The sequence below is a fragment of the Solibacillus sp. FSL W7-1324 genome, assembly GCF_038008025.1.
Classification (GTDB): Bacteria; Bacillota; Bacilli; order Bacillales_A; family Planococcaceae; genus Solibacillus.
In genome coordinates this window covers 1,107,058-2,029,803 of the sequence record NZ_JBBOYH010000001.1, presented here as the reverse complement: position 1 = coordinate 2,029,803, position 922,746 = coordinate 1,107,058, and the positions used below count along the sequence as shown (strand labels likewise).

General features: G+C 38.6%; 916 protein-coding genes, 1 tRNA gene, 1 other RNA gene, 12 pseudogenes, 13 riboswitches and 3 other annotated features (1 of these 946 only partly in view). Of the genes and pseudogenes, 383 read left to right on the top strand and 547 right to left on the bottom strand.

The features are described from left to right. The first annotated feature begins 117 nt into the window (after positions 1-117). From MKY71_RS09885 to MKY71_RS09830, 12 genes are all read left to right on the top strand, one after another. Positions 118-321 carry a helix-turn-helix transcriptional regulator gene (locus MKY71_RS09885; RefSeq protein ID WP_339176605.1) on the top strand — a complete coding sequence of 68 codons (204 nt, stop codon included), beginning with the start codon at positions 118-120 and terminating at the stop codon, positions 319-321. Further along, positions 318-689: a hypothetical protein gene (locus tag MKY71_RS09880; RefSeq protein WP_340732441.1), complete on the top strand. Its 372-nt coding sequence runs from the start codon at positions 318-320 to the stop codon at positions 687-689. Before MKY71_RS09885 ends, MKY71_RS09880 begins: the two co-directional genes overlap by 4 nt. A 319-nt stretch (positions 690-1,008) precedes the next feature. After that, entirely contained in the window at positions 1,009-1,299 is a 291-nt protein-coding gene (locus MKY71_RS09875) for a hypothetical protein (protein WP_339194639.1), read from the top strand. Positions 1,300-1,328: 29 nt separating this feature from the next. Next, positions 1,329-1,670, top strand: coding sequence for a hypothetical protein (locus MKY71_RS09870; RefSeq protein ID WP_340732440.1), 342 nt, complete (start codon positions 1,329-1,331; stop codon positions 1,668-1,670). A 61-nt stretch (positions 1,671-1,731) separates the two neighbouring features. Continuing rightward, positions 1,732-2,301: an RNA 2',3'-cyclic phosphodiesterase gene (thpR, locus tag MKY71_RS09865; protein ID WP_340732439.1), complete on the top strand. Its 570-nt coding sequence runs from the start codon at positions 1,732-1,734 to the stop codon at positions 2,299-2,301. 165 nt (positions 2,302-2,466) lie between these two features. After that, entirely contained in the window at positions 2,467-2,856 is a 390-nt protein-coding gene (locus MKY71_RS09860; protein WP_340732438.1) for a DUF2500 domain-containing protein, read from the top strand. Positions 2,857-3,007: 151 nt separating this feature from the next. Then, complete coding sequence (locus tag MKY71_RS09855; protein ID WP_340732436.1) at positions 3,008-3,778, top strand: hypothetical protein; 771 nt, start codon at positions 3,008-3,010, stop codon at positions 3,776-3,778. A 323-nt stretch (positions 3,779-4,101) separates the two neighbouring features. Then, complete coding sequence (locus tag MKY71_RS09850) at positions 4,102-4,473, top strand: GntR family transcriptional regulator (protein WP_339171394.1); 372 nt, start codon at positions 4,102-4,104, stop codon at positions 4,471-4,473. A gap of 5 nt (positions 4,474-4,478) precedes the next feature. Further along, the gene (locus tag MKY71_RS09845; RefSeq protein WP_340732433.1) at positions 4,479-5,360 is read left to right on the top strand and encodes an ABC transporter ATP-binding protein; all 882 of its coding nucleotides are present in this window, start codon (positions 4,479-4,481) and stop codon (positions 5,358-5,360) included. A gap of 80 nt (positions 5,361-5,440) precedes the next feature. Beyond that, entirely contained in the window at positions 5,441-6,718 is a 1,278-nt protein-coding gene (locus MKY71_RS09840) for an IS110 family transposase (RefSeq protein ID WP_340732245.1), read from the top strand. Between the two features lie 408 nt (positions 6,719-7,126). Beyond that, entirely contained in the window at positions 7,127-7,732 is a 606-nt protein-coding gene (locus MKY71_RS09835) for an ABC-2 transporter permease (protein WP_339194624.1), read from the top strand. Positions 7,733-7,935: 203 nt separating this feature from the next. Continuing rightward, complete coding sequence (locus MKY71_RS09830) at positions 7,936-9,735, top strand: S9 family peptidase (RefSeq protein WP_340732430.1); 1,800 nt, start codon at positions 7,936-7,938, stop codon at positions 9,733-9,735. 73 nt (positions 9,736-9,808) lie between these two features. On the opposite strand, the gene MKY71_RS09825 is transcribed toward MKY71_RS09830, so the two are convergent. Beyond that, a complete protein-coding gene (locus tag MKY71_RS09825) occupies positions 9,809-10,306 on the bottom strand; it encodes a histone acetyltransferase (RefSeq protein WP_340732429.1) in 498 nt (165 codons plus the stop codon). Between the two features lie 169 nt (positions 10,307-10,475). Here MKY71_RS09825 and MKY71_RS09820 point away from each other — a divergent pair, with 169 nt between their 5' ends. The 3 genes from MKY71_RS09820 (at position 10,476) to MKY71_RS09810 (ending at position 11,782) form a co-directional block, all read left to right on the top strand. Further along, positions 10,476-10,601, top strand: coding sequence for a hypothetical protein (locus MKY71_RS09820; RefSeq protein WP_340732427.1), 126 nt, complete (start codon positions 10,476-10,478; stop codon positions 10,599-10,601). Positions 10,602-10,658: 57 nt separating this feature from the next. Continuing rightward, positions 10,659-10,859, top strand: a complete 201-nt coding sequence (locus MKY71_RS09815; RefSeq protein ID WP_340732425.1) for a phosphate starvation-inducible protein PhoH — start codon at positions 10,659-10,661, stop codon at positions 10,857-10,859. A gap of 89 nt (positions 10,860-10,948) precedes the next feature. Continuing rightward, the gene (locus MKY71_RS09810) at positions 10,949-11,782 is read left to right on the top strand and encodes an aminoglycoside 6-adenylyltransferase (RefSeq protein WP_340732423.1); all 834 of its coding nucleotides are present in this window, start codon (positions 10,949-10,951) and stop codon (positions 11,780-11,782) included. A 99-nt stretch (positions 11,783-11,881) separates the two neighbouring features. On the opposite strand, the gene MKY71_RS09805 is transcribed toward MKY71_RS09810, so the two are convergent. Both MKY71_RS09805 and MKY71_RS19975 read right to left on the bottom strand, forming a co-directional pair. Further along, positions 11,882-12,154 carry a YesK family protein gene (locus MKY71_RS09805; RefSeq protein WP_340732421.1) on the bottom strand — a complete coding sequence of 91 codons (273 nt, stop codon included), beginning with the start codon at positions 12,152-12,154 and terminating at the stop codon, positions 11,882-11,884. Between the two features lie 126 nt (positions 12,155-12,280). Then, positions 12,281-12,752: pseudogene (locus MKY71_RS19975) on the bottom strand (DinB family protein). A gap of 155 nt (positions 12,753-12,907) precedes the next feature. Here MKY71_RS19975 and MKY71_RS09790 point away from each other — a divergent pair. The 16 genes from MKY71_RS09790 to glpK all read left to right on the top strand — a co-directional run bounded on the left by MKY71_RS09790 (position 12,908) and on the right by glpK (position 27,911). Further along, positions 12,908-14,047 carry a collagenase gene (locus MKY71_RS09790; protein WP_340732415.1) on the top strand — a complete coding sequence of 380 codons (1,140 nt, stop codon included), beginning with the start codon at positions 12,908-12,910 and terminating at the stop codon, positions 14,045-14,047. Positions 14,048-14,098: 51 nt separating this feature from the next. Continuing rightward, a complete protein-coding gene (locus MKY71_RS09785; RefSeq protein WP_340732414.1) occupies positions 14,099-14,524 on the top strand; it encodes a DUF4181 domain-containing protein in 426 nt (141 codons plus the stop codon). A 46-nt stretch (positions 14,525-14,570) separates the two neighbouring features. Continuing rightward, the gene (locus tag MKY71_RS09780; RefSeq protein ID WP_340732413.1) at positions 14,571-15,260 is read left to right on the top strand and encodes a polysaccharide deacetylase family protein; all 690 of its coding nucleotides are present in this window, start codon (positions 14,571-14,573) and stop codon (positions 15,258-15,260) included. Between the two features lie 169 nt (positions 15,261-15,429). Beyond that, a complete protein-coding gene (locus MKY71_RS09775) occupies positions 15,430-15,957 on the top strand; it encodes a sigma-70 family RNA polymerase sigma factor (protein ID WP_339171363.1) in 528 nt (175 codons plus the stop codon). Beyond that, on the top strand, positions 15,947-16,969 hold the full coding sequence (locus MKY71_RS09770; RefSeq protein ID WP_340732411.1) for an LCP family protein: 1,023 nt from the start codon (positions 15,947-15,949) through the stop codon (positions 16,967-16,969). Before MKY71_RS09775 ends, MKY71_RS09770 begins: the two co-directional genes overlap by 11 nt. A gap of 473 nt (positions 16,970-17,442) precedes the next feature. Further along, positions 17,443-17,542, top strand: a riboswitch (purine riboswitch). 110 nt (positions 17,543-17,652) lie between these two features. Then, positions 17,653-18,948: an NCS2 family permease gene (locus tag MKY71_RS09765; RefSeq protein ID WP_340732409.1), complete on the top strand. Its 1,296-nt coding sequence runs from the start codon at positions 17,653-17,655 to the stop codon at positions 18,946-18,948. Between the two features lie 612 nt (positions 18,949-19,560). Then, positions 19,561-20,457, top strand: coding sequence for a group II intron reverse transcriptase/maturase (gene ltrA / locus MKY71_RS09760; protein ID WP_339171590.1), 897 nt, complete (start codon positions 19,561-19,563; stop codon positions 20,455-20,457). Beyond that, positions 20,361-20,846 carry a group II intron maturase-specific domain-containing protein gene (locus MKY71_RS09755; protein ID WP_339171587.1) on the top strand — a complete coding sequence of 162 codons (486 nt, stop codon included), beginning with the start codon at positions 20,361-20,363 and terminating at the stop codon, positions 20,844-20,846. The genes ltrA (MKY71_RS09760) and MKY71_RS09755 overlap by 97 nt, the downstream gene beginning before the upstream one ends. 177 nt (positions 20,847-21,023) lie before the next feature. Beyond that, positions 21,024-21,584: an NUDIX hydrolase gene (locus tag MKY71_RS09750; protein ID WP_340732408.1), complete on the top strand. Its 561-nt coding sequence runs from the start codon at positions 21,024-21,026 to the stop codon at positions 21,582-21,584. Between the two features lie 24 nt (positions 21,585-21,608). After that, a complete protein-coding gene (locus tag MKY71_RS09745) occupies positions 21,609-22,088 on the top strand; it encodes an NUDIX domain-containing protein (RefSeq protein ID WP_340732407.1) in 480 nt (159 codons plus the stop codon). A gap of 16 nt (positions 22,089-22,104) precedes the next feature. Further along, positions 22,105-22,569 carry a DUF4279 domain-containing protein gene (locus tag MKY71_RS09740; protein WP_340733629.1) on the top strand — a complete coding sequence of 155 codons (465 nt, stop codon included), beginning with the start codon at positions 22,105-22,107 and terminating at the stop codon, positions 22,567-22,569. Positions 22,570-22,684: 115 nt separating this feature from the next. Beyond that, positions 22,685-22,888, top strand: coding sequence for a zinc ribbon domain-containing protein (locus MKY71_RS09735; protein ID WP_340732406.1), 204 nt, complete (start codon positions 22,685-22,687; stop codon positions 22,886-22,888). A 216-nt stretch (positions 22,889-23,104) separates the two neighbouring features. Then, entirely contained in the window at positions 23,105-24,748 is a 1,644-nt protein-coding gene (locus MKY71_RS09730) for a glycerol-3-phosphate dehydrogenase/oxidase (protein ID WP_340732405.1), read from the top strand. Positions 24,749-24,861: 113 nt separating this feature from the next. Next, a complete protein-coding gene (locus MKY71_RS09725) occupies positions 24,862-25,428 on the top strand; it encodes a glycerol-3-phosphate responsive antiterminator (RefSeq protein WP_339171346.1) in 567 nt (188 codons plus the stop codon). A gap of 171 nt (positions 25,429-25,599) precedes the next feature. Continuing rightward, positions 25,600-26,397, top strand: a complete 798-nt coding sequence (locus MKY71_RS09720) for an MIP/aquaporin family protein (protein ID WP_339171345.1) — start codon at positions 25,600-25,602, stop codon at positions 26,395-26,397. A gap of 20 nt (positions 26,398-26,417) precedes the next feature. Then, complete coding sequence (glpK, locus tag MKY71_RS09715; RefSeq protein WP_340732403.1) at positions 26,418-27,911, top strand: glycerol kinase GlpK; 1,494 nt, start codon at positions 26,418-26,420, stop codon at positions 27,909-27,911. Positions 27,912-27,984: 73 nt separating this feature from the next. Here glpK and MKY71_RS09710 read toward each other — a convergent pair whose 3' ends face one another. Then, complete coding sequence (locus MKY71_RS09710; RefSeq protein WP_340732402.1) at positions 27,985-28,122, bottom strand: hypothetical protein; 138 nt, start codon at positions 28,120-28,122, stop codon at positions 27,985-27,987. Positions 28,123-28,402: 280 nt separating this feature from the next. On the opposite strand from MKY71_RS09710, the gene MKY71_RS09705 reads away from it, so the two are divergent. The 4 genes from MKY71_RS09705 (at position 28,403) to MKY71_RS09690 (ending at position 33,777) form a co-directional block, all read left to right on the top strand. Continuing rightward, positions 28,403-28,999, top strand: coding sequence for a CAP domain-containing protein (locus MKY71_RS09705; RefSeq protein ID WP_339194571.1), 597 nt, complete (start codon positions 28,403-28,405; stop codon positions 28,997-28,999). A 238-nt stretch (positions 29,000-29,237) separates the two neighbouring features. Beyond that, on the top strand, positions 29,238-30,761 hold the full coding sequence (locus MKY71_RS09700) for a class I adenylate-forming enzyme family protein (protein WP_340732401.1): 1,524 nt from the start codon (positions 29,238-29,240) through the stop codon (positions 30,759-30,761). 186 nt (positions 30,762-30,947) lie between these two features. Continuing rightward, on the top strand, positions 30,948-33,440 hold the full coding sequence (locus MKY71_RS09695; RefSeq protein WP_340732400.1) for an EAL domain-containing protein: 2,493 nt from the start codon (positions 30,948-30,950) through the stop codon (positions 33,438-33,440). A gap of 76 nt (positions 33,441-33,516) precedes the next feature. Then, on the top strand, positions 33,517-33,777 hold the full coding sequence (locus MKY71_RS09690) for an alpha/beta-type small acid-soluble spore protein (RefSeq protein ID WP_340732399.1): 261 nt from the start codon (positions 33,517-33,519) through the stop codon (positions 33,775-33,777). Between the two features lie 181 nt (positions 33,778-33,958). Here MKY71_RS09690 and MKY71_RS19970 read toward each other — a convergent pair whose 3' ends face one another. After that, on the bottom strand, positions 33,959-34,123 hold the full coding sequence (locus tag MKY71_RS19970; RefSeq protein WP_445683742.1) for a DUF5658 family protein: 165 nt from the start codon (positions 34,121-34,123) through the stop codon (positions 33,959-33,961). 335 nt (positions 34,124-34,458) lie between these two features. On the opposite strand from MKY71_RS19970, the gene MKY71_RS09685 reads away from it, so the two are divergent. Together MKY71_RS09685 and MKY71_RS09680 are read left to right on the top strand one after the other, a co-directional pair. Next, positions 34,459-34,674, top strand: a complete 216-nt coding sequence (locus tag MKY71_RS09685; protein WP_340732398.1) for a hypothetical protein — start codon at positions 34,459-34,461, stop codon at positions 34,672-34,674. A gap of 191 nt (positions 34,675-34,865) precedes the next feature. Further along, complete coding sequence (locus MKY71_RS09680; protein WP_340732397.1) at positions 34,866-35,312, top strand: YtxH domain-containing protein; 447 nt, start codon at positions 34,866-34,868, stop codon at positions 35,310-35,312. A 145-nt stretch (positions 35,313-35,457) separates the two neighbouring features. Here the strand turns inward: MKY71_RS09680 and MKY71_RS09675 are convergent, their stop codons facing one another. Further along, positions 35,458-36,888, bottom strand: a complete 1,431-nt coding sequence (locus MKY71_RS09675; RefSeq protein WP_340732395.1) for a carbon starvation CstA family protein — start codon at positions 36,886-36,888, stop codon at positions 35,458-35,460. 443 nt (positions 36,889-37,331) lie between these two features. On the opposite strand from MKY71_RS09675, the gene MKY71_RS09670 reads away from it, so the two are divergent. The 3 genes from MKY71_RS09670 to tnpC are packed head-to-tail and all read left to right on the top strand — an operon-like array spanning position 37,332 to position 39,489. Then, positions 37,332-37,523, top strand: a complete 192-nt coding sequence (locus tag MKY71_RS09670; protein WP_340718477.1) for a hypothetical protein — start codon at positions 37,332-37,334, stop codon at positions 37,521-37,523. After that, positions 37,520-37,873 (top strand): IS66 family insertion sequence element accessory protein TnpB, encoded by a 354-nt coding sequence (gene tnpB / locus MKY71_RS09665; RefSeq protein WP_340732394.1) that lies wholly within the window; start codon positions 37,520-37,522, stop codon positions 37,871-37,873. Before MKY71_RS09670 ends, tnpB begins: the two co-directional genes overlap by 4 nt. Before the next feature lie 53 nt (positions 37,874-37,926). After that, positions 37,927-39,489 carry an IS66 family transposase gene (gene tnpC / locus MKY71_RS09660; RefSeq protein ID WP_340732393.1) on the top strand — a complete coding sequence of 521 codons (1,563 nt, stop codon included), beginning with the start codon at positions 37,927-37,929 and terminating at the stop codon, positions 39,487-39,489. 99 nt (positions 39,490-39,588) lie between these two features. Here tnpC and MKY71_RS09655 read toward each other — a convergent pair whose 3' ends face one another. Both MKY71_RS09655 and MKY71_RS09650 read right to left on the bottom strand, forming a co-directional pair. After that, a complete protein-coding gene (locus tag MKY71_RS09655) occupies positions 39,589-41,067 on the bottom strand; it encodes an aldehyde dehydrogenase family protein (protein ID WP_340732391.1) in 1,479 nt (492 codons plus the stop codon). A gap of 442 nt (positions 41,068-41,509) precedes the next feature. Further along, the gene (locus tag MKY71_RS09650; protein ID WP_340732390.1) at positions 41,510-41,695 is read right to left on the bottom strand and encodes a histidinol-phosphatase; all 186 of its coding nucleotides are present in this window, start codon (positions 41,693-41,695) and stop codon (positions 41,510-41,512) included. 189 nt (positions 41,696-41,884) lie between these two features. Here MKY71_RS09650 and MKY71_RS09645 point away from each other — a divergent pair, with 189 nt between their 5' ends. From MKY71_RS09645 to MKY71_RS09560, 18 genes are all read left to right on the top strand, one after another. Beyond that, positions 41,885-42,256 (top strand): hypothetical protein, encoded by a 372-nt coding sequence (locus MKY71_RS09645; RefSeq protein ID WP_340732389.1) that lies wholly within the window; start codon positions 41,885-41,887, stop codon positions 42,254-42,256. Positions 42,257-42,437: 181 nt separating this feature from the next. After that, positions 42,438-42,722, top strand: a complete 285-nt coding sequence (locus MKY71_RS09640) for a DUF3219 family protein (RefSeq protein ID WP_340732388.1) — start codon at positions 42,438-42,440, stop codon at positions 42,720-42,722. 8 nt (positions 42,723-42,730) lie between these two features. Continuing rightward, complete coding sequence (locus MKY71_RS09635) at positions 42,731-43,726, top strand: LLM class flavin-dependent oxidoreductase (protein WP_340732386.1); 996 nt, start codon at positions 42,731-42,733, stop codon at positions 43,724-43,726. A 102-nt stretch (positions 43,727-43,828) separates the two neighbouring features. Beyond that, on the top strand, positions 43,829-44,068 hold the full coding sequence (locus MKY71_RS09630; RefSeq protein WP_340732384.1) for a cAMP-binding protein: 240 nt from the start codon (positions 43,829-43,831) through the stop codon (positions 44,066-44,068). Between the two features lie 319 nt (positions 44,069-44,387). Then, the gene (locus tag MKY71_RS09625) at positions 44,388-46,037 is read left to right on the top strand and encodes a catalase (protein ID WP_340732382.1); all 1,650 of its coding nucleotides are present in this window, start codon (positions 44,388-44,390) and stop codon (positions 46,035-46,037) included. 311 nt (positions 46,038-46,348) lie between these two features. Next, the gene (locus MKY71_RS09620; RefSeq protein ID WP_340732381.1) at positions 46,349-46,966 is read left to right on the top strand and encodes an HAD family hydrolase; all 618 of its coding nucleotides are present in this window, start codon (positions 46,349-46,351) and stop codon (positions 46,964-46,966) included. 174 nt (positions 46,967-47,140) lie between these two features. Beyond that, positions 47,141-47,596: a helix-turn-helix transcriptional regulator gene (locus tag MKY71_RS09615; protein WP_340732380.1), complete on the top strand. Its 456-nt coding sequence runs from the start codon at positions 47,141-47,143 to the stop codon at positions 47,594-47,596. Between the two features lie 340 nt (positions 47,597-47,936). Then, positions 47,937-48,668: a conserved phage C-terminal domain-containing protein gene (locus MKY71_RS09610; RefSeq protein WP_340732379.1), complete on the top strand. Its 732-nt coding sequence runs from the start codon at positions 47,937-47,939 to the stop codon at positions 48,666-48,668. 130 nt (positions 48,669-48,798) lie between these two features. After that, complete coding sequence (locus tag MKY71_RS09605) at positions 48,799-49,800, top strand: YdcF family protein (RefSeq protein ID WP_340732378.1); 1,002 nt, start codon at positions 48,799-48,801, stop codon at positions 49,798-49,800. Between the two features lie 530 nt (positions 49,801-50,330). After that, positions 50,331-51,638, top strand: coding sequence for a Spo0B domain-containing protein (locus MKY71_RS09600; RefSeq protein ID WP_340732377.1), 1,308 nt, complete (start codon positions 50,331-50,333; stop codon positions 51,636-51,638). A gap of 709 nt (positions 51,639-52,347) precedes the next feature. Beyond that, the gene (locus MKY71_RS09595) at positions 52,348-54,453 is read left to right on the top strand and encodes an AAA family ATPase (RefSeq protein ID WP_340732375.1); all 2,106 of its coding nucleotides are present in this window, start codon (positions 52,348-52,350) and stop codon (positions 54,451-54,453) included. Further along, the gene (locus MKY71_RS09590) at positions 54,440-55,507 is read left to right on the top strand and encodes a 5-methylcytosine restriction system specificity protein McrC (RefSeq protein WP_340732374.1); all 1,068 of its coding nucleotides are present in this window, start codon (positions 54,440-54,442) and stop codon (positions 55,505-55,507) included. Before MKY71_RS09595 ends, MKY71_RS09590 begins: the two co-directional genes overlap by 14 nt. Beyond that, the gene (locus MKY71_RS09585) at positions 55,504-55,956 is read left to right on the top strand and encodes a hypothetical protein (protein ID WP_340732371.1); all 453 of its coding nucleotides are present in this window, start codon (positions 55,504-55,506) and stop codon (positions 55,954-55,956) included. The genes MKY71_RS09590 and MKY71_RS09585 overlap by 4 nt, the downstream gene beginning before the upstream one ends. A gap of 283 nt (positions 55,957-56,239) precedes the next feature. Further along, a riboswitch (TPP riboswitch) is annotated at positions 56,240-56,338 on the top strand. A gap of 58 nt (positions 56,339-56,396) precedes the next feature. Beyond that, positions 56,397-56,495, top strand: a riboswitch (TPP riboswitch). Positions 56,496-56,652: 157 nt separating this feature from the next. Continuing rightward, positions 56,653-57,414, top strand: coding sequence for a 3-oxoacyl-ACP reductase (locus tag MKY71_RS09580; protein WP_340732370.1), 762 nt, complete (start codon positions 56,653-56,655; stop codon positions 57,412-57,414). Positions 57,415-57,554: 140 nt separating this feature from the next. Beyond that, a riboswitch (PreQ1 riboswitch) is annotated at positions 57,555-57,601 on the top strand. Between the two features lie 225 nt (positions 57,602-57,826). Further along, positions 57,827-59,104, top strand: coding sequence for an IS110 family transposase (locus MKY71_RS09575; protein ID WP_340732245.1), 1,278 nt, complete (start codon positions 57,827-57,829; stop codon positions 59,102-59,104). Positions 59,105-59,511: 407 nt separating this feature from the next. After that, positions 59,512-60,012 (top strand): preQ(1) synthase, encoded by a 501-nt coding sequence (queF, locus tag MKY71_RS09570; protein WP_079527139.1) that lies wholly within the window; start codon positions 59,512-59,514, stop codon positions 60,010-60,012. A gap of 118 nt (positions 60,013-60,130) precedes the next feature. Further along, positions 60,131-60,784, top strand: a complete 654-nt coding sequence (gene queC, locus MKY71_RS09565) for a 7-cyano-7-deazaguanine synthase QueC (protein ID WP_340732369.1) — start codon at positions 60,131-60,133, stop codon at positions 60,782-60,784. Between the two features lie 12 nt (positions 60,785-60,796). Continuing rightward, positions 60,797-61,342: a VUT family protein gene (locus MKY71_RS09560; RefSeq protein ID WP_340733627.1), complete on the top strand. Its 546-nt coding sequence runs from the start codon at positions 60,797-60,799 to the stop codon at positions 61,340-61,342. A gap of 225 nt (positions 61,343-61,567) precedes the next feature. On the opposite strand, the gene MKY71_RS09555 is transcribed toward MKY71_RS09560, so the two are convergent. Continuing rightward, a tRNA-Val gene (locus tag MKY71_RS09555) sits at positions 61,568-61,640 on the bottom strand. A gap of 108 nt (positions 61,641-61,748) precedes the next feature. After that, the gene (locus MKY71_RS09550) at positions 61,749-61,970 is read right to left on the bottom strand and encodes a hypothetical protein (protein WP_339171234.1); all 222 of its coding nucleotides are present in this window, start codon (positions 61,968-61,970) and stop codon (positions 61,749-61,751) included. A gap of 160 nt (positions 61,971-62,130) precedes the next feature. Between MKY71_RS09550 and MKY71_RS09545 the strand changes: the two genes are divergently transcribed. The 8 genes from MKY71_RS09545 to MKY71_RS09510 all read left to right on the top strand — a co-directional run bounded on the left by MKY71_RS09545 (position 62,131) and on the right by MKY71_RS09510 (position 67,209). Continuing rightward, positions 62,131-63,393 carry a M48 family metallopeptidase gene (locus MKY71_RS09545; RefSeq protein WP_340732368.1) on the top strand — a complete coding sequence of 421 codons (1,263 nt, stop codon included), beginning with the start codon at positions 62,131-62,133 and terminating at the stop codon, positions 63,391-63,393. Between the two features lie 79 nt (positions 63,394-63,472). Then, entirely contained in the window at positions 63,473-64,258 is a 786-nt protein-coding gene (locus MKY71_RS09540) for a GNAT family N-acetyltransferase (protein ID WP_340732366.1), read from the top strand. A 129-nt stretch (positions 64,259-64,387) separates the two neighbouring features. Beyond that, the gene (locus MKY71_RS09535) at positions 64,388-64,987 is read left to right on the top strand and encodes a protein kinase (RefSeq protein WP_340732364.1); all 600 of its coding nucleotides are present in this window, start codon (positions 64,388-64,390) and stop codon (positions 64,985-64,987) included. A 30-nt stretch (positions 64,988-65,017) separates the two neighbouring features. After that, the gene (locus MKY71_RS09530) at positions 65,018-65,209 is read left to right on the top strand and encodes a DUF6366 family protein (protein ID WP_340732363.1); all 192 of its coding nucleotides are present in this window, start codon (positions 65,018-65,020) and stop codon (positions 65,207-65,209) included. Positions 65,210-65,244: 35 nt separating this feature from the next. Continuing rightward, positions 65,245-65,601 carry a DUF3139 domain-containing protein gene (locus MKY71_RS09525; RefSeq protein ID WP_340732362.1) on the top strand — a complete coding sequence of 119 codons (357 nt, stop codon included), beginning with the start codon at positions 65,245-65,247 and terminating at the stop codon, positions 65,599-65,601. Between the two features lie 122 nt (positions 65,602-65,723). Continuing rightward, complete coding sequence (locus tag MKY71_RS09520) at positions 65,724-66,257, top strand: hypothetical protein (protein ID WP_340732361.1); 534 nt, start codon at positions 65,724-65,726, stop codon at positions 66,255-66,257. A gap of 58 nt (positions 66,258-66,315) precedes the next feature. Beyond that, entirely contained in the window at positions 66,316-66,498 is a 183-nt protein-coding gene (locus MKY71_RS09515; protein ID WP_340732360.1) for a hypothetical protein, read from the top strand. A 141-nt stretch (positions 66,499-66,639) separates the two neighbouring features. Then, the gene (locus MKY71_RS09510) at positions 66,640-67,209 is read left to right on the top strand and encodes an AAA family ATPase (RefSeq protein WP_340733626.1); all 570 of its coding nucleotides are present in this window, start codon (positions 66,640-66,642) and stop codon (positions 67,207-67,209) included. Positions 67,210-67,237: 28 nt separating this feature from the next. On the opposite strand, the gene MKY71_RS09505 is transcribed toward MKY71_RS09510, so the two are convergent. Further along, positions 67,238-67,921, bottom strand: a complete 684-nt coding sequence (locus MKY71_RS09505; RefSeq protein ID WP_340732359.1) for a VOC family protein — start codon at positions 67,919-67,921, stop codon at positions 67,238-67,240. A gap of 261 nt (positions 67,922-68,182) precedes the next feature. Here MKY71_RS09505 and MKY71_RS09500 point away from each other — a divergent pair, with 261 nt between their 5' ends. Then, positions 68,183-69,664: an S-layer homology domain-containing protein gene (locus MKY71_RS09500; RefSeq protein WP_340732358.1), complete on the top strand. Its 1,482-nt coding sequence runs from the start codon at positions 68,183-68,185 to the stop codon at positions 69,662-69,664. A 219-nt stretch (positions 69,665-69,883) separates the two neighbouring features. After that, positions 69,884-70,903: a serine hydrolase domain-containing protein gene (locus MKY71_RS09495; RefSeq protein WP_340732357.1), complete on the top strand. Its 1,020-nt coding sequence runs from the start codon at positions 69,884-69,886 to the stop codon at positions 70,901-70,903. Positions 70,904-71,427: 524 nt separating this feature from the next. Here MKY71_RS09495 and MKY71_RS09490 read toward each other — a convergent pair. Further along, the gene (locus MKY71_RS09490) at positions 71,428-72,357 is read right to left on the bottom strand and encodes an EamA family transporter (RefSeq protein ID WP_339194497.1); all 930 of its coding nucleotides are present in this window, start codon (positions 72,355-72,357) and stop codon (positions 71,428-71,430) included. 192 nt (positions 72,358-72,549) lie between these two features. Here MKY71_RS09490 and MKY71_RS09485 point away from each other — a divergent pair, with 192 nt between their 5' ends. Both MKY71_RS09485 and MKY71_RS09480 read left to right on the top strand, forming a co-directional pair. Further along, on the top strand, positions 72,550-73,344 hold the full coding sequence (locus MKY71_RS09485) for an N-acetylmuramoyl-L-alanine amidase (RefSeq protein WP_340732356.1): 795 nt from the start codon (positions 72,550-72,552) through the stop codon (positions 73,342-73,344). A gap of 55 nt (positions 73,345-73,399) precedes the next feature. Next, positions 73,400-74,293 carry a stalk domain-containing protein gene (locus MKY71_RS09480; RefSeq protein WP_340732354.1) on the top strand — a complete coding sequence of 298 codons (894 nt, stop codon included), beginning with the start codon at positions 73,400-73,402 and terminating at the stop codon, positions 74,291-74,293. Positions 74,294-74,390: 97 nt separating this feature from the next. Here MKY71_RS09480 and MKY71_RS09475 read toward each other — a convergent pair whose 3' ends face one another. Further along, positions 74,391-75,641, bottom strand: a complete 1,251-nt coding sequence (locus MKY71_RS09475; protein ID WP_340732353.1) for an MFS transporter — start codon at positions 75,639-75,641, stop codon at positions 74,391-74,393. 146 nt (positions 75,642-75,787) lie between these two features. Here MKY71_RS09475 and MKY71_RS09470 point away from each other — a divergent pair, with 146 nt between their 5' ends. Beyond that, positions 75,788-76,090, top strand: a complete 303-nt coding sequence (locus MKY71_RS09470; protein ID WP_339171197.1) for a YqhV family protein — start codon at positions 75,788-75,790, stop codon at positions 76,088-76,090. A 48-nt stretch (positions 76,091-76,138) separates the two neighbouring features. On the opposite strand, the pseudogene MKY71_RS09465 reads toward MKY71_RS09470, so the two are convergent. Next, positions 76,139-77,364: pseudogene (locus MKY71_RS09465) on the bottom strand (MFS transporter). Between the two features lie 91 nt (positions 77,365-77,455). Beyond that, positions 77,456-78,082, bottom strand: coding sequence for a LysE family transporter (locus MKY71_RS09460; protein ID WP_340732352.1), 627 nt, complete (start codon positions 78,080-78,082; stop codon positions 77,456-77,458). Positions 78,083-78,313: 231 nt separating this feature from the next. On the opposite strand from MKY71_RS09460, the gene MKY71_RS09455 reads away from it, so the two are divergent. The 11 genes from MKY71_RS09455 to MKY71_RS09405 all read left to right on the top strand — a co-directional run bounded on the left by MKY71_RS09455 (position 78,314) and on the right by MKY71_RS09405 (position 88,545). Continuing rightward, on the top strand, positions 78,314-78,550 hold the full coding sequence (locus MKY71_RS09455; RefSeq protein WP_339171191.1) for a hypothetical protein: 237 nt from the start codon (positions 78,314-78,316) through the stop codon (positions 78,548-78,550). 301 nt (positions 78,551-78,851) lie between these two features. Then, positions 78,852-80,744 carry an N-acetylmuramoyl-L-alanine amidase gene (locus tag MKY71_RS09450; protein ID WP_340732351.1) on the top strand — a complete coding sequence of 631 codons (1,893 nt, stop codon included), beginning with the start codon at positions 78,852-78,854 and terminating at the stop codon, positions 80,742-80,744. Positions 80,745-80,939: 195 nt separating this feature from the next. Continuing rightward, positions 80,940-81,383: a GyrI-like domain-containing protein gene (locus tag MKY71_RS09445; protein ID WP_340732350.1), complete on the top strand. Its 444-nt coding sequence runs from the start codon at positions 80,940-80,942 to the stop codon at positions 81,381-81,383. Between the two features lie 21 nt (positions 81,384-81,404). Continuing rightward, a complete protein-coding gene (locus MKY71_RS09440; protein WP_340732349.1) occupies positions 81,405-81,815 on the top strand; it encodes a VOC family protein in 411 nt (136 codons plus the stop codon). A gap of 213 nt (positions 81,816-82,028) precedes the next feature. Continuing rightward, complete coding sequence (locus MKY71_RS09435) at positions 82,029-82,931, top strand: ABC transporter ATP-binding protein (RefSeq protein ID WP_340732348.1); 903 nt, start codon at positions 82,029-82,031, stop codon at positions 82,929-82,931. Continuing rightward, a complete protein-coding gene (locus MKY71_RS09430) occupies positions 82,915-84,156 on the top strand; it encodes an ABC transporter permease (protein WP_445683734.1) in 1,242 nt (413 codons plus the stop codon). The genes MKY71_RS09435 and MKY71_RS09430 overlap by 17 nt, the downstream gene beginning before the upstream one ends. Positions 84,157-84,402: 246 nt before the next feature. Beyond that, positions 84,403-85,398 (top strand): biotin synthase BioB, encoded by a 996-nt coding sequence (gene bioB, locus MKY71_RS09425; protein ID WP_340732346.1) that lies wholly within the window; start codon positions 84,403-84,405, stop codon positions 85,396-85,398. A gap of 180 nt (positions 85,399-85,578) precedes the next feature. Next, positions 85,579-86,775 carry a class I SAM-dependent rRNA methyltransferase gene (locus MKY71_RS09420; RefSeq protein WP_340732345.1) on the top strand — a complete coding sequence of 399 codons (1,197 nt, stop codon included), beginning with the start codon at positions 85,579-85,581 and terminating at the stop codon, positions 86,773-86,775. Positions 86,776-86,790: 15 nt separating this feature from the next. Further along, positions 86,791-86,979 carry a hypothetical protein gene (locus MKY71_RS09415; RefSeq protein WP_008403793.1) on the top strand — a complete coding sequence of 63 codons (189 nt, stop codon included), beginning with the start codon at positions 86,791-86,793 and terminating at the stop codon, positions 86,977-86,979. Between the two features lie 123 nt (positions 86,980-87,102). Then, positions 87,103-87,735, top strand: a complete 633-nt coding sequence (locus MKY71_RS09410; protein ID WP_340732344.1) for a TetR/AcrR family transcriptional regulator — start codon at positions 87,103-87,105, stop codon at positions 87,733-87,735. A gap of 75 nt (positions 87,736-87,810) precedes the next feature. Further along, positions 87,811-88,545 (top strand): glucose 1-dehydrogenase, encoded by a 735-nt coding sequence (locus tag MKY71_RS09405; RefSeq protein WP_340732343.1) that lies wholly within the window; start codon positions 87,811-87,813, stop codon positions 88,543-88,545. Between the two features lie 56 nt (positions 88,546-88,601). On the opposite strand, the gene MKY71_RS09400 is transcribed toward MKY71_RS09405, so the two are convergent. Then, positions 88,602-89,180 carry a copper resistance CopC family protein gene (locus tag MKY71_RS09400; RefSeq protein ID WP_340732342.1) on the bottom strand — a complete coding sequence of 193 codons (579 nt, stop codon included), beginning with the start codon at positions 89,178-89,180 and terminating at the stop codon, positions 88,602-88,604. A gap of 272 nt (positions 89,181-89,452) precedes the next feature. Between MKY71_RS09400 and MKY71_RS09395 the strand changes: the two genes are divergently transcribed. From MKY71_RS09395 to rarD, 3 genes are all read left to right on the top strand, one after another. Continuing rightward, the gene (locus tag MKY71_RS09395; protein WP_340732341.1) at positions 89,453-91,216 is read left to right on the top strand and encodes an ABC transporter ATP-binding protein; all 1,764 of its coding nucleotides are present in this window, start codon (positions 89,453-89,455) and stop codon (positions 91,214-91,216) included. Then, on the top strand, positions 91,206-92,972 hold the full coding sequence (locus tag MKY71_RS09390; protein ID WP_340732340.1) for an ABC transporter ATP-binding protein: 1,767 nt from the start codon (positions 91,206-91,208) through the stop codon (positions 92,970-92,972). The genes MKY71_RS09395 and MKY71_RS09390 overlap by 11 nt, the downstream gene beginning before the upstream one ends. Positions 92,973-93,058: 86 nt before the next feature. Continuing rightward, positions 93,059-93,985 (top strand): EamA family transporter RarD, encoded by a 927-nt coding sequence (gene rarD, locus MKY71_RS09385; RefSeq protein ID WP_340732339.1) that lies wholly within the window; start codon positions 93,059-93,061, stop codon positions 93,983-93,985. Positions 93,986-94,052: 67 nt separating this feature from the next. On the opposite strand, the gene MKY71_RS09380 is transcribed toward rarD, so the two are convergent. Both MKY71_RS09380 and MKY71_RS09375 read right to left on the bottom strand, forming a co-directional pair. Beyond that, a complete protein-coding gene (locus MKY71_RS09380; protein WP_340732338.1) occupies positions 94,053-94,853 on the bottom strand; it encodes a M15 family metallopeptidase in 801 nt (266 codons plus the stop codon). 196 nt (positions 94,854-95,049) lie between these two features. After that, positions 95,050-96,273, bottom strand: a complete 1,224-nt coding sequence (locus MKY71_RS09375) for an MFS transporter (RefSeq protein ID WP_340732337.1) — start codon at positions 96,271-96,273, stop codon at positions 95,050-95,052. Between the two features lie 110 nt (positions 96,274-96,383). Here MKY71_RS09375 and MKY71_RS09370 point away from each other — a divergent pair, with 110 nt between their 5' ends. Further along, the gene (locus MKY71_RS09370) at positions 96,384-96,767 is read left to right on the top strand and encodes a winged helix-turn-helix transcriptional regulator (RefSeq protein WP_079527035.1); all 384 of its coding nucleotides are present in this window, start codon (positions 96,384-96,386) and stop codon (positions 96,765-96,767) included. A 70-nt stretch (positions 96,768-96,837) separates the two neighbouring features. On the opposite strand, the gene MKY71_RS09365 is transcribed toward MKY71_RS09370, so the two are convergent. Further along, positions 96,838-97,677, bottom strand: a complete 840-nt coding sequence (locus MKY71_RS09365) for an aldo/keto reductase (RefSeq protein ID WP_340732336.1) — start codon at positions 97,675-97,677, stop codon at positions 96,838-96,840. A 536-nt stretch (positions 97,678-98,213) separates the two neighbouring features. On the opposite strand from MKY71_RS09365, the gene MKY71_RS09360 reads away from it, so the two are divergent. From MKY71_RS09360 to MKY71_RS09320, 9 genes are all read left to right on the top strand, one after another. Then, positions 98,214-98,642 (top strand): DUF1641 domain-containing protein, encoded by a 429-nt coding sequence (locus MKY71_RS09360; RefSeq protein ID WP_339171152.1) that lies wholly within the window; start codon positions 98,214-98,216, stop codon positions 98,640-98,642. 35 nt (positions 98,643-98,677) lie between these two features. Beyond that, complete coding sequence (locus MKY71_RS09355) at positions 98,678-99,865, top strand: NAD(P)/FAD-dependent oxidoreductase (RefSeq protein WP_339171149.1); 1,188 nt, start codon at positions 98,678-98,680, stop codon at positions 99,863-99,865. Between the two features lie 124 nt (positions 99,866-99,989). Continuing rightward, positions 99,990-100,613: a serine protease gene (locus tag MKY71_RS09350; RefSeq protein WP_340732335.1), complete on the top strand. Its 624-nt coding sequence runs from the start codon at positions 99,990-99,992 to the stop codon at positions 100,611-100,613. Between the two features lie 14 nt (positions 100,614-100,627). Beyond that, entirely contained in the window at positions 100,628-101,959 is a 1,332-nt protein-coding gene (locus MKY71_RS09345) for a tetratricopeptide repeat protein (protein WP_340732334.1), read from the top strand. Positions 101,960-102,052: 93 nt separating this feature from the next. Continuing rightward, positions 102,053-102,694, top strand: coding sequence for a cyclic di-AMP binding protein CbpA (cbpA, locus tag MKY71_RS09340; RefSeq protein WP_339194459.1), 642 nt, complete (start codon positions 102,053-102,055; stop codon positions 102,692-102,694). A 142-nt stretch (positions 102,695-102,836) separates the two neighbouring features. Further along, entirely contained in the window at positions 102,837-103,463 is a 627-nt protein-coding gene (locus tag MKY71_RS09335; protein WP_340732333.1) for a hypothetical protein, read from the top strand. Positions 103,464-103,582: 119 nt separating this feature from the next. Continuing rightward, the gene (locus tag MKY71_RS09330; protein ID WP_340732332.1) at positions 103,583-103,960 is read left to right on the top strand and encodes a hypothetical protein; all 378 of its coding nucleotides are present in this window, start codon (positions 103,583-103,585) and stop codon (positions 103,958-103,960) included. A gap of 224 nt (positions 103,961-104,184) precedes the next feature. Then, entirely contained in the window at positions 104,185-104,895 is a 711-nt protein-coding gene (locus MKY71_RS09325) for a cytochrome c biogenesis CcdA family protein (protein ID WP_339171136.1), read from the top strand. A 128-nt stretch (positions 104,896-105,023) separates the two neighbouring features. After that, positions 105,024-105,515, top strand: a complete 492-nt coding sequence (locus MKY71_RS09320; RefSeq protein WP_339171134.1) for a CcdC family protein — start codon at positions 105,024-105,026, stop codon at positions 105,513-105,515. A 290-nt stretch (positions 105,516-105,805) separates the two neighbouring features. On the opposite strand, the gene MKY71_RS09315 is transcribed toward MKY71_RS09320, so the two are convergent. Further along, positions 105,806-106,240 (bottom strand): DUF2621 domain-containing protein, encoded by a 435-nt coding sequence (locus MKY71_RS09315; RefSeq protein WP_445265713.1) that lies wholly within the window; start codon positions 106,238-106,240, stop codon positions 105,806-105,808. A gap of 164 nt (positions 106,241-106,404) precedes the next feature. Between MKY71_RS09315 and MKY71_RS09310 the strand changes: the two genes are divergently transcribed. The 4 genes from MKY71_RS09310 (at position 106,405) to MKY71_RS09295 (ending at position 107,800) form a co-directional block, all read left to right on the top strand. Continuing rightward, entirely contained in the window at positions 106,405-106,623 is a 219-nt protein-coding gene (locus MKY71_RS09310; RefSeq protein ID WP_340732331.1) for a DUF1659 domain-containing protein, read from the top strand. A gap of 31 nt (positions 106,624-106,654) precedes the next feature. Then, positions 106,655-106,876 carry a DUF2922 domain-containing protein gene (locus MKY71_RS09305; RefSeq protein WP_339171128.1) on the top strand — a complete coding sequence of 74 codons (222 nt, stop codon included), beginning with the start codon at positions 106,655-106,657 and terminating at the stop codon, positions 106,874-106,876. 65 nt (positions 106,877-106,941) lie between these two features. Further along, positions 106,942-107,082, top strand: a complete 141-nt coding sequence (locus tag MKY71_RS09300) for a YvrJ family protein (RefSeq protein WP_251687655.1) — start codon at positions 106,942-106,944, stop codon at positions 107,080-107,082. A gap of 106 nt (positions 107,083-107,188) precedes the next feature. Next, the gene (locus MKY71_RS09295; RefSeq protein WP_340732330.1) at positions 107,189-107,800 is read left to right on the top strand and encodes an SCO family protein; all 612 of its coding nucleotides are present in this window, start codon (positions 107,189-107,191) and stop codon (positions 107,798-107,800) included. 311 nt (positions 107,801-108,111) lie between these two features. Here MKY71_RS09295 and MKY71_RS09290 read toward each other — a convergent pair whose 3' ends face one another. Continuing rightward, positions 108,112-108,315, bottom strand: coding sequence for a transcription initiation factor TFIIIB (locus MKY71_RS09290; protein WP_339171117.1), 204 nt, complete (start codon positions 108,313-108,315; stop codon positions 108,112-108,114). Positions 108,316-108,338: 23 nt separating this feature from the next. Continuing rightward, positions 108,339-109,022: a VC0807 family protein gene (locus MKY71_RS09285; protein ID WP_340732329.1), complete on the bottom strand. Its 684-nt coding sequence runs from the start codon at positions 109,020-109,022 to the stop codon at positions 108,339-108,341. A gap of 346 nt (positions 109,023-109,368) precedes the next feature. Next, positions 109,369-109,505: riboswitch (FMN riboswitch) on the top strand. Between the two features lie 99 nt (positions 109,506-109,604). Then, positions 109,605-109,740: riboswitch (FMN riboswitch) on the top strand. A gap of 121 nt (positions 109,741-109,861) precedes the next feature. Here MKY71_RS09285 and ribE point away from each other — a divergent pair. From ribE to MKY71_RS09245, 8 genes and pseudogenes are all read left to right on the top strand, one after another. Next, positions 109,862-110,497: a riboflavin synthase gene (gene ribE / locus MKY71_RS09280; protein ID WP_340732328.1), complete on the top strand. Its 636-nt coding sequence runs from the start codon at positions 109,862-109,864 to the stop codon at positions 110,495-110,497. A 14-nt stretch (positions 110,498-110,511) separates the two neighbouring features. Further along, positions 110,512-111,120, top strand: a pseudogene (gene ribB, locus MKY71_RS09275) (3,4-dihydroxy-2-butanone-4-phosphate synthase); the annotation flags it as partial. A gap of 18 nt (positions 111,121-111,138) precedes the next feature. Beyond that, on the top strand, positions 111,139-111,606 hold the full coding sequence (gene ribH, locus MKY71_RS09270; RefSeq protein ID WP_339171113.1) for a 6,7-dimethyl-8-ribityllumazine synthase: 468 nt from the start codon (positions 111,139-111,141) through the stop codon (positions 111,604-111,606). 135 nt (positions 111,607-111,741) lie between these two features. Further along, the gene (locus tag MKY71_RS09265; RefSeq protein WP_340732325.1) at positions 111,742-112,059 is read left to right on the top strand and encodes a PadR family transcriptional regulator; all 318 of its coding nucleotides are present in this window, start codon (positions 111,742-111,744) and stop codon (positions 112,057-112,059) included. Then, a complete protein-coding gene (locus MKY71_RS09260; protein WP_340732324.1) occupies positions 112,052-113,230 on the top strand; it encodes a DUF2812 domain-containing protein in 1,179 nt (392 codons plus the stop codon). Before MKY71_RS09265 ends, MKY71_RS09260 begins: the two co-directional genes overlap by 8 nt. A 166-nt stretch (positions 113,231-113,396) precedes the next feature. Next, positions 113,397-114,593: a DUF2812 domain-containing protein gene (locus MKY71_RS09255; protein ID WP_340732323.1), complete on the top strand. Its 1,197-nt coding sequence runs from the start codon at positions 113,397-113,399 to the stop codon at positions 114,591-114,593. 329 nt (positions 114,594-114,922) lie between these two features. Continuing rightward, the gene (locus MKY71_RS09250) at positions 114,923-115,549 is read left to right on the top strand and encodes a LysE family translocator (protein WP_340732322.1); all 627 of its coding nucleotides are present in this window, start codon (positions 114,923-114,925) and stop codon (positions 115,547-115,549) included. A 119-nt stretch (positions 115,550-115,668) separates the two neighbouring features. Continuing rightward, positions 115,669-116,394: a TspO/MBR family protein gene (locus MKY71_RS09245; RefSeq protein WP_339194438.1), complete on the top strand. Its 726-nt coding sequence runs from the start codon at positions 115,669-115,671 to the stop codon at positions 116,392-116,394. 64 nt (positions 116,395-116,458) lie between these two features. On the opposite strand, the gene MKY71_RS09240 is transcribed toward MKY71_RS09245, so the two are convergent. Both MKY71_RS09240 and MKY71_RS09235 read right to left on the bottom strand, forming a co-directional pair. Further along, positions 116,459-117,538 carry a copper resistance D family protein gene (locus tag MKY71_RS09240; RefSeq protein WP_340732321.1) on the bottom strand — a complete coding sequence of 360 codons (1,080 nt, stop codon included), beginning with the start codon at positions 117,536-117,538 and terminating at the stop codon, positions 116,459-116,461. Further along, positions 117,535-118,098, bottom strand: coding sequence for a copper resistance CopC family protein (locus MKY71_RS09235; RefSeq protein WP_340732320.1), 564 nt, complete (start codon positions 118,096-118,098; stop codon positions 117,535-117,537). The genes MKY71_RS09240 and MKY71_RS09235 overlap by 4 nt, the downstream gene beginning before the upstream one ends. Before the next feature lie 157 nt (positions 118,099-118,255). Between MKY71_RS09235 and MKY71_RS09230 the strand changes: the two genes are divergently transcribed. Next, positions 118,256-119,011, top strand: a complete 756-nt coding sequence (locus MKY71_RS09230; protein WP_340732319.1) for an alpha/beta hydrolase — start codon at positions 118,256-118,258, stop codon at positions 119,009-119,011. Between the two features lie 13 nt (positions 119,012-119,024). On the opposite strand, the gene MKY71_RS09225 is transcribed toward MKY71_RS09230, so the two are convergent. Beyond that, positions 119,025-119,408 carry an SET domain-containing protein gene (locus tag MKY71_RS09225; RefSeq protein WP_079526970.1) on the bottom strand — a complete coding sequence of 128 codons (384 nt, stop codon included), beginning with the start codon at positions 119,406-119,408 and terminating at the stop codon, positions 119,025-119,027. 111 nt (positions 119,409-119,519) lie between these two features. Between MKY71_RS09225 and MKY71_RS09220 the strand changes: the two genes are divergently transcribed. From MKY71_RS09220 to MKY71_RS09155, 14 genes are all read left to right on the top strand, one after another. Continuing rightward, entirely contained in the window at positions 119,520-119,888 is a 369-nt protein-coding gene (locus tag MKY71_RS09220) for an SLAP domain-containing protein (RefSeq protein WP_340732317.1), read from the top strand. Positions 119,889-119,910: 22 nt separating this feature from the next. Then, positions 119,911-120,129, top strand: coding sequence for a hypothetical protein (locus MKY71_RS09215; protein ID WP_340732316.1), 219 nt, complete (start codon positions 119,911-119,913; stop codon positions 120,127-120,129). A 257-nt stretch (positions 120,130-120,386) separates the two neighbouring features. Next, the gene (locus MKY71_RS09210; protein WP_339194428.1) at positions 120,387-121,526 is read left to right on the top strand and encodes an acyl-CoA dehydrogenase family protein; all 1,140 of its coding nucleotides are present in this window, start codon (positions 120,387-120,389) and stop codon (positions 121,524-121,526) included. Positions 121,527-121,530: 4 nt separating this feature from the next. Next, a complete protein-coding gene (locus tag MKY71_RS09205; RefSeq protein WP_339171094.1) occupies positions 121,531-122,406 on the top strand; it encodes an ABC transporter ATP-binding protein in 876 nt (291 codons plus the stop codon). Between the two features lie 12 nt (positions 122,407-122,418). Next, the gene (locus MKY71_RS09200; RefSeq protein ID WP_340732314.1) at positions 122,419-123,489 is read left to right on the top strand and encodes an ABC transporter substrate-binding protein; all 1,071 of its coding nucleotides are present in this window, start codon (positions 122,419-122,421) and stop codon (positions 123,487-123,489) included. Positions 123,490-123,502: 13 nt separating this feature from the next. After that, positions 123,503-124,273 carry an ABC transporter permease gene (locus tag MKY71_RS09195; RefSeq protein WP_340732313.1) on the top strand — a complete coding sequence of 257 codons (771 nt, stop codon included), beginning with the start codon at positions 123,503-123,505 and terminating at the stop codon, positions 124,271-124,273. Beyond that, the gene (locus MKY71_RS09190; RefSeq protein ID WP_340732312.1) at positions 124,270-124,623 is read left to right on the top strand and encodes a FixH family protein; all 354 of its coding nucleotides are present in this window, start codon (positions 124,270-124,272) and stop codon (positions 124,621-124,623) included. The genes MKY71_RS09195 and MKY71_RS09190 overlap by 4 nt, the downstream gene beginning before the upstream one ends. Then, the gene (locus MKY71_RS09185) at positions 124,620-125,111 is read left to right on the top strand and encodes a redoxin domain-containing protein (RefSeq protein ID WP_340732311.1); all 492 of its coding nucleotides are present in this window, start codon (positions 124,620-124,622) and stop codon (positions 125,109-125,111) included. The genes MKY71_RS09190 and MKY71_RS09185 overlap by 4 nt, the downstream gene beginning before the upstream one ends. A 15-nt stretch (positions 125,112-125,126) precedes the next feature. Beyond that, positions 125,127-126,425 (top strand): O-acetylhomoserine aminocarboxypropyltransferase/cysteine synthase family protein, encoded by a 1,299-nt coding sequence (locus tag MKY71_RS09180; protein WP_340732310.1) that lies wholly within the window; start codon positions 125,127-125,129, stop codon positions 126,423-126,425. 14 nt (positions 126,426-126,439) lie between these two features. Then, entirely contained in the window at positions 126,440-126,811 is a 372-nt protein-coding gene (locus MKY71_RS09175) for a chemotaxis protein CheY (protein WP_339194410.1), read from the top strand. 12 nt (positions 126,812-126,823) lie between these two features. Continuing rightward, positions 126,824-127,951, top strand: coding sequence for an LLM class flavin-dependent oxidoreductase (locus MKY71_RS09170; protein ID WP_340732309.1), 1,128 nt, complete (start codon positions 126,824-126,826; stop codon positions 127,949-127,951). A gap of 11 nt (positions 127,952-127,962) precedes the next feature. Beyond that, positions 127,963-129,285, top strand: a complete 1,323-nt coding sequence (locus tag MKY71_RS09165; RefSeq protein WP_340732308.1) for an LLM class flavin-dependent oxidoreductase — start codon at positions 127,963-127,965, stop codon at positions 129,283-129,285. A 14-nt stretch (positions 129,286-129,299) separates the two neighbouring features. Then, positions 129,300-129,833 carry an NADPH-dependent FMN reductase gene (ssuE, locus tag MKY71_RS09160; RefSeq protein WP_340732306.1) on the top strand — a complete coding sequence of 178 codons (534 nt, stop codon included), beginning with the start codon at positions 129,300-129,302 and terminating at the stop codon, positions 129,831-129,833. Between the two features lie 154 nt (positions 129,834-129,987). After that, complete coding sequence (locus tag MKY71_RS09155) at positions 129,988-130,881, top strand: 3-hydroxyacyl-CoA dehydrogenase (protein ID WP_340732305.1); 894 nt, start codon at positions 129,988-129,990, stop codon at positions 130,879-130,881. Positions 130,882-131,028: 147 nt separating this feature from the next. Here the strand turns inward: MKY71_RS09155 and MKY71_RS09150 are convergent, their stop codons facing one another. Both MKY71_RS09150 and MKY71_RS09145 read right to left on the bottom strand, forming a co-directional pair. Beyond that, positions 131,029-132,084 (bottom strand): LLM class flavin-dependent oxidoreductase, encoded by a 1,056-nt coding sequence (locus tag MKY71_RS09150; RefSeq protein ID WP_340732304.1) that lies wholly within the window; start codon positions 132,082-132,084, stop codon positions 131,029-131,031. Positions 132,085-132,097: 13 nt separating this feature from the next. Beyond that, positions 132,098-133,036 (bottom strand): ring-cleaving dioxygenase, encoded by a 939-nt coding sequence (locus tag MKY71_RS09145; RefSeq protein ID WP_340732303.1) that lies wholly within the window; start codon positions 133,034-133,036, stop codon positions 132,098-132,100. A gap of 220 nt (positions 133,037-133,256) precedes the next feature. On the opposite strand from MKY71_RS09145, the gene MKY71_RS09140 reads away from it, so the two are divergent. Then, a complete protein-coding gene (locus MKY71_RS09140; protein WP_340732302.1) occupies positions 133,257-133,688 on the top strand; it encodes a DUF4362 domain-containing protein in 432 nt (143 codons plus the stop codon). A gap of 57 nt (positions 133,689-133,745) precedes the next feature. On the opposite strand, the gene metC is transcribed toward MKY71_RS09140, so the two are convergent. From metC to mscL, 3 genes are all read right to left on the bottom strand, one after another. Next, a complete protein-coding gene (metC, locus tag MKY71_RS09135) occupies positions 133,746-134,909 on the bottom strand; it encodes a cystathionine beta-lyase (protein WP_339194390.1) in 1,164 nt (387 codons plus the stop codon). Continuing rightward, positions 134,906-136,021: a methionine biosynthesis PLP-dependent protein gene (locus tag MKY71_RS09130; protein WP_339194387.1), complete on the bottom strand. Its 1,116-nt coding sequence runs from the start codon at positions 136,019-136,021 to the stop codon at positions 134,906-134,908. Before MKY71_RS09130 ends, metC begins: the two co-directional genes overlap by 4 nt. A 183-nt stretch (positions 136,022-136,204) precedes the next feature. Further along, positions 136,205-136,597 (bottom strand): large conductance mechanosensitive channel protein MscL, encoded by a 393-nt coding sequence (gene mscL, locus MKY71_RS09125; protein WP_340732301.1) that lies wholly within the window; start codon positions 136,595-136,597, stop codon positions 136,205-136,207. 142 nt (positions 136,598-136,739) lie between these two features. On the opposite strand from mscL, the gene MKY71_RS09120 reads away from it, so the two are divergent. Next, positions 136,740-137,423 (top strand): lytic transglycosylase domain-containing protein, encoded by a 684-nt coding sequence (locus MKY71_RS09120; protein WP_340732300.1) that lies wholly within the window; start codon positions 136,740-136,742, stop codon positions 137,421-137,423. 53 nt (positions 137,424-137,476) lie between these two features. Here the strand turns inward: MKY71_RS09120 and MKY71_RS09115 are convergent, their stop codons facing one another. After that, entirely contained in the window at positions 137,477-137,734 is a 258-nt protein-coding gene (locus MKY71_RS09115) for a GlsB/YeaQ/YmgE family stress response membrane protein (protein ID WP_340732299.1), read from the bottom strand. 168 nt (positions 137,735-137,902) lie between these two features. Continuing rightward, positions 137,903-138,445 carry a cysteine hydrolase family protein gene (locus MKY71_RS09110; RefSeq protein ID WP_340732298.1) on the bottom strand — a complete coding sequence of 181 codons (543 nt, stop codon included), beginning with the start codon at positions 138,443-138,445 and terminating at the stop codon, positions 137,903-137,905. Positions 138,446-139,119: 674 nt separating this feature from the next. Between MKY71_RS09110 and ilvD the strand changes: the two genes are divergently transcribed. The 12 genes from ilvD (at position 139,120) to MKY71_RS09050 (ending at position 153,834) form a co-directional block, all read left to right on the top strand. Continuing rightward, positions 139,120-140,790 carry a dihydroxy-acid dehydratase gene (gene ilvD, locus MKY71_RS09105; protein WP_340732296.1) on the top strand — a complete coding sequence of 557 codons (1,671 nt, stop codon included), beginning with the start codon at positions 139,120-139,122 and terminating at the stop codon, positions 140,788-140,790. 447 nt (positions 140,791-141,237) lie between these two features. Then, entirely contained in the window at positions 141,238-142,983 is a 1,746-nt protein-coding gene (gene ilvB / locus MKY71_RS09100) for a biosynthetic-type acetolactate synthase large subunit (RefSeq protein WP_340732295.1), read from the top strand. Next, a complete protein-coding gene (ilvN, locus tag MKY71_RS09095; RefSeq protein ID WP_008403681.1) occupies positions 142,980-143,495 on the top strand; it encodes an acetolactate synthase small subunit in 516 nt (171 codons plus the stop codon). The genes ilvB and ilvN overlap by 4 nt, the downstream gene beginning before the upstream one ends. A gap of 95 nt (positions 143,496-143,590) precedes the next feature. Further along, on the top strand, positions 143,591-144,604 hold the full coding sequence (ilvC, locus tag MKY71_RS09090) for a ketol-acid reductoisomerase (RefSeq protein WP_340732293.1): 1,014 nt from the start codon (positions 143,591-143,593) through the stop codon (positions 144,602-144,604). A 1-nt stretch (position 144,605) separates the two neighbouring features. After that, entirely contained in the window at positions 144,606-146,150 is a 1,545-nt protein-coding gene (locus MKY71_RS09085; protein WP_340732291.1) for a 2-isopropylmalate synthase, read from the top strand. A 125-nt stretch (positions 146,151-146,275) separates the two neighbouring features. After that, complete coding sequence (gene leuB / locus MKY71_RS09080; RefSeq protein WP_079526913.1) at positions 146,276-147,376, top strand: 3-isopropylmalate dehydrogenase; 1,101 nt, start codon at positions 146,276-146,278, stop codon at positions 147,374-147,376. A 71-nt stretch (positions 147,377-147,447) separates the two neighbouring features. Next, on the top strand, positions 147,448-148,857 hold the full coding sequence (gene leuC / locus MKY71_RS09075; protein WP_079526911.1) for a 3-isopropylmalate dehydratase large subunit: 1,410 nt from the start codon (positions 147,448-147,450) through the stop codon (positions 148,855-148,857). 12 nt (positions 148,858-148,869) lie between these two features. Further along, entirely contained in the window at positions 148,870-149,460 is a 591-nt protein-coding gene (gene leuD, locus MKY71_RS09070; RefSeq protein ID WP_340732290.1) for a 3-isopropylmalate dehydratase small subunit, read from the top strand. 122 nt (positions 149,461-149,582) lie between these two features. After that, positions 149,583-150,149 carry an ABC transporter substrate-binding protein gene (locus MKY71_RS09065; RefSeq protein WP_340732289.1) on the top strand — a complete coding sequence of 189 codons (567 nt, stop codon included), beginning with the start codon at positions 149,583-149,585 and terminating at the stop codon, positions 150,147-150,149. Positions 150,150-150,279: 130 nt separating this feature from the next. After that, positions 150,280-151,623, top strand: a complete 1,344-nt coding sequence (locus MKY71_RS09060) for a spore germination protein (RefSeq protein WP_340718404.1) — start codon at positions 150,280-150,282, stop codon at positions 151,621-151,623. Next, positions 151,620-152,735, top strand: a complete 1,116-nt coding sequence (locus tag MKY71_RS09055; RefSeq protein WP_340718403.1) for a GerAB/ArcD/ProY family transporter — start codon at positions 151,620-151,622, stop codon at positions 152,733-152,735. Before MKY71_RS09060 ends, MKY71_RS09055 begins: the two co-directional genes overlap by 4 nt. Then, positions 152,710-153,834 carry a Ger(x)C family spore germination protein gene (locus tag MKY71_RS09050; RefSeq protein ID WP_340732288.1) on the top strand — a complete coding sequence of 375 codons (1,125 nt, stop codon included), beginning with the start codon at positions 152,710-152,712 and terminating at the stop codon, positions 153,832-153,834. Before MKY71_RS09055 ends, MKY71_RS09050 begins: the two co-directional genes overlap by 26 nt. Positions 153,835-153,872: 38 nt before the next feature. On the opposite strand, the gene MKY71_RS09045 is transcribed toward MKY71_RS09050, so the two are convergent. Further along, on the bottom strand, positions 153,873-155,609 hold the full coding sequence (locus tag MKY71_RS09045; protein ID WP_340732287.1) for an ABC transporter ATP-binding protein: 1,737 nt from the start codon (positions 155,607-155,609) through the stop codon (positions 153,873-153,875). 170 nt (positions 155,610-155,779) lie between these two features. On the opposite strand from MKY71_RS09045, the gene MKY71_RS09040 reads away from it, so the two are divergent. The 3 genes from MKY71_RS09040 to MKY71_RS09030 are packed head-to-tail and all read left to right on the top strand — an operon-like array spanning position 155,780 to position 160,522. Continuing rightward, complete coding sequence (locus tag MKY71_RS09040) at positions 155,780-157,177, top strand: ABC transporter permease (protein ID WP_340732286.1); 1,398 nt, start codon at positions 155,780-155,782, stop codon at positions 157,175-157,177. 14 nt (positions 157,178-157,191) lie between these two features. Next, positions 157,192-158,688: an ABC transporter permease gene (locus MKY71_RS09035; RefSeq protein ID WP_340732285.1), complete on the top strand. Its 1,497-nt coding sequence runs from the start codon at positions 157,192-157,194 to the stop codon at positions 158,686-158,688. Between the two features lie 19 nt (positions 158,689-158,707). Continuing rightward, complete coding sequence (locus tag MKY71_RS09030; RefSeq protein ID WP_340732283.1) at positions 158,708-160,522, top strand: ABC transporter substrate-binding protein; 1,815 nt, start codon at positions 158,708-158,710, stop codon at positions 160,520-160,522. 59 nt (positions 160,523-160,581) lie between these two features. On the opposite strand, the gene MKY71_RS09025 is transcribed toward MKY71_RS09030, so the two are convergent. Beyond that, entirely contained in the window at positions 160,582-163,089 is a 2,508-nt protein-coding gene (locus MKY71_RS09025) for a bifunctional diguanylate cyclase/phosphodiesterase (RefSeq protein ID WP_340732282.1), read from the bottom strand. 253 nt (positions 163,090-163,342) lie between these two features. On the opposite strand from MKY71_RS09025, the gene MKY71_RS09020 reads away from it, so the two are divergent. Next, a complete protein-coding gene (locus tag MKY71_RS09020) occupies positions 163,343-165,133 on the top strand; it encodes an S-layer homology domain-containing protein (protein ID WP_340732281.1) in 1,791 nt (596 codons plus the stop codon). 146 nt (positions 165,134-165,279) lie between these two features. Here the strand turns inward: MKY71_RS09020 and MKY71_RS09015 are convergent, their stop codons facing one another. Then, positions 165,280-165,753 (bottom strand): YusW family protein, encoded by a 474-nt coding sequence (locus MKY71_RS09015; protein WP_339176541.1) that lies wholly within the window; start codon positions 165,751-165,753, stop codon positions 165,280-165,282. A 323-nt stretch (positions 165,754-166,076) separates the two neighbouring features. Here MKY71_RS09015 and MKY71_RS09010 point away from each other — a divergent pair, with 323 nt between their 5' ends. Next, entirely contained in the window at positions 166,077-167,429 is a 1,353-nt protein-coding gene (locus MKY71_RS09010; protein WP_340732280.1) for a TraB/GumN family protein, read from the top strand. A gap of 76 nt (positions 167,430-167,505) precedes the next feature. Here MKY71_RS09010 and MKY71_RS09005 read toward each other — a convergent pair whose 3' ends face one another. Beyond that, positions 167,506-167,844: a GlpM family protein gene (locus MKY71_RS09005; RefSeq protein ID WP_339199529.1), complete on the bottom strand. Its 339-nt coding sequence runs from the start codon at positions 167,842-167,844 to the stop codon at positions 167,506-167,508. A gap of 249 nt (positions 167,845-168,093) precedes the next feature. On the opposite strand from MKY71_RS09005, the gene MKY71_RS09000 reads away from it, so the two are divergent. The 7 genes from MKY71_RS09000 to MKY71_RS08970 all read left to right on the top strand — a co-directional run bounded on the left by MKY71_RS09000 (position 168,094) and on the right by MKY71_RS08970 (position 174,515). Next, positions 168,094-168,903: an AraC family transcriptional regulator gene (locus MKY71_RS09000; protein ID WP_340732279.1), complete on the top strand. Its 810-nt coding sequence runs from the start codon at positions 168,094-168,096 to the stop codon at positions 168,901-168,903. Between the two features lie 118 nt (positions 168,904-169,021). Then, positions 169,022-170,014 carry an ABC transporter substrate-binding protein gene (locus MKY71_RS08995; protein WP_340732277.1) on the top strand — a complete coding sequence of 331 codons (993 nt, stop codon included), beginning with the start codon at positions 169,022-169,024 and terminating at the stop codon, positions 170,012-170,014. A 130-nt stretch (positions 170,015-170,144) separates the two neighbouring features. Further along, entirely contained in the window at positions 170,145-171,155 is a 1,011-nt protein-coding gene (locus MKY71_RS08990; protein WP_340732276.1) for a FecCD family ABC transporter permease, read from the top strand. After that, positions 171,145-172,173 (top strand): FecCD family ABC transporter permease, encoded by a 1,029-nt coding sequence (locus MKY71_RS08985; protein ID WP_340732275.1) that lies wholly within the window; start codon positions 171,145-171,147, stop codon positions 172,171-172,173. Before MKY71_RS08990 ends, MKY71_RS08985 begins: the two co-directional genes overlap by 11 nt. A gap of 6 nt (positions 172,174-172,179) precedes the next feature. Next, positions 172,180-172,965: an ABC transporter ATP-binding protein gene (locus MKY71_RS08980; protein WP_340732274.1), complete on the top strand. Its 786-nt coding sequence runs from the start codon at positions 172,180-172,182 to the stop codon at positions 172,963-172,965. A gap of 9 nt (positions 172,966-172,974) precedes the next feature. After that, positions 172,975-173,709: an alpha/beta hydrolase gene (locus MKY71_RS08975; RefSeq protein WP_339176528.1), complete on the top strand. Its 735-nt coding sequence runs from the start codon at positions 172,975-172,977 to the stop codon at positions 173,707-173,709. Between the two features lie 236 nt (positions 173,710-173,945). Continuing rightward, entirely contained in the window at positions 173,946-174,515 is a 570-nt protein-coding gene (locus tag MKY71_RS08970) for a hypothetical protein (protein WP_340732273.1), read from the top strand. A gap of 53 nt (positions 174,516-174,568) precedes the next feature. On the opposite strand, the gene MKY71_RS08965 is transcribed toward MKY71_RS08970, so the two are convergent. The 6 genes from MKY71_RS08965 to MKY71_RS08940 all read right to left on the bottom strand — a co-directional run bounded on the left by MKY71_RS08965 (position 174,569) and on the right by MKY71_RS08940 (position 177,960). After that, the gene (locus MKY71_RS08965) at positions 174,569-174,832 is read right to left on the bottom strand and encodes a translation initiation factor 2 (RefSeq protein WP_340732272.1); all 264 of its coding nucleotides are present in this window, start codon (positions 174,830-174,832) and stop codon (positions 174,569-174,571) included. Between the two features lies 1 nt (position 174,833). Beyond that, a complete protein-coding gene (locus MKY71_RS08960) occupies positions 174,834-175,505 on the bottom strand; it encodes an HAD hydrolase-like protein (RefSeq protein WP_340732271.1) in 672 nt (223 codons plus the stop codon). 5 nt (positions 175,506-175,510) lie between these two features. Beyond that, the gene (locus MKY71_RS08955) at positions 175,511-176,056 is read right to left on the bottom strand and encodes a DUF5412 family protein (protein WP_340732270.1); all 546 of its coding nucleotides are present in this window, start codon (positions 176,054-176,056) and stop codon (positions 175,511-175,513) included. Positions 176,057-176,172: 116 nt separating this feature from the next. Beyond that, the gene (locus MKY71_RS08950; protein WP_339176523.1) at positions 176,173-176,700 is read right to left on the bottom strand and encodes a YceI family protein; all 528 of its coding nucleotides are present in this window, start codon (positions 176,698-176,700) and stop codon (positions 176,173-176,175) included. 133 nt (positions 176,701-176,833) lie between these two features. Further along, positions 176,834-177,436 (bottom strand): FMN-binding negative transcriptional regulator, encoded by a 603-nt coding sequence (locus tag MKY71_RS08945; protein ID WP_340732269.1) that lies wholly within the window; start codon positions 177,434-177,436, stop codon positions 176,834-176,836. 8 nt (positions 177,437-177,444) lie between these two features. Continuing rightward, positions 177,445-177,960: a GNAT family N-acetyltransferase gene (locus tag MKY71_RS08940; RefSeq protein ID WP_340732268.1), complete on the bottom strand. Its 516-nt coding sequence runs from the start codon at positions 177,958-177,960 to the stop codon at positions 177,445-177,447. A 367-nt stretch (positions 177,961-178,327) separates the two neighbouring features. On the opposite strand from MKY71_RS08940, the gene rsgA reads away from it, so the two are divergent. The 3 genes from rsgA (at position 178,328) to MKY71_RS08925 (ending at position 183,036) form a co-directional block, all read left to right on the top strand. Next, complete coding sequence (gene rsgA / locus MKY71_RS08935; RefSeq protein WP_340732267.1) at positions 178,328-179,389, top strand: ribosome small subunit-dependent GTPase A; 1,062 nt, start codon at positions 178,328-178,330, stop codon at positions 179,387-179,389. Between the two features lie 277 nt (positions 179,390-179,666). Further along, positions 179,667-181,115, top strand: coding sequence for a cardiolipin synthase (gene cls, locus MKY71_RS08930; protein WP_340732266.1), 1,449 nt, complete (start codon positions 179,667-179,669; stop codon positions 181,113-181,115). A 124-nt stretch (positions 181,116-181,239) separates the two neighbouring features. Then, on the top strand, positions 181,240-183,036 hold the full coding sequence (locus tag MKY71_RS08925) for a M3 family oligoendopeptidase (RefSeq protein WP_340732265.1): 1,797 nt from the start codon (positions 181,240-181,242) through the stop codon (positions 183,034-183,036). A gap of 58 nt (positions 183,037-183,094) precedes the next feature. Here the strand turns inward: MKY71_RS08925 and MKY71_RS08920 are convergent, their stop codons facing one another. Further along, the gene (locus MKY71_RS08920; RefSeq protein ID WP_340732264.1) at positions 183,095-184,150 is read right to left on the bottom strand and encodes a nucleoid-associated protein; all 1,056 of its coding nucleotides are present in this window, start codon (positions 184,148-184,150) and stop codon (positions 183,095-183,097) included. A 673-nt stretch (positions 184,151-184,823) separates the two neighbouring features. Here MKY71_RS08920 and MKY71_RS08915 point away from each other — a divergent pair. From MKY71_RS08915 to MKY71_RS08905, 3 genes are all read left to right on the top strand, one after another. Beyond that, positions 184,824-185,417, top strand: a complete 594-nt coding sequence (locus MKY71_RS08915) for a YpjP family protein (protein WP_339199487.1) — start codon at positions 184,824-184,826, stop codon at positions 185,415-185,417. Positions 185,418-185,982: 565 nt separating this feature from the next. Further along, positions 185,983-186,879 (top strand): group II intron reverse transcriptase/maturase, encoded by an 897-nt coding sequence (gene ltrA, locus MKY71_RS08910; protein WP_339171590.1) that lies wholly within the window; start codon positions 185,983-185,985, stop codon positions 186,877-186,879. Beyond that, positions 186,783-187,268 carry a group II intron maturase-specific domain-containing protein gene (locus MKY71_RS08905; protein WP_339171587.1) on the top strand — a complete coding sequence of 162 codons (486 nt, stop codon included), beginning with the start codon at positions 186,783-186,785 and terminating at the stop codon, positions 187,266-187,268. Before ltrA (MKY71_RS08910) ends, MKY71_RS08905 begins: the two co-directional genes overlap by 97 nt. 423 nt (positions 187,269-187,691) lie before the next feature. Here the strand turns inward: MKY71_RS08905 and MKY71_RS08900 are convergent, their stop codons facing one another. After that, positions 187,692-188,030, bottom strand: a complete 339-nt coding sequence (locus tag MKY71_RS08900) for a DUF378 domain-containing protein (RefSeq protein ID WP_340732262.1) — start codon at positions 188,028-188,030, stop codon at positions 187,692-187,694. 435 nt (positions 188,031-188,465) lie between these two features. Between MKY71_RS08900 and MKY71_RS08895 the strand changes: the two genes are divergently transcribed. From MKY71_RS08895 to MKY71_RS08875, 5 genes and pseudogenes are all read left to right on the top strand, one after another. After that, entirely contained in the window at positions 188,466-188,657 is a 192-nt protein-coding gene (locus MKY71_RS08895) for an ABC transporter permease (RefSeq protein ID WP_079526843.1), read from the top strand. A gap of 241 nt (positions 188,658-188,898) precedes the next feature. Continuing rightward, positions 188,899-189,153: pseudogene (gene thyA, locus MKY71_RS08890) on the top strand (thymidylate synthase); the annotation flags it as partial. A 733-nt stretch (positions 189,154-189,886) separates the two neighbouring features. Beyond that, positions 189,887-191,686, top strand: coding sequence for a group II intron reverse transcriptase/maturase (gene ltrA / locus MKY71_RS08885; protein ID WP_340732261.1), 1,800 nt, complete (start codon positions 189,887-189,889; stop codon positions 191,684-191,686). Positions 191,687-191,788: 102 nt separating this feature from the next. Further along, positions 191,789-192,508 (top strand): annotated as a pseudogene (locus tag MKY71_RS08880) (thymidylate synthase); the annotation flags it as partial. A 12-nt stretch (positions 192,509-192,520) separates the two neighbouring features. After that, the gene (locus MKY71_RS08875; protein ID WP_340732260.1) at positions 192,521-192,991 is read left to right on the top strand and encodes a dihydrofolate reductase; all 471 of its coding nucleotides are present in this window, start codon (positions 192,521-192,523) and stop codon (positions 192,989-192,991) included. A gap of 46 nt (positions 192,992-193,037) precedes the next feature. On the opposite strand, the gene trhA is transcribed toward MKY71_RS08875, so the two are convergent. Beyond that, on the bottom strand, positions 193,038-193,682 hold the full coding sequence (gene trhA, locus MKY71_RS08870) for a PAQR family membrane homeostasis protein TrhA (protein WP_340732259.1): 645 nt from the start codon (positions 193,680-193,682) through the stop codon (positions 193,038-193,040). Between the two features lie 197 nt (positions 193,683-193,879). Between trhA and MKY71_RS08865 the strand changes: the two genes are divergently transcribed. The 5 genes from MKY71_RS08865 (at position 193,880) to msrB (ending at position 197,345) form a co-directional block, all read left to right on the top strand. Further along, on the top strand, positions 193,880-194,725 hold the full coding sequence (locus MKY71_RS08865) for a DegV family protein (protein ID WP_339199480.1): 846 nt from the start codon (positions 193,880-193,882) through the stop codon (positions 194,723-194,725). Positions 194,726-194,882: 157 nt separating this feature from the next. Then, positions 194,883-195,794, top strand: coding sequence for a GDSL-type esterase/lipase family protein (locus tag MKY71_RS08860; protein WP_339176508.1), 912 nt, complete (start codon positions 194,883-194,885; stop codon positions 195,792-195,794). Positions 195,795-195,798: 4 nt separating this feature from the next. Further along, positions 195,799-196,371 (top strand): YpmS family protein, encoded by a 573-nt coding sequence (locus MKY71_RS08855; protein ID WP_339176507.1) that lies wholly within the window; start codon positions 195,799-195,801, stop codon positions 196,369-196,371. Between the two features lie 17 nt (positions 196,372-196,388). Then, complete coding sequence (msrA, locus tag MKY71_RS08850) at positions 196,389-196,916, top strand: peptide-methionine (S)-S-oxide reductase MsrA (RefSeq protein ID WP_339176506.1); 528 nt, start codon at positions 196,389-196,391, stop codon at positions 196,914-196,916. Next, complete coding sequence (gene msrB, locus MKY71_RS08845) at positions 196,917-197,345, top strand: peptide-methionine (R)-S-oxide reductase MsrB (RefSeq protein ID WP_339199474.1); 429 nt, start codon at positions 196,917-196,919, stop codon at positions 197,343-197,345. A gap of 38 nt (positions 197,346-197,383) precedes the next feature. Here msrB and MKY71_RS08840 read toward each other — a convergent pair whose 3' ends face one another. Beyond that, positions 197,384-199,171, bottom strand: coding sequence for a methyl-accepting chemotaxis protein (locus MKY71_RS08840; protein ID WP_340733625.1), 1,788 nt, complete (start codon positions 199,169-199,171; stop codon positions 197,384-197,386). 92 nt (positions 199,172-199,263) lie between these two features. On the opposite strand from MKY71_RS08840, the gene MKY71_RS08835 reads away from it, so the two are divergent. The 8 genes from MKY71_RS08835 (at position 199,264) to MKY71_RS08800 (ending at position 206,675) form a co-directional block, all read left to right on the top strand. Beyond that, entirely contained in the window at positions 199,264-199,488 is a 225-nt protein-coding gene (locus MKY71_RS08835) for a YozE family protein (protein ID WP_339176503.1), read from the top strand. 190 nt (positions 199,489-199,678) lie between these two features. Next, positions 199,679-200,386 (top strand): purine-nucleoside phosphorylase, encoded by a 708-nt coding sequence (deoD, locus tag MKY71_RS08830; protein WP_251687817.1) that lies wholly within the window; start codon positions 199,679-199,681, stop codon positions 200,384-200,386. A 181-nt stretch (positions 200,387-200,567) separates the two neighbouring features. Continuing rightward, positions 200,568-200,759 carry a YqaE/Pmp3 family membrane protein gene (locus tag MKY71_RS08825; protein WP_340732257.1) on the top strand — a complete coding sequence of 64 codons (192 nt, stop codon included), beginning with the start codon at positions 200,568-200,570 and terminating at the stop codon, positions 200,757-200,759. A 201-nt stretch (positions 200,760-200,960) separates the two neighbouring features. Continuing rightward, positions 200,961-201,419, top strand: coding sequence for an RND transporter (locus MKY71_RS08820; protein ID WP_339176501.1), 459 nt, complete (start codon positions 200,961-200,963; stop codon positions 201,417-201,419). 190 nt (positions 201,420-201,609) lie between these two features. After that, positions 201,610-202,455: a DUF6612 family protein gene (locus MKY71_RS08815; protein ID WP_339176500.1), complete on the top strand. Its 846-nt coding sequence runs from the start codon at positions 201,610-201,612 to the stop codon at positions 202,453-202,455. Between the two features lie 167 nt (positions 202,456-202,622). Beyond that, a complete protein-coding gene (locus tag MKY71_RS08810; RefSeq protein WP_339176499.1) occupies positions 202,623-204,125 on the top strand; it encodes a lmo1851 family serine protease in 1,503 nt (500 codons plus the stop codon). A gap of 67 nt (positions 204,126-204,192) precedes the next feature. Continuing rightward, a complete protein-coding gene (locus MKY71_RS08805) occupies positions 204,193-205,095 on the top strand; it encodes a CobW family GTP-binding protein (RefSeq protein WP_339199468.1) in 903 nt (300 codons plus the stop codon). Positions 205,096-205,598: 503 nt separating this feature from the next. Continuing rightward, on the top strand, positions 205,599-206,675 hold the full coding sequence (locus MKY71_RS08800) for an undecaprenyldiphospho-muramoylpentapeptide beta-N-acetylglucosaminyltransferase (RefSeq protein WP_339176497.1): 1,077 nt from the start codon (positions 205,599-205,601) through the stop codon (positions 206,673-206,675). A 129-nt stretch (positions 206,676-206,804) separates the two neighbouring features. On the opposite strand, the gene MKY71_RS08795 is transcribed toward MKY71_RS08800, so the two are convergent. Next, a complete protein-coding gene (locus tag MKY71_RS08795) occupies positions 206,805-207,353 on the bottom strand; it encodes a GNAT family N-acetyltransferase (protein ID WP_339176496.1) in 549 nt (182 codons plus the stop codon). A gap of 391 nt (positions 207,354-207,744) precedes the next feature. Here MKY71_RS08795 and dapF point away from each other — a divergent pair, with 391 nt between their 5' ends. The 10 genes from dapF (at position 207,745) to MKY71_RS08745 (ending at position 220,836) form a co-directional block, all read left to right on the top strand. Beyond that, on the top strand, positions 207,745-208,707 hold the full coding sequence (gene dapF / locus MKY71_RS08790) for a diaminopimelate epimerase (RefSeq protein ID WP_340732256.1): 963 nt from the start codon (positions 207,745-207,747) through the stop codon (positions 208,705-208,707). Between the two features lie 25 nt (positions 208,708-208,732). Further along, entirely contained in the window at positions 208,733-210,745 is a 2,013-nt protein-coding gene (locus tag MKY71_RS08785; protein ID WP_340732255.1) for a sensor domain-containing diguanylate cyclase, read from the top strand. 118 nt (positions 210,746-210,863) lie between these two features. Next, positions 210,864-211,535, top strand: a complete 672-nt coding sequence (locus MKY71_RS08780; protein WP_340732254.1) for a response regulator transcription factor — start codon at positions 210,864-210,866, stop codon at positions 211,533-211,535. Between the two features lie 5 nt (positions 211,536-211,540). Beyond that, a complete protein-coding gene (locus MKY71_RS08775) occupies positions 211,541-212,935 on the top strand; it encodes a HAMP domain-containing sensor histidine kinase (RefSeq protein WP_340732253.1) in 1,395 nt (464 codons plus the stop codon). Positions 212,936-213,251: 316 nt separating this feature from the next. Further along, the gene (locus tag MKY71_RS08770) at positions 213,252-216,059 is read left to right on the top strand and encodes a 2-oxoglutarate dehydrogenase E1 component (RefSeq protein ID WP_340732252.1); all 2,808 of its coding nucleotides are present in this window, start codon (positions 213,252-213,254) and stop codon (positions 216,057-216,059) included. Between the two features lie 93 nt (positions 216,060-216,152). Next, positions 216,153-217,421 (top strand): 2-oxoglutarate dehydrogenase complex dihydrolipoyllysine-residue succinyltransferase, encoded by a 1,269-nt coding sequence (gene odhB / locus MKY71_RS08765; protein WP_340732251.1) that lies wholly within the window; start codon positions 216,153-216,155, stop codon positions 217,419-217,421. A gap of 145 nt (positions 217,422-217,566) precedes the next feature. After that, positions 217,567-217,754, top strand: a riboswitch (Lysine riboswitch). 114 nt (positions 217,755-217,868) lie between these two features. Further along, entirely contained in the window at positions 217,869-218,705 is an 837-nt protein-coding gene (locus MKY71_RS08760) for a transporter substrate-binding domain-containing protein (protein ID WP_340732249.1), read from the top strand. Positions 218,706-218,829: 124 nt separating this feature from the next. Beyond that, the gene (locus tag MKY71_RS08755) at positions 218,830-219,576 is read left to right on the top strand and encodes an amino acid ABC transporter permease (protein ID WP_340732248.1); all 747 of its coding nucleotides are present in this window, start codon (positions 218,830-218,832) and stop codon (positions 219,574-219,576) included. A 1-nt stretch (position 219,577) separates the two neighbouring features. Then, positions 219,578-220,312 carry an amino acid ABC transporter ATP-binding protein gene (locus tag MKY71_RS08750; protein ID WP_339176485.1) on the top strand — a complete coding sequence of 245 codons (735 nt, stop codon included), beginning with the start codon at positions 219,578-219,580 and terminating at the stop codon, positions 220,310-220,312. A 326-nt stretch (positions 220,313-220,638) separates the two neighbouring features. Continuing rightward, complete coding sequence (locus tag MKY71_RS08745) at positions 220,639-220,836, top strand: DUF6501 family protein (RefSeq protein ID WP_079526794.1); 198 nt, start codon at positions 220,639-220,641, stop codon at positions 220,834-220,836. Between the two features lie 46 nt (positions 220,837-220,882). On the opposite strand, the gene MKY71_RS08740 is transcribed toward MKY71_RS08745, so the two are convergent. Together MKY71_RS08740 and MKY71_RS08735 are read right to left on the bottom strand one after the other, a co-directional pair. Then, positions 220,883-221,995: a toxic anion resistance protein gene (locus tag MKY71_RS08740; RefSeq protein WP_340732247.1), complete on the bottom strand. Its 1,113-nt coding sequence runs from the start codon at positions 221,993-221,995 to the stop codon at positions 220,883-220,885. Between the two features lie 3 nt (positions 221,996-221,998). Continuing rightward, positions 221,999-222,646: a 5-bromo-4-chloroindolyl phosphate hydrolysis family protein gene (locus MKY71_RS08735; protein ID WP_339176482.1), complete on the bottom strand. Its 648-nt coding sequence runs from the start codon at positions 222,644-222,646 to the stop codon at positions 221,999-222,001. A gap of 296 nt (positions 222,647-222,942) precedes the next feature. Between MKY71_RS08735 and MKY71_RS08730 the strand changes: the two genes are divergently transcribed. The 4 genes from MKY71_RS08730 to MKY71_RS08715 all read left to right on the top strand — a co-directional run bounded on the left by MKY71_RS08730 (position 222,943) and on the right by MKY71_RS08715 (position 226,946). Continuing rightward, on the top strand, positions 222,943-223,233 hold the full coding sequence (locus tag MKY71_RS08730) for a DUF1033 family protein (RefSeq protein ID WP_339176481.1): 291 nt from the start codon (positions 222,943-222,945) through the stop codon (positions 223,231-223,233). 218 nt (positions 223,234-223,451) lie between these two features. Further along, the gene (locus MKY71_RS08725) at positions 223,452-223,652 is read left to right on the top strand and encodes a cold-shock protein (protein WP_079526785.1); all 201 of its coding nucleotides are present in this window, start codon (positions 223,452-223,454) and stop codon (positions 223,650-223,652) included. Positions 223,653-223,845: 193 nt separating this feature from the next. Further along, the gene (locus MKY71_RS08720) at positions 223,846-225,534 is read left to right on the top strand and encodes a hypothetical protein (RefSeq protein ID WP_340732246.1); all 1,689 of its coding nucleotides are present in this window, start codon (positions 223,846-223,848) and stop codon (positions 225,532-225,534) included. A 134-nt stretch (positions 225,535-225,668) separates the two neighbouring features. After that, positions 225,669-226,946 carry an IS110 family transposase gene (locus MKY71_RS08715; RefSeq protein ID WP_340732245.1) on the top strand — a complete coding sequence of 426 codons (1,278 nt, stop codon included), beginning with the start codon at positions 225,669-225,671 and terminating at the stop codon, positions 226,944-226,946. 431 nt (positions 226,947-227,377) lie between these two features. On the opposite strand, the gene MKY71_RS08710 is transcribed toward MKY71_RS08715, so the two are convergent. Further along, positions 227,378-228,982 (bottom strand): ABC-F family ATP-binding cassette domain-containing protein, encoded by a 1,605-nt coding sequence (locus MKY71_RS08710; RefSeq protein WP_340732244.1) that lies wholly within the window; start codon positions 228,980-228,982, stop codon positions 227,378-227,380. Between the two features lie 216 nt (positions 228,983-229,198). On the opposite strand from MKY71_RS08710, the gene MKY71_RS08705 reads away from it, so the two are divergent. The 3 genes from MKY71_RS08705 to MKY71_RS08695 all read left to right on the top strand — a co-directional run bounded on the left by MKY71_RS08705 (position 229,199) and on the right by MKY71_RS08695 (position 234,410). Further along, a complete protein-coding gene (locus tag MKY71_RS08705) occupies positions 229,199-230,380 on the top strand; it encodes an MFS transporter (protein WP_340732243.1) in 1,182 nt (393 codons plus the stop codon). A 742-nt stretch (positions 230,381-231,122) separates the two neighbouring features. Next, positions 231,123-232,886, top strand: a complete 1,764-nt coding sequence (recQ, locus tag MKY71_RS08700; protein ID WP_340732241.1) for a DNA helicase RecQ — start codon at positions 231,123-231,125, stop codon at positions 232,884-232,886. Positions 232,887-233,162: 276 nt separating this feature from the next. Beyond that, positions 233,163-234,410, top strand: a complete 1,248-nt coding sequence (locus tag MKY71_RS08695) for a helix-turn-helix domain-containing protein (protein WP_339199424.1) — start codon at positions 233,163-233,165, stop codon at positions 234,408-234,410. Between the two features lie 76 nt (positions 234,411-234,486). Here the strand turns inward: MKY71_RS08695 and msrA (MKY71_RS08690) are convergent, their stop codons facing one another. Beyond that, on the bottom strand, positions 234,487-235,008 hold the full coding sequence (gene msrA, locus MKY71_RS08690) for a peptide-methionine (S)-S-oxide reductase MsrA (protein WP_339199422.1): 522 nt from the start codon (positions 235,006-235,008) through the stop codon (positions 234,487-234,489). Between the two features lie 272 nt (positions 235,009-235,280). Here msrA (MKY71_RS08690) and MKY71_RS08685 point away from each other — a divergent pair, with 272 nt between their 5' ends. From MKY71_RS08685 to MKY71_RS08675, 3 genes are all read left to right on the top strand, one after another. Further along, on the top strand, positions 235,281-236,219 hold the full coding sequence (locus MKY71_RS08685) for an LCP family protein (RefSeq protein ID WP_340732240.1): 939 nt from the start codon (positions 235,281-235,283) through the stop codon (positions 236,217-236,219). 93 nt (positions 236,220-236,312) lie between these two features. Next, a complete protein-coding gene (locus MKY71_RS08680) occupies positions 236,313-237,524 on the top strand; it encodes an AI-2E family transporter (RefSeq protein WP_339199416.1) in 1,212 nt (403 codons plus the stop codon). Between the two features lie 106 nt (positions 237,525-237,630). Beyond that, on the top strand, positions 237,631-238,017 hold the full coding sequence (locus MKY71_RS08675) for a sporulation protein (RefSeq protein ID WP_339176468.1): 387 nt from the start codon (positions 237,631-237,633) through the stop codon (positions 238,015-238,017). Between the two features lie 44 nt (positions 238,018-238,061). Here MKY71_RS08675 and MKY71_RS08670 read toward each other — a convergent pair whose 3' ends face one another. Further along, positions 238,062-239,225, bottom strand: a complete 1,164-nt coding sequence (locus MKY71_RS08670; protein WP_340732239.1) for an aminotransferase class I/II-fold pyridoxal phosphate-dependent enzyme — start codon at positions 239,223-239,225, stop codon at positions 238,062-238,064. 182 nt (positions 239,226-239,407) lie between these two features. Here MKY71_RS08670 and MKY71_RS08665 point away from each other — a divergent pair, with 182 nt between their 5' ends. Together MKY71_RS08665 and MKY71_RS08660 are read left to right on the top strand one after the other, a co-directional pair. Beyond that, complete coding sequence (locus tag MKY71_RS08665) at positions 239,408-240,208, top strand: hypothetical protein (RefSeq protein ID WP_340732238.1); 801 nt, start codon at positions 239,408-239,410, stop codon at positions 240,206-240,208. Between the two features lie 159 nt (positions 240,209-240,367). Continuing rightward, positions 240,368-241,731 (top strand): annotated as a pseudogene (locus tag MKY71_RS08660) (FAD-binding oxidoreductase). Positions 241,732-241,935: 204 nt separating this feature from the next. Here the strand turns inward: MKY71_RS08660 and MKY71_RS08655 are convergent. After that, positions 241,936-242,739 carry an enoyl-CoA hydratase/isomerase family protein gene (locus tag MKY71_RS08655; RefSeq protein WP_340732237.1) on the bottom strand — a complete coding sequence of 268 codons (804 nt, stop codon included), beginning with the start codon at positions 242,737-242,739 and terminating at the stop codon, positions 241,936-241,938. 172 nt (positions 242,740-242,911) lie between these two features. Between MKY71_RS08655 and MKY71_RS08650 the strand changes: the two genes are divergently transcribed. Together MKY71_RS08650 and MKY71_RS08645 are read left to right on the top strand one after the other, a co-directional pair. Next, positions 242,912-243,781: a tyrosine-type recombinase/integrase gene (locus MKY71_RS08650; RefSeq protein WP_340732236.1), complete on the top strand. Its 870-nt coding sequence runs from the start codon at positions 242,912-242,914 to the stop codon at positions 243,779-243,781. Positions 243,782-243,820: 39 nt separating this feature from the next. Further along, complete coding sequence (locus tag MKY71_RS08645; protein ID WP_340732235.1) at positions 243,821-244,225, top strand: hypothetical protein; 405 nt, start codon at positions 243,821-243,823, stop codon at positions 244,223-244,225. Between the two features lie 52 nt (positions 244,226-244,277). Here the strand turns inward: MKY71_RS08645 and MKY71_RS08640 are convergent, their stop codons facing one another. Continuing rightward, the gene (locus MKY71_RS08640) at positions 244,278-245,699 is read right to left on the bottom strand and encodes a sugar phosphate isomerase (RefSeq protein WP_340732234.1); all 1,422 of its coding nucleotides are present in this window, start codon (positions 245,697-245,699) and stop codon (positions 244,278-244,280) included. 278 nt (positions 245,700-245,977) lie between these two features. On the opposite strand from MKY71_RS08640, the gene MKY71_RS08635 reads away from it, so the two are divergent. After that, positions 245,978-246,919: a tyrosine recombinase XerC gene (locus tag MKY71_RS08635; protein ID WP_340732233.1), complete on the top strand. Its 942-nt coding sequence runs from the start codon at positions 245,978-245,980 to the stop codon at positions 246,917-246,919. Positions 246,920-247,045: 126 nt separating this feature from the next. On the opposite strand, the gene MKY71_RS08630 is transcribed toward MKY71_RS08635, so the two are convergent. After that, the gene (locus MKY71_RS08630) at positions 247,046-248,299 is read right to left on the bottom strand and encodes a mechanosensitive ion channel family protein (RefSeq protein ID WP_339176455.1); all 1,254 of its coding nucleotides are present in this window, start codon (positions 248,297-248,299) and stop codon (positions 247,046-247,048) included. Positions 248,300-248,497: 198 nt separating this feature from the next. Here MKY71_RS08630 and MKY71_RS08625 point away from each other — a divergent pair, with 198 nt between their 5' ends. Continuing rightward, on the top strand, positions 248,498-248,659 hold the full coding sequence (locus MKY71_RS08625; protein ID WP_340732232.1) for a transcriptional regulator: 162 nt from the start codon (positions 248,498-248,500) through the stop codon (positions 248,657-248,659). Then, positions 248,652-248,819 carry a hypothetical protein gene (locus tag MKY71_RS08620; RefSeq protein ID WP_340732231.1) on the top strand — a complete coding sequence of 56 codons (168 nt, stop codon included), beginning with the start codon at positions 248,652-248,654 and terminating at the stop codon, positions 248,817-248,819. The genes MKY71_RS08625 and MKY71_RS08620 overlap by 8 nt, the downstream gene beginning before the upstream one ends. A 111-nt stretch (positions 248,820-248,930) precedes the next feature. Here the strand turns inward: MKY71_RS08620 and MKY71_RS08615 are convergent, their stop codons facing one another. Further along, on the bottom strand, positions 248,931-250,304 hold the full coding sequence (locus MKY71_RS08615; protein WP_340732230.1) for a nucleoside-diphosphate sugar epimerase: 1,374 nt from the start codon (positions 250,302-250,304) through the stop codon (positions 248,931-248,933). 499 nt (positions 250,305-250,803) lie between these two features. On the opposite strand from MKY71_RS08615, the gene MKY71_RS08610 reads away from it, so the two are divergent. From MKY71_RS08610 to MKY71_RS08595, 4 genes are all read left to right on the top strand, one after another. Next, a complete protein-coding gene (locus MKY71_RS08610; RefSeq protein ID WP_339176450.1) occupies positions 250,804-251,178 on the top strand; it encodes an rRNA methyltransferase in 375 nt (124 codons plus the stop codon). A gap of 140 nt (positions 251,179-251,318) precedes the next feature. After that, a complete protein-coding gene (locus MKY71_RS08605) occupies positions 251,319-251,858 on the top strand; it encodes an ATP-dependent exonuclease (protein ID WP_340732229.1) in 540 nt (179 codons plus the stop codon). 83 nt (positions 251,859-251,941) lie between these two features. Further along, on the top strand, positions 251,942-252,742 hold the full coding sequence (locus MKY71_RS08600; RefSeq protein ID WP_340732228.1) for a protein phosphatase 2C domain-containing protein: 801 nt from the start codon (positions 251,942-251,944) through the stop codon (positions 252,740-252,742). Positions 252,743-252,763: 21 nt separating this feature from the next. Further along, on the top strand, positions 252,764-253,405 hold the full coding sequence (locus MKY71_RS08595) for an alpha/beta family hydrolase (protein ID WP_340732227.1): 642 nt from the start codon (positions 252,764-252,766) through the stop codon (positions 253,403-253,405). A gap of 40 nt (positions 253,406-253,445) precedes the next feature. Here the strand turns inward: MKY71_RS08595 and MKY71_RS08590 are convergent, their stop codons facing one another. The 4 genes from MKY71_RS08590 to MKY71_RS08575 form a co-directional block, all read right to left on the bottom strand. Further along, entirely contained in the window at positions 253,446-253,955 is a 510-nt protein-coding gene (locus tag MKY71_RS08590; RefSeq protein ID WP_079526738.1) for an Ltp family lipoprotein, read from the bottom strand. Between the two features lie 283 nt (positions 253,956-254,238). Continuing rightward, complete coding sequence (locus tag MKY71_RS08585; protein ID WP_340732226.1) at positions 254,239-255,375, bottom strand: zinc-dependent alcohol dehydrogenase; 1,137 nt, start codon at positions 255,373-255,375, stop codon at positions 254,239-254,241. Positions 255,376-255,395: 20 nt separating this feature from the next. After that, on the bottom strand, positions 255,396-255,758 hold the full coding sequence (locus tag MKY71_RS08580; protein WP_079526734.1) for a spore coat protein: 363 nt from the start codon (positions 255,756-255,758) through the stop codon (positions 255,396-255,398). Between the two features lie 12 nt (positions 255,759-255,770). Beyond that, positions 255,771-255,980, bottom strand: a complete 210-nt coding sequence (locus MKY71_RS08575; protein ID WP_340732225.1) for a spore coat protein — start codon at positions 255,978-255,980, stop codon at positions 255,771-255,773. Positions 255,981-256,211: 231 nt separating this feature from the next. Between MKY71_RS08575 and MKY71_RS08570 the strand changes: the two genes are divergently transcribed. The 10 genes from MKY71_RS08570 (at position 256,212) to MKY71_RS08525 (ending at position 264,714) form a co-directional block, all read left to right on the top strand. Then, positions 256,212-256,580, top strand: coding sequence for an ArsR/SmtB family transcription factor (locus MKY71_RS08570; RefSeq protein ID WP_340732224.1), 369 nt, complete (start codon positions 256,212-256,214; stop codon positions 256,578-256,580). After that, a complete protein-coding gene (locus MKY71_RS08565) occupies positions 256,573-258,744 on the top strand; it encodes a heavy metal translocating P-type ATPase (protein WP_340732223.1) in 2,172 nt (723 codons plus the stop codon). The genes MKY71_RS08570 and MKY71_RS08565 overlap by 8 nt, the downstream gene beginning before the upstream one ends. Before the next feature lie 239 nt (positions 258,745-258,983). Continuing rightward, positions 258,984-259,298, top strand: coding sequence for an ArsR/SmtB family transcription factor (locus tag MKY71_RS08560; RefSeq protein WP_340732222.1), 315 nt, complete (start codon positions 258,984-258,986; stop codon positions 259,296-259,298). A 9-nt stretch (positions 259,299-259,307) separates the two neighbouring features. Continuing rightward, positions 259,308-260,597 (top strand): arsenic transporter, encoded by a 1,290-nt coding sequence (locus MKY71_RS08555; protein WP_445683741.1) that lies wholly within the window; start codon positions 259,308-259,310, stop codon positions 260,595-260,597. A 16-nt stretch (positions 260,598-260,613) separates the two neighbouring features. Next, entirely contained in the window at positions 260,614-261,039 is a 426-nt protein-coding gene (arsC, locus tag MKY71_RS08550; RefSeq protein ID WP_340732220.1) for an arsenate reductase (thioredoxin), read from the top strand. An 18-nt stretch (positions 261,040-261,057) separates the two neighbouring features. Continuing rightward, positions 261,058-261,417 (top strand): arsenite efflux transporter metallochaperone ArsD, encoded by a 360-nt coding sequence (arsD, locus tag MKY71_RS08545; protein WP_340732219.1) that lies wholly within the window; start codon positions 261,058-261,060, stop codon positions 261,415-261,417. Continuing rightward, complete coding sequence (gene arsA / locus MKY71_RS08540) at positions 261,417-263,183, top strand: arsenical pump-driving ATPase (protein ID WP_340732218.1); 1,767 nt, start codon at positions 261,417-261,419, stop codon at positions 263,181-263,183. The genes arsD and arsA overlap by 1 nt, the downstream gene beginning before the upstream one ends. A gap of 2 nt (positions 263,184-263,185) precedes the next feature. Further along, positions 263,186-263,461, top strand: coding sequence for a Fe-S cluster assembly protein HesB (locus MKY71_RS08535; protein WP_340733623.1), 276 nt, complete (start codon positions 263,186-263,188; stop codon positions 263,459-263,461). Position 263,462: 1 nt separating this feature from the next. Next, complete coding sequence (locus MKY71_RS08530) at positions 263,463-263,663, top strand: hypothetical protein (protein ID WP_340732217.1); 201 nt, start codon at positions 263,463-263,465, stop codon at positions 263,661-263,663. Positions 263,664-263,748: 85 nt separating this feature from the next. Continuing rightward, a complete protein-coding gene (locus tag MKY71_RS08525) occupies positions 263,749-264,714 on the top strand; it encodes an arsenic resistance protein (protein WP_340732216.1) in 966 nt (321 codons plus the stop codon). A 37-nt stretch (positions 264,715-264,751) separates the two neighbouring features. Here the strand turns inward: MKY71_RS08525 and MKY71_RS08520 are convergent, their stop codons facing one another. Then, complete coding sequence (locus tag MKY71_RS08520) at positions 264,752-266,149, bottom strand: NAD(P)-binding domain-containing protein (protein WP_340732213.1); 1,398 nt, start codon at positions 266,147-266,149, stop codon at positions 264,752-264,754. Positions 266,150-266,219: 70 nt separating this feature from the next. After that, on the bottom strand, positions 266,220-266,666 hold the full coding sequence (locus MKY71_RS08515; protein ID WP_340732212.1) for a MarR family winged helix-turn-helix transcriptional regulator: 447 nt from the start codon (positions 266,664-266,666) through the stop codon (positions 266,220-266,222). Between the two features lie 94 nt (positions 266,667-266,760). Between MKY71_RS08515 and MKY71_RS08510 the strand changes: the two genes are divergently transcribed. After that, a complete protein-coding gene (locus tag MKY71_RS08510) occupies positions 266,761-267,249 on the top strand; it encodes a GNAT family N-acetyltransferase (protein ID WP_340732211.1) in 489 nt (162 codons plus the stop codon). Positions 267,250-267,337: 88 nt separating this feature from the next. On the opposite strand, the gene MKY71_RS19965 is transcribed toward MKY71_RS08510, so the two are convergent. Next, on the bottom strand, positions 267,338-267,382 hold the full coding sequence (locus tag MKY71_RS19965) for a hypothetical protein (protein WP_445265745.1): 45 nt from the start codon (positions 267,380-267,382) through the stop codon (positions 267,338-267,340). A gap of 23 nt (positions 267,383-267,405) precedes the next feature. Between MKY71_RS19965 and MKY71_RS08505 the strand changes: the two are divergent. Next, a pseudogene (locus MKY71_RS08505) lies at positions 267,406-268,041 on the top strand (SulP family inorganic anion transporter); the annotation flags it as partial. Next, the gene (locus tag MKY71_RS19960) at positions 268,024-268,137 is read left to right on the top strand and encodes a universal stress protein (RefSeq protein WP_445265744.1); all 114 of its coding nucleotides are present in this window, start codon (positions 268,024-268,026) and stop codon (positions 268,135-268,137) included. The pseudogene MKY71_RS08505 and the gene MKY71_RS19960, both read left to right, overlap by 18 nt. A gap of 240 nt (positions 268,138-268,377) precedes the next feature. Here MKY71_RS19960 and MKY71_RS08500 read toward each other — a convergent pair whose 3' ends face one another. Together MKY71_RS08500 and MKY71_RS08495 are read right to left on the bottom strand one after the other, a co-directional pair. Beyond that, a complete protein-coding gene (locus MKY71_RS08500) occupies positions 268,378-269,895 on the bottom strand; it encodes a transglutaminase domain-containing protein (RefSeq protein WP_340732210.1) in 1,518 nt (505 codons plus the stop codon). Between the two features lie 18 nt (positions 269,896-269,913). After that, positions 269,914-270,453: a GNAT family N-acetyltransferase gene (locus MKY71_RS08495; RefSeq protein WP_340732209.1), complete on the bottom strand. Its 540-nt coding sequence runs from the start codon at positions 270,451-270,453 to the stop codon at positions 269,914-269,916. Positions 270,454-270,998: 545 nt separating this feature from the next. Here MKY71_RS08495 and MKY71_RS08490 point away from each other — a divergent pair. The 6 genes from MKY71_RS08490 (at position 270,999) to MKY71_RS08465 (ending at position 276,055) form a co-directional block, all read left to right on the top strand. Beyond that, complete coding sequence (locus MKY71_RS08490; protein WP_339176424.1) at positions 270,999-271,337, top strand: DUF485 domain-containing protein; 339 nt, start codon at positions 270,999-271,001, stop codon at positions 271,335-271,337. Between the two features lie 2 nt (positions 271,338-271,339). Beyond that, entirely contained in the window at positions 271,340-272,890 is a 1,551-nt protein-coding gene (locus tag MKY71_RS08485; protein ID WP_340732208.1) for a solute symporter family protein, read from the top strand. 493 nt (positions 272,891-273,383) lie between these two features. Then, positions 273,384-273,710, top strand: coding sequence for a DUF485 domain-containing protein (locus MKY71_RS08480; RefSeq protein ID WP_340732207.1), 327 nt, complete (start codon positions 273,384-273,386; stop codon positions 273,708-273,710). Then, positions 273,707-275,251 (top strand): solute symporter family protein, encoded by a 1,545-nt coding sequence (locus tag MKY71_RS08475; protein ID WP_340732206.1) that lies wholly within the window; start codon positions 273,707-273,709, stop codon positions 275,249-275,251. The genes MKY71_RS08480 and MKY71_RS08475 overlap by 4 nt, the downstream gene beginning before the upstream one ends. 127 nt (positions 275,252-275,378) lie before the next feature. Further along, positions 275,379-275,801: a hypothetical protein gene (locus MKY71_RS08470; protein WP_340732205.1), complete on the top strand. Its 423-nt coding sequence runs from the start codon at positions 275,379-275,381 to the stop codon at positions 275,799-275,801. Positions 275,802-275,914: 113 nt separating this feature from the next. Then, the gene (locus tag MKY71_RS08465; protein ID WP_339176419.1) at positions 275,915-276,055 is read left to right on the top strand and encodes a hypothetical protein; all 141 of its coding nucleotides are present in this window, start codon (positions 275,915-275,917) and stop codon (positions 276,053-276,055) included. Between the two features lie 219 nt (positions 276,056-276,274). On the opposite strand, the gene parC is transcribed toward MKY71_RS08465, so the two are convergent. Both parC and parE read right to left on the bottom strand, forming a co-directional pair. Continuing rightward, complete coding sequence (gene parC, locus MKY71_RS08460; protein ID WP_340732204.1) at positions 276,275-278,704, bottom strand: DNA topoisomerase IV subunit A; 2,430 nt, start codon at positions 278,702-278,704, stop codon at positions 276,275-276,277. Then, positions 278,704-280,677 carry a DNA topoisomerase IV subunit B gene (parE, locus tag MKY71_RS08455; protein WP_340732203.1) on the bottom strand — a complete coding sequence of 658 codons (1,974 nt, stop codon included), beginning with the start codon at positions 280,675-280,677 and terminating at the stop codon, positions 278,704-278,706. Before parE ends, parC begins: the two co-directional genes overlap by 1 nt. A gap of 302 nt (positions 280,678-280,979) precedes the next feature. Between parE and plsY the strand changes: the two genes are divergently transcribed. The 4 genes from plsY (at position 280,980) to MKY71_RS08435 (ending at position 283,654) form a co-directional block, all read left to right on the top strand. Beyond that, entirely contained in the window at positions 280,980-281,582 is a 603-nt protein-coding gene (plsY, locus tag MKY71_RS08450; RefSeq protein WP_340732202.1) for a glycerol-3-phosphate 1-O-acyltransferase PlsY, read from the top strand. A 111-nt stretch (positions 281,583-281,693) separates the two neighbouring features. Then, a complete protein-coding gene (locus tag MKY71_RS08445; protein WP_339199331.1) occupies positions 281,694-281,984 on the top strand; it encodes a HesB/YadR/YfhF family protein in 291 nt (96 codons plus the stop codon). A 139-nt stretch (positions 281,985-282,123) separates the two neighbouring features. Next, on the top strand, positions 282,124-282,756 hold the full coding sequence (locus MKY71_RS08440) for a YczE/YyaS/YitT family protein (RefSeq protein ID WP_339176414.1): 633 nt from the start codon (positions 282,124-282,126) through the stop codon (positions 282,754-282,756). Between the two features lie 127 nt (positions 282,757-282,883). Next, positions 282,884-283,654, top strand: a complete 771-nt coding sequence (locus tag MKY71_RS08435) for an ABC transporter ATP-binding protein (RefSeq protein ID WP_340732201.1) — start codon at positions 282,884-282,886, stop codon at positions 283,652-283,654. Positions 283,655-283,705: 51 nt separating this feature from the next. Here MKY71_RS08435 and metA read toward each other — a convergent pair whose 3' ends face one another. The 4 genes from metA to MKY71_RS08415 form a co-directional block, all read right to left on the bottom strand. Continuing rightward, the gene (metA, locus tag MKY71_RS08430) at positions 283,706-284,647 is read right to left on the bottom strand and encodes a homoserine O-acetyltransferase MetA (RefSeq protein ID WP_339176412.1); all 942 of its coding nucleotides are present in this window, start codon (positions 284,645-284,647) and stop codon (positions 283,706-283,708) included. 154 nt (positions 284,648-284,801) lie between these two features. Beyond that, positions 284,802-284,909, bottom strand: a riboswitch (SAM riboswitch). Positions 284,910-284,972: 63 nt separating this feature from the next. After that, positions 284,973-285,725, bottom strand: coding sequence for a nucleoside-diphosphate sugar epimerase (locus tag MKY71_RS08425; protein ID WP_340732199.1), 753 nt, complete (start codon positions 285,723-285,725; stop codon positions 284,973-284,975). Positions 285,726-285,745: 20 nt separating this feature from the next. Further along, positions 285,746-289,492 carry an AAA domain-containing protein gene (locus MKY71_RS08420; RefSeq protein WP_340732197.1) on the bottom strand — a complete coding sequence of 1,249 codons (3,747 nt, stop codon included), beginning with the start codon at positions 289,490-289,492 and terminating at the stop codon, positions 285,746-285,748. Between the two features lie 120 nt (positions 289,493-289,612). After that, entirely contained in the window at positions 289,613-290,038 is a 426-nt protein-coding gene (locus tag MKY71_RS08415; RefSeq protein ID WP_339176408.1) for an acyl-CoA thioesterase, read from the bottom strand. Positions 290,039-290,260: 222 nt separating this feature from the next. Here MKY71_RS08415 and MKY71_RS08410 point away from each other — a divergent pair, with 222 nt between their 5' ends. Continuing rightward, positions 290,261-291,154, top strand: coding sequence for an AraC family transcriptional regulator (locus MKY71_RS08410; protein ID WP_340732195.1), 894 nt, complete (start codon positions 290,261-290,263; stop codon positions 291,152-291,154). 215 nt (positions 291,155-291,369) lie between these two features. Further along, positions 291,370-291,543: a hypothetical protein gene (locus MKY71_RS08405; protein WP_340732193.1), complete on the top strand. Its 174-nt coding sequence runs from the start codon at positions 291,370-291,372 to the stop codon at positions 291,541-291,543. Positions 291,544-291,624: 81 nt separating this feature from the next. Here the strand turns inward: MKY71_RS08405 and MKY71_RS08400 are convergent, their stop codons facing one another. After that, positions 291,625-291,810, bottom strand: a complete 186-nt coding sequence (locus MKY71_RS08400) for a hypothetical protein (RefSeq protein WP_340732192.1) — start codon at positions 291,808-291,810, stop codon at positions 291,625-291,627. After that, a complete protein-coding gene (locus MKY71_RS08395) occupies positions 291,811-293,646 on the bottom strand; it encodes a DNA ligase D (protein ID WP_340732191.1) in 1,836 nt (611 codons plus the stop codon). 104 nt (positions 293,647-293,750) lie between these two features. Here MKY71_RS08395 and ku point away from each other — a divergent pair, with 104 nt between their 5' ends. After that, positions 293,751-294,575 carry a non-homologous end joining protein Ku gene (gene ku, locus MKY71_RS08390; protein ID WP_340732190.1) on the top strand — a complete coding sequence of 275 codons (825 nt, stop codon included), beginning with the start codon at positions 293,751-293,753 and terminating at the stop codon, positions 294,573-294,575. A gap of 47 nt (positions 294,576-294,622) precedes the next feature. Here ku and MKY71_RS08385 read toward each other — a convergent pair whose 3' ends face one another. Next, the gene (locus tag MKY71_RS08385) at positions 294,623-295,186 is read right to left on the bottom strand and encodes a glutathione peroxidase (protein ID WP_340732189.1); all 564 of its coding nucleotides are present in this window, start codon (positions 295,184-295,186) and stop codon (positions 294,623-294,625) included. Positions 295,187-295,497: 311 nt separating this feature from the next. On the opposite strand from MKY71_RS08385, the gene MKY71_RS08380 reads away from it, so the two are divergent. The 3 genes from MKY71_RS08380 (at position 295,498) to MKY71_RS08370 (ending at position 297,739) form a co-directional block, all read left to right on the top strand. Further along, positions 295,498-296,739: an erythromycin esterase family protein gene (locus MKY71_RS08380; protein WP_340732188.1), complete on the top strand. Its 1,242-nt coding sequence runs from the start codon at positions 295,498-295,500 to the stop codon at positions 296,737-296,739. Between the two features lie 109 nt (positions 296,740-296,848). Then, positions 296,849-297,283 carry an aminoglycoside 6'-N-acetyltransferase gene (gene aac(6'), locus MKY71_RS08375; protein WP_340732187.1) on the top strand — a complete coding sequence of 145 codons (435 nt, stop codon included), beginning with the start codon at positions 296,849-296,851 and terminating at the stop codon, positions 297,281-297,283. A 15-nt stretch (positions 297,284-297,298) separates the two neighbouring features. Further along, entirely contained in the window at positions 297,299-297,739 is a 441-nt protein-coding gene (locus MKY71_RS08370) for a GNAT family N-acetyltransferase (protein WP_340732186.1), read from the top strand. Positions 297,740-297,797: 58 nt separating this feature from the next. Here the strand turns inward: MKY71_RS08370 and MKY71_RS08365 are convergent, their stop codons facing one another. From MKY71_RS08365 to MKY71_RS08335, 7 genes are all read right to left on the bottom strand, one after another. After that, positions 297,798-298,307 carry a YfiT family bacillithiol transferase gene (locus tag MKY71_RS08365; RefSeq protein ID WP_339199310.1) on the bottom strand — a complete coding sequence of 170 codons (510 nt, stop codon included), beginning with the start codon at positions 298,305-298,307 and terminating at the stop codon, positions 297,798-297,800. Positions 298,308-298,337: 30 nt separating this feature from the next. Continuing rightward, the gene (locus MKY71_RS08360) at positions 298,338-299,858 is read right to left on the bottom strand and encodes a succinate CoA transferase (RefSeq protein WP_340732185.1); all 1,521 of its coding nucleotides are present in this window, start codon (positions 299,856-299,858) and stop codon (positions 298,338-298,340) included. A 349-nt stretch (positions 299,859-300,207) separates the two neighbouring features. Beyond that, on the bottom strand, positions 300,208-300,747 hold the full coding sequence (locus MKY71_RS08355) for an NADPH-dependent FMN reductase (protein ID WP_340732184.1): 540 nt from the start codon (positions 300,745-300,747) through the stop codon (positions 300,208-300,210). A 187-nt stretch (positions 300,748-300,934) separates the two neighbouring features. Beyond that, positions 300,935-301,246 carry an ArsR/SmtB family transcription factor gene (locus MKY71_RS08350; RefSeq protein WP_079528762.1) on the bottom strand — a complete coding sequence of 104 codons (312 nt, stop codon included), beginning with the start codon at positions 301,244-301,246 and terminating at the stop codon, positions 300,935-300,937. A 42-nt stretch (positions 301,247-301,288) separates the two neighbouring features. Beyond that, positions 301,289-302,239: a cation diffusion facilitator family transporter gene (locus tag MKY71_RS08345; RefSeq protein WP_340732183.1), complete on the bottom strand. Its 951-nt coding sequence runs from the start codon at positions 302,237-302,239 to the stop codon at positions 301,289-301,291. Positions 302,240-302,443: 204 nt separating this feature from the next. After that, entirely contained in the window at positions 302,444-303,622 is a 1,179-nt protein-coding gene (locus MKY71_RS08340; protein WP_340732182.1) for a M14 family zinc carboxypeptidase, read from the bottom strand. A gap of 100 nt (positions 303,623-303,722) precedes the next feature. Beyond that, entirely contained in the window at positions 303,723-306,809 is a 3,087-nt protein-coding gene (locus MKY71_RS08335) for an efflux RND transporter permease subunit (RefSeq protein ID WP_340732181.1), read from the bottom strand. Positions 306,810-306,902: 93 nt separating this feature from the next. Between MKY71_RS08335 and MKY71_RS08330 the strand changes: the two genes are divergently transcribed. Further along, complete coding sequence (locus tag MKY71_RS08330) at positions 306,903-307,724, top strand: TetR/AcrR family transcriptional regulator (protein WP_340732180.1); 822 nt, start codon at positions 306,903-306,905, stop codon at positions 307,722-307,724. Positions 307,725-307,767: 43 nt separating this feature from the next. Here the strand turns inward: MKY71_RS08330 and MKY71_RS08325 are convergent, their stop codons facing one another. Then, positions 307,768-308,502 carry an alpha/beta fold hydrolase gene (locus MKY71_RS08325; protein ID WP_340732179.1) on the bottom strand — a complete coding sequence of 245 codons (735 nt, stop codon included), beginning with the start codon at positions 308,500-308,502 and terminating at the stop codon, positions 307,768-307,770. A gap of 101 nt (positions 308,503-308,603) precedes the next feature. Further along, entirely contained in the window at positions 308,604-309,476 is an 873-nt protein-coding gene (locus MKY71_RS08320; RefSeq protein WP_339176389.1) for a DMT family transporter, read from the bottom strand. Between the two features lie 433 nt (positions 309,477-309,909). Here MKY71_RS08320 and MKY71_RS08315 point away from each other — a divergent pair, with 433 nt between their 5' ends. After that, positions 309,910-310,290, top strand: coding sequence for a nucleotide excision repair endonuclease (locus tag MKY71_RS08315; RefSeq protein WP_079526647.1), 381 nt, complete (start codon positions 309,910-309,912; stop codon positions 310,288-310,290). Between the two features lie 109 nt (positions 310,291-310,399). On the opposite strand, the gene MKY71_RS08310 is transcribed toward MKY71_RS08315, so the two are convergent. From MKY71_RS08310 to MKY71_RS08275, 8 genes are all read right to left on the bottom strand, one after another. Further along, positions 310,400-310,993: a transcriptional regulator gene (locus MKY71_RS08310; protein WP_339176388.1), complete on the bottom strand. Its 594-nt coding sequence runs from the start codon at positions 310,991-310,993 to the stop codon at positions 310,400-310,402. A gap of 138 nt (positions 310,994-311,131) precedes the next feature. Continuing rightward, positions 311,132-311,704, bottom strand: coding sequence for a 5' nucleotidase, NT5C type (locus tag MKY71_RS08305; protein ID WP_339199292.1), 573 nt, complete (start codon positions 311,702-311,704; stop codon positions 311,132-311,134). A 9-nt stretch (positions 311,705-311,713) separates the two neighbouring features. Next, a complete protein-coding gene (locus MKY71_RS08300; RefSeq protein WP_340732178.1) occupies positions 311,714-312,790 on the bottom strand; it encodes an FAD-dependent monooxygenase in 1,077 nt (358 codons plus the stop codon). Then, complete coding sequence (gene ribD / locus MKY71_RS08295; RefSeq protein WP_340732177.1) at positions 312,783-313,898, bottom strand: bifunctional diaminohydroxyphosphoribosylaminopyrimidine deaminase/5-amino-6-(5-phosphoribosylamino)uracil reductase RibD; 1,116 nt, start codon at positions 313,896-313,898, stop codon at positions 312,783-312,785. The genes MKY71_RS08300 and ribD overlap by 8 nt, the downstream gene beginning before the upstream one ends. 12 nt (positions 313,899-313,910) lie before the next feature. Then, positions 313,911-314,645, bottom strand: coding sequence for a GTP cyclohydrolase II (locus MKY71_RS08290; protein ID WP_339199285.1), 735 nt, complete (start codon positions 314,643-314,645; stop codon positions 313,911-313,913). 135 nt (positions 314,646-314,780) lie between these two features. After that, the gene (gene panF / locus MKY71_RS08285) at positions 314,781-316,226 is read right to left on the bottom strand and encodes a sodium/pantothenate symporter (protein WP_340733622.1); all 1,446 of its coding nucleotides are present in this window, start codon (positions 316,224-316,226) and stop codon (positions 314,781-314,783) included. Further along, positions 316,226-316,498, bottom strand: coding sequence for a YhdT family protein (locus tag MKY71_RS08280; RefSeq protein WP_340732176.1), 273 nt, complete (start codon positions 316,496-316,498; stop codon positions 316,226-316,228). The genes panF and MKY71_RS08280 overlap by 1 nt, the downstream gene beginning before the upstream one ends. A gap of 203 nt (positions 316,499-316,701) precedes the next feature. Continuing rightward, entirely contained in the window at positions 316,702-317,685 is a 984-nt protein-coding gene (locus tag MKY71_RS08275; RefSeq protein ID WP_340732175.1) for a diaminopimelate dehydrogenase, read from the bottom strand. Between the two features lie 252 nt (positions 317,686-317,937). Between MKY71_RS08275 and MKY71_RS08270 the strand changes: the two genes are divergently transcribed. Together MKY71_RS08270 and MKY71_RS08265 are read left to right on the top strand one after the other, a co-directional pair. Next, the gene (locus MKY71_RS08270) at positions 317,938-318,396 is read left to right on the top strand and encodes a hypothetical protein (protein ID WP_340732174.1); all 459 of its coding nucleotides are present in this window, start codon (positions 317,938-317,940) and stop codon (positions 318,394-318,396) included. Continuing rightward, complete coding sequence (locus tag MKY71_RS08265) at positions 318,384-318,677, top strand: YxcD family protein (protein WP_339176378.1); 294 nt, start codon at positions 318,384-318,386, stop codon at positions 318,675-318,677. The genes MKY71_RS08270 and MKY71_RS08265 overlap by 13 nt, the downstream gene beginning before the upstream one ends. A gap of 53 nt (positions 318,678-318,730) precedes the next feature. On the opposite strand, the gene MKY71_RS08260 is transcribed toward MKY71_RS08265, so the two are convergent. The 6 genes from MKY71_RS08260 to MKY71_RS08235 form a co-directional block, all read right to left on the bottom strand. Beyond that, positions 318,731-320,716, bottom strand: coding sequence for a YhgE/Pip domain-containing protein (locus MKY71_RS08260; RefSeq protein ID WP_340732173.1), 1,986 nt, complete (start codon positions 320,714-320,716; stop codon positions 318,731-318,733). A 365-nt stretch (positions 320,717-321,081) separates the two neighbouring features. Continuing rightward, on the bottom strand, positions 321,082-323,235 hold the full coding sequence (locus MKY71_RS08255) for a 5'-nucleotidase C-terminal domain-containing protein (RefSeq protein ID WP_340732172.1): 2,154 nt from the start codon (positions 323,233-323,235) through the stop codon (positions 321,082-321,084). A 183-nt stretch (positions 323,236-323,418) separates the two neighbouring features. After that, entirely contained in the window at positions 323,419-326,115 is a 2,697-nt protein-coding gene (acnA, locus tag MKY71_RS08250; RefSeq protein ID WP_339176375.1) for an aconitate hydratase AcnA, read from the bottom strand. Positions 326,116-326,423: 308 nt separating this feature from the next. Then, the gene (locus MKY71_RS08245; RefSeq protein WP_340733621.1) at positions 326,424-327,254 is read right to left on the bottom strand and encodes a DUF2785 domain-containing protein; all 831 of its coding nucleotides are present in this window, start codon (positions 327,252-327,254) and stop codon (positions 326,424-326,426) included. Positions 327,255-327,368: 114 nt separating this feature from the next. After that, complete coding sequence (locus MKY71_RS08240) at positions 327,369-328,751, bottom strand: vWA domain-containing protein (RefSeq protein WP_340732171.1); 1,383 nt, start codon at positions 328,749-328,751, stop codon at positions 327,369-327,371. 24 nt (positions 328,752-328,775) lie between these two features. Next, positions 328,776-329,894, bottom strand: coding sequence for an AAA family ATPase (locus MKY71_RS08235; RefSeq protein ID WP_340732170.1), 1,119 nt, complete (start codon positions 329,892-329,894; stop codon positions 328,776-328,778). Positions 329,895-330,169: 275 nt separating this feature from the next. On the opposite strand from MKY71_RS08235, the gene MKY71_RS08230 reads away from it, so the two are divergent. Further along, positions 330,170-332,104 carry a right-handed parallel beta-helix repeat-containing protein gene (locus MKY71_RS08230; protein ID WP_340732169.1) on the top strand — a complete coding sequence of 645 codons (1,935 nt, stop codon included), beginning with the start codon at positions 330,170-330,172 and terminating at the stop codon, positions 332,102-332,104. 101 nt (positions 332,105-332,205) lie between these two features. Here the strand turns inward: MKY71_RS08230 and yfkAB are convergent, their stop codons facing one another. Continuing rightward, the gene (gene yfkAB / locus MKY71_RS08225; RefSeq protein WP_340732168.1) at positions 332,206-333,309 is read right to left on the bottom strand and encodes a radical SAM/CxCxxxxC motif protein YfkAB; all 1,104 of its coding nucleotides are present in this window, start codon (positions 333,307-333,309) and stop codon (positions 332,206-332,208) included. Between the two features lie 138 nt (positions 333,310-333,447). After that, positions 333,448-335,265: a dynamin family protein gene (locus MKY71_RS08220; RefSeq protein ID WP_340732167.1), complete on the bottom strand. Its 1,818-nt coding sequence runs from the start codon at positions 335,263-335,265 to the stop codon at positions 333,448-333,450. A gap of 240 nt (positions 335,266-335,505) precedes the next feature. On the opposite strand from MKY71_RS08220, the gene MKY71_RS08215 reads away from it, so the two are divergent. From MKY71_RS08215 to MKY71_RS08200, 4 genes are all read left to right on the top strand, one after another. Beyond that, positions 335,506-336,939, top strand: a complete 1,434-nt coding sequence (locus MKY71_RS08215) for a SulP family inorganic anion transporter (RefSeq protein ID WP_340732166.1) — start codon at positions 335,506-335,508, stop codon at positions 336,937-336,939. A 14-nt stretch (positions 336,940-336,953) separates the two neighbouring features. Continuing rightward, entirely contained in the window at positions 336,954-337,373 is a 420-nt protein-coding gene (locus MKY71_RS08210; RefSeq protein ID WP_339176365.1) for a universal stress protein, read from the top strand. 98 nt (positions 337,374-337,471) lie between these two features. Further along, positions 337,472-337,951 carry a hypothetical protein gene (locus MKY71_RS08205; RefSeq protein WP_340732165.1) on the top strand — a complete coding sequence of 160 codons (480 nt, stop codon included), beginning with the start codon at positions 337,472-337,474 and terminating at the stop codon, positions 337,949-337,951. A gap of 22 nt (positions 337,952-337,973) precedes the next feature. Next, positions 337,974-338,156, top strand: a complete 183-nt coding sequence (locus MKY71_RS08200) for a hypothetical protein (protein ID WP_340732164.1) — start codon at positions 337,974-337,976, stop codon at positions 338,154-338,156. A 201-nt stretch (positions 338,157-338,357) separates the two neighbouring features. On the opposite strand, the gene MKY71_RS08195 is transcribed toward MKY71_RS08200, so the two are convergent. Then, positions 338,358-338,915: a DNA-3-methyladenine glycosylase I gene (locus MKY71_RS08195; protein ID WP_340732163.1), complete on the bottom strand. Its 558-nt coding sequence runs from the start codon at positions 338,913-338,915 to the stop codon at positions 338,358-338,360. A 96-nt stretch (positions 338,916-339,011) separates the two neighbouring features. On the opposite strand from MKY71_RS08195, the gene MKY71_RS08190 reads away from it, so the two are divergent. The 6 genes from MKY71_RS08190 (at position 339,012) to MKY71_RS08165 (ending at position 342,985) form a co-directional block, all read left to right on the top strand. After that, the gene (locus MKY71_RS08190; RefSeq protein ID WP_340732162.1) at positions 339,012-339,578 is read left to right on the top strand and encodes a TetR/AcrR family transcriptional regulator; all 567 of its coding nucleotides are present in this window, start codon (positions 339,012-339,014) and stop codon (positions 339,576-339,578) included. Between the two features lie 5 nt (positions 339,579-339,583). Next, positions 339,584-339,922, top strand: coding sequence for a DMT family transporter (locus MKY71_RS08185; RefSeq protein WP_339176358.1), 339 nt, complete (start codon positions 339,584-339,586; stop codon positions 339,920-339,922). Further along, on the top strand, positions 339,922-340,236 hold the full coding sequence (locus MKY71_RS08180; protein WP_340732161.1) for a DMT family transporter: 315 nt from the start codon (positions 339,922-339,924) through the stop codon (positions 340,234-340,236). The genes MKY71_RS08185 and MKY71_RS08180 overlap by 1 nt, the downstream gene beginning before the upstream one ends. An 83-nt stretch (positions 340,237-340,319) precedes the next feature. Next, on the top strand, positions 340,320-341,291 hold the full coding sequence (locus tag MKY71_RS08175) for a TDT family transporter (protein WP_340732160.1): 972 nt from the start codon (positions 340,320-340,322) through the stop codon (positions 341,289-341,291). A gap of 64 nt (positions 341,292-341,355) precedes the next feature. Continuing rightward, entirely contained in the window at positions 341,356-341,928 is a 573-nt protein-coding gene (locus MKY71_RS08170; RefSeq protein WP_340732159.1) for a YdcF family protein, read from the top strand. A 61-nt stretch (positions 341,929-341,989) separates the two neighbouring features. Continuing rightward, positions 341,990-342,985 carry an LLM class flavin-dependent oxidoreductase gene (locus MKY71_RS08165; RefSeq protein ID WP_340732158.1) on the top strand — a complete coding sequence of 332 codons (996 nt, stop codon included), beginning with the start codon at positions 341,990-341,992 and terminating at the stop codon, positions 342,983-342,985. A gap of 183 nt (positions 342,986-343,168) precedes the next feature. Here the strand turns inward: MKY71_RS08165 and MKY71_RS08160 are convergent, their stop codons facing one another. Both MKY71_RS08160 and guaC read right to left on the bottom strand, forming a co-directional pair. Next, positions 343,169-344,758: a 2-isopropylmalate synthase gene (locus tag MKY71_RS08160; protein ID WP_340732157.1), complete on the bottom strand. Its 1,590-nt coding sequence runs from the start codon at positions 344,756-344,758 to the stop codon at positions 343,169-343,171. 77 nt (positions 344,759-344,835) lie between these two features. After that, positions 344,836-345,068: a binding site (T-box leader), on the bottom strand. A 132-nt stretch (positions 345,069-345,200) separates the two neighbouring features. After that, complete coding sequence (guaC, locus tag MKY71_RS08155; RefSeq protein ID WP_340733620.1) at positions 345,201-346,181, bottom strand: GMP reductase; 981 nt, start codon at positions 346,179-346,181, stop codon at positions 345,201-345,203. A 357-nt stretch (positions 346,182-346,538) separates the two neighbouring features. Here guaC and MKY71_RS08150 point away from each other — a divergent pair, with 357 nt between their 5' ends. Beyond that, positions 346,539-347,339 (top strand): SAM-dependent methyltransferase, encoded by an 801-nt coding sequence (locus MKY71_RS08150; RefSeq protein ID WP_340732156.1) that lies wholly within the window; start codon positions 346,539-346,541, stop codon positions 347,337-347,339. A 148-nt stretch (positions 347,340-347,487) separates the two neighbouring features. Here MKY71_RS08150 and MKY71_RS08145 read toward each other — a convergent pair whose 3' ends face one another. Continuing rightward, entirely contained in the window at positions 347,488-348,963 is a 1,476-nt protein-coding gene (locus MKY71_RS08145; protein ID WP_340732155.1) for an S-layer homology domain-containing protein, read from the bottom strand. A 310-nt stretch (positions 348,964-349,273) separates the two neighbouring features. On the opposite strand from MKY71_RS08145, the gene sspO reads away from it, so the two are divergent. Next, the gene (gene sspO / locus MKY71_RS08140; protein ID WP_340732154.1) at positions 349,274-349,423 is read left to right on the top strand and encodes a small acid-soluble spore protein O; all 150 of its coding nucleotides are present in this window, start codon (positions 349,274-349,276) and stop codon (positions 349,421-349,423) included. Positions 349,424-349,896: 473 nt separating this feature from the next. Here the strand turns inward: sspO and MKY71_RS08135 are convergent. Beyond that, positions 349,897-350,652 (bottom strand): annotated as a pseudogene (locus MKY71_RS08135) (S66 family peptidase); the annotation flags it as partial. Positions 350,653-350,976: 324 nt separating this feature from the next. Here MKY71_RS08135 and MKY71_RS08130 point away from each other — a divergent pair. Next, complete coding sequence (locus MKY71_RS08130; RefSeq protein WP_340732153.1) at positions 350,977-351,480, top strand: GNAT family N-acetyltransferase; 504 nt, start codon at positions 350,977-350,979, stop codon at positions 351,478-351,480. A gap of 14 nt (positions 351,481-351,494) precedes the next feature. Further along, positions 351,495-351,707, top strand: a complete 213-nt coding sequence (locus MKY71_RS08125; protein WP_340732152.1) for a hypothetical protein — start codon at positions 351,495-351,497, stop codon at positions 351,705-351,707. Between the two features lie 384 nt (positions 351,708-352,091). Here MKY71_RS08125 and MKY71_RS08120 read toward each other — a convergent pair whose 3' ends face one another. The 9 genes and pseudogenes from MKY71_RS08120 to MKY71_RS08075 all read right to left on the bottom strand — a co-directional run bounded on the left by MKY71_RS08120 (position 352,092) and on the right by MKY71_RS08075 (position 356,565). Beyond that, positions 352,092-352,271: a hypothetical protein gene (locus tag MKY71_RS08120; protein WP_340732151.1), complete on the bottom strand. Its 180-nt coding sequence runs from the start codon at positions 352,269-352,271 to the stop codon at positions 352,092-352,094. Positions 352,272-352,299: 28 nt separating this feature from the next. Continuing rightward, on the bottom strand, positions 352,300-352,809 hold the full coding sequence (locus MKY71_RS08115; RefSeq protein ID WP_340732150.1) for a hypothetical protein: 510 nt from the start codon (positions 352,807-352,809) through the stop codon (positions 352,300-352,302). 80 nt (positions 352,810-352,889) lie between these two features. Beyond that, on the bottom strand, positions 352,890-353,675 hold the full coding sequence (locus tag MKY71_RS08110) for a phosphotransferase family protein (RefSeq protein WP_340732149.1): 786 nt from the start codon (positions 353,673-353,675) through the stop codon (positions 352,890-352,892). A gap of 12 nt (positions 353,676-353,687) precedes the next feature. Then, positions 353,688-354,224 carry an AAA family ATPase gene (locus MKY71_RS08105; RefSeq protein ID WP_340733619.1) on the bottom strand — a complete coding sequence of 179 codons (537 nt, stop codon included), beginning with the start codon at positions 354,222-354,224 and terminating at the stop codon, positions 353,688-353,690. A gap of 78 nt (positions 354,225-354,302) precedes the next feature. Then, positions 354,303-354,593, bottom strand: a pseudogene (locus MKY71_RS08100) (GNAT family N-acetyltransferase); the annotation flags it as partial. A 54-nt stretch (positions 354,594-354,647) separates the two neighbouring features. Beyond that, positions 354,648-354,923 carry a hypothetical protein gene (locus tag MKY71_RS08095; RefSeq protein ID WP_340732148.1) on the bottom strand — a complete coding sequence of 92 codons (276 nt, stop codon included), beginning with the start codon at positions 354,921-354,923 and terminating at the stop codon, positions 354,648-354,650. Positions 354,924-355,085: 162 nt separating this feature from the next. Next, positions 355,086-355,517: a hypothetical protein gene (locus MKY71_RS08085; RefSeq protein ID WP_340732147.1), complete on the bottom strand. Its 432-nt coding sequence runs from the start codon at positions 355,515-355,517 to the stop codon at positions 355,086-355,088. After that, complete coding sequence (locus MKY71_RS08080; protein ID WP_340732146.1) at positions 355,518-356,111, bottom strand: hypothetical protein; 594 nt, start codon at positions 356,109-356,111, stop codon at positions 355,518-355,520. It abuts the gene before it with no gap. A gap of 28 nt (positions 356,112-356,139) precedes the next feature. After that, the gene (locus MKY71_RS08075; RefSeq protein WP_340732145.1) at positions 356,140-356,565 is read right to left on the bottom strand and encodes an RND transporter; all 426 of its coding nucleotides are present in this window, start codon (positions 356,563-356,565) and stop codon (positions 356,140-356,142) included. A 337-nt stretch (positions 356,566-356,902) separates the two neighbouring features. On the opposite strand from MKY71_RS08075, the gene MKY71_RS08070 reads away from it, so the two are divergent. Beyond that, positions 356,903-357,352 (top strand): GNAT family N-acetyltransferase, encoded by a 450-nt coding sequence (locus tag MKY71_RS08070; RefSeq protein WP_340732144.1) that lies wholly within the window; start codon positions 356,903-356,905, stop codon positions 357,350-357,352. A 131-nt stretch (positions 357,353-357,483) separates the two neighbouring features. Next, positions 357,484-357,675 carry a hypothetical protein gene (locus MKY71_RS08065; RefSeq protein ID WP_340732143.1) on the top strand — a complete coding sequence of 64 codons (192 nt, stop codon included), beginning with the start codon at positions 357,484-357,486 and terminating at the stop codon, positions 357,673-357,675. A gap of 175 nt (positions 357,676-357,850) precedes the next feature. Here MKY71_RS08065 and MKY71_RS08060 read toward each other — a convergent pair whose 3' ends face one another. The 10 genes from MKY71_RS08060 to MKY71_RS08015 form a co-directional block, all read right to left on the bottom strand. After that, positions 357,851-358,582 (bottom strand): SIR2 family NAD-dependent protein deacylase, encoded by a 732-nt coding sequence (locus MKY71_RS08060; protein ID WP_340732142.1) that lies wholly within the window; start codon positions 358,580-358,582, stop codon positions 357,851-357,853. Beyond that, on the bottom strand, positions 358,572-359,729 hold the full coding sequence (locus tag MKY71_RS08055) for a M20 family metallopeptidase (RefSeq protein ID WP_340732141.1): 1,158 nt from the start codon (positions 359,727-359,729) through the stop codon (positions 358,572-358,574). Before MKY71_RS08055 ends, MKY71_RS08060 begins: the two co-directional genes overlap by 11 nt. A 51-nt stretch (positions 359,730-359,780) precedes the next feature. Next, entirely contained in the window at positions 359,781-360,692 is a 912-nt protein-coding gene (locus MKY71_RS08050; protein ID WP_340732140.1) for a DMT family transporter, read from the bottom strand. A gap of 75 nt (positions 360,693-360,767) precedes the next feature. Beyond that, positions 360,768-361,064 (bottom strand): cytosine deaminase, encoded by a 297-nt coding sequence (locus MKY71_RS08045; RefSeq protein ID WP_340732139.1) that lies wholly within the window; start codon positions 361,062-361,064, stop codon positions 360,768-360,770. 148 nt (positions 361,065-361,212) lie between these two features. Continuing rightward, positions 361,213-361,599, bottom strand: coding sequence for a hypothetical protein (locus MKY71_RS08040; RefSeq protein WP_340732138.1), 387 nt, complete (start codon positions 361,597-361,599; stop codon positions 361,213-361,215). 76 nt (positions 361,600-361,675) lie between these two features. After that, complete coding sequence (locus tag MKY71_RS08035) at positions 361,676-362,827, bottom strand: toxic anion resistance protein (protein WP_340732137.1); 1,152 nt, start codon at positions 362,825-362,827, stop codon at positions 361,676-361,678. 352 nt (positions 362,828-363,179) lie between these two features. Beyond that, the gene (argH, locus tag MKY71_RS08030; protein WP_340732136.1) at positions 363,180-364,553 is read right to left on the bottom strand and encodes an argininosuccinate lyase; all 1,374 of its coding nucleotides are present in this window, start codon (positions 364,551-364,553) and stop codon (positions 363,180-363,182) included. Between the two features lie 87 nt (positions 364,554-364,640). Beyond that, positions 364,641-365,855, bottom strand: a complete 1,215-nt coding sequence (locus MKY71_RS08025) for an argininosuccinate synthase (RefSeq protein WP_339199187.1) — start codon at positions 365,853-365,855, stop codon at positions 364,641-364,643. A 247-nt stretch (positions 365,856-366,102) separates the two neighbouring features. Continuing rightward, positions 366,103-366,849, bottom strand: coding sequence for an SDR family NAD(P)-dependent oxidoreductase (locus MKY71_RS08020; RefSeq protein ID WP_339176304.1), 747 nt, complete (start codon positions 366,847-366,849; stop codon positions 366,103-366,105). A gap of 52 nt (positions 366,850-366,901) precedes the next feature. Continuing rightward, a complete protein-coding gene (locus MKY71_RS08015; protein WP_339176302.1) occupies positions 366,902-367,351 on the bottom strand; it encodes an RrF2 family transcriptional regulator in 450 nt (149 codons plus the stop codon). Between the two features lie 243 nt (positions 367,352-367,594). On the opposite strand from MKY71_RS08015, the gene hmpA reads away from it, so the two are divergent. Then, positions 367,595-368,755: an NO-inducible flavohemoprotein gene (gene hmpA, locus MKY71_RS08010; protein WP_340732135.1), complete on the top strand. Its 1,161-nt coding sequence runs from the start codon at positions 367,595-367,597 to the stop codon at positions 368,753-368,755. 1,023 nt (positions 368,756-369,778) lie between these two features. Here hmpA and MKY71_RS08005 read toward each other — a convergent pair. Continuing rightward, positions 369,779-370,768 carry an HD domain-containing phosphohydrolase gene (locus MKY71_RS08005; protein ID WP_340732134.1) on the bottom strand — a complete coding sequence of 330 codons (990 nt, stop codon included), beginning with the start codon at positions 370,766-370,768 and terminating at the stop codon, positions 369,779-369,781. A 278-nt stretch (positions 370,769-371,046) separates the two neighbouring features. Here MKY71_RS08005 and MKY71_RS08000 point away from each other — a divergent pair, with 278 nt between their 5' ends. Then, positions 371,047-371,793, top strand: a complete 747-nt coding sequence (locus MKY71_RS08000; protein WP_340732133.1) for an FxLYD domain-containing protein — start codon at positions 371,047-371,049, stop codon at positions 371,791-371,793. A gap of 17 nt (positions 371,794-371,810) precedes the next feature. After that, positions 371,811-372,425: a hypothetical protein gene (locus MKY71_RS07995; protein WP_340732132.1), complete on the top strand. Its 615-nt coding sequence runs from the start codon at positions 371,811-371,813 to the stop codon at positions 372,423-372,425. A gap of 796 nt (positions 372,426-373,221) precedes the next feature. Here the strand turns inward: MKY71_RS07995 and MKY71_RS07990 are convergent. Next, positions 373,222-374,220: an MBL fold metallo-hydrolase gene (locus MKY71_RS07990; protein WP_340732131.1), complete on the bottom strand. Its 999-nt coding sequence runs from the start codon at positions 374,218-374,220 to the stop codon at positions 373,222-373,224. 373 nt (positions 374,221-374,593) lie between these two features. Beyond that, positions 374,594-374,805: a binding site (T-box leader), on the top strand. Between MKY71_RS07990 and proC the strand changes: the two genes are divergently transcribed. Continuing rightward, positions 374,787-375,698: a pyrroline-5-carboxylate reductase gene (gene proC / locus MKY71_RS07985; RefSeq protein WP_340732130.1), complete on the top strand. Its 912-nt coding sequence runs from the start codon at positions 374,787-374,789 to the stop codon at positions 375,696-375,698. It overlaps the preceding feature by 19 nt. A gap of 243 nt (positions 375,699-375,941) precedes the next feature. Here the strand turns inward: proC and MKY71_RS07980 are convergent, their stop codons facing one another. Beyond that, positions 375,942-378,128 (bottom strand): transglycosylase domain-containing protein, encoded by a 2,187-nt coding sequence (locus tag MKY71_RS07980; protein WP_340732129.1) that lies wholly within the window; start codon positions 378,126-378,128, stop codon positions 375,942-375,944. A gap of 231 nt (positions 378,129-378,359) precedes the next feature. Beyond that, positions 378,360-378,533 (bottom strand): tRNA U-34 5-methylaminomethyl-2-thiouridine biosynthesis protein, encoded by a 174-nt coding sequence (locus MKY71_RS07975; RefSeq protein ID WP_339176293.1) that lies wholly within the window; start codon positions 378,531-378,533, stop codon positions 378,360-378,362. A gap of 207 nt (positions 378,534-378,740) precedes the next feature. Here MKY71_RS07975 and MKY71_RS07970 point away from each other — a divergent pair, with 207 nt between their 5' ends. Continuing rightward, the gene (locus tag MKY71_RS07970; protein ID WP_340732128.1) at positions 378,741-379,079 is read left to right on the top strand and encodes a hypothetical protein; all 339 of its coding nucleotides are present in this window, start codon (positions 378,741-378,743) and stop codon (positions 379,077-379,079) included. Positions 379,080-379,340: 261 nt separating this feature from the next. Here the strand turns inward: MKY71_RS07970 and MKY71_RS07965 are convergent, their stop codons facing one another. The 8 genes from MKY71_RS07965 to MKY71_RS07930 all read right to left on the bottom strand — a co-directional run bounded on the left by MKY71_RS07965 (position 379,341) and on the right by MKY71_RS07930 (position 383,878). Then, the gene (locus MKY71_RS07965; RefSeq protein ID WP_339199159.1) at positions 379,341-379,790 is read right to left on the bottom strand and encodes an NUDIX hydrolase; all 450 of its coding nucleotides are present in this window, start codon (positions 379,788-379,790) and stop codon (positions 379,341-379,343) included. Between the two features lie 41 nt (positions 379,791-379,831). Then, on the bottom strand, positions 379,832-380,494 hold the full coding sequence (locus MKY71_RS07960) for a UDP-N-acetylmuramyl pentapeptide phosphotransferase (protein WP_340732127.1): 663 nt from the start codon (positions 380,492-380,494) through the stop codon (positions 379,832-379,834). A gap of 127 nt (positions 380,495-380,621) precedes the next feature. Next, on the bottom strand, positions 380,622-380,903 hold the full coding sequence (locus MKY71_RS07955) for a hypothetical protein (RefSeq protein ID WP_340732126.1): 282 nt from the start codon (positions 380,901-380,903) through the stop codon (positions 380,622-380,624). A gap of 123 nt (positions 380,904-381,026) precedes the next feature. After that, on the bottom strand, positions 381,027-381,356 hold the full coding sequence (locus tag MKY71_RS07950) for a histidine kinase (RefSeq protein WP_340732125.1): 330 nt from the start codon (positions 381,354-381,356) through the stop codon (positions 381,027-381,029). 31 nt (positions 381,357-381,387) lie between these two features. Continuing rightward, positions 381,388-381,594 carry a hypothetical protein gene (locus tag MKY71_RS07945; RefSeq protein WP_340732124.1) on the bottom strand — a complete coding sequence of 69 codons (207 nt, stop codon included), beginning with the start codon at positions 381,592-381,594 and terminating at the stop codon, positions 381,388-381,390. Positions 381,595-381,788: 194 nt separating this feature from the next. After that, positions 381,789-382,019, bottom strand: coding sequence for an acyl-phosphate glycerol 3-phosphate acyltransferase (locus tag MKY71_RS07940; RefSeq protein ID WP_340732123.1), 231 nt, complete (start codon positions 382,017-382,019; stop codon positions 381,789-381,791). 123 nt (positions 382,020-382,142) lie between these two features. Next, the gene (rnz, locus tag MKY71_RS07935) at positions 382,143-383,084 is read right to left on the bottom strand and encodes a ribonuclease Z (protein WP_340732122.1); all 942 of its coding nucleotides are present in this window, start codon (positions 383,082-383,084) and stop codon (positions 382,143-382,145) included. Between the two features lie 224 nt (positions 383,085-383,308). Then, the gene (locus MKY71_RS07930) at positions 383,309-383,878 is read right to left on the bottom strand and encodes a nucleotidyltransferase domain-containing protein (protein ID WP_340732121.1); all 570 of its coding nucleotides are present in this window, start codon (positions 383,876-383,878) and stop codon (positions 383,309-383,311) included. Between the two features lie 415 nt (positions 383,879-384,293). Between MKY71_RS07930 and MKY71_RS07925 the strand changes: the two genes are divergently transcribed. Beyond that, a complete protein-coding gene (locus tag MKY71_RS07925; RefSeq protein ID WP_340732120.1) occupies positions 384,294-384,665 on the top strand; it encodes a hypothetical protein in 372 nt (123 codons plus the stop codon). Between the two features lie 240 nt (positions 384,666-384,905). On the opposite strand, the gene MKY71_RS07920 is transcribed toward MKY71_RS07925, so the two are convergent. Continuing rightward, positions 384,906-385,346: an NUDIX hydrolase gene (locus tag MKY71_RS07920; RefSeq protein WP_340732119.1), complete on the bottom strand. Its 441-nt coding sequence runs from the start codon at positions 385,344-385,346 to the stop codon at positions 384,906-384,908. A 228-nt stretch (positions 385,347-385,574) separates the two neighbouring features. Here MKY71_RS07920 and MKY71_RS07915 point away from each other — a divergent pair, with 228 nt between their 5' ends. The 3 genes from MKY71_RS07915 to MKY71_RS07905 all read left to right on the top strand — a co-directional run bounded on the left by MKY71_RS07915 (position 385,575) and on the right by MKY71_RS07905 (position 387,242). Further along, positions 385,575-386,051, top strand: coding sequence for a hypothetical protein (locus MKY71_RS07915; protein ID WP_340732118.1), 477 nt, complete (start codon positions 385,575-385,577; stop codon positions 386,049-386,051). A gap of 179 nt (positions 386,052-386,230) precedes the next feature. After that, complete coding sequence (locus tag MKY71_RS07910) at positions 386,231-386,647, top strand: protein-disulfide isomerase (protein WP_340732117.1); 417 nt, start codon at positions 386,231-386,233, stop codon at positions 386,645-386,647. 166 nt (positions 386,648-386,813) lie between these two features. Continuing rightward, a complete protein-coding gene (locus MKY71_RS07905) occupies positions 386,814-387,242 on the top strand; it encodes a VOC family protein (protein WP_340732116.1) in 429 nt (142 codons plus the stop codon). Between the two features lie 328 nt (positions 387,243-387,570). On the opposite strand, the gene MKY71_RS07900 is transcribed toward MKY71_RS07905, so the two are convergent. After that, a complete protein-coding gene (locus tag MKY71_RS07900) occupies positions 387,571-388,068 on the bottom strand; it encodes a hypothetical protein (RefSeq protein WP_340732115.1) in 498 nt (165 codons plus the stop codon). A gap of 246 nt (positions 388,069-388,314) precedes the next feature. Between MKY71_RS07900 and MKY71_RS07895 the strand changes: the two genes are divergently transcribed. Both MKY71_RS07895 and MKY71_RS07890 read left to right on the top strand, forming a co-directional pair. Further along, the gene (locus MKY71_RS07895; protein WP_340732114.1) at positions 388,315-388,716 is read left to right on the top strand and encodes a hypothetical protein; all 402 of its coding nucleotides are present in this window, start codon (positions 388,315-388,317) and stop codon (positions 388,714-388,716) included. Between the two features lie 766 nt (positions 388,717-389,482). Next, positions 389,483-390,082 carry a hypothetical protein gene (locus MKY71_RS07890; RefSeq protein ID WP_340732113.1) on the top strand — a complete coding sequence of 200 codons (600 nt, stop codon included), beginning with the start codon at positions 389,483-389,485 and terminating at the stop codon, positions 390,080-390,082. A 219-nt stretch (positions 390,083-390,301) separates the two neighbouring features. On the opposite strand, the gene MKY71_RS07885 is transcribed toward MKY71_RS07890, so the two are convergent. From MKY71_RS07885 to MKY71_RS07805, 17 genes are all read right to left on the bottom strand, one after another. Then, on the bottom strand, positions 390,302-390,472 hold the full coding sequence (locus MKY71_RS07885; RefSeq protein WP_340732112.1) for a hypothetical protein: 171 nt from the start codon (positions 390,470-390,472) through the stop codon (positions 390,302-390,304). Between the two features lie 215 nt (positions 390,473-390,687). After that, positions 390,688-391,122 carry a hypothetical protein gene (locus MKY71_RS07880; protein WP_340732111.1) on the bottom strand — a complete coding sequence of 145 codons (435 nt, stop codon included), beginning with the start codon at positions 391,120-391,122 and terminating at the stop codon, positions 390,688-390,690. A 1,039-nt stretch (positions 391,123-392,161) separates the two neighbouring features. Next, positions 392,162-392,764 (bottom strand): alpha/beta hydrolase, encoded by a 603-nt coding sequence (locus MKY71_RS07875; RefSeq protein ID WP_340732110.1) that lies wholly within the window; start codon positions 392,762-392,764, stop codon positions 392,162-392,164. Positions 392,765-392,797: 33 nt separating this feature from the next. Further along, positions 392,798-393,781, bottom strand: a complete 984-nt coding sequence (locus tag MKY71_RS07870) for a ring-cleaving dioxygenase (RefSeq protein ID WP_340732109.1) — start codon at positions 393,779-393,781, stop codon at positions 392,798-392,800. 77 nt (positions 393,782-393,858) lie between these two features. Continuing rightward, positions 393,859-394,293, bottom strand: a complete 435-nt coding sequence (locus MKY71_RS07865; RefSeq protein WP_339176250.1) for a MarR family winged helix-turn-helix transcriptional regulator — start codon at positions 394,291-394,293, stop codon at positions 393,859-393,861. 128 nt (positions 394,294-394,421) lie between these two features. Continuing rightward, positions 394,422-395,360, bottom strand: coding sequence for a TRM11 family SAM-dependent methyltransferase (locus MKY71_RS07860; RefSeq protein WP_340732108.1), 939 nt, complete (start codon positions 395,358-395,360; stop codon positions 394,422-394,424). Further along, the gene (locus MKY71_RS07855) at positions 395,361-395,810 is read right to left on the bottom strand and encodes a protoporphyrinogen oxidase (protein WP_339199109.1); all 450 of its coding nucleotides are present in this window, start codon (positions 395,808-395,810) and stop codon (positions 395,361-395,363) included. Positions 395,811-395,928: 118 nt separating this feature from the next. Further along, positions 395,929-397,413: an MFS transporter gene (locus tag MKY71_RS07850; protein ID WP_340732107.1), complete on the bottom strand. Its 1,485-nt coding sequence runs from the start codon at positions 397,411-397,413 to the stop codon at positions 395,929-395,931. 156 nt (positions 397,414-397,569) lie between these two features. Then, positions 397,570-398,802, bottom strand: a complete 1,233-nt coding sequence (locus MKY71_RS07845; protein WP_340732106.1) for a DNA polymerase IV — start codon at positions 398,800-398,802, stop codon at positions 397,570-397,572. A 197-nt stretch (positions 398,803-398,999) separates the two neighbouring features. Then, positions 399,000-399,953 (bottom strand): SDR family oxidoreductase, encoded by a 954-nt coding sequence (locus tag MKY71_RS07840; protein ID WP_340732105.1) that lies wholly within the window; start codon positions 399,951-399,953, stop codon positions 399,000-399,002. Then, positions 399,950-400,879, bottom strand: a complete 930-nt coding sequence (locus tag MKY71_RS07835; RefSeq protein ID WP_340732104.1) for a bile acid:sodium symporter family protein — start codon at positions 400,877-400,879, stop codon at positions 399,950-399,952. The genes MKY71_RS07840 and MKY71_RS07835 overlap by 4 nt, the downstream gene beginning before the upstream one ends. A gap of 3 nt (positions 400,880-400,882) precedes the next feature. After that, a complete protein-coding gene (locus MKY71_RS07830) occupies positions 400,883-402,631 on the bottom strand; it encodes a thiamine pyrophosphate-binding protein (protein WP_340732103.1) in 1,749 nt (582 codons plus the stop codon). After that, the gene (locus MKY71_RS07825; protein ID WP_340732102.1) at positions 402,604-403,773 is read right to left on the bottom strand and encodes an iron-containing alcohol dehydrogenase; all 1,170 of its coding nucleotides are present in this window, start codon (positions 403,771-403,773) and stop codon (positions 402,604-402,606) included. Before MKY71_RS07825 ends, MKY71_RS07830 begins: the two co-directional genes overlap by 28 nt. After that, a complete protein-coding gene (locus tag MKY71_RS07820) occupies positions 403,770-404,501 on the bottom strand; it encodes a GntR family transcriptional regulator (protein WP_340732101.1) in 732 nt (243 codons plus the stop codon). The genes MKY71_RS07825 and MKY71_RS07820 overlap by 4 nt, the downstream gene beginning before the upstream one ends. Positions 404,502-404,759: 258 nt before the next feature. Beyond that, positions 404,760-405,698 carry an ABC transporter permease gene (locus tag MKY71_RS07815; protein ID WP_340732100.1) on the bottom strand — a complete coding sequence of 313 codons (939 nt, stop codon included), beginning with the start codon at positions 405,696-405,698 and terminating at the stop codon, positions 404,760-404,762. After that, positions 405,685-406,590 carry an ABC transporter ATP-binding protein gene (locus MKY71_RS07810; RefSeq protein ID WP_339199092.1) on the bottom strand — a complete coding sequence of 302 codons (906 nt, stop codon included), beginning with the start codon at positions 406,588-406,590 and terminating at the stop codon, positions 405,685-405,687. Before MKY71_RS07810 ends, MKY71_RS07815 begins: the two co-directional genes overlap by 14 nt. 201 nt (positions 406,591-406,791) lie before the next feature. Next, a complete protein-coding gene (locus tag MKY71_RS07805) occupies positions 406,792-407,340 on the bottom strand; it encodes a GNAT family N-acetyltransferase (RefSeq protein ID WP_339199090.1) in 549 nt (182 codons plus the stop codon). Positions 407,341-407,554: 214 nt separating this feature from the next. Between MKY71_RS07805 and MKY71_RS07800 the strand changes: the two genes are divergently transcribed. Together MKY71_RS07800 and MKY71_RS07795 are read left to right on the top strand one after the other, a co-directional pair. Continuing rightward, positions 407,555-408,826 carry a sugar-phosphatase gene (locus MKY71_RS07800; RefSeq protein ID WP_340732099.1) on the top strand — a complete coding sequence of 424 codons (1,272 nt, stop codon included), beginning with the start codon at positions 407,555-407,557 and terminating at the stop codon, positions 408,824-408,826. Between the two features lie 11 nt (positions 408,827-408,837). Then, positions 408,838-410,046, top strand: a complete 1,209-nt coding sequence (locus tag MKY71_RS07795) for an MFS transporter (protein ID WP_340732098.1) — start codon at positions 408,838-408,840, stop codon at positions 410,044-410,046. A 458-nt stretch (positions 410,047-410,504) separates the two neighbouring features. Here the strand turns inward: MKY71_RS07795 and MKY71_RS07790 are convergent, their stop codons facing one another. After that, positions 410,505-411,842: an amino acid permease gene (locus tag MKY71_RS07790; RefSeq protein ID WP_340732097.1), complete on the bottom strand. Its 1,338-nt coding sequence runs from the start codon at positions 411,840-411,842 to the stop codon at positions 410,505-410,507. Between the two features lie 249 nt (positions 411,843-412,091). After that, a riboswitch (glycine riboswitch) is annotated at positions 412,092-412,171 on the bottom strand. A 319-nt stretch (positions 412,172-412,490) separates the two neighbouring features. Continuing rightward, positions 412,491-413,033: a dehydrogenase gene (locus MKY71_RS07785; RefSeq protein ID WP_339176217.1), complete on the bottom strand. Its 543-nt coding sequence runs from the start codon at positions 413,031-413,033 to the stop codon at positions 412,491-412,493. A 213-nt stretch (positions 413,034-413,246) separates the two neighbouring features. Between MKY71_RS07785 and aspA the strand changes: the two genes are divergently transcribed. Beyond that, a complete protein-coding gene (aspA, locus tag MKY71_RS07780) occupies positions 413,247-414,665 on the top strand; it encodes an aspartate ammonia-lyase (RefSeq protein WP_339199083.1) in 1,419 nt (472 codons plus the stop codon). Between the two features lie 49 nt (positions 414,666-414,714). Here aspA and MKY71_RS07775 read toward each other — a convergent pair whose 3' ends face one another. Genes MKY71_RS07775 through MKY71_RS07765 form a run of 3 tightly spaced genes read right to left on the bottom strand, consistent with a single transcriptional unit; the run spans position 414,715 to position 416,117 of the window. Further along, positions 414,715-415,017, bottom strand: a complete 303-nt coding sequence (locus MKY71_RS07775; protein WP_339199082.1) for a DNA primase — start codon at positions 415,015-415,017, stop codon at positions 414,715-414,717. Positions 415,018-415,033: 16 nt separating this feature from the next. Then, positions 415,034-415,705 carry a DUF771 domain-containing protein gene (locus MKY71_RS07770; protein ID WP_339199080.1) on the bottom strand — a complete coding sequence of 224 codons (672 nt, stop codon included), beginning with the start codon at positions 415,703-415,705 and terminating at the stop codon, positions 415,034-415,036. After that, positions 415,689-416,117 carry an ATPase gene (locus MKY71_RS07765; protein WP_339199079.1) on the bottom strand — a complete coding sequence of 143 codons (429 nt, stop codon included), beginning with the start codon at positions 416,115-416,117 and terminating at the stop codon, positions 415,689-415,691. The genes MKY71_RS07770 and MKY71_RS07765 overlap by 17 nt, the downstream gene beginning before the upstream one ends. Positions 416,118-416,205: 88 nt before the next feature. On the opposite strand from MKY71_RS07765, the gene pgeF reads away from it, so the two are divergent. Beyond that, entirely contained in the window at positions 416,206-416,967 is a 762-nt protein-coding gene (gene pgeF / locus MKY71_RS07760; RefSeq protein WP_340732096.1) for a peptidoglycan editing factor PgeF, read from the top strand. Positions 416,968-417,067: 100 nt separating this feature from the next. On the opposite strand, the gene MKY71_RS07755 is transcribed toward pgeF, so the two are convergent. The 8 genes from MKY71_RS07755 to MKY71_RS07720 form a co-directional block, all read right to left on the bottom strand. Continuing rightward, entirely contained in the window at positions 417,068-417,463 is a 396-nt protein-coding gene (locus MKY71_RS07755; RefSeq protein ID WP_340732095.1) for a VOC family protein, read from the bottom strand. 304 nt (positions 417,464-417,767) lie between these two features. Continuing rightward, complete coding sequence (locus MKY71_RS07750) at positions 417,768-418,574, bottom strand: aldo/keto reductase (protein WP_340732094.1); 807 nt, start codon at positions 418,572-418,574, stop codon at positions 417,768-417,770. 194 nt (positions 418,575-418,768) lie between these two features. After that, on the bottom strand, positions 418,769-419,767 hold the full coding sequence (locus tag MKY71_RS07745) for an NAD(P)/FAD-dependent oxidoreductase (protein WP_340732093.1): 999 nt from the start codon (positions 419,765-419,767) through the stop codon (positions 418,769-418,771). Positions 419,768-419,967: 200 nt separating this feature from the next. Then, positions 419,968-422,361 (bottom strand): heavy metal translocating P-type ATPase, encoded by a 2,394-nt coding sequence (locus MKY71_RS07740; protein ID WP_340732092.1) that lies wholly within the window; start codon positions 422,359-422,361, stop codon positions 419,968-419,970. A 93-nt stretch (positions 422,362-422,454) separates the two neighbouring features. Then, on the bottom strand, positions 422,455-422,661 hold the full coding sequence (gene copZ / locus MKY71_RS07735) for a copper chaperone CopZ (RefSeq protein ID WP_251688345.1): 207 nt from the start codon (positions 422,659-422,661) through the stop codon (positions 422,455-422,457). Between the two features lie 13 nt (positions 422,662-422,674). Further along, positions 422,675-423,001 (bottom strand): metal-sensitive transcriptional regulator, encoded by a 327-nt coding sequence (locus MKY71_RS07730; RefSeq protein WP_340732091.1) that lies wholly within the window; start codon positions 422,999-423,001, stop codon positions 422,675-422,677. A gap of 102 nt (positions 423,002-423,103) precedes the next feature. Then, entirely contained in the window at positions 423,104-423,889 is a 786-nt protein-coding gene (locus MKY71_RS07725) for a class I SAM-dependent methyltransferase (RefSeq protein WP_340732090.1), read from the bottom strand. Next, on the bottom strand, positions 423,877-424,311 hold the full coding sequence (locus tag MKY71_RS07720) for a BrxA/BrxB family bacilliredoxin (protein ID WP_339176193.1): 435 nt from the start codon (positions 424,309-424,311) through the stop codon (positions 423,877-423,879). Before MKY71_RS07720 ends, MKY71_RS07725 begins: the two co-directional genes overlap by 13 nt. Before the next feature lie 315 nt (positions 424,312-424,626). On the opposite strand from MKY71_RS07720, the gene MKY71_RS07715 reads away from it, so the two are divergent. Next, positions 424,627-424,791, top strand: a complete 165-nt coding sequence (locus MKY71_RS07715; RefSeq protein WP_339199054.1) for an aspartyl-phosphate phosphatase Spo0E family protein — start codon at positions 424,627-424,629, stop codon at positions 424,789-424,791. A gap of 309 nt (positions 424,792-425,100) precedes the next feature. On the opposite strand, the gene MKY71_RS07710 is transcribed toward MKY71_RS07715, so the two are convergent. Continuing rightward, positions 425,101-425,232: a hypothetical protein gene (locus MKY71_RS07710; protein ID WP_339176191.1), complete on the bottom strand. Its 132-nt coding sequence runs from the start codon at positions 425,230-425,232 to the stop codon at positions 425,101-425,103. A gap of 103 nt (positions 425,233-425,335) precedes the next feature. Beyond that, positions 425,336-425,560, bottom strand: a complete 225-nt coding sequence (locus MKY71_RS07705) for a transcriptional regulator (protein WP_340732089.1) — start codon at positions 425,558-425,560, stop codon at positions 425,336-425,338. A gap of 221 nt (positions 425,561-425,781) precedes the next feature. On the opposite strand from MKY71_RS07705, the gene MKY71_RS07700 reads away from it, so the two are divergent. Beyond that, positions 425,782-427,119, top strand: coding sequence for a hydroxysqualene dehydroxylase (locus MKY71_RS07700; protein ID WP_340732088.1), 1,338 nt, complete (start codon positions 425,782-425,784; stop codon positions 427,117-427,119). Positions 427,120-427,242: 123 nt separating this feature from the next. Then, the gene (locus tag MKY71_RS07695; protein ID WP_340732087.1) at positions 427,243-427,776 is read left to right on the top strand and encodes a GNAT family N-acetyltransferase; all 534 of its coding nucleotides are present in this window, start codon (positions 427,243-427,245) and stop codon (positions 427,774-427,776) included. Between the two features lie 354 nt (positions 427,777-428,130). Here MKY71_RS07695 and MKY71_RS07690 read toward each other — a convergent pair whose 3' ends face one another. Then, entirely contained in the window at positions 428,131-429,675 is a 1,545-nt protein-coding gene (locus tag MKY71_RS07690) for an S-layer homology domain-containing protein (RefSeq protein ID WP_340732086.1), read from the bottom strand. Between the two features lie 457 nt (positions 429,676-430,132). Between MKY71_RS07690 and MKY71_RS07685 the strand changes: the two genes are divergently transcribed. Then, positions 430,133-430,486, top strand: a complete 354-nt coding sequence (locus tag MKY71_RS07685) for a hypothetical protein (protein ID WP_340732085.1) — start codon at positions 430,133-430,135, stop codon at positions 430,484-430,486. Positions 430,487-430,597: 111 nt separating this feature from the next. Further along, entirely contained in the window at positions 430,598-430,870 is a 273-nt protein-coding gene (locus MKY71_RS07680) for a hypothetical protein (protein WP_340732084.1), read from the top strand. Between the two features lie 126 nt (positions 430,871-430,996). On the opposite strand, the gene MKY71_RS07675 is transcribed toward MKY71_RS07680, so the two are convergent. The 6 genes from MKY71_RS07675 to MKY71_RS07650 form a co-directional block, all read right to left on the bottom strand. Then, positions 430,997-431,305 (bottom strand): monooxygenase, encoded by a 309-nt coding sequence (locus MKY71_RS07675; protein WP_340732083.1) that lies wholly within the window; start codon positions 431,303-431,305, stop codon positions 430,997-430,999. Between the two features lie 69 nt (positions 431,306-431,374). After that, positions 431,375-433,315: a translation factor GTPase family protein gene (locus MKY71_RS07670; RefSeq protein ID WP_340732082.1), complete on the bottom strand. Its 1,941-nt coding sequence runs from the start codon at positions 433,313-433,315 to the stop codon at positions 431,375-431,377. Positions 433,316-433,357: 42 nt separating this feature from the next. Further along, complete coding sequence (locus MKY71_RS07665; RefSeq protein WP_340732081.1) at positions 433,358-433,699, bottom strand: hypothetical protein; 342 nt, start codon at positions 433,697-433,699, stop codon at positions 433,358-433,360. A 133-nt stretch (positions 433,700-433,832) separates the two neighbouring features. Beyond that, the gene (locus tag MKY71_RS07660) at positions 433,833-434,738 is read right to left on the bottom strand and encodes a cation diffusion facilitator family transporter (RefSeq protein WP_340732080.1); all 906 of its coding nucleotides are present in this window, start codon (positions 434,736-434,738) and stop codon (positions 433,833-433,835) included. Between the two features lie 178 nt (positions 434,739-434,916). After that, positions 434,917-435,651, bottom strand: a complete 735-nt coding sequence (locus MKY71_RS07655; protein WP_340732079.1) for a metallophosphoesterase family protein — start codon at positions 435,649-435,651, stop codon at positions 434,917-434,919. Between the two features lie 36 nt (positions 435,652-435,687). Further along, positions 435,688-436,224, bottom strand: coding sequence for a histidine phosphatase family protein (locus MKY71_RS07650; RefSeq protein WP_340732078.1), 537 nt, complete (start codon positions 436,222-436,224; stop codon positions 435,688-435,690). Between the two features lie 120 nt (positions 436,225-436,344). On the opposite strand from MKY71_RS07650, the gene MKY71_RS07645 reads away from it, so the two are divergent. The 5 genes from MKY71_RS07645 (at position 436,345) to MKY71_RS07625 (ending at position 441,739) form a co-directional block, all read left to right on the top strand. After that, the gene (locus MKY71_RS07645) at positions 436,345-437,688 is read left to right on the top strand and encodes a sigma-54 interaction domain-containing protein (RefSeq protein WP_340732077.1); all 1,344 of its coding nucleotides are present in this window, start codon (positions 436,345-436,347) and stop codon (positions 437,686-437,688) included. 237 nt (positions 437,689-437,925) lie between these two features. Further along, on the top strand, positions 437,926-438,612 hold the full coding sequence (locus tag MKY71_RS07640) for a CoA transferase subunit A (protein ID WP_340732076.1): 687 nt from the start codon (positions 437,926-437,928) through the stop codon (positions 438,610-438,612). A gap of 19 nt (positions 438,613-438,631) precedes the next feature. Then, the gene (locus tag MKY71_RS07635; RefSeq protein ID WP_340732075.1) at positions 438,632-439,291 is read left to right on the top strand and encodes a 3-oxoacid CoA-transferase subunit B; all 660 of its coding nucleotides are present in this window, start codon (positions 438,632-438,634) and stop codon (positions 439,289-439,291) included. Positions 439,292-439,416: 125 nt separating this feature from the next. Next, positions 439,417-440,853 (top strand): GntP family permease, encoded by a 1,437-nt coding sequence (locus tag MKY71_RS07630; protein WP_340732074.1) that lies wholly within the window; start codon positions 439,417-439,419, stop codon positions 440,851-440,853. Between the two features lie 118 nt (positions 440,854-440,971). Next, positions 440,972-441,739: a 3-hydroxybutyrate dehydrogenase gene (locus tag MKY71_RS07625; RefSeq protein ID WP_340732073.1), complete on the top strand. Its 768-nt coding sequence runs from the start codon at positions 440,972-440,974 to the stop codon at positions 441,737-441,739. Between the two features lie 160 nt (positions 441,740-441,899). Here MKY71_RS07625 and MKY71_RS07620 read toward each other — a convergent pair whose 3' ends face one another. Further along, the gene (locus MKY71_RS07620; RefSeq protein WP_340732072.1) at positions 441,900-442,787 is read right to left on the bottom strand and encodes an alpha/beta hydrolase; all 888 of its coding nucleotides are present in this window, start codon (positions 442,785-442,787) and stop codon (positions 441,900-441,902) included. A 248-nt stretch (positions 442,788-443,035) separates the two neighbouring features. On the opposite strand from MKY71_RS07620, the gene MKY71_RS07615 reads away from it, so the two are divergent. From MKY71_RS07615 to MKY71_RS07590, 6 genes are all read left to right on the top strand, one after another. Next, complete coding sequence (locus tag MKY71_RS07615; RefSeq protein WP_340732071.1) at positions 443,036-443,458, top strand: cobalamin biosynthesis protein CobN; 423 nt, start codon at positions 443,036-443,038, stop codon at positions 443,456-443,458. Between the two features lie 471 nt (positions 443,459-443,929). Then, complete coding sequence (gene gmtY, locus MKY71_RS07610; RefSeq protein WP_340732070.1) at positions 443,930-445,417, top strand: gamma-mobile-trio recombinase GmtY; 1,488 nt, start codon at positions 443,930-443,932, stop codon at positions 445,415-445,417. Next, a complete protein-coding gene (gmtZ, locus tag MKY71_RS07605) occupies positions 445,418-448,135 on the top strand; it encodes a gamma-mobile-trio integrase GmtZ (protein ID WP_340732069.1) in 2,718 nt (905 codons plus the stop codon). Positions 448,136-448,183: 48 nt separating this feature from the next. Next, a complete protein-coding gene (gene gmtX, locus MKY71_RS07600; RefSeq protein ID WP_340732068.1) occupies positions 448,184-448,828 on the top strand; it encodes a gamma-mobile-trio protein GmtX in 645 nt (214 codons plus the stop codon). Between the two features lie 388 nt (positions 448,829-449,216). Beyond that, positions 449,217-450,671, top strand: coding sequence for a DUF5677 domain-containing protein (locus MKY71_RS07595; RefSeq protein ID WP_340732067.1), 1,455 nt, complete (start codon positions 449,217-449,219; stop codon positions 450,669-450,671). Next, on the top strand, positions 450,658-451,740 hold the full coding sequence (locus tag MKY71_RS07590; RefSeq protein ID WP_340732066.1) for a hypothetical protein: 1,083 nt from the start codon (positions 450,658-450,660) through the stop codon (positions 451,738-451,740). Before MKY71_RS07595 ends, MKY71_RS07590 begins: the two co-directional genes overlap by 14 nt. Positions 451,741-452,046: 306 nt before the next feature. Here the strand turns inward: MKY71_RS07590 and MKY71_RS07585 are convergent, their stop codons facing one another. The 3 genes from MKY71_RS07585 to MKY71_RS07575 all read right to left on the bottom strand — a co-directional run bounded on the left by MKY71_RS07585 (position 452,047) and on the right by MKY71_RS07575 (position 454,248). Further along, entirely contained in the window at positions 452,047-452,532 is a 486-nt protein-coding gene (locus MKY71_RS07585; RefSeq protein ID WP_340731703.1) for a group II intron maturase-specific domain-containing protein, read from the bottom strand. Continuing rightward, positions 452,436-453,332 carry a group II intron reverse transcriptase/maturase gene (gene ltrA, locus MKY71_RS07580; RefSeq protein ID WP_340731702.1) on the bottom strand — a complete coding sequence of 299 codons (897 nt, stop codon included), beginning with the start codon at positions 453,330-453,332 and terminating at the stop codon, positions 452,436-452,438. The genes MKY71_RS07585 and ltrA (MKY71_RS07580) overlap by 97 nt, the downstream gene beginning before the upstream one ends. Positions 453,333-453,897: 565 nt before the next feature. Continuing rightward, a complete protein-coding gene (locus tag MKY71_RS07575; RefSeq protein ID WP_340732065.1) occupies positions 453,898-454,248 on the bottom strand; it encodes a helix-turn-helix domain-containing protein in 351 nt (116 codons plus the stop codon). 150 nt (positions 454,249-454,398) lie between these two features. On the opposite strand from MKY71_RS07575, the gene MKY71_RS07570 reads away from it, so the two are divergent. After that, positions 454,399-455,397 (top strand): DGQHR domain-containing protein, encoded by a 999-nt coding sequence (locus MKY71_RS07570; RefSeq protein WP_340732064.1) that lies wholly within the window; start codon positions 454,399-454,401, stop codon positions 455,395-455,397. Between the two features lie 171 nt (positions 455,398-455,568). On the opposite strand, the gene tet(L) is transcribed toward MKY71_RS07570, so the two are convergent. Beyond that, positions 455,569-456,945 (bottom strand): tetracycline efflux MFS transporter Tet(L), encoded by a 1,377-nt coding sequence (gene tet(L) / locus MKY71_RS07565; RefSeq protein WP_001574277.1) that lies wholly within the window; start codon positions 456,943-456,945, stop codon positions 455,569-455,571. A gap of 33 nt (positions 456,946-456,978) precedes the next feature. After that, the gene (locus MKY71_RS19955; protein WP_012779615.1) at positions 456,979-457,041 is read right to left on the bottom strand and encodes a tetracycline resistance efflux system leader peptide; all 63 of its coding nucleotides are present in this window, start codon (positions 457,039-457,041) and stop codon (positions 456,979-456,981) included. Between the two features lie 530 nt (positions 457,042-457,571). On the opposite strand from MKY71_RS19955, the pseudogene MKY71_RS07560 reads away from it, so the two are divergent. Next, positions 457,572-457,732, top strand: a pseudogene (locus MKY71_RS07560) (IS110 family transposase); the annotation flags it as partial. Positions 457,733-458,090: 358 nt separating this feature from the next. Here the strand turns inward: MKY71_RS07560 and MKY71_RS07555 are convergent. Beyond that, entirely contained in the window at positions 458,091-458,504 is a 414-nt protein-coding gene (locus MKY71_RS07555; protein WP_340716281.1) for a metal ABC transporter substrate-binding protein, read from the bottom strand. A 238-nt stretch (positions 458,505-458,742) separates the two neighbouring features. Here MKY71_RS07555 and MKY71_RS07550 point away from each other — a divergent pair, with 238 nt between their 5' ends. Continuing rightward, positions 458,743-459,165, top strand: coding sequence for a hypothetical protein (locus MKY71_RS07550; protein ID WP_340716282.1), 423 nt, complete (start codon positions 458,743-458,745; stop codon positions 459,163-459,165). Between the two features lie 26 nt (positions 459,166-459,191). Further along, positions 459,192-459,962, top strand: coding sequence for a hypothetical protein (locus MKY71_RS07545; protein ID WP_340716283.1), 771 nt, complete (start codon positions 459,192-459,194; stop codon positions 459,960-459,962). 280 nt (positions 459,963-460,242) lie between these two features. Here the strand turns inward: MKY71_RS07545 and MKY71_RS07540 are convergent, their stop codons facing one another. From MKY71_RS07540 to dut, 3 genes are all read right to left on the bottom strand, one after another. After that, positions 460,243-460,785 (bottom strand): DJ-1/PfpI family protein, encoded by a 543-nt coding sequence (locus MKY71_RS07540; RefSeq protein ID WP_340732063.1) that lies wholly within the window; start codon positions 460,783-460,785, stop codon positions 460,243-460,245. 280 nt (positions 460,786-461,065) lie between these two features. Then, complete coding sequence (gene ltrA, locus MKY71_RS07535) at positions 461,066-462,862, bottom strand: group II intron reverse transcriptase/maturase (RefSeq protein ID WP_340732062.1); 1,797 nt, start codon at positions 462,860-462,862, stop codon at positions 461,066-461,068. A 1,022-nt stretch (positions 462,863-463,884) separates the two neighbouring features. Next, complete coding sequence (gene dut, locus MKY71_RS07530) at positions 463,885-464,322, bottom strand: dUTP diphosphatase (RefSeq protein WP_339176588.1); 438 nt, start codon at positions 464,320-464,322, stop codon at positions 463,885-463,887. A 171-nt stretch (positions 464,323-464,493) separates the two neighbouring features. Next, positions 464,494-464,678, top strand: a riboswitch (cobalamin riboswitch). Between the two features lie 146 nt (positions 464,679-464,824). Between dut and MKY71_RS07525 the strand changes: the two genes are divergently transcribed. The 7 genes and pseudogenes from MKY71_RS07525 to MKY71_RS07495 all read left to right on the top strand — a co-directional run bounded on the left by MKY71_RS07525 (position 464,825) and on the right by MKY71_RS07495 (position 471,748). Continuing rightward, positions 464,825-465,052: a glutaredoxin family protein gene (locus MKY71_RS07525; protein WP_340732061.1), complete on the top strand. Its 228-nt coding sequence runs from the start codon at positions 464,825-464,827 to the stop codon at positions 465,050-465,052. Continuing rightward, entirely contained in the window at positions 465,049-465,417 is a 369-nt protein-coding gene (gene nrdI / locus MKY71_RS07520; RefSeq protein WP_340732060.1) for a class Ib ribonucleoside-diphosphate reductase assembly flavoprotein NrdI, read from the top strand. The genes MKY71_RS07525 and nrdI overlap by 4 nt, the downstream gene beginning before the upstream one ends. Next, positions 465,414-467,147, top strand: coding sequence for a ribonucleoside-diphosphate reductase subunit alpha (locus tag MKY71_RS07515; RefSeq protein ID WP_340732059.1), 1,734 nt, complete (start codon positions 465,414-465,416; stop codon positions 467,145-467,147). Before nrdI ends, MKY71_RS07515 begins: the two co-directional genes overlap by 4 nt. Before the next feature lie 394 nt (positions 467,148-467,541). Continuing rightward, on the top strand, positions 467,542-467,844 hold the full coding sequence (locus MKY71_RS07510; RefSeq protein WP_445265740.1) for a hypothetical protein: 303 nt from the start codon (positions 467,542-467,544) through the stop codon (positions 467,842-467,844). A gap of 860 nt (positions 467,845-468,704) precedes the next feature. Further along, positions 468,705-470,483, top strand: coding sequence for a group II intron reverse transcriptase/maturase (gene ltrA / locus MKY71_RS07505; protein ID WP_339199021.1), 1,779 nt, complete (start codon positions 468,705-468,707; stop codon positions 470,481-470,483). A gap of 113 nt (positions 470,484-470,596) precedes the next feature. Continuing rightward, a pseudogene (locus MKY71_RS07500) lies at positions 470,597-471,073 on the top strand (ribonucleotide-diphosphate reductase subunit beta); the annotation flags it as partial. Positions 471,074-471,364: 291 nt separating this feature from the next. Further along, positions 471,365-471,748, top strand: coding sequence for a ribonucleotide-diphosphate reductase subunit beta (locus MKY71_RS07495; protein ID WP_340732058.1), 384 nt, complete (start codon positions 471,365-471,367; stop codon positions 471,746-471,748). 52 nt (positions 471,749-471,800) lie between these two features. On the opposite strand, the gene MKY71_RS07490 is transcribed toward MKY71_RS07495, so the two are convergent. From MKY71_RS07490 to MKY71_RS07345, 30 genes are all read right to left on the bottom strand, one after another. Next, on the bottom strand, positions 471,801-472,040 hold the full coding sequence (locus MKY71_RS07490) for a hypothetical protein (RefSeq protein WP_340732057.1): 240 nt from the start codon (positions 472,038-472,040) through the stop codon (positions 471,801-471,803). Continuing rightward, positions 471,997-472,671, bottom strand: a complete 675-nt coding sequence (locus tag MKY71_RS07485; protein ID WP_340732056.1) for an NAD(P)/FAD-dependent oxidoreductase — start codon at positions 472,669-472,671, stop codon at positions 471,997-471,999. Before MKY71_RS07485 ends, MKY71_RS07490 begins: the two co-directional genes overlap by 44 nt. Before the next feature lie 15 nt (positions 472,672-472,686). Continuing rightward, complete coding sequence (locus MKY71_RS07480) at positions 472,687-473,250, bottom strand: histidine phosphatase family protein (protein WP_340732055.1); 564 nt, start codon at positions 473,248-473,250, stop codon at positions 472,687-472,689. After that, the gene (locus tag MKY71_RS07475; RefSeq protein WP_340732054.1) at positions 473,234-474,301 is read right to left on the bottom strand and encodes a pyridoxal phosphate-dependent aminotransferase; all 1,068 of its coding nucleotides are present in this window, start codon (positions 474,299-474,301) and stop codon (positions 473,234-473,236) included. The genes MKY71_RS07480 and MKY71_RS07475 overlap by 17 nt, the downstream gene beginning before the upstream one ends. Beyond that, positions 474,276-475,232, bottom strand: coding sequence for an adenosylcobinamide-phosphate synthase CbiB (cbiB, locus tag MKY71_RS07470; protein ID WP_340732053.1), 957 nt, complete (start codon positions 475,230-475,232; stop codon positions 474,276-474,278). The genes MKY71_RS07475 and cbiB overlap by 26 nt, the downstream gene beginning before the upstream one ends. Positions 475,233-475,313: 81 nt before the next feature. Further along, positions 475,314-476,510 (bottom strand): CbiX/SirB N-terminal domain-containing protein, encoded by a 1,197-nt coding sequence (locus MKY71_RS07465; RefSeq protein ID WP_340732052.1) that lies wholly within the window; start codon positions 476,508-476,510, stop codon positions 475,314-475,316. Then, positions 476,461-477,198 carry a sulfite reductase gene (locus tag MKY71_RS07460; RefSeq protein ID WP_340732051.1) on the bottom strand — a complete coding sequence of 246 codons (738 nt, stop codon included), beginning with the start codon at positions 477,196-477,198 and terminating at the stop codon, positions 476,461-476,463. Before MKY71_RS07460 ends, MKY71_RS07465 begins: the two co-directional genes overlap by 50 nt. A gap of 69 nt (positions 477,199-477,267) precedes the next feature. After that, on the bottom strand, positions 477,268-478,251 hold the full coding sequence (locus MKY71_RS07455) for an ABC transporter substrate-binding protein (RefSeq protein WP_340732050.1): 984 nt from the start codon (positions 478,249-478,251) through the stop codon (positions 477,268-477,270). Next, positions 478,251-479,039 (bottom strand): ABC transporter ATP-binding protein, encoded by a 789-nt coding sequence (locus tag MKY71_RS07450; protein ID WP_340732049.1) that lies wholly within the window; start codon positions 479,037-479,039, stop codon positions 478,251-478,253. Before MKY71_RS07450 ends, MKY71_RS07455 begins: the two co-directional genes overlap by 1 nt. Before the next feature lies 1 nt (position 479,040). Continuing rightward, positions 479,041-480,081, bottom strand: a complete 1,041-nt coding sequence (locus MKY71_RS07445) for a FecCD family ABC transporter permease (protein WP_340732048.1) — start codon at positions 480,079-480,081, stop codon at positions 479,041-479,043. Beyond that, positions 480,074-480,916: a class I SAM-dependent methyltransferase gene (locus MKY71_RS07440; protein ID WP_340732047.1), complete on the bottom strand. Its 843-nt coding sequence runs from the start codon at positions 480,914-480,916 to the stop codon at positions 480,074-480,076. Before MKY71_RS07440 ends, MKY71_RS07445 begins: the two co-directional genes overlap by 8 nt. Before the next feature lie 5 nt (positions 480,917-480,921). Next, positions 480,922-482,415 (bottom strand): cobyric acid synthase, encoded by a 1,494-nt coding sequence (locus tag MKY71_RS07435; protein ID WP_340732046.1) that lies wholly within the window; start codon positions 482,413-482,415, stop codon positions 480,922-480,924. After that, positions 482,415-482,954, bottom strand: a complete 540-nt coding sequence (locus MKY71_RS07430) for a cob(I)yrinic acid a,c-diamide adenosyltransferase (RefSeq protein ID WP_340732045.1) — start codon at positions 482,952-482,954, stop codon at positions 482,415-482,417. The genes MKY71_RS07435 and MKY71_RS07430 overlap by 1 nt, the downstream gene beginning before the upstream one ends. Before the next feature lie 12 nt (positions 482,955-482,966). Further along, on the bottom strand, positions 482,967-483,521 hold the full coding sequence (locus MKY71_RS07425; RefSeq protein ID WP_340732044.1) for a nitroreductase family protein: 555 nt from the start codon (positions 483,519-483,521) through the stop codon (positions 482,967-482,969). After that, positions 483,515-484,276, bottom strand: a complete 762-nt coding sequence (cobA, locus tag MKY71_RS07420) for a uroporphyrinogen-III C-methyltransferase (protein WP_340732043.1) — start codon at positions 484,274-484,276, stop codon at positions 483,515-483,517. Before cobA ends, MKY71_RS07425 begins: the two co-directional genes overlap by 7 nt. Continuing rightward, the gene (locus tag MKY71_RS07415) at positions 484,273-484,905 is read right to left on the bottom strand and encodes a precorrin-2 dehydrogenase/sirohydrochlorin ferrochelatase family protein (protein WP_340732042.1); all 633 of its coding nucleotides are present in this window, start codon (positions 484,903-484,905) and stop codon (positions 484,273-484,275) included. Before MKY71_RS07415 ends, cobA begins: the two co-directional genes overlap by 4 nt. Next, complete coding sequence (locus MKY71_RS07410; protein WP_340732041.1) at positions 484,902-486,260, bottom strand: cobyrinate a,c-diamide synthase; 1,359 nt, start codon at positions 486,258-486,260, stop codon at positions 484,902-484,904. Before MKY71_RS07410 ends, MKY71_RS07415 begins: the two co-directional genes overlap by 4 nt. Beyond that, a complete protein-coding gene (locus tag MKY71_RS07405) occupies positions 486,257-487,396 on the bottom strand; it encodes a cobalt-precorrin 5A hydrolase (protein WP_340732040.1) in 1,140 nt (379 codons plus the stop codon). The genes MKY71_RS07410 and MKY71_RS07405 overlap by 4 nt, the downstream gene beginning before the upstream one ends. Further along, positions 487,389-488,171: a precorrin-4 C(11)-methyltransferase gene (cobM, locus tag MKY71_RS07400; RefSeq protein ID WP_014824147.1), complete on the bottom strand. Its 783-nt coding sequence runs from the start codon at positions 488,169-488,171 to the stop codon at positions 487,389-487,391. Before cobM ends, MKY71_RS07405 begins: the two co-directional genes overlap by 8 nt. After that, on the bottom strand, positions 488,171-488,875 hold the full coding sequence (cobI, locus tag MKY71_RS07395) for a precorrin-2 C(20)-methyltransferase (protein WP_340732039.1): 705 nt from the start codon (positions 488,873-488,875) through the stop codon (positions 488,171-488,173). Before cobI ends, cobM begins: the two co-directional genes overlap by 1 nt. Then, on the bottom strand, positions 488,872-490,068 hold the full coding sequence (cbiE, locus tag MKY71_RS07390) for a precorrin-6y C5,15-methyltransferase (decarboxylating) subunit CbiE (protein WP_340733618.1): 1,197 nt from the start codon (positions 490,066-490,068) through the stop codon (positions 488,872-488,874). Before cbiE ends, cobI begins: the two co-directional genes overlap by 4 nt. Next, the gene (locus MKY71_RS07385) at positions 490,043-491,179 is read right to left on the bottom strand and encodes a cobalt-precorrin-5B (C(1))-methyltransferase (protein WP_079528736.1); all 1,137 of its coding nucleotides are present in this window, start codon (positions 491,177-491,179) and stop codon (positions 490,043-490,045) included. The genes cbiE and MKY71_RS07385 overlap by 26 nt, the downstream gene beginning before the upstream one ends. Beyond that, positions 491,154-491,828 (bottom strand): precorrin-8X methylmutase, encoded by a 675-nt coding sequence (locus MKY71_RS07380; RefSeq protein ID WP_079526266.1) that lies wholly within the window; start codon positions 491,826-491,828, stop codon positions 491,154-491,156. Before MKY71_RS07380 ends, MKY71_RS07385 begins: the two co-directional genes overlap by 26 nt. Before the next feature lie 2 nt (positions 491,829-491,830). Next, positions 491,831-492,589, bottom strand: coding sequence for a precorrin-6A reductase (cobK, locus tag MKY71_RS07375; RefSeq protein WP_176142126.1), 759 nt, complete (start codon positions 492,587-492,589; stop codon positions 491,831-491,833). A gap of 8 nt (positions 492,590-492,597) precedes the next feature. Next, the gene (gene cobJ, locus MKY71_RS07370) at positions 492,598-494,262 is read right to left on the bottom strand and encodes a precorrin-3B C(17)-methyltransferase (RefSeq protein ID WP_339176144.1); all 1,665 of its coding nucleotides are present in this window, start codon (positions 494,260-494,262) and stop codon (positions 492,598-492,600) included. 142 nt (positions 494,263-494,404) lie between these two features. After that, positions 494,405-494,591: riboswitch (cobalamin riboswitch) on the bottom strand. A gap of 176 nt (positions 494,592-494,767) precedes the next feature. Then, a complete protein-coding gene (locus MKY71_RS07365; protein ID WP_340732038.1) occupies positions 494,768-495,652 on the bottom strand; it encodes a S16 family serine protease in 885 nt (294 codons plus the stop codon). A gap of 12 nt (positions 495,653-495,664) precedes the next feature. After that, the gene (locus MKY71_RS07360; protein WP_339199004.1) at positions 495,665-496,465 is read right to left on the bottom strand and encodes a DUF2785 domain-containing protein; all 801 of its coding nucleotides are present in this window, start codon (positions 496,463-496,465) and stop codon (positions 495,665-495,667) included. A gap of 17 nt (positions 496,466-496,482) precedes the next feature. Beyond that, positions 496,483-496,887 carry an acyl-CoA thioesterase gene (locus MKY71_RS07355; protein ID WP_340732037.1) on the bottom strand — a complete coding sequence of 135 codons (405 nt, stop codon included), beginning with the start codon at positions 496,885-496,887 and terminating at the stop codon, positions 496,483-496,485. Then, positions 496,841-497,701, bottom strand: coding sequence for a GNAT family N-acetyltransferase (locus tag MKY71_RS07350; RefSeq protein WP_340732036.1), 861 nt, complete (start codon positions 497,699-497,701; stop codon positions 496,841-496,843). The genes MKY71_RS07355 and MKY71_RS07350 overlap by 47 nt, the downstream gene beginning before the upstream one ends. Before the next feature lie 12 nt (positions 497,702-497,713). Beyond that, a complete protein-coding gene (locus MKY71_RS07345) occupies positions 497,714-498,481 on the bottom strand; it encodes a class I SAM-dependent methyltransferase (protein ID WP_340732035.1) in 768 nt (255 codons plus the stop codon). A gap of 254 nt (positions 498,482-498,735) precedes the next feature. Between MKY71_RS07345 and MKY71_RS07340 the strand changes: the two genes are divergently transcribed. After that, positions 498,736-498,945 (top strand): alpha/beta-type small acid-soluble spore protein, encoded by a 210-nt coding sequence (locus MKY71_RS07340; RefSeq protein ID WP_339176137.1) that lies wholly within the window; start codon positions 498,736-498,738, stop codon positions 498,943-498,945. Between the two features lie 191 nt (positions 498,946-499,136). Then, on the top strand, positions 499,137-500,444 hold the full coding sequence (locus MKY71_RS07335) for a serine hydrolase (protein WP_340732034.1): 1,308 nt from the start codon (positions 499,137-499,139) through the stop codon (positions 500,442-500,444). 94 nt (positions 500,445-500,538) lie between these two features. Here MKY71_RS07335 and MKY71_RS07330 read toward each other — a convergent pair whose 3' ends face one another. Beyond that, entirely contained in the window at positions 500,539-501,576 is a 1,038-nt protein-coding gene (locus MKY71_RS07330) for a DUF1835 domain-containing protein (protein ID WP_340732033.1), read from the bottom strand. 143 nt (positions 501,577-501,719) lie between these two features. After that, positions 501,720-501,920, bottom strand: coding sequence for a cold-shock protein (locus MKY71_RS07325; RefSeq protein WP_008406560.1), 201 nt, complete (start codon positions 501,918-501,920; stop codon positions 501,720-501,722). A gap of 337 nt (positions 501,921-502,257) precedes the next feature. Between MKY71_RS07325 and MKY71_RS07320 the strand changes: the two genes are divergently transcribed. After that, a complete protein-coding gene (locus tag MKY71_RS07320) occupies positions 502,258-502,821 on the top strand; it encodes a DUF4256 domain-containing protein (RefSeq protein ID WP_339176132.1) in 564 nt (187 codons plus the stop codon). Between the two features lie 60 nt (positions 502,822-502,881). Here MKY71_RS07320 and MKY71_RS07315 read toward each other — a convergent pair whose 3' ends face one another. The 3 genes from MKY71_RS07315 to MKY71_RS07305 all read right to left on the bottom strand — a co-directional run bounded on the left by MKY71_RS07315 (position 502,882) and on the right by MKY71_RS07305 (position 506,671). Then, positions 502,882-503,748 carry an ABC transporter ATP-binding protein gene (locus MKY71_RS07315; protein ID WP_340732032.1) on the bottom strand — a complete coding sequence of 289 codons (867 nt, stop codon included), beginning with the start codon at positions 503,746-503,748 and terminating at the stop codon, positions 502,882-502,884. Next, positions 503,748-506,231, bottom strand: a complete 2,484-nt coding sequence (locus MKY71_RS07310; protein WP_340732031.1) for a hypothetical protein — start codon at positions 506,229-506,231, stop codon at positions 503,748-503,750. Before MKY71_RS07310 ends, MKY71_RS07315 begins: the two co-directional genes overlap by 1 nt. 122 nt (positions 506,232-506,353) lie before the next feature. Next, entirely contained in the window at positions 506,354-506,671 is a 318-nt protein-coding gene (locus MKY71_RS07305; RefSeq protein ID WP_339176128.1) for a hypothetical protein, read from the bottom strand. A gap of 210 nt (positions 506,672-506,881) precedes the next feature. Here MKY71_RS07305 and MKY71_RS07300 point away from each other — a divergent pair, with 210 nt between their 5' ends. Then, positions 506,882-507,745, top strand: a complete 864-nt coding sequence (locus MKY71_RS07300) for a helix-turn-helix domain-containing protein (RefSeq protein ID WP_339198978.1) — start codon at positions 506,882-506,884, stop codon at positions 507,743-507,745. 55 nt (positions 507,746-507,800) lie between these two features. Here the strand turns inward: MKY71_RS07300 and MKY71_RS07295 are convergent, their stop codons facing one another. Beyond that, positions 507,801-508,400: a DedA family protein gene (locus MKY71_RS07295; RefSeq protein ID WP_339199656.1), complete on the bottom strand. Its 600-nt coding sequence runs from the start codon at positions 508,398-508,400 to the stop codon at positions 507,801-507,803. A gap of 954 nt (positions 508,401-509,354) precedes the next feature. Here MKY71_RS07295 and abc-f (MKY71_RS07290) point away from each other — a divergent pair. The 3 genes from abc-f (MKY71_RS07290) (at position 509,355) to MKY71_RS07280 (ending at position 513,115) form a co-directional block, all read left to right on the top strand. After that, entirely contained in the window at positions 509,355-510,803 is a 1,449-nt protein-coding gene (gene abc-f / locus MKY71_RS07290; protein WP_340732030.1) for a ribosomal protection-like ABC-F family protein, read from the top strand. Positions 510,804-510,924: 121 nt separating this feature from the next. Next, positions 510,925-511,971, top strand: a complete 1,047-nt coding sequence (locus MKY71_RS07285; RefSeq protein WP_340732029.1) for an LLM class flavin-dependent oxidoreductase — start codon at positions 510,925-510,927, stop codon at positions 511,969-511,971. Positions 511,972-512,170: 199 nt separating this feature from the next. Then, a complete protein-coding gene (locus MKY71_RS07280; RefSeq protein ID WP_339176123.1) occupies positions 512,171-513,115 on the top strand; it encodes a bile acid:sodium symporter family protein in 945 nt (314 codons plus the stop codon). Positions 513,116-513,197: 82 nt separating this feature from the next. Here MKY71_RS07280 and ltrA (MKY71_RS07275) read toward each other — a convergent pair whose 3' ends face one another. The 4 genes and pseudogenes from ltrA (MKY71_RS07275) to MKY71_RS07260 all read right to left on the bottom strand — a co-directional run. Continuing rightward, positions 513,198-514,460 carry a group II intron reverse transcriptase/maturase gene (gene ltrA, locus MKY71_RS07275; protein ID WP_340733596.1) on the bottom strand — a complete coding sequence of 421 codons (1,263 nt, stop codon included), beginning with the start codon at positions 514,458-514,460 and terminating at the stop codon, positions 513,198-513,200. 670 nt (positions 514,461-515,130) lie between these two features. Beyond that, positions 515,131-515,640, bottom strand: a complete 510-nt coding sequence (locus MKY71_RS07270) for a GNAT family N-acetyltransferase (RefSeq protein WP_340732028.1) — start codon at positions 515,638-515,640, stop codon at positions 515,131-515,133. Positions 515,641-515,760: 120 nt separating this feature from the next. Further along, a complete protein-coding gene (locus tag MKY71_RS07265; protein WP_340732027.1) occupies positions 515,761-517,986 on the bottom strand; it encodes a YcdB/YcdC domain-containing protein in 2,226 nt (741 codons plus the stop codon). A 287-nt stretch (positions 517,987-518,273) separates the two neighbouring features. Further along, positions 518,274-518,488 (bottom strand): annotated as a pseudogene (locus MKY71_RS07260) (ATP-binding cassette domain-containing protein); the annotation flags it as partial. A gap of 312 nt (positions 518,489-518,800) precedes the next feature. On the opposite strand from MKY71_RS07260, the gene MKY71_RS07255 reads away from it, so the two are divergent. Continuing rightward, positions 518,801-519,685, top strand: coding sequence for a glycine betaine ABC transporter substrate-binding protein (locus MKY71_RS07255; protein ID WP_340732026.1), 885 nt, complete (start codon positions 518,801-518,803; stop codon positions 519,683-519,685). Between the two features lie 416 nt (positions 519,686-520,101). On the opposite strand, the gene MKY71_RS07250 is transcribed toward MKY71_RS07255, so the two are convergent. From MKY71_RS07250 to MKY71_RS07205, 10 genes are all read right to left on the bottom strand, one after another. Continuing rightward, the gene (locus MKY71_RS07250) at positions 520,102-521,529 is read right to left on the bottom strand and encodes an aldehyde dehydrogenase family protein (RefSeq protein ID WP_340732025.1); all 1,428 of its coding nucleotides are present in this window, start codon (positions 521,527-521,529) and stop codon (positions 520,102-520,104) included. A 132-nt stretch (positions 521,530-521,661) separates the two neighbouring features. Continuing rightward, positions 521,662-523,500: a hypothetical protein gene (locus MKY71_RS07245; RefSeq protein WP_340732024.1), complete on the bottom strand. Its 1,839-nt coding sequence runs from the start codon at positions 523,498-523,500 to the stop codon at positions 521,662-521,664. A 166-nt stretch (positions 523,501-523,666) separates the two neighbouring features. Beyond that, positions 523,667-524,653 carry an NADPH:quinone reductase gene (locus MKY71_RS07240; protein ID WP_339176116.1) on the bottom strand — a complete coding sequence of 329 codons (987 nt, stop codon included), beginning with the start codon at positions 524,651-524,653 and terminating at the stop codon, positions 523,667-523,669. Positions 524,654-524,884: 231 nt separating this feature from the next. Further along, on the bottom strand, positions 524,885-526,132 hold the full coding sequence (locus MKY71_RS07235) for a DUF4153 domain-containing protein (RefSeq protein ID WP_340732023.1): 1,248 nt from the start codon (positions 526,130-526,132) through the stop codon (positions 524,885-524,887). A 28-nt stretch (positions 526,133-526,160) separates the two neighbouring features. Next, positions 526,161-526,376 carry a helix-turn-helix domain-containing protein gene (locus MKY71_RS07230; protein ID WP_339176114.1) on the bottom strand — a complete coding sequence of 72 codons (216 nt, stop codon included), beginning with the start codon at positions 526,374-526,376 and terminating at the stop codon, positions 526,161-526,163. An 11-nt stretch (positions 526,377-526,387) separates the two neighbouring features. After that, the gene (locus MKY71_RS07225) at positions 526,388-526,870 is read right to left on the bottom strand and encodes a DUF2975 domain-containing protein (RefSeq protein ID WP_339198949.1); all 483 of its coding nucleotides are present in this window, start codon (positions 526,868-526,870) and stop codon (positions 526,388-526,390) included. Positions 526,871-527,079: 209 nt separating this feature from the next. After that, on the bottom strand, positions 527,080-528,693 hold the full coding sequence (locus MKY71_RS07220; protein WP_340732022.1) for a hypothetical protein: 1,614 nt from the start codon (positions 528,691-528,693) through the stop codon (positions 527,080-527,082). A gap of 597 nt (positions 528,694-529,290) precedes the next feature. Further along, entirely contained in the window at positions 529,291-529,476 is a 186-nt protein-coding gene (locus MKY71_RS07215; RefSeq protein WP_340732021.1) for a hypothetical protein, read from the bottom strand. A 14-nt stretch (positions 529,477-529,490) separates the two neighbouring features. Then, the gene (locus tag MKY71_RS07210) at positions 529,491-529,658 is read right to left on the bottom strand and encodes a YvrJ family protein (RefSeq protein WP_339176110.1); all 168 of its coding nucleotides are present in this window, start codon (positions 529,656-529,658) and stop codon (positions 529,491-529,493) included. After that, entirely contained in the window at positions 529,651-530,202 is a 552-nt protein-coding gene (locus tag MKY71_RS07205; protein WP_340732020.1) for a sigma factor-like helix-turn-helix DNA-binding protein, read from the bottom strand. The genes MKY71_RS07210 and MKY71_RS07205 overlap by 8 nt, the downstream gene beginning before the upstream one ends. Positions 530,203-530,583: 381 nt before the next feature. Between MKY71_RS07205 and MKY71_RS07200 the strand changes: the two genes are divergently transcribed. Continuing rightward, complete coding sequence (locus MKY71_RS07200; protein WP_340732019.1) at positions 530,584-531,441, top strand: XRE family transcriptional regulator; 858 nt, start codon at positions 530,584-530,586, stop codon at positions 531,439-531,441. A 348-nt stretch (positions 531,442-531,789) separates the two neighbouring features. On the opposite strand, the gene MKY71_RS07195 is transcribed toward MKY71_RS07200, so the two are convergent. The 3 genes from MKY71_RS07195 to MKY71_RS07185 form a co-directional block, all read right to left on the bottom strand. Continuing rightward, positions 531,790-532,776 carry a GGDEF domain-containing protein gene (locus MKY71_RS07195; RefSeq protein WP_340732018.1) on the bottom strand — a complete coding sequence of 329 codons (987 nt, stop codon included), beginning with the start codon at positions 532,774-532,776 and terminating at the stop codon, positions 531,790-531,792. Positions 532,777-532,939: 163 nt separating this feature from the next. Next, entirely contained in the window at positions 532,940-533,605 is a 666-nt protein-coding gene (locus MKY71_RS07190) for a metal-dependent hydrolase (RefSeq protein WP_340732017.1), read from the bottom strand. A gap of 175 nt (positions 533,606-533,780) precedes the next feature. After that, the gene (locus tag MKY71_RS07185) at positions 533,781-534,953 is read right to left on the bottom strand and encodes an MDR family MFS transporter (RefSeq protein WP_340732016.1); all 1,173 of its coding nucleotides are present in this window, start codon (positions 534,951-534,953) and stop codon (positions 533,781-533,783) included. A gap of 154 nt (positions 534,954-535,107) precedes the next feature. Here MKY71_RS07185 and MKY71_RS07180 point away from each other — a divergent pair, with 154 nt between their 5' ends. Both MKY71_RS07180 and MKY71_RS07175 read left to right on the top strand, forming a co-directional pair. Next, positions 535,108-536,355 carry an MFS transporter gene (locus MKY71_RS07180; RefSeq protein ID WP_340732015.1) on the top strand — a complete coding sequence of 416 codons (1,248 nt, stop codon included), beginning with the start codon at positions 535,108-535,110 and terminating at the stop codon, positions 536,353-536,355. 4 nt (positions 536,356-536,359) lie between these two features. Then, positions 536,360-537,646 (top strand): alkaline phosphatase family protein, encoded by a 1,287-nt coding sequence (locus MKY71_RS07175; protein WP_340732014.1) that lies wholly within the window; start codon positions 536,360-536,362, stop codon positions 537,644-537,646. A 79-nt stretch (positions 537,647-537,725) separates the two neighbouring features. Here the strand turns inward: MKY71_RS07175 and MKY71_RS07170 are convergent, their stop codons facing one another. From MKY71_RS07170 to MKY71_RS07160, 3 genes are all read right to left on the bottom strand, one after another. After that, positions 537,726-538,127: a hypothetical protein gene (locus MKY71_RS07170; RefSeq protein WP_340732013.1), complete on the bottom strand. Its 402-nt coding sequence runs from the start codon at positions 538,125-538,127 to the stop codon at positions 537,726-537,728. A 28-nt stretch (positions 538,128-538,155) separates the two neighbouring features. Further along, entirely contained in the window at positions 538,156-538,542 is a 387-nt protein-coding gene (locus MKY71_RS07165) for a peptidylprolyl isomerase (protein ID WP_340732012.1), read from the bottom strand. 93 nt (positions 538,543-538,635) lie between these two features. Then, the gene (locus MKY71_RS07160) at positions 538,636-539,265 is read right to left on the bottom strand and encodes a hypothetical protein (protein ID WP_340732011.1); all 630 of its coding nucleotides are present in this window, start codon (positions 539,263-539,265) and stop codon (positions 538,636-538,638) included. A gap of 160 nt (positions 539,266-539,425) precedes the next feature. On the opposite strand from MKY71_RS07160, the gene MKY71_RS07155 reads away from it, so the two are divergent. Genes MKY71_RS07155 through MKY71_RS07145 form a run of 3 tightly spaced genes read left to right on the top strand, consistent with a single transcriptional unit; the run spans position 539,426 to position 542,463 of the window. Next, positions 539,426-540,334, top strand: a complete 909-nt coding sequence (locus MKY71_RS07155) for a DoxX-like family protein (RefSeq protein WP_340732010.1) — start codon at positions 539,426-539,428, stop codon at positions 540,332-540,334. A 1-nt stretch (position 540,335) separates the two neighbouring features. Further along, on the top strand, positions 540,336-540,944 hold the full coding sequence (locus MKY71_RS07150) for a DUF4166 domain-containing protein (protein ID WP_340732009.1): 609 nt from the start codon (positions 540,336-540,338) through the stop codon (positions 540,942-540,944). After that, positions 540,913-542,463: a YndJ family protein gene (locus tag MKY71_RS07145; RefSeq protein ID WP_340732008.1), complete on the top strand. Its 1,551-nt coding sequence runs from the start codon at positions 540,913-540,915 to the stop codon at positions 542,461-542,463. Before MKY71_RS07150 ends, MKY71_RS07145 begins: the two co-directional genes overlap by 32 nt. 135 nt (positions 542,464-542,598) lie before the next feature. On the opposite strand, the gene MKY71_RS07140 is transcribed toward MKY71_RS07145, so the two are convergent. The 3 genes from MKY71_RS07140 to MKY71_RS07130 all read right to left on the bottom strand — a co-directional run bounded on the left by MKY71_RS07140 (position 542,599) and on the right by MKY71_RS07130 (position 547,093). Beyond that, positions 542,599-543,654 carry a YkvI family membrane protein gene (locus MKY71_RS07140; RefSeq protein WP_340732007.1) on the bottom strand — a complete coding sequence of 352 codons (1,056 nt, stop codon included), beginning with the start codon at positions 543,652-543,654 and terminating at the stop codon, positions 542,599-542,601. Between the two features lie 274 nt (positions 543,655-543,928). Continuing rightward, complete coding sequence (locus MKY71_RS07135) at positions 543,929-545,923, bottom strand: catalase (protein WP_340732006.1); 1,995 nt, start codon at positions 545,921-545,923, stop codon at positions 543,929-543,931. 333 nt (positions 545,924-546,256) lie between these two features. After that, a complete protein-coding gene (locus tag MKY71_RS07130; protein ID WP_340732005.1) occupies positions 546,257-547,093 on the bottom strand; it encodes an MBL fold metallo-hydrolase in 837 nt (278 codons plus the stop codon). Positions 547,094-547,581: 488 nt separating this feature from the next. Here MKY71_RS07130 and MKY71_RS07125 point away from each other — a divergent pair, with 488 nt between their 5' ends. Next, complete coding sequence (locus MKY71_RS07125; RefSeq protein WP_340732004.1) at positions 547,582-549,120, top strand: glycine betaine uptake BCCT transporter; 1,539 nt, start codon at positions 547,582-547,584, stop codon at positions 549,118-549,120. 95 nt (positions 549,121-549,215) lie between these two features. Here MKY71_RS07125 and MKY71_RS07120 read toward each other — a convergent pair whose 3' ends face one another. From MKY71_RS07120 to MKY71_RS07110, 3 genes are all read right to left on the bottom strand, one after another. Further along, positions 549,216-550,022: a cytochrome c oxidase assembly protein gene (locus tag MKY71_RS07120; protein ID WP_340732003.1), complete on the bottom strand. Its 807-nt coding sequence runs from the start codon at positions 550,020-550,022 to the stop codon at positions 549,216-549,218. Positions 550,023-550,056: 34 nt separating this feature from the next. Beyond that, positions 550,057-550,536 (bottom strand): DUF2243 domain-containing protein, encoded by a 480-nt coding sequence (locus MKY71_RS07115; protein WP_340732002.1) that lies wholly within the window; start codon positions 550,534-550,536, stop codon positions 550,057-550,059. A gap of 115 nt (positions 550,537-550,651) precedes the next feature. After that, positions 550,652-551,686, bottom strand: coding sequence for an amidohydrolase family protein (locus tag MKY71_RS07110; RefSeq protein ID WP_340732001.1), 1,035 nt, complete (start codon positions 551,684-551,686; stop codon positions 550,652-550,654). A gap of 211 nt (positions 551,687-551,897) precedes the next feature. Between MKY71_RS07110 and MKY71_RS07105 the strand changes: the two genes are divergently transcribed. Next, positions 551,898-552,413, top strand: coding sequence for a GNAT family N-acetyltransferase (locus tag MKY71_RS07105; protein WP_340732000.1), 516 nt, complete (start codon positions 551,898-551,900; stop codon positions 552,411-552,413). A 51-nt stretch (positions 552,414-552,464) separates the two neighbouring features. Here MKY71_RS07105 and MKY71_RS07100 read toward each other — a convergent pair whose 3' ends face one another. The 4 genes from MKY71_RS07100 to epsC form a co-directional block, all read right to left on the bottom strand. Beyond that, entirely contained in the window at positions 552,465-553,403 is a 939-nt protein-coding gene (locus tag MKY71_RS07100) for a ring-cleaving dioxygenase (protein ID WP_340731999.1), read from the bottom strand. Between the two features lie 120 nt (positions 553,404-553,523). Beyond that, the gene (locus MKY71_RS07095; protein ID WP_340731998.1) at positions 553,524-554,117 is read right to left on the bottom strand and encodes an NADPH-dependent FMN reductase; all 594 of its coding nucleotides are present in this window, start codon (positions 554,115-554,117) and stop codon (positions 553,524-553,526) included. 197 nt (positions 554,118-554,314) lie between these two features. Then, entirely contained in the window at positions 554,315-554,842 is a 528-nt protein-coding gene (locus MKY71_RS07090) for a YceI family protein (protein ID WP_340731997.1), read from the bottom strand. 243 nt (positions 554,843-555,085) lie between these two features. Next, positions 555,086-556,015, bottom strand: a complete 930-nt coding sequence (epsC, locus tag MKY71_RS07085; protein WP_339176067.1) for a serine O-acetyltransferase EpsC — start codon at positions 556,013-556,015, stop codon at positions 555,086-555,088. A 328-nt stretch (positions 556,016-556,343) separates the two neighbouring features. On the opposite strand from epsC, the gene MKY71_RS07080 reads away from it, so the two are divergent. Further along, positions 556,344-558,044 carry a M3 family oligoendopeptidase gene (locus MKY71_RS07080; protein WP_340731996.1) on the top strand — a complete coding sequence of 567 codons (1,701 nt, stop codon included), beginning with the start codon at positions 556,344-556,346 and terminating at the stop codon, positions 558,042-558,044. Positions 558,045-558,122: 78 nt separating this feature from the next. Here MKY71_RS07080 and MKY71_RS07075 read toward each other — a convergent pair whose 3' ends face one another. The 7 genes from MKY71_RS07075 to MKY71_RS07045 form a co-directional block, all read right to left on the bottom strand. Continuing rightward, positions 558,123-560,132: an ABC transporter permease gene (locus MKY71_RS07075; protein WP_340731995.1), complete on the bottom strand. Its 2,010-nt coding sequence runs from the start codon at positions 560,130-560,132 to the stop codon at positions 558,123-558,125. Continuing rightward, on the bottom strand, positions 560,122-560,889 hold the full coding sequence (locus MKY71_RS07070; RefSeq protein ID WP_339176063.1) for an ABC transporter ATP-binding protein: 768 nt from the start codon (positions 560,887-560,889) through the stop codon (positions 560,122-560,124). Before MKY71_RS07070 ends, MKY71_RS07075 begins: the two co-directional genes overlap by 11 nt. Positions 560,890-560,909: 20 nt before the next feature. Then, the gene (locus MKY71_RS07065) at positions 560,910-561,323 is read right to left on the bottom strand and encodes a hypothetical protein (RefSeq protein WP_339176062.1); all 414 of its coding nucleotides are present in this window, start codon (positions 561,321-561,323) and stop codon (positions 560,910-560,912) included. A gap of 217 nt (positions 561,324-561,540) precedes the next feature. Next, on the bottom strand, positions 561,541-562,554 hold the full coding sequence (locus tag MKY71_RS07060) for a sensor histidine kinase (protein WP_340731994.1): 1,014 nt from the start codon (positions 562,552-562,554) through the stop codon (positions 561,541-561,543). Beyond that, on the bottom strand, positions 562,551-563,219 hold the full coding sequence (locus MKY71_RS07055; RefSeq protein ID WP_339176060.1) for a response regulator transcription factor: 669 nt from the start codon (positions 563,217-563,219) through the stop codon (positions 562,551-562,553). Before MKY71_RS07055 ends, MKY71_RS07060 begins: the two co-directional genes overlap by 4 nt. Positions 563,220-563,402: 183 nt before the next feature. Further along, positions 563,403-564,377: an alpha/beta hydrolase gene (locus MKY71_RS07050; RefSeq protein WP_340731993.1), complete on the bottom strand. Its 975-nt coding sequence runs from the start codon at positions 564,375-564,377 to the stop codon at positions 563,403-563,405. A gap of 180 nt (positions 564,378-564,557) precedes the next feature. Next, on the bottom strand, positions 564,558-565,805 hold the full coding sequence (locus MKY71_RS07045) for a helix-turn-helix transcriptional regulator (RefSeq protein WP_340731992.1): 1,248 nt from the start codon (positions 565,803-565,805) through the stop codon (positions 564,558-564,560). 191 nt (positions 565,806-565,996) lie between these two features. Between MKY71_RS07045 and MKY71_RS07040 the strand changes: the two genes are divergently transcribed. Both MKY71_RS07040 and MKY71_RS07035 read left to right on the top strand, forming a co-directional pair. After that, positions 565,997-567,289: an MFS transporter gene (locus tag MKY71_RS07040; RefSeq protein ID WP_340731991.1), complete on the top strand. Its 1,293-nt coding sequence runs from the start codon at positions 565,997-565,999 to the stop codon at positions 567,287-567,289. A 720-nt stretch (positions 567,290-568,009) separates the two neighbouring features. Next, complete coding sequence (locus MKY71_RS07035; RefSeq protein WP_339176053.1) at positions 568,010-569,182, top strand: hypothetical protein; 1,173 nt, start codon at positions 568,010-568,012, stop codon at positions 569,180-569,182. Positions 569,183-569,575: 393 nt separating this feature from the next. On the opposite strand, the gene MKY71_RS07030 is transcribed toward MKY71_RS07035, so the two are convergent. Beyond that, positions 569,576-569,785 (bottom strand): hypothetical protein, encoded by a 210-nt coding sequence (locus MKY71_RS07030; protein ID WP_241368462.1) that lies wholly within the window; start codon positions 569,783-569,785, stop codon positions 569,576-569,578. A gap of 51 nt (positions 569,786-569,836) precedes the next feature. Further along, positions 569,837-570,169, bottom strand: a complete 333-nt coding sequence (locus MKY71_RS07025; protein WP_340731990.1) for a redox protein — start codon at positions 570,167-570,169, stop codon at positions 569,837-569,839. 109 nt (positions 570,170-570,278) lie between these two features. Here MKY71_RS07025 and MKY71_RS07020 point away from each other — a divergent pair, with 109 nt between their 5' ends. Next, positions 570,279-570,539, top strand: coding sequence for a hypothetical protein (locus MKY71_RS07020; protein WP_339176051.1), 261 nt, complete (start codon positions 570,279-570,281; stop codon positions 570,537-570,539). A 266-nt stretch (positions 570,540-570,805) separates the two neighbouring features. On the opposite strand, the gene MKY71_RS07015 is transcribed toward MKY71_RS07020, so the two are convergent. Next, the gene (locus tag MKY71_RS07015; protein WP_340731989.1) at positions 570,806-571,381 is read right to left on the bottom strand and encodes a 3D domain-containing protein; all 576 of its coding nucleotides are present in this window, start codon (positions 571,379-571,381) and stop codon (positions 570,806-570,808) included. A 322-nt stretch (positions 571,382-571,703) separates the two neighbouring features. Here MKY71_RS07015 and MKY71_RS07010 point away from each other — a divergent pair, with 322 nt between their 5' ends. Further along, positions 571,704-573,050, top strand: coding sequence for an MATE family efflux transporter (locus MKY71_RS07010; RefSeq protein ID WP_339176049.1), 1,347 nt, complete (start codon positions 571,704-571,706; stop codon positions 573,048-573,050). A gap of 144 nt (positions 573,051-573,194) precedes the next feature. After that, entirely contained in the window at positions 573,195-574,472 is a 1,278-nt protein-coding gene (locus MKY71_RS07005; protein WP_340731988.1) for an IS110 family transposase, read from the top strand. Positions 574,473-574,980: 508 nt separating this feature from the next. Here MKY71_RS07005 and MKY71_RS07000 read toward each other — a convergent pair. From MKY71_RS07000 to MKY71_RS06985, 4 genes are all read right to left on the bottom strand, one after another. Beyond that, positions 574,981-575,466 carry a group II intron maturase-specific domain-containing protein gene (locus MKY71_RS07000; RefSeq protein ID WP_340731987.1) on the bottom strand — a complete coding sequence of 162 codons (486 nt, stop codon included), beginning with the start codon at positions 575,464-575,466 and terminating at the stop codon, positions 574,981-574,983. After that, positions 575,370-576,266, bottom strand: a complete 897-nt coding sequence (ltrA, locus tag MKY71_RS06995) for a group II intron reverse transcriptase/maturase (RefSeq protein ID WP_340731702.1) — start codon at positions 576,264-576,266, stop codon at positions 575,370-575,372. Before ltrA (MKY71_RS06995) ends, MKY71_RS07000 begins: the two co-directional genes overlap by 97 nt. Positions 576,267-576,838: 572 nt before the next feature. Continuing rightward, the gene (locus MKY71_RS06990; RefSeq protein ID WP_340731986.1) at positions 576,839-577,273 is read right to left on the bottom strand and encodes a homoserine dehydrogenase; all 435 of its coding nucleotides are present in this window, start codon (positions 577,271-577,273) and stop codon (positions 576,839-576,841) included. Between the two features lie 231 nt (positions 577,274-577,504). Beyond that, positions 577,505-579,721 (bottom strand): YcdB/YcdC domain-containing protein, encoded by a 2,217-nt coding sequence (locus MKY71_RS06985; protein WP_340731985.1) that lies wholly within the window; start codon positions 579,719-579,721, stop codon positions 577,505-577,507. A 158-nt stretch (positions 579,722-579,879) separates the two neighbouring features. Between MKY71_RS06985 and MKY71_RS06980 the strand changes: the two genes are divergently transcribed. Continuing rightward, positions 579,880-580,071, top strand: coding sequence for a hypothetical protein (locus MKY71_RS06980; RefSeq protein WP_339176046.1), 192 nt, complete (start codon positions 579,880-579,882; stop codon positions 580,069-580,071). Between the two features lie 268 nt (positions 580,072-580,339). Here the strand turns inward: MKY71_RS06980 and MKY71_RS06975 are convergent, their stop codons facing one another. The 6 genes from MKY71_RS06975 to MKY71_RS06950 form a co-directional block, all read right to left on the bottom strand. Next, positions 580,340-580,597 carry a hypothetical protein gene (locus tag MKY71_RS06975; protein ID WP_340731984.1) on the bottom strand — a complete coding sequence of 86 codons (258 nt, stop codon included), beginning with the start codon at positions 580,595-580,597 and terminating at the stop codon, positions 580,340-580,342. Positions 580,598-580,692: 95 nt separating this feature from the next. After that, positions 580,693-580,956 carry a thymidylate synthase gene (locus MKY71_RS06970; RefSeq protein WP_340731983.1) on the bottom strand — a complete coding sequence of 88 codons (264 nt, stop codon included), beginning with the start codon at positions 580,954-580,956 and terminating at the stop codon, positions 580,693-580,695. Positions 580,957-580,967: 11 nt separating this feature from the next. Further along, on the bottom strand, positions 580,968-581,498 hold the full coding sequence (locus MKY71_RS06965) for a tubby C-terminal domain-like protein (protein WP_340731982.1): 531 nt from the start codon (positions 581,496-581,498) through the stop codon (positions 580,968-580,970). Positions 581,499-581,508: 10 nt separating this feature from the next. Beyond that, positions 581,509-583,287, bottom strand: coding sequence for a glycerophosphoryl diester phosphodiesterase membrane domain-containing protein (locus tag MKY71_RS06960; protein ID WP_340731981.1), 1,779 nt, complete (start codon positions 583,285-583,287; stop codon positions 581,509-581,511). A gap of 30 nt (positions 583,288-583,317) precedes the next feature. Next, the gene (locus MKY71_RS06955) at positions 583,318-583,968 is read right to left on the bottom strand and encodes a DsbA family oxidoreductase (RefSeq protein WP_339176038.1); all 651 of its coding nucleotides are present in this window, start codon (positions 583,966-583,968) and stop codon (positions 583,318-583,320) included. 115 nt (positions 583,969-584,083) lie between these two features. After that, on the bottom strand, positions 584,084-585,445 hold the full coding sequence (locus MKY71_RS06950; RefSeq protein ID WP_339176037.1) for an aspartate kinase: 1,362 nt from the start codon (positions 585,443-585,445) through the stop codon (positions 584,084-584,086). A 382-nt stretch (positions 585,446-585,827) separates the two neighbouring features. On the opposite strand from MKY71_RS06950, the gene MKY71_RS06945 reads away from it, so the two are divergent. Further along, complete coding sequence (locus tag MKY71_RS06945) at positions 585,828-588,002, top strand: DNA topoisomerase III (RefSeq protein WP_340731980.1); 2,175 nt, start codon at positions 585,828-585,830, stop codon at positions 588,000-588,002. A gap of 86 nt (positions 588,003-588,088) precedes the next feature. Here MKY71_RS06945 and MKY71_RS06940 read toward each other — a convergent pair whose 3' ends face one another. From MKY71_RS06940 to MKY71_RS06920, 5 genes are all read right to left on the bottom strand, one after another. Beyond that, positions 588,089-588,436 carry a Clp protease ClpB gene (locus MKY71_RS06940; RefSeq protein ID WP_340731979.1) on the bottom strand — a complete coding sequence of 116 codons (348 nt, stop codon included), beginning with the start codon at positions 588,434-588,436 and terminating at the stop codon, positions 588,089-588,091. A gap of 61 nt (positions 588,437-588,497) precedes the next feature. Continuing rightward, entirely contained in the window at positions 588,498-588,860 is a 363-nt protein-coding gene (locus tag MKY71_RS06935; protein WP_339176031.1) for a hypothetical protein, read from the bottom strand. 17 nt (positions 588,861-588,877) lie between these two features. Continuing rightward, the gene (locus MKY71_RS06930; protein ID WP_340731978.1) at positions 588,878-589,402 is read right to left on the bottom strand and encodes an AAA family ATPase; all 525 of its coding nucleotides are present in this window, start codon (positions 589,400-589,402) and stop codon (positions 588,878-588,880) included. A gap of 10 nt (positions 589,403-589,412) precedes the next feature. Continuing rightward, a complete protein-coding gene (locus MKY71_RS06925) occupies positions 589,413-590,123 on the bottom strand; it encodes a Type 1 glutamine amidotransferase-like domain-containing protein (RefSeq protein WP_339176028.1) in 711 nt (236 codons plus the stop codon). A gap of 162 nt (positions 590,124-590,285) precedes the next feature. After that, the gene (locus MKY71_RS06920; protein ID WP_339198825.1) at positions 590,286-590,480 is read right to left on the bottom strand and encodes a hypothetical protein; all 195 of its coding nucleotides are present in this window, start codon (positions 590,478-590,480) and stop codon (positions 590,286-590,288) included. Positions 590,481-590,701: 221 nt separating this feature from the next. Between MKY71_RS06920 and MKY71_RS06915 the strand changes: the two genes are divergently transcribed. Further along, entirely contained in the window at positions 590,702-591,094 is a 393-nt protein-coding gene (locus MKY71_RS06915) for a glucosamine 6-phosphate synthetase (protein ID WP_339176024.1), read from the top strand. A gap of 53 nt (positions 591,095-591,147) precedes the next feature. Here MKY71_RS06915 and MKY71_RS06910 read toward each other — a convergent pair whose 3' ends face one another. After that, positions 591,148-591,624 (bottom strand): sigma-70 family RNA polymerase sigma factor, encoded by a 477-nt coding sequence (locus tag MKY71_RS06910; RefSeq protein WP_339176023.1) that lies wholly within the window; start codon positions 591,622-591,624, stop codon positions 591,148-591,150. 626 nt (positions 591,625-592,250) lie between these two features. Between MKY71_RS06910 and proB the strand changes: the two genes are divergently transcribed. The 3 genes from proB to MKY71_RS06895 all read left to right on the top strand — a co-directional run bounded on the left by proB (position 592,251) and on the right by MKY71_RS06895 (position 595,678). Next, positions 592,251-593,333: a glutamate 5-kinase gene (gene proB / locus MKY71_RS06905; protein WP_340731977.1), complete on the top strand. Its 1,083-nt coding sequence runs from the start codon at positions 592,251-592,253 to the stop codon at positions 593,331-593,333. Positions 593,334-593,346: 13 nt separating this feature from the next. Next, complete coding sequence (locus MKY71_RS06900; protein WP_340731976.1) at positions 593,347-594,612, top strand: glutamate-5-semialdehyde dehydrogenase; 1,266 nt, start codon at positions 593,347-593,349, stop codon at positions 594,610-594,612. Positions 594,613-594,787: 175 nt separating this feature from the next. Continuing rightward, on the top strand, positions 594,788-595,678 hold the full coding sequence (locus MKY71_RS06895) for a DMT family transporter (RefSeq protein ID WP_339176019.1): 891 nt from the start codon (positions 594,788-594,790) through the stop codon (positions 595,676-595,678). A 66-nt stretch (positions 595,679-595,744) separates the two neighbouring features. Here the strand turns inward: MKY71_RS06895 and MKY71_RS06890 are convergent, their stop codons facing one another. From MKY71_RS06890 to MKY71_RS06875, 4 genes are all read right to left on the bottom strand, one after another. After that, complete coding sequence (locus tag MKY71_RS06890) at positions 595,745-596,929, bottom strand: aldehyde dehydrogenase (protein WP_340731975.1); 1,185 nt, start codon at positions 596,927-596,929, stop codon at positions 595,745-595,747. A gap of 319 nt (positions 596,930-597,248) precedes the next feature. After that, positions 597,249-598,370 (bottom strand): virulence factor, encoded by a 1,122-nt coding sequence (locus tag MKY71_RS06885; RefSeq protein WP_339176016.1) that lies wholly within the window; start codon positions 598,368-598,370, stop codon positions 597,249-597,251. Positions 598,371-598,380: 10 nt separating this feature from the next. Continuing rightward, positions 598,381-600,267: an ABC-F family ATP-binding cassette domain-containing protein gene (locus MKY71_RS06880; RefSeq protein ID WP_340731974.1), complete on the bottom strand. Its 1,887-nt coding sequence runs from the start codon at positions 600,265-600,267 to the stop codon at positions 598,381-598,383. Then, a complete protein-coding gene (locus MKY71_RS06875) occupies positions 600,264-600,896 on the bottom strand; it encodes an HD domain-containing protein (RefSeq protein WP_340731973.1) in 633 nt (210 codons plus the stop codon). The genes MKY71_RS06880 and MKY71_RS06875 overlap by 4 nt, the downstream gene beginning before the upstream one ends. 277 nt (positions 600,897-601,173) lie before the next feature. Between MKY71_RS06875 and MKY71_RS06870 the strand changes: the two genes are divergently transcribed. After that, a complete protein-coding gene (locus tag MKY71_RS06870; protein ID WP_176142076.1) occupies positions 601,174-601,326 on the top strand; it encodes a hypothetical protein in 153 nt (50 codons plus the stop codon). 157 nt (positions 601,327-601,483) lie between these two features. Here MKY71_RS06870 and MKY71_RS06865 read toward each other — a convergent pair whose 3' ends face one another. Further along, on the bottom strand, positions 601,484-603,163 hold the full coding sequence (locus MKY71_RS06865; protein ID WP_340731972.1) for a formate--tetrahydrofolate ligase: 1,680 nt from the start codon (positions 603,161-603,163) through the stop codon (positions 601,484-601,486). A 191-nt stretch (positions 603,164-603,354) separates the two neighbouring features. On the opposite strand from MKY71_RS06865, the gene MKY71_RS06860 reads away from it, so the two are divergent. Continuing rightward, positions 603,355-603,555, top strand: a complete 201-nt coding sequence (locus MKY71_RS06860; protein WP_079526068.1) for a cold-shock protein — start codon at positions 603,355-603,357, stop codon at positions 603,553-603,555. A gap of 43 nt (positions 603,556-603,598) precedes the next feature. Here the strand turns inward: MKY71_RS06860 and MKY71_RS06855 are convergent, their stop codons facing one another. The 3 genes from MKY71_RS06855 to MKY71_RS06845 all read right to left on the bottom strand — a co-directional run bounded on the left by MKY71_RS06855 (position 603,599) and on the right by MKY71_RS06845 (position 606,029). Next, a complete protein-coding gene (locus MKY71_RS06855; RefSeq protein WP_340731971.1) occupies positions 603,599-604,405 on the bottom strand; it encodes a VOC family protein in 807 nt (268 codons plus the stop codon). 72 nt (positions 604,406-604,477) lie between these two features. Further along, positions 604,478-605,143, bottom strand: coding sequence for a phosphopantothenoylcysteine decarboxylase domain-containing protein (locus MKY71_RS06850; protein ID WP_340731970.1), 666 nt, complete (start codon positions 605,141-605,143; stop codon positions 604,478-604,480). Positions 605,144-605,156: 13 nt separating this feature from the next. Next, positions 605,157-606,029: a LysR family transcriptional regulator gene (locus MKY71_RS06845; protein WP_339176006.1), complete on the bottom strand. Its 873-nt coding sequence runs from the start codon at positions 606,027-606,029 to the stop codon at positions 605,157-605,159. A gap of 226 nt (positions 606,030-606,255) precedes the next feature. On the opposite strand from MKY71_RS06845, the gene MKY71_RS06840 reads away from it, so the two are divergent. Both MKY71_RS06840 and MKY71_RS06835 read left to right on the top strand, forming a co-directional pair. Then, entirely contained in the window at positions 606,256-607,155 is a 900-nt protein-coding gene (locus MKY71_RS06840) for a DMT family transporter (RefSeq protein ID WP_340731969.1), read from the top strand. A gap of 234 nt (positions 607,156-607,389) precedes the next feature. Beyond that, on the top strand, positions 607,390-608,385 hold the full coding sequence (locus MKY71_RS06835; RefSeq protein WP_340731968.1) for an SEC-C metal-binding domain-containing protein: 996 nt from the start codon (positions 607,390-607,392) through the stop codon (positions 608,383-608,385). Positions 608,386-608,698: 313 nt separating this feature from the next. On the opposite strand, the gene MKY71_RS06830 is transcribed toward MKY71_RS06835, so the two are convergent. Beyond that, entirely contained in the window at positions 608,699-608,890 is a 192-nt protein-coding gene (locus tag MKY71_RS06830) for a zinc-finger domain-containing protein (RefSeq protein WP_008404740.1), read from the bottom strand. Positions 608,891-609,001: 111 nt separating this feature from the next. On the opposite strand from MKY71_RS06830, the gene MKY71_RS06825 reads away from it, so the two are divergent. Further along, positions 609,002-609,391: a reverse transcriptase-like protein gene (locus tag MKY71_RS06825; RefSeq protein ID WP_339176003.1), complete on the top strand. Its 390-nt coding sequence runs from the start codon at positions 609,002-609,004 to the stop codon at positions 609,389-609,391. A gap of 106 nt (positions 609,392-609,497) precedes the next feature. Here MKY71_RS06825 and MKY71_RS06820 read toward each other — a convergent pair whose 3' ends face one another. From MKY71_RS06820 to MKY71_RS06690, 27 genes are all read right to left on the bottom strand, one after another. Continuing rightward, complete coding sequence (locus MKY71_RS06820) at positions 609,498-610,688, bottom strand: MFS transporter (protein WP_340731967.1); 1,191 nt, start codon at positions 610,686-610,688, stop codon at positions 609,498-609,500. Between the two features lie 5 nt (positions 610,689-610,693). Continuing rightward, entirely contained in the window at positions 610,694-611,092 is a 399-nt protein-coding gene (locus tag MKY71_RS06815) for a MarR family winged helix-turn-helix transcriptional regulator (RefSeq protein ID WP_339176001.1), read from the bottom strand. A 138-nt stretch (positions 611,093-611,230) separates the two neighbouring features. Beyond that, positions 611,231-612,067 (bottom strand): type II pantothenate kinase, encoded by an 837-nt coding sequence (coaW, locus tag MKY71_RS06810; RefSeq protein ID WP_339175999.1) that lies wholly within the window; start codon positions 612,065-612,067, stop codon positions 611,231-611,233. A 103-nt stretch (positions 612,068-612,170) separates the two neighbouring features. Continuing rightward, entirely contained in the window at positions 612,171-613,241 is a 1,071-nt protein-coding gene (locus MKY71_RS06805) for a 3'-5' exonuclease (protein WP_340731966.1), read from the bottom strand. Between the two features lie 191 nt (positions 613,242-613,432). Beyond that, positions 613,433-614,014 (bottom strand): GNAT family N-acetyltransferase, encoded by a 582-nt coding sequence (locus MKY71_RS06800; protein ID WP_340731965.1) that lies wholly within the window; start codon positions 614,012-614,014, stop codon positions 613,433-613,435. A 39-nt stretch (positions 614,015-614,053) separates the two neighbouring features. Continuing rightward, positions 614,054-614,908, bottom strand: coding sequence for an alpha/beta fold hydrolase (locus MKY71_RS06795; protein ID WP_340731964.1), 855 nt, complete (start codon positions 614,906-614,908; stop codon positions 614,054-614,056). 124 nt (positions 614,909-615,032) lie between these two features. Beyond that, positions 615,033-616,712, bottom strand: coding sequence for an arginine--tRNA ligase (argS, locus tag MKY71_RS06790; RefSeq protein WP_340731963.1), 1,680 nt, complete (start codon positions 616,710-616,712; stop codon positions 615,033-615,035). Between the two features lie 38 nt (positions 616,713-616,750). Continuing rightward, positions 616,751-616,969: a binding site (T-box leader), on the bottom strand. A gap of 451 nt (positions 616,970-617,420) precedes the next feature. After that, positions 617,421-618,188: a membrane protein insertase YidC gene (yidC, locus tag MKY71_RS06785; protein WP_339175991.1), complete on the bottom strand. Its 768-nt coding sequence runs from the start codon at positions 618,186-618,188 to the stop codon at positions 617,421-617,423. Between the two features lie 180 nt (positions 618,189-618,368). After that, a complete protein-coding gene (locus MKY71_RS06780; RefSeq protein ID WP_340731962.1) occupies positions 618,369-619,481 on the bottom strand; it encodes a CaiB/BaiF CoA transferase family protein in 1,113 nt (370 codons plus the stop codon). Positions 619,482-619,556: 75 nt separating this feature from the next. Continuing rightward, the gene (locus MKY71_RS06775; RefSeq protein WP_340731961.1) at positions 619,557-620,351 is read right to left on the bottom strand and encodes an enoyl-CoA hydratase/isomerase family protein; all 795 of its coding nucleotides are present in this window, start codon (positions 620,349-620,351) and stop codon (positions 619,557-619,559) included. 12 nt (positions 620,352-620,363) lie between these two features. Next, positions 620,364-621,125 carry a 3-hydroxyacyl-CoA dehydrogenase gene (locus tag MKY71_RS06770; protein WP_339175987.1) on the bottom strand — a complete coding sequence of 254 codons (762 nt, stop codon included), beginning with the start codon at positions 621,123-621,125 and terminating at the stop codon, positions 620,364-620,366. A gap of 143 nt (positions 621,126-621,268) precedes the next feature. Further along, positions 621,269-622,792 (bottom strand): class I adenylate-forming enzyme family protein, encoded by a 1,524-nt coding sequence (locus tag MKY71_RS06765; RefSeq protein ID WP_340731960.1) that lies wholly within the window; start codon positions 622,790-622,792, stop codon positions 621,269-621,271. Between the two features lie 77 nt (positions 622,793-622,869). Continuing rightward, positions 622,870-624,072 (bottom strand): iron-containing alcohol dehydrogenase, encoded by a 1,203-nt coding sequence (locus tag MKY71_RS06760; RefSeq protein WP_340731959.1) that lies wholly within the window; start codon positions 624,070-624,072, stop codon positions 622,870-622,872. 24 nt (positions 624,073-624,096) lie between these two features. After that, complete coding sequence (locus MKY71_RS06755; protein WP_339175983.1) at positions 624,097-625,614, bottom strand: aldehyde dehydrogenase family protein; 1,518 nt, start codon at positions 625,612-625,614, stop codon at positions 624,097-624,099. Positions 625,615-625,671: 57 nt separating this feature from the next. Then, positions 625,672-626,583 carry a R2-like ligand-binding oxidase gene (locus tag MKY71_RS06750; protein ID WP_339175982.1) on the bottom strand — a complete coding sequence of 304 codons (912 nt, stop codon included), beginning with the start codon at positions 626,581-626,583 and terminating at the stop codon, positions 625,672-625,674. Between the two features lie 101 nt (positions 626,584-626,684). Next, positions 626,685-627,065 (bottom strand): MaoC/PaaZ C-terminal domain-containing protein, encoded by a 381-nt coding sequence (locus MKY71_RS06745; RefSeq protein WP_340731958.1) that lies wholly within the window; start codon positions 627,063-627,065, stop codon positions 626,685-626,687. A gap of 11 nt (positions 627,066-627,076) precedes the next feature. Next, the gene (locus MKY71_RS06740) at positions 627,077-627,493 is read right to left on the bottom strand and encodes an FAS1-like dehydratase domain-containing protein (protein WP_339198748.1); all 417 of its coding nucleotides are present in this window, start codon (positions 627,491-627,493) and stop codon (positions 627,077-627,079) included. Between the two features lie 46 nt (positions 627,494-627,539). Then, positions 627,540-628,715, bottom strand: a complete 1,176-nt coding sequence (locus tag MKY71_RS06735) for an acyl-CoA dehydrogenase family protein (RefSeq protein WP_340731957.1) — start codon at positions 628,713-628,715, stop codon at positions 627,540-627,542. A gap of 35 nt (positions 628,716-628,750) precedes the next feature. Further along, complete coding sequence (locus MKY71_RS06730; protein ID WP_339175974.1) at positions 628,751-629,662, bottom strand: SDR family NAD(P)-dependent oxidoreductase; 912 nt, start codon at positions 629,660-629,662, stop codon at positions 628,751-628,753. Positions 629,663-629,697: 35 nt separating this feature from the next. Continuing rightward, positions 629,698-630,984 (bottom strand): acetyl-CoA hydrolase/transferase family protein, encoded by a 1,287-nt coding sequence (locus MKY71_RS06725; protein ID WP_340731956.1) that lies wholly within the window; start codon positions 630,982-630,984, stop codon positions 629,698-629,700. Between the two features lie 20 nt (positions 630,985-631,004). Then, complete coding sequence (locus tag MKY71_RS06720) at positions 631,005-632,198, bottom strand: thiolase family protein (protein ID WP_340731955.1); 1,194 nt, start codon at positions 632,196-632,198, stop codon at positions 631,005-631,007. A 68-nt stretch (positions 632,199-632,266) separates the two neighbouring features. Further along, complete coding sequence (locus MKY71_RS06715; protein ID WP_339198740.1) at positions 632,267-633,442, bottom strand: acyl-CoA dehydrogenase family protein; 1,176 nt, start codon at positions 633,440-633,442, stop codon at positions 632,267-632,269. A gap of 96 nt (positions 633,443-633,538) precedes the next feature. After that, entirely contained in the window at positions 633,539-634,657 is a 1,119-nt protein-coding gene (locus MKY71_RS06710) for a thiolase family protein (protein ID WP_339198738.1), read from the bottom strand. Positions 634,658-635,194: 537 nt separating this feature from the next. Beyond that, positions 635,195-637,099 (bottom strand): LTA synthase family protein, encoded by a 1,905-nt coding sequence (locus tag MKY71_RS06705; RefSeq protein WP_340731954.1) that lies wholly within the window; start codon positions 637,097-637,099, stop codon positions 635,195-635,197. 231 nt (positions 637,100-637,330) lie between these two features. Continuing rightward, complete coding sequence (locus tag MKY71_RS06700) at positions 637,331-637,771, bottom strand: ASCH domain-containing protein (protein ID WP_339175966.1); 441 nt, start codon at positions 637,769-637,771, stop codon at positions 637,331-637,333. Further along, positions 637,768-639,381: a ribosomal protection-like ABC-F family protein gene (abc-f, locus tag MKY71_RS06695; protein WP_340731953.1), complete on the bottom strand. Its 1,614-nt coding sequence runs from the start codon at positions 639,379-639,381 to the stop codon at positions 637,768-637,770. Before abc-f (MKY71_RS06695) ends, MKY71_RS06700 begins: the two co-directional genes overlap by 4 nt. Positions 639,382-639,479: 98 nt before the next feature. Then, positions 639,480-639,611, bottom strand: a complete 132-nt coding sequence (locus tag MKY71_RS06690; protein ID WP_339175964.1) for an RAxF-45 family protein — start codon at positions 639,609-639,611, stop codon at positions 639,480-639,482. A 389-nt stretch (positions 639,612-640,000) separates the two neighbouring features. Here MKY71_RS06690 and MKY71_RS06685 point away from each other — a divergent pair, with 389 nt between their 5' ends. Beyond that, the gene (locus MKY71_RS06685; protein WP_339175963.1) at positions 640,001-640,822 is read left to right on the top strand and encodes a squalene/phytoene synthase family protein; all 822 of its coding nucleotides are present in this window, start codon (positions 640,001-640,003) and stop codon (positions 640,820-640,822) included. 41 nt (positions 640,823-640,863) lie between these two features. On the opposite strand, the gene MKY71_RS06680 is transcribed toward MKY71_RS06685, so the two are convergent. The 3 genes from MKY71_RS06680 to MKY71_RS06670 are packed head-to-tail and all read right to left on the bottom strand — an operon-like array spanning position 640,864 to position 643,016. Further along, positions 640,864-641,214, bottom strand: coding sequence for a DUF4181 domain-containing protein (locus MKY71_RS06680; protein ID WP_339175962.1), 351 nt, complete (start codon positions 641,212-641,214; stop codon positions 640,864-640,866). Positions 641,215-641,228: 14 nt separating this feature from the next. Further along, positions 641,229-642,557: a D-serine ammonia-lyase gene (locus MKY71_RS06675; RefSeq protein WP_340731952.1), complete on the bottom strand. Its 1,329-nt coding sequence runs from the start codon at positions 642,555-642,557 to the stop codon at positions 641,229-641,231. Beyond that, entirely contained in the window at positions 642,558-643,016 is a 459-nt protein-coding gene (locus tag MKY71_RS06670) for a YaiI/YqxD family protein (RefSeq protein WP_339176582.1), read from the bottom strand. A 171-nt stretch (positions 643,017-643,187) separates the two neighbouring features. Between MKY71_RS06670 and gdhA the strand changes: the two genes are divergently transcribed. After that, positions 643,188-644,555 (top strand): NADP-specific glutamate dehydrogenase, encoded by a 1,368-nt coding sequence (gene gdhA, locus MKY71_RS06665; protein WP_339175960.1) that lies wholly within the window; start codon positions 643,188-643,190, stop codon positions 644,553-644,555. Between the two features lie 54 nt (positions 644,556-644,609). Here the strand turns inward: gdhA and MKY71_RS06660 are convergent, their stop codons facing one another. After that, the gene (locus MKY71_RS06660) at positions 644,610-645,032 is read right to left on the bottom strand and encodes a universal stress protein (protein ID WP_339175959.1); all 423 of its coding nucleotides are present in this window, start codon (positions 645,030-645,032) and stop codon (positions 644,610-644,612) included. A gap of 175 nt (positions 645,033-645,207) precedes the next feature. On the opposite strand from MKY71_RS06660, the gene MKY71_RS06655 reads away from it, so the two are divergent. From MKY71_RS06655 to MKY71_RS06640, 4 genes are all read left to right on the top strand, one after another. Continuing rightward, positions 645,208-645,894, top strand: coding sequence for a phosphoribosylaminoimidazolesuccinocarboxamide synthase (locus tag MKY71_RS06655; protein WP_339175958.1), 687 nt, complete (start codon positions 645,208-645,210; stop codon positions 645,892-645,894). A gap of 162 nt (positions 645,895-646,056) precedes the next feature. Next, on the top strand, positions 646,057-647,439 hold the full coding sequence (gene nhaC / locus MKY71_RS06650) for a Na+/H+ antiporter NhaC (protein WP_340731951.1): 1,383 nt from the start codon (positions 646,057-646,059) through the stop codon (positions 647,437-647,439). 161 nt (positions 647,440-647,600) lie between these two features. Beyond that, entirely contained in the window at positions 647,601-647,915 is a 315-nt protein-coding gene (locus tag MKY71_RS06645; RefSeq protein ID WP_340731950.1) for a PadR family transcriptional regulator, read from the top strand. Next, complete coding sequence (locus tag MKY71_RS06640; protein ID WP_340731949.1) at positions 647,912-648,625, top strand: DUF2812 domain-containing protein; 714 nt, start codon at positions 647,912-647,914, stop codon at positions 648,623-648,625. Before MKY71_RS06645 ends, MKY71_RS06640 begins: the two co-directional genes overlap by 4 nt. A gap of 54 nt (positions 648,626-648,679) precedes the next feature. Here the strand turns inward: MKY71_RS06640 and MKY71_RS06635 are convergent, their stop codons facing one another. Further along, a complete protein-coding gene (locus MKY71_RS06635; RefSeq protein WP_340731948.1) occupies positions 648,680-649,819 on the bottom strand; it encodes a cation:proton antiporter in 1,140 nt (379 codons plus the stop codon). Positions 649,820-649,991: 172 nt separating this feature from the next. Beyond that, positions 649,992-650,849 (bottom strand): patatin-like phospholipase family protein, encoded by an 858-nt coding sequence (locus MKY71_RS06630; RefSeq protein WP_340731947.1) that lies wholly within the window; start codon positions 650,847-650,849, stop codon positions 649,992-649,994. A gap of 158 nt (positions 650,850-651,007) precedes the next feature. Here MKY71_RS06630 and pepF point away from each other — a divergent pair, with 158 nt between their 5' ends. Beyond that, on the top strand, positions 651,008-652,813 hold the full coding sequence (gene pepF / locus MKY71_RS06625; RefSeq protein ID WP_339175954.1) for an oligoendopeptidase F: 1,806 nt from the start codon (positions 651,008-651,010) through the stop codon (positions 652,811-652,813). A gap of 96 nt (positions 652,814-652,909) precedes the next feature. On the opposite strand, the gene MKY71_RS06620 is transcribed toward pepF, so the two are convergent. Next, on the bottom strand, positions 652,910-654,124 hold the full coding sequence (locus MKY71_RS06620) for an NAD(P)-dependent malic enzyme (protein ID WP_340731946.1): 1,215 nt from the start codon (positions 654,122-654,124) through the stop codon (positions 652,910-652,912). Between the two features lie 390 nt (positions 654,125-654,514). On the opposite strand from MKY71_RS06620, the gene MKY71_RS06615 reads away from it, so the two are divergent. Then, positions 654,515-655,330 (top strand): S1C family serine protease, encoded by an 816-nt coding sequence (locus tag MKY71_RS06615; RefSeq protein ID WP_340731945.1) that lies wholly within the window; start codon positions 654,515-654,517, stop codon positions 655,328-655,330. 647 nt (positions 655,331-655,977) lie between these two features. On the opposite strand, the gene MKY71_RS06610 is transcribed toward MKY71_RS06615, so the two are convergent. The 5 genes from MKY71_RS06610 to MKY71_RS06590 form a co-directional block, all read right to left on the bottom strand. Continuing rightward, positions 655,978-656,994 (bottom strand): inorganic phosphate transporter, encoded by a 1,017-nt coding sequence (locus MKY71_RS06610; protein WP_339175949.1) that lies wholly within the window; start codon positions 656,992-656,994, stop codon positions 655,978-655,980. A gap of 17 nt (positions 656,995-657,011) precedes the next feature. Beyond that, positions 657,012-657,632 (bottom strand): DUF47 domain-containing protein, encoded by a 621-nt coding sequence (locus tag MKY71_RS06605; RefSeq protein WP_340731944.1) that lies wholly within the window; start codon positions 657,630-657,632, stop codon positions 657,012-657,014. A gap of 389 nt (positions 657,633-658,021) precedes the next feature. Beyond that, a complete protein-coding gene (locus MKY71_RS06600; protein WP_340731943.1) occupies positions 658,022-658,828 on the bottom strand; it encodes an MBL fold metallo-hydrolase in 807 nt (268 codons plus the stop codon). A 136-nt stretch (positions 658,829-658,964) separates the two neighbouring features. Next, the gene (locus MKY71_RS06595) at positions 658,965-659,762 is read right to left on the bottom strand and encodes a sulfurtransferase (RefSeq protein WP_340731942.1); all 798 of its coding nucleotides are present in this window, start codon (positions 659,760-659,762) and stop codon (positions 658,965-658,967) included. Positions 659,763-659,776: 14 nt separating this feature from the next. Further along, positions 659,777-663,388 carry a dynamin family protein gene (locus tag MKY71_RS06590; RefSeq protein WP_340731941.1) on the bottom strand — a complete coding sequence of 1,204 codons (3,612 nt, stop codon included), beginning with the start codon at positions 663,386-663,388 and terminating at the stop codon, positions 659,777-659,779. A 330-nt stretch (positions 663,389-663,718) separates the two neighbouring features. On the opposite strand from MKY71_RS06590, the gene MKY71_RS06585 reads away from it, so the two are divergent. After that, a complete protein-coding gene (locus MKY71_RS06585) occupies positions 663,719-664,180 on the top strand; it encodes a DUF2691 family protein (protein WP_340731940.1) in 462 nt (153 codons plus the stop codon). Between the two features lie 38 nt (positions 664,181-664,218). Here the strand turns inward: MKY71_RS06585 and MKY71_RS06580 are convergent, their stop codons facing one another. After that, on the bottom strand, positions 664,219-665,097 hold the full coding sequence (locus MKY71_RS06580) for a LysR family transcriptional regulator (RefSeq protein ID WP_340731939.1): 879 nt from the start codon (positions 665,095-665,097) through the stop codon (positions 664,219-664,221). Between the two features lie 111 nt (positions 665,098-665,208). Here MKY71_RS06580 and MKY71_RS06575 point away from each other — a divergent pair, with 111 nt between their 5' ends. Both MKY71_RS06575 and MKY71_RS06570 read left to right on the top strand, forming a co-directional pair. After that, the gene (locus MKY71_RS06575) at positions 665,209-666,219 is read left to right on the top strand and encodes a DUF2332 domain-containing protein (RefSeq protein ID WP_340731938.1); all 1,011 of its coding nucleotides are present in this window, start codon (positions 665,209-665,211) and stop codon (positions 666,217-666,219) included. Positions 666,220-666,314: 95 nt separating this feature from the next. Next, on the top strand, positions 666,315-667,010 hold the full coding sequence (locus MKY71_RS06570; protein WP_340731937.1) for a ZinT family metal-binding protein: 696 nt from the start codon (positions 666,315-666,317) through the stop codon (positions 667,008-667,010). Between the two features lie 60 nt (positions 667,011-667,070). On the opposite strand, the gene MKY71_RS06565 is transcribed toward MKY71_RS06570, so the two are convergent. The 5 genes from MKY71_RS06565 to MKY71_RS06545 form a co-directional block, all read right to left on the bottom strand. Next, positions 667,071-668,990: a penicillin-binding transpeptidase domain-containing protein gene (locus MKY71_RS06565; RefSeq protein WP_340731936.1), complete on the bottom strand. Its 1,920-nt coding sequence runs from the start codon at positions 668,988-668,990 to the stop codon at positions 667,071-667,073. 575 nt (positions 668,991-669,565) lie between these two features. Continuing rightward, complete coding sequence (locus tag MKY71_RS06560) at positions 669,566-669,790, bottom strand: sulfurtransferase TusA family protein (RefSeq protein WP_008404823.1); 225 nt, start codon at positions 669,788-669,790, stop codon at positions 669,566-669,568. Positions 669,791-669,803: 13 nt separating this feature from the next. After that, entirely contained in the window at positions 669,804-670,853 is a 1,050-nt protein-coding gene (locus MKY71_RS06555) for a YeeE/YedE family protein (RefSeq protein WP_340731935.1), read from the bottom strand. A gap of 188 nt (positions 670,854-671,041) precedes the next feature. Further along, complete coding sequence (locus MKY71_RS06550; protein WP_339175929.1) at positions 671,042-671,392, bottom strand: DUF6176 family protein; 351 nt, start codon at positions 671,390-671,392, stop codon at positions 671,042-671,044. Between the two features lie 13 nt (positions 671,393-671,405). Continuing rightward, the gene (locus tag MKY71_RS06545) at positions 671,406-672,131 is read right to left on the bottom strand and encodes a DUF2087 domain-containing protein (protein ID WP_445683733.1); all 726 of its coding nucleotides are present in this window, start codon (positions 672,129-672,131) and stop codon (positions 671,406-671,408) included. A 404-nt stretch (positions 672,132-672,535) separates the two neighbouring features. On the opposite strand from MKY71_RS06545, the gene abc-f (MKY71_RS06540) reads away from it, so the two are divergent. After that, positions 672,536-673,996 (top strand): ribosomal protection-like ABC-F family protein, encoded by a 1,461-nt coding sequence (gene abc-f / locus MKY71_RS06540; protein WP_340731933.1) that lies wholly within the window; start codon positions 672,536-672,538, stop codon positions 673,994-673,996. Between the two features lie 48 nt (positions 673,997-674,044). On the opposite strand, the gene glsA is transcribed toward abc-f (MKY71_RS06540), so the two are convergent. Then, positions 674,045-674,965 (bottom strand): glutaminase A, encoded by a 921-nt coding sequence (gene glsA, locus MKY71_RS06535; RefSeq protein ID WP_340731932.1) that lies wholly within the window; start codon positions 674,963-674,965, stop codon positions 674,045-674,047. A gap of 151 nt (positions 674,966-675,116) precedes the next feature. On the opposite strand from glsA, the gene MKY71_RS06530 reads away from it, so the two are divergent. Continuing rightward, complete coding sequence (locus MKY71_RS06530; protein WP_339175924.1) at positions 675,117-676,106, top strand: S66 family peptidase; 990 nt, start codon at positions 675,117-675,119, stop codon at positions 676,104-676,106. Positions 676,107-676,503: 397 nt separating this feature from the next. Beyond that, positions 676,504-676,968, top strand: a complete 465-nt coding sequence (locus MKY71_RS06525; protein WP_339175923.1) for a chemotaxis protein CheX — start codon at positions 676,504-676,506, stop codon at positions 676,966-676,968. 281 nt (positions 676,969-677,249) lie between these two features. On the opposite strand, the gene MKY71_RS06520 is transcribed toward MKY71_RS06525, so the two are convergent. From MKY71_RS06520 to MKY71_RS06480, 9 genes are all read right to left on the bottom strand, one after another. Then, positions 677,250-679,151: an ATP-dependent DNA helicase gene (locus tag MKY71_RS06520; protein WP_339175922.1), complete on the bottom strand. Its 1,902-nt coding sequence runs from the start codon at positions 679,149-679,151 to the stop codon at positions 677,250-677,252. Between the two features lie 188 nt (positions 679,152-679,339). Then, positions 679,340-680,479: a THUMP domain-containing class I SAM-dependent RNA methyltransferase gene (locus tag MKY71_RS06515; protein WP_340731931.1), complete on the bottom strand. Its 1,140-nt coding sequence runs from the start codon at positions 680,477-680,479 to the stop codon at positions 679,340-679,342. 4 nt (positions 680,480-680,483) lie between these two features. Continuing rightward, the gene (locus MKY71_RS06510) at positions 680,484-682,232 is read right to left on the bottom strand and encodes a putative bifunctional diguanylate cyclase/phosphodiesterase (protein ID WP_340731930.1); all 1,749 of its coding nucleotides are present in this window, start codon (positions 682,230-682,232) and stop codon (positions 680,484-680,486) included. 193 nt (positions 682,233-682,425) lie between these two features. Beyond that, positions 682,426-682,808: RNase P RNA component class B (rnpB, locus tag MKY71_RS06505), an RNA gene on the bottom strand. Between the two features lie 63 nt (positions 682,809-682,871). After that, positions 682,872-683,171, bottom strand: a complete 300-nt coding sequence (gpsB, locus tag MKY71_RS06500; protein ID WP_079528712.1) for a cell division regulator GpsB — start codon at positions 683,169-683,171, stop codon at positions 682,872-682,874. Positions 683,172-683,268: 97 nt separating this feature from the next. After that, the gene (locus MKY71_RS06495) at positions 683,269-684,534 is read right to left on the bottom strand and encodes a ribonuclease H-like domain-containing protein (RefSeq protein WP_340731929.1); all 1,266 of its coding nucleotides are present in this window, start codon (positions 684,532-684,534) and stop codon (positions 683,269-683,271) included. 4 nt (positions 684,535-684,538) lie between these two features. Beyond that, positions 684,539-686,815 carry a DEAD/DEAH box helicase gene (locus MKY71_RS06490; RefSeq protein WP_339175915.1) on the bottom strand — a complete coding sequence of 759 codons (2,277 nt, stop codon included), beginning with the start codon at positions 686,813-686,815 and terminating at the stop codon, positions 684,539-684,541. Then, complete coding sequence (locus MKY71_RS06485) at positions 686,808-687,173, bottom strand: YppE family protein (RefSeq protein WP_340731928.1); 366 nt, start codon at positions 687,171-687,173, stop codon at positions 686,808-686,810. The genes MKY71_RS06490 and MKY71_RS06485 overlap by 8 nt, the downstream gene beginning before the upstream one ends. A 99-nt stretch (positions 687,174-687,272) precedes the next feature. After that, positions 687,273-687,503, bottom strand: a complete 231-nt coding sequence (locus MKY71_RS06480) for a molecular chaperone (protein ID WP_339175912.1) — start codon at positions 687,501-687,503, stop codon at positions 687,273-687,275. 182 nt (positions 687,504-687,685) lie between these two features. On the opposite strand from MKY71_RS06480, the gene recU reads away from it, so the two are divergent. Both recU and MKY71_RS06470 read left to right on the top strand, forming a co-directional pair. Next, complete coding sequence (gene recU / locus MKY71_RS06475) at positions 687,686-688,369, top strand: Holliday junction resolvase RecU (RefSeq protein ID WP_340731927.1); 684 nt, start codon at positions 687,686-687,688, stop codon at positions 688,367-688,369. Then, positions 688,356-691,025, top strand: a complete 2,670-nt coding sequence (locus MKY71_RS06470) for a PBP1A family penicillin-binding protein (RefSeq protein WP_340731926.1) — start codon at positions 688,356-688,358, stop codon at positions 691,023-691,025. Before recU ends, MKY71_RS06470 begins: the two co-directional genes overlap by 14 nt. A gap of 66 nt (positions 691,026-691,091) precedes the next feature. Here the strand turns inward: MKY71_RS06470 and MKY71_RS06465 are convergent, their stop codons facing one another. From MKY71_RS06465 to dapB, 19 genes are all read right to left on the bottom strand, one after another. After that, positions 691,092-691,442, bottom strand: coding sequence for a YpoC family protein (locus tag MKY71_RS06465; RefSeq protein WP_339175909.1), 351 nt, complete (start codon positions 691,440-691,442; stop codon positions 691,092-691,094). Further along, positions 691,439-692,098 (bottom strand): endonuclease III, encoded by a 660-nt coding sequence (nth, locus tag MKY71_RS06460; protein WP_339175908.1) that lies wholly within the window; start codon positions 692,096-692,098, stop codon positions 691,439-691,441. The genes MKY71_RS06465 and nth overlap by 4 nt, the downstream gene beginning before the upstream one ends. Positions 692,099-692,116: 18 nt before the next feature. Then, positions 692,117-692,848: a DnaD domain-containing protein gene (locus tag MKY71_RS06455; protein ID WP_340731925.1), complete on the bottom strand. Its 732-nt coding sequence runs from the start codon at positions 692,846-692,848 to the stop codon at positions 692,117-692,119. A 279-nt stretch (positions 692,849-693,127) separates the two neighbouring features. Beyond that, positions 693,128-694,423: an asparagine--tRNA ligase gene (asnS, locus tag MKY71_RS06450; protein WP_079525914.1), complete on the bottom strand. Its 1,296-nt coding sequence runs from the start codon at positions 694,421-694,423 to the stop codon at positions 693,128-693,130. Positions 694,424-694,461: 38 nt separating this feature from the next. Next, entirely contained in the window at positions 694,462-695,655 is a 1,194-nt protein-coding gene (locus tag MKY71_RS06445) for a pyridoxal phosphate-dependent aminotransferase (RefSeq protein ID WP_340731924.1), read from the bottom strand. A gap of 13 nt (positions 695,656-695,668) precedes the next feature. After that, a complete protein-coding gene (locus tag MKY71_RS06440) occupies positions 695,669-696,151 on the bottom strand; it encodes a cell wall elongation regulator TseB-like domain-containing protein (protein ID WP_339198641.1) in 483 nt (160 codons plus the stop codon). A gap of 76 nt (positions 696,152-696,227) precedes the next feature. Then, positions 696,228-699,014, bottom strand: a complete 2,787-nt coding sequence (gene dinG / locus MKY71_RS06435) for an ATP-dependent DNA helicase DinG (protein WP_340731923.1) — start codon at positions 699,012-699,014, stop codon at positions 696,228-696,230. 560 nt (positions 699,015-699,574) lie between these two features. Then, complete coding sequence (locus MKY71_RS06430) at positions 699,575-700,723, bottom strand: cation:proton antiporter (protein WP_340731922.1); 1,149 nt, start codon at positions 700,721-700,723, stop codon at positions 699,575-699,577. 150 nt (positions 700,724-700,873) lie between these two features. Continuing rightward, a complete protein-coding gene (locus MKY71_RS06425) occupies positions 700,874-701,212 on the bottom strand; it encodes a transketolase (protein WP_340731921.1) in 339 nt (112 codons plus the stop codon). A 112-nt stretch (positions 701,213-701,324) separates the two neighbouring features. After that, complete coding sequence (lpdA, locus tag MKY71_RS06420) at positions 701,325-702,662, bottom strand: dihydrolipoyl dehydrogenase (RefSeq protein WP_340731920.1); 1,338 nt, start codon at positions 702,660-702,662, stop codon at positions 701,325-701,327. Between the two features lie 137 nt (positions 702,663-702,799). After that, complete coding sequence (locus tag MKY71_RS06415; RefSeq protein ID WP_339175898.1) at positions 702,800-703,375, bottom strand: 3D domain-containing protein; 576 nt, start codon at positions 703,373-703,375, stop codon at positions 702,800-702,802. Between the two features lie 195 nt (positions 703,376-703,570). Further along, positions 703,571-703,954: an aspartate 1-decarboxylase gene (gene panD, locus MKY71_RS06410; RefSeq protein WP_339175897.1), complete on the bottom strand. Its 384-nt coding sequence runs from the start codon at positions 703,952-703,954 to the stop codon at positions 703,571-703,573. Continuing rightward, complete coding sequence (gene panC, locus MKY71_RS06405) at positions 703,947-704,810, bottom strand: pantoate--beta-alanine ligase (protein ID WP_340731919.1); 864 nt, start codon at positions 704,808-704,810, stop codon at positions 703,947-703,949. The genes panD and panC overlap by 8 nt, the downstream gene beginning before the upstream one ends. Continuing rightward, the gene (panB, locus tag MKY71_RS06400; RefSeq protein WP_340731918.1) at positions 704,810-705,646 is read right to left on the bottom strand and encodes a 3-methyl-2-oxobutanoate hydroxymethyltransferase; all 837 of its coding nucleotides are present in this window, start codon (positions 705,644-705,646) and stop codon (positions 704,810-704,812) included. The genes panC and panB overlap by 1 nt, the downstream gene beginning before the upstream one ends. A 311-nt stretch (positions 705,647-705,957) precedes the next feature. Beyond that, complete coding sequence (locus tag MKY71_RS06395) at positions 705,958-706,944, bottom strand: biotin--[acetyl-CoA-carboxylase] ligase (protein ID WP_339175893.1); 987 nt, start codon at positions 706,942-706,944, stop codon at positions 705,958-705,960. Continuing rightward, a complete protein-coding gene (locus MKY71_RS06390; protein ID WP_340731917.1) occupies positions 706,922-708,127 on the bottom strand; it encodes a CCA tRNA nucleotidyltransferase in 1,206 nt (401 codons plus the stop codon). Before MKY71_RS06390 ends, MKY71_RS06395 begins: the two co-directional genes overlap by 23 nt. Beyond that, entirely contained in the window at positions 708,051-709,223 is a 1,173-nt protein-coding gene (bshA, locus tag MKY71_RS06385) for an N-acetyl-alpha-D-glucosaminyl L-malate synthase BshA (RefSeq protein ID WP_340731916.1), read from the bottom strand. Before bshA ends, MKY71_RS06390 begins: the two co-directional genes overlap by 77 nt. 84 nt (positions 709,224-709,307) lie before the next feature. Beyond that, positions 709,308-709,712 (bottom strand): methylglyoxal synthase, encoded by a 405-nt coding sequence (gene mgsA / locus MKY71_RS06380; RefSeq protein WP_339175889.1) that lies wholly within the window; start codon positions 709,710-709,712, stop codon positions 709,308-709,310. Positions 709,713-709,727: 15 nt separating this feature from the next. Further along, positions 709,728-710,525 carry a 4-hydroxy-tetrahydrodipicolinate reductase gene (dapB, locus tag MKY71_RS06375; RefSeq protein WP_339175888.1) on the bottom strand — a complete coding sequence of 266 codons (798 nt, stop codon included), beginning with the start codon at positions 710,523-710,525 and terminating at the stop codon, positions 709,728-709,730. A gap of 191 nt (positions 710,526-710,716) precedes the next feature. Here dapB and MKY71_RS06370 point away from each other — a divergent pair, with 191 nt between their 5' ends. Then, positions 710,717-711,583: a YitT family protein gene (locus tag MKY71_RS06370; protein WP_339175887.1), complete on the top strand. Its 867-nt coding sequence runs from the start codon at positions 710,717-710,719 to the stop codon at positions 711,581-711,583. A gap of 258 nt (positions 711,584-711,841) precedes the next feature. On the opposite strand, the gene MKY71_RS06365 is transcribed toward MKY71_RS06370, so the two are convergent. From MKY71_RS06365 to MKY71_RS06160, 42 genes are all read right to left on the bottom strand, one after another. Then, the gene (locus MKY71_RS06365) at positions 711,842-712,516 is read right to left on the bottom strand and encodes a zinc metallopeptidase (RefSeq protein WP_339176581.1); all 675 of its coding nucleotides are present in this window, start codon (positions 712,514-712,516) and stop codon (positions 711,842-711,844) included. A gap of 55 nt (positions 712,517-712,571) precedes the next feature. Beyond that, on the bottom strand, positions 712,572-713,171 hold the full coding sequence (locus MKY71_RS06360; RefSeq protein WP_340731915.1) for a DUF1405 domain-containing protein: 600 nt from the start codon (positions 713,169-713,171) through the stop codon (positions 712,572-712,574). Between the two features lie 192 nt (positions 713,172-713,363). Then, positions 713,364-714,158 carry a menaquinol-cytochrome c reductase cytochrome b/c subunit gene (locus MKY71_RS06355; protein WP_339175885.1) on the bottom strand — a complete coding sequence of 265 codons (795 nt, stop codon included), beginning with the start codon at positions 714,156-714,158 and terminating at the stop codon, positions 713,364-713,366. 39 nt (positions 714,159-714,197) lie between these two features. Then, on the bottom strand, positions 714,198-714,872 hold the full coding sequence (gene qcrB / locus MKY71_RS06350) for a menaquinol-cytochrome c reductase cytochrome b subunit (protein WP_339175884.1): 675 nt from the start codon (positions 714,870-714,872) through the stop codon (positions 714,198-714,200). Between the two features lie 22 nt (positions 714,873-714,894). Then, a complete protein-coding gene (locus MKY71_RS06345) occupies positions 714,895-715,401 on the bottom strand; it encodes a ubiquinol-cytochrome c reductase iron-sulfur subunit (protein WP_339175883.1) in 507 nt (168 codons plus the stop codon). Between the two features lie 175 nt (positions 715,402-715,576). Beyond that, positions 715,577-716,020 (bottom strand): YpiF family protein, encoded by a 444-nt coding sequence (locus MKY71_RS06340; protein WP_339175881.1) that lies wholly within the window; start codon positions 716,018-716,020, stop codon positions 715,577-715,579. A gap of 70 nt (positions 716,021-716,090) precedes the next feature. Further along, positions 716,091-716,639: a ReoY family proteolytic degradation factor gene (locus MKY71_RS06335; protein WP_339175879.1), complete on the bottom strand. Its 549-nt coding sequence runs from the start codon at positions 716,637-716,639 to the stop codon at positions 716,091-716,093. Between the two features lie 15 nt (positions 716,640-716,654). After that, a complete protein-coding gene (locus tag MKY71_RS06330; protein ID WP_340731914.1) occupies positions 716,655-717,899 on the bottom strand; it encodes a tetratricopeptide repeat protein in 1,245 nt (414 codons plus the stop codon). Positions 717,900-718,051: 152 nt separating this feature from the next. Next, on the bottom strand, positions 718,052-719,338 hold the full coding sequence (aroA, locus tag MKY71_RS06325) for a 3-phosphoshikimate 1-carboxyvinyltransferase (RefSeq protein ID WP_340731913.1): 1,287 nt from the start codon (positions 719,336-719,338) through the stop codon (positions 718,052-718,054). 35 nt (positions 719,339-719,373) lie between these two features. Then, positions 719,374-720,471: a prephenate dehydrogenase gene (locus tag MKY71_RS06320; RefSeq protein ID WP_340731912.1), complete on the bottom strand. Its 1,098-nt coding sequence runs from the start codon at positions 720,469-720,471 to the stop codon at positions 719,374-719,376. Continuing rightward, positions 720,468-721,568, bottom strand: a complete 1,101-nt coding sequence (hisC, locus tag MKY71_RS06315; RefSeq protein ID WP_340731911.1) for a histidinol-phosphate transaminase — start codon at positions 721,566-721,568, stop codon at positions 720,468-720,470. Before hisC ends, MKY71_RS06320 begins: the two co-directional genes overlap by 4 nt. Before the next feature lie 25 nt (positions 721,569-721,593). Further along, positions 721,594-721,956 carry a chorismate mutase gene (aroH, locus tag MKY71_RS06310; protein ID WP_339175872.1) on the bottom strand — a complete coding sequence of 121 codons (363 nt, stop codon included), beginning with the start codon at positions 721,954-721,956 and terminating at the stop codon, positions 721,594-721,596. A 2-nt stretch (positions 721,957-721,958) separates the two neighbouring features. Next, complete coding sequence (aroB, locus tag MKY71_RS06305; protein WP_340731910.1) at positions 721,959-723,044, bottom strand: 3-dehydroquinate synthase; 1,086 nt, start codon at positions 723,042-723,044, stop codon at positions 721,959-721,961. 1 nt (position 723,045) lies between these two features. Beyond that, on the bottom strand, positions 723,046-724,227 hold the full coding sequence (gene aroC, locus MKY71_RS06300; RefSeq protein WP_339198599.1) for a chorismate synthase: 1,182 nt from the start codon (positions 724,225-724,227) through the stop codon (positions 723,046-723,048). A 266-nt stretch (positions 724,228-724,493) separates the two neighbouring features. After that, entirely contained in the window at positions 724,494-725,264 is a 771-nt protein-coding gene (locus tag MKY71_RS06295; protein WP_339175868.1) for a CheR family methyltransferase, read from the bottom strand. 80 nt (positions 725,265-725,344) lie between these two features. Next, complete coding sequence (locus MKY71_RS06290) at positions 725,345-725,584, bottom strand: hypothetical protein (protein WP_340731909.1); 240 nt, start codon at positions 725,582-725,584, stop codon at positions 725,345-725,347. 16 nt (positions 725,585-725,600) lie between these two features. Further along, a complete protein-coding gene (locus MKY71_RS06285; protein WP_339175866.1) occupies positions 725,601-725,828 on the bottom strand; it encodes a hypothetical protein in 228 nt (75 codons plus the stop codon). Positions 725,829-725,991: 163 nt separating this feature from the next. Continuing rightward, a complete protein-coding gene (ndk, locus tag MKY71_RS06280; RefSeq protein ID WP_339175864.1) occupies positions 725,992-726,411 on the bottom strand; it encodes a nucleoside-diphosphate kinase in 420 nt (139 codons plus the stop codon). Positions 726,412-726,525: 114 nt separating this feature from the next. Next, positions 726,526-727,500: a heptaprenyl diphosphate synthase component II gene (hepT, locus tag MKY71_RS06275; protein ID WP_339175863.1), complete on the bottom strand. Its 975-nt coding sequence runs from the start codon at positions 727,498-727,500 to the stop codon at positions 726,526-726,528. 22 nt (positions 727,501-727,522) lie between these two features. Next, on the bottom strand, positions 727,523-728,224 hold the full coding sequence (locus tag MKY71_RS06270) for a demethylmenaquinone methyltransferase (RefSeq protein WP_339175862.1): 702 nt from the start codon (positions 728,222-728,224) through the stop codon (positions 727,523-727,525). 26 nt (positions 728,225-728,250) lie between these two features. Next, entirely contained in the window at positions 728,251-728,991 is a 741-nt protein-coding gene (locus tag MKY71_RS06265; protein WP_339198593.1) for a heptaprenyl diphosphate synthase component 1, read from the bottom strand. Positions 728,992-729,060: 69 nt separating this feature from the next. Continuing rightward, positions 729,061-729,276, bottom strand: coding sequence for a trp RNA-binding attenuation protein MtrB (gene mtrB / locus MKY71_RS06260; protein ID WP_339175858.1), 216 nt, complete (start codon positions 729,274-729,276; stop codon positions 729,061-729,063). A gap of 55 nt (positions 729,277-729,331) precedes the next feature. Next, positions 729,332-729,901, bottom strand: a complete 570-nt coding sequence (gene folE / locus MKY71_RS06255; protein ID WP_339175857.1) for a GTP cyclohydrolase I FolE — start codon at positions 729,899-729,901, stop codon at positions 729,332-729,334. Between the two features lie 351 nt (positions 729,902-730,252). Next, positions 730,253-730,525 carry an HU family DNA-binding protein gene (locus MKY71_RS06250; protein WP_004232618.1) on the bottom strand — a complete coding sequence of 91 codons (273 nt, stop codon included), beginning with the start codon at positions 730,523-730,525 and terminating at the stop codon, positions 730,253-730,255. A gap of 199 nt (positions 730,526-730,724) precedes the next feature. Next, entirely contained in the window at positions 730,725-732,239 is a 1,515-nt protein-coding gene (spoIVA, locus tag MKY71_RS06245) for a stage IV sporulation protein A (RefSeq protein WP_339175856.1), read from the bottom strand. Positions 732,240-732,336: 97 nt separating this feature from the next. After that, a complete protein-coding gene (locus MKY71_RS06240; RefSeq protein WP_340731908.1) occupies positions 732,337-733,059 on the bottom strand; it encodes a hypothetical protein in 723 nt (240 codons plus the stop codon). Between the two features lie 20 nt (positions 733,060-733,079). Continuing rightward, a complete protein-coding gene (locus MKY71_RS06235) occupies positions 733,080-733,349 on the bottom strand; it encodes a DUF2768 domain-containing protein (RefSeq protein ID WP_339175853.1) in 270 nt (89 codons plus the stop codon). Positions 733,350-733,493: 144 nt separating this feature from the next. Further along, positions 733,494-734,507 carry an NAD(P)H-dependent glycerol-3-phosphate dehydrogenase gene (locus MKY71_RS06230; protein ID WP_339175852.1) on the bottom strand — a complete coding sequence of 338 codons (1,014 nt, stop codon included), beginning with the start codon at positions 734,505-734,507 and terminating at the stop codon, positions 733,494-733,496. A 115-nt stretch (positions 734,508-734,622) separates the two neighbouring features. Beyond that, entirely contained in the window at positions 734,623-735,933 is a 1,311-nt protein-coding gene (gene der / locus MKY71_RS06225; RefSeq protein ID WP_339175850.1) for a ribosome biogenesis GTPase Der, read from the bottom strand. Between the two features lie 126 nt (positions 735,934-736,059). Beyond that, positions 736,060-736,236: a hypothetical protein gene (locus MKY71_RS06220; RefSeq protein ID WP_339175849.1), complete on the bottom strand. Its 177-nt coding sequence runs from the start codon at positions 736,234-736,236 to the stop codon at positions 736,060-736,062. Positions 736,237-736,304: 68 nt separating this feature from the next. Next, entirely contained in the window at positions 736,305-737,447 is a 1,143-nt protein-coding gene (gene rpsA / locus MKY71_RS06215) for a 30S ribosomal protein S1 (RefSeq protein ID WP_079525839.1), read from the bottom strand. A gap of 115 nt (positions 737,448-737,562) precedes the next feature. Next, entirely contained in the window at positions 737,563-738,237 is a 675-nt protein-coding gene (cmk, locus tag MKY71_RS06210) for a (d)CMP kinase (protein WP_339175846.1), read from the bottom strand. Positions 738,238-738,392: 155 nt separating this feature from the next. Then, on the bottom strand, positions 738,393-739,046 hold the full coding sequence (locus MKY71_RS06205; protein ID WP_339175845.1) for a flagellar brake protein: 654 nt from the start codon (positions 739,044-739,046) through the stop codon (positions 738,393-738,395). Positions 739,047-739,154: 108 nt separating this feature from the next. Then, positions 739,155-740,438 carry a PepSY1/2 domain-containing protein gene (locus MKY71_RS06200; protein WP_340731907.1) on the bottom strand — a complete coding sequence of 428 codons (1,284 nt, stop codon included), beginning with the start codon at positions 740,436-740,438 and terminating at the stop codon, positions 739,155-739,157. 13 nt (positions 740,439-740,451) lie between these two features. After that, entirely contained in the window at positions 740,452-741,234 is a 783-nt protein-coding gene (gene sleB, locus MKY71_RS06195; RefSeq protein WP_339175843.1) for a spore cortex-lytic enzyme, read from the bottom strand. 168 nt (positions 741,235-741,402) lie between these two features. Then, positions 741,403-742,077 (bottom strand): glutamic-type intramembrane protease PrsW, encoded by a 675-nt coding sequence (prsW, locus tag MKY71_RS06190; protein ID WP_339176579.1) that lies wholly within the window; start codon positions 742,075-742,077, stop codon positions 741,403-741,405. A 128-nt stretch (positions 742,078-742,205) separates the two neighbouring features. Further along, positions 742,206-743,171, bottom strand: coding sequence for an asparaginase (locus tag MKY71_RS06185; protein WP_340731906.1), 966 nt, complete (start codon positions 743,169-743,171; stop codon positions 742,206-742,208). Positions 743,172-743,183: 12 nt separating this feature from the next. Next, the gene (locus tag MKY71_RS06180) at positions 743,184-744,149 is read right to left on the bottom strand and encodes a YpdA family putative bacillithiol disulfide reductase (protein WP_340731905.1); all 966 of its coding nucleotides are present in this window, start codon (positions 744,147-744,149) and stop codon (positions 743,184-743,186) included. Positions 744,150-744,191: 42 nt separating this feature from the next. Next, on the bottom strand, positions 744,192-744,947 hold the full coding sequence (locus MKY71_RS06175) for a metallophosphoesterase (protein WP_340731904.1): 756 nt from the start codon (positions 744,945-744,947) through the stop codon (positions 744,192-744,194). Between the two features lie 177 nt (positions 744,948-745,124). Next, a complete protein-coding gene (locus tag MKY71_RS06170; protein WP_339175838.1) occupies positions 745,125-745,841 on the bottom strand; it encodes a LysM peptidoglycan-binding domain-containing protein in 717 nt (238 codons plus the stop codon). 81 nt (positions 745,842-745,922) lie between these two features. Next, positions 745,923-747,368 (bottom strand): RecQ family ATP-dependent DNA helicase, encoded by a 1,446-nt coding sequence (locus tag MKY71_RS06165; protein ID WP_340731903.1) that lies wholly within the window; start codon positions 747,366-747,368, stop codon positions 745,923-745,925. Then, the gene (locus tag MKY71_RS06160; RefSeq protein WP_340731902.1) at positions 747,365-748,405 is read right to left on the bottom strand and encodes a helix-turn-helix domain-containing protein; all 1,041 of its coding nucleotides are present in this window, start codon (positions 748,403-748,405) and stop codon (positions 747,365-747,367) included. Before MKY71_RS06160 ends, MKY71_RS06165 begins: the two co-directional genes overlap by 4 nt. A 102-nt stretch (positions 748,406-748,507) precedes the next feature. Here MKY71_RS06160 and MKY71_RS06155 point away from each other — a divergent pair, with 102 nt between their 5' ends. The 5 genes from MKY71_RS06155 to MKY71_RS06135 all read left to right on the top strand — a co-directional run bounded on the left by MKY71_RS06155 (position 748,508) and on the right by MKY71_RS06135 (position 751,152). Then, complete coding sequence (locus tag MKY71_RS06155) at positions 748,508-748,756, top strand: ferredoxin (protein ID WP_008404945.1); 249 nt, start codon at positions 748,508-748,510, stop codon at positions 748,754-748,756. Positions 748,757-748,898: 142 nt separating this feature from the next. Then, on the top strand, positions 748,899-749,675 hold the full coding sequence (locus MKY71_RS06150) for an enoyl-ACP reductase FabI (RefSeq protein ID WP_340731901.1): 777 nt from the start codon (positions 748,899-748,901) through the stop codon (positions 749,673-749,675). Positions 749,676-749,762: 87 nt separating this feature from the next. Beyond that, positions 749,763-750,038, top strand: a complete 276-nt coding sequence (locus MKY71_RS06145; RefSeq protein WP_339175832.1) for an excalibur calcium-binding domain-containing protein — start codon at positions 749,763-749,765, stop codon at positions 750,036-750,038. A gap of 14 nt (positions 750,039-750,052) precedes the next feature. Continuing rightward, positions 750,053-750,751 (top strand): glycerophosphodiester phosphodiesterase, encoded by a 699-nt coding sequence (locus MKY71_RS06140; protein ID WP_340731900.1) that lies wholly within the window; start codon positions 750,053-750,055, stop codon positions 750,749-750,751. Positions 750,752-750,972: 221 nt separating this feature from the next. Next, entirely contained in the window at positions 750,973-751,152 is a 180-nt protein-coding gene (locus tag MKY71_RS06135) for a hypothetical protein (protein ID WP_339175830.1), read from the top strand. Between the two features lie 136 nt (positions 751,153-751,288). On the opposite strand, the gene MKY71_RS06130 is transcribed toward MKY71_RS06135, so the two are convergent. Next, complete coding sequence (locus MKY71_RS06130) at positions 751,289-751,489, bottom strand: cold-shock protein (RefSeq protein WP_079525806.1); 201 nt, start codon at positions 751,487-751,489, stop codon at positions 751,289-751,291. 350 nt (positions 751,490-751,839) lie between these two features. Here MKY71_RS06130 and MKY71_RS06125 point away from each other — a divergent pair, with 350 nt between their 5' ends. After that, a complete protein-coding gene (locus MKY71_RS06125; protein ID WP_339175829.1) occupies positions 751,840-752,403 on the top strand; it encodes a nitroreductase family protein in 564 nt (187 codons plus the stop codon). Between the two features lie 81 nt (positions 752,404-752,484). Here MKY71_RS06125 and MKY71_RS06120 read toward each other — a convergent pair whose 3' ends face one another. Continuing rightward, positions 752,485-752,898 carry a MarR family winged helix-turn-helix transcriptional regulator gene (locus MKY71_RS06120; protein ID WP_340731899.1) on the bottom strand — a complete coding sequence of 138 codons (414 nt, stop codon included), beginning with the start codon at positions 752,896-752,898 and terminating at the stop codon, positions 752,485-752,487. A gap of 174 nt (positions 752,899-753,072) precedes the next feature. On the opposite strand from MKY71_RS06120, the gene MKY71_RS06115 reads away from it, so the two are divergent. After that, entirely contained in the window at positions 753,073-753,576 is a 504-nt protein-coding gene (locus MKY71_RS06115) for a CarD family transcriptional regulator (RefSeq protein ID WP_339175826.1), read from the top strand. Positions 753,577-753,859: 283 nt separating this feature from the next. Then, a complete protein-coding gene (locus tag MKY71_RS06110) occupies positions 753,860-754,369 on the top strand; it encodes a DUF3231 family protein (protein ID WP_339175825.1) in 510 nt (169 codons plus the stop codon). Between the two features lie 100 nt (positions 754,370-754,469). Here MKY71_RS06110 and MKY71_RS06105 read toward each other — a convergent pair whose 3' ends face one another. The 3 genes from MKY71_RS06105 to MKY71_RS06095 are packed head-to-tail and all read right to left on the bottom strand — an operon-like array spanning position 754,470 to position 757,737. Then, a complete protein-coding gene (locus MKY71_RS06105; protein ID WP_340731898.1) occupies positions 754,470-755,381 on the bottom strand; it encodes an ABC transporter ATP-binding protein in 912 nt (303 codons plus the stop codon). Between the two features lie 14 nt (positions 755,382-755,395). Further along, positions 755,396-756,610, bottom strand: coding sequence for an ABC transporter permease (locus tag MKY71_RS06100; RefSeq protein WP_340731897.1), 1,215 nt, complete (start codon positions 756,608-756,610; stop codon positions 755,396-755,398). Between the two features lie 11 nt (positions 756,611-756,621). Beyond that, complete coding sequence (locus tag MKY71_RS06095) at positions 756,622-757,737, bottom strand: ABC transporter (RefSeq protein WP_340731896.1); 1,116 nt, start codon at positions 757,735-757,737, stop codon at positions 756,622-756,624. A gap of 377 nt (positions 757,738-758,114) precedes the next feature. On the opposite strand from MKY71_RS06095, the gene MKY71_RS06090 reads away from it, so the two are divergent. Then, positions 758,115-758,291, top strand: coding sequence for an aspartyl-phosphate phosphatase Spo0E family protein (locus MKY71_RS06090; RefSeq protein WP_014824333.1), 177 nt, complete (start codon positions 758,115-758,117; stop codon positions 758,289-758,291). Positions 758,292-758,431: 140 nt separating this feature from the next. On the opposite strand, the gene MKY71_RS06085 is transcribed toward MKY71_RS06090, so the two are convergent. After that, entirely contained in the window at positions 758,432-758,848 is a 417-nt protein-coding gene (locus MKY71_RS06085) for a VOC family protein (protein ID WP_340731895.1), read from the bottom strand. An 886-nt stretch (positions 758,849-759,734) separates the two neighbouring features. Then, positions 759,735-761,726, bottom strand: a complete 1,992-nt coding sequence (locus tag MKY71_RS06080; RefSeq protein ID WP_340731894.1) for a methyl-accepting chemotaxis protein — start codon at positions 761,724-761,726, stop codon at positions 759,735-759,737. Positions 761,727-762,303: 577 nt separating this feature from the next. Between MKY71_RS06080 and MKY71_RS06075 the strand changes: the two genes are divergently transcribed. From MKY71_RS06075 to MKY71_RS06060, 4 genes are all read left to right on the top strand, one after another. Further along, positions 762,304-763,542 (top strand): IS110 family transposase, encoded by a 1,239-nt coding sequence (locus MKY71_RS06075; protein ID WP_340716285.1) that lies wholly within the window; start codon positions 762,304-762,306, stop codon positions 763,540-763,542. Positions 763,543-763,835: 293 nt separating this feature from the next. Beyond that, positions 763,836-764,756, top strand: coding sequence for a S8 family serine peptidase (locus tag MKY71_RS06070; RefSeq protein WP_340731893.1), 921 nt, complete (start codon positions 763,836-763,838; stop codon positions 764,754-764,756). Between the two features lie 22 nt (positions 764,757-764,778). Further along, on the top strand, positions 764,779-765,414 hold the full coding sequence (locus MKY71_RS06065; protein WP_340731892.1) for a hypothetical protein: 636 nt from the start codon (positions 764,779-764,781) through the stop codon (positions 765,412-765,414). A gap of 11 nt (positions 765,415-765,425) precedes the next feature. Continuing rightward, positions 765,426-765,839 (top strand): hypothetical protein, encoded by a 414-nt coding sequence (locus MKY71_RS06060; RefSeq protein WP_339175813.1) that lies wholly within the window; start codon positions 765,426-765,428, stop codon positions 765,837-765,839. Positions 765,840-766,088: 249 nt separating this feature from the next. Here the strand turns inward: MKY71_RS06060 and MKY71_RS06055 are convergent, their stop codons facing one another. The 7 genes from MKY71_RS06055 to MKY71_RS06025 all read right to left on the bottom strand — a co-directional run bounded on the left by MKY71_RS06055 (position 766,089) and on the right by MKY71_RS06025 (position 769,778). Beyond that, positions 766,089-766,565, bottom strand: coding sequence for an N-acetylmuramoyl-L-alanine amidase (locus tag MKY71_RS06055; RefSeq protein WP_340731891.1), 477 nt, complete (start codon positions 766,563-766,565; stop codon positions 766,089-766,091). 16 nt (positions 766,566-766,581) lie between these two features. Beyond that, positions 766,582-767,178, bottom strand: coding sequence for a phage terminase large subunit family protein (locus tag MKY71_RS06050; RefSeq protein WP_340731890.1), 597 nt, complete (start codon positions 767,176-767,178; stop codon positions 766,582-766,584). After that, entirely contained in the window at positions 767,144-767,386 is a 243-nt protein-coding gene (locus MKY71_RS06045; protein WP_340731889.1) for a hypothetical protein, read from the bottom strand. Before MKY71_RS06045 ends, MKY71_RS06050 begins: the two co-directional genes overlap by 35 nt. A gap of 47 nt (positions 767,387-767,433) precedes the next feature. Beyond that, positions 767,434-767,730: a hypothetical protein gene (locus MKY71_RS06040; protein ID WP_340731888.1), complete on the bottom strand. Its 297-nt coding sequence runs from the start codon at positions 767,728-767,730 to the stop codon at positions 767,434-767,436. A 290-nt stretch (positions 767,731-768,020) separates the two neighbouring features. Further along, the gene (locus tag MKY71_RS06035; protein WP_340731887.1) at positions 768,021-768,203 is read right to left on the bottom strand and encodes a hypothetical protein; all 183 of its coding nucleotides are present in this window, start codon (positions 768,201-768,203) and stop codon (positions 768,021-768,023) included. 339 nt (positions 768,204-768,542) lie between these two features. Continuing rightward, positions 768,543-769,073 carry a hypothetical protein gene (locus tag MKY71_RS06030; RefSeq protein ID WP_340731886.1) on the bottom strand — a complete coding sequence of 177 codons (531 nt, stop codon included), beginning with the start codon at positions 769,071-769,073 and terminating at the stop codon, positions 768,543-768,545. 273 nt (positions 769,074-769,346) lie between these two features. Further along, the gene (locus MKY71_RS06025) at positions 769,347-769,778 is read right to left on the bottom strand and encodes a tyrosine-type recombinase/integrase (RefSeq protein WP_340731885.1); all 432 of its coding nucleotides are present in this window, start codon (positions 769,776-769,778) and stop codon (positions 769,347-769,349) included. Between the two features lie 45 nt (positions 769,779-769,823). Here MKY71_RS06025 and MKY71_RS06020 point away from each other — a divergent pair, with 45 nt between their 5' ends. After that, positions 769,824-770,354 (top strand): site-specific integrase, encoded by a 531-nt coding sequence (locus MKY71_RS06020; RefSeq protein ID WP_340731884.1) that lies wholly within the window; start codon positions 769,824-769,826, stop codon positions 770,352-770,354. A gap of 62 nt (positions 770,355-770,416) precedes the next feature. On the opposite strand, the gene glnA is transcribed toward MKY71_RS06020, so the two are convergent. Both glnA and MKY71_RS06010 read right to left on the bottom strand, forming a co-directional pair. Then, a complete protein-coding gene (gene glnA, locus MKY71_RS06015; protein ID WP_339175812.1) occupies positions 770,417-771,775 on the bottom strand; it encodes a type I glutamate--ammonia ligase in 1,359 nt (452 codons plus the stop codon). 28 nt (positions 771,776-771,803) lie between these two features. After that, a complete protein-coding gene (locus MKY71_RS06010; RefSeq protein ID WP_008408113.1) occupies positions 771,804-772,199 on the bottom strand; it encodes a MerR family transcriptional regulator in 396 nt (131 codons plus the stop codon). A gap of 316 nt (positions 772,200-772,515) precedes the next feature. On the opposite strand from MKY71_RS06010, the gene MKY71_RS06005 reads away from it, so the two are divergent. After that, complete coding sequence (locus MKY71_RS06005; RefSeq protein ID WP_014824336.1) at positions 772,516-773,373, top strand: YitT family protein; 858 nt, start codon at positions 772,516-772,518, stop codon at positions 773,371-773,373. A gap of 51 nt (positions 773,374-773,424) precedes the next feature. Here the strand turns inward: MKY71_RS06005 and brnQ are convergent, their stop codons facing one another. The 13 genes from brnQ to MKY71_RS05940 all read right to left on the bottom strand — a co-directional run bounded on the left by brnQ (position 773,425) and on the right by MKY71_RS05940 (position 787,556). Further along, positions 773,425-774,777 carry a branched-chain amino acid transport system II carrier protein gene (gene brnQ, locus MKY71_RS06000; RefSeq protein ID WP_340731883.1) on the bottom strand — a complete coding sequence of 451 codons (1,353 nt, stop codon included), beginning with the start codon at positions 774,775-774,777 and terminating at the stop codon, positions 773,425-773,427. A 177-nt stretch (positions 774,778-774,954) separates the two neighbouring features. Continuing rightward, the gene (locus MKY71_RS05995; protein ID WP_079525774.1) at positions 774,955-775,530 is read right to left on the bottom strand and encodes an ECF transporter S component; all 576 of its coding nucleotides are present in this window, start codon (positions 775,528-775,530) and stop codon (positions 774,955-774,957) included. Between the two features lie 243 nt (positions 775,531-775,773). Beyond that, positions 775,774-775,948: riboswitch (FMN riboswitch) on the bottom strand. 104 nt (positions 775,949-776,052) lie between these two features. Then, positions 776,053-777,276 carry a hypothetical protein gene (locus MKY71_RS05990; protein WP_340731882.1) on the bottom strand — a complete coding sequence of 408 codons (1,224 nt, stop codon included), beginning with the start codon at positions 777,274-777,276 and terminating at the stop codon, positions 776,053-776,055. Next, positions 777,273-777,806, bottom strand: a complete 534-nt coding sequence (locus MKY71_RS05985; protein WP_339175804.1) for an RNA polymerase sigma factor SigX — start codon at positions 777,804-777,806, stop codon at positions 777,273-777,275. Before MKY71_RS05985 ends, MKY71_RS05990 begins: the two co-directional genes overlap by 4 nt. Before the next feature lie 166 nt (positions 777,807-777,972). Continuing rightward, on the bottom strand, positions 777,973-779,748 hold the full coding sequence (locus MKY71_RS05980) for an ATP-binding protein (RefSeq protein WP_340731881.1): 1,776 nt from the start codon (positions 779,746-779,748) through the stop codon (positions 777,973-777,975). After that, positions 779,741-780,457, bottom strand: coding sequence for a response regulator transcription factor (locus tag MKY71_RS05975; protein WP_339175801.1), 717 nt, complete (start codon positions 780,455-780,457; stop codon positions 779,741-779,743). The genes MKY71_RS05980 and MKY71_RS05975 overlap by 8 nt, the downstream gene beginning before the upstream one ends. Before the next feature lie 180 nt (positions 780,458-780,637). Further along, positions 780,638-781,822, bottom strand: coding sequence for a c-type cytochrome biogenesis protein CcsB (gene ccsB / locus MKY71_RS05970; RefSeq protein WP_340731880.1), 1,185 nt, complete (start codon positions 781,820-781,822; stop codon positions 780,638-780,640). Beyond that, positions 781,819-783,477, bottom strand: a complete 1,659-nt coding sequence (locus MKY71_RS05965; RefSeq protein ID WP_340731879.1) for a cytochrome c biogenesis protein ResB — start codon at positions 783,475-783,477, stop codon at positions 781,819-781,821. The genes ccsB and MKY71_RS05965 overlap by 4 nt, the downstream gene beginning before the upstream one ends. Positions 783,478-783,489: 12 nt before the next feature. Further along, positions 783,490-784,023: a thiol-disulfide oxidoreductase ResA gene (gene resA / locus MKY71_RS05960; RefSeq protein WP_339175797.1), complete on the bottom strand. Its 534-nt coding sequence runs from the start codon at positions 784,021-784,023 to the stop codon at positions 783,490-783,492. Positions 784,024-784,129: 106 nt separating this feature from the next. Continuing rightward, positions 784,130-784,873 carry a pseudouridine synthase gene (locus MKY71_RS05955; protein ID WP_339175795.1) on the bottom strand — a complete coding sequence of 248 codons (744 nt, stop codon included), beginning with the start codon at positions 784,871-784,873 and terminating at the stop codon, positions 784,130-784,132. Positions 784,874-785,227: 354 nt separating this feature from the next. Next, entirely contained in the window at positions 785,228-786,205 is a 978-nt protein-coding gene (locus tag MKY71_RS05950) for a D-alanyl-D-alanine carboxypeptidase family protein (RefSeq protein ID WP_340731878.1), read from the bottom strand. A 12-nt stretch (positions 786,206-786,217) separates the two neighbouring features. Next, positions 786,218-786,805 carry an SMC-Scp complex subunit ScpB gene (gene scpB, locus MKY71_RS05945; protein ID WP_340731877.1) on the bottom strand — a complete coding sequence of 196 codons (588 nt, stop codon included), beginning with the start codon at positions 786,803-786,805 and terminating at the stop codon, positions 786,218-786,220. After that, positions 786,774-787,556, bottom strand: a complete 783-nt coding sequence (locus MKY71_RS05940) for a segregation/condensation protein A (RefSeq protein WP_339175792.1) — start codon at positions 787,554-787,556, stop codon at positions 786,774-786,776. Before MKY71_RS05940 ends, scpB begins: the two co-directional genes overlap by 32 nt. Before the next feature lie 148 nt (positions 787,557-787,704). On the opposite strand from MKY71_RS05940, the gene MKY71_RS05935 reads away from it, so the two are divergent. Next, positions 787,705-788,205, top strand: coding sequence for a DUF309 domain-containing protein (locus tag MKY71_RS05935; protein WP_340731876.1), 501 nt, complete (start codon positions 787,705-787,707; stop codon positions 788,203-788,205). A 1-nt stretch (position 788,206) separates the two neighbouring features. On the opposite strand, the gene MKY71_RS05930 is transcribed toward MKY71_RS05935, so the two are convergent. The 10 genes from MKY71_RS05930 to xerD form a co-directional block, all read right to left on the bottom strand. Then, positions 788,207-788,566, bottom strand: a complete 360-nt coding sequence (locus tag MKY71_RS05930; RefSeq protein WP_339175788.1) for a GNAT family N-acetyltransferase — start codon at positions 788,564-788,566, stop codon at positions 788,207-788,209. 194 nt (positions 788,567-788,760) lie between these two features. Beyond that, positions 788,761-790,080, bottom strand: a complete 1,320-nt coding sequence (lysA, locus tag MKY71_RS05925) for a diaminopimelate decarboxylase (RefSeq protein ID WP_339175786.1) — start codon at positions 790,078-790,080, stop codon at positions 788,761-788,763. Positions 790,081-790,182: 102 nt separating this feature from the next. Next, entirely contained in the window at positions 790,183-791,628 is a 1,446-nt protein-coding gene (locus MKY71_RS05920; protein ID WP_340731875.1) for a spore germination protein, read from the bottom strand. Positions 791,629-791,689: 61 nt separating this feature from the next. Next, positions 791,690-792,457 (bottom strand): SigF/SigG family RNA polymerase sporulation sigma factor, encoded by a 768-nt coding sequence (locus MKY71_RS05915; RefSeq protein WP_339175783.1) that lies wholly within the window; start codon positions 792,455-792,457, stop codon positions 791,690-791,692. 12 nt (positions 792,458-792,469) lie between these two features. Continuing rightward, the gene (gene spoIIAB, locus MKY71_RS05910) at positions 792,470-792,910 is read right to left on the bottom strand and encodes an anti-sigma F factor (protein WP_340731874.1); all 441 of its coding nucleotides are present in this window, start codon (positions 792,908-792,910) and stop codon (positions 792,470-792,472) included. After that, positions 792,895-793,257, bottom strand: a complete 363-nt coding sequence (gene spoIIAA / locus MKY71_RS05905; protein ID WP_008408083.1) for an anti-sigma F factor antagonist — start codon at positions 793,255-793,257, stop codon at positions 792,895-792,897. The genes spoIIAB and spoIIAA overlap by 16 nt, the downstream gene beginning before the upstream one ends. 231 nt (positions 793,258-793,488) lie before the next feature. Then, entirely contained in the window at positions 793,489-795,261 is a 1,773-nt protein-coding gene (locus MKY71_RS05900; protein ID WP_340731873.1) for a SulP family inorganic anion transporter, read from the bottom strand. A 151-nt stretch (positions 795,262-795,412) separates the two neighbouring features. Then, positions 795,413-796,717, bottom strand: coding sequence for a pyrimidine-nucleoside phosphorylase (locus MKY71_RS05895; protein WP_339175778.1), 1,305 nt, complete (start codon positions 796,715-796,717; stop codon positions 795,413-795,415). Positions 796,718-796,731: 14 nt separating this feature from the next. Continuing rightward, the gene (gene deoB / locus MKY71_RS05890) at positions 796,732-797,910 is read right to left on the bottom strand and encodes a phosphopentomutase (protein WP_339198421.1); all 1,179 of its coding nucleotides are present in this window, start codon (positions 797,908-797,910) and stop codon (positions 796,732-796,734) included. A 141-nt stretch (positions 797,911-798,051) separates the two neighbouring features. Then, entirely contained in the window at positions 798,052-798,954 is a 903-nt protein-coding gene (gene xerD / locus MKY71_RS05885; protein ID WP_339198419.1) for a site-specific tyrosine recombinase XerD, read from the bottom strand. A 233-nt stretch (positions 798,955-799,187) separates the two neighbouring features. On the opposite strand from xerD, the gene MKY71_RS05880 reads away from it, so the two are divergent. The 3 genes from MKY71_RS05880 to MKY71_RS05870 all read left to right on the top strand — a co-directional run bounded on the left by MKY71_RS05880 (position 799,188) and on the right by MKY71_RS05870 (position 801,376). Beyond that, on the top strand, positions 799,188-799,541 hold the full coding sequence (locus tag MKY71_RS05880; protein ID WP_445265738.1) for a MerR family transcriptional regulator: 354 nt from the start codon (positions 799,188-799,190) through the stop codon (positions 799,539-799,541). A 36-nt stretch (positions 799,542-799,577) separates the two neighbouring features. After that, positions 799,578-800,894 (top strand): hemolysin family protein, encoded by a 1,317-nt coding sequence (locus MKY71_RS05875; RefSeq protein WP_339175775.1) that lies wholly within the window; start codon positions 799,578-799,580, stop codon positions 800,892-800,894. A 137-nt stretch (positions 800,895-801,031) separates the two neighbouring features. After that, positions 801,032-801,376 carry a general stress protein gene (locus tag MKY71_RS05870; protein WP_340731872.1) on the top strand — a complete coding sequence of 115 codons (345 nt, stop codon included), beginning with the start codon at positions 801,032-801,034 and terminating at the stop codon, positions 801,374-801,376. 155 nt (positions 801,377-801,531) lie between these two features. Here MKY71_RS05870 and fur read toward each other — a convergent pair whose 3' ends face one another. From fur to MKY71_RS05855, 3 genes are all read right to left on the bottom strand, one after another. Beyond that, positions 801,532-801,999, bottom strand: a complete 468-nt coding sequence (gene fur, locus MKY71_RS05865) for a ferric iron uptake transcriptional regulator (RefSeq protein ID WP_079525722.1) — start codon at positions 801,997-801,999, stop codon at positions 801,532-801,534. A 64-nt stretch (positions 802,000-802,063) separates the two neighbouring features. Then, the gene (locus MKY71_RS05860) at positions 802,064-802,573 is read right to left on the bottom strand and encodes a hypothetical protein (RefSeq protein WP_339175773.1); all 510 of its coding nucleotides are present in this window, start codon (positions 802,571-802,573) and stop codon (positions 802,064-802,066) included. A gap of 67 nt (positions 802,574-802,640) precedes the next feature. Beyond that, complete coding sequence (locus MKY71_RS05855) at positions 802,641-803,183, bottom strand: NUDIX hydrolase (RefSeq protein ID WP_339198416.1); 543 nt, start codon at positions 803,181-803,183, stop codon at positions 802,641-802,643. 88 nt (positions 803,184-803,271) lie between these two features. On the opposite strand from MKY71_RS05855, the gene MKY71_RS05850 reads away from it, so the two are divergent. Both MKY71_RS05850 and MKY71_RS05845 read left to right on the top strand, forming a co-directional pair. Continuing rightward, positions 803,272-804,162 (top strand): aldo/keto reductase, encoded by an 891-nt coding sequence (locus MKY71_RS05850; protein WP_339175771.1) that lies wholly within the window; start codon positions 803,272-803,274, stop codon positions 804,160-804,162. Beyond that, positions 804,159-804,641 carry a VanZ family protein gene (locus MKY71_RS05845; protein WP_340731871.1) on the top strand — a complete coding sequence of 161 codons (483 nt, stop codon included), beginning with the start codon at positions 804,159-804,161 and terminating at the stop codon, positions 804,639-804,641. Before MKY71_RS05850 ends, MKY71_RS05845 begins: the two co-directional genes overlap by 4 nt. Before the next feature lie 308 nt (positions 804,642-804,949). Here the strand turns inward: MKY71_RS05845 and MKY71_RS05840 are convergent, their stop codons facing one another. After that, positions 804,950-805,204: a YqkE family protein gene (locus MKY71_RS05840; protein WP_008408065.1), complete on the bottom strand. Its 255-nt coding sequence runs from the start codon at positions 805,202-805,204 to the stop codon at positions 804,950-804,952. A 21-nt stretch (positions 805,205-805,225) separates the two neighbouring features. Next, the gene (locus MKY71_RS05835) at positions 805,226-806,404 is read right to left on the bottom strand and encodes an acetyl-CoA C-acetyltransferase (RefSeq protein WP_340731870.1); all 1,179 of its coding nucleotides are present in this window, start codon (positions 806,402-806,404) and stop codon (positions 805,226-805,228) included. Positions 806,405-806,581: 177 nt separating this feature from the next. Here MKY71_RS05835 and MKY71_RS05830 point away from each other — a divergent pair, with 177 nt between their 5' ends. Beyond that, the gene (locus MKY71_RS05830) at positions 806,582-807,535 is read left to right on the top strand and encodes an alpha/beta hydrolase (protein ID WP_340731869.1); all 954 of its coding nucleotides are present in this window, start codon (positions 806,582-806,584) and stop codon (positions 807,533-807,535) included. A gap of 100 nt (positions 807,536-807,635) precedes the next feature. On the opposite strand, the gene MKY71_RS05825 is transcribed toward MKY71_RS05830, so the two are convergent. Both MKY71_RS05825 and MKY71_RS05820 read right to left on the bottom strand, forming a co-directional pair. Beyond that, positions 807,636-808,106 carry an S-ribosylhomocysteine lyase gene (locus tag MKY71_RS05825; protein ID WP_340731868.1) on the bottom strand — a complete coding sequence of 157 codons (471 nt, stop codon included), beginning with the start codon at positions 808,104-808,106 and terminating at the stop codon, positions 807,636-807,638. A gap of 140 nt (positions 808,107-808,246) precedes the next feature. Next, positions 808,247-808,468, bottom strand: coding sequence for a YneF family protein (locus MKY71_RS05820; protein ID WP_008408061.1), 222 nt, complete (start codon positions 808,466-808,468; stop codon positions 808,247-808,249). A gap of 236 nt (positions 808,469-808,704) precedes the next feature. Between MKY71_RS05820 and MKY71_RS05815 the strand changes: the two genes are divergently transcribed. The 6 genes from MKY71_RS05815 to MKY71_RS05790 all read left to right on the top strand — a co-directional run bounded on the left by MKY71_RS05815 (position 808,705) and on the right by MKY71_RS05790 (position 812,417). After that, positions 808,705-809,058, top strand: coding sequence for a lmo0954 family membrane protein (locus MKY71_RS05815; protein WP_339175765.1), 354 nt, complete (start codon positions 808,705-808,707; stop codon positions 809,056-809,058). 12 nt (positions 809,059-809,070) lie between these two features. Next, positions 809,071-809,697: a PspA/IM30 family protein gene (locus MKY71_RS05810; protein ID WP_339198401.1), complete on the top strand. Its 627-nt coding sequence runs from the start codon at positions 809,071-809,073 to the stop codon at positions 809,695-809,697. A 66-nt stretch (positions 809,698-809,763) separates the two neighbouring features. After that, positions 809,764-810,438: a cell wall-active antibiotics response protein LiaF gene (gene liaF / locus MKY71_RS05805; protein WP_340731867.1), complete on the top strand. Its 675-nt coding sequence runs from the start codon at positions 809,764-809,766 to the stop codon at positions 810,436-810,438. Then, positions 810,435-811,460 (top strand): sensor histidine kinase, encoded by a 1,026-nt coding sequence (locus tag MKY71_RS05800; RefSeq protein WP_340731866.1) that lies wholly within the window; start codon positions 810,435-810,437, stop codon positions 811,458-811,460. The genes liaF and MKY71_RS05800 overlap by 4 nt, the downstream gene beginning before the upstream one ends. Continuing rightward, complete coding sequence (locus tag MKY71_RS05795) at positions 811,453-812,082, top strand: response regulator transcription factor (RefSeq protein WP_339175759.1); 630 nt, start codon at positions 811,453-811,455, stop codon at positions 812,080-812,082. The genes MKY71_RS05800 and MKY71_RS05795 overlap by 8 nt, the downstream gene beginning before the upstream one ends. A 17-nt stretch (positions 812,083-812,099) precedes the next feature. Then, positions 812,100-812,417, top strand: a complete 318-nt coding sequence (locus MKY71_RS05790) for an acyl-CoA dehydrogenase (protein WP_340731865.1) — start codon at positions 812,100-812,102, stop codon at positions 812,415-812,417. 864 nt (positions 812,418-813,281) lie between these two features. On the opposite strand, the gene MKY71_RS05785 is transcribed toward MKY71_RS05790, so the two are convergent. From MKY71_RS05785 to MKY71_RS05775, 3 genes are all read right to left on the bottom strand, one after another. Continuing rightward, positions 813,282-813,713, bottom strand: a complete 432-nt coding sequence (locus MKY71_RS05785) for an iron ABC transporter substrate-binding protein (protein WP_340731864.1) — start codon at positions 813,711-813,713, stop codon at positions 813,282-813,284. Between the two features lie 28 nt (positions 813,714-813,741). Further along, the gene (locus MKY71_RS05780; protein WP_340731863.1) at positions 813,742-814,437 is read right to left on the bottom strand and encodes a tetratricopeptide repeat protein; all 696 of its coding nucleotides are present in this window, start codon (positions 814,435-814,437) and stop codon (positions 813,742-813,744) included. Between the two features lie 97 nt (positions 814,438-814,534). Further along, positions 814,535-814,867, bottom strand: a complete 333-nt coding sequence (locus tag MKY71_RS05775; protein WP_339175753.1) for a heme oxygenase — start codon at positions 814,865-814,867, stop codon at positions 814,535-814,537. Between the two features lie 121 nt (positions 814,868-814,988). Between MKY71_RS05775 and MKY71_RS05770 the strand changes: the two genes are divergently transcribed. The 3 genes from MKY71_RS05770 (at position 814,989) to MKY71_RS05760 (ending at position 818,657) form a co-directional block, all read left to right on the top strand. Further along, complete coding sequence (locus tag MKY71_RS05770; RefSeq protein WP_340731862.1) at positions 814,989-816,431, top strand: bifunctional metallophosphatase/5'-nucleotidase; 1,443 nt, start codon at positions 814,989-814,991, stop codon at positions 816,429-816,431. Between the two features lie 138 nt (positions 816,432-816,569). After that, on the top strand, positions 816,570-817,100 hold the full coding sequence (locus MKY71_RS05765) for a hypothetical protein (protein ID WP_340731861.1): 531 nt from the start codon (positions 816,570-816,572) through the stop codon (positions 817,098-817,100). A gap of 18 nt (positions 817,101-817,118) precedes the next feature. Next, positions 817,119-818,657 (top strand): flotillin family protein, encoded by a 1,539-nt coding sequence (locus tag MKY71_RS05760; RefSeq protein WP_339175748.1) that lies wholly within the window; start codon positions 817,119-817,121, stop codon positions 818,655-818,657. A 57-nt stretch (positions 818,658-818,714) separates the two neighbouring features. On the opposite strand, the gene MKY71_RS05755 is transcribed toward MKY71_RS05760, so the two are convergent. The 12 genes from MKY71_RS05755 to MKY71_RS05700 form a co-directional block, all read right to left on the bottom strand. Next, positions 818,715-819,785 carry a branched-chain amino acid aminotransferase gene (locus MKY71_RS05755; protein ID WP_339175747.1) on the bottom strand — a complete coding sequence of 357 codons (1,071 nt, stop codon included), beginning with the start codon at positions 819,783-819,785 and terminating at the stop codon, positions 818,715-818,717. Positions 819,786-819,926: 141 nt separating this feature from the next. Beyond that, positions 819,927-820,601: a hypothetical protein gene (locus MKY71_RS05750; protein ID WP_340731860.1), complete on the bottom strand. Its 675-nt coding sequence runs from the start codon at positions 820,599-820,601 to the stop codon at positions 819,927-819,929. Beyond that, on the bottom strand, positions 820,598-821,092 hold the full coding sequence (locus tag MKY71_RS05745; RefSeq protein ID WP_340731859.1) for an ECF transporter S component: 495 nt from the start codon (positions 821,090-821,092) through the stop codon (positions 820,598-820,600). The genes MKY71_RS05750 and MKY71_RS05745 overlap by 4 nt, the downstream gene beginning before the upstream one ends. After that, positions 821,079-821,507, bottom strand: coding sequence for a bifunctional adenosylcobinamide kinase/adenosylcobinamide-phosphate guanylyltransferase (locus tag MKY71_RS05740; protein WP_340731858.1), 429 nt, complete (start codon positions 821,505-821,507; stop codon positions 821,079-821,081). Before MKY71_RS05740 ends, MKY71_RS05745 begins: the two co-directional genes overlap by 14 nt. Beyond that, entirely contained in the window at positions 821,450-822,055 is a 606-nt protein-coding gene (locus tag MKY71_RS05735; RefSeq protein ID WP_340731857.1) for a histidine phosphatase family protein, read from the bottom strand. Before MKY71_RS05735 ends, MKY71_RS05740 begins: the two co-directional genes overlap by 58 nt. Next, the gene (cobS, locus tag MKY71_RS05730) at positions 822,028-822,801 is read right to left on the bottom strand and encodes an adenosylcobinamide-GDP ribazoletransferase (protein ID WP_340731856.1); all 774 of its coding nucleotides are present in this window, start codon (positions 822,799-822,801) and stop codon (positions 822,028-822,030) included. Before cobS ends, MKY71_RS05735 begins: the two co-directional genes overlap by 28 nt. A 12-nt stretch (positions 822,802-822,813) precedes the next feature. Further along, positions 822,814-823,356, bottom strand: a complete 543-nt coding sequence (locus MKY71_RS05725; RefSeq protein WP_340731855.1) for a bifunctional adenosylcobinamide kinase/adenosylcobinamide-phosphate guanylyltransferase — start codon at positions 823,354-823,356, stop codon at positions 822,814-822,816. A 70-nt stretch (positions 823,357-823,426) separates the two neighbouring features. Then, positions 823,427-824,368: an ABC transporter substrate-binding protein gene (locus tag MKY71_RS05720; RefSeq protein ID WP_340731854.1), complete on the bottom strand. Its 942-nt coding sequence runs from the start codon at positions 824,366-824,368 to the stop codon at positions 823,427-823,429. Further along, positions 824,358-824,915, bottom strand: coding sequence for a hypothetical protein (locus MKY71_RS05715; RefSeq protein ID WP_340731853.1), 558 nt, complete (start codon positions 824,913-824,915; stop codon positions 824,358-824,360). The genes MKY71_RS05720 and MKY71_RS05715 overlap by 11 nt, the downstream gene beginning before the upstream one ends. A gap of 158 nt (positions 824,916-825,073) precedes the next feature. Further along, positions 825,074-825,255, bottom strand: a riboswitch (cobalamin riboswitch). A 59-nt stretch (positions 825,256-825,314) separates the two neighbouring features. Beyond that, positions 825,315-825,728, bottom strand: a complete 414-nt coding sequence (locus MKY71_RS05710) for a Fur family transcriptional regulator (protein WP_339175732.1) — start codon at positions 825,726-825,728, stop codon at positions 825,315-825,317. Continuing rightward, positions 825,725-826,591 carry a metal ABC transporter permease gene (locus MKY71_RS05705; RefSeq protein ID WP_339175730.1) on the bottom strand — a complete coding sequence of 289 codons (867 nt, stop codon included), beginning with the start codon at positions 826,589-826,591 and terminating at the stop codon, positions 825,725-825,727. The genes MKY71_RS05710 and MKY71_RS05705 overlap by 4 nt, the downstream gene beginning before the upstream one ends. 15 nt (positions 826,592-826,606) lie before the next feature. Continuing rightward, positions 826,607-827,353, bottom strand: a complete 747-nt coding sequence (locus MKY71_RS05700) for a metal ABC transporter ATP-binding protein (protein ID WP_339175729.1) — start codon at positions 827,351-827,353, stop codon at positions 826,607-826,609. Positions 827,354-827,615: 262 nt separating this feature from the next. On the opposite strand from MKY71_RS05700, the gene MKY71_RS05695 reads away from it, so the two are divergent. Next, positions 827,616-827,849 (top strand): isopropylmalate synthase, encoded by a 234-nt coding sequence (locus MKY71_RS05695; protein WP_339175728.1) that lies wholly within the window; start codon positions 827,616-827,618, stop codon positions 827,847-827,849. Positions 827,850-827,941: 92 nt separating this feature from the next. Here the strand turns inward: MKY71_RS05695 and MKY71_RS05690 are convergent, their stop codons facing one another. From MKY71_RS05690 to MKY71_RS05675, 4 genes are all read right to left on the bottom strand, one after another. Further along, positions 827,942-828,571 (bottom strand): pyroglutamyl-peptidase I, encoded by a 630-nt coding sequence (locus MKY71_RS05690; protein WP_340731852.1) that lies wholly within the window; start codon positions 828,569-828,571, stop codon positions 827,942-827,944. Positions 828,572-828,589: 18 nt separating this feature from the next. Beyond that, positions 828,590-830,008, bottom strand: coding sequence for a D-alanyl-D-alanine carboxypeptidase/D-alanyl-D-alanine endopeptidase (gene dacB, locus MKY71_RS05685; protein WP_340731851.1), 1,419 nt, complete (start codon positions 830,006-830,008; stop codon positions 828,590-828,592). Positions 830,009-830,133: 125 nt separating this feature from the next. Beyond that, positions 830,134-831,021, bottom strand: a complete 888-nt coding sequence (locus MKY71_RS05680) for a deoxyribonuclease IV (protein ID WP_340731850.1) — start codon at positions 831,019-831,021, stop codon at positions 830,134-830,136. Positions 831,022-831,090: 69 nt separating this feature from the next. Further along, the gene (locus MKY71_RS05675) at positions 831,091-832,401 is read right to left on the bottom strand and encodes a DEAD/DEAH box helicase (protein WP_340731849.1); all 1,311 of its coding nucleotides are present in this window, start codon (positions 832,399-832,401) and stop codon (positions 831,091-831,093) included. A 158-nt stretch (positions 832,402-832,559) separates the two neighbouring features. Between MKY71_RS05675 and vrrA the strand changes: the two genes are divergently transcribed. After that, complete coding sequence (vrrA, locus tag MKY71_RS05670; protein WP_340731848.1) at positions 832,560-833,090, top strand: VrrA/YqfQ family protein; 531 nt, start codon at positions 832,560-832,562, stop codon at positions 833,088-833,090. Between the two features lie 105 nt (positions 833,091-833,195). Here vrrA and MKY71_RS05665 read toward each other — a convergent pair whose 3' ends face one another. After that, positions 833,196-833,474 (bottom strand): DUF1450 domain-containing protein, encoded by a 279-nt coding sequence (locus MKY71_RS05665; protein ID WP_340731847.1) that lies wholly within the window; start codon positions 833,472-833,474, stop codon positions 833,196-833,198. 195 nt (positions 833,475-833,669) lie between these two features. Between MKY71_RS05665 and MKY71_RS05660 the strand changes: the two genes are divergently transcribed. Continuing rightward, a complete protein-coding gene (locus MKY71_RS05660; RefSeq protein WP_340731846.1) occupies positions 833,670-834,638 on the top strand; it encodes a 4-hydroxy-3-methylbut-2-enyl diphosphate reductase in 969 nt (322 codons plus the stop codon). 59 nt (positions 834,639-834,697) lie between these two features. Here the strand turns inward: MKY71_RS05660 and MKY71_RS05655 are convergent, their stop codons facing one another. From MKY71_RS05655 to MKY71_RS05615, 9 genes are all read right to left on the bottom strand, one after another. Continuing rightward, a complete protein-coding gene (locus MKY71_RS05655; protein ID WP_340731845.1) occupies positions 834,698-835,819 on the bottom strand; it encodes a Nif3-like dinuclear metal center hexameric protein in 1,122 nt (373 codons plus the stop codon). Next, on the bottom strand, positions 835,816-836,511 hold the full coding sequence (locus MKY71_RS05650; protein ID WP_340731844.1) for a tRNA (adenine(22)-N(1))-methyltransferase: 696 nt from the start codon (positions 836,509-836,511) through the stop codon (positions 835,816-835,818). Before MKY71_RS05650 ends, MKY71_RS05655 begins: the two co-directional genes overlap by 4 nt. Positions 836,512-836,637: 126 nt before the next feature. Beyond that, positions 836,638-836,976, bottom strand: a complete 339-nt coding sequence (locus tag MKY71_RS05645) for a c-type cytochrome (protein WP_340731843.1) — start codon at positions 836,974-836,976, stop codon at positions 836,638-836,640. 150 nt (positions 836,977-837,126) lie between these two features. Further along, a complete protein-coding gene (locus MKY71_RS05640) occupies positions 837,127-838,263 on the bottom strand; it encodes an acyl-CoA dehydrogenase family protein (protein ID WP_340731842.1) in 1,137 nt (378 codons plus the stop codon). A gap of 186 nt (positions 838,264-838,449) precedes the next feature. After that, positions 838,450-839,004 carry a hypothetical protein gene (locus MKY71_RS05635; RefSeq protein WP_340731841.1) on the bottom strand — a complete coding sequence of 185 codons (555 nt, stop codon included), beginning with the start codon at positions 839,002-839,004 and terminating at the stop codon, positions 838,450-838,452. A 171-nt stretch (positions 839,005-839,175) separates the two neighbouring features. After that, the gene (gene rpoD / locus MKY71_RS05630; RefSeq protein WP_339175709.1) at positions 839,176-840,303 is read right to left on the bottom strand and encodes an RNA polymerase sigma factor RpoD; all 1,128 of its coding nucleotides are present in this window, start codon (positions 840,301-840,303) and stop codon (positions 839,176-839,178) included. Positions 840,304-840,333: 30 nt separating this feature from the next. Next, a complete protein-coding gene (gene dnaG / locus MKY71_RS05625; RefSeq protein ID WP_340731840.1) occupies positions 840,334-842,163 on the bottom strand; it encodes a DNA primase in 1,830 nt (609 codons plus the stop codon). A 312-nt stretch (positions 842,164-842,475) separates the two neighbouring features. Further along, positions 842,476-843,291 carry a pyruvate, water dikinase regulatory protein gene (locus MKY71_RS05620; protein WP_339175707.1) on the bottom strand — a complete coding sequence of 272 codons (816 nt, stop codon included), beginning with the start codon at positions 843,289-843,291 and terminating at the stop codon, positions 842,476-842,478. An 8-nt stretch (positions 843,292-843,299) separates the two neighbouring features. Continuing rightward, positions 843,300-843,938 carry a helix-turn-helix transcriptional regulator gene (locus tag MKY71_RS05615; protein WP_339175706.1) on the bottom strand — a complete coding sequence of 213 codons (639 nt, stop codon included), beginning with the start codon at positions 843,936-843,938 and terminating at the stop codon, positions 843,300-843,302. A gap of 372 nt (positions 843,939-844,310) precedes the next feature. Here MKY71_RS05615 and MKY71_RS05610 point away from each other — a divergent pair, with 372 nt between their 5' ends. Beyond that, positions 844,311-845,699, top strand: coding sequence for a glycine--tRNA ligase (locus MKY71_RS05610; protein WP_339175705.1), 1,389 nt, complete (start codon positions 844,311-844,313; stop codon positions 845,697-845,699). A gap of 93 nt (positions 845,700-845,792) precedes the next feature. Here the strand turns inward: MKY71_RS05610 and MKY71_RS05605 are convergent, their stop codons facing one another. The 7 genes from MKY71_RS05605 to MKY71_RS05575 all read right to left on the bottom strand — a co-directional run bounded on the left by MKY71_RS05605 (position 845,793) and on the right by MKY71_RS05575 (position 853,845). Then, entirely contained in the window at positions 845,793-846,566 is a 774-nt protein-coding gene (locus MKY71_RS05605; protein WP_340731839.1) for an IclR family transcriptional regulator, read from the bottom strand. A 138-nt stretch (positions 846,567-846,704) separates the two neighbouring features. After that, positions 846,705-847,844, bottom strand: coding sequence for a CaiB/BaiF CoA transferase family protein (locus tag MKY71_RS05600; protein ID WP_340733615.1), 1,140 nt, complete (start codon positions 847,842-847,844; stop codon positions 846,705-846,707). A gap of 19 nt (positions 847,845-847,863) precedes the next feature. Continuing rightward, a complete protein-coding gene (locus MKY71_RS05595) occupies positions 847,864-849,825 on the bottom strand; it encodes a TRAP transporter permease (protein WP_340731838.1) in 1,962 nt (653 codons plus the stop codon). Positions 849,826-849,849: 24 nt separating this feature from the next. Further along, positions 849,850-850,809: a TAXI family TRAP transporter solute-binding subunit gene (locus MKY71_RS05590; protein ID WP_340731837.1), complete on the bottom strand. Its 960-nt coding sequence runs from the start codon at positions 850,807-850,809 to the stop codon at positions 849,850-849,852. Between the two features lie 25 nt (positions 850,810-850,834). Continuing rightward, a complete protein-coding gene (locus MKY71_RS05585) occupies positions 850,835-851,641 on the bottom strand; it encodes an enoyl-CoA hydratase/isomerase family protein (protein ID WP_340731836.1) in 807 nt (268 codons plus the stop codon). Positions 851,642-851,653: 12 nt separating this feature from the next. Next, a complete protein-coding gene (locus MKY71_RS05580; protein ID WP_340731835.1) occupies positions 851,654-852,706 on the bottom strand; it encodes an acyl-CoA dehydrogenase family protein in 1,053 nt (350 codons plus the stop codon). Beyond that, on the bottom strand, positions 852,703-853,845 hold the full coding sequence (locus tag MKY71_RS05575) for an acyl-CoA dehydrogenase family protein (protein WP_340731834.1): 1,143 nt from the start codon (positions 853,843-853,845) through the stop codon (positions 852,703-852,705). Before MKY71_RS05575 ends, MKY71_RS05580 begins: the two co-directional genes overlap by 4 nt. A 257-nt stretch (positions 853,846-854,102) precedes the next feature. On the opposite strand from MKY71_RS05575, the gene MKY71_RS05570 reads away from it, so the two are divergent. Then, positions 854,103-854,567: a hypothetical protein gene (locus MKY71_RS05570; RefSeq protein ID WP_339175693.1), complete on the top strand. Its 465-nt coding sequence runs from the start codon at positions 854,103-854,105 to the stop codon at positions 854,565-854,567. A 65-nt stretch (positions 854,568-854,632) separates the two neighbouring features. Continuing rightward, positions 854,633-855,439: an EcsC family protein gene (locus MKY71_RS05565; RefSeq protein WP_339175692.1), complete on the top strand. Its 807-nt coding sequence runs from the start codon at positions 854,633-854,635 to the stop codon at positions 855,437-855,439. 35 nt (positions 855,440-855,474) lie between these two features. On the opposite strand, the gene MKY71_RS05560 is transcribed toward MKY71_RS05565, so the two are convergent. The 3 genes from MKY71_RS05560 to MKY71_RS05550 all read right to left on the bottom strand — a co-directional run bounded on the left by MKY71_RS05560 (position 855,475) and on the right by MKY71_RS05550 (position 858,352). After that, a complete protein-coding gene (locus MKY71_RS05560; protein ID WP_340731833.1) occupies positions 855,475-856,272 on the bottom strand; it encodes an MBL fold metallo-hydrolase in 798 nt (265 codons plus the stop codon). 81 nt (positions 856,273-856,353) lie between these two features. Then, a complete protein-coding gene (gene recO / locus MKY71_RS05555) occupies positions 856,354-857,127 on the bottom strand; it encodes a DNA repair protein RecO (RefSeq protein WP_008403126.1) in 774 nt (257 codons plus the stop codon). Positions 857,128-857,188: 61 nt separating this feature from the next. Then, entirely contained in the window at positions 857,189-858,352 is a 1,164-nt protein-coding gene (locus tag MKY71_RS05550) for a CapA family protein (RefSeq protein ID WP_340731832.1), read from the bottom strand. Between the two features lie 483 nt (positions 858,353-858,835). Between MKY71_RS05550 and MKY71_RS05545 the strand changes: the two genes are divergently transcribed. Then, positions 858,836-859,009 (top strand): hypothetical protein, encoded by a 174-nt coding sequence (locus MKY71_RS05545; protein ID WP_340731831.1) that lies wholly within the window; start codon positions 858,836-858,838, stop codon positions 859,007-859,009. A gap of 77 nt (positions 859,010-859,086) precedes the next feature. Here MKY71_RS05545 and era read toward each other — a convergent pair whose 3' ends face one another. The 59 genes from era to MKY71_RS05250 all read right to left on the bottom strand — a co-directional run. Next, positions 859,087-860,001, bottom strand: coding sequence for a GTPase Era (era, locus tag MKY71_RS05540; RefSeq protein ID WP_340731830.1), 915 nt, complete (start codon positions 859,999-860,001; stop codon positions 859,087-859,089). Further along, the gene (locus MKY71_RS05535; RefSeq protein ID WP_340731829.1) at positions 859,988-860,395 is read right to left on the bottom strand and encodes a cytidine deaminase; all 408 of its coding nucleotides are present in this window, start codon (positions 860,393-860,395) and stop codon (positions 859,988-859,990) included. Before MKY71_RS05535 ends, era begins: the two co-directional genes overlap by 14 nt. 26 nt (positions 860,396-860,421) lie before the next feature. After that, a complete protein-coding gene (locus MKY71_RS05530) occupies positions 860,422-860,772 on the bottom strand; it encodes a diacylglycerol kinase family protein (RefSeq protein ID WP_340731828.1) in 351 nt (116 codons plus the stop codon). After that, positions 860,759-861,244, bottom strand: coding sequence for an rRNA maturation RNase YbeY (gene ybeY, locus MKY71_RS05525; protein ID WP_339175685.1), 486 nt, complete (start codon positions 861,242-861,244; stop codon positions 860,759-860,761). The genes MKY71_RS05530 and ybeY overlap by 14 nt, the downstream gene beginning before the upstream one ends. Before the next feature lie 14 nt (positions 861,245-861,258). Next, complete coding sequence (locus MKY71_RS05520; RefSeq protein ID WP_339175683.1) at positions 861,259-863,373, bottom strand: HD family phosphohydrolase; 2,115 nt, start codon at positions 863,371-863,373, stop codon at positions 861,259-861,261. A 388-nt stretch (positions 863,374-863,761) separates the two neighbouring features. Beyond that, positions 863,762-864,721 (bottom strand): PhoH family protein, encoded by a 960-nt coding sequence (locus tag MKY71_RS05515; protein WP_008403135.1) that lies wholly within the window; start codon positions 864,719-864,721, stop codon positions 863,762-863,764. Positions 864,722-864,723: 2 nt separating this feature from the next. Continuing rightward, on the bottom strand, positions 864,724-865,833 hold the full coding sequence (locus MKY71_RS05510) for a sporulation protein YqfD (protein ID WP_339175679.1): 1,110 nt from the start codon (positions 865,831-865,833) through the stop codon (positions 864,724-864,726). Then, positions 865,830-866,066 carry a hypothetical protein gene (locus MKY71_RS05505; protein ID WP_008403137.1) on the bottom strand — a complete coding sequence of 79 codons (237 nt, stop codon included), beginning with the start codon at positions 866,064-866,066 and terminating at the stop codon, positions 865,830-865,832. The genes MKY71_RS05510 and MKY71_RS05505 overlap by 4 nt, the downstream gene beginning before the upstream one ends. Positions 866,067-866,182: 116 nt before the next feature. Beyond that, the gene (locus MKY71_RS05500; protein WP_340731827.1) at positions 866,183-866,692 is read right to left on the bottom strand and encodes a hypothetical protein; all 510 of its coding nucleotides are present in this window, start codon (positions 866,690-866,692) and stop codon (positions 866,183-866,185) included. Positions 866,693-866,882: 190 nt separating this feature from the next. Beyond that, entirely contained in the window at positions 866,883-867,353 is a 471-nt protein-coding gene (locus MKY71_RS05495) for a hypothetical protein (RefSeq protein ID WP_340731826.1), read from the bottom strand. Between the two features lie 23 nt (positions 867,354-867,376). Beyond that, positions 867,377-868,387: a flotillin-like protein FloA gene (gene floA, locus MKY71_RS05490; protein WP_079525592.1), complete on the bottom strand. Its 1,011-nt coding sequence runs from the start codon at positions 868,385-868,387 to the stop codon at positions 867,377-867,379. Positions 868,388-868,389: 2 nt separating this feature from the next. After that, entirely contained in the window at positions 868,390-869,718 is a 1,329-nt protein-coding gene (locus MKY71_RS05485) for an NfeD family protein (protein WP_340731825.1), read from the bottom strand. A gap of 314 nt (positions 869,719-870,032) precedes the next feature. Next, entirely contained in the window at positions 870,033-870,206 is a 174-nt protein-coding gene (gene rpsU / locus MKY71_RS05480; protein ID WP_004227078.1) for a 30S ribosomal protein S21, read from the bottom strand. Between the two features lie 110 nt (positions 870,207-870,316). Next, positions 870,317-870,985: a deoxyribose-phosphate aldolase gene (gene deoC, locus MKY71_RS05475; protein ID WP_339175671.1), complete on the bottom strand. Its 669-nt coding sequence runs from the start codon at positions 870,983-870,985 to the stop codon at positions 870,317-870,319. Positions 870,986-871,076: 91 nt separating this feature from the next. Next, positions 871,077-871,616: an adenylate cyclase gene (locus MKY71_RS05470; protein WP_340731824.1), complete on the bottom strand. Its 540-nt coding sequence runs from the start codon at positions 871,614-871,616 to the stop codon at positions 871,077-871,079. Positions 871,617-871,973: 357 nt separating this feature from the next. Continuing rightward, on the bottom strand, positions 871,974-873,323 hold the full coding sequence (mtaB, locus tag MKY71_RS05465) for a tRNA (N(6)-L-threonylcarbamoyladenosine(37)-C(2))-methylthiotransferase MtaB (protein ID WP_339175667.1): 1,350 nt from the start codon (positions 873,321-873,323) through the stop codon (positions 871,974-871,976). Between the two features lie 171 nt (positions 873,324-873,494). Then, on the bottom strand, positions 873,495-874,532 hold the full coding sequence (locus MKY71_RS05460; RefSeq protein ID WP_340731823.1) for a HEAT repeat domain-containing protein: 1,038 nt from the start codon (positions 874,530-874,532) through the stop codon (positions 873,495-873,497). A 200-nt stretch (positions 874,533-874,732) separates the two neighbouring features. Further along, positions 874,733-875,347 (bottom strand): PH domain-containing protein, encoded by a 615-nt coding sequence (locus MKY71_RS05455; protein WP_340731822.1) that lies wholly within the window; start codon positions 875,345-875,347, stop codon positions 874,733-874,735. Positions 875,348-875,421: 74 nt separating this feature from the next. After that, positions 875,422-876,996 (bottom strand): phytoene desaturase family protein, encoded by a 1,575-nt coding sequence (locus MKY71_RS05450; RefSeq protein ID WP_340731821.1) that lies wholly within the window; start codon positions 876,994-876,996, stop codon positions 875,422-875,424. A 315-nt stretch (positions 876,997-877,311) separates the two neighbouring features. Beyond that, complete coding sequence (locus MKY71_RS05445) at positions 877,312-878,055, bottom strand: 16S rRNA (uracil(1498)-N(3))-methyltransferase (RefSeq protein WP_340731820.1); 744 nt, start codon at positions 878,053-878,055, stop codon at positions 877,312-877,314. Positions 878,056-878,137: 82 nt separating this feature from the next. Beyond that, on the bottom strand, positions 878,138-879,076 hold the full coding sequence (gene prmA / locus MKY71_RS05440; RefSeq protein ID WP_008403155.1) for a 50S ribosomal protein L11 methyltransferase: 939 nt from the start codon (positions 879,074-879,076) through the stop codon (positions 878,138-878,140). Positions 879,077-879,090: 14 nt separating this feature from the next. Continuing rightward, positions 879,091-880,212, bottom strand: coding sequence for a molecular chaperone DnaJ (gene dnaJ, locus MKY71_RS05435; protein WP_340731819.1), 1,122 nt, complete (start codon positions 880,210-880,212; stop codon positions 879,091-879,093). 404 nt (positions 880,213-880,616) lie between these two features. Beyond that, positions 880,617-881,333 (bottom strand): hypothetical protein, encoded by a 717-nt coding sequence (locus tag MKY71_RS05430; protein WP_340731818.1) that lies wholly within the window; start codon positions 881,331-881,333, stop codon positions 880,617-880,619. A gap of 134 nt (positions 881,334-881,467) precedes the next feature. Further along, positions 881,468-883,321 carry a molecular chaperone DnaK gene (dnaK, locus tag MKY71_RS05425; protein WP_339175651.1) on the bottom strand — a complete coding sequence of 618 codons (1,854 nt, stop codon included), beginning with the start codon at positions 883,319-883,321 and terminating at the stop codon, positions 881,468-881,470. Between the two features lie 79 nt (positions 883,322-883,400). Further along, entirely contained in the window at positions 883,401-883,958 is a 558-nt protein-coding gene (gene grpE / locus MKY71_RS05420) for a nucleotide exchange factor GrpE (protein WP_340731817.1), read from the bottom strand. A 77-nt stretch (positions 883,959-884,035) separates the two neighbouring features. Then, entirely contained in the window at positions 884,036-885,061 is a 1,026-nt protein-coding gene (hrcA, locus tag MKY71_RS05415; RefSeq protein WP_340731816.1) for a heat-inducible transcriptional repressor HrcA, read from the bottom strand. A gap of 128 nt (positions 885,062-885,189) precedes the next feature. Further along, the gene (gene hemW / locus MKY71_RS05410) at positions 885,190-886,335 is read right to left on the bottom strand and encodes a radical SAM family heme chaperone HemW (protein ID WP_340731815.1); all 1,146 of its coding nucleotides are present in this window, start codon (positions 886,333-886,335) and stop codon (positions 885,190-885,192) included. 140 nt (positions 886,336-886,475) lie between these two features. Then, positions 886,476-886,802: a geranylgeranyl pyrophosphate synthase gene (locus MKY71_RS05405; RefSeq protein ID WP_339175645.1), complete on the bottom strand. Its 327-nt coding sequence runs from the start codon at positions 886,800-886,802 to the stop codon at positions 886,476-886,478. 791 nt (positions 886,803-887,593) lie between these two features. Next, positions 887,594-888,460 (bottom strand): 2-oxoacid:ferredoxin oxidoreductase subunit beta, encoded by an 867-nt coding sequence (locus MKY71_RS05400; RefSeq protein WP_340731814.1) that lies wholly within the window; start codon positions 888,458-888,460, stop codon positions 887,594-887,596. Positions 888,461-888,462: 2 nt separating this feature from the next. Further along, positions 888,463-890,196 (bottom strand): 2-oxoacid:acceptor oxidoreductase subunit alpha, encoded by a 1,734-nt coding sequence (locus tag MKY71_RS05395; RefSeq protein WP_340731813.1) that lies wholly within the window; start codon positions 890,194-890,196, stop codon positions 888,463-888,465. A gap of 543 nt (positions 890,197-890,739) precedes the next feature. Continuing rightward, the gene (locus tag MKY71_RS05390) at positions 890,740-891,006 is read right to left on the bottom strand and encodes a stage V sporulation protein S (protein WP_079525540.1); all 267 of its coding nucleotides are present in this window, start codon (positions 891,004-891,006) and stop codon (positions 890,740-890,742) included. Positions 891,007-891,762: 756 nt separating this feature from the next. Beyond that, a complete protein-coding gene (locus tag MKY71_RS05385; protein WP_340731812.1) occupies positions 891,763-892,560 on the bottom strand; it encodes a TIGR00282 family metallophosphoesterase in 798 nt (265 codons plus the stop codon). Positions 892,561-892,666: 106 nt separating this feature from the next. Next, entirely contained in the window at positions 892,667-893,383 is a 717-nt protein-coding gene (locus MKY71_RS05380; RefSeq protein WP_340731811.1) for an NAD-dependent epimerase/dehydratase family protein, read from the bottom strand. 59 nt (positions 893,384-893,442) lie between these two features. Further along, positions 893,443-894,396 carry a glycosyltransferase family 2 protein gene (locus tag MKY71_RS05375; RefSeq protein ID WP_340731810.1) on the bottom strand — a complete coding sequence of 318 codons (954 nt, stop codon included), beginning with the start codon at positions 894,394-894,396 and terminating at the stop codon, positions 893,443-893,445. A gap of 27 nt (positions 894,397-894,423) precedes the next feature. Beyond that, positions 894,424-895,335, bottom strand: a complete 912-nt coding sequence (locus MKY71_RS05370; RefSeq protein WP_340731809.1) for an ATP-grasp fold amidoligase family protein — start codon at positions 895,333-895,335, stop codon at positions 894,424-894,426. A 375-nt stretch (positions 895,336-895,710) separates the two neighbouring features. Then, positions 895,711-897,264, bottom strand: a complete 1,554-nt coding sequence (gene rny / locus MKY71_RS05365; RefSeq protein WP_079525364.1) for a ribonuclease Y — start codon at positions 897,262-897,264, stop codon at positions 895,711-895,713. Between the two features lie 344 nt (positions 897,265-897,608). Then, the gene (locus MKY71_RS05360; protein WP_340731808.1) at positions 897,609-897,884 is read right to left on the bottom strand and encodes a hypothetical protein; all 276 of its coding nucleotides are present in this window, start codon (positions 897,882-897,884) and stop codon (positions 897,609-897,611) included. 213 nt (positions 897,885-898,097) lie between these two features. Next, positions 898,098-898,292, bottom strand: coding sequence for a hypothetical protein (locus MKY71_RS05355; RefSeq protein ID WP_340731807.1), 195 nt, complete (start codon positions 898,290-898,292; stop codon positions 898,098-898,100). A gap of 64 nt (positions 898,293-898,356) precedes the next feature. Further along, positions 898,357-899,427 (bottom strand): recombinase RecA, encoded by a 1,071-nt coding sequence (recA, locus tag MKY71_RS05350; RefSeq protein WP_079525360.1) that lies wholly within the window; start codon positions 899,425-899,427, stop codon positions 898,357-898,359. A 166-nt stretch (positions 899,428-899,593) separates the two neighbouring features. Then, entirely contained in the window at positions 899,594-900,853 is a 1,260-nt protein-coding gene (locus MKY71_RS05345; RefSeq protein ID WP_339175630.1) for a competence/damage-inducible protein A, read from the bottom strand. Positions 900,854-900,991: 138 nt separating this feature from the next. Further along, a complete protein-coding gene (gene pgsA / locus MKY71_RS05340; protein WP_339175629.1) occupies positions 900,992-901,570 on the bottom strand; it encodes a CDP-diacylglycerol--glycerol-3-phosphate 3-phosphatidyltransferase in 579 nt (192 codons plus the stop codon). 46 nt (positions 901,571-901,616) lie between these two features. Beyond that, the gene (locus MKY71_RS05335) at positions 901,617-902,519 is read right to left on the bottom strand and encodes a helix-turn-helix domain-containing protein (RefSeq protein WP_339175628.1); all 903 of its coding nucleotides are present in this window, start codon (positions 902,517-902,519) and stop codon (positions 901,617-901,619) included. A 48-nt stretch (positions 902,520-902,567) separates the two neighbouring features. Further along, a complete protein-coding gene (locus tag MKY71_RS05330; protein ID WP_339175627.1) occupies positions 902,568-903,356 on the bottom strand; it encodes a DUF3388 domain-containing protein in 789 nt (262 codons plus the stop codon). 511 nt (positions 903,357-903,867) lie between these two features. Beyond that, positions 903,868-904,125, bottom strand: a complete 258-nt coding sequence (locus MKY71_RS05325; RefSeq protein ID WP_339175626.1) for a DUF3243 domain-containing protein — start codon at positions 904,123-904,125, stop codon at positions 903,868-903,870. Between the two features lie 47 nt (positions 904,126-904,172). After that, entirely contained in the window at positions 904,173-904,901 is a 729-nt protein-coding gene (ymfI, locus tag MKY71_RS05320) for an elongation factor P 5-aminopentanone reductase (protein WP_340731806.1), read from the bottom strand. Further along, complete coding sequence (gene yfmH, locus MKY71_RS05315; RefSeq protein ID WP_340731805.1) at positions 904,898-906,202, bottom strand: EF-P 5-aminopentanol modification-associated protein YfmH; 1,305 nt, start codon at positions 906,200-906,202, stop codon at positions 904,898-904,900. The genes ymfI and yfmH overlap by 4 nt, the downstream gene beginning before the upstream one ends. 3 nt (positions 906,203-906,205) lie before the next feature. After that, positions 906,206-907,468 (bottom strand): EF-P 5-aminopentanol modification-associated protein YfmF, encoded by a 1,263-nt coding sequence (gene yfmF, locus MKY71_RS05310; RefSeq protein ID WP_340731804.1) that lies wholly within the window; start codon positions 907,466-907,468, stop codon positions 906,206-906,208. Positions 907,469-908,617: 1,149 nt separating this feature from the next. Further along, complete coding sequence (locus MKY71_RS05305) at positions 908,618-909,577, bottom strand: ABC transporter permease (RefSeq protein ID WP_339175620.1); 960 nt, start codon at positions 909,575-909,577, stop codon at positions 908,618-908,620. A 1-nt stretch (position 909,578) separates the two neighbouring features. Next, positions 909,579-910,628, bottom strand: coding sequence for an ABC transporter permease (locus MKY71_RS05300; protein ID WP_340731803.1), 1,050 nt, complete (start codon positions 910,626-910,628; stop codon positions 909,579-909,581). Then, positions 910,628-912,169, bottom strand: a complete 1,542-nt coding sequence (locus tag MKY71_RS05295) for an ABC transporter ATP-binding protein (protein WP_340731802.1) — start codon at positions 912,167-912,169, stop codon at positions 910,628-910,630. Before MKY71_RS05295 ends, MKY71_RS05300 begins: the two co-directional genes overlap by 1 nt. A gap of 251 nt (positions 912,170-912,420) precedes the next feature. Then, entirely contained in the window at positions 912,421-913,533 is a 1,113-nt protein-coding gene (locus tag MKY71_RS05290; RefSeq protein WP_339175615.1) for a BMP family lipoprotein, read from the bottom strand. 61 nt (positions 913,534-913,594) lie between these two features. Continuing rightward, entirely contained in the window at positions 913,595-914,323 is a 729-nt protein-coding gene (locus tag MKY71_RS05285; RefSeq protein WP_339175614.1) for a GntR family transcriptional regulator, read from the bottom strand. Positions 914,324-914,526: 203 nt separating this feature from the next. Beyond that, entirely contained in the window at positions 914,527-916,818 is a 2,292-nt protein-coding gene (locus MKY71_RS05280) for an FtsK/SpoIIIE family DNA translocase (RefSeq protein WP_340731801.1), read from the bottom strand. A gap of 329 nt (positions 916,819-917,147) precedes the next feature. Beyond that, positions 917,148-918,815: a ribonuclease J gene (locus MKY71_RS05275; protein WP_079525327.1), complete on the bottom strand. Its 1,668-nt coding sequence runs from the start codon at positions 918,813-918,815 to the stop codon at positions 917,148-917,150. Positions 918,816-919,143: 328 nt separating this feature from the next. Beyond that, positions 919,144-920,055 (bottom strand): 4-hydroxy-tetrahydrodipicolinate synthase, encoded by a 912-nt coding sequence (gene dapA / locus MKY71_RS05270; protein ID WP_340731800.1) that lies wholly within the window; start codon positions 920,053-920,055, stop codon positions 919,144-919,146. Between the two features lie 17 nt (positions 920,056-920,072). Continuing rightward, positions 920,073-921,113 carry an aspartate-semialdehyde dehydrogenase gene (locus MKY71_RS05265; protein WP_339198232.1) on the bottom strand — a complete coding sequence of 347 codons (1,041 nt, stop codon included), beginning with the start codon at positions 921,111-921,113 and terminating at the stop codon, positions 920,073-920,075. Between the two features lie 84 nt (positions 921,114-921,197). Continuing rightward, complete coding sequence (locus tag MKY71_RS05260; RefSeq protein ID WP_339175608.1) at positions 921,198-921,788, bottom strand: dipicolinate synthase subunit B; 591 nt, start codon at positions 921,786-921,788, stop codon at positions 921,198-921,200. Next, positions 921,781-922,557 (bottom strand): NAD(P)-dependent oxidoreductase, encoded by a 777-nt coding sequence (locus tag MKY71_RS05255; RefSeq protein WP_340731799.1) that lies wholly within the window; start codon positions 922,555-922,557, stop codon positions 921,781-921,783. The genes MKY71_RS05260 and MKY71_RS05255 overlap by 8 nt, the downstream gene beginning before the upstream one ends. Then, on the bottom strand, positions 922,550-922,746 hold the 3' portion of the coding sequence (locus MKY71_RS05250) for a YlmC/YmxH family sporulation protein (protein WP_339175606.1). Its footprint extends 76 nt past the window's final position; only the last 197 of its 273 coding nucleotides appear in the window; its start codon lies off the right edge, out of view; the stop codon is at positions 922,550-922,552. Before MKY71_RS05250 ends, MKY71_RS05255 begins: the two co-directional genes overlap by 8 nt.

Below are 922,746 nucleotides of genomic sequence, written 5' to 3'. Positions count from 1 at the left end.
CTTGTTTTTATTTTGTGATGATTAAAGGAGGTACTTATTGAGAACTTGCAAATTAAATGTATGTAAAGTAAACTTTACTTTAAGTAAAACTTGCTTTACATATAGGGAGGATTTTTTATTAAAAATAATATTAAGGTTTTACGGGCTCAGCACAGTATGACACAAGACCAGTTGGCAGAAAAACTTTCTGTCTCTAGACAAACAATTATTTCATTAGAAAAAGAAAAGTATAATCCGTCGATTATTCTAGCATTTAAATTAGCAGACATTTTTAATTGTAAAATTGAAGATGTATTTATTTATGAGGGGGAAACTGAATGAACGAAGCTCGAAAAAATCAACTGTCATACTTATTTTTAGGTATTATTATGGTTCCATTAAGTATTTACATTAATTACCCTTATATTGCAAATGGTGATTTTCCAGCAGGTATTATGACTTTTTTCTTGGGAACAAGTTCGTTAATGATGGCATATCTATCGCCACATTTATTCCCTAAAGATGAGCGTACAAAAGAAATTATAGGTAAAAGTATGACAGTCAACTATTTCACGCTGTTTGCAACCATGACACTGCTATTTATTACAGTAGCTAAAACGTACACTGCAACAGAAGTTTTAACAATTTTATTTTGTGTTATGGTAACATCCATTCCTCTAACAATGATTTTTTTCTCGAAACGGATTTAATGAAGCTGTACATATGTAAACATAATATGAGTCACATGAAACTGGGATAAGACATTCCGATAATGAAAGGGGAAAACATAATGCAAATATTTTTCTTTATACTATTAGGGGTCATCATTACGGTTCTATCAGTGATAGCATTTGCTGAGTTAGGTTTAATTCTACTGGGTGGTATTGCATTTGGCTTAATATTGTACATTACTGTTAGAGTTAGCAAAATGCCTTCTTCAAAACGGAAGGTACAGTGAGTGTATTATCTGGCGCAGTTCTCTAAGAAGAACGCGTCTATTTTTTTAACAATTTGAAAAGGGAGGGTAAAATGAGACCAAATCAAACAGGTACTAAAAGATTTTTTGAACTTTTTTTAGTAATGGCAGTCTTATTATTAGGCGGATGTTCATCGATTCAAAACGTCATTACTGAAGACGAAGCAAAGCAAAGGGTCTTGGAAAATCACATTAACCAGAATGGTCAAACGGAAATACGATCGGTTGAATTGAAAAATAATAAGTACTTTATTGAGTGGGAAATAAAAGATAACTGCGAACGCGGGGTAGACAGTGTAAATCAACACGGCAAAATTGAGATGATCGAAGCGAGTATCTGCTAATATTAAGCACCAATTAAGGGGAGGATGTATTGTCGACGGTATTCACTTTAATCATTCTTAATATTATAAGTATGATCATTATCTTTATCTATGTTGAAAATGACAGTTTAAAACCGACTAAATTAACGTTTATTTTTCTAATCAGTATGCTAATTGTGTGGATATCTTTTATAGGCGGTATTTTTACCCTTGTACCAACTGAGTTTGTCGATTTACTTTGGAATGCATGCTGGATTTATTTAATATTTGCTGGGCTGGCTGCCATAATTTTTGAGGTAAAGAACAGTCGATTATATGTCATAGTTGCTTTACTGTTAACTTCTATAAATTTTATTTTCTTCAGCTTTTCGATTCCGATTGGAAATATGTAATTTTAAATAAGTATTGATTCTTTTTATACTGTCAATTCTGTAGCAGAAAGAGGTGAAGAAAATGGAGAGAGTGGCACACTATTTTTGGGCGGTTCGGATTCCGGATGAAGTCAAACAAACCATGTATGAGGAACTGAATAGAATTAAACCAGTATTCCAGTTTAAGCGATGGGTTGATTTAAACGATTATCATATAACACTTGCATTCCTTGGGGCTGTCAATCAAAAACAACTTACATCAGTTATTGAATCAGTAGTGGAATCTATAAAGAATCAAAAAGCTTTTATGCTAGACATCAAAGGTTTGGGTGTTTTTGGAGCTGAAAAATCACCTCGTATATTTTGGGGTGCAGTAAGTGAAGCAGATGCTTTATATGAAATACAGGAAATTGTCCATCAAACTTGTCTTGCTGAAGGCTTTAAGTTAGAAACACGTCCATATCATCCACATATTACATTCGCCCGAAAATGGGGAGCTAATGAACATTTTCTAGTAGATAACTTAGTGACGCAAAATCCTTTTAAAGAAAAGCCTTTATCTTTTAAAGTAAATGAAATCGTCTTATATAAATCAAATATAGAAAATACACCGAAATATGAACCTATTGCGTCGATTTATTTGGAAGAATGATGTTTATTTTCGAGTGTATTAGTGCGCGGGTGCGATTCTTTAAAAGAATCTGCGCTCGTTTTTTTGTTGGGAAGGTTAAGGTGCCTAGCGGATTCCATCGTCAATCTGAAACTTTTTTCCAATTTATCCGTATAATTTAATTAACAGAGCAAGGGGGTAAATATCATGTATGACATGCCAGGAAGTGGGGATTGGTTATTCAACTTTGGACCAATATTTATCGCAATTATTTTTATTATTATCGTTATCTCAATAATTGCTAGTCTATTTAGTGGGTTAAAGCAATGGAAGAAAAACGAGAACTCACCTCGATTAACCGTACCGGCAATCGTTAAAGTGAAACGAACAAATGTAACAAGACGTACCCATCACCATCATGATAATAACCATCATTCGCACAGCACCTCTACAACTTATTTTGTTACCTTTGAGTTCGAGAGTGGTGACCGGTCGGAGTTTCATGTATCCGGTAAGGAATACGGTATGCTAGCAGAAGGGGATATTGGCAAGCTAACTTTCCAAGGTACGAGATATCTTGATTTTAGTCGGGTGTAATTTCCGCAACTTTATAAGGCTCGTCAAAAACAGCGCGTTTCCGTAATGGAATCAGCGCTGTTTTTATCTGGTTATTTGCTATCCATCATTTGAACATATAATTTGAAAAATGTATGATACTTTATACAAGTCAAATATTAGGAGTGAGAACTTGAAAAAATATATGCCATTTGTCTTGAGCCTTTTTCTATTAGCAGCATGTGAGGAGACAAATAATAGTGCAACAGCCGATCCAGACTCTGCAACTGATTCAAAGTCTAGTGAAGTAGATACAACAAATACTCCGAGTAAGGAAGAAGCGGATTCAAATCAACCGGCAGAAGATACTTCAACTACAGAAGATTTTCAAAGTATAATTCCAAACGATTGGGATATCGATATGCCAACCGATTTTCCTGTTTCAGAGGGCAGCTTTTTAACTGCCATTACTAAGACTGATAATGATGTCATAACATTTAATTTCTATGAAACATCAGAAAAACTGGCGATAAACGATAAGGCCATTGAGCAAGATGGAACTTACATTGGACAAGTAACAATTACTAAATACGACTCAAAAGAATTGGCAGGCGAAGAGATTGACCAAACTGTTTTCGATAGTGGACAAGCTGTCGATTTAGGCTATGGAATTACAGGATATCAAGATGCCGGGGCTGGTTCTTTATTTACAAGCTGGAATGAAGGACGTTGGGCAATTATTGCACGGTCCTTGACGGAAAAAGCCGAAGAAAGCTTAGCTTTAGCGAAAGAAACGGTTGAGTTTTTAGAAACGAATATGCTTCCGGTACCAAAAGATTACGGTTATTTACATGTCGATGCCGAACAAACCGGTACAATGGCGAAATGGCAAAAGGAAGAATATTTATTTACGATGACCGATTTTGGTGAACAAACGTTGCCTTGGATTGTGAAGTTTAAATAATACCAAGGATCGAATAAGGTGGAAAATTTATATAGAAATATAAGCGAAAGAGTAAAACAGCACCCTGTTTTACTCTTTTTGCATTTAATTTACCGATATTTTTACATAGGAACTAAATCTTTATTTGACATAAACATAATAACTTTACAAAAAATGGTTGAACAAATAGTGTCGGTGTGTATATAATGTACTTATAGTATATATACATTATACAAAAAGGTTTGCGATTATTTGGATGTTTAACTGCCATTTGATATGACAGCTTAACTGTTAAAACAAGTAATGAAGAACACGATTTTAATAAGTAAAAATGAGGGATTGGCATGCAAATAATTATTTCAAACACTTCAAAAGAACCCATTTATGAACAAATTACGAATCAGATTAAATCCGCTATTTTATCAGGTGAACTGCAGGAGGGTGCAGCAATACCTTCCATGCGTAATCTGGCCAAAGAACTGCAAATTAGTGTTATCACAACGAAGCGGGCTTATGAGGAATTGGAAAAAGCGGGATTTATCTATTCCATTGTTGGAAAAGGTTCCTTTGTTGCAGAGCAAAATTTAGAAGTTATAAAAGAAAAGAAATTGAAAGTCATTGAGGAACAAATGAGCTCGGTCATCATGAATAGCAAAGAAATTGGTCTCTCGCTTGAAGAATTACAAGACTTATTAAAAATCTTATATGAGGAGTGATTTGCATGGAGAATGTTGTTGAACTTACAAATGTCTCGAAGAAATTTAAAGATTTTTCTGTAAAAAATATAAATTTAGAAGTGAAGAAAGGCTTTATAACAGGATTTATTGGAGCAAATGGTGCAGGTAAATCGACAACGATTAAAATGATGATGAATCTATTAAGACCGGATGTCGGGGAAATTAAGATTTTCGGATTGGATTACATGAAACACGAGAAGGCGATTAAAGAGCGCATTGGATTTGTTTACGATGGCAATGTGTTTTTTGAAGGGCTGAACTTAAAAGATATTAAACGCATTGTAGGCCCTGCATATAAACGCTGGGATGACGCACTATTTCATCAATACTTGGAAAAATTTGAATTACCGCTGAATAAACAAATAAAGACTTTTTCAAAAGGAATGCAAATGAAGGCATCATTGGCAATCGCATTATCCCATCATGCGGAGCTTATCATTATGGACGAGCCAACAGCAGGATTAGATCCCATTTTTAGACGAGAGCTGTTGGATCTATTACAGGAATTAATGGTGGATGGAGATCGTACCATTTTCTTCTCCACACATATTACGTCCGATTTAGACCGTATTGCAGATTATATTGCGCTTATTCAGAAGGGTGAATTACTATTCAATCAGTCTATTCTCGATGTAGTTGAAAATTATGCACTTGTTAAAGGGAGATTGGAACTTCTGGACCGAGACACTGAACAGGCATTTATTCATGTTCATCGTGCATTAACAGGATTTGAAGCATTAACGGATAATATCAAAGGAGTACAAAAAATTTTCGGAGACACCGTCGCCATTGATCAGGCCTCTCTGGAAGAGATCATGTATTACATGAAAGGAGCATTCCTGTTAGAAGGATTTTCGGGGACTTGAAAACAAAAAAGCCCTCCTGTATGATGCTTGAGTGTCAACCGGAAAATTGACTCGCACATCCACAGAGAGGACTTACAACAATGAATTTTAATACGAATGAAAAAATTAATCAAGTTTCTGAAAATACACTAGTAATCGGTATCGATATTGCGAAGCACAAACATTTTGCTTGCGCTATTGATGATCGAGGCCGAGTGCTCCAAAAATCATTTCCTATTACACAGTCACGCATTGGATTTGAAGGCTTTTATGAGCGCTTACTCGCTCTAAAAACCACTCATGAAAAACAGGAAATCCTCGTTGGTTTTGAGCCAACAGGACACTACTGGATGAACTTGGCGGCGTTTCTGACAAGCTACGGAATACCATTCGTGATGGTCAATCCAATGCACGTCAATCGTTCCAAGGAATTGGACGACAATCTTCAAACGAAAAATGACCAAAAAGACGCACTTGTCATTGCTCGCCTCATGCGAGATGGTCGCTTCAGCTATCCACGACATCTCGAAGGTATCGAAGCGGAGTTACGAAATGGTGCGACATTACGTTCAAAGATTCAAGAAGACTTAAATGCCCTACAAAATCGCATGATTCGTTGGCTGGATCGCTTTTTTCCTGAATTCACACAAGTGTTTAAAAGCTTTGGGAAAATGGCGTATGCGGTACTTGAAAAAACACCATTACCAACAGATATTGTAGGCAAATCACCAGAAGAGTTACTATTTTTATATCGCCAGGTAGACGGTCTGAAAAGCCCACAGCTACCAAAGGCAAAACAATTAGTCGAGGTAGCAGAAAGCTCAATCGGACTGACAGAAGGTATAGTGATGGCCAAATTCGAAATCGCCACGCTTCTTTCCCAGCACAAATTGATGCAAGCACAACTAGACGACTTAACAAGTCAACTCGCAGAGTTAGCCAAACAAATGACGGATTATGACTATTTAGCATCGGTACCTGGAATCGGGGATGTCACGATTGTCGATTTACTATCAGAGATTGGTTCTTTAACGCAATATACACATCCACGCCAATTAATTAAACTAGCGGGACTCACATTGCGTGAAAACTCTTCCGGTCAGCAAAAAGGACAAAAACGGATTTCTAAACGAGGTAGAAGAAAACTTCGCGCCCTCCTCTTCCGAGTCATGATGCCTTTAATCTTGCATAATCCAGCATTCAAACAATTACATGAATACTACACAACACGTACAGTCAATCCGCTTCGAAAAAAGCAGTCCATCGTCGTGTTATGTGGGAAGTTACTGAAGATTTTACATGCCTTATGTAAAAAGAAAACCATGTTTAATGAACAACAAATGATGAACGATTTTGCCAGTCTCCAAACAGCTGCTTAAGCGTACTTCATCAAAAGTTTAACCAAGAGGATGACACGGAGAAGCCGGCATTATTTACCCCATCCGACCGTGATTAATTAAACGAGTCCCTAAAGGAGCATCGCCAGCCTCTGCCTTATGAATAGACCGAACGAAGGAATGTACGCGCAATCAGACGCCTAGAGACATGGGAGGGTCCGTCATCATAAGCTACGCAGAGATCCAAAAGTGCATCAATATACAGCACAGGATCAGGAGGAACATTACCAATTAATGGTTCATCTTTTAGCGAAGCTTTCAGATATATTGTTAAAAAAATCAATAATTACAAAATAAAGATAGATGTACGTGTCGGGAGAATATTTTTTTGACACTCTAAAATGGCGTGAGCCATTGATACATCAACATTTATAGAGGGAGGAATGCAGCATGTTTAATCTGATTAGGCGTGATGTAATATTACAGAAAAAACAGCTATTACTTTTTGTACCTTTTGTCATTTTCTTTATTTTCATGGAAGCAAATCCTGCTATGATTTTTCTCGTTGCCAGTATTCTGATTCCCTTTAACACATATGCTTACGATGAAAAAGTTGAAACGAACATCTTATTAAATTCCTTACCTTATACACGCTCGGAAATTATCGCATCCCGCTATATCGGTGCTGTGATCTATATGGTGTTAGCAATCGGTGTGACAAGTCTCACATTATTTGTTTTCAATAAACCTTTTACACTTACACATATTGCGATTGGTTGTAGTTTATTTTTAGTATTTGCTTCATTTACCTTCCCATTATTTTATTTATTTAAGCCAGGTTATATTTTTCCGACTGTATTGATTAGTTTTCTCCTTTTAGCAGCGGTCGGACCATCTATTGTGTTATTTTTAGCTGAACAATTGACTGTGATCAAGGATTTTATTGTTAATTTATCTAACCCTGCTTTATATACAGGCGCAACAATAATCGTCATCACAATCTATGTCGGTTCCTGGTTGGTAACAAACAGCATTTATCAGCGAAAGGCGTTTTAAATAAAGATAACACTCCATCTAGTATATAAATATATGTAGCTATTCAAAGAGCAAACTTCGCATCGCGCGGGTTTGCTTTTTTTATTTTTAATTAGGAATTAATACATACAAAATTTCAATGAATTACTTATTTGTTTCAATAATAGTATATTTATGGTAATTTAGTAATAATTCAGTTTTTTATAATAAGGGGGAGTATCAATATGGTTTCATTTCCTAAACCAGGGGCAGAGCAGTTTTTACGTACATTTTCGATAAGGGATTTTGCGATCAGTCCAGATGAAAACCAGCTCGTTTTCAGTACAAATTTAAACGGAAAGTATAACTTATGGGCAATGAATCTGCCAAGCACATTTCCAACACAGTTGACATTCAATAACCAGAGTTGTCAGGGTCTTTTGTATGATAAACAAGGACGATTTATCCTTGCTGGTTTTGATCACGATGGCGATGAAAATACACAGTTCTTCGGTCTGCCTCTTCATGGTGGTACATTACAGCCAATTATTCAGGAAGAAGGAACGCGCAATACTGGAATGATTCTTTCAGAAGACGGGAATAGGCTTTATTACACTTCTTCAAAAGGAAATCCTTCTTTTTTGAATACTTATAAATATGACCTGGAAACAGGGGAGGAAGAATTGGTTTTAGAAGGAAAAATGACACCTACATTAACTGTTGGTTTAAGCTCTAATGAAGAAACGCTCCTTTATATGACGGCGTATTCAAATACACATACACTGTTGTATGCAAAACGGGGGAACGATCATATTTTGCTGACACCGGCTACCGATTCTCAGCACACGGTTAGTGATGCATGTTTTGCAACAGATAATCTTGTTTATTTATTAACAGACTACAACGCAGATTTTACATACTTAGCATCGTATAATTTGGAAACGGATGAATTTACTAAAATTAAAGAGATAGAGAATGAAGGCTTCACTACCCTGAAATATGACAAGCACAATCAACGCCTTTATATTGTTAGTGAAAAAGGTGTAGAAGATACGGTATACAAGTATGATTTGTCCTCGGATGAGTGGGAGAAAATACAAACGCCATGTAGTACGATTGATAAATTGGTTGTCACGAAATCAGGAAATTTATATATGTTAGGCGGTACTGCTATTAAACCGGATAATATTTACCAATTTACAGAAAATGATTGGACTTCTCTTACTCAATATGCGGTTCCGGGTGTTGATCAAAGCGAATTAGTGGAGCCTGAAGTGATTACGTATACATCTTTTGATGGGCTGGCAATTGAATCCCTATTCTTCAAAGCAAAAAAGGAAAATGATAATGGGGAAATCATCTTTTGGCCACATGGCGGTCCTCAAGCTGCAGAGCGAAAATTCTTCAGAGCATCGTTCCAATTCTTTTTAAATAATGGCTATAGTATATTTGCGCCAAATTTCCGTGGATCAACAGGTTATGGATTAGCTTTCACGAAAATGGTGGACGGAGATTGGGGATATGGTCCACGTCTTGATAATGTCGCAGGTCTCGATTGGCTTATTGATAACGGCTATGCAGAAAAAGGGAATATATTATTGATGGGCGGAAGCTATGGTGGCTATATGGCCTTATTGCTTCACGGACGACATGCAGAATATTTCAAAGCGGTAGTCGATATTTTTGGACCGTCGGATTTGTTTTCATTCGTCAATTCAGTTCCGGAAGACTGGAAACCAATGATGGATCAGTGGGTAGGAAATCCAGAACGAGACAAAGAAAAGTTCATTGAATATTCTCCGATCACGTATTTAGAGACGATGACAAAACCAATGCTCGTTATTCAAGGAGCAAATGATCCGCGCGTTGTAAAAGAAGAGTCGGATCAAATTGTACAGGCGTTGAAAGATAAAGGCCGTGAAGTTGAATATATGCTTCTGGAAGACGAAGGTCATGGATTCTCTAAAAAAGAAAATGAAATTGCGGTTTACCAAAAAATCCTTTCGTTCTTTAGTCAATTTGCAACGTCAAAAGTGAAAGCCTAGTGAAAACTTCGAATTGAAATTAGGTTCCTAATTAAACAGCGACAACCACTATACAAGAGTGATTGTCGCTGTTTTACTTTGAAATAAGCTTATCCAATAATGATTGAAACCCTTCGTTCACGACTAGTAGCTGGTCGTTTTCTTTGACTCCAAAAATATAAAATTTATTATTATTTTCTGGGGAATAAATATAGCGATTTTCTAACTGTGTTTCCAGTGCAGGTATACTATCCAATTGATGAACTCTTACTACATATTTAACTTCATTTTCCTGTTTATATTCGATATCGAATAACGGCTCTTCTTTAAGAATTTTATGATCCGGACGCTCCAACTGTACATAGGGGTACCTATACATTTCTATCATTGGAGTAAAAGCTGCATCCGATTCCGTAAAGGTTAACAATTCTTCATTTGCTTTGCGATCTGTTACTGAAATAGTATCAATATGAGTCTCACTACTCATAATCCTTTTTAACACTTCATATCTACTATGCTCTTGCCATAGATTAAAAATAAACCAACCAGCAAAAATGATACCGATTAATGTTACCCAAAGCCATCTTTTCATAATTACCACCTTACTTAATTTACTTACATCTTAAACTACTTCTATATAATTTAGTGAAATCCTTTAAAAGAAAAAGGGGGACATTAGCTATCCCTGACATTACTTACAAATATAAAAGTTGAAACATTTTCCATTTTTATTCGTATAGTTACATAAAGGGGGAATGAATATGCCTCTCAATAATAAGTTACGAAATGAGAAAATAACTAAGTCTAACTATGTTATTCCTGTTTTCATTGGTGTAGCAATAGGTGCTGTTTTAGGTGTATTTGCATATGTGAAGGACTGGCTCTGAATTTTATCTGAAAGAAAATTCCTTTACTTTAATAAAAAAATGAAGGGAGGTTAAATTATGGATGCAATATCAATCCTGGTTATTATACTCATCATCACCGGACTGGTTGTATGTGCAATCAAAATGAGAAGTTTGAAAGATAAAATTCATGATAGTACAGCTACACCAATAATCCTTAGATGGATAATAATAACTGTTGCGTGGGGCGTATTGAGCATTTACGTAGTAGCATGGTGGCTAATGCCTCGATTGCTGTAAATTCTTCACTATATAAAAAGAGGGTAATTGAGCCCTTGTTTCGAATGATAATAAGAGGATGTATAAACGAAGGAGCTGTTTAAAAATGTGTGGGATTAGAAACTAAAAATAAAGAACGAGATACTTTGCTTACAAAGCATCGTCATGAACTGATGGATACAATCGAACTTGATCTGATTAAAGACGAGAACGTGTTGGCCGTTTTTTATGGAGGATCCATAGGGAATGAGGAAACGGATTTATATTCTGATATCGATCTCCGTATTGTTGTAAAAGATGAAGTTTATGAGGAATATAGGTTGAACAAAAAGCAACGGGCTAGTAACTGGGGAAATGTACTTTTCTTTGAAGACTTTCATTGGGCAAATTACAGTACGGCACATTACAGGTCATTTATAAAAGTGGACAGCTTTTATTATAAAACAGAGCATATGAAGCCATCTATCTGGACTCAAAAATTAAAAATTGTCCATGATCCAACAGGTTTGATAAATGGTGTATTAACAAAATCAGCCACATTAACGTATAGCCCAACAATTTTAGAAATAGAGCATTGGAGAACAAAATTTTTTGCTTATCTTCATGAAGCATATAGAAGAGTGATAAGAAAAGAAATCTATTATGCACTACACAATTTAGATAATTTAAGATTATCCATGATAACCGGCTGGTATATGGAAGCAGGCATACAACCAAATACCTTTGGGGATTGGGCGAAATTAGAAGGAGATAGAAGCAAATTAAATGAACGGCAATTATCACTGTTAATTCAATGGCACTCTAATAGGGAACAAGAAGAAATTTTAACTGTCATGAAAAATATCATTCCAGAATTTATTCAAGTTCATAAGCAATTATGTGAGCAATACGGCGTCGACGAGAACCCCGAGTGGGTAAAAGAAATTATAGATTTGGTAATGTAATTTCATATATAAGTCAGTGGTAATTTGGCAGTAGAGAATATAAAAAACGCTCAGATTTTATAATTCCTGAGCGTTCAATCTGCCTATTCGACAAAACCCTTACTTCGTGTTCTTAAAAATAATCCCAAAAAGCGTACCTATCCAAACGCCTACAAAAATAGTAAATGCAAAGAAGCCTAGACCCATACCTTCCCAACCACCGACAACTAATATGCTGAAAAGGATTAATCCTAAACAAAGTAGTGTCATTACAGCAGAGGTTAAAAGCAAAACTTTTTTTGAAACTTTACGGGCAATGAAAAACATCATAAATGCAAACAAAATTCCTAACAATATTAAAGGAGTCCAACCGTCCAACATTAAAGCATCCACTAAATTACCTCCTATTATGTTTTCCGCGAACCAACATGACTGTTATATACCTTAAAACACTACTGTAAAAACTTTAACATAAATTTTCCAATTATTTAAGGGCATTAGGAAATTGCTGACTATTGATTACTCAAAATGTCTTATAATTAAATCCGAAGAAATCGGCTTTCGCTGCATTTCTCTCGCCCAAATGGACAGCTGACCGATGTGATGAATTTCATGCGTTATCATATGGGCGAGAATCTTTTTTTGTGTAAACTCTAATAGTGAACCGTCCCGTCGCTGTACTTCTATTATTTTGAACTCATAGTCTGAAGGAAGTTGTTCAATAAACTGTTCAGTTAACGATTGGACAAAACTCGAATATTCTTTGATCTCACTCAAATGAGTAAGGATTTGACGCCCAACAAAAGCTACTTTTCCATCAACTAATTGAATTCAACCAAAGCAACTCACAATCTATTATATGGATAAGTGTTTCACGAATACTTTTCATACCCCCAACGCGTTCTTTAAAAAATTCTTCTTCAGATAATGATTCACACCATTTGAACCATTCTTCCCGTACTTGCCAATTATATTTAAATAAAGATAACATTTTGCACCTCATTCTAGTAGAATAGTAAACAAATTATAACTTAAATGGGTTTATTGGGAAATAGTAGTGAAGGTAGCGTTTCAAATAAGGAGTTGAACGAATGAATAAAAATACTTCAAATAAGGTCTACATTAAGAAGTAACTGGAGTGAGTGCATGAAAAAAAGTAAAACAGTCGTAGCCATATTATTCTTAATTGTTGCTTTAGGTGCTAGCAGTTATATCTACTTCAACCAGCAAGTAGCTTTTGAACAATTTTTTAAATTTGATGAGGATTATGTAAAAACTAAAGACGGTGATATAACAATTTATAGGGCTCAGGAAGTTTTGTTTGATACAGAAGCCGTTCTTGACCGGATAGAACCGACAAAACAGTTGGCACAAGACATTTTAAAAAAGGACTATAAGACACATAAGTCGCTGCCTATTTTCGTTACACTACCTGGATATAAAGGTCACGAAAAGATGGGGGCAAACACTGGAGTATATATAGATAATATGGGGATAATCTTCATAAACGGGGAAAATGCGCAGTTTTCATCGTATACAGCTGTCCATGAATATAGTCATTTTTTATTTGATTTATACTTAAGCGAGAATGGCATTTCGATTCAGGAAATACCTGCATGGTTCACCGAGGGAATAGCGGAATACTTTTCGTTTAAAATCGAACAGGCTTTGCCAACTTTTTATACATATTACTTCAATACTTTCCCATTTGATAAATTACATGAAATTAACAGTGGGAATGTCAATACAATCTACCTTCAAGGCTTTTATGCCATTTTTGATTTAATTGAATCATATGATGAAGATGTCATAACTCAAATTATCTCATCTTATAAGACGTCGGGTGATTTTTCAGCAGCTTTTGAAGAAGTAACGGATGAAAACTATGCCGAGTACCATGATAACTTTCGCTTAAATAAAAATAAAATCGATCTATTGGCCGATCAACTTTCAGAGCCGGAAAAGGTACTCGAAACGGGTGAACAACTATTGGCTAATCAAGCGAGCATTAACCCATATTCTCCATTTATTTTGCCATACCTCGTTTCCGCTGCAATTGAGTTAAATGAAATAAGTTTGGCGAAAACGTATTTGGATTCACTTGACCAACTATTGTTTAACCCCAATGATTATTTATATTTTGCGGTGCAATTTCAAGAAGCAGGCGAACATTCAATAGCTGCCAAACTGATTGAAAAAGGTCGTTATTTTGGAAAAGCCTATCATTATGTTCTGGAGTTATATGAAAGGGAGGCTGAAAAGATACTTACATCAGAAGAGCTATAGTTAGAGATTAAATAAAACTATCTAGTCGGCAAGAATGTGGGGTAATTAATCATGGGGAATTTTTTTACTAGTCTAATTTTAATATTGTCCATCTTTGGACTTGTACTATTTATTATGAATAAGTTTTTAAGAAAATGGCTAAACGGGGAGAAGAAAGAGTTTTTCTCCAATCACTTTGTAAATAAAAAACATAAAAAAATGGATTGGACTATTAGAATTACTTTTATAGTCGTTATGCTAGTTGGTTTTTTCTTTAACGTCAGTGAAGATCCTTCAAAGCACATTTGGTTTTTGCAACCATATATCCTTTTGTTTGGATTAATTTTTGTAACTGAACTGGTCAGGATTGTTATGGAGAAAAGATATGCTGCAAACAAAAATGATTATATTTTTACATCTGTACAATTAGTAGTCATCTCGCTATTTTTAATCGCATTGTTTTCGACAGATTTTTTTGGCTTGCTGGCATGGGAGTAAATACGTATTCTTTTTCGCTTAAAGCTTATTAAGTAAGGAACCACTCATGAAAAAGAAGTTAATAATGGGGATTATATTAATCGCTCTTATATGTGCAGGGCTGTTTCAAGTTACGAAACTGAGAACCTTTCAATTATTTGGTGCGTTGACCTACCACGCGGAAACAGAGGAGAAGGTTATCGCTTTAACTTTTGATGACGGACCGACAAAGAATGTGGATCAGCTATTGCCATTGCTGGATAAATACAATGCGAAAGCTACATTTTTCCTTATCGGTAATGAAATCGAAAAACACCCTGAAGAAGCAAAAAAATTATTCGATGCAGGGCATCAAATTGGAAATCACACGTATTCACATAAAAGAATGGTATTAAAATCGCCTTCTTTTATTAAAGAGGAAATAGAAAAAACGGATGAGCTGATCAGAAGCATTGGGTACACCGAGGAGATTGATTTTCGCCCACCTTACGGCAAAAAATTCATTGGCCTGCCTTATTATTTAAACAAACATAATAAGGAAACCATCATGTGGTCGTTGGATCCGGAAACGTATTATACAAGTGTAAATGAAAAAATCAGTTATGTAATGGAGAACATTGAACCGGGCTCGATTATTTTACTGCATCCAATGTATGATCAAACCGGCGAGATATTACAAGTTGTTGAAACGATTTTAAAAGAACTTACGAATGAAGGTTATCGGTTTGTAACAGTGGATGAACTTCAGGCGCTATGATCTCTTGATAGCACAGTATTTTATAAAACCTGTATCTTTGATTACTCGATAATCTACGGTACAGGTTTTTATAATTGTATAACGAAGTATTTTTAGAAATTTGAACCTATATAGCATTGGCAATCGTCTAATAGCAGAATTGATAATGATTAGTAAGGGGGGCAGTACATTGGACAGTGAAGAAAAGGATTATTTACTAGAAAAAATAATGATTGAATATGGGACTGAGCTGGTGCGGCTTGCATTTTCCTATGTGAGAGATAAAGAAGTTGCGAAGGACCTTGTTCAAAATACATTTATAAAATGTTATAACAACCTGGAATCCTATCGATTTGAGGCGCAAATCAAAACATGGCTTTATCGTATAACCATCAATGAATGCAAAGATTATTTAAAAAGTTGGCACTATAAAATGGTACAGGTTAAAAGTTTTATTAATGAAACAACCAAGGCTGTACTACCATCAATAGAAAAAACCGTAATTGATAAATATAAAGATGAAGAAATTAAAGATATCATTCTATCTCTTCCTAAAATCTATCGGGAAGTTGTTTATCTTTACTATTATAATTCATTAAACACAGAAGAAATTGCCGGTGTTTTGAATATCTCAGTGAATACTGTGAAAACGCGATTAAGAAGAGCGAAGCAACGGTTAGAGCCAATGATAAAGGAGGCGGAATTTAATGGGAGATAAACGATTCAGAAGGGAAGCTAACATTTTAGATCAAGAATTGAAATTTACTAAAGAGGACCGGAATGAAGTATTCAAAAGAATCCATAACTCACAGAAAAATAATATGCCCAAAAAATATGTAATTCCACTAAGAAAAGCAATCCCGCTTACATCAGCTTTTTTCATTGTAGGCCTATGTTTATTTTTATTCCTTCCGTCAATGCTTTCTGGGAATATTACCAAAGAAACTAGTAGCATAAATTTAAATAAAGAAACGAATCCAACAGTTGCAGGCACTACAGAAACAGAAGAGGCAAAAGTGTTAACGACATTAATTACGGTTAAGTCTGAAAAAATGGAGGATCGAATTTACCTCAACCTTTTACTTTCATACAGTACAGACAAAAAAATAGTGAAAGTGGTATCGATTCCTTCTGATACATATGTACCTGTTGCTGAACAAGATGAAGCGACTACATTAAACGACAAACTGTTATTTGCGTATAAATTCGGGGGAGCTAAAAATGTGAGAACAATTGTCTCTAATCTTTTTGATATACCGATTGATCACCATGCAGTGATTGAACTGAGGAGTTTTTCTTCGCTCATGGATTCTATTGGTGGGATAGAGTATCATTTGCAGGATGACATGACAGTAAGGGGGATAACTCAAGCGACAATGGAATTTAAAAAAGGCGCCAATCAATTAAATGGAGAAGAAGTCGTAGCATTAATGATGGCTGCTACTGAACCGAATAACCTTGATGAAGGGAACCTTTTAAAGCTGATGGAAGCAGTAATAAATAAAGCGGAAAATCAAACATCAACAAATAAGTTGAAAGAATCATTTGCAAATTCATTAAGCGATATACAGTTGTTAGATAAGGATATTAGAGCTTTCAAACAAATATCCTTAAGCAGCGGAATGATTGATGATGCAATTACAATAAATAATACGGAAGGCCAACACATTTACAGGTTTGATGAGGAATTTTTAAATGCAGTAACGAAAGAGTTAACTACCTTTAAATAATAAATGAAAGAGGCCAGGACATAATAGAATTATTGCTAAATAAAAGGAAAGCCTTTATTAAGAAATGGATATATAGCAAAATTGATTGGAATGGAGGGCGACTCCTGCGGGAATAGCGTGACGCCTGAGACTACAGGCTCAGGCCACGCCCGCGGAAAGCGTCCCGGAATGGAAATCAATTTTAACGCTCAGCAAAGAAATGCTATTTTTCTCTTAGAGAAAAATAGCATTTCTGGGTTATGTTCCAGCCTCATTTTAATTGATTTATTTAATGGATCACTTTTTTATAGTTCTAATGGCTATCTGTGTTAATTTATGTCATGACGAATTGATTTATCGACTAACTTAGCAGGTTAGGATGAGTACTGATTTTTTGCTCTTTTTTGAATATTTATATATTATTAAAACAAAAAAATATTGTTATTGATTCTATTGACGGTTTAAATTTAAGTTGATATTATTCTACTATTGTTTTTAGAAAATCTAATATACCTTGTATAAATTCAAGAAGATGGCTTGAAAGTTTCTACCAGCTACCGATAATAGCTGACTACAAGGAATGGGAAATGAATTTTATTTTTATTCCATTTTGTAGAGAAGCTTTGGCCTATATTGGTCAGAGCTTTTTTTATTCTAGGATAATAAATTAATTGCTATCGAAATAGCAACTAGGAGAGTACAACATGAAAAACTTTTTCAAATTTGCAGAACGGGGTACTTCGTATAAAACCGAAACACTTGCTGGGATTACGACATTCTTATCAATTGCCTATATTTTAATCGTCAACCCTATTATTCTAAGTCAATCCGGCATGGATCACGGAGCTGTATTTACTGCAACTGCGCTTACTGCAATTATCGGTACATTGTTAATGGGTATCCTTGCGAACTTCCCGATCGCTATTGCACCAAGTATGGGATTAAACTCATTCTTTACTTTTACCGTTTGTATTGGAATGGGAATTGATTGGCAAGTTACTTTAACAGGTGTATTTGTTGCCGGTATCATCTTCCTGATTTTAAGTTTATTTAAAATCCGTGAAAAAATTATTAACATTATTCCGAGTGATTTAAAGTTCGCGATTGCTTCAGGGATTGGATTTTTCATTACATTTGTCGGATTAAAAAACGGTGGCATTATCGTTGGTAATCCGGATACATTTGTGGCGATTGGTGATTTAACATCACCGATGACGTTATTAGCGATCCTAGGTATTTTCCTTACAATCATTATGCTAGTTAAAGGCATTAACGGCGGTATTTTCTACGCAATGGTTATTACTACAATTATCGGGATGCTGTTCGGTAAGATCGAAGTACCTTCTTCAATCATTGGTAGTATCCCAAGCCTTGAACCGACATTTGGTGTTGTGTTTGGTCATTTAGATGAAATTTTTACAGCAGAAATCCTGACAGTCATCTTCACGTTCCTGATTGTCGCTTTCTTTGACACAGCAGGTGCATTAATTGGACTGACAAGCCAGGCAGGCATGATGAAAGACAATAAAATTCCGAATATCGGAAAAGGGTTACTTGCCGATTCAGCTGCCGGTGTAATTGGAGCGGTATTAGGTACATCAACACCTGCAACAAGCGTTGAATCTTCTGCGGGTATTGCAGTTGGAGGTAAAACCGGTTTTACATCAGTCGTTATTGCAGTATGTTTTGTCATCGCATTATTCTTCTCACCACTTGTTAGCGTTATTTCTGTGGAAGTAACATCTGCTGCATTAATTATTGTCGGTGCGCTGATGGCGATGGAAATACGTCGAATTAACTGGACAAAGTTAGAAATTGTCATTCCGGCATTTTTAACGATTATTATGATGCCGCTGACTTCCAGTGTAGTTATCGGGATCGGGTTAGGTTTTGTGCTGTATCCGATTTGTCTCATCGCACAAAAGCGCGCTAAAGAAATCCACCCGATCATGTATGTGCTTTGCCTGTTATTCCTTTTATACTTTGCATTTATTGTATAAATGGGCTACAAAATTAATGTAATTAAAGACATAGTATCTAATTTTCGAGCATGAACCTGCTACAAGGATCATGCTCGTTTTTTAGTGTGCCCGGCATGCACAACAGCCTGGTGGTGAAAGTCCACTACAGGCTTGGCAGTAGGAACTGTTAGCGAAAGACAAGGGTGTCCATGGTGACGTGGAATCTGAAGGAAGTCGGACGCAAACTCTCGAACTGACGAACAGAAATCAGATAAAAGGCTGACTTGGGACGGATGAGCTTGCTAAACAAAGCGAAGTCCAATACTGCCCAAATCCCATACAGTAAATCTGGCAGTTACATGAGAGGAAGGCGGTTGTGCTTACCCGGGGAGGTCTCTTGAGGGTTATTCAATTAACAATTTGTTTAGTGATAAATGGATGAATCAAGAGAAGTCAGCAGAAGCCATAGTAGTCTTCGACCGAAGATGAAGGGCCGAACAATCTTTTAAATCTTGAAAGAAACAAGGAGGTGGAGACATCCCGCCAAAACACAGAAAACATCAAGGTATAGACCGAATAGATGGCTACTTATAGAGGGATAAGCTGGAAGCGAAAGAGTATATAAGAGCGTGTAGGGATGTAAACATGGAAATGAAGAAACAAGAAAGTATCAATTTAATTGACAGAATTGCGTCCCATAGAAACCTATGGAATGCATATAAGAAAGTAAAAGGAAATGGAGGAGCACCTGGAATCGACGGTATCACGGTTGATGGACTGAAGGCGCATTTAATAAAATATGAGGAACCATTGAAAAGGAAATTAAAAGATGGTTCCTACCAACCTCAACCAGTGAAACGAGTAGCTATCCCAAAAGCGAATGGCTCCAAACGATATCTAGGTATACCATGTGTATTGGACAGAGTTGTTCAACAAGCCATTCTACAAGTCATCCAACCAATAATTGATCCACACTTTTCAGACAAAAGTTTTGGCTTTCGAAAAGGTCGAAACCAACACCAGGCAATTGCCCTCGCTAAGAAATATTACGAGGAAGGTTATCGAACAGTGGTGGACTGTGACTTGAAAAGTTACTTCGATACGATTCATCACCAGCGACTACGAGCTTATTTGGAAGAATTCATAACAGATAAAATAGTACTTAAGCTAATATGGAAATTCTTACGCTCAGGCATATTGGACAAGGACATCCTCATTGAAACGACAGAAGGTACACCCCAAGGGGGTCCACTCTCTCCAATTCTAGCAAACGTGTATTTAAACAAGCTAGATAGAGAGTTAGAAAAACGAGGACACCGATTCATTCGCTATGCGGATGATTTTGTGATTTATGTAAAGTCACCAAGAGCAGGTGAACGCGTCATGACCAGTGTCAAGAATTTTATCGAAGATGAACTGGGTCTCACAATCAATGAGCAGAAAAGTAAAGTATGTGGCGCAACAGCAGCTACATTCTTAGGGTTTCATCTACAAAATCTGTCGGGAAAGTGGGATACCGACCAATCAAGTCCGCCAAGAAACGACTAAAAGATAAGCTAAGAATACTGACGAGTCGTAAACGAACAGGGACATTTAGTGAGATTGTGAAAAGAATCAATCAAACAACGGTTGGTTGGATTAATTACTACGGAGTTTCCAACATGAAAACTTTCATCCAAGAATTACAGGGATGGTTAAACCATCGCTTACGTCAATTAATATGGAAACGGTGGAAGCTACCACGAACTAAATATGTGAAATTACGCCAATACGGAATCCAACATGATGAAGCGATGAAAACGGCGCATTCAAGAAAAGGGTACTGGCGAATATCACGAAGCGAGGTTCTACACCAAGCCATTCCAAATAAAAGGCTCGTAAAATGGGGACTGAAAGACCTGTCCCAATTTTACGAGCAAAGATACTCAAAAGATTGAACCGCCGTATACGGAACCGTACGTACGGTGGTGTGAGAGGTCGGCTAGCCAATTAATGGCTAGCCTCCTACTCGATTGATGAAGTAAATTGGTTAATTATGGTATATTTATAAGGTGAAGTATATGAAAATCTTAATTTAATACCCTAGATTGTGGAATGAATTCATGGAGGTAATTATGGATAAATGGAAAACTTTAAAAACTGAGTATATACATAAAAGTCCTTTCGGCAATATTCGAAAAGACGAATGCGAGCTTCCCAATGGTATTGTGATTGATGATTATTATGTAAATGAATATTCAGATTGGGTAAACGCTGTCGTATTAACAAAGGAAAACAAGGTGGTCCTTGTTGAACAGTATCGTTATGCTGGCAATGAATTTTACCTTGAAGTCCCAGCTGGAAAAATTGAAGAAAACGAAACATATGAGGAAGCAATAATCAGAGAAGTAAAGGAAGAGACCGGCTTTATTTCAGATAGCAAGCCTATACTTCTAGGAGAATTCATGGTTAACCCCGCTACACAAAATAACAAAGTAATTACTTTTCTGTTCCTTGATGCTTTTAAGAAATTTGAACAAGATTTAGATGATACGGAAGAGCTTACAATTAATTTATTTGATTTTAATGATATGGATAGACTGATAAAGTCGAAGCAAATAAATACACAACTGTTTACAGCACATGCCTACACAATGGCCAAAATGTACCTTATTGAAAAACAATTAAGTCTCTAAGAATATAGGAAAAGAGGTAAGGAAATGTCTCATGTAAGAATACGATGTACAGCATTGATCATCGAAAATAATTCGGTACTTTTAGTCGAGTATGATGACAACGGGATCCATTATAATTTACCGGGCGGGGGACTTGAAACCGGTGAAACAATAATGGAGGGTGTCGCAAGAGAAGTGCTTGAAGAAACTACGGCAGATGTTGAGGTTGGTCCGTTAGCATTGATTTATGAATTTCCACCGCATAAGCAATCAGGTGATTATGATGAAAATGGGAAACATGGACTTCATCTTATATTTGAATGTACATTAAAGAATCAATCGGTCCCGAAATTACCCGAAAATCCAGATCCAAATCAAACGGCGGTGAAATGGATTCCTATAGAACAATTGGATTCAATCTTGCTCATTCCAAATATCAAAAATGAAATAAAAAACTATATTGATAATAAAAGAAATATTGAATTGATTGAGGATTACAGCCTGGAGAAACTATATTTGAAGTGAATGTCAGTTTGATAAAATATTCTCAGAAATATATAAAATAATAAAATGGAGGGGTTATAGTATAGCACATTATTATACGGAAACGAGAGCCTACTTTACTTTATTTGGAGAGGATTTTCCTTTGGAGGAATTCACTGGAGAAATAGGAATCATTCCAACAGAAGCATACAAAAAAGGTGAGGAATTTATTCGAGGTAAAACAAAACATATAAGATTTGAAACGGCATGGGAGTACGGGCTCGATTACAAAATGACTAACTACCCTGAGGAACAAATTCACACCATTGTAAATATACTATATAACTCAATAGAGATTATTAAAAAATATGTAGATACCTACAATCTGAAATGCAAATTAGTTACGGTTGTTTGTTTTAATCGTGAGCCCACACGAAGGCTTGTTATGAATAATAAAGCAATTGAATTTGCCAATCGGGTAAAAGGAGAATTTGAATTCGATATTTATAATTTTGCCGATTAGAAAGATATTTTAATGGGTTGCTATTTATTGTTGCCGACTCCTAATTAATGAAACTTTTTTGTTCCCGATTGCGTATAAACTATAACAAATCGTTTAGTTGGAGAGGGGAATATATATGTCTGAAAAGGGCTGTATAAAATGTGGAAGTAAGGATGCGAGCAAGAAGGAAGTGGCGATGACTGGTACGGGGTTATCGAAAATGTTTGATGTTCAACACAATCAGTTTATTGTCGTTTACTGCAATAACTGTGGATATTCTGAGTTCTATAATAAAAAGTCGTCTTCAGCATCAAATATTTTGGACCTGTTTTTTGGTTAAAAAACAAAACTGCTATTTAAAAACTTACCGGAGTCTAAATGATCTAAATCAGAGCTAATCATGTAAATGTCTTGCATTTTTTCTTCTGTGGCGTTAAGATAAGGTCAAGTTAATAGACCGGTTTGAGTTAAAGAGAGACCTTAAAGAACGCACAAAGCGATATTTGTGTGGTGCTTTAAGGTCTCTCTTTTTTGTCTACAATAAGGAGGAAACATTATGTCAACAGCTTCATCATTACAACGTTCAGTCATCATGAATGATTTACAAAGCAAAGAATATGACGTTTTAGTTATCGGAGGCGGTATTACGGGTGTGGGAATCGCACTTGATGCCATTACGCGCGGTTTGTCGGTCGCATTAGTGGAAATGCAGGATTTTGCGGCTGGTACATCAAGCCGCTCAACAAAATTAGTCCACGGCGGTTTACGCTATTTAAAACAATTTGAGATTAAAGAAGTAGCCGAGTTAGGTAAAGAGCGTGCGATCGTGTATGAAAATGGTCCGCACGTAACAACACCTGTATGGATGCTATTACCGTTCCATAAGGGTGGTACATTCGGTAAATTCTCTACATCTGTTGGATTACGTGTGTACGATTTCCTGGCAGGGGTAAAAAAATCAGAACGCCGCTACATGCTAAATAGTGCGCAAACTTTAGAAAAAGAGCCATTGGTTAAACAAGCCGATTTATTAGGCGGCGGTGTTTATGTAGAATACCGTACTGACGATGCACGCTTAACAATCGAGGTAGCTAAAGTTGCGATTGAAAAAGGTGCCGTTTTAGCGAACTACACGAAAGCTTCAGGCTTTTTATATAATGATGCAAAAAAAATTATTGGCATTGAAGCGACTGATTTACTATCAAATGAAACAATTCAAATTCATGCGAAAAAAGTCGTGAACGCAGCAGGTCCATGGGTCGATGATGTACGTAGCATTGAAGGCAAAACAAGTGGAAAACACTTAATTTTATCAAAAGGTGTGCATATCGTTTTTGATGAGTCGAAATTCCCGTTAAAACAGGCGGTTTATTTTGATACACCAGATGGCCGAATGGTATTTGCGATTCCGCGTAACGGTAAAACGTATGTTGGTACGACAGATACATTTTATGAAGGGGATCCGCGCAATATGGATATCGAACAATCCGATCGCGATTACATTATGAACGCCATCCACTATATGTTCCCGAATGTAAAAGTAACGGATGCGGATATTGAGTCAAGCTGGGCTGGCGTACGTCCGTTAATTCATGAAGAAGGAAAAGGGCCATCTGAAATTTCCCGTCATGATGAAGTTTGGGAATCGGCTTCAGGCCTCGTTACAATCGCAGGTGGTAAATTAACAGGCTATCGTAAAATGGCAGAAGCTGTTGTAAATAAAATCTCAGCAAGTTTAAAAGCAGAATTCGGTATAGAGAGCAAGCCTTGTATTACTAAAAACATCCCTATTTCTGGCGGTGAAGTAGGCGGCTCAAAACATATCGAAACATATATTTCGAAAAAGACTGAGTTAGGTGTGAAAGCGGGCTTAACGAAAGAAGATGCAGCTCATTTGGCTCAGCACTACGGCTCGAATGTTGAAAAAGTATTTAGCTATGTGGCGAATGCAAACGACACGATGCCTAAAGCTTTATTTGCTCAGCTAAAATATGGTATTGAGCATGAGCTTGTGACGACACCTGTCGATTTCTTCGTGCGCCGTACGGGGAATATGTTCTTTAATATTGCCTCGGTATTGGCACATAAAGATGCAGTCATTGCATATATGGCTCAGCAGTTAAATTGGACAGATGCCCAATTATCGGAGTTTACAGAACAGTTGAACATTGAAATTACACGTGCAACAACAGCGAAATAATGTAAAATAATATCGTGATATAATTTTGGCTCATCGAAGGCGTGGGAGATTTGAATTAACGCACTCGATGAGCCATATTAATATAAACAGATTTCTTTATTTAGGAGGATGTTATGCCGTTTAATGATCAGAAAATTATTCCTGCTGCCCGAACGATCAAACAGTTTGATAAAGTAGTAAAAAGTGAATTTGAATATATCGTATTGCTTGAAGTGCATTTAAGCCATCTACGCTCGCTTAAACAGGAAGCTGAACGCCATGGAAAAAAATTAATTATTCATGCGGATCTAATTCACGGCTTGAAGACGGATAATTTTGCTGCGGATTACTTGTGTAACGATATACGTCCGGCAGGCATTATTTCTACACGTTCCAATATGATTTTAAAAGCGAAATCTCGCGGTATTTTAGCGATTCAGCGTGTCTTTTTAATCGATACGATTGCACTTGAAAAAAGCTATTCACTGCTGGAGCAAACGTCACCGGATTTTATTGAATTGCTCCCGGGTGTTATCCCGGAAATGATTAACGAAGTCTATACGCAAACAGGCATACCCGTTATTACTGGTGGTCTAATTCGGACGGACGAGCAAATTAAGCAGGCATTTGATGCAGGTGCAATTGCCATTACTACGTCAAACAAAGAATTGTGGAAACGTTTTCAAAAAGTTGTTGACTAATGGATAATTTCAAACTATTATGATTACTAAGTCGATAAATACGTGGTTGAGTAAAGGAGTCCGCATGTACATTGTTTTACGTGAATTCGTAAAACAATTGTTACTTGCGGACTTTTTTTCTCTTCTAAGTATTTTATTAACGGAATATACATGAGCTAAGGAGGTTATGGAATGTCAACATTTACAGCCGAGTTAGTCGGCACGATGCTGCTAATATTATTCGGTGGCGGCGTAGTAGCAGGTGTTTCATTGCACAAGTCAAAAGGTGAAGGTGGCGGTTGGGTTGTAATCACTTTTGCATGGGGCTTTGCCGTAGCGATGGCAGCTTATGCAGTAGGAGGCATTAGCGGAGCGCACTTAAACCCGGCATTAACAATTGCTCTAGCAACAATCGGGAACTTTGCATGGGCAGATGTACCATTGTTTATCGTCGCGCAATTACTTGGAGCGTTTTTAGGTGCTGTGTTAGTGTACTTTGTTTATTTACCGCATTGGAAAGGCACAAAAGACAAAGGGGCAAAACTTGGCGTATTCTCAACAACTCCAGCAGTAAAACATATTCCATCGAACATGATTGCTGAGATGGTCGGCACATTCGCATTAGTATTAGGGATTTTAGCGTTAGGTACAAACGAAATAACATCAGGACTAAATCCATTTTTAGTTGGTATTTTAATTGTTGTCATTGGTATGGCATTGGGTGGTCCAACAGGTTATGCGATTAACCCGGCTCGTGACTTAGGTCCACGTATTGCCCACGCGATTTTACCGATACCAGGTAAAGGAGATTCAGCTTGGTGGTATGCATGGGTACCTGTAGTTGCACCGATTATCGGTGGTGTTTACGGTGCAGTATTCTTCAGCTTCATCTGGAATGGAGCAGATGCAGCATTATTCTGGATTTTCAGTGTAGTAGTAGCAGCGGTGTTTGTAGCTGCACAAATGACAGTATCGAAAGTAGAAGAGTAGAAGAGTAGGAGGATTTGAAGATGACAGAAAAATTTATGATGGCGCTAGACCAAGGTACAACTAGTTCTCGTGCAATTTTATTCGATAAAAATGGTACGGTATTTCATACAGCACAGCAAGAATTCCCGCAATATTTCCCGGAATCAGGTTGGGTAGAGCATAACCCGGAACAAATTTGGTCTTCCGTGCTATCTTGTATTGCTGCAGTATTATCAGAGAAAAATATACTTGCTAATCAAATTGCAGGAATCGGCATTACAAACCAGCGTGAAACGACAGTCGTATGGGATAAACATACAGGTCAACCTATTTACAACGCAATCGTTTGGCAATCAAGACAAACAGCCGGAATTTGCGAAGATTTAAAAGCGCGTGGCTTTAATGATATGTTCCGAGATAAAACAGGGCTGCTCATTGATGCGTACTTCTCAGGAACAAAAGTAAAATGGATTTTAGACAATGTAGAAGGCGCTCGTGAAAAAGCGGAAAATGGGGATCTCTTATTCGGTACGATCGATACATGGATTATTTGGAAATTAACGAACGGTAAAGTGCATGTAACGGATTATTCAAACGCATCCCGAACTTTAATGTTCAATATTTATGATTTGAAATGGGATGAAGAGCTACTTGATATTTTAACAGTTCCGGCTTCTATGCTTCCGGAAGTTCGTCCTTCTTCTGAAGTATACGGTCATACAGATGCAGATAATCTTTTCGGTCAGGAAATTCCAATCGCAGGTATTGCGGGCGACCAACAAGCAGCATTATTCGGGCAAGCTTGCTTTGAGCAAGGAATGGTGAAAAATACATATGGCACTGGTTGCTTTATGTTAATGAACACAGGTGAAAAAGCGGTGAAATCTGATCATGGTTTATTAACGACAATTGCATGGGGCTTAGACGGTAAAGTAACGTATGCACTAGAAGGAAGTATCTTCGTAGCGGGCTCTGCTATCCAGTGGCTGCGTGACGGCTTACGTATGTTCCGTAAAGCGGAGGAAAGTGAAGCATATGCAGCACGTGTAACATCTTCTGAAGGTGTATATGTTGTTCCAGCATTTGTTGGGTTAGGCACGCCTTATTGGGATTCGGATGTGCGCGGTGCAGTATTCGGCTTAACACGCGGTACAGAAAAAGAGCACTTCGTTCGTGCTACACTGGAGTCACTTGCTTATCAAACGCGCGACGTGCTAAGTGCAATGGAAGCGGATTCAGGAATTCCGTTAAGCACATTACGTGTTGATGGCGGCGCAGTGAAAAACAATTTCTTAATGCAATTCCAGTCAGACCTGTTAAATGTGCCGGTAGATCGTCCGGTTGTAAATGAAACAACGGCTTTAGGTGCAGCATATTTGGCAGGTTTAGCAGTAGGCTATTGGGAGACATTAGATGACATCTCAAACTACTGGAATTTAGATCACAAATTTGAGCCGGAGATGGGCGAAGAAGAGCGCGAAGCTTTATACACAGGCTGGGGCAAAGCGGTTAAGGCAGCTCAGGCTTTTAAATAGTAGATTTACAATATAAATGCATAAAAGCTGTATGAAAAGTGAGTGAGCTTTTCATACAGCTTTTTTGTGTGGTCTATTCAACTGGTAATTGAACAATCACTTTTACTGTAACTTCCTTAATTTCTTCCATTTTCACCAACCCAACTATTAGTACGACATATTTTTCCTTAGCATTTTTAAATACTAATACGGTTGTTTTAATTTGAAACAAACTCCTATTATTTATCCTGGTGAAAATATTGAAGTAAGAAATAATGATAATAAATCAATAGATAAAGGTATTTGTATATAATTTTCTAACTTTAGCTCTTATATTATCTCTTTTTACAGTGCGAATGCTACTTATCTGAAATTGCAAGGTTTCAACAAACAATTGTCATATTTGTAATGTTTGTTATGGATCTGCAAAAGAAGCGCCATTCATTCCCTAGTGAAATCACACTTTTTCTCTAGTAAGCTTGTAACAGACAACGAGAAAGGATTGATTTAATATGTTGAAAAAAAGTATCGTGTTGTTCTTTAGTATGATGCTATTTGCGCTACCAGCTACTGCATCTGCAGCAACTTATACAGTAAAAAGTGGAGACACGCTTTGGAAGATTGCTTCTAAAAATCAAATCGGACTAAGCGAATTAATTGCTTTAAATCCTACATTAAAAAATCCGGATATGATCTATGTCGGAGAGAAAATTACGATTTCAGAAAATGAACAACAAGCAGTAGAAGAGCAAGTCGTAAGTCTAGTAAACAAAGAACGAGCACAGCAAGGATTAGCACCGCTTAAAATTGATTGGGAGCTAGCACGTGTTGCGAAATATAAATCTCAAGATATGCACGACAAAAATTACTTCAGCCATACAAGTCCTACATACGGCTCACCATTTGATATGATGAAGAAATTCGGTATCAGCTATACAGCAGCAGGTGAAAACATTGCAAAAGGTCAAAAATCAGCTGCGCAAGTAATGGATGCATGGATGAATAGTTCAGGCCACCGCGCTAACATTATGGATGCGAAATTTACGCATATTGGTGTAGGTTATGTTGCAGATGGTAACTACTGGACTCAAATGTTTATTAAGAAATAAAACTATCGAGTAAAATAGAAATAATGAATACCTTCTATTGAAATAAGCGCGATTCTGTAAAAAGAATCAGCGCTTTTTTTATTTGCAAGTGAGATGATTGAAATATCAATCGCATGGATGTTCTATTAGAAAATGAGAGAACCTAATGTACCCTAAAAATATATTATAGAAGATATAAGTTATAAATAATTTTTCGCAGAATATATTATTCCTAAGAAAATATTAGGGGGATGAATATTTGGATTTAATAAAACCGATTTTATCGCACGCTAGTAGAATGCCGGACAAGAAAGCGTTAGTATTTGAAGATTGCACATATACTTACAAAGAATTAAATGATGAGATTAATCGTTATAGTAACGGGCTCATCAATCAAGGTTTAAAAAAGGGCGATAAAGTCAGTCTATATTTGAAAAATTCCCATTGGTTTGTCATTTGCGCATATGCCGTTATGAAAGCGGGAGGTGTCATCGTTCCTATTAACTTCCGTCTAACAGCTAAGGAACTGAATTATATTGTGGAACAATCGGATTCAATCGCTTTTATTACAGATGCAGATCAAACTGAATTAGTGAAAAATGCGGTAGCAAATATTGCTGCAAAGCCGGTCATCTACAGTGTAGGAGATGCTGAAGATGATGTTATCTCAATAAAAGAAATTTATACTTCCCAAACTGAAAATCCCGATGTGGTAATAACAGCTGAAGATGCCGCGCAAATTCTATACACATCAGGTACAACAGGCAAACCAAAAGGGGCACTGCTTACACACGGGAATGTGACGAATCTGAATAGCGCGCAAACGGTTATGATGAAATTAAATTATGATGATGTTTATTTACTCGTAGCGCCAGCATTCCATTCGGCAGGATTAAATATGGTACTTACATCCTGCTTCTTTGCCGGGGCTACAGTTATCATGATGCGTGACTTCCATCCTGTAGAAGCATTAAAGGCAATCGAACAGCATAAAGTGACGCTATTCTTTGGCGTGCCTGCTATGTATAGCGCATTTTTCATGGTTCCAAAAGGTTCTTTTAATCTTTCAACAGTTCGAGGGTATGTGTACGGAGCAGCACCGATGTCACCGAGTATGATTGAAAAGGCTGTTGAATATTTAGGTTCAGACCGTTTCTACAATGCCTGTGGTTTAACGGAAGGTGGGCCTGGTGGGGTTTATCTTACACCGGAAGAACATAAGACAAAGCTTGGTGCAAGTGGAAAAGCAATGACATTCCTGGATGTGCGGGTCGTAAATGACTATATGGAAGACGTATTGCCCGGTGAAGTTGGAGAATTCATTATGCACGGCGAATCGGTTATGAAAGAATACTATAAAAAGCCGGAAGAAACAGCGCAAACATTCCGGGATGGATGGCTTTTAACGGGTGATTTAGCGACGATTGATGATGAGGGCTATATTACGCTTGTAGACCGTAAGAAGGACATGATCATCTCAGGTGGTGAAAATGTTTATTCGGTTGAAGTTGAGCAGATTTTAAATGGATACCCAGGCATTGTGGAGTGTGCAATCATCGGTTTGCCGGATCCGAAATGGGGTGAAGTGGTAACAGCTGTTATCGTTAAAAAAGATGATATCGAAATCGATGAAGAAGATATTAAAACGTATTGCCGCGATCAATTAGCAGGATATAAACTGCCGCGCCAGTTTATATATGTTGAAGCTTTACCACGAAATGTATCAGGAAAAATATTAAAGTATCAATTAAGAGAAAATTGGAAAGAAAAAATAAAAAATTAAATCGTACCAAAATGGAACTGTACTTAATTGTTAGGAATATTTAACAATTTAGTGCAGTTTTTTTAAGTTATTATGACGTAACATGATGATTTACTTAATTGTTTGATGCATTAATTGGCTAAATTAAGTAAACTATTAAAGGATAATATAGTGAATTAGAAATATTGCGAAATATTAGGTGATTATATGAGTGTTAATAGGAATAAAATATCAAATATTAGAGATGAAATTAGCGATTTTTTAAACTCTTCTTTTGATACGAAAAAAATTAAAGAATCTAACATTGTATATAAAATGCTTGATGATATTTTAAACGCTATGAATGAATCAACAAATATTACGATTACAAATTATGACGGTACAATACTTTATGTAAATAATAATTTCTGCCGCCTTTCAAAATATAATAAAGAAGAAATTATCGGTCAAAACCATAGAATAGTGAATTCCGGAACACACCCTAAAGAATTTTTCATACAAATGTGGGAAACAATTAATAGCGGTAATACATGGCGTGGTGAAATCCAGAATAGAGCGAAGGATGGCACGGTTTACTGGGTATTTGAAATTATCGTCCCGATCCTTGATGAGGAAGGGCAGCCATATTATTTCATTAGTTTCCAAACGGATATTACTGAAAATAAACAGGTGGAAACACAATTTAAAATGAATTTTATTCGGACATTTCAAAATCTGCAAAATGGGATTTTTAAAGTGCGAAAAGAACAGGACGGTACACTGAAATATACGATGTCAGAAGGTAAACTGATGGATGAAATCGGAGCTAGTGCCGAACTGATTTTATCCAAGTCACCTTTTGATGTATTTGATTTAGACATTGCAAAAATGAAACAAAGACTGTATACAAAAGCACTCACAGGTAAGAAAGTACAGTATGAAATTGAATTAGGCGGCAAACTTATTTTCGTTGATATTGAGCCGGTCTGCCATAACGGGGTAGGTACAGAAATCGTAGGAACTGTACACGATTTTTCGCAATTTAGAGAAGTTGAAAAGCAACTGAAAGTAAATGAAGAGCGCAATCAGTATTTAATGAATTACAGTTATGAATACATTACGATGCTGGATAAAGATGGCACCATTTTACATATGAATGCGAAAACGTTGAAACTTTTCGAAGTCGATGAAACGATTTTTGGAAACTTGAGTATTATCGATATTACGGTGGAAGAAGAACGCCCGGTTATTGCTTCATATTTCGAAAAGGTATTACTAGGTGAGGTTCAATTATTTGAGTTTGAAGTAAAGAACAACGGACAGCGAAAATTTTTAAATGTTACATTGGTTCCAATGATCAGTGAAAATGAAATCGACGTTATCTATGCAATCGGAAAAGATATAACAGAGGAAAAACTTGTGCTAGAACGCAATGCATTTTTAGCCCATCATGATGAACTAACAGGTTTACCGAATCGTCGGTGGATGGAACAAAAAATTCAGGAGTCATTAAAACTGGCGGAAGAGAATCAAAAAAAGATGGCAATTTTATCTTTAGATTTGGATAGATTTAAATCGATAAATGATACATTGGGCCATGCAGTAGGCGATGAATTACTACAGCAAATTGCAGTGAGATTGAACGCAAATCCGTATAAAGAAAAGTTTCATGTAGCACGCATGGGCGGCGATGAATTAATGCTGCTTTGCCCGATCGTTGAAACGAAAGATGAAGTAATTGAAATTGCACAAAATATATTAGAAAGCTTAAAAGATCCTTTTTATGTACAAGGTTCCGAATTGCTTTTAACTGCTAGCATCGGAATTGACTTTTATCCATCGAATGATGCCAATGTCACAGAACTGTTGAAAAGGGTGGATGTTGCACTTTATAAGGCGAAAGAGTTTGGGCGAAATATGTACCAAATTTATGATTCTTCGATGAATCAGGAAAATTACAAGTCGTTCGTAATGGAGCGTGATTTAAGAAAAGCAATTATGAACGACGAATTGGTGGCCTTCCTCCAACCGAGAGTTGATGCAATAACAGGCAAAGTCGTGGGTGCAGAAGCGCTTGTACGATGGAACCATCCGGAACACGGTTTAATTTCGCCTGGTCTCTTTATTCCGATTGCAGAAGAAACTGGATTAATAATCGCCATCGGAAAATGGATGAAGAACAGAGTGTGTGAGCAGTTAGTAGAATGGCAAAATGCCGGGGTGCCGCTTGTTCCGATTAGTGTCAATATTAGTTCAAAGCGATTTTTACAGCAAGGATTTGCTGAAGAAATAAGTGAATTATTAGAGCGATACGAGTTAGATGGGAAATGGTTAGAAATTGAAATTACCGAAAATTCAATAATGCTCAATGAGGAAACGGTTCAGAAAACACTGTTGGATTTAAAAGAAATGGGCGTTAAAATTTTTATAGATGATTTTGGAACGGGTTATTCATCATTTAACTATTTGAAAGTATTTAAAATAGATGGAGTTAAGATAGATCAATCGTTTATCCGGGATATTTCTCATAAACCGGAAAACGCTACAATTACATCTGCCATGATAAAAATGGCGCAGCTACTTAAGCTGGAAGTCATCGCTGAAGGCGTCGAAACTAAAGAAGAATTGGATTTTCTACTAGGTGAAAATTGCCGTTACATTCAAGGCTATTATTATGGCAAACCATGCCCGATTGAAGAATTTGAGCATTCTTTTCTATAGTGAAATAACCATTAACATTAACTGATAGTATTTTTTGCTTTTTATTGCCTATGCTAGAGTAAAAAGGAGCATACAAATGGCAAAGAAAAATAGAAATAAAATACTTGTACCAGAAGCAAAGCATGAACTTGATCTATTAAAAGCGAAAGTAACCGGTACTAGCAATCCTAAAGAGACAGCGCTAGAGGTAGCAAAGGAATTAGGCATTTCTCTAAATGAAGAATATAACGGCGAACTTACTTCTTTTGAAGCTGGTAAAGTTGGCGGGAAAATCGGTGGCAGCATGGTTAAGGAGCTAATTAAAATGGCACAAGAAAGTTTAAAGAAAGAACAATAAATTAAAGAGTGCTGCAAATTCCTTAGTATTAAGGGTTTGCAGCACTTTTCTTTTTTTAGAAGACATTCTACAACATTGAAATCCAGGTTATGTGCATAACAAAAATCCCAGTATATAAAAACATGACGAAAGTAAGAACTACTCGCCAAACATTCGTTAATCTTGTAGGGAAATTTGATTTTCAAAGTAATAAGATGGCACCTGATAAGGTAACCTTAATTCCGAGGATAGTTAAAGGCGAAAATGAACTCATCAGTGGGTTTGCCTCTTCAATCCATTCATTGCTGAGACCCCAAGCAGTAAATATGCCATCAATTAAATTTAATAATAAAATTATCAATAACATACGTTTGATATTGAATATGTTTTTCATGTGCTCTCCTTGTCTAAAAACTTCGTAACCTCACTAACTTTAGACAAGCTTTTACTAAACTAATTATTTTTATACGGCTCAGAAGATACTTGATATACCGATTCTTTCGTTTTATAAAATTACATAAAATCGGTAAATTAAGATTAATGGATAGTATATATAACCTAATTTATTGGTGGTTTATCTGAAAAATAAACATAAGTGAGTAAATATACACAAAATTAACTGAGAGAAAAGTCATGATGTGGGTTATAATTTAATAAAGGAATATTATGAAAATAATAGTAATCGAGAGGAACTAAAGATATATGAAACTTAACAGTGTAGAAGCACACAAAATCAAAGCAATGGTTGTGAATACTATTGTAGAAAAGAAAAGTATTCAAAAAGAAGAAAAAGCAGTATCTGATCCAATGGTAACGGAAACAAAAGAAGTAGCAATAAGTTCAGATGAAGTGAATAAAGTGAATAACATTTATTCAGTAGAAGGGCATTTACAAAAGTGGCGGGGGACTAATTGTTAATACATATTATCAGGCTTTAAAATAACTACATATTCATAATGAAGCACAAAAAACTAAAATTTGTGCTAACCTGTCAACTATATTAAGAAGAATGTTTTCTCCTGTTTTTAGAAATGTTTAATTAAAAAAAATATCGGGCAACTAACGTATAAGTTAATCAAACCAATCTAAAACAAAAAGGAGCATACATTATGACACAAACTTCGTATAATAATTTATCGACAACAACTGAAAATGATAATGGAAAGCTTTTAAGAGGAATGGTCATTGGGGCAGTAATTGGTGGGGCGCTTGCAATGCTTGACTCTACGACTAGAAATAAAGTAACGGAAACAACTAAAAATATGAAAGATTCGACAATGGATATGTACAGCCAAGTCAAAAACAATCCTTCAGAAGTAAAAGATGACTTGCAGGATCGTCTAAAATCGGCGTCTTCCGTACTGAAAGAAGCAATAAGTGATGCTCAAAACCTTTACGAAAAAGTAAACACCAACATTATTCAACCAGTTACTATGGTAACGGAAGAATCAAGTGAAATTCTTTCACATGCAAAAGATGCCACAACGGATTTAAAAGATATTGGCGGGAAAGTGAAAGAAGCAGGCGAAGAAGTGAAGGGTGGCAGTAATGGGTAAAGCCAAGTTGCTTAGCTTCCGTGAAATTTTACATGATTAACGTAAAATTAATTTAGGAAATTGAAAGCATACTCAAAACAAAAATCTCGCATTTTTAGAATTCCTAAAAATGCGAGATTTTATAGTTAGCAAGAGTCTGAATCCCTTATTTCTCTGTTAAAAATACCGGATTTGTAAAAGCTTTATGCTTAAAGATTTGGTAAATATAAATGAAAGAAACTAGGACTGTAAAGCTTAAACCAATGACGACACCTGTTTCATAAGCAAGCGCAAATCCTTCTGGCGCTACCATTAAGTATACAAATACTACAGATGTCATGAATAAGGCTGGTAAACCTGCAATCCAGTGGAACTTGCCTGATTTCAATAAATACGATGTTGCAACCCAAAGCATAACTGTTGCAACCATTTGATTCGTCATCCCTACATAACGCCATAAAAATTGATAATCAATTGTTGATAGGAAAAATGCAGGTGCTGCTACTGCAACAGTTGCTAAAATTGGTGTTGTACTATTTTTTGAAAAACGAGAGCCTAAAAAGTCTAACACAATCATGCGTGCTGAACGTAATGAAGTATCACCTGTTGTAATAGGTAAAATTACAATTCCTAATATTGCTAAAATACTACCAAATGTACCAAGTAATGCAATTGAAATTTCGTCTACTACACCACCTGCACCAATTTCGGAGATTTTTGGTAATAATCCTTCTGTACCTCCATAGAAACTCATACCAGCCGCACACCAAATTAATGCAATGACACCTTCACCAATCATGGCACCGTAGAAGACTTTACGACCTTCCGATTCTTTCTTGATTGTTCTTGAAATTATCGGGCTTTGTGTAGAGTGGAAGCCAGAGATAGCGCCACAGGAAATCGTGATCATTAATAATGGCCAAACTGGTAAATCGTTCGGATGCATATTAGTTAAAGATACTTCAGGAATCGCAATACCTGAAGTGACTAGTGATATTAACACCGCACCGGCCATAATGATTAATACTGCACCAAATACTGGATAAATACGACCGATAATTTGATTGATCGGTAAAATTGCCGCTAATAAAAAGTAGATGAAAATCACAATAAGTGCTGTCATAAATGTAATTCCTAATTTTGACGAAAGAACCGCAGCAGGTCCAGCAGTAAAGGCAGCTGCTACTAAAACCATTAATATTACTGAAACGATATCAGTGAAGACACGCATTACTTTACCTAAATAACGTTGAACAAGTGCTGGGAATTGTGTGCCTCCATGACGTAATGATAACATCCCTGCAAAATAATCATGAACGCCACCGGCAAAAATACAACCAAATACAATCCAAATCATTGCAACGGGTCCATACAGTGCACCCGCAATGGCACCGTAAATAGGTCCAAGCCCTGCGATATTTAATAATTGAATCGTCCAGCCCTTCCAGGCAGGCATTGGCATATAATCTAAATTATCAGCTTTTGTATAAGCTGGGGTCGGCGTTGCATCATTAACAATAAACACCTTTTCAATAAACTTTCCATAGACGATATATCCTACTATTAATAGAGTGATAGAACCAAGAAGTGTGTACATATATCTTCCTCCAATATTTCTAATAACTCAAATTATAGTAATGGAAGACTACATTTGTAAACTAAATTTTTAGAAAATTCAGTATAAATATCAATTGAAAGTGTAAATATGCAAATAAAATATATATAAACACACTTTATGTAGTGAAAACTGTTATATAAAAATATAATAAAAATCAAATAACTTTGAATGGAGATTGATAGATGTTCATAATAAATTGATAAAAATGGAAATTAACTATTAACGTTTCCAGTGATAATTGAAAATTATTTCAGATCCTGAAAGTACAGGGCACAGATAAGTAATTAGATAAAAACAAGAGCATTAACCCGATGAAGGTTAATGCTCTTTCTATTAGAAAGTAAGCCCGTAATCAAACAACGCATATAAAACAGCAGGCACCTCCGGTACGATAAATGTATCAATCAAAGGAGGTGCCATTTATGTCTAAAAACAAATTAACCATTGTTCCCGTCAAACTCGATCCTCTTCCAGTTGAAACTTCTTCGAATCATTCTCTTCAATACACTGCTGAGCCAAGTTGTGTAATTAAAACCGCTGTGGCTGAAATTTCCTTCTTCAATGGCGTAGATGAGCGCATTATTCAAACCATTATGAAGGAGCTGAAGGGATGAAACAGGATTTTACGAGCGTGCAAAACATCTACATCATCTGCGGCAAGACAGACATGCGTAAAGGAATTGATGGTCTCGCAACGCTCATTCAAGATTCTTTCGAATTGGATCCGTATAGTGATTCTATCTTTCTGTTTTCTGGATGGAGCAAGGATCGTTATAAATGTTTGTATTTCGATGGAGATGGCTTCGCCATGCTTTATAAACGATTAGATAATGGGAAATTACAATGGCCAAAAGATGAAAATGAGGTACGCAAACTTTCGCAACAAGAGCTTCGTTGGTTATTAGAAGGATTATCTCTGCAACAGCCAAAGGCGATTGCAAAATCTACAAAAGGTATCTTTTAATAGCCCTATTTTAAGTGGTATAATCATTCATAACTTAAATTGAACGAAATGTGGTGAATGATTTGGGAAACGCTTCAAATGAAAAAGTGATTCAATTATTGGAAGAACAATTAGCCTACACAAAAGAACAAAATAAAAATTTAACCAAACAAATTGAAGCATTGACTGAACAAATTCGCCAATTAACAAAAGCTTTATACGGTTCTAAATCAGAAAAATCAAAGTATCAAGCACCAGATGGACAAGGCTCATTATTTGAAGACGATCCGTCTTTTAACGAACCTGAGCAAACAGAAGAACAAAGCACCGAAACGGTTAGTTATACGGTTACTCGTAAAAAGACAAATAAAAAACGAAATGACTCGTTTCATGAGGATATAGAAATTGAAGAAATTCATCATCACCCAGCCAACTTAGCTTGTGACTGCTGTCTTGGGGAGATGGTAGAGTTCAGTTCAACGTTGATACGTGAAGAGGCAAAATTTATTCCAGCCTCCCTGAAGCGTGTGCAACATTTTGAACATGTGTATGAGTGCAAAACGTGTAAAAACGATGCCCTACTAAAAGCTCAAATTAAACGAGGTAAAGCACCGCAAGGTCCAATCCAAAGAAGCATTGCCGGTCCTACTGTTTTGGCAAAGCTTATCTACGATAAGTTTATCCAGTACTTACCTCTTTACCGTCAGGTAAATGAATGGGAGCGCCATGGACTACATACAAATGATAAAAATCTATCCAATTGGGTAATACGTGTGGCAGAGGATTGGCTTCAACCGCTTTATAATTTGATGAACCAATTATTAACGGCAAAATCTGTGTTGCATATAGATGAAACCTATGCACAAATAATTAAGCGTTCAGATGGAAAGCCAGCTCAATCAAACGCTTATAACTGGGTATGTCGCAGTGTACAAAGTGAAGGTCCCATTATCGTTCTATTTAAGAGCGCTCTTTCTCGAGGGCGCGCTGTATTAGAAGATTTAATTAAGGGATTCAAAGGCACTGTGATCTGTGATGGGTATTCAGCTTACGGTCAATTACCTCATGTTCAATTCGCCAACTGTTGGGCTCACGTACGCCGTTATTGGCTAAAAGCCGATAGTAAAAATGGACGAATAGGCGTGCAGTATTGCGATCGGCTGTTTCATATCGAACGAAAAATCAAACATCTTTCACCGGAAGAGCGCGTGCAAGTTCGCCAACAGGAAGCAAAACCGATCGTCGATGAATTTATGGATTGGATTGATCGTTCGCCTTTCTTCGGTAAAAATGCCATTGCGAAAGCAGCTGAATATACATTAAGCCGTTCATCGGAGTTAAAGGTTTTCCTTGAAAATGGGTATGTCGCCATTGATAACAATCCCGCTGAAAATGCCATTCGTCCAAATGTCATTGGTCGCAAAAACTGGCTCTTCTCCGTGAGTGAAGCAGGTGCTAATGCGAATGCCATTTGTTTGAGTTTGGCTGAAACGGCCAAAGCAAACGGAATTGATTTTTATCAGTACTTGGTAAAGCTGATGACGGAATTACCTAATATATCGTTTCATCAACAACCTGAGATTTTACATAATTACATGCCATGGTCAGAAAATATTCAAGCCACATGTGCAAAATAGCCAGCTAACTGAAAAAAATTTCAGTTAGCTGGCCGTTCGTCGTGCGTACCGTGAAGGTGCGCTATTTTTTATATTTCGGGCTTACATTAGAAATAGCTTTTATTCAGGAATATAAGGTAATTCTAAGTCGTTTGGCAGGTTGATGACATGAGTTTCTGTATAAGATTTGATGCCATCTAATCCGTATTCGCGACCTACGCCTGATTGTTTCACTCCGCCAAATGGGAAACGAACATCCAGCCCTTGAATTGCGGCAGTGTTAATCATTGTTGTACCTGCTTCAATGCGACGAGCCACTTTTATAGCATGTTCTTCTTCTCCCCAAACGGAACTTGTTAGACCGTATATGCTCTCATTGTGTAATTCAATCACTTGTTCTTCATCATCATATGGAAGGATTGGTACAGTAGGGCCAAACTGTTCCTCTACTACTACACGGTCATGTACATCTGCACCTAACACAAGTGTTGGTTGTAAGAAGTAGCCGTTATCCATTAATTCCGGGTTTAGAATTGTTCCTAATGGAATAATTTTTGCCCCTTTATTTTTGGCATCTTCCACTAAACTTTTTACATATTCTACTTGGTTTTTATTATTAACCGGACCAACTGTAACATCTGGATTGAATGGGTCGCCTACTTTAATCCATTTGTTTGCGGCTTCAATATATTTTTCAACAAACGCATCATAGATTGAACGGTGGACATAGACACGTTTTGCAATCATACAAATTTGGCCAGCTGTTAGGAAGTTGGCAATAACCATTCTTCGTAAGGCACGTTCATCGTTAACATCAAAATCATTTAATACGATTGCTGCATCATTACCGCCAAGTTCCAGGGTCATTTTTTTAATCGTTTCAGATGCGGCTTTCATAATATGTTTAGCCGTATTTGTCCCACCTGTGAAAGCGATTTTGGCAACTTTCGGGTTGGATGTAAGTTCAATGCCAACTTCTGCATCACCATTAACTAAGTTCAATACACCTGCAGGGAATTCGTCAGCAATAATTTCGGCTACACGACTTACCGCTAAAGGCGCGAATGGACTTGGTTTTAGTACCATTGTATTACCTGTTAACAAAGCAGGTGCTATTTTGATTGTTGAAAGGGAAATCGGGTAGTTCCAAGGCGTAATCGCAGATACAACACCGATTGGGTCATGAGTAATGATTGTTCGACCTGTTTCATGTTTGCGATTCTCAGGAGCTGTCACTTTTTTCACGTTTTCTACTGCGAATTCCATCCACATAAGAGAAACAGCAATTTCCCCTTGAGCATCATATAACGCTTTCCCATGTTCGCGTGATAATAACTCAGCGATTTCAGGCGTTGCGTCTTTTAACTTCTGAATGGCACGTTGCATTCTTGCGATACGATCCTCAACATCACTCCAAGCCCAAGTTTTAAAGGCTTCGTAAGCTGCGTCAATTGCCTGAATTGTTTCCTCTCTCGTATTATTTGGAGCGTATCCAACAATTTGATCAGGGTGTGTTGGATTTTCACGCGTAATTTTTTTATCTGTTTGTATTTTTTCGCCATTAATAATAGCGTTAACTGTAATTGGTGCTTTATTCATATTAAACCCCTCCGAATAGTGAGAATAACTTTCAATAACTATATTATTCCTATTTAAATATTTCTTCAAGAAAGATGCTCATACTAAAAATCGACATAATTAATATCGATTTCGGATGTATGTATCAAAAACTTACAAGAAAGCATTCAATGAACTTTATTCTTCTCCACACTCATTGTTTTTATACAAAGGTAGTTTTTTGGAATGCTTAAATTATTCCCGTTTTGAAGCTCTTTCATCTGCTTATTGCACATAAATCCAAACTCTAAAGCTGAATTTTATTTAAAGAATTAAGCACCCCTTTACCAGTGGAAAGGTAAAGGGCTGCTTCGTTTATATATAAATGTCGAGGTGCCTTTTGAATTTCAAAAACCTGACCATTAAAGATGTTCGTGAAAATGAAAAAATACAATCCCCCCTAAGGGAGACTGTATTAGTAATATTACTTATTATTATTGTTATTTTTATTTTTCTTATTAAGGTTATTGTTGTTATTGTTGTTGCGGTTATTTTGGTTTTGATCATTTAAATTGTCGAAGTTGAAATCTTCACCGAATTCAAATTCATTATTGTTGTTATTGTTGTTGTTATTTCGCTGACGTTTAATATTAAGTTTATTATTTTCCACAGCTGCTCACCTCCTTAACAAAAGTTAGAATGGCTTAAACAGCTATGAAAAATACCCGAAATTTCATTGGAAGTTTTTCCTGCGGATGGATAGAATCTATTTACAATTTCAATTATGCATACAAACAAATGTTCCTGTATAGAATAGTAATAGCAGTATATCCATCAACCAGTAAAGCGAGTGGTCTATATGCATAAAGAATTCATGAAGCTTAGCGATGATATTCACCGGTACATTGTACTGGAATTATTTTTGAAAACACTTGAGCGTGATAGAGATTGCATTTCTGAATTAAAAATGAAGGACGTACTTGAAGAGTGGTACGATAACAAAATTAATGAAACTTTCCATGAATTTAAAAAGTTAAGGGACTTTCTATACAAGAAAGGATGTAAAATTGAAAAGCAAAAATCTGATGATTATATGACCTCTTATTTTATTTTGTTTAGAGGATACGATGAAACGAGAAGCTACGGAAACATTGCTTTACGCAACTGGGTGAGTGAGGAAATGAAACGTATATTAGGAATGAAGTATTTAACAACGGCCGATAGAAAGTAAAGGCCACAATGTATTTTACCTTAAGATGATTATTACTTTTTATATAGGGTAGATATATTTACCGAAAAGAGATTTAATAGATATCGTTTCAACAATGAGGAGCGATTCTTCAGATAATGTTGCCAAGTATACTATAATGAATAGATGATCCGATTTAAATTATTATATAAGGGGTGTTTTTATGGTCAGTAAAATAATGTTGGACGACAGAGTAATTCAATTGAGTAATTTTGAAGAAGGAAAAGAAAAAGGACTTTATACAGTTTCAGTCACTTTTGATGTAACAAGTGAAGATTATCATGATATTGCAACGTTGCTTTACAACGGAACATTTGACGTGAAGATTCCTGAAAAAGATATAATGTTTAGAGGAACAATTTATAACTACTCCACTTCCATTACAAATTTGTATGAAAAAGATCAGGTAGGACAATATAAATTAACCTTAGTGGAAGAAAAGGGCTGAAAAATAATATGAAATTAAGCATTTTGGATCAATCACCGATCTCTTCAAATCAAACTCCACAAGATGCTTTAAATTGGTCATTGAAATTAGCGCAGGCAGGAGAGAAATTCGGATATACAAGATACTGGATTGCCGAACACCATGATTTATCCGGACTGGCATGTCCTGCACCAGAAGTGATGCTAAGCTATATAGGAGCTAACACGAATCGAATTCGTATTGGGTCGGGTGCTGTTCTGTTGCCTCATTACCGACCATACAAAGTTGCTGAAATCTTTAATACGTTAGCGACACTATTTCCTAATCGTATTGATTTAGGGATTGGACGAGCGCCAGGTGGATCTTCTGAAGCGATGACAGCTTTATCCGGTAACTTTATAAAAAATGTCGGGAACTTTCCTTCCTTACTGAGAGACTTACTACATTTTTTAGATGATGATTTTCCGACAGAGGCTGTATATTCAAAGCTATCGGCTTCTCCCATACCTGAAAATCCGCCAATCCCTTGGCTTCTTGGCACTGGTAAAAAAAGTGCTGTACTTGCAGCAGAAAATGGTGTGCCGTATACTTTCGGTTATTTTATGAGCGATGAAGATGGAACAGCTATTATTAAGGACTATATTGATAGCTTTCGCCCAAGAAAAGATGGGGAAACACCACAAGTCATCGTTACAGTTAACGTTATTTGCGACGAGACGACAGAAAAAGCAGAAGAAGTTGCAGCAAGCTATCTCATCTGGTTGTTACAAATGGAAAAGGGGGAACGCAAACAAGGGGTCCCTTCTATAAGCGAAGCTAAGCAGTATAAACTAACGGAAAAAGATCAAGAGACATTGGAAAGAGTTAGACAAAAAATAATTATTGGCAATCCTCAAGAAGTGAAACAGAAATTATTTGAGTTAAAAACTAAATACCACGCAGATGAAATAATGATTAATACGATTACACATTCACCACAAGACCGGATTCGATCCTATGAACTTATCGCGAAAGAAATATTTTAAAAGGCGATAGGAAGAAGAGTTAAAATGCTGGTAAACGAAACCTCCTATATATTTTACATAAATAATGAACCATCACACATTCTATATACAGGAGGTGGGATTATGGGGAAGAAAATTTCGAAGGCGAATCATGGAAAATCAGGAGCCGAACTAATAAGTGAAGCTTTTGGCATGACCAAAAACGATAGCGAAGCTTTATTAGCACAGGCATCGGAAGTTCAAACTACGGATATTCCTTTAGGGAAAGAACATGTATATGCAAGGGATAGTACAACAACAACTTTGAACAACCTACTTGAAGATAATACATCCGCCATTTTAGATCGAAATGGGCCAAGGTAATTATTGTAAGTAAATGCATAGTGACTTAAGGCAATTCTTCCTTCAAAGTAACTCTAACCTTTAAAATTCCTTAAATTAAGAGCTTATGCTTTTAATTTGAGGGATTTTTTAATTTTACATAATTGATAATTACTAACCCGATAAATACGCCACTATTAAAGTTTTATAATGAACTATTAAATTAGCAATACAGAATTTTCTCGGAATAATTTTCCAATCTTTGAATATAAACTGATAAATACGGGTATAAAGCATAATGGTTGGTTAAAATTTTTATTATCAGTGTTTATTTGTAATGTATTTTAGAGGAGGTTTTATTGTGGCAGAGAACAAAGACAAAAATGTTGGGAAAAAAGAAGATGGGGAACGTGAAATTCTAACTACTCGTCAAGGACACCCTGTAAGAGACAACCAGAATATCCGTACAGTGGGTAACCGAGGACCAGCAACTTTAGAAAATTACCACTTCATTGAAAAAATTTCACATTTCGACCGCGAAGAAGTACCTGAACGTGTAGTGCATGCACGTGGTACAGGTGCTTTCGGTTATTTTGAAACTTACGGCAAGGTTGGAGATGAGCCGGTTGAAAAATATACCCGTGCCAAAGTCTTTTCTGGTGCCGGAAAACAAACGCCTCTTATGGTGCGTTTCTCTACAGTAGCAGGTGCAAAGGATTCGCCTGAGACTGCACGCGACCCACGCGGTTTTGCGGTGAAAATGTATACGGAAGATGGTAACTGGGATCTTGTAGGGAACAATTTAAAGATTTTCTTTATTCGTGATGCGATGAAGTTCCCTGATATGATTCATGCTTTTAAAGCAGATCCGGCTTCCAACGTACCAAATCCTCAGCGTATGTTTGACTTTGTTTCACGTTCACCTGAAGCGACGCATATGATTACATTCCTGTTTTCACCTTGGGGTATTCCGGCGACATACCGCCATATGCAGGGTTCAGGTGTTAACACATATAAATGGGTTAATGAAGAGGGGAAAGCTGTACTTGTGAAGTATCACTGGGAGCCAAAACAGGGTATCCGCAACTTGACACAAGAAGAGGCAAACTCCATTCAGGCGACAAACGTAGGACATGCAACTCAGGACTTATATGAAGCAATTGAACGTGGAGAGTATCCAGAGTGGGAGCTATTCGTCCAAATTATGGAGGACGACTATCATCCGGAACTGGACTTTGATCCGCTTGATGATACAAAACTTTGGCCGGAAGATAAGTTCCCTTGGCTGCCTGTAGGTCGTATGGTACTTAACCGCAATCCGGAAGACTTCCATGCAGAAATTGAGCAGGCTGCATTCGGTACGGGTGTTCTAGTAGACGGAATGGATTTCTCAGATGACAAAATGCTTCAAGGTCGTACATTCTCTTACTCAGATACACAGCGTTACCGTGTCGGCGCAAACTATTTGAAATTGCCAGTTAACGCACCAAAAGTACCGGTTCGTACAAACCAGCATCGCGGTCAGATGGATACGCGTGATCCAAAAGAATCCGGTGATAACCCACATATCAATTATGAGCCGTCAATGATTGGTGGCTACCGTGATGCAGGGGATAAAGCTTATCCACCACATCAGCCATCTTATAATGCGTCATTAATGAGTGAGCCTATTGACCGCCCGAATAACTATGGTCAAGCAGGGGAAACATACCGCAGCTTTGAAGACTGGGAACGTGATGAGCTCATTAATAACTTATCGGATGCTCTTGCAATCTGTGACCCGCGCATTCAGGAAGCGATGTACAATCACTTTACACAGGCTGACGAAGAATACGGCCGCCGTGTGAAGGAAGCAACTGAAAAGAAAATGAAAGAAATCGAAAAGATGGCTAAGGAAGGTAAATTACCAGGCCGGGAATCAGGCATTTCTAAATATGGTCAAGGCACGATCGCTGCAAATGAAGCTACAAAAGATGCAGTGAAGAAGAGCCATGAGGCAGACCCGTATTAATGATTAAATAATAATTTTGATGATTTTTACACACCCAAAAGCAAAAATTTAACCAAAAAAATGAATTAGGTAAAATTAAAAGACTTAAGTCCGGTATCCCACCAGGCTTAAGTCTTTTAACTTGCTCTAAATCAGCAGAAGTGAAAAGGAGGAGCATGCTGGTGGGGATCTCTCATTAGTAGGAAGAAAGTGTGAAATTGAAGTTGATAAATACCGTACTTAAAAAGTGACTATATATTACAATTTACAAATGGTAATATTAGGATATTAAAATTGATTATGAAACTCGTTTAGAAGGAAGTGGATTTTAGTTGGATAGCATAATATTTGATTTAGATGGAACTCTCTGGGATCCAATTGACACAGTACTTAGTGCTTGGAACAGCGTAATAAGAAACAATAAACAAATAATCAATGAATTAACCAGGGAAGACTTTGAAGGTACGATGGGATTACAGATGAATGAAATAAGTAGAAAGCTCTTTCCTGCTTTAAGTTATACGGAACGGCAACAACTAGTAAATGCTTGTTGCGAATTAGAACAATCTTTCATAGAAAAATATGGCGGGGTCCTCTATCCAAATGCAGAGAATGTCCTAAAAGAGCTTTCTCAAAAGTATAAACTATATATTGTTAGTAACTGCCAAGATGGCTACATAGAATCATTTTACAAATATCATAAACTTGAAAAGTATTTTTTGGATTTTGAAAGCCATGGAAGAACTGCCATGTCAAAAGGTGAAAATATTAAATTAGTGATTGATAGAAACAACTTATTAAATCCGGTTTATGTAGGTGACACGGAAGGGGATTTAAATGCAGCTAGATTTGCTAAAATACCTTTTATATTTGCTAAATACGGATTTGGGCAAGTAAGTCAATATGATAATGAAATTAAAAGTTTGGATGAACTTTTAAGTATTTTCTAGTGAAAGAATTCAAAATTTTAAGCTGTTGTAGATTTTGGTTTTAGATACATGAACATACATAAAATTTCTGCGGCGCATAAGTGAAATCTTGTTAACCCTTATACTTACAGCAGTGCAATAATTATCAAAAAATTCTTTTTCCCTTCCGTATACTTAGTCTTGAGGTGAGCAGTTATGTATAGTGAAATCGTCCAAAAAATCGTGGATACATTAGAGGAGAACCTATTAACAACGTGGCAGTTGGAACATTATGTAGAAAAGATCGGTTATTCGAAATTTTATTTGACGCGGCAGTTTAAAAAAGAAACTAGTTTGACGATTGGCGAGTATATTCGGAAAAGACGCCTTGCCATATCTGATTTTCTGTTGCTCCATACGGACTACAAAATCCTTGATATTTCGTTTGAATGTCAATTTCAATCACAAGAAGCTTTTACACGTGCTTTTAAAGAGCTATACAGAATGCCACCCGGAAAATATCGTAATATGATGCGTTCTTTATACCAAAAGGAGGAAAATGAAATGGATACAGTAAATGAAGTAAAGGGTTGGATTTTAACAGGGACAAATCCATCACTTTATGGAAAGGCTCTTTTCTGCGTTTCAGGGCGCTATGATTTATTATTTTAAAATAGAATCCTCCCCATTTCCCGACAAGCAAATCCTGAGCTATTTCTTGTTTCTTCCTCGGACAAATAATTCCCCTCTCATCAGCTGCTTTCATCTCTTCTGGAAGGGATTTATAAATCCCATCCACTTGCGCTCAAAAAAATCCCCTCAAAAAGAATTAATAATTTATTAAATAATTTAAAAGATATATATTGTTGCGTTAAAAACGCAACCTAGTGGTTTTTTTCTTTATGGCCTTTAATAATTTTCTCTCCGTGAAAATTATTTTTATTTTGCTTGTCCCTTTTTTTGATTTACAAAGACATATAAAGAGTAAGACAAAAAAATGGAGGATGGAAACATGAAGTTATTAGTTAACGAAAGGCATCTGTTTATATCACCGAACTTGGCAGCACGCATCGGAGTGGAAGAGGCGCTGTTCCTTCAGCAACTTTACTACCGGATCGAAACGCAAGGTATGAAGAAAGAGGGACATATATGGTATCGCCAAACGTATCAAGGATGGTCAAAGCAATGCTTCTATTGGGATAAAACGAAGATTAAACGACTCATCACGAAACTGGAACGCTATGAAATCATCGTTTCATCAAACAAATTTAACCGCTTCAATACAGACCGTTCGAAATGGTACCGGATTGATTATAAAAAAGTTAATCAGCTACTTGAGAGGGAAATTTATACACAGGAGGAGCTGTTTCCTGAAGAGCCGAGCTTGCCCGAGAAGAAAGAGACGAAACCGAATATCGACCGCAATATGGAGATTGCAGACATCATCGATTACTTTAATGAAAAGGCCAAAAAGAATTTTAATGGAAGTTCCAAAACAAACATCCGAATGATCAAAGCGATTTTAAAGGAAGGTTACACAGCAGAAGACTGCTACTTAGTCATTGATGAACAAGTGAGAAACTGGAAGAACGATCCGCAGATGAACAAATATTTAAGACCGATCACCTTATTCCGACCAGGGAATTTTGAAAGCTATTTAAACGATGCGCTTACAAGACAGCAGGAAAATAATCTTGATTTTGAACCTGTCGTACTCGATTTTGATGAAGGTGAATGCTATTGATTAAAAAAGAGTTTCTGGAGCAATGTTTGTTTGTATTTTAATCCGTGCCAATAATTATTTTTTAAATAGATAGTGCAGCTGGAATAAGCATTGTATAATAATGGTTTAAAGTGAACTAGGAGGAGCTAGGTTGGTATTTTTAATTTTCATCATTATTGCACTTTTTATTATTGAACCTCGTTGGTATAATAATATCTATATTTTAGCAATTATTTTGTTAATCAATTTGCTTTATTACACGGAAAAAATATTTTTTAATCAAGATTTCAGCGAGCAGGTTGTCAACATTACGGGTTATGTATTTGTTTTTGCCTTCATCCCGCTTGTTATGGCAACGATGTCCGTTTTAACTTATTTTAATAGTAAAGTTTTACTTGAAAAGGAAGGACGCAAAAAGTCGAATTTATTTATTGGTTTGATTGGTGTTGCAGTTAATATTGTACTAGTCTACTATATTTATTCGATGTATCCGAGCACCGGCAATAAGTATAGCGAAGCCGGATTTTTCTATGTGTTTGGCCTATTTGTTTACTTTACCATGATGTATTCAGCTACAGCGATTTACTTAGTTCTTTATAATTGGCGACCGATTGTTTATAGACCAGATTACATAATTATTCTGGGATCTGGCTTAATTGGTGACCAAGTACCGCCGCTCCTTGCAAGCCGAATTGTAAAGGGTGTCCAGCAATATAAAAAATACGGTGGATATCCTTTAATCATTACATCAGGGGGCCAAGGAAGTGACGAGAAAGTAGCCGAAAGCTATGCAATGAAGCAATATATTCATAAGTATTATCCTGATATTCCGGATGAGGCAGTCGTCATTGAAGATCAATCGACAACAACATTTGAGAATATGCTTTACTCGAAAAAAATCCTTATGGAGCGATTTGGCGCGGAGGCACGGGGAATTTTTGTATCGAATAACTATCATACTTTGCGTGCTAGTTACTATGCAAAACGAGCAAAGTTAAGAGCAAATGGAGTAGGCTCAAAAACGGCTTTTTACTATGTGCCCAATGCATTTACACGAGAGTTTATAGGTTTACTTGAAATGTTTAAGTGGCGGCATATAGCTCTTATTGTTATGTTCACTATTTTTTCTTTTTTAGTATTCCGTACAATGTAATAATACAAAGAAAACGACAAAGGCTGAATTTACAATTTTGTTGTTTTTGGGATGTGATTCTCCTGGTCAGGGGAATCTTTTTTTATTGGAGTGACTGAGTTAGAAGAAAATGAACTAAGATTGACACTTTATACTTGTGGTGAAGAAAAAGCTATAGCGCTAACATAATTTCTAGCTTTTGCGTTTGGGTATTCAATTAAATGTTCCGATTTTAATTCTAATTAAAAATATTCTATAAAAGAAGAATTAACCTTAAGTTAAGAGAAAAATAAACGATTCCAGTATTTAGTAATATAAAAGTTTTTTGGACAAAAGGATTTAGAACATTTATACTGTTTTTTGTTGCTTTTATATTGAATTAATATAAATAACTATAGATTTTATACAGATTATTAATTGAAAGATACGTACTTAATGGTATTGAAGTGTTTTTCATTGTTACAAAGAAGAGAGCAATTAATTGAAATTGCCCTTATTTCATCAGTTGGTGGGATGAGCTAAAGCAAAAAGTAAGGAGGATTGTTATTGATATGAGACGTTTTAAATTAAGGCTCATCATGGTGTTATCTATCGTATTAGTCATATTCTTTATTGGAATAACTATGTATACTTCCTATATAAAAATTGGAGATAATGTCGAAGAGGCGATTGCTAACCAGAGTCTTGAATCTGCCAAATCCATTGCTAAGGCAATTGATTTGGAAACATATGAGCGATTTTTAAAAGAACGGAATCGTGATGAAGACTATTGGACAATACGAGATTATTTAAATGATGCCCGAGAAAAGCTAGGTGTATTATACATCTATACAGTGGAAATAAACAATCCTACTGTTTCGACAGCTTTGATTGTAGGTTATCCTGAAAACAAGGATGATCCAAATGATTTTCCAATAGGTGAAGATTGTACTGTACCAGAGGCTCAGGTGAAACTAGCATACGAGGAAGGAAAGCAATTTGTAACAGGAGTTTTAGATGATATGAAATATGGTCCACATTATATAACGGTGGGGACTCCTATTATAAATGAAAAAGGGGAAATCATCAGCTACCTTACTATAGATATTAGTACGGATACACTTGACGGGATTAAAAAAACAGTTATTAAAAGTAATATTTCTTTATTAGTACTGAGTGGAATTTTTGTTATTATCGTTATTATTTCTTTCTTACTTTTACAAAAGTGGTATCAAAAAGAAGTTGGATCTACGGAATCTACATATCAAAAGGAAATTAAAACATTAATTGCTTCTGTTTCGTCATTAAGACACGATTACGTTAATCATATTCAAGTTTTACATGGGTTTCTCCATATGGGTGAGGTAGATCAAGCGAAAAAGTATGTTGATTCTTTGTCTAAAGACATTCAGACAATCGAATCCATTAAATTGAATCTTGATCATCCGGGGTTAGCAATATTGCTGCAAACAAAAAAATTAACATGTCAAAATCAACAAATTGATATGCAGATAACTGTTGATGATAATCCATTTGATCACATAAAAACGATTGATTTAATCAATATTTTATCGAATATAATTGATAATGCGATAGAAGCGACAATGGAGTTACCAGAGGAACTTCGTAAAATTTCAGTTAGCTGTAAAGCAGACGAGTTAAATTATACGTTCACGATTACGAACGTTGGGCGAAAGCTGCCTGATGTAAATCATGTTTTTAAACAAGGTTACTCAACGAAAAAAGTAGAGAATGGAAGAGTTAGAGGACAAGGTCTGTTTATTGTGAAAGAAACAATTAATAAATATAATGGATCGATTACGCTTGAGGCAATAAATGAAAAAGAGACAAGAGCGATTGTGAAAATCCCTATTAAGTAAATAGAAAAGGTTATGGTACAAGCTCAAAAAACGTACCATAACCTTTTTTAGTGGAAATAAGCTTTTAAACGGTGTCTATCTCACGTCGTATAATGATATATAGGGAACGAATAAAACCTCCGAAGTGATAGTACATCATCATTTCGAAGGTTTTTTAGCTGTACTGTAGCGTTTTGAAGGTTTTTAAGAAGCTGTTTTGGAGATAATTTTCCTTAGGCTCAAAACTAATATAGCAATTAAGAAGAGTGAAAAAAGTCCAGACCAAATGCTGTCTTCCCCAAACAAATAAACTAATAAGCGTTCAAATGAGAGACCCATTGTTTTTGAAAATGGAAAGAAAAGACCTATAAGAAAACCGAAAACACAGGTTAGAAACAATGTATTATTCCGTTTATTCAAGATAATCGCCTCCTTGTATACAGTTACATTCAATATCGTTAAATAAAAGCACAAAAAAACACAAGTGGTTTGTGTAACATTTTTTTGTTTCTCTGTAATAACTGTATTATAAGTTTTATACCTATATTTTTAATGAGCTCGTAATGTGCATGTGTTTTGGGGTGTAAGTTCTGAACTTCGTAGGCAAGATGGGAATTAGCCAAAACAAGTGTGCCCGCGAATTCCTCAGTATATTATTTGGTAACATTTTACATTGTATAGTAAGATGATTTAAGAATACATATATTTATAAAACTTTTGGAGGTAGGCTATGAATGATGTTGTGAATAATCAAAAAGAAAAATATAAAGATTGGGTGACGGAAAACTTAGGGGAAAAAACAGGGGTTTGGTACGCACCATATCTTGAAAAACTTGGACAACTGTTAGAAAAGTTCGGATTAGCTATCGGCTATAAAGGAAATTTCTTTGAGTATCAATCTTACTCAGAATTTAAAGGTATTTATCAACAAATGACTGAACAAAATGATGAGGATATTGAGAAATTCGTGACGGGTAGAGGTACGCCTCACTATCCCGAAAAGTTTGGTACAACAAGAATTCAATTTAGACAAAATTATGCGGAAGATGAATTTAATCGCGGTGTAAGAAGTAAACCGGATAATTTAGGTGGGATACCTGACTGGGGTGTTTTAATTCGCTCGTATTTAATATTTTTATATTATGCTGAAAATCCTACGTTAATTTATCCTAAAAAAGAGAAGAAAATTGCAAATCAAGAAGATGAAATTGATAAAGGTGTTAATTATTGGTTGATTTCACCGGGTGAAAACTCTAGATTATGGGAGAAGTTTCACAACGATAATGTAATTGCCATTGGTTGGGACTATTTAGGTGATATTAAGAACTATAGTTTAAAAGAAGCTGTTGAACGTAGAATAGCTGAGCAAAGAGCAGATGGGGTGCGTCCCGTTCATGATACTAAGGCTGTGTGGGATTTCTATAGTGACATTAAAATAGGTGACATCATATATGTGAAAGAGGGAATAAAAAAAATTCTCGCACGTGGAGTTGTTACGGGAGATTACTACTTCGATTATGAAGCATCAGAGTATAAACATAGAAGAACAGTAAAGTGGCTTCAAGTCGGAAAGTGGGAGCTACATCAGACTTTTGCTCAAAAAACATTAACATGTTTAAATAATTATCCAAATTTTATTCAAGAAATAGACAAAGTAATGAATGAAGATTTTATTGATCCAAAAATTGCTGAAGTAAATGAGTTTCAAACTTGGTTATCCAATCAAATTACAGATACAGGAGCTAGCTTAAACGATAAAACAGTTAAGCAAAAAGTAAATGCATTAAAGGAAATAGAACGCCATTTTGAAGCTGCCATTTTTGGTGAATCAGATATTGAGCAACTGAAACTGTTAAAAGATATCGTTTTATCAGATGATTCCTACAAAAAATATAAAGGCGTTTCAGGCAGTTCAATTGATTACTACATTCGTTTTATTGAATCTAAGCCTATGGTCCAAGAAAATGAAACATTTACTATGGATGATTTTCTTTCGGCTGTATTTATTGATAAGAAGGAGCTTGTACGTCTAATTTCTCTACTTGAAAATAAGAAGAATCTTATTTTAAAAGGGGCACCAGGAGTAGGTAAAACATTTATTGCTAAACGGTTAGCGTATGTCATGATGGAAGAGAAGGATGAAACTCGTATCCATATGGTTCAGTTCCACCAAAGCTATAGTTATGAAGACTTCATTGAAGGGTTCCGTCCAAAAGCTGAAGGAGATGGATTTGAACTGAAACAAGGTCCGTTTGTGAAGTTTGCTAGAAAAGCAGCACGAGATCCAGAACGAGATTATTTTTTTGTTATTGATGAAATTAATCGCGGGAATATGAGTAAAATATTCGGGGAATTGATGATGCTAATCGAAGCTGATAAGCGAGGTGAGCAAATCAATCTTCTTTATTCTAACGAGAAGTTTTCTGTACCTTCGAATTTATATATCATTGGAATGATGAATACGGCAGATAGAAGTTTAGCTTTATTAGATTATGCACTTAGAAGAAGATTCTCGTTTTTTGAAATTAAACCGGCGTTCCAAAATGAGACATTTAAGTTGTATGTAAATGAATTAAATAATCCAGACGTTTTAAAACGTATCATTGATGAAATCAAAACTTTAAATAATCAAATTGTTGAAGAACTAGGGACAGGCTTTCAAATTGGACATAGCTATTTTGTAGGGGATGCTTATAAAGTAGATGCTACAAATCGAGTAGAGGAAGTTATTGAATATGAAATTATTCCACAGTTATTCGAGTATTGGTTTGATGATGAGCAGAAGGTAAATCATTGGGCTGAGCGACTAAGAGGTTGTTACGATGGAGAGAAATAATAATATTCCTATTCGTAATATATACTATATGCTTTCCTATGCATATCAAACGTTAAGTCTTTCTGAGTATAAACAAATCGGGACAGAAAAGTTTGAGGACATCAAAGAGCTATACGCAGAAATTTTAATGATTGGTATACCTGTTTTGATTCGCGGAGGATTAAGTAAAGATTATATAAGCATTGAAGAGACTTCCAATGTTATTAAGGGGAAAATTGATATCAATTCCACGATAAAGAAAAATACATTGGTAAATAAGAAAATCTCAGTGGTTTATGATGAATTCTCAGAAAATATATTGTTGAATCAAATTATTAAAGCGACACTCGTTTACCTATCTCGTTCAAATAAAATAAGTCGAAAAATGCGTAGATTGTTTTACGGTTTGCTGCCGTATTTTACAGAGGTATCAGATGTAGAGTTAGATTTGAAGCTATGGAAAAACGTGAGATATAACCGCCAAGATATTCGCTACCAGTTTATTGTAGATGTATGTAGATATCTATATGAGCAATTATTATTTGATGAAAGTTCTACATCTCAACTAATGAAAGAGGTTCAAGATGAACAAAGACTATCAACTTTATATGAAAAGTTCATCTATGAATTTTTCAAACGTGAAACGAAATATAATGTATCTCACCCCCAAATTCATTGGAATGTTGATGATGAATTCACAGATGCTTTACCGATTATGCAAACTGATCTTGTACTTAAGAAAGATAAAATGACTTTGATAGTGGATACTAAATTTTATTCTGAGAATATGGTAGCAAGGTTTAAAGGTGGGGTTGCAAAACAAAAATCTGGTAATCTTTATCAAATATTTACGTATGTAAATAATTGGAAAAATGATCCAGATGAAACGGTAGCAGGTATGATACTTTATGCGAAAACTACCGCATTAAATCAACCAAATCATATTTATCACATTAAAGGTAATCCAATTTATGTCGTATCTCTAAATTTACAGCAAGATTTTAAAGGTATAAAGAAAGACCTATTAGCATATGCTCATCAATTTTTTGCATTAATGAAGGGGGTAAATCAATGAAAGAAGTTATATCCTTACCAGCTGCACAAACAATGGATTTGATTAAAAAGTATCTAATACACGCCCATCCTCATCCGAGGACATATAAGGAAGCACAATATATGACGTTCAGAAAAGTCGGTGGTGTTATGGATACATTATACAGTATTGAAAATGAGCTAGTTTTAAAGCCTGAAGAACAAAATATATATGAGCAGATCAGCTTTTTAAACACTGATATTAAAGAGCGACTTCGAGGTTATATAAATGAACGGAAATATACTTTTGGATTTGGTGAAAAGGAAGATTATAAGTTTTATATTCTAAAAATCGAAAAGAATTTGAACCATTTACCAATTCCAAAAGAAGGTAATATGCAGTCCCATACTTATTATACTTATAACGAAATTACCCACGGGAAAAGAGAGATAATAAGAGAATCACAGTTAAAGAAAATTAAGAGAATATAAATTTAAGAGAGATATAGTTATCTTTTATAGACCACCAGAAGTGCAATACAATATTCACATGTTTAGTTTTGAACTCGTCCGTTATCATTTCTCTATTGCTTTTTTAAATAGGAAAAAGCAACGCAAACAGATGCTGATTAAATTAATGAGAATTTCGTTTATTGGGCGTGATAAAGATTGGGGTAAATGTGTAATATTAAATATCTATACTGTAGGCTATTTCTAGTTTAACTTATGATTACTTGTTTTATTGAACCCATTTTGATAGAATCAAACTAATTAAATGCATTTGCAGGGGGACACAGCTGTGTTGAGAAGGTTAAAACCTGACCCTTAGAACCTGACCGTTAATACGGACGTAGGGAGCAAAGTACATAATAGTTTTTTCTGTACTTACTATGGCTCCGCGTATTTTACGTGGAGCTTTTCTTTTGCAAATACTTTAATTGCAGGGGGACACATTCGTGTTGAGAAGGTTAAAACCTGACCCTTAGAACCTGACAGTTAATACTGACGTAGGGAGCAATTATAGGTGTAGTATACACTTTTTTGGCGTCTCTATATTAATAGAGACGTTTTTTGCACATACGTCCATCTAAATCCAGCGAGGAGGAAAATGGATAGAGTTTTATGGGAAGTTTGAAAATGGTCTGGTTATTCAAACAACTAACAAAAAATAAGTAGGGGGAAATGATGATGAAATTACATGAACAAACCGTTTTAGTTACAGGCGCAAGTAGAGGTGTTGGAGAAGAACTCGTAAAAGCATTTGTCAAAGAGGGAGCTAATGTCGTACTGAATTATTATAAGAGTGAGGAAAAAGCGCAACATTTAGCACAAAGTTTGGGTTCTCAAGTTATCGCTTTACAAGCAGATATCCGCAATCAACAAGAAGTGCAGCAAATGGTTAAAAAGGCAAAAGAGTATTTTCATACACCGATAACTACTATTGTTAATAATGCATTAATTGATTTTGAATTTAATCCACTCACACAAAAAAATGTGTTTGGGCTTCAATGGACCGATTACAATAAGCAATTTGAAGGAACGATTAAGGGTGCTTTAAATAGTATTCAAGCATGCATTGAGGATATGAAAGAACTGGAATTTGGTCGTATTATCAATATTGGGACAAACTTATTTCAGAATCCGGTAGTAGCTTATCATGAATATACAACCGCTAAAGCAGCATTGCTCGGATTTACACGTAACATGGCGAAAGAGTTAGGGGCGTATGGCGTTACTGTCAATATGATGTCTGGCGGACTTTTAAAACAAACGGATGCGAGTAAAGTGACAACAGCAGAAGTATTTCAATTGATTGAAACCACAACCCCTTTACAAAGAGTGACAACACCAAAAGAATTAGCGGAAGTGGCATTATTCTTTGCATCTCCTTGGGGAAGTGCCATCACTGGGCAGAATTTAGTCGTTGATGGCGGTCTTGTAATGGATTAAGAGCAAACTTGTATCTCTCTTTAAGATGAATCCTACTGATAGGCATCCTGGGATGTGGAGAAAAGCATAATTTTGAAAATATTGATTTACAGTAAGAACTATATATACTACAATGTAAATTATTGAAATACCTGAGTTGTTCAGGAGAGGTTCATAGCTGATACCCTCTATAAAAAACTATGGATACATGTATATTACGCCATGTCCATATTGGATGTGGCTTTTTTTATGCCTCCAGTAGTTTGATTAGAGATGTTATAGTTCACCCTCCTTGGAATACTCCGGTATTAACTTAAGGAGCATTCCTGTTAGAAGGATTTTCGGGGACTTGAAAACAAAAAAGCCCTCCTGTATGATGCTTGAGTGTCAACCGGAAAATTGACTCGCACATCCACAGAGAGGACTTACAACAATGAATTTTAATACGAATGAAAAAATTAATCAAGTTTCTGAAAATACACTAGTAATCGGTATCGATATTGCGAAGCACAAACATTTTGCTTGCGCTATTGATGATCGAGGCCGAGTGCTCCAAAAATCATTTCCTATTACACAGTCACGCATTGGATTTGAAGGCTTTTATGAGCGCTTACTCGCTCTAAAAACCACTCATGAAAAACAGGAAATCCTCGTTGGTTTTGAGCCAACAGGACACTACTGGATGAACTTGGCGGCGTTTCTGACAAGCTACGGAATACCATTCGTGATGGTCAATCCAATGCACGTCAATCGTTCCAAGGAATTGGACGACAATCTTCAAACGAAAAATGACCAAAAAGACGCACTTGTCATTGCTCGCCTCATGCGAGATGGTCGCTTCAGCTATCCACGACATCTCGAAGGTATCGAAGCGGAGTTACGAAATGGTGCGACATTACGTTCAAAGATTCAAGAAGACTTAAATGCCCTACAAAATCGCATGATTCGTTGGCTGGATCGCTTTTTTCCTGAATTCACACAAGTGTTTAAAAGCTTTGGGAAAATGGCGTATGCGGTACTTGAAAAAACACCATTACCAACAGATATTGTAGGCAAATCACCAGAAGAGTTACTATTTTTATATCGCCAGGTAGACGGTCTGAAAAGCCCACAGCTACCAAAGGCAAAACAATTAGTCGAGGTAGCAGAAAGCTCAATCGGACTGACAGAAGGTATAGTGATGGCCAAATTCGAAATCGCCACGCTTCTTTCCCAGCACAAATTGATGCAAGCACAACTAGACGACTTAACAAGTCAACTCGCAGAGTTAGCCAAACAAATGACGGATTATGACTATTTAGCATCGGTACCTGGAATCGGGGATGTCACGATTGTCGATTTACTATCAGAGATTGGTTCTTTAACGCAATATACACATCCACGCCAATTAATTAAACTAGCGGGACTCACATTGCGTGAAAACTCTTCCGGTCAGCAAAAAGGACAAAAACGGATTTCTAAACGAGGTAGAAGAAAACTTCGCGCCCTCCTCTTCCGAGTCATGATGCCTTTAATCTTGCATAATCCAGCATTCAAACAATTACATGAATACTACACAACACGTACAGTCAATCCGCTTCGAAAAAAGCAGTCCATCGTCGTGTTATGTGGGAAGTTACTGAAGATTTTACATGCCTTATGTAAAAAGAAAACCATGTTTAATGAACAACAAATGATGAACGATTTTGCCAGTCTCCAAACAGCTGCTTAAGCGTACTTCATCAAAAGTTTAACCAAGAGGATGACACGGAGAAGCCGGCATTATTTACCCCATCCGACCGTGATTAATTAAACGAGTCCCTAAAGGAGCATCGCCAGCCTCTGCCTTATGAATAGACCGAACGAAGGAATGTACGCGCAATCAGACGCCTAGAGACATGGGAGGGTCCGTCATCATAAGCTACGCAGAGATCCAAAAGTGCATCAATATACAGCACAGGATCAGGAGGAACATTACCAATTAATGGTTCATCTTTTAGCGAAGCTTTCAGATATATTGTTAAAAAAATCAATAATTACAAAATAAAGATAGATGTACGTGTCGGGAGAATATTTTTTTGACACTCTAAAATGGCGTGAGCCATTGATACATCAACATTTATAGAGGGAGGTTTTTTTATGTCTGGTCGTCACCAAACAGAAGGATTAGAGGATTTAACATTATTAGGAAATCAAAATGTAAAGTACACATTTGCTTATGCACCAGAAGTATTAGAGTCTGTAGACAATTTACATGTAGACCGTGATTATTTTGTGAAGTTTAACTGCCCGGAGTTTACAAGTCTTTGTCCGATTACGCAGCAACCGGATTTTGCAACGATGTATATTTCATATATTCCCGATAAAAAAATTGTGGAGAGTAAGTCCCTGAAGTTGTATTTATTTAGTTTCCGCAACCACGGTGATTTCCACGAAGATTGTGTAAATATTATTATGAATGATTTAATCAAACTTCTTGATCCCCGCTATATTGAAGTATGGGGCAAGTTTACGCCACGTGGAGGTATTTCAATCGATCCATGGTGCAACTACGGTCGTCCAGGTACGAAATATGAAGAAATAGCAAACTATCGTTTAATGAATCATGATTTATATCCTGAAAAAATTGATAATCGATAATTTTTTTCTCAATACTTTGCTTGCAAAGAGCGGTTATTAACAACCCTCTATAAAAAACTAAGATCAACCAGTACTGCCTCTTAGTGCTGTTTTTGGTTTAAGAAAGAGGAGAAAATGAATGAAACAAGAGAAAGCCGTTGTTGTATTTAGTGGCGGGCAAGATAGTACAACATGTTTGTTTTGGGCTTTAAAAAACTTTAAAGAGGTTGAAGTCGTTACTTTTGATTATGGACAACGGCATGCACTCGAGATTGAGTGTGCGAAACAGATTGCACAGGAGTTGAACGTACGCCATCATATTTTAAATATGTCGCTCTTAAATCAGTTAGCACCGAATGCTTTGACGCGTGACGATATCGAAATACAAGAAGGCGTGGCAGGTGAGCTTCCCTCTACGTTTGTGCCGGGCCGTAATTTAGTTTTTTTATCTTTCGCAGGAATTTTAGCAAGCCAAATTGGCGCAAAGCATATTGTGACAGGTGTATGTGAAACCGATTTTAGTGGCTATCCGGATTGTCGCGATGCCTTTGTGAAATCCTTAAATGTCACATTAAATTTATCGATGGACACATCATTTGTTATTCATACGCCACTCATGTGGATTAATAAAGCCGAGACATGGGCTTTAGCAGATCAGCTAGGTGCGTTTGACTTTGTACGTCAAAAAACATTGACATGCTATAACGGAATCATTGCGGATGGATGCGGGGAGTGCCCGGCATGTAAGCTTCGTCTGCAAGGAATGGAAGCTTATGAACAATCGTTAAAATAGGGGGATTTTATGATAAGAGTTTTACTTTATTTAGTATCAATTGTTACAGCAAATGTCGTAACCGCGAGATTCATGCCACTTGAATTCGGGATGTTTCTTGTACCGATGGGCTCCTTCTTTATTGGGGCGACATTTATTTTCCGAGACCTTGTTCAAAATAAATATGGCCGCAAAAAGACATACCTCTTTATTTTCCTGGCGTTAGTCTTATCAGCGGCGGTGTCCTATTCATTAGGAGATACATTAGTCATCGTCGCAGCTTCCGCCTTGTCATTTTTAGTAGCTGAAACGACAGATACAGAAATTTATACACGTTTAAAATTACCGATGGCGTGGCGTGTGTTTTATAGTGGAATTGTAGGCGGCTTGTTAGACTCAGTTATTTTTGTCGTTGTCGGCTTAAGTCCAATGGGTGCAGGCTTTATCCCTTGGGTAGCCGTACCTGCAGCTATAGTGGGTCAAGTGATTGTGAAAATAGTCATGCAAATGATAGGCGCGGCTTTTTTAGCGCAAGGTTTAGTGTATAAAGAAAAGCGTCTCTCTAAAATGTCCGCCTGATCAATGTAATAATATGCTTAAGTATTTTTACCGCACTTACATTCGTTAAGCTGAACCGTTCGAGAAGTAAATAAGGTTTTGAAAAAGCTTAAAGAACACGAATTATTCATGTTCTTTAAGCTATTTTGTTATATGCTAACAAAATAAAATGTAAGGCAAAAAGTTTCCAAAAAGAAAAAGCCCGCAAACATTGATATAACAACATTTGTGAGCTTACTAAAATAATGGTCCCGACTGGTCTCGAACCAGCGACCCCCACCTTGTCGAGGTGGTGCTCTCCCAACTGAGCTACAAGACCGGGATAAGAAACAAAATGTTCTTACCAGTTAGTATAGCATTCACAGAGGGAGAGGTATATAGGGAATTGTTATATTTTTACTTTTATTTTCGGCAAATTCTCCTTAGGTCAACGTCTTTTCTTTTTATCGTCTTTTAATAGATCTTGCTTTTTAATTACTTTTTCTAGAACGACATGGACGTGGTATTTACTTTCTTCGATTTGCACGACATTTACAACTTTTCCTTTACGACCTTTTATTTTTAAATCCTCATCTACATCAGGAATACGTTCTAAACACTGACTTAGAACAGGCGTATTATTTTCCAAATAATGAACAGCAAACAACATGGTTAAACGCTCCTTGTTTCTTCGATTTTAGATTGAGTCAATTTATGAAGATTCCAAGATGGATAGAACCATCAAAAATTGAGATTGATCAACTTGGGAGAAATGATTTCCGCATTTCAATAATAGGATATGGTAACGAATGAATTGAGGTGTAAAAGGAATGACAAAAAAATGGGGTTTAATGGCTGTCATTGGATTTGGTCTGTATGTAGTGGCAATGTATCTGTATTTTTTCCTTGGACAAAATAGTGGAATTCCAGCCGCTCTTCAAGGAACAGCAGCTGACCCAAGCACTTTTCTTACAACACAGGAGCTGCTGTTGAGTGAAGAATTATCAAAGACAAGGAATTTCCTGTTCTTTATTACGACGCCTTTGGAATGGCTGCTTTACTTCGTTATTTTAATTACGGGAATATCACGTCTGTTCGAGAAATGGAGTGCTGAACAATTCAGTTGGTCCGTATTCAGAACAGCAATGTATCTGTTTTTCCTGTCTTTGCTGTTGTTCATCCTCCAATTTCCACTTGATTATTACCGTTATACGCTTAGTAAAAGCTATGGAATCAGTACACAAATTTTTTCTTCATGGATGCGGGAAAATATCATCGATTTTTGGCTGGATTTTGGAATGTCGGTCATCATCATAGCGGTTCTTTACTGGCTAATTAGAAAAAGTCCTAAAAAATGGTGGCTCTATGCATGGGCTTTAACAGTACCGTTTTCAATCTTCCTGATGTTTATTCAACCCGTCGTTATCGATCCGATCTATAATGATTTTTCTCCGTTAACCGATAAGGAGCTTGAGAGTAAAATTCTATCTTTGGCAGAGGAGGCAGATATCCCATCTGACCATGTGTTTGAAGTGAATATGTCGGAGAAGACGAATGCTTTAAATGCCTATGTGACTGGAATCGGCGATAATTCACGGATTGTGCTGTGGGACACGGCGTTAAACCGGTTAACACATGATGAAATTCTGTTTATCATGGCACACGAGATGGGGCATTATTTGCTGAAGGATATTTATATTAATATCGCGGTCTATTTATTGATGACGCTCATTGGACTTTGGCTGATCGCAAAAATCATGCCTAGGATAATTCAACGTTACGGATCGATCCTGAAAATTAAAGAAATGGGCAATTTGAATTCATTGCCGCTGTTTTTAATAATCTCATCCTTTTTACTATTCTTCTCTAGCCCATTGTCCAATGCGATTTCACGTTATCAGGAAAACCGTGCAGATGAATTTGCGATAGAGCTTGTGGAAAATCCTGAAGCAGCGATTTCATCTTTTCAACAGCTGACGAAAGCCGGTCTTAGTGAAGTGAATCCGCCGGCGCTTGTGAAATGGTTCCGCTATACTCATCCGCCAATGTTGGAAAGAATCAATAACATTGCCGAAGAAATTGATGAAGATTAATTAAAAACATGTATAATTAGTTTACTATATCTATAAGTGTTTCAATTATTTGTAATTTAGTATTGGAAGGAACTTGGCTATGGACAAAAACGAATGGATTGCACTATTTCATAAAGAAATGCGACAAGATGTTGTAACACCAGGTTTTATTAGAGAAGAAACCGACTATATTGTTCGGCACATTTCAAAATTTAATGAAAGTGGATTTATATTAGCTTCTAATGTAGATGAAAATTCTGCAAGGGAAGTGATTCGAAATGAGCGTAGTTATTTTGGTAGCCTAAACCAGCGTTTTGAATGGAAAGTGTTCAGCTATGATAAACCGGATAATTTGACTGAAATTCTAAAGCAGGAAGGTTTTACAATTGATGATCCAGAAGCACTCATGGTCGTGAAATTATCGGAAAGTCATCCATTTCTTACAAATTTTGATTTGCAAATCGTTAAGGAAATAACAGATGAACAAGGTATTCAAGACCTTATTGCACTGGAAGAGGCTATTTGGAAAGAATCCTATACAGAGCTTGGCGAAAGACTTTGGAGAGATAAGCAGAATAGTCCGGACTCACTATATATTTACGGAGTTTATGAAGATGATCAGCTTGTAAGTGCTGCTTGGATGTACTTGGAGAATAATTCGTCCTTTGCCAGCTTATGGGGAGGGTCGACGCTTCCGCAATACCGTGGCAATGGTTATTATTCAAAACTGTTGGCCGTTCGTGCACAAAAAGCTTATGAGAAGGGATATTTTTTCCTGACAGTTGATGCCAGTCCAATGAGTAAACCGATTCTTGAAAAGGCTGGTTTTAGTTGCCTGGCCTACTCCTATGGCTGCCAATCACCTAGTATTTCAATGGTAGATTAGGAAAGTACAATTTGAAGATTTTTATTAAAGAACAACAACTCGCTATAGTTTCAAGCGCTATTCTTTATAATGGATTAGCGCTTAATTTTTAGCGGGAACTAATCACATAGAGAATATGGAGATGGAGAAATGAATATTTCCAAAGTAGCAGAGAATATAGAAGAATTGCTTAAACAAGCTGAAATGATCGGAATCGGCTCAACGAGAAAAGTTTATCGTTGTGAAGACATTGTCATAAAGACTTTTTTACATCCAATCGGGTATGCCCAAAGTAAAAATGAATTTGAAATGTACAAGTCCTTGAAAATGCAGGGGCTGGAAAAACATATTGCACCCATTCTTTTTTTGAGTGAGAACTATGTCGTTCAGCCTTTTTTTGAGCAAGTCCCATTAAACAATCATTGCTCATACGATATCGATTTGGAGAAAGACCCCAGAATAACGAAAGATTTAAAAACCGCAATCCAGATTATTGATAAAGAACTCGACGGTTTTGATTTTAAAGATAGCGGAAATTACGGAATAAATGAAAAGGGAAATCTGGTTTTAATCGACTATGGGATGACTAAAAATTTGTATGAAGAGCAATGGGTACCATTAGCAGAAGCGGGGACATTGCCTCAAATACGATTTGAAAAATGCGTTGTTTGTAACGTAGAAAAGGAACTTCGGATGTATGGCGAAAATGATGCAGACAATCGATGTACTACTTGCGGGAAAGATTACTAATTTTATTTGGTGTAGCAGGAGGAATTAAAAATGAATAAAGAACAAGAAACTCCAGAAGCAAGAAGAGAACGATTAAGACAGCAAGAATTAAAGAGAAACCCGGCAGCAATGCACGGAGGGGGCCTTCAAGATTTAATCGGGGATTTAGGGTGGAAAGGGACAGGAATCCTTTTTCTTATAATCATTATCGCCATTGTAATTTATTTAGCATTTTTCAATTAAAGAAGCATTCGTATAAATGTCGTGGAGGTATAAATATGCCGAAAAAATTTAAAATTGTTTTATTATTTCTTATATTTGTGCTAGGTATCATACTCGCTCGGTTTATTTATATTAAAGCGAATGAACACATTTATGCTAATAGAGTTACAGATTATCTTGTGAATGAAATGGAATATGATGAAGGTGAAATTGCATCGGTGGAAGGTGTTTATGGATTTAAGTTGCCTAAGTTTTATGTAGTTGTAACCTTTACAAATGAACCTCATATTGAATATGTTTACTTTGCACATGAAAGAGTCCTGCAGTTCGAATATCAAATTATTGATAAGGCATTCGAAGGAATAACGAAAGAGGATTTACACAATTATGATCCAAACGGTTCGATTAATTAATGGTAATCGATCAATTATTCTTTTAGGCATATAAAAGAGTATCGAAGAAATGTTTTGGTAATATAACCTTATATGATTTTTATTAAGGGGGTATTACCATTTCAATTAAATACTCACCTCGTTTGATTTTATTGGCACTTGCGGGATTAGTACTTATCAGCTTGCCTTTTATCAGGCTCATCTTTCCAGTTTTCTATGTTCAAACATTTCTATATGATCCATCAGTTATTGTCCTTTTTCCACATCGTTTGAATTTCGATCTAGTTCTAGCTGCAAGTTTATTATTATTTGCCGGATTTATTATCCCGCTTATTAAGCAAAATAAATTCACTTATAGCCTGTTAGCTGTGTTTGTGGCAGGCGGTATTTTTGTTTTTTATTTATCGGTTTTGAGCTATACATATATAGGCAAAGAAAAAATTGTATCGCATAATTTATTTGATGGAAAATCGTTAGAATGGACTGAAATTAAAGAAGTGGCGCTTGAGTACTACCAAGATGATACCGGTAGATATGAAGAATATAACTTTAAGGCAAATGACGGTAACTCAATACGGATCCCATTAAACAACCATTTCCTCTATGAAGATAAAAGTGAAATCTATAAAATAGCTAGACAAAATAACGTATTTTTTATTGAACTGCAGAAAAATTAGCACAGTCAAATCCATTTAATGGTATATTAATAGAGCATATTGGGATGGAGTGATGGTGATGGAAATGATGTATGATAGCAGTGGTATTGGCTTGTTTGCGTTAATCGGATTGTTACCGATGCTATTTAACTTAGTAATTATTATTTTTGTAATTTATTTTATTGTAAAAGCGATTAAGTTTATGGATATGAAACAAAAATTGGATCAGGAAAAAAATGAAAAAATTGATCAGTTAATTTAGCTGATGCATCAAAAGAATAATGATAACATTTGATTTGAAATAAGGGGCATTACCTTGATTAGGGGTAATGCTTTTTTCTATAAAAATTATTGGGATTTTATGCAAGTGTCGAGGGAGATAATATTGAAAGGAATTTTAGCTATGAAAAGATTAGTAATAATGACAGTGGGCAAAACTCATTCCGGAAAAACTACATTTGCTTATGCTTTAGAAAAACAATTAAGCAATTCGATTGTGATTGACCAGGACAACCACGCTGAATTTCTTAATACAATTTATAAGAAGCTGCAAAGGGATGAAGGACCCAATATCCTTAAACATGCGCTCTCTAAATTAATTGTCGATTATGCCAAAGCACATACAGATTATCATTTTATTATTTGCAACTCTAATCGGAGTATTAATGGTCGAGAATATTTACTACAGGAAGTATACCCACCTACAGCCTTTGTCCGGATATTGGTTCACTTTAATCTATCAGATGAGGTACTCCATTCCAGAATCAAACATAGTGCAAGAAGTACAGCTATATTTAGAGGTCCAATTACAAATTTTGAAGAATTGCTTATTAAGCAAAATCTGGAATCTTTAAAAGAAGAAATAGTAGATCCGTCAGAAAATGAGGCCGACTATTTGTTTGTAATTAACGAAGATAAGGATATCGATTTAGCGATACAAAGTATAATACATATTGCTCAAACGAGCTTGTAGACCCAAGCTCGTTGGATTAAGAAGAGATTTAATCCCGATTCGAACTCACCAATTCCAGTTTCTCGTCTATTTTCAGTAATCCTCCATCCGTTAATAAAACCTCTAACGGGAAAACTTCAGCCTTCTTATTTGAGAAGAACCATGTGCGGCCTTCATTAACAAACAAAAGATAGGATGCATCTTCCCTTGCGCCCATAAATGTTAACCCTTCAGCCGAAATTTCTTTATGGTCCCGTTCAAAAATTGAAACCTCGTGAAACGCTGATGCTGATTTTAATTTATCCTTCACCACAATACTCATCTCCGACACTTTTTGAAGCGAGGAAGCGTTAAAAGGTACTGTACTTAGTTCCGCATCTGAAAAGCGGCAAATAAATTCGACTATATTTCCTGCAGGATCCTCAAAATAGATGGATTTCGCGTCAATAGCTTTAAAGTAAACTTCATCTTCATCTTGTTCTTTTGACAATGTAACTTTTCCTTTTGTCCATGCTTTTGCTTCTTCAAACTGATTTGAAGGGATATCAAAAGCAAAATGATAAAATGGATTTTCGTTCAATGGGGCCTTGGTGAACGTAACTGCTGTACCTCCCACAAGTATTGTAAAGCGATCCGACTCTTCTGAATGTAGAGGGAATTCTAGTTTGGCTATATAAAATTGTTTTGTTGCTTCAAAGTTAGAAGCGTACATCGTTATATGTTCAATATTCATAAATTTTCCTTCTCTCAATCTGTAATAAGTTTAAGTTACCATGTATTCATTAAATAAGAATCATTAAATGGTCTGAATTTTCGTTTATTTTCCTGTAAATTAATTTTTAACTTTTACTCTAATTTTAATGAGTTAGTACATATAAAGTTTAGTTATTCATTATTAATCTGGCTAAATAAAGATAATAATGTAAAATAATATAAGACGAAAAAGGTTTTCTAGTATAAAGAAATCCAACTTAAAAAGAAAGGGAACTAATCAATGAAAAAAAGAATATTGGCAGCATTTGGCGCACTTATATTTGCATGTAGCTTACCTTTAACGGAAGCATCAGCTGCAAGCTCGAAGCAATTTTCAGATGTACCGGCTTCAAAGTATTTTGCCGAAGCAGTATATGAATTGGCCGAGCGCAATATTTTGGGAGGCTACCCGGATGGTACATTTAAACCGGGCAACTCTATAACACGGGGACAAGCAGCGGCAATTATTGCGAAAATGGTTAAATTGGACACAGCCAATGTGAAAGACCCGAAATTTAAAGATGTATCGACAGCAAACGGTTATTATAAGGCTATTGCCGCTTTAGCTGAACAAGGAATTATTAATGGCTATGGAGATGGGCGTTACGGTCCGAATGATCCGATTAAGCGTGGACAGATGGCTTCGATTCTTGTCAAAGCGTTTGATTTACCTCGCTATGATTACAATAGTAATGAAATACCATTCAAAGACGTTAACTACACTTCGCATGGTTTAAATATTTTTATTATTTACAAGCTGGGCATCACGTCAGGTACGACACCAGATACATTCAGCCCCAATGCTTTTATTACAAGAGGTCAGGCAGCCAAAATGTTGAAAGCAACGGAAGAGGCAAAACCAAAGATGGTTACACTGGAGGCAAGCGAGCTTGTTTTTGACCAGATTAGTAGAATAGAAGCGGATGCCATCGATTCACATTTCTATGAAGGATTATTAGTAAAAGGGAAAAATTTGCCGACATCTGGTGATCAGATTCAGCTTATTCCTTTAAAAGAGGGGACAAGTACACTTGTTATTTCAGGAGTTAAAGATGGTAGTGAAGTATATAAAAAATATTATGTCCATATGAAAAAGGAAAATGGGAAATTGGAGCTAGCGCTGGAACAAACCGAAGATTCATTGCCTACCGTTGCGACTTTATGGTTTTACGAAAATTCAATGAATGAGCCTTTAAATGATACTGTTCAGAACATTTCGCTTGAAACAATGGAAGGTGAGAAGCTTTCCGATAATGTAGCGTTTGAACAATGCGGTACGAATGGGGGCTGTATTGTCATTGATAATTCGGGTCAATATATTGCGACAGTGCGATTTACCGGGGGAAAAGTCGTGCGCTATGGAATTGAAGCGAAACCAAACAAATCCAGCATTTATTATGATATTCGGACGTTAAAAGAACAACGGGAAACGGTATTTAAACTCAAAGAGAATTTTGATATCGGAAAACATATAATTCAAACAAAAGATGCGGACCAAATCGCCATTGTAACAAGAGATCCCGGGACGAATGTGTTCCGTGCTAAAGCGACTGGTGAAAACGGTTATATTTCTGTTGATTTTGAAAAGACCGTCACTGAACGAGAATGTTTTAGCGAAAATGAATGTGTAAACAATGTTTGGTTAGGTGTCACTGTAAATGTTGGCCACATCGGTTCCATTGTAAATGTTACGATTAACCGAAACTTAATGCCAAATTATTAAGTTTGTAAGCAGGTGTATTTCATATGCCTGCTTTTTTTGCGTACAATAAGCATTTTATGTAAACTAACACGATAATCGATAGACTATTATTTCGCGGTCCTTTTTTATTGAGGCTATGCTAAAATGAAATTGCCAAGTTTTGTTAGCCCGAAAATATCATTAGGGAAATTTCGTTAACCAGTTTTTATCTGAAATCATTCAAAAATGAAGGGAAGTAAGATGAAAATGAATATGTTAAAAGAAAAAATGATAGCAGTGATGAATGAAATTGACTTTTCAGGCAATGTATTAGTGAAATGCAGAAATGATCTGTTATACCATTCTAGTAACGGTTTTGCGAATCGTACCCATCGTATTTTAAATAACGACTTAACACGATTCGGGATCGCCTCCGGGTGCAAAATCTTTACAGCCGTAGCGGTTTGCCAGCTTGTAGAAAAGGGGCAGCTTTCATTTGAATCGAAGTTATCCGATATTTTAGATATTCCTCTTCCGCTTTTTGATAAGGATATCACTATTCACCATTTGTTAACCCATTCAGCGGGGATCCCAGATTACTTTGACGAAGAAGTTATGGATGATTTTGCAGAATTATGGGTGAATCAGCCAATGTATTTAATGCGGAACGGCCGTGATTTTTTACCTTTATTCCAGGATGAAGCAATGAAGCTGAAAGTGGGCGAGCGCTTCCACTACAATAATGCAGGCTATATACTGCTAGGTCTTGTCGTTGAACAATTGAGCGGTCATGGCTTTGACGAGTATGTAACGGAAAATATTTTCAAGCGTGCGGGTATGGAGCAATCAGGATACTTTGAACTGGATGCACTGCCTTCAAATACGGCACTCGGCTATATTGATGAGGAAAACGGCAAATGGAAATCCAATATTTATTCTGTACCAGTTAAAGGCGGTGCGGACGGCGGTGCTTTTGTTACGGTGGAGGACATGCATCGTTTCTGGCAAGCTTTAATGAAGTTTGAACTTTTAAGTGAAGCAATGACAAAGCAATTATTAACGCCTTATATTCATACCGATAATCATTTTGATCGCTTTTACGGCTATGGGGTATGGATTGACACAAAAGAAGACAATATTTTTAAGTACCATGTAATGGGCTATGATCCTGGCGTTAGTTTTCATTCTGCCTATTATCCGGAAAGCGGTATGGTTAGTGTGGTTTGTTCGAACAAAAGTGAAGGCGCTTTTGACGTCTTTAAGGAAATTGAAAAGAGATAGAATGGGAGCCAACTAGCTGAGGCTAGTTGGTTTTTATATATTGTTAGGGGGCGTGGTTTTCTAATATCTGGCGCGGTTCTTCTAATAAATTGTGAAAAGTTCTAATAAAATGCCGAACTTCTAATATAATCGCTCGATGTTCTAATAACTCATTAAAATGTTCAAATATCCTTCATAGATGTTCTAATATCACTCTCACATGTTCTAATAACCGCATCATTTGTTCTAATAAAAACTAGCTGTTATCCAATTAGCCTCGATATTGCGGGAAATATCTCTCAAAAGCGTACGATACACCTAGATTTTCTAATAACCTTTCAATTTGTTCTAATATCCAGTCTAACTGTTCTAATAATAGCCGCTAATGTTCTAATAAAAGTCACAACCCCTTCAGCACACCCCACTATTTCCCGGACAAATCATCAGTTACAACCGATTTTCCGAATTCTGCGGAAGTTTTCGCCAAAACTCTCCCCACCCCATAAAAAAAGTGCCCGCACACCCGTATGCGGACACTTCTTATATCAACCCTCGACCGCGTCAACCTCAACTACCTTCTCACGATCCGCCTTCAACGCTATGTAAACCATCATTACCAAAATAAGCGATGAACCGAGCCACTGGAAACTTCCGAACGGTTCCTTCAGCCATAAAACTGTTGCCAATACGGCAGTCAACGGTTCAATATTACCGAGCAGGCTCGTTTCTTTAGCGGTAAGTGTTTGAAGACTTTCAATGTAAAACCAGAAAGCCAGCATGGTGCCGAAAATAATGACGACAATTAAATAAAATACCGTTGCGCCTGTCCATACCGAAATATCCACATCCCATGGCGGCTGCACAAAACTCATCGTCACTCCGGCCAGGAACATCGCCCAGCCGACAACGACAAGTGAATCGAAGCGCTTTAATAGTGGAATAACATAAAGCGTATAGAACGCTAGCGTTACACCAGATAATAATCCCCAAATAATTGAAGGGAGCGGTACGGCAAATGTGGAAAGGGAGCCGTTCGTTAATAAAAAGAAGCTTCCGCTAAGAGCTAGCACAATTGTTACTGCATCTTTTTTCGTAAATCTGGATATGCCACGTACCGTCACCCAAATTATAATCATAACCGGTGCCATGTACTGTAATAATGTTGCGACCGCTGCATTACCTTCTTTAATCGAAGCCATATATGTGTACTGAACCCCGAGCATTCCAATAATCGCGAAAACGAGCAAGCGGAAAGCAGCCCATTTTTCCCGCCATATCTGTAAAATTTGTGCCCGATCCTTAAATATTGCCTGGGCAATTAAAAGCAGAATACCGGCAATGACAAGGCGTGTGGACACAAGCCAGTTCACTTCAATACCAAGAGAAAACAGTTGTTGTGCCATTGTTCCGCCGATACCCCAGAAGAAACTGCCGCTCACTACTAATAAAAAGCCAATCATTCGTTTGTTTTTCATGCCAAATCCTCACATTATGTATAATTACTTCATTGTATCGAATTATTATTCAAATTGCTATATCGTATCGCTATTTACACCATCCAATCTAAAGAATGAATATAACTACTATTTTAATATAACAAAAAGACCGCAATGTCCCTTTTTCGTCATATAAAAGGACATATAGATAGTAAAAGGAGGTGAATGACAATGTTAACAATTAGTGCAGGTCATTACGGAAAGGGGACAGGCGCCTCAGGTTATATGAATGAAGGAGAGGAGACTGCCTTGCTTGTGCAGGAACTCGGTAAAAAATTGCAGCAAAAAGGCGTGAAGGTCAATGTAATTATTGATAAGCAATCTAAAAGCCAGCAGCAAAATTTAACGTATTTAGTGAAGCAGCATAATGCATCACAACGCGAGCTTGATGTAAGCATTCATTTTAATTCCGCGCCTACACAGCAAAAAGAGGGAATCGGCACAGAAGTGCTTTATGTGAATCCAGCTATATCAACATTTGCGCAAAAGATTAGCACCGAAATTGCGAAAGCAGGAAAGTTTAAAAACCGCGGAGCAAAACAGCGTAAGGATCTGGCTTTTTTAAATGGTACAACGAAAAAAGCCATTCTTATAGAAGTATGTTTCGTAAATTCTGAGCAAGATGTAAAGTTATACCGGGCAAATAAAGACCAAATAATTGAAGCAATTGCCGAGACCTTAAAAAGCTATTTTCCGAACACAACACCACCAACACCGGCACCACCAGTAACACCGGCGCCGACATCAGCACCGGATCCGCAAACAATTACGAGTAAAGCATTACAGCAAAAAGTGGAAGCCATTTTTAATGACAAAATAGCTGTACGTGCACAACTTAAACAAGGTGTTCAAATTGGCGTATTTCAGCCATTATGGTTGGAAAAATTTGATGCTGGCACACTAACGCTATACGATTATATGGCACTCACAACATTGCACTACCAAAAAAATAACTCGAATATGTAACCTTTTATCTCTTAATTCGACTAATGTAGTGAAATTACCGAAAGGATGGAACTATATGAAAAAAATTGCACCTTTAGCATTATCTGTACTGTTACTTGGAACTGCTGCTGCTTATGCTGATCAGCCAACAATTGAAGGGACTGAGGAAGTGGAAAAAGCAGGAACATTTGTCCAGCACAGAGGGAATATCACTGCAGTCGAAGAGAGGGAAAATGCCAAATTATTTACGGCAGAACAAGATGGCAATCTGTTCAATTTCTATGTAGATAATAAAACACTCGTTTTTGATGAACATGGCAATGAAGTTGAACTGAAAATGGGTGATACGATTTCACTTTCCATTTATGCGGATCAGCCGATGATCTTAATTTATCCGCCGCAATATGCACCACCTGTAGTGATTGTGGAAAAAGATGATACGGCCAACTCTGTAAAAGTGGTACAATTCGATGAAAACTTCTTAAGTGATGATGGAAATTTAAAGCTGAATTTAAATGAAGAATCGGTCATCGTCAATACAAAGGGCGAAAAAGTGTCCGCAAAAGAATTGAAAAACTATAGTGCGATTGTATTTTACGGACCAACAACGAAAAGTATTCCAGCACAGACAGCACCGGAAAAAATTGTCGTGTTCCCAAAACTTGATGAAGCAGTAGAAAATCCTGAAATGGCATCAGAAATCCAGGAAATAATTGGTGAGGATTACAAAGAAGTCGATGGCAAAATCATGGTGCCGTTACGTATAGTCGCGGAAGAACTTGGCTTTAAAGTCACTTCAACAGGAAATGGTGCGGTTATTTCAAAAAATGCACTGTCCTACACAATTACACGTGGCGAAAAAACATATGGCCATAATCGGGCACTTAAACATTTTGACGTTGCACCAGCATTACTGGAAGAAAACAAAACATATGTAGAGTATGATTTTGTTGAACAGTTGCTGAACTAAATAAAATAGCTTACCAGGCTAAAATTCATTTACTCCATGAGTTTTAGCTTTTTTTGATACAAAAAGGTGCTTTGAATGAAACTCAAAGCACCTTCTGTTAATGAATGGTACGAGGCTGTTTTTTTATTAAAATTACAAATAAGCTTGCCATGACACAGCAGACACCGGCCATGAAAAATGCCCAAGTATACGTATTGAAATAAGAATATAACATACCCCCACCATAAGCCGCCGTTGCAGCACCTACTTGATGGGAAGCGAAAATCCAGCCGTAAATAATTGCACTTTTATGTACACCGAATATTTGTCTTGAAAGATTGATGGTAGGGGGTACAGTTGCCACCCAATCCAATCCGTAAAATACAGTGAAAACAAGGATCCAAGTTAGATTGCCTTCCATTAACGCAAAAGGCAGCAAAACTAGAGATGCGCCTCTAAATAAATAATACCAGAACAGAAGCCAACGATTATCAATACGATCGGACAGCCAGCCTGAAAGCGTAGTCCCTACCATATTGAAAACGCCCATAAACGACAGCAAGGAAGCTGCGGTGACGATTGGGATGCCGAAGCTGATACAGTAGGAAATAAAATGAGTCCCGACGAGCCCGTTCGTTGAAAAACCGCAAAAAAAGAAACTCCCGGCTAGTAGCCAGAATTCTTTAGCACGTACAGCTTCCGCCAACCCTTTAAATGCCACAACAATAGGATTACCATTTGATTGACCATCCGCAACGTCAGTATCCTCTGTCTGACCATACGGAAGGATGCCGATTTCCTTTGGTGTGTTTTTCATAAATAAAAAAATGATGAAAAACATGACTGTGCTGATCGTTATAATGAAACCAACTGCCCAACGCCATGAGTAATTTTCGATAATTGCCGCAAGCAAGGGGAGGAGAATCAACTGACCCATTGCGGTACTCGCTGTCAGAATTCCTGTTGCCAGACCTCTTTTTTCTTTAAACCAGTGATTTGCTACATATGGACTAAGTACCGTTAAAAACAGACTGGAACCAAGTCCGATAATAATACCCCAAATAATGATCAGTTGCCATGATTGATTCATCATGAAAATTAATAAAAGACCTACCATTAACGTTCCCATTGAAACAAGCATCATTTTCTTTAATCCGAATTTTTGGAGTAATGCGGCCATGAAAGGTCCAGCAAATCCGTAAATAAACAAGCTGATTCCAAAAGCCAAAGAAATCACTTGGCGATTCCAGCCAAACGCTTTTTCAAAAGGAGTTAAAAAAACCCCGGAAGATGCCATTGCAATCCCGGCGGCAATAATGGAGCAGAATGATATAGCAAGAATAATCCAGCTATAGTGAATTTTTTTCAACTGAACACCGCCTTTTTATACTATATTGTAATTTTAAAGACAAACAGATTATATGTAAAACAGTATTTTCGGATTATTTAGAAATTTATTTTTATGTAAAAATCTATTCTCAAATTTATTTAATATAATTCCAGGAACGATAGCATATGTTAGGTAACAACACTAGCAAGGAAGTGGTTCCAATTATTGATAAAGCACTCATTATGATTATTGCTTTAAGAATTATTTCGGGAAGTATTGAGTTAACGGCTGCTGCATTAATGTTTAAATTCAATGATTTAGAAAAGGCCTTTTATATTAATACATTACTTGCACTAGTCGGTCCGGTCATTTTAATCGTTACAACGGGACTAGCATTGCTCGGCCTGGCGGAAAAAATCTCGCTTGCTCGAATCATATGTCTTTTCTGCGGGATTTCATTGATTCTTTTCAGTTTGAAAGCCAGTTAAAGACAATGTAAAAAGGACCTTTCAGCTATTGCTGTCGGGTCCTTTTTTCTATGATATTTCTTTTGGTTCAATATCCTCGATTTTGATGAATTTCCACACCAGGAATAAAAGAATTATTCCTAATATACCAGCAGTAATATAACTAATATTGAGGTGGTCTTTCATGACAAGCGACATGATAGGCGGGCCTGCAGCAACGCCGATAAATCTGGCTGAACTGTAGAATGAAGAGACAGTACCGCGCAATTCTTTTCTAATATTATCAGTAATGATAGTATCAAGAGCCGGTAATAATGCACCAATTGCAATTCCGACGATGCTTGTAACGATCAGCAGTAGAAATAGCTTTTTACTTGTATAACCGACAAAAATAATGCTGGCGGACATTGCAATTAAAGAAATAACGATAATTTTCTTGATTCGTTTCAAATCTCCTTTAATTTTCCGGCCGGAAATATAAGAAGAAATACAGAGAAGTAAAAGTGGGATGGCCAGCACAAACCTTTCTTGATCCCTTTAATGTCATGAACTTTTTCCAAATTTTCAGATAAGAAAAATAACATGCTGAATAATATGAGCATAACAAGGGCGCCATTAAGAAATACCGTATACAGCCATCTTCCTTCGTCTTTAAAAACTTCTTTCGTATTGTGTAAAAACCCCTTAAATTTTAACGGTTCATCCTTTTCTTTAGGCACTTTAACAAAGAAAAAAATAAGTACAATCGAAATTAAACTGAGTGCAGAAATAGAAAAGAAGGGAAGGAACCATAGTATTGCAGCAAATATCGAGCCTAAAATCGGACTCAATACTTTACCGAATGTATTGGAAGTTTCGATAATCCCTAAAGTCGAGCTGATTTTTTCATCATCATCTTGATACAGGTCACCTACAAGCGGTAAAACGATGGGCATCGCTCCTGCGGCACCTATACCTTGGATAATCCTGCCGATAATAATCATTGTGAACGGGTCATCTATTTTCCATGAAGCGAACCCAGCGATTAAACCGCCGATTAAAGCTAAAATCAGACTCGGTAATATGACGACTTTCCTGCCAAAGCGATCAGATAAATAGCCAGCTACCGGAATAAGAAAAATAGCTGCCACTGAATAGCTTGTAATGATCATGCTAGACTGGAAAGAGGTGATTCCGACCTTGTCTTCTAGTATTGGAAGTACTGGAATAAGCATTGAATTTCCTAAAGTCATAATGAGCGGAATAGAAGTAAGACTTACAATGCACCATATACTTACACCCTTATTTTTATCCATTACCACACCTCGATGAATTTTGCTTTTGTTTAGGTATGGTTTCCTTTCACGAACATTTTATACGCAAGGTTTGGTTGTATAAATTTTTTATTTAAAATAATAATTCAAAAGCATGCTTTCCAAAATAAAGTCCAAAACCAATCATAAAAATGGACGAAAAAACGGTTACAGTTTTCAAGAGCCTAATGGATAATAATTTGCGTGCGACACTCGATAAGGAAGCATAAAGAAAATTCACAAATATTATGCCAAGTAGTATGGCACCACTAATTAGTATAATGTCAAATCCTGTAGCGATTCCTGCTGTTTTCGCAAGGATCGAGCCATAGATTCCTAGCCAGAAAAGGATTGTAATGGGATTCAGCAAAGACATTAACAACCCAGCTAATAACGAATGTCTTAATCGTACGATTCTACCGGTTTTAGAGTTCATTTCTATTTTATGTAATGTCAGTAAACTTTCAATCCCAGTATACAAAAGGACGAAACAGCCAAAAGACCATAAGAAGGTTTGCAATATGATTGAATCGATAAATTTTCCGACGCCAAAATACACGACAAGCATATAAGCAATGTCAGTAGCCAAGGCACCCAGACTAAAAAACCATGCATGAAAAAATCCGTTTTTCAATCCAGTATTTATTAAAACGTTCTTAACAGGACCGAATGTAGCAGCCATCGTTATGCCTAAAAAAATATAGGTAAAGATCGAATTCATAAACTGTCCTCCATTAATTAGATATTTGTGCATTTTATTCGACGGTAAGGTTTTTTAGGACTAGTAATAGGCTAAGGAGATTATTTATTTTGAAGAATACTATCCACTTCGGTTAAAGGTGGGGAATACCCAGTTTTTATAATCAATACATAGATTATTTTTTGGATTTATTGTTATAATTTTAACGTAATGATCATTATCAAAAATTATAGTTAAAGGGAGGCAGTTATTATGCAAATAGATAAAAATATGCAGGAAATGTTTTCGAACTTCATTTTACAACGAGTAAAAGAGGATAAGATGGAGGAAGCAAAAGCTTTACTAGCTGAGAATTTTAAAAAGCAGGATGAAGGTACATTTACAAAAGAGGACGTTGAACAGTTTGTTCCAAAAATGCTGGAATATTTAAAACCGGAAAAAATTGAAGAAATTCGAACAATCGCTAAAAATTTCTCAATCAATTTCTAGTAAATCCTATCAGTTCACAAAATTTTTATAAATTTAAAAGGAATCCGTTTGTTCGAAATATTACGAACAGTATTCTCTTTTTTTGTCCTTTAAAGAACCCCGACAATTCCCTCTATGTCAACAATGTTAAACAGAACATTTACCCCTTACTTCAGCGAGCTAAACCAAAATTATTATACAATGTAATCTTTTTGTAATTAGACTGTAACAAGATTTTGACATTAAATATGGATTTACCTCTATTTTTTTCCGGTTTTGTACTATACAATGAGGTGGACAGCTTATGAAAGGATAGGGAACAATGAATCAAAAACTGATTACATTGGTTGTTGCAATCTTCCTCGTTTGTACACTAGCTGTTACACCGACATCAGCTAAGGTAGTATTTGCAGATGTTGCGACAACCGATGCCACTTACGACGAGATCCAGTATTTAATTAGCCTTGGAGCAATTAAAGGATATCAAGAAAATGGCAAAACGTACTACAAACCCAACATGAGTGTGACACGTGCACAAGCTGCGAAAATGGCAGTCATTGCTGCAGGTAAAAGTCCACTAAAAGTAAGTAAATCCTCGTACACAGATGTTAAAGTCGGGACAGAACAATCGACATACATCGAACGTGCACGTCAACTCGGATTATTTACTAAAACATCAGGGAATTTTTCTCCTAATGCCACTTTGTCTCGTGAAGAAATGAGTCACGTATTATCGATTGCATTTAATTTAAATGCAAGTGACTATAAGGATTTGCCGGTGTACTTCCCAGATGTATCGAATTCGAATACATATGCTCCGTATATTAAAGCAATCTACTATAATGGGATTACAAAAGGTAGTGACGGCAAATACATGCCAAAAAGCTCGGTTACACGAGCACAGTTTGCGTCATTTATCGCAAGAGCAAAAAGCGATAAATTCCGACTAGCCTTACCCGAACACCTTGATTCAGTTGATACGACACAAGTAATTGGTCTTGTATCAGTAACAACAGATGGCTTAAATGTTCGTACAGAGCCGAATACATCAAGTTCAGTGATTGGCCGAGTAAATACGGGCGGTAAGTTATCGGTGTATGCTGTGGAAGGTAATTGGTTGAAGGTTTCTTATCAAGGCTACTACGGCTATATCAGTAAATCTTATGCCAAGTTCCTTGCACCAGACGGCAATGCCATTGGACCATCAATTAAAGCTGTCAAAACAAATACAATTATAAATCTGTATTACAAACCGACATCGTCATCTAAAAAAATTAAACAAATTTCTGCCGGTTCAACATTGTCAGTCTATAAAGAAATTGACGGCTATTATTTAACAACAGCAGGGGGAGTTCCTGGCTATATTGTAAAAAATAGCACGACGGATGTAGGGGGTTCCAATGTGAATCCACCACCATCAGAAACAGGTTCCGACAATAATGATCCTGTCGTTACATCCGGCACAACGGGTAAAGTAACGGTTGCGAGTTTAAATATGCGCAAACAAGCTTCAGGATCATCAGCAACTATTAAACAGTTATCTAAAGGAACTGTTGTTGCGGTACATTCCATTGATGGCTATTGGGCAAAAGTAACTGCGGGCAAAGATACAGGCTACGTGCACAAATCGTACATTAAACTAGTGAACGAAAAGGGCAGTCCTATTAAAGACCGCATTATTATTTTAGACCCTGGGCACGGTGGTAAAGATCCAGGTGCTGTAAATGCTAGCCATACGGAAAAAGCGATTGTTTTAAAAGTTGGCAATCTTGTCAAACAAAAACTTGAAGCAAATGGCGCAAAAGTTTACTCAACGCGTACAGGGGATACATTCCCGACATTACAAGAGCGTGTGAACTTCACCAATAGCAAATTTGGTGAAATCTTTGTTAGTATCCACGTAAATGCTGCGACATCATCAAGTGCACAAGGTACTGAAACGTACTACAGCATTACAACGGGTGATCAGTATGAAGAGGATAAAAAGCTGGCAACATACATCAATACTGAAATTGTTAACAACGCGAAAATGAAAAACCGTGGTGTTAAAGAAGCTCAGTATTATGTGACACGCAATATGATCATTCCTTCTGTCTTAGTAGAACTTGGGTTCATCTCAAATGCAGAAGACCGTAATAAATTAATCGATGATAAGTATGTAGAAATCTATGCACAATCTATTTATAACGGGATTGTGGATTACTACAGAAAATAAAATATAATAAAATATGCTGTTCAATGGCTTAGTTCTTGTAAAAGGACTAAGCCATTTTTATTTAGTATTAATAGAAAAATATGGTAAAATTTATGGGGATTTAACTTTTGCATTTGGGGTTGAATTGAAGCAATCAAGTTTAACCGAAAAATGCTGAAATAGTGAATAAAAATAGTAAATAGTGAGGTGATTTAATTGACTTTTAAAATGATAAAAAAGGAATTCAAGTTGGTTGGCTTAAAGGGCAGTGGAGAGTATGAAAACTTTGGAAGTGAAGTACCATTGCTTGCAAAACAGTTATTAAGTCGTTCGAGTGACTTCGATTTCCCAACCGGAAGTGAAATTGCATTGTATGAGCCTAAAAAAAGTGCCGGCCATACGACGGGCAATTTCTATGTAGGACTTATCGTTCGCGAGAGAGTGAACAAAATCCCGACAGGAATGGATTATTTAGAGACAGATAACCATTATATTACGACTAGAGGCAACATAATGGAACTTGGTAAACTTCATGGAGATTTGCTTAATTGGGGAACAGCGCAAGGTTATAAAAGAGATCTTGATTCTTATATTATCGAAACTTATCACCCTGTCAACGAAGGGGAAGAAGTAGAAATCTATTTACCAATCATTGCGTAGAACTTAAAAAGGAGAAGAAAAATGGGCGAAAAATTAGTGAGAGTCGGAACAACATACATACCGGTAACGGATGTGGAACAATCTGCTGAATGGTATGTAAAGAACTTGGAAGCGGCTTTAAGTTACAAAGACACGGATAAAGCCATATTAAACTTTGCAAATCAAAGTTTTTTTCTCGTGAAATCGAATGAAAATGAAAGTGCCAATTTTAAAGATAAATATGGAAACGAACGTTTTTCAATAACATTTGAAGTTGATGGATTACACGCTTTAGCACAATTGCATAAAGAATTTCAGCAAAGCGGTGTAGAAGTCGGTGAGATTGAAGATCGCGGGCATGCCGGTAAGAATTTTGTCTTTTATGATTTGGATAAAAATAAATTCGATGTTTGGAGCGAACTGAGCCCTGCTTTTAAAGAAAAATTTAAATAACTTCTATACGGACTTAGTATGGGTGAATTCCAAACTAAGTTTTTTACGTAATAATGAATCTTTTCTTGTTCTGTTCCGTACATAAACATAGTGGCGAATGAAATTGTTTAGTATTTATAAACATACTCATTACATAATTTTTTACTTATTTTATAATTGGAATAATTACTATATAATGGAATTCGCTAGTTCTTATAAACAGGAGGTACGCTCATGGTGTTACAACTGAAAGATGTGACGAAACGCTACCGTGATTTCGTTGCAGTAAACCGATTGAACTTTACAATTGAAAAAGGCGAAATATTTGGCTTGATCGGGCAAAATGGTGCAGGTAAAACGACTACATTCCGAATGATTCTGGATTTACAGGATACAACAGAAGGTACCATTACATGGGAAGGGCAGCCGATTAAATCGGTAAGCCGTGATTTTTTAGGTTATTTACCAGAAGAGCGCGGTATTTTCCCGCAAATGAAAGTGGAAGAGCAGCTTTACTTTTTCGGCGAGCTGCATGGTATGGATAAAAACGAGCTGAAAAAAGATATCGACTTTTGGATCGAGCGCTTTGATCTGGAAGAAAAACGAAATGTAAAAGCCGAGACTTTATCAAAAGGGAATAAGCAAAAGGTTCAATTAATCGCCAGCTTTATTCACAAACCGGCGTTTTTAATTCTGGATGAACCGTTTAGCGGTCTGGACCCGGTTAATATGGAGTTGCTGAAAAATGCAATTTTGTATTTGCGCGATCAAGGAATGACGATTTTATTCTCGAGTCACCAAATGGATAACGTTGAGGAGCTTTGTGATCACTTATGTTTACTAAAGCGCGGTGAATCCCTGTTTTCAGGCTCGCTGCTTGATCTGAAAAAACAGTACGGAAAAACGAAACTGACAGTACGTACTGACAAATCTTTTGAAGTATTAAGCAACTACCCAGGTGTGAATCATGTCAAAATGGAACGGGATTCACAGGCAGTACTGACACTTGAAGATGAAAAATATGCACCTGAAATTTTTGACCTGCTTTCAAACGGCAATTACATCGAAAAATTCAGTTTAGATTATTTATCGCTGCATGAAATTTTCAAAGAGAAAGTAGGTGCCGGCCTTGTCTAAATTTAAAGTGCTCATTAAAAAATTATATAAACAGAAAATCACATCGAAATCCTTTATTTTAACAACATTGCTTTACTTAGTAGTGCTAAGCGGTTTTATGTTCTGGTCTGAAATCAAAGACCTTATTTTCTCGGGGGATGCCGATACGATTGCTGTTGTAAATGAAACTGATTTTGATATCGCGCAAGTGCTGCAGAATACAGATGATGTGGAATATGTATATGTTGAATCGGGGGATATCGCGGATAAATTGAAGGACGGAGACTATTATGCGGCCTTTACCTTATCAGACGCAGATGGTAAACTGGCGGCGAAAATCGAATCCTATGATCCTCTTCCGCTAAATGACCAGCAAGATTTCCAAAGTGCGCTAAGTCAGGCAGGCCAGCTGTATGCGATGAGTCAAATGGAATTATCACCGGAGCAGCAACAGTTACTATTGTCATCAGAACCGGTCATTACGTTGAATTCATTGAATGAAACTGCCAATGATGGCAAATCTGCTGAAGAAAAAATGGCGGGTGTCTGGGTTTCATATGCGATTGGAATTATCATCTATATTTTTGTGGCATCGTATTTATCGATGATTACAACTGATGTTGCTTCAGAAAAAGGGTCTCGTGCTCTGGAAATGCTGTTAGTCAGCGTGAAACCTGAAGTGCATTTCCGTTCAAAAATAGTCGGTGTATTTTTAGTCGCCCTTACACAATTCGTCATTCTATTCGGAGGCCTCTTATTATTGTTACGCTTCTCGGATGGCGGAAACAAATGGTCAGTTGTAACGGATCTGCTTAATTCACTATCGATTAGCTACTTCTTGTATATCGTCGGTTTCTTATTCTTAACAATTTTCATGTATTTAATTATCGGCGCATTATTCGGTTCGCTTGTATCTAAAGTTGAAGAGGCAGGGCAAGTAATGATGCCGGCAATGATGCTGACACTCGTTGGATTCTACGTAATGCTGACAGGTATGGGTAACCCGGATACAATGCTGATTAAAGTGTTCTCGTATATTCCGTTTACATCAGGTATGGTGATGCCGATGCGTTTAGGTGCAACGGATATGAGTGCCATTGAACCAATCATTAGCTTTGTTCTATTGATTGCAACGGTGTTAACGCTATACTTCATGAGTCTGTCATTCTACAAACGAAGTGTACTGACATATTCATCAGGCGGTATTATTGAAAAAATGAAAACGGTATTTAAAGTAACAACGTAAGTTTTAAATCATGCTCCCCCTTATGTGGACAGAAAATCTGTTCATCTTAATGGGGAGTTTTTTCATGCTTTCAATAAAATAATTTTCATCCTAATATAAGTTAACCTAAATAAAAATATGGTTGACGTAAAAGAATGATTGCTTTATATTTACGTTAACCTTATAAAAATACAGGTTAACTAAACGGTTTTATTTTAATATTTTTTTAACAATTAAAATCTTACTGATCAATAGGGGGAAGTATTAATGAATTGGGTTCAATTAGCTGAAGAAGTTCTCGAAGGAAAAATACTTACGCATGAAGAAGCGTTAGCCATCGTCCATGCACCGGACGATGAATTGCTACTATTAATGCAAGGGGCCTTTCTTATTCGGAAGCACTATTACGGTAAAAAAGTAAAACTAAATATGATAATGAATGCTAAAAGTGGCTACTGTCCTGAAAACTGCGGCTATTGTTCACAATCATCCATTTCTACTGCACCAATTGAAAAATATCCGTTTATTACAAAAGAAGAAATCATTGCCGGTGCTAAAAAAGCATTTGAAAATCAGATTGGAACGTTTTGTATTGTTGCGAGTGGACGTGGACCGACACGTAAAGATGTAAAGGTTGTAAGTGAAGCGGTTCAGGAAATTAAAGAACAATACGGATTAAAAGTTTGTGCTTGTTTAGGGTTGCTAAAAGATGAACAGGCAGAACAATTAAAAACAGCTGGAGTCGACCGCTATAATCATAATTTGAATACATCCGAAAAGCATCACGATTTTATTACAACTTCACATACATATAAAGACCGGGTCAATACGGTTGAAATTGCTAAAAAACATGGGATGTCACCTTGTTCGGGGGCGATTATTGGAATGCGTGAAACGAAACAGGATGTTGTTGATATTGCTTATGCACTTCATGCACTGGATGCAGATTCCATACCAATCAACTTTTTAAATGCAATTGATGGGACAAAGCTGGAAGGCACAAAGGAGCTGGATCCCCGCTATTGCTTAAAAGTACTCGCCTTATTCCGCTACATTAACCCAACAAAGGAAATACGAATCGCTGGAGGACGTGAAATCAACTTAGGATCGTTACAGCCACTTGGGTTGTATGCTGCAAATAGTATTTTTGTAGGGGATTATTTAACAACAGAAGGTCAAGAGGAAAATGCGGATTACGCATTAATCAGAGATTTAGGCTTTGAAATTGAAATCAATGAGAAGCAGGCAGCACTTCAAATATAGGCTGGATACGAGAGATCATCTACCTAATTAATTATAAAAAAGCAATACTAGCAAGCGTCAATTCAACATGCGAGTAGCTATTCGCAAGCATTCGTAGTAAACTAATAGTGTACGGAGAGATTTGTATCTAAAACAAGTCTCTCTTTTTTATGAACGAAAAACAGTAGTAAGGATGAAAGCATGAGAAAAAAAACAGAACTACAAGTAGAAAGTAAAGCGATTAAGGATTTGACGAATGGCAATCCATTAATTTTAAAAGATACAGTTGTAATGCCGGAAGTATCGATTGAAGAAGGCAGCCTTCTTCATTTAGTTGATAAAAGCGGCGGCTATATTGCAACTGGCTATTACGGTATTCAAAATAAGGGAATCGGCTGGGTGCTGACTCGTAAAGAAAAAGAGCAGATCGATGTGAAGTTCTTTACAAAAAAAATCCGTGAAGCTGCTGAAAAACGTGCAGACTTTTTTGCCTCTGAAGATACAACTGCTTTCCGTGTATTTAATGGCGAAGGTGACGGCATTGGTGGTTTGACAATTGATTTCTTTAACGGCTTTTACATGGTGAGCTGGTACAGTGAAGGGATTTATTCATTCCGTAATGATATTTATGAAGCATTGAATGCGGCAGTGAATACACGCGGGATTTATGAAAAACTGCGCTTTGATACAAATGGTCAATATATTGATCAGGATGATTATGTATCCGGTGAAAAAGGCGAATTCCCGCTGATCGTTCAGGAAAACGGCATGAACTTTGCGGTTGATCTGAATGATGGGGCAATGACAGGGATTTTCCTAGATCAACGGAATGTACGTAAAGCATTACGTGACCGCTATTCAACAGATAAGACGGTACTGAATACATTCTCATACACTGGAGCGTTTTCTGTTGCTGCTGCATTAGGCGGAGCATCGGGAACAACTAGTGTCGATCTGGCAAAACGCAGCTTACCTAAAACAATCGAGCAATTCAGTGTGAATGGAATTGACTATGAATCACAAGATATTAAAGTGATGAACGTATTCGACTATTTCAGCTATGCCGCAAGAAAAGGCCTGAAATTTGATGTCGTTGTACTGGATCCGCCAAGTTTTGCCCGTACGAAAAAAATGACATTCAGTACATCAAAAGACTATCCGAAATTGCTTAAAGATGCGTTAACGATCACAAACAATGGTGGCGTGATTATCGCATCGACAAACAATGCAAGCTTTAATATGAAAAAGTTCAAAACATTCATCGATAAAGCGTTTAAAGATTATGGTGCACGCTATAAAATTTTGGAAGAGCACCAGCTACCGGAAGATTTCACGGTACCGCATAATTTCCCGGAATTCAATTATTTAAAAGTAGTCATCATTCAAGTGATGAACTAATCGGAGTGATATGATATGAAATACAATAAAACAACGATGCTGAAATTAATCAACGAGCATCGCGAACTGCATGACGAACTGAAAAAACTGAAATCGGAAATGGGACTGGAAAAAAACTTCGCCGTTAAAGCGCTGTACCATTCAGCAGTGGCAGAAGATGGTCCATATATGAAAGATTATCAGGACCTGGAGCGTTTACGCTAATACTGGCACCGCAACGATTGAAACCAATTGTTGCGGTGTATTTTTTTGAGCGTGACCATTAAATTAACTGTATATAATCATGATACAATACAGCTATAATATGTAAAATTGAGGGGAAAGCTATTGAGTATTCGAGAACAAAGAAAACAACAGCGCAGGGAACAAATCATTCAGGCAGCAAAAGCTTTAATGTTGAAAAGTGGCATTCAGCAAGTTCAACTGCAGGATGTTGCCAATGAAGTAGGAATTGGGATTGCAACATTTTATCGTTACTTTGCCAATAAGGAATTGCTTGTATTAGCCATAAATAATGAAATAACACGAGAAATGACAAATACAATCAAGCATATTGCTAAGGAACCAATCACCGCTTACAAACAAATTGATCGGATTTTAACTTATTATATTGAGTTAATCGATGATCCGGAGCATCAATTTGTGAAGTTTTTTAAAGCGTTCGAAGCATATAAACCGATATCAGAAGAGACGTACGAATACAAGGAATTTCTTGATATTCGAAAAGAAATGGCCAATGTTTTATATTCTATTGCGGTAAAAGGAATGGAAGACAAATCAATACGAGCAGGTATTGATATTCCGGAGTATGTATTTACAGTTGTACAAAATATAAGTTATTTTTCGGTAGAATCCTATTTGACCGAGCATGACCCTGATCTACCTGTAAAATTAGATCCTAAAAAACAGTTAAAGCTAATTCGAGAAATGTTTTTACAATTCATAGCTACTAAAAATTGACGGACCGATTAAACACTGCTATTGTTAAATTAAGATAGTGATAGTTAACTATCATATTTTAGGAGGATGATTCTGATGTCTCGATTAACAGGTAAAGTTGCCATTATTACTGGTGCTGCTCAAGGTATGGGTGCTGCCCATGCAAAAGCATTTGTAGAACAAGGTGCAAAAGTAGTTTTAACAGATTTAAATGAAGAAAAAGGGAAAGCATTTGCTGCAGAATTAGGGGAGAATGCAATCTTCATAAAACAAAACGTTACTTCAGAGGAAGATTGGACAACTGTTATCACAAAAGCTGAAGAAGCATTTGGTCCTGTGAACGTTTTAGTAAACAACGCTGGGATTTCAATGGCTAAAAACATGCTGGAAATGTCTTTAGATGAATACATGAAAATCGTCAATATTAACCAAGTTTCTGTATTTTTAGGTATGAAAGCAGTAGCAGCTTCAATGATGAAAGCTGGTGGCGGTTCAATCGTCAACATTTCTTCCATCAATGGCCTAGTTGGTGGTGCTGTAGGATATACAGATACGAAATTTGCTGTGCGTGGGATGACGAAAGCAGCAGCTTTAAACTTGGCGCCAATGGGTATTCGTGTCAACTCAGTACACCCGGGTGTTATTGCAACTCCAATGATTATGCAGGAAGATGCAAAAGCTGCAATCGAAGAATTTGCAAAGCATATCCCACTTAAACGAGTATCACAACCGGAAGAAGTATCTCAAGTAGTAGTCTTCCTAGCATCGGACGAGTCTAGCTACTCAACAGGTGCGGAGTTTGTCGTTGATGGCGGAATTACAGCACAATAATAGTTAAAAACAGCACTCCAACCGCAGAAAAGTAACGGTTGGAGTGCTGTTTTAATTTATTTTTTCGTTTTCTTAACTAACCATCTCTTATAGCTATATATCGTTATTGCTGCGAGCACAAGTACAATCAGGGTGATGACAATGACGAGTGTCCAAAATGAGCCTTCATCATCCTCATCGGAGTTCGTCTCATCTTTTAAAGTATCCACGAGTGAATCTACATCGTTGGCAATTTTTTCAGTAGTGTCAGCTGCATTGTCCTCTTCTTTCTTAGTCTCCGCAGGTGCATTTACTGCAAATGAAAATGAACCAGATAACGGATGCCCATCCTCGCTAATACTATCCCATTCAACTGTATAAGTGTCATTTGGAAGCGGATCAAGCATAATTCCGGTTAGGACCCCATCATTTATAGAAATCGAATGAATATCCATTTCTTTCCCGTCGCTTGCTATTACTTTAAATATACTGCCTTCTTCAATCTTCCCTTCAAACGTCAAATCAATTGTTTTTATATTTTCGTTTACAGATTCACCTTCTGCAGGATTAGTTGATACCAAGTGTGTATGTGCGAATGCTCCCGGTACAAATAATAAAAATGTAGCAACGAACGATAACAATAATTGTTTCCTCAATAAAAAAACTTCCTTTCGATATTCATTTAGCAGTTCCCATTCCTGCAGAAAAAATAAAAATCTGCTGTAAATGGAATATTGGTTTTAGTATGGACAAAAAAATACAGAAATATTGTAAGCGAAAATATAATTGCAAAAAGCCGTTACAAAATCATCTGTAAAATGGTCGGTAAAAAATAATTCGGAATCCGAAAAAAATATTTGTAAAATATATCGGAAAATTTAAATATTTGGTAAAATGGAGGAACTTGAGTAAAAAAGAGGGTGAAAGAATGAAGGTATTTCTAAAATTAGGTTGGTTTTTTAAAGAGCGAAAATACCAGTACATAGTCGGGCTTCTAATGCTTGTATTAGTAGCGATCCTGCAGCTCGTCCCGCCGAAAATTATCGGCTTCACAATTGATGAAATCGGTGCAAGGACATTGACGAAAGCAGGCCTGTTCAAATGGCTCGCCATCATTATCGGTGTAGCAATTGCCATGTACATACTGCGTTACTACTGGCGTCAAATGATTTTCGGCTCGTCCAACCTGTTGGCGCGAACATTACGCGAAAAGCTCCATCGCCATTTTACACAGATGTCCCCATCGTTTTATCAAAAGAATCGTGTCGGTGATTTGATGGCACATGCAACAAATGATATAAGTGCAGTGCAGCAAACTGCTGGCGGTGGAGTGTTAACATTGTTTGACTCGCTTACAACAGGGGGCTTTGTCATCTTGGCCATGGCGATTACAATCGACTGGCGTCTGACATTAATTGCACTCATTCCGATGCCGCTAGTCGCCTTATCGACGAGCTATTACGGCAAGCTTCTGCATGAGCGTTTCCGTCATGCCCAAGCGGCGTTTTCCGATTTAAACGATAAAACACAGGAAAGTATCAGCGGCATGAAAGTATTGAAAACGTTTGGTCAGCAACAGCAGGATGTTGCGGATTTTACGAAGCTTTCCGATGAAGTTGTGGAAAAAAATATGCGCGTTGCGAAAGTCGATTCACTATTTGACCCGACGATCAGCTTTGTAGTTGGATTGAGTTTTATGTTAAGCCTTGGATTCGGGACAAAATTTATTTTGGAAGAGGCAATGACTGTCGGGGATTTGGTAACTTTCACAACGTATTTAAGCATTCTGATCTGGCCAATGCTGGCAATTGGCATGCTGTTCAATATCGTTGAACGAGGCAGTGTTTCCTATGACCGGATCGAACGCATCTTAAATACTCCGATTGAAATCGATGACAAAGTTGGCGCAATCGAAGAAAATCCAACGGGTGATCTTCAATTCAATGTCACTTCATTTACATTCCCAGGAGATACGGCACCGACATTGAAAGATGTGCATTTTGAACTGAAACGCGGGGAAACTCTTGGAATCGTCGGTAAAACAGGCGCAGGGAAAACATCGATTTTAAAGCTGTTGCTACGTGAATTTGAAGGTTACAAAGGAACGATTCAATTTGGGGAACACAATATAAATGATTATAAGAAAAGTTCTTTGCGACAGGCGATTGGTTATGTACCGCAAGATCATTTTTTATTCTCGGCAACACTTTATTCCAATATTGCCTTTGCCAACCCTCGTGCAAGCATGCAGGAAGTTCGCGCAGCGGCAGCACTTGCAAATATTGATGAAGATATTATGAGCTTTACAGATGGCTATGACACGATCGTCGGAGAACGTGGCGTATCGCTTTCAGGTGGCCAGAAACAACGGATTTCCATTGCTAGGGCACTACTGATGAAACCTGAACTGCTTATTTTGGATGATTCTTTATCTGCGGTAGATGCACGTACGGAAGAAGCCATATTACATGCACTGAAAGAAGAACGTAAAAATGCAACTACGATTATTACATCACACCGTCTAAGTGCGATCCAGCAGGCGCATATCATTATTGTTGTAGATGAAGGGACGATTATTGAAAAAGGTACACACGAACAGTTGATGGCACTGGAAGGCAGCTATTATGAAATGTACCAGTTGCAGCAACTTGAGCAGTTAGTGGAACAGGGGGGTGACCACGATGGCGAATGAGACGATTTCAAGTAAAGAACAGCGCCTCGTATTAAAGCGCCTCTTTACGTATTTAAAGCCTCATAAAAAAATATTGGCTATTGCGCTGTTTCTTCTTGTTTTAACAGTACTCGGAGATATTATCGGTCCGTATTTGATCAAAATATATATCGATGACCATTTAATGATCGGCAATTTTGATATGACCCCAATCGTGACACTCGGAGTCGGGTATTTTATCATTCAGTTGCTGAATGTTGTGATTACCTATTATCAAAATATTAAATTCCAGGAGCTTGCCCTAAAAGTCATTCAGCAGCTGCGAATTGATGTGTTTTCAAAGATCCATCGACTGGGAATGCGTTATTTTGACCAGGTTCCGGCCGGTTCAATCGTATCCAGGGCAACAAATGATACGGAAGCGATTAAAGATATGTTCGTTTCGGTACTGATCAGCTTTGTACAGGCGGCATTTTTAATAGTTGGTGTATATTTTGCGATGTTTTTCCTGAATGCAAAACTTGCCTTCTACATGCTGCTATTGCTGCCGGTCATTATGTATATTATTTGGCTTTACCGCAAAATGAGTTCGGTTGTGTATATGCGCATGCGGGAGAAACTGAGTGAACTTAATGCGAAACTTTCTGAAACATTATCAGGAATGAGCATCGTACAGGCTTTCCGTCAGGAACCAAGGTTCAATGACGAGTTTGACCGTGTCAATGAAGAGCACTTCCAGTCGATGATGGCCAATACGAAAATGAACAGTCTTCTGCTTCGTCCGATTATTGACTTAGTGTACTTTACAGCAATTGTTATTTTACTGTTTTACTTCGGTTGGACATCATTTGAAACAGCTGTGGAAGTCGGGGTTGTTTATGCGTTCATTACATATATGAACCGCTTCTTTGACCCGATCAACCAAGTAATGGAACGTCTTGCACTGTTCCAGCAGGCGATTGTAGCGGCTTCCCGTGTATTTGAGCTGATTGATAATGAAGAACTCGAGCCGGCACAGCAAAACAAGCCTGTACAAGTTTCAAAAGGGCTTATCGAGTTTAAAAATGTGTCGTTCAGCTATGACGGCAAACAAGACGTACTGAAAAATATCTCGTTCACGGTTAATCCCGGGGAAACGGTGGCGTTAGTCGGGCATACCGGCAGCGGAAAAAGTTCCATTATTAATCTTTTGATGCGATTTTATGAGTATCATCGCGGTGAAATATTAATTGACGGCCAATCGATCAAAGATTACGAACAGCAGGAACTACGTGAAAAGATGGGGCTTGTGCTGCAAGATCCGTTCCTGTTTTACGGAACGATTGATTCGAATATTCGTTTATACAATGAAAGTCTAACATTGCAGAAAGTAAAGGAAGCAGCTGAGTTCGTCCAGGCGAATGATTTTATTGAATCGCTGCCGGATGGATATGAAAGCCGTGTAACAGAGCGCGGTTCAACGTTTTCAAGCGGACAGCGCCAATTGGTGGCATTTGCGCGGACAATTGCGACAAACCCGAAAATCCTTGTTCTCGATGAAGCAACGGCAGCGATTGATACCGAAACGGAAGTGGGCATTCAGCAGTCATTGGAAAAAATGCGTAAAGGCCGTACTACTATCGCAATCGCCCATAGACTTTCAACAATACAGGATGCCGAGCAAATATTAGTTTTGCATAAAGGTGAGATTGTCGAACGTGGAACACATCAACAGCTTATCGCACAAAAAGGGTTATATCACAAAATGTACTTATTGCAAAATGGTATAGTGGAATAATTTTAAGTGTGCTAGTAAGCTACAATTATTTACTTCTCAAATATGGACAACTATAATGAGAGTATCAAAAATTAGAAGGTGCACCAATGTCAGAACTAAAGAAGGGCGTCTTTTTAGCAATCGGCGCCTATTTAATGTGGGGGATCATTCCCCTGTACTGGAAGCAGCTGCAGCATGTCGGCAGTGTAGAAATATTAGTGGGACGTGTCATTTGGTCCTTTGTATTCACCGTTTTGTTTGTGTTGCTGATTCGTCAGTACAAACAGATGATCGCAGATATTAAAATGCTATGGAAGAATAAGAAACAGTTTTTTTTACTGTTCGTAGCATCGGTATTTGTTTCGCTAAACTGGGGAATTTTCATTTGGGCAGTAAACAATGGACATTTACTGCAGACGAGTTTAGGTTACTATATTAATCCGCTTATATCTGTGTTGTTCGGTCTGATCTTTTTTAAAGAAAAAATTTCTCGGGCAACTACAGTAGCAGTCATCATTGCGGCAATAGGGGTCGGATATCAGGCGGTATTAGGTGGGACGATTCCTTGGGTATCACTTGCGCTTGCACTGACATTTGCTTTTTACGGTGTCATTAAAAAGCAGATTCCGCTCGATGCGACACGTGGTCTTGCAATTGAAACATTGTTCGTTTTACCGATTGCTGTCGCGATCTACATTTATTTAATGAGAACGTCGGAAATCGCCTTTATGCATGTGGACTGGAAAACGAATCTATTGTTAATGGGCGGAGGGATCGTGACTGCCTTGCCACTAGTCCTATTTGCAAAAAGTGCGCAAAAAATACCGCTTTATCTATTAGGTTTCATTCAATTCCTGGCACCTACGATCAGTCTAATGCTCGGCATTTTCTTATATAAAGAGCCTTTCACGCTGACAGAATTTATCACTTTCATTTGTATATGGCTTGCGGTATTCATCTTTTCGGCATCCAAAGTGCTCGAAGCGAGAAAACATCATGCAGCGTATAATAAAGAGAATGATGTTAAAGTTTAATCAAACGATAAAAAACGACCTTTTGCACATGCAAAAAGTCGTTTTTTTTTATTTTAACGAGAGCCTATCAAGTTTCATCCAATAAGGAAGTAATAATATATCCCCCGGCATTATTACCGGAAACTTTGATGTTCTGTGATTCAAGTGTGTTTACGGATGTTTTGTTGCTGGTATACTGCACGAAATAAGTTGTATCATCTAAAGTCATTTTATAAAATTGCTTTTCTTTGAGATAAGCAATATATTCCTCAAATACGAAGTCATGCTGCTTCATCATCACGCTGTGGGGCAGGCCTATGTATCGGAAATGCCAAGGTTCATACTCTATCCCGGTAATGTCGACTTTATGTTTAGGGTAACGTAGAATGTAGCCGAACTCCGCTGCATGTTCTTCCATCCAGTTTCCTTCTTCCACATTTTCCATTTTGCCGACAGTAGAACCGATATCAATCGATAAGCCCGTCTGGTGTTCACTGTAGCCGGCAGGCAGAGCATAATCAGCACCGTATTGTTCATAAAGCTGTTCCTGAAGTTTTCCGCTCCGATAGGCACTATTAATTATAAAATGCTTGATTCCATCGTTCGCTGCAGCATCGAATAATTGCTTGAGGGGTGGAATCGCCTGTTCTACTAGAAAATACTCTGAATTGACGATCACATTATCCGCTATATCAGCTGGAATAGAGGCTAAATTGCTTGGTTCATTCTGCAAAGCGATATCCCGGTTAACAAGTACAAGATCCCCGTTTGAGACGGAGTACGATGCTAGTGAAAGCTGCTGAGGTAAGTCGGGAGCACCAACTTGTTCAGTCCCAAAAAATTGAAAGCCACTAACGGCAAAAATAAGTATAAAAATAATCTTTTTCATTAAATAACGCTCCTTCAATCTAAGCATAGCAAATAAATCGGAATTTTGAAGCTTAAAATTGTGGAGATATTCCGAAGTACTACAAAAATACGGTTGATGAAGCTCCTTTTGAGTATTTCCATACGGAATTATAAACAAAAATAGAAACCGTCTCAAACATTAATGTTAGGAGGGTTTCTATCATATTTTATAAATATTAATTTTTGGATAATGGCGAGAATTCATTCTTAGTACAAACATTTTGTTTTTTTTCTACTATCATCCAAACTAATGTAATACTTGCGGCAATGATTACCATTAAAAATCCGTATAGGGGCGTATTGTCCAGTGACTGATAATGTACAATTAAACCGCCGACATATGAACCGAGGAAAATCCCGATATTGAAAGCCGAAATATTTAAAGCAGAAGCCATCGCAGTAGCAGCTGGTACATATTTTTCGGATAGCTGAACGGCATACAATTGTAAGCCCGGCACATTCATAAACATAAAAAGTCCCATCGCTAATACCATTACGAGCCCAATTACCTTGGAATCAAATGAGAAGTATACACCTAGTAACGTTAAGGCTAGTCCAATAAAGAAGATGAATATCGCACGCAGTGGATTAATGTTTGCAAAGTGGCCCCCGATTGTATTACCAATAGCGACACAAATTCCGTAAACAATTAATATGACGACGATCGCATGAGGGGAGTAACCCATTTGATTTTCAAGAATAGGGGACACGTATGTGTAAACAACAAATACGCCTCCGTAACCCATTGCTGTAATAAATAATATTAACAGCATACGGAAATTGCTTAATACTTTTCCGATATCACTTAATGAAATTGGTTTACTTTTTGTTAAATTATTTGGTACAAGAAATGCATTGCTGATTAACCCAATTATTCCAATAACGACGATGAAGATGAATGATAGCCGCCAATCCGTTACTTGGCCAATGAATGTTCCTAAAGGGACTCCACTGACAGTTGCCAAAGTTAATCCTGTAAACATAAAAGCGATGGCACTTGCCCGTTTGTTTGGTGCTACAACGTCAGCAGCTATAACCGCCGCAATCGACATAAAAACACCATGGGCAAAAGCAGAAATAATGCGTCCAATCAACAATAAAATAAACGTTGGTGCTATCGCTACCCATAAATTACCGACGATAAAAAGTACCATTACGAGCAGCAGCACCTTTTTACGGTCAAGCCGGGATGTTAAAACCGTTAAAATGGGTGCTCCGATTGTAACGCCCAGTGCATAGATTGATACAGTTAATCCTGCAGTACTTAAAGTAATACCAAACTCATTTGTGATAAGCGGGAGCAATCCAACGCTAATAAATTCTGTGGAACCGATACCAAACGAACTGATTGCTAACGCAAGAAGTGTTAATCTGGCGTTTGGTGTTTTTGATGTAGACATATTAAAAAATACTCCTTTGATTTATTTTATAGGGTATAGTATTATTCATACATACGATAAAAGCATGTACAGTACTTTTAGTTACTTTTGATAATACTGGGGGTTTCAATATGAAAAAAGTTTATAATATTGGTGTCGAAGCAACACTCGAAGTCATTGGGGGTAAATGGAAACCAGTCATTCTATGTCACCTCAATCACCATGGTCAAATCCGGACGAATGAATTTCGCCGGTTAATTCCCGGCATTTCACAGAAAATGCTGACGTCCCAATTACGCGAACTTGAGCAATGCGGTTTAATTAATCGTAAGGTGTACAACCAAGTACCGCCGAAAGTGGAATATTCCTTAACCCCATATGGACACGAGATGGAGCCGGTACTCAACTTACTTTGCACGTGGGGCGAGAAGCATATCGATAAATTAAAAGAGAATGGCGAAGAAGTTCTTCTTATGCAGCGTGATGATGATATTGCTGTACAAAAACTATCTTAATGAAAATAATGAAAGCCTCAAGGTACTAAAATTCTTGAGGCTTTTCGTCTCTTCAAATCTTCAATTCAAATTAGAAATCAAAAACTTCCGGATCCGGTCCGACGCGTTTATCTAAATTCATCGCGTTAATGATCTGCATTTCTTCAACAGTAAGACTAAAATCAAAAATGTCGGCATTTTGAGCCATACGCTCTTTACGAACGGATTTAGGAATCGTGATAACTCCATTTTGAATATCCCAACGTAAAATAACTTGTGAATTTGATTTTCCATACTTTTCGGCAATTTTTGCAATCGTCGGATCTTCGAGTAGACCGCCTTGCATTAATGGCGCCCAAGCTTCTAATTGAATATTGTGCTCTTTGCAATATGCACGTAATGATTGGTGTTGTAGGCGCGGGTGATACTCAACTTGGTTAATGACCGGTGTTACCCGAGCGTTTTTCATTAAATCCTGCAAATGCGAAATATTGAAATTGCAAACACCGATTGCTCTGATTTTACCTTCTATATACAGATCCTCTAAAGCACTCCAAGACTCGGCATATTTATTTTTACCTGGCCAGTGGATTAAATATAGATCCAAATAGCCCAGCCCTAATTTTTCCAAGCTCTCTTCGTAAGCTGAAACAGTTTCCTCATAATTTAACCCGGCATTCCAAACTTTAGATGTGATGAATAAGTCCTCTCTATTTAAACCGGTAGAGGCCAGTGCCAATTTAATGCCCTCGCCAACACCCGCTTCGTTTCCGTAAATAGCGGCTGTATCAATGCTGCGATAACCTAGCTCAATCGCATTTTTAACGATTTCTGCTGTTGCGTCGTTTTCCACCTGAAAGACGCCAAGGCCCATTGCTGGCATTTCTACCTCATTATTTAATTTGATTGTATCCTTTAAACTAGTAATCATTTATTGATCCTCCAATGGAATAAGTATTTCGTTGCTTTTTTATTATGGATCCACTTTAAAATTAAAAAAAGTACGCACTTTTTCGTTTCATAGCAACGTGGAGGTTCCTATTGAGTCAAATCAACCGTTTGAAGAGAAAGTTTTTTAGAAAAATATTATGGAGGGGAATAGGAAGGGGAGTGAATCACTTTTACTCGTAAAGAATTTTTGTTTTCTATCATATAAATACATAATTAACCTTTAATAATGATAAAAAACAACTATTTAAATACTTTCAATATTAAAAATAATGAAGGGAAATTTTTATTAAAAAAAACATAAAAATACGTCATATACATAAAAATAAAATTTTTTTAAATAATAAAAATACAGAATATTCTTAAATTAAGTTTTTCCTTCTTTTATTTCCGTTTTCTAATTGTAACAAACGAATCTTTGTGCTATCGTTGCTTATTGAATGGTATGTGAAAGTTTTTACAATCGGGTATGAAATTTTCGAAAAAAATAATATTAAGTGATGGCAAAGGAGAGTTATTATGTCAGAAATGAATAATCAGCAGGTAGAAAAAGTGGCTGTTACACAAGAACAATTAGATGTTTTAGATCAGTTACTAAAGCCAGAGGTACAAGCTTCATTAACTACTTTAGTAGATAACTTACCAAAGTTGGCTGAAATGACTACATTATTAACAAAAACGTATGAATTTGCTACTAGTGTTGCAACTGATGAAACATTAAAAAATGATACAGTTGCTGCTGTAACAGAAATGGCCAGCCCAGTTGTTGGTACTGCTAAATCATTGGCACAAACAGCGATCGAAGCAAAAGACCGTGCTGAAGAAAGCAATGAAACAGTAGGCGTATTCGGCTTATTAAAAATGTTGAAAGACCCACAAGTGCAAGGGGCATTACGTTTTGCTAATGCATTTTTACAAGTAGCATCTGAACGCAAACAAATGAAATAATTTGTACAATCTAATTTTATTGGAGGATATTTAATATGGTAACTAAAGAAATCGTTATTTTAGGTGCTGGATTTGCTGGTGTATTGGCAGCACAAACAGCTCGTAAATATTTAAATAAAGACGAAGCGCGTATTACAGTCGTAAACCAATTCCCTACTCACCAAATCATTACAGAATTACACCGTTTAGCTGGCGGTACAATTTCTGAAGGTGCTGTTTCATTATCACTTGAAAAGATTTTCAAAGGTTATGACATCAACTTGGAAATCGCAAAAGTAAACAGCTTTGACGTAGAAAGTAAAAATGTAGTGCTTTCAAACGGCAAAACATTACAATACGATACATTAGTAGTTGCTTTAGGTAGCCAAACTGGTTTCTTCGGAATCCCAGGCTTAGAGGAAAACTCTTTCGTATTAAAATCAGTTGATGAAGCTAATGCTATCCGCGAGCATATCGAAGCACGCATTAAAGCATACGCTACAACAAAAGACGAAGCGGATGCAACAATCGTAATCGGTGGTGGTGGTTTAACAGGTGTTGAGCTTGTTGGTGAAATCGTAGACCATTTCCCTAAAGTTGCTGAGAAATACGGTGTTAAATTTGAAGATCTTAAAATCAAATTAGTTGAAGCAGGTCCAAAAATCTTACCAGTATTCCCAGAAAACTTAATCGAGCGTGCAACACAGTCATTAACGAAGCGCGGTGTAGAATTCATTACATCAACACCTGTAACTGGTGTTGAAGGCAATGTTATTCAACTGAAAGACCGTGAGCCAATCGTTGCAAACACATTAGTATGGACAGGCGGAGTTGCTCCACTTCCATTAGTAGCTGAATCAGGTTTAGCTGCAGATCGTGGTAAAGCAACGATTAATGACTTCCTACAATCTACTTCACACCCTGAAGTATTTGTTATTGGTGATGCGTCTGCCCATATTCCAAACCCGGGTGACCGCCCAACTTATGCACCAACTGCTCAAGTAGCATGGCAGCAAGGTGAAACTGCAGGTTACAACATTTTTGCACAAATTAAAGGTGCTGACTTAAAAGAATTCAAATTTACTAACTCAGGTACTTTAGGTTCTTTAGGCCGCAAAGACGGTATTGCGACAATTGGGGCAAACAATACTCAATTAGTAGGTTTACCGGCTTCATTAATGAAAGAAGCTTCAAATATCCGCTATATGACTCATATTAAAGCGTTATTTGGTCTAGCATATTAATATTCGACAAGACATATCCGAAAGTCACTTTCTTTCGGATATGTCTTTTTATTTTTGCAAAAAACAACAAATTTTAACAAATAACTATTATAATGGTAGTAAATGTTGTCGGAGAGGTGTGAAGATGAAAGATTTTGATCCATTGAATTCATTATTTATTTTAAATGAACAGCAGCTCGGACAATTTAAACAACTCGAACATTATGACTACTTTTTCCATTTAATCCGCCATGACTTTGCACATTTTGCTTTTGTAAAATACAGTGTAAGCGATATTTTGGTTTACTTTTATTTCGATGAAGAGCCGGTCATCAATTCGGAGCATGCGCTCATTTTTCTAATTCGCCATTTTATATTGAATGAAGTATTAATCAGCTCAAAATTTAAACGTTTGAAAAAAGCAACGGTTGGGTCGTGTACGAATGCTTTAATGGCCTCTGTAATGACCGTCAATCTGTTTTTGGACTATTTCCGGGAAGTATTTAAAACAATACCAAAAGAACAATATGATCTCTATATGAAATTTGAAAACAGTTCGAAGCAATTATTTCATGACCGCTTCTATAAATACGAACATTACCCTAAAAAGCTTGTCCAAATCGAAACAACAATTATAAAAAGTTTACGTGATTTCCTGACTGCCAACGATACAAAGTATGACGAAGCTCAACAAAAAGTCATTCGATTTATGGATCAGTTTTCAATTATTAAACGTGAACTGTACGAACCGTTATCTTTGAAAAAGTAGGAGGTGGCTATAAAATGGGGAAGCAACTCAAGTCATTACAGCTTGACCATTATCGTTCACAAACATTTTCATCAATCGATGCACAGTATGAAGCCTATATAGCATTGTTCAAATCATTAGTTGAAGAGGGAAATACCGAAAACATAAATGACTTCCTTCGTTTTGATAGTGAACCTTTTATTTTAGCGAATAAAAATATGAAAATTTTGCAAATGCTATTGGACATTGAACAATATTTCATAGAAAATTTAAAAGGTTGTTTGGCAAGTCTCTATTTGGTAATAGGACATTGCTATTATTTCAGTATTGATTTTGAGCAGGCAAAGAAATACTACCGGCTTGCGAGCAGTCTGGCATTGGAAGATGGAAATTATTCACTGCTGTCACTCGCGATGAATAACTATTATGCAACACAAATGGATGAATTACCTAAAGATATTTTTTGGGAAATCAGCAAGATACCAGCAGTTTTTTTGAAGATGGGAAACCCTGATGATGAAAAGTTCATGCTGGTCCGTTTTATCACACATATTGAATTGTCTCTGCAGATGGGGAAAATGGATTATGCGAAAAAGTTATTCGATGAGTATTTTGAAGAGTACCCGTTCGAAAAATTTTCCCGAATCGATTTGCATGTCCGTGTATTAAGGGGAAAGATTCTTTTTAAAAACGGCCGCTATGAATGTGCAATCGAAGTATTGCATGAGGTGCTCCTGCTCTGTATGAAAGCTAATAGCCATAAGGATCTTGTGCAGGAATGCTATAAATATATTACCCAAGCGTATAAGCTGATAAATGAAGAAACGCTCCTGAAAAAGATGGAGCAGTACCAAGCCCGTTTTTACCGCAAAATAGAAACAGATAAACGCTATATGGAAAAATATATTAAAACGTCAACAACGAACCAATTTGAATTGGACAAAAGTTTTATATCGCCATTACATCAGTTTCAGCTCGCGGGTACATATTTATTAAACTCAACAAATGATACCGGGTATACGCTCGTATTAGTTGATTGTAAAGTGGTAGAAAACAAAAAAGAAAAATTAAATGATATTATTCATTTAATCAATGATGAAATGATGAGTGAGATGAAAGAGGTCATCATTACAAGCACCCGTGTTGATGAATCAACAATCGGCTATATTATTCAGCTATCGGAAAAATGTACAGATACGTTATGCGAAAAGGTATTTTATAAAATCCGGGAACTTTACCCGAAAAACGACAGCGTACTGGAAGCCATCTATTTTGCATCGGTAAATAATAAAGAAAACATTTTACCGAGCTATCAAAAATGCCTCGATTTAGCATATGCATATATTTATTATGAAATTTACAAATAGAAATCAACAGTAAAATGCGAAATATTCAAAAATCTCTTTCGTATTTGAATGACTACCTTTAAAATAAGGGTAGTACATCAAGGAGGTAGTGCCATGTTAGTGAAACAAAGATATATAAAGAAGAAAGATGTAAGTTTTGTAAAAGAGACGGATGCCATTAAAGACGTACTCGGTCAGCTAAATGACAATGGTTATAGATGCATCCCGGTATTGGATGAAGCGGGTGAAAAATTCGTCGGAAATATTTATAAAGTCGAGTTACTCGAGTATAAGTTAAAAGATGGCGACACGAAAGCACCTGTTAAAGCACTTACTGAAGAACCGGATGCATTTGTACACGAAAACAGTTCTTTTTTTGAAGTGTTCCATTCAATTAAACAATTGCCTTATTTGGCGGTTGTAGATACGAAAGGGAACTTTGCCGGCATATTACCTCATTCAAAAGTATTTGAGCTGCTGGAAGAAGCGTGGGGCTACCGTACAGGAAGCTGTGCAATTACAATTGCATTGCCGGACACGGACGGTATTTTAATCAGAGTACTGACGGCGGTAAAAAAGGTATGGCCGCTGCATTGTGTGTTCTCTCTTGATGATGATACAACTTATTTGCGCCGAGTGGTTATTACTCTGGCAAAAGGTGCGAAACAATCAACAGTGGACGAGCTGGAAGCCGCCATCTTAAAACAAGGTGCCCGCATAATTGATTTGGAAGTATTTGATAAAGAAAATTTTTAGTCCTGAAGCGATTCGTTCATTAGAGCGAATCGCTTTTTTTATAAAATGTGTACTAATACAGAATTAACGGAAAATAAGAGGGATTTTGGTGATATATATCGAAAAGTATATAGAAAGGGGTATGCCGGAAAGGAGTACACAAATGTTTATCCAAATAAATGAAGAGAAAATCGAATTTACTAAAGTAGAGATAATTGTACTAGAACAGGGAATCACCGACCTATTTGAGAGTTTTGATAAAAAAACGCTTGGCGAACTGACAAAACAGAAAAAGTATGAGCATTTAAAGAACTTTGTTGAAGAACAAAAGCACTTAAAGAATGTGCCGGCCGGTGCAGCAATAAAATCCTTAAAAGAAGAAGGGAATCATACTTACAGACAATTTTTGAATAATTACGGTGACCTGACATACTCCCGTTTTGTCGTCAGTGGTGACGAGGATTTATTGAAACGACGAGGCATTTATACGATCATCGCAAATAATGAACTGAAATTTTGCGGTGTGTGTGCAAGAACATTTAAAGAGCGTTTTAATCAGCATATCGGCAACATATATGCAAAAGGTTGCTACCGGGATGGAACGTCTACACATTGCCATGTTAATGCAAATATAACAAAGCTTTTGCAGACAAGCGATGTTCATTTTGCCATCTATCCTATGGAGAATGAAAAGGCGATGAACAAACTGAAAAATGCCATTGTGAAACGGTTCGAACCAGAATGGAATTTACGTTCCAACAGAGAGGTTTTTGAATTAACTTCAACATAATAATAAAACCTGCCTTTCATCTGACATGATAAAGGCAGGTTTTTTCATTTTACTACATTTTTCCGGTTTCATTTTCGACAAAAAGTGGGAATAGTAAGTGAAAAAAGTAGGTGATGATCATGCAGGCAGCATTAAAACATTACAGGCAAACACACAGCGAATATAAATGGCTGCATTTTTTGGCAGCTGTCGTATTGGTATTTACATCCGTATTCTGGTTTGTACTCCCGTACTTCATGATTAATTACGGAAAATATACGACAAATGTATTCCAGCAATCATTGTTGTTGATTGCCTTGTTCACAGTACCTTCCATCATTGTGACATTACATTGCTGGTTTATTAATTTTAAGGCAGCTTTACGATGGAAAAAAAGCGCTCCTAAGGAATGCGTATGGCGCTGGTCAATCAAGTTCCAGCTAATTACGATTTCAATAGTAGTGTTGTTTACTTCAGTTATTTATTCCAGTCTGTTTATTATTGATATGATTCGATAGTAAAATCTCCCTTCCCATATCAAATGTGCTAAAGTGTCACTCAGTTCAACCAGAAGAGCCTTTTATATGCAATGGTATTAACAACGGCACTTTCGCACATTTATCCCTTTAACCTTTCTCAGTTTCCCTATTACATGGACAAAAAATATTCATCTAAAAAAGGAAGTAAAGTATGGTGAAATTTGGTACGATGGATGTATCAATGTTAAGGAGAATGAAGCAGCATGAATACAGATTTAAATGTCCTTTTAGCTTTTGGAGCCGGTTTTTTAAGTTTTATTTCACCATGTACGCTACCGCTCTATCCTGCATTTTTATCCTACATAACCGGTATGACACTCGATGAGCTGAAAGCCGAAAAGGGAATGATGCAAAAACGCGCAATTTTACATACTTTATTTTTCCTGCTTGGCTTTTCGATCATATTTATCGCAATCGGATTTGGAACCTCGTTAGCGAAAGATTTCTTCTTCCAGTACCAGGATTTACTGCGTCAAGTTGGCGCAATTTTAATTGTTGCATTCGGTCTAATGATTGTCGGCCTTCTGCAGATCGACTTTTTAATGAAAGACCGCAAGTTTCAGTTCAAAAACCGACCATCCGGTTATTTCGGTTCGGTTCTAATTGGCCTTGCCTTCGCGGCGGGGTGGACACCTTGTACAGGTCCGATATTGGCAGCGATTATTACGCTTGGCGGAACGAATCCCGATTCGGCAATGTTGTATATGCTCGCATATTACTTAGGTTTTGCTATCCCGTTCTTTACATTATCATTCTTCATTTCTCGAATGAACTGGATTCGAACGCACAGCCAAAAAATTATAGTCGTTGGCGGCTATATTATGATCGCGGTCGGTATTTTATTGTTCTTTGACGGATTGACTTACATTATTAATCTTCTCTTGCCTATTTTCGATGGTTTTAAAGGATTCTAACTGTTCCATGCTTATTAAGACCATGCTATACTAAGGGAAGTAAGATAAGTGAAAAAGTGTGCATGATCCATTATATTATCTCGATAACACGATAATTTTACATTTGTTCATGCAAGAGGAGGAATATGATGTTCGACAGTATACCTTCTCACTATTTATTAATTGGTTCGACGATTATGGCAGTTCTAATGGGCTCTTTCGTAATGTTCATAAGACTGCGTGCACAAAAAAAGCCGGTAACCACGAAAAAAATACTTATCCCGCCTTTTGCAATGTCAACAGGTGCGCTGATGTTTATTTTTGAGGAGTTTCGTGTAGCGCCAATTCAAATAGTAGAAGCGGCCGCACTAGGCTTGTTATTTTCATCTGTATTAATCTTAACGTCGAAGTTCGAAGTGCGAGACGGCGCAATTTATATGAAGCAATCTAAAGCATTTCCATTCATATTAGTGGGATTATTAGTACTACGTATTATTTTAAAATTAATATTTGCCGAAACATTCGATGTCGGTGAACTTGCCGGTATGTTCTTTATCTTGGCGTTCTCGATGATTTTACCGTGGCGAATCGGTATGCTAATTAAATATAAGAAGCTTGAAAAATCGCATATTGTTGCATAAAAAAGACTGTCTCTAAAAGTTTTAAACTTTTAAGACAGTCTTTTTCTGTTAAGGAAATTATATACGATCGCGCTGTGGATAACATGAAACTAAATTTTTGTCCCCGTCCAGGCTAAAGCGCCAACTCCTCGGTCATTTCAGTCCCTCCGTGCAAAAGTGGTGAACCGTTTACTTTTGCGTCGGGCCTTCCTAGTCTTGCGGCTCAAACGATGTGAGTCATTGGGGGCATGCCACATGGATGTGGCGTTTTGCCCACTCGGAGTTGAACGGGCTCTTTAGCGCGTTTGTTCCTATGCCTCAAACAAATGGTCATAATTCGTCGTATCAATCTTCATTTCAGTAAGTTTTTTACGTAAAAACTTATGGTCGCGTTTTGGTGAAGCAATAATATAGCCGCGAATAATTAAGTCCAGGTCGATTTTAGAGGCACGCTCATTCAATGCGATTTCACCGATTTTACCGGCGATCTTTTCTTTCGCAACTTGGCGGAATAGCTCTGGTACAGGACTGACAAGCTCGGTAAGTAATTGTTTTTCATCTTCACCCCAAAGGTGAATCGTTTTATCTAAGTATATGTTTTGCCAATCTAGATCCGATTTACCATCCTGTTTCGGCAGAGCCTTCAAAAACTTGCGGAACATAAAAAAGCCGCCAATCCCCATAAGCGAAACCAATACTACAACCCAAAATAAAATAAACCATAAAAACCAGCCATCTAAGCCCACAATGTTCACCTCACTACTAAATATTGTCTAAGAAATTCTTTCTACTAAACTAATGGTGATATACCTCATTAATGTCTATTATATAAGGTTTTGTAAAATTTTTCATCGTCCTTGTCCCTTTTTTCTGTAAAACATGACATATATAGGGCAAGGAGGTGATAAACATGAACGAATTCGGATTTTTAACTGCAACGTTAACAGTATACTATCAGACAGGCCTTGATGAATTTAACGAGCCGATTATTAAAAGTTCCACATTCCGTAACCTGGAAAGAAATGCAACTGCACAACAGCTTTACACAGTTGCTACAACAATCGTCGGCTTAACAGATTACGATTTTATCGAATCTGTGAAAACGCAAAAAGATATTATTACAGACTAATTAAGATTAACGAAGTAAAGGAGGTGAGCGTATGGCACAAGTTCTACAATTAACATTTGCCAATATTGCAGGAAATACGATGACGATCAATATTAATGACCCGAAGCCAAATCTAACGGAGGCTGAAGTGAACGCTGCGATGCAGACGATTATTGATCAGGCGGTATTTTCGAAGGATGGATTTTTGTTTAATGTGAAAAAATCAGCGCGCATCGTTGAACGTAATGTTACAGCGATCGAACTGAACAGCTAATAGCAAGGGCGGGCCGGTGAAGTGTAATGCTTTACCGGCTTTTCAAATGTAAGGAGGGGATATTAATGGAGCAGTGGATAGCGATTCTTCAGGAAGTAACATTTCCGATCTTTATATCATTTTATTTACTGTATCGGATAGAAACAAAGCTTGAAGCGATTCATACCGCACTTGTATCATTACATCATCCTGCAGACAGAGCTTAAAAAGTTCTTCACAATGTTGACACACAACCATTCCTTCAATAACTATTGAGAATATACTAAATATTGGGTAAGATGAGAGTAATGTTCAAAGAGTGGAGAGAGAGAAATGAAAACGAAAAAAATAGTATTCGCACTTATGCTCTTGGCAGCAACCGTTCTCACAGCTTGCAGCAATTATCAGTTTAAACCGACGACAAACTTTGAAATTAGCGGGTTTACGATGACCGATCACCGGAATGATGAGGTAACACTGGAAAGTCTAAAAGGGGAACCATGGCTGGCGATGTTCATGTTTACAAGCTGTACAACGATTTGCTCGCCTATGACGATGAATATGACCCGGGTGCAGGACCACCTGGAAAAAAAAGGTCTGGAAAATTATAAAATTGTCGCGTTTTCAGTAGACCCGGACTACGATACACCGGAGCGTCTGACAGAATATTTATCGCGCCATAAACCGGTAGACGAATCAAAATGGCATATGCTGACAGGATACGATCAAAAATTTATCGAGCAATTTGGCAGAAACTCATTTAAAACTCCTGTCCAGGCAATTGAAGGGAATTCCCAAGTTATCCACGCCGATACATTTTTCCTCGTGGATGAAAAAGGAATCGCCGTGAAAAACTATTCAGGTTATGGTACTGGAGAAGATGGTGTTCCATATGAAACGATTGCGAGTGATATAGAAGCACTCATTGATGAACGTTTAAAATAATAGTGAAATGATAGATTAACTTGCGGAAAAAGTGCTGTAGCTTTTAACGCAAGTTTTTTTGATGAGTGGGAAGTGTTCTAATAAAATGTTAAATGTGCTAATAAACCCGCAGATTTTCTAATAAATTACGGAATTTCTAATATAGTTGCGGGATATGCTAAAATCAGTTCCTGTTCACTAAAAAGTACGCCAACTCTTCTAAAATCACCTGCATAAGGGCTAAAATAAATCAATTTCTTCTAATAAAAACTGGCACCAAAAAAGTGCGAAATGCCGGTTATACAACAGTTCGCACTTTTATCCAATTCTATTTAAAAAGTCCCTTTAAATTTCTCAGGCTTTACAACATAGCCCTCAATAATAAAACCGCAATCCGTACAAATAATATATTCAATATTGCATCCTAAACTTAATTTATTAACAGGTGACATCACACTGTACCCGCTATGTTTTCCTCTACCTAACTCCGTACCGCCACATTTAGGGCATTCATTTACTTTGGCGATCGATGTCATCTCTATCATCCTTTCGAAATTAATTACTCGGCAACAACATCTTGTTCTGTCAGCTTCTCTTCCTGCTTTTCCTGCATTCGATACGTGTATTTTTGCACAATTACATTAATATAAAAGAACATCCCCATGACAATTCCTGAAAATACCCAACTTGCCACTCGTTTATAAATCAGCATATCCCCATAGCTGTCAATTCCGTATTTCCGTAGCAGAAAGACCGTAATTCCTGCCATAACGAGCCCTCGAATTATGAACACAACCTGAATCAGCTGAAACCATCCGAAAATTCCTTTTTGGAAAAATAAATTTTTGCTGTCCTTTCTTGCATAGCCTTGCAAGTAGGCAAAATCAATTGCAACATACAAAGGAAAAGGCTTTTTAATGATAAATAATATTCCATAGATAAATGTGTAAAAAAGACCTAAATAAACATTATTCCAAATCATTTGCTCCGCTGAGCCTGCCAATAAATCAACCGTAGTACCTATAAGCATCGAGCTTAAAATAAACAAGCCCGTCACATTAAACTGCCGATCTTTTGCAAAGCGGTAAATTGTATAAATTATACCGGGAACGGTGGACAGCAGCATCGCGGCATAGTCACCAAATGGCTCCCGCCCAAACTTCCATATCGCATAAGGTAGGACTGCATAGAAAAGTAGTTCCAAAAAGATAAAATATTTATTTGACTGTGAATTATTCGCCATAAAAGCCTCCATTACATTGATTTCTTGTGTTAAATGAATTATATTACTGAAGATTATCCGACACTATGTTTTATAATTTAAAAACATGAAACAAGCTAATAAGCAAATGAAGGATGCTTTATCAATAGCACGATTTAGCGAAATTTTTTCAGTGTTGTACATATAACTCCTTTCGATAATTTGTAATATTATGTATATTCTTCTACGAATTACCTCTCGGAAAAGTTTCAAAATTTTAAATTCATTTACGATAGAGATAAAAGGATTGGGAAACTAAAAGTAAGTAGGTGCAAAAATACTATTAGCTTTTTAAAATATTTATGTTACAATAACTTTCAAATAAAATAATTTCCTTCGGGGTCGGGTGAAATTCCCAATCGACGGTGATGAGTTAATCTCTAAGCCCGTGAGCCACTTTTTGTGTGCAGGATTTTGGTGCAAATCCAAAGCCGACAGTTATAGTCTGGATGGGAGAAGGAATGGCAACACATTTTTAAAAATTTACTTTAAAATGTGATTTTTTGCTATACACTTTTCCTGTCGCGCCTTGTGACGGGATTTTTTTATTTTATTAAAAAGAATAATTTCCTTCGGGGTCGGGTGAAATTCCCAATCGACGGTGATGAGTCAGTCTCTAAGCCCGTGAGCCACTTTTTGTGTGCAGGATTTGGTGCGAGTCCAAAGCCGACAGTTATAGTCTGGATGGGAGAAGGAAGCAATGTCAGCAGTTTTTTGAAAATTACGTTCAAAAAGCTTATTTGATGATGCTTAATTTTCCTCTCATCGAACTCCGAAATTTTATCGGGGTTCTTTTTTAATTTTAAAAAGAGGTGAGCAGGATGTTTACAGGAATCATTGAAGAACTTGGAACGGTTGAATCGATCAGCCAGTCTACACAAGCGATGGAACTAGCCATTCGCGCAAGCAAAATTTTAGAGGATGTCCAACTTGGGGACAGCATTGCCGTTAACGGTGTCTGTCTGACAGTGAAACAATTCACAGCGACTGTATTTTTTGCGGATGTGATGCCAGAAACTGTCAAAGCAACAAGCCTCCAGCAACTTGCAGCAGGCATGCCGGTCAATCTGGAACGCGCAATGTCGGCGAACGGTCGTTTCGGCGGGCATATTGTTTCGGGCCATGTTGATGGAACTGCGACAATTCAGCGTAAAAGACCTGTCGCCAATGCAGTTTATATTGATCTGGCAATGGAAAAGCAATTAATTGCCGAATGTATCAAAAAAGGATCAATTACAGTGGATGGCACTAGTTTTACCATTTTTGATGTGACGGACACATTCATTACCATTTCCTTAATTCCGCATACGTTTGAGCAGACTGTATTAGGCTTTAAAAAGCCGGGAGATGTTGTGAACATTGAAACAGATCTAATCGGAAAATATGTAAAAAAACATTTACAAAATCAAACGGAAAGTACGATTACAATGGACTTTTTGCAACGAACAGGATTTTAAAGGAGTGGTAATAAATGAACACAATTGAAGAAGCAATTCAGGCATTGAAAAACGGTGAAATTATTATTGTCTCAGATGATGAGAACCGTGAAAATGAAGGAGATTTTCTTGTGTTAGGCGAATTCGCTACACCGGAAAACATTAATTTTATGGCGCTATATGGAAGAGGTCTTATTTGTACACCAATTTCATCTGCTATTGCAGAAAGGCTTTCCCTAAATCCAATGGTGCAAAGCAATACCGATACATATCAAACAGCATTTACGATAAGTATCGATCACATCCAGACAACAACAGGTATCAGTGCATTTGACCGTTCTAAAACGATGTTAGCATTACTGGATTCTCAAACAAAACCGGAGCATTTTCACCGTCCGGGCCATGTTTTCCCCCTCATTGCAAAACAGGGAGGCGTGGTGGAGCGTCCAGGACATACGGAAGCAGGCGTCGATCTGGCGAAGCTATGCGGTTCAAATGAAGTCGCGGTCATCTGTGAAATTATGAACGAAGATGGTTCAATGGCACGCATGCCGCAGCTTAAAAAGCTGGCACAAAAACATAACCTGAAATTTATTACTATCGAAGACTTAGTTCAATATATAAAATTAACTACCGTATTGGTATAAAAGGAGCAATTTATAATGGGAAAAACATTTGAAGCACAATTAGTCGGAACAGATTTGAAAATCGGAATTGTCGTTGGGCGATTCAATGAATTTATAAATGATAAATTATTAAGCGGAGCAATTGATGGCCTGAAGAGACATGGTGTTGATGAAGCAAACATTGATACAGCATGGGTACCAGGTGCATTTGAAGTACCGTTTGTAGCAAAAAAAATGGCTGAAACGTATAACTATGATGCCGTTATCGGTTTAGGTACAGTCATTCGTGGGTCTACAACACATTATGATTATGTATGTAACGAAGCAGCTAAAGGAATTGCAAAAGCAGGCTTGGACACAGGCGTTCCGGTAATTTTCGGCATTGTCACAACTGAAAATATCGAACAGGCAATCGAACGTGCTGGTACGAAAGCAGGCAATAAAGGGTATGACAGCGCAATGTCTGCAATTGAAATGGCAAACTTGAATAAAATGTTTAAATAAAGATTATTGAACGCCACTCCAAAAATTTGGGGTGGTTTTTTCTTTGCTTTCAATAACAAGTTTACAAATTATTTCCTGTAGATTATTATTATGTTATACGATATATCGCGTGACATAATAGTTGGAGGAATGAATATGTCTTATAATGGCGGACCGATGACGGAAGCAATGTATTATGTCCTGTTGGCATTAATGCGTCCAAACCATGGTTATCAGCTAATGCAATCCATTACAGAAGTATCAAAAGGCCGTTTGAAAATGGGGCCCGGCACATTATATGGTGTCCTGTCAAGAATGCAAAAAGACGGACTCATTGTTTTGTCAAAAGATGATGGCCGAAGAAAAATATATGAAATTACAAAAGATGGCGAGCATGCATTAAGAAACGAATATGCACGTCTGAAATCTTTAATTTCCGACAGCAGTATATTAGAGGAGGGAAACGATGGGTAAAATGGTACGTAAAATCCGACCAACCAACTATTGGCGAATCGGAGAACACGAAAGCTGGTTTTCGGACATGTCGTTACAAGGACTCCACCTTCATAAAATGGGAACTAATTTAGCCCATTTTAAAAAAGGTGACCCGAAGCGAATCGAATACCGCATTGAAGTGACAGGTAAAAAGTTAATTACATATGAGCAAATAGATCTGTACGAGGAAAACGGCTGGGAGTATGTTACAAGCTATCAGTGGTTTCATGTTTTCTCTTCGCCGGCTGAAAAAAACGCACCCGAAATTCATACAGATCCTGCTGAGCAGGCATTTACTTTGCAGCGGCTTTATAAAAAACTCGTATTTAATTTAGTATGGGTTTCTCTGGGAGTAGCCCTGATTTTAGGTATGCTTTTGGCGATGTGGTTTTTGGATGGAACGCCTGTTTTACGGTTGGTTGAAGGATATGTCGTTCAGCAAAGTACCATCACGATCCTCTATATTTACTATGTTATTAATGCGGTAAAAGCAATGCTGGCGATTAAAGAATTGAAAAAAAGTTTAAATGAAGGCAAAGCCATCAATCATCTCGCTCCATGGAAAAAGAGTTTGCGGAAAAATGGTGTATTGACGGTTGTCTTTATAGGGATTATTCTTGTATGCGGCTTAATTATGCCATTTTATCAACTGAAAAAAATGGATACCTTTACACTTCCAAAGAATGACGAAAACTTGCCGTTTGTCCGTTCAGCGGATATCGAACAAAATCCACAGCTGAACCGGGATGAATATTATACAGATGAATTCGGTTGGGCAAACCGTTATTCAACAAATTGGAGTATCTTTGCACCCGTACAGTTCGAGACGGACGAAATGTGGTTGGAAGAAAGCGAGACCTATTCACCGAGCGTTTCTTCTGAAATATACAATTTAACATTTCAGGCATTCGCTAAACCATTGCTGTCTGACTTAATGGAGTGGCATACGTATGGGGATGAGAGGGAAAGTTTCATCGAAAGGAAACATCCTGACTTTGATCATCTTGTTACGCGCGAGGATGAAGAATGGAAGCAATTAGTTGCTTCAAAAGGTAAGGTGGTAATGTATATACGTTATTACGGCTATGCAGATCTGGATGTAGTAGTGGAAAATGCAGCTCAGAAAATAGTGCTGCTTGCAGAAAGTTAATTCCAAGCGGTGTAAAAGGCAATCCTGCATGGTCAGGGTTGCCTTTATGCTGAGAATATTCTTAGTGCATCAGGAAGTGCTGAAATACTTTCCTGGTCCTAATTAATTATTTACAAACTTTCCCTTCTATTCTATGGTTAGGTCAGGTATATAAGGAGGGAGAGCGATGGCAGAAATCGTACGCAGATTAAGACCGGGCCAATATTGGCGCATCAAGGAACATGAAAGCTGGTTTTCAGATATGTCTGAACAAGGGCTTCATTTTTATGAGATAGGCACACATTTTGCGAAGTTTAAAAAAGGTGATCGCAAACGAATGGATTACCGGCTGGAACTGGCAAAAAACAAATATATATCGAATGAAAAAATTCGGTTATTTGAAGAAAGCGGCTGGGACTATATTGCGAGTGACCGTAATTTCCACGTATTTGCGGCACCGACTGATCGTAAAGTAAAGGAATCGCCAATAAATCGGGAAGAGCAATTGAGTATAGCAAGTGCTCTATTTAAGAAAACATTGATGAGTTTCATCATTATATTATTGGCTGTGATAGCCCTTTTTTGGCTAATTAGCAGTATTTGGTTCACAGGAAATACACCAACATTGACATTAATTGAAGGTCATATATTTACAACAATGGTCCTCTCATTATTGAACCTCTATTACTTGATCTCCATGGCAATGGGGCTTATAGGTATTGCACGCATACGACGCGACATGAATGAAGAAAATTATGATAATCATCATAAACCATGGGAGATTTTTTATCGCAATAACATAATAATGTATGTAATGACTATGGCTATATCGTTAATAGCGATTTTCATTCCGTTTTACCAGTTACTGCAGATGGATACACTTACATTACCGGAAGAAGATTCATCGCTACCGTTTGTAAGATTAGCGACAATTGAAAATGCGCCAAACCTTGAGCGCGACGTTTTTATGATAGATGAAGTAGATTGGGGAAATAATTACTCGGAAAATTGGAGTATAGTTGCTCCTGTACAATTTAGTACGAGGGAAAATTTCATTGAAAAGAAAGGGCAATGGTCTGACCCAAACAACAGTTATGAACCAAGTATTTCTTCGGAAGTTTATCGTTTAAACTTTAAATCCCTTGTTGCTCCATTAGTTGACGACCTAATCACAAAATATAGTTATGTAAATGAAGCAGAATCGTTTATAGAAAAAGAGCATAAGGAATTCGACCGATTACTTGTACGTCTTGGCGATAATAATAAAGAATTTATCTTCGTTAAAGACCAGGCTGTCATGTATATCGATTACTCCGGTAAGGTAGGGGCGGATGTTATTATAGAAAACGCTGCCGAGAAAATGGATTTACTTACGGAATACTAAGCGCAGATCCAGAATTTCTAATATAATCGTAAATCATCTAATATCGGATTGAAATCTTCTAATAAGTTGCCGATTTTCTAATATATAAGGCAATTGTTCTAATAAGTCTCTCAGATGTTCAAATAAACAGTTGAAATACGCTAATAAACCTTAGAAGTTTTCTAATAAAACGAAAAAACTTCTAATAAAATCAGTCGACGGTTACAAAATTTAGCCCGCCATACATAGAAAAAACCAAGCATGCTCAAGCATTTAACTGAAAAAACCTCTAGCTTCCTTCTGGTCAACGTGTTAACATATTTAAAAATTCAGAAAATGAAGGTGAGTAAATGGAGAATGTAGTGTTCTTTATTATTGCGTGTATACTACTGATTATACTGCCAGGTCCGGATACAGCAATCGTTACGAAAAATACGATTGTTAACGGACAAAAGGGAGGGTTTCAAACGATGGTCGGCTCTTGTGCAGGGTTAACCGTCCATACAATCGCAGCGGTTGCAGGTTTGTCTGCAATTATCGTGAAATCAGCCGTGGCATTTACAGTGCTGAAATATGTCGGAGCAGCGTATTTATGCTATTTGGGTATCAAAACATTGATGAGCCTCCGTGCTAAAAAGACAGATGCAGAAGAATTGATGACGGAAATTGAAGCAAAAGGCAATTCCTATTTTAAGCAGGGCCTTGTCACAAATATTACGAATCCTAAAGTAGCGGTATTTTTCCTTACGTTTTTACCGCAATTTCTATCAAAAGGGGCAGAACCGTTTTGGCCATTTTTAACGATGGGAATCATCTATATTGTGTTAACTTTTGTCTGGTTTGCACTCTATGTATTCTTATTGAACAAAATCCGTGAATTCATGAAAAAACCTGCTACACAATCGGTAATCGAATCATTGACCGGAGCTGTTCTTATCGGTTTTGGCATTAAACTAGCATTGGAAAAACAATCCTAATAGATAACCCAGAGAAATGTACAAATCCATTGCATTTAAATCGTAATCCCGATTAAACCGCATATTCTTTTTTGAAAAAGGGTATAGTTCCCTAATTCTAGAAAAAAGGATGATGAAAGATGGGTTTGTATATTACTATGTGGATAGCCATGATCGCGGTAATAGTGGTGAATGTGCTATCAAATACACTGCCGATAAACGGTCAAACGGCAGCAGATATTTCGGATCGATTAGAAGTATTATTTACGCCGGCAGGTTATGTATTTTCAATTTGGTCATTAATTTATGTATTGCTTGTCATATGGCTGATTACGATATACCGCAAAGTGAAAGACAATCGTTTTAACGGAAAAGTAGGGATTTTATTTATCATTAGCTGCATATTTAATATTGCTTGGCTGTTCAGCTGGCATTATGAACAGTTTATCCTGTCCATTATCGTAATGTTCTTTTTATTATTTACACTCATTGCGATTTATAAGCAGTATAAAAACAATGAAACCGGTTTTTCAGAACGCTTTCCGTTTTCGTTCTACTTAGCATGGTTATCCGTAGCGACAATTGCGAATGTGAGCTATGTGTTAAAATACAATGGGGTTGATTTGGGAATCTCTGAAGTGGTCGGATCACTCGTACTTGTCGGTGTTGCAGTTATTTTAGGGTATTTGGCTGTTGCCATCTCAAAGGATATCTTCTTTACCCTTGTTATCGTTTGGGCGCTGGTCGGTATCGCTGTCAAAACAGATGATGCGACAATGCAGTACGGAACAATCGTATTAACAATCATATTAATCATTGTGGCACTCATCCACTATATGCGCATGAAAACGAAAAGGCTAGTGTAATAATGAAGAAGGGTTGTAGTATAAGTCGAAACGGACTTGTACTACAACCCTTTATTTTTGGTAGTTATTTAAAAAATACAATCGACATAAAGCCCATGTAAAAACATAATGTAATCGCAAAAGTCATGGCAGCCGATACAACGACCGGTAGCTGTTTAATATAGCTTACAATGACAAGCCCAATGAACAAGGCAGTCATGAGGAAAAACCCTAACCCGATACCTGTCATTTGGAAATATCCGCGCATGCCTGCTTCAATCGAGCTCCGGTAAAATAGTTCAAAAAACGGTGAAATTTCCTGAACATAAAAGCTGGGTGGCTGTTGTTCACTATATAGCGCGGTAATGAACAAAATCAATACGAGCAAAATCGTTTCAATCCTTACCCATGTACGCGGTTCAAATAATGGCTTGTTCATTTTCAGTTTTATAAGCAGACTGTTAGCTAAAATAATAACTGTCAAAGGTACTAGCAGAACATGCTTAATAAAAAGAAACTGTCCGTAATTGCTCGACCAGCTTGTCACATAGCCCGGCACGATTGTGTCAGTCATAAGGACACCTGTTAAAGCAACAGCTGTAAAAGCTACAAGTGCAACAGGGGAGAACCATTTTAAAAAGGCTTCCCAATTTTGCGCATCTTTTGAGAAGAAGCTCATCATGATTAAAATGCCAAGCCATATACTGACAGCTAGAAGATGGACAAAATCCAGTACCGATCCGACAATCCCTGTCATCGAACCTGCATGACTTATATAACCAATTGCTGCCATTATGGCGATTAGAATAAAAATCGCCATGATCGCTATAAGCTTTGACGGTTTCTTTAGAAATTGGCGAAGCACTATAAGCAAAATAATTGTGAAACCTGCGATAGCCAGCCATGAATGGCCAACTTTAAATTTCATAAGCAACATGCCTACTGATTCAATGAATCCAAACTGCGGAGTCAAAATTGTCAGCAACTGAATATTCGGTACAAAAGTGACAAAAGGCAGAATGACTGCACTTACAATGATCCACTTTGCAGGAATATCAATTTTCGGACGAACTGTTTCAGGGATACAGTATAAGAGTAATGATCCCATTAGAAGAGCTAAACTTACATAGAGTAAAAATTGACTAAAAATTGTCAATGCCATCATTTTATATTTTTCCGTCTAGCAATAGTGAAAACACTTACGATTATAATAAGAAGTAAAAGGGCTCCAACGATATACAATAATGTATTATTTGAAGTTTCCTCTTCAGCTGCCACAGTTGTTTCTGCAGTATCATTATCTGCCGTTTCGTTTACTTCCGCTTGCTCTTTGTCTACTTCTGTAACTTCTTCATCTACCGGTTCTTCTGCTACAGGTGCATCAACCGTAAAGGAGAATTGACCTGATAGTGGGTGGCCGTCCTCACTAATACTATTCCATTCAACAGTATAGTCATCATTTGGTAATGGGGAAGCAAAAGTACCTATTAATACACCATCAACTAAATCCATCGAAACGGTTTCTATTTTTTCACCGTTACTTGAAATGACGTTAAATGTACTGCCTACTTCAATTTTCCCGGCGTATGTAAGTTCGATCGCCTGCAACGGTTCAGTTACAACTGCACCATCCTCGGGGTTAGTCGTGTCTAGATACGTATGTGCTGCTGCGTTCGGTACCGCTAAAAATAGTGCAGCAAGAATCGATAATAATATTGTTCTCATATTAATATGATTCTCCTTTCATCTGTTATTTTACTCACCCCATATTGTAGCCGAACAATAAGACAAATGCACTGTTTCCGCTTATTAAACTTGATGAAAAGTCAGGTAGAGAGAGTTGTTATGCTATAATATTGTCACAAATGAAAAGGGGATGAACATGCAACATTTTGTAGATGATATTTATTTAAAAGGAAATACACAAGCCGTTCTGCTTTTACATAGTTTTACGAGCAATGCGAAAGAGATGAACTATTTGGCAAAAATGCTTCATAGCAAAGGGTATACAAGCTATGCACCTAATTTGGCAGGGCACGGAGCATCACCGGAACAATTATTTGCAAGTTCTATGGAACAAATATGGGAACATAGCAGAAAGGCTGTTCAATTTTTAATCGATGAAAATTATGAAGCGATTACTGTCATTGGCCAGTCATTAGGCGGTGTACTAGGAATAAGGCTGGCCAATGAATTTCCTGAAGTGAAGGCTTTATGTATTATATCTTCGCCAGTAATAGAGCGGCCCGTGGAAGGATTGGAACAACGTGTCGTCTATTATTCCAAAAGGTATTTACAAAATAAAGGGAGCTCTGAACAGGAACTTCAAGCGTTTTTGAATGAGCACTTTCCAAGACCTGCCGATAAAATGATTGCGCTGCAGCAGTTTATCGTTAATACGGGCAAACAGCTTCATTTACTGAAACAGCCGCTTTTCCTGGCAAAAGGTATGCTGGATGAACCGGTTTTTCATCAAAGTATAGATATAATTGAAAATAGTGCAACAAGCAATGTCATTACGAAAAAACAATACGACAATAGTGGCCACCTAATTACATTAGGAAAAGAACGCCAATTGCTGACGCAAGATATTATTGATTTTCTCGTTGAAATAGAAAAAGGAACTGTCCAATTTTAGACAGCTCCTCTTTTTATTCTTCTTCGTTGTTGAACCATAGTGGGTCGTTGTCATCAACATCGCCATTATAATTAATAAAAATTTCTTCGCCGGCTTCAATATCTTTATAAGCAAAGAAATCAAATGTTTCGTTGTCGAAATTAATTTCATATGTGGCATTCGGCTCATATGAATGGTTGAATAGCATCCCGTAGCCTAATAGGATTGCTGAGCGTCCAATACCAAACTCAAACGCATAATCCGCAAGATTTGTTTTTTCAATATGTTCATGTTGCTCGTTTGGATAGCTTAGTACCGGTGCTTGGTGGAATAATGTTCCTTTAGGAATTGCATTAATCGCAAAAATACCGCGATTGTATTCCCCGTCACTTATCGGAGAATTCTTTACTTCGATCATATTTTTTCGCCTTCTAACTTTTAAGATTCTTTCCTACTGTAACATGTATCATCATAGAAAGGTTGTTTTATTGCTTATTTACCTAAATAATTCATTGGAAGGATGAAGTTCATGCAAAAACTGCAATTTGAAGCTGCATGGGATAAAACGATTTCAACACAGGACCGATTATTAATCGAACAAGCTTTTCAGAAAACGAAAGAACAAGATCAGCCCATTTCCTGTGATGTAATTCGGAAGGCCATTAATCATAAAAAACAAATCCTCATTACTACACTTATTCATAATCGAACAGAACAACAACTTACTTTTAATAATAGGAAGATCAGTATTATAACAGAAAAGGGACAAATTACTCGTAATTTTACAATTGACGCTCTTTCAATTCCTCCTTATTGTTCAATGCCGTGGACTTTTATTTTCGACGAAAGTAATGATTTTCTATTCACAGAAATAAAACAGTTGGTTATTGAAATATAATAGGATTGAGGTGAAGGAATCGATGCATGGAATGAATGCAGGTATTTGGCTCACATTCGTAACCCCTATCTTTTTAGTCAGTGCATTATTTTTTACACTGTCATTTTTTCAGCAATTGAAAATCGACAATGACCGATTAGTGAACCAATCGAAGTGGGGAGCAGTTATTTCCCTGGCGATCGCATTAATTGTTCCGGCAATTTATCAAATTGTTGTTTACTATCAAGTCATGAATTATTAAACATACTAATAACAAAAAGACCGCTATGTAAATAGTGGTTTTTTCTACTTCAAACTTCCAATCCCCTTTAAAACACATAATTAATTTGTTAATAAATACATATGAATACGTTTTTTTACATCAATTTGCTAAAAGCATACTATTCCAGTATGAATTGTTCAAATTGACTATTGACTTTAAATTAATGCATCTGTAAACTAACGAATTAAGAATACTGAATTGCAAGAAAATTCTATAACTAGTAAAGGAGAGGTGTTATGGGAGCAGTTGCACATATAGACGAAATCGCGGAAAAGCTTGCGGAACAGTTTGAACAAACAGCCGTAGAAAGAGATAAAGTTGGTGGCAATGCTAAGTTTGAACGGGATTTAATTCGTGAAAGCGGGCTTTTGAAACTTTTAATTCCGACTGAATACGGTGGTTTAGGTGGGAATTGGCAAGATGTGTTTCAAGTCGTTCGAACAATCGCACGAGCTGATAGTTCACTGGCACATGTAATCGGCTATCACTTTATCAATCTTGTTACACCGCATTTATGCGGGTCCCAAGAACAAAAGGAATTTTATTACCGCGAAACTGCAAAACATAATTATTTTTGGGGAAATGCATTTAACCCGGTAGCTATTCAATTGAAGGCTGAAAAAACAACAACAGGTTATGTGCTGAACGGGGTAAAAACGTTCTGCTCAGGTAGTGTCGATTCAGATGTATTATTAGTATCAGCAATTGTAGAAGGACAGGATGAGCCATTGTTGGTCGTTATTCCTAGTAATCGGATAGGTGTAGATATAAAAGGCGATTGGGATAATATGGGCCAACGTCAAACAGATAGTGGAACAATTATATTCAGCGAAGTTGAAGTACACGAAGAAGAAGTATTGCAGCAAGGCTTTTATGCAAGTGAGTTTTCACAACTGCGTCTGAATATCGCGACATTTATTTTAAACCATGTCTATTTAGGAATTTCAGAAGGTGCCCTTCAATCAGCGCTTACATATACGAGAGAACAAACAAGACCGCGTGCTATTACACAAACTTCGGCGATTGAAGATCCGATCATCCAGCATCATTACGGCCAGTTTTACGTACAGGTTGAAGCAGCGAATTTGGTTGTTAAAAAAGCGGATCAACTATTACAGAAACTATGGGATGAACCCGAAAAGATTACCCCTAAGCATCGCAGTAATCTGGATGATGCATTACAAACAGCTAAAATCTTTACAACACAAGTAGGGCTCGATATTACATCAAAAATTTTCGAAGTGATGGGCAGCCGCGCTACTGCAGGACGATATGGTTTTGACCGCTATTGGCGTAACTTGCGGACGATGACATTGCATGTTCCGGTTGATACGTCGATTCAATCATTAGGTAGAAAATTTTTGTTAGGAGAGTGAGTACATGGTTCAGTTATTGGAACGTCCAGTGCTACAACAAAACCCTCTATCAACGAAACATAGCAACGAGATAAAAACGAAAATTAAAGTGCAGAATATCGATTTCAGTTATGATGCGACGACAAAAATACTAAACAATATTCAACTGGAAGTACAAGAGGGCGAGTTTCTCGTATTCATGGGACCATCTGGATGCGGGAAAAGTACATTACTTCGTATGATGGCAGGGCTTGAACCATTTTCAAATGGCGATATCGAAATAAACGGCAAATCCGTTAAGGAAACGCATCCGGATTGCGGTGTTGTTTTCCAGGACTATTCCTTATTTCCATGGCTGACGGCACAGGCGAATGTCATGCTTGCATTAAAACAACGGAATAAAAAAATGCCGAAAAAAGAACTGGCACATATTGCAGAGCAGTATTTGACACTTGTTCACTTAGGGCATGCGGTAAAAAAATATCCAGGGCAAATGTCCGGTGGTATGAAGCAGCGTGCAGCCATCGCTCGAGCATTAAGCTACGGTTCGGATTTACTGCTGATGGATGAACCATTCGGCGCTTTGGATCCTGTTACACGTATTCAACTGCAGGATCTGCTTGTTCAAATCAGTGCCGAGCAAAAACGAACAGTCGTATTTGTGACACATGATGTTGACGAAGCCATTTACCTGGCAGACCGGATTGTCATCTTTGCTCCAGGGAAAAATGGTGCGGTAACGAAAAGCATCCAAGTACCGATTGAGAAAAAAGGAACGGATCGTCAGAAGTTATTTGAAAACAAGGAGTTCCGTGCATTTCGTGAATCCCTTTTAAACGAGATGAACGAACAGATCGTCAATAGTTTAAAAACGGAAATAACAGACGGCGCAGGAATATAGGAGGATCGTTAAATGAAAAGAACAAATCAGAAATGGGTCGCTTCACTTGCACTAACAGTAGGTTTACTTGCTGCATGTGGAGATGACGAACAAGTTTCGAAAGGAGAAGCCTCTGGTGACTATGAGATTACAGTTGGTTTAAGTCAGTCTGCAGGCGGAACACTTGTCGATATTGCCCACCAGGAAGGCTATTTTGAAGAAGAACATATTGCGGTCAATCGTGTTGGATTTGCAAACTCGGCAGACGGTCTGAATGCACTCCAAGCAGGGAAAATTGATGTCGGATTAACATTTGGTACAGCTGGACCGTTAACATTTATTGCAAACGGCTCGGACTTCTCGATTATCGGTGGTCATTTGGAAGGCGGACACCCGATTTTAACGAAAAAGGAAAATGCGGGGCAATATACTTCGCTTGAAAGCTATAAAGGTAAAAAAGTAGGGACAATCAGAATCTTTACATCGGATATCGTATTCCGTTCTGCTCTTGAAGATGCAGGGATTGACTGGAAAAAAGATCTGGAAATTGTTGAATTCAAAACAGGAAGTATGCTGCTAGAAGCGGTAGCATCAGGAAAAGTGGATGTTGCAGTATCAGCAAACTCATTCTACGCACAGGCGGTTGATATGGGTCTGGAAGCAGTCGCATGGAGCAATGATTTACAGGAAGGGCATGTATGCTGCCGTGTTGTAACACGCTCGGAATTATTGGCGGAAGAAGATGGGGAAGCGTATAAACGTTTCTTAAAAGCACTTATCCGCGCGGAACGTAAAAAAGTTGAAGATCCACAATCCGCAGTAACTGCTGCAAAAGAGTATATGAAAGTGGATGAAAAAGTAATTGATTCGATTGTAAATGACAGCCACTCAAATTATTCTTCGGATCCAAGCAGGGAGAAAGTAGTTCAAATGTGGGAGCAGATGAAAGAAATCGGCTATGTAGAAAACGTGGATGATATTGATGTAAACGACTATGTGAATATCGATCTATACGAAAAAGCACTAAATGAGTTAATCGAACAATATCCGGATGATGCATATTACAAAGATCAGCTCGTTCGTTTTAATGAACAAAACATTTAAGGGGTGGGATGGAATGCTCACATTTTTTAAACGCTATAATCTTACTATTTTGATAGGAATTATATTTATTATCGTATGGGCACTTGTTACGAAATATGCGACATGGATCAATCCGGTCATCTTCCCGCAGCCGCTAACGGTCGTTGAATCCTTCTCTGCAAAAATCGGTGAGCTGTTAACAGGTGTTGGGAGTTCGATGAAACTTCTCATACCAGGATTCTTCGGAGCTTTAGTGACAGGTATTGTAGGCGGTCTGTTTTTCGGACTGAACAAACGGTCACGTGAAATATTAATGCCTTACTTTCATGCATTAAGTCCGATTCCGCCAACACTGTTCATACCATATGTCATTGCGATTTTACCGACTTTCCAAACGGCTTCGATGTCACTTATTTTTATCGGTGCCTTTTGGCCGGTATTTTTAGGAACGATTCATGGTGTTCTTCTGATAGAAAAACATTATTTGGACAATGCAAAATCACTTGGCTTAAAAGGACCGACATTCCTGTTGAAAGTCGTGTTACCTGCAAGTGCACCCCATATTTTGAGCGGTGCCAGTACTTCACTCGGTATGAGCTTCCTGATTTTAACGATTGCCGAAATGTTTGGGGCTTCATCGGGAATGGGCTTTTTCATCCAGTATTACAGTGACTTTTCACAATATCATTACGTCCTTGCAGGCATCATTTTTAACAGTATTATCATTGTGGCTGTCATGATCGCATTCGAAAAGCTGAAAAAACGCTTGCTATTCTGGACAAATTTAAAGGCTGATGGCAAATGAAAAAAATTTTACTTACAATCCTGTTGCTGGCAGGTTGTAGTGCACATGCAAATGAAACACTCGATGTGTCACTGAATGCCAGTAAATCCGAGCTGGAAGCATTTGAACCGGTAACAATCACAGCAACTGTAATGTACAACAGCGAACCGATTGAAGACGATGTGGAAATTGAATTCGAGCTGATTAATCCAACCGGAAATACGATTGGTTCTGTAAAGCCAGATTATAGAGGGGACGGGAAGTATTCGATTGAAACGAGCTTCGATGGTACCGGCACCTATAAAGTGGTTTCCCATGTCAGTTATGGAGATCTTCATGAAATGCCTGAAATTGAGGTGAAGCTTAAATGAAAAAATGGATACAGCTCTCATTATTCGCTGTCCTGATTATCGCGCTAAGCTATGCCATTATCTCCAATACATCCAAACAAAAGGCAGAAGCGAAAACCGAAGAAATTTTGCTCCAAACTACTTCCGGTGAGCAAGTTGCCATACCGGAAGAAGGCAGCTATATCCTTAATTTCTGGGCAACCTACTGCCCGCCATGCGAAAGGGAAATGCCCGCCTTTAAAGCAGCATATGAAACACTACAGTCGCAAAATATTGAGCTCTATGCAGTCAATGTAGAAGAACCGACAAGACTGGTCAATCAGTATTTGGCGAAGTTCGATTTACCGTTTCCGATTCTATTGGATCGTCAAGGGCAGCTGAAACAAAGCTATGAAATTTTAACATTACCGACCACGTTGTTTTTGCAGGACGGAAAAGTAGTACACACCGTAAAACGTGAACTGACAGAACAGGAATTGCTTACACTTACTCAAAAATTTCTTTATTAAAGGAGAACTTTTCTTATGACATTTTTCAATCAGGAAACAATCGCACTCCATACGGGTCAAACAGTTGATCCGGTAACACGATCACGTGCAGTGCCGCTGTACCAGACGACTTCCTATGTATTTGATGATGCGGAACATGCGGCAAACTTATTCAAATTACAGGAAAGCGGCTATTTATATTCGCGAAATGCCAATCCGACAAATGCAGTATTTGAAGAACGTCTAGCTGCCTTGGAGGGCGGTGCCGGAGGATTTGCGGTCGCTTCCGGGCAGGCGGCAATCCTGATTGCTGTACTGACTGTCGCACAGGCAGGCGATGAAATTGTCGCAACGAATGCTCTTTATGGCGGTACGTATACATTGTTCTCTAAAACATTGCCTCGCTTCGGTGTAACAGTACGCTTTGTTGAAGGATCTGACTTACAGGAAGTTGAAGCAGCAATCAATGACAAAACACGCGCTGTATTCACTGAAACAATCGGCAATCCGAGCCTGCAAATTGCAGATATTGAAGGATTGTCTCAAGTAGCCCACCGCCATGATGTACCGCTTATTGTTGATAATACATTTGCGACACCTTACTTATCGAAGCCGATTGAATTTGGAGCAGATATTGTTGTGCATTCGACAACGAAATTTATCGGCGGTCACGGAACATCTTTGGGCGGTGCGATTATTGATGGCGGTAAATTTGAATGGAAAGCGCCTCGATTCAAAAACTTCGTAGAACCGAATGAATTGATCGGCAACCGTTCTTTTGTTGAAGCGGCAGGAGAAAAGGCATTCATTTCGAAGGCACGCTTTGAGCTGGGGCATGATTTAGGTGCCACATTATCACCATTCAATGCATGGCTTTTCATTCAAGGTCTTGAATCACTGGCAGTGCGCGTACGACAGCATGTTGTGAATGCACAGGCCGTTGCTGAATATTTAGCGGATCATGATCTGGTGGAATGGGTAAATTATCCGACACTGCCTGGCAATGATCCAAACAATTTAGTAGAGAAGTATTTACCGAAAGGGGCAGGGTCGATTTTCAGCTTTGGGATCAAAGGCGGACTAGAGGCAGCGAAGGCATTTATTAATAATGTTCAGCTTCTTTCACACGTTGCCAATGTCGGCGACTCGAAGTCACTTGTCATCCATCCGGCAAGCACATCTCATTCACGATTATCACCGGAGCAGCAGTTGGCAAGTGGTGTCACACCAGGTCTGATCCGTTTATCAATTGGTTTGGAAGATATTGACGATATTAAAAACGACTTGGCACAAAGCTTACAAAAAGCTGCCGAAGTCGCTCAAATAACAAAATAACAGGGGGATTTAAAATGGCGATTGCAGTAGTAGTAAATGATGAAGGTCTTGTAACACCGATTGTGGAAGGAACAATTTTACGTATCATTCAGAAGGACCATTCTGTAGAAGATCTGCGTAATCCGGCACTTGATTTAACAGAAGGTCGCCGTGGAGCAACATTACGTAAAGCGATTGAATTGGGCGCGACAACTTTTGTTGCACCGCCTGAAACTTTCTGCGAATTATCTTATAAAAAAGCGCAGGAAGAACAAATTTCATTCATTAACATCCCGGCAAATCAATCATTTGCTCAGGTGGCAGAACAGTTGAAATCAGGTTCAATTCAACAATCAAACGAATTACCGGCTGATGAAGTAGTAGCAAGTGCGCCGGTTACAAAATAAGGGGGAATTCAAATGACAAAAGTAGAGTTTATTACAATGGCGCCAACTTCTGGTGATAGTGAATATGTAGGAAACCAAACGTCAAATAAAGGTGCACAAACATGGTCAGGTGTCGGGATAGATTCAGATCGTGAACCTTCTGTAGAGTATATTACAAAAGTTGCACAGGCCGCTGAAAAAGCAGGCTTCTCGACATTACTGTTGCCGATTGGCGGAAGCTGTGTTGATTCATTGGTTGCTGCATCTCATTTGACAGCCAATACAAATACTTTGAACTTTCTGTTTGCGGTTCGTCCGGGTTCTACTGCGCCAACACAACTGGCGAAACAGTATTCATCGGTCAACTACTGGTCGAATAACCGAGTATTTGTCAATGTCGTAACAGGCGGGGCACCGAAAGAACTTGAAAATGACGGGGATTTCCTATCCCATTCAGATCGTTACAAGCGTACACGCGAATATATTGAAATTTTAAAACGTCTGTTCAACGGAGAAACGTTCGATTATGATGGCGAGTTTTACACATTAAAAGGCGCGAACTTGCCATTGCCTGTTAAAAATGCTCCTCCGATTTACTTCGGTGGCTCATCACCGATTGCAAAAGAAGTTGCAACAGATGTGGCTGACGTTTACATGCTTTGGGGCGAAACATTGGAAACGACAAAAGAAGAACTTGAAACGGTTGTGAAGCTGGCTAAAGAAAAAAATCGCGATCTTTCCTACAGTGTTTCATTCCAGGTTGTCTTAGGTGAAACAGAAGAAGCGGCATTTGAAAATGCGAACAAAATTATTAGCCAAGTAGACCCTGAAGTATTGGCAGCAAAACATGCCAATACGTTAAGCAACGGAGCGGTAGGAGTGAACCGCCTTCATCAGTTGATGCTAGAATCAAAAGACAATAATTTCGTCATTGCACCGAATATTTGGGCAGGGTTAACACAAGTGTTATCCGGCAATTCGATTGCGCTTGTCGGCACGCCGCAGCAGGTAGCTGAGCGTATCGTGGAATTCGTAGATTTAGGCTTTGACAAAGTGTTGCTGCGTGGTTTCCCGCATTTGGAAGTAATCGAAGAGATTGGCGAAAAGGTCATTCCACTTGTTCATGAAATATTGGCTAAACGCGAAGAACAGTTAGTGTAGGAGGTACGCAAATGACGAAAAAACAAATGAAATTAGGCGTCTTTTTAATGGGTACAGGGCATCATATCGCTTCATGGCGTCACCCGGATGCACAGGCGGATGCAAGCGAGAATGTCGAATTTTTTAAAGAAGTTGCTGTAAAAGCCGAGCAAGGCAAATTAGATATGCTGTTTTTAAGTGACGGTTTATCTTTTAACGAACTTTCACACCCGGCAGAACAAGTTCGCTTTGAACCACTTACATTACTCAGTGTGTTATCGACCGTGACTAAAAATATCGGTTTAACAGCTACTGCGTCAACAACATACAATGAGCCATTTCATATCGCGCGTAAGTTTTCATCGCTTGATCATTTAAGCGGCGGGCGCGCAGCATGGAATATTGTGACAAGTTACTATTCGGCAGAAGCGAGCAACTTTAACCAGGACCAGCACTTGGATCATTCTCTACGCTATGAACGGGCAGATGAATTTGTCGAAGTTGTAAAAGGTTTATGGGATTCTTATGAAGATGATGCATTGGCTCGCAATAAAAAGACAGGTGAATATATTACAAAAGGGAAGCTGCACACATTAAACCATAAAGGTGAATATTACGCAGTACGTGGCCCTTTAAATTCATCGCGTCCTCCACAAGGCAGACCGGTACTAGTGCAGGCAGGATCTTCGGAATCCGGTACGACACTTGCCGCGCAACAAGCAGATGTTATTTTTACGGCACAGCAGACACTTGAAGATGCAAAGCAATTTTATAAAAAACTGAAAGACAAGGCAGTTGCTGCAGGACGTGACCGCGATGATATCAAAATCATGCCTGGCGTATCAATTTACGTAGCGGAAACGAAAGAAAAGGCCTATGCCAAATATGAGGAACTGCAACAGTTAATAACACCGGAAATTGGTTTGGACTTTTTGGCAGACTACTTAGGTGTTGACCTTTCGCAACATGATCTGGATGGTCCATTGCCGAAAGACATTCCTCCGACAAACGGGAACCGCAGCCGTCAACAGCTGATCATTGAGCTGGCAGAACGCGAAAACCTGACTATTCGTGAGCTGTATTTACGTATCGCCGGTTCACGTGGTCATCGCATTATTTTCGGTTCACCAAGTGAAATCGCAGATCAGTTGATTGAGTGGGTAGATGAGGAAGCTGCGGATGGCTTCAACTTAATGCCTCCGTACTTCCCGGGCGGCTTTACCGATTTTATTGATTTAGTAATTCCTGAGCTACAAAAGCGCGGGGTATTCCGTACAGAATATGAGGGTAAGACACTTCGTGAGAATTTAGGGTTAAAACAAGTCCCATCCCGTTATACTTTACAAAATATTTAGGAGGAGTGTGAATCATGACAAAAGCGATTTTAATTAATGGTGGTAACAGTGTGACATCCCGATTAACAGGTGTTCAGCAATCCATTGAAACATTGCTGGAACAGCAAGGTATTTCTCATGAAACGATTCAGGTCCACCAGTTGCCTGCGCAAGATTTGATTACGGCAAACTATGCGAGTGAGGCAATTGCCGAAGAGATTGTCAAAGTAGGTGAGGCCGATATCGTCCTTTTCCTGACACCGATCTATAAAGGTTCCTATACTGGCATTTTGAAAACATTCATCGATTTACTGCCGCAAAAAGGACTGGAAAACAAAATTGTTGTACCAGTTGCAATCGGCGGGTCCATCGCACACTTATTGGCACTCGAATATTCACTGAAGCCGGTACTTTCGATTTTAGGAGCGACAACAATTTCAAGCCCTATTTATATCGTTGATAAACAAGTAACGAAAACTGACAATGGCTTTACATTGGATGAAGCAGCACAAGAACGCATCGAAAAGGTGTGGGAAAGTGTTGCACCCAAAAGTAAAGTAACTGTATAAAATGAACCTCGCGAAGGAGTCATTCCTTTTGCGGGGTTTTTTATTGAATGAATAACCCTCACTAATTGTCATTTTATAAGATAACTGCTTTTCATTTACCATAAAACAGGGAATACTCTCAGTGGATTGAGCTATTAAAAAAGGAGAGGATTCTATGAATTATAAAAAGGTTACAATTGCAGGAAGCGGTGTTTTAGGTAGTCAAATTGCATTCCATTCCGCATTTTTCGGATTTGAAGTAAGTGTTTATGATATTAATGAAGAGGCAATTACTAAGGCAAAACAGCGTATGGCTACATTAAAAACAACATATGGCCAATATTTTCAAGACGTTGACCGTGCTGAAAAAGCGTCCGGCAGTCTTCAGTATTACACTGATTTAGCAGAAGCAACAAAAGATGCAGATATTGTAATCGAAGCAGTGCCGGAACGAATAGAAATCAAACAGAAATTTTATGAAAACCTGGGGAAAGTGGCACCTGAAAAAACAGTCTTTGCTTCCAATTCCTCAACATTATTACCAAGCCAATTTGCTGAGTTTACTGGCCGTCCGGAAAAGTTCCTGGCATTACACTTTGCGAATTCTATTTGGCAAAACAATACGGCGGAAGTAATGGGACACCCCGGAACAGAAATGCAGTATGTTGAACAAGTGGCAGATTTTGCACGTAATATCGGCATGATTCCGTTTGTGCTGAAAAAAGAGCAGCCTGGTTATATTCTTAATTCATTATTAGTACCGTTTTTATCTGCGGCAATGGAGCTGTGGGTGAAAGATATTGCAGATCCGCAAACAATCGATAAAAACTGGATGGTTTCAACAGGATCGCCACGCGGACCATTTGCAATATACGATATCGTAGGAATGGAAACACCTTATAATTTAAACTTAATGCGCGCAGAGCACGATCCGGCAGCAAAATTAGTCGCAGAAAAAATTAAACGCGAAATGATTGATCAAGGTAAAATGGGTGTTTCAACAGGAGAAGGATTCTACAAATACCCGAACCCTGCCTATATGGATCCTGATTTTTTAAAAACGAATTAATACTAAATGTACGATAACACCTGATTCTAACCCGTGAAGGAATATATGCTTCACGGGTTTTTTATTGAAATAAGTGTATGCTGATTTTGCTTAGGCAATATCGCAAAGACCCATCCATTTCATTCAAAGAAATGGATGGGTTACCTGTTATCTCGCTGTATATTTTTTAATCGCCGGGATGATTTCGTTACCGATCAGTTCGATATTTTTCATTACTTTATCAAAAGGCACACCGCCAAAATCGATTTGGGCCATGAAGCGCTGCATGCCAAACAATTCGTATTGGTACAGCATTTTTTCGATAATTTGGTTCGGACTGCCAACCATGAGCGCGTCTTCCACTTGCGGTGCCTGTTCCACTTGCCAGCGCGGATAGCCTTGACCTCGAATCGCCTGGAACCCACCGCTTAAATGCGGATGCATCCCATCAACCGCTTCTTTTTCCGTTTCCGCAACATAAAACAGACTCGTCGTTGCAATCGGTAGAGATGCCGCATCAAAACCACTGCGATCTGCTGCTTCGCGGTATGCATCAACAGAAGCTTTAAAGTTTATCGAAGGTCCACCTAAAGTTGTCAGCATCATTGGAATGCCCATATAACCGGCTTTTATCGCACTTCCGGGAGGACCGCCAACAGCCCGCCAAATTGGAATCGAATCATTTAACGGCTGAGGTAAAATATGTGCATCCTTTAAAGCTGGACGAAATTTCCCATTATAATTTACTACCGAATTGTCATTTAACTGTTTTAACAGGGCGAGTTTTTCCTCAAAAATTTCCTCATAGTCACGTAGACTAACTCCGAACAGTTCATGTGCGCCAACCCGGGAGCCTCGTCCTGCAACGATTTCTGCACGGCCATTGGAAATTAAATCGATTGTCGCAAAATCCTCGTAAACACGGACCGGATCCGCTACGCTTAACACCGTGGCAGAGCTTGCCAGTTTAATGCTTTTCGTTGCCTGTGCAATTGCACCAAGTACAACCGAATGAGCCTGAGTTGTAAAGTATTGCTGATGGCTTTCACCGACCGCAAATACATCAATACCTGCCTCTTCCGCCAACTGGCTCGCTTCGATGATTTCCTGAATCCGCTGCTGCGCAGGAATGCGTGAGCCTGTTAACGGATTCGGAATATGGTCACCTAACGTATATAGTCCAAACTCCATCCCGCTTTTTTCATTAATTCGATATTGTTCCATAATCACTGACTCCTTATAAAATCGGCTTTAATTTTGCTGTAATTTCTACACGTCGGGGTTCTAAAAAATCCGGCAAATCCAATTGTTCACCGAGCGAGTCCACATGACCGTCGCGTAAAAAGCCTGGTCCATCCGTCGCAATTTCGAATAAAATGCCATTCGACTCTCGGAAATACAGGCTCTTAAAATAAAATCGATCGACAATGCCTGATGACATAAACCCTCGTGCTTTTACTTGGTCATCCCAATAGGCCAATTCTTCACCATTTTTCACCCGGATGGCCAAATGGTGAATGCTGCCGCGACCAGGTTTTTCAGAAGGCCCGTCCTGTTCAACAATATAAATTTCTCCAAACATCTCATCATTGACCGATTGAAGAAGGGCGGTTGTTTTGTCTTGTGTTTTCAATACAAAACCAAAGAGTTCAGTTAAAGTCCGAATTAATTTTCCTTTATTTTTTACCGTCATTTCAACAGTTCCCATGCCTTGAATTTGATGTTCAACTGGAACAGGTGATTTTTCATATGCTTCCCAATGTTCAACTTTCGTATTGGGTGCAGCGATAAGTGCCAAACGTAAACCTTCTTCATCTTCAAAGAGAAGGGCAGGGCGACCGGCAAATGTTGTGATGCCTTCATGTTGAACACCGAATTCATCCAGTCGATGAACCCAATACTGCAGACTATCAACGTTTGGTACGATCAAACCGATTTTTGTAATGGCATTTGTACCTCGGTGAGTGCGTCCAACTAACGGAATTTCAAAAAAGGAAAGCTCTGTTCCTGGACTGCCTGTTTTATCCCCATAAAAGAGGTGGTACATGGATGTGTCGTCCTGATTGACCGTCACTTTAACACGGCGTAATCCTAAAATATCACGGTAAAATTTGTTGTTTTGCTGTGCATTTTTTGTAATCATCGAAATATGATGATGTCCTGGAATTGTATACATGTTCATTCCTCCAATAAGTAATCGCACTGTTGTTCTCACTGACCAATCTCACAAAAGGAAACTGATTTCGATAATTCTTAACTATTACTTTACTACTCAACTGTATTGACGACAAGAAAAATATCTCGAATTCAAAATAAAATTATCTGTAACTTTTTTCCTTTTTATGCGTCTATAGGTAAAGAGAATCGAAAAACTAATCATTAAAGAAGGGGATTTCATGAAAAACTTACTCGCTTTAGGCATTTTGCTTCTATTGGCTGGATGTCAAGAAAACGTGCAACCTGAAACAATTGAGCAAACGGAAGTTGAAACTGTACGAAATGATCGTGTTATTGACCATAATGGTGAGATTGAAAATTTGGAGTTATTGCATCAATTTTTAAAAGATACAGAAGATAATAAACAATCGTCGTTGGAGCTGACGCGCTATACGATTGAGGGGGCACCTATTTACTGGAGAGTTGAATATCAGGAAGGCCAATATAACATCGAAGTCGATAACCGCGAAGATAATTTTGGAAGTCAAAATATTGAAAATTACCAATGTGGTGAGCTAAACGAAGATGTGACGGGTTCGCTGACTGATTATAATTTTAAATCATGTGAAGGTGGCTACGAAATCAATTTATTATCGGTGACAAGTGATTAAGCGCACAACAAAAGGCCGCCAAAATCCTATTTAAGAGATTAGCGGCCTTTAAACGATTTATTTAATTGTACTGGCGATTTCCAGTGCCTGTGTAAAGTCTTCAATCAGATCATCTTCATTTTCCAATCCGACTGAAAATCTCAGCAAGCCATCAGTAATTCCGCGTTTTGCACGTTCTTCTGGCTCCATCGCGGCATGACTCATTTTGGCAGGGTACGATAAAATTGATTCAACACCGCCAAGACTAACTGCAAATACCGGAATTTTCATCGCTTCCACAAAAGCTTTCGCAATGTCATAATTCGGCAAACTAAACGATAAAACCGCTCCCGCAGAAGTTGCCTGTGCTGCATGGATTTCAAACCCAGGGTGAGTAGGGAGTCCAGGATAGTATACGTTTTCAACTAACGGATGTGCATGTAAAAATTGTGCAATGCGCATCGCTACACGTGATTCCTCATTAAAACGTACAGCCGTTGTTTTCATGTTTTGAATTAATGTGTAGCAATCCTGAACACCAAGTACAGAACCGAATGAGTTTTGAACGAAATAAATCTCATTGCCCAGCGCTTCGTCTTTTGTCACAACAAGCCCTGCTACGATATCGGAATGCCCTGATAAAAATTTTGTAGCAGAATGGATTACAACATCAACACCTAATTCAAGCGGTTTTTGATGGAGCGGGGTCATGAACGTATTATCCAAAAACGTGAGCGCACCGTGTTGTTTTGCAATTTCTACTACACCACGAATATCTGTGATTCCTAATGTAGGATTCGAAGGTGTTTCCATATAAATTAATTTTGTTTCCGGACGTACAGCTGCTTTTACTGCTTCAAGATCAGTAAAGTCAACAAATGTATGCGTAATGCCATAGCGCGGCAATATTTTTGTAACGAAACGGTATGTACCACCGTAAACATCTTCGGTAATCACGACATGATCACCTGCAGATAAAATCATAAAGCAAGCAGATACAGCTGCCATACCTGTGGCAAATGCAAACCCTCGGTCACCGCCTTCAAGTTCGGCAATCGCTTTTTCCAATGCGGCACGTGTCGGATTTCCCGAACGTGCATAATCATATTCCCCAAATTCGTCAATCGATTCCTGATGGAAAGTCGAGGATAAATACATCGGCACATTTACAGCACCTTTTTTATCGGCATAGCCTTCACGGATTGCCCCATGAACTAATGCGGTTTCAATGCGGTTTGTCATGCAAATTCACCTCTTAACGAATCAAAAACTTGTGTCAGGTCAGCGATTAAATCTTCCGCTTCTTCAATACCGACTGAGAAACGAAGTAATCGGTCACAAACGCCTCGTGCAACACGTTCCTCATAAGGCATGTCGGCATGTGTTTGAGTAGCAGGGTAAGTAATAAAGCTCTCAACCCCTCCGAGACTTTCTGCAAATGTTATCAGTTTGATCCCTTTTAAAAATGGGTTGACCATTGATGCATCTTTGACACGGAAGGAAAGCATGCCGCCTTTTCCTGTGTATAGTACATCCGTTACAAGAGGTTCATCAGCTAAATATTGCGCGACTTTTTTTGCATTCGCATCGTGCTGCTTTAAACGTAAATGCAATGTTTTCAGTCCGCGAATCAGCAGCCATGAATCCATAGGCGAAAGCACCATTCCAATACCATTGTGATAGTATCCTAACTTCTCACATAATTCAGCTCCTTTGGCAACGACCAGTCCTGCCAAAACATCATTATGTCCGCCAATATACTTTGTAGCACTATGTAAAACAATATGTGCACCTAATTCAAGAGGACGCTGGAAATAAGGAGTGTAGAATGTATTGTCTACAATTAGCAGTATGTTATGTTTTTCCGCCAGTTCCGCATATGTCACTAAATCAATTTCCTGCATTAACGGATTTGTCGGTGTTTCGATAAACAATGCTTTCGTATTTTCATTGATTAAACTTTCAACTTCTTCAACATTAGTAAATGGATTATAAACCGGTTTAATATTATAGTTTTCCGCAAATGTTTTGAATAGACGATATGTTCCGCCATATAAATCTTCCGGTACGATTAATTCATCGTTCGGTTTAAATAATGACATGACAAGTTGTACTGCCGCCATCCCAGAACTACAGGCAAATCCTGCATCGCCGTTTTCCAGCTCAGCGATGCCTTGTTCGAGAATCGTACGAGTTGGATTTTTTGTACGTGTATAATCATACCCTGTCGATTCACCAATGCCTGTATGCTGATAAGCTGTCGACATATAAATCGGCGGATTGATCGCACCTGTTTTGGCATCACTTAAATTTCCGAGCTGCACTAATTTTGTTTCAATTGAACGTTGTGACATGAATACACTTCCTTACATGAATTTACTAAACATTTCGAATGAATCGAGTATTACATCAATTTAACATGAACAGATCAAAGGGACAATAGGGGAAACGAGTATTAAGTAGAATAGGGGAATAATTGAAATAAAAAAGAAAAAAACCTGGAATACGTTAAACTTGTATCCCAGGATTAGTGATTTTTATTTAGTTTGCTCGTTTTTTAATAAATCACGGATTTCCTTAAGCAGCTCTTCTTTTGCATCCAATTCAGGAGTCGGTTCTTCCGCAACTTGCGCTTCCTTTTTACGGTTTAGTTTTGTCAGTATTCGTAAAGCCATAAAAATGGCAAATGCGATAATGATGAAATCAATAATCGATTGAACGAATACGCCGAGTGCAACCTGTGCTTCACCTGATCCGAACTTCCATTCATTTGTCAGGTCAATTCCGCCAGTAAGCATACCGACAAGCGGCATAATAATATTTTCAACCAATGACGTAACAATTTTACCGAATGCCGCACCAATAACAACTGCAACCGCTAAATCGATCACATTGCCCTTCATCGCAAATTCTTTAAAGTCTTTCCACATAATATAGCAACTCCTCTTAACTTTAATAAACAAAGTTTAATTTTATACATTGATATACAAATTTTCAACAGTGAAAATTACCTGCTTTTTTAGTAGAATAGAAGTTAACTACATTATTTCGTCTTAAAGATTGGTGGCTTATATGGCAAAAAGCAAGAAAAAGAACCCTTTACTCACCCCGAAAACTAAAATATTATTGATTATTTTGCTTATCCCCATCACTTTAACGGTTTATATTGTCGCTTATTCCAGCTGGCAGCAACTTCGAGGTTGGCCATTTACCGATAAAACAGTGTATCAGCAAATCCAGGAACAGTTTGATTTGGAAATTCCAATCGAGTATATCCCTGTTTACGTCGCAGCCGAACAGAAATACGGTGTTCCGTGGACGCTTTTGGCGGCCCATCACCGCGTAGAAACCCGTTTTTCCACAATGAAGACACTTATTTCACCGGTTGGCGCAGAAGGGCATCTACAGTTTATGCCCTGTACATTTGTAGGCTGGCAACATCCTTCATGCAAAGATTTAGGGCAGGGGGACATCCCGGACCATGATAAAACGAATCCAGCCATAATAAAAAAATATGGCGGCTATGGGGTAGATGCAAATGGAGACGGTGTAGCGGATCCGTTTGATATTGAAGATGCCGTATTCAGTGCAGCCAAATTTTTATCCATTGCCGGTGTAAATGATGGGCAATTGAAAAAAGCGATATTTCAGTATAATCACAGTGATGATTATGTGGAAGATATTTTATACTACTATAAGCTGTACCGGGATTACGGCAATCAGCTCAAACAAATTGCTCTAAATGAGGACAAATAAAAAAGTGTGACATTACGTCACACTTTTTGCTCGTTATTCTAGATGATTTACAATTAAGTTGCTTTACGCATTGAGCGTAGGATGAAGCTTACAACAAAGATTAAAATAATGGCACCGATCAATGCTGGGAATACATAGAAGTCTGAAACTTTCCAGCCCCAGTTACCTAAAATCATGCTGCCGATCCAAGAACCGACAATACCTGCAATAATGTTACCGATAATACCACCCGGTACATCCTTACCTAAAATAACACCGGCTAACCAACCTAAAATACCGCCGATAATTAAGAACCAAATGAAACTCATCATACTGTCCAACTCCTTTGTTTAAGATTATTCAATAATAATTGCATCTAGTTATTTATTTCCTTACAGGCAATTCCTTAAACATTTTTTTAGCTGGAAGTTTTAAGCATTTGAGTAAATTACGTAAGTAAAATTACTTTATAATAAATAATAATTAGGTGAAATTTTATTTTAAATAATGGATGCACCTAAACATGATTGAAAATGGCCAAGTGCCCATTTATGGCCGATTTCATTAAAGCTTGCAACGGCATGTTCAGGAATCGTAATTTTATAGCCCAAATTATAACTGTCCACTGCGGTGTGCAAAATACAAATATCTGTGCAGACTCCGACAAGTACAACTTCTTCAACGCCGCGTTCCCGCAGTAAAATATCCAAATTTGTTCCTGCAAAAGCACTATACCTTGTTTTATCAAATGAAATAACGCAATCTTTATATGTTTCATATAGATCTTTCACAGAACCATACAGTTCACGTCCGTTAGTTCCTACAATATTATGTGGCGGAAATAATTTAGATTCAGGATGATATGGATCATTTTCATAATGTAAATCATTAGCGAATACGATAACATCATTTTGTTCTATAAACTGTTCTATTAATGTACTAATATTTTTTTCTATTGCCTGTCCCGGCTTACCGCAAGTTAATTTACCATCGTCTGCTACAAAATCATACGTATAATCAATCACGATTAAAGCTTTTTTCATCCGTCATTCACTCCTTATTCATTGTAATGTTATTATGCCATGGTTATGGAAAAAATGTGGGCTAAATCATTAATTAAATATTCAAAATATTTTGATTTTTGAAATCGAATGTTGTATAGTTAGGATATCAAATAAATGGGGTGATTAATATGGATATGGCAATAACGAAGAGGCTAAACCGTCAAGGGTTAATTTTTGTAGGAATCCACAGTTTAATCATTTTGAATTTTGCTATTGAATTATTATTACTCTAATAGATTACGATACTTAATAGAATCTAGCCTGAATAGGCGCTAGGTTCTTTTTTATGGAGAAAAAGATTCGCGGTCAATAAATATGTACAAAAAATTTTAAAAATTCACTTTTTGTAAAAAGTGTGACGAAAGAGTAAAAAGGCAACATCAATGAGGATGAAAGCGATTGCAATAATTTCAAACTTTTTGAATTGTATAAAAAATTCAAAAAATAGTGTTGACGTTCTAGTTCATTTCGTACTATGATAACAACAATTTAGTACACCACATCACTCAAGCGACATTCTGATGTGAGCTTACAAGGTGTAAAACATTCGATACTTTCTGATTATAAAATTTAGAATATTCGAACTTTATATGAAAAATCGAACATATAAAAAAACAGCTAGAGTAAAAGCATTACGTTGAGGGGCGTTTAAAATGAGAAGTGACATGATTAAAATGGGAGTCGACCGAGCTCCACACCGTAGTCTTTTATACGCTACAGGTAAAGTAAAGGCGAGAGATTTAGAAAAGCCATTTATCGGTGTATGTAATTCTTATATTGATATTATTCCAGGCCATGTCCATTTGCGAGAATTCGCGGACGTAGTAAAAGAGGCCATTATTGAAGCAGGCGGTATTCCATTCGAATTCAATACAATTGGAGTCGATGACGGAATTGCAATGGGTCATATCGGGATGCGCTATTCATTGCCATCACGTGAAATTATTGCCGATTCAGCTGAAACGGTAATTAACGCACACTGGTTTGACGGAGTGTTCTACATACCAAACTGTGACAAAATTACACCAGGTATGTTAATGGCAGCTGTTCGTACTAATGTTCCTTCAGTATTCGTATCAGGAGGACCAATGGAAGCGGGTACTTCTTCTTCAGGTAAAACATTATCATTAACGAGTGTTTTTGAAGGGGTCGGTGCACATAAAGCGGGTACGATGACAGCTGAAGAGCTCCTTGATATCGAGAACAATGCATGTCCAACATGCGGATCTTGTTCGGGAATGTTCACAGCCAACTCAATGAACTGTTTGATGGAAATGCTAGGCTTAGCATTACCGGGTAACGGTACAATCGTTGCAACAAGCGAAAAACGTAAAGAATTAATTTACGAAGCAGCGAAACATTTAGTACGCATGATTAAAGAAGATGTAAAACCACGCGACATTGTTACAAAAGAAGCGATTGATGATGCTTTTGCTCTTGATATGGCAATGGGCGGATCTACAAATACAGTGCTTCATACACTGGCAATCGCCAATGAAGCAGAAATTGACTACAACATTGAAGACATTAATAAAGTAGCAGAACGTGTTCCTTACATTGCAAAAATTATGCCGGCATCAGACATCTCGATGGATGACATTGCAAAAGCTGGCGGTGTTCAAGCGATTATTAATGAATTAACAAAAATTCCAGGGGCAATTCACCCTGACAGACCTACAATCGCAGGTGTTTCTATGCGAGAGCTTGTGAAAGATTATGAAATTACTAATGATCGTGTCATTCGCACAAAGGATAATCCATATAGTGCTGTAGGCGGACTTTCCGTATTATTCGGAAATATTGCCCCTGAAGGCTCGGTAATTAAAGTAGGAGCGGTTGATCCTTCGATTAAAACATTCACAGGCGAAGCGATTGTATTCGACTCACAGGAAGAAGCACAGCAGGCAATTGATGACGGCCGAGTACGAGAAGGACATGTCGTAGTCATTCGATATGAAGGTCCAAAAGGCGGACCGGGCATGCCGGAAATGCTGGCTCCAACTTCTGCAATTCAAGGACGCGGACTAGGAACGAAAGTCGCACTCATTACAGATGGCCGTTTCTCAGGTGCATCACGCGGTATTTCAATCGGCCATATTTCTCCGGAAGCTGCTGAAGGCGGTCCGATCGGATTGGTCCAAAATGGCGATACAATTATTATTGATTTGCCAAGCAGAACTATCAATTTACAAGTTTCCGACGAACTTCTTGCAGAGCGTCGTAAAAACTTAAAACCATTTGAACCAAAAATTAAGCGCGGCTGGTTGGCACGTTACTCTGCTTTAGTAACAAATGCTTCCCAAGGCGGCGTAATGAAAATATAATCTGAATACTTTAAAACGTTGATGAGGTTAAAGGATATAGAGTCTTGTATCTACCAGAGAGCCGGTATTGGTGGAAGCCGGCGATACAACTATATCCGACATCCCCTCGGAGTGAGCTATTAAACGCATTCGCCATTAGATAGCTCCGGGCATATTCGAATTGCTCGTTATTAATGAACCGTTCTCTTTGTTTAGTTGCACAAATTTCCTAATGGGAATTTTGAAATAAAGGGGCTCAGGCGGTTCGCGAGGTAACTAGGTGGACACTGTTTCTTTTTAGAAGCAAATATTCATCGATGTTATAAATGAGGGTGGTACCATGAAAAGTCTTTTTCATCCCTACGTAAGAGGTTTTCTTTTGCGTGCGGAGATAAAGGCTTTTTCTTTTTATCAATTTTTAAAAATGACTTCACATATAAAGTTTTGAAAAAGGAAGGAGAAATTACTATGAGTGCAAACGTTTCAGTAAATCAAGAAATCGAAAAGCCCGAAGAACAACAAGTAACAAAACCGAGAGACGGTGCGGATATTTTAGTGCAGGCACTGCATGAACAAGATGTTGATATTATTTTCGGTTATCCGGGTGGGGCAGTATTACAAATTTATGATGCTCTTTACCGTAATCCTATTCGTCACATTCTGACACGCCACGAACAAGGTGCGATCCATGCGGCTGAAGGATATGCACGTGTTATGAATAAACCGGGTGTAGTAATTGCAACATCAGGACCGGGAGCGACAAACCTCGTAACAGGTATTGCCGATGCGATGATTGACTCGATTCCGTTAGTTATTTTTACAGGGCAGGTTGCGACATCCGTAATCGGTACAGATGCTTTCCAGGAAGCGGACATTATGGGGATTACAACACCGATCACAAAACATAACTATCAGGTGCAGGACGTAGCGGATATCCCTCGTATCGTAAAAGAGGCATTCCATATTGCCAATACAGGACGTAAAGGACCGGTTGTCATTGACTTCCCGAAAAATATCTCACAAACAGTGTTCCTGGATGAAATTAAAGCTCCGGAAGATATTTATTTACCGGGTTATCAACCGACAACAAAACCGAATTATCTTCAAATCCAAAAGGCAATTCAAGCATTAAGTTTAGCTAAAAAACCTTTAGTGCTAGCAGGTGCAGGCGTATTATTCGCAGATGCACGTGAACAATTGACTGAATTTATTGAAAAATATAATCTACCGGTTGTTAATACATTACTTGGTTTAGGCAGCATTCACGGACAGCACAAACAATTCTACGGAATGGCCGGAATGCACGGTTATGCAACGGCAAATGATGCGATTACAAAATGCGATTTATTAATTAATATCGGTGCCCGCTTTGATGACCGACTAACAGGAAATTTAGCGACCTTTGCACCGAACGCTACAATCATCCATATCGATATCGACCCAGCAGAAATCGGAAAAAATGTACCGACTGATATCCCGATTGTTGCAGATGCAAAAGAAGCATTATTAGCACTGCTGAAAAAAGATTTCGAAGGCCCGGATACAACGGAATGGGTTCATTACTTAAATGATAGCCGTGATAAATATCCGCTATGGTATGAAGATGCAGGAGAAGAAGTATTGCCACAGCAGGCAATTGAGATCCTTCATAAATTGACTGACGGTGAAGCAATCATTACGACAGATGTTGGACAGCACCAAATGTGGGCAGCCCAATACTATCATTTAAATAATCCGCATAACTGGGTAACTTCAGGCGGTTTAGGAACGATGGGCTTCGGTTTCCCAGCTGCGATCGGTGCTCAGTTTGCGAAGCCTGAGAAAAAAGTTATCTCCATTGTTGGGGATGCAGGTTTCCAAATGACAAACCAAGAGCTTGCATTATTAAAAGAATTTAACTTACCAGTAAAAGTAGTAATCCTTAATAACAGCTGTTTAGGAATGGTTCGTCAATGGCAGGAAACATTCTATGAGGAGCGTTATTCACAAAGCTTGATGCCAATTCAGCCGGACTTCGTTAAGCTTGCTGATGCATATGGCATTAAAGGCTACCGCATCGACAATATTTCTGAAGCGGAAGCGATCTTTGATGAAGCGATCAATTCAGATGAACCGGTTGTTATTGACTGCCGAGTAAAACAACTTGTGAGCGTATTCCCAATGGTTGCGCCTGGTAAAGGATTACATGAAATGATTGGAGTGAAGAAGCCATGAAGCGAGTGCTGACAGTAACAGTAATCAACCAAAGCGGCGTATTGAACCGAGTGACTGGCTTATTAATGAAACGTCAATTCAATATTGAATCGATTACAGTAGGTCATACAGAGCAACCGAATTTTTCGAAAATGACGTTCATCGTTCATGTGGAAGATGAAAATAAAATCGAACAATTAATCAAGCAGCTTTCAAAGCAAATTGATGTATTAAAAGTAAATGATATTACAGAAAAAGCGATCGTCCTTCGTGAACTGGCTCTTATAAAAGTAGTATCTCCGCCGAACTTGCGCCTGGAAATGAATGCAATCGTAGAACCATTCCGCCCGCAAGTAGTCGATACATCAAAAAATGTTGTGACATATGAAGTTGTAGGCCATCCGGAAAAAATCGATGCCTTTATCGAATTACTTCGTCCATATGGCATTAAAGAATTAACACGTACAGGTGCAACAGCAGCTATCCGTGAAGCACAAAAAATCGAAAGCCCGCAATTATCGATTTTAAAATAAGGCAATACAACATTGGTTTTAAACAGGGTGGAGGATGTCATCTGAAGCCCGAATTACAAAATAAAAAAACATTCACTTAATTGGAGGAAATGAAAATGTCAAAAATGTATTATGAAAACGAAATCAACGAGCAAGTATTACAAGGTAAAAAAATCGCGATCATCGGTTATGGTTCACAAGGCCATGCTCATGCGCTTAACTTAAAAGAATCAGGTTTTGATGTAGTAGTAGGTATCCGTCCAGGTAAATCATATGATGCAGCAAAAGAAGATGGCGTAGAAGTTAAATCAGTAGCAGAAGCTGCTGCAGAAGCGGATGTAATCCAAATCTTACTTCCGGATGAGCGTCAAAAAGCAGTATACGAAGCTGAAATCGCACCACATTTAACACCAGGTAAAGCGTTAATGTTCGCACACGGTTTCAACGTACACTTCGGTCAAATTCAACCACCAGCAGATGTAGACGTATTCCTAGTAGCTCCAAAAGGCCCAGGTCACTTAGTACGTCGTCAATTCACTGAAGGCGCTGGCGTACCAGGATTATTCGCAATCCACCAAGATGCGACAGGTCAAGCTCGTGAATTAGCTCTTGCATACGGTAAAGGAATCGGTTCAGCACGTGGCGGATTACTTGAAACAACATTTGCTGAAGAAACAGTTACTGACTTATTCGGTGAGCAAGCAGTACTTTGCGGTGGTACAACTGAACTTGTTAAAGCAGGTTTCGAAACATTAGTTGAAGCAGGTTACCAACCAGAATTAGCTTACTTTGAAACATTACACGAACTTAAATTAATTGTTGACTTAATGTTCGAAGGCGGTATGGCAACAATGCGCTACTCAATTTCTGATACTGCAGAGTGGGGCGATTATGTTTCAGGTCCACGCATTATCGACGCATCAGTAAAAGCTCGTATGAAAGATGTATTAACTGATATCCAAGACGGTACATTTGCGAAACGCTGGATCGCTGAAAACGAAAACGGTCGTCCTGAATATACAAAATTCAAAGAAGCTGGCGCAAACCACCAAATTGAAGAAGTTGGCGAAAAATTACGTGCTATGATGCCATTCATCAACCAAGGAAAACAAAAGGTAACAGTGAAATAATATGAGAAAAATTGACATTTTTGATACAACATTGCGCGATGGAGAACAATCGGCTGGTATTAACTTAAATACAGCAGAGAAAGTAGAAATCGCAAAACAACTAGAGCGTTTAGGTGTCACAATTATTGAGGCGGGATTCCCTGCCTCATCTCCAGGTGACTTGGAGGCGGTATCGTTAATCGCAAAAACGGTGAAGAATTCAATCGTCACAGGTTTAGCACGTGCTGTGAAAAGCGATATCGATGCAGTTTGGGAAGCAATTCGCCATGCTGAGCAGCCACATGTTCATACGTTTATCGCAACAAGCCCGATTCATATGGAATATAAGCTTAAGAAAAATCCAGACGAAGTAATTGAGCAGGCTGTTACTGCGGTAAAGTATGCAAAGGAAAAATTCTCACTTGTAGAATTTTCTGCAGAAGATGGTTTCCGTTCAGACAAAGAATTTTTAGTTCGTATTTGCCAGGAAGTTATTAAAGCTGGTGCAACAACGATTAATATTCCAGACACAGTTGGTTATGCATCACCGGAAGAATACGGCGCTTTATTCCGTTATTTACGTGAAAACGTGATCGGTGCAGAAAAAATTAAATTCTCTGCTCATTGTCATGACGATTTAGGAATGGCAGTTGCAAACTCATTGGCAGCCATCGAAAACGGTGCAGATCAAGTAGAATGTACGATTAACGGTCTAGGTGAACGTGCAGGAAATGCCGCATTAGAAGAAATCGGTGTTGCCCTACATATTCGTAAAGACTTCTACGGTGTTGAAACTGGCTTGAACTTAAAAGAAATAAAACGTACATCACAGATGGTAAGCCGTTTAACAAACGTAGTCATTCAACCGAACAAAGCTGTTGTCGGTAAAAATGCATTCGCACATGAATCGGGTATTCACCAGGATGGTGTACTGAAAAACCCTGAAACATATGAAATCATTTCACCGGCACTGATCGGCGAAGACGATATCCCGTTAGTTTTAGGAAAACACTCAGGCCGCGCAGCATTCCGTGACCGTGCCGAAACAATGGGCTTCCAGCTGTCGGATGAAAAATTGAACAAAGCTTTCGCTGAGTTCAAAAAATTAGCGGACCGCAAAAAAGAAGTAACAGAAGAAGATTTAACAACGATTTTAACTGAGCAGCAAGTTTCAATAGAAGATGTTCCGTTATTTGAACTTAAATCGGTTCAAGTTCAATACGGTACAGAAAATATTCCAACAGCTACTGCATCAGTTATGACACCTGATGGCGAGTTGAAAACAATCGCCTCAACAGGATCAGGTTCAGTCGAAGCCATTTTTAATACACTTGAACAGCTTGTTGGAGGTAAAGTCAATATTTTGGACTACCGAGTACAATCAGTCGGTAAAGGACGCGATGCACTTGGAGAAGCGGTCATTAATTTAAAATATAACGGCTATACATCAACAGGACGTGACTCAGCACAAGATGTGCTGGAAGCAAGCGCAAAAGCGTATTTAAATGCAGTAAACAGACAATTGATCCAACAGCAAGTACGCGATAAACAAGAAATTACGGTTTAATAAAAATAAGGTTGCTACTGTAAAGGAAAACAACTAGCAAGCTCATTATAAGAATAATAGCGCCATCTTAATTGGTGGCGCTTCTACATCAAGTTACTTCACGTAGAAAGAAAGGTGTTTTACAAATGGAAAAGAAAATTACAGTACTACCAGGTGACGGCATTGGTCCAGAAGTTGTTGCAAGTGCAGTAAAAGTATTACAAGTAATCGGGAAACGTTTTAACCATACATTTCATTTAAACTATGCTTCAATCGGCGGAGCTGCAATTGACCAGTACAATAATCCATTACCTGAAGAGACAATTGCGATGTGTGAAGCAAGTGATGCCATTTTATTAGGTGCAGTTGGTGGTCCGAAATGGGATAACAACCCGCCAGCATTGCGTCCGGAAAAAGGTTTACTAAAAATCCGCAAGCACTTTGATTTATTTGCGAATTTACGTCCTGTGAAAGCATTCCCAAGTTTACTTGCATCTTCTCCATTAAAGCGTGAAGTTGCGGAAAATGTAGACTTAATGATCGTCCGTGAATTAACAGGAGGGCTATACTTCGGAGAGCCACGTAAAAAAACAGATGCAGGTGCTATTGATACATGTGTGTATTCTCGTGAAGAAATCGAACGTATTGTTGAAAATGCATTCGAATTAGCACGTTTACGCCGTGGAAAACTTTGCTCGGTAGATAAAGCAAATGTACTGGATACATCCCGTTTATGGCGTGAAATTGTAGAAGAAAAGAAAAAGCAGTACCCAGATGTAGAAACAGAACACAACTTAGTTGACTCAGTGGCGATGAAACTGATTACTAACCCGGGTCATTATGATGTCATTGTTACAGAAAACTTATTCGGCGACATTTTAAGTGATGAAGCTTCTGTTATTACGGGTTCACTTGGTGTATTACCTTCTGCATCAATTCGCGGCGATAATTTTGGACTTTATGAGCCTGTACATGGTTCAGCTCCTGAAATTGCAGGCCAAGGTGTTGCGAATCCGGCAGCAACAATTCTTTCAGTAGCAATGATGCTTCAATATTCATTCGGCTTAAAAGAAGAAGCTGCAGAAATCGAACGTGCTGTTGCAGCCGTTTTCGAAGATGGCTACTACACAGCAGATTTAGCTCAGGAACATACACGTACATTATCAACAGAAGAATGGACAGAAAAAGTACTGAACGAAATCGATGCAAGCTTCGTTTCAGACAGCATTATGATTTCATATAACTAATTTCAATCGAAAGAAAACTGTTGATTGTTTTGAATATCAACACTATATATGGTTAAGGAACGGTGAGAACTATGGGGAAAAATATTATTGAAAAAGTGTGGGAACAGCATGTCGTACATCGTGAAGAAGGAAAGCCGGACTTACTTTATATCGACCTGCATTTAATTCATGAAGTAACAAGTCCTCAAGCATTCGAAGGACTACGCCTGGCAGGACGGAAAGTGCGTCGTACAGATCTATCGTTCGCAACAATGGATCATAACGTACCTACAAAAAACCTGCCGACGATTAACGATCCAATCGCAAAAAAACAAATTATGACACTTGCTGAAAATGCAAAAGAGTTCGGTATCGAATTAGCGGATATCGGTCATCCGGATCAAGGGATTGTTCACGTTATTGGACCGGAATTAGGTCTTACACAACCTGGTAAAACAATTGTTTGCGGTGATTCACATACAGCAACTCACGGTGCATTCGGCGCAATCGCATTCGGAATCGGTACTTCGGAAGTAGAACATGTACTTTCGACACAAACATTATGGCAATTAAAGCCGCCAACAATGGAAATCCGTGTTAACGGTGAACTTGGTATTGGGGTAACAGCAAAAGATATCATTTTAGCAATCATTGCAAAATGGGGAATCGGTGTAGGTACAGGACATATCGTAGAGTATACAGGTGAAGCAATCCGCAAGCTTTCTATGGAAGAGCGTATGACAATCTGTAATATGTCAATTGAAGCAGGAGCAAAAGCAGGCCTTATTTCACCGGATGAAACGACAGTTGAATTTTTACGCGGTCGCCGTCATGTTCCTCAAGGTGAAAAATTTGAGGAAGCGGCAAAATATTGGTTAAGTCTTGCTTCTGATGCGGATGCAACATATGATGTTGTTCTTGAAATTGACGCTCAGGAAATTGAACCGATTGTAACTTGGGGTACAAATCCAGCGATGGGTGTCGGCGTTTCGAAAACAGTTCCTACTGCTGCTGATTATGACAATGAAACGGATAGATCTGCATTAAACAAAGCACTGAAATATATGGATTTACAAGAAGGCCAAAAAATTACGGATATTGAAATCCAACATGTATTTATCGGATCTTGTACGAACTCCCGTATTAATGACTTACGTGCAGCTGCTGAAATTGTAAAAGGCGAAAAGCTTGCACCGGGTGTAAAAGGGATTGTAGTTCCTGGTTCTTGGTCGACAAAACGCCAGGCAGAAGAAGAAGGTCTACATCAAATTTTCCTTGATGCCGGCTTTGAATGGCGCGAATCAGGCTGTTCTGCTTGCTTAGGGATGAATGAAGATGTTATTCCAGCGGGTGAGCGTTGTGCTTCAACATCTAACCGTAACTTTGAAGGACGTCAAGGTGCAGGTGCCCGAACACATCTTGTATCACCAGCGATGGCAGCAGCTGCTGCAATTCACGGACGTTTTGTCGATGTTCGTAAGCTACAAAAGCAGGAAGCATAAGGAGAGATCAGCATGAAACCGATTAATATAGTAAATAGTATTTATGCACCACTTGATCGTAAAAACGTCGATACCGACCAGATCATTTCGAAAGAATTTTTAAAGCGCATCGAACGCACAGGATTCGGACAATTCGTATTTTATCACTGGCGTTTTGATGAAAACGGCAATCCAATTGAGGATTTTGTATTAAATAAACCAGAATATAAAAACGCAGAAATTTTAGTTGCACAAGATAACTTTGGCTGTGGTTCATCACGTGAACACGCACCGTGGGCAATACTTGACTACGGATTCCGAGTTGTCATCGCACCGAGTTTTGCGGATATTTTCCACAATAACTGTTTCAAAAATGGTATTTTACCGATTAAATTAACGGAAAGCGAATGTGACGAACTTTTAGAAAGAGGTTTAGCAGAAGCACAGGCAATTGAAGTAAATTTAGAACAGCAAACAGTTACGACAGGTTACGGCAAAACGTATTCATTTGACATCGATCCATACTATAAACAAATGTTACTGAATGGATGGGATGAAATTTCTCTTACGTTCCAGTATGAAGAGCAAATCGCTGCATACGAAAAAAACCGCGTAGCATACTAATCTAAAAGCCTCTTACTTCGGGTTCATCCCTAGTAAGAGGCTTTGTCTTATTTTACCGGTTGTTGTGCCAATTTTCCGGTGCTATAATTTTCTTCATTGTTTGAAGTATCGGGAGTGTAACAATGAAAAATCTATGGATTTGGATAGGCATATTATTTATTATAGGATTGATTATTAACTACTGGATGTTTATCGTTGGGTCAGTTGTCTTATATTATGCGGGTAAGAAACTAATAAAATTTTTAAAAGCAAAAAAGAAACAAAAATTTCTTGAAGCAGAACATCTGAAAATGAAAGAAAATCAGTCAACGATTGAGTACAAAATGGAAAGACTGCTTACTTTGACGAATAATACGGATCCAAATGGTTTTAAACGTCAGCAATATAAAAATAAGCAACAGCTGGATTTAAGGGATTACTGGTATAAATATTTGGATTTGCGTGCAAAGCTTATTTTGAACGATACGCCAACTTATCGTGAGGAAGAAGTATTGCATATTATGTGCGATGAACTGCTAATCCGAATGGATAACTTGGAAATCGAAGTAACAGATGCGGTGAAAAAAGAATTTATCGAAGAAAATTTAACACCATTGCTAACCGATGTAGTGGATATCATGGAAGATATCAGCCCAGTAAAAACAATTAATATGGATGCATACCGCTTATTAAAAGCGAGTAACCAATAAACAGGAAAAGCCATTCTCAATAAGGAGATTGGCTTTTTTAATGTCTCTTAACCAAATTTAACCTTTCCTGAATATTATTTCTCATAATGGACATTCTATAAAAAAGTTTATCTGAGATTGGAGAAATACTATGTCTTCGGAAGAGAACATTAAGTGGATTAATGAACAATTCAAAGATACAAATGAATTAACGATGAAGACGCTGGAAGATGAAGATAAGAAAGCCGAGCTATTTTACATAAAGCCGCTTATCGATGTGGAATTGCTTCAACAAATTGTCATTAAACCTTATTTTGAAATGCCATCCGAAACGAAATACATTCGATATTTAAAAGCCTTGCCCCAATTTCAGGACAGTAAGTCGCCGGAGCAGCTGAAAACTGAAGTGCTTAACGGCAATGTGGTTCTTTTCATACAGAATAAATTTTATTTACTAGACCTGAAATTTTCTTTCAATGATCAGACGAATACAGCATCAGTTGAAACAACAATTCATGGTTCACAGCTGGCACTTAGCGACAATATTGCGACAAATATTAATATTATCCGATCCGATTACCATCAGCCGACATTGTATGTTGAATACTCCACGATTGGACAAGTAAACAATCATAAACTGGCGATCATTTATGACAAAGAAAAAGTAAATAAAAATGCCCTGAACATTATCACGGAAAAACTGCAGCAAGTAGATAAGCAGGTCATTACATCAACAGTTCAGCTAAGTAACTATATCAACAATAAAAAGTATTCGTTATTTCCACAGTTGATTATGACAGAGCGGCCGGACAGGATTGTCTATAACTTGGCTGGAGGCAAAGTAATATTATTAGTGGACGGTAATCCTCAAGCATTAATTGCCCCTGTATATTTCTTCGATTTCATGACATCGATGGAGGATAATTACCATTCGTTTTATATATCGTTTTTCCTTAAATTTCTCCGTTATACCGGGTTATTTATCAGTCTCCTTTTACCGGGCTTATATATCGGTATTACTTCATTTGCACCGGAAGTTTTCCGAACCGAACTCGCTCTGACAATTGCAGGAAGCCGTATTGGGGTTCCGTTTTCTTCATTTGTAGAAGTATTGTTCATGCTATTTTTTATGGAAATGCTGCTGGAAGCGAGTATACGGCTGCCGAAAACGATCAGTGCAACGGCTACTACCGTCGGGGGGTTGATTTTAGGGACGGCTGTAACAGAAGCATCACTTGCATCGGATATTATGGTTATTATTGTGTCGGCGGTAGCAATATCAACTTTTGTTATTCCAATCAATGAAATGGCATTTACCATACGCGTAATTCGCTTCTTTTTCATTCTTGCAGCAACATTACTCGGCTTGGCAGGATTAACATTAGCACTTTATGCATTGATTATGTATTTAGTGAGCATCGACAGCTTTGGTGAACCATATCTGAAATTTAACGAAAAGAAAACAAGTAAAACGAAGGCAGGGGAGGAAATATGAGCAGGTTTTATTACTATTTAATTATTATTAATATGGTTGCGAATATTATCGCTTCGGTACCTGCCATACTTCTCAATTATCACGATGATGGTGCTGTCATTTCCATGCTTTTATCAATTGCAGCAGGAGTACTTCTTGTAACACTATATACAAAATTTTTCCTTAAGTATCCTGGCAAAACATTACCGGAACTGCTGGAAAAGACTACTTCAAAATGGTTTTATTTGCCCTTCGTTTTTGTACTCGCTGTACTATGGTTTGTTGCAGGACTTATTACGCTTATAACATTTACATTCTTACTTATACGCTATTTAAGTCCTGAAATGCCGATCATTCTAATTTGCCTGACGCTTATATTATCGGTAATTTTTGGCTGTATTTTAAAAACAGACCGTGTAATGTACACCGTTGAGATGATTATGATAATCACAAGTCCTTTAATCCTTTTCATATTTTTTAAAGCATACAGCAGCAATAGTTTAAATTGGGATTTTGTTAGGGAAGCGGCTTTATATATTAATCAAGTACCAAACTGGCATTCATTTTCTGCTTGCTTTTTTTTATTTTTGGGGGCTGCCAATCTATTTATATTCAATCGATTCTTTACGGATAAACAGAAATTTGGCTTTAGACAGATTATGTTTATCGTTTTAATATCTGTCGGGACTTTATTTACAACGTATTTCATACCGATTGGCTTTAATGGACTTGAAGGTATTGATGATTTAGTCTATCCATGGATCTCGACAACCGATTCGATCAGGATGGATTATTTTATTATTGAACGTGTGTTATTCATGTTTTTACTGTTTTATTTAGGGATTGCTTTTTTAAGCATACTTATTCATTGGTATGCGGCAGTAGAGTTTTTAAAATTTACATTTAAGCTGGAAAAAATTAAATATAAAGATAAAGTTATCGGGATATTTTTGCCGCTTCCTATTTTTGTTGCCATCTCTTTATACTTTGTAACCGTATTAACTGAATACCAGCTTTTTCAGTATTCGAGTTATTTTTATGATGTTTTGGTTTTTATTTTTCCAGGCATGATCCTATTGTTTACTTATATTAACAGGAGGATGAAAAATGATGAGTCTCCCTCGGAAAATTAAAGGAACTTTACTTTTATTTGTACTTGGAGGTATTCTACTATCTGGCTGCGCATTTAAAGACATTGATAAAAGTGTTTTTGTTGCAATGATCGCCCTGGATGTTTCTGATGATGAGGAAAACCCGTACAAAGTTACATTGAAGCTATATGAACCGACCGGATCTTTTACAGAGGCTACAGAACCGCAGTATTCCTATTTATCGGAGAATGGGGAAACTCTTTCAGAAGCAATTCGTATGATGGAATCCTATTCAGATAAGGAGCTTGAATTTGGACATTCAAAGCTAATTATTCTAGGTGAGGAATTGGTAAAAGATAATAAAAACAAGGAAATTTTGGACTTTTTACTGCGCAGACCTGATATACAGATGATTTCCTGGATAGCTGTCGGACGTCCTAATGCGGAAGAAATTATTAAAATGATTCCGCAAGGGGAATCAGCTGCCTATCCTGAACTGTTTAATTACTTTGATGGTAATGGTACGACAACCCCCTATATTGTGACGACCCACTTATTTGAGTTTAGAAGAAGTATAAAAGAAGGTTGGATCGATAGTGTTTTGCCGATTATCGAAATAAATAATGAAGATCAGCATTTTGAAATTAATAAATCTTTATTACTTTCCGCAAATAAAGAACCGTATGAATTGGATTCATTAAATACTTCCATTTATAATATGCTGTCAAGAAGTGTAAAACATGCGAATTTACTAATAAAAGAGGATGGTGACCATTTCATTGCCAATATTGATACGGTTAAATCAAAATATAATGTTAAAATTAATAATCCTTCAGAAATCGAACTCGATATAAAAATTAGTTTATACGGCTCGGTGGCAGAATCACATAAACCAATGATTAATAAAGACCTGCCGAAGTATAATGAAGAATTAAAAAAAGAAACGGAAGAAAAATTTACGACATTCATTTCAGAGATGAAAAAAAACGGCTATGACCCTTTAGGTTTCGGCATCGATTACAAAGCGAGAGTTCTACATAATCGGCGCATGTCCAAAGAGGAATGGAAGGAAGCCTATAAAAATGCAAAACTCAATTTAACGGTTAAACCTGGTATAAAAAGTACGGGATCAATCCAATAAAAAAGACTTCAAATCGAACATTTGAAGTCTTTTTCCTTTTAAATCGCTACCCAATGCCCTTTAGTAACTTCAACAAGCTCTGTGTTCTCTACATCAAAACGGTTCTTTGCCAGTTCTTCGTCTGTCATCACACGACGCTTTTTCTGTTTTTCGATGGCCGGATCCGGAATTGGAATCGAATCGAGCAGCATTTTCGTATAGGGATGCTGCGGATTGGCATACAGCTCTTCACTTTCTGCCAGCTCAACAATTTTCCCGCCATACATAACGGCAACACGGTCACTAATATGCTTTACCATCGATAAGTCATGTGCAATAAACAAGTACGTTAATCCTAGGCGTTGCTGCAAGTCTTTTAATAAATCCACCACTTGTTTTTGGATGGACACATCAAGCGCGGATAATGGTTCGTCACAAACGATAAATTGTGGTTCCACAGCAAGCGCACGTGCAATTCCAATTCGTTGGCGCTGACCACCGCTGAATTCATGCGGATAGCGGAGTGCATGCTCTTTTTGTAAACCAACAAGTTCCAATAATTCTTCCACCCTTGCCCGGCGAGCTTCCTTGGAAGGGGACAGTTTATGAACATCCAATGCTTCTCCGATAATATCCAGCACTTTTTTTCTTGGGTTTAAACTTGAATAGGGATCCTGAAAGATGATTTGCATATGACGACGCATACTTTTCAGTTCATTTTTCGTTAGGCGACTGACCGGCACACCTTTATAAAGCACTTCACCGTCTGTCGGTTCGTGTAATTGAAGAAGTGTACGTCCGGTTGTCGATTTTCCGGATCCTGATTCACCAACAAGTCCTAATGTTTCACCAGGGTAAATCTGGAATGATAAGTCATTGACCGCTTTTAATACATTGCCTTTTGCTAATTCAAAATGCTTGGATATATTTTTAACTTCCACTAAAGGCACGTTAATATTTAAATCAGGAGATAGATTCGGCTGTTCTTTTGGCTGCTTTGGTTCATGAAGCTTTGGCAACGCGTTTAAAAGCCGCTTTGTATAAGGGTGCTGCGGATTCGCGAAAATTTCTTCCGTCGTACCTTGTTCTACCACTTCGCCTTCCTTCATAACAACTACGCGGTCACACATTCCCGCAACAACACCTAAATCATGTGTGATCAATATAATAGATGTACCAAATCGCTGCTGCATATCCTTCATCAACGATAAAATCTGAGCTTGGATTGTTACGTCAAGCGCTGTTGTCGGTTCATCGGCGATAAGAAGGGAAGGATTACACGCTAATGCCATGGCAATCATCACGCGTTGACGCATTCCGCCACTGAATTCATGAGGGTACTGATTATAGCGTTCTTCACTATTTTTTATCCCGACTAATTTCAGCAGTTCAATTGTTTTTGAATACGCTTCTTTTTTGGAAAGCCCTTGATGCTTTATTATACCTTCCGCAATTTGGTCACCAATACGAATAGTAGGGTTCGTGGAAGTCATCGGGTCCTGGAATATCATACTAATGTCCTTCCCCCGGATCGCTTCCATTTGATTTTCCGTTTGCGTAATCAGATTTTTTCCTTGAAATTCAATCGTTCCATCCTTTAAAAAAGAGGGGGGAGACGGAAGCAGACGCATAATTGAACGGGCTGTCACACTTTTCCCGCTCCCGGATTCTCCTACAATTCCGACTGTTTCACCTTCATTCACATGAAAACTTACACCTTTTACGGCTTCGAATTCTTGCTCTCCAGTTATAAAAGATACACGTAAATCCTTTACTTGAAGCAACTTTTTACTCATAAAATGCTCATCCTTTAATAAAAATAAAATAATTTCATTGACTTCTGAATGTTCGTTCTACATAATACATTACTATACAGGTAGGGATTATACAATATTAAAAGTGTGAAGATTCTTTACACGTTAGTAAGGGTGGAAAGAATTTGTAAGAAAGGAGCTGCTTTCATTACATGCAGCATTTATTTTTTGAAAGCTTTCAAAAAAATGCTTCGAAAAAGGGTTATTATTTCGCTTTCGTGCTGCTCGGTCTGCTCGTACACATTATTACAATTCCGTTCTATTTAGTAAATCGTTCTAAATCAACGTATGCGGAAAAAGCTATGAATGTGAAGAGACAATTAATAGAAGATGAGAAAGTATTCGAGTGGCATAAGCAATATGAAGTAGAAGAACGGACAAAAGCTCAGTTTTTCAATCAAAAGATCGATGAGCAAACTATCATCAATAATGCGAAATCGCTTGCTCAGCAAAAATTGGAGCGAGAAGTTGAAAAAGTACTCGCGGCAAATGGAGTAGTGGAAAACTCCTATAAAAATTATTTTAGTACTCTATTTAAACGTCCGTATTTTTTACTGATTACGATAATTCCTGGCATTTTGATGTATGCTTTACTACTTATTACGAGTAATCCATTTGCTCGCTTTATTTTTGAGCGCTTATTACAGAGTGTGTTCGTTATCGTTGGGGTGGCAACACTCGTATTTACGATTTTGTACATTTCGCCGTTTGATCCAGCCCGCAATTTACTTGGGGTAGAGGCGACACCTGCACAAGTCGAAAACTTTAATAAGCTATACGGATTGGATCAGCCTTATTTAGTGCAGCTTTGGCATTCACTGTCAGGTCTGTTCACATTCGATCTAGGAACATCCTTTGCCGGGAAGGAAGATGTAACGCAGAGCATATTGAACAAATTTCCGGTAACGCTTGAAATCGCGATGTTTTCATTACTCATGGCGATTGCCATTGCCATTCCGGTCGGTATTATTTCAGCAGTACGTCCGAATTCATTTATCGATTATGTATTCATGTTAATCGCATTAATCGGTTTATCAATACCAAGTTTCTGGCAAGGGCTGATTTTCATTTTGACATTCTCGCTTGAACTGAAATGGTTCCCGGCTACATATAATCCGGGAAATTGGATGTCGATCGTTCTGCCGATTGTTGTTCTCGGAACATCGATTACTGCATCGATTGCCCGTATGACAAGATCCAGTATGCTGGAAGTAATCCATGAAGATTATATTATTACTGCAAAAGCTAAAGGGTTAAGTGAACGGAAAGTAATTACAAAACACGCAATCCGCAATGCAATGATTCCGATTATTACAGTTATTGGACTGTTGTTTGGCGGAATGCTTGGCGGTGCGGCAGTTACAGAGAAAGTCTTTAATATTAGCGGTATAGGAAGTTATATTGTCGACAAGCAGTTTATTCCGGATATTCCGGCAATTTTGGGTGGGGTTGTCTATATTGCAATTACCATTTCCATCGTGAATATGCTGATCGATATTTTATACGCTTTCTTTGACCCACGAATTCGTTCGAAAATGAAAAAATCTTAGGAGAGGGTAACGACGTGAAATTTATATCAGATGTAAAACTGCTGTTGAAAATAACACAAGAGTATGTAAATGCACAGTTTACCATTGCTTTTTCTGCGATTTTTTCATTGCTGTTTTCACTTTATAGTTTTAATTTTTCAGAAGGTATATGGCGACCGTATGTAGTTGGTTTTTTTGCGATTTATCTAGGCACAACAATTTACGTATGGCTCACATCTCTACTTATTAAAAAGGATTTGGCAAAAAACCGAGAACTGACAAAACGTACACGCCTTCTTGGCATCCCGTTGATACTTACAATTTTCGTGGGGAATGTATTTGCTGCCGGATTCGGTTTTATGCTCGCATCGAAAAATAAAACGGCAGAATACACATTTGCTGTTTATGCTTTTATGACACAAATATTCATTATCCTGATTTCAGGGCTTAATTTGTTCAAACCATATGTAGTGGATACATTTGTTCTTGCAATGGGTGGGTTTATCCTACTTGCATTACTGTACTTGGCAGTAGCTGTGCTGATCGCGAAATTTGTTACAGCTGATACAGCACCGAAATGGGTGTTACCGCTTGGTATTGTCCTGCTTATTCCAACGTTGACAGGAAATTTCTTCTCGCTGTTACTAGGGATCACATTAATTCGTAAAGCACGAAATACAGATCCTTCCGCAGTAGAGAAATGGCAAAAAACATGGAATAAAATCTTACGCAATACGATGGCTGTATTTGGCCTGTTTTTCATCGTTTTCATGTTCAGTTTGTCGGTTGTCAGCTCATGGACATTTGATTATGACTTTGCAGTTGAAAACAATTATGCAGTACTGCTGCAAACACCTACATTGGAATATCCGTTAGGTACCGATAATTTCGGTCGGGATTTATTTTCACGCATTGTATTCGGTGCGCAAATTTCGTTGATCGTCGGTTTTTGTGCGACGATCATCCCGGCGATAATCGGCGGGGCGCTCGGTGCGATTTCCGGCTATTATGGTAAAAATACCGACAATATAATTATGCGTACATTGGATATTTTATATGCGATTCCAGGAATTTTGCTGGCCATTGCAATCATTGCCGCATTTGGCGCAAATACGACAAATCTGATCATCGCTTTAAGTGTCGGGGCCATCCCGACCTATGCGCGGACAATGCGGGCAAATGTACTGCAGATTTCAAACTATGAATTTGTAGAATCCGCCCGTGCATTAGGGGCGAATGACCGCTCGATTATTTTCAAACATATCGTGCCAAATGCAATGGCACCGATGATTGTCAAAGCAACTTTAACAATCGGAGGAGCTGTTATTTCAACGAGTAGTTTAAGCTTCCTCGGATTAGGTATTGAACCGCATATACCGGAGTGGGGCAATATTTTGAAAGTTGGAAGTACGTATTTAGAATCACATTCATATTTAGCGATTTTCCCGGGGCTATGTATTATGCTGCTTGTTTTATCGTTCAACTTTTTTGGCGATGGACTGCGTGACGCATTGGACCCAAAATCTAATTAACTTTTTGGAGGAATTTTTCATGAATAAAAAATTATTTACGTTAGCATCAACAGCAACAGTGGCAGCAGTGGCATTAGCAGGCTGTGTCGAAACAAAATCAGATGTAGAGGAAAAAGATTCTTCAACTACTGAAACGGCTGGAGCAAAACCAGTCATCGAATTGCTTGGTATGTCTTCTTCAGAGCAAGACATGAATATCGTACGTGACCAATTAGTGAAAAACGGTTTTGATGTAAAACTGAATATCCAGCCGGATTATGGTTCTTTCACGGCACAACAGGATGCAGGGAACTTTGACATTGCCATTTCAAGCTGGACGACTGTTACTGGTAACCCGGACTATGCTGTACGCGGTTTATTCAAAACAGGCGGGGACTACAGCCGTACTTCAGATGAAACAGTCGATAAATTAATCGATGAAGCGAGTACATTAACGGGTGATGAAGCAAAGGAAAAATATAAAGAGCTGGAACAAGCTTTAGTATTCGACAATGCCTATATTGCACCATTATATATTTCTCAAAAATTCCAAGGTATTTATAAAGCGGAAGTGAATCCGGATACAGTACGTCTGCCAAAATCACGTGCTCAGGCATGGGAATCAATTTCATTCAATGATGAAGGTAAAAATGCATCTGAAACATTAGTACTTCACCAAGCATTGGCATCATTGACATCACTTGATCCTGTTAAGGCAAATGATGGCTCGATCAATACATTGAACACAAATATGTATGTACGTTTAGTGAATTTATCAGATACAGATGAAGTTGTATCAGAAGGTTCACTTTCATACGACCATGCAATTGCAGAAAACAATGAAGAATATTATTTCGTACTGCGCGATGATATTAACTTTGCAAAAGTGGAAGGCGAAAAAGCTGTTGATACGGGTGATTTAGTATCAGCAGAAGATGTTGTATTCTCATTAAACCGTGCAAAAGACGAAACTTCGGTACCGGATCACCGCACATATTCAATCCATGAAAATATTGATACAGTTGAAATCGTATCGGATATTACATCATTGGAATCAGTGAAAACTGCAGATGGCAAGTCAATTTTAGAAGAATTATCGGATGATCTGCCTGCAGCGATTTCTGAAGTTGTAACAGATGAAAAAGATGTAGATAATGCATCAGGGAAATACCAAGTTGTTAAATTGACAACACCAAATCCTTTCCCGCAAGTATTAAACTACTTAGCGCACCAATCTGGCGGTATTGTATCAGAAGCTGCGGTAACTGCAGTCAATACATTTGATGTAGCAAGCTATGATCCAAACACGGATATCGCATACGGTGACCAATCAACTGTAACTGAAGGCGCGAGCTATGCAAACCATTTAGCAGCATCAGGTCCATATATTTTAGTGAAGAAAAATGACTATGAAGCAACATTCGTGAAAAACCCTGCATACCAGGCAGGAACAGAAAATGAGCCGAAAATTGAAAACATCAGTGTTCGTTTCATCCAGGATAATGACAGTGCACTATCTGCATTGCGTAATGGTGAAATCCACGTATTACAATCAGTTCCTGAAACGAAAACAGATGTAGTGGAAGGCGATGAAAACTTACAATTAAAAACAGCTGACAGCAACGCCGTATCGTACTTATTGTTCAATACTAGCGGCCGTGAAACTGCGAAATCTGCAGACTTACGTAAAGCAGTCCTTCACTCAATCAACCAAGAAGAGTTCATCAGCTACTACCAAGGTAAGAAAAAGCCGGCTGTATCAACAGTTTCACCTTTAATTGACACAGGTTTAAAACTGGAAGCAGACAGCGCAAAAGTAAAAGAATTCTTAAAAGCATATAACGAATCAAAATAATATAAAAAACCGAAGCGGCATTGGATGCTGCTTCGGTTTTTTTCTTTAAATGGTGATGCTTAGGAAACTTGTGGGGATATATAGCCGGCTTTTAGTATATTTTCGAACAGTTCTTTTTTTAATGGTTTGGAAAACAAATAGCCTTGAATGACATCGCAATCATTCTTCTTAAGAAATTTCAGCTGTTCAATTTCTTCCACACCTTCAGCAACTACATTCATCTCCAAGGATTTCGCCAAATGTAATGTAGCGCAAATAATGCCGTTATCTACCTTATCCTCGTTATTAATATTATCGATAAATATTTTGTCGATCTTAATTTTATTCGGTTTAAACTTTCGTATCGAAGCTAATGAAGCATAGCCGGTACCAAAATCGTCAACTGCGATGCGAATTCCGAGATCTTTTAGGCTTTGAATTGTTAAATATACGCTCGATTCGATATTCAGCAAAGTATCTTCTGTAATTTCGAATTCCAGATAGAACGGATCAATTCCGTATTTTTCTAATTGTAACTTAACATGTTGTAACAAGCCTTTTTTCATAAAGCGAATAGGAGGAATATTAATTGCTATCGGGATGATCGGCAATCCTTTTTCCTTCCATTCTTTAAGAAGCTGACATACTTTTTCAATCACCCAATCGGTAATTCCATTGATCATATGATTTTCTTCGGCAAGCGGGATAAATTCTCCGGGAGAGACTAATCCCCATTCTTTATGATTCCAGCGAATTAACGCTTCAGCACCGCAAAGAGAACCATTTCTCGTCTCTACCTGCGGCTGGAAGTGTAGCTCAAACTCTTCATTTGATATGGCTTTCCGCATATCCCGATCCAACGCATATTTTTTATAATTTGATATATCGCCTTCATCAGAAGAAAGCTGAAAATTACTTTTCCCTTCCTTTTTAGCTTTATGAAGGGCTGTGTGCGCATTTTTCAAAAGCGTCAATTTTTCTTTCCCTTCATCAGGATAGAAGGTAATTCCAATACTAGTTGAAATATTTAACTCGTAATCCTCAATCGTAAATGGTTCTCTTATTTTTTTGATTATCATTTTGGCATATTGAAGCACTTCTTTTTTATTCTCAAAATTATGGATGATCATTATAAAATCATTGCTGCTCAGACGAGCTAAATAACTGTCTTTCGGCATTATTGTTTCAAGACGATTGGCTACGTACTTTAATGTTTTATCTCCGATATAATAGCCGAGTGAGTCATTAATAATATTAAAGCGATCAAGGTCAAAATAAAGTATCGCAAATGGATCATCGCTCTCACATAAGAGGTCCAATTGTTTAAACAGACTTTCCTGATTTGGCAGACCTGTAAGATGATCGTAGTTGGATAAGTAATTGATTTTGTGTTCTTTTTCAATTTCATAAGTAATGTCGGTCACTAAACCGAATATATTCGTTATTTGGCCATGATCATCAAGGCGGGGGACAACTTCTTCAAGCAGCCATTTTGTATTTTCGTTCCCGGAGTTAATCCGATATATCCACTGGAAACTATTCCCGCGCATCAATTTCTTTTTCCCATTTTCCAATTCTGTAAGATGTACTGGCTGAATCATATTATGCCAGGCTTTTGAATCTTCATATAGGGTGGAGAGGGGAATCTCCAATATTTCCTCTAAACCTTTAGAAGCAAAGAGGAATTTACCGCCTATATCTTCCTTCATCCATATCCCTGAAGTAAGATTATCAAAAATGGATTTATAGCCTTCATTTTGCTCAATCAATTGCTTTTTCAGCAAAGTTTGATAAGTTTCATCTTTAATGATGCCAAAGACTTTCGTCGGTTTTCCTTCTTCCCAAAAGACTTCTGCATGTACTTTAAAATATTTTAATTCATTTGTTTTTTTATGATAAACCCGAACTTTATGTGTATAGTTTTCGCCTTCATAAATGGATTTTTGTAAATATTGAATTGAGATATTCAAATCATCAGGGTGGATTTGCTTGAAAGGCTCATCAATACTGATATATTTTTTGTAATCCAATCCGAACATATTATAAAAGTTTTTTGAACAAATAAGCTTATCTTCTTTGAAATGATATTCCCAGCTTCCGATTTCGGCTATTTGCTGGGCATAATTCAAATGATTTTCCCAAAGTATCAATTCCTGTTTCATCATTGTTCGTTCTGTATTATCGGTTACGATCAAATAGATACCGATAGTCTCATCATCAATAATAATTGGGATGAAAGTTAATTCGAGAAATAATGTCTTATTTAGGTTATTTCTGATTTCAATATTACAATTTTCGGAATGTCCCTGTAATGTCTTTTGAAAAGTATTTCGAAGTAGCTCCAAGTTATCGCCATAAACAAATTGTCGGAAATCAGCTTCATTTAAGATTGGTTTACCGAGCAAAGCATGGAGTTTATGACTATTTGATGAAAGAACTTTACCGAATTTAGACAATACAATAACAATATTCGGATGATTATTAGTTAGAGATGTGAAATAATTGAAAAAGTCATTATTCACTTCTTCACTTTTATTTTGGTCTGAAAATAATTGTTTAAATTTGTGGTAGTTCATTTCATTTTCCATTAATTTTTCCACCATCCCTCTATAAAATCCATTTCATTGATACGTAATACTTCATAACACCAATTTGTCAATCGAATTTTACACCATATGATAAAAAAATACTATTTTCGATATTATAATCTATTTAAACATAAAACTAAATCAAACGGTACATCTTGAGAGTATTAAATAAAAACTGGGAAAATATACAACAACTAGGTATTTCGTGCTAAACTGATTGTAACAGTTTACAAAAGGAAGGTAGTTTAAACGTATGAAAAAAACAGCAAAATATATGGCACTTTTTACAATACCGGCTGTCATCTTCAGTGTACCTACTTACACGGATGCTGCATATGACTGGCAAGTTGAAAACACGGAAAAACTCATTGATCAGATTAATCCATTGAGCACTACATACGAATATTATTTAAATGAGGCAAAAAATGCATATTACGCATTATCAAATTATCAGCAAAACCAAGTCCGTAATTCATCGACACTTTTTTACTACATGCAAAGTACAGACAACCCTCAATATGTGCTGACGACTTTTTCAAATAAATTGTCAGCCATTTCTTCACGCAACAGTACTTTTTTGCGTGATATTGAGGAAGCGAATCGTTATTACCTTTCTTTATCGTCAGCTCAGCAAGCGATCATTCCAAATTATTTATACTTACAGCTACAGAATTATATGGAAAACTTGAATAAATTGAAAGCAGTAAAGCTTAGCCTTGAACAATTATCTGTAAAGGACAGCAATTATGTTTACAATTATGAAACGGCCATGCTGGCATATCAATTATTGCCATACGATTTTAGAATGTTATTAACATCGCTTGTGAATGACAAAAAGCGTGAATATGAGTCCTATTATTCACCGACAAACAACCGTTCAGTCGCACAGCAGGTATTAAACGAAATATCCAAATTGTCGACAAGCTCTTCAATCGAACAAGTATCAGCCGTTCGTGATATGTACAACGGATTAAACGTCTTACAGCAAACCTTCGTTTCCAATTATCATGATTTACTGTATATCGAACAAGTACATCGCAATGCGCCTACTGGCTGGGATCCATATTATTATGATGAAACCGGCAAGCCAGATCAATATCCTTCAAATATAGAAGTTACAAATAAAGGTCAAATGTATACAGTAGTATTGCCTGTTTCCAAAATGAACAAGTATTCGAATACGAAAGTAACGGTATCTGATACTGTTACACTTTCAATTCCGAAAAATGCGGTACAAAATACAAAAAATAATGATGTTTTAACGTTAACAATAGAAGAAACGAATGAACAATCCATACTATTTACGGCAAGTATGTATGATGAAAGCTTTGAATTTTCATCCTATATTGATATAGAAGTAAAGGGCTTGCCTTCCTCCGCAGCAATTGTCCGATTGCATGATGATGGGGAGTATGCAGCAACACCTTACAGAAAGATAGCAAATACCTATTCAATAAAAACGAAAACATCTGTACAATTTACAGCAATCAATAATCGAGGACAACTTTTTGATATCCATACAGACGGGCATCACTATGAAATTGAGCAATTGGCGAAACGTAAAATCGTCTCAGGTGAGAACGGCTATTACAAGCCGAATGCACACGTAACATTGGCACAATATGCAGCGATGATTGCCCGTTCCATGAATATAACGACAGATGAATTCTCTACTTATCAGGATGTTCATGGGAAGTGGTTTGAGAGTTCCATTCAAGCTCTATTGGAAGCAGGTATACTTGAAAAGCCACATTCCAACTTTTTTAATGCCGAAAAAGTTGTGACACGTAAAGAAGCGGCTGTTATATCTATACAATTACTTCAATATGCAGGAATCCAAATTTCAGATCCTGATTTAAATAAGGTTCCATTTACGGATTTTAAACAGCTTTCAGCAGCTGATCGATATTATGTTGCAGCGGCTTATGAACTAGGCATTTTTAATGGTAAAGGAAACGGCCAATTTGACCCGAATGGTAAATTGACGCGTTCACAAATGGCCAAAGTACTGTATAAAACTTTGCAGATTGCAAAAATGATTTAATTTAGCCTTCGTTAGGATAGAATACGACATTGGCAGGCTAACTCTAACTCAAAAAGCCGTTTTTCTCTAGGAGATAAAACGGCTTTTTAGTAGGCTGAAGAAACGGTTCTTATAAAATTTTTACTTCTGTCAAACCCATTTTATTATTACTGTGCTACACGGCGGTACTCTTTTACTGTACCATCTGCAAATTTAATTTCTAATTCCAGTTCCAAAAAGCTGTCAGGTTGTTCAAATTTTTGGAGTACTTCATCAATTACTTCATCATCAGGTGTATCCTTATCGAATGTGAAGCTTTCAAAAATCGGAACCAATTTGTTAGTCGCTTCGTTACCTTCTAACTTCGTATTGTTTACTTCATCTTCAATCTGTGCTTCCGCTCGGGATGCTTCATTTTCATAACTCACATCATAACTTTTATCATCCGCATATTCGATATCCAAATCAAAGTGAGTAAAGTTAAATGGGGCATCCGTTGTTTCGGTTACAGTACTTGTCTGATTCATCGTATTTTGTTCTGTCGGTGCATTGTCTGGTAAGTTGGTTGCTTCTTCGCTGTCACCACAGCCTACTAACAATGCAGTTGTACTTAGTGCGCAAATTAATGCAAATTTTTTCATGAATGTAAACCACCTTTCTTGTAACTACTTTTTAAAATACCCCAATTATAAAAAAATAATCTGCATAATTTCCCTTTGTAAAATATAGTTAATTTTGTTTATGCCAAATTATCTAGAATAAAAGTTAAGTACAGCTTGGATAGTGAAAGTATGTGAAGTTGGGAAAGTTCCAAAATATTCTATATTTAAATAAATTTATGTTACACTTGTTTAATGAGATATTTATGGAAATGACTTAACAATTATGAATTTCATCATCGCGTCTCCAATTTATTTCATAAAATCAATTTGGAAATGACTTTCTAATGCAGGAGGATGTTTGAATGAAAAAGATGACTAAAACCGTTTTAGCTACTACATTGGGGACTACATTGATGCTGACATCAATTATTCCTGCCGTTAAAGCTGATGAAGTAACACCGGATATAAGCAGCTGGGCAATCGGTACTTTGAATGAAGGCGAAAAATACGGAATTTTTCCGATTGAATGGTACTATGATGGTTTCCGTTCAGCGATTACTAAGGAACGTTTAGCTAATTTAATTGAACTCACTGAACAAAAGATTGCAAGTTTAAATCTAGAGAAGAATGAAAAGTTTAACCCAGTTGCGGTAAAAGGCGATGGAACACGTGGTGATATTATAAGCCTACTTTATAATATTGTCGGTCAATACAAATTAGATACAGTAGATGACGCTGTAACATATATGCAGAAACATAAAGTTTTACAAGGCTCTGAAAAAGGCCTGATGCTCGATCAAAAAGCTACGACACAACATGCGGTTATTTTTGCAGTCCGACTAATCCAGGATACATTTGAGCAGGCAAATGCAGGCGCGAAAGGTGTTGCATGGGTAGTGGAAGATGAAGATACCAAAGTATATTTGCTGGGCTCAATCCATGTAGGAACGCCGGATCTTTACCCAATGCATAAAAAACTGACAAAAGCCTTTAATGAATCGGACGGCCTTTTTGTTGAAGCAAACTTATTAGATCCTACTGGCATGGATTATTATATTGAAAAAGCAATGTTTAACGATGGACGTACAATTAAAGAAGTTGTAAGTGAAGAAACATATGCAAAACTTCAAAAAGTCGCTGCACAGCTTGAAATGCCAATGGAAGAGCTGGAAATACAAAAACCATGGCTGCTCTCCAATAATTTTTCGTCGATGATGATGGATGGGGCGTTTGGGTTAACAGCAGAAGAAATGGCGATGCATGGGGTGGATATGCAATTTCTATTAAGCGCCTACTTACAGCAAAAACCTATTTATGAGCTGGAAGGAATCAACGCACAAGTCGATATGTTTGAAGCATTATCGCCAGAAGCACAGGAAGAATCCTTAGTAGCAGCACTTGACGGTATTTTGGAGCCTGCTGATCAGTCCGAAGAAGATGTTCAGCTTATGGCTGATTGGTTTACGAATTGGGTTAAAGGAGATGTAGAAAAGTTTGCGGAAAGTTTGAGTGAAATGGAAGGAGATACTTCTGAGTTCAACCAGATGCTGTTCGGTAAACGTGATGCAGAAATGGCGGCAAAGCTTGTGGATGTATTGGAAGAACAAAAAGGGACTTTCTTTGTCGTTGTCGGCGCGGGTCACTTTTTAGTTGATAAAAATATCCGCTATCACTTAAAAGAAAGCGGGTATGAAGTAAAACCGTTTTATCAATAATTTAAATGCGCATGGAGCTGGTTACGAACGTAACTGGTCCATGCGTTTTATTTTGGGGAATATAATAGGATGCCAATTATGATTGCAATATAGTAAGCAAAGGTCTGCCGGCGAGCATGAAAATGATATAGATTGAAAGGGCTCCTAAAATAGCATATCCAGGTTTCCATAAACCTGAAAAATAAAAAACAAGGACAGTAAACAGGACCATGCCGACAGCCCCGAAAATGGCGTTCTGTTGCACAATATGAAATGTTTCATCCGTCATATTTTTCACTTGCAGCCGCATATTAAGCAACGTTAATATCGGGAGCAATGTAATTATGCCGGATAAGAAGTGCAAATTCGATTTGCTTAACCAAGAAGCGAGCAGCATCACTGTACCGCCAAGAATAAATTGAATTACGTAAAACACGTTCCACTTACCTCAATTCCATTAAAATACAATAAATATAAATCATCGATTTGAATGTATCAATATTATTTTCGGAAAATAGAATTAATAATGTAAAACGAGATTTCCTTAGTCTATTTTCTAATATATTTTATAAGAAGAATTGCATAAATTCTCTCAAGTTGTAAAAATATGTTGAATTTTCTAGTCATAGTAGTGTACCCTTGTTGAAAATGATTATCATTCGCATAGTAATGAATAATATAAGGGGTGAGGAGAATTCAAACGAACGATTTAATAAAATTTTTCGCCAACTCAGCGATTCAATATGCAGATTTATTTGTAACAAGTTTAGCTCCTAATGTACATGATCACAATCGTAATACAGCACCATGTTTAAATGGACTCGTTATTACTCTGTCGGGAAGCGCAAATTTTTCACTGAATGGGGAAGTATACGCGATACATAAAGGAGTAATCCTTCATGCCGGACCTAATATGGCGATTGATATTAAAGTTACAAGTAAGGAACCATGGCATTATACAGTACTGCATTATGAAATGTCAAACCGTCCTTTTTCAATGGATATAGGCCATTTTGAAATCGTTGCTGGTCATCATCATAAATTGGATTATTTAGTCCACCAATTAATCCATTTCGAAAAAATACCGGGTGATATGAACCGGCTGAAATGTAAATCTCTGTTCCTGCAGTTGGTAGAATTCATAGTTATTTGTGCAAAAATGCAAACTTCAAACAATGTAGTGGACCAGGCGATTACATTTATAACCGAACATTATAATTTACCTATAACAATAGCAGAAATCGCGGAGGAGATAGGATGTGATCGTCGTAGATTTGCTTATTTGTTTGATAAGCAAATCGGCATGTCACCAATTCAATTTTTAACGGAAATCCGATTAAAACAATCCCGTGAATTGCTACGTACGACATCAATTCCGATTAAGGAGATTGCTGAACTAATCGGTTATCAAGATGCATTCTACTTTTGCCGAGTTTTTAAAAAGCAATATCACATGACACCGACAAATTTCCGTAAGCAATATTTAACTGTTTAGCAAAAATCCATTCATTTTGTAAAAAACTCTATGTACGTAAAAACAACCGTTTGATATTATCGACATTGTAAATAAAATGATAATGATAATCGTTATCAATAAAACAGGAGGAAAAATAATGAAGAAATATCGTACATTAATTGGTGCAGGGGCAATTGCATTATTGCTTGCTGCATGCAATGAAGAGGTGGATTCATCATCTGCAGCTGAATCAGAAAATAAAACAGATCAAGTTACAAGTGAAGAAAAACCTGTTGCAGATAAAGCGATACAACAAAAAATTACTTATCTAGGAAACGACTATGATGTACCTGCAAATGTGGAAACAATTATTACAGCAAGTTTGGAAGCGATGGAAGATGCTGCAGTACTCGGTGTAAAGCCTGCGGGTGTTATTTCTACGGATGGCACGACTATTCCTAAATATTTGGAGGCAGATTTGTCAGGGGCAGCAGTTGTCGGTTCCAAAAAAGAGCCAAGTACCGAGGCAATGCTTTCTTTAAACCCTGATGTAATTTTAGGTACTAGCAAATGGGATGAAGCGCAAATGTCGAATTATAACAAAATAGCAACGACATTCCCGTACTCTCATATTTCTACAAACTGGAAAGAAAATTTATTATTATTTGGCCAAATAGCCGGTAAAGAATCAGAAGCACAGAAAGCATTGGATGACTATGATAAGCAATTAGCCAGTACGAAAGAATCGATTGCCAACAGTGAGCTGAAAGATAAAAAGGTTGTAATCATTCGTGTACGTGGCGGTTTGTCGGTCTATCCCGCTGGAGTATATTTAAACCCTTCTATTTATGAAGATTTTGGTTTTACAGTACCAGAAGAATTGAATTCAATAGAAGCACAAACAACGATTACATATGAAACATTGGCAGAGTGGAATCCGGATATGATTTTCCTTCAATTTGCTGATGATGAAAATAAAGATACGCCTGAGTTATTACAGGAGATTTTAGATAATCCGATTTTTAACAGTACAACTGCTGCTAAAACAAATAATGTGCATGTGAATCTTATAGATGCAATGGCACAGGGAGGGACAGCTTGGTCAAAAATTAACTTCCTGAAAGCATTTAATGATAACGTACTAAAATAAGCACGGATTATTCAATAGACAGCTTCAGAGAAGTTAGAACAGACTGTACAATATTTCTGTGAAAGGGCTGTGCCGGAAAGGTTTTCCGGGCAGCCTCTTTCTTTTATTCAATAAAAGGAGGCATATATTTTTGAATTTTTCATACCGGCATTTCATTTTATTTTCAACAATATTGCCTGTTCTGATTGTTGTTGTGACAATCATGTCGATTTCGATGGGTACAAAATCAATAGCGCTTGAAACGATTCTCGATGCATTTACCCGTTACGATAAAGAAAATGTAGATCACCAAATAATATGGTCTGGTCGGGTACCTAGAGCGCTTGCTGTATTGTTTGTTGGTGCATTTTTAGCAACAGCAGGGGCAATTATGCAAGGGGTTACTCGAAATTTCCTTGCATCGCCATCAATTATGGGTGTAACGGACGGTTCAGCCTTTTTTATAACGATGGCCTTTGTTTTTTTGCCTGGGATATCAAGTTTTAATTTAGTCCTTCTTTCTATGCTGGGTTCACTTTTTGGCGGTGCACTTGTATTTGGTTTTGCATCCATCATTAAAAATGGCCTATCTCCTGTAAGACTGGCAATTATCGGTACGGTAATCGGTACATTTATAAGCAGCACCGGAACTGCAATTGCGATGTATCATCAAATTTCACAAACGATTACAATGTGGTACAACTCGAAAGTACATATGGTAGAAATGGAATTAATTTATTTATGTGTTCCAATTGGAATGATCGGACTATTACTGGCAATTTCATTGGCACGTGCTGTAACGATTACAGCGCTTGGTGAAGATGTTGCTGTCGGCTTGGGGCAGAACACAAGAATAGTAAAAGTATTAAGCATGTTAGCTGTTGCTATATTGACGGGTACTGCTGTAGCTCTTGTCGGGAAAGTAGCTTTTGTCGGTTTAGTCGTACCTCATATTGTAAGAATGCTTGTGGGCGTTGACTACCGTGTAATTATTCCTTGTTCGGCTGTTATGGGTGCCTTTTTCCTTGCAGGCTGTGACCTCGTAAGCCGATACATCAATTTTCCGTTTGAAACACCGATTGGAGTAGTAACGGCACTAATCGGGGTACCGTTTTTCTTATATTTAATTCGACGTAAGGGCGGTGAAAAATATGCCGCTTAAAAAAACAAAATGGCTGTTTATAATCGGCATACTGTTTTTCATGCTTTTATTAGCAATGTATATCCATTTAACGAGCGGTGCGTTTACGATGAATACACCTGAAGTATTTAAAACTTTACTGAGGATTGATTCAACAGAACAATTTGATTTAGTCATTTTTGATTTTAGGCTGCCTAGAATCATTACGGCTGCACTTGTCGGTATGGGCCTTGCGATGGCTGGCGTTGTACTTCAGGGGATTACAAAAAATGCGCTTGCTGATCCGGGAATTATCGGAATTAACGCCGGTGCAGGATGTGCAATTGTTATCTTCATGTTTTTCTTCCATGTCGAACTTATTGATGTGGAAATAAACAGCCTTCTAAAAATATTAATTGTTCCGATTTTTGGTTTTGTAGGAGGAGCAATAGCTGCAGCAATTATATTGGTCATTTCATATAAACATGGACGAATGGATATGCAAAGGCTGATATTAACAGGGATTGCGATTAACACCGGCTTTAGTGCGGTTACTTTATTCTGGTCATTGAAAATGGATGAAGGGGATTATCAGGCGGCCGCTATTTGGATGAATGGATCCATTTATAATTCCAACTGGTATTTCGTTAGTGCAATGATGCCATGGCTGATAATTTTAGGTATTTATATTTACCGGAAAGCCTATTTGCTCGACTACTTTCAATTGGAGGAAGAGACGATTACTAGTCTTGGAATTAGTATTGAAAAGGAAAAAATTAAACTAATGCTTGCAAGTGTCGGACTTGTCAGTGCCTGTGTTTCCGTTTCAGGAAGCATAGGGTTCATTGGATTAATGGCACCGCATATTGCAAGACAGCTAGTCGGAATTCATCATCGCTACATGATGCCAGTAAGCCTTTTTATAGGGGCAGTATTGCTTGTGTTTTCAGATTATGTAGCAAAAACGGTCTTTTCACCTGTAGAGCTCTCTGTCGGGATAGTCGTATCACTTGTCGGGATTCCTTATTTTCTGTATTTGCTTGTAAAATCGAAAGGGTGAGATATATTGTATGCATTTGAAGTTGAAAGCTTAACGACAGGTTATGAGAATACAAGAATTATCGAAAATTTAAATGTGAGCATTCAAACAGGTAAGATTACGACGATTATCGGACCGAATGGCTGCGGTAAATCTACTTTATTAAAAACAATCGGCCGTATATTAAAAAAGGAATGTGGCGAAATTTTTCTGCAGGATGAAAACATGAATACGATGTCTACTAAGGAAATCGCAAAAAAACTGGCATTACTCGTGCAGTCTCCGGCAGCACCGGGACAGCTGAAAGTACATGAGCTTATTTCGTATGGACGCTATCCTCACCGGAAAAATGTTGGACGCCTTACAAAAGAAGACAACGAAAAAATTAATTGGGCTATGGAAGTCACAAACACTTTGGAGTTCCAAAACCGGGAAATCGCAGCACTTTCAGGTGGGCAACGGCAGCGTGTGTGGCTGGCGATGGCTTTGGCGCAAGAGACCGATATTTTACTGTTGGACGAACCGACGACATACTTGGATATGGCACATCAACTGGAAGTGCTTGAAATTGTTCAGCAACTCAATAGAACGTTTGGCTGTACGATAATTATGGTGCTCCATGATTTGAACCATGCTGCAAGATTTTCAGATGAACTGATCGCGATGAAAAAGGGGGAAGTGCTTCATACGGGCACTCCCGAACAAATAATGAAAGCCGACATACTAAAAAGTGTATTCCAAATTGACGCTAAGATTATGATTGATCAGGAACATCAGGTGCCCGTCTGTTTTTCATATAATTTAATGAAATAGGTGAATTTAATGCAATCAATGTACAATGGCTATTCTTATATTGTGGACATTTACGAACCGAATGAAATCCCTCCGGCAGAAGGGTTTCCGGTAATCATCGTGTTGGATGGAACACGCTACAATAAACTGATGTATGAAACAATGGCAATGCAGTTGCGAAACAGGAAAAAAACATTGGTTGATCCTGCAATTATTGTTGGTATCGGCCATGATGAAAAGGATATTCCAAAACAGCGATTTTATGATTTCACGGCACCGGCAGTTCATTATCATTTTCCTGTACGCAGGGGGAAAGTGATGCAGGAGCTTCCGGCTGGAGGAGCAGTACAATTGATGGATTTTATTTTGCAGCAAATTGTACCGATGCTTCAGGAAAAATATGCAGTTGACGATCAGAAAATATCGCTGTATGGACACTCGTTAGGCGGATTATTTGTATTGTGGAGTTATTTAATTTATCCGGACAGCTTTTATAAATATGTAGCTTTAAGCCCATCGATTTGGTGGAATGATCATGAGCTTTTTCGGACAATTCAACAAGTGGAAAATCCTATTGAAGCACCTATATTCATAGGAGTTGGAGGGAAAGAGGGCGATATGGTTGATGATGCGCAGAAATTCGCTGCAATTGCTTCTGAGAAATGGATGAACTGTGAATTTTATATAGCAGAAAGCGAAAATCACGCATCTGTCATTCCGACTACAATGAGCCGGGTTCTACGATTTTTAAGATCAGATGACTAAGCAGGTGGAACAAACGGCTGTATTTTAACTAACCAAACTACGGTTGAACTGTTTAGCTTTACTTCAAATTGATAAAAATCGTCCTTTTACTGTTAGATAAAAGGGCGGTTTTAGTATGAAATGTTTTAAGACGGAGACAATTGCACCGCATGTTTTTATGTAGATATTTAAGGGAATAGAGGACTATCACGCTTCATTCATCGTTAGCTACATGGATATAGTAGGAGGAATGTAAAATGGGAAATAAAGAATCAGAAACAAACAAAAAATCATATAACCGCTTACCTGAGGAACGTAAAGATGAGAAAGTAGAAAAATTTGATGAAACGAACCATGTAAATGTGCAAAATGAAGCAATGAAAGATGACTTATTGCTTAAAACAAATAAAGAATCGTTTAACCGTTTACCGGATGAGCGTGATGATAAAAAAACGGAAAACTACAATGAACGAAGTCATGTCAATGGGGACGAGGAAAAAAAAAGCCTAGAAACGAATAAGGAATCCTATAACCGCTTACCTGATGAGCGTGATGAAGCAAAAATGAAAAACTATAATGAACGCAGCCATGTAGAAAATACCATGAAACAGGGAGAAGTTATTGAGACTGTAAAAGAGTCCTATAACCGCTTACCGGATGAAAGAAATGATGAAGAGATGAAATCATATAACGAGCGCAGTCATGTAGAAGGCAATCAGCAACATAAAACGAATGCAGAAACTGTGAAAGAATCGTATAATCGCATACCTGATGAACCGGTACATGAGACATCGGTTCATGAAAAATACAAAAGTGATAACAAATAAAATTTTGTTGAAACATTAAAAAAGCGTTGAATTTAAAATTCGACGCTTTTTCTTTAACTTCTAAGCTGATACCAGCTGAACAACATTGCAACTAAACTGATGCTAAACAAAATTCCTCCAATGAGGAGGGATGCATTAGCATAACTCGTTTTCATCAATATGTAGTCGTTTGTATCTGCCATACCTCCAATAGATTTTAACCAAATAGAGCTAAATGAATCCGCAATCTGTCCGTTAAATACAATGATTAGTAGACCTATAATCGCAAATAAACTGCTTAATTTTAGCAAATCCGAATTTTTAGTTGAGCTTTTCATGTCATTCCTCCAGTAGTTGTGTTTGGTAGGATTTCGTGATTTCGATTAATTGTGGAAACTGTTCAACGATATGATGGGCTTTTGTTATTTCTTCAAGTTGTGCAAAATCAAAATTTACAGCAATGGCAATTAGACGGTTATCAATAGCTGCGTTAATATCCGAAACACGATCACCAACGACAAAACCGCTTTCTATATCATTTTCTTTCAATATCCGTTCAACAAGTTGTGATTTATTTTTTGATGGAATTATATCTATACTATAGCATCCTTTAATCCACCGTTCTAAATTGAAAGTAGATATAATTACCTGTAAATAAGCGGTTTCGCCATTACTGGCAATATATAAGGAGTAGGATTCACTCAACGATTGAAGTGTCGTCAACACGTTTTTATAGAGTGCACCATTTCCTTGACGAATTTCTTCAATGAGAGCCGACTGGAAATATTGATTGCTTTTTTCGCGTATTGTATCGGAATGATCGGGACATAACGTTTTCCATACGATATTAAGAGGAACACCCATGATTTCCCGGTATTTCTCGATAGGAGTTTCACCTGACCAAAGTTTTTTTTGACGTAAATATTCAAAAGTACGCTCGAGCGCCGGTTCTAAAATAAGATTTGTTTGAAATAAAGTGCCATCCATATCAAAAATAATTGCCGTTTTCATTATCTTCACCTCTTTAAAATTTGATAGCCAAAAGTTTCCCCATTTTTTAAATTGAGTTCATGTCCATTAATAATGACAATCTCATCGGTAAGCCAATGAATAACCGCTTCTTCAGCATGTCTTTCGTAATAAAACTGCTTTTTAAATCCGAAGGGGCCATCCAATTCTCCGCGGATTCCAAACGATCCCATCGCCCCTGCATCGAAAGCATAGAATTCCAAAGTATAGCCCATATTTGGTGAATAGGATGTTAATAGATGCTCTGTACCTCCGAATGAATATACAATAATTTCTAAAGTGAAAAACAAAATAATCAATGATGTAATCAATATGGAGGTTGAATTTATGAAGAAGGCAACCACTTTTTTTACGCATGACAATTGTTTATATTCCTTATGTAACGAATAGATAATGAGCATTAAAAGAAGGGCGACAGCAATAAGTGTTGTATAGGAAAATGTCCATAATGTTGTAGCCATTAGATAATAGCAAACCCCGATAAAAGCTAGACAGAAACTAAATAATAGAATGGCAGACCAAAAATTCCGCAAAAAAGCACCTCTCAATCAACTGGAAAATAATGTTTTAACATTTGACGCTGATAAAAATAGAAAGTTGCAAGAAAAAAACAGCCGTTTCCAAAATAGCTACGGCTGTTCATTAATAATTATTGTGCTGGGTTTAATTCAAGTTCCACTTTAATCTTAATATCTTTACCTACTAATACGCCGCCTGTTTCAAGTGCTGCATTCCATGTAAGGCCGAATTCTTCACGGTCAATTTTCGTTTCCGCTTCAAAACCGTATACTTCTACACCCCATGGGTTTGTTCCTTTACCGCCATATTCTACATCAAATACGACCGGTTTTGTCACATCTTTTATTGTTAAATCGCCTGAAACTTTATAATCGTCACCGTCTTTTGTGATGTTTGTCGATTTAAATTTAATGTCAGGGTATTGTTCAATATCAAAGAATTCCGCCGATTTTAAATGGTTGTCGCGATCGCCATTGTTTGTATTAATACTTGTCGCATCGATAGTAATTTCAATATTTGCCGATGTTAAATCTTCTAAATTATCAACTTCTACATCCGCTGAATAATTAGTGAATTGACCTTTAACTTTCGATACCATCATATGCTTGACTTCAAAACCAATTGTTGAGTGTGCCTGATCGATTTGCCATTTTGCCATGATAAATTCCTCCCAACTTTAATGAAACCCAAGAAATTCTTTACCTTGAATTCGAGATAAATTTACCATAATAGGGTAGAAGTGTCAATTAAAATATAAGACTATTTGAATAATTCCAACATTTAGGCACGCATTAATTTTCCATCATTAATTTTGCAATATCTTCATCAAAACCGTCATTTCGTTTTAGTAATTCATCGATGACGAGTTTTTGTCGTTCTTTTGAATGACCTTGGCTCAGTTTTGCAGCAGCATCAATGGAGCTAATTCGCAGTTTGAACGGCACAATGCCTTTCAATAACCCGTTCATATATTTGGCGTCCACAGCATTTACATCATAGGAGCTATTCGGTCTTTCATATTTTTCAATTAAACGTTGGAGGGATAGACGGATTTCTTCTTCATCCTCCATCATTTCGATATGGCCCTTTACATGGACGGTTACATAATTCCAGGTTGGAACTGAATCTTTCGTTTCATACCAGGAAGAAGAGATGTAGCTATGCGGGCCATTAAATATGGCGAGTACCTGTTGATCGAGAATATCTTTCCATTGAGAGTTGGCACGGGCAAAATGTCCGTATAGAAAATTTCGGTCTTCACTTAAATAGAGCGGTAAATGAGTCGCTTCCGGTACGCCTTGATGAATGGAAACAACTGTCGCAAAACTATATTCTTTAATAATTTGATGAATCTTTTGTTCATCTGTTAACTGATACTGCTTTGGAATAAACATCATTAACCTCACAAATGTTTTGTCATAATGAAATCGTTTTGTTCTTCTTCACCCATGAAAAAAGAATGGGAACCCGTTTTTTTAAAGCCTGCTTTTTCATAAAACGCAATGGCATTCAGGTTTTTTTCCCATACACCAAGCCAAATTTTGTTTTTGTTCTTTTCATTGGCTAATTTGATCGCTTCATCCATCAATACTTTCCCTAAGCCAAGCTTCTGAAAACGGCTTAAAATATAAATTCGCTCAACTTCCAGGGTATCTGGTCCTAACAATTCAGACTGTGCCTCATCTGTATTGATCTTTAAATGACCTGCCAGTTCTTCATCTACATAAAGTAATTTAAATAGCGACTGTTTATTTTCGAGCTCAGCTGTCAGTTTTTCACTTGAAAAAGCAGTGTTCAAATATACGGTCATACTTTCCTCGTTATTTTGATCATGGAAAGTCTCATAAAACGTATCCCGACATATTGTCTGTAGAGCGTCTAAATTTTCGGTAGTACATGGTAGCAGTTGAATTTTCATTATAATGACTCCTTAAATTGCATTTTTCCTTGTTTAACATTTTCCCAATCTTTTGATGAGATGTAAACTAATACTTTGGTAAAAAATAGTTTGAAGACAGTATTGACAAAACATTCTATCTATTGTTATAGTTGGAATAACTAATGGAGAGAGATGGTGATGAATATGACTAAATTACATGAGATTGAATCAATGCAATTCTGCTTGTCATATGACATTCGCCACCTGAGTGCCTTCTAATATAGAAGAGTCACGCTTCTTTACTGTGCGTATGAAACCTTATGACGGGCAAAATTGCTGGTCATAAGGTTTTTTTGTTTGCCTGAAAAACAAAAATACTATCATACGCCATTAGGAGGCAATTCCATTGAATTTACAACAATTAGGTTTTACATCTTTTTTTTATACACAATTACAAACAGCATCGATTGATATGACGACAAAGCTTGTTGGACGTATCATACTGGAACATAAACATTCTTACCGTGTCCTGACAGAACAGGGCGAATATTTGGCGACAGTGTCCGGAAACTTTGCATACCACGCCTTTTCACGAAAAGATTATCCGGCTGTAGGCGATTTTGTCGTGATTGAACAAATGCCGGGAGAAGAACGTGCCATTATCCATCATTTATTTGACCGAAAATCCAAATTCACAAGAAAAATGGCAGGTCTTGAAGTCGATGAACAAATCGTGGCAACAAATGTGGACCTTATTTTTCTTGTTATGAGTTTAAATGATGATTTCAAAATCCGCCGTTTAGAACGCTATTTAGTAGCTGCATGGGATTCGGGGGCAACACCGGTGATTGTCTTAACGAAAGCGGATTTATGCGAAGATGTTACGCCGTATTTAAACGAAATTGAATCGGTTGCATTCGGTGTGGATATTTTGACGGTGAGTGCGCAGACGGGTGAAGGCATGGCTTTCTTACAAGCGCTTTTAACTGAAGGAAAAACAGCGGCACTTCTCGGTTCTTCAGGTGCAGGTAAGTCAACACTTACGAACGCTTTATTAAATACAGCGCAAATGAAAGTATCGACGATCCGTGAAGATGATGCAAAAGGTCGCCATACGACAACACACCGGGAACTTGTTGTTTTACCAACCGGTGCTTGCCTGATTGACACACCGGGAATGCGGGAGTTGCAGCTTTGGGATCAGGGCGATAGTCTAAATGCAAGTTTTTCTGATATTGAAGAGCTTACAGAAAACTGCAGATTCCGCGATTGTAAGCATAAAAATGAACCCGGATGTGCCGTATTGCACGCGGTTGAGGTAGGAACGCTTGAAGCTGCAAGATTAACCAGCTTCTTTAAATTGCAGCGGGAACTTGCCTATATCGAGAAAAAGGCGAATACTGATGCCCAGCTTGCGGAAAAACGCAAATGGAAGCAAATATCTAAAAGCACGAAGAAAATGAGATAATAAAAAGTAGGTGCACAGTTTTGTGCATCTGCTTTTTTATGTTGAACAGTCAAGAAGCGTAAGGAAGATTAAGTATTATACTAAGGTAGCGAAGACAAAGTAAGGAATTGAAACCATTCTCCCCTGAAAAGTGAACGGATTCCTTTGAAATATGTTTTAATATGTCTCAAATGCATATTTACAGGGAATAGTAAAATAGTAGAATGAAAACTAGTAATTAATAACATTTAGTAGTTGCTTTCTCTTAATAATTAAATAATGAAAAGAGATGAATTTCATGACAGTCACTGGAATCTTAACCGTCACCGTATTTGCCTTAAACATCTTGTTTGCCCTCGTCTTAATATTTATCAGCCGAAAAAGTGCTTCATCTACATGGGCATGGATATTCGTGCTCTTTTTCTTGCCGATTTTTGGTTTTATTCTGTATTTACTTTTAGGACGGAATTTACAGAAGAAACACTTTGTTAGATGGCATGCGGTACAGCAGGAGGAATCACTTGATGCATTTCAGGATCAAAAAAATGCGTTGGAAGAAGGAACATATGAATTTCCGAATGCTATTACAAAAAAACATGAAGCACTAATTAAAATGAATGTCGATTATAACCATTCATTACTGAGTTCGAAAAATGATGTCAAAATACTGTCTGAAGGAAAAGATAAATTCCGTTCGGTCATTGAAGATATTGAAAATGCAAAACAGACCATTCATATTCAGTACTACATTTATAAAATGGATGATGTCGGTAAAAGTATTTTTAATGCGCTCGTTAAAAAAGCAAAAGAGGGCATTGAAGTGCAAATGATGTACGATGATTTAGGTTCGCGTACATTACGTAAAAAAGATCTGAAAAAATTGACGGATGCCGGTGGACAGGTGGAAGCGTATTTTTCATCATATTTTAAGCTGTTTAATCCGCGGATCAATTTCAGGAATCACCGAAAACTTGTTATCATTGACGGAAGGATTGGATATATCGGCGGGTTCAATGTCGGGAACGAATATGCCTGTCTTGATTACGATATCGGCTATTGGCGTGATACCCATTTAAGAATCGAAGGGAATTCCGTTTATAATATGCAGGCGCATTTTCTGTTTGACTGGTACCAGGCAAGAAAAGAAGAGCTGACTGATATCGAACAAAGATATTTTCCGACGTTTACGGTAGATGCAGACACACCGGTTCAGATTGTGTCGAGCGGTCCGGATACAGATTTTGAATCGATTAAAAACAGTTATATCCGAATGATTTTAAGTGCCAAAAAGTATGTCTATATTCAATCACCTTATTTTGTGCCGGACGAACCATTCATGCATGCTGTTCAAATTGCTGCCTCATCAGGCGTTGATGTGCGGATTATGATGCCGGAAGTGACCGATCATGCTTTCGTTTATGGAGCCAATTCAGCATATAGCGGCGACTTGCTGGAAGTTGGAGGTCGGGTATACCGTTATAAAAAAGGCTTCCTTCATGCAAAAATGATTGTCATTGACGATGAAGTAGCTACAGTAGGTACGGCAAATATTGATGTAAGAAGTTTTAGCCTGAATTTTGAAATTAACGCCATTCTTTATGATGCGGATTTGGCGAAAAAATGTAGAGCGCTGTTTGAAGCAGATATTAAAGACTGTTTTGAACTAACGAAGGAGCAATATGACGAACGCAGAACTTGGACGAAAATTCGAGAATCCGTTTCGCGTTTATTATCACCAATTTTATAAAGCTGAAGCTAGCCAATTCCAAAGGCTAGCTTTTTTATTTCTAAAACCGAAATATTTTCGAGCATTTTAACTTATTTTTTAGTAAAATAAGAATTGAAATATAATTCAGAAAGTAGGTAATGGAATGGTGAATGTTAAATATCCTGAAGTTTGGGATTTGGATGTGTTTTTCCCTGGTGGTAGTGCTTCTCCACAATTAATCGAGCATATAGAAGGTTTGACGCCTAAACTTGAAGTATTAAAAGAGAAAGTCGACAAATTCGAAGTTCCACAAAACAGTGATGCAGCTTTAGAAATCCAATCGATTTTAGAAAGCATCAAAGAAGTAATGCTGCATATTTCTCAGGCAGGGGCAGTGCTTTCATGCTTAACTGCACAAGATACGACAGATCGTGAGGCATTATTGCTGCAAGGCCAATTATCCGGTATTGCTGCAAATTCATCGCCGATTTTAGAAAGTTTCAATCAGAAGTTGGGTCAAATCGAACAGGCGACTTTCGAAGCATTATTGCAGACAAAAGAATTAGCTCAATTTGAATTCATCTTAACGGAATGGCGTGAAAAATCAAAAGAGTCATTATCTGAAGAAGAAGAAGCGCTAATTTCAGCTTTAGGTGTTGATGGCTACAGTTCTTGGGGTCAACTTTACAGTATGCTGATCGGCGATATTAAAGTAGAAGTAGAAGTGGATGGCGAAAAGAAATTACTGTCAGTTGGACAAGCGAACAATTTAAGCTCACATAAAGACCGTGCAGTACGAAAAGCGGCTTTTGACGCATTGGAAAAGGTGTTTACAGAGCGTGAAGAGTTCTTTGCCAAAACATTGAATCACTTGGCAGGTTTCCGTTTAGCTGTCTATAAAAAGCGCGGCTGGGACTCGGTAACAAAAGAGCCTCTGCAAATTAACCGTATGAAGCAGGAAACAATTGATGCAATGTGGGGTGCCATTACATCGCGTAAGTCAACATTTGCTGGTTACTTGCAGCATAAAGCAAATCTGTTAGGTACTGAGCAACTGGACTGGTTTGACTTTGATGCACCTGTTACGGATTCAAAAGCTACTATGTCCTACCAGGAGGGGGCCGAGTTTATCCTGAAGCATTTCGGCCGTTTTGGTTCAGAAATGGAAAGCTTTGCACGCATGGCATTTGAAGACGGATGGATTGAAGCGGAAGACCGTGATAACAAACGTCCGGGCGGTTTCTGTACAGGAATGCCGTTATCAGAACAATCTCGTATTTTTATGACTTACTCTGGTTCGATGTCAAATGTTTCGACACTGGCACATGAACTGGGGCATGCATTCCATTCGTATGCATTGCGCCCTGTTCATCCATTGAACCGTCGTTATGCAATGAATGTTGCTGAAACAGCTTCAACATTCGCAGAAATGATTGTTGCCGATGCAGCAGTTGAAGAAGCAACAACTGAACAAGAAAAGATTGCATTACTGGAAGATAAAGTTCAGCGTTCTGTTGCCTTCTTTATGAATATCCATGCACGTTACTTATTTGAAACTCGTTTCTATGATGAGCGTAAAAAAGGGATTGTCTCAACGAAACGTTTGAACGAACTGATGGAAGAAGCTCAAATTGAAGCACATGCAGGCGGTCTAGGTGAAACACATCCGCACTTCTGGGCATCAAAAATGCACTTCTATATTACAGGTGTACCGTTCTATAACTTCCCGTACACATTCGGCTATTTATTCTCATTAAGTATTTACGCGAAAGCAAAAGAAGAAGGTAAGGGCTTCGAAGAAAAGTATATGGCTCTATTGCGTGATACAGCGATCATGACAGTTGAAGAATTGGCAATGAAGCATTTAGGTGAAGATATCACGAAAGAAGATTTCTGGTTAAAAGGAATCGCACTATGTGAAAAAGATGTTGAGGAATTTATTGCGTTAACATCTAAATAGATTGCAAAAAGGGGCTGTGAAAAACACAGCCTCTTTTATATTGATTATATTAGTAAGCTTATAGCGGTTTTTTATGAAGGGTAAACCCTACTGTATCAGCATCACGGATAGTGATCGTATACGTACCGCTTACTTGATCGTGCTTCACATCAATATTGTCCAAGCCTTTATCATAACGGAAGAGAATCTCACCTTCTGCCGATTTATAGACGACATGCAAATCATCCCGTTTCACTTCAAATGTAGGCGTGAAGTCAGGATTGCGGTCGGTAAACTCATTGATAAACAATTTGGCACCTTGCTCAACAAAATCTTCCCGATTCTCCGGAGGTGCGATTGCTTCGTAAATATTATGGACCGAAGCATCGAGTTCAATATATTTCCCGTGTTCAAACTCTTCGTCAATTGCTCTTTGAAGTTGCGGAGTCTGCTCTTCGTTGAGCGATTCCGCGATTTTTTCATATAATTCCTTCATCAGCATTTTTGTTTTCTTTTTGTCGGATGCGATTGGTGTAGCCTGCAGGAAAGTTTCCATGAAAAACTTCGCCGGTTCGCCATCCGATTGTTTATCCAGTACATAAACATTTTCTTCGAGCGGATCATAATTCATTCGGATAAGTGCACATTTTTGTACACGGCTGGATGCATCTGGTAATATATTTTCGATTGTTTTCAAATGCAATGTTTCCAAATCAATCTGGACTGCATCTTTCGGATCCAGCTTTAACAGTAAAATATAATCTTCGCCAATTAGTTCAATATGTGCGACAAAGACCGAACCGTTACTGTTCGATACCGTTTGCATAATTTGATACAGTTTATTTGATAAATCATTGGCTAATGATAGGAAATGAGTGTCATCTGGATATTCTACATAACGGTTCATTTTCGTCAGAATATCATTGTCCCGGTCTAAAAATTTACATGCAACAGATTTTGGACTATTCATCGTTGCATCTATGTATGATTCAAAAAACTGATTATACACTTCAGACTGAAGTACGGATAAATCCATTGTTTCACTTGCAGATACAAAACGGCTTTGCTGCATATCCAGCAATGTAACAGCCATCCGTTTCATTTGGATTGATAATGTTGTTTCAACTTCATTCATCTTGACATAGCTCCTTTGAATTTCGATTTTTCAAGTATAGCGGACATTAATGAAATTTGCACGAGCCTAAATTCAGTTTACAAACGCGAACATATGTGTTATGATTAACTATGTGCTATTTTAGATAGTGCTATAAATGAATTGGCATTTCTGCTAGTGTTTTTGAAGATACTTATTCACACTGGCGCAAGCTTCAGGGCTGCAAGGACATAGTAGCAGGTTGGGACTATGTTGCTTAAGTTAGAAGAGATTAGTAGAATTTTACCGCGGTTAAAACTGGAGTTGTGCACTCCGAATAAATATAAATTCCCCGGATGATCGGGTTGAGACTTTCATTTATTTATAAATCTATCTATTAAATACTAAAGGGGTCCCCCATACTTGGGGGCCCCTTGTCCAATTCTCCAAATAAAAAACCATCCAAATCGGTTTGGATGGCGCTTAAGAAAATATTAGTCCGTGAAGCATAAAGAAGTCATATACCCAAGCATTAGTAATAATCCAAGACCCATAACAATGTCCATTTTTTTACAACCTCCCTTAATATAACCTACAATATCTTCCTTTTTTATTGTACAATGATTACAATAAAGATGAAACTATTTGTTGAAATATTCGTATATATTAAGGAAGAGTGTTTTAAAATTATACATAATAAAAGTGGGTGATAGACTTGAAAAAATGGATTTACAAATCTCTTGTTGTTTCTGTCGCGTTATTATCGTTTGGTTTAATTACACCAAAGCATGAAATTTGGGCAAATTTTGATGAAGACCGTCATGGGAAGTCTGTATTGGATCGTCCAAGCGATAACCATATTTCAGCTGCCTATCAGCTGGACGATATTATTGTTGATGAAAAACCGCTGCCAACAACCGATGACTTTGTGTCTGCAGCAAAAGAACAATCATACATAAAATTTGGAACAAAAGTCGGACCGGTTATTGAACAACAATTCGAAACTAATATTTTCCCTAAAATCGAAGAAGCGATTGCGATGACAGTGGACCGGATTGGCGATGATATGCTGCGTAACTTAACGGTTTCCGAAAAACCGAGTGGTGATTATTCAGAAAAAATCTTCCACATTGTTGACAATCAATCTAAAACAGACGTAATCCGTTTCCATGTGCGAACAGAGAACCGTCCTTTTGATGGCTACTACTACAATTTCCACTATCATACGTATGAAGACAATTATTCAAAGCATTACGACCTAGGCGAGATATACTGGAGCAAAAATACACCGCCTAAGTGGTTATCATAACAATGCAGCACCCGCCAATAGGTCGGGTGCTTTTTTAGTGTGCCCGGCATGCACAACAGCCTGGTGGTGAAAGTCCACTACAGGCTTGGCAGTAGGAACTGTTAGCGAAAGACAAGGGTGTCCATGGTGACGTGGAATCTGAAGGAAGTCGGACGCAAACTCTCGAACTGACGAACAGAAATCAGATAAAAGGCTGACTTGGGACGGATGAGCTTGCTAAACAAAGCGAAGTCCAATACTGCCCAAATCCCATACAGTAAATCTGGCAGTTACATGAGAGGAAGGCGGTTGTGCTTACCCGGGGAGGTCTCTTGAGGGTTATTCAATTAACAATTTGTTTAGTGATAAATGGATGAATCAAGAGAAGTCAGCAGAAGCCATAGTAGTCTTCGACCGAAGATGAAGGGCCGAACAATCTTTTAAATCTTGAAAGAAACAAGGAGGTGGAGACATCCCGCCAAAACACAGAAAACATCAAGGTATAGACCGAATAGATGGCTACTTATAGAGGGATAAGCTGGAAGCGAAAGAGTATATAAGAGCGTGTAGGGATGTAAACATGGAAATGAAGAAACAAGAAAGTATCAATTTAATTGACAGAATTGCGTCCCATAGAAACCTATGGAATGCATATAAGAAAGTAAAAGGAAATGGAGGAGCACCTGGAATCGACGGTATCACGGTTGATGGACTGAAGGCGCATTTAATAAAATACGAGGAACCATTGAAAAGGAAATTAAAAGATGGTTCCTACCAACCTCAACCAGTGAAACGAGTAGCTATCCCAAAAGCGAATGGCTCCAAACGATATCTAGGTATACCATGTGTATTGGACAGAGTTGTTCAACAAGCCATTCTACAAGTCATCCAACCAATAATTGATCCACACTTTTCAGACAAAAGTTTTGGCTTCCGAAAAGGTCGAAACCAACACCAGGCAATTGCCCTCGCTAAGAAATATTACGAGGAAGGTTATCGAACAGTGGTCGATTGTGACTTGAAAAGTTACTTCGATACGATTCATCACCAGCGACTACGAGCTTATTTGGAAGAATTCATAACAGATAAAATAGTACTTAAGCTAATATGGAAATTCTTACGCTCAGGCATATTGGACAAGGACATCCTCATTGAAACGACAGAAGGTACACCCCAAGGGGGTCCACTCTCTCCAATTCTAGCAAACGTGTATTTAAACAAGCTAGATAGAGAGTTAGAAAAACGAGGACACCGATTCATTCGCTATGCGGATGATTTTGTGATTTATGTAAAGTCACCAAGAGCAGGTGAACGCGTCATGACCAGTGTCAAGAATTTTATCGAAGATGAACTGGGTCTCACAATCAATGAGCAGAAAAGTAAAGTATGTGGCGCAACAGCAGCTACATTCTTAGGGTTTCATCTACAAAATCTGTCGGGAAAGTGGGATACCGACCAATCAAGTCCGCCAAGAAACGACTAAAAGATAAGCTAAGAATACTGACGAGTCGTAAACGAACAGGGACATTTAGTGAGATTGTGAAAAGAATCAATCAAACAACGGTTGGTTGGATTAATTACTACGGAGTTTCCAACATGAAAACTTTCATCCAAGAATTACAGGGATGGTTAAACCATCGCTTACGTCAATTAATATGGAAACGGTGGAAGCTACCACGAACTAAATATGTGAAATTACGCCAATACGGAATCCAACATGATGAAGCGATGAAAACGGCGCATTCAAGAAAAGGGTACTGGCGAATATCACGAAGCGAGGTTCTACACCAAGCCATTCCAAATAAAAGGCTCGTAAAATGGGGACTGAAAGACCTGTCCCAATTTTACGAGCAAAGATACTCAAAAGATTGAACCGCCGTATACGGAACCGTACGTACGGTGGTGTGAGAGGTCGGCTAGCCAATTAATGGCTAGCCTCCTACTCGATTGTACAACAAATATTCTCCACAATATTAGCATCTCATACTTTCCATCCATTACCAAAAGAAACCTCAGGAACCAAAGCTTAAATAGTTTCCGATTGGCCAACCTTTAATTTAAGGAGTGGTAATCTTGGAAAACAGATTTTTCTTAGGTTTATTTAATGGCCTGATTTTAAGTATTATTTTATGGACGTCTATTTTCGGATGGATAAAAATAATAGCTGGGTTATTATAAGTAGGAAAAAAATATGCGAAGAGATGAGCTTTTTACTTAATCCCAAGATAAAGTTCTGAATAAGCTAAAAAGACCAGGTAATCATTACTGAGCCTGGTCTGTTTTTGTATTTAATTTTTATTGCTTTTCGTTATTTTCATTTTTGTTGTTTTTGTTCTTTTGCTTTGCGTATTCTGAGAAATCAGCTTCTTTCCCAGCTTCCATATTATAGTTCGGTCTATTTGTTGCTCTTGTATGTGTAACGGTTGCATTGTCCTCTTCATCAAGGTTTTTCATTAACAGCGGAATGCATGCAAGACCGGCAAGACCGACAAGTGCATAAATGATTCGTGATAATCCGGCAGTTTGTCCGCCAAATAAAGATGCGACTAGATCAAATTTGAAAAAGCCGATAAGTCCCCAGTTAATTGCTCCAATAATTACGAGTACGAGGGCAATTCTATATAATGCTCCCATTTAAAACATCTCCTTTATTTTAGATAAAGAAGTTCATCGGTATGTAAAAAACACATACTAAAGAAATTCAAGTATCTATTTCTGCTTGTATTTTTCCCGGTAACTGCTTGTTTATACTTCATTTTTTTAAAAAGAAAATGTATCAAAATACGAATAAAAAAGGTCACTTAAAAATAAAAATAATTAAAAATAGGAATTAATATCTGCAGCAATCAGAAGGGAAATATAGTTCTGATTTCGTAATAATTAATGCGAAAGTTATTTATTTAACGTTGTTAGTAGAGTATTTGGAGATTTATCATATTATTACTATGAGGATGGAAAAAGAACCTTTATTTTTTCGTTTAATTTACGAAAAATTTGAAAATTAAAGGTGAATTTTTATGTAACTCGAGGTATAATATTTGTATACTATAGTAAAAAGGAGGACTGCCGATGATAACCGGTCAGTTAGGGCGAGCATTCCAATTAGCGGAAAAACATAAGCTCGACGTAAATACAATTTTGGAATTAACAAAAATTATTGCGAAAGAAGTTAATGGTACTCAAAAAATTGAGGACAAAATTTTACTTCAAATGATTCAAATTCTTGAAAACAACAAAACAATACTTAGGGAGGCAACATAAAAATTGACGCAAACGATTGAGCTATACGATGACTTAGACACATTTGACTAAAGGCGCTACTCAGCAGACGAAATACGAGTAGCGCCTTTTATTGTGCACTTTTTTAATACATATTGATCGATTTCCGTATTACAAATTAAAATTCTATGTAGTCTTTTCGGTTCGATTTTGCAGATTATGTGTTATTCTCATCATAAGTCTATATAATAAACACGGAGAACATTCTTTAGGAGTGAAAATATTGACACATGCAGATCATACATATTTAAATTTATTGCAATATATTATGGACAACGGTACCGATAAATCTGACCGTACAGGAACAGGGACACGCAGCGTTTTTGGCTATCAGATGCGCTTTAATTTACAGGAAGGCTTTCCGCTTCTAACGACGAAGCGCGTGCCATTCAAACTCGTGGCAAGTGAACTTCTATGGTTTATAAAAGGTGATACGAATATTCGCTATTTGCTTCAGAATAATAACCATATATGGGACGGTGCGACACGTTCTACTATAAGTGCTTAATGCATGAAGTGTAGGGGCATTGCAACTAGCAATGTCATAACTGAATAATCGATACTTGGAATGATTGCCGTCATGTTGGCAAGAAACAAGTTCCCTAAACTCCTACTAGCGTTCGGTAGTTATAGCTATCGGGGGTTAGAAGCTAGGCGAAGTCGACTGAACAATAATCCTAAGTCTACGGATAAGGTGAGGATAGGTCGGGGGGCTATAAAACGTATATGGTAAGAATGTTCGAAAAGAACTGACGAAGTTGCGAATGTACGGGTCTAAAAGATGAACGTAAGGAAACTTACGGGAGGGGTATCGCAAAAGATACTTCTCGTGGTTTACCGAAAAGTAAAAATCGTCCCTCTGAAATTCGGGATACTGAACAATGACAGTATAAAATCACAGGCTCATAGTAACTACCTAAGTACGTATGTAAAGCTAGATTATTCGGAACGTGGAAAGCAACAGACAGCTATTTAAAACGACTATAATCGGGCTGGTTGATATAAGCTGCTTACACAGAGCGAAATTCATTTACTGTTGTGAGAGTAGGGGCATAGTACCGAAGAAGCTATGATAACAAGTAGTGGAGGGATAGCCCCAAGTCTTAAGTATTGAAAATGTAATTTGGTAAATGTAATTCATAAGGTCGAGTAAGAAGGTGTGACTCATTTTATGTTCAAATTGAACAGAAGGATGGGAGTGGTAGACACCGATGGATACAACATTACGAAATGTTAGCTACTACAGTCTTCAAGAAACATTTGATGAACTATATGAGGTTAGTAAAAATAATGCATCCTTAAGTAAGAATCTACTAAGGATTATTACGAGTGAGGAAAACATTATGTTGGCTTTTCGCAACATGAAAACTAACAAAGGTTCAAAAACGGCTGGAGTAGATGGCAAAACAATTGATGATTACAAAGAAACAGAAATTCAGTCATTAATTAACGAAATTAGAGAAAGAATCAATAATTACAAACCCGATAAAATAAAACGTGTTTTTATTCCGAAAAGTAATGGGAAAAAGAGACCTTTAGGAATCCCTACAATAAGAGATAGACTTATTCAACAAATGTTTAAACAGGTCATTGAGCCAATTGTTGAAGCGAAGTTTTACAATCACTCTTACGGATTCCGTCCAAACCGAAGCCAACACCACGCAATTGCTAGATGTCGACATTTAGTCAACTGCAATAAACTACTTTATGTTGTCGATATTGATGTTAAAGGTTTCTTTGACAATGTTAATCATAATAAACTGATTAAGCAGCTATACAATATAGGCATAAAAGATAAACGAGTTTTAACAATGATTAACAAAATGTTAAAAGCAGCAGTTGTAGGCGAAGGGAAACAAGAAAAAGGTACACCACAGGGTTCAATACTAAGTCCAATATTATCTAACGTAGTATTGAATGATTTAGACCAGTGGATATATTCTCAGTGGGAAAACTTTCAAACGAGAGCCTCTTACACACTCCAAGGAAATAAAATAAAAGTAATGAAACAGACTAAACTTAAAGAAATGTATATCGTTCGATACGCAGATGATTTTAAAATTTTTACAAACAACAAGGTTAATGCTTGGAAAATTTATCACGCTGTAAAGGGCTACTTAAAGGACAGACTTGGATTAGAAATAGCCGAGGATAAGTCGAAAATTACAGACCTACGAAAAGAGAAATCCAAATTTCTTGGGTATGATATTTTTGCTTTCAAAAAGAAAAATAAATGGGTAGCTCGAACGGAAATCACACAAGATAAGTGTGACGAAATCGTTCAAAAAGCACGTGAATTAATTAAGAATATCAAAGCGAAACCTGAAACATCGTCGATAAAAGAATACAACATCTTTGTAATGGGAGTTAAAAATTACTTTAAGTACGCAACAAACTGTTATCGGGGATTTAGAAACATTCAATACCGACTTTCTCGAACCTTATACAACAAACTGCGAACCATATGTAGGTATGATATACCACGAACTGATTCACCTGTATTTAAAATGTACAACAAAAATGCCATGCGAACATACGGCTTACAAGGTATCTATCTATTTGTTTTCGCTGATACACAAGCTTTTGCGAATACAAATTTTAAGCAAGAAATTTGTAATTATACAGTAGAAGGTAGAGCAACTAAAAAGCAGTTAGAAGAAGGCATTGTACATGAGTTATCTCGTTTATATAAGCAAAGTCTTAAAACGGACAACATTGAATATGCGGATAACAAAATTTCATCATACAGTATGCAAAAGGGTAAATGTAAAATACTTAATGTATTTTTACCCGCAGAGTTAGTTCAGTGTCACCACATCATACCTAAAGCAGATGGTGGTATGGATGAGTTTAAAAACTTAGTGATTATACACAAAGATATGCATAGGCTCATTCATGCAGTAGAAAAAGATACGATAAAGAAATATATAGATTTATACCAATTGACTGAAAAGCAAATAAAAGTGGTCAATAAATATCGTAAAAGTTGTAATTTACCAAAGATAAATTAATCAATAATTAAGATGGAACGCCTTATGAAGCGAAAGCTTCACGTAGGGTGTGGTACGGGGGAAAACTTGGAGATAACTTCAAAGAGTTACCTATCGTAATAATGGGCATTCAAAAAGTGGGTAGAATCAGAAGAGTACAGTGGACCTGATATGAGTGATTTCGGAAGACGCTGCCTGATAGATGAAGCATTTAATGAACAGTATCAAACAGAGCTTTCTTCATTTTGTGAACGCGTTTTACATGATGATGAATTTGCTTCAAAATACGGTGATTTGGGTAATGTTTATGGGAAACAGTGGCGTAATTGGACAACATCAGAAGGTGAATCGATCGATCAATTACAGGATGCAATCGATTTAATTAAACATAACCCGGATTCCCGTCGAATTATCGTAAATGCGTGGAACCCGGAAGATGTGATCGATGCAGGGGGAAAGGGCAGTAAAGCTGCTTTACCGCCATGCCATGCCATGTTCCAATTTTATGTTGCTGACGGTAAATTAAGCTGTATGCTTACACAGCGAAGTGCGGATTCATTTCTTGGGGTACCATTCAACATTGCGAGCTATGCATTGCTGACGCATTTAATCGCGCATGAATGTGGGCTTGAGGTTGGTGAGTTTGTGCATAGCATGGCCGATACCCATATTTATTCAAACCATTTTGAACAAGTAAAAGAACAGCTTACACGTGAACCGAAGCAATTGCCGATTTTAAAGTTAAATCTGGAAAAGCAATCGATCTTTGATTTTGAAATGGAAGACATTTCATTGGAAGGCTATCATCCGCATCCATCAATTAAAGCACCGATTGCGGTATAAAGGGGGATCTCCATGATTTCATTAATCGTAGCGCATGATGAAAACCGGGTTATTGGCTATCAAAACGATTTGCCGTGGTATTTACCTGGGGATTTGAAATATTTTAAGGAAATGACAATGGGAAAACCGATGATTATGGGCCGCAAAACCTATGATTCAATCGGACGACCTTTACCGGGCCGCCGAAATATTGTCATTACAAGGAATGAAGACTTTACAGCTGAAGGAATCGAAGTTGTACGGAGCCTGGAAGAAGCGTTGGCGCTTGTTGAAGGTGAAGAAGAAGTGATGATTATTGGCGGTGCTCAAATATTTGAGCAATCGATGGCAATTGCCGATCGATTATATATTACGCTCATCAATCACAGTTTTAAAGGGGACACATATTTCCCGTCATACGATGAATGGAAAAAAGTATCATGTCTTGAACCGATTGATTCAGAAGATGGCTATACATTCCAGTATTGTATTTATGAAAAATAACTGTAAAAGGACATGCTGAATCAATTTTTCAGCATGTCCTTTACTTTTATATTAAATAAATATATACACAAGCCACCATGCATCCACATCCAGCAATAACGAATAAATGCCAAATTGCATGATTGTACGGAAGGCGGGTCCATGCATAAAAAATTGCCCCAAATGTAAACAGCAATCCGCCAATAAGCATCAGTATAAAACCATCAAACGTTAAATATTCATATAGTGGCCGTATAGCGAAAATGATAAGCCAGCCCATGAAAATATAAAGCAGCAATGACAATTTCTCGAATCGGTGAATGAACAAACATTTGAACACAACGCCTAATATGGCAATAAACCAAATAATACACAGCATGACAATGCCTGTCACGCCCCCGATTGCAATTAGTAAAAACGGGGTATAAGTACCAGCAATCAATATATAAATTGATGAATGGTCCAGTATTGAAAAGAACCGTTTATATTTTTCCGGAACACTATGTAATAATGTCGACATTAGAAACAGTAAAATTAAAGATGCGCCAAAAATAGCGTAGGAAGTAATATGTACTGCCGTGCCGTATACTGATGAATGGATGATTAATAGTATGCAGGCAGGTATGCTGATGGCAAGCCCAATCCCATGTGTAATGGCATTCCAAAGTTCTTCTTTCCAGTTTTTATAGTCAAATGCGTCTAAATTGTGCATGTGTCATCACGCTCCTCTATATTAGTATAACAATTAATCAAATTATTCGTGATAGATGGATGTCATGATGTTATACTGCTATATGTCATATGTAAATAGTGATAAACGGGGTCATTCTTCAATGACAAATGTCATATTGGTAAACAAATATGATTTCTTTATAATAGTAAGGAAGATAGATAAAGGATGTGTTTTCTTTGAGTCAAATTCATATCGTAACAGATTCAACTTGCGATTTAACAGACGCAGAAATTCAGGAACATGGAATTCATGTAGTACCACTAACAGTTCAAATTGATGAAAAAACGTATACAGATCGTGTAAATTTGCAACCGGATACATTTATTGAGTTACTAAAAACAGCAAAAGAACTGCCAAAAAGTTCTCAGCCGTCTCCAGGTGCATTTAAAGAATTATATGACGAACTTGGAAAAGATGGTTCAAAAATTGTATCGATCCATATGACAGGCAATATGAGCGGTACCTATCAGTCAGCCAATCAAGCATCGCAAATGAGTGATTCTGACGTAACTGTAATAGATTCACGTTATATAGCTTTTGGATTGGCATTCCAGCTTCGTGAAGCGATCCGTTTACGCAATGCAGGTGCTTCTGTGGAGGAAATTGTTGCAGGTGTGAATCGAGTACGTGAAAACACACGTCTTTTTGTTGCATTGGACACATTGGAAAACATGGTGAAGGGCGGCCGAATCGGAAAAGGTAAGGCAGTTGTCAGTTCTTTGTTGAATATTAAGCCGATTGGTCACTTGGATATTGGGGAAGTGACGATTTGTGCAAAACCGCGCAGTTATAAGCAAGTGGTGAAATATTTAATGAGTGAATTTGAAAAGGATACTCAAGGCAAAAAAGTGGCAGGTGTCGGCATCTCCCATGCAAATTCGTTGGATACTTTAGTGAATCCGTTGATTGAACAGGTAAAAGCAACAGGCTATACAGGGCAAGTTGAAGTTGCCTTTACTTCGCCGGTTATCAGTACACATACAGGTGAAGGTGCAATCGGTTTTATTTATTATACAGAATAGGTAAAAGGTAATTCTAAAGAATATCAACTTTAGAATTACTTTTTTTGTAAAGTGAAAAAATATTTTCTGATATATCACTATTTTTATAGGCAAATCATTCCTAAAGATAAGGAAAATATTTTATAATGAAATAACAAAATAAAAAGGGGGAAGTTGCATGTGGCGGTTAGTACTCACATCATTAGCTGTCATTTTCTTGTCCGCATGCTCCGTTACAATTGACCCACAAATAGAAGAAGCACAACAATCCGACAATTCATCCAGTGATAATAATGAATTGTCTATATCAGAAGAAGAAGCCGAAAACGAAGAAACAGTCGCAACGAGCTTTTTTGATATTATAAATGATGTATTTCAACTAGACTGGTCTGATCGTAAGGAAGAAAATGCACAATCGGTTTTTTATTTAGCATTAGGTGATTCACTTACACGTGGTGTTGGAGATGAAACACAGGATTATGGCTATACAATTCGTCTGCAGCAGGAGCTGGAAAAATGGCCGATGGTAGAGGAAGTGGAACTCGATAATCGAGGTAAAAATGGTAGACGCAGTGACCAGCTGCTAAGTTTACTTGAGCGTGGCCACTATGAAGAAGAGCTGCAAAAAGCAAATCTGATTACGATTACGCTCGGTGGTAATGATGTAATGAAAATTGTTAAAAAGAATTTGTTTTCAATGAAAAAATCTATGTTTGATAAGGAATTGCCCCGCTTTGCTGAGCGTTACGAAAAAGTCATAGCAGAAATTCGCAAAGTAAATCCTGAGGCGCCGATTATTTTAGTCGGGTTTTATAATCCCTTTTCAATCGTAGTCGATGAAATAACACCTTTTGATCCGATTATTTCGGAGTGGAATGAAGAAATCGAAAAGCTTGCTGCCACAGATGAAAATGCGTGTTTCGTATCTGTAGAGGATTTATTTGTATCAAATGAGGATATGGTATATCATGTAGACTTCTTTCATCCGAATAGCACAGGATATGATCGTATGACAAAGCGTATCATTGAAACTATGCAACAATGTGATATTGAGCAGATGTCAGACGGTTTATTAGGATTTGAGGAGTGAGAAGATGAACAAATGGAAAGTCGCATTTTTACTATTGGCTGGAGCAGTACTCATAACATTCGCCACATTGCTCTATTTAATAACTGCTGACGTCAACCAGGCTACCGAACAGCCGCCACTCCAAGTAGAGGGCAATATACTGACGGTAGAAACGACAGCGAAAGAATTCGAAGCAATTGCAAAACAATATTTATCGGAAGCTATGAACCAGTCCCCGGTTCCAGTAGAGCTGACAGTGGACGATAAAATTTATTTATATAGTACTTTAACTGTTTTTAATATTGAATTACCGATACAGATGGATTTCATTCCAGTTGTAAATAATGGTAATATTACACTGAGTCAAGAGGCTGTCCATGTGGGCAAGGTAAATATTCCTCCGAAAACGGTTCTGAAAATGATTGATGATGCGGTTAATTTTCCAAACTGGATAACGGTAAAGCCAAATGACGAAGAAATATATGTGGATCTGTCGCGCATTAATATCGCAAGCGGTTCGAGAGTGCGCGCAAAGGAAATTGATTTACCGAATGATAAAATAGAGTTGGAAGTAGTTATTCCAAACCAGACGAAGTAAAATAGGAGGTAATTTTAATGGCATATGAAAAAGCGACATTTGCAGGGGGCTGCTTTTGGTGTATGGTAAAGCCATTTGACCAACAGCCCGGTATTATAGAAGTCGTTTCCGGTTACACGGGCGGTCATGTTGAAAACCCGACATACGAACAAGTATGCAGTGAAACAACGGGGCATCTCGAGGCAGTTCAGATTACGTTTGATCCTGAAATTTATCCGTATGAAAAACTGGTTGAACTTTATTGGACACTGATTGATCCGACAGATGCAGGCGGTCAATTTTATGACCGTGGCGAATCATACACTACGGCGATTTTTTACCATGATGATGTCCAAAAGCAGATTGCGGAACTATCCAAGTCCAAACTGGAGGCGAGCGGTAAATTCAGATCACCGATTGCTGTTAAAATACTTGAAGCAAAGCCATTTTACGCAGCGGAAGATTATCATCAGCACTATTATAAAAAGAATCCGGCACATTACGAACGCTATTCTGTAGGTTCTGGACGTGCAGGATTTATCGAAAAACACTGGGGGTCGAAATAAATGAATAAAGAGCAGCGTTTAAAAGAATTAACAGATATGCAGTATCATGTTACTCAAAACCAAGGAACGGAACCTCCATTCCGCAATGAGTACAATGATGTTTTCGAAGATGGTATCTATGTGGATATCGTTTCAGGAAAGCCACTTTTCAGTTCAAAAGACAAATATGATGCAGGATGCGGCTGGCCATCTTTTTCAAAGCCAATTGAGTCAGTGGAGGTAACAGAGCATTTTGATACATCACACGGTATGCGTCGTGTGGAAGTCCGCAGTAAAACAGCCGATTCCCATTTAGGCCATGTATTTCCTGATGGTCCACAAGAATTGGGTGGATTGCGTTATTGCATTAACTCAGCGGCATTGCGCTTTATTCCGGTAGAGGATCTTGAAAAAGAAGGTTACGCTGAATATAAATCATTGTTTGAATAAAAAAACTCGCTTATGGAATTACCCATGAGCGAGTTTTTTTAGATTTTAAATTCGTTAACAACACTTCGCAGGTGATCAGCTTGTGAAGCCAGTTCGACGGCTGAAGCATTAATTTCCTCCATGGATGCGGAACCTTGTGATGCAGCCGCTGCACTGCGTTCTGTATTCGCAGCAGTATTGTCTGCAATGGCTGCCACATGTACGAATGAAGTTGTGACACTGTGACTATTATTTAACGTTTGTTCAATCTGAGTAACCATTTGTGTTAAGATATCAGATGTTTTCTCTGTTTGCAGTAAAATATTTTGTAAAGAATTTGTCGTCTCATTCGTCACTTCAACACCTCGGATTACTTTTTCTACCCCAGTGTGGTTTTGCTCGATAATGGAATTGACCTCTGTTTGAATCGATCCGATAATTGCTGAAACTTCTTTTGCTGCTTTTTGGGATTGCTCGGCAAGTTTTCGAACTTCAGCCGCTACAACCGCAAAGCCCCGTCCATGTTCTCCGGCCCGAGCAGCCTCAATCGCCGCATTTAAAGCGAGGAGGTTCGTCTGTTCGGCAATTGCTGTAATGGTACTGATAATGGACGTAATATTTTTGGATCTTTCCCCTAATTTTTCAACCGTATCCGAAGTTGTTGCCATTGTTTCTTCAATTTCAAGCATCACATTGGCTGAATGATTCACCGATCTGCTACCCTGATGTGCAGCGTCTTTCATTTCAGATGCCGCTTGCTGAACTTCCCGAGCCTTTTCATCTAAAATATGCATCGATTGCTCCAAATTTTGCATTTCGTTTCCGGCACTTCCGATACTGTTTAGAATTTCACTGCTGTCACTCGCGATGTTCATCGTAGAATCAGCAATAAAATCAATTGTTCGCGCGTTTTCATCTGCTAGTGCCATTAATTCCTGTGAACTTCCCGATACATTATCGGCAAGGTTTGACACGCGTTTCACCAAAGCAGAGATTGATTCGATTAAAACGTTCGTGGAATTTGCTATTAATGAAAATTCGTCTTTTGTTTTAACGTTTACACGTCGTGTTAAGTCACCGCCAGCTTGTGCGATATCCAGAATCGATTCATTGATTTTTTTCGTATTTCTCCGAATCGATTTCGATAAAATGTAGCCCAATGAAATAGTTAAAATAACAGCAACACCCGTTAAGGCAGAAATCATTATTTTTGAGGCAAATGCAAACTGTTCCAAGTCTGAAATCGTTTTTTCATTGCGCTGTTCAAGTATTTGAATCAGTTTCCCTGTATTTTCATCTATATAGCCTTTGAAATTTTGGCTTCCGCTATTAGCAAACAGTTTAGCGGCATTTTCATAGCCATATTTTTGACGTACTTCAATCGTCGATTTAGAATAGGATAAATAATTAGCATAAAACTGTTGGATTAAGCCGACGATTTTAAGTTCTTCATCCTGATTTCTAAACGATGCTTCAACAGATGTTATATTTGTATGTATCCGTTCCTTCGTCTCTTCATATAATTGAAGAAATTTTTCGTCGCCCGTAATTAAATAAGTTTGTTCATGGCTTGAAAGTTTCGCGATATCAGAAGCTAAACTATTGATATGCATTTGCTGCTGGAGATTTTCTTCAGCAAATTCTCGTAAATTATTCTCCAAATTTGTTATATTGATATACGACAAAATTTGCATCGAGATAATTATTGCCATTAAAATAGTAAAAGTAATTAAAATTTTCCCTCGTATTAGGTGAAAGAAGTGAAATAGGGCTTTCGGTTTAATAGATTTTTTTATTCGTTTTTCTTTATTAGGTTTATTTTTCTTGCTCTTTCGCAAATAATTCACCACTTTCTGAAAAATCAATATTTAACTATTTTACTACATGAATGGGAAATTTACACTATTTATTGTGAAAAAAGTATAAAGGAGGGAAAATTTTGAAAAAATCATTTTATCATTTTGCTCTCACATTTAGAGGGGGAGAATGGTCGGACGAGAAAGTGCGTTTTGCGGAAAGCATGTTTCACGATCATGCTTTTCCAAAAATGTCTGACAGCTTTGATGAGCTTACAAATTATATAGAATTTCAGTCCAATGAATTTTTAACAATCGGTGCCTTTGACCAATTATGGGACCTTTATGAAAATAAATTTTCGGTATAAGCAATGTTTTGCATGCAATTTGCCAGATGGGGTATAGTGAAAGTAAGGCAAGCTGCGTAAAATTAATCGTTATTTTGTCCAAATATTGTTTTTTATGCAAATTTTTTTGTGAAGCAAGACGTCTAACGATTGAATGTTTATACGAAAACGTTTACAATTTAAAAGAATTATGATGAAAAGAGGTTTTTTGATGAGCGTTCATATTAATGCCAAAAAAGGCGACATTGCAGAAATTGTACTATTACCAGGAGATCCATTACGTGCAAAATATATTGCCGAAACATTTTTAGAAGATGTTGTACAATATAACGAAGTACGTAACATTCTTGGCTACACAGGAACTTATAAAGGGAAACGTGTTTCTGTACAAGGTACAGGCATGGGTGTACCATCCATTTCAATTTATGCTACTGAATTAATGCAAGAGTACGGTGTACAAAAACTAATCCGTGTAGGTACTTGTGGTGCGATTCAAAAAGACGTGAAAGTACGTGACGTTATTATTGCACAAACTTCGTCTACAGATTCAAATATGAATCGCGTTGTTTTCGGCGGTACAATCGATTATGCACCAACTGCAGACTTTGATTTATTATTGAAAGCATACAATGCTGCTAAAGAAGCGAACTTAAATGTACGTGTAGGTAATATTTTCACTGCAGATATGTTCTATTCAGATGAAGCACAAAACGAAAAATTAGCGCAATATGGCGTATTAGCTGTTGAAATGGAAACTTCAGCACTATACACATTAGCTGCGAAATTCGGTCGTCAAGCTTTAACAGTATTAACTGTATCTGACCACATCTTAACTGGTGAAGTAACAACTTCAGAAGAACGCCAAACTACGTTCAATGACATGATGGTAATTGCGTTGGAAGCGGCTATTCAAGACTAATAATAGTAAGGGATTGCAATGCTAATTCGAAAGTACCTGACAGGTAATAACTGTTAGGTGCTTTTTTTTGTGGTCAGAACATACGGAATGTTATTTCATTTAGAGAAAATGATTTATAATAACGGTCAATTTAATGGGCAGACTAATTCAATAAATAAAATTTTAGGAGCAGGTGAAACAAATGATGTATTTATTAGCTATTTTCTTGCCGCCTATAGCCGTCCTGTTTTGCGGAAAACCGATCCAAGCATTAATTAACTTTTTCTTATGTTTTTTAATATGGATACCGGCAGTGATTCATGCAATTTTGATTGTTCGTGATTATAAAGCAGATAAAAGAATGGAGCGCCAAATCAAGCTAATGAAGAAATAGCAGGAAAGCGCACATATTCAATAATTGGGTAAATGCACATTACATCTGTATTGTGCATTTTTAGTTTTTTCGCCGATTAAAATTTTCAAAAATTTTCTTAACCGATGTTTGGCATATCGATTTTATGTTGTGGGCAAACTGAAATACCGGCAATTTTAAAGCACAAAAGATGACGGTCAAAAAGTAAAAAGGAGTGAGGGGATGAGTCAGGAAGTAGCGAAGAAATTTATTGATCGAATCTCAAGCACAGTGGATCCGTTAGCGAATATTGTCACGGTGAGTCTGTTTTGTGAAAATGCCATTAATCATCTGATTCAGGAAAAGCTGCCAAAAGTTCGGAGCTTCAAGGATCAGGCAACTTATATCCCGATGGCAAGCTCCAATTACAGTACGAAAGTCTATTCTGTTTATGCATTAGGTTTAATCGAACAGAAATTATTCGAAAACTTATGGTTGCTGAATTATTGGCGCAACAAAGCCGCACATAATATTAGTGTCGATATTAAAGCATTGCCGATGAATTTCCACATTTTTGATAACAACCTGAGAATCGAGAAAGACATGAATGAAAATGAAATTGTGATCGGGATTGCGCTTTGTACGTATAAAGAGCTGCATGTGTTTTTAAATGAACAATACGGTATAAAACTAAATTGGTGAAAATAAAAAGTGTCTATGCCTGTAGACACTTTTTATTCTATCCGGCATTTCTAAAAAAATGCACGCTTTCCATAGAAGATTTTTAATAATAAATTAAAATACAATTATCCTTATTTCAATTTTAAAGATATAAATAGTACATATTAGGGTATGGATAGGGGAAGTTTACTGTAGGAAGGGTTGAAATGATTTGAAAAAAAGATATTTATTCGCAATGTCTACACTATCAATTGCATTGGTTGCAGGATGTGGGGATACAGCAGAACCGGTTGACGGTACAGAAAACGAAGCCAATTTAACTTTACAGCAAGTATATGAAAATGCCATGCAGCGCCAGCAGAATTTAAAAAGTGTTCATGCTGAAACAAAAATGGATCAGGTGACGACTTTCTTAATGGATGGTCAGACGATGGAAATGACGAGCAACTCGAATTTGGCAATGGATATTCAGCAAAATCCGATGGCCATGTATTCTAAAGGAACAATCGAAATGGATATGGGCGAGGATAACATGGAAATGCCTATTGAAATGTATATGACAGAAGAAGATGGCTTTTACTTATATAACGGCGAATCGAATGAATGGCTGAAAATGCCGGATGAGCAATATGAACAACTGTTGGCGCAAACCGGTGCACAGGCAGATGCATCACAGCAACTTGAACAGCTTGAGCAGTTTATCGAAGATTTCAGTTTTGAACAGGACGAAGAAAATTATTTACTGACATTGAATATAGAAGGGGACCAATTCAAGCAGTTCATCCTTTCGCAAATGGGTGCAAGCCTTGGAGAATCAATGGAAATGAATGAGGAAATTTTAAAAAATATGTCCTTTGAAGATTCACAGTATAATATAGTTGTAGCAAAAGATACGTTTGACATAAAAGAAATGGATATGGATCTGAAAATCATCACAAATGTCGAAGGTCAGGAAACAACGATTGAAAATGATGCAAACATTGTCTATTCTAAATTCGATGAAGTAAAAGAGATCAATATACCAAATGAAGTTTTAAAAGAAGCAAAAACTGAATGATAGATCAGGCAGCGAGTCCACTATATTGCGGAAATCGCTGCTTTTTCCTATTTAATATGAAATGAAATAAAAAAAATGACGTCTATCCTTTTCTAGTCGCTTGTAAACTGATATTATTGGTATAGTGTGACATCAGACAGTGTATAAATGAGAGTGGTGAAATTGAAATGGATGAACAAAAAAGAGATGAGGATCAAAACGGTTTAAACGAAGAGCAAATAACAAAACCGGCAGGAAAGTATTTACGCATGAAACCATTTGCATTCATAATGGTTATTTTCCTGACAATTTTATGTACAGCCGGTTTAACAATTTTTGCGTTAACATTCGGTGAAAAGAAAGTTGTGGAAGTAAAAGAACCGGTAGAACGGGCAGAATTCAAAAAACTTTATGATGCGTATGATGCACTTCAGCAAAAATATTATGAAGACATAAATGAAGAAGAAGTGGTATATGGTGCAATCAACGGAATGTTTGATGCATTGGGTGACCCTTATTCTGATTATATGAATAAAGATGAGGCAACCTCTTTCAATGAAAGCCTTTCTTCAAGTTTTCAAGGAATTGGTGCGGAGATTCAAGAGCGAAATGGATATATCATGATCGTATCTCCAATTAAAAATACTCCTGCAGAAAAAGCAGGTTTACAACCGAAAGATATGGTATTAGCGGTTGACGGGAAAAGCGTCAAAGGCATGAGCTCTACAGAAGCTGTGTTATTGATTCGCGGTGAAAAAGGATCTGAAGTCACTCTGACAATTCAGCGCGGAGATGCTGAAAGCTTTGATACAACTATTGTGCGTGATGATATTCCGGTAGAAACTGTATATGGTGATATTGATGAAGAAGGAATTGCTCACTTCCAAATCACATCTTTCAGTGAAAATACTGCAGTAGAACTGGAAAAACTGTTAATTGAATATGAAAAACAGGGAATGAAAGGGATTGTTTTAGATGTACGTCAGAATCCAGGCGGCTATTTAAAAGCAGCAATCGATATTTCAAACTTGTTTGTTGAAGAAGGAAAAACAATCGTTCAAATTCAAGAAAAAGATGAAGCGCCACAAATTGTAGCTGCAGATAATCGTTCTAAATATAAACTTCCTTTAACAATCCTAATCGATGAAGGAAGTGCTTCTGCTTCTGAGATTTTGGCAGGTGCTCTAAAAGAGTCTGCAGGTGCCCAAATCGTTGGTTTGACTTCCTTTGGTAAAGGGACAATGCAGGAAATCATCTATATGGAAGACGGAGCAAACTTGAAGTTCACAACAGGCAAATGGTTAACACCAGACGGCAACTGGGTGAATGAAAAAGGAATTGCACCGGATGTGAAAGTTGACTATCCGGATTATGCTTCATTACCATATATTGATCCAAGCCAGACATATGAACAGAATTCCGATCATGCGTCCATCAAAACAGCTGAGCGCATCTTGGAAGTTTTAGGTTATGAACCAGGTGAAGTTGATACAAAGTTTGACGAATCGACAGAAGCAGCATTAAAAGAATACCAACAAGATAATGAACTTGAAGTGACAGGTATTTTAACAGGCGATACAACCTATGCCTTAATGGATGCAATTAGCGAAAAGCTGAAAAATGAAGATCCTCAAATTTTAAAGGCAAAAGAATTATTGGATATAAAGCCTGAAGAAACGACAAAAGAATAAAAATTGCGGGCTGGCAAAAAGTGCAAAAACACTTGATTGCCAGCCCATTATTATAGGAAGTGAAACGATGAAAGATGTATATTTATTTAGCGGATTTTTAGGAAGCGGCAAAACGTCCATGTTGACCGATGTCATTCGTCAATTGAAAGAGGCAAATTTAAAGCCTGCTGTAATTATGAATGAATTAGGAAAGCTGCCTTTTGATTCACAGGCGGTGGAACAGGATGTACCTTTGAAGGAAATGCTGGAAGGCTGTATTTGCTGCAGTGGGGCGGAAAAAACGGAAGCGCAAATTCAATCGCTTTTACACGATCAGGAATTTGATGTACTTATTATTGAAACAACAGGGGCCGCACACCCTGTAGAAGCACTGGATGCAGTCTACTCGCCTTTATTTGCGGATAAGTTAAATATTAAGGGGATTGTAACAGTGGCAGACAGCCGCTTATGGTTAGACCGCTCAAGTCTGACGCCACAGGTACGTTCACTATTTATGGAACAAATTCGTCATGCCCATCTGTTATTGGCGAACAAAACGGACTTGCTTACGGAATCGGAACAGGCGCAAGTTGTCTATGAGCTGCAAGGGTTCAATGCAAATGCTTTTATCCTTCAGACAACTAATGGACGAGTACCGTTGAAGTTATTGCAAAATATGCAGTCTACAGCTCGGGTTTCTAAAGAAGACATCGTGTCAGCACGTATAGGTGAAAGCTTTAATTTAGGCTCTCGCCTCGTACGGTTTGACACAAGCTTTACTCAAGAACAGTTTGAAGATTGGGTTCGAACTTTGCCCGATACGGTTTACCGTATGAAAGGGTACGTCCCGATTGAAGGCATCAAAAATCCAATGTTGTTCCAGTATGCCTATGGAATGGTCCAATGGCTGCCGGAATATATAAAAATGGAATCGAACCTAGTGATTATTGGTGAGAACATCAATAATCTTGAAATTATTTCTGTACCTTAATTCGTCAATAGTGTCGGCTATGTACAGGAAGGGAACAGTTGGACACAACATTTATTAAAAAATATTTTGCTGAAGCTATTCTTTTCGCATTTGAAAAGGATAGCTTTTTGGGTTTTCAAAGCATTAACGGAATTCTTGAAACAATATAAATACTTTTATTGAATACTAATTATTTTTTGGGAACTTTAAAAATTTATATGTGAAAACACCCAATTTTAGAGAAAAGCTTTATAAAGTGCCAAAATGTGCTACAATATACGGTATACTTTTAAAAGTCTCTTTTGAAAAGAGACGAAAATTCCAGGAATTGAAGTGATAATTACATAAATCATTTTTTTGAAATAATAATTTAAGGTTATTAAAAAAGAAAAGTTTAAGAGTTTTGTAAAACAATCATGAAAATAAAAAGTAACAACAAATAAATAAGATATTTATCGAAGCATGTTGAAATGTACTATTGCATAAGATAGATGCAATGACAATTGCTTTGTTAGGAGAAATTTATGAAAGAAAAAACAATTATTTTAACAGGCGGAGGTACGGCCGGTCACGTATCACTAAATGAAGCGATTATCCCTTCATTGCAGGAAGCGGGGTATAATGTCCATTATATAGGCTCACATGATGGGATTGAAAAGGAACTGATTACAAATGCTTTCCCTTCTTTGCCATATCATAGTATTTCAAGCGGAAAGCTGCGTCGATACTTTTCAGTACAGAACTTTACAGATCCGTTTAAAGTGATGGCGGGGATTACACAAGCCTTTTCAGTTATCAAGAAAATTAAGCCGACCGTCATTTTTTCAAAGGGTGGATTTGTATCAGTGCCTGTTGTGATTGCGGCAAAGTTGGCAAATATACCGGTTGTTGTTCATGAATCGGATGTGACGCCTGGATTAGCAAATAAAATTTCATTGCCGTTCGCGTCCCATATTTTCACGGTATTCAAAGAAACGATGAAACATTTACCGATCGACAAATCGACTTGTACGGGTTCGATCATCCGTCAGCAGCTATTTGAAGGGAATCGCGAACGGGGCATGGCGTTATGTGGATTTACAACCGAGAAAAAAGTAATGCTTGTTATGGGCGGAAGCTTGGGATCTGTCGTAATAAATGATGCGCTTCGCGAAAATTTACCGGCCTTGCTTGAGAACTACCAGATCATCCATTTATGTGGTAAAGGGAACGCCGACAAAAAACTTGAAAATCTTCAGGGCTACCGTCAATTTGAATATGTGACGACAGAATTGCCGGATTTATTGTATGCGACAGATTATGTTGTATCGCGTGCCGGTTCGAACTCGATTTTTGAATTTTTAGCGTTGCATAAGCCGATGCTGCTTATTCCTCTATCTGCTGCAAAAAGTCGCGGCGATCAGATTTTAAATGCCAACTTGTTTAAAAAACAAGGCTTTGCACAAGTATTGGATGAGGAAAAATTGACAAAAGCGTCATTCATGCAAGCAATTCAGAAGCTTGAAGAGAAAGCGGAAGAAATGATCGATCATATGCTGGAGGTCGAACATCCGAAAACTCCGAAAGAAATGGTTGCTTTAATTACTCAATATGAAAAATAATCGATAAAAAAGGGGTTACCTAAAAGTTCATACTTTTAAGGTAGCCCCTTGTTTTGTTTAAGGAATATTTATAACGTGACATTCATATAAGCGTAAAGTAGGGATTCGCATCACTGTGAAACTTCTTCTTTACATTGCCTGTTCTTCTGCTTCTTCGAGCGTATTTGCTGTCGTTAAATAGAACAGATCCTTTGGAATTTTGAAAAGACGGAATTTATTTACGCCTTGATTAATTTGTGCGAAAAGAGATGGATTTGATTCCTCGGCATCTACTACATAAGGTAATTTTAGTGCTGCTGCTTGTGAGCGCGCATTTTCTTCGCGGATGCGTAAGAAAACTGTATGGAAATCATAGTCGAAAAATAGTTCATTTAAAAACGCTAATTTCGCTTTCTGATTATAACCGATGCCTTGATATGGTTTGCCGATCCATGTTCCTAAAAAGCCGGCGCCATCTTGGATATCAAAAATACTGATTGTTCCGATTGGGACACCCCAATCATCTACAATTGTACGTGAAATCGTTAATCCGTTTTGTTCTTCTTCAATTAATTGTTTAGTCATAAATAAATACTCTTCAGCTGAAGTCGCTTTCTGACGTACGAATGGAAACACAGACGGATGACGTAATAATTCGTATAATTCTGCTGTTTCATGAAGTTCTCTCTGTTTTAACATGTGAAACGCCTCCTTTTAAGAAGAAAATGGTAGAGCCTGTTGTTAAAGAAATGGTGCGAATAATCTTCTGATGCTAAAAGGTTCTTTATCATAAGGCAGTAGTCATTTCGAGCTTGATCTTACCTAAAAGAATTTGACGTTAAACTATTATGCATAATTCGTATGTCTCGCTCTATCCTAGACAATTAATAACAATATCGAAATAAGAAATATATCTACAGTTTATTATAATATATTCTCTTGTCGCAACTTTCAAGCTCGAAAAAAACATTTTTTTCTGTTAAAAGTCGATATATTCAGAAAAATGCGTAAATAAAAACTATTAATGACAAGATGAATTTTTTAAAAGTATAATATAATAAAATAAGAGAGAGCGTGGAGGTACAAAAATATGAATATTCAACTAATAAAAGTACATGGTTCTGGCAATACATTTTATTTATACGAAGCATTATATGACGAACAATTTGATTTTGTGAATATCACAAAACAATTATGCCACCCAACCAATGATGGTGGAGCAGATGGCTTATTACTGGTGCTTCCGTCTTCCGTGGCAGATGCAAAAATGCGCGTCATCAATGCAGATGGCTCGGAAGCTTCGATGTGCGGAAATGGATTGCGCTGTGTCGCGCGGTATGTCTGCGAAAAATTCAATGTAAATGAAGCGGTTATTGAAACAATGCATGCATGCCTGAAAGTGAAACGAGAAGACGCCATTTTTGAACAGCTACCTACATACTCTGTAGAAATCTCGCCCATTTCATTTGAATTAGCATCATTGCCAATGAAGGTAGAGGACAAACAACAACTGCGCCATGAAGTAATACGTGCTTTTTCAGATGAAATTCCTTTTACGGCAATTTCAGTACCGAACCCGCATTTAATCGGAATCGTTGATAAAAAATATATCGACAACACATCACATCAGCAACAGCTTGCTGCCTATTTGAACAGTGAAAATGAATATTGCCCTGATGGAGTGAATGTCAGCTATGTACAACCATTATCGGCTGATGAGATTTTTGTCCGAACTTATGAGCGAGGTGTAGGTTTTACAAATGCATGCGGTACTGCAATGACTGCCTCTGCCCTAATTGCCTCAATTGAAGGCTACGTTTCGAGTAGTAAAGTAACCGTCTATAATCCGGGAGGCTTTGTTCAATGTGAGGTTTCTAATAATGAAGGAAGCTGGGAACTGGCACTGATCGGAAATGCAACGATATTAGGGGAATATGAATTCGAGTTGCAAGAAGAAAAAATTGAGTTAGTTCGTATACAGCCGTCAGAAGAGCAAATCCAATATGAGAAATGCAAAGTTTTTGTGAAAGATAAAATAGAAAGCTTTCTGTAAAGATCAGTAAAGTAGGGGGACAAGGATGATGAGTTCCATTTATTCAATGGATCTATTGAATTTGTTATTCAAAAATAGTAATGATGCTGTGTTCTTTATGGAAAAAACAGATGAAAAGTATCGTTATATTTTTGTCAATGATGCTGCAGTAAAATTGATTAATACAAATCCCTGCGGCAAAACGATCGAACAGGTAATCCCGTCCCATTTGGCAAAAACAATTATTCACCATTATGACTTAACACTCGAACAAAACAAACAAGTTGAATTCGAGGATTTCACCTATGAAAGAATGAATGTTCGAAAACAAAGAACGACAACTATTCCAGTAACACAAGACGGGAAAAATTATATTTTGGCTATAACAAAGGAAGTGTCCATGAGTCTAGATTTGGAAGATAAATATTTATTTATGCGCTCCTTATTTTCCAACTCATTTTTATCAACAATACTCGTTTCCAATGATCTGCAACTGCTTGAAGCCAACACGAAATTTTTGGATGAATTTAATATACAGTTGGAAGATGCATCCCGTACCAGTATATTAGATATGCCATTTATAGAAAGAAAAATGGCAAAGAGATTAAAATCTTATTTGAAACGTGCGCAGCTTGGTGAAAATATTCAATCAAAAATGCTGTTCTTTATTGATAAATATAATGAGCAGCGATGTTTTACCGCCTCTTTTTCGACGCTGACAAGTAATGGTGATAATATTGCCGTATTTATTATATTGCAGGAAATAACAGAATTTATTAAACAAGGACAGGCATTACGAACGGCATCGCATGGCTTGGAAATGTTCAAAAATGCGATCAATTCATTTGCCGAAGTTATTTTTACTGACGCTGACGGAAATATGATGGATGTCAATGAACGGGTTATCGAAAATACAGGTTACACGCGTGGCGAATTAATCGGCAAGCCTTACCACTTTTTACACTCGACATATCAATCTGATTTTGGTTCAACGAGTTATTGGCATAATGTCAGTAAAGAAGGAATTTGGCGTGATGAAGTGTGCAATTGCAGAAAGAATGGCGATATTTATTGGGTGGATTCCACTGTGATTCCTTTGAAAAATGAGCTAGGGGATATCGAGCAGTTTTTAATGGTGCAATATAATATTTCGTCTGAAAAGCAATTAATGTCCGACCTTTATAAAATTGAACGCAATTTCAGAGCGATTACTGAAAACACAAATGATTTTATTGTTGTCACAGACCGCTACGGAAAAATTAAATACGCTTCACCTTCCTATACAAGGAAACTTGGTTATCATGAGGAAGAGCTGATTGGTGTTCCGTACGATCGATTGCTGAAGCCTGAATGTGTTCAACTGTGGCATGAAGCATTGAACCCTGAAACGATTGATAGAGTAGAGGAACAGAAAATTGAACTGCTTTTGTACAAAAAAGATAATAGTACGATATGGACGGAAGGGAATTATACGTTAACATTTGATCTGGCAAATCATGAAATTACGGAAATTGTCATGGTTTCAAGAGAAATTACCGAGCGAAAGCAGCTGGAAGATCAGTTAACCTATTTAGCGTATCATGATAGTCTGACACAGCTGGGGAATCGCCGTAAACTGTATAAGGACTTTCCGATGCTTAAGGCAGAAGCGGATGAAACAGGCACCTGTCTGGCGATTTTATATCTTGACGGGGATAATTTTAAACAAGTAAATGATCTGTACGGCCACGATGTTGGCGATGAATTTTTAATTCAATTCGGTAAATCGCTCGTTCGAAGCGTACGAAATGAAGACCTCGTTATAAGGCTTGGCGGCGATGAATTTTTAATAGTTTTAACAGGGTTGTCCATTTACGAGACAGATCGTACTGCTCAACTCGCTCAAATTATGGGCAGAATCAAAGAAAATCTGCAAATTGGATGGATGATTCGAGAGGCACATTTCTCCCCTACAGCCTCAATGGGCCTATCAATATATCCAAAGCATAGTGTAAGCCTGGATGTATTAATTGATTTAGCGGATCAGGAATTATACAAAGCGAAACAGTCTTTCAATTAAAGTTATATCTTTATTTCATTTTCAAGAATACGGAAATTTACTCCGTATTCTTTTTTTATTGTAAAATACAATTGGTACACTAAATGTTGATATAGATTGTTGATAGAGAGGGAAGCTGATGAACCAGAGGATTTTAATTATTGAAGATGAAAAGAATATTGCGCGTTTCCTTGAATTGGAACTTAAGCATGAGCAGTTTGAAACCGTTACTGCATATGATGGGAGGACGGGTCTCGAATTGGCGGAAAGTGAACAATTCGACTGTATTTTACTCGATGTCATGCTACCGCAATTAAATGGAATTGAAGTATGCAGAAGAATACGTAAATTCAGCGATGTACCGATTCTGTTAATAACCGCACGTGATGAAGTCATGGACCGTGTGTCAGGATTGGATGCAGGGGCAGATGACTATATTGTGAAGCCTTTTGCGATCGAGGAACTACTGGCCCGGATTCGTTCGATATTAAGGAGAGTCACGCACACTCAAAAATCTAAGCAACTCGTTTTTAGAGACTTGGTAATTGATGTTCAGGCATATGAAGTAATATTTGAAAATAACAAAATCGAGCTTACGAGGAAAGAATTCGATTTATTAAAGCTGCTTGTGGAGAACAAAAATCATGTATGTACAAGGGAACATATTTTAGAAATGGTTTGGGGATTTGATTCTGAGGTAGAAACTAATGTAGTCGATGTATATATTCGCCATTTACGTTCAAAACTGCAAACAGAAAATACTCCGTACATTGAAACTGTACGTGGTGTTGGCTATGTGATACGCGGGTGAGGATGATGAAAAACAAATTACTGAACCTTTCCTTAAAATCGAAGTGGATGCTCGCAGTCGGCGTAACAATTTTTGTAAGCTATACCCTCATATCTGTTGTGCTGTATATCGCGCTGCAAACATGGCTGATTCATAATGAGGAAAAAAATGCATTGCGAACGGTTGATGATATGACAACCTATTTTGAATCACAAGGAAACACTGTTACAGTACAGGCACTTCAAAACAACACAGCATTGATGAAAGCTATTTTAAATCAGGAACAAACAGTACGTGTATTTAATTTGGATGGTATTGAGGTAATGCGTATCAATGATGCTGCGCCTGCTGCACAACTGACAAAAACACAAAATTATTATTCAACAGTGATTGAAAAGCAGATGATTTCAGGTTCTGAGAACTATGTCATCCACAGAGTCGTTCAGATCGGTCAATTTCAAGGAATTATGCAGCTGATTCACCCTTTAGCAGCATTTCATTCGATGATGAACTATATTTTGACGACCATCTTTATTATCGGTTTCGGTGCCATTTTATTTTCGGTTATGATCAGTTATTACTTATCGAATATGTTAATGAAACCGCTTGTTCAGTTAAGGGATGCCATGAGTTACGTCAGAAAAAACGGGTTTGCAGCCCAGCCGAAATTTGATTATACGGCAAAAGATGAAATTGGCGACTTACTTCATATGTATCGTACTTTGATGAATGAACTTGAAATTTCATTTACAAAGCAGCAGCAGTTTGTCGCAGATGCCTCACATGAACTGCGGACACCGATTCAAGTTATTGAAGGTCATTTATCTTTAATCAAACGGTGGGGGAAAGACGAACCGGAAGTAATGGAAGAAGCATTAAACACTTCGTTAACCGAAATTGCGCGTATGAGGAAAATGATTGAAGAGCTATTGCAACTGGCAAGAAGGGAACAGGCAGATGAAAAGGCTTCAGCTGATATAGAACAAGTATACGAACAAGTAAGAGATGAATTACTGCAGCTCCATCCTAGCACTGAGTTTCGTCTGACCGTAAACGGTGATAAAGCGGCTGCCTCCATTACCGAGCATGCTTTAGCGCAAATCTTTAGAAATATTTTGAGTAATAGTATACGATATAATAGCAATGTTCCAAATCTTCATGTAACCATTGATTATAATGAATTACAGTCGCAGATTTTAGTTAAGATAGAAGACAATGGTATCGGTATTTCTGAACAACATTTACCACATATTTTCGATCGGTTTTACCGAGTGGATGCATCACGAACTAATAAAATTGCAGGTACTGGACTTGGGTTAAGTATTACAAAGATGCTCGCTGATAAATATGAAGTGGAAATTGATGTCGAAAGTAAAATACAGAAAGGTACCTTTTTTTACCTTAAACTTCTTAAAAAATGAATAATTTTTCTCAATCTAATTACTATTTCAATAGTTCACGAAAAAAATTGCTTAATTTGATAAAAAGAGTTGTATTTTTTGTGAAGAGTAGTAAGATTGAGATGGAAAAAATGTTCTTCCGCCGTATATAAATGTGCTTTTAGTCCATGTGGAAGAATGATAAAATATTATTTGCTTTGTTTTGGTAGATAAAAAGAGGGTACTTAATTTATCTACGTACAAAAGAAGGTAATTTTTGTATTGTAATATACAAAATTATACCTTTTTAAGTAAATTATTGGAACAGCCATAAGGCAAAAATTTGGAGGTTATTTTCATGTCGAACAATGTATTACCTGCAGGTTCTCCATGGTCAGCGTTTTCTGGTCCTAACTTAGGTTATGTATTAGAGCAGTATGACTTATTCCTGCAATCTCCTGAAGAAGTAGAACCGGAACTAGTGGAATTATTCCAGGCTTACGGTGGTCCTGTATTTGCAGATGGTCAACAACCGGTTGCAACAGCAGCAGTAACAGGTACTGGAGACTACAAAAAAGTTTTAGCAGCAGTTAAGTTGGCAGAATCAATTCGTGAGTACGGCCATTTAGCAGCAGATTTATACCCATTAAAAAATCGTCAATTAGATACTTCGCGCATTGAAGAAAGCGTATTCAATTTAACAGCATCAGATTTACAGGCTATTCCTGCATCAGTATTTTTCGCTAATGTTCCTGCAGGTGTTACAAACGGTAAGGAAGCAATTGATTATTTAAAATCTGTCTACACTGATAAAATTGGTGTGGAAGTTGCACATTTACAAAATCCGGAAGAACGTGCTTGGATCGAAGCGCAAGTAGAGGGCGGCACATTCAAAAAAACGTTATCTGCTGATGAAAAGAAAGCAGTATTAGAGCGTTTAACACGCATTGAAAACTTTGAAAAATTCATTCATAAAACATTTGTTGGTCAAAAACGTTTCTCTGGAGAAGGTTTAGACACTCAAATCATTTTATTAGATGAAATTATCAAATCAGCTGAAGCGAAAGGTGTAAAAAACGTTCGAATCGGTATGGCACACCGTGGTCGTTTAAACGTATTAACTCACGTATTAAATAAACCATACGATATGATGTTCTCTGACTTCGCCCATGTTTCTAATGACCTATTCTTCCCTGAAGACGGTAAACTAGAAATTACAAAAGGCTGGACTGGCGACGTTAAATATCATATGGGTGCATCTTACACTCATGATTCAGGATTGAACGTTAAATTAGCTTACAACCCATCTCACTTAGAAGTAGGGAATCCGCTTGTAATCGGTTCTGTACGTGCAGCACAAGATGATGTATCAGAACCAGGTGTTGCAAAACATGATCCATCAAATGCATTCGGTATCATTTTACACGGTGACGCGGCATTCGCTGGTCAAGGGATTGTAACTGAAGGCTTCAACTTCTCTCAAACAGCAGGATTCAAAACAGGTGGTACTGTTCAAATTATCGCGAACAACATGATCGGTTTCACAACTGAATTACATGATTCACGTTCATCTAATTATTCATCTGACCCTGCAAAAGGCTATGATATTCCGGTAATCCATGTAAACGCTGACAGCCCTGAAACAGTGGCAGCTGTTGGTCGCTTTGTTGCGGAATACCGTGCGAAGTTCAAAAAGGATATCGTAATCGACTTAATCGGTTACCGCCGTTACGGTCATAACGAAACAGATGATCCGACAGTAACAAACCCTGAAACATATAAATTAGTAGCAAAACATGAACCAATTCGTGCATTATACGGTGCAGAATTAGCAGAAGCAGGTGTTCTGTCTGCTGATGAAGTAAAAGCATTAGATACTTCTATTTATGCGGAAATGCAAGCTGCGTATGATCATGTAAAAGAAATGGCTGAAAAAGACGAGCATGTAACGCCTAACATGCCGGAAGAACTTAAAATCGAATTCCCTGAAATCGATACGAAAGTAGATGCTGAACGTCTTGCTAAAGTAAATGAAGATCTTCTTGTCTTTGCAGATGGTTTTGAACCGCAAAACAAGTTAGGTAAAATTTTAGCTAAACGCCGTGATGCTTTCAAAGATGGCAAAATCGACTGGGGTCATGCTGAAACATTAGCATATGCAACAATCACACAAGATGGCACACCTGTTCGTTTCACTGGTCAGGATGCTCAGCGTGGTACGTTCTCTCAACGTCACTTAGTATTACATGATAAAAACAATGGTTCTGAATTTACACCGTTACACCACATTGAAGGTGCAAAAGCATCATTCTCAGTTTATAACTCACCACTTACAGAAGCAGGTGTAGTAGGTTTCGAATACGGGTATAATTTAGAAAACCAAAATGTATTATCTGTATGGGAAGCACAATTCGGTGACTTTGCAAACATGGCACAAGTAATGTTTGATAACTTCATCTCAAGTGCACGCGCTAAATGGGGTCAAAAATCTGGATTCGTACTTCTTTTACCACATGGTTATGAAGGCCAAGGTCCAGAACACTCATCAAGCCGTATGGAACGATTCCTGCAGTTATCTGCAGAAAATAACTGGTTCGTAGCGAACTGTTCAAATGCAGGCAACTACTACCACTTATTACGCCGTCAAGCTGCATTATTAGGTACTGAAGGTGTACGTCCATTAGTAGTGGTTTCTCCCAAATCACTTTTACGTCACCCACTTGCTGCAGCTACTGCTGAACAGCTTGCAAACGGTCGCTTCCAAGAAGTAATCGAGCAAGAAGGTTTAGGCAAAAACACAGAAGCGGTTGAAAAAGTAGTACTTGGTACTGGTAAAGTAATGATTGATTTAGCTGAACGCGTGAAAGACGGCGAAGGCTTAGATCACTTACACATTGTTCGTGTTGAACAAATTTATCCATTCCCTGCACAACAAGTGAAAGATATTATCGCTCGTTTCCCGAATGTAAAAGAAATCGTTTGGGTACAGGAAGAACCGAAAAACCAAGGTTCATGGACATATGTTCTTGAAACATTATATGATATCGCAGAAGGCAAAAAAGTGCGCTATGTAGGACGTCCTGCAATGAGCTCAACTTCTGAAGGTGATGGCGATTCACATAAAGCAGCACAAGCGAAATTAGTGAACGAAGCACTTGAAAAGTAATAAATGATTTGTTTAAAAAGAGCTGCTTCTATTTAAAATAGAAGTGGCTTGCTATACAATGGATGTGTAGCGTAATTAAAGGAGGATATGAACGTGGCTGAAATTAAAGTCCCTGAATTAGCAGAATCAATTACTGAAGGTACAATTGCCCAGTGGGTGAAAAAAGTTGGAGATCGCGTAGAAAAAGGCGAATTCATCGTTGAGTTAGAAACTGATAAAGTTAATGCTGAAATCATCTCTGAAGAAGCAGGCGTTTTAAAGCAAATTTTAGCTGAAGAAGGCGATACTGTATTAGTAGGACAAGTAATCGCAGTTGTTGAAGCTGGCGAAGGCGCAGCACCTGCACCAGCAGCTAAAGAAGAAGAAGCTCCTAAAGCAGCTCCGGCTCCAGCAAAAGAAGAAGCTCCTAAAGCAGCAGCACCTGCACCAGTTGCTGCCGAAGAAACTTCAAGTGAGCGTGTAATCGCTTCACCGGCAGCTCGTAAATTAGCTCGTGAAAAAGGCATCGACTTAGCAGCAATTTCACCTGTTGATCCACAAGGTCGCGTACGTGTACAAGACGTTGCAGCTCATGGTACAGCACCAGCAGCTCCTGCAGCATCAGCTACTCAAGCACCAGCAGCAGGTAACGGTCCAATGATCTTTACACCAGCAGCTGACACAGACCGTGTAACAGTTGAAAAAATGAGCCGTCGTCGTCAAACAATTGCAAAACGTCTATTAGAAGTTAAGCAATCAACTGCAATGTTAACTACATTCAACGAAATTGATATGACGAACATTATGGCTTTACGTAAACGTAAACAAGATGAGTTCGTGAAAGCTAACGATATTAAATTAGGCTTCATGTCATTCTTCACAAAAGCTGTAGTAGCAGCATTGAAGAAATATCCATATGTAAATGCACAAATTAACGGTGATGAAATTCACTTAAACAACTTCTTCGATATCGGTATTGCCGTATCAACTGAAGAAGGTTTAGTAGTACCAGTTGTTCGTGATGCAAATGCGAAAAACTTTGCTGAAATCGAGAAAAACATTGCAGAGTTAGCTGGAAAAGCACGCGACAAAAAATTAGGCTTAAATGACATGGCTGGCGGATCATTTACTATCACTAACGGTGGTGTATTCGGTTCATTAATGTCAACACCAATCATGAACGGTACTCAAGCTGGTATTTTAGGTATGCACTCAATCGTAAACCGTCCAGTAGCTGTTAATGGTGAAGTTCAAATTCGTCCAATGATGTACGTAGCATTATCTTACGACCACCGTATCATCGATGGTAAAGATTCTGTTGGCTTCCTGAAAACAGTTAAAGAAATGATCGAAAACCCAGAAGATTTATTATTAAATTCTTAATAGTATTTTCTCTACGAATGCGCGATACTTTATGTATTGCGCATTTACTTTTTTTACCTTAAAATTTCAGAAAAATGATTGTTGACGGAAATGTCGCAATAATGTAATATAAAACTTATCAATTTCATATTAAAACCTCACAATCTCGTGAGGTAGAGGCGCGATACTTAACAGTTTTATATGGAGCCATGAGCTGGCTGTGAAATATAAAAGAAGGAAATATCGCCGAAGTGTTGTAAATGCTCAATTTTACAATGCTGGGTCTGCAGTGAACAATTGCAGAACTGTCTCAATCATCTATATCCCTGATGGTTGAGTTGTGCTATCTCAAAATGGGAACTGTAGAGGATTCGGGCTAATTATAATTTAAACGACCTAAAGTTCTTCTTTTAGGTCGTTTTTTGCATATAATGTGTCCGAAATTTAACAAAAGAGGAGAGATTTTCTATGAAAAAGAGACTATTAATTTTACTGACAGCCATGACAATGCTATTGCTGGCTGCATGTGGCTCGAGCGAAGAAGGTACTACAGGCGGTTCTGATTCCGACAAAAAAGTGATTAAAATTGGAATGGAAGCAGCATATGCACCTTTCAACTGGTCACAAAAAGATGATGCCAATGGCGGAGTTCAAATTAAAGGTTCTAAGGAATATGCAGCAGGCTATGACGTTGAAATCGCGAAGAAAATCGCTGAAGGGCTGGACATGGAACTTCAAATTGTTAAGACAGACTGGGATGGCTTAATTCCATCATTACAATCAGGTGCCATTGATCTAGTAATTGCTGGTATGTCACCAATGCCTGAACGTAAGGAAGTAGTTGATTTTACAGAGAACTATTATACAAGTGACTATGTTATCGTTGTAAAAGAAGACGGCCCATATGCTAATGCAACTTCATTATCTGACTTTGCAGGTGCGAAAATTACTGGTCAGCAAGCGACAACACACTATGATGTAATCGATCAAATCGAAGGTGTTCAAAAACAAGTAGCGGCAACTGATTTTGGTGCAATGCGTGTACAATTACAGTCAGGCGCAATTGATGGATATGTTTCAGAACGTCCAGAAGGTATCTCTGCTGAGATGGCACTGAATAACATCAAATACATCGTACCTGAGCCAAACTTCGAAGCAGACGAAGCATCAACAGCTGTAGCAGTAGGTTTGAAAAAGGGTTCTGATTTACGTGAACAAATTAACAAAGTTTTAGCTGAAATTTCGGAAGAAGAGCGTCAACAATTAATGGAAGACGCAATTGCAAATCAACCAGCAGCACAATAATCGTGTTGGATTAACAGTTTTAATGAGGTTGTCTTGCCGGCAGACGGAAGACAACCTTTTTCTATTAAAATGATCATTTCGTACATAAATAATATAAACAAAGATAGAAACGGAGGACAAGGCGATGGCATTTTTAGATTCATCATGGAACTTGTTTACGGACAACTGGGATTTATTTGTACGAGGCGCATGGACAGCACTGCTCTTGGCAATTATCGGGACGATTTGCGGAACGCTGATCGGATTTTTCATAGGGATTATGCATACAATTCCACAACGCAAAAAAAATATTAAATCAGCACTATTGAAGGTCGTTAATTTTATTTTAACGGCATATGTGGAAATTTTTAGAGGAACGCCAATGATGGTACAAGCGATGGTCGTATTTTACGGTCTTGTCTATTTAGGCATCGATATTGACCGCTTTTTAGCAGCTTCTATTGTCATCAGTTTAAACACAGGCGCCTATATGGCCGAATATGTTCGCGGTGGTATTGTATCTATTGATAAAGGACAATTTGAAGCTGCACAGGCGATTGGTATGAATCACCTGCAAACGATGATTCATATTGTGCTGCCGCAAGTAGCGCGCAATATTTTACCTGCAACAGGGAATCAGTTCGTTATGAATATTAAAGATTCATCTGTATTAAGTGTCATTTCGGTAGTGGAGCTGTTCTTTACAGCGAATTCGATCGCAGGCAGTAACTACAAATACATCGAAGCGTTCTTTATCGCGACGGTATTATACTTTATCATGACATTTACTGTAACTCGTTTCTTACTATTATTCGAGAAAAAGATGGATGGCCCGTCTTCATATAAAGTGGAACTTATTACAGGCAACAAGCTAGATAAGGATGGTGAATAAGATGGCAGTTGTAATTGATATTAACCATTTAAATAAAAAATTCGGTGATCACGAAGTTTTAAAAGATGTTAATTTCCAGGTAAACAAAGGGGAAGTCGTAACATTGATCGGCTCTTCCGGTTCAGGGAAATCTACACTGTTACGTTGCATTAATTTACTGGAAACACCAACAGCAGGCGAAATCATCTATAATGGTGAGAATATTTTAAATGACGGTCATCAAATTGAAAAGTACCGTACGCATTTAGGTATGGTATTCCAGCAGTTCAATTTATTCAATAATCTGGATGTGCTAAATAACTGTATTGTTGGTCAAATTAAAGTGTTGAAACGTTCAAAAGAGGAAGCCGAACGAAATGCGATGAAGTATTTGGAGCTTGTCGGCATGAGTGCCTATAAGAATGCGAAACCGAAACATTTATCCGGTGGACAGAAACAACGTGTTGCCATTGCTCGTGCATTAGCAATGGATCCGGATGTAATGCTGTTTGATGAACCGACATCAGCGCTTGACCCTGAAATGGTAGGGGAAGTATTAAAGGTAATGCGCCATCTGGCAGACCAGGGGAATACAATGCTGATTGTTACTCATGAAATGGAGTTCGCCAAAGAAGTATCAGACCGGATTGTATTTATGGATAAAGGGGTTATCGTTGAAGAAGGCCCTCCGGAACAATTGCTCGTAAACCCGAAACACGACCGTACAAAAGAATTCTTGAAACGAACATTACGGTAAAAGCAATAAGCTCGCAGTTAACTGCGAGCTTATTTTCGTGAATTCCATTCGCTTATTATTATAAATACAATTGCAAAAGCAATGGCAATCGCGAAAAACCACATCGGAACACTACCAAATACCATTATTTCCACCTCTGTTTGTGAGTTTAACATGGAAAAGTTGTTCTATCAAATATCTCAAACAGCGATAAATTTAGGAGTTTAACTTGAATGAGTTCATTTAGAAACAAGAAAAGTTGATTTTTACTACAACTCGCTTTCCACTGGCAGGAAAATCATATAAAATAGGAGAGTATCGATAATAGATAAAAGTGAGGGAACAATATGTTACATTTAAATTGGAAAGATGCGCCGACAATTCGCACAGTAAAATGCGTACATACAGATGCATCGAAATATTTAGTATCAAATGTTTTAACAGTAGGTAAAGAGTATGAAGTGAAAAACGAAACAGAAGAGTTCATTTTTGTCATCGACAATACAGGTGAAGTTGGCGGTTTCTACAAAGAATACTTCGCTTAAAATAAAAGGTGTGCGAAAAGTCATTATGGCTTTTTCGCACACCTTTTTATTTTTGCTCTAAGATTGTATGTTCGATTGCGTGACGCTTTTCGTCTGTTTCAACGTGCACCCGTAATGTATCCTCAATATCGTGCAGCAATTGCATTTGGGTCTGTTTAAAGCGGTCAATATCACTATGAGATAATGCTGGTCGGTTTGCCGCTTTTTTGGACACTTCCAGCATTTTGCCGTTCTTACGCATTAATTGTTCCGATGCATCCATCAGACGCTCCTGGGAACGTATTGCTCGACGCTGATTGTTCATATTTAATAACATCGCTATTTGCGACTGCCATAAAGGAATCGTCGTCATAATCGAACTTTGAATTTTTTCGATCAGCATTTGATTTGTTTGTTGAATCATCCGGATTTGCGGGGCATACTGGATTGCCACTTCACGGGACAGTTCCAGGTCATACATACGGCGGTCAATCCATTCGATTTGCATTTCAATATCTTTCAATTCATGCTGTTTAAATGGATTTTGTCCTTCTACAATTTCTTTTTGAAGTGCAGGTAACACAACATCGCGCATATGCTGTTTTTTTATTTCCAGTGTTGCAATATAAACATTAATTTCCTGAAAATAATCTTCATTGATCGCATACAGTTTATTTAAAAACTGATAATCGTTTAATAATGCATTTTGGTTATATTCCAGTTGGATACTTAAGCGGTCAATCCGTTTACTTAACTTATTGTAATGGGTCATAATTTCTTGAATAGACTGTGTGGAACGACTGAACAGTTTAGCAAAAAAACCTTTTTCCTGTTCGATTAAAGCATCCGGGTCAATCATTTCCAAGTGCTGCATCAAATCGGATAATACTTCACCGACTTTCCGTACATCTTTGCGCTGAATATACTGCAGCATCTGGGTCGTGAACTTTTTTAATGCTTCTTGCGCCGGCAAACCAAATGCCAGAACGGTTTCATAATTTTTTGGTTCTAAATTTTGGGCCAGCTGCAATGCCCGTTGTTTCATGTCATTTGATAATGATGCGAAAAGCGGTGAGGCTGCATTGTTTGCAACATTCACCGCAAATTGTTCTTTACTTACTTGCAAGTCAACGTTTTCACTCACTGTAAAGGCATCAAATGGATTATTTGTCATATTCATTTGTTACTCACCGCCGATTTTTAATCGATCTTTACGCTTTTCATTCGACAACTTTGCAAAGTCGAGTTCGATTTTCAAGTTTTCGATATCCGAAGATAAAGCACTTTTCAAATCTGATTCCATCGTAATTTGCAGTTCTTTTAAAGTTCTGCGTGTATCTTCCAATGCTAAATGCACTTCAGTACCAGGCACCTGCTCTTTTGTCAGTAACGTGTATTTATCGGACAGCTGTACGGCTGACGGCAAGTGTGCATAGAAGAAATCTTCCACTGCATAAAACTTGTGTGGATTTGTCTGTACAATATTGATGATGCGTTTTGCCAGTTTTTGCATTTCATTGATTTGCTTGAACGAACGTACCGAACGCACTCGGACATATTGCTGATTTAATGCCTGAATATGTGAACGGGCCTGTTTTAATTGTGCTTCGATTAAATTGTATTCCGATTTGGAAAGCCCAATTTTTTTACTCTGTGTCGTTTTCTGAATAGCGTAAGTTACTTTATTGCTGATGAAATATGCTGCTGCTCCAAGAGGTAATGCCAGCATCGTTGTCATTCCGGTAAAATTAACAAACGTAAGTGTGACTGCTGTGGAAAAAACTAATACATTAATTAGATGCCGTGTTAGAAAATTTATAGGACCAAGCATTTTCATACCTCCTTTACTCGATACTATTGATACGTATGAAACGTAAAAAAGTTTCAATTTTACTTACTATATTGCAGAATAATCAACAGAATTAATTATTACATACCAAATATTTCAACCGAAATTGAAATGGCGGCTTTTTATTAATCGTAACAAGTTTTGGCTCTATTAAAAAGTAAAATGATTTGGAAAGCAGCACAATTATTTTGATTTCCATTCTTCCCCTAATATAATAAGCATTATTAGACATCACAGACAAAAGTGTATAAAATATAGAGAAAGAAAGGATAATGTATATGTATAAAATTATTTATATGAAGGCGGATTATGAGCCTTGGTGGCAATTTGACGGTTGGGAAGAGTATATCGTATCAACAGATCAATATGATACAGAACATCAATTCCAAATGGCATTGAATCATTTGCTTACTCAATTTCGAAACAAATATGAGTTTGAAGCACATAAAAATGAACGATTTTATGCATTTTGGTCTGAGGATGAATGTGAATTTTGTGAAGCGTGTGATGACGATGCCCAAATTTATCACGGTATAATTGTTTTGACACCAGAAGCGATTACACAATAATAACTGCATTTGATTGAAAATTTGCTTAATTTACCAAATGGTAATTGACAGTCATTATTATGATATATATACTATATTTAACAATTGAAAGATTGACCGAATACAATGGCTTCACATATTACAAACAGTAATCGAGTTAGTGGATCGGTACTCTTGTAATATGTGTTTTTTTATTTGGTTTTTTAATTGTTAACTTTTATTTTTGGAGGTATTTATTGATGAAACAAGGTACAGTAAAATGGTTTAACTCAGAAAAAGGTTTTGGCTTCATCGAGGTAGAAGGAGAAAACGATGTATTCGTACACTTTTCTGCAATTCAAGGTGAAGGTTTCAAAACATTGGAAGAAGGACAACAAGTGGAATTCGAAGTTGTAGATGGCAACCGCGGACCACAAGCATCTAATGTAATCAAATTATAATTGTACAAATTCCGAAGCTGCGTATTCATTTACGCGGCTTTTTCTTTTGCATTACAAATATTTACATATAGTGATATAATTTAGGGAAAACTGAAGGAAGGTTGAGATTCCAATACGAAAAGTACATAGTTTAAGTATTAAGAAAAAAAGAATATTAACATGGGGAATTATTATTATTTTAATATTAGCTGGTTTGTTTGCAACGTTTTATGAGAAAAAGCAAAGTAAAGAAACCGATGAACAAGTGAACGTTCTTGCGGAAAGTCAAGATAATAAAAAACCCCTATTCGAGACATATTTAAAAATTAATCAATATGAGAAATTCTACCGAGATGGAAATATACAATCAAAAGAAGCGGTAAAGTCTTCTGCACTAAGTGAAGCGATATCTAAATATGCACTGATCGATTATTTACAGCAGCCAAATACTACGTTAAGTGATGAAAAGCGCCAATTACAGCTGAAAATTTTAGATGAGCAAATTACATATGACATGCAAAATCCACTATTAAAACAATATTTTGAGAAGATGTTCCAAGAGCTTGAAATTAGCAAACAGGACTATATCGAGGAGTATTTACTCGTTAATAAAGAACATGAAATTTTAGAAAGGAATATGTTTGATTCGGGTACAATCTATCCAAAAGGCGACCAGGAAGACTGGTATGCAAAGAAGTTGGGAATATCTTTTGATTATCAGGAATATTTAGCTGTAAGTGAATTTATTCATATTGATTCTACTGGGACAGATTTAGATTTGCCTTTTACAGTTTCTACTTATTATCTTGATTTCGCTAAAAATCAGGCTGGAGAAATTATTCTCGCTTCAGAAGATTTTAACCGGCATCGGTTAACAGAAGAACAAACCCGTTTGATTTACCTGATAGAAAAAAAGAACAACTTTCAGGAAATGGCAAGGTATAATTTCAAACAATATCAAAATGCAATTGAGCAAGAAGCAGCTGCAGGAAATGAAAATCCGGCAGTTGTGAATGATTTGCTGAAATTCTTTGAAATCGCGGAGCGGAGCATAGATTGGGAACTAGGGGGAGAGTTACATTATCAGTATAATGAAATACCTTCATTTGATCCCAGCAAGCTGCGGAAGCATAAGGGTATTACATTACAGTTGTTTGAATATGAAAATTATCACTTGGATGAAAATATTCCTAATAAATCGTTTGCTTATCGAATGGCAAATGAAGAAGTAGGGGAGATCTATGGATTATTTAATTATTTGAAGCAGGATTTCGATATAGAAATAGATGAAACAGCACGTATTAAAGCACGTGAACAGCTTGATAAGTCTCTAACAGAGCAAATGGAAAATCCTTATTTTAAAAAATATATGGATGATCTACTGAAGAATTTGGATATTTCATTATCTGCATATATCGATGATTATTTGTTAGTGAAGGAAGAGTATAAATTACTTTTAAAACGAATGAAGGAACAAAATATCGGGCTTGATACAAATCGTCGGTATAATAAAGGCTGGACCGAAGCGCGTTACCGAATGGCTGCAAACTTCACATGGGAATATAAATTTGACAAAATGTGGTCGATGAATGATGGGGAAATTGTTGAGGCACTGGTGCCGCAACCTGAATTATCATTTTCCTTACCGGATTATGCACCACAAATCGGTAGAAATACTAAAGGACAATATGTTTTCACTGAGGATTACCCGCTTACGATCTATTTGTCGGATGAACAGCAAATATTCTTTGATCTGCTTGTGCAAACGTTTGATTTACCGGTCCTTTCCCGTTATTCCATTACACAATATATAGAAAAACTGGATCAATTAAAGGCTGATGAAAAAAAGAAAAAGCAATTGCATGAACTACTCGACATTTATAAAAATACGATTACCGAATAACGTTCAAAATAAAAAGAAGGAGCATTCCTGTTAGAAGGATTTTCGGGGACTTGAAAACAAAAAAGCCCTCCTGTATGATGCTTGAGTGTCAACCGGAAAATTGACTCGCACATCCACAGAGAGGACTTACAACAATGAATTTTAATACGAATGAAAAAATTAATCAAGTTTCTGAAAATACACTAGTAATCGGTATCGATATTGCGAAGCACAAACATTTTGCTTGCGCTATTGATGATCGAGGCCGAGTGCTCCAAAAATCATTTCCTATTACACAGTCACGCATTGGATTTGAAGGCTTTTATGAGCGCTTACTCGCTCTAAAAACCACTCATGAAAAACAGGAAATCCTCGTTGGTTTTGAGCCAACAGGACACTACTGGATGAACTTGGCGGCGTTTCTGACAAGCTACGGAATACCATTCGTGATGGTCAATCCAATGCACGTCAATCGTTCCAAGGAATTGGACGACAATCTTCAAACGAAAAATGACCAAAAAGACGCACTTGTCATTGCTCGCCTCATGCGAGATGGTCGCTTCAGCTATCCACGACATCTCGAAGGTATCGAAGCGGAGTTACGAAATGGTGCGACATTACGTTCAAAGATTCAAGAAGACTTAAATGCCCTACAAAATCGCATGATTCGTTGGCTGGATCGCTTTTTTCCTGAATTCACACAAGTGTTTAAAAGCTTTGGGAAAATGGCGTATGCGGTACTTGAAAAAACACCATTACCAACAGATATTGTAGGCAAATCACCAGAAGAGTTACTATTTTTATATCGCCAGGTAGACGGTCTGAAAAGCCCACAGCTACCAAAGGCAAAACAATTAGTCGAGGTAGCAGAAAGCTCAATCGGACTGACAGAAGGTATAGTGATGGCCAAATTCGAAATCGCCACGCTTCTTTCCCAGCACAAATTGATGCAAGCACAACTAGACGACTTAACAAGTCAACTCGCAGAGTTAGCCAAACAAATGACGGATTATGACTATTTAGCATCGGTACCTGGAATCGGGGATGTCACGATTGTCGATTTACTATCAGAGATTGGTTCTTTAACGCAATATACACATCCACGCCAATTAATTAAACTAGCGGGACTCACATTGCGTGAAAACTCTTCCGGTCAGCAAAAAGGACAAAAACGGATTTCTAAACGAGGTAGAAGAAAACTTCGCGCCCTCCTCTTCCGAGTCATGATGCCTTTAATCTTGCATAATCCAGCATTCAAACAATTACATGAATACTACACAACACGTACAGTCAATCCGCTTCGAAAAAAGCAGTCCATCGTCGTGTTATGTGGGAAGTTACTGAAGATTTTACATGCCTTATGTAAAAAGAAAACCATGTTTAATGAACAACAAATGATGAACGATTTTGCCAGTCTCCAAACAGCTGCTTAAGCGTACTTCATCAAAAGTTTAACCAAGAGGATGACACGGAGAAGCCGGCATTATTTACCCCATCCGACCGTGATTAATTAAACGAGTCCCTAAAGGAGCATCGCCAGCCTCTGCCTTATGAATAGACCGAACGAAGGAATGTACGCGCAATCAGACGCCTAGAGACATGGGAGGGTCCGTCATCATAAGCTACGCAGAGATCCAAAAGTGCATCAATATACAGCACAGGATCAGGAGGAACATTACCAATTAATGGTTCATCTTTTAGCGAAGCTTTCAGATATATTGTTAAAAAAATCAATAATTACAAAATAAAGATAGATGTACGTGTCGGGAGAATATTTTTTTGACACTCTAAAATGGCGTGAGCCATTGATACATCAACATTTATAGAGGGAGGGCAGAATAACTGCCTCCTTCTTTTTCGTTTATTAGCTTAAACCTTGTGCATCTTTCCACTCTAGATACTCATCATATGTTAATGGTTTATCTAAAATAGAACCGTCTTCACGGATTTCGATTACGCGGTTTGCGATTGTTTGAATGAATTGGTGGTCATGTGATGTAAAGATCATCGCACCTTTGAAGCGGATTAAGCCTTCATTCAATGCTTGGATTGACTCAAGGTCTAAGTGGTTTGTTGGCTCATCCAATAATAATACGTTCGAGTTTGAAAGCATCATTTTAGAAAGCATACAGCGCACTTTTTCACCACCGGATAATACTGCCGGAGATTTCTTCACTTCTTCACCAGAGAATAACATACGGCCTAGGAAACCACGTAGGAAGCTTTCTGTTTCATCTTCAGGAGAATACGGACGTAACCAGTCAACAAGGGTTTTTTCGTTACCGCCGAAGTATTGGTCATGATCCATTTCGAAATAGCTTTGAGATGTTGTAACACCCCATTTGTACGTGCCGGCATCAGCCTTTTGACGATCCATTAAAATGTCCATTAATGCAGATTTTGCATTTGGAGAACCTAAAAGGATAATTTTGTCTTCTTTGTTCATAGAGAAGCGCATATCTTTGAATAAAATTTCGCCATCTTGTGAAGCTGTTAACCCATCAACTGTTAATACGTCATTACCGATTTCACGGCCGATTTGGAAGTTGATGAATGGATATTTACGGCTAGATGGTTGAATGTCATCCAGCTCGATTTTATCAAGCATTTTTTTACGAGAAGTTGCTTGAGAAGATTTCGACGCGTTTGCAGAGAAACGAGCAATGAAGTCTTTTAATTCTTTAATTTTTTCTTCTTTTTTCGCATTTTGGTCAGCCATTAACTTTTGAGCTAATTGTGAAGACTCATACCAGAAATCGTAGTTACCTACATAAAGTTTGATTTTACCGAAGTCTAAGTCTGCGATATGTGTACATACTTTATTTAAGAAGTGACGGTCATGGGATACAACGATTACTGTGTTTTCAAAATTAATTAAGAACTCTTCCAACCATTTAATCGCTTTTAAGTCCAAGTGGTTGGTAGGCTCATCCAGTAGTAATACGTCCGGCTTACCGAATAAAGCTTGCGCAAGTAATACTTTTACTTTGTCTGAACCTTCCAAGTCAGCCATCATCATGTAGTGCATGTCATCGCCGATACCTAGTCCGTTTAAAAGAGTGGCAGCATCAGATTCTGCTTCCCAACCGTTCATGTCAGCGAATTCGCCTTCAAGCTCAGCAGCACGCATACCATCTTCGTCTGTCATTTCAGGTTTCATGTAGATTGCATCTTTTTCAGCTTTTACTTCCCAAAGACGTTTGTTACCCATTACAACTGTATCCAATACGTTGAATTCATCGTATTCGAAGTGGTTTTGCTTTAATACTGAAAGACGCTCATCTTTACCCATTGATACGTGGCCTTCTTGTGCCTCGATGTCACCAGATAAGATTTTTAAGAATGTCGATTTACCAGCACCGTTTGCTCCGATTAGACCATAACAGTTACCTGGAGTGAATTTAATATTTACATCGTCAAATAATTTACGGTCACCATAACGTAGACCTACACCTGATACTTGAATCATGCAAGTACCTCCTTGAATTGTTTCTTTGTATTTTCGATTGCTTAAAAAAGAGAATTCTCTTTTGCACACAATGTTTCTATTATAGCATGTCTTATTCTTAAATTAAATAACAGCGCATCGGAAATAAACGAATCTTATAAAGCAAAATCATTTAATGGTCATACATTTTCATCCGTTTTACGATGGAGTTATTAAAAGAGAAACGAGGAACGAAATATGAAGCAATTATCAAAAGGAAAATCTGTTTTCATTATTTTTTCGATTATACTTGTTTCCATCAATCTGCGTCCGGCTATTACGTCTGTCGGTCCAATTCTATCGACAATAAGGGAAGCTTTACAAGTTTCGAGTACCCATATGAGTTTACTGACCTCAATCCCGGTATTTTGTATGGGCCTGTTTGCTCCTTTGGCAGTACCGATACAAAAAAAGTACGGGTATCGCTGGTCGGTCACCATTTTAATCGCCTTGATCGGTCTTGCTACGGCGGCAAGAATTGTATTTTCGAATTATGGTGCACTCATTATAACGAGTTTCTTGGCAGGATTTGCGATTGCGATCATCAGTCCGATTATTAATGCCTATATAAAAGAAATGTTTCCGACAAAAATGGAACCGGTCATTGGTGTCTATTCCTTTGCGATGGGGTTCGGGGCTACATTAAGTGCCGGTTTCACGGCTATTATATATAAGACATTCGACGGAAATTGGTCACTTGCATTAGGAATATGGGGTGTATTGGCCATTATCGCGCTGATCAGCTGGTTTACTGTCGTGAAGGATTCAGGTGGTACATCTAGTATTAGTTCTCAGACCGTGGAGAGGCGAAATCCATGGAAAAATAAAGTAGCCTGGTCGATTCTTTTATTTTTCGGTTTCCAAACGTCACTGTTTTTCAGTTTGACGACATGGCTCACTTCCGTAGCGCTGGAACAGGGGATGGCCTTGTTAACGGCTGGTTCTGTCTTAACATTGATGACCATCGTACAGCTGGCAGGGAATTTACTGATTCCGTCTTTCATTAATCGTTACCCCAACCGAATCATATGGCTGCATAGTTTAATTATGGTGGGGCTATTCGGTTCGGCTGTATTTTTTATCAATGAAGTTTGGGCAATTTGGGTGAGCGCGGTAGTTTTCGGTTTTGTACTTAGCGGATTATTCCCGATCGGGTTAATGCTTCCTTTGGATGAAGCAAAAAATAAAGCCGAAGCAAATGAATGGAGCTCCATGGTATTGTCGGGCGGTTTTATGATGAGTGCGATTGTTCCACTTATCATCGGCATTGTGTATGATGTGACCGGTACGCATTATGTTACGAAGTGGATTATCGTCATATTATTCGCTTTTATGTCACTTTCGATTATCGTAATGCAAAGGCAAAAGAAATCAGTATAATGGAGGAGTGTCTGAATCGTTCAGTCACTTCTTTTTTTGATGAAGGGGGGTTTAGTTTACATAATCACATTATAGTTAACTAAATTGATGTTTGACGTTTTATTAGAAAATCGGAGGGGCATATTAGAAGAAGCCAGGATGATATTTGAACATTTTGACTCGATAATAGAAAATATCGTGCAGATCAATGCACTTGGCTGATGATTTAATAGGGAAGTACTTACTTTGGATTTTATTAGAACAATTCAGTGCTTTATTAGAAGATGGGGGAGTGAAATTAGAAGATCCCACTACATTATTAGAACATTCAGTCTATTTATTTGAATAACACGTTGATTTATTAGAACATCCGACTTTTATTAGAACAAATAAATTTATATTAGAACTTTTAGAATTTTATTAGAAAACACTCTACAGAATCGCAGCCTAATTGGAACAGTTATACAACCCCTTTTTAAAACTATACATATTATCCGACACTATATATTAGAAATTTATATAGTAAAATAAGCCACTAAGAAATAAACCAAATCATAAAATAATGCAAATAAATTGTTTCTAGATATAGAAAGGGTTCTATTTTTATATGTCGAAACTATTTGAAAAAGGGGACATATCATTGAAAATCTATTCAATGTATTAGAGTAAATAATTCAATAACTATATTATGTAAACTAAACTCCCTTTTACGAACTTTTATTTGCATGTATAATAGAGAAATTGAAGTTATTTAGGAGGGATTATGATTTCACTAGCATTACAACATTTAAAAACAAACTTTGGTTATGACTCTTTCCGTCCTGGTCAAACCCAAATTATCGATAATGTGTTAAATAACCAAGATACCCTTGTTATTATGCCGACAGGTGGAGGGAAATCCCTTTGCTATCAAATTCCAGCTTTATGTATGGAAGGTACGACACTTGTTATTTCACCATTGATTTCGCTAATGAAAGACCAGGTAGACATGCTTGTGTCGAGCGGAATTTCAGCTGCTTACATTAACAGTTCACTTAGTTATGAAGAAGTACAAGACGTTATGTATGGTGTACAAAGCGGTAAAATCAAATTGCTTTACATTGCTCCGGAAAGACTTGAAAATGAGCGATTTTGTATGGAACTTTCTCAAATAAATGTGCCGTTATTAGCTATTGATGAAGCACATTGTATTTCACAGTGGGGGCATGATTTCCGTCCAAGTTACCGGTCTATCCAGCAACTGTTGCATTTATGGAAAAAGAAACCGACTGTTATTGCATTGACAGCCACTGCTACTGAAGAGGTAAGTGCAGATATCCAACAGCTTCTTTCCATTGAAAAAGAAAATACTTTTATAACCGGTTTTGCACGTGAAAATTTAACGTTTTCGGTGCTCCTTGGGGAAAACAAAGAAGCCTATATAAAGAAATATGTAAAAGCAAATGAAAATGAAGCAGGCATTATTTATGCAGCTACTCGAAAATCCGTCGAAGCGGTCTATGAGATGCTTAACAAAGCGGGTTTTGCCGTAGCGAAATATCATGGTGGTATGTTTGAAGAAGACCGTACATATGAACAAAATCGCTTTTTAAATGATGAAGTTCAAATAATGGTCGCAACAAATGCTTTTGGTATGGGAATAAATAAGACCAATGTACGCTATGTGCTGCATTACAACATGCCACGCAATATGGAGAGTTATTATCAGGAGGCAGGACGTGCTGGACGTGATGGACTGGATAGTGAATGTATATTACTATACAGCTCTTCCGACGAACAAACACAGCGTTTTTTAATCGATCAGGCACAAGATCGTTCTCGAATTCCATTTGAACTGCAAAAGCTGCATGCGATGATTGATTACTGTCATACAGAGCGCTGTCTTCAAAGTTATATTATCGAGTATTTTGGTGATGAGGCAGGTCAAGATTGCGGGAAATGTGCGAATTGTACAGATGATCGTCCTCAGCTGGATGTAACGACTGATGCACAGAAAGTATTGTCATGTATCGTACGAATGGGCCAGAAATTTGGGAAACAATTAACTGCTTCGGTATTGGCTGGGTCACGCAGTAAAAAAGTGCTTGAATTCAATTTCCAAAAGCTGCCCACTTACGGTATTTTACGTGCTATGAATGCGAAAGAAATTGCCAGCTTCATCGAGTTTTTAATTTCTGAAAAGCTGATCGTCGTAAATAATGGCCAGTTCCCGACGTTATCCATTTCCGATGAAGGAAAAGAAGTGCTGCTTGGTCAAAAAAAGGTATTGCGTAAAGAAGCACGTATTATTGAATCGACAGTAGAGCCAAATGATCCTCTATTTGAAATTCTTCGTAAAATACGCAAAGAAATTGCTGATCGGGAAAAAGTTCCGCCTTTTGTTGTTTTCTCCGATAAATCGTTAAAGGATATGTGTGTTCGTAAACCTAAAAACAGTACACAATTTTTAGAAGTTAGCGGTGTAGGGGAGAGCAAATTGGAGAAATACGGTAAAACATTTATTGAGGCGATTATTGCTAACACTTAATAGAATGTTAAATAATTACAGTATTAACAATAGCTCAAAATTAAACTTTTCATAAAAAAAATCCAGTATGTTCTAAAAAAATACTTTCAGTGATTAATTTCAATTTACTCATTGAATTTGCTATCTCACTATACTAAAGGAATGTATTGCCATGTGCAGTACATTCTTTTTTGACTATTTTACGGTTTAAATCATTAAACTTTAAGTTAAGATATTGTAAAAATTCTGTATTCATAGTTTAATAAGAATATTCAGTTAAGAAGTGTAGGTGAAATATTGAATATACTAGGAGAACGCATAAAAAAGCTGAGAAAACAGAAAAAATTAACTCAGACCGAGTTAGTAGGGGAACGTTTAACGAAAGGTATGCTAAGTTTAATCGAGAATGGTAAAGCTCAGCCTTCAATGGAAAGTCTACGTTTTATTGCGAAAAGATTAAATGTCGATGTCGATTATCTACTCGATGACGGGACACTGACAATGCTCAGAAACTTGTATACAGCAATCGAAGAAGATGTAGAGCGTAGAAAGCTCATCCGCGACCCTGAAGAACTCCAATCACTTACGATTAAAATAATCGAAAAAATCGAACCTTATTTACCGGAAATACAAGGCACAAACTATGAACAAATTCGCTTAAGAGAAGTTTATTTCTTAATGAATCGTACGATCAATAAAGCGAAATCCCTCGACGAATATTGGAAGTTTATCGATCAATATGAGGAAATTCATGCGTATAGCCGAATGCTTCGCTGTTATTTTTATTTATGCCAGGCTGCAATCGATCAGCGCAATTACAGTGAAACATTAGCTATATTAAAGCAAGGGGAAAAACGGATCGAACCATATGAATTGATGATGGATCCGATGGTCATCCTTGATCTGTATTACAATTTAACGATTTCCTACTCGGCAGCTGATGATGTTAAAATGTCGGATCATTATTTACAAAAGGCATTGGAAATGGCAAAAAAGAAGCAAATATTTTATCGGATGGACCGCTTTTATCATTTGTTGTTTATTCAATCCATTGCGAATGAGAATATTAACAAAAGTAAAGAGTACATAGAAAAATTAATGCTTTTATCTGAGTTTGCTGATGATCCGGCAATTTCGGTCAGGTATTTATACAGTAAACTGCACTATATGAACATTGTTGAAAAGAAATATGCCCAAATCGTACCGGAAATCGAGCATTACAAAACAAAACTGCAGGATTATTTATTTTTGTTTAAAAACCCAATCTTCGTCGGTGAAGAAATGTATGCGGAATTTAAATTACAAAACTACTCGAAAGCACTCCAAATCGGTGCTGCTTTAACCATTCCTGACTATTTACACCATCCCATTGATTTAGCTAAATATTATCAGTTCTTTGCTGTACGGGCATTAGCTTCGTATTATGAAAAAGATGCAGTTGCCGCAAAGCGTGATATCATCTTCGCAAAAAATGGCGTAGAGGACTTTCCCGAGACGATTTATAAAAAATTCATTTACAAAGCTTTCAATGAAATCTTCATTTAGTCTAGTTCATAATTTTACGAAAAAAGGAACGTACCGCTCGAAATATCGAATGGTACGTTCCTTTTATGCAGAAAGATTAACTTTCTTTCCAGTGGGTGTCAATAAACTCATCACGACCGGATTTGTCACGGTCTTCCTTATAATGTGCTTCTTCTTTTTTATAATAATCCTGATGATAATCTTCTGCTGGCCAAAAAGTTTCTGCCGGTTTAATTTCAGTTACTATCGGCTTTTTGAATCGGCCGCTTTCCGCCAGGTTTTTCTTCGACTGCAATGCAGCCGCATATTGTTCTTCGTTATGCGTAAAAATCACGGTCTTATAAGATTCGCCGCGATCGTGGAACTGACCACCAGCATCTGTTGGATCAATTTGCATCCAATATATATCCAATAGCTTTTCATAGCTGAAAATCTCTGGGTTAAATTCAATTTCCACTGCTTCCACATGACCAGAGTCTCCACGTTTTACATCTTCATATGTAGGGTTTTCCACATGGCCGCCTGTATAACCGCTTGTTACTTTTTCGATGCCTTCCCATTGATCGAAAGGTTTGACCATACACCAAAAACAACCACCTGCAAATGTTGCCTTTTCCATTTCATATCACTCCTTATAAACCAGTAAACCAACACTTTACTTCAATAAAGTAAATATGATGTATTCTAACATGGATAAGAATGACATTCAATTTATTAAACTTTTAATAGCATATAATAGTAAGCTTCGTAATAAAAATAAAGAAAAAAGATATGCGGACATATCATTAGTTAGGAAGAAAATGTGCATAAAATGGTATACTATAAGTAATTTGCAACTAAATTTAATGTAAATCGTCTAAACTTCACAGAAATAGAAAGGAAGTTGTAGGAATGGAAGAACAGACACGTCAAACCCGCTATCAAAAGAAAAAAATGCGTAAAGGCCGGGTAATATTCGTAGTCATTTTTCTTTTGCTTTTAAGTGTAATTGGATATGGATATGTCCAGTTTAATAAAGGGAAGGAAATGGCAAGTGACAATAAAATTGTAGTAGAAGACTTTGAACCAGATGATAATCATCCGACTATAGAAAATTATTTAATTTTAGGTGTTGATACTCGAGGCGAGGAAAAATCGCGTTCCGATACGATGATGGTGCTTTCATGGAACCGAAAAACGAATGATATGAAGCTTGTATCCTTTATGCGTGATATTTATGCGGACATACCTGGTTATCAATCCTATAAACTGAATACGGCCTATTATTTAGGTGGGGTACCGTTACTTCAGGAAACGTTAAATAATATGTTCGATATCCCGATCCATCATTATGCCATGATTGATTTTAAAAGCTTTGAAACATTGATCGATATTTTGGCTCCAAACGGTATTGAAATGGATGTCGAGAAAGATATGAGCGGATTAATCTATGTGGAAATTAAAAAAGGCCTTCAAAACCTGAACGGTAAAGAACTGCTCGGCTATGCCCGTTTCCGTAGCGATGCTGAAGGGGATTTCGGACGTGTAGCGCGTCAGCAGAAGGTTATTGAAGCATTAAAAGATCAGTTATTTTCACCAAAGAATATTGCAAACATCCCTAAATTTATTGGTGCGACTCAAGGATATATCACGACAGACTTAACGAGCAAAGACCAACTGACAACTGCATTAAAAGCAGTATCAGGTGGGGAAATCAATGTTGAAAAAATGACAATTCCAGCTGAAGGAACGTATAAAATTAATAAGTACCGACATGCAGGGGAAGTACTGGAAATAGATCTGGAGAAAAATTCTCAAATTTTGCATGATTTTTTAAATTTAAACGAGTAAGCATTATATGTATGAAGGTTTTTCATGATAAAATAAGTTATAAATTAAATATTGTTGAAATATTGAGGTGGTCTTTTGCAGAGAAAGAATGAAATGAATAAAGTAAATTCATTACCCCAGGAAACGTCTAAATTTTTCTCTTCTAAATTTATTCGATTTTTAGGTGGTAAAAATTTATTATTCTTATTAGTGATCATCTTATTAGTTGGCTGTACGGTATTCGTATACGATAAAATTTCTTTTATATTCGAACCGTTACATGTATTATTCGAAGTCATCATATTACCCGGGGTATTAGGAGTCATCTTGTTTTACTTATTACGCCCTCCATTGAAGCTTCTAGTAAGATGGAAAGTGCCGCGCGCATTGGCGATTCTGATTTTGTATATAGTAGTAATCGCATTGATCACTTTACTGGTCTTACTTGTTTTCCCGTTTTTACGTGATCAGTTTACAAACTTAGTACAAGAATTCCCTGTAGTTTTAATGGCACTCGCGAATGATTTATTGGCATTTTTAAATAACTCTCATTTCAGCGAGTATTTTGAAAAAATCAACTTTGACTACAATCAGATCTTAACGGATTTTACAGACAGCTTTATAACGACGGTCAAGGTAACTTTAGGCAGTTTAGCTACTGGTGTGGCTAGTGGAATAACAGGTTTCCTATCAACCGTTACAGGTATCATTTTATCGCTTGTCATTGTACCGTTTATTACATTTTACTTATTATACGAAGGCGATAAAATGCCGCGCTTCATTTTATTCCTATTCCCGCCACGCATGCGTAAGCAAATCGGAGAAGTGCTGCATGATATGGACAAGCAAATCAGCTCCTACATACAAGGCCAGATTTTAGTATCGTTTTGTATTGGTGTTATGATGACAATCGGCTTTTTAATTATCGGAATGCCTTATGCTCTATTGCTTGGCTTCCTGGCGATGATTACAAGTGTTGTTCCATATTTGGGACCAGCCATTGCAGCAACACCTGCCGCAATTATTGCGATTGTGAATTCACCTTGGCTGTTAGTAAAGTTAGCAATTGTATGGACAATTGTACAATTAATCGAAGGGAAGTTTATTTCCCCGCAGATTATGGGTAAATCATTAAGTATCCATCCTATTACGATTATTTTTGTATTATTAACAGCTGGCTCTTTATTTGGAGTTCCAGGTGTCGTGCTAGGTATTCCTGGTTATGCTTTAATTAAAGTTCTCATTTCACATACGTATCGACTCTTTAAACAACGCTACAATCGTTTCCAATCAGACGAGACGAATCTGTATGAAGAATTGAAATAAGAAAAACAGGAAATTGTAAAGATGGGGTATGTTAAAAGAAAAACTTTTAACATGCTCCCTTTTTTAAAATCGATCATCAATTACATATTTAACTGGAGGAGAATACATGTTAAGCAAATGGCTAACATCAGTAGAAGAAAATGGCGTAAAAGTTGAAACCGTTATCGAAAAGACAGAACTTGTAGAAGGTGACATATTAAATGGTTCTGTTTATGTGACAGCACATACAGAAGAGCATCAAATCGATTACATTTCATTAAAAGTACTTTGTGAAGAATTGGACGGCGAATTTTCGATACTTGGAAAACACTCGTTTCAGCTAGTTGGCGGGATCCGTTCAAAAGATGGTGAAATCATTCCGTTTGAGATCATTCCGGATGAGCGCTGGGTTTGCGGAAAAGATGAGGAGCTCATCTTACAGACAACTGTTGTATTTTTGGATGGAGTAGCAATCGAAGAACAAGGTGTTATTACGTATAGCGCCATTGAATAAACAAAAAGGCGCTGCTGATACTTACATTCAGCAGCGCCTTTCCTTTAGAATTTGATTGATGATAGTCGTTTAACAGCTTCTTGAAGCTTTTCCACAGGTTGTACGAGTGCAAGACGCATATAGCCTTCACCAGCTGTGCCAAATACCGTGCCTGGTACCATGACAACACCTGCTTGTTCGATTGCTTTATAAGCAAAATCGATACATTTAATATCATACGGATATTTTGCCCAGACGAACATCCCGCCATCGCTCGGTGCAACTTCCCAGCCGATTGATGTTAAGCCTTCCATAAGCGTTTTATGACGGACAGAAAACGTTTCTCTCAGTACATTTGTAACTTCTTCTGCATTATCCAATGCTAATGCAGCTACTTGCTGAATCGGTTCGAAAATACCGAAATCCAAATTCGACTTCAGCTGTTTCATAATACCGACCAATTGTGCATTTCCAACTATGTAGGCAATACGAGTCCCAGCCAAACTGAAACTTTTCGATAACGAGTTAATTTCCAGACCGACTTCTTTTGCACCAGGTGTTGCAAGGAAGCTGATCGGTGCATCTCCTTTAAAGTAGAACTCAGAATAGGCCGCATCATGCAGAACGATAATATTATACTTTTTCGCGAATGCCACAACTTCTTCAAAATACGCAATGGATGGCATGGCCGGTACCGGGTTACCCGGCAAATTTAAAATGAGTAATTTTGCTTTTTGGCGAATTTCTTCTGGAATAGCTGACAGATCCGGCAAATACTGATTTTCCTTTGTCAATGGCATATAATAAGGCGTTGCACCAGCCAAATGAATTCCTGCATCATACGCAACATATGCCGGGTTTGTAGTCAGTACGATGTCTCCTGGATCACAGAATGCTACCGGCAGATGGACTAACCCTTCCTGTGAGCCAATTGTTTGTACAACTTCAGTTTCCGGATCTAACTCAACCTTGTTGACTCGTTTATAATAACGACATACCGCTTCATTGAATGTTTGAATACCCGTTAAAGTGTAGCCGTAAGAAGAAGAGAGTGCGGTAAGCTCGGACATTTTTTGCCGCAAATTCTCTGCCGGAGCGATATCAGGGCTCCCAAGACTTAAATCGATCAGTTCCGTTCCTTGTTGCTCTTGCAATTTGGCATGCTTTTTTAAGTCACCAAATATTGCCGGTACAAACAATGACATTTTTTTAGACGGTTGGATATTCAATCTTAACACTCCTTAAAACTTTCAATTGTAAGCACCATTTTATCATACACATCACGTATAATGGGGATGAAATCAGAAAAGAGAATTAATTCACAACATAAAGCACGAAACCGTAGTGGAAGAGCAATAAAAAGTACCGGAAAATATTATTCATAGAAAAATAAATTATTAAGAGGTGTAGGATGAAAATCTATTCGTTGAGCGGGCCAAGCGGTACAGGAAAGAGTACAAGTGCTTTGCAATTTGCGCATGACAATAACATTGAGGCCATCATGGATGACGGGATATTAATTGTAAACGGAGAAAAAGCGGCAGGAACATCGGCTAAATTTGAGAAAAATACCTTAAAAGCAGTGCGCCGCGCCATTTTGGACGATGACTTACATAAAGCGGAAGTACTGGAGGCAATTCACACTCATAATGTAAATTCCATTTTATTGATCGGTACCTCCGACAAGATGACCAAAAAGATTGCAGCCCGTTTACAGCTTGGAGAAATCGATGAATTTCATTATGTCCATAATATCCGTACGGAAAAAGAAATTCGCATCGCCAAGTATGTGCGGGAAATTCAGGGAAAACATGTCATGCCAGTTCCATACCGCCAAGTAGAACAAAACTTTTTCAAACGTCTTATCCAGCGGGGGAAGGAAATTTTCTCATCTTCACAAGTGAAGCTCGGAGAAACAACGATTGTACAGCCGGATTTTCATCAAAATAGTGTCTATATTTCCCGTACTGTATTTACCGATGTATTGGAACATGTCCTTGAAAAGCAGGACAAACTGACAAAATTCGAAATAGCCAATATGCAAACAGACGGCGTACCCCAAATGACAATTGCACTGTTCTTAAAGTCACCAGTTGCCTATGTAGTTCCGGAATTTCTATATGAACTTCAAAAGGAAATTTCACAGGAATTTTTCCTGCATTTCGGTATTGAACCCGAAACGATTCATGTTCACATAAAAGGAATTAAATGAATAGCTATAACAGAAGCTGGCGTAAATATGTCAGCTTTTTTATATGGGAAATATCGTATAATAAATAAGTAGTTTCTATTTTTAGATGATTTAGTATATTCTATTTATTAAGTGCTTGGACAAGCAAGAGGCCATTGAAAATAGCAAGGGGGAGAAGCAGTGAATTATATTGAACAGTTAAAGGAAATTTTATCACATGAACAAGTGACAACAAATGAAGTGTTACGTACACAACACGGAAAGATGAATCGTATCATGAACCGCATTTACCGGATGTTGTTGTCTACCCGAAAACGGCACAGGAAGTTAGCGAAATTTTAACATTAGCAAATGAACAGCGTATTCCAGTAGTCCCATTTGGTCTTGGGACAAGTTTGGAAGGACATGTCATCCCGTATCAAGGGGGAATCTCTCTGGACTTATCGCTTATGAATGCCGTATTGGAAGTACGGTCTGAGGATTTTCTTGTAAAGGTTCAACCAGGTGTAACGCGCAGCCAGCTGAATAAAGAATTAAAAAAGTACGGCTTATTCTTTTCAGTCGATCCGGGTGCCGATGCGACATTAGGTGGAATGGCAGCGACAAATGCAAGTGGAACAACTTCCGTTCGCTACGGCATCATGCGTGACCAAGTGCGTGATCTAGAAGTGGTACTGGTAAATGGGGATGTAATTCATACAGGGGGATTGGCCGCAAAATCGTCCTCAGGCTATCATTTGAATGGTTTAATGGTCGGTTCTGAGGGGACACTTGGGGTCATCACTGAATTAACATTACGCGTTTTCGGAATCCCTGAAAGAATTGTGGCAGGCCGCGCAACATTTGAAACAGTTCAGCAGGCGGTCGATGCTGTTGTTTCATTAAAGCAGGCCGGTATTCCAATGGCCCGAATGGAACTTGTCGATAAACAAAGTATTGAAAAGGTAAACAGTGCTTCGGGCACAAATTTCCCTGAAACGCCAACACTATTTTTGGAATTCCATGGGAATGAAGCAGGCTTGCAGTCAGATGTAGTTTTTGCAACCGAATTATTAAACGACAATGGCTGTATCGAGCTGGCATTCGAGCAGGATGAACGAGCACGCAATCATTTGTGGGAACTTCGTCATAATATGGCGTATACATATATTCATTCCGCGCCAGGGAAAAAACTGATGTCTACAGATGTTGTCGTTCCGATTAATTCATTGCCGGATGCGATTCAAAATTCCCGTGAAAAAATTGAAAGCATGCAGATCGACGCCGGAATCGTCGGGCATGTAGGCGACGGGAATTATCATATATTGCTGATGGTGGATATGGACAGCAAAGAAGAGATTGCTAGGGCAAAAGAATTGAATGAACATGTCGTGGAATACGCATTGTCACTTGGGGGTACATGCACAGGGGAACATGGTGTAGGTTATGGTAAGAAAAAGTACCAACAACAAGAACACGGACTTGCCTATATGTGGATGAAAGAAATTAAACGGGCATTTGATCCGAACAATATTCTAAACCCCGGAAAAATTTTTACTGATTAAGATTTGTTGAAATAGAGCGTTTTGTCAAAATGCGCTTGAGAGACGAACGAAAATGAGTCACCAGGAAATTCAACAGCAATTGACAAGCGTCGCCTTAAAATCAGTAAACGACATTGTATAATCTGCTCGAATTAAAGCGAATGATGGACTGGCAATTTGCTGCACTTATAAAAAAACTGCCCCCGCGTATCGGAGGCAGTTTTTTTATTGTTTTGGAAGCTGTCTTGTGAAAACCGGCTGGCGTTTTTCAACAAATGCACGGACACCTTCAGAAAAGTCTCTTTCGGAAACAAACGGTGTTGAACCTTCCCATAAAGCAGGGGCTGAATCCACACATTCCTTAACCGAACGTTTGACTGCTAATAAGGAGTCCGGAGACATGCCGGCAACAAGTTTACCCATACGGATAGCAAAACGGTTCAAATCTTTCTCTGCAATTAAATAATTGAGCATTCCGGCTTTAAACGCTTCTTCTGCTTTATACATGCGTCCAGTGAATACAAAATCCTTCGTTGCGGAAGGTCCGACCAAATCGACTAAACGCTTGGCGAATTTATTATTCAATGTAATACCGAGCTTACCGACCGGGATCCCCATTTTCGCTTTGTCCGAGCCGATGCGAATATCACAGGCAAGGGCAAGCTCCAGTCCAGCGCCCATTGCCGGTCCGTTAATGACACCAATTACCGGAATCGGCAAGTTTTCAATTGTTGAAATTGTTCTTTCCATATGCACGAAGGCTTCTTCCGCTTTTTCCAGCGAAATCGAATTAAATTCTTTAATATCTGAGCCTGCTGTAAAGTTCTCGCCGGAACCACGCAATAAAAGCACTTTATTTTTTGGATTTTCCAATGTGCGTAGTGCAATTTTGGCAAGCTGGTCCCACATATTCGCCGTCAATGCATTTTTAAGTTGTGGGCGGTGGATTGTAATGATGGCGAGCCCCGCAGTTTCCTGATAAATGATTTTCGCTTCTTCCGCTTCAAGTCTAGTCGTACGTACTTGCATTTATGGTCCCCCTTAACTATGTATACATAGTCATTATAGACGAAAAAATATACAATAACATGCATTCCGGTTGGTTCAAGTAAATTTAACGAATATTCAGCAATTTACTGTATCAAATCCATGTAAATCTTACCACTTGGCATGATACAATAAAAAGAAAGGGGCGAAAAATGTGGAAAAAATCCAACCGTATGTTAAGGCATTTACTGCTTACTTAAAGTCCTTAAATAAATCTTTTCATACGACGAAACAATATACATTGGATGCAAAGCAATTCGCAGAGATTATTGAGCATGAGAATCAAATAAATGAAGCCCTGCAACTTTATGCAAAAACGATTCAGGAAAAGTATCCTTCGTTCAATTCAGTCAACCGCAAATTCGCATCCATTCGCCATTTCCTTACTTTCTTGCAGCTGCGCGGTGTCATTTCCGTATATAACGAAGAAATCATCGCCCCGTTGACTAAAGAGGAGACGGAACTGAACGTACTGAAGGAAAAACAATTCAATCGAGCATTAGCTTATTGGCCGAAGCAGTATGAGATTGCCTTGAATGAGGAACATGAATGGCTCGCATTACGCAATACGGTCATTGTATTTACTGTTGCGGAGCTTGGCATTAAGCCAGCAGAGCTTGTACGGATGGAATGGAAGCATATTAATCCTGAAAAACGTGAAGTGATCGTACTGGCTTCAAAAAGCTATCGTGTTTTGCAGTGTTCTAAAAAACTGCTTGAACTGCTCGAAGACTATAAACGCCACACAATTGAATTCATGCCGCTGACGGAGCAGTCACCTTATGTTTGGCTCGGCGTCGGCAATAAAATGGGGGAGCCGGTCACCGTCAAAACGATCGAGCGCATTTTTAAGGCGATGTCCGAACAGCTTCAATTTAAAGTGACCGCTACTAATATGCGCTACCATGCAATACAAAATCTATTAACAAAACAAGAGGATCCGAAAGTATTGTACGAGCAGTTCGGCTATGCAAGAAAAGGCGTATTGCTTGAACGGGAGCAACGTTTCCCGAAAAACGGCTAGTAAATAATTGGATTGATGAAAGATTGAGAGGGAAAACGAATGGCAATATCAATGATGGAAGCGTATACGATTGAACTTCTGAAAACCCATCCGTATACATTTGAACAAATAAAACAATATATTGAAAATGATGAACTTAATCGATTAAAAGAAACGTATGATATCGATACAGAGAGTTTGAAAATTTTATGGAATGAACAGGCTGAAGAGATGGTACAGGCTTTTGCAGGGAACTATAAGGTGAAGTTTGTAACAATCAATGGTTTGAGAAACCTGCTGCGCATGCGTTTTCAAATATCAGATGATCAGTATGAACTCTTGCCTGAAGGGAACGGTCTGCAATCACTACATGTCGATGCGATCATTGAACAGCAAATTCGCGCGATGCTTTCTTCAAACTGGAAAGTCGAGCGTAGCGGGGAACAGATCACTCTATTTGTCTAGTAAAAGTAAAAGGGGATATGGGATTGTGTCATTGACATCTCCCATATCCCTTTTAGCGTTGTCTTCGTCTATTTATTTTTCCATAGTAGCTTGTCGAAAATTTGTAAACCTGATTTAAAATAAGCAGTGCCAGCGTCATTAAGCCAATAACCATCAGTATAAGTGCGGTCCATTCAAAGAAAGTAAAACTAAAAATTTCGGATAATTTAAATGGCTCTGCCAGCATTTCAATCACTAGATTCATTCCGTATATACCGGAAATCATACTGAATATCGTTAAAATAAAGATCAGTTTATTTAACCGGTCTGTTGAACGGTCTTCCTGAATCCGGTACAGTTCTTCAAGTGTTTCCTTCGTCTCTCGGTAAAGTCCGTCGATCCGGAAGACTTTCCGGAGATAATGTGAAATTTCTTTTCCTTCTGTACGTGCCGATACTTCCGAAAAATAATACCTCGATGCAAACTTCGTAATCTGTTCAATTAATTCCTTTACAATATCCTTATCCCTGGAAAACTTCAATTCACTATGTTCAAAGACAAGTTTCAGCAGCATCAGTTTATAGAAATAATGAATGAGAAATATGTAATAAGAGACCGAATGAAAGCTGTTTAAGGATTTATACATACTTTTGTCATCCATCGTTGATAGGTGAATTTGACCTTGCAATGTTGTAATAATATGAAATTGTGGTGCCCATCTTTCGTAGCAATGTTCCTCGACGAAACGTTTTATATATTCTTCATTTGTACTTGAAATATACGGATCCCCATTATTATCGCGTCCATTTAACTGTCCTGCCCGAAACAATAGTTCCTCATCGATTTCCGCGTCTTCTCCCATATGAAAGAACGCATTGACGTACATACGCTCATCTTCGAAAAACGGGATTTTGCTTATGTTTTTGTGAATAGATGAATAATCAATAAAATACTTCTCTAAAAACGGGGCAATTTTTTTTAATAATAGCTCATCGGTATTATGAAAGATAAAATTGTCGTAATAAATTTCCGCGCCTAGTTCTTCCTCAATTTTTGGCCGCAACACTCTAAAATAATGACCGAATGATAACGCGGCATTCATGTCCACATCATCTGCCAATTGTATTCTCAATGCTAAAATCCCAATACCGAATGGACACAGATTGATATCCGCACTCAATAATGTAAAGGGAACTTCATCGAATGCCGTCTTCATTTTTCCTTCGCAATGGATTTTTTTCGAGTAGCGGTTGAAGTTTCGTACGGAAATATCGTTATTCAATAATTTCTCTTCCATAAAAGGATAAAAGAATTGTGTTAGCAATTGGGGGGAAACTTGAATATCGGCTCCATAAAGTGTTTCATTAAATTCTTCTTCATCGATTGTAAAATGATAAAATTTGTTGCGCTTTAATTCATGCTGTAATTTTCCAAAATCATACTGTCGATAATTGAAAGGATAATAAAAAACATAGTGACTTTTAAGGGAATTCATCCTTTCACCTCCTGAAACATCTATTCCCAAAATTCGATAAATTTAACCAAAAAGGGCTTCGACAAAAATCGCTCTCAGACGATTCGACATGGGTCATCATCCACGAATCGACATTTCACTTCGTCTGAGAGCGAATTTACGATATAAGAACAGATGTTCCTTTTTATTGTCGAAAAACCGCTGAAAACTGCTAAATTAACAATAATGTTCCCAAATATAAATTTGGGAACATTTTTTATGCTATAATATGAGCTAAATAGAGGGGGGAATGGCCGAAAATGAAGCTGCCGAAATTTTTACGTGACTTTTTGATTTACTTAACAACAATTACCGGAAAGTCCCAAAGAACCCGAAAAGAATACGAATATGATCTTATTCTGTTTATGCGTTTTCTTAAAGCGATCGAGGAAGATATTTCGTTAGACCGTTTACAGACAATCGACATATCCGAATTTACAATCGACCAGATTAAAGAAGTGTCTCTGGAAGACTTGTATTTGTTTATGGAATATTGCGAAGTGCAGCGCGGCAATTCCTCAGCAGCCCGTGCGCGGAAAGTAGCCACATTAAAAGCCTTTTTCAAATACTTAAAAGGAAAGCGCCGTCTCATCGATGAAAATCCGGCCGAACATTTGGAAACCCCAAAAATCGGGCGGCGCCAGCCGATTTATTTAAACTATAATGAGGCAAAAGATTTCATCGGTGCTGTCCAAACACAATCGTACAGTGCACGTGATGAATGCATGATGGTCTTTTTCCTGAATCTCGGTATTCGGGTTTCCGAATTATGTTCACTGAATACCGATTCCATTAATGGTCGGATGCTGACGGTAATCGGGAAAGGGAATAAAGAACGTCATGTGTATTTAAATGATGCATGTATGAACGCATTGGAAAAGTATTTAGAGGAGCGGCATGCATATAAAGGGGAAGGGAAAGAACCGCTGTTTACCTCTCAAAAAGGGACACGTTTTGCGAGACAGTCGATTGCGCGGATTGTGAAAGTGATCAATACCAACAGCCCGTCCCCGAAAGAAAAACTGACGCCGCATAAACTGCGACATACTTCCGCGACGATGATGTATAAATCCGGGGCGGACATCCGAACACTGCAGCATATTCTCGGGCACTCCAGTGTAGCGACAACACAAATCTATACACATATCGAAGACGAACAAATTCAGCAAGTACTTAAAAACAATCCGTTTAATAATTTATAATAATAATATTATGTAAACTCGGTTTTATATCCATGTTAATCTATCCTTCATATAACATATTAAAGTCAACAAAATCCCCATGTTCTCTTTATGAGAAAATGGGGATTTTTAAGCGGTCAATGAATCTTATTCGCCTTCATGTTTATTTTGCTGAAATGAACTCATAGCTTTAAAATCATTGCCGGTTGGGTTTTGGAATAGTCTCAGGTCAAACTCGGATGCGATCGCAAAGAGATGATCGAATATATCCGATTGAATCGACTCATATACCGCCCAGTTAATATCGTTTGTAAATGTGTAAATTTCAAGTGGCAGCCCGTGTTCACTTGGCGCCAATTGTCTCACCATCGTTGTCATGTCTTTGTGGATTCCTGGATGGTTTTTTAAATAGTTGCTAATATATGTCCGGAACAACCCGACATTTGTCAACGCTCTGCCGTTCACCTGGTTGCTTGTATCAATACGATGTTTACTATTGTACTCGGCAATTTCACGTTGTCTCGTATCAATATAGTCCGTAAGATAATGGATGTTTCGCAACTGCTCGATCTTTTCCTCTGAACAAAACGCGATACTTGTTGTATCAATAAAAATCGAGCGTTTGATCCGTCTGCCACCAGTAACCTGCATCCCTCTCCAGTTTTTAAAGGAATCCGAAATCAATGCATAACTAGGGATTGTCGTAATAGTTTTATCAAAGTTTTGGACTTTAACGGTATTTAATGACAGATCAATGACATCCCCGTCCGCACCGTATTTCGGCATTTCAATCCAATCACCGACACGCACCATATCATTTGAGGACAACTGAATTCCTGCTACTAGACCTAATAAGGAGTCTTTAAAAACGAGAAGCAGTACAGCTGACAATGCACCTAGTCCGCTTAAGATAATCAGCGGATTTTCGCCAATCAGGTTTGCGATAACCAGGATAATACCGAGTACATAAACAATGATTTTCACGACTTGAATATAGCCTTTAATCGGTTGTACCTTTGAAATTTCAAATGTTTGATAAATATCGTGAATCGCATTCAACAAACTGCCTAGCAGACTTAAAACCACGATTATAATATACGTAATTGCCCCTTTTTCAATAAGGGTCTGATACGTAAAGGCTCCAGCAAAATAGTAAATTATGATCGCCGGTACGATATGCGATAACTTATGGAATACTTTCTTTTCCAATAGAATGTTATCCCACTGGTACTTGTTGTTGTTGACGATGTGTGTAATAAATCGGATGACGATCTTTTTTGTGATGAAATTTGCGATTAAGCAAATGATTACAATAAAAATAATCATAAGCGCCACTGAAAGATATTCAGCAAACAATGGACTTAACCCAAATTCGATAAGATTTTTGTAAATAAGATTCATGTAATTCCTCCCGACTCCTATGGTAACAAAGATGTCGACAAGATGAAATGATTGTCTACTGCGGATTTCCCATAAAAACCTTTGTCGAAATGTATAAAACTAGTACAAAAATTCAGATAATTTATTGACAGCAATCATAAACTGTTATATATTTAATTTACAAATAAAAACTGTTATATAACAAAGGAGAGAAGAACAATGAGTTATTTCGAAAAAGGGTATCAAATGTATGTAGAGAAGTGTGAACAGTTTGGATTACAGCCGGTGAATTTTCGTTATTATATAAATCAGCTTTCCTATCAGCAATTACTTTCTTATAACGATTATGCAATGGAACAGGAGATGAGACGAAATGGTTAGTCCTCAAACCGAAACCGTTTATTATAAGGATGTTATGCCGGTTCATTCTATCGAACTTGTGAACATTCATTATATCCAGCCGGATCTGACGATGGAAATGTCCCACATATGTGCTAACTACGCCATGCTGCATCGAGGTGTTTATGAAATTACAACTTAATTTACTGTATTAAATCAATCTACGAATCCGTTGTAGGTTGATTTTTTTATTGCTTAATCCTTTCTACAGCAAAAAGGCCGCTTTGTAATCGAGTTACAAAGCAGCCCTTTATTAATCAAGCAAATAACTTTCAATTCGTAAAAACTCTTCCTCATCGATATTGTCCATATATTTATAGAGCAAATCGAGGTCGACTTTAATTTCATCTTTATGTGTTAAATAAAACTGCTCTGTTAAATGAGAAATAATTAACGGAACCGCTTTTTGATGGTTAAACCGGTGTAAATAGGTTGATAAAAATTCCGCATTGACTGCAATATCCGTATTCTGACCAAGCGCATTGAAATCGACATAATGGATATGTGCTGTTAGAAATTGTTCCGTCAAATGCACATTGTATTGGCAAATATAAGACCAATCCAGCTCATTTTTGTATCGATTCAACCAATGCAGCTCCGCAATGGCTGTGAATAACTGCTTTTGTTCATCACTGTATGCTTTAAACTTTTTATCCATTTCGGCATTTGTTAATCGACGGTCCCCATAGCGGTTATACTTCTGACTGACCAGTGACGGAATTCCTTTCACTAAATGCTCACTGCCGGCCCATTTATACGAACCACGGTCATATTCAAAAAGCTGCAGGTCCATATCAGGAATTTCATCGGCTTCCGGTAAATAGATAAGCTCAAATGAATTATAAAAGACATTGCTTTCAATGAAATCATCCAGTTGATCGACAAAGTCCGGATTCAGATGTTTTTTATTTGCCATTAACGTTGTGACTAAGTAACGTTTAAATGACATCGACAACCGGGCAAGTACCGGCTTGTTATATTGAAGTGCTTCCAGATTCACGTCAGGCAAATAATCGATTAAAAACTGTTCCGATAAAAGCGGATTGGCATAGCTCACATACGTAAACGGCAAGTATTGAAAATAAGCTGTTAAGCGAGATGGATGCAACTGGACAGCCTGATGGCACCAGTTTCTATAAGCTTCTAAAAATACGCGGTCATATGGTAGCTGCTCATAAACGGTTTCGTCATTCGATTCCAGCTGTTTCACAATGGAAAGCTCGTTAAAATCATCTACTGAAAAATGGGCAGGGAACGAAATTTCCTGAAAGGCCTTATTTAATTGGAAAGTGGCTTTTGGCTTCGTCGAAATAAAACTGTATGTTCCGATTGCGCCGCGCTCTTCCAATAATAGATAGGCGAGTTCCTGGCGTTCATCCTGTGTTAAGTCACAGTCTTTAGGAAACTTTACCGCTGCAAAATATTGCGCTTTTGCCAAGTCATAGAAAAACTTGTAGTCGCCTTCTTTTGTATAAGGTTCCTTTGATTCATTTTGCTGCCAGTAGAGGAGGGCTCCTTGTATCGGACTTCTATTTGAAAACGTAATATTCGCGATTGAAAAGATATTCTGCGCTAATGCGTCATCATACAGAACTTTCATAAACTCGATTTTTTTAATTTTTAGCATGCTAAGACACCTCCGTTCCTACTATTATATACTCGAATCATAAAAATTCCGAAAAAAAAGTTCTCAAAATAGGTTTAAGGGTAGTTTAAGGTGGTATATTACTTGTAAGTAAAGTTGCGGTCACTGAAGAGTAGATGTAAGTTAACCACTAGTTTAGATAGTTTATATGATGATTTCTATTAGCTTCGTTGTATGCGTTTATCAAGCAACATTCACAGTTTATTTTAGGCAATTAATGAACAAAATGCTTTAACGAAGATTTTCGAAAGATGCCAACTAAAGTTAGGCGAGCGAAATGCATACACGAATTGAGATATACTATTGAAAATTTCAGCTCAAACGTTTTATAAGATGTTAAACTAACGTACGAAACATTACAACTAAATACGCAATACCGACCGCAACTTTACGCCTTTCACTCCTTATGCCATAAGGAGTGTTTTATTTTTGGCAATAATGGCTATAATATACGTAATGAATTGCTGATAGGAGAATGACAATGTGGAAGATACATAACGGGAAACTGATTCAAACAACGGACGAATCAAGAATCCGGTACAAAACGCGTATGAGCGCGGCAATTATTAACAGTTTAAAACAGCTTGCCGAAAAATATGATACACATATCGGTTATTTACTGGAAAATGGATACAGTAATTTAATTGAATCTGGTACAATCGTTTACGATAAAAAAAACCGGCCTAAAGACCGCATCGAATTTCGGACGACATGCGATAAGGAATTACTGGATAGCCTGAAGGAATTTGCAAAAGACCATAACCTGAACTTAAACGATGTCATTGAAGCAAGTGTTGCATACATCAATTATGAGGATGTTAAACACGCAAATTGGCGTTACCGTGTAGAAGTTTAATAAGAAAAACGATGAAGCAATTGGGAAACCGATTGCTTTTTTCATTCTCTCTATATTTATTTTTCCATATTATTGAAATTACTTTCATTTTTCATTAGACTTATAGTATAGAGGTTTTTTAAGAAGGGATGAGAACGGCCATGTTTAAAAACTATTCACCGAGGCTGATTTTTGGTGTAATGGCGGTTACTTGTATTATTATTTCACCGTTGTTCGCCATATTTGTACCGATGACTGTTCCGGATTTATTTTTGACCGATCGCTCTTATTTTTATATTTATTCGTTTCGCACAAATGTAAAACTGATTATGACGGGGTTTTTTATATTAGCTGTAGCCTTTGCAGTGCTTTGCTGGAAACGCAAAATTGCGACATATGCGCTTAGTTTAGTGCTCCTTATCGGTGGGTTGGTGACGTTATACGGTTCCACTAGTACCTACACAGCGATTAATGAACAGGAAGTGTATAAACGCCAGCTGATCGGTTCTCAGAAAATGCAATGGGATTCGATTGACCGGGTTGCATTAGAATATGTGCCGAATGCATTAGGGAATTATAAATTTATCGATAAATCGGGGAATGAGCTAATTGTTCAGGAAGATAAAACGATGGCAACGAGTTATATTTACCTCATGACGAGTAAGAAAAAGATTAAATTTGATGAGTATGAAAAGAAATAGATTTTTAAGATGAAAAGCTTAGCTTGGTAAGGGGCTAAGTTTTTCTTTTATTTCTGTTTGCGAGGTTAAGGAGGTTAGTAGAAATGTTCAAATTCAGCTGGGTAGGGAGCGAAACACATTTTGTAGATTTACCGGATACTTTGCAGTTCAAGAACTTAGTCATTGGAAGGTTTGGTGGCAATTCTTCAGCAGGGCAATATAAAAACGAAGATGGTTGTCTTGTTTGGGTGAATGAAGAACAGAACTGGGAATTTGTCATGGTTTTGGACGCCCATAACAGTGCGGAAAGTGCCGAACTTGTTGTGGAAACTATTTTAAACGAAGAGCATAACCTGACTTCAATTTTTAATAAACCACTTTCCGTTGCTTTTCAGGAATTGGATCTTTACATTCTACATATTTTTCAAAATCCGCTCTTTTTAGCACGGTGTCGTGGAGTGCAGGGGGAAACGGCTTGTCTGATTGTATTAAGGAAAGACAAATATCTTTGGTGGTTTTCAGTTGGAGACTGTATTCTTCACTTGTTTCACCCTGAACTGGCTGAAATGCAGCAATATCAGTTAAATCAAAGAAATTTCTATGAATGGATTGGGTATGTTAATACGTTTGAATTGGATGTGCCTTGTTACAGTACGGGGCGCAGAGAATTGCGAAAAGGAGTGAATCAGCTTTTTATGACGACGGACGGACTAACGGAATGTCCCCATACTTCATTCGATAATCCGAGGGACATTCTGCAAGTATTTACTCATTCCCAGTCTTCACACGATGCTGTAGGTCAGCTACTAAAGGAGATTGAGGCAAAGGGAGTACGGGACAGTACAACGATTGTTTCATGGACTGTTGAGATCGATGAATACGCAACGGAACCGAGCAATAAATAATCATTTAAAGGGGCTATGTATATGTTTAAAGAAACCAATTCTATTACAGGTTATAAAGAAAAGGATATTCACTATACTGTTTTAAGTACCGATGAAAATGCTTCGAAACTGGCGATTTTGCTTCCTGGGGCCGGCTATACCGTTCAAGCACCGCTTTTTCATTATTCAACAGGTGTATTTTTACATAAATCGGTTGATGTGCTGCAGGTGAATTATACGTATAACGATAAGTTTTACGATCATTTCACTATGGATGAGCTTGTCGAAGCAATTCACCATGATGTAGGTGCTGTTATCGATAAAGTGCTAGAAGAGAATTCGTATGATGACTATTATGTTGTCGGGAAGTCTCTAGGTACGATTGCCATGGCGTCACTGATTAATAGGGAAATCTTTCATAACGCAAAAGCTGTATGGTTAACACCGCTACTTAATCGGGATGATGTTTTTGAAGCGATGCTACAGAGCCGTAACGAAAGTTTATGTTTTATTGGGGATGATGACACGCATTATAATGCGGAAAGATATCGTCAATTCGCCCAGAATCCAAAGCTCGTAACTAAACTACTCGAAGGAGCGGATCACAGTTTGCAGTATAAGAGCGATCCGGTCCAGTCCGTTGATCTGTTAAAAATAGTTATCAAGGCAATCGATGCATTTTAACGAAAAAAACCTTCCACCAGTTCGATGGAAGGTTTTCATTTTATTCTAAGTTATCAATTGCGTACTGAGCTTCTTCAGCTGTAAATTTTTCTCCGTATTCGGAAATCAATTGATCGTAAATGGCAGAGTCAGACATCGCCATTGTTTCAGCGTATGATTTTGCTTTATCTAATGCATTTGCTTTCCAGTCAAACTCCAGGTTATCGATTGCATATTGCGCGGCTTCTTTAGGGAAACCTTCTCCATACTCTGAAATTAACTGATCGTAAATACCGGCTTTAGACATTTGCATTGTTTCCGCATACATTTCTGCTTTTTTCAACGCAGACTTATATTCACGCGGTACATTATCTTCTTTTGCTTCCTCTTTTGGCTCTTCTTTTACAGCTTCTTTTGTATCTGCAGCTTGTTCTTTCGGTTCAGTTGTCGCTTCAACTTTTGTATCTGAATCCACTTCAGATGTTTCTCCATCACTGAACACTGCAATGATTACTATTAATATAATAAGGGCTAAAAACCCGCCACAACCAAGTTTAAATACTTTTTTCAACGCGGTAAATCCTCCTTTTTGATTCTATCTATATATTACAAGTTATCGTAGGATAATAATACTGGTAATATTTTTATATATAGCAAATGTTTATTAATTAATCGATATTTATTCAACGAAATGTGGCAAATTTATTATAAATGCTGTTTCAAGGGTGCTCTAGATTGATAATAATAGGGAGAAGCTGTAGCTTATTTACATGTTAAGTGCGTGGAATAAAGGTAACTTTTATAATAAAAAAGGTACTTTTGCAAGGAGTTACAAAAGTACCCAAACTATATATTTAAGGTTTTAAAACAACCTTTATACAATCTTCCTGTTTTGTATCGAATATTTCATAACCATACTTTGCTTTTTCAAGAGGGAGGACATGTGTAATAATATCGCCTGCATTCACTTTACCATCAGCGATTAAGTTATAGACATGAGGCATGAGATGTACAACAGGGGCTTGTCCGGTACGGATTGCTACATTGCGTTGGAATATGTCACCGAGTGGGAAAGCGTTGTATCGACCACCATAAACACCGGTAATTTGAATCGTTCCTCCTTTGCGTACTGCTTGACTGGCTGTCACAACCGCACCCATAGCGCCACTTTGCAGTTTTATACCACTTGCCAGAAACTCTAATGGTGTCATTTTTCCGCTCATCCCGACACAATCAATAACTACATCCGCGCCGCCTTTTGTTATCTCTTTTAAATATTCACCACAATTTTCATGGTCTTCAAAATTAACGATTTCAACTTTATTTGTCTTTTTAGCGTGTTTGAGACGATATCCTACATAGTCAACTGCGATTACTCTTTCTGCACCTTTTAACCAAGTAAATTTTTGCGCCAATAGTCCAACAGGTCCGCAACCAAGAATAACAACTGTATCTCCTTTTTTCACACCGGCATTTTCTACACTCCAAAAAGCAGTAGAGGCAGCATCAGCAAGGAGAACGAGACTTTCATCAGGAACTTCAGATTTCTCCGGAATTTTAAAAGGGAGGAAATTGCCATAGGGAACACGCATATACTCGGCCTGGCCTCCAGGAAACCCTCCTGTTGTGTCTGAATAACCGAAGTAGGCGCCCATTTCACCATTGTCATTAGCATTATCACATTGACTTTCCAGCTCGTGATTGCAATACCAGCATTGACCGCATGCGACATTAAAGGGAATGACAACCCGGTCACCTTTTTTAACCTTCGTCACATCCTTGCCGACTTCTTCCACAATTCCCATTGGTTCATGGCCAACAACATAATCTTGGCCTATATTTGGTATCATTCCATGCATCAAATGCAAATCTGATCCGCATATGGCTGTTGTTGTGAGACGGATTATAATATCATCGGCTTTTTTTATTTTAGGGTCTTTTACTTCCTTGACCTCAACATTTTTTATACCTTGAAACGTAACAGCTTTCATTAAAAATCCCTCGTTTCCGTTTACTTTTTTGGTGGGGTAGGGAACATTCCTTTGCGGTTCATGCTCTTAGGAAATAGATCCAACTGGGCAATACTTATCGCATTTTCAGCAGATTTAATATCCAACTCTTTTTGACCTTCCAGATGATAAGGCTTCAGCCATTCTTTTTTCATCATAAGCTCAGAAATCTCAAAATATAGATCAATCATCACATTCAGTTGCGTTCTCATAATTTTTTGTAGTGCCGGGGAAGCTGTTTCGGTTAAGGCGATTGAAAGATTTCGAATTCCCGTCTTTGTTGTAAGCAAAAACTCAAGCGCAACTCCAGAATCCGTTAGTTCAGGCATTCCAATTGAATTGATCGGATCTAAATAGTCTTCCATAAAATTGACCTCCTAATATACCAGTTCCGATTTAGAATAGAGCTTAACCATTGCGGCAAGTGCTGGGGTAGATAATTTTACATTTTTGTCTAATAAGGCTCTTAAATCATCATCAAAGACGACACCTTGACTTAACTTTGATTTAAGTAAACTAGTTGTCATAAAGTTTATAACTTCATGAAATTCCATTGTTTCATGAAGAGCTAATTTTTTCTCAAACATGTTAATCGCACCTCCAGATTTTTCTTTAAAAAGTGTACCCTGTAGCAATTCTCTTTATACAAATTTGCCTTTACATTACATTAGGTATCAGCAGGATAATACAACTAATTTTATTGGTCTAATGTCGAATATCATCGATACTTCATTCAAATATTCATTTGATTATTTGGATGAAATAGCATAACCTAATATATACAATCAAACGTATATTAGAATAATGGGGTGAATAATTTGCAGAAAGCAAATGATGTGTGTGAAATCACATGTATAAATGAAGAAAATGTAGTATCAATTCAAAAAAAATTATCTACGGAAAACCCAATAGAAGTAGCCAAAATTTTTAAAGCCTTATCAGATGATACAAGAATTAAAATTGCTTATGCATTGTCGCAAAATGAACTGTGTGTTTGTGACGTTGCCAATATTGTAGGAGCAACTACAGCAACAGCTTCACATCATTTACGATTACTTAAAAATCTAGGAATAGCTAAATACCGGAAAGAAGGGAAATTAGTTTATTATTCATTGGATGACGATCATGTAAAACAACTCATTGAAATAGCATTTGCCCATCAAAAGGAAGGTGTTCGAGTTGAATAATTCAACGGAATCATTAAAGGATAAAAAGGTATTTAGAGTTGAGGGTTTTTCCTGTGCAAACTGTGCAGGGAAGTTTGAGCGCAACGTAAAAGAAATTACTGGGGTACAAGAAGCAAAGGTGAATTTTGGCGCTTCAAAAATTAGCGTGTATGGTGATGCGACAATTGAGGAATTAGAAAAAGCAGGTGCTTTTGAGAATCTGAAAGTGATTCCTGATAAGCCTGTTCGCCAAGAAGGTAATTTTAAGAATGGAAGCAATGAGCTTACAGAGGTAAAAGTACCCTTTTATAAAAAGCACAGTACTTTATTGTATGCTGGTTTATTTATTGTCTTTGGTTATCTTTCACAGTTTATAAATGGGGAAGATAATCTCATCACTTCGTTATTGTTTATTACATCAATTGTTATTGGTGGATACTCTCTTTTTAAAGTCGGTTTCCAAAACTTGCGTCGTCTAGATTTTGATATGAAAACTTTAATGACAGTTGCTGTTATTGGTGCAGCGTTTATTGGTGAATGGGCAGAAGCATCGATTGTTGTGGTTCTCTTTGCAATCAGCGAAGTACTTGAGCGTTATTCAATGGATAAAGCAAGACAATCAATTCGTTCATTAATGGATATTGCTCCAAAAGAGGCCCTCGTTAGAAGATATGGTCAGGAATTACTGATCCATGTAGATGAAATCACAGTCGGGGACATTATGATTGTAAAACCTGGTCAAAAAATTGCGATGGATGGTGTTGTCGTAAATGGTTCTTCTTCTGTAAACCAAGCAGCTATTACGGGTGAATCTGTTCCTATCAGTAAATCAGTAGATGATGAAGTATTTGCAGGTACATTAAATGAAGAAGGGTTACTTGAAGTTGAAATAACAAAATTAGTTGAAGATACAACCATTTCAAAAATTATTGAGTTAGTTGAGGAAGCACAAGCTGAACGAGCACCTTCACAGGCATTCGTAGATAAATTTGCAAAGTATTATACACCAATTATTATGCTGATCGCAGGATTAGTTGCAGTATTGCCACCTCTTTTCTTTAATGGTAGTTGGGAAACTTGGATCTATCAAGGATTATCCGTTTTAGTAGTTGGTTGTCCGTGTGCACTCGTGATTTCTACACCAATTTCAATTGTTTCGGCAATCGGAAATGCAGCAAAGAAGGGTGTCCTTATTAAAGGTGGCGTTTATTTAGAAGAAATGGGCACTTTAAAAGCAATCGCATTTGATAAGACAGGGACTTTAACAAAAGGTGTTCCCGTTGTAACAGATTATAAAATCATTGAAAATAATGTAAATGAAGAAAATTTACTTGCAGTGATTACAGCGTTGGAAACACGTTCCCAACATCCACTTGCTACTGCAATTGTTAAAAAAGCAGAAAATGATTCAATTCCTTTTTCAAATGTCATAGTAGAAGACTTTACATCAATTACAGGTAAAGGTGTTATGGGTACAATTGAGGGAACAACTTATTATATTGGTAGTCCAAAACTATTTAAGGATATGGACTCGATAAATTTCAGTCACAATCTAGAACAGGATGTAACCGAACTTCAAAATCAAGGTAAAACAGTAATGGTAATTGGAACCAAGAAATTAATACTAGCAATTATTGCTGTAGCTGATGAAGTCCGTGAATCAAGCAAAGAAGTAATTAATAAATTGCACCTACTTGGTGTTCAAAAAACAATCATGCTAACGGGTGATAATAAAGGGACTGCGGAGGCAATTGGTATCTATGTTGGGGTATCAGAAATTCAAGCCGACTTAATGCCTGAAGATAAATTAAGTTTTATAAAAAAATTAAGATCTGAGTATGGCAATGTAGCGATGGTAGGCGACGGTGTAAATGATGCACCAGCGTTAGCAGCTTCTACAGTAGGTATTGCAATGGGTGGTGCTGGTACCGATACGGCATTAGAAACCGCTGATGTTGCCTTAATGGGCGATGATTTAAAGAAACTGCCATTCACCGTTAAGTTAAGTCGTAAAGCATTAAATATTATTAAGGTTAACATTGCTTTTGCGATAGGTATTAAATTCCTTGCACTACTTTTAGTAATACCCGGTTGGTTAACACTATGGATTGCCATACTTTCAGATATGGGAGCCACACTTTTGGTATCGCTGAATAGTTTACGGCTTATGAGAGTGAAAGAGTAATGATAAGGGTTGATAAGGGCTTTCGAAATATGAAAGTCCTTCTTCATTGAAGAGGTTTAAAGGTGGCGTGTTTAAGAAAGATTTACGAATGGTTTTGCTCAAACTTTATTTCAAAGTTGCAGCAGTAAATAAAATATTATGGTTGCAAAAATAATGGACATAACATAATATAAGCATATTCTTATATATTTTTTGAGTTCTATATAAGTATATTATTATATAGCTATGGAGGGGTACAAATGGAGCTCGATTTAATGGAAAAACAATTGAAGGCTGTTGCGGATGCCAATCGTTTACGCATTTTAGCCTGTTTGAAAAAAGGTGAAGTATGCGTATGTGACTTTACGGACGTCCTTAATATATCACAGCCTGCTGTGAGTCAACATTTACGAAAACTAAAAGAAGCGGGCATTATTACAGAGCGAAAAGTGGGCACGTGGAAGCATTACCGAATTCAAGAAAATCAAACTTCGTTAATGCAAAATGTACTTGCTTCAATTAATGAAGAGTGGACATGTGGTTGTAAAATTGACTGTGAATGTGTGGAGGGCTAAAAATTGAATATGTTTGTATTAGCGGCACTCATTTTTATCGTAACACTGATTTTTGTCATCTGGCAGCCAAAGGGATTGAATATAGGTTGGTCTGCAATGGGTGGGGCTGTCATCGCATTACTTGTTGGTGTTGTTGATTTTAACGATGTCGGGACAGTAATTGATATTACGTGGAACGCCACATTATCTTTTATTGCGATTATTTTAATTTCACTTGTATTAGATGAAATTGGTTTGTTTGAATGGGCTGCACTTCATATGGCTCGTGCTGCAAAAGGTAATGGTATCAAAATGTTTGTGTATGTTAGTTTACTCGGAGCTGTCGTTGCTGCATTATTTGCGAACGATGGTGCTGCACTGATTTTAACGCCAATTGTGTTAGCGATGGTGCGTAATTTACAGTTTAGTGAAAAAATGATTTTCCCGTTTATTATGGCGAGTGGATTTATTGCCGATACAACAAGTTTACCGTTTGTCGTAAGTAACTTAGTCAACATCGTATCAGCGGACTTCTTTGATATTGGGTTCGTTGAATATGCTTCACGAATGGTCATTCCGAACTTGTTTTCTCTTGTGGCAACGATTGTCGTGCTACTCATTTATTTCAACAAATCGATTCCACGCGAATACAATGAATCGATGTTAAAGGAACCACGACTTGCGATTAAAGATATGAAAATGTTCAAGTTATCTTGGTTTGTACTGGCAATTTTAGTTTTAGGCTATTTCTCAAGTGAATTTATTGGTGTACCGGTATCGCTTGTAGCAGGCGTTATCGCGATTTTCTTCTTAGTCATGGCTCGACAAAGTGCAGTCGTTGATACAAAAGAAGTTGTGAAAGGTGCACCTTGGAATATCGTGTTCTTCTCTGTTGGGATGTACGTTGTTGTATACGGACTTGGCAATGCAGGATTAACTCCCGTTTTAGCAGGCGTGATTGAATGGACCGCAGAGCAAGGATTATTTGTTGCGACGGTCGGCATGGGCTTTATTGCTGCATTCCTTTCATCTGTCATGAACAATATGCCAACTGTTATGGTCAATGCATTAGCCATCGCTGAAACGACGACTGATGGTACGTTACGTGAAGCGTTAATTTATGCAAACATCATCGGATCAGACTTAGGACCCAAAATTACGCCAATCGGATCATTGGCAACATTGGTTTGGTTATATGTATTATCTCAAAAAGGTGTGAAAATCTCTTGGGGTACGTACTTTAAAACAGGAATCGTGTTAACGGTACCTATTCTTATCTTTACATTAATTGGACTATATATTACATTACTAATCTTTTAATAAGGGAGTTTTTCAGATGACAAAAAACACACTATATTTCTTATGTACAGGGAATTCATGCCGTTCACAAATGGCAGATGGATGGGCACAAAAGTTATTACCGGAAGGTTGGGAAGTTTATTCAGCTGGTATTGAAACACATGGTGTCAATCCAAATGCGATTAAGGCAATGAATGAAGTTGGAATTGATATTTCTCATCATACCTCTGATTTAATTAACCCAGATATTTTAAACAAGGCTACATTAGTCGTAACACTTTGTGGGGATGCAGCAGATAAATGTCCAATGACCCCTCCAGGCGTACGTCGTGAGCATTGGGGATTTGAAGACCCAGCAAAAGCTACGGGTACAGAAGAAGAAAAATGGGCCGTGTTCCAACAAGTACGTGATGCAATCGGTGCACGTATTGAGCAGTTCGTAAACGAAGAGTTAAAAAAATAAGGGTTCGGAGGGATCGACTTGAAGAAAATCGAAATTTTTGAACAGGCGATGTGCTGTCCAACAGGTGTATGTGGACCAGCAATCGATCCAGAGTTACTACGCATGTCTTTTATTATGAATAACTTAAAAAATACGAACGTGTCAGCTGAACGTTTCAATTTAACGAATAATCCGGATATGTTTATCGACAATAAAGCAGTTAATGATTTATTAATGAATAACGGAATGGATAGCTTGCCGGCGACATTCGTGGATGGTGAACTGGTATTAAAGGGGAATTACCCGACAACAGTTCAGTTTGCGGAGTGGTCTGGATTAAGTGAAGATGAGCTTTTGAAAAAGCCGAAAGTGCGTCTATCCATCGGAGTGAATAAATAATGGAACGTTTTACAAGTGAGCATTTCCCCACAACACCATTTCTTTTCTTTACAGGAAAAGGTGGTGTTGGGAAAACATCGACTGCTAGCAGTCTTTCCATTGCGTTAGCGAAAGAAGGACGAAGAGTGCTGTTGATTAGCACAGACCCAGCTTCGAATTTACAAGATATATTTGGTCAGGACTTAAAAAATGAACCCACAAAAATAGACGGTACAGAAAATCTCTATGCACTAAATCTTGATCCTGAGCAAGCTGCAGCAAGCTATAAGGAGCAAATGGTTGGTCCATATCGCGGAAAATTACCGGAAGTCGTAATTCAAAATATGGAGGAGCAATTATCCGGTGCTTGCACTGTTGAAATTGCCGCTTTTAATGAATTTGCAATGCTTTTAACAAACGATGCGTATACAGAGCAGTACGATACTATTGTGTTTGATACGGCACCAACTGGCCATACCCTTCGTTTATTGCAGTTACCGTCAGCATGGTCAACATTTTTAGATGAAAATACGACAGGTACGTCTTGTCTAGGTCCATTAAAAGGGCTTGAACCACAGCGAGAAGTATATAAGCAAGCTGTTGCACAGTTAACGAATGAGGCGCAAACAACACTGATGCTTGTCACACGACCTGAAACAAATCCATTAAAGGAAGCAGCACGTGCATCAGAGGAATTATTTGAGATTGGTCTGCGTAATCAGCAATTAATTATTAACGGCTTTCTACAATCGGCAAGTGATGACCCGATTGAAAAGGCATTTTATGAACGTCAAACAGTCGCGCTAAAAAAAATGCCAGAACCATTAAAGGCATTTGACCATTATTACTTACCGTTTGTACCATATTCTTTATCAAGCATTGAGCGAATGGAAGCATGGATGATGGATACGAAGCTCCAGACAAATGCGAATGAGCCAACGTCACTAAATACTCCAGAACTTGAAGAAATGATTGCGGACTACGTGGCACGTAAACCAAAGATTATTTTTGCGATGGGGAAAGGTGGCGTAGGGAAAACGACCGTTGCCTCGTATATTGCTCTTAGACTGGCCGAAGAAGGGGTGCGTGTACACTTAACAACAACAGACCCCGCAGCTCATATAAATTGGACATTTGGTCAAGAGGAACAAGATGGTGTAACTGTTAGTCGTATTGACCCAAAAGTAGAAATTGCGAATTACGAAGCAGAAGTGCTAGCAAAAGCAAGTGAGACAATGAATGAAGACGGACTCGCTTTTGTAAAAGAAGATTTAGCTTCACCTTGTACGGAAGAAATTGCGGTCTTTAGAGCATTTGCGAATCTGGTTGAAACGCATCAAGATGAAGTGATTATTATTGATACAGCGCCAACAGGGCACACGCTGTTACTGCTCGATGCAACGGAAAGCTATCATAGGGAAATTTCTCGTTCAGCTGGGGAAGTACCTGTTGCTGTTTCAAATTTATTACCACGGTTACGTGATCAACATTATACGAGTGTAGCCATCGTTACGTTACCAGAAGCCACACCTGTGTATGAAGCATCACGACTGCAAGAGGATTTAGCACGTGCAGGCTTACATGTCGATTGGTGGGTAGTTAATCAATCATTTGCCGGTCTTACGCTAACAAGTCCAACACTGATGCAAAAACAGCAGTCTGAGGTTAAATGGATAGAAGAAGTAAAACAATTAAGCAAAAACCATTTTGTGACGATTCCTTGGGTGAAGGAAGCGCCAGTTGGAAAAGACGGATTACATGCATTAAAAGGGGAGACGCTAAAGTGAAGATGAGTCCAGAAGGTAAACAATTTGTAGAGCAAGTATTAGCACAAGCTGAAGGTGCAACATTGCGCTTTTACGGTGTAGCTGGTTGTTGTGGTCTGAATTTAAGTGCAGAAATTGCACAAGCTCAGGAAGCTGATACAGTAGAGACAGTTGAAGGAATTGAAATCGCCGTAGATCCACAAATTGCACAGCAGTTAACAGACGTAACGATTCACGCAGAAGAAGAGAATGACCAACTTGGCTTAGTATTACTAGGCTACGAACAATCAAGCTGCTAATATGCGATTACATCATTCAAGTACATTAACTGTTGAATACTTTTTAAGATATGCACAACTTGTAATGAATAGCCGAGAATTATCGGTTGAAGAAACACAACAATTTATGGAAGACTTTTTCTTTAAAGGAGAGCCGCTTGTATACGGAGAGTCTACTCGTCAACAATTTTTACAAGCAATGGCTGAGCTTCTAAAATATTAACAGAAAATCCATCTCTAACATGAGGTGGATTTTTCTTTTTCTGTTTGTTAAGGTGAGATTAGTTATTTAAGAAGGAGTTTCTACAGTGCTTTCAAAAGAAAAACTAGAAAATAATCAAGTACTTATTTATATCGGCACGTTAGTTATCTCTGTGGGCTTTGGACTGTTCGAATCTGATATGTCAAATAAGCTTGATGTAGCAATTTCGTTTGTCATTGGATTATTAATGTACAGTATGTTTTCACAAATTCCATTTATGTCTTTAAAAGAGGCACTATCTAACCGTCGCTTTATTGTAGCACTCTGTATCGTGAATTATGTAGCCGTACCGATCGTTGTGTGGGTATTATCATTATTTTTACCAGGCTATCCACCACTTTTATTAGGGGTATACCTTGTGCTGTTAACACCATGTATTGATTATGTAATAGTCTTTACAGCATTAGGGCGAGGCAATGAAAAAGCAATGCTCATTGCGACACCGGTTTTATTTATTACCCAGATGCTGCTGTTGCCAGTTTACTTATGGCTAATTATTGGGGAAGAAGCCGCAAAACTGATAGAAGTGACACCATTTGTTGAGGCATTTTTAGGGCTCATTGTGTTACCTTTAGGAATTGCGATTGGTGTGCAGTTATTCGCAAAGCAGGGGAAATTGGGGAATCGGATGCTGGAATTCTCAGCATGGCTACCTGTTCCGTTTATGGCCATTACACTGTTCGTTGTTGTGGCTTCACAAATCAATAAGCTAACTGGTTCCGCCGAATGGATTTTAAAAGTCATTCCGGTTTATATAGCCTTTATGGTTATTATGCCTTTCATCTCTAAATTAATTGGGAAGTGGATGAAACTCGATGTGAAAACAGGTCGTGCATTAATTTTTAGTGGTTCTACACGAAATTCACTTGTTGTATTGCCATTTGCGTTAGCACTACCAAGCGATGTAAGCACAATTGTTGCCGCAATTATTGTGACCCAAACGATTGTCGAGATAATAGGTGAGTTCCTATACATACGTTTGATTCCCAATGTTGTATTACGTGACCAATAAAGAATCCCCTTGAAAATGGCTTCAAGGGGATTCTTTTTTAACAGCAATTAGAAGTACTATTAGTATTTAAATCTAAACTACAGACACCGGTCTCAGGAAGGTCTAGCTCTACTTTACGAGCTCCTTCGAGATCACCTGTTAAGTAAGCGACAACTGAACGAACTTGCTCATAGCCAGTCGCCATTAAGAAGGTTGGCGCACGTCCGTAGCTTTTCATACCGACAATATAAAAGCCAGTTTCAGGATGACGTAATTCTAGTTCACCATGTGGACGAACCGTACCGCAGCTATGCTCGTTTGGATCAATCAGTGGTGCTAATGCTTCGACACTTTCAACAGCAGCATCAATCGATAATCGGATTTCTTTTAAGAACGAGAAGTCTGGACGGCTTCCTGTATTCGCAATGATTTCATCAAATGCAGGAAGTTGTTGTTCGCCAATCATGCCTTCGCCTTTAATGATAATACCAGCTGACGTCTGTGAAATTTCTTCGATATAAAATGGGGTAAAGACTTTTACTTTTCCTTCATCAACCAATGTATGAATACGACTCCCTAATTCACCTCGAGCAGCAAGGGCATCTTTTTCTTCACCGCCATAAGCATCTTCTACACGCTTTTTACGTAAAACCCATGTAATTTCAACATCTTCAAGCTTTTCCAATTCTAAAATCGTATTAATAGCTGAGTGTCCACCTCCAATAACGGCGATACGTTTACCTGTATAGCGTTCTTTTAGTGTTTCAATATTTGGAATACCGTAAAAGATCTTGTCAGTAAGCTTTTGTTCAGCTGATGTCCAAACATTATCTGCATGAACAGGATTCGGTGTTGCCCACGTCCCCGTTGCATCAATAACGGCACTGGCAAAAATGCGTTTTGTTTCACCGTTTTGTTCTGCATAAAGTACAAACGGCGCAGAGTCGCGACTGGCAGACTTCATTTTATCGTGATTTTTTTTACTAATACCTACAACTGTTGTATTAAACGAAATAAATGGTTGGATTTCAGGTAAATTTGCTAAGGGTTTTAAATACACTTCACGAATTTCTTGACCTGTTGGTAGGACGTCTTCCTCTGGCATAGTCCAACCAGATTTCAGCAGTAATTGTTTAGCAGCTTTATCAACGTTATATTGCCACGGTGAAAATAGACGAACGTGCTGCCAAGATTTAATATTTTCAGCAACCTCAGTACCCTTTTCAAGAATAATAAAAGCTTCACCAGCTAAAGATAGATGGGCAGCAGCAGCTAAACCCACTGGACCTGCTCCAAGAATAGCAACAGGGTACGCTTTATTTAATTCAAAAGGTGTTTCTTTAAGGGGTGACTCTTTTTGTGTTGCTTCCATAGGCCCACAGCAAGACGTAGCTGATTTAGGTGTTGGTGCACAACAGCTTGAAGCTTGTGATTTAATTGTTAATGGTATGTTCATTTTTAACATCCTCCTAAAATACTTGTATTTTGCAACTATAAAATAAATAAAAAAGCAAGAAGGTTCTTGCTTAGTAAATTGGGGTACAGCATACTGTCGATTTAGACATTGCTTCGTTTAGTAGTTGAATCGAACGAAGGACAGTTTCTTTTTCAAAGTCGTTCATATGAGAAAATACCTCTTCTAAATAGGCATTCATGGACTCATCTATCGTTGTTGCAACAAATTTCCCTTGTGTTGTTAATGATAAAATTGATACACGTTTATCTTGAAGAGAAGGTGTTTTTTTAACTAATTCCATTTTCACAAGTGTTTGAATTTGTCGGCTGAAAGTCGTAATATCCATTGCGAGTGTTTCAGCAATTTGTTGCATAGAAGGTATTTGCTGTTTATCTATTTCGTAAAGAATTTGACTTTGAATAGTAGATATTTCAAATGATCCAACATAGCAACAATTTTTGTTTAATAAGCCAAATCTTCGAGTTAGTATATGAAAAATTTCGCGTTTGTTTTCCATTCAATCACCTCTAAATAAATTAAAACAGAAATACTTGTAAAATGCAACTATCTGTTTTATTATTTTATTATTCAGTTTTTATGGAGGTTGATTTATGGCGATAAAAATTCGATTTGTTACAAGTGAAGATTGGCTAGACGTAAAAAGAATTTACGAAGCAGGAATAGATACAAAAATGGCTACATTCGAATCGAAGGCACCTGAATCCTATAATGAATGGTTTGGTGAAGCAAATCCAAATTGTTCATTTGTTGCAACTGAGGAAAATCAAATTTTAGGTTGGTGTAAATTATCTCCTGTTTCTAAAAGAAATGTGTATAAAGGAGTGGGGGAAGTAAGCATTTATATAGCATCTTATGCGAAGGGAAAGGGAATTGGGAATTTATTACTAAACCATTTAATTGTAGCTTCTGAAAAAGAGGGCTACTGGACACTGGAATCCAAAATCTTTAAAGAAAACGTAGCTAGTCTAAAACTCCATAAAAAGAATGGCTTTCGGATTGTGGGAATCCGCGAAAAGATTGCTCAACTAGATGGGGAGTGGAAAGACAATCTGTTATTGGAAAGAAGAAAAGCTTTTTAATAATGCTTTTTGGATGTTGTACAAAACTGCGTAGAATACGAAAAAGCATCTGTCGGTTTACCCAATAGATGCTTTTTTTATCATTTCTTTATTCTAGAGACTCAAGGTAACGATACAGCGTCGATTTACTAATACCTGTCTCATTTTTAATATCTAATAATGCGCTTTATTCCGAATTCAGTCATGTTAGGGTTCGTGAATGCTTTAGCTATTCTTATTTTTATGGCACAAGTACCACATTTTTTAGGGGAAGGGACAATGACGTATGTCTTCATAGCAATTACGCTACTAATCGTCTATATATTACCACGATTTTTTAAAGCCATTCCGGCCCCATTAATCGCCATCGTATTATTAACAGCTGTTACTTTTATGTTTAATGTGGAATTAAAAACAATTCGGGATTTGGGATCGATTACACAAAGCTTACCAAGTTTTTTCACTCCAGATGTACCGTTTAATTTAGAAACATTGTCTATTATTTTCCCATATGCACTTGCACTGGCATTAGTCGGCTTAATGGAATCATTGATGACGGCTCAAATTGTCGATGATATGACGAATACGAAGTCAGACAAAAATCAGGAAGCGCGTGGACAAGGGATTGCGAACTTAATTAACGGTTTCTTCGGTGGAATGGCTGGATGTGCAATGATTGGCCAATCGATTATTAACGTTAAATCAGGCGGACGAGGTCGTCTTTCTGCACTCGTTGCCGGGTTATTCCTGATGTTCTTAATTTTAGTACTTGGGAATGTAGTAATTGATATTCCCTTGCCTGTACTAGTAGGTAGCCGAGGCTTGAATTTATTACAAGAGATGGTGTTAGGTAGTGTCAGCCATAAAGTAATGAAGCGTGTTCATTGTCCAGCTTTAATTGTGAAATAGACTAGAGAAGAGAACTTGGGATCTGTCTATAATAACTGATTCCAAGTTCTTTTATAATTACAGAAGAAGGTGTTGTTATTATGAGCAAATTTATTACTCCTAAAATAGGGACACGGTCATAATATATATTATAGGAAGTTAAGTCTCGTTTCAAAAGTATACTTATAATAGTGAGACAAAACGCGTTTTTTAATGAAACAGCCATAACTTAACCGAACACGTTATATTATGGCTGTTTATTTACTTTTTCAGTTGAATCGTAACGCTTTTATATAACTGGATATAAATAAATTGTTCATCAGCAATAAACGCCAACGCGTTTTGTTTAGTTAATTGCTGTTCCAGACCCGGTATTAACGCAACCGGCATCTTTAATTGTGCTGGCTGTTTGAATTCGACATTTTTTCGGTTACTTGTCATTTGAATATGTAAACCTCTATTAATATATATATCTACAGTTAGTTGCTTATATTCGTCATCTACAGTCAATTCGATCCCGTCCGCGCTTTTAAACACAATTGGCTGGCATTCATCTTGCTGATCTATTGTCGCTACCCAGCTGTCCCCAAATGTATGTAACGGAACTTCCAAGCGGTTTTCAGCTGTTTCAGCTAATATTGTATCTTCGCTTACTGAAGCCGTTGAAATTAACTTCTGAATACTTTCAGTCGTTTCATCTGCATACAAGACTTCTAAAGTCGTATCAGATTCATAGATTCGTATAACTTGTTCCGCGCTTAGCTGAGTCAATTCCATAGTATCTGGATCCAATTGATACAAATAGCCATTATGAGAATCATTCATGAAAAATAACATTCCATTGATATAGAAACAAAATTGAATCTTAACAGCAAGTTTCTGTTTAGGTTGAAATGGAAACTTCGCAAAATTCATTTCATACAGATGACCATTTCCAGGATGTGCATAATATAAACTAGTATTGGCAAGACAGCCATCATATAAACGATGAATCGCTTCAAATTTTTTACTCGTACAGATTGGATAATGTTTTTCATTCCATTCATGATCAAGACGCATTTTCTCGTCCGCAACTAAAAAATAACGATAGCGAACTTCTTTACCGGGAATGGAACCAATATCATCCCAAGTAACGTCGACATGATACCAATGATCATCAATCTGCACCATATTCCAAGCATGCCCCTCTGTGCCCTCACCCGCCGCTTTTCCGATCACATAATAACAAGGAATCTCTAGAGCTTCCATCATCTTTTCAAAAAGAAGCGCGTAAGCCATACAAACACCGTGTTTTTCATTCATAAACGTATACACAGCAAATGGTGAACCTTCAGTATGCCGTTCATAGCTATACGTCCTTGCAATATAATCATGAACAATGAAAACCTTTTGCAACGTTGACATATCTGGAGCAATTCGATTTTTTAAGATGGTTTGAATTTCATCAACAATCCATTTTTCTTCCTGCCGCGCCATACGGTAACGCATCGTAAACTCCACTTTCACTCGATTTTTCGTTAATTGACGAAATTTATAGCTGCGTTTTTCACAATGTTGGGTGTAAAATGGCTGTTCCAGATGACACTGATCAAAAGCTTCCTTAATTAAAGAATCAATCGGCATTGGCAGCTGACCGTTAATATGCAGTGTAAACTGCCTGTCCATGCGCTCCATATGGGCAATAAGCGCCGGCAGCAACTGTTTTGCTGTAATGGTCGTCGTTTTAATAGAATTTCCTTGCCTTTTATACTGTTCATAGCTTTCAAAATACGTTTTCACAATATGTCGATACTCCTCTTATAACGCTTCCGTTTCATCTTCTTCAAATGAATTGAGCTTAACATAGATTTCAACCGTTTTCCCGTCCATTTCAATGACTTTCTCCAAATGCATCCCATTTTTTAATGCAATTCTTTTAGATCCTTCATTTCCTACTTGAATCGCTGAAATATACCGGTGCAGCCACATCTCTTCATCCGCATATTTCGCCAGCGCCTCAGCTGCTTCAAAGCCGTAGCCTTGTCCCCAATAAGCACGTTTAATCCAATACCCGAGCTCAATCTCAAAAGTATCGTCAATAACTTGTGCCACAAGCCCCGCATGTCCGATAAATTCACCTGTTTGACGATGAATCAGTTTATGTAACCCGTAATCCCCAAAATTTTCGTATTGTTCAAGCATTCGTTCGATTAAATGAACCGCATATGATTTATCTTTTATTAGTCCATTGCCAATAAATTTCATCATCAGTGGGTCCGAAACGAGGTCAAGCACAGTCGGTAGATCCTTTTCCGTATAGCGTTCAAAAGTTAACCGCTGCGTAGTTAAATTCAACATAATATCCCTCCAATTTGATAGTTTTTTGATGTATTATTTATAATATCTCGGGGTTTTTCTTATGCAGAGTCAAAATATTATTATTTCACTTCCATTTTATATAAATTACATGTTTTCACCCATATGTAAGAATTCCCTCACCTTAAATAAAAAAATTTCTCATTATTAGTATATCAGATTTTTACTAGCTATTTTGTGTTATAGTACAATGTGCTGAATAACTCAAATTCAGCTGAAATTACCGATATTTTAAGTTTCGAAATATAATATTGTGCTTTATGTAATTTAATTTCTAGCTAAAATATGTTTTTCATTACTTCCCTTTCCGTAAATAATAATTCTATACAAAATTCAAACAGACCCTCTCCAATTATATCTCCTTAAAACTTGATAATTCTGCTTCATTCGCATTTTTAAGATTCAAATTTTTCAGAAAAATTATTATTGCATTATATTGTATCCCCTCTTACAATGAGTACTATTAACGGATTCAAATAGTAATTTGCCGTTTAAAACAGAATAATTTTTCTTAAGGGGGAATTCCGTTGAGTCAATTAGGGAACAAAATCTCAGCGAAACGCGATGGCATTAACTTTGATAAAATCGATCGCATGGAAACATTCAATCAGTTTGTAAAGAAGAAAAACACATTTTTATTCGGAATAACTATAACATTTTTGACATTTTACATCTTACTGCCTGTGCTTGCATTCACATCTGTTTTACAACAGAAGGCAGTCGGCAGCATTACTTGGGTATGGGTCTACTCGCTTGCCCTTTTCATTATGACAATTGTTTTATGTACACTTTACGTAAAAATGGCAGCTAAATTCGATAAAGCGGCCGCTGCGGTTTTACAAGAATATGAAAAGGCAGGTGCATAGCGATGAATCTTGTTTCAGCTGGTTTCTTTATAGGGATCGTAGGGTTAACACTTATTGTTACATATATTGCTGCTAGAAGAACATCTTCTGCAAGTGATTTCTACACTGCTGGTGGTGGGTTAAAAGGTTGGCAAAACGGATTTGCCATTGCCGGTGACTACTTATCCGCAGCCGCATTCCTCGGCGTTTCGGGTGCGATTGCATTAACAGGCTTTGACGGGTTCTTCTTCTCTGTCGGATATGTCGTAGCCAATTTAGTTCTACTATATATAATAGCGGAACCGATGCGTAATTTAGGACGCTATACATTGGCAGATATGCTGACTGCGCGTTTTAATGAAAAACGAATTCGCGGTGTAGCAGCAACTGGTACGATCATTATCGTCATTTTATATATGATTGCCCAATTGGTTGGTGCCGGTGCACTAATTAAACTTTTATTCGGTATTGAGTATTGGATGGCTGTTTTAATCGTAGGAGTTATGATGACGACGTACGTACTGTTTGGTGGAATGACGGCAACAAGCTGGGTACAAATTATTAAAGCAGGCCTATTATTGTTCGGTACGACATTACTAGCGTTTTTAGTATTCTCGAAGTTTGATTTCAATTTGGTGAAAATGTTTGATACGGTCAGCACAAATTACGGGGACCAATATTTAGTGCCTGGAATGAAGTACACATCTACAATCGATTCGGTTTCGATGATGCTTGCGTTAGTGCTTGGTACATCGGGTTTACCACATATTCTAATGCGATTCTTTACAGTAAAAGATGCGAAGACGGCACGTGCATCGATTTCATGGACAACGTGGATTACAGCGATCTTCTTCTCGCTGACAATCTTCTTAGGCTTTGGTGCCATGCATTTCGTCGGATTTGAAAAAATCATCGCGGAAAATGCTGCGGGTAATACGGCTGCCCCACTGTTGGCTGAGTTTTTAGGCGGCAATATATTACTGTCATTCATTTGTGCGGTGGCATTTGCTACTATATTAGCGGTTGTATCCGGTTTAGTATTAACAGGTGCATCAGCCATTTCCCATGATATTTATGGTGAAATCCTGAAAGACGGTAAACTAACAGAAAAGCAACAAGTATTAGCTGCAAGAATCGGTTCAATTTCGATTGCAGTTGTTTCGATCCTTTTAGCACTGTTTGCGCAAAGCCTAAATGTTTCCTTCCTCGTATCGTTTGCATTTTGTATCGGAGCATCGGCAAACTTACCGGTTATCCTTTATACGATCTATTGGAAGAAATTCAATGCAAACGGCGCGGTTGCTGCAATGGTAACAGGCTTAGTTTCTTGTCTAGTATTAGGTGCACTTGGTCCGAACATTTGGAGTCCTACTGGAAATGCGATATTTGTAGGCGAACCAATCGTTAATTTAGCGGTACCTGCCATCATTACCATTCCTTTAAGCTTCTTTGCAGGTTACCTGGGCTCAATATTAACGGCGCATAAGGTGGAACAAGCAGAGGCAGAACGCGTTTATAAAGAAATCCGCGTTAAAGCACATACAGGTGTTTCTGTGCAGGATGTTTCCCATTAATTATGATAGGAAAATAAATTAGAACAAGAATTTTAAAATATAGAAAACTGTCTCGAAAATAGTTGCTATTTTTGAGCAGTTTTTTTATTTTTTATACCATTTTTTACATGAATATAACTTTTCGAATATACTGAATTTATTTTTTTGTAAAATAAATCATTTTTTAAATATTACTTTTCGTTATACAAATGAATAATATTTTCTTATCATATATTTTCTGCTTTTTTCCAAATTCACAGTGAATTTCACTCTCCAAACCCATGTGAAATCTACCTTTCCATTGAATATCCAAATTATAACATTTTAAATTTTTCCCGTTAATGTATTATTTTTTCTCTATTAAACTTATTTTTGCAAGAAATTTTTCTGCATAATTTATTCAAAAAGTGTTGCAATTTTGTTACAGCTAAAATAGAATGAAAATGTAAAATCCTAAAAGTAGAATTTTACGTACATTAAGCAGTAATAATTATCACAAAATGGGGGAATGTTTATGGGGAATAAGCAAAAGCCAATCATTGATTATGAGAGAATTGCATCACAGCAATCTTTCAGACAACTGGCGCGGAAAAAGAATTCATTTTTATGGACGGTTACCGCAATCTTTTTAATCCTTTACATGTTATTACCAATCTTAACTTCGTTTACAGAAATCTTACATCAAAAAGCGATTGGTGATATTACATGGGTATGGCTTTACTCAGCTGGATTGTTCGTAATGACTTGGGGCTTAGCTCACTTCTATGTATCACGTGCAAACAAGTACGATGCAGAAGCAAAAGAAATCATTGCGGAATATGAAGGAGGTCGAAGCAAATGAGTTTTACAGCGATATTCTTCTTCGTAGCAATTGTAGGTTTAACTTTAGTCATTACTTGGTGGGCTTCTAAACGTACATCGAGTGCAGCGGATTTCTACACAGCTGGCGGCGGATTAACAGGCTGGCAAAATGGTATGGCCATTGCCGGTGACTACTTATCGGCAGCATCTTTCCTGGGTATTGCAGGTTCGATTGCCTTATTCGGATTTGATGGCTTCTTCTTCTCGATCGGTTACCTAGTAGCCTACTTAGTAGTTTTATATATCGTAGCCGAGCCATTACGTAACTTAGGCCGATTCACTTTAGCCGATATGATTACAGCTCGTTTCGATAAAGCAAAAGTTCGTGGTACAGCAGCATTATCTACGATTACAATCGTATTGTTCTACATGATCGCTCAGCTTGTAGGTGCAGGTGCCCTTATTCAATTACTGTTAGGTATTGAATACTGGATGGCGGTACTTCTAGTTGGTGTCATGATGACAATTTATGTATTATTCGGTGGTATGACAGCAACATCTTGGGTACAGATCATTAAAGCAGCTCTATTAATGTTAGGTACTGTTATTATTTCATTCTTAGTATTAGCAAAATTCGACTTTTCTATTGCTCAAATGTTTACACAAATGACAACGGTAACAGAGCATGGCGAAGCTTACTTAAACCCAGGTTTACGTTATACAAACGGTATTGATACAATTTCAATGCTAATGGCGTTAGTACTTGGTACAGCGGGTCTTCCGCATATCCTGATGCGTTTCTTCACAGTAAAAGACGCACAAACAGCCCGTTCTTCAGTCATTTGGGCGACTTGGATTGTTGGTATTTTCTATGTATTAACAATTTTCCTAGGTTTCGGTGCTGCAGCATTCGTTGGTGCAGACAAAATCATCGCAGCAAACCCGGCTGGTAACATGGCCGCTCCACTATTGGCACAAGCGCTTGGTGGCGACATCCTGTTCTCATTCGTGTGTGCGGTAGCATTCGCGACAATCTTAGCAGTAGTAGCAGGTTTAGTACTTTCTGGAGCATCTGCCCTATCTCATGATATTTATGGTCAGATCATTAAAAAAGGTAAAGTTACGGAACAAGAAGCGGTTAAAGCAGCTCGTATCGGTTCAATCATTATCTCAGTTGTTTCGATTCTATTAGCTTTAGGTGCTCAAACATTAAACGTAGCATTCTTAGTATCGTTAGCATTCTGTATCGCGGCATCAGCGAACTTACCGGTAATCATCTACACAATTTACTGGAAACGCTTCAACACATCAGGTGCTGTTACAGCGATGTTAACAGGTTTAATCTCTGCATTAATCCTAGTTGCCGTTTCTCCAAACGTATGGAATCCGGTTGAAGGTAAAGCAATCTTTGTTGGTGAACCGTTAATTATGTTAACGAACCCTGCATTAATTTCTGTACCTCTTGGTTTCTTAGGTGGATTTATCGGTACAATGATTTCTAAGGAAAGAAATGATCTGAAATACCGCGAAGTTGAAGTAAAAGCGCAAACTGGTATTTCTGTACAAGACATTTCTCACTAATCATACTCTTCCTTACTTCGACGAGTTGAGGAAAAACAAATCAGCTTCTAACAATGTTAGAGGCTGATTTTTTATAACTTCCTTGTTATTATGAAATCTCCCCTATCCTATGTTGAGGAGTGAAGCGATGACGGTTGAACAACATATACGTGTATTCATTTGTGTTGTAGTGATGGGCTGTATTGTCGGCTTTGTACTAAACGGGAAAGAAATTGAGACGGACTCCCCTTATATCGATTACGTAAAAGCGCAGCAATGGCCTTTTAACGAAGCGTTGCACATTGCGGATGTATTTGATGGCCATTATGAATTGACCTACTGGGAGTACTTTACTGCGCGAAATGGCGAGCATGTCGTCCAGTTTACCGGAACGAATGCTGAACAGCAGGATATTTACCAGTTTATCGTCGAAAAAGATTACACAGGATTTCTAATCGGTGCGGTCAAACAAAATAATATCCTTTTGCCGCCTGAACAAAAATGGTCTTTTGTCAAAACGCTCACGAATAAAAAAGCGTCAAAATCCGGAGAATTTCTTGCCGGATTTTGACGCTTTTTCTTGGCTGTTTTTCTAGTAAAAACAGGAATATTCTCCTTAATATTTCATGGTACAATAGAAAAGCAGCATCCAGCTGACTCCTTTTGTAAAGGAGGTGTACTACTGTGTCTTATCCATCACGCAAAGAAAAGGCTAAGGCTGTTTCGGAAAAAAAGCGTAAGGAAAAACTCGCCATTTTTCGTTATGCGACAGATCTTTTTCGACTTGTCGATACCATTTATCGTTTTTTCCGAATGATGCTGTAAAAAATTTATTTTCACCACTTAGACTCGCCATCTAGGTGGTGTTTTTAATTTCCATCCAATGAGCAAATAAAAAAGCGATTGGGGGCCACCCAACCGCTTTGTACTACTGTAGATCCATCACGCATGAATCTTACTAACTTCATTGTATGAAAGTATGCCTTTCATGTCAATGAATTACTTTTATCATATGTTTTGTTTTCGGCTAATATACATGAATCCTTACTCTGTCTTTTCAACATAGGCGCGGCAGATTGCCCCATCGCCATCTGTATCAATTCGCAGTGATCCGTTTGAGTAACGGTCCGCTCTCGTTAAGGATGTTACTGAAATTGTTTCCTGAATGCCTTTTTCGGTCTCGATTGTAAACGTATTTCTAAAGTTCACAACTAAAATTGTGTAAATACGGTGCGGGTTCGATTTTAACTCTTTTAAAATAACGACACCGCGTTTCGCACGGTTGCCAAGTTCAAGTTCAGATAACAGCATACGCTTAACGGCACCGCGCTGTGTAACGATAACGAGTTCTTGTTCCTGCTCCGGATTTAAGATAGCCACCGCCGCAAGATACTCGCCCTCTTTAACAATGATTCCTTTAACGCCAGCTGTTTTCACTCCTGTTACCGGAAGATCTTCCATAGGGAATCGGATTGTATAGCTTGTGTTTGTCGAAAGCAATACTTCTTCTTTATCCGTAACGAGACGAGCAAAAATCATCTCGTCATCGCCTTTTAAATTCATTGTCTTAATCGGTTTCGAATAACGCGTGACAATGTAATCGGCAAGTGCCGAACGCTTAATTTGACCTTCTCTTGTAGCTGTAAATACATACAGATCCGGTTTTTCGAACGTATCAATCCCAATGACTTCGATGATTTCCTCGTTTGAGTCGATCGGTACAATACTCGAAATATGCTGTCCGAGATCCTTCCAGCGAATATCCGGCAATTCATGTACCGGCTGGTAAATGTAATGTCCTTTGCTTGTGAACAGCAGTAAATGATGCTGTGTATTCAAGTTGGCTTCATACAGCAAGTAATCGGAATCTTTCATCGCAAAGTCCTTGCCGTTGGATGCATTGTGTGAACGAAGGCTTGTCCGTTTTACATAGCCGTCTTTTGTCACGGTTACAACAACTTCTTCGCTTGGTACCAACACATCACGCGTTACTTTAATTTCTTCGATTTCTGCTTCGATCGTTGAAAGACGCGGTGCCGTAAAACGTTTTTTAATATCGTTCAATTCCGATTTAATAACACGGATCAATTTCTTTTCGTCCTCTAAAATGGCTTTCAGTTTCACAACAAGCTGTTGGAGCTCATCCTGCTCTTTTTGAAGCTGTGTAATATCGGTATTTGTTAAACGGTAAAGCTGAAGGCTGACAATTGCTTCTGCCTGTTCTTCCGTAAAACCGAATTTCTCCATAATGTTATTTTTCGCATCACGTTTATCTTTCGATGCACGGATTGTTTCAATCACTTCATCTAAAATGGATAAGGCTTTCATAAGTCCTTCAACGATATGTAAGCGATCCTCTGCTTTTGTTAAGTCATATTGGGATCTGCGTCGCACAATTTCCTTCTGGTGATCAATGTACGCATCCAACATGAGCGGCAATGTCATCATCATCGGACGACGGTTATGAATCGCAATCATATTGAAGTTATATGAAACTTGCAAATCCGTTGATTTTAATAGGAAATTTAAAATCCCTTGTGCCGGCACATCTTTTTTCAGCTCAACAACAATTCGTAAACCGTCACGATCCGATTCATCACGAATTTCGGAAATGCCGTCCAAACGTCGGTCATTTACACGCAGCTCGTCCATTTTACGGATCATGTTGGCCTTATTTACTTCAAACGGGATTTCGGAAATGATTATCTGCTCTTTATTGCCTTTTAACTGCTCAATTTCAGTACGTGAACGGACAATGATTTTCCCTTTGCCTGTTTCGTACGCTTTTTTAATGCCGTCTAAACCTTGAATAATCCCGCCTGTCGGAAAATCCGGGCCTTTAATGACAGTCATCAGTTCATCGACTGTGCAGTTTTTATTGTCAAGACGCATTAAAACCGCATCAAGTGCTTCCTGCAGATTATGTGGCGGAATATCCGTCGCATAACCAGCCGAAATCCCTGTTGCGCCGTTAACTAATAGATTCGGGAATCGAGATGGCAATACAGTCGGTTCCATATCCTGGTCATCGAAGTTCGGAACGAATTCAACTGTATTTTTATTAATGTCACGTAACAGTTCTGAGGCAATCGCCGAAAGTCGAGCTTCCGTGTAACGCATCGCGGCTGGCGGGTCCCCATCGACAGAACCGTTGTTACCGTGCATTTCAATCAGCATATGACGGCTTTTCCAGTCCTGACTCATACGGACCATCGCATCATATACAGAGCTGTCACCGTGCGGATGGTAGTTACCGATTACATTACCGACTGTTTTTGCCGATTTACGGAACGGCTTGTCAAAAGTATTACCTTCATGGAACATCGCATATAATATACGACGTTGTACAGGTTTTAGCCCGTCACGTGTATCCGGTAATGCACGGTCTTGAATAATATATTTGGAATAGCGACCAAAACGGTCACCCATTACTTCTTCTAATGGCAAATCTTGAAATTTTTCTACAAAACTCATTATTCGTTAACCTCCTCATGCTGGATGAATTCATTTTCTAAAATGCTTGCATCCTCTTCCATGCCGAAGTTGACGTTTGATTCAATCCATTTACGACGAGGCTCTACTTTATCGCCCATCAATGTTGTAATACGACGTTCTGCACGTGCTCCATCTTCAATTTTCACACGGATTAATGTACGTGTTTCCGGATTCATCGTTGTATCCCAAAGCTGGTCGGCATTCATCTCACCTAACCCTTTATAGCGCTGAATGATATAGCCTTTGCCGATTTTCTTCGTAGCGGCACTCAGCTCCTGTTCAGTCCAGGCATAGATCAGCTCCTGCTTTTTACCCGACCCTTTCGATACTTTATAAAGAGGCGGTAACGCGATATACACTTTTCCTGCTTCGATAAGCGGACGCATATAACGGTAGAAGAATGTCAGCAACAGTACTTGAATATGGGCACCATCTGTATCGGCATCGGTCATGATGACAATTTTATCGTAAGCGGCATCTTCCACTGAGAAATCAGCTCCGACACCGGCACCGATCGTATGGATAATCGTCGCGATTTCTTCATTTTTCATAATATCCTGCAGCTTGGCCTTTTCGGTATTGATGACTTTACCGCGCAACGGCAAAATTGCCTGGAATGTACGGTCACGGCCTTGTTTTGCCGAACCGCCAGCAGAGTCACCCTCTACTAGGTATAATTCATTTCTCGAAGCATTTTTCGACTGTGCAGGTGTCAGCTTACCGGACAGAAGCGTACTCGATTTTTTCTTTTTCCCGTTACGGGCATCATCACGTGCTTTACGTGCAGCTTCACGCACTTGTTGGGCACGAATGGCTTTCCGCACTAAAGAAGCCGATAGCTCGGCGTTTTCTTCTAGGACATACATTAATTGTTCTGAAACAACGGTATCAACAGCAGAGCGTGCTTCTGATGTACCAAGCTTCCCTTTTGTCTGCCCTTCAAATTGCAGCAGATTTTCAGGAATACGGACAGAAACAATTGCTGTCAGGCCTTCACGAATATCCGTGCCTTCCAGGTTTTTATCTTTTTCTTTCAGCAATCCGATTTTGCGTGCGTATTCATTGAATACACGTGTCAACGCTGTTTTAGCACCCGTTTCGTGCGTACCGCCATCACGTGTACGGACATTGTTAACGAATGATAAAATCGTTTCGGAATAACCGTCGTTAAATTGCAGCGCGAATTCCACTTCAATTTCCTGAATGATGCCTTCTACATATTTAACCGGATGCAATACATCTTTTTCTTCGTTTAAATATGCAACGAATGCTTCAATACCGCTTTCATAATGGAAAATTTCATGCTTTCCTTCTCCGCGCTCATCGATCAATTCAATTTTTAAACCTTTTAATAAAAACGCAGATTCGCGTAAGCGCTCTGCCAAAGTATCATAATTATATTTAACGACAGAAAAAATCGTCGGATCCGGCAAGAAATGTACTAGTGTTCCTGTTTCCTTCGTTTTTCCGATCATATCAAGCGATGTAGCCGGCTTCCCGCCTTGCTCAAAACGTTGGCGGTAAATTTGCCCGTCACGATAAATCGTTACTTCCAAAAATGTTGATAAGGCATTTACAACGGATGAACCTACACCATGTAAACCACCACTTGTTTTATAGCCGCCTTGTCCAAACTTTCCGCCTGCATGAAGGACGGTGAAAATAATTTCCGGGGTTGGTTTGCCCATTTTATGCATACCTGTTGGCATACCACGACCATGGTCACGCACGCTAATACTGTTATCTTCATGAATCTTCACGATGATATGATGTCCAAATCCAGCAAGCGCTTCATCCACTGCATTGTCTACAATTTCATACACTAAGTGGTGAAGACCTCGACTATCTGTAGAACCAATATACATCCCTGGTCTTTTGCGTACGGCTTCTAAACCTTCTAATACTTGAATGGCATCTTCATTATACGAAATACCGGTTTGGTTTTTTACCAAATGTAATCCCCTCCAAAAATACAAACAAACGTTCTATTTACTACCTAATCGTACGCTCAAATATGCATGATGTCAATGTTTAAAGGTACTGATTTAGGCTTTGCAAAGATTAATTGTATCACCAATAACGAACGTTTAAAAGCATATCCTTTAGCAGCAAACAATAAAATGTAACTTTTTCCCTGTTTTTTACATAGGCGAAAAAATAATACCTCTTTCCTTCTATTAAAAAACATTGTAAAATATTCAATACATACTATTAGTACCAACTGATAATTCTGAATTCGAAAGGAGCACAACACTTGATCAACGCGTTAATTATTATTTGTGCTTATTTAATCGGTTCCATTCCATCAGCTTTATGGATTGGCAAAATTTTTTACAAAACGGATATTCGACAAAAAGGCAGCGGCAATTTAGGCACGACCAATACATTTCGAGTATTGGGCAAAAAACCGGGCATCGCCGTATTGCTTATTGATATATTGAAAGGGACGGCTGCGGTATTGCTTCCGTTATTGCCGTTTTTCGCAGACAGCACGGTCCATCCTTTAATCTTGGGTGTCATCGCAGCTGCGGGCCATATGTTCCCGATTTTCGCCAGTTTCCGTGGAGGAAAGGCGGTTGCTACGAGCGGTGGCGTTATTTTAGGCTATAATTTACCGTTATTTATAATTTTAATCATTGTATTTGTCATCGCTTTAAAACTAACAAAAATGGTCAGCTTATCATCTATGATTGTGTCCGCTGCAGCGGTGATTTATGTCATCGGTCATTGGATGATAACGGGTGAATATGCGTTATTCATTTTAGTTGTCGTATTGGCTGGCTTCATTTTTTACCGTCACCGTGAAAATATTAAGCGGATCAAAGCCGGTACTGAACCGAAAATTAAAGGATTTTAACTAATTGACTGAAGGGGTTTCCTTTCAGTCTTTTTTTGTAGTCAAAATTTCAGAACGCGAGCTTTGTAAGTTTTTTTTATTTCCTGCATAATGACAGTAGAGGTGAAATATATGGAAATCAGACTATCAGAAAAAGCACTTACTTGGTTTAAACAGGAAATGGAAGTAGAAAAAGGCGATTTCATTCGTTTTTATGCAAGGTATGGAGGTTCTTCACCTTTTCATGAAGGGTTTTCGTTAGGGATGACGCGGGAGCAGCCGCATGAAATAGGCATTGAAACCGTTGTGGAAGATATTCATTTTTATATTGAAAAGTCCGATGAGTGGTTTTTCAACGAACATCATTTAGTTGTAGATGTCGCCGATTCATCCGATGAATTAACTTATTCCTATGAAAAATAAACACCTTTTTATCGCTCTCTAATACGAACAATTCGCCGTCGAAAAGTTCAAATGTTTCGAAATTTTAGTAAATCCGTTTTTGCCGATTCAATCGTTATAATGAGTAAGGATTATATCGAAGATTGATGAGGGATTATATGTGAAAGCGAAACAGGAATTTTATTGGCGCTGCGTATTTTTTATTGCAGGCATCATTGTTTTATCATTAGGCGTGACATTAACGATCAAAGGACAAATACTTGGCGTTGGGTCATGGGATGTCCTTCATATCGGACTACAAAAAAACTTGGGCTTAACGGTCGGTACATGGTCTATCATTTTAGGCTTGCTCATTCTGGCTGTTGATACGTTTTTCACGAAAAGATTGCCGAAAGTCGGAACGTATTTGGACATGTTCCTGACAGGTATTTTTATTGATATATTTATGATTGTATTACCGGATGCGAATACACTGTTTGAACAAACATTGGCATTTGTTGTTGGCGTTATCCTGCTGGGCTTCGGCTGCGGCATGTATATGGTGGCTAACCTTGGTGTAGGGCCTCGTGACACGTTAATGCTGTTGTTGGTTCACCGTCTTGGCTGGAGTGTCAACCGTGCACGTACAACAATGGAAGTAACGGTTGCTATAATAGGTTTTATATTGGGCGGACCAGTCGGAGTCGGTACGGTATTTATGGCGTTCGGCTTAGGGCCTGTCGTACAATGGGCGCTCAAATGGAACGGAAAGCTGTTCCACCGCGCAGCAGGTGTTGAGAGTGTCGTTATATAAAAATATGTAGAGAGCAAGCATTATGCGTTTGCTTTCTTTTTTTTATATTTAAATTATTACAATTTTCAAAAAATACTTTCGTAACAATGTAAAAAAGTGCATAGTAATAAGTGGAGGTGTTTTTAAAATGATACATATTGAAAATATCCATTTATATCGCAATGACAAGAAGATTTTAGATGATTTAAGCTGGCATGTGCAAAAGGGACAGCATTGGGCCATTTTAGGGTTGAACGGCTCAGGCAAAACGACGTTGCTGAAAGTCATTAACGGCTACATTTGGCCAAACAAAGGAAGCGTCCAAGTACTTGGTGAAACATATGGCAAGACCTATATACCGAAGATGCGGACGCGGATCGGCTGGGTAAGCAACGCGATGATCGATAATTTCAACTGGCAGGATAATGCGATTGAAATCGTGCTCAGCGGAAAATTCGGGGCCCTTCGACTATTCAATGATGTGACAGATGAAGAAATTAATCATGCAGTTTCTATTATGAAGCATTTTCACTGTGATCATTTAGCAAATAAATCATTCGAGCATTTGTCACAAGGTGAACGGCAGCGTGTTCAAATTGCAAGGGCCATTATGGCAGATCCCGAAATTCTCATATTGGATGAACCGTGTGGCGGGCTTGACTTGATTGAACGGGAAAACTTACTGCAGACGATCGAACAGATTGCACAAGCTGAAAACGGCCCTACCCTCATCTATGTGACTCACCATGTAGAGGAAATTCTGCCTTGCTTTAGCCATGTGCTTTTAATGAAAGACGGAAAAAATATCGAAGCCAATGCACGGGAAACGGTTTTAACAGACGAATTATTAAGCGATTTCTTCGGGCGTGAAATCAGTTTGCAAATCGAACGCGAACGTGCCTGGGTCGCGATTAAATAAAACGAACCAGCAGGAGTCCACCTCTTGCTGGTTTGTTTCATTTTATACACACTAAATATGATATTCAATATTCTCATCAACATAATGCCATTCGTACGGTGTTTCTTGGTATACGTAGTAGTTCAGCCAGTTGTAGAACAATAGATGCGAATGGGCACGCCAAACATTTTTCGGTGCCTGCAGCGGATCGTTATTCGGGAAATAGTTGACCGGAATATCCGTATTGTCCGGATCTTTCTCGATATCGCGGAAATACTCATCCGATAATGTCGTTGCATCATATTCCAGATGCCCTGTAATCATAATATGTTTATTGTTTTTCGATTGAACGATAAACACCCCTGCATCATCCGAATAGCTGAGTAAACGCAAGTCGGGATGTGCTCGTACTTCATCAATCGAAACCGATGTATGGCGTGAATGCGGTGCAACATACTCGTCACTGAACCCACGTACTAGATCTACTGTTAAATCCGTAATCACATGGGAATATACACCGGAGCACTTCTTCGGCAATTCGAATTTACCAATGCCAAAATGGTGGTACAGAGCAGCCTGTGCGCCCCAACATATATACATGATTGAAGTAACATGTTCATTTGCCCAGTCCATCACATGCGTAATTTCGTTCCAGTAGCCGACATCTTCAAAATCCATTTTCTCTACTGGCGCACCCGTAATAATAAGACCATCAAAACGACGGTGCTTCACTTGGTCAAATGTTCGGTAAAATGTATCTAAATGCGATTTGGAAACATTTTTTGATTCGTATGTAGCTGTATTTAAAAATGTGACATCTACCTGTAATGGTGTATTCCCGAGCAAGCGCAGCAACTGCAGCTCGGTTTTCTCTTTTTCAGGCATTAAATTAAACACTAAAATATTTAGCGGTCGAATTTGCTGCGTTTTCGCACGGTCCTCCTCCATGACGAAAATCTTCTCTTTTCTAAGCAGCTCACCCGCCGGTAAATGTTTCGGAATATTAATCGGCATTTCACTTTCCCCCTCATAAACTATTTCAAAATACTTTTAATAATCAGTCGTGTTCAGGCATTGCATTGTTTTACGAGCGAAACGAACCGTTCCAGAACAACATAAAAAGCCCCTCTCACTCCAGCAAAACAGAATTGAGAGGGGCTTTTACCCGTTCTTATCTGCCAAGGTCAACACCTTGCTGGAAGTAGCACCTTTCTAGTAACACTAGAGGTTGCTGAAGCATCATAAGGCCAAGTCCCTCCGCTTCTCTTGATAAGACTATTAAATTGTCATTAGTGTATCATGTACTTTATAGTTTTGCAATAATTCAAAAAATATTATTTCACTCATCCTGAAGCTGTTCTTTTTCTATGTTGAATAAGATGGTTTCCAGCCGCTCATCCCATACACTTGTCAATGTATTGTATACACGTACAAAATGTCTGTTTTCCTTTTGATCGAACAATAAAAAACATAGGACCGGTATATCATTAATCTGGATCGATTCCGTCGACACAACACTCGTTATATAGTGCGGAACTTCATCTTCCGCCACCGGTTGTTCGGAAAGCTGCTGTTGAATGAAATCAACAAGCAACGTTTCTTCAATCGCTTCGATTTCTTCTGTATCCATTGTCGGGAAAGGCTCCGGAAACTCTTCTATATCCGCAAATTCCTCCAGGTCCCCCTCCAACGGCTGTTCATGAATCGGACTGTATTGAATAAAGTAACTTGTTTCTTCTAGTTCCTCTTCAAAAATGCCCGATTCCAGCTGTGCTTTCCCTTTAGCAGTAAGCGCAAATTCCTGTTCTTTCACTATCATGCCGAGTTGTAACATTTTATTCGTCAAATCATGAATAAATAACGGTTCCACCAATAAAATTTCGGCTAATAGCTCCACATTTTTCAGTTTTGCCTTTTCAAATGAAATAAGCATCATCTTCATTAAAATATCCATGGCATTACGCATCACGGGATGATATTTTACTTCCAATGTATGAATCGGAATGGCATATTGCATTTGCTTTTTAATTTCAATAGATGGGTTTTGGCCGAGTTCTTTCTGCAGCTGTAAAACTGTTCCTTGTAAATCCATTCAATCCAATCCCCCTGTTTCTATACAGCAAAATAGCCGTCCTGTTCTTTGACTGTCGTTAAGACATGGGCATACATATCCCTTGTTTTCGCGCTCTTTGGACGCTTCGTAAACATTTCGGTACTGCCGACCATAATGAGCAGTTCCCGGGCGCGGGATAAGGCAACATTGAGACGTCGGTAATCTTTCGCAAAGCCGATTTCTCCGCGCTCATTGTCATGATTCCGCACCATGCTGACAATAATGACATCCATCTCCATCCCCTGGAATTTATCGACCGATCCAGTACGGATGTGTAAATGCGGTACACTGATCTCCTGCTCGATCAAACGATTAATGCGCTTTACCTGCTCCGCGTAGAATGAAATAACGCCAACCGATTTTAATGCGTCGTGTGGAATCAGACCTTGTGCCTTTGCCTGCTCCGTTGCGGCATTTAATTCGAGCAGCTGCTGTTTAATCTGTTCCAGCTCAGCTAAATTGAATAAACTTGAGCCTTCCTTCATCCGCTCTTCAAAAAATGGTTTGGCATTCGGTATATCGAGCCATAGCAAATGATGATTTCGTGTAATTTTGGATGTTTCAAGGAAATGATCTCGTACAGCATCTGAATCTTCTAACCCACATTGCAGCTGTTCGGATTCATTTTCGTAAAACGGTGTAATAGTTGACATAATATTTTTATGCATACGATACTGAAGGGCAAGCATCGTTTTGTTCTGCGACGGCAAATTATTATATAAACGCTCAAACAATGATTCTTCGAGTAATCTTTCAAGCTCCCGTTTTTCTTCAAATGTTGTACTTTCCTTCACAACTTGCTCCAATGTTTCTTCAAAGGTCGCATCGCCTACAAGCGGCGGCAATTGGTGATGATCCCCAACTAAAATAATTTTTGCGCCTTTTAACATCGGCAGTAACAGTTCCGGTGGTGTTGCTTTTGAAACTTCATCAATAATGACAACATCAAACGTCGGGTAGTTGTCCATAAATTCTTTATTTGCTGAGGCAACACATGTTGTGCCGATTACATTGGCATGTTTCACGTACAATTTCCGGATTTCATCCAAGTCATGGGCATTGGCATTTTTCAATAACCCATGCCATTCGTTTTGAAGTTCTGCTGTTACCGGAAGCAAACTGATTTTCACTTCTAGCGTCTCGATCTTTTCTGTAAGCAGTGTAATCTTTTCATTCACTTCAATGATTGCCTGCTCAGGGTTCAGTTTTGTCAGCTGTTCAAGTTCTGTGCGGCGTTTTTCAAGCTGTACGCCTTCGCTGTTGATCCCTTTAAAGCGCACTGTTAACTGTTCAACCGTCTCAGTACCAAGGGCAATCTGTTCATTTAAAACTGCCAGCTCTTCCGCTTTTTTGTTCAGTTGAAGCTCCACTTTTTCACGGTTTTGGCGCTGTGTTTCAGTTTTCATCTGATCCAGCTCATTTGTTGCGAGCAGTTCTTCCAGCTCATCTGTTGTATGATTCAGCGTAATCGACGGATCGATTTTTTCATTGATTGTATCCATTTGGGATTTAACCGTTGTTGCCTCTTCTTCCAGCTGCTGAAGATGCTGTGCCTTCACATCATTTTGCTCTTTGAACTGTAGGATGATTTCCTCTTTCAGCTTTTCGAAAATTAGTACGGTTTCACGGATTGCATCCATATATTTATTGTTCAGCTGCTCGATGTATTGCATGCGCAAATGAATTCCCTGAATGGAGCGGGTGCCGTTTTGAGCATTTACACGGCGGTCCCTAAAAGCAATACTCAGCTTCGTCAAAAACTCCTGAATCTCTTCCAGTGTATAATGATGCCCCATATCCAGTCTATCCGGTGTTACATGAATCCCTAACGCCGTTTCACTGTAGTGCAATGCCTTTTCCAGACGTTCTTTCACATCTTTGATCGGCTTATACTGCTCCATTTGCGGCTGAATTCGATCAAGTGCCGTAAGTAAGCGGTCCATCGCATAGTTCCGGCGAATATTGTATTCACTCATGAACTCCTCTATTTCATACACTTTTTTCAACGAAGCGATTTTATCAACGAGCAGATCATACTGTGACGTTTCATTGGCCTTTTCAATTTTCGTCTTAACTGCATCAAAACGCTGCTGGAATTGATCAAGCTGCGCCTTATAATGACTTTGCGTAAGTTGCTGCTGGTAGTTTTCTCTCGCTTCTTTCAACTGTTGCGCTTGTTCTGTCAGTTGTTCGACTGACAATCCGTCTTTAACTTGCTGTTCAAAGTTGGCAACAGTTTCGGCTACTGTGCTCCCTGTCGCCTGCAGTTTCTCCAGTTTGCGTTCATTGTCTTCCAGTTCTTTTTTACATTCGGTCAATTCTTTTTTTAATGCCAGAATCTTTTCGGCCAGAACATGCAATTCTGCTTTTGCCGCTTCTTTTTGTTCAATTTGCAGTTCCAGCTCTTTTTGTTTTTGTTCAAGCGCGGTAATCTCATTTTGCGCTTCATTGATTTCATCATTTAAAAGCTGTTCTTTTTTCTCATGCAGCGAAATTTCATGGCCGATTGCTTCAAACGTCTGCTCCTGCCAATACGACGCAACATTTTCCTCGATAAACTTTTTCCCTTCTTCTTCAATGCTTTCCGTACGGCCATAACGTAAAATCCGGATATCTTTGTTCGATAAAAGCCGGCTTAATGCATTGTCCACCGCTAAGTTCGATTGGGAAGCAACGAGTGTTTTCAAACCCGCTTTTGCATTTTGATAGCAAATTTCCGAAATGACCGTCGTTTTACCGGTACCCGGCGGACCTTGAATGACATACAGATCTTCGGAACTGATCGCCCCTTCGACTGCTTGCTGCTGGTACTGATTCAGCCGGTTATGAAAATCGAGAGGAACCGTTTTTTTGCGCTCGGCAATAACCGGTTTATCTTCGAATAAAATTGTTTCGAGGTTCGCATTTGCAGCCAATCCTTCTTTTAACCGTTCAAATCCTTTTAATAAGCGTTTTAACTGTGATTTCGTCGCGGCATTAGAGAATTCGATGTCTTCCGATTGGAACTGAAGCTCATTTCTCCGCGCCAAATTGCTGTAATACGGTTTTAAGGCAATTTCAACGGTATTTTCGTTGCGGCGGATTTTCGCAACATCCCCGATTTCCTGGACATAGCCGCGTAAACGCGCACTAAGGCCCTCCAGCTGTTTCCACTGCTTTTTATCGAGGTTGTTAATACGCACGGTCATATGAGAAAAGTCTGCATCAAATGTGACACTTGAAAAACGGGCATGAATATCTTCAATGTCCGCATTTTTGTTTAACACTTTTAAATAGCCTTCCCAGCTGCTGATCCGTTTATTGACATAATCAAAGCGTTCCTGTGCAATCGGCAGTTCATCGATGGCTTTTAGAAACGGTTCCTGGTATGTATGGCCACTAATACGGGAAGCTACGAAGTGAATTTTCATTGTCGCGCGGCGATTTGTGACAACCGGTGTCCCTTTGCCGCGTGTTCGAAAGCTTTTCGCCACAAGTCCGTTTTTCCGGTCAAATACACAGTCCATAATGACGACGCGTTCGTCAAATTTATTTTTTAGTTTTACGTTTTTATCATTATCGAAAAAGATGCTCAAATGCGTTTGTTCTGCATCGACCGATACTTTTTCAATTGCGACAATGAAATATTGCTGTAAATTAAAAAAGGCGTGTTCATCTGGAACATGCTCCTTCATCGCTTCTCGTGCCGTATTAGTCAATAAAATATGACAGCGGGTTTGAATATTTGCGATTGTTTTTGGTGCCATGAACACACCTCCCCCATAGTTTTTTATATACAGTTCCGTTTGGTCGTATATGATTATAACAATATTCGTCTGTTCATTAAAGAAAAAATGCCCTGTTATTAATTTAACAGGACATGTCGATTAACTTTGAATTTTCGCAACTTCCGCATATTTGGCATCCCATGCTGCATCAATCTTTTTCAATGCGACCGGACGGAAGTTTTCCTTTTTCACTAAAATATGTTGAGACTTCGCCGTTACTGCAACGGTGCCGTCTTCATGCAGAATTTCATAGCCGTATGTAGTGCGCAGCTTCGTATGTTCCTCAATCCATGTACGAACTGTAGCTGTTTGACCATAGCGCATCGCCGCTTTGTATTGAATCGAGAAATCCATAACAGGCGATAAATACCCGTCCTCTTCAAGTTTCGCATAGTTAAATCCTAAATCCTTCACAATCTTTGTACGCCCAATTTCGCACCAAACGAGATAATTGGCATGATAAACGACCCCCATCTGATCGGTCTCCGCATAGCGTACTTCTACTGTTGTTTCTGAAATAAACATTCTCTTCACCTCTAGAGGTATTATAGCGCTAAAGTGAAGGAGTTGTAAGGGTAATGAATCGATTGTTTTTAAAACAGTAAACGAACTAATCTGTTGATCACTTATAATCCTTCTTTACATTTTATCGAATTTCCAAATACAGCAAATTTGGAACAGCTTTCCACCTGTGCTTTGGTATACTGAATTTACTGTACGAATCACTATACAGCTGGGGGAATTTAAATGGACACAAGAGAAACTTTACAGATGATTTTAGAGTTTATTGACGAGAATATTACTGAAAATATAAGTCCGGATATTTTGGCTGCACAAGCGGGCTATTCAACATGGCATTTCTGCCGAGTATTCCAATGGGGTACCGGATATTCGGTGATGAACTATGTCCGGAACCGCCGACTTGCGTTTGCCGCACATGAACTTTCTACGGGCAAGCGGATTCTCGATATTTCAATAGTATATGGATTTGAAACTCACTCTGGATTCAGTAAAGCTTTTCGGCGTCATTACGGCTGTTCACCAGGAACTTACCGTCTGCATGCGCACAGTAATCGTCCGTTTCCGCCAAGCCTTGCCTGCACGTACAAATACTTTATCGGAGGAATTGTTATGGAACCTAAATTTGTCACACTGCCTGCTATTAATCTTGCTGGTTATGTCCTTAAAACGACGGCAACTGGCGGCGAAAACTCTACCGCAATCCCGGCTTTTTGGGACGACTATATAAGTGGCGGAAGAATGGAAAAACTTCACTCGGAAAACTTTATTAAAAAACATGATGAATACGGTGTATGCTTTCCGGAAGATCCGACTACCGGTGAATTTGAGTATGTAATCGGGGTCGAACCGAAAGAAGGTGCTAAAATTGCTGACGAATACCATGTTTGTGAAGTGCCTCCTGCAACTTATGCTGTCTTTTCAACGCCTCCTTCTGATGCAATAAATTTTGTAGCTGCTATTCAAGGAACGTGGAATTATATTTTTAATGAATGGTTCCCCAATTCCGGTTATGAGTACGCACCGGGTTGTAACGATTTCGAACTATACGATGATCGTTGTATGCTCGATGATGGGAAGATTTGTGATATTTATATTCCGGTAGTTAAGATACAAAGTTAAAGTTTTGAAGTAGTAATAATTTGCATCTAGGAAACATACATTATAATAACTGGTCACTTTATGGACCTGAGTGGATGCTCAGGTCTTTTATTCTATACTCATATAGTGAATTTGTTACTTAAGACCTTTTTACAGCAAAAATCTATTCGAAAGAGTTTCAAGCTATTATTATTTTGGGAATAACGAAAATAGAAACTTAAAAAGGGGTAATGATCATGAACATTTCAAAATTATTAGGGGCACCATATGCTAATTTAAAAACAGCGAAAGTATTTGTTAAACCGGGGCAAGTCGTCGTTACATATAATAAGAAAACTTACTTTATTGTAAAAAAAGATGTATTTACGACTATTCTTCATCCATTAAACTATAATGCGATAAATTCTTGAGAGATAATTTTATCTCTCTTTTTTATTTGTCTCCACCAGCTTACCAATAACATACAACATGGATAAATATAAATTAACTTTTCATACTAAAGCTAAACGATAAAGGATGTGCTTTGAAGGGTTAATGACAATAGGCGTATCCTCATGATGGTTATGGTGACTCGGTGCTAGTTCATACGCAATGAGCGTAACATTTAATTTTTGCTCCAGTTGTTTAATGGCATAATGTAAAAGCCTTCGCGTAACTTGCGAAGGTTTTTTAAACATTTACTTCCCCTTTATTTGGTCCAGAACATCTCGAAAAGCCTGACGCTCACCCGCTTCCCTGAAATCTCTAAAGGGATTGCCTATGCTTTCTAAACGCTTGATTACATTTGGTATTGTGAAAAGATGAGGTGTTAATTTTTCATTTACTTCTTCCCATAATAACGGGGTGGCAATCAATCCTTTATCATTGCCGCGAGCTGAATACGGTGCAACAATCGTTTTACCTTCCCTATGCTGGACATAATCCAAATAGAGCCTTTTCCCTCTATTTTTCTTCATCCGCTCGATTGTAAAGGAGTCAGGATATTGCTGTGCAAGGAAGCGGCAAATAAACTCTGTAAACACACCTGTTTCTTCATAGGAAAACGTGTGAAGCGGCAATGGGATATAAATTTGCATACCTTTCCCGCCTGACGTTTTGATATAGCTTGTCAGTTCAAAATAATCTAAAATCGATTTGAACTTTAATGCAGCATCTACCGCTAATCCGAATTCATCAACGGATGGTGGATCCAAATCCAAGACAATTTCTGTCGGCTGCTCTGAAGTGACCGGCTGAAACGGAATATGAAATTCCAAAGCGAGCTGATTGCCCAACCATAAAAGGGATTCAATGTTATTACAAAAAATAAAATGGGTGTCGTCCACTAACTGTGTCGTAACAAAATCAGGCAAATTTTCAGTATAGTTTTTCTGGTAAAAACTTTCTCCCGGAACGCCGTGCGGATAACGGATCACCGTCAACAACCGGTCCTGCAGGAAAGGCAGCAGCATCGGCGAAACCGTCTGCAAATAATATAAATAATTATCCTTTGTAATATTACTTGCGGGAAACACCGGTTTATCCGGATTTGTGATCGTTACATTTTCCGGAATCGGGTTTAACTGCCTTTGCATTTGCTGCCAGTTACAATCTGTTGCTTCCAGATGATGCTGGAATGAATGAAAGCGCGGTTCCCTCAATTTAGTGCCGTCAAAATCAATACAGGCAACGGTTACGCAAATTGAAGGAGGTATTTTAAATATACTTTTTTCCACCAGTGTCCCATTTGTTTTAAAAAAGGTGGGCAACGTTTTGCTTTCCTCTTCAGGTAAACCATGTTTAAACGACGCAATCTCCAAAAGGGTATTTTCTTTATAAATTGCCCCATTAAAGAAACCGTTTGATTGATCAAATTTCGTAAGAATAACATTTACGAGTTTCCAGTTCTTTATTTTCAGCCAGCTTTTCGTTCTCGTATCTTCCATCCATTTGCTGTTACGTTTTTTGGCAATCATCCCTTCCCCATTATGGGATTTTACGTTTTGCCAAAGTAAATGCGAATCCTCAAATACATCAATCATTTGCAGTTTTCTTGAATCGGTATATTGTATCGTTCCAGCTAAATTGAGACATTCAAAAAAGTCGGATAGTAATTGTTTTCTTGTCGTTAACCGGCTATTTCCCTTATCTTTCCCTTTTAATTTCAGTAAATCGAACACAATATAATGACACGGGAAAGTCTGTGCGTTCGATTCGATATTTTTTTGGTTCGTCATTTTCCCACGCTTTTGCACATACGAGAACTTACTTTTAAAATTGTTTATTAAATATACGACTTCCCCATCAAAGCTAAGCGGTAAGTAAGCTTTGATTTCTTCATAAATACGCTCACAATAATGAATAATTTCAGGGAATTTTTCGTTCAAAATATTCCCATTCCGGCTTTTCAGTATTGGCGACTGATTACCTTTTTCCCAAATTAAAACAGCGCGATAACCGTCATATTTTGTTTCGTATAACCAATCATCACCTAACGGAATTTCCGGTGCATCGGTTAATAACATTGGTTTCACATAAAGGCCAACTTTCGTTTTTTCTATTTATCCTTTGTTTTTTTTCGCGGACGATACATAAATTAAATTTTTAGTCCCATAGTAAGGAAAAATGAGGTGACAACATGCATACTGTCTGGAAAGGTAGTATTAGCTTCGGTTTAGTAAATATTCCGGTAAAACTACATGCGGCAACTGAAAATAAAGACGTAAAGCTCCGACAGCTCCATAAAGAATGCCATACACCAATTAGCTACAAAAAGGTGTGCGAAGGCTGTCAGGCAGAGGTAAAAGATGAAGATATCGTAAAGGCATACGAATATACAAAGAACAAATTCGTCGTTTTGGATGAGGAAGACCTGGAAAATTTACGCAAGGAAAACGAAGATAAATCCGTCGAGATTATAGATTTTGTGAAGCTGGAAGAAATCGATCCAATTTATTTTGAAAAAACGTACTATTTATCTCCTGACAATACGGGTGCAAAAGCCTATGTTCTACTTCGAAAAACATTGGAGGAATCCGGTAAAATCGGCGTAGCAAAAATTACGATACGCTCAAAGGAACAATTGGCCATTGTCCGTGTTTATAAAAACGCATTAGTGATGGAAATCATTCATTTTCCGGATGAAGTGCGGGATGTCGGGGATGTGCCGAATATCCCAAGTGTCGAAGCCGTCGTGCAAAAGGAACTTGATACGGCGCTTATGCTTGTTGAACAATTGACAACCGAGTTTGATCCGACGAAATACACCGATGATTACCGGACAGCACTTATGCAGCTGATAGAGGACAAGAAAACGGAAAGTACCGTTGTTGCAAACGAAAAACGACCGCTGCCTGATAATGTGACCGACTTGATGTCTGCATTGCAAGCATCCCTTGATAAAACGAAGAAACCGAAAACGAGAAAGCGGACAACGCCTACAAGAACAAAGAAAAATGCATAAATTAAAGCCCATTTCCGATGAAGAAATGGGCTTTAATTATATTCATACTATTTTACAGCTGCCGGTACCAATAATTCTTCGATCGCCTTCTCGATATCAAGGAATGAATCATCCGGCTCGAATCGACGAATGACACGGCCATTACGGTCTACAAGGAACTTCGTGAAATTCCAGCGAATATTGCAGCCGATTAAGTATTCCGGGTAATTCGTTTGGATTGTGTTGTATAAGCGGATTTGCTGTAATGTCTCACGAACAAATTCCGGACAATCCACTTCATGTTTTAAGTAATTGAACAGCGGATGTGTTTCCTTGCCATTCACTTCGATTTTATCAAACACTGGATATGTAACTCCGAATTGAAGCTTGCATTGTCTTGCAGACGTTTCACCGTCTTCCGGATTCTGCTCGCCAAATTGATTGCATGGAAACGAAAGAACTGTGAATCCTTTATCGGCATAGCGTTCATATAATTTTTGCATGTCCTCATATTGGAATGTAAATCCGCAACTACTTGCCGTGTTCACAATCAACATAACTTGATCTCGGTACGTTTCCATCGATAGAATCTCACCGTTTGTTTTTTTCACTAAATAATTATAAATGCTCATTAAGTCATTCTCCCTACAACGTTTAGTATAAAGCTATCATATTATAAATTTCATACAAGTACAAAATAACTAACTCAAAAAGTTATAAAAAATATGGTGTAAAAATGGGCAAAATTAAAGGCGCATCAGATTCACGAGGAATCATGCGCCAAATCATTCGATGGCTAACCGACCATCGCTAATAGTATCACCAGTTATTTGACGGTTATTCAAAAAAACAAAAATTCTTTGCTGTTTTTTATCTAGTTGCTACAGGGTATTCATATGAGTAGCACGGGAAAGATAATGAAGTAAGAAAGGAATGAATCAACATGCCAAGAAAACTGGTAGCTGCTATCAAGGAGCATGCACTGCCCTTTAACGAACAAAGTTTAAATAAAATTGTTGAATCGATCGGAAATGCCAAAATTGTGATGATTGGTGAAGCTTCCCATGGTACATCAGAGTTTTATACAGTCCGCGCAGAATTAACGAAAATGCTCATTAATCAAAAAGGATTTAATATTATCGGTGTAGAAGGAGACTGGCCTTCAGCTCAGGCAGTGAACCGCTACGTAAAAGGTTATGAAAAGGATAAGAAAAACACTGCTGCGATATTGAAAGAATCCTTTGATCGTTGGCCGCAATGGATGTGGGCAAACGAAGAAGTAGAACAATTTGTAGAGTGGCTAAAGGATAAGAATCATACATTGGAGACTAAGGTCGGGTTTTACGGCATTGATTTATACAGCCTCTTTGAATCGATGGATGAAGTAATCCACTTTTTATCTGAAAACCCTAAATACAAAGCCGATTTTGAACATGCAAAGAAAGCATTTTCCTGCTTCGAACCTTATAACAGAATGCCGGAGCACTATGCCCTGTCCACCGCTCAATTTACCGATGAATGTGTCCGTGAAGTAACGGATTTATTGAGGTCGTTACGAGAGAATAAGCAACAGTACTCGAACAAACATGAGGAAGATTTAAATGTCATGATGAATGCACTAGTTGCTAAGAACGCCGAAACCTATTACCGTGAAATGATGCAGGATGCCATCTCCTGGAATACTCGCGACTTGCATATGGTGGAAGCAATCAATGAATTATTGAAATATCACGGTGAAGATGCCAAGATCATTATTTGGGAACATAATACACATATCGGGGATGCATCTGCTACAAGTATGAAAGAAGATCAAATGATCAACGTCGGTCAACTTATCCGAGAGCAGTATGGAATGGACAATACGTATGCTATCGGATTCGGAACATATGAAGGAACAGTCATCGCTGCTGACAGCTGGGGAGATCCTCTCCAAGTAGTCCCAGTTCCCTCCTCCAAACTCAACACATGGGAAGGACAACTCCATGCTGCTGGAGGACAGGATAAAATATTGATTTTCACTGATCAAAATCGGGAATTGTTCAATGACCGGATTGGGCATCGCGCAATTGGTGTCGTCTATCATCCTGAATATGAAGCGTACGGGAATTATGTTCCGTCCAATGTCGGATCAAGATATGATGCCTTTATTTATATTGAACAGACAAAAGCATTAAAGCCATTATAAAGTGAGCGTACGTTTATCGTATCGCTTGCTTTTTATTTGTTTCAGTCACTCATCATCTTCCATTTTATCTTATAATAGTAAATATACTTTTTTCTTACAGGAGGCAATTATGATTAGAGAAGCGACACCGAATCATGCATCCGCAGCAGCCAGGCTTGCTTTACTCCTTTGGCCAGGCAACGGTTTACATGAATTCGTACAAAACATGGAAGACGTTATTACCAATCCCAACAGTACTGTTTTCTTAGCATTTGATGATGAAAAACTGATTGGATTTGCACAATGCCAGCTACGTTTTGATTATGTTGAAGGAACACATTCCAGTCCGGTCGGTTATTTGGAAGGCTTATATGTTGAAGAGCCCTACCGGAGACAGCATTTCGCACAGCAATTAGTGCAGGCATGTGAAAAGTGGGCGAAATCAAAAGGATGTACAGAGTTTGCGAGCGACTGTGAATTGTCGAATGTAGATAGTTTAAATGTTCACCTTAAATTAGGCTTTACAGAGGCAAATCGCATTATATGTTTTACAAAGAAACTATAAAGGGAGCGGTTGATTGTGGAGTTGAAACTAATGGAAGCAACTGATTTAGCAATATGCACAGAAATATTTATCAAAGTATTTAATGCAGAGCCATGGAATGACAACTGGAACTATGAAAGTGCACACCAGTATTTATCCGATTACTACAATACCCCGAACTTTCTGGGCATAATCGCTTTAGAAAATGACGAACTGCTTGGCTTTATAATGGGGGTGCAACGGAAATGGTATAGTGGCCATGAATATTTCATCCATGAAATGTGCGTCGATCAGACATTGCAAAATAAAGGTATTGGTAAAGCAATGCTGAACTATTTAGAAATCCAGCTGAAAGATAGATCAGTAGAATCGATGACACTGCTCACAAACCGTAATATACCGGCAGAACAGTTTTATAAAAATAATGGCTTTGAAGAAATTGAACGACTCATCTTTTTATACAAAGAGATAGAATAGTACGCTCCATTAAAAAATGGCTTACCTTTTCGGGTAAGCCATTTTGATTAAAACTAAATTAATTTGATAGCGCAATTTTAATATGAGCGAAATGGTGCTCCTCGTGCCATGCCAGTTTCGCCACTTTTGCGGCCACTGTGACCGGCCCGTTTGTTTCATGGGTAAATTCCCGCTTAAGCTGGTCTTCCGTTAAATGATGTCCTAACGAAACGACACGCTCATTAATACCTTCAAGCATTTTAATCGAGCTTTCTACAGGTAAGTCTGTGTCCGGCAAAACGGCCCATTTCTCTTCATCAAACCCTGGTACTGTCGGATTGTCGTCCGTTAGTGCCAGCTTCAGTCGCTGATACATGTTCAGCTGTGAATCCGCAATATGATGAACGAGCTGACGAACTGTCCATGCACCTTCACGGTAAGTTTTATTCAACTGCTCTTCATTTAATGAATCGACAACTTCTCTTAAACGTGTCGTAAACGATTCCGTTTGTTGTAACCATTCCTTCACATTGTCAAGCGTCACTTGTTCAGGTACTTGCAATGGACCAATAGGAAATCTTACATCCATGTTAAAACGCCACCTTTATCATTTTACTCATTAATGTTTAATTTTATCGTCCTCAAATAACATTGTCCCATGCTCTTTTAGATTGTTATGGAATGAGAATGCTTTTTCAAGGATATGCGGTGTTTGGCCGCCCACTTTCTCTTTAGCCTCTTCGAAATAAGCACGTAACTGTTCTTTATATTTCGGGTGTGCAATTTCAATCAATTTCTCAGCGCGCTTCACTGGTGGCAGACCACGAAGATCCGCATAGCCCTGCTCCGTTACAATTACATCGACATCATGTTCTGTATGGTCGATATGTGAAACGAACGGAACGATTGTTGAAATTGCACCATTTTTCGCTAATGAAGATGTTACGAAAATGGTAATGCGCGCATTACGGGCAAAGTCACCGGAACCGCCAATACCGTTCATAATTTTTGTACCGTTTACATGTGTTGAATTGACATTGCCGTAAATGTCTACTTCAATTGCTGTGTTAAACGAAATAACACCTAAGCGGCGAATAACTTCCGGGTTATTCGAAATTTCCTGTGGACGGAACATGATTTTATCCTTGTACTTTTCCAGGTCTTCCGCTAATGAGTCTACACGCTTCTTAGAAAGTGAGAATGCCGTACCAGCAGCGAATTTAACAATACCCGCATCGATCAGGTCAAACACACCATCTTGTAGTACTTCCGAGAATACTTCTAGATCTTTAAATTGAGATTTTTGCATTCCGTTTAAAACGGCATTTGCTACCGAACCAACGCCTGATTGAAGTGGCGCTAATGATTCCGGTAAATTCCCTACTTCGACTTCATTTGCAAGGAATGCTAATAAATTATCCGCAATCTTTTGTGTTTCTTCGTTTGGCTCAAATAATGGTGATGGAATATCTGGCTGCTCCGATAAAACGATTCCTTTTACTTTCGCAGGGTCTACTCTAATTCCGATTTCACCAATTCGATCACCTGTATTGTAAATAGGGATCTCTTTACGCTCGCCTTGCGCTTTTTGTACATAAATATCATGAAGCCCTTCATATGCTTTCGGGGCCGTTGTATTAATTTCGATAATAACATTTTCAGCTTTTTCTACAAAGATCGGTGAGTTTCCTACAGAACCTGTTGGAATGACTAGACCGTCTTCTGTAATTGCAGCTGCTTCAATGATTGCATAGTCAATTTTACCAAGTGACCCTTTACGAACCTCTTCTGCTGTATGTGATAAATGCTGATCAATATAGAAAATTTCTCCGTTATTGATCTTACCGCGCATAATCGCATTACCTTGATAAGGCACACGTAAATTGATGATTCCTGCTTCTGCCATTGATTGGTCAGCAGTTGGTCCTAATGATGCACCTGTATAAAGATTTACTTTGAAATTTTCTTGCTCTCCTCGTTTAGAAAGTGCAAGCGGAAATTCTTTTGGCTCTCCGAAAAGCGTAAAACCACTCATACCCAGATTCATGCCGTCTTCAATCCAAGACGCGGCTTCCTCCGCTGAAACAACTTTGTTTAAAAACTCTTCATTTCTGATGAACTGACTTAAATCTTTTCCCATTAACAATCACCCCAAAATAGTATTTTTAGTTCGATGTTACGATGAATTTCTGTAAATCCATATAGCCAATTAAAAAATCCGTTACACCTTATTTTTTAATCGCCTTATCTACATTGTAATGAGAGATTCGTCTTTCGTCCATTAGATACTTCCTATAATTTTCATAGAAAAAAACTATAGTGAATAAAAAAGCGGAATTAGAGAGATTTCTCACACTAAAAAACATAATTTTTCGCAACATTAATCAATTGACAAAACGCAGCAATTCAATCATACGCTGAAGTTCCACAGTTTCCATAAACCCATTTCATAAAAAAACACCTCTTTTTTAACAGAGGTGCACACAATATTAAAACTGTTTCATCCATTCCATGAAGTTTGCGATAACACCATCTAAAAATGCAATAGTTGCTTCGTCTGTCAGCTGCCCTTGTGCATCGATTTTTTCATGGACTACACCAATATACACTTCATTACCAGGTAATACCGGTGAATTTAAGCCGATTGCAAATAAAATATCACGTAAATGCATTTGCGCTTTAACAGAACCTAACATCCCCATTGATGAACCCATTATGATCGACGGCTTGCCGTTCATTACCTTGTCCACACGACTTAGCCAGTCGATCGCATTTCCTAAAACGCCGGGTATTGTAGAGTTATATTCAGGAGTAATCCAAAGGACTGCATCTGCTGCTTTTACTTTTGCCTTAAAGTTAAGGACAGCTTCAGGAGCTTCCATTTCAATGTCCTGGTTGTACATTGGCAGAGGAGTCAAATCTAGAATTTCCAAATCAAATTTATCTGCATAACGTCCTTGAATATATTTTGCGATTTTTAGATTGTATGATTCTTTGCGGATACTTCCTACAATTGCGACAACTTTCATATAGTAAAATCCCTCCAATATTTTAGAATTATTCAATAAACTTCCATTTGTCTTCTTGTATTTGGACAATGATTTTATTTTGCTACTTCCGTTTATAGATATACCCAAACAAATGAAATGGCGAAACCAATGAAAAAACACGTAAAAGTTCGGCATACAAACTTTCACGTGTTATTAATTATTTTTATTAATGATGGGCATGATCAATTGCCTGATGGAGCAAGTTGATCACATGGTCGTCTGCGCTTGTATAGTATAGTGTCGTTCCTTCTCTTCTGAACTTTACTAATCGCAAGTTCTTTAAAAAACGCAATTGGTGGGAAACGGCCGACTGATTCAAATCAAGCTTTTCCGCAATGTCATTTACCGAATGTTCTTCACAGCATAACATGTTTAAAATACGGATTCGTGTCGGATCGCTTAATGCCTTGAATGTTTGCGAAACGACAAACAATGTTTCTTCATCCAATTCATGTTGGGTTCTTTTTTCCATTGTCATACGATTAAACACTCTTTTCTCCTCTACGCCAGGCGTAATTGATTAATGGTGGTGATGATGTTGATGGCTTACATCTTGCTTTGCTGTACAATAGACCGAATGATCATGCTGATGCGAATGAGTCTCTACTTGAATCGTAACATGATGAATATTTTGATGAAGCAAATCATGTTCGACTTTATCTAAAAGTTTCTCACTTTCTTTAATCGTCAGGTCATCATTTACAACGATGTGGCAAGACAGTGCATTTAATCCGCTCGTAATTGTCCAGACATGCAGATCATGTAGCGCTTTGATGTCATCATATTTTTCAATTGTTTGAATGATTTCATCGACTTTTACATCCTGAGGTGTCCCTTCCATTAAGATATGCAATGATGCTTTCGTTAAATGATAGCCGCTTCGTAACACCAGTGCGGCTACAAAAACGCTAGCCAATGGATCCGCCCATCCCCAGTCAAAGAACAGGATCAGTAAAGCCGCAACAATGGCACCGATTGAACCGATCATATCGCTGATCACATGCAAGTATGCGCCTCTCATATTTAAATTATCTTTCGTATCTGCACCGCGCATCATAATCCAAGCAACTAAAATATTTACCGCCAATCCGATACTGCTAATGATAAGCATTCCGGTTGAAGCAACTTCAGGAGGATTCATGAAACGTCCAATTGCTTCGTAAAAAATAAACAGGGCGATAATGATTAACGTCAGTCCATTCAGAGTAGCCGCTAATATTTCAATCCGTTTATAGCCGAATGTTTTATTGGCATTTGCGACTTTTTGTGCAAAAATGATGGCCATTAATGCAATTCCAAGTGAAACGGCGTCGCTTAACATATGGCCTGCGTCAGACAATAGCGCAAGACTGTTCGTCAGCACCCCACCGACCGCTTCGACAATCATAAATCCGGTAATAATTAAAAAGGATATAAAAAGAACTTTCTTGTTCGTACTGTGTGAATGATGGTGATGATGGTGCTCTCCCATTTAAAACGCCCCCATTTATCTTTTATATATGAACATATACTCATATATTAACATATTATGATTTAAGATAAATGTCAACTACATATGCCCATTTACGATGAACACCTCTCATATGAGTCATTCTTAAGGAAGTAGTGACACCGAAACAAGCTCGTCATAAATCTAAAACTGGTGAACCCCCGCAATTGGGGTTCACCAGCTTTTTCACCAATTCCGCGCTTCATTGGCTACATACAGTCCGACTGTTTTATTTTGCTTCCAAACGGTGTGCCAGCGTTTTAACGGAACGGATGCTTCCCCGGCAAATGGGGCGATTTCGACCGTCATCGCAGGGCGGTCTTTTACTTTTGTAAAGTAATCTTCAGATGCCGCAATCGGTTCATTCTTTTTCGTTACAGGCATCAACTTATAACCGGTAATGTTGGATACGCCTCTTACCAACTTTTTCGTTCGGCTGAATTTTGTTTTCGTTTGGCTCCAGTAAATAATCAGACCGGAAGAATGATAGGAAACATATGCCAAATGATTGCCGCGATCAATCAGTCGTTTGATTGCGAGCGCTTCCGGTTCTGTATTTGGCGCTTTTCCTTTATATTCTTTGAATGAAGGCTTTGTCGTTTTAATTAGATGCCAGTTCACATTAAATTGACGATTCAAATCGACACCGTTAATATTGGCTTTCCAGCGATTGAAATTAGTACTGTTGTTGTTCATAGCCTTCAGTTTTGTCATCGATGTTTTTACTTTACCGCCTTGGGCAAGCGTTACGCCATCGGGATTCACCATCGGCACAAAGACGATGCTTACTTCACTTAATATTTTCTTCACATCGTATTTTTCGATTTTCGTCCCATTAACATATGCCTTAACATACGTATCAATCATTTCCATCAATACATTTGTCGTCATATGTTCACGTCCGTGGAAAGACGCATCCATTAATACTTCCTTTTTACCCGCTCCAACTTTTAGTGCATATAATGACTTTCCCTCAACCGATTTACCGATTTCCTGCAGTTTCGTCACTGACGGATACATGGAGGATACTAGCTTTAACTTTGCTGCAACTTCATCATAGGTAATTGTTTTCGCGCCATCGACCAGCTCGATATAATGTACATCGGTTAAAGGGATGAAAGCAGATTTGGAAGAATAGCTGATCACTCCGGCCTTCCCTTTAATCGCCTGCAGTAATAGCTTGTCCCCTTTAGCTACAGTTTTGATGACATTGCCCTGTTCATCTTTCAGTTCTGTATTCTTCTTTGCAACTACTTGCACAGGATATTTACCAAGACTGACTGTGTCTGAAGCCGCTGCGGCAGAAATCCCATTTAAACAGAACATTGCTGCTACAACCAGACCTAACAAAAATAACTTCTTCATCTCAAGCCACCTTTTATGTAGATTAAAACTTTTCTTCTATACCCATTACTTTACAACAAAAAACAGCCTGCAAGAAATGAATTCTTACAGGCTGCTTGGATTAATTGTCTTTTACATCTTTACGATTTTTCTTAAGCATTTTTGATAATACTTCATAAACAATCGGTACGATGATTAATGTTAATAAAGTAGATGATAGTAAACCACCAATTACTGTTACAGCTAAGTCTTGAGAAATCAGACCGCCGCCAGCTCCACCGAGTGCCATTGGTACCATTGCACCAATTGTTGCAATCGCCGTCATTAAGATTGGACGTAAACGAGTAGCACCGGCTTCCAGTATTGCTTCACGCATGTTCATACCGTCATGTTCCATACGGATAATACGGTCCACAAGTACAATCGCATTTGTGACTACGATACCGATCAGCATCAGTAATCCCATCATAACGGAAACTGAAATTGTAAGACCTGTTGCGAATAATCCAATCCATGAACCGATTACTGTAAACGGTAATGAGAATAGAATTGCAAATGGTGCTAATCCTTCACCAAATGTTACTACTAAGATGAAGTAAACAATTGCAATCGCTGCAACCATCGCAACACCTAGTTTAGTAAATGTTTCAGCCATATCTGCAGCAACACCACCTACACCAGTTGTAACGCCTTTCGGTAAGTCTAAGTCAGCAATTTTTTCATCTGCTGCAGTTGTTGCTTTTGAAATGTCTTTATCTGTAATCGCTGCAGTTACTGTCGCAAAGTATTCACCTTTTTGACGTGATAATGAATTTAAAGTCGTGCCTTCTTCAAGTTCAACAATGTCTCCAATTGTCATTGTTTGACCTGTTGCCGTTTGAATTGGTGTTTCTAATAATTCATCAATATCCGCTGCTGCAGATTTAGCTTCACGTTGTACAACTACATTTATATCAGCGCCGTCACTTTCAACAGTTGTCAGCACTTCTTTTGCTGTATTTGTTTGTAAAGCCATTAAGATTTGGGCAGTAGTCAGACCGTATTGTAATACATTTTCCTGGTCTACTTTAATGACATTTTCTACATATGGAGCAGAAGCATTTGATTCAACGTCCTCAAGTCCTTTAATGTCCACTAGAACATCTTCAACTTGAGCAACTGCTTCGTTTAAACTATCTAGGTCTTCACTGTATAATGTGTAGCTCACTTCATTCGAAGACATGCCCATCGCGAAGTTTTGCGTTTTCCATTCGCCTGATTGGTCAACGTTAAAGATATAGTCTTCTACTTCTTTTTTCGCTTTCGGGAAATCATCCATGTCCGGATCGAAAATTGCATAGATTAAACCGCCGCCTGCACCGCCGCCAGTCAACATTGCAGCAGCATCAGTAGAAGTTTCCGTGTTCACCGATAATTGTAAAATGTCGATGTCCTCACGTTTCAGTAATTCCTGTTCTACTTCTTCGATATTTTCCAGTGTTTCATCCATCAATTCGCCAGTACCCGGTGTATATGTTAAATACATCACTTTATCTTCTTGAGAGCCCATGAAACTAAAGCCGATTAATGGTGTTAACGCTAGTGAGCCGACTAATAGTACAATTGCAATAATTGATGAAATCCATTTATGGTTCAAAGATTTCTCCAAGAAATTACGGTATGTTACGGCAAGCTTACCAACTTCTTTATGCTGACTTTCAGACTTCTCACCGTAAATTTTCTTACGGAATAATGTGTGTGAAAGCGCAGGTACGATTGTAATCGCAACGATTAATGAAGCGATTAATGCAAATGACATTGTTAATGCGAATGGTACGAATAATTCTCCTACCATGCCGCCTACAAATACAAGTGGTGCGAATACCGCAATTGTTACTAATGTTGAAGACATGATCGGCTTGAACATTTCAATTGTTGCTTCACGAATTAACGCACGGCCTTGTAATTTCTCTTCTCTTAAATGCATACGACGATAAATATTTTCTACTACTACAATCGAGTCGTCAATTACCCGTCCGATCGCAACGGTAATCGCTCCAAGCGTCATAATATTCAGCGTAATATCCAACCAGTGCAATGCCAATAATGCCATGAATACTGATACCGGAATTGAAATGATTGAAATAATTGTTGATTTAAAGTCGCGCAGGAATAATAGGATAATCAATACTGCGATTAAACCACCAAATACCGCTTTTTCGACCATTGTAAAGACAGAATCTTCAATTGGTGTACCTTGGTCTAAAGAAATATCGATTTTAAGACCGGAAATGGCTTCCTGCTCTTCTTCGATTAAGTCTTTTACTGCATTTGCTACAGTAACCGTATTGGCATCCTGACCTTTTACAATTTGAATCGCAATCGCATCTTTACCATTCGTACGAGATACGGATTGGACTTTACCTACTTTTTCGATTTTTGCAATGTCCCCTAATTTCACGAAAGGAACCGGGTTTGTTTCAGAAGGTGTAACAGGGATCAGCATTTCTTTTAGCTGCTCTTCTGTTTTGAACTTGCCGTCAACTGCAACAGCCTGTTCGCCATCTTCAAACTCGTATAATCCTAACGAGACTGCAAGGTCACTAGCTTGGATCATTTGCTTAACAGAGTCTTCCGTTAAACCGAGCTGTGCCATCTTTTCTTCATCATATGTGAAGGCTACTTCTTCAAGATGTTGACCTGTAACTGTCGCAGATGCAACACCGTCAATTTTGTTTAGTTTTGGCAGAATCGTTTTCTCTACTGTTGACGTCAGTTCAACGATATCTTCTTCCGAGCTACTTACTGATAAAGCAACTACAGGCATCATGTTCATACTGATTGCCATAATTGAAGGCTCTTGTGCACCTTCAGGAAGTTCAATATTATCTAAAGCTGATTCTAATTGACGTTTCTTTTCATCCATATCCACGCCATATTCATATTCCACTTGTACTTGTGAAACATTTGATGAAGATGTAGAATATACAGCCTTTACATCTTCCAAACTTTCAACTGCCTTTTCATAAGGAATTGAAAGTTCATCCATTACTTGCTCTGGTGTTGCACCAGGATAAACACCCATAACGATTAAGAACGGGATCGAGATATCTGGAATCGATTCCATTTTCATACGTGTAGATGAATAAATACCTGAAAACACGATAATGATTGTTAGTAACCATACGGCAAGCTTATTTTTTAATACGAAATTAACTAAGCCTTTCACGGTTCCACCTTACCTTTCTTGACTATATGTAACCACCATTCTATAATAATGACTAGTCGGTCACGTGTCAATTGAAAGGGGCTTGAAATAATTATGACAAGAAAACAATTGATCATCGATTCTGCACTTCATCTATTTGCCGAAAAAGGGATCGAAGCTACGTCAGTACAGCAAATAACTGACCATTGCGGGATTTCTAAGGGTGCCTTTTATTTATCGTTTAAATCAAAAGATGAGCTCATTTTTTCTATTATTGAACATTTTATGAACAATATAATAACTGAAGTTGACCAAGCAGTCAGTGAAGTACAAACATCTTCAGATAAGCTACATACCTACTTTGTTCAAATGATGAAAGTATTATCACGATATGCCGGATTTGCGGATATTTTGATGAAGGAAAATGTTTCTGCGATCAACAATGCATTAATTGAACGTATCCATTATTATGTAGAGCTTTCCAATAAAAATTTGGAGAAGCTGTTATTTGAAGTGTTTGGCAACCAAATCGAAGGAAGACAATATGATTTAGTCGTTATTGTTAATGGCATGGTCCAATCGTATATGCAGTATATTTTCGATTCATCTCAGCCATTTGATTCGGGGAAATTTGCGGATTCACTCGTTGAGAAGACGACTTTACTGGCAACGAAAAGTAAAATTGCATTGCTGGAACATCCATCTCACTTTTATAAACGACTTGAAAATTATTCGAGTGACGATTTAATGGAAGATTTATTGTCACTTCAACAACAGACATCAAACAAATTAGAACTCGAATCCATTCAGTTATTAATAGAAGAACTGAAAAGCGAAAATCCAAGAAATGCGATTATTATTGGCCTTGTTGGTAATTTAGAGAAAAACGAATGCTTTAATTGGATAACATTATATTTGAAAAAGCGATACAGTTAAAACGAGAGGGACCCAATAATCATGGATCCCTCTCGTTTTAGTTTTAGTTGTTCAGGAAACGGATAATTTCTCTTGCTACAGTTTGAGCATCTTCCACCATACCAAGATGACCTGTATTTGTTGATACTTTTTCTACATTCGGATTGGATGTTGTAATCGGGGTAACCGCTTTGTCCTGTTCCCCTTCAATTACAAGGATTGGAATCGGTAACGTATCGACCAGGTCTTTCTGGCTTGGACGTGACTTCATTGCACCGAGTGCCGCAACGAGTCCTTCTTCCTTCGCTTCATAGGCAACTTCTTTTGCAAACAGAACATCCTCTGTTTTTGCATCAGGCGCAAGGAAATTATGAATAATACCGTCGACAAACGACCCTGTTCCATTTTCCTGAATTTCTTCTTGTTGTTTTGTTCTCTTATCGATTGCTTCTGGTGTATCCGCTGAGTCGGATGAATACAGTAAGACAGCCTTTTCGATTTTAGAATATTGTTTCTCGATTGCCGCCAATGTAATGTAGCCACCCATCGAATGGCCTATCCAATAAGCCTTTTCAACTTTTTCTGCTACTAATACATCGATAATATCTTCGGCATAACGATAAACTGTATATTCTCCTTCCGGCATTTCGCTTTTACCATGCCCCGGCAAATCGATGGCAATGACATCAAATTGTTTAGTTAATGGCTCCATAATTTTTTCAAATATTGCTGTACTGCCTAAAAATCCGTGTACTAATACGATAACTTCCCCTGAACCATTTCGAGTATAATGTAACATCTAACCAGTCCTCCCCTTATTTCATCTCTTATCCTTTTCCGAATTTCTCTAATAATAAACAAAAACAGCCATTTTAAACGGACGCTTAAAATGGCTGTTTGTTAAACATAGGATTTCTTTCGTCTGAAGGTCGGTTTGACTTCAGCAAACAGAATGGCAAAGAAGATGAGGACACATCCAACAAGCATACGGCCTGTCAGAAGTTCGTTTAAAAGAAGCACAGAGAATATTGTACCGAACAATGATTCCGTCGATAAAATAATGGCCGATTTCGTCGGGTTTGCATACTGCATCCCAATATTTTGACATACATATGCAACAGCAGTACAAAATATCGCCAAGTAAACAATGATCCCCAAGCCTTCTGAAGTATACGTCGTCGGTACTTCCCCAAGTATAAGGACGCTTGCTACACTGAGGACAGTCGCTGTATAAAACTGAACGATTGTCAGCGCTAAAGCATCTTCCGTTTTGACAAATACATTTGTATAGAAAATATCGAAAGCAAAGCCGATCGCACAAAGAATGGATAAGAAGTCCCCAATATTAATCGTCAGCGAATCCTGTAATGATAAAAAGCCGATACCGACAACGGCCACACCCGCTGCGATAAATTCGAACCGGTCAATTCTTCTTTTATAGATGACATAAGCAATAATCGGCACGATAATGACATTGATCGCTGTCAGGAATGCATTTTTAGAAGCTGTTGTATATTCCAAGCCCATTGTCTGCAATGCAAAGGCGATAAATAAAATTGCTCCAAGAATTGCCCCTTTCCATATTACTGCCCTGGAAATGAGCTTTAATTTTTTATAGAAAATGAAACTTAAAATAATGGAAGCCAATAAAAATCTTCCGGCCATCAATTGAAATACAGTCCAATGTTCAAGGCCTTTTGCCATTCCGACAAACCCGCTTCCCCACATAACAGCGGTGATGAGCATGAGCAGCTCACCTTTAAATTTTTGCATACGATTCCTTCTCCCTGTTGAAACTATTGTTAAAAATTATTATGTATAATCAGTTGTTGTTGAACAAACTATTATTACCATAAGCAATCTTCAATGAAAAAGAAAGCGAAAATTCAAAATCTATCCAAACCTGCAATTAAGATAGAATTTTTTGCTTGACCAATAGGTATCAAAAATGATTTTTTATTGGCTGAAGGGTATTGAAATTTGATTTTATTGTAAGGTTTGAGCGGAGAGGTGATTTTAATTAAAGATTGTATAGCGTCGGATAATATGTATTGTTGTGACAGGAGTAGCCCCTTTTGTTTTGAATATATAGGAAAAATCTCTGCTTATTTTTCAATTCTCCAATGCTTGGACTACTATATCAATAGCAATTTATCTTAATATCGTGTAAAATAAACTTTTAGAATAATTTAGGGACGTGAACAGTTTGATTAAAATTGAAATGCCAAAACCAGATTTAGTAATTCGTCAACGTGAGCAAGTATTAAAACCAGGCGATGTGGAAATTACTCCATACTTCGGATTTATTGATTTCCATAAAATTACGCGTGATAAGGGCGGAATCTTCTTCTTCTACAATGAAAAGAATGAACTTTTATTTGTAGGGAAAGCACGTAAAATCCGTCAGCGTATTAAAAAGCACTTTGAAGACAATGTATCACCAATGAAAAACCACCGTGCTGAAATCCACAAAATTGAAGTATATGAAATTGAAGATCCAATGGAACGTGAAATTTACGAAACTTATGCGATCAATCAATTCCAATCTAAATACAATATCGATAAAGTATTTTTCGAACGTGCATAAAGAAGAACATAACCAAAAACCCATCTTTCTCCGAGAGAAAGATGGGTTTTTACTATGATTTAAAATTATCCGCTGCTTAATTTACTTCAACATTTTTTGATATCTATTATTATTCCGCTTTAAAATCAAGCATTTCGTTGATTTTCGATAGGTCTTCCATAATGCCTTTTTTCTGGTTGGCGATGCCGTCATACCATTTGTTTAAAATGTCTTGCATGCCTTTTTCGATTTCTTTTCCTTCTGACACAAGCTGTACCATCAGGTCGATTACCTTTGTACGCTCTTCATAAAACTTAACACGTGCCGGGAAATCTTTACCGATATTTTGTTTGAAAATATAGCCGAGTTTAATAATCCCGTTATTCATCAGTTGCTCTGAGTAAAGTGTTGAGCCGACAACTGCCAGACGTTCTTTAAAATCCGGATCTTCTTTAATATAATTTTGCATCAAAAGGGCTACCTCGTCCGCAAATGATTTAAGTTTGTTGCGCTGACCTTCCATCAGATCTTTTGATTCCTCAAAAATATTCAGCATCAGCTCTGTATGTTCAAGCATACTTTTTACTTTATTTAGTGGTTCTTCACTTGCTCCGTTAAGACGTACTTGAATTGTACGGTATACATACTGGCGTTGTAAGTAAGCCGACAGTAATATAATCCCATTGTAATGAATGCTTGCTTCGTAATGTTGTTGTGTTATCATAGTAAAATCCTCCAACCGGTATGTCTATACACTGTTAACAATACCACATATTCAATCAGTTGAAAGGAAAAATTCAAACTATTTTCACTTTTTATATAAAAAAATCCCCGAAAAAGCTCCGGGGATTTCTCCTGCCGATTACACCGATGCATAACCGATCAGTTTATTGAATTCATTCCAACTTGTCAGACGCGGATATTCTACTGTCTGATTGTATGACTGATTTTTCACAATGACTTTCGTTGTGCTCCCCGCCAATGTATTTAAAACAGCGGGCTTATCATCTACATAAACGTCAAGTTCCAAACTTTTAATAATATCGATTTTCTCATGATCTGCCATTCCGCAGGAAAAACGCTCATCCACAACCGGGAACCCCTGTGCTTTTACCCATGCTCGGGTCTGTTCACAATACCCTTTCGGACGTGACGTAATATAATAAATTTCATGTCCTTCTTCTGCCAAGGCATTTAAAACTTCCTTAGCCCCTTCAAAGCTAGGACAGTCTGTGAAATAGATTTCTTCCATCGTATCTTTCCACATTTGGCTGCCTTCTTCATTTGTTAATCCAAACGGTACGTGGATTTCGACTGTCGGGATTGTTTCGAAAACATCTTCGCTGATCTGTTTGTTCAATTTCTTATTATACAAATGAAATGCATGTCGACGTAAATCGATTAACGTATCATCAATATCAAAACCAAATTTCATCTATCTCACCTAACTTAATACGAGAAAAGCTTCATGGAACTTTTGCTCTTTTTCTATTTGTATTGCCTGAATTTTTTCGATTTGTTTTTTTCGTGCCGTTGCACAGCTGACAAAATCAAATTCTTCATTTTCCAGCAGCATCTGGGCCAGCACATGGGCATCCATTAACGAACTGTTTAATCCGTAGGCACCTGTCGGGGTCATTGTATGAACAGCATCCCCAATTAATGCAACACCTTCTTTACCCCATTGTTCGGTCGTACTGCTAAATACATCAAGCAGCACAAAGTCTTTCCATGACCGAATATGCTCCTGTACTACAGGCGCCAATTGGGGAAATGCTTTTACGAGCTTTTCAATGAATGGGATAAACGGCTGTTTGCGTAATTCCGGGTAGCTCCCCTTTTCGATATTCCAACCGATTTGGACAAATCCTTTTGCCTGCGTAAACAGGGATATTTGCATGCCGTCAACTAAGGCCATTTTTATCGAAGGCGTCCAGTACTCAGATGCGGGTATTCTCGCCCAAAGCAAGTCATAGCCATGATCGCGAATCGTCACATCCAATTCCGCCAGCTTTCTGACCGTCGAATAACGCCCATCCGCACCGATAATTAGCTGTGCTTCAATTGTCATCTCAGCATCACCCTGTTTAGCGCGAACAGCTGTATATTGTCCATGTTCATTTTGAACAAGCTCTTTAACCGTCGTATTCAATAAATAGTCAAATGCCGGATAGCCTTTAGCCTGCTCGATAATTGCCTGAAGCAGATGTGCTTGCGGTACATGGATTCCTAAATGTCCTACTGTGGGATCCGGTTCAATTGTTTTAAACTTTTCACCGCCCATCCAATATTCCAATGTTTCCATCCGCAGCAAACCGAGCTGTTCAATTCGTTCGAAAAGCCCGTACTGTTTAAGAATACGCTCGCCTTCTTCATTTAAATGTTCCCCGCGGAATGCCTTCGCAAAGTCATTTGTCCGTTCAATTAAAAGAACCGATACATTATTTTTCGCCAATATATTGGCAAGCAGTGCACCGCCAGGACCACCGCCAACAATGCATACATCCACTTTTCTATTCATGTAAACCAGCCTTCTTTGGATAGGCTATAATACGCAAATCTTCCCCGATGCGAGTGATTTCACCGAATTCAAGCTCGCTTGCCAAATCGATTGTTTCCACATCAGATCCGGTAAACGGTGTAATGGAGTTTTTCCCTCCCAATACTTTTGGAGCGACATATACCATATACTGGTCAATGAAGCCGCCTCGTAAAAATGATGCGTTCACATTGCCGCCACCTTCAATAAGCAGATGCGTAATGCCCTTTTTATATAATGCTTTCAACATATCCTCTATGTTCAAGCCTGTTAAATCTTTTTTCACCCGGATAATTTCGACATCGTTACGTTCGAGTTGCTGTGCCTTTACTGGATCTGAGTCAAGAGAAGTGACAATGATTGTACGAGCTTCTGTCGTATCCGCTATATCTGCATCAACCGGTGTTTTCAGCGTACTATCCAACACTACTCGAATCGGGTTACGACCTTTCCGATTATCCTTTAGACGTGTCGTCAGTTTCGGGTTGTCATTTAAAACGGTTTGAACACCGACTAATATCCCGTCCACTTCATGGCGCAATTCATGGACATCCGCACGTGCTGCTTCACCCGTAATCCATTGGGAGTGGCCATTATATGTCGCGATTTTACCATCAAGTGTCATTGCGAACTTCGCCACGACAAAAGGACGTTCTGTCAGCATATTATGGATAAACCGTTCGTTCAGTTTCTGGGCCTCCTCCTGGAGAACTCCCACTTCCACTTCGATTCCCGCTTCACGCAACAGACGGATTCCGCGTCCTGCTACTTCAGGGTTCGGATCTTCCATTGCAACAACAACGCGTTTAAACCCGCTTTCCTTTAGCAGCTTCGCACATGGCGGTGTTTTGCCGTAGTGCGAACAAGGTTCCAATGTGACATAAATCGTCGCACCTTTCGTATGCTCTCCTGCCATATTCACCGCATGTACTTCTGCATGAGGTTCCCCTGCTTTACGGTGAAGCCCTGTGCCGACGACGACGCCATCTTTTACGATAACGGCCCCGACTAACGGATTTGGATTTGTATTGCCTCTTGCACTTGCTGCCAGTTGGAGCGCTAGTTGCATATAGTCCTGATCAGTTTTCATTTAAAATTCTCCTTACACCGTTAACTTTTCAGCCATCGCGATATGACCAGACTTTTCTACTTTCGTTTTCAAGTACTGTTCATTCGTTTCTGTCAGACCGCCCCATAATGGAATATGGCCATCCGCAAGTAACCCGCTCTCCTGCAGTGCTGCAAGCTTTTTCGGGTTGTTTGTAATAAGTGTTACCGGTTTTGAACGCAATACTTGCAGTACACGGATTGCGTCATCATACGAACGGACATCATCTTCAAACCCAAGTGCATGATTGGCTTCCACTGTATCAAATTCTTCTTCCTGCAATAAGTAAGCGAGCGATTTTGAAAACAGCCCAATACCGCGTCCCTCATGATCTGCTAAATAGAAGATTGCGCCACAGCCGTGCTCGACAATCATTTTCATCGATTCATGTAACTGATAGCCGCAGTCACAACGCTGTGAACCGAAAATATCACCTGTATGGCAAATGCTGTGCATGCGGATCAATGCATCTTCCTGATTGGCGAAGTCTCCATATACGAGTACTGAAGACTGCTGGCCAAATGCTAAATGCATAGACGATACGGATTCCACTACTTGTTGTTTTGTCTGATTTTTTTCAACAGTTGTCCATGAATACCATTGGAATGTTGCTTCTAGATTTTCTTGCTTTATAGGTAGCTTTACCGGTCCGACTACTGCAATATTTTGCAGTTCATCACGACGGACAAGCTGAATTTTATCTTCTAAAATAGCCATTAATTTTTTCATCTAATCACCTTTAGTTTTTATTAAGTTACTTTATGTAACCTAGTTTACAATAATAAGTGTTTAACGTCAAATAAACCAGAACTATCAATTGATAGTTCTGGTTTCTATCATACAGACCTAAACCTGTTATGGCTATTAGAAATGGTAATCTTCTATTTTTTTCATCTTTTGCGCAATCAGACTTACCGCTACAAATGTAATAAGTGAAGCAAAGATTGGGATGGTAACGGAGTGCATGCCATAAATATTTTCCGCAAATCGATAGATGACAATATACAATGTCAGACCGACTATCATTGAACTGATGGCCCCGTATTTATTTGCTTTCTTCCAGTACAGACCAAATACGACACTCCATAAAAAGGCTGATTCCAGTCCGCCGAACGCAAACAAGTTCAGCATGATTAACAGCTCCGGCGGCTTAACGGCAAATATCACTACCGCGATTCCGATAATGCTTGTGACCCAGAAGCTGCGGTTTTTGATCTGTTTATCACTTGCTTTCGGATTGATATAGTTTAAATAAATATCTTTTACAACTGTAGAACTTACTAGAATGAGCAGTGCATTGACTGTCGACATAATGGCTGCCATTGGAGCTGCAAGTACAATTCCTGCCAGTACCGGCGGCAGCACTTCCAATGTCAGAAGCGGCATTACTTTATCGCCGACTTCTATTCCTGGCATAACCGGACGTGCAAATACACCAATTAAATGCATGCCGAACATGATTGTCCCGATTCCGATTGTCCCGATCAGAATTGCTTTATGTAAGCTTTTCGAATCTTTGTAGCTCATCGCGCGAACTGCAATCTGAGGCAAACCGATGACCCCTAGTCCAATTAATATCCAAAATGTTGATACATACAATGGTGTCAGATTTTGTTCTGCACCAAATGGTGTCACTAAATTCGGATTTTCTGCAACGAGTCCTTGCATAATCGTGTCAACACCACCACCGGCAATGACAGTCGCAATCAGAAGAATGACTGTACCGATGATCATGATGGACCCTTGCAATGCATCTGTTAACGCCACAGCACGGAAACCGCCGATAATTACATAGGCTAAAACGGCTACCGCAAAAATGAGCAATGCATTTGTATAGGAAAGCCCTGTCAGTGATTCAATCAGACGAGCACCGCCTACCCATTGCGCTGTCATTGAGGCAAATAGGAAAATGATGATGCTGATCGCTGATAAAATAACGATTGTGTGACTGTCATAGCGTTTCTTTAAAAAATCGATTAGTGTAATGGCTTCAATACGGCGTGCAACAATCGCAAATTTCTTGCCAAGCACCATTAACACAAAATAACCTGCAGGCAGCTGTGCCATTGCCAACAGAACCCATCCAAGTCCTGTATTATAAGCAACACCCGGTCCACCGATAAAGCTTGAGGCACTGCCATATGTCGCCATCATCGTCATTGCCAGGATGAATCCGCCCATTTCGCGCCCGCCTAAAAAATACTCCTGTAAAAATGAATTCGATGTGCGTACTTGACGATTTGCCCAAATACCGATACCAAAAATAATAATTAGAAATATGAGTAATGGAATTATGACTGACCAATGTATCATTTATGTTTGTCCTCCTCTTCAAGCGAAATGTCTTTGAAGAAAAGTTTCATCGCGAGCCAAATTGAAATAATCATAAAGATTGTTCCTGCGATACAGCTGTAGAAAAACCATGCCGGGAACCCTAATACATAATCATACTCCACCGGGTCACCGGAACCGAGCCCATATGCAAATCCGAACCAGATTGCAAAGTTGATGATGACAAGCACGACACCGATCAGTGCTTCTTTATGTGCGATTTTAAAACGCTTATCCTGCACATTAAACATCCTTTCTGTTTACCGTTTGAATCTACTGTAACTTCAGATTCTCAAGGGAATTAACTTACTCTAAAGTGGACAACCATCTTTCAGAGACTTAACCTCTCTATTCTACGTTGCCAACCCGCGAAAGAAAAGACTTTGTCATCGATTTGTCCGGCAAAACCCAAAAAAACGACGCCTAAATTTACTAGACGACGTTCGTTTGGATATTACAGTAATTCTTTGCGCAAATCTGCTGGCGATTTTGGGGATAATAAACCATATGGAATATCGAATACCGTCTTTGCACCTTTGTCTCCTTTTGCCTGCAATTTATAGGCAGCGCGTGCATACGCAACAAGAACACTTGATGTGAACATCGGATTGGACTCAAGCGTTAATGAAAACTCCATAATTTGCTTATCTGCGTCACCAGATTGACCAGAACGGATGACAAACCCGCCATGCGGCATCCCTTGGTGATTTTCTTTAAATTCTGCTTCGTTAATAAAGTTTACCGTTGTATCATAATCCGCAAAATAGTTTGGCATTTCCTTAATTTCTTTTTCGATCGCTACTGCATCCGCACCTTCAGCCAATACAACATAGCATTCACGGGCATGTTTTTCACGTGTCGTCAGGTCAGGATTTTCACCATTGCGTACACGGTTTACCGCTTCCTTAATCGGCAAAGTATATTGTACGGCATTTTTTACACCTTCAATACGGCGTAAAGCGTCTGAGTGGCCTTGGCTTAAGCCGTCCCCCCAGAACGTATATGTATATCCTTGTGGCAGAACTGTTTCCCCTAATAGGCGGTTCAATGAAAATAGGCCCGGGTCCCAGCCAACCGAAATAATGGATACTTTATCACTTTTTTGTGCAACTGCATCAACCGCATCAAAGAATGCCGGAATATTTGCATGCGTATCATAACTGTCGATCGTGTTGAACCATTGCGCAAAATGCGGAACTTGCTCCGGTAAATCTTTTGCAGAACCACCACATAATATCATGACATCAATCTGTTCTTTATATTTCGGTGCATCATCCACTAGATACACCGGTACGTTCGGTGATTTTATAGCAACTGTAGCAGGATCACGACGCGTAAATACAGCTACCAATTCCATGTCAGCATTTTGACCGATCGCTGCTTCCACACCGCGGCCTAAATTTCCGTAACCTACAATACCAATGCGAATTTTACTCATCTTTTTCATTCCCCCAATTTCATTATTCGACGTATTTTCTTACATGGTGATGTAAATTCAGAATTTTCATCTAAATTAAACTTCATCATACAGTGTCATTTTTATGAATACAATAATATTTGTGATTCTCACAAGAAAAGCTATATTTCGGGCATTGCTTGTAGTATTTGCTTAAAAGTGTTTTCATTTTCTATTTAGGTAGATTTTTGATATACTGAGAAAGTAAATAAATAGACTAATTGGGGGAAAAACATGAAAAAGTTATCAGCAATCTTATTAGCTTTCACACTTGTATTTTCAAGTGTAGGGACTACGATTTTATTTGCAAATGATGCAGATACTGTAGAAGCAAAAGGATACAAGTCAGGTAAAAAAGGCTTCAACAGCAACAATACCAACTCTAATTTCCAAAAGAAAAACAACGATGCTACAAACCCGACAACAACAAAACAAAATAATAATTCTACAAAAAAGAATGATTCAAATACAGCTTCAACAAACAAAGGCGGCTTAATGAAAGGCTTAATGCTTGGTGGTTTAGCCGGTTTATTATTCGGTAGCTTATTTGCAGGCATGGGGATGTTAGGCAGTATTTTAGGTCTATTGATCAACGTAGCAGCAATTGCGGCGATTGTCTTCTTCCTAGTGAAGATTTACCAGTTAATCAAACGCAAAAAGGATAAAGAGGTTACTGATTCGTGGAAAAACTAACATTACTTGAACAAGATTTAATTAATGCCGTTTGCCTGTTCCATGCAAAATTCAAAAACGCAGCACCCGAAGAAGTGGAAGTGGAGCTGATGTATGATGATGTTGCCGGATATTCAGCGGAAGCTTTCTACAACGGACAATTGGATGTATACAACTCTGTGAATTTCATCATGGCACTTCGTCTGTATATTGATGAGCAGCTTGGCCGTGACTCAATGTCAGCGCGTATTTCTCTCGCTATTGATGATGAAGAAGGCATGATTGCCCACGTAGAGTTTTAATGAAACGTTAAAAGACCCGTCACTCTCTTTTATGAGAGCAGACGGGTCTTTTTTTATGCAGTCGGCTGCACTTCCGGTGTGTACTTCGTCGTAAGTGATTTATAGCTTACGATAAACGCAACTAATGCCAACACAGAAGCAACAACTAAATAAATGACCAGCGTTAAAGCATTTGATGATAATAATGTAAGATCCCCTAATGAAATAACCGATTTAAATCCTGAAATCGAATACGTAAACGGTAAATATGCACTTACAGCCTGTAAATTTTCAGGCAGCATTGGTATCGGCAAATTCGAACCTGTAATCGATAATTGTGCAACAGCCAGTACAAGTGCGATAAACCGACCGATATTGCCTGCAACCGATACAAGGAAGAAAATGATTGACATAAATACAATGCTGACAAAAATCCCGAATAAAATAAACGGCACGACATGTTCTACCGATAGCTGTAATACAACTAATGTAAATACGGTAACCAGCACGGCCTGAATTGTAGCAAAGAGTGCCAATTGCAGCCATTTACTGACAAACCAGCTTACCGCAGACTTTGGCAATACAGCCGGCTTTTTAAAGTCAACAAACATGGACAATACGAGCATACCTACGAATAATGCCAATGATAAAATATACGGTGCCGTTGAGTCACGGTAATATTCGTATGCATTGACCTTCTCACCTGCCAATGTGACCGGTGATGAGAACATCGCAATATTTTCGTCGGTAATCCGTAATGCCGCCACTTGTTCACGTCCGCCTTCCAGACCAGTCGCCAATTCCGATGAACCTGCCTGAAGACGATTCACCCCATTATTTAATGAAGTAACCCCTTCTGTCATCGTTTGCCATCCAACTGCTACGGTTTCATTTCCTGTACTGATTTGCGTTAAACCGCTTTTCAGGTTGGAAACACCTGCACCTAATTTGTTCCACGAGCTCGTTAGCGATGCGTTACCATTTGCTACCTGTGAAGCACCGCCCGCTAAAGTAGAAGCCCCTGAAACGACAGCTGTCTGCCCTGCAACAAGTGCATCGATTCCTTGAACAGCTTTTTCTTGTCCCGCTGTTAATGAACCAATTCCGGACACGATTGTTTTTTGGCCGGCAATCGCATTTTCAAGACCTGTCGTCAATGCCGGCATGGATTGTGCAATCTGGTTGGCACCATTGCTTAATGCATTGGCACTTTGAACGGCAACAGGATAAACGCTGCCGAGTTCACCTAAACCTGCACTTAACGCTAGTAAATTTTCACGGTATGCTTCCATACCAGGTGCTTGCGCCAAGCTTTGCAGCAATACTGCACCTTGCGCCATTTGTTCGATATCCGCCTGTTTCGACTGCAATACCGATGCCAGCTGGTTCAAACCTTTTGCCAAACCAGGATTCGCTTGTGTGCCGTCTCCTACCGCGATCCCTGCGTATAGCTGGTTCACTCCTGCAGAAAGCTGCTGTAACCCACTAAGTAGATTTTCGGAACCAGGCTGTAATTGCTGTAAGCCTGTGTAGATTTCCGTTGAACCGCCTTTTAATGAGTTAAGTCCGGCTAATACTTGCTGTGATCCGCCTTTTAACTGTGTAGCACCAGATGCAACTTGACGTGATCCGGACGCTAGCTTGTTAATGTCACCCGTTCCTCCATTGATCGCGGAAAGAAGCTGGCCTGCCCCCGCATCGGCCGTCTTCGCACCGGCAGCAAGCTTATTAATATCTGCCGATTTTTCAGTCAACGATGTTAATAAGGTGTTCGTCCCATCTGCCAGCTGCTCCGTACCATCGACGATTTGCTTCGAACCATCCGCTCCGGTAGCAAATCCTGTTTCGATATCCGTAAATCTTGAGAATACCGTTCTGGCATAAGTCGCTGTAATTTTGTCCCCTAATTGTTCGCGAAGTTTTTCAACAGCACTGTTTGTTACTTGCGCCCCCATGAAGTTTAATCCTTCATTTTGAATATAGCGCAATTCCGGCACTTGCGGATTTGCATCAAGAACGGTAGTCACCTTTTGTGAAAAGTCTTCCGGTACTTCTACCACCAAGTAAAATTCCTGATTTTCCAACCCTGCCATCGCTTCTTTTATAAAATTAGTGCTATACGAATGAATGAATACTCATGCGTATAACAATAATATATTCTAAGTTTTTACATATTTCTACTAGAAAATGTAAATATTTTCTTATTAGTACGTGAATTTTGTTCATATTAATATCCAAAAAATAGGACAATATAATCGTTAAATAACATTCTATTTTAGGACTAACTATATTTATCTGAATTTTCTAACTTATAATATTATCGAGTGATAAGGTAAACGCTTTCATTTACATAATATTATTTGCAGAAAAATAAATAAAAAAAACCACTAACATGGTTGCCCAAATTAGTGGTTGTGCTGTTGAATTATTTTTCCGCAGGTGCAGCTACATCTACAATGCGGCCTTCAGGTGTATATTTAATCTCTTTTAATGATGTTAAATGCTCTTTGAAATTTTCCCAATCAGAAAGACCTAAATCAGTTACACGTCCTTCTTTATATGCTTTTTCAAATGTTGTATACCCTTCTTGCCCTTTTGCTGTAAATGCATTTGTAGCAATCATATAAGTTTCATCATCTTTTAAATCAACATATGATGATGTCGCTTCATCAAAATACTGAACAGAAATAACTCTAGAACCTACTTCTTTAGAAGAATCGTAAGTCAATTTTCCTCCAGAAATATGAAGGAAACGACCATGTTCTTCCGGTGCATCCTTAACTGAATTTTCAAAGGCAGCTTTAATATCCGCTCCTGTTACTTCAACAAGAGATAATGTATTACCGAATGTAAGCACAGACATAACTTGGCCTAACGTAACATTACCAGCTGGAATTTCAGCACGAATACCACCACCGTTTTGTACTGCCATAATTACTTTTTTATCAGTATACTGTTTTGCTTTTGCAAGCATGCCGTCTGTAATGATATTCCCTAATGCTGTTTCACTATTTCGTACACTTATCGGACTAGTTTCTGATTTACGAGGGTTCACTAATTTCTCTGTTAATGTAACTCCAATTTCTTGTGATCCCAAAGCGTCTACTTTTTCTTTAAATGGCGCAAGCAATTTTAAGCCTTCAGCGTCATCTGCCAGTTTGCCAACTTCAACTAGTTGACCGTCATGCTCAACGATGACACCTTTATCATCAAATTCAACATTTACTGTACCTAGGAAATCAGTATATTGATATGCCTGTACAATTAATGTTGCATCTTTTTTCTCACCAACTGTATTTGTATCAACGATAAATGGCTCATCTAGTTGTGTATGTGAGTGACCACCTACTATAATATCAATTCCTGGTACTGATTTTGCTAGAATTAGATCATTGTCAAATGCAGGATTATCATCATAACCGATATGTGTTAAAGCAATAATTTTATCGACACCTTTATCTTCAAAAGCTTTTACCGCTTTTTTTGCTTCGTCGATATAATTTTCAAATGCAATGCTTCCAGGTGAAGATATTTCTTTTGTTTCAGCTGTCGTTAAACCGAAGATGCCGATTTTTTCGCCGTTCACTTCTTTAATCATACCAGCGTAAATTTTGCCGTTTTCTGGCTCGCTCGATACTAAGTCAGAGAACATTCCTGTAAACAGGCTGTCTTTTGTAAAGTCAACATTCGCCGTTAATACCGGGAATTGTGAAGCTTTAATGAATTCTGCCAACGCTTTATGTCCTTCTGGTGAATCACCTAAGTCGAATTCATGGTTACCTAATGTGATGGCATCAAATTTCAATGCATTTAAAAACGGTAGATCTGCTTGTCCTTCAAATTCATTGAAGTATAATGTACCGCTGAACACGTCACCTGCATGCAATAAAAGTGCATCCGGTGTTTTAGCGCGTTGTTCTTTAACCGCAGTCATTAACTTTGGAAGAGCTTCAACACGGGCATGAGTATCGTTCACATGCATGATCGATAATTTATAATTGTCTGTTTCAGGTTCAGGCTGTGGTGCTGGTGCAGCCGCTGCAAGCATTGTTGCCAAAACGCTTGACAGTTCACCACGAGTTAATTGTTTCGTAGGGTTGAATACAACTTTAGCCTCTGTTAATAATGCTGTTGCATCAATCGGATATACCGCTGAAACATTCGTTAAAATTTTAGCAAATTGATTATGTGTAATTTTATCCGCTGTACGGAATGTGCCGTTTTCATAACCTTTTACAAATCCAGTAGCTACTAATGCCGCTATTTGACTGTAATACTGGTTTGACGTTTTAATATCTTTGAAGTTAGGATTTTTCACATTTGTCGTATCAAGTTTAAGAGCACCCGCAATCATTTTTGCAGCTTGTCCACGTGTAACCGTTGCGTCTGGTTTAAAAGTACCATCTTCAAATCCTTTAACGATACCTGCAGAAGTTAGAGCATTGATTCCATCTGCATATGGATGGCTAACAGAGACATCCGTGAAAATTGTCTCTTCTGCCATTACACCTGTTGCTCCTACGGCTACTGCCGTAAATGCTGCTAAAGCTGTTGCTGAATACATTCTTTTTTTCTTCATCCAAAAGACCCCCCAAAATTTTTAACCTTCCTTTTGATAGTAACGAAATATTATAAAAATTTCCACATTTTCCGTAAAATTTTACTGTTAATTAACAAAAAATACATTCTTTAGGTCCTTTTTGCACAAAAAAAAGACAAAGCCAATCGAAATTGACTTTGTCTTTCAAGTTATAGAATGGAATTATTGTTGTGCAGCTTTAGCACGTAATACCATTTGTAGGATACCACCGTGACGGTAGTAGTCTACTTCTACTTCAGAGTCGAAACGAGCTAACGCTTTGAACTCAGTTACTTTTCCTTCTGGAGAAGTAGCAGTAACAGTTAGGATATCACGTGGTTTAACATCATCAGTTAAGTTAACGTCGATTGTTTCGTCACCTTTTAATCCTAAAGTTTCAGCTGATTCGCCAGCCATGAATTGTAATGGTAATACGCCCATCATTACTAAGTTAGAACGGTGGATACGCTCGTAAGATTGTGCGATTACAGTTTTAACGCCTAGTAAGAATGTACCTTTAGCAGCCCAGTCACGAGATGAACCCATACCGTAGTCGTTACCAGCTAATACTACTAAGCCAGTACCTGCTTCTTTGTACTTCATGCAAGCATCGTAAATGTACTCAACTTCGCCTGTTGGCCAGTAAGTAGTGAAACCACCTTCTGTACCTGGAGCGATTTGGTTACGGATACGGATGTTAGCGAATGTACCGCGCATCATTACTTCGTGGTTACCACGACGAGAACCGTAAGAGTTGAAGTCACGGATTGCAACACCGTTTTCGATTAAGTACTTACCAGCTGGTGTATCTTTACCGATTGCACCTGCAGGAGAGATGTGGTCAGTAGTGATAGAGTCACCGAACTTAGCCATTACACGCATTCCAGCTAATGTTTGGATAGCACCTGGCTCTTTAGAAAGACCAGTGAAGAATGGTGGGTTTTGGATGTAAGTTGATTTGTCATCGAAAGTATATAAGTTTTCAGTTGAAGTTTCGATTGCATTCCAAGCTTCGTTAGCAGTGAATACAGTTTCGTATTCTTTTTGGAATAATTCACGAGTTACAACTTTATTTAATACTTCGTTAACTTCTTCAGTTGATGGCCAGATATCAGCGAAGAATACTTCTTTGCCTTCTGGAGTTACAGCAATTGCGTCTTTTTGTAGATCGATATCTACAGTACCCGCTAATGCGTATGCAACAACTAATGGTGGTGAAGCTAAGAAGTTAGCTTTTACTAATGGGTGTACACGACCTTCGAAGTTACGGTTACCTGATAATACAGAAGTTACGAATAAATCGTTTGATTTGATTGCATCTTCGATTTCTGGTAATAAAGGACCAGAGTTACCGATACATGTTGTACAACCGTAACCAACTGTGTTGAAACCGATTTGGTCGAAGTAGTCTTGTAAACCTGATTCTTCTAAGTAGCCAGTAACTACTTTAGAACCTGGAGCTAATGAAGTTTTAACCCACTTAGCAGGTTTAATACCTAACTCAACAGCTTTTTTAGCAACTAAACCAGCAGCTAATAATACGTATGGGTTAGATGTGTTTGTACAAGAAGTGATGGCTGCGATTGCTACCGCACCAGCTGGAATTTCAACAGCACCGTCTGCAAAGTTAGCAGTAGATGTTTTTGAGAATTCTTCTTCTGTTAAACCGAAACCTTGTGTACCTTGAGGAGCTACTACTGACTCACGGTAAACTTTTTTCATTTCAGTTAAAGGAATTAAATCTTGTGGACGTTTAGGACCAGAAAGGTTAGCTTCGATGTCAGCTAAGTTAATTTCTAAAACGTCAGTGTATACAGGCTCTAATTCTGGGTTGAAGAACATGTCGTTAGCTTTTAAGTAAGCTTCAACAACAGCAATGTGCTCTTCGTCACGGCCAGTTAAGCGCATGTAGTTTAATGATTCTTCATCAACTGCGAAGAAACCACAAGTAGCACCGTATTCTGGAGCCATGTTTGAGATTGTAGCACGGTCAGCTAACGGTAAACCAGGTACGCCAGGTCCGAAGAACTCAACGAATTTGTTTACTACGCCACGAGCACGTAATACTTGAGTTACTTTTAATGCTAAGTCAGTAGCTGTAGTACCGTTTGGTAATTCGCCTACTAATTTAACACCGATAACATCAGGAATTGGGAAGTAAGATGGTTGACCTAACATACCAGCTTCAGCTTCGATACCACCAACACCCCAACCTAGAACACCGATACCGTTGATCATAGTTGTGTGAGAGTCAGTACCTACTACTGAGTCAGGGAATGCTACTAAACCTTCTTCTGTTTCGTTAACGTGAACGATTGGAGCTAAGTACTCTAAGTTAACTTGGTGTACGATACCAGTTGCTGGTGGTACAGCGCGGAAGTTATCATAAGCAGTTTGAGCCCATTTTAAGAAGTTATAACGTTCAGCGTTACGTTCGAACTCTAAATCCATGTTCGCTTGTAATGCTGCTGCGTTACCGTATTTGTCTACTTGTACTGAGTGGTCAATTACAAGGTCTACAGGAATTGCAGGGTTGATTTTAGCTGGGTCTCCACCCATTTCTTTCATTGCAGAACGTAATGAAGCTAAGTCAACTACTACTGGAACACCAGTGAAGTCTTGTAATACTACGCGAGAAGGTTTGAATGGTACTTCAGCATCTGCATTGTGATTACCGAAGTTAGCTAATTCATTAACATGCTCGTCTTTAATTACATAGTTATCATATTGACGTAATACTGATTCTAATAATACTTTAATTGAATAAGGTAGGCGTGATACTTTTGCGATACCAGCTTCTTCAATTGCAGCTAAACGGAAATAGTTATAAGTTTTACCGTTAACTTCAAAAGTCGAACGACTGTTGTGTAAGTTTGCCATGTTGTGTTCCCCCTAGTTTTTCTTAATTGAAAAGGTTGTAAAGCTCTTTTCTCCACAGTCAATAATAACGCACATTCATACATAAGTAAATTGCATTATTATTATCTTTTGCGATAAGTTAAAATTATGACCTATCGGAAATGCCATTTTCTTCTGCAATTCATTTAGAAATCCTACTTTGTCAGAAAGTTCTTCTAACATTGGTTTCCTCAACAAATGATCCTACAAATAAAATGGCATATTTTTTTAGTACATCTTGTAATAAATTTAAATCACAATCAATTTATTATTGTACTAAAACAAAATCCTTAGTTTAATTTGAGCCAGTGCTGAATGAATGTTGATACAATACTGCGCAGTTTTTCATTCCGATTGGCAAATTTCAAGTAAAAATAAAGTGTTTTTGCCACGTTCAGCTGGTTTGTTCTCGCTTTAAACCAAAGTGCATCATAGCCGCGCTCATAGGCGACCATTTCCAGCTGGTCAAACAGCTGTTCAAACCATTCAATGAACAGTTCTTCGTCGATATTTTTGGCTAGCAATGCCTGAATAATATTGCAGAAACGTTCTTCTTCGTCATCGACAAATACATAGCCCTTCCAAATATTTACGCGGATTGCCTGCAGTATTTGGGATGTAAACCGAATCGGATACAACGGATGCGCTATAATGGCGTTGATCAACTCCGTTGTATTCGTAATGCTATGTGCCCAGCCAGACTTCGGATCGACAAAGCTTCGCAAATCCTGCTCTTTTGATAACAGTGCCACCGCATTTTGCGCAAGTAGCTCCAACTGTTCCCCATTTAAAATGGCAAGCTGGCGATCGGCATTTACGATTGCCGCTAAATAAAGAGCCGAATAGGAACGCTGAAAAACAGAAGGTGTTCCTTTTTCACCGATATTATAAAGTAAACCGTCCGTTGAAGAAAGTTTGCTCACAAAATCGGTAATCACTGTCTCACCAAGTGCATTTTCAGATAACAGCAAAATGAACAGGCGGTAATTCAGCTGGTCACGGATTGCTGCTTCTTCATGACCAATTGTCTCCAGTAAATCATTTAATATCGACAGGTGCCCCTGAATAGATTGTTTTCGCTCTTCCGTCGTCATTTCAAAAAACTTTTCATAATCTTCCACTAACAAAAAGACGCCTCCTAACCAAATGCCTAACAATATTGTAAGAGACGTACGATCATTTGACTAGGTAAAAGCTCTTCTAATAGACGCACACCTTCTGAATATACCCGTTTTTCACAAAACAAATGCATCTTCTGCTTCAAATAATTCATTTACTTCAATTACACGATCCGAAAAGCGGTCGACCACATTCAAATCGACGGTATTGAACAAATTCGTTAATACAATTGAAGTACATTCAAACTGTTTCTGCTTTTTTGTATGCTCAAATTCTTCTATAAAACGCGATGGTAAAAAACTGGACCCGTCTGTCACGAACAGCAAATCCGCTTTTTTAAATTCACTTTTCTTCAAAAGATTCAATGCTTCCCGTAATGGGAGTTCATAATTTGTACCGCCGCCGATGAAACTGTCACTGAACTGAATGAGATCCTGGGTCTTTGCCTGACCTTTTCTGAATAATTTAATTTCCCCTACATTCGTTGCAAAAGGGATAATCGCAAAATCTCTTTTCTGTTTTTTAGCGATATTCAGTAGCGCAATACAAAACGCCTTGCTCTGGGCTTTAATCGATGTCATGGAACTGCTTTCATCCATGCACACAATAATCGGCCCCTTACCTTGCCGATCCTTTCCCTTCTTATTAAAAACAAGTGTTTGCTGCTCGCTTAATCGCTTTAAAAAATCGAGCTTGCTATGTCCGAGCATATAGTTGCCCAATTCTGCCGGCAACAGACGCGACAGCTCATGCCCAAAAGTCACCGATTGATGCTGGACCGTCTCGTCTTGTTTTGACTTCTGCTTTTTTGTCGCAATTTTTTTAAACCGGCCGACTAATTCGGCAATCTTCTGCAATTCCTTTCGCTCGCTAATCATTTTCGCCAGTTTAAACTGGTCTCTTAAAGGAATCTGATCGATTTTTTTGCCATCCATTGTCCCGACTTTCATGACCGCAGTTTTTTTATGGTGAATATTCTTTTTATTTTCCTGCAGCATCATACCGATTGATGTTTTCGATAATTGTTTCAAATATTCCCGTTTTTCCGGTATATCAATCGTCATGTTTGGCGTCTGCTGCTTCTTTTGAAAGGCTTCCAGTTGTTCAATCTGAAAAGGGTTTTTCTGTTCCTCATAAAATTGGAAGCTTTTAAGAAGCTGCTCTGCAATGCTGACGGAAGTGAGGACACTTAATAGCTCGTCGCCTTTTGTCAGCTCATGCCATTGAATGTATTCCTCATTTTTCAGCAGCTCTTTCACAAAATCATACTGCATCTTATCCAGTTGCTTTGCATTTTCATTTAATACAGGCGCTTTATAATAGAAAGCATGCCAGCAATCCCCGATGATATTCGTAAAGCCCGGAACAATTTTTTCGCCTGCAATGCAGCTGTCGTTCAACAAAGTAGCCATTTTCAATAATTCGTTAAATCGTGCCTTTTGCTCTGCGCTGCCCTTAAAAACAGTTCGGCTGTAGATTACATGTATGTTCTCACTCAAAAAGCATCCCACCTTCTGTATTCTTTAAAATCCGATAACATCTGAAGTGATTCGCAGCAATTGTTTATGCATTTCCGTTTTGAGACTGTTTAATTCCGGTCGACTCGGGATTTGCCGGCTCATATTTTGTACTTCCATAAATAAGTTTTTCCCCTTTAGCAGCAGCTGACTCAACTCCGATTTGGCAAACGGGGATTTTTGAAGCATCGCATTTCTTGCTGTTAAAATAATCATTTCAAACTCGGTCGATGTCCTGTGTATAAACGCATCGACTGTATCAAAGGCCACTTCGTTAACAATTCGCTCTGTTACCGTTTTTTGTTCAATTGTTTCCCATAAAACATTTGTCAATATCAACAAGTCTTCCCGAATTACTTCTGTTCGGCCGTCTAAATACGCTTTAGCTTTTAAAGTCGACAATGACTGTTTAAAACGGCGATCGGACGGACGTATGCCTTCATCATGAAGGGCCTGCCTGATTTTAGCGAGCACTTTAAAAATCGTATCCGATATCGCCACCTTATTCGTCTTTTGCTGATGTTCGTAGAGCTCGTCCAATGTTATTTTCGATACTTCCTTTTCACTATCATCCTTCAGCATGGCAATGAAATCTTCTTCTTCCCGGATATAGTTTACTTCATAGCGAAGCAAGAAACGGTCGAATAATGCCTCCAGCCCTTCCCCGTCTTCAATATATTCATTGGAAGAACCGACCATCGTCAAAAGCGGAGAAGCAACTGGAATCCCGTTATTGTAATAGATCCGCTCATTGATTAGAGTGAGCAGTGAATTCAGGATTGCTGAGTTCGCTTTAAATATTTCATCAATGAAAGCAAAATGGGCTTCCGGCAGCATATTTGTCACATTCCGCTTGTAGACCCCCTGTTCCAAATCTTTTAAAGAAAGTACCCCAAACAATTCTTCAGGCGTACTGAAAGGCGTCAATAAATGCTGGAAACAATGACTTCCCTCAACGATGGAACCGAGCATGGACGATAGCACACTTTTTCCCGTACCCGCCGGACCGATAAATAAAAGGTGCTGCCGTGATAATAGAGCAATTAATAACGCATCAATTTCTTCTTCCCGATCATAAAAACGTTCGTTCAGTTGCTGACGGATCGTTTGCAGCTGTTCATACATTGATTGACCACCTTCCCTTTTTCGTTAAATACGACACCCGCACATTTATGTAATCTTCTCCTTATAACGTTACACTTCCTGTACAGTTTTTAAACCTTTTCCCTGTTACATTTCTTCCTTTAAAGAACTAGGAATATTTCAGCTGACTTTGCACTATTTTAGTAAGAGCAGAATAAAAATTTTTTCATGTTTTTACACAATTTTAGTTGCAAATGATTAATTTTGTTATTTTACGTGAACATATTACATATAGCATGTTTTGTAGGAGGAATCGTATGGCGTCAGTAAGAGTTTCATCTTCAATTTTTTCACGCATTAAAACTATTCAAAAAGCTGTGCAACGAACAACGAGCCATGATGAAATTACCGTTGCATCCGGGACATATAAAGAAACATTGACTTTTGAGGAAAATAGAACGGTTGCAGCACAAAAGGATGCAACTGTCTGCATAAAAGGATCCATCGTGATCGCTGATTGTGCGACGGTCACATTCGAGAACATGACGATTCAACCTACAACGCAAATTTACGTCGAAGGTAAAATTATATTAAAAAACTGCGTTATTCAAGGTGGACGTACGAATGTACTGTTAGCATTGAACGGTGGAACCATTGTCTGTAAAAATACAACGTTCAGAGATGCAACGGATGCGGCAGTCACATTGGTTTACAATAGTGATGCCCAATTTGAACAGTGTCATTTTGAAAACAATAAAAAAGTGCATATTCTAGCGGAAAATTCAACGCTTCGTTTAACAGATTGTACCCTTTCAAAAGCAAATCAGGCACTTTGGGTTAAGACAAATGCAAAGGCCTATTTAACCCGTGTGAAAGTACATCACCATTCAGGGACACAGCTCATTATCCAGGACAATGCCTTATTGGAAATGGAAGCCTGTGAAGTGATGCATGGCGAGGGTAATGGTATATATGCATCAGATCATTCAAACATACATTTATCGAAAACAACAATCCAACACCATCACCTACCTCAAATCTGGATGCAAAGAAGTTCCCTAAACGTAACAGATTGCCAAATTCAGTACGGCAATGAATCGGGTATTATTTTACGGGACTATTCGGAAGCAATGATCGAGAACTCATTGATTGCATTTCATAAAATCGCGAATATCCAGCTGCTGCTCGAATCTTTCCTGAATATGACGAACTGTGAAGTGAACAGCTGTCAAGGCGTCGGAATTCATATAAAGGAAAAATCGGTTGCCAACTTCAACAGTACGGTGCTTGCCTATAATATACTGCCGCAGCTTTTCATTACTGAAAACTCCATTTGCACAATAAAAGATGCGACCATTCAGAAAGGAAAACAGATTGGGGTTTATACAGAAAAAGGGGCTTCATGTTCAATCGTTTCCAGTACAATTACCGGCCATAAAAATGCGGCGCTTACAGTAATGGAGGCGGAGTTACTCCTATTAAATACGACGGTTCATCATAACAAAGGCAATGGTATTTTAGCGGTCAATCATGCGAAAACTTCTGTGGACAATTGCCATTTCAATCACAATGACCTGGCACATATAGCCGGGAAAAACAATAGTACGGTGTCGATTTATCAAAGCGAACTAATCGGCGGGAAAAGTATTTTTGTCATGGACGGGTGTGAACTTGAAGTAACCGAATCGGTAGTTAAAGATGGTACGGGGATTCAAATTGAAATGGTCGGCAATACGAATGCAACGATTCAGCATTCCCAAATTAGCGGCGGCGAAACGAACGGCATTGTGGCGATGAAAGATGCATCGCTCCACATCATCGAAAGCGAAATTTCTTGTCATAAAATGCCGCAAATCATCATCAATGACAGTTCCCTTGTGTTAAGAGACAGCGAGCTGATGGAAGGTGAACGGAACGGGTTAATTATCGAAAACCATGCAGAGGCGTTAATTCAGGATTCGTTCATTTCCAACCATATGTATTCGCAAATATGGATCGACTCCGAATCTTCGGTTGAGCTGAATGCCACACAGATTATAGAGGGCCATGAATCCGATATATTTGTACAAAACAAATCGGTTCTCCATGCTTCGAAATGCATTATTCAAAATGCGAAGTTTGATTTCAACATCCAAGCGGTCAACTATTCAAAAATTTATCTGTCCGAGACAATGGTCGACAACTCGTTCGGCTCAAAGTTCTACAGTGAGAATAACAGCGAAATTTCATCGAATTTGGATGAAATCAGCTAACAGCATTTACTACCTGTGACTTTTTTAGTTGCAGGTAGTTTTTCATGTGGTCCGAAAAAAAACAATCTACCCGTATTTGGATAGATTGCTTTTGTTATAATTTATTTCACAATTCCACTGACGAATTCAGTAGAAGGATAATACATGTTTTTCACAATGACGTTCGCCCCTAAGCACTTCACTGCAGGACAATGACAATTGATCGATTTTGAAATATTGGAATCAAGCCATCTGTTGTAGATTTGAGTTAATGATTCATTTTTAATATTGCCGAATGCCTGACCGTCATCCGAAAAATCGGTAACCGAAATATCACCGGAGAAAATATTCAGGTTCATGCGTGAACGCCCGTCAACATCATTTCGCATTGTCGTATTCGATGCATGATTGATTCGGTTGATTAATGTAATATCGCGCTCATCACGGCTGCACGGATAGAAAGGCAATGTTCCGAATAAAACCCAGATGTCTTTATTTCTGTAATCAAGAATTTCATTGATCACTGTGCGATATTCATCCAAACCGATTGTTTCTAAGCTTTCAGCGAAATCACTGGCATACATCGGGTGAATTTCATGACGTTTACACAGCATTTCATTGGCCACTTCATGGTGGATTTTCTCCATAAATGGCACCGTGTTGCGGTTTAACATTGTTTCGGCGGAAACGAACATGCCGCCTTTTGATAGTTCTCTTGCATTGTCAAAAATATTGCGATATAAGTTCCCTCTATATTCAACTGATGGCGTTTTTTCCATCATAGCAAATCCTGTTTCAACAAATTCCTTTTCGTCACACCAGTTATGCGAAATATGCATGACATCCAAATAAGGCGCAACCAGTTCGTAATGTGACATCGGTAACGTCAGGTTGGAGTTAATTTGTGTCTTAATCCCCCTGCTCTTCGCATATTTCAGTAGCGGTAACAAGTTTTCCTTAATTCCCTTTTTCGTTAATAGCGGTTCCCCGCCTGTAAAACTCATTGTCCGTAATGTTTCAACCTCATCCAGTTTACGAATAATGTCGTCTGCCGGAATGGCCGGTAATTCTTTTGTTAATAACGCATAGCCTACTGCGCAATGCGAGCATCTCATATTGCATAAGTTTGTTGTTGTAAACTCTATATTAGATAAAGTTAGCTTACCATGTTGATCAATATCAATATATGGTTCCCATTCATCATGAGGTTTAAAAATTGTATTCATTTAAATACTTCCTTTCTGCGAGTACAATTTTCTCATAAAACCTTTGTGATGGAAAGGCTATTGTTTATAAGGAAATCCCGGCAGTTCCGTTAAAATTAAAAATGGCCGCCCGAGATAAAATCCCGCGCTGCCCTTTTATTAGATTTCGATTTTTTCCGGCAATTCCGGAATTTCCGATACAATATCTTCTTCGGTTAATCGCAGCTTAAATAATGGGTACTTTTCTTTCAAATCCAGCGGTCCCAATATTTCATCCACTTCTGTTTCAATCGGGGTTTCATACGTAAAATCAACCGTTACAATCCGCTCAATCGTTTGTCGGATTTGCAATTTTTCCTGCTCTTTAATCGGCAGAACGCCTTCTGTTAAAAGCGGCTCTATCGCATCTTTTATAAAGTTTTGTGCTTCAGTAATGCAATTGAATTCAGCCAGTTTATTTACGGATGCTGTCATGCAGGATAATTCATAAGTGCGCAGTGATTCCAGTTCGCTTAACTGATTGTGTGTTAATAATAGGCGATCTCTCACTAGTTCGTTCAGTCGACTTTGTACTGCATCCAATTTTTCCAATACAAATTGCTCGTATTTTCTAATGAACACCTGTTTTTGTTCACAATGCGACTGGATTTTATTCAATGTTTGAATTCGCTCAGAAAGAAGTGGTGTCAGTTCACTTTCTTCAATCGGGAAAGGAAGCGACTTCCCTGTTTGTTTTTTGAACTGCTTCTCCAGTTCTCCATATTCCATCGTATATTCTACATGCAACTTCCGGTAATCCCGCACATGTTTTTGATAAAGCCCTGCCATTTCCTCGTACATATCGATGATCGGGTCACGTAAATAAGAATGGCTTTCCAATGTTTGTAATAGCTGAAAAAGCGTCTGGACTTCTTTGAACACTTTACTGACCGATTCATATTGTTGTTCAAGAGAAGTGACAAGTGCTTTATCGCGTTGCAGTTGAGCTGCATCTTTCTGAACATCGTTTTGATGCTGGATGACATATTCAAATGCCGATACATACGGTTCTCTTGCAGGAATTGTATTAACTTCTACACGGAGACGTTCCAGCCATTGTAAAAATCGCTCCGTTATATGGCGGGTCTTTTTTTGCTTGTTGTCGATTAACTGGAACATCAGCTGTGACAACTGTGTAATGCGGGAGTCAATAAGCAGCTGTGAACTGTTCGTAGTACGTGCTTGCTGTGCCTGTAAAGCCGATACCGGCACATCCTCCCCAATAAAATAGCCGTAACGTTCTTTCTCCATATCTAGAAAGGTTTCCACTTCCCCATCTACCCGGTCAATCCCGTTTACGATTAAATGTGCCGTAATCCCCATTTTGTTCAGCTTTTCTATAAAGTTTAATTCAGCCTCTGTGGCAGGTGAACCCGCCTGCAGTACCCAGAACACCTCATTGCAGCGTTTTAAGAGTGCAGGGGGAAAGTAGGCTGTATTGTTTGCGCCTGCTTGCAGCGCAATCGAGTCGACAATGGTTACTTTTTTTAAAAGCTCACACGTTATATATACTTCCAAATAATCCAGATGCTTACGAATTATTTTGGCACTTTCCGTATTCGAAATGGTGAATAATGAGAGGTTGGCAATATCAAAGGTTACTTCCATTCCATTTATAAATACGGCTTTAATATATTCCGTATCTCCGTATTTTAAAAATGTATTGGTCCTCGTAGGTTCTGATAGGCGGTCTTCCAGCAGATTTCTGCCGATTAAACTGTTGATCACGGTCGTTTTTCCTACCCGCTCTTTACCTAGAAAGAGCACGATTGGCTGACTGTCTGCATCACTTATAATCTGGTTTAAACGGGATGTCGTATCTTTTACATAATTATTTCGGGACAGCATACTATGCAAAGGTTTTAACCGTTCAATTAATTGTTCCAACGGATTTTGTTCATCAAAGTTGTTTAGCTGTTCGCTGAATCGCTCAGTCATACGGGTCACTCCTTTACAAACAATTGTTATTCTATTATAAACGCAGTGATTTCCTTATGCAGAAATAATTACGAAATTCGAAATAATTGGTTCCTCATACTTAATTAACAGAACAAATATTAGGTATTAACACACGGATATATAATTTCGGGTAATAAATTTCATCAGAAAGTTGCTATTGCCCGACATCGTTTGCGTGCTATTATAGTAGAAGAATATTTAAAAGGAGCAACACAATATATGTATAATATCCGTGAGCAATGGTTTGGGAATGTACGTTCAGATGTGTTGGCAGGACTAGTTGTCGCACTTGCCCTCATCCCCGAAGCAATTGCTTTTTCTATTTTAGCCGGTGTAGATCCGATGGTCGGTCTTTATGCCTCATTTGTAATCGCCGTAACAATCAGCTTTGTCGGTGGTCGTCCTGCGATGATCTCCGCAGCAACAGGAGCGATGGCATTAGTTATCGTCTCGCTTGTAAAAGATCATGGACTGCAGTATTTACTTGCAGCAACGATTTTAACAGGGATTATCCAGATTATTTTTGGAATGCTGAAAATTGCACGTCTGATGAAGTTTATTCCGAATGCGGTCATGATCGGTTTTGTTAACTCATTGGCGATTTTAGTATTCATGGCCCAAACACCGCACTTTATCGGTGGCGACATCGTAACATGGGGATTCCTGCTTGCGACGATCGCACTTATTTACGCAATTCCTTTCGTCATTAAAGGCATCCCTGCCCCGCTCATTGCTGTCGTTATTTTATCAGCCGTAGCTATTTATTCCGGATTCAATTTGAAAACAGTTGGAGATATGGGGACAATTACACAAACATTGCCATCATTTTTAATTCCGGATATCCCGTTTAACTTAGAAACATTAATGATTATTTTACCGTATTCATTAGCTCTGGCAGTTGTCGGATTAGTCGAATCATTACTGACAGCATCAATTTTGGACGATATGACGGCTTCTGAAAGCGATAAAAATAAAGAAGCGCGCGGACAAGGGATCGCCAATGTTATTAATGGCTTCTTCGGTGGGATGGCCGGCTGTGCAATGATTGGACAATCCGTTATTAACGTAAAATCCGGTGCGCGTGGCCGACTCTCCACTTTTGTTGCCGGTGTATTTTTAATGTTTTTAATTCTCGTTTTGGGCGATTATGTTGTCCAAATTCCGATGCCGGTACTTGCCGGTGTAATGGTTGTTGTATGTATTACCCAATTTGACTGGCAATCATTCAAATATGCTGTAACAGCACCGAAAAAAGATGTATTTGTGATGCTTCTGACAATCGCGGTTGTCCTGTATACACATAACCTGGCGTTAGGTGTTGTGGCCGGTATTGTTGTCAGCGCACTGTTTTTCGTCAACGAAATCTCGCGTGTAAGTATTTCACAGGAAGGGAAAACATATTTTGTCAAAGGGCAACTATTCTTCGCTTCAACAGAAGGTTTTATTAACTATTTCAAAACGGTTCACAGTGAGTCGTCTTCCATCATTATCGACTTTTCCCAATGCAAAGTATGGGATGATTCGGCAATCGGTGCTTTAATGAAGGTGAAAGACCAGCTGAAAGCGAAAAATATAGAAGTAACCTATTTGAATATTGATGAGTCAAGTAAACAGCTATTGAGGAAGTTAACCGGTACGACATTAATCGATTAGGAGGTGGCTCATTTATGTATGAACACATTTTACTGGCCGCTGATGGTTCGCAAAACTCGATACGTGCGGCTAAAGAAGCTTTGAAGATAGCCCAAATCAATTCAGAAACAATGGTAACCATCCTTTTTATCATCGATATGGAAAAAGCGAAGACGGATGTATTGCATTCAAGCTCCATCGAAAGTCTTTACATGGAACGTCGTCGAAAGCTTGTGCCGATCGAGGAACTGTTCAGTGAGCAACAAGTTCGTTATAAAGTAGAAATCATTCATGGCTCACCGGGTCCTGAAATCATCAAATATGCCAATACAAAAAATGTGGATTTAGTTGTGATCGGCAGCCGCGGGTTAAACAGTCTGCAGGAAATGGTACTGGGGAGCGTATCACATAAAGTGATGAAGCGCGTCCAGTGCCCTGCAATGCTTGTGAAGTAAGCAAAAAAGACAAAACATTTTTAGTGCGACTAATATGTTTTGTCTTTTTTTATGTATAATTGTGGTTAACAGGTCAGATAGAAGATGAGGTGGGAACTGTGTTTTTCTTAAAACCTAAACTAATTAAAAATAATAAGAAATCTATTGCGGATTTGTTATTTAAAGATGTTTCACCTGAACAATGGGATCAGGATCATTTAACTAAAGCAAAATTGGATTATTCAATTGATAGTGTTCGTCTCGTTAATGAGTACGCTGAACGGATAATCCATACAGAATTCGGACAGCAGCTTTTAAAAGAGCATTCAGAGAAGCTCATCACACGTATTGGGGCCTATTTAGGCGAAGTCATAAAAAATCACAAAGACGGGCAATATCGCTGGTTTGAATTTAATTCCGTAAAAGCAAATACCGTACATTTAAATGAATATGAACAGAGTGTGAAAGATGAATCCGTTCTTTATTCTAAAAAGATGGATCATGCATTGTGTCCCATTTATGAAGTGAAGCAATATTTTGATGGCAAGCCCAACTATAATCATTTTTTAGCATATGTAGAACAAGCGATAAAAAATTAGGATTTCGGGGGAGGAATTATTGATGTCGAGTGCCGCTTTAATCGTACTAGCCATAGTTTCGACTGTGATTTGGATTGCTGTGTCTAAAGAAGCTGCCAAACCTACAAAAGAAGTAAACCGGAAAAAGATGTACACTTTAGTATCCGCAGGAACTTTATCGGCGATTATATTAACTGTATCTCTTTTGCAAAATTTAGTGCTTTAACTTCTATAGATTAAATTACAAGACGTCCGTTTGAATTTTGTTGATTCAATATTTATTCCTCACTTCGGGCATAATATTCCTCACTTCGGGCTGTTTAATCCTCACTTACTCTTGTTTAATCCTCACTTCTAGCTCGTTATTCCTCACTTCCAAGTACATAATCCACAAATTCTATATGAGGGGCAGAAATCCGCCCCCTCTTTACCGTTTAAAACAGTGGCAATTCGTTGTATGGTCATTCACCATGCCTACTGCCTGCATATAGGAGTAGCAAATTGTGCTGCCGACAAATTTGAATCCGTCTTTTTTTAGCTGCTTGCTCATACGGTCGCTTATTTCTGTCGTAATCGGTACTTGCGCGGACGATTCCCATGAATTGATCAGTGGTTTACCGTCGACAAATGACCAAATGTAGTTTGAGAAAGTGCCGTATTGTTTCTGGATTGCCAAAAAGCTTTCGGCATTTGTCACGACACTTTTGATTTTCAGCCGGTTGCGGATAATGCGTTCATCATTTTTTAATGCTTCCAGTTTTTCTTCATCATATTGAACAATCTTTTCCGCATCGAACTGATCGAATGCTGCCAAATAGCCTTCTCTTCTTTTTAATATTGTCAACCAGCTTAAGCCTGCCTGTGCCCCTTCCAAACAAAGCATTTCAAATAGCTTCCGGTCGTCATAAACAGGGACGCCCCACTCTTCATCATGATATTTCACATAGATAGGTTCATCTAATTTCACCCAACTGCAACGCTCCATGTCCTCACCTCTTTTTAATCACTGTAATCCAACTTGTTTGCAATCGCAAATCATATTTGTTACCCTTGCCTTACGAACGTCAGGAAGGTGAAACACATGACAAAAGAAAAAATCATCCAGGCTGCGATGCTTAATTTCAGCGAACACGGATACAGCGGCGGATCATTGGCCCAAATCGCGGAAGAAGTAGGTATACGGAAGCAATCAATCTATACTTATTTTAAAAGTAAAGATGCACTCTATTTATCGATTTCGCAACAGGCAATGGAAGCTGAGCTGTTATTTGCAAAAGAATTTATCGCAAAACATCTACAACTTCCTGTCGAAAAAGTATTACTGCCATTTCTGCAATCTTTTCAGCAACGCTTTGAATCATTTGCGGAAACTAAATTTTTCATGCGTTCGATTTTCTTTATGCCGCAACATTTGGAGCAGCAGTTGAGTGAACAAACGTATATTTATTTGGACGAATTGGAAAGGCTTTTCACGGATTATTTATCAGAACAAAAACTGTCCGTTACAGCGAATGAAGCAGCAATCGGCTTTTTGGCATTGCTTGATAGTCTGTATGTCGAAATGCTTTACGGCGGCAGTGAACGGTGTGAAAAACGTTTGCAGGCGGGATGGACCATATTTTACAGAGGAATAAGAGCTGAGGTGTAGACATCATGACAAAATACTGGATACTCGTCCTATTGGCTGGCATCATTGAAATTGTTTGGGCAATGGGACTAAAATACGCAAACTCCGTGTGGCTATGGGTAGGAGTTGCCGCATTAATCGTAATATCATTTTATATTTTAATTATTGCTACTGAGAAATTGCCTGTTGCTACTGTTTACGCAGTGTTTACAGGGATCGGGACTGCCGGTACCGTCATTGCGGAAACGGTCATTTTCAACGAGCCGTTCAGTTTCACGAAAATCGGTTTCATAGGATTACTGTTAATCGGTGTGATTGGGTTAAAGCTTATTTCCAATGATCCGGAAGAAACGAGGGATGCATAATGGCTTGGGTATATTTAATTTTTGCCGGTCTTTTTGAAGTCGGCGGTGTTATCGGAATGAACAAAGTTGCCCAGAAAAAGTCAATAGGCTCCTATGCATTTCTGATCGGTTCCTTTATTTTCAGTTTCTCGCTCCTTTCAATGGCAATGAAAGAATTGCCTATGGGAGTTGCCTATGCTGTATGGACAGGGATCGGTACGGTCGGTGGAACTCTCGTAGGCATGTTTATTTATAATGAATCCAAGGACTGGAAAAGAATTCTATTTATTTCGTTTATTATTATTGCGGTTGTCGGATTAAAAATTACGCAGTAGAATAGAGTTAATAGAAACAATGTGTACATTTTATGAATTTTTTCATAGAGTGTGCACCTTGTTGTGAAATGTTGGAGGCCATTGTGAGAAATTTATTTCAAGTAGTCCCAATTCCTATCAGTGGGCTCATGCTCGGACTGGTTTCATTGGGAAATTTATTTTTTAGTATGGACAAAGCCGCTTTCGGTCACGTCTGTTTTTTTATAGGGATCTTTTTATTTCTATTAATTATCGGAAAACTGATTTTTGCGTTTTCCAGTATTCTTACAGAAATGCAAAACCCGATTATTGCTTCAGTATCCCCCACTTTTACGATGGGGACTTTATCGATCAGTAGCGGTTTACACTATTATGGTGTAAGTGATTTCGTTATACATATGATCTGGATTCTAGCTGCAACCACTCAAATCTTTATTATCTTTTATTTTATCCGAACGTTTATTTGGAAAAAACGGATTTCGATTTCGGATATTTATCCAAGCTGGCTTATTATGTTTGTCGGGACTGCCGTCTTGCCACTAACAGCGAGTGATCTTTCCGGCATATTCACAAAAGCGATTGTTATTTTTGCGATTTGTGCTTTCATTGTGTTACTGCCGATTCTTATTTTCCGTGTGTTTATTAGAAAAGATTTGCCGGAGCCTACGATTCCGATGCTGACAATTTTAACTGCGCCTGTTTCAATTAGTTTAGCTGCTTATTTCCAGCAGTTTGAAAGTCAATTCGGGATTGTGCTGACATTATTCATCCTCGCGCAAATAATGTATCTACTAGTACTTTCGAAATTACCGGGTGCCTTACAGCTGCCTTTTTATCCAAGCTATGCTGCCTTTACATTCCCGTTAGTTATTTCTGCTACGGCCACTTATGGGGTCATTCATTATTTTGGGCAAACCGGGATTTCGGCAAATTGGCTGGAACCGTATTTTTATTTTCAATTAACTTTCTCTGCAATTATTGTATTTTATGTTTTTATCCGCTATATCAACTACTTGTCTGTACAAGTACGACTACAGCGCAGAGTCATTCGAGAAGAAAAAGAAGCCATTTCATAATTCTTCCGCAATAGCGAAACATTCCCCCTTTATGCATCGTATACTACATAAAGGGGGGATTTTTTTGAAAAGAATTATTTTTGCAATATTATTTATTCTTCTTATCCTCGTGTTAATTTTCTACTGGCTTGACCATGAAATGAATGCAGCGTTAAAAAATGAGGCAAACGGTTCCAACGAATATGTGGTCGTTTTAGGCGCAAAAGTGAAACCAGGCGGCATCCCTTCCCAATCATTAAAAAACCGTTTAGATGCGGCAGTCGATTACCTTCAAAAATATCCTACCGTAAAAGCGATTGTTACAGGTGGTCAGGGTGCTGATGAAGATCGCACAGAAGCGTCTGTTATGGCTGACTATTTAATCAAACATGGGATTGGTGAAGACAGAATTTTATTGGAAGATCAGTCTACAACGACTTATGAAAATTTGTTGTTCGCAAAAGAACTGATGCCAGAAGATACAGAGAGCATCACGATTATCTCAAATGATTTTCATTTGAAGCGTGCGACCATTCTCGCCCGCAAACTTGGTTTAAAGGCGGATGTAGTGGCTGCCCCTACACCAAAAGTCGTCAATACAAAATCACGTATTCGCGAACGTCTTGCGATTATTAAGGCCTATACGAGAGGCCAATAATTTTACATTTGCCTTTCAATTCGTTATCGTAAAACGTAACGAACAGTTGAGGTGAATTTCAATGAAACTTAGTATATTAGATCAAGTACCTATTTCCAAAGGCATGACATCAACCGATGCACTAGCGAATGCAGTGAAGCTTGCCCAACTTGGTGATGAGCAAGGTTATGAACGAATCTGGTTTGCAGAGCACCATAACACAACTTCCCTTGCCAGCTCTGCGCCTGAAGTAACAGCTGCCTATGTTGCGGCGAAAACAGAGCGTATCCGTGTAGGAACGGGCGGCATTATGATGATGCATTATTCTCCATATAAAGTGGCTGAAGTGTTTAAAACATTGGCAGCGTTGGCACCAGGTCGTATAGACTTCGGTGCAGGCCGCGCTCCTGGCGGGGATATGCCCGCAATGACTGCGCTTGCAAGTGGACGCAGACCTGACCTGACAGAACAATATGATAAACTCGAAGTTATTTTACGATTAATGAATGAACAGCGTACAGGTGAAGCGGTTTATGATAATGTTGTAGCCGCTCCTTTCAAAATACAGCTTCCGCAAAGCTGGCTGCTTGGATCAAGCGGACAAAGTGCGAAAAAAGCTGGTGAAGCGGGTGTCGGTTATTCCTTTGCCCAGTTCTTCAATGGACAAATGTCTAAAGGGATTTTCGATGCATACCGTAACAGTTTCCAGCCTTCATACTTTATGGAACAGCCGCAAATTATTACGACTTATGCAATCAGTGTAGCTGAAACGGCTGAAGAAGCGGAATACTTATCGATGCCGATGCAAATTACCCGCCTGAACTTAATGCGTGGTAAGCTCCTGACTGTACTTTCTCCTGAAGAAGCAAATGACTATCCGCTTACAGAGATGGATAAAATGATTTTGGAAGAAAACCGTTCGCTAATGCTGATCGGTTCTGCCGAAGATGTTGCGAATCAGATTAGAGAAGAGCAGGCATATTACGGCTTTGATGAAGCGATGATCAACTGTAATCTATATACGATCGATCAGCGTCTGAACAGCTACCGTCTATTAATAGAACAATTCAATAAATAATATAGTATTAATGAAGTAGTGCCAATTGATTCGTCAAGGGCACTACTTTTTTGGTGAGGTCGGATTCATTTCAGTGCAGCTGGTAAACATCAGTAGCATTCCAAATAAAAAAGCAGTCCAAACTTTACATATCGTAAAATCTGGACTGCCTGTAATTTTCATATGCTATTCACTATAACCTGTTTATACTGTAGCTGTCGTCGTAACTGGTTGCGGGGCAATTTTTGCGACAATCACACTGTTTATAGCGTTAATATAGGCCATAGCCGAAGCTTTTAAAATATCCGTATCTGCTGCTTTAGCAATATAATTTTCTCCGCCGTATTCAATAATAATTTTTACTTTCCCTAATGCTTCCTGACCACGTGATACAGAGCTGATGTTGTATTCAACAAGCTTTACCTTGATTCCTGTAACATCTGCAATGGCTGAATAAAGGGCGTCAATTGGACCGGAGCCGACCGCACTTGACTTGAATACATCTTCCCCGCGGCGGATTTTTACGCTGGCAGACGGGAAGGCAGCGTTTGAAATAATCTGTAAGTCTTCAATATCATAAAACTGATCAGAGTAGGATTCCTTGTTTGGATTGTTCTTCTCTGTTTTTTCGTAGTAGCTTTCAACAATGACATATAGATCATGGTTGTAAACTTCCTTTTTCGAATCGGCCAGTTTCAGGAAGCTTTCAAAAATACCTTCAAATTCCTCGTCAGAGAAATCATCAAAGCCAAGTTTGGACAGCGCATTTTTCACCGCATGACGACCAGAGCGTGCTGTTAATACTAGCTCCATATCGTCTAGACCTACATCTTCAGGATGAACGATTTCATATGCATCACGCGATTTCAGTAAGCCGTCCTGATGAATACCTGATGAATGGGCAAAGGCGTTATCTCCTGTAATCGCTTTGTTCACTTGCACATCAAGACCCATAAAGCTTGACACTAAGCGAGATGTATTCATAATTTCTTTCGTATTAATATCTGTAAACACATCGTAAACGTCACCGCGTGTTTTAATCGCCATAACGACTTCTTCTAATGCCGCGTTTCCGGCACGTTCACCAATCCCGTTCATCGTCACCTCTATTTTATCGGCACCATTTTTAATCGCCGCTAACGTATTGGCAGTCGCCATACCTAAATCGTTGTGACAGTGAACTGAAAGCAGTACGGAATCGTCCAGGTTTTTCATTCGGTAGTTTAGTTTGGCAATCATCTCGCCCCACTGTTCCGGCTCGGCATAACCGACTGTATCCGGTACATTAATCATTGTAGCACCGGCCTTCATGACCGCTTCAATCGTTTTCCAAAGGTATTCAAAATCAGAGCGGGATGCGTCTTCCGTTGAATATTGTACTTGTGGCAGTAACGATTTCGCGTATTTTACTGCGTCTACCCCGATTTGCAGGATCTGGTCTTTCGATTTACTGAACTTCTTCTCCACATGAATATCGGATGTTCCTAAAACCATATGGATCATTGGATTATTGGCATATTTCACTGCATTATATACTGAATCAATATCATCTTTAACAGCACGGGCAAGTGCCGTAATCATCATATTCGAATTTTGGCCAACCTTCTGGGCCACAGCTTTTACCGCTTCAAAATCACCTTGTGAAGACGCTGGGAATCCGGCTTCAATAATATCAACACCGAGCTTTTTTAACTGCTGGGCAATTTCCACTTTTTCATATAAATTCAGTTTAGCCCCAGGCACTTGCTCACCATCACGTAATGTCGTATCAAAAACCCAAATTTTTCTACTCATTCTCATAACCCCTTTTCTTCTCAAATGATTTTAAAACAGTAAATAAAAATAAAAAAACTCGCCTCTATGAAAAATTCCATAGAGACGAGGTTAGACTCGCGGTACCACTCTAAATTGAATGTCCATTGCTGAAACATTCCACTTAACGACAAATAGTTTGCCTGTCTTTTAACGGAGACTTCCGACTTCCCTACTTAATTTCGGGTCGTAGCTCATGGACGAGTTCAACAGTTGTATCTGCCAGTTTGCACCACCCACTGGCTCTCTTAAAGTATACAAGCTATTTACTACTTCCAATCATTGCCTAAGATATTACCTTGAAATGAAGTTTACCGGCAATGAAATAAAATGTCAACACTTATTATCAGAAAATTTAAATTTCACTTTAGCGTAATGATGTTGAAATTCGCCAGGGATAACGTCTTACGCGCAATAAAATAAATTAAATTTTATCGCCATTGAAAATTGAATTTTTAACAATCGCATAATCAACGTTACGGATTGCAGATAATGTTTTACCACCTGCATATGAAATTGATGACTGCAGATCTTGTTCCATCTCAGTTAACGTATCGAAAATCGAACCTTTTGAATCAACATACATTTTCTTGCCTTCAACGTTTTTACGTTCGCCTTTTTGGAATTCCGATGCAGAACCGAAATATTCTTTTACTTGTTTGCCGTCGATTTCCACTGTTTGGCCCGGTGATTCTTCATGACCTGCAAAAAGTGAACCGATCATCACCATTGATGCACCGAAGCGCACTGATTTGGCAATGTCGCCATGTGTACGAATACCGCCATCAGCGATAATCGGCTTTGAAGCAGCTTTTGCACACCAGCGAAGTGCTGCCAACTGCCAGCCGCCTGTACCAAAACCAGTTTTAATTTTCGTAATACATACTTTACCTGGGCCAATCCCAACTTTTGTCGCATCCGCACCAGCATTTTCAAGGTCACGTACCGCTTCAGGTGTACCAACATTTCCTGCAATTACAAAGCTGTTCGGTAAATGCTTTTTAATATGACCGATCATTTCGATGACTTGGTTTGAATGACCGTGTGCGATATCAATCGTAATATAATCCGGTACAAGCTGAGCATCTTTCAGCTCTTCGATAAACGTATACTCTTCATCTTTTACACCGACAGAAATCGATGCAATCAAGCCTTTGCTCTGCATATCGCGGATAAATTGCGCACGCTTTTCAGGTTGGAAACGGTGCATAATATAGAAATAGCCTTGTGCAGCTAATTTTTCTGCTAATTGCTCATCAATAATTGTTTGCATATTTGCCGGAACTACCGGAAGTTTAAATGTATGGTTACCCAAAGTTACTGTTGCATCGCATTCTGTACGACTTTTCACTATGCACTTTGCAGGGATTAATTGAATATCTTCATAATCAAAAACTGTATCTATCATTTCACTACACTCCTAAATACGAACATTCTTCGTTTTTTTATAATTATCATTCGACATCTGTTACTTTACAAAACAATGAAAACGTTGTCAACCATAAAACGAATATTTTATTTAATTTTAATATAAATGTTCGGTTTTAAGGAATCTAAACAAATTTCTTCATTGTAAACGTAAAAAAATTTAAATTTCCCCTTGTTTATAAATAACTATTGTCCACTGACTCCATGCAATGTTTTAATAGAATTATTGAAAAGGAGTCGATGAATTGATGTTAGAGAAATGGTTGAACGTTCAGAATTAATATTGAGCTGAAAAATTGGCTCAATAATCAATCATTATTGGAGCTGAAAAACATTGGAACATTTATTAAACTGCATGAAAATTATCGGGGACGATACAATTCAACGTACACAATTAACACATCGTATTGAGCTAGTAAAAACCTTTCAAATTAAGAAAGGCATGAAAGTACTTGAAATCGGATGCGGGCAAGGTGACACAACTGTTGTATTGGCAGATGCCGTCGGAGAAACTGGCAGTGTCGTTGCCATCGACATTGCCTCAACTGAATACGGTGCACCAATCACATTAGGTGAAGCAGCAGAAACGATTTCACAATCCCCATTAGGACAGCGAATCGATTTTCACTATGAAACCGACTTTTTGCAAATGGTGTTCGAAGAGAAATTTGATGTCGTCGTTCTATCCCATTGTTCCTGGTATTTCGAAAGTATCGAACTGTTAAAGAAATACTTGCAAAAAATTAAGCAAATTGCCGATCGAATCTGTTTTGCTGAGTGGGATATCGATTATACATCGGACGCTCAGCGTGCCCATTTTTGCGCAGCCAATATAGCAGCGCTCTATACAGCATTTACAGAAAATGAAGGGAATATCCAAAATCTCTTTCATAAAACACAAATAAAAGAGCTAATGCTAAGCGAAGGCTTTTCAATTAAAGTTGAACAAACCGTCGATGCCAGCTATTTGCAGGATGGATCGTGGGAAGTTGACTACAGCAATTACTTGCTGAATGAATTCCCGGACGTCCCAACCAAAATTCAGTCCTTAATTCGCAGTTATGCCTATTTAATGAATGAGCAAACAAAGCCTATTCTATCGTTGAATAGTTTTGTACTGTGCGCTGATTTGTAAAATAACTCATAAAAAAGCATGAATGTTGTTAAATAACTCAACATTCATGCTTTTTGTGTATTTCAGAAATTCTATTTGTCCCTATTTATCGCTAGTTGAAATACTGCTAAGCATATACACAATTACTGACGAAATACTTTAAAGATGTTTAATGGTCCGTTTCATAAATTTTACTTACGTTAACATTTACAATGGAGCCCATTCGTTGGACTTTTACATATATGCCTGTCCAAGCCGAATAGCACTCTGGTTCCATATAATCACAACTTCTTTCGGATAGCTTGTGCTCATAATCAATAGTAATTGTGCCTTCCTTTTTACCAGTAGCTTTCACGCGAAATAGATTCGTTCCTGGATCCCTAATAATCTCGGCTATCTGTTCGGCGTCTTTCGTTCTGATTGTATGTTTTCCCAGGTTGAATTTTGGTCCTTCGTCATAAATTTCAGTAAGATTCTCTTTTAGCGTTTCAATATCATAATAAAATTTTGAATCATTCTGTTTCGCTTCAATTCCGTACCGTACTTCTTCCCCGTCCTCAAATTGAAGAGTAGCAATATACTGGGCGGGCTTCTCAATGTTAAAAGACACTACATCTATAGAACCTGTAAAGTCTTGTTCAAAAGGAACACTGTCCGACACCTTTTCCCCATCCATTGTAGAAAGTGAAATGTTTTGAAGCTTTTCACTTAACCAAAAGATGCTTACTTCTGTCGGTAAAACATCCTCTGTTTCTTCCAATACAAGCTCCAGTTCACCATCCACTTTTGTTATTGTGACATAATATTTTTTATATTTTATTTCAGAGGGGCTGGCGCTAGAAAAACCTAAAATATTGAGTTTTCCAATCCCTTCCTTCAAAGGCACCAGTTGAATCTTATCTTCCGTATAGCCCTCTTTTCCGTTCACGTTAATTGTTTTAAATAACCCTTCGTTTGACTCATCGTAAACAACCTGACTGATTCGCTTCCAATTAAAATCGCTTGCCTCGAGTGTTACCATTTGTGTCGGCTTTGTTTGTTCAGTCGCTCGTAACATTTTCGCCGCTTGTCCTCTAGTGATTGGAGCGTTCGGACTGAATGTAGTTGGAGACGTTCCGGATGTAATGCCAAGATTATAAATGATTAAAATATTAGAGCTGTGTGACTGGGCGTTCCAAATATCTTCGAAGGGATTGATATTCGATACTTCGCGTGGCAAATCAAACGCTTTTACTAGAATTGAAGCCATCTGTCCCCGTTTAATCGGATCGTTCGGCCCATACCGTCCATCTCCATAACCGTTGATGATACCTTCTTGTGCCATCGCAGCAATCGCTTTATAGTAACCGTTCGCTGTTGAGACATCTTTGAATCCTGGATTTTTTACGTCTTTTGTATCCAAACCAATCATCTTCGTGATAATGGCAGCTGCCTGTCCTCTCGTAATCGAGTTGCCGGGTTTGAAGGTGCCGTCCGGATAGCCTCCGATAATATTACGTTCTGCGAGTTCATAAACCGCTTCGGCATAGTGCTTTGATGGTGGAACGTCTGAAAATTGTACTGTGCTCTCGGCATAGGTACTGGTTAAAGACAGACTGCTTGCCATCAATAGTACACCGAATATCAAAATTATTTTCTTTATCACTTGCATTCTTCCTTTCTATATTACAATAGATTCTTAAAAAGAAGCGGGATTACTTGGGATGTGTCTTTTTCAAGAACAAATACGTCCTCCACTGTCTATTAAGCAACCTACAGACGGAAATATTCAAAAAAAGTTTCAAAGTTTATAGAAAGATTTTGCAAGATTACAAATATAAAACTATTTTTAATGCTGTGATGAAGAAAATCTAGTAACTGCCTTCGATAGAATTACAAATTAATGACAAGAAGATTTAACATATATGCATACTCATGACACCACGTGGCAAACTACCATCATGGAGGTGTAAACAGTGAGTACTAACAATAAGAACAATCGCAGCACGAGTGATGAGCAAGCAATAAGAAAGAACTTATCAAGGTCGCTTGATCACGAACTAGCAAACGAACCGTTGACAGCGGCCGAGAGACTTAATAACAAGAAAACGAAGAAGCGACAATAACCGCATTCCCCCATCTGGAGTAAGGTGGGGGCTATTTAATTCGTTTGCCTTTATAAGTCGCTACTACTTCCCCTATTTTTTCTCTTCTTTTTACCACCAAGATAATTCCATAGATAATAGGTAGACCAAAATAATGCCGGAAAAATAAAAATGGAAATCGATGAAACATACGGCTTTTCAAAAAAGTTACTTGGAGTACAATAAATGTACAGAACTATGATGATTAGAAATGGCACTAAAAGAATCCAGTAACGTATGTCTTTAAAAGTATTAAAACTCCACATATGATTCTCCCTTTTCAATAATATGTGATATTTCTTATAAACCAATCGTTAAGATTTAATATAATTCTTTTTACTTTCCTTGCATTTAATATACCGAAACAAAATCACTTCTTCCACAAAATACCGTTTTCCAAAATAAAAAGGTACGAATTTTGAATATTCAACATTCGCACCTTTTACTCGCTTCGATTATTTAACACCACTTTCTAAAATTTTGAACATCCTCTTTTCACAATCAATTTCTGCTTTTGCCCCATAAGGTAATATAAATTTCGGTTCGGTATGACCAAAGTTCAAGTTATATAATATCGGCAGATTTTCTAAACGATACTCTCTCATCACTTGAAGAATTACCTCTTTATATTCCTCATAATACTTCTCGTCCTGAGGTTTCCCGAAAATGATGCCATTTGTTTTTTGTAAAATGCCTTGTGCCGCATAATTTCGCAGCCAATATTTAATAAAATTCGGTCCAGGATATTCTTCAGAGGTTTCAAAGAATAGAATGCTATTGTCCCAATGTTCTTTATCCGGCCAAATGTCAGTTCCCTTAGCAAACTCCAAAACTTCAATACAACCGCCTATTAAAAATCCTTGCACTACACCCGTTCCCTGAAGTACTTCATAACCTGAATTTTTCCGCATATTCCTGCGACGGTTTTTATTTTCTTCTGTCCATTCCAAACGCTCACTCGTCCATTCGTTAGCAGGCTGAATTTGACCATTTATCTCATTGGAGAATAGTGTCCGGTTAATCATCTCAATAGTATATGGATTCATCTCCACATTTTCAGCAAAATCGGTTAAGACTGCAGGACCATAAAATGAAGAGACACCGGCTTTATGACAAAATAAATGCGAAATGGTTACATCCGAATACCCCATTAATATTTTCGGGTTTTTGCGTATGACATCTATATCAATATAAGGGAGTAAACGGATACTAAACTGAATTATCTTGAACAAACATATAAACAAAAAATGAATTACCAGTCATTAGCTGGACTATTTTTCAATAAATCCATCTGCTACTTATTTTTGAATGAACAATATGATGAAGAGTTTTCAAAAGTAAAGATTTTGTTGGAAATTTATGATGATCAAGCATTATTGAACATGCTTCTACAGAATTTTGAGGAGCTTCAGTGTCAATTAGAATTCCGACTATATAACCCCTCATCTCTTTAGATTTTAGATATAGGGTTGCCAAAAATGAGTTATACTGTAAAATTTAGAAAATACATATCTTATAGGCGGTGGAAATAGAAGATGAACTTCCCTATTGTGAAACAATATAGCAATGAATATCAAGCTCAAGTTGTAGATTTAATTCTTCATATTCAGCAGCAGGAATACAACATCCCGATAACTAAAAATGATCAACCCGATCTGTTCAAAGTAAAAGAATTTTATCAGACAGGAAACGGTAATTTTTGGGTAGCCATTTATAATGATAAAGTTGTTGGTACAATCAGTCTTTTAGATATTGGTAATAACCAGGTTGCATTAAGGAAGATGTTTGTGGATAAAAATTATCGCGGGGCAACTTTTAAAACCGCAAGTCTTTTATTAAACACTGCCATCGAATGGGCAAAAGAACATTCTGTAAAGGTTATTTATTTAGGAACTACACCTCAATTTTTAGCCGCCCACCGATTCTATGAAAAGAATGGATTTACAAGGATAGATCCTACCGAATTACCTGAGAGTTTCCCTGTATTACAAGTGGATAAATTATTTTATCAGTATTTCGTTCAAGTCGATTTAAAATAAAGGAGATATTGCCATTGAATAATAAAAATAAACTTAGTATGTTAATTGCCATAGTTGGAAGCATCCTGATATTAACAATTGGCGGTATAACTATTAACCAAATTTATAAAAATCATCAAGCAAATGAACTGATTATAGAGAAGTGCTTTGAAAACTTCGATAATAAAAATGGAGTGGTGATAAAAAAAGAAGGATTTTGGTCTCCGGTAATTTGTGAGAAAAAATAGCATAAAAAATTCAGGTCTTTTTATGCTATTTAAAACTAAATGCTCTAGGGATTATCAATTGCTATACTTGTCTATTGTATTCCTAATAATGGGATAAAAAATAAATAGTATCATATAAGCAGTAAATATAGCTGACAGGCTCATAATATTATCTTTAGTAAGATCACCATCAAATGTTTCATATATGTTCAAATGTAGAATAGCCAATAGAGCGCTAGACAGAATACTAAATACGCTATATCTCACTATATTATTTCTTATTCTATTATTACGGAGATACCAATTCCCTCTGGCAAGTATAAAAATGAGAGCAACTAATAATAATATGTACTTCATTCTTTACCCCCTCCACTTGTAAAGTTGAAATATGAATACGGTATAATATTATAAAACTATTGATGTAGAAATGATGATTGATAAAACTAAACATGCACTCCAAACACAGCCTAATAGGTTTTGATTATGTATATTTTTCCCTTGATGTAACTTTTCTAGGAGCTGAACTAAATTTAGAAACCATAAAATTGAGAATACTAAAGGAGCTACCAGACCTAATATTTCCATATTAACACATCCTTTACGATTGAATAACTTAGCGTTTATCCTGAAGGTAATCTCCTATTTGAATCGTCTTTTCAATTATTTCACCATCATTTTTCTTTTGCCATGAAATATGAAGCTTATATGTTTCAAAAATGCTTTCTAACTGCTCTCTAGAAAAATCCCTTGCATAAAAAATAAAGCGTAGGGTTTCCTGCTTAAAGCTGCCATTATTAAAATTGCTTAAGCTACTCTCCCCGTTCATATACATCGTTCCAACTTCTAATTCAATACCATCCATAAATGCCCCCCAATCAAAATCATGATTTACGGTTAACTTGTTAAACTTATTGCCGTTTAATATTTGATAATCGAAAACAATAACTGCATAATACTGTTCAATTTCTTGTTCAGTAAAGTTGCTTGCGTTATTACTCAGTTGTTCAAGCTCCTGTTCGTTAGGTTTTTGAAATTCAAATTGCAATTTATCTTCTATAGCAAGCTCCTCTTGCGAACAACTTACTAGTAACAGTACAGCAAGTAAAACAGCGAATTTTTTCATTGAACACCCCTATCTTAAAATATAAGAATTCCAACTAAGTTTTTTGTTTAAATCTAAAATCTCTGCGAAAGTAAGCGTAATTAAAAAAACTCATACAACCCTTTCACAAAATAATCATAGTCATCATCATCAACGATTTTCTCCCCATATCCTTCAAAAAAGATTTCATTATCTATTTCATCCTCAAAAGCATTAGGTTTTGGGCGTATAGCCAAGGAGACATCATATCTTGGGTCTCCGTATGCACCGCCACTCCAGTCGATAACCCCTGTAATTTTGCCGTTGTTGACTAAAACATTATCAATTGTAAAATCTCCGTGTATGAGTGTCTGTTTATACTCTTTCGGTTTATTATTTTTGATTTTTTCTAATAATCCGTCCACTTCATAATTTTTCAAATTATATTCCGCCTGGCTTAACTTCTCCTCTAGCCAAGGATGTTCACCTATTAATTCATCAGGACAATGTGTTGAATGAATTTGTCGTAACAGATTGCCAAAGTTATAGATGATTTCATGCCGCTTTGCCCTACTTATCTCGTTATATAAAGCAGAACGTACGGTTTCCCCTTCAACAAACTCAATTAGAGCCCAAGACTCTTTTACGGATACTCGTTCAACGTAATTCTTTACCTTAGGAATAGGTAATTGTGTTTTTTGAGTCAAACAGTTAATAACTGATACTTCTCGATTGAGCAAACCACAGTTTAACTCTCCCTTTGTTCTCTTTAGCGCATAAAGGCCTTGAGCATTTTCAATTAATGCTACATTGGAAGTGTAACCTTGTCGCGGAAAACTCATTGAATTGATCTTTTTAAGATACGTATGGATTTCGCTTGGAATTTCTTCAAGTGCAATTGGCAACAATGTGTCCCCCTCCTAAAGTAGATTAGTTGAAGAAAGATTTAACTTTCCTTTTATTTCTTGAATTATTTCATCGATACTTTTTCTTTCAGTATCTACATACTCTCCGAAGTCGTATTTTTCGAAGGCTTCTAGGCATTTATCGGTTTGTTGAAAACACCAGTTGCCTTCTTCCTCTCCGCGTAATCTTAACCTTTTGTAAATTGTCTCTTTACTTGCATTCAAACAAAAGTGAAAGGTTTGTCCATCAAAGCTTTTAAATCCGTTATAAATATAATGAAAGTATTCGAGATTCCGGATTGTCATTGGTACGATTAGATTAACTTTATATTTAGTAATTAATTTCCTCCCCATATCAACGGTTACCTCTTTCCATAAATCCAGATCTTGAAAGTCACCCGTGGGAGATTCTGTTCTTTTTATATTAATGGGAATCACACTTCTTAACATGTATCCTATTTCTTCAGGGTCATAAATCATACTATTTTCAATTTCGCTCAAAAGCCTATTTGCAATAGTAGTCTTACCTACACCAAATGCTCCATTTATCATGATAATCAACACATCACCCCCTTACCACACATTGCTTGTTTGCGCTCAATACTACAAACTGACCGTCCATATTTTATAAATGATTTGACCATTGATCCCTTTACCTCTATATTCTGATAAAACGACTAAATCCATAATATTTGCCGCCATGATTTGATCTGATATCACTCTCACCATCGCAATCATTCTCTCATGGTCCCAAACCGTAAATGCCCAAGTTGAATTTTCAAAGATAAGTGAGTATTTTTCTTTTTGCCATGATGGAATATTTTTTGCCCATCCCGCGTCTTTAAATAAGTACTCAACAAAATCAGCTGGAATTCCTTTAGTACCTTCTCTAATGACGAAACTATTATAATATTGATACAATTGCGGTGCCCCCTTGCATTGCTAGATATTACATACGAATAAAAATATTTGTCATTATGGTTCTTGAAAACCCACTGTTGCCATTACAAATATGATAAGATAGCTAATTAAACCAATTATATTTAATCCTAGTAATGTAAGTCTGATATACCCTTTCACACCAAACAGGGCAAATAATAAACCTAATACCCCTATTCCAAATGGTAAGTATAAATTAGGAGCAACAATTAAGTTAAAAATCTTTTCCTCCAAACGAAAAGGCATTTTATTTAACAAGGAAATTAATGCCAAACAAATAATCGCGGAAATGACTGAAAAAATTACTTTCAACTAACCAACACCCCATTCTCTCCATTAAATTATTTATTGGAAATCCATTCATAAAGAATATCAGCTAAATTCTCTTCGTTTTCGTGCCCTCTGGATTTGATTTTAAAGCCGTTCTTTTCATAAAATCGCCGCGCATTTTCATTTACTTCAAATGCAGTTTCACTACTTTTCCTCCTTAGCAATTTCACTTTCATCCCCCGATTTATTTGCAGTGTCTTTCCAACGCTTCTTTTTAATGAATGTGTAGATAGTTAAAATCACGCCAATAACAAACATCACAATCGCATTGAATGCCAATATTATCGCAATAAAACCTCCTGCAAAAGCGATTCCTTCTCCTGTACTATCCGGATCGGTATTCGTTCTGTTAAAATAATTAATTCCTAAAGCTACAAAACTATAAACAATCACCGGAACTAAAAGGGCTATAATAATCGCCGAAGCCCATAAAGGAAAGTTCCTTTTACGGTATAAATACACTGCTAATCCATCACAAATTAAAATAGACAATAAGATCACCAGCCATACAATAGCATCTCCGCCCATAAAAATCACCTTTCTTAAAAAGCAGCAAATCAGTTCATTTTTTTTCAATTATAAGCCATATTTACTTGACCACTTGTGCATAACCAGGTCAGAAAGTGTAATTTCTATAATAGGATCTTCAGCAATATTTAAAGTTACCTCTCTATCATGCGGGATTACATAAAACCCGAAGGAATCACCATCTTTATAGTTTAACCCACTTCCAGATGTATATATTTTGAAAGTGCTGCCACGATAAGTTGCTTTGGCATATGCTCTTAAACCGAAAGAAAACCCACCCTGTACTCGTTCATGTACAATACCTGATACCAATGTCGCGCCATATAAATTATATTTACCACTTGATCTAAAAGACACGTCGTAATTTGCATCATCTGAAATAAAAACATTCGATACGTAAATCTGATGTTCACCATCATCATAAAGTATCTTACCTACGTTACTTTCAAGGTCACTTAAATCAATTAATACCGAATACTCACCCTCTATAGGTTTTAATTCAAGGGAATAAAACTTTTCGTTATTAGCAATATCACCGATGTCATAAAACCATAGATTAATGGCACCGGTAATCCGTAAAAGAAAAACCGTGATGGGAAAGCCTATTATGATGCCTTTTAATAGTAAACGTTTCTGTTTCATGACTTCCCCCTAATTGGCGTTGAACCTATTATTTCATTTCGCTAATTTTACGGCTTTCCAGAAATATAATAACCGCATAAGAAATAATCAGTACTATTCCAATTAAAAATGCGATAAATAGACCGAATGTCCCATTTAAGCCGACCCATCCGATAGTGAACGTAAGGAAAAATAGTTGATATCCTAAACCAGCTATTATTATTGCAATGGGTACATTAAAGGGAAATAAGAATTTCCACGCAAACCCTAAAAAGGAAGCTGACAATAATATTGTAACTAAAATGATATTGTGGAATATACCCCAACGGAAACCTGCGCGAGACTGCCCTTCTTCACCAATGGTAACCTGTGTATTTAAGTCATAGAGAATCATCCAGGCTGTAATAATTCCGACCAATACAATGAAAATGAATGTCACCCAGTTTATCGTTTTTAGCGTATTTTTGTTTTTCATTTTTCCTCCTGAATCCGAAATTTTTAATGCTTACAAAGAAAAAGACAAATCTGATATTTTATTCTGTTTAACTGATTTATGTTGAAAATAAAATAATGCGCTCTATCTCTTACCATTTTACAATTAATAACCAGTATTTTCCTGAATTATTCTTAAAAGAATGTGAAACTATTCCTCATTTTTTACGTCTGTACGTGGCATTCCGAATTAAAGGAGATTAAAAATGAGAAGAAAATTCTTACATTCATGAATGGGCTTACACTGGCATGAAGCTATTGGCGTAGAAGATTGATTGATTGAGTAATAAATTGAAATTATGAAACAAGAGGAATAAGTGATGAATAAGATAAGAAAAGCAACTGTCGAGGTCGCAGTGATACTGACGGATATAGCTATTAATGCAAAAGGCTCTTGGGGGTATTCAGAGGATTTTATGAATGCTTGGAAAGATACTTTAACCATTACAGGAGACGATATCCAGTCAAAAGTGATTTACGTGCTAGAAGAAGAGAAGACGATTAAAGGGTTCTACTGTTTATGTACCGAAACGAAAAAATTAGAGAATTTCTTTGTAGTCCCAATTTACATAGGACAGGGATTAGGGAAAATTTTGTGGAAAGATATTATACTGAAGGCAAAAGAATATGGATTGAGTAGCTTCCAATTTAATAGTGATCCAAATGCATATGAATTTTACTTGAAAATGGGTGCAAAAAGAATCATTTATGTTGAATCAGCAGTCATACCAGGGAGAATATATCCCCTTATGGAATATGTACTTACATAACTTCACCATACATAATATTTCTAAAATAATATTCAAGGATTTTTGGAATTGGCTATCTATTTTTAAATTATACATAAAAGTTATATAATGGGATTTAAAGGATTTTTTATTTTAGTCAGGAGTTGATGAATTTGTTTGATAAATTAAAGGATTCGTTTACATCCAAGCAATTAGCTTGTTCAAATTGCGGAAGAAAGATTGAAGAAGGGGAACGCATTACAGCCAATATTACGATGCCCTCCGAAAAAAATATGATAGTATCAAGGTTAGATAATGCAATTGCAAGAACTGCCAATAGTGTTCTTTGTGAAAATTGTCAGTAAAGACGCAACGAATGGATTCACTAATAAGTTCCCTTATACGAATTTGGAATTAGAACGGTAAGGCACGAACATTGTTATTTCAATATTTCGTGCCTATTTTTTGTCATCCTTCATTTTATACTAGTTATGCAAACCAGAACATAACGAAACAATCCTATATTTCACACATGCGTTATTATAACTTCTCAATACCCTCCAGCTCACGATGCACTTCCGCCAAAATCTCACCGGCCGACCCTTCCAGCACTAAATCAAATGAATAATGTGCGCTTGTGGACGTTTGCTCGCGGTTAATATAGACGAGCTTCCCTCTTGACATGCTCGGCAGCTGGTTTACGGGGTAAACTTCCAAACTTGTTCCGATTACAATAACAAGGTCTGCATCGTGTATTTCGTGAAGCGTACGGTCCCATGCCTCCGTCGGTAATGTTTCACCAAACAGCACGACATTCGGCCGTAATTTCCCGGAACAATAGGTGCAAATACAGTTATTCAAAAATTGTTCTTTCGCATGTGGTTTGCCGCATTTTTGACAACTGATTAACACGATAGTGCCGTGAAGTTCTGCTACATTTTTACTACCTGCCTGCTGATGAAGCCGGTCGACATTTTGAGTCGCGATTAATGAAACAAGTCCCCGCTTTTCAAAGTCCGCCAAAACTAGATGTCCTTGATGGGGATTACAGTTTTCTAGCGCGGTAATTCTAATCTGGTAAAACTCGCGGAACTGTTCATAGTTTTTTTGCAGACTTTCGGTAGAGGCAACAATACGCGGATCGATATTTTGCCACAAGCCTGTTGACGAGCGAAAATCCGGTATGCCCGATTCAGTCGACATCCCGGCACCAGTCAGCACGACCGTACGATTCGATTCTTTCATCAAGTGAGCCAATGTTTCAGCTGTCATCCTGAATTCCCTCCATCTCAATCTCATTGACAACTTCCAGCAATGTATTCGTCAAAAGTGCGAAGCGTTCAATGATATGCTCTTTTAAAATATGCTCATGTTCTGCATGAATACCGTCTCCTACAAGGCCCAGCCCATCCAATGTCGGCGTATATAAAGACGTGAAATTCCCATCACTTGCACCGCCGACTGACGCTTCATCCACATCAAAACCAAGATCTTCCGCTTCTTCCTGCGCAATCTCAAAAAGTTCTTCACTTTCTTCATCCCGTTCCATCGGTGGCCGGTTAATTCCCCCATCGATTTCGATTTTCGTGCGCTGATCGTATGGTTTAAGCTCCTCGAAATAATCGTCGATCCGCTCCTGCTCTGTCCGTGTAACCGATCTGACATCGACCCCTACATGCGCCTCATCGGGGATAACATTCAATTTACCTCCGCCCTGGATCATCCCGACATTGAGTGTTGTCCCCTTCTCATAGTCGTTGAGCGCATCGATATTCAGAATTTGCCTTGCCGCTTCCGTAATTGCGCTGACACCATCGCGCGGATTATTCCCTGCGTGTGATGCAAGTCCGTGAATGTTCAGCAAATACCTGGATGTCCCTTTTCGCGCAATTTTCAGTTCACCTGAAACGGTAACTGCAGGCTCCAGTATAAAAGCGGCTACCGATTTTTTAGCCTCTGCTTCGATCAGCGCTCTCGACGTTGGGCTTCCGATTTCTTCATCACTGTTCAGGAAAAATACAACGCGGCGCTTCAAAGGCAGATTCATTTTTTGAACATATTTGAAAAACCAAATCGCACTGACGAGACCTGATTTCATATCCAAAATACCCGGACCGAAAATTTTATATTCTTCCTCCCGATATGGCAAAGCCCCTTTATCCCAAACAGTATCATAATGACCGATCATTAAAATCTGTTCGGTTCCTTCGCCCATTTCAAAGCGGAGATGATTGCCGTTATGCTCCATCGCATATTCTGTTGCCTTTACATGAAAATAGTCATAAAACATCGACTGGAGTACATCTTTGCACAAATCAAGCAGCTCTTTGTTTTGCGAAGGTGAATCGGCCAATACTAAGCGTTTAATATCATCTTTTATATCTTTTTCATGCAATGTGAAAAAATCGAATGCTTCCATAACAACGCCTCCTTCATTTTCTATACCCAAAAATGCCTAAGTGACATTCACTTAGACATTCGAATTGGGAGACTTTTTGCTCCCGGCAATTGATAAATAGGCGACAAAAACGAGCATTAATAAAATTCCGACATATTGCCAGTTATACAAAGTTGCACCGAGCCAGACAACGGAAATCGCCATCGCTGTCAATGGTTCAATACTCGATAAAATACTCGTTTCAACTGGGGATATGTATTTCAGGCTTGTTAAAAATAAAATATACGCGAAGGATCCTAAAATACCCGTAGCAATAATGATGACGACATTCACTGGATCCAGCAGCAACAGCCATTGCTCCGGCTTCCAAAGCTGTCCCGTTACCGAGAAGATAAGTCCGCCGATTATCATACCCCAGCCAATAATAATGATGACCCCTACTTCAGCCATCAGCCGAGCAGGATACAGTGTATAAAACGCATACGTAAATCCTAACAGCAGTCCCCAGACAAGTGCTTCCTTACTAACCAGCAACTCTGAAACCGAGCCATTTGTCAGCAATAGAAACAATCCGACAAGTGTACCAAAAATACCGATCAATTGACTGCGCGGTGGAAGAACCTTTCCAATAACCGATGTATAGATGACGATGAAGATTGGTGCTAAAAACTGCAGGAGTGTTGCAATTATTGCATTACTCACTTCAATCGACTTCACAAACGTAAATTGTAACCCTACCATTCCGATTACACTGAAAATCAGTAATTGCACCGAATAGTTCCGGTTTTTCCAAATGGAGAATACCGGTTTTTTCTGCATAGCTACAATCGTAAGAATTAAAACACCTGCAATCATTAACCGAACTGCAAGCATAAACTCAGCAGTCATGGTCGTTGTTTGAAGAAGCCATTCCATCATCGGACCGGTAGCCCCCCAAAACATCGAACCTACAATAATCATCGCTATGCCTTTCAAACGTTCCACAATTACTACCTTCTTCCAACAATCTATTCATAATAAAATTTTATCATGATTCCAATGTTGGGAATAGACTACTTCTTATTTGATTAGCTCGATCCAGCCGCTTTCTTTGATCGTTACGCGGGGTGATGCGTATTTTGGAGGTTCGTAGGAAAAGACCGTTTTATCAAAATCATCCTTTACTACGAACACATTTAAAAATTGAATTTCGTTGATTAACTTTCGAATATGCGCTTTATCATACATTTCGCTTTTTTCATTCATTAATATAAGGAGCTCATTTTTTATACTCAATACGTCTCGTTCATTTGCTCTGCGTATAACACTTTTCGGCATTTTTAGAAATTCGTCGATTTTCATTAAGTTCTTTTCCATCTTTGTCTTCCTTTCCCTCATGGCAATACTTGTGTAAATCTCTTTTGCTGTTATTTACCCAATTTCACCAAATTCACCCCTAATTAATCACCAAGAGGAAATTTTAGACCACTTCTAAGCTTAATTTCATAAGCTTTTAAATTGTTTGTTAATCCGTATTTTTGAATATATATTTATCAAATATTAGATGTATCCCACAAAAGAGGGCTGCCCCCAACCCACCTATCATTGAGAATATTAATAGATTCGCATCTTCAAAAGAGTAGAGGGCGTATGGAACCGTAAATACCGCGCCAATGACAATATAGCTGATCCATTTCATTTTTTCAGAACGCAGATTTTTTTCAAACAGAAAAGATACGGCAACCCCTAAAACGAGAAACATTGGTGCGCTTAATACGATAAATGTCAGAACGGTCATGCCAAAAGAAAAATACTGTTCACTCGCCGTCATTGTCTCGATAATGGCTAACAGAAAACTGAAAAGAAAGGTAGACACGAGTGCTACTGTAAACTTACGACTTAAAACTTGCATAAAACTCCCCCTATAGTGTTCGAAAAAGATGATAAAAGGCATCGAGCAAAGGATACTCGATGCCTCAGAATACAGCTTACATGCTCTTTAATTTTTCATATTCAAGCTGTAATTGTTCAATGCGCTTACGTCCTTCTTCACGATTGCGCACCGTTTCTGCCTGAATTTGTTTTGTTTCTTCAATACCGGAAATGATCGTTTTCCAAGTCGTTTCAATTGTTTCGACTTTGATGCTTGGACTGCCTGCCTGACGTGCAATGTTCACTGAATTTTGACGGACATTTTCTGCATTTCGTACGAGCATTTCATTCGTACGGCGGTCGAGTTCAGCCATCGAATCCGAAACAAGTTTTTGTCGCTGCATTGTAACGGCATGAATCAGACCTTGTTTGAAGATCGGAATAGTCGTCACGAATGCCGAGTTGATCTTACCGATTAAATGGTTGTTCCCTTGCTGCATTAAACGGATTTGCGGCGCTGACTGGAATGATACTTGCTGGGCCATTTCAAGGTCGTAGCCTCGTTGTTCCAATAGCTCGATTCCACGTGTTACCGTTTCCAGCTCCATAATGGCTTCATGGTCACCGGAATCCGCTCTAGCCGATAATGCCGGCAGTTGTTGACGTAGATCATTAACTTTAATATCGATCGCCGCAATATGTTCGCTTAACGTATGGAAGTAGTTTAAATTTTCATCATACATTTGTTCCAGCTGTACCGTGTTTCTTTTCATTTCCACTTCGTACTTCTGAATTTCGTTATAAACGACATCGACTTCTTTATTCATCGTGTCGTATTTGGATAAAATACGCTCCAATTGCTCTTTGCTTTTTGAGAACAGCTTTTTCAGGAAGCCTTTTTTCTGTTCCTCCTGAAAATCCTGAGGATCAAAGCGGTCCATAATTTTATTTAAATTGTTCAGTAATGTTGTCGACTTTTCCAGATTGCTTTGTTTAATTGTAGCGAGCATACGGTCTGAAAATGTTGAAATGCCCTGAGCAGTTTCTTTACCGAATTCGAGAACCGCGATTTGGTTTTTCACGTCAATTTTTTCTGCAAGCTGCTGAACTTGCGGCTGTTGTTTTAACTGTTCCTGACGCTGACGGATTTGAGAAAGCTCCTGTTCCGAAACAAGTTGTTTTTGTGGTTGTTCGACAATATCAGTCGTTTGTGCCGGCTCTTGCTCAGCACGTTTATTTAAATCTTCAAATAATGGATTTTCAGCCATGTTCGATTCCCCCATTCTATGTATTACTAGTATTTACGTAAATTTTAATGAAAAGTTTCACGCTGCTGTTGCTAATTATAACGCAAAACATTGTGAATATTCTAATTTGAGCCTACCCAAAAATAAATGCATCGCTTTTAGACAACAAAAAATGCCCTTTTATGCGCAAAAGGACACTTTTTGTAAGTCTACTATTGGGGGAGAGACTTCACACCCACACAAGCTTTGCATGAGTCTAATGATAAATTACCCCAAATGATTCAACCTAAAACACTTTTTTATATTTCCAATGATTTTTTTCGAATTAAGGTACAAAAAATCGCACTGTGATTTTTTTACAGTACATCCATTGCTATACGAATAGTTGTTTCGCATTTTGGATTTGAAGTGCCACTTGCTCAAAACCTGTGCCACCTAATGAATTACGTCGGCTCACAGCGGCTTCCGGTGCAAGTACTGCGTAAATATCTTCTTCAATTAATGCAGATTCTTTCTGCATTTTTTCCAAAGGCAGATCCAGTAAATAGATTCCTTGCTGGATACATGTAAATACGAGCTTTCCTGTTACTTCATGCGCTTCACGGAACGGCATTCCTTTTGTCGCCAAGTAATCCGCAAGCTCTGTCGCATTCGAAAAGTCTGAATGTACCGCACTGTGAAGACGCGCTTTGTTGACCGTCATTGTACGAACCATACCTTCGAAAATTTTCAGTGAACCTAATACCGTTTCCATCGTATCGAACATGCCTTCTTTATCTTCCTGCATATCTTTGTTGTACGTTAACGGCGTACCTTTTAATACCGTTAACAGCCCCATTAAGTTTCCGTATGCACGGCCTGTTTTTCCGCGGATTAATTCTGCCATATCCGGATTTTTCTTTTGCGGCATAATGGATGAACCTGTAGAGAATGCATCATCCAGCTCGATGAATTTAAATTCATCCGTAGACCAAATAATGATTTCTTCCGCGAAACGTGATAAGTGTGTCATTAATAATGCTGAATTCGATAAAAATTCAACGATAAAGTCACGGTCACTTACCGCATCCATAGAATTGGCATACACTTCCGCAAATCCTAGCAGTTCAGCCGATTTCAAACGGTCGATCGGGAATGTTGTACCTGCCATCGCGCCGGCACCTAACGGTAAAATATCAATGCGTTTCATCGATTCTGTAAAACGCTCTTTATCACGTTGCAGCTGCCAGAAGTAAACCATTAAGTGATGTGCAAAACTAATCGGCTGTGCACGCTGTAAATGCGTATAGCCAGGCGCAATCGTATCCACATTCTGTTCTGCCTGCTCAACAATCGTTTTTTGGAAATGTTCGATTAAGCCGATTACTTCAGGTACGCGCTTTTTCAGGAATAGGTGCATATCCGTTGCAACCTGGTCATTACGCGAGCGTCCAGTATGAAGCTTTCCGCCAACAGGACCGATCAGATCAATCAGCATTTTCTCAAGATTTAAATGGATGTCTTCATTTGAAACCGAAAACTCCAGTTCACCCGCTTCGGCTTTTACTTTTAATTGTGCAAGACCGTCCAGAATTTTCTCGACATCTTCTTTTGGTAAAATATTTTGTGCACCTAGCATTGTGACATGTGCTACAGAACCTTCAATATCTTCCAATACTAACTGCTGATCAAAGCCAATCGATGCCCCGAACTCGTCAACCCAGCTTTCTGCAGACTTTTGGAAACGACCGCCCCATAATTTTGCCATAGTAGTTTCACTCCTCAACTTATGTTCCGAATAATAGAAGAAGCGACTCGGGTTCCGAATCGCTCACTTCAATAACCGTATATCTAATTATTTATTTACTGTTTGTTTTGTGCTTTTTGCTACTTCTGATGCAACAACTGTTGGCATACCCCATAATTCGATAAAGCCTACAGCAGAAGCGTGGTTGAATTGGTCATGTTTTGAATATGTCGCCAATTCTTCAGAGTATAGAGAATTTGGAGATTTACGTCCTTCAACAATCGCATGGCCTTTGTAAAGTTTTACACGAACTGTTCCGTTTACATACTTTTGCGTTTCTTTTAAGAACGCTTGAAGTGCTGTACGGATTGGGTTGAACCAAAGACCGTTATAGATAATTTCAGATAGTTTTTGTTCAATGATTGGTTTGAAATGTGCCAACTCTTTTACTAATGTAATATCTTCTAATTCTTTATGCGCTGTTAATAATACTTTCGCACCTGGAATTTCATATACTTCACGAGATTTAATACCAACTAGACGGTTTTCAACGTGGTCGATACGTCCAATACCGTGTTCACCGGCAATTTTATTTAATTCTTGAATTAAGTCTGCCAGTTTCATTTGAATACCGTTAATCGAAACTGGTTTACCTTCAACGAATTCGATTTCAACGTATTCCGGTGTATCCGGTGCTTCTTCCAATGAAACTGTTAAACCGTATGCTTCTTCAGGTGGTGCAACCCAAGGATCTTCCATTACACCAGCTTCGTTTGCACGGCCCCATAAGTTTTGGTCGATTGAGAATGGTGAATCAAGTGTTGCAGGAATCGGAACACCATGTTTTGCCGCATATTCGATTTCTTCGTCACGGCTCCAGCCCCACTCACGTACAGGTGCTAAAACTTCAAGATCCGGATTTAATGCTTTGATTGATACTTCAAAACGTACTTGGTCATTCCCTTTACCAGTACAACCGTGTGCTACTGCATCGGCATTTGTTTCATTCGCGATTTCTACTAATTTTTTTGAAATTAATGGACGAGATAATGCAGAAACTAATGGATACTTTTGCTCATACCAAGTATGTCCTTGTAATGAGATTAATGCGAAGTCCTCTGCAAACTCATCTTTTGCATCGATCATATATGATTCAACAGCACCTACTTGAAGTGCTTTGTTACGGATAAATTCTAAGTCTTTACCTTCACCAACATCAAGACATACTGCGATTACGTCCCAACCTTGTTCTTTTAACCATGGAATTGCTACTGATGTATCAAGACCACCTGAATATGCTAATACGACTTTTTTGTTCGCCATGTTAATTGCCCCCAAATGATGTATGTTTATACATTGAATTAATAGTTTATACACGAATAGTAACACGTTATAAAAATAAACGCAACTGCATTTATATAAATTTTTTCACTTTTTCATACAATCTAAAAACAATCATTTCGGAAGTTTTCACAGGCTCTCGTTCATGCATAAATATGCTATTTATTGCTGGACATTTCAAAAGAGAGCATTTCAATTTTTATAGGATAAAAATCGAATGCTCTCAAACTTACTTCTTATTAAAGAAACCTTTGCCGACAAATTCCACAAGTGCTGGCGCTACTGCATATAATTTACTCGTTACTGCCATAATACGTGGCAGGTTCACTTCGCGCGGACGTTTCACGATTGCTTGGACAACTTCTTTCGCGACTTTTTCAGGCGGTAACAGGAATTTCCCGATTGCATCCTTATAAGCGTTCGATGCATCGGCTTTCTGAATAAACGGTGTATCGATCGGTCCCGGATAAATTCCGGTAACTTGTATATTGTATTCTGCCAGCTCCAGACGAAGCCCATTTACAAAACCGGTAATTGCATGTTTACTCGCTGCATAAACACTCGCTTTTTTCGTAGCAACCTTCCCTGCCTGTGAACCGACAAAGATCAAATGGCCATTCTTTCTGTCAATCATTGCCGGTGCCAGACGTTTTGCCAAGTAGATCGGCGCACGTACATTGACATCAAGCATTTGATCAATTTCCTGATCAGCTAAATCTACGGCATTTTCAAAATAACCTAATCCGGCGTTTAAAATAGCGATATCGATTGGCGGAAGTTGCGAAACGACTTCATCTATTTGCGATGGAACTCTTATATCCGCTTTGTAGGCAACCGCCCCTATCCCATTTAAATAGTTAATCGCACTGTCATTTCTACCCGTCGCATAAACGGTATATCCTTCTTTTACTAGCATTTCTGTTACGATGCGCCCAATACCGCTTGTCGCACCTGTAATAAAAACTGTTTTTTTCATAGCTTCCCTCTTTATTATCTTATTTTTAGGTAATATAAAAACTAGTAAATGGCTATTTACTAGTTTGGGTAATGCCGAATAATTCACTTAATATGTCTTTTGATACGAGCACATCCGCCAATGTATAGGTATCAAGCACAGCCAAATAAGCAGTTAATGCTTCATGTAAAGCAAATTTAAGCCTGCACTCGGGAGATATTTTGCAAAGATTCCCTTCCGGATTGAAACATTCAACAAGGTGAAAGTCATCTTCTGTTTTACGGACGACATCACCAATATTGATTTGCTCAGGTTCAAGTGCCAGACGAATCCCGCCACCGCGGCCGCGAATCGTTTCGATATAGCCATGTTTCCCTAAATCATGGGTTACTTTCATTAAATGGTTTTTCGAAATTTGATACGCATTCGCTATTTCCTGAATCGTAACTAAATTCTCTCTGCCCCGTACACCTAAATACATGAGCGTACGTAAAGAATAATCTGTATATACTGTTAACCGCACGCTGTTCACCATCTTTCTACAACTTAAGTATAACATTTAAACAAAAATGTTCGAATAGAACGGCTTATGTTTATCGATGAATTCATTATATAGTTTTGTGTCCATTTTGTTAAAGATGTATTTTTTATATATCTTTGTGACAGAACTGTTAAAGATGTATTTTTGATATTGCTTTAGCATTTTTTTAGCAGTATATTGATGGTGCAAGTAACAAACAACCAAATTTGAGAGGACGTGCACAGTATGTTAGCACAACAAACAATCAATATTATTAAATCAACAGTACCTGTATTGGAGGTACACGGATTAGCCATTACTAAAACTTTCTATTCAAACTTATTCAGAGAAAACCCTGAATTACTAAACATTTTCAACCATACAAACCAAAAGAAAGATCGTCAGCAAACAGCTTTAGCAAATACGGTTTATGCAGCAGCAGTTCACATCGATAACTTGGAGGCCATCGTACCGGCAGTTGTCCAAATTGCACATAAACACGTTAGTTTAGGAATTTTACCGGAGCATTATCCGATTGTCGGCAAATATTTATTGGAAGCGATCAAAGAAGTTCTTGGAGATGCAGCAACAGATGAAATTATCGACGCTTGGGGTAAAGCTTACGGCGTCATTGCGGAAGTCTTCATTTCAGTGGAAGAAGATTTATACAAAGCAGCAGAAAATGCTGGCGGCTGGCGCGCATTCAAAGAATTTACTATTGCAGAAGTAGTAGAAGAAAGCGAAGCAGTAAAATCATTCTATTTAAAACCAGTTAACGGCGAGAAATTGCCTGCATTCAAAGCAGGACAATTCATTACATTACGTACACAAGTACCCGGCGAACAATACTTAATGAACCGCCAATATACATTAACTGACGGTTCGGAAGATTATTTCCGCATTTCTGTAAAACGTGAAGATGATGTAACACCAAACGGAATTGTTTCAAACTTCCTGCACAACGCAGAAATCGGTACAAAAGTGGACGTAAGTGCTCCTGCAGGTGTGTTTACACTAGTGGAAAACGACAGCCCGGTTCTATTCATCAGCGGTGGTGTTGGTGTCACACCATTACAAGGAATGCTAAAAACAATCGAAGGTCGCCAAGCATCATTTATCCAATGTGCACGCAATGAAAATGTAGCAGCCTTCAAAGAAACAATCGAACAAAACGTTGCTGCGACAGACGGAAAATATAAAGCGGTTTATTCAGATTTAGACGGCTATATTACAAAAGCGCAAATCGAGGAATTCCTAGTACCTGGTACGGAAGTGTATGTATGCGGTCCAACAGTATTCATGGAAACTGTCATTCAATACTTAGTTGAGCTAGGCGTACCTGCCGAGAAAATTCATTACGAATTCTTCGGTGCTGCGATGGCGTTACAGATTAAGAAAACAGCTTAAATTATAGAGCGAGATAGAGATACAACCAGTTGCCGGGAGATATGCCGGTGACTGGTTTTTTTGCTGGGATAAGGAGCAAACCGTGTTTAGAAATGGAGCGCCGGTTTTCTAATAAATTAGTGAGATGTTCTAATAAACTCTGAAAAGTTCTAATAAAATCAGTAAACCGCGTTTTCTAATGTATCATCGCTCAGCTCTAATGCGATGACATGCCGGTTTTCTAATAAGTTAGTCAGATGTTCTAATAAACCCAGAAAAGTTCTAATAAAACTGCGATCTTCTAATATAAGTCGCCGATGTTCAAATAAGTCGTCGAAATTTTCTAATAAGTGGTTGGGGACATCTAATATATGAATTGGATGTTCTAATATATCCGGGAAAGTTCTAATATAAGCTGCAGACCGCATTTTCCAATGTGCCGGTACGTAGTTTTACTAAGATGATGTGATAGTTTTAATGCAATGTTCTAATAAGTTGCCGAGAACTTCTAATATGCGAGTCAGATGTTCTAATATATCCTGAGAAGTTCTAATAAAATTTGCAAACCGCATTTTCTACGAAGCTGGTGTGTAGTTTTTGAGAAATGGTGCGCCGGTTTTCTAATAAGCTAGTCAGATGTTCTAATAAACCTAGAAAAGTTCTAATAAAACTGCGATCTTCTAATATAAGTCGCCGATGTTCAAATAAGTGGTCGAGATTTTCTAATAAGTGGCTTGGAACATCTAATAGCTGAGTTGGATGTTCTAATATATCCGGGAAAGTTCTAATATAAGTTGCAGACCTCATTTTCCAATGTGCCGGTACGTAGTTTTACTGAGATGGTGTACTGGTTTTAATGCGATCTTCTAATAAGCTGCCGAGATCTTCTAATATGCAAGTCAGATGTTCTAATAAACCCATAAAAGTTCTAATAAAAACAGCAAACCGCGCGTATTTTTACTAATATAGTAAGCCTGTTTCCGTCAGCATCATTTAAAACAAACCGAAACCTAAAAAGAGCCCGGTACAACACCGGACTCACTATTAAAACAAGCTGATAAACGTTTCCGCGATTAATGGATCAAAATGTTTCCCTTTATTTTCTTCGATAAATGCCAATGCTTTATCTTCCGGCCAGGAATCTTTATACGGTCTGCGCGTCGTTAAGGCATCGAAAACATCGACAACCGCAACTACTCTTGCTTCAAGCGGAATCTGCTCACCCTTTAACTGGAACGGATAGCCTGCCCCATCCCATCTTTCATGGTGATATAAAATGATATTCTCGGCGACTTCCATACTCTTGATAAAATCATAATGGATTTCCTTCGACATTTTGCTTAGTATATCCGCCCCTGTCAACGGATGCATTTCAATGATTTTCCTTTCATAAATGGACAATGCGCCCGGTTTATACAAAATTCCTTCTGGCATACTCGCTTTTCCGATGTCGTGCAATATACTGGAATGAATCACATTGTTCATATAATTAGATTCGAGTTGAAGGTTGTTCTTTTCATTGTGGGCATTCAAAAGTTTTTCAGTCAATGCCTGAACCCGTATTAAATGCTCTTCCGTCCCGGGATCACGAATTTCACAGGAGATGGCCAGCACTTTCAATAGCTCTCTCTGCACTTCCACTTTTTTGTCTTCAGATAAATATAACCCCTCTTCCAGTTGCTCTAATGCGCGGAAAACGCCTATATAAAACCATTCCTCTTCAACTTTGATAGGTGTAATAGTAATAGAAGAATGCCAAAGTTCCCCGGATTTCTTTCGGTTCACCAAAATTCCAGACCACGGAATCCGTTGCTTTAATGAATCCTTCATTGAACGATATGTATCTGTACTTGTAAGATTTGATTTAATAAAACCCGCTTTCACCCCAATTATTTTACTTCTTTCAAAACCGGTCACCTCTTCATATGTATCATTGACTTCTAAAATAATATGGTCACTGTCTGTTATCAGTACAGCATCCCCCAATGACAAAAAACTTTTTAACTGGCAAGGTAACTGCAACATCGTTTTCATAAACAGCCTCCTGTTTCATTTTCTCTCATCTAACATCGTGGTGTCATTTTTATATGTATATGGAAATATTATACTGATAAAGCAAAAATAATGCGCTCCTGTTCTTGGTCGAAAATGTCACTTTTACTACTCGTTATATCGAATTCTTAATATTTAGATTTTTTAACTTAAAATAAGGCACAGCTAGCATATGGAATCGTACTTAACGAAATATAGCTATAGTTAATGAATGTCGGGACATGATAGTAATTAACAGGAATCTAACAGGAGGAAATGAAATGAAAAAATTTATTATATTAATGTTGAGTTTAATTTTCATATTGGCTGCATGCGGAGATTCAAAACAAACCATTTCTCAATCTGCAGATAAGGAAAGTAAAACTGATAAAACGGAAGAAAGTGCAGATACTGATGAAAAAGCCAATGAAAAATTAGAAATTGCAGATTCAGGATCTACTGTATGGAGCGATTCTATTGACTCCATTTGGATTAATACAGCAGCTATTTATAAAAACACGGGCGATGTGCCGGTGGATATTGGTGAGACGCAAATGAATTACAAAGGGAAAGACGGTAGTATTTTAGGCACTTCAACGATGATTTATGCTGTTCCTGAAATTGTTCAACCTGGAGAATCCGCTTTTATCGTAGAAGGTACAACACTCAATGAGGAAACTTCCTTAGAAAACTATTCTGAAACAACATTTAATTTTAATTTCGAAGCAACTGAAGAAGGTTCAAACTTAATGGAAGTAAGTGCAGTAAAAGGAATTTCAAGCGAATACGGATATAGTGTTACTGGTATTGTTAAGAACTCTACGGATGTTGAGCAAGAAGATATACGTCTGGCGGCTATTTTATACGATGCAAACGGAAAAATTTTAGGCGGATTATCTGGCAGTGTTGATGTAGGACTAGCTGCTGGCGGTGAAGCCGGTTTTGAACTTAGCTACCCACCATTGCCAGATAACATCGGTTCGAAGGTAAATAAAATCGAGGTGAAAAGCTTCGGCTTCACTTGGTAAACAAAGGAGTATACAGGATGAAAAAAACATTGTTTATTTTAAGTACTGCGCTATTATTTTTAACGGCTTGTAATGCCGATGAAGATAAGAAATCGGATAGTCAGAAAGAACAAGGAATTGAAGTAGACAAAGGCTTGCTTGATGTGGAATTAACATTACCTGCCGACTTTTTTGAAGGTGAAACGCCAGAAGAAATTGAAGCAGCCGCCAAAGAAAAAGGTGTTAAAGAAGTTAAAGTAAATGAAGATGGTACTGTTTATTACAAAATGAGTAAATCTGCGCACAAGAAAATGATGAAGGAAATGGAACAAGGTGTCATTAGTGCGGTTGATGATCTAGTCAACGGCGAGGACTACGAATCGTTCAAAGAAATTTCGTATAACAAGGACTTCACAGAATTTGATGTGACAGTAAATGCGGATACCTTTGAGAATAGTTTCGATTCATTCGGCCTGTTTGGATTGGCTTATGTTTCCATGATTTACAGTGCATTTGATGGCAAGTCCAGTGAGGATCTTAAAACAACCGTTAATATCATTGATGAAAAAACGGGAGAAAAAACGGATACCATTGTATTCCCTGATGATATTGAAGATGATACTGAAAATAGTGATGCAGCGTCAGAAGAATAAGGTTTCGTTATAATAAATGCAGCTCAGTAAACGATTTATAAATAAATCTTACTGGGCTTTTTTTAATCACCAAATCATTTCCTCTGCTCTTTTTTAATAAAAATATTGATTAGCCTATTTATTATCTCAAAATAGAATTTCAACTGGATCTTTAGCAAATTATGCCCTCTTATTTCCAAGGCCACATAACTCCCATCCATTGGCCCGTTCCAGTCCCTTCTGGAACGAACCACTAAAGGCCCCTCCAGATGAACCCGCAAAAGGTCCCTCAAAAAGATCTTATATCTTTTAAATAATTTAAAAAATATATATTGTTGCGTTAAAACGCAACCAGGTGGATTTTCTCTTTGTACCACTTAACAATCTAGCAATTAAAATTATTATTTCCCCGCGTTTGTCCCCTTTTGGGGATTTGATAGGCATATATAAGGCAAGAGAGCAAACACACAAATGGAGACGGGAACATTCACATATCTTGCAAGAACACTTAATTGTTACAACAGCTTTTTTGTACTATTGAAGTCATCCGATACAACAATAAGCTAGATGCGATCTTTGTTTATCTCATTGGCTTTGATATCTTATTTATGCATAAAAACCTCCCAATTTTTAATTAGGAGGCGTTCAAATTATTGATTTTTAAAATTTTCACCGCTTTGAATTAAGTCATTGAATGTTTCCTTATTGATTTGAATTTGGTTTGCTTCAAAAAAAAGTGATCTTTATTATTAACTTGGAAATAGAAGTTTGTTTTAGAACTGAGATCTTCAATCGCTATCAGTTAGGTTTTTCATTATTAATACCCAGTTTTATTTAATGATTTATTCGCTTCTCTTGAAGCATGACTAGTAATATCACTTTTCTTATAAAACTGAATCCCGTCACGTTCTTCAATCTCGACCATACCTTGATCTATCAAATAATCAAACTGCCCTAATGTTTCCGATAATGTCAGGCCAAGTTGCTGCTGGTAGATGCGTTCGAATAATTGAGTGGTCATTTCAAAGTTGGTTTGTGGTGTATCAAGCATGCCGTAAACTTTTAATGCGCGTTGTCTTTGTTTCTCCAACCGTTCATCAATGAGTGGTTCGATATTTGTCAGTTCTGCGCCATGACCTGTATATACTTTTGAGATATCTAAATTTTTCAGGCGTTTAAGTGATTCATTATATTGCAGCAATGATTTAGGTCGCTCCATCGATAAATCAAGCGGTGGCTCGACTAATGGATTCGACGATGTGCGTTCCAGCAGTAAATCACCGCCAATGCATTCGCGGGTATTCTCTTCAACAAAAATCAGATGGCTTTGCGCATGCCCGGGTGTTTCATAAACTTTCATACCAGGATGGCCCGGCACTTCATCGCCTTCTTTTAAATAACCCGTCAATGGAATCGTACCGAATAGTTCAATTTCGCCTTTAACATGTAAAATCCGGTCTACATATTTTTCAGGCACCCCTTGCTCGATTAAAAGCTTTTTGAAAAATCGCTCATGATACTGCAGAAATTCCGGCTCTTTTTTCATCCAGTAATCAACATATTGATGGCCTAATACTTCCGCCCCTGGAAATGCATCGATCCAACCGGCATGATCCGGATGATGGTGCGTTAAGACGACTTGTTCTACATCTTTCATATCATAACCCGCAGCGCGCAGCCCCCATTTGATCGCTTCATACGCTTCTTCGGTTTTCGGACCTGCATCAAATAATGTCAGCGCATCTCCCTTTACTAAAAAAGCATTTACATCTCCCACTGCATATGGTGTAGGTATAACAATTTTATGTACTTCCATAGTTTAATCCCCTTTATTTTAATTCAGCAATCACTCACCTCTTCAAGTAGGTGATAGCTGCTTGTTTTGTTTAACTCAGCTGCTGGACAAAAAGCCAGCTGAATAAAGATAAGCCTCTGGCAGATGTCACAGATTTTAAAAGGAATTTAATGAGGAAGTCAGCCTATAAACGCCGCATCCTGCGACAACGGCTGACTGACCCACGTCCTGTTGGTCTCAACTCAAAAAAATCTGGACGCCAATTACGCCGAGACGTAATCGATTCGCTCGCAATGAATGACTATTCATTTATTTTAACTCTTTTTTCTTCATTCGTCACGTCAAAGGTTGACAGTTTTTCAATACAGCACTATAATTTTGGATAATTCAAAATTTACAGGCAACGAAAAAGCCAAGTAAATTATTTTAAGGTTTTAGAGAGTGCCGTCTTTGCTGAAATCGGCATAACCCGCTGAAATAATTGAACCTCCTTTTGAGCCGTTATGACAACATAACCGTATCCTTTGCGATAAAAAGGCTGAAGCTGCACACATTATGTGTGAACAAAGGTGGTACCGCGGAAATTTATGCATTTTCGTCCTTACATTAGTAGGGATGGAGATGCTTTTTTATTTGTTAAACGAAGTCTTAATGCAAAATGGAATCGGATTAAAAAATCGGAGGGATATAATATGCAAAAAATTATTTTTATCGGCGCAGGATCGATGGCAGAAGCGCTTATTCACGGTTGGACCAAAAAGAATGTCATCCATCCACATTCCCTGTTTATATCCAATCGGTCCAATAAAGAACGCCTTAAAGAATTGGTCGAAAGCTACGATGTTAAACTGTTGGAGGACCATACTCAATTGCTGGATGCGGATCTTGTCATTTTGGCAATGAAACCAAAGGATGCCCGCGCTGCGATGGAAATAATCGCACCACATTTAGGAGCAGATACGGCTATTATTTCTGTGCTCGCCGGTGTAACGATTGAAACAATTGAACAGTATCTCGGCAACCGATCGATTGCTCGTGTCATGCCAAACACATCCGCACAAATCGGCATGTCTGCATCCGGTATCGCGTTCAATCCTCATGTTACAGACGTGCAGCGTTCACTTTATATTCAAATGCTTGAAGCGATCGGCATTGTCATTGAAGTGGAAGAAGAGAAACTGCATGCTGTTACAGCACTTGCTGGAAGTGGCCCTGCCTATTTATACTATTTGGTTGAAGCATTTGAACAGGCCGGTGCTGAGTTTGGGCTATCTAAAGAAGTCGTGCGGGAACTGATGGTACAGACAATAGCCGGTTCAGCGGAAATGCTGAAATCCGGAAATGTGGAACCTTCTATATTGCGCAGAAAAGTAACGAGTCCAGGGGGCACGACAGAAGCCGGAATTAAAGCACTTGAATCGATGTCCTTTAACGAAGCGATTGTGAACTGTGTTCGAAGTGCGGAAAACCGCTCAAGAGAACTAGCGCGCGGGGAATAAACATACTCGTTGAACTTATTAGTAGAATATAACTTTAAATACTATAGGGCTCCTGATGAACTTAATTTTCAGCAGCCCAACCTCCAAAAAGCTTGGTTCCTCAAAAAGAATCAAGCTTTTTCTTTGTAATCATTTACTTTTCCTGGGAAATACCATGATTACCCCACCTTGAAACTTCGATATTATAAAGATACCCAAGGTTCACATCTTAACCGCTAAAGTAAAATCACAATGTATCCTAAATTATTCTTTATCTTTCTTCTCTTTATCTTTTTCTTTCCTCTCTTTATCTTTCTCTTTTCTCTCTTTGTCTTTGTCTTTATCTTTCTCTTTTCTCTCTTTATCCTTCTCTTTTCTCTCTTTATCCTTCTCTTTTCTCTCTTTATCTTTCTCTTTTCTCTCTTTATCTTTCTCTTTTCTCTCTTTATCCTTCTCCTTTTTCTCTTTATTCTTCACTTTCATCTCTTTCATTTCTTTCTTCTTCTGCTCTTTCTCTTTCTTTTCCTGTTCTTTTAACTGTTTGGCCAGTAGCGGTAGGGCAAATTCTTTTTGATTAAACTCAGTAATCGATTCGGTCAAAATTTTATTGAAAACCTTTGTGGCAGTCATTCCGCCAGTTCCCGATAAATAATGATTTTCATCTGTTTGATCATAGCCCATCCATATTGCGCCCACTATTTCTGGTGTATATCCAACAAACCAGTGATCCTTTGCACCACCGGAATTCGCAAATGGAAGCTCTGATGTGCCCGTTTTGCCGGCTATTTCCCATCCTTCTACTTGGGCATTTTTCGCTGAACCTTCTTCGACAACACCTTTAAGCATATATGTTATTTCTTGAGCAACTAGGGGCTTTGTCACGTTCGTCTCATTGTGCTCCCACTTAGCAATGATCTTGCCGTCTGCATCTTCAATTTTTTGTATGGCATGCGCTTCTACCATTACCCCATCATTAGGAAATGTTGAATACGCCTGAGCCATTTGTAAAGGAGAAACCCCTTCATTCAAACCACCAAGTGCTAAACCTAAATTATGATCCTCTTCTTTCAATTCAATGCCAAAACGCTCCACTGCATTAATACCGGATTTCAATCCCATATTATTTAATAGCCATACCGGTGGGATATTGTATGAATTTACCAATGCTTCATACATTGTGACTTCTCCATGGAATCGTTTGTCATAGTTCATTGGCTGATATCCGTCAATATTAATCGGTGTATCTGGCAATTTATCATACATTTCATAGCCTTGTTCCAGAGCAGTAGTATATGCCGCCAATGGTTTTATAGCGGAGGCTGGTTGACGTTTTAATTGTGTAGCTCGATTAAATCCTCTAAAAGTATGGTCTCCCCTTCCTCCAACAAGAGCACTGATTCCACCAGTTGACGGATTGATAAAGATTGCCCCACTTTGGATGAGCTGGTCAGATTGCCCTTCAGGAAACACTTCATTACCGTTATATACCTGTTCAATTGTATTTTGGATTGCAGGATTCAGTTCTGTATAAATATGAAGTCCGCCTGAGAGAACTTCATTTTCTGTAAGCCCGTATTGTTTAATCGCTTCGTCAATAATATGATCTACATAATAAGGATATTTCCCCTTATACTCATCAAATTTTTTACCCTCTACTACGATAGGTTGTGCTTTTCCATCTTTCACTTCATTTGGAGTAATGTACCCTTCCTTTTCCATTAATGATAGAACAAGGTCTCTCCGTTGAACTGATTTATCCATATCTTTTATAGGTGATAAAATCGAAGGCGCTTTAATCAAACCTGCAAGCATGGCCGACTCCCCTAATGTTAATTCACTGACGTCTTTGCCGAAATATGTTTGGGAAGCACGCTGCACGCCCCAGGCTCCTTCACCAAAATAGATCTGATTCAAGTAGCGTTCCATAATTTCGTCTTTCTCATATGTCCGTTCAATTTTTTTCGTCAAAATAAGCTCTTTAAACTTCCTCGTGTAGGTACGTTCTTGTGTTAGAAAGACGTTTTTAGCCAACTGCTGTGTAATCGTACTTCCTCCAGCAACAATTTCTCCACTCATCGTGTTTTGAGTCATTGCACGGACAATTCCTATCATATTAATCCCACTATGCTTGTAAAACTTCTGGTCTTCCGTTGCAATTACAGCATGAATCAGATGTTCCGGAATTTGATCTATATTGACGCCATCTATTTTGGAACCTGTTACTTTACTGGCTACCTCTCCATTTTGATCATAAATAATCGTTGGCTGCGGCGTAGGTTCTTCGAGTTTACTGACATCACTTTTCCATATAAAAATATTAAATACGAGCAAACAGCACAATAAAAATATGGAAAGTCCCACTATTACTTTCATGATTATTTTTTTATCTTTAACCTTACGCCATACCCGCCCGGTTAATTTTTGCTGCTGTCTTCTTTCCACTCTTTTCACGTTTCGTTCCACCTTTAGTCTTACGATTCAGTTTCTGCATAAAGGTTATTGTTAGTTAGGAAATATGCATAGTCAATAGGTTTTTGATAAACCGCTACTTTGTCCTCTACTAAAACCCAAGTATTCATATCATATCTCCTATATAATGGGGCTCCACAATAATAAAAGGGCGCTAATTCTTAATTAAGAATCACGCCCCATTTATTAAATACTTATAAAAATAAGCAACCATCAAGTTCCTAAATCAACCTTTTTTCGTTTTGGGACAATTCTACCGATTATATACCCCATAATGATTCCCGTTAAAAACATGAACAGCCTTTCCCCTGAAAAATCATCCGTAAAGTATCCCCATATTAGCCAACCTGCAACTGTTCCTATTATTAAACCAAGTAACTTTTTCAATCTCTACCTCCTAAATCTTTTCACCATTTTACATTAGAGAAACTCACTAGAATTCTATCTCTCTCCTATATCACTTCAATTCACATTAGGTTATTTATGTTAAAATAGTAATATAAAACATTTATTTATTTAAATTGGAAAATATTTATTTAGGGCTATAGAGGTTTAAAAATTGTTGTTGATGTATAAATAGTGGAGTGTGATAAAGTGAAATGGTTGAAGTATGTAATTGGATTTGTAATAGTAGTAGCTTTTTTAACAGTTGTTTTGTTTAACCTCACAACAAAAATTGAAGCAAATCAATTAGAGGAAAAAGTAAGTACCCTGGAAGAACAAATTGGTAATCATTATAGAAGCGACCTCTATTTATGGGAAGATGCGGCAGAGCAGCTATTAATGTTTGATTTTTCTCAGCCTATAACTGAAGAAAACAAAAATGAAATCTTTAGACTTTCAAGATTATTTAATACCGCATCGGAAAACCTTTTTTTAGACTCCGTACTGAGTCCGCCCATCCGGAATTGTATTCTAAACTGTCCAAGGTAGATAGGTATTTTTTAACTTATGATGATAAAGGTTCACTTACAGAAGAACAAGTGGCTGATTTATCTCAGGTTCTCCATGCAGTACGTTTTATAGCTAAGGATATCAATGACCTTACTCGATATAATATGCAAGCTTTATATGATGCGATGAACGATGAAGAACATGAAATCGGAGAACGCATTAAGTATCGTCTCTCTATAGAATATTAATGAAAAACGCTCAGATTTCTATTTCTGAGCGTTTTACTTTAGCTATATATTATTAGTTACAAGTTTTCAAGAAATCCTTAATTACCGGATCATCTGGAGGACTGATTACCGGTAAATCTGTTAAATCGAAAAATCGTATATCCGTTGCTTCTGATTCATCGAATTTAATCGAACCTTCATAGTTTTTACAGATAAAGGCGGTAACAACGTTATAAACTTCATCACCATGAGGATATTTATAATAAAACTCTTTACCTGAAAATGTTCTGAATAATTCCAACCGTGTGGGGGTTAATCCGGTTTCCTCTTCCATTTCCCTCACTGCCACTTCTTCCAAGCTTTCACCTAATTCCATCGCTCCACCAGGAAGTCCCCAGCTATTATTATCTTTTCTATGTTGTAGAAGTAACTGTGTCTTCTCATTCACTATTAAAACGCAAGCTCCCACCATAATGATTGGATCAGTACCAATCTTTTTGCGCAATTCCATAATATATCCCAAAGTCATCACCTACTACTAGTTTAAATGAAACTTGAAAATCACTAAATAAATCGATACTTCCTCGAAAATTGTGAAATAGCTAAAACGACTGTTGCCCCAACGACCAAGTACCATACTACGTTAAACGGAATGATAAACATTAGTAATCCGAATAATACAGCAATTGAAGCACTAATTATCATTGCCTGTGCACTTGTTATTTTCATTTGTAAAATAAGATAAATTGCTAACGGTAATGCCAATGTAAAAATCGGTATGTAAATTGTAATAAATGAACTTTTAAATAGCATCAGGGATAATACTGCCATTACAAAACCGATCGATGTAGTAAAGGATCTTTCTAAAACCTTTTCTCCTATAACTGAACGACACAACATAATTGTTAATACAGCAAATAGGCCGGTAATCGAAACAAATGTGAACCCCATAACAAAAGCAGCTGCGGAAAGACAAAGTAAAGAAATACAAGGTAACAGCAAAATTAATGGTTGCTGTTCTTCTTCTATATTCATTACATTAGTGAACCCTACTAGGAATAATAAAGAAAATGGAATCGCCAAATATCCTAATTCAATTTGATTAATATAACTAACTTCAAGATCACCAAACAATATGATGAATAATGATGCGCTAATTTGACCGACGATGAACCAGTTGCTTGATAAATTAAATTTTTGAGTAAGCTTCGTCGTCAAAACGACCATAGCCAAAGCATCAATAATGTTAAATATAACAAAATTCTCCTCCTTGTTATACGAATAAACTTTTAGTATTTATTCAAGACTCACTCCGTATACTACCATAAAAATCCAATTCATTGAATACTGCTTTTCACTTGAAGTATGCTCTATATGCATTGATGAACGCTTCCGGTGAAGATTTCACGATATACGTATAGACCCCTTGAAGGGTATGTAAATATAAAATCCCCCCTTGACTGGCAATTTTCCGGTAAGAAAAATCCATCACAATGTTAATCGGAAATTCTCGATTCTGCGTAACCACTTTGTCATTGTATAAGTAAATGATTCGGTCATGCTCTATTTCAAACTGTTCAGTACCTGTAACAGTTCTTTCTACTTTAAAATAAGGATGTTGCGCGATCAAATTCATGTGAACCTCCTGATATAAAGACTTAGGAGTATATTAACACAATCTGATTAACTACTTGGTGAAACGGAAACATAATCCCATATACTTTCAAAAGCATAAATTTGCTTCATCAATTCCCACCTCTCAACTTTCTTGATCCGCCTTATTTTTTCGATGTTCCTCTGAAAGATCCCTTATATAGATTAATGAATAGTCTTCTCGAATATCGACTTCATAAAAGTAGTCGTTTTCCGTAACGGTATCTTTCACTTCTATTTCAAACAACCCCATGCCTCTACGGAAATTATTTTCTACTAAAATGATATTTCCCCGTTCAATCCCATAGTTCGTTTCCATGTAGTTCTCCACATAATGGAATACTACCGCGCCTCGAGATTTACTATTATAATAATTGAACGCAACAAAAATCACTACTATACAAAATAATAAGTTAAAGAGAATTATTTTTTTCAAGAGCCTTCCCTCCGCAGTCTAGAATTACAATTTATAAAATTTTAATGGAAAGAATAAATAGTAGAGCGATGATTGGAAGGATGATAATCGTAATTAAGGCTTTCTTTTTAGTATTTTGAATGGCACGTTCAGTGATTTCAGGTTCTTCTTTGTATAATCCTCTTCTTCCCCATAACAAGCTTTCTTTAGGGTTTAAATAAGTCCAAATCGTAACCCCGTATAGCAAAGCCCATGACAATATAACCAATATCACCTATCATCACCGTCCCAACTTGTATAATAACTAATATACGGTTGAAATTACCATTAGTTTCAAAATTTTTACAGTACTTTTCAGACTGATCCCTCTATTAAAAAACACTCAGTTCAAAAAATAACTGAGTGCTTTGGCATGTGATTTATTTAATTTTCTCCTTAAGTGAACCGGAATCTTTACAATAATCCATTCTTAATGCGCTTTACAATACTGAATGTCGTATAGAGCGAGATCGGACCTAATACTGCGGCAATGATCAGCCACATCGTTAAGCCATCTGTCGCCTTCAGTATGTCCAAGTTTGTTCGTATGTACACAACGACCCCAAATAACAGAATATAGCTCATGACATTTGGAAAAATAACTAGCAATCGTAATACTTTCGGTGAAATTGTCGGTTGCTGCATCATTCATCCCCCTTTTCTCCATTATAGCGGAATATTTCTGCAATTGAACAAAATTCTCTTAAAAATAAAGTGGTGTATAGTAAACATTCCCCCCGTTTACTATACACCTCAATCTCAATTCATCTATTCCATTTCCAGCAATTCGCTTTTCCGCCACTCAAATTGGCTGAAATCATTTGCTAAATAACTGTTTTCAAAAATTGCTTGAGCTTCCTCCAAAAACGGAATGAGATCATGCTTTAAAAAACGGGCGCTAATGTGATTTAACAGTAAATGTTTCGCTTGTGCTTCTTTCGCGACAGTTGCCGCTTCCGTATTTGTCGCATGTCCGTACTTGCCCGCCAGTTCTATTGTGGAATGGTCAAAGGTTGCTTCGTGTACGACAACATCAGCGTTTTGTGCTAAACGGATACTGTTTTCGCAATATTTCGTATCCCCTAAAATGGCTACCGTGAACCCTTGCTGTGGTGGTGACGTTACATCACTACTTTTGACAACAGTGCCATCTTCCAGCTGCACAGAATGACCTGCTTTTAATTGGCCTAATAGCGGACCTTTTGGCACACCTAATGCCAAAGCCTTGTCGATCAACAACTCGCCCTGCATCGGCTTTTGTTCAATCCGGTAACCAAAGCAGGGGACAACATGCTGCAGCGGCAGTGCACGCACCGTAAACTGCTCATCTTCAAACACGATGCCATCTTTTACTTCGACAAATTCAATCGGATACGTTAAATGGGTTTTTGATAATTGCAATGTTTGTTCAATCCATTGTTGTAACCCGGCCGGCCCGTAAATTGTAAGCATGTCCTCCCCGCCTAAAAAAGACCGGGAGCTTAAAAAGCCGGGCAGCCCGAAAATATGGTCGCCGTGTAAATGCGTAATAAAGATTTTATCGATTTTACGCGGTTTAATTGTTGTATGCAAAATTTGATGCTGGGTCGCTTCCCCACAATCAAACAGCCAAATCGAGCCGCGTTCTTCCAGCAGTTTGAATGCGATCGAACTCGTATTGCGCTCTTTTGAAGGCATCCCTGCACCGGTACCTAAAAATTGGATCTGCATGTCATTTCCTCCTAACACGAGATTAGTTTGCCTCATGTAGAAGCTTTTTACTATCGTTGTCTTTATTATAGGTGGCAAACAAGTTTATGCAAAGTAAAAATGGCGCGGCAAATGAAATGGCCAGGTGGATGATAAAAATCCCTATTTCATTGAAAAACGAAATCTTCTTTTTGAAGGATCGCGCAAGTTTGTGGAAAATGATTTAACTGGTTAGTTGAAAAATATTAGATTAAAAATTGAATCCATTTATGCTCGGGTTCGTGAAGTTCAAGAGCAGATTTGAGCCATTGTCTCTTCTTATAATCAAGATGGTCCTTTACTGTAATAAAATCTTGATGGTCTTTTTCTCTTGTATTCTTCGCCTTATATAAAAGTACGATTTCTGGATTTAGATAAGGAATACCCATATCAGAATAACTCCACACTGAATTTAGAGGTGAGGAAATCCTCAAATCTCTTCTGAATTCCCAATCATTATCTTTTGCTTCGTTTAGAAGAACTTCAATTTTATTTTCATTTAACTTATTGGTAGCATGAATTTCGTGTATAGGTAGCTCTAAAAATTCATTTCCCCAATTATGGAATTCGCTTTTAATTACTTTCTTAAACTCCCATTCTTTTAAATACGCTTTTAAATTTAGTTGGTCTTTTCGAAATATAGCAATCTCTATATCTTTATGTTCTCTTGTTTCTTTCCCCATAAAAAGATCAATCGCCCATCCTCCAGCGATGAACCAAGTTTTATTAAATTTTGCCATCAAAGAAGTTACATTTTGGCATTGTTCAAATGACATAAAAATCCCCCAAATCTAAAATTCTTACTTTAAAAAGAGCATATGTACAACTCGACAATATTTTTACATCCTTCAATAAACGCACCGATTATTGAATAATATCACCCTTATTAATTAAATAAGGACTGAACTTTTAAAGCTACTTCTTTTGGTTTAACGTCAATACACGATTACATTTTTATATCTACCCACGTTGGCAAATATATTCCTCTCGCTCTTAAACATAAACCTATATAAACACTCTTCTAATAAAATAAATGCCTAGATTATTTCAAGCAGCTAGTTAATCGGCTAATAGGCTAAACACCATTTGAATAAAGTCATAGTTACCTAAGATATTCGTCCACAGTCTTTTTCAACTAAAGCATAATCTAGTGACGTAATACCAATTAAACCCGAAAGGAGATGATTATTTATGCCGGTTACTGGAAACCAAAACACTGAAGATAATCTAGAAGTAATTCAAACTCAAAATCAAGGATTATTTATTCAAAATTCTCATACTGTTGACGTAACTCAAACGGAAGTTCAAGGTCTTGTGGTAGTTCAAGCTGCCCTACAAGCTGCTATCGAAGCTGCCGTTGTAGTTTTAGGCTCCAATGAAAATGCTGATATAAGCAATCTTCAAAGAATAGCTCAAAATTTAGATGTTACTCAAACTGAAATTCAAAACGTTACTATTATTGACTCTGATGCAATCACTGTAAGACAAACCGAAGTTCAAATTGATGTAGTAGTTCAGGCTGCTATCCAATTATTAGCTCAGCTAGCTTTAAGAGTCGCTTAAAAAGGAATTTACACTCTTAAATTTTGCAATACCGATTAATTGTAAGAGCTATCCTACAAACTTTTGTGGATAGCTCTTACCTATTTTAATATTTCACAATATCTAGTTCATTTCCGATAAAATCTCGTTCCTAAGCAAAATTTATTATTAGTTGGTCAGTTAAATAATATTATTAAATTTACTTTTTATTAACGTGTTTTGATAATGTAGTTGATCTTCAATCTTAATATTTCCACTAAGCTAATATTTCACCTGCAAATTATCCTGTAGTATTTTCTCTGCAAGTTTAATGTTTTCTTTTAGAAATAAAGGTAATTCTGTATGTGCAAGTACCTCTGATGTAGTCATCCAAATAACCTCATCCACTTCTTCAGTACTTTTAGCGTAAGGTTCTCCACATTTATGATGACATAGGAAAACAATATCAATCACATTTATCCCTGATTCTGTAACGAAGGAGGAGCTATTTACATATTGAATGCCTGTAATTTCGCTACCTACTTCTTCAAAAATTTCTCGTTTTAAAGTTCTTTCCAGAATATCTGACGAATTACCTTCAATTTCACAATTCCCTCCTACTAATGAGAGACCACCACCAGCATGCTCTTCCTTTTCACTTCTGCGGATTAAAAGCCATTTTTCATTTCGACGAATTGCCCCTTCTACATTTACAACAAACATTAAATACCCCCTAAAATTCATAATTATTTCTTTAGTACTTGCCCATTTAATTTCGTAGACGCATTTTTTGCAGAAATCCGCCAGGTTATAGACACTATAAACTATATCCTATATGAATCACCAATTATTACCACATTAAAAACCTTTACAATATAAAATTTAATCAGTACTACTCCCAAACGTCGCTTTGGTAATGTTAAATATGGGTTAACAAAAGGAGCAGGATACATGAATCAAAGCCACGTTAAAAAACACATAAAGAACTGTTTACTTGTAGGAATCTATGCACACCAGCTTTTTATTAATGAGAAATTAGAACTTACATCAAGTGAATTTGTGATTAACCTAAAAAATCCTGTAACATCGGAAAGTTGGTATTGGAGGTTAGAATGGTCTGAAGATCCCAAAGGACAAGATTTATTAATCATTCATGAACAACAAACTCCTGAACCATTAAAGTTTACAACAGAACCAATTATTTCTAACGATTATTTTATACTTAATTCTAGATTCAGCTTTGTTGACAATAACATTAATCAAGTCATTGGTTATGGTTATAAAGACACAAATTATGAAATTTTAAGGTCACTTGTTTTTGAATTTAAAGACTCTTACCTCCTTGTTAATACAGGCCCTATTATTGAAATGAAGTATGTAAAAGTGAAACCAAAACTTCAGCAGGACATTATTTTTACGATGAATTAAAAATCCGTTACCATATTAATAATCGCTTTAGGGACACATTCAAAAGGCGTTTCGTTATTCTAAAAGTGCTATTTACGTTTTGAATTCAGAAAATTGAAACTTTCATACATTCTTTTCCGTATAACTAATTAGATCGATAAAATTGACTAATTAACTTTAAAAAATTGGGAGGGGAATTTATGAAAAAAATTCTTTCGTTAGCATTGCTTAGTATTGGCAGCGCTTTAATGCTATTTGGATGTGATCAACAAGGTTCATCAAATAATCCTGATAAAGTTGCAAAAGCTGAGGATTTTGAATCTCATTATTATCAAAGTGATCGATATATGATTTATTTGGATGAAAATGAACTCACAATTAATGGAACTTTTGTAAATGATGATAGAAAGAGTATTCTTGACAAGGTTGTAGTAACTGAAGATATGGAAAGTCCCCATGTTGAGAGAGAATATACTAATGCTAAGGTAGAAGTCAAAGATGATAAATATATTATTACAGCTGATGACGGTGTTTCATTAGAATTTACTAAATTTAAAGAACATATCATTGTGGATGCCGATGGAATGGAATACATTCGTAAGGCAAAGCCCTTATAATCGAAACGAATTATAGTTGATAATAAAGCCAGTAATCCTTTTAAAGATACTGGCTTTTGTGATTTTTAGAAACCCAACTAAGCATTTTTACCTTTTGCGATATTTATAAAGCTTCTTGATTATATTCTCTATATAGTTAAAAACCATGTATTAAAGGAGGACGACTATGTTTAAAGTAGGAAGTATATTTATTCCGGTTACAGATATTGAAAGATCTACAGATTGGTATGTAAAGTTTCTTGGTGTTAAGCTAATTGATAGTTGGAGAGAGGGTGCTGGCTTTTATTTACCAAACGGAACAGCACAATTAGCCTTGATAAAAGTTGAATCCCCTCAGCCTACTGAGTTTATTATCCAGGAGGATCGGAAAAACACTTATTTTAATTTTATCGTTGATGATATCGAAACTGCCCATCAAAAACTTGAACAAAATGGCATCGTTACGACAGAAATAGATGATATTGGTGGAATGAAATTTTTTGATTTCTTTGATTTGGATGGTAACCCTTTTAGTGTGGTTAAGGAAGTAGATGGTTCCCCTTACCACTCAGATAATGTTAGAAAAATGCAAGAAAGAGATAAAATGAATAAATAAATTTATATAAAAAGAATTACCATTCAAATAGAAATGGCAATTCTTTTTGTTTTCTATCTAACATCAATTTTATACTCATATACGCTTCCTTAAAATAACTTATAAACTTTATCATGGAATTCACCTAGATATTTAACTACGTCTGTCGGTCGGCTCACTCCTCTTAAATTAATAGCCTTTAAATAAATTACCAATAAATCCTTTGAAGTACCATTTTTATGGTGGAAACAATAAAAGTCACAATTCCTTGTTATAGAATCGCGCCCTTTAATTGAATAACTAAGAATATTTAATTCAATATCTGAGATTATAGTGTAACATTAACTAATTAATATTGAATATCAAAGGCAGTTACATAAGTAGCGGTACTACCTCCCCATGTTCCCACTATTTCAACTATATATTTCCCTTTTTCTTTTATTTCTTCAAATGTATTATACGTTGCAATCACATTATTATTGTCCCAGACTCTTATCTCATATTGAGTTGGTTCTTTTTCAAAATCTAATTTTATAGTTTCGGCCAGATTAACTCTAACTCCTTGTTCGATATTCACCATCTCGTTTGGGGGAGCATGATCTGCCTCCACAGTTACTACTTGCCCTGAACTTTTATCAAAATAACTCCAACTATAAGTTCCTCGGTAAGTTTTAATCTCGTTTTCGCCAATTTTTAAGTTTATAGCTGGTGGTTTTTCACGATTATTTAACTCTGTAATTATATTGCTTTTACTTATACTTTTAGATGTCTCTTCTTCGACATTACTACAACCTAAAAATGTGAATAACATCATTAATGAAAATCCCAATCGAATTAAATTATTCATAAAATATCTCCTTTTTAAATTAGTCGACATTTTCAAAGTAAAGTTACAAAATATTGTCTGTTAATTTAAAACACATACAGGGCCAATCCTTTTATTCAAGAAAGCGCACAGTTGAAAGAATAAGTAACAAAGCTTCTGTAACCACACATTTCAAATACAATAAATACACCAAATCCTGTTTTGGGAAGGTTTTTAAATCTATCTAGTGGAATATAGATATATACAATTATTGGGAGGTGGATATTGGTGAAAAAGAAATTAAGTTTATTTTCATTATCAGCAGTATTGGCTTGTGGTATTTTTACATTTTCAAATAATGTTTATGCAATTACACTGTTGAAAGAGTTAAAGGATGACAGTTATTCTACGGAGGTTCTAACAGTTTTAGATTCCCAAGGTGTTTCCTACTTAACTACCGAAGAAAATTTACGCACACCTACTGGATTACCTATTTATAAAACGGAATTATATTATGCCAACTTAGATGAATTAAGACAACAACCTGAGTTTTTCGAATTTAAAAAAGATGTTGAAGGACATTTGTATAAAGGTACTCTAGAATTATATCAAGCTGAAATTGAAAACGACGGTAGCTGGAAAGCAATGTATAGTGGAGTAATCTCTAGGGTCGAATCGTCTAATGAATAACAGTTCCAATTTATACAAGTTGTTTTCAGATAACCGTTCCCAAATGAAAGTTTGGATATACACTAAAAAGCGGGAAACGTTGATATAATAACGTTTCTCGCTTTTCTTATCGAAAATTGTTTATTCGTGATTTTATTGTGGAAGAACTTTAATTCCATAAAAACCATTCTAATTAAACGTTCGGCATTGTTTTTCTACTTATTCTTGCGAAATATGTTTTTTAATTTTCACGTTTGAGACTTGTAACCCTGTTAGGTTAGAGTCTTAAGGGGGTTCTAAATGAATAACTTAAATAGTGAGAAATTGATTCAAGGAGAAATTAGAGCTGTAAAAAAACAACACTTAAAGCATTGGGTATTGGGATTTATTGGATTTATTTTGAAGAGAGTTTTTTAGTTGAAAGTAAGTCCCCTGATGTTGATAAAGAAGTAATTATTAATAAAGTTGGAAGTTAGATAATAGATTCCGGTACAATAAAGATATATTTTAAACAAGATGGAAAGACTTGAAAGATTAAAAAAATTGACCTTGATATTCGTTGGGAACCTAACACTAAGGAAAGATATAATGTCACTTGGAAAGATGAAGAAAACAAAGTATCAATAGCCATAGAATTTGAACAATCCGCTCAGATTTTAGAGTATTCCTTCTATACTAATCACATAGAAATAAAGAATAGAGAAGAAAGCATTTAATTTATGGAAGAATTGAATTTTGTCTTGCGATTCTTGGTCATACTAACTTTGTTAGGGAAAGGAGTTTATGCATGAAAACAAAAATTTTATTCGGTTCTGCTATTGTCGTTATAACTATGGTTACACTCAGTGGGGTCCTTAAATTTTCAAGTGACGAAGATGAAGCAACAAATAGAAACTTTGTAGAAGCATCTGAATCTCAAATTTATCATGCTGAAATTAAAGAATGGGTTTCAGAGATGAACGTATTACTTTCCGAACCGTTGAACGACCCAAAATTGAAAAAAGCGAATAACGATGAAGGTTTCGAGTATTATTTGAAGTCACTAGTAGTCGATAGAGAATCACCAATCGATGTAATTAAAGGAAATAAAGAATTGAAAGAAGATTATACAACTTTGTTCCTTTTAACCAGCTATATATCTAATAAACAAGCTGCCCGAACGGTACATTTAGATCCTAATGGTGAAGCTATAGAATCAACAGATTTAGTTGATCAATGGGCACCTACTGATGAAAATACGCGTATTGCATTCGATTACATGAAGCAAATTATCAATGATTTAGACGTAGCCATTAATCATAAGGGAAAAGGTGAAGTATATGGTGTGACACATTTATTAAACGGTAATAAGGCTTCGGAAGTAAAAAAATTCGTAACCAGCAGTTGAGAGTGAAAATGCCGAAAGTTATTCGTCCCCTTTAGACGGTAGACATGTCGAAGATCTCGATTTTATCTACTGTCTATTTTATTTAAATTTAAATAAGAGCTAATTACTTATACAACAATTTTGCCCTATAACGGAAAAACGAGATTTTCTTATTGAAGAATGCGCCCAGATTGTGGAATATCCATTACTGTACTAACACCTCTGTAAGTACAATAAGAATTATTTTTCGGATTTAAAAAAGCACCCACCTATTGAAATCAATAACCCTAAACAAGAAATTCCAAATCCTATTTTTGTTCCACTTGAATATCCAAGTCCCGTTGAACTATACGCCGATATAATGGCAATACCAAAAAGTATAATTGCTATTCCTAATAGAACAAATTTCATATGTTACCTCCTCGTCCTTGTTCAAAAAAACTGAACGATAGTTTTAGCGTAATCTTTCTTTCACAATCTTAATTAGTATACTACCTTACATAAAAAGAAGCACAAATACGAGTTTGAGTACAGGACTAGATAATTATGTACCAAACGTCGGTTTGGGAATCTTTACGTTTCTTAAATTTCATTTACTCGATGGAAAGTGAATGATCTGGAGGCAGTTATTCCAAATATAAACTAGTTGTATATTCAATCCCATCTTCACCTATATATTTTCTTGGTGCAACTTTATTTAAAGTATAACTGAATTTTGGATTTCCTTTTACTTTAATTGTATAAGTGTCTTTGTTCTTTAATACACTGTACTTTTTATACTCCCCAGGAATTAGTTTCGTTTCAGTGATTGTAATATGCTTGTTGAAATCTTCTTTGGTAGAACCATCAATACGGGGAGAGGGTATAAATGAATTTTTTATTTCGAGCGTTCCATCAATAGATTCGATTGCGTATTGCGTAAAACTTGTTTTGCTTGTTTGTTCTAGATAAAATCCTTCCCATTCCGCTGTAACATTGTTGTTCTTTTGCAGAAAAGTAAATACCAAAATTAAAGTCAATAGTATCCCACCAAGCAATATGACCACTGTTTTTTTTGACATATTCAATCTTCCTCCTTTTTTAGCATTATTTTCATTTATCTGTTATACGAATTCCAAAGCAAAAAAGATTCATCAAGAGGTCCCATCAGATTTATGCGGAAATACCAGTACGATGTATCATTAGAATTTACTAAATTTATGGACCATATCGGGGTAGCGTCAGTAAAATGTGGATTTACAACGTTAAGAGCAGATTGTTCCCAAACATCGCTTGCGGAAGTTTCTTCTTAATTTAACAAAGCAGGTTAGTTCAAAAAGAATTGGAAACGCAAGTAGGATAATTTAGGGGTAATATTGAATATATGGAGTAAAAAGGGGGATTTTGTATGTCATATATAAATGAATTTCAAAATTACTTAGACTTTAATTCATTAACATTATTACTGGAACTTTTACTAGTTACTTCCTGCACTTCGACGATTATATTCTTATTAACTAAAAATCAATATGTATCTTATCTTTCATCAGCACCAATATTCTATGTTTTTTCATTGCTAACACACGTTTCTACACACTTGTTTTTTTTAGTTCTTGCGATGTCTGTACAGGCGATAATTATAGTCGCAATACATTATCAAAGTAAGAAGGGAAAAAATCAGAACACACAAGAAAAAAATGTAAAAATTAAGTCAACGATTAGTTAGCTTTTTGTTGCATCGTTTTTTATACGCTATACAAAACAAACTTAATAAACGTTGCCAAATGAAAGTTTGGGAATACACCAAAATGCGGGAAACGTTGATTTAATAACGTTTCTCGCTTTTCTTATTGAACATTGTTTATACGCGATTTTATGCAAGTCAATGAAACGTTACTAAAGTAGCTTTTATACTCGCTGGGTATTATCTTTAATTTGCATAAAAACTTATATAGCCATTCTTTTGTCGTTATAAATCTGCATCTTTTTAACACTCCCCCAAAGAAAAAATGCTCCTCCACAATCTTGGCTCGATTATTGAATAACAAAAGACGAAACCCTGTTGGATTCCGTCTTGAACAGTCATAATATGACAGTATATTTTGTTGTAACAACCTTTAATTAAAACGTGCGTTCATACCATGCCTTCGCTTTTTGTACTTCATTCATTGTCAGCTGGTGACCGTTGGATTCCCATTCCAATGTCACGCTTGCTCCTGCGTCTGTTAAATAGCGCTCCAGATCGATTGCTTCTTGCTGAGGACAAATCGGGTCATTCACTCCGGCTGCGATAAATACTTGCGTGCCGGCCTGTTTCGCCACAGTTGTATCATGATTCGGAACCATTGGATGATGCAAAACCGCCCCTTTTAATGCATTTTCATATTCAAATAACAGGTTCGCTGCGATATTGGCACCATTTGAATAACCGATCGCAATAATGTTTTGACGGGCAAAGCCGTATTCACTTGCTTTCTCGCCGATAAATTCATACAGTTCCTTCGTACGGAAAGCCAAATCTTCCATATCAAACACGCCTTCAGCTAAACGGCGGAAAAATCGTGGCATACCATGTTCTAAAATATTGCCGCGCACACTTAACACCGAAGCTTCCGGATCAATGATTTCTGCCAGTGCAAGCAGGCTGTTTTCATCCCCGCCAGTACCATGTAACAATAAAAATACCGGCTTATCTTCTTTACCTTGATTAAAAATATAGTTCATCGGACATTCTCCATTCTCAGTTTGTTAGTCGAATTATTCGTATTCTTTTTCGATTGTTTTTGTTGAACGTACCGTATCAATCGGGCGGACAACACTTTCAATATAATCGCGTTTACTCTCCAGGAATGGTGGTAATGACAGGATTTCCCCTACTGTTTCATATGGTTCATCTCCCATGAAACCTGGTCCGTCTGTAGCCCATTCAAATAAAATCCCCGGCGCGACACGTGCATAAAGTGATTCAAAGAAGAATCGGTCCACATAGCCTGACGTACCGAACCCGAAACTTTCAAGACGGCCGATCCATTCACGCAACACGGCTGTATCTTCAACACGGAATGCCGCATGGTGAACTGTACCGAAACCTTGACGGCCTGGCTGCAGCACTGTATTATGCTCGACAATTACAGATGCTCCGTTACCGCCTTCCCCTACTTCAAATAAGTGCAATGAATCTTCTTTTCCTGTTTGACGCATCACTAATACTTTCTCAAGAACTTCCTTGAAATAATCAAAATTCGAAACACGTACATGAATTGGACCTAATCCTGTAATCGCAAACTCTAATGGAATCGGACCTTTTTGCCAAGGTGTACCTGAAGCGATTCCTTCATTGTTTTCATCTGAAATAAGCATGTATTGCTGGTCATCGAAATCGACGAATGATAATGTTTGCTTACCGAACAATGGTTTGATGCCTTCATGTTGTACTTTCAGGCGATCGAATCGTTTTACCCAATATTCCAGTGCCGCATCGTTTGGAACACGGAAAGCTGTTTTGTAAATTTCGTCCGTACCGTGACGGCCTTTCGGGATACCTGGGAAATCAAAGAAAGTCATATCTGTTCCTGCAGAACCTTTATCATCCGCGAAAAACAGGTGGTATGTTTGGATATCATCCTGGTTAACCGTTTTTTTCACTAGTCGCATTCCCAATACATATGTGAAAAATTCGTAATTCTTTTCTGCACTGCTTGTAATGGCTGTTACGTGGTGTATACCTTTAATGTGATTCATTTGTATTACCTCCATTTTTCTCGATATCGAGATATTAGTTTAAGAAAAATGCACCGATTCCGATGCTTTTAATCAATTTAAAATTTGTTCGCATGGTGCCCCACACGCTTCAAATAGTCTGTTAAATTTTGCAGTTCTTCATCCGACAACACATCAAAAATCGATGCAATCTTCTCTTCATGTGACGGGAAAATCGATTCAATCATCTGTCTACCTTCATCTGTTAATGAAACAAAAGTAACCCGGCGATCGGTCGGACAGGCAACACGTGCCACGAGATTTTTCTTCTCCAGTTTATCAACGACATACGTGATGCTGCTGCTAGCGATCAATACTTTTTTACCGATGATTTGGATAGGCTGATCTCCTTTATGATAAAGCAATTCCATCACGGCAAATTCCGTTAAATTCAGATCATGCTGCTGGATATCTTTTTTCGTTGCTTCTTGAACGGAAGTCTGAGCCCGATGCAAAACAGTAAATGCTTTTAATTGTTTGTCATATTTACTCATAAAGTTGCCTCCTTCCTGTTATCACGAATTCATTTATCTTTAATTCGAGATAAATATACCATGTATAAAATACAGTGTCAATTAAAAAACGTTCCAACTCAGTACTACACTGAGTTGGAACGTCTCTTCTATTCACATATTAAAACTTGGCGTTCAAATTTACCCTTTTTCAAAACGGCTCGATCGATAATCGTTAAACCGGCTTCGTCGATTTTATCATCCATCGATTCGATTGTTACAATGATGACCCGTTTTGCAATCCGACGGGCATTTGTAATGATGCTTTGCTGCAGTTCACCCGTAATATGCGTAAATAAATTGTACGGCATATCAATGATCGCCACATCATAGCCTTCACTTGCCTCTTCAATTGGACCGATCTCTACATTCGGTTCGTAGCCGAAGTGGCGAAGATTGATTCGGGAACCCCATACAACCCGTTTGTTGATGTCACGACCTTCAATTTCAATCCCCATACTCATCGCTTCCACAAGCACTGTACCGATACCACAGCAAGGATCGATCACTTTTAATCCGTCCGGAAACGGTACCGCGATATTGACAATCGCACGGGCATCCCGTGTACTCAGTGCCGTAGAATACATCTCAGGTTTTTGCATATGCTTTAGCCAAACCGCTTCCCCATATGTAAGCTCACCTAAATAATAACGCTCCTCGTGAAGAACAAGACCCAATACTACATCCGGTTTTACGAGTTCCGGTTCAGCATTGATGACCGAGCTGAGGCGAATCATATAATCGTTTCGAATCGCACGGTTAAGTTTCGGTTTAATCGCATCATCACTATTATTTAAACAGTGAATTTTGAACGTCTTTTGTCCAAGCTCCAGCTTAGTCGCCATTTCTACCAGCTGCTCTATTGAACTCGCTTCCAGGAATACGGCTAACCTTGAACGCATATACGGACTACGGCTCGGCTCTATTTTTTCTTGGCTGATCAGAACATTTTCTTCCACTTGAAAGTTAAAAAATGTGCGCATTTCCAAACGTGAAAGTTCATATTCATCTCTTTGCCATGTAAAACTATATAAATATTTTTGCGTCATTTATTTCTCGACAATCGATATTAATTGCGCAACAAATTGGTAAAGCATTTCACAAACTTCTGTAATCGTCATCTTCTCATGGAAGCCTTCTATGCAGTCAACCGCAATGTTCAGTTCCCAAAGACCTTCTTGACCGGAGAACGCTGCACTGCTGCTTCCTAATGCAGATTTGACATTGTCTTTTAAATATTGACGGATGACTTCACCGTGTTTCTTTTGAAGTTTTAAGCCGAATAATGCCGTATACAGATTAAATGCATCATCAAATTCAAGTGCTACCGCATCGATGCGAATATCGTTGAATTGTGCACATTCCACATAAATAAATTCACCTTGATTGTCCTTTAAATAGTGGATCGGTGTTGATGCAAATGCATTACTTTCCGCTGTAATTGTATCTTCTGTTTCTTTACTGCATCGTTCTAATACTTCTAAATGTAATTGTACCATGTTTATAATTCCTTTCGATTCCATATTCGCCCATTAAAAAATCACCTAGTCCAGTATACATGACTATTGTTTAAAGCGCATTAGAAAGAAATTTCTTTCAAAACGGAAAACCTTCTATTTATGAATGATGCATTTTTTCCTTATGCTGAACCTTCACAAATGCCGCGCCTGATTTCATAAATGAATAGAGCACAACCATACAGAAACTAAATAATAATGTTCCTGTAAATACAAAGCCGGATGTTCCTACTAAATCTAGTGCACCTAAAAGTGAAGACCCTGCGACTACGCCAATGGAGAAAAACGCATAAAAATAGCCGTACGCTTTGCCGCGCGTCTGTTCAGTCGTTGCTTCAATTAATATCGCATTAATAGAAGGGAATAAAAATGCAAACCCGATTCCGTAAAGTGCCAGTATTGCATAAAGCAAAGTCATTTCAGATGTCAGACCGATTCCGATTTGAGCAAGTCCAAGTAATAGCACTCCCGCAAACAATGTCACTTGCGGATTCAAATAATCGAAAATTTTGTTCGTCGGTAAGATAAATATCAGAACAGCAACAATTCCGAATACACTTAGTAATGTACCAGATACTCTGGAGTCATACCCTAGATCCTGTACATAAATCGGCAATAAATAGGCGAGAACACCTTGTGAAAACATGAGGAAAAATGCGCCGCCAAATGCTTTTAAAATACCGCTGTTCCAGTTCAACTTTTCTTTTGCCTGCTGCTTTTCCCGTTTTGGTAACGGTGATTTACGTAAAAACAGCACTAGGCCGACCAATAGGACAATCCCATAAAGTGCAACAATTGAAAGCACATTTGGGACGGAAATTTTACTTGCTAGAATACCGCTTGAAGCCGGACCAACAATCGCTGCAATGCCGACAAATGAACCTGTCACCGCGCTGCCGCTCCCCTGTTCGTTTGCTGCTCGCATATTCGCCAGTAATGTAAAGGCCGCTGGAGTAATAAACCCGCTACTAAACCCGTGAATACAACGGACGATTAAAAGAGCCGTCGCATTATCGACAAGCTGGTAGCATAAAAGTGAAATCGCAGACGTTAACAAGCCAAATAGCAAAATGCGAAAGGCGCCAATTTTATCGGTAAAAATACCTGAAAAGATATTGCCGAATGTATTCATAAACGAATAAAGTCCTACGACTATCCCTGCGATAAACGTTGTCGCTCCGACCGACAATGCATATGTACTCATAATCGGCAGCTGGACAAACAGATCGAAAAAGGAGAAGAAAATGATGGCATAAACGAGCCAATGTTTCGGAAATGGCTTTGTATGTAATGATGGCTGCATTTTTTTCAGTTGATAGTCGAATAGAAAATTGCCAAATGGAATAAATGCGACCAGTACGCTTAACAATGACCAGCCAATATGCCATTGAATGCGCAGTTGAACGATGACGATTGCGAGAAAATAAACCATAAAAATACCGCCGTGTACGCTGCCGTTTACCGTCACAAATTGCGGTAAATCTGCGAAATACTTAAGCGGCATGGAAATAAGTAATAACGTAATGAGCGAAATCCCATCGAGTAAGCCCATTATTCGTAAAAACCGGATCGGATGAATACTCATATTGTCCTCCTGAAGCTTAATATCAACCCTATTATAGCATGGGTTTTTCGTAGTTACCTAACTAAATGAAAATTATTCTCATAATACTATGTACGAGTTTCGAAGAATTTAAACATTGCAAGCTGTATAAAGTTTCCACTTTAACCCAGCTTGCATTCAATTCAGATGATCCTCCAGAAAGTCCTTGCTGAAGCTTGTTTTTGAGGCGTAGCTTTTTGATTTCACTCGGACACCGCGTTTAATGGTTCCTTTTCCGAACTTCTTTTCAATATTATCGACCAGTTCCAAAATCGGCTCGTCTTTAATATGTTGTTCAAAATTAAACAGACTTAGCTGCTGGGTCAATTCGGATTGATCGACAACATTGGAAACGGTAATGCCAATCAGTCGGACAGGCGTTTCATCCCAGTGTTCGGTAAACAGCTTCCACGCGATTTCAAATATTTCATCTGCCTGATTGATTGCGTTTCGCAATGTTTTACTGCGCGATACATTCTGCCAGTCGAAATTTCGTATTTGAATCGTCACGGTTGTCCCAGCCAAATATTTTACTTTCAGACGTTCTGATACACTTTTACTCAGCTTTTCAAACGTTTCTTTTAAAATATAGTATTCGGTCTCATCTCTTGGAAGTGTCGTCGAGTTCCCGACACTTTTTGTATCAAAAATAGCATTCGGGTCAACAGGCCGCGAATCAATACCATTTGCACGCTTGATAAGTCGAGCCCCGTTTTTCCCTAAATTCCGGATTAACAGCCGTTCATCCGCTTGCGCCAAATCACCGATTGTAAAAATATTCATCGTATTTAACTTCTTCGCCGTTTTCTCCCCTACCCCATGCATTGTCACGACTTCCTGCGGCCATAAAAGTTCCGGCAGTTCGCGAATTCTCAAGATCGTAATTCCGAGCGGTTTTTTCATATCCGAAGCCGTTTTGGCGAGAAACTTGTTAGGGGCTATACCGATCGAACACGGCAAGTCAAGCTCATGTAAAATACGCTGCTGAATTTCCTCGGCTAACTGGAGCGGATGCTGTGATTTCGAGCGTTCCGTCACATCCAAATAGCCTTCATCAATTGATACAGGTTCCACTAGATCCGTATAGCTTCGGAGTATGGAGAAGATTGCCGCACTGGCTGCCCGGTATTTTGGGAAATCAGGAGGCAGTAACAGCAGTTCAGGACATTTACGCTTTGCTTCCCCGACATTCATCGTCGTATAAATCCCTTTTGCACGAGCCTCATAAGAGCTTGTTACGATAATACCTCGTCGTTCCTTTGCATTTCCTGCTACAGCAATCGGCTTTCCTTTTAAACTCGGATCATGTGCCTGTTCGACCGATGCATAAAAACTATTCATATCTAAATGGAAAATAATTCTCGCTGCCATTTCCCCACCTCCTAAACTGAGCAGATTGTTATGAATACTATTTTACTACATTATTATTGGTACGGGGTAAACGCTGAACTCAATAAATAAAAGGAAACCTTACTTTATAATGCCACCGAAAGCAGAACATAAAAAAACCGGAATTTCAGATACAAATCTGACCTTCCGGATCAACACAATATTCAACCGCATCTATGCTATTTCAACTCTTTCATTCGATGCTGCCAGTAATATTCAAATACCTCAAGCGAAGATTTTTGCGGAACATACTGAAATACTTCCTTCAGTCTTTTATTGTTCAGAACCGGGCGATAACGCAGGAAGTCAACCTGTTCTTCTCCGTACTGACTTAACTTCAGCCTTTTTAAAATAAACAGACTCCCTTTTATAACCGGCGCCGGTATTTTCACTACTTTTTTATTCATCAAAATACCAAGCTCATCAATTGTGACAGCACCATCCCCAGCCAGATTGAAAATACCTGTCACCTCACTGTCAATGGCCTTCGCAAAACAGGAAATGACGTCCTGGTCCCATATAAAAACAAATGGACTTTTTGATTTGGCGACACCAAGTACCATGTTCTGTTCGAACAAATTCGTAATTTGATTGCGGACATTCTCCCCTAAAATCGTTCCGATCCTAAAAATTATCTGTTCAAGCTGCGGATATTGCGAGCGGTACTGCTCAAGCATCTCTTCCACTAACCGCTTATGATAAGAGTAGGCAAATGCTTCATTGCCCCGGATTGGGTCTGTTTCTTCTATCCATTCGGCGTTGGTATCATAGTAGCCATAAGCCGCACCACTGGATGAAACGACAATCCGCTTAACATTTGTCTGGACACATGCTTCCAGAATATTTTTCGTTCCTAATACATCTACAGAATATTCGAATTCCCGGTTGCTTTTCTTACCCGGGGTAACAATCGATGCTAAATGGACAACGACATCCACATCATATTGTTCAAAATATTCCTTCGCTTCATCTGAGCGGACATCCAACACGATATAGTGCAGATTAGGATGCGCTTCAAAAGGAGATGTATCCCGAGTATCAGCTGCTATAATGGAATAATTTGTAGACTCCAGTAAATGACGGACGAGCTGTTGACCTAAATAACCGCCCGCCCCAGTAATTAATACGTTCATGCCTTGACCTCCTGTTGAACTGTGACAATCGCTTCGGGAGCGCGCCTTGACCAGAATGTTGCGATTGCTAAACCGGAAATAATATGCCAGATTCCCCACATTGCCGCAACAAGCGCCATACCGCCTAAACCTCCAAAGAAGGTAAAGATTAGCACAAGGCCGAGACCCGAATTTTGAATACCGACCTCGATGGCGATCGCTCTTCTGTCACGCTCGTTCACTTTTAATGCACGGGAAGAGAAATAGCCGATACAAATCGCCAGTAAATTTTGCAGGATCACGACCCAAACAACCGCCCCAACATTATTAATAAACGCATCAAAATTATTCGCTACCATAATGACAACAAAAAGCACGAAAATGACAATCGAAAGTTTCATCATGATCTGGTTGAAACGGGCTGCAAACTTCGGGAATTTTTTTCGAATATACATCCCGATAATTAGCGGCAGACCGAGCATAAAGAAAATCGTCGTGAACATATCGACAACACTAATACTGAACGATGTCATAATTTCTTTCGTCGGACCGTATAAGGATGCCCAAAACATTGTATTGAGCGGTGTCATAACAATCGCCAAAACCGTGGAAATGGCTGACATGCTGATCGACAAAGGTGTATTGCCCTTAGCATAATGCGTTAAAAAATTCGATAAATTACCTCCCGGACAGGCTGCGACTAAAAACAGTCCTAACGCAATACTCGGAATCGGCTGAATGATACTGACAAGAACAAATGTAATCGCCGGCAGCAGGAAAAATTGACAAGCAAGGCCGATTAATGCCGGTTTGGGCGTCTTTAACGATCTCTTAAAATCGGAAACTTGCAGATCGAGCGCTACGCCAAACATGATAAATCCAATGACGATGTTCATAATTAACAAGGCTGTCTCATTAAAGTTGATTTGAATAGTATCGATTCCCATACATTATTTTCCTTTCGGTTCGGCATGCATGTCTTTGAAATAACGTAACCCTGGCGCCCACATATGCTTGACAGGGTCGACCTCTGTATGAATGACGGTACACTTTCCGACTGAAATAGAAGTTAAGAGTGCCTGCTCCAGCTGGTCAAACGTTTCTACATATTCACCGTGTGCCCCCATCGCTTTTGCAACGAGGTCAAAACGAATCTCACCTAAATCGGCATTAATGCTTTCATGCGGATCCAACGTTTTTTTCAACATCGTTTTAATCGGTCTTAGCGCAAAATGCTGATTCATTTTCACCATGCCCCACTGTTTATCACAAAGCACAATATAGACGACATGCAGATTGTTGCGCACTGCTGTTTCGATTTCCTGAGGGTGGAAGCCCATTGCCCCATCACCGATAATGCATAAAACCGGCTGGTCCGGCTTGGCAACAGCTGCACCGAGTGCCTGACCGACACCAGCACCGAGCATGCCGAATTTAAATGTCGATAAAAGCGGCATCTCATCATTCACTTCATAATAGAAATTCGACCATATGGCTGTATTGCCGCCGTCTATGACTAGTGGTGTATTTTTAGGAAAAATTTGATTGGCCATATGCGGAATTTGTGCCGGATTTAATGGTGAATTTTTATCCGCTGTATGCTCATTCAATTTTTTGCGGTGCGCCCTTTTCGATGCAATATGTTTTTCAATCATCTGTTTTCGATTTGTATCCATTACGCTTTCCGTATCTCGGTTTAAAACAACTAACAGCTCTTGGAGAAATGCTTTAATGTCTGCCTGAACCAATAGCTCGGCAGGTTTATTTGCCCCAAGAATGGAAGGCTCCAAATCTACTTGAATGACCGTTTGATGTGCATTCCAGTAAGGTGCTTTCCCCCACCAGTCCGTTTCACCGAGACGGGACCCCAATACTAAAACAACATCCGCATCGTTTCGGACATTATTATTTGTTTCGATATGCACCATTGGCATCATAAGCGGATTATCCTCGCTCATCGCACCACGCCCTGCCCAGCTCGTCGTAACCATTGCCTGCAGTTTTTCCGCCACTTCAGTCAGTTCTTTTTTTGCACCTGCATGGATGACACCACTGCCGGCATGGATGATCGGGAATGTAGCTGACTTCAGTAATTCGGCTGTACGTTCGATTTGATAGTTCGATGCTTTCGGCAGCTCCAGCATGCGGTATTGGGAAGGTTCCCAAAAATTCAATTCGCAGCTGACTTTCGTATTCATAATGTTTTCCGGGATATCCAAATGAACGACACCCGGACGCCCTTCATAGCATTTGCGCAGGGCCATCCGTAGCATTTCAGGAATCCGGTCAAAGGATGGTACTGCTTCACTCCATTTGGCAAACTGTTTAATTGTTGAAGTCTGATCAAAGCATTGATACGTGCCGCCACGATCCGGATACATGATACCTGTTCGTCTCGCACTTGTAATGCACAACACGCGATTCCCTTCAGCTTCTTCTACAACCAGTCCCGGCAGAATGTTGGCAACACCTGGTCCATTACTTGCCATACATACACCCAGGCGGTTTGTCACCCGCGCATAAGCGCCTGCCATATGGGCCGCACTTGTTTCGTGACGGGGTGATATGAGCTCAATCCCATTCTTTTGCAAGTTCGAATAAAATCCGAAATACGTTCCGTCAATAATCCCGAAGATGTTATCCACACCTTCTTTTGCCAACATTTTTGCTACTACTTCTCCACCTGACATTGTTGCCATTCCACAATTCCCCCTTCAATTTGTAAACGCTTTCTTAATTGTTTAAAAATCACTTCAATCTCTTCACTACTCGGTACTTTCCTGTTCGTTAAAATGCCATTTCCGGATAATGCCTGCTCCGCGAGTTGTTCGATCGCTTCATCTGTCAACAACGGAGCTATTTGTTGTGCGCTTTTCCAAATGTGCTGTTTTCTGTTCAACTCATCCAAATACCCGCTTAAAAATTGAGTTCCATTTAAGCCGATTATTTTTGCTATTTCCTCGTAACGTTCATACGCGCTTTCCAGTGAATATTGGATGACAAACGGGTGCATCAGGGCAACACACTGTCCATGCGGCATATGGAATTTCACACCGAGTGCACGACCTGTTGCATGTGCCAAATTTGTCGAAGAGTTGGAAAACGCAATCCCCGCATAAAAGCTCCCCATTAATAATTGTTGTCTCGCCTCCAAATTGTGCGGCTGTTCAAAAACCGTTTCGATATTTTTTGAAATACAGGAGATTGCTTCTTTTGCGAAAAAGTCACTCATCGCATTTGCTTTTGTTGAAACAAACGCTTCGATCGCATGTGTTAATGCATCGAGCGCTGTAAAACTAGTAATGGATGGCGGCACATCTACCGTAAGCATGGCATCTAAAATGACGACATCCGGAATAAAACTCGGATGTGCAGGATTAAGCTTCTTTTGAATTCTTTCATCTGTAATGACCGTTACTTTTGTCGCTTCAGAACCCGTCCCCGCCGTAGTAGGAACGGCGATAAACGGCAAGCGGTGCAATTCAGTCAAATTCGGAATATCGTTTAATCTTAATTTCGGATGCACCGCAAAAACAGCCCCTGCTTTCGCCAAGTCAATGACACTCCCGCCACCGATTGCTATAACACCATCACAGTTATTTACTCCAAGCTCAGCTAATGCCCGTTGCAGCTCAACTGTTGTTGGCTCGCCTTTAGAAATTTCATAGAAGTGCACATCCGGGATTTCCTGCTTCAAACGATTTAATTGACCACCTAATGCACTTTTGCTGTAAATAATGAATGGCCTCTTCATCTTTTGTTGAGCAATTTCCGCTGATAATTGATGAAATGAATCGATTCCCGTAACAATTTTCTTCGGTAGAAACAGTTCATTAATCAAGAAGTCACACCTCCTGCTGTTCTCTTAGTTTTCAGTTTCAACATATATAGCTCTGGGTGAAACAAACTACTGTAGTACTCAATCACTTCACCTTGCACCCCCAAAATGACCCGTTCAATATTTAAAACATTCGTATTAGGCTTCACATCGAGCAGTCTCGCATCTTCTTCACTTATTGGGCTACAGCGAATCGTCTGTTCAGCTTCGACCATTGTAATATTCAATTCTTTTTCGATAATGTCATAGATTGTCGCTTCATTCAGATCGTGTGCGGCTATTTGATTTCCTAAGTGCGTATGATAAAAATGCCGTTCGATGGAGATTGGCTGGTCATCAGCTGTTCGTACTCGGGATATCCCAAATAATATGGATTGCCCTAATATCGCACTTGCTTCCGGAAAGTTATCAATATTTTTCGCATAAAGCAATTTCGCACCAGGTTTCATTCCCATTTGCCTGACCGTATCTGTAAAACTGTTCAAAGAATTCAGCCAGTCATGTACCGTCTTATTCTTCGTAATAAACGTCCCTTTTCCATGAATTTTTTTCAGTACCCCGTCATGTACCAAATGTTTTACCGCCTCTCTTACCGTTGACCGGCTGACAGAAAAGCGCTCCATTAATTCACGTTCACTCGGAATTTTCACCACATGTTTCCCTTCAACAATTTCAGTTTTCAATAAATCCTTTAACTGGATATGTAACGGAATATGATTTTCAAAGTTCATCGTACCCACCTCCATTGGTCCGCACATCATAACGTCCGTACCAGTTCACTTTGTAAAGTTGATTATAGGGATAGTTTCCATTAATCACAATAAGTTTTCAGAATTTTCTAATATATGATTCTTCTATAATATTTCACACTATTATTTCCAAAAAATAATAAAAATAAAAATTCCCCATTACCTAAATCTTTACAGATAAAGGAATGAGGAATTTGATCAATTATATTTTTTTGCTATATTGAATTATTTTAATAATTTTTACGCTGTCACGTCACGCTTCATAAAGTAGCCGAACGTGATCGCCAGGAAGATAATCGCATATACGATGTTAACGATTAACGAGAACGTAAACGTTAAGCCTTCAATCATCGGCATACTTCCCGGTGCATAATACGATAAATCATTCGCAAACCAAATGTATTTCGCAAAATCATATTGGGCGATAAACATTGTCGCTGTAGAACCCATCAATAAGATGAACAGCGATAAACTTACCGCTAACGTACTTGAACCAAAAATCGTACCGATCATGAATGCAAATAAGATTGTCATGATAATTGAACCAAGTGAGTAAAGTGTCGTTTCGACAAATGTATTCTGCACTGTTTCCTGTACAACTTGCCCATCTACAATCGACAATGCAATGGCGCTGTCCGTACCGAAAAATGCCATTCCGACAATCACTGCCACAATGATTCCAACAGCAAATAATGTAATACCATAAAGAATCGAAGCAACCAATTTTGAAAGTAAAATCTTCCATCGTGCTACTGGGCGAGTCAATAACATTTTAATCGTACCAGTACCAAACTCAGATGAAACGATACCTGCCGCAATAACGACAGTGAAAATACTTGTTACCATAATCGTCAATGTTAACGATAAGTCCATATGCTCCGTAAATGTCATTGCATTTGTTGGTGGTAAATCATTGGCGATACGGTATTCGATCATCGCCATTTCTTCCTTGAAATATTGCTCATCTTCCGGCATTAATTCTCCTGAAGCAAGCATTTCTTTCGGATGTGCCAATAGTTCTTCATTTGCTGCTAAACGCGCTTCTTTTGTGCTTGAATCCACGTCATAATATTTGTTCATTCCTGCAACTAATACGATTAACACGATTAAAAGACCGCTCATAATCCATGCATTTTTTTGCGACCACATTTTGATCCATTCATTTTTAACGAATTGCATCGATTGCACCTCCACCTGTCATCTCGATAAATTGATCTTCAAGACGTTTTTGAATCGGCTGAATCGTATACAGATCAATGCCCGATTCAACTAGTTTACGAATAAGTGCAGGCACTTCTTCTTTTGTCAGATTGACGACATAGCCGCCATTTTCTTTTGTTAACGGCTCTTCAAACATCGCCAGCAGCTGATCCGGCTGACCAACTTCAATATAATATTGCGATGCCTCGACATGTTGCAGTTCACGAATATCAATGAGCTCACCATTTTGAATAATTGCGATCCGGTCTACCATTAATTCAATTTCGGATAAAAGGTGACTCGATACAACGATTGCGACATTGTCCTCCGCAGCAATTTTACGTAAATACATACGGAACTCACGGATTCCAGCAGGATCCAGACCATTTGTCGGCTCATCCAAAATTAAGAACTTTGGACGGTGCAGCATCGCCTGGGCAAGTCCAAGACGCTGACGCATCCCTAACGAATACGTTTTCACTTTCTCATGAATACGATTTTGCAGACCAACTTGCGCTACAACTTCATCAATACGCTGTTTTGTTACACCTTTATGCATTCGGGCAAAGTGCTGCAAGTTTTTATACCCTGACATATATTTATACATTTCCGGGTTTTCTACGATTACACCAATGTTACTGATTGCTTCTTCATAATTTGTCGAGAGCTGTTTTCCATCGATGATTACTTCACCTTTTGAAGGGTACATTAACCCCGTCATCATGCGGATTGTTGTAGTTTTACCTGCTCCATTTGGTCCCAAAAATCCGGTAATCTGACCCGGATAAAAGTCCAGGTTCAAGTCTTTAATAATGTGTTTGCCCTTGATTGTTTTGTTCAAATTTTTAATTTCCACAATTGGCTGTGACAATTGTCCACACCTGCTTTCTGCTATTTCTTCTATTACAAGCATTGCTTGGCGTACCTTGATGCTATATGTAGTGACTCGGATGACTTCACATGTAATAGATTCTAATTACTATACTGGGTGAGTATGGAAAAAGTTTCATGAAATTATAATTATCGCGAAAAAAAACCTCATCAAGTATTTCTGATGAGGTGAAACCCGTTATTAATATTCTCCAACCCATTCATCTTTCAACAGACCATAGACTGCATGATCGACATAATGATTGTACAACCATTCCGCCTGACGGATTGTCCCTTCATGCATAAAACCAAGACGTTCCGCAATATGACGGCTTTTCGTATTGTTAACAGCAGCATGAATTTCGACTTTTCCAAGTTTATATTCGTTGAAGGCGATATCAATGATGCCTTTTACAGCACGTGTCATAATGCCTTCCCCTTGATATCCTTCATCTAAAAAATAGCCGATCTCGCATTTTTTCAGAGACCAGTTAATCGTATTAATCGATACTTTCCCGACAAATTGCCCTTTATAAAAAATCGCTGTATCCAAACCTTCACGCTTTGCGAATTTATTTAAATTCATCGCGGCAAAATCACGTGTATCTTCAACAGTCTTCGTATTATCTACCCAACCAAGCCACTCACGTAAATAATCACGTGAACGGTCAATGAAAGCAAAGATTTCTTCTGCATCATTTTGTGTAATTAATTTTAATTGTATTTCATTATCTACTTCATAAAAGAACATTACTATCTCTCCAATCTAAGCTCCCATTTAAAACAATAAACCCTTTTTTATTTTCTTATCATATAGAGCTATTTCCGAATATGCAATTAAAATATGTAAACCATTAAAGATTTGTGTAAGTTTACCATTTTCGTACCGTTAATTGTGCACTTTCTAAAGAAAATTCGCAATATTCCTGCTTACTATTTTGGTAAACTAACGGTGAGGTGTTTTTATGGAAACTAATGAACAAGCTTGGGGAAAGTTATTAAAATATTATCGGCAAAAAAAGAAGCAAAAACAAGATGACGTAGCTTTCGGCATCTGTACGCCTTCATATTTAAGCCGGATTGAAAACGGAATCGTCGTCGCAGAGCATTCGATGTATGAGCAGCTATTTAAAAATCTGGGCATCGATTTGAATAAGCTAGAACAACAGCTCCAAGGCCAAACAACTTTTTTGGAGCAGTTATACGAAAAATTATTGTCGAATATAGAGCTTACTGCAGATGAAATTGAACAATTAACCGCTATGCAAAATGATGAACAGCCACTTGAACAGCAGCTGATGGCAAAGCTTGTGTATGCTCGCTTCCTATATTCGATAAAAGAAGATGATCAGGCGAGAACAATCCTTCTTGAAATGGAACCGTTCATCAGCTGGAAGAAAGACCGGATCACCCAGCTATTTGTAGCGATTACCGCTTTCGGGCATCTTTCTTTTCAGGAATTTGAGCAGTTGTCTATTAAAGAAGAGAACGATCAACTGTCACAATTTTTATCCAATGCTCATCCTTTTGAACTGGCTAACTACCATTATCATATCGCTTTTGCGAATCACCGAAGCTACAAGTTGCAAAAAGCGCTCGAACATATTGAAATGGCACAGCAGTTTTTCACCCACCAGTATAAACCGTTGTTTCAGCTGAAGCTTTACTCCATGAAGGGTGTAATTTTCAATGATGCACATCGATTCCAGGAAGCGCTAAAGGAGTTTGAAGCAGGGCTCAATCTGCTTGCGAATGTCCCTTCCATTCAAACACCGATGCAATGGAGCTCACTGCATAACAATATTGCGTATTGTTACGAATGCCAGGAAAACTTTACAGAAGCAGCCAAACATTATAAATCGGCAAATGACTATGATGAAGATTTGCATTCAGCCATTAACTGGATGCGCACATGCTTTGCGCAAAAGGATTTCGATCAGTTGCATATCCTGTTGAAACGCTATGAAGAACAGCAATTTATTGTACTTCATCATATTTATCAGCGCAGACTGCTAGCATATGCGGTTGAAGATGAGATTACGATCCGCGGCTTAAAATTGCTGGAGGAGGAAGCTTTTCCACATTTCAGCGAACAGCAGTATTATTCATTAACTCTGTTCTATGCTCCATTATGGGCAGGGTTTTACGAGCAGCTACACGCCTATAAACAGGCAAGCCACTGCTTTAAGCAGGCACTAGATGCAAGTGAAAAAATACGGCAGCGAATGAGCAGCTAGGGGGTTAGGATTTGGAGTTAAAAAAAGAGTATTTTTATTTGTGGTTCGGGTTTGGTGCTTCAAAACTGGGCAGTTGGATTTACTTGATCGCACTCAATCTATTAGTCTGGCATTTGACCGAGTCACCTGCTGCTGTCGCGGGCATCTATATTATTGGTCCGATTGCCCGCATTTTGTGCAGCTTTTTTGCCGGCTCGATCGTCGACAGAACGAATAAAAGGATGATCTTGATTGTTTGTGATGTTTTCCGCGCCGGGATTGTCTTTTTGATGCCGCTGCTTTCGGAAATTTGGCTTATTTACTGTTTGATCTTTTTGGCCAATATCGCCGTCTGTTTTGCAAATCCGAGCAGCACATTTATGATTACAAAACTTGTTTTACCAAATGATCGCCTGCGTTTTAACGCGATCAACAGCATGCTCGGTTCAGGGAGCTTTATGATCGGCCCTGCGCTAAGTGGTGCCATTATCGCCATGAGCAGTACTGCGACGGCGATGTGGGTGAATGGGTTTATGCTGTTGTTTAGCGCATTTATGATGTATCTACTGCCAAATCAGGAGATCAAGTCGTCCACCCAGTCAACTGTACTCACACTTTCTGTTATCCGAAATGATTTTATAATGGTATGGGCGTTTATCTCGCAACGAAAATCGCTGCTTAAATTTTTCGTTTTGTATTCAACAGCACTGATGATTTGTTTTTCCCTCGATTCACAGGAAATGTCGTTTTTAAAAGACTTTCATAAAGTGACGGATTCTGTATACGGCATCATTGTAGGAATAACAGGAATCGGTGCCATTGTCGGTGGCTATTTGGCTGCCCGATTCGTGAAAAAACTGTCGCTCGTCTCGTACATCGGCGTCGGGTTTACATGTACATTACTTTCCTACTTTATATTTTACTTTTCGTCGAATCTAATGATTGCGGTCGCTGCATTTATTCTACTCGGACTGTTCATGGCGTTCAGCAATGCAGGCTACGCGACATTTTACCAGCAAACAATCCCGACTGAAATAATGGGACGGTTCGGCAGTTCATTAGGATTGATTGAAAGCTTGATGCAAATCTCTTTAACCTTGATCATCGGGTTTTTGGCGGAAATCTACACAATTCAGCTGACAACAAGCATCTTCGCTTTGATTGGCGTTGTCATTGCATGTATCGTCTATTTCCATCTGTTGAATAACAAAACTTTATTGACAAAGGAGGAGCTCACTTGATTACTTATGGAACTATTGCGCCGGGTTGAACTTTTGTGCAGCGGGGAGAGGGGCCGGATTTTCTAATATATCCACAGAAGTTCCAATATAATTTTATTTGTTCTAATATATTGCCGATTTTCTAATATAAGTGCGGTTTGTTCTAATATGTGTCCAGGATGTTCAAATAAAGTATGTACTTCTTCTAATATCCTGTCTCGATTATCTAACAAACCGCACAAATGTTCTAATAAAATTCAGACACGGCTTCTTCTCGCCCATTTTACCCGCTAAAAAGACTGTCCTAGACCTCAAATTTAAGGATTTTCTAATGACCAGCCCGGTTCTTCTAATATCACTTAAATTTCTTCTAATAAACCACTCTATTGTTCTAATAAAATTCGCCCCCCCCGGAATGGAAATCAATTTCACAATGAAAAAAAGCATCTTTCTAAAAGAAAAATGCTTTTTTCGACTCTTTATTTCTTACGAATCTTATAAAGAACAAATAGCGCGATAAACCATAACGGTGTTAAGAGCAGTGAAGTTCTTGTAGACTCGGAAATGCCCATAATTATTAATAAAAACAAAAAGAATGCCAATATTAAATAGTTGATGAATGGTGTTAAAGGTGCTTTGAAAATTGAAGTTTTATGTAAATCCGGATGACGCTTTTTGTAAATAATATGCGAAATCAGAATAATGCTCCAAACCCAAATAAAACAAATCGCACTAATTGTTGTCACGATACTGAATGCATCGTCCGGCATCATATAGCTTAGCAGTGCACCGATTGAAACGACAACTGCAGAAAATAACAGACCATTTTGCGGCACCGCATTTTTGTTTAATTTACCGTAAGCTTTCGGTGCTTGTTTATTATTACTTAAACTGAACAGCATTCGGCTCGTTGAGAACATCCCGCTATTCCCTGCAGAAGCAGCTGATGTCAGTACAACAAAGTTAATTAACCCTGCAGCAATCGGGATCCCTACCAATGCGAAAACCTGAACGAACGGCGAGCTTGCTGCGCTTAATGTATCCCACGGATTGATTGTTAAAATGACGAATAATGCCCCTACATAAAACAGCAGTATTCGAACGGGAATTTTATTGATGGCAGATGGGATGTTCTTCGGCGGGTTTGCCGTTTCAGCAGCCGCTACCCCTACTAATTCAACCCCAACGAATGCAAAGACTACCATTTGGAACGCCATTAAAAATCCAAATGCCCCATTCGGGAATAATCCGCCATGCTCCCATAAATTCGATACAGCCACTTTGCCTGTATCTGTTTCAAAGCCAATGATCAATAACACAATACCTATCGCGATCAACGCCACAATTGTGATAATTTTAATCAACGCAAACCAAAATTCCAGCTCTCCGAACAGTTTGACTGTCAATAAGTTCAAAATAAGTAACACGACTAAACATGCAATAGCCGGTACCCATTGCGGGATATCGAACCAGTACTGCGTGTACATGCCGACAGCGATAATGTCCGCCATTGCCGTCATAATCCAGCAGAACCAGTAAGTCCAGCCGGTAATATAACCTGCCCAATCCCCTAAGTATTCAGTGGCGAACTCGGTAAATGAAGCATAGCCGCCTTTTGATAAAAGCAATTCGCCAAGTGCACGCATGACGAAAAATAGTGCGGTTCCAACGATTAAGTATGCAAAGATAATAGAAGGTCCTGCAAGTGAGATCGCTTTACCTGACCCTAAAAACAACCCCGTTCCGATTGTTCCTCCAATCGCGATTAACTGAACGTGGCGATTTTTCAGATCGCGCTTTAATTCTTGTTGTTCCAAAACGATTCCTCCAAAGGATAAGTATTTTGTCTGTTTACACAGCGCAAAATAATAAGTACATCATCGCGGTCCATCAAGTAAATTTTTCTGGAATTAAAACAGGGACTGATATTATGCCAGTCCCTGTGTCTAAGAATAATCGATTTCACCTCTGTAAAATCGCGTCCAGATTTCAAAAATCTGTGACATCTATCGAGTACCTTTCTATAAACAATGAATTTACATCCACTATTAAAGAAAAGCGTCTCTCATTACTCTTCTGTCCTTTTGCCTGAGATTGTGAACCCTTCGGCGACGCGGATTATCGCGCTCTCTCCAGAAACTGCTCCCGCCAGTAGTTTTATCCACGACGATCAACGCTTGATATGTATGCAATTAGTTGCCTATAGGTCCTTGGCATCTTCCAATTCCCTATAGTTCGCGTTCAATACTATTATTGTACGATAATTCATACTACCAATTTTTTGCCCGTCTTACAATGGAAGTTCGGAGCCGGTTATTATCTAAATAGCAATTTAACCTTATTCCCAACATAATGTTTTCTTCTTGCAGAAAAATCATGACGAAAAAAATATTACACCGAAAATTCAATATTTTCAGTGTAATATTATATAGAGGAATTGGTAGCCCTCGTATTACTGTATTTGTTTACTTCAATTTTTCCTGAACCGTTTTATCCTCTTCATAGATTGTTCGATTGATATCGATCAGCTTACCCTTTGTTGTGTCGGTTTTTTTCATTTTGACAACATACGTATTGTCCAAAGCTATTTCTGTGCAGGCGATGTCTTCCTCACTGCGAAGATCTTCCGGATAGTTTAACGTAATGACTAAAGTATCCCCATCTTTTTCGATTTTTTCAATTTCTCTTCCACAACCATCCGAATACCCTGTGACAAACAGTACTTCCTCTGATTCAAAATCGACAGGTGGAACGGATTCAAAGCCAAAAATATCGGCCCAAGTCGTATACAGCTTTTCATCCTGGACAATTGAAATACTCGTACCTACCTCAGGAGGTATCGTATCTAAATGAAACAGTAATTCATAATCTACTTTATTTTCATCATTTTCTTTCTGTACAGGTTCGGTTGGATCGGATGATGTTTCATTTTCATTTTCTTTTGTATTACATGCCGCTAGAACTAAGATCATTCCAATGACCAGCATATAACTTAACCATCTCTTCATTGACATTCACCTCATCCCTTTCCTAATTAGTCGTATAAAAAGTAAAAAAGTTTCGAAATTTCCCTCATTATATTTGTTAATATTGGTTAATTTAAACTTACGTGAGAACGTTAAATAAACTAATAATTCAGCAAGTAAGCTTTTATTATAATATGGCGTATAATGTAGTTGTTTATCCAACTATTACACCATTCTCTTGGAGGGTTTGTACAAATGAGTACACGTATTGAAAAAGACTTTTTAGGCACATTAGAAATTCCAAAGGACGTTTATTACGGCGTTCAAACAACTCGTGCATTAGAAAATTTCCCGATTACTAAAATGACAATGCACCCTGAATTAATTCGTGCATTTGCCATCGTAAAGAAAAGTTCAGCACTTGCAAATGCTGCTATCGGCAAATTGGATCCAGTAATTGCTAATGCAATTGCACAAGCATCAGATGATATCATTTCAGGACTATTACATGACCAGTTCGTTGTAGATCCAATTCAGGGCGGAGCAGGTACTTCCATGAACATGAATACCAATGAAGTAATCGCTAACCGGGCACTTGAAATTTTAGGGGAAGAAAAAGGTACTTATTCAATCATTAGTCCTAACAGCCATGTCAATATGGCGCAATCAACAAACGATGCATTCCCATCAGCTATCCACATTGCAACAGTTTCTACATTAAATAATTTAATTATGGCAATGGAAATGATGCGCGATAGCTTCATCAGAAAATCAGTAGAATTCGATTCAATCGTTAAAATGGGTCGTACGCATTTACAGGATGCTGTACCAGTACGTTTAGGCCAGGAATTCGGTGCCTATGCTGCCGTTGTTTCTCGTGATATCGCCCGAATCAAAAAAGCGCAGCAAACAATGCTGCAAATCAATATCGGTGCAACTGCAATCGGGACAGGCCTGAATGCGGACCCTGAATATATGAAAATGGCAGTAGAAAACATCGCGACTTATAGTGGTTTCCCGTTCATTAAAGTAGACAATTTAATCGATGGTACACAAAACACCGATACGTATGCTGAAGTATCATCCATGCTAAAAATCGCCATGATGAATATGTCGAAAATCTGTAATGACTTACGCTTAATGGCATCAGGTCCAAAAGCCGGTTTCGCAGAAATCCGCTTACCGGAACGTCAACCAGGTTCTTCAATTATGCCAGGTAAAGTAAATCCGGTTATGCCGGAAGTTATCAACCAAATCGCGTTCCAAGTAATTGGTAACGATGTAACGATTTCACTTGCTTCAGAAGCAGGACAATTTGAGCTGAATGTAATGGAGCCAGTTCTCGTATTTAATCTGCTACAGTCAATTGAAATTATGACAAACGGCTTCACAGTATTTACAAAATACTGCCTGGATCATATTGAAGCAAATGAAGCGCGTCTGCATGATTTTGTAGAGCGTTCAATCGGTGTTATTACAGCACTTGCGCCGCACCTTGGCTATGAACGTTCAAGCCAAATTGCACGCGAAGCACTGCATAGCGGTAAATCTGTACGCGAACTTTGCTTAATGTACAACTATTTCACACTTGAGCAGCTCGATATTATTTTAAATCCATTCGAATTAACGCAACCAGGTATTGCTGGTGAACGTGCATTTGAAAAACAACAATAACATGTAAAACGAAAGCTCCGCCGAAATATTTCCGGCGGAGCTTTTTTCTTTACGTATAGAGCACTTCTTTTGCGAGTGAGATTGCACGCTTACTAACTTCCAATTTGTCGCCGTCCGCGTTCAGTTTCACAACACCATTTGGCTCATCAAAAATGGATTTCAGCTGTGCTTTCGGTTTGACTCCAACCATTACTGGTCCTCTTTCGGCCTCATCAGTTCGCAGCTTTTCCTGCTCTCGTGCGACACTTTGTTCTTCACCGATTTTCGGGAAGGCTGTAGTTTGTTGCTGTAAATTTCGGGGACGTGTCTGATTATTTAAACTTGAACTCCCTGTGCCAACAGATCGAATCATAAAGATCCTCCTTCATCTATCTTTTCTTACTTTTTCGTATATCAATATCCGCGTATATTTCGACTTCCTGTAGTGCCTGATTCGCTAGCTGATCCGCCTCACCATTTAGTTTGCGGTCGATATATTGATACTCCGGTCGGAGCCCAATCTTTTGCAACTTCGCATCGATTTTATCCGCCCATGTGGAGAGAACGCTATCGGTTACTGCCCATTCACCGTTCATTTCATTAATGACGACTTGGGAATCGCCGTAAATCTTAATTTTTTGATGATGGACACCCATTTCTTCAAGCTGTTCAACTGCAAGATTTAATGCTGCATATTCCGCTTCATTGTTTGATGTCAAATACTCCGCCAGCTGGTTCGTCCGCAAGCGATAGTTTTTCCCATTCTGTTTATAATAGACGACAATTCCTAAACCGGCCAGCTTTTCTTCTCTATTAAATCCGCCATCAAAGTACACTTCGACTTCGCTAGGTTCTGTTTCAAGAGATTTCAAATATTTTTTCAGCTCTTTCAATGTCCATGTACTGTCATGTTCATCTGTCATCACTATATTTTTTGTACGTCCTGTATTTTCCATATCCAGTACAAGCGTATAGGCATGTGCTGCCGGAATTGCCTCACTTCGCCATGTAATTTCCTGCTTCGACTTTGTCATGTATTGCCATTCAATCGTCAATTCCAATAGGCTCTCCCCTTCCATTTGTCGCTTGCTGCAAATCTTCCTTATAAAACCAGTTAATACACAATGTACTAACCATTATACCTACTATTAACGGTGGTGATACAAAAAATAAGAATTTCTCACTGCCAATAGGTGCTTTCATAAAGTATCCGAATACGACTGGCTGCAGAAAACAAAAAACAAAGCTTGTTAAGTAAAGTGCCCGTTTACTGTAATTTTTACGCATGATGTACAGGACATAATACCAGGGAATCACGACAAAAAAATAAATCGGCAAAACATAAATGATAATGGACGCGGCCGTTCCGAATGTGAACATATGATTCACATAAGGCAATGAAAATGCGATAAAGGCAATGACCGCCATGACATAAGGTAAAAAACCTGTTAAAATGATTTGCCAACTCTTCATCACATTCCCCCTATTTTTCATCATTATACCAAACACCATTTGCCTATACAAAATTTGCTTTTACGGGTATAGTACAGGGGGTGATAAAATGAAGATAAAATTTTATGAAAATAATGAAAAACGCGTATTAGGCATAACATTAAAAGATCCTGCATTTCCCGAGAACAATAATATGGCACTCCATGTCTGCAAAAACGAAGCGGATATTATCGAAAACCGCCAACAGCTTGCCTCACTGCTGCAAACGGAGTTAACCGATTTTGTATGCGCCAATCAAACACATAGCGCCAACTTCTTCCGTGTGGAAAAATCCGAAATCGGCAAAGGAGCTATCGACAATGCATCCGCTGTTCCCGAGACCGATGCACTGTATACGTATGAACCGAATGTCGTGATCTCCAGCTTTACCGCAGATTGTGTACCGGTTTTATTTTATAGTGAAAAAACAAATGTCATCGGGGCTGTTCATTCCGGGTGGCAAGGGACGATTAAGGAAATTACATTGAAGCTGCTGCAGCATTTACAACAAGAAGAAAATTGTGATTTAAGTGATGTGAAAGTAATGATCGGACCTGCAATCAGCCAGGAAAAATTCGAAGTGGATGCCGATGTACAGGAAAAATTCAAAGCACTCGGATATGCGGACGAATTTATGTACTGGAATGATGAAACAGGCAAATTTCATATCGACAACCAGCTAACCGTGAAAAAACAGTGCATGCTTGCAGGAGTGCCTGAAAAAAATATTACGATTGACCGTATGTGCACATTTATAGACGATGATGGATTTTCCCATCGCCAGGACCGCTCAACAGGCAGACATTTGAGCTTTATTATGCGGAAGGAATAGATTCTTTTAAGAAGAATATGCGAAAAACGGAACACCTACAATTCAGCAGGTATTCCGTTTTTAATTTTAAAGAAGTTAAAAAACATAAAAACTGGAAAGGTCATGGTGCTACCAATTCAACCTTAATTCTATCTGGATCTTCAAAAAATACAGCGTAATAATTTTCCCCTCCTGCATAGGGATGTTTATCCGTATAAAGGATCTTAACACCATTCCCTTCTAACTTTCTCGTCATATCATCTACCTCTTGACGGGAGCTTGCATGGAAAGCCAAATGGTTTAGGCCAACACGACTTCTATGGTAAGGTACATCCAAAAACCGTTCTTCAGCTTGAACGAATACAATATATGTAGCTCCGAGTTTCCAACTATGTCCGCTTTCCCATGATTGAAAAGATTCATATCCCAATTCTTCTAAAAACCACCCCCAAAAATTGATGGAACTTTTTAAATCAGAAACATACAGTTCAATATGATGAATAAGCCCTTTTGACATTGGATGACTTCCTTTCTATTACTAAATAGTTTAATTTAATCGTAAGATCTTTTATCCGATCTTCTAGAATTCACCTGATATGTAACGCCATAAATGATATTGAAAGCGAAAGTAAGATTTATTGGATTCAGAATAATCCAAGCCTTGTCCACTTCAAATGCGATCAGTAATAAAATCCACATATTCCCTACGACGAAATATGCCACAATCATAGGCCAACTAAAAACTTTGTCCAGCATGGTACCCCCTATAAATAAAATCCTAGCGATATGATTCATATCACTAGGATAAATTAATTTAAAGATTACAGATTTTCAATTTTTCCAACATCTTCTGCAGTCAATTCGAAATCGAAAAGATCCAGATTAGCTGCTTGGTTTTCACGGTTGTGTGATTTCGGGATTACAACTACACCGCGCCCAATTTGGTATTTTAATAAAACTTGAGCACCAGTTTTACCGTATGCTTTACCGATTTCCTCCAACACTTCATCTTGGTGTTGTTCTGTTTTCATCGGCCCCCACGCTACAGGTGTAATGCCCTCTTCTTGCAATGTCTCAAGTAATTCTTTGTTTTTTTCTATTAAGTTAATTTGTATTTGATTAACGGCCGGCTGCACTTTCGCGAATCCCTTCAAATCATTCAAATGATTTTTCTTAAAGTTCGAAACACCGATTGCTTTAAGTTTGCCCGCCTCATAATATTCTTCAAAAACTTCCCAAGTGTTTTTAAGCTGTTCTTTGTCTTCAATCGGAGCATGGATTAGAAGCAGGTCCAAATAGTCTGTTTTAAAGTTTTTTAGACTATTATCGATTGCTGCTCGCGTCTTTTCCTTTGAAGAAACATTTTCTTCTCTCGCAGGTACTTTTGTCGTAATGAACAACTCTTCACGAGGCACAGTGCTTTCTGCTAAAATTCCCCCGACAAGTGCTTCGTTTCGATAACTAATCGCTGCATCTATTGAACGGTATCCCAGTTCAAGTGCTGATTCAAGTTCAGGAATATCATTTTTTAATTCACCATTATAGTCTTTATTTACTTTCCCGTACGTATTTGTCCCCGTACCAACAATCGGCATTTTTACTCCATTATTCAGTGTGATATATTCCATAGTTTAGGCACTCCCTTTGCATCTAACAATATTTTTCCTGCTCACTCTATCATAACGAATAATGAAATTTTCAGAAAGTAATAGGTAAAGGTCTTCGCAAAATAATAGATTTTGATACAACAAACCAAATTACAACATCGAAAGAAAATAAAAAATACCACTTCCCCGTAAGGAAATGGTATTCATCAGTTTGGCTATTTCTCTTTAAAAAGATCCGTGCTGTGCGGTACATGCTTTTTCGCTGTCGGGTCAATATACAACCGCGCTGCACTGATGGCAACCGGTGCTTCACCGAATCCCGTTGCAATCAACTTCACTTTTCCGTCGTATGTTGTGACGTCCCCAACAGCATAAATTCCTTCGATATTGGTTTCCATTTTTGGGTTGACGATAATGGAATTTCTCTCGATTTCTAAACCCCATTCTTTAATCGGTCCTAAAGAGGATTTAAACCCATAGTTTACGATGATGTCGTCAACTTCAAGTGTTTCTTTATCTCCTTCTGCATTACGGATCACAATTTGGTTGATGCCATTTTCATCACCAGACAACGCATCCGGCATAAAAGGGGTTTTGATTTCCACACTCGAATTGAACAGATTTTCTACACTGTGCTCATGCGCACGGAACTGATCTCGTCTATGCACTAGTGTAACTTTCTTAGCGATAGGCTCAAGCATAAGCGACCAGTCAATGGCAGAATCGCCACCACCGAAAATGACAACATTTTTATCTTTGAAATCACTGATATTGTGGATGAAATAATGAAGGTTTTTGCCTTCGTAGTAATCGGCTCCTTCAACTTCCAACTTTCTTGGCTGGAAAGCACCAAGGCCTGCTGTAATGATGATTGTTTTTGTATAATGTATTTCTTTATTGGTTGTCAGTTTAAATATGCCATCTTCCAACTTATCAATGGCTTCAACACTTTGATCAGTTACGATTGCCTGTTCAAAAGCCGACATTTGTTCCTTCAGATTATTGACAAGTTCCTGTGCACGGATTTTTGGAAATCCTGCGATATCATAAATATATTTTTCCGGATAAAGTGCTGCAAGCTGCCCACCTAATTGTGGCAGACTTTCAATTAACTTCACTTCAAGCTGGCGCATGCCACCGTAGAATGCCGTAAACATTCCAGCAGGACCTCCACCGATAATCGTTACATCATATAACTTTGAATCTTCCATCATATTATTGGCCCCAATCATTTTAAGAAATTAGAGTGCTATTGTTTTCAAACGGTTTTAACACTTCCATTGTACGTTTCCACTACAATATTTTTTAAAACACATGTTGTAATTCTATGTTGGAATATTCTTAGCGAATTTAAACTTCGATTTTGATTGTCATTCTTGCTCAGTATGATTCTTTATCCACAATACCGGTTGTTTTACAATTTCACACGCTGTAGTCGTAATGCATTCAACACAACCGATACGGAACTGAATGCCATTGCAGCACCTGCTACCCAAGGAGCAAGGAAACCGAGCGCGGCAATTGGAATACCGATAACATTATAGGCAAATGCCCAAAACAGGTTTTGTTTAATATTCGTCATCGTTTTACGGCTCATTAATATCGCATCGGCAATACTGTTCAGATCCCCGCGAATTAATGTAATGTCCGCCGCTTCCATCGCTACATCCGTACCCGTACCGATTGCCATCCCGATATTGGCTACCGCAAGTGCCGGTGCATCATTAATACCGTCTCCAACCATTGCAACATTACGTCCTTGTTGTTTCAAGTTTTCGATTTGCTGTGCCTTTTGTTCCGGCAGTACTTCTGCAATGACTTCATCAATGCCGACTTCCGCTGCAATTGCTTTGGCAGTACGCTCATTATCCCCTGTAAGCATAATGACTTTCAGACCAAGCGCGTGCAAACGTTTTACCGCTTCAGTAGATGTTTCTTTTACCGTATCCGCCACAGCAATGATAGCTGCAAATTCTTTATTGATCGCAACAAGCATCGCCGTCTTCCCTTGCTGTTCCAATGAAATCAGCTGCTGTTCAACCGATTTATCAATACTAATTTGTTGATCTCGCATCAGCCTTCTCGCACCAACGGCAACTTCTGTATTGTCCACTTGAGCTTCAATGCCAAGCCCAGGAAGTGCCTGGAAGCCGGAAACAGCCGAAAGCGAAAGTCCACGCTTCAACACTCCTTCAACAATTGCTTCGGCCAATGGATGCTCGGACTGTTTTTCTGCTGATGCAACAATGCGAAGTACATCCTTCTCATCAAAATTATTAAACAGGACTACATCTGTTAATACCGGCTTCCCGTTAGTTACAGTACCTGTTTTATCTACTACAATCGTATCGACAAAACCTGTCTGTTCAAGGTGTTCACCACCTTTAAACAATATACCGAGCTGTGCGGCACGGCCTGAACCCGCCATAATCGAGGTCGGTGTCGCCAAACCGAGCGCACACGGACATGCGATAACAAGAACGGCAATCGTCGCCTCAAAGGCCTGGATAAATTCTCCGCCGATCAGCCACCATAACAGGAATGTCACAACAGCAATCCCTACAACGATCGGTACAAAAATATTGGAAATTTTATCGGCAAGGCGCTGAATCGGCGCTTTTGATCCTTGTGCCGACTCGACGATTTTAATAATTTGGGACAATGCTGTTTCACTGCCAACTTTCAATGCCTTCATTTCCAGTGCACCATTTTTATTCAGTGTGGCACCATAAACGAAACTTCCGATGTTTTTTTCCACCGGCAAACTTTCACCTGTCAGCATCGATTCATCCACTGCTGAAGTTCCGGAAACGACTTCCCCATCGACAGGAATTTTTTCACCTGGCTTCACTCGGACTATATCATGTATGCGTACTTCTTCAAGCGGTACAGACTGCTCGACGCCATCACGGATGACAAGCGCTGATTTCGCCTGCATCCCCATCAACTGCTTGATTGCCTGAGATGATTTGCCTTTTGCACGTGCTTCAAACAGTTTGCCTAATAAAATCAGTGTAATAAGCACCGCGCTCGTTTCAAAATACAGGTGCGGCATATGGCCATTCGGATGTGCGAGCATTTGATAAATACTGTAAAAATAAGCCGCACTCGTTCCCATTACGACGAGCACATCCATATTTGCAGCACCACTGCGTAATGATTTATATGCCCCTACGTAGAATTGCCAGCCAATAATAAATTGAACAGGTGTTGCTAATACTAGCTGTACCCAAGGATTCATCAGAATGTCTGGTACATATAAAAAGCTCGTAAATGAAAAATGGGCAACCATCGTCCATAACAGCGGCAATGATAAAATTGCTGCGGAGATGAATTTAATCGTTTGCCGTTGAATCGCTTTTTCGCGATGATCAACCGGATTTCCTTCAACGACGGGCTGTGCGCCGTACCCAATCTTTTCGATCCGTGCAATAATATCGGATACCGAAACTTGCGAAGGGTTAAATTCGACCGTCGCTTTTTCCAATGCCAGATTCACATTTGCCGAAGCAATTCCATCCATTTTTCCGAGTACTTTTTCAATTCTTGCCGAACACGCCGCACACGTCATTCCATCGATTGTGAAGTCCGCTTTCTCTTTAACGACATCATAACCGAGTGCCTGAATCTTTTGCACGATATCGTGTGCTTTAATAACCGTTTCATCATATTGAATCGCCGCTTTTTCAACCGCTAGATTGACGTTCGCCGACTCAACTCCATCCATACGGTTCAGCCCTTTTTCAATCCTTGCCGAACATGCTGCACACGTCATACCTGTTACCTGCAATGTCAGTTCTTTTGTCATTTTCTCACCTCTTTATACCTCAAGGGGGTATAAAATTTTCTAAAAAGAGAGGTTCTCTATAGAAGAGAACCTGAATCATTTGAAAACCTCAAATTAAACAACGTCATAACCTTGTTCATCAATTGTTTCTTTGATTTGCTCAACAGTAACGGCATCTTCGTTATACGCAACTGATACCTTTTTCTCGGCAAGATCAACTTTTACTTCCTGTACACCAGCTAACGCGCCTACGCTCGTTTCTACAGATTTTACACAATGACCACAAGACATCCCATTAACATTTAACGTTACATTTACCATACTTGAACACTCCCTATTTTTTCATCATTTTTTGAATAGTTACGACAAGCTCGTCCAAAACTTCCGTATCGCCTTCATTCAGACGATCTACGACACAGCCCTTTAAATGACCTTCAAGCAAAATTTTCGCGACACTGTTTAAAGCAGATTGGGTTGCCGATAATTGTGTAATGATATCATCACAATACACGTCTTTATCAATCATACCTTTAATTCCGCGAATTTGCCCTTCGATACGATTCAATCGCGTCGTTAAATCTTTTTTTATCGGTTCAGGATGATGACTTTTACGACAGCTTTCTTCATGTGTTTCCAATTGACTATCGTTTTCATGAATCATTCAATCAATCCCCCTTACTTGAATTCAGATTATCATACCTATTAGGGGTATGTAAAGCATTAAGAAAAAACGTTGAAGTTCTCTAAAAGAACCCCAACGTTATTATTTTTCAAACACACCATAATGGAACTTAGCTGTTAATCGTACATCCCGCTCAAACTGGTATTTTTCAAACCAGTCCGATTTATAATGTGCCTTTAATACAACACGGTTTTTGGCCACACGCTTTGCCTCGGCCACCCATTCATCCGTTAAAGTCAAATGCTTACCGGCATAGCGCAGCGCTTCAAAGTTCGTTGATTCTTCAATGACTTCCTCGAACATCGGATCCATGTAGACGACATTAAAGCTGTCATCTTCTTGTTTTTTTAAATAGTCCAGCGCATTTGAATGAACGACTTTGATATTACGCATTGATGCAGTTAATGGAAGTTCAGTCGTATCATACGTTTGCATTCCTGTTTTTACAATAAACGACACATTTTTATCTGCTTCTACACCGATCACTTTACCTTTTTCACCTACAACATAGGCAGCCAATAAGCTGTCAGCACCGATCCCAAGGGTACAATCCAAAAATGTATCCCCTTCCTGCAATGCACAAGCAGAAAGTAATGGTTCATCTTCACCCCGGGCGACACGTTTCAGACGAAATGCGGCTGAGTTCGGATGAAAAAAGAAAGGCGCCTCGGTACCTTTCGCATAGTATTCAAAACGATTTTTTCCCGCAACAATGACATTGGCATCATACACTTCTGAAAGCTTACGAACCGAACGTTTTTGGCGCGGAACAATTCTTGCCTGCAATTCCCGACTTGCAAATTCAGCTAACTGAAGCGATTGCTCGTCCGGTCTGCCTGCAGTTGTGACGATTGTTACTCGGCACATACTTGTTTTAACACATCTGATAAATGATCACGGATTTGTTCCATTGGATGACCTTCGATTTGATCACGTGGAATGAAGTACGCTAATTGGCCATCTTTTAATATTGCCATTGATGGCGAGCTTGGCGGTACTTCATCAAAGTATCCACGCATTGCTGCAGTCGCTTCCGGGTCTTGACCAGCAAATACTGTTACAAGCTGATCCGGTTTTACATCTGCTACCGCTTCACGAGCAGCTGGACGGGCAAGACCTGCCGCACAACCACAAACTGAATTGATTACAACTAAAGCCGTTCCTTTAGTTTCAGCCATAAATTCGTGTACGCTATCTGCTGTTGTTAATTGTGTAAAGCCTGCACCCTCAAGTTCCGTACGCATTGGCTGTGTTACTTGACGCATATATTCATCATAAGCATTTGTCATTTTCATTACCTCTTTCTGTTATATGTATTCACATCGCTCATTATATCAATCATAGGACAAGTTGTACAAAAATTGGATTTCAATGAATTACTTACAACTATAAGTTTCTCTCAAAAAATCATACCTATTAAGTTTAGTCAAATATATCGCTTTCTATTTATGTATAAAAATTTAATATTTTACAAATTATTGAATTTTATAATTTTAGCATGTTTCGACATATATCTCTTCCGAAATAAGATAGGATGAAACAGTTGTCATTTTATTTCAACAAAAGTTTAAACCTACCAACTACTACTGAAGGGAAATGTATCGATGAAATTTTTACTGTTTAAAAAGCTATTAAAAATACGAATTGAGACTAAAAGAAAATTGATGTACAAAAAAGCAAAAGATTTAGGATTCACTCATCCGGAAGTCGTGAATTGCAGTCAGGAACTGGATGAATTACTTAATAAATATTCGGATATTGCAGCTTAATTAAAATGAAGGATTACATATTGTTTCGCTTCTAAATATTTTGAGTTAATATCGATTTATTAATTGCACATAGTTTATTGAATATCAATAAACTATGTGTTTTTCTTTATCATTACTTTGCTTATATTTATATTATGTATCTCTCTTCAAAAAGAAAACCAATTTGCGAAATAAAATTTTATGAACACTTTACTAATCTACCGTTTTCTATATGTATGAATTGAAATTTACTCAACACAAAATCATTTAAAATAGTGTTCCTATAGGTAAAAAAATAGCCCTCCACAAATCAAATGTGGAGGGCTTTATTTATTTTGTTTTAACATATTCTGAAATTCCCTTTCTAATTAAATACATACGTTTTAATTTATTTAATCTAGGATTACTTTTCACAATATTTTCAAAAAAGTTTGTTGCCCCCATTCTTTTTAAAGCTTTCATCAGTATTCACCTCCCTATCTGTAATATAACATAAATAGTCAGAATATTCCACAAAATAATCAAATAAATGATAATTTTTTTTATTTAATAAGATTACATATATTCAAGCTTGTAATTCTCTCGCTTTTCTATTTACCGGATGTACCGCCAAAATATTATCTACAATAAAATTTCGTTTTGCATGACGGGTAAAGCAATACGCTTGCACATGATCACCTGAAATTTTAATTAGTTTGATTCGACGCTTTGTTATTGACTGATCTTTGGCGATATACACAATATCCAAAATTTGATTGTATTGCATCGCCTTTGTTAATTGTTCCTTCATCCATTACACCTCGCTCTTCTACATTATAGAACAAGTGTTCTGTTTTTACAATTATCAAAATTACCCATTTAATGAAAGTTCTATTTTGATTAAAAATACAAAAATATTGGATTGTATGTATGGATTTCGCAATTTCTTTCCATGCTGTTTCATTATTGTTTGACACGATTTTGTTCGGGAATAGGAACAATACTTTACTTCAATATTTAGGAGGGGAACTATTGGAAAAGTATGATGTCATTGTTGTAGGTTCTGGCTTGGCTGGTTTAACGGCTGCCCTTGAACTGTGTGAAAAAGGAAAATCTGTTGTTGTATTGGAAATGAATCATGTAATTGGGGGAAGGACATCTTCATGGGATGAGGATGGAATGTTAGTCGAGTCTGGATTGCACCGACATATCGGCTATTACAAAGCTTTACCTAAAGTGTTGAAAAAAGCGGATGTCGATGTGGATGACATCGTCCAGTGGGAAGAACAAATCGATATCCGCATAAAAGGTAGTAAAGAAAACAAAACATTTGGAATTTCTCCTGTATTTGGTCCGATTGAAACGTTAAAAGGGATAATCGGTAATAATGATATTCTGCCACCTGGGGATAAACTAGCACTAGTTCCCTTCTTCACAGATGGATTTTTACAATACACTCAAAACCCTGAAGAATTGGACAAATACAGTTTAAGGGAATTCGCCAAAAAGCACAATATTAGTGAAGAAGCATTGCATAATCTCCTTATACCTTTAAGCACGGGCGTATTTTTCCTGCCTCCTGAACGATACTCTGCAAAAGTATTTTTCGGTCTTTTCCTACCGGGAGTCAGCCGGTTTTATAAATTGAGAATTGGTTCGTATCTTGGTGGAATGACTGAAGTTTTGGCTAATCCTCTTGCTCAACATATAACTAAACACAACGGTATTATCCGGACAAATACACCAGTTAAAGACTTGGTTATGCAAGAGGATTCAGTAACAGGCGTAGTCTTGGAAGACGGGCAGAAGCTGACTGCAAAGCATGTCATTATTGCTGCCAATCTCGGTGGGGCTAAAAAGATATTGAAGAACCATTTTCAAAACCATCCGTTCTTCGAAAATATTTTCCGTTTACCGACAATGCCTGCTGTCACTATTCAAATGGAGTTTGAGAAGCCTGTACTTCCCGTCGACCGCACGACATTTGGTCCGCTTACTTCACTTGCCAGCTTTGCCGAGCAGTCCAGAACTACGTTTAAACATGTACCGGGCAGAATGTCGATCATATTGACACCGCCGGAAAAGTTTCTCAACATGGACGATAAACTCATTTTGGAACAAGTACAAAAAGACGGTAAAACATTAGGGCTGGATCTGGTAAATGGATTGACTAATTACCGCGTAATCAGCCATTCTGAAGATTTTCATAGCTTAGAGCCGAATTATGATCATTTGCGGCCTAGTCAAGAAACACCAATAAAAGGTCTCGTACTCGCCGGTGATTATACTCGGCAGCCATTTTTCGCAACAATGGAAGGAGCTGTTATTTCAGGTGAAAATGCAGCCCGACTTATTTTAGAAGAATCTTAAAATCCCTTACTTTTAAGGGATTTTTTTGTTCCAAAGTAGCCTAACCATCTGTCTTTGTAATAACATAACCCTCTCTATTATGTTAAAATAATAAAATTCGAAGATAAGAAGGCAGGTCCACCGATGAATATTTACCCCTATGAAAAGAAATATGCAGCGCAAATTGCGACATTGCTCAATGATTTTTTACCATTTGAACCAGAAACGTCCGAAACTGTTGATCACGCTGGTGGCATCCGTTATATTGCGGTTAATGAACAGGATGAAGTTGTCGGTTATATCGCAGGTTATGAAATAAAGGATTTCAACAAGGAGTTCCCTTACTTTCTTGAAGAACTGCAGCCGTTAAAGAAACTGGTCGCATCAGGCATCAGTTATTATACAAGCCATTTTGTCGTTCATCCAAACGAACGCAAAAAAGGAATTGGTACAAAGCTTGTACGCGCTTACCTAGAAGCCGCACAACTGATTGCAAAAACAATTGTTACAGTTGGATGGGTACAATCCGATACAAATCGCTGGGCAGCAGAGCGACAATTTGCAGCACAGGGCTTTGAACCCTTTATTTCCATGCCGCGCTATTTCGAGCCGTATCAAGTCGATTGCCCAAGCTGCAAAGGAATGTGTTATTGCGATGCACATATTTTTGTAAAGTAAGTGCTGATTTGATCAGAGGTCCTAATAATGAATGTAACAAAAAGTATATAGAAAAGCAGGAACGTTGAATTACCAATGTTCCTGCTTTTCTCAAACTTCGAATTTATTTTGTGCTACTTTTAACTGCAAAAAACTTAATAAACAAAGGTAATAGGAAGATAAGTAACACAATTAAAAATAACCGATCAGACATGATTCTCCAAAAGGCTGTGTTAATAATATAAAGTGTAAGGAGTATTACATATTATCATATGCTCTTTTACTAAACAGAATAGGTTTCTTCAGATAAATCATTAAAAATAAACCTAGCATTAGCGGTTTATATATTTAGCGTTGTTCAAGCTCGAATCGATTTCATGCGTCAGAGTCTGCTCTGAAAGAAGACGGTTGGATATGAACATTCACAATGGAGCCGATTCGCTGCACATCTACAAAAAGAGAAATTTCGTATTCAACATTTGATTCACAAAATGTTTCATAGCACAATTTGTCGATTACTATATTGTTAAACCCAATATGGAACGTACCTTCTTCATGCCCGATAGCTTGCACACGATACAAGTTAGTACCTGGATCTCTAATGACTGTAGCTATCTTTTCTATATCTTTTCTTAATGGTGTATGCTTGCCTATGTTGTATTGTTGTCCCATATCAAATAGATCAGAAGTTTGTTCTTTCACAACCCTCACTTGATAGTAAAAGCTACTATTGTTCGGTTTCACTTCAATTCCGTACCGTACTTGTACTCCCCCGACCATAAGAACAGTAGCAATATACTGACCGGGTTGGTCTATATTGATACAAATATCGTTACCATCATTACATTTTTCGAACTTCACATTTTCAGACAGCTTTTTTCCATCCATTGTTGTAAATGATACGTTTTGAACAGATTCAAACGATACTTCACGTGATTTACTTATTTCCTTCCCTAACCAGTATATCCTTAAATCATTCCATAGCGGTAAAGCCGCTTCTCTCGGCAGAGAATCATCGGTGTCTTCCAGCGTCAGCTTCAGCTCGCCATTTTCTTTTTTACTATGCACATAATATTTTTGAGAAACTTGCTTGTTTGCCTTTTCCCCAACGACCACGAGTGTACTCTTTCCTTCTTTCAAGGGGATTAACTGGACCTTATCTCCCGTGTAACCTGTTGATAGATTTTTCCCGCTCACTACGATTCCTTCAAAAACACCTGCGTTTATCTCATTCGCTCCAACATTAAAAATTCGATCCCAATTTAAGTCGTTCGCCTTTAATGTCAGCATAGACGGTTTTGCTTCTTCAGATGCTTTCAACAATTTGGCTGCTTGTCCTCTCGTGATGAAAGCATTGGGGCTAAACTTGTCAGCCGATGTACCTCCCGTGATGCCAAGTTTATAGATAATATAAATATTAGTGCTATGTGAATTGGCATAATAGTCAACATCTTTGAAAGGGTTTTTACTTTCATCGAAACTATAGCGTGGCAGATCGAACGCTTTGACAAGTATCGATGCCATCTGTCCGCGTTTGATTGGATCATTTGGCCCATAACGCCCATCGCCATAACCGTTGATGATGCCTTCTTCTGTCATGGCTGCAATTGCTTTATAGTAATTATTCGCAGTTGAAACATCTTGAAAGCCTGGATTTTTTACGTTTGAAGTATCCAAGTTGATCATTTTCGCGATAATTGCGGCAGCCTGTCCTCTTGTAATGGTATTTCCTGGTTTGAATGTACCATCTGGATACCCTCCGATAATATTACGTTCTGCCAAATCATTAACCGCTTCGGCAAAGTACTTTGATGAGGGCACATCTGAGAATTGCTTTGTGCTCGCAGCAAACGTCCCCGATAAAGACAGGTTACACACAAGAAATAGTATGCCTAATACAGTAAAAAGTGTATTCTTCATTTTCTTTCTTCCTCTCTTTTCCTTTAATAGATTTGATTGAATTAAAAAAATTATTTGCTTTTGCAACTAGGAATTGTCGAGATTTCATACTAATCGTTCCCATAGTTTTTAATTTCACTTAACGCTGTGCTGGACACCTACTAGCGATAAGTCGTAACGTGGGCATTCTAATTCAATTCTTCTAAAATCTCTACCAATCAGTAGTGCGCTGTACTGACGGTAAAAATGGAAATTAGTTTCACATTATTTCTCTAAAAAATTTATAAGATTGAAGTATAGATAGATATTTAATTAAACGTGCCTATCATAGTCCAACTTTTCAAACAAAAAATAGAAAATCAAAGTGCTATTTTATTTTAAGTCTTTTAAATCTGTACAAAAGCAACTCTAATTGTTGAAAAAAATTACTAAAACATAATTAAGCATCAATAGCGCAAAATAATTTCGAGGTGTTTAAATGGTAACTGCCAAAAGGATTTTATTTATTATTTGTGTAGTGATTTTTAATATAAGTATTGCTCCATTTTGCAAAGCAGAAGAATTAAATGAAGCTAAGAGTTTAGAGGAAAAAATTGAAGACCTTAAAGAAAAATTAAATGAAGCAGAAAATCGTCTTCAAAATCTTGAGCCTTCCAAACCTGAAAATATTTCTGACCCTCCTTGGAAAGAGCAACCTTTCCCATCAAATATAGTCCAAATTTCAGAAGTGATGAAAAATGGAACTAAAATTCCTTTTGAAGTGATAGTAAATAAACCTGATTATAAAAGACCTGCATATGAGGAACACTGGTATAGCAGGACAGGAAGATGAAGTTATATTCCTAGTAGGGTCCATTATGCCCTGCACCGATTATTTACAAATTATGATATTGGAATCTCTGGTTGGTATGATTTTGAACACAACCTCGGCTTATCTATCCCCATGTTTCAAAATGAAAATGATTTGGACCTTTATATTGTTGCATTTCAAACTGAAATTACCGATGTTTATACTTTAGGTAATCAGGTCGTTGTTGTCGGTCATCCAAAAAGAACTGGTGTTCAGGTTATTACAGTTAAAACCGGAGCAATAAACCCACTTAATAAAAAGGAACCTTTACTTATACAATTAGCAACTCAATCAGGGGATGAAATTGATTATTCTTTAATTTCTTATATGCCTCCTGACTTTTGGTCAAAGCAAAAGAAAAACTAAATGAGCGTAAGCGTAAAAAAAGACAAAAAACTCTCTTGCATAAAGAGTCTTTTGTCTTTCAGTATTAGTCAGAGCTATTCCGACCTTGTATAAGTGAATTTTCTATTGTTAATTCTGTCCCTTTATTTATACATTAACCGGACCATTGTTAATCTTCGTTAACGACTCGTTCACTGCAAAGATTTTGCTGTTGATGGCTGTTATACCGAAGCCCTTTAGACGCTTTGAATGCATTTCCAAGTATGCTGCAGCAGTTTCCTTTGTTTCAAACAAATAAATACCACCCGCTTCGCCAGCTTCCGCATCCTCTGTCCAAATTTTCCAAAGCATGCCTTCTTCTTCATTAATACTTTCTGCCAATCCTTTAAACCCCACAGCCATTTCTTCTCCGAATGGACCGTCCATTTTGAAATCTACTTGTAAAATATATGCCATTAGAAGTGCCTCCTTTTTTCTATACACTCTAGCTTATTTCTTTAGTGTCCTGCAAAATCCTTCTCTTCGTTATTCAATTTCCTGCACTTCACAATGCATCGCATCTTTTGCTTCATGCCAAGGGACACTGTAACCCTTCCCTTTTGCACAGAAAATGCTCGAAGAACTATATTCCGGATCGGCGTTTTTATTGTAGCCAATCTGTTCAATGATTTCTTCGCTGTTATGGCATACATCATAGCCATCGAATTGCAGTGTTAACGCACCTTTCCCGTTTGTATAAGCGGCAAATTGAGTGGAATAATCCATAAAGGTTGCTACAGGAGCCCGCCCGTATAATGTTACGGTGTCTTCTGTTAAAATCGGTGCTTCGAATGTTCCGCTTGCCTGTTGGATATCGGACATCATCCGGCCGATATGGTCGTTTGACGCTTTCATCTTAAATCGGTAATAAGGCTCCAACAGTACATTTCCCACTTGTTCAAGCCCTTGCCACAATGCTCGAAACGATGCTTCCCGAAAGTCCCCGCCTTCTGTGTGCTTGTTATGTGCACGTCCAGTTAGCAGCGTAAAATGAATATCCGTTACCGGAAAACCTGTAAGCAATCCGTGATGGTCCCGCTCAAATAGATGCTTTACTATTAACCGCTGATGCCCGATAGTTAAGTCATCAGCATGGCACTTGTTCGAGAATGTGTTGCCTGCACCACGCGTGTTCGGTTCCATTTTCAGATGCACTTCCGCATAATGCTTTAGCGGTTCAAAATGGCCATAACCGACTGTAGATACAGCAATCGTTTCTTTATAAAGAATTTGCGGTTTGCCGAATTGCACGTCAATTCCGAAGCGGTCCTTCACCAGTTCCGTTAATACTTCCAGCTGTATCGTCCCCATAACATGAACCGAAATTTCCTGGAATTTCTCATTCCATACAACCCGTAAACTCGGCTCCTCCGCTTCAATTTCACGGAAAATCCGGTGAAGTTCTTTAATATGTAATTCACCTTCGTACATTACTTTCGCCTGCAATGTTGGGACCATTTCAAATTGGGCAGGATTTGCTTCTGTAGCCCCCATCACATCACCAATTATCGGCGTCATGAGTCCCTTCACCGCAAAAATATCACCTGCCTGCACTTGCTGAACCGTCGTAAAACTGTTGCCATTATATAGCCGGATTTCCGTTACCTTTTCGGTCTTTTCACCGAATGTAAATTCATCACGCACCTTTAAAACACCCGATAAAGCTTTCATAAATGTGAGGCGCTGCTGATTGTCATGGCGAATTTTATAAACTTTCCCTTCAAATGATCCGTTCGCATCGAATGTTGTTTCTGTCAGTTTCGCAATCGTTTCGAAAAATTCCAGTACCCCTTCATCTTTCAGAGCTGAACCCGACATACAAACAAAGGCCTGTTCCTTTTGTATCATCTCTTTCAGCTTTGCGGTACAGTCATGCTCCGTTAATTCGTCAGCAAAATACTTTTCCATCAGCTGCTCGTCACGTTCCGCAAGCCACTCTTTTACTGTAGTATCAATGCCATTGTTGTACAGGAGGGCATTTGGGGATAGGTCTTTTTTAATTGCAGCCATTACTGCATCAACATCCGCTCCTTCACGATCTATTTTGTTAATGAAGATGAATGTCGGAACATGGTGTTCCCTCAGCAAATGCCAAACCGTTTCCGTATGCCCTTCAATTCCATCGACCGCACTGACAATGACAATGGCCGCATCCATCACATGAACCGCACGTTCCATTTCCGGTGCGAAATCGATATGACCCGGTGTATCGATCAGTGTGTACACTTGCCCGTTGTAATCGATCCGTCCCTGCTCCGCAAAAATCGTAATCCCGCGCTGACGTTCAATCGCATGATTATCTAAAAAAGCATCTTGGTGATCGACACGACCTCGCTTTTTAATCGCATTTGTATGATAAAGTAATTGTTCGCTAAATGTCGTTTTGCCAGAATCGACATGAGCGACTATCCCGATAGTAGTATGCAATAGTATTCCTCTTTCTTTTTTTAATTTTGAATTACTGTAAGGTCATTGTTGTGAAAGAAAATAATTTCTCATTTCTTCTGGCATTTCATCTATATTAATAATCTCCAACTTGGTAGTACCAGGCGTTGTTTGAATCAAGAAACTCTTCTCATCAAACTCAAGTATTGTAAACTGCAGCACCATATTAGGACTAAATTCTTTCTGTATGTATTCGACAATCTCGGCATCGAAATTTTCCCCCTCCATAAAGAGCGATTCCGGATTTTCAGTATTTCTTAAAGTTTGCATCAGTTCCAATGAATTGGAGGGGTTGGTTAATAGCCATTCAAATAGCGGGATAGATACAAGAATTAATACGGCAATGATGGCAACTACTTTTTTCATAAATTAACCTCCAGTATGGATAAAGCTTGCAAGTATTTACATTTTAACAGAAGATGTATGATTTTGATTCTTTCATAGAAAAAAGCCGTTCTCCTAATACATCGAGTAATAGGAGAACGGCTTGTCTATGTCATTAGAAATGAAAATCATCTTCGCAAATAACCATTTCTTTCGGGTCATATGGTTCGATATGGACAAGTGTTGTCGCGTAAGGATTCAACTGCTTCACTTCATTTTCAATTTGCTCTGTGATCGCATGCGAATCCCGTACATTTAGATGAGGATTGACACTGACCGTGATGTCGACAAGTATTAAGCTGCCGTGCTGTCTGCCACGTACATCGGTAACAGCACGGACACGCGGGATTTTCGAAACACGATATTCAATCGAGCTGATCAATTCCGTATCAAATCCGTCTGTTAACGAGAACACCGCTTCTTTGAAGATTTCTATCGCTGTTTTTATAATGATTAAACCGATAATAAAGGCAGTAATCGTATCGACAATCGGGTAACCTAATATTGCTGCAGAAATACCGATGGCTGTTCCGATACTGACAAATGCATCAGAGCGGTTATCGTAGGCTGCCGCTTTAACAGCAGAACTGTTAATTCTTTTTGAGAGGTTCAAGTTATATTTATATACTGCAAACATGACTGCTGCACTAAACACGGCAACAATAATTGTTAAAATGGAAGGATCCTGGTCGATCGGATTGGCGATTTTTTCAGCTGCTGATATAAGGACCTCGATACCGACATAAATCATAATAAATGATGCGACAAGTGATGCGATCGTTTCTGCACGAAAATGTCCGTAGCGATGGTCATCATCAGGTGGTCGCTGGGAAATTCTGAGCCCGATTAAAACGGCTACTGAAGCAATAATATCCGTTGTATTGTTTAATCCGTCAGCCTTTAATGCTTCTGAATCCCCTAAGTACCCTGCCGCTAATTTGAGCGCGCTTAAAAATATGTAGGCAATAATCGATAAATAGGCACCTTTTTCGCCCGCTCGTAAATTTGTATATTGCTCCAAAATGTTTCCTCCCTGAAAAACTTCTTTAAACACGAAAGAGGTTACCCCGCACAAAATCGAACGGGATAACCTCTTTTACATATCGTTAATAATAGTATACCAAAAAATCGGAGGAAAACATACATTCAAGAAAAATATTATTTTATTATAACTTTCTACTCAATCTAAACAATCCTTGTCAATTATCATAGTTTTCGGTTTTGTCCGATGTGACGGCATAGATATGAACGATTTGACCTTCTTCCGACAAAACGATGCCATTCAATTGACCTGTAAAATAACATCCACCGTCTATTCCAATATATTTTTGATCTTTACTAATCCAAATATCATTGCATTCATGAATATGTTGTAATGGTGTATGGCCAAATACATTGATATATGGTGTTTTATTTTCGTTTTTATAATGCTGGCGAATCCATAAGAAATTTTCATCGTCTGTTTCCTCAACTGTCGCAAAACTCGAATCAAATCCAGCATGTGTCAACAACAGATTCCCTGCAATTTTATATAATTTGCCGTTATTTAAAAAATCCAATTCCTCTGCAAATTTCTCTTTTACGATCTCCGCTTGTTCAATCGGGTCCAGCTCACTTACTTCAATCGGTAAATATTTTAAAAATGAAGCCATTGTTTCCCGACCGCCATATTTATAATAGAAAGCGTGCTTTTGTCCGGGATTGTCGAGAAAATCCAGCAGCATCGCTTCATGATTCCCTTTACAAAAAATAACCTGCTCCCCGTACTGCCGCTTTAAGTTCATTACTTTTTGCACGACCTCATAAGACCTTGGTCCCCGATCGATTAAATCGCCAAGTAAAACAAGTGTATCCTTTTGATTCCAATATGTTAATAACTTTTCAAATGCTTTATATTGACCGTGGATATCACTAATAATGAAATAATTTTTCATATTGCACCTGCTTTTCTGCAACCTATTTTGCGCTTTTTACTGCCATATTCGGTTTACAACAGTTTGATTATTGCTAAACTCTATTTCAATGACATCCGGATTTGACAGCTGCTTCCATTCTTCAAAACCAAAATCCGATTGAAAATGATTGAGTAGTAATGACATTATATTGCCGTGTGTAACAATCGCCAATGACATATGAGTACTTTGTTTTAATTCTTCTACAACTTCATTAATGCGTTGTGCGGCATCATTACTTGATTCCCCGCCCAGGAATTTTAAATCCTTGTCGATATAGGTTTGTTGTAACTTTTCATACCAGTCGGGAAGATCTACACTGCTTAATACCCTTTCTTTTAGACGATCATCTAATTTAAACGGAATATTATTTTGTAAAACAAAAGACTGGATTGTCTGGACTGCCCTTGTATAGGGGCTTGAAATGACTCGTTCTATATTTAAGTGCTGTAAAAATTCTGCTAAACGCTCACTTGCTTCCTTGCCAGCCATAGTTAAACATGCTTCCGGTGCCTGTCCCTCAGCTTCACAATGACGAATTACATACAGTTTCATATCTGAAATCTCCTTGCACTTCATGATAAGACTTACTACCACTACATTATGTATAGCCACTTACTCATATACAGTATAAACTAATACATACAAATAATAGAAGACGTGAGGTAACAAAAAATGGAAGATTGGATAAAAAATTTACCAAGTCCTGCAATTGAACAGATTCTTGAAACTGCCTTTCAATGGTTTGTTGTGGTCGATAGAAATGCCAAAATTATTTATCTGAACGAAGATTACTGTAATTTTCTCGAAGTAAAACGTGAAGAAGCAATCGGAAAGCATGTTGCAGATGTCATTGAAAATACAGAAATGCATCTCGTCCTTGAAAAAGGAACACCCGATATTGCAGCACCTCAATATATTAAAGGTACCTATATGCTGGCCAATCGAGTCCCCATTATAATTGACGGAGAAATTATAGGCGCTTTCGGAAGTGTGACATTCCGCGATTTAAATGACTGGAAAAAGCTAAGTTCTCACGTTCGAAAGACTTTAGATCAAATTGAAACAAGTATGAAACAATACCGCGAATCATTTTATAGCCTTTCAGACATTAAAGGCACTTCCAATGCGATGCGAAAAATTAAAGAGACGATCAGGATGATTGCTCCAACAAAACTGCCTGTTTTAATCGAGGGCGAAACCGGGACAGGTAAGGAAATGTTTGCCCAGAGTATTCATAGGTTATCCGACCAGGTGGATTATCCTTTTGTAAAGATAAATTGCTCCACGATTCCGAAAGAGTTGCTTGAATGTGAATTATTTGGAAAGTGGGATGCTTCTGCACAACGGTTAAAGCCAGGAGGAATTCAAAGAGCACAAGGCGGTACCTTATTTATCGAAGAGATTAGCGAACTTCCAACAACTTTACAGGCAAAAATTTTAAAAGTCATGCAGGATGAAAAAGTTCAACCGGCTGGAACAGATGAAGAAATTCCCGTTGATATTCGTTTAATAGTAGGTTCAAATGTATCTCTTGCTGGACTGGTAAAAGAAAAGCAATTTCGGGAAGATTTATTTTATCTTATACAAGCCATTACGTTACAAATTCCCCCTCTCCGTGAGCGGATAGAGGATCTTCCTGAATTAATACACACATTTATGCACCAGTTTAGTTCCGAAGTGAGTCGTCGGGATATGAAACTTAGCCGAAAAACATGGATGTTGCTACAACAGTACAATTGGCCAGGTAATGTTCGGGAACTCCAAAATGTATTGCAGGCAATGATCCATTTATCAAATGGAGAGCAAATTAATGAAGATGCATTGCCAATTTATATTCGACGACAAAAACCGGAATATACTCGACTTAATGGAACTTTAGAAGAAATCCTTTATCAGGTAGAAGAACAAATTTTACAAGATTACCTTGAAAATGAGAAAGATAAAATGCGTATTGCCGAGAAGTTGGGCATCAGCCGATCAACACTTTACGAAAAAATAAAAAAACACAACTTATGACCTAAATTCCGATATTCTGGATTAAATTCCGAAATATCGGATTTTTTTATTTTCTATTTTTCTTGTTTTTATGCCCTTTCTGCAAGTAATGTCCGATTTTCCGGAATCCTACCGTTCAAAATTCTGTCACAATTCTGACACCTCATATTGTGCTTGTAATATTATTCTGTTTTAATACAAATTATCACGCTTTAAAGCAATATTTTCTAAAAAATAGTTTCTATTGGAGGTAACACTATGAAACACATTTTCACTTCTGCAGATGAAGCAGTAAGTCAAATTCAAGATGGTGCAACAATCATGGTCGGTGGCTTTGGATTGGTTGGTATTCCTGAACAACTTATCCTGGCACTTGAAGAAAAAGGAGTAAAGGATTTAACGGTAATTTCGAATAATTGCGGGATAGACGACTGGGGTTTGGGACTCTTATTAAGAAAGAAACAGATTAAAAAAATCATCGCCTCTTATGTTGGAGAGAACAAAGAATTCGAACGCCAAGTACTATCCGGTGAAATTGAAGTGGAGTTAACTCCTCAAGGTACACTTGCTGAACGGATTCGTGCAGGCGGTGCGGGTATTCCAGCCTTTTATACTCCAGCTGGCGTCGGGACAATCATCTCTGACGGAAAAGAAGTCCGAAATTTCAATGGGAAAGATTATGTTTTAGAGACCGCACTTAAAGCAGATTTTTCAATCATCCGTGCTGTGAAAGCCGACCACTTAGGCAACCTGATTTATAACAAAACCGCCCAAAATTTCAACCCGATCATGGCTGCAGCTGGTGAAGTGACGATTGCAGAAGTGGAAGAGATTGTGGAAACAGGTATGTTAGATCCAAATATGATTCAATCACCAAGCATCTATATTCAAAGTATGCTTCAGGCAAAACAAGAAAAGAAGATTGAAAGATTAACAGTACGTTAATAAGAGAGGAGAAATTCAAATGACTTTATCTAATAGAGAACGTATTGCCATTCGGGCAGAAAAAGAAATTGAACATGGAAACTATGTCAATTTAGGAATTGGCATGCCTACATTAGTTGCCAATTATATATCTCCGGATAAAACCGTCATCCTGCAATCCGAAAATGGTCTACTGGGAATCGGACCGTATCCAACAGAAGATCAAGTAGATCCGGATTTAATCAATGCCGGAAAAGAAACAATCACAACAATACCTGGTTCCTCTTTTTTCACGAGTGCGGAATCTTTCGCAATGATTCGTGGCGGACATATTGATGTTGCTATTTTAGGTGGAATGGAAGTTTCCGAAAATGGTGATTTAGCCAACTGGATGATTCCAGGAAAGATGATTAAAGGTATGGGTGGCGCGATGGATTTAGTCCATGGTGCCAAAAAAATTATTGTCATCATGGATCATGTGTCCAAAGATGGTTCACCAAAAATTAAAAAGGAATGTTCTTTACCTTTAACAGGCAAAGGCGTAGTCAATAAAATCATTACGGAAAGAGCGCTTATTGAAGTAACATCACGAGGATTGGAATTGAAAGAAGTATTTGAAGGCTATTCGATTCAAGATGTACTTCAGTCAACAGAAGCCACTCTAATTGTTGAGGATGTAAAGTTAAGCGTTTCCCTTTAATTTGAACGTATTTCTAGTTGTTACTGCAACGGGTACAAGTAATTTGCACTATCGATTCTTCTGCACTTAGAAGACACAGTATGTAAGGGTTTTCTGGCTCTTACTATGATACAAGGAGGATTTATATGGATTTATTGGTTATCTTATTGGCGCTTGGACTCTTAATGTTTGTTGCGTACCGCGGTTACTCCGTCATTTTATTCGCGCCGATTTGTGCGCTTTTAGCGGTCGTCTTAATTGCACCGGGTAACGTTTTACCATTTTTCTCAGGTATATTCATGGAGAAAATGGTCGGATTTATTAAATCATATTTTGCTGTATTTTTATTAGGTGCCATTTTTGGTAAGGTTGTCGAAATGTCCGGCATTGCTGAATCAATTGCAAAGACAATTGTTGGCTGGCTAGGTGCGAAACGTGCAATGCTGACGATCGTATTGCTCGGTGCCATTTTGACATACAGTGGTGTTAGTCTATTCGTAGCTGTATTCGCAATTTACCCATTTGCTGCACAAATGTTTAGACAAGCTAATATCCCGAAACGGTTAATTCCAGGTACGATTGCTCTTGGTGCATTTACCTTTACGATGGATGCCCTACCCGGGACACCGCAAATACAAAACGTTATTCCAATCGCCTTCTTTAAAACGGACATTTATGCTGCACCGATTCTAGGAATCATTGGGGCCATTGTCGTTTTAACATTGGGATTACTATACTTGGAAGCTAGAAGGAAAAAAGCTGAACTTGCTGGAGAAGGTTATTTTGGATTTGATTCGGAATCGGCCGTTACGGTTCAAAATGCAGAAGGAAAGGATGAGCCTGCTCTTCCCGATTTAACAGCCAAACAATCGGTATCCAGACAAATTTTAGCTTTCGTCCCGCTTGTTTTGGTTGGTGTTACAAATAAAATATTTGTGACGAGTATTCCGAACTGGTACCCGAACGGCTTTGATTTTGAAGCACTTGGCTTGAGTGCCTATAATGTGGATGTCGCTACATCGGCTCCAATCTGGGCCATCATTATGGCGTTGATTGTCGGGATCATCTCCTCCATTGCATATGATTATAAAAAAGTGTTTACCGGTTTTAAAGACGGAGTGAATACAGCCATTGGCGGGTCGCTGCTGGCAACTATGAATACCGGTGCTGAATATGGATTTGGTGGGGTCATCGCAGCCCTTCCAGGATTCGCAAAAATCAGTGATGGAATCTCTTCAACATTTACTAATCCACTTGTTAATGGTGCAGTTACGACTACTACACTTGCCGGTATGACCGGATCCGCATCAGGTGGTATGGGGATTGCTTTAGGAGCTATGGCCGAAAAGTATAATCAGGCAATTATTGCGGCCAATATTCCACCTGAAGTTATGCACCGTGTCGTGGCAATGGCTTCAGGAGGGATGGATACCCTTCCTCATAACGGCGCGGTCATCACCCTGCTGGCGGTAACAGGATTAACACATAAACAGTCTTATCGTGACATTTTTGCTATTACCATCATTAAAACATTAGCCGTATTTGTTATTATCGCTCTTTATACATTCTTCGGATTAGTTTAATAGGCTGGTAGTTATGAAGTGGGCTGTGTTATATACAGAGAGTTTTCAATAGTGCTTGGACAATCAAAATTAAACGGAGCCAGCTCTTTTGGCTCCTGATCTAGGAGGCGGTTTTTGGGTGGTACAAAATAAAGTGGTTTTCATTACAGGTGCAGCACAAGGTATTGGATTTGAAATAGCAAAAGATTTTTATACTAAAGGTGCTATTGTCGTGCTGACCGATATAAATGAAGAAAAAGTAAAAGCAGCAGCGAGCACGCTTGGTGAAAGAGCTGCTGGATTAAAATGCGATGTTACAAAAGAAGAAGAAATTATAGCTGCAATAAATGAAACAATCCAAAAATTTGACCGGATTGACATACTTATAAACAATGCGGGCATGCAACATGTAGCAATGTTAGAAGATTTTCCAACAGAACGGTTCGAACTACTAATAAAAATCATGTTAACGGCTCCATTTGTATTAACCAAACATGTATTACCACATATGAGAAAACAAAAATTTGGTCGTATTATTAATATGTCATCCATTAATGGACTCGTTGGATTTGCAGGAAAAGCCGCATATAATTCGGCTAAACATGGGGTTATCGGGTTAACAAAAGTCGCGGCGCTTGAAACTGCATCAGATGGCATTACGGTTAACGCAATTTGCCCGGGATATGTAGATACACCACTTGTTCGAAACCAATTGCAAGACTTGGCAACAACACGCAATATTCCTCTCGAAAACGTATTGGAAGAAGTGATCTATCCACTCGTTCCCCAAAAACGATTACTTGATGTAAAGGAAATTTCTAATCTTGCTTTATTTATTTCAAGCGAGGATGCAAAAGGAATGACTGGTCAGGCTGTCGTTTTAGATGGTGGGTACACAATACAATAATTAAATACAGGTGTGTTGAAATTTAAAATTTTCAACACACCTGTTTTCTGTTAGTTCAATTCACTTTCCCCTTACAAACTACTGGTAATTTGGCCGAAAAATATCCACCAATCACTTAACTGTGTCGGATAATATACATTTTATACATTATTCATTTGAGTTAATTCTTTATAATATTGAGCAGTTGTTTCATAGCTTTCTTTGCTTCCGGGATCGGAAATACCGGAAAAACATGATTCATTCTCGGGTATTCGAAGTAATGGATTGTTACACCTTGTTCTTTTGCTTTATCCAGTAGCATAGCTGCATCGACAAGCAGCAGTTCACCAGTTCCGACAAAAGCGGTAATTTGACCGATGTCTTTCAGTTCCCCATGGACGGGACTTATTTTGTAGTCCGTTAACTCCAATCCGTCCGCCCATAACCTGCCAAGCTCCTGTGCACCTAGCACACCTAGCATCGGGTCCAGTTTTTCAAGTTCTTTATAGCGCGGATCTTCACCGCGTACATCCAGCCATGCGGAATGTAGAACAATATGCTGTGGCTGTTTTTTTGAGAACCTCTTTACATCCTGCGCCAGCGCCAATGCCAGTCCACCGCCTGCTGAATCCCCCATAAAAATAAACGGCGCATCATATTTTAAAACGAGCTGATCATATAAATCATGAATGGCAGTAAAGCACTCTTTATGTGTATGTTTAGGCAGCTTCGGATAAATCGGCACGACAATCGTGAAGTTTGATTCCTGTGCAAGCTTCACTAAATAGCGCCAATGAAAAATCAGTGGATCATTAATATAGGCACCACCATGGAAATAATAGATGACCTTTTCCGGTGTTTGCTGATCATTGATCGTGTAATAGTTCATGCCATTCAGTTCGTCTTTTTGGATTTGGTGCTGCTCTTTGAATGTAGCATCCAGTTCATACGGTCTCTCGTTATGTTTCATTGCAATAAAATCATCGAGCAGGCGTAAATCCATAAATTTCTTTTTCGTTCCGCGCAGCACTAAAAACTTCTCAAACAATACACTTTGCACACTTCGCATACAATGCCTCCCTTTATCTCACACCCAATTTAACATTTTCCCTTTGTTATCAATTCGCCTAAAATCGATTGATCCCCTTCTAAACGGAAAAACGTTTCCCTTATGCATATGCACATTTATACTTTATTAGAAAAGTCCTTACGTAACTTCAATCTCTTATTATTCCAATAAAATGAAAATAAGATCATTTTGAAACTTTTTTCCAACTTATTCGTAAATTTTGAAATGAGTTTAGAGGGGGCATGTTCATGCTTATTGGATTTTACAGTGCACTTATCATTTTCACTTTATTATTTATCATTGCTGCTTTCTTTTTTATCCGGCAATTCGTAAATAAGAAAGTATCCCTCTATAACTTGAATACATTAATGTTAGGTGTGCTTTCGTTGTTTATGCTGATTGTTTCAGGGATTTACAGCTACGATTTCTATCATCTGCAGACAGGTGATCAGAAAACTGCTGGAGGAAGTTGCGAAATCACCTTTGTAAATGGGCATGGCAGAAGTATCGATACGACTGAGATTACGATTGAAAATAAAGTTTACAATATTAAATCCAGTTCTTACAAAGACTTCCCGGATGGGCGTTATCAATGTGAATTAACGTTTTTACCGATTACAAAAATTGTGACGCAAATCGATATTGTGACAACAGGAAAGAAAGGTGATTAATATGATTGATTTTTCAATTGCATTCATACTTATTTTAGTTTTTATTACACCACTTATTCTATCGATCTACTACCGTGAAAAACCGAAAGTGGATAAAGGTTTTAAAATTGCCTACCACGGGCTATCATACCGCCGTAAATTTTTGCGCGACCTTTATTCGATTCCCTTTTGTATTATAGCGTTGATCATTATTTATTCGCTTGAAGGTTTCACTAATCTCTTTATATTTTTCACCCTCTTTTTCATACTACTTTTTGGGATTCAAACTACGTACAATTATATAAAGTGGAAAAAAGAGGATTAGAAAAAAGCCTGAGTTCATATGTTATATAGGGTGAAATATTTATAATCAAACTACTAAAAAGGTATTACATTTTAATGATGTAGTACCTTTTTTATTGTAGTTATATGTAAACATATATGGTATTATATGTAATAATATAATCAAACTATTGGTATTGGAGGATATATATGGTATATGTTCAGGTATCTTCTAAAACATATAGGGATAATACAGGAAGGAGCATAGACTTTCCTACTCTTCTAGTTGAGCATAATGGAAAGACAATGCTTTTTGAACAATTACACAGATATCAAATAAAAAATCGTTGTAAAAGCGGGACTTGGCATATGAAGTTAGTGCAAGCTGTTGGACTATTGCTTGATTATATGGAAGCTAATCAGGAATATTATTCTTCTCCAAAAGAATTCTTTGATACATTTACGGAGTCTGTTTATTCAGGAACAATAAATGAAGAAGGTTTAGACCCTTCGGGGCTTTATTGGTTACCTAAAAGAGTTGAAACAGCGAATATGCTTTTATCTGCTTTAAATGGGTTATCAGATTGGTTATATGAAGAATATGGCACTGTTCAATTAAATCCTTGGAGAAAAGCCACAAAATATGAAGAACGACTTAACTGGATGGCACAGATAAACAAAAGTCAGAACTCATTTCTAGGGCATTTAAACGATGTTCATGAAATCTCTGAAACCGCAAAATTAGCTCGCAATGTTGTAAAAAGAAGAAATCCATACTCATCAAAAGGAGGTACAAAAGCCTTCCCCGAAAATGAAATAGATAAGCTCCTATGGGAAGGGTTTAAGAATAATAGAAAGAACGTTGAATTAGACCTTGTTGACCGTTATAACTGGCGTGATATTGCCATCACTATACTGATGCATGGCGGTGGACTAAGGCATAGTGAAGTATTTCATTTATGGGTACAGGATGTCTTCCCTGACCATGAAGACCCAAATCTTGCTGTGGTACGAATCTATCATCCAAGCGAAGGAAGAGCACCGCAGGATTTCAAGCACCCTACTACTGGTAAATATATAACAGACAGAAAAAGCTATCTGTTGTTAAAATATGGTTTACTTCCACGTAATATATATTCAGCACAGGACAAACGATTTGCAGGCTGGAAAGAACCAAGACTTGATAACGGTGAAGATAAATACATGCATGTTTACTGGTTGTCAAATGAATGGGGATACATCTTTATGTATGTATGGAAAATGTATATGGCAAAAAGGTTACGAGATGGCATTAAAGATACTCACCCATTTGCCTTTGTCTCACATTCACCTAAAACGTTAGGCGAAATGATGCCACTTAGGACTCAGAGGGAGTCTCACGAAAAAGCGGTTGAAAAGATTGGTTTGACAGTCGGAAAGAAAGATGGCACTACTCCACATGGACATAGACACGCATATGGTCAAAGACTTAAAAATGCCAATATACATGACCGCATTAAACAAATTGCCATGCACCACAAATCCATAAAGTCTCAGCAAGTCTACACAGAGCCAACAGTTGCAGATGTTACAGCTTCACTAAATAAAGCCACTGCATCTTTGGATAATGGTTATGTACTTCCAATGCTGACTGAGATTGATGAATGGATGAATGAAGAAACTAAACAGCAGAACAAATACAGATATAGGAGAAAATAAATGGGAAGAAAAGGTTATGAGAATTCTTTTAAGTATAAAATGATTGAAGAACTTTGCAACGGCAGATCAGCAGCGGATATTCAGCGAGAAAATGGTGTTAAAGATAGTACTGTTTTGAAATGGCTCCGAGATTTCATTAAAAACGGAGCTTTTGATGATAATGCATTATCGCCAAAAGAAAATCTGAGGCTTGAACAGTTAAAGGAAAAAGCCAGAAAAAGAGAAGTTGAGTTAAGGACTCATGGAACGACTAAGAGCGAAAACCTCGAATGGCTTTTAGAATATGATTCTGATTTACAGCAATGGAATGAATATGCGACGGAATGGGTAAAAACGGTTATAAGAGGCAAAGATGCAACACTTAAATCTCTATCAAACTTCTTTAAGAAATACGTGATTTCCTATAACATCACTAGGTCTGTGCAGGAGTTCATTTCAATAGACTATGACACCCCAGATTTTTACGAGATTATTTATGCAGAAAGCGGCTCACAATCCCATGCTTTAATGGTTGCAAAAAAGATTGTTGAATTTGTTGACTGGATTATTGAGGAGAAGTTTTCGGTTGAAGATGATTTAGGAAAAAAGCTTACTCCGGCAGAATTTAAAAATCCTCTAACAAAATACTTACCAGAATCTGTGAAATCATCACAACGTAATGAATCAGATAAGAATGTCCTGCCTTATAGATACATTAAAGACCTTCGTAATATACTCTGCCCTCCAAATGCAACCTGCTTTAAAGACTTGAAATTTTCACAAAGTGCAGGGGATGCAAAGAGTAAAGGTGGTGATTGGTTCATTGTTGATAAGTCTGTTATTGATGAAAATGACACAGACTGTGTTTACAGGTTCAGAGAAACTTCCAAGTATGAACAGAGAGAAAAAGGACTTCTGGAAGAAGTATATGAGATGTGGTTTCCGGGGTCTACTGTGTTGCTTTTGACAAAGCTCCTTCTTCCTTTGAGAACTTATCAGGTGCGTATGCTTGACAGTGGAGAAATGGATACTTATAAGTATGTGCAGTCTATGCGAAATGTGGCTGGAGAATGGATTAAGAATGATTCACATTTAAGTCAGGGTACAGAAAGAAATCCTTTTGAAAGAGGAGTTCTTCGTAAATTCAAAGACAAAACAACACAGATTGAAATGACAGGTTTTTTTATCAACACGAATAAAACAGCAGACATCAACAAAGAGGAATACGAAAAAGGCTATGATATTCCTTGGCAGTACGAAGAAGCACAATACTGGCTTGCAAAACTTAGGGATTGGCAAATGAAGTACAATCCTATTTATCAACCTGCAAAATGGACAGAACTTACAAGAAACCACTTAGGGCAAATAAAATCTGAAAAGATTTTAAAACAAATGGGGGAAATCACATTTCTTTTCAGAAATCCTACTTCAATAGGACAGGAACACTTGCCAATAGGAGTAAACGGAGTTGATTATCTTTGGTATAAGACTCTTAAACAGCTTGAGGTTCAGCTTGAAGAAAATACATCATCCGAAGAAGAAAAAACATTAAAATTTGTGCGTCCAGACAGTATACGAACGACTTATTATCCCCTTCATTCACTCAGAGTATCACTTATAACTGCCTATGCTCTTGAAGGTGGAGTTCCAATGCCTATTCTTTCAAAGGCTATCGCAGGTCACGCAAGACTCATTATGACTCTTTATTATACAAAAGCAGGTATTTCATATGTTACAGATACAATGAATCAGGCTGAAAAGAGCATTCTTGAAAATGATAAAGAAGCTTTCGATAGATTTATTAGAGATGCAAAGTATGAACAGTTAGAAACAAGTGTAGCTGCCAATGACCCAATAGCTTATCAGGCAGTAATCAACGCTCAAAAATCAGGTGCAAGTATTATTATAAGTGATAAAGGAATTTGTCCTAAAGGCTGTTTTGGATGCGATTCAGGTGGCACATATGTTAATGATGATACGGATAAAATCACTTATGGTGTTGTTCCGGGTTTTCCAGAGCAAAACTGTGTCAGATGTAGATGGTTCGTAACTAGTCCTGCTTTTCTTCCGGGCTTAGTGCATCATTTTAATACCATAGGCTACAATATAGCCGAAACAGGAAAACGAGTGATTAAATATCAGCGCGATATAGAACTTTTAGAAAATGAAAAATATGAATGTGAGCTTAGTAGAACCATATTTACAAAACAACATGAATTGCTTAAATATGAGCAATTATATACACAGGAGATACAGAAGAATGATAAGCTAGCAAACGATTATAATGCCACTCTTCGTCTTATTGATAAGTGTATGAAGTTAATCAAAGGAACATCTTCTGATGATGGATTTCAGCTTGTTACCGTAGGTTCTATATCGGATATTGATATTTCTATTAACAAAGTTGAACATGAACTTGAACAGCTTCAAATCATCTGTAATGGAGCGGAACTTTTTCCAGAAACAGATGCAAGCAAGGCAGTTCTTCAAAGGTCTCAAATCATAGATTTAACATTAAAAAATAACAATAAAATGCCCGTTATGTTCTCATTAACAGAAGAAGAACAGCTTATTGCAGGAAATCAATTCATGAGGCTTTTAATTAGTCGTGCAGGTAGTTTTAAAGATGCTATTCCTTATGCTGAGGGGCGTAAGAAACTTGAAGAAATCGGGTTTCAGAATGAGTTTGTGGATGAACTTAAATATGTGACTTTAAACAATAATTTATTACTAATATAGATAGTTCTACTATTGATTAAGAATAATTTATGTAATGGAGGATATATGATGGAAATGCATCCAGATGAACTGTTCTCAAAGTTTTATGAGAACGCTTCTACAAGGAAAAAGAAAACATTAGAACTCATAAATAATGCCTGTAAAAAACAGTCCGAGTCTGACATAAAAGATTTTTCCATTGGCACAATAGCCAGAATGATAGCAGATGATGGTGGTCCAAGTGAACAGGCACTTAGAAACAAAAATGCCGAGGATTACAGAGTTTTGATAAGCCAGTGGGCTAAATACTATGAGACTACCACTAAAAAGCCTAAAAAAGAAAAGAGAACAACCGTAAACGATGATATCTTAGCAAGTATTTCCGAACCAACAACAAAGGCATTGGTTGGTATGCTTATGGCAGAGAATAAAAAGCTCAAAAGAGAAAACTCTCTGCTTAAGGAACAAACAACCTTTACGATTGATATGCGCCCTACAAACGATATAAGCAGAAATAAGGATGTCGTTATAGTCGAGCCTTCTTATAAGTTGATAGATACCGAAATAGATGCACTGAGAAATGCCATATCAAACGAATTTATGAATCGTCAGGGATGGACACCCGATAATTATGGCAGAGTAAAACAAAACGGAATTCAGATATATAAGGCTGGATATGTAACTGCCTTACAAAAAATTCTTAATAAAATATAAAGGCTCTGTCCTTAAAGATTATTGCTAATGGCTCAATAACGGAGTCAGTTTTTTAGCTGTCTCCGTTATTGAACTAAAACCCTCGATAGTTGAAGACTCGAATCTGTGAAAAATTTAATTCAAATTCTTCAAGGAAGAGGTTCAATACATATTCAGCATTTTCTGAACCCCCTATGTTAAAATCTCTAAATAAAAAAGATAGCGTATGGCTACCCATCTTGCTTCAATTAACTTTCTACAACAACGTAAGCAAGTAATGAAATACACCGATTATACAAATTGCATAATTAGACACCTTCCTCAATTATTTTTTAGTTATTTTTTCCATTCACATTAAAAAGTGATAGAATCGAAAGTGAATATTATAAAAAGAACAGGGGGCTAATTCATGGAGTATAAAGGTCATAAATTTAAAAAAGGAAGATTTATAACACCTTTCAATGAAATATTAACCCAAATTGGAAAAGAAGAACAATGGTATTTAGGAAGACTACCCGAGTATATTTGGATAGCTTTAATTTACAAATCTAATTCTCGCCAAGAATCTATTCAATTAATTGAATCTATTTTAAACGAACTGAATAAATACTTACCACCAGAAGACAATCACCCTAAGATTTCAAACATTTTAAAACTCTCAGAAGAACAACAGCAAGATTTTTATGCATACCTAATAACTAAAATGGATAAAAGTATTCTATCTCCACTTACAATTATCGTTAGTTATTCTGTGAGTAGATTATTTGCAAAATATTTCTCCAACCATGAAGTTAGCCTCGAAGAGAAAATAAACTCATTAGAAGAAATACTTAAAGACTTTTCAAGTCAACATTCTAATCAAACTACAGATCTAAGGTATTTAATCTTTTACTATATGCAATTAAAAAATAGGATTATTATGCCTGCACAACATATTGAACTAATTGAACAGTATCCATTATTAGAACACGATAATCCTTTAATGGCGATGATTAGACCTACTATAAGAACTTTAGAAATGGTTTCACCCGCTTTTGAAAAAAATATAGATATAACGTATCTTGAATTATTTTGGGAAAGGATGAGTGAATTGACTGAATGTGAGCTTTTTCAAATTAAGTTTGATGTAGAAGATTTAACAGATAAAAAGGAATCCTTAGAGAAAACATACCAAGAGTTAAAGTATTTCACAGATTTATTCCATACAACATCTCCATTGGATAATAAAATGTTAGTTTTGTTGGGGATAGCAACTTTTTCATATAAACGATTTTTGGAATTAGTGGAATTTAATCTTTATAACACTATCACAGGTCGAAGCATCACCAGATCTTTAATCGAAAACTATATTATGATGAAATATTTACTCCTTAGAGAAGAAGATAAGGAGAATATTTGGGAAGAATATCAATATTACGGGTTGGGCCAGTTTAAACTGATAACCGAAAGATATGAAGATAGTGGCGATATCTATCCTAACAGTCATGTAGATTATAAATATATAGGATTGCTAGTTGAAGAATATAAAAGCAAGAATTTTATCGATATGGATTTGAATTATTTTGGGAGCCATAATATTAAAAAGAAAGCAGAAATGGTAAATGAATCTGATTTGTATAAACATCTATATGATTACGATTCAATTTATGAACACGGTTTGTGGGGAGCTATTAGAGAAAGCAGCTTGTTAAAATGTAATACTGCTAGTCATCAATTCCACAGTGTTCCAGACATTGAGAATCAACAGAATTTAAAAAGTGTATGGCATGATTCTAAAATGCTTATGCAAAAAACATTAGATCTTGTAAAAGAATTGTATGGGTATCCTTACCACTTGGAGGAAGTCCAAAATGGTAAAAACTAAATTCATGGAAGAATTAATTGAAATCCAAAGTGAGTACATTCACCTTTTAGAATTAGGTTTAAAAGATTGGGAGGAAGAATATTTTATTGAGTTTGTAGAAGAATTAAATTTATTTTGGAAAAGAAATGAAAATGTACTAAATACAATATATGAGTATGAATTTCCTAATTTAGAAACTATTTTTCTTACGGCTGTCACTAAAATCGACCTCGAATATTTACAGCATTATTCTATGAAATTAAGCGGGAAAATCTGTTTAATAGATGATTCTTTAATAAGCTATTTGAACCTTTTAGACAAAGATTTACCTCCAAAAATGCGTGAGAAATTTTCAAATGTCATTCAAGAAAATATTCAAGAGTCAATAGAGTTATTTAAAATTGCATCAAACGATTTTTTTATATTACCTTTGCGCACTGTAATTCCAATCGAAATCGTTACTAAAGCTGCAAGGCAATTTTTTGTTTCTTTATTCGAAGGCATTATTAGTATTGAGGATTACTTTAAAAAAATAAACAGTTTTGAAGATATAGAAAGGTATTTAAAGGAGCCAGTTAAAGATTGGATATTATTTGGTTGGGATGATGAGGTAGGAAATAACTCTTTAAAAGAAAGATTCACAAATTTTATCAATACGGAATTTATGGGTAACAAAGAATCGCCTATAAGTGAAATATTTTTCTTTTCACAAATTGGTTATTTATCACAAGGAATGAATATCTTATTCACTATGTCTACAACTAACTTTGTACCTTATATCCGTGGGAATTTGCCTTTTAAATATCTAACCGTATTATATACGTCTCTGAAATATAATTTAAAATTAGATTTAGATCAGCAAATTATTAGAACTTCTATTAGCTACTTATTTGAAAGAATTTTTGATTATGAAAAGTTAATAAATGTGACCTATAACGAATTCTTAACTAAAATAGATGGACTCAATTTATATGGATACGTTATCAAAAATTTACAGCTTGAAAATAAAGAATTACATGATATCAGCTTACGGGACGTTAATTTAGCTGTGAATGAATTTTATGAGGATAAATTTTTACCTCTGTTTTAAATGTATGAGCCTATCAAATATGAATTATATTTGATAGGCTTTTAATTATGTGCAAATTCAGCAAAAGTATTATACAAACGAAAAATCCAGGATATTCTTGAAATTAAAGGCTTTTAATATAATTTAGGATTTATGAACACTCTAATTTTATAGAGATACACCAGCATCGGTTGGATAACTTCGTTTACATCATTACGTGTTAATTGATTTAAGAGGTACATAACGATTCAATCGAGTAGGAGGCTAATTATTATTTAATTAGCCGACCTCTCACACCACCGTACGTACGGTTCCGTATACGGCGGTTCAATCTTTTGAGTATCTTCGCTCGTAAAGTTGGGACAGGTCTTTCAGTCCCCACTTTACGAGCCTTTTATTTGGAATGGCTTGGTGTAGAACCTCACTTCGTGATATTCGCCAGTATCCTTTTCTTGAATGTGCCGTTTTCATGGCTTCATCATGTTGGATTCCGTATTGGCGTAATTTCGCATATTTTGTTCGTGGTAGTTTCCACCGTTTCCATATTAATTGACGTAAGCGATGATTTAGCCATGCTTGTATTTCTCTGATAAAAGTTTTCATGTTAGCGATACCATAGTAATTTATCCAACCCACCGTTGTTTGATTGATTCTTTTCACAATCTCACGAAATGTCCCGGTTCGTTTACGACTCGTCAATGTTTTTAACTTATCTTTTAGTCGTTTCTTGGCGGACTTGATTGGTCGGTATCCAACTTTCCCGACAGATTTTGAAGATGAAAACCTAGGAATGTAGCTGCTGTTGCTCCACATACTTTACTTTTCTGCTCATTGATTGTTAGACCCAGTTCATCTTCGATAAATTTCTTGACACTTGTCATGACCCGTTCACCTGCTCTTGGCGACTTCACATAAATCACGAAATCATCCGCATAGCGAATGAATCGATGTCCTCGTTTTTCTAATTCTCTATCTAGCTTGTTTAAGTACACATTTGCTAGAATAGGAGAGAGTGGACCACCTTGAGGTGTACCTTCTGTCGTTTCAATGAGGATATCCTTGTCCAATATGCCAGAGCGTAGGAATTTCCATATTAACTTAAGTACGATTTTATCTGTTATGAATTCTTCTAGATAAGCTCGTAGCCGTTGATGATGGATTGTGTCAAAGTAGCTTTTCAAGTCACAATCGACCACTGTTCGAAAACCTTCCTCGTAATATCTCTTCGCAAGGGCAATCGCTTGGTGTTGATTTCGACCTTTTCGGAAACCAAAGCTTTTATTCGAGAAGTGTGGATCAATAATTGGATGGATTACTTGTAAAATGGCTTGTTGCACAACTCGGTCTAATACACATGGTATACCTAGATATCGTTTGGAGCCATCCGCTTTTGGGATAGCTACCCGCTTCACTGGTTGTGGCTGATAGGAACCATCTTTTAATTTCCTTTTCAATGGTTCTTCATATTTCATTAAATGCGCTTTCAGTCCATCAACTGTGATACCATCGATTCCAGGTGCTCCACCATTCCCTTTTACTTTCTTGTATGCGTTCCATAGGTTTCTATGAGACGTTACTCTGTCAATTAAATTGATACTTTCTTGTTTCTTCATTTCCATGTTTACATCCCTACACACTCTTATATACTCTTTCGCTTCCAGCTTATCCCTCTATAAGTAGCCATCTATTTGGTCTATACCTTGATGTTTTCTGTGTTTTGGCGGGATGTCTCCACCTCCTTGTTTCTTTCAAGATTAAAAGATTGTTCGGCCCTTCATCTTCGGTCGAAGACTACTATGGCTTCTGCTGACTTCTCTTGATTCATCCATTTATCACTAAACAAATTGTTAATTAGATAACCCTCAAGAGACCTCCCCGGGTAAGCACAACCGCCTTCCTCTCATGTAACTGCCAGATTTACTGTATGGGATTTGGGCAGTATTGGACTTCGCTTTGTTTAGCAAGCTCATCCGTCCCAAGTCAGCCTTTTATCTGATTTCTGTTCGTCAGTTCGAGAGTTTGCGTCCGACTTCCTTCAGATTCCACGTCACCATGGACACCCTTGTCTTTCGCTAACAGTTCCTACTGCCAAGCCTGTAGTGGACTTTCACCACCAAGCTGTTGTGCATGCCGGGCACACTAAAAAACAGCTTGTGAGTATTAATCACAAGCTGTTTTCTAATTCTTTTTATATGTTTTAAAAATCTCATTCGACACATTCAACAACATTCGAAGATCACCCTCATTTTTATCTTCCAGCATATTTAATATTAATTGTATTAGCTCCCTCCGAACATCAGTTGCCTCTACTTCATCGGCATTTTCAGGTATCAACACTTTCCCAGGTCCTACATTTAAAGCATCTAAAATTTTATTTAAAGTTTGCAAAGTAATATTACGTTCTCCACGCTCAACATCTGATAAATATGGAGATTGAAAATCACATTTTTCTGCTAAATCATCAATCGTTAAATTTTGAGATTTTCTTATAGCTCGGATATTCATTCCTACTCGTTTTGTTAAATCCATATTAATCACCTCACTTTTAGACTAGGTGAGGTCAAACAAACTTCACATACCACTAAAACATAAAAATTATAACTTATAAGTTAATATTAATTGATTTATGTTATCTTTTAGTATTAAAATGATATTGAATTTAAAATAAGGAGTAAAAAAATGAGTAATAATTTACCATCTAATATTGCAATCGAAAATGTTATTCAATCGAAAATGCGTGGTAGAGTAGCATATCAAGGGTTTGTATCTTCACAAGTAGCAGTTACTTTTTCATATTCAAAGTTATATAACGATCCATCTGGAAAGGGATATCAACGCCCAATAAATAAAAAGCGTTGCAGCGACTTCGCCAACTATTTATCCCAAGGTGAGGATTCACTATACACCCCTATTTTATTAAATGCAGGGGGTAATTGGGAGTTCCATGCATACGATAAGCATCGCCCTAATCTTGGAAGACTGATTTGTAAAAAGAAGGCCACATTAATGGATGGACAACATCGTCTTGGGGGGATTAAAGAATATATCAGTGAAACTGATAGCACCTTAAATGTTCCATTTCTTGCATTTCATTACTTAGATGATGATGAAGAAATTAAATTGTTTGATGTAATTAATACGAAGGCTAAAGGTATTGGAACTTCTTTAAGTCGATATTTAAATCGTAATAACGACGATTTAAGTTGGGTGGCTACGAATTTAATATTGATGCCAGAAAGTCCTTTCTTTAATAAGGGTACATTAACAGGACAACGCAGTAAAAATAGAAGCATTACACTTCAAAATTTATACAATATCGTAAAACTCTTAACGAAGAAATCCTTACTAGGAAAATTATCGAAGGAGAAAAAATTAAATCTTTGCTTGTTCTATTTCAATACTATTAAAGAACTTTTCCCAGATGAATGGGATGATAATTTTTATTATCGAATGACACATATTACTTGTTTAAATGCATTAGCAATAGCAGGGAATCAAATTGTTACAGAAAATTTTTTGGAGAAATCGCAACAACCTGATTCTGTTAAAATTGCTCAATTACTTGTAAATCTTAAAGAAATTGATTGGTTATCGACGGGAGATTTGAAGTATTTAAAAGGGGCAGCAGGATCAAAAGTTTTAGCAAATGATATTTTAAATTGTTTGAAAATAAGTTAGTAGAAGAGGCTAAATATTAGCCTCTTCTTTTGTCATAATATATTTATGCTAAGTTAGCAACTATTAGCTTATTAAACAATAGCGCCCTTTAATGGAACAAAAAGATTTGAATTCCTGTTATAAAAAAAGGATCAATTTTGAACTCTCTCCCAAAGTTGATCCCTTAACGATTTAGAAATCCCTTTGAGAATGTTTATATACATTCAAGGTAACCAGCCAACTAATGACAATGATTCCTGAAAAAAGTAATAACAAATTACTATACAGATAAGTTGACTGATCAACTTCCATAGGTAACAACCTTTGATCAAGTAAGGGTATGGATAATAAACCACCTACAATTGCAATACCTGTTCCCTCTGATAAAAAGCTGGTAAAGTTAAGCAAACTCATTCCAGCACCAGCTTCCTGCTGTTTCAAGCTACTTGAAACAATTGTTGATATAACTGTTTTGGTGAACGAAAGCCCACCTAAAACAAATACGATTATAATTGTCATGAACCATGATGTTGTTTCTAAAAGAAAGGAAGCAGTTAAAAAGCTAACAGAAAGAAATGTAACTCCGATGTTTAACACGTATAAAGGACCTCTTCTATCAACAAGTATCCCACCAATGTAGCCGAAAATAATGACACTCATTGTTCCAGGGAAAATAATTACACTTCCGATTTCGGCAGTACTTAGCTGGTGAACATCTTTCATCATATAAGGAACCATAGAGACAAACCCTGCTACTGTTCCAAATATAATTCCCCCACAAAGAACTCCAATCATAAAAGGTATATTTTTCCCTAATCCGGGATCAACAAAAGGATCTGTTACTTTCCTGATATGTTTTACAAATATCAGGAATGACAGCACGCTAACGATAAGAAAAGAAATGCTATATGATGTTGTAAACAACATAAAAAATACAATGCCTACAGACATTAGTATAATTCCTTTGATATCAAAATGACCTTTTATCCTTACTTCTTTCTTTAATAATTTCATAAGAAACGGAACAGTGATAATTGTTATCATAGGAATGAGTAGAAGATAGGACCAATGAATATAATGGGCTATCATTCCACCAATCGCTGGACCGACTCCTTCTCCCATGGCTACTATCGATCCAATAAGACCAAATGCTTTACCCCTATTTTCCTTTGGAATATAGCGCGCAACTACAACCATTACGAGTGCTGGAAATGCAGCTGCACCAGCCCCTTGAATAAAACGAGCCATAATAAGTAAGGAAAAGAAAGAATGGCCAACAAACCCAATTACCGACCCGAAACAATTTATTATAATTCCAAATAGGAGTAACCTTTTGATGCCTAATTGATCAGATAGCTTTCCATATACAGCTGTTCCAATGGAAAAGGTTAACATAAAGGCTGTGTTCACCCAGTTTGTACTCGCAGGTGGTTTATTAAAATCATTTGCAATATCAGGTAATGAGACGTTCAAAACCATTTCATTTAATACGCTAAAAAAAGATAAAATGCAAAGCCAAATTAAAATTTGGTTGTGTCGTAAATTCGATTGTGAATAGGATGTATTCACATTTCACCCTCCAATAATGAGGGCAGACGTAGTTTATAGGGTTAATGATACGCTTCCCTCTTTTAATTGAACCCTGTTACATTCATTACACTTCATAATTAATTCCTCCTAAACTTGATTAAAACATTTTACCACATATAAACTAAGTTTTAAATTCAGTATTTCATCACTTATACAACAATATGGCCCGATTCTGGAATAACTTTATTTTCACCTAACAGGTTCTTAATCCACAAGAAAAACCGAGATTCCTTATTTATAGAAATAGGAAATTCCGGTTCATCTTTTTTATAAACGGTTAAACTTTTTTAAAAACGGTACGACTTTTTTATATTATCAAGACCTAATTTAAAAAAAGGTTAATAAATCAAAGGGTTCTACATATTAGTCATATCTAATATGTAGAACCCTTTCTTCTTTTACTAAAGTCCCCGTTAGTTGTAGTTTTAGTGTAGCTTTAGAATAAAGTTTGATCATTTCCTATTGCTGTTATAACAGATCACCCCCTACTTGTAGAAACATGTTTGAGGCTGGTTGGGACAGTGATCTCGTATAACAAGCGAAGTTATGATACTACAAAGAGGATGTAGGGGTTACCGGGAATTAAATTTGAAGGAGGAATTGTAATGAATCCAGTCATCGGTCTGGATGTAGCTAAAGGAAGTCAGGTTCAAGCATATTTGGAAAGAAGCCCTACAAGAAAAGCTTTAAAGTGAAACATGATCTTGATGGGTTAGCGAGTTTATTAGATTTTATTAAAGAAGTAGAAAGCCTCTGTAATGTTAAGGAGCATAATATAATTACTATTTCTATAACACGATTAAAAAGCCTTATTTAAAAAAGTGCATAAAATTACGTATAAAAATAGTCCAACAAAAAACCACAAACACAATTGTCCGTGGTATTTTCCCCCACAAGTTAGGGTTTGGGGACATATAATTTATTTATAAAAATAAGTATAATTGAGCTACCAAAAGGTATTAAAAACTTATGAAGAAGGAAAATATTTTTACTTTAATTAAATGGATAGTAGCGGTCTTGTTAAATAGTTGAGCCATTTCAAATGAAATTAATGTTTCTAAGAAATAAAGTATTCTTAAAAATACCTCATAAATCCTTATTTACGACTAATAATAAGAGAAGTTTTATCTAATTATAAACTTACCAATAACAGTCTCTCCATCAACATCATACAAAGGAACTTCTCTTGGAGGAGCATCATTAAGTTTAACCGCTTCTTCAGGGGTTTTTGGCTGCGACCGTTCTAAATCCACTTTTTTTACATACCCTATTGTATCGTTCTCACCTACTGCTAATATTAAATCCGGTTCACCAAGTTCACCACGGATTAAATCTTTTAAATCTGGACCATAGGTTTGCCCATTCTCATTTTTAGGATAACCATTTTTCGCTATAATTTCCAATTGTAATGTAATTAAATCTGAGCCATTCTTCCCTGTTTCATTGTCCTTGCTATCTATTACCTTTGTCATTTCTTGTTGCGAACAACCAACTAAAAAAAACAAAATTAATACTAAAACAAATAATTGCTTCCTCATTTTCTCCCTCCTTGTACTTCTTTCACTAAATAGCCGCTGCTAGTGACCCCTTTAAAGGTATTTCTTTCGAATCTTACTTAAACATTACCATATATAACTAAATTACCCTATTAATTGTTCTGCCTTTTATTACATTTCATATGAATAAATCATTGGATAAATGTAAAAAATATTGAATTATTTGGAAATATATATTATGTTGAGTATAAGCACTTAGAAACTTTAAAGGGGGCTTAAAATGGGTAATAAAATAAAATCTAATATTAAGGTGCTTACAGTTTTTTCTATGGTATTAGGTTTATTAACAGTTTTATTATTTACAAGTACTAAACCTTTTGAAGAGGTTAATAAAGTTAGAGCAACAGATCAAGAAACTAGTTCTTCCAAATTAATTGTGCCGTCACGAGAATATGTTTTAAATAATGGTTTTCCACAAAATGAAAAAGGGGAAACTTATGGCCCAGATATGGGAAACTTACTTCTTGTAGAATCTGACTTAACACTAGCAGAAGGTGAGAATGGGGTTTTAGGTTATATTTATTCACCTAAAGGTATTTCTTCGCCAAGTGAATTAGAGGAGTATAATAAATCACGTAAAAAATCGACTCCTTTATATTTGCAAGATGGCGAAACAGTAATTGGTACATTTTATTTTAATTAAAAACATAAAATCTAAGGGGTAATATTGTGAAAAAAATAAAAGGATTTAAACTATTAACTACATCACTATTCGCAATTTGTTTAATATTATCTTGTTTTAATATGAATGCTTTTGCAGCTACTGCAACCGGTACAAAGAAAACCGCAACAGTTAATGGTTTTACATATTCGTATTGGTCCAAAGTAGAAACTTCTTCACTTCAAACTACAGCTTTTGGTGTTATCTCTAGTGCGAATACTGTTCCGACAGGGTACATGGGAATAGAGTCTAGACTTTATAGCTCCGCTGGTTCTCTTATAAGTGCTGGTGAAATAGAGTATAATCCGGCACCATATGCAGGAATGACAATTGGTTCAGCAATAACTACTAAAAGTGGAACTTATTATTCAAAAGCTAAAATGCAATTTTACAATGGAGATGGATATAACGGATATATAAGTAATGCATCCCCTAACGTCACACGTTCATTTGCACCTATGCCTATGATTCCAGAAAAAGCGTATGAAGTTAATGAAAATGGTTCAACTTACGGTTCAGATTATTATGCAGAATCAATTGAAGATAGCCCAGACCTTATAAAAGTACTTGGAGATAATGGTATTGAAGGTTACGTTTATTCTAAGGATATTAATGTAAAGTTAGATACTCTTTCTGAAGTCCTAAATTATATTAATTCAGAAGATCAGTCAAATAAAACTATACCAGTTTACGAAGAAGATGGAATTACAGTTGTAGATACTTTTGAAATCACTAAAAATGAAGGTCATATTGAATTTCTTCAAGTTAGCGAGAACTAAGAAGTATATTTAGTTTCGACTAATATTTATGTTATATATTAGTTAACTATGTATTATCATTTATTCTATTTGCTGCTGTCTGTATATTACAGATGGCAGCATTTTAAATTCCATTTGTCTAGGGAAATCAACTGTTTTGAAACAAAGTTTGATCAAAATAGTTGGTTCTTTATTTATCTCGTTTGGTTTTTATAAAAAGTTTGTTATTTCGTGATGCGAATATTCAATTAAAGCGCCCAGATTGCTGAATATTAATTTTTCTGTTTCTCTAAATCAATTTCTATTTTTGATACCAGCCTTTATTGAATTTTAGATTCAATAATTCTCCAAAAAGAATACCAAATTCGATAAACCCAGCTCCTCGTGCAGTTATAAGGTTTCCATCTTTCACCACTAGTTTATTTGAATAAGTTGCATCCTCAAATAATCCAATACTTTTTCTGGCTTCTTCAGTAAGACCCACCGTATAATTTTTATTATTTAATAATTTCGCTTTTGCTAATAAAGTAGGCGAACTTGAAATACTTGCAATTTTAAAATCCACTTGATTTGAAATCTTTTGAATGAAATCAGTATATGTATCATTTGTAATAATTTCCGAAATATCCATACATCCTGTTAATAACAAACTGTCGTATTCTTCATAATTAACCTGATCAATTGTAATATCTGCAATTAATGTAAGTCCAGCTTCCCCTTTAACTGGATTTCTGTCGATTGAGATAATGCTTATCGGTTTAGCTGCTTGCATTAAAATAGATAACGCAGTTGTTAACTCATATTCGCTAAAGTTAGGATAAATAAGGACTGCAGTTTTTTTCATAAAGTATCCTCCCTTAAAAGGTGAAATATATAAACAAATACTATATCCAATAATAACAAATAATAACAAATGTATAAATTTTATTTTATAAATAGTTTTCCTAAAGAAGCTTTTCTTAAAAGAGTGTTATTCAACAATAGTTGGCAATAGGTAAGCATTTGATATTATCTCCAGCTTTTCCCCTGCTCCACACGGAACGTGATAGTTTCCCATCATTCCGCGTTCCATCTAGCGATGGTTTAGTTAATTATAAGTTTCAAGTTACTCTTAATGATTTGGGTTATTCGATTCGTTCTAACTCACATTTCTTCCGATATTTATTAATTTTCTCAAGCATCGGTGGTGTGATGCCCAAATTCTTTATAAGTGTTTTTATCTTAGTTGTATCAGACATATGGATTAATTTATGCACAGCTTTATGGAGGATGCGCAGGTTATTGAACTTGTCGCTTCCGGCTAGATGCAGAGGAACATAGTGGTGACAGTGTACATCTTGCGCTTGAAGAAATATACCTGTAATTTCACAGTTCCCTTTTTTCATACTGTATCGACTAATCCGATTATCCATATATTCGACACTACGTGTCGGAATCCTAGACTCCATCAGTAAGGCTATTTCTTGCGTAATATTTTTATTTAGATTTTTATAAATCTGCTCTCGACCTTCTGTTGTGAATGGTGTTAGACTTTGCGTAAAGCATATGGTGTTCTTCGTCTGCACATTCGCTAATGGATAAAGATAAATACCAGCAATTTTAAATGTCTTACATCCCAAACTGTAAAATTTCTTATAAGATGGGGGCGGATTCGTTGGATGTGCATACTTCCCAATTGACCTAAGACGATTGTGCATCATTGCACTGATTTCATAGGCAAGACGTGAGAACGCTAAGTTGACGTGTGTCGCTCTATTAAAGTAATTATGTAACCCTAGAACAAAGCTATTGAAACGCATAGCATTTTGAATGGTTGGTGAAGAACGAAGTTCTTTTACTCGTTCCTTCGCTTCAGCTTTTATCTTCTGTATCTTTTCAGCTCGAACAAAGGTATGGGCGACTCGCTTTTTACCTTTACTATTTGCGCGAATGGTAAAACCAAGAAAAGCTGATTCATTTTTACGTAGATTAATAATCTTCGATTTTTCCGATGAAATATCAAGTTTTAGCCGTTCTTTCAGGAATAGCTTTACAGCGTGAAACCACCTTTCGGCAGTTTTTGCATCTCGACAGAGAATTTTAAAGTCATCGGCATAACGGACTAGATATCCTTCCTTCAATCTAGTTCGTTTTTTTGCGAGGAGTTGACCTTCTCTCGTTTTAAATGGTTTATGTAGAGGAAACCATTCCCATTGTCTGGATACCCATTGATCTAATTCATTTAAAACAATGTTTGAGAGCAGCGGCGAAAGTAATCCACCTTGTGGTGAGCCTTTTGTGGGTATACCTTCTCCATCAATCTCAGATTTCAGCATTTTGGCTATACAGGCAAGGACTTGTCTGTCTCTAATACCTAAATTCCAAAGTTGTTTCATCAGTAAGGTATGGTTGATGTTGTCAAAAAATCCTTTAATATCAATGTCTACGACGTAGTGAAGCTGTGATTGATTGACTAAATATTGAATCCTAGCCATTGCATGATGTGTAGACCTTAACGGTCTAAAACCATAGCTATGATTGAAAAATTGAGCTTCCGCTATTGGCTCTAGTACTTGTTTAAAACACTGTTGAATAACTCTATCAAGGATACATGGAATGCCAAGCGGTCTCATTTTACCATTATCTTTTTCTATTAGTTTCCGTCTTACTTTCTTCGGGCGATAATTCTTGAGCTGTCTTTGTATTTCTTCTATTAAATCGTTCTCAGTATATTTCTCAATATCTAGAATGGTTTTCCCATCTGTACCTGGGGTTTTAGAACCTTTATTTGACTTGATTATACGATACGCCAATAAAATATTATTCCTCGATGTGATGATGTCGTATAAAGAGTGGAATGTTTCTTTATTTTTGGCTCGCTTATAAAAGTCTGTAAAGGTTTTGGTCATACCATAATAATCCCAATATCGTAGAGCTTGCACTGTGGCATCATTCCTTCATGAAGTGATGTTCCCACAATCTTACCCGACCGGTGCAATGCACATTTGAAAAATAATTATTAACTACCACTAGACTTGGGGCTGTTCCTCCACCTTCATTACAAAGGCTTCATCAGTCTTACCCCTACCCTCACAAGAATAAATGCATTTCGATCAAAGTCTTATAGCAACCGCTTTGGGTGACAGCCCTAGTTTCAACGTTCCTTGCTTTCCAAGTACCATACAACGTAGCTATCCGTTCTAGACGTAGGTGCTTCCTTTGAGCCTGTGAGCTAGATACCGCCATAGTTCAGTATAGTGTATTTCAGAGGGCCAAATTTTACTCTACACCACTCACCCCATCGTTGGGTGGGACATAAGTTTCCCTATGTTCAATCTTTAGACCCTTACCTTCGGAAGTTCGTCAGTTCCTTCCCTTGAAACTATTCTCACCGTATCTAGTTTTTCAGCCGTGCGGCATATCCGTTGGCATACCTTCTCTCAAGGAGTGGCTACAGCCTTCGTTCTGCCGAATCTACCTGTGCTTCACACCCTATAACCTGTCAGTCATAACGCATGCAGGAGTATTGACGGGATAGTTTCAGAAAACGTGGTTTCTTCATTCCTATCCTCCATTGTATAGTTGAAATTTATTTTTATAATTTCCTGTCTTTCACGCTAAAAGCGTTTATAACAGAACTTGTCGCGCTGGCCCGATTGTGGAATAAGAAAACCTGCATTCATTCCAACATTTTTTTATAAAACTTAATTATAAATCATCAATCTTTACTAAAAGACCAAAAATAACGTTACCAACAGAAGTTTAGGCGCATAAAAAAGGCAGATATGATGGAAATTAAAGTTTCTGCCTTTTCTATGAAAACTTCCGGAATGTGGGCTGTACCCCTATACAAATAAAAGTTTGATTATATATAATCAAACTCAAAGCCTTTAAATATAGGGAGTAGTTTTATTTTGTTATATTATTCACCCTATATTAAAAGCACGAACCAGGCTTTTTTCCATTATTTCACTCCGCTCGAACCAAAGCCTTTGTCACCGCGCTCCGAATCTGTCAGCTCGTCCGTTTCTTCAACGAAAACTTGCGGAACATATTGAACGACTAACTGAGCGATACGCATCCCCTTTTCAATCGTAAACGGCTCTTTCCCGTGATTAATCAAAATAACCCCGACCTCACCGCGGTAGCCTGCATCGATCGTACCTGGACTATTTAACACAGTAATCCCGTGTTTCAATGCTAATCCGCTACGTGGACGTACTTGAGCTTCTGTTCCTTCCGGCAATTCGATTTGAAGTCCGGTTTTAATTAACCCGTATTCTCCAGGCAGTAAAACGTTGTCTTCAACCGCACTCAAATCCATCCCTGCATCCCCTTCTCGTGCCTGTTTCGGCATTACGGCTTCGGGGTTGGTTTTCTTAATTTTTAATTGAATCGACATATTCATCCAACTTTCTCTTTTTATATACTAACTTCATGCAGTTATAACAAAACCATATTTTTTCTTAATTTTCAATAGGGAGCATGTCTAGGGTTTTGGTTGGATTTATGCAATCATTCAATAGGCCCTTTACTTTTAGGTTGTTAACGCTTATACTCAATTCAACTATATATTGTGTTTTTTTAACAAGGTACTACTAAATGTAGTTTAAAAGGGAAGTTTGGTGCAAAGCCAACGCTGTCCCCGCAACTGTAAATGCTGACTGAAGGCGAATAGACCACTGTGCTACTGGCATGGGAAGGTACGTCTGACGGATGAAGCAAAGCCAGGAGACCTGCCTCGTTAAAACTACGTACATTTCTTCGGGGAATAGGAAATGGAGGCGCGCTCTCTTTCCGTTTCCATTTCAAGCTATCCTGTTTTCCGGGATAGCTTTTTTTGTTTTTTTCCGCAAAATATATACGGCACAATCATTAGTAATACTTATATAGCGAGGGATTCTATGATGAAACTTTACACGAAAACATTTTGCCCAAAATGCCTATGGGTAAAATCCGAACTTGATGCAGCCAACTTGGAGGTAGAGGTCATTAATATTGACCAGGATGAATCAGCAAAACAACAAGTAATCGATGCAGGTTTTCTGTCTGTGCCGTTATTTGAAATAAACGGTGAATTTATTGCAGAGCCGACTTCTATTATCGATCGCATTTCTGAAATAACTGCATGATCATTTATGCTTCACGAACTGGCAATGTACGATACATCGTGCAAAAACTCGGCTTGCCCGCTATGGATCTGGCCGAAGTGGTGAAAATCGATGAACCGTATCTGTTATTTACGTATACGGATGGATTAGGCTCGGTCCCCCCTATCGTCGACCAGTTCATGACGGCAAACTATGAATTTTGCAAAGGAATCATCGTAAGCGGAAACCGGAATTTCGGTCATGATTTTTTCGGCCGTGCTGGCGACCTTTTAGCTGCACAATACGGAATTCCGTTAATTGAAAAAGTGGAAATGCGAGGAACTCCGGCTAATTACGAAGCGATTACAGATTACTATTACTCCATTTGGAAAGAGGCATCGATATGAAACAGTATTTAACATTAAATAACGATATATTAAACCGTTACCGTGCGACCGGTGAACTGGATTTGGCGAAAGACAAAGAAGCGACACGCCGCTATTTTCTGGAAGACGTCAATGTCCGTCTGCGCTACTTTATAGATATAGAGGAAAAAGTGCGCTATTTAGTTGATGAAGGCTATTACGAAAAAGAGTTTTTAGACTTGTACTCGATGGACTTTATTAAACGGATGTACAAAAAAGCCTATTCCTACAAGTTCCGGTTCCCTTCCTTCATGAGTGCTTCAAAGTTTTACGAAAGCTATGCGATGAAAAGCCGGGACGGAAAAGAGATTCTGGAAAAGTACGAGGACCGGATCGTCATCATCGCCCTTTATTTGGCACAAGGTGATGAAACATTGGCGGAAAAGGCCATTGAAGCGATCATGACTGCCTACCAGCCGGCAACCCCAACTGCTTTAAACAGCGGGAAAAAAGCGCGCGGTGAGCTTGTTTCATGCTTTAAACTGACAATGGATGACACGATGAATTCAATCGCCGAGAACATCGGTTATTGTTTGGAGCTTTCCCGTTTAGGCGGCGGTGTCGGGGTAAACTTGACCGATCTGCGTCCATTAGGGGATCCGATTAAAGGGATCTTAAACCGTGCGAGCGGGGTTATGCCCGTTGCGAAACTGCTGGAGAATTCGTTTTCTTACAGCAACCAATTGGGGCAGCGAAACGGTTCCGGCGTCGTCTATTTAAATGTTTTTCACGGAGATGTTGAGTCATTCATTTCGTCTAAAAAACCTAATGCAGATGATAAAATACGACTTGCTACGTTATCGACAGGCATTATTTTACCGGATATTTTCTTTGAACTGATGCGCCGTGATAAAGATATCGTTTTGTTCAGTTCTTATGATATTTATAAAGAATACGGCAAACGCATGTCGGAAATTTCGATTACGGAAATGTACTACGAACTATTGGATAATCCGAACATCCGTAAACTGAAACGATTAAACGCCCGTAAACTATATACGGAAATTAAAAAGGCACAATTTGAATCGGGTTACCCGTTCGAAATATTCGATGATAATGTAAACAATGTCCATCCATTAAAGGAAATCGGGCGTGTGAAGATGTCGAATCTATGCACCGAAATTCTCCAGTATCAACAAACAAGCGTCATTACCGACCAAAATGAGCCGAATAAATATGGTCTCGATGTTTCTTGTAATTTAGGTTCAATTGACATTCACGAAGCGACGAAAGTTCAGGATTTCGGACAGCTTGTTGAAACAGCAATGCGTCTTTTGACGAATGTTTCAACGATGACCGATATCGTCAACGTCCCTTCTGTATCCAAAGCCAACAAAGTGATGCACTCTGTCGGGTTGGGTGTTATGAACTTGCATGGACACCTCGTACAAAGTGGGATTCGTTATGGTTCCAAAGAGTCAATTGAATTTATCGATGCGTTTATGGAATCGTTGAACTATTACTCGTTAAAATCATCAATGGAAATCGCGAAGCAAAAGAACGAAACGTTTTATCGATTTGAGAAAAGTGATTATGCGAGCGGGATTTATTTTGAAAACTATATAAACAAAGAAGATAAAGAATTTGCACCAGAAGTGATTAAAGCACTTGGGGCTACTCCGATTATTACTCGAAATATGTGGGATGAATTGAAAAAACAAGTTCAGAAATATGGACTATTCCATAGCTATCGACTGGCAATCGCGCCTTAACTGACTAGGGCTTTCATTGTTGTAAAACAGTGTCAAAACAAGTGAAATTGCTGGAAAGCCGTAAAGCCAAAAATACGACAACGTAATTGGAAACGATAAACGTGAACGTTGCGAAAGCAGAAAAAAATTTTTGGATAGCATAAGGTGAAAAAAAGCATATTTTGTGAGGTTGTAATTCTCGCTAAATATGTCCTAAGTGCCAATACAATCGGTAATCAGCAGCCAAGCACCTTTCTATGAGGTGAAGGTTCAACGACTATAATACTTGGTAGGCAAACGCCTATATTGTATAGTCTACTCCCTTTTAAATATCAGGAAACTGAGGGTATTAAGGACAGGCAGTATTTCCTACATCCGCAGCTGTACGGCTTCCATCTCCCCTGTTACAGAACGCGTGGAAGTTCGTGATTATGCGGACAGTCGAACAATTTATCCGATGCCATTTTTAACGAATGATAACCAAGAACTTTATACCGAAGCCTATGAAGTAAACCCGTATGAACTGATCGACCTTTACGCAGCCGCGCAAAAGCATGTCGACCAAGGAATTTCCATGACACTATACGTAACGGATCAGTGGAACACAGAACAATTAGCAAAAGTCTACATTTATGCGTGGACGCGTGGCATTAAAACCGTTTATTACGTACGCCAACGTTTACTTACAATTGAGGAGTGTGTCGCATGTCAAATTTAACGTATAAAGCGGTCAACTGGAATACCCCGACGAGCGAACTCGCACGTATTTTTTGGGATCAGCAATGGAAACAAATCTGGTTCCCCGAGGGTGCGACTTGTTTCTAACCGAAATTCACAAGGTTAGAGTGAATTGATTAATCAATTCATAACTGTTATCACGAGGAGTAGAATGATTGGGTAACGCCATGAAATGCTCCCCTTAATACTCCGATTAGCATGATATTAAGCAAATAATTGATTGTTAAAAGCTCGGTGAAGTCGGCTGAATGATACCCTAATGTTGATTTAATTATTAACAAGGAAAGACCTTTAGAGGTAAAGGTTGTATCAGATAGGTCGGAGGTCTATAAAATATCTATGGTTAGGATGTTCAAAAGAACTGACGAAGTTGGGAATGTACGAGTCTATAGGAACAGAATGTAGAAATGCATTTGCTGCCGAAGTTGCGGTGTAAGTGTGGATTAGTAAGATTCTTCAGTATGAAAATCCATATAGTGTTACAGGCACTATCAAGCTTACAGGCTTATACCAACAACCTAAGGATATATGTAAAGATAGTGATAATGGAACAAGGGAAGCTTGCAACGTTGAGAATTTGCTTTCTATGAAACGTTGAATAGGAAAACGTTAATTTGTATAACTATTCTTAATGCAAGTGAAAGCGGAGGCATGAACCATTTGAAATATGTTGTAATGACATATTAGGGATAGCCTCTAGTCAAAACAAATATGAAGTAGATATTTTGTAAATTCAATTATACAGGATTCGAGTAAGACAAGAAGATACGAAAACCACTCTAATATTTTATATTAGAAGGGAGATTAGTAGACCTGACGACTAAAAACAAGAAAAGAAAGTTGTTAAGAAACAACGAATATTACAATATACAAGATGCTTTAGACTTACTATACGAACAATCTAAAGATGGAAGATATTTTAAAAACTTATATGATTTAATTATAAGTGAACAGAATATCATGTTAGCTTACAGAAACATCAAAAACAACAAAGGCTCAAATACAGCAGGAACTGATGGTTTAGTTTTATCGGATATTGATAAAATGGATGAAAATTTATTCATTAGAGATATTCAGAAACGCTTTGAAAACTATCAGCCTAAAAGTGTAAGACGTGTTGAAATTCCTAAGAACGGTGGAGGTTTAAGACCACTAGGTATTCCTTGTATGCACGATAGAATCATACAACAATGCATTAAACAAATTCTTGAACCGATATGTGAAGCAAAGTTTCACAAACATAGTTATGGTTTTAGACCCAATAGAGGTACTGAACATGCTATAGCTCGGGCACAAGCTTTAATAAATAATGCATATATGAACTACGTGGTTGACATAGATATTAAAGGATTCTTTGATAATGTTAATCATAGTAAACTCATGAAACAATTATGGTCTATAGGCATACAAGACAAAAAAGTGCTTAGTATTATTAAAAAGATACTAAATTCAGAAGTAGAAGGACAAGGTAAAACGACTAAAGGAACACCTCAAGGTGGAATCATTAGTCCTCTATTATCAAATGTTGTTCTGAATGAATTAGATTGGTGGTTAAGTAGCCAATGGGAAACTTTCAAAGCAAAGTTTCCATATACTAAAATCGGCAATCAACAACAAGCACTTAAAAAGACCAATCTCAAAGAATTCTTTTTCGTAAGATATGCAGATGATTTTAAAGTATTTTGCAGAGATTACGAAACAGCACAAAAAGTATTTATAGCTGTTAAAGAGTGGTTAAAAATAAGACTCAAACTAGATATTAGTCCTGAGAAATCTAAAGTAACTAATCTTAGAAAGAATTACACTGTGTTTTTAGGAATTAAAATGAAAGCTATTAAAAAGAAATCGAAGTATGTTTGTTATAGTAGAATGTCTGATAAAGCAAAAGCGAATGTATATAAAAATTTAGTGCATCAAGTAAAAGTTATACAAAAAATTCCTACGGGTAAAGAAGTTCAAAAATTAAATTCTATGATACTTGGGATTCACAATTATTATAGAGTGGCTTCTCATATCACTAAGGATATGAGAGAAATTGACTTCTGGCTTAGAAAGGTCATGTATAATAGATTAAAACACAATTTAACTAACGAAGATTGTAGAAGTAAATTTTATCTTCAAAGATATGGTCAATATAATCACAAACTAATAACAGTTGGAAAAGTAACTATTTTCCCTGTCTATGGTTGCACCAATAAAATACCTTTAAGGTTTAACCCAGATATTTGTAATTATACCAAAAAAGGAAGGGAACTTATTCATAAGAAACTTTCTGAAACAGGTTTAATAGAATATCTGATTAAGGTAAAAATTAATTCTATGAGTGTGGAACTATATGATAACTGCATATCATTAATGGCAGCCCAAAAGGGTAAATGTTTTGTCACTAATGAACCATTGCAAATAAACAATATGGAACTACATCATAAAATTATGAAAAGTACTGGTGGAGATGACTCATATAAAAATCTTGTTTGGGTAAGTAAGGATATTCACAAACTTATACACTCAACAAAAGAAGAAACAATTTCAAACTACATGAACAAAATTAAGTTAGATAAAAATCAACTTGATAAATTAAATAAATTAAGAGTTTTAGTCGGAAATAACAAAATATAATTAATCTACTTCAAAAAGTTTTGATGGAAAGCCGTATGATAGGAAACTATCACGTACGGTTTGGTGCGGGGGAAAAGCTGGAGATAACTTCAAAGACTTACCTATCGCAATAAATCGCAGTCAGTAAAGACGTCAAACAATGGAAGGAATTCGAGCATCAGGATACATACAAAAAAGTGTTCGGCGGCCTGACATTGCTTGATACGGTACAAACGAACATCGGCATGAATGAAATTGCCAAGTATACACCTGATTTTCAGGAAAAAGCGGTGTTGACCGTATTCGGATCGTTTGAAGCAATCCATGCAAAGTCTTATTCGTATATTTTTACAACATTATGCACAAACACGGAAATTGACGAAGTTTTTGAATGGGTGCAAAAAAATGAGTTTCTTCAATATAAGGCTAACCGCATCGGCGAAGTATACACCGCGATAAAAGAAGATGACCCGGAAAGTTTATGGAAAGCAATGTTCGCTTCAGTTATGCTGGAAAGCTTCTTATTCTATTCCGGCTTCTTCTACCCTCTTTATTTGGGAGGACAGGGTGTATTGCGAAACAGTGCGGAAGTGATTAGCTTAATCTTGCGTTAATATCGTGGCGCAAGTAAAACTCTTTGAATTCAGGGAACATCCTAACGTTTAGTCGAGGACAATCCTGAGCCAAGATTGATAGTTAAGAGATTGAAAACTATCAATAAGGTGCAACGGTCATCGAAAGCACATGTTTTTACATGGAAGCGAGTAGAGTAGGATACAAGTCAAGAATGGTATCCGAAGCGGAGAGATATAGCAAAAGCTATATATGATATGATCTGATCTTATAAGAAATTATAAGCTGCATATAGCAGAAGTAAGAATGACGAACTTACTTGAAACAAAATGGACGAATCAATCCACGGAGTAGCGGTCGGCTTTTTCGCCCAGAACATTTTCAAAACGTTCTCAGCGGAAAAACAGCAGGAGCTTACTTTGTGGGGCTATGAATATTTACTTGATTTGTATCAAAATGAAATGAAGTATACGGATGATTTATATGCAGAAACGGGCCTTTCCCCGGAAGTGAAAAAATACGTGCGCTACAATGCGAATAAAGCACTTATGAACTTGGGGCTCGATACGATGTTCCCTGACGAGGAAGTGAACCCGGTTGTTATGAACGGCATTTCCAATACAGGCTCGACTTATGATTTCTTCAGCCAAAAAGGAGCTACTTATGCAGTTGCTAAAGTGGCCCCGATTACTGATGATACGTTTAAATTCTAAAAGAAACGCTATACCAAAAATCTGGTATAGCGTTTCTTCCTATTTATTATGTTCATTTTAACCATTCTTTAAAAATCGGTTCATGAGTTGAAACAATCGGTTGGTAAGTCGCCCCTTCATGTATATATTGAAAGGCTGCATTAACTGCTTGCATTGCGTCATGTGTTGCGCCGTGTATGAGCTTCAGTTTACCTTGCTCAAAACGGGCATCCCCTGCTACAAAATATCCGCGGAAATTCGTTAAACCATTATCTCTTTGCGCTATGCGTCCTTCGAAGTCTTTTTGAACCAATATGGCAAAAGACAGCCTCATATGTCTGGTCTTTAAATTCCGCAAATTCATAAATTGGAATGTTATTGTTGGCAAGCCCATCCATTAAAATAGGCTGTAAATTCAGCTCTTGGTCCGTATATAATGTAACCGTATTACCATAACCCATTAACCGAATTGCCCAATCCGCTGCCATCGGTGTATGTCCGATTACTGCAATAGGTCCATCATATTGTTGGAAAGCTGGCGGGTCATACTGTATTTTTTTCGAGATATGTGCATGTTCGATTCTTTTTACCTCACTAAATCCATTGCCGGTTGCCGCTATGATAGTTTTAGCTAGTATGGTTTGCTGTGTTGTCATTACATAAAACAACTCGTCAATATTTTCAATTTCCTCAACAATTTCTCCAAGTAACACATTAGCTTTACTTACTTTTAACTGTTCGATCAGCGCTTGTTTATAATCACGCGCTAATACACCAAATTGACCAGGAATATCATAAATTTTATAGTCCAAAAATAAATTAAGTCGTCCGCCTAGTTCATGATTACCTTCAATTAATACAGTGTTCATCCTTCTAGATGCACTATAAAATGCACTGAACATCCCGGCAGGACCACCACCGATTACACAAACATCGTAAATCATTGCTCTCCCCCATCATTACTGTACAAAAATATCTTTATGTAATTGTTCACTTTTCCCTTCTATCGAAAAACAAGCAGCACCATTCAACAGATTACCCCATAGCTGGTTATAAGGCTGTTTATGAAGCGCGGTAATCAAACAGGCAATGGCTACACCGTGAGAAATGACAGCGATTCTCTCATACGGTAACTGTAACAAATACTCGTGAAATGCAATCATTCGGTACGTTACGTCATCAAAGGATTCCTGTGTCGTATTCATAAATAAATGCGGTGTACTCAAATAGCAACAATACTGTTCATTCTGTTGAAGGTCCTTAATGTAGCTGCCTTGCCAATGCCCTAAGTTGATTTCACGCAATTTATCGTTTTTATGAATGGTTTGGTCAGGAAACATGAGACGGGCTGTTTGCACTGCACGCTTCAAGTCACTGGAGAATACGATCTCAGGATTCCAGTTAACGGACATTGCCTGTTCAACTCCTTTTGTCGTTAAATCCGAATCAAGCCATCCTTGCAGCCGCCCTACTTTATTCCACACTGTTTCACCATGACGGTAGTAGTTAATGATTTTTGACATAATTCGTTATTTCATCCTTGCATTTTGTCCAGATTTCTTCACTTTTGACAGCGATTCGAAACCATGCGCCGTCCAAGCCGACATAGTTTTTTGTATGGCGTAAAACGATTCCCTGCTCTAATAAATATTTAAAAAATTCATCCGGATTATATTGTTTCGGTAATTGGAACAATAAGAAATTCGCTGCACTATTTGATACTTTACAATCAATTAATTTTAAGTCCTTCACCATCTGACTTCGTAATTTACTGCTCTTTTCACGAGATTCCTTCACAAAATCCTTGTCTTGTAAACAGAGACAGCCGATTTCATTTGCAATCGCACTCACATTCCAGTGCGGCAAGTAATGACGGACTTTTTCTGCATGTTGCCCGATGACATAACCGAGACGAACCCCTGCCAGTGCATACATTTTTGTCATGGATCGTACGACAAATAAATTGGAATAGGTGTTTACCAATGAAACAACGCTCTCCGATTCATCGGTCCAGTCCATGAACGCTTCATCGACAACAAAATTACAGTGTGGGTACTTTTTAATCAACTGTTCAATCCAATGTTTTTTCAATAATACGCCTGTAGGATTATTCGGATTACAAATATAGCAGGCATGAACATTTTTCAGCTTTTTCTCCAGTATTTCTTCATTAAACCTATATGTTTCAATATTCTCAGCTAAAATAGAATGAATGACACAATCCTGCTGTGTTAATGTTCTCGCATACTCCGAAAAGGAAGGCTGTAACAGAGCAATCTCCTGTCCATTGAAAAGCTGCGCCAAAGCCATTAAGCCTTCTGCTGCACCGTTTGTAACGACAACGTGTTGTGCTGCCACTTGGTGTACATCCGCCGCTTGCGAGCGAAACGGTTCCGCTTGTTCATGCGGATACCCCGCTATTTTCTCTATCAAATTCGCCCACTGTTGCTTTACTAGCTTCGGATACCCGAGATGATTAACATTTTCGCTTACATCAATGACTTTGTCTGGCATATGTAAATTCATCGCTTTATATAACGCGGCTGCATTAGCCCCATGTGCGGGCAATTGCATACAATATTCCCCCTGTTATCACAACACACCATGTGCAAACATACATGTGCCGGATCGCTTTTTTAATATGTATTTTCTGCATCGTATTGTCAGGTTCACCCATATAAGCACGAAATGATTCCACCCCACCATAACGATTAAACCCGCCTAAACGGATTCCTAACTGAACGGCTGTAGCTGCCTCCAAATATCCGCTATTCGGGCTTGGATGTTTTTTAGCATCTTTTAGCCAGTTTTTATAGCGGTGTTTGAATGGTTGTGCCGTATGACATTTTGTAAATATTATAAGGAACCACCCGGAAATTCTGCTAGGCACATAATTCGCAACATCATCCAATTTAGCTGCACCATATCCGAAATCCGCATAGCGTTCGTTTTTATATCCAATCATCGAGTCCAGTGTATTAATCGCTTTATAGCACCATGCACCGGTTGCCCCGAAAAATAACGCATACATAAGCGGAGCCGTTACACCGTCACTCGTATTTTCCGAGACTGTTTCAATGACACCTCTTACAATTTCGGCTTCATCCAAATGATTCGTATCACGTCCCACGATCCAGCTTAAATATTTCCTTGCTTCGGGTAAATCATTCGCTTTCAAGCTATCGTAAACGAGCATCGCCGCTTCTTTTAAAGATTTCTGGGCTAGGGCTAAACTAATCAAAAAGATTTCAACTGCAAGCCAAAGAAGAATATGTACTTTCATTGCAAGAAAGACAATAAAAAAAACCGAGCCGGTTGTAATACTTACCGTGAGAAAAACCGTTAAAAAGCCTTTGAACCGTCTTCTACAGTTACTGCCGTTATTCCATTTCCTCTCAAAAAACGAAATCACGTTGCCAATATAAATGACGGGATGCGTCCATTTTTTTGGATCCCCAACAATGCAATCGATGAGCACTGCGATTACACAAATAATAAAATACATCGTGCCCCTCGCTCCTTTATTTTCGTTTGATATGAAATGAAAATTCCAGAGCACATTCAATGCTCTGGATAAATTTTAACATTAATGATGATGGTGGTGTTCATATCCATGTTCTTCTGCATATTTGCGGAAATTCTCTAAATCGATCATACCTGTTGATGTACCGTCTAGGGCCTGTTCCATGCGCTCCAGCAATACTTTCTTTAAATTCGGATGGTAGCCGAAATAATTTGCAAGTAAAAAATCGACATCTTCATACTGCTCTGTAAACTGCTGGGCCATTTTTGCCATTCGCTCCATTAAAATTCCTGTAAACAAGAAGTATGGAAGCATCACAACTTTTTTTGCTCCAAGTCTGATACAACGCTCGATTCCTTGCTCCACAGATGGTGTCGTTACGCCCATAAATGCGCTTTCTACAATTGGAACGTCTAGTTTTTCCCATAACAAGCGGGTAATTTTATAGAAATCACCGTTTGCATATGGGTCACTACCGCCGCGCGCAATAAGTAAAATAGCTGTGTCTTCATATTTTTCATCAGGATTGAAGCCGACTTCAGCTAATCGAGACTTAAGAATCTCAAAAATTTCTTCGTGAATCCCAATTGTTTGACCATATGTAAACCGAACATCCGGAAAATGCTCTCTAGCATGTTCGATTTCGGCTGGAATATGCAGTTTTGAATGTCCTGCATGCAATAAAATGATCGGAATAACATGAACTTCATCCGCACCCTTTTCAATACATAGCTGAATTCCATCTTCTATATTCGGGACAGCAAACTCTAAAAAACAAGTCTCAACAAGAAGTGCTGGATCAATGTACGTTTTCATCTGCTCGACAAACTGACGTACCTCCTCATTTCCTGCTTCTACTCTGCTTCCATGTCCAACAAATAGAACTGCCTTTTTCATTGGTCCTCTTCCTTTTTTATATTTATCAATCCCTTTTATTCGATTCTCATGACGGATTCTTTCCCCGTGTTCCACCGAATAAATAATGGATGATTCTTCAGCGGTATCCTGTACAATGGCACGCGAGGTTTCCTGGTTTTGAACGGAATACCATGTCCCTTTCGGATAATCAATGACAACACATTTATCTTTACATCGCCCATTACATCGAGTACGTGATGTATGAATCATTTCATCTAAACGATTTTTTCGAATTTCATCCCGGATTTGCTGTGTTACTTCTTCTGCACCGGCACCCATACAAGTAGCCCCGTTACAAATTAATAGATGTCGCTGCATTTGGTTTAAATTCCAAGTTGTCATAGAGTCCTCCTTCTTGTAGTTGTTCAAAATAAGCTTTATTTTTGTGCACGAACGCGGCAAACTTCTCAGTTGATGACGCATTGTACTTCCCTAATATGTCTTTCACAAGATCGATCACTTGATTTTCCGGTACTTTTTTCACCAATAGATGCCCGGAACTGGCACGTCTTCCCATAGGAATTGCGCCTCCGTAAACATCAACTTTGCCATTATGGAAAATGAGTGCCAGGTCATCCTGTACCGCGTTATAGCATGCTTTAGTACATGCATTAAAGCCGATGCGTACTCTATTTTTTAATGGCATTTGTTCAACTTGTTCCAGTAAGTCCTTTGCAAGTGGGAAACCGTCTAACAAATCCCCATCACAAAAGTCACAACATTTGAATAAAGCACTTGGTGTTTGCGAAGCCACATACAAATTCACTTCCGTTAATTTTTCCATTGCCTGCTCAACATTCGAACGATGGACCGTAACGATAAAACTATGGCCGGCAGAATATTTTACAGCGCCAGATTTTTCAAGATTCGCTAACACAATCAGCTGATCACTTGTTAAATGTTTGTTTATTAAACCTGGTCGTACAATTAATGCTACATAGTCATCCATTGCTTTAAATTTAGCAAAAGTCTTGTTCGGCATCGGCAGCTGCAACGCCTTCTCAAAATTTTTCTTAGCATATTCTTGCATATATTCACCGCTCCCATTCATCAAATGCGTATTTGTAGCGACTGGTCGAATTCCTTTGATTTTGAAAGGTTAAAATGAATCAGGGTATAGACCTTTCACGATAATTTCAAGTGCTTCTGCCACTCGAACACCTTCTGAAGCAGCCGATAATGGTAAAACAACAAAACGCTCATTTTGTACTGCCGATGTTTGGCTCAGTGCCGGATCATTTTTGAGAAAATTAATTTTTTCTTCAACTGTTGTAGAACCGTAATCGATGACAATGATGGCCTCAGGATTACGCTCAACGGCATCTTCTTTTGAAACCGTTGCCCAGTTTTTTTCGATATCACCAAAAATATTATTTGCTCCTGCCATTTTCACGAGCGTGTTCATAAAGTTTTGCGTTGCTGTAAATACATCTTTATCACCACTATCAAATACTAGAACATCAATTGGTTTGTCCACCGTAGGGACCTTTTCTTTAATCTTTTCAATATCTGAATTCATTTCTTCAATCAACGTTTCACCGCGCTCTTCAACACGGAAGATCTTTGCGATATTACGAATATCCGTGTAAATATCCTCTAACTCCGGAGCAACTTTTACAGAGGAAGACTGCAAGTAACTGCCGATTCCCAATTGTTCTAATTCTTCGCGTGACATTAAGTTTTTCTCATTAAATGCACTTGCCCAACCACCGTAAATAAAGTCGGCTTCTGTCGAGATAACTTGTTCTTTCGAAGGATATTGTTCGGCCAGTACGGGAACTTGGTCATATGCATCTTGTAATGGAGCATAAATCTGGTCATCTAAGTAAGCTGTACCTACCATCGAATCCTCCAACCCTAGTGCAAGCATTACTTCTGTTACATGCTGATTAATAGAAATCGCATTTTTGGGCGCTTCATCATATGTAATGGATACCCCTTCGTTTTCGATTGTTATTACCTGTGACGTCTCTTCTGAATCTGCTGTTGCTTGTTTAATATTTTGCTCATCATCTGAACATGCACCTAAAATCAGTGCTGATGCCAGGGCAATTGGTACCAAAATATATTTTCGCAATTTCATTAATATTCTCCTCTTGTATCCATAGCTGTATTAGTATAAAAAAATAAATGCATTTTTTCTGTGAATGGATTTTTTGAAACTCCTGCAAGTATGTTAAATACTTCTTTTAACATCTCTGTTGTTAAGACGCTTTCAGGTGAACCCTGAATATGTAACATTCCGTCTTTCATAACGATTAACTTATCACAATAAGCTGCAGCTAAATTTAAATCATGTAACGCTGCAATAATCGTTATCGGTAACTCTTTGACTAGATCCATTAAATGGAGCTGGTGTTCAATATCTAAATGGTTTGTCGGTTCATCCAATATGAGAATACTCGCCTGCTGTGCCAATGCACGTGCGAGCATTACCCGTTTTTTTTCGCCACCTGATAAATTGCTTAATGCACGATTAGCTAAATGGGCGACATTGGCTAATTTCATGCTTCTGTCCGCAATCGACATATCTTCTGAGTTATCAGAACTGAGCCAGCCTTTATAAGGAGTGCGCCCCATCATCACTAAATCTCTTACCGTAAAATCAAATAACACAGTGGACTCCTGACTAACGACAGCCATTTGTCTAGCCAGTTTTTTCGGGGAAATATCCCAAACTTCCTGTTCATGTAAAGTTACTTTTCCCGATGATTGTTTCAGATGACGGTATAAAATTTTAAGCATCGTTGATTTCCCGCTTCCATTTGGACCAATAATCCCTATAAAATTTCCTTCTATAATTTCCAAAGAAATATTTTTCAAAATCTCCTTATCATCCACCGAATATTCAACATGTTGTAGCTGGAACATCTCATTCTCCTTCCCCAAATGCATAACGCTCTCGACGAAGCATCCAAATAAAGAACGGACTGCCGAATAATGCGGTAATAATCCCAATCGGCATTTCTTCCGGTGCAATGGCAATACGTGCACCTATATCAGCCCATATAATAATAATGGCTCCAATCAACGCACTTAGCGGTAAAACTACTTTATAATTGGACCCGACAATCATACGCACAATATGCGGGACAATGAGACCGACAAATCCGATACTCCCGCTTACAGCAACTACGACGCCGGTTAATAATGAAACAATGATAATAATGAACAACCTGAATCGTTCAATATTAATCCCTAATGTCGATGCTGTTTCTTCACCTAGCAACAGTGCGTTCAATTGACGATAGCTTAGTAGTAATAATGGGAATACGATACAAAAAGTAAAAAAAGGTATTCCGAGATTTGACCACTTTGCGCCACCTAAACTACCAAGCATCCAAAACATGACGGCCTGAACACCGCCTTGTTCTTTGGAAATCATTAACATAAAGTTGGTCATCGCTCCTAACACCATGGAAACCGCAATTCCCGAAAGCAACAATCGAATCATTGAAGTTTTCCCACTCACCCGCGCAAGCATAAAGACAATCCATACGGCTATTATCGCACCCAAAAAAGCGGCAAGCGATAAAGCAAACACTCCGAAAAAGCTAAATGCACCGAATAAAATTACCGAAGTTGCTCCGACAGAAGCACCCGAGGATACACCGAGTATGTATGGATCTGCAATGGAATTCTTTACTAGAGCCTGTATTGCGGCACCCGAAATTGCTAAAGAAGCCCCAACTAAAAGTGCCAATAATACGCGGGGTACCCGAATTTCCCAAATGATTATTTGCTGCGCATTTGAAGCGTTTGTTTCATTTAATATTCCTGTTTTGAAAAGTAAAACCTCAATAATTAACTGGGGTGTAATTCCTACAGAACCTACCATTATCGCACCAATAATCGATATTGCGAGCACAATGATTAAAATAAGTATCCATAGCCAAAATTTTTTCTTATTCATCGAAGTTTACCGGCTCCCAACTAATGATGGCTGCATAAAATTTATGTCGGTAAACAATCTTGCCTTCCTCCTTTGTAACGAATCGGGCAAGTACCTCTTTAACATGCTCTGAATCAAACGGATTCGATAGTATCTTTTTACTTTGTGCCACATAGAGTGCTTCATAATTATCATAGTAATAAACACGCTCTAATGGCAGCATCTCACAATTAGCATAAATACCGAGCTGATACAGCATATTTAAAATTTCAATATAATCACGTCTAGGATATTTAATTTGATAATGATATTCTTTTGCTAAAACATCATAATGCGGTTGAATCGGTCCTGTTGTTAAACCGATAATCGCCCTTTTCTTTGCACGATCATTCATTTTCAGCAATGCCTTATTCATCTCATATATTCGGTAATAGCAATTGACTCCGATCACTATATCATGTTGTTCAACATCGGCTTCTTCCCATTTTGCATGGACAAAGTGTACCGCATCGTCTTCTATGAAATACTGCTGCAGATAGTCCAAAACACTTTTTGATCCATCAACCAATGTCAGTTTTCCGACATCTTCTCTTAAAGGAAATGTATAATTCCCCCAACCGGGTCCCATTTCCAGACAGCTTGCACCCTGTGGTATGTATTGACGAATCTTTTCATAAATCGGAACGGCATGTGCATCCGTTTGTTTATAGGATTTTTTTTGCATCGATTGTGCCCAAAAGGCTTCTTCCAACGCATCATTTTTCATCCGTTCCGGCATATTTCCATGCCAGTCCAGCATCCCTTCCTTCCAGAGCTGCTCAAAATCAATCGCAAGTGGCCCATGTAAAACAGCCATCAACTTCACCTCTTTTCAACCGTGATTTCCGAAATAAACGAATAAATCTTCTCCATATCCAAATGCTCACGTACATGGCGGTCCAGCATTTCATAGGCTTGTTCGCGACGTTCAAAATCAGATAAGACATCTCCTGATATTGGTTCCATCCCTTTTTGTATACGGATTGTATTAAAATAATCACGTGTGAATAGGCGATTTTGGAAAATCCCGTGTACATATGTACCAAATACTTGCTCCGTATACACACCATCTGTCCGGCCGTCATAAAATTGGATGAAAGGCTTCAACGGTTTAGTCGCTATACTGCGCCCTAGATGAATTTCATAACCTTCAATCTCATGGCCTGTACAGCTTCTTCCAGAAACTTGAACCGTTTGCTTACTATTAATAAATGTTGTTTCAATCGGCAGCAAACCTAAAGTTAAATACGTTCCGCCAGTGCTTTCAACCGCCTGCTCATCACGAATGATCTCACCTAGCATTTGATAACCTCCACATATACCTATGATGCGGACATTTTGGTTCGCTAATTGTAAAATTCCTTGCATCAACCCGGTTTGCTGAAGCCATAAAAAATCTTCCACTGTATTTTTAGTTCCTGGCAAAATTACGACATCCGGATTTTTTAAATCGCTTAGGTTGGTAACAAAGCGCACACCTACCCCCGGTTCTTCAAACAAAGGATCTATATCGGTAAAATTGGAGATGCGTGGAAACCGGATGACAGCGACATCAATCGCAAATTCATGCTGCTGCGGCTTTTTCAAGCGCAGGCTGGATAGCGCCATCGAATCTTCAGCCTCAATTTGAACATCAAAATAAGGAATAACGCCAAGTACAGGAATCCCTGTATACTCTTCCAGCCACTCGATTCCATTTGTCAGCAGTTCTTTCATACCGCGAAACTTATTGATAATGATTCCTTTGACACGTGCTCTTTCCGCATCGTCCAATAACATCAGCGTTCCGACAAGTGATGCAAAAACACCGCCCCGTTCAATGTCGGCAACTAAAATAACAGACGCATCGGTTTCATGAGCCATTCGCATATTGGCAATATCACGGCTTTTCAAATTAATTTCCGCGGGACTTCCCGCGCCTTCCAAAACAAGAACATCATAGTTATCCGATAAACGTTCAAGCGATGTACGAACTTCAGGCATGACATCTTCTACGAATTGTTCACGATAACTGACCGCATCCATGTTTGCAAAATGTTTACCGTGCAAAATCACTTCTGATACCATATCCCCTTTAGGCTTCAGTAAAATCGGGTTCATATCCGTTGTTGCATCAATTTTTGCCGCTTCTGCCTGGACCCCTTGAGCACGTCCAATCTCTCCACCGTCTTTCGTAATATACGAATTAAGTGCCATATTTTGAGATTTAAACGGCGCAACCCGGTAACCGTCATTAACTAAGATGCGACATAGTGCTGTACATAGTACACTTTTCCCCACATCGGATGAGGTGCCCTGAATCATGATTGCCTGCACTAAAACTCCAGCCCCTTCATCGCTGTGACGTCCTGCTCGCTGTAATAATGTTTTGTCGCATCAACGGTTGATACCAGATCAGCCATTGCAATAAGATCCGGATGTGCTGATCGTCCTGTCACGACTAAATGCATTGTGGCCGGTCGATTACGAATTACTTCAATTACTTCTTCTAAAGGTAAAACATCATCAATCGGGAATTTTGAAATCGCCAATGCATTATTTAACTCATCCAATACGAGTAAATCAGTCGTCTCATCCTGCAACTCTTTTTTTACAATTCGCCAAGCCTTTTTTAACGCTTCTCTATGTTCTTCCGGTGTTTTTGTCCATGTAAAACCAATGCCAAGCTGAACGGTTTCAACACCTAATTTACGAAGTGCAATCTGTTCCCCATATGTACGTTCCGGTGATTTAATAAACTGAAAATATTTCACAGTCATCCCACGTCCGATTGCCCGTAAGGTTACACCTAATGAAGCTGTTGTTTTGCCTTTTCCTTCACCCGTATATACGAGCAGCATTCCTTTTCTCGCCATGAAAATGCCTCCTTAAAGCCAAGTTGTTTTTTCTGAATACGATGTACGTTTTTTCTCTGTTGTAACCGGTTCCTCCGGATAGCCAATACATAAAGTACCTACGAGGTGTTCGGAATCCGCCGCCCCGATAAATTCATGCAAAGCTGTATCATGTACAAGACCGACTCCACGTGTCCGCCACACCATACCTAAACCGAGCGCTTCAGCCATTAGCCACATCGACATGATCGCACTGCTAACAGCAAATTTATTGTCCAGTGTCGCCCCTTCATCGTCTTCCACTATGGCAGAAGTTACGACAATGATGAGCGGTGTTTTTGTTACTGCCTGCATCGAGCTTTCCACTAAGTTTGGTTTTGTCGGGAAGCGTTGCTGTAAATAATCAAATGCTACTTGTTCAAAACGTTTTAAACTATCACCTTGCAAAATATAAAAATGCCAAGGCTCGCGCATGCGATCATTCGGAGCATAAGTTGCCGCTTCCAATAATTGTTCAATTTTCTCCCGTTCTACTTCCTTTGATAAAAATTGACGAACTGCACGTCGTTTTTTTAATACTTCTAACATGTTGTCTCAACCCTTTCACTAAACCATGCAATATCTTCCCGAATTCCTACGACATCCCCGACTAAAATCATCGAAGGATTGACCATATTTTGCTGTTGAATTTGTTCGGAAATCGTCTCTAATCGACCTGTAATCGTACGCTGATTGCTTGTTGTTCCCCATTCAATTACTGCAACCGGGGTTGTCGGTTTCTTTCCATGTTTGATTAAGCTTTTCGTAATATGATCGATATTGCCAATACTCATATAAAACGCAATCGTATCGATATGAGCGAGACTTGCCCAGCTTAAAAAGTCCTGCCCCTTTTCTTCACGGCCATGCCCGGTAACTATAGCAAAGCTTGTTGCATAATCACGGTGTGTAACGGGTATGCCTGCATATGCCGGTGCTGCTATTCCTGCGGTTATTCCTGGGACAATTTCAAATTCAATTTTTTCATTGCGAAGAATTGCTGCTTCTTCTGCGCCTCGTCCAAAGACGAATGGGTCGCCTCCTTTTAGACGGACAACCTGCTTGTTCTGCTGTGCTTTTTCAACTAGCACACGATGAATTTCATCTTGTATCAGGCCATGCTTTCCCGGTTCTTTGCCACAATAAATTAATTCGCAATGGGCTGTTGCGTGTTTTAAAATTTCAGGGTTTACTAGTCTGTCATATAAAATGACATCAGCTATCTGAATGCACTCTAAGGCACGTATTGTCAGTAATTTCGGATCACCCGGTCCAGCACCAACTATATAAACAAATCCACTCAATTGATTTCTCCCGCTTCAATCTGACGTAAAAACTGTGCACATTTTCCCTCATTCTTTTGCTGAATCCAACCCAGTATTTCGGGCTCAAGTAATTGAGCAAGCGCTGTTTTTTTTGCATCGCCTTCATAATTTTTAAGAATAAGTAAACGGGCTTTTTTTAAAAATGCAACATAATCTGCATAACTTTTATCGTATTGTTCCTCTAAATCAGCTTTTACTTTTCTAGTAAGCGCCGGACTTGCGCCAGTTGTTGATACCGTTACAACAAAATCTCCACGACGGACAACAGCAGGGTTCATAAAATCCATACGCCCTAAAGCATCTGCACGATTTAATAATTGCCAATGCTGTGTCGCTTCTTCCACAGCATCATTTACCGCTTCGTCATTAGTTGCCGCAAAAATGAGAGCTGCATCGTCTAAATCAGCCGGTTCAAAAAGTTTTTGTTTCCAGACTGCTCTGCCCTCATCTAAATAAGTTTTTAACTTATCCGTTACTGTCGGACTGATAACGGTAATCTGGGCATTCGTAGGTAATAATGCTTCCACTTTTTGACGGGCTACATGGCCTCCACCGACGATCACCACTTTTTTAAAATCTATATTGACCATTAACGGAAAATAATTCATATTCTTACCTCCAAACAAGCTGCAAGCCAATTTTTCACGAGTTGTGGATTGGATGCGAAATGAAAATGTGTATATCCAGCGACTAGGTTTCCTCGAGAATAACCTTCCTGTTTCGCTCCAAAGCGTCCGGTTGTAAAATAAGCAGGTGTTTCATGATTTCCTTCGTATACGGAATAATGGAATTCATGACCTTTAGCAAGCTCCTGTTCACCAATTAAAAAGTTGCCCTCAACACCGGTAATTTCTCTGTAGCCTAACGCCGCTAACTTATCCTGCATACGAACGATTCCCGGAATTACACCTAGCATTTTGTAGCCATTTCCTTCACGGTTGAAAATTTCTTCAGTTAAATACATGAAGCCGCCACATTCTGCAAGTGTTGGAATCCCCTTATCAATTGCTTGTTTTATCGAATTTTTTGCCTGTTGATTTTGTGCAAGCTTCTCTGCAAATTCTTCAGGGAACCCTCCGCCAATATATAAACCTTGTGCTTGTTCAGGAACCGGTTCATTTTCAATAGGGGAGAAGAAATGCAGTTTTGCACCGTTCGCTTTGAGTAATTCGAAATTTTCTTCATAATAGAAGTTAAATGCTGCATCTTTTGCAACAGCTAAATGAATCTCTTGCGTGTTATCTTGTGATTCAAATATCTTTGAAGTCTGTTCCAATTTGTCTGCTTTTGTGACTTGTAACAATAAATCCAGATCAACAGTTGCTTCAATAGCATCTGCAAGCTCATCAAAATATGGGTCGAGTTCTCCTCGTTCAATTGCCGGTACTAGACCTAAATGACGGCTCGGCAAAGCTGGTACCGCACCTTTTTGCAAATAGCCGAGGACGGGCACGTTACATTCATGTTCAATCGCTGTTTTAATAATTTCAAAGTGACTTTTACTGCCCAACTGATTGGCGATAACCCCCACAATATGGGCATTATCATCCAACTGCTGAAATCCTTTTACAATGGCTGCTACACTTCGAGCCATACTAGCAGCATTAACGATTAAAATTACCGGACTACTAGTAATGGCACTTATATGTGCTGCCGATCCTTCATTCGATAATGGGGACTTTCCATCATAGAAACCCATTACTCCTTCAATAATCGAAACATCTGAATCAATGCTGTTTCTTGCGACAATCGTACGGACAACATCTTCTGACATCATGAAACTGTCAATATTGCGAGAAGAACGTTTCGTTACAGCTGTATGATACGTCGGATCGATATAATCCGGACCACATTTAAATCCTTGAACAGTTAAGCCGCGCTTCATCAGTGCACGCATAATACCAATCGTAAATGTCGTTTTTCCAACGCCACTTCCTGTTCCGGCTAATACGAATCGATTCATCCGGTTACCTCCTCATCAAATGTAATCCGGGAAACAGAAATGGTTGCATTGCCGCTTTTCTTTTTTTCCAATAGCCAGTCTGTCGCATTGGCACACCGTAATGCTGCGGGTTCACTGACACCATAAGCCCCTGTATATTTAAAGACTGTTTCAGATGGATTTAGCAGCGGCATTTCATTTAGCTCTGCCGGTGTATACGTTATAAACTGCCAGTTGTTTCTAGCCGTTACTTGCAGGAAACCTTGCTCATCTTTTTTCAAATCGATTGTGGCGATTGCTTTCACGCTTTTTTTGCTTAGCTTTAGTTCTCCAAGCGTTTCATCAATTAGTTGTTCAATTTCTTCTGCAGATGTCCCTCGATTACAGCCCATTCCCAAAACAATTGATTTTGGTCGATAAATTACGCCGTTTTCAAGTAATACTTCTTCCTCTTGTTCAATAATACGATCGGTAATGAGCAATGTAGCATGTGGTTTTGCGGCGATTGCTTCCTCTGTTGTCCGGTAAATTTTTAAAGTATCAGGCATCGGTGTTTCATGCAGCCACCATTTTTTTTCACCGGTTTCCTGAACAATCGCAACCTGCTCCTCATTCACTACTGAAGCACTGACAGGCGTTAATTTTTCTTCACTGTCCCAAACCCATCCGTACCGTGCGCCAAATAAATCAACCGCGATTGTTTTTTGAACATCGGATGCTGTAGTTACAATCGGAGTCGCATTGATTGCTTGTGCAAACTCATTTGTCAGGGCATTCGCACCCCCAATATGTCCGGATAAAACACTCACGACATATTGTCCTTTATCGTCAACAACGAGAACACCCGGATCTTTCTTTTTATCTACTAAAATCGGGGCAATCATCCGAACGACTGCACCGAGGGAAATAATCAGAATCATCGACTTATATGCTTTAAATAATGCAGGAAGCAACAGGCGCACTGTCCCGTCAAATAATTGAATATTTTTTTCAGCCTCGTCGCCCTGCTCAAATTTCTTCATATAATAGACATCGACATACGGAAACTTCTCCGCATACTTTCGTGCATTCGCCACACCATGCTTTGTAATGGCTACAAGTGCATAAGGTTTTGTCACACGAACTTCCGGTATTTCCCCTTCACGTAAATTAATCATCGACTTTCACACCTTTACGGAAACCATGTGTAAATGTAGCATCATACAATTTTGAACGGTAATCTTTTTCATGAATGTTGGGATCAAGAGCCCAGCCGGCTAAAATCATCGCATGTTTGCGAATTCCATTTGTCCGCATCGCTTCATCCAGTTCAGCAATTGTCGTGCGAACGATTTTTTGATCTGGCCATGATGCTCGTTGAATAACTGCAACCGGTGTATCATCCGACCAGCCCGCAGCCTGTAGTTCTTTTGTAATCTTTTTCGTTAATGTGGCACTTAAAAACATTGCAATTGTGCAATGATGGCTTGCCAACGCTTGCAGTTTTTCACGTTCAGGTACCGGTGTACGTCCTTCTGCTCGTGTTAAGATCAAAGTTTGCGTTAAATCAGGAACCGTCAATTCCGCTCCTACGGCTGCAGCGGCTGCAAATACTGAACTTACACCTGGAACAACGTCATAGCCAATATTATGGTTCTTTAACAATGCAACTTGTTCCATTGTTGCCCCGTACATTGCCGGGTCACCCGTATGTAAACGCACAACCATTTTTCCCGCATTGACGCGTTCGACGATGCAATCAACCATCTCTTGTAAATGCATGCCGGCTGTACGGATCACTTCTGCATCCGCACGGGCTTCGGCAACTAGAGTTTCACTCACTAAAGAATCTGTATACATGACAACATCCGCTTGTTGAAGCAGTTTAAGACCTTTCACAGTAATTAAATCCGGGTCGCCGGGTCCTGCACCTATAATCCAAATTTTCTTCATTATTTTCGCACCACCATACATGATAAATAATTGAGCTCAGCTCCACGCAATTCATTCGTTTTCCAAATAATTTCTTCATCTGAAGTTACTTTTGTCACAACATACGTTTTTTCAAGTAAGTTCATTTCTTCAAGTAAATCCAGCATGTCCTCTAATACTTTCGCTACTTTAATGAACACAATCCCGTCATGGGTCTCAATAACACGACGCATCTCTGCCATATCCGAAGTTGCCGGAATCATTGCTACATGGTCATCGCCGTCTGCCAATGGGATTCCTAAACGATTGGCAGTCCCATTAAATGAAGATATTCCCGCAATAGATTTCATCGGGACATCGGGATGCATTTCCTTCATTAAGTTCATCAAGTGTATATATGTACTAAAAAGCATCGGGTCGCCTTCCGTTACAAAAGCAACATCTCGGCCTTCTTTCAAGTGCGCATAGATTTTCTCTGCGGATTTAGACCATGCTTCCTGCAATGTTTCCTCGTCCTTCGTCATCGGAAATACAAGTCCAAGCATTTCCTTTTCTGCCGGATTAACGTACACATCGATTATTCTTTGAGCATACGATTTACTGCCGCGTAATTTTTGAGGATAGGCAATTACCGAGCATTCTTTCAACATTCGAAAAGCTTTTACTGTGATAAGTTCAGGATCTCCTGGTCCAACACCTAATCCGATTAATGTACCGATTGTCATAATTCCAACCCTTTCTGTGCTGTTACGATAAAAATTGGATTTAACGGTTCAAAACGCGTTAAATTTAAAATTGGCTTACTTTTTGAGATTTGTGCCTGCAGTACAGAAACATCACAGTTGAACTTTTTAAAATGCCCCATAGCTTCTGCCAAGTTTTCAATAGTCGCGATGTTCATCACAATGCGGCCATTCGGCTTTAATCGATCGACACATAATTGCAGTAACTGCTCCATATTGCCGCCGTTTCCACCGATGAAAATGGCGTCCGGATCAGGAAATTCCTCTAACCTTTCCGGTGCTTTTCCTAAAATAGCTGTAAAATCCGTACGATGAATATGCTGATTTTGAAGACAGTTTTCCAAATCGGCTTCATTTTTTTCGATCGCATATACTTGACCTTCACGGGCAATTTTCGCCATTTCAATGGCAACTGAGCCTGTACATGTCCCGATGTCCCACGCGATACTTATTTCTTTTAATTGCAGCGCTTGTAGACAAAGTACACGGATCTCCTTTTTCGTTATGAGCCCTTTATCCGGTTTTCGCTGAATAAACTTGTCATCATCAATACCGATTGACGCACGATCTACAGCTTCACGCTGCTTTAAAATAACGACATTCAATGGTGAAAATTCGGCATTCTCCATTTCATCCAAAGAAAGATGACGACATCGTTCAGTTGGACCTTCCAAGTTTTCTGCTACAAACGCATCGTATTCGGTCATGCCGTACGCTTTTAAATAGCGGGCAATTGCATTCGGTGAATTTTCTTCATCTGTCAATATCGCTATTTTTTTTCGGCCATCGATTTTTTGGGCAAGCCCTTTCAATGATCTCCCGTGAACACTCGTTAAATAGGCATCCTGCCAGCTTTCCTGCATTTTTGTAAATGCTAATTGAACAGAGCTTGCATATGGGTAAATTTCTAATGGGAGCTTCTTCGCCAAAACTCCTCCTAATCCGTAAAACAACGGGTCGCCTGATACTAAAATGACGACGTTTCTCGTTTCTGCCTGCAGCTTTTCCACGAGTCGTGAGAGTCCACCTTTTATCATGATCTTCTCGCCGGTGTAATCCGGAAAAAAGTCAAGATGACGTTTACCACCAACAAGTACTTCACTTGAATTGATCCAAGCGATATATTGAGGGAGTAAACTTGCTGGACCGTTATCCCCGATACCAATCATTTTCATCCAATTGTTCAATATTCTCAGCCTTTCCCAGCATGTCCCCGTTCATTGCATACAGCGATGTGGAAACACGTAATTTCGCTTTCATATGATCTAGTGCAAAGTAACAGCAGTTTTTACAAAGCGCTTCAAAAAATTGGTCATTCCCCTGCATGATTTCCCCTACTTGTGATGCCGTATTCGCATGTAATATTTGCTCGATTATTTCTGTATCAGCTCCAGCTTTTTTCGCGATTTCAGCCAAAAACGGGAAACTGATAGGTGCACTTTTTGAATGCACCATCATGACACCCTGTGCTACCTTAGAAAATTTCCCCATCATCCCGACAAGCGATACTTGGGGAATCTCTTTACGAGCAATATGCTTTAATGTAAATCCGACAAAATCTCCCATCTCTATAAATGCTTCTTCCGGTAAATGCGGATATTGCTTCATTGCATATTTTTCACTGCGACCTCCGGTTGTAATGACTAGATGGTCACAGCCTGCTTCTTTTGCAACACTGATTGCCTGCACGATACTTGCCATATAGGCAGAACTTGAAAAGGGCACGACCGTACCGCGCGTACCTAATATAGAAATGCCGCCCAGTATACCAAGCCTTGCATTTAACGTCTTCTTCGCAATTTCCTCACCGTCCGGAACGGAAATAATCACTTCGACCCCTTTGTCAATCTGGAAAAGTTGAATCGCTTCTTCGACGACACCATGAAGCATTTTTCGTGGAACAGGGTTAATTGCCGCTTCACCGACAGGGACGGGCAGTCCTGCTTTTGTCACACGACCGACACCGATTCCACCGTCCAGATGGACACCGCTTTTTTCTACAAAGCGAACCGTACTTTGAATGCGTGCTTTATGTGTTGCATCCGGATCGTCCCCGGCATCCTTAATCGTTTCACACATCACTTCATTGTCTTTTACTGCAAAGGATGCCACCGTAAATGTGGCATCCTTCCCGACAGGTAAATGAATCGTTACATGTTCAGGAACTTCTCCGGTCACAAGTGCGTACAAGGCAGCCTTTGTCATCGCAGTTGCACAAGCTCCTGTTGTATAGCCGTGACGCATTTCCGACGGATCTTTTTTATTTCGCTTCTTTTGCTCGTTCATCTGCCATGATTGAGATGGCATTTAATGCTGCGACGGTTACAGTACTGCCACCTTTTCTTCCTACATTCGTAATAAACGGAATACCTTCTAAAATCGCTAATTCCGCTTTGGATTCTGCTGCCGAAACGAACCCAACCGGCATCCCAATAATTAAATCCGGCTTTGCAAGGCCTTCTTTAATCAGGCGAATCAGTTCAAGTAAAGCTGTCGGGGCATTACCGATTGCATAAATACCGCCTTCCTGCAGTTGCGTCGCCTTTTGCATCGAAATAATGGCACGCGTTGTTCCAAGTTTTTTTGCTTCGATTGACACGTCTTCATCCGCAATATAACAATGTAAATCCCCGCCATGTTTTTGGAATCGTTTGCGCCCTGAACCACTTTCAATCATCTGGACATCAGCTACAACATGACGTCCAGCTAAAATTGACTGAATGCCCGCTTCTATCGCATCATCCGTAAAAATCATGCTGCGCCCCAATTCGAAGTCTGCCGAAGCATGAATAACGCGGCGAACGACAAGCCATTGTTCATCTGTAAATGAATGTTCACCCATTTCTTCTTTGATGATTGCAAAACTGTAGTCATATATTTTGTCCGGGTCTACTGTAAGTGGTACGAATTCTGTATTAAAGTTCATATTTGCCATTGTTATTTGCCTCCTAATTTTTCAAACACTTTCTCGAATGAAGTGCATACATTTTCATATTGGATTTTTGGTCTTTTAATTAAAATAACGGGAATCCCAAGCTCTAAAGCCGCCTCCATCTTCTCGTCGACCGATCCCACTTTTCCGCTTTCCTTTGTAATAATGAGCGTTGTGCTGAATTGCTCGTAAAGCGCTTTATTCAATGCTTTAGAAAACGGTCCTTGAATTGCGATAATATCGCGCTGTTTCACACCAAGTGCATCGCATTTATCCATATTCTCTTTATTTGGCAGCATCCGGCATACGAGACGAATATTTTCGTTCTGTATTAATTGCTCTGTAAAAACGGCAAGCGTTTTACTGCCTGTCGTCAACATAACTGTTCCTGAATGTGCGGATGCAACAATTGCCGCTTCTTTATATGTTTCCACTTCCGTCACGAGCGGATTTACATAGCTCTGCTGAGGACGTTCATATCGGATATAGGGAATACCCGTTAAATCTGCAGCAGCCATCGCTGTTTTTGAAGCCTCTTCTGCATACGGATGACTTGCATCCACAACCGTTGTTACGTGTCGTTCTTCGATCAGTTCCTTCATTTGCTGCTCATTTAAACGGCCGACATGATACGGAACTTTCGCTTCCTGTAGACTTGCAGCAGCAGAATCCGTAACAACAGTCGCTACCAAATCATAGCCAGCTTTCATTAACTGAACCGCCAGCTCTCTTGCATCACTTGTTCCTGCTAGAAATAAAATCATCAGTTCACCTAATCTCCACAAGGGGCTTCTTCCACTTTAATTTTGCATGACATGTCGACATAATTGAAATTCAGAATTTTCTTCACACGTTTGAAATATTTGAAGAAACGTTCATTCGGATGCGCATGTTCTTTATAGTCCGCAACAATGTCTGTTAGTAAAGGAATCAGTTTTTCCGGATCGATTCCTTCTAAAACAGGTTGTGCGGCATGAGCTGTTCGTCCTACTGGCTTGGAACCGATAAACAAATCGAACTTTTTCTTGCGGTATACAATACCGATATCATCAAAAACCGCGCGATAACATGCCATACCACATCCATTAAAACCGACGTGCAGCTCTTTCGGCATTTTAATGCCACCGAGCGTTTCCATGATCTGTTCGGCATATGGAATGGATTCCGCTTTTTCCCCGTAACAGAAATCACACGCCTTGACGATTACTACGTCACCGACCGGTTGAACGAGTAAACCTGTTTGTTCCACTGTTTTGACCAGTTTTTCAGGCGAATCGGTCGGTACCTTCAGTACAAGACGGTGGTCAGGCGTATACTCCATCGTACCTCTTTCTCCGACAACCTCTGCCAATGTAATCATTTGATGGGGTGTAATCATTTTATTGGCAACACCCGGTGATACAGCAAACTCAAAGATGGATTCCACCTGTTGCTGCACTAAAAAAGGGTTTTCTTCAACTTTTACAGCAGATGTTTCTTTATGTACGAGCGTTAGTGCTTCATTTGCCAGCTGTAATGCATTTGCTTTAATATCCGCTGCTGGTTCAACTGTTTTTTTCTCGATTGCTACAATTTTTTCATACCCGGTCTTCGATTCACCCGTTTCCTGATCCAATGCCCATGGTTCCGCTTCTTTTTTCAATCGCTGGTGCGGTTTTAACAGCTGTTTTTCATCACCTAATGTATATTTTCGCTGATAGCCGCGCGGTGTAATGATTTTATTGTCATAGTAAAATGTTGAAGAGTTCCCCACGACGACCGTTGTCAGCATTCCGATATCATGTTCCAGCATCTCTGCCAATGTTGTTAACACAATATCCTGTGTATCCCGGTAAGCAGCTTTTACTAGTCCAACAGGTGTAGCAGGAGAACGATACTTCAGCAAAATACGCTGTGCTTCAACAATTTGTCTTGTGCGTCTGCCGGATTTCGGATTGTAGAACGCAACGACAAAGTCTGCCATTGCAGCTGCCTCAATCCGTTTTTCGATGACCGTCCACGGTGTTAAGTGGTCACTTAAACTAATTGTGCAAGAATCATGCATAACAGGAGCGCCTAGTAAACTTGCACAGGAGTTAATCGCAGATATTCCCGGAACTACTTCCACTTCAATGCCTTCTTTTGCAGTCCAGCCCTTTTCGATTAATACTTCGTATACGAGCCCTGCCATTCCGTATACACCCGCATCCCCACTGGAAATAACAGCAACTATATGACCGGCTTCAGCCTGTTTTACAGCTTCCTGGGCACGCGATACTTCCTCTGTCATTCCTGTACTGACAATGGTTTTCGCCGTCACTAAATGCTCGATCAGTTCCACATACGTCTTATAGCCCATAATATGGTCACTTTGCTGTAGAGCATCGACTGCGCGTTTTGTTATATGCTCCCGATCTCCAGGACCAAACCCTACAACAAAGATTTTTCCTTTTTGCATGTTAACACCCTCCATTTAATAAATAAAAAATGCCCGTACCTCTCGTCAGAAAGAGGTACGGGCATGTGAAATTAATACTTAAAAAGTATATAAAAACACAAAAACAATTACTTGTTTCGCCTATACTTTTCCCTCCGAAAAGTAAGTATCGTTTAAATAAGCAGGTTTCCTGGCTTAAGCTTCGTTTTACTTTCACATCTTCCCATCATTACGACAGTGATTTATTGTGATTTCATCAGCTATTACAGTAGCGGGGGCTGCATTAGTCTTTCACTAATTTCCCTTTTACCTTACAAAATTCTGTAAGCACTTATTTAAATTGCAAATTATTAAATTATTATAAAAATAAAAATAACATAGTCTTTTAAAAAATGATAGGGTAATAATTATCTCAGCAAGCTTTTTTTGCATAAATGAAGTATTTATTATTCGTCTATTAGGTGTTTTGTACATAAATTTACTATCTAACTAATCAAAGATTGTTTAATTTCAATTATTCGCTTTATCATTTACCTGTCTCTCGTTCATTTAGCTTTTTGACATTTGCTACGGCATTTTCAATAGATGCCACCGCAATAATGTTAATATTAAGCTGTTCATCATTTTTTACTTTCTTCGCCTCTTCTTCATTTTCCACAGGTAAAAGAATATGAGAAAAACCGCTTTGTTCAGCAATCAAAGTTTTCGCTTTTATCGAACCTATTTCCTTCACATTTCCTTTACTATCAATCGCTCCTGTTACGGCAACCGGAACATTATTGTTGACTTCACCTTTTTCAATAAGGGCGCTTAACACAGCGGCAAGTCCCGCACTGTCACCTTCTATATCTTCTCTTTCTAAAAATTGATTAATAGCAGAAGAGTTTTCTGGTAAATAAGCAATGACGTTTTCCTTCATCGTTTCAAAATGTTTCTCCGCGGGACGTACATAACTTAGTAATTCTACGTTTTTCGAACGGTACCGGATTTCATTCGTGACAACTTCCGCATCCAAAACTTTTTTATTCGTTGAAGATTCTATAGTATGAATTAAATATCCCAAATCTGTTATATATGGGGCCTCAAAAACATCCACTGCCAGTACATTAACACCTGAATCTTCCACTATTTCAAAAGGCTCGTTATATGAGACAAGGAAATAAGTATACTTTTCATAATCGATCAGTCGGCTTTCAAATATAGTTAATAGAGATAGTATATAAAATATCCCTAAAAAAGCAGCTTTCAACTTCTTTTCGTTCCGGTAAAGAAAAAAACCGGAAATCGAAATACCTAAGCCGACTATAATTAAAATAATAAATAGATAACCGTTAATCTTATCAAAATAATAAGCGAGCAAACCTGATATGTATAAAACGAATGGCAGTACTATTAAAGAAATGCGTTTCAATTTTTCAGCTCCTTAAACTAAAGTGGGAGTTCCATGAATAATCCAATCGGCTGTTTGTGTACATTTGGCTGATTTTAATAAATGTCTTAATAATGCCGCCTCGAATTGCTTCACGTTCCATTCATACCGGTATTTCTTATGCCAATCTTCTACTTCTACATAATGCAATCCTTTTAACCACTTCAACAGTTGCTCATCTGTCAGTCCCTTATCCAGTAATGCATCAATGACCGGTAACATGCGTTCTTCTTCCTCATCGATTAAAGCGTATTCAGTATGAAGGCAGCTTTTCAAACTTTGTAATGCACTCCATAATGAATGCGTATCAACCATTAGCGGATGTCTAATTGCTTCTGCTAATAAGTCACTTCCATGTGCGACCGCATGTGCCCAGCCTTTCGTATTGTCGAACCCCCGGTAATCTTTCTCAAGAAAAAGATATTGGATACTTTGGTCAATGGCCTCAACAACGAGTTCCTCTGGCAATATTCTTTTTTCACGATCTAACCCTAAAATAAGGGTGATAACAAGTGATGAAAACGATCTTGTAAATACATCATCAGAAGGTTCGCTCTGAGTAATATTCAAGTAAAGGTGCTCATTATCCAAACATGTTTTTACTAGCACAATTAATTGTTCATCAGTAAATTTCCCATTCAGAATTAATTCACAAAATCCCCGATAAATTAAGTTATCCCGTAAATAGCCATCCGTATTACCGATATTGTTTAACATGAACTCCATTAATTCGTTTAGATTGATTAAATCCACATCAATCGATTTATTTACTACTCCCTCTAGGACTTCTTTCATCACTAATAGCTCCCTTTTCATTGCTCCATTTCAAAAAGTTCTTTTAAAGGCTCAGGAATTTTCGCAACTTTTTTCTTTCCCAAATTGAAAAAGCATCCTGATTGCTTTCCGGTACAATGTGTTTGCTTCTCCGTTGCAATTTCCAACTCCATTTCCCAACTTGATTGCCCTATTTTAACCATCCAGCACCGTCCGACCGGTTGATCGAATATTGTTAAAGGTGCTTTGTATTCAACCTCCGTTTTCATCAAAATCGGAGAAATTTGCATTTTCATCATATCCGCCAACGGATAATGTTCATTTAAAAAAGCCATACGTAAATCCTCAAACCATCTGACATACACAATATTACTGACAATGCCCATCGCATCAATATCATAGGCGTTTATTTGAATCGGTTGCTCTGCTACTAATTTCCGCATAACGTTTATCCCCCTTATTTTCTTCATAACGGACCATTGTCCAAAATCCGATGTCTTCAAATCCGATCCGCTTATAAATTCGTCCTGCTGCCGGGTTATCATAAAACAGACAAATTGACTTACCTTCAGCGAGCAGGTCTTGGCAAAGCTTTAACATGCAATGTGTCGCATATCCTTTTTTCCCATACCCTGGTCTAGTTCCAACACCCACAATCATCGCGGACTGTGAATTTTCCGCTGTTGTTGATGCGGAAGACACCATTACACCTTGTTCATCACGAATAATATAAGTGCGCCCTGTTTTAAACTTTTCCGCGCGTTCTCTTCCTTCAACACTGAATGTCCCCGTAGAAAATTCCGGAATCGATTGGAGCATTTCAATATTTTCTTCATACTCACTAGGCTGTAAATACGTCACATTTGAAAAATCCAATTCAGCAGTCGGAACAGTCAATTCTGTACATTTTGCATAATACGTTTCACTGTCCCGACGAATATCGCGGTCAATCCATTTTTTTAATGGCGTGACTAAGTGCTGGAGTCCCGATATTTCAATGCGCCCTGGATTTCCGCTGATTATTTTGGCAAATCCTTCGACATCATAATTCACTTCACTATACGGGATGTAGTTCTGATCATAGCGCAGTAAGATAGCAATCAGCCGATCACCGTCAAATTGTCCCCATAAATCCTGGATATCGGATTCCATGCCATACGCTTCAATATCACCGATGATAAATAAATTTTCTGCTGGTTTTTTATGTACAAGTGCCATTGTAATTTCCAAGTCTTCGTTTGTTAATTTTCGAATCATTTTGCTTGCCTCCTATAAAGTACGTTTACGCGCTTTTACGATAAAAGTTGTTGGAAAGTGGCTTGCTTTATGTAGAGAATAATATTTTTCTGAATACGGAATTTCTTCACCTTTTAAATGCGATGGCGTATCACTTTCAATAATTTCTACAAGTTCAAAGCCTGCTTTTATAAGGGCATTTATAAATGTCGCCATTTTATATTTCGGTATTTGCATTGGCGCATCTTCCCCTTTAAATGACGTTGTTTCAATATAACCTTCCCGCTGATAGGAATCCGTTAAAATAAACTGATGATCACGGCATTTGATTTGATTGTAAAAAGGATGTTCCCAACTGAAAACGAACTCGCCGCCTTCTTTTAAGTAGTTGTGAATTAACTTGAATGTTGCCGGAAGATCACTTGACCAGCCAATCGCATAAATGGAATACACTAAATCAAAATAATTTTTCGGTAAACCGATCTCTTTTTCCATTGGAGCCGTAAATAAATTGGCCTCGATGCCTTGTAACGTTTTCTGCGCAAGTGCTCTTTGTGCCTCCGAAAAATCGACACCCCAAAGTTCCTTTGCACCATTGTTGTTCATATATAAAAGAGAATGGCCGCTTCCAAATCCAACTTCCAAGACCGCTTTCCCGGCAATCTGTCCGATTAAATTCAGTTCCTCTTCTGTTTGGGCTAAAGGTCCATAGCTTGGCAATGCATCTCCTCCCGCAAAATGCTTCGCTACAATGTCCCAGCTTTTTTTATTGTTTTCGATAATTGAATTCAAAAAAGTCATCCCTTTCCGCAACGATATTTATCACGAGAAATCTATACTAGATGTCCCAATTAAACCACTTTATTCCATATGTTACAATCCGGCAATTTTTCTAATTTGTTTTCGATAGGGTGCGTTTCAACCTTTACGATTGGATATATATTGAGTTTACAAAGTTTATAAATGTTCCCAATTGAAGTGTAAATTACCTATTCCTCATATGGTATGAAACTCTTTTCTCGGCACATTCTAATGTCAGAAGGAGGCGATAACAAATGGCAAACAACAACAGCTCAAACAAATTACGTGTACCTGGTGCACAACAAGCAGTTGACCAAATGAAGTACGAAATTGCACAAGAGTTTGGTGTTCAATTAGGACCAGATGCATCAGCTCGTGCTAACGGCTCTGTAGGTGGCGAAATTACGAAACGCCTAGTTCAAATGGCAGAGCAGCAATTACGCGGAAATTCAAATCAACAATAATTAATGAGAAGGAAGCGCTACATAATTTGTAGCGTTTTCTTTTCATTTTGGCTCTTCATCAAGATTACATACAAAGACAAACCAAAATTAAATGAAACTTTTTACTGCTTCCCTCCGTACAAGACAGTAATAACAATTTAAGGAAATTTGGTTACGCTTAGCTGTGGTTTACAAAGGAGGAAAGGTCATTTATGAATATTTATGGTTGGATCGGTTTAGGCGGGATTATTTTCTTCACTTTAATCCCCTTATTGGATAAGAAACATAGAACACGTGAAGAAGTTCAGAAAGCGATTGTGACGGTCGCGATAATAGTTGGAATTATTATTGCCGTTTTAGTTTTCAATATAAATTTCCTCATTGCTTTCCTATTTGGTGTTCTGGCTATGATCTTGACGGAACGAAAAACTTATACAAAAAAGCGATTAACCATTTACGGAGTCATTTTTTTAATTACAGGAATTGCAGCATATGCTCTACTTAGAGATAACCCCAATTATATTATCCAACATTTAAAAGAAAATCCGGAATCCAGCTCTTTTTATTTTGCTGAAAACGGCGAACCTCTCATTACCTATCAGTCAACTGTTATACGGCCATTGGCAAGTACAGTAAAAATCCTTATTGCAGTTGAATATGCCATGCAGGTTGATGAAGATAAACTTCAAAAAGACCGGAAAATATCATTGAATGAATTGAACCGTTACTATTTTAAAAATACGGATGGGGGCGGTCATGAAGCATGGTTAGAAGCTTTAAAACAAGATGGAGGCATCCAAAATAATGAAGTCACTTTGCATGATGTTGCAAAAGGGATGATCACGTATAGCTCCAATGCCAATACAGATTATTTAATTAATCTGCTCGGGGTGGATGCGATCAATCAAAGAAAAAAAGAGTTAGGCTTAACACAGCACGAGGATGTTTATCCAATTGGCAGTGCACTCTTAATCCCTGATTTTATTCAAAAAGATGGGATGTCTGAAAAGGAATTAATCAAGGCACTCCAAAATTTATCAATAGAAGAGTATCGTAAATTAGCCCAATCGATCAGCCTGCAAATAAAAGCAGGCGAAATTAATGTAAGTGAAGAAAAGTTCGACGCATCTCCTGCCGTACAAAGAGTTTGGTCGGATCGGTTAGTTGGCGCTTCTGCAAGTGATTACGGGAAACTGCTCACACTTATTTCCAATTACGAGCTGCCACCAATTGCAGCTGAAACAATTCGGGATGTAATGGAGTGGCCGATGCAATTAAATGAAGAAAATTATAAGAAATATACACATATTGGCTCAAAAGGCGGCTCTACACTGTTCGTCTTAAACAACGCGATGTATGTTGAAAACCTTAATGGAGACCAGTACGAAATGGTCATTTTACTGAATGACCTGAAATTTCATGAACGTTTCCTGTTAAGCAACAATCGAAATTCATTTGAAAGAAAGCTTTTGAATGATGCAGATTTTCGTGATGAGGTACGTGAAGCGCTTCTGAACTAAATTTATTATTTCACTACAAAAAAGATGCTTTGCCTATTTTGGCGAAGCATCTTTTTCATTTAGTAATTCTCCGCGCCCACTTCTTACAAAATCCTTACCGTAATTTTATACTATAGGAATGCATTGCCTTCGGGACACCTTCCATGTCAAAAACCCCATCGACAATTAAACGTCTAACTCGATATTCTATAAACTGATCGCCAATATATTGATCGAGATGACCTATTACTTCTCCGATAATTCTGGCTGATTTTATAAAGTCTTTCTGCTGCTTATTTTGATGGATTTTCTTCACTGTATTGGTAATATAATCATCATAGAAATTTTCAGGAACACTCTTTATCTTTTGATTTTGCCAGATTCGCAGAACATCAGTGGATTGACAAAGCTGCTCCCATTCCCTTTCAAATATATGACGTTCCGCTTGTATCAGTAGCCGACCATTTTGCTCATTTTTATAAATTTCCATTAATTGATCTGATGAAAGTTCACCCATATTTAACGGTGTAAAATCGATATCGGATTTCTCAAAATAAAGTTTATACGCTTTGTTTGTATGAATGATTTGAATGTCGTTATCTCTGTCTTTTAATAAATAAAGCACAAACCGTAAAGCTGTTTGTTCATGTGCGTTTTCTCCTGCCCAAATGATAATTGGGTGATCACTTGGCGTTTGCTGAATATCGATAATCGACTGTCTAAAATGTTCTTCGTAATGATATAGATCCTCATCATCAATAAGGATGTGGTTTCTTAACCAATTCAATCGATTCGAAATACCTTCTATGTTATGTAAGTTCCAAACGGGGCCAATGGAAAATATATCGGAAAGCGTAATTACCCTTTCCTGTTGACTTATCCCTAATTTTTTAAATGCCATTTTCAGGCTGCCTGATGGCGAATCCCCGAAGACAATATGGGTCTTAACATATTGTACAGGTCCAATATTTAATTGATTCTTTTTGTATTCCACCAAATTCTTATATGTTTTATTAATATCTAAATAGAATTGCTCCTCTGAATAGCCATTTCCCTCTTCGACTACTTGCATCCGTAAAAAAATTTGCATTAATAAGGCTTTCTTTTCTTTGTCTTCTAATTGATTTATTACATCGTTCAATTCATCAAACAAATGAATACCCCCTTTTCATTAAATTTTACCATTAAATCCTCTTTTGGTATAACTTTCCTGAAGGTGTCATCCTATTTAATTTTTAGACACAAAAAAAATGCACCCCATAATTGGGATGCAGTTTATCGGTTACATCATTAAAATTAAAGTTTTACGATGTTTGTAGCTTGTGGGCCACGTTGACCGTCTTCGATTTCAAATTCAACTTTTTGACCTTCGTCTAAAGATTTGAAACCTTCGCCTTGGATTGCTGAGAAGTGAGCGAATACGTCGTTTCCGCCTTCAACTTCGATAAATCCAAAACCTTTTTCTGCGTTAAACCATTTTACTGTACCTTGTGTCATTTAAATGACCTCCATTTAATTAAATTTAATAAGATCACAATTCCTCATAAAGAAAAAAATTCACATATTACAATAAGTACTAAATAAAACACGAATACATATTGTAATAGGTGAATTTATTGTTGTGCTTGTAACATTTCTTATTAACCTTAGTATATACCATATTAATTCATTTGTCTATGCATATGAAACAATTCATTACTTTGCCAAATTTATTCTTGTGCAATCTATGTTTGGAAATAGATATATTATTATGAATGTGGACCATTACTAGACATTATTCTCAAAATTACAGTATCATTAGAGGCATCAACTACTTAACGAGGTGTTCACTATTATGGCAGCTAAAAAAGTACTAACTAACGAACAGCAAGAACAGCTTCTCACAACATTGAAAGATCGCTTTTTACAGCATATGGAGCGTCATCCGAATATCGATTGGGAAAATGTACAGACAAAGCTCGAAGCAAATCCGGTAAAACTGTGGTCTCTTAATGAAATGGAACGTACAGAAGGAGAACCTGATGTTGTTGCCTATAACCATGAAACAGACACATATACATTTATGGACTGCTCACCGGAAAGCCCTAAAGGACGCAGAAGTATTTGTTATGACCAGGAAGCATTGGATGCGCGTAAGAAAAATAAACCGGAAGACAGCGCTATCAATATGGCCGCGTCAATGGGGATTGAAATTTTAACGGAAGTCGAATACCGCTCTTTGCAGCAGCTTGGGAAATTCGATTTAAAAACATCCAGTTGGGTTCTGACACCACCGGATATTCGTAAACTGGGCGGAGCGATTTTCTGCGACCGTCGATATGAAACTATTTTCATGTACCATAACGGGGCCGACTCATACTACGCGGCACGAGGATTTAGAGGTTCTCTTACTGTATAGCTGTATCATTTAAACTTAAAACAAGCCGTTGTCATACATTCTGACAACGGCTTGTTTCTATTATAGACCATAAAAATCCCGGTACAGTTCTTCCAAGTTCCGGTTAATCGGATTCACCGCATGGATTTGCACACCATTTTTCAATAGCCATTGAAGATAGGTTTCAATCGCAAATGCCGCATCTGTAATTAGTACATTCTCTTTCATCTGGAAAGGAAGTTGTCCTTTTTTCATTATTTGAGAAAGATCACTCTCATACGAATATTTAATTTCGTATTGAACTTCCCTATTCGACTGCAACGAATCTGTATAAAGCTTTCCTTCTTTAATAAACCAGAACGTATCCGTCAAATCTTCGAGTAAATCCAAGTTATGCGTCGAGATGAGGATGCTCATTCCTTTTGCATGCAGTACTTGAATCAATTGTTTTAATTCAATAATGCTCGTTGGGTCAAGTCCATTAAAAGGTTCATCCATTAAAATAATGAGCGGCTTCGTCAATATACTTAACGCAATGAGCAAATGCTGGCGCATCCCGTACGAATAAGATTTGACAGGCTGATGCACGTAGGAGCGGATGCCGATCAACTCGATGACGTCATCTATTTCTTGTTGCGGTATATGGTAAATATTCGCCACAAATGACAGATGATCATAGCCGGTTAACTGCATGTACAAGTAATTGTCACTTGGCAAAAAGGAAATATGTTTAAAAAACTCAGGCTTATTGTTGGCAATATTGTTTATGTGAACAGTGCCTTTATTAATCTTTTCCAATCCTAATACCGCGCGCATTAACGAAGATTTCCCTGCCCCATTCGGTCCAACGATTCCAATTATTTCACCAGTACCGATTGAAAACGTAATATTATCCAGTACCCTTCTATTTTTATATTCCATTTCAAGACCGTACACCTGCAATACCATTATGAATTCACCTTCCTTTTAAATAAAAGCCCCAGCCCGAGTAATAGGATTCCACCGATTAGTAAAATGCCCGTACCCGTCAGAAAGTTCACTTTAGCGTTATTTGCCTCAATCGATTTCCAGCCATCTACAATATTCCATGTATCAAAATATACAAACGGATTATACATGCTACTTGTTAGTTCAATGTAATGGTTCCCTGCAAAGTACCCGGTAATGACAAGTATGGATGTAACAATAATCGCGGCATAATGATTTTTCATCAATTTCCCGATAAAGCTGAACAAACTATTTAAGAAGAAGAGTTGTAAAAATACAAGCACGCCACTTTTGAAAAGCAACGATGACAAACTTTCAAAATAGAAATAGGCATTGTTCGCAGTTGAAAAGATAAAGGAATCCTCCAGTCGTTCTGTTGCATAAATCAATATCGGATAATCCCAGTCACCTGCACCACCTATTAGCGTAGCAATCAGAAAAACAATCGTTCCCGTAATGAGCAATAAACTACAGGCAACCGTTAAATTGTAAATCCACTTCATTATATAGATAGAAGAAAATCGAATCGGTTTTGTTGCTAAAAAGTTCATCGACAAGGTCGGTCTATATTCATCGGCCATCGTAGTCCATAATATGAATACAAACAAAAACAGGACGACCAACATCAAGTTCCAATCCAAAAACCGATACATTGCAAACGAACTGCTGTCTCCGTATTTTGTATTTTGTTCCTGGAACAGTTTTAAACGTTCATAATGTTCTTGGTCCAAAGCCTGACTCGGGTCATCAAATTTCGATACCCATTTATGTCCAAGCGGCCACGGGGTTATCCTTTTTTCATCCAGAACTATTTCCTGCTCTTCCGATGCCATGTCGGTCATAGTCCAAAGCGTATTATCGCTTTCTTTATAAGATCCCGGTTCAAATGAGTTCATCACATCCCGAAATGTCTCGGCAAATGTCGGAGAATGAATATCCGCCTTTAAATGTTCAAGCGCCTCATACCGCATTTCTAATTGTTTAATCATTGCCTGATAAGGATTTTGATCAAGCATTTCCAGCTCTTCACCCGTCTCCTCAGCCATCCGTTGCTGTAACTCCTGCTCCATTTCAAATTCATCCGCGACCAGCTTCCAGTGTGTTTGATCTTGGATATTCGTATTTTGCGAGCTCTCGATTATTTTCAGTGCTTTGTCAGGAAATGTTCGATACTGTTCATTCACTACAATGACCGTACCGCCAATTATTCCGAATAGCAGAAGAACGGTTAAAAGAATATGCCCTTTCCGTTTCTTTTTCATAAGCTCAAACTGGAGTAATTTGAATTTCCTATTTGGACGATACTGTTTTTTCGATGCTGTATATTCTGGAACTCCCAAACTGACACTCTTCATATTAATAACAGCATAAGTAAGACCGGTACACACCATAACCAGCAAGAACATAATGATTAGATAAAAGACTAAACGATTCGAATTCAGTAATAGCTGTTCATACGAAACAATCAGGTGAATCGGGTTAAACATAAGAAAACCAGTCTTCAAAGAAACGATATAGCTGATTAACACCGGCAAACTAATTAGAGAGAACAACAAACCTAATTTCGCTTGCTGTTTAATCAGGCAAGTAAACAGCAGTAATAATATCGCGCTGAATATTCCCCAACCTATCGGGATGAATACTAGCCATTTCCATATTGGAATTAATACAACTTCAGAATTGACCGTCACTTCAACGGGATAGTAAATTGTGTTGAGATTCCCTGATAATAACGGCGGCAGGAAAGACAAAACGTATCCGATGACGGTGTAACACAACTCGACCAGTAATAATGGCATCAAATAGCCAAAATAAATGGCCGTACTGGACAATGAATTCATTTTAAAGAAATCGAAAGTACGATTTTCTCGGTCAAACATATATTTATAGCTAAAAACTAATAAAAGAAGAAAGGCCGTAACGGGGCTGAATAGAATTTGGAATAATTGTTTTGTAAATAAGGCCGTTTTATATGGCGTATTTTGTTCCGTATAGGCCAACTGATGATCAATGAGCGCTTCAGCTTTCTCCTTTTCTACTGCGACTGAATGTTCTCCAAGATAAGGGATTGCTTTAAATGCTATGTAATTTTCATATTCGTTTAAAAAGGCCAGCTGCTGCTCAGCAATCTGTAGATCGTTCTCGTCTAATTTCTTTAAAATATCGTTTATATATTGCTCTTTCAATAGAAGACTTTCCAATGATTGCTGTTCTTCAGGAGTAAGACCTATTACACGTTCTTTCGTTAATGTACTTGTAATCAATAAATGTACGGTATCTTTCCGATTGTTGAATGTCTCCTGCAGTTCCTGCTTGGTAGCACCAGATTGTATACTATTCATTACGAGCATCGATCCGACAAGTACAATAATTGCCACAGGTAAAATAAAAATATATTTGCTTTTCAGCAAGCCCTTCATGAGAAAACGAATTACTTCATTCATCATTCCCCCTCCTTCCTCTTTAGTTTGCTGAAAATATAAATTCCTCTTTGAGCAGAATTGCCATAAAGCGGTGGCTTGTCCTTTTCAAAGAGGATTTGAAATGATCAGATTCAGACTAGCAATTACTCCTCGTCTGCGTTACTAAGCGGTGCATATGGTCCTGTTTTCAGCGTGCCTGAGAAGAAGGAATAGCCCGGCTTCCCTACAGCGTAGCCACGATTATACAAATAACCAGAATACGTTTTACCGTTTTGAGTAACCGTTACCCACATCGATTGTGTCGTTGTATATGGCACTTCTTTTGAATACCAAAGTGTATCGGATGCTACAGATACTTCAGGTTTCAAACTTTCAGCTGCTTGGATACTTGAAATATTCACGGATACACTTAAAGAAATTGCTGCTACTAAACTTAAACTTACCAATTTAAATTTTTTCATCATTGATTCCTCCTCTGTTCCTATTCCAAAACCTGATTACAATAGATGAATCTTCTACATCCTTCACTTATCCTCCACCAGTTCCAATAATCCACAGTTCCAATGTTGTGAGTAATAAATCTACCATTTCTCCCCCTCCTTTGTATTAATTTTACAAACTATCCGACGAAAAGTGTATAATATGCCTAAAAGAATAATTTAGGTGATGAAATGAATAATTACGGGCATGTCATAAAAGAAATCAGGGTAGGTAAAGGCTATTCCCAACAATATGTCAGCGAAAAAATATGCTCACAGGGCAATTACTCAAAATTTGAAAAAGGGGAAAACAGAGAAATTAAATTTTCGATTTTGAAGGAATTTTTGGGACGGCTTGAAATGTCCTATGAAGAGTTTGAATACATAAGCAACAATTATGAAATGCATGACCGCCAAAGAATTATGAAGAAGTTCTACAATCAAACCTATAATTCCGAAAACGCTCTGCTTCAAATGATTGAAGAATGCGCTGCCTATTTACAGCAAAATCCGAATGACAATCTAATCATGAATATTCAAACGGTTATGGAAGGCATGCTCGTTTTGGCAAGATCCAGTGATTTTGTACTGGCTTCTAAAACATTATCACCCATTTGGGATGATCTCTCTCAGCGAAATACACTGTACTTAGCAGATATTTATATACTGAATGCCATTTTATTTGTATTTCCGATTTCTACTGCAACCGAAATTAAAGAATTTGCTTTTCGCCATATCGACAAGTACAACGGATTTCAAAATATTAATAAGCTAAAAATAAACTTTCTGATCAATCTGTCGCTTATCAATATAAAAGGAAAAGACTTTGAAACCGCGCTACACCTTTTGAATGATGCCATCGGGAAATGTAAATCGGAGCAGCTTTTTATTAACTTGTCGATCTGTTATGTAAGAAAAGGCGTGTGCCTGAATAATTTGAATGGAACGGATGAAGGTTTTATCGAAAAAGGATTAACACTACTTCAGCATTTAGAACAGGCAGAACTAGTTAAAATGCTGGAGAAGGAAATTAAAAATAATTTAATCGTTAAATAATTTATATAACAAATTAAAAAGGGCTGCCTGTATAATGAGGCCGCCCTTTCATTTTTTATTTTTTATTAGGTAAATTCATTTTACGTTCCAATAATTTAATGCGGTATTTATAAATCGCATAGATGACTGCCAGCACAATTATGATGATGACAAAAGGCTGCAAATACTGTTTAAACAAATCCCCTGCCTGTTCCCAGTTCTCCCCAAGCTTAATGCCTAAATAAACATAAAGCGCGGTAATCGGAAACATCGCTAAAAATGTATAGATTGAAAACTTCCATACATTCATTTTTGTCATCCCGCATGGTACCGAAATTGCGGTACGGACGATTGGCATAAAGCGTCCGAAAAAGGCAACGCCCGCGCCGTATTTTGCGAAAAACTTGTCCGATGCATTCACTTGCTTCTCATTGATCAAGAAGAACTTCCCGTATTTCAGTACGATTGGACGACCACCATAACGCCCTACCGCATACAAAGTCAACGGTCCTAGTGTTCCGCCTACCGTTCCGGCAAGCACCATTAACCAATAGCTATATTCCCCTTGAGCAATCCAAAACCCGGCCATCGGTAAGATGACTTCAGCTGGAATAAACTCAAAGCACAGTGCCAGTAATACACCGAAATAGCCAAACCCTTTAAAAAACTCAATCATTGATAGAATGATTGTATCTAACAACAAAAACAACTCCAATCATTTGCAATATCCAAAGTTAAAATCAGCAACAAAACCCGACTTCAACTCCAAAGTCCACTTCTACATTCACTTAGCATACAAAATCTTTAAACGATTCACAATACAAATTGTGAAAACATGCCGTAATTATGTATGTTCTTCTATAGATTAGAACGTCCTCTCCTCATAAATGTTGCCTCATCCGCAAAATTTTAATTTTATAGCAGTGTATGTCTATGCAAAAAGCGATATGTCAGAGCATTTTTAGCATGGCCTCTTCCTAAACCGTGTAAATATAAAAACAAACAGGCGAAACCATAAGTACCATGGAATCCCCTGTTCAAATCGTTAAATCAATGCTTTTAAATCATGAATAAATTCATAAATAAAACAGCAGCCAAATCCGAATAATAATTAGCCTGCAATAATGGAAGGCCATTTAATCATCGCTCGGTTCATGACTTTCCTTGTAAGTGAAAAAAATTCTTTCTTGCGTCTGCTTTATAAATATAATAATTTACGAATACTTATAAACCTTCATTCACTTTTAAATATTCCCCAGTAAATTCCAGTATTGATTTATTTCCGGAAATCTATTATGATGGCATTAATTTATGAGAAGGAGGGATGTTTCTATGTTTTCAATTCGTTTACGCTAAGCTGGCAATAAAAAAGCAAACCCAAAAATGTTGGGCCTTTTTGTCATGCTTGTAAACGAAGAAACCATAGGGATTCCTCTTTAAACGGGAGATTTCTATATTTTTTCGCAGCAGGCATACATATGTCTGCTTTTTTATTGCGTTTTAGACTCATTACAAAATGGAGGGCTAAAACTATGCAGATGTTACTATTCTTTTAATACGGGCGGATTACCCTAACCGCTCGTATCGATAAGCTATCGGTACGAAATTTACTATTTCGGAGGTAGCAACAATGGAAAACTTAAGCTTTGAACTGAAAAATATACTTGTACAATTTTTAGATAAGGATGTACTGACAATCCCGCAGCTGGCCATTTATCAATTCGACCGCATTGGGATTGTCGGTAATAACGGTGCCGGTAAAAGTACTCTAATAAAATTATTAACCGGTCAACTCATTCCACAGCAAGGGAATGTAAATGCACATGTCGACTATTATTATTTTAAACAAACATCCCCTGCCGTTACAGATGACAATATTGACATTGCGCTTGTCCATAAACTGAAAGCAGTCGATCCCCATAGCGGTGGCGAACAAACACGGTTGAAATTGTCACAGGCATTCAGCCATTACTACGAGGCAATGCTATTAGATGAACCGACAACACATTTAGATCAGGATGGCATCAAATTTTTGCAGGAGCAGCTCCGCTATTATTATGGAGCCGTCGTCATTGCCAGCCATGACCGAAACTTGCTGGATAGCGTCGTTACGACAATCTGGGAAGTGAGTGACGGGCATGTGACAGTCTATAGCGGGAATTATTCGGATTATGCCGCGCAAAAAGAACGGGAAAAACTGGAGCAAGCTGCTGCCCATGAAAAATATGTTCGCGAAAAGGCACACTTGGAAAAGGCTGTTGCTGAAAAAATGAAAAAAGCCGAAAAGATTACCGAAGCGAAAAGGATGTCAAAAAAAGAAACGAAGGCCAAAGCAAACCGAATGTTTGAAACAAAATCGAAAGGAACGAGCCAAAAATCGGTTTACCGATCAGCTAAAGCAATCGAAAAACGGATTGAACAGCTGCCTGTTGTCGAGAAAGTTAAAGAAGAAGTGCCACTTCACTTCAAACAATCGAAAGCACTGGAACTTCATAATAAAGTACCGATTATGATGCGGGACCTTACTTTAGCAATCGGAAACAATATACTGTTGGATCAATGTCAGCTTCATGTTCGCCTACAGGATAAACTAGCGATAACAGGTCCGAACGGCAGCGGAAAATCAACATTGCTGCACGCGATTATCGAAAAGCATCCTAATATAGAACGCTCACCGAAAGTAAAAATCGGTCATTTTTCACAGCTTGCTTATCAAAATTTACCGGACGAGACGATCTGGCATTTTATTAAAACAAGAAGTGAATACAATGATGCATTTATCCGCACTGTTTTGCATCAAATGCAGTTTGAACAAAATGATCTGCAAAAGCGAATCACCGTTTTAAGCGGTGGCGAACGGATTCGATTGCTTTTAAGTCAGCTGTTTTTAGGTGAATATAATATTCTCCTGCTTGATGAACCGACCAACTTCCTTGATATGGCGACAAAAGAGGCATTGGCAAACTTTATTAAGGCCTATGACGGGACTGTGCTCTTTGTTTCCCATGATGACTATTTTGTGAAGCAAGTGGCAACAAGAACGATTGAAATAAAAGATAAGAAAGTAATTGAAATGTGATAATACTGTTCTTTACGAGAGATACATTTCTTTCATTTCCTACCGGTGTGCACTACAATAATTATTATGGTAATGATAGTAAGAAAAGGAAACGAGCCCTTTACTAATTGGAGGTCATCATATGGAAATAGGTATTTCAACTTTTGCAGAAACTACACCGGATGTGCTAACAGGTGAAACAGTAAGTCATGCCGAACGACTGCGGCAAATCGTCGAAGAAATTAAGCTGGCGGATGCGGTTGGACTGGATGTGTATGGTGTCGGGGAACATCACCGCGAAGATTATGCAGCATCAGTTCCCTCTGTCGTACTCGCTGCGGCTGCAATGCAAACAAAACAGATTCGACTAACAAGCGCTGTAACGGTCCTTTCATCTGACGATCCGGTACGTGTCTTCCAGCAATTTGCGACACTTGACGGACTATCGAACGGACGCGCCGAAATTATGGCTGGACGCGGTTCATTCATTGAGTCATTCCCGCTGTTCGGCAACGACTTGAATGACTATGATGCGCTTTTTGAAGAAAAACTCGATCTCTTATTAAATCTTCAGGAAAATGAGATTGTGTCATCAACCGGCCATTTCCGCCCGTCTATTCCAGGACGCGGTATCTACCCCCGCCCTGTACAGGAAAAATTGCCGATTTGGATAGCGAGCGGCGGTACACCACAATCTGCAATCCGTGCGGCTACATTGGGCTTGCCGTTAACATTGGCAATTATCGGAGGAAGCCCTCTGTATTTTGCGCGCATCGTTCAATTGTATTATGATGTGGCGAAAAAAGCAGGACATGATATTTCAAAGCTGCGCGTCGCTTCCCATTCACACGGGTTTATTGCAGATACGACAGAAATTGCAGCAGAGCAATTTTTCCCGTCAACAGCAGCGGCTATGACGAAACTAGGCCGCGAACGTGGCTGGGCACCGTATACACATGAAGCATTTGATGAGGCCCGAAGCTTGGAAGGCGCTCTTTATGTAGGTGATGTGGAAACGGTTGCGAAGAAAATCATCTATCTGTACGAACATGTCGGCATTTCAAGGTTTTTCTTACACGTGCCGGTCGGTTCTATGCCGCATGACCAAGTACTGCATGCCATTGAACTTTTAGGTACGAAAGTTGCACCAATTGTGCGTGAAGAAGTAGCAAAATTGAAAAAGAGATAAAGATGATCGGTCAGGGGCTATGCAGTATTTTTCTGCATAGCCCCTTTTTATGATGTATGTTTTTATGTTCCACCAAAAGTTTCAGACTATATTCACTAGAATAATAACAAAAATGCTTAAAATTCAGAAAATTATTGCAATTATAAATTTATTAAACTACAATAACATGAATTCAATAGAAAGCTGAGGTTACATCATCATGGGAGTTTTACAGAAGATAGGTAAGTTTGCAGGAAATACATTTGCGATTTGGGTTCTTGTTGCTGCAGGTTTAGCAATTTGGACACCTGAATATTTCACTTGGATCGGCAGTTACATCACCATATTATTAGGAATTGTCATGTTTGGTATGGGGATGACATTAAAATTAGATGACTTTAAATTAATTCTTCAATATCCGAAAGGCGTAATTATCGGGATTATTTCTCAATTTGTCATTATGCCATTACTTGCATTTGCGTTAGCAAAAATTTTCAATTTACCACCTGAAATTGCGGTTGGGGTTATTTTAGTAGGATGTTGTCCAGGGGGTACGTCATCAAACGTTATGACATTCCTCGCTAAAGGTAATACGGCATTATCTGTTACAATTACATCATTCACAACATTATTAGCACCGTTTGTAACACCTGCTCTCATCTATTTATTAGCAAGCGAATGGTTACCGGTTTCATTTATGGCCATGTTTATGTCGGTTATTAAAGTTGTATTGATCCCGATCATTTTAGGGATTCTTGCTCAATTCTTATTTAGACCAATTGTAGAGAAAAGCATTGATATCCTACCAACAATATCCGTGGTGGCGATCGTAATGATCGTTGCAGCCGTAGTAAGCGGAAGCCGCGATAAAATTTTGGAAACTGGATTAATCATTTTTGCCATTGTTATTTTACATAACGGGTTGGGCTACTTAATTGGATACTTGGTAGCGAAACTATTTAAACTAAAATACGATGATCAAAAAGCGGTATCGATTGAAGTTGGGATGCAAAATTCAGGTTTAGGAGCACAGTTAGCGATGGCGCACTTCGATCCCGTATCGGCAGTTCCGAGTGCGATCTTCAGTTTCTGGCACAATATTTCCGGACCGATTCTTGCTACCTATTGGGGTTCAAAAGCGAATAAAAAGGAAAACAGCAAATAGTAATAACAATCGAGTAGGAGGGAGTGATTAACTCCCGACCTCTCACACCACCGTACGTACGGATCCGTATACGGCGGTTCAATTAAGATGAATAACGCAAAGTTTCATAACGAACTTGCAGACTTTTCAGCCCTTGGCTTTCCCAATAGGAATTGCCGAGGGTTCTGTGTAATATGGGGCTTTTTGAAATGCGCCAGTACCCTTTTCGGGTGTTTCCCCATTCGTATGCTTTCCCATAAGGTACTTTTAAACGAATAAGATTTCTGACTCTTGTTCGGGGGTTCTTCCAATTCTTCCATAGACACATACGTAATCTCCGTTTAATCCATCCATCTAACGCTTTAAATATTGAAGGAGTATCCGCTAAAGCGAAATATCCACACCACCCTATCAGATATTGGTTCAACTTTTCAATTCGGTATTCTATGGAATAAGGCATCTTTCTTGAGGTAATTTCCCGTATTTTCTTCTTCATTCGTACGAGACTTGATTTCGCAATGCGAACTTTCGGTTCTTTATGATTCGTAAAACTAAAACCAAGGAATTTACGATTCCATGGGCGGTCTACTGCTGATTTCTTTTCATTTACTTTTAAACGAAGTTTACCCTCGATGAATCGCTGTACACTTGCCATAACCCGTAATCCAGCACGTTCGGTTTTCACATAAATATTGCAATCATCTGCGTAGCGAACGAATTTATGTCCTCGTTTCTCTAGCTCTTTATCAAGTTCATCTAAGACGATATTAGAAAGTAGCGGACTTAAAGGACCACCTTGAGGGGTCCCTTCTTCTGTACTTGAAATTACTCCATTTATCATGACACCCGCTTGGAGATATTTACGAATAAGTTTTATTAACGGTTTATCCGAAATTCGTTTTGCTAATGTTGCCATTAGGCGGTCATGATTAACCTTATCAAAGAATTTCTCTAAATCCATATCAATTACCCATCGGTATCCCTCTTTTAAATAGCCTTTTGCCTTTCTCACCGCATCATGAGCACTCCGATTTGGACGGAATCCATAGCTGTGGTCCGAGAATGTTAGGTCATATTCTTTTGATAAAATCTGCGAGATGGCTTGCTGAATCAAACGGTCAGTCACGGTTGGTATGCCTAATAGTCGCACGCCACCGTCCGGTTTCGGGATTTCGACCCGGCGTACCGGCTGCGGTTCATAGGTTCCAGTCAAAATCTGCGATTTAATGGTATCCCAATTTTCGTGAATGTGCTGTCGTAAGGTTTTTACGGGCATCATGTCTACTCCATGGCTTCCTTTATTCGCTTCTACTCGCTTTAAGGCTTGTATCATGTTTTGCCGTTCCAGAATTTGATTCAACATCACCATTTCGTTCCTTTCCGTGAATAGCTTTTTTCTTCTTTTGCCCAACTAGACTACACCCTCCGCAAATACCCTCGTGGAATTCACCACTTCTTTCTAAGCGTGAGGTTACTTCTGTTTTCTGTGTTCATTCATCCAAGTTGGAAAGCCAAGGGCTATTCTCTCTTAATCGTTCAGTCCTTCCAAGTAATTCTAGACTTACTTGTACTATGACCTCTGCTGACTTCTGACAGTTCAATTACTTGTCACCAAGTAGGTTATGAAGAGTACTTCACGTTTCTATCAGACCTCCCCGGGTAAGAACATGCACTTTCACACCATCTATCCGCCTCATTTACTCGATATGACCTTCGACAGAAAGGATTTTGTTTTGTTTGGCAAACTCATCCAATCATATCTAGCCTTATATGAGATTCGTGTTCCTCGGACCGGTGCTTTGCCTCCAGCTTCCTTCAGATTCCGCATCACCACGGACACCCTTGCTCTTGGCTAACCTCTACTTCTGTCTTCGGGGTTCGGGACTTTCACCCTATAGTTCATGCACATGCCGGGCGCACCAAAAAAGAGGTACGAATTCATAATGATTCGTACCTCTTCTTTTTCGTTCATATGTATTAATGGGCTTAAATGCATTCAAATATGTATACCTTTCCTTCTTCATTAAAAGATCTTATCATTCTTTCAAAACCAACTTATATTGTACTAACTTAACTTCTTTCCCTATGTATAAATCTGTTCCCACACGGCTTTCCTCTTTAAATCCAATTTTCTTCATCAATTTTCTGGTGCGATGATTTGTTTCATGCGTTTCTCCGTAAAATGTGGTAATTCCAAATTGTTCATTTGCATAATTGATTAATTCCTCTATCATTCGTGTACCAATTCCAATATTCCAGAGCGTACTGTCACCTATAGCAATACCAATTTCAGCACAATTTTCATTAATCTCGGTTAAATCGGCATAACCGATAAGTCTATTTTTATATTCAATTCCCAGACGAATCATATCTTTTTGTTGATTGGCTACACAACGTTCCCACCATTTAAACACTTCCATATGATCTCTATTTTTTTGCCAACCATTTGCTTCACAAAAATGCTCATCCCTGCTCCAATCCACTACAGCATTGAAATCTTCTAATTTCAACTTTCTGAAGTAAATTTCATTTCGATTAATAACCATTAATCATCCCACCATTCTGATTTTCGCAACGCAATAATCGTTCTTAGCTCCGTAATTTACATATGAAAACCCTTGCCGTTTTATATGGCAAGGGATGTTTCATTTAAACTAAACCTGCTATTAATAGTTATTAATCTGATATTCGTTCATTTTATGTGCTAAACGAATTGTCACTTGAGCTAATTGTGCATACGTAACTTCACTAGTTGGCTTCAACTGATTATTTTCAGCTTCAAGTAATCCCATTGCATACGCTAATGCCACGTGACCACGTAATTCCTTATCTACTAGTGCGGCATCACTGTATTTCAATTCATATATATCACTCAGTTGTGCAGGTTTATTTAGTTTCAGTGTTCCAATTACCCATTTTGCCAGCTCCTGATTAGTAAGAGCTGTCTGAGGATTAAAGGTTTTAGTAGATGCATCGAGCATTCCCATCTTTAATGCACGAGAGACAAATGCATATGAAGGATCGTCTGGCGTGATATCAGTAAATGATTCGTCCGCCATTTCAAAATCATTGTATCTAGAGCTGTAATACATGTATGTTACGGATTTCAGTAATACTTTTAATGCTTCCTCTTTTGTAATAGCGGCATCCGGGTTAAACTTTTCGTTAACTTCTAAAATACCTGCATGAATTAAATAATTTAATTCTTCGGCAGCTTTTGGATGCTCGATTTTCGGCTTGTCCGCATTGGCCATTCCAGATGCATCTAACCATTCACCTGTTTTGGCATCAATGCCAGCAGACCGTTCTTTGAAGACTGGTTGGTATGCTAAACTGTAATGCTGCTCATTCCCTACTTTTGGATGATTCACATATTGCAGTTTCAGTTTCAACTCATCCTTCAACATTTTTGTTGCTTCCTGTTCAGCTAAAATATCCGTTACTGCCGGGTACTCCAAATCACCATAGTCGCTCATGTATAAGTTGACTAAATCACCTGTTTTGGCATCGACACTTACTGAGACACTATCCCCCATTACCGTTAAGCCATTCTCGATGCGCGGGAACGTAAAGTTATAACTATTATTGTAGGTCTCATGGTAGCCTTCATTTACCGGCAATGCATACTTGTGAGCAGATGAAGGGATCCATTCTTTTACAAGAGCGATCGCTTTATCCAATGCCTGTTTTTGTGTTAATTTCACTTCATCTTTGCTGTCATCATTATCTACTTCGAGACTACTTTTGATATCACTGTAATTAATGAATTCCCCTGTTGCTTTATCAATTGTTAGTACAGTCCCTGTCCCACCATTACGATAGTTATACATATATTGAATGTTGAATACTTCTTTTCCAGTTTCAGATGTTGTTTCATCGACTGCTCCAATCTCCAGTTGAACCCCTTTTATATCTGTTGCAAGCAATTTCTCAGCCAAAGCTCGTGCCTGCCCTGCTGTCATATTCGGCTGTTTTGCCGCTAATGGCGCTGATACAATTGGTGTAATTGGTTTAGCAGATAATGTTGACGAGAGCCCGTCCAAAGTGATCCATTCCCCTGTTAGCGCATGGATACCTGAAATGACCTGGCTATTCGGTTCATATACGAGCTTCACTTTATGATTTCCTGTTGAATAATCCGGTATAATTGTATAAGACAATTGTGCTTTTAAAGCATCTTGCATGCGGTTAGCGACGGATGATTCATCTTGTTTTTTTGACGGATCATCATATGTGAAATTATTTTTTGGAGAGGTTGTTCTATAAAAAGATGATACTGTGCCATCTCCTAGTACACGAATATTAATAGTTTGATCTGAAATTGGAATTCCTGAATTTTTCTTCTCATAATTAAATGAGTATTCAACAGGCTGCGTTAATATAGATGGAGAGTAATAATCATATGGGTTCGGCACAAGCTCATACCCTTCGCCTTTACTGAACTTTTCCATAAATTTATCCGCTGATTTTTTCACTTCTTCTTTTGAATATTTTGCCGGGAATAATACATCCTTTGTGTATACAGGTTGATAATAGAATTGCTCCAACTCTAACGTATCGCCTACGAAAACAAAGCTCCCATGTTCATATTGATCATCAATATTCTTTGAGAAATAAAGTTCATATCGCACCGTAGTGTCTGTATGATGTGAGTATCCAGCCCCGCTATGAAAGTCTTTTTCCGATACATGCAGGAACTCATTTGGAAATAATTCTCGGAAACGCTTTATTAAATCTGCTTTTGTTACTGTAGTATTTGCTTGTGCGACCTGAATCGGTAATGTCTCCATTCGTTCATTCCCTAATGTTGAAGCACTAGCAATCGGTGCTAATAACCCAACAGATAGCGCTGTTGCAGTTAACATGGCACCCGCCTTTTTAAAAGTTACCACTCTTCATCCCCCTATCTCTTTCTCGTAAACATCTGTTTACACTTATATATTACGAACTTAAATTCAAAATAGTTTCACTTTTGTTAATATTTAACTAATTATTACGAAATGTTAAAGCCGATAAGCCATATATCTAACCGTTTGATCAATACCATAAGTAGTTAATTCCTCCCTCTTAGCTCTTTCCGAAAACATTACCAGTTATCGTGATGGATAGTTTAAATTATTCCTAAAAGAATAAAAAAACAACTATTTTGAAAATAGGTGTTAAAGTTCGGTTATTGAGTAACCGGAATCATCTTCGTAATCTCTTTCCCGTTTATTGAAATTGTTCCGCTAATAGGTTCTACCATGCGGTTCAGCATACGAAGAGCTGTCGTTTTACCACTACCGCTCGTCCCAATAAATGCGATAAACTCCCCTTTTTAATATCTAGAGTTAAGTTATCAACGGTCACTTTCCCACCACGGTATACCTTGCGCAAGTTTTCGATATGTAGCATAGAGCTCATTCCTTTTCCCATTTATCGTAATCCTATTTTGATAAAATACTTTATTTATAAACCCCGCTTTTCAGAAACGTAACAATGGAGACATTTAAATTGCAATATTGTAATTTTATAGTTTATTACGTAATCTCCAATAAAATTTTGTAATATTTAACGGTTTCCATCCGACTTTTTTATTTCTATATAGTATTTTTTTACGATTTCGAATTGACAAAAATAAAGTTTAAGTTAATAATTATAAACCAAGTAACAACTCGTAAAATATTTAAGGTTGTTACATTATAAAAGGAATAAAGGGAGCGTATTATGCATTTTAAAAAATTAGGATTATTTTCAGTAGCATTATCGGGTCTGCTTTTAGCTGGTTGTAATAATCAGGATGATAGCAGTGCTACAATTGAAGAAAAATTAAACTACACGATTAATGGCATTGAACCAGGTAGCGGTACAATGGAATTGGCTAATAATGCTTTACAAGATTATGAAAATCTAAACAACTGGAACCTTACAGAAAGTTCTACTGCAGGTATGCTGGGAGAACTGGATAAAGCCTATAAAAATAAAGAACCAATTATATTCACAGGCTGGAACCCTCATTGGATGTTCGCAAAATATGATCTGAAATATTTGGAGGATCCTAAAAAATCATTAGGTGAAATTGAAAATATTAATACGATTGTACGAAAAGGCTTTAAAGAAGATTTACCAAACGCTTATACATTAGTGGATCGCTTTTATTGGGAACCGGAAGATATGGAAACGGTCATGACCGATGCCCAAAATTCAAACTTTGAGGATGCTGCAAATAAGTGGGTAGAGGAAAATTCGGATACGATTGCAGAATGGACTGCTGGCGTTGAAAAAGGAAATGGTGAGGAAATTAGTATTATTTCAACTCCTTGGGATACTGAGGATGCCTCATCCCATGTCATCGAAGCTATATTGGAACAGCATGGCTTTGAAGCCGAAATCACTCCAGTTGATCCTGCCATTATGTTCCAGGCGATTTCAACGGGAAATGGGGATATTTCATTAGCTCCATGGCTGCCGATTACCCATGAATCCTTTTACGAAAAGCACAAAGATGACTTTATTGATTTAGGCGAAAATTTAAAAGGGGCACGACTTGGCTTTGTTGTTCCAGCATATATGGATATTGATTCGATTGAAGATTTAGCTCCAAAAAAATAGTCATACAATAGCATCGGGAAATTTATTTCCGATGCTTTTTTCTAAAAGGAATACAGCGATAGCGGTTAAAATACGCAACCTAATATCAGATAATTCAAAAATTTCCCGCGCAATAATTTAGTTACTTGTGGATAACATTAATTTGAAGGCTGCCTAAAAGAATTTCCGGCAATGATTTTCTAATAAATTTTGAGATCTGCTAATATATTTTTATTTGTTCTAATAAAATTGCGAAGTTCTAATTTATTTAATGTTTGTTCTAATAAAGTCGTCAACTCTTCTAATATGTTCTAACGTTCTTCAAATAACCAGCGCATTTCTTCTAATATCCTCCCCAACTGTTCTAATAAAATCTCCCTCAAGTTCTTCAAGACAAAAAAACTGCCCAAGTTGCAAACACTTGGACAGCTTTCCAATTAGAACGGCATTCCCATAATCGCTTTTGGCTCAAGAAACTCCTCGATACCATAATCGCCCCATTCACGGCCAATACCAGATTGTTTAAATCCGCCGAATGGTGCAGAACGATCCGTTTCACTATCGTTAATACGGATTTGCCCTGCTCGGATGGAGAATGCGACTTTCTTCAACTCTTCTTTATCATTACCGAATATATATCCGGCAAGTCCATAAATCGTATCATTAGCAATATCGATGGCTTCGTCTAAATCCTTATACTTGATGACTGACATAACCGGACCAAAGATTTCCTCCTGCGCAATGGTCATATCGTTTTTCACATTCGTAAATACCGTAATTTGTGAGAAAAATCCTTTATTAATTCCATCTGGTCTGCCTGGCCCACCGATTGCAATGGTTGCACCTTCTTCTTCACCTTTTTTAATGTAGGACTGAACGGTCTCCCACTGATCTTTGGAAACTTGAGGACCCATAAATGTATTTTTATCCTGTGGATCCCCTACTGGAAATTCCGTAACAAATTCTTTCATTGCTTCAATGAATTCATCATGCATTTCTTCCGGTACAATCATGCGGGTTGCCGCGGAACAAACTTGCCCTGTATTCATAGCAATTTGTCCTAATGCCGCTTTTGCTGCTTCCTTTACATCCGCATCTTTTAAAATAACAAATGGTGATTTGCCGCCAAGTTCCAATGAAATATTTTTAATATCTTCAGCAGCATTTTTCATTAACCCGCTGCCAACTTCACCTGAACCGGTAAACGATACAATGTCCACATCCGGATGAGTACTGATTGCTTCACCTACTGTTGAACCTGAACCGTTTACAAGATTAAAGACTCCTTTTGGAACACCCGCTTTATCCAAAATTTCCGCCAGAATGACCGCTGCAAATGGTGTTTGGGAAGCAGGTTTTACTACCATCGTACAACCGGCCGCCAATGCACTTGCAAGCTTTGTGGAAAGTTGATTTGTCGGGAAATTCCAAGGTGTAATCAGTCCGGCTACTCCAATCGGTTCTTTTTGAATATATGATTTCTCTCTTTTTTCGGTAAATTTAAATGTCTTCAATTGTTCTGCCGCTTCTTTGAAGTGCGTTAGCCCCATCTTAAAATGAATTTCCTCCGATTTGGTAATAGGTGCACCTAATTCAGCGGTCATTGTTTTCACTAAATCGTCTTTACGATTTTCATATTCTTCAGCAATCGCTTCCAACAGCTTAATTCTGTCGTCCACCGACATTTTTGCAAATGAAGGGAAAGCCTCCTTCGCTGCCTGGACCGCTCGATTCACATCTTCTTTCGTCCCGCTGCTAATCTTACCTACTACTTCCTCTGTCGCAGGGTTAATTACTTCGATTGTATCGGATCCAGTAGAATCAACCCATTCCCCATTGATGTATTGTTTTGTATGATTTAGCATAATCAAACTCCTTTATAAATCGACTTATAAAAAATATTCCCTTTGTGCTTGTCAGTAAACATTTGAAACTTTCTCATAAAGCAAAAAAATTCGAAGCCTGTAGTAGCGCTTGAATTTTTAATCAGTGTTAACCTATTCATTTATCGCAAGCAATTGCTTAGCGATTTCCTTCACATCCGGATCTTTCGATTCCTTTGCATAACGCACTATAAGTTCTTCGATTTCCGTACCTTGCCAATACACACGATCATATGAAAGTAATGTCTGAATCGCCATATACTGCAGATGGTCGTCGGTCGTTATTAAAGCTTGCCCAATAAAATCCATACCAATACCATTATACTGATCCAATTCTTCAATAAGAGACAAAACTACAACTTTCTGGTCGTTCGTCAGTTCATTGAAATCGCCAAAACACTCCGTTATTCCCATTAATCGTTCGATAATTTGCGCATCCTTCGTGGCAAACAATGAATAATAATATTGCACATTTTCAGGGTGACTCTTTAATTTTTCAAATACGATGTCTGTTATATCTGCTTTATAATATTTGGCTACCGCTAACGCCATATCCTCATTTTCCTGGTCGTATTGCAGAATTTCCAATGCTTCCTGCAGCCATAATGGATTATGAGCAATCACATTGATGTTTTCTTCTACTGTACGCTTTTCATGCGGTTTCCAGTTAGATGAAAAGCGATTATCCCATGTTTCTTCATCATATTGTAAATACTCATGAATTTGTGTCAAAATAAAAAACTGGCTGAATGTCAGGCAATGTGTTTTCGCATGATGTGTATAGCGCATCAGTACTTGACCTGCATACTCATATTCATCCATTGTTTGATATGCCCCTTCATATAAAAGAGCTAATATTATTGTCCCGGCACTGTCAAATATTTTCCCGGAAATAATTTTTTCGTGCAGTTCAATATCAAGCTTCCCTTTTTCAGCACACATTAATGCCGAGGCATTCCCAGGTACAGTATTTTTTAACCCTTCCTGTAATATCCACTGTCGGATATCTTCATTTGAGGCATCCAGGAAATTTAATGCTTCAAGTTTACCCCAGTCCGAAACATTTTGTGCGATATGCCACACTGTCTCATTACTGTTAGTTGTGCCGTTAGTTATTGCGAATAAAGCCACTCCGGTAAACTCTTCGTGCAATGCCACCACTTTCATACGTTCTTTATACTCTTCACATTTAACTGTTCCCAATACAAGAAGCGCAAATTTCACTACTTCGCGATGTGCCGCATGTTCTAGCAGCCAAATTGCCTCTTCTTTCACTCGGTCTTCATCTTTTTCAGCTTCAGAAAACCGCTCCAAAAATTCATGGAAATAGCTGATGACCTTCTCATCTTTAATTTTTTCGTAGGTTGATTTACGTGTTTGCTCATTCGGATTAGTAACCTGTGCTAAAAATAGCTTGATCAGCTTTTTCGTATAAAATGGTGTTACTGCCTCTTGATGCAGCTGGTCTGCAAATCCTGGCGCAAATTTCGGATGATGTTCATCATATAAAAAATCGTCATCCGGCAAATCTTTTGTTATTAGCTGTTGATTTTGCTCATATTGCTCTTCAAGCAAAGGTACGATATACGCCTTATTTGCCCATGGTAAAAATTGCAGTTTCATAGCCTCATGCAACAGCTGTTTTCCATCCACTTTCACCGTTACATTTAATTTAACAAAGCCGCCTATTTTCACATACACTTTATGTTTCTTACCGCTTTTTGATTGGAATGTTCCTTTCAGAGTTGAAAATGGCACTATATGCGACCACATTGATTTCCGTACATTTTGTGCAATCATTTGGCCATCTACTTTTAAAACTTCTTCCATCATGCCATTCATCACTTCTATTTGATGGCCTTCAAAATCGACGACCCAATGTTTTTCTACTTCTTTTGCAGCGTCATTTTTGGCATTGCGTATTTCACGTTTAAGTTCTTCTTTAAACCCCATTTAGTTGCTACCTATCCCTCTCGTTTCTATTCAACTATCATAACAATTTTTGTTAACTTTTTGTTAAATAGTTGCAAACTAACAAAATAATATTACGAGTCTCTACTTTATTAATGAGAATTGCCAGATAAAAAGGACTAGCAACTATACTAGTCCACAAAATGTCTTATTGAGTTTTTACAACTACTTTCCCGTTATGCTCCCCATTAATTACTGCATCAAATGCCTTACCAGCCTCTTCTAATGGATAACTGTAACCTACGACAGGTTTTAGCTGTTCTGTTTCCAGCAGCTTTGCTACACCGTATATTAGTTCCTGGTGTTCTTCTGCCGATACATTAAACAGTACCATCCCACGTACATCACATTCTTTTTGCATCACTAGACGTGGATTAATCTCAATTTCCCCACGGTTTCCGACAATGACGATGACACCGTTTTTAGCAACCATCTGCAAGTCAGTTTGCAGATTTTCATTCGCCAGAAATTCAATTATGACATCTGGACCTTTGCCATCATTGGCATCAAGTACAGTCTCAATCGTTTCTTCTTTAGTATGATCAAGCACAACATCCGCGCCAGCTTCTTTTACAAGTTGTTTCCCGGAATCTCGGCTAGCCGTTCCTATTACTTTTGCTCCTAAAGCTTTTGCAATTTGAACAGCCTGCAAACCTACCGCACCACTCGCTCCGTGAATGAAAACCGTTTGCCCTGATTTCACTTTCGCTCTTCCAACCAATGCTCTGTAAGCAGTCAGTGCCGGAATTCCTAATGCGGATCCCTGCTCAAACGAAATATGCTCTGGAATCGGATGAACAAAGCGGCTTTCACAAACAATCTGTTGTGCCAATGTACCTGTCGACTTACCACTCGGCAAGCTCGCGATAAATACTCGGTCCCCTGCTTTTACGTTAGTCACTTGTGCTCCAACTTTTTCAACAACCCCAGCCCCATCCAGGCCTGGCGTATATGGCAAGTTCGGTTTAATCGCATATGTACCTGTAGAAGTATAAACATCGCTAGGATTTACACCTGCCGCATGAATGTTTATCAGTACCTCATTTTCTGCCGGTGTCGATACTTCCGCTTGCTCCACAACTAAATTTTCAGATGTTCCAAATTGATTGATACGTATTGCTTTCAATAACTTCACCCCATCAACTATATTATATTAAGAATATTAGAAAAATTACGTTTTGTATAGAGATAGCTTCGTTTAATAAATTATTAAAATGTAATACTCTTATTGGTTCATCTATATGGATAATATAGACGGGGCGTGAAATAATTTTTATTGGCAATAATAATGAAGCTATATTTTGAAAGCAGATGTACGAACTCACTTCGTCATCTGCTTTAATGGGATATACACTATCTCTTTTATTTAAAAAATAATCGGAAAAGTAAATATAACGAAAGCTGCCCACAATCCGTATACCGGCAAATACTTCGTAATGGCATCTTGAATCGCTTCAGGTCCGGATTTATTTTGAAGATAACGTAAATAGGAAATCATTATCCAAAGTAGGTTTGCAAAAATAAGTATATTCACCCCTAAAACAGCAAGCCGATTTGGTGTAATACCGTAAGAAGTCAGTCTGAACATGATGGCTGATAATGCGACACTGTCAATAATAAGCGCAACAACGATTAATGCGAAATTGACATAGTCGAAGATGCTCTTTTTATCATCCGAGTCCTTCTCGGTAATAGAGAAGATTGTTACAGCCAGTACGCCAAGTAGTATACCGTTGAAGGCAATCAGGAAATCGCGGTCCAAAAATGGATTTTTACCGACTGATAGGACCGTTATAAGGTATACAAGCAAAGTAATTAATACTAACGGGCTAAATATTTTTGCGATAAATGGAGTTATATTTTTGGCCAACTTTAAATTCATAGAAACAAGATGTACACCAACAACAGCAAGTGCCACTGCCCCAAATAAAACGATATTACTAAAATAGAAGTCCTCAATATCTAAGCCAATAAAGCTGAATAACTGCAACGTTAATAATGCAAGAAACATCCCGCTAACTGCCATGCTGGCGTAAAGAATGCCATATTCCAAATTAAATTTGATATAAGCTAATCTTGTACTGCTATTTAAATAATCATTTCCTGTATATGCTAGCCCTAATAACACCCATAAGAAAATCGGGAAATGTAAATATGCTAAAATTATGCTATCGTCATTGAAATTCAATGGCAGCATATTCAAATAAATTCCTGAAACTAAGAACATTGCCACTAACGAATAAATGATATTTCTTTTAGTTTTATGCTTGTAAACAAAGTAGGCAGCAATAAACGGAATAATACCAAATGCCAGATTAATCGGAGCGATCGATTCCTGCTCGAAAAAATGGAATATAATTCTTGTGCATACCCCTGCCATGATCGCTAATATTCCCATGAAAATAAATCCACTTTGTAATGACGCAGACCTTTTTTTACTATCCATTTCATTGAAATTCAATCTTTCATACCAAACACTCAAAATCGGGGAATCAGAGTTTTGTTCCCATGCCTGTTTAAATGACTTAGTAAAAGCTTTCGGGTCTTTTCGATACATTTTCTCCAGTACATCGGGTTTAGTAATATTTTCAATAACCAAATTATTACTCTCCATTGCTTTCCCTCCCTCAATTATGTTCCACCTAAATTTCCTCATCACTTTTGTATTCTAAAATATCTCCAGGCTGACAATCCAACGCCTTACAAATCGCCTCTAAAGTTGTTATTCGGATGGCTTTTGCCTTTCCATTTTTCAATATGGAAAGGTTAGCCATCGTAATTCCAACCTTTTCCGAAAGTTCTGTTACACTCATTTTCCTTTTTGCCAGCATCACATCAATATTAATAATAATTGCCATAGTTATTCACCTCAGACCGTTAAATCATTTTCAGATTTAATATGAATTGCTTCCTGTAAAAGTTTTTGAAGAACCGCTGCGAAGACTGCAATTACCAATGAAGCAAAAGGAACAACTAATCCGACAAAGATAACACCCGGTGCGTCATCCAATTCTGCAAATACATAAAACAGCGGTAAAACGAATAAATGCAAAATACTAATTGTGATGGCACAATATTTTATTTTCTTTAAAGGTTTCACAGCTAGCTCAGAGAACGCTTTATTATTGTCGATAAAGCGTAAAAGTAGGAAAGCCTGATACAAAGCAAAGAAATAAGGAATTGCCGAAGCATCGAAAACGATGTAAACAAAATATTTTACGAATGCAAACTCCGGAAGCATTTTTGATGCTACATTTGCCAACTCAGGTACTAAAAAGATGCATAACGCCAAAATAGGAATTCCTAAAAAAACAACAGCAACTTTTAAAAACAACGTAGTTACTTTTTCCATAATTCGCACCTCATTTATTTATTTTCAATTTTGATTTTAATATATGATTTATCGTAAATCAATAAATATATATCTAGTTTCGTGATTTATTTATTGCATATTAGGTTTTACATTTACAATTCCAAAATAAAAAGCTTGGAAAAACCTTACTAATTAAGGCTTTCCAAGCTTATATTCATTGCTATTTAATTTTTTTCACTTTGCCCCTCTTATTTTAGGAAGCTTAAAAAGTTAGAGAATGATGCTACAAGATCTTGGTAGTAACCAATGACTTTATCTTTTAGTGCGATTTTTTCACTTTGATTTTGTTCTTCTTCAGGATCTACACTAATTTCTTCCGTATCTGTTTGGACTGGTTCTTCTTCCGGCTCTGAAACAGTGTTTTCCACTTCTTCACTAAATTGCTCTGGTGTTTCTACAGTAGAAGATAACTCTTCAGTTGCTGCATCTACTGGTACTTCCAGATTTTCATCAGTTTCAACCGGCAGAACAGTATTTTCAACAGGGATGTCTAGTGAAGATTCTTTCTCTCCAGTTGTTGGTACTGTTTCAATAATATCAGTTGCTTCATCTGTTACTGGTGTATTCTCTGTTTCTACATCTACTGGAATTTCCTGGCTTTCATCAGTCTCTGCTGGCAAAGCTGTATTTTCAACCGGGATATCTTGTGCAGAATCTTCCTTTACAGTTGTCGGTACTGTTTCAACAATTTCCGTTGATTCGTCAATTACTGGAGTTTCAGTTAATTCAGTAGATTGGTCAGAATCGAAATTACTTAAATATTGTTCAATATGAGTTTGGTAGTAGTTAATTAAGCTTTGGTAGCTATTATCGATAAATTGATAAGATTCTTCTACCCATGTAGTAAAATCATTTTCTGGTGTAACTACTTCTGTTAGATCATCTTCAGTCACCGGTACTGCGGGTTCTTCAGTAATATCTTCTTCCACTGGTTCTTCTGCTATCGGAGTTTCGGTCTCATCAGTTCCCTCTTCTCCCGCTTCGTCATCTTCTGACACTGGAGCTGCCGGTTCTTCCGTTACATCTTCTTCTACTGGTTCTTCTTCTGCTACCGGTGTTTCTGTCTCATCAGTTCCCTCTTCTCCCGCTTCGTCATCTTCTGACACTGGAGCTGTCGGTTCTTCTATTACATCTTCTTCCACTGGTTCTTCTTCTTCTGCTACCGGTATTTCTGCATCATCAGTTCCCTCTTCTACTACTGGTTCTACTTCAGAAACTGGTGCTGTCGGTTCTTCCGTTACATCTTCTACTGGTTCTTCTTCTGCTACCGGTGTTTCTGTTTCATCAGTTCCCTCTTCTTCCACCGGTTCTTCTTCAGAAACTGGCACTGTCGGTTCTTCAGAAATATCTTCTACTGGTTCCTCTTCTGCTACCGGAGATTCTGTCTCATCACTTAACTCTTCTTCTGCTTCGGCTTCTGGAGCATCAACTGTTACATCATCACCAGACACCGGTGTTTCTAGCTCTTCTGTTATACCATCATCCGTTGTATCATCTATATTATCTGTCTCATCTAATTCATCTGTCGTTTCGGTTTTTTGCTGGGCAACTTGGCTGACAAGCTTCCCTTTTTCAGGAGAACCTGGCAGGCTCTTTGCAAATTCAGACACTTTCTGCCCGTGATTTTTTATGTGTTCAATAACTTCCTGATTAACATCCTTTGCATCCAATTCCGCTGCTGAGATAGGTGCACCTGCCGCTAAAAATGATGCAGCGATAAATGATGTTGACATCACTAGTGGCGCTACTTTCTTAGAAAAATTCTTATTTGCTGTTTTAGAGTCCATTTGTTTTTTGTTCATTACTTGATCTCTCCTAATTCGTATTTTGTACTGATAGGATGGATTTTTCATTAACCTCGGCTTTAATCGTTTCACCTCTGATTGAACCGAGTAAAATGATTCCTCAATTTATTTGGCAGCACCATCTACTGCCTGCATAAAATATAGCAAAATTATATTACGATATTGTTTTACTCATATTAAAAGAGTTGATCTCCCCATTACGAATCTTTCGAATTTTGCAATATGTGAAATAAAAAAACCTGATAAAATCAATCCGTTTTTATATAATGAATACGCTTCCACATTTGTTCTGTTAGTAATTTTAAAAATTTTCCTTACTTTATAATTTGGTGAAAACATTTTACATATATCACGGGACAGTAATAATTATCTAAACTAATAAGACATTTTTCACCGCAATATTACCAATTAGAATTACACCAGGTTCAAATAGCTTAAATTTCCGGTATAACACCTATTTATCTATGTATCATGCATTCTAATATCCTTGTAAAAACAGGAATTTATAAATTACTATAAATTAAAAAGGCATTTTAATAATCCAAAGATGTAAGTAGCTCCTTAGATATCAAAATGCCTCGCCAACTATTCTATTCATTTAAACAATCCTTTTGGTTGTACGAAAACCGTATTTTTTAAAGTTTTAATGGTAACTTCATAAAGATGTTGCTTAAGGTCATCCCGATTTTCCATTCTCGTTTGCAGCGAAGAATAAGAGATGATCGGTTCCAATCTTTTTAATACTTGAACAATTTCATTAGGATTAAATTGCTCGACCATAGTTAACCTCCCCTCTATTTTTTACTCCTTTCATGATTTGTCTTTGTGAGGTCATTCGATAATACGTCAATTGAATTTCGTAAAGAATCGATTTTGCCTTCAAATCGCATTAATAAATAAATTGCAATCGTAATGGGAAATCCGAAATTCCCTAATATTTGAAACAGCTGCCCCTCAATCATTTTCCTCCCTCCCTTCTCTCAAAATTCTAATTGCTTTATGAATCATCTTAGAAATGGCTTGTTGTGAAACATTGTAAATCTTCGCAATTTCCTTCTCAGTTAACTCATTTACATACCGGTAATACAACACTTGCTTTTGCTTCGTATTTAAACGTTTTAACAAAGTTATTAACATTTCATCACTCAACAAGCTCTCTAAGTCATTCTCAAAAATGCTTTCGAATTGTACAGAAGAATTTTCATCTTGAACGGTGTCTACCATTGTAAGGCTTTCATTTATAGGTGCATCCAAATTTAATTCGTATTTTTTATTGTACTCTCTTAGCTTGGAATCAAATTTTTTTGATTCATAGATAATTGCTTTTTTTATATAGGCGATACGTATAATCAGTTTTTCAAAGTATTTGAATTGTTCATTTAAAGCATCCGCATTCGTACTTGTCGGATCCTGCAAGTATGCATTATACAGTTTGTTGTAGTCTTCAATCTCTAAAAAACTTTTAAACACATTACTATTCACGACATCAGGATTCAATATCTTCATTCGTCATTCCCCTTATCTTTTTAGTCTTAAAACCTGAACTTCTGTTCGTTTTTAATTAAAAAGACTGAATAGAATGCTTATCCCTTATTAATCCCTTATTATATAAAGGGGATTTTCCTAAGAATAATACAACCAAAACATTACGTTTTATTGAAATATTTCAGAAGAAGATGCACCAGGCGTACGAGTTGGGAATCTATTACGACTGGTGCCATCCATTTAGTGAAAATGTCTTTTTATCCCCCGCCAATTCCTACAATCCATAATTCCAGCGCGATAATAATAAACTCAACCACTTTCTCACCCCCTTTTTTTACTAATTTTACATAAATTACACTTTCCGAACTTATAATATTAGTAAATGAATATTTGGAGGGTATTATGAATAATTACGGAAAAACATTAAAAAAAATTAGAGTCGGCAAAGGATTTTCACAGAAATATGTTTCCAACAATATTTGTACACAAGGTAATTTCTCCAAATTTGAACTAGGTGAAAATAAAGATATTAAGCATTCAACTTTAAGTGAATTTTTAGTACGAATTGAAACATCCTATGAAGAATTTAGATATATTGATAATGGGTATATCATGCCGTTAAGGGATGAAATTATTACGAATTTCTATAATCAAACATATAATAATTCGGAAAATTTATTGCAATTACAGAGAAGTTGTATTTCATTTTTAAAGGAATTTCCTGATGATCATTTAATTAATAAAATATTTATTATTATAAAAAGTTTAACAATATTGGCTAATACGAACGATTTTCATAGTGCGAAATTACTTGCCGAGCCCATTTGGACAGAATTATCCCGCAGAGACGACTTGTACTTGTCCGATATCTTTTTACTAAATTCCATACTTTATATTTTTCCGATTGAAACCGCTGTCGAAATGAAAAAATTCGCTTTTCGACATATTGAAAAATACAAAAACTTCCAGAATATAAACCGGATTAAAATAAATTTTTTAATTAATCTCTCTTTGTTATATTTAAAAAATCACGATTATCATATGGCTTTAAAACAATTAGAAAACTCTATTGAACTATGTAAAATAGAGAAACTTTTTATAAATCTGTCTATATGTTATATACGTAAAGGGATTTGTTTAAATAATTTGGGTCATTGCGGATTATATTGGCAAACTAAAGGGATGAATATGTTGGAAGTTTTAGACGAAATCGAATTGCTTTCCATATTAGAAACAGAAATCGATAAATACTCAAATTAAAATAAAAAAATAGATGTGCAATACGAGATTCTTGGTGTATTGAAGATGGCTAGTGTTATTGCCGTTTATCTACTAAAAGCAGCCGTCGATGAAGACAATAAAAATAAGAGGCCGGGACATAATTAGAATTATTGCAAAATAAAAGGAAAGCCTTTATTAAGAAATGGATATATTGCAAAATTGATTGGAATGGAGGGCGACTCCTGCGGGAATAGCGTGACGCCTGAGACTACAGGCTCAGGCCACGCCCGCGGAAAGCGTCCCGGAATGGAAATCAATTTTAACGCTCAGCAAAAAAACGCTATTTTTCCAAAGAAAAATAGCGTTTTTGAGTTATGTCCCCCCTCATTATTTAATCGCATCTTCCTGCAGTTTTTTCAATTCTTTCTCTATGTACATTGCTCGGTCCGATGCTTTAATCATATCGTCCAGATCTGCATATGCAACATCCGTTGTATAGTGCCATCCAATGCTTGCCGAAACATTGATAATATGCTGATCTAGAATCATTGGCTTCTCTAGAGCAGATTGGATTCGATTCATTATCTTTTTCAATATCGAATTATTCACATTAGCCGTGAGAACGACGAATTCATCTCCCCCTAACCGGCACAGTAAATCGGTTTCCCTTAATACGCCATCGATCCTTAGAACAATAATCTGTAATAATTGATCCCCAATTTCATGGCCGTATGTATCATTAATCTTTTTAAAGCCGTTCATATCAAGGAACAATAAGGCTATTGAGTCGACATTCTCATGTTTCATTAAATCAAACTTTTCCCTAAGCAATGAACGGTTTGCTGCACCCGTTAAAGGATCGTGATAAGCCAAGTCCTGTAACTTGTCGTTTGCCTCCCTCACTTTAAGGATGAAAACAATAAGAAAAATGGTGATAAATATTCCAAACAGTATTAAATAAATAAAGTCTTCCTTGACGACATTCGGAAAAATTTCATCGTGAAGATAGAAAAACGAATAGAATGTAAGAATGATCGAAGCGGCTCCTGCCATCAAAACAGCTTTGATCTGCTGATATATGGCACTTAGCGGAAGGGCGAGCCACATGAAGAAATAATTTACTAAATACGGCGAATCAGTAAGCAGATAATAAAAATATAAGTACATACTGATGATCATAAAATACATTGTGAATTTGGCGTTTACTTTCTTTTGAATTAGCAAAATCATGATAAGCCCAAAGATTCCAAAGAAGAATGCTGGAGGAAAAATACTCGCTATACCTTCAATCGATATATTAATTATTATTTGTGTAAAATAAAATACACTTATTAATAGAAGTAATAATGAATTTCTTCGATGCATTTCAATCATACTTTACCCTCCTCTACATCTGTATTGGGCATTATTGTTTATTTAACTTGTAATCATTTACTTTATTATAGCTTATGGCAGAATTCTATGCAGTGAATAATAATCAACTAAAAAAAGATCTTTCGACAGTTCTTGAAACTGATGAAAGACCTTCCTTTAAAATCTATATTCGTATTTTAAATACTTTATTCGTAATCGGTGCGAGAAATTTAACCCCTTTTTTCGTCATCATATCACCTAATATATGAGATAAATAGGCCATAGTGGAGATGATCGCTAAATTTTCCGCGCCTGTACTCACTTCCAGCAGATGGGACATATATGCCCAAAATAACACTGCCCAAATTGTATGGGTGAAGCCCCGATGCGGAAACCAGCCAGCTGCCCCAATATAAACGGCAAACAAAACGAGCCACCATAATTCATCAGTAATTGCATAATACAGAAGGAATAAACTTAAAATCGTCATTATGATATTTTTCAGCGTTTCCTGACTTCTCAAGGACATTGCGATAATAATAGCACCCAACGCTAAAAACAGCAGCTTATTTTGTTGCGTAAACCAGTCACCATCCAGAAAAGGCAAAAGATTTACGTAGGCAGCCAACGATAGAATCATTATAATTCCGCCAACCATTTGTCCGCCCTTTTTTATTTGTTTCGCTGTTTTCGTTACATGTTTATTCAACAGATTGTTCCCATCCAAATCCGGAGCAAGTGAAGCTACTGCGGATACAGCTAAAACAACCGGGATCATCTCAGGTGCCTGGCTGACAGATGCCAATGCCCCGATTCCTAACCCAATTGTTAAATGCGTTCGACCTTTCATGATGTCACCTCTTTGTTGTAAAGTCTTTTAGCGGAATTTTTACCGCGCACTTCATATGTAGTCAAAGTGTTCATTGTACTTAATGAAGTTCTATTAATCAAGTTTTTTCAATAATGAAGCCTGCTTCACTTTATGTGCAGCTCTTTCGGTTTATTACTTACCGATCGTTCACAATTCACGTCAGCCTTTGCGCTCGGTTATATATAAAAATACTGCAAAGCATGATTAATGAAATCATCGCAAACATATAATCGATATAAACCGTTAACAGCCATCCACCGATAATCGGTCCGAGAAACCCTCCTATATTTTTAAACTGTGATGCACCAAGATATGTCCCCTTCTGATCCTCAGGTGCAATCTCCTCAATAACTGCATTCATCATCGGAAAACAGAAAATCTCACCGACCGAGAACACAATCATACTCGCAATGAACATCCAAGAACTGTCGGAAACACCAAACAGAAATAATCCGACCGCAAAAATGACGACACCGATTTTCAGCGAACTGTATATTGAAATTCTCTCGCTTAATACGGTTAAAGGCAGCTGAAATGCCAGTACTGTAATGGAGTTTGCGACAATCACATAGGAAAAGAGCTTCACCCCATCCTCCACATTCATATTAATGAACTGTGGGAGTGTCGAGTTGAACTGGGAATATCCAACCGTGATCAAAATGCCCCCTGCGATAAACAGCAGCAGCTTCTGATCATGGAACACCGCTTGTAATACCGACCGGATTTGATGATTTGATTTAAGCCTTTTTTGCTTCATTTCATAACGGTTTAATACGATAAATAAAAATAGGCCATACAGCGCATACATAATGCCGGTAATCATAAACGGTGTCGCCGGGCTTGAAAGGCTTGCGACCCAGACACCGAGCAACGGTCCCATAACAGCCGCAATATTAATGGCCGTATACCGTACGGAAAACAGCCTTCTTTTTTTGGCATCTTCCGTAAAATCAATCATCAGCGCTTGCGTACCCGGTTCAAAAAATGAGCGGCATAGCCCGTTCACCGCATTCAACACGACAAAGTAAACAGCTGAAGGAGCTAACGCAAACCCAACGAATGTAAGGCTCCATATAAAGACTGTAATAATAATAACCGCTTTTCGTCCGAATCGATCGGTTAAATAACCGCCAATTAACCCGCCGAATGTTGAAAACAGAGGGGCAATCCCAATTGTAACGCCGATTAATAAAGGTGAGGCCTGTAGTTCATTATGTAAATATAAAGCTAAAAACGGGATTGCCATGAAACTGGCAGTCCGTACAAATATCGTGCCACTTAATATGATCCATACAAGCGGATGAAAATAATTAAAAATCCTTGCCATAGCCTGCCTCCTGTAAATTTGAGAGATAACTTCCATTATACAGAATTTTCGTAAAGAATATTTCTTTAATATGAAATTACTGTATGGTTCCGCTTATCAATTTCAAGATAATGGTATAATGACTGAAAATAGTAGGTTAGGAGGTTTTATGTAAGTGAAGCTGACAAAAGAAGAAAAGTCCTGGATTTTATACGACTGCGGGAATTCGGCTTATTCCATTGCAATCACTACCGCGCTTTTTCCCATTGTCTTCGGGATGTTTCAAGGTGTGAACAACATGGATTTAGGTTATTTCAATTCACTCGCAAGTATACTTGTCGCCGTTCTTAGTCCTATATTAGGAGCCTTTGCTGATTATAAGGACAAGAAAAAACGTTTCTTCACATTTTTTGCGTTAGTCGGAATTATTTCCACTCTTTCCTTTACATTTATTTCACCGGATAGTGGGCAATGGCAGCTATTAATCGTCATGTACATTCTTTCATGTATCGGTTTTGCAGGCGCCAATATTTTCTATGATTCTTTCTTGGTCGATGTAACAACAGATGAGAAAATGGATAAAGTATCATCATCCGGCTTTGCTTTCGGCTACATTTCAAGTGTCATTCCATTTGGGATCAGTTTAGTCGTCATCTTAGTGATGGGGATGGATGCCGCGATCGGTTATCAGATCGGCTTTTGTATTACCGCGCTATGGTGGGGATTACTGACGATTCCGATGATTAAAGACGTCAAACAGCGTCATTATATAGAACCCGAGCCGAATCCGATCGGCAATAGTTTCAAGCGATTAGGTCAAACTTTTTTAAATATTAAAGACTATAAAATCGTATTCATGTTTTTAATCGCTTATTTCTGCTATATCGATGGTGTCGATACAATTATAAAAATGGTTGTTCCGTACGCGACAAGTGTTTTAGGCTCCGACGGGCTGAATACATTTATGCTGTTGGCCATTTTACTCGTTATTCAAATTGTAGCGTTCCCTTTTGCTCTGCTTTACGGTTCACTTGCAAAAAAATATTCGACACGGGCATTAATTATTGTCGGGATTACAACTTATATAATTGCCTGTATTGCAGCATTTTTCATTTCGGAAATGTGGCATATCTTTATTCTAGGTATTATGATTGGCTCTGCTCAAGGCGGGATTCAGGCATTAAGCCGTTCGTATTACGGGAAAATTATTCCGAAAGAACGCTCCAATGAATTTTTCGGTTTCTATAATATTTTCGGAAAGTTTGCGGCGATTATCGGTCCTTTTTTAATGGCACTGACAACAACGATGACCGGTGAAGCGAGATACAGTATTTTATCTATAATTCCTTTATTCATAATCGGGCTCATTGTCTTTTTAATGCTGCCAAAAGATGCGCATGAACAAACTAAATTAGCAGGGTGATCGAATGAAGAAAAATAATAAATATGTAATTGTCGTTTCATATGATGCCTTTTCAAAAGATAATTGGGAAAGTGCAGCATCAAAACCGAATTTAGCAAAACTGATTGAACGAGGGGCCTCCACAAATTTAATGAAAAGCGTCTACCCTACCCTCACCTATGTTATACACAGCTCCTATGTGACAGGTGTTTATCCAGACCGGCACGGAGTTTTTCATAACAATCCATTTCAGCCGTTCGTGCCTGAAAACGATCAGAAATGGCACTGGTTCCGAAGTGATATCCAAGCACCAACTGTATATGAGGCAGCTGGTAGTAAAGGACTGACAACTGCAGGACTATTATGGCCCGTATCAGGAAAAGCGGATATTCACTTTAATATTCCAGAAATAAAAGCGATTAAAAATGAAAACCAGGCACTGAAAATACTGAAAAGCGGCAGTAAATTGTTTACGATGCAAATGGAACTGAAATACGGAAAAGTTCGGCAAGGGATTCAGCAGCCGTATTTGGATGATTTCACAACACTATGTGCAGTAGATACGATTAAAAAGAAAAAGCCGAATTTACTTCTAATGCATTTAATTGATCTCGATGATACGAAGCATTTGTATGGAACAAAGGGGCCTCATATCGAAGAAATCATTGAACGGATGGATCGCCGAATTGGAGACCTCATCCAGGCGACAATCGATGCGGATATTTATGAAGAAACGACTTTTATAATCGTCGGAGATCATAGTCAGCTCGATGTTCAGTATAAAGTGTATTTGAACCGGATTTTATACGAGGAAGGCCTGATTTATGAGGAGAATGGAAACTGGCATTGGCGTGCATATGTTCAAAGTGCTGGTGGAGCCGCGTATTTGCATGTACAGCCCGGTGATGTAGAAGCAGAAAAGATAGCGCTTACAATTTTACAGGATGCTGCACGGAATGAGGCTTACGGCATCGAAGCGATTTTGAGTGCAGAGGAATTACAGGAATTTCATGTAGCCAGTAAATTCCGTTATATGATTGAAGCGAAAGAAGGCTATGCTTTTGAAGATGACCATTTACAGGAAGCTGTTGTCGACTTACATGCACTTGGCGAAAAGTATGCGACACATGGCTACTCCCCTGACAAAGCCGATTATACGAGCAACCTGATTATTTCAGGCAACGGTGTGAAAGCTGGCTCAACAATTGGTGAAGCTTGTGTCGTTGACATCGGTCCGACCATTGCACATATTTTAGATGTGGACTTTGCAAATACAGATGGCAGAGCATTGACTGAAATATTCAAGCGATAATACCGACGCTATATAGAAAATCCCTTTTGAATTGTTAGCTTCAAAAGGGATTTTAATTTCATAATTATAAAGCTCTATTTTAATCTTGTTCTTTCACTTCTTTATAGACCCTTAAAGCTTTATCATAAATATCATTATTTTCATCGATTTGATAGTTTCCAGAACGATTTCCCAGCAGAAAAATCCCTTTATTATCGATTACTAAACTACCTGATATTTGATCTTTATAGATAAAATGAATCGTTACCGCCTTATCATAATTAATTTCCTCGTTTGTCTGTCCAATATCTTTAATTTGATTGTACTCCTTCACAAGGGACTGAACCGTTTTTTCATCCACTTTGTTATAGCCCTCATACATGCTCTGCCCATAACCGATATCGAAGTAATCTGCTTTAATTTGATTAGGCGAATTACTATTACATCCTCTTACAATAAAAAATAAAATTAAAATAACAAATACTACTAAAAATTTCTTCAAAACTTCCTCCATCTAATCTAACATTCTTTTAAAACCCTGTGGAATTATCTATAGGTGTATCTTGGCCGTTTATTTTTACATTAATTGAATCATATTGTGCATCACCACGAGTAACTTTATAAACGTGTTGTTTCAATTCGCTATTTGTTTCATTTTCGGTATCCAATTTTATATCCAATATGTTTTCTCTCTCTTCAAGTTCAGCTGTTACGGTTCCTGCAGATTGAAAAACAATATACTTCACATCGCTTTTGCTATCATTAACAAGCTGCAATGTGTCATCGGTATCCATAAAATCAATACTCTCCTGTACTTTTGGAGGAATCTTTTGCACTTCGGTAATACTCAATTCCGAGGAGTTGCAAGCTGCTAAAAGTATTGTTGTAATAAACAATAATGATATTAATTTTTTCAAGTTACGTCTCCTTCCTTGGCTGGACTCGTTTTGTTAAGATCATTTAGTTAAAATGGATATCTTAAATTTTCCGTACTTTATTTATCACTTCGATCATTTCTTTTTCGGAAATAAGGTATACGAAAGTGTTATCACAAAATCAATGGCAAGAATAATCAGCCATACCTGACTGAATTTGTTGATTCCTTCATTGTTAAATGGGAAATTTTCGCTCTCGTCATCAAACCACATTCCGAAAAAATCACTCAGTGGTATTTGCTGCAAACTGTCTGAAAAACCGACTGCAATTACAAATCCTATGTGAACAATGATAAAAACGGCGAAATGTAATGCAAATTGCTTCCATTCTTGTATTGCATAAGCCTTCCCATACAGTTTGACAGGTTGGAGTGATTTATCGATCGGCTCTCCCCGTCTTTTAGCCACCCACCTTTTAATAAAGGCATCGAGCTTTTTAAAGTCTGATTTCCCGAATGTCATCGCATATACAATAAGAATCACGATAATAATTTGATAAATCGAAAATTCACCTGTTCGCTGATAATCAAAATAAGCCAAAAGTGCAATCCATAAATCATTCACGATAAAAATAATAAACACGAAAATACTCAGCTTTTTCAGCTGAAACCAGTAGCGCAACAGCAAAAAGGCAAATGCACATACCCAAAAGACAACTTCTGCCGTTATGAGGAAAAACCACTTATAATCCAAAATAAAGTCCATTGCTTCCTCCCTTAAAATCGGTTACTTAAATACTATACACTCCTATAATACTTGAAATTGTAAGAGATTAACATTTATTATCCAAATTCATTCACTTTAAAGTAGGAATATTAAGGTATGATGATTATGTAGAATATATTTTGATAAAGGAGCTGAAATTTTGAAAAAAAAGCCGATTTATGTGGAAACTGTAATAGACAGCTCGATTGAAAAAGTATGGCAATATACACAGCAGCCTAATCTGCATGAACAATGGGATTTGCGTTTTACATCCATCACCTACAATGAAAAACAGCATGAGGACGCACCTCAAACTTTTACATATACAACAAAAATAATGCCGGGTCTGTCAGTTGCAGGTTGGGGTGAAAGTAAAGGAACACATGAAAAAGCAAGTGGTGTTAAAACTTCTTCTCTGTATTTCGGAACACCGCAAATGATTTCCCCGATAAAAGAAGGACGCGGCTACTGGCAATATATACCGAATGGCGACCGCGTTACTTTTCTGACCCAGTATGACTATGATGCCCGATTTGGTCGATTCGGACAATTGTTTGATTTACTTTTCCGTCCTGTTATCGGCTGGGCAACTGCGCTAAGCTTTAATGTGTTGGGAAGATGGATAGAACTCGGAGAAAAACCGGTAACCCAATACCGGCGATTTTTCAGCTATTATTTACTCTGCTTCCTGTTTAGTTTCACTTGGCTCTATCAAGGTCTCGTTCCGAAAGTGTTGATGAAGCATCCGCTTGAAATTGATATGCTGATGAAACTGTCCCCGCTAACATATGGTCAAGCATCAACAGCCATTGTTTGGATAGGTATTTTCGAGATGGTGATAGGGATCATCTTTTTGGTACCGAAATTGCAACCGTTGCTGCTAAAAGCACAAATTTTATTGTTCCCATTGCTGACATTAAGCGCAATTATAGCTGCAACTTCAGTAGCAACGGCTCCGTTTAATGTCGTTACCTTTAATGTTGGATTATGGATTGCTTCAATAGTTGCTTTACTGCTGTCAAAAGAATTACCGACAGCAAGATTCTGCAAACGAAAAAGAGGTGCTTAATATGATTTATGAAACATTACTCGCAGAAGACTTTAACAGACTGCACCCGAAACTGCAGGAAAGATACCGCCTACCATTAGGTCAGCCTTTTCAAGCACAAGGAACAATGCAAGTAATTCATTCCGGACCACGGTTTTTACGACCGATGTATAAATTCTTTACGAAAACAGACTTCCTCTTTCCAGAGTCCGGCGAGGAAATTCCTTTTACAATAATGAATACTGCAAGAATGAACAATGAAAAGGACGCAGAAGTGTATTGGGAACGCACTTTCCACTTTCCACTGGCCACACGCAAGTTCAATGCAACGATGACAGTCGATTTGGAAAGACAAATTGTTAAAGATTATTTAGGGGATCCTTCACTGTTCTACTCTGACTTAAAAATGGATGTTGCAAAGGACGGTTCATTAATGATCCGCTCTGCAGAACAGCGTGCCGTCTTCGGGCGTAAAGAAGTTGGTTTGCCAAAGAAACTGACAGGCCGCGTTGTTGTAACAGAAGGCTACGATGAAGTGCTCGAAGTGTATACGATCCATGTCTCCATCTATAATGATCTCATCGGAAGGATGATGATGTATGCTGGTCAATTTACGCCATGTACTCAGTAAACCTTTAACAATTATCGGTTTGGTATGTATGGCCACGCTTCTGTTATTTAACGAACCAACATCTATGTATTATTATTTGACGCTAGCTCAACTTATCTTTGTACCAGTCATGCTGGAACAGTTGGTTATGCTGAAAAATTGGCAAAGATTCATTATTGCAACCGGCCAGTTTGCAGTCACAATACTGTATTTTATACAAAACGATTTCCTCATCCTGCTTTGTGTACTTACCTACTTACTTAGTACGCTTATTGTTGCCTCCCATGGGATTAACCGGTTTTTGAGAAGAGGCTTTGTCAATACAGCTGAAATGATGATAGATATCGGTCTCATTTATATTGTTATGGGTGGACTGTGGTTTTTGGCATTCCATCTGCAACTAAATACAGGGTTCAGTCCGATTATTACATGGCTGACCGCCATACATTTTCATTACTCTGCCTTTCTGCTTTGCATTACAGTCGGTTTGATTGGGCGACTTCATATGACCCGTTATTTCAAATTTTGCTGTGCCGTCATTGCAGCAGGACCAATGCTAGTAGCAGTCGGGATTACTTTTTCAAGGATCGTTGAAATCATTTCGGTTAGTTTGTATGTACTTGCCATTTTCAGCATTAGCTTTTTTATTATGAAATGGCCATTGCCGCGTATGCAGCGTCTCTTCATTCGCCTGGCATTTCTGACATTATGCTTTACAATTATTTGGTCGTTTTTATACGCATACAGCAATTTAACAGGAACGAATCTTGTTGATATTCCGGATATGCTGGATTTCCATGGTCTTTTAAATTGTTTAGGATTTGGTATATCGGTAGTAATCGCCTGGAGTCTATTGTTGCCACCGACAAAGCATCTCGACTATACATTTCCGATAAGCAAAATTCGTGGAAGATTTTCTCCAACAAACAAACCGGCACACGGACTTGTCGATGATATGTCATCCTATATTAATAAAGAGGAAATTTCTGAATTGGTTCATGAGTTTTATGAACATACTACCCAATTTGAATTAAAAGCGTCGGTTCAATGGGCAGCATGGTTTAAACCTTTTGCTTTTGTCTATCAGTTTATTAGCAGGAAAATGGGACAGCTGAATTTACCCTATTCCTCGAAAATGATTGTGATGGACGGTGAAATCTGGCAAGTTGATCCCCAACAAGATGGCCGAGAAAAACCACGTGTATGGCAACGGTCGATCAATGGCGAACCCGTTTTTAATGCGATTTATTCGCAGCATCGTGATGCATCCAATACTTATATGAATATTGCTTTGCCTCTGCCCTTCTCGTCGATGCATGGAATACTGCAACTTTCAGTAAAAGACCGTGCTTTGTACCTTACAAGTGATGGGCAAGGCGATGCCGGTACGTATTTAACGTTCAGATCTTATCTATTCAAACTTCCGTTACATGAATATTTTGTGATTAAGGAACATCATGGCAATCTTACTGCAACGCATCAGATGACACTGTTCGGTATGAAGTTTTTACATATTGATTATCAAATCCGTAAAAAATAAAAATTCCCGGCTTCCCTAAATACATAAAGGGAGCCGGGAATTAATTTTATTCCAACATTTTTACGTTAACATAAACCAACTATAGCAAAATGATGCCTATTGCCACTAACATAACCAACTGATAATGCTTCTAAATTATTTTGCTTCTTGTTTCTTAATAATAAAGGGTGCTGCCACTAAAGCAAGGATAAGAATAATGCCCAGATAACCGATTAGCGGATAGAAATAACTAACGAGGCCGGTAAAGCCTACGAAACTTGCCAAATAACCAACAATCATTGTAATCGTAAAGAATGTTTTAAATTTCTTTGTCCCTGATTCCGCAAATCGTGCCGAGAAAGAAAAGAACATGCCAACCGCTGTATTATAAATCATACCGAAAATAACTAGTGACATGATAATACCTAGTGTTGGCGATACATTACTAACAATTCCAAGCATAGGCATATCCAATGTGCCAACTTCTTCGATTTTCGAGAAAATGGCTAAATGAATCAATAGAATGAGAACCCCTAAAATAAGTCCTCCAACCAATCCGCCTAACGCTGCTGTTTTTGGATTTTTTTCAGCTCCGCCCATGACAATGGACATCGAAGCTCCAACTGCGATATTAAATGAAACGTAATTAATACTGGAAATAAACCAGTTTGGTAAAGTAGTCGGGGTTGCTTGCGCTACGTCGTTTAACGATGCAAAAGTTCCACTCATCGTTAAAAAACTGTAAATCGCAATAAAAATAACAAAAATAATGAGAACCGGCGTAATGCTTCCTATGATGGAAACAACCCGATTTACTTTCAAAAACCCTGTTAGTAATACGAGTATTGTCATAAGGGTCGTACCTACAAAGACCGGTAACCCAAACTGTTGATTTAAGTTCGAACCGGCTCCAGCAAGCATAACGACACCTACGCCAAACAATGTGAAAATAAGAATAAAATCAATGACAGTTCCAAGATATCGCCCGCTGATTCTGTATATTACATCTTTATGTGATGTCGTTTTAGTATAACTGCCAAGCCATACTAAAAGCATACCGATGCCTGAAAACAGTACTGTTGATAATATGGCTCCAAATATTCCGAGTATTCCAAAGCTCGTAAAGTATTGCAGTATTTCTTGCCCTGAAGCAAATCCAGCACCTACGATTACACCAATAAATGCGCTTCCAATTTTTAAGATTTTTTTCACACGTCTAACTCCCCTTTTAATCCTTCGATCAATATGTATTTTCTTAAAATAATTTAATTAGGCTAAGTAAATGTCCTTCCTCCTATATTAAATCAACTACAATTTTTATATTATAGCACACCATTATTGCGATATTTTATTATTCAAAATATTCATTTTTTATAAAATGTGCAGGAAAATAGGGATATAGATTGAAACTTAGTACAATAAAAAAACATTTTCCCCAGAGGAGAAAAATGTTTTTTTATTGTGTGATGATTAAATTCCGGAAAATTCAACCCGTAGCATCTTTCCGGTCAAAGTGACGACCTTTTTTCAATGCTTCTACAAATTCTGAAATACCAGCTGCGACACCAGGTGCATTCGCATAGTCTTTGTCTAAAATTTCAGTGGAAGCATACCCTAATGCTTTATAGTGGTTGAAAATTTCATCTGCAAATCGTTGAACTTTTCGTTTAGGCACAACACTATCGAAAGTTGCGGCAACAATCAGACCATCATAAAGGACAGGATCTGCTGTTTGCAGCGTGTGATCAATTTCACGCTCACCGATTCTTCCTTGCTTATCGCTGATCAATTCTACTGTAACGCCCTCGTTTTCCAAAGGTGTAATCAGTTCTTCCAAATTGCTGTTTGTATCTACAATAATACCGACTTTTTTCGATTTCAGGAATGGTACCTGATTTTTTAAAATACTTACAGCATTAGATGGCTGTTGATCGGCAACTTGCTGGATCGATTCATCCGGTGGCGTAACACCGATATTTTGTGCAATTTGCTCAGCCATTGCACGGTCGACACGAGCAAACATATCAACTGCAGCTTTGCGAATTTCGATTGTTTCTACTTTCCCCAGTTCAAAACTGAAAGCATTAATGATATGCTGTTTTTCCACATCCGTCTGGCTTAACCAGAATTGACGTGCTTGGCTGTAATGATCTTCAAACGATAAGCTTCGAGCTCGTACTTTGCGGCCTTCGATTTTTTCCTCATAATGAGCATAGCCGCCTTCATTTTGCGTCACAACATGCGGTGTATTATTTTGCAAACTGTTTTTCCCGTATGCAACACGTCCCTTATTGATGGTCATACGTCCATAGCCGTCACGCTGATTATTATGGAATGGGCATACAGGACGATTGATCGGCAACTCATGGAAGTTTGGTCCGCCTAATCGAATCAGTTGTGTATCTGTGTAAGAGAATAAGCGCCCTTGTAATAAAGGATCGTTTGAAAAATCAATACCCGGTACAACATGTCCTACATGGAATGCTATTTGTTCCGTTTCTGCAAAGAAGTTATCAGTATTTCGGTTCAATGTCATTTTTCCAAGTTTACGAAGCGGGATCAGTTCTTCCGGCCAAATTTTCGTCGGATCTAAAATATCGAAATCAAATTTAAACTCATCTTCTTGTGGAATCAGCTGAACAGCAAGTTCATATTCGGGATAATTTCCGGCTTCTATATTATCGTAGAGGTCACGGCGATTAAAGTCCGGATCTTTCCCTGCAATTTTTTGAGCTTCATCCCATATTAAGGAATGTGTGCCGAATACAGGTTTCCAATGGAATTTTACGAAGTGGGCTTCTCCGTTAGCATTAACAAAACGGAAAGTATTTACACCAAACCCTTCCATCGTACGGAAACTTCTTGGAATGGCACGGTCAGACATTTTCCACATTGTCATATGTGCGGTCTCTTCATTACTTACGACAAAATCCCAAAATGTATCATGGGCACTTTGCGCTTGGGGAATTTCATTATGCGGCTCCGGTTTAACGGCATGGATTAAATCCGGGAATTTAATGGCATCTTGAATGAAGAAAATCGGGATATTGTTACCTACTAAATCGTAATTTCCTTCTTCAGTATAAAACTTCGTCGCAAATCCTCGTACATCACGAACTGTTTCTGCTGATCCCCGTGATCCTGCTACTGTTGAAAATCGAACAAAGACAGGTGTTTGACGACCTTTCTCTCCTAAAAAATGAGCCATCGTTATATCTGATGCATCGCCATAACTTTCAAATACCCCATGAGCCCCTGAACCTCGTGCATGCACTACTCGCTCCGGAATTCGTTCATGGTCAAAATGGGTCATTTTTTCACGGAAATGAAAGTCCTCCATTATTGTCGGGCCACGTTCACCGATCGTTAATGAATGCTCGTCATTCGTTAACTTTAATCCATGATTCGTAGTTAGCGGCTGTCCTTCATCTTTCGTAGTAAACTGTTTCAGTTGTTCGACTTTTTTATTGTTGTTTTCCAATTTACATCCTCCTCATTCCAAAAATAGCAAGTTCCACAAGATTAGTTATACTCAACCATCTCCGTTACTTTTCTACCCTATTTCCCGAAAAATAGTCCTCTGAAATATAATTGTAATCGTTTAATCTTAGCCGAAATGGCGGAACATATCAGGTAACACCCCCGCCAGCAGGATTCCCAGTACCGTTGATGCGGGACATGCCAAATGAGCATAGCTCGGGTTATATGATTGGAATAATTAATTTCTGCTTTAGCATTTAAATCAGACACACTATATCAATACACTTCAAAAAATCATCCATTTACTGAGTAAAAGGATGATTTTTTGTACTATTTATTTCTTATTACTTGGCAATGCTATTTGATCAAAATTATCAACAAGTTTCTGCAGCCCCTCGCTTAGTTCTTCTCCGCTCATCGGCACGCCATGTCCTGTAACCGCTACAGAAGGATTTAATGCTGCCAGAATTTTTACTGATTCAAAAGCTGCGGCCCAGTCCGGCGTCAAATACTTCGGGGGTCCGTTCACTTCTTTTTCCTGGGTAAATACTTTATACAAGGATTCCTGTTTGACCGTCACAAATGCATCCCCTGCAATAAGTGCTCCGTCGCGCTCCCTAAATAACGAAACGTGTCCAGGTGTATGTCCCGGTGTATGAATCCACTTAAATCCTTCCATAAAAGGTACGGTTCCATCTGGAGGAAGCTCCTGGACAGATTCCCCTAAGTCAATTGCTTCATTCGGGAAGATCGGGGACATTTTAGCTACTAATCCGCTATCAACAGTGGGGTCCGGCTCCGGATAATTTTCTAAGCCAGTTAAATACGGCAGTTCCAGCTTGTGAGCGAAAACCGGTACTTGCCAATGTTCAACAAGTTCAATGATAGCCCCTACATGATCAAAATGCCCGTGTGTTAAAATAATTGCTTTCGGTTTTGCATTTTTCCCATATCTTTTTTCAGCCACATCAATAATATCTTGTGCGCTTTTCGGCATCCCGGCGTCTATTAAAACAAATCCGTTATTATCAGGACTGCTATAAAAAATAATATTTGCAATTTGAATCGTGTGAACATATAGGTCGGGCAATAGCTCTTCACTTACACCACTTTTAACAGATGAGGCTGGTATAAATTTATAGTCATCACCGTAATTCATTTGTTTATCCAAAATGAAAACCCCCTTCATAAAATTTTTTCTGAATTTTGAACAGTTATTACAATATACCCGTTTTCACAATTTCTACATCTACTTTCGGGGAAATATCCTCTGATTTATTGACAAGTGATGAATAGTAGCATAAAATGACATTTTCTTCTTGCCCAAGCTTAATTTCTTTGCGACAAAATCTGATGAATGGAGGAATTGCTTATTAAGTCGTTTACTTTCCTGCTTTATTTCCATTGTTTGTATCAATACGACTTCCCCCTTTTTGATACAGTATAGGAAATTAATAAAAGAGTTATTCATTTTAGTTAAAGTCGGGAAAATCGGGTAATATAAAGAAAAAGCGGTGCTATATTTAAAAGCGGATCCTAGTTATTATTATCCCTTTCGAACTAGTCACACCTTATTTCTACGCAAAAAAAATAATCAAGAATGTTTATTTTTTTCAAACTGGGCAATACATTTATATGTCACTGAACGGAGGTTATAAAATGAAAAAAGTAGGCATTGTTTTTTGGAGCTCATTTACTTTAGTAATGCTGGCTGTACTAGTTGGTGTAATCGCTCCACAAACTTTAGAAAATGTCACCAAGAACATTCAAAATTTACTTACTTATAATTTTGGCTGGTATTATTTATTAGTCGTTGCAATCATTATTGCGTTTTGTGTTTTCCTCATATTGAGTCCTGTTGGAGCCATACGTCTTGGTAAGCCGACTGACCGGCCGGACTACAGCAATGCATCGTGGTTTGCGATGCTATTTAGTGCTGGAATGGGGATTGGTTTAGTTTTCTGGGGGGCAGCGGAACCATTATCACATTTTGCTATTAGTTCCCCACAGGCTCCTGAAGGTTCCCAGCAAGCATTGAAAGATTCATTTCGATACACGTTCTTCCATTGGGGAATTTCTGCTTGGGCCATTTATGGTGTAGTCGCATTAGCACTTGCTTACTCCAATTTCCGTAAAGGTGCACCCGGTTTAATAAGTTCCACTCTTTTTCCTCTTTTCGGTGAAAAAACAAAGGGTCCTATTGGATATACAATTGATATTATCGCGGTATTCGCTACAGTAATCGGTGTTGCCACAACACTCGGTTTAGGTGCACAGCAAATAAATGGCGGTCTTTCCTATTTATTTGACCTTCCAATTAACTTTACTGTTCAATTAATCATCATTGTGATCGTTACGGTATTATTTATCATTTCCGCTTCAACCGGTCTTGATAAAGGAATTCAGATTTTAAGTAATTGGAACCTCTATTTGGCAGCTGCCTTATTAATATTAACTTTATTTATTGGTCCTACTGTTGCCATCATGAACGACTTTACTTCAGGACTCGGCAGTTATTTACAAAACTTTGTGCAAATGAGTTTACGTATGGAGCCGGGTGATGCGGGCAGCCGTGATTGGATTAACGGTTGGACAATTTTCTATTGGGCATGGTGGATGTCCTGGTCTCCATTTGTCGGCATTTTCATTGCGCGTATTTCAAAAGGACGAACTATCCGCGAATTTTTAATGGGAGTTATTTTAGCACCGACACTTGTTAGTATTTTCTGGTTTGCTACATTTGGAACGACGGCGATTGAAACATATTTGACAAAGGATGAAGGGCTTGTTGATTTACCGACAGAGCAGCTTTTATTCGGTGTATTTGATCAGATGCCATTCGGCTTTATTTTATCGATTATCGCGCTCTTACTTGTCGCAGTATTCTTCATCACTTCAGCCGATTCTGCTACATTCGTACTGGGAATGCAAACAACATTCGGCTCGATGAATCCATCATTCAGAATTAAGTTGATTTGGGGAATTTTACAGGCTGCGATTGCGGCGAGTTTATTGTTCTCAGGTGGTCTGACCGCTCTGCAGAATGCCGCGATTATTGTCGCCTTCCCATTCTCGTTTATTATTTTGCTTATGATACTTTCGCTTTATAAATCATTAATGGCTGAACGGAAGAAATTAGGTCTCTACATCCGACCAAAAAAACAGCCACCTTCAAATACTCACAAAAAAGAAGGGTGACATATTTCATATAAAAAAGCGTCGCAAATTTGCGACGCTTTTTTTTACGGAAGAGTTTATAACTGTTACTTAAATTTGGTCGGGCTTAACTTATCTTATTTCCCATACAAAGTTACCTGGTCCCTATCAAAATCTACTGTATTGTTTTTGCGTGGCTTCGTAAATTTATACCATTGCCAGCAGAAAATAATAATGAGCGCTACTTCAATCCAATCCCCTGCATAATACATGACCATGCTTCCCATTTCCGCCTCTTGCTGCGAAATTCCCGCTGGTGGATTGGCGTACATATACTTCGACAATATATCGTGCCCGGCGATTGCGATGATTAAAACTGCCGCGCGGAATCGGTAAGAATATTGATGGTAGACCGGATCGAAATAAATTATGGAAATTGTAAACACATACCCTGCGATGAAAAAATGCAAATGTACAAACAAAGCAAATAGCGCATTTTCATGCATTAAAACAAACAAATTCGTTGTGTATAATAACCAAAGTCCTCCTACATTTAAAATTGCGGCAGTAATCGGATGCGAAACGAATTGTAGCAAGCGACTTTTTAAAATGGAAGTCAGCTTGCGTGCGAACGTTGTGTTTGCAGTTCTGAGCGTCAAAGTCACCGGTTTGGCAACTGCCATAAAAATTGGTGCAACCATACTTAATAATAAGTGGCTCACCATATGTGCTGTAAAGTTGGAATGTGCACTGTTTGCCAACGGACCGACAACTGCTACAAGTGCAACAACCATACCGATTGTCCAACAAACGGTACGGAAAATGGGCCATTTTTTATATCGCTGATTTGTTATGATGACAGCTGTTATATAGGCTACCAGCAAAAATATGAAGAAAAACCCGAGCAATAATTGAGGATTTATTCCAGATACTGAATGGTTCATAGCACTCTGTCCATGGTTGTGCAGTAAGTATAGGCTATTCATTTGCATTCTTCTCTTTTAGAGTACTGTTTTTTGATGTGCGGAATAATAGAAAAATTCCGATGAGTAAAATGATTAGTGCACCGACATTCCACACAATATCGTATACAATGACATTGTCAACGTACCGGATTTGGTGAATTCGCATCCATTTATGTTGAATGATGCCGTCATACAATTGAAATACACCAATTCCTAATAATACGCCACCAAGCCAGCGTTGAAAGATCAGGCCATTTCTCCGACGCAGATCCGCAAATAAAAACAATCCTGCTATTGTAGCAAACCAGCTAAAAGCATGAAAAATACCATCGGAAATTAACCCGATATCCGTTGTCGATTTGTCGTAGAAATGATGCCACCTTAACAGCTGATGGAATACTGTTTCGTCAATAAAGGCAATCAGACCGATGCCAAACAAGATGCCTGACCACATGTTCCGGCGCGAAACTTCTTTCTCGTTGTTATTTTTCATGTACATTCAGAGCCCCTTTACGTGTAATAACTTACATTTAATCTCTCCAAATACAACACAACATATTCGATAATAGAAGTTCCCCTCTTACCTTATTGATTAAACCTGATTGCTATTAATTTCCTGCATATAATCCTTGCTGTTCGAACGTTTTAATCAATTCACTTATATAATCATTCATTTCTTGCTCGGTCGGGATATTTCCAAGCAGCTCAGGGATTGTATACATTTCCCCATCCTTGACTATCTGATCAATTTTCATTGTATTTTCTATATGGATAAGGGGATTTTCATTCAATACTAATAAGTCCGCTATAAAACCTTCTTTTATATCGCCTAAGTCCGCTATTTTCAAAGCTTTCGCTGCATTAATGGTAGCTTGCTGAAGTGCCTCTACTGGTGTAAATCCGGCATCAACAAAAAGCTGAAGCTCACGGTGCAATGCAAAGCCCGGATATGTATAGATTCCTGCGGGCGTATCTGTGCCTGTCACGACAGTCCCACCCATTTTATAATAGGTATAAGCGATTTTTTGAATGGTTTTCGTTTGAATACCTAACGTAGCCTGGCCTTGTTTTGCATGTGCAGCTTGTGGCCAGTGTTTAAATAAGTAGTCACTGTTCTCCATATGATCAACAATTTCATGATTAATTGTCCAATATTGGTCTGCTAATCGCATCTGATCGTATAATACGATTGTCGGACAAAGCTTTATATCTTTTTTCAACAATTGTTTACATATGTTTGTTATCAACTCCTCATCAGGCTGATCCCACGGAATTGTATCCCAGATTTCTTTCGGTGCATCCATTGTCCAATGCGGGTACATCGCTTCAATAATACCGGAGCAATGTTCCAGCCAATCAATCCCTATATCCGCTGCAAGAAGTGCATCCACTTTTTTGGAATAGATAATATCACTGCTTACTTCTAGATTATGTTTGCGCGCTTCTTCTACTACTACTTTCATATATTCAGGATCAAGCCAGCCGTAAACTTTAATAAAATGTGTACCCAGTTCTATTTGCCGCGCTACTTCCTGTCTTGCAAGATCTGCATTGTCGACATTGATATTATAGGCCGTATCATCTCCCCACAAGCCTGGGGGACCATCAATCATACGATCTGCTGAAATAACACGAGGCTCCATTTCGCTTCCATTCGCATCAATAAATGGTTTTAATTCAATAATGCTCCCCGCTGTCTCGTAAAATCCCCTGTTTCCATATTTACTACAAAACCGTTTTTTAATAGTTTCATTTCCAGTCCCCTTTACTTTTTTATTTCTTAATAAATTTTAGTTTAATTTTAACATTCTGGAAATGATATAATTTTATTACAATAAGAATGAGGTGACTTTGATGGATACAGTCGACGAAAAAATGACAATTAAAAAAGCGAATGAAAGTGATGCTTCACAAATACTCGCAGTGATGAAAGATGCGGAACAGTCGGGATATATGCTCTATGCACCTGATGAACGAAACTTGGCACCAGCTTCTTTGTGCAAGTTAATTCAATCCATAAACCAATCCCCTACATCTGGCTTCTTTATCGCAGAGCATGACGATGAAATATTAGGTTATCTCTTATTAAAAGCGGAAACATTATCCCGTACTTCTCATAGGGCACAGATTGCTGTCGGGGTACATAGTAAAAGTCGCGGTAAAGGAATTGGTACTGCTTTGTTCGATTATATGATTCAATGGGCCAAAGAGTCACAGCTCCACCGCCTGGAGTTAACGGTCATTGAGCATAATGAACAAGCAGTACATCTTTATAAGAAAATGGGGTTTGAAGTTGAAGGAGTGAAAAGAAATTCTTTACTGATTGACGGTCATTATGTTAATGAACTGTATATGTCAAAATTACTTTAATTTAAAAAGGGGCTACTCAAAAATGAGCAACCCCTCTTCATTGTTTCACTATTAATCTAGCGCTCTAACCTTAATCGGAAACAGTGAGTTTTCCAATCGTTCACGGTAGTCTTCATATTGTACCGGCAACTTTAGCTGCTCGCCCATTGTTTCAGGCGTTTCATCATGTGCAAATCCTGGTGGATCTGTCGCAATTTCAAATAAAATTTCTCCTGTCTCACGGAAATAGATGGCATTGAAGTAATTACGGTCTTTAATGTCCGTTACATGCTGACCTTTATCCATCGCGTATTGCTGCCATTCTTTATGGTCTTGATCATCATTAGCACGCCATGCAATATGATGTACCGTTCCTACCCCCATCGTTCCGCGATTACCGACTGTCATTTTGACGTCCACGATATTGCCGATGGATGCTGTTGCTTTTAGTCGCACAAAATCTCCTTCGCGGCCAATCTCTTCAAGTCCCATCACGTCAACTAATGTACGGATTGTTTCTTCCGGCTGTGATGAATATAAAATTGCCCCGCCAAATCCTTTAATTGCGACATCAGCAGTTATTCCTCCAAACGTCCAGCCATTTGGAGAACCTCCATCACGTTCGACAATTTCGAGATGCAGACCATGTGGATCCTCAAAACGTAAATAGCTCTCTCCAAATCTAGTTACTTCATTATATAATATATTGAATTTTGTTAAGCGATCTTTCCAGAAACCCAATGCTCCCACTGGTACAACATATGTCGTCACGCCAACTTGACCGTCGCCGATGCTGCCTTTATATGCTGCAGGCCAAGGGAAGAAAGTAATAATTGTTCCCGGCTCACCGCCTTCATTCCCGAAATATAAATGATATGTTCCTGGGTCATCAAAATTGACTGTTTTCTTTACAAGACGTAATCCAAGAACGCCCGCATAGAAATCGACATTTTCCTGAGGATGACCGACGATTGCTGTAATGTGATGGATACCCGATGTACGTTTTTTCATATTCATTTCCTCCATTCGTAAAAACTGAACACAGCATTCCATTTGATAAAACACTCTGTCCAATTTTTATGTAATAAATCTGGCACATGCAGTCACATGTGCCAGATTGTTGATTATCAATTAACGAATTGTTTTTAATGCTTTTGACCATGGAATTACTTGGTCCAGCATTTGGTTTACTGAATCAGCCTGCACATCTTTCGGTTTGAATGTAGTACCATTTTCGAAATCAGTGAATAATGATAATGCTGGGTGTACACGTACATCCGCAACGAGTAATTCACCTAAAATACCGCGTAAATGCTCAGTAGCACGTGCGCCACCAACAGAACCGTAAGATACGATACCTGCAGCTTTATTGTTCCACTCTTCGCGTAAGTAGTCTAATGCATTTTTAAGTGCGCCCGTAATTGAATGGTTATATTCTTGAACAATGAATACAAATCCATCTTGTTTTGCAATTGCTTCAGACCAGCCTGCAGCACCTGAAGCATCCCCGCCTGGCTCTCCTAATAATGGCAGTTTGAAATCCGCAATATCAATAATTGTATAGTTCGCATCGCCGCGTTTATCTGCGATTTCTTTCACCCATGCACCGACTTGAGGGCTTACACGACCTTCAAGAGTTGATCCTAAAATGATACCGATGTTTAGTTTTTCCACTTTGTTTTCCTCCGCTTTCTTAGTTCCAAATAGTTTACTGATGAATCCCATTTCTTACACTCCTTCAATTACCTTGAATTCAAGATATCAACTAATACTTGAGGCTTTTATAGATAGATATAGGCATGAATACAAATAATTGAAGTATTTGCCTCAAGTCTTAATTTGGTACTTTTATGCATTCGTATCAGTAACGTAAATCATTATTGCCTTATTACTGACAATTTATCCTTGCAGTTCTTTCAATATTAAGCAGCAGGGTTTAATTCTAACTCTACTTTGATTTTAATATCTTTTCCTACTAGTACGCCGCCTGTTTCTAAAGCTGCATTCCATGTTAAACCGAAATCTTCACGGTTGATTTTAGTTTCAGCTTCAAAACCGTATACTTCTACGCCCCATGGGTTCGTACCTTTACCACCGTATTCAACTTCAAATGTAACCGGTTTTGTTACATCTTTAATTGTTAAGTCACCAGTCACTTTGTAGTCATCGCCATCTTTTACAATGTTTGTTGCTGTAAACGTGATTTTCCCAAACTCATCAGTGCTGAAGAAGTCCGCTGATTTCAAGTGGTTATCGCGATCTTCATTGTTCGTATTAATGCTTGCTACATCCAATTCAAAGTTGATTGATGCAGTAGATAAATCCGTTAAGTCTGCCGCTTCCACGTTTGCTGAATATTGATTGAATTGACCTTTAACTTTTGATACCATCATGTGTTTAACTTCAAATCCGATTGTTGAGTGTGTTTGATCTACTGTAAATGTTGTCATTTTATAATTTCCTCCAATTTATCTCGATTTCAAGATATATACTCAAAATAAAATTTCGAAACTAGATATCTCGAACTTGAGATAAATATATCATGTGTATTAATAAAGGTCAACAACAAATTAAAAATTTATTTTCGTGTTCTGCTTATACCTTTTTTTATAGCCTTCGATAAGAAAAATCCCCCACTTCACCATAAAAAAAGCGAGATGAAGTTTTAATCACTTCACCTCGCTCAATTCAAATTAAATTTCGTACTCGATTACAACTTCTTTACTGTTACTAATATTCGGTGATGGCTGAGAATTATAAACACGTGAATATGGCGGCACCGAATATGTCAACCAAATATTACTGCCAAGCACTGTGTCATGGCCAATTGTTGTTTTCCCACCTAAGATTGTTGCACCGGCATAGATGACAACATTGTCCTCAATGTTCGGATGACGTTTTACACCTTTTATCGGGTTTCCGTTTTCATCGAGCGGGAAGCTTAATGCACCTAATGTTACACCTTGATAGATTTTAACGTTGTTGCCGATTGTGCATGTTTCTCCAATTACGACACCTGTACCATGGTCAATGAAAAACGAATGGCCGATCTTCGCACCTGGATGAATATCGATTCCTGTTAACTGGTGTGCATATTCAGACATGATACGTGGAACGATTGTGACATCCATATTATATAGTTCATGTGCGATACGATGGATAAATACAGCACGAATCGACGGGTAGCTTAACATGATTTCTTCAGTTGATGTAGCAGCCGGATCTCCGTTATAAGCAGCTTGAATATCTGTTTGAATCGTTTCACGGATTTCCGGGAAACGGTCCATTAACTTCATCACAACATGATCCGCTTTTTCTCGGCATTGGCCATCACAATTATCAAAGTTTTGGTAGACTAATACTTTTTCGATAATATCACGCAAATCCAATGCTGATTGACGAAGATTATTATTTAATTTCATTAATGTACGTGTTTCATCGACAACACCTTGATTATAGATTGTCGGGAAGAAAATCTCATAAAAACTATCCAAAATATGATGGATTTGATCACGGCCCGTGAATCCAATCGATTTTTCAACTTCAATATGTTTTTTATTATAGTCGATTAACTTATTTGCAATAGTTGATGTTTCTTTATTTAACCAGTCCTCGATTTTCATGCCAAAACTCCTTTTCTCTTTAAAATACATAGTAATGAAGATTATACTACACAAAACGCGCAGTTTGGTCCTTCTTTTCAAAATTGTAAATCAGCCTGGGAGCAATAGCCAGTAAAGAGCTTTCTCTCTCCTTATCACGCTAAACAAATTGAGGAACAATACGAATTTAAAAGAACATGTTTTCCTTTTATTTCTTCATTTCAAACTGTTCTCGATACATTATTAACATTTAGTAATTTATTTTTCAAAAAAAGAATGAATGACTAGTAATCTATAATATAATTAATTCATTAGTCTAAATAATCTGAAGCTAGAGGGAGAATTATTTATGTCACAAGCGAAAAGTATTAACTACTACAAACAATTAATTGATTTAAAAAAAGTTGAACAAATTGAAGCACAGTTTCAACGATTACTTGATGTTTCGATTGATTCCATAACTGACCTGGAGAATTGGATTGAGGAAGAAAAGGCATTACGCTTTGAAATTGAAGAAGCATTGACAGGCCACCTTGTCGACTTCTACCGAAATACAGAGGATCCGGATATTAAATCAACATACCTTCACGATCAGCAAGTCATTCAGCCTTTGATGATGAAATACGAAGCAAAGCTAAATAAAAAATGCTGCGAATCCCCTTATTTCAAAGAGTTAGATGATAAGCGTTACGGTTTGATGCGCAATTTTAGAGAGTCAAAAGTAAAACTGTTTAGAGAAGAAAATATCCCACTGTTTGTAAAGGAACAAGAACTAAGCACAAAGTACAGTGAAATCATGGGCGGACTTACAGTTGAATGGGACGGAGAAGAAAAACCTTTCCCGTTTATCGAATCACAGCTTGATAATTTAGACAGAAGTGTTCGGGAAAAAGCCTATCATTTAATTAGAGCTGCCTACCGTCAAATTAAACCTGAAACGGATGCACTCATGGATGAGCTCGTTCAGCTGCGCCACCAGATTGCAGTCAATGCGGGTTTTAATAATTATCGTGATTATATGTTTGTTGCAAAAAACCGTGAGTATAGTATTGAAGATTGTTATGACTTTCATGAAAATGTTGAAAAGCATATCATTCCTGCCTGGAATCGGCTTGCAAATGTTTTTAAATCCAAACTTGGTGTCGACTCATATCGCCCATGGGATAACACCGCTAAACTGCTGAAAAATCCTCCTTATACGGAAACATCCGTGCTTGTGGATGGCGTTGCTGAAATGTTAGGAAAAACAGATCCGTATTTTTCAGACCGTTTGGAGTACATGAGTGAAAATGGGTTGCTTGATCTTGGGGACCGTAAAGGTAAAAGTCCTGGTGGTTTCTGTGTCCCTTTACCAGTTTCCGGAGATACGTTCGTTTTTGCAAATTTTAGTCCATCCTTTTTCTCGCTTATTGCACTCATTCATGAAATGGGTCACGCGGTAAATGGTTATCTCCAAGCTTCGGAACAAGGCCCTATCGAAGAATTCCAGTGGCGAGCGGAAGTAGCTGAATTGTATTCACACGGAATGGAATTATTGTTATTGGATAAGTTTGATCTGTTTTATCCGGAAGAAGAGGAATTCAAAAGTGCGCAACGTGAAGAACTAAGACGGGCATTTACGATGTTATTCGGCCCATTGTCAGGCGACCTTTTCCAGCACTGGATGTATACAAATCCTCAACATACCGCTAAGGAACGTGACGAAAAGTACTTTGAAATTTTAAAACGATACGGCTTGAACCCCGTTGATACAGCCGGGTTTGAAGAAGAAATTGGCATGAGCTGGATCGGGACACTTCATTTTATCCAATATCCTTTCTACGATATTGAATACTCGATGTCGATGCTCGGTGCACTGCAATTACTTGAAAATTATCAACAGAATCCAAAGCAAGCTGTCGAATTTTATAAAAAAGGTGCAAGTGCCGATTACAATCAATCCATTGCAGCGATTTATAAAGAAACCGGCGTTGATTTTGACTTTTCAGAGTCAACTGTAAAACGAATGGGTGAATTTCTGGAAAAAGTGATTCACGATATTAATTCATAATCGGTAGAGAACAATTTGAAAAGAACGAATTCCCTGTTCGGAAATTCGTTCTTTTTTAGTTATAGCCATTCATATTTCCTAATTACTGCCTTTAACAATGTTCTTCACACCGATATAAGTTGCATAGAAATACCCGCCATAAATGATGACAAGGATTACTGAGCTGACTAGTATACTTTCATAGTTGAAATGGAACATTCCGCTGACCGCCTTAATACCGATAATGGAATGAATGACAGCCAGACCAAGCGGGAGTAAAAAATAGATGAGGCATTGTTTTAATATCGCCCCGTTTATCATTTTATCCGTAACACCGATTTTCTTCAGTGCTATATAGCGTCCCAAACTGTCACTTGCATCAGATAACTGCTGCAATGCCATAACAGCCGCGCTCGATACAATAAAGACGAGCCCTAAAAATAAACCAAGGAATATAAATAATGCCGCAGAACCATTTTCCCGCTCTTTTATTTGATCGATTGTACTTCCGATAACTAAACCGGGACGAATGTTTCTGTATTTATTTTCTTCAAGCTCATAAAATAGATTTGAAAATTTCTCTTCTGATTTTTCAAAGGAGCGCTCTTCATATACTACGTTAAAACTTGAGAATTCTAATTGAAGGTTGCCCTTAAAATTATCAGGAATGATAAGATAAAAGAACTTACTGCCCTTGTTAATTCTTATATTTTCATCAATAGCCACATCATTCTTTAGTGTATAGGCTTTATTTTCAATTATAATATTTTCTTCATTTTTCATATACTCTGGCAAAGCTTGAATGATCTCGCCATAGCTTGATACAACAAGTACCTCATCATCCTTTAAATCAAAATGCTCTTGCCCCTTCAGATCAAGAATTGCATTATAATCCGATATTTTTATAGCAGATACCGGACCATACAAGTAATTTTCCTGTATAGCAATCTGTTCCTGTTCACTTAAATACTTGGACAACAAATCCTCGATTGATAAATCAAGAAGGTATTCATTAAAAAAGGCATGTTTTTCATTCGGTTCAAATGTAAAGTCAATATCATTTAAATAGTTTTTGATATTATTCACTTCAGATTCCCCTTCGTCCTGGTCAGCTACAAGAAATGCCGAAGCATCAAAAGGAAACGTTTTAGCCGAGTTTTTATCGATTGTTCCTTTTAAATCAAAAGCAGTAAAGATGAGGGAGATTGTTAAGAAAAGCATGAGACAGATAATTGTCATGGAAAGGAAGTTCGTGTTGACCTTATTGTTTATTTGTCTTAGGACAAAAATATTTATATCTTTCAAATAGTATCTCTTATTCTTTTGCACAATATGGATAAAGAAGCTCGAAAGGCTGAAAAAGAATAAAAGTGTTCCAAACACCCCAGCCAAAACTGTGATGATCAATTCCATACTTGCAGCGTTTAAACCGGTCTTCAGAATTCTACTATAGGCAAATACTAAAAAAGCCAAAGATAGAATAAATGTTAGCACGGATACGACAGAATTTTTCAGCTTTACTTCTTCGTTACGTTTAGAGGCATTTAACATATCGATCAATTTGTATTTGGAAATCGTATACTGGTTGAAAATCATGACGAGTAAATAGATGATACCAAAGTAAACAATTGATTTGATCATGGCGCCAAGTGAAAAAACAAATGTATATTTCTTGATATCCATAGATAGGATGTTTGCCGTCAGTACCGATAAGCCTTGCGATACAATTACCCCAAGTCCAATACCCGCAACTAAAGAGACGACACCGATCAGAAGCGTTTCGACAATTAAAATTCTCGAGATTTTCCCTTTTGACATACCTAATGTCATGTATAAGCCAAGCTCTCTTTTCCTTTTTTTGATCAAAAAATTATTGGCATATACTATCAAACCTCCAAGAACAACTGATACAAATACTGATGTTCCAGACATGAGCAATTCTAATGATTCACGAAATACACTATTTTGGTTCATTTCCTGAATTGCTTGTTGCGAGTCAAGAGAGTTGAAACTGTAAAAAATACAAACACCTAAAGTCAATGTCAGAAAATAGATTGAATAATCTTTAAAGCTTCTCTTTACATTATTGAATGCGATTTTAGAGAACATTGCCGACATCGCCTCCAAGTAAAGTCACCACTTCAATGATTTTATTGAAGAATTCCTTTCTCGTATCATTTCCGCGCACGAGCTCATTAAAGATCCGACCATCTTTTATAAACAATATTCTATTGGCATAACTTGCAGTAAACGAGTCATGGGTAACCATCAAAATTGTTGACTGGTATTCTTTATTCAGTTTTTCAAAAGAATCCAGCAATAATCGTGATGATTTTGAATCGAGTGCACCTGTTGGTTCATCGGCTAAGATGAGGGAAGGCTCCGTTACAATCGCTCTGGCACATGCGACCCTTTGTTTTTGCCCACCTGACAATTGAAATGGATATTTACTAAGGATGCCCGTAATATCAAGCTTTTCCGCAACATCTTTAATAAGTTGGTCGATTTCCATTGCCTCTCTTTTTTGAATCGTCAAAGCCAAAGCGATGTTTTCATAAGCTGTCAGCGTATCCAGCAGATTAAAATCCTGAAAGATAAAACCTAACTCGTCACGTCGGAATGCTTCAAGCCCTTTCTTCTTTAATGTTGTAATATCCTGATTATTGATTATAATTTTGCCAGTTGTCACCTGATCAATTGTCGAAATACAATTCAGAAGCGTTGTCTTTCCGCTCCCTGAAGGTCCCATGATTCCTAAAAACTCGCCTTCATTTACGGTAAAGCTAATATTATCGATCGCTTTTGTAATATTGCCTTTGTTTCCGTAGTATTTTTCGATTTTTTCTACGCTTAATATCGGTTGCATACGTTTCCTCCAAGATAGATCTATTTTTTCACATCAAATTCGGCCTGTGTTTCCATAATTTTTTTCCCTTTTACATATATCGTGACACCGTAATGCCCCTCTTCAAGACCTTCCGGAACAGATAGCTCGGCAATGAAATATTTCGCATCGTTTACAGTTACTTCTTCCTCCACTACAAATCGGTTCGCTGTTTTAATTTTACCTTTATACCAAACAACTTCTGCCTTATTAGTCCAGAATCGATTTCTCTTCGCGGCAAAATATATTTTTTCACCTGATGTAAACGTATTTGTTATATCAGCAGGTTTCCCCTTTTCATCAATCGTTTTTGCCATGACGCCCTCTACTATTTTTGGCTCTGAAACATATTCATACACTAGGAAAATCCCAAGACCTAACAGAAAGATTCCTAATATTGCAATGGCTTTTTTCATTTTTTATTCCCCCTAATTGATTTCTAACTGTATCTTATCAATAGGTAATGGGAAGACATATTGGTTTATATTTTATTAAAGTGACATTTTTGCAAGATTATAAACAAAAGCGCCCATTAACTCCGCCAGCCATTGGAGGACCCGATGCCTAAAATTGAAAAACGGACTTATAGCTATTGTAATGTACAATCGCTATAAATCCGCTATTCTATGTCTATTACTGCATGAAGTTTACATTCGTTAAAGGAAAAATAATACTCACCTTTGTTCCTTCCCCCGCCTTTGATGTGATCGTAAGACCCAGGCCAAGCTGATCTGCTAGTTTTTTACATAAATAAAGACCGATACCGGTAGACTTCCCAACTTGCCTTCCATTTTCCCCGGTAAACCCTTTTTCAAAAACCCGGTGGATATCCTTTTCTGTAATGCCAATCCCATTGTCCTGGATCGTCAGAACAATATTATGTTCATTTCGGACCGTATGGATGATTACCTTTCCATTTCGTTCACGGATATACTTAATCGCATTCCCGATCAGCTGATTCAGGATAAATTCCAGCCATTTCGCATCACTGAAAACGGTCCCTTCAACTTTTTCAAGGTTAACTGAAATCCCTTTACTAATAAAGTCTCTTGAATTTCTCTTTATAACTTTTCTTACAAGGTCAACTAAAGGTACCTCTTTAATAAGATAATCCTTGCTCACATTATTACTTCTTGAATAATAGAGAACCTGCTCGATATATTCTTCAATCTTCTTAATTTCCTCTTGAATATTTCGTGTCACGTCGTTTTGATTATTTTCAATGATCAGCCGTGTGGAGGCAATCGGTGTTTTAATTTCATGAATCCATGTTTCAATATATTCCCTATACTCGTTTTCCCGGTCCCGGTAACTCTTTACATGCTCATGCATATCTTTATTTGCCTGACGCAATACTTCATACAATGCCTTGCCTTCCACAGTTTCCGGCTCTTTCATTACTTCCGGCAGCAAATATTTCTGATCTAAGTTTTCTGTAATACTAGTTAACTCATCATAAAAAACTTTCTGCTTAAAATATTCGATCCACATATATAAGATAAGAGGACAAAACCAAATACAGAAAATAAGAAGGACTGTTTGACTATTTATCCCGACAAGCAACATAATGCCGCCAACAATGATAAATAATATGAAATTAGTGAGTAGGAAAACTGTTCTGTCTTTAACATATTCTTTAAGTGTCATGGAAGTATATATCCTAACCCGCGTCTCGTTTCAATGTTTTTTTCCATACCCAATGCTTCGAGTTTTTTTCTTAATCTCGTAACATTGACCGATAAATTATTATCATCTACAAAAACATCTGCGTTCCACATAAAATCCATAAGATCATCCCTTGAGACGATTTTTCCTTTATTTTTATATAGGCAGGAAAGGATTTTAATCTCATTTTTCGTGAGCTCTGCCTTCTCCCCTTGATAAGTAACAGACCCGTTGGATAAATTGAGCTTTAAATCATTATAAACAAGGGTATCCCGCATGCTTGACCCCTGGACTCTTCTTAGTATGGTTTCGATTCTTGCCAAAAGAATTTGAGTGTTATATGGTTTTGTGACAAAATCATCCGCGCCTAAATTCATACTCATCAGTTCATCCATCTCGTTATCCCTGCTCGTCACGACAATAATCGGCACATCCGATTGCTTCCTTATTTCTCTGCAAATATAGTAACCATCAAAAATGGGAAGGTTGATGTCCAGCAATATAAGATCCGGTGCTTCGTTTAGTGTTTCCTGAATAATATGTTCAAAGTTTGTCGGTGCTTTTGTATCAAATCCATATGTGTTTAAAAAGGTTTTCAATTCTTCTCTTATCGTTTCCGTATCTTCTATAATTAAAATTTTTGACATACATTCACTTCCTTTAATGTTTGGAATCCCGGATTAAAATTCATTTACACTTATACCATGCTTATACATTTATCACAAACATATGTACAGCAGATATATGCAAATATTTTCAACTTAAAGACATTCCCACTTTACCCACATAAAAAAGAATGAAATCCGATGTGGAAATCATTCTTAATAAATTTATTTTACTTCTTCCACTTGGTCAGCAGTTGCTTTCACGCGGTCAAAGCCTACTTTAATCGCATTTACATATTCTTTAATTACTTTCTGAGCAAGTTCGGACTGTGGGTTCAGTGATTCAAAGCCATGGTATGCGCCGGGATATAAATGAAATTCCACATCAACCCCTGCCTGTGCCAGTTTAGTTACATACGTAATGGTTTCGTCACGGAAAGGATCCAATTGACCAACACATGTATACGTATATGGAAGATTGCGATAATCCTCTGCCCTTGCCGGTGCAGCATAAATCGGTACTTCATCGTGACCGTGCAATTCGCCTAAATAACATTTCCAGCCAAAATCATTCGTTTTTTGGTTCCAAATCATGCCATCCGTAATTTCATTCGCAGAAGGTGTATCATTGCTATCGTTAATCATCGGGTAAAGTGGCATCTGGAAACAAATTGAAGGATATTCACGATCACGTGCCAGTAAAGTTAAACCAGCTGTCAAACCACCACCGGCACTTGCACCCGCTACGCCGATACGGTTCTTGTCCACTTGCAGTTCTGCTGCATTGTCCGCAATCCATGCAAGCGCACTGTAGCAATCTTCAAGCGGTGCAGGATATGGATATTCCGGGGCTAAACGGTAATCAACGGAAACAACGACACAGTTCGCCGTCTCGACAACTTGTACACAAAGGTGATCATTGTCTTCAATGCTGCCCAGTACGTAACCTCCGCCATGAATCCACAATAAAACAGGTAATTCTTGTTCCTGGTGAGCAGGTTTGTAAATACGAACACGAATTTCATTGTCATCAATGCCAGTTATGGTTTTATTAATAATATTCACTGTATCAGTGCTCGTTAACGGCAATACCGCCTGGGCCATACCTTCACGCATCGTTTCCAAGTGCTCTACTTTAAAATCAAAGTCTGTAAATGCTTCTAAACCGGCTAAAAATTCTGGATTTACTCGTTTGATCATCTTCATTCCTCCATCTCACAAAAATTGAACTCACTCTACTAATTTATTCATTCAATATAATGATTAGAACTCTTGTAGATGAAGTATGGTGTGGAATATATTTTGAAACAAATGGAGTAATTTAAACTAAGAGTAAAGAAAAACACGGAAATCTTTATGATTATCCGTGTCTTCTTCTTATTATATTATTTCTTCATATGCATCGATAATGAACTGGATTTCTCTTGTGACTTTCAAACCTTTTACACCATCCATTGCATATAAAATATCACGTTTCGCATTTTCCTTATCTCCCAGTTTGAAGTAACATAAAGCCCTAACAGCAAATGCACGGTACATCATCGATAAATCAATCGGATGTTGATTGTATTCCAATATTTCGATGTCCTTTAATGTTTGCAATGCTTCTTCATATCGCTCAAGCATGTAATAGGCATAGCCATATTGCCCACTAAAGAAAATGTCCGTGCTGTATGAAAAGCCCTCTAAAACAAAATTATTTTCAAATCGGGTTGCTACTGTTTTCTCGTAATCTTTTTCGATTTGATTTGTATAAAGAAGTGTTACAAGCTGCTCCATAAGGGTTTCAGTCGGGTCTTCCATAATTTCTGCGAATGCCCGGATTTTCTTTAAATAATAAAAAGCCTTTTCCCCTTCTTCATTTGAACAGTGAATGAAAAACAAAAAGCGGTAAAAATCATTTAACCGATAAACGATTTTCTTTTCTTTTGCTAATTTTAAAGCTCTTTCCAAATAAACTTCCATTTGAACATCATCATTCAGTGCTGCATAGGAAACCGTAATATTATAGTATAAATCGAGTTTTTCAAGGTCGTCTATCAGATCCCCATATTTCTCGATATACTTTTCCCCTTCATGTAAATAGTGCAGACCTGCAGCATAATCTTTTTCCATAAACTTAATATTCCCCATCCGGGCATAAATATTCAATATTTTCGAATAGCCATGTACTTGCTCATACATTTTGATTAACTTGGCAAATGGCTTTTCGGATAAATCCATTTTCGCAAAGTAGCGCATTGTTAAATACACTTCGTAAATGCGCACTTCCTCAAAAGTTGCCCCTTTAAGGCTGCCATTCTCATAAAATGGATGGATTAAATGATACAGTTCGAGCACTTTTTCATTTACTTTTTTATCATCATGCTCTTTATTGAGTGCTAAACGTTTTATTTCAACATCCCGGTATAAATCTTTTATTTGCTGATGATTTTCGGTTTGCATGAGCTCGGATACGTCGATGCCGAGCTGACTTGCAATATGTTGAAGGCTTTCCATTGATGGCTGTGCCTTTCCGTTTTCAATCAGACTCAGCATCCCTTTTGTAATTCGATCTCCCGCTACTTGGGCAAGCGTCATCTTGCGCTCTTTTCTTAGTTCTTTTATTTTGGCACCAATATTCAACACGTCGTCACCTCATTAAATACAGTTTACCAAAAATCATACAAAAGGCTAATATTTTAACCTGATTAAACATTTTGTAGAAAATAAATTCTAACACCTCAAAATATTTTTAATTTAATTAAACTTTTGTATTGCATTTCAAAATTCCACACCATATAATAAGTTTAATTAAATTAAACAAAGGGGTTTTGTTTATGAGTGAACAGCAGAAATTAAAAAGAGCAACGTATCATTTATACACGTTTCTAATAAGCAAAATGATTGGTGCGCTCGGGTCACATGTATACAGCTTTGGTATCAGTATGTACATTTTATCGATGACAGGTTCTTCGCTTAGTTTTGCGACAAATATTATTTTAAGCTACTTGCCGCGCACAATCATGTCACCGATTGCAGGTCTATTAGGGGATCGTTTACCTAGGAAATGGCTTGTACTCAGCGGGCAAACCGGCGTAATACTTACAGTTAGCGGTTTATTGCTTTACACACATGAATTTGGATTATCTTTAATCGCAATATATATCGCTACAGTATTCAATAGTATTTTCAGTACATTTTCAGGAGTCGCATTTTCCGCTTCAATTGCCAATCTTGTCGATGAAGCTCGACTTCAGAAGGCAATGAGTTTTAATCAGTTGTCCTATTCTATTTCAGGTATTGGCGGACCGATCTTCGGTGGGATGTTGTTTGGTTTTGTTTCGATGGAAATGTTCCTTATTATCTTTATCGCAGCTTCTGTCATCACACTTCTGTTGGAATCTACAATGAATTTTGTTCTTTATAAGAAAGAAAGCGTTAAAGAAAATGCGGAAAAAGAATCAATGTTTGAAAGCTTCAAAGCCGGCTTTCGCTATGTCAATTCAAAACCGATTATTAAAGCCATTTTATGGACTGCACTTTGGCTAAACTTATTTTTCACAGCCATCAATGTTGGCGGAGATTATATTTTATTGACGATTTTGAAGTTAGATCCAAAGTATATCGGTTTTACAGAAGCTGGTGGTGCAATCGGCGTTTTAATAACATCCGTTTATTTCGCATCAAGAACAACCGTCAAATTCCCATTACTTACAGTTAAACGATCTGTTTTTTCCTCTTCTGTTGTCGTCATTTTATCGGCCCTGCCGCTTATGATCACATTTTCGGCAATGATGAATTTCATCTATTATTTAATCATCATGTTTTTATTCGGAGCATTGGGTGTCATCACAAATACGCCGCTTGGTGTGTTGATGCAAACTTCAATTGAAGAGGAATACCGGGGACGTGTTTTTGGGATTATCGAAATGATGGCGATGAGTGCTATGCCTGTCGGGACACTTGTATTTGGCATTTTATACGAGTTCATTCCGGCTCAGTATATCTTAATCGTCAGCGGACTGATTTTAATTGGTATAGTTCTATTATTACTACGTCCTTCGATTTTAGAAATGGCTCACCCTGAACTGAAAAAGGTAAAGCTGGAAACTGAAGCAATAACTGAATAATAAATTTCTCTTCGAATTTGAGCTAATTTTCTATGTTAGCTCTTTTTTTATGTAATTAGCGGATAGATAAGTTTGATATACTGTTAAAGTTTCTGTACAATTTATAATGTAATAATTTTCATATTAGAAAGGCTGATATTCATTGAATTTCCACAACTATTATTTTGTTCCTGAAGGTAAATATTCAGAATTTCAGCAACTTTTGTCAAACAACCCGTCTCTGGACATTCAATTAGAAGATTATAATCAAAATTATAATTTTTATTATCAATTTGTTTATAATCTGTATACATATTTAACTATGGATGATGACCAATTAATATCGGATGATAATATACGTTTTCACTATCCTTTTCAGTCATATCTTCATGAAATAATCATTAAGCAATACGAGCTGCAAAGATTTAAAAAGAGAAAATGCAATGATCCTTTAATTTGTTTATTATTTTCTGTTCTATTAAAAAGTAAATTAAAGCAGACAATCCAAAGTCTTATTGAAGAAAGCGGTTTCGAACCCGAATTACCTTTGGAATTAATAAACTTTTACGAAAACAATCATATTGAATCCCCATCCAGTCAGACTATCAATTATATTCATAATCAATTTCTTAAACGATTAAAAGAACATATTTTTGTCGGCTCTTACTTCAGTCAATTGATAAAAGATACTATTGATCGCACAAATCGGTATTATTTAATACATCAAAAGGAGTTTTAACAATGCATACAAGTTGCGAGACATCAGTACAACATAGTTTAAACAACGAATTGCGATTGATCGAACGTTCATTAACACTGAGCATAAAGCAATTTAAAACTTTCTATGCTAACAAACAGTTTGATGAAGCATTTGAACAGCTTCAATTTATTTTGGCCATCATAGAACGATCTAAAAACCCGGAACATGTGACAGAAGCGTTAGTATGCTGTGTTAACTTTGCTTCGATCGTTTCTTCCATACCACAAAGCGATATGCTGATCAACTCGATCATTCACACAATCGATACGGATTCTTTCCCTCAAAATTTGTCTATGTGCCACTATTTATTAAGCATCCATGCACTTGAAAATAACAACAAACTGGAAGCGGTTCAATACGCAAAGAGTGCATACTTCTATGCTTTGGAATTGAAAGAGGACCGATTATTTTACGAATGCAATGCACAGCTACAGCTCGTTACTGCCCTTTTGGAAGTTGGTAGTTTTGAAGAAGCCCATAAATATATCGACCAGTTCAACTGGTATATTGAACATTGTAAAAACGATGCGGAAGTTGTCTTTGTCCATTCCATTCAGGCAAGTACAAACTTCTTAAAGCAAAATTACGAAATGGCCGTTTTTGCAATGTCTTCATTGTTAAAAAAATTCAACGAATCAAATGAAATTATGTATACTTCGTTTTTAGCAAGACACTTCTATCGGATTATCAGGAAGCATCCTGAGGCGAGCTTGCTATACGGCGATTTAATGACACTATGCGGGCAGGTAATCGAACGACATAAATCCTATATACCTGGTGAATTGAATACTTCTCAAAATGTTTTGATTTATAACTCAAAGCAGTTTTATCAGCTTGCGAACACTTTTTTCACAAAGCACATCAATGAAAATAATCTTGTTTCCATGTACAAATTAGAGCTAAAAAGTCATATGAATTTCACAAAGTTGTTTAATCTGATTGATAGTGAATCAGCCAACAATCAGCTTATTATTTACCCTTACAGTGAACAAAAGTTTTTACTGATTACAACCGATAAATTTCAGGATGTACTATTGAATAATAAGCAATTTAAAAGCAGTTTAATGTATATTGGTTCTGCTGAAAATACCGAACAAAAAAGTTTTTACGAACTGTATAATGAACTGAATTTATCCATTATTAGCCGTAGTTAAAGCCAATATGATCAAAGAGTCTGGGACATAGGTAGAAAGACCGTTAAATAATAGGAAATCCTTTATTAAGAAACGGATTTTTTGCAAAATTGATTGGAATGGAGGGCGAGTGTTCGTGCTGACGGTTATACCTTTCGCACTGCTAAAACACTAGCTGACGGCTACGCCTTTCGCTACAAGCAAAGCTTCCTGCGGGAATAGCGTGACGCCTGAGACTAGGAACAAAAGCTAAGAACGCCACGTCCTGTGGCAACGCTTTTGTGACCAACATCCTATTGGCCTCACGCCCGCGGAAAGCGTCCCGGAATGGAAATCAATTTTAACGCTCAGCAAAGAAACGCTATTTTTCTCTCAGAGAAAAATAGCGTTTTTTGATGTTACATAGATATTTGATTAGCGTGATTCTTTTGGTGGTTGGCACACTTCACACTTTTGCTGTTTATTTTCTTTGAATTTTTTCCAAGGTTTTTGGAATGTGTTCCCGCACGCACATTGGAAATCTAACTTTTGTGAAAAACCTTTAAATTCAGTTGATAATAATTTTGTATCTGTATTCTTTTCAACATATTCACGAATTGAATGGATTGTCCATTTTTTTGACATTAACTACACCTCCACAAGCTCTTTATTATAGCACGAAAGTTGATTCTTTCCTTAATTAAATAACCAATCTACAACAAAACCGAATCCTTTAAACGCAAAATAAAGAAAAAGGAGACCAATTATGATAAATCCTAAGCAGCCAAACAACCCGGAAAACATAAACAGCTTAAAATTAGGGCCTTTTCGATTGCCCCACTCCTCTTTTTTATCGCTCGTGACAGAGTTGATTGTATGGCAATGCGGGCATTCCTTAATATATGTTCTTTTCTGTTGTTTTTTCCCGTTAAATATTTGTATTTGCGATGAAAAGCGATCGGAAGAAAAATCAATTGTCATTTGTTCCTGACAGTTTCTACATTTTATTTCTACTTTTTTGCCCTCCATAATTAACCAACTCCTTTTTTGTATCAACTCACAATAAAACATATAATGAAAACTTTTCAAGCGTATATACATAAGGTAAGGGATTTGCCTTAGAATAGGAGGAATACATTTGAAAAGTGAAATGGATGCTACACCCTCTTTGGAGATAATTGCTGCCAGACTTGCCTATGCAGGTGCTGCTGTCACTACAATCGGCGATGTATTGGGTATGATTTCTGCCGGTATCGCGTTAAAGCTGCTTGAGGAACAAAATGGACAGCAACCATCCAATGATAAAGGTAATGAATCTGATTTTAAGCAAATGCAAAATGAAATCGATAAATTAATTCGGGAACTTCGCCAAATAAGAAAAATGATGGGTGCTCCCTAATCACGGTTGAACAAATATTTCCTGGAATCTGCTTCGATCCGCCGTTCACAATCATCACAACTAACGCTGGCTTGTCGATTTACTTTAAATTGCTGATATTTTTTAGTGCCTTCCATCAATTTGAATGGTTTCCGGCAATACCGGCAAGTAGTCTCATAAAAGAACATTTCACATTTCCATTCCTTTCGTAATATCTCTATTTATTATAACGTAAAATGAAAAAACCTATTGTGAGAAAGTATCATTCCCTCGCAATAGGCTTTGTTTTATGATTTTAGGATTTTTACAGTAACAGTTTTTCGTCCCCAGTTTTTAGCTGTCGCCTTTTTACTAATAAAGACGTCAATTTTTTTTCCTTTTATGGCACTGCCAATATCACCGGCAACTGCTATTCCATAGCCTTCCACCCATACTTTCGAACCAAGTGGAATGATTTTCGGATCAACGGCTATCACCTTCAAACTAGGGTTTTTACGTAAATTTAACCCTGTTTTCGTAATACCTGAACATCCTTTGCAACTTGCCGTATAGGCCGTTGCTGACATCTTAATTGTTTTTTTTACATTACTTGGATGTGTTGCGGATTTTTTTACTGTTGTTTTCTTTACTGCTGGTTTATTTTTAATATGGCTTGGTAATTTAAGGACTTGTTTTACTTGTACTTTTGAAGTCTTTAAATCATTCAATGCCATGAGTTCTTTTACTGATGTATCATATTTCTTCGCTAGCATTGTTAAATTCTCGCCTTTTTTGATTGTATGTGAAGCTGCCTCTGACGTTCCTACAAAAATAAATGTGCTTGCGATCATAACCGCAATAAATGCTACTACTTTCTTGATCATACTTGAATATTTCCCTCCAGAAAAAGTGTCGTGAAAAATCTTTTTGATTCAACATGAACTAGCATAACCTTTCTATATTTCAGTAACATGACAACTACATACCACCTATATTACAATTCGATAACAAAAAGTCGAATTGTGTCGATAACATATTACAAATTTCTGAATAAACTTAACTATTTGACTAAATATAACTTCATTTCAACAAATTTCTCATGATTTTTTACCCTTTTTAAACGTATGAGTAAAAAACTATCCTATAGTAACAATTTATGCTAATATATTTTTTGTTTTGATTTTAACAATAGAAAGAGTGAACTGATTGGAAAAAGGCACGAAAGAATTAAGTTTATTTAAGTTAACATGGCCATTATTTTTAGAGTTGTTCCTATTTATGCTAATGGGATTAGCGGATACTTTTATGTTAAGTGCTGTGTCGGATGATGCAGTAGCCGGTGTAGGAACAGCCAATCAATATATACAAATTGCAATTTTATTACTGGGGGTTATCGGTACAGGTGCTTCCATTGTTGTTTCACAATATTTAGGATCAAGACTAATTGCTGAAGCATCACAAATTGCTGCTTTATCGGTTACACTCAATTTGCTCGTCGGTTTAGTCATCAGCGGGTTATTTTTATTGTTTTCAGATGTTTTAATGAAGATGATGAACCTGCAAGGTGCTGTATTGGAAGCAGCGCAAAGCTATTTAGTCATTGTCGGAGGATTTATATTCGTTCAGGCTTTAATTACTTCCATGTCTTCCATTATTCGTGTACAAGGCTGGACGAAACAAACGATGTACGTTTCGCTTGCAATGAATATTGTGCACGTCGTTTTAAACTATATTTTAATTTTTGGGAAATTCGGGATGCCGGAACTAGGTGTGGAAGGTGCAGCGATTTCTTCTATTATTAGTCGTGTGCTTGCTGCGGCTGTTTTTTTCTGGCTCTTATACCAGGCGTTAGAAGTTCGTATCGAGTGGGCGGATTACTATCGATTGTCTAAAAACTATATTTCCAAAATATTAAAAATCGGGATACCCTCAGCATTGGAACAGGTGCTTTACCAGACAAATCAAATTGTCCTTCTCTATTATGTAACCTTTATAGGGGCCGAGGCATTGTCTGCCCGTCAGTATGCCGTGAATATCTCGATGTTTACTTATCTTTTCGCCATGGCGATTGGGATGGCAACTGCTATTTTAGTTGGACGGTATGTCGGAGCTGGTGATAAAGAGTTGGCCTATAATAAAGTATGGTTTGGTGTAAAATCGGCACTGATTTTTACATTATCAATGGTTGCAATTATTATTCTCTTCAGAGAATCATTGATGGGCCTATTCACTAGTAATGAAGAAATTATTAAAATCGGGGCCAGTGTATTACTATTAAGTATTTTACTGGAAACTGGACGTACGGTTAACATTACAATCATCAATTCATTGCGTGCTTCCGGGGATGCCGCTTACCCTGTGCGTATTGGATTCGTTTCCATGATTTTGATCGGCTTATCGCTAGGTTATTTATTCGTCTTCGTTCTTGATTTAGGTCTTGTCGGTGTCTGGCTGGCTATTGCATGTGATGAATGGATACGTGCAATACTCGTTATTTTCCGCTGGCGTAGCCGAAAATGGGAACGCTATGCGATTGTCAGTTCAGATAAATAAGCATTGTAAAACATCCACTTCCTCTTATATGGAGCATTCCTGTTAGAAGGATTTTCGGGGACTTGAAAACAAAAAAGCCCTCCTGTATGATGCTTGAGTATCAACGACTAAATTGACTCATTCATCTACGAGAGGACTATCATAATGAATTCTAATACGAACCATAAAATTAATCAAGTTTCTGAAAATACACTCGTGATCGGTATCGACATCGCCAAGCACAAACATTTTGCCTGTGCTATTGATGATCGAGGCCGGGTGCTCCAAAAATCATTTCCTATTGCGCAGTCACGCTTTGGATTTGAAGGCTTTCATGAGCGACTGCTTACATTAAAAGCTACACATGAAAAACAGGAAATTCTTGTTGGTTTTGAGCCGACAGGACACTACTGGATGAACTTGGCGGCGTTTCTGACAAGCTACGGAATTCCATTCGTGATGGTCAACCCAATGCACGTCAATCGTTCCAAGGAATTGGATGACAACCTTCAAACGAAGAATGATCAAAAAGACGCACTTGTCATCGCTCGCCTTATGCGGGATGGTCGCTTCAGCTATCCTCGAACTCTCGAAGGAATCGAAGCCGAGTTGCGAAATGGTGCGACATTGCGTTCAAAGATTCAAGAAGATTTAAATGCCCTACAAAATCGTATGATTCGTTGGTTAGATCGCTTTTTCCCAGAGTTCACACAAGTATTTAAAAGCTTCGGGAAAATGGCGTATGCGGTGCTCGAAATGACACCACTACCCTCGGATATCAAAGGGAAAACACCGGAAGAGCTACTGTTCTTATACCGCCAAGTAGAAGGGATGAAAAGCCCCCAACTACCCAAGGCAAAGCAATTAGTCGAAGTTGCGGAACACTCAATCGGACTGACAGAAGGTTTAGTGATGGCCAAACTTGAAATCGCCACACTACTTTCTCAAGTGAAATTAATGCAAGCTCAACTCGACGAATTAACGGCTCAATTAATCGAGCTCGCCAAACAAATGACAGATTATGAGTATTTAGCATCGGTACCGGGAATCGGAGACGTCACCATTGTCGATTTACTATCAGAAGTTGGTTCCCTCACACAATATGCGCATCCACGCCAATTAATTAAACTAGCGGGACTCACGTTGCGTGAAAACTCTTCTGGTCAACAAAAAGGACAAAAACGGATTTCCAAACGAGGAAGACGCAAACTTCGCGCCCTCTTATTCCGAGTCATGATGCCGTTAATCTTGCATAATCCAGCCTTTAAGCAACTGCATGACTATTACACAACACGTACTCAAAACCCACTCCGCAAGAAGCAATCCATCGTTCTGCTTTGTGGGAAGTTACTAAAAGTTTTACATGCCTTGTGCAAAAAGAAAACCATATTTAACGAACATCAAATGATAACCGATTTCGCCAGTCTTCAAACGGCTGCCTAAGCGCCACCATCGGAAGTCAAAACAAGAGGATGACACGGAGAAGCCGGCATTATTTTCACCATCCGACCGTTGATGACCAATCAAACGAGTCCCCTAGGGAGCATCGCCAGCCTCTGCCTTATGAATAGACCGAACGAAGGAATGTACGCGCAATCAGACGCCTAGAGACATGGGAGGGTCCGTCATCATAAGCTACGCAGAGATCCAAAAGTGCATCGAGATACTGCACTGGATTAGGAGAATGATTACCAGTTAATGGTTCCTCCTTTAGCGAAGCTTACGGACAATATGTAAGAAAAATCAATAATTACAAAATAACGATAGATGTACGAGTCGAAAAAATATTTTTTGACGCTCATAAATGGCGCAAGCCATTGATACATCAACATTTATAGAGGGAGGGTGGATGTTTTTTCTCCAAATGAATTACAAATCGAGTAGGAGGCTAATTATTATTTAATTAGCCGACCTCTCACACCACCGTACGTACGGTTCCGTATACGGCGGTTCAATCTTTTGAGTATCTTCGCTCGTAAAGTTGGGACAGGTCTTTCAGTCCCCACTTTACGAGCCTTTTATTTGGAATGGCTTGGTGTAGAACCTCACTTCGTGATATTCGCCAGTATCCTTTTCTTGAATGTGCCGTTTTCATGGCTTCATCATGTTGGATTCCGTATTGGCTTAATTTCGCATATTTTGTTCGTGGTAGTTTCCACCGTTTCCATATTAATTGACGTAAGCGATGATTTAGCCATGCTTGTATTTCTCTGATAAAAGTTTTCATGTTAGCGATACCATAGTAATTTATCCAACCCACCGTTGTTTGATTGATTCTTTTCACAATCTCACGAAATGTCCCGGTTCGTTTACGACTCGTCAATGTTTTTAACTTATCTTTTAGTCGTTTCTTGGCGGACTTGATTGGTCGGTATCCAACTTTCCCGACAGATTTTGAAGATGAAAACCTAGGAATGTAGCTGCTGTTGCTCCACATACTTTACTTTTCTGCTCATTGATTGTTAGACCCAGTTCATCTTCGATAAATTTCTTGACACTTGTCATGACCCGTTCACCTGCTCTTGGCGACTTCACATAAATCACGAAATCATCCGCATAGCGAATGAATCGATGTCCTCGTTTTTCTAATTCTCTATCTAGCTTGTTTAAGTACACATTTGCTAGAATAGGAGAGAGTGGACCACCTTGAGGTGTACCTTCTGTCGTTTCAATGAGGATATCCTTGTCCAATATGCCAGAGCGTAGGAATTTCCATATTAACTTAAGTACGATTTTATCTGTTATGAATTCTTCTAGATAAGCTCGTAGCCGTTGATGATGGATTGTGTCAAAGTAGCTTTTCAAGTCACAATCGACCACTGTTCGAAAACCTTCCTCGTAATATCTCTTCGCAAGGGCAATCGCTTGGTGTTGATTTCGACCTTTTCGGAAACCAAAGCTTTTATTCGAGAAGTGTGGATCAATAATTGGATGGATTACTTGTAAAATGGCTTGTTGCACAACTCGGTCTAATACACATGGTATACCTAGATATCGTTTGGAGCCATCCGCTTTTGGGATAGCTACCCGCTTCACTGGTTGTGGCTGATAGGAACCATCTTTTAATTTCCTTTTCAATGGTTCTTCATATTTCATTAAATGCGCTTTCAGTCCATCAACTGTGATACCATCGATTCCAGGTGCTCCACCATTCCCTTTTACTTTCTTGTATGCGTTCCATAGGTTTCTATGAGACGTTACTCTGTCAATTAAATTGATACTTTCTTGTTTCTTCATTTCCATGTTTACATCCCTACACACTCTTATATACTCTTTCGCTTCCAGCTTATCCCTCTATAAGTAGCCATCTATTTGGTCTATACCTTGATGTTTTCTGTGTTTTGGCGGGATGTCTCCACCTCCTTGTTTCTTTCAAGATTAAAAGATTGTTCGGCCCTTCATCTTCGGTCGAAGACTACTATGGCTTCTGCTGACTTCTCTTGATTCATCCATTTATCACTAAACAAATTGTTAATTAGATAACCCTCAAGAGACCTCCCCGGGTAAGCACAACCGCCTTCCTCTCATGTAACTGCCAGATTTACTGTATGGGATTTGGGCAGTATTGGACTTCGCTTTGTTTAGCAAGCTCATCCGTCCCAAGTCAGCCTTTTATCTGATTTCTGTTCGTCAGTTCGAGAGTTTGCGTCCGACTTCCTTCAGATTCCACGTCACCATGGACACCCTTGTCTTTCGCTAACAGTTCCTACTGCCAAGCCTGTAGTGGACTTTCACCACCAAGCTGTTGTGCATGCCGGGCACACTAAAAAACGCCTTCTGCAATTATATTGCGAAGGCGCTTTTTACGATTATTTAGATGATTCTTCAGTTGAAGTTGAAGCTTCTTCTGATACCGTTTCCTCAGTTACAGCTTCTTCAAGTTCTGCATTTTCTTCTGCCAGTAATGCTTCTTCAGCTGCACGACGTTTTGCTTCTTCAGCTGCTTTCTTTGCCGCTTCTTCAAGTGGTTTATTGACAACACCTAAGCACCAAATAAATTCTTCCCATGCCATGTTCCAACCTTTGAAAACTTCTTCAGAGTCGTCCCATTTCACTGAATAAGCGATTCCATCTTCAGTTTTTACAATAGAAAGTGATAAGTCCGCTCCAGCACGGTCACTTAGTAATTTAATTTTTCCCTCTTCATCAAAGCGTTCATCGATATTGTCCTTTTCTGTAAATGATCGGCTTTGCGCAATTTCAAAAAGAACATTACTATGAATTCGGTATTTATTTTTTTGCATTCTTTTCCCAACTTCCATTATTGATTCGTTACTTGTACTATCTTACAACGTTTCAAAAAAATTATCGCGATTTTTTTCAGTTTAGCACTTTAAATTATTTTATCACAAGTTGGTACAGTTAAACCACTAACGATTACACAAAAGAGAACATATATTCCTTATTTTATTAAAAAATATTAAAAAACCCGTGAAGTGTTTAAAAACTTCACGAGTTTAGAAGTATAAAAGCGCTTAGTAGTAATATGAGCCGCTGTTTCGCTTTTCTGCAATTTCGTATGCAAGCTCAATAATGGATTTTGCAAGTTGTGCATATGTCACTTCTTTTTTCGGCAGGAACATTGATTGATCAGTACCTTGAAGTCCTAACACGTGTGAAATCGCTACATAGCCGATTTTTTCCGGATCCACATCAGCTGCATCTTTGATCGTTAACTGATAAATATCAGGATGCTTTGCTGCTTGTTCAAGACCAAGTGTACGGATGTACCAAACGGCTAATTGTTCATTTGTTACTTTTTGGTCGATGTTCAATTCATCTTCAAGCGGATTTAAGATACCTAGACGTGTTGCCGTTTCCACTACATTATAGTAAGGATGTTCCGGATTAATATCTTCAAATGAAACAGGTGGCTGCTCCTGACGGTATGCATAATAATCTTCATAGAAATAAGTGATGGATTTTATTATCATTTGTAATGCCTGCCCTTGAGAAATGGCTGTATCCGCATTGAAACTTTTCGGATCATTTACCTCAATCGCACCTGCCTGGATTAAATAGTTCAGTTCCTTTTCGGCAGTCGGGTGAGTAACTTTCGCTTTTTCAGTTTGAGCATATGGACTGAAAACTTCACCGCTGTTCGCATCGATTTGATAGTACTCTTGTCCCTTCACTGTCGGCACATATACGAGTTCGTATTTTCCGTCTTCATTTTGCAGTCTGTGGTAAACAAGCTTAACATCCAGTGCATCAGCAAATAGCTTCTTTGCCTCTTCACTTGAAACTGATGCAGCAGCATCCGGCCATTCCTCAATTTCTAATGGATAGCGGTAGAATGATTTTAATTTCCCTTCATCATCGATTGTTACCGAAAGACTGTCACCATTTACAATCAGTCCGTTTTTAATTCGCGGGAAATTCACATAATGCACTTTCGATTCTTTATCATAAACGGGTTCTGTATTTGCCTTAGCATATTCATGTACAGATGTCGGAGCAAGTTCCTTCACATACTTTTCAGCTGCTGCTAAAACTTTATCCTTATCCAATCTTGGTACTGAGTTTTCCGTTTCATCATCTTCAAACGGCATTGGACTATAGAAATCAGAGTATGAAATAAGTTCCCCGGTATTTTTATTGAACTCGATCGAAGAACCGAATGAACCGTTTCGGTAGCGGTAAGAATATGAAACACTGATTACTGCCTGGTCATTCATTTCATGTTCATAGGCATGGTCAATCGTGAATTTAGTTGTATTCCCCTGGCTCTCTACTAACTGTTTTGCGATTTCTTTAGCATCGTCAATAGTAATTGGTGATGGTTCTTTTAATTGTTTTGGAGCAAGCGGTTGTAACGCTAACTTGTTATTTAAAGAATCCATCTTACCTGTAGTTGTTGCCCATTTATTTGATGTTGCATGTAATCCAATGACATTTGGCGCTGGTAAGTATACAAGTTTTACAGAAGGTTTGGAAGACATCGACATATAATCAATCGAATATTGCAAAGTTAAATTTAGTTGATCCTTCATCTTTTCTAAAGCGGCTTCTTTAGAAACTACATTTGTCGCCTCTTCAAATGACATCCGTTTTTGTTCCGGACTCACTTGTGTGAAATACTGGATTTTGCCATCGCCCAGTACACTTACTACCATCGACTGATCCTGAATTGGAATATCTTTTTCAGTTGAAGTGAAGCTGTAGTTATACGTAATTGGATCCGTTATGAGACGGCTGTAATAACTAGGTGTTTCATTTGATAATACATAATTGGAAGACGACGCAACTTTCTTAACGAAATCTTCTGCAATTTTACGTCCTTGCTCTTCCGTTATTTTTCCTGGGAATAATGCATCCTTCATACTTGCAGGATTGAAATATAAGTACTCTATTTCAAGATTGTCCGATCTGAATGATACACTACCGCCCTCCATTTGTTTGTTAACTTTTTTCTGGAATGTTAGCTCATAACGTGTCGTCAAATCGTCTGCATAATGATAGCTCATCGATGTCATTTGGAAATCACCGTTAGAGTATGTAGCAAACATCTCCGGTAATTTCGTCTTTAATATTTGAATCAGCTGTTCTTTTGTGACACTTTCGTCTGTCATCGCAACATAGATGGGCACCCTTTCATCTTTCGGGTTAACAGATGCCTCTGCAAGAGCAGGACTGGCAAGCAATCCTAGAGAAACAATCGACATGCCTAGAGTGGTTGTCCATTTTTTCATTTTAATTCCTCCTTTGTTTTCTCTCTATTATACGCCTAAATAATGGCAATAGTTTCAATATATTGTATTTTAAATAAAAATATTCCTTTTTACCCAAGGAGTTTGGAGAGATTGTGTTCGAAAGTGAGTCATGATAGAATCTTTCAGAGGTGAAGTTCGTGAATATTGTAACAGCAGGAATGCTAATATCATTTTCCGGCATTATTGTCGTTTGTTTAGGTTTGTTTGGCGTCCTGCCTAATACTAACCAAACATTAAATTATGTATTTATCGGCATCGGATGGGTATTTATCCTATTCGGCATCGTCATCCGTATTATCGGTATGAAACTAGAACGGAAAAATAAATAAAGAAGAGGCCAGGACATAATCCAAAAAAGCTATTTTTCTCTGAGAGAAAAATAGCTTTTTTTGCTGAGCGTTAAAATTGATTTCCATTCCGGGACGCTTTCCGCGGGCGTGGCCTGAGCCTGTAGTCTCAGGCGTCACGCTATTCCCGCAGGAGTCGCCCTCCATTCCAATCAATTTTGCAATATATCCATTTCTTAATAAAGGCTTTCCTTTTATTTAGCAATAATTCTACTTATATCCCGGCCTCTTCTCCTTTTTAAATTCCTTTTTAAACAAGTTCCTCTTCAAGCAAATAATATTTTGCTCCGTATATATCTACTTCATAGGTAATGACTCCAGCTGTACTTATGTGAATGTTCGTAACTTCCCCTACTTTATTGATAATATGGGCTTCATAATATTTGCGATAATGATAGGTTTCACTATCCAATTGCTCATCGATTAAAATTTCCTTCACAGGATCCATCAATTGAAATTTCGGCTGATACTGTTCATACTCCAGATCAAATAAATTTAGCTGACGCAAAAAAATTCACCTGCCAATATGTATTCAATCAATACATTCGACAAGTGAAATTAATTTCCTTTATTTAGGCGAAACGTATACATAATTGATGCCAATCAGCTACGTTCATCCTGCATTTTTGGTAACGGCAAAATCGTCTCATTCTTTTTCTGCTCCGGCTTTAAATAAATGACCAGTTCTTGCTGGTATGTACCATTTTCCAGTAAATAATGATCCAGTGTGTGGCTGTCATACTGGTAGCTGCCAAACGGAAACGAAACGCTTTCGCCCTTGACGGCAGCAAGCAGTCCCGCCACATCTTGACTGACCATTTGCAATACTTCTTCAGCCGTTTCTGTTAATACAAATACAACATTCATCTTTTATTCTCCTATACTCCAATAAATAGTGTCGCCTGCGCAATTGCAATGTAAAATGCCGGGTCCTGTACAGGCGCTTCTTCCCAAATAACGAGCTTAACCGAAAACAAATCCGATTGTTCATCATAAACAGCAAGCCACCTTGCGATAACCTCATCATTAATAATAAAGTTGGACCAGTCTTCCATTTCTTTATCGATTTTCATTTTAAATTTTTCGTTTGAAATAAATAGTTCCGGAACTCCAATACGCCAGTTTTCATAATTAATAATATATTTTTCGTTTAGAACAAGATCTTTCCCTTCAAACCACACTTTCCCGCGTCTGAAAATCTTCTTCACTTCGAAGACTGATTGTCCATCATTACGAAGCACCGCATATTTTAAAAAATAGCGGTGATCGAAATAGCCGTCCAGCAGTTTTTTCAACCCATTATCATATATGCGCTGAACTTTCAGGACCTGCTCTCCGGACTCATTGTAAACTGGCCGCTGTTCCGTAGATTTTATATCCCCTAATACTTCGTACGTATAAGTCTGCATTGATTTCCCCTTAATAAATAATCTTAATTTTGTTAAGTATCCTTTGTATAAAATTTTGCTTTTCATCAAATTTTTCACGTTTTGAAAGCGCTTCATCCGGATGGTCGGTAATAACGCCATTTACATTTTTCTCATAAAATTTCTGCATATCCGATTCATCATTTATCGTCCAGACGAACAATTCCATGCCGCGATCCTCAACCTGCTTCTGAATATTTTTCGTCGCAAAGGACTGCTCTACTGAAATAAAGTCCGCATTGGATTCCGGTAACTTACCGTATGCGATAGAGTATATATGGCCGGTATGAATCCGGGGTTCCATGTCTTCAAGCATTTCCATTGTCGGTATATCAGGTGATTGAACATAATGATAATCCAAGGCATCATATTCATCAAGCAGATCCACAAAGCGCTGTAGAAAGTCTTCTGTTTCAAAACCATGTGTTTTCAACTCAATAAGCAATTTTATATTTAAATCATGACTCATTTCAAGCACTTCCTCAAAAGAAGCGATCGTGTCGCTGAAACCATCCGCCAAAACAGTTGTTGTGACTAATTCATTCAGTGTTAAATCATAGATGATATCATCTTCACCTGACAAACGTGATAAAGTTTTATCGTGATGAACGACAAAATCTCCATCCTTCGTTTGCTGAATATCGATTTCCACCATATCTGCCTCGGCCTCTTTTGCCGCCTCAATCGCATTCAAGGTGTTCTCCACACCGCCATCCATAAAACCTCGATGGGAAATGATGTTTGTATCCGGTTCGTAAATCGTCTTTTCCAAACTGATTAAATTAATACCGCTCACAAGGAAAAAAGCGAATACGACAATGATAAAGGTCCACTGACGAATTGTTTGTCTAAATGGTTCCTCCTGAACGATTAATGGTTTGTGACGTGTTAACTGAAATGCTACCATAACAAGCAACTGGGTAAAGAACACTTGCAATATAGTGAAAAACAGGATGATAACGCCCTGTGCAAGTGTCAATGTAAAGCTTGCAGTAACAAGGCCCCAATCCGGTTTAATTTTTTCGATGATAAATAACGGTGTCAATATTATGAATAACGCGAATAATAAAAGCGTTAAATTAACAAGAACAATAAGGCCGATCATCCCGATTGTCTCGAGTAGTTTTCTTTTCGAAAACTGCCAGCTCATTTTTAAAGCCTTAAAAATTGTAAGCTCTTGGTAAACCGTAAAAAATGGCCATGTAAAAATAAATCGTAAGCTTATAAAACTCATTATAATTATTAGCACAACATATAGAATCGTGCCATTACGTGAATTTAAAAGTTCATCTATAATAAAGCTTGGTACATTGATATTTTGAATCAATGAAACTGGCAATAAGGAAGAAATAAGCGGAATTAATAACAGCAGATAAACGACAATCAGTAATGTCTGCAAACTAACAAAATAGACAACCTTCTGATTTAATCGTTTTAATAGATCTTTCCATGTATATGGAATCGCGCGCTGCTGATAGTAGGCAAGTAATATTAAAAATCCTAATTCATAATAAATGAATACAATTCCAATAAAAAGAATAATTCCTATTCCAAATAACGCAAACAGATTTGTCAGTAAGTAAAGGATACTGTCCTGCGTTATGACCTGCACCCCTGTAATATCCATGACAATAGCTGTTATGAGCCAGATGAGCGGCAGTAAAATAAATGCCTGCACAATACGCAAAATCGCAAATGTCCGTATATAATCGACTCGGTAATAATATAAATTTCTGAAAATCAGTTTAATAACTCGTTTTATTCTTTCCACAAGACTTCCTCCAACTAGTAAACTCTATCTCTATTTTTGATTTTTTTTCATATATTCCTTCGTTTGAAGCAATGTATTGGTAAATACCTCTATTGGTTCAACCCCTCTGATTCCGTAATGGTCTTCAAATACGAAAAAAGGAACACTTGATATTTGCAGTTGCTGGGCCTCATAGCGATCCAACATTAACTCTTCAGTGAATTGTTGTTCCTTTATTATTTTTTGTGCCATGTTCCGGTCGATGCCAATTTGTTCACAAATGGCTAACAGTGCTTCCGTGTTGTTTAAATTTAGTCCTTCCGAAAAGAATTTTTCCATCACAATATTTACAAACTCCAATTCTTTTTCATAAAGCTTAGCCAGCTTACATAAGCGATGGGCATTTTTTGTATTGGCCAGCACTACCTTATCAATGTTGAATAGGACACCTGCCTCCTTTGCATGCATTTCCAACGCTTCCATAAATTCTTCCGTTTTACGGAGATCATTATTTTTCTTTTTGAAAATCGTATCGACATATGATATTGATTCCGACTTTGAAGCTTTAGGATTTAACTCGAACGCCCTGTAAACGACTTCCGTTTCCTCATCTAAATTTAACTGTTTTATTGCTTGGAATAACTTCGTTTTCGCGATATAACAAAACGGACAAGCGAAATCAGAAAAAATTTCTATTTTCATTTTGTCTCCCCCTCATTTTTATGTACTTATCCCTCTATTCTATGGCTTTTTTATTACATTACCCAAAATTCCAAAGAAAAAAGCCGAACCCAATGTGGATTCGACTAAATATTATCTAAAACGAAGTAATTGTTGCAAAAAACTCTTCATAAAGTCCCTTTAAAATTTGATCTTCAAATTCTGAACGAACGCCAAACACAAGACTAACTTCCGAAGAACCTTGATTAATCATTTCAATATTTGCACCTGTTGCAGAGATTGCCGTTGCAGCTCGAGCAGCCAAGCCTGTATTATGGCGCATACCTTCCCCGACAATGACAATCATTGAAAAGTTATGGCTGAATTGAACATCATCTGCACATAGTTCATTCTTAACGCGTCTTACAATACGTTCTTCAATTTCAGGTGTCAGCTGGCTTGAACGCATGATAACTGAAATATCGTCTAAACCAGATGGTGTATGCTCATAGGAAATATTTTCTTCTTCAATAATCTGAAGAAGCTTGCGGCCAAAGCCAACTTCCCGATTCATTAAATATTTTGATACATATAATATTGAAAAACCGCTGTCCGCCGAAATCCCTGTAACCGGGCGATTTGTTGCAGGACGCGTTGGTAAAATCAACGTGCCTGATGCAGACGGGTTATTTGTGTTTTTAATATTGACCGGAATACCTTGTTTATAGACCGGCATCAATGCCTCATCATGGAATACGGAAAAACCTGCGTACGATAATTCACGCATTTCGCGATACGTAATTTCTTTAATATCGACTGGATCATTTACGACTTTAGGGTTTGCAGCGAATACACAGTCCACATCCGTAAAGTTTTCATATAGCTTTGCCCCAACGGCAGATGCCAAAATGGAACCAGTAATATCAGATCCGCCACGGTCAAATGTACGTAAAATGCCTGCCTTTGTATAACCGAAGAATCCAGGGAAAATGATAATCTCCTCTGTATTTTTCAATACACTCAAGTTTTCGTATGCTTCCGGCAGTGCATACGTACGTTCCGGAAAGTCATTTAAAATCAGCTTATCTTTTGGACTTATATATTTTGCAGGCATGCCAATTGCATTAAAATAACACGCAATCAGTTTTGCGTTGTTATCTTCACCGCTTGCTTTTATATTATCTAAGAATAAGTCTTTGTTTGACCAATTTTCTGTCACACGCCCGCGTATATCCTGTTCAATAATATCTGAAATTGTATTGTCTAAACCAAGATCTTCAGCGATATTACGGTAACGGTCTACTACAGCTTTAATTTTTGCTTCAACATCGCCTTTATTAATTACGGTGTTTGCTAAATCTATTAATAAATCCGTCACTTTAATATCATCACTTGAACGCTTACCAGGCGCCGAAACAGCGACAATCTTTCTTTCAGGATTAGACTTCACAATGCTTGCTACTTTTTTGATTTGTTCTGCACTCGCGACAGATGTGCCGCCAAATTTACATACTATCATCTCATCATATCCTTACTCTCAAAATTGATATTTGTACTCACCGAAAAAACATTTGACTTTACACAGTGTACAAATTTATCCTATTTCAGTCAAGACTATTCAGTAAATTCATTAATCTATTTAGTCAAAATACGAATAATTCGTCATTTTGTCAATATATTATATGAGATTTTCATAAAAAATGATATTTATTTGTTCAAATTTATAACATTTTTACAATAAAAATTAATTGTCTCTGTTAGGCTAAAGAAGTGACAAAATAGTGAAACAATTCCCCTAACAATCCTTCGCAATGAAAATTGTTTCATCCCCCATTTTGCTGTAAATTACTCTATAATTATTACTATAGGATTTGTAATTATTATTAGTAGGAGAAGGATATATGAAAATAGTAATTGCAGAAAAACCAGATCAGGCAGCAAAATTGGCTGCCCCGTTTTCATTTACTAAAAAGGCTGGTTATTTTGAAGTTAAGCCAAACACGTACTTTCCGGAAGGTGCGCTCATTACATGGGCGATCGGTCATCTATGTGAATTGAAGGCCCCGGAAGAATACAACGCCTCATGGAAGAAATGGACATTGGAAACATTGCCGATCATTCCAGAACGTTTCGAATACAAGGTTACAAAGACAAAATATAAACAGTTCAATATTATAAAAACACTCGTCAAAAGACCGGATATTCGGGAAGTTATCATCGGCGGGGATGCAGGGCGTGAAGGTGAACTCATTATACGCACCATTTTAAAAGTATGCGGTGTAAATAAACCAATGAAGAGATTATGGATATCTTCCTTAACGGAAAATGCGGTGAAAAATGGATTTGCCAATTTACTGCCGGAAGAGAAAACGAGAAATATTTATTTTGAAGCACTGAGCCGCTCCTGTGCCGATTGGCTGATTGGTATCAATACATCCAGATTGTATACGGTACTCCTCAAACGTAATGGCGTAAAAGATGTCTTTTCCATTGGCAGAGTACAAACACCGACATTGGCGCTCATCGTAAAACGTGAGCATGAGATTGCGAACTTTAAACCAGAACCGTTTTGGGAAGTGGAAGCAGAATTTAACTTTAATGGCAAACTTCTAAAAGCGAAATGGCATAAAAACAATGTGACCAGGCTTCTCGAGGAACGCCAGGCAATTGCTGCAGCCAACTTTTGCATCAATAAAAACGTAGAAATCACAAATATTAAAAAAGAAAAGAAGGAATATGCACCCCCTCTTTTGTTCAATTTGTCTGCACTACAGGCAACAGCAAACAAAGCTTTTAAATTTTCACCACAAATGACGCTCGATATTTTACAGAAACTCTATTTGAAAGGCGTCGTTTCCTATCCAAGATCGGATTCACAATTTCTGACGAACGAGGAAGCGAAAACATTACCGGCGATTCTTGGACAGTTAGGCAAGTTGGAGCAATATAAAAATCTGTTACCGCCACCGGTAACTTCCCTTCTGAACAACAAAAGATTTGTCAATGAAAAAAAGGTAACCGATCACCATGCTATTATCATTACTGAGCAAGTTCCGAATATGGCAAACCTCAGTGCGGAAGAAGCAAAAATTTATGATTTAGTAGCAAGGCAAGTGATTGCGGCCCATTACAATAATGCCATATTCTCCTATACGACAATTCACTCACTTGTCGATCAGCGCGCGGAATTCATTTCCAAAGGGAAAGTGCTGCTGGAGGAAGGTTGGCGCAAAGTAATTCATCATTCGAAAGATAATGCGGACAAAGATGAACTGCTCCCCCTTCTTCAGGAAAATGAACAAGGGACCGTTGTAAAAGCGAATGTCAAGAAAGGTGAAACCCAGCCGCCAAACCGCTATTCGGAAGGTAATCTCATTACAGTCATGAAAACCGCAGGCAAACATTTGGAAGATGTGGAACTGGAAAAGGTATTATCGAAAACAGAAGGATTAGGTACGGAAGCTACGCGCGCCGGTATTATCGGCACACTGAAAGACCGGAACTACATCGAAGTGAGGAAAAACCAGGTGTTTGCAACTACGAAGGGAATGCTGCTCATTGAGGCACTGGGAGAAAGCATTTTAACGTCCGCGTCCATGACTGCTAAATGGGAGCAACGACTTTCTGAAATTGGTGAAGGGAACGCATCTCCCCAAGTATTTATGGAACAGGTAAAAAAACTGGCAGATAAATTGATAGCAGATGCCGGCGAGCGGGAAAAAGAATGGGCATTCAATCAACACGATGTGGAGAAGATTACTGAAAACAATCCCTATACTAAAAAATATAAGAAAGAAAAAACAGTTGTCGGGAAATGCATACTTTGTGATGGATCCATTGTTGACCACGGTACTTTTTACGGTTGTTCAAATTATAAAAAAGCCAACTGTAAATTCTCGGTTTCCAAAAAAATTCTCGGAAAAACGATAACGCAAACGAACCTGAAAAAATTATTAACTTCCGGCGAAACCGATTTAATCAAAGGATTTAAAAAAGGCGGTAAAATCTTCAACGCCCATCTCATTTGGGATGAGAAGGAACGAAAAACAAGCTTCAAGTTTGCAAATGCAAAGTAACCGACTTCTTTAAAAAGATAATGCCCCGAAAGTTTAGCTACGAATCATTAACTTTCGGGGTATTTTTTCTATTCATACATATCTTCTTAATGATAATTTAACCTGTTATCATTTCTGTATTTTAACCATGCATCGATTTCTGTCTTTATGAATCTTTTCTGATTATCGAGCAAAAGATACGGGATAAACTGATAGGTATCATAGCTGCTTAGTCCATCTCTTTGATAATCATCATTCGATATAATAATTTCAATGGATTGTTCGCTTATTTGAAGGTATTCAGCAAGCTGGGTAAGTGTCATCAACTCCGGTATTGAGCTAATGGTACTTTCTGAGTCTTTATCGGTATTTGTTGTGCTACTTAAAATCAATGCAGCTGTCATGATGGATAAACCTAACAATACTGCTCCAATTAAATATGTGGACTGGTTCAAATCAGTGCCTCCTAGTTAGATACATTCAAAATATTTCACATCTAATTAGTCAACTATTTATTCATTTTAAAGGCAATTGGATTGTTTCCGATTGATTCTCCCATTTTATATTTGCTTTAAGCTCTGATCCTTCTGTTGCATTCGAACAGCCATGGGGCAGAAAAAACATACCGTTTTCATCTAAAGAAATGGAAGCCCCTTCTACTTTATCTACACTAAACTCCAACTGTTCCGGCATCGGATCATTGCCAAGATATTTTATATAGCCTTTAGTAGAATTGCAGCCATCATCATCTGTCACTGTATATTGGACTCTCCAATTCTCACTTTCCCCAAAAAACACATAATCTTTTTCGATACAGGCAGTTAAAAGTGTAACAGTTAACAATATTAAAATTCCTATTTTCGCACGAACATTTTTCAATACAACACCTCCACTATTTAGGTCTCAATAAAATCAATCACCTGATCTATGTAACTTTCTAATGGTTCACTCGTATTTACAACAATGTATGAACCTTCATCTGGTTTCTTACTGTTTTCAAGCGTACGTTTAAAGGTTTCTTCCGAGCTGACTGCGTTAATTTGACTAACCATTTTATTTCGACTTTTTAATCTATTGTTTATTTCCTGAAAATCATTCAGGTAGCACTCTACGTATTTGTATGTGGCATTATACTTTTTTGATAAATCTATACCTCGATCCACCATTTCCTGATAAAGACAAGGACTATCCAAAACGACATTTAACCCTTGTGATAAATGAAATTCCACTAAAGACCAATCAACATTATAGGCAATTTTACCAACAAGTTTTTTCTCTATTGGAATTTCCTCAAATGACGTTATTAACGCCGTTTTTACAATGTCATGATCAACTATGACTGCCCCTATTTTCTCGGCAATTTGTCGGGAGAGCGTCGACTTACCGGAACCTGGGAATCCGGACATTTGTATAAAAAACATATTTAACCACTCACTTTTCAAAATTTTCTTGACCCAAATACTCTACTGGGAGTCCCCTTTCAATTATGCCGTTTTCCCAAAGCACACTGTACGCTTTGGCATCAGGTCTGGAACTAACCACTTTATATATTTCCCGGCCTTTATAATGAACCGCAACACCGTCATCAACAGCAATTCCTGATTGTATTTGATTGGACTCGATCAGTTTATGATATGCAGGTCTTCTTTTCTTTTCACCATCGTAATGCGGACAATTACTCCCATTTAATAATCCCAGGCAATCTATTGGTTCAAGTCCATCTCCAAAAGAATCTGTCACCCCCTGCTCAAACCAACAGATTGCCCCTGCACTTAACCCCGCTAAAATAACCCCCTCCTCCCAAGCCTTTCTTAAAATATGGTCTAATCCCCAATCCTTCCACAAAGCTAAAAGGTTTTTCGTGTTTCCCCCACCAACATATAAAATGTCTTTCTCTAAAATAAAACTTTCCAAATCCCGTGATGAAGGGTTATATAGAGATAAATGTGAGGGATCACAATTTTGTGTATTAAAAAAATGATAAAACCTGGATATGTATTGTTCAGAATCGCCGCTTGCTGTAGGAAGAAAACAAATTTTCGGTTTTGCCGTTTTTGCCTGCTTCAGAATATATCGATCCAATAGCGGGTTATCAGGTTCCATCGAAAAGCCCCCGCCGCCCATCGCAATTATTTGTTTCATTCGGTACTCCTTTCAATAATCAAAAGTATTTTATTTTGCCACCATGTTTTGACCTTAATTAATATATTCTACAAAGTTCACGATACTCCTTGAGTTAATCACAAAAAGAGCATTGTCACTTGAACAATGCTCTTTTATAAATCGATTAAATAAGTTGTTGTCTTATACCCCGTCCAAAACTGTTAATAGCGCAATCGTAATACATGACATCATAATCGTGAAGGCACCTGTCATTACATACACATTAAATTTGGAATCCTGATTATTTCGCGATTTATCAATGATGATTGCTAAGTTTAAACAAAATAAAACGGCTAAAATCGGTGTACCATATACTGCCATAAAAATAAAAAACATTGTGTCCTCCAAAGTATTGATAAATTCTCGTTCCCTTTAACCTATCTTTATAGTAACAAATCTTACTATGTTAACGTTTAATCTTATTAGACTGATCCTGTTGGTTTCCATGACCTACGTATCGAAAGTACTCCTTTATCAAGCTAATAATTATGCCGATGTAGAAAATATTAACATTAAAATGTTATACTGATACTACAAATATAGGGGGGATTTATTTTATGGAGAAAAGAAAGAGGACGATATTTTGGATTATACCAATTGGGGTAATTGGTATATTTTTTTACTTTTTTGGTCCACAAAAAGCCGTAACAGATAATGACTACATTACATATATTCATGCGACACCCGTTATCGAAAATAGTAATATTACAACAGAAGAAGCATTCAAAAACTATTGTGAAGAGAGCCGCTGGGAATACTTCCAGACTAAAATGATGGAGCATGTTGTAGAATTTAAAGGTAAGTGCAAAATTGACAACAAAGTACAGCCTGTTAATTTGCAATATGTTGTTGAAAAGGGACAAACTGATTACCGTATTGGGGCAATGCTTGTAAATGGCGAACAGCAATCCGAAGAACAGCGAACAGAGTTTTTGAATACACTCCAATAAGATATTACAAAGTGGAAACTTCATAAGCTTCCACTTTTTTTCATCCCAAAAATCTATAGTAACAAACCCCTTAACTTAGACAATAATCGCTGACGTCTTTTCTTAATTGTTTCATAATTCAGCTTATACGTGTCAGCAATCTCTTTTAACGAAAGCTCTTTTTCAAACAATGCGATCAGCAGAAATTGTTCATCCTTATTTAATTCCTCAAACCATTCAGGCCATTCCAAACCTGTTGTAATTAAATACTGTTGCTGTGAATTAACGAGTATTACGTCCTCCTCCACTGCCAGTTCATGCTCGGTTATATGATTCGCTTTAGATAGTGCTCGAATAACAGCATATTTTACAGTCATATAGGCGAACATCGCAAAATCCCCTTTTGTAGCATCATACTTCTGTAATGCCTGCCATAGGGCGATTCTTCCTATTTGCATGTATTCATCAAAATCCCGATAAATTTTCAGTTTATAGATCACTTTTTTTATTATTGTTTCACTTTCAGAAATAAGTTTTTCTACATCCTGCATATTTCCAATTCCTTAAAGCTGTGCACAACTGATTATTCCTAGGTACTACAAATTTAAGGAATTGTAGAAAATGAAACAAAGAACAGATTCATTACGAAAAATTACATTTGCACGTTAAATAGTCATAAAATTCACACTTTTATACGGTAAATCGGTCTAAAAAGAACTTTTTCGCATAGTTTTCTAATAAATCAGATATAACGATATTGACAAAAAATCCGCTATCATGCATGCTATTAGAAAATGTAAAGGCATATTGAAGACGAGTACGTAGCAATTGGCTATACAAGAGAGCACATTCCACAGGCTGAAAGAATGGCATAGCAAAACCTGCCGAACCTACTTCAACAGCTCCTACAAAAATAGGCGCAGACTCAGCGTTATGAGATAAGTGGAATGCAAGAACTTGGCATTCAATTTAGGTGGTACCACGGAAACAGCACATTTCGTCCTAATCGATAGGATTGAAATGTGCTTTTTTATGCTTTTAAGTCCATCAAAGGGTTTTTTCTATTCTTAACAGAGTGGAAAAACATAAGTTAAAACTGTCATATCCTGTAACAGCGTATCTATGACCAATATCGTGTAGCGGGATAATTTAATATTTTTATCGAGGAGGATTTCGGGTGGAAAGAAAACGTATTGTAATAAAAATCGGAAGCAGTTCTTTAACAAATAATAAAGGTGAGCTTGATTATGAAAAATTTCATGACCATGTTGCTGCAATCGCCGCATTAAAAAAAGCAGGTCATGAAGTTATTCTAGTATCTTCTGGCGCAGTAGCAGCAGGTTTCCGAAAGCTTGGCTATCCTTCTCGACCGATTACCCTCAAAGGAAAGCAAGCTGCTGCGGCAGTTGGTCAAAGCATACTAATCCAAGCGTATGCAGATGAATTTGCCAAATATAACGAGACATCTGCCCAAATTTTACTGACTCGCTCTGATTTCAATGATAAACAGCGTTACAGAAATGCTTATGAAACATTAACAGAACTGTTGGAACGTTCAATCATCCCGATTATCAATGAAAACGATACTGTATCTGTCGCTGAATTGACTTTTGGTGACAATGACATGCTTTCCGCTTTAGTAAGCGGTCTCGTCCATGCAGATCAGTTAATTATTTTAACGGATGTCAACGGGCTCTATACGGCTAATCCATTAACAAACGCAGATGCCGTTCGAATTGATCGCATAGAAAAAATTACAGAAGAGATGCTTCTCTTTGCTACAGGATCAGGCTCAAAAGTCGGGACCGGTGGCATGCAGTCAAAGCTCGCTGCAGCCAATCATGCAATTAATACAGGTGTCGGAGTTTTTATCGGAACAGGTTCCGGTCATACAAAACTAATCGAAATTCTTGAAAACAACGGTGACGGCACGTATTTTGAACGCAATGAAAAGTACGTACCTACAAATAAACAATGGGTACAGCTTTCAAAATCTTCCGGAAAGATTTTTATTGACGAAGGTGCGGTCCAAGCATTGCAATATGGAGGGAAAAGTTTACTGCCAGCCGGTGTTTATGCCTATGAAGGACAATTTGATAAAGGCGATGTTGTCGAAGTTTATGATAGACATACTTGTATCGGTCGTGGAGAAATTCTTTATTCTTCAGCTGAATTGGAGCATGCGATGGGGAAACGTACGACAGAGCTCATGCATTATCCGATAGAAGTCATTCACCGTAATCAATGGGTCAAAATTTAAGGGGGTTCTCTTTATGACGAAAACTATTACAAATGAAGTGGTTGAAAAAGGTAAGCGTGCAAAAAAAGCGAGCTATTTAACGAATATCAAAACAACAGCAGAAAAAAATGAAGCATTAAAAAGTATTGCTCAACAACTAATTGCCGATATGGACTTCCTGCTGTCGGAAAATACAAAAGATATTACTGATGGAAAAGCAAACGGACTCGATCAAGCGACACTGGATCGCATTTTACTGAATGAAAACCGCATTCAAGCGATGAGCGATGCCATTATGCAGCTGATTGAATTAGAGGATCCTGTCGGTGAAGTAGTCGAGGAAATGACGAAAGAAAATGGCCTTCACATTACTAAAAAGCGTGTCCCATTAGGCGTAATCGGTATGATTTATGAAGCACGACCAAATGTAACGATTGATGCAGCAACACTTTCCATTAAAACAGGTAATGCGGTACTTCTCCGTGGCAGTTCTTCTGCAAAATACTCCAACATCGCACTCGTTGCCTCGATTCACCGCGCGCTAGAAGCTGTTGACTACCCGGAAGATGCCGTTTTGCTAATCGAAGATACAAGCCGTGAAACAGCGAAATCTTTATTTACACTTACTGAATACTTGGATGTGCTCATTCCGCGCGGAGGTAAAAAACTAATCGATTTAGTTGTACGTGAATCGACGGTTCCTGTTCTTGAAACCGGTGCCGGAAACTGCCATATTTATTTGGATGAATTCGCTGATTTCGATATGGCGAAATCAATTGTAAAAAATGCGAAAACACAGCGTTTATCCGTATGTAATGCGGCGGAGAGCCTATTGATGCACCAGAATTTTTTCCAAACTCATGGCAAGCAATTTTTGGACTATCTACAAAATGAACTTGATATAAAAATTTATGGTGATGAAAATGTATGTGCAGTGTTGCCGGAAGCGATCGAGGCAACAGAAGAACATTATGCCGAAGAGTTTTTGGCTCTGGCATTAAGCATAAAAGTAGTAGATGACGTATTGGAAGCTGTACAGCACATTAATCAGTTCGGAACAAACCATTCAGAAGCGATTATTACCGACAATATGCAAAATGCTGAAATCTTTTTAAATTCTGTAGATGCGGCAGCTGTGTACCATAATGCGTCGACGCGCTTTACGGATGGCTTTGAATTCGGATATGGTGCAGAAATCGGGATATCAACTCAAAAGCTGCATGCTCGAGGACCAATGGGGTTACCAGCATTAACATCAACGAAATACTACATTCATGGTACAGGTCAAATTCGGGAATAAAATGTACCTTCTATAATGAAATTTTCCAGGCAATAGGGCTGTTACGGGACTTTTTCCTTCCCTATTTTTTCCGCTCTGTAAAGTCTAGAAGCGGGAGTCAATCTCTGCATCTAGGCTTTTTGGGACAGTTAAATTACGCCCCGTCAATACGGGATTATGAAAGCAGGTTCGCCATATGAATATACGCTCAATGATTAAACTTACTATCTCCATGGCTATTTTTGGTTCTATCGGCTTCTTTACTACGCAAACCGGCCTGCCTGCAGTCGAACTCGTTTTTGTTCGCTGTATTTGTGCCACATTCTTTTTGGGCGGATTATGGTTTATAACAGGCGGTAAAAAAACAGAAGTTTGGAATAAAAGCGAAATATTGAAAACCGTCATTTGCGGCATATTTCTTGTGTTAAACTGGGTATTTTTATTTAAAGCGTTTGAAGTGATGTCGATCTCTATCGCCATTTCCATATACAATTTGGCGCCAATTTTTGTATTGATATTAGGTTCGGTGTTTTTGGCAGAAAAAATGGGGATCGGTGCGATTTGTGCAACAGTCATTTGCTTTTTCGGTAGTATCCTCATAATTGGTATTGATAGCTTTACAAGCGTCTCTCAATTTATGAACTCTGGATTTATATGGGCGCTTCTTTCGGCCATCTGCTATGCACTGACAATGTTTACGAGTAAAACGATTCACGGTATGTCGTCCTATGCTCTTACATATATTCAAACAATTGTAGGTATCGTCATGTTGCTCCCTTTTTGCGATTTTGCGGCATTTGAAGGTTTAACAAATACAAACTGGCTCTACATATTAGGTACTGGTTTTATTCATACGGGATTTGTCTACTATTTATTTTTTGACAGTGTTCGAGACCTTCCTACAGTCATTGTATCTGTACTCGTATTTGTCGATCCGGTAGTAGCAATTTTATTGGATGCTGTGTTGCTTTCTTTCCGACCAAGCCTATTGCAAGTGCTCGGAATTGTTCTGATTTTCGGAAGTATTTTATACACCGTCTTTACGCCTGAACAAACCGTAAAAAAGATAAAAACAAGCAGTTCATAAATTATGAAACGAAAAAAACTCTAAATTGCAGCGATCTTATTCCGCGCACGATTTAGAGTTTTTTTACTATTCAAACTGTGCCAATTGCTTTGGTATCAGTACTTTATCCGCAAACCATATTGCCTGCAATTTCGTTTTATCGCCCATATAAATAACGACAATTTCAATATTTTTCGACTTTTTGTAATCTGTGACAGCTTCTATCCATTCTTCTTCATTCGGAAAATCATCAAACAGTAATTCATTGCAGATTAAATAGATTTTGCCGCTGCTACTATGAGATAATTCTAACTTTAGCATCGTAAAGGCATAATTGATAATATATTTATAGTTAATCTGCTCTGTTTTAAGTCCGAACGATTTATCCAGCTCAAAGTAATTATTAAAATCCAGACTCTCTTTATGTGTGATCATTTCCTGAACAATGGCTTTTATGAATGATAAGAATACAAAATTTTGTTCATTTTTTTGTGAAAATTCCGATACGGCCAATGCCAATCCATTCTGTAACGTAAGACTGCGTTTCATCGATATATCTTTTTGAACACAAAAAACATATGTACTGTTTGGATCAAGTCCAACTTTCAAAAATTGTTCTGTCTGGAATTTGGATTTCCAAAACAAAACTTCGGAAAAGTGCTTTGCTTCAATATAATTCATAAACTGCTTTAAATTATCATTGCTGATAGTATCCCATATCTTATCATCAAATAGCAGCTCAACCGCTTTTATTTCTTCCATTACTTCCTCAAGGATTCTGTCATAAATTGTATTGAATTTATATAAATTCATGTACCAATAGCTTTGAACTTTTAAGTGAATTTCATGATAGATATCCCTGTTGTCTTGACTATTTGCAAGTTCCTTTTCATATTCAGTAATTAATTTTTCAATTTTTAGCGCTTTCCGCATATCCCCAAAATGATTTTTTTTGATTTTTTTCCATATGTATAGTGCAATAAAAAAATTTTTTACAGAGGAATCTTTTAAGTACTCAAAATGCAATTTTTTTGCATTTCTAGCTGAAAAAAAATCCAATAAGAAAATTCGCCATTCTTTCAGTCTAATATCTTCTTCTATTATTTCTTTTTCGTACTCTTCCCCAATTTCAAAAAGTGACCAAAGATCATGAAAAATCAAATAAAAATCATCACTTTTTAATAGTATTGAGTCATTACAATGTTCGGAGTATAATAAATTTAATAAAGCTTCTTTACGTTCATCACTTAAAGAACTAGGATTTTTCAGCAATAGCTCCTCCATTACGGACCCACCTCTCTTTATACACTACTAAATATATACTATTTTCTCAGAATATACCATTTATTAATAGATAATGTGAGAATGTTGAATAATAAAAAGAGAATTTGGAAAATAATAAAAAGCTAAGGTCGATTATAGAAATCTATATTATTTTATGAATATAGTATTACTAAAACACTAACCAATATGTTGGCACTATGCCTGCGGTTAGCGTTCAGAAATGGAAAACAATTTTACAGCGATCAAAAAATGCTATTTTCTCAGGAGAAAATAGCATTTTTGATTGATGATCAGGCCATCTTAAATTTTATGCTTTGCGGCTTTCTGTCATTTGTTTCCAGACAGAACCTTTTGCCTCTTCCCCGCCTTCAATGCGCGCAAGTGCCATTTTTGCTTGAAGCTTTACTTCAAACTCTTTATCTTCACTCGCTGTTTTTAAGGCGTCAATTGCCTGCTCTGTCCCTACTTCATACAAGTACATTGCCGCACGCCAGCGGACAAGTTTATTTTTGTCACCTAATGCAGCGATCATCGCCGGCTCAAATTCAGGTAACCCTAAATCACTCATGCAGTCGCCCGCTGTACGGCGTACTGCTGCACTTTTATCATTCAATGCCTTCGTTAATGCCGGTACAACCGCAACATCTTCAATCATTCCTAAATAAACGGTAGCAAGGCGTCGAATAGACATTTGCTCGTCTTCCAGCGCTTTTTCAAACAACGGAATATCCTTTACTTCCGGATCCGGTAATTGATCTAACAACTGGAATCGCTGCTGCCAGTCTTCCACTTGCTCATATTGCTCCAATGACACTTCTTTCCGCTCTTGTGCTGCTGTTACAACCTGTTCATTAGCAGACTGGACAATCGATTCAACTCGGTCTTGCGGATAAAGTGCATCCACCTCTTTTAGTACCTCTTGTACTACTTGCTCTTTATCGCCATAGCGAACACCGAAATCGACCCATTTTCGTTCAAAAATATAATTTTCATCCGTCACACTGAACTGCAGACGTTTGAAAGCTGTTGTAAAACGGTCTCCTGCGCTAATTCGTACTTCCCCTTCACCGTCAAATGCTTTAATTTGCAATGGAATCGCTTTGTACATTTGAACATGTACATTTACTTCCCCATAATGCTCATTCATCTCATATTCCGTAGTTTCAGTTGCCTCTCCGCCAATTGCACGGCGAATGTCCGCCAAAATATTTTCCCAGGCAAATTTCGCATTACGTTCTATCGCCAGGAAATTCGATACATGGTAAATGCCTTTTACACCTTCTACTGCAAAGATGGCCTGCAGCTCAGGTGATGCTTCACCGATGTTGTCTTTCGTATAATTAAAACTTTTACCAAATGGTAAATCCTGATCGATAATTACTTTCATTGAATTTGGACTTGGGGTTGGTTCAATTGATAAAATTTTCATTGTTATGCTCCTATCCATTTGCGATTTCGTCTAAATAGCTCCAGCGCTCGATTAATTGTTCATATTCCTCATTTAGTTTTTCTAAATCGGACGTCAGCTGCTGAAGTTTTGTAAAGTCCGAACCAGCTGATGAAATTTCCTCTTCTGTCGACATAATTTTTTCTTCAACTTGAGCAATCGTATCGGCAATCGTTTCCCATTCTTTCTGCTCTTTGAATGATAGCTTTTTCTTTTCTGTTTTCTGCTTTTCAACTTTCGGCTTTTCCTGCTTCATCTCTTTCGCTTCCTGCTGCAGTTCCGACTCGCGTTTTGCTAAATAGTCGGTATACACATCCAAGCTTTCCGATACGCCGCCTTTTCCGTCCAAAATCCATAGCTTTTTCGCAATGCGATCCAGGAAGAAACGGTCGTGACTGATTGTAATGACAACACCCGGGAAGTTTTCGATAAAATCTTCCAGAACACCTAATGTTTCGATATCCAAATCATTTGTCGGCTCATCTAAAAGTAATACGTTCGGCTGTTCCATCAATAGACGGAGCAGATGAAGTCTTTTGCGCTCTCCGCCTGAAAGCTTGCTGATCGGCGTACCATGTGTATTCAGCGGGAATAAGAAACGTTCGAGCATTTGTGATGCTGAGTAACGAACACCGTCTGAATCGGTAATGTCATTTGAAGCTTCACGAATATAATCGATCATTCGTGCATTTTCATTCATTGCTGGCAGTGCCTGCTTGAAATGAAGACGTTTTACTGTTGATCCGACAACTACCTCGCCTTTATCCGGTTCAATTTCACCTGCGAGCATGTTAAGAAGTGTCGATTTACCATAACCATTTGCTCCAATTATGCCAATACGGTCCCCATGCTGCAGTAAAAATTCGAAATCCTGAATAATCACCCGGTCACCGTAAGCTTTGGAAATTCCATCTGATTCCAGTACTTTTTTCCCTAAACGCGTTGTTGCAAGCCCCAGTTCAAGATCGGACTGGTCATTCGAACGATCGATGGATTCATCCAACGTTTCGAAACGCTGAATACGGGCCTTTTGTTTTGTAGTTCGCGCTTTTGCCCCGCGACGAATCCATTTTAATTCCGAGCGGTAACGATTTCGTAATTTGGCCTGTGATGCTGCATTCATTTCTTCACGAATCGCCCGAGCTTCAAGGAAATCACCATAAGATCCTGTATGGCGGTACAACGTTTTATCAGCCAATTCATATATATGTGTTGCGGTTTCATCAAGGAAGTAACGGTCATGGGTAATAAAGATTACCGCCCCTTTTAGGCGTGACACCATTTCCTGCAGCCATTCTGTCGATGTAACATCCAAATGGTTTGTTGGCTCGTCCAGTAAATATAAGTCTGCCGGTTCGATTAATACTTTTGCCAATGCCACACGTTTTTGCTGTCCGCCCGATAGGCTTGTGACTTGCTGGTCAAACATATCGATTCCGAGCTTCGTTAATGCTTGCTTTGCCAATGCATTGACGTCCCAGGCATTTTCCGTATCCATTTGCTGCTGTAAACGGAATAATTCATTTTGCAGTTTTTCAGATTGCGGATTTTGTGACAATGCGGCTACCGCTTCTTCATAGGCACGGTTTAGCTGCAATATCGGTGAATCTCCGCTAAATACCGCTTGTAAAACCGTTAAATGTTCCGGAAATTGCGGATCTTGTTCCAAATAAGCAATACGGTACTTATTCGGATGGTCGAATTCCACTGTATCGGCATCCTGTTTTTTTGCAATAATCGATAATAATGTGGATTTTCCTGTTCCGTTTATCCCGATTAAGCCTGCACGTTCCCCTTCATAAATGGTAAATTCAATATTTTGAAATAGCGTTTTATCGCCAACTGTTTTTGTTAAATTTGATACGATTAAATGACTCATGAAATCCCGTCTCTCTCTTTTTTTAACTGCTCTAAAAATTGTACCATAAAGGCATGACGTTCTTCAGCCATTTCGCGCCCTTTTGCAGTTACCATTAAATCTTTCAACAATAAAAGTTTCTCATAAAAATGCGTAACAGACGCTGTGGATTGACTGCGGTATTGTTCTTTCGTCATATTGACACGCACTTCTTCTGCATCATCATACAACTTGCGTCCTTTTGCACCACCGTAAGCAAACGTACGCGCAATCCCTACTGCACCAATTGCATCCAGCCGGTCTGCATCCCGTACAATTTTTGATTCCACTGTTGTAATATCCCGTTCATTGCCCCCATTAAATGAAACCTCCGCAATGACTGTACGGATATGCTGTTTTTCCTCTTCCGTTAAATCAAGTTCATCCAAAATCCGCTGTTCCTGCTGTTTATCCGCTGCATACTTTTCATCACTGACATCATGCAGCAGCACGGCTAAACTTACAATTTTTTTATTTGCTGAAGGCTCAGATTTAAGTATTGTCATAGCGTTTTGATAGACACGCTCAATATGTTGAAAATCATGGCTTGCATCCATCGTTTCATAAATTTCTTTTACTAATTGTTCACACCGTACGATTATCTCGGACATTTCCATTCACCATTTTCTTTTAAGAGTTTACATAATCATATTACCATGAGAAGCAAGATGACTTCAGTTATTTAACACCATAATTGTTAAATGATTCGGTCTTTCCAACTCTTTTGGAAACCCCCTTCATTTAGCAACTTTCATTCAAAAAATCAAGTATCAGTAATTATTCAAAGATAATTTTTGTCTAAAATGTGAACTAAATGCTTGTATTTTACAAATTTACATCATATAATAGCAATAAGAAAACATAAAACAGAAAAAAGGAGTGTTATTTATGCAAAGAATGATGCAAGCTGTAGCACCAAATATGAACGATAGCCAACGTAAGGGTCTAATTGTAATTTCACCAATTTTAATTGGTTCGGTTGCATACGGATTAAGCGCAACTTTTATGATTGCAACTAACCTTCTACAAATTATGTTTTAATGAACGAACGTAAAATTGAACAAAGCTTCCACTGCAAATAAAAGAAACGTATTCGAATGAATTATCAAACGAATACGTTTCTTTTACTTTTATTTATCGCTGCGGTTTTACTATGTCCTTTGACATAAATATCCCCGGCGATTATCTCTTATTTTGATTAAAACAATCCAAGCGCACTTCCGTCTTCTGCCACGTCCATATTTAGAGCTGCAGGCTGTTTTGGCAAGCCTGGCATCGTCATAATATCTCCTGTTAAGCAAACGAGGAATCCTGCCCCCAGCTTCGGCAGAATTTCACGAATCGTTACAATGAAATCAGTTGGTCGGCCAACTAGACTTGGCTGGTCTGACAATGAATATTGTGTTTTCGCCATACAAATCGGTAATGTGTCCCAACCATTTTTTTCGATTACTGCTAACTGTTTTTTTGCAGCATCCGTTAATTGTACACCTGCACCACCATATACTTGCTGTACAATTTTCGTCAATTTTTGTTCTACTGTTTCCTGTAAATCATATAAATGATGGAAAGTATTTGGCTGTTCTATTACTTCAAGAACTTTTTCGGCAAGCTCAATACCGCCCTTACCGCCTTCTTCCCATACATTCGTACGGGCAATCCGGACTTCATTTGCTTCCGCCCATTGTAAAACAGCTTTCAGTTCCTGTTCGGTATCTGTAATAAATCGGTTTAATGCAATTACCGGCTCCAGTCCAAAGTTCCGAACATTGGCCACATGTTGCGCCAGATTGGAAATACCTTGTTTTAAAGCTTCCACATTTTCTTCCACTAAGTTTGCCTTTGCAACACCGCCATGCATTTTCAGTGCACGAATTGTTGCTACAATCACGACAGCGCTCGGTTTAAATCCTGCTTCACGGGCTTTAATATTTAAAAACTTCTCAGCACCTAAATCAGAACCAAATCCTGCTTCTGTTACAACGATATCCGCAAGTTTACGTGCTGTTTGAGTTGCAGTAATCGAGTTGCATCCATGGGCTATATTAGCAAAAGGTCCACCATGGATTAATGCCGGTGTTCCTTCAATTGTTTGAACCAAGTTGGGATTCATCGCTTCTTTTAAAATAAGCGCAAGTGCTCCTTCTACTTGTAAATCACCAACAGTTACCGGGTTACGATCATACGTATAACCGATTACAATACGAGCAAGACGCTGTTTCAAATCTTTCATACCTGTTGCTAAACAGAAAATGGCCATAATTTCTGAAGCGACTGTAATATCAAATCCGTCTTCACGAGGTACACCTTGCATTGGACCACCTAAACCGACTGTCACATGACGCAGTGCACGGTCATTTAAGTCCAGTACACGTTTCCAGACAATACGTCGCGGATCAATATTCAATGCATTCCCTTGATGGAGATGATTATCAATCAAGGCTGATAATGCATTGTTTGCAGTTGTAATCGCATGGAAATCTCCATTGAAATGCAAGTTGATCTGCTCCATCGGCAATACTTGTGCATACCCGCCGCCAGTAGCGCCGCCTTTCACACCCATAACCGGTCCTAATGAAGGCTCACGTAAAGCAACCATTACCCGCTTATCCAGTTGGTGCAGTGCATCCGCCAAACCGATTGTTACGGTAGATTTTCCTTCTCCTGCTGGTGTAGGGCTAATCGCTGTTACAAGTACAACATTCGCCGTTGCTTCACCACTAATTTTACTTGTATCAATTTTTGCTTTAAAGCGACCGTATTGTTCAACTGCATCTAACGGAATATTTGCATTTTCAGCAATTTCCAAAATCGGCTTCATAGTTGCCTGATTGGCTATTTCAATATCTGTTAATGGTTTCTTCGTAGTAGTTGTCATGCTTCGCCCTGCTTTCTAAATATGTAGTCACCTTATTATAGTTTGTTTTATCAGAATTAATAATTTAAATATAGTGCATAAATCGACAAATTATTGACAGTTAACATATGTATAGTATATAGTTTATTCGTAATATTCTGGAATCTTTATGTTTCATCAATTGATTTTGACAGTATCGGAGGAGAAAGCGGATGCACCAAGGCACTGTAAAATGGTTTGATAATGAAAAAGGTTATGGATTTATAGAATCTGCGAATGGTGAAGATGTTTTTGTACACTTTACTGGCATACAAGAAGAAGGATTTCGTTCACTGGATGAAGGACAAGTGGTTGAATTCGATTTAGTCGATGGCATCCGGGGTCCGCAGGCAGCGAATGTTATAAAAAAATAGACAAAGCTGTAAACGAAAAGGGTTGATCGTTTACAGCCTTTTTTTATTTCTTGTTTATTTCATATTGTGCCCCATCGATTGTAATTTGCTTTTGTTCTTTTGCACCTGAAAGGACAACCTTTTTTATGCCATAGCCATTTTCGAGCATATAATTCCAAGCGGCTCCTTCACCAACCGGCTTGACAAAAATAAGCTTCACTTCATCGAGCAGAATAATCGAATACTCTACGTTTTCTTCCTGATTTACCTTTTTTAAAATGGTCGCACCACATAATTGGGCAATTTGCTCAACTGCATCAAAATTCGGCACAACAAAATGGACAGCTTGGATCGCTAAATCCCCTAAAGGATGTTTTGCTATAATCCCACGGTCCGTTAGTTCCTTACGTCGAAGTGAATCTGCTTCATCCCATTGAATGAAAAAAGGGAATTCAATTTTCGATTTAGGATGACCAATATAAAGCAGTTGCCAGCTTACTACGGTACCATCATCCCTTTTTCTTGAAAAACGTTCAGGTCCTACTACATCCAAACCCGCTTTAGCGAATAATTTCGCGTCTTCTTCGATCGTTGTTGTACGAACGGCAAAACGCGTCAATCCGTCACGTCGGCGATTTTCTTTATAGCTCGCATGTAATGAATAACTCTTATTGGCAGCTTCCTGGAACTTTTTCTCATTTTCAATGCCGATCAGTTCAATATAAGTCAAATCAAAATAGCTCAGTGTATTATATGTACCCCACGCTTCATGACTTCCTCCCGGAACAACATGGAGACCTTCCTCTTGGAGCTTTAACATTGTCTGTTCTGGATATGGGACAAAATGGACGAGATGATCAAACTGGTACATGCTTCAACCTCTTTTCATTAAAAAGTAGATTTAAAATTTAAATCAAACCCTATACAGGTAATAAAAAATTCTTTATCTAGAAATGGCATTAATTAATGCCGTTGCAGCGGCCATTTTCCCATCAACTTTAACGGTCTCCCCGGACCTATGAATAATATAATGGGGCTCCATTGCACCATACAATGATTTGGAGCTATTTGCGACCATATAATCCGCTTTTGCCGTTTCCATTCTTGTAGAAGCTCTTTCCAATAAAAATGATTCATCTTCCGTTGCTTCCAGTTTAAAGCCGATTAAAGTCGTATCCGGTGACCAGTTTTTAATTTGTGCCAATATTTTCGGCGCCTTTTTAAAATGGATGATCGGAGGCTCATCAGATGGCATTTTCCCTTTTTCCGTCAGTTCATTCCCCTGCTGATCGAACACTTTATCAATCAGCCAGTCCGAGCCGGCCACAGCCATAATGACATAATCGATATGCTCGGATTCAAGAACTGATTTTAATTTGTTCCCTAAATCTTCAATCCCTTCAAATTGGATGAGCTTCATCTCATTTTGATGTTCAGGCAGCTGTGTAAATACACCATGCATATAAATGACATCCGCACCCTTTTCAAGTGCTCCCTCTGCCAAGTAGCATCCCATTGTTCCTTTTGATAAATTCGTATGGCCGCGGACATTATCCCATTTTTCGAAGGTCCCGCCACTCGTGATCAATACTTTTTTCCCTGTTAGCATGATTGTTCCCCTTTTACTGTTCTTCGTTTTCCAGCCACTGTTTTAATATTTCCACAAATTTTTGCGATGCCGGTGAAAGCTTCTGCTTCGTCGATAATCCGAGGATCCGGTAACTTTCCTGTACAAGAGGCAGGGCTTTTACAGTGTCCGGCAACATCGATATCGCCATTTCTGGCAGTATACTAATACCTAGATTATGTTCCACCATTGATACGATCGCCTTTTCGTCATAAAGTTCAAAACGTATATTCGGGAATACACCATATTTTTCAAATGTTGTCATCACATCATTTGTCCCTTTATAGGAAGGCATTATGATCGGTGTTTCTTCAATTTCAAATAAATCGATCTCTGTTCTATCATATAGCGGACTATGCGACGACACAATACATAACAGAGGATCCCGTTTTAAAGGCATAAAATCGAATTGTTTGGAGCTTGTCCGGTTTAAAAATCCGCAGTCAACTTCCCCTTGCAGGAGCCATTGTTCAATTTCATAATAATCCCCTTCACGCAATTCAATGCGAATGCCCGGGTACTCTGAATCCATAATGTGAATGATGTTCGGCATCCAATGTGTAGAGATTGTTGAGATAAGACCAATTCTTACTGTCCCTTGGCTTACCCCTATAATATTTGAAGCCGTCTGCTGAAGATGCTCCTCCGCCAATAATACTTTGCGCATTTCATAAAGCATTTTCATACCATCTTCAGTCAACGTTACTCCCGTACGGTTCCGGTGAATTAAATTAAAGCCAAACTCCTTTTCCAAACTTGAAACGGCATGACTTACAGCTGATTGTGTGAGTCCTAAAACAGAAGCCGCTTTAGTAAAGCTATGTACTTCCGCCACTTTATTTAAAATTTCATATTTGACTAAGCTCATTATAATTCACTCCACTATTCAATTTTAAACATGAATTATTTTCATATCATTCATTATAAACATTCGTTTTACTAATCACAACTTCCTGTTTATACTGTTTTATAACAGAACGGATTTGTAGAAGATAAAAGATTTTAATTCTATAAATCTTATAGTTGAATTTGTCTTCTAATACATATTTTTACTTATTATTTACAACTTACTTTTTAGAAATGTGGTGACATCTTTGAGTTTACAAGGTAAAGCAAATATTTTAATGGTGATTGTTACAATGTTTTGGGGGCTGTCCTATACGTTCATGGTCATGGGACTGGAAAGTTTGGAAGCTTTTAATGTTGTAGCACTTCGATGCTTAATCGCATTTATCATTGCAGGGCTAATCTTTTTACCGAAGATGTTGCGCGTAAACATAAAAACGATTTTATATGCATCTGTACAAGGCTTCTTATTGTTCACAATTTTCGCCTTATCATTGGTGGGACTAAAAACGACTTCTGCTGGAAATGCAGGATTTATACTTAGTTTAACAGTTGTCTTAGTGCCGATCATGACAAGCTTTATTGAAAAACGGCTCCCTTCTCGAGCAGTCAGCTTCGCCGTTGTTGCTACAATGATTGGTATTACCGTTTTGACTATGAGAGAATCTATGACATTCCAAATCGGGGATATATTAGTTGCTATTGCAGCCGTTTGCTATTCAATCTACTTAATCTTAAATAGTCGATTTACTAAAAATGTTGAATCGATTTCTTATGGTGTTTATCAGTTGGGTGTTGCCGGCTTGTTCGGAGCCGTGTTCACATTAATGTTCGAATCACCGATGTTCCCGTCCAATTCTTCCGGTTGGATTGCTGTACTTGGATTAGGTATTATTTGTACCGCGTTTTGCTTTATCGCACAAGCTGTTGTACAACAATACACTTCCCCTACACATACAGGGCTGATCTTTTCGCTTGAGCCTATTTTTGCAGCTATATTTGCGATGATTTTCCTGGGAGAAGGATTAACTGCGCAACTTGTGATTGGTGGCGCATTTATTTTAATCGGGAATACTGTTGCCCAGCTCGAACAATTTGTAGCAATGAAAAAAATACCAGCACCTACTCACTCTGAAACTACGTTATAATAGGAAGAGACATCGCATCGAGCGTGCCATGTCTCTTTTTTTATAGATTAGTGATAGAATTAACTCTATTATTGTTCTATTTTTATGTAAAGTTTAATATAATGTAAAATGCAACAATTTTTCTGATAGTTCTAAAAACATAATCAGTTTTCATAATAACAATCTGACGTTATTATTATTAGTAGCAATACTGCGACATTAGTATTTAAAAGTTGTATTAAAGGAAGTGTTACAATGATTGGACGTAATGACCCATGTCTATGCGGTAGTGGAAAAAAATACAAAAAATGTTGTGAAGGAAAAAATCAAGTAACTTCACAAAACGTTTTCCAGGAAGAGATCGAAAACGTATTACAGACTTTCTATAGCAATTACCCGGAACGAAAAGATATCCGTGAATTTATGGAATTAGTTCGTAAATGGGCACCGAAATTAGAAAAAAAATTGCATAAAGAATTGGTGGAAGCCGTTGCATTGGACGAATATTTCTTCCATCAACGACCTGATATTTGGCAGAACTTCTTAGCAAAAACAGCTAAAAAGGCGCTTCGCCCATCTATGATCGACTTATTGAAATCATGGGAACAGCCGATATTCTTCATCGGAACTGTCGAAGATGTGAAAGATGATTACTTTACAGCTATCTCTGCATTAACTGGCACAACTTATCACATTCAACGTGAAAGCCACAAATCAATCCCTCTAGGAATGCGTGTGTTCGCCTTTTTATTACCGGATGGTTCAAACAAGGAAAATCACGTATTAGCTGTCTCTACCCTAATCTTCTTCCATAAAGAACATGCGATTTCTTTTGAACAGTTTACAGAGGCTTATAAAGCAAGCCGTTTACCTGTTGAGCAGTTCACAAAAGAAAACCATTTATTATTATGGGAAGGCTTAGTTGAAAACGGCTATGAAGGGGAAGAGTTTACACCTTTCGAGCAGGAAGTCGTGGAACAGTTAAAAGCCTTTATGTCGGAAAAAGCAATCGACAACGAAAGCTTCGTGGCAATGGTTGAAGATTACTTAGTCGAAAAACAGCCAACAGCACGTAAAGCAGGCGCTATCGCTGCCGGTGCAGTAAGATTTGGTCAGGATAATTACTTATTCGAACAAAAGTTCACTGTTAAAGAAATCGGCGAAAGCTTCAGTGTTTCCCCTTCTTCTTTAAATAAATATTATCAGGAATTAAATGCTTTCTATAATGAAAAGCAACTTGTTACAAATTAATAAAAGCAAAAAGCTACTTTCGAGACGTCGAAAGTAGCTTTTTCATTTGCGCTGATTATTAAATATGACCACAAAAAAACAACTTGTAATATAGTAGTTATGCGCTACATATTACAAGCTGCCTCCTCCTTTTCAGCTATAAAAAGGAATTAAAAAATGAAGAAATTTTTCAACGGTAACCACTCCGCTGAAGTCATTTACCTATTAAAAAATAAACCTGTACCAGAGATTTATACAAGGCAAATAAGAAATACTTAATTATTATATCAAAAAAACATTATTATTCAATAGTAAGAAGAATGTTCTAAAATTATTATTTTTCGGAAACTTTCATTATTTCTTTACCAAGAAACTGAAGCTGTTCCCCTACTGTACAAGATTCAATGCAGAAACGGTGCGCACCATGTTTTCCTCGTTCTTTACGAAGGTCCTGAATGACGAGACAATCAGCGCAGTACATATCCATTAATTCATCAATATCTTTCATAACATCTACTTTATTCAAGTCATGTACCTCCCGATAATTTGTTTTACTATTGTACGCTATTTTTTTATTTTCTCCAACTTACATGTATTTGTTATACTTAAACGAACAGAACATTAAAGGAGCGAAAATATGTTAGAAGTCTATATAGATGGCGCCAGTGCCGGAAATCCCGGTCCTAGCGGGATTGGGGTATTTATAAAAGGTGAAGGACAACAGATAAAAATCAGTGAACCAATCGGGATTACAAACAATCACCAGGCCGAATTTATTGCGCTTTTACGTGGTTTGGAAGAAGCTTTAAAAATCGGTTCATCTTTTGTTTCCATGCGCTCCGATTCGAAAATTGTCGTCAGTTCGATTGACAAAGCTTATGTGAAAAACGAGGAATTCAAACCTTATTTAGAGCGGGCACTCACTTTAATTGAACAATTTGATCTATTTTTCATAAAATGGATTCCCGATAAAGAAAACAAAGCAGCAGATGTTCTTGCACGCGAAGCGATTTTAAAAAATAATTAAGTACTTCCCTTAATTACAGTCATTTTCAAACATAAAAAAACCTACTATATAATAGTGGCAAAAAACGATCCATCTATTCCACAAATGGAACGATGAATCGTTTTTCTTATTGTTCTGTTTTTTGTTTTTGACGATTGAGCAAGAGCATGTATAGTGCAAATACGACAATAATTATAAATGCTGCAATATAATACACAAATTCATAGCCAAGATTTACCGCTACCATCCCCAGTAGATATGATCCAATCGCAATCCCTATGTCAAACAGCGTAAAATAAGTGGCTGTTGCATAGCCGCTCCGCTGAATTGTCGTAGCCTGGATACATAAGGACTGAAAACTCGTTGTCAACGTACCATACCCTGCACCAATAAAGATCGCCGATAATAGAAACGGAATTTCCTGATTGGCATTGCCAAGGATTATCAGCCCTAACGCGAATATAAAGAATGAAGGAATAATGACGAATTTGGCACCCATCGTATCATAGATTTTCCCTGTAAATGGACGGACCGAAATCATCGCAACAGCAAATACCGCAAAGAAATAGCTGGCAACACTCAGTAAATCCTTTTGTTCCGCATAAAGCGATAAGAACGATAGAACACTTGCATAAGAAAACGCGACTAAGCTGGCGAGTGCGGCAAGAGGTAATGCACTTCGTTCAAATAAATCATTAAATGAAAATTTAAAGTTGCGGTCAACTACGACCGGCTCCGGCAAATCATTCGTCTGAATAGATAAGGCAAGCAAACTGCCGATTGCCACAAAGACAGATAAGACAATAAACAGCATATCAAAACTTGAATATTGGATAATAAGCAATCCGATAAACGGACCGAATACAACCGCTAAATTTGTGGACATTGCAAAGTAGCCCAACCCTGCCCCTTTACGTCTTTTGGGAACGATATCGGCTGCTAAAGAGCCTGAAGCTGTTGTTGCAATACTAAACCATATCCCCTGGAAAAAACGAAGCGCCAGTAAAAGCAAAAATGGTTTAAAAAATAAATATAATACCGTACATGCAAAGTAAAGGATAAGACTGATAATCAGTAATCGTTTTTTCCCAAAGAGATCCAGCAGCTTCCCGCTGAACGGACGAACGACTATCGCTGAAATTAAAAATACGGTTACAAGCAATCCAGAATCGTCATCCGATTTCCCTAATTCACCGATTGCATATAAAGGCAATGTCGTGATCAACCCGTAAAACACTAGAAATATCGACATATTCGTAAAGAATAGACTAATAAATCGCTTAGTAAATATTTTATTTGTTTGTTCTTGAAGCTCCATATATTCTAACCTTCCATCTTCTTTAATAATTGAATAAGGAGCGCCTGTTCTTCCTCAGTTAAATTTCCCGTCATTTTCCGTTCGAATGAAAGGACGGATTCCTCAATTTTAGGAAACAGTTCCAACGCTTTAGCCGTTAAGTCAATCATTTTTTCGCGTTTATCCGCTCCTTGCACCCTTTCCACCCATCCCAGTGTTTCCAGACGAGTGACTGTTCTTGTAACAGTCGGTGCTTCCACATCCAGGTACTTCCATATTTCTGTAAGTGTCATCTTCCCGTTTTGATGCAATAAAAAAAGAACCGTCCATTGTGAGCTGAATAGTCCATGTTGTTTTAAAACATCATTTAACTGTTTTACTAAATAACGATTTTGCTGAAAAAGTATATGAAATAACGGATTCATCGCAATCACTCCTTATTTACCTAACTAAATAATTCACTTTTCCTATTTTACGCTTCTTAAATTTCTATGTAAAGCAATTAAGATGAAAATGAAAAAAAAGAAGCATTTAAACTATATTGCTAGCCTAAATGCTGTCCATTATTTTCTGCTGTGCTCACGTACATTTAACAATGCACCAATCGCGCCGGAAAAACCGCAATCTTCCAAGAAAACAGGTTTATGTTTTTTTAATATAGTATAATGTTCAATTACCTTTACAAGCTGTTCATTATCGATCAGCGTGGATCCGATATAGACGATGTGCTCCGTCTTATACTGTACGGCTAGCTGGATACTTAATGTGGAAATCACTTCACCGATCAGCCCCTGTGTTGTCGCAAGGAGATTATTTTGTTCAAATTCACGTTGATCGGTAATGCCGACCTTCCCAAAATTACTGGCAGTTAAATTGCCGTCGATCGGTGTATCCATTCCTTGATAAATATCTTTTACAAGCAGATCAATGCCTTCCCGCTTGCCTTTGTAAGCGTTTGCTTTTATTTCATCGAAGTCTGAGATTCCGGTCATAATAGTAGAAAGTCCGATTAAGGTACCGCCGCCTACTCCTGTACCGCCTACTCTGGCATGTGTATTGCCATCCATATAGTGGATCGATGTACCTGTACCGATATTCGTAATGATACTTTGATCAATACTGTGTCCTTCTTTTTCCAGCAAATAGCGCACACCTTTTAAAGTTGCTTCAAATTCAACTATATATTCAATCGACTTCATCGTCTTTAAAACGTCCCGCAATTGCTCAGTCCGTCCTCCGGTTAAGCCGATTTCTTCAACTTGAGGATGATTTTCCAACCATTCTTTTACTAAGTGCATTTCGTTAGATGGAAAGACCGTCAATTTCAGCTCCTGCTGTTCATCCAAATAGGCAAGCTTAGTTAACGTACCCCCTGTATCAATTCCAATCCATGCTGACATAAATTAATCTCCTTTATTATCCCACGAGTGATTCGTACCCCCCTATCATAACGTAATAGGAGTCGGCATTAAAGAAAAAATTCTCCTAAAAATGGAGAATTTATTATACTTGTATTATATTTTTCTCGATTAATGCCCGTTTATAAAACTCAGCAACAAACATATGCTCATACTTATTAAGCAAACTTAAAACTCTTGCCTCATATGTATTGGTAGGTTCATCATCCAAATTAAATCTTGCAATAATCTCTTCTTTTCTTAATAAATTTACTAATGTCATCACTTCTGTTTTCGGCAAAGTCACTTGATGCAATTTCAAGATTTTTGACATTGATCGCAATGCCGTACGTGAAATTAAAATTTTCCCGTCCATATTCTCGGAAATTTGCTGCAAGAACTGCTTTGCCTGTGCATTCGGTTTAATCGAAATTTTCTCTGAAGTCGTTTTTTCTCCATCTTCTCCAACACGTTCGACTATTTGTACAGTAAAAGGAAGCTCATCACGGAAAGTATTCATTGAATTGACCGTTATCCGATCATCCTCAATTTTACAATTCGTTACTGAGATGACAAGTTCGTACGTCGTTTCTAGCATCCTGAAATTTGTCAGCAATAAAATAAAATCATTCGTTTGCTGCTGTTCAATGAGCTGATCTCCATCAACTTTAACGAAGATTGATAGCAGACTTGCCGCATCGGCTAATGCACGGTGCTGTGTTTCGTTTTCCAACCCAAGCTGTGCCATTAACCCTCCCAATGATGGCTGCTCTTTTAAACCATTGGCAATCATATATTTTTGCTGGAAATCGATCATCGGGTATAAGCAATCATTTTTTATATAATTGCGTGACAGCTCTTCTTCGAGCACTTTCCGATCAAATTCTCCAAATGTCAAAAATACATAATCCTGCTTGCACCAGCGCTTAAATTTATGAAAAGCTTCTTTAAAGGAAGGGGCATCAATTAGCTGTTCTGTCGTGATACCCGTTAACTTCTGAATGTGTGCATTCAGCTTTTTGAATTTATATGGCTGAATTAGCTGAGTAAACGTTTCTGTCGTACCATCAGGAAGCCATTTCACCGCACCAATTTCAATAATATACTGCTTACCGCGTATCAGGGCGGCTTCTATATCTATACTTATATATGTTTTCGTTCGTCCCAAATTTTTCACCTACACCGAATCTATATAAATTTAACAGGATAAGATGTTCCCATTAAAGATTTAACTCTCTTATTGTATATGAAAATATGGGATATGACACGAGAATGTTCGTTTATTCCACACAATTCGTGTTAAATAGCTTGAAAAAATGCGATTTTCTTATAAAAACTTATCAATAACATTCATTTATCCACTTTATTTCAATATTTTAATAAATGACCGATGAACTTGGCTTTAAGTTGTGTCCAATCTTCCAGAATGACACTATACATAACGGTATGGCGAATGATTCCTTCTTTTCGGATCATATGATTGCGCAAAACCCCTTCTTTTACTGCGCCAATCCGTTCAATCGCTTTTTGCGAACGGTAGTTTTCGTGACCTGTTTTAATTTGAACACGATTTAATTGAAGTTCTTCAAAGCAGTATCGAAACAATAAAAACTTGCAATTTGTATTAATCGCCGAGCGCCAAACACTCGGGTTATACCAAGTAGACCCTATTTCCAATCTTTTATGCGGAAATGAAATATCAAGAAAAGAGGTACAGCCTACAATGGCGTCCGTTTTCTTATCGATAACCGCAAACATATAGGAAATACCTTTCTCCCGCTCTTTAATCGCATTTTCAATATAGTTTTGTACCGCTTCTTTAGAAAGCAATGTTACCGACATATGCTCCCATATCCGCGCATCATTCGCGGCAGCGGTAATTGCTTCAACATCATCTCTTTGTACAAGTCTTAACTTGACGATTTCATTTTCTAATATGATTTCTTCCATATATTTCTCCCTTTTCACGATATCAAATTGGCTATTTCCTTATAATTGTGAAGAATGAACTTGGGACAGATTCCGCACAAATTCCGAGAATTTTTCTTCTTCCTCAATAAACGGGTTATGGTTACTTTCTGCAAAGGTCGTCAAAGTCGCATTCGCCAATAAATCCGCCGCTTCCACTGCAAATTCATATGGACATTGCGCATCATATAAACCGCCGTATATATAAGCTTTCGTTTTTACAGTTGGTAATTGCGGTCGCAAATCGAAGTCTTGGAGCTCTTTATACGAAAAATAATCCAGTCTTTTTGAAACGGTTTTCCCGCTGCTTGGCCGGCTTATCATATTTTCATAGCTCTGTTCTTTATATAACGACATGAGTGCCCATTCTTTAGAGCCCGCTCTTCTTTGCTCGATTGTTGATGACGGATCAGCCAGCATTGCTAAAATCTCAAGAATTCTTTTATTGTTCGGATTTTTCTTGCAGTAAATGCTCGCAGGGTGGTGCATATATTCTGCAGAAGCACAGAGACCGCCAGCTACGATAAATTCCACGCTTTCCGGATGCAAAATCGCATAATTTAATGCAAGCATTCCCCCTGTTGAATGCCCCGCAAAGCCCCATGCATTATAATCCAATGCTGTTCGTATTGACTCCAGATCCGCTACACTATCCTGCATGCCATAGTTAAAGATGGACACATCATCCGTCGATTTTCCGCAGCCACGTAAATTTACTAAATGCACTTTATAATACGGGACAAACATTTCCGCAAACCGATTGCCATTTGCATTAAATTCGCTGTATAAATGTGTCACACAGAGCGGTTTCCCCTCGCCTTTTGTAAAAACTTCAAAAACTCCTCGCGTTGTTTCAATTAGCTGCTGTTCCCACATAGTCCCACTCCTTATTTTTCCAATATTCTAATAAATTTTCGCATAGTTAATGAACGGAGACAATGAGTATTTATATCTTTATAGGATTTATAAAGCACTTAAATCACCATTAAGTCCGTTTAAATTACATTCTTTCAGGTGATTGGATGCCTAGTAACTTTAAACCATCCTTTAATACGGTTGCTACTGCAAAACATAGCTGTAAACGATTTTCACGTTGTTGATCTTCTACTAATATTTTTGTATTTGCATAATATTTGTTGAACATCCGTGCTAAATGCAATACATATTTCGCAATTAGGGATGGATCCACTTGTTCAAAACTGTCTATAACTACTTGAGGATATTGTTGTAACAGCAAAATCACAGCCCAAGCCGAATCTTCTAATTCTTCTACGGGTATTTCCTTGTCCGCTTTATACTTTGCTTTATCTAAAATGGAATGAATCCGGGCATGAGTATATTGTACATATGGTCCTGTTTCACCTTCGAAATTCAACATTTGAGGTAATGAAAATTCAATATCGTTTAAGCGAAAGTTTTTTAAATCATTAAATATTACCGCGCCAATGCCTACTTGCTCAGCTACATTTTGTTTATTATTTAAAGTTGGATTTTTTTCCTCTATATTTCTTGACGCTGTATCCACTGCTTCCTTTAATACATCCTTCAATAAAATGACTCTACCTTTACGAGTCGACATCTTTTTTCCGTCTTTCAGTATCATTCCAAATGGTACATGCTTCAGATTTTCCGCCCATGGATAGCCCATTTTTGAAATAACTTGAAATACTTGTTTAAAATGCAGTGTTTGCTCATTCCCTACTACATAGAAAACTTTGGCTGGTTCATAACGCTTCTTTCTATAAAATGCTGAGGCTAAGTCACGTGTCGCATATAATGTTGCACCGTCCTGCTTAGTTATTAAACAAGGCGGCATGTCTTCAAGCTCCACAACATTTGCGCCATGCGACTCTTTAAGTAATTGCTTCTTATTTAATTCCTCAACAATAGGCTGCATTTTGTCATTATAAAAAGCTTCCCCCTCATAAGAATCAAACCCAATATGGAGCTGATCATAAATCTGCTTAAATTCTTGTAAAGAAGCACCTTTAAACCAATGCCATAATTCCAATGCCTCCGGATCCTGATCTTCGAGCGCTTTAAAAGCAGATCTCGCTTGCTCATTTAGGTTGTCATTGGATTCCGCTTCATCATGGAACTTCACGTAAAGTTTTAAAAGCTCTTCAATAGGTGCTTGTTCAACACGCTCTTTTTCTCCCCATAGCCGAAATGCCACAATTAATTTACCAAATTGGGTACCCCAGTCGCCAAGATGATTTACCCGGACAACGTTGTATCCGTTTTTTTCTGCAATATTTGCAAGTGCATTGCCAATAACTGTAGAACGAAGATGCCCCATGGAGAATGGTTTTGCAATATTCGGTGATGAAAAATCGATTACAATGTTTTTATGTTTTGATTGTTGTTGGCCGTATGCTTCTGGAGCCAACATAATCTTGGTAATGACGCTTCTTGTCACTTGCAGCTTATTTAAAAATAGATTTATATAGCCGCCAACTACTTGCACTTCCTGTATGAGCTCATTTTTAATTCTGTCGCCTATTTCCTGAGCGATCATATTCGGGGCTTTCTTTAATGTTTTGGCAAGCGTAAAGCATGGAAAAGCTACATCCCCTAAATGCTCATACTTTGGCTTTTCCAGTAGTTGTTCAATTTCATCTGTCGTTATAATTTTTTGCGGCAAAGCGTCTTGAATTATTGATGCAATACTTTTATACATGTTATCCCCTCCCAATATAAAAAAGCCCCCGTCTCCAAAATAGAGACGAGAGCTTCGAATTCCCGTGGTACCACTCTAGTTGCCACAAACGTGACCACTTTCCATTGTTAACGAGGTGACTCCCCGGCAGATCCTACTTATGTTCAGACCGCTTCTCCAAAGTGCGTTTCATTTACATATTTTGCACCAGGCTTACACCAATCCCCGGCTCGCTTTCCAAAATAACAGTAAATTACTGTCTTTTTCATCGAATTTAAATTTACTGAATTATATCCATTAAAGGTTATTATTGTCAACGGTGTTTATTAGATAATCTGTTGCCGTTATTAGACAATAGCGACTTTATTTTAGAAAATCTCAGGAAATGAATGCAGGCAACTCATGTTTTCCTTTAGTTTAAGGGTGTTCATTTAACTCATATAGTCTTTATTAGAACAAATGAGACAGATATTAGAAAATGCTTGGGACATATTAGAACAACTGAATGCTTTATTGGAAGATCTCGACCATTTATTTGAACAACCGGCCGCTATATTAGAAGATCAGGATTTTATTAGAACTTTTTAAAATATATTAGAACAATCCGCTAGCTTATTAGAAGATTGCACCACGCTCCACACACCTCAACACACTAAACAGAAATCAAAAAAACTACTGAAAACATTGTCTCAGTAGTTTAATTCAGTAAGCCTTTAGCAGCGGCATAACTTATTTTGATTCATTTCCCTTAGTTTCAGGAATGTTTGAGAAAAACTTACGTCCAATGAATGTTTGGACAATTAAGAATAACCCTCCGACTGCCCAGTACAGTGGGAGTGCAGCCATCGAAGATAATGAAATAATGACAATCATGATTGGTGATACGTAAATCATCAGTTTCATTTGATTCTTCTGAGCTTCTGGTACGGTTTGAAGCGATACTTTTGCTTGTACAAAATAAACGATACCTGCAATGGCAGTCATCCAAATATCTGTAGAGCCAAGGTCAAACCATAGGAATGAATGGGTTTTAATTTCGGCCGAATATAAAATCGCATAGTATAAGCCCATAATAATCGGCATTTGTATAAGCGCTGGCAGGCAGCCCATATTTAGCGGATTAATATTATGTTCTTTGTAGAGCGACATCATTTCCTGCTGAACAGTCATTCTTTCTTCCGGAGTTTTTGCTGCTTTTAAACGTGCCTGGATATCTTCCATTTGTGGACGGACCGTATCCATTTTCACTTTCATAGTAGCTTGACTGCGGTAAGTTTTAAGCATAAACGGCATTAGTACGAGACGAATAATTAAAATAATAGCAATAATAGCCAATCCATAGCTGCCGTTAAATAATTCACCAAATGTGTTTAATGTCCAATCCATTGGACGTACAAATGTTGAATAGAAGAAGCCTTCTTTGTTTTCAACACTTTCACAGCCTGCCAGTAAAAGTGGAACAGTTAGAAGGAAAACACTAAGTTTTAAGTTTTTCATAGTTCACCTGCTCAACAATCTTGTAATTCGTCTATATCTTAAAATATTTTTCGATAAATGAACAGTAATAACTCTTATAAATGTTAAGTTTTTTTAATATGAACGTAATTAAACTTAATATTATTTACATGTTCCACCATAATTATAAACCGTAAATCCATTTTTCTAAATGACTCTCCCCTAAGACTTCTTTAACAGGCTCCCCAATATATCTTCATTATGTGTCCCGGCTTTTACCCCGATTGTCCCGTAAGATGCCTTGAAAAGATTGGACTTAATCGGACAAGCAATCTGTTTTTGTGTAGTTCCATCCGGCTTTTCAATTTCCACAAACATTTCTCGGGCCTTGAAAAGTGGATGGGCAACCGTTTCTTCAAAAGATAATACCGGCTCCACACAAGCATCAACTTCAGAAAAAATAGATTGCCACTCTTCCAATGTCTTTTGCAGGAATGTACTTCCGAGCTGTTCTTTCAGCATTGCCAAATCAGCCGGATTACTACTCATTGCTAATCGGAGTAAATCCGGGGATCCGATTGCCTCACACAACTGCTGCCTGAATTTCGGTTCCAGGCTGCCGACTGAAAGGTACCGACCATCCAGCGTTTCGTAGTAACCATAGAATGATCCGCCGTTTAAGATCAGCTCTTCACGTGCAAGCGGTTTTCCTTCTGCTAAATGATCATGGGCAAATAAAGCATTTAGCGTTAAAGCACAATCTGTCATACTAATATCCAGATGCTGCCCGATTCCCGTTTTTTCACGGTAAATGACTGCCGACAAAATACCGATTACCGCATGCATGGAACCTCCCGCCAAATCTGCCACCTGAAAACCAATATTAGCCGGTCCGCTTTCTTTTGTTCCTGAATAACCTTGCAGCCCCGCCAATGCGACATAGTTAATATCATGCCCGCCACGTTCACTGTAAGGGCCAGTCTGTCCGTAGCCAGTAATGGAGCAGTATATTAAGCCAGGATTAATCGCTTTTAATGAATCATAATCGAGACCAAGTCGTGCCATCACACCAGGCCGGAACTGTTCAACAACAATATCGTATTCCTGTTCCTTTAATAGTTCCCTTATGGATGCGACAACTTCCGGAGATTTTAAATCGACCGCCAGCGATTTTTTAGAACGCTGCAAATACTCGTCCGGTCCCCACTCCTTACCATCTTCTACCGGTTTTGTGACGTGTACCACTTCTGCTCCGAGATCTGCAAGCATCATTGTCGCAAACGGACCTGGCAATAATGTGGAGAAATCCAATACTTTTAATCCTTTTAACAACATAACTCTCATCCTTCCAAAAATAAATTAAGGCCGTACTGAAAGCTGAACTTTCAACACGGCCCCCAATTGTCCTGTTTATTGATTTGTAACTGGCTTTAAAAAATTCGGAGGGCGTTTCTCAAAGAACGCACGGATCCCTTCATTTACTTCCCCTGTAGTAAATGTTTTCGCAAAGGCTTCCCGTTCCACTAATAACCCTTGTTCCAACGGCAATTCTTCTGCAGCCAAAATACTCTCTTTAATGAGGCCGATCGCTCCTACTGCACTTTGAGCAAGCTTATTTGCGAATGCAATTGCCTTTTCTTCCAGCTCTTCCGGGGCAACCGCTTCTGTAATTAAGCCGATTGTCGCAGCTTCTTCAGCTTTTAAACGTTTGCTTAAATACATCAACTCGCGTGCTTTTGCTCCGCCTATTAATCTTGTCATGCGCTGTGTCCCGCCGGCACCCGGCAACAAGCCCAATGATGCTTCTGTTAACCCTATTGTTCCGGCACCCATAATCCGGAAATCGCATGCAAGTACGAATTCACACCCGCCGCCTAATGCATGGCCATTGATTGCAGCAATGGTCGGCACCTTTAAGGCTTCGAGCCGATTGAAAATATCCTGCACATGTTTTGAGCTTTCGGCAAAATCCACGTTTACATTAGAGCTGCCCATTGCCCCCAGGTCAGCACCTGCTATGAAAATCTTCGGGTTGGCCGATTTGAATACAATGGCCCGGATTTCCGGATTTTTCTCGACTTCTTCAATTAGTTGCAATAAATCCTGTTGAATTCCTGCATTTAATGTATTGGCTGGCGGGTTATTAATTGTTACGACATGGACGCCATAATCTAATTTCTCTATCGTCATTGTTTCAAGGTTCATCCGTTATCCTCCTTATCTTGGGGCCATGCGAATCGCACCGTCGAGTCGAATCGTTTCACCGTTTAACATCGGGTTTTCAAAAATGGCCTTTACTAAATGTGCATATTCATCCGCTTCACCTAAACGCGGTGGGAAAGGAATTTGTTTTCCTAACGCTTCCTTAAGGGCTTCAGGTGCACTGTTCATTAAAGGTGTATCGAAAATACCCGGAGCAATCGTCATAACCCGAATACCGTGGCTTGCCAAATCCCTTGCAATCGGCAATGTCATCCCTACAATGCCGCTTTTAGAAGCAGAATAGGCAGCCTGGCCGATTTGCCCATCGAATGCCGCTACAGAAGCTGTATTCACGATAACCCCGCGCTCCCCGTGTTCATTCGGTTCATTTGTCATCATGGCAGCTGCCGCTAAACGGATGACATTAAACGTACCAACCAGATTTACTTGAATAATAAAGTTAAATTCATCTAATGGAAAAATACCCTTTCTGCCTACTACACGTGTCGATGTACCAAGACCAGCACAGTTTACAACACCTTGAATCGAACCGTATTTTTCTACAGCACCGTCGATCGCTGCCTGTACGTCTTCTTCCTTCACAACGTTCGTTTTAAAAAACAGGCCATTTATTTCATCAGCTACCGCCTGACCCTTTTCTTCATTTAAATCCAATATGACCGGATAGCCTCCAGCAGCTGCAATCTTTCGTGCAGTCGCTTCACCTAAACCGGATCCTCCACCCGTAACGATAATTGCCTTTTGGTCAAAATTCATTTATTAATCCCTCCCTATTCATGTTCAATCGTTAACCTGTTTGCCATTGCTGGGCATTCGCATTTGCGCCTCGTCCATAACAGCAGAATCTGCGTTCTAGTTCATGTACTGAAGTTTAAGAACTTCGACCAACCGACCGCTTCTTATTTAGGCAATGCGTTCTTGTCCAAGTTTTTCAGCGCCGTCTTTAAAATTTTACCTGTTCCCGATTTCGGAATTTCTTCGATAAAACTCACATAATCCGGCACTTTGTATTCGGCAAGTTTCACTTTGCAGTAGTCCCGAATATCTTCTTCTGTAAGCTCGGAATCTTTCGATACGACATACGCAACCGTTTTTTCACCAAAAACCGGGTCCGGTCTGCCGATGACAGAACATTCTACAATAGCAGGATGCTGGTACAGCATTTCCTCTATTTCCCTTGGGTAAATATTAAATCCACCGCGGATGATAATGTCCTTTTTACGGTCTACGATAAAGTGATAGCCTTCTTCATCGCGGTACGCCATATCCCCTGTATACAACCAGCCGTCCCTGATTGTATTTGCAGTCTCGTCAGGCTTTTTGTAATAGCCTTTCATCATGTTCGGCCCTCTAAATAAAATTTCTCCTACTTCATGATCGGCTACTTCATTTCCTTCCGGATCGACCAGCTTTAAATCGATGCCCGGTAACGGCATGCCGACAGAGTTGACTTTTTTCGGTAAGCTGCGGTGTGTTGTCAACAGCATGACCGTACTTTCCGTTAAACCGTACCCTTCTGAAATACTGACACCGAACGATTCATTCGTCTTATGCAATAGCTCTGCCGGTAAGCTTGCACCACCTGAACCGGCTGTGCGTAATTTCGAGAAATCCAGCTGTTCGACTAAATGTGGAACTTGGGCAAAAAAGGCATACATTGTCGGTACACCTAAAAATATTGTAATTTCATGTTCGGCAATCGCTTTTAATGTTTCTACTGGATGGAACCGTTCCTCTAAATAAATTGCACAACCGTGAGCAATCGGTGCAAGGAAGCCCTGAAGTTTTGCATAAGCATGGAACAATGGTAATACACATAGTACACGGTCACTCGGAACTAACTGATTGTAGACGGCTGCTGTTATGGCCATCCAGTTTAGATTTCCGTGTGTAATCATGGCGCCTTTCGGATTTCCGGTCGTTCCGGAAGTATAAATAATTTGTGCGACATCAGATTCATGGAGGGGTACAATTTCTGAAATAGAAGCGGATGTGTCCAGTTGATGCCAAGATAGAAATTGTTCATCAGCAGTATCACTGTAATTAATAATTGCTTTGACCGATTTCAATTGAGCCATTGCGTTTTCGATAACCGGTCTACACACATCTTCAATTATTAATAATTCAACTTCAGAATCGTTAAGGATATACGTAACTTCCTGCTCTTTGAATGTCGGGTTGATCGGAACGACCGTACCTCCATTCGCTAAAATAGCAAAATACGTAATAATATATTCCGGGCGATTCGTCATCATTAATGCTATATTTGTACCTTTTGTGACACCTTGTTCTTTTAAACCTGCGGCGATTTTGTAAACTTTATCTTGCAATTCTTTATAAGTAAGCTGAGCCCCTTTGAAGTGGATGACAGGTTGATCTGGTAAACGAGACGTTGTTGAAGTAAGCAATTCAACAATATTCATAATGTAACCTCCTACTTTCAAATTATCGATCAAAGGAAAGGAGGATTCCCCCTCTCCTCAAGAGCGCTTCCTTTAAGTTAAATACTTACTTTTGAACTGATTACTTCTTTAGAAACGTTTACAATGATGTCATCCGGAATACGGAAACTTAAAGACGACGGATCGTTTTGTACAGCAGGCACAAGTTGCGGAATATCCGCCGCATCAATATTAAACTCGTCAAAGCTTGGCGGCAGATTTACTGCATTTCTTAAATCGACAATTACATTGATGCACTCATCCAATGTTTCTTGCGGATTTTCAGCATTCGGGATGACCCCTAATGCAGAAGCAAATGCATTCACTTTCGGTAAATACATGTTCGGCATGTTTTTCATCACACTCGGCATGAGAACGGCATTTGCCAAACCATGGGGAATTCCGTATTTCGCACCATACGTATGGGCGATATTGTGGATTGGTATATTGGCCATCGCCGCCTGGAAGCTTGTGATTGCCATCGCACTTGCCTGAAGCATATTGGCACGGGCTGCAACATTCTTTCCATCATGCACTGCTGTAGTTAAATTTTCGATGATGATTTTTGCAGCATGCAGCGCAAAAGCATCGGAAAAATTCGTGGCCTTTGTTGAGAAGAATCCTTCTACCGCATGTGTCAGTGCATCCATACCGGTAAATGCTGTTACTCGTGGCGGTAAACCGACCGTTAAATCAGGATCTAAAACCGCGATGTCGGAACTTAAATACGGATTCATCAAGTTACATTTCAAGTTCAGCAATTCATTGAACACTACAGAAATACTGGAAATTTCAGCACCTGTTCCGGCTGTTGTCGGAATCGAAATATGCGGAATACCGAATGGCTTAGCATCCGGCCATACTTCCAAAACATTCCCGGTTAAAGTATATTCGACTTGGTTCACACCATTATAAAGAGCCCATTTAATTGTTTTGGCAGTATCTAAAACACTGCCTCCGCCAATCGCAATGATGGAGTCGCCATTGCATTCTTTAAAATATTTCAGACCTCTATTAATATTGCTTGATTTCGCATCTTGCTGAATATCATCAAACACACCCGCAAGCTTTATACCGGGCACCATGTCAAATAAGCTTTTGATTTTTTGTGTTAATCCAGCATCCGTTAGTCCTTTATCCGAAAAAAGAACAGGGCGCTTTCCGCCTAAACCTTGAATTAAATCCGGAACTAAAATATGTGAACCTGCACCACTTCGGATTTCAGGGCGATGCGTGAACTCAAAATAGGAAGTCGTTTTCATCGTATCTCTCCATTCGTTTTTCGATTAAAAGATTAAACCTAAAGCTGGGCGCTGCGCGTTTTCTGTTGTTAAGGACGTGCAAATATTTTTAAGCTCCGTGTAGTCATCAAACACTTGAGCTCCCTGCTCCCGACCTAAACCACTTTGCTTATAGCCGCCGAATGGAGCATCTGTACGGAAAATATGCCAATCATTGATCCAGACTGTACCCGCATTAATTTTTGTCGCAATTTCATTTGCTTTCGTCACATCACGACCCCAGACACCGCCTGATAACCCGTATTCCGTATCATTGGCGATGGCAATTGCCTCTTCTTCAGTTGAATATTTTAGCACGCATAATACCGGACCAAAGATTTCTTCTCTCGCAATCTTCATATCATTCGTTACATCTGCGAAGATCGTCGGCTCGATGAAATATCCGTTCTCCAGCCCTGGACCTGTTGCCCGCTTACCACCGCATACAAGTCTTGCTCCTTCATCAATGCCAGACTGAATATAATCGAGAATTTTATTCATCTGTGATTCAGAGATAACCGGCCCCATTCCCGTTGTCATATCAAGCGGCTGACCAAGTTTAATTTTCTTCGATGTTTCAACTAGTTGTTGCACGACGATATCATAAATCGATTCATGGACGATAAGGCGTGTACTCGCTTCACACACTTGTCCGGAATGGAAAAATACACCGAGCAGAATTCCCGGAATCGCCACTTCGAAATCTACATCGGGAAGTACGATTGCCGGCGCTTTTCCGCCAAGTTCAAGCGTCACTTTCTTTACCGTGCCTGCAGCTTGCGCCATAATCTTTCTGCCTACTTCTGTAGACCCCGTGAACGCCACTTTCGATACATCCGGATGCGTGACAAGGGCATCCCCCACTTCAGCCCCCGGACCAGTGATGACATTGATTACCCCTGGTGGAATACCAGCTTCAACTGCTAATTGTGCAAGCTTCAATGTACCTAATGGTGTATTTGATGCCGGCTTAATAATGATCGAGTTCCCCATCGCGATTGCCGGTGCGATTTTCCACATCGCTAAAACTAACGGGAAGTTAAATGGCGTGATCGCCGCTACTACACCGAGTGGTTCACGAACGAGCAGGCTTCGGTTCGGACCGAGCTGCTCATTAACAGGAAGCGCTGTTACAGCTTCATATTTCAACGATAAATCCGCTGTTTGAGTAAGAGAAAGAATTAACTGTCGGATATCCGCGCCACCTAATTTACGAAGTGTCGCACCTGTACTAATCCCCTCCAGGAAAATAATCTCCTGGGCATGCTCCCTGATTTTCCCTGCAAATTGAAGCATGATCTGTGCACGTTCCGCCTGTGTTTTTCCTGACCATACACCCGATTCAAATACTTCTTTCGCATTTTGAACCGCCTTGTTCACATCATCCTGATTCCCTTTTGAAACTTTCGCCACAACTTCTGATGTAGCCGGATTGATCACATCAAAAAATTCACCTGAAGCAGGTGGTGTCCATTCACCATTGATAAATTGCGGAAAGACCTTTACTTGTACGTCTGTCGTCATCTTTCATCCCCCTTTAAATAGCAAACTGTCTCTTTACAGCGTCTGAATGATTATTTCCTATACTTCCTCTAAAGCAATATCCGTATTGTAGATTTCTTCCAATGTCTTTCCTTTTGCCCGTGAAAGAACTGTCAGACGTGCCTGCAATTGTTTCATTGCAAATTCCATCGACTTTCCTCGTTCGATACCAAGGCTTGTTACTTCTTCTTTTCTTTCCGTTAACATCATCGCAATCGGTAACAGCTCCTGCAGTCTTTGTTGCACGCGTTCAAACAGCTCAAGTTCAGGATTTTCACTGATCAGGCGCTGAATAAGGAATGTACCGAAACCAATATGACGTCCTTCATCACGCTTTACATTTCGAATTCCGGAAATAAACCCCGGGAACAGATTTGATTTTGAGAGTGCTTCATGGAAGAACCAGTATCCTGTTTCAGCCAAAACACCTTCCGCGAAAATATTGTAAGTAACCGCTGCATCGATCATCGCTTCCGGTGATTGATCATCAATCAATTTCCCCATTACTGCCGGCAATGTTTCATCAAATAGCTTCCGGTAGCCTGGTGAAAGTAAATGTGTCAAATCTTCCGTTACGCCGATTTCTTCCAGGAACAGACTGAAAAATTCAGCATGCTTCGCTTCTTCAAAAAGGAATGTTGTTAAATACGATTCCTCTTCGAACCACCCTTTTTTGGAAACCGCCATGATCATCGGTAAAATATCTTGTGTGACCGCTTCTTCACCGCCGATAAATTGAGCAAACTGTGTAAGTACTTCTAATTGTTGCTCATCACTTAATTTCTTCCAGTCTTCTTTATCCTGTGTAAAATCGATATCTACCGGATTCCAGATTCCGAATTTTTTTGCTTTCTGGTACAAGTTATAAGGTAGTGAATTTTTGTTGATTTCCTGTTTCGTCGTTACATATTCTCTCATTGCTAGTTCCCCCTTAATTTTTGTTCGCTTCATCCATAACTGCTTGAGTATGAAAGAGATTCTCCTGTAAAATTGCAGTCAACATCACAAATTTTACGTAACGAAACATCTCCCTAGAACAAACGTAAAAGTAATTATTTTTTCACTTCAAAAAATGCTTTCACTTTTACTTCCCCATCTTCATTGACCGCTTCCGCCTCACAAATCCAGCAAGCTTCATTTTCATTAACAATCCGGCCTTGAACCGAAATTTTTTCTCCCGGCCTTGTCATTGCTTTGAATCTCGTTGTGAATTTCTTCAAATCCTTCACTTCAAACCATTGTCCAATTGCCTGTCCGACAAAGCCCATTACCAGCATGCCATGTGCAATGACCCCGCCTAAACCTGCTCCTTCCGCAAAAGGGACAACGGTATGGATCGGGTTGAAATCTCCGGATGCACCCGCATATCGAACGAGTTGTGTATGCGTGATTCCATCCTTCTGTAAAGGTTCCAGTGTCTGGCCAACTTCCATAAAATGACCCCCTAATGCCTTTCGATAATCGTGGATCGACTGATTAAAATCGTTTCACCTTGTTTGTCCATGTAGTCCTTGCGTATAACAAAGAAGTTCATCGCCGCTTTTGTATACGCTTTTTCAATCACACCATGCACGGTAATTTCCTCATCGGGAACGATTTCCCTGAAATATTCATACTCCTGCTCACCATGGAGAACTTTTTTCATATTTAGATTCAATAACTCGGACGAGGAGGCACCCCCACCCCAGAAGTCGATCACTGTTGGGAATGTCGGTGGTACTGCTTCTCCGTTCAAATACTCCTCTTTTAAATCGCCAATCGCTTGTGCCAATTCTCTGATTTTTCCTTTTTCAACTCGAAAGGTGTAGGATTCTAATTTCAGACCAACTTTTTCCTTAAGCCCTGTACTCAAAAAAATCACCTCCTTCAACTTCATTTATCGATATTTTCTGATAATTTAACTTGTACTACTTCATTGTTGCTGACAGTGTTTTCTTCATATAGTCTTTATGAATTTGAGCAGCAATGATGTTTTTTTGAATTTCGGATGTACCTTCATATATTTTTGTAATCCGTGCATCCCGGTAGAATCTTTCAACAGGGAAATCTTTCATATAACCGAGACCACCATGGATTTGAACCGCTTTATCCGCAATGCGATTATAAATTTCCGAACCTAGAAGCTTTGCCATCGCGGCCTCTTTCATGACATTCATCCCCTGGTCCACCATCCATGCTACTCGGTACGTAAAGGATTTTAGTGTTTCGATATCCAAAGCCATTTCCGCCAAGTAATGCTGAATGATTTGCTGTTCAAAAATTGGTTTACCGAACTGTTCACGCTCATGCGCATATTTGACGGATAGCTCAAATAGCTTTTGCGACGAACCTAAGTTTCTCGCTGCGAGCCCTGCACGTCCATTTGCCAAAATGGTTAAAGCATTGACGTAACCTAATCCTTCTTCACCAAGCACATTTTCGACCGGGACTTCACAATCCTCAAAGAAAATTTCGGAAGAATGGGATCCGCGAAGTCCCATTTTTTCTTCTGTTTTTCCGATGATTAAACCTGGAGCACTTTTATCTACGAGAAATGAAGTGATCCCCTTTGCACCTTTCGATGGATCGGTCGCAGCCATCACTGTAAAAACTCCTGCAATCGGGGCATTCGTAATATATTGCTTTGCACCATTCAGAATATATTTGTCCCCTTTACGAACGGCAGTTGTTTTTAGCGCCGCCGCATGGGAACCGGCAGTCGTTTCGGTTAAAGCAAACGCACCAATGATGTCACCTGAAGCCATGCGCGGTAAATATTTTCGCTTCTGCTCTTCTGTCCCCAATTCCACAATCCCGACAGACCCAATGCCGGTGTGGGCACCAATTACTGTCATATAACCATTCGATGTGCGCCCGATTTCTTCAAAGAGACTACATTTCCCGACCATATCAATACCCGTACCGCCATATTCAGCAGGGATGCTTAGACCGAATAACCCCATCTCTTTCGACATTTTCATAAGATGTTCTGGAATACGGTCTTCACGGTCAATCTGGTCTGCAAGTGGATCCACTACATTGTCTATAAAATCCCGGATCGATTTTTTCATCTCGATTAAATCGGGTGGCAGCTGAAAGTCCATATTTTTTTCTCCCTTCCATTTAGCAGTCCAGAAAATTACACTAACGGAGCATACGGAAAGACTTGGGCACTACCTTCAAGCGGTGTAAAACTTGATTGAAGCGATCCTTTAATTGCACTTAAGCTATCAACAGACCAGCCTTTTGCATTGAATACCGAGCGAATCGGGCGCGGCTGAGAAAATACCATAATTTCTTTTCCTCGCACACCAAATATTTGACCCGAAATATCGGCAGCTTCATCCGATGCCAAAAAAGCAACTAATGGCGCAATATGAGCCGGTGAAAGCTGTTTCAGTCTTTCCACGCGCTCTTTTTCATCTTCTGTCTCTGCAGGAATTGTCCCGATTAATCGACTCCATGCAAATGGGGCAATCGCATTCGATGTGACATTATATCTGGCCATATCCAGTGCCGTGCTTTTACTTAACCCGACAATTCCTAATTTGGCCGCAGAATAATTGGCTTGCCCCACATTCCCGATTAACCCTGAAGTGGAAGTGAAATGAATGAAGCGTCCACTTTTTTGCTCCTTAAAGATCGTTGATGCTGCCCGCGTCATATTGAAGGAACCTTTTAGATGAACCGCAATCACGGCATCCCATTCTTCCTCGCTCATTTTAAATAGCATACGGTCACGTAAAATACCTGCATTATTCACGACGATATCCAAGCGTCCGAATCTTGATAGTGCTGTGTCTACAATATTGGAAGCAGAGTCATAGTCTGCAACGGAATCATAGTTGGCTACAGCTTCTCCGCCAAGTTCCTGTATTTCCTGTACTACTTCATCTGCAATTTTTGTATCATTCCCCAGCCCGTCAGATCCTCCACCCAAATCATTGACAACAACTTTTGCCCCTTCTTTTGCTAAAAGTAAGGCAATATCTCGTCCGATGCCTCGACCGGAACCTGTAACGATTGCAACTTTATCTTTTAAATTCGACATCGTTAACACCCTTTCTTATTTGGCTGATTTTCTCTTTATACGAATTGTTTGTATTGTTCAGTTAGAGCTGCCCGGAACTTCGGATGCGCAATGGCAATTAAGCTTTCCGCCCGTTCTCTTAAAGACTTTCCGAACAGTTTGGCAACACCATACTCTGTGACAACATAGTCGATTTCAGACTTCAATGATGTCACGTATTTTGTATGAACCTTTATCCGGGATTCCGTACCATTTTTCGCCGTGGATGGCAGGGCAATAATCGCTCTTCCACCAGGGGAAAGTTTGGAACCGTGAATGAAATCCATTTGACCGCCAACTCCCCCAACAACATAGGAATCCTCGACTTGCTCTGCATTGATTTGTCCTGACAGACTTATTTCCAGCGCCGAGTTAATTGAATAGAAATCGCTTATTTTCGAAATTACTGCCGCATTATGTGTGTAACTGACCGGATACAGTTCTACGCTTTCATTGTGATGACAGAACTCATATAAAGCGTTTGTTCCGGTAAGTGTTGTGCATACGGTTTTATGACGATTGATTTCTTTACGTTCGTTTGTAATGACTCCTAGATTGATGAGCTCCATAATATCATCGGAAATGGAACCCGAATGCACTCCCAACCCAACTTTTGACCGAAGTGACCGGACAATACTGCCAGCAAGTTTGCCGACCCCGACTTGTATCGTCGCATAATCGGGAACCAGCGCAGCTACGTAATTGCCGATCGCTATATCTTCGTTGGCCGGTGGACTGTTTGGAATCGTAAGTAACGGACGGTCAGACGGAACAAAATAATCAATCTGCGATACATGCACCAGCGTTTCACCGGATGTACAAGGAAGATGGCTGTTTACTTCCGCAATGACAACCGTCGCTTCCTTTATCAAGGTCTGTACAACATCTACCGAAAGACCAAGATTACAAAAACCTTCTGCATTTGGCTCGGAAACCTGGATTAGCGCAACATCAATTTTCTCTTCTTTAATCCACCTTGGAATGTCTGAGAAATTCATCGGAATGTAATCACAATGATTATTTTGGTGTGCTTTTTTCAATAAGGATGAATTTAAAAATGTTCGGATTGTAAAGTGTGGTTGACATGATAGATCCGCATATTTGCACGGACTACCTAAAACGATGGTATATAATAAAATCTCTTGTAAACGCGCCCTTTGACGAATTAATTCTTCAACAAGTTCTTGAGGTTCATTACACATCGGTGCCAAAAATATTGTTTGAGAGGATTCAATAAACTGGATTGCTTTTTTTGCAGTGGTACATTTTTTCGTATAGTGGGATTTCCAATCGGTTTTTTTCATTTGATCAGCTCCGGTACGTATTACAATTGCATGTTTTCAACAATTGTCGTAATACCAAGTCCGCCGCCGATACAGAATGTAACTAAACCGTATTTTTCTCCGCGTCTTTCCATTTCATGAAGCAGCTTTGTCATTAATACACCGCCTGTGCCGCCTATTGGATGACCCAGTGCGATTGCCCCGCCATTCACATTGACACGGTTTACGTCCATGCCAAGTTCTTTAATGACAGCTAAAGATTGCGCTGCAAAGGCTTCATTCAATTCAATCAACCCGATTTGATCGAGTGTTAAATTCGCCATTTTCAATGCTTTTCGAGTTGCAGGTGCAGGGCCGATTCCCATAATTTCAGGCGAAACCCCCGCTACAGCCTGTGCAATAATTTTTGCTTTTGGCTTTTTATCATACTGTGCAGCCGCTTCTTCCGACATCAGCATGATCACACCTGCCCCATCATTACGGCCACTTGTGTTACCGGCCGTTACTGTGCCGTTTTCTTTAAAAACAGGTTTTAACTGGGACAATTTTTCAAATGTTGTTTCCCTCGGATGCTCATCTACTTTAAATTCAACCGATCCCTTTTTCGTCTTCACTTCAAATGGGACAATCTGATCCGCGAACAGTCCCGATTCGATCGCTCTTTTCGCATTTTCCTGGCTTCTTAAGGCGAACTCATCTTGTTCGCTTCGGGAAATCGAATATTTTACAGCCAAGTTCTCGGCAGTCATCCCCATCGTTAAGGCGCCATATGTTTCAATCGGTTGAGCACGAGGCTGACTTTCCGTATTGGAATCAAGAATTTCGCCGTTTCCTGCCCCGTACCCATAGCGAACATTCCGCAAATAGTACGGCGCAGTGCTCATGCTTTCAGCGCCACCAGCGATAATAATATCGGACAGTCCACACATTATTTGCTGGGCACCGCTATTCATCGCCTGCAGACCTGATCCGCACTGCCGGTGAACGGTATAACCTGTAATTTCAATAGGAAAGCCTGCACGTAATAGGGCTAAGCGTGCCAGATTGGGTGAGTCTGTACTTTGCTTCGCTTGTCCGATAATGACTTCATCGACTTTACTTTTGTCGATTCCGGTACGAACTGTAATTTCGTCCAACACTTTTGCCGCGAGATAATCTACTTCCACATCTTTCAATGTCTCGCCCATGCGACCGACCGCTGTACGTACAGAGTCTATTATTACGGCATTTTTCATTTCATCCCACCTCATAAAATCATAGTACGAATCATGTGCTTAAACTTGATGAAGTCGTTTCGGATTAATTACAGTCCTAGATTTTTGGCAATAATGACCTTCATAATTTCGTTGGAACCGGCGAAAATTGGTGTAACCGCAATATCACGGAATCGTCTCGCAATCTTGTATTCTTCCATGTATCCGTAGCCGCCATGTAATTGCATGCACTCTACGGAAATTTTCCGGGCCATATCCGTTATCCACCATTTGGCCATTGATACTTCTGTCACGATATCCTGACCTTCCATGTGTCGGATGATTAAATCATCCACAAATGTTTGGCCGATTTGTACTTGTGTTGCAATTTCAGCCAGTGTAAATTGTGTATTTTGGAATTTACCAATCGGTTTGCCAAACGCCTCACGCTCTTTAACATATTGCAGCGTCAAGTCGAGCATATCTTTTGCTGCAGTAATCGCCCCTACTGCTGTCAGAAGACGCTCTTGCTGTAATTTTTGCATTAAATACAAGAATCCTTTTCCTTCTTCACCAAGAAGGTTTTCTGCCGGAACCCGTACGTTTTCAAAAATAAGCTCTGCTGTATCCTGGCTATGCATGCCAACCTTGTCTAATTTTCTGCCGCGCGAGAAACCTTCCATCCCTCTTTCAATAATTAATAAGCTTACTCCGTTATGTGCAGGTACCGCTTTTGGATCTGTTTTACAAGCGATGATGATGACATCGGAAAGTATTCCGTTCGTAATAAACGTTTTTTGACCGTTCACAATATAGTCGTCGCCATCTTTAACGGCCGTTGTCGTCATTTTTTGTAAGTCCGAACCCGCACCAGGCTCTGTCATGGCAATGGCTGAAATCCATTCACCGCTTACAAACTTCGGAAGATACTTCATCTTCTGTTCTTCTGTTCCAAAAGAAGTGATATATGGCGTTACGACATTACTGTGCAAACCAATGCCGCTTAAACCGCCACCGACTTTTGACAATTCTTCAGATAACACAATATCAAAAATAAAATCCAAGCCCATTCCGCCGTACTTTTCCTCGACGCTTGGACATAAGAACCCCTGACTCCCCAACTTTGTCCAAAGTTCACGCGGAACGATGCGATCATGCTCCCATTGTGTAAAATATGGATCAATCTCTTTTTCCACAAATTTTCTTAGAGATTCACGGAACATAATATGATCATTATTAAAAAACGCACGGGAAGCTTTTCTAGTTTTCGCCAATGTTTTATTCATATATTTCACTCTCTCTTCGTTATATTTTTAACTTCTTACAATTGAAAGCGATTACATATCTTTTCGTAGTTTTATAAAATAGGATAGCGTTATTATTTAAATTCTCTCAATAATTGTTGCATTGGCCATGCCCATACCTTCACAAATTGCAAGCAAACCGTAGCGCTGGTTATTACGCTCCATGCGGTAAAGCATCGTCGTCAATAATTTTGTACCTGTTGCACCAAGTGGATGACCTAACGCAATTGCACCACCGTCGGGATTCAGTTTTTCCAAATCCGCGCCAAGCTCTTTTGCCCAAACAATCGGTACCGGGGCAAAAGCTTCATTCACTTCATACGTATCCATATCCGCTATCGTTAAGTTTGCTTTTTCCAGGACACGTTTTGTCGCTTCTATTGGACCCGTCAGCATCAGTGTCGGGTCAGATCCTACAACCGTACGTGCAATGATTTTCGCCATTGGTTTCACACCAAGTTCCTGCGCTTTTTCACTCGACATAATGAGTACAGCTGATGCACCATCACTCATTTGTGATGAAGTTCCTGCAGAAATCACTCCGTCTTCTTTAAACAGCTTTCTTAAACCTTCCAGAACTTCGACAGTCGTTCCCGGTCTTGGGCCCTCATCAGTAGCTACATTACCGATCGCTACAATCTCATCATCAAAATAACCGGATTCGATTGCTTGAATGGCCCGCTGCTGGCTCAGCACAGAATATTCATTAATCTCCTGCTCTGATAACTGCCATTGTTCAGCAATACGCTCAGCGGATAACCCTTGGTGAATCAGCTCATATTTTTTAATACGGTCACTTTTCCGCGTGCCCTCCATATTCGACCCCATCGGTACACGGCTCATGCTTTCGATCCCACCCGCGATTACAATATCCATATCCCCTGCGATAATCGCTTGCGCCGCAAAATGCACTGCCTGTAAACTCGAGCCGCATTGCCGGTCAATCGTGACACCGGGCACTTCAATCGGAAAGCCTGCCATCAATGCGGCAATTCGTGCAATATTTCCGCCTTGCTCCAATGTTTGGGTAACACAGCCAAAAATAATGTCCTCCACGAGTTCCTTTTCGATTCCCGCACGCTTTACTACATCCTCCAGTACATCTGCAGCTAGATCATCTGCCCGTACTTCTGCCAACACACCATTTCTTCTGCCTACCGGTGTTCGTGTTGCAGCGACGATTACGGCTTCTCTCATTCACACATTCCCCCTTAAAATAAATTGGGTGTCGGCAAATCATTTAGATTGCCTCGTAAAACCTCTAAACCATTTCGCTTCCCCAAAAATCACTATATGTTGCTTGTACAAAAAGATTACAACCTATTAAGCAATTAATAATCTGTCTCTTAATTTATATAGATAATGGAGTGAAAATATTCTCAACGTATTAGTACTTTCAAATAGTAAAATTCGACCTTACTCCATAAATTGTTATTGTTCTAATAACAATTTTCAATTTCACTTAAAATTTCAGTATAAGTTAACATATCATTAAGGCGGATATTTAACAGGTTAAATATAGGGTTTCATATGTAAACCGACCTTCTTATATGACAGTAATTTATTATGAATCAGATAGAGTTCCCTCCCTATTTCCTTTTAATTTGAAAAGTATTTTTTTCATCTAAATTTTTTATAAATATTTTTCAAATAATAATAAAAAGGCATCATCCATTTGAATTAATCAAATAAGATGATGCCTGTGAATATATATCTAATTTTATACAGTTTTAATTAATCATTTATACTTCCGTCTTTGGAATGGAAGCGCAATAAATCCCCATTTACGACTTTGTCGGAATAGTGAAGTTTTTCCTCTACCATCGCTTTTAATTTATCTGCTGTCTCTAGTTTTGATTCATCAAGCGCTTCGCCTGTTTTCGGATCGTAATATTTGCCGTCCAATGAATAAATCGTCGGGCTGACAAAATTACCGTTTCTGAACGGAACGATTTCGCTATGTTCTTCGGAAAGAAGGTCTGTCCCAAAATGAATATTATTTTTCGTTTCTACACCAAGTAAATGCAGTACTGTCGGAAGAAGGTCAATTTGGCCGCCATACGTATGGTTTACGCCACCTTCTTCCATGCCTGGTACATGAATAAACAACGGTACACGCTGTAAATCAGCGTTCACAACAGGTGTAACTTCTTCACCAATAATTTGTTCCATCGCTTTATTGTGGTTATCGGAAATACCGTAATGGTCACCGTACATCACAATCATTGTATTCTCATAAAGACCGGATTCTTTTAAATACGTAAAGAACTCTTCAATCGCTTCATCGGCGTATCGAGCTGTCTGGAAATAATTATCGACACTTGTATCGCCAGTTGTCGCCTTACCGATCGTCGTTAAATCCTGGTCGATCTTGTACGGGAAGTGATGGGCAACCGTAATGAATTTTGTATAGAACGGCTCTGGCAATGTTTCAAGCAAGCTTTCCGATTGCTCGAAGAATGGCTTATCCATTAAACCGTACTCTGCCATGTTTTTAGAATCGGTTGTATCATAAGAACCTTCATCAAAAAACTCGTCATAGCCAAATTGGTTGTAAATAATATTTCGGTTCCAGAAGCTGCCGTTATTTCCGTGGAACACGGCAGACGTATAGCCATAGTCTTTTAATAATGAAGGTGCGGCTTCAAACGTATTTTGACCTTTTGTAATAAAGGCAGAACCTTGTGGTAAACCGAACAATGAATTCTCTAGCATAAATTCAGCATCGGATGTTTTACCCTGTGCTGTTTGATGATAAAAGTTATCGAAATACATCGTGTTTTCGTTTTTAACTAATGAGTTTAAAAACGGTGTTACTTGTTCGCCATCCAGTTCATAATCGATTAAAAATGACTGCATAGATTCCAGATGCAAATAAATCACGTTCATATCTTTTGCCTTGCCGAAGTAATTCTCGTTTGGCTGAGCAGAAAATGAATTAGTATAGTTAATAATTTCCGCAATATCACTGCTGTCTGCCGAAGCACGTTCTGCAGATGCCTCATACGTTTTAACTGAATCATAGATTGTATAATTGTACATACCTAAGTATTTCACAATATAACTGCGGTCAAAGCCACGGCTCAATAAATCCGGGCGGTCCGCTTCCGCTAATTGCAAGTTGACAATAGATAATACAATTGCCGCCGCTATAACTGCTGCAGGCATTTTGAATCCGATTTTACCGGATTGGAAATTAATTTTCTTTGAAAAACGAATATAGATCAATACAAAAATATCTACAAAAAATAATAAATCAGTTGGTTTTAATAATGTTAATACACTGCCGCCCAAATCCCCAAAGTTTTGTGTTTGAGAAACGGTTGGAAGCGTAATAAAATCGCTGAAGAAACGATAATATACAGCATTTGCAAATAATAGAAATGTCATCAAAGTATAGATGATGATCAATGCAGTCAGCTTTCTTTTTCCTTTAAACAGGAAAGCAACTGCTAAAAATAGTACCGCAGAACCTAATGGGTTAATTAATAAAAGAAACTGCTGGAGTGGTCCTTCTACGCCCAACTTAAACTGCGTTACTTGTGTAATGTAGGTTTTCGCCCAAAGCATTAAAACAGCAAGAACGAAAATCCCGAGAAAATTGTTTACTAAGCTTTTATTTTTTACTAAGTTTTTCACCTTGTAATCACTCTTTCTATTCATGACGTTTTCCTTTTTTTATTTAGAAAAACAAGAATCAATATATCAAAAAAACATTAACCTATGCAACTATTATGTAACGAATTTCGATAGCAATTGTTGCCAAGGACTGTTGATATTGAACGAAAACAGTGAAAAAATGGAGGTTTGCGTAAGCAAATTTCTCCATTTTGTATAAGTCTAGCTATTCATGCTTTAGTTTACTAATCTTTATTTAGGAAAAACTTTTTTAAAGCGGTCACACACTGTTAGCATTTGTTCGGTAAATTCCAGGCCTTGTTTAGAAAGTTCTTTACTAAAAAATGCAATATGCGCTTCCTTCCACTGCTCATAAGTACCTTCTCCTTCTGCAAGTGCAAAATCTATTGGCACTTCATTGAACGGGTAAATATCAATAGAATAGGACTGGATAATCGCAACTGGTACATCGAGACTATTTAATACAATTTGGTAATCCCCGACTTCCGGTAAATTTTCTCCTTCGAGTTCATATAACGGATAGCTTGAACAAGTTGCTGTTTTAGTACCGTCTACAACAAGTCCTGCAAGCCAATCCGCCTTTTCACCGAATTGAAACGCTTCCTTATAACGAATATTTTTCATACCTTCAGAAACACAAAAATACCGCCAATATGCTTCGATTTGATTCATTTGCCTAACTCCTTTTGTTTCATCTGTGCCCATTCAAATGGACCTTCATGAACGGTTAGTTGCTGATTTTCCAGCCATGCCGTTCTCGTAAATAATTTTTGCAGAAAATAGCGGTCATGGCTTATCGCAAGAATGGTTCCTTCAAAATTCTCCAATGCTTCTTCAAGCGCTTCCCTCGACTCAATATCAAGATGATTCGTCGGCTCATCCAATACAAGTACATTGCATTTTTGGACCATTAATTGAGCCAGTCGAAGCCGCATTTTTTCCCCGCCGCTTAGTTGGTCCACACTTTTAAAAACATCATGACCGTAAAATAAAAATTTGGCGAGCACATGCCGCGCATCGTATTCCGTTAACGATGCCTGCTCCCGGAATGCATCAAGAAGACGCTGCTTGCCGTTAAATTGGTCAAACTGCTGTGCAAGATAACCGATTTTTAAATTGCTGCCCTGTTTAGCATCGCCATCAACCGGTGTCAGTTCCCCTAATAGAATTTTTAATAACGTCGATTTTCCTGTTCCGTTATTCCCGACAATCGCGATCCGATCTTGAAACTGTACCGATAACTGAACATCCATAAATAAAAAGTCCTGTTCAAATCCATGGGAAATGTTTTTCAGCATAAATACTTCTTTACCTGTCCGGTCTTGCGTCTTGAGCTGCAAATTCATCTGACGCTCGGTTTTCGGTTTTTTGACAATTTCCATTCGAGCCAGCATCTTTTCCATTACTTTCGCTTTGCGGTATAGATCGGGATTCGGAGGAGATGCTTCATTCGCCCACTGCCGTAATCGGCGAATCGCCTCTTTCATCTTCTGAATCTTTTTTTGCTGCTCTTCATATGCCGCAAACTGCTGGGCTATTTTTGCCTCTTTATTTTTAATGTACTGATCATAGTTCCCCTTGCTTTTCCAGATCTGACCGTCTTCAATTTCAGCCACATACTGAACCGTTTTATTTAAAAACATCCGGTCATGTGAAATCACAACAACGGTACCTTTAAAGTATTGCAAGTAATCTTCCAGCCATTGTGTTGCAGCAAGATCCAAATGATTTGTCGGTTCATCCAGCAACAGAATATCCGGCTGCTGCAGTAAAATTTGTGCGAGCATTACTTTAGTTTTTTCCCCGCCGCTAAGCGCATGGAAAGGTTGTTCCAATAGCTTTGTAATCTCAAGTCCATTGGCAATCGAAGCAATTTTCGCTTCAATTTCGTAGCCACCCTTTGCTAAATAGTGCTCCTGCAGCTCGCCGTATTGATTTAAAATTTTGTCGGATAACTCATTTGCCATCCTCGTTTCCAACTGAGTCAGCCGCTCTTTAATATCATGTAATTCAGCAAATGCTTTTGACAGTACATCAAAAACCGATAGATCCGTATATTGAGGAATCTGATGCAAATAGCCGACAGTATGACCTTTCGCTTTTATGATCCGCCCTTCATCCGGCTGTTCAATACCTGCCAGCACTTTAAATAATGTCGTTTTCCCGCTGCCGTTACGACCGACGATCGCGATCCGTTCACCGGCACTCACTTCAAAAGAAAGTTCCTTAAAAATGGTGTTGCCACCGATAATTTTCGTTATGTTTTCTGCTTTCAACTGCATATTTCTACGCCTCCACTGGCATAGCTAAAAAAACAAAAAGACTGCTCATTAACAAGAGCAGCCTTTTCAGAAATGGTGAAAAGAATGAAGTTAATTAGCTACGCATTATTTTTAAATTGTCTAAAAAAGGACACACCTATCCCGTTAGACCCAAATTTAAAAGTAATGACACGTGCAAAATACATAGCTGTATCCACCTTTACACCTGTCGCGATCGCTAACTTCTTCATTCCATTCACCTCCGTCCATTTAAATTATTCTAATATTACCATATTTCAATTAATGTGTACATAAGGGAAATGCGTGTGTTTTTTGAGTAGTGTTCTGCTTTTCGCATTGTTCCCACTTTTGATACTCGATGCTCTATTTCTCCATGCATTTTTTACTTAATTATGAATTTGCTCTACTTTCTGTGTGCAAAATTCCACTTTCACACTCGAACATTCTACTTTTCGCTCCACCTGCTCCACTTTTTAGCCCAGGTGTTCTAATACCCCTCTCTTCATCCCTTTTCATCCCCATCTCAAATTCTCAAAAGCCGGAACTTTTATTTTCCCTTTTCACGAATTTGCGATACGATAGGTAGTGGATGCAATTTAGAATGGAGGAAGTTTTCCTTATGTCGAACAAAGCTTTACAAAAAGATGCGATGCGCGTTTTAAAAGAGACGAGCCGTACATTTTATATCCCCATTACTTTTTTAGATAAAGAATTAAAATTAACGGTTGCTGCAGCCTATTTAGCGATGCGTGCAATTGATGAAATTGAAGATCATGAAGAAGTTTCCAATGAAATAAAAAATGTGACATTATTAAAAGTTGCGGAATTACTGAAAGCTCCTGCCTTTGATAATACTGCTTATCTTGAAGCACTGGCACCTGTAAAGGACAAAATGCCTGAAGTGACACTGCGACTTGCTGACTGGCTGGAAGTTTGTCCTCAAGGGGCGTTTCCGATTGTCACTTCTGCGACGAGCGAAATGGCGGAAGGTATGGCAAAATGGGCCCTTGCAAATTGGCAGGTGCATACGAAGGAAGACTTGGACGACTATACATACTATGTGGCTGGTTTGGTCGGAGTCATGCTTTCGGAGCTTTGGGAATGGAGTGCCGGCACGAAAACCGACCGTGAACTGGCAATTGGCTATGGTCGTGGCTTGCAGGCAGTAAATATTTTACGAAATGAACAGGAAGATTTGGATGAGCGTGGTGTCAGCTTCGTTCCTGATGGCTGGACACGTGCTGAACTATTTGCATATGCCGAAGAAAACTTGGCAAAAGCCGACCTTTATATGAAGGATTTAGATAAACGGACAATCAAACTGTTCTGCAAACTGCCATTAGCATTGGCCCATAAAACATTGCAGGCAATGCGAGAAGGACGGGAAAAAATGTCCCGTTCAGAAGTGGAAGCAACAGTAGAAGAAATCCAGGTAGACTAAAAGAAGTGTGTTGGGGCTTCTCCCCCCGACACACTTCTTTCTTACATAATAACACCGATTGCGATACTGCAGATTGCACAAAGCACGACATAAGTAAATGAAATTATATGACGACGCTTTTCTCTTCTTAACCAAAACTCCAATAGCCCACGGATTATAAACAAAATCATAATGAACGCAAACAATACAGAATATAATGTTTTTTGGTCGAATTGATTCATAGTTACATATGATAAAAACATGAAACATAGGATGATTTCCAGGAATAAATGCCAAATCCCCACATACTGATCCATAAATTTTTCGTTTTTTGGAATGTTATATTTTTTACGCAAGTTTAAATCGAGTAAACCTGCTCCCAAAAAAGCGATGATGACGATTACAATTAACACAAGCGACTTCCCTTCTATATCTCTGATTGTAAATACTGCTGTCGTAATTCTTCAGGCACTAAATCCCCGCCTGTCGACCAAATAATATGTGTGGCGTTTTTCATTTTATCTTGAAGCCCATGCTTTTGAATATATGAAGTCCCCTGCATCATTAATTCAATCGGCCCATAAACACCCGCATGTGCTGAAGGTTCCATAAAAATGTTTTCCGTCTCATACATACCTTTTAAACTTCTGAATAAGAAGCTGTCATCCACAGTATAGCATCCGCTTATTACGGATTCCATTAATGTTCCGACAAAACGTGATGGACGCCCTACAGCCAATCCGTCAGCTTCTGTCTTATTGGACAAACCAATATCATTCACGCTGATTTTATCATGCATTCCTGTCATCAAACCGAGCAGCATACACGGTGATGCAAATGGCTCCGCAAAGAAAATATGAATATGTTCTCCGAAAATTTGCTTTAAAGCGTAGGCAATCCCTCCAGGGGCACCCCCTACCCCGCAAGGCAGATAAACAAATAATGGATGATTTGCATCGACTTTAATTTTCGCTTGCTGAAGCTGATCTTTCAGGCGTGAACCCGCTACCGCATACCCTAAAAACAGATCGATTGAATTTTCGTCATCAACAAAGTGGCAAGCAGGATCTTGTTCCGCTACTTGGCGCCCGTGTTCCACGGCAGAAGTATAATCGGATTCGTATTCGATAACTTCCACCCCTTTTTCACGCAGCAGTTTCTTTTTCCACTCTTTTGCTTCGACTGACATATGGACAGTTACCTGAAAACCAAGCTGTGCGCTAATAATACCGATACTTAGCCCCAAATTACCGGTTGACCCGACCGCAATTTTATATTGGCTGAAAAATTTCCGGAATTCTTCACTATGCAATTTAGCGTAATCATCCTGCTCTGTTAGCATACCTGCGTTAATTGCCAGCTTTTCGGCATGGCTCAACACTTCATATATACCGCCTCGCGCTTTAATCGAACCGGCAATCGGTAATGCATGATCACATTTAAGCATTAACTTTCCGGGAATGTTAAAACCGCGTCGTCCTTCAATAAGCTTTTTCATCGCGGCAATTTCTCTTAGTTCCGATTCAATAATGCCGTCTGAAAATTTCGTAATCGGAAATGCGACCTTTATATAAGAAGAAAAACGCTTCAATCTGCTTTCGGCGTCTTGAATCATTTCAGGTGTTACGAGTTCTGATACTTGCCTTTCCTTTGCTACATTTTCATTTTCCCAAAACACATATTGTTCGGATTGCAGCTTTTCAATTAACGGAAAACGCTCTTTTAATGCATCTAAATTCAAGATTTGCTGATTCATTTATGATTCCTCCTTCTCAAAAATCGCACGTTCACAAATTTGTCGAAATTTCGTTTCAAAAGCCAAATTATTTTCTTCCGTGCGTTTTTTGGGGCCTTTTGTACGTCCCCCTGCACGTCTTATTTTCGCACTTTCAAAACGAAAAGCCAACAGCTGATCTATATTGTCAGACGTCAGTTCTTTCCCATTGTGATTGACTACAATTCCACCTTTTGCTATACACATCGCAGCAAGGCCATAATCACCTGTTATAACAATATCTCCTCGGTTTAATACACTTAGAAGCTTAAAATCGACCGAATCTGGTCCCTTGTCGACAATAATTGTTTTTGCACCATCTCGTTCGATACGATGTGATGTATCGCAGAATAAGATTGGTCTTATCTCATAGCGAGATGAAATAAATAGCGCTAAATCAACAACCGGGCATGCATCTGCATCAATTAATAGTTGTAAAATAGTTCATCATCCTTTCCAAAAGCAACTCCAAATTATTATATTTATATAATATCTGAAAACGTTTTCTCTTTTCTGACATCGATTTCACACGGCGATGTTACATAAAATTTAATTGAATTGTTTGATAATTCATACTAATGTATACTTATTAATCCATTTGGGGGTATTAACATGACGACAATGACAACAACGAGCAACGCACAGCAATATGTTGATGGAGTGTTTGAAAAACTGAAAACAAAGAACGCACATCAATTAGAATTCTTACAAGCAGCGGAAGAAATTTTCCTTTCTTTAGTTCCTGTATTCGAACAGCATCCCGAATACATTCAACATAATATTTTAGAACGTATCGTCGAGCCGGACAGAATCATTTCTTTCCGTGTCGCTTGGCAAGATGATCAAAACCAAGTACAAGTAAACCGCGGGTACCGTGTTCAATATAATAATGTTATCGGGCCATATAAAGGTGGTTTACGCTTCCATCCTACTGTAAACGAATCGATTATGAAATTTTTAGCATTTGAACAAATTTTCAAAAATGCTTTAACTGGTCAACCGATCGGCGGCGGTAAAGGCGGTTCCGACTTTAATCCAAAAGGTAAATCAAATGCAGAAATTATGCGCTTCTGCCAAGCATTCATGACAGAATTATACCGTTATGTTGGTCCGGATGTCGATGTTCCGGCCGGAGATATTGGTGTAGGTTCACGAGAAGTCGGCTATTTATGGGGCCAATACAAGCGAATCCGCGGTGCATATGAAGCAGGTGTGTTAACTGGTAAAAAACCAGGCTATGGCGGTTCATTAGCACGTACAGAAGCAACAGGATACGGTTTAGTATACTTTGTCGAAGAGATGCTACGTGATGCCAAACTTTCAATTAACGAAAAAACGGTTGTTGTTTCAGGTTCTGGTAACGTAGCGATTTATGCAATCGAAAAAGCTCAGCACTTTGGAGCAAAAGTAGTTGCGTGTTCCGATTCTGCTGGTTACATTTACGATCCGGAAGGCCTTGATTTAAAAATTGTCAAACAGTTAAAAGAAGTTGAAGGGAAGCGTATTAAAGAATATGTAAATTATCGTCCAAATGCTATTTATACAGAAGGCTGTGACGGTATCTGGACAATTCCATGTGATATCGCTCTTCCATGTGCAACTCAAAATGAAATCAACGGTGAACAGGCTCGTACATTAATTGCAAATGGCGTAAAAGTTGTTGCAGAAGGTGCAAATATGCCATCGAATTTAGATGCAATCAATGAGTTTTTAGCGAGCGATGTATTATTCGGCCCTGGTAAAGCAGCAAATGCAGGCGGTGTTGCTGTATCTGCACTTGAAATGGCTCAAAATTCCGGCCGTAACTACTGGTCTTTCCAGGAAGTTGACGAAAAACTTCACGGTATTATGAAATCAATTTATAAAGAAAGCTCAGAAGCAGCGAAAAAATATGGCTATGAAGGCAATTTAGTAGTCGGCTCAAACATTGCCGGCTTCATTAAAGTTGCAAACGGTATGCTTGTAGAGGGCGTTTATTAATTAACAAAACCCGCAATTTCCTTCGTTAGATGAGGAACATTGCGGGTTTATTTTTTAACGTACTACGAGAACATCACAATTAGCGCTGCGTACTACATTTTCCGAAACAGAGCCTAGCAGGAAACGCTCGGCACGGTTTAAACCCGTTGATCCAATAATGATCAGATCGGCATCCGTCAAGTTCGTTAAAACCGCTTTTGGCGAACCTTCTTCCACAACTACTTGTACTTTTTTAACACCAGCCTGTTCGGCAATTACTTTGTATTCCTTTAACTGATCAAGAGTTTTTTCTTTTAGAGCTTTTGCATACTTCAAATCATACGCTTCCACCGAACCGAATGAATGTGTATCGATTACACTCACTAGATTCAATGTCGCATCCGTCAATCGCGCAACGTTCATGCCGCGCTCAAAAGCAATTTTTGCTTTTTCTGAAAAGTCGATTGCTACAACAATATTATTATACGTTTTTAGCATCTAAATCACTCCTTGTCTACATTTAGTATAGCAAATGTTACCAATACACTGGTAACAAAGGGTCTACTATATTAAAGGTTAGACGTCTTTCTTTATAATACGAACATTTTTATATTAATACTATAATATTATTCGTGTTATAATGAATTTGAACTTACTTTTGGAGGTATCTCTCATGGAATTAATGTATACAGGTAAAACGAAGGATGTATTCAAACTTGAAAACGAATTATATTTACTGAAATTCAAAGATGACGTAACAGGTGAAAACGGGGTTTTTGATCCAGGTGCAAACACAGTCGGCTTAACAATTGATGGGGCTGGCCTTGCAGGATTGAAACTAACTTCTTTCTTTTACTCTAAATTAAATGAATTAAATGTACCGACACATTATGTTGAGGCAAATTTTGATGAAGCGACAATGACGGTTAAACCGGCAACTGTTTTTGGTAAAGGTTTGGAAGTAATTTGCCGATTTAAAGCAGTCGGTTCATTTTTACGACGCTATGGTGCTTATGCAACAGAAGGTCAGGATTTGGATTCGTTTGTGGAAGTGACGATTAAGGACGATGAACGCCTGGATCCTCCTATTTCTGAAGATGCACTTGCAATGCTCGGTATTTTGACTCATGAAGAGTATGCAATTTTGAAACAACGTACAATCGAAATTTCAAAGTTTGTTGCAACGGAGTTAGAGAAAAAAGGATTAACACTTTATGATATTAAGTTGGAATTTGGCCGCGATGCAAAAACAGGTGAAATTTTACTTATTGATGAAATTTCAGGCGGTAATATGCGTGCATATCAAGGCGATACATATATTGAACCATTACAATTAGAAAAGATTATGCTTGCTGAGTAATTTAAAATTTTATACTTATTATCCAGCTGTAGAGGGACATTTCGGGTTATCCGGTATGTCCCTTTCACTTTTTCCCCTTCCCTTTTTCACAATAAAATGATACACTTACTTTTGTACTTCAACGCGTTGAAGCGCGAAACTATAGAGCGAGGTCTAGTCATCATGAATGCAAAACAACATGTAAAACCACATTTTATTGAAGCACTTATTTTAACATTATTTATTATTGCACTCATCTCCTATAGCATTATGAAACTCGGTAGTGTCCCGCATATTCCGATATTAATAGCCATCATTGTTCTATTCATGTATGGTGTCATGCGAAAAGTACCCTACCGTGTTATGGAACAAAGTATGATTACTTCTGTTTCAACTAGTATTGGCGCGATTTATATTTTTCTCCTAATTGGTGTTTTAATTAGTAGCTGGTTAATAAGCGGTACAATTCCTACATTATTATATATAGGTTTATCCATTGTTTCTGCGAGCTTTTTTTACGCGGTTGTGTTCATTATTACAGGCATTATCGGTACTGCAATCGGCAGTTCCCTTACTACCGTTGCAACAGTTGGTGTTGCGATGCTGGGTGTTGCCGGTTCTATAGATGCTTCACTTGCAATTACAGCAGGTGCAATTGTTTCAGGAGCCTTTTTTGGGGATAAAATGTCCCCGTTATCCGATACGACAAACTTGGCTGCGACTGTTGCCGGTATCGACTTATTTACGCATATTCGAAATATGATGTACACGACAATACCTGCATTTACCATTTCGCTCGTTGTCTATGCTTGGATTTCACCGAGCAGTCAAAATATGGACACAAAGCTTATTACAAGTTTTAAAGAAACATTACTTGCGACAAATTTAATACATTGGTATGCAGTTATACCGCTCGTCGTTTTAATTGTCTGCACGATTTTTAAATTGCCGAGTCTTGCTACACTGGCAATCAGTGCGATATCAGGCATCTTGCTATCATACTTCCACAGCTCGATCCCATTGAACGAATTGTTCGGGATTTTGTATAACGGCTATTCAATGAATACCGGTGTCGAAGCAATTGATTCATTATTGTCACGTGGCGGAATGAACAGTATGCTGTTTACGATTATTTTAATTGTCCTGTCTCTTTCAATGGGCGGACTCCTGTTTGCACTAGGAATTATTCAAACATTGCTGCAGGCACTGCAAAATCAGTTGAAATCGGTTGGTTCGGTTATTACGGGAACAGCTTTTACAGCAATCGGTATTAACGTAACGATCGGCGAACAGTATTTATCGCTGTTATTAACTGGAGAGGCATTTAAGGAGAAATTCAAAGCAATACAGCTACATCCGAAAAATTTGGCCCGTACAATTGAGGATGCTGGTACTGTCATCAACCCGCTCGTTCCGTGGAGTGTATGCGGACTGTTCATTGCTTCAACATTGAATGTTCCTGTCATCGACTATTTGCCATTCGCTTTCTTTTGCTTGCTAAGTCCGGTCATCACGATTTTATTTGGCTGGTTGAATATTACGATTACGAAAATCAGCAATAATTAAAGGACCGCCTGCTCCGTTTTATAACGAGCAGGCTTTTTAATTTTTCCGCATATTGGATCCCCGAAAGAATTAATGGATTATTCTGTTTACATGTATATCATAAAGTGATATATTGTTTTTAGACATATATATCATTTGTTGATATATCAGGAGGTGACATAGTGAAAAACAATGATCAATTGACCGATTCCATGTTTCATATTATGGCAGCATTAACAACGCCTCAACACGGATACGCAATTATGAGTTTAATTGAAGAAACCTCAAACGGCATGATTTCAATCGGTCCAGCTTCCATGTATACGATTATAAAAAAGCTTTTACAAAACGAATGGATTTATTTGTACGACGATTCTGATTCAAGGCGCAAAGTATACTTACTGACGGAAAGAGGCAGGAATGTTTTAGCTGAAGATTTAAAAATTCGAAAGCTGATGATTCAGTTAGCTGAAAAAGGACTGGAGGAAGAAGTATGAGTAGAACGAGGTATATGATGTCTGGCGGATTAGCCTTTTCAGAACTAAAAGATATGGAGAAACTGCGTAAATTTTCTTCTGAAGGGTGGCACGTCCGTAAATTTTCATTTATAGGCTATACGCTCGAGCAAGGTGAAAGTGCCGATTATATTTACAGTATCGATTATCGTACACTGGATAATGATGCCGAAGAATACTTTGAGCTTTTTAAGGAAGCCGGCTGGTCGCTTGTGGATTCCGCTGGCGATATTCATCTGTTTCGTGCCGCACCACATACGAAGCCAATTTACACGGATCGTGATACTACAATTGAAAAGTATAAAAACCAAAAGAAGCCACTGAAACTTGCGATGATGGCACTTGTTCCAGGGACAATCATTTCTTGGGTGATATCATTACAAACAGCTGGCAGCATACACACACTTTTCTTTGGTTTAGCCCTTTTACTGACAGTACTTACGATTCCGTTACTGTGGACTGCACTGACTTCATACGGCAACCAATGGAAGGCCGAAAATAAAAAGGGGCTGGTTATACTTACAAAGCTGCTGCCCGCTGCTGCAGTTGTTGCCGCTTTTTATGCATTAATGGAATCCGATTTAAAAGCATTACAAATCGTAGCTTCTGCTGTTATTGGTGCAACCGTCTTTGTAGCGTTCATTACATTCTTAATGTCACTTTACCATCGGATTAAAGTAAAAAAAGCGTAATAAAAGATAGGCTCATAAAAATTGAGCCTATCTTTTCAAATTCAAATAATTAATTTAAACGACTATTCTCTTTCCGAAAATTGCTTTTAACATAGGTGGTGTCACGATTGTTGTTACGATAATTACAATAATGATCGATGTATAATAATTACCCGGGAGCAGTCCTCCTTCAAGCCCCATTGCAGCTAATATAAGCGCAACCTCGCCTCGGGAAACCATCCCAGCACCGACACCCATCGATGATTTCGTATTGAATCCGGCTAATTTAGCACCTATACCTGACCCTACAAATTTGGATACAACCGCAATTATTGAAAATACGATAATAAACCCGATTTGTTCTCCGATTCCATCAAATGAAACTGCTAATCCGATACTAACAAAGAAGAACGGAACAAAAATCCCGTATGCAATCGGCTCAACCTTATGCTCAATTTCTTCTTTATATTCTGTCTGTGCAATGGCAATACCCGCAAAGAAAGCACCAATAATACCAGCGATACCCAGGAATTCTGCAAAATATGATAAACCAAAACAAATAATCAACCCGGCACTCAATATCGATTCAGTAACTCTAAATTTCTTGAATATTCTTATAAAGTGTGGGATAAACCATTTTGCCAGTACAATTAATATCGCAAAGAATAATACTTTCTTACCTATTAATAAACCGATATTCGTATCTGACCCGGCAAAGAAACTCATTGCAATCGCGATTAAAATAACGACTACAATATCATCCAATACCGCTGCCCCGAGCAATGTTGACCCTTCTTTACTATTCAGCCAGCCTAGCTCCCTTAATGCCTGGACTGAAATACTGACAGATGTAGCAGAAAGTAATAAACCTATAAAAATGGATTCTCCTGCAGACAACCCGTAATACTGCGAACCGGCATAACCTAAAATAATCGGCAGGAGAATACCGCCTAAAGCAACATAGATTGCCGCTTTTTTGTTTCTATTCATTTCCTGTAGGTCGGTTTCAAGACCCGCTAAAAACATTAACAGTAAAACACCTATTTGGCTGAATACAGTTAAAAGTTCAGTATCATGTACCCAACCAAGTAATGCAGGACCCAGAATAATACCTACGATAATTTTCCCGAGTACAGATGGTTGCCCTAATCTTGCGGCAAGATGGCCAGCAAGTTTTGTAGCAAATAAAACTAGCATAATTTGTAAAATAAACATAAATTTCCCCTTTCAATGCAAAAAAAGACAAGGCAGTGCCATAGTTGACTATGGCTCCACCTTGTCTTGCACTTGTTATTTAATTTAATGTTCTTAGCTCTATTTTAATATAATTACACTCGATTTTGCAAGTATATTCTATATGAATCTACCTTCGCATTCTTAAATACACTTAATGAATACCTAAAAAACCTTTCAACTCCGCCATTTGCTTTTGTGCCTGCTCATAGCCGACTTCATAATTTGCTTTCATTTGATCGATTTTGCTTTCAAAGCTTTTGATTGGCCGATCCGGTTTAAAAATGAATGCTTCCTGATCAATTTCTTTTTGCGCAATATATTGCATTGTTTCATTATACATATCCGCACGATGTCTCATCGCAGCTGCGAGTCTAGGATAGCGTTTTTGAAAAAGCTTTGTTGCCCACTGATTCGTTCTTGAGGCACTTTTTATATAGCCCGGTTCCCTCGTCAAAATGAGCAGATGCTTGTTATATCCTTTTTCAATCGCTCGTTTGATTGGAATCGAATCCGATAACCCCCCATCATAATAAGGCACATTGTCAATTTTAATTTCAGGGAACAATATTGGAATGGCACATGTGGCCTGCAAAATATCACATGTTTTCGTCATAGTATGTGCACTTTTATACTCCACTTTTCCGGTATATGCATTCGTCAGCCCGAACTCCACCTCGCCCGGGTAATTGTAATAGGCATCCCAATCAAATAAATCAAGCTGATTTGGCACAATATTATAGGCAAAGTCCAATCCGAACAGGCTTTTTTCCTTTAAAAAATTCCGCATGCCCATATAACGGGGATCATTGCGGTATGTCGTCAAAACACGCATCGTCCGTTCCGGCTGATTTGACATATAGGACACCGCGTTGATGGCACCTGCTGAAATTGCCGCAATATACGGCATTTTTATTTGTTCCTCCATGAGGGCATCCAACACTCCCGCTGTAAAAACTGTTCGAAATGTCCCGCCTTCAAGTATTAGACTACAATCCTTCACTTCCTGCATATCATCACACTCTTTCCCTATTTCCCTCGTTTCTCTATTTTACTATATGTCCTGTAAATAATATTAAAAATATTTATCAGCCAAATTTTCACTACTTCCTAAATTTTCAGAAATATGGTATTATTTATTTCGAATATCGTAATATTAGGAGGCTAATTATGTCAATGTTGAATCGTAGTGATGTACCGGTTGAAGAAACTTGGAATTTGGAAGATTTATTTGCTACAGAACAAGCCTACACAGCGGCAATCGAAGAAATAAGACAACTTGCAGAAGAAACTGCGGAGGGGCTTGCAGGGACAATTACTGATGTACAAGGCGCCATTAATGCCATTGAAGCAACAGAAAAAATTCAGGAAAAAATGGTTGTTGTCGGCACATATGCGAGCCTTTCACATAGTGTTGACCAAACAAGCACAGATAATCAAATGCGTGCCGCAAGCTTTGGTTCATTTGCCGCAAAACTTGCAACAAAGCTATCTTTTGTAAAAAGTGATTTACTTGCGTTGGACGAAGCTGTATTAAAAGAAGCACAATCTGTAAAACCAGAATACGCTAATTATATTGATAAACTGCTCGTACAAAAACCGCATCAATTACATCCGGAAGCGGAAAAAGCATTGGCAGCATTCGGCGCTACATTCAACGCGCCATATGAACTGTACAATACTACAAAATTGGTAGATATGAAGTTCCCTAACTTTGAAGTAGATGGTGAATCATTCCCGCTTAGCTACAACTTGTTTGAAGGTGACTGGGAGCTGGAAACAGACACGAATAAACGTCGTGCTGCATTTGAAGCCTTTTCAAAAAAACTGCATGATTATCAGCATACGACTGCCAAAACATATAATACACACTTGACGATTGAAAAAACGGAGGCGGACCTTCGTGGCTACGACAATATTTTTGATTCTTTATTAGAGTCGCAGCAAGTAGACCGTTCAATGTATAACCGTCAAATCGACTTAATTATGAATGAGCTTGCTCCACATATGCGCCGTTATGCAAAACTGCTGCAAAAAACACATCAGTTGGACAAAATGACGTTTGCGGATCTTAAGATTTCATTAGATCCTTCATATGAGCCAACTATTACGGTGGAAGAATCCCGTCAGTATATGAAAGACGGCTTATCGATTATGGGTGAGCATTATACGAACATGATCGATCGTTCTTTTGATGAGCGATGGATTGATTTTGCACAAAATGCAGGAAAATCTACCGGCGCGTTCTGTTCAAGCCCATATGGTGTACACCCGTATGTATTAATATCTTGGACGAGCCGAATGAATGAAGTATTCGTATTAGCCCATGAACTTGGCCATGCCGGTCATTTCTACTTGGCAAATGATGCGCAAAACATCTTCAATGCTCGACCATCACTTTACTTCATTGAAGCACCATCAACAATGAATGAAATGCTGATGGCTAACCACTTACTGAAGAATTCTACAGATGCGCGCTTTAAACGTTGGGTCATCTCAACAATCATCAGCCGTACGTACTATCACAATTTCGTTACGCATTTACTTGAAGCAGCATACCAGCGCAAAGTATACGAAATTATCGATGCAGGCGGAAGCGTCAATGCACCGAAACTGAATGAATTAAAACGTGAAGTGCTTGAGCAATTCTGGGGAGATACAGTTGAAGTAACTGAAGGTGCAGAATTGACTTGGATGCGTCAGCCGCACTACTATATGGGCTTATATCCATATACGTATTCTGCTGGTTTAACGATCTCAACACAAGTTTCACAACGCATTTTAAACGGTGACGAAGCAGCTGTTGAGCAATGGATCGATGTATTAAAATCAGGCGGTACAAAAACACCTGTTGAACTAGCTCAAATGGCAGGAGTCGACATTACGACTGAACAGCCATTACGTGACACAATCGCATTTATCGGCGATTTAATTACACAATTGGAGCAACTGACTGCAGAACTGCAAACAGTTTAAGTGACACTGCAATCAGTGGAGATTTTTTATTCCCACTGATTGACCGTCTTCACTATTTTAGAGGATGTGCTGAATTTACTTTCAGACACATCCTTTTTAAATGGCTACCGAAGTATTGATTAGATCTACTTGCTGGAACAATTCAGATACCCCTGATTCAATTGCAGCAGATCCCACCGCTTTCGCCACAACACCTGCAACACGTTCATCCATTGAACTTGGAATAATGAAGTCTTCATTGAGCTCTTCATCTGTTACGAGCGATGCAATAGCTTCAACCGCCGCCAGCTTCATCGATTCATTGATATCTGTCGCTCTTACATCAAGTGCACCACGGAAAATCCCCGGGAAGGCCAGCATATTATTCACTTGGTTTGCATGATCAGAACGGCCGGTACCGATAATTTTTACGCCCCATTTTTTTGCATTTTCCGGTGTTATTTCAGGATTCGGATTTGCTAAAGCAAAAACAATCGGATCTATAGCCATCGATTTAATATGCTTTTCCGTTAAAATATTCGCTGCAGACACCCCGATAAACACATCCGCACCTACTAATGCATCATCCAACGTACCTCGTATCTGCTCCGGATTCGATAAATGAGCGACCTGTTCCTTTACAGGGTTCATCCCTTCAGGACGCCCTTCATAAATAATGCCTTTCGTGTCACACATAACGACATTTGTGTAACCCATTTGAATTAAAATACGGAGAATCGCAATACCTGCCGCCCCTGCCCCGTTAATGACAACTTTCATTTTCGCCACATCTTTTTTCACTAATTTTACAGCATTGATTAAACCTGCTCCTACAACAATCGCCGTTCCATGCTGGTCATCATGAAATACAGGGATTGAACATTCAGCACGTAGTCGGTCTTCAATTTCAAAACAGCGCGGCGCTGAAATATCTTCCAGATTGATCGCCCCATACGTTGGTGAAATTGCTTTTACGACGCTGACAATCTCGTCTACGTCTTTAGTGTTTAAACATACAGGCACCGCGTCGACATTTGCAAAGCGCTTTAATAATAATGCCTTCCCTTCCATTACCGGCAAAGCTGCTTCCGGACCGATATCCCCTAATCCTAATACCGCAGTTCCGTCTGTAATAACCGCTACTAAATTCCCTTTCATCGTATAGTCATAAACCGTCGAAGGATTTTGTTCAATCGCAAGACAAGGGGCCGCGACACCCGGAGAATACGCTAAACTTAAATCATATTTATCCTGAACCGGAACTTTTGCACGAATCTCCATTTTCCCGCCAAAGTGTTCGTGCATTTCCAGTGATTTTTTCATTAAATCCATAATTACCATCCCCTTCTAATTTTTGAAATCCTTTGTAATTACGAATGTTAACTTTTAGTTTTTATTTTGTCAACAATAGCATTGAAAACTTACTGGAATTTAATAAACAACTCTGTAAACGTTGATATATAAGGGTTTATGGCAATTATCAACCGCTAGCTTCACTTGTGAATTTAAACACAATCTATTATTTCACAAAAATCAATGTAAGGGCTATCATTTCCAAAACCCTGCTTTATCAAGCTAAAGTATGTGATGGATTGCACGAAGTATTTTTAATTTAGTAATATGAAATAATTCACAAACTTCCAAAAAAATTTTTTTGACCAGCCGTTTTTGTCTCAAATTCAGTGTACTTTTGTTACACTTATACATATCGGAGGGAACACAATGACAGAGAAATCGAATACTGAAGAACTGACAGAAGAAGAATTTTTGGAACTTGTTTTGGAAGAACAGGAAAAGGCGCTTGCAAAAGAGCGGGAAGAACGTTTAAACCCACAGCCGAAAAAATTGAAAAAACAAAAACCATTTGTTCGAATTGTTGTATGGCTGATGGCATTAACATTAGCTTTCAGCACATTTGCCGTGATTTTCAATGTGTATTCCATTCCAGCCATCGAATTTTTAAAAGTATCGACACAATTATCAAATCAGGAAGATATTCAAACATATAAACAATCTGTTGTCACGATTAATACCGATTCAGGAAAAGGGACAGGATTTGCAATATCAGACAACGGCTACATAATTACGAATGATCATGTCATTGACGATACGCTGACAATCACCGTCGTTTTTCCGGATGATACACTTTATAAAGCTGAGGTAGTGGAATCATATGAAGATTATGATTTGGCACTGTTGAAAGTGGATGCGGAAAACTTGCCGTTCCTGCCACTTGCCCGGGCGAGTGAATTCCGTAAAAATGAGCCGATCTATTTTATCGGAAATCCGCTTGCATTTAGCGGCATTGCCAATAAAGGAACGATTATCGGCTATACTACGGCCACTGATATTGAGCCGGATATCATTATGATGGATGCACCCGTGTATCGCGGAAATAGCGGTAGCCCCGTTATTAACGAAAACGGAGACGTAATCGGTGTTGTGTTTGCGACAGGAAATCGTGAAGGGCACGGGAAAGTCGGGTTGTTTATTCCGGTAGAAAATGTGCATGAACAGTTTCAGGGTTATTTGGAGTGATATAGGACGGTTTCTGGGGTTGCACGCCGTGTAATATATTAGAACTTTTTGACTGATATTAGAAGAGCTGAGGGATATATTAGAACTTTCATAGAGTTTATTTGAAGATCGCGTGCTCATATTAGAAGAACCGGCGCATGAACTGTTCCAGAGTTATTTGGGAAGCCTTTACGATTTATGTGGTGGCAAGCCGCGTAATATATTAGAACTTTTGTGACCGATATTAGAAGAATTGAGGGATATATTAGAACTTTCATAGAGATTATTTGAAGATCGCGTACTCATATTAGAAGAACCGGCGCATGAACTGTTCCGGAGTTATTTGGGACGTCATTATGGTTTATTTGGTTGCAATCTGCGTAATATATTAGAACTTTTGTGACTGATATTAGAAGAGCTGAGGGATATATTAGAACTTTCATAGAGTTTATTTGAAGATCGCGTAGTCATATTAGAACAAACGTACACTTTATTAGAAAATCCGCGATATATTAGAACTTTTTGTGCTTTATTAGAACTTCCCTGGTTTTATTAGAACTTTACAATTTATATTAGAACAACCAGCAACTATATTAGAAAATCTCACCACCACCACACTCCACAAAAAAACGGCTGCTCAATATTAATGATTGAGCGCCGTTTTAAAATTAGAAAATAAGGCTAATTAAGAAGTAGAATAATCCGGCCATTAATGCGGAAATTGGCAATGTGATAAACCACGTCACTACAATTTTACGTGCCATCCCCCATTTAACGCCTTTCACACGTTGTGCTGCACCGACACCCATAATTGCAGAAGAAATTACATGTGTTGTCGAAACCGGTAGTGCGATGACTGTTGCACCAAAAATGATCGATGCCGAAGTTAAGTCAGCCGCTACCCCGTTGACCGGTCGGATTTTCATGATCTTACCGCCGACTGTTTTAATGATTTTATATCCGCCGACTGATGTCCCAAGCCCCATCGCCAATGCACAGGCAAAACGTACCCAATCTTGTACTTCATCTGTCGATTGCCAGTTTGCTGCGATTAAAGCCATCGTAATAATACCCATCGCTTTTTGGGCATCGTTCGTACCATGTGTAAACGATTGTAATGCCGCTGTCCCGATTTGCGTCAAACGGAACGCTTTCGTTGTTCCATACAATGGTGAACGGTGGAAAATAAATTTGAACAATTTCATCACGATAAAACCTAGACTTAAGGCTAAAATCGGTGAAATAATTAACGCCTGTAAAATTTTAAAGAAACCTTCATAGTTTAAAATATTCATACCTGCCGATGCAACTGCTGCACCAGCAATTGAACCGATTAATGTATGTGAAGAACTTGATGGAATACCAAAATACCAAGTTAATAAGTTCCATGTAATGGCAGAACATAATGCCGCCAAAATAACTACAGACCCTGTCGTATCCCCTTCAAACGCATTCAAAGAGAACGGATCCACAATTCCAGATGCTACAGCTTTTGCTACCCCTACGAACGTCATTGCACCAATAAAGTTCATCACAGCCGCTAACAGAACAGCTACCCGAGGTTTTAATGCACGTGTCGAAACAGATGTGGCGATTGCATTTGCTGTATCATGGAAACCGTTAATAAAATCGAATGCCAGCGCAAAGATGACAACGAGTACGGTAATGACTAATAACGTATCCATAATTTACTCCTTTTTCATTATGCGTTTCGCATAATAATTGATTCGATTGTATTCGCTACATTTTGGCAGTAGTCTGCAATTTCTTCTAACTGCTCATACAAATCTTTAAAGATGATTAAGCGAATCGGATCTATTTCAGTCTGGAATAATTCAGTAATGGATTTACGGAATATTTCATCACATTCACGCTCATAGTCTTTGATCAAAATAGCATGTTGACGCATTCCGATTAAATCTTTTTTATTCAATAACTCCATTGCCTTCACTGCTTCATCAGAAGATTTGGCAATATAATCTACAAAGTCACGCATGTAATGATTTACTTCTGTAAAAGAATACATTTCAAAGTGGGCAATTGTATTTTCAATGCCGTCCAGAATATCGTCCAGTTTGATGGCTAATGATAAAATATCTTCACGTTCAATTGGTGTCATGAACGAATCGTTTAATTTTACGATTAATTCATGGATCAGCTTGTCCCCCGCTGTTTCATAGGACTTCATTTTAATTTGAATTTGTTTTAGTTCTGATACTGTCGTAATTGTCGATTCTTTTGCATAGTTGGCACCTTGTTGTACATTTTTTGCAATATTTAATAATCCTTCAAAAAATGGATCCGGTTTTTTAGAGTTAAACATCGAATAAATCCTCCTAAAATGAAGTTTGTATATTAAAACCTAGGTAATCATAACACCGATTTTTCAATATCTTCAACATTAATCTATGTTATTTACAAAAGCTTTACAATCGTGAAACATAGCTCCCAGTACTTATCCTGTTAATTTTAGCCGTTTTTTAATGAAATATTCTGAAATTAACAGAAATTTGTTGATTTAATGCTTTTAAACAGCCATTTTGTCAGTAATTTCTACAAATATTAAAGTTTCTTCTTCCATACCCTTTATTAAGCAATGTTAATTGTAAAGCCAATGTAAATTTTAAGTTTCGTAATAGTTATTTTTTTCAGTTGCAATTTCTACTAAAAAAGCCTAGCAAGTTCCAACTTACTAGACCATAAATCTCATATTTATTTGTTCAAAACAGAAGAAACAATATGCGCCGCATCCCATTCACCCAAAGACAGTTTAGTAATCGGATACTTTTTACTGAAAAGCTGCGCTGTAATTTCGTCTTTTGTCAAACCTTCTTCGTTCATCATTTCGATTTTATCACTTAGCTCTTTTAAGTAATTAAGTTTTCGTAGTAAAGCGTCTCTTCCATTTTCGATATATCCCGCATGATTACAATAGATTTCAAGAAAGTCGTATGTTAATACTTTCTCCAGCGACCGGATAATTTGTGGAATGCTCTCTTCACGCAAAACGACTTTTGTTTTCGGTGTTACATACAGATCTCCTGTAAAAAGTTGACCTGTCGATTCATTTAAATAGGCTACATGGTCCTCTGTATGTCCGGGAGTTTCAATCACTTTCCACTCAGCAGTTCTTGATGAAAAAGAATCTCTAACAGGCTGTGCTAGAAACGGCCGTCTTGCTCCCCAGAACAGTTTGCGGTATAAAGGATAGTTTGCCCTCTTAGCACATTCTTCTATATTGAGCGGATGCATAAATATTGGCAGATTATAAGTTTCCTGCAAAAAATGCGCGCCTCCGGAGTGATCTTCATGATAGTGGGTCAACATAATCTGATTAACGTCCATCTCTTCGAAAAAAGGCTTAAACTGCTTAAGAAGTGAGGCAGAACCTGTATCAATGAGGATGCCGTCCACTTCAAAGCAATGAACATTCAAGTGAATAGCTTGAAATTGAACAGACCCATTCATCATTTTTACTCCGTTCTTTTCACTCAGCTCCGTTTTTTTCTTAAATAACATCTTTCTCACTCCTTTGACCGGTATTTTCTACAATATCAATTTATCATAAATATTGGAAATCAGCCCCCATTTTTTGAACGGCAAAAAGCCGCCATGTAAAATTAATTTACATAACGGCCTGTTCAGCAGTTCCATTTTATTTTTCGACAGAATGATGATTGACCCAATCACTATAGCCTGCCATATAGATTTTAATATTTTGGTAGCCTGCTTCCTTCAACACAGTGTATACCGGTGTCGCTGTAACTCCTGATCCGCAATAGACCACTACTTCCTCATCTTTTGGAACTTGTTCAAGAAGAGATGACGTAATAACGAGTTCCGAGCCATTGCGCAGCTGTTCCCAATCATAGTTTTTAGCTGTCGGTATATGTCCTGCCACTTTATCAAACGGCTCCGTCTCACCACGGAAACGTTCCGGTGCGCGGGCATCGATTAATGTCGCTTTTCGTTTTCCTTCAATAATGTGCATAATGTCCTGACGCTTTATTAAAATATCGTCATTCCATTGTAAATCAAGCTTACTTTCCTTAAATTCAGGGACTTCTGTCGTTACAGGGAATCCCGCATCCTTCAGTGCTTCTAAGCCGCCATTTACAACATAGGCATGCTTGAAGCCTGCATAATGCAATATCCACCATGCACGTGTCGCGTATGCTGCTGCACCTTGATCATAAATATAGATGGCATCATTGTAATTCAATCCATGCTTTTCAAACAAAGCCTGAAGCTGCTTCTTTTCCGGAAGCGGATGTCTGCCTTCTTCTTTTGTTAAATCCGACAGATCGGTATTTAAATCCCAGTATACTGCCCCTTCGATATGGCCCTCTTCATACATCTTTCTGCCTGACTCTAAATTGCTCATATCAAATCTAGTATCGATTAAACGACCTGTTCTTTCCATTCGATTTGCGGTCACAAAAATATTCGTCATTAAAAAGATCCTCCTTACGCTTGTAGTTGCGCGTAAATATCTTTCCAAACAGCTAAGCGATTTTCTTCTTGAAGTAACAAACGTTCTGTTTCAATTTGCTCGACTGCCTGTTCAAGCATATGCTGGCGCAATCCTTCTGCCTCAATGGCGATATAGCTGCCGGCCCACTCCATAATTTTAGCCTTTTCCACATCCAGATAACTTTGTGCATCTGGTTTTGTTAATTTTTCCAAGGCATCACGCAATTGCTCTTTTTCATTCTTTTCAAAGAATGCCTTCACATTTTTAAAGTGTGATTTTACGCCTTCATATGGTGTAGAATCCGTAAATGGACCAGTAAAATCTAAAATCTCCGGCTCTTTTGATTCATAGCTTAAAAATGCAAAGCTTGGGTTCAATTCTTTTAATTCACGTGCTTCATCTTTGAACAATTCCTTCATTTTCTTCTCAACAAATTGAGCTAAGCGGAAATTCGTTACACGCAATTCCTGAGCGAAGTCAAAGCTCAATGCCTGAAGCACTTCTTTTAAAGCTGTTTGCAATGCTTGCTGAGCAGGCATTTGCGCGAATGTGGACGGATTATAGCTTTCACGATAGAAGTCCGGATAGCGGTAGTACACACGTTGCAGTACATAGTATAACAGTTCATCCAATTCCTGTTTTGTTTCACTTTCAAGCATGGCTGTCTGCGTTGACTGGAATTTTGAACGCACAAGCTTTTCCAAATGAGCCAATTCATCAAGACGCTCATCTTTACGTTTCAGGTTTTCTTCGGTTTGTGTAATTAAATCATTCAGGCGTGCTTCTGTTTTATCCACTTCTTCTTGAAGTGCCTGTACCGCAATGCCCATCAGTTCATCATTCAGGAAGTGATGGAATGCATCTTCAAATGGTGCCATACCTGACTGATGTTCAAGCTGATCCTGCTTTTCTTTTAAGGCCAGTAAGCTCGATACTCCGTACAGTCTTGGGAAACGAATACCAAATCGCTGAAGTTCTGAACGAACATAACCTTTTACTTCTTCCTCTTCTTCCATTGTAGAAGCCAAGTCAATCGCATTTACGATAAAGAACATTTTATCCAGTTCAAATGCATCTTTTACACGTCCTAGCTGGATTAAGAACTCACGGTCCGCTTTTGCGAATGCATGGTTGTAGTACGTAATGAAAAGAATGGCGTCGGCATTTCGAATATAATCGAATGCTACTCCCGTATGACGCGCGTTGATCGAATCGGCACCCGGTGTGTCTACTAATGTTACGCCCATACGTGTTAGTGGTGAATCAAAGTAGAAATCGATATTGTCCACGAAACAAGAACGGTTTTCCTGGGCTACGTATTTTTCAAAATCATGACGGTTAACACGTAATGTTGTGCCTAGTTTAGTGATAAATGTTTCATAACCTTCCGAATACGCACGGATAAATGATTTATGGACATTCAGGCGCTCATCTGTTAATGGAACTGCAAGCCCTTCTTCTGCACGATCATACGCTTCTTTCAGTGATGATACTTGAAGGCCAATCGCTGCATACGAGCCTTGAATATCTTCCAGCAGCTGCGCTTCATTCTTCAGATGAACATCGGCTGTTTCATGCGGATGTTCCGGTGTGACAGGACGAATTTTGTTAATCGCTGCTGTCGTCGGGTTTGGTGATACTGGTAAAACACGCTCACCCATCAAGGCATTTGAAAAGCTTGATTTCCCCGCACTGAACGCACCGAATAAGGCAATCGTAAAGTCGCGTTTTTGCAGACGTTCCACTTTTTTCGTCAAGAAGCTGGACACTTCTTTGAATCCTTGTACATCTTTAATAATATGCGCCGTCTTCAATGCTTTTTCCGTTACTTTATCAACATTCAAACCTGAACCTGCTTTTTCCTGCGTCTGTTCAGCAGCAAGTTCTGTTTCCTGGTCTTTCAATTGTAACATCGACTCATCAAATGGACGGATATCTTTCAATGCCTGCTCATGTTCACGCTTCCAGTTTTCCAAATAAATTTTGGATTCCGCACGAATTTCATTGGAAACTTGTTTCATCAATGTGCTGCTGAATGCCTGGAATTTCTCGATTTGCATAATATGCTGAAGTGCATGCACCTTTTCAGACATTGCATTAATTTTAAGCTTAACCGGTGCTGCCGCTTCACGCGCAACCTGTTCCAATGTATCTTTTTGCTCTAGCTTCCACGCATCCGTTGTTTGAATAAAGTAACGCTTTGTCGCATCCGATACGCGATTTGCGAAATTTAATACCGCATCGCCCGTTATGACCGCGCTCTTTTGTACTTGATCTTCAATAATCGAAAACGGGAAATTAAATTCCTTATTGTCAATACTTGCGGCACGTTCGTCGTTCAATGCACCGACATCTTTTAATGCTTGTTTCATCAATGCTTTAATATGACCGCTAATTTGAGATTGGACAACATGATTAAAGCTTGCATATGCTTCTTCCTGACGTCGTGCTTTCTCTTCTGCTGTTTTCTTTTTCGCTGTAAACAGTCCGCCAACTTTGAAGTCCTCTTGCTGACTTTCTAAATAAGCACGTAGTTTATCACGCACATCTGCCGGCATAATCGCCGCATTGGCAAGCAAGTCTTTACGTTTTTCATCGAACTGCTTATCAAATACATCAAACGAGAATAGTTCTGTTTGACGCGTCAGTTTTTCATATTGCTCCAAAATATCATCACGATGCTGCCAGTCGTCTTCAGAAACGAGTTCAGCATACGTAGTGAAGCGATCCTGCTTTTCTTCTTCCAAATATGCTTCATGCTCATGCTGAAGCTTTGTTAGCGTATTTTCTGCAGTTGAAATTAATTGTTCCTGCCAGTCGTTCATCGAATCCATGACGATTTTCTTTACTTGATCAAAATCGTTGTTCGGAAGCTCTTTTTCACGCAGTGAAGTGAAGAAAATATTTTTCGGGTAAACACCCCAAGCTGCAAACGAGTTATGAACGGATTGTTTAAAATCTTCAAATGATAATTCAGCTTCGCGGTGTTTGTCGATTTGATTGACGATTAAATATACATTTGGATTGTATTTCATCAATTGCTTAGTAAATTGGAAATTCAGTTCTGATTGCACATGGTTGTAGTCCATTGTGTAAAATACCATATCGGCAATATGCAATGCAGATTCAGTACTCATTGCATGTGCATCGTCTGTTGAGTCAACACCCGGAGTATCCATCACCGTTACCCCTTCAGGCAAGCTCGATGTACTGTGTCCAATTTCAATTTGTGATACCAATTCACCGTTTTTGCTCAGTTCTTTTACTTGCTTAATATCATAGCCCGCTTCAAATTTTACCGGCTTTTCATTGTGCAAATATAGAATCGCAAAATCTTCATCAGATTTATGCACTTTTACGATGTTCGCACTTGTCGGAATTGGACTTGTCGCCAAAATGTTTTCTCCAGAAAGCGCATTGATCATACTCGATTTACCTGCAGAAAAGTGACCGGCAAACCCAATAACAAATTCCTTTTGTAAAAGCTTGCGTGCAAATAAATGAAGTTTTTCAATTCGTTCTGTATCTTCATTTTCTTTATAAATTATGTATTGTAATGCCGATTGCTGTAACAATCCCTGAATTTTCTCGTCAAACATCGTCATATTACTACCCCTTTATATCAATTTATATCTTTTTGCCTTAAATTCGTCACATTTCTATAGTACCATGCTTAGCCCGGAAAATCGGCTAGTATTTTTTTAAAATTATTGTTCCCCGCATATTTCCATTAAATATTAGCTGTTTTCTGCTTAATTTGCTATTTTGGAATAACCAGTTTATTATGCGCATTTGAATTCATTTTCATGAATGTATTGTATAGATTTATAAAATCACGTCAATACCCAACATAATATCAGTATAATGAGAAAATAAAAAGATTGGAGCAATATATCGCCCATTTTTTAAATGATTGTGAGAGGAGATGATGAACCATGAGAGGTTTGTCTTTTGAAATACCGAACGAATACGGCCGTTATTTATATGAAATTTTAGAGGACATCAACATCGAAATTTACTTTTGGAAGGCAGGTGACGGAGAGGCATATTATATTGAAAACAATCAGCTAGGAGCTGCAATGTTTCCGCAGCCTTTTACATATACCGGTGAAGACCTTTACAACCAAATCACTGCAAAGGACTATTATGTAATATTTACAGACTTAAAAGCATTTAAAGAACATACAGCTGTGCAGGACATATTTACATATGAAGATTTTCTAGTGAGTCAATGTGAAATCGTCCTGTTAATCGTTGATAGTTCCTATGTAACAATCTATGCAAAAGATGAGCATGTAATTGATTGTATTCATCGAAAAGCGGTTCAGAATGGATACGAAAATATTGAATACATTACAGATGAAAATAACCTTCGCACAACATTGACCTCATTTTGAATGAATAAGTGAAGCAGTAATGATGCTTCACCTATTTTTCAATGGCTCATTTGTCGTATAAAACCCGTTAAAGGACTAACTTTAGCCGAATTTCTTAAATGGCTCATATAAATATCTACCGGATAAATCGTTGCAACAGGTCCTATATCCACTACCCTTAATATATCCGCTTCAATTTCCTCTGATATCAAACTTTCTGGCAATAGCCCGATCCCTAAACCTTCCTTAATCAATTTAATAGCAAAAATAACATCCTTTATTTTGTGGAATTTCTTAATATCGTACTCACTATTTAAATATTCAACTACAGGGGTATGTTCATTTAAATACCCTACATAAAGCGGATGCTCAGCAAAAAGCGATTTAAGCTGTAAATCCAACTGCTTTTCCGTGAGCTGTAACTTAGAAGAATGGACAAGTTTTAATGGAGAACGGTCAATGCGCTCCGAATGAAAGTCTTTAGAAATGAATTTATGTAAACCTAATGCTACATCTATTCGCTGTTCTTTAATCGCGCTCTCTAAAAGCATTTGATCTTCCAATACAATTTCTACATTATATTGTTGATTTTCTTCAATAAAGTCATGTATTCGCTCTAATAAATTCGTATAAAGCAATGCAGGTGAGACGGAAATTATTAATGGTACAGCCGGATGCAGGGCTTCCAGGTGAATTTCTTTCGTACTTGCTTCTATTTGAGCCACAAGTTTTTTTGCCATTGGGTAATATTTTTCGCCAATTGCCGATACCTTTACCTTTGTATGTTCTCGGTGAAACAATTGAACCTGTAAATGTTCCTCTAATAATTTCATATGTACAGTAATACTCGGCTGGGAAACATACAGTTTTTCTGCCGCTGCTCGAAAGCTCCCTTCCTCAACAACCGCTATAAACGATTTCAGCCATTTTATATCCATATCGATTCCCCTCTTATTAATATTATTAATCAAATCGATTAAAATTCATTAATTCCGTTAATTTTAAGTCTATTATACACTGTAAACACTATATGAAATGAGGTGTTTTAAGTGAAAGATTTAGTAACCGCCTTCACACGTTTCGCCAGCCATGAAGCAAAAAACAATAGCCCGCTTTACGAATATTGGTCACAGAGGATTCAAACAGACGAGCAGCTGTTAAATCTTATTATGCATATACCGAAGTCACAGCCGAAGCCTAATTTATTTTTTGGGGCTGTGCAGTATTTATCAGCTCAAATTGAAACGCCGTTAAAACAACTATTCGAAAATCCCAATGTGGTAGATTTGGAAGAAAGCTTTCAGTTGCTCACTGACTTCTGTACACAGCATTCCGATGAACTGTTAAAGTTGTTTCAGACGAAATCCGTTCAAACAAATGAAGTACAGCGGGGCAGCTATCTTTACCCGATCTTCTCGGAAATCGCAGAAGAAGCAAAACTTCCATTAACATTAATGGAAATTGGGACAAGTGCAGGACTTTTGCTTAATTTGGATGGGTATCGGTATGAAATAGAACAGGAACCGTCGATTTCATTCGGCAATGAAAATAGCCCGCTTACGGTTTTTGCAAAAAACTACGGTGCTCCTTTAACTTCTGTGAAAAACCTGAACATATTACACCGCATCGGGATTGATTTAAATATTATTGATTTACAAGATTCGGATGAATATTTATGGCTGAAAAGTCTCATTTGGCCTGAGCAAATTCGACGCAAAGAAAATTTAGATCAAGCAAGGGCGATTCACCCGCATTATCCCAAGCTGTTACTGACTGGGGATTTCAGAAAACTTATTCCCTCTCTATTTGAATCTCATGAATTTAAAAATAGCCAGATAATTATTTTCCACACACATGTCGCAAACCAGTTTTCCGCTACATTAAAATCAGAATTATTGACACTTCTACAGCAACTAAGCCATATTCAAAGCATTTATCATGTCTACAACAATATGGAGGATAAAGATTTACATGTCGATTTCATTGATGCAGGTATTACTAAAACCATCAAGATATTTCAAAATACAGATGGGCACGGGAAGTTTTTTTGTTGGAATTAACTCTGCAAATAGTAATAATTACGATTTATGTTGACAAGTATGTATCAACTATATAAAATTGTAAATCGTAACAGTTACTATTTAGGAGGTAGTGTATGAAGAGGAAATTAAATTGGATAAGTATGTTAGCATTTGGCTTTATCCTCGTTGGTTGTGCTGAAAATTCTAAAGAAGAGGTCAATGCAACTGCGGATGATGTAACAGAAGAAAAGGCTCATGAGCATAATCATCAACATGAAATTAATGAGAAACAGGAAAAAATTTATAACGGTTATTTTGAAGACGAAGAAGTACAGGACAGACCATTAAGCGATTGGAGCGGCGATTGGCAATCGGTCTACTCTTATTTGCAAGATGGCACTTTGGATGAAGTATTTGAACATAAGGCTTCCCATGATGAAAGCCAAACATTTGAGGATATTAAATCTTATTATGAAACTGGCTATAAGACTAATACGAACCGAATTGTCATTGAAGATCGTTTTATTACATTTTATGATCATGGTCACGCGCACAAAGGAGAATACGCATATGATGGTTATGAAATTTTAACCTATGAAAAAGGTAATCGCGGTGTCCGGTTTATTTTCAAACATGTCGGCGATGAAACAGGCGTCCCCGCTTATGTTCAGTTCAGTGACCATATTATCGCACCTCAAAAATCAGGGCATTACCACATCTACTGGGGAGATGATCGTGAAGCCTTATTAAAAGAAGTAACGAATTGGCCAACCTATTATCCTTCAAATATGGATGGCCATGAGATTGCACACGAGATGATAGCACATTAAAAATATACAAAAAAACAACCATTTGCTCTTGAGGAAATGGTTGTTTCTATATTTTTTATTTTATTCTTCTAAATAAAGATGAATCGTGCCATCTAGTTCTAATACACTTTCCGGCTCCGGTAACTGCGCTTTTACAGTCTCGCCTTCCCCGTGCACTTTAATTTGATAAGGATATTCCATCTCCATTATTTCATTGACAGGTACACCGACTAAATTCGGTACGCGCTCCGTCAACTCATCTCCCCAGCGATATTGTTTTTCCAGTTGGCCTTCACGGTCTTTTTCTATTCCCAGAATCGGTGCGATATCTTCAATAATCTGCCCAACAATCGGCGCGACAATTGTACTGCCGAACACTGTTTCCCCTTTTGGACTGTCAACCGCTACATATACGACAACTTCAGGATCATTTGCTGGTGCAAAACCTATAAATGATACAATATAATCCCCATCCTTATAGCGTCCGTTTTCTACTTTTTGAGCCGTACCCGTTTTCCCGCCAATGCGAAGTCCATCCCGATATGCAGCGCGTCCTGACCCATTTGCTACAACGGACTCCAGTGCGTCTCTTACAATTTTAGAAGTTTCCTCACTGACGACATTGCGTTTTAAAGTCGGCTTATTTTCCAGGACGACTTTCCCTGTTTCCGGATTATATACTTTTGACACAACATACGGCGTAAAGAGTTTCCCACCATTCACAGCCGCAGAAACCGCTTGAACTTGTTGAATCGGCGTCACCGATATCCCTTGCCCAAAAGAAGTGGTGGCATGCTCGACTGGTCCAAACGCCTCTTCTGAAAATAATATACCCGATGACTCTCCGGCAATATTGGAACCGGTTGTTTGACCGAACCCGAAGTTTTTAATGTACTTCATTAATTTGTCAGCACCAACTCGCTGTCCCAGTTCGATAAATCCAGGGTTACAGGAATTTTCAACTACTTGTAAAAATGTTTCTTCCCCATGACCTTCCCGCTTCCAACAGCGAAGTCTTACACCTTCCACCATCGTATAGCCTTTATCAAAAAAAGTGTCTTTTTCAAGATCTACTACATTTTCTTCAACAGCAGCACTCAATGTAATAATTTTAAAGGTTGAACCCGGCTCATATGTCATCCATACCGGTAAATTCCGGTTATAAATAGATGAATCAACTTCTTCAAACTTAGAAGGATCGTATGTAGGGTATGAAGAAAGAGCTAATATCTCCCCAGTTTTAGGGTTCATCGCAATGGCCAGCGCCTGTTCCGCATTATATTTTGTCATCGCTTGAGACAATTCTCGTTCGATCACTTTTTGAACTTCCACATCAATTGTTAAGCCTACCGTTGCTCCTTGCTTCCCTTCCCGCCACTCATCATTTACATGTGGTAATGGCTTGCCTTTTGCATCAGTAAACAATTTGATCGCTGCATCTTTGGAAGTTAAAAGTCTATCATATTGATATTCAATTCCTGCCAGCCCCTGCGAATCATATCCCGTAAATCCGACCAGCCGTGATAACAGATTCCCGTACGGATAACTCCTGTCATAATCTACACCACTATATAGTCCGTCAATTTTCAGTTCCTGAATTTTAACAGCTTGTTCGTATGAAATATTTTTTGCTTCCGGTGCAAGTTTGACGAGATAACTTTTGGAATTCATTTTTTCATATAATTTTTTCGCATCCAAATTAAGTACTTCCGCAACCTGATTTGCCGCTTGTTCAATATTATCATTCTGGGTTGGCATGAAATAAAGCGTCGGCGCTAATTCATTCGTCACAATAAGTTTACCGTTTCGATCCGTAATCTCCCCTCGCTCTGAAGAAAACGGGATTTCGCGATCCCAATTCGATTTTGCAAGTTCCGTTAATTTATCGTGCTGAATAATTTGCACATAAAACAGTTTGATAAAAACAATAACCCCGAAAAGAATAAAAGCTGAAAAGATTAACCTTAATCTATTTTTGGAAATAGTTGAAATCCACTTCAAAAAATTCACCTCATTATTCACGTTATGAATAAAGGTGAAATTCTATTCAAGCATAGTTTGTGAATTCACTAGAGGAGGTAAAATGTGTCCCTTTTTATTTTTAGCGGTGTGCTTGTGGATGAGGATGAGGTTTTCTAATAAATTCGGAAATGTTCTAATATAATTTTATTTGTTCTAATAAAATTCCGATTATCTAATATATCTTCTGGTTGTTCTAATAAGTGTACGCGATGTTCAAATATCACCTTCCAATCTTCTAATATCACCCGCACTTTGTCTAATAAACTGCTGAATTGTTCTAATAAAACTCCAAACCAAGCACTAGGTATACAAATTTCTAGGCAAAAGCAGCGATCGGTTCACTTTCTTCTAATATCGACGTAAAATCTTCTAATATCCCACTGAATTGTTCTAATAACTCCTGCAATTGTTCTAATAAAATGGCTTTCAATCTTGACGTTGCCTTGATAGCGCACTATAAATTCCTTTCCCTATCAATAGTGTCGGGTAATATGCACAACCACCCAAATAAAAAACAGCACCTCATAATCGAGATGCTGCCTTAAATTCAAAAATTATTTTTTCTTAATAGTAATTGTCCAAGAAGCTTCGCCTAATTGTTCGTAGTTTGTTACTTCATGGCCGTCTTCAGCTGCCCAGCGTGGAATTGATTCTGTACCTTGAGTACAATCGAACTGTACTTCCAGCTCATCGCCTGTGTTTAACTCTTTAATCGCTTCTTTTGCTTCGATTAACGGAAACGGACAAACCATACCTAATACTTCTAATGTTTTTTTCATGTAAATTCTCTCCTTAAGCACGCGCTACTGCACGTTTTTTTGACGGACGCACGAATACGAAATACGATGCTGTCCAAGTACCCAAAATCATGAATACTAAAGCAACCCATCCTGACCAAGTCATCATAGATGTCATGACAAGACCGTTCCCGATTGAACAGCCGCCTGCAAGACTTGCGCCGAACCCCATTAAAATACCGCCGGCAGAGCTACGTACAACTGTTTTTGTATCTGGTGTACGTAATCGGAATTCACCGCTCATTTTAGCAGCGAAGTAAGAACCGAATAAAATACCCATTACAAGGAATACACCCCAGTTGATGATATCTAAATCCCCAGTTACTAAAAACTGTAGAATGTTTGCTGAAGGTGTTGTAATCCCTAAACCGAAAATTCGTCCAGATGCCGCACTTAACGGCCAAGCCACTGTTGCGATTAAACCGATTAAAGTAGCTGTCACATAAGGGTTCCAGCGTTTTTCGAATAAAATATGTGCCAAACCTGTTTTCTTAGGTTTCAAGCCTGGAATTTTCACACGTGGTTTGCGTAATTCACGGTAAACAATGAACGCCACTAATGCAACAAATGGAATGACTAAAAACCAGACATTAATGTCAAATGTATCGGCAATTGAATCCGTACCGACTACCGGAGTACGAGCATCAACTGTGAATTGCGCTAATGGACCTGATTTCATGACAGCTGCCATCAACATGTAAAACGCTAATGCGATCCAGCTACCGATTAAACCTTCACCTGCACGATACCAAGTACCTGTTGCACAGCCACCAGCAAAAATGATCCCAATACCGAAAATAAATGCACCAGCAATTGTTGCCCATAATGGGAACTGACCTGCTGTATATTCAAACGCCCCTGCCTCAATTAGTAGAAATACCCCTACCGCTTGAACTGCAATGGCTACTAGTAAAGCATAAAACATACGATTATCTTTTGCGATGTACATGTCACGGAAACCGCCTGTTAAACAGAAACGTCCACGTTGCATCACAAAACCTAAAAGAGCACCACATAGGATACCCGTAATTGCCATTTGCAACAAAATAATTCCTCCTATTTTTAAAACCAAGTTTATCTATAGGGATATAATATAATATTTTACTGCCATAATACAAGTGTTTTGTTTAAGATTAAGATAATCGTATAAATTTAGTTGGTTTTCACGTTTAAATAACGAAAATGAAAGTATTTTATTAAAAACCTGCAAAATAAAACCGTTTTTCAATAAAATCATTTTTCTAGCATACTAGCCCGGACTTTTTCAGGAATCATTACGACTTCTGTTTTCAAATCAATGGAACCAAAGTTTTCATCGATGCATTCTTCCCAGTATTCAAGATGCTTTTTATCAATCCAATGTGTGGAATCTTCTACATCCACCCCACCGCTTCCTTGCACCGAATACCAGTATAAAAATTCTTCCCCGTTCAAATGTTCATGAAAAATTGTTTCCACATACATTTTCTCTCCTTCAAGAGTGATGAGCACATCTTCCAAATGATGATTTAAAAAATCCATCCATTCTTTTACTTTAGATGTTTTACCGTTCTTTACCCGATATCGTGTCAGCTCTACCTTCATTGAAATCCCCCTATTATTTCACCCAGTACTCGGAACCATCGTCACTGCGCTCCATAAACCCGTACTCGATGAGATGACGGCGCAGTGAGACAAAATCTACGTGGACAGTCTTTAAAATTTTATTTACTTCTTTTTCATGGTAGTGCTTTTCTTTATCAAAACGCTTTAAAATATGCTGCAGGATAATGAGCTTTTTCTTTTCTTTACTTGGAATCGTTTCAATTCCCGCGTCCAACCCGTTTTTAAAATAGGTAGTCAGTACTTTTTCCCGTTCTTTCTGTTCTGCACTATAACGTTCGTCCACCTGTCTCGCCCCTTTATGAATTTGATATTGATCAGGATTTTTCATTAGCTGCATGAGGGCAACAAATATTTTCGCCTGTTTTTCCTTTTCGCGCAGTTTAAAGCGGTGCTGGCGAACTGTCGATACACTCGACAAATTGCTGGCATTCACTATTTCCTGATCGGTTTTCCCTTCGAAGAAATGCTGCATCATTTCAATTTGAACATCCGACAGCCCGCTTATTTTTTTATCTAAAGCAAGCAATGCGTGAAATGGTGATGTATGTGCGAGCTCCATATGTATTTTCATCATGCCTTCCGCTGTCAGAAACCGATTGTCGTATGGAAAGACTTCATCTGAATGGTAGGACTGTTCACAAAACAAACACTCATAATATTCCTCTTTCATCTCATAACCTTTTACAAGCACTTCCGTTGATATATTTTGAATTTCCAAAAACATCACCTCTATTAACATTTATAGTATACGTTATGTTATTTGTAAACATTTTTAATTTTTGTTTACCATAAAATGTTTTCCCTTTATTTCGGTTTTTTTGAAGTTTATAGCTCCCTTATGAAGAGGGTTGAATTCTAAAAAATTCTATGGCATACTACTAATAATTTACAGGAAGGGAAGATGAATGGCTGATGATTAAATAATTCTATTTTACACGTAAAAATGTATACGCATTTTCACATAAAATAGGATTAGTCTGCCCATTTATATTCCTTTAGCGAACTTAAAGGCTTATTTACGTATGATTACTAATCCTTCTGACTTTTTCAGAAGGATTTTTTATTTAATGTATTCAGTGTGAATGCGTATACTTTCAATTTAAAATTTGGAGGTATGCATATATGCCAATAGAAATGAAAAATGTATCGTTTAGCTATGACTTACTTGAAGAACCATTATTTAAAAACATTAACATAACAATTGATAATACTTGGAAGCTTGGTCTGATAGGCCGGAATGGTCGCGGAAAAACGACTTTGCTCCATTTGCTGCAGAACAAATTACCGTACAGTGGAACAGTAACGAGTGATGAAGAATTTCATTACTTCCCCCTTGTCATTCGCGATCCAAAAATAAGTGCGTATTATGCGATCGATGAAGTTCTGGCAGTTGAGCTATGGAAGCTCGAACGGGAATGCCAGCTTTTGTCGCTTGATCCATCGTTGTTATGGATGCCATTTGAACAATTATCTGGCGGAGAACAAACAAAAGTAATGCTTGCTGCAGTCTTCTGTGAGGAAAACCGTTTTCTGCTGCTTGACGAACCAACCAATCATCTTGATATAAAAGGCCGGACCACCGTTGCAAACTATTTGAAGAAGAAAAAGGGCTTTATCGTCGTCAGTCATGACCGTCAATTTATCGATGAAGTGGTTACACATATTTTGGCGATTGAAAAAAGCCAACTTAGCCTATACAAAGGGAACTTCTCAATCTATGAACAGCAGAAAAAGCTGCAGGACGAGTTTGAGCTCGAGCAAAATCGCTCATTAAACGCTGAAATCAGCCGTCTGCAAAAAACGGCCCGCGAAAAGTCTAACTGGGCTGCGCAGCGTGAAAAGCCTTCAGGTAATGATCCGTTCGGGAATGCCATTGCAAAGCGTATGAATAAGCGAGCAAAAGCAATTGAAAAACGTACACAGGAGAAAATCGAGAACAAAACGAAGCTGCTGAAAAATATTGAAACAATCAGCGATTTGACGATCAACTGTCAATTTAGCCACCGGAATCCCGTACTTCGGGTGAAAAATTTTACATTGAGCTACGGCGATCAACCGCTGTTCGAGCCTATTTCATTTGAAATTTTCCAAGGGGAGCAAGTTGCCATTGTCGGACCGAACGGCAGTGGTAAAACCTCAGTTGTTCAATATTTGCAAGGGACATTTTCCGGTACTGTAGAGGGTGAAATAATTATGCCAAATGGGTTGACCACGAGTGTAATCCGCCAAAATTACGAGGATAATCGCGGTCTGTTAAAAGACTTTGCCTTTGAACAGCAAATCGATTACACACTATTTTTAAACAATCTACGTATTTTCGGATTTGACCGCGATGTTTTTCAGGTGCCAATTGAAAAGATGAGCATGGGTCAGCAAAAGAAAGTCGAATTTTCAAAGTCGCTTGGACGCGAAGCAGAATTTTATATTTGGGATGAACCGCTCAACTATTTGGATGTTTTTAACCAGCAGCAGATCGAAAATATGATTGCTCATTTTAAGCCGACTTTATTGTTTGTGGAGCATGACGCAACATTTGTAAAGAATACGGCTACAAAAGTTTTTGAGCTTCTTCCTTATCGTTAAACTAAGAAAGGAACATACCCCATTTTTGAGGGGATGTTCCTTTTCCTATTATAAACAAAATAAATCATATTCCTTTGAAAGATTCATTAAAAAATCGATGCCTGCTACACTATTGCCGACCTGATCAATAGCTGGTCCGTAAATGCCGATTCCAATCGGGCCTTGCAGTTGTTCAATTTCCCCATTACGTACAACGGCAATGATAGCACCGGATACACCGCTTTTTGCCGGCAACCCTACAAATGCCGCAAATTTTCCGGATGCATTGTACATTCCACATGTGAGCATTAATGCTTTTGCAATATTAATGACCTCTTTATTGCAACAAGCTTCACTATCTTTTCCGTTAGTCGCAAAATAATAGCCCATTTTCGCTAAATCTGTCACATCTACGGAAATTGAGCAAAGCTGTAAATAGACTTGCAGTGCTTCCTCCACATCGGATTTCAGAAAACCGTTTGCCTGTAATATATAGGCGATTGCCCGGTTATAATCAGCAGATTGGTATTCTGAAAGGTAAATTTCGTTATTAATATGCACTTTCTTTCCAATCATTTTTTCCAAATAAGTCGTTACAGACTTCACTTTTTCATACATAGTCTCACCCGGTAGTAACGAAGCAATCGTTATCGCCCCTGCATTGATCATCGGATTGAATGGCTTATTATTATGCCCTTCCAACCGTACAATGGAGTTAAATGAATCTCCTGTCGGCTCAACATCAACATAATTCATGATTTCCTCGATACCGTGATGATTGGCAGCAACCATAAAACTGATTACTTTCACGACACTTTGAAGGGTAAACGTTTCTGTACAATCACCTAATTCAATTTCCTGTTCTGCGCTCAGTAAACTTACCGCAAATAAATCACTATTTGCTGCAGCAAGCGCTGGTATATACGAGGCGACCTTACCCCCTGCTGTCATTTGCTTTGCCTGTTCATAAATTTTTTGTAATTTGCTCATTTGATACTAGTTGCCGTAACTAGCTCTTCACCTCCTCATTTTCCAATCATGTACCCTACTCTCCATTTATTATTTCCTTTTTTCCGCTTGAATATATTGTATAATTTTAACATATAGCCAAAACTATAAATTTGCAAAGACAGGTGATGATATGTTTCAACCATTGCAACGTGGAGATAATATTGGCATTTTCTCTTCTTCTGCACCGGCAACGGCTAACGCAAAGCTTCGCTACAATCGCGGAAAAGAATTTCTGATGGGAAAAGGATTTCAGATTACCGAGGGCAAACTTACAGGAAAACAGGATGGCTATCGGTCAGGAACGCCAAAAGAACGTGCCGAAGAATTCAACCAGCTACTAAGAGATCCATCGATTAAAATGATCATGTCGTCGATTGGCGGGACAAATTCGAATAGTTTGCTTCCCTATATCGATTACAAAGCGTTTCGAAATAACCCGAAAATTGTGGTCGGCTACTCGGATACTACTGCAATTTTATTGGCTCTTTTTGCTAAAACAAATATTCCTACATATTACGGGCCGGCACTCATCCCCTCGTTCGGTGAATTTGAGCCGCTAGTCCATGAAACATACAATTATTTCGAACGCTATTTCTGTCAGCCGAGCATTCCGTACTCCGTTCCTATGCCCCATGTTTGGTCAGATGAAATGATTAACTGGCTCGATTTCGAAAAGCCGAAAGCACTCTATTCAAATAAATGGATCGGTGTTCATGAAAGTGTTGTAGAAGGGCGTTTAATTGGCGGCAATAATAATACAATGTACGGCTTTATCGGGACACCTTATTTCCCTGTTATTAATACAGGTGATATTTTACTGATTGAGGATTCGTTAAAGTGTGCGGCAACTGTAGAAAAGAACTTTGCAATGTTGAAACTGCACGGCATTTTCGATAAAGTTGGCGGTATTATTCTTGGAAAACACGAGCTCTTTGATGATGAAGGGACAGGCAAGCAGCCACTTGATCTATTATTGGAACAGCTTGATGGAAAAACAATTCCTATTCTTTCTGATGTCGATTGTGCCCATACCCACCCGATGTTCCCTTTGGCTATCGGGAAAAAAATCCGTCTGGATACAATCAACCAATCCATTACATGTATTGAACATTGGCTTTAAACATTTAAGGAGACTTTTTAGCATTCAATAGGCTATTGAACTCCTAATTCAATAGCCTTTACTATATACCTTTCATTCATTTCAGAAATATACATCTACTCTACATAAAAAATCGCATTGCCGATGGGACAATGCGATGAATAGTTTTCATTATTTTATAGATTAATTCGCTGTATTTTTTAACACATAGTTTCCAATTGCCACATAAACGATCACTGTTGCCCCTACCAAAGCATACAACATTTCAAACACCGCCTTACATACTGATAATAATTATCATTTTCATTATAAATGCTTTGAAATTTTCTGTCAATATCGTTATTTTGAATTTTCTTCTATACATATACCAAAGTTACATGTTAATATGAATTAAAAGTCTAGGAAGGAGAAATAAATAATGAGTAATTCGACGCATATTCAAACTATTTTAAACGGGACAATTAATTCACTGAAAATTATTTTACCTATGAACATAGATGTGAAATCTCCTTCCCTCATTAATGAACCGTATGAACAACATGAAATGGGCGTGCTTATCGGGTTAGTTGGTGATATTAAAGGCCGCATTATCATTGATGGTACACCGGAAAGCTTCAGTGCAATTGGTTCTGCGATGTTCGGAATGCCTTTAGAAGGGGCTATGCTTGAATCTTTCACTGGTGAACTTGGGAATATGATTGCCGGTAATTTATGTACATACACGGTCCAACATGATTTGGAGCTTGATATTACGCCACCTACTGTAATGGTTGGACATACGAAATTATACGGCTTTAAGCAAGCATTCAAAATACCAGCTACGTTAGAAGGTATCGGGGATTTAGTGATCCTCTATACAATTGATACTGAAGAAGACGAATAAATTATGATTGCCTTTTATTGACCATTTCAATGAAAGGTTTTTTATTTGAAGATATTTACGGATATTAGAACAACACTATACATTATTAGAATTATTCACTACTATATTTGAACTTCTCAGCCTCCTATTAGAAGATATGATTTACTTATTAGAAAATCAGCTTTTTATTAGACGTTTTTTCATTTTATTAGAACATCATTGTTACTTATAAGAAAATCCGCGACCTTCTCAAATCAATCTAACTAAAAACCCCGCTCGATCCTCTCGAACGGGGTTAAACATTATTGTGGTTCTACTGCTAAAATATCTGTGAAGTGTGATTTCACGCTTGCTTCTTCATTATTTAATAAAATATGAATGTCGCCATGGTCATTCGATGTACGAATTAAACGGCCCATTCCTTGCTGAAGACGAAGCTGCATGAATGGTAACTCCACTTCTTCAAATGGATTTTGTGCAAATGAACGCTTTGCATCAAACAACGGATCATGCGGCGGGAATGGCAAATCGAAAATAATGACGCGCGTTAACGCTTCTTCCGGTAAATCCAAACCTTCCCATAAATGATACGAACATAATGTTTTCACTTCACCGTTTTGGAATTCACGGACAATTGCCGAAAGCTCCCGGTCGCCTTCGAATGCAATATTTAAACGTTCCATTAAACCTACATTTGATTTAAAGTGATTCATTGCCTGTTTTGATTTAAATAAAATCAATGTTTGTTTCTCATCTTTCAAAAGCTGCTCCACTTTTGCAGTTTTTTCAGTTTGCAATAGTTCATGTAAATAAATTTTCATTACTTCTTCGTAATCAAACGGTGATGGTACACTGAAGCTCTGGTATTGTTCAATGCCTAAGCTTGATGCGATATAGCTGAAATCCTTATTTACCGATAGTGTAGCCGATGAGAACACGATCGGCATTTTTTTCGAGAATAATGTTTCGGAAAGAACATCGGTAATGAGGCGTGGCATAATGACAAGCGTCTCTTCCCCGTCTGTATCTTCCAGCCAGTCAACAGCATCGCCTTGTGCAACAAAAATACGCATTGCCGCAACATAATGCTCTAAAAATTCTTCCGCCATATTCAGTTCATATTCCGGAATCATATACAGCTCCGATTCGAAAACGAATTCTTCCAGCAACTGGTCGACATATGCAATTACACGCTCACCTAATTGAATCAGTCGCTCTGATTTCACAATACGTTTACGGTCTTCTTCTGATTGAACGACATCTTCACGCAATTGATCAAAGAAAAGTTCATGGTGATCTTGTAAATGTTCCATTGCATATAATGTACGCTCACGGACACCATCTACCATTAATCGTTCCAGTAACTCTACAATCGTATATGCCTGAACTTTGTATGTTAATGCTTTTTGGGCTGCATATTCCAGTAAATGACCTTCATCAAGTACCATCATCGAAACTTCCGGTAATAGTGGTAACTGCCCTTCACGTTCGCGTGATTCCTTTGTCGCCAAATGCTCCATTAAAAAATCTTGCGAACAAATGATCAGATCCGTCGATTTACGGTAATGTGCACGATGCAATGTTTGGCCGCAACGATTACGTAAATCACAAACCGCACATTGCATGATTGAATTGTAGTTTACTTTTTCCCAGTCTTCATCTGTTACTAACGGGTAATCCGAGCGTTCCCCGTATGGCTGTATGGAAATCATACTGCCCTGTGCATATACCCCATCCGGAATTGAAAAGGCAATATCATCAATCCACTCTTCTGTTTCCGTTTTTTCCGCTTCTTCAAAGCGCTTTAAACATAAATATTGGTCACGTGATTTTGCAAGACGGACATCAATATCCAGCCCTAATACATCACGAAGTTTATGAATATCGCCGCCCTCTTTTACGAGCTGGTCGATTAACGTTTCATCTGCACAGGCAATAAGGGCCGGTTTTCCTGTATAACGTGCATAGGACACAGCAGGTAATAAGTAGGCAATCGTTTTCCCTGTCCCTACACCAGCTTCCGCAAATAACACGTTCTTTTCTTTTAATGCTTGCTCTATTTGGTAAGCCATGAAAATTTGTTCGTCACGGCATTCAAATCCTCGTTCAGGCAATTCGTCATACAGGACATCGCCTAACCAATCTCCTAAAGAGTCGAAGAAAGTTTTCTCTCTCGATAATTCAAAAGGTAAAGATTTTCTCAAATGGATGTTCCCCCTCAATATAAGGCGGAAGGAATCATTTACAATCCCTTCCGCAAATACTAACAATTTACAATTTTAATTAAAAAATTCCGTACTCATCATTATACAATGAGTTACTTAAAAAAGACTAATAATATGCAACAAAAAGAGCGTTCTCCGGAATGTCTTCACGGACACGCTCTTCATTATTAATTTTCGCGCTTAGATTTTTGACCCCAATACTGGTACAAATCTGTGCGGATGAACCCGTTGAATAATTTACGCTTTTTCGTAGCTTTTTTACCGTAATGCACTTCAAGATTTTCCATTGATGACAGCATGTACACTGACCACGTTGGATAATTTTGCATTACTTGACCAAACTGGCGCAGCATTTTCTCGATTTCTTCCACTTCACCGATACGTTCACCATATGGCGGGTTTGTAACAATAACCCCGTCTGTCAGTTTCGTTGTGAAATCTGTCGCCTGCATTTGCTTGAATGTCAATAAATCGCCAAAGCCTGCTTCAAGTGCATTTTCTTGCGCAATTGCCACCATTTTATGATCAATATCCGAACCGATAATCGTTAATTCCTGATCATAATTCGCTAATGAATCTGCCTCATCACGGGCTTTATCCCAAATATCCTGCTTCATCCATGGCCATGATTCCGAAATAAATTCACGGTTATAACCAGGTGCAATATTTTGGCCGATCATTGCTGCTTCCAAAGCAATCGTTCCCGAACCGCAGAATGGATCTACGAACGGACGGCTTGGCGACCATTTTGAAATTTTCACTAATGCTGCTGCAAGTGTTTCTTTTAATGGTGCTTCACCTTGTGTCGTACGGTATCCGCGTTTATGCAAGCCAACACCCGATGTATCGATCGTTAATGTAGCCATATCTTTTAAAATCGAAATTTCGATCTTAAATGTCGGACCGGACTCATCTAAAAACCCTAAACGTTTGTAAGCCAGTTTCATTCGTTCAACAATTGCTTTTTTTGTGATAGCCTGACAATCCGGTACACTGAATAATGTTGATTTGACTGATTTACCTGCGACAGGGAAATTAGCGTCCACCGGTAAGTATTTTTCCCATTGAACTGCTTTTACCCCTTCGAATAACTGGTCAAATGTTCTAGCCGGAAATTGGGCAACGACGATTTTCACACGGTCCGCTACACGCAACCATAGATTCGTGCGGGCAATCGCCATCTCATCACCTTCAAAGTATACTTTCCCGTTATCGACACGTGTTTCATATCCTAGATCACGTACTTCTTCTGCTACAATTGCCTCTAGGCCCATCGCAGCTGTTGCAACTAAATTAAATTTTGTCATGCGTTTAAATCCTTCCTTGATGCTCAACTTCCCAAAAATGGATGAAGTCGATTAATTCTTCCATAGGCAAAGGTTTACTGTAGTAATACCCTTGAATATAATCACAGCCCATCGATTTAAGTAAATCGACTTGCTGTCCTGTTTCCACACCTTCAGCTACTACTTTCATTTGCAGACGATGCGCCATTTGTATAATCGCATCGACAATTGCCTGCTTATCATCAAGCGAACAAATATGCTGAATGAAGCTGCGGTCAATTTTCAGCACATCGAGCGGGAATCGCACTAAGTAACTTAATGAAGAATACCCCGTCCCGAAGTCATCAATCGATAGCTTAAAACCTAATTGCCTTAGTTTAACAAGTTTACTCACTGTTTCCTGCGCGCTGTTCATTACTGTACGCTCCGTTACTTCGATTTCAAAATTTTGAGCAGAGGCATTATTCCGCTCTAAAATTTTTTGAACCGATTCTAAGAAGCTTTGCTGCTGGAAGTGAATGCTTGAAACATTTACGGCAATCGGTACATTCGGGTAACCGGCAGAAACAAGCTGATGGTAACCCTCACACGCAAGCTCAAAAATCATCTCGCTAAGTGGGATAATTAAACCCGACTCTTCGGCATGTTCGATAAATTCAGCTGGTGACACAAAGCCTAGTTTCTCACTATTCCAACGTACTAATGCTTCAATTCCGACCAGATCGCTGTTTTCTGTATTAATTTTCGGCTGATAGGCAAGCGTAAATTCTTTGTTTTCAATCGCTTTACGGAGCTCGCTGTCCAGTGTCAGCACTCGATTCGAATCCGTTTCCAACTCATCAAAGTAAAATGAGTAGCAATTACGTCCATTCTCTTTCGAAAATGACATAGCACGATCGGCACGATTCAATAGCTGTTCTGTTGTCGTACCATCCGCAGGATAAATACTGATCCCCATACTCGTCGATATATAGACATCCTGATCATGAACTTTAATCGGTGCTTCGAATACCCGGAGCACATGCTCAGCGAATTTTGCGGCTTCTCTTGGATGTTGAATATTTGCTAATGTAATGACAAATTCATCCCCGCCAAAGCGCGCTATAATATCCTTGTTTCTTACTAAAGTTTTGACGCGTTTGGATACTTCAACCAGTAACTGATCACCAATGGCATGGCCGAGCAAATCATTCACTTGCTTGAAGCGGTCTAAATCCATAAAAAGAACGGCATGCTGGATCGGCATTACCTTATTCTCTGTCATTTCCAGCAGTGCATTCATTCGTTCGATATAGGCGAAACGATTGCACACTTCTGTTAATGAATCATGAAGCGCTCTTTTTTCAAGTTCATCTTCCACGATTTTTCGTTCCGATAAATCCGTAAAAATGCCACAGTAATTAGTAATCTTACCTGCTTCATCTTTAATAGCCAGTATTGTCAGCCATTCAGGGTATAATTCACCCGTCTTGCGCCTATTCCAAATTTCACCTTGCCACATGCCTGTTTTACCGATTTGTTTCCACATATCAATATAAAACGCTCTGTCATGCACGCCAGACTGCAAAATAGACGGTTTTTTCCCTTGTACCTCTTCCAATTTAAAGCCTGTTACAAATTCAAAAGCAACATTAATCGATAAAATTCTTCTATTCGCGTCGGTAATCATAATACCTTCCGCAATATTTTCAAAAACTCTTTCGATTAATTCTTTTGGAAACTGAGACAATGCCAGTTCTTGCAAGTTGGCTTTATTAGACTTCAATTCGCTCAAGACATATCACCCTTATATAAAGAACAGTTTTTATATATTCACTCCGAGAGAAGCAGGTGCTGTTTTATTGATTTTGTTCCCTTATTCCCCGATATGAACCTTTATTTTATATTTATTATAATTTTCCCTACTAAGAAAGGCTCTCCACAAAAGAATGGAGAGCCCTTTTATATGTTCAAAAAAAGCATCAATAATCAATAAGCCATGTTTTGTTCCTAAGTACTCAAGCAGCTTGCGCCTCGTACGACTAGGTAGTAATCATCTATCTACGGCCGAGCTGACCGTCCCTCCATCCGTTCAATTCCTTCAGGAGAGTGCCCCTACCATAATTTGGGTTTCTCACTCATGGGGTTTACCTCGTTCCACCTCATAGTTTTCACTATAAGCTCCGTCACTGTGGCACTTTCAGGAAGTTTCGTCCATATCTAAAAGACTTAGGAGTTCCTTCCGCCGTCAAGAGAAATTCTCTTGCCTTACCTTATTTTTTCAGTAAGCACGAACACTACGGGCATCGCAGCACCGTGTGAGCATGGACTTTCCTCTACGACCTAAAAGTCGCAGCGATTACTCGAATATTGATGTATGAATAAAGTATACTGCAATAATAGAAAAAAAACAATATTCCCATGAATAGTTTAACTATTCGTAAAGCTTACTCCCGAAAACATGCTTCTCCAAGTTTGAAAGTCGCTTTAAAATATCGAAGTTTGTACTATTTGCTGTTGGAGCAGGAGCAACCGCCGATTTGCGGCTTGAGTTTGCCAGCTCTTGCTTTAAGCGCTCATTCTCTTCTTCCAGGGAAGCGATTTTTGCAGTGAATGTGTCATAATCTTCACGAATCAGATCTAAAAACTGATCTACTTCGTCAATGTTATAACCTTTCATGCTCTTTTTAAATTCTTTTTCCAATATATGGTCAGCTGTTAATTTAATATCCATTATTCCTCGTCCTTCCATCACGCTACTTCTTTGGTTTATTATAGCATAGGTCTGACAAATGGGACGACTACATATCTTCTAGTTGTCGAAAAATTTTTCATTTTTTGTCGAAAAAATTCTTATTTCTTTTAATCTCTAAACGGCTTAGTCTTTTCTGCCAATTTTTCCGCTGATTTTGAAGATGGCTTTCTTTTTGAAACGGTATTACAGGAAGTAAATTATTTCCTATTTCCGTATAAATATATGCCTGCTCATAGTCTTTTACTTTATGTTCATATAACATGGCAAGTTGTTCATATGCCTGCAGCTGTTTTCTGACAGGGATGGCTGGAAGAGCGGTCTGGAATGATTGAATCGCTAAATCCGTTTCACCAATCCGCTTTAATTCATACGCTAAATAGAAATGGGCATAGCCGGTATCTTTTGCTTCGAAATGTGTTGTAACTGCCTGCAATATTTCCGTACTTGTTTGCCGTTTCTTCAAGTCGCCGAACCATTTTCCGATATTCGTATACGTTGTTGCCGACTCCGTTGATATATCATCAAACAATAAGTTCGTCGAGTGAATATACAACGTAATTAAGGACAGTAAATCCCATTCATTGTGAAGCAGTACTTTCATCAGCGTTTCCGCATTCCCGCTCTTAACAGCATCAAAATAAATAATCGGTGCTAAATGACCCGGTATATCCCCAATTCGGTCAAAGCCAAGCTTATCCTGCTCTACTTGCGTAAGCTTCATACGAGATAGATCATCTTTCCAAAGTCGTTTCGTACTATGCAGCAAGTCAATTTGCCGCAGTGACTTCAGCGGCGGCAAAAATTGCTGGTTCAACGTCCAGCGTACTTGGAGCTGCGGCCAGTCGAAACTTTTTCCGTTATAGGAAACAATCGTTACATTCCGCTGCCATAGTTTCGATTCGAAAAGAAGTGCCGCTTCATTCGAAGGGTCCGCCAATACATACTGTGTGAGCGTAAAACCTTCATCATCCGCTTCCAAAAAGCCGAGAAGGAAAATATGCGTACCTGCGCCTTTTAAACCGGTTGTTTCTGTATCAAAAAACACAATTGTTTCATCACCGCTAATGGCAAACGGATGATCTTCGGCTTGCAACTCCCAGCGCATTAAGGAAGGAAACAATTCCCCAAGCTTGTAGTCACCATGCTTATAATCAAATGGATAATGCACTTCCCTTTTAAAAAGCATGCCGAATTCATTTTCCACCAGTTCAAGCCCTGCCTGTTGCCATTGTTCACTGTAAAATGGCGGTTCCGGTTTAATGAACTTTGGTTTTTCTTTTTTCTGCTCCGTTTTTTTGCCTAGCAGTTTTTTCATTTGCAATAGCTTATTTTCATACGACATGTTCTCACATCATTTCGTTAATTAAAATATTCAATACTTTCATCACTTGTTTTTTATTTTCTCCTAAACTATCCTGCGCACCGATGCATGAAGGACACCCTTGCTGACATGGACAGTTTTCTACATGCTGTGCCGTTCTTTCAAGCAGTGACAGTAAAACATCATACACACGTTCACTTAAACCGATACCACCTGGGTAACTGTCATAAATAAACAATGTCGGTTTTTCATTATGAACCGCTTTTACTTGCGGGACAACGGAAACATCGGAACGGTCACAGTGGATGAATAACGGGATAAAACTTCCCATTGCATAGGCTGCCCCTGTCAGTGCGTCGGTCAGTTGCTCTTCCGTCCAGTTATTCGGTAACTCAAAGCTCATCCATGTGGCATTTGTATGCATCTCCATTGGAGGAATTGAAATCGGACCAGAACCGATATTGTCATGTGTATTAAAACGGATTTTCTTAAAGATGGTCGGAATCGCTAAAATGCTTACATCGCCGTAGCTTACTGTCGAATTTTTAAATGGTGCCGATTTATCTTCACTTAACACTTTCAGCTCGACCGCCAAATTCGCATCTGTAAAGTAGTCGACATCCACTTCCCGGACGAAAGCCTTTTTCTCTTCCCAATCCAATTTTTCGACCTGAAACTGTATCCCTTGGTGTAAATAGATCGCTTCTTCATGCAAAAGAGTCATTGCACTGTAAGTATCCATTTCGCCGATCACTTTCGTATTTGCAGGAGTTGAAATATCAATAATGACAACATTTTCCTGTGCTGCAGAGCGCAGTGAAATTTCATGTGCCGGGAATCTGTCGCTCATCCAGTGCCATTTCGTGCTCGTTCGGACAAGTACACCCTCTTCTTCTAAATACGCTAACAGTTCCTGAACTTCATATTCCCCATACGTATCTTCCATCGAAAATGGCAGTTCAAATGCCGCACACTTCAAATGCTCCATTAAAATTAACAGATTTTCAGGATTAATACGCGCTTCTTCTGGTGAACTTCCTAATAGATAACTAGGATTTTGGACAACATATTGATCCAATGCCGTCGATTGCGCAACATATACAATGAGTGCTTCATCCTGACGTCTTCCTGCCCTGCCCGCCTGCTGCCACGCACTCGCGATATTCCCCGGGTATCCGGTCATTATACATGCCTGCAATTGGCCGATATCGACACCCAATTCAAGTGCATTCGTACTGACGACCATCTGTATCGATCCTGTCCGTAAACCTTTTTCAATCTCCCGCCGTTCACTCGGCAAATAACCGCCGCGATACCCTTGTATCGATTCGTCCATAATTTTTTTTGCTGTTAACGACTTTAAATACGTCACAAGCATTTCCACACGGACTCTTGATTTCGCGAAAATAATCGTCTGAATACCCGCTTCAAACAAGCGCTTCGAAATATCGCGCACTTCAAGCACTGCACTTCGTCTTACACCAAATGTCGGGTGGACGATCGGCGGATTGTAAAATATAAATGTTTTCTTCCCAACAGGCGCACCTGATTGCTCGATCAATTCATGCTTACTGTTTGTCAGGCTTTCCGCCAGTTCTTTAGGGTTTTTGATTGTGGCACTCGTACAAATAAAAATCGGATTGCTTCCATAAAATTCACAAATCCGCTGAAGTCTTCTTATAACATGTGCGACATGCGAACCGAACACACCTTTATACGTATGTAACTCATCAATGACAATGTACTTCAAGTTTTCAAAAAGGGATACCCATTTCGTATGATGCGGTAAAATGCCTGAATGCAGCATATCGGGATTGGTCATGACGATATGGCCGGCTTTCCGGATTTTTTGGCGGATGCCCGGTGCGGTATCTCCATCATATGTGTAACTTAAAATATCCTCATCCATCAGTTCAATCAACTCATTAAGATCTGATTTCTGGTCCTGTGCAAGCGCCTTTGTAGGAAACAAATAAATAGCTCGACTTGAGCGGTCTTCTAAAATTTGCTGTAATACCGGCAGATGGTAGCAATACGATTTTCCCGAAGCTGTCGGTGTAATCGCAGTAAAATGTTTTTGCTGTTGTGCATAGTCGAACGCCTGGCGCTGATGGATATAAAGCTGCTCAATGCCGCGCCCGTGCAATGCTTTAATGATCGATGGATGTAAATTAGACGGGAAATCTGCGTACTGTGCCTGCTTTTCATCAATCGTATGCATAGCGACAATATTCTGTTTCATTTCCTCATCGTATTGCCACTCGTCGACAAGCTGTGAAATGGTTCTTTTCTTGCTAAGCATCGCCTTCACCTTCCTCAATCTTTGTTGCGAGTAGCTTCAATGTGTACTGGGCAGATTGAATCGACTGAATAAACCGTTTTTTGCTCGTACCTTTAAAGAAAGACTGTACAACAAATTGTTCCATCGCATCGGCTGCGTGGTCAATTTGCTGTACGTATAAATTTTTTGGGTGCTGGCTTTTTATCCAATTTGTCGCATGCTGCTGCCATTCGTGAATACGTGTGTGGACGTCATCGACATGCGGCTTGACCTCATGGAAAAAATCGGGCTCCCTGTCTAAACGTCGCATTTCCTGAAAACGGTGTAAACACGCATCACATTCTTCTATTAATTTGTATGTTTCATCTATTAATTGCATAAAGTGCACCTCGAGTAATTTCATCTGTTTTAACCATGCAGCGCAAATTACCGTATTTCACTGCAAAAGTTACTTTTTATTGATCTTTGCCCATTCAGGCTAAAGTATATTTGTTCTTAAGTGTATCAAATTCTCCTCGTTTGCACTACTTATATGCGAACAGGCATTCTTTACTTGACTCTTTGTTTCTGCTAAGCTAACTTTTTGATAAACAGTGAGTAGATTGGTTAAATGCTCCACTTTCATTCTTAATTGCTCGCGTTCCATTTGCAGTGATAATAATGTTTGTGCCATTTCAACTTGTTCGATTAAGCGTGATAATTTCGACATATAATGCCCCCTTTTCCACAATGATTCTTTCTTTTTTTACGGAATCCTTGTCATGTGGCAAAAATAGTGTCCATTCGCTAAAAGAAGTTATATTTTGCATAGCTTTTACAAAATTATTAACGGGTACATTGTTTGTGATACACTATTAACGTATTATTTCTTCCAGGAAAGAAGGTGATTCCATGGTGATTCGTTATCCAAACGGTAAACTCTATGAAAATGCGCCACAGATTGAGAAAAATAAAGAATCTGCCAAATCTCAACCAAGTGCTAAAGAAAAAAATAAAAGAGCCGTCAATTACAGTAACCGTGGAAAAAGCTTAGAAGATGACCTAAATGAAACAAATATGTTTTATTTACACAGGAATATGGCAAATATACACAAGAAACCTGTTCCTATACAAATCGTCAAAGTAGATTATCCGGCTAGAAGTGCTGCTGTCATTAAAGAGGCTTATTTCCGCACACCTTCAACGACGGATTATAATGGCGTATGGAATGGATACTACATTGATTTTGAAGCAAAAGAAACGGATAGTAAAACATCCTTTCCATTAAAAAACATTCACCCCCATCAAATGGATCATATGCACTCGGTGACAAATCAACGAGGCGTTGCGTTTTTCATTGTACGATTCAGCATGCTAAACCGGAATTTTGTTATTTCTTATGATATTGTGGCAAAATGGTTTTCAGCAATGGATGAAGGGGGAAGAAAATCTATACCAATCGCCGTATTCGAGCAGGATGCCTTCGAAATTTCCGAAGGTTATTTACCGAGGCTCGACTATTTGCAAGCGGTAAAAAAGTTAATCGCAAACAACAATGTTTGTGAAAGTGAGGAGAAACAACGTGACGGAGAATAGAAAAACACGCGAACAGATTAAGCGCGAACGTCAACAACAAAACAAAAAATCCAGAAAACCGAAAACTTCTGCTGGGAAATGGATTAAGCGCATTGTTTTAGCAATCGTTTTAATTGGGGTAATTGGTTTCTTAAGTGGTGCTGCATTATTTGGCTACTATGTGAGCAAAGCACCGGAACTGGATGAGGATGCATTAAAGGATCCGATTTCATCGGAATTTTATGATATAAATGGCGAACTTTTTGCAACAATTGGTGCAGAAAAACGAAATTATGTTAAATATGAAGATATTCCACAGCAGATGATTGATGCGATTATTGCAACAGAAGATGCACGATTTTTCGATCACTTCGGTGTAGACTTATGGCGTCTTGGCGGTGCCGTACTTGCCAACTTCCGTGATGGATTTGGTGCACAGGGTGCGAGTACCATTACTCAGCAAGTTGTAAAGAACTCATTCTTTACCAATGAGAAAAAGCTGGAGCGTAAAGCACAGGAAGCTTGGCTCGCAATCAAGCTGGAACGTGAATATAGTAAAGAAGAAATTTTCGAAATGTACTTTAATAAAATCCTAATGTCAGGTAGAATTCATGGCTTTGGTACAGCAGCGAAAGAATTTTACGGAAAAGAATTAAGTGAACTGTCATTGGCTGAATATGCTCAATTAGCAGGGATGCCGCAAAGTCCAAACAATTATAACCCGTACAAAAAGCCGGACCGTGCTAAAAAACGTCGTAATATCGTTTTAGGTTTAATGGTTCAGCACGGGAAAATTAGCGAAGCGGAAGCGGAAAAAGCGAAAAAGGAACCTATTACTGGCGGGCTCATTCCTGAAGAAGAGCGTGTAGCTAACAGTACAACGAAATACCCGGCCTTTTTGGATGTCGTTTTAGCAGAACTTGAAAAAAATGGTGACAGCGAACTGACTTCCGAAGGGATCAAAGTTTATACAACGCTAGATCCAAAAGCGCAGACGACTGTAGAAAATTTAATGAACAATGACAGCAACTTCCCTACCGAAGAGATCCAAGCCGGTGTTGCAGTCATCGATACACCAACAGGTGAAATTCGTGCAATTGGCGGCGGACGTAATTATACAGGTGAATTTAACTATAACTTTGCCTACGATATGACAACACGCCAGCCTGGTTCAACTTTAAAACCTTTAATTGATTACGGGCCAGCAATTGAATATTTAAAATGGTCGACTGGTCAGACTACGGTCGATGAAAAGATTACGTATTCCGGTTCTGATCAAGTAATCGGTAACTGGGACGGCCGCTATTTAGGCGCGATGACAGTGCGTGAAGCGCTTTATACATCACGAAATATCCCGGCGGTGAAAACGTTCCGCGAAGTCGGTCCTGAACGTGCGAAAGAGTTTTTAGGCAACTTAGGGATTAAATCAAGCGGATTGACAGAATCGGAAGCACTTGGTGGAGGACGCGTCAATATTTCTCCTGTCCAAATGGCCGCTTCCTATGCAGCATTCGGCAACAACGGTACTTATAATAGTCCGCATGCCATTACGAAAATTGTTTTCCGTGATGGAAAAACGTCAAAATCATTTAAACCGGAATCCAAAAAAGCGATGAGTGATTATACTGCTTATATGGTAACGGATATTTTACGTGATACAGTTAGTAATAAACGTAATGCATCTGCGCCGCGTGCAGCAGTAGCAGGCGTTGATATCGCAGGTAAAACCGGTACAACTAACTATGGATCAGATGAATTTGAAAAGTTCAATTTAAAGAGTGGCTCAGTACCGGATACATGGTTTGCCGGTTATACTACAAACTACTCGATCGCGATTTGGGGTGGTTATTCACAGCGTAAAGATGCCATTACAACTTGGGAAGAGCGCTGGTTGCCACAACAATTGTTCAAATCGATCATGACGGATTTGAATCAGTATAACCCGTCGTCATCATTTAAACAGCCAAGCAGTGTCGTATCGGCTTCAATTGTCGTTGGATCAAATCCATTAAAGCTGGCGAATGAATATACACCATCTACACAAAAAGCGACAGAACTATTTGTTAAAGGAACGGAGCCAACTGAGTATACAGAGGAATTTGTTCCTCAAAATTTAGATGCACCTACCGGTTTACAGGCATCATTTAATGATGCAGCACAACTTGCAGATATTTCCTGGTCTCATTCTTCACTTACCGGTTCTGGTGAAGATACAGATCCTGTCACATTTGAAGTTTCAATGAAAGTAGATGGCGGTCCGGCAACAGTCATTTCGACGACAAGCGCAACCGCTATTCAAGTACCGAACATTGAACGAGGGAAAGAATATACATTTACAGTTACAGCCATTTCGGGTGATTTACGAAGTGATCCGGCTAGCGTTGGACTATACGTAGACGGAAATACAACACCAGAGCCTGAAGATCCAAATGACTCCATTGAAGATCCGAATGATGCAGAACAACCGGAACAACCGGGTAACGGGAATAACAATGGGAATAACGGAAACGGCAATAACGGAAATGGTAACAACGGCAATGGCAATAACGGGAACGGCAATGGCAGTGGTAATACCGAAGAGCCAGATGAGCCAGACCCTGAGCCATCACAACCAAACCAGCCAAGCCCACCGACTTCTGGTGGTGAAACAAGACCGGAAGACTCGGAAGACGATTAAACTAAAAAACATCAATTTTTCTCTTAGAGGGAAAAATTGATGTTTTTTCTTTATGAAAAGCCGTATTTATTTTTTTATTCTCAGTCGTGCACAGCGCTTTTTCGTTTCTTTATAAAGTTCGTCCAATTGACGATAGCATGCATATTGTCCGGGACGTGCTTTTATAAACTGCAGACGCTCCATTCCGTTAATTGGCATGAGCTCGTACTCACTTTGCACAGAAAACGGTGTCTCAGTCATAGAACCACTCACAATAAACTGCTCAAAATGTTCGATTCCTTCCACCATGAATTGCTGGGCTGATCCATCACGTCGTTCATGGGCTGCATGAATCGTTTCACGCAAAGTTTCCCATTCACCGTACCAAGCGTCCACCACTTCTTTTGAAATTGCCTCTTGTTGAACTGAAATCATCATATTTTTACCAAACCTTTTTTCAAACGTTTTTGCCCTTCCCGACAGTCATCCAATAACGGACATGACCCGCAGCCGGGATTTTGAGCTTTACAATGATAACGACCAAAGAAAATAATTTGATGATGCGCCCGGCTCCATCGTTCTATCGGCGTCTTTTTCATGATCGTTTCTTCTACTTCCAGCACACTGTCTTTCCACCGACAAAGTCCTAATCGTTTCGAGACACGCTCTACATGCGTATCGACAGCCATCGCAGGAACATCAAAGGCAACCGACAAGACAACATTGGCTGTTTTACGGCCGACACCTGGCAATGTGACAAGTTCTTCACGTGATGCCGGAACCTCCCCGCCATATTCATTTATAAGACGGGCACATAATAATTGAATATTTTTCGCTTTGTTTCGGTAAAGGCCAATTGAACGAATATCACTTTGGAGTTCCTCAAGCGAAACATTTAAATAATCCTGAGGTGTTTTATATTTTTGAAATAATTCTTTCGTCACTTTATTGACGAGGACATCCGTACATTGCGCAGATAATAATGTCGCAATCGTCAACTCAAACGGATTGTCATGCACTAATTCACAATGTGCATCCGGAAACATCCGATCCATCTCATCTAAAAAGTGATTCCATTTTGCTTTTGTTAACATAAAAGTTTTGGTGTCCTCCTATTCTCGCTCCTCTAACCAATTATAGAAAGAAACTTTCTCCGTTTTCTGCACTGCTTCTTGCTGATGTACCGGTTGAACCGGGGCAGCGGTCATTGTATTTTTACGGTATTGCTCACTATGTTTTTCAATTTGTGCAAGTGTTTTTATGTTGCGCTTCTTCCACTCAATCAAAATACGGTCAATGTAGCGTAAGTTTACTTTATCAGCAAGTACCGCTTCTTTTAAGGCGGCTTTTATAATTTCAGGACTATGCTGATCCAAATCCATCCACATGCCGATTGTTTCAATTTCCATTGGGGATAGCAGGCGTCCCAGCTCTTGTTCAAATAGCTGGAAAATTTTCGCCTCATCCAATTTGTTGGCAGTTGAAACCTGCTGTTGTGCTTTTGATTGCAGCAGATCGAGCAGTCTTTCCCATAGAGGATAAATTGAATATTTCTCGGCAAGGCGGCCAGAATCATCAGTGCTTTGAGAAATTTCGACAAACCCTTTTTGCATTAGGCGTTGTATGATTTGAGAAATAGCGGTCAATTGGAAATTTGTCCGCTGCATTAAATCAGTTGGTGTCGGAAAGTCGATTCCTTCCTGTTCGAACGTTAATAAATGTAGAATGATCAATGCTTCGTCATCTTGTATGTTCAATTCGCTATAATGTTTAAAGAATAATTGTGGAATAGTAATTTGTAATTGCTCCGTCCAAACGCGGATTCGATTAAAATTTTTAGACATCGTTGAATCCCCCTTTGTGCGCTCGTAACGACAAAACGCCCGGCAAAATTCCGGACGTTTTCTCGTTGTATAGATTAAGTTCTTCACCAAAGTATAACGTTGATTTCCATTCCGGGCCGGACGCTTTCCAGGGGCACGAGGCCAACACGATGTTGGTTACAAAAACGTTGCCATAGGACGTGGCGTTTTTAGCTTTTGTTCCTAGTCTCAGGCAACGTGCTTGGCCCCTAGGAGTCGCTTCCCCTTCATTCCAATCAACGTTTGATGGATGACCATTAATTATGGATATAAACGGTTTAATAAACGTGGGAATGGGATGGACTCACGGATATGTTCTGTTCCGGAAATCCATGCAACTGTACGCTCTAACCCTAAGCCGAAGCCTGAGTGAGGTACTGCACCTTGTTTACAAAGATCTAAATACCATGCATATGCATCCATTGATAAGTTATGTTGTTCTAAACGTGATTTCATTAGCTCATAATCATAAATACGTTCAGAACCACCGATAATCTCACCATATCCTTCAGGAGCGATTAAGTCTGCACATAAAACGACATCATCGCGCTCTGGGTGTGGCTGCATGTAGAACGGTTTAATACCGATCGGGTAGCATGTGATAAATACCGGTTTGTCGAAATGGTTGGCAATTGCTGTTTCGTGTGGTGCACCGAAATCATCGCCCCACTGAATATCATCAAAGCCTTGCTCATGTAAAAACTCGATTGCTTCATCGTAAGAAATACGCGGGAATGGTGCTTTCACGTTTTCAAGTTTTGAAGTATCACGGCCTAGACGCTCTAAATCAAGCTTACAGTTTTTCAGAACAGATTGTACGATATGTGATACGTATTGTTCTTGTACTTCCAAGCTCTCATCATGCTCAACGAATGCCATTTCAGGCTCGATCATCCAGAATTCGATTAAGTGACGACGTGTTTTAGATTTTTCTGCTCGGAATGTAGGACCGAACGAGAATACTTTTCCTAATGCCATTGCAGCAGCTTCCATGTAAAGCTGACCTGATTGAGACAGGAATGCGTCTTCATCGAAATATTTTGTGTGGAACAGCTCTGACGTACCTTCAGGTGAAGAACCTGTTAAGATTGGCGGATCCATTTTTGTAAAGCCATTCTCATTGAAGAATTCATATGTTGCACGAATGATTTCGTTACGTACTTTCATGATTGCATGTTGTTTACGAGAACGTAACCATAAGTGGCGGTTGTCCATTAAAAATTCTGTACCATGCTCTTTTGGTGTAATTGGATAATCTTTCGCAGGACTGATTACTTCGATACCTGTAACATTTAATTCAGCTCCGAAAGAAGAACGCTCGTCCGCTTTCACTTCACCAATAACATACATTGAAGTTTCCTGTGTCATGCCTTTAGCTACTGCGAAAAGTTCTTCGCCTACTTCTGCTTTTACAACTACGCCTTGTGCGAAGCCTGAGCCATCACGTAATTGAAGGAAAGCTAATTTACCGCTAGAACGTTTGTTAGCCAACCACGTACCAATTTTTACTGTTTCGCCAATATGATTTGGCATATCTTTAATCATAATTTTTTTCATAAAGTCCAAGTCCTCCAAAGCTTATGTTGCAAGGACGCTTAATCTTGCCATTTTGATTTAACAAAGGCATCGATTCGGCGAACTGCTTCTTCTAATAATTCTAAAGATGTCGCATACGATAAACGTATTGTCGCTGGTGCACCAAATCCTGAACCTGGAATGACCGCAACATTTGCTTCTGTTAATAGTGCCGATACAAAATCATCCACTGAAGTGTAGCCTGTTTTCTCGGCTGTTTCCGAAACATCCGGTAATAAGTAGAAAGCACCTTGTGGCTTTAATACTTTCACACCAGGAATTGCTGCAAGTTTCGGGAAGATCGCTTCTAAACGTGATTCAAACGCTTGTCTCATCTTTTCTACTGCAGCCTGCGAGCCGTTATATGCTTCGATCGTTGCATATTGTGCTGTTGTTGTTGCATTTGAAGTAGAGTGAGATGCTAAATCCGTCATCGCTTTAATGATTGTCGCGTCACCAGCTGCATAGCCAATGCGCCAACCTGTCATAGAGTGAGATTTTGCAACACCGTTCACAACAATTGTACGTGCTTTCACTGCGTCTGAAACTTCCGCAATTGAATAATGCTCTATACCATTGTAAACAAGCTTTTCATAAATTTCATCTGAAACGATTAAAATATCCTTTTCTTCTGCAACTTGTGCAAGCTCAGCCAATTCTTCCTTTGAATAAATCATACCAGAAGGATTCGACGGCGAGTTGATAATTACCGCTTTTGTTTTCTCAGTAACGGCATTACGTAATTGCTGCGCTGTAATTTTAAAGTTCTGTTCCTGTGTTCCTTCCACATAGACAGGAACACCGCCAGCAAGCTTCACTTGCTCAGGATAAGATACCCAGTATGGAATTGGGATAATTACTTCATCGCCCTCATTTAAAATAACTTGGAACAATGTATACAGAACGTGCTTTGCTCCGACACCAACGATTATCTCATTTGCTTTGTATGTAAGATTATTGTCACGAGCCAATTTATCAATGATCGCTTTCTTTAAAGCAGGTAACCCTCCAGCAGGTGTATATTTTGTCAGACCAGCATCCATCGATTGTTTTGCTGCATTTAAAATATTTTCCGGCGTATTAAAGTCCGGCTCCCCTGCACCTAAACCAATAACATCAATACCTTGCTCCTTTAACTCTTTCGCTTTAGCTGTGATTGCCAAAGTTGAAGATGGTGTTAAAGTCTTTACACGATTTGCCAACAATTGTTTCATGTTGCTCTCTCCTCTACAAATTCAATATGCGTTTCCACCATTGCCCGTCTTCAAATAGAAGATAGACATAATTCAAGCTGCCGGATTCACTTTTATAGGTAATTTCCCATACTGGACCCGGCTCCTCGAATCCTAACTTCATATGAAGAATCTCTTTCGCAGCAGTATCTTCCTGAAAAACAGACAACGCCTGATCTTCGGTGATGCCATCTGCTAAAAATACTTCCTGCATTGAATTCTCATCTAAACTCATCGGGACGAAGACTGCTTTTTCCTTCCCATACTCATCCACTCCGAAAACAGTGACATATGGCTTATTCCCATTGTAAACATAGGAATCATCAACAACAGCAAGTGCTTTCGTTTCCAGCGCAAAACTTTCCGCCTTTTGTTCTATTTCACTAAACGGTGCATTGGCCTTCCAAAATACAAACACTGAAATAACAAGCGACAAAGATAAAATAAAGACAACCGAAAAGATAATCCAGTTTTTCATAACTGCACCTTACAATCCGATGTATTTGTTTGTTGTTTAAAGTTTTGTTTCATTTTTGTCAACCTGCTTTCCTTCCTCATCGTTTTTCATTATACCAATTTCCTAAGCTTTGCACCATACTGTGTAGAGGCAGTTTTTGTATAGAAATTGGCGGTAATGACTCGATAAACTGCTGTCCGTATGATTTTGTTTCAATCCGGCGATCCAAAACGATAAATACCCCTTTATCATGGCTCGAACGGATCAATCGCCCGAATCCTTGCTTGAACCGGATAATGGCATCCGGCAGCGCAAGTTCTGTAAAGGAATTGCGTCCCTGCTGTGTTATATAATTGGCCCGCGCTTTAAAGGCCGGTTCTTCCGGTGAAGAAAACGGCAGCCGAACAACGATGACAGCAGACAGACCGTCTCCCGGTACATCGACCCCTTCCCAGAAGCTGTTCGTTCCGAATAATACGGAATGATTAAACTTCTGGAAAGACTTCAATAACCGCATACGGCTTCCGGATGTCACACCTTGCGCAAAGATCATATAGTCGCTTAGCAATTCACTTTCCTGTATTAGATTGACCGTTTTACGAAGCATATCCTGTGACGTGAACAAAACAAAGCATCGTCCATTCGTCATGCGCACAGTATTTGTAACGGCATGTGCGACCTCTTCGATATACTCGGATTGTGATACAGCCTGAATGTCCGGCATGTCATTGACAATATACACTTCTGCCCCGTCGTAATAACTTGGGTCCGCATGCAGCTTTTCAATCGGAATTGACGGATTGATGCCAAGCTGGTTTGTTATAAAACGCTCATTACTTGGTACTGTCAATGTTCCGGATGTCCACACAATGCCGCTCTTTTCTCGGATCGGATCAAAAAGCTTGCGGATTGTTGATGTCACTTCTATCGGTTTTTTATAGAGCTGGATACTGCCCGGAACACTTCGCTGATCCAACTCCAGCCAGCATGAATAGTCAGGATCTTGATTTAGAAAAACATCATCCCACTCTGACAGTTTTATCGTAAACTCATTGACGATATACTGCCATTGCTCAATTAAATATTCATGCTCCGGCGCAAGCTCTTCCACACTTGAAGTGAACTTCCGGATTAGCTCGGTCGCCTCATCCACCCATTGCTGTACAGTAAGCGAAACTTTCATTAAAACTTCACGGCCCAGCTGCAATTCCGAAATGAAGACTTCGATTTTCTGAAGTTGCTTCGTCTGGTGATGCTGCGCTTCTTTCACCCCTCGAAGCAATGCCGTCATTGCCGTATCAAACGCGTTGACCATTTGAATATAGCGCTTTTCCAGCTGATCCAGTGTTTGATAATTTAACAGATGTTTTTTTATTGCTACGCGACGGATCTTATAAAATAGCTGTTCATCTTCCTGTATACCAATTTGTCCAAATAAATATTTCCAATTCATATAGGAGAATATTTTTTCGTGCTGATTAATTGCAGCCTGAATAAACTGATGGGCCTCATCGATTACCCAGCCGCCTAATGAATTAAAAATCTGTTCATTGCGTACGAGATCACTTAGCAGCATCGCATGGTTTGTCACAATAATATCTGCTTGGCGACTGTTTTGAATTGCACGTGAATAGAAATCGTAAAGCGGCATTGTTGTTTTCGGCAAGGCGGTCTTACGTATTTTATCGATAAGCAGCTGGCCACCGCCCGAAACATTCAGCTCGCTTAAATCACCCGTCTCCGTTTTCGCAAGCCAGATAAGCGTTTGCAGAACGGTAAATGTCTGATCATAGGAAACATCCTGTGTCTTTAGCTCTTTCTCGAATTTTTCAATATCGATATAATGGTTCATCCCTTTTAATAAAGCCATTTTAACCGGCTGGCCAAGCGCCTGTTCCAATAATGGAATGTCATTTTGCATAAGCTGATCGAGCAAATGGGAAGTATATGTGCTGATCCCGATTTTCTGATTCGTTTTCTTAGCATAATAAATCGATGGCACTAAATAACCCATCGTTTTACCGATCCCTGTTGATGCTTCAATGACATGTTCCGCATTAGTATTGAAAGCCTGCCATATACTGTCCATCATACGAAACTGCTGCGGGCGCTCTTCAAAATTAGGAATCCCTTTCAATAATAAGGCCATTTTTTCATCTGTCGTTTGCGGGTAGGCAAGTTGGTCCCCATCACTTTTGGGCGTCGGAGCTATTTTACGGATGGCAATTTTACGGTAAAAGACATGCCCTTCATCCGTTAATGCTTTACTTCGTTTTATGACAAGCGCATCAAAAAACAGCTGGGACAGGTCTGTTCTCAAACGGAAAGAACGTTTATGCAATTGCTCCAAAGTAATAAGCGGAAATGTTAATAGCTCTTCCCAGCAATGTTTCAACAAATACGCTGTCGCAAGTGCATCATCATCCGCACGGTGTGCACTCTCCAGCTCAATATGAAACTCATTCGCCAAATCTGCTAATTTATAGCTTAGTGACATCGGGAATAAAATTTTTGTCAGTTCAACTGTATCGATTTTCTTTCCGTGCCATTTCGATATACCGGCACGGTTAAATTCCGCCTGTAAAAAGTTCAAGTCAAAATCTGTATTATGGGCTACGAATACGGCCCCTTCCAGCAACTCATAAATATAATCCGCATATGCTTCAAAAGGCAGCGCATCTTTTACATCTTCGTCTGTAATATTCGTTAAATCCTGTATGAATAACGGAATCGGTTTTCCCGGATTAATAAATGTAGAATATTTTTTAACGATTTCCCAGCCTTGCATAATTACAATGGCGATTTGAATCATGCGGTCGCCGCTTGCAGGAGAATGGCCTGTTGTTTCAATATCGACTATCGCATATTTTTGACTTTCCTTCATTTTCTTCAACTCACAGTTCAAGTAATATAACGGCATTTTATCATACTGGAGGTAATGCGGTCATGTAATTGAATAGCGCTGTCCCAATGTCACGCTGGAATGCTGCTACCGTAAATATTGAGACATTGCCGGTATATGAACGTTCTAGAAGTTCTAATATATTTTAGAATCTTCTAATAAAATTTAATTTGTTCCAATAAAATGGCGATTTTCTAATATTACCGCTAACTGTTCTAATAAAAGTCCAATTTGTTCTAATATCATTCCCAGTTCTTCAAATATCCGATGCAAATTTTCTAATATCCCCTCAAATGTTCTAATATATCCCGGCAGACCTCTACCCTATTTAAAGACAAAAAAAACTAGTGCCGCCACAAGGGACAACACTAGGTTAATATACTATGTATAGGTGTGCAGGGGCTCATCTCCCTGCACAATTCAAAAGCTTCCCAGCAAATCCGTGCTGTTGGTGGAGGCTTTTGTTGTGAAGACTAAATCTTCACCGAGGTTTTGGCACCTAATACATAGAATACAATAATATAAAGAATCATTCAACAAGATTAATCAATTAAATTTGAACGATTTCCGAAAATTCCTTTTAACATTGGTGGTGTAACTAATGTTGTAATAATAATTACGATTACCATCGGTGTATAATCTTCAGCCGGCAGCAATCCGCTTGATAATCCCATTGCTGCTAAAATCAGTGCAACTTCACCACGCGATACCATTCCTGCACCAATTCCTGAAGAAGATCTCCAGTTGAAGCCAGCCAATTTCGCACCAAGACCAGAACCGATAAGTTTTGATAAAATTGCCACGATTGAGAAGATAACTAAGAACCAAATATTTTCTGTAATCCCCGCAAAAGTAACGGATAATCCGATACTAACGAAGAAGAACGGCACGAAAATCCCGTTCGCAATCGGTTCAACTTTATGCTCGACTGTGTCTTTAAACGGTGTTTGACCAATTGCAATACCAATAAAGAATGCTCCAATGATTGTAGCGATACCAAAGTAATGTTCACCTATGTATGCTAACGCAAAACATGCAATAAGCGCTCCGCTTAAAATTGCTTCCGTAACTTTCAAGCGACTAAACAAGCGTAAGAACGGTGGAATAACCCATTTCATTACAACGAATAATAAAACAAAGAACAATACTTTACCGCCGATTAACATAGGAATCGATACATCGTCCCCTATTAAGAAACTCATGGCTATTGCAAGTAAAACAACAACGATAATGTCATCCAATACTGCAGCACCTAATAATGTAGAACCTTCCTTACTTTTCAGCCAGCCGATCTCGCTTAATGTCTGAACTGAAATACTTACTGATGTAGCGGCTAAAGTCAGTCCGATGAAAATTGCCTGACCTTGAGTAAGACCAAATGCCAATGCTAACGGATAACTCATTGCAATCGGTAATATGACACCGCCGATAGCTACGAAGATTGCCCCCTTCATATTTGCATTCAAATCTTCCAAATCAGTTTCTAAACCAGCTAAAAACATTAATAGAATAACCCCTATTTGACTGAATGTTTGCATAACTTCGCTGTCAACAATCCAGCCAAGCATTGCAGGTCCGATAATAATACCGATCAGGATTTTCCCAAGTACTGATGGCTGACCTAAACGTACTGTTAAATGCCCTGCAATTTTTGTCGCCAATAGCACGATAACTATTTGAAAAATAAACATAATATCCCCCTTTTACTATACAAAAAGGCATGGTTCAGCCAGTTTGACTGACTCCACCATGCCTACTACGTATTGACTATTTTTATTTTAAATAAAAAAAATTTAAAAAGCAATGATATTGTAATAGAATTATAAAATTTTATTATATCGCTAGAAAAACCCCGGCAATACTTCCCGCTGAAAATACTGATTTTTCCTAAGCCATACATTTAAAATATGTCGATGTGTCAGCAGCTTTCTCCGTGAGGCATGCCTTCTTTGCGCTTCCTGCAGACTTTCGAGCAATATACGCGTCTCCGTCATACAGTATGCCGGGTCGGTAATAACTTTCAAAGCCGGACTTATTAACCCGTGTTCCTGCAGTAGTGCCAGCACTTTAGCAAACTGTTGTCCCATCGCAATATAGTTTTCTTCTATATTAAAATCAATACATTGATATAACGTATTTTCCACTTCTTTTTCTACAAGCTCCATTGACTGATTTTCCATATGTCACCTCATGTTGGAATTGTATACAACAAGTATAGTAGAATTCAGCTCAATAAAAAAGAAATTGGATTGAAAAAGCTACGGCGCATCTCATCTGCACCGTAGCAACCAGTTATTTTGCATGGATCGCTTTTCCGAAAACGGAACGAGCCGCATCGCCAACATGCTCGCTTACTGTCGGATGCGGGAAAATAAGCCTTGCCAAATCTTTTACGGATCCCCCTAATACTTTTGCCGCCAGCATGGAATTGATCATTTCCGTCGCGCCGTCACCAACGACACATGCCCCGTAAATATCCCCTTCAGGACTCGCGACAAACTTCATAAAGCCCTGTGTATTTCCTTCAAGCAAGGCTTTAGGATTCGTCGGTAAATACATCTTCGTTACAATGCTGTCTGCAGGTGCTTCGTGTTCCAGCATGCCAAATGTCGCAATTTCTGGATGTGTATAGACACATCGCGGAATTTCCTGCTGATTGATCACTTTCGGATGCTTCCCTAAAATATAATCGACTGCATGTACTCCTTCTGCACTTGCAGAGTGGGCAAGCTGGAATCCGCCGACTAAATCGCCAATCGCAAAAATGCCCGGAATACTTGTCTCATAGTGATTATTAACTTTAATTAAACGCCCGTCCATCTGCATCTCCAGCACTTCAGCAATTTCAGTGTTCGGACGGCGGCCTGTCGCAAACAATAAATTTTCGAACGGGTAATTCCCGATTGATGTCTGTACATGGTCCGCATGGATTTCTTCGAATGTAAAGTCTGTCACAAGTTCGATTCCCAGTTGCTTCATCTTTTCTTTAATAATCGGCCGTGCATCCGGCTCTTCTGTCTGCAAAATATCTTTACTATGATTTAATACGGTTACTTTTGTTCCCATTGGTGCTAAAGCAAATGCCATTTCAATTGCGATTACCCCGCCTCCGATAATCGTTAATTGTTTCGGAAGCTCCTGGATCGAGAAAAACGTATCCGTTGTATGATATTGTGCATTTTCAAGCCCTTTAAATGGCGGAACGAACGGGCGGCTGCCTGTTGCCAAAATGACATGATCTGCTGTAAATGCCTCATTACCGATGATTACTTTTCGTTCTGCGGTCACTGTCGCCTTCCCCCGAAACATTGTAATCTGTGCATTTCCGATAAATGTTTCAATATTTGATAACAGTTCATCAACTACCTGGTCTTTACGCTGCATTAACTTTGGAAAATCAATATTAATTGTCGGGACTGTCACACCCCAATCGGTACCGCGCCGAATTTCCTGCACTAGCTTGCTATGCTCAAGCATAATTTTTGAAGGGATACAGCCGACATTATAGCACGCTCCACCGACTTTATCTTTTTCGACAAGCGCTACTTTCAACCCGCTTTTTGCTGCATGGATTGCCGCAACATATCCACCAGGCCCTGCACCAATGACAGCTAAATCAAATTTTTCCATCTATACCACCTCAATTTTCACATTAGCATTACGATGTAGGGAATGCAACAAATCGACCGTCAATTTACTATTAATTCTTAATATTTAATCAATAAAAACAGCGAACTGCCAATCGCATTTCGCTGTCAATTCTTCCTTTATTTCAATACTTTAATTTCTACATTTTTACGGCCCCAGTTGAGCGCAATTTTCTTTGTTTTAACATAAACATCAATCCGGTTACCTTTAATCGAACCGCCTGTATCGCCTGCAACTGCAATTCCGTAGCCTTCTACCCATACTTTCGTTCCAAGCGGAATCACCTTTGGATCAACCGCAATCAGTTTAATATCCGGGTTTTTCTTTAAGTCGATTCCGGATGCCGTTTTTCCGGAACATCCTTTACAGTATGCAGTAAAAGCGCTTGCTTCCACTTTTAACGTTTTGACAACTTCAAAGTCATCAATCGTTTCCTTTTTTTCTTTTTTCTCAACCGGTACCTTGTTTTTAATATGATCCGGTAATTTCAGTACGAAACCTTCCGTTACTTCTTCTATGTCGTTCACTTCATTTAATTCAAGTAATGTATATACTGATGTGTCATAACGATCTGCAATTTCATCCAATTCTTCACCTTTCTTCACCGTATGCGTAGCAGCAATTGCCGCGTTTGTGAAGAATAAGGTAGTGACCAAAAAGAAGGCAAAGCTAAATAATAGTTTATTTTGAAACATATTAATTATTTCCCCCTGTATCTTTTGTCTTTTTTGTAAAATAAAGCTAAATCCAAGTCTACACATTTTATATTTCAAAAAGATTACAAGAAGATGATATAAAAATTACAATATTATCCTTTATAAACCAAAAATGTAATATAAAAAAAGCTGTCATATAGGAATATTCCTTCATGACAGCTTTTCAAAAAGTTTTTACATAATTGTTGCTTCCGGTTCGTATGCGATGATTTCTTTAATAGTATTACTTTCCCCCATAATCGCAACAGTCGGAGTATGTTCGGCAACTTCTTTATTATCCACGTACACGTAAGAAATAATGATGACGATGTCACCTTTTTGAACAAGGCGCGCCGCTGCTCCATTTACACAAATTACTCCTGACCCGCGCTCACCGGCGATAATATACGTCTCAAAGCGGGCTCCGTTGTTGTTATTGACAATATGGACTTTTTCATTCGGCAGCATGCCAACCGCATCCAAAATATCTTCATCAATTGTAATTGAACCTACATAATTCAAATCTGCCTGTGTCACTTGGGCACGGTGGATTTTACTGTTCATCATCATTCTAAACATACATTACTTCCCCTTTTAACGAAAAAATTAAATTATCGATTAGACGTGTTTTGCCAATATGAACGGCAGCTGCAATACAAATTTTCTCTGCTTGATCATCGACTTCCTTTAAATCCGGATAGGATAAAATCATCAAATAATCAATGTTACCTGACGTATTGTCATGGATTATTTTTTTCGCAAGTGCAATGGCCGATTCCACACTGCCGGATTCCAGCAGCTCTCTTTTTGCCAGTTGCAGCCCTTGCTGAATTGCCGGAGCCTGTGAACGTTCTTCAGCAGTCAAATAAACATTGCGGCTTGATTTTGCCAATCCGTCCTCTTCACGTACAACCGGCACAACTCGGATTGTGACCGGGAAATTGTAGTCGCGTACCATTGTTTGAATGATTGCCACTTGCTGGGCATCCTTTTGCCCGAAATAAGCGCGGTCCGGCTGCACTAAATTAAAGAGTTTCGCTACAACCTGCAATACTCCGTCAAAATGACCTGGTCTACTCGCACCGCATAAAATATGTGCCTGACGTCCTGCACGTATCGTAATTCCACCATTGTGCGGATACATTTCTTCTACGGACGGTGCAAATATATAGTCTACCCCTACAGATTTTGCCAATTCTGTATCACGCGGTAAATCTCTTGGGTACGATTCAAAATCTTCATTTGGACCAAATTGTGTTGGATTGACGAATATACTCATGATCACTAGTTCATTTTCTTTGCGTGCGTTTGCGGCCAATGTTAAATGCCCTTCATGTAAATAGCCCATTGTCGGGACAAGACCGATTGACTGCCGGTTGTATTTTGCCATTTGCACTACTTCCCGCAATTCGGCTATTGTCGTTAAAACTTTCATTATTTTACGCCTCCGTAGAGCTCAATCAGCTCTGTCTCTTTCATTGTGAAACTTTGTTGTAATGTCGGGAAAGTACCAGACTTTACAGCATTTGTATAAGCCGTAATCCCCTTCTCCACCTCATCACCCACATGGGCGAATGCTTCTACAAATTTAGGGATGTGGTGCTTTCCGTATTGCAGTAAATCATGGTAGACAAGCACTTGCCCATCCGCTTTTACACCTGCACCGATACCAATTGTCGGGATCGTTAAGTTATGGGATACAACTTCTGCCAATTGATGTGGAATACATTCCAGCACGACGGCACATGCGCCTGCCTGTTCTACAAATCGCGCATCATTCAATAATTTTTCAGCTTGTTCGGCTGTTTTTCCTTGTACTTTATAACCTCCAAGTACCCCTGCCGATTGTGGCTGCAGTCCTAAATGTGCCACTACCGGGATTCCGGCATCAGTTAACTTCTTAATAACAGGTACGACATCATCTGCGCCTTCTACTTTTACGGCATTTGCATTCGTTTCCTGCATCATTTTCACAGCGGTTTTCAGTGTTTCGTTCACATCTCCATGATAGGAACCAAACGGCATATCTACTACGATGAATGTATCCGGTGCACCTCGGCGAACCGCTTTACTATGGTGAATCATATCTTCCACCGTTACACGCATTGTCGATTCATAACCGAGTACGACCATCCCGAGGGAATCCCCGACAAGGATCATGTCGACCCCTGCCGCTTCTGAAAATTTTGCTGCCGGATAATCATAGGCAGTAATCATGACAATTTTTTCGCCTTGCTCTTTCATTTTTAATAACTGTGCTGTTGTTTTCATATTCTTCCTCCTTAAGTGGAAAGAAAACAAAAATACCCTTCTATCTAAAATTAGACAGAAGGGTAGTACCATACGTAAATTCAACACATTTCATACTTTAAGTGGAAAGAAAATCGAACGAAAAGTATAAAATGAATTCATTTATGCGTGTTTTCTTCCGTCTCTGTCCTGTGTAGATCAAAGCAGATTTTTTTAATGTTGACTAGCAGTTGCAGGTACAGTTCTATTAAGATACTGTCCTAGAGCTACTATAACAAGTTTGGAAGAAAACGTACAGAATAAATAATTGCTGTAAAAACTTTTTTTGAGCTTTATGATAATAGTTCAATGTCGGCAGAATAAATGCCCTTAATTTCCCCGTTTGCTTGACGAATTTCCAGGACACCGCTCTCAGTAATACTGACAGCTTCCCCTTCAACGACTTCACGGAGTGTTGTTGCCTTCACCCGTTTTCCGATTGTTCCCGAAGCCTGTTCCCATAGCTTTTTAATTTGACCGAAGCCGTTTTTCACGTATTCATCACTGTATTTTTCCAAACACTCAAGCACTTTGGCGACAAAATGCACACGTTCAATTGGCTCTCCTTCTTCAATCGCAATCGAAGTTGCAATCGATTGCAGCTGTTCAGGGAAATCGCTCTTCTGCTGATTGACATTGATGCCAATTCCAATGAGCAATGCCTGGATACGATCCGCTTCAGCTACCATTTCAGTTAAAATGCCCGTTGTTTTTTTGCCGTTGATTAAAATATCATTCGGCCACTTGATTTCAGGAGTGAAATTTTTAAAACTCGACTTCATTGCTTCAACAATGGCCACAGCAGTAACTAATGTAAATTGAGGTGCCTGATGAGGGGCAACATCCGGACGTATGATGACCGTCATCCAAATACCTTGTCCTTCTGTAGATTCCCATTCACGCATCATGCGCCCACGCCCTGCAGATTGATGCTCAGCAATTACTACTGTGCCATCCGGTGCACCATTACGGACAAGTTCATGCGCAACAAGCTGTGTCGACTCTACCGTTTCATAATAATGAACTTGCCGGCCATAGCGTTCCGTCGTCAAAAATTGCTGCAGTTGACCCATATCCACCTTATCCGGTACAGACAACAGTTTATAGCCACGTTTTTTTACTGTTTCAAACTCATAGCCTTCCTGCTTCAATGTCTGCATATGCTTCCATATTGCCGTTCGGGAGACGTTGAGCTCATCTGCCAGCACCTGCCCGGAGATTGGTTCTCCATCCGCAGTCAAAAACCGCTTCAAAATTTCATCCTTCATCGTGAAATGCATAAAACCATTCCTTTAATTGTTGTTTATCATTTTGTACTTCCCCGTTTAAGACCGCTTCAACTGCTGCATCGAGCGCCTGTTTAATCCAGCTCCCGCGTTTTTTTGAAGACCATACCAACAAGTCTTTTCCTGTAATCGCCAGTTCATGTGCATGCTGAAGTGGCAATGTGCTTTTTCGTGCGACCAATTCTTCATAGACCACATCCAGCGTATGATTTTGCCAAATAACAAACTGGCAGGCTGTTTTAAGAACCATTGAATCAAAACGCATCAAATCAACATGACTTATTCCGTCGAGTAGACTCTCATAAGCATCCAGCACTGTTTTCACGAAGAGTCTATCCTTATTCGAACAGCGATATTTTGTAAGAAGGTTCAAATCACTGCCGTTTACTAAACAGAAATATGCCCAGCCAACTTGCCGGTCATCCGAAGCAAATCGTGTCCAATCCGAAGAGTTAAACTCGCCATATAAATAATGACTCAGTGTCGTTTTTTCCATGTATTCAATACCAAAAGCCGAATGGGCAGAACTAAAAATCTTTGATAGTTCCACTTGAATACGCTCGATTGCCACATATTCAATCGAAGCGGCATTTTGTCTAATCGCTTCGAACGTATTATCCTCGATTGAGAAGTGAAGCTGGGCAGCAAATCGCACAGCGCGCAGCATCCGGAGAGCATCTTCTTCAAAACGCTGACCCGGCTCCCCGACAGCACAAATCATTTTGCTGTCGATATGTTGGCGCCCATCATAATAATCGATAAATTCTGCCGTTTGACTAAGGGCCATCGCATTCATCGTAAAATCCCGACGTTTTAAATCCTCTTGTAGATTTCGAACGAACTCGACTGTGTCCGGACGGCGATGGTCACTGTAAGTAGACTCAGTCCGGTAAGTTGTTACTTCGATCGGTTCTCCGCAGTCCAGTACAATGACCGTTCCGTGAGCGATTCCGACATCAATTGTTTGGGAGAAGATTGTTTGAATTTCTTCAGGCAATGCACTCGTTGCGATATCGACATCATTATTTTCTTTCTGTAAATAATAATCCCGCACCGCTCCTCCTACAATAAAAGCTTCATAACCGGCATGTTCAATCTTTTTAATGACTTCCTTTGCCGCTTGCCATTGTTGCGGAATCATTCTTCTTTTCAACCACACTTTCATATATCCGTTCATATTGTTCAACCATTTTTGATTCGTGGAATTGTTCCCGTACCGATTTTAGTGCAGCTTCTCTGAAAGCCTGATGTTTTTCTTCATCCTGCAGCAGTTCGACCGCATAATCCGCAACAGATTGCGTATCTCCAAGCGGAACCAAATAGCCGTTCACACCGTGATCGATTACTTCGGGAATTCCGCCGATCGCTGTTCCGATGCCTGGTACACCGCATGCCATCGCTTCCAGTAATACAAGCCCAAATGATTCTTTTTCTGACAGCAATAACTTTAAATCACTGATCGCAAAAAGTTCTGTAATGTTTTCCTGCTTACCTAAAAACAGTACATCATCCGTATAAGGTGAATCTTTCACAATATCTGTGACACGATGCTTTTCCGGACCATCGCCGACTAATAATAGTTTGGCTGGCATACGCTCACGAATTTTCAGGAATGAATCAACCACATCCGGCAGATTCTTTATTTTCCGGAAATTCGAGACATGGATAATCACTTTTTCATGCGGTAATATTCCAAATTGCTCTTTTAAATTGCCTGGATCCACTGGCTTAAATACATCCTCGTCAACGAAGTTATAAATTGTCTCAATCGGTTTTTTCGTATCGATTAAAGCATATGTCTGCTGTTTTAACGATTCCGAAACAGTTGTTACTGCATCGGAACAATCAATGCCATACTTGATCGCCTGCGCTAATGTAGAATCTTCGCCCAAAACTGATATATCTGTCCCGTGAAGTGTTGTAACAATTCCAAAATTCTCGCCGCTCATATGACGGGCCAAGACAGCACAAACCGCATGAGGAATCGCATAATGAACATGGAGTAAATCCAGTTTTTCCTCTTTAACAACATCAGCCATTTTGCTTGCTAATGCAATATCGTATGGTGGGTATTGAAATACCGAATAATTATTCACTTCCACCTCGTGGAAAAAAACATTTGAATAAATTTTATTAAGTCGAAATGGCACACTTGATGTAATAAAGTGAATTTCATGTCCTCGTTCTGCCAACATTTTGCCTAGCTCTGTTGCAATGACTCCCGAACCTCCTACTGTCGGGTAACATGTAATACCAATTTTTAATTTTTTCATTCGGCTCCCCATCCTTTCAACAATACGATTTTAACTTTATTTAAAATGATAAAACACATTTATAAAGTAAAATTGACCGACATTTTATTTTCTGCGCTCTTCTAGAATGCGCCAGTCAACAAAACCTTCCTGAAGCCCTTTTAATAAAATTTCCGCTGTGCCCATATTTGTCGCAAGCGGTATATGATACAAGTCGCATAACCGTACCAATGCCATGACATCCGGTTCATGCGGCTGTGCTGTCAATGGATCACGGAAGAAAAATACCATATCCATATCATTATTGGCGATCATCGCACCAATTTGCTGGTCTCCTCCTAATGGACCCGAGCGGAATTTCGTAATCGGAAGTCCCGTTTCGGCCTCAATCATTGTGCCAGTAGTGCCTGTCGCATAAAGGTCATGTTCTTTCAAAATATCGCAATAGGCTATCGCGAACTGAATTAAATTATCTTTTTTCCGATCATGTGCTATTAAAGCAATTTTCATAATATCAACCCATTTCTAAATGATGTTCTCTAATCCGTAGATCAATGTATTGGTTTTCATTACTTCTTCAATACTAAATGTAACACCGCTCATAAAGCTTCCGCGATTTAATGAATCATGACGTATCGTTAATAATTCACCCGTGCTGCCAAACAGTACTTGCTGATGTGCAACTAAACCTGGAAGTCTGACTGAATGGATATGCATGCCGTCATAGTTTGCGCCTCTAGCACCAGTATGTGTTTCTTTTTCTTCCGGATGCCCTTGCGTTTTAGCCTTACGTACTTCACTGATCATTTGTGCCGTTTTGATTCCCGTACCAGATGGCGCATCAAGCTTTTGGTCATGGTGCATTTCGATAATTTCCACATCCGGGAAATATTTTGCGGCATCTTTGGCAAACTTCATCATTAAAATTGCCCCGATCGCAAAGTTCGGCGCAATAATACAGCCTAATTGTCTTTCTGTTGCCATTTGCTGCAGTTCTTCAAGCTGTTCATCGGTAAAACCTGTCGTCCCTACAACTGGACGTATATTATGTAATAACGCCTGTTTTGTTCGTTCATAAACACAAAGCGGATTTGTTAAATCCAAAAGCACGTCCGGTTTTGTCTCACGCACAAGCTCAACAAAATTTGTATAAATCGGGACTTTATAATGATTCGGGAACTCTTCAAGCAATGCCAGTGATGTACCGACTTCTTTATAATCAAGAGCTGATACAAGTTCCATGCCGTCATTATTCATGATTGTATGTACTGCTTCTGTTCCCATTTTGCCTCGTGCCCCGGCAATTGCTACTCTGATTGTCATTCTGAAAAAACTCCTTTTTACTGTTAGTTGCTTTTTATCCCTGTTTAATTAATTTCGAGTAATAAAATGTGACATTCCTGTGTTCATTCATATTGTTGTCAAATGCGGAAAAATCAAACATAATAAACAATGTAACCTTTTTTCTGCTCCAACACATATATTCTTACTCAACCGATTTTAGGAGGTTTACTATGCAAGGAATAAAAATACAGAATATCATCGGAATACTTATCGGTTCCGCAATATTCAGTTTCGGTTTTGTCCACTTCAATATGCAAAACCAACTGGGTGAAGGTGGATTTAGTGGTATTACACTTATTTTATATTTTACACTAAATTGGGACCCAGCATTAATGAATTTGTTATTAAATATTCCAATGTTTATACTTGGATGGCGTTTACTAGGGAAAAAAGCATTTATCTATACGATCATCGGTACACTTAGTGTATCGGTATTTTTGAAAATCTTCCAAATTTATGAAGTCGATATGAACTTGAAGGATGATCTATTCCTTGTCTCATTATTTGCAGGGGTATTTGTCGGGATCGGTTTAGGAATTGTTTTCCGATTCGGCGGTACAACCGGTGGGGTCGATATTTTAGCCCGACTCGCAAATAAATATCTTGGTTGGAGTATGGGTAAAACGATGTTCGGCTTTGACTTTTTTGTCATTCTTTTCTCATGGATGACGTTTTTGGATGCCCGTTCGATGATGTATACATTAGTCGCTGTGTATGTCGGCGGCCGTGTAATCGATTTAGTGCAGGAAGGTGCGTATTCAGCAAAAGGTGCATTTATTATTTCAGTAAAGTCCGATGAGATCGCAAACTTAATTACAAATAATATGGACCGCGGCGTAACCGTTTTTGACGGTCATGGTCACTTTACAAAAGAACACCGGGATGTTCTGTACTGTGTCATCGGCCGAAACGAACTTGTCCGTCTAAAAAATATCGTTCATGGTGTCGATCCGCACGCATTCGTATCCATCATGGATGTCCGCGATGTAACTGGTGAAGGCTTCACACTGGACGATAAAAAACAGCCGATAAATTAGTCTTTTGAAGTATATTTATTTGCATTTTTAAATATTGTCCGTTGATTTCCACTGTGGGCGGACGCTTTCCGCGGGCGCGGCTCGAGCCTGTAGTCTCTCCCTCGCGCTTTTCCCGCAGGAGGCTGCCACCCTCCATTCCAATCAACTCCCGTTTAATCAAAGCGGACACAACTTAATAAGTTAGTAAAAGGTTGAATAATATTCAAAAAAGTCATTTTCCACAATGGGAAAATGACTTTTTCTAATTTCTATTAAATATTAATCTTCAGAATTCATGCCTGTATAAATTAGGATTAAACGTAATAGCTCCATTACTGCTACAGCTGCTGCTGCAACATATGTCATTGCTGCCGCATTTAATACTTTGCTTGCTGAGCGCTCTTCAGAATTGTTGATAATACCTAACGATACGACTTCATTCATCGCACGTTTGGATGCATCGAACTCTACCGGCAATGTGATGATTTGGAATAAAACACCTGCCGCTAATAACACAATACCTAGCAATAACAATGATGGAATTGAACCAAGCATACCAATAATCACAAAAATCCAAGACATATTCGATGAAATATTAGCGACCGGCACTAATTTCGAACGCAATGTTAAAAACGAATAAGCCTCCGCATGCTGCATCGCGTGACCAACTTCGTGCGCTGCTACAGCAGTACCGGCAATTGAAGAATTGTAATAGTTGTCCTCAGACAAAGCAACCGTTTTAGTGGCAGGATTATAATGGTCAGCCAAAAAACCTTGAGTCGGTACTACACGAACATCTGTTAAACCATGTTGATCTAAAATATAACGTGCTACTTGAGCACCTGTCATTCCTTTTTCAGCAGACACTTTAGCAAACTTTTTGTACGTACTTTTTACCTTCATTTGTGCGTAAATTGGCAACAGCAAAATGATGATAAAGTAAATAATATACATCACTATTATCTAACTCCCCTTCTATCTCTTTCTATACTTTAATTTTAAAGGCTTTCTAGTCTTGTTGCAAATATTCCCGCTTACGACTTTCAAGAAAAGCAAAGACTATACATGCTATCGAAAGCCAAAAAGTGAAGTACCCGATTTCGCTTGGATACTGGTAAATGACTCTGTAAAATGGCATTTGGCCAAACAAATAGTCGATTACATCGTTATGCAATGTCCAAATAGCAGCAACCATCACGTGCCACATTTTGAATCGGTATTTCGGTAAATACAGAACAGCCTGTACTGCCATTAAAAAATGGGAAGCAACGAGCATCCATCCGTCTGCTCCCAACTGTCCATTCTCTGCAAACGTCAGAAGGTTCATCGCAACTGCCCATAAGCCATATTTAATTAAGGTAATAAAGGCAAGCACTTCCATTAACCTGAAATTTTTACCGATAAGCCATCCGATAATAGCAAAACAGAAAAATAAGCTTGCTGTGGGCGAATCCGGTACGAATATATAGTAAATCGGTTCTGTTACTGCCAACTGTCCCCGGTACCAGTAATAGCCGTACACGGTGCCTAGCAAGTTAATAATAAGCAGTAAGGTTAAAAAGGCACGATGGTTTAATACGTACCATAATTGCATCATATATGCTTTCATTTGTTCACCTTTTTCTTCTACATTCTTCTTTACTCTGTATTATGTATTGTGTGCAACTAAACCAACTATTGTACGTCTTTTATTATATATGTTCTTAATCGTTACGCAAGCATACAATGTATATTATGCATCCTACAACTAAATGAAAATTAAAAAGAGAGTCAATATTCTGACTCTCCAGTTTAAAAATTATTATTCAGCTTCTTTTAATCCTGCGATAAATTCAGCTAAAACTTCAAGTTCTTCCTCTGTACCTGTAAATGCTCCAGCTGGCATACCGCCTCGTCCGTTCTTAATTACTTCCTGAACTTCTTCGGCTGATAACTCATTGCCAAGAAGCATTGGTCCGGATACCCCGGCCAAGTCTCCACCATGACAGCCAATACATGAAGCTTGAGCCTGATAGATTTCATAGCCTTCGGACGTTTCATCTACTTCAACATCCGGAAGTAAGCCTAAATGTTTATCTGTAATTTCACCTTGCGCATGAACTGCTTCCCAGTTAGTAGCCTGAACAGATTCCCATGTTGTATAAATAAGTGCTGCTACTGCCAACAACATAAATGCTGTCGGTAATGGTCGTTTAAATGGTCGACGTTCAGGTGTTCTATCTAAAAATGGTACCAATGCTAATGAACCAAATGCAATACCTGGAATAACCATTGCGCCAATGACGTTATATGGACCAGATGCATAAGAGTATTTTAATAGCTGGTACATTGATAGGAAGTACCAGTCCGGTAACGGTATATACGATGCATTGGTTGGATCTGCCGGACCTTCAAGTGGTGAAGGATGTGCGACAGTTAATAATAAATAACCGATTAAGAAAACTGCACCTACCATCCATTCTTTTAATAAGAAGTCAGGCCAGAAAGCTTCTGTTTTCCCCGGATACTCGGAATAATCTTTTGGCACGTTCGGCATACGGTTATTCGCTTTAACACGTGAATCACCTACGAACTTCATACCTTTTCCGCGTTGCATAGTGTCCCCTCCTTAAAAAATAGTACAATTAATTTCGGATCATAGAGGTCCTGAAATACCTTGGCGGCGGATCATAATAAAGTGAACTGCCAATAATGCAAATAATGCTGCTGGTAAGAAGAATACATGAATGGCAAAGAAACGAGTTAAAGTTTGCGCCCCGATAATCGTAGAATCCCCAGCTAATAATACTTTTATTGTTTCACCTAAAAACGGAACAGATGCAGCAATCTCGATACCTACTTTAGTAGCGAATAACGCTTTCATATCCCATGGCAATAAATAACCTGTGAAACCTAAACCTAACATAATGGCAAAGATACCTACACCAACTAACCAGTTTAATTCACGCGGTTTTTTATATGAACCTGTGAAGAATACACGAAGTGTATGTAAGAACATCATGACAATTACTAAAGATGCCCCCCAATGGTGCATACCACGAACGATTTCACCGAATGCTACTTCGTTTTGTAAATAATAAACTGATTTCCAAGCATTCTCTACATCTGGTACGTAATACATCGTTAAGAACATACCTGATAGAATTTGAATTACTGTAATAAAGAATGTTAATCCTCCGAAACAGTAAACGAATGCTGAAAAGTGATGGGCAGGGTTAACGTGCTCTGGCACTTCATGGTCGGCAATATCACGCCAAATAGGAGTAATATCTAAACGTTCATCGACCCAATCATAAATTTTATTTAGCACTGTGTCGTACCCCCTAACTTATTTAGTTACTGTGTGTGTTAGCGATTTTTTTCCCAAGCATTAAGAAACCATCATTTTCTGACACTTCATACATATCCAATGGTCCAAGAGGCGGTGTTCCTTTTACGTTTACACCATTTTTTTCATAACGCCCTCCATGACATGCACAGAAGAATTGATTCGGGTGATTTGGATCACTTTCCCAGTTTACAGTACACCCTAAATGCTTACATACAGGTGACATTGCGATGATTTCGTCGCCTTCTTTGTAAACCCAGGCAGCATCTGCTACTTCTGATTTGTACCAGCCATCCGTCTGTTCATACGAAAAGTCCACTTTTACCGGAACTTCTGTAATTTCGGCAATTTTTTTGCTTGTTTGTACAAAATCACCATCTTCTTTTGACTGAAGAATTGGGTCAATAGCAAAACGTACCATTGGCATTAACATTCCTGCCGCCATAAATCCACCTACACCAGTAATTGTATAAGTTAAAAATTGACGTCTTGTAACTCGATTCCTACTCATCCTTTTCCCCCCTCTTACTAAAAGGTCAGTCCAACGGACATATACTTTTAAAAATAGTAAATAACTAGGACATATCTATGATATATCAACTGAATAAGTTGGTCAATATAGCATTCATTTCCAAAAGTGTAGTTTGTGAACATTTAATGAAACAAATGTAGCACAAAAATGCTCGTTAAACCCAAATTTTCGTAAAAGTCGGGATGACTTGTTTTAGCTGATCTTCCAATATTCTCTGTTTAACACCCTGGTCCATAGACTCAAGTGGGATAGCCGGAAGCCAAATAATATTTAAATATTCTTTAAATTCAGTCCAAGAATGGTCACAGGTAATAAAGACCACTGCTTTAAAACCTGCTTCCTTCAATTCTTTTTCCATTGCTGCCGGCATTTTATCTGACTTGGTTCCCATTGTATATGAAAAGGGGGGCAATAATAAAAGACGTCCTTTAAACTGCTGTTCTATAAAATTCGTCAACGTCATTAAATATTCTGAAGCAGAACTGCTCTGCTTCATTCCTTGATCCGAAAAATCCAATTGCACGAGCGGGACAATTGCCGTATCTATAAATTGCTTCTGAGCCTGGAACTGTTCTACATCTTTTACTATAAAGTTCATATTCTTTCCTCCTAGTACCTTTAAACTTCTGAAAATAGGAAAGAAGTAATTTTTTTAATAAAGTATAAAATTACTTCGTATGCTTTAATGCTTGCAATAAATTAGATAACTCGAAAAAACGTTCTTTATCTCCACTATCCAGTGCTTCATCAATTTCTTTTAGCAGTTGCTGTTCCTGGAATTCTAGTACACTATTCTCCAGCAAACGCTCGGCTGCTAGACGGTCTTTTTCACTGATGAAGATATCAGCCGGTACGTAAGGATTTTCCTCCAGTACCGCCAAATACAGAGGATCAGGCGGTACGCTCGGGAAATTCAGCTGAAAATAAATTGCTTCGTGGGCATTGATTCGTAAATCATGAAATGCTTTTTCGGCATCGGATGTCATAATATTTTCTTTATAAAAACGGAATGGGATACTTGTTGTTTCAATTGTCGACATTACTATGGAACGCGGGCAATAATGTGCTTCATCAACGAAATGAACATTTTTCAGCAAATCGTCATTACTTAGTAAGTAATTTAAAATCCATACACCTTCACGTCTTTTTAACTGGAAATTTTTCAAAAACCACCTGATAAACAACTTTTTGTCATTCAGTGGTACGGAATATGTCAACATGCAATCCTCCCTTTACTCAAAGCGTTCTAATAAATCAGTCCATTGCTGTTCAGAAGGCTGTAATTGGACAAGTCGCTCGGCAATTTTCTTTCCTTCATCACGCTTGCCGTCCTCAACTAAAAACACAAAATATTTCTCTAAAAACTCAACATCATCGTTAAATTCATTATATGCCTCTTTGTAAATTTCGTATGCTTTTTCGAACAGTTCTTCTTCATTATAAGCATTGGCTACAAATGGATATAAAGCGACCCATTCGAATTCATTTTGATGCAATTGTTCATATAGTGAAATAATTTCTTCATAGCGTTGTTCGGTATTGTAAACAGACATCAATACTAAAATCGCTTCCATATATTCAGGGTCCAATGCAATGGCCTCACTTAAAAACTCTATCGCTTCCTGCTGTTTGCCATTTTTAATCGCCATTTTCCCCGCAAATAAATAGAGGGATTTATCGTATTCGTCTCGTTTAAGACCTTCTTTAATAACTTTTAAGGCACGTTCATTATCCTCGAGCATTGCATAACTTTCAGCCAGCAGTAAATAAGCTGAGAAATAATCAGGGTCCAACTCTTTTAAATCTTCCAGCTGTTTTATAGCTAGTTCATATTTTTCCGTCTGGAACGCTGCATAAGCCGAACCAAACAGCAAGTCTGCTGTAACTTCTTCTTCAAGTGCTTCCATATAATAATCCAGAGCCGTTTCATAACCTGCACCAGCACGGTAAACTTCTGCAAGACGCTGGGCTAAAATTATACCAGCAAACTTTTTATCGATCGCATACAGCTCTTCATAAATTCGAACAGCTTCTGTAAAACGACCTGTTTCAAATAATAATTCTGCTTTGGCAAATTGAAGTAAAGGTTCATGCGGTAAAATTTGCAACGCATCATTAATCCGTTGTTCCGCCACTTCAAATAACCCCTGCATTTGATAATAGTCGGCCAATACTAACAGCGCTTGAGGGTATTCCGGCGCGTCATCGGCAATCCCCATTAATAAATCGAGGGCATTATCCTCTTCGCCAAGTTCAATTAAAACACTTGCACGGTCGATTGAAATTTGCGCTTCTTCAGGAAATAAAAATTGAAGATGCTCAAATACACGGTCTGCTTCATTTAAAAATCCGTAATGCATAAGTGCTTCGGCTACTTCATATTGTGCTGCGGGTTCAGCATCCATTAAAAAAGATTCAAGAAGTCGGTTAATCTCCTCTAAATTTCCTTCTTGAATCGCTTGTAGTAATAGTTCCATGTGTATTTCACCTTTTTCTTTTGTTCTCAATATTATGCTACATGACGAAGCAATGCATCACAAGAAAAAGAATTCGGATGTTTTTAAAATTCATTTGAACAAAGTAAAAAGGAGATGCAAAAAGGAAGTTCTTTTTACATCTCCGTAAATTATTATTTTATTATACTATTAACATGTTCAAAAAAAGTCGGGTAGGAAACGGAGATACAATCCGCATCGTCCAATTCAACTTCCCCATCCGCAACTAGCGCTGCGATCGCACCCATCATTCCAATACGGTGATCACCATATGTTTTCAAGCTTCCACCATGTAAAGGAGTCGGGCCTTCAATGACCATGCCGTCTTCTGTCGCTTCAATATTTGCGCCTAGTTTCTTTAACTCATTTACAACCGCATCAATACGGTTTGTTTCTTTTACTTTTAGCTCTTCTGCATCTTTAATGATTGTTTTACCGGCAGCTTGTGTCGCAAGCAGTGCAATAATCGGAATTTCATCGATTAGGCGGGGAATAATCGCGCCCTCCACTGTTGTTCCTTTTAGATCGGAAGTTTCAATCGTAATCGTAGCGGTTGGTTCTGCCGCGTTCTCGTCATCGATTGAGATGGCCATTTTCGCACCCATGTTTTGAAGTACTTCTAAAATGCCGTCACGTGTTTCATTGACCCCCACGTTATTCAGAATAATTTTGCTGTTTTTCGCAATAGCACCGGCAACTAGGAAAAATGCAGCCGATGAAATATCGCCGGGTACATTTACATGTGTTCCAGTCAGGGTTTGACCGCCTTGCAATGACACGACCCCATCTTCAACTGTTACCGTTGCCCCGAACTGGCGCAGCATACGTTCTGTATGATCACGTGAAATTTCTTCCTCACGGACAACCGTTGTACCTTCAGCACGTATACCGGCAAGCAGAATAGCTGATTTCACCTGGGCACTGGCAACAGGCATTTTGTAGTCGATCGCTTTTAACGAGCCACCTTGGATTGCGAGTGGCGTATATTGTCCATTTTCTCGTCCGGCAATTTGCGCACCCATTAAACGTAATGGATCTGCCACACGACGCATAGGACGCTTACCGATCGATGCGTCACCTGTCATGATTGTATGTAATTTTGTGCCGGATAACAGCCCTAACATTAAACGTGTTGTCGTACCTGAGTTTCCTGTATAAAGGACTTCTTTCGGTTCAGTCCACCCATCTATTCCCGGACTGTCTATCGTTACGTCTGTCCCGTCAACCTCAATGTCTACCCCAAGCTTTTGGAAGCAGTCGATTGTACGAAGGCAGTCTTCACCTAATAAGAAGCCGCTGACCGTCGTTTTTCCTTTTGCAATGGAGCCGAACATAACAGAGCGGTGTGATACCGATTTGTCACCCGGTACCGTAATATCTCCCTGTAATGACGGTTGATTGTAATGCAATGTTTTACTCATTTATGCCCCCCCTTTTTAGAAGATCCCTTTTGCCATTATGAAATATATGTATCGTACTTCGCCTTGTGTTCAATACATTGTGCCGCACGTTCCCGGTCTTCATTTGTCTGGAAACTGATGACCAGAATCCCGAATACATCAACACGTGTTTCTACGATACGTATATTTGTAATACTTATATTATTTTCAGCCAATAAGCCTGTGACTTCTGAAATGACCCCTGGATAATCCGGGATATCGACATAAAGATCGTACGGTATATACAAGGCACCGTTCGCAATCGGTAAACTGTCCCGGACATCACGCGCTTCACTGAAGTAGTTCTCGATCGCTTTCGCATCACCTTCAGCCAATAGATCACGCACACGCTGCATTTCGTTAAGCCAATTATCAAGCTGTCCGACCAATTCCTGCTTATTTTGCATTGTAATATCACGCCATAAAGCAGGATTTGATGAAGCAATACGTGTAATATCACGGAAACCGCCTGCAGCTAATGAAGAGGTCATTGGATATGTCTGTTTTTCACTATTAAGCTGATGTACTAAAGATGCCGCGATAATATGCGGGAAATGGCTGACAACAGCTGTCATATGATCATGTACCTTCGCATCGACAACGACCATCTTCCCGAGTGTAAATTTCAGCAGATCATCCAGTGCAGCAAGTTTTTCAAGCTCTTCCCCTTCATGGGGTGTCAGCATATAATAGGCATTTTCCAGTAAATAGGGTTTTGCTGCTGTAATACCGCTTTTATGGGAACCCGCCATTGGATGCCCGCCGATAAATGTAATACCCAGTTGCCGCAGCTCTACTGCTTTTTCCATAATTTTCGCTTTCGTACTGCCTGTATCTGTAATAATGACATTGCGCTTCAATTCCCACGACTTCAGCTGTTCCATAAAGTCGAGTGTCACATTTACCGGTGTACCAAATATAATTACATCCGCTTCTTTTGCAAACTCAGCAGGATTTTTAACAACTTCATGAACGACCTGTAAAGTGTCCGCTAATTGTCGTGTTTGTTCATGAGCATCATAGCCGAACACTTTTGTTTGTGGTGCCTTCTGCAAAGCCATCGCTACAGATCCACCAATTAACCCTAGTCCGATTACGAAGACATTTCGTGTCATGCAAGTACTCCTTGTTCATTTAAGACTTCTTCAAGCAACTGTAAAAATCTCGCATTTTGAGCTTCTGTACCGATTGTCACACGAATGTAGCCTTCCAATCCTAATGCTGCACCGCTTCGGATAATAAATCCGCGCTTCATCATCTCTTCAAATACAACATTACTTGGAGCCTTCACTTCAAACATGACAAAGTTCGTTTGGGATGGGAAATAATTTAAACCGTGCTGCTCGCAAAATTCTACAAACTGCTTTTTACCAATTTCATTTGCTTCACGACAGCTGGCAATGTATTCCTGGTCCTGTAGTGCGATTTGCGCTACTTGCTGGCTTAGGATTGTATTGTTGAACGGTGCACGCACAGGGTCAAGCTTCGCAATAACATCTGGTTGGGCAATTCCGTAACCAACGCGGAAAGAAGCCAGTCCATACGCTTTTGAGAATGTACGCAATAAAATTAAATTCGGATAGTCACGGAAATAATGCAATGTATCTTTATAAGAGGCATCGTTTATGTATTCCACATAAGCTTCGTCCAATACAATGAAAACATCCTTTGGCACTTTAGCCAAGAAAGCACTCAATGCTTCATCCGATACGATAGTACCTGTCGGATTGTTCGGATTACATACCCATACAACCGATGTATTTTCATCAATTGCCTCCAGCATTGCTTCTAAATCATGGACACCATTTTTCAATGGTACTTTACGGATTTCTGCCCCTTCAATCTCTGCATTATGCCAGTATTGAGAAAATGATAAATCTGCCATGACGGTGTTCACACCTGGATATAGTAATGCACGGGTAATGATTGCGATTAAATCATCCGAACCATTTCCTAAAATGATTTCATTTTCATCAACACCATAGAAATTCGCCAATGATGTTCGTAAGTTTTGAGCATAACCGTCCGGATATATTGCATGATTGGATTCATCTTTTTGTAAAAATTGTTTTACTTTTGGTGAGCTGCCAAAAGGATTTTCATTTGAAGCGAGCTTTACGACTTCATCCAAACCGAATAGCTTCTTAACCTCTTCAATTGGTTTTCCCGGTTTGTAAGCTTTCATTCCAAATAACTGTTGTTTCCATTTCATCCTTAACGTCTCCTCTAACTCGCAATTATTTCACTAAATCTGGTCTTAATTTTACCGCATCTTCTAAGTATATATGTTGGATTTTGTCCTGTGGCGTTTCCGTATTCACATGTAATAATACACGAATACATAATGGCAATGCACCAGGCACATCCATTTCATGCATGCACATAATCGGTACATACTGCCACCCCGGCATCGAACGTACCGACTTGGCAGGAAAAGCCGAATGAATATCCGGCGTTGTAGAAATTGTCACAGAGGCAATATCTTCCGGTTCAATATTATTTTGTTTCGCAACTTCTTTCACTAATCTTGCCGTTTCTCCCCATACATATTCGGCTTTATCTTCAGCAATCGTAATTGCACCGCGAATTCCACGAATCATTGCTACACCTCCGCTAATAATGCTCTTAGTTGACGATCAATTTCTCGGCATTGTTCAAGTTCAACCTTTTGGACAAATGGTTGTCCAATCGTTTCAAGCAGCACGAACTGCAGTTGTCCATAGTCGGCTTTTTTATCTTTCAGTAAATATTCAATCAGCTGATCGAATGTAAATTCATGAACAGCTTCAAACGGATAGCCGTTTTCCATTGCAAAATGTAAAAAGCGTTTCGTAAATTGGTGATTAACTTTACCGTATTCTTCGCTCAATAGAAGTGCATAAATAAGGCCAATCATCACAGCTTCACCATGCGCTACACGTCCATAGCCTGCTGCTGCTTCAATCGCATGCCCGTATGTATGCCCTAGATTAAGATACTTTCTGACGGACTGTTCGGTTTCATCCTGCTCGACAATCGTCGCTTTTACTTGAATGCCATGTGCCAAATAATTTGCCAACAGTTCTTCCGGAAGTTCCGTTACATGATCTCCCTCAAGTAGCTCTTCCACCCATTGTGCATCGGAAATCAACGCATGCTTAATAACTTCCGCCATCCCTGAGCGTACTTCTTTTTCGGAAAGACTATGTAAAAATACGGTATCGAAAATAACGGCTTCCGGCTGGTAAAATGCACCGATCATATTTTTCCCTAGTTCGTGATTGATGGCCGTCTTTCCCCCAACAGCTGAATCATGTGCCAAAATTGTTGTCGGCACTTGGATGAACGGAATGCCCCGCATATATGTTGCAGCAACAAACCCGGCCAAATCGCCGACTGCACCACCGCCAAATGCGATAATAAGCGATTTTCTTGTACACTTTTGCTTAAGTAAATATGTTTGCACATCATTATAATTTTCAAAGCTTTTACATGTTTCCCCTGCCGGCATAACATGTACTTCAAACGTGTACGGGAAATTCCCTTCAAAATAGCTTTGCTGTGCTGCCCAAACATTTTCATCTGTCAATACAATGATTTTATCTGCTTTAGTAAGCAAATCATGCTGTGCTGTCAATGCATCACGTAATATCCCATTCCCAATCGTTACAGCGTACGAGTGCGAAGGAGTGCGAACCGGAATCTCCATATTAATACTCCTTCGTGTACTGACGCATTTCATCCAACTGCGCCTTTAATTGTGGTAATTGGTCACTATGGAACTGCTCAACGATAGCGTTTGCGATTTCCCAGGCAATAACATGTTCTGCAACGATGGATGCTGCAGGTACTGCACAGCTGTCAGAACGCTCCACACTTGCTTTAAAAGGCTCTTTCGTTTCAATGTCAACACTTTGCAACGGCTTATATAATGTTGGGATTGGCTTCATCACGCCTCGTACGACAATCGGCATCCCTGTCGTCATACCGCCTTCCAAACCGCCTAAACGATTTGTTGCGCGTGTATAGCCCTTTTCGTCATCCCATAAAATTTCGTCATGTACTTCCGAACCTTTTTTACGTGCCATTTCAAACCCGATACCAAACTCAACGCCTTTAAATGCATTGATGCTTAACATTGCAGATGCCAGTTTTGCATCCAATTTGCGGTCGTAATGCACATAAGAGCCGATTCCCGCCGGTAAACCTTCTACAATGACTTCTACGACACCGCCGATTGAGTCCCCTGCCTGTTTTGCTTCATCAATGGCTGTCACCATTTTTGCTGAAGCATCAGGATCGATACAGTAACATGGGTCGTTTTCAATGATTGTACGGATTTCGTCTGCGGATTTACCTTCCAGCAAGCTGCTGTCTGCTTTAATCCCTACAATTTCCGTAACATGTGAAACAATGGAAATTCCAAGCTCGTTCAACAATGCTTTTGCGACAGAGCCAACTGCCACACGTACTGTCGTTTCACGTGCACTTGAACGCTCCAGTACGTTACGCAAATCGCGGTGACCGTATTTCATCCCTCCGACCAAGTCCGCATGACCTGGACGTGGACGTGAGATTTGGCGTTTAATTTCAGATGGATCGATATCTTCCGGCAATTCTGCCGCACCCATAATTTTCGTCCAATGCTTCCAGTCATCATTTGTAACGACTAATGCGACTGGTGAGCCTAATGTTTTTCCGTGACGGACTCCCGATACAATTTCCACTGTATCTGTCTCAATCTGCATGCGACGACCACGACCATGACCACCTTGACGACGTTTTAAATCATAATTAATTTTTTCTGCTGTTACCGGAAGTAAAGAAGGTAACCCCTCAATAATTGTTGTTAATTGTGGTCCGTGTGACTCACCTGCTGTTAAATAACGCATTAAACACTTTCTCCCTTCAACTCGCTAAAGTATGTATTTTTCACTATAACATATTTCAAATTAAATAACAGTACTGTTTCCGCCAGCCGATAATCTATTTTAGAATATTCTGAACGTTCCAACTAGAAAACGACACATTTGTCAGCGAAAAGAAACAAAAATACGCTTTTCGCTCTATTATCCGAAAAGCGCATTCATATATAGCTTTTTAAAGTATATCTCAACTAAAGCTTCTACGTTCTACAGAGCATCTATAAATTGTACTATTATTTTTTACGGTAAAAAAATGTATCTTCTACTTCAAAGTCATATTTTGCAGGATTAAATATCTGCTCAGTTGACCCTACAAACAAAATGCCACCTGGTCGCAATGCTTTACTGAAATTTGCATAGATCTGATCTTTCGCTTCTTCTGTAAAATAGATCATGACATTCCGGCAAACAATCAGATCAAAATTCGACTCATAAGGGTCCTTTAGTAAATTATGTTTTTTAAAATTAACCGTGCGCTTAATTTCATCTTTAACTTTGTAAAACTGGCCTTCTTGAATGAAATACTTTGACTGAACCGGTTTTGGTACTTCTGCAAGTGAGCGTTCCGGGTAAAGACCCAATTTCGCTTTTTGGATAACATTTTCATCCAAATCTGTTGCCAGGATATTCACTTGAGATAAAGGTAAATGATGGGACAATACCATTGCCAAGCTGTATGGCTCTTCTCCAGTCGAACAAGCCGCACTCCATATTTTCGGACGTTTATTAGTTTGGAGCAATAAAGGGAAAATTTTATTCTGCAAAACTTCCCACCGTTTTCCGTTGCGGTAAAACTCCGAAACGTTAATCGTCATGCGATCTAAAAATTCGTTCATCAGTTCGCGGTCTTTCTCCAATGCACTATAAAAATCTACGAAGTTCCGATATCCCTTTTTCTCATATAATGATGTTAACCGACGTTTCATCTGCGCTTCTTTATATAGAGCTAAATCAATGCCCGTTTTGCGCTTAATGCCATCAATAAATTGGACATAATCTGACATTATTCATCTTTCCCCTCATCTAACGTATGCCTATTATAGCCGAAAACTTCAGAACCCGAAACAGATTTTGTCCATAAACATTAATCAATGTGTCTTTCCAGCAAAAGTTGTTTCGATTGTTCTAGTTCAAGCCTCATCTTTTCCGTCTCGGAATGATAGCTCTGTAAGCGAATCTGTTCCAGCTCGGCCTCTTTCTCCAACATTTTGATTTGCAGCTTCATACTCGATCGTTTGTGTGCTGTCATTATTGCGGTTAATGCAATCGTAGCACCCGAACCAAAAATAATGCACAAAATAATAATATCTTCCATACGCTTCATTACGCTCCTCTAATTATTATTTTACTTTGTCAGGTCGGTCTGTTAGTTGTGATTCAAGCAGTAATTGCTTCGTCTGTTCCAATTCAAGCTGCATCTTCGCTGTTTCTTTATCATAAGTTTCGAGTCTTAGTTTTTCCAGCTTGATTTCTTTATCAAGGCGCTTTAGTTCAATATTTTTATTTTTCGTGTACGTATCTGTCAAAATCCCTACTACAGCGACTATTGTAATCATTACCCAGAACATGGATGTCACCCTTTCTACTAATTTAAATCGATACTTTTTATACGTATGTATTCCATAAATAGTTTCATTATTCCGATTTATTATACCATTAATAGTCCCGGTTTTTCCTGTTCCATATAAAAAAAGCTACCACTTAAAAGTGATAGCTTTTCTGTATGTTTAATTATTCAGCGATTCCTTCTGGGAACCATAAACCGATTTCACGCTCAGCAGAAGCTAAAGAGTCAGAACCGTGGATTACGTTGTGTGATAAAGTTACAGCGTAGTCACCGCGGATTGTACCAGGAGCTGATTCTTCTGGTTTTGTAGCACCCATCATGATACGAGATAATTGGATAACGTTTTCGCCTTCCCAAACCATACCGAATACTGGGCCTGAAGTGATGAAGTCTACTAATTCACCGAAGAAAGGACGCTCAGCGTGCTCTGCATAGTGTTTTTCAGCTAATTCACGAGTTGGTACCATTAATTTTGCTCCGCGCATTACGAAACCGCGACGCTCAAAACGGTCAACGATATCTCCGATTACTTGACGTTCAACGCCATCTGGTTTAACCATTAAAAATGTTTTTTCGATTGCCATTATAAACACTCCTTAAATTTGAGTAAAAGGTTTTACACCTACCGATAAATATTACCAAAATCCTACTCATACTGCAACAAATATTAGATTTGCCCATAAATTGGCTAGATTATTTTAAGACTTTCTCTTCCCCATGAACAGCGCAATATCACGCAATTTTTTCTTCATTGGGTGTTTCGGCAATGCCTCGACCTCTTTTAAAGCCTTTTTTAAATACAAATTACTAATATGGGTTGCTTCTTTAATTGCTTCCGAATTGCGGACCAGTGCCAGCATACTTTGGCGCTCTTCTTCTGTTAATCCTTCTGATGCCACTTTCGACAAATAAGGGGCAAGCTGCGGATCGTCTTTCATCAACAATATCGGCAATGTAACATTCCCGTTCAGTAAATCACTGCCCGCCGGTTTGCCGAGCTGTTTGTCTGTCGCTGTAAAATCTAATATATCATCTACTATTTGAAAGCTCATTCCTACAAAGTAACCGTAGCGCTTTAAATGCCGAGCTGTTTTTTCATCGGCACCGCTTACGACCGCTCCAAGTTCACAACTTGATTCAATCAGTAAAGCTGTTTTACGTTTAATACGTCGGAAGTAATCTTTCAAACTTTGATCTAAACGAAACTTATCCTCAATTTGAATGACTTCACCATTTACCAGCTCAACCATTGTTTTCGCTAATATTTGATGGGCTCTCGGATTTTCTATGCTTGTAACATATTGTAATGCACGTGCAAATATAAAATTACCTGTGTACATTGCCACACGGTTGTTCCACTGGGCTTTCACCGTTTCCCGGCCACGGCGCATATCCGAATTGTCAATTACATCATCATGCACCAATGAACCCATATGAATAAGCTCCAATGGGACAGCAATGTTTTTCATTCGGTCAATATTATAGTCACCAAACTTGGCACTTAGTAACGTAAATACTGGTCGAATACGTTTCCCGCCGGCTTGTAGTAAATGAACTGAGGCATCATTCAATAAGTGTGAAGATGAATTCAACGCTTGTTCCAATTCGTTTTCGATGACTTCTATATCTGATTTAATATCGGCATATAGCATTTTGATTTTCATCTTTTCCACGCGTCAAAACCTACTCCCACTTTTATTTCTTCTTAAAACCCATGTGCATAGCTGCTGCCCCACCGCTATATGGTTTATATGTGACATTCTCATATCCGGCTTCCCGGAACATTTGCGCTAATTTTTTCATGCCGGGAAAATCATTCGCGGACTTTTGCAGCCATGAATACTCTTTGTAGCTTTTCGCAAAAATCTTTCCGAACAGCGGCATAATATGATTAAAGTAAAAACGGAAAAGCTGGCGATATACCGGAATTTCTGATTGGGAAGTTTCCAGACATACTACCATTCCTCCTGGTTTAACGACCCGATTCATTTCACGCAATACTTGCATATAATCGGGTACATTTCGTAAGCCAAAGCCAATTGTTACATAATCAAATGTATTATCTTCAAATGGTAGTTCCATTGCATTTCCGTGAATCAGTTCGATATTCGGGATATTCTCGGTTTTCTGCTTGCCGACTTTCAGCATATTTTCACTGAAATCAAGCCCTTTTACGTCCCCTTCATCACCGACAGCTTTCGATAGTGCGATTGTCCAATCAGCTGTACCGCAGCATACATCAAGGCATTTGGAACCTTTTTTTACGGCCATACGTTTCATCGTATCTTCACGCCATCCAACATGCATTTGGAAACTAATGACCGAGTTCATTTTATCGTAGCTCTCTGAAATGCTTTCAAACACTTCATGAACATGTTGTTCTTTCGATTTCGCCATTATTATTCAAGACCTTTCTAAATTCACTAAAAAGTGATGTATTGCTCAATGGAATGTTTTAATTCATCCGTTAAATCGATAATCCTCAAGTTTTCTCTCAATTGTCGCTCCATGTCATATAAATGATCCCGGAAGGCTTCAATTATAGAATCCATCATAGTCAAATCCGCTGAAAATGCCTTATTTAAAAAGCTCGGCTCCCCCTTGCTCAATAAATCGAGCTCTTTTTTCAAACGAATATAGGTTAACGTTTGCTGCATCAGCCCTGTATAGGCTGTGAAACCGTATACATCATAATATTGTGCAATCAGTTCACTTTCAATCGTCATTAAACTTTCAATCCACTGTTCAAGTGACCGTTTTTGTTCCTCGTAAATGCGGATCTGATGTTCACAACGCTTTACGATTCCTTCCGATAACTTATGAATCAAAAAAATATTGCCCGTTTGTGCAAGTAACTGATAATACCGACCACTATAATAATCACCGGAAAGGACAAGCAATTGCTGTTCTTTACTCGTTGCTTCCACTTCCTTCACTTTTTCGTGCTCTGTCAGTGAAGCATGGACAATTCCCACTGTGACCGCACTGATCTGATGTTCATCGGTCATAGGAGCGCCATTTAAAAAAGGAAGCTGAATGAAAAACAGCTGTTCTTCCTGTAGAGTCGGTTGTCCAACATTTTGAAGTAATGCTCTATGATGAACATGCTGTAGAATATTAGATTTTAACTTCTGAACCGATTGTGTAATAGATGTTGCATTCATAGAAATTACTCCATTTCAATGTGATAAAGCTTACGTACATTTTAATATTTATATGAGAATTACGAGATGTTACTTTTTACTTTGTACGACACCATGTGCAGAGTGAATTTTAGCTTTCCCCCGGATTTTCATGGCAGATGTATGTTCAGTAAACTGGGCGATCATAACTTCTCCCGCATCCAGTTTTTCTGAATGGTGAAATTTTGTATCTGTCCCGCGTGTTAAACCAATAACATGTACACCATCTTCTTCTGCTTCGATAATAATATACTCTGATTGTCCCATTATACAATCTCCCCACGTGTTAATTTCTTTGTCTATAATACCATAACTGTTATTATTATTTCATTTGGATGAATGTATTCACTTCATTGCGCTTTATATCATCCTGTTCATAAATGCCGCGTGCAACAGCTGTCACGGTTTTAGAACCCGGTTTTTTCAATCCGCGCATTGTCATACACATATGTTCCGCTTCCACAACAACATATACTCCTTTAGGATTGAGCATTTCCATAATAGTATCCGCTACAGTTGATGTAATGCGTTCCTGAAGCTGAGGGCGGCGTGCTACTGATTCGAGGCAGCGTCCGAGTTTACTTAAGCCGGCAACTTTTCCGTCTTTAGGTATGTAGGCGATATGGGCTGTTCCGTAAAATGGAACTAAGTGATGTTCACACATTGAATAAAATGGAATATCTTTCACTAAAACTAGTTCCTCATGATCTTCATGGAATACCGTACTGAAATAATCACGCGGATCTTCCTGTAAGCCGCTGAACATCTCCGCATACATTTTTGAAACACGTTTTGGTGTATCCAGTAATCCTTCACGCGTCACATCTTCACCAACTGCTTCCAAAATCATTTTTACTGCTTCTTCTATCTTTTTTAAATCGACATTCGACATGAAACAAATTCCTCCTACAAACCAAAACGTTTATTATGTATAAATCTATATCTAATTATTTTTATTCTATATTAAATTTCCCGCTAACCAATTATAGGTTAGCAAAAAAGGTTAAATGCACTCTTGAATCGTAGCACATAAAGCTCATAAGTTCAAAACAGTTATACTATTTTTAGCATAGTCAGGTAAAAACAACTGAAATGAACAAAAGCGCCAAAGCGCCCGTTCAGCTACGATTGGGCAAAACGCCACTTCCTGATAGTGTGAGAAGCTGACGCTTAAGCCGAAGACGTAAAAAAGAGCAGCTCTCAGTTAGACTGAGAGCTGCTCTATGTACCTCGAGAAACTGAATTATTTTACAGCGTCCTTAAGTGCTTTACCTGGCTTGAAAGCAGGTACTTTAGAAGCAGCAATTTCGATTTCCTTACCCGTTTGTGGGTTACGACCTTTACGTGCTGCACGCTCACGAACTTCAAAGTTACCAAAACCGATTAATTGTACTTTGTCACCCTTTGCAAGAGCATCTTGAATTGTATCAAATACAGCTTCAACTGCTTTAGAAGCGTCTTTTTTAGAAAGACCTGCAGCTTCAGCAACAGAGTTTACTAATTCTGTTTTATTCACACCATTCACCTCCTCTCAAAGGGTCATGAATCTAAATCCTGTAAAAAGATTAACATACAGAAAACCGCTACGCAACTGAATTCCTCCATGTTTTGTATATATTTCGTCATTTTTTGAAAAAAAACTAAAATTACAGGACAATTCACCTATAAAAGTGAACGGCCCTGTAATCGTAGGTACTTCCTATTCCGTTAGTATGTTAAATAATAAATGTGATTAAACCTCTTTCGCCTTCATTAATTAATCTTTCCAGCATGAGGCGCATTCTGTTTTTCGCATGTGTCGGAACACTCTTCATTTTGAAACGGATACTTTCCGTAAGTACTTCGTGAAGCGGTGTTCCAAATAATTGAGTTTGCCATAATGCCTGGCGGTCAAATTCATAAGCATGCTGCAAGTCTTTCAGCAAGTGCTGACTGTGGAATTCGGATCCGATCAGTGGCGAGAATTCCGCTTCCATATCAATTCGGATAATGTGGTAAGAAGGAGCTTTCGCCTTCATACGCACACCATAGAAATTATTTTGTTCGATCAGCTCCGGCTCGCTCGGATCAAATTCATCCATCGCAGGCAATGTGACACCATAGCCGTGTTCCTTCGCCTGTTCAATCGCATCGCGGAATCTACGCTGTGCCGCTTTTGCCTCTGAAGCTTCCTTAATAAAGAGGAGCCACTCTTTCTTTGTATCGATTGGTTTTTCAAGAAACTCGGTACACGTTTCCTTATAGTAATCATTGTGAATGTTGACACGTAATGTCGCAATCCCCTGTCCCGCATCAATATTTTCAACGGTGCAACTTTCGACAAAATCGATTTCGCGAAGCAGTTGACTCGCTGCTTCCACGTCACGGATTTTCATTGAATCATCTTGTAATTGCGCCGTCGCAAATGCCAATGTTTCATTTAAATGGTGAGTATCATCTAAAACATCCAACCATTCCGGTTTTTCCACTTGAATTTCATTTACATTAAATTCAAATAACGCTTCTTGCAAAATGAGCATGACATCGTTCAACTGCATATGTTGAATCGCTGTCGGAATTACAGGAACATCATACTTCTGTGTAAGAGCATTTTGTAAATGCATTGTTTCAGCTGAATGCGGTGTCGTACTATTCAGTACAATGACAAACGGCTTTCCGATCTCTGTAAGCTGATCGATAATTTGCTGTTCCGCTTTTTCAACTGCTGCTCTCGACATCCCATTTACTGTTCCGTCTGTTGTCACAACAATTCCGATATTGGCATGGTCACGAATTACTTTATCGGTACCGATTTTTGCAGCCTCCTGAAACGCTATCGCTTCATTATGCCACGGTGTTTGCACAAACTTCGGTCCTGACTCATCCTCATAGCCTTTTGCTCCATCAATCACATAACCTACACAATCTACTAATCTAACACGAAACGGTATTGCACTTTCCCCAAAGGCAACCGTAGTTCCCTGTGCTGGGACAAACTTTGGTTCAGCCGTCATGATAGTAGGCCCAGGTGAGCTTTGAGGAAGTTCATCCATCGCCCGCATACGGTCCTCGGCATTTTCGATATTAGGTAAAATCACGCCTTCCATTACCTTCTTAACAAACGTGGATTTCCCTACCCTAACAGGTCCTACAACGCCGATATAAAGATCACCATTCGTACGTTCTGCCAATTGCTGAAAAATATGCTCGCTAATTGTATTGCCTCCTTTATATACCGTAATCTTCTCCAATTAGAAGTATTCATTATCAAAACACTATATGTACCGAGATTTTTAAATATGAAAAAGGTGTGCAGAAAGATTTAACTTTTTTGCACACCTTTTTTGTTTAATTTTCTTTTTTCGTCGGATCATACATAATGACAGGCTCATTATTTTCACCTACCGTATATGGCAGTGAGTATGCAGGAACAACCGGGAAGTTTTCCACTAAAATCTTTCGGATATCCTCACCCGGTTCCGCTGTAATATTGTTGTCTTTCATGTACGTATATAAATCAATCGAATAATCGACATACAAATCCCCTTCAGCAGATACGACAATCGGCAGTTGATTGTTCGAATAAGGACTTTGTACAGTAACATCTTCTTTATAGCCAATATTCTCGAAGTTTACCGTGTAAACATGCTCAACTATTTTATCTTTGAATTGCGGATAAGTTGTCCCTTTAAAGCGGATATTAATTTCGCGAATTCGCTCAGGTGTTCGCAAATCGACGAGCTTTACAGTAGGGTTTTCTTCCGGATCCCAAATAATATATTGGAATATACCGCCCTTCTCATAGGAGTTTGCCGGCGGTGAGCCGATATATTTCGGGATAAGCTTTTCAAAATCGATTAAGTATTTAATGAAGATGTCTGTATCCTGGTCACGAGTCTTAATCGGAAGGACCCCCGTATCTTCACGATATTCATTGACCGCACGCTGTACACCTGCAAGCATATCGACATCAGGCCTTAAGCTGGACTGGTCAAAATTTGTCGGTGAGCCACAGCCTGTCAGCACTAAAATGACCAGTGACAAAAGAACAAACCATTTTGATGATTTCATATTATGTATTTCCCCCTATATTAGTTCGGCCATGTAAGTACGACAAGAACCATTAATAATGTGCCGATAAAAAACATGACATATGCTACTAATTTCAATAAAATTGACAAAAACATATTATGTACCCACTTACGGACTGCTGTAATAATGAGAATTGAGATTAATAGTAAACCAATCGAATAAAAAGAAACCCACATAACATCTAATGCATGCATGCTCGCTAATGGGCCACGTGCAGAATTTAAAAGTAAATTTGATAGTGGATTCATGAGCTGCAAAGTAAGTTGCACTATTAAAACCGCCTTTCTATTTATTGTTGTTACCGCTAATAATTATAGCCTTTTCAGGTAAAAAAAAACAGGAGGCATACTAGTATCCCTCCTGTTTTGTGACAAATTATTAAATTAATTGGAAATCATGCAAAATATACTAGTTCAGCTCATCTCATCAATTTCGCTTTTTTTCGTGCGCAGCATTAAGGATTCAACCAATGCTTTCGGTTCCATATGATTAAACAGCACATCATACAATGCTGATGTTATCGGCATCGAAACATCGTATTTTTTTGAGAGCTGGTATGTAGCCTTTGTTGTACGTACACCTTCCACTACCATTCCCATCTCATCCAATACTTGCTCAAGCTTCATTCCTTTGCCGAGCATATTGCCCGCGCGCCAGTTTCGGGAATGGACACTTGTACATGTAACGATCAAGTCGCCCATACCTGTCAGACCGGCAAACGTAAACGGGTTGCCGCCCATTTTTACACCGAGACGCGTAATTTCGGCTAAACCGCGTGTAATTAAGGCCGCTTTCGCGTTATCGCCAAAGTTCAGACCATCCGTCAGCCCTGCAGCAAGCGCAATGACATTTTTCAGCGCACCGCCAATTTCCACGCCTATTACATCATCATTTGTGTAGACACGCAAATATTGATTCATAAATAGATCCTGCACTTTTTCTGCAGCCTCTAAATTTTCACAAGCAGCCGTTACAGTTGTCGGATGTTTTAAAACGACTTCCTCTGCGTGGGAAGGACCTGATAACACAACGATATCACTTACCGCATTGTCAGCAAGGCTTTCCTTCATCAGTTCGGAAATACGCAATAATGTATCCGGTTCAATTCCTTTCGAAACATGGACAAATAACGCTTTCTCCGTTATATAGTCCGAAATTTTGCCGCAAACTTCCCGGATTCCTTTTGTCGGTACTGCCATCACAATAGTAGAACCATGTTTTGCAGCCTCTTCCAGATTTGAAGTCGCCTTTAAATTACTCGGCAAAACCGTATTCGGCAAATATTTTTTATTTGTATGCTGTTCATTAATTTCAGCTGCCTGATCTTCGCGATGCGACCAAACGAGCGTATTATGACCGTTTTCCGCTAAAACGATGGCCAGTGCCGTTCCCCAGGAACCTGCTCCTAAAACTACTACATTTTCCATTAAAAAACCCCCAATTCCACTTAAAGTCTGTTGAAAATTAATCCTTCAAGTCAAACCCTATTATGAACAAAAACGCTAGTTCATTTGCATAAACTAGCGCCCTTTTTATTGAATTTTAGTCACGAGCACGTGTAATGAGGCGTATTGGAGTTCCTTCAAAATCGAAAGTCTCACGAATACGGTTTTCTAAGAAGCGCTCGTATGAGAAGTGCATCATTTCCGGTTCATTTACGAATACAACGAATGTCGGTGGTTTAATCGCCACTTGTGTTGCATAGTAAATACGTAAACGACGACCTTTATCTGTTGGTGCAGGATTACGTGCGATTGAATCTTCAATTACTTCATTTAAAATTGATGATTGAATACGCATCGCATGATTTTCACTAACACGCTTGATAATCGGTAAAATATTGTGGACACGCTGTTTCGTTTTTGCCGAAACGAAAACGATCGGTGCATAATCTAAAAACAGGAAGTGTTCACGAATTTGCTCTGTAAAGATATTCATCGTTTTCTCGTCTTTTTCAATTGCATCCCATTTGTTTACAACGATAATGATTGCTTTGCCGGCTTCATGTGCATAGCCTGCAATTTTTTTATCCTGTTCCTGAATACCTTCATCCGCATTCAGAACGACTAAAACAACGTCTGAGCGTTCAATCGCGCGCAATGCACGGAGTACCGAATACTTTTCAGTTGATTCGTATACTTTCCCTTTTTTACGCATACCCGCTGTATCGATAATAACGTAATCTTGTCCATCATATGAGTACGGAGAGTCGATTGCATCACGAGTTGTTCCTTGGATTTCACTTACAATAACACGGTCCTGACCTAAAAAGGCATTCACAAGTGATGATTTCCCTACGTTCGGGCGTCCGATTAACGAGAATTTAATCGTATCATCATCATATTGTTCTTCATCCGGGTTCGGGAAGTGTTTCGCACACTCATCCAATAAATCCCCTAAACCTAAACCATGTGAACCTGAAATCGGCCAAGGCTCACCGAAGCCCAATGAATAGAAGTCATAAATCATATGACGCATGTCCGGGTTATCAATTTTGTTAATTGCAAGTACTACCGGTTTTTTTGTTTTATATAAAATTTTTGCTACTTGCTCATCTGCAGCCGTAACACCTTCACGTCCATTAGTCATGAAAATAATAACGTCCGCCTCATCAATTGCGATTTCCGCTTGCTGACGGATCTGTTCTAAAAATGGCTCGTCCCCAATTTCAATACCACCAGTGTCGATAATATTAAATTCATGTGCTAGCCAATCAGCCGAACTATAAATACGGTCCCGTGTTACACCTGGAATATCTTCCACGATCGATACACGTTCTCCAACAATTCGGTTAAAAATTGTCGATTTACCTACGTTCGGACGTCCTACGATGGCGATTACTGGTTTTGTCATCTGTACTTCATCCTTCCAAACTCTTGTCTTTCCGTATTATACACGAATTTGACTATTATATCATTTTTTCATAACATTCAAAATCGATTTCGATTTATCGTCAAACTTTTCGGGGACTATAATTTTCTAAAAAAGCGGGAAATTATCTAATATAACGTGACTAGTTCTAATAAGTAGGCGGTCTTCTAATATATTTCCCAAAAGTTCTAAAATGAATGCCATATGTTCAAATATTGCATGCAATTCTTCTAAAATCCCACTCGCTTTTTCTAATAAACTATAAATTTGTTCTAATAATTTCATGCTATGAGCTTCCCAAAAAGCAAAAAACCGCCCACATAAGCATCCTTATATGGGCGGTTTTCGTAATATTATTTTTTGAATCCTTTTAGCTGATCACCGATAACATCGCTGAAAGAGAAACCTTTATTTTCTTCAGGCAGCTCGTAATCGAAGTCCTCGTCGCTCGCAGAATCTTCCTGCAATGCTTTAATGCTTAGTGCAAGGCGTTTTTCTGCTTCATTTACCTCAAGTACTTTTACTTCCACCTCTTGTCCGTCTTTTAAGACTTCATGAGGTGTTGTAATATGCTTGTGGGAAATTTGAGAAATATGGACAAGACCTTCAACACCAGGGAATACTTCCACAAAAGCACCGAATGTAACAAGACGTTTTACAGTACCTGTTAAGATGGCACCTTTAGAAGCCTTCTCTTCGATGTCTGTCCATGGACCAGGCAAAGTATCTTTGATCGATAATGAAACACGCTCATTTGGAATATCGACTGAAAGCACTTTTACAGTTACAGATTGTCCTTCCTGTAATACCGTAGAAATATCTTCAACATGTTCATGTGCCACTTGTGAAATGTGGACTAATCCATCAATGCCGCCCAAATCAATGAACGCACCGAATTTCGCCAAGCGCTGAACTGTACCTTCCAGCATATCCCCTTGATGGATATTTTGAATCACTTGTTGCTTTTTCGACGCTTTCTCTTCATCTAATACTGCACGATGAGATAAAATAAGTCGGCCTTTTTCTTTATCTAACTCTGTAATTTTTAAACGTAAAGTTTTGCCTTTATAATCCTCAAAATCTTCGACAAAATAATCTTCAACGAGTGAAGCCGGAACGAAACCGCGCACGCCTAGATCGACGACAAGTCCGCCTTTCACAACATCTTTTACTTCTGCTTCGAATACTTCACCAGATTCGAATTTCGCTTTTAATTCATCCCACGCGTGCAGTGCATCTACTTTGCGTTTCGATAATACAAAATTCTCTTCTTCAACTTTCGTAATCATAAGCTCTAGCTGATCGCCAACTGAAACTATATCAGAAGCTTTTTCAATGTGTAAGCTTGAAAGTTCGCTAATAGGTATAATCCCGTCGAAAGGTGCCCCCTCGATCGAAACCGTTACTGACTTTTCTTCAACCTGTTCAGCAACACCTTTCACAATATCTCCTTCTTGAAATTTTTGGTTTGACCCTAAATTCATTTCCTCAGACATATGTAGCCCTCCTTCGCGTATTCCACTTTTATTTTATTCGATAAGTTCTACAAAAACAAAAAATAACCCTTTATTTTCAGAAATTTCGTACGTTAGCTTCATTTTTTAATAGTGTTTACTGCATTTTTTGCTGCGCTAATTTCAAAATTTCCTGCGCCGCTTCATCAATTGATAAATGCGTCGTATCTAAAAATAAAGCATCTTCTGCTTGGATGAGCGGTGAAGCTTCACGTTCACTATCAAGCTTGTCCCGCAGTGCAATTTCCTTCTGTAATGATTCGATCGTTGAAGGAATACCGCGGCGTTCATTATCCAGGAAGCGTCGATGTGCACGTTCTTCAACTGTTGCAGACATGAAGATTTTAAGCTCAGCATCTTTTAAAACATGTGTTGCGATATCACGGCCGTCCATGACAACCCCGCCGTCCGCAGCCAGCTTTTGCTGCATCGCTACAAGAATTTCACGAATATTGGCATGTGCCGCAACTTCTGATACATTTGCCGTAACTTCATTTGAACGAATAGCCTGTGACACATCTTGTCCATCCACAAAAACGAGTTGTCCCTGCTCCGACGGTTTTAATGTAATCACCGTTTGCTGCAGCATTTTTTCAATCGCTTCTGCGTCATGTAATTGTATGTTTTCTTTCATCGCTTTATACGTCACTGCCCGATACATTGCACCTGTGTCGATATATGTAAATCGAAGTGCTTCGGCTACAATTTTTGCAATGGTACTTTTTCCTGCACCTGCAGGACCATCAATTGCAATTTGAATTTTTTTCATCATAATTAACTCCCTACTTTCCGTTGCTATTGTATCATAACGGAAAAAAATTTTACCTTCTTTACGCTATATTTTTTTGAAAAAAACTGGCCGTCCATAACATTCGTTTCAGTTATTTAAAAAGGTCTAAAAAGTAAAATACTTTTTAGACCTTTCGCTTATAATTCATTCATTTCTTTTTTGCGGATCATTACTTGTCGTTCGAAGCAGAATCGGACAATCTGCTGTTTATCATAATCATCCGTATCCGTGAAATTCAATGCTGCCATTTTCATGTCATTTCGTTCGAACATGTTCACGACTCTCGCATCTGTTTCGACATAGCGGATTTCGCCATTTACAAATGGCAGGACGACGAAAGCCTTAACTGTATCGCCTTCAGTAAAATTGACCGGTGACTTAATATGAATCAATGTTCCCCCGGCGCTTATGTCTTCGGCCGCAAACTGAAATTTCTGTCCGTCATGTTCTACGGCAATATCTACAGGTGTTTCTACACGAACATATTCGCGGCGCTGAATTTTAATAAACTCTTCAGGTGGTGGACACGCAAGCAGTATCATTTGAACATTGCCGCCTTTACGTCCTAAAACTTCTGTATTAAAGCAGTAACTTTCCTTTTTTTCCGTACTGAAAGTTGCACGGAATTGTGCGCCATCTATTAAAAAAGCGATTTTTTTAGTTGCCGTATTAATTGGATAGTCGATAAAAATCATATTGTCCTGCCGATCAACTACACGACATTTAAATTTTTCGACCCTTTCCGTATAGGTTGGCTCCAGCGTTAGTTGTGTTCCAATTTTTAGTTCCATTTGCCTCTCCCCATAAGAAATTATTGATACTTTATTATCTCACGGGAATGTAAATATAGCTATATTTTTACAATTATTTTTACTGGACCTAGCACCTTCTACATACTGCTAAAACACTTTTTCGTTTTTGATCACTTCATGTGTTTCCGTATCGATTACTATGCGATACGTATCCTGTGTCTTATTGTCGAGCCTTGCAATAACTTCATAACATTTACGCAGCTCCAGATTTCCATTGCCAGTATAAATCTTTTGCACTTGTTCGACACCTACATGATCCGCAAAAAACTTATCCCAGTCGATCGGCACTTCACCTTGATCTTTTATTTTTTCTTCCTGAATATATTCCATTGCGTTGACACCTAAAATTTCCGCGTTATCCTTCGCAATTTTTACTTGAATACTATCCGGATAAATTAAAGCTTCATCATCGCCATGCACTCTCGTAAATACGAGATGCCATGCTTCATGATTTTCCCTTGTTTCGGAAAGTTTCACATCAGTGTAGCCTACTTTATTCATAAAGCTTTTTGCGGTATTCAAAATTTCTTCATGTGAAAGTGCATCCTTTTTCACCGGACGTTCAAGCAGGAATGACAGAAGATGGCCGCCATTTTCTGTTATGTCGGCATAGCCGATTTTCGAACCATGGATAAATTGAATATGATAGAACGGGTATGGTGCATTATCACTGCTTTTTGTCACGGTTACGATGGAATCATCGATATTCGGGAAAAACTTTTTAAAATTTTTAATGGCTTCGCTCTTCGTTATTTTTTTATCTTTTAAATGCTGTAACTCCCGCTTTTTCTCATAATCCGATTCACTCGCAGTTAATGGGAAATCGGTTTCATTATATGTTTTTAATTGTTTTGACACGTTCATAAACGGTGAATCTTTAAGGTCGGTTGTATGATTCGTTGACCATTTTTTTAAATCGCCGTCATTTTCATAAAAAGCGACAGTCGCGATATTCCATTCTTCTGCAAACGCATGTAAATTGGAAGCAACCGTACTCATTTTACCGCGCCAGTTTTCATAGTCCCCCGTTGCGGCCGCTTGTTTTGCGTTATCACCGATTTTTCCTAAATAACGCATCCATTCATTTTGTACTTCTGCCTGAATCGGTAAATTGGCGACCGTTTTTCTTAAATCACTGCTCAACCGCCAGATGGAATCCAATTCATTATTTAAAGCTTTTTCGTCCTGAAAGAGTAAAGATTGTTCCACCGCTGTATGCAATGTCGACAATTTTTCAGTCGCTGCCGAAAGGTCCCTCGATTGGGTAGCATAAACAGCTCGCTCCAAATCCTTATTTTGTGTAAATAGATCAAAGGAAACAAAGGCTAATATGACAACAAATAAACCTAATAAATATGCAAATTTTTTCATGTTTTACCCCCGCCTATAAGCAGAAAATATGCTCACCAATTTGTTTGATTTGAGGTCTAGACCAAATCCAATTACTTGTCGCTGTTACAGGATTAAAATAATACAGAGCATTCTCGGATGGGTCCCAGCCGTTTATCGCATCCAACACAGCCTGTTTGGCACGTTCATTTGGAGTAAGCCAAATCTGGCCGTCCGCAACAGCTGTGAAAGCTAATGGCTGGAAAATAATTTCCGAAATCGTATCCGGAAATTCCGGAGACTCCAGACGGTTCAAAATTACGGCCGCAACAGCAACTTGTCCTTCATACGGCTCGCCTCGCGCTTCTCCGTATACGGCATTCGCTAAAATTTGAAGATCCTGCTCTGTGTAGCCTGGTGGAAGCTGCATGGAGGTTGTACTATTTGAGCTTTTTCCGCCATTTCCACCTTTTTTCACCTGATTTTCCAAAGCGACACCGCCATAATACGTGAAGCTGTTCCCGGCATTAATCTGTTTATGAACCCACGCTTTGTCGAAATCCGAATTATTCTCGAGTTTTTCCTTCGTAGACCGTCCGGCAATCCCGTCTACAGGAAGCCCGTATTGCTCCTGGAAATTACGAAGTGCCCAATAGGTTCCGTAACCAAATTTCCCGTCAATTTTCCCATGATAGAAACTTAAATATTGAAGTCGTGCCTGTAACTCAATTACATCGTCACCAAATGCACCTCGTTGCACATCCTGACCTGAAAATGCAAATGTATGACTTACAAAACTACTTGATATAATGATTACGAACAAGACGATTTTTTTCATTGACATTTCCACTCCTTTTTCAGTAGGATGTAGAAATTTGAAAAGTTTATACATTCGAAAGATGCTTTTTTCAATCTATAGAGCATATTTTTATCACTTATTTAGAGTTTAATAATCCGTTTTTTACATAGAAAAAGGTTTGCTACAAAAATATTTGTAGCAAACCTTTTAGAAATGGTTACTGCGGGATAAGTGTTCAATTAGATGTTCATGTGCCTGCTTGACTTTACGTAATGCAAACGTCCATAAAAATAACATGAACGGCAGCATCGCATACAAAAAGTATTCTTCTAACATTAAAATTGAATTATACATAATATGAAGACCTACAGGGGCAAAAAGGGCAAGCGCAATATACCTCTTCTGTATTTCGTCACTTGAAAACTTTCCTTTTCCGTAATAGTAACCCATCACTACACCGAACAATGCATGACTCGATACCGGCAATAACGCCCGCATAAATGCCTGATCAATCCCGAAAGATAATAAATAGAGGACGTTTTCCACAGTAGCAAATCCTAATGAAACTGCGGCACCGTACAAAATACCGTCATACGGATCGTCAAACTCGATATGGCGTAAAATTACGGCTAAAATAATGAGCCATTTTACGAATTCTTCTATCGAACTGGTGAATATTGCATTGATAAAATAAGGATTCGAAAATGTCTGTTCTTCTTTAATGACAAATTGTATAAATAAAACAGGGAATGTTATAACCCCGCCATATATGAAAGAATGCATTAATGTACGCCGTGGCTCGGTATCCATCTCATTGCGTAAATAAAAGTAGCTTAAAAGGGCTAAACCCGGCGCAATCGCTGCTGATAATAGTATAAACATCATGCCGGCTCCTCTCGTTTCTCGACTCATAAATAGTATAGCACTATTTTTTTCAAAGCAGTGTAGCATACCCAATATTTGTCTAGAAAATATAAAAACTCGGCTATTTTCATGCCGAGTTCCTATCATTAATGCATAAAAGTATCAAAATTCGTATTGCCGTTCGCAATCATCAACAGGAGTTTCATACGGGCTTTCTTCGGATCAAAGTCCCCGCCCATGATAACGCCGGCATCTTTCAAGTAATTCGCACTGCTGTAATAATCATATGTCGGGAATACTCGTCCTTCTTCAGTCGATGTCGTTAACACAACTTTCGTTCCTTTTTGACAAAGCTTTTCAATTGCGCCCATCATTTTCGGTGCAACTTGACCTCGACCTGCTCCGACCAGCACAATACCTTCAACATCTGCTTCGTAGAGGGCATCCAATATAATGGAACTTGCACCTAAATAAGCAAATACAATTTCAACAGCAGGGTAGCTTTCTTTTATATTATATACTTCTTTATGTGTTGGCTTCTGGTAAATGATGACCTCGTCGTTATCGATAAATCCAAGCATCCCATAGCCGATCGATCCAAAGCCGTTAATGCTTGAGGAATGCATTTTTTTCACGTATTTGGAATGAATGATTTTTTCATTAAAGACAACGCACACCCCGATATTTTTCGCCTCTTCATTCGAAGCAACCAATAAGGAATTCCGGAGATTTGAATAGACATCTGTACCAATATCGCCTGGTGATTTTTGCGAACCCGTTACAATAACCGGGCGTTCATCATGAATTGTCAGCTCTAAAAAGTAGGCCGTCTCCTCTAAACTGTCCGTACCATGTGTAATGACAATCCCGCTCACCGTTTGATCTTCAAATACATTTTTGACCGTTTGATTCAGTAGATTTAAATTTTCGAATGTCATATGCATCGATGGGATCTGGTATAAATCAATCAGTTCAATATCCATCTCATTTTCAAGCTGGCACATCGATAAAATGGCTTGCCCATCCAGCTTGCCGGACTCCAGTTTGTTTTTCTCGTTGCGTGTACTTGCAATCGTTCCACCTGTTGTAATCAGCACTACTTTTTTCTTCACAACATTCACCCCTTATGTAGTTTGACGAGCAATTTTTTGAGCAATCATATTCCCATGAAAGCGGCCGTTTTCTATAAAGATTTCATTGGCATTATTTCCCGCAGCAATGACACCGGCAATAAATAGATTTTCTACATTTGTTTCCATTGTTTCAGGATCGAACGTCGGTCTTCCTGTTTGTTCATCAATCTCGACGCCCATTTCACGAATGAAACGGTGATCAGGGTGATAACCGGTCATTGCGAATACGACATCATTGGCGAGTGTTTCTTGTTGTCCCTCAATTTCGACAATGACTTCCTTCTCTTTGATTTCTTTTACTTCTGTATTGAAGTGCATTGAAATCTCGTCTTCTCGTACAAGACCTAAAAATTCCGGCAATACCCATGGCTTAATGCTCGGCGAATAATCATTGCCACGATAGATGACCGTCACATGTGCGCCTGCTTTATTAAGCTCCAATGCTGCATCAATTGCAGAGTTTTTCCCGCCGATGACCAGTACATTCAAATCGAAAAACGGGTGTCCTTCCTTAAAATAATGATGCACTTTCGGAAGATTTTCGCCTGGTATATTCAAATAGTTCGGATGATCGTAATAGCCCGTTGCAATGACTACATACGGTGTTTCATAACTGTCCTTATCAGTGCGCACATGAAATAAACCATCCGTTTTTTTAACACTTTCCACTGTTTCAAAACGATTGACTTGAAGGTTTTTCGCCTTCACGACTTCGCGATAATAGACAAGTGCCTGATTGCGTTTCGGTTTTCGTTGTTCAATAATAAACGGCACATCCCCGATTGCCAGCTTTTCACTCGTACTAAAAAAAGTTTGATGTGTCGGATAATTGTAAATCGCATTGACAATATTACCTTTTTCGATAATGACTGGCGACAATCCGATATTTTGTAGTTCAATCGCTGCAGCTAATCCACATGGACCTCCACCAACAATGATTGCATCTACCTTTTGCATACTAACATCTCCTTATTCCAATTCCTATAAATCGCTTTTCTCTCATTTTACATCTTGTTCAAATTTAATTGTAATAAGATGACTTTCCGGCTTTGCACAGAGACGCAGCGGGACAAGCGTCGTACCATACCCGTTACTGACAAGTTCATAGCGGTTTTTCACTTTTTTAAAATATCCGTGTGGCTGCAGTCCGAATTTACCGAGACGCATTTGCCCGCCATGTAAATGTGCCCCAATACTGAGCAGTGGCTGAAACTGCTTATGTACTTTGCCGAACAGTTCCGGATTATGCGCAATGAAAACGGTGTTCTTTTCTTCGCATTGCCCGATTGCCTGCTGGATGTTCTGTTCTTCCGGACGATATGAAACTGCGCTCACAGACAGCTTATTTTTGCTTTTGAGACTGATTGATTCATTCTCAATAATATGGATTTGATGGTCTTTCAGCAGTTGACGCAGTTTTTGTTCACCAAATTCAATATCATTATTGCCCCAAATAAAATAAATAGGGCCCAGTTTTTTTAGCATGCGTATATTATGGAGCACTGTATCTTCAGAAGTCCGACGATCGACAAAATCTCCCCCTATGAGGACAGCCTGTATATTTTGATCAATCGAATCAATCATCGCCTCATTAATTTTGCGCGCATGTGTATCCGATATAAAATAAAGATGGATTGTTTCATTATCGCCAATTGCTTTCACTTCATGTGACCGGATGTTATTTTCATGTGCTTCTTTATACATATAGAGAAGCACTGAAATACAGGCGATTCCGATAAAACTTATTATGACCATACACGGTCCTCCAATTCAAAAAGGCTAATAACACAATAGCCTGATGTAATGCTTTCATAACCATTAATTTCACCTAGTGTTTACTAAGTATTTAAAATAACAAATTTCTTTCATAAAGAAAAAGACGAGAGCCGGAACGGTTCGTCTTTTTACTAGTCATTATACAAGTGAGAAAAATTATGGAACAATTACTAAAACTTGCCCTGTCGAAATACTGTCCGATGATAAATTGTTGGCAGCTTTTATTTTATTAACATATTCAGGACTACCATTACCGTAGTACTTTAATGCGATGCGGTATAGATTGTCAGTCGATTGTACAGTATGTGTTTTTTGCTGTGCTTTAGCCGCTTCCTGAGCAGCTTTTTTCTTTGCTTCCTGCTCTTTCGCTTTAGCCGCAGCCGCTTTCTGTGCTTCTTCCGCTTTTTTTATTTCTGCCGCTTCTTTTTCAGCTTTTTCTTTTGCGATTTGTGCTTCCGCCTTTTTCGCTTCTTCAGCAGCTAACTTTTCTTTTTCCGCTTTCGCTTTAGCCTCATCCACTTCGGCCGAGTTATCATCATTTTTTTCTTCTTTATCTTCGTCATCGTTAGTAGCAGCTGGCTGTGTTTTCGGATCCTGTTTTTGAATCTCCACTACTAAGTCATCCTTCTTATCCACGTTTACATTTTCACTTGCAGATGTGTTCGGTTCATAGATTAGCCACACATAAGCTAGAATAACTAAAGGGATAAAAATTAAGATAACTGTTAACACCGTCATAATTGGGTTTGTTTGTTTTTTTCCGTTTTTCTTTCGATGTCGGCTAACACGTGACATTTTTGTACCTGACTCATTATGTAGGTCAATCTCTTGACGATGCTCCTCTACCTTCTCCCGGTAATCTTCTTTTGTCATGGCCTTCACCCCTCCAACTACTAAAAATTATAACTTTATTATGACCAATTTCTACATAAAAGTAAACGGTTCGATAGTAGATTAAGAGTTTATTAACAATATTTTCTTGAGACGGTGTTGCCAATTGGTCATTTTAATCATAGTTTTTGAAGGATCTCTCTCTTCCACCAGTTCAGACACATCGATTCCACAGTTGGAACAGCAATTTTCCTGCTGCTTCGTCAATTGCTGACCAAAGTACTGAACGACTTGCTTCCTCATACATTCTGTACCTTCTATAAGCTTTAAAACGAGCTGGACTTCTTCAAATTTCTTAATCTGTAAATTCAGCATCCGATTCTTTACTTCCTCGGCAGATTCACGTGCCAGCCAATAACTCAGCACACGGAAAACGACTTCCGACATTTCCCCGTTTGCAAGCAAGGACTGCGGCTGTTCACCAGCAGCCATCACTTCTGTGAACCGGTCCACATGAATATTTTTCGGCAAATCTTCTGACGCGATAAATTTTGCAAATTGCTCATCACCGTCACAATATAATAAAAAGGCAACTGCTTTTTTGCCATCACGACCAGCCCGCCCAATTTCCTGCATATAGTTCGACAATGTTGCAGGCATTGTTTCATGAATAACTTGACGAACATTTTCTTTATGGACACCCATACCAAATGCATTTGTCGCTACTATCCATTCAAGCTGACCGGCTAAAAATTGCTGCTGTATAAATTGTCGGTCCTGTGCTTCCTTCCCGGCATGATAAGCGGCCGCCGAAATATTTTGCTGTAGAAGCTGTAAACTGATCGCTTCTGCTTTTGACCGGGATTGCGTATAAATGATGCCCGGACCGTCTGTATTTTTCACATGTTCAATAATCCATTCAATCTTTTCCTCACGCTCTGAAAACAGTTTTTTCACTAAATGAATATTGTCTCTGTTTACAGCGTGCATATAGTGAAAAGGTGCATTCATTTTTAAATAGGATTGGATATCCGCCAAAACCGTATCCGTTGCTGTGGCGGATAATGCAAGAATAGGCGGACGATTCGACTCCGATAATATTTCACCAATCCGTAAATAGTCCGGTCGAAAATCAAATCCCCATTGCGATATACAATGTGCTTCATCCGCAACAATTAGCGAAAGTTCCATCGCTTGAATTCTTGCCTTTACTTGCGGCTGCAACAGCATTTCCGGAGATACGAAAATAAACCGGTACTCTCCCAAAAAGTGTAAGGCATACCTTTTCTGGTCTGGTGTTAAAAAGGAATTCAATGCGACAACTCGTTTTTCCCCCATTTGCTTTAGCTGATCGACCTGGTCTTGCATGAGTGATAATAGCGGCGACACAATCAGCACCGGTTTTTGAAATAAATAGCCCGGCAGCTGGTAACAAAGGGATTTCCCCATTCCGGTCGGCAAAATGGCCACAACGTCTTTGCCCGCCACTATATTTTTGATGATTTCTTCTTGTCCTGGCCGGAATGCATCATAGCCGAAATGTTGCTTTAAGGCACTTTGTAAATTCATATATGGGTCGCTCCTTTCGCCATTGTTAGCCGAAGTTGAAAATAGCTTAGCTGCGGCAGTAATTCTTTCAATGTTTTTAATCGTTTCGTATCATAAGCTTCGACCGCACCTAAAATTTGTTGCTGTTCTTTGGTTGATACAAATGGCTCTATCGAAAAGTTCGGTTCATTCATCGCAAGTTCGACAATATGATCTTCAATCGTACTCATTTTTAATCGACGGATATGACTGATTTCTTCCAATGTTCTTCCCGCTTTGTATAACTGGGCGGTTGCGTTTGCCGAAGCAGTCAGCACGACTTCCACACGTATATTTTGCATAATTTCATTCAATAGCGGGTATTGTGTTTTTTCAAGGTACAATTCATTCAACCAAGTATGCAATGCGCTAATATAGTGCAGTTGAACATCCATTTCCTGCATATTATAGCCAAATGCCAATTGCTGCCACGTAAATCCCGGTTCATTGTAGCCGGTCAATCGGTACATGAGGATGTCTTTCATGTTTTCTTCGATTGCTGTCTCGGCTATACTTGCAGATATTTCTGTGTAAATTGATTGGTGCAGCAAGCCTTTCTGATAATGGTGTCGCACTAAAAATTGACGTACCCATTGCTGTACTTGTTCATTTTTTTCAATCGGGATAAACGCTTTTTTCTGATGGAGCTGATGGGACAGGCTTTGAATAATAAGCGAAAGTCTACCGAAAAAAATATGTTCATTGCCACGGTAATGCCAGCCGTCAAACGAAAGAGGCACAGGTTTTGAGGCAAGCTGTTTTCCTTGTTCGGTCATAGTATAAAAACCATTTTCCTCTATTATAATAATACTCTTGGCAAACATGAGATCAATTTGCTCATCGAATTTATGACGAGCTAGTTTTGGGAGCAACCCAAAATAGGAATATAAATTAAAGAGGCCTACATCATGAATTGTCTGCCCTGACCGCTTCCCTTTCAATAAGTGATAGGCGGCGGAAACAGTGCGTTCCTGTTGAAAAGTATGTAAAATTTTCAAAAGAATTTGTTGGATTAGCATGTCAAATCCCTCATTTTCGTAGTATTAGGTTGAAAAGTGCCGAAAACACCATTAGAATAAGTAAGAGCTTTATGGAAACGAACGGATAAAGGAGAGGTAACAATGCCAAAATATACTATCGTAGATAAAGATACTTGTATCGCATGTGGCGCTTGTGGCGCTGCTGCACCGGATATTTATGATTATGATGATGAAGGAATCGCTTTCGTTATTTTAGATGATAACATGGGTACTGCTGAAGTTCCAGAAGATCTACTAGAAGATATGCAAGATGCATTTGAAGGCTGTCCAACAGACTCTATTAAAGTTGCAGATGAAACATTTGACGGCGACTCATTAAAATTCGAATAGTATACAAACATACGAAACGATTCCTTTTAAAGGGTCGTTTTTTATTTTGCACTTTTTTCTCATTGCGCATCTATTATTGAGATGTTATAGTTAATATTAGTAGTAGGTACTAATATTAACTATTCATTTTAGGGGTGTCGTTATGGATTTATTGCAATTAAAAGGGAAAAATATCGTCGTAATGGGTGTTGCCAATGAGCGCAGTATTGCTTGGGGCATCGCAAAACGACTATTTGATGTCGGAGCAAATGTAATTTTCACATATCGTAAAGAACGTTCAAAAGGAAAAATCGAAAAGCTTTTAACAAATTATGAAGAGCACAATGCAACTGTTATTGAATGTGACGTAAACAGCGACGAAAGCATTGCAAAAGCATTCACTCAAATCGGTGAGCAGTTTAAAGTGATTCACGGCATTATCCATTCTGTTGCATTCGCACATGCCGAAGATCTGCATAACCGCTTCGTCGAAACAACACGTGACGGCTATGCCTTTGCACAAGATACAAGTGCCTATTCGCTGATTGCTGTTACAAAAGCGGCAAAACCTTATATGACAGAAGGCGGTTCTATCGTAACGATGTCTTATTTAGGTGCACAGCGTGTTCTTGATGGCTACAATGTAATGGGCGTTGCGAAAGCTGCACTTGAAGCTTCAATGCGCTATTTGGCAGCCGATGTCGGTGCGGATAATATTCGTGTCAATGCCATTTCCGCAGGTGCCATCCGTACATTGGCAGCTAAAGGTGTACCAAGCTTCAATCAGATTCTGCATAAAATCGAAGAAACTTCTCCGTTAAAACGCAACACAAACCAGGAAGAAGTAGCTGACATGACAATCGTGATGTTAAGCCACCTATCCCGAGGAGTGACAGGCGAAACGATTTATATCGATAGCGGTTATAATATTATGGGTTAGTCCAAAGCGAATTCACTACCTCCCTTGTGAATTCGCTTTTTTTTATGTTAAAATACTGGAAAATACTGTTTATAGAGGAGCATTACGATGAAAAAGTATATTTCAGGATTATTAATGGGTGCTGTTTTAATTAGCGGTTTCTCGTTTTCAACAATGGAAGCAGAGGCAGCTACAAAAGTGAAAGCTGTCGCTTATAAAAATTGCACCGAATTAAATAAAGTCTACAAAGGTGGCGTTGCAAAAGATGCGAAAACAACGAACAAAGGCGGCAAAACAAAATATAAACCTTTCGTATCAGCAGAGCTTTACAAATTAAACGCAAAAAGTGATCGTGATAAGGACGGGATTGCTTGCGAAAAATAGGAGGAGTGAATTAAATGAAGATTCTCGCTCACCGTGGTTACAGTGCCAACTACCCCGAAAATACAATGATCGCTTTTCAGGAAGCTGCAAAGTTGGCTATTTGGGGCGTTGAATTTGATGTCCATTTAACAAAGGACAACCAGTTAGTCGTTATCCATGATGAGTTAATTGACCGTACATCAACGGGGAAAGGCTATGTGAAGGATCTGACACTGGAAGAGCTGCGGGCATTTGATTATGGCTCGTGGTTTGCGCCGGAGTTTGCTGGTCAGACGATTCCTACATTAGCGGAAACTTTGGTCATCTTTAAATCAACGCCCTTCCAGATCAATATCGAGATAAAATCGGACATTTTTGAGTATCCCGGCATTGAAGCACTCATTGCCAATGAGATTCATAGCTTTAATTTAGAAGATCGTGTCATTATTTCTTCCTTCAATCATGAAAGCATTGCTCGATTTCAGCAAATCATGCCAAATGTGAAAACCGCGCTGCTATTTGCTTCGCTTATTGTAAACTTAGAGGACTATGTCAAGACGCTTGGCGCGGATGCAATCCATATCCCCTATTACTACGGGATGCGTTCCATTGTTCAGCAAGCGATCAAGAACGGAATGACCGTCAGAACTTATACAGTCAATGATGCAAAAGTAGCCCGCCAACTCGAATCACTTGGAATTGATGCCATCTTTTCCGATATAGTAAACCTATAAAAATGAGAAAAAACTGTTTCGAAGGAATTCTTTTGCAGCAGTTTTTTATGTAATATTTAGACAATTATTAGAAAAACGCTTTCAAATAGCTAAACTTTGTTAAGTTCATTTTATCGTCAAACTTTAAAATTTTTATCCGTTTTCAACCTCATTCCTTTTGAAGTCAGACGTCTGTTTCCTGTATATTAAAGGTAACAACAAACAGATTCGGAGATGAAATGATGAATACGGAAATTTTATCATATGTAGAAAAAATGGAAGCTGCAGTACTAAACGATTTAGTTACAACTGACTCTTCTGATTTATATGAAATTGCAGTCGAAATGATTGCCGAACAAAAAGATGCGTACAAGAATATTTGCCAAGCTTATGAAGTGGTTAAGCATAACCTAGTCGGCTAAGCTTTATAAGCAAAATTAAAAGCAGTTCAAATTTACTTCCCCATAAATTTGAACTGCTTTATTTTTGTGGAAAAGTTCGCAAAAAAAAGAGGGTTCCTTATGAAAGGATCCCTCTTCTATAGTTACATCATTAAAATTAAAGTTTTACGATGTTTGTAGCTTGTGGTCCACGTTGACCGTCTTCTACTGAAAACTCAACTTTTTGACCTTCTTCAAGAGTTTTGAAACCTTCACCTTGAATAGCTGAGAAGTGAGCGAATACGTCAGAACCGCCTTCAACTTCGATGAAACCGAAACCTTTTTCAGAGTTAAACCATTTTACTGTACCTTGTGTCATAATAAATGACCTCCAATTAATTAAATTTAATAAGATCGCAATTCTTCCAAAAGAAAAAAATTCACATATTACAAAAAGTACCAACTAAACCACGAAATACTTTTTGTAATAGGTGAATTTAATGTCTTGTAACTATCTCATTGACCTTAGTATATAGCAAAAAATCGGATTTGTCTACTATAAACTCAATTTTATCTGCTTTAACAATTATTTATCGATTAAAAGATTTACACCTCAATAACTAACTAAAAGTTATTTAGTTACTTTTTTGTAAGCATTTTGTTTGCAATTACATTTTAGCGTTGGTTAATATAGGAAATGTATTACATAGAACTAGGAGGATTATTTTCATGGTATTACAAGCAAAAGAATTCCGTACAGCGGAGCATGACATTTCAGAAGTATTTTTAAATCGGTGGTCACCACGTGCTTATGCAGACACACCTGTTGCCGAAGATGTATTAAATCGTGTATTTGAAGCAGCGCGCTGGGCACCATCAGCAGGCAACAACCAGCCTTGGCGCTTTATCGTGGCAAAAACAGAAGAGGATTTAGCAAAATTCCACCCTGTTTTAATGGAAGGTAACTTAGTATGGGCTAAGCGTGCACCTGTTTTAGTATTAGTCGTTTCTGACAATACAAAAGGCTCACATGAGTTTGATGCAGGAACAGCATGGGGCTTCCTGTCACTTCAGGCAGCAAAGGAAGGTTTAATCACACATCCGATGAGCGGTATATATAAGGATGTGGCAAAAGAAGCATTTAACATTCCGGATACGTTTGATGTACATTTAGCTATTGCAATTGGCTACAAAGGCGACAAAGAAATGCTGTCTCCGGAATTGCAGGCACGTGAAACGCCATCAGGTCGCCGTCCATTAAATGAAATTGTATTTGAAGGTTCTTTTAAATAAGGTTTAAAATTGATGAGGTAACCGCATGAAGGAAATGTTCTTTCTTGCGGTTTTTTTCAGTTGTCCTCATTAATATAGAACTTAAACTTTTAGAAGCGGCTTTTTAAGCATCTCCAATAACAGTTCATATTCCTTATCTCCGATCGTGTTCCTTACCATCTTTTCTATTTTAAACTCCATCTTTTTGCTTTCATTAACAATAACGATTCCTTTTGCAGTCAAATGGGCCCTCTTTTGAACTTTTGATCCTTTTATTAATTCGGTCGTAATTAATTCTTTTTCTTGTAAGGACGTCACAAATTTATGAACCCCCTGCTTTGAAATATCTAATTGTTTTACTAATTCCGGTACTGTTACATGCCCCTCATATATATTTTTCAGGACAAACCATTCCGAACTCGTTATATGAAGGTCATTATTTTCGTTCCACATATTTTCTGCCTTTTGGCGTAACTGTTTATGTTGGCGATACAATAATTCTATAAAGTCAATCATTGTCTCTCCCCCTTCTTTCTTTCAACATCATTCTTAAATATTCTCAAGCATCATACTAAAGCTAATCTATTAATTCAAGTTCATGATACTATAAGGGGATTTAAGTCAACTTAGTTGACTTAAATAGTAAATTACTATATTATTTTATGTATAACTTTTTCCGGAGGCGTATTTATGTATAAAATTGGTGACTTAACGTTTTATAAATCCCATGGTATTTGTCAGATTGAAAGTATTGTAGAACAGAACTTCACAGGAGAACCTATGCTTTACTATGTTATGCAATCAAAGATTAGACCGGGTGTAACGCTATACCATCCAGTAGAGAGTAATAACTCACAACTTGAAAAAATATTGAGCTATGATGAAGCAGTACAAATTATGGATTGCTTTTCGAATGAACCAAGCGAATGGAATGACCGCAGTACAAACCGTCAAAGAAACCACGCAGAAATCTTGAGTGCGAATAATCATCTAGAAGCTGCCCAGTTAATGAATACACTCCTACGAAAAGATTTGGAATTACAAAAAGACGAGAAAAAAATCACATCACAAGATTCACAAATTTTGCAGCAACTCTCAACGATTATTTTTGACGTCTTGGAAATTGCGCTTAAAAAGCCAAAAGATGCTATTGAAAAAGAGATTTTTAAAAGAGTTCAAGGACCTACTAACTGATTTATAAATTAGGTTGATTTCTTTAACGAGTTGAAGTAATCCATTTTACTTCAACACTGTTCGTTACTGAGCGATTTGCCACTTTATACATAAAAAATTATATAAGGCGTTTGCTATTCAACTAAATAGCAGGCGTCTTATTTTTTGGTGAATAAAAAGGAATTTTAACTTCTATTATTATGTGACTTGTATGATGTTTTTCATTTAAGTATGAATGAAAACACTTTTACTGCTCATACTACCGTTGTATGAGATTCACCTAATTTTGAAAGGAAGTGTAATGATGGGAATTTTAACGGGTAACCCAAAAGATGAACCGTTACATTATGGAGAAGTTTTTAATATTTGGACAAGCTTGGCTGCAGGGTACAGTATGATTGCCGGGTATCAGACTTTTTATAATCATGCCGGCGACCACGACTTGAAAAAAATAATTGAAGACTTTGTTCAATTTGCTCGAGAAGAAGTAAAACAATTAGAAAAAATTCTTAAATTAAATGGCGTTGGACTTCCTCCTGCACCACCGGAACGTCCTGAGGCACGAATCGAAAACATCCCGCCAGGAGCACGATTCAATGACCCTGAAATAAGTGCAGCATTATCTGTAGATGTCGCTGCCGGTTTAGTTGCTTGCAGCCAGGCGATGGGTATGACAACGCGAGAAGATATCGGAATGATGTATGGTCAATTCCATACAGCAAAGGCACAGCTTGGAGCAAAGCTATTACGCTTAAACAAATCAAAAGGCTGGCTAATCCCTCCGCCATTGCATCTGCACCATCCATTACATTAGTGAATTAAGTCAAATCCCATTTTACTATGCGCATCATCCCCTTATTCATACGAGAAAAACGCCATTTCTAAAAAAGAATGGCGTTTTTCGTTAGTATTCTTTATACAACTTCATGATAGTAAAGGGCATATAAATCATTCAATGTCACTTTACCAAATGCAAAATCCATTACATTGTTATCTACCAGAAATTCAGTTAGCTCGCTTAACAGCATCGGTTCCGAACGAGGAAGATGCAGCAATGTCATATCCGTAACGAGTGTTTGCTGCTCAATCAGCGGATATTTCTCTTTTAACAGTGCTTTAACGGATTCTTCCATATTTTTCACACGTACTGTTTTAATTTTTGCCTGGCTGAATCCTTCAATAATTTCATTCGTATCGACCAGTTTGCCGTCATTAAACAGGAAAATTCGGTCGGCATACTTTTCCAGATTATCGAGCAAGTGCGAAGCGATGATGATCATTTTCCCCTCGGCCTTTTTCTTCATTAAAATCTTCGAAATGACTTCAATATTATTCGGGTCGAGCCCGTTCATGACTTCATCCATCATCATAATTTCCGTGTTCGCTACAATTTGCATTGCAAAACAAAGCCGCTGACGCATGCCGAGTGAATAGGTACCTGTTTTTTTATTAACATAATGACCCATATTCAGCGCTTCAATTGTTTCGTCAATCAGCTTCGGGTCGGACTTCCACATCGTTGCAAACATTTTTAAATGGGCACGTCCACTTAAATGGTTATATAAATCGCTTTGATCCGGCATCATCGACACAAACTCATGAATTCTCACCTCATTTGATTTACTCGAATAGCTAAGATTACCGTTAAACGATACTTTCCCGCTTGTTGGCTGCAAATAGTTCATAATGACATTCATCAAAGTAGATTTTCCGGTTCCGTTCGGTGCTACTAACCCGATCATCTCGCCCTGTTCAAACTTGATCGAAATATCGTTGAGCACTTTTTTATCCGCAAACTGAACGGTAATATTTTCAATAGCAATCATTCGTTGTCCCCCCTCTATTTTACAAGCTTGAACCGTTTATTAAGTGAAATGAGCAGTGCAATGACCAATAGGACAACTGCGCAAATTGACAATAACAGCAGGCCAAGTTGATAATCAACATTTTCACTTCCTAAAAAATAGTTCTGATAACTCGACACAACTTTTCCGACATGGATATACGTTGTCGGTACTTTTTCCACTTCCCAGAAATACCCGATACCGCGGTTCATATAAAACTTTTCGCCAAAAATGACGAATAGTCCGACTGCCAAATTCACCATTTCTTGGCGGAACAGTACACTGCATAAAACCACAACATTGATAATGACAATGAACCATACAATCAGTAATGATAAAGACCGACCCAAAAACATGCCCAATGTCATCATATTAGCTAAACTCTCATTCCCTATTTGCATGAAATTCAAAGCATACTCAGGTGATGGCAGTTTAAGATGGCCGAAACCTGATTGAGCTCCGATTATCATAAAACCAATAAGTAAAGGTACAAATAAAGCGATACTGCCGATAAAAGCAACACCTATTTTTACGAGCAGCTTCTTCCAGTCCGCAATCGGAAAGCCTTTCAGCACAGACGGGTGACGACGATCCTTCGTCACAATATCGATTGCCAGTAATAAGGTACAAATAATTAATATTAAAGGAAGCGGACCTTTCAGAAGTCGCTCAAACGTCTGCAATGCTGTACGCTGTTCAAAAACACCAATCGACAATTCGTAATTCGCCTCATTAAAAGCACCATACCGGAAATGTTGATCCATCGCATTTAAAGCACCTTCAACATTTGCAAATTCCCTGTCTGCCACATAATATCGGTCATTATAGAAAAGGTTTTCATTATAAAATGTCAAATAGTTCATTTGAAGATACCAGTCGCTTGTTACTTCAGCATACTTTTTCAGATCATTTGCATCAAGGGCATCCATTCTTGCCTTATCCAGCGGGTTGATATCAGCAAAATCATAATATGCCCTAACTGATGTCGGATGTATTTCCCTTAAGTTCCTCTTACTTAAATCATCAATAAATTCCTGACGCGTTAAATAACGGGCTTCTATTTCCTCGCGATCGACCTTTTCAATCGGATCATAGGCAGGTGCAATCTTAAACGCATAAAATAGCGCAGCAAATGCCAAGAGAAAATAGATCGCCAAGTTTTTCTTATTCGTAAAAAACTGTTTCAGTTCAAATTTAAAATATCCGTACATATCTTTCCCCCCTAGGCCCTTTTAATTTTTCCTGTAGAGAAGAATGTTTTGATGACAAATAACATGATTAAAATACAAATACTCATAATCAGTAACCCGATATTCATCGTTACATCCACAGGACGCACTAAATCCAACGGCATTCCACTTAAAATTTCATTAAAATTCATGAAATGGAATGGACTGTACGGAAGCACACTAATAATTGAAGGGAAAATAATAGGTAAAAAGAATAGAATAAAATGGACAAACAATGTCAGATACATATTTTTCAGCAACACATTTAAAATAATCGATAAGAGCATGACAAATATCGAAATGATCAGCATGTAGACAATACATAGCGCAATATATTGCACACTTGAAATTAATGCCGGGTCCCCTAAATAAACAGTCACTTTTTCGGAACCGTCTCCCAACCCATTAAATAGCAATGGCGTAGCGCTGATAAAAATGAGCGCGATAAACGCGACAACATACAAAAAGGCAATGATACATTTGGATATCACATACTGGTCAAAACGTACCGGGTAGCCTTTTATAATACTTGAATGCTCAAAATCATCCAGTAAAATCGAACTCGTATAGAAACTCATAAATATGTACCAGCCAACACCTACTAAACTAAAAAAATACAACAAAAACGGTATGTAATGAGAGATATCGCTAATCGTATTTTTGCCCGATTCGTACATCGTTTTAAAATATAAGTAATTCATTGAATTTTGGAACTTGGAAGGCAGCAAATCCTTCACTTTTTCGTACTCCTCCATATTAAAAGCTTGTTGCCGCAGCTCAGCAATACGATAGGATGCCTCATAATACATCGGATAGTTTTCTACAGTTAATGAAGCAATTTGTAATGCGACAGCACTTTTCTGCTGAGTCAGATTTTTAAATAAATCACTGCCATCCCCGTCTCTTGAAGCATCCTGGACCTGGAACTTAGCTAATACTGCGCGCGAACTGTAGTAGTCGCCCTTTTTTTCATTAAGCTGGTCTCCCACGGACTGTGCCTTAATAAAAAACATACAGCCGAACACAATGACGATTACTGCGAGTAACGCAACAATATTTTTTCGGTTGGAGCGTTCGATTAGTAATCCAACTTTTAATGCCTGCAACATGTGTAATCTCCTCCCCCTTCTATATATCGACATTGAAAACGGTTACAAACCTGAATTTCGATTTTTCGAGTACTTTATTAGAATAATCTATCAATTAATAATTTACAAACTAAAAGGTAAATTTTCAAAAAACAGGAAAACTAAACCTTTCTAAATCAATCCCCTTTTTTTATTATTTCGTTTCACAATTGAAGTCAAGATGAGATGAAATTATTTTTGTATAATACACCTATTTTTTACAAATTTATGAACTTTTTATTTCTACCACATTTCGACACTTTATTATTTTTTTTTACGTTACGATGGATGAGCGCTGTTTTATTTAACTCCAAAATTATAAAACACCGTAATCTTCAGAAAGGAACATACATTTAGCAATGAGATTTTTATTTTTCAAAAAAATATTTAGGCTAAGATTGAGAATAAGAATTGAATCTAAAAGAAAAGACATGTACAAAAAAGCAAACGACCTAGGATTCACACACCCTGAAGTAGTACATTGCAGCCAAGAGTTAGATGAGTTACTTAATAAGTATTCGGATACTGCGGCATAAAATAGAGAGAATACATAAATAATGTTGTTCAGGTTCGTACATGAACCTGCCATATTTATGTTTTATTAACAAAAAGCGTTGGAGCATACAGCCCCAACGCTTTCTTTTTAATCTGTTTTTATTTAGTGGTGTGCCCACGCTTAAATCCCATTTGTATTCATCAATACTATACGCCAGCCGTCGGGGTCCGCAATCGTCACACCTTTTTCTTCCCAATACGGATTTTCAGGCGGTACCTCGTAGTAGCCCATACTAGCGAGTCGAGCCTTTACCGCTTGAATTTGTTCAACATTAGGCATATAAAATACAAGTAAATTATCTTCCGTTGGTGCAGGACATGGACTTCCGTCAATATGTTCAGTAAACTCCAGATGATAAGTTGCATCCGGCAAGCCGATCATAATACCCGTGTATCCTTCATGCCCTTTAAAGCCTCCAAGTTTTTTAAGCCCGAGACCTTCACAATAAAAACGTTCTATCTGTTCTATTTGATCGGTCGGCCGTGCGATACGAAATTGCGCTACATGTAATGTTTCAGTCCACTCTTTCAAATACATCCCCTCCTTCTTTCATTTTAAAAGGAAAGGAAGGAAAAAACTCTACAACATTCGGATGAAATAAGAACATAAGCTTATACAGAAAAACACGTTGGAGCCAATAGCCCCAACGCTTTCCTCTTAGTACATCTTCATATATTGGTCGCGTTCCCACTGATGCACAGATGTGCGGATTCTGTTCCTATATAATAGGTGGTAATTCAGTTCACTAGGAATGTTGATAAATCAATATTTTGAGAAGTTCGTTTATTTTAATACACTGTAGAAAGTTATAAGTTTGTGGGCAATTTGTGGGCAAAGCAGAAAATCATTTGTGGGCAAATTTTATACAAGAAAATATGCATATTGGAAGTTCTTTTGAGTGTGTGTGTGATAATCTTTTGACAATAGTATACTTTCCTACATAACACATATCGGTAGGGAATTTTCTTTTTCCCAATTGGATACCTCTTCGCCAATCTGCTGATTATATTCATTTTTTCTCTGATTCATTTAATTACTCCCTTTATTTACAGCTTAGTTTAGTAAAAATAATACAACATCTCACTTCGATTAGCCATCTACTTTATTTGAAATACAAACCTTCCCAAAGCATCGTTTGGTATCATTTCTTAAAAGCTAGTTACTCTAGAATATGGCCCTATAATTGAATAAAGCACTTTTCTTATGCAAGAAAAGCGCCCGTTAGTTGAATCCATTGACAGTTTAATTATTAAAAGAAGACACCTCATTCTTTGAAATAGTGAGATTAATAAGAAATCACTACCACATAGAATAGGTGTCTACCAAATGATAGAAAAAGAACAAAGATAATATACAACTACCAAAGTTCTAAATATCGTTTTTTTCTGTAATGTAAGTTTTTAAACATTTATGAAGTGTGGTATTAAATTTTAAACCGATTAATCGCTTGACTTAATTCCTCACTCAACTTGGTCAAGGTTTCGGCGGCATCCGATACAAACTGAATACTACGAGTTTGTTCTTCTGTTGAAGCACTTACTTCTTCACAAGCTGCTGCTGTTTCTTGGGAAGTTGCTGCCATAGTTTGAATTGTTTCGGTGACGTCATCTTTATGTGTCGCAACTTTTTGAATTTCGTTGTACACCGTATCGATAGAATCTTGCATATCTGCCATCAATGTGGAGATTTTTCCGAAAGTGATTTCGGTGTCGTTGACGATGGATCCTTGACGATGGAAATTTTCACGTGTTTCATTCATTTGCTCGGTGACAAGACGAGATTCGGCTTGTAGCTCTTGAACAGTTGCTTTTACTTCTTCTGTAGAGCGTGCCGATTGTTCTGCGAGCTTTCGTACTTCACCCGCAACTACAGCAAATCCTTTGCCGTGTTCCCCGGCACGTGCTGCCTCTATGCTAGCATTTAGAGCAAGAAGATTCGTTTGTGCTGAAATTTCGGTGATGGTTTCCATGACGCCACCAATTGCTTTTACTTTGGTTTCAAGCGTGAGAATTACCTCGGACATGGATTGTAAATTAGTTTCCCAATCATCAAATGACAGCTTCAGCTGTTGCATTTGACCTTGTCCATTGGTATTCAATTCGCCGGCTTTGGTTGCAATGTCAGACATGACAGCAGCTTTAGTTGTAATTTCGTTAATTTGTTGGCCCAAGAGGTCAGCACGTTCTGCAACAATTTCAGCATCTTCTGCAGACTTTGATGCACCATGAGAGATTTCATTCACAGCATATACCACTTCTTCACTTGATGCACTTGTTTCCTCTACTACTGCACTCAAACTTTCAGAACTTTCCCGCACGTTCGATGCAGAGCTAGTGATGATAGTAATAATGTCTTTCATACTGTCGGTCATCTTGTTGAAGTTATTTCCAAGTTCACCGATTTCATCTGTTGTCTTGATGTCGGAATGGGCGGTTAAGTCACCCTTCGCAACGGAATCCATGAGTGTCTTTAATGTGCCAATCGGTTTAATTGTTCGACTGATGATTAAGTACAATGCAGTAAAGATGACAAGTAGGGTGACAATTGCAACTATAAGCATCGAATTACGTAAATCAATTGCCAATGCGTTAATATTTTTTTCATCATAAACCGCGCCAATCTTCCACCCGAATTTTGGAATAGTGGAGTATATATTAGCTTTAGAGACACCCTCATATTCGTAGTGAATCAAACCTTGTTCATTACCCTCTTTATACATCTCTGCTATGAAAGGCAAGTTCATGAGATTTTCTCCATGCAATGTCGGATGGACAATTGCTGTTCCTTCCGTATCAAAGATGACAGGGTAGCCATTATAGCCAACTTCACTTTTTGAAATTTTTTCTGTCAGGGCTGCGAGTTGCAAGTCCAGTCCAACCACACCGACGAGTTTACCGTTCTCATTTATAGCTATTGAAGCTGTGATTACAAAATCACCTGTTGCTTTGTCGATATAGGGTGTTGACCACTGAACTTTGCCAGGTTGTTTAGCAGCTTTTGAGTACCATTCACGTGTAGTTGGATCATAATCGGGGCCAAGATCTGAATAGGGCATATTGATATGATGGTCCGGATTTGAATAATAAACTGACAGTGCGTCGCTATATAGCTCTAAGAAACTAGAAAGTTCTTGATTAAGTGTTTTAAGTAACGATTCTGCTTCTACACTGTCTTCGAGGGTAAAGTTTGTAATTGAACTAGAAGTCGACAATTGCGCTAGACCATTCTCGTATTGTCCAAGATAGTTCTCAATAGCAAACCCCATTTCATTAATGACCGCCCCGCTCGAATTAATGACATTCTCTTCGGTTCTATTTTTTACTTTTGTACTGCTGATTGCCGTCATGATGGTGATGCCAAGGAGGAAAAAAACCATAACCGTGACAATAATTTTTGTTTTGATAGATCTGAACATATAATATGAAACCTTCTCTCTTTTTGACATCCAATGATTCTTTCGGTATTTTTTCTTAGTTCTTTAGGTATTTAAATATAATATTTTATAATAACTTTTTAGCAGTTATTATACGATTAATAAGAAGAAACCATTTTGAAAAAAGATTTATCAAAATGGATTCTCCTTAGCATTCTTAAGTTTGTTTTTCAAAAAAATTTCTACTTGTGTTACTCCACTATATTTTCACTGTAATGAGGTTGTACCTTTAATTTTAATTAAGATAAATCATTCCAAAACCCTTGTTAAACCTTTCATAAAAGAGTGTTATTCAACAATATGGCCCTATCGTAATATGAGGTTAGCCAGATTTTTCTGGTTGACCTTTTTTGTTTAGGTCTTATTATAACGGTAGTCGGGGTAGAACGTCTGGCCCGTGGGACTTGATCCCGTCCGCAAAACTGTTCACCCCCTACTTGTATAAACATGTTTCGAGCTGGTTGGGACAAGGATCCCGTTTAACAAGCGAACCTATGACATTACAAGCAGCTATAGGGGTTACCGACGAATTTAGTTTTCTTTAGGAGGAGATGTAATTATGAATCCAGTCGTTGGTCTGGATGTTTCAAAAGGAGAAAGTCAGGTTCAAGCCTTTTTAGATAAAGGCAAACCATATCGTAAGAGCTTTAGTATTAAACATACTCTTGATGGTTTAGATAGTTTATTAGAATTTCTAAAGGAAGTAGAGAAATTAGCTGATGGTAAGCAACCTTCGGTTATTTTAGAATCTACAGGTCAATATCATATGCCCGTTATTCAATTTTTGGAGGAGCAACAATACGTCTATATTATTGTTAATCCACTTATCTCTCATCGAGCTAGAAGTACAAATTTACGCAAGGTAAAGACCGATGCCATTGATGCCTATCATCTATGCGAATTGTATTACAAGGAAGAGTTAGAGCCATATAAAAAGAGAGGTATACAACTCTTAAATCTTCGTAATCTCACTAGACAACAAGAAACAGTATCAAGCACAGCTGCACAAACAAAGTTACAGCTACAGTCCATCTTAGATCAGGTTTTCCCTGAATACAGAGGTGTCTTTGGAAATCTCTATTCAAAAATTTCGTTACAGATTCTATCCATCTTCCCAACCTCCAAAGAGGTTTTAAGTGTTAGCGAATCAGAACTTACTAATAAAATTGCGGAATTATGTACAACCCGTTCAGAAAGATGGGCAAAAGAAAAGGCAATTAAATTGAGAGAGGCTGCATTACGTAATCCATTTCAAAACAACTTGTATCAAAGCCATATCTTTAACCTAAGAATGTTTATTAACATTGTTCTTCAATATCAAGAGCATCTATCAAAGTTAGCAGCAGAAATAGATGCCCTCGCTAAAGAAATTGAAGAATATGAGATAATCCAGTCTATTCCTGGTGTTGGAGAAAAGATTGCGGCAACAATCATCTCTGAAATTGGAGAGATAGAACGGTTTAACCATCCTAAAAAGCTAGTAGCATTCGCCGGGATAGATCCTAGCGTTTACTCTTCTGGTCGATTTACTGCTTCCATCAATCGTATAACCAAAAGAGGTTCCAGCAGGTTAAGACAAGCGTTATTTATGGCTGTACAATGCGGTATAAGAGATGCACGTAAGCAAAAAACAAGTGATGAAATACTCCCTAGAAATAAGAAATTACGAGAGTTCTACGATAAAAAACGCGAAGAAGGAAAGCCATTTAGAGTAGCAATCATTGCATGTGCTAATAAGCTTTTACATTGGATATATGCCCTACTTAAAAGGAAAGAAGCCTTCCAAAATGCGGTTTAAAAAGTATATTTAAGTGGATTAAACAAAACCTTCCAATTTTAAAGAGGAAGGCTTATTTGGTGTACCCTTTTTTAGTATATCATGTAGGATTTAATATTTTTATCGAAAAATCTTGACAACTATTAGCTGGTTTTGTTGAATAACTTTTTTATTAATTATATTTGTCTTATGTTGGTGGCGGCACACTACCGCCAATTTTCAATAAATATCCCTCCACAATTAATTTTGTTCCACCCTGTACTTTCTATTCTTTTCCATTTATAATGTTATATTATTATTTTTTGGAGGCACTAATGAAGAAATTTTGGATTTTATGTAGCTTTATTTTAGTACTGTTAATCGGAGGTTTACTATTCTTTGACAAAAGTATATTTGAAAATAAAGTGGAAAATAAATTAGAGGATGTTGAATTTGCAGATAAAAATTGGGGATACAGATTTTTAAAAATTGATGAGGTACATCACAGTTATAAAGTAACCGGGGAGGGAGTTAAGATTGCCATTATTGATACTGGGGTAGCAGATGATAAACGAATAAAGAACGTTGTGGAAGGTAAAAATTTTGTACAATCAGGAACATCTTATACAGACAGTCATGGTCATGGAACGCACATTTATGGAATTTTATCAGGTGAAGATATAGGGGTAGCACCGGGGGCTGATATTTATGTGGCAAAAGCACTTTCAATGGATTTAAAAGGGGAAATGAAAGATGTAATTTCAGCAATTGATTGGTCTATTGAAAAAGATGTAGATGTAATATTAATGCCATTTGGATTTTTAAAAGAAAATAAAGAATTTGAGGAAGCAGTTAATAGAGCATTAGATAAGAATATTTTTGTAGTGTCCTCGGTAGGTAACTATGGTTTAAAAGAAAATATAGATATTATGTACCCAGCAAAATACTCTAAAGTGATAGCGGTGGGGGCATTAGAAAAAGACGGTGGTATTTGGAAAGGCACAACTATAGGTAAAGAATTAGACTATTTGTTGCCAGGACAGGAGATTCTAAGTTATTCATTAGATGGGAATTTTCTGATAGCCAGTGGAACATCTATGGCATCTGCATATATGGCTGGGGTCCTTGCATTATTTATAGAATATAACAATAATATCCCAAAAAAAGAATTATATTATAAATTATTGAAAATAAAAGAAGAATTAGGTAATATAGGGAACGTTAGTATCTTAGAGATAGATAAGATACTAAAATAATTTGAATTAAAGGAGTATACATATGAAGAAGTTTTTAAGTATTTTCTTAGCATCTATTATGTTAGTGGCGTTTCTATTACCAACTGATTCAACAGCAACTAGTCATGACTTTTCTATTAACCAGATAAGTATAGATACTAGTATGGTACAACAGATTACTGAAGAGTCAGGTACTGATTTTACAGATGTAGATTTAACTAATTTTGAACAAGACTTTGCATTTTTATTAAATGATCCAGTATTTAAAGAAATGGAGGAATACTTGGTTTTAAATTCGCAAGAGGTTATTATCGATGAGACTGAAGTAGCAGGTCAATGGATTCCAATAGCTGCAGCCGGTATTAGACTTTTAGCAGGTAAAGTCGGAACAAAAGCTATAGATAAAGCATGGGATATTGCTAAACCCCATGTTAAGAAAGCATTGGATGATGTAGACAGATATAAATTTATAGTGAATATTAAAAATGGTCGTTATTTGGGAATAATTGATACAAAAAGTAAAAGTAAGGATAAAACAATCTTTGCTTTAGATTATCATCAGTTTAAAGAAGGTAGTAAACGCACAGTAGATGATGTCTTGCATTATCATATAACTCCAAATATTAAAGAACATCATGTAATCTATCCAACTGATCCGAAATGGGAAACAATTAAGTAGGAGTGAAACCTATGAAGCATTATAATACTGAAGTAGAAGAGAATTGTTCAAAAGAAGCTTTCCAAAAAATTATTGAACAACTTTTGCCAAAAAAGAAAGTAATATATACAATAATCCCGGAATATTACAAAGAGTTTCTTTTGGAGATTTCTTCGAATTTCGTTGAAATTAAGAACATTGTTGATGATAAGTATTCTTTTCCAAAGAGTGAGGGCATATTAGGATATATTAATGATGATGAGTTGCAATTTGTATTTGAATTTTATGAGAGAGCAAATGTAATTCCTTTTGTTATTGCTTCTAGAAATGTTACCTTTGAAGAGGACATTGAGTTAGATAGTTTTTATAGTTACTTTGAGGAAAATAATATACCTCATATTACTGTAGGCCATGATCAAGAGTATATAACATATTACAGTGATTGAGTTTTAGAGAAGTTTACATCAATTCGAAAAGAAGACCTTTGCTATAACAATGGTCTTCCTTATATGTCTTGTATGGGGGCAGTACACTACCGCCGTTGTGACGGTTTATTCCTTGTGAAACGCGGAATATTACATCTTAAGAATGTTGTTCAACAATCTGGACCGATTGTTGAACTAAGTTAAAAACAATTTAATTTTTGTCAAAATAAAAAGTCCGCTACTACTTGATTGATACAGTAGAAACGGGCTTTAATTTTTTTTAACATTCACAATAGACATAGCAGCCAATGCTAAAATTTCATCGTTTGTAATAGTACGGTCATTTAACTTATCAAGCCAAGACTTATGTGCGCCCTCAGCAATGGCACAATTCACAATGGTTTCACGTTGTCCCTTGCTATCTAAAATATCATTCACAATGTTATTTAAAGCTGGACTGTTAATATCCAATGTACGTGTCTCCTTGTCCTTGACATTTGAAGTAATTGTGGAAGGCGATAATGTTTTACCCACTGCTTTTGCTAATTGTTCTGCAATTGCTTGGCAAATGGCAGCAAAATTCTTTTTATACAACGCAACATCTACACTATCATTAACAAAGCATACTTCAATTAAGTAGCAGGGCTTGTTTGTACCTTTAAGAATACCAATATCCTTACGAATCTTGACCCCACGATTCTTTAAACCGCTTGCTTTTGCAATCGCATCTGTAATACTTTTTGCCACGGCACTATTTTTATCGCTATAGACAAGTGTTTCCGTCCCAATTAAATGGGTCTCCTTCAGTACCTGCAGAGGAAGGGAACCTGTCAACTTCATCCGCTAATACAATCCTTACTGGACGTGATGCTAAACTCGCTGGAGAATTGGCACCAACTAATGTTAAATGACCGCCGGCAAATTTCTTTTGTAGCAAAGTATTATTGCCATCCTTTGCTTTCGGGCTATTTACCTTTTTAGTTAATGTCGGTGTATCACGTATCATTGGTGCAATTCGATCTTTCGAATATGCTTCAGCCATTTCCAACGTTGGCTGCATTAAAAGCATGGGAGAAGGATCATAATCAATGTAGTAACCAATAATGTTATTTATAAGCTCTGATTTACCAACCTGAGCGGAAGACATAACAACAATTTCATCTATATCAGGATCACTGATAGAGTCCATAATTTCTCGTTGATATGGTGCACGATCTGTATTCCATTTCCCTGGCTCTGCTGATGATTCTTTTGAAAGAACACGATGGGAATCTACCCATTGTGAAACGGTTAATTTTGGTGGAGGAGCAACAACCCCAGCAACTTTACGAAACAGGTTCAACGTCTGTTTCTGTACCATCGTTCTCACCTACCATGTCCATATCTAAATCTTCAACGTCATCCTCTTCAAAGAATAAGGAAGGCTCGTAATCAGCTAGTTCAGCTAATGCTTCATATATATCGCGATCAAGAAGTGCTTCAATTTCTTTTGGATCATCTTTACTAGCTAAAAGCAAAGCAGTTTTTGAAGGGAGCGAAAGCATCTTAGAACGAAACGAGGTAAGCATATGATTTAGAACTTTCTCTACCTCATCTGCTTTGTGCATTTCTTTCTTTAAATGTGATAACTCAATTTCTGCTTTTTCACGCTTGGCTTTTTCATGCAGCCATTTTCGTATTCAAGAGATTCCTGAACCTTCGACTCATCTAATCCATCGTTGGACATTTTTAAAAATGTGATGTATCTGCTTACAGTATCGATTAGATCGTAGCGTCCATGATTTACACGAGCAATAATTCCTTCTTCAACTAAATAGCGAACATTTCGCTCCTTCATATTGAACATTTTGGCGAGTGCTTTTGTGTTTACTATGGTTCTATCATCTAATTTTGTTTTTCCAGTACTCGACATTTGCACACCTCATTTCTCAAATATAACTTTATTTTTGCTAGCCGGGTGGAAGGAACGTTATTTTCGAACATATATCTAGATCGTTTCTGGGGTTCGCGAGACCCGCAGACTTTTCAAATATCGCCAGAAGGACCCACTTTTATTTTTATAGAATAATAATTGCAATAAAAAACGACGCAGCCTGAGCCACATCGCCTGTCGTTATGTTGTTTGATGAATTTTGCATACTAACATAATAGCACATTCATTTTGAAAAACCCTGCCAACTTCCTGCCAAAAATCTGCCATGTTTATGTTATTACTTCTGCATTTATTACTTTTTTATAATACTCATCTAAACTTTCATATGTAAGTAACTTCTTTTTCAATTCTATATCCGATACCTTTTGCGCACTAAAATTCTTTTCTAAAAACTTTAAAAGAGCTTTGTCACTTTTCTCAAAAATTTTATTTTCTAACATTCTTTTTTTCATACTTTCACCACCTTTTATTTTTATTCTATCATCATACTCACATTAACATATCTTATATTCTGTTAACTTATATCTAGCTATACAAACTCAGATATATCAACACTTAAAGTTCCTTTTGATTTTGAGCTTTACAAGTTCAAATTGAATATATGTTATTAATGCACTAAAGTGTAAAAGCATGTTGATTTCCTAGACACTTCCTAAAAACAACGAAATAAAAGCACCTAGTATTTTACAAGATGCTTCACATTTTTCATATTTACTTGTTAATTGCTCTATATGTATTTTAGTTAAATTTAAATCAGGCGAAAAATGTTGAATAAAAACTATAAATCTAAACTATTTGGATTCTAGTTTTTCATCTAATTCCTTAAATTTTTTCTGTAGATCAATATGTTCATCAACTAATTTTTTATAACTTTCACTAACATCAACCATAGTATCAGCCATTTCTTGAATTGTATTTGAATTAGATGTGACTACTCCTAATATCTCACGCAATCCCTTTTGTCCAATTAGTATAAGTGTAATACCCATTACGGCTAGAGCCATTCCATCACTATACTGTATAATGGTCTCATTTTTTATTTCTTGAATAATATTAAGATTAGGTAAACAAATTAAAATAAAAAGTCCTATAGACTGGAATATGATGATTTTCTTACCTTCAATTTTTAGTAATTCTAGTAAAATCAAGCTAAGTGACAATGTGGATATCCCTAAGAGAAAAGCTGGGGGTATCTCCATACCAATTCCTCTTAGAAATCCTAGAATTATTATTACAATCCCCAATGAAATTACTAAACCTGCTGAAGCTAGTATGTTAGAACTTGGGTGTTCCTTTTCTTCCTTAGCTTTATAATCGACCATCTCAATTCCCCCTTGTACTCCTAATTTGTATATTATAACAGAGAATTATTCTCCAATATTCTCAAAAATATAAAGTTTCTCCTCAAAATGACTTATTGTTGAACATAAACAATTCACATTATAAAACTAATAAATTGCATTAGCTTAATTCTATAATAACACTAATAGTATTACCCAATTAAAATAGACATCTCTAAGTACCACTTGAAGGAGATGTCTTTAATAAACATATTTATAAATTATCGGACTAACCTTACTATAACTACTCTACACTTATATCCTCAAATCATTGAGCGCTTCATACGCTTCTTGTATAGCATCTTGGTTCACCCCAATATACTTGAGCGTGATATAAGGAGCACTGTGATTAAAAATATCCTGTAGCAATGCTACATCTTTGTCATTTTGGTACACCAGATAGCCAAACGTCTTTCGTAATGTGTGTGTACCGATTTCTTTTAGGCCACAATGCTGTGCTGCTTCTCGCAAAATATTATAGGCCCGAACACGAGTGATGGGCCTGTTCTTTCCTTGTCTACTTTTAAAAAGATAATCTGTTTGCTTCATATTTTCGCAGTAGCTATTAATTAATTTCCTGAGCTTTGTTATTAATGGCACTCGTTTACGTACCGTATACTTTTTACTTCTTTGCTTAGCTTTCTTTGTTTTTTGCTCGACAATATAAAAGTGATCCTTTCCATACACATCCTGCACCTTTACTGTCAAGATATCACTAATGCGTAACCCGGTGTGGGAGAATGTGCAGCACTTCGTTTAGACGATATTGATTGGCGAGAAAATACTTTGCGAGTAGATCAAACATTAGATTTCCAACCAGAAGAAGGCGACGATCTCCTCGGTGATCCTAAAACCTATTCCTCTTACCGTGTCATCAAAATGCGTCCGAAATATATGCAAAAGCTCAAAACATATGTAAAATATCGTACCGAACAGAAACTGCTTGTCGGTAGTCTTTACAATCATGATTTAAATCTTGTATTCGCTCGTGATGATGGAAACCCCATTTCAAAATCCACCCTTTGGAATGCTTTTAAATCTGCACAGGAACATTTAGAACTCGAGCCAATTCCGATTCATTCTACCCGTCATACACATGTGGCAATGCTTATTGAGGCTAGATGGGATATGAAATCGATTGCTGACAGATTAGGTCATGAATCTGCTACTACCACGATTAATACTTATGCTCATATTTCGCATAAACATGCAGAAAATACCCTTCATAATTTCGATGAATACATGAAAGAATTGGGGCAATAAAAAAGTTTGTGGGCAACAAAAAGGATAAAAGCGTTGGAGCCTACAGCCCCAACGCTTTCCTCTTAGTACATCTTCATATATTGGTCGCGTTCCCACTGGTGTACAGATGTGCGGAACATATCGAACTCCACTTCTTTTGCTTCTTTGAAGTTTGCATAAATATGTTCGCCTAACGCATCGATGATTACTTCATCTTTCGCTAAAGTAGCTAATGCTGCATCCAATGAACCTGGTAAACTAGCAATACCATAAGCTGCACGCTCTTCAGCATTCATCACATAAATGTTACGGTCAACCGGTGCTGGTGGCTCGATTTCATTTTTCACGCCATCCAATCCTGCAGCCAAAATAACAGCCATCGCTAAGTACGGGTTTGCAGACGGGTCAACTGAACGTAATTCAATACGAGTTGATAGACCACGAGATTCCGGGATACGTACTAATGGTGAACGGTTTTTTGGTGACCATGCTACATAACAAGGTGCTTCATAGCCAGGTACTAAACGTTTGTATGAATTAATCGTCGGATTTGTCACCGCTGTAAATCCTTGAACGTGTTTTAATACGCCTGCTAAGAAATGTTTCGCTGTTTTTGATAACTGTAAGTCTTCCCCTTCATCCCAGAATGCATTTTTACTTCCTTGGAATAAAGATAAGTTGAAGTGCATTCCTGAACCGTTCACACCGAATAATGGTTTTGGCATAAATGTTGCATGTAAGCCATGTTTACGCGCAATTGTTTTTACTACTAACTTGAACGTTTGAATATTATCGCACGCTTCCACTGCGTTGGCATATTTGAAGTCGATTTCGTGTTGACCTGGAGCTACTTCATGGTGTGATGCTTCAATTTCAAAGCCCATTTCCTCAAGTTCCAATACGATATCGCGGCGGCAGTTTTCCCCTAAATCCGTTGGTGCCAAGTCGAAGTAGCCACCATCATCATTTAATTCCAATGTCGGATTGCCTTTTTCATCTAATTTAAATAAGAAGAATTCTGGCTCAGGTCCTAAGTTAAAGCTAGTAAAACCTAAGTCTTCCATTTCTTTTAACATTCTTTTTAAGTTTGAGCGAGGATCCCCTTCAAAAGGAGAGCCGTCCGGACGTGCGATGTCACAAATTAAACGTGCAACTTTTCCTTTTTCCGCAGTCCATGGGAAAATCATGAAGGTATCTAAATCCGGACGCAAATACATGTCAGATTCTTCAATACGTACGAAACCTTCAATTGAAGAACCGTCAAACATCATTTTGTTATCCAGCGCTTTATCTAATTGACTTACCGGAATTTCCACGTTTTTGATTGTTCCTAAAATATCAGTAAATTGTAGACGAATAAACTTTACATTTTTATCTGCCACAATCTTTTTAATGCTTTCTTTCGTCGCTTTGCTTGTTCCATTCACCGTTACATTTGCCATACTTCAACACTCTCCTTTTTAATTGGTCCTACTCAGTTTTATATTGAAAGAAACGCGATAAATCGCCTTGACGTAGTGATGTCTTTTGCATGCGCTGTGCTTGCAGCATTTCTTCTCGTAAAATCGTACGCAATTCTGTATCTGTTACGCGTACTACGTCAGGTTTCTTTACATACTCTTTTGACCTCATTGCAAATACCTTTTTGACACCCGCCATATTAATGCCCTGGTCGAGTAGCTCTCTTATTTCCAGTAATGCATCAATATCATCAAGAGAAAACATCCTACGATTCCCTTCTGATCTGGCAGGGACGATTAATTCATGTTCTTCATAATAACGAATTTGTCTAGCCGTTAATTCTGTTAACTGCATCACCATGCTAATCGGCAGTAACGGCATCGCTCTTCGAAACTCTCGACTCATCATCTCGCCTCCCTCTTCTTACCATTTACTTTAAACCAATGTAACATCCATTGTCAATCTAATGTTATAAAAACTAACATATGATTTTTAGAACAATTTAATCGCATTATTCGAACATTTCCTGTATTGGTTTTTTAATCCATGTCAACTTTCTGGACATAATTTATAATGAAATGACGTAAAATTCCAATACCAAAAACTCACTTAGTTTCTTATTTAACTTTTTTTGCAAAATAATCGGTTAATTTACCCGCTGAAAAGTAATCGAGCTAAAATTCATGTATAATTATTACCATGCAAATTGAGGGGGAATTTTATGTCGAAGCAAGACATCGCAAAGTCAATCGGACAAAAAATCATTGTTATTATTGGCGGTTTAATCGCCGCTTATGGATTAGAAGCGGTATTAATACCAAATAACGTATCGGATGGCGGAATCACGGGGATTAGTATCGTTATTTCTCAGCTAACGCCAATATCATTAGGCCTGCTGATCGCCTTACTAAACATCCCGTTTATTTATTTAGGATATAAACAAATCGGAAAAACATTTGCTATCAATTCTGTTATCGGGATTGCATCATTAGCAATCGGTACTTCGCTTATGCACCATGTACCAACAATCATTACTGGTGATGCATTGCTTATTACAGTTGTAGGGGGGATCATTTTAGGTATCGGTATGGGTTTAGCACTCCGCAATGGTGGGGCTCTCGACGGGATAGACATGCTTGCTGTGTTACTTTCCAGAAAACTCCCTTTTGGTACAAGTGATCTCATTCTATTTTTAAACTTTTTCGTTTTCATTATCGTTTCGTTTGTTTTCGGATTCAAAGGTGCCTTGCTATCAGCAATTGCGTACTATATTGCATCGAAAGTTATCATAATTGTAGAAGAAGGACTAAGCGGCTCTAAAACATACAAAATTATTACGAACGAGCCACTTAAAATGGTCGAAACGATCCGGGACCGCTTAGGACGAAGCGCCACATTCAATACGGTATACGGTGCTTACTCGCATCAGGAGTTCCAAGAAATCACTTGCGTAATTAACCGAATGGAGGAAAGCAAAATAAAAGGAATCATTCGTGAAATCGATCCGAATGCCTTTGTGACGGTGTACGAAGTAGTCGAAGTTAAAGGCGGAAACTTCAAAAAGCAAAATATCCACTAAAACAGAAAACGGGTGTGTAAAAGGAAATTTTTCCTCTTACACACCCATTTTTTAATTCGTATTTACTTCACCGCTGCGATTCGGAATACATAATCCGATAACCGCCCCAACTACAGCCGGTACAATCCATCCTAAGCCAATTGAATAAAGCGGCAAGTAGTCCGCATAAATCGTTGAAATAGATGACAACAAACTTACTTCAAATGCCGGTACACTACCGATCAATGCATTGTATCCATCAATTATACTAATAAAGAATACGAGTAAAATGGCTCCCGCAAATACAGGCTTTTTATAATGGAATAGTGGTCCTGCAAGCGCCAATATGATCAACACTATCGCCAGTGGATAAAGGAACATCAATACAGGAATTGCATATGTAATAATATTCGTTAACCCAAAGTTCGCAATGATAAACGATACAACACATAGCACCACTACAAATGTTTTGTAGCTGACCTTCGGAAACACTTCATGGAAAAATTCACTACACGAAGTGATGAGCCCAATACTCGTTTTCAAACAGGCAAGTACAATAATAATTGCCAACAAAATCGCACCGTATGAGCCGAAGTAATGATCAGCAACAGCCGCAAAAATTTGCCCGCCATTTTCAAATGTACCAATTGCGGTCACACTTGATGCTCCCATGTAAGCAATCAGACCGTATATTAGCATCATTAATGCCATTGCAAAAATACCCGATTTCCAAGTCGCTTTTGCAATTTCTTTTTTATCTGTAATACCAGTACGCTTTATCGCATGGATGACTACAATACCGAACGCAAGTGAAGCAAGTGCATCCATTGTGTTATAACCTTCTTTGAAACCAGTCATAAACGCCTCGTTAATATAGGCTCCGGCAGGTTCCACGAATTTACCCATCGGTGAAAACAGACTAATTCCGATTAATACAAATAAAAAGATTAAAAATGCCGGTGTTAAGTACTTCCCTATAATGTCCATTATTTTCGCCGGATTTAACGAAAAGTAAAAAACAATCGCGAAGAATATAAAGCTGAATACCGCAAGCCACAATGTCGCTTGTGAAGGATCGATAAACGGTTCAAATCCAACAACAAACGGTACTGTTGCTGTACGCGGAATTGCAAAAAACGGTCCGATCGTTAAATATAAAGCCAATGCAAAAAACAATCCAAACACCGGATGTACTTTACTTGCCAAATCACGCAATCCATTACTTCCCGACAATCCGATTGCCAGAATTCCTAAAAACGGCAAACCAATTGCCGTAACTAAAAAGCCAATTAGCGCAAACCAATAATTCGTTCCTGCCAATTGCCCCATTTGAATCGGAAATATTAAATTTCCCGCTCCAAAAAACATACCAAACAGCATCGTTCCGATTACTGCATAGGTTGAAAATGGTATTTTTTTGTCCATCATATTCTCTCCTAAGATGTCATTTCATGGTGTTATAATGAAACGTCCAAATTTTCTTAACAATGTACCATATCATATCAGCACTATAACAGAATGACAATAGTAATAGTAAATATAAAAGGAGCGATGTCATAAAGTTAACACTTTTACGACATCGCTCCATAATTTATTATTTAATTAAGCTAAATATTGTCTGCGCTGATTTTCAATCCATACACGCATTGTACGGTAAAGCATCGTCACAACTACAAACATCATAATCCCTTTAACAATATTAAACGGTAAAATACCTAACACGATCGTTTCGTACATATTATATTCGAAGCCTAGTAAGTACGTGTACAGCGGTAAGAACGCCACATAGTTTAATGCCGCCATTCCAAGTGACATTACAACTGTAGAAACAACTAAGCCTGTCATTAACCCTTTTGCAGAAGGGAATTTTTTATAAATATAGTAAGCTGGTAAAATGAATAATACACCTGTAGCGAAGTTTGCCATATGACCTACCGGAATTCCTTCAGGAGCCCCTGTGTAAATCCAGTCAAGCACATTTTTAACAAGTTCAACTAGGATACCTGCAACAGGTCCCATCGTAATTGCCGCAATCAATGCTGGCACATCACTGAAATCAATTTGTAAGAATACCGGGAACCATGGTAGTGGGAAGTTTAACAACATTAGTACAAATGAAACCCCACTTAGCATTGCGATTGTTACGAATGATCGTAACTTTAAACTTCTTTTTTGCATATAAATCTCTCCTCTTTGCTGATTCCATCTCGCAAGAAGAAAGGACGTATCAAATCATTTCATGAAAAAACCCTTATGCTAAACTAGAGCATAAGGGAGAAATAGGCACACTTAAATAAAGGGTCCATCTGTGCATCTGCAGCCATTCCTGTTTTTTGGTATACGAAAAATATTCCGTTAACAAATAAGGAATTAGAAATAAATACTGCAAAGCACGGCATTTTCAAAAAATGACGACCGTACCTTCACCTTCTCCCATCCAGACTATACTGTCGGCTTTGGAATTGCACCAAATCCTGCACACAAAAAGTGGCTCGCGGGCTCGAAAAGTTTGACATAACTTCCTCCAAGTAAATGGTCAGAGGTTACAACTTTTATTACCGCCGGTCGGGAGTTACACCCTGCCCCGAAGATGAATCAATATGAAATTATGTAGCAATTACCTTGCTATAACTATTATTATATATAAAAAAAAGGAATTGTAAAGCCCATTGCTTACAATTCCTAGTAAAATTATTTGAATTATTGAAATTCATAATGGATACGGTTTGCCGCAACCGGCTTCTCTACTGGTTTTGAGAAGTCAAAACCGCCCCATTGTTCCTGTACGATATTTTCAAACTTTACCTGTTTATCAAAACTTGCCGCTGTCATGATTAATCCTTCAATCATTCGCATTGCTTGAGCAGGTTCATAATTCTCCAGGTTTAAAGGTTCTTCGAATGTGATCGTAACGATTGCATCTGCTTCTTCAACTTTTAAATAAACACCAGGCAAGATGACCGTTCTGTATATATCATTTGCTTCCACCGTCATATTTTTGATCGCTTCTTGCACATCTGTAAAGCTCATTCGGAAATTCGGACTTAAATATACCGCGCCATTCCGCATCTGATACATAAAATAATTATATTGAGCATTCTCGTCATTTAATAAAAACGGCTCATTAACATCACCAATATGGTCAAAGTAAATTGGTGTTCCGGCCATATTTTCTATTTCCACTTCCGTATATGCATCACTGAAAGTATCAATAAGGGACCCTAGATAATTCGATAAGGACGCTGTTCCCGCATCATATTGGTGATCTTCCGGCAACATATGGACAAGCTTATCCCCTTCCTCACGCAATTCCCCTTTATACGGATGGTATTCATTAAAGCCCATTGACTGTTCATCAAGCAGAGGACTGAATGTGTTATAAAGTTCCAGCAACGTCGGATTCTCTTTACCCGTTTTTTCAGCAACAACTTCATTTGGAATCAATATGCTTACAGGTACACTTTCCGCATCGTCCCCTGCAAGACCAATTGTAAATAATGTGTTGCCCTCCAGCTCGTTTTCATAAACTAAAGTCCGCTCTGGCTGTGCTTCCGTTGAGAAACTATTAATCATTGAGCGTTCAGTTTGGGTAGATGCATCTTCTTTTGCGCTCATTGTCATATTCTCTTCGGTTTCCGGATCGGCAAGATCGAATGTTTCATTTTGCATAGAAACCGACTCATTATTACCTATAAATTGCGCACTGATCAAAACAATAATAAATATGGATGCAATGGAAACGAACAATGGTGCCCATCGAATACCTTTTTGATTGTTTGGCTGCAGTTGAGGCGGATCTTCATTAAATGCTCCTTCATCCATTAAACGATTGAATACCTCATCTTTTGAACGATGATCGGTTACTTTCGGTGCTTTTTTCAGAAAAAGCTCAATCTCTTTTTCATCCCAATGCTCCTTTTTCATAATGGATTCGCCTCCCTTCCTTCTTGCGCTTCCAATAACAGCCGCAAATTCTTTAAAGCACGGTGCTGTGTCGTCTTAACCTTTCCGGTCGTCCACCCTAATATTTCCGCTGTTTCCTGAATTGAAAGTTCCTGAATGAACCGCATGATAATAACCATTTTCTGATCACCTGAACATTCCTCCAACGCTACCAGTAATTGATGGAGCTGATCATTTAATTCGGTAAATTGTTCAGGTGAAGGGACCGGGCTTACAAGTTGCTCTGTCTCCCAATCAAACGCTGTAAATGCATGCTTATCACGAACTTGCTTTTTTCTGAAATAGTCGATCGCCACATTTTTCGCTATAGAAAACAGCCAAGTCTTTTCCGAGCTTTTCCCTTCGAAACGGTCGTATGATTTCAATACACGAACGTATACTTCATGGGCAAGATCCTCAGCTGCGGAACGGTTTTTTACTAAGTAAAATAAGAAATTAAAAACATCCTGATGATACGTATCGTATAATCGATGGAAAATGGATTGCTGCACCCATCCCACCTCCATTCACGTAATTTGTCGTTTTCGAATCAAAAAAGTTACAACTAATCATCCGCTTCCAAACGATCTAGTCAGTTAAAAAGAAAAGTTTATCACTTTGAACAATTCAAAATGATAAACTTTTTAAGACTAACATAATTCCATTACCCTATTTTTATCAAGGTAATGGCAAGTAAAATGTAAAGGTTGTTCCTTGCTGTTCCACGCTATCAACCAATATTCTGCCGTTATGCGCTTCCACAATGTTTTTTGTAATGGCCAAACCTAAGCCTGTTCCGCCTTTTGAACGTGTACGTGCTTTATCCGCTTTATAAAATCGTTCGAATACATACGGTAAATCATCTTGCGGAATGCCCTGCCCCGTATCCTTGATTTGAATTTTAGCGTAGTTTTGCTCATTTTCTATCGAAACGGTTACGGATCCATCTGCAGGTGTATGGCGAATCGCATTGTCAATCAAGTTCGTTAACACTTGCTCGATACGGTCCTCATCAATCGAAATAAGCGTTTCGTCCGAAAAGTTCGTTTCAATATGCAGCTGCACATGTTTTTCTTTCGCTGTCTGGTCAAACTTATGAGTCATGCGTTCAATAACCGCCACTAATGGAACGTCTTCCTTATACAAGCTCATATGCCCAGATTCCATCCGCGCCAGGTCAAGTAAATCTGTTACGAGGCGACTCATACGCTGTGATTCATCGTATATGACCCTGATCATATCAGTCCGTTCTTCTTCTGTTGTCACAACTCCATCAATAATCGCTTCAGAATAGCCTTGAAGCATTGCAATTGGTGTCCGGAGCTCATGTGAAACATTGGCGATAAAATCTGATTTCAGCTTTTCCAATTTCGTTTCTTCTGTTTTATCACGAATAACAGCGACAGCACCACGAATGGAATCTCTGCTGTAAAGAGGACTGATCGTGATACTGTAATAAGATTTGCCCATTTCAAACTCTTCATCCAGCTGATCTTCGAAACTCAACACATGGTCAAGCATTTGATAAAGTTCATCCGGAATGGGCTTCGAGCTATCCAATCCATTTTCAACGAACCATTTTTGCAAGAGTCGCTCTGCAGGAGGATTGCTCACTAAAATTGTTTTATCACGGTTAAATGTAATAACAGAATCGGTCATCGATGTTAAAATGCTTGATAACTGTTCCTTTTCCTGATTGATTACTTCCAGATGATGCTTCAATTGACGGCCCATCTGATTGAACGCAACAGCAAGCTGGCCAATTTCATCATTTTGCTTTGTTTCAATTTTAGAATCGAAGCGGCCCTTTGCCAATTCAAATGCATGCTCTCTCATTTTACGCAATGGAAGCGTGATTTTAGAAGAAAGGAAAAATGCAAAAATTGTCGTCAATATAAACGCAATAGCCGCTGCTAAAACAACAATTTTTGTTGTTTCATTGCTCGTCTGGTGTAATGCATCTGGATTTTTATAAATAAAGACTGCCCCATGAAGATCCTCTACACTTTTCAGCGGGAAACCCAGCACAATATAGTCGGTACTGCTCTCTTCTTCCCGGTTTGAAGGCAGCGTCAGTTCCTTTACGATCGGCTCTGATGATGCATACACTTCTTCAAATGCTTCACTGCTAATGACTTTTTGCTGAATTTCTTCTTTATTGATGCCTTCTTGTCTTGCATACAATATTTCATCAGCATTTTTGGCGATAAGTACGTTTGTCGTTTCCGTCAATAGCTCCGAAATGATGGCAAACTGCTTATCATCGATTTCTTCCTCATCGATAATACTCGCTATAGCTGCGGCTGTTTGTCTTAAAGAAGCCTCGGACTGCTCGTTATGATAGTTTTCAAGAAACTCCAACATGAAAATTGTGAAAATAAACAGGACAAATGAAACGAGAAGCAAAATGGTTACCCATAGCTTCCCGACAATACTTGTTGCTATTCTAATCATTTACGACCTCGAACTTATAGCCGACTCCCCAAACCGTCACAATCATTTTTGCTGCATTTTCAGAAACACGGTTCAGCTTTTCACGCAGGCGTTTAACATGTGTATCCACTGTGCGCAGATCACCAAAGAAATCGTAATGCCAAACTTCTTTTAATAGTTGCTCACGGTCGAATACTTTATCGGGTGACTTCGCCAAAAAGTATAATAATTCGTATTCTTTCGGTGTTAAATTTACTTCCGTTCCATCTGCTGTTACACGATGCGCATCATGATCAATTGTTAAATGCGGGAACACAACTAAATCTTTAGAAGATGAAGCATTTGTAACAGGTGAAAATACTGCTGAACGTCGTAAAATTGCTTTTACACGCAATACGACTTCTCGCGGACTAAATGGTTTCACAATATAATCATCCGCACCAAGCTCAAATCCTTGTACACGGTTTGCTTCTTCACCTTTTGCCGTCAACAATATAATAGGCGTTGTTTTCTTTTCGCGCAGTTCAGCACAAACTTCCAAACCATCTTTTTCAGGCATCATTATATCCAACAAAATACAATGATAATCTTTTTCAAGTGCCATCGAAAGTGCTTGTTCTCCATTTTCCGCTTCTTCTACTGTATAGCCCTCACGCTCTAAATACATTTTTAACAAACGACGAATTCGATCCTCGTCATCCACAATCAATACAGAAATATTTTCAGACACAGGTGTTGCCCCTTTCAAAAACTCTATTTCTCTTCTCTATTGTACCTTTTTAGTGAACGATTGAAAAGAAAAGCCCAATCATTCTGATTGAACTTTTCTAACTTTATGACAGTTTATTAATTATTTTGCATAGAATTGGAAACTATCAAAATTGAAGTAAAAAGCTAATTTTTTGTCGCATTATGCATATGAATGTAATCCTGCGATTACGAGGTTAACCACGACTAAATTGAATAAAATAATAAGGAAACCAATTACCGTAAGCCAGGCACTCTTCCTACCTTCCCAGCCTTTTGACAGACGAAGGTGTAAAAATGCTGCATAAAACAGCCATGTAATAAGAGCCCATACTTCTTTCGGATCCCAGCCCCAAAATCGGCCCCATGCCTCCTGTGCCCAGATCATCGCAAAAATCAGCGCGCCTAATGTAAATACCGGAAATGCAATCAAGATCGAGCGGTAGGCAATTTCGTCCATCAGTGTCGAGTTGACCCGTTTAACTAATGGCTGAAACATTGTCGCTATCTTTCTTCTTGTAATCAGTCGAATAAGTAGATAAATGATAGTACCAAATAGTACAGACCAGAAAACAGTTGTTAGTTTCCGTGCATCGATCAATGCAGGCAGCTCAAATAGTGGTGTCATACGGTCTTCAGACAGTTCCACATATTCATTCATACCGAAAACAGCCGGCATCAAATACGTTGAAGTACTCACTTGATCCAATGTATCAACATATTCATACTTTGCTTCATAATCCATCGCATTGAATGTAACCGTTGCCACAACGAACCCTACAACCAATACACAGCAGAACATGACTGTTTCCAGCCAGAAACTTTCTTTTGAGCGTTCATTCATATTCACATTTCTCAGTAAGTAAATAAGTCCGGCTACCGCACTGATCCCAAAAATCGATTGACCTAATGCTGCAGTTGTAACATGGATTGTCAGCCAATGACTTTGCAGCGATGGTACTAAAGGACTTACCTCTGTCGGGAACATTGAGGCATAGGCAATGATCAATAACGCAATTGGCAATGCAACAACACCTAATGCCGCAACTTTATACGTAATGTAAATGACGATAAACGATAATACGATGAACATACCGAATGCCGTTGTAAATTCGAACATATTACTAACCGGTGCATGTCCTGTATACATCCAGCGTGTAATGAAATAACCTAACTGTGCAACAAACCCGATAATTGTAACAACAAGAGCAATTTTACCGTATTTATCTGCTCGTGCTGCTGCCGTATCATTTTTCACTTTAATTGCGCCTGCAAATAAAAATGTACCAACCAAGTAAGAAATGAATGCAGCGTACAGTAAATAACCGCTTAAATCGATTAAACTCATAAGGTTTTACCATCCTTTTCTGTTTCAACATGTTCATTGTTTTCTATTTCCTGTTGATCAACGTATTGCGGTAAATGAGCATGCTTCGTTAATGCATCTAAATCCTTTTTCATACTAAACCAGTTTTTATTCGTATGTGCTGCCAAGCGTATTGTTCCATCTGCCAGCTGTTCCACCCATATACGGCGATGGTTCCAATACGAACCGATTGCCACACCGATCATAAAGATGATGCCCCCAACGATTAAAATAGGGATTGTCCGATCATAACGGATCGTTAAACCCGACATATGGCGTGTTTCCACATTCGAAAACTTCATTTTATAAATATTGTCACCTTCAGGCTCCAGTGTTTGCTGGATTGCAACAAAGCTTGTCTCTCCTTCCGGTGTTTCAGGGGTAATCATTTTAAAAATAAATGCAGGATTATTCGGTGTCTGGGTCGCAGTTTGCGGTACCCCTTCTTTAAATCCTGAAAAGTCCGGATAAAATCCCATTAATTGAACTTGTGCACCATTATCAAGTGTATACACTTCCTGAGGGTTTGTTAGATCAATGCTGATTTGACCAAGCGATTGTTCTGTTTCCTTATTCGTTAAATCAAATACCATTGTTTTAATTTCATTCAACCGGAAATCCATCTGATAAAATGCATAGCCCTCATGCTTTAGCGGATGGTTTACCTGAATTCCGTATTGCTTTACTTCTTCCAGGTTTTCCGCCTGTCCCGGGACACTGTTTTCTTTTTGTTTGTACAATGTCACGTCCGTCTGGAAATTCTTCGCGACTACATTGACCCCTTGTTTGATTTGCTCGCCTTGGGGAACATTGTCGTAAGTTTCCAGAATAAATTTGTCATTCTTCAGGAAATACCCGTCCATACCCGGTACGGCACGTGTCTCGCCTTCGCGAAGCCACATCGATTCATCCACGTACATGCCTGGCACTAAATGCAGCATGACCCCGATTAGAAAAACGATCAATCCGACATGGTTAATGTATGCACCATAGCGGGAAAAACGCCCGCGTTCGGCTAAAATGGAACTATCTTCGCGACGCACATTATATTTTAAATTTTTTAAAGACTGTTCAACGAGCTGAAGCGTTTGCTCACGCGTTTCTGTTGGTTTTCCCTCACCAATAATTCGCTGACGCTTCATAAAGTTTGTATGTCGTTTAACCCGTTGATTTTTTAATGATTTATGTAATGGGATACCTCTGTCAATACTTGCAATAATAATGGACACGCCTAACATTAATACAAGTAATTGGAACCATAAGGACGAATAAAGATCCGATAAACCTAACGCGTAGTATATTTCACCGAACCATCCATAAACATCTGAATAGTACTTTTCCTTCTCCGCGTCTGTCGCTACGCTTATGTAGAACTCCTGAGGCAGTATTGTACCAATTGATGCTGCTATTAAATTGATAATAATGAGCGTAATTCCGACTTTTACACTCGAGAAAAAATTCCAAATCTTGTCGATAATTGACTTATTATAAGTTTTTGAACGTATGGCTGACCCTTCGTACCGCATATCTGCAATTTTTTTGCTTTTTTCCTCTGCGGATAATGGAGAACCGCATTTTTGGCAGAGCGTTGTACCTTCAGGATTTTCATGCCCGCATTCACAAAGTAGTTTATTCATTGCGTAAAACTCCTATTCCGGCTTTATTGACTCCATATATTGCACAATTTCTCCTTCGGTCATTTCTCCAGTAATAATACGGTCTATTGTACCGTCGGGTTCAATGAAAATTGATGTAGGCAGGGGTCCAATATTATAGGCAGTGAAAACACTCTTCGTTTTATCGATTGCAACCGGGAACGTCATCCCCATATTTGCCACATATTTTTTGACTTCAAATTCAGACTGGGCAAAGTTAACGGCAATAATCTGAACATCCTGGTGTTTAAATTCCGCATACTGACGAGTCATAGCAGGGAATTCACGTTCACATGGCTCACACCATGTACCCCAGAAATTCAGGACAACACCCTTTCCCTCGTAATCTTTCAATCTATGCTTTTCTCCATGCAAATCCACTACTTCAAAATCAGGCGCCTGTGCCCCGGCTTGTACAATATTAATTTTATCTTTCGTTACGGCAGCGTAAACTGTATAGCCGATTGCGATTGCTAAAATGGTTAAAATGATGCCTCGAGTCACAGAACGTTGTTTCTTTTTTTCCAAATAAAAAACCCCCTTCCACTTCAGCAACTACTGTTGCCTATTATAGCAAATTATTACAAAATTTAAATTCTTTTCTTTAAGAATGATTGATGAATCTCTTAAACTGTTAATTGTTATAATCAATTTTTCCTGTTTCAGCTAATACACGTAATAGTTTTACTTCATGTTTTGTCAGCTGACGGTATTCGCCCGGGCTAAGTCCTGTTAAATCTAAAAATGCAAAGCGCTCGCGCTTTAATTTCACAACAGGTGTACCGATTGCTTCAAACATACGGCGGACTTGGCGGTTTCGCCCTTCATGAATGGTAATCTCACAAATAGCTTTCCCAGCTTTCTCATCAAAACTTGTCATACTTACTTTTGCCGGAGCCGTTTTTCCGTCTTCCAGCTTAATGCCGCTTTGTAGTTTCATTAAACCTTGTTTAGTCGGAATTCCTTTTACACGCGCAATATATGTTTTGTCGATTTTGAATTTCGGATGTGTCATCAAGTTCGAAAACTCACCGTCATTTGTTAATAGCAATAAACCAGTCGTATCATAATCTAAACGCCCTACCGGGAAAATACGCTGATGTACATGCTTTTTAAAAATATCCGTTACTGTTTTCCGACCTTTATCATCCGTAACTGCCGAAATATAGGCACGTGGTTTATATAATAGGAAATAGACTTTATCTTCTTTTTCCAGTTTTACGCCTTCTACTTCAATCGTATCCGAGTTGGATACTTTTGTACCAAGCTCTTTCACTACGACTCCGTTTACCTTTACTTTACCTTCTACGATTAATTGCTCTGCTTTACGTCGTGATGCAACGCCTGCATAGGCAATCACTTTTTGTAATCTTTCCATAAGTTCACCTCATTGATTGATAAACTGCGAAGACGCATACTTCATCAGCATTCGCCTTTGCACTTTTCGTTTACTGCTCTGTTAATTTTAAATATTATTGCTGTAATCCACAAATACGAGCGAAAATAAATCCTTAACGATTAAAAATTATGTCATACTTTTAGCACTTAATCAATTGCGCCTTGCATAATTGCGTCCGGATACGGCTTTGAGGTCCACAGGATGTAGGTCAGTCAGCTGTTGTCGCATGAAGCGATGTTTTTAAGCTGACTACCTTGTTTGGAACTCCTTTTCGAATCCATGACATCCTGGCACTTAACTTCAATCCAGTAGTGAAAGATATTCACTTTTAGATTATTTTACTGTTACAAGCTTTGAGGATACGAGCGCTTCATCTGCATATAAAAGCCAAACCCCTCGATCCGAGCCTTTTAGTCGTGAAACTTTAACAATATGTTCAAAGTTCGGTCGTTCTTTCTTATGAAGCAGCATTTGGAACGGTTCATCCAATTCGATGGCCAGTCCGTTCGCATTGTATTTACCTTTTTTCACAATCGTTTGCTTTTCAAAATTGTTGTCGATGAAATCCGCCAAGTTCCGGTGGATATTCCAGTCATTTCCTTCATTAATAGTAACGACAACAAATGATTTTTGTTCCCGCTCAAAGTATGTTGCCAATGTTCGACCTGCAACTTTTGTATAGCCTGTTTTCCCAGCGATGGCTCCTATCTTCTCATGCATCAGTCGGTGCTTATTTCTCCACTGTCTGCCATCCGAAAAGTTTTGTGTAGAAGCAATTTTTCTGAACTGGGGATTCATCATTGCAATTTGCAGCATTTTCGCCGTGTCATAGGCAGAGGACAGATGGGCTTCATTGTGCAGCCCTGTAGGATTTGTAAAGGTTGTTTCATTCAACTGATAAAGCTCGGCCTTCTCATTCATAAGCTGAACAAAGCCTTCTAAAGATCCGCCAACATGTTCCGCAAGCGCAGTAGCAGCATCATTTCCCGATTGCATCATTAAACCATGAAGCAAGTAATCAATCGTATACGTCTCGTTTTCCATTAAATAAATGGATGAACCTTCCACAAGCGAGGCTTCCTTTGAAACGACAACTTCATCGGTAAGCTCACTGTTTTCCAAAACGACCAGGGCCGTCCAGATTTTTGTCAGGCTGGCGATCGGCAGGCGTGCATGTTCATTCACACCCATTAACGTCCGTCCATTTTCCGCATCAATCACAACATAGCTATTGTACGACGCTGCCTGGATTTGTGACGCACCACTCAAAAACACGAACAATACAACAATAGAAACAAACCACTTTTTCAACAGGCCACTCCTTTAATTTTGGTTAAATGTTTCCTGGAACTTCGTTAAAAATAAATCTGTCGGCTGATCATCTTCCTGATCCACTTCTTCCGGTAACGGCGGCAATTCTTTAATATTTTTTAAGCCAAAATAATTCAGGAACTCTTTAGTCGTCCCATATAAGATTGCCCGTCCTGTTCCTTCCGCCCTGCCAACTTCCTGTACAAGTGCCCTTGAAACGAGTGTCGCAATCGGGCGTTCGCTTTTCACCCCTCGCAGATCTTCCACTTCCGCGCGCGTGATCGGCTGCTTATACGCTATAATTGCCAGAACCTCTAATGAAGCTGTGGTTAATACTTGATTTGTCGGGTTTTCGATTAATTTTTTCAGTGTGTCGGTCACTTCCGGTTTTGTCGTTAACTGATATGTACCGGCAATCTGTTTTAATGTAATCCCCCGCATTTCCTCCTCATTGTAATGAGACAGCAGTTCGCTTAATCCCGCTTCAATATCCATTGGTTCTACTTCTATATATTGTGCAAGTTGTTTAACGGTCATACCTTCATCACCTGCTACGAATAATAGTGCCTCAATTCGGCTCAGTAAGTTGTTCGAATTCATCGCCAATTTCCTCCTTTGTCAATAATACGGATAAATCATCGAAGTTATTTTGCTGTTCGACAAAAATCACTTGGCGCTTCATCAATTCCAGTAATGTTAAAAACGTCAATACAAGCATTGGCTTATCCTCTGCTTCAAATAATTGCGAGAACATCACTCTTCCGCCTGCATTTTTTAAAATGTTTACAACGGAACGCATTTGTTCCTTCACTGAAATTTCCTGTCTTGCAATGCGCGTTGACAATGGTTTTTTCAATTGTTTACGACGCATTAGTTTTTGAAATGCACTTAACATGTCGTAAACATTTACATTTTGATCAAAAAGCGCCAATTGTTCTTCCGGCATAAATTCCGATAAATCTGCCGGCGCTTTCGTGAATACTTGCCCACGTTCTGTTTCCAATTCCTGAAGCTGGACAGCCGCTTCTTTATACTTTTTATATTCGATTAACCGTGCAACAAGCTCTTCCCGGGGATCGACCTCATCGATTTCGAGCTCTTCAGCATCGATTTCATTTTCATTAATCGGAATGAGCATACGGCTTTTAATCGCCAGTAATGTTGCGGCCATGACTAAATATTCGCTTGCTTCATTCAATTCCAATGTTTGCATCGCATGGATATGATCAATATACTGTTCTGTTAATTCCGCCATTGGAATATCATATATATCAATTTCCAAACGATGAATTAAATGCAATAATAAATCTAGCGGCCCGCTAAAGGCGTCTAGTTTCACTTCGTAAGACATAAAATACCACCTATCGTTAATCGGAAATTATCATTAGCATCTAATTCACGCTATGATTAATTTTACGTTTTGCTAGATACTTTATTCGTCATAATCCAACAAAATATAGCAGAACCTATCTAATTAGTATAGAGGAAAGGGGACAACAATGCATCCTTTGTTTCATCCACTATTTATCGATTATTGCGCTTATTTTAACGGCAATAATGACTATTTTGAATGCCATGAAGTTTTAGAAGAATATTGGAAGGAAATCGCACCGAAAGAAAAGCTGCATCCTTTAGTAGGCTATGTCCAGCTTGCGACAGGTATGTACCATTGGCGGCGGGGAAACGTTACTGGCGCTGCACGCATTCTGGAAAAAGCGATTGTTAATTTTGAGCTGAACTACGAAAGTGAATTTTTCGAATATATTGATGTGAGACAAATGCTAATTCTGATGAAAAACAAGCTTCGGAAAATACAGGAAAACGAACCATTTTCACAATTTCCGCTTCCTATTACAGACCGGCAGCTGCAAGAACTGGCACAAGAAAGAATAAAGTCGGTTCCTCCAATGGAATCACACTTTATTTTCAATAAACATATGCTGCGGGACCGGTCAGAAATACTGGAAGCAAGAGAATTAAAAAAAAGAAGTCGACAGTAAATTAGTCGACTTCTTTTAATATAGGTATACATTTTTGGACAAATGCATTTGTAACTTCATTCGCTTGAATATGTTCATATCCCATATTCTGCAGCTCCTGTAACATTTCTAATGCGACACCTTCACCGCGATACGACGGGATGACTGTAATATGCTGAACGACTACAGCATCATCTTCTTCTGCAATCCCGATCGCCCCAACATATTCTTCCCCGTTTTTCCATAGGAAAAGTGTCCAATTTTCTTTTTGCTCATATTGTTGAATGGTTTCCATTAAGCGTTTAATGTCTTTTTCTTGTGGCATTAACGAAATTAATCCCATTGCAATTTTTTCAAGTGTTTTTTTATATCGAACTAACATTTTACATTCCCTCAATTCTACCATTGCACATCCTATCAAAAGATCGACCGAAATGCAATAACACAATTTTCCAACGTTCAGTTTGAAAATTTGTAAATTAGCGGACTAATAATGTAAATGAACAAGAGCGACCAAATCACAATTCCAATTAATAGACCGAAACCCCATTTAGCTTGCTTTGATAATTTCAACGATTATTCACCCTTTGTCAATGTTAATGGCAGATCATTTACCACTAAATCTTCATAGCTTTCTCGTTTTATCGCTAATTGGTGCTCTCCATTTTCAACGAATACTACTGCCGGTCTTGGAACACGGTTATAGTTTGATGCCATTGAATAACCGTATGCCCCTGTACAGAACATCGCTAAAATATCACCGGTATGTGCATTTTGTAATGACGCATCAATAATTAACTTATCTCCTGATTCACATAGCTTACCTGCAACAGTGTATGTATTTGTTTTTGGATCATTTGCTTTATTGGCAATAATCGCTTCATATTTCGCGTCATAAAGTGCCGGACGTATATTATCGCTCATCCCGCCATCGACCGCAATATATTCACGTACATTTGGTACAGTTTTCTGAGAACCGATCGTGTACAGTGATGTACCTGCATCCCCAACTAAAGAACGGCCTGGCTCAATCCAAATTTCAGGCATCGCTAAATTAAGCTTTTTACTTTCATCCTGTACTGTGCGAATCATATCCGCAACATACTCATGAGGCTCCAAAGGTTTATCCTCTTCTGTATAACGGATTCCGAAGCCACCGCCCAGATTCAGTACTTGTGCAACAAAACCGTGCTGTTCTTTCCATGCACCCATTTTTTGCATTACTTTACCCGCTGCCAAACTAAAGCCTTCTGTTTCAAAAATTTGAGAGCCGATGTGGCAATGTAAACCTAATAGTTCGATATGTTCATCATTTACTACTTGTTTAAATGCCTCATCAGCTTGTCCATTATTTAAGTCAAAGCCGAATTTGGAATCCGCTTGACCTGTTGTAATAAAATCATGTGTATGTGCTTCAACACCTGGTGTCACACGTAATAAAATTTTCATTTGCTTATTTTTCTGCTGTGCGATTTCTTTAATTAACGAAATCTCGTAAAAGTTATCGACTACAATACAACCGATTCCTGTTTCAAACGCCAATTCAAGTTCGGCAACCGATTTATTATTGCCATGGAAATGAATGCGGTCTGCCGGGAATCCAGCTTTAATCGCTGTAAAAAGCTCTCCGCCTGACACAACATCCAGCGACAGGTTTTCCTGCGCAGCTAACTGATATGCCGCAACACAGGCGAATGCTTTGGATGCATAGGCAACTTGCGCTTTTACACCTAATTGTTCAAAAGTATCGATAAAGCCGCGTGAACGTTTACGAATTAACGCAGTATCATAAACGAATAACGGTGTCCCGTATTGGTTTGCCAATTCAATTGTATCTACCCCGCCGATTGTTAAATGACCGAGTTCATTAATTTGCTGTGTTCCATATAAATGCATCGTATTCTCCCCTGACTTAGCTAATCCTCGTTAATATTCTCAAAAATCACAAAATATTATATGAGAACTTTAACATAGGTGTCAAAGTGATGCAATTCATGATTATACACGTTTTCTCTTTTTTGCGTTCACGATAAATGGTCTTGGCGAATCTTCCGACATTGGTGTTCGAATCACAACACGAGCGAACGCCTTCGGGAAAAACGGCACAAGCGGCCATAAATACGGCACATTCATCGGTTTTAATGAACATAGATAAGTGAAAATCAGGAACGCTCCAATAAAGAATCCGTTAACTCCAAATAGCGCTGTTGCACCTAATAGAACCAAACGGAATACTTTCACCGAAATACTCAATTCGTAGTTTGGAATCGCAAATGTAAAAATTGCGGTAATCGCAGTATAGAGGACAATCTCACTTGAAAATAGTCCAACATCGATCGCAATTTGCCCGATGATGATACCGGCGATCAATCCCATTGCGGTCGATAATGGTGTCGGTGTATGAATTGCCGCAATCCGCAAATATTCAATCCCGATATCCGCAATCAATATTTGCAGGAATATGGGGATTTCACCTTTCTCATTTATCCCGATAAATGCTAACTTATCGGGGAGCAATTCCGGATGTGTTACGAGTAAATACCAGAAAGGAAGTAAAAGAAAGCTTAAAGTAACCGCTCCAAAACGAAGGAACCGCATCATTGTCCCGACCAGCGGCGCCTGCCGATATTCTTCCGCATGCTGCAGCAAATGGAACATGGTGACAGGGACAAGCATGACAGAAGGCGATGTATCGACCATTATCGCAATATGCCCCTCTAAAATATGGGCAGCTACAATATCAGGCCGCTCCGTATAACGGACAAACGGCAACGGATGATATTTTTGCTTAAACAGCCATTCCTCCAACGATTTGTCACTCATCGTTAATCCATCATGATCAATTTGCTGAAGCCGTTCTCGGATCCATTCTAAATGACGTTCGTTTACCAGATCATCCAAATACGAAAGTACGATATCTGTCTGGCCATAGGTCGTTACGTGGTGCATATGGAATCGCAGCTTTTCACTTCGAATCCTGCGACGAACCAACGCAGTATTCAAAATAATATTTTCGGCAAAGCCATCTCTCGAGCCACGGATAACTTTTTCATTATCCGGTTCTTCCGGATTACGTCCCGGGTAATTACGGAACTCCGTCAAATAGCAGTAACCGCTTTTTGTAATAAACCCTACTCGCCCACTTAATACTCCAATCAAAAATTCATCTATCGATTTCGGTAGATCGACCCCGAAGAAGTTGAAGTGGGCGTGAAAGTAATCCTCTTCATCCAGTATTTCTTCTTCCTCATTGTCCCTCTGTAAATCGGACAATATTTCCGTTAAACTGTCTCCATTGATGAGACCACTAACATATACCGTTAAAGTCGGTAAGTTTTTTATTGTAATTTCTTTAATACATAAATCAAAGTTTTTCTCTGGTTCAAACTTTGAATTTAAGAAGCCTTCTGCAATTTTCAGTGATGTAAAAAGCTGATTTGTCATTTTTTCACCGCTTATTCATATTTAGTCTAAAAACACCATGGAGTAATTGCGGTCACTTAACCTATCTGCTTAATGTAGACTGATCCATCCATGATTTCAATTGGGCTAGTATTTTCTTTTCCAATCGTGATACTTGTACTTGTGAAATACCGAGTCGGTCGGCAATTTCCGTTTGGGTTAAGTCCAGATAATAGCGGAAATATATGATCGATTGTTCCCGTTTCCCAAGTCTTTTCAACATGTCTTTCAATGGAACATAGTCAAATGCAAGCTCAGATTTATCATCGCGCATCTGATCCATTAATGTAATGGAATCTCCATCATTTTCAAAAAGCTGATCATGCAAACTTGCCGGATCACGCATCGCGTCCGTTGCGAGTAAAATATCTTCTTGTGAAACTTGGAGTATTTCAGCAAGCTGTGCAACAGACGGTGGTTTTTCATTCGTTTTCAAATAATCATCAGTCGCATGACGAATTTTGTAATTCAATTCCCGGATAGAACGACTTACCTTTACCATACCGTCATCTCTTAAAAAACGTTGAATCTCCCCAATAATCATCGGCACTGCATATGTGGAAAATTTTACATCATAGGACAAGTCGAATTTATCAACCGATTTCATTAAGCCAATACAGCCAATTTGAAACAAATCTTCCAGTTCAACACCCCTTGATGCAAAGCGTTGAACGATAGACCAAACAAGTCTAGTATTTCCTTCAATCATCGTTTTTCTCGCAACTTGATCGCCTTGTTGTGATTTTGCGATTAGTTCACGCATATAAGCTTGCGTTAATAACGTTTCAGATGACTGCTCGATGTTCCCCATCCCCTTATTTCGTTATGTCACGAGTGTCCCTATTGGCAAAATTTGTTTTGTGAATGTTACGACTGTGCCTTTTCCTAGTACGGATTCCACTTGCAGGAAATCCGAAAAACTTTCCATGATTGTAAAGCCCATTCCGGAACGTTCAAGCTCCGGTTTCGTTGTGTATAATGGCTCACGTGCCTGTTCAATATCTTCAATTCCACAACCTTCATCTTTAATCGTCACACTTACTTCCGAGCCGTAACGAACCGCATAAACCGTAATAATGCCATGCGGATTATCGGCATAACCATGGATAATGGCATTCGATACAGCTTCCGATACGATTGTTTTACATTCCGATAGCTCTTCAATTGTCGGATCGAGTTGCGCCATAAAGCTTGTAACGGCAATACGTGCCAACCCTTCATTTTCACTGCGCGCCAAAAAAGTTAGCGTCATTTCGTTATCCATTGACAATCCCCCTCGCTGTGTGAAATAACTTGCTGTTCAGATGCAAATTGTATGAGATTCCCTAAACCGGAATACTGGAATATTTTCTGCATCGTTTTTGATGGATTTAACAAAATTGTTTGTCCATCGACAGCTCGGAGTTCTCGCATTCTGCCAAGCACTAACCCAATTCCGGAACTGTCCATAAAATGCAAATGCTCTAAATTCCAAACGAGTAGTTTTACATTTCCTTGTAAAATAGCTTTCGATATATGTGTTCTCACTTTTTCTGTCTCATGATGATCCAGTTCGCCAAATAGTTGGACAATCAATACATCATTTGGATACATCGTTAAATTAAAGTTCACCTACATCGCCTCCTTCTTGCATGCAAATTCGGCAAGTTCAGAAATAATCCTATCTGGCTGACAAAACTAGTGTTCATTCGTTAAAAGTAGTGCTCCTGCGACAACTAAAATCAGTATAGGTAGCTGGGTCTATTTTTAATCATTGCTAAAATTAAAAAAGAGACTGAACAGAAAGTATTACCTTTCCATTCAGTCTCTTATTCTTTGTTCTTTTTCTATAATTTATACATGTTATATTGTTGCTTCGGATAATTTATTTTGTCCCTGCACTTCCTGCTCTGATAGTGGTATGCCATTAGACAGCAATCGGCATTCTTTAAACGCATAGTGGGTGCAGCCGACACATTTACTTAACTCGATATACTGGCATGCCGCTGAAATCGCGTCACTTGTCGTATTATAAAAGTGCTCCCCCTCCATCAAATCATACAACCCGCTTCGTCTAAGCATCTGTTCCAATCCAGGCTGAACATTCGTTACAAAAACTTTTCCGCCATATGCCTTAATAGTTTGAAGGATATTGCGGAAATATTCTTCCCCTGTCGAATCGATATACGGCACTTTCCGCATGCGCAGGATGAATACTTTCGGTCGTTCCTGTATCGTATTCAGCAAAGTCTGTTCAAACTTTTCGGCAGCGCCAAAAAATAGAGGACCTTCGATCGTATAAATACTGATTTGTGGACAATCATGAAAATCCGATACAATTTGGGACTGCAACTTACCGTTCCCTTTTTCCAAATTCGGCAGTACTTTGGAAACAGTCAGGCTATCGCTCATACTTTTTGCAAATAGGATTACCGCTAAAATGAGTCCGACCATCACGGCAACCGTTAAGCTCATAAATACGGTCAATAAAAATGTAATGCATAGAACAAGCGAATCCCCGGATTTCAATTTGAGTATGTGCAGAAAATGATGGCGTTCGCTCATATTCCATGCGACCATCATGAGTACAGGAGCTAAACTTGCAAGTGGGATATGTACCGCGAATGGTGCGAGTAATAAGAGTGTGAATAAAACGAAGAACCCATGGATTACCCCTGATAGTGGTGAAACAGCACCGGATTTAATATTTGTAGCCGTTCGTGCAATCGCCCCTGTTGCAGGTATTCCTCCAAAAAACGGTGTCACAATATTGGCGACCCCTTGCCCGATCAGTTCCCGGTTACTGTTATGTTTGCTGTTTGTCATACCATCTGCTACAACTGCCGATAACAATGATTCAATCCCGCCTAGCATTGCAATGACAAATGCCGGTCCGATTAGCATGAAAACACGCTCTAATGTAATTTCAGGAATATGGAATTCCGGCATTGTATTCGGTATTGCACCATATGTGGAGCCGATAGTTGCAACATGGCCCTGTAAAAAAAGTACCGTCACAACGGAAGAAACTATAATTCCGATCAGCGCACCCGGCACTTTCGGTAAAACTTTCGGTGCGATTAGGATTAACGCGAAACTAATCACGGCAACGAGTAGACTATAAAAATTAACGGTTCCGATATTGGAAGCAATTTCAAGAACATTCATATGAAACTTCTCATGCTGCTCCATATTGGTTAACCCTAAAAAATTTCCGATTTGTCCGGTAAAAATAATAACGGCAATCCCTGCGGTAAAGCCGACAGTTACCGGCCTCGGGATAAATTTGATTAGTGATCCCAGCCTGAAAATCCCCATCAGCAACAGCATAATTCCCGCCATTAATCCTGCAATGAGCAAGTTTTCATACCCGTATACAAGCACAACCCCAAGTAAAATCGGAACAAATGCACCTGTCGGACCGCCGATTTGGAACTTCGAACCTCCCAGTAAGGAGATTAATATTCCTGCAATAATCGCTGTGTAAATCCCGTATTCCGGTTTGACACCGGAAGCAATGGCAAAACTCATCGCTAACGGTACAGCAATAATCCCGACAATCGTCCCAGATAACAAATCCTTTTTGAAATGGGCAAACGAATAACCTTCAAACCTTCCAGACCACTTAACTTTCATAGTATCCCTTCTTCTTATAAATATTCATAAAACAGAATTTTTATTACTTAAAGCAGCAATATACTTCTAATTTTATCATATTTGTAAAATATTTAAAGCACAAAAAAATCTTCCGCAATCCATTCGGACAGCGAAAGATTCTTATTTTTTGTTATTGTGTAATAATTGCTTCGATTAATTTTGGTGCTTCGACTTTTTCTGCAGAAATGTATACATGTGCATAAATTTTTTCCAATACTGCGTCGACATTTTCTGTATTGGCATGGATTGTCATAAGCGATTCGCCTTTTTCGACTTGATCGCCCACCTTTTTATGAAGGACAAGCCCAACCGCTAAATCAATTTCAGATTCCTTTGTTGCACGGCCAGCGCCAAGAAGCATTGCAGCCGTTCCAATATCATCCGCTTCGATTTTTGAAACATAGCCAGCTTCTTTTGCCGGTACATCGAATTTGAATTTTGCCTGAGGTAAACGGGATGGATCGTCCACTACTGAAGCATCTCCGCCTTGTGCGGCGATGAATTTTTTCAGTACTTCCAATGCTGCACCGTTAGCTACAACTTCCTCCAGCATTTTTCGAGCTTCTTCGATCGTTTCTGCTTTTCCGCCAACAACAACCATTTGAGAACCTAATGTATAGCAAAGTTCATTTAAGTCAGCTGGCCCTTTACCTTTTAATGTATCGATCGCTTCCTGGACTTCAAGAGCGTTCCCGATTGCATAGCCTAAAGGCTGACTCATATCCGAAATGATCGCCATTGTTTTGCGGCCGACATTATTACCGATTTTCACCATAGCTTCAGCCAGTTTAACTGAATCTTCAACGGTTTTCATAAATGCGCCGTCACCTGTTTTAACATCAAGAACAATTGCATCTGCACCTGCAGCGATTTTCTTCGACATAATTGAACCGGCAATCAGCGGAATGCTTGAAACCGTTCCCGTAACATCACGCAGCGCATACAGCTTTTTATCCGCCGGTGTTAAGTTACCTGATTGACCGATAACCGCCATACCGATTTCATTAACTTGTTTTGAAAACTCTTCACTTGTTAATTCAACATGGAATCCTTCAATCGCTTCAAGCTTGTCGATCGTACCGCCTGTATGACCTAAACCACGGCCACTCATTTTTGCTACCGGAACACCGACAGCAGCTACCATTGCAGCTAATGGCAATGTCGTTGTATCGCCAACTCCGCCAGTTGAGTGCTTGTCTACTTTAATACCGGCAATTGCAGATAGATCAATCTGATCACCTGACTCAACCATTGCCATTGTTAAATCCGCGCGTTCGCGATCTGTCATATCCTGAAAGTAAATAGCCATACATAATGCACTTGCCTGATAATCAGGAATCGTACCATCTGTATATCCTTCTACAAAGAAACGAATTTCAGCTGTTGTCAATTCTTCGCCGTTACGTTTTTTTTCAATAATGTCTACCATTCTCATATGGAAAATCCCCCTTATTTCAGCTCTGATAAAAAGCTTTTGCCAAATTGCGGTGCTGCAATATTAAAATTATCTGCAATTGTTGCTGCAATATCCGCAAATGTCTCACGTAACTGCAGTTCTGATCCTGCAGTAAAGCGTGGTGAGTAGACAATCAACGGTACATATTCACGTGTATGGTCTGTACCAGGGAATGTCGGATCGTTCCCGTGGTCTGCCGTAATTATGAGCAGATCATCTTCTGATAACGCTTCCATAACTTCCGGTAAACGACGGTCGAATTCTTCCAATGCCTGACCGTAACCAATCGGATCACGTCGGTGTCCAAAGTTCGCATCAAAGTCCACTAAGTTCAGGAAGCTGATACCATGGAAATCACGACGAACAACTTCCGCCATTTTGTCCATGCCATCCGTGTTGTTTTTTGTACGAATCGCTTCTGTTACCCCGTCACCATTAAAGATGTCCGAAATTTTGCCGATCGCAATGACATCAAGATTCGAATCCTTCATTTCAGCCATTGTCGTGCGTCCAAATGGTGTCAATGCATAGTCATGACGGTTTGATGTACGTGTGAAATTACCTGGTTCGCCAACGAACGGACGGGCAATAACACGGCCTACTAAAAATTCTGCATCCAATGTCAATTCACGTGCAATTTCACAAATTTTATAAAGTTCTTCTACTGGAATTACTTCTTCATGTGCTGCAATCTGCATTACCGGGTCTGCCGATGTATACACAATAATGGCACCTGTTTCCATATGTTCCGGACCATAATCGTCAATGACAGCGGTTCCACTGTAAGGTAAATTACAAAGAACTTTGCGGCCAGTTGCTTCCTCCAACTTGGAAATCAGTTCTGCAGGAAAGCCGTCCGGGTATACTTTAAACGGAGTATCGATATTCAGCCCCATGATCTCCCAGTGCCCTGTCATTGTATCTTTACCAACAGATGCTTCTTGCATCATGCCGTAAAATGCAGCAGGGTTTTCAGTTTTATTAATGCCTTTAAGTTCACGAATATTCGATAAACCTAACTTCTCCATATTCGGCATATTTAAGCCATTCATTTTTTCTGCGATATGTCCTAATGTATTTGAGCCAGCATCGCCAAATTTATCGGCATCCGGTGCTTCACCGATACCAACAGAATCCATTACAATTACATGTACTTTCTTAAACGGTTGCATAATGCTTTCAACTCCTCTTCTTCCATTCTATTTTACATAAAACGTCTAAACAAAGTAAAGGTCAGACATCCGATTTCACAAGATTTATTTTTAATAGATAAAAGCCAAGCTCCCCATTAGTGTTACGCGATTAGGCCATTTTTAAGCACGAGGATGGAATTGTTTATATACTTCCGATAAACGGGTTTTACTTACATGTGTATAAATTTGGGTCGTTGATATATCCGCATGGCCTAACAGCTCCTGCACTGCGCGCAAATCGGCACCATTTTCAATGAGATGTGTCGCAAAGGAATGGCGCAGCACATGCGGTGTAATTTCTTTGGAAATGCCAGCTGCTGCCGCATGCTCCTTGATGATTTTCCAGCAGCCTTGTCTCGTGAATCTTTTCCCTCTCTGCGTAATGAAAAACGCATCATTTTTCGGTGCAGTACCTAAAAGCTGTGGTCTTGCCTCTTCCAAATACTTTACACAGGCCGAAATCGCACTGCGCCCAAGCGGGATAATCCGTTCTTTTCCGCCTTTACCAAATACACGGACGAAGCCCATTGTCATATGCACATCCTCCAAGTTCAGTTCAATCAGCTCGCTTATACGCATACCGGAACCGTACATCATTTCCAAAATGGCAATATCCCGCGTGCCCTGAGGTTTTTCTTCGGATGGTGCAGTCAAAAGTGCATCAATTTCTTCTATTGATAATACTTTTGGTAATGACAGTTCTTTTTTCGGCATTTCCAAATGAACGGTAGGATCCTGATTCGTCACCTTTTCCCTCAATAAAAACTGATGAAAGGAACGGATTGATGAAATTTGTCTCGAGATCGTCTTCGATGATTTTCCTACTGACCGTAAGCTGTCCAAATAAAGCAAAATATGTTCGCGCATAACGCTATCAAATTCCATGATTCGCTGTTCATGATGAATGTGACGGGCATATGCGACTAAATCACGCTTATAGGATTGTAATGTATTATCAGATAGCTGACGTTCGACTTTAATAAAATGTAGATAATCTTCTATTGAATCTTTTAAAGCTTGCATATAAATCGCCCCTCTTGCATTCTATACATTTATATTACCATTTTCGTACAATTGAAGTGACGTTTTATCCTTCATTCATTCGTTTTTTCGGTGTAGCATATCCTTTCATTTGAATTGCGTCCCATTTACAAAATGTACTATTTACGGTATTCTTGAAAGTAAAACGTGACAGATTGAGGTGATAATTTGGGATCGACAAACTAAAAATCGGAGAGCTTGCCGCAGCAACCGGCGTGACAAAACGAACTATTGATTATTATACAAATTTGGGCCTTCTAAAAGTAGAACGTTCGGCATCCAATTATCGCTACTATGATAAAGAAATGATTGAACGTATTCACTGGATTGAAGAGCAGAAGAAGCTTGGCAAATGCCTCGATGAAATTCATCGCTTACTTGGCCCTTCAAAAGAAGAACCTGAAGAAATCGATGTTCAGGATATTCGATTGCAAATGCGCAAACTCGAACATGATGTAACGGTATTAATGGAGCATTTAGATGACAAAGAGCGGCAGAAACTCCGTAAAAAAGTTTCACCTGAAAGTGTTGCACTCATGCAATCACTATTATTAATTTTAAATAACTAGGAGGTGAACGTTCTACTTCGTGAGTAGAACGCTCGTTTGACCACAATCATTAACTTAACTATTTTCGCGGTTTTAATCGCTTTTACGGCCTTTTTCGTTGCAACGGAATTTGCGATCGTAAAAGTACGTCAATCTCGTATTGACCAACTTGTAGCTGAAGGTAAAGCTGGTTCCATTTCAGCTAAAAATGTAACATCCCACCTTGATGAATATTTATCGGCCTGTCAATTAGGTATTACGGTAACAGCGCTGGGAATCGGTATGGTCGGTGAATCCACATTTGAATTTATACTTCACCCTCTATTCGAATCATTCGGTATCGGTTCAGAATCTATTCATTGGTTTACATTAGGTGGTGCATTCTTTTTAGCGACATTCTTCCACGTAGTAGTAGGCGAACTTGCACCTAAAACAATTGCCATCCAAAAAGCGGAAGCGATTACACTGGCCTTCGCAAAACCGATACAATTATTCTATAAACTTATGTTCCCATTAATCTGGCTGTTAAATGGTTCAGCACGTTTATTATTAAAATTGTTCGGGATGCGACCAGCGAGCGAACATGAACTCTCCCACACGGAAGAGGAATTGCGCCTGCTTTTATCAGAGAGCTATAAATCCGGCGAGATCAATGTAAACGAATTGAAATATGTAAACAATGTATTTGAATTCGATGATAAAATCGCACGTGAAATTATGGTTCCCCGTACAGATATTGTCGGCTTTGATGTAACTGCAACGTTCGAAGAGGTGTTAACGCAAGTTTCAGAGGAACGCTATACACGCTACCCGGTATACGAAGGGGACCGCGATAATATTTTAGGTTTTTTAAATATTAAAGACTTTTTAACACTCGGTATGAACAATCGGATCAAACCGGCGACATTCAAATTGGAAGACTATATTAATCCGGTCGTTCGCACAATTGAAACAACACCGATTCAAAGTCTGCTTCAAATTATGCAGAAAAAGCGCATTCATATTGCGATCCTGCTTGATGAATATGGCGGAACGAGCGGTATGATTACCGTTGAAGATATTCTGGAAGAGCTTGTCGGGGAAATTCGCGATGAGTTTGACGATGATGAAGTTTCAGATATTCGTAAAATCGGTGAAGACCATTATTTAGTCTATTCAAAAGTATTGCTTGAAGATGTTTCTAAACTGCTGTTTCTTGATATTGAAGATCCGAATGTTGATACAATCGGAGGCTGGTACTTCACAAACATGCCGGACCTGAATATTGAAGATACATTTATTTATGAAAACTACGCATTTAAAATCCATGAAATTGATGGCCATCAGCTGCAATTTTTGGAGATTAAAAAAATGCATGATCTCATAGAACAGTAGCCGTTAAAACAACATAAATTCCATCTGTATGCACGTTCTCCTGTCAGCTGAATGTTGCCTGTATGAATCTCTTAACGTTTTAATTGTTAGAGTTCGGGAATAACATAAGTATTCATACAAAGGAGAGTGTATATATAATGGCAATTTTAAAATCAGTAGAAAACGGTGTGCAGGCAAAATCAGTAATCGAATCATTTATTACAGAAGGTTATGACCGCGATCATATTCATGTCTTCGCAAACAGCAATAAACGTGCGGAAGACATTGCCGACTTTTTCAATGTGGATGCGAGCAAAACTCCCGGCACAACGGAAAATGACAAAGGCTTCTTCGCATCGATTAAAAACTTCTTCCAGAGTACTCCGGAAGATCTTCACCATCAGCTTGCTGATATCGGTGTAGGCGAAAATGAACATGCAACTGCAAAGAATGATCTGGATGCAGGTAAGGTTCTTATTGTTGCCCATCATCCGGCGAAATAATTAAAACTACAAAACTCTATTTCTCACATTTGAGGGAAATAGAGTTTTTTGTGTATGTGTAGATGCCCGCCTGTCTTTTATTATTATTAGGCAAATGCAAAAAATCATACAAAAAAAAGAACAGCAAAATTTGCTGCTCTTTTTTTGATTATAGATTATGCATTGCTGTCTCCAGAGTTGTCATTATTATCATGACAACGCCAGCAGATGCCATGGAATGTAAGACGGTGATCTTTGATAATAAAGTTCCAACGTTTCTCCACAATTTCTTCTACATCTTCTAGTAAATCTTCTTGAATTTCATCTACTGCGCCACATTCGATACAAACTAGATGATGATGGAAATGCTTTGCGCCCTCTTGACGTAGATCATAACGGGACACCCCATCACCAAAGTTAATTTTATCGACAATTTTCAGCTCTGTTAAAAGCTCCAATGTACGGTATACAGTAGCCAGTCCAATCTCGGGTGCTTTTTCTTTCACTAATAAGTAAACGTCTTCAGCACTTAAATGATCTTCCTCATGCTCCAGTAAAACCGCTACTGTTGCTTCTCGCTGTGGCGTCAGCTTATAGCTCGCACTATGCAGTTGCTTTTTAATTCGATCAATACGGCTCTCCATATGTGACGCCCTCCTAAACTCTTTTCATTATACCAAATGAGTAAATCTCATTACAAGACAATGATTATTTAAATAAATAAGTAATTGCTAAATTTTCGACTGCAAAAACAATTAGCATTACGACGATCAGGAAAATGATCTTATTCCATGGCATGACCGTTTTCAAGGCTCGTCTACTCGAAGTTTTAGTAGTAATTTGATAGAGCATAATTAAAAGTACACAATATATTAACTGAAATGGAAACCACCAAAATGCATAGAGTTTAATAGATTCATGCTGTACAAGTAAATAGACCGAGCTGAAACCTAAAAACGTTACTTTTATTGCAATAAAAATAAGGCCTATACGCGGCAAATATTTATGTGTCGAAAAGAATAATACAATACTTAAGGCAACTATGAAAGGAACTACACTCCAAAGCAATTCAGGTTTATCCATTTGGAGCAGTCTACGATCACTGTATTTAATAATTTGCTGTACTTGTCCAATATCGAATAACTGATAACAAACTACCCCACAAATGAAACATACGACAATCATCGAAGTATATTGAATATATAGATATTTACGCATTTGGACGCCTCCTTGTCCATACAACTTATGCACATAAATTGTCCTTATGCGTAAACAATTATTGATTTCATTTCATTTTTAATTTCAACCATAAAATCGCAAAAGCGGTTTTGGCATCGTAAATACGACCGTCCGCTACCATCGCTTCTGCTTCTTCCAATGACACTTCCATTAGCTCCACAAATTCATCTTCGTCTAAATCAACCGGAATGTCTAATTTTTTTAACTTTTCTGCTACGTAAATATGGATAATTTCATCCGCAAATCCCGGTGATGTAGCAAAAGCCTGTATAAAATCGAAATGATCCGATGTATAGCCTGTCTCTTCCTCCAACTCGCGGCGGGCCGTTACAATAGGCTCTTCCCCTTTTTCCAGCTTGCCGGCAGGAATCTCTATAATTGAACGTTCCAGCGCTTTACGGTACTGCTCAACAAGTAAAATTTTATTGTTTTCTGTGATGGCAATTACCGCGACTGCTCCTGGATGATTAATAATTTCACGCTTCCCTGTTTCACCATTCGGAAGCGATACATCGTCTACTTTTAATGAAATGACCTTCCCTGAATAGATGGGTTGGGATTGAATTGTTTTTTCTTCAAATTTTTTCATGACCATGCCTCCACTTGTTCTCTTCCTAATATTCATTGTACCATTAGTAGGAGCTATTTCTAAAATATTGAACCAGGGAGGAATTAACATGAAAAAACGACAATTAGGTACAAGCAATCTTCACATCTCTGAAATTAGTTTAGGCTGTATGTCATTACCTCCAAACAAGGCACAAGCAGAAGAGGTCATCCATGCTGCAATTGATGCGGGCATTAATTATTTTGATACCGCAGACCTGTACAACCAGGGCGAAAATGAAAAAGTTGTTGGCGCAGCGCTGAAGCAACACCGCCACGATATTTATTTGGCAACGAAAGTCGGGAATCGTTGGGAAGAAGGAAAGGAAGGCTGGGGCTGGGATACATCCGCAAACTATATTAATAAAGCGGTACGAGACAGCCTGCAACGGCTACAGACGGATTACTTGGATCTTTACCAGTTACATGGCGGTACGACCGAAGATAATTGGGAAGAAATTACCGACACAATGGAAGGTTTGAAAAAAGAAGGATTAATTCGCGAATATGGCATTTCCTCCATACGACCGAATGTCTTCATGCCATTTTTGCAAAATAGTAATGCCATCAGCAATATGATGCAGTTTAATATTTTTGATGAACGCGCAAGCGAATTTTTCGATTCGATTCAACAGACAGGCGCTTCTGTCGTAACGCGCGGATCAATCGCGAAAGGCTTGCTGACAAATGAGTGGCGTACACGTTTAAAATCCTATATGAGCTATGATGAAGCGGCAGCAAAAGACGTACTGCAAAAAATTGAACAGCAATTCGGGGATGTACATGCAGCTGCCCTCGCATTCAATTTACGCTATCCAACTGTTGCTTCAACTGTTATTGGGGCACGTACACTCGCTCAGCTGAAGCAAAATCTGGATGCTTACGAAAAAGCGCAATCGCTGCAAAATATTTCGGAGATCGACAGCTGGACAAAAACCGACCGTTACACTGAACATAGATGAAAAAGTGGATTGTTCTCGTCATCATCGGGATAATCGTTGTCATAGTAATGTCTAACATGAGCTATGAACAGCAAACGATTGTTCCAGCGTTAAAGGATTTGTTGAAAGACAAACCTTTTGAAGAATGGTTAAGCCAGTTTGAAATTCCTTATTGGGGAAAAATTATATCGGTTGAAACACGGGGCTATTTTCAATTTCTTGAGTTTCTTATCCGAAAAGCTACCCATTTCTTCGGATACGGTTTATTAGCGGTCATACTCTATACTTTGTACCGGAAACTGAAGTGGCACTTTCCAATCGTTCTCGCGTTTGTTACAGCTGTAGTAATCGCAAGCCTTGATGAATACCGCCAAAGTATGATTCCGGGTCGCAGCGGCCTTGCAGCAGATGTCGTACTCGACGCATGCGGCGCGTTGACATTGCTACTGTTTGCAAAACTTATTGTTGTTGTATTAAAAAAAGGTAGTGCACAAAAATAGGCAGGCGCAGAAGGAAAAAAATTTCCCTTCATAAGACACTCCAGTTGGTTGGAATAGAGGCGACGACTTCTGCAGGAACAGCACGTGCGGAAAATCCAATGATCTGCGCCTCCGTTTAGGCGCAGATCATTTAGTTGGAGCCGTGCCCGCGGAAAGCGTCCGCCGCAATGGGAATCAACGGCATCGAAGAAAAGGGCATGTTGGAACGAATTTTGTTCCAACATGCCCTTCCTTATAATTGAATGACTTTTTCAGTGCCCTCCAAAAATAGTGTGTTATCTTTTAATATTTAGTATGCAACTTTGCCCTTAAAACTTCGAACCTTTATCACCGTATTGATTTAACAGTTCTTCAAAGCTCATATTTTTTTCACGTTGCTTGCGTTCGAATGCCGCTTTCGCCAGGCGCTCTTCTTCTTTCGCCTTTTCGTCAGCCACCATTTCCTGCTTCGCTGCTTTCAGCTTAGCCAATACATCGCCGCCTAACTGATCGGCCAATGTTGCCGCCTTGTCTTTTGGAAGCTCGAATTCATTTGTTGTTCTTTGCTGTTTCTTTTTTGCCATCGTTTTCACCTACATTTATTATTAGCGCTGTACAATTGTCGCTACACCTTGTCCGCCACCAATACATAATGTTGCAAGACCCAGCTTTGCATCGCGCTTTTGCATTTCATGTAATAATGTGACTAAAATACGCGTTCCGCTTGCGCCGATTGGGTGTCCAAGTGCAATTGCACCGCCATTTACATTTAGTTTATCATGATTGAACGCCAATTCGCGATCAACTGCAATCGCCTGAGCGGCAAATGCTTCATTCGCTTCAATTAAGTCCATTTCATCCAATGTTACATTCGCTTTCGATAAAGCTTTTTTCACTGCCGATACCGGTCCGATCCCCATTACAGAAGGATCGACCCCTGCGCTCGCATTAGCGACGATTGTTGCAAGAGGTGTAAGGCCTAATTCAAAAGCACGCTGCTTTGACATAACGACAACCGCTGCCGCTCCGTCATTAATACCAGAAGCGTTCCCTGCAGTAACCGAACCGTCTTTCTTGAATGCAGGACGTAATCCGTTTAATTTTTCTGTTGTTGTTCCATGTTTTACATATTCGTCTTGTGAAAAAATAACCGGATCCCCTTTACGTTGAGGAATTTCAACAGGGACAATCTCTTCAGCGAATCTGTTTGTCGAAATGGCTTCCGATGCACGGGCTTGGGAACGTGCTGCAAATTCATCCTGTTCCTGACGTGAAATGTCATACTGATTACATAGATTTTCAGCAGTTACGCCCATATGGTAATCATTAAATGCGCACCATAAGCCGTCCTGAATTAATGTATCGATAATTTTTTGATCTCCCATGCGGAAACCTTCTCTTGCGTTTCGCATAATATATGGTGCTTGACTCATATTTTCAAAGCCTCCAGCGACAACAACTTCCGCATCCCCGGCAATGATTGCCTGTGCTGCTAAATGAACGGCCTTTAAGCCTGAACCACATACTTTGTTAATTGTCATCGCTGGAACTGTGTATGGTAAACCAGCTTGGATACTTGCCTGTCTTGCCGGGTTTTGACCTAAACCTGCTGCGAGAACATTCCCCATAATAACTTCATCAACTGTTGATGGATCTAATTCAATACGATTCAATGCTTCTTTTATTACGATACTCCCTAAAGTCGGAGCCGCAATATCTTTTAATGCCCCCTGAAAAGCACCAATTGGCGTACGTACTGCACTTACTATTACAACTTCTGTCATGAATATATCCCCCTTAGTGTGAATGGTCCCTTTGTGAGCAAAGTTAAACTTGCTTAACCCGATTTTATCAAATATTCCGCATTTTTCACACAAAAGTTTCCAATAATAAATAGATACATATTAGTTGATTTATCCTAATAATTCATCGAATATTAAATTAATTAAGGAGTGGTTTTCATGAAAAAACGTACACTGTTTTTATCTGGCAGTATTGTAACAACACTGCTGGCAGCTGCTACAACGATCACTGGTGTCGTGATGACAAATCACATTATGTATATAAAGAAAAAGGACGATGCTTTCATCCGCGAACGTGAAATTGCGGCAAAACGCTTTGATGAAGCTTGGTATGAAGGCTGTCCGAAAGAAATTTTACTGATCGACTCTCCAAATGGCTATAAAATAAGCGGCATCTATTTAAAACCTGTGGAAACAAAAAATACAGTCATCATCTGTCATGGTGTCACTGAAAATAAAATTAACTCGATGCGCTATGCCCGAATGTTTGAACGGCTTGGTTTTAATGCATTTGTATACGATCACCGCCGTCACGGGGAATCTCAAGGAAAAACAACAAGTTACGGCCATTATGAAAAATACGATTTACAGGCAGTTGTGGAGACAATCCGCAATATTACCGGAGAAGATGCCCTACTTGGTATTCACGGGGAATCAATGGGTGCAGCAACGACTCTGCTCTATGCAGGCACATTAGAAGATAATGCGGATTTCTATGTATCCGACTGTGCCTTTTCCAATTTCCCCGAGCTTCTAAAACGCATTTTCGAAAGTGTTGTACCGATCGATTCGAAATACACACTTCCATTCGCCGACTTTTTCATGCGCATCCGCGATGGCTACTCCGTAAAAGAAGTGATGCCGATCGATGCTGTAAAACAAATTCAAAAGCCCGTCCTCTTTATTCACAGTACACCTGATGATTTCATTCCATCCTCCATGACCGAAGAACTGTACGAACAAAAACCCGAACCGAAAATGCTGAAACTGTTTGAAAAAGGCGAGCATGCGAAATCATTCAACGACAATCCCGGTGACTATGAACAAACGGTAGCGAAGTTTCTCCATGACCACGTACCGGCATACCGTAATATAACCGATTCTTTAATATAAGTAATAAGCACTTTCTGTTCAGTTGTTTGAACAGAAAGTGCTTTTTCGTTTGCCGGAAGGAATAAAAAAAGCCCCCATTTAAATGGAGGCCCTCCATCTATTAATCATTAAAAACAATATGCCATTCATCGCGTTTGGCTAAAAATTCTTTTGCCAGCTGTTGCGCACCTTCTAAACTATGGCTTGCCGCCCAACCGCATTGGACTTCATTGCAGGCAGGAACAGAAGTCGCCGCCAACACATCCTGAATAGTCTTTTCTAAAATCGCCAACACGCCTTCATAATCCTCATAATTCATAAATGAGACATAAAAGCCTGTTTGACATCCCATTGGTGAGATATCGACAACCGCGTCACTATGATTGCGGATACGGTCTGCCATTAAATGTTCCAGTGAATGAAGTGCCGGCATTTCCATATGCTCTTTATTCGGCTGCTTAAAGCGGATATCATATTTTGTCACGACATCGCCCTTCGCCCCTTCTTTTGTACCTGCTAAACGTACATACGGTGCGACCACTATCGTATGGTCTAAATCAAAGCTCTCAACATTCGTTTTTTCTGTTGCCATTTTTTCCCCTCCAATACTTACAATCTATATAAGAATAGACTAGATTATTTTTCTTTTCAAACAAAATATTCTGAATTTTATTTTACGGCAAATAAAAACTACCTTCTTCACTCAATAGAATGCGAAAGGTAGTCCAATTATTATTTATCTTGGAATTTGTTCATTTGTGCCATCATTTGACGCACTTGTTTTTCAGACGGTTTACGTCCCATTTGTGCCATCATCACGCGAATCATTTGTTCATTAATTGGCGGGTTTTCTTTTAAATACTTCATCATATATTGACGAGCTGCGTAGAAACCAATTGCCACGCCCCCGATAAGAGCTACGACGATAAGTGTAATTCCTAACCATAAAGCCATTTTGTCCAACCTCCTCCACTACTTATGTACCGAGAAAAACTCTCCATCAAGCATTATACAATAAAAGCTATTCCGTTTCTATATATTTTCACTCTCCTGGCAGAAGTTAAGTCATGAGAATAGCTGTCTGAGACCGTCTCAGCCTCGAGACCTAGATGAAAATACGGTAGCAGGTCGTTATCGAATTTTTAAATTCACGGTAACATGAACTTATCAACGACAAGGAGGAACACATAATGAAAAAGTTTTTCTTATATTCAGCGGCTTTTATTACAGCGATCATCGCACTTTGCCTGCTCGCACCAGTAGCCGGGTTATTAATCTCGGGAGCACTTCTGGCAGCAGGTCTGCACTATTACACAGAAAGTAAATCTACTTTCGGAAAAGTAATGAGTCTGGTTGTCGCTTTAGCCGGTTTAGTAAGTGCCTTATCAAACATCCCAGGCTTTATCGGTTTAGCTGCAATCGGTGTCTTATTTTATCTTTACAAAAACCGAAAAAACGAAAAGATTGAATTTTTACCAGGCAAAAAAGAGGAAGAAGATCCATTTACAAACTTTGAACGCGAATGGGCAAATTTAAACAAATAGGAGCGATGGACAATGAGAAATTTATTTACAAAATTTAAATATTCAATTCAGGCGGATTTACATGAGATGTTTGACAAAAAGGTCGATAAAAACCCGATTAAAATGCTGAACCACTACATTCGTGAAGCAGAAAAACAAACTGAAGAAACGGGCAAATTGCTTGCACGTCAGGCTCAGCTTAAAAAAGAGCTGGAAATCCAACTTTCACAAACAGTTGAAATGCTTGAAAAACGTGAAAAACAGCTAGTACTGGCTCAGTCAACTGGGGAAGCTGAACTGATTGCGTTTGCACAGGAAGAAGTAACGGCTTACACTGCGAGAAAACACGCTCTTCTTTCAAGCATTGATGCTGCGAATACGGAATATTTTGCACTGGAACGCAAATTCGAAACAATGAAACATAAAATCAAAGATATGAAAGTGCGCCAGCTTCAGCTGATGGGCAAAGAAAATGTCGTGCGTGCCAACCACCAGATGGATAAAGTTCTCACATCGGACAATGCCGGTAATTTTGATGAACTATCAACGTATATTGATGAATTATCTCAAAATATCGAGCGTAAATATGAAGTAACCTCTTTTGAAGCTCGCTTGGCACAGCTTGAAAAAGAACAAAAGCTCATAGAACAGCCAAAATAATGATATAATGCGTAAAGGAGAAGGCATCGTGCTTTCTCCATTTTGCACGTTATAGGGGGAGGCACTATGCCGAAAATTACATCAGATCAGCTTGCGATTATCGCGATTAGTATGGCACTTGTCGTATTGATTGAATTGACTCTTTTCAATAATGGCACTGTGTTTTTACTGATTTTAGGTGCACTGTTTCTATTTTTCAGCTTTAAAAAGAAGAAACGGTACTTATTATGGACGGGACTCATTCTATTATTCTTTGCTATTATTAATATTTGGACACTGCGCCTTTTAATCATCGGTGTGCTAGTCTTTCTTTTATACCAATACTTAACGAAAAAAGAGCAAGTGATGGAAATCAAAAGCCACTTTGCCAATACATCAAATCAAAATCAATTAATCGGCACAACGGGTGCTCCGACAGAAAGCTATCATTGGAAAGACGTTCATATTCAACGTTTTATCGGCGATATTACAATCGATACGACCGAAACGATTTTACCAAACGGAAAATCGATTATTGTCATCCATCAATCTCTTGGAAAGGTACGGGTTATCGTACCTTATGAAGTGACGATTCAGCTGCATTACTCCACTTTATATGGTGAAGCAACATATTTGGACTATGCGCCAAAGCAATGTATTAATGAACAGCTCCGTTTTGAGGATGGAGATATGGATGCAAAACGTGTCCTAGTTATTTATGTGACATCTTGGATTGGCGATGTGGAGGTGCAGCGCGGATGATTGCCTTTATTTTACGCTTTTTTATACTGATGATGGTTTTTGCAACATTTGCCATGAATATCTTCATTTTCCTGCTCGGCCAACCGCAAGAAGAGACTTGGCGCTTTTTATGGGAAAACGATGATTACTCATTACCGATTGTCGCCGTGATCGCCATTATCGCAACAACGACGAGCTTTTTTATTTCGTTATGGATTTCAATCGCATTAAAAATGAAAGAAAATCAGATGACCCGCATTGTGAAAAAAGTGGCGGAGCCTGATTTCGCACAAAAATTCAAAAAAGCGAATGGCTCATTAAAAAAAGCTTTGCGTGAGACGAACGAATTAATCGAAACACAGCGGACCTCTTTACAGCGGCTTTCCAATGAAAAAGTGGAAACGAACGACGCCATTGTTCAGGAGCGGCTTCTTGCAGAACGTCAGCGGCTTGCACGTGAACTGCATGATTCTGTATCCCAGCAGCTGTTTGCGGCTTCCATGCTTCTCTCCGCGCTTACAGAACAGCGACAAGATGAATTTGCACAAAAGCAGCTGGGGCAGGTGGAAAAAATCGTCCAGCAGGCCCAGCTCGAAATGCGCGCATTGCTACTTCATCTGCGACCGGTTGCCCTGCACAATAAAAGCTTGGCGGAAGGTTTAGAAGACCTGATTGTAGAATTACAGGAAAAAGTGTATTTCAATATCGACTACCAAATCGAAGAAATCGCTTTATCGAAAGCGGAGGAAGATCATCTATTCCGAATCGCTCAAGAAGCTTTGTCGAATACGTTACGTCACGCGAAAGCAACGGAAGTCGAACTGTTATTGATCGCACGCGACCAGCTGGCGATTTTGCGCATTCAGGATAATGGTCTCGGCTTTAATATGGATGGCGATAAAACGACTTCTTACGGCCTGCGCAATATTGCCGAACGCGCTGTCGAAATTGGCTGCACATATAAAATTGTCTCTGTACCGGATGAAGGAACAATTGTCGAAGTGAAAGTTCCGCTCAAAAAGGAGGAACAAATGAATGATTAAAGTTGTCATAGTAGATGATCACGAGATGGTTCGAATCGGGGTTTCCGCCTATTTATCGGCACAACCGGATATCGAAGTCATCGGTGAAGCGACGAACGGCGAGGAAGCGATTGAAACAGTGCTCTCGCTAAAACCGGATATTGTGCTGATGGATAATGTGATGCCGATCAAAACGGGTGCTGAAGCGACTGCCGAAATATTGGCACAGTGGCCGCAAGCTAAAGTAATGATTGTCACGAGCTTTATCGATGACGATAAATTATACCCGGCCCTTGAAGCAGGTGCTGTCAGCTATATTCTAAAAACAAGCAACGCCAAACAGATTGCCGATGCGATCCGGAAAACGATGGCCGGGGAAACCGTTCTTGAACCGGAAGCAACGACGCGGGTAATGGCCCGTATGCGCGGAACAGCCCCTGCCCTGCATAACCATTTAACAGACCGGGAAATGGAAGTATTATTGTGTATGGCGCGCGGCCTTGCCAACCAGGAAATTGCGGAAGAACTGTTTATCGCATTGAAAACCGTGAAAACCCATGTCAGCAATATTTTAAGTAAACTCGAAGTGCAGGACCGTACACAGGCTGTCGTCTATGCATTTCAAAATGGCTTAGTAAAGTAAGGTAAGGAGAATTTTTCATGACATTTACGTACGAAAACTTTGCAAAAGACGGGACACTTACATTACTGGACCCGCTCTTCACGCTATTGCTTATTTTCTCAGCTTTGTTTATCATTGTGCTGCTGCGCTTTGCGATCAATCCGAAAATCATGCTGTTTATTGGTGCGCTCATTATTTTATTAAGTGCACAACTGCAGTCGATTGGTGGGATTTTGGCGGATGAGCTGAATTTAGTGAGTTCATCGAAAAACTTTTACATTTTTATTGTGATCGCTGTGATTTGGGTTGCGATGATCGTGTTTGCGTTTGTGAAAGATAGAAAAAAGAAGAAGTGATAATTGGATTGGGGTTGTCCTGAAGTTATGTCTATAACTTTGGGACAGCTTTTTTTGGGGCATGGGGTGTTGGGGTGTTGGGGTGTTGGGGTGTTGGGGTGTTGGGGTGTTGGGGTGTTGGGGTGTTGGGGTGTTTGATTTATTAGAACTTTTTTGGGTTTATTAGAAGATTTGTGTGGCTTATTAGAACTTTTTACAGGGATATTAGAAGTTCCACCGGTTTAGGGCGAAGAAATGGTCTAAGTACGGTTCCACAGAGGCTATGGTGGTCACCGGGGTAGTTATATTAGAACTTTTTCGGTTTTATTAGACAATCCGACTGACTTATTAGAACATCTGGCCGCGTTATTTGAAGAATGAAGCTGCTTATTAGAAGATTGGGGACATATATTAGAAGTTCCGAGATATATTAGAACTTTTCAGATTTTAATAGAACTTCCAGCATGGATATTAGAACTTTCAGCGCTTTTTTGGGCTTCGGTATGCTAATGGGTGCACATCTCCACATATTAGAAGATTTGTTTTGGCTTTTTAGAACTATATTAGAAGTTCAGCCGGTTTATGGCGAAGAAATGGTCTTTATACGGTTCCACAGAGGCTATGGTGTGCACCGGGGTAGTTATATTAGAACTTTTTCCTGTTTATTAGACAATCCGACTGACTTATTAGAACATCTGACCGCGATATTCGAAAATCGGAGACACTTATTAGACAATCCACAACTTATATTAGAAGATCCATAACATATTAGAACTTTTCAGATTTTATTAGAACTTCCAGCACGGTTATTAGAACATTTCCGTCCCACACAAAAAAGCTCACGTCCCGCTTTCTTCCCCAAAGCGTTCGTGAGCCCTTCCCCTATTATTTCAAATCATTCAATATCGTAAACAGCGGTTTTTTCGCAGCGAGCAATTGCTCATGTGCCCCACTCTGCTGTTCCGCGCTTTCCGCTTCATAAAATGCAGCTAATGCCTCATCGATTTGTTGATAGGAATCAAACAGGTTTGCATCATCCACTTTTTTATTGCCGAAAATATCGATGAACATGCTCAGCTGATATTGAAAGTTTTTCTCGTACATTGTCAGCACATGCTTATTGTCATCAATCTCCACTTCATCGTTCAATATATACGTTTGGAAATCCACCAAATCCGTATACGCTTTTTCCAGCTCTACCGCATATTGAGCCTCTTTTTCATTGCCTTTATTCCAATCAAGAATCTGAATAAAAATAAGTAAAAATAGAATGATCGTTAAGTATATCGAAATACCTTTCCAAGATAAAAACTTCATGCTTGTTCCCCCATCTGCCGGTGCTTCGTTAATTGAAAAGATATTCTTTCAAGTTTTCCAATGTGGAATCAATGCCTGAACGCAGTGATACTTGATCTTCGCGACAATTCTCGATTGCTTTTTCAATTGCAATTAACGCGTTTTCCAAAAACGGTTCGGCATTCAAATCTTTGTATAACTGTGTTAAAATGAGCGCCTTATTCCAGTACCATCTTGCGTTTTTCGGATCCATATCGATTGCCCGCTCAATATAAACCATCACATCAAACGGCGACCAGTTAAAGCGGTTCATCGTCTGCCCTGCAATCCCGTAATACAAAGCCTTATTTGGCTGATGCTTCACCGCTTCCATAAAGCAATGAACACTTTCATCATAATGGTGCGCCATTAAAAAAAGATGTCCCTGTACATAAAACGACTCTGCTTTCCGTTCAGCCTCCGCTGTCCGAGCATCCTGTTCCAGCTGTTTCACTTTTTCCGAGAACTGCTGTTCATCCTTAATCGCACGCAGCTGTTCAACTTCGTCATTTTCCGGGTAGCTTTCATTCGCACGTTCGACACTTTGCGGAATCTGTGCAGTCGGCTTCGGGAATTTTTCATACTCGTATTTTTCAAAGATACTTAAAAATTGCGTTGCCTGATCATTTTCGCCACTCTGACGTTTCGCTTCTTCATAGCATTTCAAAAACTGTCCGTCATAAAAAAACTGCACCATGTTCGACATTAAAAACACCTTTCTGTTTTTCATTCACAATTTAATAACTTCTATGTATGTATAGCATAAAGGTGCCCTAACGGAAACATTAGGACACCTCTTAACACTATTTTGAGATTGTGCCTGCTACTTCGGCAATCACGATTTCTGAACCTAGCATTGGTGATTCGCCTTGGTGGTGGCCGCCGCCTTCACCTTCTGATGGACGTTTATGTGATTGTTTGAATGCATCACTTTCACGCCATACAGAAAAGTTTTCTTTTGAATCCCAGTACATCACAACGCTCATTTCATCATATTCTTCAAATTGCGTTGAAACTAATACTTCTACTTTTTGGAAACCTTCGAATTCTTGTAATGGACCTGGTTGTACAAATTGTGGTGCCATTTTTTCAGCAAACCCTTTTTTTACTTTAATACGGTTTGTTACTGTAATCATAATTACCAACTCCTATAAATTAGCGTAATTGCTTCTATATTTATTTAATCACTTTCGGAACTGTTGCGCAATAATTCACGCTATAATAAGGAAAATGAAATTATTAAAGGAAGTTTTCTCAATGAAATTTACTATTATTGCGACGAGCGATATCCACGGTCATACCGAACGCTTTTCACAGCTTGCGCAAATGATTTCTGCCAGACAGCCAGCACTGTTAATCGATAATGGCGATTTTTTGCATGGCAGTCATTTAAGTTATTATTACGATTATATTATTCAAGAACAGCACCCGCAAATTGAGCTTGCGAACACCCTTGGCTATGATGTTGCCGTTTTCGGGAACCATGAATTCAACTATTCTCCCGAGAAAATCCAATCGATCCGCAACGCCACTAATTTCCCGTGGATCGCCGCCAATATTCCAGGGTTTGCCGAACCATATTTTATTAAAGAAATAAACGGGCTGCGCGTTGCTGTCATAGGGGTCGTGACGCATTTCACAAAAAACTGGGATGAATGTGGATCGACAAAGCATCTGCATTTCGAGAATGCTTTTGAAAGTGCGAAAAACACTGTAAAGCATGTTCGCGAGGTTGAACAGGTACAGATGGTCATTTTAAGCTATCACGGTGGTTTTGAACGGGATCTTCATAACGGGCATCTAATCGATCTGGAACAAGGAGAAAATGAAGGCTATCGTATGCTGCAAGAAATAGAAGGCATTGATCTCTTCATTACCGGGCATCAGCATTTGGAAATGGCTACAGTACAAAATGGTGTCGCAATAGTACAACCTGGAGCAAATGCACATTGCTTCGCGCAAATCGATGTCACGGTGGATAACGGTACATTTTCTTTTGAACCTTCTATCGTTCAAGTGGATTCCACATTAACAATGCAGTCTTTTCCCGATTTTGATGCGTGGAAAAAACAACAAATCGGAACGGCTGGTGAAGCGCTGACTTATACGGACTTTTTTACACCCCGCATGAAAATGACCACTTATACACAGTTGCTTCACGATATGCAGCTCCATTACACGGGCGCTCAAATTTCGGTCATCGAATTGCCGTACCATGCAAAAGGCGGCTTTCCGGAAAAAATAACCCGTGAAGATGTTTTACATAACCTCCCCCGGTCTACCCGACTGCTCGTCATCCGAATGACCGGAGCCGAAATCCGCCGGGCGATTGAACAAAGTGCCGCTGTCTTTGCGCTCAACGATCTGGGAGAAATCGATTTTAGCATGAACGTCTACTATCCGGAGCCTCAGCCGTATATTTATGATCTGTGGGGTGGCATTGATTACATAATTGACTTATGTCAACAAACAGGTCAACGCGTCACGAAGCTAGCTTTTGAAGGAAATCCAATTCAGGATAATGAAATTTTTGAAGTAGCGGTCAATAGCTACCGTGCAACAGGTGCACATAACATGCAGATGTTTAAAAAACCGCCTATTCGTAAAACCGATCAATTCATTCCCGATTTGATGATGGAGTACATAGAACAGAACAGTCCGCTAACGGTTCACATCAAAAACGATTTCCAAATGAAATAAACCACTCTTCCTCCAAGATGTATGTCAATCACTTTGAATTGGCATACATTTTATATTTTTCGGAAAATAATAAATTTTTTTGAATCTTTTTTCCATTTCATCCGTAAATTTATTAAATAGCAATAAGGAGGTGGCAACTTGTTTGGTTATTCCATTGAAACCATTTATTTAATCATCTTAATCGTTATTGGGTGTTGCACTGTTCTTTACTTATTTTTTGCAGATGTTGCGGATGTGTCCATCGATGGAACACCATTTTTTGACCCGGCTGTTATCCTTTCATTTATAACGTTCACATCGGCTGCGGGCTATTTGCTGGAACAGTTTACCGGCTTAACGAGTATCATCATATTCATCATCGCCCTTATAATTGCGAGTTTATTGACAGCACTTATATATTTTTTCCTGCTCGTTCCATTACGTTCAGCAGAGGTGTCCCTTGCCTATACGGAAGAATCACTTGAAGGTCAGGTCGGAAAAGTGATTGTGCCTGTTCCTCTTGATGGTTTTGGGGAAATAGTGATTGAAACGGCAAACGGTATTATTTCAAAGCGTGCAGCAAGTTTTCATCGAGTAGAGATTCCGTATGACACGCAAGTTTTAATAATTGAGATGCAGAGTGGTACAGCAATGGTCGCGATTTATGAGAAAGAAGAAATTCAATTTTAGAAACAGGGAGGAAATTTTATGTCAGGTTTGGCAGGGATATCAGGAATTTTACTAACAGTGGGGGTAGTTGTATTTCTAATTGTCGCTCTTGTAGCCGTCTATATTATGAAATATCGCACAGCTGGTCCGGATGAAGCATTAATCGTAACAGGGAGCTATTTAGGAAGCAAAAATGTACATACCGATGATTCAGGAAACCGCATCAAGATTATTCGCGGTGGTGGTACATTTGTATTCCCGGTTTTCCAACAGGCAAAACCACTTAGTCTACTTTCAAGTAAACTCGAAGTAACAACTCCGGAAGTTTATACAGAGCAAGGTGTTCCGGTTATGGCGGATGGTACAGCAATCATCAAAATCGGTGGTTCAATTTCGGAAATTGCCACTGCTGCCGAGCAATTTTTAGGAAAAGATAAACAGGAACGCGAAAGTGAAGCGCGTGAAGTACTTGAAGGTCACTTACGTTCGATTTTAGGATCGATGACTGTTGAAGAGATTTACAAAAACCGTGATAAGTTCTCGCAGGAAGTACAGCGTGTCGCATCACAAGATTTAGCGAAAATGGGCTTGGTCATCGTATCATTTACAATTAAAGATGTTCGTGATAAAAACGGCTATTTGGATTCTCTAGGTAAGCCGCGAATCGCACAAGTGAAACGTGATGCCGATATCGCAACTGCTGAAGCAGATAAAGAAACACGTATTAAACGTGCACAGGCGGCTCAGGAAGCGCAACAGGCTGAATTAGAGCGTGCTACTGAAATTGCGGAAGCCGAGAAAAATAATCAGTTAAAAGTGGCTGAATACCGCCGCGAGCAGGATATCGCAAAAGCTCGTGCCGACCAGGCATACGAACTGGAATCTGCACGTGCGAAACAGGAAGTAACCGAACAGGAAATGCAAGTACGAATCATTGAACGTCAAAAGCAAATTGAATTAGAAGAAAAAGAAATTCTACGTCGTGAGAAGCAATACGATTCAGAAGTTAAGAAAAAGGCGGATGCGGATCGTTATGCGATCGAACAAAACGCAGAAGCGCAAAAACGTAAAGAGCTTGCACAAGCAGATGCGGAGAAATACCGGATTGAAGCACAGGCACAAGCTGAAGCGGAACGTATTCGTTTAGATGGTCTGGCGAAAGCCGATGCAGAGCGTGCACAAGGTACGGCAGAGGCAGAAATTATCCGTCTGCGCGGTCTTGCGGAAGCTGAAGCGAAAGAGAAAATTGCAGAAGCGTTTGAACAATACGGTCAGGCAGCTGTCCTTGATATGATTGTGAAAATGTTACCGGAATACGCAAAACAAGTTGCGAGCCCACTTTCTAATATCGATAAGATTACCGTTGTGGATACAGGTGGCGGTGCAAACGGTGGTGCCGGTAAAGTGACGGGTTATGCGACTGATCTAATGGCCGGTTTACAGGAAACATTAAAAGCTTCTTCCGGTATTGATGTGAAGGAATTGATTGAGACATATGTCGGAAAAAATGCTTTTGAAAAATCGGCAATCATTCCTCGCGAAGACTTTTCACGCGTTGAAGAAGTCCTTGAAAAATAATTAATACAATAAAAAATACAGCCTCTTCCATAACGGAAGGTGCTGTATTTTCTTTTATTAAATCTTAACCGTCCAGCCGAACGGATCTTCAACTTTACCGTATTGGATGCCTGTTAATGTATCGTAAAGCATTTGTGTTACTTCACCGATTTGGCCGTTGTTGACAGTAATGATATCATCCAGCCACTTCAGCTCCCCTACCGGAGAAATGACAGCTGCTGTACCTGTACCGAATGCCTCTTCCAAAGTACCGTTTTTAGCCGCTTCTACAATTTCCTCAAAAGCAATTGCACGCTCTTCAATCGGAATGTTTTTTGATTTTAATACTTGAATCATTGAATCGCGAGTAATCCCAGGTAGAATACTGCCGTTTAATGCCGGAGTAATTACTTTTCCTGAAATTTTAAAGAAGATGTTCATACTGCCTACTTCTTCTACGTATTTATTTTCCTTGCCGTCCAACCATAATGTTTGAGAATAGCCTTGTTGTGCAGCAATTTCAGAGCCTTTTAAGCTCGATGCATAGTTGCCGGCTGTTTTTGCTTCACCAGTACCGCCAACTACGGCACGTACGTAGTGCTGTTCTACTAAAATTTTAACCGGGTTAATGCCTTCTTTATAATAAGAGCCAACTGGTGACATGATAATCATAAATTTATAGCTATTCGCAGGATTTACACCTAAATAGCTTTCTGTCGCAATAATGAATGGTCGAATATATAGAGATGTACCTGGAGCTGTTGGAACCCACTCACGATCTACTCGAAGTAATTCTTTTAATGCTTCTAATGCAAAGTCCTCATCAATCGGTGGAATGCAAAGACGTGCATTGGAAGTATTTAATCGTTGGAAGTTACGGTCCGGGCGGAATAACTGGACTTCCCCATCTTCTGTCATATATGCTTTCAGACCTTCAAATACTGCTTGTCCATAGTGGAATACCATCGCAGCAGGGCTTAATGTAATCGGAGCATATGGTGTAATTGTCGCATTATGCCATCCTTTTCCATCTTCATAATCCATAACAAACATATGGTCAGTAAAAATTTTACCAAAACCAAGCTGTTCTGCAGGTGTCTTCTGTTTTCTATTTGTTGATAACTCAGTTGTAATTTGGTATGTTGTCATAATTTCATGCTCCTTAACTAATTTAAGTTGATACACTTTATCATACCATGTTATTTTTAGAAAATTTAGTATTTTTTAATTTTAGACAAAAAATATTTTTTTCTAGCAGTTCCATTAGTTTTCGAGCAAATTTCTACGCAATCATTTTTCCGTTTTCAGAAGTTTTCTTACAGGTGCTGTCATTTTTGCTTTAAACTGTTCCGCTTGCTCTTTTTTCACAGCCACCAGCACTGCACATGACGGGCCTGCCGAACTTGTTAAATCCGCATCTGCTGTATAATTTTCACCGGCAAAACGGATTATTTCGGCCCCGATTCCTTTAGAACCAGTTGGCCATATTGCTTGGATCCAACCGCTATTCAGTCCTTCGTACAACTCATTCAACTGAGCGATTTTCTTTCGGTTTTCCATCACATCATTTCCGACAAGCGGTTCACCGACAACATAAAACTCGCAATTGTTTGTATTTCGTTCAAATTTCTTTTTTCCTAACATCGTGAGGGAAACCGCTGATTGTAGCGACTGGAAATTCGTTTCACTCGAACCCATTAACGGCGGCATCTCCAGCCCCATTTCGGAAAATGCCTTTTTAAACCCCAGCTCATATTCTGGCCAAACATCATCGCCCGAAAAGTTGGCCATTACTAACTGAACAGGGATGGCACCCGCGCAAAGCTGCTCCAAAATAGCTGTACGTGCTGTAAAATAAGCGGTAATTTCATTTGGCACCTGGACAATGTCTTGCTCTTTTGTACCGATACAGCCCGAATTATCAATCGATACGACTAATCCATTCACCTCAATCGCATTTCTCATACATTAACCCCTACTCGCTGCACGACCGTTTTCATTACAGGCATGACAACTACTGCAATCAGACAGTTCACAGCTGTCGCAATGGTTAAAGAGGCAAGTGAGCCAATGTAGAATGCCGGAGAAATTATAAAATAAAATGGAATCGGTGCAATGATACCATTTGCGATGATTACAAAGATCCATTTTAATAGATGAAGGCCTTTTCGATGCATCTTCGCAAATACCGCAACGATCATAAACATTTCCGCTGCGATTAACAGATGTAAAATGCCGAGTGGAAAACCGGATGTAAGACCTGTCGCGATATGACCGAGTGCCCCTGCCGCGCCTGCAAAAACAGGCGGTAGGAAGATTGCGCTAATAAGAGCGGGTGCAGAATCGAGTGCAGCTGTTCCTACTATCCCTACCGGTACTTTAATAAAACTCCCAATCACACAAATTGCCGCAATTAATGCTGTTAAAATGATTAAACGTAATTTAGTCTTGTCCATGAGAATCTCCTTTTAAAATTTGTGGGATGCCGTACCATACACGAATAACTGTCTGTGCTTCATTACAAAGCATCTGGTATAGCCGGCCGCATGTATCTCTTAATTGCCGTGCTTCTTTTTCCAGTGGTACTACACCGCGGCTTGTATCCGTACAAACACAAAACAGTTCTGCCCGTTCGGCAATTTGCAGCATCTGTTCGAAAATCTGCCGGGCAGCCTTTTCTTCCGGTTCATCGAGATACGGTAAAATGATCTGTTCAATATTACTGATTATGTAGCGCTCGTTTTCATTTATATTTTCCATATTTGGCAAATACCCTTCACAAACAATCAGCTCTTTTCCAGGTAACTGTTCGATCAGTTTTTCTGTATATTTTCGTTTACCGTTATGTGCGCCTCCGAGTATAACGTACATCTCGCACCTCCTATGAGTTCATCGATCGTTTCCCAGCCAAGTGTATAGATTGTTCTATGATTGGCGATTGTTTGCTGGAAGGATTGCTCCTTCGCCCCATAAACGGCAAGTAATAATCGAATTACGCCTCCATGTACAATGAACGTATATTCTTTCTTTTCCTTTACGATGCTGTGAAAACCGTCCAGTACACGCTGCTTGAAGCGGTCAAACGTTTCTCCGTTCGGAATCGGGTTTTCAAGAGGGTCGTCAATCCAGGCCCGGTATGTTTCATTATGCTGTAATTGTTCATATGTACACATTTCAAAATCCCCAAAATTCAGCTCACGCAATTCCTTTGATGCGATAAATTCAGCATCCGGAAAATAACATTGTGCAGTGTCACGGCATCTCCGCAAATCGCTCCCGTAAACGATGCTAGGGTGTAGATCAATCTCAGCCTCCACTTTGTGTAATATCGGCTCATCTTTCCAGCCAATATATTTGCGATCCAAATTCGCTTTCGTCTTTTCGTGCCTGATTAAATGCACAGTAATATCGTTAGCCATAGAACAACCTCCAAACCTTCACCGAGTGCTCCAAGTAAATCACCTGTCACACCGCCAAAATGTTTTTTTGACCACTTGCGATAAATTACAACAGCCATCAGCATCACTACGATTAAAATAAACAGACTGAAAATGCCAATGTAAAACCAGCATGCAAATGCCAAGAGAGTTTGAACACCGATTAAAACAGCGAGTTTCTTTTGAATGACGATTCCTTTAAAATATGCAGCGAGTCCTTTTTCCTTTGCAGGCTGCACTGTTAAAAAGTAGAATAGCATACCCATTCTTGCTAAAAAGGGAATGAAGATGAGAAACGGTACAATCGCCAATTGCCCATGCAACAGCATTTCATAAATAACACCGATTTTTATTACGAGTAAGCAAAACACACTAATAACCCCGAACGCGCCTGTCCGCGGATCATCCAGTATTTCCAGCCGTTTCTCCTTTTCTCCATAGGAAAAGAACGCATCGCTCATATCGATCCATCCGTCCAAATGCAGCCCACCCGTTAGGACAATCAATCCGATAACAATCAATATCGCCAACAGCAGCTCCGAAATCTCACTATAGCGAGTTAGAATCAATACACCACTACTAATTATGGCACCGATCAGCAATCCGACAATCGGCAAAAATCCGTACATCCATGTAACAGACTTGGCATTCATATCCAGCTGTTTTTTTACCGGCACTGCCGAAAAAAACTGCCACGCCAATAAAAAACCGCTCCAGCTATTTTTCAACCTGCTTCCTCCTTACTTCCACCGCTGTACAAGCTGAAATTGTACTTCATACGCTTCATCACTATTTTGGACAATCCATTGATGAAGCTCTCCCAGCAATTTACGATATAAATTTACTTCCTCATATTGTGAAGGCAGTTCATCCAGCACTTCATTTGATACAACTATAATTGTAGCACCTTGCTTCCGCCAAGTTAGCAATTGCTTTTGCAATGATCCGATACAATTATCGATATAATCGCTATTTTCATTTTTTTGTTCATATGTATACAGCACATTCGAAAGCCATGTTGTCACACATTCAAACAGTACTACTGCATTGTTTGAGAGTTGCCCAATTGCTTCCGGAACCTTCACTTGCATTTCCACTGTAGTCCAGTCGATATTTTGATTTTCACGGTCCTGCTGATGGCGGATAATGCGTTTTTTCATTTCATCATCAAAAGATACACCTGTCGCCACATAGTAGAATGTCTTTTCCTCACCTAACTCCCTCGCATATTTCTCTGCAAAGGCACTTTTGCCGCTGCGTACACCACCGGTAATAAAAATCAATCGTCTCCCCCCTCATCCTTATATGTAAAAAGAACATGCCCAGACTAAGGCATGCCCTTCTATTTTATACTTATTTAAATAGTTCCGGGTATACTGATTGTGCCATAATTTCTACCGCTTCACCAATACGCGGTCCAGGACGGGACATAACATCTCCATCGACTAAATAAACTGCCTGATCTGTTACCGCCTGTATTTTATTCCAGCCTGTACGTCCAAGTATCTCATCAACTGCATTATCCATATACGTTGCTGGCGTAATAATGATTTCAGGATTTCGCGTAATAACATCTTCTTCCGCTACGCTGATCCAGCTCGACTGATCCGCAAAAATATTTTCCACATTGGCGTGGTCCATTATTTCCTGCTGGAATGTACTGTTGCCGGTAGTCCATAAATCCGGTGCTGGTGACACTTCATAATAGGCTTTTTTCTTTGTGCTAATTGCCGCTGTTTTTTCCTGTACTGTTTTGATTTGTGATTTAATGTCGGCTACAATTTCTTCTCCCTTATGTTCGACCCCCATTACTTCAGACAACTGGATAATGTCCGAATACACATCATCAAATGTCGCGGCCGAAGCGATTACAAATACTTTAAGACCCGCATCTTCCAATTGGGTAATTTGAGCTTCCTCTCCGATTGTATAAGCAACGACGACATCCGGATCTAATTCCAGAATACGTTCTGCGTTTATGACAGTAGAGGTCGACACACGTTCAATCTTTTGTGCTTCTTCCGGATATGTATCAAATTCTGTGGCACCGATAATTTGATCACCGACTCCCAGTTCAAACAAAATTTCTGTATTGCTTGGCTGAAGGGAAATAATCGTTTCCGGTACTTCATCGAAGGTCACTTCAACTCCCCGGTCATCTGTAACTGTATACGGAGTTCCTTCATTTTCGGATGCTGCTTGCTCCTCTTTTTTTGATTTTTCCTCATCAGACCCGCATGCTGCCAGTAATAATGTTGCTGCTAATGCAACGACCCATTTGTAGTTAAATTTCATTAGTCATAACTCCTTTTTTCTTTTTCGTTGGATAAGATTTTGAGATGAATGGTATTTCCTTTTGCTGATGCTGCTGATTCATATACACTGCCATGACAAAAAATACATTGGCAAGCAATCCAAGAAAATCAAACAGAATTTCATCCACTTCCCGTTCTTCGCTCACTTTATGTAATGCCCTGTAAGACTTTTTCGCCTCACTGCGGCAAATATGCAGTCTTGCGGCACTTTCGATTCCTTGTGGCAGTACAAACTGCTGAATCGACTCTCTGACTTCACCTACATAATAATCGTATCGATCACTGAGCCATTGCAGATCCTCAGATGTAATGGCCAATTTGCCGCGGACCGAACCATTCGCATGATAGGCTAACGGTTGAATCATCCTTAAGTCCTTCAAAACGACATGTCCGGATGCATCATCAACTAATGTCGGAAATACTGTACCAATTCGTGTTGTTAAAGAATCGGTACGGATTTCATAATCGACACAGCTTGATTTTTCCCGCATAAACGGATAGCAGGAAAAACGAATATCCTTTTTCATAAAAATTCTCCTCACTTCAAGTAGTGCCTCACCGAAATTATCAAGGGTACGAAAAAAAGCCACCCAAGAAAATGGATGGCTTCAAAAATCAAAAAAGGGCACAATAATGCTCATTCGATCCGTGACTGCCGTACATTCTCTTTAATTCCGAAGAGGGATGTTACGATAAGAAAAAGATTGGTCTCCTGGCTCTGCGTTTCCCTTTACTCATAAGTACCTTCCCGCTATATTAGCAGTGGTATCACACTTATTTTCATCTACGCTTACAGTTACGGATATAGCTTCGGATTTGCACCGAATTCCCATTTATGCATAATGCATCTTTTTCCTGCAAATTTATTCAATTTGTCTTAATCACTTTAGCATAATAATAAAATTATGCAAATAAAATTTTTCCGTTTACGATAAACATTCCGGACATTTACCGTAAATTTCAAATTTATGGGCTTCAACAGCATAACCCGGCAGTTTTTCACCGAGCATTTCCATCGGGCAAACAGACAGTTCCTTTACATTCCCGCAATCACGGCAAATAAAATGGTGGTGATGATGATCCGACTCGCAATGCATACGGAAATTTCGCTCACCGTTCAATTCTGTTTCTTCTAAAATATCAAGCTCCACAAAAGTAGCTAAATTACGATAAATTGTATCGAAACTCATCCCAGGGAAATCTTTTTTCAATACTGACAGCAAATCACGGGCAGTCAAATATTTGTCTGTAGCTGCAAACATACCCAAAATCAACTCTCGTTTATCCGTCTTTTTATAGCCATTATCCTTTAATATTTCCCACGCGCGCTCAGCATTCACAGTACTTCTTCCCCTTCCGTTTTGATTGAAAATTTCAATACAAGTTTTTTAATTAAAATTACTAACAGCAAAATCAAAATGGATGTAACAACAATTGTTCCACCCGGTGCCAAATTCAGGTAAAAGGCAGAAACAAGTCCGATCACTACAGCCAATTCTCCAAATACAATCGCTAAAATAATCGCTTCTTTAAAGCCGCGAGCTAATCGCATCGCTGCAGCTACCGGTAATGTCATTAAGCTTGAAACAAGCAGAATACCGACAATACGCATACTTGCTGCGATTACGAGTGCCACAACAATCATAAATAACAAATGAATCCATTTCGCCGGTAAACCGCTCGCTTTTGCATATTCCTCATCGAACGATAGTACGAAAAGTTCTTTGAAAAACAGAATTAAAAATAAAACGACAACGACTGCAATTGCCAGTACAACATATAAATCCTGGCGTGATACAGCAGAAACGGAGCCGAATAAATAGCTCATTAAATCTGTATTAAATCCGCTTGCAAGTGAAATTAAAATCGCACTAACACCGATACCGCCGGACATGATAATCGGTATTGCAAGCTCTTCATAATGTTTATAAAGTCTGCGTAGACGTTCAATTAAAACCGAACCGCTCACCGATGCGATAATCCCTAAATAAATCGGATTCAGCAATGCCAGCGCTGCAAATGATTGACTCAAGTACAGACTTCCTGCAATCCCCGCAAGTGTGACATGCGAAAGCGCATCCGCAATGAGCGATAAACGTCTTACTACGATGAATACACCTAATAGTGGTGCAATTACGCCAATAACAAGCCCTGAGAAAAAGGCATTTTGTAAAAATTCATAGTTTAATATAGCTTCTATCATAACGGCCTGCTCCTCTTAATGTATCTTTCGAACAGAGTGGCCGTTCCAGCTAGCAATCTGTTCTTCCGAAATCGTATCAAAATCATTTTTGTATCCGTGGAAATGGATCGACTGATTTAAACATGCGACATGACTGACACGATCCGAAACCGTGTCCACATCATGTGTAACTAAAATCATTGTCATATTGTGATGCTTATTTAAATGTGCGAGCATATCATAGAATGCCTGCACATTTTCGCGGTCGATACCGACTGTCGGTTCATCCAAAATAAGGAGCTTCGGATCGGCCACTAAAGCACGTGCGATGAAAACACGCTGCTGCTGCCCTCCGGAAAGCTGGCCAATATTCCGTTTCAGAAATTTTTCCATGCCGACATCTTTTAAAGCACCTTTTACTAAAAAGTCCGCATCTTTTGGATAGCGTTTAAAGAGTCCAACCTTTTGCGATAAACCGCTTTTCACGACTTCCTCGACCGTTGCAGGAAACCCCGAGTTAAAGGCATTGGATTTTTGCGAAACATAGCCGATCCATTCACGGTGTTTAAAATGGTTTGCTTGTTCGCCAAATAATTTAATTTCCCCTGACATGGGCTTTAACAGTCCTAAAATTAATTTCAAAAGTGTCGATTTTCCGGAACCGTTTTGACCGATTAACGCCAAAAAATCGCCTTCATTGACACGTAGCGAAATATTTTTCAATGCTTGTGTGTATTCATATTGAAAGGAGACATCTTTCAATTCAATCAATGGTTTTTTCATTTCGTTCGCTTCTTTCTAATTCAAAATCATTACGATTTACATCATGTTAGTATAATGCAGTTTTTTGTTCATGTAAAGGAAATAAAGTTAAACTTCAATCAGTGGGTATTTTTTCCATCCCCTACTGATTGTTAGTTTAACCAATCGGGCTTTTACGGGTAGTTTACTTCCCGCCTATCCTTTTCGCCCTGCTTAAATCTAGAGGCGGGAGTCTTACTACCCGTTAATGCGGGATCAACTTGAAAGGATGAAGACAATTCAAATGCTACAATGGTTTGATAACTTAAAAGGAATGAATGACAGCCAGCTACAGGAATTTGCAAGAGAGCAGGGGCTTGAATTGAGTCTCGAAGAAGTTCAGAAGATGCAAAAGATTTTGAAGCATGCCAATATTGGCTGGGCGCTTACCGGCATTCCAAAAGAAGTGCTACAAAAAATCCATAAGCTCCTTGGAGATAAGCGCTATAAAAAATTGATGAAGCTCGTCGGGTTGTAGTTTTCCGCTGTTGAATTGCGATAATATTTCTATTTAAAAAAATCAGCCGTATCCCGGCTGATTTTTTCATACATGTGCATTTATTTAAATTATTATACTTTCTCCGCAAGCTCCACGTTTTCAACACATACTTCGAGGGCCAGTTCAATGGCTGCTGTCAAATCTCGCATTGACCAGCCTGGAATTTTGCCGTGCTCGATCGCCAGCTCGAATGATGCAGGGATGTGGATGAATCCTGCAGCTTGAATCGCCTCATTCTTTGCAGCATAGTACAAGCCTTCATACATCACATTATTGCATAAATATGTTCCTGCAGAATTGGATATAGCTGTCGGATAACCTGCAGAATTTAAGCGGTTGACAATTTTACGAATCGGTAATGTCGATAAGTAGGCAACATCTCCATCTTCTTTAATCGGTGCATCTTCAAATGCATTTCCCGCATTGTCCTTTTCCCCGTCCTTTACATTCAATGCAACGCGTTCCGGGGAAATTTTCGTGATCCCTGCAGCTAACCCTAATGAAACAATTATCGTCGGCTTTACTTCTTCGACAAGTGCCATAAACTGTTCCGGTGCTTTTGCAAAGTCCACAGATAATACATGACCAACAACTTCAAACTGACCGATTGATTTTCCGTTCAAAGCCTGCACGACTTCCATTGTTGGGTTGATCGGGTTTGATAAAAACGGTTCAAATCCTGTTAATAGTAATTTCTCCATCAGTTTTCCCCTCTATCTCTATAGATTTTTTATAAGCGCTGCCATTGCTCGATCAATATATACAGTGCCATTCGATTTGTTTTCAAGTAAAATCGAGAAAATATATTGCTTTCCGCTTTGACCTTTCATATATCCTGATAACGTGTATACATTCGGAATATAGCCTGTTTTTGCATAAATTCTATTTTGCAAAGCACTGCTTGTTAAACGGCTTTTTAATGTTCCGCCGATCATGCGCTCTTTATTGCCGGCGACTGGCAACGAATCAAAAAATGTATCGAAATACGGTTCTTTTTGAACTTTGTAAAGAAGCTGTGAAAGACCGTTTGATGTTACACGATTTGAATTCGAAAGTCCTGAGCCATCAGCAAAACGCCAGTTGTTTACAGGAATATTCAATGATGCACTGTACTTCTTCAGTAATGTGACACCTTTAGTTGTACTGCCTTCGCCAAGTTCTTCCCTGCCCATCGCTTTGACTAGAATATCGGCAATACTGTTATTGCTCAGCTTCATAAATGCCGGGAAAATGGCTGCCAGCGTACGTGACTCATTTGTATAAAGCAATGTTGCTTTTTTCGGAACTTTCCCTAATTCTACTTTCGAACTGTTCACGAATTTTAAACCTGTCCCTTGCAGTGTCTGTTTAATTGCCTGCATCGTATTTTTCGATGGGCCCTGCAATGTTACCCATTCCTTTTTGCTGCTGCCTTGTGGAAGATTGCCGGAAATAATGATGCGGTTTGTGTTGTAGGCACGCTTGATCGTGATCGTATTACGACTTCCTTTACCAACTGTTTTCGCTTGATTGGAAATGACCATCCCGCTTAAATTCGGTTCAATCGAATAGCTCGGTTTCGCACCGACTTTACCGGGCTTTGCAGTAATAATAACGGTACTCGCATCAAAGTCATTGTTTTGGGACATCGTAATCGCAGAAGTACGCGCGCCGAAGTAATACGTCTCATCCGATTTTAGAACACCCGGTGGTAATGTACTGCCGGAAAATGCGGTATCATCACCGATTAAGTGACCATTGATTGTACGAATACCATTGCGTTTCAATACTTTGGCAAACTCCAAAAAGTCATCTTTTTTCAATGTCGGATCCCCACTGCCTTTTATGTACACATTTCCATTTAACGTATCGTTGACGATAATGCCGTCGATATATAAATCCGTTTTAAAACGGTAGTCCTCACCTAAAATCGACAATGCTGCAGCACCGGATACTAATTTCATATTCGAAGCCGGGCGCATCAGCTTGTCCCCGTTTTGCGAATAGACAACTTTACCGCTCTCCGCGTCCCGTATCGTCACCGCTGCATTACTTTTCCCTAAATGTGTCGTTACCGCACTATTGACCGATGCGAAACTTTGAATAGGCAATGAAAAGAAGAGTGCAAATAAAATGACAAGCTGGAATATTTTTTTCATCAACTGATTCCTCCTTTTGAATTTTGCTAATTTACAGTTAACTTATTATAACAAATTATGTCATAAAAAACGCAAAAAAACATACTTTGCATCAAATTTATGCAAAGTATGTTTTCATTTTGTTATTATTCGCGCAGAGCATCAATTAATGCCGGCTGGAATTCACTGTTGCGAAGCATCGCAATTTCGTGTAAATATGGCGCTTGTTTGTTTTTCGGATCCGGACCGACAAATGGTGTTTCCAATATTTTCGGTAAATGCATTAACTGTGGATGATGCACAATATAATGCATCGCCTCAAAACCGATCTCGCCAAAACCGATATTTTCATGACGGTCTTTTGCAGCACCGCGCACATTTTTCGAATCATTGATGTGCAGTACTTTTAAACGGTCCAACCCGATTGTTTTGTCGAATTCATTTAACACACCGTCAAAATCATTAACAACATCGTAGCCGGCATCATGAATATGGCAAGTGTCCATACAAATCGACAGGCGCTCATTGTTTGTTACCCCATCTATAATGCGTGCCAGCTCTTCAAATGTACGACCGATTTCAGTGCCTTTGCCTGCCATTGTTTCAAGTGCAATCTGTACAGGGTAATCCTGTGTCAGCACTTCATTTAAACCTTCTACAATGCGCTCAATACCCGCATCAACACCCGCGCCGACATGTGCACCTGGGTGCAGCACAATTTGTGTCGCTTCCAATGCAGCGGTACGTTTAATTTCTTCCTGCAAAAAGTTGACGCCAAGCTCAAACGTTTCCGGCTTTGTCGTATTTCCTAAATTAATAATATACGGTGCATGCACCACAATATTGGACAGCCCGTTTTCTTTCATATGAAGCAGGCCCTTCATAATATTCAGCTCTTCAATCGGCTTTCTGCGCGTATTTTGAGGTGCCCCTGTATAGATCATAAATGTATTGGCACCATAGCTTAATGCTTCTTCACTGGCACCTAGCAGCATTTTCTTTCCGCTCATTGAAACATGTGAACCTAATAACATTCTACTTACCTCCATTTAACGAACAAACAGGCTGCATAGAAGTATATTTCTAAGCAGCCCCTTGTAAAATTATCTATTGTTGCGGCGCGCTTTAATACGGCGTTCGCGTTTTTTCACTTTTTCCATTTCCCACTTCATATTACGTTTGTAGCCTGGTTTTACTTTCTTCGGCTTACGTACAAGGGCTTTGGCTTTCACATCAATTTCATCTTCTTTACGCTCACCTTTACGGTTTGCACGTTGGTGACGGTCTTTTAAATCAGACCATTCGCCATTTTTAATATCTTTTTGTACAAATGGAATGCCCATTTTTTCGATGCGTACTACTGCATCCTCATCTTCCGGCTGGTACAGTGTAATCGCTGTTCCTTTAGTACCGGCGCGTGCTGTACGACCAACACGGTGAATGAAGAATTCAAGATCTTCCGGAATTTCATAGTTGATGACATGCGAAATTCCTTGAATATCAATACCGCGTGCAGCTAAATCTGTTGCTACGATATATTGGAACTCAAGATCACGTACTTGCTTCATCATTTTTTTACGGTCACGCGGGCTTAAATCACCGTGGATTTGTCCTGCACGGATCCCTTGTTCTGCTAAAAAGCTTGCGACAGCTTCTGCATTTTTACGTGTGTTACAGAAAATAACAGCAAGGAATGGATTGATTCCTTTAATTACTTCAAGTAAACGTGTATTGCGTGCTTTCGAACGTACAGGCACCAATACAAAATCAATACCTTCCGCTACCGGGCGTTTGTCATTCATATGAATATGGACTGGTGAATCCATGTATTTCTTCAAGAATGGTTTTAATTTTTCTGGAATTGTCGCCGAGAACACGAACATTTCAAGCTTTTCAGGCATATGCGACGCAAAACCGTCGATATCTTCAATAAAGCCCATGTCAAATGCCAAGTCTGCTTCATCGACAACTAAAATCGGGGCAGTATGAACAAGCAATGCATTTTCTTTTACTAAATCTTTAATACGACCAGGTGTACCTACAACGATTTGCGGCTGTGTTTTTAAACGGTCGATTGTACGTTGTTTGTCCGTACCACCGATAAATAATTTAGTTGAAATTTCTGTTCCTTCAACCAGCTGGTTTAATGCATCAAAAATCTGTTGTGCCAGCTCACGTGTCGGCGAAGTAATAACCGCCTGTACTTCTTGTTTTTCTTCTACGATACGCTCCACGATTGGCAATAAAAAACTATGTGTTTTCCCTGTACCTGTATGAGCTTGTCCGATTGCACTCTTTCCTTTTAATACGAGTGGAATCATTTCTTTTTGAATGGGTGTCGGTTCTGTAAATCCAAGCTTTGCAATGGCGTCCTGCAAAAATGGCTTGAATTGATAATCAGTATATTTTGACATTCACGTACCTCCTTACATCTTTCCTATTGTACTATAATTCGTACATTTAAGTGACCATCTGCATATCATAACGGTAAATAGTTTCAACGTCAAACAGTTGGGACGAATTTATGAAAGAAAATTGTAATATCATGTCGATTTTTAGAAAGGAGTTTATTATGCGCCCACCTTATTACTTTCAACCTCAAGCAATGATGAATCAAATGCCGGTTGCATCACGCTTCCCAATGTATGCACCATACATGATGCGAGGTCCGGCAGCAGGGATAGGTCCGGTACCTGGAGCAGGGCCAATTCCCGGAGCTGGCCAGTTTATGAACCATATGCCAATTCCTCCTCAAGCACCTATACCAGGAGCTGGAGCAGGGAGTGTACCGAAACTTGAAGGATTTTTATCAGGAGCAAACTCTTTATTTAATAATGCCCAAAAGTTCACGCCTTATATTCAGCAGGCAGCACCAATGTTTAAAAATCTGCCCGCTTTATGGCGTTTATACAAAGGATTTAAAGACACATCGGACCCGCTCGAATCTTCTACTGTTTCGATGCCGCAAGAACAGGAGCGACCAAGAGAACGAATGAGAGAAAGAATGAATCCTCGAGGGAACCGACAAGAACTAGAGCCGGTTGAGGAGAAAGTTAAATCAAAACCATCATTACCGAAAATATTTCAGCCGCCATTTGAATAACCCTTAAAAGCTACCCCAAGGCAAATGAGTGCAGATTCGTTTTTTATTATTACGAGTCCTCTCCTTTGTATGATGGTGTAGCTTTATTTTTATCAATTTGGCCTTTTAAAAGTGGACAGAATTATCTTCCAGCTCTTTTTCGACATTTTGTAAAAGTTCATCCGCATTTTCCGCTTTAATAAGTTCACCATTTACAATGGCAAATAAATTACATTCGCAAATTTCACAGTTTGATGTACAGCCGGATTCCGATATATCTATATCATCGCGCTCCAGCAGCACATCATACACATCCGCTGCACCGAGCGATAAATTTGTCATGCAAAATTCCACCTGATTTTTTAACGCTACCGTTTTGTTCCTCTTAAAAAAAGAAAACGCCATCCCATTTCCCCACTTTACGTTTTATTTATTTCTGCTATTATAGCAAACGTTCGCAAATTCCTGTACTTGCGCTATCATTTGATATATACTGCCTTTTTGACCGAATTTAATAGAGATTTCAGTAAGCGAACTTTGAATAAAGCATACACGTCCTATATAATGAAATTACAGGGCTTTGAAAGGAGTTACGTATAAATGAAAGTTGTTAAAATTAATCCGCGTGGGTACTGCTATGGGGTAGTTGACGCTATGGTCATTGCACGCAATGCCGCACTTGATCCGACATTACCAAGACCAATCTACATTTTAGGTATGATTGTACACAATAAACATGTTACAGATGCATTTGAACAAGATGGCATCATTACGCTTGATGGCGAAAACCGTAAAGAAATTATCGAACAGGTAGAGCAAGGTACCGTTATTTTCACGGCACACGGTGTATCACCTGAAATTCGTGAAATCGCAAAACGTAAAGGACTTGTTTCAATTGATGCGACTTGCCCTGACGTAACGGTGACACATGACTTAATCCGCGAAAAAACAGCAGAAGGCTACGATATTATTTATATCGGTAAAAAAGGACATCCTGAACCGGAAGGCGCAATCGGTGTTGCACCAGATCACGTTCACTTAGTTCAATCGATGAAAGATATCGATAATTTATCTTTTGAAAATGAAAAAATTCTTGTAACAAACCAAACGACGATGAGCCAATGGGATGTTGCATTCCTGATGGATAGTTTAAAAGAAAAATTCCCGCATGTCGAAGTGCATAAAGAAATTTGCCTTGCGACACAAGTTCGTCAGGAAGCTGTTGCTGAACAGGCTGGTGCTTCCGACTTATTAATCGTAGTGGGCGATCCAAAATCAAACAACTCAAACCGTTTGACACAAGTATCGGTGGAAATTGCCGGAACACCATCTTACCGCATCTCGGATGTTTCAGAGCTGCAAATTGAATGGCTAGAAAACGTTGAAACAGTAGCAGTAACTGCAGGTGCTTCAACACCGACGCCAATCGTTAAGGAAGTCATTTCATTCCTTGAAAAGTTCGATAAAAATGATCCTTCAACACATGAAATCGTACGTTCCGTGACATTGGACAAAATTTTACCGAAAATTAAAGCACCAAAACCAGTCGAAAAGATTATGCCTTACTAATAAAGAAAAAATCTCAATTTTCTTCTGCCGGAGAAAATTGAGATTTTTGTTATTCTTTATTAAATAAACTGGAATGGTTCTGTATTGATTTTTGACTGGATAAATTCAACAGGTAATTTTTGATTTGCACATAAAGAAGCCATTTTTTCGGCAACGCCTTTAACCATGACCTTTTCAACATGATGACCCGGATCAATAATGCTTAGACCATCCACTTCTGCATCCTGTGCCATATGGAAGCCGATATCTCCTGTTACAAATACATCCGCCCCGGCATATTTTGCAGCACGAATATATTTATTGCCGTCACCACCGACTACTGCAACGTTCTGGACAGTACGATCCAACGGTCCGACTGCACGCAGACAAGGCACGTCCAGCTGCACTTTCACGAACTCGGCAAACTCCCGTAATGTCATCGGCTCTTTTAACTTCCCGATACGGCCTAGTCCTTGTTCATTCGTGTCGACATCCATTGTAAACAGGTCATACGCAGGTTCTTCGTAGGGGTGGTTATTAAGCATTGCCTTTAAAATTTTATTTTTCATCGATTGCGGGAACACGACTTCCACCTTTTCCTCTTCCTCGATGTGAAGCTCACCGATCTCCCCTACAGCCGGATCTGCTCCTTCTGTGGCACGGAAACGGCCTTTGCCTTGCAATGTATAGCTGCACGCCTCATAGTGCCCTAAACGGCCTGCTCCGGCTTTAGCGAGCACGTCACGTAAAGCATCTGCATCATCGTTAGGAACGAATACAGCTAGCTTCATCATTTTCTCTTCGAATGTAACATCCAGTATTTTACGTTCTTCCAATTTCAGTGCATCTGCCAGTAAATCATTGACTCCGCCTGGTGCTACATCGAGGTTCGTATGTGCTGCATATACTGCAATATCATTTTTCAGGCACTTTTCATACAGTGCCCCTTTCGGATTATCTGTACGCAAGTTCGAAAGTTTCATGAAGATCGGCGGGTGGTGTGCAATAATAAGCTCACAGCCGTTGTCGATTGCCTCATCCACGACTTCATTTGTCACATCCAGTGTGACAAGCACTTTTGTAACCGGCTTATTTAACGTACCAATGGCCAATCCGATCGGGTCATTCGGCATGCATGCATATTTTTTTGGTGACCATGATTCAAATAGTTGGATAATCTCGTTGCCGTTTACGGATTTCACGCAATCGCCTCCTGTACCATTTTAATGTAGTGTGTAAGTTGGTCGTACTTTTCCTGATTTTCAGGCGTTTTTTCCGCTTCTGAAATCGCTTGTTGCACACGCTGCCAATTCGCGATTTCACGTGACCATTTTTCAATGAAAACAGGTACTTTCGTTTCCATCAGCTTTGGCCCAAGCAAAGTTTGCGCTTCGTTTAATTTCATTTCCCCGCGCTGTAATACAAGGACTTCATAAATTTTACCGTCCTCTTCTAAAATGACCTCATCCTGGATGGCCCAGCCATTTACCATTGCCCATTCACGGATCGCTTTCGCATGAATATTCGGCTGTAAAATCAGACGGGTAACCGTTTTTAAAGCTTCGGGATGCTTTTCTAAAATGGACACAATGAGTGGTCCGCCCATCCCCGCAATCGTAACAGCTGTAATTTCATCCGATTCTTCAACAGCTGCCAGCCCATCAGCCATGCGTACCGTAATTTTATCTGTTAAGCCTTCAGTGCGAACTTGTTTTACGGCTGATTCATAAGGTCCTTTTACAACCTCACCTGCAACTGCACGCGCAGCAATCCCTTTATGCACTAAATAACAAGGTAAATAGGCATGGTCACTTCCGATATCCGCTACAATTGCTCCTGTCGGGACAAATGAAGCGACTGTTTCAAGTCGTTTTGAAAGTTTTTGTGCGTTCATATTTATATATCCTCTTTTCTATATCACAAACTACCCCTATTATATAGAACTTTTACATAAACGTCTCTTTCCAGAATACAAAAAAGTGCAGAACAGGATCACTCCATTTCTGCACTTGGCTATTCATTATAAACCTGAAATATACTCTGCTACAGCATCCGCTTCCGCTTCGTTTTTAAGAATTGGTGGCATAGCGCCGCTTTCCGAACCATTTAATGCGTAGTCTTTAATATGCTCAGCATCTAATCCAACGATTGAAGGACCTGCACCACCAGTTAAATCACCACCGTGGCACGAAATACAGTTCTTTTGAGCAATATCTTCACCACTTAATTCAGCAGTTTCCCCTGAATGTTCGCCGTCCGCACTGTTTTTATCAGCTGCACCCTCAAATGACATGAAGAAAATTAGTCCGATACCGAATGCCATGATAAGTACGTATGGAATAAGTGGATTGTTTCTCATTGCGTTCCCCTCCCTCATTAAATATTCTATTTCATGCTAGACTTTTGCCTAGTAAACAATATTAATTGTACTTGATTCTATAGAAAACTGAAAGACTTTACGAACAAGTTTTACTAGCTTTGTAACAATTTTACCAATTTGCTATTTCTATCATAATATATGTCTTGCAATTACCATTTTCTGTACTTCGGACGTTCCTTCACCGATTTCTAATAGTTTTGCATCACGTAAATAACGTTCTACTTCATATTCTTTCATATAGCCGTAGCCGCCATGAATCTGAATGGCCTCATCGCACACTTCCATCGCCATTTCGGAAGCATAGTATTTGGCGATCGCCGCTTCTTTTCCAAAAGGACGTCCCTGATCTTTCAGCCATGCCGCTTTGTATACGAATGTCCGCGCTAATTGTATTTTTACCTCCATATCCGCTAATTTAAACTGGGTTGCCTGGAAATCCGACAGCGCCTTCCCGAATTGCTTGCGTTCTTTTGCGTATTGAACCGCTTTATTTAATGCGCCCTGGGCAATTCCGACAGCCATTGCCGCAATACCGATCCGACCGCCGTCCAGCGTCGTTAAAAACTGCTTAAAGCCATTCCCCCTGACACCAAGCAAGTTTTCTTCCGGTACGTGAACATTTTCTAAAATCAATTCTGTTGTATTCGAAGCATTCAAGCCCATCTTTTCGTATTCCGATTTGATCGTAAAACCTTTGGCATCGGTCGGGACAATAATGGCGCTAATTTCTTTTTTGTTTCCATCCCGATTTGTGATTGCTGTTAACGCTAAATGTTTGGCATAACTTGCATTTGTAATAAAAACCTTCGACCCGTTAATGACAAATTCGCCATTATCCAACACAGCAGTAGTTTCTGTACCACCTGCATCAGAACCGGCATTAGGCTCTGTTAAACCGAAAGCACCGAATGATTCCCCTGTACAGATCGGCGTTAAGTATTTTTCCTTCTGCCCCTCCGTACCGAATAAATGCAGTGGTGCGCCGCCTAGGGAAATATGAGCCGAATATGTAATACCTGTTGAAGCACATGTACGGCTCAACTCTTCTGTCACGATTGCAAAGCTGATTGTATCTGCACCAGCCCCACCGTATTGTTCAGGAAACGGCAGTCCCATAATGCCCATATCGGAAAGTTCTTTAAAAATTTCTACTGGGAAGGCTTTCGTTTTATCACGCTCGACTGCTCCAGGTGCCACTACTTCATCCGAAAACTCACGTATCATCTTTTGTAACATCGCTTGCTCTGTTGTTAAATCAAAATGCATACCATTCATCCTCTCAGCCTATTTCATTTCCACTCTATTGTAATCTAAAAATATGTATTTTTACAGAAAATATATGTATTTTGCAGAGTATTTTGTAAAATAGACACAAAAAAGCTATGCGTGAAAGTTTCAAACTTCCGCATAGCCTAAAAGAATAGTATAAATATATGTAATATTTTGGATTTTCTATAGAAAATAAATCCATGCACTAATGATCGCAATTAACCCGAGAATGCCTGAAATCGTAAAATAAATAATCTTCAGCATGAGGCCGCTTACGAGCCAAAATACACAATTTACAATAAGAATTATATACAGTATTTCATTATTGCCGGCAAAATACGTTGTACTCACTTTCAATGTCACACCTAAAATGGATAAGGCGGTCGCCAGCTGCAGCATTACAGCCATTACATGATTTCTTTTTGCAAAATAAATCGCCCCGATCAGACAGCCTGCCGCAAATACAGCGGCTACTGCAATGACAACCCATTCGAATTGCATTGTAAACAGCAGCAACATAATCACAATTGCACTAATCGGGAAGAACATCGATATACTGCGGTTTTTACGTTTTTCGACATTAATGACTGCATTTTTTGATTTTCCTTCAATTTCCTCCTGTTGGTTCCCTTCCGAATAAAGGGTCATTAAAAAATCGCAATAATGTTCCGGTAACATTTTGTTTTGTTTCCAGAACGTGATTTCATTCATAATAATTTGTTTTTTAGGATTTGACATCGTTTCGCCCCAAATCTGTATTTATATGCTCTATCCTATTTTAAATAATTCCCGGATGAACAACATCGGTAAAAAGCTATACCATTATTCTCGCAAAATAGTAATTACCTGCTATATTTACACAAAAAAAGATGAAGAGTAATATACTCCTTCATCTTTTCTCTGTTTAGCTTATTCTAAGAAATCTTTTAAGCGTTTTGAGCGAGATGGATGACGCAATTTACGTAATGCTTTCGCCTCGATTTGACGAATACGTTCACGTGTAACGCCAAACACTTTCCCTACTTCTTCTAAAGTGCGTGTACGGCCATCATCCAAACCGAAACGTAAACGCAATACGTTTTCTTCACGGTCTGTTAATGTATCCAGCACGTCCTCTAATTGTTCCTTCAATAGCTCATATGCTGCGTGATCAGAAGGAGATTGTGCTTCCGAGTCTTCAATGAAATCACCTAAATGAGAATCATCTTCTTCCCCGATTGGTGTTTCCAATGATACAGGCTCTTGAGCGATTTTAAGAATTTCACGAACTTTTTCAGGTGTTAAATCCATTTCCTCTCCAATTTCCTCTGGAGAAGGTTCACGGCCTAAATCCTGAAGAAGCTGACGTTGTACACGGATTAATTTGTTGATTGTTTCAACCATGTGTACCGGAATACGGATTGTACGTGCCTGGTCAGCAATCGCACGCGTAATCGCCTGACGGATCCACCAAGTTGCATAAGTCGAGAATTTGAATCCTTTACGGTGATCAAATTTTTCAACCGCTTTGATCAGACCCATGTTACCTTCCTGAATAAGATCCAAGAACAGCATGCCACGGCCGACATAACGTTTTGCAATCGAAACTACAAGACGTAAGTTTGCTTCGGCAAGGCGTTTACGTGCTTCTTCGTCACCTTGTTCGATACGTTCCGCTAAACGGATTTCCTGATCTGCAGAAAGTAAATCCACACGTCCGATTTCTTTTAAATACATACGTACCGGGTCATTAATTTTAACGCCAGGAGGAACACTTAAATCATTTAAGTCGAAAGCTTCTTCGCTTGATTCTTGCTTAGATAGCGCTTCTTCTTCAAATTCTTCTTTTCCTTCAACTGTTACATCATTTTTTTCGATTTCATCGGCAAAGTTGAAAATCTCTTCATTTTCCAGTTCGAAAAATGCTAATGTTTCAGAGATTTCCTTCATTGACATTTCGCCAACCTGTTTTGCTTTAGCTAAAAGTTGCTTTTTTACCTGCTCTAATGAAACCCCGTTTACTACCGTATCTTTTGAATGTTTTGACTTGTCCGCCATAAACCTTCCTCCTTCTAAAAACAAATCGCGTTAAACGCCCATTTTTATCTTTCTATTCAATGCAATTATCTGTTGGGCAATCTCAAGTGCTCGTCTATGCTCATGCATTTTTTCTGCTTCTTTTTGATCGTGCTTTAATTGTTCAATCTTTAGTTCTAATCGGCGTTTTTCGATTTGTTTTAAACAATCAATTATCTCCGCTTCACCATTATCAGGGTCACGTTCAAGTAACGCAGCATCCATCACGATTTTTCGTAAATCATGATCATCCAACACTTCGACGAATCGATGGAAATCAGCCATTTCATATTCTTCGTAAAAACCAATTAAACGAACAAATACCGATAAATATTCCTCATGAATGAAAGGTTCGTTATTTCCCTCTCTGAGAACTTTATTCACAATATTTACATCATGCAACATATGTGCTAAAAGTATACTTTCCGCACGGTCTGTCGCATCTTTTTTACGCTCCCTTTGGAGAAGAGGTGTTGGTTCTTCCACCATTTTCTGATCGCGTTTCTGATCTTTTACATTATCTGCGACCATTTTTCTTAATTGGGTACTGATCGCCTCTTGGGAAATATTTGTTTCATTTGCCAATTGACGAATGTATAAATCACGTTCGGTTGGAGAAGTATTATTTTTTAATGTTTCCAGAACTTCTTGAATGTATTGAAGTGTGTCATTTTCAAATTGAAAATTTTTGCCGCGTTTCGCATGCATCATCATAAATGCAATATAAGCGTGCGGCTTTTCTATTATTTGATTTTTAAATGCCTCTTGACCGTGTGTCCGAATGTATTCGTCCGGGTCAAGTTTATCTGGTAAAACAGCGACCTCAACTTTAATCTGTTCTTGATGAAGCATCTGTGCAGCGCGCTTGGCAGCCTCGAAACCAGCATTATCACCATCATAGCAAATCGTAATTTGCTGAACTAAGCGTTTGAGCTTTGTAATATGCTGGGGTGTCAGAGACGTACCCATCGTTGCTACAGCATTGTATATACCTGCTTGGTTTGCTGCTAAAACATCAATAAAGCCTTCCATTAAAATTACTTGTCTTGATTTACGAATAGATGCCCGCGCCTTATCCAAATTATAAAGTACTTGACTTTTATGGAAGATCGGCGTTTCAGGACTATTTAAGTACTTAGCATCTTCGCCATCGGAATTTAAAATCCTGCCTGAAAATGCAATCGTTTTCCCGTTTTCATCCCGGATCGGAAACATAATCCGTCCCCGGAAACGGTCAAAGTAGCTGTCATCACTTTCTTTACGGATAATCAGACCGCTTTCAGCCATTTCTTCAGGATCAAATCCTTTACGCTCCAGTAAGATTGACAGCGTGTCCCAATTCGACAACGCCCACCCTATCTGATGTGTTTCGATTTGCTCACGTGTAAATCCTCTTTCAAGCAAATAATTTAATGCAGGTTCGCCATCTTCTGTGTTCATTAAAATATGATGATAAAACTCCACTGCAAACGTATGAGCCTCTCGCATTTGCTGCTCTTTTTTTGAAATGGGCGAATTCGACACCGATTGATCTGTCGACATTTCCATTTCAAGCGGGATTCCCGCACGTTGACTTAGTTTAATGAGTGCATCCGGAAACGACAGTTGTTCCATATCCATTACAAAAGTAATGGCGTTTCCTCCTGCCCCACAGCCAAAACAGTGAAATATCTGCTTATCGCTGGATACGGAAAAAGAGGGTGTTTGCTCACCATGAAATGGACATAATCCAAAATAGTTGCGCCCTCTTTTCGTTAACTGCATATAATCGCTAATGACATCGACTATATCGGACTGCGAGCGAATTTGTTCAATCACATGTTCGGGTATTTTTCCAGCCACATTATCACCATCTACAGTATTCGAGATAAATTACAAATATCCTCTAAAATACGACAAAATTTCTTATTACAAATTTGTAATTACCCTATAATAATTATTTTTACCACAATTTTATTATTATAAAACAAAAAGACTATTGTTGCTATATAATTTCAAAAAAATAATCAGAATATAACTAAAAATGTCGAAATTTAGCAAAACATGCGAGAGTTTTCTGGAGCAAAAGTATAGTTCACTTAGTTTCTAAAAAATCTCGAATATTATTCCACCAAAAAAACCTCCTCTTCCTTTTTGAAGAGGCGGCTATGGATGCTATCGACAATCAAGCTCTAGCATATCGATTATTTTGTGTGCTGTTTCTTCGACAGCACGATTTGTAACATCTATCGTTCGACAACCTATTTTATCAACAATACTATAAAAATAGCTAATTTCCTGCTCAATTCTAGCATGTTGTGCATAAAATGCATTTTCCGTTAATCCTAACGTTATTAGACGCTCTTTTCGAATATTGTTAAGCTTTTCCGGTGTTATGACTAATCCGAAGCATTTTTTCGGATCAATCTGCATTAATTCAGCCGGTGGTTCCACTTCCGGAACGAGCGGCACATTCGCCACTTTATACCGTTTATGCGCCAAGTATTGGGATAGCGGGGTTTTGGATGTTCTAGATACTCCGACTAAAACGATGTCCGCCAGCAATATGCCGCGCGGGTCCTGCCCGTCATCATATTTAACAGCAAATTCGATTGCTTCAATCTTTTTGAAATAATCATCATCCAACTGATGGACAAGTCCCGGCTTTTGCAGCGGCATTTCATCAAATGAAGTTTCAATCAGGTCAAGCATCGATCCCAATAAGTCGATTGCATGAACCTTATATTCTGCTGCGATTTTTTGAAGTGCTTGTCTCATCTGCTTTTCAACAAGTGTAAAAACAATCGTTGCTTCATTTGCAATCGCAATTTGGACAATTTTCTCCAGCACATCCACATTAGCAATATGCGGAAATTTTCGAATCCTTACTTTTTCAAAATTTGGCCGAAACTGGCTTACTACCGCTTTCACAGCAGCTTCTCCAGTTTCACCGACCGAATCTGATACAACAAATATCGTCAATTTTTTCATAAGGTCACCTACAAATCATGCGTTTCAGCTAACGAAATAAACGCACGTGTAATATTCGTCTTTGTTAAACGACCGGTAATGACCAAGCCCTTCTCTGTTTCTTCAACAACCGGCATGGAATCGATCTCTCGTTCTATTAACTTTTTGGCCGCGACGATCAATGAATCCGAATTAACACAATAGGCGATATTCGGCATTCTCGTCATAATTATATGCACAGGCATTTTATTTAAATCCTGTGTTCCGATACTCGAACGAAGTAAATCTTTTCGAGACAGCACACCTTGTAATATTTCATCTTTATCAATAACGAAAAGTGTTCCGACATCCTCGGAAAACATATGGATAATCGCATCATAGACGGTCATATCATCCGGAACAACTACCGGGATTGACTGAAAATCTTTTACTTTTAAGTTCAGCATTGATTCCGTAAAGGCTGCCGTTGTTTTTTTACCAGCATAGAAGTAGCCGACACGTGGGCGCGCATCTAAAAATCCAGCCATCGTTAGTATAGCTAGATCCGGTCTCAATGTAGCGCGCGTTAATCCAAGGCGCTCAGCGATATGTTCGCCCGTAATAGGGCCATTTTCTTTTACAATTTGCAAGATTACATCTTGACGTTTATTGAGTTCGATTGGACTCACCCGCTTCAAATAATGTTATACTTTATCCTTAATTATTATATACTATTTCCTTCTATATTGCGAAGAAAACAAACCCATGCTACAATATTAGCGAACAACGCACTTGTTGTTTCATGATTTATTAATATGTAAGCGATGAAGGGATTAATAAGTATCAATTCTAACATAAGCGAGTAGGGATAGTGCAAGCCTACATTGAATTGAGAAACGGCACCCCTGAGCTATTTTTATAAAAGAGGTTTTTAATTTATTAAAAACAAGCGGGGTGGAACCGCGGGTATATCGTCTTGATGCACTCGTCCCCGGGCAGAGATTTTGTGCCCGGAGACGGGTGCTTTTATTTTTTCATTACCGAACAGGAGGTTTTTTTTCATGGCAGAAAAATCAATGGAGACAATTGTATCATTAGCAAAACACCGCGGATTCGTATTTCCGGGATCTGATATTTACGGTGGTTTAGCAAACACTTGGGATTACGGTCCACTAGGTGTAGAACTTAAAAACAACGTTAAAAAAGCTTGGTGGCTGAAGTTCGTTCAGGAATCTGAACATAACGTAGGTTTGGATGCAGCGATTTTAATGAACCCAAAAGCTTGGGTTGCATCTGGTCACGTAGGTAACTTCAATGACCCGATGATCGACTGTAAAGCATGTAAAGCGCGTCACCGTGCAGATAAATTGATTGAAGATGCTTCATTAACAAAAACAGGCAAAGAAATTATCGTTGATGGTATGACGTTCGATCAAATGAAAGAAAAAATGGAAGAGCTTGAAGTAGCTTGTCCGGACTGCGGAAAAATCGATTTCACAGATATCCGCCAATTCAACTTAATGTTCAAAACGCACCAAGGTGTAACTGAATCATCATCAAATGAAATTTACCTTCGTCCGGAAACAGCACAAGGTATTTTCGTAAACTTTAAAAACGTTCAACGTTCAATGCGTAAAAAGACACCATTCGGTATCGCCCAAATCGGTAAATCTTTCCGTAACGAAATCACACCTGGTAACTTCACATTCCGTACTCGTGAATTCGAACAAATGGAACTTGAATTCTTCTGTAAGCCAGGTGAAGACCTTGAGTGGCACTCTTACTGGAAAGAGTTCTGTAAAAACTGGCTTCTTGGATTAGGTATGAAAGAAGATTCAATGCGTTTACGCGATCATGAAGATGATGAGCTTTCACACTATTCAAATGCGACAACAGATATCGAATTCCGCTTCCCATTCGGCTGGGGCGAACTATGGGGTATCGCAGACCGTACAGATTTCGACTTGAAGCAGCATATGGAACATTCTGGTGAAGATTTCACTTACATCGATCCTGTTTCAAATGAGCGCTATGTACCATACTGTATCGAGCCATCATTAGGTGCTGACCGTGTAACATTGGCATTCTTATGTGACGCTTTTGAAGAAGAGCAATTAGAAGGCGACGATACTCGTACAGTATTACGCTTCCACCCTGCACTAGCTCCATTCAAAGCAGCGGTATTGCCACTTTCTAAAAAATTATCGGAAGAAGCTGGCGACGTATGGGCAGATTTACGTAAAGCATTCCCGGTTGATTACGATGAGTCACAATCGATCGGTAAACGTTACCGCCGTCAAGACGAAATCGGTACACCATTCTGTATCACATACGATTTCGATTCAAAAGAAGACGGTCAAGTAACAGTACGTCACCGCGATTCAATGGAACAAATCCGTATGCCAATCGCTGAAGTGAAAGCTTATATCGAGAAACATTTACAATTCTAATTTTCACAAGGCACTTTCTGTTCGTTTTGAGCAGAAAGTGTTTTTTCTTTCTAACGAAAAACAATCCAACCGATTTTAGCCGGTTGGATTATTTTATTTATTGAGCTGTTTTTCAATATCGAACTTTGCACGGAGAATAAGTTCACGCATTTCCTCATACTGCGCTTCATCAAAGCGTGCTTCCGGAATGATAATCGCGATCGAAGCAACTGGACGACCATTAGAAATAATCGCTGTACTGAACGAACAGGCACCGATAATGCGCTCAGCCCGTGTAAAGACATATTGCTGCTTGCGAATTTCCTGTAATTGCTCCAACAGCTGGGCTCGATCGACAACCGTATTTTCGGTTACATGTTCCATTGCCACTTCATCCAAGTACTGCTCAATTTCTTCCTGCGGCAAAAATGCAAGCAATGATTTGGCAGAGGCCCCCGCATAGAGCGGCGATGTATCCCCGACATGATTGCGTGCCGACAAAGCATATGAACTTTCGATATTCATAATACAGCGGCGTTCATTGCCGTCAATAATACTCATCGAAATGCTTTCTTTTGTCGTTTTGTTCAGCTCCTGAAGAATGGGCTGAGCAATCGTAATGATGCTCGATTCTTCCTCAACAAGCTTCCCCAAGTGAATTAGCGATAAGCCAAGCTGATACTGCTTTGTCCTGTCATCCCTTATTAAAAAACCTTCATATACTAATGTCGCAACAAAACGTTGCAGGCTTGATAGACCGATGCCTGTTTTTTTATTTAATTCCGTTAAAGAAAGCTTTGGCTGTTCTTTTGTGAAAGCACGCAATATCACAATGGTTTTTTGTACGGTTTGCATTAAATACATTTTTTCAAATTTCTGTTGTTCCATCCAAAAGCCCCCTTTTCCTAATAGTAGCAAAACTGATCAATATAAAAAAGAAGGGGCTATGTTAAAAGTCATACAAACTTTTCACCTATCTTTTCCGACAGTTGAAACTAATCGATTACTCCAATCATTACCTTAAAACTAGTTTTTATTGATTTTTAACAAGTCTTCGGTATGCTCCCCCAGCTGCGGCGGCCCGGAATCATAGGAAATATTAAGCTCTGAATGCTGCAGAGGATTTTTTACAAATTTCACGGTACCATATGATGGATGCTCAATCTCCCCTACTAAATTCCGCGCCATTACTTGCGGCTGCTGAAACGCTTCTTCTACTGTATTGACACGCCCGCCAGGAATTTTATACTTTTGCAGGAGCTCGATCCACTCATCACGGGTTTTCGTTTTTGTAATTTCGGAAATATAGCCTGCTAACACAACCTCATTTTGCTTTCGCAACGAATTCGTTTTAAAGCGCTCATCCGTCACCCAGCCATCCCGATTAATCATCTCGCAAAACTTTTTGAACTGATCTTCTGTACCAACACAAAACATAAGCGGACCATCCGAACATTCAAACACCTGATACGGCGCGACATTATTATGCTGGTTGCCAAGACGGTTCGACTTGAAGCCAGTATTTAAATACGCGCTTGCCACATTAGCAAGGGAACTCATTTGCACATCAAGCAGTGCCAGATCAATAAATTGGCCTTTCCCTGTCATGTCACGCATCCTAAGTGCCGACAATATTCCAATTACGACATAGTGCGATGTCAAAATATCCGCAATCGGGACACCTACTTTAGTCGCTTCCCCATCAGGTTGTCCCGTTACATCCATCAAACCGCTCATCGCCTGAATAACAGGGTCAAAACCCGGCTCAGCAGCTAGCGGACCAGTCTGACCAAATCCGGTTACCGAGCATTGAATAATCCGTGGATTAATGTGCTTTAGCTGCCCATAATCGAGCCCCATTTTTTTCATATCACCCGCTTTGAAATTATCAATAATGACATCTGCTTCTTTCACTAAATCCAGCAGTACCTCTTTATCGGACGGATCTTTTAAATTTAAGGTAATTGATTTTTTATTACGATTCGCACAAATATAATAGGTGCTTTCACCATTTATAAATGGCCCCCAGCCACGCATACTATCCGATCCCTCCGGATGCTCGATCCGAATGACTTCAGCACCTAAATCAGCTAAAATCATCGTTCCAGCCGGCGCAGCATAGACACGAGATAAATCCAATATTTTAACATTATCCAATGGGCGCATCCCCATCACCTCAATTCTTCTACTCTTTTATTAATGACGGTTCTATACTCCGTTCCGGCTTTTTCAATACAATCTGTGTCGTAACGGCAATAGCAATGATTACTAGCGCAATCAGATTATAAATGAACGTCGTATCCATTAATGCAATACCTGCGCCGAAGAAGACAAGCCGCTCGATGAAATACGTATGGCGGAATAAATAGCCTTTAATGCCTGCTGCAATCGCCACACCACCAATACAAGCTGTCACCGCCGCAATAATATACTCACCGATCGTCCCGCCCGTTAGAAGGAGCGCCGGGTTAAAGATAAAGAAGAATGGTACAATAAAACCGATCAACCCGAGACGAACCGATTCAAACGATACTTTATTCGGAGATTCACCAGCGATCCCTGCTGCGGCATATGGTGCCAATGCTACAGGAGGAGTAATGCTTGATAAAGCGGCAAAGTAGAAGGCAAACATATGGGCTGCAATCGCCGGTACACCTAGTTGTGTTAAAATCGGCACAGAAATTGTTGCGACAATAATATATGCCGCTGTTGCCGGTATCCCCATTCCTAATACGATACTGATGACCGCTGTTAAAATTGCGGCAAGCATGACACTGTCACCAGCAAAACTTAAGACGTTGTTACCAATGATTAACCCGATACTTGTCAGCGTAATCGTCGCAATAACGATTCCTACGATAGCACAGGCAATCCCTACACTGATCGCTCCTTTGACCCCTTCCACAACCGAATCAATCACTGTTTTCAAATTCATGCGTGTATGTTTGCGAATGGCAGCTGTCGGCACGATTGAAAATAGCGCAAAGATCGCCGCATATAAAGGCGAATAACCTGCAAATAACATTATCAATAAAATGAATAAAGGAATTAATAAGTGCCCGCCATTTTTCAGAACTTGCATTGCTACCGGTATATTTTCTTTTGAAATGCCCGATAACCCCATTTTCTTCGCTTCAAAATGCACAATCATAAACAATGTTAAATAATAAAGGATTGCGGGTACGACCGCTGCCAGCATAACTACCGAATACGCTACCCCTAAATATTCAGCCATAATAAAGGCCGCTGCACCCATTACCGGTGGTGCAATTAAACCGCCTGTCGAAGCAACCGCCTCTACAGCACCGGCAAATTTTTTCGAATAACCTGCTTTTTTCATCATCGGAATCGTAACCGTACCCGTTGTGACAACATTACTTACAGCACTCCCGCTAATTGTCGCCATCAATCCACTCGCAAAAACGGCTACTTTTGCCGGTCCCCCGGCTGTTCGACCCGCGATTGTCAGGGCCAAGTCATTGATAAGGTCTGAAAATCCGCTATTTTTCAGAAAAGCACCAAATAGAACGAAGATAAAAATATATGTTGCGGATACACCTAGAGCCGTTCCGAAAATTCCTTGCCCGCCCCAGAACATAATATTGATGATTCGCTCAAGACTGAAACCGTAATGCCCTAAAATTCCCGGAATATAAGCGCCAAAGAAGTTGTAGGCAAGGAAAAACAGGGCGATTAATGTGAGCGCATTGCCGACAACCCGCCGTGCTGCCTCAAATAGTAATACGATGGCAATCCCGCCGACCCATAGATCAAGAACCGTATTTTCGCCTGCACGGTCACGAACTAAAATATCGTAGACAATAACAAAATAAACTGTTACGAAAATTGATAATGTAATGCAAATACTGTCAAACCAAGTAGGCAACTTTCTCGTCCCTACACTTTTCTTCGTAGCAGGATAATAAATAAAGCTGAATAAAAGCAAAAACCCTAAATGCCATGCCCGAAATTTTGTCGCTTCCATTACACCGATACTGCTCATATATATTTGGAAGATGGACCAGATGATCGCCACACAAATAACGATTTTTCCGAATAGCCCAACATAATTTCGCGAATTGATATTTTTATCTTCAAGGTCCATTAATTGCTGAATTTCATCTTTTTCAAGTCCTTTTTCTGTCATACCTTCCCCTCCTTGTACTTACTTTTAGTCGATGACGCCAATTTCACGATAGTAGCGCTCCGCTCCTGGATGCAACGGAATATCCGCCGTTCCCGCAACCGCGCTTTCTGGACTGAACTGCTTTGCAATACTGAATGATTTCTGCAGATAGTCCAAGTTTTCCCAAAGCTCTTTCGTTAACTGATAGACGGTTTCTTCTTTAACGCTTTCGTCAATTACGATCGTGCTGTACTGACCGACAGTTTGAATCGCTTCCGGCTGTTTATCGTATGTGTTTGGCTCGATCGTATAAGCAAAGTTCCAAGGATATTCTTCTACTAAATGGTCAATGGCGCTCTCTGAGAAACTTAAAACTCTTGACTCTACTGTTGAGATCAGTTCTGTCGCAGCAGCGGCCGGTACGCCTGTGTAAATATTGACCCCTTCCACCTGACCATTTCGCATTAAATCTGTCGCTTCTGTAAAGCCGACATAGTTTGCTTTTATATCTTTTTCTCCAATACCGTGTGCTTCAAGAACAAGGCGGGATTCCACTTCAGTCGCACTTCCCGCAGCTCCGAATACGAAGCTCGTTCCTTTAAGGTCTATAATCGAATTGTACTTCTCATCATCTTTCACAATAATATGGCTAATATTTGGATAGAGGTTTCCTAATATACGAACATCTCCATATTGCTTACCTTCGAAACTACCAACACCGTTGTAAGCTTCATAGGCAATGTTCACCGTCGTAAATGAAATATTCGCTTCACCTTTACGCATTAAATTCAAGTTTTCTATACTCCCATTCGATGCTTGTGAAGCGACACGCTTTTCCAGTTCATTTGTCCACATTGTAGAAATTCCTGCGCCAAGTGAATAGAAAACACCTGTTGTTGTACCAGTTGTAAAAATTAGCGGCTCCCCATAACGCTCAACATTACTTTGACACCCTGCCAGCAGCATAACAGCGATTGAAACGATTGCGAGAAATACTTTTTTCATCCGCGTCCCCCCATTTGCACATGTATTATTTGAAAACGGCTTTTCGTTTTTCTACGATTGCTTTGACCCCTTCTTCGTATGATGGCAATTCTGTTACTAAGCCCATTTTTGATGAAATATAGTCAAGTGACGAACGCAAGCTCATTGACTGGCTTTGATAAACTGCCCGCTTTATAATTTTGATTGTTTCAATTGGTCCATTCGCCAATTTTTCTGCATAACTTTGCGTGAAGCTTTCCAGTTCCTCATCATTTATAACAAACGTTACAAGACGCGCTTCCTTCGCTTCGTCTGCCGTTAGGACACGTGCCGTCCACAGCATGTCAAGCGCCTTATCGATGCCGACGAGGCGAGGTAAAAAGTAGGCACCGCCATCTCCTGGAACAATTCCAACATTAATATAGCTTTCCGAGAATTTTGCAGATTGTGCAGCAATTCGGATATCGCACATCAATGCCATATCAAGTCCTGCACCCATTGCAAAACCGTGCATCTGCGCAATGACCGGCTTATCGATTTCTTCAAGCAATAAAGGGACGCGCTGCACTTTTTTCCATAATGAATTTTTGCGGGCCAGCGCTGTTGATGTAATATCTTCTTCACTATGATAGAAACCCTTTCCTGCCACCATTGCTTTTATATCTCCGCCTGCACAGAATGCTTTGCCGTTCCCTTTTAAAATAACAGCCCGAATATCATCATTGTCGCGCACTTCCTCCAACGCTTTGATCCATGAAAGAATCATTTCTTCGCTAAATGCATTTAAACTTTCGGGACGGTTCAGTGTAATTGTTGCAATATGATTCTTTACTTCAAATAATAAATCCGCCATCATATTTCCTCCTTATGCATGTACATGCGTTTCTACTTGATCTGTAATGCTTTCCCACAAGTCCAGGTTTGTTTCCAGCAGTTGCTGTGCCAGCTGTTTTTTCCAGTATCGTGCCGTCAATTCCTCGTCACGCCAAGCCCATAAGCGACGTGTGTACTGATGGAGGCGATGTTCATGGGTCACACCGATTGCGGCATGAACCTGGTGAGCGGATGTTGCCACTGCACGGCTCGCATCATCCATTCGTATCCGCGCATACGCCACTTCATTTTCTTCTCGCCCGTCAGCTAATAAAGTTAGGATATTATTGACCGCCACTGTCATTAAGGTCTGTTCTCCGGCCATATTCGCCAAATGCTGCTGCACAAGCTGGAACCGGTGAATGGGTCGGCCAAACTGTTCCCGCTCTTTACTGAACTGAACGCTTAGCTGGAATGAGGTTGTGAGTGCGCCGCTCATTTTGCTGACAGATGCCGCTGTCACTAATTTTTTAAAGGCGTCATACTGCTTTTCGGTAATCGGCATTTTGTTAAGCGCTTTCATATTTTCGAATACGACTTCTGATCGTGGTTCAGCAGCCAGGTTTGTGCTGTTTTTCAGCACTGCATCCTTTAAATCGGCAACAACGATAAAGTGCTGTGAATCTTCCCGGGCAACCGTCACAATTTTTTCTGCATACTGTGCCCACCCGACATGTTTTAATGTTCCGGTTAGCATATCTCCGTTTAACTGCAGCGGGTTTGTAATGCTGTATGTCGTTAACTGCCCATTTCCTTTCAAGTCCACTTGCTGTAAAAAGAAATTGGCCAATGTATGTTCAATAAACGGAACTGGTGCCGCATATTTTCCAATAAGGAAATACAGTGCAAACAGGTCCTCTACATCTCCACCTGCCCCACCTTCCTCTTCGCTTACCGCTACATGATGCAGTTCATTTTCAAGCAGCAATTTCCAAACATCTTCAGCCCACTTATTTTCTTCCAAAAGATCGACTGTTTCCTTTTCGACTTTATCTTTAAAGATCTTTTCAACTACTTCTACGACCATCTCTTTAATTTCGCTCATTGTGCAATAACCCCCTTCGCTAAAATTCCATATAGAACTTCTGATGTTCCACCACGGATCGTAAAGCCAGGTGCATGTAAAATGGATTCAGCCAAATAACGTTCGACTCTATTATCACTTTGCAAGTTTGGATATACATCGATTAACAGACGAATGATCTCTGGTATTTTCTGTTCGAACTTTGTACCGATACTTTTTACGAGTGCTGCCGGTATCGCGACCTCTCCGCCTTCTTCCAATACCTTTGCAACTCCGATCGATAAGTTACGCAATGACCAAAGTTCTGCAACGAGCTTCGACGCTTCTTCCAGACCAACAAGATCTCTCTTAATCTTCAATTGTTCAATTGCCTCATTTAGCAGCGGGAATGTACTTAAAATCCGCTCAGGACCACTGCGTTCAAATGCAAGCTCTGCCAAACCTTGCTTCCACCCGTTGCCCAGTGTCCCCACTACCATCTCATCCGGAACAAATACATTATCCAGGTAGACATCGTTAAAATGCGGTTCACCTGTTAAATAACGGATAGGTGCAATTGTCACCCCTTCGCCTTTTAAATCGATGATGAATTGTGAAAGACCTTCATGTTTCTTTTCACCTAATGGCTCTGTACGAATAAGCGTTACCATGTAATGTGCATCATGTGCATTACTGGACCAAGTTTTTGCCCCGTTTACAATCCAGCCGCCTTCTACTTTTTCCGCACGTGTTGCAACAGAAGCCAAATCCGATCCACTGTTCGGCTCACTTAGTCCGATAGCAAAAAAGCATTCCCCTTTCACAATTTTCGGCAGGAAAAATTCCTTCTGATAATCTGTTCCAAAACGCAATAATAATGGCCCTGTCTGACGATCTGCAAACCAGTGGGCAGCTACCGGCGCCCCAAACGCCAGAAATTCTTCCGTTAAAATATAGCGGTCAATCGTACTGCGCTCACTTCCGCCATATTGTTTCGGCCATGTCATCCCGATCCACCCCTGCTCTGCCACCATTTTTGAAAAAGAAGGATCAGAACCGCTCAGCCAAGAATCACAGCGTGTTTCAAATGTGCCCTTTTCAATATGTTTTTTTAAAAAACTTCGTACTTCCTGTCTAAATTGTTTTTGTTCTTCTGTAAATTGTATATTCGGTAGATTCATAATTTAACCTCCAATTACGCATATTGTGTAACGACTTTCTAATAACGATATTATAAATTAGTTTTTTCTGAATTGTCAAAACTTTTGTACAATATCTTTGTTTAAAGCAGAAAAAATACGCATTAAAGAGAAATTAATATTTAACATCTAATAAAGGCTAAAATTCACAAAATAGTAATCTAAATTTTTAGATTATTTAGATAATTTATCTACGAATAAGTTATAATTTAAGAAATTAATAGATGGAGGGGGATTTTATGTTTTTTCAGGTAAAGGATACATCTAAATTACCTTTAGACACATTCGATAAAATTTCACATCTCGTAAAAGCAATACTCCAATATGAATGCCCTGAACACCGCGCACAGCACCACATCCTTTACACGGCAAATATGAAACTAGAAACGTATCGTGAAGCACAGTTGTTTTACAGAAAGTTTGACGATCCGAGCAATGCACTTGGCCGTTTGAGCCGTGAAGCTTATGAAATTGCAAACAAAAAATACAATCAATTGTTTACAATTATCCGGGGCTATATGCATTTAAGCGACGACAATAAGCGCGACCATTTTAATCATCATTTTCGCTTTTCCAAAGAAAAAATTGATGCGATGTTCACCCTTTTTGAACAAATGCACCATCATCAGCACTTAAAGCTTGAAGAAGAATTTTATGAACGGCTAAAAGAAGACCTTATCCCATTGCTGACACAATTCGAGTGACTAAGCTGAAACCTTTTTAACTATGGAACGTAAAATAAGGAACATGTCCATTGGGAGGGCGATTCATGGAAACTCAACAGCAGCTGGAAAACCACTTATTAACAATCCAGCAATGGGAAAAGGATCAAAGCGGATTATGGTTTTGGGAAAAAATCGGCCGCATCCCTTTTAAAATACTCGATAAATTAACACCGAAATTCATACAGGAGAAACTTTCCGTCTTGATCGACGAACTGGTGAGCTATGTCCAAACAGGTGGAAAATATTTAGTAAGCGAAAAGTCAATGATGCGTCATATTCAAAAACATACGTTGCATTCGGTTTCGACTTTGGAGGATATTGGACAAATGCCAATTGAAGATATGGTGGAACTGAGTGAGAAACTGCAGAAAAACCGTGCAAAAGTAGCGACTGTACAAGGAGCGTCAACCGGCTTTGGCGGTGTGTTTACATTGGCACTCGATATCCCAGTTATTCTTGGAATTGCGTTAAAAACATTGCAGGAAATCGCCATGATCCATGGCTATGATCCAAATGAAAAAGCCGAGCGTATTTTCATCGTAAAATGTCTGCAGTTTGCCTCTTCGGATGTAGTCGGCAAAGAAGCGATACTAAATGAGCTGGCACAACATTATGAAAAACCTAACGCTGCAGAAAATATGGTTTCCCAGCTGCAAGGCTGGCAGGAAGTCTTCTTTACGTACCGCGATAACTTCGGTATGAAGAAGCTCTTTCAAATGATTCCTGTAGCCGGTATGATTTTCGGTGCCTTTATTAATAAGTCATTGATTGAAGATATTGCCGAGGCAGGCATGATGCTATACCGTAAGCGAAGAGTGCTGGAACGGATGAATGAACTGGCAAACAGCTAATTCCCCACAAAAATAGCCAAGGATTTTAGTATGATCTAAATCCTATGGCTATTTTTTACCGTTTCTTTATTTAATTTATGCATATCTTTTAAACCTTTATAAAACGGATAAAGCTTTTGCAATTCTGTTTCATCTACACAGTCGGCTGATAAATTATTTAAATATAATAAAGACTCATCAATACGTTTTTGAATTTCATTTTTGTTATTCGTCGTTGTCCCATGTCCCGGCACGAGAACTTCAATTTTTTTGTGTGAAATAATTGTCTGTACCTTTTGAATGGTCGCCAAATACGCTTCGTAATCTTCGATAAAAGGAAACTCGACATTCGATAAATAATCCCCTGCCAATAAAATCCCGTACGGCTCCACAACTGTAAATAAGCCATCTGCCGTATGTCCTGGCGATCGATAAAAGCTACATGTAACGTCCTGCAGCTCAACTGTTTGGCCATCTTCTTTTATTACGATATCGATCTGGGGATAAATAACAGGATAATCCCTTTCGATATAGTATTGCGCATCAAACTGACGGATTTGTTCCAATACCTCTTCTTTGTTTATTTTATTCACAAAGGCTTCACTGGCGATAGTAGTCGCATTCGGGAAGGCCCCTGCAGCAATAATATGATCATAATCACTATGTGTGTAAATAATATATAATTTCCGATCTTCAATAACCGACTCGATATAAGCTTTTATTTCGGCAACTTCATTCGGCAGCCAGTTAGGGTCCGTAACAATTAAAGCATCCTTTGTTTTAACTACCGCTGATGTCGTTTGATATAACACACTTTGAAAAACGGTTAGCTGCTCATTTTCAAATTGGCGCAATATTTCCCCTCCTCAATAGAACAAAGCGAGTCTGCGCAATTCTACGCAATTTCGACTCGCTTTATTTCCTAGGCAATAATTTTATTCTTCTTCCTTCTTTTCACGCTGCAGTAACGGTGTACGCTCCAATTGCTCGATGAAGTTGCGTGATTTCAGACGGATTCCTGTTTGCTCTTCATAGATTGTCGTGACAATTTTTTTTATAAATTGTTTCGTTTGCGGTTTTAACTCCAGCTTGCCGACTTGTTCAATCGGCACTGTATAAAACATGCGAATCAGCTTAAGCTGCGTTGGTGACAACCGAATAATATACGGATCCAAATGGAAACAACGATGACAGATAAATCCGCCTTGCGTGAATGAAAATGCAAATTCCCCATCAACGGCTCCACACCCTGCACATGCATGCAAAATCGGCTGGATCCCTGCAAACGGGAGCATTTTCCAATCCACAAATAATGTAATTGCTTCAGGATCATACCCTTCTTCAATAGCATTCAATGCCTGTATTAATATATCAAAAGCATACGGTTCCGGTCGTCCTTCTTCAACGAGGCGATCCACAATTTCCACGATATAGCTTGCATAGGCTGTCGCCACAATATCCGTTTGTATATGACGCATCGAATTGAAATGTTCCCCTTGCTGCAATGTCCCCATGCCTGATGTTCGCTGGACTAAAAACGAGCCATGCATAAATGTTTGTGTTACACCTGCCAGACGACTCGTCGGCTTTTTCGCTCCACGTGCCATACACGCAACTTTACCGGCTTCACGTGTCATAAGGGTCACGATTTTATTGGACTCACCATAAGCACGCGCCTTTAAAACGATGCCTTCCCATTTATGTAGCATCTGTTGCACATCCTTCTATTTCTTTCGTAACTCTATTATACCGCACTATCAATAGAAAAGTTTAATAAACGGTTACAGATTGTCCCATGATTTTCTTTACCCATTGCAGATTTTTTACAGAGCGCTGTTCCACATCTTTTAATGGATAGACCCGATAAATTCCGTCTGCATCCTTTAATACAGACGTGGCATAAAGCTCAGGTTTATCTATCGTAATCCGGTCGCCTTCCTTTGTAATATCAAGGCTTGCAATCCCGCCAATCATCGTGTTTGGTATTGTTAAGATAGTCGAAAAGAAATTACCGAGCGAATAAAAAATATGCGTTTCCTGCCCCTGTTCATTGGTCAGCTTGTCATATGGCTGGAGTACATGCGGGTGAGTCCCGAATATAATATCACCACCTGCTTTATTTAATATATTCGCATAATATTTTTGATTGTCATCCGCTGCATAAACATATTCTGATCCCCAGTGCATCGAGACTGCTACGACGTCGACCGATTTTTTTAATTCCTCGACATCCGCTTTGATCTTTGCTTCGTCGATATAATTAATGAGCAATGGTGATTCCTTCGGTAAATAAAGTCCATTTGTTCCATACGTATAGGCAAGCAGTCCAATTTTTATCGATCCGATTTCGATAATGCGTTGTGCTGACTGATCCTCTTTATTTTTATAAGCTCCGACATATGGCATATGATAGTCTTCCAGGTTATTGAAGACCGTACGTATACCACTTTCACCTTGGTCGACGATATGATTATTGGCTATCGTCACCAAATCCACCCCTGCATGCTGGAGATCGCGAATAATATGGGCTGGACTCGAAAAGCGCGGATAGCCGCTTAATGGATACTCATTGCCGACAGGTGGCGATTCCTGATTGGCAATCAGAAAATCATAGCTTTGCATCTTCGGCACCACCGCTGCAAAAGATGAAGTATAATCATCATATTTCGCAAGCCTTAAATGCAGCAAAATATCACCTGTCATTGCAAGACGAATCGATTCCTTGGTGACTTGTTCCTTAGGTTTGCTGATCGGTTTGTCAGTTTCATTTAGATCATTCTCTGACTTTATTTCAGGTGGGTTGTTTTCCTCGGTAGTCATTTGACCTTCTGCGACTAATATTGGTGGGTCCTGATCCGCAGTCGCAATGACAATAAATAGTAAAGCGAGTGATACCGTCCATAGTGCCAATAAAAATTTATTTAATTTATTCAATGTTTCACCTGCTAACTTCTGTTAAATATTCCCTTATTAAATGGTAGCAGAACATTCGCTATAATCAAGAATAATGTTGTTATCGGGTGGGAGAATTTATTTGACTCGTTGTTGAGGTTTGGAGAAAGTTTAGTGGTAAAAGTAGAAGGTTTTGGCTTGGAAGTAGAATCTTTTCATTGGAAAGTGGGACGCGCTTTCTTTATTCGCCAATTCAATGAGCGATGTAGAATATTTCATGGCGAAAGTAGAACCTCCCTGCCCAAAAGTAGAACCTTATCATCCTAATGTGGAACAATACTCACGAAATGTGGAACGTGCTTACCTTATTCACCAATCCAATGAAGAATGTAGAATATTTCGTGGCGAAAGTAGAATCTCTCTGCCCTAAAGTAGAACTATTTCTCCGTAATGTGGAACAATACTCACGAAATGTAGAACACGCCTACCTTATTTGCCAAACAAATAGAAAATGGAGAATATTTCATGGCAAAAGTAGAACCTCCCTGCCCGAAAGTAGAACCTTTTCATCCTAATGTGGAACAACACGCATGGAATGTAGAACACGCCTACCTTATTCGCCACTTCAATGAGGGATGGAGAATATTTCGTGGCGAAAGTAGAACCTTCCTGCCCGAAAGTAGAACCTTTTCACCATAATGTGGAACAATACGCACGAAAAGTAGAACATTAAAAAGCACCCATTTTCCTTAAGAAAATGGGTGCTTCGCTACATCTTAATATTCGTCTTCTCTAAATCCGAAGTCGCGTAAATGTGTTTGCTTGTTACGCCAATCTTTTTGAACTTTTACCCAAAGCTCTAAGTATACTTTTGAGCCTAATAGCATTTCAATATCTTGGCGGGCACGGGAGCCGACTTCTTTTAAAAGGGCGCCGCGTTTGCCGATAACAATCCCTTTTTGTGAATCGCGTTCTACCATGATCGTTGCCTGAACATGTATCATATTTTCTTTTTCTTCATGTGGCTTAATGCGCTCAATGACAACCGCAATTGAATGCGGAATTTCTTCACGAGTTAAGTGCAATACCTTTTCACGGATCAACTCAGAAATAATGAATCGTTCCGGGTGGTCTGTTACTTGATCTGCCGGGTAATATTGAGGCCCTTCCGGTAAATACTTTTCGATTGTCGTTAATAAGTTTTCTACGTTGTTGCCCTGTAATGCTGAAATTGGAATAATTTCCGCAAAGTCATACTTATCTTTATACGAATCAATGATTTTTACCAGTTCATCCGGGTGCACTAAATCGATTTTGTTGATGATTAAAAATACCGGTGTTTTATTGCCTTCCAGCAGTTCGATGATGAATTCGTCACCTTTTCCGATCGCTTGTTCAGCATTCACCATAAACATGATTACATCGACTTCACGCAATGCGTTGCGTGAAGTTTTCAGCATAAATTCGCCTAATTTATGTTTCGGCTTATGAATGCCCGGTGTATCGATGAAAATCGTTTGAGAGTTTTGTTGTGTTAATACACCTTGTACTTTATTACGTGTCGTTTGTGGTTTGTCTGACATAATCGCAATTTTTTGGCCGATTACTCGGTTTAAAAATGTCGATTTGCCCACATTAGGACGACCTACAATCGAGACGAAGCCCGATTTGTATCCTTTATTTTCCTGCATTTTTCATATCCTCCGTATTAAATGCACCCGGGATCAGCTCAGCTACTGTTGTTTGTTGAACGTCACCATTCATATTCGTTAAGTAGACGGGCATATCCGGAGCACAAAATTCACTCATTACTTGTCGACAAGCTCCGCATGGGGAACATGGACCCGGTGTATCTGCTACGACCGCCAGCGCTTTAAATTTCATATTGCCTTCTGACACTGCTTTGAAAAACGCCGTACGTTCTGCGCAGTTTGTCATGCTGTAGCCTGCATTCTCAATATTGCAGCCGTTGTATACTGTACCATCTTCAGCTAGTAAAGCCGCACCTACTTTAAATTTCGAGTAAGGTACATAAGCAAATTCACGTGCAATTTTAGATTGTTCCATTAATTGTTCCATGTTCATAATTTGGTTCCCCCAAAACATTATTTTTAAAACCATTTTGGTAAAAATATGAGTAGTCCGATTATAACACTTGCGAGCGCAAAAACAAGTACGGCCCCTGCCGCGACATCCTTTGCCTGCTTGGCGAGCGGATGAATTTCAGGAGATGCCAGGTCCACTACACGCTCGATTGCCGTGTTGATCAATTCGGCTCCTATGACAAAAGCGATGACGAAAATGATGATGCACCATTCGACGATCGATAGCCCTGTCAACAAGCCTGCCATTATGACAATGATGGCACTCGCTATGTGAAATCTGAAATTCTGTTCATGTAAAGCCGTAAACAGTCCTTCCATTGCATAACGAAAAGAACGAAAAAATTTACGGACGTTCATTCATATCACGACCTAGGCCGTATGACTGTAAAATCGTATCTTGCTTCCCGAACATGACTTTTTCATCTTCCGGTGTCATATGATCATAGCCTAGCAGGTGCAGAAAGCCATGGACAGCCAAGAAGCCAAGCTCACGTTCAAATGTATGGCCATATTCGGCTGCCTGTTCACGTGTGCGGTCTGTCGAGATAATAATATCCCCTAAAACACGCGGAATCCCTTCACCGATAATTTGCAATTCCCCTTCACCCATTTCTTCCATTGCAAAAGAAATGACATCAGTAGGCTGGTCTTTATCACGGTATTCACGGTTAATTTCGTGGATTGCTTCATTTGTCACAAACGTAACCGACACTTCCGAGCCATCCTCGATTCCTTCCTGCTCCGCTGCATGCTGCAGTAATTTTTCCACTAGTTCCAAGTGGTCTTCTTTCACTTCATTTGTTTCATCTAAAAAATCAATTAATAACATGTTGTTCCCTCCTACTATTCCTTTGGATATTCAATACGCGAGTGGAACGTTCCATTCAATGTTTCACATAATACGTCTTCTATCTTTTTCAGTTCTTTTAATGAAATATCACATTCGTCAAACTGGTCATCCTGTACACGATCCTGAATAATCGATTGCACAAGCTTCTGTATTTTCTCAGCATTCGGCTGCTGCATCGAACGGACTGCCGCTTCCACACTATCCGCAATACTAATGATTGCCGCTTCTTTCGTCTGTGGCTTTGGACCCGGGTATCGGAATATACTTTCGTCCAATTCTTTCCCTTCTTCCTTCGCCTTAAACAAAAAGAATTTCAATGTGCTTGTCCCGTGATGCTGTAGACAAATATCTATGATTTCCTGCGGCATTTTATGCTTGCGCAAGAGCTCTGCCCCGTCTGTAGTATGCGCAATAATAATTTCCGCACTACTTTCGGGTGCCATCGTATCATGAGGATTTGTCCCCATTTGGTTTTCTATGAAAAATAGAGGTCTTCGCGTTTTCCCTACATCATGATAATAGCAGCCGACTCTTGCCAGCAAGCCATCCGCCCCGATTGCTTCACATGCCGCTTCAGCCAGATTCGCAACCATTATACTATGATGATACGTACCAGGTGTTTCCGTCAAAATTTTCTTCAGCAGCGGGTGGTTCGGATTCGATAATTCAATCAGACGCACGACCGATAAAAGTCCGAATGCCGATTCAAAGTAAGGAAGCAGCCCCATCATTAAAGCACCGGATAATAACCCGGAAATAATTGCTGCAGCAACGTAAAATGCAACTTCCTTCATTCCGTAACCTGATTGTCCCATTAAAATATAAAATGCGATAAATACAATGTTCACAAGGATTACAATACCAACCGCCTGTAAAATATCTGTCCGTTTTTCCAGACTGCGCATGAATATAATCGATGCGAATCCGCCAAATAAAATGTAAAGCGCTGTATCCATCTGTAAAATACCGGATAACCCTTCATGAAAGATGATCCCTGCAGATGCAGCCGTAATGATCGTCACAATACTCGCGGTACGGTCATTGGCCAGTACGCGGACAAGCATTGTCGCTAACGCTGACGGGAAAATGAAGGCAATCATCAAATCAAAATTCGTTGAAATGAGCGCGATCAGTTTCATCATGATTAACGCAATTGCATACACAATAATTGTCACGAGCAGTTCATTGCGTTTTGAAGCAATGTCTTTTTCCGAACGGTCAAACAAAACAAACAGGAATGACATTTGCAGTAAAATCAAAATAATCAGTCCGGCAATCGGTTTAATCGATTCCTCACTGTCCAGCATTCCTAACAAATCAAGCTGGCGGTATATTTCGCGGGTAATAACTTCGCCTTCCTGGACAATAATCTGTCCTTGCAAAATACGTGTCGGCTCCACCGCTTCCTTTGCCTGCTGTCTGGCAATCTCTGTTTTTTCACTATCAAGCACTTCAGTTTCAACAATAGCTGCACGACCAATGACGATTGCCACACTCATTAACCCCTCGGATATTGAGGGCTGCTGGCGAATCTTGCTTTCCAGTTCGTTTCGGTATGGCAGCAAGCTCTCCTTACGAAGTGGATAATTTAAGTTTACTTCTACCAATGTCGCCAATGCATCACGTGCAGATTCAAGATTTGCCTGTGGTGCACTTAAGACATTCACCAACTGTGCATCCGATAAAATCAGATTTTGCTGGTTATCAAAAATATCTTTTAATGCTGAACGCAGCATTTTAATTTGTTCAGCTTGCGGGATTTCTTCCTCCGCTTTTGCAATCTCACTCTTCACGTCCAAAGCAATGTCAAAAATGGTCGTCACAAAAGTTGCACGCTGACTTGGAACTTCATCTTTATATATGTATACAGGATCTACGGCCTTCTCCGCATTTTCCCTTTCTATTTCAGTCTTTACGGTATCCTCCACTGTTTTCGTAGAACGGATCGTTTCCGGTGATAATTCAGTTAGCTGGATATCATATGTAACGCCACGAACATTATCAATCATCAGGAAAAACTGCAGAAGTGCAGTAGCCGCAAGTATGATGACTAACAGTGCGCGAAAGCTGATTAGTTGGATGAGCTTGTTAAATCTTTCTATGATCATGCACCTCCCTTTGTTTCTATGTTCATTTTATCAAATTTATATGTTTGGTGTTACGAAAAGTACGTATGTTTTTCAAATAAAGTTTAACTTCAATCTGTGGGGGGGGTTTTATCCCCACTGATTGTTAGTTTAACCAATCGGGCTTTTACGGGTAGTTGACCACAATCTCTGTTTTATGCCAAAGCTGGAAGTCTTACTTCTGGCGCTAAATAATTAATTCAAAAGTTAAATTACTACCCGTTAATGCGGGATAAATGTCTTTATACCAATGAACATTGTCACGAATTCCTCCTTTTAGTTTATATACGTAAATTTTTCCAATAAGTTTCATGCCATTTTTCCCAATAAAAAAACTTTCAACCTTACAATAAAGTTGAAAGTTTCCTTTTTATAATTCCTGCTCTGTGTAAGCCTGGATGACTCTCGCTACTAATGGGTGACGGACTACATCACCTTGTTCAAGTATTTGGAAATGAATGTCTTTTACATAGCGTAATGTACGCTCCGCAATAATAAGACCGGATTCCGTATTTTTAGGTAAATCAATTTGTGTTTTATCGCCTGTAATGACCATTTTCGAACCAAAGCCTAAACGCGTTAAGAACATCTTCATTTGCTGATGTGTTGTGTTTTGGGCTTCGTCTAAAATGACAAACGCATCATCCAATGTACGGCCACGCATGTACGCTAACGGCGCGATTTCAATCGTCCCGCGCTCAATTAGGCGCTGCGTCTGTTCCTGTCCATAAATATCATGCAAGGCGTCATAAAGCGGACGCAAATACGGATCGACTTTTTCCTTCAAATCCCCCGGCAAAAACCCTAACGACTCGCCTGCTTCAACGGCAGGGCGTGTTAAAATAATACGCTTTACATGACCATTTTTTAATGCCTGTGTAGCCATCACAACCGCTAAATATGTTTTACCGGTTCCGGCTGGTCCAATTCCGAATATCAGGTCTTTATGACGGATTGCCCGGATGTACTCACGCTGACCGATCGTTTTTGCACGGATGGGCTTGCCTTTTGTATTGCGCGCAATTTCTTCATCATATAGTTCTGCATAATATTCAATTGTGCCTTTACTGGCCATCTCAATGGCTGTTGACACATCACGCTGATCGATATTAATATTTTTTCGAATAACTTTCAATAACGCTTCCAAAACTGCATATGCCTGATTTTTCTTTTCTAAATCATCGCCTGCAATTTGTATGACTTCCCCACGCGTAATAATTTGTACGCTATAAGTTTCTTCAATCAATGTTATATTTGCATCTGACATTCCTAAAAGCATTACAGCTTCATTTGGATTGTCGATTTGGAGCTCAACATATTTTTCTGACATACTCATTCTCCTTGGTGAATTGGATGTGGTTGTGCGATATTTTCATTTATTAAATACAAGACTTTCCCTTTAACTGTATCATCATCACTGTAGACGTGCAAAAGTTTTTCTGCTTTAATGGCGGTTTCAAGCGGTAATGAAGAAATCATCTTTTCATGCAGTAATGGCAAGATAATTGTTTCTACATCCTTTTCACTTATCTTTTCCTTTTTTTTATGGAACATTCGATAAGGTTTATACGTCACAACGGACTTCAAAGGTTCAATAGACATCTGTTCAATCGCTGTACCGATTTTCTCCCAATTCACATCATACTTCCAGCCATGGTCATCCAATACTTCGATTTCGATTGATTTAGGAACGGAAAACGATGTTTCAAGCCAGTAATCCACAAACACTTCGCCTTCAGCACCGATAACAATTTCCTTTTCACCATGCTGCAGCACGCCTGAAACGAGAATATCTCCTTTGTAGACCGTCATATTTTGCTCAACTTGACGAACACCGCGTTCAATTTGGAAATGAGTGACGACACCGCTGTTGTTCGCAACGAGATGCTGGTTTTTGTTCACTTTTGGAACCTGCTCAATCTTTGGCGCCAATTGCGGATTAATCGTAATTTTACTTCCGTTTTTCATAATATGTACCCATGAAAACTCCCGAAACTCCTTCATCATCGTCTGTCGGATCTCATTATCGGATAAAAATGTTTTTTTCGGTACAGGAAACTTTACGCCCATCTCCTTATGCAAATACTGCGCCACTTCATCTTCCAGTTCAATCGTGGTGGCTTCAACTTCAACTTCCCATACAAAGCGTGAAAGTATAATTGGCAGGATAATTAACATGATGATACCAATGGCCGTAACCATATCTTTTTGCAGAATTTTCTCCGGCTCGCTGTAACGGATTGTAATTTTTACTTTCGCTTTTTTTCTTAGTCTGCGCAGTAATGACAAATTACTATGCGCCACTTGGAAAGTTATTTCGCTCTGTTTAAAAGTCAAATTAAAAACACGGATTTTATGCTCTTTCAGCAGCATAATAAAAGTACTTGCTTCTTTTGATTGCTTTAGTTTGATTGTTATGAGCTTTTTATAGGATTTACTCATTTTGCATTCCGCTCAATCGTAAGCTTCTGCAGATTTTTACATTGAATTAAAAACCCTTCTTCGAATAAATGCTGGACTTCCACTTCCCCTGCATGAACGTACATCGTAAAATCCTTTGTCGTACAATTATATTCGGTCGGGGTTACATCACCTATCGTATAGGAACCATCATAGCGGATATCCATAAAAGAGGTGATTTGCAATTTATTGTTTTTAGGAAATAAATTTTTCAATAAAAGCCTCCTTTTTACGTCACTATATGCTCGGAAAAAAGAAGGCATGTATAGATTATTTAATACCACTTTAACTAACAATCAATGGGGTATTAATCGCCCAATTAATCGAGGTTTTACTTTATCGGAATTTCCCAGTTCGCAGTATCTCCTAATGCATCACCGGAACTTTCGCTTTCCGGTTCCTTAAATGCAGCTGGAACTAGGAGATTCAGCGATGTATTTTCATCATATATGTGCTGAGGAATCAAATAAGACACATTAAAAGTCGTTTCCATTTGAGGATTCACCATAATTTGTTCGTTCTCAACAGAAGACGACAGCTGTTCTATATCTTCCTGATCCGGTGTTTGAATAGTAAATTCCGGCGTATAATAAACGATTTGGCTGTACTCATTTTTAATTTTTCCGCTAATTTCAAGAATCAATTCACCCGGCTCGGCAGATACCTTTTGAATTTTATAGTCGAGATTTAATGTGACACCTTCCATATGATGTGTCAGTGGCTCCTCGCTCTCGAATACAGTAGACGATCCATCTGTCTCCGTAACCGCCTCTTCCACTTCCTTACCGCATGCAGCCAGTACTAAAATAAACACAAACATTAATATCCATCTTTTTTTCATGTCTGTTTCCCCCTCTCATAATAGATATACCCGGTTCCGCGAAAATTTAATTGCTTGTTTTCATAAAGTCCGTTGATTTTCCATTACGGATGAACGCTTTCCGTGGATACGAGGTCAACATTACATTTTCATATATCTTATATAAAAAAACTACCTATTCCCACGTTACGGTGAAATAGGTAGTTTTGTATTATTTTCTTCTCGCTTTAGGTGGACCGAGAACTTCTGTCATAATAATCGCCTGCATTAAATCACGTTGACTCGATGGCACGACCTGAAAAGCTTCTGCTTCTTTTTTGGCCATTGCGACGATCGGACGCTCTTTTAATGAACGGGCATTATTCACCTTTTCAGTTACCGGTTCCACTATAGAAGGAGCAGCTTCAACAGGTTTTGATACTTGTTTCGGAAGCTCCCGATCTATATTTTGAGTTGCTGGTTTTACTTTTTCATTCAGCTGGCCGAATACTTCATTCGCAAAATCCTCCAATGTTTTTGGACGGCTTTGCTCTGTTCGACGCTGAACTTCCTGTTTTCGAGGAGCAGGTTGACTGCTAAATGGCGGCATTTGTTGCTTTTCTCTTTTTTGCTGCTGTTCTTTACCTTTACCCAATAAAGAACTGACAATAAAGACAATCACCATAATGATAAGTCCTTCCATTTAGTGCTCACTCCTTTCCTCGATTATTTGTTTTTCGGATCTTTGTTGTTGTCGTCATTCGAAACTTTTGAGATTGAATCACGCATTGATGTATCCGCTTGAATATTTTTGTAGTTCATGTAATCCATAATACCGAAGTTGCCAGAACGTAGCGCTTCTGCAAGAGCCATTGGAACTTCTGCCTCTGCTTCTACTACCTTCGCTTTCATTTCCTGAACTTTTGCAATCATCTCTTGCTCGCTTGCTACGGCCATTGCACGACGCTCTTCGGCTTTTGCCTGAGCGATGTTTTTATCTGCCTGTGCTTGCTCGATTTGAAGCTCGGCACCGATGTTTTTACCGATATCAACGTCCGCGATATCAATCGATAGAATTTCGAATGCTGTACCAGAGTCTAAACCTTTAGATAAAACCGTTTGAGAAATTAAATCCGGATTTTCCAGTACTTTTGAATGTGATTCACTAGAACCTAGTGTCGATACGATACCTTCACCAACACGGGCAACGATTGTTTCTTCACCAGCACCACCGACTAAGCGGTCCAGGTTTGCACGTACTGTAATACGCGCTTTTGCTTTAACTTCAATCCCGTTCATCGCAACACCGGCGATAAATGGTGTTTCAATAACTTTCGGGTTAACCGACATTTGTACCGCTTCTAATACGTCACGGCCTGCTAAGTCGATTGCTGCAGCACGTTCAAATGTTAACTCAATATTCGCTCGGTGTGCCGCGATTAATGCGTTGACAACACGGTCTACGTTACCACCTGCTAAATAGTGTGATTCCAATTGGTTAATTGATACTTCTAAACCGGCTTTATGAGCCTTAATTAACGGATTCACGATACGTGACGGAATAACTCGACGTAAACGCATTCCGACTAATGTGAAAATACTTACTCTTACACCTGCTGCTAGTGCACTAATCCATAGTGCAACCGGAACAAATGTGAAAAATACTGCCAGGATAATAAATGCAATGACTAATCCGACAATTAATGTAATTGTTCCTGCATCTGCTAACATATTCATACTTATTCTCCACCTCTTCCAATAAATTCTCTTACGACAATACGAGAGCCTTCTACCTTCACTACTTCTACTGTTTTACCAGCATCAATATAGCCGCCCTGTGTTACAACATCCAGACGGTCCTGATCAACAATGACGGTCCCTGATGGTCGCAACGGCGTGATAGCCTGCCCTGTCTTGCCTATTAATTCAATTCGGTTTTTGTTTGAAACATAACCTTCTTCCGTCGTCGTTGCATCTCTCAGCACGAGACGGTTGAACATATGCAACTTTTTCCCGAAGAATTTCATAAGTATCACCATTCCTATACCTGCAATTATCATTGCAATTAAAATCGAATAAGCCATATGAACAAAGCTTTCCCCTGCAAAAAGCAAACTTCCTATCATTAATGCGCCACCGATAATACCAACAATACCACCTGGTACAAATAGCTCGGCAATGAGTAAAATAAGTCCGATTACAAAAATGATGACGGTTTCATATCCGGCAAAACCTGCAATCGTATGTCCAAAGAAGAACATACCTAACGAAGCAAGTCCCATTGATCCTGCCACACCGAATCCTGGTGAATACAGTTCCACGACCAATCCAATACTTGCAATCGACAATAAAATAGGAACAATAACCGGATTTGTAATAAATCGCGCCAATTTTTCGGCAAATGTTTGCTCGATTTTTATTACTTCGCTGCCATCAAGGTTGGTAGTTTCAAGCAGTTCCGTCATCGTAGCAACAGTGCCTTCCGAGTACTTAACTTTTTCCGCATCTTTCGCAGTTAGTGTTAGGAGCTTTCCTTTCGGGGCTCTAAGCTCAGGCAGATCCTCATCGTTTCTGACCATTGCCCTTGCATATTTAGCTTCCCTGCCGGAGTTTTCGGCAGCAGAGGTCATTTTAGCAAGCCAGTCACTTTCCGCCTTTTCTCCAGCTGTGTTGCCAGAAGAATCGATAACCGCCGCAGCACCCATTGTTGCATTAGGTGTCATATAAATTTCATCTGCATGTAAAGCAATGAACGCTCCAGCAGACAGCGCATCCGAATTGATGAACGCAATTATCGGTATATCGATTTCATCCATCAGCTTGCCGATATCCGAAGCAGCAGTGACAAATCCGCCCGGTGTATGCATATTCAGAATGATCGCTTCAGCATTATTTTCTTTCGCTTCATCGAATCCACGCTTTAAATGTTCCACCAACCCTTTTTCAATTTCATTATTGATGGATATTTCATACACTTTACCATTTGCCGATGCAGTTAAAGAAGGAAACATTAATACGAATGACATGACTATCAGAAAAATCCAACTAATCCCTTTCGTTCGTCTCAATTTTATCACCCCTTTAGCTAAGTTATGTACAGTTAATTCTACGGATGAGATTAAGAAAAGTTTCAAATTTTTTTAAAAAGCTTAAAAAAATTTACAGCACTATTATTTGCTAACATATACCAATTATACGGAACTAGTTGCAGAATATTAAAACTTTCCCCGAAAACGCTTTCTTTCTCTTTTCTATTATGGGTGATTTTAAGAAGAAATACAAATACCCCGCAGTTAAATTAATAACTGCGGGGTATATCATTTGTCTGCTCAGTTAAATCTGAAAATTGCGTGTTATGAACGTAGGGTTTTTACAGGGAAAATTACCACTTACGTTTACGTGCAGCTTCTGATTTCTTTTTACGTTTAACGCTAGGTTTTTCGTAGAACTCGCGCTTTCTAACTTCCTGAATTGTACCTGATTTTGATACAGTACGTTTGAAGCGACGAAGAGCATCTTCAAGCGATTCGTTTTTGCGAACGACAGTTTTTGACATCTCTCTTTCCCTCCCTCCGAACACACGTCATACATACATTAACTTGTTAGTTAATGTGTACTAAAGTAGTATAGCGTATCTTAAAAAAAGAGTCAACAAAAACTATTGAATTAGTAATTAGAATCTGATTTTAGACCATTCATGATAGCAACACCAGATGAAGCACCAATACGAGTAGCACCATTTTCAATCATCAGTTGCATATCTTCCAAGCTGCGAACACCGCCGGAAGCTTTCACACCAAGATCCGGACCGACTGTTTTACGCATTAATGCGATATCTTCAGCTGTTGCTCCGCCTGTTGAGAATCCAGTAGAAGTCTTCACGAAATCTGCACCTGCTTCAACAGAAAGTTCACAAGCTTTTACTTTTTCTTCATCTGTTAATAGGCAAGTTTCGATAATTACTTTTACTAAAGTACCATTTGCAGCATCTACTACTGCTTTGATGTCATCACGAACTAAATCGTAATTACCGTCTTTTAGTGCACCAATATTAATAACCATATCAATTTCGCCGGCACCGTTTGCAATCGCATCTTTTGTTTCGAATGCTTTTACTGCAGATGTTGTAGCACCTAATGGGAAACCGATAACTGTACATACTTTAACCTCTGTACCAGCTAATTGCTCTGCGCTGTACTTCACCCAAGTAGGATTTACACATACTGAAGCAAATCCGTATTGTTTCGCTTCTGCACAAATTTTTTCAACTTGACCTTTTGTAGAATCAGCTTTTAATAAAGTATGATCAATCATTACTGCATAATTTTGAGTCATTTTTCATTACTCCTTTTATTCAACATTAGTTGTCCGTACATCTATAGTTTAGCATGTATTTTAATTGACGCAAATTATCAGACAACTTAAATTATTCATCTGAATAGGCAAATTTTGTACGAATTATTTTTCTGTCCAAAGGCTCACCGTCATCTGTGACATATTGAATATTCAACTCGGGGTTGTGACGATGGACTAACTGGTACGTTAAAATATTTTTTATTAAATGCTCCTGTGCCAAATCAAATGCCTCTTGCTCTATAAGAGAGTCATCAGATAATACAATCTCCCAGTTTGAATAGTTTTCATTTGCAGCAATATGCGTAATTCCATCTTCTGCACTTTGGTCACTTGTTTCCTTGTACTGTTTTAGAAATTGTTCGGTTTGTTGTGCAATTTCAGATAGCTGTTGCTTGTTCATTCCCAAAGAAACGTCACCATTCGGCTCAATAGTTTTATAAACATCCGATGCTTTGTACTCAATATTAAGCGAGCCGTAATGTCTTGTTACTTCTGTAGGAATACTGACTTCCAGCATAGCCGATTCACTTTCTACTGTTGGTTCTTCTTTTTTCTCCGTGCAACCATATAAAATAAATAGAATTGCAGCAAACATCCATATTTTCTTCATATAAATTGCTCACCTTCTTTGCTTGTAATCGGGATCAACACAATGTTTCCGAATCATAGTGTTGGCTTGTCTTCCTCATAATATACTTAAACTTCCATTAGTTTACGACTAACTTTTTGTAAATTAATATGCTGCATAAAAAGTACATGATGTTTCACCCGATTATGAAACCTTGTGCACATTATTTTCTGTACCCGATTTTATTAGAAGTAAAATAGGTTTAATATAATATCCACTCCTTACACGTTGTTCTCCGTAACGGAGAACAACTAATTAACTTTTTGTACAAAGTAATGTCATCTAACACAAAAAGAGGGATTGCTCTGTGCAATCCCTCTTTCTTTATAAAGCATACTTTTAAATCGCTTGGCCTTCCAATACGCGGACGAATTGTCCTTCGTTGTATGGGTAGCCTGCTTTTGTAATTTTAACTTTTACAAGTTCGCCGACCATTTCTTCTGTGCCTTCGAAAATTACTTTCAGGTAGTTCGTTGTATAGCCGACATATAAGTTTTCATTGTCGCCATCTTTGAAGCGTTCTTCCGGAATAACTTCCAGAACTTCCCCTTCAAAACGGGAAGCATATTCTTTTGCAAGCTGGTCATTCAGTGCAATCAGACGGTGAACGCGTTCATTTTTAATTTCTTCATCAATTTGATCTTCCATTCTCGCTGCAGGTGTACCAGTACGTTGAGAGTACGGGAATACATGAAGCTCAGAGAATTTGTGGTCACGGATAAAGTTGTATGTTTCCATAAATTCTTCTTCTGTTTCACCCGGGAAACCTACGATAACGTCAGAAGTTACCGCCAAGTCCGGTAAAGCGATTTTCAGCTTTTCCAGACGCTCTGCGAAAAACTCCATCGTATATTTACGACGCATACGTTTTAATACTGTATCTGAACCCGATTGGATCGGAATGTGCAAGTGGTTTACAACAATTTCAGAGTTTTGCAATACTTCGATCACTTCATCCGTTAACTGAGATGCTTCGATTGAAGAAATACGTAAACGCTTTAAGCCTTTAACTTGTGATTCCAAGTCACGTAACAGTTGCGCCAAGTTATAGTCTTTGAAGTCTTGTCCATATCCGCCTGTGTGAATACCAGTCAAAACGATTTCCAAATAACCCGCATCAACAAGCTGCTGCGCCTGACGAATAACTTCTTCCGGATCACGTGAACGCATTAAACCGCGCGCCCAAGGAATGATACAGAATGTACAGAAGTTATTGCAGCCTTCCTGGATTTTCAGTGAAGCACGAGTACGGTCTGTAAATGCCGGTACATCCAATTCCTCATATACACGGTTTTTCATAATATTACGTACCGCATTGATCGGCTGACGCTCGTTACGGTATTGATCGATATATCCAAGCATTTTTTCGCGGTCCTGTGTACCAACAACAATATCGACCCCTGGAATGGCCATAATTTCAGCCGGTGAAGTTTGTGCATAACAGCCTGTTACACAAATAACCGCATCCGGGTTTTGACGGATTGCACGACGGATTACCTGGCGAGATTTTTTATCACCAGTGTTCGTTACAGTACAAGTATTGATTACATAAACGTCCGCCTGATGGTCGAACTCAGTACGCTCATATCCCTGCTCTTTAAATAGCTGCCAGATCGCTTCTGTTTCATAGTGGTTTACTTTACACCCTAATGTATGTAGAGATACGGTTTTCGTACGTTCGTAACTCATAATTTATATCATCCTTTCAAGGTTAGCACTTATCTATTTTACTCCGGGTAATTGCCTATTTTAAGTCAACCGGTAGCATGCTCTTCATTCACTTAATGAAGAAAAATATCAACGTGTTTTATAATAGCATAAATCGCTATGCAAAGCCTATTTTTTTAACTACTTGTTAAATTATTGCGCAACTTCTCCCGATGTTGTGGCAGCAAGGCTTTCTCCCTCATTCTCGGATACTTGTTGCAGGACGGCTTTTCCTTTCGGTAGATTCATTAATGACAATGCAGCCTGTTTTCGGACATTGTTGTTGGAATCAAGCAGTAAAGTGCGCAAATACGTATAAGACTCGTCCTCTGTCACAAAACGCAAAATTTCAGCAAGCAACAGACGTTCTTCCCAAAGAGACGACTCGACAAAGTTTTCGTAATGCTTTAGATGCGAAATCTCACCAAACGAAGAAATGGCTCTTAATGCGCGGAGACGAATTTCATTACATTCGGATACCAATAAACGTTCTAAGAAAGTAAGATAAGTAGCATTTAAGTTTTCCTTTACACATAAAGTTTCCAAAAACGCTATTTTCAGCTGCTTCGGCAACTCTTCAAAATGTTCTTTAAAATAGTCACAATAACAATCATCAATATTCGATAGCAACAAATGGTATTCATTATCATAAAAAGGCAATCTCGGCTTGTACATATGCGCCAAAAATAAATTTTTATTATATTTCGCTGCAACCTTTAACATTAACAAATATTCTTCGATAGACCCTGTACGATTTTCTTTTAGACGATTTTCGATTAACGGCACCAAAAATTCCAAATCCAAAACCAATGTACGCTGTAACGCTTGAAGACGGACATTTTCATCACCGCTCGACAATTGTTTTTCATAATAATTTTTCATATTTAATGCAGCGTATGTTGAAGCTCTCTCCAAAATTTCCTCTTTATTCATCGATGTAACATACGAAACGAAAATACTGTCAATTGCCTCAAGCTCATTTTTTGTAGCCAAGTGTTTTGGGAGTGGCTTTTTTAAAACTAAATAATTGTACCAGTCCCTCTCATTTTGTTGGATATAGTTATTTATTTTATTGAAAGTGCGCTTCTTCTCGTTCTTCCGGTAGATTGTAAAAAAATAAATACATAATAGAATAAAAAGCATTACACTACAGATAATTAAGATCCCTGTTAAAATTTCTTCAATTTCCATATTATCGCGACCCTTTCAATCTGTTCTCCATGTTAGTAACTAATATATCACCTTTTTCCTTTCTGTTTACACATCCAATTTATTATCATGCCACCATAATGTCCCAAATCTTCAAGTATGGGCTCCAAGTAAATAAAAAGTTTGTCTCCTTTATTATGTACAAAAATAAAGCATACGACAAATATCGCATGCTTCATCCATTAGTTATTAATATATTTCTCAAAAACATCGCCGAAATCTTTCTTCACAAATGCTTTCTTTTGCTCAAGCAGCCAGCTATGTGAAAATGTTGTGATTTCCTTAAATGCTTCGGCTGGTGATACTCCTTCATTGCCGGAGCGGCCGATTGCAGATGCAGCCAGATTCAAGCTTTGTTTTGCGGCATCCATACTGAATGTATTCGCTTTTTGTTCAAGTGAAATCGCATGAAGCGCTTTATATAGATCTTTAATTTCCGGTAAGTGTTTTTTATGAATATCAATGCTTAATGGCACATTTCCGATTACAAATTTAATCTCTACATCCAGATCAATTGTTCCGGCTGTTTCCAGCAGCACTTCTTCAATCGCAAAATGCTCATAGTCATAGCGACGCAGCATCCGTTTTTTACTGATCGCATTAGCCCCGTCAACATGGATTAATGCATAGTTCGTGAAGCAATACTCATCCGCTTTTGTTTTAATCAGGAAATAAATTTTTTCGTCCGCTTCATTAAAAATGAAATCATCCGCATCTGTTTTGTCAAAGTCCTGTCTTGAAATAACTACCCCAATATCTGATAGACCTAATGCGTCTGAAGCTAATTTTTTGAACATTGTATTGCCTCCTTTAATTGAATAGTTATTATACGTTTCCATTCAATTAAAAGTTTCACTACAATGTCTACTCTTTAAGCATTTGTTTGAATTGCTGCCGGCTGATGGTGTAATTGTGCTTCTTTCTTTTTATACAGCTCTACTTTCGGCAATGGTTTAACAGGAAGTAATGTCTGTTTATCCTGCTGTAAAATGCCGTTTGCTGTAATTCGGGCTGATTCCAGAATAATTGGCAAGCCACTGCCAGGGTGTGTACCACCACCGACTAACCAACATTGATCCAGTTCTTCAAATTTGTTGCGCGGACGGAATACAAGCATTTGCGATAATTGGTGACCTAAGTTGAATGTTGCACCTTTATACACATGAATATCGCGTTCCCAGTCAGCAGGTGTAATCATTTTCTCTTCTTCGATATATTCCCAAATGTCCTTAACGCCAAGTTTATCTGCCACCATATTTAAAACCATATCGCGGAAAGGGCCCGCCTTTTCTGCCCAGTCAATTCCGCTCAAATTATTCGGTACCGGTACTAAAATGTATAATGTCGATTTCCCTTTTGGAGCAACCTTTTCATCCGTTACGACCGCATTTTGAATATAAATTGAAGGATCTTCGGACATCAGTTTTGTTTTAGTGATCTCCTCTACATTTTTGCGGTAGTCTTTCGCAAACCAAATCGTATGGTGCGGTAAATCAAATCGTTTATTGACACCTAAATACAGCATGAATGTTGAACAAGAATATTGTTTTTTCTCAAGTTTTTCCGGTGTGTATTTTTTCAGTAAGCCCGGCTCAACAAGATGTGTCATCGCATGTGCAAAATCTCCGTTAATGATGACCTCATCCGCTTCGATTTCCTGACCATCTTCCAGCAGTAACCCCGTCACTTTTCTGCCCTTTGTTTTTAATTTTTTCACACCGTTATTGAGAAGGATTTTCCCGCCTGATTCCAGCACAACTCTGCCCATTGCTTGTGTCAGCTTATTGATGCCGCCTTTAATGTGATAGACGCCGTACGCATGTTCAATATACGAAAGAATCGAAAATGCGCCGGGACTTTCCCAAGGTGACATTCCTAAATATTTCGCCTGGAATGTGAAAGCGAGCTGCAATTCTTCTTCGTTAAAGAATTTCGACAGTGTATCAACTAGAGAATTTCCTATTTCCAACTCTTTGAACGCTTTCATCACTTTCGGATTGAACAGATCTGTCAGCTTATTCATCGGTGCCTGCAGTACTGGTGCCAGCACTTCAAGTTTCTTTTGCGTCTGCTCCATGTAGCGCTCATAGCTACCCTCATTCCCAGGGAAAAGCTCGTTGATTTGACGGATCATCTCATCGGCATCACGCGTCATATTAATTTTTTTATTATGGTAAATCAGTTGGTACATCGGATTCAAATCAATCAGATCCACATAGTCGTGAATATTTCGGCCTGTTAACTCAAAAATTTCTTCGGCAATGTACAGCATATTTAAAAATGTCGGGCCCATATCAAATTTATAATCACCAAGCTTAATCTCGCTTGTTCGCCCACCTACATATGCCTGCTTTTCATAAATCGTTACTTCATACCCTTTATGTGCCAATAACATGGCAACCGCTAATCCACCGGGTCCTGCCCCTACCACTGCAATTTTTTTCATTTCTATTTCCTCCCTATTCTGATTCGATATTGTACAATGTTTCACTTGTTAAGTTTGATTTGTATAACGTTTCGAGGTATTCTTCGTTCTTTCTAACGTTGCTAATAATAAAATTTGATATATTAACTGTTTTAAATAAATATTTGTCCAGTGACTTCGTTATATGTTATACAAACATTATACATACTTATTTTTTGTTATACAAGAGGGAAATACATTTAATTTGAGATAATTTATAAGTAGGGGGATATGGTTAATAAAATAAAAAGCCTTAATTTCTCTTTGTGTGAGAAATTAAGGCTTTTTATAGGTTTATTATTCAAATTCATACGAAATCGCCGCAAGCGCATAAAGTGGCGCGGTCTCTGCCCGTAAAATACGTGGTCCCAGTGACATTGTCTGTGCACCGGCTTCAAGCATAATTGCCGATTCATTGCGGGAAATGCCGCCTTCAGGACCGAAAATACAAAGGATGCGCGGTGTTTTTTCCGTATTTAACGACTGCAGCTTTTGTTTAAAAGTCGTACGTGTCGCCAACTTCGCGTCTTCTTCGTCCGCAATGTATACGGCATCATAGTTTGAGAATGTTTGTACAAGCTGTTTGAAACTGATTGGTTGTACAACATTCGGTACATATGTACGATGCGATTGCTCGGCCGCTTCCTGAGCAATTTTTTGCAGGCGTTCCTGGTTTTTCTTCGCTTTTTTATCATCCCACTTAACAATCGAACGTTCTGCAGCAAACGGAATCAGTGCGTGCATCCCGAGCTCCGTCGCTTTTTGTGCAATCAGTTCCAGTTTATCGCCTTTTGGCAGACCGCATGCGATATCGACTTTAACCGGCATTTCCGGTGAAGGTATTGTCGTACCTGTTTTTTTCGCACAGACATCCTGGTCAAGTTCGGTAATTTCACAAACATGTGCTACATTATCGTGTACAACGATGATCTCTTCCCCGACCGTCATACGCATCACTTTTGAAATATGGCGCGCGTTTTCTCCCGAAATGATAAATTGGTCCTTATCACTATCCACTGTATCTACAAAATATCTTTGCATTGTCTTCACTCCTTGTTGATAACGTAAAAATCGAACATTTTGCCCGATAGCAAAATGTTCGATTTTCGATTAAACGATTTAATTAAGGACGACGTGAAATAATCGCTACCCAATCTTCCATCATTAATACTTCTTCAATGACAAATCCGGCTTTTTCAAGAGCTGCTTTGACATCGTCTTTTTTCGCTCCGATAATACCAGATGTCACGTAGATTCCGCCTGGTTTTACAATTGAAAATGCATCATCTGTAAATGACATGATGATTTCCGCTAAAATATTCGCTACGACAATATCAGCCGGTTCTTTTACTGTGTCCAAAAGATTGCCGTGGAATACTTCAACAATATCACTCATTTTATTCAGTTCAACATTTTCACGCGCTGCATTTACTGCTACTTCATCCAAGTCCAATGCATGAACGCTTTTCGCACCAAGCATGGCAGCACCAATTGACAGTACACCTGAACCTGTACCAACATCGACAACTGTGTGGTCATGCTGTACAACTTTTTCAAGCGCCTGTAAACACATTACTGTTGTAGGGTGTGTTCCTGTTCCGAACGCCATTCCCGGATCCAGCTCAATGATCAGCTCATCCGTCGATACTGGTTTGTAGTCTTCCCAAGTCGGGACAATCGTGAAGCGTTCCGAAATTTTCACCGGATGGTAGTACTGTTTCCATGCTGTTGACCAATCTTCTTCATCAACTTCACATAAAGTTAATACATTTTCCCCAATATTAATATCAAAGTTTACAAGGTTTGCGATTGCAAGCTTAATTTCTTCGATTGTTTCCGCTAAAAAGCTTGAAGCCGATAAATATGCTTTTACAATGACACCTGTTTTTGGAAAATCTTCAGGATTCAGTGCATAAATTTCACCAAATTTATCGATTCTCTCTTTATCTAATTCCTTTGAATCTTCAATTACTACACCGCTTGCGCCAGCTTCGTGTAAAATGTTCGTCACTGCATCAACAGCTTCATGCGTTGTTAAAATCGAAAGTTCTGTCCATTTCACTTGCAATACACTCCTTAGTCGCCTTTAATTTTTTTCTTAATTTTGTCGAACAGCGAGCTTCCGTGTTCTTCCGGAATGTCTCCGCTGATTTCTGCAAATTCACGTAACAATTGTTTTTGTTTTTCCGTTAATTTCGTCGGTGTGACAACATTTACGATGACATACTGATTCCCCATGCCATAGCCGTGTACATTTTTTACGCCTTTATCTTTCAGGCGGAATTGTGCACCGGATTGTGTGCCTGCAGGAATTTTCAGTTTCACTTTCCCGTGAATTGTCGGTACTTCGATTTCATCACCTAACGCTGCTTGCGGGAATGTTAATTTTAGTTCATATAAAATATCATCGCCGTCACGTTCGAAATACTCGTGCTTGCGAACATTGAAGATAATGTATAAATCGCCGGCCGGACCATTGTTGTATCCTGCTTCACCTTGACCAGCTACGCGTAATTGTTGACCATCATCAACACCTGCCGGGATTGTGATTTTGATTTTTTTCTTTTTCGTAATTGTACCAGTACCGCGACATGGTGAACATTTTTCCACAATGATTTTACCTTGACCACGACATGATGGACAAGAACGTTTGTTTACCATACGGCCAAATGGTGTGTCGACTGCCTGGTTAATCTGACCAGCGCCATTACATTGTGAACATGTTTGTGGATGCGTACCTGGTTTTGCACCAGAACCGTGACATGTATCACATGTTTCTTCTTTTGGAATCTCGATTTCTGTTTCTTTGCCGAATACTGCTTCTTCAAAAGAAATGTTCATGCGGAACTGTAGATCGTCGCCTTTACGTGGGGCGTTTGGATCTTGACGTCGGCCGCCTCCGAAGAACGAACTGAAGATGTCCTCGAAACCGCCGAATCCAGCGCCGCCTCCGAAGCCGCCGCCACCAAATCCTGCATTTGGATCTTCATGGCCGAACTGGTCATAACGTGCACGTTTTTGTTCGTCCGACAGCACTTCATACGCTTCTGCGACTTCTTTAAACTTTACGTCTGCGCCCTCTTCTTTGTTTAAATCAGGGTGATACTGTTTTGATAATTTACGATACGCTTTTTTTATTTCATCTTTGCTTGCGCCTTTGCTCAGGCCAAGTACTTCATAGTAATCGCGCTTACTCATTGTTCACTCTCCGCTCTTTTTACATAACGTCTATTTTATCATGTTGAAAATTTGATGTATAGCTTTTGCTTTAGTTCATCTTATATGAAATTAAATAATGTTTCGGTTTGTTCATAAAGTCCGTTGCTTTCACTCCGGCTGAAGTTATAAAGTTTGGTTTCTTTTCATATAGGCCGGTGTGCTGCGTTGCGAAGGCCAACACGATGTTGGTCACGAATGCATTGTCACACGATGTGACGCTCTTAGCATTCGTTCCTATCGTCATGGGGGCGTGGCTACAACTAACTTGATGTATGCCTCTACGGCGGCATACATCAAGTAGATTTTCCGCGCACGCTAATCCCCTAGGAGTCAGACTCTCCACTCCGCACAACTACCGGGTAGTCTAGGGGTTGGACTTTTTATTAAATTTGAGTCAAGGTTAGGTGAGATTTATTACCCTTCTTAACTTCTACTTTAAGATTGAACATTTCTACTTTCCCATGGATAACTTCTACATTAGCCGTTGAACTTTCTACTTTCGATTCAATAAGTTCTACTTTCTCACGGGAATCGGCTAATAAAGTTACTCTTTCTACTTTAAGGCCGAACATTTCTACTTTCCTATGGATAAATTCTACATTAGCCGCTGAACTTTCTACTTTCGCTTCAATAAGTTCTACTTTCTCACGGGGATTTGCTAATAAATTTGAACTTTCTACTTTAAAGCCGAACACTTCTACTTTCCTATGGATAACTTCCACATTAGCCGCAGAACTTTCTACTTTCACTTCAAAAAGTTCTACTTTCTCATGGGAACCTGCTAATAAAGTTGCTCTTTCTACTTTAAGGCCGAACATTTCTACTTTCCCATGGATAACTTCCACATTAGCCGTTGAACTTTCTACTTTCACTTCAAAAAGTTCTACTTTCTCTCGGGAATCCGCTAATAAATTTGAACTTTCTACTTTAAAGCCGAACACTTCTACTTTCCTATGGATAACTTCCACATTAGCCGCTGAACTTTCTAATTTCACTTCAATAAGTTCTACTTTCTCTCGGGAATCGGCTAATAAACTTACACTTTCTACTTTAAGGCCGTAAACTTCTACTTTCCCAAAGATAGCTTCCACATTAACCACTGAACCTTCTACTTTCGATTCAATAAGTTCTACTTCCCCACAAAAAACGACTAATAAGCCCAGCACATATCACGACAAGCATAAAAGCCAAAGCCGCAAGCGGTCTTTGGCTTTTATGTGAAAATCAGAAAGAATTATTTATTGTCTTTGTCGTCTTTTACTTCTTCAAAGTCAGCGTCTACGATACCGTCGTCTTTTTGGCCAGCGTCTGCTGCGCCTTCGAAGCCTTCAGCGCCGCCTTGTGCTTGTGCAGCTGCTGCAGCTTGCTCGTAAACTTTCATTACTAATGGTTGTAATACGCCTTCTAATTTTTCTTTAGAAGCTTTGATGCCTTCAAGCTCGCCTTTTTCTAAAGATGCTTTTAACTCGTCGCGTGCATCTTCAACAGATTTCTTTTCGTCTTCTGTGATTTGCTCGCCTAAGTCTGTGATTGTTTTATCCACTTGGAATACTAATTGGTCTGCTTCGTTGCGAAGATCTGCTTCTTCTTTACGTTTCGCATCTGCTTCAGCGTTTGCTTCTGCATCTTTAACCATACGCTCGATTTCTTCTTCTGATAAACCTGAATCAGATTGGATCACGATTGTTTGTTCTTTTTGTGTACCTAAGTCTTTCGCTTTAACTGATACGATACCGTTCGCATCAATATCGAATGTTACTTCGATTTGTGGAATACCACGTGGTGCTGGTGGAATATCAGATAATTGGAAGCGACCAAGTGTTTTGTTGTCTGCTGCCATTGAACGTTCACCTTGTAATACGTGAATGTCTACTGCTGGCTGGTTGTCAGCAGCTGTTGAGAACACTTGAGATTTAGATGTTGGGATTGTTGTGTTACGATCGATTAATTTCGTCATAACGCCGCCCATTGTTTCGATACCTAATGATAATGGTGTTACGTCTAATAATAATACGCCTTGTACGTCACCAGCTAATACGCCACCTTGTACAGCAGCACCCATTGCTACTACTTCGTCAGGGTTTACGCCTTTGTGTGGCTCATGACCAGTTGCTTTTTTGATTGCTTCTACTACTGCAGGAATACGAGTAGAACCACCAACTAAGATTACTTTATCTAATTCAGAAGCAGAAAGACCTGCATCTGATAACGCTTGACGAGTTGGAACGATTGTACGCTCTACTAAGTCTTTTGTTAAATCATCGAATTTTGCACGTGATAATGACATTTCTAAGTGAAGCGGGCCATCAGCACCTGCTGTGATGAATGGTAATGAAATTTGAGTAGAAGTTACACCTGATAAGTCTTTTTTCGCTTTTTCAGCTGCATCTTTTAAACGTTGCATTGCCATTTTGTCTTTTGATAAATCTACTGAGTTTTCTTTTTTGAACTCTTCTACTAAATAAGCGATGATTTTGTCGTCGAAGTTGTCACCACCAAGTTTGTTGTCACCTGCAGTTGCTAATACTTCGAATACGCCGTCAGCTAATTCAAGGATCGATACGTCGAATGTACCGCCACCTAAGTCGAATACTAGGATTTTTTGGTCAACTTCTTGCTGATCTAAACCGTAAGCTAATGCTGCAGCTGTTGGTTCGTTGATGATACGCTCTACTTCTAAACCAGCGATTTTACCAGCGTCTTTTGTTGCTTGACGTTGTGCATCGTTGAAGTAAGCAGGAACTGTAATAACAGCTTTTGTTACTTTTTCGCCTAAGTAGTCTTCAGCATAACCTTTTAAGTATTGTAAAATCATTGCAGATACTTCTTGTGGTGTGTACTCTGTATCTTCCACTTTCACTTTTTCGTTCGTACCCATTTTTGATTTGATAGAAATGATTGTGTTCGGGTTTGTTACAGCTTGGCGTTTTGCTACTTCACCAACTTGTTTTTCTCCATTTTTGAATGCTACTACAGATGGAGATGTACGGTTACCTTCTGGGTTTGGAATTACTTTTGGTTCTCCGCCTTCTAATACAGATACACAAGAGTTTGTTGTTCCTAAGTCAATACCGATAATTTTACTCATAATTTAATTTTCCTCCTAATAGTAAAAAACAAAATGTGTTAATTTAAAAAATATATAGATAGCACCGAAAAGCACTAAATTACTCGTTTACAGATACCATTGACGGACGCAGTACACGGTCCTTTAACTGATACCCTTTTTGCAGTTCGCGTAAAATGACGCCAGTTTCCTTTTCGCTGTCCTGCTCCTGCATTACAGCTTGGTGGAAGTTCGGATCGAAGCTTTCGCCCTCTGCCGGAATGATCGTAAGACCTTCTTTTTCCGTTGCAGCAACTAACTGATCATATACCATCTGTACACCTTTATATAATGAAGCCGCTTCTTCTGTTGTTACTTCTACTTGCAGTGCACGGTCTAAATTGTCCAGCACAGGTAAAAGTTCAGTTAATAAGCTTTGTGCACGGTATTTCTCAGCCGCTTCACGATCTAAACGGTTGCGACGAGTTAAGTTATCGTAGTCGGCACGTAAACGCAGGTAACGTGCATCCTCTTCAGCAAGTTTCGCTTCAAGTTCAGCGATTTTCTGATCTTTTTCATCTACTGCATTTTCTTCTGTTTCAGTAGTTTCAGCTGTTTCCACTACTTCTTCCGTAGTTTCTTCTTGCTGCAATTCTTCATTGTTTTTTGTTTCTGACACTTCTTTTCCTCCTCGAGTATCAATCATTTATGAATTCAGCGGTTCTGTAAAACGCTTCGACCGCTGAATCAATGGCTTTACTGCTTTTTATCGAAAAACGCTCTGGACAGACTGTTTGACATAACATCCAATAATGTAACAACACGTCGGTAATCCATGCGCGTCGGACCGATAATGGCGATCGCCCCCTGCTGTTCTTCCCCTACAAGGAAGGAGGCGGTGATGACACTGCAGTTTTCCATCGCTAAATGATTGTTTTCTGAACCTATTCGGATTTGAATACCATTTTTCTGTTCATTGAATAAAGTTTGAACTTGGCTTTCCTTGTCGATCAGATCCATCAGCATTCGCATTTTTTCTAAATCATGGAACTCCGGCTGATTCAACATATTGGATTTACCACCGTAATAAACTTTATTTTCGTGATGGTTTGAAGTAATGGATAACAATGACCGGATAATCGAATCGGATGCGTGAATATGAGACTTCAATAACGATATTGCCTCTGTTTGAAGCTTTATCGGAAGCTCATATAGCGGTATTCCGACTAGGCGGTCATTCAAAATATTAACCATCTTTTCAATATCATGCGGGTTAAAACCCGGTGGTAACGTTAGTGTGCGATTTTCTACATGACCGTTATCTGTGATGATAATAGCCACCGCTGTTTGTTCTGTTAACGGTACAATCTGGAATTTCTTGACACGATGTTTTTGAACATCCGGACCGAGTAAAATCGTCGTGTATGTCGTCAACTCCGATAATATATTTGCGGATTCTTTTATAATTTGTTCTGCTTCAACAATCTGCTTTTTAAAGAGCGACTGGATTTGCGCTACTTCGCCACTCGAAATGATTTGAGGCTGAAGTAAATGGTCGACATAAAAACGATACCCTTTTTCAGAAGGGACCCTTCCTGAAGAAGTATGCGTTTTTTCTAAAAAACCCAGCTCCTCCAAATCTGCCATTTCATTACGTATTGTAGCAGCACTATACGTAATACCTTCTTTTTTGGATAGTTGACGCGAACCAACAGGCTGTGCTGACATCACAAATTCGTCTACGATTACTTGCAATAGTTGTAACTGCCGATTTGTTAACATCTTTCTCACCTCTGTTAGCACTCGATTAAGAGGAGTGCTAATATATTTATAAATTAGCAAATCTCTAAATTGATGTCAATGAATTCGTCCGTTTTTTTTAACTTTTTTCAAGTACCGCTGCAAAAAGATTATTCCCCTACTAAAAACCGCTGAAATACTTCATTGCCGATAAAACGGCCTTTTCTAGTTAAACGGATTCCTTCAGAGTCAATTTCAATAAGTTGCTCTTCCTGTAATTGATCGATTATTTCCTTATAAATAGAAAGCATCGGCTGACCGAATTTCTTTTCAAATTCTTCATGCATCACGCCGGCAGATTTTCTTAATCCTAAAAACATCTGTTCTTCCAGCTTCTCATCACCTGTCACTTCATGCTCATGCAATAAAGGACGCTCTCCTGCCATCACTGTTTCAATATATTTTTTGATTGGTGCGACATTGGAATAGCGTACGCCTTCCAAGTAACCGTGAGCACCAGCGCCAAATCCTGCGTATTCGTCATTATCCCAATAGATTTTATTATGTGTTGACTCATAGCCTTCATTCGCGAAATTACTGATTTCGTATTGCTGGAGTCCATGCGCTTCCATCGTGTCCATTAAAACACCATACATGTCCGCTTCCAGATCTTCTGTCGGCAAATGGAGCTTTCCTTTTGCATACTGGATATAAAAGATCGTTTTAGGCTCTACAATAAGCGAGTACGCCGAATAATGCGGCAGCTTCAGTGCCAAGGCTTTTTCAAGCGTTTCCTGCCATTGTTCCATCGTCTGGCCCGGCAGACCATACATTAAATCAATGCTTATATTTTTAAATCCAACGTTTTTGGCGTTTTGGATTGTTTCATATACATGTTCATTTGAATGGGTACGTCCGATTTTTTTCAGCAGTGACTGGTCGAATGATTGGACGCCCATACTTAAACGATTGACGCCTCCATTATATAGTGCCTGCAATTTATCGATTGTCAGTTCATCCGGATTAGCTTCACTGCTAAACTCTTTTACGGATGATATCGGAATATGTTTCGTAATGAGCGACAATAATTTTTCAATTTGCTCTGCGGACAGTGCAGTCGGGGTTCCGCCACCGAGAAAAATCGTTTCGATATTCGTGAACGCTTCCGGCATCGCGGCAACCGTCATTTCCATTTCCCGTCCGAGCGCTTCAATATATTCATCAACTGGCTGATTTTTAAAAAACACTTTATTAAAATCGCAGTAGTTACAAATTTGATGACAAAAAGGAATGTGAATATATACACCTCTAGCCATTTAAATCACTTCCTTATTCTAGTTGTTCTCCTATATTGTAGCCTTTCTCCACTAAAATACAAACCACGGACCCTCGGAAAAAGGGCAACAAAAAAAGCTTTGCTAAATGAAGATTCATTCAACAAAGCTGGAATCATCTATTAAATAGAAAATACAGGCTCTTCGTTATTCATTAACATAACCAAATCAATTGCCGTCATTTCTGGCAACTTTGCACAAAATTGTTTCGCTTCTTCAGCTGTATCGAACTGGAAGGCATCCAATTCTTTTGTAATTTCGTATTGATCATTCATAAGCTGAGTCATATAAAGGCGGACAGTTGGATGGCATCGCTTCGTTTTGTCAAAGTTTTCCCCAGCAATGACAATACCTGTATCCGCTGACGTTTTGCTAACGATCGTTTCGATAATATGTAGCTCATCCTGGACAAACCACGTTGGTACGATTAGTTGAATTTGACTGTTCATAAAAAATACATCCCCTTTAATATTATATTTATCTTATGACAAATTTAATTGTTCACAGCAATTATTATGTATTTGTCACGTTAAACAAAACGACACTTTCGCAAACATTCTGAATTCTGAAGTCTGCGGTGAAATGAAATGGTGCGAAACAAGTATTTACTACTATTCTCTCTATATAATTTCGTATTAACAAATTAAATACGTATTTTTATACCACTATTCTACTACAGTCAATAATTTATTAAAAGCTACATTCTTAAAAATATTCTTAATATTAAATCAATGACTATAGGCGGATTGCATTATGGAATAATTTTACATATAGTTCGTTAATATGACTTCTTGATTAAAGATAACAGTTTCCATGATAAATTTCATCAGTTTTCAGAAAATAATTACAATTTTTCATGTATTTTTATCTTTTGTTGTCAATTACTTATAGATGTTACAGTACTATAATAAAATTTAAAATGGTTTCGACAAAACTCGTCAAAATTAGATTTAAATCGCTTTTTTGCTCATATTAAATTATGTATTTTTTTACAATTATTCGGATGTTTTATTAAACCTAGTATGATTGCTCGGCTCCCTATCATTTTTTAAATCAAAAAATTACTATAAATTGATCTCAACTTATTCGTCACTTATTCATGCATATTCGCCATTTCAGAAACTTATTCGTCAACTGGAAACAGATATTAGTCAAACCGTTTGATTTAATCGCCAATCCCCGTCCAAAACAAAAAAGCTATACAAGCCGGAAACTCCAGCCTGTATAGCCTTAAAATTATTTACATAAATTCCTTCGTCAGCTGATCAAATTGTTCTTCTGTTAAGCTAATATCGATATCTGTTAACGGCAGCTCTGAATAGCCTTTGATTTTCTCCTGATACGAAGTTGTTTCAGTATCCTGATAAATAATACCTGTTACAAGACCTTCATGGCGCATTACTGTTTGCATCGCTTGTTCACGGTTTGAAGAATCATAGCCTTCGATGTCAGCAAGCTTTGTTAAATTCTCTTTGAACCAGTCGTACGTGTTTACTTTGTTGTACGTTACACATGGTGAGAATACGTTAATGAACGAGAAGCCTTTATGGTTCAGACCGGCCTCGATCATCGCTGTCAGTTCTTTAATATCTGTCGAGAAGCCTTGTGCCACAAATGTCGCACCTGCAGTTAACGCAACTTCCAACGGTTTTAATGATGGCTCGATTGCTCCGCCCGGTGTTGATTTCGTAATGAAACCAGCAGCAGAACGTGGAGACGTTTGGCCTTTTGTTAATCCGTAAATTTGATTATCCATTACTACATACGTAATGTCGATGTTACGGCGGATCGCATGGATTGTGTGACCCATACCGATCGCGAAGCCGTCACCGTCACCGCCTGAAGCGATAACTTTCAGGTCTTTGTTCGCCATTTTAAGGCCTTGTGCGATCGGTAATGCACGACCATGAATGCCGTGGAAACCGTATGAGTTAATATAGCCTGAAATACGACCAGAACAGCCGATACCAGAAATAACAGCTAATTCGCTTGGTTCATAGCCCACGTTTGCTGCAGCACGCTGAATCGCCGCTTGTACGGAGAAGTCACCACAACCTGGACACCAGTTTGGTTTTACGGAATTTCGGAAATCTTTAAATGTTGCCATGATTAAATTTCCTCCTTCACTAAGTTTGTTAATTCACGTGGTAGGAATGGTGTACCATCGTATTTTAAAATCGATTTCGTCTTCGCGTGACCACCGATATTCATTTTCATAATATTTGCTAGCTGACCTGTCGCATTGTTTTCAACGACAATCACTTTTTTCGCTTTATCCATCAATGCACTCATCTCTTCTGCAGGGAATGGATGGATCAGCTTAATATGTGCGTGGTTTACTTTTACGCCTTCAGAGTTCAGCTTTTCCTGAACTTCTTCAATTGCTCCGCGCGTCGAGTTGAAGCCTACAAGTAATACGTCTGCCTCTTCGTGAGGTGCGTTCACGTATACCGGGTTTTCAAAGCGGACATGCTGTAGTTTACGCATACGCTTATCCATTTGCGTGCGACGGTTGCCCGTTGCTTCAGATGGCTTACCTGTTTCATCGTGCTCTACACCCGTTACGTGGTGAATACCGCCTTTTGTACCTGGCAGGACACGTGGTGAAACGCCGTCTTCTGTATTTTCATAACGCTTGAAGTAATCTTTTGATTCTACATCTTCAACCGCTTCCACAATTTTACCGCGGCGAATTTCAATTTTGCTGTAATCGAACGGATCAACCGACTGCTTACCTAATGATAACTGCAAGTCAGTCATAACGATTACCGGGATTTGTAATTCTTCGGCAATGTTAAACGCCTGAATCGTATCATAAAACGCTTCTTCCATTGTAGAAGGCGCAATTACAACTTTCGGAATTTCACCATGTGTACCGTAAAGCATCGCCATTAAATCCGATTGCTCCTGCTTTGTCGGTAAACCAGTTGATGGACCACCACGTTGTGTATCGAAAATAACAAGCGGCTGCTCCGTCATACCTGAAAGACCGATTGCTTCCATCATTAATGAAAGACCAGGACCAGCTGATGCTGTGAATGCACGCACACCACCGTAGTTTGCACCGATTGCCATTGTTGCCGCAGCAATCTCATCTTCTGTTTGAATAACCGCTCCACCTACTAATGGAAGCTTTTTAATCATGTATTCCATAATTTCAGATGCCGGTGTTATCGGATATGCCGCCATGAAACGTGAGCCGGCTGCCAATGCACCTAAAGCAGCTGCATCGTTACCGATCATGAACATACGACGTTTTCCGTCTGCAGGCGCAATTTCCCATGTACCTACACGGTCACCAATTTGCTCTGAAATCGCCTGACGACCACGCTCGATCGCTTCAATGTTCTTCGCAACGACCTCTTCGCCTTTACGTCCGAAGATTTCATTTACAACACTTTGGAAAACCGATTCATCCAAGTTTAAAAGCGCTGCCGTTGCACCGATTGCAACCATGTTTTTCATTAGAGACGTACCAAGCTCAGCCGCAATTTCCGTAAACGGTACCGCATATAATGGCGCAACACTGTCTTCCGGGTTTTTCGGATCAAATTTCGCATCCGCTAAAATGATACTGCTCGGTGTTAATTCTTTATAGTTCACGTCGATCGTTTCCTGGTCAAACGCCACTAGTATATCTAAGTCGTCCGCAATAGCGCGTACTTCTGTCGGACGAACCGTAATTTTATTATTCGTATGGCCACCTTTAATACGAGAAGAGAAATGACGGTAACCGTATAGGAAATACCCTAGACGATTCATTGCCATTGAGAAGATTTCACCTGTACTCTCAATCCCTTCACCTTGCTGCCCACCGACTTTCCATGAAAGCTGATGTAACATATCAACATCTCCTTAAGTTCTGTATTATATAAATGAATAAAGCCGTTACGTGCTTTATTACTGAGCAGCTGTCGTGTAGCACAGCCATGTTATAGTTTTTTCCTACATTAGTTTAACATGAAGTTTTCGTCTCATCTATTGCAAATGTCATATCAATATAAAAATCAGACCTTTGACGGAAAGTTCTGTACACAAATTGTTTTGAATTAAAACAAGATTTCTATTCCTTAAAATTTATATGGGAAATCTTTTATTGGAGGACGATTGAATATGTATGATGGTTGCGTTCTAGAAGGAGCGTTTTGATCTCCCATTATATGGGAGGGGAATTTTTCTCTAAAAAGAGGAAGTGACTAATATCCACTAACTATTGGCTATTATGTATTCCAAAGTGGCGAAAATATAAACGAAACTGACTAATAAGTAAAGGCATTTGACTAATAAACCATCAGAATTGGCAAAAAAAAGCCGATTACCCCGCAAACAAAAATACACCCGCTTAGCCCAGATTGGGTGCTAAGCGAGTGTATGGGTCTTCATGGATTAACGATTTCTTTTTTCAACGAGTAGTTTTAATGCCGTACGATCTTCTCCTGCAATGATGATGTCCGCGAAAGCCGGCGCACAAATCAGATCTGTGCCGCTTGGGGCTACAAACCCTCGAGCGATTGCTACTGCTTTAATTGCCTGGTTTAACGCACCTGCACCTACCGCCTGCATTTCAGCAAACCCTTGCTCTCGTATAACCGCAACGAGTGCTCCTGCAACAGAATTAGGATTAGAACGAGATGATACTTTTAATGAATCCACAGCTATTTCCTCCTCATCTAGTACTGCTTTATCTTTTTTTAGGCAATTTTTATTGCCTGTACGTCATTGTATGCGCTTTATGAAGCAATTAGAATCCGTTTTTTACAACTACCGCAAGAAAATATTCAGATTATTCAAGGAAATGATAATCTTCATAATAATATATAAACCATTTACTTTATTACAGTTAGTCACCCTTTATTTTTACCAAGATTTCTTCGACCTCATATTCCATCTATTTAATCAAGCAATTACTTTGTCAACCCGTATTATGTTCCTTTTCTTGAAAAAAGAGAGTAGACTTTGCTATTTACAAAGTTCTACTCTCTTCTACATTTCTAATAGCAGTGTGTAAATGTCATTTTATGCATTAAGCGAGATGACAAGCGATATAATACAAAAAATAATAGCAATGATAATACCTGATTTCCATCGCTCTTTCATCACATGTCCCCTTCTTTCTGTTATTAGTGTACTAATCTTTTTATTTAGTATTTAAACATATTCAACAAGTTGGGAAACTATACATATTAATTATCTCTTACTTTTGAACAGGACTTGCCATCCTTTAAATAAAATAATAAAAGACACATTTAGGGTACAAAAAAAGTATGTCTTTTAAGTATGCTCATCTAGTCTAATCTAGTCCTGAGAGCTGTACAGTATTCCTCTTAAATGAATAAAACACCTATCACTAAATCAAAAAGGTAATAACCTTTCTTTTTTCAGTAATAGGTGTTTAAAATTAATATTTACTTATGCTTGAAACGGATTATCTTCATTAATCAAAACACGTTCATGGCGAATTGCTTTACCTGTTTTATCATCAATTTCTACGAAGAATGCACTTAACACAGCGCGGCCTTTTTTCGGTACTTCATAGCGTGCCGGCATGTTTGTCAGGAATTTATAAATGACATTGTCTTTCCCCATACCTAAAATTTCATCGTATGGACCTGTCATACCGACGTCCGTAATGTATGCTGTGCCGCCTGGGTAAATACGGTTGTCCGCTGTTTGAACATGTGTATGTGTTCCGACAACGACTGATGCTTTCCCGTCCAAATGCCAGCTTAATGCGATTTTTTCGCTCGTTGCTTCAGCATGGAAATCGACAAATACGATTGGCGACGTTTTTTTCGCTTCTTCAACCATTTCGACCGCCATCGCAAACGGATCTTCATGCGGCGGTAAAAATACACGACCATGTAAATTAATAACCGAAATCGTCACACCGTTTTTCGATACTTGTGTCATACCACGACCCGGTGCATCTTTCGAGAAGTTTGCCGGACGCACTAAATAATCCGCATCATCGATAAAATCAAAAATGTCTTTGTTATCCCATGTATGGTTACCCATCGTAATGACATCGACACCCATTTGCAGTAAGTCATTATAAATCGCACGTGTAATTCCGCGCCCTGCTGCAGCGTTTTCACCGTTTGCAATAACAACATCCAAATTATATTTTTTCTTCAATCGAGGCAAATACTGCTCTACCGCATCGCGACCAATTGAACCTACGATATCACCAATAAATAATACTTTCATTTTTAAAAACCACTCTTTCTGTTCTTCAACATCTAATCATTTTATCACTTTTTGTACACCGGACGCAAAAAAACTGCTACAAACTGAATTGTAACAGAGTTGTACATTAACAATTTGAGTTTTCTTGCCAATTCCATTCATCTTCCATCATTTCATGTACATTTCGATCAGCATGCCATCCTTGTCCCGATCGCATGTTTTTAGAACTAATCTCAGACAGATCAAACATCCTGAATGCCGACTTTTCCCGTTCCAACGCTTCAAGTGCTACAACATGGGCATTCGCTACCTCTATAATATTGCCCCTGTTGCCTGTCCCATCAACCGCAGCTTCCGAATTTCCACTAGCCGAAGCGCTCTTACAATAGCGGAGAACAATCCCATTCAAATCATAGGCTTTCGCAAAAGCTTCAAGCATCTGCTCAATCATACATTTCTGCCCCTGTAGAAGTTCATTTTCTTCTGAATATGCCTTAACTGCTGAAGAGAGTATGATATTTTTCACTCTGCACGCCCTCATGACTTTCAATAATGCCAATGTGCCGCCGACATTATTTTCATAATAATATTCGGGATTCCCCATTGCCTCGTTGACTGAGTCCGATGCCGCAAAATGAATGACGGTCTGAATCGGAAACAATGTAAATATTTGCGTTAACCGTTGCTGATCCGTTAATTCGCCTTCGATAAAAATAGCTTGCTCATCGACTGCTCCGCGGTGTCCTGTGGATAAATTATCATACACAACGACCGGTCCATTTTTCAGTAATAAATTTACGACATGGCTTCCAACAAAGCCCGCTCCACCAACGACTAATATCACAAATATTCCCCCTTATCGAGCTTCGAATTTTACTTGTATAGTAGCAAGTTTATTAATTTTTAAGCCTTTACTTTATGAACTAACCGGAAAAATGTCGGATAGACCCTCATTTTCACTAATGGTTTCATCATGCGCAGATACCATGGGAGCTGCGAAAAGTTTTTGCTTTCCCGGATAATTTGACGCTCCAGCGATTTCACTTGTCGTGTGTTTGACGTTGTTAACAACACATGATGATAACGATGAATATACAAGCGTAAATTTAACCCTTCGATTACATTGCGGTACTGTCTTTTATCGAAAAACTGTTTCAATTGAGCATACGTTTGCGCATGAGAATGGGCAATCGACGGAGTAGAGTTTTTCATCAGCATATCCTCATATTGCACAAAGTTATACTGCGGTTCATTGACAATCGCAATCTTTTTCGCAAACGATAAGTACTGTGCGATAAAACCGACATCCTCAAAAAACGGATGATTATCGAAATATAAACGCTCTCCCATAATGATGGAACGTAAAAAAAGTTTATTCCAAGGGACGATATACGCTTCATTGTGCTTTGTCAGATAATAATTTACTGGATTCGGTTTTGTTAATAAAGCTTCATTGACCTTCACCTGTTTTTTGCGTTCTGTTTCCGGCCAGTATTTCGAATAGCCGCACAGTACGAGGTCCGCATGCTTTTGTTCAGCTCGCTGTACAAGCTTTTCATACATCGTACTCTCCACAAAATCATGCCCATCCACAAAGGCAACATATTTCCCTGTCGCTTCCTGCATTCCATAATTCCGCGCTTCACTCAGCGTCAGGCTTTGCGCATTAAATATACTAAAACGCTCATCTTCACTGACGAATTCTTCACAAACAAGAGCCGTTCCTTTAGAAGAACCATTATTCATAATCAGCACTTCGATTTCTTTCAAGGTTTGCTGCTGCAGGCTTTTCAGACATTCTCTAATCGAATATTCAACATTATGTGTTGCCACAATTATAGACACAATCGGTATCATGGGAATCCTCCTAAACAGTAAAAGTGATTAATATTTGGAACGGGCTACAGTAACCGGATGCCTCGACTTCTCAATATCCAAATCTAGCCATTGCCCCAGCTTCAAACTGTCATCTTCTTGAATTTGATTATTTAAACAAGCGTCCGGAGTGAAGGTAAAGTTGTTAAAGTAAACTTTCTCATCTACTACCTTTAAATCGATGCGTACATACGTAAACGGTTTGCTCAGCTTTTTCGCAATGGCAAGCAGTTCTTCCAGCTGCGCAGGTCTAGCTTTCCCTTCATCGAAAGGATGCTTTTTCTTTATATAATTCGTATTAAACCAATCCGGTGTTAACATGAGTGTTTGCTCTTTCGATGTATTGCGGTCGAAAGTGGATTCGATAATCTTCGGCACCCCATGGAAACAATGAATGTTGTAGTCTTGTACAGCATTGCCAGATGTTGATTCGATAAAACGTTCAATAATAATTCTCGGAAGAATGGACGCATAGTGAGGTTCCGCATATGCATGCGAATAGTCCGTTGCCATCATTTCCGCTAGTTGCTGCCTTGTTTCCCGGTAATCCATTTCTCGTTTATTTTCGCAAACAATTGTCATGCCATCGCCGTGTGAACATTTCAACACAAATTTTCTCGGCAGTTGTTCGAAAATAATATCCTCTACCTCGTCAAAAATTCCAATTAGCGGCGGCAGTAAATAGTTGTAGCCGACTGTGATCATATATTCGCGCGCCCTCACCTTATCAGTAAATCTTCTTTTAAATTCAACATCTTCAAATAGTTTGAGCCACATAAGTTTTTCATTGAAGGTTTTCGGTTTTTCCAAGTTTAAACGGGTTTTGAATCGGTTCCAGTATAATAATTTACTAGCGGCAATTGGGGATAACTTTACGACTTGTGTAAATGCATAGCGTTTTGCCTGTGCAGGAATTTGCATAAACGAATCACAGCTCCTTCTATTATTTTTTCACATTACTAATTGATGATGATTAAGTTAATTAGTGAGGTTTTAGTGTGAATAATAGAGTGGGAATATTAATGTAGTTGTATTGAATAGATTATTTTCTTGGTTAGTCAATTGTCTAATTACAAAATTACTCTATAATTATCTTTTTATTAGTATAGTCTTGAAATCTCTAATATATACCTCTGATTGAAGCTTTTCTTCTATAAAAATGTAAAATAGCAATTAAAAGACCTTTCACTTCAAAGCAGACAGAATGAGTAAATTAATGTTTATATAATAAAAAAACCCCATTTCATAGATTAGCCTCTACGAAATGGGGTATTTTGAAAAGATAAAATACTGTTATTACTTCGCATACTCCACTGAACGTGTTTCACGAATAACTGTCACTTTGATGTGACCCGGGTAATCGAGTTCTTCTTCAATACGTTTGCGGATATCTCGCGCTAAACGATGTGATGCCAGATCATCGATTTTTTCAGGTTGTACGATGATACGTACTTCACGACCTGCTTGAATCGCGAATGATTTTTCAACGCCGTCATAGCTTTCAGAGATTTCTTCCAGCTTTTCAAGGCGGCGAATATAGTTTTCTAATGTTTCACTGCGGGCACCTGGACGAGCTGCTGATAATGCATCGGCTGCTGCTACAAGTACAGCGATAACTGAAGTTGCTTCTGTGTCACCATGGTGGGATGCAATTGAGTTAATAACAACTGGGTGTTCTTTATACTTCGTTGCCAGTTCCACACCGATTTCAACGTGGCTTCCTTCAACTTCATGGTCAATTGCTTTACCGATATCATGCAGTAAACCTGCACGACGCGCTAATGTCACATCTTCGCCTAGTTCAGCAGCAAGCAATCCTGCTAAATGGGCTACTTCGATTGAGTGTTTCAATACGTTTTGACCATAGCTTGTACGGTATTTCATACGACCAAGAATTTTCATTAAATCCGGGTGCAGGTTATGGATACCTACTTCGAATGTTGTTTGCTCACCTGTTTCGCGGATTTGCTCATCCACTTCACGGCGAGATTTTTCAACCATTTCTTCGATACGTGCCGGGTGAATACGACCATCTTGAACTAGTTTTTCTAATGCAAGACGAGCTGTTTCACGGCGGATCGGATCAAAGCCGGATAAAATAACCGCTTCAGGTGTATCATCAATAATTAAATCGATACCTGTAAGTGTTTCTAATGTACGGATGTTACGGCCTTCACGACCAATGATACGGCCTTTCATCTCATCATTCGGCAGATTTACAACGGACACTGTTGTTTCTGCAACATGGTCAGCTGCAAAGCGTTGTAATGCAAGTGATAAAATTTCTCGAGCCTTTTTGTCTGATTCTTCTTTTGCACGCAATTCCGATTCTTTCGTCATTACAGCAATATCTGTAGAAAGTTCGTTTTCAACTTCCTTCAAGATAACCTCTTTCGCTTCTTCGCGCGTCAGAGCTGCAATGCGCTCAAGCTCAGTTTTTTGACTTGCAACAAGTTGTTCTACTTTGCTTTCCATCTGTTCAATATGCTGTTGTCTGCTAGCTAGAGCTTCTTCTTTACGCTCTAAGCTTATCTCTCTTTTGTTCAGAGTATCATCTTTGCGGTCAAGGTTTTCTTCTCTTTGCAATAAACGGTTCTCTTGTTTCTGAAGCTCTCCACGACGATCACGAATGTCGTTTTCCGCTTCAGTTCGAAATTTGTGAGTTTCATCCTTTGCTTCAAGCAGTGCTTCCTTTTTAAGTGCATCTGCTTCACGTTTCGCGTCTTCCACGATTTGCTCGGCAACATGCTTTGCACCAGTCACTTTTGATTCATTCACGTTTTTCATGTAGAAATAGATAACAGCGACACCGACAGCGAATCCTAGCAAAGCAGGGAGTATCATTTCCATAATATCGTTTCCCTCCTATGCCTATATATGTCTGATGTTCTCTTAGTCGGCTAAATATATCTGAATTATTCAAACATACCGCCTATTCATTTCAAAATTTAGAAATTATACATTTTAATTGTATAGTTCAAAATAAGGTATGTCAAGAATAGCCATGGTTTAAGGGGTTTTTTATATTTTTTGGTTGCGATGTTTTAGCGGTGGTGATAGGGTTTAGTATAACCTAAAATTTTCTAAATAAGGTTGGGTGTTATTGATGAGAGCGCTTGTGCCGTGTGGCTTTAGTGTAACCTTATTTTTCCAATATATACATGGGTGAGGGTGCTGTAGGGCTGTGGGGAGTTCTAATAAATCTTGTAAAGTTCTAATATATTTTTATTTGTTCTAATAAACTTTCGAACTTCTAATATATCTCGCACTTCTTCTAATAAGTGCTCCCGATTGGCTACTATCCCTTCCTGTTCTTCTAATATCGAGGTGAGATTTTCTAATATCCTAAAATTTCTTCTAATAAAAGTTCCCGCTGTACTTCTTCGCCGCTTTTTCTCATGCAAATGCCAATCAAAATCTGCCAAGTCAGTCCAATCTTCTAATAAAAGCTCCAAACCTTCTAATATCACCCTGAGTTCTTCTAATAACCCTCATATTTGTTCTAATAAAATTGCCGGCTAATATAAACCCCTCAAAGTTCTAATAAATCCTAAAATGTTCTAATATATTTTGATTTCTTCTAATAAAAGTTTCAACTTCTAATATATCTCACACTTCTTCTAATAAGTGCTTCCGATTATCTAATATCACTTCCCAATCTTCTAATATCAGACCGAGATTTTCTAATAAAGCAAAAGTTCTTCTAATAAAAGTTCCCGTGACCACTTTTCCACTGCTATTCTCAAGCTAACCCCATCAAAACCCGCCAATTGAGCCCAATCTTCTAATAAAACCCTCAATCTTTCTAATATCACCCAGAGATCTTCTAATAACCTCCATATTTCTTCTAATAAAATCACACACCCCCAGGTTGGCACACTCCCACCCCCACCCACACAAAAAAACCCAAGCAAATTTCTCCGCTTGGGTATATCACAGTCATTATTCTTTTTCGTCTTCGAATAATTCTAATTCGTCCAGTTCTTCTTCGTCTGTTGTATCGTTGGCGCCGATTGTGTAGCCTAGTTCGCCGATACCGAAGTGTTGACGGATTTTTTCTGTTACTTCTTCTTTCATTGCAGGGTTTTCTTTGAAGAATTGTTTTACATTTTCACGACCTTGGCCGATTCGTTCGCTGTTGTAAGAATACCAAGAACCGCTCTTTTGGATGATGTCCAGTTCTGCACCGATGTCGACGATTTCGCCTTCTTTTGAAATCCCTTCACCGTACATAATATCCACTTCCGCTGTACGGAATGGTGGTGCTACTTTGTTTTTCACGACTTTGATTTTCGTTTTGTTACCGATAATTTCTGTACCTTGCTTAATCGCTTCACCGCGACGTACTTCTAAACGGATAGAAGAGTAGAATTTAAGGGCACGTCCACCTGTTGTTGTTTCCGGGTTACCGAACATAACACCGATTTTTTCACGAACTTGGTTGATGAAAATAGCAAGCGTATTCGATTTGTTGATAACACCTGATAATTTACGTAATGCCTGAGACATTAATCGCGCTTGAAGACCCATGTGCGAGTCACCCATTTCGCCTTCGATCTCTGCTTTTGGTACTAATGCTGCTACTGAGTCGATTACGATAATATCGATCGCACCAGAACGTACTAATGCTTCCGCGATTTCAAGTGCTTGTTCACCTGTATCCGGCTGTGATAATAATAATTCGTCAATGTTAACGCCTAATTTTTGTGCATATACCGGGTCAAGTGCGTGCTCAGCATCGATAAATGCTGCTGTACCGCCGTTAGCCTGTACTTCTGCGATGGCATGTAATGTAACTGTTGTTTTACCAGATGATTCCGGTCCGTAAACTTCTACAATACGTCCGCGCGGGTATCCGCCTATACCTAATGCTGCATCAATTGCGATAGAGCCTGATGAAGTTGTATCGATTTTGTTGTTCGAGTTCTCACCTAACTTCATGACAGAACCTTTACCGAATTGTTTTTCTATTTGTTTTAACGCCATGTCTAATGCTGCTTTACGATCGCTCAAACTATTTCCTCCTTAAGAAAAAGCTTTATTTAACTTATGTCTCTATTATACTTGCTATTGAGATAACATTCAAGAAAAAAGCGAACATATTTTCGCTTTTTATTTGAATGTTTCTAAATGCCTTTAAATCAAGGACCAAACTGTCACTTTCAAAAGAAACCGACAACTAAATCAGCTTTTTGTACCCTTTATTCGCCAGTTCCCTCATTAAATAGCTGAACGTAAACTTCACTGCGCGGATCCGGTTTGTATTTCTTGAGCCGGATAATTGCAGTCGGTACGTCAACGGTTCAGTGTCACCGATCTTAATTCCAACCCAGATCGATCCTGCAGGCTGTCCGTCATGATCGCCCGGTCCGGCAGCTCCTGTCAGGCCGACACCGATATCTGTACCGAACTTTTCACGGACTTGTGTCGCCATTGCCGCAGCACATTCACTGCTGACAATCCCGTATTCGTCAAGCAGTTCACCCGAAACTCCGAGATGTTTGATTTTCGCTTCTTTCGTATACGTTACGACACCGCCGATTAATGCGGACCCGACACCCGGAACTTCTGCCAGCTCCGACTGGAACAGACCGGCCGTTAAACTTTCGGCAGCGGAAACCGTCAATTCATTTTCCAGAAGCATTTGCACAAGCTTGAATCCTAACGACTCATCATTTACACCGTAATAGTATTCTCCGACAATATCGAGAATTTCGCGTTTCTTCAATTCAATCAAACGGAATGCCTGTGGTTCGTTTTGCGCTTTTGCCGTAATGCGCAATGTTACTTCGCCGTCTGATGCAAGCGGAGCAACGGTTGGATTCGTCTGTTCATCCAAAATATTCTGTATGCGTGTTTCCAGATCTGCTTCACCGATACCGTAAAAGCGCAGGACATGCGATAAAATAACCCCGCCGTCATGCAGCAGTGCCGCCAGTTTTGGCTTCGTTTCATACTGGAACATCGGCTCAAGTTCTTTTGGCGGACCCGGCAGTAAAATATAAATACGGTCATTTTCCTTTAAAAACATACCCGGTGCCATCCCGTGCTGGTTCAGTAATACATCACAGCCATCCAGTACTAGTGCCTGTTTCCGGTTATTTTCCGTCATCGGTCGTCTTTGCTTCGAGAAGAACTCTTCAATAGCAAACAGTGCTGTTTCATCAAACACTAATGTGCGATTCAAATGTTTCGCAATTGCTTCCTTCGTTAAATCATCCTTTGTCGGCCCTAATCCACCCGAAAAGATAATGACATCCGCGCGCTGTTCCGCAATTTTAATCGCTTCTAAAAGCCGCGCCTCGTTATCCCCCACAACTGTATGATAATAAACATTAATGCCAAGTTCCGAAAGCTGGCTTGAAATAAACTTCGCATTCGTATTGGCAATCTGTCCTAATAATAATTCTGATCCTACCGCTATTATTTCTGCATTCATTCCTAAAACCCCCTAATAATGAAAAAACTAGATTAGAAAAACATTCCTCGCATCAGCGAGTCCTGTTCTATCTTTTACGGATACTTATTACCTTTACCTATCCATAAAGAAATTCTAACCTAGTTTTAGAAATTTTATTTATTTTGAATCCAATAATGCACGACGGTTTAAATAGAAATAATCCCATCCAGACCATACTGTAAAGAATAATGCTACATAAAGCATAATCATATCAAAAGGTATTCCAATTAATGTAAAAATCGTATTGTGTAAAATTAATGCAGAAATCGCCACGATTTGGGCCCAAGTTTTAATTTTACCAAGCTGGTTTGCCGCTACGACTTCCCCTTGTCCTGCTAAAATCAATCGAAGTCCCGTTACCGCGAACTCACGCGAAATAATGATAATGACAATCCATGCAGGTGCCAGGTCGATTTCCACCAGTAAAATAAAGGCAGCGGAAACGAGCAGCTTGTCTGCAAGCGGGTCCAAAAACTTCCCTAAGTTCGTCACTAAATTATATTTGCGGGCATAGTAGCCATCTACCCAGTCCGTTGCCGAAGCGAAAATAAAAATCAGTGCCCCTACAAAATAGTTCACTTGCATTTCCGCGCCGAACAGCGTCATATTTCCCCAACCGAAATCAAACATCATTACAATCACAAATAGTGGGATTAATAAAATACGCGAGACTGTAATCTTATTTGGAATGTTCATTTGTTAACACCTTTCGTCTAAAGAAAAGAGCCATCTTTTAAGATGACTACTCTCCTTGTCCTTCATTCACTAATTTTAAAATGATATTTTGCGTCATACGATCTTGAGCGTATGTCAATTCTACATCATTTACATATACTTTCGCCACTTTTGAATTCCCTAAACGAATTCTTGCATAGCCGTCAGCAGTCGAATCATTTTCTACGATATCTCCAGCTTTATAAACCGTAGCGTTCACTTGCTCCTGCTGCTGTTCGTTTCGGATACCTACCCATGTTTCACCAGATACTTCAACACGAACATTTAAGCTGTCTGTTCCCGATACTTCAAATGTTGTATTTTCGCCTTGCACAACACCTTCACCAATTGTTTGGGCTACTTCAGGCTCATCTGTAACAGGTTCTTCAGGCTCAACGTTTTCTTCAACATCTTCTTCTGCGTCTTCTTCGTTGTCTTCAACAGGTTTTGTTGGAGTTGAATTGGGATTTTGTTCGTATTCGATCGGTTTACTGTCTTCTTCTACTACATCCGGCACATTGCCTGTTTTTTGGATGTATAAAGTTGTAATTACAATAATAATGACAATCGCAAACAATGCGACGATCAATTTCGGCATCGCTTCCATCATCTTATTGCTCGAAGTCGCTTTCATATTGCGGCGACTCGGACTTTGTGTGAATGATTGGGCAACTTCTTCTTTTTGCATTTCCGGAATATCCTTGCGATACTCTGTCAACACTTCATCCGCATCTAATCCTACTGCTTCGGCATACTGCTTGATGAAGGCACGTACATAGAAAGAACCAGGCATAATCGTATAGTTGCCTTCTTCGATTCCTATTAGATAACGTTTTTGGATTTTAGTGATATTTTGCAAATCATCTAAACTATAACCTCTAGCTAATCTCGCTTCCTTCAAGCGAGCTCCTAGTTCCGTCAAAAAAAACACCTACTTTTAATATATTCAAATTAAGTTGGCACAAAGCCCTCTTATTTACTAAAAATCAAATCCGCCAAAATGGTCTGTACTCGATAACATATTATTCTTTTCGATAATTTCATATGTTATTTCTTCATCCGGCTCATGGCGCAATTCGATAATATAGTCAAAATCTTCTATTTTATATGATGAATGCTGTACGAACAGATCTGGATGCTCAATGACTTTAATCGTCGGCATACCCATGATTTCCCGAACTAACTGCTGGTGGCGTTCATCCGTCGAGCGGCGTGTCACGGCACCATCCAATATAAAAATATTATTCCCATTAAACTCATCGCCCATTAAGGTACTCCGGACGGTTTGTTTAATCATAGTAGAAGAGATGAAAATCCATTTTTTATTCGCGCACACACTTGCGGCAACGATTGATTCTGTTTTTCCGACACGCGGCATTCCACGGATCCCAATTAATTTATGCCCTTCCTTTTTAAATAATTCGGCCATAAAATCAACTAAAATTCCTAATTCGTCACGTACGAACCGGAATGTATTTTTTTCATCCGCATCTTTCGGAATATAATGCCCATGCCGAACAGCCAATCGGTCACGCAGTTTTGGCTCACGAAATCTTGTTACATTAATATTTTCCATTGTTGAGACGATTGAAATAAAACGCTGGATAGATTCTTCATTCTCTGTAGATAACAACATACCTCGATGCTCCTCATCCACACCGTTAATCGAGACAATATTAACGCGAAGCATACCTAACAACGATGCAATATCTCCTAATAAACCTGGTCGATTCACTTGAATTTCATATTCAAAATACCATTCGCCCATTTCGTATCTGTCCCCTCATAATAGAAACGTATTTATTTCTTACAAGTTCCATCATAGCGGATTTTCTAACCATTGAAAAGTTAGAAAGGCACGTTTTTGTTAGTTTTCTTGAAATAATTTTTGAAAAAACACGTTCTAGAAGTGTCAATGTTGGACAATCATGCATTTACAGTTGGAGATTGGTACTAATAGAAAATCATGCAAGGAAAATTTGTTTAAAAGAAGGGGGATTTATTAGTCATTCTCATTAAGTTAATCGCCAATATGTATGGAATAATCGCCACTTTTTATATGGGGGAAATTTATTCGCCACTTATATAGAGATATTCGTCAGTTTTGACCTTTTAATCGTCAACGTTAGTAGCTTATTCGCCACTTTACACTGGTTAATCGCCAATCATGAGTAGTTAATCGTCAATTCCATATTTATTCGTCAATTCAGAGAACTTTCGCATACATAGAAAAAATGCCGCTCACCATACAGTGAGTGGCATTTTTCCCGTAGAACGAATTAGTTTGTTGCTTTATTTTGAACGAGCTTCATAATGCAGCTTGCAATCGCTTGCTTTTCGTCCTTTTCGGCAACGGACCATAAATCCGATAATACGCGCTCTTGCTCGTTTTGTGGGTCAACGTTTTTCGCAAGATACTCGCCGATCTGAACTGCCGCCTTCTCAATAATTTTGTTAGGCATGCCGTTTTCTTTTGCATCAGATACTTGTTTACCTAAGAAGCTTGTCCACTGTTCCCAGTTTTGTAAAATTCCCATGTGCTTTCCCTCCTCTCGCACAAATAGTATGTGCGGTTATCGGGAAATTATATGTACCAGCCGCCATTAACTCGAATTATTTGTCCTGTTACATAATCAGCGCGTCCGCTCAAATAAAAAGCCGCCATATTCGCAATATCGAGCGCTTCCCCGAATGATTGCAATGGGATTTGGCTTTCGATCATTTCGCGTTCCTCGGCATCAAATTTTGCATTCATCTTCGTATTAATGATGCCCGGTGCAATCGCATTAACGCGAATGCCGCTAAATGCCGCTTCCTGAGAGTATGCTTTCACGAAACTGTGCTGGGCGCCTTTTACAGCTGAGTAGGCTACTTCGCCCGCTGCACCGACTTCACCCCAGATCGAACCGATGACAAGCACATAGCTGACTTTGTTGGCTCGCAATTTGCCTGCGAGCAGTGCTGTCGTCCGCATCGGATTTTGTACATGGACATGCCAAAGCTTGGTCATTTCCTCTGCAGGTGTGTTTTCAAGTAAATCATAGAATGCATGGCCGTTCGCAAAAACGATCGCCTGCAATGAATAAATTTGTGCGGCAATTTGATCTGCCCCTGTGTTACTGCTAAAATCCGCTTTTACCGGGATAAACTCCTGTTCCGGAAAATTCTCGGTAAACGCCTGAAGCATACTGTCAATGACAGTATGCCCAGAGTGATAATGCAGATAGAGTGACCAGCCATCCTGTGCTAATTGCTGGCAAATCGCTTGCCCAATCGCACCGGAAGCACCGCAAACTAATGCAAACTTCTTCATTTTTGATCGCGCCCGCTTACTGGCATGATTGTAAACACCGTTTGTTGCTCTTCACCTTGAATTGTTTTAAATGCTTTTTCGATATCTTCCACTGTAATTGTTTCTAGTACCGGTACAACGTCGAATAAATTCATATCATTGAATTTGTAACGTGTAAACTGGTTGGCGATAAATTCGATTGAATTCAGTGCACGCAGGAAGAAACCGATTTTTTTACGTTTAATCCGTTCTACATCTTCAGAAGTGAATAAGTTTCCTTGCTCTGTTTCTGCCAATTTGTCTTTAATCAGTTTGGCAAGCTGCTCCGGCTGTTCGGAATCCGAGCCGATCAGCGCAAACCCATAGCCATTTTCCAATGAGAAATCATAGCCGTATGATTCGTCGATTAGGCCATTTTCATATACATCTGTATAGAACGATGAAGCGCGGCCGAATAAACATTCAACACCGATTTGTACAGCAAGCTCATGCTTCAGCATTTCTTCACCGCTTAAATCAACTTCCTTCGCTTTTAAACCGACATACACTTTTGGCTTTTGCACATCCATATGAAGCACGCGCTCTTTTTCCGCTACATTTGTTGGTTCTTCATCAAATAAGCGTTTTAAGTCTGTCGGCTCCTGGAATGTCTTTTTGTTTTGGTTATCTTCAATAAATGCCATCATTTCAACAGGGTCTACTGCTCCGATTACGAATAATAGCATGTTTGACGGGTGGTAGAACGTGTTGTAGCACGTATATAAGTGCTCGGCTGTAATTCCGTCGATTGACTCAATTGTGCCGGCAATATCAATTTTCACCGGGTGGTTATGGTACATATTTTCGATTGCACCAAAATATAAACGCCAGTCCGGCTGATCATCGTACATTGTAATTTCCTGTCCGATAATGCCTTTTTCTTTATTGACCGTTTCTTCCGTGAAGTACGGCTCCTGTACGAAATTCAGTAATGTTTCCGTACTTTTATAAATATGGTCCGTTGCAGAGAACAGGTACGCTGTGCGGGTAAATGATGTGAATGCATTCGCCTGCGCCCCTACTTCACTGAACTTTTGGAATACATCCCCTTCTTCTTTTTCGAACATTTTATGCTCTAAAAAGTGGGCAATCCCGTCCGGAACTGTAACCGGCTCTGTTTCGCCGATCGGTACGAATGTACGGTCGATCGATCCATATTTCGTTGTGAAAGTCACGAATGTTTTCGAAAAGCCTTTTTTCGGCAAAATATATACGTCTAATCCATTGCTTAGCTGTTTGTAATATAATGTTTCATCTAGTTGCTGGAATTCAATTGTTTCCATGGATTACTCCCCCTTACCGCATAAGAAATACGTTGCTTCTAATTTAATATCCTGTGCCACTTTTTGCACATCTTCTTTTGACACAGATTGCCAGCGTGCAGTCCACGTATCCATAGTAAACGGTTCGTCTAATACTTTATATTGATCGAAAATTTCAATTTGGCCACGAGGTGAATCCAATGCTTCTTTTAACTGGTTAATGAGCATCGCCTTCGTTTGCGCCAATTCCAAATCGGTAATTTCACCATTTTGCATTACTTTTAACTGTTCGGCAATTAATTTGCGTGCCTTTTCTTCATTTGCCGGCTCGATACCAGACACGACGAACAGTAATCCGTATTGTGAAGAGTAAGAGCTTGATGCATAATAAGCTAAACTTTCTTTTTCACGGACATTCATAAATAATTTTGAATGGGCATAGCCGCCAAAAATACCGTTGAAAATTTGCATGATCGGGAAATCTTTATCGCCAAATCGAACAGGTGTCGAGTAGCCGATATGCAGTTTCCCTTGTTTCATTTCCTGCGTTTCTTTTGTATATGGCTCAATGTTTGCAGGCGTTTTGTCTTCTTGTGTTTTTGGCAGCGCATTGCGGTCAGTAAATTGGAATGCTGCTTTCAACTTTTGCGTCATTTCTTCAACGTTAATATCACCGACAACATAAATATCAATGACATCATTTGCTAGCATATCTTCATATGTTTTTGTCAATGATTGTGGTGTAATTGCTTTTACGGCTTCGATATTTCCGTTTGCAGAAAATGATGCTGCGCTGTTTGGACGGATGATTTCTGTTAAACGTTTTTGTGCGTAGCGTGACTTGTCATCGAAAATGGATTGGATTCGCTGGATGACCATTTCTTTTTCACGGTTGACGATTGATTCTTTAAATACACCGTTTTCGTAGTTCGGTTTGAAGATTGCTTCCTGAATCAGGTCGATTACTTCATTTAATACATTGCCATGAGATAAATATTGGTCGTTAACTGTTTCGACATTCATTAATACGGTATGTTCCTGACCGCGCTTTGCTGTGTCAAAATACAATACTGTGCCGAACAGGTCATCTAAATAGCTGCGGTAACTTGCTGATGTTGGAAATTTTTCGTTGCTGTGCTGCAGGACATTCGATAATACTGTACGCTGTGCCGCTGTTTCTTCATTTAATGGTGCTCTCCATTTGATCGAAAAGTTAACCGTTTTGAATTGGGCGGTTTGTCGTATATGAAGCGAAACACCTTTCGCAATTTCTGTTGTTAAAAACAAAAAAACTCCTCCTGACTACCTCGTGAATATAAATATAAATGCTTCTTCTCTACTATACATGTGATGCCTTGATTTATGCAAAGTTATTATCCGTACTAAGTGTTCCCTAATTCGTGACATTTATGAATGGAAAGTTTGAAGGTGTTAAAAAATAAAATTCCATCATTTTATTTTAGACAAATAAAGCTTCTTCGGCACCTTACAGGGTGTTGATTTCCATTACGGGTCGGACGCTTTCCGCGGGCACGGCTCGAGCCTGTAGTCTCTCGCTCGTGCTGTTCCCGCTGGAGTCGCCTCCCCTCCATTCCAATCAACTCGTTTTAATATCTAAATTGATTTTCTATATTTATTTTGAAAAGTAGTTAGTTTTTATATAAAACGAATTGCAGTTGTGTGGAGTGGAGAGGCCGACTCCTCGGGGATTAAGCGTACGCGGAAAATCCACTTGATGGATGCCGCCGTAGAGGCATCCATCAAGTTAGTTGGAGCCACGCCCCCAGGAATAAAGGAATGAATGCTAAGAGCGTCACATCGTGTGACAACGCATTCATGACCAACATCGTGTTGGCCTCCCGGAACGCAGCACAACTAAGGTTTAGTATGGAGTTTGGACTTCTTATTAAATTTGAAATAAAGTATGCTGAATTTATTCCCTTTAACTTCAAATTACATGCATTAACGTAACTTGGCTAATAAGTTCCGAGTTATCTACATTTCCGGCGATCTGTTCTACTTTTATCTGAAGAATTTTCACTTTAACTATAAAACTTTCTACATCTCCCTCAATATGTTCCACTTTCTCCAGCTAATTAGCTAATTAAATCTGCACTTTCTACTTTTCGAGCTAACTATTCTACATTTCCTAAGAAAGTTTCCACTTTAGCAGTAGAACTTTCTACTTTCCCATCAATACATTCTACTTTCGCCAGGTACTTGGCTAAGTTTCCACTTTAACTATAAAACTTTCTACTTTTCGAGCGAACTATTCTGCATTCCCTTAAATAGTTTCCACATAAGCAGAAGAACTTTCTACTTCTCACTCCATATGTTCTACTTTCCTCCGCAACTCATCACATAAATTCCTCCGACTCTTTAAATCCAAACAAAAAACCGCCTGTACAAACTCACTCTGTACAGACGGTCCTATAATTAGCGTTTTCCTTTGATATAAGGAACGCCTGATGCTTTTGGTGCTACTGCTTTTCCTACGAAGCCTGCTAATGCCAGGATTGTCAGGACGTATGGTAGTACTTGCAGGATTACCGGTGGGATATCTTGAATATATGGGATGTTCCCGCCACCGATACTTAATGTTTGCGCTAAACCGAAGAATAGAGCGGCACCTAATGTTCCGATTGGATGCCATTTACCGAAGATCATTGCGGCAATGGCGATGAATCCTTGTCCGGCTACTGTAGAGCCAGAGAAATCACCAGATGATGTCATAGCCAATGAAGCACCACCGACACCTGCCAATGCACCGGAAATCATTACACCGATATAACGCATTTTCGCTACGTTAATCCCCATTGTATCTGCTGCCATTGGATGTTCTCCGACAGAGCGAATACGTAGACCGAATGGCATTTTATAAAGAACAAACCATGCGCCTACCGCAACAACCAATGCGATGATCGTTGTGGAGTATACATTTTGGAACAGGAGCGGTCCTAAAAACGGTATATCTGATAAAAATGGTATTTCAAAACGTTGTAATGGTGCAGAAACCATATCTGTTTGACCTTTACCGTAAATTAATTTAACCAGGAATACTGTAATCGCTGCAGCAAGCATGTTTGCTGCTACACCTGTAACAGTTTGGTCTGCACGGAATGTTACGGCTGCAACGGCAATAATTAACGAGAAAATTGCCCCAGCTAATAGCGCTGCCAATAAAGCCAGCCAAATGACGTTTTTCCCAAAGTCAGCATAGTATTCAAGGTTGATATAAATACCTGTAAATGCACCGACAATCATTAACCCTTCAACACCAAGACCGATTACCCCTGCACGCTCCGAGAATAGAGCCCCGATACCTGTTAAAATAAGCGGTGTTGCGTATAAAAGGGCAGAAGGGACGATAAAGTATAACACTTCTAAAAAGCTCATGTTACTTGCCCTCCTTTTTCTTTCCGAATTTCTGTAAACCAACACGTAAAATATAGCCTGAAGCTACGAATAGAATAATTACTGCAATAATGATTGATACGATTTCTTCCGGAATACCTGCTTCGTTCGGCATGTTTAATGATCCGTATTTCAGGGAACCAAATAACGAAGCCCCGAAGAATACACCGATCGGATTGTTTGCACCAAGTAATGCTACGGCGATCCCGTCGAACCCGATACCTGAAGCTGCTGCTTTAATCGAAGCATTTTGGTAAGTTCCCAATGCTTCCATCGCACCACCAAGACCGGCGAATACACCGGAAATAGTCATAGCTAAAATGATGTTGCGGTTTACGTTCATACCTGCATATTCAGCGGCGTTTTTGTTGAACCCTACTGCTTTCAACTCATAACCACGAGTTGTCTTTTCCAAAATGAACCACATAACAACTACCATGATCAGTGCCACGATAATCCCTAGGTGAAGACTTGAATTGTCTGTAATTTCACGTAACCATTGATTACGCAATGTCGCTGATGCTAATACTGTCGGCGTTTTGAATCCGCCGTCTGATAATGATTTAATCGCAGCATTTGTTAAATATAATGCTGTGTAGTTTAACATGATCGAAGCAATTACTTCGTGTACTTGTAATTTTGCTTTCAGGAAACCTACGATAAATGCCCAGAATGCACCAGCCGCCGCAGCCGCAAGTAATGCTAATGGTAAGTGGATAATACGTGGTAACCCTTCAATTGCATACCCGACATATGCCGCTGCAAGCCAACCCATTAATAGCTGACCTTCAACACCGATGTTAAACAATCCAGTACGGAAGGCAAATGCTACTGCCAAACCGGCTAAAATATACGGTGTAATTTGACGGATCGTATTACCGATAGAATAAGAATCTCCGAAAATACCATTCCATAGTGCTGTATACCCATCGATTGCATCATAGCCGCTGACAACCATGATGATTCCGCCAACGAGTAATCCTAAAACTACCGAGATGAGTGGAACGAGCAGATTCATAACTCGATTTGACATTATTCGTTCCCCTCCTTAACTGCCTTTGCTTTACGTTTTTCACCGGCCATTAATAAGCCCAGCTCTTGTTCAGATGTTTCTTTCGGATATACCGTATCAACGATTGTCCCATCATAAATAACGGCAATGCGGTCAGAAACATTCATAACTTCATCTAATTCAAACGAAATCAATAATACGGCTTTTCCTTTATCACGTTGCTCGATTAAACGAGAGTGGATAAATTCAATTGCCCCTACGTCCAATCCACGAGTAGGAAGTGCTGCAATCAGCAGTTCCGGATCACGGTCGACTTCACGTCCGATAATGGCCTTTTGCTGGTTACCGCCTGAAAGCGCACGTGCCGGCGTCATTTCGCCGTGACCTGTACGAACATCGTACTCTTCAATGATTTGACGTGCTTTTTCATTAATTTTCTTATAGTCCATAATGATGCCTTTTGAAATTGGCGATTTATAGTAAGTTTGTAGTGCGATATTGTGCCCAATCGGGAAATCCAGGACAAGCCCGTGTTTGTGACGGTCCTGAGGAATATGTCCTACACCCGTTTCCGTAATTTCACGCGGTTTTAATCCTGTGATATCTTTGCCGCCTAAAGTAATTTTACCGCTTTTAATTTTGCGCAGCCCTGTAATTGCTTCGATTAATTCTGATTGACCATTGCCGTCAATCCCTGCAATACCAACAATCTCACCGCAACGGATCGATAAATTCAATCCTTTTACTTTTTCAACATCGCGGTAATCCGTTACAACTAGGTTTTCGATTTTGAAGATTTCTTCAGTAGGGTTTGCTTCCCCTTTTTCTGTAGTAAATTCTACTTGTCGGCCTACCATTAATTCCGCAAGCTGATCCGGGTTTGTTTCAGCTGTTACAACTGTTCCGATCCCTTCACCTTTACGGATAATTGTTACACGGTCAGATACTTCCATAATTTCTTTCAGTTTGTGCGTAATGATGATAATCGACTTGCCTTCTTTGATGAGAAGTTTTAAAATCGCCATCAATTCCGTAATTTCCTGTGGTGTTAATGATGCAGTCGGCTCGTCAAAAATTAGGATTTCCGCACCACGGTATAACGTTTTTAAGATTTCTACACGTTGTTGCATTCCGACAGAAATATCTTCAATTTTCGCATATGGATCCACATCCAAGTTGTATTTCTTCGATAATGCAGCAATATCTTTAGCGGCATCTTTAATATTGATAGCGCCCAGTTTCGTAGGTTCGCTACCTAAAATGATATTTTCCGTAACCGTAAAGTTTTCCACAAGCATAAAGTGCTGGTGTACCATTCCGATTCCTAAATCATTTGCTTTGTTTGGATCTGTAATTTTTACCGATTCTCCGCGTACTTTAATTTCTCCGGCTTCTGGCTGATATAGACCGAAAAGTACATTCATTAAAGTCGATTTACCTGCACCGTTTTCTCCTAGTAGTGCATGAATTTCGCCTTTTTTTAACTGGAGGGTGATATTGTTGTTTGCTACGAAATTACCGAACTCTTTGCGGATCCCGAGCATTTCAATCACGTATTCCACTAGACTCACTCCCTTAGGCTATTTATCTTAAAAATTATTTTTATAAAATTAACACATGAAAGATTTTTGGTAAAATCTTTCATCTATTAATTTTTCAGACGAAATCTACACTAAATAAATTCCTTTTCTTACATTTCTATGAAAATAGAACGCTTACATTTCCAATTTACAGAATATTTAAAACAGGCGTTTAAACTAGAAAATCATCATAGGGAATAATTCCCCTATGATGATTACTCCATTAAGAATTATTATTTATCTTTAGGTTTTTCTTCTGAAACTTTAATTTCGCCAGAAGCAATCTTCTCTTTATATTCTTCTACTTTATCCATTACTTCTTGAGGAATAGCACCACGAGAATCTGCTAAGCCAACACCATCTTCAGCTAAACCGTAAACAGTAGTTGTACCACCTGGGAATTCACCGTTTTTCGCTTTAGTAGCGATATCCACTACTGCATTGTTAACACCTTTTAACATAGAAGTTAATGTGATGTTTGTAGAGTCGTCAACTTGACCTTCTGCATATTGGTCAGCGTCAACACCGATTACCCATACGTTAGCGTCTTTATCTTTTGCTTTACGCTCTTTAGCTTCTGAGAATACACCGTTACCAGTACCACCAGCAGCGTGGAAAATAATATCTACGCCAGAAGAGTACATTGAGTTTGCAGCGATTTTACCTTTAGAAGCATCATCGAATACTCCAGTGTAGTTTACTTGGATTTCGATATCCGGGTTAACAGCTTTTGCACCCTCTACGAAACCAGCGTGGAAGCGGTTAATTACTGGGATATCTGTACCACCTACGAAACCGATTTTGCCTGATTCAGACATTGAAGCTGCAACAACACCGGCTAAGAAAGCACCTTCTTGCTCTTTGAACAGGATGCTTGCTACGTTGTCAGCTGCTACTTCAGCATCGATTAATGCTAACATTGCATCTGGATTGTCATTAGCGATTTCTTCAATTGCATCACCCATCATGAAACCAACACCGAATACTAAATCGAAGTCACGACGTAATAAGTTGTTTAAGTTTGTGTTGTAGTCAGCGTCTGATTGAGATTGTAAGTAGTCGAAACCACCGTCGCCTTTAGATAAGCCGTTGTCAGCACCGAATTGTTGAACACCTTCCCAAGCTGATTGGTTGAATGATTTGTCGTCTACACCACCAACGTCAGTAACCATTGCGATAGAGAAATCGCCAGAACCAGCGTCAGAGCTTGTTTCAGAACCAGAATTAGAATCATTGTTTGAAGTGTCTTTTGAATCAGTTGACTCTTCGTCAGTTCCACATGCCGCCAAAATTGCACCAGTTGCTACTACAGAAGAAATTAATAAACCAAATTTACGCTTTTTCATTAATGAGTCCCCCTCAAAGGTAATTGATATTAGCAGGAATTAAATAATAGTAATTATTGTTCTACACCCGTTTACGTACTACATGGAAGCTGAATTTGTCAGCTCTGAAATAATTTTTTGAATAAAGAACAACACGATCATTTTCATCATAGTGAAGTTGCTTTAATACAAGCAATGCTGTTTCCGGCCCACATTTCAATATCGGTGATACTTCATCGTGGAAGCCTACTGGATCGATATATGTCACGGCATATGCGACACGAATTGATCCGGTTTGCTCTAAAGCCGAGAAAATCGAAACGTTTTGATTACTTATAAATTCATTTGGCAGTAAATTTGCCGGTACCTTGTCCACACAGTAGACGACCGGTTCATTGTCTGCCGTTCTAACACGTTCAATCGTGATAACATTGTCATCAATGTCAGCTTGGAAACGTTCCACATCATCTTCCGTGGCTTTTTCTTCCTTCGCACTGATGAAGATTGTGCCTGGATTCATACCAGCGTTTTCAATCATAGACGATATACTCGATAAATGTTCAATGCCTGATGTAAAGACGGGCTTTGGATTAACGAATGTACCGACACCATGACGACGGACAATAATGTTTTCTTCTTCCAAAAGTCGCAGTGCTTCACGAAGCGTTGCACGACTTACACCTAATGTTTTTGAAAGTTCGAATTCTGAGGGTAATTTTTCGTTCTCACGATAGGTCCCTTTATCTATATCTGACTTCAAACGATCAATAACTTGTAAGTATAAATGACGATGATCTGCTTTAATTGTCAATTAGTATCACCACCATAACATAGAGATCAGACATCTGATGTACAACATTCCTACTAATTCGTGAATAATATAACACTTTAAACGAAAAAAGAAAACATATTTCTTTAAATGTGTCACGTTAATGTGAAAAATTAGCGAATTTATTTCAAAACTTATAGAAAAGAATATATTCCGAAAAGTGCGACAATGTCAAGGTTTACTGGCTAAAATCGATTTCCGAGAACTTGTCGCGGTTTACTTCCTTCGGGTGGTCCGACAACCCCGCGCTGCTCCATCTGATCGACAATTCGGGCTGCACGTGAATACCCGATTCTGAATCGGCGCTGCAGTAAAGATACGGAAGCTGTTTGCATTTCCAGTACGAGTTGTACGGCTTCGTCATATAAGTCGTCCGTTTCGTCCATTACATCGACGATCGGTTCATCGGTCGGAATCATCGCCTCCTCATATTGAGCTTTTTGCTGCTCAATGACACTGTTAATAATTCTTTCCACTTCATGATCACTTACAAATGCACCTTGCACACGGACTGGTTTGGATGCCCCTGCCGGTAAATACAGCATATCTCCGCGGCCAAGTAATCGCTCGGCACCGCCCATATCCAAAATCGTGCGGGAATCTACAGCCGATGATACGGCAAATGCAATACGGGAAGGAATATTCGCTTTAATGATGCCGGTAATAACATCGACTGACGGTCTTTGTGTTGCGATAATGAGGTGTATCCCTGCTGCTCGCGCCATTTGGGCAAGTCGCGTAATCGCATCTTCCACTTCACTTGATGCAACCATCATTAAGTCCGCCAACTCATCGACAATCACAACAATGTACGGAAGCTTCGGCTGTTTTTCCATTGCTTCTTCATTGTTTATATCGATATATTCGTTATATCCTTCAATATTCCTTGTTCCGGAATGTGAAAACAGATCATAGCGTCGTTCCATTTCCGATACAACTTTCTGCAATGCCTGTGCCGCTTTACGCGGATCTGTTACAACTGGCGCCAATAAATGCGGAATACCGTTATACACACTTAGCTCAACCATTTTCGGATCGATCATCATCATTTTTACTTCACTTGGTTTTGCGCGCATCAATAGTGACACAATAATGCCATTGATACATACACTTTTCCCGCTGCCTGTTGAACCGGCAACTAATAAGTGAGGCATTTTGTTTAACTCTGCCGCTATTGCCTGGCCTGTTACATCGCGTCCCAAACTAACTAGCAGTTTGGCTCCGACTTTCACCTGCTCGTTTGCTTCAAGTACTTCGCGTAATGTTACGACGGCCACTTCACTGTTCGGTACTTCGATGCCGACTGCCGATTTGCCCGGAATCGGTGCTTCAATACGAATATCTTTTGCGGCAAGTGCAAGTGCCAAGTCATCTTGAAGGCTGACAATTTTACTTACTTTTACACCTGTATCCGGCATGACTTCATACTTTGTCACTGCAGGACCTAAATGAACTTGTGTCACTTTCGCTTTTACACCGAAGCTTAAAAATGTTTGTTCCAGTTTCTTTGCATTTGTTTGAATAACCGAATATTCGCCGCTCTGATCATGTTCTGGTGGTGGATTCAGCTGCTGCATTGACGGCAAAATGTAAGTTTGGTCCGTTTCAGATGTTACGGCCATGATCGGCTCACTTATTTTTTCCTCAACTTCAATTTCGATACCTTTTTGCTGTTCTTGTTTCACTTGCTCTACAAAATTTGAAATGATCGGCTCATGATGTGTCGGCGTTGCTGTTGTAATAATCAGGTCTTCCAAATCAGCCGCTTCCTCTTCGATGATTGGTTCGATTTTAGAACGACGCAACTTCTCTTGAGGTTCAGGTTTTGGCTTACTTCTTGTGCTGCGTTTCGTTCTTTTGAACTTTCCCCTAATAACCGGTGCTTTCTCCACTAAAATTGGCACGAGTGCTTTTCCGGTAATTAAAATGATTCCGATTGCCAATAATACAAATGCGGCAATTTTTGCTCCGGATGCGTCGAATAATACATGGAACAGGCTAAATAATATTCCGCCGATCATCCCACCGCCGAGCGCATTGCTGCGGTTGGCAATTCCATCTGTACTGATCAGTATTCTCCATGTTTCCTTCAGTACTGAATTTGACAACAATGTGTTCGTTGCAGCCATTTGTTCAAATAGCAAGCTATGACTGAATATCGTCAAGCTGGCCCCGACAAACAGCACACCATATACGACACGTGTATTAAATGGGACACCCCGGCGCTTGACCATTAGCATCCCTGCCACTAAAAAGCAGATTAACGGGATGATAAAATGCAGATTGCCGAAGAAAAACATGGCGATCGAATGAAGCATTCTGCCGACAAGTCCGAACTCCAGAAATTCAATAATGGCCAATGCGATGAGCAGCAATCCGATGATTTCATATGCTAGCGGATGGAGCTCCTCTTTTGTCTTTGGCTTCAGCGTCGGTTTTGCTTTTGCTTTTGTTTTAGTACTTTTCTTTTTTTCCAATCTTTGTTCACCTACTTAAAAATTGTTCCTTATTGTTAGACGCCAAAGTTGCTGTATAGGCTTCCGGTTGATAGTGATGCGTGATTTGATCAATTGACTTAGTTTGTGCTGAATTAACAATTACTTTTACTGCTATGTACCGAAAAATCAGTTTTTTTCAAATAAACTTCAGTTCTTTACCGCATTTATCCAGCTTTCTCTAATTCTAGCAGCAAAACACAGCACTACTCCGGAATTTCAGTTAGAAAAAGGGCTTTCTCACGCTTAATGTAAGAAAACCCTTTTTGATTATTAGATAAAAGTGCAACTATAGTTGACTCGCCCTCAAATTAATACTCCATAATAATCGGAATGATCATTGGACGACGTTTTGTCTTTTGGAATAGATACTGATTTAATGTGTCGCGAATTTCTTGCTTGATGTTTGTCCATTCGAACGTTTCTTTACCGACATACTTTTCGATAACTTCGCGTGCGATTTCAGAAGCTTCTTCCATTAACTGCTCAGATTCGCGTACGTAAACGAATCCACGCGATAAAATTTCGGGACCTGAAGCAATTTTTTTCTGAGCACGGTTCAATGTAACAACGACAATGAAGATACCATCTTGAGAAAGCAGTTTACGGTCGCGTAAAACAATATTACCTACATCGCCTACACCGATTCCGTCGATTAATACATTCCCTGCCTGTACACGTCCTGTCATGCGCATTTTACCGTTTTTGTACTCGACAATATCGCCTTTATCAGCGATGAAAATTTGTGATTTTTGCAGCCCTACTTGTTGTGCAAGTTTCGAGTGCGCAATTAACATGCGGTACTCCCCTTGAACAGGAATAAAGTATTTCGGCTTCATGAAATTCAGCATCAGCTTTAAATCTTCCGCGCTGCCGTGGCCGGAAACATGGACTTTCTTGTTCGAAGTCATGACATGTGCGCCAGCTTTAGCCAATTGGTTCATCGTGTTATACATTTGCACTTCCATGCTCGGTGATGGAGTAAATGTAATTAACACTGTATCTGTATTTCTGATTTTAATGTCACGGTGGTGTTTACGCACAATTTTATCCAGTGCATCAAGTGGTTCACCTTTGTTGCCCGTTGCCATAATAATAATTTCGTCATCATGATATTTGTGAATTTCGTTTACTGGTACAAGTGTCGATTCATCGATTTCCAAATAGCCCAGGTTTACACCGATATCGACCATTTTCTCTAATGATTTCCCGACAACCGCGACTTTACGGTACGATGCGGCAGCTTGTCTAAACACTTGCTGAATACGAATAAAGTTTGATGCATATAATGCTACGATAATTCGACCTGGTGCCGAATGGAACGTTTTTTGCAATTCTTCCGCAATAACTGCTTCGCTTGTTGTATAGCCAGGACGTTCTGCTTCCATTGATTCTGATAAAAGCATGAATACGCCTTCTTCACCAAGCATCGCCATTTTTGCCAGATCCGGCTTGAACTTGCCTGTTGCCGACTGGTCAAATTTGAATTCGCCTGTGTGAACGATAGCACCTTCAGAAGTATGGAAAACGATACCTAATGAATCTGGAATACTATGTGTCGTATGGAAGAATGTCACATAAGTAGAATTGAAGTTCATTCGACTATTGCTCGATACTTCAAAGAATTTCACTTGGTAAGGCGCAGGCAATTCTTTTAAATGCTCCTTCGCCAATGCGATCGTTAACTTTGAACCGTATACCGGTGCTTTAATTTTCTTTAATACATACGCAATCGATCCAATTGCATCCTCATGACCATGTGTAAGGAAAATACCTTTTACGCGCTCTTTATTTTCCTCTAAATACGTGATATCTGGAATAACGATATCAATTCCAAGCATTTCGTCTTCTGGGAACATGAGCCCACTGTCTACTACGAAAAGCTCTTCATCGATTTCTATTACATACATTGATTTCCCGATTTCGCCAACTCCACCTAATGGAATGACACGGATTAGTTCATTTTTTGATTTTGTCACTTTATTTCCTCCTAAATTGTTCCGAACAGCAACCACTTAAAGTTCATTATACGGTGAGAATGACGTTAGTACAAATAAAAAAGTGATTTTCTTTTTTTACGGAACTGCGGGCAAATTAAAATCACAACTGTTTTGCCTAATGTCAAAATTTTATTCCTCACTTATAACTGGATAATCCTCAATTGGCAGCAGATAATCCTCAAGACTCGTCTTATAATCCTCAGTTTCTGATCATTAATCCTCATTTCATCCGCAATAATCCTCAAACTGACCAAAAATAAAAAAACAGTCACCCGCTTCTCATCGGAAGGAGTGACTGTGAATTTTGTTAGTTTACTTGTAATGCGCGGAAACTTTTTGCTTTTTCCTGATACGTATCCCAAATTTCATCGAATGCTGCCTTTTCTTCCGGTAGCATTTCCATCATCGGCATCCGTACATCAAGTGTATCAAAGCCTAATTTAGTCATCGCGTATTTAATTGGTGATGGATTCGGTTGTGCAAATAATGCACGGACAAGCGGCAATAATGCACGGTGAATTTGTGCAGCCTCCTGATGACGGCCTTCTTCAAATGCACGGACCATTTGCTGCATATCTTTCCCTACTACATGTGAAGCGACAGAAATAATGCCGCGACCACCGATTGCAAGCAGTGGCAATGTTAACCCGTCATCCCCTGAATACACATAGAAATCCGGATCCACATTTTCAATGATGTCACCCATTTGATCCAAGTTACCGCTCGCTTCTTTGATGCATGTAATATTCGGGACATCCTTGCTGATCGCAATCGTTGTTTCCGCTAAAATATTGGCACCTGTACGTCCAGGGACATTATAAAGCATAACAGGGAGTTTCGTTTCTTTTGCGATCGTACTAAAGTGGGCATACATGCCGCGCTGGTTTGGCTTATTATAATATGGGGTTACTAGCATGATTCCGTTTGCCCCATTTTCCTCTGCTTTGTGAGTCATCATAATCGAATAGGCTGTTTCGTTATCCCCTGTACCGGCAATAACAGGTATGCGTCCTGCCACTTTTTCAACTGTAAAACGCACAACCTCGATTTTTTCCTCAGTTGACATCGTAGGGTTTTCAGAAGTTGTTCCACAAGCAATAATTGAATCTGTACCATTTTCAATTAAATGGTCAATAATACGTTCTAACTCAGGATAATTAATCGTACCGTCCTTTTTAAACGGCGTAATCATCGCTGTACCAATACGTCCGAAATCCATAACTAATAATCCTCCCCTTATAGTAAGTGATCCTCTAGCATAGCTTCTGCAATTTGAATAGAGTTGAGTGCAGCCCCTTTTAATAAATTATCTGACACAATCCATAAGTGGAATCCTTTTTTGTTGTCTAAATCTTGGCGAATACGTCCAACATATGTCGGTTCTTCATTTTCCGCAAAAATCGGCATCGGGTATAGCTGTTCGCGAATGTCATCTTGCAGAACAATACCCGGTGCACCTGTTAATGCGTCAAAAATTTGCTGTACTGTTGCTTCTTGCTCCAGTTCGATATAAACCGATTCTGAGTGGCCTGAAACAACCGGAACACGTACACATGTTGCAGCGACTTTCAGCTCAGGTAATTCCATAATTTTTTTCGTTTCGTTGATCATTTTCATTTCTTCATATGTAAAGCCATTTTCCGTAAATTTATCGATTTGCGGAATGACATTACGTGCGATAGGATAATGTTTTTTATCTGATTTAACCGGTAAAACTTTCGCTTCTACATTTTTTCCTGCATCCCACTGTGCACTTTGCTCACGCAGTTCTTCAATTGCTGCCACACCAGAACCGGATACCGCTTGATATGTCGATACAACAACTTTTGTTAAACCGAATTTTTCACGGATTGGCTGTAATGCTGCAACCATTTGAATAGTCGAACAGTTTGGGTTTGCGATAATCCCTTTTGGAACTGTTTTTAATGCATGGCGATTTACTTCCGGTACAACAAGCGGTACCTCTGGATCCATACGGAAATGGCTTGTGTTATCAATAACAATCGCTCCACGCTTTGCTGCTTCAGGTGCAAGTGCCTCTGATACAGCCCCGCCTGCTGAAAATAATGCTAGATCGATCCCTTCAAAACTTTCCGGTTTCGCTTCTTCTATCGTATAGTTTTCACCATTGAATTCAACTTGTTTTCCCGCTGAACGAGCAGAAGCTAAAAACTTGATCGATGCAATTGGAAATTTACGCTCAATCAGCTTCTCCATCATTTTTGTACCTACAGCTCCTGTTGCCCCAACTACGGCAACATTCAATCTTCTTGTCATGTCTCATCTCTCCTAAAAATATCGGTATGTATATAATGTTGGATATTGTATCATATATTATTAAAATTGTGTGAGATAATTTGATTATTTAAAATATTGTATAAATATTGGCTGGATCTGTTTTTTATGAGCGAGCGTATATGCTACAGTATCGAGCATTTTTGTGAAATCCGCTATGAGCGACGTCGGTTTTTTAATTGGATCATCCTGACCGAACGGAATGAAGAAAATGTTTTTTGCATTCATTAATTTCATTAAATTCATTCCGTTTAACCCAAGCGCATCATTTGTTGAAATCCCAAGTACGACAGGTGAACCATTTCGAAGTGTCGCCTTTGCTGCCATGAGTACGGCACTATCTGTTGCGGCATTTGCGAATTTACTGATCGAGTTCCCTGTCATCGGCGCGATGACCATACAGTCTAACGGATTACTCGGTCCGAATGGTTCCGCTTCCGCAATCGAGCTGACAACCTTTTCCCCCGCAAGAGCTTCGATTTTCTCAATCCATTCTTCACCAGTTCCAAATCGTGTAGCAGCATGTAATACAGAAGGCGTTATAATCGGTACAACGGTTGCACCGGCTTCACGAAATTGGGTAATTTTCGGTACGACTTCTTCATACGTACAATGTGATGCGGTAATTCCTAAACCAATGCGTTTTCCCTCAAGCATTTGCTTCCTCCTTTCGTAAATCTAGTATCGTTTCATATAATAAGTTTGCTGCAGCTTGCGGAAAGTATTTCCCAGGTAATGCAGGTAGCAGCTCATATTGCGATAATTTGATATCGTTCAAACATCCCGGGTTTGATGCGACATCATAAATCGGACGGACCATCCATGATGCAAAATCCTTTGTCAGCCATTTCGTCGGAATCGTATTAATCAGAAAATCCGCTTCCATCCTATTTTTTTCATTTAAATCAATACCTTGGTAGCCATATGCAAGGGCCTCGGCTTTTTGCGTTTCCGAACGTACGGCGATGATGACCTTTGCATTGAGACGTGTTAAAAACAGGGCAAGCATCTTTGCTACACGTCCAAACCCTGTAATCATAATTGTTTTAGACTGCACATTTACCTTCTCTTTATACAAATGTGCTAAAAAGCCTTCTGCAGTAAGCGCAGCATTTTTCCAGATGAATGTTTCATCTTCCAAATAGTAATGCAAGCGCTTGTTTTCAAGAATCTGTTTCCATTCATCTGTTAATTTACCCGCAAAAAATCGTGCCTGACGAATACCTAAAAGCTCCTCCACTTGAATCGATAAAGGGTGGATCGGCAACACAACTTCTGTCGGGTGCAGCTCCAATGCTACTTTGTTCAGTGCTTCATTCCAAACAGTCGTATTTTTGTAATACACCGTGCGATCATTTGTCGATAATTGCTTCGCCAAAAATTTCATCCGCTCATCTGTACCGATCACAAGCCAGCGTTCAGTCATCATTGGCATGCTTTAATGTCGATGTTGTTTTTTGAAATAATACCCGGTCTTCCCCGATTAAAATAATTTCACTCCAAGGAATGTATTTTACCATCCCTGTCTTTTTCTTTTGGAATGGCATCTTCACCATTTGCGCGGGCATTTCAAATCCGGCAATCTTCCCTGTTTTGGCATCAAAAATACATTCCG

Excerpts from the sequence above, each read along its gene's own strand:
- MKY71_RS09880 (WP_340732441.1), top strand. The coding sequence starts at position 318 with ATGAACGAAGCTCGAAAAAATCAACTGTCATACTTATTTTTAGGTATT.
- MKY71_RS09875 (WP_339194639.1), top strand. The coding sequence starts at position 1,009 with ATGAGACCAAATCAAACAGGTACTAAAAGATTTTTTGAACTTTTTTTA.
- thpR (WP_340732439.1), top strand. The coding sequence starts at position 1,732 with ATGGAGAGAGTGGCACACTATTTTTGGGCGGTTCGGATTCCGGATGAA.
- MKY71_RS09860 (WP_340732438.1), top strand. The coding sequence starts at position 2,467 with ATGTATGACATGCCAGGAAGTGGGGATTGGTTATTCAACTTTGGACCA.
- MKY71_RS09850 (WP_339171394.1), top strand. The coding sequence starts at position 4,102 with ATGCAAATAATTATTTCAAACACTTCAAAAGAACCCATTTATGAACAA.
- MKY71_RS09845 (WP_340732433.1), top strand. The coding sequence starts at position 4,479 with ATGGAGAATGTTGTTGAACTTACAAATGTCTCGAAGAAATTTAAAGAT.
- MKY71_RS09840 (WP_340732245.1), top strand. The coding sequence starts at position 5,441 with ATGAATTTTAATACGAATGAAAAAATTAATCAAGTTTCTGAAAATACA.
- MKY71_RS09835 (WP_339194624.1), top strand. The coding sequence starts at position 7,127 with ATGTTTAATCTGATTAGGCGTGATGTAATATTACAGAAAAAACAGCTA.
- MKY71_RS09830 (WP_340732430.1), top strand. The coding sequence starts at position 7,936 with ATGGTTTCATTTCCTAAACCAGGGGCAGAGCAGTTTTTACGTACATTT.
- MKY71_RS09825 (WP_340732429.1), bottom strand. The coding sequence starts at position 10,306 with ATGAAAAGATGGCTTTGGGTAACATTAATCGGTATCATTTTTGCTGGT.
- MKY71_RS09820 (WP_340732427.1), top strand. The coding sequence starts at position 10,476 with ATGCCTCTCAATAATAAGTTACGAAATGAGAAAATAACTAAGTCTAAC.
- MKY71_RS09815 (WP_340732425.1), top strand. The coding sequence starts at position 10,659 with ATGGATGCAATATCAATCCTGGTTATTATACTCATCATCACCGGACTG.
- MKY71_RS09790 (WP_340732415.1), top strand. The coding sequence starts at position 12,908 with ATGAAAAAAAGTAAAACAGTCGTAGCCATATTATTCTTAATTGTTGCT.
- MKY71_RS09785 (WP_340732414.1), top strand. The coding sequence starts at position 14,099 with ATGGGGAATTTTTTTACTAGTCTAATTTTAATATTGTCCATCTTTGGA.
- MKY71_RS09780 (WP_340732413.1), top strand. The coding sequence starts at position 14,571 with ATGAAAAAGAAGTTAATAATGGGGATTATATTAATCGCTCTTATATGT.
- MKY71_RS09770 (WP_340732411.1), top strand. The coding sequence starts at position 15,947 with ATGGGAGATAAACGATTCAGAAGGGAAGCTAACATTTTAGATCAAGAA.
- MKY71_RS09765 (WP_340732409.1), top strand. The coding sequence starts at position 17,653 with ATGAAAAACTTTTTCAAATTTGCAGAACGGGGTACTTCGTATAAAACC.
- ltrA (WP_339171590.1), top strand. The coding sequence starts at position 19,561 with ATGAAGAAACAAGAAAGTATCAATTTAATTGACAGAATTGCGTCCCAT.
- MKY71_RS09755 (WP_339171587.1), top strand. The coding sequence starts at position 20,361 with ATGTGGCGCAACAGCAGCTACATTCTTAGGGTTTCATCTACAAAATCT.
- MKY71_RS09750 (WP_340732408.1), top strand. The coding sequence starts at position 21,024 with ATGGATAAATGGAAAACTTTAAAAACTGAGTATATACATAAAAGTCCT.
- MKY71_RS09745 (WP_340732407.1), top strand. The coding sequence starts at position 21,609 with ATGTCTCATGTAAGAATACGATGTACAGCATTGATCATCGAAAATAAT.
- MKY71_RS09735 (WP_340732406.1), top strand. The coding sequence starts at position 22,685 with ATGTCTGAAAAGGGCTGTATAAAATGTGGAAGTAAGGATGCGAGCAAG.
- MKY71_RS09730 (WP_340732405.1), top strand. The coding sequence starts at position 23,105 with ATGTCAACAGCTTCATCATTACAACGTTCAGTCATCATGAATGATTTA.
- MKY71_RS09725 (WP_339171346.1), top strand. The coding sequence starts at position 24,862 with ATGCCGTTTAATGATCAGAAAATTATTCCTGCTGCCCGAACGATCAAA.
- MKY71_RS09720 (WP_339171345.1), top strand. The coding sequence starts at position 25,600 with ATGTCAACATTTACAGCCGAGTTAGTCGGCACGATGCTGCTAATATTA.
- glpK (WP_340732403.1), top strand. The coding sequence starts at position 26,418 with ATGACAGAAAAATTTATGATGGCGCTAGACCAAGGTACAACTAGTTCT.
- MKY71_RS09705 (WP_339194571.1), top strand. The coding sequence starts at position 28,403 with ATGTTGAAAAAAAGTATCGTGTTGTTCTTTAGTATGATGCTATTTGCG.
- MKY71_RS09695 (WP_340732400.1), top strand. The coding sequence starts at position 30,948 with ATGAGTGTTAATAGGAATAAAATATCAAATATTAGAGATGAAATTAGC.
- MKY71_RS09690 (WP_340732399.1), top strand. The coding sequence starts at position 33,517 with ATGGCAAAGAAAAATAGAAATAAAATACTTGTACCAGAAGCAAAGCAT.
- MKY71_RS19970 (WP_445683742.1), bottom strand. The coding sequence starts at position 34,123 with ATGTTATTGATAATTTTATTATTAAATTTAATTGATGGCATATTTACT.
- MKY71_RS09685 (WP_340732398.1), top strand. The coding sequence starts at position 34,459 with ATGAAACTTAACAGTGTAGAAGCACACAAAATCAAAGCAATGGTTGTG.
- MKY71_RS09680 (WP_340732397.1), top strand. The coding sequence starts at position 34,866 with ATGACACAAACTTCGTATAATAATTTATCGACAACAACTGAAAATGAT.
- MKY71_RS09675 (WP_340732395.1), bottom strand. The coding sequence starts at position 36,888 with ATGTACACACTTCTTGGTTCTATCACTCTATTAATAGTAGGATATATC.
- MKY71_RS09670 (WP_340718477.1), top strand. The coding sequence starts at position 37,332 with ATGTCTAAAAACAAATTAACCATTGTTCCCGTCAAACTCGATCCTCTT.
- tnpB (WP_340732394.1), top strand. The coding sequence starts at position 37,520 with ATGAAACAGGATTTTACGAGCGTGCAAAACATCTACATCATCTGCGGC.
- MKY71_RS09655 (WP_340732391.1), bottom strand. The coding sequence starts at position 41,067 with ATGAATAAAGCACCAATTACAGTTAACGCTATTATTAATGGCGAAAAA.
- MKY71_RS09645 (WP_340732389.1), top strand. The coding sequence starts at position 41,885 with ATGCATAAAGAATTCATGAAGCTTAGCGATGATATTCACCGGTACATT.
- MKY71_RS09640 (WP_340732388.1), top strand. The coding sequence starts at position 42,438 with ATGGTCAGTAAAATAATGTTGGACGACAGAGTAATTCAATTGAGTAAT.
- MKY71_RS09635 (WP_340732386.1), top strand. The coding sequence starts at position 42,731 with ATGAAATTAAGCATTTTGGATCAATCACCGATCTCTTCAAATCAAACT.
- MKY71_RS09630 (WP_340732384.1), top strand. The coding sequence starts at position 43,829 with ATGGGGAAGAAAATTTCGAAGGCGAATCATGGAAAATCAGGAGCCGAA.
- MKY71_RS09615 (WP_340732380.1), top strand. The coding sequence starts at position 47,141 with ATGTATAGTGAAATCGTCCAAAAAATCGTGGATACATTAGAGGAGAAC.
- MKY71_RS09610 (WP_340732379.1), top strand. The coding sequence starts at position 47,937 with ATGAAGTTATTAGTTAACGAAAGGCATCTGTTTATATCACCGAACTTG.
- MKY71_RS09600 (WP_340732377.1), top strand. The coding sequence starts at position 50,331 with ATGAGACGTTTTAAATTAAGGCTCATCATGGTGTTATCTATCGTATTA.
- MKY71_RS09595 (WP_340732375.1), top strand. The coding sequence starts at position 52,348 with ATGAATGATGTTGTGAATAATCAAAAAGAAAAATATAAAGATTGGGTG.
- MKY71_RS09590 (WP_340732374.1), top strand. The coding sequence starts at position 54,440 with ATGGAGAGAAATAATAATATTCCTATTCGTAATATATACTATATGCTT.
- MKY71_RS09585 (WP_340732371.1), top strand. The coding sequence starts at position 55,504 with ATGAAAGAAGTTATATCCTTACCAGCTGCACAAACAATGGATTTGATT.
- MKY71_RS09580 (WP_340732370.1), top strand. The coding sequence starts at position 56,653 with ATGAAATTACATGAACAAACCGTTTTAGTTACAGGCGCAAGTAGAGGT.
- MKY71_RS09575 (WP_340732245.1), top strand. The coding sequence starts at position 57,827 with ATGAATTTTAATACGAATGAAAAAATTAATCAAGTTTCTGAAAATACA.
- queF (WP_079527139.1), top strand. The coding sequence starts at position 59,512 with ATGTCTGGTCGTCACCAAACAGAAGGATTAGAGGATTTAACATTATTA.
- queC (WP_340732369.1), top strand. The coding sequence starts at position 60,131 with ATGAAACAAGAGAAAGCCGTTGTTGTATTTAGTGGCGGGCAAGATAGT.
- MKY71_RS09550 (WP_339171234.1), bottom strand. The coding sequence starts at position 61,970 with ATGTTGTTTGCTGTTCATTATTTGGAAAATAATACGCCTGTTCTAAGT.
- MKY71_RS09545 (WP_340732368.1), top strand. The coding sequence starts at position 62,131 with ATGACAAAAAAATGGGGTTTAATGGCTGTCATTGGATTTGGTCTGTAT.
- MKY71_RS09540 (WP_340732366.1), top strand. The coding sequence starts at position 63,473 with ATGGACAAAAACGAATGGATTGCACTATTTCATAAAGAAATGCGACAA.
- MKY71_RS09535 (WP_340732364.1), top strand. The coding sequence starts at position 64,388 with ATGAATATTTCCAAAGTAGCAGAGAATATAGAAGAATTGCTTAAACAA.
- MKY71_RS09530 (WP_340732363.1), top strand. The coding sequence starts at position 65,018 with ATGAATAAAGAACAAGAAACTCCAGAAGCAAGAAGAGAACGATTAAGA.
- MKY71_RS09525 (WP_340732362.1), top strand. The coding sequence starts at position 65,245 with ATGCCGAAAAAATTTAAAATTGTTTTATTATTTCTTATATTTGTGCTA.
- MKY71_RS09515 (WP_340732360.1), top strand. The coding sequence starts at position 66,316 with ATGGAAATGATGTATGATAGCAGTGGTATTGGCTTGTTTGCGTTAATC.
- MKY71_RS09510 (WP_340733626.1), top strand. The coding sequence starts at position 66,640 with ATGAAAAGATTAGTAATAATGACAGTGGGCAAAACTCATTCCGGAAAA.
- MKY71_RS09505 (WP_340732359.1), bottom strand. The coding sequence starts at position 67,921 with ATGAATATTGAACATATAACGATGTACGCTTCTAACTTTGAAGCAACA.
- MKY71_RS09500 (WP_340732358.1), top strand. The coding sequence starts at position 68,183 with ATGAAAAAAAGAATATTGGCAGCATTTGGCGCACTTATATTTGCATGT.
- MKY71_RS09495 (WP_340732357.1), top strand. The coding sequence starts at position 69,884 with ATGAAAATGAATATGTTAAAAGAAAAAATGATAGCAGTGATGAATGAA.
- MKY71_RS09490 (WP_339194497.1), bottom strand. The coding sequence starts at position 72,357 with ATGAAAAACAAACGAATGATTGGCTTTTTATTAGTAGTGAGCGGCAGT.
- MKY71_RS09485 (WP_340732356.1), top strand. The coding sequence starts at position 72,550 with ATGTTAACAATTAGTGCAGGTCATTACGGAAAGGGGACAGGCGCCTCA.
- MKY71_RS09480 (WP_340732354.1), top strand. The coding sequence starts at position 73,400 with ATGAAAAAAATTGCACCTTTAGCATTATCTGTACTGTTACTTGGAACT.
- MKY71_RS09470 (WP_339171197.1), top strand. The coding sequence starts at position 75,788 with ATGTTAGGTAACAACACTAGCAAGGAAGTGGTTCCAATTATTGATAAA.
- MKY71_RS09460 (WP_340732352.1), bottom strand. The coding sequence starts at position 78,082 with ATGAATTCGATCTTTACCTATATTTTTTTAGGCATAACGATGGCTGCT.
- MKY71_RS09455 (WP_339171191.1), top strand. The coding sequence starts at position 78,314 with ATGCAAATAGATAAAAATATGCAGGAAATGTTTTCGAACTTCATTTTA.
- MKY71_RS09450 (WP_340732351.1), top strand. The coding sequence starts at position 78,852 with ATGAATCAAAAACTGATTACATTGGTTGTTGCAATCTTCCTCGTTTGT.
- MKY71_RS09440 (WP_340732349.1), top strand. The coding sequence starts at position 81,405 with ATGGGCGAAAAATTAGTGAGAGTCGGAACAACATACATACCGGTAACG.
- MKY71_RS09435 (WP_340732348.1), top strand. The coding sequence starts at position 82,029 with ATGGTGTTACAACTGAAAGATGTGACGAAACGCTACCGTGATTTCGTT.
- bioB (WP_340732346.1), top strand. The coding sequence starts at position 84,403 with ATGAATTGGGTTCAATTAGCTGAAGAAGTTCTCGAAGGAAAAATACTT.
- MKY71_RS09420 (WP_340732345.1), top strand. The coding sequence starts at position 85,579 with ATGAGAAAAAAAACAGAACTACAAGTAGAAAGTAAAGCGATTAAGGAT.
- MKY71_RS09415 (WP_008403793.1), top strand. The coding sequence starts at position 86,791 with ATGAAATACAATAAAACAACGATGCTGAAATTAATCAACGAGCATCGC.
- MKY71_RS09405 (WP_340732343.1), top strand. The coding sequence starts at position 87,811 with ATGTCTCGATTAACAGGTAAAGTTGCCATTATTACTGGTGCTGCTCAA.
- MKY71_RS09395 (WP_340732341.1), top strand. The coding sequence starts at position 89,453 with ATGAAGGTATTTCTAAAATTAGGTTGGTTTTTTAAAGAGCGAAAATAC.
- MKY71_RS09390 (WP_340732340.1), top strand. The coding sequence starts at position 91,206 with ATGGCGAATGAGACGATTTCAAGTAAAGAACAGCGCCTCGTATTAAAG.
- rarD (WP_340732339.1), top strand. The coding sequence starts at position 93,059 with ATGTCAGAACTAAAGAAGGGCGTCTTTTTAGCAATCGGCGCCTATTTA.
- MKY71_RS09380 (WP_340732338.1), bottom strand. The coding sequence starts at position 94,853 with ATGAAAAAGATTATTTTTATACTTATTTTTGCCGTTAGTGGCTTTCAA.
- MKY71_RS09375 (WP_340732337.1), bottom strand. The coding sequence starts at position 96,273 with ATGTCTACATCAAAAACACCAAACGCCAGATTAACACTTCTTGCGTTA.
- MKY71_RS09370 (WP_079527035.1), top strand. The coding sequence starts at position 96,384 with ATGAAAAAAGTTTATAATATTGGTGTCGAAGCAACACTCGAAGTCATT.
- MKY71_RS09365 (WP_340732336.1), bottom strand. The coding sequence starts at position 97,677 with ATGATTACTAGTTTAAAGGATACAATCAAATTAAATAATGAGGTAGAA.
- MKY71_RS09360 (WP_339171152.1), top strand. The coding sequence starts at position 98,214 with ATGTCAGAAATGAATAATCAGCAGGTAGAAAAAGTGGCTGTTACACAA.
- MKY71_RS09355 (WP_339171149.1), top strand. The coding sequence starts at position 98,678 with ATGGTAACTAAAGAAATCGTTATTTTAGGTGCTGGATTTGCTGGTGTA.
- MKY71_RS09350 (WP_340732335.1), top strand. The coding sequence starts at position 99,990 with ATGAAAGATTTTGATCCATTGAATTCATTATTTATTTTAAATGAACAG.
- MKY71_RS09345 (WP_340732334.1), top strand. The coding sequence starts at position 100,628 with ATGGGGAAGCAACTCAAGTCATTACAGCTTGACCATTATCGTTCACAA.
- cbpA (WP_339194459.1), top strand. The coding sequence starts at position 102,053 with ATGTTAGTGAAACAAAGATATATAAAGAAGAAAGATGTAAGTTTTGTA.
- MKY71_RS09335 (WP_340732333.1), top strand. The coding sequence starts at position 102,837 with ATGTTTATCCAAATAAATGAAGAGAAAATCGAATTTACTAAAGTAGAG.
- MKY71_RS09330 (WP_340732332.1), top strand. The coding sequence starts at position 103,583 with ATGCAGGCAGCATTAAAACATTACAGGCAAACACACAGCGAATATAAA.
- MKY71_RS09325 (WP_339171136.1), top strand. The coding sequence starts at position 104,185 with ATGAATACAGATTTAAATGTCCTTTTAGCTTTTGGAGCCGGTTTTTTA.
- MKY71_RS09320 (WP_339171134.1), top strand. The coding sequence starts at position 105,024 with ATGTTCGACAGTATACCTTCTCACTATTTATTAATTGGTTCGACGATT.
- MKY71_RS09310 (WP_340732331.1), top strand. The coding sequence starts at position 106,405 with ATGAACGAATTCGGATTTTTAACTGCAACGTTAACAGTATACTATCAG.
- MKY71_RS09305 (WP_339171128.1), top strand. The coding sequence starts at position 106,655 with ATGGCACAAGTTCTACAATTAACATTTGCCAATATTGCAGGAAATACG.
- MKY71_RS09300 (WP_251687655.1), top strand. The coding sequence starts at position 106,942 with ATGGAGCAGTGGATAGCGATTCTTCAGGAAGTAACATTTCCGATCTTT.
- MKY71_RS09295 (WP_340732330.1), top strand. The coding sequence starts at position 107,189 with ATGAAAACGAAAAAAATAGTATTCGCACTTATGCTCTTGGCAGCAACC.
- MKY71_RS09290 (WP_339171117.1), bottom strand. The coding sequence starts at position 108,315 with ATGACATCGATCGCCAAAGTAAATGAATGCCCTAAATGTGGCGGTACG.
- MKY71_RS09285 (WP_340732329.1), bottom strand. The coding sequence starts at position 109,022 with ATGGCGAATAATTCACAGTCAAATAAATATTTTATCTTTTTGGAACTA.
- ribE (WP_340732328.1), top strand. The coding sequence starts at position 109,862 with ATGTTTACAGGAATCATTGAAGAACTTGGAACGGTTGAATCGATCAGC.
- ribH (WP_339171113.1), top strand. The coding sequence starts at position 111,139 with ATGGGAAAAACATTTGAAGCACAATTAGTCGGAACAGATTTGAAAATC.
- MKY71_RS09265 (WP_340732325.1), top strand. The coding sequence starts at position 111,742 with ATGTCTTATAATGGCGGACCGATGACGGAAGCAATGTATTATGTCCTG.
- MKY71_RS09260 (WP_340732324.1), top strand. The coding sequence starts at position 112,052 with ATGGGTAAAATGGTACGTAAAATCCGACCAACCAACTATTGGCGAATC.
- MKY71_RS09255 (WP_340732323.1), top strand. The coding sequence starts at position 113,397 with ATGGCAGAAATCGTACGCAGATTAAGACCGGGCCAATATTGGCGCATC.
- MKY71_RS09250 (WP_340732322.1), top strand. The coding sequence starts at position 114,923 with ATGGAGAATGTAGTGTTCTTTATTATTGCGTGTATACTACTGATTATA.
- MKY71_RS09245 (WP_339194438.1), top strand. The coding sequence starts at position 115,669 with ATGGGTTTGTATATTACTATGTGGATAGCCATGATCGCGGTAATAGTG.
- MKY71_RS09240 (WP_340732321.1), bottom strand. The coding sequence starts at position 117,538 with ATGATGGCATTGACAATTTTTAGTCAATTTTTACTCTATGTAAGTTTA.
- MKY71_RS09235 (WP_340732320.1), bottom strand. The coding sequence starts at position 118,098 with ATGAGAACAATATTATTATCGATTCTTGCTGCACTATTTTTAGCGGTA.
- MKY71_RS09230 (WP_340732319.1), top strand. The coding sequence starts at position 118,256 with ATGCAACATTTTGTAGATGATATTTATTTAAAAGGAAATACACAAGCC.
- MKY71_RS09225 (WP_079526970.1), bottom strand. The coding sequence starts at position 119,408 with ATGATCGAAGTAAAGAATTCTCCGATAAGTGACGGGGAATACAATCGC.
- MKY71_RS09220 (WP_340732317.1), top strand. The coding sequence starts at position 119,520 with ATGCAAAAACTGCAATTTGAAGCTGCATGGGATAAAACGATTTCAACA.
- MKY71_RS09215 (WP_340732316.1), top strand. The coding sequence starts at position 119,911 with ATGCATGGAATGAATGCAGGTATTTGGCTCACATTCGTAACCCCTATC.
- MKY71_RS09210 (WP_339194428.1), top strand. The coding sequence starts at position 120,387 with ATGGGAGCAGTTGCACATATAGACGAAATCGCGGAAAAGCTTGCGGAA.
- MKY71_RS09205 (WP_339171094.1), top strand. The coding sequence starts at position 121,531 with ATGGTTCAGTTATTGGAACGTCCAGTGCTACAACAAAACCCTCTATCA.
- MKY71_RS09200 (WP_340732314.1), top strand. The coding sequence starts at position 122,419 with ATGAAAAGAACAAATCAGAAATGGGTCGCTTCACTTGCACTAACAGTA.
- MKY71_RS09195 (WP_340732313.1), top strand. The coding sequence starts at position 123,503 with ATGCTCACATTTTTTAAACGCTATAATCTTACTATTTTGATAGGAATT.
- MKY71_RS09190 (WP_340732312.1), top strand. The coding sequence starts at position 124,270 with ATGAAAAAAATTTTACTTACAATCCTGTTGCTGGCAGGTTGTAGTGCA.
- MKY71_RS09185 (WP_340732311.1), top strand. The coding sequence starts at position 124,620 with ATGAAAAAATGGATACAGCTCTCATTATTCGCTGTCCTGATTATCGCG.
- MKY71_RS09180 (WP_340732310.1), top strand. The coding sequence starts at position 125,127 with ATGACATTTTTCAATCAGGAAACAATCGCACTCCATACGGGTCAAACA.
- MKY71_RS09175 (WP_339194410.1), top strand. The coding sequence starts at position 126,440 with ATGGCGATTGCAGTAGTAGTAAATGATGAAGGTCTTGTAACACCGATT.
- MKY71_RS09170 (WP_340732309.1), top strand. The coding sequence starts at position 126,824 with ATGACAAAAGTAGAGTTTATTACAATGGCGCCAACTTCTGGTGATAGT.
- MKY71_RS09165 (WP_340732308.1), top strand. The coding sequence starts at position 127,963 with ATGACGAAAAAACAAATGAAATTAGGCGTCTTTTTAATGGGTACAGGG.
- ssuE (WP_340732306.1), top strand. The coding sequence starts at position 129,300 with ATGACAAAAGCGATTTTAATTAATGGTGGTAACAGTGTGACATCCCGA.
- MKY71_RS09155 (WP_340732305.1), top strand. The coding sequence starts at position 129,988 with ATGAATTATAAAAAGGTTACAATTGCAGGAAGCGGTGTTTTAGGTAGT.
- MKY71_RS09150 (WP_340732304.1), bottom strand. The coding sequence starts at position 132,084 with ATGGAACAATATCGAATTAATGAAAAAAGCGGGATGGAGTTTGGACTA.
- MKY71_RS09145 (WP_340732303.1), bottom strand. The coding sequence starts at position 133,036 with ATGTATACAATTCCAGGACATCATCATATTTCGATGATTACAAAAAAT.
- MKY71_RS09140 (WP_340732302.1), top strand. The coding sequence starts at position 133,257 with ATGAAAAACTTACTCGCTTTAGGCATTTTGCTTCTATTGGCTGGATGT.
- metC (WP_339194390.1), bottom strand. The coding sequence starts at position 134,909 with ATGACAAACCGCATTGAAACCGCATTAGTTCATGGGGCAATCCGTGAA.
- MKY71_RS09130 (WP_339194387.1), bottom strand. The coding sequence starts at position 136,021 with ATGTCACAACGTTCAATTGAAACAAAATTAGTGCAGCTCGGAAATTTA.
- mscL (WP_340732301.1), bottom strand. The coding sequence starts at position 136,597 with ATGTGGAAAGACTTTAAAGAATTTGCGATGAAGGGCAATGTGATCGAT.
- MKY71_RS09120 (WP_340732300.1), top strand. The coding sequence starts at position 136,740 with ATGGCAAAAAGCAAGAAAAAGAACCCTTTACTCACCCCGAAAACTAAA.
- MKY71_RS09115 (WP_340732299.1), bottom strand. The coding sequence starts at position 137,734 with ATGATGAGTTTCATTTGGTTCTTAATTATCGGCGGTATTTTAGGTTGG.
- MKY71_RS09110 (WP_340732298.1), bottom strand. The coding sequence starts at position 138,445 with ATGAAAAAAGCTTTAATCGTGATTGATTATACGTATGATTTTGTAGCA.
- ilvD (WP_340732296.1), top strand. The coding sequence starts at position 139,120 with ATGAGAAGTGACATGATTAAAATGGGAGTCGACCGAGCTCCACACCGT.
- ilvB (WP_340732295.1), top strand. The coding sequence starts at position 141,238 with ATGAGTGCAAACGTTTCAGTAAATCAAGAAATCGAAAAGCCCGAAGAA.
- ilvN (WP_008403681.1), top strand. The coding sequence starts at position 142,980 with ATGAAGCGAGTGCTGACAGTAACAGTAATCAACCAAAGCGGCGTATTG.
- ilvC (WP_340732293.1), top strand. The coding sequence starts at position 143,591 with ATGTCAAAAATGTATTATGAAAACGAAATCAACGAGCAAGTATTACAA.
- MKY71_RS09085 (WP_340732291.1), top strand. The coding sequence starts at position 144,606 with ATGAGAAAAATTGACATTTTTGATACAACATTGCGCGATGGAGAACAA.
- leuB (WP_079526913.1), top strand. The coding sequence starts at position 146,276 with ATGGAAAAGAAAATTACAGTACTACCAGGTGACGGCATTGGTCCAGAA.
- leuC (WP_079526911.1), top strand. The coding sequence starts at position 147,448 with ATGGGGAAAAATATTATTGAAAAAGTGTGGGAACAGCATGTCGTACAT.
- leuD (WP_340732290.1), top strand. The coding sequence starts at position 148,870 with ATGAAACCGATTAATATAGTAAATAGTATTTATGCACCACTTGATCGT.
- MKY71_RS09065 (WP_340732289.1), top strand. The coding sequence starts at position 149,583 with ATGAAAAATCTATGGATTTGGATAGGCATATTATTTATTATAGGATTG.
- MKY71_RS09060 (WP_340718404.1), top strand. The coding sequence starts at position 150,280 with ATGTCTTCGGAAGAGAACATTAAGTGGATTAATGAACAATTCAAAGAT.
- MKY71_RS09055 (WP_340718403.1), top strand. The coding sequence starts at position 151,620 with ATGAGCAGGTTTTATTACTATTTAATTATTATTAATATGGTTGCGAAT.
- MKY71_RS09050 (WP_340732288.1), top strand. The coding sequence starts at position 152,710 with ATGATGAGTCTCCCTCGGAAAATTAAAGGAACTTTACTTTTATTTGTA.
- MKY71_RS09045 (WP_340732287.1), bottom strand. The coding sequence starts at position 155,609 with ATGAGTAAAAAGTTGCTTCAAGTAAAGGATTTACGTGTATCTTTTATA.
- MKY71_RS09040 (WP_340732286.1), top strand. The coding sequence starts at position 155,780 with ATGCAGCATTTATTTTTTGAAAGCTTTCAAAAAAATGCTTCGAAAAAG.
- MKY71_RS09030 (WP_340732283.1), top strand. The coding sequence starts at position 158,708 with ATGAATAAAAAATTATTTACGTTAGCATCAACAGCAACAGTGGCAGCA.
- MKY71_RS09025 (WP_340732282.1), bottom strand. The coding sequence starts at position 163,089 with ATGGAAAATGAAATGAACTACCACAAATTTAAACAATTATTTTCAGAC.
- MKY71_RS09020 (WP_340732281.1), top strand. The coding sequence starts at position 163,343 with ATGAAAAAAACAGCAAAATATATGGCACTTTTTACAATACCGGCTGTC.
- MKY71_RS09015 (WP_339176541.1), bottom strand. The coding sequence starts at position 165,753 with ATGAAAAAATTTGCATTAATTTGCGCACTAAGTACAACTGCATTGTTA.
- MKY71_RS09010 (WP_340732280.1), top strand. The coding sequence starts at position 166,077 with ATGAAAAAGATGACTAAAACCGTTTTAGCTACTACATTGGGGACTACA.
- MKY71_RS08995 (WP_340732277.1), top strand. The coding sequence starts at position 169,022 with ATGAAGAAATATCGTACATTAATTGGTGCAGGGGCAATTGCATTATTG.
- MKY71_RS08985 (WP_340732275.1), top strand. The coding sequence starts at position 171,145 with ATGCCGCTTAAAAAAACAAAATGGCTGTTTATAATCGGCATACTGTTT.
- MKY71_RS08975 (WP_339176528.1), top strand. The coding sequence starts at position 172,975 with ATGCAATCAATGTACAATGGCTATTCTTATATTGTGGACATTTACGAA.
- MKY71_RS08970 (WP_340732273.1), top strand. The coding sequence starts at position 173,946 with ATGGGAAATAAAGAATCAGAAACAAACAAAAAATCATATAACCGCTTA.
- MKY71_RS08965 (WP_340732272.1), bottom strand. The coding sequence starts at position 174,832 with ATGAAAAGCTCAACTAAAAATTCGGATTTGCTAAAATTAAGCAGTTTA.
- MKY71_RS08960 (WP_340732271.1), bottom strand. The coding sequence starts at position 175,505 with ATGAAAACGGCAATTATTTTTGATATGGATGGCACTTTATTTCAAACA.
- MKY71_RS08950 (WP_339176523.1), bottom strand. The coding sequence starts at position 176,700 with ATGGCAAAATGGCAAATCGATCAGGCACACTCAACAATTGGTTTTGAA.
- MKY71_RS08945 (WP_340732269.1), bottom strand. The coding sequence starts at position 177,436 with ATGTTTATTCCAAAGCAGTATCAGTTAACAGATGAACAAAAGATTCAT.
- MKY71_RS08940 (WP_340732268.1), bottom strand. The coding sequence starts at position 177,960 with ATGAAAATTCAACTGCTACCATGTACTACCGAAAATTTAGACGCTCTA.
- cls (WP_340732266.1), top strand. The coding sequence starts at position 179,667 with ATGACAGTCACTGGAATCTTAACCGTCACCGTATTTGCCTTAAACATC.
- MKY71_RS08925 (WP_340732265.1), top strand. The coding sequence starts at position 181,240 with ATGGTGAATGTTAAATATCCTGAAGTTTGGGATTTGGATGTGTTTTTC.
- MKY71_RS08920 (WP_340732264.1), bottom strand. The coding sequence starts at position 184,150 with ATGAATGAAGTTGAAACAACATTATCAATCCAAATGAAACGGATGGCT.
- ltrA (WP_339171590.1), top strand. The coding sequence starts at position 185,983 with ATGAAGAAACAAGAAAGTATCAATTTAATTGACAGAATTGCGTCCCAT.
- MKY71_RS08905 (WP_339171587.1), top strand. The coding sequence starts at position 186,783 with ATGTGGCGCAACAGCAGCTACATTCTTAGGGTTTCATCTACAAAATCT.
- MKY71_RS08900 (WP_340732262.1), bottom strand. The coding sequence starts at position 188,030 with ATGGGAGCATTATATAGAATTGCCCTCGTACTCGTAATTATTGGAGCA.
- MKY71_RS08895 (WP_079526843.1), top strand. The coding sequence starts at position 188,466 with ATGATAACCGGTCAGTTAGGGCGAGCATTCCAATTAGCGGAAAAACAT.
- ltrA (WP_340732261.1), top strand. The coding sequence starts at position 189,887 with ATGGATACAACATTACGAAATGTTAGCTACTACAGTCTTCAAGAAACA.
- MKY71_RS08875 (WP_340732260.1), top strand. The coding sequence starts at position 192,521 with ATGATTTCATTAATCGTAGCGCATGATGAAAACCGGGTTATTGGCTAT.
- trhA (WP_340732259.1), bottom strand. The coding sequence starts at position 193,682 with ATGCACAATTTAGACGCATTTGACTATAAAAACTGGAAAGAAGAACTT.
- MKY71_RS08860 (WP_339176508.1), top strand. The coding sequence starts at position 194,883 with ATGTGGCGGTTAGTACTCACATCATTAGCTGTCATTTTCTTGTCCGCA.
- MKY71_RS08855 (WP_339176507.1), top strand. The coding sequence starts at position 195,799 with ATGAACAAATGGAAAGTCGCATTTTTACTATTGGCTGGAGCAGTACTC.
- msrA (WP_339176506.1), top strand. The coding sequence starts at position 196,389 with ATGGCATATGAAAAAGCGACATTTGCAGGGGGCTGCTTTTGGTGTATG.
- msrB (WP_339199474.1), top strand. The coding sequence starts at position 196,917 with ATGAATAAAGAGCAGCGTTTAAAAGAATTAACAGATATGCAGTATCAT.
- deoD (WP_251687817.1), top strand. The coding sequence starts at position 199,679 with ATGAGCGTTCATATTAATGCCAAAAAAGGCGACATTGCAGAAATTGTA.
- MKY71_RS08825 (WP_340732257.1), top strand. The coding sequence starts at position 200,568 with ATGATGTATTTATTAGCTATTTTCTTGCCGCCTATAGCCGTCCTGTTT.
- MKY71_RS08820 (WP_339176501.1), top strand. The coding sequence starts at position 200,961 with ATGAGTCAGGAAGTAGCGAAGAAATTTATTGATCGAATCTCAAGCACA.
- MKY71_RS08810 (WP_339176499.1), top strand. The coding sequence starts at position 202,623 with ATGGATGAACAAAAAAGAGATGAGGATCAAAACGGTTTAAACGAAGAG.
- MKY71_RS08805 (WP_339199468.1), top strand. The coding sequence starts at position 204,193 with ATGAAAGATGTATATTTATTTAGCGGATTTTTAGGAAGCGGCAAAACG.
- MKY71_RS08800 (WP_339176497.1), top strand. The coding sequence starts at position 205,599 with ATGAAAGAAAAAACAATTATTTTAACAGGCGGAGGTACGGCCGGTCAC.
- MKY71_RS08795 (WP_339176496.1), bottom strand. The coding sequence starts at position 207,353 with ATGTTAAAACAGAGAGAACTTCATGAAACAGCAGAATTATACGAATTA.
- dapF (WP_340732256.1), top strand. The coding sequence starts at position 207,745 with ATGAATATTCAACTAATAAAAGTACATGGTTCTGGCAATACATTTTAT.
- MKY71_RS08785 (WP_340732255.1), top strand. The coding sequence starts at position 208,733 with ATGATGAGTTCCATTTATTCAATGGATCTATTGAATTTGTTATTCAAA.
- MKY71_RS08780 (WP_340732254.1), top strand. The coding sequence starts at position 210,864 with ATGAACCAGAGGATTTTAATTATTGAAGATGAAAAGAATATTGCGCGT.
- MKY71_RS08775 (WP_340732253.1), top strand. The coding sequence starts at position 211,541 with ATGAAAAACAAATTACTGAACCTTTCCTTAAAATCGAAGTGGATGCTC.
- MKY71_RS08770 (WP_340732252.1), top strand. The coding sequence starts at position 213,252 with ATGTCGAACAATGTATTACCTGCAGGTTCTCCATGGTCAGCGTTTTCT.
- MKY71_RS08760 (WP_340732249.1), top strand. The coding sequence starts at position 217,869 with ATGAAAAAGAGACTATTAATTTTACTGACAGCCATGACAATGCTATTG.
- MKY71_RS08755 (WP_340732248.1), top strand. The coding sequence starts at position 218,830 with ATGGCATTTTTAGATTCATCATGGAACTTGTTTACGGACAACTGGGAT.
- MKY71_RS08750 (WP_339176485.1), top strand. The coding sequence starts at position 219,578 with ATGGCAGTTGTAATTGATATTAACCATTTAAATAAAAAATTCGGTGAT.
- MKY71_RS08745 (WP_079526794.1), top strand. The coding sequence starts at position 220,639 with ATGTTACATTTAAATTGGAAAGATGCGCCGACAATTCGCACAGTAAAA.
- MKY71_RS08740 (WP_340732247.1), bottom strand. The coding sequence starts at position 221,995 with ATGAATATGACAAATAATCCATTTGATGCCTTTACAGTGAGTGAAAAC.
- MKY71_RS08735 (WP_339176482.1), bottom strand. The coding sequence starts at position 222,646 with ATGCTTGGTCCTATAAATTTTCTAACACGGCATCTAATTAATGTATTA.
- MKY71_RS08730 (WP_339176481.1), top strand. The coding sequence starts at position 222,943 with ATGTATAAAATTATTTATATGAAGGCGGATTATGAGCCTTGGTGGCAA.
- MKY71_RS08725 (WP_079526785.1), top strand. The coding sequence starts at position 223,452 with ATGAAACAAGGTACAGTAAAATGGTTTAACTCAGAAAAAGGTTTTGGC.
- MKY71_RS08715 (WP_340732245.1), top strand. The coding sequence starts at position 225,669 with ATGAATTTTAATACGAATGAAAAAATTAATCAAGTTTCTGAAAATACA.
- MKY71_RS08710 (WP_340732244.1), bottom strand. The coding sequence starts at position 228,982 with ATGATTCAAGTATCAGGTGTAGGTCTACGTTATGGTGACCGTAAATTA.
- MKY71_RS08705 (WP_340732243.1), top strand. The coding sequence starts at position 229,199 with ATGAAGCAATTATCAAAAGGAAAATCTGTTTTCATTATTTTTTCGATT.
- recQ (WP_340732241.1), top strand. The coding sequence starts at position 231,123 with ATGATTTCACTAGCATTACAACATTTAAAAACAAACTTTGGTTATGAC.
- msrA (WP_339199422.1), bottom strand. The coding sequence starts at position 235,008 with ATGGAAAAGGCAACATTTGCAGGTGGTTGTTTTTGGTGTATGGTCAAA.
- MKY71_RS08685 (WP_340732240.1), top strand. The coding sequence starts at position 235,281 with ATGGAAGAACAGACACGTCAAACCCGCTATCAAAAGAAAAAAATGCGT.
- MKY71_RS08680 (WP_339199416.1), top strand. The coding sequence starts at position 236,313 with ATGAATAAAGTAAATTCATTACCCCAGGAAACGTCTAAATTTTTCTCT.
- MKY71_RS08675 (WP_339176468.1), top strand. The coding sequence starts at position 237,631 with ATGTTAAGCAAATGGCTAACATCAGTAGAAGAAAATGGCGTAAAAGTT.
- MKY71_RS08665 (WP_340732238.1), top strand. The coding sequence starts at position 239,408 with ATGAAAATCTATTCGTTGAGCGGGCCAAGCGGTACAGGAAAGAGTACA.
- MKY71_RS08655 (WP_340732237.1), bottom strand. The coding sequence starts at position 242,739 with ATGCAAGTACGTACGACTAGACTTGAAGCGGAAGAAGCGAAAATCATT.
- MKY71_RS08645 (WP_340732235.1), top strand. The coding sequence starts at position 243,821 with ATGGCAATATCAATGATGGAAGCGTATACGATTGAACTTCTGAAAACC.
- MKY71_RS08640 (WP_340732234.1), bottom strand. The coding sequence starts at position 245,699 with ATGAATTCCCTTAAAAGTCACTATGTTTTTTATTATCCTTTCAATTAT.
- MKY71_RS08635 (WP_340732233.1), top strand. The coding sequence starts at position 245,978 with ATGAAGCTGCCGAAATTTTTACGTGACTTTTTGATTTACTTAACAACA.
- MKY71_RS08630 (WP_339176455.1), bottom strand. The coding sequence starts at position 248,299 with ATGAATCTTATTTACAAAAATCTTATCGAATTTGGGTTAAGTCCATTG.
- MKY71_RS08625 (WP_340732232.1), top strand. The coding sequence starts at position 248,498 with ATGAGTTATTTCGAAAAAGGGTATCAAATGTATGTAGAGAAGTGTGAA.
- MKY71_RS08620 (WP_340732231.1), top strand. The coding sequence starts at position 248,652 with ATGGTTAGTCCTCAAACCGAAACCGTTTATTATAAGGATGTTATGCCG.
- MKY71_RS08615 (WP_340732230.1), bottom strand. The coding sequence starts at position 250,304 with ATGCTAAAAATTAAAAAAATCGAGTTTATGAAAGTTCTGTATGATGAC.
- MKY71_RS08610 (WP_339176450.1), top strand. The coding sequence starts at position 250,804 with ATGTGGAAGATACATAACGGGAAACTGATTCAAACAACGGACGAATCA.
- MKY71_RS08605 (WP_340732229.1), top strand. The coding sequence starts at position 251,319 with ATGTTTAAAAACTATTCACCGAGGCTGATTTTTGGTGTAATGGCGGTT.
- MKY71_RS08600 (WP_340732228.1), top strand. The coding sequence starts at position 251,942 with ATGTTCAAATTCAGCTGGGTAGGGAGCGAAACACATTTTGTAGATTTA.
- MKY71_RS08595 (WP_340732227.1), top strand. The coding sequence starts at position 252,764 with ATGTTTAAAGAAACCAATTCTATTACAGGTTATAAAGAAAAGGATATT.
- MKY71_RS08585 (WP_340732226.1), bottom strand. The coding sequence starts at position 255,375 with ATGAAAGCTGTTACGTTTCAAGGTATAAAAAATGTTGAGGTCAAGGAA.
- MKY71_RS08580 (WP_079526734.1), bottom strand. The coding sequence starts at position 255,758 with ATGGAAGACTATTTAGATCCGATCAATTCAATTGGAATGCCTGAACTA.
- MKY71_RS08575 (WP_340732225.1), bottom strand. The coding sequence starts at position 255,980 with ATGTTTGAGAAAAAATTAGCTCTTCATGAAACAATGGAATTTCATGAA.
- MKY71_RS08560 (WP_340732222.1), top strand. The coding sequence starts at position 258,984 with ATGGAGCTCGATTTAATGGAAAAACAATTGAAGGCTGTTGCGGATGCC.
- MKY71_RS08555 (WP_445683741.1), top strand. The coding sequence starts at position 259,308 with ATGTTTGTATTAGCGGCACTCATTTTTATCGTAACACTGATTTTTGTC.
- arsC (WP_340732220.1), top strand. The coding sequence starts at position 260,614 with ATGACAAAAAACACACTATATTTCTTATGTACAGGGAATTCATGCCGT.
- arsA (WP_340732218.1), top strand. The coding sequence starts at position 261,417 with ATGGAACGTTTTACAAGTGAGCATTTCCCCACAACACCATTTCTTTTC.
- MKY71_RS08535 (WP_340733623.1), top strand. The coding sequence starts at position 263,186 with ATGAGTCCAGAAGGTAAACAATTTGTAGAGCAAGTATTAGCACAAGCT.
- MKY71_RS08530 (WP_340732217.1), top strand. The coding sequence starts at position 263,463 with ATGCGATTACATCATTCAAGTACATTAACTGTTGAATACTTTTTAAGA.
- MKY71_RS08520 (WP_340732213.1), bottom strand. The coding sequence starts at position 266,149 with ATGAACATACCATTAACAATTAAATCACAAGCTTCAAGCTGTTGTGCA.
- MKY71_RS08515 (WP_340732212.1), bottom strand. The coding sequence starts at position 266,666 with ATGGAAAACAAACGCGAAATTTTTCATATACTAACTCGAAGATTTGGC.
- MKY71_RS08510 (WP_340732211.1), top strand. The coding sequence starts at position 266,761 with ATGGCGATAAAAATTCGATTTGTTACAAGTGAAGATTGGCTAGACGTA.
- MKY71_RS08495 (WP_340732209.1), bottom strand. The coding sequence starts at position 270,453 with ATGTTGAATTTAACTACGCAGCGGTTAACTTTTGAACGCTATACGGAA.
- MKY71_RS08485 (WP_340732208.1), top strand. The coding sequence starts at position 271,340 with ATGAATCTTGTTTCAGCTGGTTTCTTTATAGGGATCGTAGGGTTAACA.
- MKY71_RS08480 (WP_340732207.1), top strand. The coding sequence starts at position 273,384 with ATGGGGAATAAGCAAAAGCCAATCATTGATTATGAGAGAATTGCATCA.
- MKY71_RS08475 (WP_340732206.1), top strand. The coding sequence starts at position 273,707 with ATGAGTTTTACAGCGATATTCTTCTTCGTAGCAATTGTAGGTTTAACT.
- MKY71_RS08470 (WP_340732205.1), top strand. The coding sequence starts at position 275,379 with ATGACGGTTGAACAACATATACGTGTATTCATTTGTGTTGTAGTGATG.
- parC (WP_340732204.1), bottom strand. The coding sequence starts at position 278,704 with ATGAGTTTTGTAGAAAAATTTCAAGATTTGCCATTAGAAGAAGTAATG.
- MKY71_RS08445 (WP_339199331.1), top strand. The coding sequence starts at position 281,694 with ATGGAAATCAGACTATCAGAAAAAGCACTTACTTGGTTTAAACAGGAA.
- MKY71_RS08435 (WP_340732201.1), top strand. The coding sequence starts at position 282,884 with ATGATACATATTGAAAATATCCATTTATATCGCAATGACAAGAAGATT.
- metA (WP_339176412.1), bottom strand. The coding sequence starts at position 284,647 with ATGCCGATTAATATTCCGAAACATTTACCGGCGGGTGAGCTGCTTAGA.
- MKY71_RS08425 (WP_340732199.1), bottom strand. The coding sequence starts at position 285,725 with ATGGATTTACAAGGAACAGTTTTACAGCTGCAGAAAGAACTCGGCCAA.
- MKY71_RS08420 (WP_340732197.1), bottom strand. The coding sequence starts at position 289,492 with ATGGCACCAAAAACAATCGCAAATATTCAAACCCGCTGTCATATTTTA.
- MKY71_RS08415 (WP_339176408.1), bottom strand. The coding sequence starts at position 290,038 with ATGTTTATTTCAGAAACAACAGTAGAAGTACGCTATGCGGAGACCGAT.
- MKY71_RS08410 (WP_340732195.1), top strand. The coding sequence starts at position 290,261 with ATGGACACAAGAGAAACTTTACAGATGATTTTAGAGTTTATTGACGAG.
- MKY71_RS08405 (WP_340732193.1), top strand. The coding sequence starts at position 291,370 with ATGAACATTTCAAAATTATTAGGGGCACCATATGCTAATTTAAAAACA.
- MKY71_RS08400 (WP_340732192.1), bottom strand. The coding sequence starts at position 291,810 with ATGTTTAAAAAACCTTCGCAAGTTACGCGAAGGCTTTTACATTATGCC.
- ku (WP_340732190.1), top strand. The coding sequence starts at position 293,751 with ATGCATACTGTCTGGAAAGGTAGTATTAGCTTCGGTTTAGTAAATATT.
- MKY71_RS08385 (WP_340732189.1), bottom strand. The coding sequence starts at position 295,186 with ATGAGCATTTATAATTATTTAGTGAAAAAAACAAACGGTGAGATTCTA.
- MKY71_RS08380 (WP_340732188.1), top strand. The coding sequence starts at position 295,498 with ATGCCAAGAAAACTGGTAGCTGCTATCAAGGAGCATGCACTGCCCTTT.
- MKY71_RS08365 (WP_339199310.1), bottom strand. The coding sequence starts at position 298,307 with ATGGATGTAAGATTTCCTATTGGTCCATTGCAAGTACCTGAACAAGTG.
- MKY71_RS08360 (WP_340732185.1), bottom strand. The coding sequence starts at position 299,858 with ATGGGAAAAGATTTAAGTCAGTTCATCAGAAATGAAGAGTTTTTAAAC.
- MKY71_RS08355 (WP_340732184.1), bottom strand. The coding sequence starts at position 300,747 with ATGAAAGTTGTCGCAATTGTAGGAAGTATCCGCAAAGAATCATACAAT.
- MKY71_RS08350 (WP_079528762.1), bottom strand. The coding sequence starts at position 301,246 with ATGACAATGGAAAAAAGAACCCAACATGAATTGGATGAAGAAACATTG.
- MKY71_RS08345 (WP_340732183.1), bottom strand. The coding sequence starts at position 302,239 with ATGGGAGAGCACCATCATCACCATCATTCACACAGTACGAACAAGAAA.
- MKY71_RS08340 (WP_340732182.1), bottom strand. The coding sequence starts at position 303,622 with ATGAAGAAGTTATTTTTGTTAGGTCTGGTTGTAGCAGCAATGTTCTGT.
- MKY71_RS08330 (WP_340732180.1), top strand. The coding sequence starts at position 306,903 with ATGACAAGAAAACAATTGATCATCGATTCTGCACTTCATCTATTTGCC.
- MKY71_RS08325 (WP_340732179.1), bottom strand. The coding sequence starts at position 308,502 with ATGTTACATTATACTCGAAATGGTTCAGGGGAAGTTATCGTATTAGTA.
- MKY71_RS08320 (WP_339176389.1), bottom strand. The coding sequence starts at position 309,476 with ATGCAAAAATTTAAAGGTGAGCTGCTCATGCTCATCACCGCTGTTATG.
- MKY71_RS08310 (WP_339176388.1), bottom strand. The coding sequence starts at position 310,993 with ATGATAACACAACAACATTACGAAGCAAGCATTCATTACAATGGGATT.
- MKY71_RS08305 (WP_339199292.1), bottom strand. The coding sequence starts at position 311,704 with ATGAAATTTGGTTTTGATATTGATGATACGTTAATCGATTTACGTCGA.
- MKY71_RS08300 (WP_340732178.1), bottom strand. The coding sequence starts at position 312,790 with ATGAATAGAAAAGTGGATGTATGCATTGTTGGCGGTGGTCCTGGCGGT.
- ribD (WP_340732177.1), bottom strand. The coding sequence starts at position 313,898 with ATGAAAACTGATCAGGACTATATGCAACTAGCGCTCCAACTGGCAGCA.
- MKY71_RS08290 (WP_339199285.1), bottom strand. The coding sequence starts at position 314,645 with ATGAAAAAATTAATGGCTATTTTAGAAGATAAAATTCAGCTTGTCCGT.
- MKY71_RS08280 (WP_340732176.1), bottom strand. The coding sequence starts at position 316,498 with ATGTTTAATGTGCAGGATAAGCGTTTTAAAATCGCACATAAAGAAGCA.
- MKY71_RS08275 (WP_340732175.1), bottom strand. The coding sequence starts at position 317,685 with ATGAGTAAAATTCGCATTGGTATTGTAGGTTACGGAAATTTAGGCCGC.
- MKY71_RS08270 (WP_340732174.1), top strand. The coding sequence starts at position 317,938 with ATGAAAAAGTTATCAGCAATCTTATTAGCTTTCACACTTGTATTTTCA.
- MKY71_RS08255 (WP_340732172.1), bottom strand. The coding sequence starts at position 323,235 with ATGAAGAAAAAAAGAATGTATTCAGCAACAGCTTTAGCAGCATTTACG.
- acnA (WP_339176375.1), bottom strand. The coding sequence starts at position 326,115 with ATGGCAAACTTACACAACAGTCGTTCGACTTTTGAAGTTAACGGTAAA.
- MKY71_RS08235 (WP_340732170.1), bottom strand. The coding sequence starts at position 329,894 with ATGTATGAACAGCTGCAAACGATCCGTCAGCAACTGAACGAACGTTTT.
- MKY71_RS08230 (WP_340732169.1), top strand. The coding sequence starts at position 330,170 with ATGGCGTCAGTAAGAGTTTCATCTTCAATTTTTTCACGCATTAAAACT.
- yfkAB (WP_340732168.1), bottom strand. The coding sequence starts at position 333,309 with ATGAATACAATTTTTAAACCTCATGATGAATGGGAACCATATATTGAT.
- MKY71_RS08220 (WP_340732167.1), bottom strand. The coding sequence starts at position 335,265 with ATGACTGAGCGATTCAGCGAACAGCTAAACAACTTTGATGAACAAAAT.
- MKY71_RS08215 (WP_340732166.1), top strand. The coding sequence starts at position 335,506 with ATGTATAATATCCGTGAGCAATGGTTTGGGAATGTACGTTCAGATGTG.
- MKY71_RS08210 (WP_339176365.1), top strand. The coding sequence starts at position 336,954 with ATGTATGAACACATTTTACTGGCCGCTGATGGTTCGCAAAACTCGATA.
- MKY71_RS08200 (WP_340732164.1), top strand. The coding sequence starts at position 337,974 with ATGTCGAGTGCCGCTTTAATCGTACTAGCCATAGTTTCGACTGTGATT.
- MKY71_RS08195 (WP_340732163.1), bottom strand. The coding sequence starts at position 338,915 with ATGGAGCGTTGCAGTTGGGTGAAATTAGATGAACCTATCTATGTGAAA.
- MKY71_RS08190 (WP_340732162.1), top strand. The coding sequence starts at position 339,012 with ATGACAAAAGAAAAAATCATCCAGGCTGCGATGCTTAATTTCAGCGAA.
- MKY71_RS08185 (WP_339176358.1), top strand. The coding sequence starts at position 339,584 with ATGACAAAATACTGGATACTCGTCCTATTGGCTGGCATCATTGAAATT.
- MKY71_RS08180 (WP_340732161.1), top strand. The coding sequence starts at position 339,922 with ATGGCTTGGGTATATTTAATTTTTGCCGGTCTTTTTGAAGTCGGCGGT.
- MKY71_RS08165 (WP_340732158.1), top strand. The coding sequence starts at position 341,990 with ATGAAACTTAGTATATTAGATCAAGTACCTATTTCCAAAGGCATGACA.
- MKY71_RS08160 (WP_340732157.1), bottom strand. The coding sequence starts at position 344,758 with ATGAGTAGAAAAATTTGGGTTTTTGATACGACATTACGTGATGGTGAG.
- MKY71_RS08130 (WP_340732153.1), top strand. The coding sequence starts at position 350,977 with ATGAACTTCCCTATTGTGAAACAATATAGCAATGAATATCAAGCTCAA.
- MKY71_RS08120 (WP_340732151.1), bottom strand. The coding sequence starts at position 352,271 with ATGGAAATATTAGGTCTGGTAGCTCCTTTAGTATTCTCAATTTTATGG.
- MKY71_RS08115 (WP_340732150.1), bottom strand. The coding sequence starts at position 352,809 with ATGAAAAAATTCGCTGTTTTACTTGCTGTACTGTTACTAGTAAGTTGT.
- MKY71_RS08105 (WP_340733619.1), bottom strand. The coding sequence starts at position 354,224 with ATGATAAATGGAGCATTTGGTGTAGGTAAGACTACTATTGCAAATAGG.
- MKY71_RS08080 (WP_340732146.1), bottom strand. The coding sequence starts at position 356,111 with ATGAAACAGAAACGTTTACTATTAAAAGGCATCATAATAGGCTTTCCC.
- MKY71_RS08075 (WP_340732145.1), bottom strand. The coding sequence starts at position 356,565 with ATGAAAAACAAAAATACGCTAAAAACGATAAACTGGGTGACATTCATT.
- MKY71_RS08070 (WP_340732144.1), top strand. The coding sequence starts at position 356,903 with ATGAATAAGATAAGAAAAGCAACTGTCGAGGTCGCAGTGATACTGACG.
- MKY71_RS08060 (WP_340732142.1), bottom strand. The coding sequence starts at position 358,582 with ATGACAGCTGAAACATTGGCTCACTTGATGAAAGAATCGAATCGTACG.
- MKY71_RS08055 (WP_340732141.1), bottom strand. The coding sequence starts at position 359,729 with ATGGAAGCATTCGATTTTTTCACATTGCATGAAAAAGATATAAAAGAT.
- MKY71_RS08045 (WP_340732139.1), bottom strand. The coding sequence starts at position 361,064 with ATGGAAAAGAACTTAATGAAAATCGACGAATTTCTAAAAATGCCGAAA.
- MKY71_RS08040 (WP_340732138.1), bottom strand. The coding sequence starts at position 361,599 with ATGCAAGTTTTAAGTCGTAAGTTTACAGTAGCACTCGTGTCTACCTTT.
- MKY71_RS08035 (WP_340732137.1), bottom strand. The coding sequence starts at position 362,827 with ATGGCTGAAAATCCATTATTTGAAGATTTAAATAAACGTGCTGAGCAA.
- argH (WP_340732136.1), bottom strand. The coding sequence starts at position 364,553 with ATGGCAAAATTATGGGGCGGTCGTTTCCAAAAGTCTGCAGAAAGCTGG.
- MKY71_RS08025 (WP_339199187.1), bottom strand. The coding sequence starts at position 365,855 with ATGGCGAACAAAAAAGTCGTATTAGCATATTCAGGTGGTCTTGATACA.
- MKY71_RS08020 (WP_339176304.1), bottom strand. The coding sequence starts at position 366,849 with ATGAAAAAAACAGTTTTTATTACAGGTGCGACAAGCGGTATTGGGCGC.
- hmpA (WP_340732135.1), top strand. The coding sequence starts at position 367,595 with ATGTTAGCACAACAAACAATCAATATTATTAAATCAACAGTACCTGTA.
- MKY71_RS08005 (WP_340732134.1), bottom strand. The coding sequence starts at position 370,768 with ATGAAAACGATGTTGCAGTTACCTTGCCAGTTAAAAAGTTTTTTGTCA.
- MKY71_RS08000 (WP_340732133.1), top strand. The coding sequence starts at position 371,047 with ATGAAAAAATTTATTATATTAATGTTGAGTTTAATTTTCATATTGGCT.
- MKY71_RS07995 (WP_340732132.1), top strand. The coding sequence starts at position 371,811 with ATGAAAAAAACATTGTTTATTTTAAGTACTGCGCTATTATTTTTAACG.
- MKY71_RS07990 (WP_340732131.1), bottom strand. The coding sequence starts at position 374,220 with ATGGAAGTACATAAAATTGTTATACCTACACCATATGCAGTGGGAGAT.
- proC (WP_340732130.1), top strand. The coding sequence starts at position 374,787 with ATGCATTTTCGTCCTTACATTAGTAGGGATGGAGATGCTTTTTTATTT.
- MKY71_RS07960 (WP_340732127.1), bottom strand. The coding sequence starts at position 380,494 with ATGGTCGTTTTGACGACGAAGCTTACTCAAAAATTTAATTTATCAAGC.
- MKY71_RS07955 (WP_340732126.1), bottom strand. The coding sequence starts at position 380,903 with ATGAATTTGATCGCGCAACATCCTTATTTTAAAGTAGAAAGAACTGTT.
- MKY71_RS07940 (WP_340732123.1), bottom strand. The coding sequence starts at position 382,019 with ATGCAGCAACCGACAATTTCACCGAAAGTATTACGATTGCTAGTTATT.
- rnz (WP_340732122.1), bottom strand. The coding sequence starts at position 383,084 with ATGCAGATCCAATTTTTAGGTACCGGTGCAGGGATGCCTTCAAAAGAG.
- MKY71_RS07930 (WP_340732121.1), bottom strand. The coding sequence starts at position 383,878 with ATGTCATTTGAACAATGCCAAAATGTAACTTCTTTGATGGCAAAATTT.
- MKY71_RS07925 (WP_340732120.1), top strand. The coding sequence starts at position 384,294 with ATGCCGGTTACTGGAAACCAAAACACTGAAGATAATCTAGAAGTAATT.
- MKY71_RS07920 (WP_340732119.1), bottom strand. The coding sequence starts at position 385,346 with ATGTTTGTTGTAAATGTAGAAGGGGCAATTCGTCGAAATGAAAAATGG.
- MKY71_RS07915 (WP_340732118.1), top strand. The coding sequence starts at position 385,575 with ATGAATCAAAGCCACGTTAAAAAACACATAAAGAACTGTTTACTTGTA.
- MKY71_RS07910 (WP_340732117.1), top strand. The coding sequence starts at position 386,231 with ATGAAAAAAATTCTTTCGTTAGCATTGCTTAGTATTGGCAGCGCTTTA.
- MKY71_RS07905 (WP_340732116.1), top strand. The coding sequence starts at position 386,814 with ATGTTTAAAGTAGGAAGTATATTTATTCCGGTTACAGATATTGAAAGA.
- MKY71_RS07900 (WP_340732115.1), bottom strand. The coding sequence starts at position 388,068 with ATGAATAATTTAATTCGATTGGGATTTTCATTAATGATGTTATTCACA.
- MKY71_RS07890 (WP_340732113.1), top strand. The coding sequence starts at position 389,483 with ATGAAAACAAAAATTTTATTCGGTTCTGCTATTGTCGTTATAACTATG.
- MKY71_RS07885 (WP_340732112.1), bottom strand. The coding sequence starts at position 390,472 with ATGAAATTTGTTCTATTAGGAATAGCAATTATACTTTTTGGTATTGCC.
- MKY71_RS07880 (WP_340732111.1), bottom strand. The coding sequence starts at position 391,122 with ATGTCAAAAAAAACAGTGGTCATATTGCTTGGTGGGATACTATTGACT.
- MKY71_RS07875 (WP_340732110.1), bottom strand. The coding sequence starts at position 392,764 with ATGAACTATATTTTTAATCAAGGTAAAGAAGATAAGCCGGTATTTTTA.
- MKY71_RS07870 (WP_340732109.1), bottom strand. The coding sequence starts at position 393,781 with ATGAATCACATTAAAGGTATACACCACGTAACAGCCATTACAAGCAGT.
- MKY71_RS07865 (WP_339176250.1), bottom strand. The coding sequence starts at position 394,293 with ATGAGTAAATATGACAAACAATTAAAAGCATTTACTGTTTTGCATCGG.
- MKY71_RS07860 (WP_340732108.1), bottom strand. The coding sequence starts at position 395,360 with ATGACGCAAAAATATTTATATAGTTTTACATGGCAAAGAGATGAATAT.
- MKY71_RS07855 (WP_339199109.1), bottom strand. The coding sequence starts at position 395,810 with ATGGTACAATTACATTTAGAAGTATTAGAACGATGCAGTAAAGAAACA.
- MKY71_RS07850 (WP_340732107.1), bottom strand. The coding sequence starts at position 397,413 with ATGAGTATTCATCCGATCCGGTTTTTACGAATAATGGGCTTACTCGAT.
- MKY71_RS07845 (WP_340732106.1), bottom strand. The coding sequence starts at position 398,802 with ATGGCAGCGAGAATTATTTTCCATTTAGATATGAATAGTTTTTATGCA.
- MKY71_RS07840 (WP_340732105.1), bottom strand. The coding sequence starts at position 399,953 with ATGAACGTATTAATTACTGGGGCGGGCGGTTATTTAGGTCAACAGCTC.
- MKY71_RS07835 (WP_340732104.1), bottom strand. The coding sequence starts at position 400,879 with ATGGGAATCGATACTATTCAAATCAACTTTAATGAGACAGCCTTGTTA.
- MKY71_RS07830 (WP_340732103.1), bottom strand. The coding sequence starts at position 402,631 with ATGGCAACAATGTCAGGTGGAGAAGTAGTAGCAAAAATGTTGGCAAAA.
- MKY71_RS07820 (WP_340732101.1), bottom strand. The coding sequence starts at position 404,501 with ATGAACTTTGAAAATCATATTCCGTTACATATCCAGTTAAAGGATTTA.
- MKY71_RS07815 (WP_340732100.1), bottom strand. The coding sequence starts at position 405,698 with ATGCAATTCGTTAAAAATGAATGGATCAAAATGTGGTCGCAAAAAAAT.
- MKY71_RS07805 (WP_339199090.1), bottom strand. The coding sequence starts at position 407,340 with ATGTTCTTTTATGAAGTAGATAATGAAATACAATTAAAATTAATTACA.
- MKY71_RS07800 (WP_340732099.1), top strand. The coding sequence starts at position 407,555 with ATGGAAACTAATGAACAAGCTTGGGGAAAGTTATTAAAATATTATCGG.
- MKY71_RS07785 (WP_339176217.1), bottom strand. The coding sequence starts at position 413,033 with ATGAAGAGATGGTTAAGTTATATGCTGGTCATTGGAATGATCTTAGTT.
- aspA (WP_339199083.1), top strand. The coding sequence starts at position 413,247 with ATGAGTACACGTATTGAAAAAGACTTTTTAGGCACATTAGAAATTCCA.
- MKY71_RS07775 (WP_339199082.1), bottom strand. The coding sequence starts at position 415,017 with ATGATTCGATCTGTTGGCACAGGGAGTTCAAGTTTAAATAATCAGACA.
- MKY71_RS07765 (WP_339199079.1), bottom strand. The coding sequence starts at position 416,117 with ATGAAGAGTTGGCAAATCATTTTAACAGGTTTTTTACCTTATGTCATG.
- pgeF (WP_340732096.1), top strand. The coding sequence starts at position 416,206 with ATGAAGATAAAATTTTATGAAAATAATGAAAAACGCGTATTAGGCATA.
- MKY71_RS07755 (WP_340732095.1), bottom strand. The coding sequence starts at position 417,463 with ATGTCAAAAGGGCTTATTCATCATATTGAACTGTATGTTTCTGATTTA.
- MKY71_RS07750 (WP_340732094.1), bottom strand. The coding sequence starts at position 418,574 with ATGGAATATATCACACTGAATAATGGAGTAAAAATGCCGATTGTTGGT.
- MKY71_RS07745 (WP_340732093.1), bottom strand. The coding sequence starts at position 419,767 with ATGATGGAAGATTCAAAGTTATATGATGTAACGATTATCGGTGGAGGT.
- MKY71_RS07740 (WP_340732092.1), bottom strand. The coding sequence starts at position 422,361 with ATGACAAAAGAACTGACATTGCAGGTAACAGGTATGACGTGTGCAGCA.
- copZ (WP_251688345.1), bottom strand. The coding sequence starts at position 422,661 with ATGGTAAATGTAACGTTAAATGTTAATGGGATGTCTTGTGGTCATTGT.
- MKY71_RS07730 (WP_340732091.1), bottom strand. The coding sequence starts at position 423,001 with ATGATTCATGAAAACGATAGTCAATTGGAAACACATGAAGAAAGCTGT.
- MKY71_RS07725 (WP_340732090.1), bottom strand. The coding sequence starts at position 423,889 with ATGTGCCGAGTAACAATCGTCACAACTGCAGGCAGACCGGACGAGCAA.
- MKY71_RS07720 (WP_339176193.1), bottom strand. The coding sequence starts at position 424,311 with ATGACAAATGCTTATGATGAATATATGCGTCAAGTAACACAGCCAATG.
- MKY71_RS07715 (WP_339199054.1), top strand. The coding sequence starts at position 424,627 with ATGAAATTTTTACTGTTTAAAAAGCTATTAAAAATACGAATTGAGACT.
- MKY71_RS07710 (WP_339176191.1), bottom strand. The coding sequence starts at position 425,232 with ATGAAAGCTTTAAAAAGAATGGGGGCAACAAACTTTTTTGAAAATATT.
- MKY71_RS07705 (WP_340732089.1), bottom strand. The coding sequence starts at position 425,560 with ATGAAGGAACAATTAACAAAGGCGATGCAATACAATCAAATTTTGGAT.
- MKY71_RS07695 (WP_340732087.1), top strand. The coding sequence starts at position 427,243 with ATGAATATTTACCCCTATGAAAAGAAATATGCAGCGCAAATTGCGACA.
- MKY71_RS07690 (WP_340732086.1), bottom strand. The coding sequence starts at position 429,675 with ATGAAGAATACACTTTTTACTGTATTAGGCATACTATTTCTTGTGTGT.
- MKY71_RS07685 (WP_340732085.1), top strand. The coding sequence starts at position 430,133 with ATGGTAACTGCCAAAAGGATTTTATTTATTATTTGTGTAGTGATTTTT.
- MKY71_RS07680 (WP_340732084.1), top strand. The coding sequence starts at position 430,598 with ATGTTTCAAAATGAAAATGATTTGGACCTTTATATTGTTGCATTTCAA.
- MKY71_RS07675 (WP_340732083.1), bottom strand. The coding sequence starts at position 431,305 with ATGGCATATATTTTACAAGTAGATTTCAAAATGGACGGTCCATTCGGA.
- MKY71_RS07665 (WP_340732081.1), bottom strand. The coding sequence starts at position 433,699 with ATGAAAAAAGTAGTTGCCATCATTGCCGTATTAATTCTTGTATCTATC.
- MKY71_RS07655 (WP_340732079.1), bottom strand. The coding sequence starts at position 435,651 with ATGAAAAATTATTTCATTATTAGTGATATCCACGGTCAATATAAAGCA.
- MKY71_RS07650 (WP_340732078.1), bottom strand. The coding sequence starts at position 436,224 with ATGAAACTGTATGTAATTCGTCATTGTGAAGCTGAGGGACAGGCACCG.
- MKY71_RS07645 (WP_340732077.1), top strand. The coding sequence starts at position 436,345 with ATGGAAGATTGGATAAAAAATTTACCAAGTCCTGCAATTGAACAGATT.
- MKY71_RS07640 (WP_340732076.1), top strand. The coding sequence starts at position 437,926 with ATGAAACACATTTTCACTTCTGCAGATGAAGCAGTAAGTCAAATTCAA.
- MKY71_RS07635 (WP_340732075.1), top strand. The coding sequence starts at position 438,632 with ATGACTTTATCTAATAGAGAACGTATTGCCATTCGGGCAGAAAAAGAA.
- MKY71_RS07630 (WP_340732074.1), top strand. The coding sequence starts at position 439,417 with ATGGATTTATTGGTTATCTTATTGGCGCTTGGACTCTTAATGTTTGTT.
- MKY71_RS07620 (WP_340732072.1), bottom strand. The coding sequence starts at position 442,787 with ATGCGAAGTGTGCAAAGTGTATTGTTTGAGAAGTTTTTAGTGCTGCGC.
- MKY71_RS07615 (WP_340732071.1), top strand. The coding sequence starts at position 443,036 with ATGCTTATTGGATTTTACAGTGCACTTATCATTTTCACTTTATTATTT.
- gmtY (WP_340732070.1), top strand. The coding sequence starts at position 443,930 with ATGGTATATGTTCAGGTATCTTCTAAAACATATAGGGATAATACAGGA.
- gmtZ (WP_340732069.1), top strand. The coding sequence starts at position 445,418 with ATGGGAAGAAAAGGTTATGAGAATTCTTTTAAGTATAAAATGATTGAA.
- gmtX (WP_340732068.1), top strand. The coding sequence starts at position 448,184 with ATGGAAATGCATCCAGATGAACTGTTCTCAAAGTTTTATGAGAACGCT.
- MKY71_RS07595 (WP_340732067.1), top strand. The coding sequence starts at position 449,217 with ATGGAGTATAAAGGTCATAAATTTAAAAAAGGAAGATTTATAACACCT.
- MKY71_RS07590 (WP_340732066.1), top strand. The coding sequence starts at position 450,658 with ATGGTAAAAACTAAATTCATGGAAGAATTAATTGAAATCCAAAGTGAG.
- MKY71_RS07585 (WP_340731703.1), bottom strand. The coding sequence starts at position 452,532 with ATGTGGAGCAACAGCAGCTACATTCCTAGGTTTTCATCTTCAAAATCT.
- ltrA (WP_340731702.1), bottom strand. The coding sequence starts at position 453,332 with ATGAAGAAACAAGAAAGTATCAATTTAATTGACAGAGTAACGTCTCAT.
- MKY71_RS07575 (WP_340732065.1), bottom strand. The coding sequence starts at position 454,248 with ATGGATTTAACAAAACGAGTAGGAATGAATATCCGAGCTATAAGAAAA.
- MKY71_RS07570 (WP_340732064.1), top strand. The coding sequence starts at position 454,399 with ATGAGTAATAATTTACCATCTAATATTGCAATCGAAAATGTTATTCAA.
- MKY71_RS07555 (WP_340716281.1), bottom strand. The coding sequence starts at position 458,504 with ATGAGGAAGCAATTATTTGTTTTAGTATTAATTTTGTTTTTTTTAGTT.
- MKY71_RS07550 (WP_340716282.1), top strand. The coding sequence starts at position 458,743 with ATGGGTAATAAAATAAAATCTAATATTAAGGTGCTTACAGTTTTTTCT.
- MKY71_RS07540 (WP_340732063.1), bottom strand. The coding sequence starts at position 460,785 with ATGAAAAAAACTGCAGTCCTTATTTATCCTAACTTTAGCGAATATGAG.
- dut (WP_339176588.1), bottom strand. The coding sequence starts at position 464,322 with ATGTCGATTCAATTAAAAATTAAGAAAACCAACCCCGAAGCCGTAATG.
- MKY71_RS07525 (WP_340732061.1), top strand. The coding sequence starts at position 464,825 with ATGATGAAACTTTACACGAAAACATTTTGCCCAAAATGCCTATGGGTA.
- nrdI (WP_340732060.1), top strand. The coding sequence starts at position 465,049 with ATGATCATTTATGCTTCACGAACTGGCAATGTACGATACATCGTGCAA.
- MKY71_RS07515 (WP_340732059.1), top strand. The coding sequence starts at position 465,414 with ATGAAACAGTATTTAACATTAAATAACGATATATTAAACCGTTACCGT.
- MKY71_RS07495 (WP_340732058.1), top strand. The coding sequence starts at position 471,365 with ATGGACGAATCAATCCACGGAGTAGCGGTCGGCTTTTTCGCCCAGAAC.
- MKY71_RS07485 (WP_340732056.1), bottom strand. The coding sequence starts at position 472,671 with ATGATTTACGATGTTTGTGTAATCGGTGGTGGTCCTGCCGGGATGTTC.
- MKY71_RS07480 (WP_340732055.1), bottom strand. The coding sequence starts at position 473,250 with ATGTCAAAAATCATTAACTACTACCGTCATGGTGAAACAGTGTGGAAT.
- MKY71_RS07475 (WP_340732054.1), bottom strand. The coding sequence starts at position 474,301 with ATGCAATTGCCCGCACATGGGGCTAATGCAGCCGCGTTATATAAAGCG.
- cbiB (WP_340732053.1), bottom strand. The coding sequence starts at position 475,232 with ATGTATTTTATTATTTGTGTAATCGCAGTGCTCATCGATTGCATTGTT.
- MKY71_RS07465 (WP_340732052.1), bottom strand. The coding sequence starts at position 476,510 with ATGACAACTTGGAATTTAAACCAAATGCAGCGACATCTATTAATTTGT.
- MKY71_RS07460 (WP_340732051.1), bottom strand. The coding sequence starts at position 477,198 with ATGCAAGAATATGCTAAGAAAAATTTTGAGAAGGCGTTGCAGCTGCCG.
- MKY71_RS07455 (WP_340732050.1), bottom strand. The coding sequence starts at position 478,251 with ATGAAATTGCGAAAATATATTTTGGTACCAATTGCCCTGGCATCAGCA.
- MKY71_RS07450 (WP_340732049.1), bottom strand. The coding sequence starts at position 479,039 with ATGTTCCAGCTACAACATGTTGAATATTCGGTGGATGATAAGGAGATT.
- MKY71_RS07445 (WP_340732048.1), bottom strand. The coding sequence starts at position 480,081 with ATGAATAAGAAAAAATTTTGGCTATGGATACTTATTTTAATCATTGTG.
- MKY71_RS07440 (WP_340732047.1), bottom strand. The coding sequence starts at position 480,916 with ATGGCTGTTTTACATGGGCCACTTGCGATTGATTTTGAGCAGCTCTGG.
- MKY71_RS07430 (WP_340732045.1), bottom strand. The coding sequence starts at position 482,954 with ATGGCGAGAAAAGGAATGCTGCTCGTATATACGGGTGAAGGAAAAGGC.
- MKY71_RS07425 (WP_340732044.1), bottom strand. The coding sequence starts at position 483,521 with ATGTTAGAAGTATTAAAAAAACGACGTGCAGTTCGTCAATTTTTATCA.
- MKY71_RS07415 (WP_340732042.1), bottom strand. The coding sequence starts at position 484,905 with ATGAATTATTTTCCGTTAATGGTCAATATAGATTTTAAAAAAGTGGTG.
- MKY71_RS07410 (WP_340732041.1), bottom strand. The coding sequence starts at position 486,260 with ATGAATCGATTCGTATTAGCCGGAACAGGAAGTGGCGTTGGAAAAACG.
- MKY71_RS07405 (WP_340732040.1), bottom strand. The coding sequence starts at position 487,396 with ATGATTAATTTACGTGAAGGGGAAATACCGGAAGTTCGTGTGACAAAA.
- cobM (WP_014824147.1), bottom strand. The coding sequence starts at position 488,171 with ATGAAGAAAATTTGGATTATAGGTGCAGGACCCGGCGACCCGGATTTA.
- cobI (WP_340732039.1), bottom strand. The coding sequence starts at position 488,875 with ATGACAATCGGTACATTAATCGGATTAGGTGTTGGACCAGGAGATCCT.
- cbiE (WP_340733618.1), bottom strand. The coding sequence starts at position 490,068 with ATGAAAATGATTGGTATCGGGGATAACGGTCCAGCAAGTTTACTCCCT.
- MKY71_RS07385 (WP_079528736.1), bottom strand. The coding sequence starts at position 491,179 with ATGAACGAGCAAAAGAAGCGAAATAAAAAAGATCCGTCGGAAATGCGT.
- MKY71_RS07380 (WP_079526266.1), bottom strand. The coding sequence starts at position 491,828 with ATGGCAAATATGAACTTTAATACAGAATTCGTACCACTTACAGTAGAC.
- cobK (WP_176142126.1), bottom strand. The coding sequence starts at position 492,589 with ATGATTTTATTTCTAGCAGGAACAAGTGATGCAAGAGAGCTGGCGGTT.
- cobJ (WP_339176144.1), bottom strand. The coding sequence starts at position 494,262 with ATGCAAAAAGGAAAAATCTTTGTTGTAGGGTTTGGTCCTGGAGATCGG.
- MKY71_RS07360 (WP_339199004.1), bottom strand. The coding sequence starts at position 496,465 with ATGAAAGAAGTCCTAGAGGGAGTAGTAAATAAATCGATTGATGTGGAT.
- MKY71_RS07355 (WP_340732037.1), bottom strand. The coding sequence starts at position 496,887 with ATGCGGAAATTAGTAGCAGAGCAACCGATTCAAATAAACGCCTATGAT.
- MKY71_RS07350 (WP_340732036.1), bottom strand. The coding sequence starts at position 497,701 with ATGATTCGAAAATTAACAAACGAAGACTTGGAAATTACAATGGCACTT.
- MKY71_RS07345 (WP_340732035.1), bottom strand. The coding sequence starts at position 498,481 with ATGACTTTTTTGAATTCAATTATCGAAAACAATAAAAAAAGCTGGGAC.
- MKY71_RS07340 (WP_339176137.1), top strand. The coding sequence starts at position 498,736 with ATGGCAAACAACAACAGCTCAAACAAATTACGTGTACCTGGTGCACAA.
- MKY71_RS07335 (WP_340732034.1), top strand. The coding sequence starts at position 499,137 with ATGAATATTTATGGTTGGATCGGTTTAGGCGGGATTATTTTCTTCACT.
- MKY71_RS07325 (WP_008406560.1), bottom strand. The coding sequence starts at position 501,920 with ATGACACAAGGTACAGTAAAATGGTTTAACGCAGAAAAAGGTTTTGGA.
- MKY71_RS07320 (WP_339176132.1), top strand. The coding sequence starts at position 502,258 with ATGGCAGCTAAAAAAGTACTAACTAACGAACAGCAAGAACAGCTTCTC.
- MKY71_RS07315 (WP_340732032.1), bottom strand. The coding sequence starts at position 503,748 with ATGGTATTGCAGGTGTACGGTCTTGAAATGGAATATAAAAATAGAAGG.
- MKY71_RS07310 (WP_340732031.1), bottom strand. The coding sequence starts at position 506,231 with ATGAATGAAGTAATTCGTTTTCTCATGAAGGGCTTGCTGAAAAGCAAA.
- MKY71_RS07305 (WP_339176128.1), bottom strand. The coding sequence starts at position 506,671 with ATGAAAAAATTTAAATTGGTAAGTTTAAGTTTAGTAGCAGCAATTTCT.
- MKY71_RS07300 (WP_339198978.1), top strand. The coding sequence starts at position 506,882 with ATGAATAATTACGGGCATGTCATAAAAGAAATCAGGGTAGGTAAAGGC.
- MKY71_RS07295 (WP_339199656.1), bottom strand. The coding sequence starts at position 508,400 with ATGATTGAGTTTTTTAAAGGGTTTGGCTATTTCGGTGTATTACTGGCA.
- abc-f (WP_340732030.1), top strand. The coding sequence starts at position 509,355 with ATGGAAAACTTAAGCTTTGAACTGAAAAATATACTTGTACAATTTTTA.
- MKY71_RS07285 (WP_340732029.1), top strand. The coding sequence starts at position 510,925 with ATGGAAATAGGTATTTCAACTTTTGCAGAAACTACACCGGATGTGCTA.
- MKY71_RS07280 (WP_339176123.1), top strand. The coding sequence starts at position 512,171 with ATGGGAGTTTTACAGAAGATAGGTAAGTTTGCAGGAAATACATTTGCG.
- MKY71_RS07270 (WP_340732028.1), bottom strand. The coding sequence starts at position 515,640 with ATGGTTATTAATCGAAATGAAATTTACTTCAGAAAGTTGAAATTAGAA.
- MKY71_RS07255 (WP_340732026.1), top strand. The coding sequence starts at position 518,801 with ATGCATTTTAAAAAATTAGGATTATTTTCAGTAGCATTATCGGGTCTG.
- MKY71_RS07250 (WP_340732025.1), bottom strand. The coding sequence starts at position 521,529 with ATGCTAAATCATACAAAACAATACATCAATGGGGAATGGGTTGATTCT.
- MKY71_RS07245 (WP_340732024.1), bottom strand. The coding sequence starts at position 523,500 with ATGGGGTTTAAAGAAGAACTTAAACGTGAAATACGCAATGCCAAAAAT.
- MKY71_RS07235 (WP_340732023.1), bottom strand. The coding sequence starts at position 526,132 with ATGGAGAGTAATAATTTGGTTATTGAAAATATTACTAAACCCGATGTA.
- MKY71_RS07230 (WP_339176114.1), bottom strand. The coding sequence starts at position 526,376 with ATGGCAATTATTATTAATATTGATGTGATGCTGGCAAAAAGGAAAATG.
- MKY71_RS07225 (WP_339198949.1), bottom strand. The coding sequence starts at position 526,870 with ATGGAAAAAGTAACTACGTTGTTTTTAAAAGTTGCTGTTGTTTTTTTA.
- MKY71_RS07220 (WP_340732022.1), bottom strand. The coding sequence starts at position 528,693 with ATGAACAAAAAACAAATGGACTCTAAAACAGCAAATAAGAATTTTTCT.
- MKY71_RS07215 (WP_340732021.1), bottom strand. The coding sequence starts at position 529,476 with ATGGTCGAGCAATTTAATCCTAATGAAATTGTTCAAGTATTAAAAAGA.
- MKY71_RS07210 (WP_339176110.1), bottom strand. The coding sequence starts at position 529,658 with ATGATTGAGGGGCAGCTGTTTCAAATATTAGGGAATTTCGGATTTCCC.
- MKY71_RS07205 (WP_340732020.1), bottom strand. The coding sequence starts at position 530,202 with ATGAAGATATTGAATCCTGATGTCGTGAATAGTAATGTGTTTAAAAGT.
- MKY71_RS07200 (WP_340732019.1), top strand. The coding sequence starts at position 530,584 with ATGAATAATTACGGAAAAACATTAAAAAAAATTAGAGTCGGCAAAGGA.
- MKY71_RS07195 (WP_340732018.1), bottom strand. The coding sequence starts at position 532,776 with ATGATTGAAATGCATCGAAGAAATTCATTATTACTTCTATTAATAAGT.
- MKY71_RS07190 (WP_340732017.1), bottom strand. The coding sequence starts at position 533,605 with ATGAAAGGTCGAACGCATTTAACAATTGGGTTAGGAATCGGGGCATTG.
- MKY71_RS07185 (WP_340732016.1), bottom strand. The coding sequence starts at position 534,953 with ATGGCAAGGATTTTTAATTATTTTCATCCGCTTGTATGGATCATATTA.
- MKY71_RS07175 (WP_340732014.1), top strand. The coding sequence starts at position 536,360 with ATGAAGAAAAATAATAAATATGTAATTGTCGTTTCATATGATGCCTTT.
- MKY71_RS07160 (WP_340732011.1), bottom strand. The coding sequence starts at position 539,265 with ATGGACTTTATTTTGGATTATAAGTGGTTTTTCCTCATAACGGCAGAA.
- MKY71_RS07150 (WP_340732009.1), top strand. The coding sequence starts at position 540,336 with ATGATTTATGAAACATTACTCGCAGAAGACTTTAACAGACTGCACCCG.
- MKY71_RS07145 (WP_340732008.1), top strand. The coding sequence starts at position 540,913 with ATGCTGGTCAATTTACGCCATGTACTCAGTAAACCTTTAACAATTATC.
- MKY71_RS07125 (WP_340732004.1), top strand. The coding sequence starts at position 547,582 with ATGAAAAAAGTAGGCATTGTTTTTTGGAGCTCATTTACTTTAGTAATG.
- MKY71_RS07120 (WP_340732003.1), bottom strand. The coding sequence starts at position 550,022 with ATGAACCATTCAGTATCTGGAATAAATCCTCAATTATTGCTCGGGTTT.
- MKY71_RS07115 (WP_340732002.1), bottom strand. The coding sequence starts at position 550,536 with ATGAAAAATAACAACGAGAAAGAAGTTTCGCGCCGGAACATGTGGTCA.
- MKY71_RS07110 (WP_340732001.1), bottom strand. The coding sequence starts at position 551,686 with ATGGAGCCTCGTGTTATTTCAGCAGATCGTATGATTGATGGTCCCCCA.
- MKY71_RS07105 (WP_340732000.1), top strand. The coding sequence starts at position 551,898 with ATGGATACAGTCGACGAAAAAATGACAATTAAAAAAGCGAATGAAAGT.
- MKY71_RS07100 (WP_340731999.1), bottom strand. The coding sequence starts at position 553,403 with ATGAAAAAACGTACATCGGGTATCCATCACATTACAGCAATCGTCGGT.
- MKY71_RS07095 (WP_340731998.1), bottom strand. The coding sequence starts at position 554,117 with ATGGGATTCATCAGTAAACTATTTGGAACTAAGAAAGCGGAGGAAAAC.
- MKY71_RS07090 (WP_340731997.1), bottom strand. The coding sequence starts at position 554,842 with ATGACAACATTTACAGTAGATCAAACACACTCAACAATCGGATTTGAA.
- epsC (WP_339176067.1), bottom strand. The coding sequence starts at position 556,015 with ATGAAAATCGAGGACTGGTTAAATAAAGAAACATCAACTATTGCAAAT.
- MKY71_RS07080 (WP_340731996.1), top strand. The coding sequence starts at position 556,344 with ATGTCACAAGCGAAAAGTATTAACTACTACAAACAATTAATTGATTTA.
- MKY71_RS07075 (WP_340731995.1), bottom strand. The coding sequence starts at position 560,132 with ATGTTCTCTAAAATCGCATTCAATAATGTAAAGAGAAGCTTTAAAGAT.
- MKY71_RS07070 (WP_339176063.1), bottom strand. The coding sequence starts at position 560,889 with ATGCAACCGATATTAAGCGTAGAAAAAATCGAAAAATACTACGGAAAC.
- MKY71_RS07065 (WP_339176062.1), bottom strand. The coding sequence starts at position 561,323 with ATGAAAAAAGCCATTGCAATATTAGGAATCTTTCTGTTAGGTCTTGGG.
- MKY71_RS07060 (WP_340731994.1), bottom strand. The coding sequence starts at position 562,554 with ATGACACTTAAAGAATATGTTAAAGACAGAACAGTTTTCCTACTCACT.
- MKY71_RS07055 (WP_339176060.1), bottom strand. The coding sequence starts at position 563,219 with ATGTCAAAAATTTTAATTATAGAAGATACGGAAACGATAAGAGAAGAA.
- MKY71_RS07050 (WP_340731993.1), bottom strand. The coding sequence starts at position 564,377 with ATGATCAAACGAGTAAATCCAGAATTTTTAGCCGGTTTAGAAGCATTT.
- MKY71_RS07040 (WP_340731991.1), top strand. The coding sequence starts at position 565,997 with ATGAGTGAACAGCAGAAATTAAAAAGAGCAACGTATCATTTATACACG.
- MKY71_RS07035 (WP_339176053.1), top strand. The coding sequence starts at position 568,010 with ATGCATACAAGTTGCGAGACATCAGTACAACATAGTTTAAACAACGAA.
- MKY71_RS07030 (WP_241368462.1), bottom strand. The coding sequence starts at position 569,785 with ATGTCAAAAAAATGGACAATCCATTCAATTCGTGAATATGTTGAAAAG.
- MKY71_RS07025 (WP_340731990.1), bottom strand. The coding sequence starts at position 570,169 with ATGGAGGGCAAAAAAGTAGAAATAAAATGTAGAAACTGTCAGGAACAA.
- MKY71_RS07015 (WP_340731989.1), bottom strand. The coding sequence starts at position 571,381 with ATGATCAAGAAAGTAGTAGCATTTATTGCGGTTATGATCGCAAGCACA.
- MKY71_RS07005 (WP_340731988.1), top strand. The coding sequence starts at position 573,195 with ATGAATTCTAATACGAACCATAAAATTAATCAAGTTTCTGAAAATACA.
- MKY71_RS07000 (WP_340731987.1), bottom strand. The coding sequence starts at position 575,466 with ATGTGGAGCAACAGCAGCTACATTCCTAGGTTTTCATCTTCAAAATCT.
- ltrA (WP_340731702.1), bottom strand. The coding sequence starts at position 576,266 with ATGAAGAAACAAGAAAGTATCAATTTAATTGACAGAGTAACGTCTCAT.
- MKY71_RS06990 (WP_340731986.1), bottom strand. The coding sequence starts at position 577,273 with ATGCAAAAAAATAAATACCGAATTCATAGTAATGTTCTTTTTGAAATT.
- MKY71_RS06985 (WP_340731985.1), bottom strand. The coding sequence starts at position 579,721 with ATGAAAAAATGGACAACCACTCTAGGCATGTCGATTGTTTCTCTAGGA.
- MKY71_RS06970 (WP_340731983.1), bottom strand. The coding sequence starts at position 580,956 with ATGAATGTTGTATTTGTATTAACAGAAACGGCTGAAGAAGTATTGCAA.
- MKY71_RS06965 (WP_340731982.1), bottom strand. The coding sequence starts at position 581,498 with ATGCAGACTTATACGTACGAAGTATTAGGGGATATAAAATCTACGGAA.
- MKY71_RS06955 (WP_339176038.1), bottom strand. The coding sequence starts at position 583,968 with ATGAAAATAGAAATTTTTTCTGATTTCGCTTGTCCGTTTTGTTATATC.
- MKY71_RS06950 (WP_339176037.1), bottom strand. The coding sequence starts at position 585,445 with ATGATAGTATGTAAATTTGGCGGCACATCTGTCGCGAGTGCAGAACAA.
- MKY71_RS06945 (WP_340731980.1), top strand. The coding sequence starts at position 585,828 with ATGAAAATAGTAATTGCAGAAAAACCAGATCAGGCAGCAAAATTGGCT.
- MKY71_RS06930 (WP_340731978.1), bottom strand. The coding sequence starts at position 589,402 with ATGTTTTTTATACAAATGTCCGGATTCCCAGGTTCCGGTAAGTCGACG.
- MKY71_RS06925 (WP_339176028.1), bottom strand. The coding sequence starts at position 590,123 with ATGAAACAAATAATTGCGATGGGCGGCGGGGGCTTTTCGATGGAACCT.
- MKY71_RS06920 (WP_339198825.1), bottom strand. The coding sequence starts at position 590,480 with ATGTTTTTTATTTTTATGGCAGTATATGGTACACCGATTTTAGCCGTT.
- MKY71_RS06915 (WP_339176024.1), top strand. The coding sequence starts at position 590,702 with ATGGAGAAAAGAAAGAGGACGATATTTTGGATTATACCAATTGGGGTA.
- MKY71_RS06910 (WP_339176023.1), bottom strand. The coding sequence starts at position 591,624 with ATGCAGGATGTAGAAAAACTTATTTCTGAAAGTGAAACAATAATAAAA.
- MKY71_RS06900 (WP_340731976.1), top strand. The coding sequence starts at position 593,347 with ATGACGAAAACTATTACAAATGAAGTGGTTGAAAAAGGTAAGCGTGCA.
- MKY71_RS06895 (WP_339176019.1), top strand. The coding sequence starts at position 594,788 with ATGAATATACGCTCAATGATTAAACTTACTATCTCCATGGCTATTTTT.
- MKY71_RS06885 (WP_339176016.1), bottom strand. The coding sequence starts at position 598,370 with ATGAAAATTTTATCAATTGAACCAACCCCAAGTCCAAATTCAATGAAA.
- MKY71_RS06880 (WP_340731974.1), bottom strand. The coding sequence starts at position 600,267 with ATGAGTCATTTAATCGTATCAAATTTAACAAAAACAGTTGGCGATAAA.
- MKY71_RS06875 (WP_340731973.1), bottom strand. The coding sequence starts at position 600,896 with ATGTCCGAGATAATCGTACGGTGTGAACAATTAGTAAAAGAAATTTAT.
- MKY71_RS06870 (WP_176142076.1), top strand. The coding sequence starts at position 601,174 with ATGCAAAGAATGATGCAAGCTGTAGCACCAAATATGAACGATAGCCAA.
- MKY71_RS06865 (WP_340731972.1), bottom strand. The coding sequence starts at position 603,163 with ATGACAACTACTACGAAGAAACCATTAACAGATATTGAAATAGCCAAT.
- MKY71_RS06860 (WP_079526068.1), top strand. The coding sequence starts at position 603,355 with ATGCACCAAGGCACTGTAAAATGGTTTGATAATGAAAAAGGTTATGGA.
- MKY71_RS06855 (WP_340731971.1), bottom strand. The coding sequence starts at position 604,405 with ATGTACCAGTTTGATCATCTCGTCCATTTTGTCCCATATCCAGAACAG.
- MKY71_RS06850 (WP_340731970.1), bottom strand. The coding sequence starts at position 605,143 with ATGCTAACAGGGAAAAAAGTATTGATCACGAGTGGCGGGACCTTCGAA.
- MKY71_RS06845 (WP_339176006.1), bottom strand. The coding sequence starts at position 606,029 with ATGAGCTTAGTCAAATATGAAATTTTAAATAAAGTGGCGGAAGTACAT.
- MKY71_RS06835 (WP_340731968.1), top strand. The coding sequence starts at position 607,390 with ATGATTGGACGTAATGACCCATGTCTATGCGGTAGTGGAAAAAAATAC.
- MKY71_RS06825 (WP_339176003.1), top strand. The coding sequence starts at position 609,002 with ATGTTAGAAGTCTATATAGATGGCGCCAGTGCCGGAAATCCCGGTCCT.
- MKY71_RS06820 (WP_340731967.1), bottom strand. The coding sequence starts at position 610,688 with ATGGAGCTTCAAGAACAAACAAATAAAATATTTACTAAGCGATTTATT.
- MKY71_RS06815 (WP_339176001.1), bottom strand. The coding sequence starts at position 611,092 with ATGAATCCGTTATTTCATATACTTTTTCAGCAAAATCGTTATTTAGTA.
- coaW (WP_339175999.1), bottom strand. The coding sequence starts at position 612,067 with ATGTCAGCATGGATTGGAATTGATACAGGGGGTACGTTAACTAAGCTT.
- MKY71_RS06800 (WP_340731965.1), bottom strand. The coding sequence starts at position 614,014 with ATGGAAGAAATCATATTAGAAAATGAAATCGTCAAGTTAAGACTTGTA.
- MKY71_RS06795 (WP_340731964.1), bottom strand. The coding sequence starts at position 614,908 with ATGTGGGAACAGCAGCTAATTGAAACAACGCGAGGAGTTTTTGAAGTT.
- argS (WP_340731963.1), bottom strand. The coding sequence starts at position 616,712 with ATGTATAAAAGTATTGCATCAATAATTCAAGACGCTTTGCCGCAAAAA.
- yidC (WP_339175991.1), bottom strand. The coding sequence starts at position 618,188 with ATGAAAAACTTAAAACTTAGTGTTTTCCTTCTAACTGTTCCACTTTTA.
- MKY71_RS06780 (WP_340731962.1), bottom strand. The coding sequence starts at position 619,481 with ATGTTGTTAAAAGGATTAAAAGTATTGGATTTCTCCACATTATTGCCA.
- MKY71_RS06775 (WP_340731961.1), bottom strand. The coding sequence starts at position 620,351 with ATGAACCTTGAAACAATGACGATAGAGAAATTAGATTATGGCGTCCAT.
- MKY71_RS06770 (WP_339175987.1), bottom strand. The coding sequence starts at position 621,125 with ATGAATTTTGACCAAAAGGCAATTATCGTTACGGGTGGAGGATCCGGT.
- MKY71_RS06765 (WP_340731960.1), bottom strand. The coding sequence starts at position 622,792 with ATGAATATTGTTGAATTGCTTACTTCAACAACGTCTCGTTTACCAGAT.
- MKY71_RS06760 (WP_340731959.1), bottom strand. The coding sequence starts at position 624,072 with ATGAAAACGACTTCCTATTTTGAGTTCACGCATCGCCCTGAAATCCGA.
- MKY71_RS06755 (WP_339175983.1), bottom strand. The coding sequence starts at position 625,614 with ATGACGACAGACGTACAAGTAAAGGTCTTTCCGCAATTTATCAATGGT.
- MKY71_RS06750 (WP_339175982.1), bottom strand. The coding sequence starts at position 626,583 with ATGAAGCGAACAAAAATTAAGGGGGAACTAGCAATGAGAGAATATGTA.
- MKY71_RS06745 (WP_340731958.1), bottom strand. The coding sequence starts at position 627,065 with ATGGAAGTTGGCCAGACACTGGAACCTTTACAGAAGGATGGAATCACG.
- MKY71_RS06735 (WP_340731957.1), bottom strand. The coding sequence starts at position 628,715 with ATGGACTTTCAGCTGCCACCCGATTTAATCGAGATGAAAAAATCGATC.
- MKY71_RS06730 (WP_339175974.1), bottom strand. The coding sequence starts at position 629,662 with ATGTCGAATTTAAAAGATAAAGTTGCAATCGTTACAGGTTCCGGTCGA.
- MKY71_RS06725 (WP_340731956.1), bottom strand. The coding sequence starts at position 630,984 with ATGAAAAAAACCGATTGGAAATCCCACTATACGAAAAAATGTACCACT.
- MKY71_RS06720 (WP_340731955.1), bottom strand. The coding sequence starts at position 632,198 with ATGAAAAATGCCGTAATAATAGACTCTGTACGTACAGCGGTCGGTCGC.
- MKY71_RS06715 (WP_339198740.1), bottom strand. The coding sequence starts at position 633,442 with ATGAATAAAACATTGGCGAAAACTAGAAAAGCTTCCCGTGCGTTTTTT.
- MKY71_RS06710 (WP_339198738.1), bottom strand. The coding sequence starts at position 634,657 with ATGAGAGAAGCCGTAATCGTCGCTGCAACACGAACACCGGTAGGCAGA.
- MKY71_RS06700 (WP_339175966.1), bottom strand. The coding sequence starts at position 637,771 with ATGAATCAAATCGAAGCATATTGGCGGTATTTTTGTGTTTCTGAAGGT.
- abc-f (WP_340731953.1), bottom strand. The coding sequence starts at position 639,381 with ATGCAGTTGAAAGCAGAAAACATAACGAAAATTATCGGTGGCAACACC.
- MKY71_RS06690 (WP_339175964.1), bottom strand. The coding sequence starts at position 639,611 with ATGAAGAAGTTAGCGATCGCGACAGGTGTAAAGGTGGATACAGCTATG.
- MKY71_RS06685 (WP_339175963.1), top strand. The coding sequence starts at position 640,001 with ATGTCGAACAAAGCTTTACAAAAAGATGCGATGCGCGTTTTAAAAGAG.
- MKY71_RS06675 (WP_340731952.1), bottom strand. The coding sequence starts at position 642,557 with ATGAATCAGCAAATCTTGAATTTAGATGCATTAAAAGAGCGTTTTCCG.
- gdhA (WP_339175960.1), top strand. The coding sequence starts at position 643,188 with ATGACGACAATGACAACAACGAGCAACGCACAGCAATATGTTGATGGA.
- MKY71_RS06660 (WP_339175959.1), bottom strand. The coding sequence starts at position 645,032 with ATGCTAAAAACGTATAATAATATTGTTGTAGCAATCGACTTTTCAGAA.
- MKY71_RS06655 (WP_339175958.1), top strand. The coding sequence starts at position 645,208 with ATGGAATTAATGTATACAGGTAAAACGAAGGATGTATTCAAACTTGAA.
- nhaC (WP_340731951.1), top strand. The coding sequence starts at position 646,057 with ATGAATGCAAAACAACATGTAAAACCACATTTTATTGAAGCACTTATT.
- MKY71_RS06640 (WP_340731949.1), top strand. The coding sequence starts at position 647,912 with ATGAGTAGAACGAGGTATATGATGTCTGGCGGATTAGCCTTTTCAGAA.
- MKY71_RS06635 (WP_340731948.1), bottom strand. The coding sequence starts at position 649,819 with ATGTTTATTTTACAAATTATGCTAGTTTTATTTGCTACAAAACTTGCT.
- MKY71_RS06630 (WP_340731947.1), bottom strand. The coding sequence starts at position 650,849 with ATGCAGGAAGTGAAGGATTGTAGTCTAATACTTGAAGGCGGGACATTT.
- pepF (WP_339175954.1), top strand. The coding sequence starts at position 651,008 with ATGTCAATGTTGAATCGTAGTGATGTACCGGTTGAAGAAACTTGGAAT.
- MKY71_RS06620 (WP_340731946.1), bottom strand. The coding sequence starts at position 654,124 with ATGGATTTAATGAAAAAATCACTGGAAATGCACGAACACTTTGGCGGG.
- MKY71_RS06615 (WP_340731945.1), top strand. The coding sequence starts at position 654,515 with ATGACAGAGAAATCGAATACTGAAGAACTGACAGAAGAAGAATTTTTG.
- MKY71_RS06610 (WP_339175949.1), bottom strand. The coding sequence starts at position 656,994 with ATGGATACGTTATTAGTCATTACCGTACTCGTTGTCATCTTTGCGCTG.
- MKY71_RS06605 (WP_340731944.1), bottom strand. The coding sequence starts at position 657,632 with ATGTTTAACTCTAAAAAACCGGATCCATTTTTTGAAGGATTATTAAAT.
- MKY71_RS06600 (WP_340731943.1), bottom strand. The coding sequence starts at position 658,828 with ATGTTATTTAAGAAAAAAACGGAGCTGAGTGAAAAGAACGGAGTAAAA.
- MKY71_RS06595 (WP_340731942.1), bottom strand. The coding sequence starts at position 659,762 with ATGACGAATATTTTTGTGACCGCAAATCGAATGGAAAGAACAGGTCGT.
- MKY71_RS06590 (WP_340731941.1), bottom strand. The coding sequence starts at position 663,388 with ATGACGATGTTTGACGAGAAAATTCAGGGATTGTTACAGCAATCGGCA.
- MKY71_RS06585 (WP_340731940.1), top strand. The coding sequence starts at position 663,719 with ATGAGAGGTTTGTCTTTTGAAATACCGAACGAATACGGCCGTTATTTA.
- MKY71_RS06580 (WP_340731939.1), bottom strand. The coding sequence starts at position 665,097 with ATGGATATAAAATGGCTGAAATCGTTTATAGCGGTTGTTGAGGAAGGG.
- MKY71_RS06570 (WP_340731937.1), top strand. The coding sequence starts at position 666,315 with ATGAAGAGGAAATTAAATTGGATAAGTATGTTAGCATTTGGCTTTATC.
- MKY71_RS06560 (WP_008404823.1), bottom strand. The coding sequence starts at position 669,790 with ATGAAAAAAACATTAGAAGTATTAGGTATGGTTTGTCCGTTTCCGTTA.
- MKY71_RS06550 (WP_339175929.1), bottom strand. The coding sequence starts at position 671,392 with ATGAAGGTAGAGCTGACACGATATCGGGTAAAGAACGGTAAAACATCT.
- abc-f (WP_340731933.1), top strand. The coding sequence starts at position 672,536 with ATGCCAATAGAAATGAAAAATGTATCGTTTAGCTATGACTTACTTGAA.
- glsA (WP_340731932.1), bottom strand. The coding sequence starts at position 674,965 with ATGAGCAAATTACAAAAAATTTATGAACAGGCAAAGCAAATGACAGCA.
- MKY71_RS06530 (WP_339175924.1), top strand. The coding sequence starts at position 675,117 with ATGTTTCAACCATTGCAACGTGGAGATAATATTGGCATTTTCTCTTCT.
- MKY71_RS06525 (WP_339175923.1), top strand. The coding sequence starts at position 676,504 with ATGAGTAATTCGACGCATATTCAAACTATTTTAAACGGGACAATTAAT.
- MKY71_RS06515 (WP_340731931.1), bottom strand. The coding sequence starts at position 680,479 with ATGACAAAATTTAATTTAGTTGCAACAGCTGCGATGGGCCTAGAGGCA.
- gpsB (WP_079528712.1), bottom strand. The coding sequence starts at position 683,171 with ATGGATATTAAATTAACAGCTGACCATATATTGGAAAAAGAATTTAAA.
- MKY71_RS06495 (WP_340731929.1), bottom strand. The coding sequence starts at position 684,534 with ATGTCGTATGAAAATAAGCTATTGCAAATGAAAAAACTGCTAGGCAAA.
- MKY71_RS06490 (WP_339175915.1), bottom strand. The coding sequence starts at position 686,815 with ATGCTTAGCAAGAAAAGAACCATTTCACAGCTTGTCGACGAGTGGCAA.
- MKY71_RS06485 (WP_340731928.1), bottom strand. The coding sequence starts at position 687,173 with ATGCAATTAATAGATGAAACATACAAATTAATAGAAGAATGTGATGCG.
- MKY71_RS06480 (WP_339175912.1), bottom strand. The coding sequence starts at position 687,503 with ATGTCGAAATTATCACGCTTAATCGAACAAGTTGAAATGGCACAAACA.
- recU (WP_340731927.1), top strand. The coding sequence starts at position 687,686 with ATGGTGATTCGTTATCCAAACGGTAAACTCTATGAAAATGCGCCACAG.
- MKY71_RS06465 (WP_339175909.1), bottom strand. The coding sequence starts at position 691,442 with ATGATGATTTCAGTTCAACAAGAGGCAATTTCAAAAGAAGTGGTGGAC.
- nth (WP_339175908.1), bottom strand. The coding sequence starts at position 692,098 with ATGTTAACAAAAGCAAAATGGAATCACTTTTTAGATGAGATGGATCGG.
- MKY71_RS06455 (WP_340731925.1), bottom strand. The coding sequence starts at position 692,848 with ATGTCTAAAAATTTTAATCGAATCCGCGTTTGGACGGAGCAATTACAA.
- asnS (WP_079525914.1), bottom strand. The coding sequence starts at position 694,423 with ATGAAAAAAATTATGATTAAAGATATGCCAAATCATATTGGCGAAACA.
- MKY71_RS06445 (WP_340731924.1), bottom strand. The coding sequence starts at position 695,655 with ATGAAACAATTGTTGGCAAATCGTGTAAAGACTTTAACACCATCTTCA.
- MKY71_RS06440 (WP_339198641.1), bottom strand. The coding sequence starts at position 696,151 with ATGAAAAACTGGATTATCTTTTCGGTTGTCTTTATTTTATCTTTGTCG.
- dinG (WP_340731923.1), bottom strand. The coding sequence starts at position 699,014 with ATGAAGGAAAGTCAAAAATATGCGATAGTCGATATTGAAACAACAGGC.
- MKY71_RS06430 (WP_340731922.1), bottom strand. The coding sequence starts at position 700,723 with ATGTTTATTTTTCAAATAGTTATCGTGCTATTGGCGACAAAAATTGCA.
- MKY71_RS06425 (WP_340731921.1), bottom strand. The coding sequence starts at position 701,212 with ATGGAAAATCAGTCAATGGAGCTTGTAGAAAAAGAAGTGGAAAATACG.
- lpdA (WP_340731920.1), bottom strand. The coding sequence starts at position 702,662 with ATGGAAAAATTTGATTTAGCTGTCATTGGTGCAGGGCCTGGTGGATAT.
- MKY71_RS06415 (WP_339175898.1), bottom strand. The coding sequence starts at position 703,375 with ATGTTTCAAAATAAACTATTATTTAGCTTTGCCTTCTTTTTGGTCACT.
- panD (WP_339175897.1), bottom strand. The coding sequence starts at position 703,954 with ATGTTTAGAATGATGATGAACAGTAAAATCCACCGTGCCCAAGTGACA.
- panC (WP_340731919.1), bottom strand. The coding sequence starts at position 704,810 with ATGAAAGTTTTAACGACAATAGCCGAATTGCGGGAAGTAGTGCAAATG.
- panB (WP_340731918.1), bottom strand. The coding sequence starts at position 705,646 with ATGAAAACAACAGCACAGTTATTAAAAATGAAAGAGCAAGGCGAAAAA.
- MKY71_RS06395 (WP_339175893.1), bottom strand. The coding sequence starts at position 706,944 with ATGCATTTCACGATGAAGGATGAAATTTTGAAGCGGTTTTTGACTGCG.
- MKY71_RS06390 (WP_340731917.1), bottom strand. The coding sequence starts at position 708,127 with ATGAACGGATATATGAAAGTGTGGTTGAAAAGAAGAATGATTCCGCAA.
- bshA (WP_340731916.1), bottom strand. The coding sequence starts at position 709,223 with ATGAAAAAATTAAAAATTGGTATTACATGTTACCCGACAGTAGGAGGT.
- mgsA (WP_339175889.1), bottom strand. The coding sequence starts at position 709,712 with ATGAAAATTGCTTTAATAGCACATGATCGGAAAAAAGATAATTTAATT.
- dapB (WP_339175888.1), bottom strand. The coding sequence starts at position 710,525 with ATGACAATCAGAGTAGCAATTGCCGGGGCACGAGGCAAAATGGGAACA.
- MKY71_RS06370 (WP_339175887.1), top strand. The coding sequence starts at position 710,717 with ATGCAAGGAATAAAAATACAGAATATCATCGGAATACTTATCGGTTCC.
- MKY71_RS06365 (WP_339176581.1), bottom strand. The coding sequence starts at position 712,516 with ATGTATATTATTTACTTTATCATCATTTTGCTGTTGCCAATTTACGCA.
- MKY71_RS06360 (WP_340731915.1), bottom strand. The coding sequence starts at position 713,171 with ATGAAAGCATATATGATGCAATTATGGTACGTATTAAACCATCGTGCC.
- MKY71_RS06355 (WP_339175885.1), bottom strand. The coding sequence starts at position 714,158 with ATGCAACGCGGAAAAGGTATGAAGTTCGTAGGTGATTCACGTGTTAAA.
- MKY71_RS06345 (WP_339175883.1), bottom strand. The coding sequence starts at position 715,401 with ATGAGTAGGAATCGAGTTACAAGACGTCAATTTTTAACTTATACAATT.
- MKY71_RS06340 (WP_339175881.1), bottom strand. The coding sequence starts at position 716,020 with ATGAACTTTATAGTAAAAGATGTAGAACAGTTCCAGGCTCAGAAGCAA.
- MKY71_RS06330 (WP_340731914.1), bottom strand. The coding sequence starts at position 717,899 with ATGGAACTATTACTACAAGCGATTCAAGAAGGAAATTTAGAGGAGATT.
- aroA (WP_340731913.1), bottom strand. The coding sequence starts at position 719,338 with ATGAGTAAAACATTGCATTACAATCAACCGTCATTACAGGGAGATATT.
- MKY71_RS06320 (WP_340731912.1), bottom strand. The coding sequence starts at position 720,471 with ATGACACGAAATGTCTTCGTAATCGGACTAGGGTTAATTGGTGGATCT.
- hisC (WP_340731911.1), bottom strand. The coding sequence starts at position 721,568 with ATGAAATGGAAACAACAGTTATTTGGAATGAAAGCTTACAAACCGGGA.
- aroH (WP_339175872.1), bottom strand. The coding sequence starts at position 721,956 with ATGATTCGTGGAATTCGCGGTGCAATTACGATTGCTGAAGATAAAGCC.
- aroB (WP_340731910.1), bottom strand. The coding sequence starts at position 723,044 with ATGGAGATTCCGGTTCGCACTCCTTCGCACTCGTACGCTGTAACGATT.
- aroC (WP_339198599.1), bottom strand. The coding sequence starts at position 724,227 with ATGCGTTATTTAACAGCAGGTGAGTCACACGGACCACAATTAACAACA.
- MKY71_RS06295 (WP_339175868.1), bottom strand. The coding sequence starts at position 725,264 with ATGTCAGATTATGTCCAATTTATTGATGGCATTAAGCGCAAAACGGGC.
- MKY71_RS06290 (WP_340731909.1), bottom strand. The coding sequence starts at position 725,584 with ATGAAGCGTATGGAAGATATTATTATTTTGTGCATTATTTTTGGTTCG.
- MKY71_RS06285 (WP_339175866.1), bottom strand. The coding sequence starts at position 725,828 with ATGTTCTGGGTAATGATTACAATAGTCGCTGTAGTAGGGATTTTGACA.
- ndk (WP_339175864.1), bottom strand. The coding sequence starts at position 726,411 with ATGGCAATCGAAAAAACATTTTTAATGGTTAAACCAGATGGCGTTGAA.
- MKY71_RS06270 (WP_339175862.1), bottom strand. The coding sequence starts at position 728,224 with ATGGCGAAATCGAAAGAACAACATGTTCATGAAGTGTTTGAAAGCATT.
- MKY71_RS06265 (WP_339198593.1), bottom strand. The coding sequence starts at position 728,991 with ATGAATGCAACATCTATTACACAATCGGTTCAGAAGTTAAAATCTAAT.
- mtrB (WP_339175858.1), bottom strand. The coding sequence starts at position 729,276 with ATGGGACAATCAGAGTATATTATTATCGAAGCAGAAGAAGATGGTGTA.
- folE (WP_339175857.1), bottom strand. The coding sequence starts at position 729,901 with ATGTCGAATGTCGATTTAAAAAAGATAGAAGAAGCAGTAAAAATGATT.
- MKY71_RS06240 (WP_340731908.1), bottom strand. The coding sequence starts at position 733,059 with ATGAAATCATCAAAATGGTTTGTTCTTTTGTCACTGGTCATTTTAGTG.
- MKY71_RS06230 (WP_339175852.1), bottom strand. The coding sequence starts at position 734,507 with ATGGAAAATGTAGTAGTTTTAGGAGCAGGTTCCTGGGGAACGGCACTG.
- der (WP_339175850.1), bottom strand. The coding sequence starts at position 735,933 with ATGACAAAACCAGTAATCGCCATCGTAGGACGTCCGAACGTAGGTAAA.
- MKY71_RS06220 (WP_339175849.1), bottom strand. The coding sequence starts at position 736,236 with ATGAAATTATTAGAACAAATTTATAGTTTATTAGAAAAAGCGAGTGGG.
- rpsA (WP_079525839.1), bottom strand. The coding sequence starts at position 737,447 with ATGTCTGAGGAAATGAATTTAGGGTCAAACCAAAAATTTCAAGAAGGA.
- cmk (WP_339175846.1), bottom strand. The coding sequence starts at position 738,237 with ATGATGAAAAAAATTCAAATTGCAATTGATGGTCCTGCAGGTGCAGGA.
- MKY71_RS06205 (WP_339175845.1), bottom strand. The coding sequence starts at position 739,046 with ATGGAACTAAAAATTGGAACACAACTAACGCTGGAGCCAACCTATACG.
- MKY71_RS06200 (WP_340731907.1), bottom strand. The coding sequence starts at position 740,438 with ATGAAAAAATTTGCATATTTATTAGGTTTATTTGTTGTCATATTAGCC.
- sleB (WP_339175843.1), bottom strand. The coding sequence starts at position 741,234 with ATGAAAAAAATCGTCTTGTTCGTAATCATTATATCAAGTAGTTTTGTA.
- prsW (WP_339176579.1), bottom strand. The coding sequence starts at position 742,077 with ATGTTTATACTATTATCAGCAGCGATTGCGCCGGGTTTAGCCCTTTTA.
- MKY71_RS06180 (WP_340731905.1), bottom strand. The coding sequence starts at position 744,149 with ATGCAAAAGGTAGATGCAATCATTGTTGGTGGAGGTCCATGTGGATTA.
- MKY71_RS06175 (WP_340731904.1), bottom strand. The coding sequence starts at position 744,947 with ATGGTCATAATAAGTTTTATCGGAATCGCCTGTATTTCAGTGCTTCTC.
- MKY71_RS06170 (WP_339175838.1), bottom strand. The coding sequence starts at position 745,841 with ATGACAAAAGAAGATTACCGGGAGAAGGTAGAGGAGCATCGTCAAGAG.
- MKY71_RS06165 (WP_340731903.1), bottom strand. The coding sequence starts at position 747,368 with ATGAATTTACAAAGTGCCTTAAAGCAACATTTCGGCTATGATGCATTC.
- MKY71_RS06160 (WP_340731902.1), bottom strand. The coding sequence starts at position 748,405 with ATGCTAATCCAACAAATTCTTTTGAAAATTTTACATACTTTTCAACAG.
- MKY71_RS06155 (WP_008404945.1), top strand. The coding sequence starts at position 748,508 with ATGCCAAAATATACTATCGTAGATAAAGATACTTGTATCGCATGTGGC.
- MKY71_RS06150 (WP_340731901.1), top strand. The coding sequence starts at position 748,899 with ATGGATTTATTGCAATTAAAAGGGAAAAATATCGTCGTAATGGGTGTT.
- MKY71_RS06145 (WP_339175832.1), top strand. The coding sequence starts at position 749,763 with ATGAAAAAGTATATTTCAGGATTATTAATGGGTGCTGTTTTAATTAGC.
- MKY71_RS06140 (WP_340731900.1), top strand. The coding sequence starts at position 750,053 with ATGAAGATTCTCGCTCACCGTGGTTACAGTGCCAACTACCCCGAAAAT.
- MKY71_RS06135 (WP_339175830.1), top strand. The coding sequence starts at position 750,973 with ATGAATACGGAAATTTTATCATATGTAGAAAAAATGGAAGCTGCAGTA.
- MKY71_RS06130 (WP_079525806.1), bottom strand. The coding sequence starts at position 751,489 with ATGACACAAGGTACAGTAAAATGGTTTAACTCTGAAAAAGGTTTCGGT.
- MKY71_RS06125 (WP_339175829.1), top strand. The coding sequence starts at position 751,840 with ATGGTATTACAAGCAAAAGAATTCCGTACAGCGGAGCATGACATTTCA.
- MKY71_RS06120 (WP_340731899.1), bottom strand. The coding sequence starts at position 752,898 with ATGATTGACTTTATAGAATTATTGTATCGCCAACATAAACAGTTACGC.
- MKY71_RS06115 (WP_339175826.1), top strand. The coding sequence starts at position 753,073 with ATGTATAAAATTGGTGACTTAACGTTTTATAAATCCCATGGTATTTGT.
- MKY71_RS06110 (WP_339175825.1), top strand. The coding sequence starts at position 753,860 with ATGGGAATTTTAACGGGTAACCCAAAAGATGAACCGTTACATTATGGA.
- MKY71_RS06105 (WP_340731898.1), bottom strand. The coding sequence starts at position 755,381 with ATGATTGCTATTGAAAATATTACCGTTCAGTTTGCGGATAAAAAAGTG.
- MKY71_RS06100 (WP_340731897.1), bottom strand. The coding sequence starts at position 756,610 with ATGTACGGATATTTTAAATTTGAACTGAAACAGTTTTTTACGAATAAG.
- MKY71_RS06095 (WP_340731896.1), bottom strand. The coding sequence starts at position 757,737 with ATGTTGCAGGCATTAAAAGTTGGATTACTAATCGAACGCTCCAACCGA.
- MKY71_RS06090 (WP_014824333.1), top strand. The coding sequence starts at position 758,115 with ATGAGATTTTTATTTTTCAAAAAAATATTTAGGCTAAGATTGAGAATA.
- MKY71_RS06085 (WP_340731895.1), bottom strand. The coding sequence starts at position 758,848 with ATGTATTTGAAAGAGTGGACTGAAACATTACATGTAGCGCAATTTCGT.
- MKY71_RS06080 (WP_340731894.1), bottom strand. The coding sequence starts at position 761,726 with ATGTTCAGATCTATCAAAACAAAAATTATTGTCACGGTTATGGTTTTT.
- MKY71_RS06075 (WP_340716285.1), top strand. The coding sequence starts at position 762,304 with ATGAATCCAGTCGTTGGTCTGGATGTTTCAAAAGGAGAAAGTCAGGTT.
- MKY71_RS06070 (WP_340731893.1), top strand. The coding sequence starts at position 763,836 with ATGAAGAAATTTTGGATTTTATGTAGCTTTATTTTAGTACTGTTAATC.
- MKY71_RS06065 (WP_340731892.1), top strand. The coding sequence starts at position 764,779 with ATGAAGAAGTTTTTAAGTATTTTCTTAGCATCTATTATGTTAGTGGCG.
- MKY71_RS06060 (WP_339175813.1), top strand. The coding sequence starts at position 765,426 with ATGAAGCATTATAATACTGAAGTAGAAGAGAATTGTTCAAAAGAAGCT.
- MKY71_RS06050 (WP_340731890.1), bottom strand. The coding sequence starts at position 767,178 with ATGGTACAGAAACAGACGTTGAACCTGTTTCGTAAAGTTGCTGGGGTT.
- MKY71_RS06045 (WP_340731889.1), bottom strand. The coding sequence starts at position 767,386 with ATGCTTACCTCGTTTCGTTCTAAGATGCTTTCGCTCCCTTCAAAAACT.
- MKY71_RS06040 (WP_340731888.1), bottom strand. The coding sequence starts at position 767,730 with ATGTCGAGTACTGGAAAAACAAAATTAGATGATAGAACCATAGTAAAC.
- MKY71_RS06035 (WP_340731887.1), bottom strand. The coding sequence starts at position 768,203 with ATGAAAAAAAGAATGTTAGAAAATAAAATTTTTGAGAAAAGTGACAAA.
- MKY71_RS06030 (WP_340731886.1), bottom strand. The coding sequence starts at position 769,073 with ATGGTCGATTATAAAGCTAAGGAAGAAAAGGAACACCCAAGTTCTAAC.
- glnA (WP_339175812.1), bottom strand. The coding sequence starts at position 771,775 with ATGGCAAATGTAACGGTGAATGGAACAAGCAAAGCGACGAAAGAAAGC.
- MKY71_RS06010 (WP_008408113.1), bottom strand. The coding sequence starts at position 772,199 with ATGAGTCGAGAGTTTCGAAGAGCGATGCCGTTACTGCCGATTAGCATG.
- MKY71_RS06005 (WP_014824336.1), top strand. The coding sequence starts at position 772,516 with ATGTCGAAGCAAGACATCGCAAAGTCAATCGGACAAAAAATCATTGTT.
- brnQ (WP_340731883.1), bottom strand. The coding sequence starts at position 774,777 with ATGGACAAAAAAATACCATTTTCAACCTATGCAGTAATCGGAACGATG.
- MKY71_RS05995 (WP_079525774.1), bottom strand. The coding sequence starts at position 775,530 with ATGCAAAAAAGAAGTTTAAAGTTACGATCATTCGTAACAATCGCAATG.
- MKY71_RS05990 (WP_340731882.1), bottom strand. The coding sequence starts at position 777,276 with ATGAAAAAGGAGCATTGGGATGAAAAAGAGATTGAGCTTTTTCTGAAA.
- MKY71_RS05980 (WP_340731881.1), bottom strand. The coding sequence starts at position 779,748 with ATGATTAGAATAGCAACAAGTATTGTCGGGAAGCTATGGGTAACCATT.
- ccsB (WP_340731880.1), bottom strand. The coding sequence starts at position 781,822 with ATGAGTTTAATCGATTTAAGCGGTTATTTACTGTACGCTGCATTCATT.
- MKY71_RS05965 (WP_340731879.1), bottom strand. The coding sequence starts at position 783,477 with ATGAATAAACTACTTTGTGAATGCGGGCATGAAAATCCTGAAGGTACA.
- MKY71_RS05955 (WP_339175795.1), bottom strand. The coding sequence starts at position 784,873 with ATGGAAAGATTACAAAAAGTGATTGCCTATGCAGGCGTTGCATCACGA.
- scpB (WP_340731877.1), bottom strand. The coding sequence starts at position 786,805 with ATGAATTCGAACAACTTACTGAGCCGAATTGAGGCACTATTATTCGTA.
- MKY71_RS05940 (WP_339175792.1), bottom strand. The coding sequence starts at position 787,556 with ATGTCTTACGAAGTGAAACTAGACGCCTTTAGCGGGCCGCTAGATTTA.
- MKY71_RS05935 (WP_340731876.1), top strand. The coding sequence starts at position 787,705 with ATGCATCCTTTGTTTCATCCACTATTTATCGATTATTGCGCTTATTTT.
- MKY71_RS05930 (WP_339175788.1), bottom strand. The coding sequence starts at position 788,566 with ATGTTAGTTCGATATAAAAAAACACTTGAAAAAATTGCAATGGGATTA.
- lysA (WP_339175786.1), bottom strand. The coding sequence starts at position 790,080 with ATGCATTTATATGGAACACAGCAAATTAATGAACTCGGTCATTTAACA.
- MKY71_RS05920 (WP_340731875.1), bottom strand. The coding sequence starts at position 791,628 with ATGACAAATCAGCTTTTTACATCACTGAAAATTGCAGAAGGCTTCTTA.
- MKY71_RS05915 (WP_339175783.1), bottom strand. The coding sequence starts at position 792,457 with ATGGGGAACATCGAGCAGTCATCTGAAACGTTATTAACGCAAGCTTAT.
- spoIIAB (WP_340731874.1), bottom strand. The coding sequence starts at position 792,910 with ATGGATAACGAAATGACGCTAACTTTTTTGGCGCGCAGTGAAAATGAA.
- MKY71_RS05900 (WP_340731873.1), bottom strand. The coding sequence starts at position 795,261 with ATGAAAGTTAAGTGGTCTGGAAGGTTTGAAGGTTATTCGTTTGCCCAT.
- MKY71_RS05895 (WP_339175778.1), bottom strand. The coding sequence starts at position 796,717 with ATGAGAATGGTAGACATTATTGAAAAAAAACGTAACGGCGAAGAATTG.
- deoB (WP_339198421.1), bottom strand. The coding sequence starts at position 797,910 with ATGCAACCGTTTAAGAAAGTACATGTAATTGTAATGGATTCTGTTGGT.
- xerD (WP_339198419.1), bottom strand. The coding sequence starts at position 798,954 with ATGCAAGCTTTAAAAGATTCAATAGAAGATTATCTACATTTTATTAAA.
- MKY71_RS05870 (WP_340731872.1), top strand. The coding sequence starts at position 801,032 with ATGGCAATTTTAAAATCAGTAGAAAACGGTGTGCAGGCAAAATCAGTA.
- fur (WP_079525722.1), bottom strand. The coding sequence starts at position 801,999 with ATGGAGAGCCGTATTGATCGAATTAAAAAGCAACTGCATAGTGCGAGC.
- MKY71_RS05860 (WP_339175773.1), bottom strand. The coding sequence starts at position 802,573 with ATGCGTAAATATCTATATATTCAATATACTTCGATGATTGTCGTATGT.
- MKY71_RS05855 (WP_339198416.1), bottom strand. The coding sequence starts at position 803,183 with ATGAAAAAATTTGAAGAAAAAACAATTCAATCCCAACCCATCTATTCA.
- MKY71_RS05850 (WP_339175771.1), top strand. The coding sequence starts at position 803,272 with ATGAAAAAACGACAATTAGGTACAAGCAATCTTCACATCTCTGAAATT.
- MKY71_RS05845 (WP_340731871.1), top strand. The coding sequence starts at position 804,159 with ATGAAAAAGTGGATTGTTCTCGTCATCATCGGGATAATCGTTGTCATA.
- MKY71_RS05840 (WP_008408065.1), bottom strand. The coding sequence starts at position 805,204 with ATGGCAAAAAAGAAACAGCAAAGAACAACAAATGAATTCGAGCTTCCA.
- MKY71_RS05835 (WP_340731870.1), bottom strand. The coding sequence starts at position 806,404 with ATGACAGAAGTTGTAATAGTAAGTGCAGTACGTACGCCAATTGGTGCT.
- MKY71_RS05830 (WP_340731869.1), top strand. The coding sequence starts at position 806,582 with ATGAAAAAACGTACACTGTTTTTATCTGGCAGTATTGTAACAACACTG.
- MKY71_RS05825 (WP_340731868.1), bottom strand. The coding sequence starts at position 808,106 with ATGGCAACAGAAAAAACGAATGTTGAGAGCTTTGATTTAGACCATACG.
- MKY71_RS05820 (WP_008408061.1), bottom strand. The coding sequence starts at position 808,468 with ATGGCTTTATGGTTAGGAATTACACTTATCGTCGTAGCTCTTATCGGG.
- MKY71_RS05815 (WP_339175765.1), top strand. The coding sequence starts at position 808,705 with ATGAAAAAGTTTTTCTTATATTCAGCGGCTTTTATTACAGCGATCATC.
- MKY71_RS05810 (WP_339198401.1), top strand. The coding sequence starts at position 809,071 with ATGAGAAATTTATTTACAAAATTTAAATATTCAATTCAGGCGGATTTA.
- liaF (WP_340731867.1), top strand. The coding sequence starts at position 809,764 with ATGCCGAAAATTACATCAGATCAGCTTGCGATTATCGCGATTAGTATG.
- MKY71_RS05800 (WP_340731866.1), top strand. The coding sequence starts at position 810,435 with ATGATTGCCTTTATTTTACGCTTTTTTATACTGATGATGGTTTTTGCA.
- MKY71_RS05795 (WP_339175759.1), top strand. The coding sequence starts at position 811,453 with ATGATTAAAGTTGTCATAGTAGATGATCACGAGATGGTTCGAATCGGG.
- MKY71_RS05790 (WP_340731865.1), top strand. The coding sequence starts at position 812,100 with ATGACATTTACGTACGAAAACTTTGCAAAAGACGGGACACTTACATTA.
- MKY71_RS05785 (WP_340731864.1), bottom strand. The coding sequence starts at position 813,713 with ATGAAGTTTTTATCTTGGAAAGGTATTTCGATATACTTAACGATCATT.
- MKY71_RS05780 (WP_340731863.1), bottom strand. The coding sequence starts at position 814,437 with ATGTCGAACATGGTGCAGTTTTTTTATGACGGACAGTTTTTGAAATGC.
- MKY71_RS05775 (WP_339175753.1), bottom strand. The coding sequence starts at position 814,867 with ATGATTACAGTAACAAACCGTATTAAAGTAAAAAAAGGGTTTGCTGAA.
- MKY71_RS05770 (WP_340731862.1), top strand. The coding sequence starts at position 814,989 with ATGAAATTTACTATTATTGCGACGAGCGATATCCACGGTCATACCGAA.
- MKY71_RS05760 (WP_339175748.1), top strand. The coding sequence starts at position 817,119 with ATGTCAGGTTTGGCAGGGATATCAGGAATTTTACTAACAGTGGGGGTA.
- MKY71_RS05755 (WP_339175747.1), bottom strand. The coding sequence starts at position 819,785 with ATGACAACATACCAAATTACAACTGAGTTATCAACAAATAGAAAACAG.
- MKY71_RS05750 (WP_340731860.1), bottom strand. The coding sequence starts at position 820,601 with ATGAGAAATGCGATTGAGGTGAATGGATTAGTCGTATCGATTGATAAT.
- MKY71_RS05745 (WP_340731859.1), bottom strand. The coding sequence starts at position 821,092 with ATGGACAAGACTAAATTACGTTTAATCATTTTAACAGCATTAATTGCG.
- MKY71_RS05740 (WP_340731858.1), bottom strand. The coding sequence starts at position 821,507 with ATGTACGTTATACTCGGAGGCGCACATAACGGTAAACGAAAATATACA.
- MKY71_RS05735 (WP_340731857.1), bottom strand. The coding sequence starts at position 822,055 with ATGGCTAACGATATTACTGTGCATTTAATCAGGCACGAAAAGACGAAA.
- MKY71_RS05720 (WP_340731854.1), bottom strand. The coding sequence starts at position 824,368 with ATGAAATTTAACTACAAATGGGTCGTTGCATTAGCAGCAACATTATTA.
- MKY71_RS05715 (WP_340731853.1), bottom strand. The coding sequence starts at position 824,915 with ATGAAAAAGGATATTCGTTTTTCCTGCTATCCGTTTATGCGGGAAAAA.
- MKY71_RS05705 (WP_339175730.1), bottom strand. The coding sequence starts at position 826,591 with ATGATAGAAGCTATATTAAACTATGAATTTTTACAAAATGCCTTTTTC.
- MKY71_RS05700 (WP_339175729.1), bottom strand. The coding sequence starts at position 827,353 with ATGAAAAAACCATTGATTGAATTGAAAGATGTCTCCTTTCAATATGAA.
- MKY71_RS05695 (WP_339175728.1), top strand. The coding sequence starts at position 827,616 with ATGCTACAATGGTTTGATAACTTAAAAGGAATGAATGACAGCCAGCTA.
- MKY71_RS05690 (WP_340731852.1), bottom strand. The coding sequence starts at position 828,571 with ATGGAGAAATTACTATTAACAGGATTTGAACCGTTTTTATCAAACCCG.
- dacB (WP_340731851.1), bottom strand. The coding sequence starts at position 830,008 with ATGAAAAAAATATTCCAGCTTGTCATTTTATTTGCACTCTTCTTTTCA.
- MKY71_RS05680 (WP_340731850.1), bottom strand. The coding sequence starts at position 831,021 with ATGTTATTAGGTTCACATGTTTCAATGAGCGGAAAGAAAATGCTGCTA.
- MKY71_RS05675 (WP_340731849.1), bottom strand. The coding sequence starts at position 832,401 with ATGTCAAAATATACTGATTATCAATTCAAGCCATTTTTGCAGGACGCC.
- vrrA (WP_340731848.1), top strand. The coding sequence starts at position 832,560 with ATGCGCCCACCTTATTACTTTCAACCTCAAGCAATGATGAATCAAATG.
- MKY71_RS05665 (WP_340731847.1), bottom strand. The coding sequence starts at position 833,474 with ATGGCGTTTTCTTTTTTTAAGAGGAACAAAACGGTAGCGTTAAAAAAT.
- MKY71_RS05660 (WP_340731846.1), top strand. The coding sequence starts at position 833,670 with ATGAAAGTTGTTAAAATTAATCCGCGTGGGTACTGCTATGGGGTAGTT.
- MKY71_RS05650 (WP_340731844.1), bottom strand. The coding sequence starts at position 836,511 with ATGAACGCACAAAAACTTTCAAAACGACTTGAAACAGTCGCTTCATTT.
- MKY71_RS05645 (WP_340731843.1), bottom strand. The coding sequence starts at position 836,976 with ATGAGAAACAATCCACTTATTCCATACGTACTTATCATGGCATTCGGT.
- MKY71_RS05640 (WP_340731842.1), bottom strand. The coding sequence starts at position 838,263 with ATGCATTTTGATTTAACAACAGAGCAAGCGATGTTACAAAAGATGATA.
- MKY71_RS05635 (WP_340731841.1), bottom strand. The coding sequence starts at position 839,004 with ATGTCAAATCCTAAAAAACAAATTATTATGAATGAAATCACGTTCTGG.
- rpoD (WP_339175709.1), bottom strand. The coding sequence starts at position 840,303 with ATGGCGGACAAGTCAAAACATTCAAAAGATACGGTAGTAAACGGGGTT.
- MKY71_RS05620 (WP_339175707.1), bottom strand. The coding sequence starts at position 843,291 with ATGAAAAAATTGACGATATTTGTTGTATCAGATTCGGTCGGTGAAACT.
- MKY71_RS05610 (WP_339175705.1), top strand. The coding sequence starts at position 844,311 with ATGGCAGAAAAATCAATGGAGACAATTGTATCATTAGCAAAACACCGC.
- MKY71_RS05605 (WP_340731839.1), bottom strand. The coding sequence starts at position 846,566 with ATGGAACAACAGAAATTTGAAAAAATGTATTTAATGCAAACCGTACAA.
- MKY71_RS05600 (WP_340733615.1), bottom strand. The coding sequence starts at position 847,844 with ATGCGCCCATTGGATAATGTTAAAATATTGGATTTATCTCGTGTCTAT.
- MKY71_RS05595 (WP_340731838.1), bottom strand. The coding sequence starts at position 849,825 with ATGACAGAAAAAGGACTTGAAAAAGATGAAATTCAGCAATTAATGGAC.
- MKY71_RS05590 (WP_340731837.1), bottom strand. The coding sequence starts at position 850,809 with ATGAAAAAAGTATTTCTCGCAATCGTTTCAATCGCTGTTATGCTGCTG.
- MKY71_RS05585 (WP_340731836.1), bottom strand. The coding sequence starts at position 851,641 with ATGGCGGATTTATTATTTGAAGTAAAGAATCATATTGCAACAATTACA.
- MKY71_RS05580 (WP_340731835.1), bottom strand. The coding sequence starts at position 852,706 with ATGAGCGAAATTAAAGAGATGGTCGTAGAAGTAGTTGAAAAGATCTTT.
- MKY71_RS05575 (WP_340731834.1), bottom strand. The coding sequence starts at position 853,845 with ATGAATCTACCGAATATACAATTTACAGAAGAACAAAAACAATTTAGA.
- MKY71_RS05570 (WP_339175693.1), top strand. The coding sequence starts at position 854,103 with ATGTTTTTTCAGGTAAAGGATACATCTAAATTACCTTTAGACACATTC.
- MKY71_RS05565 (WP_339175692.1), top strand. The coding sequence starts at position 854,633 with ATGGAAACTCAACAGCAGCTGGAAAACCACTTATTAACAATCCAGCAA.
- recO (WP_008403126.1), bottom strand. The coding sequence starts at position 857,127 with ATGCTACATAAATGGGAAGGCATCGTTTTAAAGGCGCGTGCTTATGGT.
- MKY71_RS05545 (WP_340731831.1), top strand. The coding sequence starts at position 858,836 with ATGGCAAAAGTAGAACCTCCCTGCCCGAAAGTAGAACCTTTTCATCCT.
- era (WP_340731830.1), bottom strand. The coding sequence starts at position 860,001 with ATGCAGGAAAATAAAGGATACAAATCGGGCTTCGTCTCGATTGTAGGT.
- MKY71_RS05535 (WP_340731829.1), bottom strand. The coding sequence starts at position 860,395 with ATGAACATGGAACAATTAATGGAACAATCTAAAATTGCACGTGAATTT.
- MKY71_RS05530 (WP_340731828.1), bottom strand. The coding sequence starts at position 860,772 with ATGAACGTCCGTAAATTTTTTCGTTCTTTTCGTTATGCAATGGAAGGA.
- ybeY (WP_339175685.1), bottom strand. The coding sequence starts at position 861,244 with ATGTTATTAATTGATTTTTTAGATGAAACAAATGAAGTGAAAGAAGAC.
- MKY71_RS05520 (WP_339175683.1), bottom strand. The coding sequence starts at position 863,373 with ATGATCATAGAAAGATTTAACAAGCTCATCCAACTAATCAGCTTTCGC.
- MKY71_RS05515 (WP_008403135.1), bottom strand. The coding sequence starts at position 864,721 with ATGTCAGAAAAATATGTTGAGCTCCAAATCGACAATCCAAATGAAGCT.
- MKY71_RS05510 (WP_339175679.1), bottom strand. The coding sequence starts at position 865,833 with ATGAGTAAATCCTATAAAAAGCTCATAACAATCAAACTAAAGCAATCA.
- MKY71_RS05500 (WP_340731827.1), bottom strand. The coding sequence starts at position 866,692 with ATGAAAAAAAGATGGATATTAATGTTTGTGTTTATTTTAGTACTGGCT.
- MKY71_RS05495 (WP_340731826.1), bottom strand. The coding sequence starts at position 867,353 with ATGGAAGGACTTATCATTATGGTGATTGTCTTTATTGTCAGTTCTTTA.
- floA (WP_079525592.1), bottom strand. The coding sequence starts at position 868,387 with ATGAATATGTTAGCAGATGCAGGAACAATTACATTAATTGTCGGATTA.
- rpsU (WP_004227078.1), bottom strand. The coding sequence starts at position 870,206 with ATGTCAAAAACTGTCGTTCGCAAAAACGAATCGCTTGAAGATGCTCTT.
- deoC (WP_339175671.1), bottom strand. The coding sequence starts at position 870,985 with ATGACTCAAAATTATGCAGTAATGATTGATCATACTTTATTAAAAGCT.
- MKY71_RS05470 (WP_340731824.1), bottom strand. The coding sequence starts at position 871,616 with ATGAAGAAAATATGGATGTTTGCTGCAATTCTATTTATTTTATATGGT.
- mtaB (WP_339175667.1), bottom strand. The coding sequence starts at position 873,323 with ATGAGTTACGAACGTACGAAAACCGTATCTCTACATACATTAGGGTGT.
- MKY71_RS05460 (WP_340731823.1), bottom strand. The coding sequence starts at position 874,532 with ATGGAAATTGAAGAAATTTTAACAGGGATCTTAATTATCTGTAGTGTA.
- MKY71_RS05455 (WP_340731822.1), bottom strand. The coding sequence starts at position 875,347 with ATGTTCAAAAAATTAGCTTCAGACGCATTAGGTCTATCAGATATTGGG.
- MKY71_RS05450 (WP_340731821.1), bottom strand. The coding sequence starts at position 876,996 with ATGAAAAAAATTGCAGTGGTAGGGGCAGGACCCGGTGGATTAGCGGTT.
- MKY71_RS05445 (WP_340731820.1), bottom strand. The coding sequence starts at position 878,055 with ATGCAAAGATATTTTGTAGATACAGTGGATAGTGATAAGGACCAATTT.
- dnaJ (WP_340731819.1), bottom strand. The coding sequence starts at position 880,212 with ATGAGTAAGCGCGATTACTATGAAGTACTTGGCCTGAGCAAAGGCGCA.
- dnaK (WP_339175651.1), bottom strand. The coding sequence starts at position 883,321 with ATGAGTAAAATTATCGGTATTGACTTAGGAACAACAAACTCTTGTGTA.
- hrcA (WP_340731816.1), bottom strand. The coding sequence starts at position 885,061 with ATGTTAACAAATCGGCAGTTACAACTATTGCAAGTAATCGTAGACGAA.
- hemW (WP_340731815.1), bottom strand. The coding sequence starts at position 886,335 with ATGGCTAGAGGTGTATATATTCACATTCCTTTTTGTCATCAAATTTGT.
- MKY71_RS05405 (WP_339175645.1), bottom strand. The coding sequence starts at position 886,802 with ATGAACAGTCAAATTCAACTAATCGTACCAACGTGGTTTGTCCAGGAT.
- MKY71_RS05400 (WP_340731814.1), bottom strand. The coding sequence starts at position 888,460 with ATGGCAACATTTAAAGATTTCCGAAATTCCGTAAAACCAAACTGGTGT.
- MKY71_RS05395 (WP_340731813.1), bottom strand. The coding sequence starts at position 890,196 with ATGTTACATCAGCTTTCATGGAAAGTCGGTGGGCAGCAAGGTGAAGGG.
- MKY71_RS05385 (WP_340731812.1), bottom strand. The coding sequence starts at position 892,560 with ATGAAAGTATTATTTATTGGTGATATCGTAGGTTCAATTGGTCGCGAT.
- MKY71_RS05375 (WP_340731810.1), bottom strand. The coding sequence starts at position 894,396 with ATGATACCGATTGTGTCTATAATTGTGGCAACACATAATGTTGAATAT.
- MKY71_RS05370 (WP_340731809.1), bottom strand. The coding sequence starts at position 895,335 with ATGCAAATTCCTGCACAGGCAAAACGCTATGCATTTACACAAGTCGTA.
- rny (WP_079525364.1), bottom strand. The coding sequence starts at position 897,264 with ATGGAAATGATACTCCCTGCTTTGCTAGGATTCGCTGTCGGTGTCGCT.
- MKY71_RS05345 (WP_339175630.1), bottom strand. The coding sequence starts at position 900,853 with ATGAATGCAGAAATAATAGCGGTAGGATCAGAATTATTATTAGGACAG.
- pgsA (WP_339175629.1), bottom strand. The coding sequence starts at position 901,570 with ATGAACATTCCAAATAAGATTACAGTCTCGCGTATTTTATTAATCCCA.
- MKY71_RS05330 (WP_339175627.1), bottom strand. The coding sequence starts at position 903,356 with ATGGGCGAATGGTATTTTGAATATGAAATTCAAGTGAATCGACCAGGT.
- MKY71_RS05325 (WP_339175626.1), bottom strand. The coding sequence starts at position 904,125 with ATGGGAATTTTACAAAACTGGGAACAGTGGACAAGCTTCTTAGGTAAA.
- ymfI (WP_340731806.1), bottom strand. The coding sequence starts at position 904,901 with ATGAAGAAGTTTGCATTAGTTTGCGGTGCTTCCGGTGCGATTGGGCAA.
- yfmH (WP_340731805.1), bottom strand. The coding sequence starts at position 906,202 with ATGGAAACAATTGAATTCCAGCAACTAGATGAAACATTATATTACAAA.
- MKY71_RS05305 (WP_339175620.1), bottom strand. The coding sequence starts at position 909,577 with ATGAGCTTTTTAGAAGTGTTATACTTTATCGTCCCTTCTGCCCTTTTA.
- MKY71_RS05300 (WP_340731803.1), bottom strand. The coding sequence starts at position 910,628 with ATGTCAAATCGAGTTATGAATCTGCTCGTTCCACTCATCTCGGTAGTT.
- MKY71_RS05290 (WP_339175615.1), bottom strand. The coding sequence starts at position 913,533 with ATGAAAAAGCGTAAATTTGGTTTATTAATTTCTTCTGTAGTAGCAACT.
- dapA (WP_340731800.1), bottom strand. The coding sequence starts at position 920,055 with ATGGATTTCGGACGTATTGGTACAGCGATGATTACGCCGTTTAAAAAG.
- MKY71_RS05265 (WP_339198232.1), bottom strand. The coding sequence starts at position 921,113 with ATGACAAGAAGATTGAATGTTGCCGTAGTTGGGGCAACAGGAGCTGTA.
- MKY71_RS05260 (WP_339175608.1), bottom strand. The coding sequence starts at position 921,788 with ATGCTTGAGGGAAAACGCATTGGTTTAGGAATTACCGCATCACATTGT.
- MKY71_RS05255 (WP_340731799.1), bottom strand. The coding sequence starts at position 922,557 with ATGACTGAACGCTGGCTTGTGATCGGTACAGATGAGCGGATGAAATTT.